Here is a 912,804-nt window from a genome sequence, read left to right as displayed (position 1 = left end):
TTTCCTTGCTTTGTGAAATTGGAGTGAATTTCATGTAAGTCATTGATGTTGTTGATTTTTGTTCAAATGAAATCTATCTGGTTTGAAAGGTTCCAGAATGCATCCTGGATGAATTGCAAATGTTGAATGCAATTCTCAAGCGCCGGATGCATTTTGCAACAGACGCCGCATGCCAGCTTGTAGACAATGCCTGCGGCGCCGGGCCTTGAAATGCCTGTTTCAAGCCCATTGCGGCAGATTCCTCCTGTATTGCGGCGTATCGACAGCCCAGGCCAATCATAGAAACCCGCTATCACCATGGCTCACCATTCAATGCGCTCCGATTTTTACTGTGGCGGGGCGCTGCCATGGCGGGCACTGGCCTTGAGCCTTGCGGCGGTGCTGGGTGCCGGGGCGGCGCTCGCTGCCGGGCCGCAGCGGCAGGTGCTGGAAAGCCTGCCGTCCGGCACGGCCAAGGGGGCGCCTGCCTATGAGTTGTCGCTGCCTGCCTGCACGGCGGCGCCTTGTCCCTTTGAGCTGAGGCTGGTGCGTGCCGGCGTGCAGCAGGGCCAGCCAGCGGCGCTGTCCTGGCCGGCGTCCAGGGGGCCGGCGCAATTGGCACAGCCCGATCCGCTGTACGGCGTGGGTGATCCGCTGTCTGCGGCAGCAGGGCTCCAGCACCTTGAGCGCGTGTGGACGACTGGCGAGGAAGAAGACACCGTCACCGCTGCCGTGCGCAGCTTGCGCCTGCCCGGCGTGCAGGGCGGCTCGCGTGCGCTGCTGGTCACGCAGATGGGGGGCTTTGAGCATCCCAAGCGCCGCCATGCGCTGTATGTCGCCACCGCCCAGGGCCCGCACCTGGCCTGGCAGTACGACGAGCCCCAGGGCAACTACCAAAGCTGGGTGCTGGCGCCCACGGGCCGGATCCCGGTGCTGCTGGTGCGCTATGCATCACCGCAGGACGATGCGCCCGACCAGATCGAGACCCGCAGCCTGCGCTGGAACAAGGGCCGGCAGGCGTTTGCCGAGCAGGCCTCGGCACCACCGGCCGCCGTGCAGGCCGTGGTGGCGGCGCGCTATGCCAGCGTGGCGGCCGCACGTGCCGCGCGCGCGCAGCAGACTGAATGCCTGGGCGCCTATTCCGTCGTGCGCACACGCCCCGCAGGCGCCGCGCCCCATCACGCCCTGGTGCAGGTGGCGGCGGACATGGCGCAGGCACATGCCGAATCGCTGCGGCTGCGTGCCTGCTCGGCCAGCCTGCAGCCGCGCACCGTGCCATTGGTGCACCTGCTGCCGGATGCCGGCCTGAAGCCCGGCAACAAACCCGACCGCAAAACCGACCGCAAACCCGAGCCCGCCCGCTGAGCCGTTGCTGCGGGCCATATCGACAACCACAACGAGGGGAGAAGCATGCCTGACATCAAGGACAGCGTAGGCGAGGGCGGCAGCAACCAGGTGCATGACGTGGCCCTGCTGCAGGCCATGCTGCGCGTGGTCAAGGACGCCAAGAACGCGCCATATCTGGGCGTGGACTACGACGGAAGCTACGGCGCGCAGACGCGCGCCGCGCTGGAGCGTTTCCAGAACGACCACAAGCTGGCCGCCGCCAAGGCCGCGCCGGGCCAGCCGCAGGCCGGAGGTGCCAAGGAGGCGCTGGGCCTGGCGGCAGCCGGAGGGGCCACGGTGGCCAAGCTCAGCGGCATGCTGCCGGCCTCGCACCAGGGCATGCGCGCCGCGCAGAACTCCAAGACGGTGTACCTGGAGGCCAAGGCCCAGGACGTGGCCACCAGCAAGGCCGCCATTGCCAACGATGCGGAGTACGAGCCCACCTTCCGCGCCAAGCTGGCCAGCCTGGTGCAGCAGATGTATGACACGCACAAGATCGCGCTGTGGATCACGCCCACGGGGCGCCGGCGCACCTTTGCCCAGCAGGCCGCCGAGACCCAGACCAAGGCCGGCCCGGGCGAGAGCAACCACAACTTCGGCCGCGCGGCCGACATCGGCTTCAAGCGCTTCCAGTGGGTCAAGGGCGACGGCAGCATCGTCACCGACGCCGACTGGCTCAACCAGCTGGAGGCCGTCAAGTCCGCCGATGCATCGCGCTGGTGGAATGAGCGCGACAGCCTGGCGGCCAAGCAGGGCCTGCTGCCGCTGAAGTTCGAGCGCGTTCACCTGCAGGCATTCGCACAGCAGGGGGTGAGCAACCAGCGCTCGCTGGCCAAGCTGCTCAACGCCGTGTCGCAGAACAACATGGGCTGGAAATCCGCCTACCAGGCCGACCTGCAGTCCCAGGGCAAGCACTGGGTGAACGTGGGGTCCGCCAAGTCCATCTGGGCTGGAACAGCCTCCGTGACCAAGGCCGATCTTGCCAAGGCCCGCACGGCGGCCACCGGCAAGCAGGTCAAGGAAGCGCAGATCACCCAGGACGAGGTGGACGCCATGCGCCGCATGCTCAAGGCCGATTTCGAGCAGGCCGACCTGAACTGGTCCAAGTGGGCGCCCGTGCCCTGAGCCTGGCCGGACGCCTGCCGTGCAGGCAGGCGTCACTCCCATCGCATCTTCCGGAGAGAGCATCTTGAGAATCGACCCTTCGACGGGCGAGGCCGCCCTGCGCGCGCCACTGTCCCTTTCGCTGCCCCTGCCTGTGTCCCTGTCCGCGTCCCTTTCGGCGATGGACGCTGACGCAGCGCCGGGCGGGCCGCCTGCCATCCGCGCCCCGCAGGACGTTCTTTCGGGCGTGCGCGTTGCCTCGCAGCTGCTGCAGGACTTTCGCCCCATCACCGAAAGCATCGAGTGGGAGCTGGGCCACCTGCACTGGGCGCGGGCCGGCCTGCTGACCTTTGCCGAGAACGAAGTGCCCTACGTGGTCAACAACAGCGGCCGCCTCTCGGAAGATGCGGCGGCCCTGCTGTTCCACCACTGCGCGGACACCGCGCCGCAAGGCGCCATTGCCGTGCTGGAATTGGGCGCCGGCTGCGGCCTGTTTGCGCGCATGTTCCTGCAGGCCTTCCGGCACCTGTGCCAGCAGGAAGGGCGTGATTTCGACCAGCGGCTGGTCTACTACGTCACCGATGGATCTCCCCGCACGGTCGTGCAATGGCAGGAGCGCGCCCTGTTTGCCGAGTTCGGCGGCCAGGTCGTGGCCGGCTGCTGCGACGCCATGCGGCCCGAGGCCGTGCAGCTGCCGGACGGCAGCACGGTGCACCTGCCGCCGCTGCACGCCGTGTTCTGCAACTACGTGCTGGACGTGCTGCCTGCCACCGTCGTGCGGCGGCAGGGCGACGGGCCGGTGCAGGAATTGCGCATACGCACCCGCCTCACCGATGACGCCCAGCTCGTGCGCCAGTACACCGCGCTGTCGCCGGGCGAGATCCGTGCCCTGGTGGACCATGCGGATGCGGCCCAGCGTGCGCGCCTGCTGCCCCTGGTGGGCCTGTTCGAGCAGGAGGTGGGCTTCTTCGACTGCGACCAGGCAGCGCTGTCGCCCTGGGTGGATGCCGCCTTGTCCGTCAGCGAGGCGGCACCGCGCCTGCTGGTCAACCACGGCGCCTTTGGCGCGCTGCAGACGCTGCAGCAGCGGCTGGCGCCCAAGGGGCTGGTGCTCATCAACGACTACGGCGCCTGCACGCCCGAGGCGGCGGCCCAAGCGGGCGCCTCCCAGCGCTTTGGCCGCACCAGCGCCATCGGCCTGAACTTTCCGCTGCTGGCGCAATTGTTCGGGCGCGAAGGCTGGCAGGTGCTGGCGCCTTCGGGCGATGCGCAAAGGGCCATCCATGCGCGGCTGCTGATCGGCGAGGGATGCGAGCGCACGGCGGCCGCCTTTCTCAACCGCTTCAGCGCCGACGCGCAGCAGTTCTTCGAGGCCCCGGCCCATGAGGCCCGCACGCACCTGGAGTCGGGCCGCCAGGACGCCGCCCTGGAAAGCTACCGCCAGGCCATCACCCGCAGCCCGCGCGACTGGCGGCTGCTGGGCGAGGTGGCCGAATTCGTGGGCCTGCAGCTGCGGGACTTTGCCGCCGGCATCGAGCTGGCGCGCAGCGCGCTGGACCTCAATCCCTGGCTCAGTACCTGGCTGTGGAATGTGCTGGGCGACTGCCTGTTCTGCCAGGAGCAGTTCGCTGCCGCGCATGACGCCTACCTGCAGGCCGAAGGCATAGACCCGCGCGATGCGCGCACCCAGCTCAACCTGGCCTACACCTGGCAACAGCGCGGCGACCCGGCGCGCGCGCTGGCCTGCATCGCCCAGGGCCTGGCGGGGGATGCGCATGGCGTGCACACGCAGCGCCTGATGGAAAAGCAGCAGCAGATCCTGGCGCAGATCGCTGCCCTGCGCGCCTCGGAGCAGCAGCGGCTGGCCCAGCGCGCGGCACGGCTGCAGGGCGGGGCATAAGCCTGCCGGCAGCCCGCGGAAGTTCAGCGGTTGCGGCCCGCCAGCCGCACGGCCAAGGCCGCCGCCGAAGCCGCACAGGCCAGGGCCACCACGCCGCTCCAGCCCCACTGCGCCAGGACCAGGGCGCCCAGTGCCGAGCCCGAGGCCATGCCGATGAACACGCCCGTGAACAGCAGCGCATTGAGCCGGCTGCGTGCAGCGGGGTCCAGGCCATACACCAGGGTCTGGTGCGCCACCAGCGTCGCCTGGATGCCGAAGTCGAAACCGATGGCGCTGGCCACCAGCAGCGGCAGCTGTGCGCCGGCTGGCAGCCAGGGCGACAGTGCCAGCACGGCAAACGACGCCAGGGCCAGGCCCGCACCCAGGCAGGTCACGCGCTGCGGGCCGCTGCGGTCGGCCAGCCGGCCTGCCAGCGGCGCGGCCAGCGCACCGGCGGCGCCCGCCAGGCCCAGGGCGCCGGCTGCGGCGCTGCCCATGTGGAACTGCTGGTGCAGCATCACGGCCAGCGTGGACCAGAAGGCACTGAAGGCCACCGACAGCAGGCCCTGGGCCAGGGCAGCACGGCGCAGCGCGGGCTGGCCGCGCCACAGTTGCACCATGGAGCCCAGCAGCGCGCCATAGCCCAGTTGCGTGGTCGGCCTGAAACTGGGCAGGCCGCGCCACAGGGCCACCCCCAGCAGTGCCATGGCAGCGGCGGCCAGCAGGTAGACGCTGCGCCAGCCGCCATGCTCGGCCAGCAGCCCGCTGACCACGCGCGACAGCAAAATGCCCAGCAGCAGCCCCGTCATCACCGTGCCCACCACCTTGCCGCGCTGTTGCTCGGGCGCCAGCGTGGCGGCGGCCGGCACCACATCCTGCGCCAGGGTGGCGGCCAGGCCCACGGCCAGGCTGGCGGCCAGCAGCGGCGCCAGGCCCGGGGCCAGGCCGCTGGCCAGCAGGGCCAGCATCAGCGCGGCGGTCTTGGCCAGGATGATGCGCCGGCGGTCCATGCGGTCGCCCAGCGGGGCCAGCAGCAAAATGCCCAGCGCATAGCCCAGCTGGGTCAGCGTGGGCACAAAGCCCACGGCGCGCTCGCCCGCGCCCAGGTCGGGGCCGAGCACGCCCAGCATGGGCTGGCTGTAGTAGAGCGAGGCCACGCCCACGCCCGCCGTGGTCGCCATCAGCAGCACCAGCGACCGGGGCACGCCGGACACCTTTTCGCTGGTGGCCGCTTGGTTATGCGTAGATTGAATGCAAGACATGTTGATCCGCCGATACGGCGTGTTTGAGAAACGATGGCCGTAGTGTGGTGCGATGCAGCAACCCACGGTAGTGGCTGCATCCGCAGAATCGATATACGCTTGGCGTATGACCATCGCCGACCTCTCCCTGCCTTCGGGCGCAGACCGCATCGAACTGCTGCAGACCTTTGTGCGCATCGTCGAAAGCGGCAGCCTCTCGGCCGCCGCGCAGCAGATGTCCACCACCCAGCCCACGGTCAGCCGGCGCCTGCAGACGCTGGAGCGCGCGCTGGGCCTGCGCCTGCTGCGGCGCTCCACCCACGCCATGGCGCTGACCGACGACGGAGAGCGCTGCCTGGCCCATGCGCGCGAACTGCTCGATACATGGCGGGCGCTGGAGTCCGACCTGCGCGGCGCCCAGGACACGCCGCGCGGCCTGCTGCGCGTGGTCGCGCCCCACGCCTTCGGCCAGGACCAGCTCATGGCGCCGCTGCTGCAGTTCCTGGGCCGCCATCCGGCCGTCAAGGTCGAGTGGCTGCTGCATGACCGCCAGCCGGACTTCATTGCCGAGGGCATCGACTGCGCCGTGCAGGTGGGCGCCGTGGTCGATCCATCGGTGGTCGCGCTGCGCGTGGCCGAGGTGCCGCGCATTGCCGTGGCCGCGCCTGCCTTGCTGGGGCAGGGCAGCGTGCCCCAGCACCCGCGCGAGCTGCAGGGGCTGCCCTGGATTGCGCTGCGCACTTTCTACCAGCGCGAGCTGGAACTGCACCGCGTGGGCGATGAGCGGGTGTGCAAATCCTGGCGCCTGCAGTTCGAGCCCCGGCTCAGCACCGACAGCCTTTATGCGCTGCGCAACGCCGCCCTGGGCGGGCTGGGTGCGGCCCTGGCCTCGGCCTGGATCGTGCGCGACGATCTGGAGGCGGGCCGCCTGGTGCACCTGGCCCCGGACTGGCAGGCCGCGCCGCTGCCCGTGCACCTGGTGTATCCGCCGGCGCGCCACCAGCCGGCGCGGCTGCGTGCCTTCATCGCGGCCATGCGGGAGGTCATGCCGGGACTCACGGGAATGCGCGCGCCGCTGCCCTGAGCCGTTCGCCCGCCGCTGTTGCGGCGGCGCGTCACCGCCCGGTTTGCCAACGGTAAGCATGGCAACTGCATAGGATAATAAGAATCATTTGCGATCTTCTTCGCGATTGGCTTTTCCTCCATGCCGTCCCCCTCCACGCTACAACCGCCCGCCGAGCCGCTGCTGGCCCAGCTGGTGCAGCACTATGACGAACTGGTCGGTTTCCTGCGCCACCGCTTCGGCGACGAATGCCAGCCCCGCGAAATCGTCAACGAGCTGTGCCTGCGGTTGATGGAGCGGCCCGTTCCCCAGGGCATTGCCAACCCGCTGGCCTTTCTGCGGCATCTGGCGCGCGACCTGGCCATAGACCGCCATCGGGCCCAGGCGCGCCGGCCCGAAACGCCCTTCGATGGCGCCGAGCTGGAAGAGCGCCTTGCCCCCGCCGCCGCCATGCCGCTGTCCCCGCCCGAGCTGGCCGTGGCCGCCGCCCAGCGCCAGCGCGCGCTGCTGGTGGCGATAGAGCAGCTGCCCCAGGCCAGCCGCGAGGCCTTCATCCTCACCAAGCTCTACGGCATGCCGCAGGAAGAGGCCGCACAGCGCATGGGCATCTCGCGCGGCATGGTGGCCCGCCATCTGGCGCGTGCGCTGCGCGATGTGCAGCCCGTGCTCACGGCCGACCATGCCGCCTGAGATCACGCGCAGCACAGGCGGCACGCGCAGCGCGCGCCAGGGTGCTTCTGCGCAGTCTTCGGGGCGCAGCGCCCATCTGCCTGTCGATGACGCCCTGGCCCCCTTTGCCGACATGCTGCGCCGGCACCTGCCCACGCCCGAGGAAATCGAGCAGGCCGCCGCCCAGCGCCAGAAACTGCGCCAGCGCAGGGCGCTGCGCGCAGGCACGGCTGTGGCCCTGGCGGCGCTGGCGCTGCTGCTCTGGGCCGACCCCGCGCTGCAGCGCCAGACCCTGGCGACGGCCGTGGGCCAGCGCCAGAGCTGGCAACTGGCCGATGGCAGCGAGGTGCGGCTGAACACCGGCTCGCGCGTGCAAGTGGCGCAGCACCTGCGCTCGCGCCGCCTGGTGCTGGACCAGGGGGAGGCGTCCTTCGAGGTATCCCATGCCTTCTGGCACGGCTGGGTGCCCTGGCTGCAGCGGCCCTTCACCGTGCAGGCCGGCGGCGTGGTGGTGCAGGACATCGGCACCGTGTTCGGCGTGCACCGCCATGAGGATGGTGCCGACATCACCGTGCTGCAGGGCAGGGTGCGCGTGCATTCCATGGACGGTGGCGGCGCACCCGTGGAGCTGTCCACCGGCCAGCACCTGCGCACGCGCGCCGGCCGGCCGCTGCCGCAGCTCGTGCCGGCAGAGGCGGGCGACGGCGCCGCTGCCCTGGCCGCCCTGGCCTGGCGGGAGGGCCGCCTGGTGCTGGACGGCACGCAGCTGTCCGAGGCCGTGGCGCAGATGCAGCGCTACCGCAGCGCACCCATCGTGCTGGCCGACCGGCATGCGGCGCAGCTGCGCATCTCGGGGCAGTTCGACCTGGACCGCATCGACCAGCTGCTGGACCTGCTGCCTCGCCTTGCGCCCGTGCAGGTGCGGCATGAGGACGACGGCCGCGTGCTGATCTCCACGCGCCACAGGTAGGCGCAGGTAGGCCGCCCGGCAGTTGTCCCTGCAGCCGCTGGCCTGATCCAGAAATTTTCCGTGGCCATGTGTACAAACCTGCGCGCTGCAGCGGCTTACAGGCAGACCGGCATCGCGCCCGGGCCCGAGCTGGCCCTGGAGGGGCCTGCCGCCACCGCCGTACCCCGTATTCCGTATCCAACGCCTCAGGAGAGATGTCGCCATGAACCCTTCCCCTACCGTCACCGGCCTGCCGCGCCTTCGCATCGCGGCCCTGGCCGCCGCACTGTGCATTGCCGGCCTGGCCCATGCCCAGCCCCTGGCCGTGGACCTGCCTGCCCAGCCGCTGGCCCAGTCGCTGAACGCGCTGGCGCGCCAAAGCGGCGCCCAGATCATCTTCCTTACCGATGTGGCCCAGGGCCTGCAGGCGCCCGCGCTGCGCGGCACGCTGGAAGTGCGCGAGGCCCTGCAGCGCCTGCTGGCCGGCAGCGGCCTGCAGGTGCGTGCGCAGGATGAGCGCACCTTCACCGTGGAGCGCAGCGGCGGCCCGGCTGCCAGCTCCGGCGCTGGGGGCGCCGTCATGGCAGAAGTGCGCGTGCTGGCCTCGCGCGCGGAGGACACGGCCTACTACGCCCCCTCGGCCGCCAGCGGCACCAAGACCGAGGCGCCGCTGCGCGACGTGCCCCAGACCATCAATGTGATCCCCCAGCAGGTCATGCGCGACCAGGCGGCCACCTCGCTGCAGGACACGCTGCGCAACGTGGCCGGCATCGGCCTGTCGCACGGCGACGGCCAGCGCGACCAGGTCAGCATCCGCGGCTTCACCAGCATTGGCGACCAGTTCGTGGATGGATTCCGGGACGATGCGCTGTATTTCCGCGACCTCTCCAACATCGAGCGCGTGGAAGTCGTCAAGGGCCCGGCCGCCGTGCTCTATGGCCGGGGGTCCTCGGGCGGCCTGGTCAACCGCGTGACCAAGAAGCCGGGCGTCAATGTCTCCGACGTGGCCGTCAGCGTGGGAAGCTGGGCCGACAAGCGTGCCGAATTCGACGTGGGCCGCGCGCCCGAGGGCAGCGACTGGTCCTGGCGCGTCACCGGCGCCGCCGAAGACGCCAACAGCTACCGCAGCCAGCAGTTCCTCAAGCGCGAGACCATCGCCCCATCCGTCATGTGGAAGCCGGACGGCAACACCTCGCTGACGCTGCAGGCCGAGCTGCTGCGCGACAAGCGCGTCACCGACTTCGGCATTCCCGCCTATCGCGGCCGCCCCGTGGATGTGGCGCCCGGCACCTACTACGGCTCGGCCAATGCGCGCGATGCGGACACCTCCGAATCTACCGTGGGCTCCTTCACCGCCACCTTCAACCACCGCTTCTCGGACACGCTGCGCGTGCGCAACGCGCTGCGCTACTACCACTACGAGCTGGACCGCCAGAACACCTTGCCGGCCGGCACCACCAACGAGGCGGCCGGCACCGTGGCGCTGACCCGCTCGGGCGTGGACCGCAACGAGCACGGCATCTTCAACCAGACCGAGCTGATCCAGAATTTCAGCACCGGCAGCGTGCAGCATGAAGTGCTCTACGGCCTGGAGCTGGGCCAGCAGAACAAGGATGCGCTGTCCTACAGCGGTGGCACCCTGGCCAACGTGAACCTCTGGAACCCCGTGCTGCCCGTGGCCCCGCTCAACGGCGGCGGCACCCTGAGCGGCAGCACGCTCAACCGCTACCTCACGCGGGCCCTGTACCTGCAGGACCAGGTCACGCTGTCGCCGCAGTGGAAGCTGCTGGTGGGCCTGCGCTATGACCGCTTCGGCCAGGAAACCGACAACCGCCTGGCCGGCCAGAGCGACTTCAGCCGCACGGACTCCACCTGGAGCCCGCGCGCCGGCCTGGTGTGGCAGCCCGATGCCGTGCAGTCCTATTACCTGTCGGTCAGCCGCTCCTACCAGCCTTCGGCCGAGATGTTTGCGCTGTCGGCCACCAATGCCGCCATCAAGCCGGAAAGCACCACCAACTATGAAGTGGGCGGCAAATGGGACCTGATGGACGGCAAGGCCATGGCGACGGCATCGCTGTTCCAGCTGGAACGCACCGACATCAAGACCACCAACCCGGCCCAGCCCACCCAACTGATCCCCATCGGCACGCAGCGCACGCGCGGCCTGGAGCTGTCGCTGTCCGGCGAGCTGCGCCCCGGCACCCAGGCCACCTTCAGCTACGCTTACCTGGATGCCGTGGTCACCGAATCCACCACCGTGGACGCCGGTCAGCCAGTGCAGGGCAAGCGCGCCACCATCACGCCCAGGAACTCCCTGTCTGTCTGGCTGACCCAGCGCCTGGGCGATGCCTGGACCGTGGGCGGCGGCCTCAACTACGTGGGCGACCGCTTTGCCAACCCCGGCAACACCGTCACGCTGCCCGCCTACACAGTGGTGGATGCCATGGCCCAGTACCGCATCGGCCGTGCCACCACGGTGCAGCTGAACCTGCGCAACCTGTTCGACCGCCGCTATATCGTCTCGGCCCACGGCACCAGCCCCAACCTGAACCTGCCCGGTGCGCCGCGCAATGTGATGGTGACGCTGCGGCATAGCTTCTGAGGCCGCGCCGGCAGCGCCGGCCTCTCCAAAAGACAAAGGCCCACGCAAGTGGGCCTTTGTCCATCCGGGCCGTGCCGTTTACTCGGTCGCCTTCTTCAGCGATTCCTTGGCGTTGTCTGCCGACTGCTTGGAGCGCTTCTTGTGGTAGTCCGACTTGACGTTGTTCACGGCCTTGCCGACCGGCCCGCTGTCCTTGGCCTTGGCGTCGGCCTGCTTTTCCTTCACCTTGTGGTCTGCGGCGTCGGCGGCCTCGGAGGCGGCCTTGCCCACCTGGGCGTGGGCGGGCGACAGGCCTGCGGCGAAGGCAAGGGATATGGCGGTGGCAAGCAGCAGTTTTTTCATGAAATAGGTGTCCTGTGATGAGGTGGCTGCATGGTGCGCCAGTGCGCTGGTGCCGCCTTGTAGGAGCAGGGCTGTGCTGTGCGCGGGCACTGCGGCCCAAGCGCAGAAGGGCTTCCGACGGTAGCTTGCTTCGGTGTCCGACATGGGGCAGCCGGCCGAGCTTCTAGCCTTGGACCAACCCCCGCCAACACCCAAGAAGGACACACCATGATCACAGCCGAACCCACCATGACCAACCTCTTCGATCAGCTGGGACTGGACTCCAGCCCGGAGGGCATCCGTCAGTTCATTCTTTCGCACCGCCTGGAGAAAAACACGCTGCTGGTGGACGCGCCGTTCTGGACCGATGCGCAACGCGCCCTGTTCTCGCAGCAGTGGCATGCCGATGCGACCTGGGCGCTGGTGGTGGACCAGCTCAGCGAGGCCTTGCATTCCGAGCCCGACCTGGACGCCGTGCCTGCCCCGGCGGCTTCCGAGCACGAGCAGGAAGCGCGTCCCTGATCCTGTGATGCAACCGCTTGCGATGAATCCGTGCTGCTTACAATTTTCGCGGCGCATTCAACCCATTTGCCTACGGAGTCGCTCACATGCTGACCTCGAATGGTCTGGCGTCGGCCTCTCCAGGCTCCGACGCTCTCTTGCCCCTTGACCCGGGCCACGCCGTTCTGGATGCGTTTCCCGACGCCGTCTTTGTCGTCGGGCTCGACGGTCGCCTGGCCCACTGCAACCGCCAGGCCCGCAGCCTGCTGGACCACTCCGGAGATGCGCTGGAGGGCAGCGTTTTCGAAGAGCGTTTCGTCGCCCAGGCTGCGCGTTCAGGCTGGGCAAGCCGCCAATGGGAGCCTCCTGCCCAGGCCGCACAGCCCCGGCAGTCCAGCTGCTGGCCGCTGCTGACCTGTTCAGGGCGCGAGCGGCCCGTGGCTTCGAGCACATCGCGCATACGGCTGCCGGACGGCAGCCCGGCGTTGCTGCTGTGCGTGCGCGAGGCCGATGCGCACCCGCCGGCCGCGCCGCCGCCCCTGTCCAGCCCGCTTTCCAGCGCCGAGCGCAGCTTTGCCTTGCTGGTGCAAAGCGTGACCGACTATGCGATCTACATGCTCGACCCCGAAGGCCGCATCGTGAGCTGGAACCTGGGCGCCAAACGCATCAAGGGCTATGAGGAGGAGGAGGTCCTCAACACCCATTTCTCGCGCTTTTACACGCCCGAAGACCAGCAGGCCGGGCTGCCGCAGGCGGGGCTGCGCACGGCGGTCAGCACGGGCCGCATGGAGGCCGAAGGCCTGCGCGTGCGCAAGGATGGCTCGCGCTTTTGGGCCTCGGTGGTCATCGATGCCATCTACGATGACGGCCGGCTGATCGGCTTTGCCAAGGTCACCCGCGATGTGACCGAGCGCAAGGCCGCCGAATCCCAGCTGCGCCAGGCCTTGAAGATGGAGGCCATCGGCCGCTTCACGGGCGGCGTGGCCCATGACTTCAACAACCTGCTGATGGCCGTGCTCAGCAGCCTGGAGCTGCTGCGCAAGCGCATGCCGCCCGACGAGCGGCTGCGCGCGCTGGTGGAGACCGCCACGCGCGGCGCCCAGCGTGGCGCCTCGCTGACCCAGCGCATGATGGCCTTTGCGCGGCAGCAGGAATTGAAGACGGAGGCCGTGGACGTGGCGGTGCTGCTGTCGGGCCTGCAAGGCCTGCTGCAGCAGGCGGCCGGCCCGCATATCTTTCTCAAGATGGCCCTGGCCGCCAACCTGCCGCGCATCCTCACCGATCCCAGCCAGTTCGAGAGCAGCATGCTCAACCTCGTCGCCAACTCGCGCGACGCCATGCCGGGCGGCGGCGTCATCAAGATCGCGGCGGCCGTGGAAACGATGCTGCCGCGCCAGCTTGCAGGCCTTGCCGCAGGCTCGTATGTCTGCGTGCGCGTGGAGGACACCGGCGAGGGCATGGACGAGCAGACGCTGTCCCGCGTGGTCGAGCCCTTCTTCACCACCAAGGGCGTGGGCAAGGGCACCGGCCTGGGCCTGGCCATGGTGGACGGGCTGGTGGCCCAATCCGGCGGCAAGCTCGTGCTGCACAGCACACCGGGCAACGGCACCACGGTGGAGATGTGGATGCCCATCTCCAAGGACGAGAGCACGGCCTGCCACCTGGGCGCCCAGCGCACGCAGGACGTGGGACCCATGGACGTGCTGTTGGTGGACGACGACCCGCTGGTGCTGGCCAACGCCTCGGCCTTGCTGGAGGACCTGGGCCACCGTGTCACGGCCCTCGGCGCCGGGCAGGAGGCCATCGACCTGCTGGCGCGCCAGGCACGCTTTGACGTGGTCATCTCCGACTACGCCATGCCCGGCATGAACGGCGTCGAGCTGGCCGAACACATTGCGCAGCGGTATCCAGGCTTGAATTTCATCCTGGCCAGCGGCTTTGCAGACATCCCGGCGCTGCCGCCTGGAATGACGCGGCTGGCCAAGCCGTATTCGCAGGAGGATCTGAGCCAGTTGCTGCATCAGTTGGTGAGGGCGTGAGCACCCATGGAGATGGCCTGCGAAGCGTTTTCGCAAGCCATCACATCAAGATGGCAGGGTGGAGACAATGGCGCGATTGGCCTGCAGGTGGGCTTCAATCGACGCCAATTGCGCGTCGTAGTCACTGATGACTTACTGTGCGGAGGTACTCCGCGGCATCCTTGTTTTTAGAAAAACAAGAACGGGTATGACGATCAAGGAAAGCATCCACGCCAACGTGAGCGCAGTGTTGAGGGCAGTCATCTTGATCTGGTTCTCTGGGGCAATCCAAAGCCAAAGCTGCCCATAGATGCCAAGTCACCCGGCCGTATTCATTGCATGGCCCATGGGTAGCGAGCCGGGCAGTGTAGCGCTGAATGCGGCGGGTTTGACCAGGCTGCATGCGCAGCCGGACCTGCTCCAGTTGTTTGCAGCCGTGGGGGAGGGCTCAGACACCTGCCTTCTCGAACAGCCGGCGCAATACCTGCATGGGCAGGAACCTGACCTTTCGCCGTTTCAGTTCACGCCGGAACAGGCGCTCGCGTTCAATGAAGTTGATCTTGGGTTTCATCTTTTTTTGGGGCTGCAATGGACGAAACGCGCCAATCTACTGGTGAACGCCGCAGCTCCTGTAACACCGTGTCAGCGACGCTTCGGGATTGCCGGTTGCCGGTTGCCGGTTGCCGCTTGGCCCTATGGCCCGCGCCATTGGGCATGCCGCACGCCCAGCTGCAGCTGCTGGATGCGGCGGTGGATGGTGGAGCGGCTGACGCCGAGCTGGCGCGCCGCCTCGGAGACGTTGCCCTGGCATTGGGCAAGCAGTTGCTCCAGCGCCTGTGCGGCGGGCTCGCTGGTGTTGTTTGCCAGGGCGGCGGTGCAGGGCGGGGTGCCGTGCAGCGCGTCGGGCAGGTGGTCGGGCTCGACGCTGCCGTCGCCATCGTTCCCGCACAGGGCTGCGGCGTAGCGCAGCGCGTTGTGCAGTTCGCGCAGGTTGCCGGGCCAGGCGTGCGCGGCCAGCAGCGCGCGGGCCGCGTCGCCCAGGTGCAGATGGCTGCCCAGCGTGGCCAGCATCTGGTCGGCAATGGCCTGCAGGTCGCTGCGCTGGCGCAGGGCGGGCAGTTGCAGCTCGGCGGCATTGAGGCGGTAAAGCAGGTCTTCGCGGAAGCTGCCGCGCCGCACCAATTCGGCCAGCGGCCGGTGCGAGGCCGAGATGACGCGAACGGACACGGCCCGTGGCGCGCGGGCGCCCAGCGGGGTGATTTCGGATTCGGACAGGACACGCAGCAGCTTGGCTTGCAGGGCCAGTGGCATATCGCCGATCTCGTCGAGGAACAGCGTGCCTTCGTGCGCCGCGGCGATCAGGCCCTCGCGGCCCTTGCTGGCGCCGCCGGTCCAGGTGCCGGGCAGGTAGCCGAACAGCTCGCTTTCCAGCAGTGCCTCGGGAATGGCCGCGCAGTTGATGGCGACGAAGGCGCCGCTGCGGCCGCTGCTGGCATGCAGCGCGCGGGCCAGGTATTCCTTGCCTGCGCCGGTCTCCCCCTGCACCAGGATGGGCAGCGTTTGCGGCGCGAGTCGGGCGGCCTTGCGCAGCAGCGTCTGCAGCTTGGCATCGCCCGTGTCCAGCGCCTGCAGCGCTGCCGGCAGCGGAGGCTGCGCCGGCATTGCCTGCGCGCGCAGGCGGCGTGTCGGGCGCTGCGGCTCCATGGCATGGGCGAAGAGGATGCTGCCGTCGCGGGCGCGGATGATGCGCTCCTGCGCCGGGCGATGGCGGCGCAGCTCGGGCAGGTGGCGCAGGTCCACATCGAAGAAACGCTCCAGCGGCTGGCCGATGAGCTTTTGGCGCTGGCGCCAGTCCAGCTGCGCGGCGGCCACCAGCAGGCGGGCGCCCGCGTGGGTCATGGCGCGAATGCGGCCCCGTGCGTCCACGCTGATGGAGGCGTCGGGGTCGACGTCGAGGAAATCGGGCGACTGCGCCAGGCGCACCACCCAGTCCTGGCCGGACTGCGCCATCAGGTTGGCCTGCTCCACGCGCCGCGCGGCGGCCACGACGAGGTTCAGCGCCAGGTTCTGGCTGGCCCGCTCGGCGGGCGAGCGCAGCAGCGACAGGTCCAGCACCGCTGCGAGTTCGCCGTGCATGTCGTAGATGGGCGCGGCCGTGCAGGACAGGCCGGTGTGGGTGAAGTCGAAATGGTCGCTCTGGTGCACGGTCAGCGCCTCGCCCGTTTCCAGGCAGGCGCCCACGGCCGAGGTGCCCGAGTGGTCCTCGCGCCACTGCGCGCCCAGGTACAGGCCCGCGCGGCGCAGGTCGCCAGCGTCGGCCTCGTGCCCTAGAAAGTCCACGGCCACGCCGTGCCGGTCCGCCAGCAGCAGCACGTAGTCCAGGCCCTTGAGCTGCTGGTACAGCCGCTCCAGCGCATGGCGGGCGATGTGGATCAGCGGCTCGGACTCCTCGCGGTGCGCGCGCAGCTGGCCGTCGGTCACGATGTGGGCTTCGCTGGTATGCGCCGGGTCAAGCCGGTGGGAGTCGATGCAGCGGCGCCAGCTGCGCAGCACGGCGCGGTCGCGCTCTTGGCTGCGGTTGGAGTAGCCCAGGCCGAAGGCTTCGATTTCCTGGATGTGCGAGGCGTAGGACTGCAGGGGCATGGCGTGGAGTCGATGCGGGCTTTGAACGTGCCGCAGACGATTCTGTGCCCTGCACGGTGCAGCGCCAATCAAGACTTACCCACTGCCCCTGCTGCGCTGCAGCACGCCTGGTGCGACAGGTGTCGCAGGGCTGCCCCACCTGTCGCGGGCGGCAACGCCGGGCAGCGGGGTGCAAGGCGCAGGGTTTGTACCGGAGGCGCGCAGGCAACCCCTTGATTTGCCTGGCGCATCCTGCCGCCGGGCCTGCCTGGCATGGTGATTGCGTAAGAGCGCCTGCCCGAAGAAAAACCAGCGGGCATGACCGCATCAAGGAGACAACCATGACCGATACGACGCCCAACGCCCGCGCCAAGGCGCTGCTTGACCAACTCAACCATGCCCTGGGAGACCGCGACTTCGCGGCCGCCAGCCGCCTGTTCGCCGACGAATGCTACTGGCGCGACCTGGTGCTGCTGACCTGGAACATCAAGACCATGGAAGGGCGCAGCCAGATCGCCGACATGCTGGCTGCGCAGCTGGACGCCGCGGCGCCCGTGCGCTTTTCGCTGGACGAGCGTGAGACGGTGGAGGAGGCCGATGGCGTGGTGTCCGCCTGGATCGTGATCGACACGCGCCATGCGCGCGGCGGCGGCCATGTCCGCATCAGGGACGGGCGCATCTGGACGCTGCTGACGGCCGCCCAGGAGCTCAAGGGCCATGAGGAACCCATGGGCACGCGCCGCCCGATGGGGGCCGAGCACGGCATCCGGCGTGGCCGCCAGACCTGGCTGGAGCGCCGCCAGCAGGAGGCCCAGGAGCTGGGCCGTGACAAGCAGCCTTTCGTGCTCGTCATCGGCGGCGGCCAGGGCGGCATTGCGCTGGGCGCGCGGCTGCGCCAGCTGGGGGTATCGCACATCGTCATCGACCGCCAGGCGCGCCCCGGCGACCAGTGGCGCAACCGCTATAAATCGCTGTGCCTGCACGACCCGGTCTGGTACGACCACCTGCCGTACATGCCTTTCCCGGACAACTGGCCCGTGTTCGCGCCCAAGGACAAGATCGGCGACTGGCTGGAGATGTACACCAAGGTGATGGAGGTCAACTACTGGCCCTCCACCGATTGCCTGAACGCCCGCTTCGATGAGGACAGACAGGAATGGGAAGTCACCGTGGAGCGCAATGGCGAGACGCAGGTGCTGCGTCCCAGGCATGTGGTGTTCGCCACCGGCATGTCGGGCAAGGCGAATGTGCCCAAGATCAAGGGCCAGGACGTCTTCAAGGGCGAGCAGCAGCACTCGTCCCAGCACCATGGACCGGACGCCTACGCCGGCAAGAAGGTGGTGGTGATCGGTGCCAACAATTCAGCGCATGACATCTGCGCGGCCCTGTGGGAGCACGGCGCCGATGTGACCATGGTGCAGCGCTCGTCCACGCACATCGTGCGCTCCGATTCGCTGATGGACATCGGCCTGGGCGACCTGTACTCGGAGCGCGCCGTGGCCAGCGGCGTGACGACCAGGAAGGCGGACCTGATCTTCGCCTCGCTGCCCTACCGCATCATGGCCGACTTCCAGGTGCCGGTGTACAACCGCATCCGCGAGCGCGACGCGGACTTCTACCGCAAGCTGGAGGCGACCGGCTTCATGCTGGACTTCGGTGATGACGACTCCGGCCTTTTCATGAAGTACCTGCGCCGCGCCTCGGGCTACTACATCGACGTGGGGGCCTGCGATCTGGTGATCGACGGCAGCATCAAGCTGCAGGCGGGCAAGCAGATCAGCCACCTGTCGGAAAACGCGGTGGTGCTGGCCGATGGCACCGAGCTGCCGGCCGACCTGGTGGTCTACGCGACCGGCTATGGCTCCATGAACGGCTGGGTGGCCGACCTGATCAGCCAGGAGGTGGCAGACAAGGTGGGCAAGGTCTGGGGCCTGGGCTCGGACACCACCAAGGACCCGGGGCCGTGGGAGGGTGAGCAGCGCAACATGTGGAAGCCCACGCAGCAAGAGGCGCTGTGGTTCCACGGCGGCAACCTGCACCAGTCGCGCCACTATTCGCTGTACCTGGCGCTGCAGCTCAAGGCGCGGCAGGAAGGCCTGCCAGTGCGTGTCTATGACCTGCAGCAAGTTCATCACCTGCGGTAAGGCCGAATAATCGCCATGGGGCGGCTGTGCCGCCCGCCAACCCAGCCTTGCAAAACAGAAAGTTCAATCATGAAAGCAGCACGTTTCTACGACCGGGGCGACATCCGCATCGAAGACATACCCGAACCCGTGGTGGAGCCCGGCACCGTGGGCATCGAGGTGGCCTGGTGCGGCATCTGCGGCACGGATTTGCATGAGTTCATGGAAGGGCCGATCTTCATTCCGCCCTGCGGCCATCCGCACCCCATCTCGGGCGAGTCCGCACCCATCACCATGGGGCACGAGTTCTCCGGCGTGGTGTACGCCGTGGGCGCGGGCGTCGACGATATCAAGGTCGGTCAGCACGTCGTGGTGGAGCCCTACATCGTGGCCGACGACGTGCCCACGGGGCCGGGCGACCACTACCACCTGTCCAAGGACATGAATTTCATCGGCCTGGGCGGGCGCGGCGGCGGGCTGTCCGAGCGGATTGCGGTCAAGCGCCGCTGGGTGCACCCGATCTCCAATGCCATTCCACTGGATCAGGCCGCGCTGATCGAGCCGCTGTCCGTGGGCCACCATGCCTATACCCGCAGCGGAGCGAAGGCGGGTGATGTGGCGCTGGTCGGCGGCGCAGGCCCCATCGGCCTGCTGCTGTCCGCCATCCTGAAGGCCAAGGGCCTGACGGTGGTCATCACCGAACTGAGCGCCAAGCGCAAGCAGAAGGCGCGTGAATCGGGCGTGGCCGATCACATCCTGGACCCCTCCGAAGTGGACGTGGTGGCCGAGGTGATGAAGCTCACCGGTGGCAAGGGCGTGGATGTGTCGTTCGAGTGCTCCAGCGTGAACAAGGTGCTGGACACGCTGGTGGCCGTGACGAAGGCCACGGGCGTGGTGGTGATCGTGTCCATCTGGAGCCATCCGGCCACCATCAACGTGCACAGCGTGGTCATGAAGGAGCTGGACGTGCGCGGCACCATTGCCTACTGCAACGACCACCAGGAAACCATCAAGCTGGTCGAGGAGGGCAAGATCAACCTCGAGCCCTTCATCACCCAGCGCATCCAGCTCGATGACCTGGTGGCGCAGGGCTTTGACACGCTGATTCACAACAACGAATCGGCGGTGAAGATCATCGTGCAGCCACGGCTCAGGTAGGCCGGGCGGCAGGCCTGAATCGAACCCGCTGCGATCAGGAGCGGGTTCGCCCGATTCCTGTCGTGCGGTCACACGCTGCACAAAGAAAAAAGCCCTTGATTGAATCAATCAAGGGCTTAGATCATTTTGGCGGAGAGGGCGGGATTCGAACCCGCGGTGGGGATTAGCCCACACACGCTTTCCAGGCGTGCGACTTAAACCGCTCATCCACCTCTCCGAAGACCGCGATTCTAGCATCGATTTTTGGGGGCTGCGGCGAAGTTGCCTGCCTGCGTGATCGGCACGCCTTGGACGGCTGGCACTTGCGGCATGGCCCGCACCTGCGCCTGCAGCCACGTGCACAGGGTGTCGAGCCGGGCAGGCGCGGCGGTGCTGCGGCGCAGTGCCAGGTAGCGGTAGCCGGAGGCCGTGAAGCCGAAGGGTGCCAGCAGGCGGCCGGCCTGCACGTCGTCCATCACCAGGTGCCAGGGAGCAACGGCTGCACCCAGGCCGCGCAGCGCCGCTTCCAGCGTGAAGTAGTAGTGCTCGTAGACGGGGCCTGCCGCTGCGGGCGGGGCCATGTCCATGGAGGTGGCCCACAGGTCCCAGGCATCGCGCCGGCCGCGCGTGTGCAGCAAGGGGAGGCTGGCCAGGTCCTGGGGCCGCGCGACAAGCCCGGCCATTGCGGGGGACATCACGGGGCCCAGGTATTCGTCGAAAAGCGGCAGGGCCATCTCGTCGCCTGCAATGGCTTGGCCGCTGTTGCCGCTGCTGTCGGTGGGGATGGCCGTGATGAGCAGGTCGCAGCCTTCGCGTGCAGCGTCGGTGCCGGTGTCCGTGGTGCGCAGGCGCACCTCGATGCCGGGGTGGTGCGCGTGGAAGTCGAACAGCCGGGGGATCAGCCATTTGACGGTGAAGGTGCTGAAGCAGGCCACGTCCAGCGGGCCTTCGTGGGCGTCGCCCAGGCTGCGCACCGCCTCCTGGATCTGCTCGAAGGCCTGGGTGAGCGCGGGCTGCAGGGTGCGCGCCGCTGCGGTGAGCGTGGGGCGGGCCTTGGTGCCCGCGAACAGCGCCAGGCCCAGGTGCTGCTCCAGCTGCCGTACCTGGCGGCTGACGGCGCCGGGCGAGACGCACAGCTCGTCTGCCGCCGCCGTCATGCGGCCCAGGCGTGCGGCAGCTTCAAAGGCGCGCAGGGCGGCCAGCGGGGGCAGGCGGCGGGTCATGGGTGGGGTCATGAGTCGGGTCACGGGCGGGTGGAGGCTATGTGAGTTCCAGGTACATAGAACCGGCCAAATCATCGCTTTTCAGGCAATGGGCCGGTGGATAGATTTGCCGCTTCGGCCGGCAATTCCTGCGTGGATTCTGGCCGGACTCTCCCTCTCCATTCGATCCCAAAGCACATAGCACCATGCCCTTCGTCCACACCTATCTGCCCCAGTCCACCTCCACTTCCCAGCGCGATGCCGTCGTGCAGGGCATCCACCAGGCGCTGGTGCAAGGCATCGGCATGCCCGAGGACGAGCTGTTCAACATGGTGCACCCCTACGCTCCCGGGCAGTTCGCGTTCAGCCGCAGTTTCAACGGGGTGGCGCGTTCGGATGCGGTGGTGGTGGTCGAGATCACCATGCGGCGCGGACGCAGCGACGCGATGAAGAAGGCCTTGTATGCGGCCATTGCGCGCAACCTGCACGAGGGGGCCGGGGTTGCGCCGGCCGATGTGTTCATCTTCATGCATGAGAACGACTACTCGGACTGGTCCGTGGGCCATGGGCGCTTCGCCATGGCACTGGTGCAGCAGACGGTCGCGCAATGAAAAACGGGCCGCGATGGCCCGTTCTTCGTGGGGTTCCGGCGGGTCTCAGCTGGTGCGCTGCCCGGTCTGGATCATCTTCATGGCCGAGGTGATCAGGCTCGATACCTCGGTCATGTTGCTGGGAACGATCAAGGTGGTGGTGGCGTCCGATGCCACCTGGCTGTAGGCCTCGACGGCCTTTTCGGCCACCTTGAGCTGCACGGCCTGTTCGCCGCCGGGCTGGCGGATGGCGGTGGCCACGCGTTCGATGGCCTGGGCGGTGGCGTCAGCCACGGCCTTGATGGATTCGGCCTCGCCCTGGGCCTTGTTGATGACGGCCTGCTTCTCGCCTTCGGAGCGTGCGATGAAGGCTTCGCGCTCGCCGGTGGCGATGTTGATCTGTTCCTGGCGGCGGCCTTCGGAGGCAGCGATCAGGGCGCGCTTTTCGCGTTCGGCCGTGATCTGGGCCTGCATGGAGCGCAGGATTTCGGCGGGCGGCGTCAGGTCCTTGATTTCATAGCGCAGCACCTTCACGCCCCAGTTGAGCGCGGCCTCGTCGATGGCCGAGACGATCTGGGCGTTGATCATGTCGCGCTCCTCGAAGGTCTTGTCCAGTTCGAGCTTGCCGATCACGCTGCGCAGCGAGGTCTGGGCCAGCTGGGTGACGGCCATGATGTAGTTGGACGAGCCGTAGCTGGCGCGCATGGGATCGGTGACCTGGAAGTAGAGGATGCCGTCCACCTGCAGCTGGGTGTTGTCGCGCGTGATGCAGACCTGGCTGGGCACATCCAGCGGGATTTCCTTGAGGCTGTGCTTGTAGGCCACGCGATCCACGAAGGGCACGAGGAAGTTCAGGCCCGGCGTGAGCGTGCCGGCGTACTTGCCAAGGCGTTCCTTGACCCAGGCGTGCTGCTGGGGCACGACCTTGACGGATCGTGCGATGAAGATGGCCGCGATGACGGCGATGACGATGGCGATTTCCATGGTGTCTCCAAGCCCGGAGGGCATTCAGTGAAACAAGAGGGTGAGGCGAAGGGGCGCGAGGACTGCATCCCCAGGTGTGCGCAAGAGGTGCAGCGGTGGCTCAGAGCTTGTCCACGAGCAGCCGGTTGCCGACGACCTCGGCCACGCGGTGCATGCCGGCCGAGGGCAGGTTGCCCGGGCGGCCGATCACGGTCCATTGGGCGCCACGGTAGCGGACCTGGGCCGTGCCGTCGGAATTCCATTGCTCGACCATGACGGACTCGCCTATGTCGAGGTTGACATCGCGGTTGCTCGATGCCGGCTGGCGGCTGGGCTGGCGGCGGCGCACCAGATAGCAGGCCAGCACGAAGGCGCTGCCCAGCGCGGCGGCGATGATGATCTGTGCAATGGGCGCCAGGCCCGCATGCGCGCACAGCGCGCCGACGATGGCGCCCAGCGCCAGCATCAGCAGATAGAAGCTGCCGGTCAGCAGCTCGGCGATGACCAAGGCGCCGGCGACTAGCCACCAGATGGTGGAATATTCCATGCGTGAGACTCCCTTTGTGACAGTTGCTTGTGTTTAGTGCAGCACATTCTGGGTGAAAATCCGCACGCTTCAAAGGCGCAATAAGGATATTCCTTACACTTCGCGCCTGTTTCGTTTTTTGGCCCGCTCAGGTTACGGAGGCTGCCCCCATGAAGTTTCGCTTTCCCATCGTCATCATCGACGAGGACTACCGCTCCGAGAACACCTCGGGCCTGGGCATCCGCGCCCTGGCCCAGGCCATCGAGGAAGAAGGTTTCGAGGTGCTGGGCGTGACCAGCTACGGCGACCTGTCGCAATTCGCGCAGCAGCAAAGCCGGGCCAGTGCCTTCATTCTGTCCATCGATGACGAGGAGTTCTCGCTGGGCGATGGCGGAACCGATCCCGTGATCCACAGTCTGCGCAGCTTCATCGGCGAAGTGCGCCGCAAGAACGCCGATGTGCCGATCTACATCTACGGCGAGACCAAGACCAGCCGCCACCTGCCCAACGACATCCTGCGCGAGCTGCACGGCTTCATCCACATGTTCGAGGACACGCCGGAGTTCGTGGCCAAGCACATCATCCGCGAAGCCAAGAGCTACCTGGAAGGCGTGCAGCCGCCGTTCTTCAAGGCGCTGCTGGACTATGCGGAAGACGGCTCCTACAGCTGGCACTGCCCCGGACACTCGGGCGGCGTGGCCTTCCTGAAAAGCCCCGTGGGCCAGATGTACCACCAGTTCTACGGCGAGAACATGCTGCGCGCCGACGTGTGCAACGCGGTGGAGGAGCTGGGCCAGCTGCTGGACCACAACGGCGCCATCGGCGAGAGCGAGCGCAATGCCGCCCGCATCTTCAATGCCGACCATTGCTACTTCGTGACCAACGGCACGTCCACGTCGAACAAGATCGTGTGGCACCACGCCGTGGCGCCCGGCGACGTGGTGGTGGTGGACCGCAACTGCCACAAGTCCATCCTGCACTCCATCATCATGACGGGTGCGATTCCGGTGTTCCTCAAGCCCACGCGCAACCACTTCGGCATCATCGGCCCGATCCCGCAAAGCGAGTTCTCGGTGGAGTCCATCCAGGCCAAGATCGCGGCCAATCCGCTGCTCAAGGGCGTGGATGCCAAGACGGTCAAGCCGCGCGTGCTGACGCTGACGCAGTCCACCTACGACGGCGTGCTCTACAACACCGAGACCATCAAGAGCATGCTGGACGGCTATGTGGCCAACCTGCACTTCGACGAGGCCTGGCTGCCGCACGCGGCCTTCCACCCGTTCTATGGCAGCTACCACGCCATGGGCAAGAAGCGCGCGCGCCCCAAGCACTCGGTGGTGTATGCCACGCAGTCCATCCACAAGCTGCTGGCCGGCATCAGCCAGGCCTCGCATGTGCTGGTGCAGGACAGCCAGACCGAAAAGCTGGACCACCACCTGTTCAACGAGGCGTACCTGATGCACACCTCGACCAGCCCGCAGTACAGCATCATCGCCAGCTGCGACGTGGCCGCCGCGATGATGGAGCCGCCCGGCGGCACGGCCCTGGTGGAGGAGTCCATTCTGGAGGCGCTGGACTTCCGCCGCGCCATGCGCAAGGTGGAGGACGAGTTCGGCGACGACGACTGGTGGTTCGAGGTCTGGGGCCCCGAGAAGCTGGCCGATGAAGGCGTGGGCTCGGCCCAGGACTGGATCATCCGCGGCCATGACGCGGCGCCCAAGCGCTCCAAGGCCAAGAACGGCAAGGAGTTCGACAACTGGCACGGCTTCGGCGAGCTGGCCGACGGCTTCAATATGCTGGACCCGATCAAGTCCACCATCGTGACGCCGGGCCTGGACCTGGACGGCGATTTCTCGGACACGGGCATCCCCGCCTCCATCGTGACCAAGTACCTGGCCGAGCACGGCGTGGTGGTGGAGAAGACGGGCCTGTACTCGTTCTTCATCATGTTCACCATCGGCATCACCAAGGGCCGCTGGAACACCATGCTGACGGCGCTGCAGCAGTTCAAGGACGACTACGACCGCAACCAGCCGCTGGCGCGCATCCTGCCCGAGTTCTGCCAGCAGCACCGCCGCTACGAGCGCATGGGCCTGCGCGACCTGTGCCAGCACGTGCACCAGCTGTACGCCAAGTACGACATCGCCCGCCTGACGACCGAGATGTACCTGTCGGACCTGCAGCCCGCCATGAAGCCCACCGATGCCTACGCCCACATCGCGCAGCGCAAGACCGAGCGCGTGGAGATCGACCACCTGGAAGGCCGCATCACCGTGGGCCTGGTCACGCCGTACCCGCCCGGCATTCCGCTGCTGATTCCCGGCGAAGTGTTCAACCGCAAGATCGTGGACTACCTGCTGTTTGCGCGCGAGTTCGCCAAGGAGTGCCCAGGCTTCGAGACCGACATCCACGGCCTGGTGGAACTGCAAGGCGAAGATGGCGAAGTGCGCTACTACGCCGACTGCGTGGCCGGGACCGCGCCGGCCCGCAAGACGCCGGCAGGTGGCAAGCCTGCTGCGAAGAAGGCCGTGAAGATTGCAGCCAAGCCTGCGGCCAAGGCAGCCGCCAAGACAGCTGGCAAGGCAGCCGCCAAGACAGTTGCCAAGGCAGCCGCGAAACCGGCAGCCAAGCCGGCCGCCAAGCTTGCCAAGGCCCCCGTGGTCAAGGCGCCTGCCAAGCGCCCCGCAGCGCGCAAGGCGCAGCCCGCCGCGCCTGAAGTCGGCACGGCAGCCAAGCCTGCACGCGGCCGCAAGATGGTGCAGGTGGGGGACGATGGCCCCTTCGGCCGCACGATCTGATTGCCGGGCCGGCTGACGGCCCATAAAAAAAAGGCGCGGGTCCCGAAAGGGGCTCCGCGCCTTTTTCATTGCGCCGCTGCGGCGTTGTTATTCCGTGGTCACTCCAGGCGTATCTTTGCGTCGCGGATCAGCGCGGCCCAGTCCGTCTGTTCCTTGAGCAGGTATTGGGCCGCATCCTGGATGCTGCCGCCCAGGGCCGTGCTGCCCTCGGCCTGCAGTTGCTGCTGCACGGCGGGCTGCTGCAGGGCCGCGTTCACGGCGGTGTTCATCTTCTGCACGATGGCAGCCGGCGTGCCCTTGGGCGCGACGATGAGCTTCCAGTCCACGGCCTCGAAGCCTGCATAGCCCGACTCGGCCACGGTGGGCACCTCGGGCAGGATGGGCAGGCGCTTGGCCGAGGTCACGGCCAGGGCGCGCAGCTTGCCGCCCTTGAGCAGCGGATAGACGGCCTGGGGCGTGCCGAACATGTAGTGCGTCTGCTTGCCCAGCAGGTCGGTCACGGCCGGCGCTGCGCCCTTGTAGGGCACGTTGAGCACCTGGATGCCGGCCTTGAAGGCCAGCATCTCGCCGGCCAGGTGGCCTACCGTGCCCGTCGATGCCAGGCCCTGGCGGATGCCGCCCGGGTCGGCCTTGGCGGCCTTGACCAGGTCCTGCACCGACTTCCATGGCGAGTCCTGCGGCACGACCAGCACCGTGGGCTGGGCAGCGACCAGGGCCACGGGGATCAGGTCGGTGCGCGGGTTGAAGGGCATGCTGGGCAGCAGGGCGGGGTTGATGGCGAGGTTGGCGGTCTGGCCCATGCCGAAGGTATAGCCATCCGGCGCGGACTTGGCCACTGCGTCCAGGCCGATGTTGCCGCCCGCGCCGGGCTTGTTGTCCACGACCACGGTCCATTTGTTCAGCGTGCCCACGCGCTCGCTGATCTGGCGCGCGACCGCGTCCGTGCCGCCGCCCGGCGTGTAGGGCACGACCATGCGCACGGCGCGTGAGGGCCAGTGGTCAGGCTGGGCCTGGGCCGCCAGCGGGAGCAGGACGGCAGCCAATGCAGGCAGGGCGCACAGCAGCAACTGGCGGCGCGGGGCGGAACAAGGGCGGGCCTGGGTCTGTGTCTGTGTCCGGTTTCGGGCGGTCGGGTTTCGGTGGATGGCAGGCATGGTGTTGTCTCCGGGAATTTTTGGGAAAAGGCCTCCCCGCCGGGCGCGCGGCAAGCGTCGTCCGGTGTGGGGTGGATGGGGTGCAAGGTTGCAGGGGCGCCGCGCGCCGGGTGGACGGCGGCGCCTTCAGTGGCTCAGCCTGGCTTCAGTGGGAAGCCTTGGCGTTGCTGTCGGTGGTGTCGCCCCGGGCCAGGGCCAGGGCCTGCTCGCTGCTGTAGCCCAGGGCGGTGAGGATCTCCAGGCTGTGCTCTCCCAGACGCGGGGGCGACAGGCGCACGTCCAGGCGCTTGCCGTCCAGCGTGAAGGGCAGCAGCACGGTCTTGGTCTCGCGGCCATCGGGCAGGGTGATGGGAGCCAGCGCGCCCGTGGCGTTCAGGTGCGGGTCTTCCAGCAGGTCCTGCGGGCGTGCGATGGGCGCGAAGGGCAGGCCGTTCTTCTCGAAGATCTCCGCAATGTGGGCGGCGCTGTGCGGGGCCATCTTCTCGCGCAGCAGCGGCATCAGCCAGCTGCGCGCCAGCACGCGGTCGTTGTTGCTGCCAAGGCGCGGATCGTCGCGCAGCTCGCCCAGGCCGAAGGCGTCGCAGAACAGGCGCCAGGCGCCATCGCTGACCACGGCCAGGAAGATCTGCTCGCCGTCCCGGACTTCGAACACGTCGTAGATGGCCCAGGCCGAGATGCGTGCCGGCATGGGCGCGGCCGGCTTGCCGGTGACGGCGAACTGCATCATGTGCTGGGCGACCAGGAAGATGTTGTTCTCGAACAGCGCGCTTTGCACTTCCTGGCCGCGCCCGGTCTTCTCGCGCTGGGCCAGGGCAGCCATCGCGCCCATGGCGCCGAACATGCCGCCCATGATGTCGTTGACGCTGGCACCGGCGCGCAGCGGGTCGCCGGGGCGGCCCGTCATGTAGGCCAGGCCGCCCATCATCTGCACCACTTCGTCCAGCGCCGTGCGGTGCTCGTAGGGGCCGGGCAGAAAGCCCTTGTGGCTCACGTAGATGAGGCGCTCGAAGCGGTCCTTGAGGCTGTCGTAGTCCAGGCCCAGCTTGCGCATGGTGCCGGGCTTGAAGTTCTCGCAGACCACGTCGGCCGTGGCGATCAGGCGCAGCGCGGCCTGCTTGCCTTCCTCGGTCTGCAGGTCCAGCGTCAGGCTTTTCTTGTTGCGGTTGAACAGCGGGAAAAAGCCCGAGCCCGAGCCCAGCAGCTTGCGCGTGGCATCGCCGTCGCGGCCGTGGCCCACGGGCTCGATCTTGATGACTTCGGCGCCCAGATCGGCCAGCATCATGCCGCAGGACGGGCCCATGACCATGTGGGTGAACTCGACCACGCGGATGCCTGCGTAGGGCAGTGGCGCGGTCTGGCCTGCGGCCGTGTCGGGGGTAGTGGGTTGGCTCATGGAAAAACGGTGAATGAATATGTGGGTTGTCGCTGCGGCTCAGGCCGGTGCGTAGATGCGGGGCACAAAGCCCTTGGGCAGGCCGGCCAGCGGCGTCATGCCGTGCAGTTCCTCGCCGGGCAGGCCTGCGGCCAGGGGCTGGCGGGCGGCGATCAGGCGATCGATGTCCACGCCGGTGCTAATGCCCATGGCCTCGAACATGAAGACCAGGTCTTCGGTGACCACGTTGCCCGAGGCGCCGGGCGCATACGGGCAGCCGCCCAGGCCGGCCAGCGAGGCATCGAAGGTGCGCACGCCGGCCTCGTAGGCGGCCAGGCAGTTGGCCAGGCCCAGGCCGCGCGTATTGTGCATGTGGGCCGCGCCTGCATGTTCGCCCAGCTCGGCGCGCAGCCGTGTGAACAGGCGCCGCACCTGGGCCGGGTTGGCCATGCCCGTGGTGTCGGACAGGCCCGATTCATCGGCGCCCGCCGCCGCGCAGGCCAGGGCCAGTGCAATCACTTCGTCCTCCGGCACCAGGCCCTGCAGGGTGCAGCCGAATGCCGTGGAGATGCCCGCCTCGATCAGGGCCTGCGGCGCGATCTCGTCGCGCAGCGCGGCAATCGCCCGCACCTCGTCCACCATCTGCATGGGCGTCTTGCGCACATTGGCCATGGAGTGCGCGGGGCTGGCCGAGACGGGCAGCGTGACCTTGTGGGCGCCGGCGCGCAGCGCGGCCTCGGCGCCCCGCAGATTGGGGGCCAGGGCCATCACGGTGACGCCCGGCAGGGTGATGGCCTGGGCGACCACCTCGGCCGCGTCGGCCATCTGCGGCAGCAGCTTGGGCGAGACGAAGGAGCCGACTTCGATCTCCTGCAGGCCTGCATGGGCCAGCGCGGCGATCCAGGCATGCTTGTGCGCCGTGGACATGGTGGAGGCCACGGACTGCAGGCCATCGCGCGGGCCGACTTCGCTGATGAGTACGTCAAAACGGTGGGAGGACATGGGCAGTTGCATCCGGTGGTGGGTGTCGATGGTGGCGGATTCACCTGTTGACATCGGGGTTCTGTGTGGTTCTAATAGATAGAACTGTATTCTCTCTATTGAAATATTCCCTGCTGCACGCGCCATCGTCAAGCCTGCGTGCCTGGGGTTTTCCCTTGGGTGCCTTTTTATGCCTCGCAAATCAGTGACGGAATCGGTGGCCGACGAGAACGCCGCGCCGGGCGGCGTGGCGGCCGTGGACAGGGCCTTGAGCCTGCTGGCAGCGTTTCGCGACGGCGACGACGGGCTGACGCTGGCCCAGTTGTCGGAGCGCACGCGCCTGTACAAGAGCACCGTGCTGCGGCTGCTGGCCTCGCTGGAGCATGGCGGCTGGGTGCTGCGCATGGATGACGGCCGCTACGCCGTGGGCCCGGCCGTGGCGCGGCTGAACACCGTCTATGCCCGGCATTTCTCGCTGGACAGCGTGGTCATGCCCGTGCTGCGCACCCTGGTGCAGGCCACGGGCGAAAGTGCGGCCTACCACGTGCGCCAGGGCCAGGACCGGCTGTGCATGTACCGAGTGGATTCGCCCCATCCCGTGCGTGACCATGCGCGCACTGGTGATCTGCTGCCGCTGGGCCAGGGCGCAGGCGGGCGTGTGCTGTCAGCGTTTGACACCGAGCTGTACGCCGCATCGCGCGGCGGCAGCCGCACACAACTGGCCCGTGTGCGTGCCGATGGCTACTGCGCCATGGTGGGAGACAGGCACCGCGAGATCGCCGGGATTTCTGCCCCTGTGTTCAAGCGCGATGGGGAATTGGCAGCGGCGCTGACACTGACCATGCCAGCTCACCGCTATGAAGAGCGCCACGCCCGCCATGTGCTGGCGGCGGCGCGGGAACTGGGGCTTTTGCTGCCCTGAGCCAGGCGTGCGCGGTGCGCTGGCTCAGCCCAGGGCGGTGTCCAGCACCATCATCAGCACAAAGCCCAGCATGAGGCCGCCCGTGGCAAAGGCTTCATGGCCCTTGCGGTGCGACTCGGGAATGATCTCGTGGCTGATCACGAACAGCATGGCGCCCGCTGCAAAGCCCAGTCCCCAGGGCAGCATGGCTGCCGAGCCGCTCACGATGGCTGCCCCCAGCACGGCGCCCACGGGCTCCACCAGGCCGGAGGCCATGCCCAGCAACACGGCAAAGCTGCGCTTGTAGCCTGCGGCCAGCAGGGCCACGGCCACCACCAGGCCTTCGGGCACATCCTGTATGGCAATGCCCGTGGCCAGCGCATTGGCGCGCAATCCGTCGTTGCCCGCATAGCCCACGCCGATGGCCAGGCCTTCGGGCAGGTTGTGCAAGGTGATGGCGAAGACGAACAGCCAGGTGCGCTGCAGCTTGCGCGCGCCTTGCGGGTCCAGGCCTTCGCGGCCCTTGATGAAGTGCTCATGGGGCAGGAGCCTGTCCATGAGCATGAGGGCGGCACCGCCCATCAGGATGGCCGAACCTATGACCCCGCCAGCCGCCCAGCTGCCGCCACCGAACAGTTCCTGGGTGCGCACGGCCTCCAGTCCAGGCAGGATCAGCGAGAAGGCGCATGCGGCCAGCATGACCCCGGCGCCAAAGCCGAACAGGGTGTCCTGCGTGCGCTCGGACAGGCGCTGGGACAGCATCACGGGCACGGTGCCCAGTGCGGTCGCCAGCGCGGCGGCCGAGCCTCCGGCCAGGGCCTGGAAGACCACCGGATGGTTCTGGGCGTAGGCCCAGAACTGGCTGGTGAGCGCCCAGGCGCCGGCCATCATGATGGCCAAGCCTATCCACAGGCGGATGTTGGACCGTACGCTGGTCTTGGAGCGGAAGCGTTGTGGCAGATCCATGCTGGTCGAGGTCAGAGGTTGGCGTTGCGGACCGTTCAGCCGCGTGCGGCGGCGTAGCGGCGGGCCACTTCGGCCCAGTTGACTACGTTGTAGAACGCCGCGATGTATTCAGGGCGGCGGTTCTGGTACTTGAGGTAGTAGGCGTGTTCCCACACGTCCAGGCCCAGGATGGGGGTGGCGCCGGAGCCGATGCCTGCCATCAGCGGGCTGTCCTGGTTGCCGCTGCTTTCCACGGCCAGCTTGCCGTCCTTGCCCACCACCAGCCAGGCCCAGCCGCTGCCAAAGCGCGTGAGCGCGGCCTGGGTGAAGGCGGCCTTGAAGGCATCGAAGCCGCCCAGTTCACGGTCAATGGCCTGTGCCAGTTCGCCCGAGGGAGCACCGCCGCCGCCCTGGTCCACCGGGGCCATCACGGTCCAGAACAGGCTGTGGTTGGCGTGCCCGCCGCCGTTGTTGCGCACGGCACCGCGAACGCCTTCGGGCAGCAGGGACAGGTCGGCGATCAACTGCTCCACGGGCTGGCTGCCGTGCGGCGTGTCCTTGAGCGCGGCATTCAGGTTGTTCACATAGGCCTGATGGTGCTTGGTGTAGTGGATCTCCATGGTCTGCGCATCGATATGGGGCTCCAGCGCGTCGTAGGCGTAGTTCAGGGGAGGCAGGGTGTAGTTGCTCATGTGGTTTCTTTCAGGGACTACGGGGAAAAAATCGGTGCGTTGCGATGTCTGTGCGGCTGCAATCAATGCGCCAGCCGGGGTGGCAGGGCGGTGGCTGTGCAGTCGAAGACGCGGGCCGAGGCCTGAAGCGCCGCATCGATGCGGGGCTGGCCGCCGTGCTGGCGCTGCCACTGCAGCAGGGCTGAATGGGTTTCGCGCATATGGCGCCAGGCGGCGCTGCACACGGCGGCCGCATGGTGGCGCGCATCACCGAGGGCCAGCAGGCCCTGGTGCGCCTCGCACAGGTATTCGATGGCCAGTGCGGGCTGCTGGCGCAATGCCAGCAACTCGGCCAGGTTGTGGTGGGAGACCACCCAGGCGGCCATGCAGTGATCGGCGTGTTCCGCCAGCAGCGGGCCGGCGATGAGGCGCTGCGCCACATGCAGGGCCTTCATCTGCATGGCGAGCGCGCTTTCGATCTGGCCTGCATGGAAATGCCCATGGGCGCGGCGCGCCAGCTGTTCCCATTGATTCAAGGATGCTTCGGAGGGTGCCGGGACGGGAGAGGGCAGACTGAGGTCAGAGGTTGCTTGCATATCTGCTGGCTCCGAGGTTTTCAGAGGTTCTTTGATATTGATCTGAGAATTGTATTATTCATGAGAATCATTCTCATTCAAAGCAAAAATGACCGTATGCAATCCGATGTGTATTTCCTTTCGTGCATCGGCAGGATGCGGATGCCTGGATTCCAGGCGAAAAAAAGCCCCGCAGGCGGCAATGCCTGCGGGGCGGGTCGCAGTCTGGCGGTGACTTAGACCTGGTCGGCCGACAGGCCTGCGGTCTGGCTGAAGCCACCGTCCACGTAGGTGATCTCGGCCGTCACGCCCGAGGCGAGGTCCGACAGCAGGAAGGCGGCCACATTGCCCACGTCCTCGATGGTCACGTTGCGGCGCAGCGGCGATGCATCGGCCACGCGGCCCAGCAGCTTGCCGAAGTCCTTGATGCCCGAGGCGGCCAGGGTCTTGATGGGGCCGGCCGAGATGCCGTTGGCGCGGATGGCGCGGCCGTCTGCCGTGCGGCCCACGGCCTCGGCCAGGTAGCGCACCGAGGCTTCCAGCGATGCCTTGGCCAGGCCCATGGTGTTGTAGTTGGGGATGGAGCGCAGGGCGCCCAGGTACGACAGGGTCAGCAGCGAGGACTTGTCGTTGAGGTAGGGCAGGGCCGCCTTGGCCATCGCGGGGAAGCTGTAGGCGCTGATGTCGTGCGCGATCTTGAAGCCTTCGCGCGACAGGCCGTCCAGGAAGTTGCCGGCGATGGCCTCGCGCGGCGCAAAGCCGATGCTGTGCACGAAGCCGTCGAACTTGCCCCAGGTCGCGCCCAGGTCGGCGAACAGCTTGTCGATCTGGGCATCGTCTGCCACGTCGCAGTCAAAGATCAGCTTGGAGTCGAATTCGGCGGCGAACTCGGTGATGCGGTCCTTGAAGCGCTCGCCCACATAGCTGAAGGCCAGCTCCGCGCCCTGTGCATGGCAGGCCTTGGCGATGCCGTAGGCGATGGAGCGGTTGGACAGAACGCCCGTGATCAGCAGTTTTTTACCGGCGAGAAAGCCCATTGTTGTTCTCCAGAGAAAGTGAGTGGAAGTGCGCACCAGCTGGCGGCGACGGCCGGGGCCCGCGTCAGCGTTTGCCAGCGGAAGGGCTGGCTGCGTGGTGCAGAATTGTCGCATGCGCCATTGGATGATTTCTTCGCTGCTGCTGGCCTCGGCGTGTGTGCCGGCCTGGGGCTCGCATGCCTATGCCCTGTGGGGCGAGCCCCGCTATGCCGAGGGCTTCAGCCATTTCGACTATGTCAACGCCAAGGCTCCCAAGGGCGGCGAGCTGCGCCTGGTGAGCAATCTGCGCATCTCCACCTTTGACAAATACAACCCGTTCACCATCAAGGGGTCGTCGCCCGCCTATCTGGCGGAGCTGATGTTCGACACCTTGCTGTGGCCCTCGCTGGACGAGACCGCCACCGGCTACGGATTGCTGGCCGAGGATGTGCAGGCCGCGGCCGACGGCCTGTCCGCCACATTCCGGTTGCGGCCCCAGGCACGCTTTCACAACGGAAAGCCCGTGCTGGCCGCCGATGTCAAGTTCAGCTATGACACGCTGGTGGGCCCGCATGCACTGCCCGGCTACAGAACGCTGTTCTTCGATGTGGCGGGCGTCGATGTGCTGGACGAGCGCACCGTGCGCTTTCGCTTCAAGCAGCCGAACCGGGAATTGCCGCTGACCGTGGGAGCCATTCCAGTGTTCAGCCGCGACTGGGGTGTGGAAAACGGCAAGGCCAAGCCCTTCGACCAGGTGGTGACGGACACGCCCATCGGCAGCGGGCCCTACAAGATAGGTCCCGTGCGATTCGGCAAGGACATCACCTATGTGCGTGACCCGGACTACTGGGGCCGCGACCTGCCTGTGCGCGTGGGCACGGCCAATTTCGATCGCATCTCCGTCAAGATCTACCGCGACAACACGGCGAGGCTGGAGGCGCTGAAGGCCGGGGAGTTCGACCTCATGCGCTTTTACAGCGCTGGTGACTGGGCGCGTCGCCTGTACGGCAAGCGTTTCGACCGGGGCGAGCTGGTCAAGGGCGAGTTCAGCAACAAGCTGCCATCGGGATTCCAGAGCTATGTGCTCAACGTGCGCCGGCCTGTGCTGCAGGACGTCCGGGTGCGCCGCGCCCTGGGCCTGGCCATGGACTACGAGTGGATGAACCGGCAGATGTTCTACGGTTCCTACCAGCGCGTGCGCGGGCTGTTCGGCAACACGGCCTGCGAGACCCATGGCGAGCCCTCGCCCGAGGAGCTGGCGCTGATGGAGCCCTTGCGCAAGAGCATTCCGCCGGAGGCCTTCGGCCCCATGGCCGAGCCGCCGCGCACCGATGGCGACAGCTCGTTGCGCGGAAATCTGCGCCAGGCGCGGCAATTGCTGGCCGATGCCGGCTGGACCATTCAGGATGGCGTGCTGCGCAACGCGCGGGGCCAGGCCATGGAGCTGGAGTACCTGGACAGCAGCGAGTCGGGCATACGCCAGGTCTCGCCCTGGATACGCAATCTGGAAAAGCTGGGCATCCGGCTGCGCTTTCGCTCGGCGGACTTTGCGCTGTACCAGCAGCGCGTGGAGAAGTTCGACTACGACATCATCTCCATCGCCTACCAGGGCACGAACAATCCAGGCCAGGAATTCGCCGACCTGTTCGGCAGCCAGGCGGCGGCAACCGAGGGTTCCGGCAATTTCCCCGGCGTGAAGAACCCGGCGGTCGACGCCATGATCCGCCGCATGACCGAGGCCAAGACAGAGGCCCAACTGTTGCCTGCCTGCCACGCACTCGAACGCATCATCACGCACGGCCACTACCTGATTCCGCAGTGGAGCGCGGGCACGCACCGCATGGTCTACGACTCCTGGCGCCTGGTGCGACCGGCCGTGGTTCCGGCCTATGCGAAGGGCGAGAGCTGGGCCATGGACACCTGGTGGGCCCGCATGCCGGTGCTGACCGCGCCGCCTCCATGAGCCGGCGTTGCGGCTGTGTCGTTGCGATCCGTTGCATGATGAGGGCGTCCCCCGGCCGGGGCCCCTCCCTGCAATGGACATAATGCAAGACTTCTTATGTGGGCCTACATATTCAAACGCTTGCTGCTGATGGTGCCGACCCTGCTGGGCGTACTGCTGCTGACCTTCGTGGTCGTGCAGTTCGTGCCCGGTGGCCCGGTCGAGCAGTATCTGGCCGAGGCCAAGGCCAGCGTGGGCCGTGGCGGTGAGGGCGGTGGCCTGGCCTACCGTGGCAACCAGGGGGTGGACCCCCAGCGCATAGAGCAGATCAAGGCCCTCTACGGCTTTGACAAGCCGGCCCATGAGCGCTTCTTCCAGATGCTCGGGCAGTTCGCGCGGTTCGACCTGGGGCGCAGTTTCTTTCAGAACAAGGATGTCTGGCAGCTGATCAAGGAGAAGCTGCCGGTCTCGGCCAGCCTGGGACTGTGGACCTTTTTCATCAGCTACCTCGTTGCCGTGCCGCTGGGCATTGCCAAGGCCGTGCGGGCCGGCTCGCGGTTCGACTTCGCCACCACGCTGCTGATCCTGGTCGGCTATGCGATTCCGGGTTTCGTGCTGGGCGTGGCGCTGTTGGTGATCTTTGGCGGCCAGTTGCAGTGGTTTCCGCTGCGCGGGCTGACTTCCTCCAACTGGGACGAGCTGTCCTGGGGCGCGCGCATCGTGGACTATCTCTGGCATATCGCGCTGCCGGTGACGGCCATGGTGGCGGGCAGCTTCGCCATCACGGCCATGCTGACCAAGAATGCCTTCCTGGAGGAGATTCGCAAGCAGTACGTGCTGACTGCGCGTGCCAAGGGCCTGTCCGAGCGGCAGGTGCTCTACCGCCACGTGCTGCGCAATGCGCTGATCCCCATCGTCACCGGATTTCCGGCCGCCTTCATCGGGGCCTTCTTCACGGGCTCGCTGCTGATAGAGACGCTGTTCTCGCTGGACGGCCTGGGCCTGCTCAGCTATGACAGCGTGATTCGGCGCGACTATCCCGTGGTGCTGGGCACGCTGTATCTGTTCACGCTGATCGGCCTGGTGACCAAGCTGGTCAGTGACCTTTGTTATGTGTGGGTGGATCCGCGTGTACGGTTTGATTGAGCACCCCCTGAACGGCTGCGCCGTCTCCCCCTCCTGCTTTGCGGGGGGAACGTTCGGGCCATTGGCGGCTGGCGCAGGCCCTTGCCTGGTGTCCCTGACTTTGGGCGGTCGCGCCACTGTGATGCAGCAACATGGAAACTGAGATGCACTCCCTTGCCGCTCCAGGCGCAGGGCTGCCCGGGGCAGCGCCTGTACCGCTGGCTGTGGTGGCAGTGTCGCCGGCGCGGCGGGCCTGGATGCGGTTCAGGCGCAATCGGCTGGGGTATTGGAGCCTGATCGCTTTTTGCGTGATGGTGGTGCTGAGCCTGGGCGCCGAGCTCATCAGCAACGACCGGCCCCTGGTGGTGCGCTACGAAGGCCAGACCTACTGGCCGCTGTGGAACGATTATTCCGAGAAGACTTTCGGCGGCGACTTCGAGACGGCCACCGACTACCTGGACCCCTTCATCCGCGACCGCCTGAGCCAGGGCGACAACTGGGCGCTGTATACACTCAATCCCTATGGGCCACAGGCGCTGAACTACTTCGCGACCTCGCCCAATCCGGCGCCGCCCTCGCGCGACAACCTGCTGGGTACCGATGACCGGGGGCGCGATCTGCTGGCCCAGCTGATCTACGGGTTTCGCGTCAGCGTGCTGTTTGCGCTGGCGCTGACGGCGTCAGGCGTGGTGCTGGGCGTGGTGACGGGGGCCGTCCAGGGTTTTTTCGGCGGCAGGACGGATCTGGCATTCCAGCGCTTCATCGAGATCTGGGGCTCCATGCCCGAGCTGTATCTGCTGATCATCTTCAGCGCGGTGCTGGCGCCCAGCGTCTCGCTGCTGCTGGTGCTGCTGTCGCTGTTCGGCTGGATGGGCCTGTCGGACTACGTGCGTGCCGAGTTCCTGCGCAACCGCCAGCTGGACTATGTGAAGTCGGCTCGGGCGCTGGGCGTGGGCAATGGCGCGCTGATCTGGCGCCATCTGCTGCCCAACAGCATGACGCCCGTGGTGACCTTTTTGCCGTTTCGCATGAGTGCGGCCATCCTGGCCCTGACCTCGCTGGACTTCCTGGGGCTGGGCGTGCCGCCTGACACCCCCAGCCTGGGTGAGCTGCTGAACCAGGGCAAGAACAGCATCGATGCCTGGTGGATCTCGCTGTCCACCTTTGCCGTGCTGGTGGTGACGCTGCTGCTGCTGACCTTCATGGGCGATGCGCTGCGCGATGCGCTGGACCCGCGCAAGGCCGCTGCCAGCGATGCCGCCCCCGGTGTCGATGCAAAGGATGCCGCATGAACGCAGAGCAGCCGGCAGTGGAGCTGCCTTCGCCCCCGGGCCGTGGCCGGACATTGCTGTCCGTGCGCAACCTGCGCGTGCGCTTCGGCAGCAAGGATGTGGTGCACGGCGTGAGCTTCGACCTGGCGGCAGGCGAGAAGCTGGCGCTGGTGGGCGAGTCCGGCTCGGGCAAGACCATCACCGCGCTGTCGCTGCTGCGGCTGGCTGGAGACGCTCAGCTGGGCGGCCAGGCCCTGTTCGACGGCCGCGACCTGCTGCGCCTGCCCGAGCGCGAGATGCGCGCCGTGCGCGGCGGCGACGTGGCCATGATTTTCCAGGAGCCCATGACGGCGCTCAACCCGCTGATGACCGTGGGCGAGCAGGTGGGCGAGGTGCTTCGCCTCAAGCAGGGGCTGACGCGAGCGCAATCCCTGGTCCAGGCCACCGAATTGCTGGCGACCACCGGCATTGCCGAGCCTGTGCGCCGCGCCCGGGCCTTTCCCCACCAGCTCAGTGGCGGGCAGCGCCAGCGCGCCATGATCGCCATGGCGCTGGCCAGCAGCCCGCGCCTGCTCCTGGCCGACGAGCCGACGACGGCACTCGATGTCACGCTGCGCGGCCAGATCCTGCAGTTGCTCGATGACCTGCAGCGCCAGACCGGCATGGCCGTGCTGATGATCACGCACGACCTGCACCTGGTGCGGCGCTTTGCCGACCGCGTGGCGGTGATGGAGCGCGGGCAACTGGTGGAGCAGGGTGGGGTGTCGGCGGTCATGGCGGCTCCGCGCCATGCCTATACGCGCAAGCTGCTGGCCAGCGTGCCGCGCCGCGACCTGATCGAGGTGGAGGCAGGCGCCCAGGCCACGGCTGGCGAGCCGCTGGTGCAGGCACAGGGCCTCAAGGTCAGCTATCCGGTGCCGCTGGCAGGCATGCGCGGATGGTTCGGCCAGGGGCGCTTCGTCGCCGTGCAGTCCGCAGACCTGGCGCTGTTGCCCGGGCGCACCGTGGGTGTGGTCGGTGAATCGGGATCGGGCAAGTCCACGCTGGCCCAGGCCGTGCTGGGGCTGCTGCCCCATGAAGGCCGGCTGCGCATTGCCGGCCATGCCTGGCAGCAGCCAGCCACGCGCAACTCGCCCGCCAACCGTGCGCTGCGGCGCAAGGTGCAGGTGGTGTTCCAGGACCCGTATTCATCGCTGTCGCCCCGGCTGACGCTGGAGCAGATCGTTGGCGAAGGCCTGCGCGTGCATGCGCCGTCGCTGACGGCGCCGCAGCAACGCGACCGCATCGTGGAGATGCTGTCGGCCGTGGGCCTGACGCAGGAACAGTTTCCCGGCCTGCTTGACCGCTATCCCCACGAATTCTCGGGAGGCCAGCGCCAGCGCATCGCCATTGCACGCGCCCTGGTGCTGGAGCCCGAGGTGCTGGTGCTCGACGAGCCCACCAGCGCGCTGGATGTGACCATTCAGCAGCAGGTGCTGGGCCTGCTGCAGCGGCTGCAGCGCGAGCGGGGCCTGGCCTATCTGCTGATCACGCATGACGTGGACGTGATCCGCGCCATGGCCCATGACGTGGTGGTCATGAAGGATGGCGCCATCGTCGAATCCGGCCCCGTCGCCCAGGTGCTGGGCGCGCCGCGCCAGGCGTACACGCAGCGGCTGGTGGAGGCCGCCGGCTTCTCGGGCGACGGCATGCCCGAGGGATTCTGAGGCAGTTGCCTGACCGCGCTACCAGCTGCCCGTGGGATTGACCCCGTCCTGCAGGATCCACTGGACCTTGTCCACGGGCACGCCCAGCAGCCGGGCCTGTGCCAGCAGGCGTGCCGCCACGCCGTCGGCCAGTTCGGGCGTGCGCGAAAGAATCCAGAAATAGCGCAGGTCCGATCCCACCACCATGGCCCAGCGGTACTCGGCATCAAGAGCCACCACGTTGTAGCCGCCGTAGAACGGGCCGAAGAACGAGACCTTGAGCGCCGCAACGTCCGGGCCGTGCACCGTGCGGGCCTTGCCCTCGGAGGATTTCCAGCGCCGGTGGCGGGCGTCGTAGCCCCGGTTCAGCACGTGCACCGTGCCGTCGGGAAGCGGTGTGTACTCGGCCTGGGTGCGCTCCAGGCCTTTTTCGAAACTGTGGTCGATGCGGGCCACTTCATACCAGCGGCCCATGTAGCGCTGGATGTCCCAGCCGCGCACCGGCTCCACGGTAGGGGGGATGGGTGGGTTGCGCAGGCCCTTCCACAGCAACGCTGCTGCGGCGGCGCCTACGGCAAGCCCTGCCAGGCCGGCCGTGGGCAGCACCCAGGCGGGGCGGGAAGTGGATGGGGTGGTTGACTCTGTATTGGGGTGGCGGGGTGACATGGTGCGGAACTCCGTGTTCAGGCAGACGTGCATGCCAGGGTCTTGCGCGCTTGGCAGCGTGCTCCTACTTTAGGACAGAAAACCGGGCCGCAGTGTAGGCCGGCGCTGCCTGCGCCGGTGCTGTGCGGGCCGCGCAACGCTGGAACTTTCCCTATGCCAGAGCAGGCCATGTGTTTTTTTGTGCGCGGTCATGCAGGTCTATGGCCTAATTGCGCGTTCTCATTTTTTTGAAGAAGGAAATGCCATGGGCAACAAGATCGTTACCGAAGCCGACCGCAAGTTCACTCCCCAGCCTCCCCTGCCCAACGGCGTCACCCTGCCGACGCCCGGCCGTGGCCAGCGCGTGAGCCGCGCCCGTGGCGCCCACACCCACACCAAGAAGAACCCCGGCAAGCGTCACCGCTGAGCACGGCGGGCCGCATGCGCGCCTGCTGCGGCCGCGTTCTGAAAGCAAAAGCCCTCTTGCGAGGGCTTTTGCTTTTGAGGCGGCGTTCTCAATGCTGCAGTGCCTGTAGCTTGCGGCGCAGCATCTGCACTTCCTCGATCAGGTCCGCCGTCAGCGCGGCCAGCTGAGGGTCGGCATCGAAGCTGTGCTCCAGATGGGCTATGCGGCGCGCGCGCACCAGGGTCTGGCTGCTGAAGCGCCACTGCGCCTGTGGCGCGGCCGCTTCGCCGGACGGCTCGTTTTCGCAGTACAGCACGCCGGTCTGCACACGCTCCACCACCCAGGCGGTGTTGCGCTGGCAGTGGCGGGCCAGATCCTGCAGGTCCAGAGCGCCTTCGCCCAGCAGTTCTGCGGGTTCGTAGAAGGGGTACAGCGGCGTGCTCATCGCGTGGCTCCTTGGCCCGCTGCGTGCTGGCGGGCATCGAACGAGGGAAAGGCCTGGGCCAGTGCCGCATAGGCCTGGCGCTGGGCGTCGGTCTGGGGCTCGGGCAGGGCGATGCCCAGCACCAGGTACAGGTCGCCCGGCGTGGCGGCGGGCAAGCCCTTGCCCTTGATGCGCAGCTTGCGGCCAGCGCGGCTGCCTGCGGGCACGCTGACCTCGAATTCACCGGCAATGGTGGCCACGCGGACCGGGCCGCCCAGTGCGGCTTCCCAGGGGGCCAGGGACACGGGCTGGTAGACATCCTTGCCCTCGGCCCACCAGCGCGGGTCGTGGCGCAGGTGCACTTCCAGCAGCAGATCGCCTGCCGGGCCGTTGCCCAGGCCCGGGCCGCCCTGGCCGGCCAGGCGGATCATCTGGCCCTCGCGCACGCCCTTGGGAATGCTGACCTGCAATTCCTTGTCGCGCGCCACGGGGTGTCCGTCCTCATCCAGCACCGTGGTGCGCAGGTGCAGGCTGCGCTGCGCGCCCTGGTAGCTGTCCAGCAGGTCCAGCTCGATGCTGGCGTGCTGGTCCTGCCCGCGCAGGTCAGGCGGGGAGCGATGCTGGCCGCCTCCGCCCGCATGGCGGGCACGCGCGCCCTGGCCGAACATCTGTGAGAAGAACTCGCTGAAGTCCGCGTCGCCCTCCGGCATGGCGCCGTCGCTGCTGCGAAAGTGAAAGTCCTGCCCTTCCCAGCCGGGCGGTGGCTGGAAGCCGCCGGCGCCGGGCCCGCTGCGGCGCGGCGCATCGGCCAGGGCGTCATAGGCTGCGCGCTTTTCGGGGTCCGACAGCACGGCATTGGCTTCGTTGACTTCGGCCATGCGCTCGGAGGCGTCCGCCTCCTTGCTGACATCGGGGTGGTACTTGCGCGCCAGCTTGCGGTAGGCCTTCTTGATGTCATCGGCACTGGCCTGCCTGTCCACGGCCAGGATGCGGTAGTAGTCCTTGTAATCCATGAATTTCCGTCCTCCGGCCCTTGCGGGCGATGTTCTGGACAAACCCGAAGGCAGCATAGCCCGGTCATGGCAGGGTCTCAACCGATGGGCCTTTTCCTGCTTGACTGGCATCTTGTGACGGGTTCATTACATTCGCGCGTCGGCAGGACGGAACAGGAGGCGTCGGACATGGCACATGGCAGTCGGTGGCGGGCTGGGCGGGGGCGTCCAGGCTCCAGGGGATGGAGGGCCCTGCTGGGCGCATGGCTGGTGGCCGGCGCGTGTGGAACCTGCGGGGTGATGGCGCAGACCGCGCAGACCATGCAGCCAGCACCGGGCGTGCCCATGGCAGACCTGCCGCCGTCCGTGGTCAGCGCCCCGCTGCCCGATGTGGGCTCCATGGCCTCCAGGGTGCTGGCCTGCACGGCCTGCCATGGACCCGAGGGCCGGGCCACGCCCAGCGGCTACTTTCCGCGCATTGCGGGCAAGCCCGCAGGCTATCTGTACCGCCAACTCAAGAACTTCCAGCAAGGGCGCCGCAGCTATCCGGCCATGAACCGGCTGATCGAATTCATGTCGGACGACTATCTGCGCCAGATCGCCACGCACTTCGCAGGCCTGGAGCTTCCCTATGCCCCGCCTGTGCCGGTACAACTGCCGCCCGCTGAACTCGCCCGTGGCGAGCAACTGGTCTTGCGGGGCGACGCGCAGCGCGGCCTGCCCGCCTGCGCTGCATGCCATGGTGAGCGGCTCATGGGTGCGGGTGACGATATTCCGGGCCTGCTGGGCCTGTCGCGCGACTATCTGAACAGCCAGATCGGTGCCTGGCGCTCCGGCCAGCGCAAGGCGGCAGCGCCCGACTGCATGGACCAGGTGGCCAAGGCGCTGACGGCGCAGGAGGTCGTAGCCGTCACGGCCTGGCTGTCATCACGCCCCGCACTGGCAGCGCCGGGCGCACATGAAGCCCTGGCCCTGCCCATGCCGCTGCGCTGCGGCGCTGTAGCCGCCATTGCTGTCCAGGAGGGCAAGCCATGAACACCCTGGCAGAAAACGCGGCAAGCGGGAACACACACGGGCGGCGGCGGCTGGCCAGGGTGGCAGGGCTGGCGTTGCTGATCATCGCCCTGCTGGGCGCGCTCCTGGTCTGGCTCAACCTGCGGGGCGAGCAGGGCGTGCACGCCTACGGCCATGGCGGCTGGTCAGGCGCGCGCGAAACGCCGGCCGCCTTGGTAGAGCGCGGTGCCTACCTGGCCCGCGTGGGCAACTGCGCAGGCTGCCATACGGCGGCTGGCGGCGCCGAGTATGCGGGCGGGCGGGGCCTGCCCACCTCGTTCGGCACGCTGTACACCAGCAATCTCACGCCTGACAAGGAAAGTGGCCTGGGGCTGTGGGCGGCCCAGGACTTCTGGCGTGCAATGCATAACGGGCGGTCACGGGAAGGGCGCCTGCTGTATCCGGCCTTTCCATATGACAGCTACACCCATGTGACGCGCGCCGACTCGGACGCGCTGTTTGCCTATCTGCAAAGCCTGCCTGCCGTGCGCGCGCAGGTGCCCCGGCATGCGCTGGACTTTCCCTATGGCTGGCAGGGCTCGCTGGCTGTCTGGCGCGCGCTGTTCTTCACCCCGCAGGATTGGCAGGACCGGCCGCAGAAGGCGGCTGCCTGGAATCGCGGTGCCTATCTTGCCCAGGGCCTGGGGCACTGCGCGGCGTGCCACGCGCCGCGCAACGGCATGGGTGCCTCGTCCCAGGCCATGTCCGGTGGCTTTGTGGCAGGGCAGGCCTGGTATGCGCCGTCGCTGCTGGACCCAGGCGAAGCCGGCGTGCGCGCAGGCCAGGAGTCCGCCTGGGTGCAGTTGCTGCGGACGGGTTCGGGTCCTTCGGGATCGGCGCTGGGCCCCATGGCCGAAGTCGTGGCGCGCAGCACACAGCACTGGCAGCCGCAGGATCTGCAGGCCCTCGCTTCCTACCTGCAGGAGCAGGGCGCGGCAGCAGGCCCGCCCAGGAGCAGGCCTGCTGCCGCGCCCGTGCCATCCGGGCAAATGGCCTTGGGGCGGGCCATCTATGAGCGGCAATGCGCGGTTTGCCACGGTGCCGAGGGCCAGGGAACGCCGGGCGCGTTTCCCGCGCTTGCGGGCAATGCCTCCGTGACCCTGGCCGAGCCGCGCAACCTCTTGCTGGTGTTGCTGGAGGGGGGCTACCCACCCTCCACCCGGCAGCAGCCGCAGCCGCACGGCATGCCGCCTTTCGGTCATGTGCTGTCCGACGCACAGGTGGCCGCCGTGGCCAGCTATGTGCGCAACGCCTGGGGCAACAAGGCAGCGGAAATCGGTAACATGGAGGTTTATCGCGCCCGGGAAGGGCGTGGTTTCTGAGAGGCTTTCATGGATTCAATGGCCGGCAAGCTGCCGGACGACAGCGACGCCACCCGCCCCTGGTGGGTGGTTTGCCTGTGCGCGCAATGGTGCGGCGTTTGCAACCAATACCGAAGCACGTTTGCGGAACTGGCAAGCCAGTTCCCGCAGATGCGCTTTGTCTGGCTTGATGTCGAGGATCGCGAGGACGTGGCCGGAGACCTGGACATCGAAACCTTCCCCTCGCTGCTGGTGGCCGATGGCGAGCGCGCACGTTTTCTGGGGCCGGTGCTGCCCCAGGCGGGGGTTGTGGCGCGCATGCTGCAGTCACTGGCCCAGGACCCGGGCGCGGCCCCTGCCGATCCCGCCGAGGCGCAGGCCCTCTTGCGGCGGCTCCAGTCGGCGCAGGCGCTGGAGCGCGTTGGCGTCTGACGCCGGGCCAAGGGTGCGCGGGCGGGCCTGAGCACCCCGTCCTGTCCCCGCTTTTGTGCGGGGCGGGCTTGGCTTGAAGGTCGTTTGCGGATACAATGGCATATTCACGACCAAACGGGCGGGTACCAACCGCCCTTTTTTTTGGGCGATCTTCGGGCGACCTTCGGGATTGCCATGGGGCTCGGCGCTGTTGGGACATGGCTGCTGCCAATGTTTCAGGGGCGTTCCGGGTCTTTTGTGTTTGCAGGACTGAATTTAAATACACGTGGCACTACAGCAAATCGTTGAACAAACCGTGACAGGTCTGGGCTATGACCTGGTGGAAATAGAACGCTCGGCGGGCGGGCTGTTGCGCGTCACAATTGATTTGCCTTGGCAGCCCCCGGTGGAGGGTGAGCCGGTGGTGCCGGAGCAGTTCGTGACAGTCGAGGACTGCGAGAAGATCACGCGCCAGCTGCAGTTCGCGCTTGAGGTTGATGGCGCAGATTACACGCGCCTTGAGGTCTCCTCCCCTGGTATCGACCGCCCCCTGCGGCACGAGCAGGACTTCACCCGCTTTGTCGGTGAAGTCATCGACCTGACCCTCAAGGAGCCCATCGGCGCCGCCGCTGAAGGGCAGGTCAGCGCCAATCGCAAGAAATTCCGCGGCACGCTGGAGCGTGCCGAAGATGGTGGCTGGCAGATCGTCTGGAGCGACGAGCCACCCGTCAAGCCTGGCCAGAAGGTCAGCAAAAAGCGTGTTCCCGCGCCCCTGCAGGCGCTGGGCTTCACTCTGGAGGAGCTGCGCGAGGCGCGTCTGGCTCCCATCGTGGATTTCAAGGGGCGTTCTGCCAAGCCGGTCTGATCGGAGCAGGCAGGGTACGTCGAATCATTGGGGCAGGAAGGGCACTGCCATCCCCTTCCTGTGTGATTGAAATAGGAGAGTCGTCGCATGAATCGCGAATTGTTGATGTTGGTAGAAGCCATTTCGCGCGAAAAGAACGTGGAGCGCGATCTGGTGTTCGGTGCAGTGGAATCGGCCCTGGCCCAGGCCACCAAGAAGCTGTACCAAGGTGAGGTGGACATCCGCGTGGCCATCGATCGCGATAGCGGTAACTACGACACCTTCCGCCGCTGGCTGGTGGTGCCCGATGATGCGGGCCTGCAAAACCCCGATGCCGAAGAAATGCTGATGGACGCACAGGACCGCGTCCCCGGTATCTCCGAAGGCGAGTACATCGAGGAAGAGATCGAGTCGGTGCCCATCGGCCGCATCGGCGCCATGGCGGCCAAGCAGGTCATCCTGCAGAAGATCCGTGACGCCGAGCGCGAAATGCTGCTCAACGAGTTCCTGTCGCGCGGCGACCGGATCTTCACGGGCACCGTCAAGCGCATGGACAAGGGCGACATCATCGTCGAGGCCGGCCGTGTCGAAGGACGCCTGCGCCGCAACGAGATGATCCCCAAGGAAAACCTGCGCAACGGCGACCGCGTGCGGGCCATGATCATGGAAGTGGACGCCACGCTGCGCGGCGCGCCCATCATCCTGTCGCGCTCGGCGCCCGAGTTCATGGTCGAGTTGTTCCGCAACGAAGTGCCCGAGATCGAGCAGGGCCTGCTGGAGATCAAGAGCTGCGCTCGCGATTCCGGCAGCCGCGCCAAGATCGCCGTGCTCAGCCATGACAAGCGTGTCGATCCCATCGGCACCTGCGTCGGCGTGCGAGGCACCCGTGTCAACGCCGTCACCAATGAACTGGCTGGCGAGCGCGTGGACATCGTGCTGTGGTCCGAAGACCCTGCACAGTTCGTGATCGGCGCGCTGGCTCCGGCCAATGTGTCGTCCATCGTTGTGGACGAGGAAAAGCATGCCATGGACGTGGTGGTTGACGAGGAAAACCTCGCCATCGCCATCGGCCGTGGCGGTCAGAATGTTCGCCTGGCTTCCGAGCTCACCGGCTGGAAGATCAACATCATGGACGCGGCTGAGTCTGCGCAAAAGCAGGCGGACGAGTCCGCTGTTGCGCGCCAGCTGTTCATGGAAAAGCTCGATGTGGACGAGGAAATCGCCAACATCCTCATCGAGGAAGGTTTCGAGACCCTGGAAGAAGTGGCCTATGTGCCGCTGCAGGAAATGCTCGAAATCGAGGCGTTCGACGAAGAGACGGTGAACGAGTTGCGCACCCGGGCGAAAGATGCACTGCTGACGCAGGAAATCGCGCACGAGGAAAACGTGGGCAAAGTGTCGCAGGATCTGCTGACGCTCGAGGGAATGACTCCGGAGATCGTGGACAAGCTGGCCGAGGCCGATGTGCACACCCGAGACGATCTGGCCGATCTGGCCATCGACGAGTTGACCGAGCTGACCGGGCAGACCGAGGAAGAAGCGAAGGCTTTGATCATGAAGGCGCGTGAACACTGGTTCACCGAAGGGCAAGAGTAAGGTCAGGGAGGTTCAGAGCATATATGTCCAGTAATACGGTTGCCGAGTTTGCAAGAGAGCTCAACAAGACCCCTGACACGTTGCTGCAGCAGCTCAAGGCTGCAGGCGTCGCCAAGGACAACGCATCGGATGCGTTGACCGACGGCGACAAGCAGCAACTGCTCAGCCATCTGCAGGCCAGCCACGGAAGTGGCGCCAAGAAGATCACGCTGACCAAACGGTCCACAAGCGAGATCAAGCAGGCCGATTCGTCGGGCCGCGCCCGCACCATCCAGGTGGAAGTGCGCAAGAAGCGCACCTTCGTCAAGCGTGACGAGGTCGCCGAGGGCGCCTCCGATCCCGCTGTCGTTGCCGCTGCCCAGGAGCAGCGCGCGGCATCGGAGCGCGAGTCCCAGGATCTGGTGCGCCGCGAAGGGGAAGCACGTCGCCAGGCCGAAATGATCGGCCGCGAGGAGGAAGAATTGGCACAGCAACGCCGTGAGCGCGAAGAGCGCGAACTAGTTCAACAACGCGAGCGAGAAGCCGAAGAGCGCGCAAGCGCCTATGCGGCTGCAGAAGCCGCAAAGATCCTCGAGGCCAACCGCGCGAAGCAGGAAGCTTCGCGTGAGCAGGCTGCAGGCCAGGCCGCGCGCGCCGAAGCCCAGGTTGCGGCTCGCGTCAAGGCCGAGGAAGAGTCCAAGGCCCGCGCGGCCGAGGAAGCCGAACGCGCCAAGGATCTGGAAGACCGCCGCCGCAAGGCGCTGGCCGAGGCTGAAGCCATTCGCGCCATGATGGCTGCGCCCAAGAAGGTGCTCGTGGCCAAGAAGCCTGAAGAGCCCAAGCCCGTGGCCAAGCCTGCAGCGCCCGCTGCCGGCGATGCCAAGAAGACCACGCTGCACAAGCCCGCTGGCACGACCGCCGGTGGAGCCGGTGCGCGTGCGGGTGCGCCTGCCGGTGCCGGCAAGGAAGTCAAGTCCGCCAAGCTCTCCTCGAGCTGGGCTGGCGATGGCAAGAAGAAGGAAATCAAGACCCGTGGCGACAGCTCCGGTGGCGTGGGTGGCCGTTCCAACTGGCGCGGCGGCCCGCGTGGCGGCCGTCGTGGGAATGACCGTCATGACGGTCAGCACCAGAGCGCGGCAGCGGAATTCCGCGCCATCGAAGTGCACGTGCCCGAGACCATCACCGTGGCCGAGCTGGCCCACAAGATGTCGGTCAAGGCGTCCGAGCTGATCAAGGTGCTGATGAAGATGGGCCAGATGGTCACCATCAACCAGCCTCTGGACCAGGACACGGCCATGATCGTGGTCGAGGAAATGGGCCATACGGCCAAGGTCGCCGCGCTGGACGATCCCGAAGCCTTCACGGCCGAGGAAGTTTCCCAGCAGGAAGCTGCCCAGGAGTCGCGTGCTCCCGTGGTCACCGTCATGGGCCACGTGGACCACGGCAAGACCTCGCTGCTGGACTACATCCGCCGCACCAAGGTTGCGTCGGGCGAAGCCGGTGGCATTACCCAGCACATCGGTGCCTACCATGTGACGACGCCCCGCGGCATCGTCACCTTCCTGGATACCCCGGGCCACGAGGCCTTCACGGCCATGCGTGCCCGTGGTGCCCAGGCCACCGACATCGTCATCCTGGTGTGCGCGGCCGACGACGGCGTGATGCCCCAGACCAAGGAAGCCATCAAGCACGCGAAGGCGGCTGGTGTGCCCATCGTGGTTGCCATCACCAAGGCCGACAAGCCCGATGCCAACCTCGACCGCGTCAAGCAAGGCCTGGTGGCCGAGCAGGTGGTGCCTGAAGAGTACGGCGGCGAGTCCCCGTTCATCGCCGTGTCCTCCAAGACCGGCCAGGGCATCGACGAACTGTTGGAGCAGGTTCTGCTGCAGGCCGAAGTGCTGGAGCTGACCGCTCCCGTGGAAGCCGCTGCCAAGGGCCTGGTCATCGAAGCCCAGCTGGACAAGGGCCGCGGCCCTGTGGCCACGGTGCTGGTGCAGTCCGGTACGCTGAAGGTGGGCGACGTGGTGCTGGCAGGCCAGACCTACGGCCGCGTGCGCGCCATGCTGGACGAAGACGGCAAGCAGACCAAGTCTGCAGGCCCCTCCATCCCGGTGGAAATCCAGGGTCTGTCCGACGTGCCCCAGGCCGGCGACGACTTCATGGTGCTGCAGGACGAGCGTCGTGCCCGCGAAATCGCGACCTACCGCGCCGGCAAGTTCCGCCACACCAAGCTGGCCCGCCAGCAGGCTGCCAAGCTCGAGAACATGTTTGCCGAAATGGGTGCAGGCGAGGTCCAGACCCTGCCCATCATCATCAAGGCCGACATGCAGGGCTCGCAGGAAGCGCTGGGCACATCGCTGCTCAAGCTCTCGACCGACGAGATCCGCGTTCAGCTGGTCTACTCGGGCGTGGGCGGCATCAGCGAGTCCGACGTGAACCTGGCGCTGGCCTCCAAGGCCATCATCATCGGCTTCAACGTCCGGGCCGATGCCCAGGCTCGCAAGACGGCCGAGAGCAACGATGTGGACCTGCGCTACTACAACATCATCTACGACGCAGTCGAAGAGGTGAAGGCGGCCATGTCCGGCATGCTGGCTCCCGAGCGCAAGGAAGAGATCATCGGCATGGCCGAGATCCGCACCGTGTTCGTGGCTTCGAAGATCGGCACCGTGGCCGGCTCGTACATCACGCAAGGCCAGGTCACGCGCAATGCGCATTTCCGCCTGCTGCGCGAGAACGTGGTCATCTACACAGGCGAGATCGAATCGCTCAAGCGCCTGAAGGACGACGTCAAGGAAGTCAAGGAAGGCTTCGAGTGCGGTATCAAGCTCAAGAACTACAACGACATTCGCGAAGGCGACGTGCTCGAAGTGTTCGAGATCAAGGAAATCGCGCGCTCGCTGTAATTCGCCATGGCAACACGCAAGTCCGCTGCGCCGAATCGCAGCTTCAAAGTCTCTGACCAGATCCAGCGTGATCTGGCAGAGCTGATCGCGCGCGAGTTGAAGGACCCGCGCGTGGGCATGGTCACGCTGCAAAGCGTGGAGGTGACTCCGGACTATGCCCACGCCAAGGTCTACTTCAGCCTGCTCGTGGGCGATCCACAGGCGACGCAGGAAGCGTTGAACCAGGCTGCAGGCTTCCTGCGCAATGGCCTGTTCAAGCGCCTGCACATCCACACAGTGCCCACGCTGCACTTCATCTACGACCGCACCTCCGAGCGTGCGGCCGACATGAACGCCTTGATCGCCAAGGCCGTTTCTTCGCGCGGAAAGGAAGAGTAGCCCCATGAACGCGCCACGCACAAGGGTGCAGCGGCGCCCTGTGCATGGGGTGTTGCTACTCGACAAACCGCTGGAGCTGTCCAGCAACGACGCCTTGCAAAAGGTCAAGTGGTTGCTGCGCGCCGAAAAGGCCGGACACACCGGCACGCTGGACCCGTTGGCCACCGGCGTGCTGCCGCTGTGCTTCGGTGCGGCGACCAAGTTCAGCCAGTTGCAGCTTGAAGCTGCCAAGACCTACGAGGCGATTGCGCGCCTGGGCCAGACCACGACCACGGCCGATGCCGAGGGCGAGGTGCTGCGCGAGCGCGCCGTTGACCTCGCCGCCCTCACGGCCGAGCGATTGGCCGCCGTGCAGGCGCAGTTCACGGGTGCGATCCGCCAGGTGCCACCCATGTACAGCGCCCTCAAGAAGGACGGCAAGGCTCTCTATGAATATGCGCGTGCCGGCATCGAAGTCGAGCGCCCGGCACGCGAAGTGACAATCCACGCACTGGAGCTTTCGCTGACGCAAGACAGCGAAGGCCTGCCTGCGATCCGGATGCTGGTGACCTGCAGCAAGGGCACCTACATCCGCACGCTGGCCGAGGACGTGGGCGAGGCCCTGGGCTGCGGCGCGCACCTGCGCGCGCTGCGCCGTATCGACACCGGGGGGCTGGGTGTCGAGCGCTGTATCTCGCTGGAGGCGCTGGCCGCCATGGGCGAGGGCGAGCGTCTGCAGCAGTTGCAGCCTGTCGACGCCCTGCTGGCCAGCCACACGGCTGTCACGCTGGGCGAGCAAGATGCGGCCCGTTTTCTCACGGGCCTGCCCCGCAAGGGCGCTTGGGCCGATGCCGAGGCGGTGGCTGTGTATGGCGAGAACCCACAGGCTCTGCTGGGAGTGGGGCGCGTGGTGCGTGGGGAACTCATCCCCGGGCGCCTGCTCAGTTCACTGGAAATTCAACAGATTTTGGAAGACACGCCGCGCCCATGACGCAGCGGCAATGGGAAAACACTATGAGCAAACAAATCCGCAATATCGCGATCATCGCCCACGTGGACCACGGCAAAACCACCATGGTGGACCAGCTGCTGCGCCAATCCGGAACCTTCGCCGAACACGAGAAAGTCGTGGACACGGTGATGGACAACAACGCCATCGAACGCGAGCGTGGCATCACCATCCTGGCCAAGAACTGCGCCGTGAGCTGGAACGAGACGCACATCAACATCCTCGACACACCCGGCCACGCGGACTTCGGCGGTGAAGTGGAGCGTGCCCTGTCCATGGTGGACGGCGTGGTGCTGCTGATCGACGCGCAGGAAGGCCCCATGCCCCAGACGCGCTTCGTGACCAAGAAGGCACTGGCCCTGGGCCTGAAGCCCATCCTCGTGGTCAACAAGGTGGACAAGCCCGGTGCGCGTCCCGACTACGTGGTCAACGCCGCCTTCGACCTGTTCGACAAGCTGGGTGCCACCGACGAGCAGCTGGACTTCCCCGTGGTGTACGCCTCGGGCATCAACGGCTGGACCTCGCTGGAAGAAGGCGCTCCCGGCGAACAGTGGGGCCCCGACATGTCGGCCCTGTTCGACACCATCCTGAAGCACGTTCCCGCCGTCAAGGGCGATCCTGCCGCTCCGCTGCAGATGCAGATCTCGGCGCTGGACTACTCCACCTTCGTGGGCCGTATCGGCGTGGGCCGCATCACCTCCGGCACGCTCAAGCCTTCGACCGACGTGCTGGTCATGGAAGGTCCTGACGGCAAGAGCTACAAGGGCCGCATCAACCAGGTTCTGAAGTTCCAGGGCATTGACCGCGTGCAGGTGACCGAAGCCGGTCCCAGCGACATCGTGCTGGTCAACGGCATTGCCGACCTGGGCATGGGCGTCACGCTGACCGACCCGCTGAACCCCCAGCCGCTGCCGATGCTCAAGATCGACGAGCCCACGCTGACCATGAACTTCTGCGTCAACACCTCGCCGCTGGCAGGTCGTGAAGGCAAGTTCGTGACCAGCCGCCAGATCTGGGACCGCCTGCAAAAGGAACTGCGTTCCAACGTGGCCCTGCGCGTCAAGGAAACCGACGAAGACGGCATCTTCGAAGTGTCGGGCCGCGGCGAACTGCACCTGACCATCCTGCTGGAAGAAATGCGCCGTGAAGGCTACGAGCTGGCCGTGTCCAAGCCCCGCGTGGTCTACCGCGACGTGGACGGCGTGCGCCACGAGCCTATCGAGCTGGTGACGGCCGACATCGAAGAAGGCCACCAGGGTGGCGTGATGCAGGCCCTGGGCGAGCGCAAGGGCGAGCTGGTCAACATGGAACCCGATGGCCGCGGCCGCGTGCGCCTGGAGTACCGCATTCCTGCGCGTGGCCTGATCGGCTTCACCAACGAATTCCTGAACCTGACCCGTGGTTCCGGCCTGATCTCCAACATCTTCGACAGCTACGAGCCGCACAAGGGCGAAATCGGCGGCCGCAAGAACGGTGTGCTGATCTCCATGGACGAAGGCGAAATCTTCACCTACGCCCTGGGCAAGCTGGACGACCGTGGCCGCATGTTCGTCAAGGCCAACGATCCCGTGTACGAAGGCATGATCATCGGCATCCACAGCCGTGACAACGACCTGGTGGTCAACGCCACGCGTACCAAGCAGCTGACCAACTTCCGCGTGTCCGGCAAGGAAGATGCCATCAAGATCACGCCCCCGATCGACCTGTCGCTGGAATACGCGGTGGAATTCATCGAGGACGACGAGCTGGTGGAAATCACCCCCAAGAGCATCCGCGTTCGCAAGCGCCACCTGTCCGAGAACGAGCGCAAGCGCGCTTCGCGCGGCGCATAAGCGCTGTTGCGACCAGGGCGCACGCAAGCCGCATGGCTTCACCGCCCTGACTGTCAAAGGCCGCATCTGCGGCCTTTGTCTTTTGTGGCGCGCCGTTCAGGCGTGCGGGCGCCACGGCAAAGGAACTGCTGCTGCAACTGCTTGCAACTGCTTGCTATTGCAGCTGCAGCAGCAACTCGCGCAGGCGCTGCCCGGCCGCTGCGCTTTGCTGCGGATTGAGCGCCAGGGCCAGGCCGATGGAGGGCAGGTTCTCGGTATCTGCCAGCGCGCGGAACACCACCCCCGGCGTGCTGCCCTTGGCCACCACCGCTGGCACCAGCGCCACGCCCAGGCCCGCACCCACCAGGCTGACCAGGGTCTGCGCCTGCACGGCATGCTGCTTGACCTGGGGCATGAAGCCCGCGTTCTGGCAGGCCAGCACCACCAGCGCATGCAGGCCTGGCACCTCGCTGGGGCGGTAGTTGATGAAGGGCTGGTCCGCCAGATCCCGCAGCCGCAAGGCGGGCTGCTGCAGCAGCGGGTTGCCTTCGGGCAGCACGGCCACCAGCTCGTCCTTTTCCACGGGCGTGATGGACAGGTCGGTGGCCTGCGTCACCGGGTAGCGCAGCAGGCCGGCATCGAAATCGCCGCTGGCCACCTGCGCGCAGATCTCGCGCGTGGTCGATTCGGTCAGCACCAGGTCGATCAGCGGATATTCGCTGCGAAAGGCCTGCACCAGCCGCGGTATCAGCGAGAACGTGGCCGAGCCTATGAAGCCTATGTGCAGGCGCCCGCGCTCGCCGCCGGCCGTGGCGCGCGAGACCTCCTGCATCTGGCGCGCATGGTGCAGGGCCAGCTCGGCACTTTCCAGGGCCGCCAGGCCTGCCTCGGTCAGCGCCGTGCCCCGGCGGTCGCGCTGGAACAGCTGCACGCCCAGGCTGTCTTCGAGCCGGCGTATGGATTGGGACAGCGGCGGCTGCGACATGTGCAGCTGCTCGGCCGCCTGCCGGTAGTTGAGCGTGCGGGCCAGGGTGACGAAGTGACGCAGTTGGCGCAGGTCCATTGATATCTACCGTGTATCAGAGATGCTGAATTAAGTCTTAGACGCAGCTTTGAAGATATCAAATACTGGCTCCCTGAAGCAACATGGAGACCACAGTGCAGGCTGCGTTGACAGGGATTCGGGTGCTGGATCTGTCCAGCGTGGTGTTCGGGCCGCTGGCCAGCCAGGTGCTGGCCGACTATGGCGCCGAAGTCATCAAGATCGAGCCGCCGGCCGGCGACTCCACGCGCCATACCGGCCCGGCCATGGAGCCCGGCATGGCAGCCATGTTCATGGGCACTAACCGCAGCAAGAAGAGCGTGGTGCTGGACCTCAAGCGGGAAGAGTCGCGCCAGGCCCTGCATGCGCTGCTGGCCACGGCCGATGTGTTCATGCACAGCATGCGCCCGCAAAAGCTGGCCCCGCTGGGCCTGGACCCCGCAACGCTGCGCGAGCGCTATCCGCGCCTGGTCTATGCAGGCCTGCATGGCTTTGGCGAGGACGGCCCCTATGCGGGCATGCCCGCCTATGACGACGTCATCCAGGGCATGAGCGGCCTGGCCGACCTGATGGAGCGCCAGACGGGCGAGGCGCGCTACCTGCCCACCATTGCGGCCGACAAGACCTGCGCCCTGGTGGCCGCGCATGCCGTGCTGGCGGCGCTGTTCCAGCGCGAGCGCAGCGGCCATGGCTGCTTTGTGGAAGTGCCCATGTACGAGACCATGGTGGGCTTCAATCTGGTCGAGCATTTCTACGGCATGCACTTCAGCCCCGCGCTCAGCGGCGCAGGCTACCCGCGCGTGATGGCGCCCTGGCGCAAGCCCTACCGAACGCTGGACGGCCACGTCTGCATGATGCCGTACACCGATGCGCACTGGCAGCGCTTCTTCGCCGCCGTGGGCCAGCCGCAGCTGGCCCTGGACGCGCGCTTTGCCAGCCAGGCCAGCCGCACTGCCCACATTGCCGAGCTGCTGGAGACCGCAGGCGAGCATGTGGCGCTGCACGGCACCCAGTACTGGCTGGACACCTGCCAGCGCCTGGAGATTCCTGCCGCCCCGGTGGCGCGCATGGACGATCTGCCCGCCGATCCGCATCTGCAGGCCACGGAGTTCTTCGTGCCGCTGCACGACGCCGCCATGGGCACCGTGCACCTGCCGCGTTCATCCGTGCGCATGGATGGCCGGCAGGCCCCCATGGGCATGCCGCCGCGCCTGGGCGAGCACACGGCGGCGCTGCTGGCCCAGGCGGGCTGGAGCGCCCAGCGCATCGCCGGCCTGCAGATCACGCAACAGGAGACATGAGATGACAGTGAACACCCCGCAGCCCCACCCTGGCGCCGCCTGGAACGCCGTGCCCCGCATGGGCCAGGGCTTTTTCTGGCAGGACCTGCAGATCGGCCAGCAGCTGCGCACCTTCCGCCGCACCGTGACCGAGTCCGACCTGGTCGCCTTCATCAATGCCACGGGCATGCTGGAGGCCATCTTCATTGAGGAGGGCTACGACGGCGGCGCCATTGCCGGCCGCCCTGTGCCGGGCGCCATGACCTATGCGCTGATCGAAGGCTTCATCCTGCAAAGCATGATCCAGGGCACGGGCCTGGCCATGCTGGAGCTGCACCAGAAGATCCTCGGCCCCGTGCTGGTGGGCGACACCATCGAGGCGCTGGTCGAAGTCACCGCCATCAAGCCCACCTCCAAGGGCAACCGCGCCGTCGTCACCTCGCGCATCGAGGTCTTCAACCAGGGCCACCAGAAGGTCATGGAATACACGGCCGTGCGCCTGCTGGCCGGGCGCAGCTAGGCGGCCACAAGCATTCCCATAACGACATCAGGAGACAAAAGCATGGACAAGCAGATCGACAAGGCGGCCCGCAATAGAGGGCGCCGCATGGCGCTGGTCACCCTGGCGGCCCCTATTGCGGCGGCTGCGGCGGCTGCGGCGGTGGCAGTGGGTGCGGCACTGCCCGGCGCCGCGCTGGCGCAGCAGCCCTGGCCCAGCAAGCCCATCACGATGGTCGTGCCCTTCCCGCCGGGCGGGCCCACCGACCTGGTGGCCCGCGTGCTGGCCCAGCAGGTCGGCCAGCAACTGGGCCAGACCGTGATCGTGGACAACCGGCCCGGAGCCAATGGCAACATCGGCAATGCCCTGGTGGCCAAGGCCGCGCCCGATGGCTATACCGTGCTCTACAACACCTCGTCCATTGCGCTGAGCCCGTCGCTTTACAAGAAGATGAGCTACGACGTGGGCAAGGACCTGATGCCCGTGGCGCTGACGGCCGTGGTGCCGCTGGGCCTGGTGGTCAACCCCAAGCTGCCGGTGAAGAACGTGCAGGAGTTCGTGCGCCATGCCAGGGACAAGACCGGCCAGCTGTCCTATGGCTCGGCCGGCAACGGCAACGTCACCCACCTGGCGGCCTTCCAGGTCGTGCAGCACTACCAGATCGAGGCCAGCCACGTGCCCTACAAGGGCAGCGCGCCGGCCGACGTGGATCTGGTGGCCGGGCAGATCGACTTCATGACCGACACCATCAACTCCGTCGCACCCTTCATCAAGGAGGGGCGACTCAAGCTGCTGGCCGTCAGTTCCTCCAAGCGCCTGCCCAACTTCCCCGATGCACCCACGCTGGCCGAAAGCGGCATGTCCGGCTTCGAGGCCGGCGCCTGGCAGGGTGTGATGGTGCCCGCGAAGACGCCGGCCGCCATCATCCAGCGGCTCAACCAGGAGCTGATGCGCGCGCTCAAGGACCCGGGCGTGGTCGAGAAGCTGCAGCTGCAGGGCGCCGAAGGCCTGGGCTCCACGCCCGAGGAATACGGCGCCTACATCCGCAGCGAGATCAAGCGCTGGGCCGGCGTGGTCAAGAGCACGGGCGTCTCTCTGGACTGAGTGCGGGGCGTTGCGGCACCTGTCGCGCAGTTGCGCATATTGGCACCTGTTTGTCAGGGGCGGGCGCGGTTTTTCAGCTATGGTTGCGGCTCATTGCCCCGGGCTGCCGGGGCAGGGCATGCATAGCAACAAGGAGCAAGATATGACGGGAGCTGCCGGCGAAGTCCTCAGCGAAGTGCGGGGCCGCATGGGCATGATCACCTTGAACCGGGCCAAGGCGCTGAATGCGCTGTCGCTGGGCATGGTGCGCGATCTGCTGGCCACCCTGCTGGCCTGGCAAAAGGATGAGCAGGTGCTGGCCGTGGCCATCCGAGGCATGGGCAAGGAAGGGGTCTTCGGCGCCTTCTGCGCGGGCGGGGACATCCGCTTCCTGCATGGCGCGGGCAGCACGGGCAATCCGCAGCTGGAGGACTTCTTCACCGAGGAGTACGCGCTCAACCACCTGATCCACACCTTTGGCAAGCCCTACATCGCCTTCATGGACGGCATCGTCATGGGCGGCGGCATGGGCATCAGCCAGGGCGGCACGCTGCGCATCGTCACCGAACGCACCAAGATGGCCATGCCCGAGACGGCCATCGGCCTGTTCCCCGATGTGGGTGGCGGCTACTTTCTCTCGCGCTGCCCGGGTCACGCGGGTGAGTGGCTGGCGCTGACGGGCGATGTGATCGGCGCGGCCGATGCGCTGGACTTCGGCCTGGCCGACGGCTACCTGCCCTCGGACCAGCAGCCTGCCCTGTGGGACGCGCTGGCCGCCGGCAGCTTTGCCGATGCAGCGGCCATCGAGGCCCTGGTGAAGTCGAAGTTCACGGCCCCGGCCAAGCCGGCGGCCCAGCCCCGCGCCGAGATCGACCGCGTGTTTGCCCTGCCCACGGTGGCTGCCATGGTGCAGGCGCTGGAAGCGGCGGATGGCGAGTGGGCCCGGCACACGGCAGCCACGCTGCGCAAGCGCTCGCCGCTGATGCTGCACGTGGTGCTGGAACAGATCCGCCGCGCCCGCGGCATGACGCTGGCCCAGGACCTGCGCATGGAGCGCGACATGGTGCGCCACTGCTTCTACCTGCGCCCCGGCCAGAGCGAGACCATCGAAGGCATACGCGCGCTGGCCGTGGACAAGGACCACCACCCGCGCTGGAACCCCGCGCGCATCGAAGACGTGCAGGACGCGCAATGGCGTGCCTTCTTCGACAGCCCCTGGCCCGCGCACTCTCATCCGCTGGCGGCGCTGGACTGATCGCGCGGCGGTTGCTCAAACCTCCAAGGGTTCAAAAGGCCATCCGGCGCCATGCCGGGTGGCCTTTTTTCATTCAACGATCCGCGGGCTCCATGCGGCAGGAATGGCCTGCCAGCAGCCGTACCGCGTCGTCAATGCGCGGGCCCGGATCCCATTCGGGCACGGGCGGCGTCAGGCCCAGGGCCATCTGCCGCAGAGGCTCGGCAATGACCATGGACATCAGCAGGTCGCAGACGACTTCGGGCTGTTCGGCCCGCAGCAATCCCTTGCTGCACTGGCGCCGCAGCCAGTCCACCAGCATGCCGCGGCCGCGCTCAATGCCGTTGCGCTGGTAGACCTCCAGCAACTCGGGCTTGGCGGGGAAATCGGTGGTGAGCAGGCGGAACATTCCCACCGCCTCGGCCGACAGCACGCGCGCGGCAATCACGCGCAGGATCTCGGCCAGCGCTGGCGCCACCTCGGAGGCCGACTGCGCATCGGCCGACAGGGCGGGACGAAAACCGTCGGTCCAGCCGCGCACCACCAGGGCCACCAGATCCTCGCGGTTGGCCGCAAAGCGGTAGAGCGTCTTCTTGGCCAGCCCCGCGCGCCTGGCCACGGCTTCCATGGTGGTGGCGGCATAGCCTTCGTTGAGCAAGAGCCAGGTGGCGGCGGCCAGGGCGGCATCGTTGGCCTCGTGCTCGGGCCGGGCCGGCCGCCCGCGCGGCCTGGGGGCCGCAGGAGTGATTTCGGATTCCATTGGATTTCTTGTCGTTCCGTTCGGTGTTGTGCAGGGTCGTGCCTGGTTGTGCAGCATTTTGTTACCCGGCGGGGATTATCCAATTGTTTGGAAACGTTGTTCGTTTCTTTAATATAAGATGGCTTTTCCTCATCAACCCAGGAACGGAAAACACCCATGAACTCCCATGCCTTCGAGCCCGACATTTCCCGCATCGACGAGCTGCTGCACATCACGCCGCTGCGGCTGGAGACGGGAATCCAGCGCCTGCCCAGCGGCTGCCTGGTGGTGGCCTGCCGCACCGACCTGCATGGCTGCAGCGGCCGCATGCTGGACTGGTGGTTCAAGTTCTTCGAGACCACGCAGCACATCAAGTGGTGGCATCCGCACGACCACATCGCGCATCGCGGCTGGGATGCGCAATGGAAGAAGGGCGAGAGCTACATCGGCGCGTCCATCGAAGCGGTGGAGTCCCTGGCCGATATTCCGCCCGTGGCGGCCAGGCTCAAGTTCCATGATCCGCGCGAGCTTTTCGACCCTGCGCAGCTGGAGCTGGCCTTTGCCGAAAAACGCGCCTCGGCCGCCGTGTATGCGCGCATCGGCTTCGGCGAGCATGTGCAGCTGGACGCCAGCGGGGACCCCATGGACGGGCAGATGGTGCACCTGGCGCGTGACACGCCTTTTGGCTGCGTGCTGCGCAGCCGCTTTTTGCTGGGCCAGTCCTGCGCCGACCCGGCGGCCGAGCTGCCCGACGCGCTGGGCCTGGGCCTGCTGCGCCATTGCTACACGGAGTTCACCTACCTGTCGCGCTTCCTGCCCTCGCTGTACTACGGCGAGCATGGCAACGGCGAGGCGGCGCCGCTGCCCTGGTAGCCGTGCCCCAAGGTTTCAAAGCTGCTGGTGCACGGCCGTGGCCAGCTGCAGCAGCCGGTTGCGCGGCAGGGCGCCGCTGAGCGCATAGCCAAAGCCCTGGTCCACCCAGTAGAAGCTGGGCACGGGGCCGTCGCTGCTGAAGTGAAAGGCGGTCTCGCCGCGCGTGGCCGGGTCCTCCAGCGCACCCAGGTACAGGGTGATGCGCTCGCCGGCCGCGTCCTGGTACATGAACTGGGCGCGTGCGCCGCTGTCGCCTGGCAGCAATCGGCCGCCTACCAGCTCATAGCCCAGGTCCGTGAGGGCCGGCAGCTTCAGCGGCCGGCCCAGGCGCTTGGACAGCCACTGCAGCAGATGGGCCTGCTGCGCGGCCTCCACCTCGACCGGGTGGCGTTGCTCGGGCTGGTAGACCGCGTGGGCAACGGCCGCCTGGTGGGCGAAGCGGGCCGGGGTGGCGGCAGCCAGCGTGGCCGCCGTTGATGGCGCGGCGGCGGGCACCGCCTGCTGCCCATGCACCAGCCAGCCCAGGCCGAAGGCCAGCATCCAGCCCGCGGCCATGCCACCCCAGCGCCACCACTGCTGCTGGCGCCGGTGCAGGCCCTGCAACTGTTCGGCGGCGGCGCGCATTTCGTCGGGCATGCCGGGTTCATCCCGGGCGGCATGCAGGGCGCGCAGCAACTGGCGCTGGCGTTGCCATTGCTCCACGCGCGCGGCGCTGTCTTCGTCCAGCTGGTCGCGCAGCGCCTGCGCCTGCTGCGCGGGCAGGCGGCCATCGACCAGGGCGTGCAGCTGCTCGTCGGAAATGGGCGGGGGCAAGGGCGAGGAAGATGAAAGAGGGGTGGGGGCGGATGCGGTCATGGCGGCCTCGTCATTTGAGCCGGCGCAGCGCGGGGGCTGCGGCTTGGGGTGTTGCGGCCTTGGCAGTCGGTGCTGACTGTGCAGGCGCTGCAGAGGAGGCCGAGGTGGCCGATGGGGCCTCCATCAATTCGCGCAGCCGGGACCGTGCGCGCGACAGCCGCGACATCACGGTGCCCAGGGGCAGATGCAGCACGCGCGCCGTGTCGGCGTAGCTCATGTCCTCCACGCTGACCAGCAGCAGCACGGCCCGCTGCTCGGCGGGCAGGCGCTGCAGGCAGCGCTCCAGGTCCAGGGCCGCATCGCTGCTGTCCTCGGGTGCGGCCAGGGTCTCGGACAGGCTGTCTATGTCCAGCCACTGCCCGCGCGCGGCAGAGCGCCGCTGGTTCAGGTAGAGGTTGTGCATCAGCGTGAACAGCCAGGCACGCAGATCGCCGTCGGGGCGCCACAGCAGCCATTTGCGGCAGGCACGCTCCAGCGTGTCCTGCACCAGGTCGTCGGCGGCCCAGGCATCGCCTGCCAGCAGCCGCGCATAGCGGCGCAGGCCGGGCAGGTGCTCCAGGATCTGGCTGCGGTCCATGGGCAGGTCCGAAGGCGGATGCGGCTGGAATCAGGGGCGTGCGGTATGCCAGACGCCCATGACGCCGTCGCCCGTGGTGTCACCGGCCTTGCCGTCCTTCACCCAGTAGTACAGCGGCTTGCCCTTGTAGGCGATCTGGCTGCTGCCATCGTCCCGCTGGACCACGCTGTAGTTGCCGCCAGAGGGCGCCTGCTTGCCCATCAGCGGCGGCCAGTTGGTCGCGCAGGGGCCGTTGCAGACGGACTTGCCGCTGCCGGCCGTGTCCTTGTCGAAGGTGTAGAGCGTCATGCCGTTGGCGCCGACCAGCATGCCGTTTTGCACGCTGACCGCGCTGGGCGGGGTCTGGCCAGAGGCGTTGGCCGCAGGCGCGGAATAGCAGCCTGCCAGGGTCAATGTCAGGGCTGCCGTGAAGGCACAGGTACCAAGTTTCATGCCGAGCTTCTTCATCGCTGTCTCCGGTGCTTGCCGGCGCGCGAAATTGCGGCCGGACACTGCAATGAACACTGGGCCGTGCCGGTTTATTCCGCAGCAGTGCAAAAAAAGCTGCGGATGCCCGTCAGCGGTTGAAGCTCTTCATGGCGCGCTCGACCTCGCGCTTGCCTTCGCGGTCCTTGATCACGTCGCGCTTGTCGTGCTCGGCCTTGCCCTTGGCAAGGGCAATGTCGCACTTGACGAAGCCGTTCTTCCAGTGAAGGTTGATGGGCACCAGCGTGAAGCCCTTTTGCTCGACTTTGCCGATCAGGCGCAGGATGTCATCCTTCTTGAGCAGCAGCTTCTTGATGCGCGCCGCGTCGGGGTTGACGTGGGTGGAGGCGGTCTTGAGCGGGTTGATCTGGCAGCCGAGTAGGAACAGCTCGCCGTCCTTGACGATGACGTAGCCGTCGGTCAGCTGCACCTTGCCGCTGCGCAGCGCCTTCACTTCCCAGCCGTGCAGCACGATGCCGGCCTCGAAGCGTTCCTCGAAGAAGTAGTTGAACGCGGCTTTTTTGTTGTCGGCGATGCGCGACTGTGTTTCAGGTTTCTTGGCCATGGAGTAATAGATGCGGCGAAAACCTGGAGATGAAAGCTCTCCATACAATACTGGATTGCCGTCTCGCCTCCGTGCGGGATTTTAGTTTCGCCTTGCCGTCATTGTGACAGCCGTATGCGCCATGACCGCGCAGCCGGTGTTTTGCATGCCGTGCAGCCCGCCCCATTCATGAAAAAAGTCAACAAGTCCGTCCTGATCTGGTACAGCCCCCAAGAAATGTTTGCCCTGGTGACGGACGTGGCCCACTATGCCGACTTCCTCCCCTGGTGCGACCAGGCCAGGGTGCTGGAGCAGGACGAGCAGGGCATGACGGCCGAGGTGGGCATTGCATTCGGCGGCATGCGCAAGTCCTTCGTCACGCGCAACACGCACAGCGTGCTCGACGATGGCGGGCGCCAGGTCAGCATCCGCCTGATCAAGGGGCCGTTCTCGCGGCTGGAGGGCAACTGGATGTTCCGCCCCGTGGGCGACGGCTCGCAGCGTGCCTGCCGCGTGGAGCTGCAGCTGGACTATGGCTTTGACAACATGGCGCTGGCCGCCGTGGTCGGCCCGGTGTTCGACCGCATCGCGGGCTCCATGGTGGATGCCTTCGTCAAGCGCGCCGAGCAGGTCTATGGCTGAACCCCGGCCGTTTCTGTGCATCACGCTGGCATGCAGCCCGCGTGCCGGTGAAGTCGTTGAGCTGACCCTGCAATTGCCGGCCGGTGCCTCGATTGCCGACGCAGTCGAGGCCGCTGGTGGCTGGCAGGCGCTGGGCTTTGCACAGGAGGGGCCCGCTGGCCTTTGGGGCCGCAGCGCACCATTGACGCAAGGCTTGCGCGACGGCGATCGCGTGGAGCTGTACCGGCCCTTGACCGTGGACCCCAAGGTGGCGCGCCGCGAGCGCTTTGCGCGCCAGGGAGCCCGCGCCACGGGCCTGTTCCAGCGCCAAAGGCCCGGGGCCAAGGCCGGTTACTGAAGGAGGGAGACGCTCAGCGCACCGGGCCGCAGTCCGAGGCGATGATGGCGTCGGCGCGCTTGAGTTCCGCATCGCGCGTGGCGTCGTCCATGAAGCCGCGCTCGCCCTGCTCATTCGTGTAGCCCAGCAGGCGGCCCGAAGACAGCGCTGTCTTGGACTGCTTGGCGCGTGCGCAGTTGTCCTGGCGCTGCTTGGCAAGCCGTTCCTTTTCTGCCTTGGCCTTGGCGGCCTCCTGGGCCTCGGCCTTGCGCTTTTGCTCTTCCAGGGCCTTGTCGGTGCCTGCGGGCTTGGCGTCCTTGGCGGCGGCAGGCGCTGCCTGTGCCGTTGCATCTGCAGCGGGCTGCGTGGCCGCATCTGTAGCCGCCGGTGCCGTGGATGGCGCCGCCGCTGCTGGAGCGGGCGCGCTGCCGCCAGGCTGGCGCAGGATGTTCTTGGCCGGAATGTCAGGGGGGGGCGCGCGGTCGCTGAAGACCTTGCGGCCTGTGGCGTCGACCCATTGCCACTGGGCGGCTGCGGACAGCGAACAGGCGGCAAGCGCGGCTAGCAAAACAAGCTTGGTGGCATGCATGGTGATTGGGGTGATCGGGCCGGTTGCAGGTAGCAATAGCAGGAAATGATGGCGGGCAGCGATAGCGGGGAACAATGGCCTACAGCATACATTGTGATCCGGCGCACGGGTACAATCCTTCTTTTGGAGCTCTCACATGCGCCTTCTCGGTAAAGCCCTGACCTTCGACGACGTCCTCCTGGTCCCCGCTTTCTCCCAGGTCCTGCCCAAGGACACCTCGCTCAAGACGCGCTTTTCGCGCAACATCTCCCTGAACATCCCCCTTGTGTCCGCCGCCATGGACACCGTGACCGAAGCGCGTCTGGCCATTGCCATTGCGCAAGAGGGCGGTATCGGCGTCATCCACAAGAACATGACGGCAGAGCAACAGGCTGCCGAAGTGTCCAAGGTCAAGCGCCACGAATCCGGCGTGGTGCACGACCCCGTGGTCATCACCCCCGAGCACACCGTGCTGCAGGTGCTGCAGCTGTCCGAGAACCTCGGCATCTCCGGCTTTCCCGTGTGCGACGGCGGCAAGGTGGTCGGCATCGTCACCAGCCGCGACCTGCGCTTCGAGACACGTTACGACGTCAAGGTCAGCCAGATCATGACGCCGCGCGAGCGCCTGATCACCGTCAACGAGAAGGACGGCACCACGCCCGTGGAAGCCAAGGCCCTGCTCAACAAGCACAAGCTCGAGCGCATCCTGGTCGTGAACGACGCCTTTGAACTCAAGGGCCTGATCACCGTCAAGGACATCACCAAGCAGACCACCTTCCCCAACGCAGCGCGTGACAGCGCAGGCCGCCTGCGCGTGGCCGCCGCCGTGGGCGTGGGCGAGGGCACCGAGCAGCGCGTGGAGCTGCTGGTCAAGGCCGGCGTCGATGCACTGGTGGTGGACACGGCCCACGGCCACAGCAAGGGCGTGATCGACCGCGTGCGCTGGGTCAAGCAGAACTACCCGCAGGTCGATGTCATCGGCGGCAACATCGCCACCGGCGCCGCTGCGCTGGCACTGGCCGAGGCAGGCGCCGACGCCGTCAAGGTCGGCATCGGCCCTGGCTCCATCTGCACCACGCGCATCGTCGCCGGTGTGGGCGTGCCCCAGATCATGGCCATCGACAGCGTGGCCCAGGCCCTGCAGGGCACGGGCGTGCCGCTGATCGCCGACGGCGGCATCCGCTTCTCGGGCGACATCGCCAAGGCCCTGGCCGCTGGCGCCTCGACCATCATGATGGGCGGCATGTTCGCCGGCACCGAAGAGGCTCCGGGCGAAGTCATCCTGTACCAGGGCCGTTCGTACAAGAGCTATCGCGGCATGGGCTCCATCGGCGCCATGCAGCAGGGCTCGGCCGACCGCTACTTCCAGGAATCGAGCACCGGCAATCCCAACGCCGACAAGCTCGTGCCCGAAGGCATCGAAGGCCGCGTGCCCTACAAGGGCTCCATGGTCTCCATCGTCTACCAGATGGCCGGCGGCGTGCGCGCTGCCATGGGCTACTGCGGCTGCGCCACCATCGAAGAGATGAACAACACGGCCGAGTTCGTGGAGATCACCGCCGCAGGCATCCGCGAATCGCACGTGCATGACGTGCAGATCACCAAGGAAGCGCCGAACTACCGCGCCGACTGATCCCGATCCAGCGCCTTGGCGCGAGATGGAAAAGAGGTCCGGGCAGCCACTGCCCGGACCTCTTTTTTTCGTGCGCTCACGAAGCTCAGATGGCGAAGTTGTCCAGCACCGCGCCCGAGCTGGCGCTCGATGCGTTGAACGCGAACTTGGCCTGCACGCCCCGCGTGTAGCGGGGCGCGGGGGCCTTCCATGCCACGCGGCGCTGGGCGAGCACGTCTTCGGGCACGTTCAGCTGCAGTTGCAATGCGTGCGCGTCGATGGTGATCGAGTCGCCCTCGTGCACCAGCGCGATGGTGCCGCCCACGGCTGCTTCCGGCGCCACGTGGCCGACCACCATGCCCCAGGTGCCGCCGGAGAAGCGGCCATCGGTGATCAGGCCCACGCTCTCGCCCAGGCCGGCACCGATCAGGGCGCCCGTGGGGGCCAGCATTTCCGGCATGCCGGGGCCGCCCTTGGGGCCCAGGTAGCGCAGCACCATCACGTCGCCGGCCTGTATCCTGCCGTCGAGGATGGCCGCAAGCGCCGATTGCTCATCGTCGAACACGCGTGCCGGGCCGGTGATGACCGGGTTCTTCAGGCCCGTGATCTTGGCCACCGCACCTTCCGGGCTCAGGTTGCCCTTGAGAATGGCCAGGTGGCCCTGCGGATAGAGCGCGTCCGAGAGGGGGCGGATGACCTGGGGGTTGGGCGGTTCGTCAGGCACGCCGGCCAGGGTCTGCGCGATGGTCTGGCCCGAGATGGTGATGCAGTCGCCGTGCAGCAGGCCCGCATTCAGCAGGATCTTCATGACCTGCGGGATGCCGCCCGCCTGGTGCAGGTCCACCGCCAGGTATCTGCCGCTGGGCTTGAGATCGCACAGCACCGGCACCCGCTGCCGGATGCGCTCGAAGTCGTCGATGGACCAGGGCACGCCGGCCGCATGGGCGATCGCAAGAAAGTGCAGCACGGCATTGGTGGAGCCCCCGGTCGCCATGATCACCGAGACCGCGTTCTCGATGGACTTGCGCGTCACGATGTCGCGCGGCTTGAGGTCCATCTTGATGGCCTCGATCAGCACCCTGGCGGATTCCTTGGCCGAGTTTTCCTTTTCATCATGGGGATTGGCCATGGTGGAGGAGTAGGGCAGGCTCATGCCCAGCGCCTCGAACGCGCTGGACATGGTGTTGGCGGTGTACATGCCGCCGCACGAGCCCGTGCCGGGAATGGCGTGCTGCTCGATGTCCTTGAGCTCCTGGTCGCTGATCTTTCCCGCGGCGTTCTCGCCAACGGCCTCGAACACGCTGACGATGTTCAGGTCCCGGCCTTTCCACCTGCCGGGCAGGATGGTGCCGCCGTAGACATAGATGGCCGGCACATTGGCGCGCAGCATGCCCATCATGCCGCCCGGCATGTTCTTGTCGCAGCCGCCGACCACCAGCACGCCGTCCATCCACTGGCCGCCCACGCAGGTCTCTATGCAGTCGGCGATCACCTCGCGGCTGACCAGCGAGTACTTCATGCCTTCCGTGCCCATGGACATGCCGTCCGAGATGGTCGGCGTGCCGAACACCTGCGCGTTGCCACCAGCCTCCTCGATGCCTGCGATGGCCGCGTCCGCCAGCCTTTGCAGGCCGGAGTTGCACGGCGTGATCGTGCTGTGGCCGTTGGCCACGCCGACCATGGGCTTCTTGAAATCCTCTTCCTTGTAGCCCATGCCGTAGAACATGGAGCGGTTGGCTGCGCGCGCCTTGCCTTCGGTGATGTGGGAGCTTCGGCGGTTGATCTGGTTCGGCGGGGTCATGGCATGTCTCTCGTTGTGGGGGTTGGATGAGTATGGGCCGACTGATTCATCTGATCCAATCCTATTCATCGGCATGATTGATATGCTGCGCATATGAATGAGCCCCCCATTGATCTGCGCGTCTGGCGGCAATTCCTGGCCGTGGCGGACGAGCTGCACTTCGGCCGCGCCGCGTCGCGCCTGCACATGACGCAGCCGCCGCTCACACAGGCCATCGCCCAGCTGGAGCGCAGCCTGGACGTGGCGCTGTTCGAGCGCTCGAGCCGCCACGTCGCGCTGACGCCGGCCGGCGAGGCGCTTGTGCCGCAGGTGCGTGAACTGCTGGGACGGGCGGCAGCGCTGCCCGGGATTGCGCGGGCTGCGGCAGCGGGAGAAGTGGGGCGCGTGCGGCTGGCCTTTGTCTCCACCATCGGCTTCACCCGGCTGCCGCTGTGGGTGCGGGACTTCGTTGCAGGCACGCCCGGTGTGGCGCTGGAGCTGGTCGAGGCCACCAGCGATGTGCAGATGGAGGCATTCGAGCGCGGGCAGATCGATGCCGGGCTGATGCTGCATGCCCCCGGGCATGCGCCGGCCGGCCTGGAGCGCCTGGCCGTGGGACGGGAAGCCATGGTGCTGGCCCTGCCTCAGCAGCATGCGCTTGCCGGTGCGGACCGGCTGATGCTCGACGAAGTGCTGGAGCAGCCGCTGGTGATCTTTCCGCGCCGCATCATGCCCTCGCTCCATGACGCGGTGACGGATCTGTACCGACGGCACGGACATGTGCCGCGCATCGCGCAGCAGGCGATACAGATGCAGACCATCGTGAACCTGGTCTGGGGCGGTATCGGCCTGGCCTGGGTGCCCGCCAGCGTGATGCAGTTCTGCAGGCCCGGCGTGGTCTACCGCGAGGCGGTTTTCGCCAGCACCCGTGCAGGCAGCAAGGCCGTTGCTCTGCCGGTCTGCGAGACCAGCCTGGCCTGGCCTGCCGGAGCCATGTCGCCCGCGCTGGCGCGGTTTGTCGGCTTCGTGCGCGAACAGCATTGAGTGGGGCGCGCCAGCAGGCAGCCGAGGCCAATGCCTGGAATATCCGCAAGGTTCTGGTCTGAATTTTTGAAAATTCTGGCCAGAATGCTAGAATTCGGGCCAGGCCGGACACCAGGCCTGTTTTTGTTTTCAGCCCCGCCATGCAATCTGTCGGTATCTACGAAGCCAAGACCCGTTTCTCCGCCCTGATCGAACTTGTCGAGCAGGGCGAGGAAGTGCGCATCACCCGCCACGGCAAGGAAGTGGTGCGCATGCTGCCGGTGCGCCGCCGCCCCGTGATCACCGACGAGCAGATCGCTCGCGAGCTGGAGCAGATGCAGGCGCTGCAGGCCACGGTGCGGCCGGCCCAGTCGGCCCAGTCGACACATGCGCCGGACTCCACCACCCGACTGCGCCACGCAGGCCGGAGCCAGGCATGACCTCTTTCGTGCTCGATGCCTCCGTCACCGCCGCCTGGCTGCTGCCCGATGCCGCCAGCGTGCACACCCAGCGCCTGTATACCCGCATCCGCCGCCACGAAGTGGACCCGCAGGCGCCCAATCTCTGGCAGTGGGAGTGTGGCAACCTGATCGCCTCGGGCGTGCACGGCGGCCGCATTCCGCACAGCTCGGTCGAAGGCCTGTGGGGCGTGCTCGAGGCCATCCGCCACCGCGTGGAGCTGCACGAGCTGGCGCCCGCCCAGCACAAGGCCGTGCTCGACGTGGCGCTGGACACCCGCCTGCCGGTCTATGACGCGGCCTACCTGTGGCTGGCGCAGTCGCTGCGCCTGCCGCTGGCCACCTTTGACGCGGCCCAGGCCGCCGCCGCCCGCAAGCGCGGCCTGGCGCTGCTGGCCCCTGAAGATTTCTGACCCCCTCCCATCACCTTTGCCTGAGATGACCATGCAACACGACAAGATCCTCATTCTTGACTTCGGCTCCCAAGTCACCCAGCTGATCGCCCGCCGCGTGCGCGAAGCCCATGTCTACTGCGAAGTCCACCCCTGCGACGTGAGCAGTGACTGGGTGCGCGAATTCGCCGCCGACGGCCGCCTCAAGGGCGTGATCCTGTCGGGCAGCCACGCCAGCGTCTACGAAGTGGACGACCGCGCCCCCGACGCCGTGTTCGAGCTGGGCATTCCCGTGCTGGGCATCTGCTACGGCATGCAGACCATGGCCACCCAGCTGGGCGGCAAGGTCGAAGGCTCGCACACCCGCGAATTCGGCTACGCCGAAGTGCGCGCCCATGGCCACACCGAACTGCTCAAGGGCATCGAGGACTTCGCCACGGCCGATGGCCACGGCATGCTCAAGGTCTGGATGAGCCACGGCGACAAGGTCACCGAGCTGCCCCCGGGCTTCAAGGTCATGGCCTCCACGCCGTCCTGCCCCATCGCCGGCATGGCCGACGAGGCGCGCCGCTTCTACGCCGTCCAGTTCCACCCCGAAGTCACGCACACCGTGCAGGGCGCGGCCCTGCTCAACCGCTTCGTGCGCGAGATCTGCGCGGCGAATGCCGACTGGATCATGGGCGACTACATTGAGGAAGCCGTCGCCAAGATCCGCGAGCAGGTGGGTGACGAGGAAGTCATCCTCGGCCTGTCGGGCGGCGTGGATTCGTCCGTGGCCGCGGCCCTGATCCACCGCGCCATCGGCGACCAGCTGACCTGCGTCTTCGTGGACCACGGCCTGCTGCGCCTGAACGAAGGCGACATGGTCATGGAAATGTTCGAAGGCAAGCTGCACGCCAAGGTCATCCGCGTGGACGCCAGCGACCTGTTCCTGGGCAAGCTGGCCGGCGTCAGCGAACCCGAGGCCAAGCGCAAGATCATCGGCGGCCTGTTCGTGGACGTGTTCAAGGCCGAGGCCGCCAAGCTCAAGGCAGGCGACGGTGGCCACAAGGGCGCCACCTTCCTGGCCCAGGGCACCATCTACCCCGACGTCATCGAGTCGGGCGGTGCCAAGAGCAAGAAGGCCGTCACCATCAAGAGCCACCACAACGTCGGCGGCCTGCCCGAACAACTGGGCCTGAAGCTGCTCGAGCCCCTGCGGGACCTGTTCAAGGACGAAGTGCGCGAACTCGGCGTGGCCCTGGGCCTGCCGCGTGAAATGGTCTACCGCCACCCCTTCCCGGGCCCGGGCCTGGGCGTTCGCATCCTGGGTGAAGTCAAGAAGGAATACGCCGACCTGCTGCGCCGCGCCGACGCCATCTTCATCGAGGAACTGCGCAACTGGACCGACGAAGCCACCGGCAAGAACTGGTACGACCTCACCAGCCAGGCCTTCACCGTCTTCCTGCCCGTCAAGAGCGTGGGCGTCATGGGCGACGGCCGCACCTACGACTACGTCGTGGCCCTGCGCGCCGTGCAGACCAGCGACTTCATGACCGCCGACTGGGCCGAGCTGCCGTACGGCCTGCTCAAGAAGGTGTCTGGCCGGATCATCAACGAAGTGCGCGGCATCAACCGCGTGACCTACGACGTGTCGACGAAGCCGCCGGCGACGATTGAGTGGGAATGATTGCGCAATAGGAAACGGCCGGGGTCGTCCGGCCGTATTTCCGCATCAAGCCCGCGTCAATGCGGGCTTTTTTGTTTCTGACTTTGGCATGGCTGGAATTATCTGGGCCCAAATGCATGAAATTTTTGAGCTTGTGATGAGCTCTGGGTAATTTGTGCTATCGGCTCTTAATGGCCGCGGAATTCCAGCAATTCATCCAGGTCACGAATCCATTCGGGAAGGAAGCTCTGATCCAATCCGAACGAGCCTTTGAGCTCGGGGCCGTCCGGGGAGTCCTTCATGGTGTATTGCGCGAACAGGTGGCCCCATGCGTTCGCCACCCCGATGGCAAGCAGAAATTGAGGCTCGATCCCCGAGAGTTGGATAGGGTCAATATCAAAATTGCCCGCTACCAATGATTCATAGGCCTGTGAAAGGTCTTGCTGGAATTTTTTGATTTCGGCTGGCATTGTCAACCACTGAACACTGCCCGAAAAATTACCGTCCGTGATTTTTACATTGAGGGTCAACCAGTCCCTATAAGGGACGCCATCTTCCTCGATGGAACGAGAAGTCGGCACGATATCGAATTTGAAGTCATCGAAATCAATGGTCAGCATGTTTGTTTGTATGGAAATGAGAAATGCTCCCATCGTGCCTCGCGACAGAGATCCAGCTGGTTTGAGGGGTAACGCGCAGGGTCCCAGACCTTGTCCGCCATGCTGTCTGCTGGTGGCGCATGGGCTGCGGCCGAGCTCCCCGCAGCTTTGATCACAGGCACATGAAAGAGGGCTGAAGAGGGCTGCCCTGCGCATCCTCTGGAGCGCGACGACAATAGCCCATGATTCAAGAAAAGCCCCTGGCGGCAACCGAACTGGAGCGGCCTGCCATGGCCCTGCGCACTCTTGCGAATGGAGTGCGGCTGCTGGCGCTGCCCATGCCGCACCTGCAGAGCGTCAGCGTGGGTGTGTTCCTGCGCGTGGGCTCCCGCGACGAGACCTCCACCAGCAACGGCATCAGCCATGTGCTGGAACACATGGCGTTCAAGGGCACGCACACGCGTTCCGTGCAGGAGATCAACCTGGATGCGGAGCGGCTGGGCGCGGAGGTCAACGCCTTCACCGGCAAGGACATCACCGGCTATTTCATGACCGGCCTGGGCTGGCATGCGCAGGCCTTGCTGGGAATGATTGCGGACATCGTGCTGAACAGCGTGTTTCCCGAGCATGAGCTGCAAAGGGAGCTGCAGGTGATCCGGCAGGAGGCCATCGAGTACGAAGAGGACCCGGAGGACAGCGCTGGCGATCTGCTGGACCGCGCCATCTGGGGCGACGACCCCATGGGCATGCCGGTGATCGGCACGGTGGCCAATATCGAAGGCTTCACCCGGCAGGATCTGGTGCGCCATGTGCAGTCCCATTACGTGGGAGAAAAGACCGTCGTCGTCGCGGCCGGAAACTTCGATGTGCCGGCCTGGCTGGAGCAGGCGGCGCAGCTGTTCGCCGGCATGCCTGCTTCCGCCAATCCGGCTGTGGCGCTGCCCCCTCAGCCCGCAAAGTATGTGGGGCAGGCCCTGGCGCAACGTTTCACGCAGGTGTCCCAGGTGTTCGTGAACCTGGCCTATCCCCTGGTGTTCGAGCAGTTGCAGGGCGAGCATCCGCAGCGTGCGCGTCTTGTGGCCTCGCTGGCGGCCCATCTGCTGGGCGAGGGGATGTCGTCGCCCCTGGTCGATACCGTGCGTGAACGGCTCGGACTGGCCTATACGGCCTATGCGGCGATGGAGGGCGGTGACGTGTGGGCCAATTTCATCGTGCATGCCGTCACGACGCCGGACAAGCTCGAAGCGCTGGTGGCCGCGACAGGCGGCCTGCTGCGCGCCCAGGCTGCCGGCATCGACCCCGTGCATCTGGAGCGGGCCAAGAACCAGCTGGCGGTCTCGCGGGTGCGCGCGGGCGAGCGGACCTACGCCACCATGGAGCGGGCTGTCGAGGACCTCTTTGCCCATGGCAGCGTGACGTCCGTGGCCGAAACGCTGGCGATGATCGATGGCATCGGGGGCGAGGAAGTGCGCAAGGTCTTCGAGCGCATGCTGGCCCATCCTCCGGCGGTGGCCATCACCGGCAAGGGCGCCAGTGCCCGGACCGTGCGGCAACTGGCTGCAGGCCTGGCGGCCTGAGCCGGCAGCGCGCGATCAGCGGCCAGCGGCCAGCGGCCAGCCGCCAGTCGCAACACATGGCGCTTTTCCCGTTGTCATGGAGTTGAGGGAGCGGGCGGCGGTGCGTTCCATTGCCGCTTGAGGTAGTGCGACTTCGGGTGCTCCTGCAGGAACACGCAGCACTGCACCCACGCCGCTGACTCCGGGTGCGCGTCGACGGCGCGCGAGAGATGCTCGAACACGGCCTCGGCCATGGCCGAGCACATCTGCGGCGGGCGCGGGTTGGTCAGCGTCAGGGTGGCGATGAGTTGCTGCGCGTGGGGGTCGTCGCCGCACAGTCCGACGGCGATGGGGGCCACGCGCGACTTCAGGTCCGCGAGCCGTGCCCATCCGCGCTCGGCCAGCGCAAGGTGCATGGCGTGCAGGACCGGCTCCCACTGGATGGACGGGAGCAACGATGGCGATACCTCGATGGCGATGTGCGGCATGGGGCTGCACCTTCAGTCGAGCTTGATGCCGACTTCGCGGATCAGCGTCTGCCAGCGTGCCCGCTCGCTGTCCAGCAGGCGTGCGAATGCCTGGGGCGAGTTGTCGATGGGCACCGAGCCGAGTTCGGCCAGCCTGTCCTGCGTGGCCTTGGTCGCCAGCGCCGCGCCCATGTGCTTGATCAGCCAGGCCTTGCGGTCGGCCGGGGTCGCGGCGGGCGCGAGGAAGCCGTACCAGCCGCTGATCTCGGCGTCCACGCCCGATTCCTTGAGCGTGGGCACGCCGGGCAGCGCGGGAATGCGCCTGGCGGACGTCACGGCCAGCGCCTTCAGGCGCCCGCTTTGCACATGCTGCAGGATGGCCGGCGTGGCTTCGAACACCATCTGCACCGTGCCGCCCAGCACGTCGTTGAGTGCAGGTGCGGAGCCGCGGTAGGGAATGTGCAGGATCGAGGTGCCGGTCTGGCGCTTGACGAGTTCTCCCGCCAGGTGCTGCGGCGTGCCGTTGCCGGCGGATGCGTAGGAGAACTTGCCCGGGTTCTTGCGCAGCCATTCAAGCGCCTCCTTGGCCGTGGCCGCCGGGAAGGAGGGATGCACGGCCCAGATCAACGGCACCGAGGCGGCCCATGCCAGCGGTGTGAAGTCCTTGGCCGGATCGAAGTTGAGCCTGGAGTACAGCGCCGGGTTCGCGGCCATGGGGCCGAGTGCGCCCAGCAGCAGCGTGTAGCCGTCGGCCTCGGCGCGTGCTGCCGCCTCCGTGCCGATGTTGCCGCCCGCACCGCTGCGGTTGTCGACGATCACCGTGCTGCCGCTGTCCGACTGCAAGGCGTTCGCCATCAGGCGGGAGACGGCATCGGTGGTCGCACCTGCCGGATAGGGGCAGATGATGCGGATGGGCTTGGAAGGGAATGCCTGCGCGCGCGCCGAGGGGCTTGCGCCCAAGGCTGAAATGGCCGTCGCCGTGCTGGCGTACTGAAGGAAGTTGCGTCGTTTCATCGGTGCTTTCGTGACCAGAGTTGTCTCGTGGCCGTAGTGTCGGCAGGCCCTTGTTTCTTCGCAATTCGCATTTTCTGGCCGCGCCTATCGGATAATCCGATGGCCATGTCCGCACGCAGCCGCGACCCCCTCGATCTCGTCTCATTGCGCCAGTTGCGCTACTTCGTATCGGCGATGCGGGCGCACAGCTTCAGTGCGGCATCGCGCGATGCCTCGATCTCGCAGGCGGCGCTGTCGGAGCAGATCGCCTTGCTGGAATCGACCCTGGACGTGCAGCTGTTCGACCGTGCGAGCGGGCGCGCCGTTGCCACGGCCTCCGGACATGAGCTCGACCGCCGGGTGTCGGCCTGCCTCAGTGAGCTGCAGGCGGCGCTGCGCGATGTGCAGGCGCGTGCGAGCACCGTGGCGGGCCTGGTGCGCATCGGCCTGGTGCAGTCCTACGCTGGATGCTGGGTACTGCCCGTCGTGCGCAGTGCCCAGGCGCAGTGGCCGCAGCTGGCGATCGCACTGCGCAGGCGCACCGCACAGGCCTTGGTGGAGGGCGTGTTGCGCGGCGATTTCGATCTCGCCGTCAGCTTCGACCCGGAGCCGCATGCCGATCTGGAGATCCTGGCCTGCTTCGACGAGCCGGTGGTGGCCGTCGGATTGAAGCCCCGCCGGCGGCGACGCCTGCTGGAGCTCAGCGAGGTCGCGAACCACCCCCTGGCCTTGCTGCCAAGCGAATACGCCATGCGGCGCCAGCTTGACAACGCCTTTGCGGCGCAGGGGCTGAAGCCGGGCGTGCATCTGGAGTCCGATACGCTGGAGGACCTGGTGCATGCCGCCCGTGAAAACGGCATGGTTGCGCTGCTCAACGGTGCTGCGGCAATGAGCCTGGACGTGCAGGACGCAGTCCCGTTGGCCGAAAGAAATCTGGGCCGGCAAGCCTGCCTGGTGCGCTCACGCAGCCGTCACCACGGCTTTGCCGCCCAGTACGTATGGGACCAGCTGTCGGCGGCAACCCCCACGCTGCCGCCAGCGTGGGGGCGGCGCGTTGCAGCCGCGCGCTAGTCGTCGGCCGGGTCCGTACCGCCCGGATGTGTACCGCCCGGATCTCTACCGCCCGTCAGGGCACTTCCTTCAGGCCCACCAGCTGCAAGGGGCTTGCCAGCAGTTCGTCGAAGCGTTTCTCGAACGCCTTGAAGTACGGCATGCTGAAGTGCGCATCCAGCGCTGCCTGGTCCCTGAATGACTCCCGCATGTAGAAGGTGCCGGGGGTGTCCGCCAGCTCGAACAGCGTGTAGTCCAGGCATCCGGCCTCCTGCCGGGTGAATGGCACCAGAGCGCGCAGGGCGTCGCGCAGCTGGTCGTGCTGGCCGGCCTTCGCTTCAAGGATGGCCAGGTTGAAAATGGTCTCTGTCTTCATGGCTCAGCCCCAGTTCTCCAGCACCACCTTGCCGCGCGCCTTGCCCGACTCGATCAGGGCATGGGCGCGCTTGAGGTTGTCTGCGTTGATGCTGCCGAAGCGCTCGGCCAGCGTGGTGCGGATCAGGCCGGCATCGACCAGTGCGGCAACCTCGTTGAGCAGGCGGTGCTGGCCGATCATGTCGTCGGTGCCGAACAGGGCGCGGGTGAACATCAATTCCCAGTGCACCGACACCGACTTGCGCTTGAGCTTGGTGATGTCCAGCGACGCGGGATCGTCGATCAGGCCGAATTTTCCCTGGGGCGCGATCGCCTCGACGATCTGTGCGAAGTGCAGGTCGGTCTGCGTGAGGCTCACGATGTGGTCCACCGTGGGAAAGCCGATGCGCTTGAGTTCGTCGGCAATCGGCTGGCTGTGATCGATCACGTGGTGGGCGCCGAGCTCCTTGACCCAGGCCTGCGTCTCGGGCCGCGATGCGGTGCCGATGACGGTAAGGCTGGTCAGCCGCGTGGCCAGCTGCGTGAGGATGGAGCCCACGCCGCCGGAGGCGCCGATGATGAGCAGTGTCTTGTGGCTGGGGTGCTTGCCCGGCGCGATGCCCAGGCGGTCGAACAGCATCTCCCACGCGGTGATGGCGGTCAGGGGCAGGGCCGCAGCCTGTGCGAAGTCCAGCGACCTGGGCGCGTGGCCCACGATGCGCTCGTCCACCAGGTGCAGTTCGCTGTTCGTGCCGGGGCGCGCAATGGAGCCGGCGTACCAGACGCGGTCGCCCGGCTTGAACAGCGTGACTTCGGGGCCCACGGCCTTGACGATGCCGCTGGCATCCCAGCCCAGCACCTTGTGCGTTTGCCCCTCGGCGGGCGCGCCGCTGGCGCGCACCTTGGTGTCCACCGGATTGACGGACACGGCCCTGACTTCGACCAGCAGGTCGCGGCCCGTGGCCACGGGATCGGGCAGGGTGATGTCGATCAGCGATTCGGGTTGGCTGATGGCCTGGGGTTTCTGGTATCCAACGGCTTTCATGGTCGTGCTTTCAAAGGTTGAGGAAGAGGGGATAGCAAGGAGGGCGAGCAAGGAGGGTTTCAGGCAGTGGCGAGGGCTGCGTAGTCCGAGTAGCCGCGCGCGTCACCGCCAAACAGGGCCTTCGGATCGAATGCGGCCAGCGGCGCCCGGGCGGCGTAGCGTGCCGGCAGGTCCGGGTTGGCAATGAAGGGGCGGCCGAAGGCGACGAGGTCTGCGAGGCCCTCGTGCAGGATGGCTTGGGCGCGCTCCGCGTCGTACTTGCCCGCAACGATCACCTTGCCCTGGTAGGCGCGGCGCAGCGCGTGGCGGAAGTCCTGCGGAATCTCGGGCGCATCGTCCCAGTCGGCTTCCGACAGGTGGATGTAGGCCAGGCCGATCTCGTCGAGCCTGCTGGCCAGATGCAGGATGGTCTCGATGATCTGCGGGCAGTTCATGTTGCGCTGCGTGATGAAGGGCGCCAGGCGAATGCCGGTGCGCTCGGCCCCGACCTCGCCCGCCACGGCGGCCGCGACCTCTTCGGCGAAGCGCGTGCGCTGGGCGATGCCGCCGCCGTAGGCGTCGGTGCGGTGGTTGGAGGTGGTGCGCAGGAACTGATCGATCAGGTAGCCGTTGCCGCCGTGGATTTCCACGCCATCGAAACCGGCACGCATCGCATTGGCCGCGCCCCTGCGGAAGTCACCGATCACGTCCTGGATGTCCTGTGCGCTCAGTGCGCGCGGTACGGGGCAGTCGACCATGCGGCCGACACCGTCGTCGCCGACCACCCAGACCTGGGCTTGGGGCGACAGCGCCGAAGGCGCGACCGGCAGGCCATCGGCGTGAAAGCTGGCATGCGACATGCGGCCAACGTGCCACAGCTGCAGCACCATGCGCCCGCCGGCGGCATGCACCGCGTCCGTGACGCGGCGCCAACCGTCCACCTGCGCCTCTGAATAGATGCCGGGGGTGAAGCTGTAGCCTTGGCCCTGGCGGGAGATCTGGGTGGCTTCCGAGACGATCAGGCCGGCGCTGGCGCGTTGTGCGTAGTAGGTGGCCATCAATGCATTGGGCACGTCGCCTGGCTGGCTGGTGCGGCTGCGCGTCATGGGGGCCATCACCATGCGGTTGGGCAGGCTGAGCGGGCCGAGCTGCAGGGGGCTAAACAGGGGCGTGGAGGCGGTGGTCATGCGGTTCTTTGGCGGAGCTGTGCAGGTGTTGGGGCGGTGGCGGAAATCCGGTTCGCAAGTCGTCTGGGCATGGAGCGATGTTGACCTGGGCGTTTCAATTGAAAAAGACCCGCAGGACTGAAGGCGGTTTCAAAAGAAATTTGACGATGAGGTCAGGGCGCAGCCCGCACAACCCCCGGGCGGATGGCCTTGCCGCGCCTGCCTGGCTACCATCTCCCCCATGAAGACCCAATACTTCGCCGCCACCTCACTCGACGGATTCCTTGCCACCGAGGACGACTCCCTGGACTGGCTGTTCCCGCTGGGCGACATGCAGGCCACGGGCTACCCGGAGTTCATTGCCGGCGTGGGCGCGCTGGCCATGGGGTCCGCCACCTACGAATGGATGCTGCGCCACGCGGAGACGGTGGCGCAGGAGACCGGGGCGGCATGGCCCTATACGCAGCCAGCCTGGGTGTTTTCCAGCCGCACGCTGCCTGGTATCCCGGGTGCCGATATCCGGTTTGTCAGCGGTGATGTGCGTGCCGTGCATGCGCAGATGCAGGCGGCGGCCGGTGGGCGCAATCTCTGGATCATGGGGGGCGGGGACTAAGGGCCTGTTCACACTAATGTGGGGTCGCGAAGCTGCCTGCCAGCCCGCCAATCAAGGCGCGCGACGCCGTGCGTGTGCTCACACGCACAAGGAGCGCAACGCCGAGTGGCGGGCTGGCAGGCAGCTTCCCTTCGGGTTGCCCGGCTGTGGGGCCGTCTGCGGCGTTGCACGCGCTTGCAAGGCAGGGGCCTTGCTGCGCACGTGCGCCTTGCATACGGCCCCACAGCCGGGCAACGCGATCCCCACATTAGTGTGAACAGGCCCTAGTGGGCCAGTTCTACGACGCGGGCCTGCTGGACGAGATGATCCTGAGCGTGGGCTCGGCCACGCTGGGCCGGGGCAAGCCGCTGTTTCCGCGCCGGGTGCTGCATCCGGTGCTGCGCCTGCTGTCGGTTCGGCAGATTGGCGAGGGCATGGCGGTGCTGCATTACGAGGTGCGCAAGAGCACGGCCTGACAGGCTCCCTGATTCGGTCTGCGCGCCGCTCAGTTCGCCTCCCCGCGCCCAGGCGCCGTCATCCCCGGAATGTATTCATTGGAGATGAAGCTGCGGCAGCGGTGCATGAAGGCTTCCACCACGTGGCGGGGCTTTTGTTCGCGGGCCCAGGCCAGGCCCAGTTTCATGGGGCGGTGGTTGCCGTTCAGGTGCAGGTTGACGATCTTCTTGCCGTCCAGCGCGTGGGAGTTGCGCGGGCGCACGTTGACCAGGGAGTAGCCCACGTCGTTGGCGACCAGGGAGCGCACCACGTCGGGGCTGGCGCTGCGGGCCGCGATCAGGGGTGAGACGCCGGCTTCGCGGAACAGCGACATGAAGTATTCACGGCTCAGGGGCAGGTCCAGCAGGACCATGGGGAGCTGGGCCAGCGCCTCCAGCGTGGTGGAGCGGTGGTTGGCCAGCGGATTGAGTTCGCTGACGATGACCATGGGCGGCAGCTGGGCCAGGGGCTCGAAGCAGATGTCCGATTCGGCCACCAGCAGGTCGTAGGTGATGGCGACATCGATCTGCGCGGTGCGCAGCTTGTGGATCAGGCCTTCCTGGTGGTCCTCGATCTGGGTGACCGTGGCCTTGGGGTGGGCGCGCGCGAATCCCTGGCACAGCTCGGGGGCGACCATGGCCGCCAGCGTGGTGAAGCAGCCCACGCGCACGGGGCCGCGCACCTGGCTTTGCGCGCTGCTGGCCACGTCGTACAAGGCCATGGCCTGGTCGAGCAGGCCGCGGATCTCCCGCAGGACCTCGGCGCCTGCGGGCGTGACGGACAGGCCTTGCGCATGGTGGCGCACGAACAGCGGCACCTGCAGCTCGGCCTCCACCTGGGTGATGGCCGATGAGATGGACGAGGGCGAGACGTGGATGCGGTTGGCGGCCTCGGCAATGCTGCCGAACTCGCCCGCTGCCACGCAGTATTCCAATTGTCTGAAGGTCAGTCGTGTCAGCACGGTGTGCAAGAGGTGGAGAGGGGGAGGGCGGCCAGGGTGACCTGCCGCGTAGTTGACCAAGCGGCGGGCCGCGCTGCAAGAGGCCCTTCCCGCAAGGCGCCTGCATTGTGCGGCGGTCGGGCCCCGGCAGCCTTCAGTCGCTGGCGTTGTGATTGCGAAACCATTGCGCCACCGCCCCGTCGCCCTGGGCCGGCGCCTGCGTGGCCTTCACGCGGTCCGACAGGCCGGCGGACTTGCCCACGAAGTCCAGCGGCGCATCCCAGTTGAAGTGTCGGTACACGGCCGCCGTCTGGGCGTAGGGCGGGCATTGTGCAAACAGCTGGAAGCTGAGCCGGTGGCCGGCGTGGTCCGAGTCGAGCAGGTCGCGCGCATAGGCCAGCAGCCTGCGGCGGTCGTCGGCCTGCCATTGCGGGCCGAGGGTGTAGAACTTGCGCAGCCAGGGGCCGGTGTCCTCGTTCTCGAAGCTGGCGTGGTCCGGCGTCAGGCAGACCTGGCCGCCGCACAGCTCGCGCACGGTGTTCATCATGTGGTGCAGCTGGCCGGTGGCCAGCGACCTTCCGGTGAACAGCAGCGACTGGTTGGGCATCATCAGCCCGGCCGGGCTGCGCTCGGCCAGCGCGATGGCGGCCGTGAGGTGGGCGTTGATGCCTTCGCGGTAGCAGGCCAGGCCGGCCAGCCTGTCCTGCACGGCCTGCAGCTTCTCCACGCCGGTCTGGCGCGCGTTGTGCAGGGCCGTGCCTATCAGCATGTCGGCCAGCTTGAGGCTGCGCTGCAGGAAGGTGAAGGCCGAGTAGCGGTGCAGCGTCTCGCGCAGGAAATGGGCGGCCCGGGTGTGACGGTAGAACAGCACGTTCTCCCAGGGAACCAGCACGTCGTCGAAGACCACGATGGCGTCCACTTCGTCGAAGCGATGGCTCAACGGATGGTCCTGGGCCGATGCGCGGGCGGCCAGGCCCGGGCGGCATATGAAGCGCAGGCCGGGCGCGCCCAGGTCGCAGATGAAGCCTATGGCGTATTCGGACTGCGCCGCGTCGCCCCAGTGCGCCAGCCCCGGCTTGGTGAAGGCCTGGTTGGCATAGGCGGCAGCGGTCTCGTACTTGGCGCCGCGCACGATGACGCCTGCATCGGTCTCTTTCACCACATGCAGCAGCACGTCGGGGTCCTGGTCCTGCGGCAGGCGCGAGCGGTCGCCCTTGGGGTCGGTGTTGGCCGATACGTGGAACAGGTCGCCACGCACCACGCGGCGGATGTGGGTGCGGATGTTGGCGGAAAAGCGCGGGTCCAGCTCGTTGAGCACGTCCTGGCCATCGAACAGCGACCACATCTCGCCCACGCTCTCGTCGCCCACGCGCATGACCACGCCGCCCATGTCCTCCAGCAGCAGGTCGGTGGCGCGGCGCTTGTCCCACCAGTCCTGGCGCGTCAGCGGCAGCTTGTGGGCGATGGGGTGGCGCTCGCCGTCGCCTTCGTCGTAGGTGAGCGCGTCGCGCAGCGCGGCCTCGTGCTGCAGGTCGTACATGCGCGCGCGGATGTCCACCAGCGGCTTGAACATGGGGTGGGTGGTCACGTCCTTGACGCGCTCGCCGTTCATCCAGACCCGCCGGCCATCGCGGATGGAGTCGCGGTACTGGCTGCCTGTCCTGATCATCAGCGGCTGGCCCACTTGCCGTCTTTGACCTCGTGCAGCTGCAGCTCCACGGGCACCTGCGTCTGGCCGTTGGCGTCGAAGGTCACGGTACCGGTCACGCCGTCGTAGCGTATGGCGCGGATGGCCTTGGCCACGGCCTGCCGGTCCTTGGTGCCGGCCGTCTTGAGCGATTGCAAAAGGATGCCGGTGGCGTCGTAGGCGTACTTGGTGTACGGGCTCTCGGAGTCGGCATAGCCCTTGGCGGCATAGGCGCGGCTCATGGCGTCCAGCCGGGGGTTGGTCTGCGATTTGGGCGTGCCGACGATGGTGCCGTCCGCAGCCGGGCCGGCGATCTGGATGAGCTGCGGATCGAAGATGCCGCTGATGCCCAGCATGGGCTGCTTCATGCCCAGCTCGGCCATCTGCTTGCGCACGATGCCGGCCTCGGTGATCACGCCGCCGAAGTAGACCGCGTCGGGGTTCAGGCTCTTGATCTTGGTGAGGATGGAGCGGAAATCCGTCGTGCCCACGGGGTAGCTTTCCTCGGCCACCACGCTGCCTTTTTCTGCCTTGTAGAAGCTGCCGAACGAGGCCAGGTTGGCGCGGCCGTAGTCGCTGGTGTCGGCAATGATGGCGATCTTTCTTGCGCCCAGGCCCGTGGCGGCCCAGGTGGCCAGGGGCTTGTTCTCGTTGACCAGGGTGGGCGTCACGCGCGTGGTGTTGGCGAAGTTCTGGTCGGTGATCTTGGGGCCGATGGCGCCCCAGACGATGAAGGGCATCTGCACGCGGTTGAACACCGGCAGCGTGGCCAGGGCCACGGGGCTGTTCCAGTGGCCTATGGCGCCCACCACGTCGCGGTCGTTGACCAGCTTGAGCGCGGCGGACACGCCGGTCTGCGGGTCGGAGGCATCGTCCAGCACCACGCCCTCCACCTTGAACGGCACGCCGGCCGTGGCATTCCACTGGTCGATGGCCAGCAGGAAGCCGTTCTTCGCCCCCAGGCCCTGCTGTGCGTTGCCGCCGCTGACGGGGCCGATGAAGCCCAGCTTCACGGTGGACTGGGACCAGGCCGCGCCGCAGGCCAGCGTGGCGGTGGCCAGCGCCAGGGCGGATGCGGCAAGGCGCCGGCGCGATGGCAGGAGGGCGGTGGTTGTCGTAGGGGCTTGCATGGTCGATCGGTCCTGTTCAGGTGAAGACGAGGGGCAGCCATGGCGGCCCGGGGAGGCCGGGGCGGCGGGGCGCCACGGTGCATGGCGGGCTGGCCGGCGCTGTCTGGCAACGCCGCCGGATCAATGTATCGCCGCACCTGCCCGGGACTGGATCGCGTTTTCCGAAGCAGCGCCTCGGCAAAAGCGACGCAGGTTTTGCGCGGTTTCTTGCTTCAATGGTTGCGTGACATGGAGACAAGCGAAGCCCCGCCAAACCGGCCGAACCCGACACAAGAGGAATCCTATCGATGCATGACGCGCTGTTCCAGCAACTCATCAACTGGCTGACCCTGGGCTGCATCTACAGCCTGCTTGCCCTGGGTTTCAGCCTGTTGTTTGGCGTGCTGCAGGTGATTCACTTTTCCCATGGCGACGTGGCCATGGTCGCCCCCTTCATCGCCCTGGCGGCCGTGCAGGCCCTGGCCGCCGCGCTGGGCGGCTCGGCCCCCTGGCTGGTGCTGGGCCTGGCCTGCCTGGTGGCCATTGCGGCCGTGGGAGGGCTGGGCGTCGCCCTGGACCGGCTGGTGATCAGCCGCTTTCGCAATGCGCCGGCCATGATGCCGCTGGTGGCCACGGTGGCGCTGGGCATCGTGATCCGCGAGCTGATCCGCCACCTGTACCCGCAGGGCAGCAATCCGCACGCGTTCCCGGCGATTGCGCAGGGGGCCGTTCCCACCCCGTTCGGGCCGCTGCCCCTGATCAGCGTGGTCTCGGTGCTGGTGGCGGTGGCGCTGGTGGGCGTGCTGCTCTATGTGCTGCACCACACGCCCATGGGCATGCGCATACGCGCCGTGTCGCAGGACCGCGAAACCGCGCGGCTGTTCTCCATTGCGCCGGGGCCGGTGTTTCGCAACACCTTCTTCATTGCCTCGGCCACCGGTGCGGTGGGCGGCATCTTCCTGGCCAGCTATGCGGGCGTGGTGCGCTTTGACTTCGGCGTGCAGGCGGGGCTGATCGGCTTTTCCGCCGCGGTGGTCGGCGGCCTGGGGCGGCTGGGGGGCGCCATTGTCGGCAGCCTGCTGATTGCGGCCATCGAGACCATCGTGCAGGGCTATGTGCCCAATGGCACCTCGTACCGGCTGGTGTTCGTGTTCGCCCTGGTGATCCTGGTGCTGATCTTTCGCCCCGCCGGCCTGTTCGGCGTTCAGAAAATGGAGAAGGTGTGATGCAGACAACGACGATACAGGCGCCGCCGCGGGCGGCTCCACGGAGTGCGGGCTCTGCCGCCATCGTGCTGGGCGTGGCCCTGGCGGGCGCCGTGCTGCTGCGCCAGTTCCTGCTGGCCGAAAGCTGGATCACGGTGCTGGCGTTGCTGGCCTGCTTTGCCGTGGCCCTGGTCGCGGTGCAGAAACGCCCGGCGGTGGAAGACCGCATCGTGGCTGCCTTCGGCCAGTGCAGGCCGCTAGCCGTGGGCACGGGCGTGGTGCTGGCCCTGGTCTTTCCGTGGGTGCTGGGCGGTGACAGCTACGCCATGCACCTGATGATCATCGCCTGCCTGTACGCGGTGCTGGCGCTGGCGCTGAACTTCCAGCTGGGCAGCGCCAACATACCGAACTTCGCCACCGGCGCGTCCTACGGCATCGGCGCCTATGCGTCGGCCCTGCTGGCCATCCACTTCGGCGTGAGCTTCTGGATCTGCCTGCTGGTGGCCGCCGCCGTGGCCACGGTCTTCGGCTTTTTGCTGGGCCTGCCGTCCATGCGCACCCGCGACAGCTACCAGGCGCTGGTGACGATCGCCTTCGGCATCGTCGTGCACCAGCTGCTGATGAACCTGGAGTGGACGGGCGGCGCCAACGGCCTGGTGGGCATTCCTTCGCCCACATTGTTCGGGCATTCGTTCAACGACCCCATCACGCTGTGGGGCCACAGCCTGCCGGGACAGGCCAACTTCTACTACGTGGCCGTCGCCCTGCTGGGGCTGGCCATCGTCTCGGCGCAGCGCCTGCACAGCTCGCGCGTGGGCTTGGCCTGGAATGCCCTGCGCGACGACGAGATCGCCGCGCGCGCCTGCGGCATCAACGTCACCTGGTTCAAGGTCAAGGCCTTTGCGGTGGATGCCTTCCTGGCGGGCTTTGCGGGCACGGTGTATGCGTTCTATGTGAGCTTCATCTCGCCGGACAACTTCACCTTCCTGGTGTCCGTGACCATCATGACGCTGGTGATCGCAGGCGGCATGGACAACACGCTGGGCGTGATCGTCGGCGCCTTCCTGCTGACCATGCTGCCGGAGAAGCTGCGGGCGTTTTCCGACTACCGCATCCTGTTCTACGGCCTGGTGGTGATCGCCTTCCTCATCATCCGCCCGCGCGGCATCTTCCCCCAACGGGTGCGCAACCATGAGCATTGATTCCCATCCCAACCACCATGCCGCGCCCGCAGGTCCGCTGGTCCTGGAGGGGCGTGGCCTGACCATGCGCTTCGGCGGCCTGACGGCGGTGCAGGGCGTGGACATCCACCTGGCGGCGGGCGAGGTGCTGGGCATCATCGGGCCCAACGGCGCGGGCAAGTCCACCTTGCTGAACCTGCTGACCGGCATCTACCAGCCCACCGAGGGCGAGGTGCTGCTGCAAGGCCGCTCGCTCAAGGGCATGGCCGCGCACGACATCGCGGGCGCCGGCATTGCGCGCACCTTCCAGACCAGCCGGCTGTTCGGCTCGCTGAGCGTGCTGGACAACGTGATCATCGGCATGCACTCGCGCACCCGCTGCGGCGTGCTCACCGCGCTGCTGCGCCCGGCCGTCTCGCGCGCCGAGATGAAGCGCTGCGCCGAGCGCGCCTGCGCGCTGCTGCAAAGCGTGTCCAGCGACCTGCACCAGCGCCGCAACGTGCTGGCCAGCAGCCTGCCGCAGGCCGACCGCCGCCGCCTGGAGATTGCGCGCGCCCTGGCCGCCGAGCCCCGCATCGTGCTGCTGGACGAGCCCTCCAGCGGCATGGACGACCGCGACACGGATGCGCTGATCGCCGACATCCAGCGCCTGCGCGAAGGCAATCCGGCGCTGGGCTTCATCATCATCGAGCACGACATGCGGCTCATCGCCACCTTGCCGCACCGCGTGATGGTGCTGGACTACGGACGCAAGATCGGCGACGACAGCTTCGAGGCGGTGCGCCGGCTGCCGCGCGTGCAGGAAGCCTATCTGGGCAGAAAGGCCAGCCATGCTTGAACTGGACTCCATCAGCACACGCTATGGCGTGGTGAACATGCTCAACCAGGTCTCGCTGCAGGTGCCCGAGCACAGCATCGTCTGCCTGCTGGGCCCCAACGGCGCGGGCAAGACCACCACCTTCAAGGCGATTGCGGGCCTGCTGCCCGTGCACCACGGCGCCATCCGCGTCATGGGCCAGCCGCTGGCGCGCATGCGCACCGAAGACCTGGCCGGCCTGGGCGTGGGCTTCGTGCCCGAAGGCCGGCGCCTGTTTGCCGAGCTGACCGTGCAGGAGAACCTGAAGATCGGCCACGACGCGCTGCGCCCGCAGCAGGGCTTTGCCCAGGCGCTGGAGCGCGTGGTGGCCCTGTTCCCCCGGGTGGGCGAGCGCTTGACGCAGGCGGCCGGAACCCTGTCCGGCGGCGAGCAGGCCATGGTGGCGCTGGGCCGCGTGCTCATGGGCGAGCCGCGCCTGGTGGTGATGGACGAGCCCACGCTGGGCCTGTCGCCCAAGCTCATCGAGGAGTACTTCGAGACGGTGCAGCGCATCCACAGCCAAGGCATCACCGTGCTGCTCATCGAGCAGAACGCCGAGGCGGCGCTGTCCATCGCCCACACCGGCTATCTGCTGCTCAAGGGCCAGCTGGTGGCCTCGGGCACGGCCAGCGAGCTGCTGGCCAACGACGTGGTGAAGCACCTGTACCTGTAGCGCCGCACGGGCGGCCTTCACCTCCTTCCCTTTTTTGTTGCGGACCACACCAAGGCAGTCGGCACCGCGCCGATGCGGGACGGCCTGCGCCTTTTTTTCCTGAGAGACCCACACCATGACAGCTGACATTCAAACCATCAACACGCTCGTGGTCGGCGCCGGGCAGGCCGGCATTGCGGCCAGCGAACACCTGAGCCAGCTTGGCGTAGAGCACCTGGTGCTGGAGCGCCAGCGCATCGCCCAGGCCTGGCGCACGGGGCGCTGGGACTCGCTGGTGGCCAACGGGCCGGCCTGGCATGACCGCTTTCCGGGCCTGGAGTTCAAGGGCGACCGCGACGGCTTTCCCGGCAAGGACGAGGTGGCCGACTACTTCGAGGACTATGTCCGCCAGATCAAGGCGCCCGTGCGCACCGGCGTGGAGGTCAGGCGGGTCACGCGCAACCAGGGCCGGCCGGGCTTCACGGTGGAAACGTCCGAGGGCGTGATCGAGGCCCGCAACGTGATCGCGGCCACGGGGCCGTTCCAGGTGCCGGTGATCCCGCCGATAGCGCCGGCTGCGCCCGCCGATGGCGGCCTGCTGCAGATCCATTCCGCGCACTACCACCGCCCCGCGCAGCTGCCCGAAGGCGCCGTGCTGGTGGTGGGCGCAGGCTCCTCGGGCGTGCAGATTGCCGATGAACTGCAGCGCGCGGGCCGCAAGGTGTTTCTCTCGGTAGGCGCCCATGACCGGCCGCCGCGTGCCTATCGCGGCCGTGATTTCTGCTGGTGGCTGGGCGTGCTGGGCGAATGGGATGCGGCCATTGCCAAGCCCGGCCGCGAGCATGTGACCATTGCCGTCAGCGGCGCGCGCGGGGGCCACACCGTGGACTTTCGCGCGCTGGGACACCAGGGCATCACCCTGGTGGGGCTGACCGAGTCCTTCGCCGATGGCCGGGTGCGCTTCCGGGACGACCTGGCCGAGAACATCGCCAACGGCGACGCCAACTACCTGGCCATGCTGGATGCGGCCGACGACTACATCCGCCGCAACGGCCTGGACCTGCCCGAGGAGCCCGAGGCGCGCAGGCGCCTGCCCGATCCGGAGTGCGTGACCCAGCCCCTGCGCGAACTCGACCTGGCCGCCGCAGGCATCACCTCCATCATCTGGGCCACGGGCTACAGGGTGGATTTCAGCTGGCTGCAGGTGGACAGCTTCGAGCCCGGCGGCAAGCCGCGCCACCACCGCGGCGTGGGCCACGAGCCCGGCATCTACTTCCTGGGCCTGCCCTGGCTGTCGCGCCGTGGCTCGTCCTTCATCTGGGGCGTGTGGCATGACGCCAAGTTCGTGGCCGACCACATCGCCAAGCAGCGCCGCTACAGCGACTACGACGCCGCTGCCCGCAGCAGGTAGCAGGTAGCGCGCTCTGAGACACCTTCCCATCCACCCCCTGCAGGAGCCAGACCATGCCCACCCATACCCGCATCCGCATGTTCAACACCAAGGACACCTATCCCAACCAGTCGCTGGACAACGACCTGTGCCAGGCCGTGCGCGCCGGCAACACCGTCTATGTGCGCGGCCAGATCGGCACCGATTTCGAGGGCAATCTGGTCGGCCTGGGCGATCCGCAAAAGCAGGCCGAGCAGGCGATGAAGAACGTCAAGCAGCTGCTGGAGGAAGCGGGCAGCGACCTGTCGCACATCGTCAAGACCACCACCTACATCATCGACCCGCGCTACCGCGAGCCCGTCTACCGGGAAGTGGGCAAGTGGCTCAAGGGCGTGTTTCCCATCTCCACGGGGCTGTGCATCTCGGCCCTGGGGCAGCCGCAGTGGCTGATGGAGATCGACGTGATCGCGGTCATCCCCGATGACTGGCAGCCGCCGGCCAGCGCCTGAACGTCGACCACAGCAATCACCTGGTACAGCCGCATAGGCAGGAGGCAGAAACCATGACTTTTTCGATTGTGGGGCGCTGCGAGCGCACCGGGCAGCTGGGCGTGGCCATCAGCTCGTCCAGCATTGCGGTGGGCGCGCGCTGCCCCTGGGTGCGCGCGGGCGTAGGCGTGGTGTCCACGCAGAACATCACGCTGCCCGCCCTGGGCCCGCGCGTGCTGGACCTGCTGGAGCAGGGCGCCGACCCCCAGGCCGCGCTGCGCCAGGCGCTGGACGACGGCAGCTGGCCCCAGTACCGCCAGGTCACCGTGGTGGACGCGCAGGGCCGCACCGGCGTCTTCAGCGGCAGTCAGGCCCTGGGCATCTTCACCAGCGCCGTGGGGCGGCAATGCGTGGCGGCCGGCAACCTGCTGGCCAGCGAACGCACCATCGAGGCCATGGTGCCGGCCTTCGAGCGCAGCGCCGACCTGCCGCTGGCCGAGCGCCTGCTGGCCGCCATGCGGGCCGCCATGGCCGCGGGCGGCGAGGCCGGGCCCGTGCATTCGGCCGCGCTCAAGGTGGCGGGCGAGCACAGCTGGCCCATGGCGGACCTGCGCGTGGACTGGTCGGAGCACGATCCCATCGGCGCGCTGCAAGGCCTCTGGGCCGCCTACGCGCCGCAGATGCAGGACTACCAGACGCGCGCCATCGATCCCACGGCCGCGCCCAGCTACGGGGTGCCCGGCGATGAATGAGGCGGCCGGGTAGCTGACACATCGCCTTGCCCGGGCGCACGGGCGTGTCGCGGCACTGGCGTCGCGCTCACTTGGCGTCCGAAATCACGGGGGTATCGGGCGTCCAGCACGTGGTGCGGTTGCGGCCATTGCGCTTGGAGAAGTACATGGCGGCGTCGGCCCGCTCCAGGCAGCGCTCGACCGATGCCTCGCCCTCGTCCATGAGGCATACGCCCAGGCTCACGGTGAAGCGGATCGGGCCGTCCTGGCCCTGGACGGACACGGCCAGCGCCGCCACGGCCTCACGCAGGTTCTCCGCGCGCCGCAGTGCGGTCGGGGCGTCCACGTCCGTCAGCAAGACGGCGAATTCCTCGCCGCCCAGGCGGCCCAGCATGTCGCCCTGGCGCAGCTGCTTGGACACCGCGATCACCAGATGCCTGAGCACCTCGTCGCCCACGCCATGGCCGAAGCTGTCGTTGACGCGCTTGAAATGGTCGATATCCAGCATGATCAGTGCCGACGGATGGCTCAGTCCCAGGCGCAGGTGCTCCAGCTCCGACTCCATGCGCGTGATGAAGGCCCGCCGGTTGCTGGCACCCGTGAGCGCATCGGTCAATGCCAGGGCTTCGAGCTGCGTCTCGCGCCTCTTGTAGTCCGTCACGTCGTGGAATACCCAGCAGTAGCCAAGCAGCCGCTCCTGCCTGCGAAGCGGCAGCAGCTCCGTTTCTATATGGCGGCCGTTGGACAGGGCAAAGATCGTTCGTTGCGACAGGGCACCTGCCCCCGGTTGCGGCGCAGGCTGCAAGGCCCTTGCCATGGCCGGGGGCAAATAGGACAGCAATGTCTGCAGGCTTTTCCCCACAAGGTCCGTGGCGGACAGCGGCAGCTCGAACAGGTCCACCAGCATTGCGTTGCTTGCCCTGATGCATTGCCCTGCGTCGTCGGTCACCAGGATGCCCGCCGGAAATTTCTCGATGATGGCCTCCAGCCGTTGCTGTACCTCGTGCAATGCGCTTTCCGCCTGATGGCGGGCATCTACGTCGAACAGTGTCCAGATCACATTGCCCTGTGGGTCTTCGGGGTCCAGCAGTGCGCCCTGCATGTCGAACCAGCGCATGTGTCCGCCCTTGACCTTCAGTGCCCACTCGGTACGCACCGTGCCCTTCAGGCTCAGGCGCTCGTACAGCGATGCGAAGCTGTGGAAGCTGTCGCTGGACGTATGCAGCTGCTGGAATGAGCACTGCGGCTCGAGCGCGCCCGCCGCAAGGCCAAAGCACTCGGCTGCCTGGGCATTGGCGTAGACGATGCTGCGGCGATGGCTGGCGACAAGCACCAGGGCGCTTCCGCGCTCCAGCAGGGCGCCCACCATGTGGGTCTGCTCCACCCGTTCCTGGATATCGGTGTGCATTCCCAGCATGCGCAATGCCTTGTTGTCGGCATCGCGCAGGGTGACTTCCCCGCGCGATTCGATCCATCGCCAGGAGCCATCGGCCTGCCTTATGCGCATCTCGACACGGAATGGGTCGCCGTGTTCAAGGTGGCGCCTGAGCCGTTCCTGGACGCGAGGCTGGTCCAGTGGGTGCAGCAGATGCATGAAGCCGGCCACGGTGAACGAACCGAGTGCCTGGTCCGGCATGCCCAGCATCTGGTAGCAGCGGGCATCCCACAGCACCTGGTCCTGTTCGCGGTCCCACTGCCAAAGTCCGTCACGCACGGCGCCGATGGTCAGCCGCAGACGCTCCTCGCTTTCGTGAAGCGCCTTGCGCAGGCCTTCGTCCTGGGTGACATCGAGGATGTAGCCATGCCAGAGCACGGTTGCGTCTTCGGTGCGTTGCGGGCGTGCATGGCCCTGCAGCCAGCGCACGGAGCCATCGGCGGACTGTACGCGGTACTTGCAGGCCCAGTCCCCATGGCTGCGCATCGCTTCGTCGATGGACTGCCTGAGCGCGGAGATATCTTCCGGATGAACCCGCTGTGCCAGGTCCTGCAAGGCAGTGCCTGCCGTATCCGCATCGATGCAGTGCATTGCATAAAAGCCGGGGTTGGCAAACGACAGGGCGTAGTGGCCGGCAGGGTCCCAGCTGTACTGGAACAGGCCGCCCGGCACTTCCTCGGACAGGAGATGAAAGCGCTCTTCGGACTGGACCCGCTGGTCCTCCTCCCGCCAGCGCTGGAACGCCAGCCAGGCCGTCAGCATCCCGCCCAGAAAAATCAGCAGCGTGCCTATCCCGTTGCGCCACAGGCTCTGCCGTATGGTTTCGTTGAGCGGGCCGAACACGGCCTCGTGGTCCAGCCCCGTGCTCACCAGGATCGGAAAGCCGCTCACGCGGCTCCAGGCATACATGCGCTGTATGCCGTCGGTGCTCGCCAGCGCCTCGTAGGTGCCATGCGTGACGTCGGGGGCAAACAGCGCCACCCGCGCCGCGGGCAGCTGGCGCCCGAGCACCCGATCCTGGTTCTGCGAGCGTGCAAGATAGGTGCCGTCCTCGCGCAGCAGCAAGATCACGTCGCGCGGGCTGTCGAAGATGGCCTGCAGCTGCCGCGACAGGTACTGCGGCGACAGCGACACCACCAGCACGCCCGCAAACGCGCCTCGGTGGTGCAGGGCGCGGCTCAGCTGGATACCCCATTGCCCGGAAACCCGTCCCTGCACCGGACGGCCGATGAAGGTTCCCTGCGTCAGGCCCTTCAGATGCGCCTGGAAATGTTCGCGGTCGAGAATGGACACGCTCTGCGCAGGCGGCTCCGAGGCTGCCAGGCTCGAATACACCACCTGGCCGTTCGCATCGGCCACGGCCACCTGGACGATGGTGCCGGGCGGATAGGCCTCCTGGACGCTGGCGACGGCCCGCCCGAACGCCTGCGAGTCACCCGACTCGTAGTCCCGGGCCAGGTCCCGCAGGGAATAGTTCAGGCCCGACAGCATGGTCCCGGCCTGCGCGGAAACCGCCTGGGACATCTGCGAGACGCGCAGCCATGCCTGATCCCGTGTGTAGCGCTGCATGTACTGGTGGCTGGTCAGCAACGCGGCCCAGTACAGCCCCGCTGCCAGCACCATGAAGCAGACGCCCACGATGACGGCCAATGATGTTCTTGCGTGCGAGCGCGAGGAAAGGGCGGGACGATGGATAGCGGTGGAACGAGAAGACATGCAACGCAGCGAGACAAGAAAAGAGATCTGCAACGCCAGCCGTCAACCGCAATGACCCACCGATACAGCGCCCATGCACGCCACAGCGCTCGAGACGCAGGTCCTGCCTGCCGGTGGGCCAGAGCAACCGATATGACTCTGTGGATACGCTGCTCTGTAAGCATGCTAACCCAGATAGGGGCCCGCGCGATAGCCAGGAAGGCAAGGCGGGGGGCCTGCAGGCAGCAGCAGCCGGCGCGCAGCCTATCTGCGCGTCCCGGATGTCTGGGGTGTCTTGGGTGTCTTGGGCGCCGCGGTCCTGGCAGCGTCCGGGGCCTGCCCGGGTTGCTCCTGCGGAAGCACCCGCGCGCACAGGAAGTCCACCAGTGCCCGCAGCTTGGGCGAGGGGTGCTTGCTGGCTGGCCACAGCACATGGAAGACATTGGTGTGCTCCATGCAATCCGCCAGCACGGGCTGCAGCCGGCCGTCGGCCAGCGGCTCGCGGATGGAGAACTCCGGCAGGTAGGCGATGCCCAGGCCCTGCAGCGCAAAGCACAGCCGGGTTTCGATGTTGTTGCAGATCATGGAGGTGGGCAGTTGCAGCTCGGGCGCGCCCGCTGCGCGCCGCAGCACCCAGGGCTCCAGCTTGCCGCTGTGGGGATAGCGGTAGTGCAGGCAGCTGTGCTGCAGCAGATCCTCGGGCACCCGGGGCGTGCCGCGCTGCGCCAGGTAGCCGGGCGAGGCCACCAGCAGGTAGCGGAAGTCGCCCAGCCGTCGCGCGGACAGGCGTGAGTCGGCGGGCGCGCCCGTGCGCACCACGGCGTCGAAGCCGTCCTCGATCACATCGACCAGCTGGTCGGTGAAGTCCAGGTCCAGCTCGATCTCGGGATAGGCGCGCATGAACTCTCCCAGCACCGGCAGCACCAGCGAACTGACCAGGGGCAGGCTGACCCGCAGCCGGCCGCGCGGCGCGGTGCTGGCCTGCGACAGCTCCAGCTGCGCGGCCTCGATCTCGGCCAGGATGCGCCGGCTGCGCTCCAGGAACAGCGCGCCCTCGGCCGTCAGCGTAATGCTGCGTGTGCTGCGGTGGAACAGGCGCACGCCTAGCCGGTCCTCCAGCCTTGCCACGCTCTTGCCGACGGCCGATGCCGAGATGCCCAGCAGCCGGCCGGCCGCCACGAAACTGCGGGTCTCGGCGACCTGCACGAACACCACGAAACCGTTCAGGCTGTCCAAACGCCGCTCCTTCATTGCGGACATCCAGTTCCGCGCAAACCGGAAATCTACCCCACTTTTTCTTTAATCGCGGTCTTTCTATCGTCGGAACCCTGTTCATTTGATCCCGGGAATTCCCATGACGATTGCCCTTTCTGCAGCGCCTTCAGCACCTGGGGCGCCTTTTGTGCTGTCTGCGACCCTGTTGTCCTCGCCCCTGTCCGACCGCATCCAGGCCGTGGTCCGGCAGGCGCTTGAGGCGCAGCGCCTGGTCGGCGCCGTGGTGCTGGTGGCGCGTGGCGGCGCGCTGGTCCACCGCCAGGCCGCAGGCTGGGCCGACCGCGAGCGCGGGCTGCCCATGGCCGTGGACACGTTGTTCCGCCTGGCCTCGGCGAGCAAGCCCATCGTCTCGGCTGCCGCGCTGGTGCTGGTGGCGCGGGGACTGCTGGCGCTGGACGAGGGGGTGGAGCGCTGGCTGCCCCGGTTCCGCCCCCGGCTGGCCGATGGCGGGCCCGCCCGCATCACCGTGCGGCAGCTTCTCAGCCACACGGCGGGGCTGGGCTACCGCTTCTTCGAGGCCGATGCACAAGGCCCCTATGCGCGCGCTGGCGTATCGGACGGCATGGACCGTCAGGCCATCGGCCTGGCAGAGAACCTGGAGCGCATAGCCGGCGTGCCGCTGCTGTACGCGCCGGGCACGGCCTGGGGCTACTCGCTGGCCACCGATGTGCTGGGCGCCCTCATTGAACAGGTGCACGGCAGGCCGCTGGACCAGGCCGTGCGCGAGCTGGTGACCGGGCCGCTGGGCATGACCGATACCGGCTTTGCCGTCACCGATGCGCTGGCCGCGCAGCGCGTGGCCACGGCCTATGTCAGCGATGTGCCGCAGCCCCATCCGCTGGCCGAGGGCGAGACCGTGTCGCCCTTCGAGGGGAGCATCGGCATTGCCTTCAGCCCTTCGCGCATCTTTGACGCCCAGGCCTTTGCCTCCGGCGGCGCCGGCATGGCCGGGACGGCAGGCGATTTCCTGCGGCTGCTGGAAGCCCTGCGCCAGGGCGGCAACACCCTGCTGCCCGACGCCCTGGTCGCCGAGATGGCGCGGGACCAGACCGGCGGGCTGGCCCTGCCCAATGCGCCTGGCTTCGGCTTTGGCCTGGGCTTTTCCGTGCTGCGCGATGCGGCGCAGGCGGCATCGCCGGAGTCGGTGGGCACCTGGCGCTGGGGCGGGGCCTATGGGCATTCCTGGTTCGTGGACCGGGCGCAGGAGCTCAGTGTCGTGGCCTTCACCAACACCTTGTACGAGGGCATGTCGGGGCGCTTCGTCAACGATTTGCGCGACGCGGTCTACGGGGTTTGTGAGGTCCAAGGGGTTTCGGGAGAGCCGCAATGACCGGAACACGCCAGGACCGCTTGCCCGTTGCCTCCCTGCTGGCGCTGGCCATGGCGGCCTTCATCACCATATTGACGGAGGCGCTGCCGGCCGGCCTGCTGCCGCAGATGGCCCAGGGCCTGGCCGTGACCGAGGCTTGGGTAGGCCAGACCGTCACCCTCTACGCCATAGGCTCCCTGGTGGCCGCCATACCGCTGACGGCCGCCACGCAGGGCATGCGCCGCCGCCCCCTGCTGCTGGCGGCGATCGCGGGTTTTGTCGTCGCCAACACGGTCACGGCTCTGTCCACGCACTTTGCGCTGACCCTGGTGGCGCGCTTTCTGGCGGGGGTCTCGGCCGGGCTGCTTTGGGCGCTGCTGGCCGGCTACGCGGCACGCATGGTGCCCGGCCATCTCAAGGGCCGCGCCATCGCCATTGCCATGGTGGGCACGCCGCTGGCGCTGTCGCTGGGCGTGCCGGCCGGCACCGTGCTGGGCCAGTGGGTGGGCTGGCGGCTGTGCTTCGGCCTCATGAGCGTGCTGGCGCTGGCGCTCATGGTCTGGGTGCGCGCCCGCCTGCCCGACTTTGCGGGGCAGGCGGCAGGCCGCCACCTGCCGCTGCGGCGCGTGTTCACCCTGGCGGGCGTGCGCCCCGTGCTGTTCGTGGTGCTGGCCTTCGTGCTGGCGCACAACATTCTCTACACCTATATCGCGCCCTTCCTGGCGGTGGCGGGCATGGCCGCGCGCACGGACCTGGTGCTGCTGGTGTTCGGCGCCACCTCCGTGTTGGGCATCTGGATCACCGGCGTGCTGATCGACCGCCACCTGCGTGCGCTCACGCTGGCCAGCATTGCGCTGTTCGCCTTGTCCACGCTGATGCTGGGCGTGGCCGCAGATGCGCCGGCCCTGGTGTATGCGGCGGTGGCCGTCTGGGGCCTGGCCTTTGGCGGCGCCGCCACGCTGCTGCAGACCGCCATTGCCCACACGGCGGGCGAGGCCGCCGACGTGGCGCAGTCCATGCTGGTCACGGCCTGGAACATGGCGATTGCCGGCGGCGGCATCGTGGGCGGCCTGCTGCTGGCGCGCATGGGCGTGGGCGCCTTCACGCCCGTGCTGCTGGCGCTGCTGGGCGCATCGCTGGCCGTGGTGTGGGCGGCCAGGCGGCATGGGTTTCCTGCGGTGTGCAGGTAGGGCAGACCGGTCATCCGAGTTTCAGTGCCGAGGGCCGCGTGAGGATCTCGGGCCGCAGGATGGTGTCCAGCTGCGTTTTGCTCAGCAGGCCCCGGGCCAGCACGATGTCGTAGACGCTGCCGCCGCTGGCATGGGCTTGCTGGGCCACGGAAGTGGCATTGGCGTAGCCGATGTAGGGGTTGAGCGCGGTCACGATGCCGATGGAGTTCTCCACCGCCGCGCGCAGGTGTTCGCGGTTGGCGGTGATGCCCTGCACGCAGCGCTCGGCCAGCGTCAGGCAGCCGTTGCGCAGGTGGCTCACGCTTTTGAAGATGCTGTGGGCGATGATGGGCTCGAAGGCATTGAGCTGCAGCTGCCCGGCCTCGGCCGCGAAGCTGACGGTGATGTCGTTGCCGATGACCTCGAAGGCGATCTGGTTCACCACCTCGGGGATCACGGGGTTGACCTTGCCCGGCATGATGCTCGATCCCGCCTGCATGGCCGGCAGGTTGATCTCGCCCAGGCCTGCCCGCGGGCCGCTGGACAGCAGCCGCAGGTCGTTGCAGGTCTTGGACAGCTTGACGGCCACGCGCTTGAGCACGCCCGACAGCTGCACGAAAGAGCCGCAGTCCTGGGTGGCCTCGATCAGGTTGGGCGCGGTCTGCAGCGCAATGCCGGTGATCTCCTGCAGGTGCTTGAGCACCAGGGGCGCGTAGTCGGGATGGGCGGTGATGCCGGTGCCTATGGCGGTGGCGCCCATGTTGATCTCGCAGATCAGCAGCACGGCCTCGCGCAGCCGCGCCTGGTCCTCCTCGATCATCACGGCATAGGTGCTGAATTCCTGGCCCAGCGTCATGGGCACGGCATCCTGCAGCTGGGTGCGGCCCATTTTCAGCACGTCCTGGAACTCCTCGGCTTTTTGCGCGAAGGCCAGGCGCAGCGTGTCCATGGCGTCGATCAGCCCGTGGATGCCGAACCAGGTGGCGATCTTGAGCGCGGAGGGGTAGACGTCGTTGGTGCTCTGGCCGATGTTCACCTGCTCGTTGGGATGCAGGTACTGGTACTCGCCCTTGTGGTGGCCCAGCAGCTCCAGCGCGCGGTTGGCGATGACCTCGTTGGCGTTCATGTTGGTCGAGGTGCCTGCACCGCCCTGGATCACATCCACCACGAACTGCTCGTGCAGCCGCCCGCCCTGCACCTCCTGGCAGGCGAGCACGATGGCATCGCAGCGCCGCTGGTCCAGCAGGCCCAGTTCATGGTTGGTCAGGGCCGCCGCCTGCTTGATGCTGGCCAGGGCGCGGATCAGTTCGGGGTAGATGGAGATGGGCGTGCCGGTGATGCCGAAGTTCTCCCGGGCGCGCAGGGTGTGCACGCCGTAGTAGGCGTCGGCGGGAACCTCGCGGTCCCCCAGCAGGTCGTGTTCGATGCGGACGGATGGATCGGTGCTCATGCTTGTGTCTCCATTTATTCGGACTTGACGATCAGCGGACCCAGGCCTTCCTGAACGGCCTGCTCCTGTTCCACGCGGCCGGGTTTCGGGCGGCCCCAGTGGAGCTTTTGCGCCAGCATGCCCAGGGCGACCAATGCACCGCCCAGCACGCTGGTGTAGAGCACTTCCTTGCGGTAGGTGCCCTCGGCCACCATGACCACCATGGAGGCGACGATGAAGAAGATGGTGGCGTAGGTCAGCGCCGGGAAGCACCACATCTTCAGGCGGATGGGCGTGCCGCTGGCTTCGAGCTTGCGGCGCATGTGCAACTGCGACACGGCGATGCACAGGTACACCAGCAGCGCGATGGAGCCGGTCGCGGCCATGAGCACATCGAACACGTCCATCTGGCCGGTGGCAGTGAGGGCGACCGTCAGCAGGGCCAGGGCGCTGGAGGCGATGACGGCCATGTAGGGCGCGCTGGTGCTGCGGCCCAGGGTCGTGAACATTCGGGGGGCGTCGCCGCGGCGCGCCAGCGAGAACAGCATGCGGCTGGAGGTGTAGAGCGCCGAGTTGAAGCAACTGCACACGGAAGTCAGCACCACGAAGTTGACGATCTGGCCGGCGAAGGGAATGCCCAGGTGCTTGAGCGCGACGGCGTAGGTGCCTTCGGTGGAGAGGATCAGGCCCGGGGTGTCGTACGGAATCAGGCAGACCACGATGAAGATGGAGCCCACGTAGAACAGCGAAATGCGCCAGACCACGGACCGGGTGGTCCGCACGATTTCCTTGCCCGGGTCCTGGGATTCGGCCGCCGCCACGGTGACGATCTCGGCCCCGATGAAGGCGAACATCGCGCCCAGCAGCGCCACCACCACGGCGCCGGGGCCGTTGGGCATGAAGCCCTTGCTGGTCAGGTGCGCCATGCCTGCGACATCGCCCGCAGGCCAGAGCCCGGCGATGGCCAGCGCTCCGATGGCGATGAACAGCACAATGGCCACGACCTTGATCAGAGCGAACCAGAACTCGAACTCGCCATAGTTGTGCACCGGCAGGAAGTTGACGGCCATCAGGCCGAAGACCACCACCAGCATGTAGCCCCAGATGGGAACGGCCGGCATCCAGGCGTTGAGGATGGCCCCGGCCACATAGGCCTCCCAGCCCATCAGCAGTGTCCAGAAGCACCAGTACAGCCAGCCGATCGTGAAGCCGGCCCAGCGCCCGATGGCGCGGTCTGCGTAGGTGGAGAACGAGCCGCTGTCAGGCTGCGCCACGGCCATCTCGCCCAGCATGCGCATGACCAGCACCACCAGGATGCCCCCGCCCATGTACGCCAGGATGGCTGCGGGGCCGGCACTGGCAATCACCTTGCCGGAGCCGACGAACAGCGCACCGCCGATCACCCCCGCAATGGATAGCATGGTGAGGTGCCGCGGCTTCAGCCCACCTTCGAGTTGCTGACTCATTTCCTGTCTCCTTGTATTTGCTGTTGCAAAGTGGGCGCGACCCGCGTGCTGCATGCCTTGCGCAGAGCAAGGCCGGGCGAGGCGCCATCCGGCGCGCAATGGGTGCAGGTGCAGGAAGCAACCGCCTCAACGGGGTTGGGCGGCCAGGGTCTCGATGAGGGTCTGCAGCTGGGCGCTCATCGGCAGGTCCAGGCTGGTGCCCGAGGGCAGGCGGCGCAGGAACCAGCGCCTGTACTGGCGCTCGATCTCGCCGTCCTCGGCCAGCGCCTGGAAGCTGCTCCTCACCACCTGGGCCAGCTGGGGGTCGTCCTTGCGGAACATGATGGCGTAGGGGTCGTAGGAGAGGTAATCGCCCACCACCTGGAACCTGGCGCCCGGGCTCGCGTCCGTGCTCGCGCCCGTGCCGCCGTTGCCATCCGCCTTGCCGGCGTTCTCCGCGATCAGGCCGTACAGCAGCACGTCGTCGGTGGCGAAGGCGTCGGACTGGCCGCCGGCCACCTGGGCAAAGCCCTGGGAATGGTCGGGCACCACCTGCAACTGCATGCCCAGGTGAAATTTCCGGTCCAGGTCGCGCATGGCTTTTTCATTGGTGGTGCCGGCCGTCACCGCCACCTTCTTGCTGGCCAGGTCGCGCAAGGAGCGGATCTGCGCGTCCTGCCGGACCATGACCTTGGTGCCGGCCACGAACATGATGGGCGAGAAGGCCACGCGCTTTTGGCGCTCCAGGTTGCTGGTGGTGGAGCCGCATTCCAGGTCCACCTGGCCGCTGGCCACGGCATCCACGCGGTTGTCGGCCGTGACGGGCACCCAGCGGATGGCCAGGCTCCTGTTGACCGCATCCTCGATGCTGGTCACCAGCGCCTTGCACAGCTCGATGGAGTAGCCGATGGGCTCGTTGCGCGCGTTCAGGTAGGAAAACGGCACCGAGGCCTGGCGGTAGCCCAGCGCAATGGAGCCGCTGGCGCGCACCTTGGCCAGCGTGCCGCTGAGCGTGGCGGGCGCGCGGCTGGCGGCGGTGCGGTCGGGCGTGTCGGCTTCCTGGGCGCCGGCCGTGGCGGCCAGCAGCGCAAGGGCCGCCACGCCCGCTGCCGCTGCCGCCCGCGCCGGCCCCCGCAGCGCCCATGGCTGCCCGGGCCGTGATCTGGGTTCGGGTTTCATGGCGTTTCCTTGTGCGGGTTGTCAGGAATGGGCCGGGGAGGCGGGATGGGCCAGCGTGGCCCTGGCCTCCGAATCCAGCCGTGCGGCATTGGCAGCGGCTTCGGTCTCGGGCAGCAGGTCGCCCTCCCACTTGGCGACGACGGCGGTGGCGATGGAGTTGCCCACGGCGTTGGTGGCCGATCGGCCCATGTCCAGGAAGGTGTCCACGCCCAGGATGAGCAGCAGGCCGGCCTCGGGGATGTTGAACTGGTTGAGCGTGGCGGCGATCACCACCAGCGAGGCGCGCGGCACGCCGGCCATGCCCTTGGAGGTCAGCATCAGGATCAGCAGCATGGTGATCTGCGTGCCCAGCGACAGGTGGATGTCGTAGGCCTGGGCGATGAACAGCACGGCGAAGGTGCAGTACATCATGGAGCCGTCGAGGTTGAACGAGTAGCCCATGGGCATCACGAAGCTGGAGATCTTGCGCTTGACGCCGAAGCGGTCCAGCGCGTCCAGGATCTTGGGGTAGGCGGCCTCGGAACTGGCGGTGGCGAACGAGAGCATGAAGGCCTCCTTGATCAGCACCAGCAGCCTGAAGATGCGCGGGCCCAGGAACAGGAAACCGGCGATCACCAGCACTCCCCACAGCAGAAACAGGCCCAGGTAGAAGTCCCCCATGAAAACGGCGAACTTCAGCAGGATCTCCAGGCCGTTGACCGACACGGTGGCGGCCATGGCCGCCAGCACGGCCAGCGGCGCGAGCTTCATCACATAGCCGGTGATCTTGAGCATGACGTGGGACAGCTCGTCGATGGCGGCCACCAGCGTCCTGCCCTTTTCACCGAGTGCGGCCAGGGCCACGCCGAAGAACATGGAGAACACCACGATCTGCAGGATCTCGTTGTTGGCCATGGCCTCGGCAAAGGACTTGGGCACCAAGTGGCTGACGAAGTCCTTGAGCGTGAACTTGGCCGTGGCGAGGTTGGCCGAAGCGCCGATGTCCGGCAGCGGCAGCCCCAGGTTGTGGCCCGGCTGCAGCAGGTTGGCCAGGACCAGGCCCATGACCAGCGACACCAGCGAGGCGGTGACGAACCAGCCCATGGCCTTGAGGAACACCCGGCCCACCGAGGCCGCGTCGCCCATGTGCGCGATGCCCACCACCAGCGTGGAGAACACCAGCGGGCCGATCAGCATCTTGATCAGCCGCAGGAACACGTCCGACATGATGGAGATGTAGCCCGCGATCTGCGCGGCCGCCTTCTTGTCGGGGAAGTTGATGAACACCATGTAGCCGATCACGATGCCCAGCACCATGGCAACCAGAATCCAGATGGCGGGCGGAAGTCTTCTTGTCATTTCCATGTCTCCTTCGGAACCTGTGGGGAAGGCCGGGGCTGCCGTGTGTGGCACGTGGTCCCCGGGCGTCGGATGCAAGCGCTGAATGCAGGCGCGGGATGCAGTGCAGGGCGCTCAGGGGCCCTGGCTCAGGTAGGCGATCTCCCGGTGGCCCTCTTCGAAGGCCGCCAGGGTCTGCGGCCAGGCCTGGCCGGGCCAGGACAGTTCGAGCCGGCCCGACCGAGGGGCGTAGGCCGCCGTGTACAGCGTTCCGTAGCCGCGCCGCCAGGCGGGCTGGTACAGGGGCTCGCGCAGCAGCGCGGCCTGGGCGTCACGGGCCGGCATGCCGGCATCGATCTGCTGCTGCAGGGCGGCCAGCCGCTCGCAGGCGCTGGTGGCGCGTGCATGCTCGGGCCATTCCACCGTGTGCTGGAAGTTGGTCACGGCCCGGCGCCGGGTCACTTCCACGGGGCGGTCGGGGTTCAGGAACACCGTGGCCCATTCGCCCCGGGCGTCCAGCAGCGTGACGCTGTAGCACATGTGCACGGGCACGCGCTGCAGGATGGCCACGGCCGATGCGGTGTCCTGCGCGATCTCCAGCACATAGCGCAGCACCAGCGGAATGCCGAAGCCGTCGCCATGGGCCGTGCGGCCGCCGAAGGACAGCGAGGCGGCCAGGCCCGACTCGTTCATGCCGTCCAGCGCGCCCCACAGGCAGTCGCCCATTGCGGCCACGCGCTGCCCGCTCCAGCGCGTGGCCAGCCAGTGGCCCTCCAGCAGCGCGGGCGCGAAGTCGTAGTTGCGCAGCAGCATGGGTTCCTGCTGGCCGGCCGCATCGAGCCAGACGGCCTGGGAGCAGCCGGTGATGTAGGGCGGCGGGCACCACAGCGACAGGAAGCGCGCCTCGATGTCGCCGCCACCGGCCAGCTCCACCAGCCGCTCCCAGGTGGGCACCAGCTCCGGCATGTGCTGGCGCAGGGCGCGGCGGCACTCCAGGAAGCCGGCGCGCGCCACGGCGCCCTGGCGCAGGAACCAGGCGCGGTAGTAGGGCCAGGCCTGCTCGCACAGGGCCTGCCATTTCCGGCCGGGCAGGTCTTCGGCGATGGCCTGGAAGCGGATGCGGGTAGGCAGGGGCATGGGAGGCCTTCAGAGGATCTTGAACGAGCCCGGCGCCGGCGCTGCGCCGGGCTGGGTGGCCAGGATGGGCTTGCCCGCGTAGTAGTTCTTGATGCCGCGTATCCAGTCGCGCGCCCGGATGTTGAGCTTGAAGTTGTCGTCCATCGAGCGGCCGCGCGTGATCAGGATGCCCAGGTCGGCGCCTTCGTAGCGGTAGTCGCCGGGGCCGGTGATGCGCAGGAAGAAGGCCTCGCGCTCGGTGTCTATGGCCTTGCGGTTGTAGTCGAAGCGCTGGTAGGCCACGCTGCCGTCCTCGCCCATGCGGTAGATGCCGGTGGCCGGAGCATGCGTGACCTGGTCGATGCGGTCCTCGTTGAACTTGAGCACCACCTGAGACCAGGAATCGATGAAATGCGGCTGGGCCCAGCGCTCGTTGATCTCCTTGACGTTCAGGTCGAACGGCACGCCCGAGAATTCGAGCAGGTGGAACAGGAACAGCGGCGCATCGGCGTAGGCGAAGGCGGCATGGTTGGTCATGGGGCTGGCGCCGCAGATGCGCGGGTTCAGCTCGCCCAGGTAGACCTCGCCGGTGTCGGTGTCGATCAGGAAGTCCAGGTCGAAGTAGCCGCGGTAGCCCTCGGCCAGCAACTGGTTGCCGAAGCGCTCGGCCATGTCGCGCGCCCTGGCGCGCACCTCCTCGGAGAAGGCGCCCGGGAACACCTCGTTGCCGCACCAGCCGCCCTTGTAGGGCGTGAGTTCGCGCGCGCCCACCACCTCGGTCAGCAGCGGCCCGACCAGGGTGCCCGACTGGGTGGCGCAGGCCTCCAGCGTGGCGCCGCGGCAGTTGATGCGCTTCATGATCTTGACCTCGGGGTCGTTGACGATCTCGTCCTTGTGCTTGTCGAAGTCCTCGCGCGAGGCGATGAAGAAGGTGGTGTGGCCCGAGTCGCCGAAGGCCGACTGCACCACCAGGTCCTTGCCCAGGCCGTGGCGTTCGGCGATCTGCATCAGGTGCTCGTAGCTGTCCACCTTCTCCAGCGCGTTGGGCACCGAGTAGACGCCGGCCTTGTTGCCTATGCGCACGGTCTCCATCTTGTTGTCGCAGCGCTGGCGCAGCGCGGCTGGCGGAAACCAGACCTCCATGCCCAGCTCGCGGGCCAGGGCCTCGGTCTTCTCGTCGAACATCAGGAAGGTGGCGACCGGCTTGCCGCCGCGCCGCTCGATCAGATCCACCACATCCTTGTGCTGCAGCAGGTAGTTGTTGATGTCCTCGATGGACTCGAAGGGCTCGTGCGGCAGCTCCTGCGGCACGAAGGCGTTGGGGTGGCGGCCGTCGAAGCAGTCGATGTAGTTGATGTAGCGGAAGCGGTTGACCCAGCGGTCCATGCCCAGCAGGTTGAAGTTGGTGGCGCTGATGAAGTAGATGGGCCGCTCGTTGCGGTGGAACATCAGCAGCAGGTCGGCAACGCTTTTGACTTTGTTGTTCACTTCTTGCTCCTCGTCGTGGTCTTCTTCGGGGTGGGGGAAAGCGTGATCAGTTCAGGTTCGGGCTCGGGTCGGACCAGGCCCAGGCCTTCGTCGCCCGCCTGCGGCTGCGCCGCACGGCCCGACAGCGCCAGCGCAGCGCGCGCGGCCGTGGCCTGGGCGGCGCGGTCCAGCGCGGCCCGGCTGAAGATGCGAAAGCCCAGCTCGGGCCGGAAGCCGTGGATCTCGCGCACATCGAGCGCGGCCATGAACTGCAGGATCTCGGCGCTGATCACCTGCCCGGGCACGAGGATGGGAAAGCCCGGCGGGTAAGGAATCACGAAGAGCGCGGACACCAGCTCGCGCCCCTCGGCAATGGCGCGCGCGGCCTCGGCCATGTCGATGTATTCGCAGTTGGTGTCGTCGTACGAGAGGAAGAAGGCGCTGCGGATGTCGCCGTCGCGCGTGCCTGCGCGGCCTTCGACGCTGCGGCCCCGGAAGGCGAAGTGGAAGCTGGAGAAATTGGGCAGCGGCGGCTGCTCCAGCGTGAGCGAGCGCACGCGCCTTTCATGGATGCGCCGCTCGATGGCGCTCAGGTCGGCCACGCGGGCGTCCACGTCGCGGGCAATCTTGATCAGCACCTCGATCAGGTAGGCGATGGCCGAGCGCGTGCTGCCGATGTTGGTCATGAACAGCACGGTGTTGCGCGAGGTCTTGTTGATCTGGATGCCGTACCTGTCCATCAACTCCTTGTTCTTGAAGGTGTCGCCGTCCATGCCCGTGGTGCCGATGACCAGGGTGGCGCGGCTGGGGTCGAGCACGAACTCGTCGCTGCGCCATGCCACCTCCAGGTTGTCCCAGCCCGTCTCGTCGTTGTAGTAGTTGTCCACGCCCGACTCGCGGTAGGCCAGCGGCACCAGGTCGCCGATGCGCAGGAAGCGGAAGTAGCGCCTGAGCAGGGGGTGGTGCAGCACCTGCTCGCGCAGGCTCATGGCCAGCTCCAGCTGGCGCTGGATCAGCTCGTAGCCCTCCAGTTCCACCTGGCGGCGGCCCACGTCCAGCGAGGCGAGGATCTGGTAGTTGGGCGAGGTCGAGGTGTGCGTCATGTACGCCTCGTGGAAGGACTCCTCGGCCTTGTCCTTGAAGTCCTGGTCCCAGATATGGATCATCGAGCCCTGGCGCAGCGCCGTCAGCGTCTTGTGCGTGGAATGCGTGGCGTAGACCCGGATGCGGGCCTTGGCGGGGTCGGGGATCAGGCGAGTCTCCAGCAACTGCTGGTCGTCCTCCCAGTCGATGCTGGCGGCGAACTCGGCGTGGCGCCTGGCGTAGGCCGGGTCCTTGAAGGTCTCGCACAGCTTGGCGGCGCTGGCCATGGCCGTGCGCGGGCGGTAGATGGGATGGCAGCGCGCGAAGGCGAACCAGGCCTCGTCCCAGAGGAAGACCAGGTCGGGCTTGATGGCCAGGCATTCCGTCATCACGCGCTCCACGTCGTAGACGATGCCGTCGAAGGTGCAGTTGGTCAGCAGCACCATGCGCACGCGCTCCAGCGTGCCCGCGCGCCGAAAGCCCAGCAGGGTCTCCTTGATGTGGCGCAGCGGCACGGCGCCATACATGGAGTACTGGTCCAGCGGATAGGAGTCCAGGTAGGCCACCTGGGCGCCGGCCAGCACCAGGCCGTAGTGGTGGGACTTGTGGCAGTTGCGGTCCACCAGCACGATGTCGTCGGGCCGCACCAGGGCCTGCACCACGATCTTGTTGCAGGTGGAGGTGCCGTTGGTGGCGAAGTAGGTGCGCCTGGCGCCGAAGGCGCGGGCCGCGTACTCCTGGGCCAGCTTGAGCGGGCCCACGGGGTCCAGCAGCGAGTCCAGCCCGCCCGAGGTGGCCGAGGTCTCGGCCATGAACAGGTTCATGCCGTAGAACTGGGCCAGGTCCCCGATCCAGTTGCTGTTCATGATGGACTTGCCGCGCGCCAGCGGCAGCGCATGGAACACGCCCGTGGGCTGCTTGGCGTAGTCGCGCAGCGCGTGGAAGAAGGGCGTTCTGTGGCGCTCGCCCACGCCTTTCATGATGGCGCTGTACAGCTCGATGTGGTCTTCCTCGCCGAAGAAGATGCGCTTGAAGACCTCGCCCACGCGCGCGGCGATCTCCTCGACGCTGACATCGGTGACCAGGTACAGGTCCAGCTCGGGGCGCAGCTGCGCGATCTGGCGGCCCAGCAGCGGGCCGCGCTCGAACTCGGGCATGGCCTCGCTGTTGTCGTCCATGCCTTCCAGGAAGCGGCGCAGCATGCCGTTCCTGTTGACCGAGCGGAATGGAAAGCCATGGCGTATCACCACGGCCTGCAGGTTGAAGTTGACCAGGGTGGCGATCAGCGCGTCCTCGAAGCTGGGCACCACCACGATGTCGAACACGAAATCATCGTCGGCGCTGCGCTTGCGCTGCACGCGGCGGCGCAGCGCGTCTTCCTCGCTGGCCGACATCTCATCGACGATCAGCACCTCGAAGTAAGGCCGCGTCAACTGCGCCTGGCGCTCGCTGTCGGTCTCTATCTGCGAGGGCAGCTCGTTGTCGTTGTCTAGCGTGTTGGCGTCATGGCGGTAGGTGCGCGCAGCCAGCACGCGGTGGATGCGCCGCGCCGCCTGGTGGGCGCGTGCCAGTTCCTCGCGCTCTATCCACTGGCACAGCTCACCGAAGACCCGGCCCCCGGGAAAGGCCCAGTAGCTTTCGACCGGAGCCAGCGCGTCGATGATGGTCTGCACATGGGTCAGGCGGCTGGCACGCTCGGGGTGCTCGGGCGCCAGGATGGCCAGCCGGCTGAGATCGTCCACCAGGCTGATCCAGCCATCGGCACGCATTTCCCAGACGCTGCGGTGGCGGCTGAGGGAGGCACGGGCGCGCGTTTCGGTCGGGGGGCGGGATGTCATCGTTGTCTCCTGGTTTTTTGCCGCATCGCCCGGTGGCTTGCGGCTTTGTGGTGCTCTTGATGTCGATCGCTGGGAAAAGGGGCGTGTCAGGTCATTGGGGCTTGTCCAGTGCTCCCAGGCTGTGCAGATAGGGGAAGTCGGTGCCGTCCTTGCGGTAGACGGTGAAATCGCAATCGCGGTCGCGGAAGCTCTTGAGCGGCTGGCCCAGGTTGCTGCGCAGGCCGTGTTCGCGCTCGTGCCGCAGCCGGGCGAAGTCGACCTCGATGGGCATGATCTGGGCGCCGCTGTCGGCCTGGTGGAGCACGTAGCCCGAGGGGTCCACGATGATGGAGCGGCCCACGCCGCCGTCGCCCACGCCGTTCACATCGAAGAAATAGACCTGGTTGGTGACGGCCGAGGCGCGTGCGATGCACAGCTCCACATCGCGGTCGATGGTGTCCGTCATGGTGGGGTGCAGGATCACCTCGGCGCCCATGGCCACCAGCGTGCGCGTGGTCTCCGGAAACCACATGTCGTAGCAAATGGACACGCCGAAACGGCCCGCGCCAGGCACGTCGAACACGCAAAAACCGGTGCCGCCGGCCACATCGCGCTCATAGGGCCTGAAGGGAAAGAGCTTGCGAAAACGCGTGACGACCTCGCCCTGCGGGTTGATGACGGGCGTGGTGTTGTAGACCACCGTGCCATCGGGGCCGGCCACGCTCTCGAACAGCGAGCCGGGAATCAGCCACAGGCCGGTTTCCCGGGCCAGCCCGCACAGCCGGTCCTCGGTGGGGCCGGGCAGCGGCTCGGCCTTGTCGTGCTTGGGGCCCAGCGCCGCCAGCTCGGAGAACAGCACCATGCGGACCCAGGGAAAACGCGAGCGGATGTGGCGCAGGTAGCCGGCCATGCGCTCCAGGTTGCTGTCGAAGGCGCAAACCTCCATCTGGACGCCGGCGATGCCGAAGGTGGTGGCCGTGCTCATGGCTGCACCTCCTGGCAGGCGGCTTGCCGGGCCGGCAGGGTGCCGCAACGAAAAGCATTCAACTTCAAGGACATAGGCTGACTGAGGGGCGGAGAGAACCGGGCGGTAGGCACAGGTCTTTGAAGTGTCTGGAGGCGGGTCATTGAAAAAATATTCGGCTTTCACGCCTTCGATAGCTATACATGGGGGCGAGTCTATGTTCACATTGATCCCAACAAAAGAACCAAATACCGTGAACAAGAGAGAACCAATTTCCCGCGTTGGAAGTGCCACGCTGCCGGACTTTGTCAATCGGCATTTCCAACGTAGCGATGCCGAGTACAACCACCGCCAGCTCTACCGCATCGTCAAGGAAGGCATCCTGCGCAAGGCCCTGCCGGCGGGCTCGCGGCTGCCCACCAGCCGCGAGCTGGCGCAGACGCTGGGCATTGCGCGCAACACCATCGTCCAGGTCTATGAGCAACTGGCGCTGGAGGGCCTGGTGCAGGCCGGCGTGGGGCGGGGCACCTATGTGGCCGAGGTGGCGCCGGCCTTCGTGAGCCAGCCGCCGTTGCCGCGCCGCCGTGGCACGCCGCTGTCGCGGCGCGGCAGCGCCATCGTGGGCGGGGCGCGGGCCAGCCACCTGCAGTGGGGCGCCTTCGCGCCGGGAGTGCCCGAGCTGCGCCAGTTTCCGGCCGCGCTATGGAGCCGCCTGCACGCCCAGGCCTGGCGCGATCACAACCCGCTGCAACTGAGCTATGCCACGGGTGCGGGCCACCCCGCGCTGCGCGAAGCCATTGCCGAGCACTTGCAGGGCACGCGCGGCGTGGCCTGCAGCGCGGACCAGATCCTGGTGACCAGCGGCGCCCAGCAGGCGCTGCACCTGATTTCCCAGCTGTTGGCCGATCCCGGCGACACCGTCTGGCTGGAGGACCCCGGCTACTGGGGCGCACGCAGCGTGTTCCGCATGGCCGGCCTGCAACTGCAGCCCATCGCGCTGGACGGCGAGGGCCTGGCGCCCACGCCGCAGCAACTGAAGACACCGCCGCGGCTGATGTTCATCTCGCCCTCGCACCAGTACCCCAGCGGCGTGCTCATGGGCCATGGCCGAAGGCGCCAGCTGCTGGACTACGCGGTGGCCCAGCGGGTCTGGATCGTCGAGGACGACTACGACAGCGAGTTCCGCTTCACCTCGCGCCCGCTGCCGGCGCTGCAGGGCCTGGACGAGCACGGCCGCGTGATCTACCTGGGCACCTTCTCCAAGACCATGTTTCCATCGCTGCGTCTGGCCTACCTCGTACTGCCCAGCGACCTGGCCGACAGCTTTGCGCGCGCGCTGAGCGAGCTGTTCCGGGAGGGGCAGATCATGCAGCAGATCGTGCTGGCGCAGTTCATGCGGCAGGGCCACTACGTCAACCACATCCGCCGCATGCGCCAGGTCTACGGCGAGCGCCGGCGCGTGCTCATCGACGAGATAGGCCAGCGCCTGGGCACGGCGGTGACCGTGCAGGGCGGAGACGCGGGGCTGCATCTGGTGCTGGGCCTGCCGCCCGGCTCGGACGATGACGCCATTGCGCGGCAGGCACGCAAGCTGGGCGTGCTCACGCGGCCGCTGTCCCTGTACTCGCTCAGGCCCGATCCGGCCCGGGGCCTGGTGCTGGGCTACGGTGCCGTGACGGAGCAGGAGATCCGCCACAGCTTCGGCCTGCTGGCCGAGGTGATCGCGCCCCATCTGCCGTGAACGGGCGACAGGGCGCCTTCACTCCGGCGCGCCATTCACTCCGGTGCGCCAGTGCGCCGGTGCAGCCAGCCCAGCAACTGCGCCTTGTCCATCGGCCGGGCAACGTGATAGCCCTGTCCCTCCTGGCAGCCCATGGCACGCAGGGCCTGCCAGGCGCTGGCGTCCTCTATGCCTTCGGCCAGGACCTGCAGGCCGAGCTTGCGGCCCAGCTGGGCGATCATTTCGGCGATGCGGGCTTCCTGTGATTCGCCAAGCTGGCGCACGAAGCTGCGGTCGATCTTGATGCGGTCCAGCGGCAGGCGCTCCAGGTAGCTCAGCGAGGAGTAGCCGGTGCCGAAGTCGTCGATGGCAATGGTCACGCCCAGGGAGCGCAGGGCGCTGAGCGTGGCCTGCAGCAGCTGGGTGGGCAGGACCGCGACGGATTCGGTGATCTCCAGCTCCAGCTGCGCGCCCTGCAGGCCGTGCTCTGCCAGGGCGTTGCTCACGGTCTGCAGAAAGCCCGGGTCCTGCAGCTGCACGGTGGAGACATTGACGGCCATGCGCCTGGGGGCGCGGCCGGCGTCCAGCAGTTCGCGCATGGTGCGGCAGGCCGTGGCCAGCACCCATTGGCCCAGCGGCACGATGAGGCCCGAATGCTCGGCCACCGGAATGAAGCGGTCGGGCGGCACGAAGCTGCCGTCCTGCCGGCGCCAGCGCAGCAGGGCCTCCAGGCCGACCAGGGCATGGGTTTCCAGGTCCACCTGGGGCTGGTAGACCAGGAAAAGCTGGGCGCCGTCGATGGCGGCGCGCAGGTCGGACAGCAGCAGGGCGCGGTCGCGCGCCTCCATGCCCATCTGCTCGGAGTACTCCAGCAGCTGGCCGCGGTGATCGCGCTTGGCGCGTTTGAGGGCGATGGTGGCGTCCTTGACCAGGTCGGTGCCGGCCTGGCGCTCATGGGGCAGGTACACGTAGCCGCAGGTCAGCGAGACCTTGTGCGGCACGCCATCCACGGCCAGGGGCTGGCGGGCGCAGTCCAGCAACTGGGCCAGGGCCACCTCGTCGGTGGGGCCCAGGATGCCGAAGGTGTCCGATCCCACGCGCGCCAGCAGCACGCCTGCGGGCAGCGCGCTGGCCAGGCGGCGGGCCATGGCTTCGAGCAGGCGGTCGCCGAAGCGGTGGCCCATCACGTCGTTGGTGGCGCTGAAGTCGTCGATGTCCACCAGGGCCAGCACATGGTCACGCGTGCCGCGCCACACGCATTCGTCCACTTTTTCCACGAAGTGGGCGCGGTTGGGCAGGCAGACCAGGGGGTCGAAGTAGGCGGACTGGTGCAGGCGCTCCAGCAGGCCGCGGTTGTGCAGCAGCGTGCGCAGGTTGGCGCAGAAGACTTCAAGCAGCTGGCGGTCCAGTGCGCTGTGCGAGGCTGGCGCGTCGATGAAGACGGCCATGTCCTGCTCGTCGCCCCGGCCGATGTACAGCGCCACGCCGCGCTGCACGCCGTAGATGTTGCGCCGCGCCTGCAGCGCCTGGCGCAGCAGGCGCAGCCCGCGCGAGGCCAGCACGGTGGCGATGGGCTGGTCGATGAGCCGGGCGAATGGCCCCGTGGCCGCGAGCACGCGGTAGGGCTCGGCCGGGTGCGTGCCCTCCGAGCAGACCAGGCCTTCGCTGGCCACGCCCAGCAAGGTGGCCAGCTGGGTGATCACGCCCCGCGCGAAGGCGTGCAGGTTGGTTTCCTCCAGCAGCGAGGCGCTGGAGCGCACCATCAGCTCCAGGCTGCGGCGGTTGGCCTCGATGGCGCACAGCTGCTCGTAGGAGCGCACGGCGGTCACCACGATGGCCAGCAGCCGGTCGGGCGTGAGTTCGGTCTTGGTGCGGCAGTCGTTGATGTCGTAGCGCAGCAGGGTTTCCAGATCGGGCGCCTGGCCCGGGCGGCCGGTGCGCAGCACGATGCGGCTGTTGCGCAGGCCGGCCGTGTAGCGGATGAAGTCCACCAGGTCCAGCCCGGCGCCCGTGCCATCGGTCACGGCGTCGAGCACCACCACGGCCAGGTCCTGCTCGCTGCGCAGCAGGTTGCGCGCCTGTGTGCCGGAGCGGGCGTAGAGGAACACCAGCGGCCGGCCGAACAGGCTGTGGCCTTCCAGCGCCAGGCGGAAGGCGGCGTGTACGTCGGGGTCGCTGTCCACGATCAGCACCCGCCATTCAGGCCCGGGCACGGGCGATGGCGGGGGCGGCTGCAGAGCCGGCTGCAGGAGGGCGGAAGCAGGGGCGGGCGCCCTGGGCGCCCGTGCGCGCATCACGAAACTCATGCCTCAGCCCTGTCTGTGTCCGCGCCGCTCAGGCCGTGGCATGGTCTGCCGCGCGCACGACCTGGTTGCGCCCGCTGCGCTTGGCGGCGTACAGCGCCTCGTCGGCCAGGCTGTAGGCGTCGTCGAAGCGGCCGCCGCTCGGGCGCCAGCTCACGCCGAAGCTGGCCGTGATGCAGCTGGCATCGGGCAGGCCGAAGGGATGGGCCTCGATGGCGGCGCGCACCTGCTCGGCCACGCACACGGCGCCGTCGCTGTCGTGCTGGGGCAGCAGCACGGTGAATTCCTCGCCGCCCACGCGGCCGATGTGGGCCGTGGCCGGCACGGCCGCCTTGAGGCAGCGCACCACGCCCAGGATCACACTGTCGCCCACGGGGTGGCCGAAGCTGTCGTTCACGCGCTTGAAGTGGTCTATGTCCAGCACGATCAGGGCCAGCCCCTGCTGGGTGAAGTGGCGGTTCACGCGCTCGATGATGGCCGCGCGGTTGAGCACGCCGGTCAGCGGGTCGTGCGTGGCGCGGTATTCCAGCTCGCCGGCCAGCTCCTGCAGGCGCTGGTTGAGCTGGGTCATCTCCAGCTCGGCCCGGTCGCTGCGGCGCACCAGCCGGCGCGTTTCGCGCAGCAGGCGCTCATAGGCGGTCAGCAGCACGCCCAGGGCCTGGTGGCAGGCCTGGGCGCCGGCTTCTTCGCCCCGGTCGTGGGCGGCGCGGGCCGCCAAAAGGGCCTGGTGCTCGGCATCGAAGAGGTCCGCGGGAGCGGCCACGGTGTCCATCACGCCGCCTTCACGGGGTGGCCGGTGAAGGCGATGGCGGGAAAGTCGTCGCGCAGCTCCTCGCCAAACTCGCAGATGGTGTCGTCTTCCTCGTCGTGGTACCAGTGCAGGGCCACGGGGCGGCCGGCCTCGGCGGCGCCGCTCAGTGCCTCGATCAGGTTGAACAGCATCTTGGTGCTGGAGCTGTTGAAGTAGGCCAGCGCGATGTGCACCTCGATGCGCGCCTGCTGCTGCGCCGGCTGCGGCTGGGCCAGGTAGTCCTTGAGGCGGGCCAGGATGCCGCCGTAGAAGGCGGCGGCGTTCTCGGGATAGGACTCGCCACGCAGGTGCAGCGTGTGCGTGTCGAACTGGAAGTCCACTTCCGGGGAACTGGGAGTCGGTGCGATGTAGAGGTTGTCCATGCGTGATCTCGGTGCGTTGTCCGTGCCTGCGGGCCGGGCCTGTCCAGGCCTGGTGCCGGAGCGACGGCTCAGAGCGTGGCTTTCAGGTAGAAGACGGGCCGGCCGTCCACGGTCTGGGCGGGATCGAAGTCGAACTGCAGCGGCTCGCGCGCATCGCGGGCCAGGGTCAGGAAACCCATGCCCGCGCCCTTGCTGCCTTCGGGCGCGTCATCGCGCAGCGACTGGCGGCAGGCCTTCTTGATCTCGTCCAGCGTCATGCTGCGCAGGGCGTCGAGCTTGGCGCGCAGCGCCTCGCCCATGCCCGGCTCGATGGGGTTGGCGCACAGCAGCACGAAGCTGCCGTCGTCCTCGCGGCGGATGCAGACCGCGCCGTGGCGCAGCTCGCCATCGTCCTGGTGGGGCGGGGTCAGGGCATCGGCCGAGTAATGGATGATGTTCTGCGCCATCTCGACAAAGGACGAGAACAGCTTGCGCCGCGTGGGGCCGGGCACGCCGGCCACTTCCAGCTGCAGCCGCACGGCCTCGGCCATGGCCGCGACGATGTTCTGCGAGAAGTAGCCCACGTAGTAGAAGATCACCTGGTGCTGGCGCGCCAGGTGGAAGAAGCTGCCGTACTTGTCGGCGATCTGTGCAGAGGGCATGGGAGGCATTCAGGTTCTGAAGCAGAAAAAGGTCAGGTCGTCGCGGCGGTGGTGCTCGCCCTGCCAGGTCTGCAGGGCGGCCAGCAGGGCGCGGTTGATCTCGGCGGGCGTGCGGCCTGCCTGCTCCAGCAGCAGCTCGCGCACGCGCTTCTTGCCGAAGGTGATGCCGCGCGGGCCGCCGACCTGGTCGATCAGGCCGTCGGTGGTGACGAAGACCAGGGTGGCGGCGGGCAGCTCCAGGTCGATGTTGTTCCAGGCGAAGTCGAACTCGCTGTCCACATAGCCCACGCCCTTGCGCTGGCCATCGATCACCTCCACCGCCTCGGCGCCGGGGCGCAGCACGAACAGCGCAAGGCGCGCGCCTGCAAAGCGCAGGCGCCGGTGCGCGGGCTCGAACCAGAAGCAGGCCGCGTCCAGCCCGTCGTCGGAGCCGGGCGTACCGTCCTTGCCGTCGAGCTGGCCCAGCATCTGCTTGACGCTGCGGTTCACATGGCCCAGCAGCGCGGCCGGGTCGCGCGGGCCGTGCTCCTTGATGGCCTGGCTCAGGCTGCTGGTGGCGATCAGCGTCATGAAGGCGCCGGGCACGCCGTGGCCCGTGCAATCGGCCACGGTGGCAAACCAGCCATCACCGTCCTGGCTGAACTGGTAGAAGTCGCCGCCGACCACATCGCGCGGCTCCCAGACCAGGTCGGCCCCGGGGCAGGCGCGGGCCAGGGCCTCGCGCGAGCTGCGCAGCAGCGACTGCTGGATCACGCTGGCGTATTCGATGCTGTGCATGATCTGGCGGTTGCGCGCCACCTGCATGTCCGCCACCGCGCGCATCAGCTGCAGACCGTTGCCCACGCCCGCGAACAGGCCGTCGCGCGCGATGATGAAGCCATCGGTCAGCGCCTTTTCGCCGTACTCCACGGTCTTCACGGTCAGGGTGTCGATGTCGGTGGAGGCATCGACCACCAGCGGCTCCTTGTCCATGAAGGCGATGCAGCTCTTCTTGCCGTACAGCTCCATGCGAAACGGCTTGCTGAACTGGGACAGGAAGATGCTGCGGTTGATCAGGCCGATGGGGCGGTTGCCCTCCACCACGGGCAGGCTGATCAGGTCCCGGTGGCGCGTGAAGACCTCGAGCACCTTCTCGTTGGTCTCGTCGGCGGTCATGCAGGGAACGGGGGTACACAGGTCCGCTGCGCTGGGTGGGCGGAAACGTGGCCTGGAATCGCTCAGGTAGGCGCGGGACTCATCCATGGAAGGCACATCGCAAAATTGTTAAGGAATGTTACGTCTTCCTTGTTGCAGTTTTGTGACGCGCACGGCCCTGGTTGGCATGCACTTGTCTTGCGCATAACCATGCGCCAAAAGCTTCGTTGTGGCGTGGCAGGGCGGTTCCTAGCATGGGGGCTTCCACCCATGCAAGCACTGAGGAGAGACGCCGTGAACGCTGTCACCGAAGCCAGCCACCTGAGCACCGTGGCCCAAGACCTGGAGCAGGACCGGCAACAGCCGCTGCAGATCCAGCCCCTGTCCGGCCGCATAGGCGCCGTGGTCCACGGCGCCAGGCTGTCGGGCGAGCTGGCGGCCGAACAGTTCACGCAGATCCATGCGGCCCTGCTGCGCCACCGCGTGCTGTTCTTCCGGGGCCAGCACCATCTGACGGATGCATCGCACCAGGCCTTCGGGCGGCTGTTCGGCGAGATCGAATCGCACCCCACCGTGCCTGCCCCGGACGGCACGGCCTTTCTGGAGCTCAATTCCCAGCATGGCGGCCGCGCCGATTCCTGGCATACCGACGTCACCTTCAAGGCGGCCTTTCCCAAGGTCTGCGTGCTGCGCGCCGTCACGCTGCCCGGCCATGGCGGCGACACCGTCTGGGCCAATACCGTGGCCGCCTATGAGGGCCTGCCCGAGCCGCTCAGGCAACTGGCCGAGCAGCTGTGGGCCGTGCATGGCAACGACTACGACTATGCCGAGAACTTCCGCCAGAACGCGGCCAGCCAGACCGAGACCGCAGGCCGCGCCAGCTACCGCAAGGTGTTCACGCGCAAGACCATCGAGTCGGAGCAGCCGCTGGTGCATGTGCACCCCGAGACCGGAGAGAAGGCGCTGCTGCTGGGCCACTTCGCCAAGCGCATCAAGGGCCTGCGCGCCAATGAATCGACGGCGCTGCTGCAGCTGTTCAACGAACGCATCATCCGGCTGGAGAACACCGTGCGCTGGCAGTGGGCGCAGGGCGACGTGGCCATCTGGGACAACCGCGCCACGCAGCACTACGCCATCAACGACTACGGCGATGCCCACCGCGTGGTGCGCCGCGTCACCGTGACCGGCACCGTGGCCACCAGCGTGGACGGCCGCCACAGCGTGGACATCACGGTGCCCGAGCCGCTGGCGGCCTGACTGCCCGTGCTATCGGGCAGCGCGTTGCCTGACCGCGTCTTCGTGCAGCGACTCGCTGAGCTGGTCCACGACGATGGACCACGACGCATCGGCCTTGAGCTGCTCGGCCAGGAACTGGCGCTGCGCATCGCTCCAGTAGGGCGCATCCACCACATCCACATCGGCGGCCAACTGGTGCGCGCGGATGAAATCGGCAATGGCCTGGTCACTGGCATCCAGGCCCAGTTGCAGGAAGAGATTGGACATGCGTACGACGGAGTTGTTCATGAAGGCGTGTGGATGTGTGTGGGATGAGAGGGCGCTATCTTCCCCGATTTGACCGGCCCTGCGGCCCGGTTGTGTCGCGGTTGTCCCGCGGTTGCAGCCCGGTTGCGGTCATTCGTTGCGCGGGTAGGTGCAGGCTGACAGCCTGCCGCGCTCCGGGCCAGCGTGCGCGCGGCGACCGCCCCACTAGCATGGGGCCATGAGCATTCCCGCCCCTGATCCCGCATGGCCGCCGACCTGATCGTGGCCCGCCCCGAAGGCCTGTACTGCGCGGCCGGCGACTTCTACATCGACCCCTGGCGGCCCGTGGACCGGGCCGTGATCACGCATGGCCACTCCGACCACGCGCGCGCCGGCCATGCCCATTACCTGGCCCATGAAGACAGCGCCGGCGTGCTGCGCGCACGGCTGGGCGCGGACATCACGCTGCAGACCCTGCCGTATGGCGAAGCCATCGATCACCACGGCGTGCGCATCTCCCTGCACCCGGCCGGCCATGTGCTCGGATCGGCCCAGGTGCGGCTGGAGCATGGCGGCCAGGTCTGGGTGGCCTCGGGCGACTACAAGACCGAGGCCGACGGCACCTGCACCCCCTTCGAGCCCGTGCGCTGCGACACTTTCATCACCGAATCCACCTTCGGCCTGCCCATCTACCGCTGGCCCCGCCAGCCCGAGCTCATGGCCGACATCAACGCCTGGTGGCAGGCCAACGCCGCCCAGGGCAGGCCCTCGGTGCTGCTGTGCTATGCCTTCGGCAAGGCCCAGCGCATCCTGCACGGGGTGGACCGCCGCATCGGCCCCATCGTCGTGCACGGCGCGGTGGAGCCGCTCAATGCCGTGTACCGCGCAGCGGGCGTGGACCTGCCGCCCACGCTGCGCGTGACCGACCCCGGCGTGGATGCACAACTGCTCAAGACCGCCCTGGTGCTGGCGCCGCCTTCGGCGCAGGGCACGCCGTGGATGCGCCGCTTTCCCGGCCATGCCGATGCCTTTGCCAGCGGCTGGATGCAGCTGCGCGGCACGCGCCGGCGCCGTGGCGTGGACCGGGGCTTTGTCATGTCCGACCATGCCGACTGGCCCGGCCTGCAATACGCCATAGGCGCCACGGGCGCCGAGCGCGTCTTCGTCACGCACGGCAGCGTGGCGGTGCTGGTGCGCTGGCTGCGCGAGCAGGGCCTGGATGCGCAAGCCTTCCAGACCGAATACGGCGATGAGGACGAGGCTGCCGCCGCCCAGGCTGCACCGGATGAGGCGCCCGCGCCATGAAGGATTTCGCCGCCCTCTACCGCGCGCTGGACGCCAGCACCGCCAGCCGCGACAAGCAGGCCGCGCTGCAGGCCTATCTGCGCGCCGCCGCGCCTGCCGATGCGGCCTGGGCCGTCTACTTCCTGGCCGGCGGCAAGCCGCGCCAGCTGGTGCCCACCAAGGTCTTGAAGGAGCTGGCGCGCGAGGCTGCCGGCCTGCCCGAGTGGCTGTTCGACGAAAGCTACGAGGCCGTGGGCGACCTGGCCGAAACCATTGCGCTGCTGCTGCCGCCATCCGGTGACGCGCACGACCTGGGCCTGGCCGCCTGGGTCACGGACCACCTGCTGCCGCTGCGCGGCATGGCGCCCGAGGCGCTGGCGGACACGCTGCGCATGCAATGGGCGCGGCTGGCGGCCGATGAGCGGCTGGTCTACTTCAAGCTGATCACCGGCGCCTTCCGGGTCGGCGTGTCGCGGCTGCAGGTCACGCAGGCGCTGGCGGCCGTCAGCGGCGTGGATGCCAAGCGCATCGCCCAGCGGCTCATGGGCTACACCCACATCGGCGCGCGGCCCGGGGCGGCCGACTACCTGCGGCTGGTGGCGGGAGAGGAGGAGGGCGATGACGCGCATTCGGGCGAAGCCCGTGGCCACCCCTATCCCTTCTTCCTGGCCCATCCGCTGCAGTTGCCGCTGGAGCAGTTCGACGCCGTGCTCGGCCCGCCGTCCCAATGGGTGGTGGAGTGGAAATGGGACGGCATACGCGCCCAGATCGTGCGGCGCGACAGCGGTGACGCGCTGGGCACCTGGATCTGGTCGCGCGGCGAGGAACTGGTGAGCGAGCGCTTCCCCGAGCTGCAGGCCATGGGCGATGCCTTGCCTGCGGGCACCGTGATCGACGGCGAGATCGTCGTCTGGGCCGCGCAGCAGGGCGAGGCGCCCGCCCATGTGCGCCCCTTTGCCGACCTGCAAAAGCGCATAGGCCGCAAGACCCTGGGCCCCAAGCTGCTGCGCGAGCTGCCCGTGGTGCTGCTGGCCTATGACTTGCTGGAGGAGGGCGGCCAGGACCTGCGCGCGCTGCCCCAGCATGAACGGCGCGCGCGGCTGGAGCGGCTGGTGGCCCTGGTGGCGCACCCGGCGCTGCTGCCCAGCCCCGTGCTGGCAGGTGACAACTGGCAGGCCCTGGCCGAACTTCGCGAGCAGGCCCGTTCCCTGGGTGTGGAGGGCATGATGCTCAAGGCCCGCGATGCCGCCTACGGCGTGGGCCGCACCAAGGACAGCGGCGTGTGGTGGAAGTGGAAGATCGATCCGCTGAGCGTGGACGCCGTACTCATCTACGCACAGCGCGGCCACGGCCGTCGCGCCAGCCTCTACAGCGACTACACCTTTGCCGTCTGGAACGCGCCGCCCGGCACCGAGGGCCGCGCCCTCGTGCCCTTCGCCAAGGCCTATTCGGGCCTGACCGATGCAGAAATGGCGCGCGTGGACGCCGTCATCCGCAAGACCACGGTGGAGAGCTTCGGCCCCGTGCGCAGCGTGCGGCCCACCCTGGTGTTCGAGCTGGGCTTCGAGGGCATTGCGCGCAGCGCACGCCACAAGAGCGGCATTGCCGTGCGCTTTCCGCGCATGCTGCGCTGGCGCGAGGACAAGCCCGTGCAGGAGGCCGACTCCATCGACACGCTGGCCGCCCTGCTGCCGCACTCAGACCCTTGATCAACCCTTGACCGACCCGCGACCCACCCGCGACCCACCCTTGACGCACCGCGCCATGGCCCCCCGTTCCCCCCACCCCCTCGCCACCGCCTGGCTTGCCGCACAGGGCTGGAAGCCCTTTGCCTTCCAGCGCGCCGTGTGGAAGGCGCTGGCCCAGGGCCACAGCGGCCTGCTGCATGCCACCACGGGCGCAGGCAAGACCTATGCGGTCTGGCTGGGCGCGCTGCAGGCCTTTGCGCAGGCCCCCAAGGCGCCTGCACAGGCCCCTGCCCAAGCCCCATCCGGCAGGAGAAAACCCGCCGCCGCACCCCTGACCGTGCTGTGGATCACGCCCATGCGCGCCCTGGCGGCCGACACGCTCAAGGCGCTGCAGACGCCCTTGCAGGCGCTGGCCCAGGACCATCCCGCGCTGGCGCGCTGGACCGTGGGCGCACGCACGGGCGATACGGGAAGCGCCGAGCGCAGCGCGCAGTCGCGCCAGCTGCCCACCGTGCTGGTCACCACGCCCGAGAGCCTGTCCCTGCTGCTGGCGCGGGCCGATGCGCGCGAGCTGCTGGGCTCCGTGCGCCTGGTGGTGGCCGATGAATGGCACGAGCTGCTGGGCAACAAGCGCGGCGTGCAACTGCAACTGGCCCTGGCGCGGCTGCGCGGCTGGAGCCCGCAACTGAGCGTCTGGGGCATGTCGGCCACGCTGGGCAATCTGGACGAAGCCATGCAGACCCTGCTGGGCCTGGACGACCATGGCCAGCCGCGGCCCGGCGTGCTGGTCCAGGGCCAGGTGGACAAGCGCCTGGTGGTGGACACCTTGCTGCCCGACCGGCCCGAGCGCTTTTCCTGGGCCGGCCACCTGGGGCTGGCCATGCTGCCGGCCGTGGTGCGCGAGCTGGAGGCCACGGCAGGCTCCACCCTGGTCTTTGTGAATGTGCGCTCGCAGGCGGAGCTCTGGTACAAGGCGCTGCTGGAGGCCCGGCCCGACTGGGCCGGCCTGCTGGCCATCCACCATGGATCGCTGGACCGGGGTGTGCGCGAATGGGTGGAGGCCGGGCTCAAGGCCGGCACGCTCAAGGCCGTGGTCTGCACCAGCAGCCTGGACTTGGGCGTGGACTTCCTGCCCGTGGAGCGCGTGCTGCAGATCGGCTCGGCCAAGGGCATTGCACGGCTGCTGCAGCGCGCGGGCCGCTCAGGCCATGCGCCGGGCCGGCCCTCGCGCATCACCCTGGTGCCCACGCACAGCCTGGAGCTGGTGGAGGCCGCCGCCGCCCGCGCCGCCGTGCGCGCGCAGCAGGTGGAAATGCGCGCCAGCCCCCGCCAGCCCGTGGACGTGCTGGTGCAGCACCTGGCCACCGTGGCCCTGGGCGGCGGCTTCGTGCCCGATGAGCTGTATGCCGAAGTGCGCCGCACCGTCGCCTACGCCGGGCTGGCGCCTGCGGTCTGGCAGTGGTGCCTGGACTTCGTGCACCGGGGCGGACCCTCGCTGGCCGCCTATCCCGACTACCAGCGCGTGCGGCCCGACGCGGAGGGCATCTGGCGCATGCCCGACGCGCGGCTGGCGCGCAGGCACCGCGCCAACATCGGCACCATCGTCAGCGACGCCAGCATGAGCGTGCAGATCCTGCACGGCGCGCGGCTGGGCAGCATGGAAGAGAGCTTTCTGTCGCGGCTGTCGCCCGGCGATGCCTTTGTCTTCGCGGGCCAGGTGCTGGAGCTGGTGCGCATCGAGGACATGACCGCCTACGTGCGCCGCGCCGCCAGAACGCGGCCCACCGTGCCGCGCTGGGCGGGCGCGCGCATGCCGCTGTCCACCGTGCTGGCCGACTTCGTGGTGCAGCAGTTGGCGCTGGCGGCAGCGGGCGACTACCACTCGCCCGAGCTGCGCTGCGTGCGCCCCTTGCTGGAGGTGCAGCAGCGCTGGTCGGCCCTGCCCACGCCCGGCACGCTGCTGGCCGAAACCCTGCGCACGCGCGAAGGCTGGCATTTGTTCCTCTACCCGTTTGCGGGCCGCCATGCCCATACGGGGCTGGCCAGCCTGCTGGCCTGGCGCGCCGCGCAGGGCGAGACGGGCACCTTCTCCATCGCCGTCAACGACTACGGGCTGGAGCTGCTGAGCGCCACCGAGCGTGACTGGGCCGCCATGCTGCCGGAACTGCTGCGCGCCGAGCCTGCCCAGGCCGTGGCAGTGCCCGGGCGCGTGTCCGCCAGCCAGGCGGTCGCCACGCGCAACACCGCCAATGCGGACCGTCACTGGGACCAGGCCGCCGACGATGCCCACCTGGCGGGCGAGGACGCGCGCCACGCCCTGCTGCACGAAGTGCTGGCCAGCCTCAACGCCACCGAGATGGCAAGGCGGCGCTTCCGCGAGATAGCGCGGGTGTCCGGCCTGATCTTCCAGAGTCACCCGGGCGAGCGCCGCAGCGCGCGCCAGCTGCAGGCCTCGGCCCAGCTGTTCTTCGAGGTCTTTCGCAAGTACGACGACATGAACCTGCTGCTGCGCCAGGCCGATGAGGAAGTCCTGAGCCAGGAGTTGGATGTGGCCCAGCTGCTGGCCGCGCTGCGCCGCATGCAGGCGCAGACGCTGGTGGTGAGCGCGCTGCGCCGGCCCAGCCCGTTTGCCTTTCCGCTGATGGTGGAGCGCTTTCGCGAAAAGCTCACCAACGAGCACCTGGCCGACCGCATCGCGCGCATGCTGGCCCAACTGCACGAGGCGGCAGACGCCGGCGGTGCAGCCAGCGAGCCGCGCACGCAGGACTTGGTCCCGCCCGATCCGCCGCTGCGTCCACGGAAAAAACCCAAGGCAGACCAGCCCCCCGCCGTGGACGAGGACACGGCCGCCGTGCGCCGCACGCTGGATTTCTCGCTGCAGGCCACCGATGGCCCCGAGGCCGATGCCGCCAGCCGCCGCCCGCGCCGCGTGCGCAAGCCCTCGCGGCCCTTGCCGCTGCTGTAGAACCATTGCACCGCTGATGAAAGGCCACGCACCGTTGCCAAGTCCTTTTTCCCCCGACGCCCTGGCCGGCAGCCTGGGCATCCTCCTGGCGGGCGAGCCCGTCCACCTGCTGGCCCAGCACGCCCTGTGGTGGCCCGCCCAGGGCACGCTGTTCATTGCCGACCTGCACCTTGGCAAGGCCGCCACCTTCCGCGCGCGCGGCATTCCCGTGCCGGCCGGCACCACCCAGGGCAACCTGGACAGGCTGTCGGCGCTGCTGCAGGGCCTGCCGGTGCGCCGGCTGGTCGTTCTGGGCGACTTCCTGCATGCCGCGCAGGCCCGCACGCCGTCCGTGCTGGCCGCCCTGGCCAACTGGCGACTCCGCCACGCGGCGCTGGAGGTGGTCCTGGTGCGTGGCAACCACGACAGCCATGCGGGCGACCCGCCGTCCGCGCTGGGCATCGGCGTGGTGGACGAGCCCTGGCGCCTGGGGCCATTCGCGGGCTGCCATTACCCGCAGGAGGCTCCTGCCTGCCATGTGCTGGCCGGCCATGTCCACCCCGCCGTCGTGCTGCGCGGCCCAGGGCGAGATGCGCTGCGCCTGCCGTGCTTTGCCGTCCATGCCGGCTTCACCCTGCTGCCGGCCTTCGGTCTGTTCACCGGCATGGCCAGCCTGCCGGCCGGTCCTGGCCTCCAGTGCTTTGCCGTGGGCGGCGGGCGGGTCTGGGCCGTTCCCGGTGGAGGGAGCGGGATGTAATCAGGCGTAATTTTCTGACGGATCGTTGTTCCCTACAGTGCGCTTGCGCCCGCACGGCGGGGCAGCAGAAAGCGCCGCAGCGCTTTTTTGATCCATCAGGAGAGATGCATGGGCGTTCAACTCAACTTCGTCAATCAATCGAACGACGCAAACAACTCGCAGATCGTCATCTTCCAGAAAAACGTTGCCAGCGATTTCGAGGAACTGGCCGTGGCATGGCGGGTCATCAAGTACTGCGGCCAGGGCGACAACCACCCGTTCACCTTCCCGCTGGGCCTGCAGGTCGGTGCCAGCGACAGCTATGGCAACCACACGCCCCAGCTGGAGGCGCAGTTCGGCCAGCAGTTCCAGCTGTCCCTGAGCAGCAGCGGCGATCGCCTGGCGCCCGCAGGCTATGGCGCAAGCTCCAACGAAGTGCAGGTGCTCAACTCGCTGCCCCGGGGCGCCATCAATGCCAGTTGCTACAAGGACGGCCGGCTGCTGGCCGTCAAGACCGCGATTGCCCCCCAGCAAAAGGCCGTGTTCGAATTCAAGCCCACCATCTGGATCGGCGTGGTCTCGCAGATCGAGCAGGGCCAGGTCATGAACTCGGCCATCCTGAGCGACATCAACACCGAGATCTCCCTGCTGGGCATCTCGCGCGCCGACATCGTGATGCGAGGCGGCGGTGCGGGCGCCGGGTCCACGCCGTTCTCGTTCACGCTGGAGAACGTCGTGATGTGCTGAGGCCTGCCCCGCACCCCCGACTGGGGGGCAGGCACATCGGATGACGACTCCGTGACAGTTGTCACACCTCTGTCATGTGGGCGGCCAAGAATCCCGCACTTGTCCGGCCCGCGCAGGCCACTCCCCGCAGGTGCCCCACCCATCCATGACTGACGCAGCCTCCCCCCTGGCCCAGGCCAATGAAGACGCAGGCCTGATCTGCGGCTGGCGGTTTTTCTGCGACACGCAGCGGCGTGTGGAGGCCATGACGGCGCAGTCGGCCGCGCAGTGGCTGGGCGCAGAGCGTCCGCTCACCGAGCCCGGCCGGCGCGACTTCCTGTGGCTGCACTTCAACCTGGCCAATACCCAGTCCCTGCGCTGGCTGCAGCGCCACGCCGCGCTGCCCGAAGTCTTCTACACCACGCTGCGCGAGGGCCTGGCCTCAACGCGCATCGAGCGCTCCGATGACTCCCTGGTCGCCGTGCTCAACGATGTGAATTTCGAGTTCAACTTCGAGTCGGCCGACATCGCCACGCTGTGGATCTGCCTGGACGAGCGCCTGGTCGTCACCGCGCGCACCCAGCCCCTGCGCTCGGTCGATGCGCTGCGTGCCGGCGTGCGCCAGGGCGACAGCCCCGCCAGCACGGCCGAGCTGCTGGAACACCTGATGCGCACCCAGGCCGACGTGCTGGTCAAGGTGGTGCGCGAGACCACGGCGCGCGTGGACGACATCGAGGACGCCATCATCGCGCAGCGCTACCACCATCCGCGCGCCCACCTGGGCCGGCTGCGCCGGCTGCTGGTGCGCCTGCAGCGCCTGCTGGCGCCCGAGCCCGCCGCGCTGTTCCGCCTGCTGCAGCAGCCCCCCGCCTGGATGGGCGAGGACGACCGCCGCGGCCTGGCCGCCGCCAGCGAGGAGTTCTCGCTCATGCTGCGCGACATGCAGACCCTGCAGGACCGCATCAAGCTGCTGCAGGAAGAAGTGGCCGCCGCCGTGAACGAGGACAACAGCAACAGCCTCTTCGTTCTGACCGTGGTTACCGTGCTGGCCCTGCCCATCAACATCCTGGCCGGCCTGTTCGGCATGAACGTGGGCGGCATACCCCTGGCAGAGCACGAGCACGGCTTCTGGATCGTGGTGTCCATCGTGATCGCCTTCACCGTCATCGCCGCCTGGCTGGCGTTTCGCAAGAAGCGGTACAGGGATTAGGGGACGTGTCAGGGAATCTTGCAGAAGAACTCGCAAAATATCTCGCACCAAACGGATTTCATCTATATAAATCAGCTACTTATATAGGTGATCAATGTCGCAAGAATTCCTGCTCTACGACCATCCTGCCCAGATGGAGCCGCTGCTGCCGGGGGAACACAAGCTGGGCCCTTTGCTGGAGCTCTCCCATGACCTGATCAGGTTGGGTGAGCGGCTGGCCGGCCGCTACCGACCAGACACATTGCCAGGCCTGCGCCGGCTGCTTCGGGCCATGAACTCGTATTACTCGAACAGGATCGAGGGGCAGCACACCTTTCCGCTGGATATCGAGCGCGCCCTGCACAACGACTATGCGCAGGACGAAGACCAGGCCCGCCGTCAGCGGTTGGCGCTGGCGCACATGGCCACTGAAGAGCAACTGGAGTACAGGTCCACGCAATGGACGAATGCGCAGGTCTGGACCCCCCAGATGCTGGCCGATATCCACCAGGATCTCTTCGCCCGTCTGCCCCAGGCCGATCTGGAGGCCGGCGCCCTTGGCGACGATGCCATCGAGCCGGGTCGATGGCGCACGCGGGAGGTTAGCGTGGGCAGGCATGCGGCGCCTGCAGCGGGGCAGTTGCCATTTTTTCTGGACCGCTGGTCGAGCTTCTACTCCGGCGTGCGCCGTGGCGAGTTGCAGTTGGTGGCCATGGCCGCTGCGCACCAGCGCCTGGCCTGGATCCATCCGTTCCGGGACGGCAACGGGCGCGTGGCCCGGCTGCATTCACATCTCGTACTAACCCACATGGGCCTGAGCAATGGTCTGTGGTCCCCCCTGAGGGGGTTCGCACGGTCGCAGGAGCGCTATTACGCCTTGCTTGCCGCCGCAGACGAGCCGCGCCGTGGTGACCTTGATGGCCGTGGCAATCTGACCGAACTGGGGTTGATCGACTGGATCGCATACGTGCTGGAACTGTGCATGGACCAAGTGAGCTTCATGGAGGGACTTCTGTCGCTGGACGGCATGAAGGAACGCATGGCGGCATGCCTTGCCTATGAGGAACGGGTGGTGCGCCAAGGCGTGCGCAGCGAGGCATTGCGCGCATTGCACTATCTTTTTGCGGCCCAGGCGGAGATGGATCGGGCCGACTTCAAGGCCATGCTGGGGTTGGGTGACCGGCTGGCCACCGCCCAGGTATCGGCACTGCTCAAGCGCGGCCTGCTGGAGACGGATTCACCGTATGGAAGAGTGCGCCTGGGCGTGCCGCTGCACGCCCTGCGTTTTTACTTCCCCCGCCTCTGGCCGGAAGCGGAGGCCGATTCGCTGTAGACGGCTCCTCTCAGGCCGCCACAGCCCTCGCCCCGAACGCCATCGCCCGCAACTTGCCCAGCAGCGGCCACACCAGCATCAGCAGGGCCAGCGTGGTGATGGTGCCGGACAGGCCGTTGTGCCAGAAGATGCCCAGCTCGCCCTGGCTGGAGAGCATGCTCTGGCGGAAGGCGTCTTCCATGCGGTCCCCCAGCACGATGGCCAGCACCATGGGCGCCAGCGGATAGTCCAGCTTCTTGAAGACATAGCCGACCACGCCGAAGACCAGCATGAGCCAGATGTCCGTGGCATTGCCGTGCACGGTGAAGGCGCCGATGGCGCAGACCATGAGGATCATGGGCGCGACGATGGAAAACGGCACGCGCAGGATGGCGGCGAACAGCGGTACGGTGGCCATGACGATGACCAGCCCGGCGATGTTGCCCAGGTACATGCTGGCGATCAGTCCCCAGACGAAGTCCTTTTGCTCGGTGAACAGCAGCGGGCCGGGCTGCAGCCCCCAGATCATCAGCCCGCCCAGCAGCACGGCCGCCGTGGCCGAGCCCGGAATGCCCAGGGCCAGCATGGGCAGCAGGGCCGAGGTGCCGGCCGCGTGGGCGGCAGTCTCGGGGGCGAGCACGCCTTCGGGGTTGCCCTTACCGAAGCTGTCGGGGTCGCGCGAGAACTTCTTGGCCAGCCCGTAGCCCATGAAGCTGGCCGCCACGGCGCCGCCGGGCGTCACGCCCATCCAGCAGCCCACCAGGGCCGAGCGCAGCATGGTCAGCCAGTAGCGCGGCAGCTGGGCCCAGGTCCTGAACACCACCTTGAGGTCAATGGAGGCCTTCTTGCCCTTGAAGGCCAGACCTTCCTCGATGGTCATCAGGATCTCGCTGATGCCGAACAGGCCGATCACCACCACCAGGAAATCAAAGCCGCGCAGCAGCTCGGTGGAGCCGAAGGTCATGCGCAGGTCGCCCGAGATGGTGTCCATGCCCACGGCCGCCAGCAGCAGGCCCACGGCCATGGCGGCCACGATCTTGGCCTTGGGTTCCTTGCCCATGCCGATGAAGGAGCAAAACGTCAGGAAGAAGACCGCAAAGAACTCCGGCGGCCCGAACTGCAGCGCGAACGAGGCCACGACCGGCGCCAGGAAGGTGATCAGCATCACGCCCGAGATGGCGCCGATGAACGAGCCCGTGAAGGCCGTGGTCAGCGCCGCCCCGGCGTGGCCCTGCTGGGCCATGGGATAGCCGTCGAAGGTGGTGGCCACCGACCAGGCCTCGCCCGGGATGTTGAACAGCACCGAGGTGATGGCGCCGCCGAACAGCGCCCCCCAGTAGATGCACGACAGCAGGATGATGGCCGAGGTGGGCGACATGCCGAAGGTCAGCGGCAGCAGGATGGCCACGCCATTGGGGCCGCCCAGGCCCGGCAGCACGCCGACCACGATGCCCAGCAGGATGCCCGTGAGCATCAGCCCCGTGTTCTGCCAGGTGGTGACGGCCGCGAAGCCGTGCGCGAGGTATTGGAGTTCGTCCATGGTGTTGCTCCGTGGCGGCGACAGGGGTCAATAGCCGAGCCAGGCTTCAAGCGGACCCTTGGGCAGGGGCACCTTGAACTGGATCTCGAAGACGTAGAACAGCAGCACGCTGGTGAAGCCCGACAGCGCCACGGCCTTCCACCAGGGATAGCGGCCCGCAAACACCATGAAGCCCGTGATGAACAGCACCGAGGCCGCGTAGATGCCCAGCGGCGCGATCACGGCGATGTAGGCCGTCAGCGGCAGCAGCACCTGTGCCACGCGCTTGAGCTGCAGCCAGCTGGCGAACTGCTCCTGGCTGCGGTTGCGCAGCGCCTGCACGAAGACGGCGATGGCGCAGATGCCCAGCACGGCGCCCACGCGCAGCGGGAAGTAGCCGGCCTGCGGGCCGGTGTCGCTCCAGCCCGCGCCAATGCGCTGGTTGTCCCAGACCACGAGCACGGCCAGCGCCAGCAGCACGGCGGCCACGCCGTACTCCACATGGCGGCGGGACAGGCCGGGGGCCTGGGCTTCGGTGGCGGGGATGGATTCGGTGGCCGCGCTGGCGGGCTGGGCCGGGGCTGCTGGTGCCGCTGCCGCTGCATTGGAGGAGGGCGGGGCAAGGTGGATGGCGGTGTCCATGGCGCGGCTCCTCACTTGGCGGCGGCGGCGGCCACGCTGGCCGACAGGAAACCGGCCTTCTTCATGATGTCGAGGTGGCGCGTCTCGTCCTTGGCCAGGAAGTCCACGAAGGCCTGCCCCGTCATGTACTCGGGCTTGAGCGCGTTTTTCTCCAGGTACTCCTTCCACTCGGGCGTGGCCACCACCTTGTGCATCACGCCTGCATAGAACTGCGCCTGCTCGGGCGTGGTGCCGGGCGGCAGGAAGAAGCCGCGCAGCATGGTGTATTGCACATCCAGGCCCTGCTCCCTGCAGGTGGGGATGTCCGACAGCGCCTGGCTGCCCGTGACCTTGGCCGTGTACTCGATGCGCTGCGTGTCGAACACGCACAGCGCCCGCACCTGGCCCGCGCGCCACTGCGCCATGGACTCGCTGGGGTTGTTGACGTTGGAGTCGATGTGCTTGCCCACCAGCTGCGTGCTGGCCTCGCCGCCGCCCTTGTAGGGGATGTAGGTGAACTTCACGCCGGCGGCCTGTTCCATGTTGGCCGTGATGATCTGGTCCTCGCGCTTGGAACTGGTGCCGCCCATCTTGAACTTGCCGCCGGCCTGCCGCGCGGCGGCCAGGTAGTCGGCGGGCGTCTGGTAGCCGGTCTCGGCATTGACCCAGAGCACGAACTGGTCCTGGGCAATCATGGCCACGGGATTCAGGTCGCGCCACTGGAAGGGCAGGGCCGTGGCCATGGGCAGGGTGAAGATGGCCGTGGAGGCCACCAGCAGCTTGTGCGGGTCGCGCGCCGAGGCCTTGACATCCAGGATGCCCTCGGCGCCGGAGGCGCCGGCCTTGTTGAGGATGACCACGGGCTGCTCGATCAGCTTGTGTTTGGTGACGATGGCCTGGATCACGCGCGCCATCTGGTCGGACGCGCCGCCGGCCGAGAACGGCACGACGAGTTCGACGGACTTGGCGGGCTTCCATTGCGCCCAGGCGGCAGGGGCTGAGAGGGCGGTGGCGGCGGTGACGGCGGTGGCGGCGAGGGTAGCGACGGCAGCTGCCGCCAGGCGGTTGCGGGGCGATGTCATGTCTCTTGTCTCCTGTTATTTCCTGGTATTGGTGCAATCCACGATCAAGGGGGCGAGCCATGTGCTCCGGCTCTGCCAAGGGTTTTCGGCGCGGCGCCGATGGGTTCAGGCGGCCTTGCGCAGCGCCCCGGCTGCGGCGTGTGCAGCGAAGTAGTCCATGGACGCGTGCACGCCGCTGCCGGCCAGACGGATGCCGGACAGCTTCAGGCCCATCTCCACGCCCGCCACCATGGCCAGCAGCGTGAGGTCGTTGCTGTCGCCCAGGTGGCCCATGCGGAACATGCGGCCCTTGAGCTTGCCCAGGCCCGCGCCCAGCGACAGGTCGAAGCGCGTGTGGATCAGGCGGCGCAGGGCGTCGGCATCCACGCCTTCGGGCGTGATCACGCCGGTGAGCACGGGCGAGTAGACCTGCGGATCGGCGCACTGGATGGGCAGGCCCCAGGCCTGGACGGCGGCGCGCACGCCGGCCGCCCAGCGCTGGTGGCGCGCAAACACCGTATCCAGCCCTTCGGCCAGCAGCATGTCCAGCGATTCGGACAGGGCGTACAGCAGGTTGGTGTTGGGCGTGTAGGGCCAGTAGCCGGTCTGGTTCATCTCCACGATCTCGTCCCAGGCCCAGAACGATTTGGGCAGCTTCGCGCTTTTGGCGGCCTCCAGTGCGCGTGGCGACAGCGCGTTGAAGCTGATGCCGGGCGGCAGCATCAGGCCCTTTTGCGAGCCGCTGATGGTCACGTCCACGCCCCATTCATCGTGGCGGTAGTCGGCACTGGCCAGGCCCGAGATGGTGTCCACCAGCAGCAGAGCCGGGTGGCCCGCCGCGTCGATGGCGCGGCGCACGGCGGCGATGTCCGAGGTCACGCCCGTGGAGGTCTCGTTGTGCACCACGCACACGGCGCGGATCCGGCGCTCCGTGTCCTTGCGCAGCCGTGCCTCGATCAGCCCGGCCTGCACGCCATGGCGCCAGCCCGGCGCCTGGGGCAGGTGCTCATCGGAGCCGCCATAGGACAGGAACTCGGTGGACAGGCCAAGGCGCGTGGCCATCTTCTGCCACAGCGAGGCGAAGTGGCCGGTCTCGAACATCAGCACATGGTCGCCAGGGCTGAGCGTGTTGATCAGGGCCGCCTCCCAGGCGCCCGTGCCGGAGGCCGGGTAGATCACCACCGGATGCCGGGTCTTGAAGACCTGCTGGATGCCAGCCAGCACCTTCAAACCGAGCTGGCCGAACTCCGGCCCCCGGTGGTCGATGGTGGGCAGGCTCATGGCCCGCAGGATGCGGTCGGGAACCGGGCTGGGGCCCGGGATCTGGAGGAAGTGGCGGCCCGTGGGATGGTTGTCGAGCGTGAGCATGGTGCGTCCCTTTCAAGGAAATGCCAGGTCGGTCTGCGGGGGAGGGTGTTTGCGAATTTTTGCATTCAAAATTCATAAATGCCTTGGTGATAACCATGAATGCCTTGAGAAATGCTTGCGTAAAAATGAATGCAAAATTCATTCGACCAGGAGAATCCATGGCGGAGATCATCGAGATTTCGCGGCTTGCCCTGCATGACCAGGTGGCGGCGCGGCTGCGCACCTGGCTGGTGGAGGGGCGCATACCGCCCGGTGCCAAGCTCAACGAGCGCGCGCTGTGCGAGCAGCTGCGCGTCTCGCGCACGCCGCTGCGCGAGGCCATCAAGCTGCTGGCCTCCGAAGGGCTGGTGGACCTGGTGCCCAACCGCGGCGCCGTGGCCGTGCGCCTGGGCGAGGCCGATGTGCTGCAGACCTTCGAGGTGCTGGCGGGGCTGGAGGGCATGTCGGGCGAGCTGGCCGCGCAGCGCATCAGCGAGCAGCAGCTGGCCGAGGTGCGGGCCCTGCACTTCGAGATGCTGGCCAGCCATGCGCGCCAGGACCTGTCCGGCTACTACCGGCTCAATGCGCTGATCCACTCGGCCATCAACCGCGCCGCCGCCAACCCCGTGCTGGCCGAGACCTATGGCCGCATCAACGCCCGCGTGCAGTCGCTGCGCTTTCGCACCAACCAGGACGCGGCCAAGTGGAAGCGCGCCGTCCAGGAGCACGAACGCATGCTGGAGGCGCTGCAGGCGCGCGACGCCGCCGCGCTGCGCCAGGTGCTGGTCGCCCACCTGGAGCACAAGCGCGACACCGTCATCGCCCTGCTCAAGGCAGGCCAGATCTACCCACGAACCATGAACGAATGAGAGCCGCCATGCTGATGGAATCCACGCACCGCCTTGCCGCTTCCCCCGACGACACCGTGCCCGCCCCCGGCACCGTGCTGCCGCCCAACGATGTCAGCCAGATGCTGGCGCGCCGCCTGCGCTCGGACACGCGCGGCCAGGTCCTGTTCGACGCCGCCTCGCGCGGGCGCTATGCCACCGATGCCTCCATCTACCAGATCATGCCCGTGGGCGTCTTCGTGCCCACCTGCGAAGAAGACATCGCCACGGCCCTGCAGATCGCCCGCGAGCTGAAGGTGCCCGTGCTGCCGCGCGGCGGCGGCACCAGCCAGTGCGGGCAGACCACGGGCGCGGCCCTGGTGATCGACAACAGCAAGCATTTGCGCAACATCCTCTCGGTGGACCCTGATGCAGGCATTGCCGAGGTCGAGCCCGGCCTGGTGCTGGACCACCTCAACGCCCGGCTCAAGAAGCTCGGCCTGTGGTATCCGGTGGACGTATCGACCAGCGCCCAGGCCACGCTGGGCGGCATGGCGGGCAACAACTCCTGCGGATCGCGCTCCATTGCCTACGGCAACATGGTGCACAACGTGCGCGGCGCCCGCGCCTGGATGGCCGATGGCGAGCTGCTGGACTTCGGCCCCGTGGCCCAGGCCACGGGCCGCGCGGCGCGCATTGCGCAATTCGTGCACGGGCTGGCGCAACAGCACCGCGAGGACATTTACGCCCACTGGCCCAAGGTCATGCGCCGCGTGGCGGGCTACAACCTCGACATCTTCGACAACCAGAGCGAGCGGCCCTACACGGCCGACGGCAGCGTCAACCTGGCCCATCTGCTGATAGGCGCCGAGGGCACGCTGGCCTACACGCGCTCGCTCACCCTGCAGCTCAGCGCGCTGCCGCGCGCCAAGGTGCTGGGCGTGGTCAACTTCCCCACCTTCCACGCGGCCATGGACTCGGCCCAGCACATCGTGAAGCTGGGACCCACGGCCGTGGAGCTGGTGGACCGCACCATGATCGAGCTGGGCCTGGCCAACCCGGCCTTCAAGCCCACCATAGAGACCGCGCTCATCGGCCGCCCGGCTGCCATCTTGCTGGTGGAATTCGCCGGCGACGACCGCGCCGCGCTGCTGGCGCGGCTGCGCCAGCTGGTGGAGCTGATGGGCGAGCTGGGCCTGCCCGGCAGCGTGGTGGAAATGCCAGAAGAAGCGGCCCAGAAAAACCTCTGGGAAGTGCGCAAGGCGGGGCTGAACATCATGATGAGCCTCAAGGGCGATGGCAAGCCCGTGAGCTTCATCGAGGACTGCGCCGTGCCGCTGCAGCACCTGGCCGAGTACACCGACGCGCTCACCGAAGTGTTCGCGCGCCACGGCAGCCGGGGCACCTGGTACGCCCATGCCTCCGTGGGCACGCTGCATGTGCGGCCCATCCTGGACATGCGCACCGACGGCGCGGCGCGCATGCGCGCCATTGCCGAGGAAGCGGCCGAACTGGTGCGCAAATACAAGGGCGCCTTCAGCGGCGAGCACGGCGACGGGCTGTGCCGCGGCGAGTGGATTGCCTGGCAGTTCGGGCCCGCCATCACCGAGGCCCTGCGCGCTATCAAGCAGCACTTCGATCCGGACAGCCTCTTCAATCCCGGCAAGATCATCGATACGCCCAGGATGGACGATGGCCGGCTGTTCCGCTTCGCGCCGGCCGACACCCCCCAGCCCTACCGGCGCATTCCCATCACGCCCGTGCTCGACTGGTCGGCCTGGAACGTGCAGGCCGACCCGGTCACCGAGGTCACCACGGCGCCCGGCACGGGCGGCGACGTCACCGGCGGCTTTGCCAAGGCCGTGGAGATGTGCAACAACAACGGCCACTGCCGCAAGTTCGACGCCGGCACCATGTGCCCCAGCTACCGTGTCACGCGCGACGAGCAGCACCTGACGCGCGGCCGCGCCAACACCCTGCGCCTGGCCGTCTCGGGCCAGCTGGGGCCGGACGCCTTCACCAGCGAGGCCATGCACGACACCATGGACCTGTGCGTGGGCTGCAAGGGCTGCAGGCGCGACTGCCCCACGGGCGTGGACATGGCCCGGATGAAGGTGGAATTCCTGGCCCACTACAAGGCCCGCCATGGCCACACGCTCAAGGACCGGCTGGTCGCCCATCTGCCGCGCTACGCCGCCACGGCCAGCCGCATGCCCTGGCTGCTGAACCTGCGCAACCGCCTGCCCGTGCTGCGCCAACTGGGCGAAAAACTGCTGGGCCTGTCCGCCAGGCGCTCGCTGCCGTCCTGGCGCAGCGACACCTTCTGGCGCGCGCCCGAAGCACATGCCTTTCTTGACCGCGACCAGGCCCTGGCCCGCGCGGCGGCCGGCGAGCGCGTGGCCGTGCTCTTCGTGGACACCTTCAACGGCACCTTCGAAAGCGAAAACGCCCTGGCCGCCGCCCGCGTGCTGCAGGCGGCCGGCTATGCGCTGCACACCGCCAGCAAGTCCGCCAAAGAAGGCGGCGGCCACCACTGCTGCGGCCGCACCTACCTGGCCACCGGCATGGTCGAGCAGGCCAAGGCCAGCGCCGGTGCGCTGATCAACGCCCTGGCGCCCTTGGCCCGGGCCGGCATCCCCATCGTCGGCCTGGAGCCCTCCTGCCTGCTGACCCTGCGCGACGAAGCCCTGGTCATGGGCCTGGGCGAGCCTGCGCAGGCCGTTGCCGCCCAGGCCCTGCTGTTCGAGGAATTCATTGCCCGTGAAGTGAAGACCGGCCGCTTCGCGCTGCCGCTGCGCGCCGCCGGGGCGCCCATCCTCGTGCACGGCCATTGCCACCAGAAGGCCTTCGGCGCCGTCAGCCCCATCCTCGACGTGCTGCGGCTGATTCCCGGCGCCCAGCCCGAGCTCATCGAAAGCTCCTGCTGCGGCATGGCCGGCAGCTTCGGCTACGAGGCCAGCCACCACCAAGTCTCCATGGACATGGCCGAGGCGGCCCTGCTGCCGGCCATCCGCCAGCGCCCCGAAGCCATCGTCGTGGCCGACGGCACCAGCTGCCGCCACCAGATCGCCGACGGCGCGGCGCGCGAAGCCGTGCATGTGGCGCGGCTGCTGGAAAGCCTGCTGGACGCCCGCTGACTGCCATCCTCCCTCCCGCACAAGACAAGGCACTCCCATGAAGCACAAGCCCTGCCTGGACCTCCAGGACATCAAGGCCATCGCCCAGGCCGCCGAGGCGCATGCCACGGCGCGCGGCTGGGCCGTCAGCATCGCCATCGCCGATGACGGCGGCCACCTGCTATGGCTGCAGCGCCTGGACGGCGCGGCGCCGGCCTCGGCCCACATCGCGCCGGCCAAGGCCCACGCCGCAGCACTGGGCCGCAAGGAAAGCCGGCTCTATGAGGAAATGATCAATGGTGGCCGCACCGCCTACCTGAGCGTGCCCGCGCTGCAGGGCCTGCTGGAAGGCGGCGTGCCCATCACCAGTGAGGGCCACTGCCTGGGCGCCGTGGGAGTCAGCGGGGTGAAGCCGGCCGAGGATGCGGAGGTGGCGCGGGCCGGCGTTGCGGCGCTGGGGGCCGCGCCGCAGCAGTAGCGGCCCTGGGCTTCAGCGCGCCTTGCGCGGCTGCAGGGCCTCGGCGCGCAGCATGGCCAGCACGGCATCGCGCTTGTGGTGCAGGTGGGTGACCAGCAGCTCGCGCAGGGCCGTGGCGTCGCGTGCGCCCAGGGCCTCGATCATGGCCTCGTGCTCCTTAACGGCCTGCTTCCACTTGGCCGTGTCCAGGTTGGTGCGAAAGCGCAGCGACTGCACGCGGTTGTTGATGCGCTGGAAGGTCTCCGTCAGCACGGGGTTCTTGGCGGCGCTGTTGAGCGCCGCGTGGATGGTGGCGTTGAGCCGGTAGTAGGCAGACACGTCGGCGCGCGCCACGCTGGCCATCATCTCGTAGTGCAGGGCGCGGATCTCGGCGAATTCCTGGTCGGTGATGCGCTGCGCGGCCAGTTCGCCCGACAGGCCCTCGATGCCGGCCAGCACCTCGAAGGCGTGCATGACATCGGCCTCGCTCAGCTTGACGGCAATGGCGCCGCGGTTGGGCAGCAGGTCAGCCAGGCCTTCGGCGGCCAGCAGCTTGATGGCCTCGCGCAGCGGCGTGCGCGAGACGCCCAGCTGCTCGCACAGCTCGCGCTCGTTGAGCTTGGCGCCCGGGGCGATGCGCCCCTCGATGAGCATGGACCGTAAACGGTCCGCCACCTGCTCGTGCAGCGCCGCCCGCGATATTTCGATGATCTCCGCCATCTAGCGGTCTCCTTGGCTGTTCCTGGCTGGTGGATGCCCCCGCCACAGGCATTGCGCCATGCGGGGCGGCGCCGATGTTAGCCGAGTTTGCACCCCAGGCGGGCCTCCTGCCCGGCGCACGCGCTGTCCCTGCCAAGCACTACAGGCTTTTCAGCAGGGGCCTACGGCCTGCGGGCGTGGCTGCCCGCACCATGGTGGCGATCAGACACACCAACCAGGGACAAACAATGGCCAACGCAGCGATCCGGCTGCAGATCCAGGTGGATCTTGCTTATGACATCCGCGATCCGGCCGGGGCCGATTTCGTGTTCAACATCCATGCGGCCCACACCTCGCACCAGACGGTGGAGAACGAGCGTCTGGTGCTCAGCCAGCCCGTGGAGCCCGACATTGCCACCGAGCCCGCCACCTCCACCCGCTTCATGCGCCTGCATGCCAACCCAGGCCCCCTGCACCTGACCTACACGGCCACCGTCTGCATCGCGCACCACCGCGAGGATCCGGCGGCGCTGGGCGAGGTTCCGGTGCGCTGCATCCCGCTGGAGGTCCTGCCGTACATCTACCCCAGCCGCTACTGCCAGTCCGACCGGCTGATGCAGCTGGCCTTCCGCAATTTCGGCCAACTGGCGCCCGGCTATTCGCGCGTGCTGGCCATACAGCAGTGGGTGCAGGAGCTGGTGACCTTCGCTTCGGCCACCAGCAACTCGTCCACCTCGGCCGTCGATACCCTGGTGGAGCAGGTGGGCGTGTGCCGCGATTTCACGCACCTGATGATCGCGCTGTGCCGTGCGCTGAACATTCCTGCCCGCATCGCCACCGGCACGGACTACGGTGCCGACCCTGCGCTGGGCCCGCCCGATTTCCATGCCTACGTGGAAGCCTACCTGGGCGACAGGTGGTATCTGTTCGATGCATCGGGCACGGCCATTCCCATGGGCTTCATGCGCTTTGGCACGGGCCGTGACGCGGCCGACGTGGCCTTTGCCACCATCTTCGGCAACGTGGTGGCCATGGCCCCCATGATCCAGACACAGGCCCTGGAAGATGAGCACAGCCAGCTGCCCCGGCTGTGCAGCGAGGCGCTGTCGACCACCGCGCCTTCGCCCGCCGTGCTGTCGGGCTGCGCATCGTTTGGCAGCACGGCGGACCGAAGGAGCTTCAGGCAGCTGCCTGCCTGAGCTGCCTGCGCTGTGAAAGGCGCGCGGCGGCGGTCCTCAGAAGCGGTGCGTTCCCGTCACCGCAAAGGTGCGCCGCTGGCCGTAGAAGCAGTCGCCGCGTGCCAGGCATTGCGTGATCTGCACCTTGTCGGTCAGGTTGACCACGTTGAAGGCCAGGCGCCAGGGGCCGGCGTCATAGGACACCATGGCGTCCAGCAGGGTGGCCGAAGGCGTGTCCACCAGGCTGGTGCCCGTCCACTGTGAACCCGTATAGCGCACGCCCGCGCCCAGGCTCCAGCCGCCGCGTCCTTCGCTGGCAAAGCGGTGGGTCAGCCAGGCCGATGCCGTGTGGCGCGGCACGCTGGTCACGCGCTGGCCCTGGTCGCCGCCATTGCTGCGCGAAATGACGGCATCGGTGTACGCATAGGCGAGGGTGGCGTCCCAGTGGCGGGCCAGGCTGGCGGTGAGCTCGGCCTCGAAGCCGTTGACCTTGACCTCGCCGATCTGCAGGCTGTTGAGCGGGTTGGCCGGGTCGGTGGTCTTGCGGTTCTTCTCGCGCAGCGTATAGACGGCGGCAAAGGCCGACAGGCCCTGGCCCGGTGGCTGCCACTTCACGCCGGCTTCCCATTGCTCGCCGCGCTGGGCCTTGTAGGGCGTGCCGTAGACATCCACGCCGCCCAGCGGCTGGAAGGACTCGGAGTAGCCCAGGTAGGGCGCCCAGCCTCCGTCCATCTGGTAGGTGGCGCCTGCGCGCTTGGTCCAGGCCTTCTCGTCCACGGCGGAGGCGGGCCGGCCTTCGGTATCGGTCTGCGCGCTGTCGTGGCGCAGGCCCAGGGTGGCGGTCCAGCGGCCCCACTTGATCTGGTCCTGGGCGTAGAAGCCCAATTGCTTTTGCGACACGCCCGGCTGGCGCACCAGCTGCGAAGCCGTGGGCGGCGTGAAATTGCCGTAGACGGGGTTGTAGACGTCAAACGGCGCGGTCAGGCCGCGCCAGGTGGACTGGCTGGTGCTGTTGCGCTGCGCATCCATGCCGGCCAGCACGGTGTGCTCTGCGGTGCCCCAGCGCAGCCGGCCTTCGAGCTGCGTGTCGATCACCAGCATGCGCCCGCCGTTGACCTGCCAGGAGGCATCGCGGTAGACGCTGCGGTTGTCGGGGTTGAAGACCGGGCGCGCAGGGCGGCCCTGGCCGGGGATGGCGGTGAAGCTGGTGTAGATGGAGCGGTAGTCCACGTCGCTGATGGTGCGCCGCAGGTTCTGGCGCACGGTCCAGTCCGCGTTCAGGCGGTGGCTGAACAGGTAGCCCCAGGATTTGTTCTCTGTGTCGAACGAGTCCCAGCCGGGCTCGCCGATGAAGGTGCTGGTGGGAATCTGGCCGTAGGGGCTGGGCAGGCGCGTGCCCTGCCAGGGGAAGAAGCCGATCAGCGAGCCGCTCTTGTCCTTCTGGTAGAGCGCCTGCAGCGTGAGCGAGGTATCGGCGCTGGGCCGCCACGTCAGGCTGGGCGCGATGACCAGGCGGTCGTCGTTCACATGGTCCACCTGGGTGCCGCTTTCCCGGCCCACGGCCACCAAGCGGTACAGCCACTGGCCGTCTTCGGTGACGGCGCCGGTCAGGTCGGTGGCGATCTGCTTGCGCCCGTAGCTGCCCATCTGCACCTGCACCTCGCGCAGCGCCTCGGCCTGCGGGCGCTTGCTGGTCAGATTGAGCACGCCGCCCACGCTGCCCTGGCCGTAGAGCACGGAAGAGGGGCCGCGCAGGAACTCCACGCGTTCCAGCGTGTAGGGGTCGGGGCGGCTGGTGTTGTAGGTGCCGTAGGTGCGCAGCAGCCCGTCCTGGTACTGGCTCACGCTGCCGCCGCGTGCCGAGAAGCTGTCCACCCGGCTGTCAAAGTAGTTGGACACCACGCCCGCGCTGTAGGCCGTGGTCTGGCGCAGCGTCTGCACGCCCTGCGCCTCGAACTGGTCGCGCGTGACCACGCTGATGGCCTGGGGCGTCTCGATCAGCGGCGTGTCGGTCTTGGTGGCGGAGATGGCGCGCTTTGCGGTGAAGCCCACCACGGCTCCGGTGGGATTTTCCTTCTCGGTGCCTGCGTTCACGGTGACCGGGGCGAGCGTGGCCTCGGGAACATTTTCAGGCTGGGCCTGGGCGTGGGCTGCGCCGCACAGGGCAAGCAGGGCGGCATGCGCAACTGCCGTGCGCGAGAGTCTTTGGATAAGCATGGTCAATGGTCGAGAGCTGGGAAACCTGTGCCGTGGGGCGTGCTCTGGGTGCGTCGGCGCTGCTGCCGGCCTGGGGCCAGCGGCGCAGCCTGTCATGGCGGGTGCGGATTCTAGAATGACAATGAGAATGATTGCTTTTTCTTTTTATTTGTATGTAGCATGCAACGCATTAGTATCATTTTGATAGCAACAAAGCATGTCTTGAAGAGATCTGCGAGTCGATGTGCAGGGCGGTGCGATACGCGTGAGGTCTTGCTTGCGGGAAGTCCGCGCAGCGTGTTAGCCCCTTTCACGCCGGGGCGCCAACGGCCCCGGTCGCCTCAGGCCAGGGCGGCTTGCGAGGGGTTGCTTCGGTGCGAAACGGCCTCGGGCCACAGCCGCCCGGCCGCCGACTGCAATGCTTCCACCAGCTGCCGCGTATCCGCCTTGCCCGTGGCGTGCAGCGCTTCGGTCACGATCAGCGCGTTGACTGTGGATTCGCGCACTGCCGAGTGGCCGCTTTGGCGGTTGCACCAGCGCCGGGCGTGGGCGCGGCCAGCCGTGTCGGCGAAGATGATTTCGCCGGGCTCGGGATATTCGATCTCGCCCGAGAAGGTCTCGTAGACCTCGCTGCCGGTTGCGGGGCGCACCTGCAGGCAGCCGCTGATGCGGTCCAGATCGAAGACGGCCACGGGAGTGGCAAAGGCCACCGAGGCCGCATTGCACAGGTCCACCAGCGGATGCAGGCCCGGCAGATATCCTTCCTTGCGCAAGCGGCGCAGCAGGGCCTCGGCGGCGCAGCGGTATTGCGTGGGCTTGAGGCCCATCCTGGCAAAGCCGCGCCGCCAGGCCTGAATGGATGGCATCTCGCTTTCCGGGGTGCAGGCCAGGTTCTGCCTGGCCTGTGCCATGAAGGGGGCGATCACGGCGTGTGCGGGCACGTCGGGCGACAGGCCGCGCAGCAGCAAGGTCTGCGAGGCCAGTTCAGGAAAGTCGCGGGGGATGGAGGATGAGTAGGAGAACTGCAAGATCAGGCCTTGTGAGTGGAGAGGGGATGTGATCTCCATCCTCGCCAGGCCGGTTTGCGTGGTCTTGAAGGAAATTGCAGCGCGTCACGCAGCGCAGGCCTTGGCTGCCCTGGCGTAGAAGCCGGGCGCCATGCCGAAGCTGCGCACGAACAGGCGCGTCATATGGCTCTGGTCGGCAAAGCCGCTGTGCGCGGCGGCCTCGGCCAGCGGCATGCCGCCGGCGATGAGCCTGCGCGCCTGGTGCAGGCGCCGCTGCAGCAGATAGGCATGGGGCGTCATTCCCGTGGCGCGCGCAAAGGCACGCAGGAACTGGTAGCGGCTCAGGCCCGCCTCGTGCGCCAGGGCGCCCAGGGTCAGCGGTGCACCGGAATCGTCGTCCATCCGGGCGCGGGCCAGTGTGATGGGGGCCGGTGCGCGGGGCGCCGGGGCAGGGGGCTGCAGCATGCCGCCCAGCAGCTGCAGCAGGGCTTCGTCCAGGTCCAGGGCGTCCGTTGCCTCGCCGCTGCCGGTCATCCTGCGGTACAGAGCCTGAAAACACGCGGCCAGGCGCGGGTCGCGCACGGCGGGCTGGCGGAACTCGAAGCCGGCCGCCGGCCCCGCGCCATCCATGTCCGCCATGAGCCCGGCCACGACCGAGGGCTCCAGGTAAAGCATGCGCCAGGCGCGACCGCCATCGCCCAGGGGCATGCCGTCATGCAACTCGCCGGGGTTGACCATGATGAGGTCGCCAGCCCCGGCCTCGTAGAGACCTCGCCCGCTGGCGGACTTCTGCGCGCCACGCTCGATCAGGCCGATCCCGTACTGCTCGTGGGCGTGCCGCCCAAAGTGCCTCGCCGTGTCTGCGGCCACGGCCTCCACGCCTGCGGTGCGGCAGCGCAGCCAGCTGAAATGCCCATCCGTGGTCGATACCATGCCGCAGCCTTTCCTATCCAACCTGGCGCGCCAGCGTGATCGCCAGGCCCGCCAGCCCCGCGCCCACCACCACGGGGATCACGCCCACCTTCCAGCGCAGCAGCGCGGCCGCCGCAGCCAGGCCCAGCAGTGCGGACGGCCAGTCGAAGGGACCCGCCCAGCCCTGTGGCCACAGCACGTGCCAGGCAAAGAACACGGCCAGGTTGGCGATGACGCCCACCACGGCGGCCGTGATGCCCGTCAGCGGCGCGGTGAAGCCCAGCCTGCCATGGGTGGACTCGATGAAGGGGCCGCCCAGCAGGATGAAGGCAAAGGACGGCAAAAAGGTGAAGAAGGTCACGACCAGGGCGGCGGCGGCGCCGGCCGGCAGCAGCGCATCGGGGCCGAACACCTGCATGCTCCAGCCGCCCAGGAACCCCACGAAGGACACCACCATGATCAGCGGCCCCGGCGTGGTCTCGCCCAGGGCCAGCCCGTCCATCATCTGCGTGGCCGTGAGCCAGTGGTAGTGGTCCACCGCGCCCTGGTAGAGGTAGGGCAGCACGGCGTAGGCGCCGCCAAAGGTCAGCAGCGCCGCCTTGGTGAAGAACCAGCCCATCTGGGTGAGCGCGCCCTGCCAGCCGAAGGCGGCGGCCAGCAGGCCCAGCGACAGCGCCCACAGCCCCAGGCTGGCCGCCAGCACCTGGCTGAAAAAGCGCCAGCGGAACCGTGCATGGGCCGGTGTGGGCGTGTCATCGTCGATGACGGCCGGGCCGTGGCTGCCGCCGCGCGGGCCATGTCCGCCCGCAGGGGCGAAGTGGCGCGGCGCCAGCCTGCCCCCCAGGTAGCCCAGTGCGCCGGCGGCCAGCACGATCAGCGGAAACGGCAGCTTCAGCGCGAAGATGGCCACGAAGGCCGCCGCGGCAATGCCCCACAGCCAGCCGTTGCGCAGGGTGCGCGAGCCCACGCGCCAGGCCGCCTGCACCACCAGCGCCGTCACGGCCGGCTTGATGCCATAGAAGATGCCGGCAATGGCCGGCACATGGCCGAAGGCCACATAGATCCAGGACAGGGCGATGAGCAGCAGCAGCGAAGGCAGCACGAACAGCCCGCCGGCCACGATGCCGCCCCAGGTGCGGTGCAGCAGCCAGCCGATGTAGGTGGCCAGCTGCTGCGCCTCGGGGCCGGGCAGCAGCATGCAGTAGTTGAGCGCATGCAGGAAGCGCCCCTCCGAGATCCAGCGCCGCCGCTCCACCAGGTCCTCATGCATGATGGCGATCTGCCCGGCCGGCCCGCCAAAGCTGATGCAGCCCAGCTTCAGCCAGTAGCGCAGGGCTTCGGCGCGGGTGGGCGGGAGGGGTGCAGCGGGTGCATCAAGCGAACTGGGAGGCATGCCGCAAATGTCTCATACGGCAGCCGCCGCCGCCGCCGACGCCTGCAGGCACCGCACCCGCGCTGCGCAGACGCTACATCTGCCGAGCGGCCTGCTTGACCAGCACCGGCTCAGCGCGGTAGCTGCCCGGGAACAGCTGCTTGAGCTGCTCCACCTTGGGCAGGTCGTTGATGACGATGTAGGGATGGCGCGGGTTCTCCGTCATGAAGTCCTGGTGGTAGTTCTCGGCCGGGAAGAAGCTGGGCTTGTCCTCCAGCCGGGTCACGATGGGCTTGCCGAAGACCTTGGCCGCGTCCAGCTGGGCCACGTAGGCCTGGGCGGTCTTGAGCTGCGCGGCGTCGGTGGCGAAGATGGCCGAGCGGTACTGCGTGCCCGTGTCCGGCCCCTGGCGGTTGAGCTGGGTCGGGTCATGGGCCACGGAAAAGTAGATCTGCAGCAGCTGCCCGTAGCTGACCTGGGCCGGGTCATAGGTGACCTCGACCGACTCCGCATGCCCGGTGCGTCCGCTGCTCACCGCCGAATACGAGGCCTGGGCCGCCGTGCCGCCGCTGTAGCCCGAGACGGCGCGCTGCACGCCCTTGACATGCTGGAACACGCCTTGCACGCCCCAGAAGCAGCCGCCCGCAAAGATGGCTTTCTGCGGCCCCTGGCCCGTGGCGGGCGCATCCTGCGCGGGTGGCGGAATGCGCACGGCCTGCTCGGCCGCCTGCAGGTTGCTGCCCTGCCACAGCAGGGCGCCGCCCAGCAGCACGGCGCTGCCGGTCAGCAGTTGGAGAAGGCCGCGGCGGCGGGGTGCGGTGGCGAGGGTGGAATCGTTGGTCATGGTGTCTCTCCGGTGAAAGTGAAGTGGCCAGGGATCAGCCAAAGGTGAAGGCATAGGCGGAGATGCCGGGATCCAGGAATTCGATGCTGAAGGTGCGTTCGGCTGCGCCGCCGTCCTGGCGCACCAGCTGGTACAGGCGCTGCTCGGTCACGCTGCCGCTGCCGTCGGCGGCCACGTCCATGCCGCGCGAGGCGCCGGGCGCCTTGCCGTCGATCAGCACCTTGAAGCGCACGGGCTTGCCATCGCTGCCGGGGCCCAGCACCAGGTGCAGGTCGCGTGCCTGGAAGCGGTAGGTGATGCGGCCGGTGGCACCTTCCAGCGTGGCGCTTTCCGGGCCCACCGTCCATTGGCCGCTCAGGCCCCAGGCGTTGAGCGGCAGGCGCTCGGGCGTGGCATAGGCGGTGGCCTGGTTGTGCACGGCGGCAGGCGTGGCGGCAAATTGCTCGGCGCGCTCATAGCCCAGGTAGGTCTCGTGCGAGCGCACGGCTGCCATGTCGGCTGCCTGCTGCACGCCCTGGGCCTGCACGTCGATCAGGCCCTGGTCCACCTGCTTCGATCCGGCTTCCTGCAGCAGTTGCTGGATCACGCGCTCGGACTCGGCATAGTCGCCTTCGCCAAAGTGGTGGTGCCGGATGCGGCCCTGGGCATCGATGAAGTAATGCGCCGGCCAGTACTGGTTGTTGAAGGCGCGCCAGATCTTGTAGCCGTTGTCCACGGCCACGGGGTAGCTGATGCCCAGGTCCTTGATGGCCTTTTCCACGTTGGACAGCTTGCGCTCGAAGGCGAACTCCGGCGCATGCACGCCCACCACCACCAGGCCCTGGTCGCGGTACTTCTCGGCCCAGGCCTTCACATAGGGCAGAGTGCGCAGGCAGTTGATGCAGGAATAGGTCCAGAAATCCACCAGCACCACCTTGCCGCGCAGTTGTTCGGCCGTCAGCGGGGTGGAGTTGAGCCAGTCGGTGGCACCATCCAGCGCAGGGGCCAGCCCTTCGTCCGGCAGGGCGGCGCGGGACGGGCCGCCGGCCATGCGCATGGCGCCGCCTGCGGCCATCATGGCCGGGCCAGCACCCTCACCCCTGTCCACGGCGGCCATCATTGCGGGACCGGCCTGCATGGCCATGGCGCCACCCTCGGGCCTGCCGCTCAGGCGGTCCACCAGCCTTTGCTCCAGGCCGCCGGTGGAGGCCGTGGACACTTGCGCCAGCACGCCCGTGTCCAGCCCCAGCGCAATCGCGCCCACACCGGCCAGCATGGCCGCGCCCAGCCCGCGCCGCACCCATTCGCCCGCGCCCAGCATGCGCTTGAGCGCCGCAAACACCTTGCCGCCCAGCAGCAGGGCCGCCGCCATGGAGGTGGCCGCACCGGCCGCATAGGCCAGCAGCAGCAGGCTGGAGGTGGTGTTGGCGCCCTGCAGTGCGGCGCCCGTGAGGATCAGGCCCAGGATGGGGCCCGCGCAGGGCGCCCACAGCAGGCCGGTGGCCACGCCCAGCAGCAGCGAGGCGCCGGGGCGGGCGCCACCGTCCGTGCCCTGGGCACGCTCGGAAAGGCGCGAGCCCGCCGCCACCAGCGGCCGCGTCAGCCGCTCGGACAGGCCGGGCCACAGCAGGGTCAGCGCAAACACGGCGACCAGGCCCAGGGCCAGCCAGCGGCCGTATTCATTGGCGGCCACCACCCAGCCGCCGCCCACGGCGGCCAGCGAGGCCACCAGGGCGAAGGTCAGCGCCATGCCCGCCAGCAGCGGCAGGCCGCTTTTGGCGAAGGGCTGGTCGGCGCGTGCAAAGACGAAGGGCAGCACCGGCAGGATGCAGGGGCTGACGATGGTCAGCACCCCGCCCAGATAGGCCAGGACGATCAGCAGCATGGCGTGGCTCCCGGGTTCAGGCAGGCTGGGGCGTGAACGTCAGCGACAGGCCGTTCATGCAGTAGCGCAGGCCCGTGGGCTTGGGGCCGTCGTCGAAGACATGGCCCAGGTGGCCGCCGCAGCGGCGGCAATGCACCTCGGTGCGCAGCATGCCGTAGGTGCGGTCCTGGCGCGTGGCCACGGCCTTGTCCAGCGGCTGCCAGAAGCTGGGCCAGCCGGTGCCGCTGTCGAACTTGGTCTTGGACGAGAACAGCGGCAGCGCGCAGCCTGCGCAGGCAAAGGTGCCGGCGCGGTGCTCTTTGTTCAGGGGGCTGGTGCCGGCGCGCTCCGTGCCTTCCTTGCGCAGGATCTGGTACTGCTCGGGCGTGAGCCGGGCACGCCACTCGGCGTCGCTGTAGCTCACCTCGAAGATTTCGCTGGAGGCGGCGGCCGGTGCGCGGCGCGGGAACAGGCTGGCCGCCAGCACGGCGGTGGTGCCGGCGCCTGCAGTCCACAGAAGATGGCGTCTGGTGGTCATGGTGTGCTCCTGAAGGTTGCGTGCGTCTGAAAACGATGCGATGCCAGTCAGGTTAGGGCGCCGGCCTCCCGAAGTCTTCACGCAGAGTTCAAAGATTCGTGATAACTCCCGGCCCCGGTATTGCGCACAATGGCAGCCACTCCCGCCACTTCCAGGAAACCGCATCCGATGACCGCCACGCGCCGCGTACTTCTCGTCGAGGACGACGCCCATATCGCCGACCTGCTCACGCTGCACCTGCGCGACGAAGGCCTGGAAGTCATGCACTGCGCGCGTGGCGACGACGGCCTGCGCCAACTGGAGCGCGGCGGCTGGGACGCGCTGGTGCTGGACATCATGCTGCCCGGCGTGGACGGCCTGGAGATCTGCCGCCGCGCCCGCGCCATGGCGCGCTACACGCCCATCATCATCATCAGCGCGCGCTCCAGCGAGGTGCAGCGCATCCTGGGCCTGGAGATCGGCGCCGACGACTACCTTGCCAAGCCGTTTTCCGTGCTGGAGCTGGTGGCGCGCGTCAAGGCATTGCTGCGCCGCGTGGAGGCGCTGGCCCAGAATGCGCGGCTGGAGTCCGGCAGCCTGACCATCGCCGGCCTGGCCATGGACCCCGTGGCGCGCGATGCCCGGCTTCATGGTGCCCGGCTGGACCTGACCCCGCGCGAGTTCGACCTGCTGTACTTCTTTGCGCGCCAGCCCGGCAAGGTGTTCTCGCGCATGGACCTGCTCAACGCCGTCTGGGGCTACCAGCACGAAGGCTACGAGCACACCGTCAACACCCACATCAACCGCCTGCGCGCCAAGATCGAGGCCGACCCGGCCCAGCCCGCGCGCATCCTCACCGTCTGGGGGCGCGGCTACAAGTTCGCCGAGGCGGGGGAGGGCGCATGACCATGAAGCTGCGCCTGACACTGACCCAGCGCCTGTCCCTGGTCTTTGCCGTGCTGCTGCTGGTGTGCAGCGGCACCTCGGCCTGGATGCAGCTGCGCGCCAGCCGCATGCACGAGCTGGAAGTGGTGCAGGGCCTGTCGCGCGACGTGGCCGAAAGCATTGCGCGCGACGCCCAGCTGACCGACGCCAACGGCCTCATGCCCGGCGCCGTGCGCAGCTTCTTCAACCAGCTCATGCTGGTCAACCCCAGCGTGGAGGTCTACCTGCTGGACGCCGACGGCCGCATTGCCGGCCATGCCGCCCCCGACGGCCGCGTGCGCCGCGAGCGCGTGGACCTGGCGCCCGTGCACCGGCTGCTGGAAGGCGGCACGCTGCCCATCCTGGGCGACGACCCGCGCAGCGTCGAAGGCCGCAAGGTCTTCAGCGCGGCGCCGCTGCGCGTCAACGGCAAGGACGTGGGCTTCATCTACGTGGTGCTGCAGGGCGAGGCGCATGACCAGCTGGTGGCGCAGGGCTCGGCCAACTCGGTGCTCAGCACGGCGCTGTGGTCCATCGGCATGGTGGCGCTGCTGTGCCTGGTGGCGGGCCTGGTGGCCTTTGCGCTGATCACGCGGCCGCTGCGCCGGCTCACCGAAGAGGTGGCCGGCTTCGACATCCATGGCGCGCCCCCGGACCTGCCGGCCCCCCAGCCCGGCGCCGCACAGGACAGCCGTGACGAGATCGCCGTGCTGGACTCGGCCTACCGCCGCATGGTGACGCGCATCGGCGAGCAGTGGCGGGCGCTCACGCGCCAGGACCAGGAGCGGCGCGAACTCATCGCCAACGTCTCGCACGACCTGCGCACGCCGCTGTCGTCCCTGCACGGCTACCTGGAAACGCTGCTGCTCAAGGACGCCGTGCTCGACGCCACCGAGCGCCGCCGCTACCTGGGCATTGCCCTGGCCCAGAGCCAGAAGGTGGGCGAGCTGGCGCAAAGCCTGTTCGAGCTGGCGCGCCTGGAATACGGCTTTGTCCAGCCCGAGCCGGAGCCGTTTTCCATGCCCGACCTGGTGCAGGACGTGTTCCAGAAATTCGAGCTGCGTGCCGAGGCGCGCCAGGTGGCGCTGCGGGCCGACTTCCCGCCCCGCCTGCCCGTCGTCCAGGCCGACCTGGGCATGATCGAGCGCGTGCTGGGCAACCTGCTGGACAACGCGCTGCGCCACACGCCCGGCGGCGGCAGCATCCAGGTGGCGCTGGCGGCAGCGGGCAACGCGGTCGAAGTCACCGTGGCCGACACCGGCCCCGGCATCTCGGCCGATCTGCGCGAAGGCCTGTTCGAGCGCCCCTTCACCGTGGGCGGCGCCCGCCGCGGCGGCGGCCTGGGCCTGCGCATCGTCCACCGCATGCTGGAGCTGCACGGCTGCCGCATCGAACTGGTGGACCAGCCGGGGCAGGGGGCGAGCTTCCGGTTCGTGCTGCCGGCGGCCGCGCAGGCAACGGGCGCCGGCGCCCGGCCGCGCCAGGGCTGACGCGGATCGTGGGTTACCCTTGTGCACAGCGCGCCCTCGACGGCGCGGCATGCACAAGATCGTCAACACGCCCCCAAGGACCCACGCCATGTCAACGTCTGCCTCCCCGGTTCATCGCCTGCCCGCATGGGTGCCGCTGCGCTACACCACGTTCTGCCTGAGCCTGGTCGGCAGCGCGGGGCTGCTGGTGGCGGCGCTGGTGTGGGGAGGGCTGTGGTGGTGGCTGGGCTTTGGCGTGTGCGCCGCGCTGGCGCTGCTGGGCGTGCGCGACATGACCCAGGTGCGCCATTCGGTGCTGCGCAACTACCCCATCATCGGCCACCTGCGGTTTCTGCTGGAGTTCATCCGGCCCGAGATGCGGCAGTACTTCATCGAGTCCGACCATGAGGCGCTGCCGTTCTCGCGCGCCCAGCGGTCCCTGGTCTACCAGCGCGCCAAGGGCGATCCGGACAGCCGCCCCTTGGGCACGCAGCTCAATGTCACGGCCCAGGGCTATGAATGGGTGAACCATTCCATGCAGCCCACCAGGCTGGCCTCGCATGACTTCCGCATCACCATCGGCTGCGCCGATGAAGGCACCTCGCCCTGCACCCAGCCCTACAGCGCCAGCATCTTCAACATCTCGGCCATGAGCTTCGGCGCGCTGTCGGCCAATGCCATCCTGGCGCTGAACAAGGGCGCGAAGATGGGCGGCTTTGCGCACGACACGGGCGAGGGCTCCATCAGCCAGCACCACCGCGTGCACGGCGGCGACCTGATCTGGGAGGTGGCCTCGGGCTACTTCGGCTGCCGCAACGACGATGGCAGCTTCAACGAAGAAAAATTCATCGCCAACGCCACCGACCCGCAGGTCAAGCTCATCGAGATCAAGCTCAGCCAGGGCGCCAAGCCCGGCCACGGCGGCATGCTGCTGGGCGCCAAGGTCACCCCTGAGATCGCCGCCGCGCGCGGCGTGCCCGTGGGCGTGGACTGCATCAGCCCGTCCAGCCACAGCGCCTTCAAGACACCGGTGGAGATGATGCATTTCATCGCCCGCCTGCGCGAGAAGTCGGGCGGCAAGCCCACGGGCTTCAAGTTCTGCGTGGGCCATCCCTGGGAGTGGTTCGCCATCGTCAAGGCCATGCAGGAGACGGACATCACGCCGGACTTCATCGTGGTCGATGGGGCCGAGGGCGGCACGGGCGCGGCGCCGGTGGAGTTCACCGACCACGTGGGCGTGCCGCTGCAGGAAGGGCTGCTGCTGGTGCACAACACGCTGATCGGCGTGGGCCTGCGCCACCGCATCAAGATCGGCGCGGCCGGCAAGGTGATCACGGCCTTCGACATCGCGCGCATGATGGCGCTGGGCGCCGACTGGTGCAACGCCGGGCGCGGCTTCATGATGGCCCTGGGCTGCATCCAGGCGCAGAACTGCCACACCGGCCACTGCCCCACGGGCGTGGCCACGCAGGACGCGGCGCGCCAGAAGGCCCTGGTCGTGCCCGACAAGGCCACGCGCGTGGCCAACTTCCACGACAAGACCCTGCATGCGCTGCAGGAACTGGTGCAGGCTGCGGGCCTGGAGCACCCTTGCGACATCACGGCCCACCACATCGTGCGGCGCATCTCCGACACCGAGGTGCGGCAGCTGGCCAACCTGGTCCTGCGCGTGGAGCCCGGCGCGCTGCTGGGGCCGCTGGACAAGCAGCACAGCGTGTTCAAGCTCTACTGGCCGGGCGCCAGCGCCCACACCTTCCAGTTCGCGCCGCCCACGCTCAAGCCTTCTGCGCCGCAGGCCAAGGCGCAGGCGGCGGGCCAGGCGGCATAGAGACGCCACGCAGAGAAGACAGGCGCCACAGACCACAGCCGATTACAGGTTTTAACAACCCTCGGGGATAATGCGCCCCGAGAACTTGGTGCACAACTGTATTTTTCTGTGTAAATGAAAACTATTTTGGTTCGCATTGCAGCTGCCATCTTCGGCGGCTATGCCTTCACCTGGGGCTTCATCGCCCTGGGCGTGGTGCTGATGTTTGCCGCCGGAATGGAGTTCCACGATGCCGAGCATCTGGGCTACATCCTCGGCTTCCTGGTGTTTCTGACGGTGTTCCTCTGGGCCTTTGCGGCGCAGAGCCTCCCGCGCGTCTGGGCCGTGCTGGCCGGTGGCGGCATTGTCATGACCGGCTGCGCATCACTGCTCCAGCAGATGCTGCTGCCCTGATCCGGAGATCGCTTCCCATGTTCCAGAATTTCCGCCTTTCCATGGCCTGGCTGCACACCTGGTTCGGGCTGGTGCTCGGCTTCGTGCTCATGGCCGCGTTCTTCTTTGGCGCGCTGTCGGTGTTCGACCGCGAGATCGACCGCTGGGCCATTCCGGCCTCGCGCTTCGAGCCCACGCCCATGCCCTCGTACGACCAGATCCTCAAGCCGGTCTTCGAGTCCATGCAGCCCAACGCCCAGGCGCGCGAGGCCATGCGCGGCGAGGTCAACGGCCCGCTGCCCGAGCGCTTCGACACGCCCCAGCGCTGGGGCGCCTACACCACGCACCGCGACCCGGTGCTGGGCCTGTTTGCCGGCTACGAGGTGGCCAACGCCAAGAAGCCCGAGACCCTGATCTGGGCCATGCGCACCATCGACCCGCGCAATGGCGAGTCCCTGCCGGACGATCACCTCAAGATCGGCAGCCAGTTCTTCTACCCGCTGCACTACAGCCTGACGCTCAACTGGATGGGCCTGGGCTACTGGATCGTGGGCTTTGCCGCACTCATCATGCTGGTGGCGCTGGTCAGCGGCGTGGTCATGCACCGCAAGATCTTCCGCGAGCTGTTCACCTTCCGTCCGAAGAAGGCCACCCAGCGCAGCGTGCTGGACCTGCACAACATGACGGGCGTGGTGGCGCTGCCCTTCCACTTCTTCTTCGCCTTCACGGGGCTGGTGATCTTTGCGGGCATCTACTTCCCCATCACCCACACCCAGCTGGAGCCGCTGCACGAGCTGCACGAAAAAATGGAGGCCGAGGAAACCGGCCTGCCGCATGACCGCGCCGGCGTGGCTGCGCCCGTGGCCTCGGTGGACGCCATGGTGGCCGAGGCGCAGCGCCGCTGGGCCGCCAAGGGCATGGCCGGCGACGTGGGCTTCCTGTCCGTCACCCATGTGGGCGATGCCAATGGCTACGTCAGCGTCTACCGCGCCGGCACCGACCGCATCGCGCTCACGGGCGAGGGCATCCACTTCAAGGCCAGCACGGGCGCGCTGTTGCGCGAAGACCCGCCGCGCACGGCCGTGGACAGCCTCAACACCTTCCTCACCGGCCTGCACCTGCAGCACTTCCGCCACTGGCTGCTGCGCTGGCTGTACGTGCTCGGTGGCCTGGCCGGCTGCGCCTGCATTGCCACCGGCTTCGTCTTCTTCGTGGAAAAGCGCAAGAAGCAGCACGCCAAGCAGGGCGTGCAGGGCGCGCGCGTGGTCGATGCCCTGGCCGTCACCACCGTCACCGGCATGCTGGTGGCCGCCCTGGGCATGCTGATTTCCAACCGCCTGCTGCCCGAGGCCATGCCCCAGGGCTGGCCGGGCCGGGGCGACATGGAGCGCTATTTCTTCTGGGCCGCCTGGCTGCTGGCCATGGCGCATGCCTTTGTGCGCAGCGCCCCCGTGGCCCGGGGCCTGCCCAACCCAGCATGGCGCGAGCAGTGCTGGGCCGTGGCCGCCATGGCCGTCACGGCCGTGCTGCTGAACTGGCTGACCACGGGCGACCACCTGTTCAAGACCCTGGGCGCGGGCTACTGGCCCGTGGCCGGCGTGGACCTGTTCATGCTGGCCAGCGCCGTGCTGGCCGTGGTGGTGGCACGCAAGCTCAAGAGCCGCGTGGCCACCGCCACGCCTGCACGCACGGCGGAGGTGGCCCATGTCTGAGGGACTGATGGACGCACTGCTGCTGGCCGCCGCCTTTGCCGCCTCGCTGGCCGGCATGGGCTGGTTTGCGCTGGCCAAGGACGTGCACTGGGAGCAGGTGCACGGCGACATGCCCCAGCCCGATGGCAAGGTCAGGCTGCTGCGCTGGCTGGGCGTCTCAGGCTTGGCCGCCTCGCTGGGCCTGTGCCTGGCGGTGGACCATGCCTCCATGGCCTCCCTGGTCTGGATCATGACGCTGGCCGCTGCCGCCCTGGCCATTGCCTTCACGCTGACCTGGCGGCCGAGCTGGCTGCGCTGGCTGCCGGCCTGACGTTTGCGCGGGGGCCTCTGCGCCCGCTGCAGGCTCAGGCCTGCCTTTTCCTCATCCTGCGGCTGGCCAGATAGGCCATGCCGCACAGCAGCGCCAGCATGCCGCCCTTGCCCAGGCCGGGAACGGCCTGGACATTTCCGGGGCCGGCACCGGGCCCTGGGTCCGTGCCCGGACCGGGATCGGGATCGGTGCCCGGGCCCGGGTCGGGAGGATCGGCAGCGATCACCTCGATGGACACGGATGCCGGTGCGGCAGCGCTCTGGTGCCCGTCGGATACCGTGAAGGCGAAGGTATCGGGCCCGGAGTAGCCGGCCGCCGGCGTATAGACCAGCGTGCCCGTCTGGGGATCGAAGCCGCTGATGCCGCCATGGGCGGGGCCGGTGGTGATCTCGAAGCGCAGCGGGTCCGACTCGAAGTCCGTGCCAGCGAGGGTGATGGACAGAGCCGTATCCTGCGGCGTCGTGACGGCTTGCGGCAGCGCCACGGGGGCGGCGTTGGCCGCCATCGCGTTGGAAAAGCGCGAGGTGTCGCCGGTGGAAATCCGGGTGGCGGTCGCCGTGACAGCGGCCTGGTCGCCCGGGGGCATGGCGCCCTTGAACGCCAAGGGCGCATGGCCGGAGGCATCGGTGGTCACGGTCTGCGAGCCCAGCAAAACCTTGCCGGCGGCGCGCTCCACCAGCCCGTCGGGCAGTCTGGGCGTCGAGAAATACTCGATGCGCATGCTCTCGTTGGCGACGCTGTCCAGCGTGCCGGACAGGCCGTCGGGCGTCACCGTGAGCAGCACCGGATCGGCAGGATCTCCGTTGGCCAGGCTGGTTCGTGCGATGCCTCCCTCGGTATTGCCGTAGATGGCATTGCCGAGCATGGAGACGCCCTTGACTTCGTCCCCCCGCAATCCCACGCCGAACAGCCTGTTGTGCGCAATCACGTTGGCATGTGCCGCGTCGTCACCGCCGACCAGGGTGTCATGGGCCTTCTGGAAAAAGGAAACGCCTTCCCCATTGGGCAGGGCGGTTCCCTGGGGACTGACGCCCACGTAGTTGCCCTGCACGAGGTTGTTCTTGCCGGCGCCCTGGAACTGTATGCCGGACGCCTTGCTGCCACCGACGATGTTTCCGCGCACGGTGACCTCGTCCGAATCCTTGATGACGATGCCCCATTGATTGGGCAGCATGGTGCTGGCATCCAGGCTGGTTCCCACGATATTCCCGGCAATCAGGGTATTCGAGTTGCGTGCGGCGTAGTTTCCATTCAATTCAATGGCCGTTTCCTTGTTTCCGGCAACCAGGTTGCCGTCTTCAGGGCCTGTGCCAATGCGATGTCCGCCTTCCGGCGAAAAGAATACGGCAATGCCTGGCCCATTGTTGGCAATCATGGCCGTGCCGGCTGCATTGGTTCCGACGCGGTTGCGGGTCACCAGCGTGTGCGAGCCGGAAATGGAAATCCCGGATGAACCACCGGTTTCCCTGACGTTGCCGGAGACGAGGTTGCTGTCGATCAGCGTGCCGGTAAATCCGGATGCCACGCTGATGCCGTTTCCCTGGTTTCCCAGCGCCACATTGCCGGTGATATCGGTGCCTATGTAATTTCCCTGAATGATGTTTTCTGTACCGACGCCCGGCCAGGAAAGCCATACTCCGGAATTTTCCGCCGCGGAAATGACATTTCGCCCGCCAATATCCAGATTACCGATGCGGTTGCGGTTGCCGGAGTTGACAATAATGTTGCTGCGATTGCCCATGGCGACCGTTCCCGATGCGTCAACGCCTATATGGCAGCCCAGCACGGTGTTGCCGTCGCCGGTCACCGCCAGGGCGGTGTTGAAGCCGCCTATCGCCAGACCGCGCACCGTGATGGCGCCTGCCAGCTCGAGCCCTGTACCGAACTCGGAGCTGCCTGCCTGCAGCGTGATCAGGGGGCGGCGTGGCGAGTGGTCCTCATAGCCGGGTTGCGTGCTGGCGTCCACCGTCAGCGATGTGGCCGGTGCAATGGGCTGCATGAGGCTGCCATTCCAGTTGCTTTGGGTGACGATGGTCTGCTCTCCCCCCGCACCGATGCTGAACTCGATGCGGTTGTCGCCCCCTTTGTTGCGGTTGGCGTTGGCGTAGATGATGGCGTCGCGCAGGGAGCAGGGTCCCAGGCCGGTGCTGGCGCACGGGCCGCTTGCGTCGGCGGCGCTGTCCACCACGACGGTCCATGCATGGGCCGTGGCGACACAGCCTTGCAAGAGCAACGCCAGGGCGAGCAGGCGCAGCGGCCTGCTTGCCGGCCTGGTCGTGAATCGTTGCCTGTATATCCTCATTGCCATTTTTTACTTTCCCTGAAATGGGCTGCCGAAACGCATTCTGGATATTGCGCAATACATGATGTGAAATAGCGATGGCATTCTGCATGCGCGACGTCTGTGTTCAATATCACAGGGGGTGGTCAGAAACGGAGCAGCCTTTGTCGATGAATCAATCCGGCAATGATCTCCAGGGCATCGGAGTATTGGTTTAAGAATTTTCTTAAAGTGACAGGAATAATGGCATCTTCAAAGAGAGTTGACGATTTTTCGATGGCGTATCGATGCTTGAAATCGCTCTTTGGCGAGGCGGCGTGCAAGAGGTTTCAGTATTAAGAAAATTCTTAGTCCAAATTCGCCTTCTGATTCCTAAGATTCGGCAATGCGCCAGTTTCAAGCTCTCTTGTTTTCTTCCAGATCGACACATCACAGGCTGTGCCTGTCCCTGGCACGGCGTGACTTGATGGCATTTGCACTGGCGATCATGGCCATGCTGGCCTGTGCCGGTCACGGCGGCAGGGACGCCGCCGCCCCGGCGACGCCATCGCACAGCCTCGGTCATGTGCCCGTGCGAGACATTCAGTTGTTTTTCATGGACCGATGCTTCCTGCTGCTGGACGCTGCGGTGGGGGCCACGCACGCAGCCATCCGCACGCAAGCCGGTTATGCCTGGCCGTGGCGCGCCAGCGCACCGCAGGGCCAGCCCGGGCCGCTCCATTCACTGATGCAGGCAGGCCGGGCGCTTCCCGAATCCCTGTTGCTGCGCAAATCCGCGAACAACGCCGGATGGCTTGCAGGCCGCTGGGAGTCCGCGCGGCAGCTGGTCAGGGCCCATGTCTGGCTGCTGCTGGGGTCCGTGTCGCTGGGACTTGCCTTCATGGCTGTACTTGCATGGTGCGTGCGCCGGCTGCGCCGCGGCGTGCCGGCTTCGGCCTGGAGCCGGGCAGGCGCCTGCGCCGCCGGTGATGCGCTCTGCCGAAAGCTGCTGGACACGGCCCCCGTGGGCCTGGCACTGGTGCGGTGCAGCGATCGCAGCCTGCTGCTGTCCAACGGACTGGCGCGGCAGTGGGTGTGCAGTGATTCTTCGTGGTTCGAGCATGCCGTGGCCGGGGGCGCGCAGCAGGACCCGCGTGAGCTGGCGCTGGGGGACGGGCGATGGGTGGAGGTCCGCACCACGCCCACGACCCACGCTGGCGAGCCGGTGGTTTTTTGCCTGGTCAGCGATGTGACGGCGCTCAGGCAGGCGCAGGCAGCGCTGGTCGATGCCAAGCTGCGCGCCGAATCGGCAAGCCAGGCCAAGACGCAGTTTCTGGCCACCATGAGCCATGAAATACGGACGCCGCTCTTTGGCATCCTGGGAACGCTGGAGCTGCTGGCGCTGTCCAGAGCTCCTTCCGAACAGACCCGCTACCTGGGGGCCATGCAGCAGGCGTCGGCCTCCTTGCTGCGCATCGTCAACGACAGCCTGGACCTGTCGGCCATCGAGGCGGGCCGGCTGCAACTGGAGGCCCATGCGTTTTCGGCCACCGAACTGCTCGACAGCGTGGCCGCGGGCCTGCTGTCGCGTGCCGAGCAAAAAGGGCTGCAGCTGTATGCCGTCTCCGATGTGAAAACGCCGCCGCTGCTGGTGGGCGATGCCTTGCGGCTGCGGCAGATCCTGGACAACCTGGTGGGCAATGCCATCAAGTTCACGTTCTCCGGCCATGTGGCCATCCGCCTGCAGGTCATGGGCGAAAGCGAGGAAGGTACCGACCTGCGGTTCCAGGTGCAGGACACCGGCATCGGCATCGAGCCGGAGCAGCAGCCCTTCCTGTTCGACCCGTACTTCCGTGCCCATGCGGCCACGCAGCAGCAGGTCCAGGGCGCGGGCCTGGGTCTGTCCATCTGCCTGCGCCTCAGCCAGGAGATGGGCGGGCGGCTGACGGCCGCCAGCCAGCCGGGACTGGGGACCTGCGTGTCATTCGAGCTGCGCCTGCCGCGCGAGAGCGCGGCAGGCTATGAGGCAGTGCCCAGCCTGTTGCCGCACACCGTCTACGTGGATGGCGCCATTCCGGAAGTCGTGCACAACCTGTGCGCCTGGCTGCGGCATTGGGGCGCCATGGCCCAGCCATACCGGGAGCAGGTGCAGGGCTCCAATGAACAGGCGGTGCTGGTGCAAGCCTGGCCACGGTCGGTGCGCCGTCCGCAATGGACGGGCAAATGCGTTGTGGCGCTGGCGCCGGGCGAGGTCCCCCGCGAAACCCTGCAGGCCCGTGTGTGGGAAACCAGCATGCCTGGCGTGCTGGCCGTGGGCCAGGCGCTGGGCATGGCCCAGCAGGGCATTGCGCCGGGCGCGCGCCCTGACCTGTACGCCGCCGTTCCCCAGGTCCACGAGCCGATGGGGCTGAGTGTGCTCATCGTCGAGGACAACCCCATCAACAGAATCATCCTGCGAGAGCAACTGCAGGTGCTGGGCTGCGAGGTCCAGCAGGCCAGCAATGGACAGGACGCGCTGTCCATGCCCGGCCTGCTCGAATTCGACGCCGTTCTCACCGACCTGCACATGCCGCTGCTGGACGGCCTGGCCCTGGCGCGTGCGCTCAGAAAGCGTGGCTACGGCCGCCCGATCGTCGGGCTGACGGCCAATGCGCAGCCGCAGCCGCAGACGCAAACGCAGGCGCAAGGGCAGGCGCAAGGGCAGGGCGACGGACTGCCGGCCGGCTTCGACAGCCTGCTGTGCAAGCCATTCACTTTGGCGGTGCTGCGCACCACCCTGAACCACATCAAGCAATGCAGGACCTGATCCCATGCTGTCGACATTCAAAGTACTCATTCTTGACGACCACGCCCTGTGCTGCGAGCACACGCGCAGCCTGCTCATGGAGGCGGGAATCGTGGACACGCACATTGCCTGCAACGCACGCGATGCCCTGCAAATGCTGCGCGATGGCGGATTCCACCTCGTCATCACCGACCTGAAAATGCCCGACATGGACGGCCTGCAGTTCATCAATGAACTGAGCCAGCGCGGCCTGCATCCCATGCTCGTCATATCCAGCTCCTGCTCGCGCCGGTTGATGAACAGTGTCAGTCTCATGGCCAAGGAGTCCGGCTTTTCCGTCGTCGGGATGTTTCAAAAGCCGTTCGGTGCGGACCATGTCCAGGTCCTGGCCAGCCAACTCAGGTCCTTGCGTGCCTACGAGAGGAAAAGCGCTCCGGGCATCAAGGAACGGCCGATTTTCGCCAAGGCACACCTGATCCAGGCGCTGGAGGAGAAAACCATACAGGCCTGGTTCCAGCCCAAGAAATCCCTGCTCACGGGCCACACCGTCGGTGTGGAAGCGCTGGCGCGCTGGAACGATCGGCAGTTCGGCTTCATGATGCCGGGCTCGTTCATGTCCGCCATCCGGTTCCATGGCCTGGACCATGCCTTGCTGGTGCGGATGATGGAAGACGCCATGTCGGCGCACCTGGCCTGGCGCAGTGCCGGACATGTCGTGCCTGTGTCCGTCAACCTGCCGATACCGCTGCTGGACGATATTGGCCTGCCGGATGAATTGCACGACATGGCGGCCCGGTGCGGCATCGCTGCGGAGAACATCACGTTCGAGCTGCTGGAGGACCAGGCCGTCGGCATACCTGCCAACTACTACATGTGCGCGAGCCGCCTGCGGCTCAAAGGCTTCGGCCTGGCCCAGGATGACTACGGGCGGGGTTACAGCTCGATGTACAGCCTCATCTCCACGCCCTTCACCGAATTGAAGATCGACCGGGCCTTCGTGGCCGGTGCCGCGGGTGACGAGGTGCGCACTGCGGCCTTGACGTCGTCGGTGCAGTTGGGGCGGCAACTGGGCCTGACGGTGACGGCGGAAGGGGTGGAGACCACCCAGGACCTGGAGTTGCTGCGCAGCGTCGGCTGCGATTGCGTGCAGGGATATCTGCTGTCCGCCGCGGTGCCCGCCAGCGAATTTGCCCTTATGCTGGCATCCGAACCCCGACACCAAGGCAACCCCACCTGACCCAAGCACGCAAGGCGTCCATGCCCGACTCCCCGTTCAGCAAGATCACACGCACCACACGCTGGCAGAACCGGGTACTGTTTGGAGTGCTTCCCCTTGCGATCTTCCTCATCGCCGTGCTGCTGTGGGGCTCTGAGAGGATCTTCGAGCAGGAGCAGGGCCGCCTGGCCTTGAACTTCTCCGCCATCGTCGGCTCGCTGGACGAGCAGGAGATCTTTCTTCGGCGGCTCAAGGGCCGTAACGAGTCCTGGAAAGCGCTGCCGGACCAGAGGATAGCCACCATCGTTGACGTGCCCGCTCCTGCGCAGGCGGACTACCGCATGTTCCGCGGCCGCGAGGCCATCGGCGGCATTCCCTTTTCACTGCAATGCTCTGCGCGCGCGGCCTGCGACACGCTCCCGGACCGGCTTTTCTCGCTGGGCAGCTCCCTGGCCGCGGGCTATTCCTCCTTTTGGGCAGGCTCCTACTTCCCGGCAGCCGCTGCCTTCTTCACCAAGGAGGATGGGGCGATCAGCATCGGCGTGCCGGCCATCGACGTGCCCATAGGCAACGAGAGCGTCACGCAGGAAATGTTCGACAGCACGATTGCCGCCGTCAAGGCGCATCTGCGGGCCAGGGCCGCCGATGCCCGGCCGGGCGCCGGCTCCACGGCGCCGGCGCAGGAGATCGTCTGGTTCCGGTCGCCCCAGTTCCCGGAAAAGATGATCGGCATGGTCGCAGCCGGCTTTTCAAGCCATATCGATGCCGGCGACGAAGCCGCCACAAGCCCGATCTACGCTGCCATCCTTTTCAGCCGCCAGCGCATCAGCGCCATAGAAAGATCCATCCATACGCTGCCCAGGCATCTTTTCTGGCTGGAGCACCGGGATTTCGGCGTGCTCATGGGCACCGGCCCGGTGCCCCAGGTGGACGAGGCGGGGATGCGGTACACGCGCAATGGCCTGATCCTCAAGACCGAGGATGCCTCCGGCCGGTGGACCGGCTACTACCAGGTGGACTACGCCACCTTTTTCCAGGGCCGGCTGTTCGCGCCCTCTGCCGGCCTGGTGCTGGCCCTGCTGCTGAGCCTGCTGGCCGGTATCGCCTATACCCGCTGGTTCAACCGCAAGGTGATTGCGCCTGCCCAGGAAGCGCAGCGGGTCATCGTCGAGAGCAATCAATTCAACAGGACGCTGATCGAGACCGCCCCCGTGGCTGTCTGCCTTGTGGCCTACGGCAGTGGAAAGATCATCTTCAGCAACTCGCTGGTGCAGGAGTGGCTGCACTCGGCCGATGGCTACCTGCGCCCCGGCTCGCCGGAAAACAGGGCAGCGCTGGATGAAATTGTCCACGCCAGGGCCGCAGGAACCATGGAGCAGCTGGTCACCGCGCAGGGCCGAACGCTTTACGTGGCCTACGCGCCCACCCGCTACCTGGGCCAGGATGTGACGCTGTGCGTGTTTGCCGACGTCAGTGCGCGCGCAGAAATCGAGAGCAATCTGGAGCGGGCAAGAATCGCGGCGGACGAGGCCAATGAGGCAAAGTCCACCTTTCTGGCGACCATGAGCCACGAGATCCGCACGCCGCTGTATGGCGCGCTGGGCACGCTGGAGCTGCTGGGCCTGACCGAGCTCACGCAGCTGCAGCGCAAGTATGTGGACCGTATCGAAGCCTCTTCGTCCATCTTGCTGCAGATCATCAGCGACATCCTGGACACCAGCAAGATCGAGGCGGGCCAGTTGCAACTGGAAAAGGCCCCGTTCAACCCCCGGGAGCTGGTGCAAAACTGCACCAGCTCCTATGCCGCCATGGCGCAGCAAAACGGCCTGCTGCTGTTTTCCTGCGTGGACGCGCAGGTGCCCGAGTCGGTGCTGGGCGATGCGGTGCGCATCCGCCAGATCCTGGGCAATCTCATCAGCAATGCCATCAAGTTCACGGAGGCCGGCCATGTGATCGTCCGCCTGCGCAGCGTGCCGGGCACGGCCTCCCAGGTCCGGCTGGTGTTCGAGGTCTGCGACACGGGCGTGGGCATAGAAAAATCCCTGCATGGCGAGCTCTTCACACCCTTTTATCTGGTCAAGAACAGCAGCCGCACTGCCCGTGGAGCGGGCCTGGGCCTGTCCATCTGCTGGAGCCTGGCCCGGATGATGTCCAGCTCCATCGAGGTCTGGAGCGAGCCCGGCCTGGGCAGCCGGTTCTGGTTCGAGCTGGGGCTGGAGACCGTCGCGCAGGAGGAGGAGGCGCCCGAGCTCAAGGGTGCCCGCATCGCGGTGCGCACTCCCCACCCGGAACTGACGGACAACATCTGTGCCTGGCTGCAGCGCTGGGGCGGCCAGGCCCGCGCGGCGGGCGCCGCCCCGGTGGCCGCGGACAAGGATGAACTGCTGCTGGACGTCCTGTTGCCGGCGGACAGCCCCGCGCCCGGATGGACCGGGCCGCACCTGAACCTTTCCTCGCCGGACAACCGGGGCATTGACGGGCACAACGTTCTGAGCATCGGCTTGGGCATTGCGCAGGTGCTCGGCGGCGCACAGCGCTCGGCCGGCTCCGGCTCCGATCTGCCCCTGTTCGACCTGCGCGTGCTGGTCGCCGAGGACAATCCCGTCAACCAGGTGACGCTGCGCGGCCAGCTAGAGAGCCTGGGCTGCGAGGTCACGGTCGCCGACGACGGGGAGGAGGCGCTGGCGCTGTGGGACATCAGCCCGCACGATCTGGTGCTGACGGACGTGAACATGCCCTACCTCAACGGCTACGAACTGGCGGAGCGGCTGCGTGCGGAGGGCGTTGCCTGCCCCATCGTCGGCGTGACCGCCAATGCCATGCTGGACGAGGAAAACCGCTGCCTGAATGCCGGCATGAATGCCTGGCTGGTCAAGCCCATCCAGTTGCGCACGCTGGTCCGCACCCTGGAGAAATTCGCGCCGAAAAAGCGGCTCCGTCCGGCGCCTGCCCAGGCCGATACCCCGGCGGGGGATACACCGCAGCCTGCGGCCCTGTCGGAGCCCAACGTGCTGCAGACGCACCGGCAGGTCTTCGTGCAGTGCATGAACGACGACATCGCAATGCTGGCCCGTGGCCTGGATGAGCGCCGGCCCGACCTGGCCGCGCAGGCGCTGCATCGCATGCGCGGCGCCTTGTTGCTGGCCAGGATGCAGGAGCTTGCCGCCCGCACCCAGTCGCTGGAGGACCAGCTCCCGAACGGCACCCGGGAGCCCGGCCTGCAGGCCGCGCTGTCAGTCCTGCTGGATGACCTCTTGGCCGACCTTCGAGCCATGATGGCGCAATTGCCCCAGCCCTAACCCTTTGCTTGCGATCCCATGAAACTGAAACTGCGCATTGCTGTCGTGGACGACCACGCCGTGGTCCTGCTTGGCGTCAAGGACTTCCTGGAGCAGGACCCCAATCTCCAGGTCGTGGCCACATTCAGCACGCCATCGTCCTTGATGCAATACGCCAGATCGAACCCGCTGGACGTGGTTCTGACCGACTACTCCATGCCGGGCGACGATGTCTATGGCGATGGCCTGCGCTACGTGGACTATCTGATACGCCACTTCCCGGACATCAAGGTGCTGGTGCTGACGACCGTCTCCAACCCCATGATCATCTCGGCCCTGTATGACGCCGGCGTCGCCGGTGTGCTGCTCAAGGAAGAGCCGCTCACCCAGATCATGGCGGCGCTGCAGTGTGTCCGCCTCAATGCCCGCTACTATTCGCCCTCATTCCAGGCCGACACGCCCAGGCAGGAGCGGTCCGTTTTCCTGGCCGAGCGCGCCAACAGCCTCTCGCCGCGCGAGTTCGAAGTCCTCAGGCATTTCGCCAATGGGGAGTCCATCACCGAAATCGCCGCACGCCTGCGGCGCAGCGTCAAGACCGTCAGCCTTCAGAAGAACTCCGCCATGCGCAAGCTGAACGTGGACAGCAACCAGGACCTGGCGGCCTTCTGCGCCGAGCACCATCTCTTCGACTGACCGGCCTGCGGGCTGCACAAGCCGGTCACCCTTCCAGCGCCTGGCCTTGCGCCGGGCCGCCGTCCTCGATGTCCCCCTCACCCAGGGGATAGTACGGTTCGGACGGCATCAGGCGAAACCCCAGAAGTGCCCCGCGCCGGCTTGTCTTCATCGCCAGGGGCGCCTGGCAATGCACGCAGCAATAGTTCACGAAATTGGCGTCCTGCTCCAGTGAATAAAAGCGGAACCTCAGTCCGGGGTGGGGCGTTGACAGGCTCGTATTGCTCAGCAATTCGTAGCACGGGTCGCACAGTTTCTGGGACGTTCTCTTTGGCTGCATTTCTGGAAAAAACGGATCGATATACCGCTCTCCAGTCTTGCCCGGCCATGCGCAGCCAAGGTTAAGACGATTCTTATTGCCGCACGGCGCGCATCAACGCGGCTGCTGCTGCGTCGTGCAGTGGATGCCGCCGCCCCCGGCGGCAATCGCGTCGATGTCCAGCTGCACCACCTCGCGGCGGGGAAACAGCTCGCGCAGCAGGGAGCGGGCGTTGGCGTCCGCGCGGGCATCGCCAAACTGCGGGGCGATCACGGCGCCGTTGCACACATAGAAGTTGATGTAGCCGGCCGCGAACTCCCTGGACTCCAGCTTGCTGCGCACCGACGAGGGGCCCTTGAGCACCTGCACGTCGAGCTTGCGGCCGCGCGCGTCTGTGGCCTGGCGCAGTATGTCCAGATGGCGCCGCGTGACGGCGTAGTCGTAGGAGTCCGGGTCGTCGTCCAGGCCAGCCACCACCACGCCGGGCGAGGCAAAGCGCGCATAGAAGTCGGTGTGCCCGTCCGTGATGTCGCGGCCCGCAATGCCGGGCAGCCAGATGATCTTGCGCAGGCCCAGCAGGCGCTTGAGTTCGACCTCGCAGGCGCTTTTGGACAGGCCCGGATTGCGGTTGGGGTTGAGCACGCAGCTTTCGGTGATGAGGGCCGTGCCCTGGCCGTCCACCTCGATGCCGCCGCCCTCCAGCACCAGCTCGGTCTCCAGGTGGCGCACGTTGGCGGCTTCGGTGACAAAGCCTGCCACCTCGGCATCGTTGTCATGCGCCTGCTTGTCGCCCCAGCCGTTGAAGTTGAAATCCACGCCCGCCAGTTCGCCCTTGCTGCTGCCAGTGCCGCTGCCCAGCTTGCGCACAAAGACCGGCCCGGTGTCGCGCATCCAGAGGTCATCCACGGGCTGCACATGCAGCTTGACGCGGTTGCCGCACAGGCGCGCGGCCAGGTCGTAGTCGCGCTCGCGCACCAGCATGTTCACGGGCTCGAAGGCGGCAATGGCGCGCGCAATGCCGGCCAGGTGCTCGCGTGCGGGCTCCAGCAGGCGGCGGCCCCAGACCCTTTCGCTGGGGCCGAACGACATCCACGTGGACTGGTGCGGGTCGCCCTCGTCGGGCATGTGCCAGGTCTCCAGGCTGTCCGGGTCCTGGCGGCTGCCTTCGGCACGGGCTGCCGTGGAGCGGGCGGCGGCGGTGCCGGCCAGGGCCGCCATGGGCGACAGGCCCAGGCAGTTCAGCAGGCAGCGGCGGGAAAGGGCGTAAGGCATGGTGTCTTCAGCAAGTGCTTGGGGGAATGCTGCGATTGTCCGAGCCCGTATTCATTCTGAAAATTGATATCTTTTGCCTTGATCAATCAGCTGGGCTCATGATTCAGGGCGAGGCACTGCCTGCTCCACAAGGTAGTCGAACACCTCGCGCACCAGCGCCATGCGCGGCTCGCCCTCGATGCGCGACATCCACAGGCGGCCCAGTGCAAAGGGTGGAATGCCTTCCACCAACTGCAACCGGCCCGTGCCCAGTGCCTCGTCCGCCAGCAGACGCGATACCACGGCGCAGCCGCGCCCGCGCAGCGCCGCGTCCAGCAGCAGGCGTGCGTCGTCGTAGATGGCGGTCTTGCGCTGCCGGCCCAGGTGCTGGCGGATGAAGGGGCCGGTGCGGTCGCTGGTCAGGTCTTCCTCCAGGCACAGCAGGCCGGCACCTGTGTGCGGCCCGGGTGCGCGCACGGCCACCAGCTCGTCGGCCAGCAGCGGCACCTGCAGCACATCGGTCTGCCGCAGCGGCTCGCGGGTAATGGCGATGTCCACATCCAGCTCGTCGATGTAGCGCGCTGTCTCGTCGGTGGAGACGATGGGGCACAGCTGGGGGTGGCGCTGCAGCAGGCCGTCCAGGCGCGGCTGCAGCCAGCCGCTGGCCACGGGGGCGGGGCAGACGATGGTGACCAGGCTGTCGTCCATGTAGGTCTCTATGCGGCTGAGCCCGTGGCGTATCTGGTCCAGCGACTTGCCCACGCTGTCCAGCAGCAGCCGGCCCGCTACCGTCAGCTCCACGCCGCGCCCCTTGCGGCGGAACAGCGGCTGGCCCAACTGCTGCTCCAGCTGCGCAATCTGGTGGCTCACGGCGGATTGGGAAATGCACAGCTCCTCTGCCGCGCGCGAGTAATTGCCCAGGCGGGCTGCGGCCTCGAAGCCGATCAGGAACCGGAAGGAGGGGAGGCGGGCATTGGACATGGGACACGGCAGACAAAGCGGTGGAACCGGAATTGTCGACGCGCCCAGCCGAAGCCGGGGCGCGATGGGCCGGACGCTGTCGTTGCAACACTTGGTTACTTCCTTGACCCATCTCAAATCCCGCATGCGGCAGCGTCGATACGCTTCGGCCCATGAATCACCAGGGCTTGACTTTGGTCAGCATGGCTTGGCACGCAGGCATTCCCCGCCTGTGCGCGCACAACAGCGGCGCACAACGCCGCACAGGAGATGCATCAATGCACATCGGTCAACGTTTCTGGCGCCGCCAAGGATTGGGCGCAAAGCTGTCACTCACCAATTTTGTCTGGGTCGCCGCCATCCTGGCGCTGCTGGTGCTGGGCATTGCCTGGGATGTGAGCAAGTCCCTGCAGAAAAAAATGCACAACGAGATGCAGCAGGGCGTCCAGATGCTGCACAACTTCGTCGAGTCCACCGACAAGGAGCTGCGCCAGCGCACCCAGTTCCTGGCCGACAGCCTGGCGCGCAGCCTGCAGGGAACGCTCAGCCTGGACACCAGCGGCGGCGAACCCGTGCTGAGCCTGGACGGCCAGCCGCTCAACGGCAACGATGCGCACCTGCAGGCCTTCACGCGCAGCACCGGCGCCGTGGCCACCGTGTTTGCGGCCCAGGAGCAGGGCGACTTCGTGCGCATTGCCACCACGCTCAAAAACGAGAAAGGCGACCAGAGCGCGGCCGTGCTGGGCAGCCGGCTGGACCGCGCCCATCCCGCCTACGCCGCCATCCAGGCCGGCCAAAGCTACATGGGCCTGGCCCACCTGTTCGGCCGCCAGTACATGACGCAGTACCGCCCGCTCAAGGACGCTTCCGGCGCCACCGTGGGCATCGCCTTCGTGGGCCAGGACTTCTCGCAACTGCTGGAGCACTTCAAGGACTCCATCCGCGCGCTCAAGGTGGGCCAGACCGGCTACTACTACGTGCTCAATGCCGAAGACGGCCCCCAGCGCGGCCAACTGGTCGTGCATCCCGCCCTGGAAGGCCAGAACATGAGCGATTCCAAGGACGGCGATGGCCGCTTCTTCATCCGCGACATGCTGGACCGCAAGCAGGGCAGCATGGCCTATCCCTGGACCAATCCGGGCGAAACCCAGGCCCGCGACAAGCTGGTCGTCTTCAGCCAATACGCACCCTGGAACTGGGTCATTGCCACCAGCGCCTACGTGGACGAAGCCGTGTCCGAGACCCGCAGCCTGGTCCTGCAGTTCGCCCTCATGGGCCTGGGCGCCGTGCTGCTGCTGTCGGCGGCATGGTTCTGGCTCATCCGCCGCATGATCGTGCGCCCCTTGAAGCAGGCCAGCCACATGGCCTACGCCATTGCCGATGGCGACCTGACCGTGCGCATCGCCAGCGACCGCCAGGATGAAATCGGCCACCTGCTGGAAGCCATGAACACCACCAGCACGGGCCTGACGCGCGTGGTCGGCAGCGTGAACGAACAGGCCCACAGCGTGGCCCTGGCCAGCGCGGAAATCGCCCAGGGCAACCAGGACCTGGCCGCCCGCACCGAAAGCGAAGCCAGCGCGCTGGAGCAGACCGCCGCCGCCATGGAAGAGCTGGGCTCCACCGTGGCCCACAACGCAGACCACGCGCAATCGGCCGACCGCATCACGCGCGAAGCCCAGCGCGTCGTCACCGAAGGCGGGCAGGCCGTGCGCAAGGTCGTGCAGACCATGCAGGGCATAGACGCCAGCAGCAAGAAGATCGCCGACATCATCGGCGTCATTGACTCCATCGCCTTCCAGACCAACATCCTCGCCCTGAACGCCGCGGTGGAAGCAGCCCGTGCGGGCGAGCATGGCCGGGGCTTTGCCGTGGTCGCCGAGGAAGTGCGCGCCCTGGCAGGCCGCAGCGCCGAGGCCGCCAAGGAAATCAAGCAGCTCATCAGCCACAGCGTGGCCGAAATCCACACCGGCAACCAGGAGGCCGCGTTTGCCGGGGAAACCATGGAACAGGCCATGGAGGAAATCCGCAAGGTCACCCAGCTCATCTCGGACATCAGCCACGCCAGCGCCGAGCAGAACAGCGGCGTCGCCCAGGTGGCCGAGGCCATCACCCACATCGACCAGACCACGCAGAAGAACGCCGCCCTGGTCGAGGAAATGGCCGGCGCAGCCGCAGGCCTGCGCCACCAGTCCGATCAACTGGTGCGCGTGGTCTCGGTCTTCAGGCTGCCGGGCGGCAGCGGTGCGCCGCTGCAGACTTCGGCCCGCGCAGCGAGCGCCGCGCAAACCACCAGCGACGCAATCCGCCGTGCCCCGGCGCTGGCGCCCAGCGCTGCCGCGGCCAAGCCCGCAGCCCCGGCGGCTCCAGCAAAAACGGCCGCCGCCAAGCCCGTCGCCATGGCCTCCACGGCCGATGACGACTGGGACAGTTTCTGAGAGCCACCGGGTGAGGCCAGGGGAGCCTGGTGCCCCTGGAGCCCCTGGCTCCAGCGGCCCGCCCTCTCGGGCCCGCGGTGCTCTGGCATGCTCTGCAGCCACTCCATGAACCGGTTGAATCCCATTGACGCCCCTTGAATACATCGATCGCGCCCTGGCGCTGGTGGCCCAACGTGCCCTGGCCCTGCCAGGGCACGATGTCTTCCAACACCTGGCGCAACAGCTGCAATACGTGCGTGCGGTGCTGCTGGACCGGGGCCTGGACCGCTCCAGGCTGCACCAGATCACCATCGGCAGCATGGCAGTCAAGGAGTTCGACGAGACCGATCCAGAGCTGGCCCGGGCCCTGAAGGATGCGCACTACGTAGCCGTGCAGACCGGGCGCGGGCTGAAGATCGATTTGCCCTGAGCGCGCTCCAGCAAAGGAAATGGCGAGGGCAGTTGGGCGCTACGCCAGCGGAGTCTCGAAGACCACCCGGCCCAGGCGGCTCTTGGCGATGTAGCTGTTGCCGCTGATCTCGGCGGTCTTGAAAGAGTCGCGGCGGTCAATGAAGCCGGGCACATCGCTCATCCACAGCCTTTGCGGGGTGCTCTGGCCTGCCCTGGTGACTTCGCAATACCAGGCTTCACCCACTGCGGAATCAAGGCGCCGGAACACTTCCCGGCCAGCCGCTGGCCACTCCTGGGGCAAAGGAGTGGCATTTGACGCCCGCGTCAGTCGTGCCGCGCCATCAGGTCACGGCGGCGGCGCTCGTAGTAATGCCGCTGGCACTCGGCCGCCTCCTGCCAGGCCTGTCTGTCGATGGCCTCCTGCACATGCTCCGGCAGCGGCCGGGGCGCAGCCGCAGTCGCCAGCATGGCCTCCATGCCCTCCAGCGGCGCAAAGCCCAGGCAGGGCAGCTCGAACGGCAGCGCGGGCTCCTGCGCATTGGCCAGAATGGCCCCCAGCGCCCAACGTGCCATGCGGTCAAAGAAGCCGTCAGGGTGCCCATGGTTCCAGTACCGCGCCATCTCCGGCCCCGCAAACCGCATGGCGTCATAGGCATGCCTGGGGTTGTGGCGGGCCAGCTCCACCACCTCGCTGAACCAGATCTCTCCAATCCCGTAGTGCTCATGCCCGCTGTTCACGCGCGGCGGCACAAACCACTGAATGCGCTCCCCTTTCGCATTGCGCTGTGTGAAAGACAGGTCATCGCAGGTGCGGATGCGGCGCAAGACCTTGGGCGCAGGCCCCGGGATCAGGCTCTGGGGCGGGTGCTTGGCCTTGTACTTGGGTTTGCGGTCTTTGGCCGATGCATCCATGCTGGCCAGGACCTTGTGCTTCACCCAGCGCCTGAAGCGCTTGGCCACAGGTGAGGGGCTGGCCTGGATCAGTGCATGCAGGCCTTCTGCACTGATGGCCGCCACGGCTTCGCGCCTGGGCTTGCAGCCGGGTTCGCTGGCAAGGCGGACGGTGCAGCGCTGGTCCTCAGCGAGCTTGCCGGTGGTCAGCTTGTGGCGGGAGATTCCCAGGGCGGTGCACACATCCTTGGCCAGGAACCAGATCACGCCGTTCTTGGAGAACGTGCGGATCGGGATGTCGCCGAAGTGGAGGGTTTGGGGGGTGATGTCGTCTGCAGGGATTCCACGGACGGACGGGGTCTGCGTAGCCATGACTGGCCTCCTATGATTCGTTGGACTACCAACTTCGCCTCCTGTTGAGAGAGGCGGCCGGGTGCTTCAACACGGTCATAGGGCCGCCCGCAGATTTCCCCCGAAGGGTCTTGTATAGCTGCGCGCCACCCGGCCATAAGAAAGCCTTGCCCCGGACCTCGGGGCAAGACGAAACGTATGGACGAAAAAAAGCCACTGGACTTACGGGAGTGACTTCCGCCTATGAGGTGTGTTGAGCACCGGGGTGGATCGTAGCAGGTGTGGGGGTGCGGGAGCTGTCCAACTCGTCTACGCAGGTGTAGCGGATGGATGATGCAGGGGCGTGTTGATGGGAGGGCTCTGCAGTGATTTGCGAGAGCTACATCAGGTGGTTTGGTTGCTTTGCAGATCAGCTGCTCAGGACCTGTGGGTCAGCAGACGGCCAGGAGCGGTCCTCACAGACATCCCGGTAGATGACGGCTTCAGGTTGGAAGCGGATCTCAGTTGCTCAACAGTAGTTCGACGCGGCCTGCTTCAACTGCTAGTCCGTGCTCCTTCAAGATTGACGAGAGCACACCCAGGTAGACGCTCTCCTCTACGAGGACTTCCCAGCCCGGTGGCAGCGCAATTGCGAAGCCATAGACAAGCAAGGTCCTCGGTGGGATGTTGATCCGTTCAACCTGAATTTCGTACTCATCCAGGTCTTCTGGATAGATGACGCCGAATCCCCCGTTGCTGTTTCCGTAGCCATGCCGTAGCTCTGCGAACTCAGCCAGCTGAGATAGCTGCCTCCAGTACAGGATTACTTCCCTGCATGCGGCGAGCGGTTCAGGCGCATCCAACATCCTGTACCTCCATTGCGTTAACGATGTCTATTCTGCCCACGGACGATGCTCGCTTCTGCTGCAAAGCAAACAACTACTGCCGAGAAGTTAGCGCCAGCAATGGGTCGATTGCTGGCTGACGCGCACGACCGCTGGCGGGGAGTTCAACACTATCCCGCTGATCCGCAGAGCCTGCCGCCAGGCGACAGACCGCTCACGCTGCAGAAGACCTCCAGCGTGGCGGGTTCAGGCTGATCTGAGTCATTAGCGCATCAGTACGCCGGGAGCGGTAATCGCTAAGGCCAGCCATTCCCCCTCGCCAATGCTGAGCAGCGGTATCACCCTCGAAACCGGTCACTTGACCGCCGGACAGGCCACGTATCGATCTTAACGATGGCCTCAGTTAGAGGAGGCAGATTCATGTTGAGCCGCAGCCATCAGCTCGCTGACTCCTCGACTGCTCCCGTTCGTAACCAAATGCGGAACGCCCAAGCAATCCAAGTTAGCCTTTGAGGCTAAAGCGATTTGCACAACTATGCGGCTTTGTAGCAATATCGGCCGGAGGCCGATCCACCTCAAACCCCAGACGCAGTTATACCTCGGCCGCTGTTAGGCGCATCCCCAGTTAGGTAAATCGATTGAGGATGGATGCCAGAATGTTGAGCCCCGCTACTTGCCGCTCAAACGTCTTGGACATCACCTTCTCACCCAATCGATTGAAGCAATTCATCTTCGTCTGCACCAATGATTTGCGGTGGTAGCCGCTCCAGTGTTTCCAGATGGCACGCCCCAATCGCGTGCATGCCTTGACTGCCTCATTGAAATGGGTGAATGCCAGTGCTTTGCGCAGCCTTGCTCCTTTGCGCGGCGGGATGAGGGGGGTGACTCCACGCCGGTGACAAGCCTCATGTACGTCCTCTGTGTCATACGTTACATCACCCACTAGTCTGGCCACAGTTTCATGGCTGGGGATTTGATTTAATAACTCGGCACCCACTGGCGAGTCACCGACTTCATTGGTGGTCACAATGATGGCCCGGATCTGCAAAGTGTCGGCATCAATACCCAGATGCACTTTGCTCCATTGACGACGACGTTCTGCGCCATGCTTCTTTGTTTTCCACTCGCCTTCGCCCAGGAACTTGATGCCCGTGGAGTCAGCGAGCACGTGCAGGCCCTGGCTGTTTGAACGGTAGTGCACTTGAACATCCAGACTCTTTTGCCAACGGCAAACCGTACTTTAGTCGGCGCAGCCCAAGGCAGGCCCATCAATTTGCGTAACGAATGCACCAAGCCCAGGGTTTGCCGCAGAGGCAAGCCGAACAGAAATTTGATGGCCAGGCAAAACTGGATGGCAGCATCTGAGAAGGTGCAATTGCGGCCATGCTTGCCGCTTGGAGGGGCCAACCACTGCATGTCCTTGACCAGCCAGATCGTCAAGTCGCCTCGGGCCTTCAACGCTGCGTTGTACGCCCTCCAGTTTGTGGTGCGGTAACGCTTGCGCCCCCAGCTCGATTCACTCATCTGGCGAGCCTACCGCACTGCAGAGCTGGAGTTGTGCAACAATGCCCTTTCAGTTTGCTAGAATAGGAGAAAGTCGCGAGTGGATCTGCGTCAAACTTGGAATTTTCTGGAATTTGAAATTTTTTAAAAATCAGAGTTGACGAATCAACTCGAAAGAATCCCAGGAGTAACATATTTTTATGCTTTGTGATCTCTATTATTTTAGTTCCTATCAGGCGAAATCCTGCTTCCAAAAAACCATTTGGGCTATTGGTGTCTATTGAAAATTTAGCTCAGGAGTTCGCGCTGAACATCCCATGGATTGGTAGGCACGAGCGGAGGATAGAGGCTCTAGTTAATCTACTGGAAGAAGCGGATTCTGCTCGATCTCAACATGGCCCTGCATTAGTTGGCCGTCTGTTGGAGCGTTTTACCTTCTTATCGACAGATGCGTATGAGCAGCATCTGCTCGATATGGCTAAATATATTGATGAGACATTTGATTTAAATAGAACCATTCTTTGTGCGACTACTGCAGATCGACAGAAAGATAGTGCGCAGCGTGTTCTGTACGATCTCGTCAGCACCCTTGCTGGGATCGGTCGTTACAAGGTTCGAAACCTGAATCGATACGACGCAGCTGCGCGAGAGCAGGACTTTGACGCATTATTATTGGTGGACGAGTTCATTGGGTCTGGTCAATCTTTCGTTGGTCGAGTCAAAAATTTACGCAGAATTTTCGACCAGCAGCGTCGATCTATTCCACTTATTCACGGTATTGCGCTTGTTGGCATGATGCGAGGGCTTCGCTCAATTTCTTCGGAGTTTGAATCTCTGAATGTTTGTATCGCGTTGAAGAAGGGCATTGAGGACTATGCCACCCCAGACATGCAAGAAATGGAATATTCGGTGATGAGCGATCTTGAAGCGGTGCTTGCCTCTCATTTTGAAGGCGAGGCAATGCCCTCGTTAGGCTATGCAGCATCTGAAGCTCTCTACTCTCGACATAGCGGTAGCTGTCCAAACAATGTTTTCCCGATTTTTTGGTGGCCTCAGCATTTGAGATTACGTGATCGTCGTCCGCTTCTTCCTCGGGCATTATAGTTTTTTGGAGGCAAATGCCAGTCGAACTCTCTACGAACGAGCGAAAGCTTCTGCAGATCCTTCAATCGCTAAAATCCAATACCATGGTGCAACTGCGGAAAGAACTGTCCTGGGATGTAGCTCGTTTCGCCACCACAATTATTGCGCTTCAGGAACGTGGACTTCTGAACCGAGATGGCGTGTACCTCGTAGTAACCGCAGAAGGAGCGAAGCAACTTCAACTGGCTACTCGTGGGCACAGATCACAGCCTCACACCTCCTTCGCCGAGCAGTACGTTGCTCCGCAGCTTCCTGTCACATCGCTCTATTTACCCGACCATGGGCGCTTCTTGCGTGCTTTGCAGCGTACCCTGTATACTAACTAGGTCAGCCGCAGTAATCCAGAATGACGGCGTGTTGCCGTTCTTAGCTGAGGCTATTTTTGGCCTTAAGGGTCAGAGCTTCTACGAAGCTCTGACCCTGCGACGCGTTGCAAGCAACGCGTCGCACCGTCATCCAAGAGGAAAAGGCGCGAACGCCTTTTCCTCATGGATAGACGGCAAGCGACAACGACCCTTGGTCGTTGTCCAGAATGAAACCTAAAGGTTTTTTGTGGACCACTCGGCTGACACCCTACCAAAGCTACCTACTTACAATGAGTGGAGTTCTCACTTTCGCTCACGTGGAATTCGGGAGGACCTTTCCGCTCAATACCTCGCTTACATTAGACCTTTGGTAAAGCGAGGAGTGCCTGTAATCTTCGACTTTCGGCATTTGTGCGATTTATTAGGGCGAACGCCAGAGTTTATTGCACGTGCGTCCTGTGCGCCAGAAAGCTTCTACAGAACATTTAGCATCCCAAAGAAATCTGGTGGTTTAAGGAGTATCTCCTCACCATATCCGTCTTTAAAAGAGTGCCAACGGTGGATTGCCACTCAAATAATAGGACGACTGCCGATGCACCCTTCTGCTACGGCTTACCGACCTAAATCATCCATCATTTCCAATGTCGCACCTCATTTAACTGCTGACGCGTGCTTACTTATTGTTGATCTTAAAGATTTTTTCCCATCCATCTCGAAGAAGCGGCTCATTGGCTGGTTTTCAGCAATTGGATATAACTACGAGGTTTAAATCGCACTCGCCTCGCTTTGTTGTCTTGATGGTCACCTTCCGCAAGGGAGTCCAGCTAGCCCGCATTTGAGTAATGCTATCTGTGTCACTTTAGATCGGAGATTGGCAGGAATCGCTAGTAAATTCGACCTCGCGTATACGCGCTATGCGGACGACATTTGTTTCTCCGGTCAACACGTTCCACCAGTCGTGCTTATTCTTGTAGATGCTGCGGTTAAAGAGTCTGGATTCGCGCTGAATCCCGGTAAGACGAGATCGCATGGGCCATCCGCATCTTCAAAGGTCTTAACCGGCATAAATATTGCATCGGGAACTGCGCGGCTGCCACGGGATAGACGCCGCCGCCTTTCTCATGAAATGCATTTTATTGAAACTTTTGGGTATATTAGTCATCGTTCCAAGCTAAAGATAACGGACTCCAAGTACCTGCTCAGGTTACGCGGGCAACTAGAGTACTGGCGGATGATCGAACCCGCAAATGAGCGTGTACTCCATTACATTGCTCAGGTCGCACAGCTGCAACATCTACACGGGGGAGGGAGAGACTAACCTTTAGGCTGAGCGTCGCTCCATCGACAAATCCCCAGCTCAAATGTCGAACGGTAGTTTTCACGCCTGGCAAATTTCTCCTCTAAGTGATTGCGTGAATGCGCCCTCACTAGGCGTGAGCCTCTACGGGGATCACTTCGACTCTGCATCGATAAACTGCATAGAACCGCGGGTTCTGCAAGCAGAGCGGTCGCTGAGACTGCATTTTGGTTCACGCAACGAGTGCCCGCATCAGACGGTGGATTCAACCGGTCAACGCAACACACTCATCAAACATTTCAGCAGGTGTTCTGAACCCCAGCGTCTTCCTGGGACGTTGGTTCAATTGCCTTGCCATCGTATCCGTGCCAGCTTGTGAGTAGCCCGACAGGTCAAGCCCTTTGGGAAGGTACTGCCTGAGTAACCCGTTCGTTTTCTCGTTGGTGCCCCGTTGCCATGGATGGTGCGGGTCGCAGAAGTAGACCTGAATGTCGGTAGCCAAGGTGAAGCGTTTATGCCCCGCCATCTCTTAGGAGCGATAGAGCTCTTGCGGCAGTCTCCTTGCATGCCTGGCCAGCGCTGCAGCCACCGTGTACGAGTGTTTGTCCGCCAGCTTGACCAGCATCACGTAACGCGTGTACGGCTCGCCCCAGGCGTGCAGCCACGCAGTGGATGGATTCGCCCGCTGCCAGAGCTCGCGAGATCTCCTCGCGCTCAGCGAGGGTCAGGGCCAATGGGACCGATGGCGCGCCGGCGGGCGGATTCCGCCGGTTGCAGCCAGGATGCTCTGAATGGAGGTATGTGGTCGATCGAACAGCTTGCCGATCTGGTGCAGAGTATCGCCCTTGCTCCAGCGATCCCACATCATCGCCTTCTGTGCTTCGGTGTAGTAGATCCGAGGTCGTTGCTTCATGGCCAGCACTCCTTGCGCCAGGTGCAGTCATTGTGTTGCATCGACCGGTTGAATTCGCAGCCAAGAGAGGATTTTTACTCGGAAAGCTGAATGCGTATTCGCTCAAGTGCCGCATTAACTTCATCACCCCATCCCTCTGATAAATTCAGCGCTAGAATCAGCTCAAAGCGCCCTTTCACAGGATTTTTTCCAAGCGTTTCTGCAAAAAATGCAGGTAGCTTTGCAGCCTCATCAATAATTCTCCCCGCAGTTCCTATTAGTAGGTTTTGAAGTTCCTCAAATATTCTGTCCAAAAATGCGAATCTTATAGATTCCTCCCATTTCAGAGCACTTTGGCACATTTCGCTGTATAGTCGGGCTGTTGCGACTATTGCGGTATCTTTCCCAGGAACTCCCGGCGCCCCCCAGGCGATAGCAAATTCATTATTACTGATTTCGACGAAAGAGTGCGAAATATTTCTTATCTCTTTTAGCTTCAACCCAATCCAGGGAAAGAAGTCCTCTTTGGTGACTCTGGTGCCGGGAAGTGTGTAAAGATTTCTTTTTAAAGCATTCCAGCGATGTTGCACTGGCTCCATCTCAAATCTTAGAACTTCAGCTGTTAGGCGATACTCCCAAAGGTCACCCTTCTCAAGAATCAAACGTTCGGACAGGTAGCTAAGACGACCAAATTCTTCGAGATGACGATCTTCAAACTTCTTTCTGATCAGCGCAGATGTTTTCCCGACCTTCTCCGCAATAAATTGCTCATGCGCACGTTGCCATTCAAACAAAAGACCCGAAGGATATTTCGCAGGATCATCATCAATCAATTTGTGGCAGTTACCACAAAGCCAAATTGCATTGGTGATTGAGCTCCGGTCAACTGAAGTCATCGTCGGCTCGTAGCGAGCAGAGCCTGGGTTAGCTCCGTAGATATGAGCGGCTTCGCCTAAATTGACTGAGTCATGGGGGTTTTCAGATGGACCACTGGTAAGAGCGCCGCAGTCCGGATTGGCGCACTGATTGGCTGATCTCCTAGCAAGGGTTGCGATGACAGCTTGTTTGAACCTATCTTCAGTTGCCATTTTGATGAGAGTTTTGATGTGTAATGAGGTTGCAACTTTTTTGCAATATTGTGATTTTATAAAAAATTACGAAGGCTATAATAGCTAAGCTGAAACGTTCAACGGCTGGTTTTGACTATTGCCACTAGCTTTGTGACCGTGTAGCTGCGCAGTTCTAAGGCCACTGTACCGGTACCGGCCTCGGCCTTGCTGCGCGCGGCACCGAGACGGCTGTGACGCCGGCGTCGATGTCGTAACGCTGTCCATTGGCCTGGGCATACGGCTCAATTGCTCAGTTATTAGCAGTGACCGCCTTCAAGGCGCCGACATACTGGTTTGCCTTTGCCATGATGAACGCATCATCTGACAAGTGAAGCATTTCGTTCAGGTTAATCGGTTGCACTTCCAGCCCAAGGGGTTCCCCTTGGGCTTCGAGCAGTCCAATGCATAGTTGAGAGAGCGCAAGCATGCGAAGCCAAAGGATCGGGCGCGAATTGGGCGTGAAGCCGACCATCAACGCGGGAACAGGATGTAATTCCTTCCACAAGTCATCGTCCTCGAAGCGCCTCTGAAATTCGTCGAAGCGAACCACGCGCTCTATTCCTGTACCGGCATCTTTGACAATCATGGCCGCAGCCAAATTCGAGAGAACATCGCTGAACACATGCTGTTTCTGACTGGTCCAGTCCTCGTCGGGATGAGCCATGGAAACATCTGCACTGGAAAGACACTGGCCAGCTTGACGCTTGAACTTGAGCAGCGTGCGCATGTCAGGGTCCACCATGAAGTCAGCAAATGCCGACTGGCGCTCGATCAGCTCGGCAATCGCCAGGAGACGTAGCAATCGGTACGCAGTGCTTCGCAGGAAGTGCCCCTGCAACGACATATCGTACGAACCGGATGACTTGAGGCCAATGCGGGCAACGCGGTTGGTCCATTCGGCTGCTGCCACGAGCAGTTGGAACCGCAGTGGGCCGAGTGCTTGGTACAGGCGCTTACGCGCTTCGGACCGATAGGCCCGATCTGCAGCGGCATCCCCCAAGACCAGCTCAACTCTTTCCTTGTACTGCGCCTCAACCTCGGCCCTCGCTGCATTGACTGCCGTTGTCAGCTTCGCGTCGAACTGCTTGAGGTCCTTGGCAAGCCGGTTATTGATGAGCTTCTCTGTCAGCAGCCATGCCACACCAAGGGTGGTGACAGCAGTAATCCCCATCGCAGAAAGTAGGTCCCAGAATCCCATTCACCAAGCCTCCTAAAGCCGCGTTCAAACCTGGCCGCCAATCGGCGTTGCCGATTAGAGCATTTTGTTCGCATTTTCCAGGCGAATCAGCTACGCGGCAGGGCGGTGGGAGCGTTGCGCTTCGGTTGCGACCGACCGCATCCCGCTGGAGAGCTGCCATTGCCGCTGGCGTGACGACCGGCCGCCACGGGGCGACGGTGCCTATTCATGGCACGGCAATAGCGGACTTCTAGAAGTTCTCGGGTCACCGTCGGCTACTTGCCTAAAACCCGTCGCTGGTCCGGCTTGAGCCTTGGAGCTCTGACGACCGCTATGCGGCTGTGGCCGAAAGCTCACCATGAGACGATGAGCAGCAGCAATCGCTGCAAAGCCGACACTTGACGGCTAAGGTCCAACGCCTGCAGCGGGTAGTGGATTCAACCGGCCAACCCAACACATTCGTCAAACCTCAACCGGCTTGAGTCGCTTCACAGCGCCCGCACCGGAATGCAGATGTCGCAGCAGAACTCCCCGGTCTCGGCATCCATGGCGGTGACCGCAGAAAACATCTCAAAGCAAGGCCGGTCGTCGCATTGCATGCCGCTGGATGGCATCCATTCGCGCGTCAGCCACATCCAGGCGTTGGCCAAGCCCTCGGGTTTTCCTTTGAACCTTGCCACGGCGTAGCGGCCGCCCGGCAGGGATTGGGTGTCCACCTGGCCGCTGGCGACGAAATGCGCGGGGACTTCCACGCAGGCGTCATAGCGGCATTTGCTGGCGGGTGTGAGAGAGGGGTCGTCATAGCCTATGCCGTAGCACGTTTGATCGCTGAGGCCATTGGAGTGCATCCACGGCGCAATGGTGCCTCGCCAGAATTGGCCTATGGCTGGCCCATAGGGGCCGATCAAGCGTTGATAGGCGACATGTGCTTTGGGTAGATCAATGATGCTTACGTCCATGGCGATTTCTTCCTTCAGGTGACAAGAGCCCTGAGGTTCGCCGAACGGGCACAGGTCTTCCTGATGGAGATTGCCGAAGACCTGATCAGGATTGCTCTCCTGGCTGCCTGGCGGCTGCCCGATGGCGGCCGCCTGGGTTTTCAGCCGCTCAAGCGTGGTGGAGCGCCAGGCCGATGGCGTGCAGCCAAACTTGAGTTTGAAGGCGCGCGCAAATGCTTCGCCCGATTGGAAACCGGTGGCCAAGGCGGTTTCAAGCACGGTTTCCTTGCTGCCGCAGGACAGCCGGAACGCCGCCTTCTCGAGCCGTCGGCGCTGCGCATAGCTGCCCAGCGTTTCTCCCATCCATGCGGCGAAAATTCGGTGAAAGTGGAAGCGCGAGAAATTGGCGATGTCGGCCAGATGTGCGCCATCCAGGGGCTGATCCAGGTGGGCATCGATGTAGTTGAGCACGCGATTGATCCGTCGCGTGTACTCGGCGCGGGATGCCTGCTCGGAAGGCTTGTTCGTCATGGTCGTTGTTCTGGAAATCACCGTGCATGCGGCGATGGGGCCTGCCTGTCAGCAGGGGGGCGGATGGAGACAACCAGCCGGCGCAGTTCTCGTCAGGCCGGCGCCTTGCCTTTCACCCACAACCCAAACTCCTTCATCACCCCCACCACGGGCTTCAGCCGCTCCCCATCCTGGGTCAATTCGTACTCCACCTTGATCGGTGCCGTGGGGTAGACCGTGCGCTTGACCAGGCCCGCTTCCTCCAGCGCGCGAAGGTCCAGTGTGAGGGAGCGTTGGGAGATGCCGGGCATGTCGCGGCGCAGGTCGTTGAAGCGGCGGGGGCCGTCGATGAGGTAGGAGGCGATGAGCAGCCTCCAGCGGCCGCCCAGCAGGCGCATGGCTTCTTCCACGGAGCAGCCGGAGATGTTGGATTTCATAGCACATTCATCATAGGCAGGCGGCAGGTATATTTTTTTAACCTATGGGCAGTTTTATTGCCTTCTTCCAGATTTATCCCTGGTGCATGACATTGGCCAGGGGCTGTGCCTGAACGCGCAGGCCCCTTGTTCCATCACCAGAGAAATTCCATGAAGCTGTATTACCTGCCGGGCGCCTGTTCGCTGGCGCCGCACATTGTCCTGAACGAGCTGGGGCTTGATTTCCAACTGGTCCGGGTGGACCACAAGACCCACCAGACGGAAGACGGCAGGGATTTCCGTGCGCTCAGTCCGTTCGGCTATGTCCCCCTGCTGGAGTTGGACGACGGCAGCCTGCTGCGGGAAGGGCCCTCCGTCCTGCAGTACCTGGCGGACCTGCGGCCTGCGTCGCTTCTGGCGCCGGCCCAGGGTAGCCTGGAGCGCTATCGGCTGCTGGAGTGGCTGGCCTTCCTGAATTCGGAAATCCACAAGGGCTTCATCCCGCTGCTGTATGCCGTGCTGGCGGGAAAGTACGGCGTGGAGACGGCCAAGCCCAAGCTGGAGCAGCGGTATGCCTGGGTGAACGCGCAACTGGCCGGCAAGCGCTACCTGATGGGCGATGGCTGCACCGTGGCCGATGCCTATCTGTACGCGCTCACGCAGTGGGGGCAGGCGCCGTGGCTGGAGTCGGTCTACAAGACGAGCATTCGCTTCGATGGCCTGGAGCATCTTGCAGTCTGGTACGCGCGGATGCGGGAGCGGCCTGCCGTGCGCCAGTCGCTGCAGGCGGAAGGTCTGCGATAGGGTGGGGCAGGGCACATGGCGGTGCGCTGGAGTGGCTTGGCCGTATCCGCCGCACCGTTGCCCGCCGGTCCATGCCTGCCACCGCGCCCGTTGTGGCCACGCCGCAGACTGATACGCATGCGTTCTGTCTCGATAGAATGCGTTTCATTCTCAATTCCGCCGCTGCAGCTGCCGCCTTGCCCCGGGCGCAGCGCAGAAGAAACCGTGTCTTCCACCGAATCCGCGCTGCAGCAACGCATGGCTGCCCTTTATGCCGACCACCATGGCTGGTTGCGCGGCTGGCTGCGGCGCAGGGTGGGCAATGCGTTTGATGCGGCCGATGTGGCGCATGACACGTTTGTGCGCATCCTGGCGTCGCGCGATGCGTTGCTGGGCATGGCGGAACCGCGCGCCTATCTGACGACCACGGCCAGGCGGCTGCTGGTGGACCGGGCGCGGCGCCAGGCCATGGCGCAGGCCTATCTGGATGAGCTGGCGCTGGTGGCGCAAAGCCTGCCCGGCTATCCGGCGCCCGAAGAAATCCTGATGGCGGTGCAGGCGCTGGAGCAGATTGGCGCTGCGCTGGAGGGGCTGGCCGAGCGCCCGCGCGAGGCGTTTCTGCGCCACTACCTGGACGAGCAGCCGCAGGCCGAGATTGCACAAGGCCTGGGTGTTTCCACGCGCATGGTGCAGAAGTACCTGGTGCAGGCGCTGCTGCACTGCCGCGCCCATTGCCCTGCCGTGGCCGAGCATGTCCGGTAGAGCGGAGCGCATGCCCGGCGCAGGGCCGAATGACGATGCCCTGGCCGAGCAGGCGGCGCAGTGGCTTGTGGCGCTGACGGGCGATGACGAGGCCGAATGCGCCACGGCCCGCGCGGGCTTTGAAGCATGGAAGCGTGCCGACCCGCGCCATGCGGCCGCCGCCCTGGACATGGAGCAGTTTCTGGACCGCCTGCAGGCTGCGCGCAGCGGCCCGGCCGGCAGCCGGCCAGCCCGTGCGGCGCTGGATGCGTCGGGCAGCGCTGGAAGAAAGCAGGATGGGCAGACACGCCGGGCTCGGCGCACGCGGCGTGCCGGTGCGGCCCTGATGCTGGCTGCCGTGCTGGCCTTGCCGGCCTGGGTGGCATTGCAGGCCTGGCCACCGGGCTATCTGATGGCGGACCTGCGCACGGCCACAGGCCAGTGGCAGACCCGGGCGCTGGCGGATGGCACGCGCATCACCCTGGCCAGTGGCAGCGCGGTGAACCTGCGTTATGACGAGCAGCGCCGCACGGTGGAGCTGGTGCAGGGCGAGATTCTGGTCGATGTGGCCCGCGATGCATCGCGCCCCTTTGTGGTGGAGACGGCGCAGGGCAGCCTGCGTGCGCTGGGCACGCGCTTTGTGGTGGACCGGCAGGCCGATGCCACGGTGTTGAGCGTGCTGGAGTCGCGCGTGGCGGCGCAGGCCGCTGCGGGCGGCCAGGACTCCGCCACGGTGGATGCCGGCCAGCGTGTGCGCATCACGGACCACGGCCTGGGGCCCGTGCAGGTCATGGACGCCCGTGGCCTGGCGGATGCCTGGCGCCAGCACCAGCTGGTGGTGAGCGACCAGCCCCTGGCCGAGGTGCTGGATGCGCTGGCCCGCCACCGGCCCGGCCATATCCGCTACGACAGCGCACAGATCCACCACCTGCGCGTGAGCGCCGTGCTGCCGCTTGACGATACGGACCGCGCGCTGCAGCTGCTGATGAGCAGTTTTCCCGAGCTGCGCATTCGCACGTTGACACCGTGGCTGGTGTTGGTGGATGCGCCATGACGCTGCGGCAACGCCCGAACAGTTACCCGGCGCTGGATGCCGTGTAACCTTTCGGGCGGTGCTTGGTCAAGATTGACGAGAAAAGATTTCCTGGGCGCGGGCTTCAGCCGCCAGTTGCACGGAGGCACTTGCATCCGGCGGTACGACGCCGTCCTCACCGGCAGCAAACATGGGCCCACCTACGTCGTCATCGTACGAAGACCCGTCTTCATTGATGGCGCGGTAGTCGTCCCTTGTCAAATCTTTTCCATGGAGCTTGGCGAGGTGGTACCAGGTCCAGCACATGAGTGGATTGTTCGAATGCTGGTCTTCGATGAGTTCCCGCATGGCATCCATGTGCCCACTCTCTGCTGCCTTCGTCAACCAGAAGGTCGCTTCCTCCCGATAACCCATGTTTTCTGCCACTCTTGCGACCAAGATTGGGTGAGCGTGCACCTGCGGCGCCTGAAGCTCGAAGAAGCGGGGATCTTGAGTCTGGCGTGCCATGAGCAGCAAGGCGTCGGGTTGCCGAAGTTCTGCAGCGGTTTCGAGATGAAACTTGGCAAGACTCTGGCGTTCAATGCGTTGCCGATAGATGTCGGACCACTCTTTCTCCACTCCTGTCAATACATGTCCCGATTGCTCTCTTTCGTGCCAGTAGCGACCATCGGCGGAGCTCGATTGCTCAAATCCATCTCCATCTTCGCCACCCATGCACAAAAGTGCCAGAGCCAGGTGTGCACGCCCATCCGAGCGCTCGGCAGCCAAAGCGAGCGCAGAAACAACCTCATCGTCCATCAGATTCACAAAGGCAGTTTCTTGATCCCGTTGGCCGGCATGCCATGCCTCGTCGTCCAGGTACTCGAGTTCAAGTTCTTCATCAAACGAGGTTTCGTTATCTGAACGAGGCTCCTCCGGCACAAGATGCCAGTCATGCAGCTCAGTCTGTCCCTCAAGCAACAGGCTCAGTACCAGATCCAGGGATAGCAGGCAAAGCCCGGCCTGCTCGATTGCCGCTACAACGAGAGGCCCAGCCTGTGCGGCAGCATTCACTGGATACCCAAGTGCAACTGCACGACGAGAGGCGGCCAGCCCATCCAGCTCTTGGCAATTCGCCAGCGGCTGCGGCATTGAACAGGGTATTCCTGTGGCCAGCATCGCGGCCTGGCTGCCATGGCCGAAGGCGGCAGCGATCAGTTCATGGATATGGGAGCGTTTGACATCCAGGCTTGCAGCCGTGCGCAGGCTGGCTTGAATGCTGTGTGCGAGATTCTTCGCGTTCATGTTCAACCTTTCCAGGAGCACATTGCCGGGAAAGCGCACACGTTTAAGGCCCGACAGTGCCCCAGGGGATTAGTCGAAGATGACGTCTATTCGCAAGAAGAGAAAGCCTTTTTTTGCTCGTGTGCAAGCACGGTGGGCACCGCCGCGCATTGTAGTGTTTTTGGATTGTTGGTGTGTGGAAAAGCTGCATCGGCTCTGGATATCCGGATCAGGGCTTTGGATATGCGTGATGGATGCCGGTCACTTTTTTCGTCTTGCGGTTCGCCTTTGCGAAGTTCGTGCGTCAAGCCTTGGAAGACACCAACGAACCAAGGAAGGAATCCTCCGCCATGCCATTGCCTACCCACAGGGGCCGCGCCCGCCGTCTGCCGTTACCGATGCCGATGCCGATGCCGCTGCCGGGGCTGTTCTCCAGGCTTGCCATAGCCGCTGCCGTCGCCACGCTGGCGGCTGCGGGAACGGGCGCTGCATGGGCGCAGGCCCCGGCACAGGCCGTGGTCTATGACGTACCGGCCGGCCCGCTGGCCGATGCGCTGAATCGCTTTGCGCTGCAGGCGGGCGTGGCGATTGCGATCGATGCCAACCAGCTGCGCGGCCTGCGCTCTGCGGGGCTGCAGGGCCGCCACGGGGTGGAGGAGGGCTTCGGGCTTTTGCTGCGCGGCAGCGGCTATGTGCTGGCGAGGACGCCCGGCGGCTATGTGCTGCGGGCCGCACCGCAGCCCGCGCCTGAGGCAGTGTCTCCGGCAGCCAGGGAGATGCCGCGCCTGCCCACGGTGACCGTGAGCGGGGCGGTGGATGCCGAGACGGCCACGGGGCCGGTGCCCGGCTATGTGGCCCGGCGCAGCGCCACGGCCACCAAGACCGATACGCCGCTGGAGGAGACGCCGCAGTCGATCTCGGTGGTGACTTCGGATTTCATCAACGCCAGCGGGGCGCTGCGGCTCAAGGATGCGCTGGCCTATACGCCGGGCATCAATGTGTCGCCCTGGGGTGCGGATTCGCGCTTTGACTGGACCATCATCCGCGGCTTTGATGCGCAGACGCCCGGCTACTACCTGGACGGCCTGCCGCTGCGCAACAACAACGGCTGGGCCGTGTGGCAGACGGAGAACTACGGCACGGAGCGCATCGAGGTGCTGCGCGGCCCATCCTCGGTGCTGTATGGGCAGACGGGGCCGGGCGGCATGGTCAACGTGGTCAGCAAGCGGCCCACGGGCGAGCCGCTGCGTGAGCTGCAGGTGCAGGTGGGTAACCATGGGCGGCGCCAGGTGGGCGGGGATTTTGCGGGGGCGCTGGATGCGCAGGGCACGCTGCAGTACCGCGTGACCGGCATGGTGCGCGATGCCGAGCTGCAGGCCAGCGGCCTGCCCAATGACCGGGTGTACCTGGCGCCTTCGCTGACGTGGAAGCCCTCCACCGATACCTCGCTGACCGTGCTGGCGCACTATCTGCGCATACGCGATGGCAGCTCCTACGGCAGCTTTCCCGAGGTGGGCACGCTGCTGCCCAATCCCAACGGCAAGTTCTCGCCGGGCACCTATGTGGGCGAGCCGGGATTCGACCATTTCAATCAGGACCAGTGGATGCTGGGCTATCTGTTCGAGCACCGCCTGAACGACACCTGGACGCTGCGCCAGAACGCGCGCTACGGCGCCATCAAGGTGGACTACCAGCAGGTCTACAACCAGAGCGATTTCGCCACCGTCAACCCTGCCGATCCGCTGGACCCGGCCAATTTCCGGCGGCTCAACCGCTTTCCGTTCGGCAGCAAGGAGCGGGCGCGGCTGCTGACCATAGACAACCAGGCCCAGGCCAAGCTGCGGCTGGGCGATTGGCAGCACACGTTTCTGGCGGGGCTGGACTACCAGGGCTCGCGCAATGACCAGCGCACCTACAACGCGGGCACGGTGTCGGGCATCGACGGCTATGCGCCGGTGTATACGAACGATGTGGTGCCCGGTGATCCCTGGTTCGACGCCCGCACGCGGCTGACACAGACGGGCATCTACCTGCAGGACCAGATCAAGTGGAACGACTGGGTGGCCACGGTGGGGGGCCGGTACGACAGCGCCTCGGCCACGGTGAGCAGCCATATCGACGGCAGCCGCACGCGCATCAACGACCACAAGTTCACCAGCCGCGCGGGACTGGTCTATCTGCACCCCAGCGGCTGGGCGCCCTATGTGAGCTATTCCGAGTCGTTCTCGCCCACGGTGACCATGGACCCGGAGACCAATACGCCGCTCAAGCCCGAAACCGGGCGCCAGTACGAGGCCGGCGTGCGCTATGTGCCGACAGATGGAAAAGGCCGCTACAGCGCCGCCATCTTCGATCTGCGCCGCAGGAACTACATCACCTACACGCCGGAGTTCCTGCCCCGGCAGACCGGCGAGATTGCGGTGCGCGGGCTGGAGCTGGAGGCCGCGTTCCAACCGCTGAAGAACCTGAACGTGATCGCGGCCTATACCTATACGCCCAAGGCCATCGTCACGGCCAGCAGCACGCCTTCGGAGGTTGGCAAGCAGATGCAGGCGGTGTCGCGCAATCAGCTGTCGGTATGGGCCGACTACCGCTTTGCAATCGGCCTGCGGGTGGGGATTGGAGCGCGCTACATGGGCTCCAACCGCGGCTACCAGGAATCGGCAGCGGCCCCGCTGCCTTCGTACACGGTGGTGGATGCCCTGGTCGCCTACGACCTGCAGCGCTGGAGCCTGGCGCTGAACCTGCGCAACCTGGGCAACAAGGCCTATCTGAGCAACTGCAGCGCAGGCAGCTGCCGCTACGGCGAGCTGCGGCAGGCAGTGGCCACGGCCACCTACCGCTGGTAGGCGGGGGCTGGGGTGACGGTGGACGTGACGGTGGATATGGCGGTGGACGTGACGAATCACGCCAAGGTTTCAAGGCTCACGGCCACGATGACGGGTGCAGGGTCCGTGTTCACGAGGCGCAAGGCCTGGTTTGGCTGCCCGTCTCCGCTTGCGCGCTGAACCGTCACACCCATGGCCTGCACGGTGTCCGCCTCATCCAGCGTCTGGCGCAGCGAGGCGGGTATCGGCGCTGCGGCAGTGAAGTCGAAGCTGGGTTTCAACGCGACGTAGAAAGTTGACACACGGCACGCCATCAGGCCGCCAGGCCCGAAGAATACGCCTGCATCCGGCACCAGGCCGCGACCCAGCGCCACCATCGAGGCGTCGTACCAGCTGCCGGGGTAGATCGGCACTTGGTCCCAGCATTCAGAGGTGATCGTGACCGTCTCCAGCGAAGCTGCGGGTAGCGCAAGGACGCGGCCGGAAGCGTCCAGGGCCTGCAAAGACGCCGGAGCCTGCGGCCCTGCGCCGGATGTGTCGTTGAGATTCAAGCGCAAGGTGCCGGGGTTTGCGATCGTGCCGACAGCCACTGCTGCGCTCCACTCCGACGAACTCTTGGGCAGTGTCCAGATCGGTTTCCACTGGAGGTAGCCGGTCTCGTACACCTTGGTCCATCCCACCGGAGTGGGCGAGTATGCAGGTTCGCCCGCAGGCGTTGCCATCTTCTGCATGGCGCCTGCAAGCATCGACTGATAGGGAAATTTGCAGGCTTCGAGTACCTGTAGAAAGGTCTTGTATCCCTGCGAAAAGCTGCGCCCCGACGCTTGGTACAGCGCGCCATTGGCAGCGGACTGGGGCACCGTATCTGCAAAGAGAAACTGCGCGTCGGCCATGGTGCCGGTCACTGGATCCGGCCAGTTCCACGCGGTCACCGGCATCAGCATCTGCCCCCGCACCAGCGGCGCCGAAATGGATGCCGAGCGCTTGAACACCATGCCGGTTTTCGGCCCGCTCGATACGCTTGGGGCCCTTGGGGGCGGAGGCACCAGATCAGCCAGGCCGCCGAGGAACTGATGGATCACGTTCATGAACGCTGTCTCCGGTTGACGGGGGTGGGCGGGGTGGGCGGGACCCGCCAGTCCCGCCCACCCGCTGGTCTTCAGGTCAGTGGATGCCCGGGAAGTCGACGATCACGCCGATGATTTGCGGGTTCACCGAGGTGCTGCTGCCCTTGAAGGTATTGGCCTGTGCGGTGCTCTTGGTGTACTCGGACTGGTGGCCGCCCGTGCCACCGAAGGTGAAGGGTCCGATGCGCACACCCGCGCTGGCCTCGAAGGCCTGCTTGTTCTGCTGGTAGGTGTTGGCGCTCATCGTGATCTCGAACGAAGGCTTGTAGACGACCAGCAGCTCGGACACCCGTGCCGCGACGATGCCGTTCGGGCCGAACAGGGAGCTCGATCCCGGGCCGCCGTTTGCCACCCAAGGGGCGACGATGGTGTAGCCCTGGCCGTTCGGCCCCTGCTGTGCCTTGGCCAGTTCGCTCATGAAGCCGCCCGGGTACCAGTCGCCCGGATTCACCTTCACGCGGGTGGAGGACTCGCAGCTGATCTTCACTGCCGAGCTCGAGTCCTGGTTGAACAGGTCGGACTTGCTCCAGCCGCCCGATGCGTTGACGCTCCAGAAGAAGTTGCCAGCGCTGGTCGAGCCCTTGGCAAACGAGGACTTGAAGTCGCTGCTCGATTGCGAAGATTTCATCGCGATCGAGAACGCGCCTGCGCTGCCGTTGCTGAGCGATGCGCGCCAGTCCGCGCCGTTCGTGTCGATGTGGAAGTCCGGCTGCCAGCGCAGGATGCCCGAGCCATCCGGCACCTTGGTCCAGCCTGCCGGTGCGTTGTTCGTGGCGGGGTCGCCCGACGGCGTCTGCATCATGTCGATGGCGCGCTGCAGATCGCTGGGCATGCTGGCCCGCTCCAGCTCCATCTTCATCTTGACCGCCTGGTTGTAGGCGTTGGTGGCCGCCTGGATGGTGGCAACGTAGGCAGCAGCCTCCGGCGCGTTGCTGATCCACGTGTTGATGTCAGGGTAGCGGGCCGCGAATATCAAGCCGCCGTTCTGCTTTGCACTCAGGTAGACCTGGTTCATGTCGCTGTTGGCCTTGACGATCGCATTGCTTTTCTGGACGCACAGGTTGGCCAGCGCTGTCTGATCGGCCTGCTGCTCGGGGCTGACCTTGAATGTCACGTGACCGAAGATCTGGCGAACGGCGTCGAAGAGCGTCGCATCGAGGCTGCCGTACTGACCGATCGCAGACCACTGCGGCATGCCGCTGACGACCTGATAGGCCGCCGCGTCCCATTGCCCGGTCGGAGCCGTGCCCCAGCTGAAGTCCTTGGGGGTGCCAAGCAACTGGAAATTCGGGGTGCCGAGATTATCGACAAGGGCGTTGTACAACTGGCTGAACATGGCTTGATCTGACATGGCGTGCAATTCCTGAAATTGAATGAATAGGGAGCGACATGAGGTTTGAAGTCATGAACGCTTTTCTTTGCCAATGAGAATGATTGCCCGGTATTGGGCCTAAGGCATGGGGTGCCCGGGAGAAATCTCAGGTGGTGACCGCGAAGAGTGGTTCATGGCGGGATACTCCTTTGAGTTGCGTGCAGGAATCCGACACGTGGGCGCCGGGAAGATGCCTCGACGGACGCTGACCGTAGAGGCGAAGAGGTGAATGGATATGAGCCTTTGCAGCCTTTCAAGGCTCGCGCGGATATTCCATATCAACCGCGCAAACCTGGAATGCACTCGCGCCTGCTCAAGCCGTCATAAGTATTCGTTGGACTCATCATGCCCAATTGCATCAGGAGGATGGAATACTTCCAATGTCGTATTCGGTGAGCACGGACAGGCGATGCATGCTGGCCTGGATATCAGATGCTGCCGCCATTGCGAGTTGCCGTTGGCGCGAATGTCTGCAATTGGGCGGTGCTTGTCAGGCCCAGTTTGCGCAGAATGTTTTCGCGATGCTTGCGCACGGTCAAGTCGCTGAGGTAAAGCGAACGTGCGATCTCCTTGCTGGTCTGGCCCGCCAGCACGTGCACCATCACCTCCTGCTCGCGGGGAGATAGAGGGAGCGGTGAGCGGGCAGCGCTCAACCAGCCTTGCCGCCTGGCATGCGTGACGAGTTCTACGGCATTGCGCAGGCCCAACCGCGTACACATATTGCTGCGGTGCTTGCGTACCGTGTGTTCGCTGATGCCCAGCGTGTGCGCAATGTCCTTGCAGCCGAGGCCTTTGGCCATCGCTTCGAGTACATCGATTTCGCGCGCGGTGAGCGCAGACGCGATGACTTCATCTGCTATTGGATGCGCAGCATCGAGATGGCATTCGCTATTTACTAAAACTATTTCCGATCTATCCATGGTATGTCTCCCATTTTTTATGTGCCGATGCCATAGGGCTATTCCACGCCGAAGCCTCGGCGAGACTGCTTTGCACAGTGCCGTTTGAAAGATTGAATAACTCGCTAAACCGCCTGTTTACCGCCTGAGTAAACTGACGTCATGCCATTCGTGTGAAAATTGTGCGGTAAAGGATCAGCCGGAAAAAGCCCGAACATTGAACGATTGAAAATCGCGCGAATTCAGCCTGTGGCAGCCTTTTGTATCCAAGGCGGGAGATTAGTAAACCATTATCAAGATGGTGTGGTGCGTTGAGGGAGTATCAAAGTCGTTTGAGAATCTGTTATCGCCATTTCACCGTTGGAATGGACATCTTAGTGGAAATCTTTGGTGAAATCATTACATCTGGCTACAAAAATTCGACACCAAGGTTTTTGCAGCAGATTGTGGGAAAGCCAATGGTCTTCTGTGGATCGCGCTTGCGTGATCAGGATTTTCTGGCATTGCCCAGCCGAGTCCAGGATGCGGGCTGTTGCGCAGGTCTTGAGACATGCGGGTAAGCAATTCCTGCCATGGCGTATCGAGAAGCGGCTGGGTGCCTGCGATGTGCTTCAAGGGAAGCACCTCTTTTGCCAAAAGCGTTCCCGGGTCATGACGAAGGGCGTGAGCACCACGACCGTCGCCAGTCCCAACGACCTGGACATACGCCAGTTCAGGGGGCAGGGCGGGTGCCCTCGTCAGGCCCGCCCTCCAGCACGCGCAGCAGCAGGGACAGCCGCTGGTCCAGCGCGGCCAGTTCGGCAACGGGCATGGGCGCCAGCATGGCGCGCTCGTTGTCCAGGTGCGCTTCCACGGCGCGGTCTATCAGCTCCAGCCCCTGGTCGGTGAGCTGCACCAGCATGCTGCGCGCGTCCTGCGGGTTGGGCAGGCGCTGCACCAGGCCGCGCGTCTCCAGGCTTTTCATGCGGTGGGTCATGGTGCCCGAGGTGACCATGAGCGTGGAAAACAGGGCCGTGGGCGTGAGGCAGAAGGGCGCGCCTGAGCGGCGCAGCGTGGCCAGCACGTCGAATTCCCACATGGTCATGCCGAAGCGGGCAAAGCACTCTTCCAGCCGCTGCTCCAGCAGGGCGGCGCAGCGCTTGATGCGGCCTATGGGGCCCATGGGGCTGGCGTCCAGGTCGGGGCGTTCGCGCGCCCATTGTTCGAGGATGGTGTCTACCCGGTCGGGCAGGCGGGGGAGGGTGGGTTTCGGCATTTGTCTTGATTTTAAGATAAGTCGTGCATAATGGATTTGTCTTGAATTGAAGATAAATGCCATGTCCTCCTCGCCATCCTCTTCTTCCGCACCCTCGGCCAGCCTCGCCATGTCCTGGCGCGACATCCTGCTGACCGCGCTGGCGCCCGCCATCTGGGGCTCCACCTACATCGTCACTTCCGAGCTGCTGCCGCCAGACCGTCCGTTCACGGCTGCGCTGATCCGCGTGCTGCCGGCCGGGTTGCTGCTGGTGCTGTTCACGCGGCGGCTGCCAGCGGGTTCGGGCTGGTGGCGGCTGGCGGTGCTGGGTGCGCTGAACATCGGCGTGTTCCAGGCGCTGTTGTTCGTGGCGGCCTACCGGCTGCCGGGCGGGCTGGCGGCCGTGCTCGGCGCCGTGCAGCCGCTGCTGGTGATGGCGCTGGCATGGGGCGTGGACGGGCGGGTCCCCGCGCGGCTGACGCTGTGGGCCGCCGTGGCGGGCATTGCGGGCATGGCAGTGCTGCTGCTGTCGCCGCAGACGGTGTTCGAGCCTGTGGGCATGGCGGCGGCATTGGCGGGCGCGGTGTGCATGGCGGCCGGCACCTGGCTCACGCGGCGCTGGCGCGTGGACTTGCCGGTGCTGGCGCTGACGGGCTGGCAACTGCTGTTTGGCGGGCTGATGCTGCTGCCGCTGGCCTGGTGGGTGGATGCGCCGCTGCCCGTGCTGTCGCCCACCCAGCTGGGCGCCTATGCCTACCTGTGCCTTGCCGGCGCGCTGCTGGCCTATGTGCTGTGGTTTCGCGGCATCGGGCGCCTGCCTTCGGTGGCCGTGTCTTCGCTGGGCTTGTTGAGCCCCCTCACCGCCGTGGTCCTGGGCTGGGCGCTGCTGTCGCAGTCCATGACGGGCATGTCCTTCCTGGGCCTGCTGGTGGTGCTGGCCAGCGTGCTGGCGGTGCAGTGGTCTGCTTCGCGCGGCGCCTGAGCGTGGGAATGGTTGGCAGGAGGCTGCGGATTATTTATCATACGGTGTATGTTTAATTGGATGGAGAGATCGCCATGGCACCCGCAAAAGCCCTCAGCAATGCATTCGGCAAGGTCTTCATCGCCACTTCGGTCGATGGCTTCATTGCCCGGCCCGATGGTTCGCTGGACTGGCTGCCGGCCGGGGGCGATGGCGGCGAGGACTACGGCTACGCGGCCTTCATGAAGACGGTGGACGGCATCGTCATGGGCCGCTCCACCTATGAAAGCGTGCTCGGCTTCGAGTCCTGGCCGTTCGACAAGCCCGTGGTGGTGATGAGCCGCACGCTGGGCGCGGGCGATGTGCCTGCCCACCTGCGCGGCAAGTTGCGCATCACGTCCGCCCAGCCTGCCCAACTGGTGGCCGAGCTGCGGGCCGAGGGCTGGAGCAGCGCCTATATCGACGGCGGAGCCGTGATCCGCGCCTTCCTGGCGGCGGGTGAGGTGGGCGAGATGACGATCACCCGCGTGCCCGTGCTGATTGGCGCGGGGCGGCCGCTGTTTGGTGATATCGGCTGCGATCTGCGGTTGACGTGCCTGGCCTCCCAGTCCTATCCCAGCGGCATGGTGAGCACGCGCTACCGGGTGGAGGCGGGCGGCCGGGTCATGGTGCGCAACGGTGGCGGCGATGAGTGAGCAGGCTGTACCGGCTGTATCGGCTGCACAGGCTGCACGGCGCGGGCGCCCCTCGGCCGGGCGCTCGCTCAGCCGCGATCAGGTGCTGGACGCCGGGCTGGCCTTGCTGGAGGCCGTGGGCGCGCAGGGCTTTGGCCTGCGGCCGCTGGCGCGGCAGCTGGGCATTACGCCCATGTCGGTAATCCACCATGTGGGTGACCAGCAGGAATTGATGCGCAGCTTGGTGGAGCGCGTGCATGGCCTGCCGCTGGCCGAACCTTCGTCTGGGCTTGCGCCGGCGCAGCGCGTACAGGCGCTGCTGGCGGGCTACATGGAGCGCGTGCGCCGCCATCCGGCGCTGACGGTGTGCATTCTGGGCGACCCGGCCCTGTTCACCGATTCGCTGGCCGCCTTCACGCAGCGGCTGCGCGGCGAGGTGCAGCAGTGCGAGCCCGGCGAAAACGAGGGCGATGCCGCCGTGCTGCTGGACCTGCTGATCGACTACACGCATGGCCATGCGCTGGCGCTGGCCCTGTCGGGCGAGGGCGCGCAGGCCTTGCATGGCCGGTTCGAGCAGGGGCTGGCGCGGCTGCTGCGCTAGGCGCCGGCCTCCACGCGCAGTCCAGCCTGCTGCCAGCCGGTGAAGCCTGCCTCGAAGCGCCGCGCCTCCCGGCCGCTGGCGCGCAGCGCCGTGACGGCATTGGCCGAGAGCACGCAGTACTGGCCACCGCAATAGGCCACGATGTCCTTGTCGGGCGGCAGCGCGCCCAGCTCGCCTTCCAGCGCTTCCAGGGGAATGTTGACGGCCCCGGGCAGGTGGCCCTGGGCGAATTCCGCTGGAGGACGCACGTCCAGCACGATGGTGTCGTCCATCTGCATGCGCTGCAGCAGCTCGTCCAGCGCAACGGCTTCCAGACGGTCACGCTGGCGCAGGCTGTCGGAGACCACGGCGCGGATCTCGGCGTGGCGGAATTGCAGATAGTCGTGCAGCGCATCGATGATGCCGGTGATGGGCCCGTCGCCCAGCCGGTACAGCACATGCTTGCCCTCGCGCCGTGTGAGCACCATGCCCGCGCGCTTGAGGTGCTGCAGGTGCTGGGAGGTGTTGGCCACGGACAGCCCGCACAGCTCGGCCAGGCGCTCCACGGGCTGCTCGCCTTCGGCCGCATGGCTCAGCAAGGTGAGGCGGTGGGCATGGCCCAGAGTGCGTGCCAGGTCGGCCAGGTCGGGGAAGGCCTCGATCGGTACAGGGCTGCTTGACGGATTCATGGGGGATAGCCTAGCATCGCGCAAACATTCAATCAATTAATTGAATGTATTGTTCATTGTGCATGCGGTGGCATCCAAGGAGGCCGCTGCAAACCTGCAAGAGAGTGAAGAGACATGCTGGATGTGCCGGAATTCCTGCTGCGCGCCGTGCTGACGGGCGCAGGCGCGACCTTGGTGATGGATGTGTGGGCGCTGCTGCTGCAGCGTCTGTGGGGCGTGCCTTCGCTGGACTACGCCATGGTGGGCCGCTGGCTGGGCCATCTGCCGCGCGGCCGGCTGGTGCATGCCGGCATCGGCCGGTCCGCGCCGGTGGCGGGTGAGAAGGCCCTGGGCTGGGTGGCGCACTATGCGATCGGCATCGCCTTTGCGGCGGCCCTGCTGGCCCTGGCGGGTGAGGGCTGGGCCCGGGCGCCCACGCTGTGGCCGGCCCTGGCCTGGGGCGTGTTCACCGTGGCCGCACCCTTTCTGGCGCTGCAGCCGTGCATGGGGGCGGGGCTGTTTGCCTGCAAGACACCCAAGCCCGCCGTGGCGCGGCTGCGCAGCCTGATGGCGCACACGGTGTTCGGCCTGGGCCTGTTCATCGCGGCCTGGGCCGTCTCGCAACTGAGGGGCTGAGCGGATGCGCTGACCCGGTTCAGGCAAACAGCCTGTGCGCCATGAATTCGAGAAAGGCCCTGACCTTGGGCGAGAGGTCGCGGCCCGGGGGCCAGACCATCCAGACCGTGCCCTGGGCGTTGGCGGTGAACGGGTCGAGCACGGTCTGCAGCAGGCCCTGCTCCAGCTGGCGGGCCACGGTGAAGTCCGGCAGGCAGGCAATGCCCTGGCCGCGCAGCGCCAGGAAGATGCGCATCTCCACGCTGTTGCAGACCACGCTGGAGGGCAGCGCGGGCGGGGCAGTGTCGTCGTCATTTCCCAAGGGCCAGCGCTCCAGCCGGCCGGTGGCCGGATAGCGGTAGTGCAGGCATTGGTGGCGGACCAGGTCGGCAGGTTGCACCGGCCTGCCATGGCGCTGGAAATAAGCGGGCGAGCCCACCAGCACGCGCCGGAAGCCGCCCAGCCGCCGGTGCTTGAGGCCCGAGTCCTGCAACGGCGCGGCGCGTATGGCCACGTCAAAGCCGTCGCCGATCACATCGACCAGATGGTCCGAGAAATTCAGGTCCAGCTCGACCTCGGGGTACTCCAGCAGAAAGTCCGAGAGCGCCTGCTCGAACAAACCGCAGTGGCGGGGCAGGCTGACCTTGAGCCGGCCCTGGGGTCGCTCGCCCGCATGGCGCAGTTCCTGCTGCGCGGCCTCGACCTCGCAGAGGATGCGTCGGCACCGCTCCAGAAAGCGTTCGCCCTCGGCCGTCAGTGCCAGCGTGCGCGTGCTGCGGTTGAACAGGCGCACGCCCAGGCGCTCCTCCAGCCGCGCCACGGCCTTGCCCACGGCCGAGGGCGACAGCCCCAGCTCGCGCGCCACGGCAGAGAAGCCCAGCCGCTCGGCCACGCGCACAAAGAGGCCGATGCTGCCCAGGCTGTCTATTTCCATGTGCTGTGTGAAGAGGTGTGTGAAGAAGATGATTTGAGACTCTAGTGTCTCAAGTGTTCAGAAATGAAGATGGATTATCTCAGATGAAGACAGGCCTACGCTGGCGGTCGTTTCTTGAAATGGCGCACAAACCATGTCTTCCCTCTCTCGCGGCAACCCCCTCAAATGGCTGCAACTGCTGGCCGTCTGCCTGACGGGGCTGCTGATTCCCCTGAGCTTCACGGGCCCGGCCGTGGCCCTGCCTTCCATCCATGCCGACCTGGGCGGCACGCCCTCCCAGCTGGGCTGGATCATGAATGCCTACATCCTGAGCTACGGCAGCGCCATGATGGTGGCCGGCAGCCTGACCGACATCCATGGCCGGCGCCGCCTGTGGCTGCTGGGGCTGGCCTGGTTCGGCCTGCTGAGCTTTGGCGTGGGCCTGGCAACCGATCTGCGCTGGGCCGATGGGCTGCGCCTGCTGCAGGGGCTGGGCGGTGCGGTGGCCTTTGCGGCGGCCATGTCCTCGCTGGCGCCGCTGTTCGAGGGCGCAGCGCGCATGCGGGCCTTCAGCCTGCTGGGCACGACCTTTGGCCTGGGCCTGGCCTTCGGCCCCTGGGTGTCGGGCCTGATGGTGGACAGCCTGGGCTGGCGCTGGGTGTTCCATGGGACGGGGCTGGTGGCGCTGCTGGGCCTGCCCATGGTGATGGCCAGCGCGCGGCGCGATGAAGCCGTGTCTGCCGACCGGCCCGACTGGCTGGGCGCAGTCCTGTTCACCCTGGCCCTGGGCGGCTTCACCTACGGCGTGCTGATGGTGCCCGAGCGCGGCTGGCTCCATGCCGAGGTGCTGGGGCCGCTGGCGCTGTCCGCCGTGCTGTTCGTGGTCTTCGTGGCGGTGCAGCGGCGCGTGGCCCGTCCGTTGCTGGATCTGTCGCTGTTTTCGCAGCCGCGCTTTCTGGGCGTGCAGCTGCTGGCGGCGTCACCGGCGTTTCTGTTCATCTCTCTGGTGGTCATGCTGCCCGGGCGCTTCATCGGCGTGGAGGGCCTCAGCCCGCTGGCGGCGGGCCGCATGATGGGCTGGCTGGCGGCGCCCTTGCTGGTGGTGCCGCTGCTGGCGGCCCTGCTGGTGGGCCTGTTGGCGCGCTGGATCAGCCCGGGCCGGCTGTCGGCGGCCGGTCTGCTGCTGGCCGCGGCGGGCCTGTGGTGGCTGGCGGCTGCCTTCGGGCAGGGCGCCGGTCCGGCGTTGGCGCTGCCCTTGCTGCTGATAGGCACCGGCATTGGCCTGCCCTGGGGCCTGATGGACGGGCTGGCCGTGAGCACCGTGGCGCCAGACCGCGTGGGCATGGCCACGGGTATCTTCAACACCGTGCGCATCTCGGCGGACGGCGTGGCCCTGGCCGTGGCGGGCGCCGTGCTGTCGGTGCTGGTCGAGGGGCAGCTTGGCGGGCTGTCGCCCGATGCGGGCCTGCGGCGCGAGATGGCCGGGCAACTGGCCCAGGCCGATCTGGCGCGCGCCGCCCAGGCGCTGCCGGGGCAGGGCGGCTTGCTTGCGCAGGTGTACGGCGCGGCCTTCCACGATCTGTTGCTGCTGCTGGCGGGGCTGGCGGTGGTCACGGCGCTGGCCGTTCTGTGGCTGCTGGAGCGCAAGGGCCGGGCCGTGTCTTCCCCGGAGCAACTGGCCCCGCAGGCCGGGCGCAGGCTCAGCTAGCAGGCTGCAACTGCACGCCCAGGCGCGAGAACAGGATCTGCCGGCCATCGCCCTGCAGGCGCTGTATCACCATGCCGCCATCGCGGTGCAGGTAGATGCGCAGGGCGCTGCCGTTGCCGGGATCGTGGTCCAGGTAGCAGGGGTCTTTGTCCAGGTCCTTCCAGCCGTGAAAGTCTTCCAGCCGGCGTGTACTGATGCGGCGCAGCTCGGTCTCGGGGGCCGCGAAATAGGTGTGGGTCTGAAGCCACAGCGTGCGCAGCTGCTCGAAGGACTGTTCGCGCGAGGAACAGGCGGGCGCAGCCTCCAGCAGGGACAGCAGCATGTCCAGAAGCTGATCGAATGAATACTGCATGCCGCGCCCCTTTCAGCGATCGACGGTGCGCACTGCGCAACCTCGATCAGGGTAACCGGATATTGCGCGAATGTGAACAAAGCATGACCGTGGTGGTTTGTCGCTATTGCCAGCCTGCGCCGACAGTGATTGGCGCGGGTGTTGCATGCAGGGCACCGGCCTGGATGGCCGGACAATGGCCGGCACATCCTGCGTGATGCCGACCTTTTTTGTTCCCGCCACCTGTTTCCCCACTTCTGCTGCCCATGGAACGCTTCACCATCTCCATCGACGACGACCTGGCCCGTGATTTCGACGCATGGATCGCCGCGCGCGGCTACGACAACCGCTCCGAGGCCATCCGCGACGTGCTGCGCGCCCACCTGGCCCAGGTGCGCGAGCGCGAGGACGCCGACGGCCTGTGCGTGGCCAACCTGTCCTATGTCTACAACCACCACGAGCGCGACCTGTCCGAGCGCCTGGCCAGCCTGCAGCATGACCACCACGAACTGCACATGGCCACCACCCACGTGCACCTGGACCATGAGCAGTGCATAGAGACGGTGATGCTGCGCGGCCCGGCCAGCGCCGTGCGGCGATTTGCCGACACCATCACGGCCGAGCGCGGCGTGCACCATGGCCAGCTCAACGTGGTGATGGCGCGCCGGGGGGAGCCTGGCGGGCATGGGCACGCGCAACCCGATCCCCATTCCCATCCGCATCCACATCCCCATTCACACGCCCACGGCGACTGATTGAAGCCAGGGCGGGCGCCTTGCCCAGCCTCCGTCACGCAGGTCGGTATGAAGTTTGCTTTTTTCTTCATACAACTCCTGGACCCGCATGACACATCCTCTGAAATTTCCTTCTCGGCCCTGCGCCTTGCACCAGATTGCGGCGGCCGGCCTGCTGGGCCTGGCCGCCATTCCCCAGGCTGGTGCACAGCAGGCGACGGATGCCTCGCCCAGCCTGCAGCCCGTCGAGGTCAAGGGCCAGACCGCGCGCGGCGCCTCGGCCGCCTACACCACCAGCGTGATCGAGGCCGAGGACATCGCCAACGCCCATGCCAGCCATCCGCAGGAGCTGCTGCGCCAGGTGCCGGGCATGAATGTGCAGAACTACCAGCTGTCCGGCGTGGGCGATGCCATCGTCATGCGCGGCTTCGGCGGTGGGGGCCATGGCGGCGATGTGGGCGTAGTGCTGGACGGCATTCCCCTGAACGAGGCCATGTCGCATGCCGACGGCTATGTGGACCTGGGCGTGATCGTGCCGCTGGAGATGGAGCGCATCAGCATCTACAAGGGTCCCGTGTCCGCGCTGTACGGCAACTTCAACCGCGCGGGGCTGATGGCGATAGAGACGCGCAAGCAGGGCGACTACACCCCCTACCGCGAGGCCGACGTGAGCCTGGCCTCGCATGGCACGCTGGACGCTCAGGCGGCGCTGGGGCTGAAGCCGGGGGAGGGCGAATTCCTGAACCTGGCGGCCCAGCACTACCGCACGGACGGTTTCCGCGCGCAGTCGCAAATGCAGCGCAGCACGGCATCCCTGCGTTGGAGCAAGCGGCTCACGTCGCAGCTGGAGGTGGCGCTTTCGGCACGGCTGCACCACGGCGAGGGCGATTCGCCGTCGTATTTGACAGCGGGGCAGTTCGCGCGCGATCCGCATGGCATCGATCCGCGCGCCATGAACGATGGCACGCGCAAGAACTTCGCCACGCTGCGCGCCGATGTGCAGTACGCGCTCTCGCCACGGCTGACCTGGCTGGGCCATGCCTACACCACGCAGCAGAGCTTCACGCGCTGGTTCAGCCGGCCCATCGACGCACTGCAGTGGCGCCAGCGCGAGGAAAGCTATGACCGCGCCGTCTACGGCGCCGGCACCAGCCTCAATGGCCGCCATGTCACGGCGCTGACCCCGCTCAACTGGGTGGCCGGGCTGGAGGCCGTGCGCGAGTCCACCGACTACCAGTTCTACGACGGCCTGCAATGGCGCGAGCGCACGGGCGCGGCCATTGACGACCGCAATTCCAGGCTCAACACCCTCTCGGCCTTTGCCGAGGTGGATGCGCCCATCCACCGCCTGCTGCAGCTGTCCGCCGGCCTGCGCTGGGACCGCTTCACGGGCGGCTGCCGTCCCAATGGCCCCGAGACGGGCAGCGACCCCTGTGGCCCGCTGGCGCGCACGGCGCATGCAAGCCCCAAGCTGGGCCTGCGCTCGCAGGTGGCGCCGGGCGTGCTGCTGCGCGCCAGCTGGTCCGAAGGGTTTGCGCTGGCCAGCGATTTCGCCAAGTACGCGCTGGGCGCCGCGCGGCTCGATCCCAACATCTTCCGGCAGACCGAAGTGGGCGCGCAGATCAAGCCCGTGCCGGGCCTGGCGCTGGATGTGGCCGCCTATCGCCTGCAGTCCTCGGGCGAGATCCGCAACGTGGCGCCTGGCGTGTACGAGAACTTCGGCGCCACGCGCCGCACGGGCGTGGAGGCCAGCGCGCTGTGGGCGGTGCGCAAGAACCTGGACCTGCAACTGGCCTGGGGCAGCGCCCATTCGCGCGTGACCGAAAACGGCAACCCGGCCCTGGTCGGCAACCAGGTGGCCGGCGTGCCCCGGCAGACCGCCACCGTGGGCCTGGCCTGGCGCCCGCTGGCGCAGTGGGAGGGCACGCTCACCTGGCGCCGCGTGGGCCGCTATGCCGTCACGGCCGACAACAGCCTGTTCTACGGCGGCTACGCCACCTGGGACCTGGGCCTGAGCTGGCGCCTGCCTTCGGCGCGCAGCCGCATTTATGCCGTGATCTCCAACCTGGGGGACAAGGCCTATGCCACCTCGGCCTCGGTCATCCGCGGCGTGCCGCTGTTCGCGCCCGGCGCGCCGCGCACGCTCAAGGTCGGCGTGCAGACACAGTTTTGAGGAGGAAAAAATGAAATCCAACCCCTGTTTCGCGTCCGTTGCAACCGCCGCATTCGTGGTCCTGCTGGCCTGCGCGCCGCTGGCCCAGGCCCACAACGTCTGGCTGGAGCCCGATGCCGACGGCGCCTACACCGTGCAATTCGGCGGCCATGAGGGCCAGCTGGAGAACTTTGCGGCCGGCAAGCTCAAGAGCGTTGAGGCCTATGACGCGCGCGGCCGCCGCATCGACGTGGCCGTGCAGCCCGTGCCCGGCGGCGCCCGCGCCACGCCGGCCCGCAAGGCTGCGCTGCTGGCCGCGCATTTCGACAACGGATTTTTCAGCCGCGTGGGCGAGGGGCCGATGGTCGAAAAGCCCATGACCGAGAACCCCGGCGCCACCAGCGGCGTGCATGCGCTCAAGTTCCACAAGACCATCCTCGAATGGGGCCCGGTCACCCGCGAGAAGCTGGGCCAGACCCTGGAGATCATCGCCAAGACCCGCCGCTCGCCCCACGCGGGCGAGCCCCAGCAATTCCAGGTGCTGCTGAACGGCCAGCCCCGGGTCGGCGTGCGCGTGTCGCTGGGAGAAAGCGGCCCGCCACTGGCAACCGATGCCGACGGCCTGGTGACCGTCACACCGCGTGCCGGCATGAACCAGCTGCTGGCCATCGTGCGCCTGCCCGTGGCAGGCGATGCGCGCACCACCAGCCTCAGCTACGAATACCTGCTGGGGTTCTCGGCGCATTGAAAGGGGCTGGCGGCCCGGCCCGGCCCGGCCTGGCGCGGCCCGGCGCTGTGGGGTCAGTCCAGCGCCAGGCGCCGGTCTGCGGCCAGCTTCTTCCACTTGGCGTTGTCCTGGGACATGAAGCGCTGGATCTCGGGCAGCGACATGGGCGTGGCCACGGCCCCGGCGGCCTGCAGCGTGGGGCGCAGCTCGGGCGACTGCATGGCCTGGTTGATCCATTGGTTGAGCTGGGCCAGCCGCTCGGGGGGCGTGCCGGAGGGCACGGCCACGGCATACCACTGGGTGGCCTCGTAGCCGGGCACGCCGGCCTCGCGCATGGTCGGTACATCAGGCAGGCTGTCTATGCGCGTGGCGCTGGTCACGGCATAGGCCTTCAGCCGGCCCGACTGGATGTGCGGCAGCACGGGCGTCACGCCCAGCATGGCCAGGGGGATCTGCCCGCCCACCACATCGGTCACGGCCTGCCCGCCGCCCTTGTACGGCACATGCACCATGCTGGTGGCCGCCAGGGCGTTGAGCAGTTCGCCGGCCAGATGCTGGGAGGTGCCCGTGCCCGAACTGGCGTAGCTCCATTGGCCCGGTTTGGCTTTCATGGCGGCTACCAGTTCGCCCAGGCTGCCGGCCGCACCCGGGGCCGGGCCCACCAGCACCATGGCGCCCCGGGCCATCACGGCCACGGCGGTCAACTCGCGGCCCACCTCGGGCTGGCGTGGACCGGACAGCTGCGGTCCGGGAACGGAGACCAGGGTCAGGCCATCGGCAGGCGCCTTCGCTGCCGCCTGCAGGCTGATCGCGCCCGAGGCGCCCGGCCGGTTCTCCACCACCACGCTGACACCGGCCCTGGCCTCCAGTTGCCGGGCCACATGGCGGGTCAGCACGTCCAGGCTGCCGCCGGGCGCAAAGCCCACGATCCAGGTGATGGGCTTGCCCTGCGGCGCGTGCGCCGGGGGATCGGCCGCGCGGGCCGTGGGCAGTGCAAGGGCCAGCAGGGCTGCGGCGGCCAGGGGGCGCAGTGCATGGCGGCGGGTGGTCGGCAGGCGGCCGCTGGCCTGCGGGGCGGGTAGGGGTGCGCAGGTCATTGGTCGGGGGCGCCGGGCGCGGTGTTGGGGTGTGCCTTGCAGCTTTCGTTGAAGCGCTGGACCATGGTCAGCATGGGGTTGAGCACCCAGGTGTTGAAGATCAGCACGTCATGCTCCTCCTTGGGATCGCGCACGATGTTGAACAGGTAGGGGGACTCCAGCTTGCCCTTGCTCTCGTTGACCTCGGGCTCCCAGTAGAAATGCAGCTTCCAGTCGCGCCACTTCGCGGCCCGCAGCTGGTCCTTGATGTAGAAGAGAAAGCCCTCGCGCGCGGACCGGGGCTCGCCCAGCAGGAAGGCCGTCTGGTCCAGGCCGTCGATGGGCCGGTCCTGCGGCACGGCAGCGCCCGCCACCGCCGCCAGGGTGGAGAAGATGTCGGTCACGTGCATGATTTCATTGCTGGTGCGCCCGGCCTGGATGCGGCCCGGCCAGCGTGCGATGAAGGGCACGCGCAGGCTGCCCTCCATGGCCGTGTGGTAGGTGCCGCGCCAGGGGCCGGCCGTGCCGCGGTAGGGCTGGCGGAACTCGGGGCCGTTGTCGCTGCAGAAGATGAACAGGGTGTCCTCGCGCAGGCCGAGCCGGTCGATCTCGTCCGAGATCTGGCCCACGCGGTGGTCCATCTCCACCATGGAGTCGGCAAAGTCGCCCTGGCCGGTGCGGCCCGCGAAATCCGCATGCGGCAGCGTGGGAAAGTGCAGGTGCACCAGGGGCAGGTACAGGAAGAAGCGGCGGTCCCGGGCGTGGTTGCGGCGCATGAAGTCCAGCGAGCGCTCCACCAGCTCGGCATCGATGTTGCGCCGCGATTCCAGGTCGTAGACCTTGACATCGTCCGAGGGCGCGCCTGCGCGGCCTTCCATGATGTGGGGCAGGGGTGCCACCAGAGGGTCGTAGCCCGTGGTCGCGGTGAACTGGCTTTCGTCCGTGGTGCGGGGAATGCCGTACCACTCGTCGAAACCCCGGTCCGAGGGATAACGGCCGGGAATGTCCCCCAGATGCCATTTGCCGAAATGCGCCGTGGCATATCCCTGGGCGGACAGCAGCTGGGCCAGCGTGGTCTCGCCGCGCGTCAGGCCCTGGGGCAGCCCGGCCGGCACCGATTGCAGGGCACCCGTGCGGATGGGGTGGCGCCCCGTCATCAGGGCCGAGCGCGTGGGCACGCAGTCGCTTTCCACGTTGAAGTTCTGCAGCAGCAGTCCCTCGCAGGCCAGCTGGTCGATGCGCGGAGTGGGTGCGCCGCGCAGCGCACCGCCGCCGTAGCAGCCCAGCTCGCCCCAGCCCAGGTTGTCCGCGACGATGAGCACGATGTTTGGTGGGTTCATGATGTGGCTCAAAAAGTTTCCATGCCAAAACTCTAGCCACAAGCCCTGTCTTGGTGATAACCAAACCAGCGAAAATCGATGCACATCCGGAATGGCTTTGCTCGGCAAGGTAGCAAGCTTTCTCGTTTTTCTTCGTTGACAAGGAATGGCATGACGGGATTTGCCTATAACGAGCTGGCCTGCTTTCTGGCCGTGGCCGAGCATGGCCATTTCGGGCGTGCGGCCGCTGCCCTGCAACTGACCCAGCCGGCCGTCTCCAAGATCGTGCGCCGCGTGGAGCAGGGCGTGGGAGCGGCCCTGTTCACGCGCGGAACGCATGGCGTGGCGCTGACCAGCAGCGGCCAGCTGTTCATGGAGCCCGCACGCCAACTGGTGCGGCGGCATGAGGAGACGATGCGCGCCGCCAGCGACATCCAGGCCCAGCATGTGGGCCTGATCCGCCTGGGCTTCACGCAGGCCACCTCGGAAAGCCGCGCCACCCGGGCCGTGGCCGAGCTGCTGCGCCGCCGCCCCGGCCTGCGCGTGCGGCTGACCGTGGGCAAGTCCGACGACCTGGAGCGCGCGCTGCTCGGCGGCAGCCTGGACCTGGCCGTGGTGCCGTCCTACCCGGGCCATGCCACGCGCTGCGCCCAGGTGGTCATCGGCGAGGACGAGCTATGGGCCGCCGCACGGCCGCGCCACCCGCTGTTCCAGCTGGCGCTGGAGCAGGGCCTGAGGTTCGGGCATTTGCAGGGCTACACCTGGGCCTTGCCGGCACCGGGCGCCGCCGTGCGCAAGGTGGTGGACGAGGCCTTCGCGGCTCAGGGCCTGGGCGCGCCCACCGTGGCCCTGGAGATCCAGCACAACACCGAGGCCACCATCGACATCGTGGGCCAGACCGACCTGCTGTGCTACGTGCCCAGCCATGTGCTGCGCAGCAATCCCGAGCGCCTGCAGTCCCTGCCCATCCCCGAGCTGCGCACGCGCCGCAGCTGGCTTCTCATCAGCCACCCCAAGGCCCATTGGTCGCCGCTGATGTCCGCGCTGCGGGACCTGACGCTGGGGTAGCGGCACGTTCAGCAGGGCCGGTGCAGGCCGGCCTCAAGTGTTCAAGGTGTCTTGCGCTCAGGCGGACACGGGCGTGGAGCTGCCCCCCAGGTGCCGGGCCGGCCGGTGCGTGTAGCGGTCCAGGGCCAGGCCGTCGGTGCTGATTTCCGGGCTGCGGCCGGTGATCAGGTCGGCGATCAGCCGGCCCGAGCCGCAGGCCATGGTCCAGCCCAGCGTGCCGTGGCCGGTGTTCAGGAACAGGTTGGAGTAGCGCGTGGCGCCGATGATGGGCGTGCCGTCCGGCGTCATGGGCCGCAGCCCGGTCCAGAAGCTGGCGCGCGCCACATCGCCGCCCGGGAACAGGTCGTTGACCACCAGCTCCAGCGTGGCGCGGCGGCGCGGGTCCAGGCGCAGGTCGAACCCGCCCAGCTCGGCCATGCCGCCCACGCGGATGCGGTCGTCAAAGCGGGTGACGGCAATCTTGTAGGTCTCGTCCAGCACGGTGGACTGCGGCGCCAGCGCCGGGTTGCCCAGCGGCACGGTGAGCGAATAGCCCTTGACGGGGTACACGGGCAGGTCCAGCCCTAGCGGCTCCAGCGCCTGGCGCGAGTAGCTGCCGAAGGCCATCACATAGCGGTCGGCGGTCAGCAGTTCGCCATTGACGCGCACGCCGGCAATGCGGCCGCCTTCGACCACCAGGCCATCCACGTTCTGGTTGAAGCGAAACTCCACGCCCAGGCCGGTGGCGATGCGGGCCAGCTCGTTGGTGAAGCGGTGGCAGTCGCCGGTCTCGTCCTTGGGCAGGCGCAGGCCGCCGGTCAGCCGGTCGCGCGCCTGGGCCAGCGCGGGCTCCACCTGGGCCAGCTGGTCGCGGTCCAGCAGCTCGAAGGGCACGGCGCATTCGCGCAGCACGGCCACGTCGCGCCCCACGGCGTCCAGCTGGGCCTGGGTGCGGAACAGTTGCAGCGTTCCGCCGGTGCGCTGCTCGTAGGCGATGCCGGTGTCGGCGCGCAACTGCTGCAGGCAGCTGCGGCTGTACTCGGCCACGCGCATCATGCGTTCCTTGTTGACGGCGTAGCGCTGGGCCGAGCAGTTGCGCAGCATCTGCGCCATCCAGCGCAGCTGGAACAGGCTGCCGTCCAGGCGCACGGCCAGCGGCGCGTGTTCCTGCAGCATCCACTTCAGGGCCTTGAGCGGAATGCCGGGCGCCGCCCAGGGCGTGGAGTAGCCGGGCGAGACCTGGCCTGCGTTGGCAAAGCTGGTTTCGGACGCGGGCGCATCCTGCCGGTCCAGCACCGTGACCTCGGCACCGGCCCGCGCCAGGTAGTACGCACTGGTCACGCCGATGACACCGCCGCCAAGAACAAGGACTTTCATACGATTCACCGCCAGGTCAACAAGATGAAATCAAAGTCTATTGACGATGAGGCAGTGGAAACCACTGAAATATTGCTACTCTCCAGTGATTGATAAGCCCCGGGAATCGCCGCCATGGCCGCCAAAAGTGAAAACCGCGTGCTTGACCGCACCGATCGCAAGATCCTCGACATCCTGCAGCGGGACGGCCGCATCTCCATGACCGAACTGGCCGAGCAGGTCAGCCTCTCGGCCACGCCCTGCTCGGAGCGCGTGCGCCGCCTGGAGCGCGATGGCGTGATCACCGGCTACCACGCCCATCTGTCGCCCGAGGCGCTGGGCAAGACGCTGCTGGTGTTCGTGGAGATCAAGCTCTCGTCCAAGTCGGGCGAGGTCTTCGACAAGGTGCGCCAGGAACTGCTGCACGTGCCCGACGTGCTGGAGTGCTTCCTGGTATCGGGCAGCTTCGACTACCTGGTCAAGGCCCGCCTGGGCGGCATGCGCGAGTACCGCCGCCTGCTGGGCGACATCCTCAAGAAACTGCCCGTGCCGGCCGAGTCGCACAGCTATGTGGTGATGGAAGAGGTCAAGGAGACGCTGGCGCTGCCTGTGGATCGGTGAGGGAGCCGTCCTCTGCGTTCCAGGTTCGCATCTACCGCCATTCATCACTGTCATTTACTGTTTGAAACGTTTGTCACAATAGATTCGATTCAAATTGGGTATTGTGCATTCCAATCAAAAAAGATATTGGGGGTAGATGGGGTGTTATGCAGTTCGGCATTCATCCGCGTTCTCCGTTGAAAAGTAGGCAGGACGACAACCTGGAGTTCAATTCCAATGGCGGGATTGCAAATATTTGTCATTGGATGGTGGCTGTAGGGGATTGGTGATTTTTAAAGTTCAATACCAGTGATACCTTGATAGCGCAAATCTATCTATCACTGGGAGTTCTATGAAAAATCACGCCCTCATGGCTGCCTTGATGGCCGGCGCAGCACTCTCGGCCTGCCCCCCCGCCAGCGCGCAAGTGACCCGTTACTACGGGGAGATGAGAACCTCCTACTCGGATTTCCAGGATCGCACGGCTTGTCCCCTGGGGTCTCACGGCTCATGCCAGGATTTTCCGAGGACCGCCCGCCTGGCCGGCTGGTTTGAAACGGCCGCACCCTTGCAGCCCAATCTGGACGAGAGCGAAATAAGGGCGCTGGTGACTTCCTATAGTTTCTCGGACGGATTGAACGCCTACAGCAGTTCCGATCCGGATGTGCGCGCATTCATTTTCAGGGTTTCCACGGACAGTGGGTCCAATATCGTGAGAAACAGAATCCACCTTCAACGCTGGCTGACGGGAAACAATCCGCACCGCTCCATCAATCAAATTGGCCCGGGTGGATCTCCCAATGATGTGGATATGCTCAGCCGGTTTGAAATGGCCACAGAACAGGTGGGTGCCATGAATAACGCGATGTGCGCTTCCTTGTTCTCGGAAACATCCCAGCAGGTCAGCTATTCGGGGGAAAGCGACACCTGTTTGGGGACCTACGAGATACCCGGCAACGGCGTGTCCGTTGCGTGGACCGGGGCGCCCGTGCAAAACCAGAACGTCATGTCCTGGCACAGGGAGGCCGTGCATCCTGCCCTGTCGTTGACCCACAGCATCTCGCCCGCAGGCCAGGTGCAGGCGGGGCAGGAGGTGCGCTACACCATCACCGTCAGGAATACGGGGACCGTGGCCGCCACCCAGGCGCAGATTGCCGACAGCCTGCCTGCCGGCCTGGAGCGCGCCACCTGGATCTGTACGCCCGGCGCCAGCACGCCATGTCCCGTGGCGTCAGGCTCCGGATCGCTGGCGGTCACGGTGCCCGTGTTCGCGGCAGGAGACTCGCTGGTTTTCACCGTGATGGCCAGCGTGTCCAACCCGGCGCCCGCAACCATTACCAATGTGGCCACCGTGAATGCCGGGGACCCGTCGGTGCAGTGCATGCAAGCAGGGCAGGTCGTGGGAACGGTGCCGTGCATGGCTTCCGCGTCCATCAATACGGTGGCGGCTCCCCCCGGCGGTGGCCAGGTGACCCCCGTGCCGACGCTGCAGCACACAGCCCTTGTGGTCCTGAGCCTGCTGGCTGCAGCCATCGGATGGATGGGGCTGGGGCGGCGGCAGCGGGTCGGCGCGGGCCGCTGACGCGGCCAGGGCGCGCCGGCTCGGGCTCAGTCGATCAACCGCCCGTCCGCATCCCAGAACGGATGCGGCCCGTCGAATTGCCCGCTGGCCACGGCATGGCTGACCAGTCGGCCGCCGTGCGGCAGGGCGTGCAGCATGAAGCCCGGCGGCTCCAGCGTCCAGGCCGATGCCGCATCGGGTGCCAGGTCCAGGCAGACCTGGTGGGCGGGCGCGGGCGAGGTCATGGCCACCGTGCCGCCGAAGGCGACCTGGATGCTGCGGTGCAGGTGGCCGCATATCACGCGCTGCACGTTGGGGTGGCGGCGCACCAGGTCTTCCAGCGCCTGCGCACCCTGCAGCAGGCCGATCTTGTCCATGTGGCCTATCAGGGTCTCGAAGGGCGGGTGGTGCATGGCGATCACCACGGGCCGGCCTTCGCTGGCGGTGAGTTGCAGGTCCAGCCATTGCAGGCGCTCCTCGCACAGCGCGCCCTCGCTGTGGCCGGGCACCACGGTGTCCAGCGCGATCAGCCGCAGATCGCCGATGTCCACGGCGTACTGGATGAAGCCTTCGCTGCGCAGCCAGGTGTGCTCGGGAAAGGCGGTGCGCAGCGCGTCGCGGTCATCGTGGTTGCCGGGCAGCAGGTAGATGGGAAGCTCGCCCAGCGGCGCCAGCAGGCTGCGCAGGTGGGCGTATTCGGCGGGCCTGCCGAAGTCGGTCAGGTCGCCGGTGATCACGACGGCGTGCGGCTGCTGCGGCAGGGCCAGCACGCTTTGCACCGTGCGCTCCAGGTATTGGGCGGTATCGATGCGGCGGTAGGTCAGGCGGCCGGGTTCGCGGATATGCAGGTCGGTGAGCTGGGCCAGGAAGGTGGTCATGGAGGGGCGCAGGGTTTCAGGCGTGGGCATGGTTGGGCATCCATTGGTGGGGGGCGATGCGCAAGGCCACGCGGTCGCCCGATTGCGCGGCGTGGTCGCGGGCCACGTCGGCCATCAGCGGCGTGTGGCCCGCCAGTTCCAGCGTGAGCTGCAGGCGGTCGCCCAGGAAGACGCGGCGCGCCACCGATGCGGGCACGGCGCCCGGCGTGCCGGCGGCGCAGACCTCGATGTCTTCAGGGCGCAGCAGCAGCCGGGCCGCGCCCGTGCATTCGGCCGGGCAGGCCAGCTCCATGCCGGCCAGCGCCAGCCGGTTGCTGCGCGCATCGTCTTCGCTGCGTTCGACCTGGTTCACGCGCCCCAGGAAGGTGGCGACAAAGGGATGGGCCGGGCGGCGGTACAGGCTCTCACCGTCGCCCACCTGCAGGATGCGGCCTGCCTGCATCACGGCCATGCGGTCGGCAATGGCCATGGCCTCCTGCTGGTCGTGCGTGACATGGACGGCGGTGATGCGCAGCTGGCGCAGCAGCTGGGCCAGCTCGTCGCGCAGGGTTTCCTTGAGCTTGGCGTCCAGCGCGGTCAGCGGCTCGTCCAGCAGCAGCACGCGCGGGCGCGATGCCACGGCGCGGGCCAGGGCCACGCGCTGGCGCTGGCCGCCGGACAGTTCGGCCGGGCGCTTGTGCTCCAGGCCGTTCAGGCGCACCAGATCCACCAGTTCGCCCACCACGCGGCGCTGCTCCTGCTCGGACACGCCGCGTATGCGCAGGCCGTAGGCTATGTTGGCCTGCACGCTCATCTGCGGGAACAGCGCGTAGTGCTGGAACACCATGCCCACCTGGCGCTTTTCTATGGGCACGCGGGTGACGTCGGTGTCGCCGAAGGCGATGCGGCTGCCCGCATCCGGCGTCTCCAGCCCCGCGATGATGCGCAGCAGCGTGGTCTTGCCGCAGCCCGAGGGGCCGAGCAGGGCCAGCACCTCGCCGGGCTCCACGCGCAGGTCGGTGGCCTGCAGGCCGCGCGTTCCGTCGGCATAGGTCTTGGCGCATTGCCGGATGTCGATGGCGACGCTGTTACTTTCCATAATGCTTCTCGATGAAATGCCCCAGCGCCTGCAGCAGCCACATCACGGGCAGGATGACGATGAGGAAGATGAGGGTGTAGGCCGAGCCCACCTCGATGCGCATGGACGCATAGCTGTCGGCCAGGCCCACGGGCAGGGTGCGCGTCAGCGGCGTGTGCAGCATCCAGGTCAGGTTGAACTCGCCCATGGACAGGGTGAACACCATCAGGCAGGCGGCCACGATGGCGGGCAGCACGGCAGGCACCAGCACGCCCAGGAAGCGCTGCGTGAACGAGGCGCCCAGGCTGCGCGCAGCCTCCTCCAGCGCCACCAGCTCCTGGCGGCGCAGCGCCGAGCCCACCATGCGCACCATGAAGGGCAGGGTGAACACCACATGGCCCACCAGGATGAAGGCAAAGCTCTGGCGGAAGGCGGCCACGCTGCCATAGGCCAGCAGCAGGGCCAGGGCGCTGGCCAGGCCCGGAATGGCCACGGGCAGCGTCAGCAGCTCCTCGAAATGCCGGGCCCAGGGTGAGCGGCTGCGCGCCAGCGCATAGGCGCAGGGCACGCCCAGCACCAAGGTCATGGCCACGCAGGCGCAGGCCAGCAGCAGCGACATCAGCACGGTATTGCCGTAGCCGGCCCAGACCTCGGCCAGCCAGCGCGTGGTCAAGCCGCTGGCCAGGCCCTGGCCGTAGTTCTGCACCAGCCCGGCCAGCACCGACAGCAGCATGGGCGCCAGCATGAACACGGTGACGGTGGCCGTCACCAGCCACATCAGCGGCGGCATTTTTGGCCGCCGGGCCGCCCCAAGGCAAAAAGCGGCCCCTTCGGGGGGCAGCGGACCTTGCGCTGCAAGGGCAGCGTGGGGGCTATTTTTTTGTGTGGTCAGCATGTTCAGACTCCCGAGGCGGCCGGGCCCGCCCAGCGCCGCGACAGCCACAGCACCAGCCAGGTGATCAGCCCCAGGCTGATCGACAGGCTGGCGGCCAGGGCGAAGTTGGCGTAGTTGGTGAACTCGTTGTAGATGGTGATGGGCAGCACCTCGAACTTGCTCGACAGCGTGAAGGCCGTGCCGAAGGCGCCGACCGAGGTGGCGAACACGATGGCACCGCAGGCCAGCGTGGTGGGCAGCAGCTGCGGCCACCACACATCGCGCGCCACGCGCCAGCCATTGCCGCCCAGCGAGCGCGCGGCCTCTTCCAGGTGCGGGTCCAGCGCCTCGGCCGCTGCCGTGTAGGAGGCAATGGCGCGCGGCAGCGAGAAGTACAGGTAGCCAAGGAACAGGCCCAGCAGCCCGTAGGCGAAGGTGATCCGCTCGCCGCCCAGGGCCACCGACAGGTCGGCCAGCGCGCCCTGGCGCCCGCCCAGCAGGATGATGAAAAAGCCGATGATCACGCCCGGAAACGACAGCGGCAGCGTCAGCAGCGACAGCAGCAGGCCGCGCCCCGTGAAGCGGTGGCGCGCCAGCGCAATGCCCATCACCGCGCCGATCAGCAGCGTGGCCAGGGTCACGGCCAGCGACAGGGCCAGCGTCTGCAGCAGGCTTTGCAGGTACAGCGCGTCGGTCAGCGTGGCGAAGTAGGTGCGCCAGCCTTCACGCGCCGGCAACGCCAGCAGCAGGCCGGCCGGCAGCAGCCAGAACGCCGCGAAGAAGGCCACGGCCGGCGCGCTGCAGGCCAGCAGCAGCGCGCGGGCGCGCCAGTCGCCTGGCGCTTGGGAGGGAATGCCCACGATGCAGTCCGCCTGGCTCAACGCACTTCACGCAGGTAGCGCGTGGAGAAGCCCTTTTGCACATCGGCCATCTTCTGGTAGTCCACCGAGGTGGCGCGTGCGTACTCGCTGGCGGGCAGGAAATGGCCGGCCACCTCCTTGGGCAGGGCCACGTCGCGCACGGGGCGCAGGTAGGCGTTGGCCCAGATGGACTGGCCCTTGTCGGACAGCACATAGTCCAGCACCTTCTTGCCGTTGTCCGTGTGCGGCGCCTTGTTCACCAGGCTCATCACATAGGGCATGACCACGGTGCCTTCCTTGGGGATCACGAAGTCCACGTCGGCCTTGTCCTTGTAGCGGGCGCGGTAGGCGTTGAAGTCGTAGTCCAGCAGGATGCCGATCTCGCCCGACAGCAGGCGCGCATACGAGGTCTGCTTGGGCACGATGGGCTCGTTCTTCTGCAGCTTCTTGAAGTAGTCGATGGCGGGCTGGAAGTTGTCCAGCGTGCCGCCCATGGCCTGGTTCACGGCCACGGCGCCCACATAGCCCACGAAGGCCGAGGCCGGGTCCAGGTAGCCCACCAGGCCCTTGTATTCGGGCTTGAGCAGGTCTGCCCAGGACTGCGGCACGGGCTTGCCGCCCAGCGCCGCCTTGTTGACCATGAAGCCCAGCGTGCCCGAGTGGATGGTCACCCACTCGCCCTTGGGGTCCTTGAGGCCGGCGGGAATCTGGTCCCAGTTGGCGGGCTTGTAGGCGGCAACCACGCCGTCTTTCTGCGCCTGGATGGCGAAGGTCACGCCCAGGTAGGTCACATCGGCCACGGGGCTGGCCTTCTCGGCCACCAGCTGGGCCAGCGACTGGCCGGAGTTCTTGTTGTCGGGCGGCACGGTGATGCCGGTATCGGCCTTGATGGCCTTGATCTGCGTGCCCCAGTCGGCCCATTCGGGCGGGCAGTTGTAGCAGATGGCGCTCTGGGCCAGCGCCGTGCCGCAGACGGCGGTGGTGGCGGCCAGCAGGGCCAGGCGCTTGAAGGAGGGCTTGAAGGAGAGCTTGAAGGGGAGGGCAGTCAGTTTCATGGTGCGTACTCGAAGAGGTGGGGGAGCGTGGGGAAGGGAAGGGCGCGGCCTTGGCTTGAGCGGGCCGCTGTTGTTGGTTTCAGAGCCGGCAGGACTCGCCGCTGCGCCAGCCATGCGGCAGGCACAGGCTGTCTTGCGCGGCCAGGTTTTTCTTGTCCGCCAGCGCATCGCACAGCAGGCGCACGCAGGCCGAGCCGATCTCGTGGTTGGGCTGGGAAATCGAGGCCAGCGAAGGCGTGAGATCGCCGGCCATGGCAATCCCGTCAAAGCCGACCACGCTCAGGTCCGCAGGCACGCGGAACCCGGCCAGCGATGCCGCGCGGATGGTGCGTATCGCCAGCAGATCGTTGCTGCAGACAATGGCCGTGGGCGGGGCCTGCTCGCTCAGGTGCTGCTGCAGCATCTGCACGGCGGTGGCGGCAAAGGGCACCTCCCAGACCGGCAGCGGCGACAGGCCTGCGGCCTGCATGCCCAGCGCATAGCCGCGGCAGCGCTGCTGGGCGCGGTCGGACGCCTGCAACTGGCCCGTGACCATGCCGATGCGGCTGTGGCCTGCCGCAGCCAGGCGCAGCACCAGCTCCCTGACGGCGCCCGTGTTGTCCACGCCCACGCAGGCATGCTCATGGGTGTGGTGATAGGCCAGCACATAGGGCTTGCCGGCCTGGCGCACACGCGCCAGCGCCGCCGAATCGCCAGGATTGGAGACCACCAGCACCAACGCATCCACCCCGCTGGCCAGCAGCCGCGTGGTGGCCGCGTCTTCACCGGCGTGGTCGTATTCGGTGGTGCAGGGCGAAATCGCATAGCCGCGCAGCGCCGCCTGCGAGGCAATGCCCTGCAGGCACTCGGCAAACACCGGATTGGTGAGCGTGGGCAGCACCACGCCCAGCACCTTGCTGCTGCGCGTGCGCAGCGTGCGGGCGCTGGCATTGGCCACATAGCCCACTTCCTGCGCCACGCGCAGCACCGTGCTGCGCGTTTGCGCATTGACCACCTCCGGCGAATTGAAAACCCGCGAAACAGTGGCGACGGACAGTCCCGCGCGGCGTGCAACCTCGGTGATGCTCATGGATGTAAACGATTTCTTGAAAACGTTTACATTGCACCCGCTGCGCGTGACGGTGCGGTGACGGAGATTTGAAGCTTTTGTGGCAGCCAGGCGTTTGGCGGCTTGGGGCCCTGGCGTTGCCCGGTACCTAGACTGCCGTAGATGCAGCCCGCTGGCGCCGAATCCAGCTGATGAAGGCCGAAAGCTCTGCGTTGAAACGAGCTCTGGGTGCCTCGGGCGTCCTTGCCTGCGCCAGAAAGAAAACCATGGACTGCGCCATTTCCGGATGGAGCTGCGCAAAGCAATCGGCGAACTCCTCCAGCGTGCGCGGCCAGAAGCCCCCTGAGCAGGGGCGCAGCACATTGGTGGCCCGGATCAGCTTGCGTGCGGCTTCGCGTTGCAGGCGCAAGGCCTCCGTGTCGTCCCGGGTTGCAGCAATGCGCTGCAGGTAGTCGTTCAGCACCTGCACGTAGTCGCCATTGACGGCCTGTGCAATCGCCCTGGACGGCTCGAACGCCTCAAACTGCTGCGCCAGGTCCGCGCCGTGGATACAGCGGCACTCATGCTTGAGCCAGTAGCCCCAGCTGTAGAGATGGGCCGGGTCCAGCACCTCTTGCCGAGTGCCCAGGTCGAAATCGATCTTCACGACTTCTTTGTGGCGTAGTTGCAGGTCCTGGCGCAGCTGCTCCAGCCGGGCGCTCTCCTGTCCACTAAGGGAGCGCACCAGCACCACCGTCAGGTCCAGGTCCGAGAAGCCCGCCCTCGCGCAGCCGCGCGCCACGCTGCCATACAGGTAGAGGCTGTCCAGCGCCTCGCCGAGGGCGCTGGCGATGGCTGCGCGCGCATCGTCCACCAGGCGCTGGAACTCGGGCTGGACAGGATCGTTGGGGATGAGGTCCAGAGTGCGGGTCGCGTGAGGATCGCTGCAGGAGTGCATGGGGATGCCTGGGCTCGTCGCCCGCTCATTCGTCTGCTGCAAGCCGCGCGTAGAGCGCATAGTCCCTGGGCATTCCGCGAACCAGCCTGAACGAACGCAGCAGCCCCTCATGCCGGTACCCGCAGGCCTGCACGACCTTGGCCGAGGCCTGGTTCGACTCCAGCACCGCAGCCTGGATGCGGATGAAGCCGTATTCCTGAAAGGCCCATCGGGTCACTGTCGCGCACAGGGCCTTGGCTATGCCGCGTCCCCAGTATTCCGGGGCGAGGTCGTAGGCGATTTCGGCGGTGCGGTTCACGCCGGAGATGGTGTGAAAGCCGATGCTGCCCACCATCCGGCCACTGCGGGCATCGACGACGGCCAGGCGGCGCTGGGAGTCGGCGGACGGGGACTCGAACGCATCGAACAGCGGCAGCAGTTCGTCGCCTGAGGCGAGGTTCCAACTGGTGTGCTCGGTGACGGCGGGCAGCCTCAGGTAGGCGTACCAGGCACCGATGTCCGAGCGTTCGACCTGGCGAAGGGAGATTCCGGGCAGCTCCGGTACGGGGGGATGGTGTATGCGCATGGGTTCCGGGATGGCAGCACCGGGCTTGCCCGGCAGGCACGATTGTGGACCGGCGCCAGCGCGAACTCTGTGAACAAGCCTGAAACCTACAACCCGCCGACAGGCCCAGGCATACGATTTGTAGCGATTGGAAACTGCCTACCGCTTGCGGCATGCCGCAAGCGCGCAGGCGGGCTCCAACGCCAAGAATCACAACTCCAAGCTTCCTATGTCTTCATTCGATACCCAACTGCTGCTCATCGCGCTGGCCAGCGTGCTGGTCCTGGTCGCGCTGATCGTCTCGCGCATCCGTCTTCATCCCTTGCTGGCGCTGCTGGTGGTTTCCATCGGCGTGGGCTTTGCCACCGGCATGGCGCCGGGCGAGATCGTCAAGAACCTCACCAACGGGGCCGGCAAGACGCTGGGCGCGGTGGGCGTGGTGATTGCCCTGGGCGCCATGCTGGGCAAGATCCTGGCGGACTCCGGCACCACGGAGCGGCTGGCCAGTGCCATCCTGCAGCGCACGTCCGAGCGCATGATTCCCTGGGCCATGACCCTGGTGGCCTTCGTGATCGGCATTCCCATGTTCTTCGAGGTGGGGCTGGTGGTCATGCTGCCGCTGATCTTCAGCGTGGCGCGCAAGCTGGAAAGCAATGAGCGCTTCAAGGGATCGGCCTATGTCTATGTGGGCGTGCCCGTGATCGCCGCGCTGGCCGCCATGCACGGCATGGTGCCGCCGCACCCCGGCCCGCTCACCGCCATTGCCACGCTGCACACCACGGTCGGCCCGACCATGCTGTACGGCTTTCTGGCCGTGATTCCCGCCATGGTGCTGGGTGGCCCGCTGTACGGCGCCTTCATCACGCCGCGCATGAGCACGCGCCCCGATGCAGCCCTGCTGGAGCAGTTCACATCAGGCAAGAAGGAAGGCGGGGAGGGCAGTGCGCCCAGCATCGGCATGGGCGTGCTGTGCGCCTTGCTGCCCGCGCTGCTGATGCTGGTGCATGCGCTGGCCGAGGTGCTTCTGCCCAAGGATTCGGGCCTGCTGCATGCGGCGGCCTTCCTGGGCAATCCGCTGGTGGCCATGCTGCTGGGCGTGGTGTTTGCCTCCATCACCCTGGGCTATCTGCGCGGCGCCGATGCCGAGAAGCTGCGTGACGCGCTGGGCCAGAGCCTCAAGCCCATCGCCGGCATCATGCTCATCATTGCGGGCGGCGGAGCCTTCCAGCAGATCCTGACCAGCGCCAAGGTGGGCGATGCCATCGTCCACATGACCCAGCAGTTCGCCCTGCCTCCGCTGGTGCTGGGCTGGATGATCGCCATGCTGCTGTCGGTGTCCACCGGCTCGGCCACCGTGGGCATCGTCGGCGCGGCGGGCCTGCTGGCGCCGCTGGCGGCCTCCGATCCTTCGCTGAACGTGCCGCTGCTGGCGCTGGCCATCGGCTGCGGCTCGCTGTTCTTCAACTACGCCAACCACGCGGGCTTCTGGATGGTGAAGGAGTCCTTCGGCATGAGCATGGGCGAGGCCACCAAGACGATTACCGTGGTCCAGTCCATCGTGTCCTTTGTGGGCCTGCTGATGGTGCTGCTGTTCAATCTGCTGCCCAAGCTGGGATAGGTGAAAGGCATGAGTGAAAGGCATGAGGCGGGCCGCCTGCGGCCGCTTCGATGCCGCGGCAACCACCAAGAGAGGGCGCTACTTCCGGTTCGACTGCGAATTGCCCCAGTCGCGACAGGGAAAATGCCGCCCCGTACAGGTGCGGTACCCGGCGCCGCTTCAACGCGCGGCCGGCAATTCACCTATACTGATGGAGGTGCTGTCCTTGTTGTTCGCCTCCTCAGTGCCCGTCTGACACCTTCGCGGTCTCCGGGCTGCCGTTAGCCGCCCACTGTCACAAAGCCTGTGGCGAGGTCCGCAACTGTCACTCTCAACGGCGAGCACCACGCGAATCCAACCCACCTCCCGGGTCCGCACTCTCCCTGCCACCTGCAGGGTCCTCTTTTTCCCTTTTTCGATGCTCCGCTGCCTGCGTGCAGCGGTCATCCTGCGCTGGCCCAAGGCCGCAGCATGGTGCTGCACCAGCAACTTGCGGCGACGCAACCCTTTCAACATGTACTCACAGGAGTCCCATTGGCTAAAGAAGAACTGATCGAAATGCAAGGCCGGGTAGACGAAGTGCTGCCTGATTCCCGCTTCCGCGTAACGCTGGAAAACGGCCACCAGCTCATCGCCTATACCGGCGGAAAAATGCGCAAGCACCGCATCCGCGTGCTGGCCGGCGACAAGGTGACGCTTGAAATGTCGCCCTATGACCTGAACAAGGGTCGCCTCACGTTCCGCCACATCGAGCAACGCTCCGGCGCACCGGGCCCGCGTCCTCCGCAGCGCCGCTGAAGCCCGCCGGCCCGCTTCTGTTGCAGAGCGGGCATTCGGGGCGCAGGCAGGACCGGGCTCTGTGCCTGGTTGCCTGATCGGCAGCCCCAGTCAGCTTTCCAAGCAGCCCCGACGGCCCGACCGCCTGGAGGGCACCAGACGGATCAGGCGAGTCCGTCTGCTTATTTGGACATGGCGTCCTTGCCCATGGAATCCTTCTTCATTCCATCCTTGGACATGCCGTCCTTGTGCATGCCATCTTTGTGCATGCCGTCCTTGGACATCGAGTCCTTCTTCATCCCGTCCTTGGACATGGAGTCTTTCTTCATGCCGTCCTTGGCCATGGAGTCCTTCTTCATTCCATCCTTGGACATCGAATCCTTGGACATGGCTCCGTTGGACATGCCGTCCTTCGCCATCTCATCCGCAGCGAATGCCGTGGTGGCACCGGCCAGGGCGAGGCAGGTGGCGAGCAGGGTGGTGGTGAGCTTGGTCATTTGAGTCTTCCTTTGGATTAGCGGTTTGCGGGATTGCAAATCGGCCGGCTTTGGATGGGCCCGGCCTCGCACCTTCGTTGGCGGCCCAGCGGCTTGGAAGGCCGCTCAGCTGCCTCCGAACCAGTTGTAGCCCTGGTCTTCCCAGTAGCCGCCGGAGTAGGTGTTGGTGACGAACATGGCCTGGATGTGCTTCGGGTTCTTGTAGCCCAGCTTGGTGGGCATGCGCAGCTTCATCGGAAAGCCATATTTGGGCGGCAGGGGCTGCCCGTCGTAAGTCAATGCCATCAGCGTCTGCGGATGCAGGGCCGTGGCCATGTCGATGCTGGTGAAGTAGTCGTCAACGCACTTGAAGCCGACGTACTTGGCACTGGTGTCGGCGCCTATGTGGCGCAGGAAATCGGCAAAGCGCACGCCGCCCCAGCGGCCTATGGCGCTCCAGCCTTCCACGCAGATATGGCGCGTGATCTGTTCGTCCTGCGGCATGGCGCGCAGCTCGGCCAGGGTCCAGGCATGGCGGTCGGCGACCATGCCGGTCACCTCCAGGCGCCAGCTGGCCCCGTCCACCTCGCGCACCTCGTCCTCTCCGTAATAGGCATTGAAGGGGAAGGGACGCGTGATCTCGGCTGCGGAATAGGTGGGCGCCAGCCGCGTGGGGCTGAAGAGCAGGCCCTGCATGCGGTCGTTGAAGCGCGATACCTGGCTGAGCGCGGCCTCGACGTGGCTGTCATCGCTGATGCTGCAGCCCGTGAGCAGGGACAGGCCGCCCAGCGTCAGCGAGCGTTGCAAGAAGGCGCGGCGTGCGGGCTGGTCCAGCTTGCGGGCGATCAGCGAGCGTGCCTCGCGCACCACGGCCTCGCCATCGACGCCGGGCAGGGAAGGGGCTTTGAAGATTTTCATGGGGACTTGGGCGCACGGCCGTGGATCATGGTCAGGAAGGTCCGGGGCACCAGGGCGACCATTGCCAGGTGCACCACCACAAAGGCGACCAGTGCAGCCATGCCGAAGAAGTGCACGCGCCGTGCGGATTCATAGCCGCCCAGCAACTCGCGCAGCAGCGGGAACTGCACCGACTTCCACAGCACCAGGCCCGACAGCACGATCACCACCAGGTCCAGCACCACGAATAGGTAGGCCAGCTTTTGCACATGGTTGTAGCGGGCCGGGTCGGCGTGCGAGAGCCGGCCCTTGAGGGCGGCCACCAGGTCCTGGCGCACGCCCTGCACGCTGACGGGAAAGAACTTGCGCAGCCACCGGCCGCTGGCGATGTTGAGCAACAGGTACAGCAATCCGTTGAACACCAACAGCCACATGGCCGCGAAATGCCATTGCAGCGCCCCGCCCAGCCAGCCGCCCAGCGTGATCGAGCCCGGAAAGCTGAAATCAAAGAACGGCGCCGCGTTGTAGATGCGCCAGCCGCTGGTCACCAGGATGACCACGGCCAGCGCATTGAGCCAATGCGTGAGGCGCAGCCACAGCGGGTGGATGCGCTGGCCATCCTGGGGCTGTGCCGGTTGGGGGGTGATGAGGGCGGTGTTCATGGGTCCCATTGTTGGAGGGACCCCGTAGCGGATGTATCACGCAAACTTCAATTAATCGTGATAACTCCCAAGGCCTGTTCAGCCCGCCTGGGCGCACCCGGCCAGATAGTCCACCAGCGTGCGCGCCGCAGGCGATAGCCGGCTGCCGTCCCTGAAGCAGATGGCGAACTGCCGCCGCGCCCAGGCATCGGTGAGCGGCACCATGTTCACGCCTTGCACGCCCTGACCGGAGCCCGCCATGCCCAGGATCTCCCTGGGCATGATGGCCACGCCCAGGCCGGCGCGCACGCAGCGGATCGTGGCGTCGAAGGAGCTGACCACGGCGCGGTAATTGAGGGGCCGGCCGATGATGGCCGCCGCCCGCGCCAGCATGGTGTAGACGGCCGTGGAGGCGGGCAGGCCCACATGCTCGCAATCCAGCGTTTCGCTGAAGCTGCAGCTGTCGCGCAAGGCCAGCGGGTGGCCGGCCGGCACGGCCACGGCCAGGGTGTCGCAGCGGTAGGGCAGGGTCTGCAGGCCCTCCAGATCGGCCGCGTTCCAGCACACGCCCACCAGGGCCAGGCCTTCGCGGATGGATCGGATGATTTCGCTGCTGGTCAGCTCCTCGATGTCCACGCGGATCTGCGCGTGCTCGGGCTTTTGCAGAAAGGCCGCAATGTCATCGGGCAGGGACTCGGCAATCGACGACACCGAGGCCAGTATCCGCACCTGGCCCTTCACGCCATGCTGGTAGGCCGCCATGTCGCGGGCCGCGCGGTCGGCGCTGGCCAGCATGGCGCGTGCGTGCTCCAGCAGCATCAGCCCGGCTGCCGTGGGCACTACGCCGCGGCGGTGGCGCTCCAGCAGCGGGGCCTGCACCTGCTCTTCCAGCAGCGCCATGCGCTTGCTGATGGCCGATGAGCCGATGTGCTGCTGCTCGCCCGCGCGGGCGATGTTGCCCAGGTCGCAGGCCGCGACAAAGAGCCGCAGGGTGGTCAGGTCCAGGTCTTTCATGGCGGTTATGGATTTCCATTTGGGAAACTCTAAGGCGAAAAATTATCGCTTCTGCACGCTGGTGGGAATGTCTAAAGTGCCATTCAAGACAAACCACCCCACGCGAACCTTCCCATGCCAGAACCCATCCGTGCCCTGCAGTCCGCCGTCATCCGCGAGGTCGGCCTGCGCGATGGCCTGCAAAGCATCCAGACCGTGCTGTCCACCGAGCGCAAGAAGGAATGGATACGCGATGCCTACGCTGCCGGCCAGCGCGAGATCGAAGTCGGCTCCTTCGTCCCTGCGCGCCTGCTGCCCCAACTGGCCGACACGGCCGAGCTGGTGGCCTATGCCCGAACGCTGCCGGGCCTGTTCGTCTCCGTGCTGGTGCCCAACATGCGTGGTGCCGAAAGCGCCCTTGCCAGCGGGGCCGACCTGATGCTGGTGCCGCTGTCGGCCAGCCATGCCCACAGCCTGGCCAACCTGCGCAAGACGCCCGATGAGGTCGTGGCCGAGGTAGCCCGCATGCGTGCCGCACGCGATGCTGCAGGTTCGAAGATGCTGATCGAAGGCGGCATTGGCACGGCCTTCGGCTGCACGCTGCAGGGCCGGGTGGAACCGGCCGAGGTGCTGCGCTGCATGCAGGCCCTGCTGGACGCGGGGGCTGACCGCGTCAGCATGGCAGACACCGTGGGCCATGGCGGGCCGGGCCAGGTGCAATCGCTGTTCGAGCAGGCGAGGCGCATTGCGGGCGAACACTTTTGGTGCGGCCACTTCCACGACACGCGTGGCCTGGCGCTGGCCAATGTGCATGCCGCACTGCAAACCGGCGTCACGCGCTTTGACGCCACGCTGGCCGGCATTGGTGGCTGCCCCCATGCGCCCGGCGCCAGCGGCAATGCCTCCACCGAAGACCTGGCCTTCATGCTGGACACCATGGACATCGACACGGGCCTGGACATCGAGGCCCTGCTGCGCCTGCGCGCCAAGGTGGCCGCCTGGCTGGACGGCGAAAGCCTGCACGGCGCGCTGTGGCGCGCGGGCTTGCCGCGCAGCGTCACCGCCGACGCAGCCCCCGCCGCTGCATGAACCCCTTACCTTCCCACGAGCACACCTGTATGGCCACCGAACCCCTGCTGCCGCTGTCCGGCATCCGCGTCATCGAATTCACCCACATGGTCATGGGCCCCACCTGCGGCATGATCCTGGCCGACCTGGGCGCCGAAGTCATCAAGGTCGAGCCACCGGGCGGCGACAAAACGCGCACGCTGCCCGGCCTGGGCATCGGCTTTTTCCGCAGCTTCAACCGCAACAAGAAAAGCGTGGTGCTGGACATCACCACCGAAGCGGGCCGCGCCACCGCTGCCGAGCTGGCCGCTGGCAGCGACGTGGTGCTGGAGAACTTCCGCCCCGGCCTCATGCAATCCCTGGGCCTGGACTACGCCACGCTGTCGCAGCGCTCGCCCGGTCTCATCTACGTCAGCCACAAGGGCTTTCTGCCCGGCCCCTACGAAAAGCGCCTGGCGCTGGACGAGGTGGTGCAGATGATGGGCGGCCTGTCGTACATGACCGGCCCCGTGGGCCGGCCGCTGCGCGCGGGCACCAGCGTCAACGACATCATGGGCGGCATGTTCGGCGCCATCGGCGTGCTCGCCGCCCTGCGCGAGCGTGAGCGCACCGGGCGCGGCCAGGAGGTGCAAAGCGCGCTGTTCGAGAACTGCGTCTTCCTATCCTCCCAGCACATGCAGCAGTACCTGATGACGGGCGAGGCACCGCCGCCCATGCCCTCGCGCGTGTCGGCCTGGAGCGTCTACGACGTGTTCACCCTGGCCGGTGGCGAGCAGTTGTTCATCGGCGCCGTCAGCGACAAGCAGTTCGCCACCCTGTGCCGCGTGCTGGACCGCGCCGACCTGCTGCAGCGCCCCGAATACGCCGACAACGCCGCCCGTGTGGCCGTGCGCCCCCAACTGCTGGCCGAGCTGGGCTCCATCCTGGCCAGCCATGAATCGGCCCGGCTCGCGCCGCAGCTGGAGGCCGCCGGCATTCCCTACGCGCCCATCACGCGGCCCGAGCAACTGGTGGACGACCCGCACCTGCGCCAAAGCGGCGGCCTGGCTTCCATGCAGACCGAAGACGGCGGCCAGACCGACGTGGTGCTGCTGCCCCTGCTCATGAACGGCCACCGTCCCGGCGTGCGCATGCCGCTGGCCGGGATTGGCGAGCACACCGAAGAAATCCTCGGAGCCCTTGCATCACGGACCTGACAGCCAAACCCGGGCGCCGAAGGCCGCAGAAAAACCACCCCGGCGCGCATGAGACAACACAAAAAGGAGACAACCCCATGCACTCGTCCCATCCCTTCCGCCGCCGCACCCTGCTGGCCCTGGCCGGCGCATCGCTGGGGGCCGCTGCCCTGGGCGTGCGCGCCCAAAATGGCACGCCGCTGCGCGTCATCCTGCCCGTGGGGGCAGGCTCGGGCGCCGACACCATCGTGCGCTCGGCCCAGACTGCGCTGGTGCGCTCGCTGGGCGGCCAGCCTGTGGTCATAGAGAACCTGCCGGGCGCGGGCGGCATCACGGGAACGCAGATGCTGGTCAAGGCGCCGGCCGATGGCAACACCATCGCCTTCATCTCCAACAACCATGCTGTCAACCCCAGCGTGTTCAAGAAGCTGCCCTACGACAGCCTGGCCGACATCACGCCGCTGTCCATCGTCGGCGGCTCTCCCTTCGTGCTGGTCGTCCACCCCAAGGTGGCGGCGCGCAATGCGCGCGAACTGCAGGCGCTCATGAAGGCGCGGCCCGGCGACCTCAACTACGCCTCGTCCGGCAACGGCACCATCTTCCACCTCGCGGCCGAAGTCTTTCTGGACGCGGCCGGCACCACGGCACGCCACATTCCCTACAAGGGCGTGGGCCAGATGGTGGTGGACCTGCTCAGCGGGCAGGTGGACTTCGGCGTGATCGCCGTGGGCACGGCGCAGGCGCACCTCAAATCCGGCGCGCTGCGTGCCATCGGCATCATGGGCCGCGAGCGCGTGGCATCGCTGCCCGATGTGCCCACCGTGGCAGAGCAGGGCTTTCCCGGCGTGGACATCGCCGGCTGGGTGGCCGCCATAGGCCCCAAGGGCATGCCGCCCGCCCAGGTGCGGCGCCTGCACGACGGCATCGCCTCTGCCTTTGCCGACCCCGAGGTCAAGGCCGGCTTTGCACGGCGCGACGAATACACCGTGCTCAACAGCCCCGAGGCGGCAGCCCAGTTCCTGCGCTCCGAGCAGGAACGCTTTGCGCGCCTGGTCAAGAAGGCCAATGTCACGCTGGAGTAAGCGCATGGCCCTCTATCGTTATCGGAACAAGGCACCGCGGCTGCCCGCATCCGCCTATGTGGCGGCCGAGGCCACGCTCATCGGCGACGTCACACTGGGCGAGGGCGCCAGCCTCTGGCCGGGCGCCGTGGCGCGCGGCGACAACGAACCCGTGCGCATAGGCGAGGGCAGCAACGTGCAGGAAGGCGCCGTGCTGCATGCCGATCCCGGCTTCGCGCTCACCCTGGCTGCCCATGTCACCGTGGGCCACCAGGCCATGCTGCATGGCTGCAGCGTGGGGGAGGGCTCGCTCATCGGCATACAGGCCGTGGTGCTCAACGGTGCCGTCATCGGCGCGCACAGCCTGGTGGGTGCCGGCGCCATCGTCACCGAAGGCAAGCAGTTCCCTCCGCGCTCGCTGATTCTTGGCGCCCCCGCCAAGCTGGTGCGTACGCTCAGTGACGAAGAAGTCGCGGGCCTGCTGCAAAGCGCCGCCAGCTACGTGGAGCGTGCAATGTCCTTTCGCCAGGAGCTGCAGCGCATTGACTGATTCCCTGAACCCGCTGACCGACGCCGTGCGCATGCCCGCCGCAGCGCTGCAAGCCTGGGCTGCTGGCGTGCTCCATGCCTTTGATGTGAGCGCATGCCACGCGCAGGCCACCGCCCAGGCACTGGTGCGCACCAGCCTGCGCGGCGTGGACACGCATGGCTTGGCAAGGCTGCCGCCCTATGTGCAGCGCATCCGCGAAGGCACCATCCATACACGGGCCAAGCCCAGCCTGCAGGAGCGCAACGGCCTGCTGCGCTGCCATGGAGACCATGCCCTGGGCCAGCCCGTGCTGGAGCTGGCGCTGCAAGCCTGCCTGGACAGGGCCGCAAGCCAGGCCGTGGTGGCCTGCCACATCGAGGCCTGCGGCCACCTCGGCGCCCTGGGCGTGCTGCTGCTGCCCGCCGTGGAACAGGGCTGCATGGCCCTGCTGTGCCAGCGCACGCCGTCCATCATGGCCATGCCCGGTGCCACGCGGCCTGCGCTGGGCAACAACCCCATCGCCTTCGCCGCGCCCGTGGCCGGACGGCCGCCACTGGTCTTCGACATGGCCCTGAGTGCGGTCGCACGCGGCGCCGTCATGGCTGCCGTCCGCGACGGCCATGCGCAAATCCCGCCGCATTGGGCGCTGGACGAACACGGCCATCCCACCACCGATCCCCACGCCGCACTGCAGGGCGCCATGCAGCCCATGGCCGGCCACAAGGGCCTGGGCCTGGCCATGGTGGTCGAATGCCTGGCGGGCGCGCTGGGCGGCGGCCTGTTCCTGCCCGCTGTACCCGGATCGGCGGAAGGTTCCACCGCCAACGCCTGCGCCTTTCTGCTGGTCATCAACCCAGCCCTGGCCGCACCGTCACCCCGGGGATTTGACAACTACATGGCCAGCTGGATCACCGGCCTGCTCGCGGCCCAGGGCACCCAAGGCCGCTATCCCGGACTGCGCCAGCATGAATGCGAGCTCCAGCGCCGCGCCGAAGGCATCCCTCTGTCGTCTGCGCTGATCAATGAGTTGCAGGCGCTGGCACGGCTCAGCGGGGTGGCGCTGGCGTTGTGAGCGGCTGATTTTTTGGAGAGCGCGTTTTTCAACTGGGCCAGGCTGAGCTGCTGGCCTTCCAGGCTGTAGGTGCGATCTTTGCCGCCTGCCGCATGCATTTCGATCACGGTCACTTCTCCCAATTTCCCCCCAGATTGGTCGCAAGAATTCCTTGGCAACTCCAGGAAAAGACCATGATTGATTTCTCGCAAACCAACGCTTCACGCATTCGCCCGGCCCTGGTGCTGGCTGTGGCGGCCTTCGCGGCGGCCTGCAGCCATGCGCAGGGCCACGGGGGGCACGGCAATCCGCCGTCGCCGCCGCCCGAGGCCTATACGGCCTGCCAGGGCAAGGCCGAGGGCGACAGCGTGACGCTGACCATGCCCGATGGCAAGACGCTGGCCGGCACCTGCCGCAGCCTGAACGGGCAGCTGGTGGCCATGCCGGCCCGCGGGCCCGGCGCAGGCGGGCCGCCGCCCCATCCGCAGCAGTGATCGCGTGGCCCGGCGGGCCACGCCGCCGGGCTGTCTGCAACCCACGGGCCTGCGCACAGGCCCTCATGAAAAAGCCATCCCCATGAACCACTCTCACGATGCCCATGATCTTGCCCACGACCTGGGCCTTCAGCACGATCTGCAAGTCATGGCGCGCCGCCTGTCCGAGCGCCGCCGCCTGTTGGGCCTGATGGCTGCCGGTGGCGCTGCCGCGCTCTTGTCCGCCTGCGGTGGCGGCGGAGGTGATTCCGGTGATTCGACAGGGACCGGCACGGGAACCGGAACAGGCACCGGTACCGACACAGGTACGGGCACCGGCACGGGCACGACCACCACCACCTGCATGGTCGATCCCACGGAAACCGAAGGCCCTTACCCCGCCGACGGCTCCAACGGCTCGCGCGGCAGCTTGGTCAATGTGCTGTCGCAAAGCGGCGTGGTGCGCAGCGACCTGCGCAGCAGCTTTGGCGGCATGAGCGGCACGGCTGCGGGCCTGCCGCTGACGCTCAAGATCACCCTGGTCAACGTCAGCACCAACTGCAGCCCGCTGGAAGGCTATGCCATCTACCTGTGGCATTGCACCCGCGAGGGCGAGTATTCGCTGTACTCCACCGACCTGCTCAACCAGAACTTCCTGCGCGGCGTGCAGGCGACGGACAGCAATGGCGAATGCACCTTTGTGACCATCTTCCCGGGCTGCTATGACGGGCGTTGGCCGCACATGCACTTCGAGGTGTTCCGCAGCCTCAACACGGCCGGCAGCTACACCAACAAGCTGCTGACCTCGCAGATGGCCATGCCCAAGGACGTGGCCAGCACCGTCTATGCCGGTGTCAGCGGCTACAGCGCCAGCGTCTCCAACCTGTCGCGGGTCAGCGTGACATCGGACAATGTCTTCGGCGACAACACCAGCGAGCAGATCGCCTGGCAGACGCCCACCTTCACCGGAGACACCACCAATGGCCACACCGCCACGATATCCATCGGCATTGCCGTCTGACGCAGCAACTGAATGAGCCTCCGCCTCCCACGCCTGAAGCTGCAGCACAAGGCCTTCTTCGCCCTGGCCGTGCTGCTGGTGGCCCTGCTGCTGGTGTTTCTCGTGTTCTCGCGCCTGGGGCTGCAGCGGGGCCTGGGCCCGTACATGGCCGAGGTGGAGCTGACCGGCATGGACGGGCTGGCCGAACGGCTGGTGCAGCACCATGAGCAAAACGGCGGTTGGGATGCGGCGCGCGCCAACCCCGGTTTCTGGCGCGACATGGTGCGCCCTGGTGCAGGCATGGGCCGGGGCTTTCCTGCGGGCGAGCCCGGGCCACGGCCCCCCATGCCCATGTCCATGCCCATGCCGGAGCCGAGGCCTGGTTTTGAGGGAAGCCACGGTCCGGGGCCGGGCCCGGAGTTTCCGCCGCCACCTGGGCCGGAAGGCGGAGAGCCTGCCGATCGCTCAGATCACTCAGATCACTCAGATCACTCCGACCGTACAGACCGCCCAGACCGCCCAGACCGCCCAGGCCCGCCGCCGGACCGCCCCTTCGGCGGCCCGTGGGCGCGCGTGGGCCTGCTGGATGCCCAGGGCCAGCTCATCTCCGGCATGGCGCCGCAGCCAGGTGCGGCGCACCGTGTTCTGCGCGCCGCCAACGGGCAGGCCATTGGCGAGATCGTGCTGTCCCCCGTGCAGACAGGGCAGGGCATGCAGCGCGACCTGGACCGCGCTTTCCTCGCGCAACAGATGGGTTTTGTGGCCTGGACCGGGCTGGCCGGCCTGCTGCTGGCGCTGCTGCTGTCGGCCTGGCTCACGCGGCGCTGGCTGGAGCCACTGACCGCCTTTGTCGATGGCCTGCGCGGCATTGCGGCCGGGCGGCTGGACACGCGCGTGGCCATCAAGGGCGATGCGGAACTGGCCCGCCTTGCGGAAACCTTCAACGACATGGCCGTGCAGCTGGCCACCATGGAGGCCTCGCGCCAGCGCTGGCTGGCCGACGTGGCGCATGAGCTGCGCACGCCCCTGTCCACCATGCGCGCCGAGGTCGAGGCCGTGCAGGACGGCGTGCTGCCCATGGACGACCGCATGGCGCTGCGCCTGCACCGGCAGATCATGCGGCTGATACGGCTGGTCAGCGACCTGCGCGTGAGCCTGGACGACCCGCAGGCCCTGCACGGCTCGGGCCATGTGCCCGTGCATGTGCTGACCCTGCTGGGCGAGGCGCTGGACGGCGCGCGGCCCGGCTTCGAGCAGGTCGGCATCGGCCTGGACCGCTCCACCGTGGACCAGCTGGCTGCGCGCGTTCCGCCGCCGCTGGTGCAGGGCGACCCGCACCGGCTGCACCAGGTGTTTGCCAACCTGCTGGAAAACAGCCTGCGCTACACGGCTGCGGGCGGGCGGTTGCAGGTGTCTGCCGAAATTGTCCAGATGCAGGACCGCAGCATGCTGCAGCTGTGCTGGGACGACACGGCTCCCGGTGTGGCCAGCCAGCACCTGCCGCGCCTGTTCGACCGCCTCTATCGCGTGGATGCCTCCCGCGTGCGCGACGGCGACGGCCTGGGCGGCTCCGGCCTGGGGCTGACCATCTGCCGCACCATCGTCCAGGCCCATGGCGGCAGCATCGAGGCCGCTGCCTCGCCGCTCGGCGGCCTGCGCATCACGCTGTGGCTGCCCTTGCTGGAAAATCCCGCGCCATGAAGCCTGCCCGCATCCTCCTGGTCGAAGACGAGACCGACATGGCCGCCATCGTCATCGACTACCTGCGCCATGCAGGCTACGAAGTCGAGCACATCCGCCACGGGCGCGAGGCACTGGACCGCATGCTGCGCTCCCCGCCCGACCTCACCGTGCTGGACATCATGCTGCCGGGGCTGGACGGCCTGGACATCCTGCGCCAGTTCCGCCCCCACAGCGCCAGCCCCGTCATCCTGCTCACCGCGCGTGTCGAGGAAATGGACCGCCTGCTGGGCCTGGAGCTGGGTGCGGACGACTACATCTGCAAGCCCTTCGCCCCGCGCGAAGTCGTGGCCCGCGTCAAGGCCGTGCTGCGCCGCAGTGCCGGCCCCGGCCCCGCGCAGCAACGCCTGACGCTGCTGCCCGAGCAGGGCCGCGCCATGCTCAACGGCAGCGTGCTGCCGCTGACCAAGCGGGAGCTGACCTTGCTGCAGGCCCTGATGCGTCAGCCCGGCCGCCTGTACTCCCGCGCGCAGCTGCTGGAGCTGGCCTGCGCCGACACGCTGGACGTGAACGAGCGCGCCATCGACAGCCACATCAAGAACCTGCGCAAGAAACTCAAGGCGGCGGACGACCGCCATGAGTGGATTCGCTCCGTCTATGGCGTGGGCTTTGCGTTCGAGCCCGATGGCGGTTCCGACACGCGGGCGCAGTGAAGGCCCGGCGAGGGCAGGGCGCAGCCCCTACCTCGACTCGTCGAGGTGCTCCATGAACGTGGTGCTCGTGTAGCGGGAGCGGAACAGGCCGGCCTCCACCAGGCGCGGCACCAGCTGCTCCAGCACGCAATGCAGGGACTCGACGGAGCCGCCGGGCGCGGCCAGAAAGCCGTCGATGGCGCCAGCGGCGCTCCACTCGGTGATCTGCGCCACGGCATCGTCCACCGTGCCGACCACCTGCCAGTGCGCGGCGGAGAGGATTTCCGGCCGCTGCAGCAGCTGGTCGATGCGCAGTGATTCGCGCTCCATCAGGCGCCTGAGCAGGCCCGCATGCGTGCGGCTGGACGGGGTTGCCACGGGGGCCGGAAGGTCGGCTGCGGTGATCGGCCGGTCTGCGGGCCAGTCCGTCAGGTCCAGGCCGACCATGGCCTTGATCGATGCCAGCTTGCGGCCCCTGTCCACCCGGCCGTGCGTCTGCTGGAACATCTCCCGGGCCTGCTCGCGGGTGTCGGCCAGGTACAGGCTCAGGCCGGGCAGCAGGCGCACATCCTGCGCCCGGCGGCCATGGCGCTGTGCGCGCTGAGACAGGTCCCGGCGCAGCTCCAGCGCCGCGTCCAGGTCCGGCGTGGGCGCGAAAACTATGTCTGCCACCGATGCGGCAAAGTCGCGCCCTGTGCTGGACGCGCCCGCCTGTACCAGCGGAATGCGCGGGCCGCCGAACTCCGGCAGGTTCAGCGGGCCGCGCACCTTCAGGTGCGGTCCCTCGTGGTCTATGGGGTGGACCAGCGAGGCATCGGCGTAGCGGCCGCTGTCCCGGTCGATCTTCAAGGCCTCGTTGGGGAAGCTGGCCCACAGCCGGCGCACCACGTCGGTGAACTCTGCGGCCCGCGCATAGCGTTCATCGGCATCGGGCATGGCCTGCAGCCCGAAGTTCTCGTGGCCCTGCAGGGCCGTGACGATGTTCCACCCGGCGCGGCCGTTGCTGATCCAGTGCAGCGACTGCAGCTGGCGCGCCACCGCATAGGGCGGGAAAAACGTGGTCGATACCGTGGACACCAGGCCGATGCGCGAGGTCTCGCGCGCCAGCGCGGCCATCAGCACCGTGGGGTCCAGGCTGGCGAAGCCCGCGCCCGTCTCCAGCGCCTCCATGGGCAGAAAGCTCACGTCCGGGCGGAAGACGAAGTCCAGGTGCGCGGCCTCGGCGCGCCGGGCCAGGTCCAGGGCGAAGTCGCTGGAGTACAGCCCTTCGATATTGCTGCCGGGCCGCCGCCAGGCGTCGCCGCTCAGCCAGGTGGGGGCCAGCGAAAGGCCGATGTGCAGGGGTTTGCGGGTTGTCATGTCTGGTGTCATTCCCATCTCAGAACGTTCCTCGCACGCCCACGCCGATCATGCGCGGCGCGGTCATGCTGGCCTCGATGCCGCCGATGCCGCGGTTTTGCTGCAGGTACGTCGGTGCGCGCCTGTCGAACACGTTCTTGATGTAGCCGTACAGCTGCACGCGCGCGCTGTAGGCATAGGTCATGCGCAGGTCGGCGATGGTGTTGGAGCCGACCGCATAGGCGCGCGTGTTGGCGGTATCGGAGTAGTAGCCGTCCAGGTGGCGCACCTGGCCGGAGACATTGAAACGGGGGCTGGCGTCCCAGCTCACGCCCAGGCTCAGGTTGTAGCCGGGCGAGCGGGCGAAGCGGTTGTGCTCGTAGCCGGGGTTGCTGCCCATTTCCTCGATGCGGGTGCGCAGCACGCCCACGCCGGCCTTGATCCGCAGGTTGTCCAGCGCGCGGTAGTCGGCGCCTAGCTCGAAGCCGTAGGCATGGGCCTTCTCCGCGTTGATGGTGTAGGACTGGGCCACGCCCGGGGAGATGACCACGGGGATGTTGTACTGCGCATCCCGCATGTCCATGTAGAACAGGTTGGTGTTGAGCATCAGCCGGTCATCGAGCAGGCTGGCGCGGCTGAACAGTTCGTAGTTCCAGATCGACTCTTTCTTGAAATAGGCCCATTGCCGGCTGGTGAGGTTCAGCGACACACCGCCCGGGTTGTAGCCCCGGCTGACCAGCGCGCCCACGGTCCAGCGCGGTGTGGCGGCATAGGCCAGGGACAGCTTGGGCAGCAGTGCCGAGAAGGTTTTCGTGTAGTCGAGGGCGGTGGGTGCCAGCACCGAAGTGCCGGTGCGCACCACCTCGTCCTGCTGGTAGCGCAGGCCGCTGGTCAGGGTCCAGCGGTCGGCCAGGCGCCAGTTCAGCTCGCCGAAGACGCCCAGGTTCTTCTTCGTGTCGTCGAAGGTGGACAGGCCGCGCAGCAGCAGGCTTTCGTCCGTGCCGGTGCGCGCGTAGTAGACGCCGCCGAAGCCGCTCAGGCGGTCCTTGTCGCTGCCCACCAGGGCGCGGAACTCATTGGAGACATTGTTCTGGCGGATATCGGCATCGCCCTCGCCAGGAATGCCCGTATAGCGCTGCACGGACGAGCGCGAATACTGGGACTGGTTGACCAGCCGCACGCCGTTGCCCAGCTCGTAGCTGAGGTCGAGGATGCCGGTGTCGGTCTTCTGCTTCCAGCTGGGCATGGTCGTCGTCCAGTGCTCCAGCGCGCTGAACGGAGCGGACGCTGCCTCCTGGCTGGGGCGGTTGCTGTCGTTGTGGGAATAGGTGAACTTGGCCTCCAGGCCCGGAATGCGGCTGGGCAGCCACAGGAACTTCATGCGTGCGTTCAGCGCGCGGAAATCCTGATCGGCCTGGCCCCGCTGGAACTGCGGATTGGTGTAGTCGATGAAGGTATCGCGCCCCGAGTAGTCCACGGCCAGCCGCGCGGCCAGCTCCTCGCCCACGGGGCCGGAGACGGCGATGGACGCACGCCGCGATTGGTAGTCGCCCGCCTCCAGCTGGTAGGCCCCTTCGCGCTTGAAGCTGGGGTCCTTGGTGTTCACGACGATGGCGCCCGCAATGGCATTGGCACCCTGCGAGGTGGTCTGCGGGCCGCGGAACACCTCGATGCTCTCCACATCCCAGACCGAGGTCGCGCCGAAGAACATCTCGTTGTAGTTGAGGTAGTGCCCATCCAGGTTGATGGTGGCGCGCGGCACCGTGCCGCCCCAGAAGACGTTCTGGCCGTTGTTGGGGCCCTGCGTGTCCTGCCCGCGGATGATGGGCGCGCCCACCGTGTCGGTGTAGACCACGTTGGGCACATCGTGCAGCACCTCGTGGACCGAGGCATTGCCGGACTCCTGCCGGGCCAGGTCCTTGCCTGCCTTGACCGACACGGAGGAGGCCGTGTCCTTGAGTTCGCGCCTGACCTTTTCTCCGCTGACCACGACAGCTTCAAGCGCGTTGGACTCCCCCCCGGAACCCGAGGCGCCCTGTGCGAAGGCGCCGGCCGGCGCCATCAGGGTAGAGAGTGCGATGGCGCCCGCCCGGGACGGGAGCCTGCGATGGAAACACAGCTTCACAGCATCTTCCTTTGATGAGAATGATTCGTATTTTTCAAAGGTCGCCATCATGCATTGAAATTCCACAGTAGGGAATGCATTCCCACATGCGGAAGAGAAAAACAGCGGCGAAATGGTGTGCGCGCACCCGTGCAGAGCCTTCGGCAGAGCCGGTATCATCGACACCGGCGGCGCCTGCGCCCCCACCTGCGATGCGCCTGGTACAGGCAAGAAAGCCCAGCCCTTGAAAACAACAACACCTCAGACGACAGCCGGCGAGAAGCGCTCCGGCACCATCCAGTCCGTCTCCATCGCCACCCGGTTTCTCATGGTCCTGGCCAATGCCGAAAGCGAGCTGGCGCTGGGCGAGGTGGCCCGGCGAACGGGAACGGGGGGCTCCACGGCCCACCGCTACCTGCAAAGCCTCGTCAAGGAAGGCCTGGCCAAGCAGGACCCGGCCAGCGGCCTGTATGACCTGGGCAGCGCGGCGCTGAGCATCGGCATTGGCGCGCTCAAGCGTGTGGATGCGGTGGAGATTGCGGCGCAGCGCATGAAGGCGCTGACGCACAGCCATGCGCTCAGCGGCGGCGTGGCCATCTGGACCGACCGGGGGCCCACCCTGGTGCGCTGGTACCGCAGCGCCTACTTCTCGATCAACCCGCTGGCGCTGGGCGATATCCTGCCCATAGACAACACCGCCTGCGGCCTGGTGTTCCAGGCCTTCCTGCCCAAGGCCACCATCGACGCCGCACGGCGCCAGCAGCCCGCCCATTTCCGTGGCAAGCCGCCGGCCAAGGCCGTACTCGACGAAGTGCGCGAGCGCTGCTGGTCCGAGATGACCAGCCACCTGCTGTCCAACGTCACGGGCCAGGCCGCCCCGGTGTTCGATGCGCAGCATGAAATCGTCTGCGCGGTCACCACCGTCTCGGACCTGGGCCAGCTCAAGTCGCCGCAAGACCGGGTCGCGCTGTTCCGCGAGGCCAGCCTGATCAACCAGTCCACGGGCGGGCGGGCCTTCAGCGCAGATTCGCCTTGAAAGCCGCGCCGGGAGAAATGCTCGGGCGCCTCAGTTCCCTGCGGCACGCTCCATGGCTTTCACGGCCCTGCGCCCCCTGGGCACCACCAGGGGCGTCCCCGACACGGGGTCCGCAATGATCACGGCCGGCAGGCCGAACACCTCCTGCACCAACTGCTCCGTGAAGATCGCCCCGGGCGCGCCCTGCGCGGCAATGCGCCCGTCGCGCATGGCGATCAGGTGCGAGGCATAGCGGCAGGCCTGGTTGAGGTCGTGCAGCACCGCAACCACCGTGCGGCCGGCATCGTTGAGATCCGCCAGCAGCTCCATCAGCTCGATCTGGTGGGCGATGTCCAGGAACGTCGTGGGCTCGTCCAGCAGCAGGATCGGCGTCTGCTGCGCCAGCACCATCGCAATCCACACCCGCTGGCGCTGGCCGCCTGACAGCTCGTCCAGCAGGCGGTCGGACAGCGCTGCCACATCGGTGGCCTGCATGGCCTCGGCCACAGCCTGCTCATCCGCGTCCGTCCACTGCCTCAGGAAGGATTGATGGGGGTAGCGCCCCCGCGCCACCAGGTCCGCCACCGTGATGCCCTCGGGCGCCACCGCGCTTTGCGGCAGCAGGCCCAGGCGCCGTGCCACCTCCTTGGCGGGAAATTGCGAGATGTGCCGGCCATCCAGGATGACCTGCCCGGCCACCGGCACCAGCAGCCGCGACAGCGCACGCAGCAGGGTGGACTTGCCGCAGGCGTTCGGCCCCACGATGACGGTGAAGGAGCCATCGGGAATGGCAAGGGACAGGCCCTGCGAAATCGTGCGCTCGCCGTAGCGCAGCGTCACCGCATCAGCACTCAGGCGCTGCGTCATGGCCGGTCATTTCCCACAATCGATAGGTCCTTCGGTGTTTGCAATGTGGAATGAATTCTACAATACGGAATACGCTGAAGACGCCGCCCTGGCGCCCGGCCCCGTCGCTTCGGATCGAGATGAACAGACTCAAACTTGCCGCCCTGGGCGCGGCCGCCGCACTGGCCGTGCTGGCCTGTTTCGCATGGTTTCCACGCGCCGCCGTTCCCGTGGCGGGCGCCGCACCGCATACATCGCATGCGTCGGATACATCGGATACGCCGGCTGCAGCACACGCAGACCATGCACCGCTGCCCCGGCGCATCGTCTCCACCTCGCCCAGCGTGACCGGCATCCTGCTGGCCATCGATGCGCCGGTCGTTGCGACCGCCGCGACCACGCCCAGCCGCATGACCGACGACAAGGGCTTTTTCTCGCAATGGGCTGCCGTTGCCGACAAGCGCGGCGTGCAGGTGCTCTACCGCAACCTGCAATTCGACATCGAGGCCGCCATCGGCGCCAGCCCCGACCTGCTGGTGGCCTCCGCCACCGGGGCCGACAGCGTGGCCCAGCACCGCACCGAACTGCAGGCGCAGGGCGTGCCCATGGTCGTGGTCGACTACTCCAGCCAGTCCTGGCAGGACATCGCCACCGAGCTGGGCCGCATCACGGGCCATGCGAAGCAGGCCGCCGCAGCCATTGCCCGCTTCGATGCCCATGTGGCGCAGACCGCCGCCTCCATCACGCCCCCGGCCCAGCCCGTCAGCATCGTCGCCTACAACCTGGCCGGCAGCTACTCCATAGGCCGCGCCGCCAGCCCCCATGCGCGGCTGCTGGCCGCACTGGGCTTCAAGGTGGAGGGCCTGCCGCCCGCGCTGGCCGCCCAGGTCACACGCGCCTCGGACTTCGAATTCATCTCCCGCGAGAATCTCCCGGCCGCCATCACCGGCGACTCCGTCTTCCTGCTCGGCGCCTCGCAGGGCGATGTGCAGGCCTTCCTGGACGATCCGCTGCTGGCCAACCTGCCCGCCGTTGCCGGCCGGCGCGTCTATCCGCTGGGCCCGACCTCGTTTCGCATCGACTACTACTCGGGGCAGCAGATGGTCGACGCCGTGGCAAGCCATTTCCGCTGAGCCATGCGTGCACGGCTCCAAGGCGCGGCGGCGCGGCCTGCCCAGCGCTCCTGTTTGCGCTCCTGTTCGCGCTCCTCCCTGCACTGCAGGCGTTGGCTGGGCCTTGCAGGCGGGCTGCTGGCGCTGGCCATCATTGCCGTGCTCGGCATCACCGTCGGCTCGCGCGACATTGCGTTGGCCGACATCCTCGGCGCGCTGCGGGCTCCGGACCTGCGTGATGACCAGCACCTGATCGTCAGCCTGCTGCGCATGCCCCGCACCGTGGTGGCCATCCTGGCCGGCATGGCGCTGGGCGTGGCCGGCGCGCTCATGCAGGCCGTCACCCGCAATCCCCTGGCGGAGCCGGGCCTGCTGGGCGTCAACGCGGGCGCGGCGCTGGCCGTGCTCATCGGCATGACGGCCTTCGGCCTGACGTCCGTGCTCCAGTACGTCTGGTGCGCCTTTGCCGGCGCGGGGCTGGCGGGCGCCGCCGTCTTCGCGTTCGGCCAGTCCCGGGGCGCGGGCGCGCACCCGGTGCGCCTGGTCCTGGCCGGGGCGGGCCTTTCGGTCATGCTCACCTCCAGCGCCGGCATCATCCTGCTCAACGCGCCCCCGGAAGTCTTCGACGGCTTTCGCCACTGGGCGGCCGGCTCGCTGGAGGGCAGCGGCTATGCCAGCGCCGCCGTGCTGGCGGCCGCCGTGGCGGCGGGGCTGGCGGCGGCCTGGGCCATCGTCGGCCAGCTCAACGCCATGGCGCTGGGGCATGACGTGGGCCTGGCGCTGGGCGTCAATGTGCGCGCCACCGCGCAACTGGCCTGCCTGGCGGTCATGCTGCTGGCCGGGGCGGCCACGGCGGCCGTGGGGCCCATCGCCTTCGTCGGCCTGGTGGCGCCGCATCTTGCACGCCTCTCGTGCGGGCCGGACTACCGCTGGATACTGCCGCTGTCCGCGCTCTACGCGGCGGTGCTGCTGCTGGGTGCCGATGTGCTGGGCCGCGTCGTCGCGGCGCCTGCCGAAGTGGCTGCGGGCATCGTCGCCTGCCTGATCGGCGGGCCGTTCTTTGTCTGGGTGGCGTGCAGATACCGGTTGAGCAGGCTATGAAGACCTCCGTGAACACATCGGTTGTGCGCTGGGGAGCCTGTTCGTTTCTCTGGCGGCCCAGGCCGCTGGCCGTGGGCATGGCGCTGGTCGTGCTGGCCCTGGTGCTGGGGGTGCTGCTGCTGGGCACGGGAACCCTGTCCCTCAGCCCCGCCGAAGTGCTGGACAGCCTGCTGGGCACGGGCTCCAACCCCGCAGCAGAGCGCATCGTGCAGCGGGTGCGGCTGCCGCGTGTCCTCACGGCCGTCTTCGTGGGCGCGTCGCTTGGCATGGCGGGTGCCATCTTCCAGTCCATCTCCCGCAACGCGCTGGGCTCGCCGGACGTGATCGGTTTCACCACCGGCGCGGCCAGCGGGGCGATTGCGCTCATCGTGCTGGGTGACGCCGGGCCGCTGTGGACATCGCTGGCCGCCGTGCTGTCGGGCATGGCCACGGCGGCGGTCGTGCTTGCGCTGTCCGGGGGCCGGCGTGCTGGCGGCGGCTACCGGCTGGTGCTGGTGGGCATAGGCGTGGGGGCCACGCTCTCGGGCCTGAACACCATCTTGCTGGTCATGGGGGACCTGGACCGGGCCGTTGCCGCGCAGCGCTGGCTGGCCGGCTCGCTCAGCGCGCGGACATGGGCCCATGTCGTGCCCGCCGCGCTGGGCTTCATCGCCATCGTGCCCGTCGTGCTGTGGTGCGCCCGCCGCATCAACCTGCTGGAGCTGGGCGACGATGCCGCCACCCAGCTCGGCGTCAACGTGCCGAGCACGCGGCTCACCATGGTGATGGCTGCCGTGGCCCTGACCGCCATCGCCACGGCAGCGGCGGGGCCCATCGCCTTCATCGCGCTGGCCGCGCCCCAGGTGGCCAGGCGCCTGGGGCTGTCGCCCGACGTGCCCCTGTTCACGGCGGCAGCCATGGGCGCCGTTCTGCTGCTGGCGGCCGACATGCTCAGCCAGTGGGCACCCGTGCGCCTGCATCTGCCCATCGGGTTGGTAACGGGGCTGCTGGGCGGGGTGTATCTGCTGTGGCTGCTGTTTCGCACACGCAAGGGATAGACGGCCGTGCAAGGTGCAACGGGGCGCAGCCCCAGTGCCTGCGGGACTACCTGACGCCCCGCGCCACCCCAGGCCCCGCCACGGTGTACACATGCCCGGCCTCTTCGGCAGCCACCTTGGCCGCCTCGCTGCGGCGCACCTCCGCCTGGTCCTCGTACTCGCAGTTCATCACCCGGGCTTCACTGCCCGCGAACTCCGCCAGCGATTCAGCGCTGTTGCGAATGGTCACCAGCGCCTGCGCCACCACGTCCAGCCGCTGATGGCCCTCGGGGATCTCCAGCCAGGCCAGCGCCAGCTGGGCCAGGGCGGAAACCTCGGCACAGCCTTGCTGCACGAAACGGTCCATTTCATGCAGCGCTGTTGCGAGCTTCTGTGCGTGGGTGTTTTCGGGGGGAGGGGATGGGGGGATGTGCTTCATGGGTTCGACTCTCCACGAAGCATTCCATTGGCGTCTGACATTGCATCTCCTTCAGAAAGGGATGATGCTTGCCGGTTTTTCTTGACGCAGATACTACGAGTTGCGTAGCTGATTGGCAGGGCGTTCAAGAAGATGGGGGCTGTCGAGTGGGTCTGAGGGGGGCGACCAGCTTGTCGCAAGCGCACAGATCAATCGCTATGCGTGGCAAGCCCAAGCCGTACCTGCTGTACCGCGCGCAAGCTGGCCGAAATCCTCAAGGTTCCGACGGCGTTTTCTGCTCGGATACGGATGATGGAGTTCGCAGTCGCTGCTCAGCTATGGGCAGGCGAGTGAGGATGTGCGGGAGAACGTACGAGGATATTGGGGAATTAGAGCTGCTCTGCCCTGCCATCCCTAGGGCCGGCGAAGACAGTCAGCTCCTGCTTGGTTCTTGTGCGCTGACACAGCAATTCCTCGATAAACAGGACGCCGACATCGATACCGTATGGCTGGCTCAATCCGGTTACGACCTGCCCCTCAGCGACGAATACCTCGTCAAGGTCGAAGATGCCAACAGGCTCCACGTTCGTTCGATCACCGGGCCCATCGTGATTTGCGTCGCTCAAGCCGGGGAGCATGCCTATGGCGCGATCGTAGGCTGCCTCGGCATCGCTGGCAGTGAACAGATGCGACGCGATGAAATGGCGTTTCTCTCTGCGGTTGACGTCGTAAGGTGGCTGCGTGCTGAGCGAAGCGTTCTCCTCCTTCATGAGGAAATGGGCAATGTATAAGGACATCAATAAGGTACTTTCAACTGCAGTGCCATGGTGAATCCCCCATCTGGCCGTCAGAAGCCGGATGCGGACGGCTCAGTCGACGGACATCCTCTGGATGAAGTGGTCAGACATTGTGATCGATCACTTCTATTTCCTCGCATATTACGAAGTGATTTCCAATTTCCAGGACAACCGCGCTTGTTTCGACGATATGCGTGTCGATCAGTTGTGTTTTTAAATCGGATCCAATGCGATCTCGAACGCTGGTGAGGACAGAGATAGGACCGCGCAAGAGCAAGCCATAGCCTCCAGTCAGCAGTGTATGAAAGGATGCCGGTGAACCCGGCATCATTCTGGATGCGGCCAGCCAGCCTTTGTAGTGGTGATGAAGAATTTCCCAAATATAGGCATAAATTTGGTAAGGATCCTGGGGGCACGAGGAGAAGTAAAGGCTGCCTTGTCTTCCGGAGCGGTTCAGGAGCAAGGGGTGCTCCCGGTATACGGATATTGCATTTGCACTGCAAATGCGCACGTCGGTGTCCAGCCATTGCTTGCACACGATTTTGAATTCTCTGCGTATCCGTGAATTTTTCCAGTCATCGCATTCGATCGAAATCAAGAGTTCATTGTTCTCTGAACGACTTATGGATGTAATCAGGCCGTTGCTGTCATCATGGAAAATTTCTGCCAGTGCCTCAATATTCATGTCTTCTGGAATGTCATGGGTGGATGTTCGGCGCCCCAGGACATGAGAGCCACCGTATGTCTGACGTTTTATTAATTAGTGATTTTTACTGAGTTTTCGCAGATGCGTCTGATCGGCCGAAAGCAGTTCTCGACATCTTATTGCTCAAGTGTCAACATTTGCTTTAGCCATTGATCCGCCGTCATGTCCTCAACTCCGATCACATGATGTATATACATCATCGCCTTTTGCAGGCCGTATCGTCCGTCCAGCCTGTATAGAAGATAGTTGGCTGTGATCACTGCGCCGGTGGGCCAGAGCCGCCGAAAACTCTCCAGATCCTTGTCAACGATTTCGCCATAATTGGCCAGATCACCGCACTCCGTTTCGATGGATCGACCAAGAATATTCTCGATCGTGGTTCTTGTATCTGCATTTATCTTGAATGCCATTGTTATCTCCATGCGGCCGTATTGATTGTGCTTGATCTCAGGAGCTTGTGCCACGGACTGGCATTGTCAGTCGTCGCACGCCGGTTGTCATCTGCATCAAGCCCGCCTAGACCAATCTATTGAATAACGCAGCTATACCGATTCGTTCGCACTCTGCTTCGGCCTGTTGGACTTCAAAATCCAGAAAATATCCTAGGTCCCAACGGAGTTTCCCGGCTCGGTGCTGCTCATCAAGTCTGGCAGGCACAAAATGCTCTGCAAATGAAAGAGCTTTCTTTAACTGGATCAATGCCTTAAGGCCCGTTATACCTGTGGAAACCGATGCCGTTCCAACGAACAGGTCATGGCCTTTCACGTCCGAAAGATCGGGGATGTAATTGCAACGCACTGCACATCCATTCCCGCAGTTTTTGCAGTGCCATATTTCCATTGCAGATTTCTCCGCGGGGCGATGAAAATCAGTGCTTGTGCAGATGGGGCATTCCATGTTGGAGGCGGGTGGCTGGTGCTTCCAGTAGATTCAAACCTGGCTTCAGGGGCGCTGTCGGCTGATTGTGCCGCATGATGAGGAGCTTGGCATCTTGATTCAGGCGTGCTGCCATGCATCCTCAGCGTTTGCGGTGGCGGTGAGTAGGCATGGTGGCAGGTCGCCTCGCGATGGCGTGCATGTCTTCGGGCGGAGTGCCCGTATGGGTCACGCGACAGGGATGGTGACCCTACGGAGGGTGAAGGAGGTTGACGGGACCTGTGCGCGGTAAGGACAATCGATCGCCATGGACACTGAAAATGAAATCTTGGCACCACATGAACGTTATTGAAGCTGTAATGCACATGTCGCTTTACGCGAAGGCTCCCCATCCTGTCCTGGTGGTTGACGGGGTGCCGCTTGAGTTATGGTTGAAAGAGGCAGATTGCTCGGCTGTCTTTGGAGAAGATACTGTGGGTGGCCTTGTCCCGGCCCAAGGGTGGCTTATTGATGAGTGCGATTTGCAAAATGCCTGGTATCTTTTGAATCCAAAAAATGAAAATTCGTCGACGATAGTGCCAATCATGATCTGTCCAGATGATATGGATATGAATTGCACTGTTGCGGTGGTAGAGCAGCTGGTTGATGAAGAAGCGGTGAGTTGGGCGAGAATCGGACGTGCTATCGATGTGAGAAATGGTATTGTTGTTTCGGTTGAATGGGTAGCGGGAAATAAAAGAGCAGTATTTGACAAGACGGCTTTTTCTGCGGCGGTTGATGAGTTGAGGCGTCTGACAGAGGAGGTCTGGAGCTAGCTTCTGGCCACAGTCGCAAAGCTGGAATTGAGCGCCTTGCGGAAAACCAGTGATTCCTGGTCGGTCGAGGTTGCCAATCCTTACCCAAACAACCCCCCCTCATCCAACAACTCAAACGCCACCTCCGGCGTCCTCTCCATCCCCCGCCGAATCGCCGCAGGAATCGCCTGCCGTGTCTTGCTGCATAACCCGCGCATGGGCAAGACCTCGATCTGGATGCCGCGCACTGTACGCACTTCGCTGGCGCCGGGCTCGATGCGCACGCGGATGCCAAGCTGCTCATACATGCGCTGCTCCACATGGCGCAGGTCCTGCAGGCTGGTGATCTGCTCCAGCCGGTGTAGCAGGTGCTTTTCCTCTTCCCTGGTGAGTCGCAGGATACGCTGGTCGGCCATGGAGTCGGCTAGCAGGGCGTCGTGCTCGCAGATGCAGGCGCCCGGAGGGCAGGGGACTCGGATCGGAATCTGAACGGGAAAGCTCATCGATGCCCAAGGAAGATCCGCCCCGGCCGGGACGGTGCAGGCCATGCTAGTTCAAGGCTGCAGCGGGGCCAAGGGGAAAGTCCTGGGCAGCTTCCATCTCTGCAATGTGGCCTGCCTGATGCCGCAGGGTGCGGAGGGCGGGGCAGCGATTCGGTGTGTCTGCGAGGCCGAATGCAGGCTTTGAGAAGCAGCTGTTTGGCAAGTGATGAAGGGATGCAATCCGAAGTGGGAATCCGCATCGTCCATTGCGCGAATGATTCAAATGCAACTGATAAGATGCCCGCGCCCAAGTCGGGCATGAGTGAATCAATTGAATAAGGGGGCGGAACACATGAAGAAGCTGATCATTGCAATGGCCGTTGCTCAGATGGCATTGAGCGTTGCCGCCGCACCTGTGGCCAATCGCGACAGTGCGATAAAGGCGTGCCTCAAGACATTCCCCGAAGCGGCTTCTCCCGTGGACGACAAGACGCGAACGTTTGCACAGGACGATCGCATCAATCTTGAGTTCAACTACATGGGCGCAAAGCTGGTGTGCTCCGTGGGCAAGACCAGTGCGGAGGTGGAAGAGGCCAGCGTGATGGGGCGCAAGTTCTCAAAGGCTGATTTGAAATCCTCGCAGGAAAAGCGCCAATCCAATGAACAGGCAGTTGGCCAGATCGCCGCTGGCAATTGGAAGAGCTTCGTGGCAAACGCGAAGATCAGTACATCCAAGAAGCTCCAGAATCCCCAGTCTGCACGCTTCAAGGACTTGTTTATCAGCAACGTGGATGAACAGCCCACGCTGTGCGGAAAAATTGATGGCAAGAATGAAGCCGGTGCCTATTCCGGCTATCGCGCTTTCTATTCGAATGCTGCCAGTACGCTGGTGGCCGCAGAGACTGGCCAAAGCCCGATGTTCAAGGCGATGGTGGATGAGTTCTGCAGCTCTAAATTCGCAGACGCTGAGTAACGTGAAGGTCGAACGCTACGGGTCAGACTGACTGCTCACGACTTCTGACTCCTCCCATAAAGATTCTCCAACCCCGCCCACACCCTGCGCGTGAGCGGCTTGCTCTGCGCCGCAGGCCGGCGGTAGAGCCGCACGTTGATGGGCACGTCCTTGTCGGGCCCGGCCGCGCGGGCCAGGCGGCCCTCGGTCAGGTCGGTCTTGACCAGGGTGAGCGGCAGCCAGGCCAGGCCCAGGCCCTGGTGGACCATGGCGTGCAGGGAGTCGGCGAGGTCGGCCTCGTAGACGGTGCGCAGGCGCGTGGTGTCGCACAGTTCGTGCAGGTGGCTGCGCAGGATCTTGCCCAGGGACATGCTTTGCGCGTAGTCCAGGTAGGGCACCAGCGGGCCGCCGCCGTGGGCGGGCAGGGCGTACTTGGGCAGTTGCGGGACCAGGGGGATGCTGACGGGGATCAGCGTGTCCTGGCCCACGGGCAGCCAGGCCAGGTGGTGGCCCTGCAGGCTGCCTTCGATGGCAGGCTGGGCGTGGCACATGAGCAGGTCCACCTTGCCCTGCAGCAGCATTTCCACGCCGTAGTCCAGGCTGGTAGTGACCACTTTCCAGCACAGCTGGGGCATGGCCTGGTTGAGGGCGGTGATGATGCCCGGCAGGACGGTGTGCGACAGCGTGCGGCCCGCCGCGATGGTGATGGTTTCGTCGCGCGTGCGGTGGGGGCGCTGCAGCAGGCCATGGGTCTGCTCCAGGATGCCCAGCACTTCATGGGCCGAGGCCAGCAGCGTCTTGCCGGCGGCCGTGAGCGTGGTCGACTGGTGGCCGCGCTCGACCAGGGGCGTGCCCGCCCATTCCTCCAGCGCGCGGATGCGGCGGCCAAAGGCAGGGTGGGTGATGTGGCGGCGTTCGGCGGCCTTGTAGAGGCTGCCAGTGTCGGCCAGGGCCTGCAGGTCCTGCAGCAGTTTGAGGTTGAGTTCGTGCATGGGTAGGGTGGGGGCAGGCTGTGCTGATTCGGCACAGCGCCGCCGCAATCGGCACAGCACCAAGGCGGGGCATGCCTAGCATGGCGGCATGCGAGAGAAGCCCTGTTATGCCTGAAGTTTGCCTCAGGAAGATGCAAAGCCATTTCATTGGCGGTGCGCAGCGCACGGTGCGGGATCTGCCGATCCAGCACAGGGAAGTGGTGCGCAATGGCGGCGAGCGGCCGCTGGACATGAATGGCAGCTATGCCGTGGGCCAGATGTATGCCATGGAGTACCGGCTGGCGCGTCCGCGCAGCCCCCTGCCCGTGCTGCTGTGGCACGGCGGCGGCATGACGGGTGCGCAGTGGGAGTCCACGCCCGATGGGCGCCAGGGCTGGCTGTGGCGCCTGCTGGAGGCGGGCCACGACGTGGTGGTCTGCGATGCCGTGGAGCGCGGCCGCGCGGGCTGGGCGATGTTCCCCGAGATCTATGCCGAGGCGCCCGTGTTCCGCAGTGCCGAGGAGGCGTGGCAGCTGTTTCGCATAGGCCATGGCGCGCCTTCGGGAGACGGTGTGGGCGAGCCCTTCGTTGGCCAGCGGTTTCCGCATGAGAATTTTGGTGCCCTGGTGCGGCAGATGGTGCCGCGCTGGCTGGGGCACGAGGCCATGGCCATGGCGGCCTATGACGCGCTGCTGGAGCAATTCGGCCCCTGTGTGGTGATGGGCCACAGCCAGGGCGGTGGCTTTGCCGCGCATGCGGCCATCCGCAAGCCGCACCTGGTGCGCGCCGTGGTGGGGGTGGAGCCTACGGGCATGCCGGTGCTGCAAGAAGGGCAGCAAGGTCAGCAGGGGGCGGATGCCTTCGCGCCTGCCTCGGCCATCCCGCACCTGGCGGTGTGGGGCGATCATTTCGCGCACAGTCCGCAGTGGCAGAAGTACCGCGCGCAGACCGATGTGTATTGGCAACTGCTGCGCCGCCTGGGCGGCCGCGCCGAGGTGCTGGACCTGCCGGCCGCAGGCATTACCGGCAATTCGCATTTCTGCATGCTGGACACCAATGGCGACGAGGTGCTGGGCCGGGTGCTGGCCTGGCTGGAGCGCCTGGGCCGGTGACTGGCGGGTTACTGGCCAGTGACTGGCCGGTCCTGGTCCCGAAGAATTTCAACGAGGAGAAAAATCTCATGCAACGCCGCAATTTCATGATCCGCAGCCTGTCTGCAACCACGGCGGCCCTGGCCCTGGGCGCCCTGGCGCCCGCGCAGTCGGCCCTGGCGGCCGATGCCGGCTGGCCCACGGCCGAGCCCATCCGCCTGATCGTGCCGTTCCCGCCCGGCGGCACGGCCGATGTGGTGAACCGCCTGTTCGCGCAGCAGCTGGGCAAGGTGCTGGGCGCCTCGGTGATCGTGGAGAACAAGGCCGGTGCCGGTGGCTCGCTGGGCACGCGCTTCGTGGCCGATGCCAAGCCGGACGGCTATACGCTGCTGGGCGCCACGTCCAGCACGCACGGCACGAATCCGGCCGTCTACACCAAGCTGCCGTATGACGCGGTGAAGGACTTCACGCCCATCACCCAGGTGATCACGGTGCCGGGCGTGCTCAGCGTGCATCCCTCGGTCAAGGCGGCCAATCTGAAGGAGCTGATCGCGCTGGCCAAGGCGCAGCCGGGCCATCTGTCGTATGCGTCCTCGGGCGCGGGCGGTCTGGGCCATCTGGCCATGGAGCTGTTCAAGGCCAAGGCGGGCGTGCAGATCATGCATGTGCCCTACCGTGGCGCGGGCCCGGCGTTCACCGATCTGATCGGCGGCCAGGTGTCCATGCTGTGGGAGCCGCTGCCGGCTTCGCTGCCGCACATCAAGTCCGGCAAGATCCGCCCGCTGGCCGTGGCCACGGCCCAGCGCAGCAGCGAGCTGCCCGATGTGCCGACCTTTGCCGAGTCCGGCGTGCCCGGCTATGCCGTGCAGGCCTGGAACGGCCTGCTGGCGCCCAAGGGCCTGCCCAAGGACATCCGCGACAAGCTGCACAAGGCCAGCGTGCAGGCCCTGGCCGATCCGCAACTGCGCCAGCGCCTGGCCGAGCTGGGCGGCACGGTGGTGGCCAATACGCCGGAGCAGTTCGGCGCGGTGATCCTCAAGGATGTGACGACCTGGAAGCAGGTGGCCTCTTCGTCGCAGATCAGCCTGGACTGATGCGGCGGGCACCGGGGAAAGCCCTGTGTCCCGGCGCCCACGGGTGGCGGGGCCAGGCGTCGTGACGGTGCCATAGTCCGGGGGTGGCGGTCCGGGCGCGTTGCCTGTGGCCGCGCGCAAGGCCGCGAACAAGGCGGACCGCCTGACCTGCCGCTCTCAAGCCATGGACATCAACCTCATCCGCAATTTCGTAGAGATCGTGGACGCGCGCAGCCTCAGCGCTGCGGCGCGCAAGCGCGACATCACGCGCTCCAAGGTGAGCAAGGAGCTCAAGGCGCTGGAGACGGCGCTGGGCGTGACCCTGCTGCACCGCACGACGCGCAGCTTTTTGCTGACGGCGGCGGGCGAGGTGCTGTACGAGCACGGGCGCAGCATCATCCAGGAGGTGGAGGCGGCGCAGGGCGCCATTGACGCGCTGCAGCATGTGGTGACGGGCTCGGTGCGGCTGAGCATTCCCACGGGCCTGGGCGAGATGTACCTGGCCGACATGCTGCTGGCGTTCCAGAAGCGGCACCCGCAGGTGCGCATCCGCGTGCTGTTCTCCAACCGGGTGAGCGATCCCATGAGCGCCCAGGTGGATGTGGCCGTGCGCGTGGCGCGCGACGTGCAGGAGCACCTGGTGGCTCGCGACCTGGGGCCGGTGGGCTTTGGCCTGTATGCCAGCAGCGCCTATGCCAAGGCGCGGCCGTTCCACGACCCCTCCGAGATTCCCCACGGCGTGCTGCTGACGCCACCCGGCGACGGCAAGACCTATGCCGTCTCGGTGAAAAAGGGGCAGCAGGAGATTGCGCTCAAGTGCGAGCCCTGCATCACCAGCGAGCATTTCCCCTTCCTCAAGCAGTCCATGCTCCGTGGCAGCGGCGTGGCCACCTTGCCCAACTACATGGTGATGGACGAGCTGCGATCGGGCGCGGTGCAGCGCGTGTGCCCGGACTGGACGGTGTCCGGCCTGGGCGACAGGCTGTACATCATCACGGCCGAGGACCGTCGGCCCTCACATGCCGTCAAGGTGATGACCGAGTTCCTCAGGGCCAGCCTGCTGCGCTTCGTGGAGCAGGCCGGGGAGCCCGGGCCTTAGCGCCTCGGTTGTTCAGTTCTTCAGTTCTTCAGCTCTTCAGTTCTCCAGCGCAATCGCGTTGTCCGCGATCACCTTGCGCCACATCTGGCCGTCTGCGGCCAGGAAGTCGTCGAGCTGGGCCTGGGTCTGGGGCTTTCTGGCGGCCAGGGTCTGGTTGCCCAGGGCACTGGCGAACTCGGGGTTGAGCATGACCTTGTTGACGGCGGCCTGCAGGGTGTTGCGCGCGTCGGCCGGCGTGCCTGCGGGCACGGCAATGCCGAACCAGGTGGACGCCCTGAAGCCGGGCACGCCCGATTCGGCAATGGTGGGCGTCTGCGGCAGGAACTGCGAGCGCTCGGGCCCGGTGGTGGCAATGGCCACCAGCTTGCCGGCCTTGATGTGGGGCAGGGAGGTGCCGGCCACGTCCACCATGAGCTGGGTGTCGTTGGCCATGAGGGCGGTGAGGGCCGGCGCGCTGCCGTTGAAGGGAATGTGGGTGGCGGCCACGTCCAGGCGGGACTTGATCAGCTCGGTGGTCAGCTGCAGCGGGTTGCCCAGGCCGACCGAGCTGTAGTTGAGCTTGCCCGCGTGGGCCTTGGAGTAGGCCTTGAGGTCGGCCACGTTTTTGATGCCGGTCTGGCTGTTGGTGACCAGCACCAGCGGGGCCTCGGCCAGGATGTTGGTGAGCTTCAGCTCCCGGTCGGGGTTGTAGCTGAGCTTCTTGTAGAGCAGGGGGTTGAGGACCATGCTGGCATTGCTGGCCAGCAGCAGGGTGTAGCCGTCGGCCGGCGAGCGCGCCACGGCCGAGGCGGCAATCATGGTGTTGGCGCCCGGCCGGTTCTCCACGACCACGGACTGCTTGAGCTCCGTGGACAGGTGCGTGGCCAGGGTGCGGGCCAGCACATCGACCGAGCCGCCCGGCGCATACGGGGCGATGAGCTTGATGGGCTTGCTGGGGTAGTCGGACTGGGCGAACCCGGGGGCTGCGGCTGCGGTGGCCGCAGCGGCAAGCAGCAATGCGATGGCCTTGTTCATGCGTTGTCTCCTTCTCTTTCGGTGTTGGCGGGTTCAGATCTTGCGCTGCGTCGCGCCCCAGTGGGCGTCGCGCAGCTTTCTTTTGGCGATCTTTCCGTTGTCGTCGCGGGGCAGGCGCTGGAAGACGAAGCTGCGCGGCAGCTTGTAGGCCGCCAGCCGGCCGCGCAGCCATTCTTTCAGTTCCGCCTCGGGCAGTGTGCCTGACTGGCCGGGCTCGACCAGGGCCAGCAGCCGTTCGCCGTACTCGGCATCGGGCACGCCGATGACGGCGCAGTCTGCTATGCCGGGGTGCCTGAGCAGCTCGTTCTCAATCTCGGCCGGGTAGATGTTCACGCCGCCGGAGATCACCATGTCCGAGTCGCGGTCGCAGACGTAGAGAAAGCCTTCTTCGTCCAGGTAGCCCATGTCGCCCAGGGTGATCAGGCCGCCCTGGTCCATCTTGCGGCGGGCCTCTTCGTTGCCCTTGTAGGTGAAGTCGGCATAGGCGGGCTGGCGCACGTAGATCAGGCCCACCTCGCCCGTGGGCAGGCCCTGGCCCTGCCTGTCCAGGATGCGGACTTCGGCGTCCTGCAGCGGCAGGCCCGCGCTGCCGGGGTGGGTGAGGGCGTCGGCCGAGCCGATGAAGGTGACCAGGCCCGACTCGCTGGAGGCATAGGTCTCGTTGATGATGGGCCCCATCCACTCGATCATGGCCTTCTTGACCTCGGGCGCGCAGGGCGAGCCGGTGGAGGCGATGAAGCGCAGCGAGGAGATGTCGTAGCGCTCGCGCACCTCGCGCGGCAGCCGGAGCAGGCGAACGTACATGATGGGCACCATGTAGGCGGTGTCGATGCGGTGCTCCTGCACCAGCTGCAGGAAGCGCTCGGGGTCGAAGCGCTGCTCCAGCACCACCAGCTCGCTGAGCATGAGCGCGTTCTGGAAGTACAGGCTGGGCGCGCTGTGGTAGATGGGCGCGGTCAGCAGGGTGCGCGCGCCGGGCTGCAGGCCGTAGGCGGTGGCGATCAGCGCCTGGTTCACGGCCAGGCGCCGGGGCAGCTCTTCCACGGGAAACGCCTTGCGCAGCACGCCCTTGGGGCGGCCCGTGGTGCCCGATGTATAGGCCATGTGGCCGCGCGGCGCGACCAGCGGGCCGTCGTAGGGGGCCTGGGCGGCCAGCCAGGTTTCGTAGTCCAGCTCCGGCTCGCGTGCGTGGGCGACGCGCCGGGGCAGGTCCGCATAGAGTTCGCCCTTGAGGCCGTCGAGCAGGTCCTGGCTGGTGATGAGGGCGCGGGCGCCGCTGTCGGCCAGGATGTAGTCGATCTCCGTGGCCGTGAAATGCCAGTTGATGGGGCAGTAGTAGATGCCCGCAATGCGGCAGGCATGGACCACATCGGCGTATTCGATTCCGTTGCGCAGGAAGACGGCCAGCACGTCGCCTTCGGCCAGGCCCAGGCTGCGCAGGCCCTGGGCCAGCTGGCGGCCGCGCTGCTGTTGGGCGGCGCCGGTCAGCGTGCGCTGTTCGAAGACCAGGGTGGAATGGGGCGTGGCGGCGTTGCTCATGTGGGCGTGGCCTCCTGCTCCCCATCGTTGACGTTGGGCTGGTTGGCGGCCTTGGCCATCTGCCGGGCGCGCGCCCAGTCGGCATCGTCCCAGGCCTGGTATTCGGTGAAGTAGGCGCCGTTGGCCAGGGCGTCGCCGCCGTCCAGCGTGATGGTCTGGCCGTTGAGCCAGGTGTTGCCCGGGGCCAGGATGAAGGCGGCCATGTTGCCGATGTCCTCGCCCGTGCCCAGGCGGCGCGTGGGGTTGTCCAGGCGGCGGCGGTCGGCCGAGTCCTCGTTGCCGTCGATCCTGGGGCGCAGGCGCTGGCTGGCGCCCTGGGTGGGAATCACGCCCGGCGCAATCGCGTTGAACCGTATGCGCTTGGGACCCCATTCCACGGCCAGCGATTTGGTCATGGCGTCCAGCCCGGCCTTGGACATGGCCGAGGGCACGACGAAGGGCGAACCCGTGTCCACCCAGGTGACGACGATGGACAGCACCGAGCCCGGCAGCCCTTCGGCGATCCAGCGGCGGCCCACGGCCTGGGTGACGTAGAAGGTGCCCCGGAAGACGATGTCCGATATGGCATGGAAGCCGTTGATGCTCAGGTCCTCGGTGCGGCTGACGAAATTGCCGGCCGCGTTGTTGACCAGGCCGGTCAGCGGGCCGTGTTCGGCCCAGATGCGGTCGATGACGGTGTGCACGGCCTCTGGCTGGCGAATGTCGAGTTCATGTGCAAAGGCCTGCGCGCCCGTGTCGTTGTTCAGCATCTCGCAGGCCTGCTGCACCACGGAGCGCCGCCGGCCGCACAGGTGCAGCTCGGCACCCAACTCCGCCAGCTTGGCCGCCATGGCCAGGCCCAGCCCCGTGCCGCCCCCGGTGATCAGGACGCGCTGGCCCTGGAATAGATTGGCTTCGAACATGCTTGTCTCCTTTTGCTTTCACTCTAGGGAGACAGGGGCGGCTGGCAAAGGAGGGTGGTGGAACGCGGTTGGTTCCGTGGTGGAAACAATGGGCTTGTGATTTGGGGCGGTGACCGCGGCTCGTCAGCGAGTGCAGGGGGCTCATCTCCCCCTGCCGGGTGGTTGTTTTTCGAGGCCGGGTCTCGGCCCGGCAGCCGACTGCCCTTTCTTGATTCGCCAAGAAAGGTCAGGTCAAAGAAGGCGACCCGAATGCCCGCGACCCTTCGCTTCGCTGCGGGCAACCTGCGTCGTGGCGGTTGCGGGGTTCGCCATGAAACTCACTTCGCGCTGTGCGCTACGTTCAGACATCACGGCGAGTCAGATGACGAAGCAAGCCTGTCCTTCGGCAGGCTTGCAACCCCGCAACCGCCACGCCGCAGGCGCGGGCATACGGGTTGGGCTCCGTAGAACAGCCGGTGTTTCACGGCGCAGCCTTGTGCCCTGACTTTCCGGCTGCGCTGCGCAGGTCGGCCACCTGGGCTGCGGTCACATCGGCAGGCTGGCCGCCCAGGGCCGTGCGGGTGTAGTTGGCCAGGGCGGCGACTTCGCCATCGGTCAACTCCTGCATGAAGCCGGGCATGCCGGGCAGGGGCGTTGGGCCCTGCTGGGTGGCCGGGTGCTTGGGCAGGCCGACGAGGATGGCCAGCACCAGGTTGCGGGCGTCGGCCTGGCGCACGGTGCTGTTGCCCTTGAGCGGGGGCATGGTGAGGCTGCGGCCCAGGCCCTCGCTGCCGTGGCAGCTGGCGCACAGCGCCATGTAGTGGCCCCGGCCCGCGTCCAGCGTGCCCGCGCCGTTGACCGCGCCATTGCCGGCGCCATTGCCGGCGCTGTCGCCGGTGCCGGAATCCGGGGGCGCGGCGGCCGGCAGGGGCTGGGGCGCGGGCGGGTTGTCGCCCAGCAGGAAGGTGGACAGCGCCGTCATGTCCTCGGCCGTGAGGTACCGGGTGCTGTTGGCGATGACCTCGTGCATTTCATCGAAGGCGCTGCCGTGGGCCGAGAAGCCCGTCTGCAGGAACTGGGCCATGCCCTCGCGCGTCCAGCCGCGTGCGGCCAGGGCTTCGGCGGTGATGCCGGGGGCCGTGAACAGCGAGAGCGTGCCGCCCTGCAGCCAGCGGTCTTTCTGCATCTGGCCGAACATGCCGCGCGGCGTGTGGCATTCGGCGCAGTGGCCCATGACATTGCCCAGGTACTGCCCGCGCAGCCAGGCCGGGCTCTGGCCCTGCGAGCCCACGGGCAGGGGCGCGCTGGACAGGAACAGCGTCTTCCAGCCGAACATGAGCACGCGCAGGTTGAAGGGGAAGGGCAGGGCGGGCTTGGTGTTGGGCTGGGCCACGGGCCGGATGTTCATCAGGTAGCCGTAGATCAGGTCCGAGTCTTCGCGGCTCATCAGGTGGTAGGAGGCATAGGGCATGGCCGGGTAGAGCTGGCGCCCGCCCGGCGCCGTGCCGCGCGTGACGGCGGCGTGGAATTCCTCGGCCGTCCAGCGGCCTATGCCGTGGTCCGGGTCGGGGGTGATGTTGGTGCCGTAGAGGGTGCCGAAGGGCGTGGGCAGGGGCTTGCCGCCCGCAAAGGGCTGGCCTTCCCGGGCGCCACCTATGCCACCCACCCCGTCATGGCAGGCCATGCAGTCGGCGGCGCGCGCCAGGTACAGGCCCTGGGCCAGCTGCTGGGGGCTGCGGTGCACGGCCTGCGGCTCGCGCTGCGGCACATGGGGCCGGTTGCCCCAGACAGCGGCAATGGCAAACAGCACGGCCAGCAGCAGGAGGATGAGCAGCAGCCCGCGCCAGCGGCGCCTGGGCCTGCGCGGTGGCGGTGGGCGGGCACCGCTGTAGTCGGCAGGTGGCGCGGCGGTGGCGCCGGTGGCAGCGGTGGGGGTGGCTGCGCTGGGGTCGGCGGCGGACATGGCGCTCATCCTTTCAAGGTCAGCCCGGGCGTGTTCAGGACCAGGTCCTTCACGGCCGCGTAGTAGCGCACATAGCCGGTGCAGCGGCACAGGTGGGGCTGCAGCGCCTCGCCCACGACCTGTTCCACATCGGCCGCGCGGATGGGCGCCTTGGCCAGGCGCTCGACCAGCACCGTGGCCGCGATGACGAAGCCCGGCGTGCAGTAGCCGCACTGGAAGCTGAAATGCTCCAGGTACTTTTGCTGCACGGGGCTGATGGCGATGACCTTGCGCGGCTGGCCCGAGGCGCCGGGCGGGGGCGGGGGCGCGGTGTCCGCGCCGGCCGGGTCGGCAATGCCTTCGATGGTGCGGACCTTGCGGCCCTGGAAGTAGTGGGCGCCGGTGATGCAGGTGCGCATCTCGCGGCTGCCCTCGGGCCCGTCCACGATGACGGTGCAGGCCCGGCATTCGCCGATGCCGCAGCCCAGGCGCGAGCCGGTGAGGTTCAGGTATTCGTGCAGGAAGTCGATCATGGGCATGCCTTCGGGCACGTCCATGGGGCCGACGGTCTGGCCGTTGACGGTCAGCGACAAGGGGCGCGGGACAAGGCTCATGGTGCGAGTGCCTCCCTGATCTTTTGCGGGGTCACGGGCAGGTCGTGGAAGCGCTTGCCAATGGCGTGGTGCAGTCCGTTGACGATGGCGGCGACGATGGGAATCATCACCACCTCGGCAATGCCCTTGGGCGGATCGGTGTCCGACAGAGGTGCCAGCAGCTCGGCCGTCTGCTTCCAGACCGCCACCTCGCTGCCGCGCGGCAGGTGGTAGCGGTGGAAGTTCCAGTTGCCGTCGCCGGGGCCGCCCTCGTACAGCGGCATGGTTTCGTACAGGGCATGGCCTATGCCCATGGCAATGCCGCCTTCGAGCTGGCCATGTACCAGCTCGGGCACGATGGGCCGCCCGCACTCCATGATGGAGTGGTGGGCCAGCAGCTCGACCGCGCCCGTGCCCGTGTCCACCGCCAGCTCGACCAGGGCCGCATTGGCGCTGTAGTAGGTGACGCCCGCGTTGTTGCGCTGCATGGGCGGATAGAACAGGTTGCGCCGCGCAATCATGCGGTAGCCGGCGGCGCTGCGCCGCGCGGTGACAGAGGCCTCGACGGGCGTGGCCGCCTGCGGCGTGTCGGTGGTTTCAGGGGCCGGCGTGACGGCGGCAGCATCGGGCGCGCTGCCCAGGCGCACGGCCAGCGCGTCCAGCGGCCGGCGCGCGCTGGTGCCCAGGATGTCGAAGTCGGCCTCGGCCCATTGCCAGCGGTTGAAGGTATGGCCCACGGCGCCCGTGACCAGCTGCATGGCATGGGCCTTCTGGGCCAGGGCCTGCAGGGACAGCGGCTGCATGCCGTTGGCCGTGAGCATGCCGTTGACCCAGCGCGCGTCCTCGCGGCGCACCACGTAGGGCGCCTTCTGGCCGCCGCCCGTGCCCTGGCTCCAGATGGCGACGGCGGCCGGCCACAGGCCGTGCTCGAAGACCACGCGCGCCGTCTCGCTGGTGGCGTGGCTGTAGTAGTAGGCCGAGTTGCTGGCGCTGGCCGGCGAGGCGTAGACCGGTGTCCACAGCGGCCGGGCGGCGAAGCGGTCCTGGTCGGCCTGGGGCATGGTGTAGTTGTCGCCCTCGGCCTTGAGCGGCAGCTCCGGCCAGTCCAGGCAGGCGGTCTGCAGCTCGTCGGCGGGCTTGCCGAACCACTGCACGCACAGCTGGGCCTGCGAGGTGCCCATGCCCGTGCCGATCTCGGTGCCCGAGTGGTGCAGCAGCACGCGGCCCTGGGGCGATATCTCGATGCGGGCGAAGGCCGCCTCGCCGCCCGTGCCGAAGTCCTTTTGCACGCAGGCAAAGCCCACGCCGTAGCGCTGGCCCGGGTGGCTGGCCTCGTAGGCGGTCTTGCGCTTGGCGCGCTCGGTCCACAGCGGATGGCGGCGGGCGCGCTCCAGCACCTCGTCGGCGCGCAGGGCGCCAGCGGCAATGGCGCCCTGGGTGTTCTTGGCGCCCGAGGTCAGCACGTTGCGCAGGCGCAGCTCGATGGGGTCGATCTGCAGCAGTTCGGCGATTTCGTCCACCATCATCTCGGTGGCCGCCATGCTCTGCAGCGTGCCGTAGCCGCGTGCCGAGCCCGCATCCAGCGCGCGGCTGGCCAGTGCCACGGCGGTGATGTCGTTCTTGGGAAAGTAGTAGATGGACTGTGCTGCCGTGCCGCCGACCATGGCGACCGAGGGCGAGAAGTTGGCCCGGCCGCCGCCATTGGCCGTCATGTTGGCCACCAGGCTCTGGAAGAGGCCGGTCTTCCTGTCGATGGCCATGGTGTAGTCGATCTCGAAGGCATGGCGCTTGAGCGAGGACTGGAACTGCTCGAACCGGTCATTGGCCAGGCGCACGGGCTTGCCGTCCGCATACAGCGCGCAGACCAGGCCGTAGTAGGGCATGGGCGCGTGGTCCTTGGAGCCGTAGCCCACCGTGTAGCACGGGTGGACGAAGAGGTTCTTGAGCGGGAACCTGCTGGCCTGCACCATCTGCGCAGCCCATTCGGCCACCTCGTGCGGCGACTGCGTGGCCAGCACCATGTGCAGGCTTTGCGTGGCCGCGTCATACCAGCAGTTGGCGTTGTCGGGCTCCAGCGCGGCCGTGTCCACCGATTGCGTGGCGTAGTGGCGCTGCAGCACCAGCCAGTCGGCGGGCGGCGTGGCCAGCTCCTGGGCGATTTGCTCGGCCGCGCGCAGGCCGCGTGCCGTGACCGCGTCGGCCTTGGAGATCTGCGGCCAGACCAGCGGCTTGCGTTCGGCGGGGAACAGCGGGGCATCGCGCAGGCTGGAGAACACGTCGTCGTCAAAGGCCGTGGCGCCGCCCTGGCGCACGTAGCGGAACACGCCCCAGGGCGGACGGTCCAGCGCGCCCGTGATGCGGCCGTAGCGGATGACGCCGGCCGTGGCCTGCAGCCTTTCCTTGGCAAAGCGAAAGCGCGCGAAGTCGTGGTAGATCAGGATGGCCACGGCCTGGCCCAGGTATGCGGGGGTCTTGCCTGCGGGCAGCAGCATGTCCTCGCCATAGAACTCGGGAAAGGCCAGGCCGTCGCGCGCCAGGTCCTCGGCGGTGACCACGCGGTCGGGCGCCAGTTCGCCGTCCAGGGAAGACAGGTCCATGCCGTCGAACAGCCGGTCGGCCAGCGTGGTGCGCACGATGAAGGCATGGGATTGCTGCTGGGGCCAGTGCGGCATGTCGCGTGCGCGGATGTCGCGGGCGAAGACCTTGGCGCCCATGACCTTGGAGCGGCCATCGAGCCGCATGCGCGGCAGCTGGGTGGCCGGCTCGCGGGCCACACTGCCCAGGACGCGGTCTTCAAAGAGGGCTGCATAGGCCTGGCTGGCCAGCGGCGCCACCCAGACGCTGACGCCTGCGATGCTGGCGGCCTGCAGAAAGCCGCGCCGCGACAAGGGAGCCGTGCCGGCCTGGCTGCCGGCGCCGGAGTGTTGTTCTGGGCGCATGGCGCTCTTCTCCTGTGGGGTTGAGCCCACTGTAGGAGGGCGCATGCCGCGCGGCCTGTCAGCAAAGGCTGCTTCTGGCGTCAGCGCGGCGGCAGCGGCGGGTGCTTGCCATCGTCAAAAGCAGGAGCGGGCCAGGGCCGCCAGGCCGCGACGGCAGCGTGCCGGCCGCACTGTCAATCAGACGCCGGCGCAAGAAGGGCCTTGCCGCAGTGCTCCGTGGCGCCGCGCATAGCCCGGCAGGGCAAGGGCGTGTCCACATTCAGGCATAGTTGAGGGTTGTGCAGAAAGTAGTGAAGTCCTGGGCATAACCGGAGCTTCTTATTACTTTATTTTTTTATAGTTTGCGTTTTTATACGCGCAACCTATATTTGCTCCCACTTCCCAACAATGCGCAGCGGCGTCCCCAGGCCGTCCTGCGCCGCGGCGTTTTTTCATGATCGAGATTCGGGATCTTTCCCTGACCTACAAGGGCCCCACCGGGCCCGTCCATGCCTTGCGGGGCATCAACCTGCAGATCGAGTCGGGCGAGGTGTTCGGCATCATCGGCCGCAGCGGCGCGGGCAAAAGCTCGCTGGTGCGCTGCCTGAACCTGCTCAACCGCCCGACCTCGGGCCAGGTGCTGGTGGGCGGCCGTGACCTGATGCAGCTCAGCGATGCCGAGCTGCGCACGGCGCGCCGCGACATCGGCATGGTGTTCCAGCATTTCAACCTGCTGTCCTCGCGCACGGTGTTCGACAACGCCGCGCTGCCGCTGGAGATGGCGGGCATGTCGGCCGACGACATCAAGAAGCGCGTGGACCCGCTGCTGGACCTGGTGGGCCTGAGCGCGCTGCGCGACCGCTATCCGGCGCAGATCTCGGGCGGGCAAAAGCAGCGCGTGGGCATTGCGCGCGCGCTGGCCAGCCACCCCAAGGTGCTGCTGTCGGACGAGGCCACCTCGGCCCTGGACCCCGAGACCACGCGCTCCATCCTGGACCTGCTGCGCAAGGTCAACCGCGAGCTGGGCCTGACCGTGGTGCTGATCACGCACCAGATGCAGGTGATCAAGCAGATCGCCGACCGCGTGGCCGTGATCGACGGCGGCGAGATTGCCGAGCTGGGCCCCGTGATCGACGTGTTCACGCGCCCGCAGCAGGCCATCACGCGCAGCCTCATCGACGAGATCGTTCCCCAGCAACTGCCCGAGTCGGTGGCCGTGCGCGTGAACGCGCTGGCCGCCCAGCTGGCGCCGGGCCAGCAAGGCCGGCTGCTGCGCCTGTCGTATGCGGGCGAGAGCGCCTACCAGCCCATCCTGTCGCACCTGATCCGCGAGCTGGGGCTGGACCTGTCCATCCTGCATGGCCAGATCGACGAGATCCAGGAGCAGACCTTCGGCTCGCTGGCTGTCTTCGCCAGCGGCGACGCGGCAAAGATCGATGCCGCCGTGGACCATCTGCGCGCCACCGGCGTGCAGGTGCAGATCGTTTCCACCAGGGATTGAGCGATGTTTGAGAATTTTTCGGAAATGATGCTGGAGCTGTTCGTCAGCTCGCTGTGGGAGACCATCATCATGGTCGGCGTCTCGGGCCTGGTGGGTGGTCTGATCGGCATTCCCCTGGGTGTGTTCCTGCGCCTGACCGACCACGGCGGCGTGCTGCAGAACGGCCCGGCCAACAAGATCGTGGGCTGGATCGTCAATGCCCTGCGCTCCACCCCCTTCATCATCCTGCTGGTGGCCATCATCCCGCTGACGCGTCTGATCACGGGCTCGTCCATCGGCACCTGGGCAGCCGTGGTGCCGCTGACCATTGCGGCAGCGCCTTTCGTGGCGCGCCTGGTGGAGACCGCGCTGCGCGAGGTGGACAACGGCCTGGTGGAAGCGGCCCAGTCCATGGGCGCCACCACGGGCCAGATCGTCTGGAAGATCCTGCTGCCCGAGGCGCTGCCCGGCATCGTGGCGGGCCTGACCATCAGCTTCGTGAGCCTGACCGGCTACTCGGCCATGGCCGGCGCCATTGGCGGCGGCGGCCTGGGCGACCTGGGCATCCGCTACGGCTACCAGCGCTTTTTGCCCGACGTGATGCTGGCCGTGGTCATCATCCTGATCTTCTTCGTGCAGGCCATCCAGAGCCTGGGCGACTGGGCGGTGCGCAGGCTCAGCCACCGCTGATCCACACCCCGGCGGCCGGTGCGGCTGGCGCGGCCGGGGCGGCAAGCTGCCGCGAGATTGTCTGAAAGAGGGATTCCATGAAAAAGCGCGCATTGCTTCAATCGCTGGCCCTGGCCGCCGTCCTGCCGCTGGCGGGAATGGCCGCGCTGCCGTCCCATGCGGCCGACGGCTCGGTCACCATCGGCGTGACCTCGGGCCCGCATGCCCAGATCGCCGAGGTGGCCAGGAAGGTGGCCGAGAAGAACGGCCTGAAGGTGAAGCTGGTCGAGTTCGGCGACTTCATCCAGCCCAACGCTGCCCTGTCGCAGGGCGAGCTGGATGCCAACATCTACCAGCACCAGCCCTTCATGGACGCCCAGAACAAGGACCGTGGCTACAAGCTCGTGCCCGTGGCCCGTGCGGTCAACCAGCAGATGGGCGTGTACTCCAAGAAGATCAAAAGCCTGGCCGACCTCAAGAGCGGTGCGCGCGTGGGCATCCCCAACGACCCCACCAATGGCTCGCGCGCACTGATGGTGCTGGCTGCGCAGAAGCTGATCGAACTGAAGACCGGCGCGGGCGCGCGTGCCTCGGTGCTGGACATCACGGCCAATCCGAAGAAGCTGAGGTTCGTCGAGTTGGAGGCCGCCCAGCTGGCGCGCTCGCTGGATGACCTGGACGCCGCCGCCGTCAACAGCAGCTATGCCGTGGCCGCAGGCCTGTCGCCGCAAAAGGATTCGCTGGCGCTGGAAGCCACGGACACGCCCTATGTGACCGTGCTGATCGCCACGCGCGCCGGCCATGAAAAGGACGCGGGCCTGCAGGCCTTCGTCAAGGCCTACCAATCGCCCGAGGTGCGCCAGTTCATCGACACGCAGTTCAAGGGCGCCTACACGGCGGCCTGGTAAGAGCATGGGCAGCCTCGCATCCCACCGGGTTTCCGACGCGGACTTCGTGGCCGGCATCGGCGTGCAATGGCAGCACCGTCCGCTGGTGCCCGAGCCCGGCCTGGCCGCGCTGCTGGCACAGGCCCAGCTGGACGACGGCGGCAAGGCCACCGTGGTCCAGGCCGTGGGCATGCTGGTGGTCGACGAATGCGTGGCCCATGGCTACCACAGCATGGATCTGGTCGTGCTGCACCCAGGCACGCCGGGCCTGGACGAGGCGCTGGAGCGCTTCGACAAGCCCCACACCCATGCCGATGACGAGGTGCGCTACATCCTCGAAGGCGAAGGCCTGTTCGGCTTCTTCGATGCCGGCGGCCAAGAGCGCGTGCTGCGCGTGCAGCCCGGCGACTACCTGCGCATACCGGCCGGCGTGGAGCACCGCTTCACGCTGACCGCCACGCGGCGCATCAAGGCGCTGCGCCTGTTCGCCGATACGGCGGGCTGGGTGGCGCAATATACCCAGCGGCCCGCCGCTGCCATGGAGGTGCCTGCATGAGCCTGCCTGTCCCGACACTGTTCCAGACACTTGACGAGGCGCTGTTCACGCGCGCCCAGGACCTGCTGGACGAGGAATGGCTGGCCAAGGATGCCGACCTCGCCCCCGTGCTGCCCGTGGTGCTGGCGCGCGGCGTGGGCCAGGACTGGCACAAGGCCGGCACCTTCCGCCACCACCTGGCGGGCGTGGCGCGTTCGCTGGCGCTGTGGCGCCAGCCGCGCGACGTGCGCCTGCTGGGCCTGCTGCACAGCGTCTACGGCAACGCCTTCGTGGACCTGGTCAAGTTCGATGCGGGCAGCGAGCGCGGCCGCCTGCGCGAGCTGGTGGGCGAGGGCGCCGAGCACCTGGTCTACCTGTTCTGCACCATGAGCCGCACGCAGTTCATGCAGAAGATCCTGGCCGGCGACCTGGCCGAAGACGGCTCCATGGCGCTGGAATCCGCCGGCCGCAGCCAGCGCCTGAGTGCCTATGAAGTGGCGGCCTTCACCATCGTGAGCATGGCCGATGCCATGGAGCAGTGGTTCAGCTGGCAGGAAGACATCTATTCGCAGTTTCCGCAGGTGCAGAACCAGCGGCAGCAGGGCGTGCACTGGGCGGCCTCGCTGTGGCCCGGTCCCATGCGGCCTGCCAGCCGCATGCTCAGCCAGATCAGCGACCTGGGCCGTGCGCTGCAGCACCCGGCGCTGCGCGCCCAGCTGCCGCTGCCGCCGGTGTTCGACCATTGCAGCCGGCAGCTTTCGCCCGGCGACGAGGCCGCTGCCGTGTCGCTGTACTGGTCGGTGATCCAGTTGGACCAGCCGCTGGTGGACCTGGACGCCGCCACGGCCGTGCTGGAAAGCGCCGTGCGCCTGAACCCCTGGGTGGGCGAGCCGCAGATGGTGCTGGCCCAGCTCTACCTGTCTGCCGGCCGCGCCGACGACGCCGCGCGCGCAGCCGCCAGCGCGCTGCAGTGCTTCAGCGGCTGGGGCAATGCCTGGGACAAGCGCGTGCAGTGGGACGCCTGGATCGCCTGGACGCGCATCCTGCTGCAGTCGGCGCAGCAGGGAAGCTGGCCCGAGCGCCTGGACAAGCTCAACAACCTGGCCCTGAAGGGCTGAGATGCAAAAAAGCCTGGCGCGAGAGCCAGGCTTTTTTGTGATGGGAACGCGCCCGCGCCTTATTTGGCTGGCGCCGTTTCGGCCTTGGCGGCCGGCGCAGCGCTGGCGGGCGCAGCGCTGGCGGGCGCGGCGCCGTCCTCGATCGCCTCGGGGTGCATGGGCCGGCGTGCATAGCGCTGGGCCAGCACGGCGCAGACCATGAGCTGCAGCTGGTGGAAGACCATCAGCGGCAGCACGATGGCGCCCACGGCACTGGACTCGAACAGCACCTTGGCCATGGGCACGCCGCTGACCAGGCTCTTCTTGGAGCCGCAGAACACCAGTGTGATCTCGTCCTCCTTGGAAAAGCCCAGGCGGCGCGCCGTCCACGACGTGATGACCAGCACCAGGGCCAGCAGGATGGACGACAGCAGCAGCAGGCCCAGCAGCGCAGGCAGGGGCGTCTGCTGCCACAGGCCGCTGATGACGGCGGCGCTGAAGGCCGTGTACACCACCAGCAGGATGGAGCCCTGGTCCACGAACTTCACGCGCTTGGCATGGCGCGAGATGAAGCCGCCGATCACGGGCCGCAGCAGGTGGCCCAGCACAAAGGGCAGCAGCAGCTGCAGCGCGATCTTGCCGATGGCCTGCAGCGCGTCGCCCCCTTCGGCGCTCTTGTGCAGCAGCATGCTGACCAGGATGGGCGTGATCACGATGCCCATCAGCGTGGAGGCCGATGCGCTGCACACGGCAGCGGGCATGTTGCCGCGCGCCATGGCCGTGAAGGCGATGGCCGACTGCACCGTGGCCGGCAGCGTGCACAGAAAGAGCACGCCCATGTACATCTCGGGCGTGACCAGGGGCTCCAGCACGGGGCGCAGCGCCCAGCCCAGCAGGGGAAAGAGCACGAAGGTGGCTGCGAAGATGGTCAGGTGCAGGCGCCAGTGGCCTATGCCGGCAAAGATGGCCTCGCGCGAGAGCTTGGCGCCGTGCAGGAAGAACAGCAGGCTGACCATGAGCGTGGTCGCCACCTCCAGCCATTGCGAGACGGCGCCCGAGGCGGGCAGGAAGCTGGCCAGTGCCACGGTGGACAGCAGCATCAGCGTGAAATTGTCAGGGGCGAAGCGGGGGCGTGCCATGGGAAAACTCTCTCCAACTAACTATCGGTTCGTGCAGCCAGGCTGCAAGGCCCCGATTGGACGCCACGTCCATTGAAAAGAGAAATGGATTTATCTGATGGTTTTATAATTTTTTCGTATGAATATCAGCCTGCGCCAGCTGCGCGCCTTCCTGGCCGTGGCGGAAAGCCGCAACTTCAGCCGCGCGGGCGAGCTGATGGCGCTGACCCAGCCCGCCGTCAGCCGCAATGTCACCGAGCTGGAGCAGGCCCTGGGCGTGCAGCTTTTGCACCGCACCACGCGCGAGGTGGAGCTGACCGACGCCGGCCGCCTGCTGCAAGGCCATGCCACGCGCGTGCTGGATGCGCTGGATGAATGCCTGCTCGAAGTCAGCGGCCTGGCCACCCAGCGCCTGGGCAAGGTGCGCGTGGCCAGCAGCCCCACGCTGTCGGCGCATCTGATGCCGCGCTGCATTGCGCGCTGCCGCGAGCAGGCGCCGGGCATCGAGCTGCTGCTGCTGGACCGCATCCAGAGCGACGTGCTGCAAAGCGTGCGCAGCGGCGAGGTGGACTTCGGCGTGGTCATCGACCCGCAGGGCCGCGATGACCTGCACTGCGAAACCATACTCAGCGAGCCCTTTTGCCTGGTCTGCCCGGCCACGCACCGGCTGGCCCGCAAGCGTCAGGTGGCCTGGAGCGACCTGGCCGGCCAGCCGCTGGTACTGCTGGACCACGCCTCGGGCAGCCGCCGCCTGATCGACGCCGCGCTGCAGGCCCACGACGCCGAGGCCGCCGTGGTCCAGGAAGTCGGCCACACCACCACCATCTTCTGCATGCTCCAGGCGGGCCTGGGCCTGAGCGTGGTGCCGGAACTGGCCGTGCCGCAGGAATGGCGAACTCCCGCGAGTGGCGCCACCACCCCCGACGCCCTCGCAAGCCGTCCCCTGCTGCCGCGCGTGCAGCGCGACATCATGCTGGTGCGCCGCCGCCAGCGCGAACTGTCGCCCGTGGCGCAAAGCGTGTGGGATTTGATCAGGGGGGAGGCGGGGCAGCTGTGAGGCTGTGGCCACAAGCCGCCGCATACGGCCTGATCGCCTCGCGCACGCGGTCCAGCACCAGCGCGTGGGGCGAGGGGGCCAGCCGCCCGGCGCGCACGGCCTGGTATTGGGCGGGGAGGAACTGGCTGAGCATGTTCTCGGGCAGGGTGCAGGCGGACAGGTTGTCCAGCAGCCGCGCCACGGCGGCGTTCACCGTGGGGTCGGCCCAGTAGTAGCGGATGCGGTCGCTGTAGCTGTAGATGCGCAGCAGCCTTTGGGCGCCGGGATCGGGCTGCTCGCCGCGGTAGTAGCGCTCCCAGCTGGCGGGGCGGCCCAGCATGGCGGACTCCAGCACGGCGGGCAGGTGGGAGCGCTGGTGCGCGTCGATGAGCTGCTCTTCGATGGAGGCCAGCGCGAACAGCACCTCGCGCAGCGCAAAGGTGGCGCCGGGGCCGACCTTGAGGATGGCAAAGCCGTCCTGCACCAGCTGGCGCAGGGCCTCGGGCCGCTGGTAGTCGGTGGAGTGGGCTTCGAAGACCAGTTGCGGGTGCTGGCGCAGCAACTGCTTGAGGTCGGCCGCTTCGCCGGGCGCGTAGTCCACCACGCGCGTGTGATCGAACTCCACCCCGGGCTGGACCACCATGGCAATGATGCGCGGCCAGACGGGGTCCAGCCCCTGTTGCGCGAAGACTTCACGGTGCACCTGCAGCGTGCGCTGGGCGTCGGCGCGGGCAGTGACTTGCACATGCTCCAGCGCATGCGCGGCGCCGCCGGGCACGGGCACTTCGGTGCCGATCACGTAGACGGGGCCGGGCGCCGGGCAGGTGCTGCCGCGCTCGGCCGCCTGGCAGAGCAGGGCAGCGCGGCGGGCCACGGTTGCGTCGTCCAGCGCCTGGGGGTCGTCTGCGCAGGCCATGCTGGCGTCCAGGTGCAGCTTCACGAAGCCGGCCGCCGCATAGGCGTGTACCAGGTCCTGCGCCAGGTCCATGGCCTCGGCGGCAGGCAGGTGCGTCCACGCCGTGGGGCCCAGGTGGTCGCCGCCCAGCAGCACGCGGTCTGGCGGCAGGCCGACGCGGTGGGCGATGGCCAGCACGAAGCGGCGGAAGTCGGCGGGCTGCATGCCGGTGTAGCCGCCGAACTGGTTGACCTGGTTGGCGGTGGCTTCCACCAGCAGGGGCGTGCCGTCGTCCAGCGCCTGGTGCATGGCGGCCTCGATGACCAGGGGATGGGCCGAGCAGATGGAGTAGATGCCGAGTGAGTTGCCTGTTGCGCGCGCATCGCCTGCGGCTGCTGGCGTTTGCGTGGAGCGTGACTGCGCCAGGCGGGTGAAGTGGGTGAGATGGGCCGGCATGGCTTCAGCCCTCCATCACCGCATGCCGCAGGTGCTGCGGCTGTTGTGCCAGCAGCGCGTCTAGCCCGGCAAAGCCGGATGTGCCCTCCATCGGCCCCTTGCTGGCGACGGCCAGCGCGCCGGCCGCATTGGCGTAGCGCAGCGATTGCAGCGCGGTCTTGCCCATGCGCCGGCAGGCGATGAAGGTGGCGCCGAAGCAGTCGCCCGCACCCGTGGGGTCGGCCACGTCCACGGCAAGGGCGTCGAGGTCGATGCGCTCGTCGTCGGCACTGAAGTAGCTGCAGCCGTCGGCGCCGCGCTTGACCACGATTTCGCGCACACCGCGCGCAAAGATCTCGGCGATGGCGCCGGCCTCGTCGGCCGAGCGGGCCAGCTGGGTGACCTCGTGGCCGCTGGGCAGGAAGATGTCGGTGAACTCCAGGATGTAGGCCAGGGCTTCGCGCATTTCGGGGATGCGCAGCATCTCCTTGCGCACGTTCGGGTCGAAGGACACGGTGCCGCCCTGGGCCTTGACGATCTCGATGGCCTTCTTCATGGCATCGATGATGCGAAACGAGAACAGCGACGAGCCCATGACATGGAAGTGCGCGCAGTCCTTGAGCACGGCCTGGTTGACCTGCTCGGGCTGCAGCTGTGCCGAGGCGCTGTTGGTGATGTTGAAGATGAAGTCGCGCTCGCCGCTGTCGCGGTAGGTGACGAAGGCGCTGCCCGTGACGGCGCCCTTGCACACGGCGATGGCGCTGGTGTCCACGCCGTCGCGGCGCAGGCGGTCGATGTTGAGCCAGCCAAAGTCATCATCGCCCACGCAGCCGATGATGGCGGCCGGATGCCCCAGCCGGGCCACCTGGTCGATGAAGATGGCGGGCGCCCCGCTGGCATAGGGCCCGGCCAGCGGCCCCGGCGCGCGAAAGCTCTGGCCTTTTCGCTCGGCCATGATTTCGACGAGGATCTCGCCCATGGTCATGATGGATTGCATGCTCTCCCTCCCTTTGGAATCAAATCCCGTGCGCCGTTCGCTGCACCGCCGGCCCATGCGTCAGCGCCTGCGCCTGCTGTGCACATCGATGCACACGGCCACCAGAATCACGCTGCCCTTGACGATGAGCTGATAGAAGTAGGGCACGCTCATCAGGTTCATGCCGTTGTTGATGACGCCGATCATCAGCGCCCCTATCAAGGTGCCCGCAACGCTGCCGTGGCCTCCGGCCAGGCGCGTGCCGCCCAGCACGGCGGCGGCAATGGCGTCCAGCTCCCAGCCCATGGCCGCGTTGGGCTGGGCCGAGTACAGGCGCGAGGTGAGCAGCAGGCCCCCCACGGCCGCCATCAGCCCCGACAGCATGAAGATGGCGATCTTGAGCCGCCCCACCCGTATGCCCGCATAGGTGGCCGCCTCTGCATTGCCGCCTGCCAGATAGGTCTTGCGGCCAAAGACGGTACGGGCCAGCACGAAGTGGTTGGCGGCCAGCAGTGCGGCCAGGATCCAGATGGGCACGGGCATGCCCAGCCATTCGCCGTTGCCGATCCACAGAAAGGCCTCGTTGTCCACCGGCGCCGGCATGCCGCCCGAGACGATATAGGCCAGACCCCGGAAGATGCCCATGGTCGCCACCGTCACGATGAAGGACGGCAGATGCAGCAGCGCCGACAGCGAGCCGTTGAGTGCCCCCAGCAGCAGGCCGCACAGCAGCACGGCAGGCAGCACCAGGGCGGGCGCCAGGCCCTGGCCCAGCATCAGGCCGGCCACGCTGCCGGCCAGGGCGACCACCGATCCCACAGAGAGGTCGATCTCGCCCAGCAGCAGCACATAGGTCATGCCGAAGGCCACGATGGCGATGATGGACACCTGCAGCAGCACGTTGCGCAGGTTGCCGCCCGTCAGAAAGGCCGGCGACAGCAGGGAGAACAGCAGCACCAGGGCGGCCAGGCCCATGAGGGTGCCGGCGTGGCGCCGCAGCGATCGCCAGCCAGCTCGCAAGCCGTCTCGCGATGTTTCCTGGCTGTCCGGGATGCTTTCGGCGGCGTCGGCGGCGTCGGAGGCATTGGAGGAGCCAGACGCGGTAATGCTCAGTTCGGAAGGGGTCATGGCAGTCCTGCTCCGGTGGCGTGCGCCATCACGGTCTCCTGGCGCAGATGGAGGGTGTCCAGGCTCTGGACGAGGCGCTTGTTGCGCATGACCAGCAGCCGGTCGCTCAGGGCCAGTGCCTCGGGCAGTTCCGACGACACCAGGATGACGGCCGTGCCGGCCGCTGCCAGCTCGCGGATCAGGGCATAGATCTCGAACTTCGCGCCCACGTCAATGCCGCGCGTGGGCTCGTCCAGCACCAGCAGCCGGGGGCGCATGGCCAGCCATTTGGCGAACACGATCTTTTGCTGGTTGCCGCCCGACAACTGGCGCACGGGCTGGTGCAGGCCGGCAACGCGTATCTTCAGCCGCTGCACGCAGGCGCGGGCCAGCGATTGCTCGGCCGCCTCGTCGGTGAGCAGTGCGCCGCCGCGCCCGCTGTGCACCTGCACCATGCAGATGTTGTGCTGCACGGACTGGTCCAGCACCAGGCCTTGCTCCTTGCGGTTCTCGGTCACGAAGGCCATGCCCTGGCCAATGGCGTCGGCCGGCGAGCGCAGGCGCAGCGGCCGGCCGTGCATGAGGATGCTGCCCGTGCAGCGGTGCATGCCGAACAGCGCATCCATGACATCGGACCGGCCCGAGCCCACCAGCCCGAAGAAGCCCACGATCTCGCCCGCGTGGACCTCGAAGTCAATGCCTTCGAAGCGCCCGGCCAGGCCCAGGCCGCGCACCTGGAGCAGGGCGCGCGTGCTGCGGTCAGGGGCGGGGCCGCGCGGCGGATAGATGTCCTGCATCTGGCGCCCCACCATGAGCGCGATCAGCGCCCCGATGTCGGTTTCGTCCCGCGCCAGGGTGCAGATGGAGCTGCCATCGCGCATGACGGTGATCTCGTCGGAGATGCGCATGATCTCGTCCATGCGGTGCGAGACGTAGATGATGGCGCGCCCCTCGGCCTTGAGGCGGGCGATGAGGGTGAAGAGAATCTGCGCCTCGCTGTCGCTGAGCGAGGACGTGGGCTCATCCATGATGACGATGCGCGAGGGCTGGCACAGCGCCTTGGCGATCTCCACCAGCTGGCGCTGGGCCAGCGACAGTTCGGCCACCTGCGCGTTGGGGTCCAGGTCCATGCCCAGGCGGGCCAGCAGCGCGGCGGCGTCGCGGCGCAGTGCGCGGCGGTCCACGCAGCCGGCCCGCTGCGGGAGGCGCGCGGCAAACAGGTTGTCCGCCACGCTGAGGTTGGGCGCCAGGCTCAGCTCCTGGTGAACGATGGCGATGCCGTGGCGCTGCGCATCGGCGGGGCTGGCCAGCTCGGTGCTGGTGCCCTCGATCAGCAACTGGCCGCCATCGGGCCGGTGCACGCCGGCCAGGATCTTGAGCAGGGTGGATTTGCCGGCCCCGTTCTCGCCCAGCAGCGTGTGCACCGTGCCTGCGCGCAGGCGGAAGGAAACGCCTTTGAGCGCCTGCACGGCGCCGAAGGATTTGGCCAGCGCCCGGGCCTCGAGCATGGGGGGCGGCGCAACGGCGTCGAGCATGGCACGGCCTGGGTGGCTGTGTGCAGTGGGGCCTGGCATGGCGGGCTCCGCAGGTCCATTTACCTGGCGGCAGCCGTGTACACGCCGGGCAGCACAGGGTGGAATTTTTCCACCGGCTTGCCCTGCAGCAGCTGCGCGGCAATGGCCACGGCTTGCAGTCCCAGCTGGTCGGGGTACTGGCGGATCACGCCCACGAAGGCTGGCTCCCGGTCCACGGCCGCGCGCGCCTCGGCCATGCCGTCAAAGCCGACGATCTTGACCTGCTCCAGCTTTCTTGCGCCCTTGACGCTGGCCAGTGCAGCCAGGGCCGCATCGTCGCCAAACCCGAAGATGCCTGCCAGGTCGGGGTGGGCCTGCAGCATGTTCTGCGAAGCGGCCAGGGCCTCGGCCCGCGTGATGCCCGGCTGCACGGAGACGATCTTCATGCCGGGAAAGGTGGCGATGGCGGCCTTGAAACCCTCCACGCGATCGACCACGGACTGTATGGACGGGTAGTGCAGCACGCCGATCTGGCCCTTGCCGCCCGTGGCGCGGCCCATGAGCTGGCCGGCCAGCACGCCGCCGGCGCGGTTGTCGGTGGCCACGTGCGATGCGACCTCGACCCCGCTGGCGGCAATGTCCACGGTGATCACGGGAATGCGGGCGGCGGCAGCCTTGAGCACGGCGGCCTTCACGCCGCGTGAATCCACGGGCGACAGGATGATGGCATCCACCTTCTTGCTGACGAAGTCCTCCACATCGGAGATCTGCTTGCCCAGGTCCTGGTTGGCAATGCTCAGGTCCAGCTTCAGCCCCTGCCGCGCGGCTTCCTGCTGCATGGCCTGGGCCAGTTCCAGGTAGAACGGGTGCTGCTGCGTGAGCAGGGACACGCCGATGGTGCGGGCAGGGCTGGGGCCGGGGCCCGGCTGTGCAAGCGCCGGGCTGGCCGGCAGGCCGAATGTGAATGCGCCGGCCAGCATGCGCCGGAGAAACGTGTTGCGGTCCATGGCTGTCTCCCTCCCTCTGTCGTTGTGGAAAAGCTCAGGTTCTGGCGAATTCGATGCGGCCCTCGGCCTTGCGGGTGGCCTGCAGCCGGTGGTGCGCCAGCAGATCGAAGGCGCCCGGCTCCATGTCCTGGTGGGCGCACAGGCCGTCGATCTGGGCGATGTCGCAGACCGGGTGCCCGCCCGTGGTGCTGTCCAGATCCAGGGCCAGCGCCACGGCCTTGGTGCTGTGCTCCACGGCTGCCGAATACAGGCGAGCCGCGCCCGGGTCGCGGCACAGCAGGCGGTTGCGGTCGTCGATGCCGCAGATCTCGAACAGGCAGATGTCCAGCGGCCGGGCCCGCAGACCCGCTTCTGCCCCGGGGCCGATGAGGCCGGGCTCGTCGCCGGCCAGCGTGCCGCCCGTGACGTGGATGGCGCAATCGAGAAACTGCCGCGCCGTCGCCACCATGGCCAGGTCGTGCAGCGTCAGCGCAATGCCCTGGCGGCTGGCCAGCAACGGCAGCACGCGGTGGGTGATGCGGCCGCTGCCCAGGAAGACCGAGGCGTCGTCCTCGATCCAGCCCAGCGCGCCCTGGGCCACCTGGGCCTGCGCCGGGCCTTGCGCGGCGGCAGGGGCGCCGGGCAGCTCGGCGGCCGTCTTGAGCAGGGCCGGGTTGTAGCGCGCCTTGCCGAAGGCGCGCACCACATAGCCTTGCTGCTCAAGGTAGTGCAGGTCGTTGCGGATGGTGACGGTGGAGACGCCGAAGAGCACGCTCAGCGCCTCCACCCGCACCTCGTCGGTCTTGCGCGCCAGCTCCACGATCTGCAGCCTGCGCTTGAGTGAACTGTTGCCTTGGTCCTGCATAGATTCTTTCGATTCGAAAGTTTTTTATTTCGTATCGAAAGTTTCCCTGCGTGCAAACGCCACGTCAAGCGCTCCCCGGGTATTCACCGGGGCGTCCGCTTCGGGGAGGGCTATCGGCTGGCCACGCCCAGGTTCACGACCACCGGGCGCTGCAACTGTGCCGTCCAGGCCCGGTAGGTCCGGTGGGCCAGGGCGTTCAGCACGGGAATGCGCAGGTCCAGGTGGCGCAGGATCTCGCTCTCGGTCTGCGCCGCAGGGCCGCGTGCGCGCAGCAACTCGTCATGGCCTTCGGTGCACCAGGCAGCCACGCTGGCGGCGGTCACTTCCATGTGGCCCTGGAAGGCCCAGTGCCGGCCGTGGCGAAAGCCCTTGTTCAGGCAGTGGCTGCCGTACATGGTGCGCACGGCGCCGCGCGGGATCTCGAAGGTGTCGTAGTGCCAATGGAAGATCGTCGCCTCGCGCGGCAGGTCCATGACCTGCTGGGCGGCGGCCGTCACCCAGATGCGGCTCCAGCCAATGTTGGGGCAGGGGTTGCGCCAGACCCTGGCGCCCATGGCACGCGCCAGCATCTGTGCGCCAAAGCAGTGGCCGAGCACGGGGATGTCGCTGCGCAGCGCATCGGCCAGCAGGGCCTGTTCATCCTCCATCCACGGCAGGCCCTCGTTCACGCTGTGGTTGCTGCCCAGCACCACGATGCCGCTGTAATCGGCGGCGTGCACAGGGGCTGTGCCATCGAGGGCGGGCTGCAACAGTCGGTAGGGAATGCACTGCTGCTCCAGGTGTTCACGCAGAACGCCAGGGCCCTGGGCGGATTCGTGCTGGAGGATGGCGACAGGTCTCATGGCGGCGCGGCTTCATCGGGAAGCCATTTGTTGTGAGGCCTTGACTCTAGGGACGGCTGCCTCAAGGGCGGATTGTGTTTGCGCACAACGCCATCAAGGCCGCATCAAGGCCGCCTCATGCCTTGCGCAGGCCCAACGCAAAAAGGCGCCACGGCCGTGGCGCCTTTGATGGTGGCAACTCCGTCAATCGTGGTGCCGCCCGGAGCGCTGCGGGCCCGGCTGCCTGCCACGGCGGCGCAGTCCCAGCGCCGCCGCGCCCAGCAGGAGCAGAGAGGCCCAGGCCCCGCCCACGGGGATGGCTGCGACGGAGTCGCTGCCTGGGACATCGCCCGCGCCAGGCGTGGTCTTGGTGGTGGTCGCCGTGCTTGAGTCGACATCGCCCGTCGCCTGGGTCTGGGTGACCGTGATGGTCACCGATCCCTTGGGCAGGCCGCTCACGTCTGTGGCAGGAGTGGTCCAGTGGCCATTGCCATCGCAGGGCACGGTCACCACCACGGCCTTGGGTGCCGTGCCGATGGTCACCGTCACGCTGCCGCCGCCGGCCGTGCAGGTGCCAGAGAGGATGTAGCCGCCCTGGTTGCCCGCGTCAATCGGGGGAGGATTCACCACCGTGACCGAGGGCGTGGTGGGCGGCGTGGTATCGACCTTGGTGACCGTGGCATCGGCCGTGCCCGAATTGCCGGCGGCATTGGTCTGAGCCACATGGATGCCCACCGTGCCCGCAGGCAGTGCGCTCACGTCGGTGGCGGGGATGGTCCAATCGCCATTGCTGTCGCAGGGCGCAGTGGCCACCACCGCGTTGGGCGCCGTGCCTATGGTCACCGTGACGTTGCCTGCGCCGACTGTGCAGGTGCCAGAGAGGATGTAGGCGCCTTGGTTGCCGGCATTGATCTGGGGCGGGGTGCCCACTGTGACCACAGGCAGCGTGGTGTCTGCCTTGGTGACGGAGACATTGGCGGTCCCTGTATTGCCAGCCGCATCGGTCTGGCTTGCCTGGATGGGCACCGTGCCCGCAGGCAGCCCGCCCAGGTCGGTGGCGGCAGTGGTCCATTGGCCGTTGCTGCCGCACGCTGCGATGGCTTCCACGGAGTTGGGCGCCGTGCCGATGCGCACCCTGACATCGCCATCGCCGGCCGTGCAGGTGCCCGAGACGGTGTAGCCGTGCTCATTGCCGGCATTGATCGCGGCTGCGTTGTCCACCGCGACCAGGGGTGCCGTCGTGTCCGTGGCTGCGGCCGTGGTCTTGGTGGTGATGACACTTCGCGTGCCGGTGTTGCCGGCCGCATCGGTCTGGGTGGCCGTGATGTCCACCGGACCCAGGGGCAGGCTGGCCACATTGGCAGCCGGTGCCGTCCAGGCTCCGGCTGCATTGCAGGCCGTCGTCATGGTCACGAACTTCGGGGCCGTGCCGATGGTCACCTTCACATTGCCATCGCCCGCGGTGCAACTGCCTGCGACGATGTAGGCCTCCTGGTTGTCTGCATTGATCACCGGGGACGTGGTGATGTCTACCGCAGGTGGCGTGGTATCCCCTTGCGCTGCGGCGCAGTCGGCAAGCGAGGCTTGCGAATGGCCCAAGACGAGGTTGACGTCGGCGAGGGTGGGTATTTTCGCGCCAATGCGCAGGGCATTGACTTCCATTCCCCCATCCACGGGAGTTTGCTCATTGAATACGATTTCCAGGATTCCGGTATTCAGTCCAGTATTGGGGGATGGATTCAGTGGAATTGGGACAGGGATACCGAGCACGGAGATGCTCAGGTTCTCGATGGTCGCGGCCCCGGTGGGCTGGACGGCGCCATTGACGCAGGTTGCCTGCACTTGGGACTGCAGCACATCAGCCTTGATGGCCACGACGCCAGCGATGGACAGGTTGATGTCACTGATGCCTGCGGTTGTTTCGACGCGGTTTTGCGCCAGCGAGCTCCCGGTGCTTGCCGAGAGCACACCCGCCTTCAATGAAATCAAGCTATCTTTGGCGCTCCCGATGTCTGCAGCAAGCATTTTCCCGGAGACATTGAACGCCGGCGGCGCACTTTGCAGTCCGGTATCTACCAGCGGGATATCCAGCCCGAGGCCTACCAATGAAACGCCGGCCTTCACTTCCAGCGCATAGCCGCGACCTTCCCCTGCCGAGGCGGCCCATGCGGTGCCACCCGTCCCCAAAACGATTGTGCAGCTGACTGCCATTGCCGCCGTAAAGCCGGCCAATTTCCGTCGATTTCCCGCGCCACGCTTTTGCATGCCATCGCCCTTTCATGAGTTCCTGAATTGAATGACCATCAAGCCGATGAATGGCTTGCCTGTTTTCAAAAGCGGAATCTAAAGGGTTGATTGCGTTTTGTAATGATCTTTTTGATGAAAATCGGATTTTCAGAGTCGTCCTAGGATTATTGGGGAAATGGGATTTATCCTAGGAATAGCTTATTTGATCTCGGATGTTTCTGATTGATTATGAAAATACCGTTTTTCAAGAGCTTCTGAGAAGTGTCCTGGCCGGGCTTTCAAGGCGCCTGGCATGCCCCCGCGATTTGTCCTGCGCAGCAATTCGCCTGTGGCCTTGCCGCAGGGTTGGACAGGTGCGGCCCAGCACGCCGGGGGCCGCATCCGGGGGGAGTTACGGCTTGGGTGTTTGCCTGCCCAGGCGCAGCTCGCTGACCAGCACCCCGCCCACGATCAGCGCGGCCCCCAGAATTGCCAGCCCCGGCAGCCGGTCGCCGGCCATGCGCCCCACGATGCCGGCCCAGACCGGCTCGCTGGCATAGATCACGGTCGCACGCGTGGGCGACAGGGACTTCTGGGCCCAGTTCATGGTCAGCTGGATCAGGATGCTGGCGCAGGCCATGGCCGCCGCGGCGGACAGCCAGACCCAGGAGAAATCGGGCACGGATTCGCCCGCCACCGGCATGGCCAGCAGCGCCATGACGCCGGCCGCCAGCAACTGCACCGTGGTCACGCGCCGCGCATCGACCTTGCCCGCGAAATGCCCGATCATCAGCACCTCGGCCGCAATGGCCAGCGTGCTCAGCATGGTTGCCATCTCGCCCACGTTCAACTCCATGCCGCCGGACTCAGGTCCCGCCACCAGCATCAGGCCCGTGAAGGCCAGGCCAATGCCTATCCAGCTCATCAGGCGCGGCGGCTTGCCCATCACCAGCCATTGCACAAGAGGCACCAGCGGCACATACAGCGCCGTCAGAAACGCCGACTTGCTGCTGCTGATGGTCTGCAGCCCGAAGGTCTGCAGGCCATAGCCCAGGAAGATGCTGGCACCGATGGCGATGCCCGCCACCAGCTCGGTGCGCGTGAGCCCGGCCATGGCCTTGCGGAACACCAGCAGCCCGATCAGACCCGCCGTGACAAAGCGCAGGCCCACAAAGAACAGCGGCCCGCTGTGCTGCATGGCCAGGTGGACCACGAGAAAGGTGCCGCCCCAGACCATGGTGACGGCGATCAGGGCAAGCTCCTGCCGGCTGAGCAGCGGCGTGCGCGAACTGTGAGAAGATGACGTGTGCAACATATTGCGCAGATCATATGAGAAATATATTGCACAGCGCTGGCGAGCGCTCCGATGTCCTGGCTTTCGTCAGCGAAAACCTGCGCCGCCTGCGCCAGCGTGCAGGACTGAGCCAGGCGGCCCTGGCCGAGGCCGCAGGCCTGAGCCGGCGCATGGTCGTGCAGCTGGAAGGCGGCGACACCAACATCAGCCTGTCCAGCCTGGACCGGCTGGCCGACGCGCTGGGCGCCAGCTTCATAGAAATCGTCAGCGACCCGGCCGCGCAGCGCCTGCGCATGGACGCCATGGCCTGGCGCGGCACCCGGCCCGAAAGCCAGGCCATGCTGCTGGGCAGCGTGCCCGCCACGCGCGAGGCCCAACTGTGGTCCTGGTCCCTGGGCCCCGGCGAACGCTACCAGGCCGAACCCGACCCGGAAGGCTGGCACGAGATGATCGTCGTGGTCGAAGGCCGCCTGCTGGTGGACCTGAGCGAGGGCCCCATGACCATCGAGGCCGGCGACTACGCCATCTACGGCAGCGCCCAGGACTACGCCTACGTGAACCTGCACGAAGGTGTGACGCGGTTCATCCGGAATGTGATTTCCTGAGGGGCGCTGCAGCGGTCTGTGCCGTGCTTTGGGCAAGGCACTGTCGCCAGTGAAGTGCGGCAGCCTGCGGTGTCGCTTCAGACTGAAGCCGTGCATACACAGCGCGGACCACCAAAGGATCTGTGCTGCGCAAATCAAAGGAACGGGCAAAGCCGCAGATCGGCTCGCCGTTGCGGGCAGCGGCAAGCGTCTGCAGTCTGGTTTTCTCGCGGTTGTTCGACCATGCTCCGCAACTGACCAAAGCAGTGATGGTGGGTGCCGTGGCAGCCGGATGTGCCACGGAAATGGTGCCTGTGTACGTGTCAAGGACATGGGTAACAACTCAGCTCACAGACATGGGTAACACTTCAAGCTCACATAGTCCTTCTGGGGTCCTCGCACATCCTCTTCGTTGAAGCAGCCCAGTCGCACCGGCCCAGATACACATCCCACTGGCCAGCGGCCACTTCCTGCATCCCGATCCACTGCCCCGCCAGCAGGTAGCCGATGTAGACCCGCAGCGCTCGCCAGTAAATCAGGCCGTTGTGGCTGACTCGAACTCGTTCCCAATGCTTCGGGTACTGCAGCTCGGGTAGCTTTGAGGGGTATGGCCTGGCCGAGTCGCTGTAATGCTGGGCCGGCATGCTTTGCTGCAAGGCCTCATGCGGGCGCTGCTGGTTGTAGTGCTCCACAAAGGCATCGAGCTGCATCTGCAATGCCGCTTTGTCCGCCGCAGGCTCTTTGCCCAGGGCATGCTTGAGCGTGCGGTGCATCCGCTCGTGGCGGCCGTTTTGCTGTGGCTTGCCCCTCTCGATGCGCTCCGGCCTGATGCCCAGCCTTATCCACCATATCGCCAGGCGTGACAGGCCCGCCACGCCAGTAGTCGCGAACGGCGGACCGTTGTCACTGCGTATGCGCTCGGGCAGTCCGTATTGCCGAAACACCTGTTCAAAGCTGCGTTTGGCATCCTCGTAGTTGGGGCTGTCGTAGACATGCACGGCCAGCAAATAGCGGCTGGCGTGGTCCATGATGGTCAATGGATAGCACCAGTGACCATCGGCTGTCTTGAACTGGCCTTTGTAGTCTGCACTCCACACCCCATTGGGCTGCTTGCTCGTTCGCAAGGGCTGGGCCGTAGGCACCGAGCGTCTGCGTACACGCCTGCTGCAAACAAGCCCCTCAGCCTTCAGCACGTTGTAGATGGTGGTTTTGCTGGGTGTCTCCTGTGGGCCCCAACGCTGCAGGAGCAAAGCGTGCAGCTTCTTGGGCCCCATCTGTGACCTTTGCTGCGTGCGCAGCTCAATGATGGCCCGGCGCTGTGCATAGCTGATCGCCTGATTGTTCCCGTGGGGCCTGCGACTGCGCTCTTGCAATCCATCCATGCCCAGTTGGCGGTAACGCTCAACCCACTTGTAGGCCGTCTTGCGGCTGATGCCGTAGCGCCTGCACAGCTCGCTCAGCGACACGCCACTGCGCAGATGGTCGGCTATGAAGAGCAGTTTCTCGTCCATGGGTGCGCACTCCTTCCAGGGCATGGTGATCGCTCCTTGGCTGCTGTTGGCTACAGCTGCCAAGCTTGGATCTGTTACCCATGTCCTTGTACTGATGTGTCACCTATGAGTGTGAGTCGTACCCCTGTGGCGCACGCCAAGATTGCAATGAGGCTCCAGAAAGCCAAGCGCTGCAAAACGCCGGGCACGGTGCCCGGTACCGTGCGGGCGGGCGAGGGAAGCTGTCGGCGAGAGGATCTGCGCATGGAGAGAGTGCAGCCCGTGAACGGATGCAGGAAGAAAACGATTCTTCGTGGCGATCATAGATGCGCAGCGGCTGGGCGCAACGAGGCATGGATTGCCACAGGCGACGGTTTGGTGACCCGCCTCGCCCCAGCCTATGCACCCTTGCGGCCGTCCCTCTGAACAACTGCGCCTTGTCTCCCATACACCGGCGATGGAATGCTGCCGACCTTGCAGGTGCGCCGTTGCGGAAGGCCCTTTAACAAACGGCGTGTTGCGCAGCTAAGTCGTTGATTTTTCAAGTCTTCGTAAGCCATGCGTCATCGATCTTTAGAGAGATGCGCCACTGTACTTTCGTCTGTACGGAAAACGCGCCACTGTACTTTAGATTTTTTGGACAGGAAGGCTGAGGAGCGAGCTATCGGCCGAGGCGCAGGCGCTCAGGGCTGATGCGCGGCGGGCTCTTGTGTGGCAGCAACCGACCCAAAGCGGAATCTTTCCTCTTCTATTGGCTGCCGCAACGCGGAAGAAAGGTCTACGCGAGCACCCCAATCGAGCGCATTCTTCAACTCGACGCTTGTCCCTCTTAGATTGCGAGTCGAAAGTGACCGCGACCCCAGCTCTCGGTCGCTCATACCTACATGACCCGCTCGCCCATCTGGAAAAGCGCAGCCTCAATCTCGCGCAGCGTTGCGAACTGGCTCGCCTGGCCGGCATGGAGCAGTGCGTCAGACAGCAACCAATTGGCCCGCACGTTCCAGGTGTAGTGAACCTCCGCTCGGGTGATCCCGGGAAAGATTCCGGGAGCCGCATTGCGGTGACCGTGGGCACCGCCATTCGCCGGCAAAGTTCCAAACCGGAGATGAGTCGGTAAGTTAACCTGCAGCAAGTTTCTGACGTTCGTCCACCAGTGATTCGCAAGCCACGTTAAAGACGCCGCCACTCGGCTGTCGTAGATGATGAAGTCATCGATCAGCAATGCATACACCTTGGTCATTCCGGCATTGAACCGAAGGCCCTCCACTGTGCTCACGTCGTCGCCGTTAGCATGGTCAAGGACCACGGCGGTCAAGAGCGCGTGCAGGTTCGCGTGGTGGCGCGCCAACCATGGCTTGTTTCCGCCATTTGGCGTGGTCGTGTAGACCCCTCCCCAGTGAAGGATTCCCGCAACCGCTCCTGCGAGCGCAAGGGTGTGCTCGTCACGGAATGCCCTGCGCAAGGCATGTTGCAGCGCGTCCAGCACCGCCGCGTTGTTCGCCAGGGTTGCGCCGGTGGCAAGTGGCGGCACGATGGGATGGACGTACGGGTAGCCATTGTGCGGGTTTGGCAGACCGGCTTTGGCTCTCAATGGCCATGCGTAGGCGTTCATCGCTGCCGGCAGACTCGCATAGTGACGGTGCCCGACCGTGAAGGGCACCGGTTGCCCTTGTAGGCTTAGCGCGAGCCAGTCCCGAAAACTCGCTACCTCGCCGACCAAGTACTGGTTTCGATTCATCGCTTTTCCATTGTTGGGCGTCGCCCGATTCTGAGGCACTCCGAGCCGGTCGCTCGCGAACGCCGCCTCGTGGCCGACAGTTGCACTTGTGCGAAGGCAAGCCTTTCTACGGGGCGCTAAGCGCCCCTCGTGTCTCGCATAAGCCTCTCTGTAGCGGGCGGCATGGTGGCCGCGAAGTCCCCGGGAGCGCGTCACTCAGGCTCGATTTGAGCCATCCAAACGATTCTCACCCCTTATCGCGCCAGTGAGGCAGGGCGGCCGAGCGCTCAACCCCGCCCGCATAGTTCCTCGCTAGAGGCTTCACTCCTCATCCGCGCCCGACCTGGTCAGGCTCCCACGTCATGGCCACGAAGGCGGAGCTTCCCTACCTCTGACTCCACAGAGGTCACCAGCCGAGGCTTCGGTCCTCGTTCGCGGCTGAACTAGGGCAGTCACTCTGCACGGCTGGCTGATCTTGGGTGCGCTCAGCCCCTCGGCCAGGGGCGCCCTCGATGTGAGGTTAGGGCCCCCGCAAGGCTGCATGGCAATTCAACGCCAGCCTCTCGGCGGAAGTTCTGTGGGCTCCTGAAGGCCGCGCGTCGCCGCTGGCCAGCGCGGGCTCGACCCGAAAAAACTAAAGATCAGTGGCGGAAAAACTAATGTGTAGTGGCTGCGGAACGCCACTGAACGCGCAGCGCGTCACGCAGATAACTCGTTGATTTCTCGCGTCCTCGCAAGCCATGCGCCATTGATCTTTAGAGAGATGCGCCACTGTACTTTCGTCTGTACGGAAAACGCGCCACTGTACTTTAGTTTTTTTGCCAGCAAGGCTGAGGAGCGAGCTTTCGACCGAGGCGCAAGCGCTCAGGGCGGATGTGGTGCGGCGTCGCGGGTTGCCATGGGCTCTTGTATGGCTGCTACTGACTTTGATCGGACTTGCGCATGTCAAAACGTCGACGGCCCTTCTCAAAGTGCAACGGCCATGAGTCAAGTGATCATCCCAGGGGAGCCGTCGGTCATTGCGGTGGATACGACCATTTTCCTATCGGTGGTGCTCCAAAGCGAAACGCTGTTCATGGAGAGATTAATGGTCTGCGCTACTATCAAGCCTTTTAAGCGCGCTTCTTGAAGCAGCATCTCGTCTCAAGTCGCCGTTATTAAAGGATGTCAAGATGCGCTAGAATATAAGCGACAATACCAGATTGGAACATAAACTATGCTTCGTTGGTCACTCGATTTGCGCAAAGTAAGGAAACTACTTTTGCAGCGCCATGAGGAAACCTTACCTCGCTTTTCGGTCATTCGACAGCCGACAGATATGGTTTGCTGGGCGACTTGCTACAAGATGGTGGACAACTGGCGAAAAGCTGCACCTTCCAGCGGCTGGTGTCATTATGTTCGCTGTTCTGCGGCGCAGTCTCCCTCATGTCAGATTCCACAAGAATGTTGCAACCGACCGCGTCGCACAGCGGCTGTTCGAGATGACTGGATTGCCCTCGGGTATAAAAAGGTTGCATATAAGGGGGCTCCCTACACGCTAGACGAAGTTCGACAAGCCATCGGAAACGGTCACCCGGTCATGGCATTCCTCAGCAGGCCCGGTCATTCGGTCGGGCACTTTGTATTGATTGTAGGAACGGGGCGAGCAACCAAGACTCAGGACAATACATATATCCTCGCAGACCCGATGACGGAGAACCTTGCGCAGGTTGGCGTCACTGACATGCCATATAAGGCTTTTTGGAAGGAATCGTGGAGGGTTGAATGGTGATATTAAAACACGCTATGCCGCCCTGGCCGGCTAACTACGACCCGCAAGCACTCTTTGAGGACGCTGCAGTCTTTGCTTTACAAAGCCTCAATCCAGAACGGGCGCTGCAAATGCTAGCGGATACTCCGGAATCGGGCGGCTCGGCCAAACTTCGTTATGCAAGTAGCATTTGGGATTGTGAGCCTTTCGATGATCGACTTCATATTGACGCCGCTCCCGACAGGTTTCAATTCTTTCGAGGCAAATTGGGGGCGCGTTGGCTAATCAGACCTTCAAATCGGTATATGCTGTTCGTCGACATTGCTATTGTAGGCCATAGCTTCACGGTTGGGCTTGGAATTTCAGTTCGCGACCAAGGTCAAAGGCCGGTCCAAACAACGTCAATGTATCTTTTGCGATCACTCGATAAGGTTGACAGGTTTGTAAATGACTACCGCCAGGTCAGATTACTCCGGGTTGTTGAAATAAAAGGCACTGGACGTTGCGGGTTTCTACTTCCGAAGAGTTTAGGGTGGCGAGTTCTACCACTCCCTGAAATCAGCGTCGGCGCGTCTCCTTCGATGCCTGCCTCATCCGATGCAGACCGGCTTGTCTCGTTGGACGACTTCATATCGTACAACCCAAGTGGTTCCTGGTTTGGCTAGATTTCCAGCCTAGATCAAATCATCCTAACTTTGGAGCTTTCTGTGCCTAACCACATCGGTCGTTCGTGGCTACACGAGGGTCTCCGAGACAGCCGCTACGAGCCTTGGAGATGCCGTTCGACTGGCTGCGTAGCCATTTAGGCGAGAGTCGTTTCTTGGCTGACAGTGGACCTTGCGCGAAGACAAGCCTCTCCAATTTGCTCAGCCCCCATGGTGCCTCGCATAAGCCTCTCTGTAGCGGGTGGCATGGGCGCCGCGAAGCCCCCTGGAGCGCGTCACTCGCGCTCGATTGGAGCCATCCAAACGATGCTCACACCTCATCGCCCCAGTGACGCAGGGCGGCAGAGCACTCGAAACCACCCCGCATAGGTCACCGCCAGAGGTTTCGCTCCTCATCCGCGCCCGACTTGGTCAGGCTCCCCCGTCATCGCGCCACGAAGGCGGAGCTTCCCTCCCTCTGACTCCACAGAGGTCACCGGCCGAGGCTTCGATCCTCGTTGGCGCCTGATCTAGGGCAGTCCCTCTGCGCGGCTGGCTGATCTTGGGTGCGCTCAGCCCCACGGCCAGGGGCGCCCTCGATGCGACGGCAGGACACAGCCCGCAAGGCTGCATGGCGGTCCAGCGCCAGCCTTTCGCCGGCAGTTCTGTGTGCTCCTGCAGGCCTCGCTTCGCCGCTGTGGAACGCCACTGATGACGCAGCGCGTCACGCAGATAACTCGTTGATTTCTCACGTCCTCGCAAGCCATGCGCCATCCATCTTTAGAGAGATGCGCCACTGTACTTTCGTCTGTACGGAAAACGCGCCACTGTACTTTAGATTTTTGGGCCAGCAAGGCGGAGGAGCGAGCTATCGGCCGAGGCGCAAGCGCTCAGGGCCGATGTGCAGCAGCGTCGCGGGTTGCCAAGGGCTCTCGTGTAGCAGCTAGCGACCCGTTGCAGACACTCAATGAATGCTAAAGATCCTCTACAAAATGCAGTTCCCCGATATTTTTCATACCCAAATTGATAGCAGAGCTATCACTATTCGTAATGATTCCAGTGGCCGCCGTCACGTTTTGATGTCTCCCGAGGCAAAAAGACGAATAATGGGAATTGGCTCTTGATGCCCTTAACTCTCCAGAAGTCAGTGACGCTCTCGTCGAAATTGAAAACAGTCTTGACCGGACTTTCTGTTTGGATTCGGTGATAAAGAAGGCCGATCACAGGACGATTAATGCTAAATGCAGCAATACTCTCTTCAATTTTTTTGGTTCTACGTATTTCAACGTCATTGCCGGAAAGTGTTTCGCTCATTATATGAATAATACCAAGCTTATCCATTGGCAGCTGTTCGATAGCGCGGGAGAAAAGTGCTTTTACATCACGGGCCTGCATCTCAATCGACCGCTCCGCAACACATTTCCATGTCGCTCCACAACCAAAGCTAATGGTATCCCAAAAGCTTCTGGCAATCCAATCAGGCATCGAGGCAATAGGTTTCATCCTTGTACCAATACATGTGGATTCCATCGACGCACGAGGGGGCGCCCATGCTTCACCCAATAGACTTCGTTCTTGGGTACCTCGAACCTTCACAAAGGCTTCAGAAAGATGAGCTGCAACTCGATCTAACGGTACTGGCTTTGCCTCGACCTTCATTAGTTCGTTGTCGAGGAGCACCATCTCTCCATCAACATTTGCTAGCTTGTGCTCAATTTGCTCAACAAGGTAGCAACTTTCTATCGAGGAAAGCTCGACACGAAACTCTATCTTCAACCAAACCGAGTTTCCAATTTCGACAAGCCGTTTTTCCAGCGGCTCCCATAACCGCTTCCAATTTTTCTTCTGGATAAGCCCGTACTCGCCTGGAGCCACTTGGCGCTTGCACTCGATGAAAAACTCTAAGTCCCCACGTGTCACATGCAGGTCTGGCGTCTTGCGAATACCAGGCTCCTCCGGAATGAAGGTGACGTCGAATCCCTTTTCAGCGTAGGCTAGGGCGACTGCAATTTCGAAGAAACCGCTGTCCGGTTCCGCGCACCTGGGTCCCGCGAGCTCCCTCAGCTTGATATCCATCCCTTTTATACGTGAAGCGAACCCCCAACGTTCAGCTAGCCCGGTAAGGACTGGCAATACACGTGCAGCCTCACTGGGATCTAGGGCGTACTTATCCTCCAGCGCCAGTTCTCCAACAAAAATGTACCAACCGAATATGTCACTCGGCTTCATCGCTGCGGGATATGGGTCACTCTCACTGGATGATGCGCCTTGCTGCCAAAGCTCAAATTTTTTTCGTCTATCAAGCCATTCTTCAGGCTTCATCGCTGACTTCAATGCCAAAACGCCGATTCGGTAAAGCTCTTTTTCATTGGGCATGGTTTTCTAGAGTGATTGTAGGTGATAGGCATTGTGCAGAATTACTAACTATTTCAAGTTTATATGTTCCGCAACCATGCATCATATTACCATTAATTGCATAGTTGGCAATGTTCTTCAGGCTCAATTTCCCAGGAAGCAACACCAAGAATTATTTGCTACACCAATGGATTGTCGCGACCCGTCGTTCGGCCATGCTTTAAACGAGGTGGCGCATGCCTAAATCGCGCTGCGCTGCAGTTAAAATCTGCCGCCCACCCGTTAGACGGATACAGATTGCGCTCGGCTGCAGCACACGAATGCCGAAGGAACAGTGAATGGCTGTTTTGGGGTGCATAAAAGACAAAAGACGTGGAGCGAACGGCCACTGCTGGCCGACAGCTGTCCTTGTGCGATGGCTAGCCTTTATACCGAGCGCTAAGCGCCCCTGGTGTCTCGCATAAGCCTCCCTGTAGCGGGCGGCATGGTGGCCTCGACATCCCCGTGAGCAGTCCACTCAGGCTCGATTTAAGCCATCCAAACAATGCTCACCCCTCATCGCGCCAGTGAGGCAGGGCGGTCGAGCACTCGAAACCACCCCGCATAGGTCATCGCCAGAGGCTTCGCTCCTCAGCCGCGCCCGACCTGGCCAGGCTCCCCCATCATCGCGCAACGAAGGCGGAGCTTTCCTCCCTCTGACTCCACAGAGGTCACCTGCCGAGGCTTCGGTCCTCGTTGGCGCCTGACCTAGAGCAGTCACCCTGCACGGCTGGCTGGCCTTGGGCGCGCTCAGCCCCACGACCAGGGCCCGCCCTCGATGCGACGTCAGGACACAGCCCGCAAGGCTGCATGGTGGTCCAGCGCCAGCCTTTCGCCGGCAGTTCTGTGTGCTCCTGCAGGCCGCGCTTCGCCGGTGGCCAGCGTGGGCACGCCCCGAAAAAACTAAAGATCAGTGGCGGAAAAACTAATGTGTAGTGGCGTTCCGCAGCCGTCCTTGCAATTTCGCTCTTTGCTCTGTATTCCTGGGGTTGATACCTAATGTCTAAGCATGTATAGACAACTAAAGTCATCCCATACCAAGGAGATGCAAATGAGGCGAGGCAGGCTTTTCCGGGGCTGGTACATCGTGGGCGCCGTGCATGTGCTGCTGGCGCTGATCTTTGGCGCGGCCTATTCGTTCGGGGCGTTTTTCGCCAGCATCCAGGCCCAGTTCGGTGCCAGCAGCTTTTCCACGGCCTCCATCTTTTCCCTGACGGCCCTGATCTACTACGGCGTGGGCGTGTTCTCGGGGGCCTGGAGCGACAGGACCTCGATACGCACCGTCACCTCGGCCGGCATCGTGCTGCTGGCGCTGGGCTTTGTGGCCAGCAGCCTGCTGTCCTCATCGCTGGTGCTGTTCCTGGGAGCCTTCTGCATTCTGGTCGGCCTGGGCGTGGGCCTGGTGTATGTGCCCGCCGTCTCCACCATTGCGCGCTGGTTCGTGCTGCGGCGCAGTTCAGCCTCCGGCATCGCGCTGGCGGGCACCGGGCTGGGCACGCTGCTCGGCCCCGTGGTGGCGGGTGCACTCATGGAGCATCTGTCCTGGCAGCTGACCATGCAGGTCTATGCCGCAGCCGTCGCACTGGCCGGCCTGGCTGCGGCGGCCGTCCTGCGCGGCCGGCCTGAGGAGCTGGGGCTGCATCCCGATGGCGTGCCGCCTTCGGCTGTCCCTGCCGCCGGGCAGTCCGCTCCGGGCATGGACCTGGCCCAGGCGGCGCGGCAGGCCCGTTTCTGGTGGTATTTCGCGGCCATCTTTCTGGGCTCCATCGGCCTGTTCCTGGCCCTCATCCACATCAACCCGCTGGCACGCCAGCAGGGGTTGTCTGCCGCGCAGGCCAATGGGCTGATCGGGCTGATCGGCGTGGGCAATGTGCTGGGGCGCCTCGCGCTGGGCCGGCTGGGCGACAGGATGGGGGCGCTGCGCTTTCTGATGGTGCTCACCGTGTCCCTGGCCGTGCTGTGCGGGCTGTGGGCCATGGCGCGAGGCTTCGTGGCCCTGGCCGGTTTCGCGCTGGTGTTCGGCGCGGCCAACGGCGGGTGCATCGCGCTGTATCCCGCCGTGGCCGCCACCTGGTTCGGTACGCGGAACCTGGGCGCCATTTTGGGGGCGCTGTATGTGGCGGTCGGTATCTCGGCCATGGCCGGGGGCAGCCTGGCGGGCTGGCTGTTCGATATCTGGGGTGGCTATACGCCATCCATCCTGCTGGCGGGAGCCAGCGCTGCGCTGTCGGCCCTGGCGGTGTGGCGGGCCGAATGCGCTGGGCGCGGTTAAGAAAAGCCTTGTGCAGCAGGCGTGGCTCACAGGGTTGGCGTCTTGCCGCAGTCCCAGGCGATACGGGCTCTGCGAACGGCCGTCGCCGCACCTGCACCGAAGGCGGTCTGGGCTCTTCATGCAAAAGGCCCTGGCTCTTGCGAACCAGGGCCTGCCAAGCTGCCAAACAGCCAGGGCAGCTTGCGCGTCAGCGCCGTGCCGTGAACACCTTCCTGCTGCGCAGGGCCAGGCCTCCCAGCAGCCCGGACAGCATTGCGAGCGCCCATCCACCCAGCGAGGGAATGGCCTGCGCGCCTCCGGGTGCCACGGCAGCCACCACGGGAACGAACGGATCGCTGACGGTGCCCGTGGCCGGGTTGGTATCGCCCAGACCGTTGTCGGTGATGGTGTAGCTGACCGTGGTGCGGGCAGCGTTCAGGACCACGTTCAGCGAGGTGGCTGCATTTGTGGGGTCGAACCAGCCTCCTGCTCCGTCGGGCTTGCGGAACTGCACGCCCACGGGCAGCGGGCTGGGGTAGACCAGGGTCATCGTCACGGCGCCCGTGCATTGCTCGGCCGTGAAGGAGAATTGGCCGTTGGGCGCCTGCAGGCCTGGCGGTGTGGACGCTGCAGGGCCGAAGCCGCCGGTGGCCTGCAGCGTGCAGGTGGCACCGCCGCCGGACAGCGTCGCTGTCGGCGTGCCGGCCATGCCGGGCACGCTGCCCGGCGCGCCCACCAGCTCCAGCTTGCGCGGCGTGGCTTGTACCGCTGCGGAGTCCGCGCTGGTCTGTGCGCCGTTCGTGGCCTTGACGGTGAAGTTGTAGACAAATCCATTTGTCAGACCCGTCACGACGATGGGCGATGCCGTGCCCGTCTGCGTTGTCACGGAGGGGGCACCGGGTACCGCCACTGGTGTGGCGGTCACGGTGTAGCCGGAAATGGGCGCACCGCCGCTGCCCACGGAGGCCGTGAAGTTCACCGTGGCCTGGGCGTCTGCGGCAGTGACGGTGCCGATGACGGGGATATCAGGCGCGATGGCGTTCACGGCAAAGCTTTGCGTGACCTGAGGTGCGGCGCTGATGGCGGCATCGCCGGCCTGGTCGGCTGCAATGGTGCAGTTGCCTGCGGTCACGAAGGTCAGCGAGCCCGTTGGCGTGATGGTGCACACGCCCGTGGTGGACGATGTGAAGCTCACCGGATAGCTGGCGCCTGCGCTGGAGGTGGCCGTCAGCGTGGGTGTGGTGCCGAAGTTGTAGCTGGCAGCGGGCGTGAAGCTGATGGTCTGCGAGGCCCTGGGCGTCACGGCGTTGGATGCAGCCGAGGGAGAGCCTGGCCCGGCAGAGTTGGCGGCCGTCACCGAGAAGGTGTAGGCCGTGCCATTGATCAGGCCGGGCACGGTGATCGGGCTGCTGCCCGTCGCCGTGAAGCTGCCCGGGCTGGATGTGGCGGTGTAGGTGACGGCGGCTCCCCCGGTGGAGGCGGGGGCGGTGAAGCTCACCGTGGCCTGGGCATTGCCGGCTGTTGCCGTGCCGATGGTGGGCGCTCCCGGTGCGACGGCGTTGACGTTGAAAGTCTGCGAGACCTGGGGTGCGGCGCTGGTGGCCGCATCGCCGGCCTGGTTGGCGTTGATGGAGCAGCTGCCAGCCGTCACGAAGGTCAGCGAGCCCGTTGGTGTGATGGTGCACACGCCCGTGGTGGACGATGTGAAGCTCACCGGATAGCTGGCACCTGCGCTGGAGGTGGCCGTCAGCGTGGGTGTGGTGCCGAAGTTGTAGCTGGCAGCGGGCGTGAAGCTGATGGTCTGCGAGGCCCTGGGCGTCACGGCGTTGGATGCAGCCGAGGGAGAGCCTGGCCCGGCAGAGTTGGCGGCCGTCACCGAGAAGGTGTAGGCCGTGCCATTGATCAGGCCGGGCACGGTGATCGGGCTGCTGCCCGTCGCCGTGAAGCTGCCCGGGCTGGATGTGGCGGTGTAGGTGACGGCGGCTCCCCCGGTGGAGGCGGGTGCGGTGAAGCTCACCGTGGCCTGGGCATTGCCGGCTGTTGCCGTGCCGATGGTGGGCGCTCCCGGTGCGACGGCGTTGACGTTGAAAGTCTGCGAGACCTGGGGTGCGGCGCTGGTGGCCGCATCGCCGGCCTGGTTGGCGTTGATGGAGCAGCTGCCAGCCGTCACGAAGGTCAGCGAGCCCGTTGGCGTGATGGTGCACACGCCCGTGGTGGACGATGTGAAGCTCACCGGATAGCTGGCGCCTGCGCTGGAGGTGGCTGTCAGCGTGGGTGTGGTGCCGAAGTTGTAGCTGGCCGCAGGGGCAAAGCTGATGGTCTGCGTGCCCTGGGGAGTAACATTGTTGGACGTGGCCGCAGGGCCGGTCAGTCCTGCCGAGTTGGTGGCCGAGACGTTGAAGCTGTAGCTGATGCCATTGGTCAGGCCGGGCACGGTGATGGTGCAGGCCGCCGGCCCTGGGCAGGATCCGGTCTGGCCTCCGCCCCCGCTGGCCACGGCGGTATAGGTGGAAATGGCCGAACCGCCGTTGCTGGCCGGGGCAGCGAATGTGATGGAGGCCTGGGCATTGCCGGCCGTGGCCGTGGCACCCGTGGGAGCACCAGGGGCCACCGGAACGGCGACCGTGTGAGTCCCGCCGCTGTTGAAGGACGCAGGCGGCCCGTTGCCCACGCTGTCGGCGATGTTGGTGCTGCCGTTCAGGTTGATCTTGATGGTGCCGGTGCCCGTGATGCCCGAAACGTTGACGTTGACGGAGCTGCCCGTGCTGGCCGAGACACTGGATATGGTGCCTGAAGCCGTGCCCGTACCGATCAGGGTGAAGTCGTCGGTGGAGATGTTGGTGACTGGCTTATTGAAGGTTGCCGTGAACGCCACGCTGGCATCGCCCGGGGCTGGCGAGCCGCTGACGGCGATGCTGCTGACGGCGGGGACCAGGGTGTCCACGGTGGCGTTGGCGGTGCTTGCCGTGGTGGTGATGTTGCCGGCGTTGTCCACGGCGCTGATGCTCGCATTGAGGTTGTTTCCTGCAACCCCAGCCGGCAGCGGGTGGGTGGCTGTCCAGATCCCGGCGGCGTTGGTGGCCGGTATGGCCACCGGGCCGTTGAAGGCGGACAGGTTGATGGACACCGCACTGATGGTGTCAGTGTTGTTGTCGCCCGCAGCAGTGTTGTTCCACTGGGCGATCACGGTGTCACCGGCCTTGAAGACGCCGCCCACGCCGGACGCTCCGGACAGGGCGATGTTGCCAGGGGTCACGACAGGGGCGATGTTGTCTACCGTGGCATTGGTGGTGTCGGCCGTGGTCGTGCTGCCGCCGGCATTGGTGGCCGTGACGCTGACGTTGCGGTTGGTGGCGTCGATTGAGCCGGCGACGATGGTATAGGCAGCTGTCCAGACGCCGCCGGAATTGGTGGCCGTGACCGCCGAAGGCCCGCCGAACTGGCTGAAGTCCACCGTGACGCCGGTGATACCGCTATTGTTGTCGCCGCCGGCGCTGTTGTTCCAGCTGGCGGTGACGGTGTCATTGATCTTGTAGGCGCCACCGGTGCCGGATGCGCCCGAGATCGAGATGCGTGCATCGGTCACCGTGGGCGCCAGGGGGGTGTCGATGGCGTTGGCGATTGTGAAGTTTCTGAACTCCAGATAGGCCGTCTCATTGGCAGCGCAGGAACCTTCGCAGTCAAAGTACAGCTTGAAGCCCTGCAGCTTCACCCCGGCGAAGGCCGCCAGTTGCGCAGGGCCGAACGCGAACGCCTCCCCGCTGCCGCCGACCGAGTTGACGGTGCCCGACTGGATCGTTCCTCCGCCGCGGACCATGCCGACGACGCGCAGATTGGTGAACTCGCCCAGGGTGTACTCACCGGCGTTCAGTCCCGTCAACTCAAACCCGGTGGTATTGGTTCCATCGGCTTTGACATACAGGTAGTGGCCGCTGTTGTCGTTTGCCGCATTGGTCAGCATGTAGGAGATCCCTCCTGCATAGATTCCGACGTTGGGAGTGGATCCGTTGCCGTTCCTGGCGGTCAGGCGGAAGTCGGTGGTACTCAGTTGTGGCGACAGTGCTCCCGACCATCCTGCGAAATTCCGGGTTCCATCGGCTGCGACCAGCACCTCGGAGAAGTCCGCCCTGGCCTTGTCCGAGAAAGCCACCGGGGTGTCGATGTGGCCGCGCTGGATCTCCAGGGTCCAGTCCGCTCCCAGGGCCGGGCTGCCGGTCGGATTGCTGGAGGCAGCGACATCGAGCCCCGTCTGCCGATGGACGATGTCCAGCAGGGCAGCCCCCTTGTCGCCGGCCGCCAGATCGCAGCCGTAGAACAGCAGGTCGCCGCCTGCGCGCACTGCCTGGCGCAACGCGGCCAGCGCCGACGGCTGCTGCAGGACGCTGTCGGAGGTGACACGGCTGCTGCCCAGCTGCAGTTCGCCATCCCAGGCGTGCGAGACCACATGGACCGCGGCCAGGTCGCGGTAGTTGCTCAGGGCGGCGGCCAGCTGAGGGAGGCCGGGCCGCGATGGATCGATCTCCACGGCCGCCACGCCGGGCCTGAGCCCGCGGTACAGGGTGGCCTTGTCGGCCACCGCCCCGTCGATCACCACCAGTTCGGAAATGGCCGCAGGCTGAACGATGTCCAGGCCTGCCGCATCCGTGGCCGCTGGGGGGCGATGGGGCTTTGCATGGTGGGGCCTGTCGAAGGCGCGGCTGGAGGCATCGAGCTGCAGGCGCGCATGGCGCCCCGGCTGGTAGCCACCACGCATCAGGTATCCGCCGGCCGGTGTGGCCGCCGCATGGGCGGCGAAGGGAAACAGCAGCGAGGAAAGGCCGCTGAGCAGGGCACGGTTCATGGGGTCTCCTCCGGTATGGGTCGTTTCTGGGTGTCTGCCCTGCGCGGGGCGATGATGCCTGCCTCGGTTCCCGCCTGGTCCTGCCAGAAATCCATGTCCTGGTACTTGGCGAACAGGTCGGGAGGAAGAATGCTGTGGCGTGCCTTGAAGGCCACTTTCCTTTGGACGTCGTGCAGGCCCTTGACGCCAAGGTTCAGGTCGAACTCGTTCTCGGAGTACTCGACATTGTCGAAATCGTGTGCGAAGGCGGGTTCGCCGAGGAAGCGGTAAATGAGTTCCAGCGTGCGCCCGGGATGCTGCGTGAGCAGGTCATAGTCCACCAGCAGCAGGCGCTCGGACAAGGGGCCGTAGTAGGCTTCCTTGAGCGCCGTCCAGGCGCCACCCACCGCGCCGGCCGCGGACATCATGGTCTCGCAGCGCGAATACACCGTCTGCCGGCTGGCGGCGTTGAACATGCGGCTGTAGTTGAAGGGGTTCTTGCGATGGATGAGTTCGAAGCTGTCCATGACCCAGGCGGGATTGCGCACGCAGCAGACCACCTTGAAACCCTCCACCAGTTCGGCCAGCTGGTGCAGGCGTGCCGTCCACTGGCGGTTGGTGTCGAAGATCACCGGCTGCGGGATGTCGGCGTAGTAGGCGTCGATCAAGGCCCGGCACATGGTCTTGCGCCGGGCCTCGTTGAAGAAGGGGTAGGACTCGCTGCCGGCGCCCATCTGCTCCAGGACACTGTTGAGCAGCCCCGCCACGGGACTGCTCATCGCGGCATGCATGCGGGGGTTCTGACGCAGGATGCCCGCGAGCAGAGTGGAGCCCGAGCGCGGCAGGCCGGAGATGAAGTGCAGTGTGCGGGGCATGGCGCCGGCTGTACTCAATTGCGTGGCGGGAAAATCCCGTCCGAGATCGCGATGCAGTAGCTCAGCGCGAGAAACGGTTGCCGGTTTTCGTGGGCCGTGGAGCCGCCGCTGGGACCCAGTGCGGTGGGCGCCAGGGTGGTTGAAGGGGCCGCCACATTGGTCTGCATGTAGCGGACCAAGCCGGAGCCGCCGCGCGCGTCGAAGCCCAGATAGCAGCCGGTTTCCGGGGATGCCTTGGTTCCCGCATTGTTCAGGCCGATCACCGCATGGTTGTGCGTGGGCATTTCGCCCTGTATCAGCGTCACGGAGTCCGATCCCGCTTCGGTACCTATGGGCCAGTTGGCGTTGGGATCCATCCCCAAGGGCACGCCGCCCTGCAGGTTGGGCAGGCCAAAGGTAGTCTTGCCATCGCCGCCATAGTAGGTGCCCAGCAGGGCGAACAGCGCCGAATACCGCTGGATGGGCATCAGTTGGCCGTTGCACAGTGCCCAGCCACGCGGGGCAAAGTAAAAGGCGAATTGGCGGATTTCTCCGAGGTAGTAGTCCATGTGCCTGGCCTTCAGTTGCTGCTTGGGAAAACGCCGTAGAGCGCGATGATGTAGTTGACTGCCGTGCTGCGCATGATGTTGCTGTGCGGCAGGGTGGAGCCGGACGGGGTCACGCTGTTCGGCTTCATGCTCTGGGGGAGGGCGCCGCTGCCGGGCTTGGGCAGATAGAAATTGTCGGTGCCGTTTTGCGCAGGAACCAGGTCTGGCGCCGGCTGCGAGGCCGTGGCGGCCGAGGTGCTGGCACGCAGGTCGTGGGTATGGGCGGGCATATTGTTCTGGAGCAGCGTCACCTCCGCGACGCCGAATTGCTCGCCCATCACCCGGTTGGTCAGGCCCGGGCCCTGCCCCTGGCCCACGGGTATGCGGGCACGCAGGTCGGGCAGGGCGAAGGTGTTCTGGCCGTCGCCCCCGTAAGTGGTGCCAATCAGCGCGAACAAGGTGTCGTATTGACTGATGCTCAGGATGGCGCCATTGCACAGCGCCCAGCCTGCGGGTGCGAAATTGCCCCCGAAAAGACGTATTTCACCGACAAAGTTGTCCATGGTCTTGCTCTCTTGTATGGCCTTCAGTTGCGCGAGGGGTAGACGCCCTGTACCGCGATGCAGGGGTTAAGCACCAGGGAGGGCTGGCAGTTCTCGTGGGGCAGGTTGCCGCCGGTGGGCGAGACCGAGCCCGGATCCAGGGCCACCAGATTGCCGGGCGGTGCGTAGAAATTCGTGGCCGCCGGTGGCGTTGAAGTGACCATGGCCGTGGCCATGTAGTTGTCTGTGAAGGTGGCCGAGTCGCCGCCGCCCGTGCTGGCTGCCAGCATGTGGGTGTGCCCGGGCAGGTTGGAGACCGTCAGGGTGACGTGTTCGCTGCCTGCGCTTGTGCCCAGCGCAACGGGGGGACTGTCGGTGCTGGACCAGTGCATGGAGACCCGGCCACGCAGGTCTGGCAACTTGAAGGTGGTGACGCCATCGCCGCCGTACGTGACGCCCAGCAGGCTGAAGAGGGCCTGGTTCTGGGTGATGCCCAGGGTCTGCCCTGAGCAAGCCATCCAGCCCTTGGGAATCCTGTTCCAGGCGAACAGGCGGATTTCTCCGAGATACGGTGTCGTCATGGGGTGTGTTGCCTTTCTGGGGAGGTCATGGAGGGTGGGGTGCGCGCATGGCCGGCCTGCTGCGGTGCCTGCCACTGCATGTCGAACTGGATGGCATCCGCACTCAAGGTGGAGAAGCCCAGGCGCAGGTAGAGCCGCTGCGCAGCCAGGTTGGTGGCATCGACACTGAGCGTCACCCGGCGGCCCAGCACGGCGGCACTGCCTTGTACCCAGCGCAGCAGCGCCGTGCCATGTCCCTGGCCGCGCGCGGCCAGTGCCAGCACGATGTCCACGATGTGCAGGTCTGCCGCGCTGTCATGCAGTGTCAAGGCGCCAATGGGTGTGTCGCCGGCCTGGACGACGAGGTGGCTGGCGTGGGGAAAACGGCGCTGGTGGCCTGCCTGCTGGAAGCCGTATTGCTGGTCTATCAGTGCCGCCAGCGCGGCCTGAGGCAGCGGCAGCGATTGGAGATGCGGGCGTGCGCAAAGGAACAGATCCCGCAGCAGGCCCTGGTCCTCGGGTTGCGCGGGCCGTGCGCTCAGGCCCCGCGGGCGTAATGCTTCAAGTAGCATGCAGGACCTCCAGGCTATCGAAGGAGCCGGCCCGTCGCAGCAGGTGCGCATAGGGCTCGGCCAGCCGGCTTTCGATGAGATGACGGTCACGGGCGTCGAACACGGCCGCCTTGCTACAGCCGTCGGGTACGAACCGCTGGTCCAGCGCCTTCGCATGCTGGCGCAGGCGCGCCGCCATGCGGGCAAGGGCGGCGTTGCTGCTGGCGAGCCCGAAGCCGTGGGCGATCCGTTCCAGGGTCTCGGGTCCGAGACGGCCGTAGTCCAGCACGGGCAGGCCATGCCCGTCGTGCAGCTCGCACATGCGCTGCATCAATGCCTGCAGCACCCGGATGCGGTGGTCCAGCACGGAGACGAACGGCTGTCGGTCCGACTGGAGATCGAAGACCGGGGCCAGCCGCGCCAGCGACGGATCGCCCGACATGTGCCGGCCGCATTGCCGGTGGTGGGAGGCCAGGATCTCGACGGGATCGCGCACCAGCAGCAGGCAGGGGACCTGCGGGTACAGGTCGCGCAGCAGCTCCCATTGAAGGAGGTCCCATGCATTCCACTTGATGACCAGGTCCTGGCGACCGGGTACGGTGGTGCCGATCACGGCCAGCAGGCCGCTGATGGCCTGGCGCTTTTCCTCGGCGCGGAGCGTGGGGTCCAGCAGAAGCTCGGTGAGCACCGGTGGCTCCGACAGCACCATCGTGCTGTCCAGTTCCGACAGGCAGCCCGAGACCAGGGTAGAGCCACAGCGCGAGAGATGGAAGATGAAACCAGCGGGCCGGCGCACCGGGCGTTTCGGTCCCAGGTCTGTGCCCAACCGTGCCAGGGTGGCCAGCGGCGTGCGCGGTCGCAGAAACTGGTTCAGCGGCTGGCGCTGGAGGCAGCGGCCGATGTATTCGTCATGGAAGGGTTCGGTGGCGGGCCCGTCCGGCAGGCACCACTGGATGCTGCGCGTGCGTGCCTCGTACCTGTGGGGCAGCCAGCCGCCGGCCACCAATGCGGCGGCCGGCACGGCGGCCGCCTGGTTCACCTGCTCCAGCGCCTGCATGAGCTGGGTATCGTTCCAGGCGGGAAGACACCACAGCCGGCGCAACTGGGTCAACAGCGACTCCACGCTCCTGGCCTGCTGGAGCAAGGCCTGTTGCTGGGGGCTTGCAATCAGTTCTGCAAAGGCTGCCTGCAGCTCATGCATGGGCCTGCCCCTTGCCGATGCGGTCGGCCAGCCAGGCGTTGGCAATGCAGTCGATGACCAGATGGGTGCGGTCCTGCGTGCTCTGGTTCAGCACTTCATGCGTGGCGTCGGCATTGAAGTACCAGAGCTCTCCTGGGGCCATGGGGATCTCCATGCCTTCCACGATGAACCGCACATCGGGGTGTGTGTAGACGGGCACGTGCAGTCGCGCCTGGCCGTGCTCCAGGCTCAAGCCATGGTCGCGATGCGGCTTGATGGATGAGCCGGCCTTCAGCTGCATCAGGCGCACGGAGCGCAGCGGGCATTGCAACTGGTCCAGCACCTCGCGCATCGCCATGCTGTGCTGCAGCGAGGGCAGGTCGTCCCATTCTTCGTCAGGCGCCTCGATGGAGAAGCTCTGAAGAAGAGGGTGGGCCGTCACATGCTGGCGCTGGCAGCGCAGCGGCACCACGCGCCATGCACCTTCGTAGCCGCGGTGGTTCACATGGTCACACCAGTGTGAGGACAGCAGCGCATCGACCTCGTCCCGCAGTCCCTGCAGCCGTACCTCGGCCTCCAGCCGGGCAAACAGGGGTGCGTCGGCGCATGCGTCGGCAGGTGTGCAAGACGGGATGGCCCTGGCATTCATTGCAGTGCCTTGGCCAGCGGCAGGGGTGAGTCCACCAGCGGCACCACGCCACATGCTGCCGGGCCTGGCTCGGCCGCCTGCTCCATCTGCAGCAGTGCCTGTATGCGCGAGACGCAGGCAGCGATGCTGAGCTGGTGCGTGGCCAAGGCCAGGTCCGGAGCAGAGGGCGTCTCGTAAGGAGAGTCGATGCCGGTGAACTGGCGCAGCTCGCCGCGGCGCGCTTTCCTGTACAGGCCCTTGGGGTCGCGCTGCTCGGCGACGGACAGGGGGACATCCACGAAGATCTCGAAGAAGTCGCCCTTGTCGAACAAGGCCCGTGCAGCATCGCGCTCGGCCCGGAAAGGGGAGATGAAGGCGGCGATCACGATGGTTCCCGCATCCACGAACAGCCGTGCGACCTCTGAAACCCTGCGGATGTTCTCTGCACGGTCTTCGTTGGAGAAACCCAGGTCGCGGTTCAGGCCCTGGCGGATGTTGTCGCCATCAAGCACATAGGTGCGTCTGCCGGCGGCATGCAGGCGGGCCTGCAGCGCATTCGCGATTGTCGATTTACCAGATCCGGAAAGACCGGTGAGCCATATGGCGCATGCCCTGTGTCCGTGCAGATTTTCCCTATCTTGCCTTGTAATGCAGAACGGTTGTGCATGTACGTCGGGCGGTGGGGTATGGCCGGAAAATGGCATGGCTTGGGTGGGAAAGCGGGAAAACGAAAGACGGGTCAATCGGACAGGGCGAATATCTACGAATTGTTAAGAAATTTCAAGAAAAATTACTGACGGCACCATTCGCTACTTCGCAATGCGAACGCATCCGTCTCCCCTGGGGAATACGTGTCGTGGCGTCCTGTCAGGGGAGTGGGGAGTGTCAATAGCCATTGGCGATGGTTGTTGGCTATTTATTTGTCTCAAGAAGGTGTTTTCAATAGCTTTTCCTGAAAACGCTTATCGACTATTCTCGCAAGTGAGATTCTGGTTGAAATGGTTTTTCATTTTCATTAATACCACTTGCTCCAATGAATATCGCTGAAATGAGAGGAAGCCGCGATCATAGGAGACGCACGGAAAGTGGTATATCACTGGAAATAGGTATTTGTATGGGACGCTCCGTTGCCGGCATCAAGTTCATATCGGCTGCCGAGCGTTCCTGAGCGTGCACGGGCCCGCAGCCCTTTTTCCGTCCGGCGCCGGCAGGTCACGTGTAATGGAAATTGGAAGCAGGACCGCTGCGTGTATGTCGCCCGAACGGGCTGCAGGCGGCGCAGGCAGCGAATGGCGGGTCCCGGCTGCGATCCGAGGCCCTGGCAGGGGCCGGCCATGCCTGCGAGCCGTTGCGCGACAGAGGGCTGGCAGCGCTCCTACCGGTAGGAGGCAGGGGGGTATGCCCGCGGCAGCATGAAAAAAGCCCCTGGCTCTTGCGAACCAGGGGCTTCTTGTTTGGTGCCGGAGAAAGGAATCGAACCCTCGACCTTCTCATTACGAATGAGCTGCTCTACCAACTGAGCTACACCGGCGACAGACAAAAATTATAACGGCAAATTCATGCCTCGGAATGGTACTGCGTCACTTTTTCGACTTCGTTCTTGGAGCCGAGGATGACGCTCACACGTTCGTGCAGTTGGGTGGGCTGGATGTCGAGGATGCGCTGCTTGCCGTTGGTGGCGGCGCCGCCGGCCTGTTCGACCAGCCAGGCCATGGGGTTGGCTTCGTACATCAGGCGCAGCTTGCCGGGCTTGTTGGGCTCGCGGCGGTCCCAGGGGTACATGAAGATGCCGCCGCGGGTCATGATGCGGTGCACGTCGGCCACCATGGAGGCGATCCAGCGCATGTTGAAGTCCTTGCCGCGCGGGCCTTCCACGCCGGCCAGGCATTCGTCCACGTAGCGCTTGACGGGCGTATCCCAGTGGCGCATGTTGGACATGTTGATGGCGAATTCCTTGGTGTCTTCGGGGATGCGGATGTTTTCCTGCACCAGCACGAAGGAGCCTTGCTCGCGGTCCAGCGTGAACATGGATACGCCGTCGCCCACGGTCAGCACGAGGGTGGTCTGCGGGCCGTAGATGCAGTAGCCGGCCGCGACCTGCTGGGTGCCGGGCTGCATGAAGTCCTGCTCGGTCACGCCGGGGTGGCCTTCGGGCTTCTTGAGCACGCTGAAGATGGTGCCGATGGAGACGTTGACGTCGATGTTGGACGAGCCGTCCAGCGGATCGAACATCAGCAGGTATTCGCCGTGAGGGTAGCGGTTGGGCACCAGGTAGATGCCTTCCATTTCCTCGGAGGCCATGGCTGCCAGGTGGCCGCCCCATTCGTTGGCCTCGATCAGCACCTCGTTGGCGATGATGTCCAGCTTCTTCTGGACTTCGCCCTGCACGTTCTCGCTGCCGGCCGTGCCCAGCACGTCGCCGATGGCACCCTTGTTGACGGATTGGCTGATGCGCTTGCAGGCGCGGGCCACGACTTCCAGCAGCAGGCGCAGCTGGCCGGGGATGAGGCCGTCCACGCGTTGCTGCTCGACCAGGTAGCGGGTCAGGCTGACGTTTTTCTTCATGGGTTCAACTCCTAAAAATCCGGGAGGCGCGGCCTGGGCCGCGCCTTGGGTCAATCCGCGAGGGCGCGGGTGACGACTTCACGCACGTCGTTGCTGAGTTCAGCGCGGGCCGCCACGCGGGCGACGGCCTCGCGTGCGGCCGTGCGGTAGGGCTCGGCCAGCTTGCTCCAGCGGTCCAGGGCGCGCGCCAGGCGGGCAGCGACCTGGGGGTTGATGGCGTCCAGCTCGATGACGCGCTCGCTCCAGAACACATAGCCCGCCGCGTCGGCGCGGTGGAAGGCGCCGGGATTGGCGCTGCAGTAGCTGAAGATCAGGCTGCGCGCGCGGTTGGGGTTCTTGATCTGGAAGTCGGGGTGCTTCATCAGCTGCTTGACGGCCGGCAGCACGTTGCCGCCACGGTCGCAGGCGCCGCCCTGCAGCGCGAACCACTTGTCCAGCACCAATGCATCGTGCTGGAACAGCTTGTGGAAACGCGCCAGGGCCTGGGCGGCCAGCGGATGGCCGCTTTGCACCAGTGCCGTCAGGGCGCTCATGCGGTCGGTCATGTTGCCGGCGTCCTTGAAGCGCTGCAGCGCCTTGCCGGGCCAGACGCTGTCGCCCGAGGCGCGTGCGGCCAGGCACAGCATGGACAGGGCCAGGCCTGCCAGCGCACGGCGGCCGGAGCTGACGGGGTCGGGGCGGTAGGCGCCGGTGTCGCTGTGCTCTTGCCAGGCCTGCTGCCAGTCGGCCTGCAGCTCGGTCGCCAGTTGCTGGCGCATGGCTTCACGCACGGCGTGCACGCGCTGCGGATCGACCACGGCCAGTTGCTCGGCGATGTAGCTTTCGCCGGGCAGGGCCAGCATCAGCTCCTTGAAGGCCGCATCCAGCTGGGGATGGCGCAGCACGCCGCGCATGGCCTCGATGAAGGAGGCCGGCAGCAGGGCGGCCGTGATCTGGCCGCTGGCGTCTGCCGTGATGGAGGTGTCGCCGATGGCCTGCAGCGCGATGCGCAGGCCCAGGCGCTGGCCGGCTTCCCAGCGGTTGAAGGCGTCGCTGTCATGGGCCAGCAGGGTCAGCAAGGCGGCATCGCTGTCGCTGTGCTGCAGCACCACGGGGGCGCTGAAGCCGCGCAGCAGCGAGGGCACGGGCTCCTGGTCCACGTCGGTGAAGACGAAGCTGTGGCTGGGTTCGGACAGCACGAGCAGGCGGCTGTCGCCCGCTGCCGCCTGGTCCTCGCCCTGCAGGCGCAGTGTCAGCGCGCGGCCGTCCTGGCCCAGCAGGCCCATCTGCACGGGGATGACGAAGGGCAGCTTCTCTGCCTGGCCCGGCGTGGGCGCGCAGCTTTGGCTCAGGGTCAGCGTGTAGGTGCGTGCGGCGGCGTCGTAGCTGCCTTCGGCGTGCAGCTGGGGCGTGCCGGCCTGGCTGTACCAGCGCTTGAACTGGTCCAGGCGCTGGGCCAGCTCGCTGCCGGGGTTGGCGTCGGCCATGGCCTGGGCGAAATCGTCGCAGGTGACGGCGTGGCCGTCATGGCGCTCAAAATACAGCTTCATGCCCTTGGCAAAGCCTTCTCGGCCCACCAGGTTGTGCTGCATGCGCACGACCTCGGCACCCTTTTCGTAGATGGTGACGGTGTAGAAGTTGTTGATCTCGATGTAGCTGTCGGGCCGCACCGGGTGGGCCATGGGGCCCGCATCTTCGGGGAACTGGGCGGTGCGCAGCACGCGCACGTCCTCGATGCGTTTGACGGCGCGTGCCGAGGGGCTGCCCGCCATGTCTATGCTGAATTCCTGGTCGCGGAAGACGGTCAGGCCTTCCTTGAGCGACAGCTGGAACCAGTCGCGGCAGGTGACGCGGTTGCCGGTCCAGTTGTGGAAGTACTCGTGGCCGACGACGGACTCGATGTTGGCGTAGTCGGTGTCGGTGGCCGTGGACTGGCTGGCCAGAACGTACTTGGTATTGAAGACGTTCAGGCCCTTGTTCTCCATGGCGCCCATGTTGAAGTCGCTGGTGGCGACGATCATGAAGCGGTCCAGGTCCAGGGACAGGCCGAAGCGGGCCTCGTCCCAGGCCACGCTGGCCATGAGGGAGTTCATGGCGTGCTCGGTCTTCTCCAGATCGCCCGGGCGCACGAAGACCTGCAGCAGGTGGTCGCGGCCTGCGCGGCTCTTGATCTTTTGCTCGCGCGCAACCAGATTGCCGGCCACCAGGGCGAACAGGTAGCTGGGCTTTCTGTGCGGATCGGCCCACTTGGCGAAGTGGCGGCCGTCTTCCAGCGCGCCTTGCTCGACCAGGTTGCCGTTGGACAGCAGCACCGGGTACGCGGTCTTGTCGGCGCGCAGCGTCACGGTATACATGGCCATCACGTCGGGACGGTCCAGGAAATAGGTGATGCGGCGGAAACCCTCGGCCTCGCACTGGGTGAAGAACGTGCCCTGGCTCACATACAGGCCCATGAGCTTGGTGTTCTTGGCGGGCGCGCAGGTGGTGAAGATTTCCAGATCGACGGGGTCGCCGCCCTCGGGCAGGTTCTCCAGCACGAGCTGGTCGCCGTCCATCTTGAACGAGGTGCCGCCGCCGTTGACCAGCACGCGCGCAAGGTTCAGTTCATCGCCGTCCAGGCGCAGCGGCTGCGCCGGCACCTCGGTGTTGCGACGCACGCGCATCTTGTTGAGCACGCGGGTCTTGGCCGGATCGAGATCGAAGGTCAGGTCCACGGTGTCGATCCACCAGGCAGGAGCCTGGTAGTCGGCGCGGTGGATGGCGGTGGCAGGGGCCTGCCCGTCACGCAGTTGCAGCATACAGATTCCTTCCTATGCCAATATCAGGGGACAGAGTTCAAGCCCCTGTGCGGCCGGTGCCGCCCAGGGGCTTGAAATCAGAGGCCTTGCTTGAGCGAGGCTTCGATGAAAGCGTCGAGGTCGCCGTCCAGCACCTTCTGGGTGGCCGAGATTTCGACGTTGGTGCGCAAATCCTTGATGCGGCTGTTGTCCAGCACGTACGAGCGGATCTGGTGGCCCCAGCCCACATCGGTCTTGGTGTCCTCCAGCTTTTGCTGCTCCACCATGCGCTTTTGCATCTCGTGCTCATAGAGCTTGGAGCGCAGGCGCTGCCATGCCACGTCGCGGTTGCTGTGCTGGCTGCGGCCGTCCTGGCATTGCACGACGATGCCGGTGGGCATGTGCGTCAGGCGCACGGCCGAGTCGGTCTTGTTGATGTGCTGGCCGCCCGCGCCCGATGCGCGGTAGGTGTCGGTGCGCACGTCCGAGGGGTTGATCTCGATCTGGATCGAGTCGTCGATCTCGGGGTAGACGAACAGCGAGGCAAAGCTGGTGTGGCGGCCGCCCGAGCTGTCGAAGGGCGACTTGCGCACCAGGCGGTGCACGCCGGTTTCGGTGCGCAGCAGGCCGTAGGCGTACTCGCCCTCGATGTGGATGGTCGCGCTCTTGATGCCGGCGATGTCGCCCGGCGTCTCTTCCTCGACCGTGGCCTTGAAGCCCTTGCGCTCGGCGTACTTCAGGTACTGGCGCAGCAGCATGCCGGCCCAGTCGCAGGCTTCGGTGCCGCCGGCGCCGGCCTGGATGTCCACGAAGCAGTTCAGCGGATCGGCTTCCTTGCCGAACATGCGGCGGAACTCCAGCTCCTCGATCAGCGGCTGCAGCTTGGCGGTCTCGCCCTCGATGGTGAGCAGGCCGGTCTCATCGCCTTCTTCCTTGCTCATCTCGAACAGCTCGGCGTTGTCGGCCAGCTCGGTGGTCAGCTTTTGCAGCGTCAGCACGACGCCGTCGAGCAGCTTCTTTTCCTTGCCCAGCTCCTGGGCCTTCTTGGGATCGTTCCAGACGCTGGGATCTTCCAGCGAGGCATTTACCGTGCGCAGTCGTTCGTACTTTGCATCGTAGTCAAAGATACCTCCGTAGATCTGCCGCACGCTGCGACAGATCTTCGAGGGTGTTGCCGATGAGGTTGATGCGTTCTGCTTCCATGATGTGTTCCGTTCTTCTGATGAATGTGTTCTTGGCCGAATCGCCGATTTTCTCATGCTGGGGCATCGTGCCGGGGCAAGCGCCCGCCGCGCGGGCCTGGAGGCGCGCTGCCGTGTGACGATGGCTTTCAAAACAAGGGCTTGCAGCGGCCGATCATGGCAGATTTGAAGGGCTTGGCCATGGCAATGCGCAGGTTGCAGCGTGGACCCTGGCGTGATCTGGCTGCAGACCTCCCGGAAAAAAGGCCCGGCCAGCTGGAGCTGGTCGGGCCTTGGCAGGCATGTCCGCCCCTGGCGGGGCGGGCGAAAACCTGGTTCAGAAGGTTTCCCAATCGTCGTCGGAAGCCGTGCTGGCCGCCTTGGCCTTGGCTTTGGCCGATGCCGTCACGGCGGGCCGGGCCGGCTGTGCTGGCTGGGCCGGGCGCGCGGCGCCAGCCGGAGCAGGGGTTGCACCGGCCGCACCGGTCGCACCGGTTGCAGAAGGCAGGGCGGCCGAGGCACGTGCGGGCACCGCGCGTTTGGGAGCGGAAGGCGCCAGATGCGGACGGGGCGCCGTCGGTGCTTGGCGGGGCGCTGCCACGGCAGCGGCGTGGTTGACGCCACGGCTGTTGCCCAGCATGCCGGTGGACGGCGAGAGCTTGAACACGCTGACCACTTCGGCCAGCGCCTTGGCCTGGGCCTGCAGTGCGCCGGTGGCCGCCGCCGATTCCTCGACCAGTGCGGCGTTCTGCTGGGTCATCTGGTCCATCTGCGTGACGGCCTGGTTGACCTGCTCGATACCGGCCGTCTGCTCATGGCTGGCGGCCGAGATCTCGCCCATGATGTCGGTCACGCGGCGCACGCTGGCCACGATCTCCTCCATGGTCTTGCCGGCCGAGTCGACCTGGGCGCTGCCTTCCTCGACCTTGCCCACCGAGTCGTCGATGAGCTGCTTGATCTCCTTGGCGGCGGCGGCCGATCGCTGGGCCAGGGTGCGCACTTCCGAGGCGACGACGGCAAAGCCGCGTCCCTGGTCACCGGCGCGGGCCGCTTCCACGGCCGCATTCAGCGCCAGGATGTTGGTCTGGAAGGCGATGGAGTCGATGACGCCGATGATGTCCACGATCTTGCGCGAGGCATCGTTGATGGCGGACATGGTCTGCACCACCTGGGCCACGGCCGAGCCGCCGCGCACGGCGACCTGGGAGGCGGCGGCGGCCAGCTGGTTGGCCTGCTGGGCGTTGGCGCCGTTTTGCTTGACGGTGGAGGTCAGCTCCTCCATGGAGGCGGCAGTCTGCTCCAGCGAGCTGGCCTGTTCCTCGGTGCGGGCCGACAGGTCCTGGTTGCCCGAGGCGATCTGGCCGCTGGCCGTGGCGATGGAGTCCGTGCCCTGGCGCACCTGGCCGACGATGCGCTGCAGGCTTTCGTTCATGTGCTGCAGGGCCTGCAGCAGCTGGCCGGTTTCATCCTTGCCATGCACCTCGATGCGGCTGCCCAGGTCGCCGGCGGCCACGGCCTGTGCCAGGCTCACGGCCTGCTGCAGGGGGCGTGCCACGCTGCGGGCGATCAGCAGCGCCATGCCCAGGCCGAAGAGGACGGCCCCCGCCAGCAGGGCGATCACCCACCAGCGCGCGGCGGTGAAGATGTCGTCGCCTGCCTGGTTGGCGTCCTCGATGCCCTGGGCGTTGATCTTGAGCAGTTCGTCCAGCTTGGTGTTGATGGCACGGCTGGTCTTGACCGAATCGCCGCGCAGCACCTCGGAGGCTTCCTCGGTGCGCAGGGCGTGGGACAGGTCCACGATCTTTGCCGTGTGCTGCGCGTACTGTCCCAGGTCGTCCTTGATGCCGGCCATCAGCTCGCGCTCACGCGCGGTGTTGGCATAGCGCTCGAAGGCCTGCTGGTTCTTGAGCAGCTCGGACCACAGCGCCGGCATGCTCTTGTCGTAGATGGCCATTTCATCCATCGAGGTGGCCAGCACATGCTGCATGGTCTGCGAGCGGTAGCGCTGCAGCTGGTAGCGCATCTCCATGATCACGCGCTCGGCGGGCATCCAGTGGTGCGCCAGGTCGGTGGCCGTGCGGTTGACACGGTCCAGCTGGACCACGGAGAACAGGCCCAGGCCGGCGGTCAGCAGCAGCAGGGCGATGAAAGAGGCCAGCAGCTTGTGGGCCAGCTTCAGATTGCGGAAAAACATCATGGTGGGGAGTGCCGTACGGCGAGAAGCGAAAGCGGGTGAGCGGCGGTGGCTGCGAATTCGAGGGGATGCGGTGGCGATCGGTGGCGATCAGCGGGACCGACACTCGGCCCCGCCATGCCGCAGTTATCGGTCACTTGCCGGCGAGGCTTAGGGAAAAATAGGTCCAGTCCGAATATTTATTGCGGATTGTTACTTTTTCCGGCCAAGGTCTTCGCGCGCATGGCCTGGTCCTCACATGCCCGCTCACATGCCGTTCACACGTCCGTCGCCACGCCGGCTTGCAGGCTCGATGCCTGCAGCCACCGCTCCAGATCCGCTGCCGGCAGCGGGCGCGAGAACAGATAGCCCTGCGCGACCGGATAGCCCTGTTCGCGCAGGATGGTGTTCTGCGCCGCCGTCTCCACTCCCTCGGCCACCACGGTCAGGTGCAGGCTGCGGCCTATGCCCAGGATGGCGTTGCTCAGGGCCTGGGCGGCTTCGTCGTTTTCCAGGTCGGCCACGAAGCTGCGGTCCAGCTTGAGCTCGCTGACGGGCAGGCGGCGCAGGTAGCTGAGGCTGGAGTAGCCCGTGCCGAAGTCGTCCATGGACAGGCGCACGCCCTGGGAATGCACGGCCTGCAGCGTGCGCATGGTGCCCGGGTTGGTGTCCAGCAGCAGGCTTTCGGTGATCTCCAGCGTGAGGTCCTGCGGCTTGAGCGCGTTGTGCTCCAGCGTGTCGGCAATCATGCGCGGCAGGTCCAGGTTGTGAAAGCTCGTGGGCGAGAGGTTGACCGACATGGCCGGCACGTCAATGCCCCGGCTGCGCCACTCGCCCAGCTGGCGGCAGGCCTCGCGCAGTGCCCAGGTGCCCAGCTCGCCGATCAGGCCGCATTCCTCGGCCAGCGGAATGAAGCGTGCGGGCGAGATCTCGCCGAATTCCGCATGGCTCCAGCGCGCCAGGGCCTCCACGCCGTAGAGGCGCCCGTCCTTCAGGTCGAGCTGGGGCTGGTAGTGCAGTCGCAGGCCGCCGCTGCGCAGGGCGTCGCGCAGCGCCGTCTCCAGCACCAGGCGTTCCTGCGCCAGGCGGTTCATCTCGGGGCTGAAGAAGCTGTAGAGCCCGCGCCCGCCCGATTTGGCCTGGTACATGGCCATGTCGGCGCGGTGCAGCAGCGTCTCCATGTCGCGCCCGTCGGCGGGAAACACGGCAATGCCGCAACTGGCCGTGCTGGCCAGGGACACGTCGTCGATCATGCAGGGCTCGCCAAGTGCCGACTGCAGCCGCTCTATCACCTCGGCCGCCTGCGCACCGCCGCAGTGTGGCAGCACGATAACGAATTCATCGCCCGACAGGCGCCCGGCAATGTCGCCCGTGCGCAGCTCCGCCTGGATGCGCTCGGCCACGCTGCACAGCAGCCGGTCGCCGGCCGGGTGGCCCAGCGAGTCGTTGACCTGCTTGAAACGGTCCAGGTCGATGAAGACCACGGCCAGCTCGTGGCCCTCGTGCGAAGCCACGGACAGCGCCTGCTCGGCCTGGGCCAGCAGCAGGCTGCGGTTGGGCAGGGTGGTCAGCCCGTCGTAGAAGGCCAGCTGCCGGATGCGGCGGCGTGCCTGCTCGCGCTCCAGCGCCAGCGCGCACAGGTCGGTGCAGGCCTCCACCAGCCGCTGGTGGAAGGGATCGGGGCCGGGCCGCTCGAAATGGCGGTAGTAGAAGGCAAAGGTGCCGGCCACGCCGCCCTGCAGCCCGCAGATGGGCGTGGACCAGCAGGCCGTATACCCCAGCGGCAGGATGAGGTGCTTGAAGTCGGCCCACAACGGATCGGTGGCGATGTCGCCCACCAGCACGGGCCGGTTGTGGAAGGCCGCCGCCCCGCAGGAGCCGACATTGGGGCCGATGGGCACGCCGTCCAGCGCCGCCGAATAGGAGGCCGGCAGGCTGGGCGCGGCCAGCGGATGCAGGCGGTTCTGGTCATCGACTTCCAGCACCGAGACCGCAATGTCGGGCGCAATGCGCTCGACCTCGCGGCAGACCAGGTCCAGCACCTCGGTCAGCGGCTGGTCGCGGGCCATGGCCTCCAGGGCGCGCCGCTGCAGCACCTCGTGCATCTTGGCCTCGGTGATGTCGGTGATCACGGTCACCGTGGTGTGGAGGCGGCCGTCGGGGCCCATGACGGGATTGGCCTGGGCGCTGACCCAATACCGCTCGCCGTCCTTGCCGACGAGGATCTCCTCGCGGTACACCGGCTTGCCTGCGTCCAGTTCGGCGCGGTAGGCGGCCGTGAATTCGGGCGAGGCATGGGGCACCAGCAGGGCGATGGGCGCACGGCCCACGACCTCTTCGCTGCTCCAGCCGAACATGCGGGTGAAGCCTGCGTTGACATAGGAGATGGTCCAGTTGCCGTCGGCGATCACCACGGCCGCGTCGGTGGCATCAGCCACCAGGGACAGGCGCCGCAAATGCTCCTGCCGTCTGCGGTCGGCCTGCACCCGGGCCGTGATGTCGGTGGCAATGCACAGCACATGGCTGAGCGCGCCCTGGGTATCCAGCACGGGGGCATAGGTGGCCTCCAGCCAGCAGGTGCTGCCGTCGCGGCGCCGGTGTTCGCCCACGCGCGAAATCGTCTCGCCCGCGCCCCAGCGCTGGCGCCACCGGCCGTAGGCGTCGGGATCGGCATGTGCCTGGGTGCACAGGTCACTGTGCAGCAGGCCCTCGGCGCCCGAGGTGGGGTAGCCAAGAATGGCTTCGTAATTGGCGTTGGCGCGCATCAGCCGGCCTTCGGGCGTGAATTCCGCCAGCGCCATGGCCTTGTCCAGCGTGCTCCACAGCGCCTGCTGCCCTGCCGTGCCTGCTACCCGCGTTTCGAACATGGTTCGCTCTCCTGATGGATGCTGAGCTGATGATTGATTGTTTCTAAATGATACCGATCCGGCGCAGCAGCTGGATGTCAGCCACGCCTGGTCGCACTTGCTTCCACTGTTCGCCCTTGGATGGTCCGCCTGATGGCACTCTTAGGCAAGTGCTGCCGCTGGTTACAATAAGTTGAGAATGATTCTTGTTTGATGGTGCAACCCGCCCTCCAGCCACAGCGACCCGCCATGCCATCCGCTCCCGCCTCCAGCGCCGCATCCAGCCCCTTGCACCGCGAAATCTCCGCCCTCTATGCCGGCCACCATGGTTGGCTGCAGGGCTGGCTGCGCCGCCGACTTGGCAATGCCTGCGACGCGGCCGACCTGGCGCAGGACACCTTCATCCGCCTGCTCACCGCGCCTGCGGGCGACTTGCCCGCCCTGCGCGAGCCACGCGCCTACCTGGCCACGGTGGCGCGGCGCCTGCTGATCAACCACCTGCGCCGCCAGTCGCTGGAGCAGGCCTGGCTGCAGGCCCTGGCCGCGCTGCCAGCGCCGCAGGCGCCGTCGCCCGAGCAGCAATTGCTCATCCTGCAGGCGCTGCAGGAGGTCGATGCCATGCTCGACGGCCTGCCGCCCAAGGTGCGCGCGGTCTTCATCCTGTCCCAGGTCGAGGGGCTGACCTATGCGGCCATTGCCGAGCAACTGGGCATGGGCCTGCGCTCGGTCAAGCGCTACATGGCCCAGGCCATGGCCGAGTGCATCCTGCTGTCGGCATGAACGCCGTGGACTCCCAGGCCGCAGCGCCGCTGTCGCGCGAAATCGCCTTGCAGGCCGCCGAATGGTTTGTGCTGCTGCACTCGGGCGAGGCCAGCGAGGCCGACCACCGCGCCTTCGAGGCCTGGCGCACCCGTGCCGATGTCCATGCGCAGGCCTGGCTGCGCGCCCTGGCCGTGAGCCAGCGCGCGGGCAGCCTGCCGCCCGCACTGGGGGCACCGGCCCTGGGCCGCAAGCAGCGCCGCCTGGGCGCCATGGGCCGCCGCGATACCGTGCGCGCGCTGGCCCTGCTGATCACGGCCGCCCCCGTGGGCTGGCTGGCCTGGCGCGCCACGCCCTGGATGCAGTGGACCTCTACCCACGCCACGGCCACGGGCGAGCGCCGCGAATGGACGCTGGCCGATGGCAGCCGTCTTGTGCTCGATACGGCCAGTGCCATGGATGTGCGGTTTGACGATCAGCTGCGCCGCGTCCATCTGAACGAGGGCGCCGTCTTCATCGAAACCGCGCCCGACCCGCAGACCCCACCCCGGCCCTTCGTGGTCACCACCGGGCAGGGCAGGGTGCGCGCCCTAGGCACGCGCTTTGTCGTGCGCAGTGTCCGGGAGCGCGGCGAGGTGGCCGTGCTGCAGGGCGCCGTGCAGATCACCACCCGTGGCGGCGCCGCGCAGCAGCTGCAGGCAGGCCAGCAACTGTGGTTTGACGCCATGGGCATAGGCCGTGCCGAGCCTGCGGACGCCAGCGCCGCCCAATGGGCGCGCGGCCTGCTGGCCGCAGACAACATGCGTTTGGCCGACTTTGTGGCCGAGCTGTCGCGTTACCGCTCCGGCTGGCTGCACTGCGATCCGTCTGTGGCGGATTTGCGCGTCACCGGCGCCTTTCAGCTGGGCGATGCCGATACCGGCACGGACGCCGTGCTCGCCAACCTCGTGCATCTGCTGCCCGTGCAGGTCCACTACCGCACGCGCTACTGGGTGACGGTGGCGGCGCGCGGCACACCACCGGCTTGAAATTTCTTTCGGAATCTGGCCCCTTTCTGCGGCAGGCCGTGTCCTGTTCGATGGCAACCGATTTCATCGAACGACTTCCGAAGGAAAAACAGACCATGGCTCTCCGGCCCGGCATGCGCAGCGTGGCGCGCACTCCCTCCCCCTTGCTCTTTCCACTGTCCCGGACAGGCCTCGCCGTGCTCATGGCAGCGGGCCTGGCGGCAGGCGCCGCCTTGCCGCGCGCCGCGCTGGCCCAGGCCGGTGCGGCGGCCACCAGCGCGGTGCAGCGTCCGTTCCAGGTGCCGGCAGGCCCGCTGGCCGCCGCGCTCACGGCGTTTGCCGCTGACGCAGGCGTGAGCATCAGCGCGCCGCCCGCCCTGGTGCAGGGCCGGCGAACCCAGGGCGTGCAGGGCCGCCTCACGGTGCGCGAGGCGCTGGACCGGCTGCTGGCCGGCACCGACCTGCAGGCGCAGGCGGCGGGGGAGGGCGGTTTTGTGCTGCGTGCGGTGCCCGAGGCCACCCAGGCATCGACCGTGCTGGGTGAGGTCAGGGTGACCGCCGCGGCCCCGGCAGAAAGCCCCTGGGGCAGCACCAGCGGGTATGTGGCGCGCCGGGCCAGCACGGCCACCAAGACCGATGCGTCGATTCTGGAGGTGGCGCAATCGGTGTCCGTCATCACGCGCGACCGCATGGACGACCAGGGCGTGCGCACGCTCAACGACGCCGTGCAGTACACGGCCGGCGTGCGCACCAACACGGGCGGGGCAAATCCTGCGGACGACAGTCTGTCGGTGCGCGGCTTCAGCCAGTTTTCGGGCAATTTCTACCTGGACGGGCTGCGCCTCATGCCGCTGGGCACGCTGGGCTTTTTCGGCATGGAGCCTTACGGGGCCGAGCGCATGGAGGTCCTCAAGGGGCCGGCCTCGGTGCTGTATGGCCAGAACTCGCCGGGCGGCATCGTGAACTTCGTGTCCAAGCGGCCTTCGGCCGATGCGGTGCGCGGCATGGAGTTGTCCGTGGGCAGCCATGCTCGCCGGCAGGCGGCCTTCGACCTCGGAGGGCCGGTGGGTGACGATGGCACGGTGAGCTACCGCCTGGTGGGGCTGGCCAGGGCGGCCGACCAGCAGATCGACTTCATGCGTGATGACCGCGTCTACCTGGCGCCCAGCCTGACCTGGGCGCCGGACGCGCGCACCAGCGTCACGCTGCGCGGCTTCTACCAGAAGAACCACGCCATGATGTCCACCAACGTGCAGTGGGATGCGCTCAACGGGCGCAACCCCAATGGCCGGCTGCCTCTGAACCGCTTCCTGGGGGAACCGGGCTTCGACCGTGAAGAGACCGAGGTCGCATCGCTGGGCTACGACGCACGCCATCAATTCGACAGCGGCTGGACGCTGCGGCAGAACTTCCGCTACCTGCACGCACGCAACCACGAGCAGTACATGTTCCGCTACGGGCCGCTGATCGACGGCTCCATCACCAACCGGGAGATCGATTCGCGCGACGGCAAGGGCGGCGTCTACACCGTGGACACCAGCCTGTCGGGCCAATTCGCGGCGGCCGGCCTGCAGCATGAACTCATCGTGGGGCTGGACTACAACCGCAGCCGCTCCAGTTTCGACTCCTATATTGCCGACGGTCCGCAGCTGGACATCTACCGGCCCGTCTATGGCAGCTTCATCGACACCTCGCTGCTGCAGCCCGATGCGCTGCGCGATGAGCGCGCCCAGCAGGTAGGCCTCTACGTGCAGGACCGCATCCGCAAGGACCGCTGGGTGCTGGCCCTGGGCGGGCGCCACGACTGGAGCCGTCTGGAGCAGTCCAGCCGTCTGGCCGACCCCGTGTCCACCAGCGTGCGCAAGCCCAAATCCTTCACCGGCCGTGTCGGCCTGACCTATCTTGCAGACAACGGCGTGGCGCCCTACGTCAGCTACAGCGAGTCGTTTGTCCCTCTGATGGGCGCTGACCGCAACGACCGGCCCTTTGATCCGGAAACCGGCAAACAGGTCGAGGTCGGCGTCAAGTACTCGCCCGACGAGCGCAGCAGCTTCACGCTGGCCGCCTTCGAGCTGCGCCGGCAGAACGTGCTCACCACCGACCCCGAGAACGTCCGCTATTCCATACAGCAGGGCGAAGTGCGTTCTCGCGGCATCGAGTTCGAGGCGGCAGTCCAGCCCACGCGCGGGCTCAAGCTCCTGGCAGCGCTGACCTACAACCCCGTCAAGGTGACCCGGGCCCAGCCAGACCAGTGGGGCGGCAACGTGCAGGGCAAGTCGCCTTACGAAGTGCCCCGCAAGATGGCGTCGGCCTGGGTGGACTATGCCTTTGGGGGCGACCTGCTGGGGCTGGGGGCGGGCGTGGGGGCGCGCTACATCGGCTGGAGCTGGGGCGATGCGGACAACAGCTTCCGCGTACCGTCGTTCACCCTGGTGGATGCCTCGCTGCGCTATGACCTGGGAAAGATGCGCAGTGACTGGCGCGGGGCCAGCGTGAGCCTGACGGTCAAGAACCTGTTCGACAAGTACCACACGGCGTCGTGCTTTTCCGCCAATGCCTGCAACTACGGCGAAGCGCGCAACATGGTGGTTCGGTTCGGGTACATCTGGTAGGCCTTGCGCCATCAGGCCGGTCGAAAGCGCTCTCGCACGCTCCCTGGCATGGATACAATCGAATAAGAATGATTCTTGTTTGATTGCGGGCCCCGCCCCCAAGGGAATCCGGACCTGCCATGCCATCCGCCTCCACCCCCCAGCACCGAGAAGCCGCCTCCCTGTACACCGCCCACCATGGCTGGCTGCAGGGCTGGCTGCGCCGCAGGCTGGGCAACGGGGCGGATGCGGCGGACCTGGCGCAGGACACCTTTGTGCGCATCCTGGGCGTGCGCGACCTGGCCGGTGTGCAGGAGCCGCGTGCCTACCTGACCACGGTGGCCAAGGGCGTGCTCGTCAACTGGTACAAGCGCCAGGCGCTGGAGCGGGCCTACCTCGAAGCCCTGGCCGCACTGCCCGAGCCCGTGGCGCCGTCGCCCGAGCAGCGCGCCCTGGTGCTGGAGACCCTGCACGAGATAGACGCCATGCTGGACGCGCTGCCGCCCATCGTGCGGCGCACGTTTTTGCTGTCCCAGCTGGACGGCATGAAGTACGAAGACATCGCGCAGCAGCTGGAGGTCTCGCTCACCAGCGTCAAGCGCTACATGGCCCAGGCGTTTCGCCAATGCCTGGTGGCAATGGCGTGATGGAGACGCCCCTGCAAGCGCGCGTGCTCGACGAAGCCGCCGAATGGCTGATGCGCCTGCACGACAGCGGCGCCACCGACGCCGACCGCGCTGCCTGCGAGCGCTGGCGCCAGGCCGACCCACAGCATGCCCTGGCCTGGGAGCGCGCCGAGCGGCTGCTGGGCAAGTTGGGCGGCCTGCCTGCAGCGCTGGCCATGCCGGCGCTGGACCGGCCCCGAAGCCACCGCGCCCAGCGCCGCGCCGCCGTGGCCCGGCTGGCCGCGCTGCTGGCCGTGGCGCCTGCAAGCTGGCTGGCCTGGCAAGCCTGGTATGCGGCGGACCAGCGCGGCTGGGGCGCCGACCTGCGCACCGCCACCGGCGAGCGCCGCACCGAGCATCTGGCCGATGGCAGCCGCCTCATGCTGGACACGGCCAGTGCGGTGGACATCCGGTTTGATGGCGCACTGCGCCTGCTCACCTTGCGCCAAGGCGCGATTTCCATAGAAACGGCGGCCGATACCGCCACGCCGCACCGCCCCTTTGTCGTGGACACCGCCCATGGCCGGCTGCGCGCCCTGGGCACCCGCTTCACCGTGCGGCAAGAGGGGGGCAGGGCGGACGGCGGCCCCGTGCGCCTGGCCGTGACCGAGGGCGCCGTGGAAGTCACGCTGCGCGGCGCCGCCCACCCGGCGCTGGTCGTTCAAGCCGGTCAGCAAACGGTATTGCGAGCGGGGGAGGTGACCGCGCCCCAGCCCCTGCAGCCCGAGGCCACGGCCTGGACCCACGGCATGCTGATGGCCGACGCCATGCCGCTGGCCGCGTTCTGCGCCGAACTGTCGCGCTACCGGCCCGGCCTGCTGCAGTGCGCGCCCGAGGTGCGCGCGCTGCGCGTGTCCGGCTCCTTTCCGCTGGGCGATACGGACCGGACGCTGACCATGCTGGCCTCCACCTATCCCGTCGACGTGCAGACGCGCATGCGCGGCTACTGGATCACCGTGGTCGCCAGGAACTAAAAAATCGAGGCAGGGTGACACTTTTTCGGATCTCGGCTGGCAACGGGGAAAGAGCTTCTTTCTTCACCGCCTCCAAGGACCGATTTCCATGCCTGCCATACCCATGCCGCATCCTGTCTTCCATCCCCTGGCGCATGCCGCCCGCCTGGCCCTGCTGGGCATGGCATTGGCCGCAGGCGCCGTGCAGGCGGCCGAACCGGCCCCCGCAGCCCAGACCTACCAGATCGCGCCCGGGCCGCTGGGCCGCACGCTGGCCGGCGTGGCCACGGCGGCGGGCATTTCGCTGTCCTTCGATCCTGCGCTGACCGAAGGGCTCACCAGCCCGGCCCTGTCCGGCCACTATGCGCCGCAGCAGGCGCTGCAGCGCCTGCTGGCCGGCAGCGGGCTGGACATGGTGGCGCGCAGCGATGGCAGCTACACGCTGCGCAGGCAGGCCGCACCGGCCGGCGCTGGTGCCGGTTCCACCACGGTCCTGAACGAAGTGCAGGTGACGGCCCGCGCCGAGCGCAGCGCCACCAGCGAAGGCACGGGCAGCTACGTGGCCCGCGCGGTCACGGTGGGCAAGGGCGAGCAGGCGATCAAGGACATCCCCCAGTCCATCAGCGTGATCACGCGCCAGCGCATGGACGACCAGAACCTCAACACCGTGGACGACGTGCTGGCCAGCACCACGGGCATCACCATGTACGACAGCCCCATGGGCGGGCGCTATGTCTACTCGCGCGGCTTCCGCGTGGACACCTACCAGTTCGATGGCGTGAACCGCGCCTTCTACTACCCGCAGGCCGACAACTTCACCAGCAACGCCGCCACGCTGGACCGCGTGGAAGTGGTGCGCGGTGCCACGGGGCTGCTGCAGGGGGCGGGCTCCCCCAGCGCGGCCATCAACATGGTGCGCAAGCGCCCCCTGGCAGAGCGCCAGCTGGAGGTATCGGCCAGTGTGGGCTCCTGGAACAACCTGCGTAGCGAGATCGATGCCACGGGCCCGCTCAACGAGGCCGGCACGCTGCGCGGGCGCGTGGTCGCCAGCCTCAACAGCCGCGACTATTTCTACGACGTGGCCAGCAGCCGCACCGGCGTGCTCTACGGCGTGCTGGAGTACGACCTCAGCTCCCAGACCCGGCTGACGGTGGGCGCCACCCACGAGCGGCTGCGCTCCACGCCTTTCTTCCAGGGCCTGCCGCGCTATGCCGACGGTGCGGACCTGCGGCTGCCGCGCTCCACCTTTCTGGGCGCGGACTGGAACCGCTGGGACAGCGAGCAGACATCGCTGTTTGCCGAGCTGCAGCACCGCTTCAACGCGGACTGGACCGTCAAGGCCACGGCGGGCTACACCCGGGAAAAGCACGACATGAAGTACGCCTTTGCCCTGGGGGCGATCAATCCCGCCACGCTGGCGGGCAACGAGATGTATGCCGGCCTGTTCGATGTCACCACCGACAACAAGACCCTGGACGTGGCGGTGGACGGCAAATTCGACGCCTTCGGCCGCCGGCATTCGCTGAGCTTTGGCGCCAACACGGGCCGCATGGTCAACGACAGCGACTATTCGCTGATCCGCATGGGCCTGCCCAACAACGTGTTCGACCCGAGCGCCGCCATCCGCGAGCCGTCCCGCGCGGAATTCCTGGCCAACCGCTATCGCGGCGATGAAAGCCGCACCCGCATGACCCAGTCCGGCGCCTACGGCGTGGCGCGGCTGAGCCTCACCGATGCGCTGACCGTGATCGGCGGCGCCCGCGTCACCCGCTTCACGGGCAGCAGCAACTACCGCAACACGGGCGAGGCCTACAACGACCCGTACAAGGAAAGCGGCGTCATCACGCCCTATGGCGGCCTGGTCTATGCGCTCAATGACCAGTGGTCGGCCTATGCCAGCTACTCCGACATCTTCCAGGCCCAGAACGCCGTGACGGCGGCCGGCGACCTGCTGGCACCCATCGAGGGGCGCAATCTGGAAGTGGGCATGAAGGGCGAATTGCTGGACGGCAGGGTGAACGCGGCCGTGGCCCTGTTCCGCATCGACCAGAAGAACCGCGCCGAAGAGGACCTGGTCAACCCCTGCTCGGCCAGCACCTACTGCTATGTCTCCGTGGGCAAGGTCCGAAGCCAGGGGCTGGATGCCGAGATCAGCGGCGAGGTGGCGCGTGGCTGGCAACTGTTTGCCGGCTACACCTTCAGCCATTTCAAGTACCTGGACAACACCTCCAATGCCGGCGTGGAGTTCGCCAGCACCTACACGCCCAAGCACATGCTGCGTGTCTGGAGCGACTACCGCCTGCCGGGCGAATGGAGCGCCTGGAACGTGGGCGGCGGCGTCAACTTCCAGACCGCCAGCTCGCGCGCGGTGGGCGCCATCACCGATGTGCAGCCAGCCTATGCCGTGTGGTCTGCCCGCCTGGGCTACCGCATCGACCGCAACTGGTCCGTGGCACTGAGCGTGGCCAACCTGTTCGACAAGACCTACTACCAGACCATAGGCGCGCCAGCCTGGGGCAATGTCTACGGCGCGCCGCGCAGCGCGACGCTCACCCTGCGCGGCAAGTTCTGAAACACGGCCAGGAGGAACGGACTGCAGCAGCATGCGGCAGAGCTGGGCCGCAAGAGGGTCGCAGTTGCCTATAATTGAGAATTATTCTCAATCTCGGGTCGCCGCGTGTCCAGCCCATCGCCTTCCTTGTCCGCCCATGTCGAATCCCTGTACCTGGCCCACCACGGCTGGCTGCAGGGCTGGCTGCGCAAGAAGGTGGGCAATGCCTTCGACGCGGCCGATCTGGCGCAGAGCACCTTCCTCAAGGTCCTGGGCGCCAAGGGCCTGGACCAGCTCCAGGAGCCGCGCGCCTACCTGACCACCATTGCGCGCAACCTGCTGATCAACCAGGTGCGGCGCCGCGCCATCGAGCAGGCCTATCTCGATGCGCTGGCCGCCATGCCCGAGCCCGTGGCACCGCCGCCCGAGGTCCGGCTCATGGTGCTGGAGACCCTGGTCGAGATAGACCGCCGCCTGGGCCGCCTGCCCGCGCTGGCCAAGCAGGCCTTCCTGCTGGCCCAGCTCGAAGGGCTCGGCCATGGCGAGATCGCGGCCGAGCTGGGGATTTCCGTCTCCACCGTCAAGCGGCATCTGGCCAAGGCGGCCATGCGCTGCTTCTTCCCGGAGTAGGCGGCATGCAGGCGTTCCCTTCCGCTTCTTCCCCCATTTCTGCCGAAGTGGCCCGCCAGGCCGTGCAATGGTGGCTGCAACTGAACTCCGGCAAGGCCCAGGCCCGGCAGCACGATGGCCTGCGGCGCTGGCGTGCGGCCAGCCCCGAGCATGAGGCCGCCTGGCAGCGCATCGAATCCATGGGCAGCCAGATGGCCGGCATCCCCATGCCGCTGGCGCGGGCCGCATTGGCCGCGCCCGGCTCGGCCGGCAGGCGCCGTGCTGTGCAGGCGCTGGCCGTGCTGCTGGTCTCAGGCGCAGGCTCCGCGGCCGTCGTGCGCTCGCAGGCCTGGCGCGGCTGGACGGCCGACCAGGTGGCTGCCGTGGGCGAGCAGCGCCGGCTGCCGCTGCCCGACGGCGGCAGCGTGGTGCTCAACACCGGCAGCGCCCTCAACCTGCGCTACGGCGCGGCCGAGCGCGTGCTGGAGCTGGTGCGTGGCGAAATCCTCGTGCAGACCGCGCCGGACAGCCTGCACCGTCCCTTCATCGTGCAGACCGCCATGGGCGCCGTCCAGGCCCTGGGCACGCGCTTCACGGTGCGCGAGCGCGAGTCCGCCGTTGAAGTGGGCGTGCTGCAAGGCGCCGTGCAGCTGCGGCCCGCGCATGCCCCGCATGCCGCGCAGCGCATAGCTGCGGGAGAGCAGGGCACGTTCACGGCCCAGCAGGCCGTGCACTCCGGCGCGCTGGACACGGCAGCCAGCGCCTGGGCCGAAGGCATGCTGGTGGCCTCGCGCATGCGGCTGGAGGATTTCCTGGCCGAGCTGGGCCGCTACCGGCGCGGGCGCCTGGGCTGCGACCCGGCCGTGGCCGGCCTGCACGTCTCCGGCGCCTATCCGCTGGCCGACACCGACCGCGTGCTGGCCGCGCTGACTTCCTCGCTGCCCGTGGAAATCCACTCCTTCTCGCGCTACTGGGTGATGGTGCGGCCTGCCGGGGCGGGCAAGGCATGAGCGGCACGGCCGGCATGAAGGCCTTCGCACTTTCCTGAAAAAAATGTGAGCTGATTTGCCGGCGATGGCTGTCAACAGAGACAGGAGCGCACCGCAGCGTGCGCCAACGCTTCTCTACAACCATTGCAACAAGGCCTTTCCATGCGCCCTCAGACCATGCGCCAGAACTCCATGCGGCAGACTGCCGCCTCCACCGTCCGCCCATCCCAGGCGGCCCCGGCGTTACGTCCGGTGGCGCTGGCGCTGCAGGTGCTGTGCGCGGGCACGCTGGCGGGGCTGGCTGCCGCAGGCGCCCTGGCTCCGGCACAGGCCTGGGCGCAGCCGGCTGCCGGTGCTTCGCAGCAACGCCAGTACGACATTGCCGCCGGCCCGCTCGAAAGCGTGCTCAACCAGCTCGGGCGCGAGGCCGGCGTGCTGGTCACCTTCGGCTCGGCCGTCACCGAAGGGCTGCGCAGCGGCGGCGTGAGCGGGCGCTTCACCGTGGAGCAGGCACTGGACCGCGCCTTGCTGGGCACGCCGCTGGCGGCCGTGCGCTCGGCCGGTGGCGGCTACACCCTGCGCGAGATGCCCGTGGTGCCTGCCACCTCCGGCGCGGCGGGTGCTGCGGGTGCGGCAGGCGCGCCGTCCTCCCAGACACTCAGGACCGTGCTGGTCACGGCCTCGGCCCAGGCCAGCCCCACCACCGAAGGCTCGGGCTCCTACACCACGCCGGCCACGGCGGCGGCCACGGGCCTGAGCCTGTCGCTGCGCGACACGCCGCAGTCCGTCAGCGTGCTCACGCGCCAGCAGATCGAGGACCAGGGCCTGCTCTCGCTCAACGACGCCATGCGCAGCGTCACCGGCATCCATGTCGTCAGCTCGGACAGCGACCGCTCGGACTTCTACTCGCGCGGCTTCTACGTGGACAACCTGCAGTACGACGGCGTGCCAACCTCCATCGGCCTGTCGTTCTACGGTGACTCGGGCACCGATACCACCATCTATGACCGCGTCGAAGTGGTGCGCGGCGCCACGGGTCTGCTCACGGGCGCGGGCAATCCGTCGGCCTCCATCAACATGGTGCGCAAGCACGCCAACAGCAAGGTGTTCACGGGCTCGGCCTCGGCCAGCGTGGGCTCGTGGAACCACCATCGCGGCACGGTGGACCTGTCCATGCCGCTGACGCAGGACGGCCGCATCCGCGCGCGCGTCGCAGGCATGGCCGAAGAGCGTGACTCCCATGTGGATCTCTACCACGCGCGCAAGCAGGTCTTCTACGGCGTGATCGATGCCGACCTCACGCCCGACACCACGCTCAGCGTGGGCGCCGACTACCAGGCCAACCGGCCCACCGGCTCGACCTGGGGCGGCCTGCCGCTGGTCTTCACGAACGGCATGCCGGCCGACTGGAGCACCTCCAAGACCACGGCCGCGAACTGGACGCGCTGGAACAGCACCAACAAAAACATCTTCGCCAACCTGCAGCACCGCTTTGGCAACGACTGGAAGCTCAAGGCCAACTTCGTGCACCGCGACAGCGCCTACGACGCCAAGCTGCTGTACCTCATGCGCCAGCCCGACATCACCACCGGCCTGGGCATGGCAGCCCTGCCCAACTACTCCGAATACAGCTTCCAGCAAAACAGCGCCGACCTGCAGGTGACGGGCGGCTGGGAACTGGGCGGGCGCCGCCATGAGGCCGTTGTCGGCCTGAGCAGCAGCCGTGCCCGCGAGCACAAGGCCGGCCATGCGCGCACCAGCCCGCTGCAGGACGTGGGCAACTACTACCAGTGGGACGGCTCCTATGCCGAGCCCACCTGGGGGCCGCTGACCACCAGCAGCCTGGACCACACGCGCCAGGATGCGCTGTACGGCGCGCTGCGCCTGTCGCTGGCCGATCCGGTCAAGCTCATCGTGGGCGGGCGCCAGAGCAGCTGGAAGGTGCGCAGCCTCAGCGAGGTGCGCGACCACAACGTCTTCATCCCCTACGCAGGCCTGGTGCTGGACCTGAGCGAAGGCTTCTCCGCCTATGCCAGCTACACCGACATCTTCCAGCCCCAGAACTACCGCGACCGTGGCGGCAGCTACCTGGACCCCGTGGCGGGCAAGAGCTTCGAGATCGGCATCAAGGGCGAGCACCTGGACGGCAGGCTCAACAGCTCGCTGTCCGTCTTCCGCATCCAGCAGGACAACGTGGCCCAGCTGGACGAAGGCCAGGTCGTGCCCGGCACCACCGACTTCGCCTACTACGGCGCCAAGGGCGTGACCAGCAAGGGGTTCGAAGCCCAGGTCTCGGGCGAACTGGCCACGGGCTGGAACCTGTCGGCCGGCATTGCCCACACCGTCGCGCGTGACGCCCAGGGCCTGTCCATCAACGCCTGGGCGCCCAAGACCCAGGCCCAGCTGTTCACTTCCTACCGCCTGCCCGGTGGATGGAATCAGCTCACCGTGGGCGGCGGCCTGCAATGGCAAAGCCGCACCCGCGCCAGCGTCTTCGTGGCGGGCAATGACCTGGTCTTCGAGCAGAAATCCTTCGCCACCGCCAGCCTCATGGCGCGCTATGCCTTCAGCCCCAAGCTTTCGCTGCAGCTGAACCTGAACAACCTCTTCAACAAGAAGTACTACGTCAACATCGACGGCCAGGGCCAGTTCGGCACGCCGCGCCAGGCCATGGCGGTGCTGAACTACAAGTGGTGAAGCTTTCTCTGTGAGGGTGGGGTGGCGTTTGCGCGGCAGCAGCCGATGACGGCGGTGCAGGCCGCTGGCGCACATTGCGGAGCCAGCAGCCCTTGCAGAGTCATCGCGGGGTAGGCGGCGGATGGGGGCTACACCACGCGCCGGGCCTCCACCTTCACATGGCCGGCCAGCAGGTCGGCGCTGTCGCGGATGGCGCGCAATGCATGGGCCAGGGCCTGCTGGCTGTGGTTCTCCTGCGGTGCATGCACTGCCGCCAGGGCCAGTTGCGCCAGGGCCGAGATCTCGGTGCAGTTTTCCTGCACGCTGCTGTGGATCTCGGTGATGGCGCTGGTCAACTGGTGCAGGCTGGGGGGCTGTGTCTTGGGGGTGTCCTTGTCCATGGCCATGCCTCAGCCCTGCGGGCGCACCGGCTCATGGGTGCGGCAGTCGAGCAGTTGCGCCATGGCTTTGGCGGCTGCCTCGGCCGCTTCGGCGCGGCGCATCTCGGCCGCGTCTTCGAACCCGCAGCCCATGGCCTGGGCCTCGGTGCCGGCGTAGTCGGCCAGTGTCTCGGCGCTGTCGCGGATGCTTTGCAGGGCGCGAGCCACCACGTCCATGTGGCGATGGCCCTTGGGCGTCTCCAGCCATGCCAGGGCCAGCTGGGCGATGGAGGAGATCTCTGCACAGCCTTGCTGCACGAGATGGTCCACCTGGGTGAGGGCATTGGACAGCTGCCGGGTGCTGTGGCTGTCCGTGGCGGGGGTGGGCTGGTTTGGCTGGGTGGAGGTCATGCCATGTCCCTCCGTGTCTGGCGCTGCGTGGATGGAGGGAGCGCGCAAAGACAGGGCGCGCGGGTCTGCCCGAGAAAAACGGTACTCATGTTTCGATGCTCCATTACGTATCGAATCCACGGGCCATTGCAATCTGCATTGGCTGGTGGATTCGGTGTGCAAGCCTCGCTTTCGGAGAGGCGGTGCCGCTTGCTAATGGGTGTTTTGAAGCACCGGCCCCGGAACAGGGGGGCCGGTGCGGATGATAGCGCGTGCGGCGTGCGCAAAGTCGCTTCGCGGCCCGTCGCACCTTGCGATCGCGCCCTTTCAGGAACGGTCCAGGAACCGCTGAAAGAGCCCGGCATGCATTGCGTTTATTGAGAATGATTCTTCTTTGCGCGGTTATGATCCAGCCCCATGGATTTGTCCGCCTCCTTCACCCGCGCTCTGCTTTCCGGCTTTGACCGGGCCTATGCCGACCTGGTGCGTGCCGCCACGCGCAGCACGGGCAGCCGCGAGGAGGCGGGCGACCTGGTGCACGACACCTGGCTGCGGCTGGCGGAACACGCGCGCAGCGCCCCGGCCGAGGCCGCAGACCTGGCCGGGGCCGCGAATCCGGCCCAGATGCCGCGCGACGCCACGGCCTATCTGGCCGTGATGGCCCAGCACATGGCGCTGGATGCGCACCGCCGCCGCCAGCGCCATGCCCGCTACCTGGGCGAGGCGGCAGTCCATGAACAACTGGCGCCCAGCCATGCGCCCGATGTGGCCGACTCCGTCATGTACCGCCAGGCGCTGGCCGTGCTGGAGTCCGCCTTGCACAGCCTGCCCGAGCGCTGCCGCGCCGCCTTCATCGCCCACCGTGTGCAGGGCGAGCGCCAGCCCGAGATTGCCGAGCGCCTGGGCGTCAGCCTCAACACCGTGGAGCGCGACCTGATCCAGGCCAGTGCCTGCATAGAGGATGCGCTGCACCGCTGGCGCGGTACGCGGCCCGGCGGCGCCGTTGCGCGACATGCGGGTCGGCGGCGCAGCCTGGCCGCGCTGCTGGGCGTGGCCGGTTTCGGCCTGGGCGGCAGCCTGGGCTGGCAGCAATGGCGGCATTACCGCGACACGCATGTGCAGTGGCAGGCCGGCTGGTCCAGCCTGCGCGGCCAGCAGGTGCGCCATGGCCTGCCCGATGGCTCCAGCCTGCTGCTGGACGCGCTCAGCAGCGCGCAGGTGGAGTATTTCGCCACGCGGCGCGTGGTGCAGCTGACGCAGGGCGCGGCCTTCTTCGAGGTGGAGCGGGACGAGGACCGGCCCTTCACCGTGCAGGCCGGCGGCGTGCGCGTCACCGTGCTGGGCACGCGCTTCGGCGTGGAACTGGCCACGGGCGCCCAGGGGCAGGAGCGGGTCACGGTGCAGGTGGAGTCGGGGCGTGTGCGCGTGCAATCCGATGCGGATGGCGGGCGCTTCTATGAATTGTCTGCAGGGCAGGGCCTGCGCATGGAAGGCACGGTGGCCACGCAGACCCGGGGCGATGCGGGGCAGGCGGCCTCCTGGCGGCATGGCGAGCTGGTGTTTGCCGATGCCACGCTGGGCGAGGCCCTGGCGCGGCTGTCACGCTATGCGCCGTTCGACCTGCAGGCCACACCTGAGGCCGCGCGCCTGCCGCTGAGCGGGCGCGTGCGCATCGCCAAGGCCCATGCCTGGGTGCGGGCGCTGCCCCATGCGCTGCCGGTGCAGGTGCGCAGGCAGGCCGATGGCGGCCTGCTGGTGGCCACGGCGGGCTGAGGCGTGACGGTGGCAAGAGCAACTGCATGCGCACGGCAGCGGGGCGCACATTATTTTTCAGGAGTTTTCCTGGCCAGTCGTCATGGCAGTGATCCCTGTGGGTCCCTTCCATCACTGCCAAGGACGATTTCCATGCATCCGCTTTTCCCGTCTTCGGGCGCCTGCCGCGCCGCCCTCCATCCGCTGGCCCATGCCGTGCTCTGCCTGGGCCTGGCCATGCCGCTGCAGGCGGCGCTGGCCCAGCCGGCCGCACAGACGCTGCGCTTCGACATAGCGGCGCAGCCGCTGGCCAGCGCGCTGGACCAGTTCGCGCGGCAGGCCGGACTGCAGCTGGTGTTCACGCCCTCGCTGGCCGCCCAGCGGCAGGCGCCGGCCGTACGGGGCGAGCTGCCGCTGCGCCAGGCGCTGGATGATTTGCTGGCCGGCAGCGGCCTGCAGGGCCATGTGCAAGAGGGCACGCTGACCGTGCAGCCCGTCGCCGCCATCGAAAAGACGCTGGCCGAAGTGCGGGTGAGCGCGCGCCGGGCCATCGACGGCACGACCGAGGGCACGGGCTCGTACACCAGCCGGGTGACCAGCATCGCCTCCAAGACGGACCAGTCGTTCCGCGAGATCCCGCAATCGGTGTCGGTGATCACGCGCCAGCAGCTCGACGACCGCCGCATGACCGACATCCGCGACGCGCTGGCCGCCACGCCCGGCATCACCACCAGCCAGATCAATTTCGACTCCACCTATTTCTATTCGCGCGGCTTCCAGATCGACAGCATGCAGATCGACGGCGGCGCGCCGCTGAACATCGCCCAGTACACCTACAGCGTCAACCAGAGCATGGACTTCTACGACCGCGTGGAGGTGATGCGCGGTGCCTCGGGCCTGCTGGGCGGCGTGGGCGACCCGGGCGGCATCATCAACATCGTGCGCAAGAAGCCGCTGGCCGAGCCGCGCTTGGTGGTGCAGCAGTCCATCGGCAGCTGGAACAACTACCAGACCATGGTGGATGCCACGGGGCCGCTGGCCCTTGATGGCAGGGTGCGCGGCCGGGCCGTGCTGTCCTACCAGGACACGGACCAGTTCGTGGACATCAAGCACACGCGCGCTCCCCAGTTCTACGGCGTGGTCGAGGCGGACCTGACGCCCGACACCCTGCTGACCGTGGGCATGAGCCGCAGCAAGATCCGCACGCGCGGCGATGGCGGCGGCGACGTGCCGCGCTACAGCGACGGCAGCGATATCGGCCTGCCGCGCCACACCAGCTTCACCCAGCCCTGGGCCACGGGCCGCAAGGACAACAGCGAGCTGTTCGGCGCGCTGGAACACCGTTTTTCCGCGCGCTGGAAGGGCAAGCTCAACCTGACCCGCAGCAAGTCCAGCTATGACGGCTCCACGGTGTTCGGCTACGGCGCGCTGGACCCCGCAACCGGCCTGGGCGTGAACTGGAACGGCGGCGGCCACTACCTGTACGAGAACCGGCAGACCGTGCTGGACGCCAGCCTGGCCGGCAGCTTCGACCTGGGCGGGCGCACGCACGAGATCCTGCTGGGCATGGACCGGCAGAAGGTGGAGAGCTTCTGGAACGTGGGCTATTCCACCGATGCCACGGGCGTGGAGCCCATCGATGTCTACAACCCCGGCGCCTGGCGCCCGGCGCCGGCCGGCGAGATCTCGCGCCGCTACAACCCCTGGGGCCAGGACCAGTCGGGCGGCTATGGCGTGCTGCGCCTGCATCCGACGGACCGCCTGCATGTGATCGTGGGCGCGCGCTATGCCAAGTACCGCTTCAACCAGGTCTATGAGTCGCTGAATGCGGCGGGCCAGTGGGAATTGGCATCGGGCAGCCGCTTTTCCGAGCCGGCCAAGTTCACGCCGTATGGCGGGGTGATCTATGACCTGAACAACCAATGGTCGGCGTATCTGAGCTATTCCTCGATTCTCAAGCCGCAGGCGCTGTCCAAGTCGGGGCCTCCTCCGGGCAATTCGCTGGACCCGGTCAAGGGCAAGAGCTATGAGGCCGGTTTCAAGGGCGAATTGGCCGATGGCCGGCTCAATGCCACATTCAGCCTTTTCAACGTGGTGCGCACGGGCACGGCGGTGACGGATACGCGCTATCCGAGCAATCACGAGGAATGGTCGGGCAATTGCTGCTTTCTGCCGCAGGGCAAGGTGACCAGCCGCGGCTTTGACGCCGAGATCGGCGGCGAGCTGCGCCCCGGCTGGCAGATCGCGGCCGGCTACACCTACACCACCACGCGCGACAAGACCGAGGATGCGCCCTACAGCAGCATCACGCCGCGCCATCTGCTCAAGCTGTCCACGGCCTATGTGCTGCCGGGCGAGCTGTCGCGCTGGAAGATTGGCGGCAGCGCCCATATCCAGAGCAAGCACCATGTGCGCGATACGCTGTATGACGCCGACTGGAATGAAGTCGGCCGCTACAACTTCACCCAGGGCGGCTATTCCGTCATCAATGCGATGGTGCAGTACCGGATCGATCCGCGCTGGACGGTTTCCCTGAATCTCAACAATATCTTTGACAAGACGTACTACCAGACCGTGGGCTATGCGAGCGGCGGCAATTTCTATGGAAAGCCGCGCAATGCGGTGCTGACGCTGCGCGGCACCTTCTGAGGGCCGGGGCGGGGTCCAGGAGGGCCCGCCCCAGTCCGACCCAGGCCACTGGCCGCAATGGCGAAAACCATTGCGGCTGGCCTTTTTTTCGATCTCGTTTGTCATGTATTAGGAGGGCCTTGAAGGCCGCCGCATCACGGCATCCGTTTTGGCCCCTTGTTTGCACGCATTCGTGCGTTCCTGTGCTTATCCGAATACCCATTACATGCCCCAATCCCAACCCGCTGATCCTGCAGATATCACCCAGGCCGACAGGCCCGTCCATCCGGGCCTGCTTGTCCTGTCCCGCCTGCTGGCCGCCGTCTTCGGCGGCTATGCGCTGGCCAGCGCGCTGGCGGCCTTCCTGGCCGCTGCGCTGCCCGGCGCGCGTGTCGATGCCGTGATCGCCGGCATGCAGTGGAGCTTTGCGCTGCACGCGCTGGCGGTGATCTGGGCGTTCTCGCCGGTTTCGGCGGGCCGGGTCTGGCTGGGGTTGCTGGTGCCTGCGGCCCTGATGGGCGGCGCCGCGCTGCTGCTGGCGCGCAATGGCGGGGGCGTTTGAGATGGCCAAGGCGCAGATCAGCAAGGTCCCCGGCAGCGGCGCTGCCACGGGCGGTTTCCGCCAGGCCCAGGCCTGGCTGCATACCTGGTGCGGGCTGTGGTTTTCGTGGCTGCTGTTCGCGGTGTTCCTCACGGGTTCGCTGGCCGTGTTCCAGGAAGCCATCACGCACTGGATGACGCCCGAGCACCATGCCGAGGAGGCGGCCGAGGCGGCAGCGCGCGCCGCCGCGCCGGCCGGGCAGGGTGCGGACCTGGGCCAGCGCCTGGCCTGGGGCGCGGCCTACATGCAAAAGCACCACCAGGGCGCGCAGATGTGGGAGATCTGGCCGTCCGACGACAAGGGCGGCGGCGACCTGCGTGTCTACTGGTTCGACGCCAACCGCCAGTACGCCGATGCCGAGCTGGACACCGCCACGGGCGAGGAAATGGGGGCCGGCCACGGCCACGGCGCCGCGCGCGCCACCATGGGCGGCAATCATTTCGTGGACTTCCACTATGAACTGCATGCAGGGCAGGTGGGGCTGTGGGTGATCGGCATTGCCGCCATGGCCATGCTGGTGGCCCTGGTCAGCGGCGTGATCACGCACAAGCGCATCTTCAAGGACTTCTTCACCTTTCGCGCACGCAAGGGCCAGCGCAGCTGGCTGGACGCGCACAACGCCGTGGCGGTGCTGACGCTGCCCTTCCAGTTCATGATCGCCTATACCGGCATCGCCATCTCCAGCCTGAGCTTCATGCCCGTTGGCGTCTGGACGGTCTATGGCACGGACCAGGCCGCCCGCACGGCCTTCATCGCCGACATGAACGAGGCCGGACCGCCCGCGCTGTCCGGCAAGCCCCTGGCGGTGCCCGATCTGGAGCCCTTTGTGCGGCGCGGCCAGGAGCTGATGGGCCAGGCGGTGCGCGCGGTGGTCGTCAACCATCCCGGCGATGCGTCGGCACGCATCGGCGTCTACGGCTGGAACAGCGATGACCGTGCGCATCAGCGCCTGAGCCCCAATTCGGGCATGGCCATGTTCTCGGCCGCCACGGGCGAGGTGCTGCAGGTACGCCTGCCCGGCGGCGCCGACGGCGGCACCCCCTCGCTGGCCCAGGCGGTCATGGGCGGGCTGCACATGGTCAAGTTCGGCGGGCTGGCCATGAAGTGGCTGTACTTCCTGTGCGGCCTGGCGGGCGCGGCCATGATGGCCACGGGCGCCATTCTCTTCATGGTCAAGCGCCGCAGCCGCCACCAGGGCGAGTTCGGCAGCGCCACGGCGCGCGTGTACCGGCTGATCGAGGGCCTGAACGTGGCGGCCATCGCCGGGCTGGGCCTGGGCTGCATCGGCTACCTGTGGGCCAACCGCCTGGTGCCCGTGGGCCTGGCGCACCGCGATGACTGGGAACTGGCCGTGTTCTTCGGACTGTGGGGCCTGGCGCTGGTCCATGCGCTGGCCTGCGCGCCGGCCACGGCCTGGCGCCAGCAGATGGGCCTGCTGGCCATGCTGTGCCTGCTGCTGCCGCTGCTCAACTGGATCACCGTGGGCGAGCCGCTGTGGGCCCACATGTTGGAGGGCGACTGGGAAAGCGCCGGGGTGGAGCTGTTCTGCCTGGCCACGGGGCTGGCGGCCGCCTGGGCCTGGCGCTGGCTGGCGCGGCGCGGCGCGGGTGCCGCCGCCAAGGCAAAGACGGCCAAGGGGCAGGCCGCCGTGGCCGGCCCCTCGGAGGTGCAGGCATGAGCACGTTGCACGCATCCCTGGCCGCACTGGCCCTGGCCTTTGCAGGCATGGCGGCCCTGGCCTTTGCCATGGACCGCCACTACGAACAATTGACCGGCGCGCGCGAGCTGCCGGCCCGCCGCGGCCCGCAGTTGCGCGGCCTGGGCACGGCGCTGCTGGCGCTGGCCCTTGTGCCCGTTGTCTCGGGCTGGGGCGGCACGGTGGGCTCGGTGGCCTGGCTGGGCTTTGTGTCCGCCGGCGCGCTGATGGCCGTGGCCCTGATCAGCGCCCATGCGCGCTGGGCGGCGCGGCTGGCCTGGTTGGCTGGCGTGCTTGCCGTGGCGGATTTGGCGTGGATTGTTTTCAGTTTCGGTACTACGGGGTTTTTCAGATGAGTTTCCTGCTTTCGTTCCAGTTCGGGGTGTGTGTGGTCGGGAGGCAAGCATGACGCGCACGCAGCAACGCTGGAAAGCCGTCGCCGTGGCGGTGGTCCTGTTGGCGGCGGCCGGGGGCGCGGCCGCCTGGTGGTCCAGCCGGCCTGCCGTGGCCTACCAGACCGAGACCGTGGCGCGCACCGATATCGAGTCCACCGTCACGGCCATCGGCACGCTGCAGCCGCGCCGCTATGTGGACGTGGGCGCCCAGGTGTCGGGCCAGGTCACCCGGCTGCGCGTGGAGCCCGGCGCCCAGGTGGAGAAGGGCGCACTGCTGGTGGAGATCGACCCCAGCGTGCAGCGCGCCACGGTGGATGCGGGGCGTGCCTCGCTGGCGGGCCTGCGCGCCCAGCTGGCCGAGCAGCAGGCGCTGCGCAAGCTGGCCGAGCAGCAGCTCACACGCCAGCGCCAGCTGGCCCGCGACGGGGCCACGCGCGAGGAAGATTTGCAGACCGCAGAAGCCAACCTGGCCGCAGCCGGCGCCCGCATGGAGCATCTGAAGGCCCAGATCGACCAGACCCAGGCCACGCTCAAGGCCGACGAGGCGCGCCTGGGCTATACGCGCATCTACGCGCCCATGGCGGGCACCGTGGTGTCGGTGGAGGCGCGCGAGGGCCAGACGCTGAACGCCACCTACCAGACGCCCAACATCCTGCGCATTGCCGACCTGTCGGCCATGACGGTGTGGACCGAAGTGTCCGAGGCCGACGTGCGCCGCGTGCGCGACGACATGCCGGTGTACTTCACCACGCTGGGCGGCGCCGACCAGGCCAGGCCCCGGCGCTGGTCCAGCAAGGTGCGCCAGGTGCTGCCTTCGCCCTCTACCAGCCAAGCGCCGGCCGGCGGCAATGCGGGCCAGGCGCCTGCGCCCGCCACCAAGGCCGTGGCCTATACCGTGCTGTTCGATGTGGACAACGAGGACGCCGAGCTGATGCCCCAGATGACGGCCCAGGTGGTCTTCGTCACCGGGCAGGCCGCGCAGGCGCTGACCGTGCCGCTGATGGCCGTGGCCGACAAGGCGGGAACGACTGACAAGGCGGAAAAGGCAGAGAACGCCGAGAAGGCCGAGAAGGCCGGCAGCACGCAGACCGTGCGCGTGCTGGACGCCAAGGGCCAGCCCGAGCAGCGCACCGTGCGCCTGGGCGTGCGCAGCCGCCACCAGGCCGAGGTGCTGGAGGGCCTGCAGGAAGGCGAGCGCGTCATCGTCGGCGAGACGCCTCTGGACCGTGGCCCGCGGTGGCTGCAATGGTGATGGCGCAGGGCATGCGGGCCGGCGCACCGCTGATAGAGCTGCGCGGCATCACCAAGCACTACGGCGGCGGCGACAGCGGCCAGCCCGCCGTCACCGTGCTGCACGGCATCGACCTGGAGATACGCGCGGGCGAGTTCGTGGCCGTGGTGGGCAGCTCAGGCTCGGGCAAGTCCACGCTGATGAACATCCTGGGCTGCCTGGACCGGCCCAGCGAGGGCAGCTACCACTTCCAGGGCCAGGACGTGGCCACGCTGGACTCGGACGCGCTGGCCTGGCTGCGGCGCGAGGCCTTCGGCTTCGTCTTCCAGGGCTACCACCTGATCGCCAGCGAAAGCGCCAGCGAGAACGTGGAAATGCCCGCCATCTACGCGGGCCTGCCCAAGGAAGAGCGCGTGCGGCGCGCCCGTGCGCTGCTGGAGCGCCTGGGCCTGGGCTCGCGCCTGGGCAACCGGCCCAACCAGCTGTCGGGCGGGCAGCAGCAGCGCGTGTCGATTGCGCGCGCGCTGATGAACGGCGGCCAGATCATCCTGGCCGACGAGCCCACGGGCGCGCTGGACTCGCACAGCGGCGCCGAGGTCATGGCCCTGCTGCGCGAGCTGGCCGATGCGGGCCACACCATCATCCTCATCACCCACGACCGCACTGTGGCCGCCCAGGCGCGCCGCGTGATCGAGATCAGCGACGGCCGCATCACCAGCGACAGCCAGCGCGACGATGCCGCAAACGGGGTGAATGTGGGCGCCGCTGCCCTGCCGCTCACGCCGCAGCGCGGCAGCGCCGGCGCGCCCTGGCTGGCCGAGCTGTTCGAGGCCGCGCGCAGCGCCTGGCGCGGCATGCGCATGAACCGCGTGCGCACCAGCCTGACCTTGCTGGGCATCGTCATCGGCGTGGCCTCGGTCATCGTGATGCTGGCCATTGGCGAGGGCGCGCGGCGCAAGGTGGTCGAGCAGATGGGGACCATGGGCACGGCCATCCTCTACATGGGCAGCAAGCCGCCGGCCACGGGCGGGCCGGCCGGGCAGATGACCGAGGAAGACCTGGCCGCCGTGCGCGAACTGCCCGAGATACGGCGCGTCATGCCCGTGATCGGCGACCCTATCACCGTGCGCTACGGCAAGGCCGACAAGCAGATCTACGTGTTCGCGGCCAGCGAGGAGATGCCCCTGGTGCACCACTGGAAGGTGGCCCAGGGCCGCTACTACACCGAGGCCGAGGACCGCGATCTGGCGCCCCTGGTGGTCCTGGGCCACAAGGCGCACCAGCACTTCTTCCCCGATACGCCCAACCCGCTGGGCCGCCAGCTGATCATCGGCACGTCGGCCTTCGAGGTCATCGGCGTGATGAGCGAGCGGGGCGCGGACTCGGGCGCGCAGAACTATGACGACATGGTCTTCATTCCCTACCGCTCGGGCCGGGCGCGCGTCTACCAGTCGCAGACCCAGCCCGACTATGTGGTGATCGAGGCCATGTCCTCCGACGTGGTGCACGAGGCGGAGGAGGCCATGCGCAAGCTGCTGCTGGCGCGCCACGGCGGGCGCGAGGACTTCGGCATCGGCAACGCGGCCGCGCGCATCCAGGCCGAGGCCGCCACGCGCCAGAGCATGGCGGTGATGCTGGGCCTGATTGCCGCCGTCTCCCTGGTGGTGGGCGGCATCGGCGTGATGAACGTGATGCTGATGACGGTGCGCGAGCGCACGCGCGAGATCGGCATCCGCATGGCCACGGGCGCACGCCAGCGCGACATCCTGCGCCAGTTCCTGACCGAGGCCAGCCTGGTCACCTTTGTGGGCGGCACGGTGGGCCTGCTGGCCGGGCTGGCCGTGGGCGTGGTGCTCATCGTGGCGGGCGTGCCCGTGGTGTTTTCGGTGCGCGCCATGCTGGGCGCCTTTGCCTGCGCCGTGGTGACGGGCCTGGTGTTCGGCTACATGCCTGCCAAGACGGCGGCGCGGCTGGACCCGGTGCGCGCGCTGGCGGGAGAGTGAGATGAAAGACATGAACGACAAGACGCTGGGAAATGCGCGCCTGGGCTGCATCGCCCTGGCCCTGGCTGCGCTGGGCGGTTGCGCCGCGCAGCAGACGATGCCGGACCGGGAGGCGCCTGCGCTGGCCGCTTCCTGGAAGCAGCAGGGCGAAGCCGTCCCTGCCTCTGTTTCACCGCAGTGGTGGCAGGCCTTTGGCAGCGCGGAGCTGGGCGGCATGGTGCAGGCCGCCCAGGACCAGAGCCTGGACATGGCTGCCGCCATGGCCCGCGTGCGCCAGGCCGAGGCGGCCACGCGCCAGGTAGGCGCGGCGCTGCTGCCGTCGCTCAGCGGCGAGCTGCGTGCCCAGCGCATGAACCATGCACAGGTATCGGGCGGGCAGGCCAGCGTCTACGGCGCCGCGCTAACGGCCTCGTATGAGGTGGACTTCTGGGGCCGCAACCGCGCCACGCGCGATGCGGCGGCGGCGGCCTGGCAGGCCAGCCGGTTCGACCAGGACACGGTGCGCCTCACGGTCACCGCCCAGGTGGCCCATGGCTGGCTGCAGGCCGTGGCGCTGCGCGAACGCCAGGCCATTGCGGCGCGCAACGTGGCCAATGCCGAGCGGCTGCTGGGCCTGGTGGAGTCCCGCGCGCGCGCAGGTGCCGCCACCCAGCTGGAGCTGGCCCAGCAACGCGGCCTGGTGGCCAGCCAGCGCCAGGCCCTGGCCACGCTGCGCCGCCAGGGCGAGGATGCCGATGCCACGCTGGCCGTGCTGCTGGGCCAGGCCCGCCGCCCCGCGCTGGCCACGGATTCGCTGCAGGCCCTGCAACTGCCCGAGATCGGCGCAGGCCTGCCCACGCAGCTGCTGCAGCGCCGCCCTGACATTGCCAATGCGGAAGCGCAATTGGCCGCCGCCAGCGCCAACCTGCAGGCGGCCCGTGCGGCGCTGTGGCCCCGGCTGACCCTCACGGGCAGCGCGGGCACCAGCGCGGGCCGCGCCAGCGACTGGCTGCGCGAGCCGGTCTATTCGCTGCTGGCCGGCCTCGCCGGCCCCATCTTCGACGGCGGTCGGCTGGCGGCCGAGCGCGATGGCGCCCAGGCCCGGCGCGAGGAGCTGCTGGCCGGCTACCACAAGGCCATCGTCGCGGCCTATGGCGATGTGGACCTGGCGCTCAATGCCGTCCACGGCCTGAAGGCCCAGGCCGAGGCCCAGGCCGAGGTGCTGGCCCAGGCCCGCCAGGCCGTGTCGCTGGCCGAGCTGCGGTACAAGGCCGGGGCGGAAAGCCTGCTGTCCCTGCTGCAGGCCCAGACCACGCTGTACGCGGCCCAGGACGAGGCCGTGCTGCAGCGCCTGCTGCAGCTGCAGGCGCGCGTGGCGCTGTACCGGGCGCTGGGCGGGGGATGGGAGGCGCCTGCCATGGGCACTGAAATGTCGGAAAGGCAGGCGCAAAAAAGCCAGGAGGCATTGCCACCTGGCTGAGAGGGGCGGGGCAGGGCCGCGCACCCGATCCTGTCGGGTGCGCGGCCTCAGGCCTCAGGCTTGAAGCCTGCTCAGCTGCCGCGCGTGATGGGCACGCCGGCATCCTTGCCGTAGGCGCCGTACTTGCCCAGCTCCCACTTGGCGATGGCGTTGCGGTGCACTTCGTCCGGGCCGTCGGCAAAGCGCAGCGTGCGCGCGTGGGCGTAGGCGCTGGCCAGCGGGAAGTCGTCGCTCATGCCGCCGCCGCCGTGCACCTGCATGGCCCAGTCGATGACCTGGCAGGCCATGCTGGGGGCCACGACCTTGATCATGGCGATCTCGCTGCGCGCCACCTTGTTGCCGGCAATGTCCATCAGCCAGGCGGCCTTGAGCGTGAGCAGGCGCGCCATGTCGATGCGGCAGCGCGCCTCGGCGATGCGTTCCTGCGTCACGGTCTGCTGGGCCACGCTCTTGCCGAAGGCGATGCGCGAGCTGGCGCGCTTGCACATCAGCTCCAGCGCGCGCTCGGCCAGGCCGATCAGGCGCATGCAGTGGTGGATGCGGCCGGGGCCAAGGCGGCCCTGGGCGATCTCGAAGCCACGGCCCTCGCCCAGCAGGATGTTGCCCACGGGCACGCGCACGTTCTCGAAGTACATCTCCATGTGGCCGTGGGGCGCATCGTCATAGCCCATGACGTTGAGCGGTCGCACGATGCGGATGCCGGGCGCGTCGCCGGGCACGATGATCATGCTCTGCTGCGAGTGCTTGGGCGCGTCGGGGTCGGTCTTGCCCATGGTGATGAAGACCTGGCAGCGCGGATCGCCGGCACCCGAGATCCACCACTTGTGGCCGTTGATCACGTACTCGTCGCCCTGGCGCTCGATGCGGGTGCAGATGTTGGTGGCGTCGGAGGAGGCCACCTCGGGCTCGGTCATGGCGAAGGCCGAGCGGATCTTGCCGTCCAGCAGCGGCTTGAGCCAGCGCTCCTTGAGTTCGGTGCTGCCGTAGCGCGCAATGGTCTCCATGTTGCCGGTGTCGGGCGCAGAGCAGTTGAACACCTCGCTGGACCATGGCACGCGGCCCATGATCTCGGCCAGCGGCGCGTATTCCTGGTTGGTCAGGCCGCCGCCCTTGTAGCCTGCGGCCTCGGCGCTGTCCACGGGCAGGAACAGGTTCCACAGGCCTTGCTCCCGGGCCTTGACCTTGAGCTTCTCGATGGTCTGCAGCGGCGTCCAGCGCTTGCCTGCGGCGGTGTTGGCTTCCATCTCGGCGGCATAGTCCTTTTCGCCGGGATAGATGTGCTCGTCCATGAACTTCAGCAGGCGTTCCTGCAGGTCCTTGGTCTTGGGCGAATATTCAAAGTCCATGGATGCGCTCCTTCTCTTGGCTTGTCGCTTGTGGTGGAAACGGGGTGATCGGTGAGTGTTGGCGGCTGGTCTGGATGGCTCAGCTGCGCTGGGCGAAGGACCAGGCCAGCTCGGCCATGGGCCGGGCGGTGTCGCCGGAGGCCTTGGCCTGGGCGCTGGAGGCCGTGCCGGCTTCCACGCGCTTGGCAATGCCCTGCAGGATGGCCGCGATGCGGAACATGTTGTAGGCCATGTAGAAGTTCCAGTCGGCGCGCAGCGTGTCCACGTCCTTGAGGCCCGTGCGCTCGCAGTAGCGGCGGATGTATTCCTCTTCGTCCGGAATGCCCAGGGCCGCCAGGTCCTTGCCTGCGATGCCCCGGCCCAGCGTGGCCGGGATGTGCCAGCTCATGCAGTGGTAGCTGAAGTCGGCCAGCGGGTGGCCCAGGGTGGACAGCTCCCAGTCCAGCACGGCGATGACGCGCGGCTCGGTGGGGTGGAACATCAGGTTGTCCAGGCGGAAGTCGCCGTGCACGATGGACACGCGCGAGGCATCCAGCGCGCTGGCCGGCATGTGGGCGGGCAGCCACTGCATGAGCTGGTCCATCTCGGGGATGGGCTGGGTGACCGAGGCCACGTACTGCTTGCTCCAGCGGCCGATCTGGCGCTCGAAGTAGTTGCCGCTCTTGCCGTAGTCGGCCAGGCCCTGGGCCGCGAAGTCCACGGTGTGCAGTGCCGAGATCACGCGGTTCATCTCGTCGTAGATGGCGGCGCGCTGGGCCGGCTCCATGCCGGGCAGGGACTGGTCCCAGAGCACGCGGCCTTCCATGCACTCCATGATGTAGAAGGCGCGGCCGATGATGGACTCGTCCTCGCACAGCGCATACATGTGGGGCACGGGCACGTCGGTGCCGGCCAGGCCCTTCATCACGCGGAACTCGCGCTCGATGGCATGGGCCGAGGGCAGCAGCTTGGCCACGGGGCCGGGCTTGGAGCGCATCACGTAGCTGCGGCCGGGCGTGATCAGCTTGTAGGTGGGGTTGGACTGGCCGCCCTTGAACATCTCCACCTGCAGCGGGCCGGCAAAGCCCTGCACATGGCCCTGCATCCAGGCGGTGAGCGCGGGCACGTCGAATGCGTGCTGGTCTGAGACGGGGCGCGTGCCTACGAAATGGTCGAAAGTGCTCATGGGGCAGTCAGTCCTGTGATCGGTTCGGAAACCGGTTCTAGAAAGGGGTGCGGCCGCGCGGCACGGGCGCGGCAAGGCACCGGCCGGCGCGAGCGTCCGGTCGGTGAAGGAAAGGGTTGTGTGTACGCGGCGCGGCGCGGGCCGCGCAGGTTCAGGCGTCGGGCGCGGCGATGCGCAGCAGCGTGTCGCGGTCGCAGACCACCAGGCCGCCCGGCTCGATGCGGATGGCGTTCTCGCGCTCCATGGCCTTGAGTTCCTGGTTCACGCGCTGGCGCGAGGCGCCCAGCAACTGGGCCAGTTCCTCCTGCGCCAGGTGCAGGCCGATGCGGATCTCGCTGCCATCCGACAGGCTGGTCACGCCGTAGCTGCGCACCAGGTGCAGCAGCTGCTTGGCCAGGCGCGCGCGCAGCGGCAGGGTGTTGAGGTCCTCGACCAGGCCGTAGAGCTGGCGGATGCGCCGCGCATGCAGGCGCAGCATGGCTTCCGAGAACTCCACATGCATGGACAGGATTTTCTTGAAGTCGGTCTTGGACACGCACAGCAGCGTGGTCTCGCCGTGCGCATAGGCATCGTGCGTGCGCTTGTCCCCGTCCAGGATGGCCACGTCGCCGAACCAGATGCCCGGCTCCACGTAGTCCAGCGTGATCTGCTTGCCCGTGATCGAGGTCGAGCTCACGCGCACCGCACCCCGGGCGCAGGCGATCCATTCCTCGGGCGGTTCTCCGCGTGCGCAGATGAGCGTGCCATCTTTGAACCGTTTGACGTAAGCGCATCGAAGAATGTCGTGCCGAAGCGATGGAGAAAGTGATGAAAACCAGCGACCGGAGTTGATCGCTTCACGTTCTTCGATGGTAAGAATCGGGTCGTCCATGGCCTGTCTTTTGCGTGACTGATGACGGTCACATTGTCGCGTGTGGGACCGCCGCGGCGCAGCATGCCGCCGGCGGGCCTGTCACTTCGGTGTCTGGGCCTGCCAAAAACCGGGCAGGGCGGCGAAAAAAAGGCGACCCGTCGTGCGTCGGGTCGCCGGCTTTGCAGGGCTTATGGCTCCTCGTGCGTGAGGCTCAGCCCCAGCGCGCCACGGCGGCGCAGCCAGGGGCTGGGGCGGTAGCGTGGATCGCCATACACGGTCTGCAGGTTGAACAGGACCTCCAGCATGTTGGTGGGGCCCCAGCGGTCGCCCATGGCCAGCGGGCCCACGGGATAGCCCAGGCCCAGGGTCACGGCCTTTTCCAGGTCGGCCGGGCTGCCGATGCCCTGCTGGCAGATGTCGCTGGCGATGTTGACGATGGAGCCCACCACGCGCTGCGTGACGAAGCCGCCGCTGTCGCGGATCACGCTCACGGCCTTGCCGTCGCTGGCAAAAAGCGCATGGGCCGCATCGCGCATGTCGGTGCGCGTGGCCGGCGTGGTGGCCAGCACGCGGCGGCGCGTGTCGGCGTCGGCGATCAGCATGTCGATGCCCATGGTGCGCGTGCAGTCCAGCCGCTCCACGGCAGCCACCGTAGTCACGTCCAGGCCCAGCGGCGCCACCAGGATCAAGGCCTGCTCGGTCGGTGCCTGCGCGGTTTCAATGCGCGCGCCCAGGCTCTTGAGCAACTGGTAGATCTCGTTGCGCCGGGCCGCGCGTGCGGACACCCAGACCGGTGGCAGCGTCTGCACCTGCGGCACGGCAGGCTCGGCAGGCTGCTCGGCGCGGCCTTTTGCATAGCGGTAAAAGCCCTGGCCGGTCTTGCGGCCCAGCAGGCCGGCCGCCACGCGCTGCGCGGCAATGGGGCTGGGGCGGTAGCGCGGCTCCTGGTAGTACTGGTGGTAGATGTGCTCCATCACGGCATGGGTGACATCCAGGCCGGTGAGATCCATCAGCTCGAACGGGCCGAGCTTGAATCCCACCTGCTCGCGCAGGATGCGGTCGATGGTGGCGAAGTCGGCAATGCCTTCCTGCACGATGCGCAGCGCCTCGGTCACATAGCCGCGGCCCAGGTGGTTGACCAGAAAGCCCGGCGTGTCCTGCGCACGCACGGGCGTGTGGCCGAAGCTGCGCGCGAACTGTGCCAGCGTGGCGCAGGTGGCCTCGTCCGTGGCCAGGCCGCGCACGATCTCCACCACCTTCATCAGCGGGGCCGGGTTGAAGAAGTGAAAGCCGGCAAAGCGCTGCGGGTGCTTGAGCGCCGTGGCCAGCGTGGTGATGGACAGGGCCGAGGTATTGCTGGCGATGAGGGTCCCGGGCGCAACGATGGCCTCCAGCTCGCGCAGCAGGGCCTGCTTGGCATCCATGCGCTCGACGATGGCCTCTATTACCAGGTCGCAGTTCTTGAAGGCATCGAGACCGTCCACCACCGTCAGCCGGGCCTTGCAATCTGCGGCCTGCTCACTTGTTATTTTTTGTTTCTTTTGCAGCGTGTCCCACAGCCCAAGCAGCTGTTGTTGCGCTTGTGCGGCAGCACCGGGACGGGCATCCTGCAACAGCACCCTGGCGCCTGCCTGGGCGGCCACATGGGCAATGCCTTGCCCCATGATGCCTGCGCCTATCAGTCCGACGTTTCTGATAGGAGAAATGTTGTTTTGGATCATATACATAGAGGAGGTGTCCTACAGGTGTCTATGCAAAAATGCAAGCGTTCAAAGAAAGGCTGATGTGAGAATTTGTAGCACCATTCTCGGCGTCGCCCTGTCCTCCATGGCCTGGAACGCGTCCGCATTGTCGTTGGGCAGTCCTCGGGGCAACGTGGTGCTGGGCGCTCCGTTCGACCTGGTGGTGGGCTTGCAGCCCGATAGCGGAAACGACGCCGGCAGCTCCTGTGTGCGCGCCGAGCTGCTGGCCGGTGACAGGCCCATCGAATCCTCGCGCGTCAGTGTCAGCCCGACCTCGTCGGGCAAGGCCGTGCGGGTGCAGGCCCGCTATACGGTGGACGAGCCCATCGTGACGCTCAAGCTGTGGGCGGGCTGCGAAGGTGGCGGCATCAGCCGCAGCTATACGCTGCTGGCGCAGCTGCCCGAGTCGGTGGATGCCACGGGCAATCAACCCATCAATGTGCGGGAGCTGGCGGCAGCCCAGCCGGCGCTGGCGGCCGCTGGTGCCGCTTCCGATCCATCTTCGACTTCCTCCCGCCCGGCCGCTGGCCGCAGCGCCCGGGCCGAGTCCAGGCCCGCAGCGGTGCCCGTTGCCAAGGAACCGAAACCCCAGCCCAAGCCAAAGCCCCAGGCCAAGCCCAAGGCGGCGGCCGAGAAATCCAGGCCGCCCGTGGGCGTGACCGCCCAGGCCCAGGCCGGGCAGTTGCAGGCGGGCCTGCGCATCGAACCGCGCCTGCGCATGGAGCCGGTGGAGGAATGGCTGGGCACGGGCGGCACGCCGGGCGCCGCTGGAGCAGCCGGAACACCCGGAACACCCGAAGGCGGCGCCGCATCTGCGGCTCCCATGTTCGATGCCGGCAGCGAGCAGCTGGCCGAGGCCAACAAGCGCGTGCAGGCGCTGGAGGCCGAGATGGCGGCCTTCAAGAAGCGCGACGGCGTGGACCGTGGGCAACTGGCCCAGTTGCGCGCCGAGCTGGACGCAATGCGCCAGGAGTCCGGCGGCTCGTCCTGGCTGTTCAATGCGCTGCTGCTGGCCCTGATTGCCGCCGTGGCCGTGATCGGCTGGATGGCCTGGCGCATGCGCTCGGGTGCTTCGCTTTTCTCGCGCGAGCAGAACGCCTGGCGGGAATCGGTGGAGCGTTCGTCGCAGGACCCCGTGCCGTCGACCCCGCCGCATGCGCGCGATGACGAGATCCACACCCTGCCGCATTCCCTGGATCCCCATAGGCCCACGCGGCCCATGGCCCCCAGCCTGCGTGAGCACCGGCCTGCGGCACCGCAGCAGGACGACCGCCGGGGACCGGATACCCTGGCTTCGCCCTATGTGCAGCGCGGCGCCCAGATGCGCCCCGGCGTGACCTATGAGCTGCATGAGGATGTGGACCCTGGCGACTTCGGCCCGGCCACCATTCCCGTGCCTGTGTCCGTGCATGCCGAGCTGGAAACCGAGCCTGCGCCGCAGGCCCCGGCACCTGTGCGCACATCCGGGCCCGAGGCCATCAAGGCCAGGCGCATGGTGCAGCCCGGCGAACTGTTCGACGTGCAGCAGCAGGCGGAATTCTTCATCTCGGTGGGCGAACACCAGCAGGCCATCGAGCTGCTGCGCTCGCATATCGACACGCATGAGGATTCCTCGCCGCTGGCCTATCTGGAGCTGCTGCACCTGTACTACACGCTGAGCCGCCGCGACGATTTCGACCAGCTGCGCGCGCGTTTTGCCCGGCATTTCAACGCCCGTGTGCCGGCCATGCCGGGCTTTACCGACAAGGGCAGCAGCCTGCTGCAGGGCTATCCCGAGCAACTGGCACGCATCGAGGCCCTGTGGCCCGTGGACGAAGTCGAAACTTGCCTGGCGCACTACCTGTTCAAGCAGGACGGTGCACCCGACCCCGATGCGCCGGCCCCCTTCGATCTGGCGGCCTTCGACGACCTGCTGCTGCTGCTGTCCATTGCGCGCACCTCACCTGCCGGAACACGCGGCGAACCCGGCCCGCGCGAGCGCACCACGCCGCGCATGGTCACGGGCACGGCCGCAGCCGGCGCAACCGCAACCACGGCCGGTGCGGCTGCCTTCACAGCGGCTGCAGAAACCACGCCGGCGCAGGCTCCTGCATCCGCGGCCACGGGCGTGGACTGGATGGCAGAGCTGCAGCCGCCGATAGAACCTGCACAGCCGCAGCCGGGCTCAGTGACGCCGCTGGAGCCGGGCCTGGAGTTCACCCCCATGGACACGCCGCCCCTGTCCACGGGTGCAGTCGGCGGCGGCGACAAGCCTGCGAGCAGCGCACCGGACTCGTTGTCCGCACCGCTGCACTTCGAGCTGCAGCCCCTGAACTTCGATCTGGATCAGGCCGGCCAGCTGCCCGCAGGCCAGGTGCGCGCCGTGCCCCTGGGCGAGGCGCCTTCCTTCATCCACGATGAGTCGGCACCGATGCTGGACATAGACCTCACGGACCTGGGCGAGAACGAGCTGCCGCATGTCGATGTGCCCTCGCGTTTTCCGCCCGTGACGCTGTCGGTGCCCGGCTCGGGTGCCGTGGGTTTCAGCAGCCACAATCTCAAGGCGCCGCTGGACATGGACCTGGCGCTGGACAAGTGGGAGCTGGAGCCGCCCGACACCGTGCGTGAGCACCGTGGCCTGGACGAGCCGCTGAGCCGCTCGGTGGACATGCTGCTGTCGCGCGAGACCGACCCGGCCTTTCGTCGCTCACCACAGGCTCCGTCGCCGCAGGCAGACGACAAGGATCCGCCCAAGGATTGAGGCAGTGCAAAAAAAGGGAGCATCTGCTCCCTTTTTTGTTGGAGTGCCCAGCAAGAACTCAGTCCGCAGCGTGCATGCTGGCGAGCAACTGCTGCGCCGCCGCTTCTGGATCCTCGGCATTGACCAGTGCCCGCACCACGGCCACCGAGCCTACGCCCGTGGCGCGCACGGCCGGGAACTGGTCGGCCGAGATGCCGCCTATGGCCACCAGCGGATAGCGCTGCATCAGCCGCACATAGGCGCCCAGGCGCGCCAGGCCCTGCGGAGCCGTGGCCATTTTCTTGAGTGTGGTGGGGAAGACGGCGCCCAGCGCGATGTAGCTGGGCTGCACCGCATGGGCGCGCACCATTTCGGCATAGCCATGCGTGCTCACGCCCAGGCGCAGGCCCGAGGCGTGGATGGCCTGCAGGTCGGCGCCGGCCAGCGCGTCCAGGTCTTCCTGGCCCACATGCACGCCATAGGCGCCGGCATCGATGGCCTCGCGCCAGTGGTCGTTGATGAAGAGCAGGGCGCCCGTGCCTTCCACGGCGGCCACGGCGGCGCGCACTTCGCGGGCGATGGCGTCGCGGTCCTCGGACTTGAAGCGCAATTGCACGGTGGGCACACCGGCGCGGGCCATGCGTCCCACCCATTGCGCATCGGGCAGCACGCCGTACAGGCCCAGGGACCTTGGACAGTCCGGGAAGGCCAGTGCGGGATCGGCGCCCTCCAGACCGAAGTCGCGCGGATCGTCGGGCCATAGCGTGGCCTCGAAGCGGCCCCTGCGCAGCGTCTGCGCCTGCCAAGCGCAGGCCAGCGTCTCGGCGTCGATGGCGATGAAGCCCAGCGCGCTGCAGGCCTGCAGCGCCGCAAGATAGGCCGGTTCCTGGCGCTGTGCCTGCGGCACGGGCTGCGAGGGCAGGGCGGAGCCTTCAGGGGCGAAGGTGGCGCCGTGCAGGCGCACGATGGCATCTGCCCAGGACTGGATCGAGTCGTTGCTCATGGACGGTCTCCTCAGCCGTGGTGCCAGAACGGCGTGCCCAGCACGGGTGTGCTGGGCTGGGCGGCAGATTGCTCGGCCATGGCGCCGGCGCGATGGGCGGCGTGGCCGGCATTCACGGCATCGGCAAAGGCGCCGGCCATGGCGACGGGATCTTCGGACAGGGCCACGGCCGTGTTCAGCAGCACGGCGTCATAGCCCCACTCCATGACCTGGCAGGCATGGGACGGGCGGCCCAGGCCCGCATCCACGATCAGCGGCACCTTCAGGCGTTCGCGCAGCGTCTGCATGGCATAGGGGTTGACGGGGCCGCGGCCCGTGCCGATGGGCGCCGCCCAGGGCATGACGGCCTGGCAGCCCACATCCACCAGGCGCTGGCACAGCACCAGGTCCTCGGTGGTGTAGGGCAGGACCTGGAAGCCGTCCTTGATGAGGATGGAGGCGGCCTCGACCAGGTTCAGCGTGTCGGGCTGCAGGGTGTAGTCGTCGCCGATCAGCTCCAGCTTGATCCAGGGCGTCTCGAAGACTTCGCGCGCCATCTGGGCCGTGGTCACGGCTTCCTGCACGGTCATGCAGCCGGCGGTGTTGGGCAGCACGGGCACGTTGAGCTTTCTGAGCAGTTCCCAGAAGCTGGCGCCGGTCTCGGCGGCATTGCTGCCCTGGCGGCGCAGCGAGGCCGTGACCATGGCAGGGCGCGCGCGCTGCACGGCAGCTTCGAGCACGGCGGGCGAGGGGTAGCGGGAGGTGCCCAGCAGCAGGCGGCTGTCAAAGCGCTGGCCGTACAGGACCAGGCTGTCGTCGGAGGAAGAGGCGGAAGTCGTCATGGCGTGAGGCAATGGGAGAGTCGGATGGGGCATCAGCCGCCGGTCACCGGCGAGATCACTTCGAGGCGGTCGCCGTCGTTCAGCGCCTGCTCGGCATAGCGGGCCTTGGGTACGAAGACGGTATTGATGGCCACGGCAAAGGGCGGGCGCGGCGCAAGCTGGGCCAGCGCGTCGGCCACGGTGGCTCCGTCGCTCAGTTCGGTCGCTTGCTGGTTGATGGTGATGTTCATGGCGGCTGGGGGGAAACGAAAGGCGGGTACGGGGGCTTGTTCGATCTTAGGCAGGGCCGGGCCTGGCGACCCTGCATGCATGTCCGGTCTGTTGTGCGTGAAAGTGCCGTGCGTGCCGTTCAGGCGGCTGCCTTGTGCTGCGATGGCGCATGCTCGACGGCAACATCGAAGCGGCGGGCCAGTTCGGAATCGCCGCTGTCGAGCAGCTCCAGCACCACGTCCAGCATGGCCGGCGCGATCATGAAGCCATGGCGGTACAGGCCGTTGACCTCCATCACGCGCGGCGCGCTCCAGCGCACGGCCGGCAGATTGTCGGGCAGGGTGGGGCGGCACTGGGTGGCGATCTCGACGATGCGGCCCTCGGCAAAACCCGGATGCACGGTGTAGGCGGCGCTCAGCAGCTCCAGCGTGGAGCGCACGCTGGCCGGCGACATGTCGTCGGACTCGATCTCGGTGGCGCCGATGACGAAGAGGTGGTCCTCCTTGGGCGCAATGTAGATCGGGTAGCGCGGATGGATCAGGCGCGTGGGCCGCTGCAGCGTGACCTCGGGCGCGTGGATGCGCACCACCTCGCCGCGCACGCCGCGCAGCGCGGGCCACTGGCCGCGGGCGCCCAGGCCCCGGCAGTCCAGCACCCAGTCGGGCTGGCCCGGCGTGCCGGGTTGGAAGTCGGCCAGCTCGCGCGGCTGGTTCCAGTGCTGCTCCACGCCCAGGCGGGTCAGCGTGGCGTGGAGCGCGGCCAGCAGCTGGCGGTTGTCCAATTGGCCTTCGTCCTGCAGGTGCATGGCCTGGGCAAAACGCCGCTCAAGCGCGGGCTCGCAGTCGTGCAGGGCCTGGTCGGCCAGCGGCTGCAGCGCGGGAAGGCTGGGGTTGATGCGGCGGTTTTTCTCCAGCAGGCCGAAGAAGCGCTGGGCATCGCCCGCGTCCTGGCGGTGCCAGAGGATGAGGGTGCCGTTTTGCTGGAAGAACACGGGCGCATCGAGCTGGGCCAGCAGTTCGGGCCAGCGCGTCAGGCCGTGCTGGCCCATGCGCACCACGCCGGGCTCGGTGATGGCCGATTCGGCTAGGGGCGCGAGCATGGCGGCTGCCACGCGGGCGGCAGCGCCATCGCCTTCGGGGCCGTGGGCGTCGTATACGGCAATGCCGTGGCCGCGACGGGCCAGCGCCAATGCCAGCAGCCGGCCCATGAGGCCGCCGCCCAGAATGGCGATGCGGGAAGAAGCTTGTAGAACGGACATGTGCATCTGGTGGTCAAGTGCGCCCATGCCCGTGGGACTGCCGGCCGGCTGTCCGCGCACAGGGCATGTGCTGGACAAAACGCGGCGTACCACCCCGATTGATTGAAACTCCCCACGCCAGCATGACCTGGATCGGGTGCAGGGGCGCTGCGCGGCAAGGTGCCTGTGGTGCAGGCTTGTGCGGCAGGGGGCTGGTCGCCCCGGGGCCCCAGGGTGTTTCTCAGTCACGCATCGGTGAGGCGGGCCAGGCCCTGTTTCACCGACGGGACACCCCTGTTTCGTCCGTCAGCAGGCATTACAGCACATCCCGCAGCTGCCGGTATTGACCATGCGCATGGGTGATAATTTTCGCCCATGACTGCCGACCACTCCCCTTCGACCGCCGCATCCCCCGAACCGGCTCCCGCCGCGCGCAAGCGCTATGCCCGCGTGCTCATCATCGCGGGCTCCGACAGCGGTGGCGGCGCCGGCATACAGGCCGACCTCAAGACCTGCAGCGCCCTGGGCTGCTACGGCATGACGGCCATCACGGCCATCACCGTGCAGAACACGCTGGGCGTCAGCGGCATCCACGGCATTCCCGTGGACATACTGCGCGGCCAGATCGATGCGGTGGTCGAGGACATCGGCGCCGACGCCGTCAAGATCGGCATGCTGGCCACGCCCGAGGTGGTGCAGGTGGTGGCCGATGCCATCCGCCGCCACCAGTTGCGCAACGTGGTGCTGGACCCCGTGATGGTGGCCACCAGCGGCGACCGGCTGATTGCGCCGGAAACCGCCTCCGTGCTGGTGCGCGAACTGTTCCCCCTGGCCACCGTGGTCACGCCCAATCTGGACGAGGCGGCGCTGCTGCTGGGCCACTCCATTGAGGGCATAGACGCACTGGACGGCGCCGTGCAGGAACTGCTGGCGCTGGGCGCGCCGGCCGCCTTGCTCAAGGGAGGGCACTTGTCGGGCGATCTGGTGGTGGACCTGCTGGGCCATGGCAACGGCCAGCGGCTGCGCCTGCAGTCGCAGCGCATTGCCACGCACAACGGGCACGGCACGGGCTGCACGCTGTCTTCGGCGATTGCCTCGCACCTGGCGCTGGGCCTGCCGCTGGAGGCGGCCGTGGCCCAGGCGCGCGATTACATCCTGGGCGCGATTGCGGCCGGCGCCGATGTGTTCACGGGCGCCGGCCATGGCCCGCTGAACCACGGCTATGCGCCGCGCGCGCAGGTCGTGGTCAAGGGCTGAACGTTCGGCGCAGCGCCTGGTTCACCAGCCCCAGGTCAGGCTGCGCGCCACCCAGCCCTTTTGGCCGTTGTCGCGCTGGACCTGGGCCCAGGAGCCCTGTTTCCTGAGCGTGCGCACCACTTCCATCTCAGCCAGCTTGCCCACCACGCGATGGTTCTGACCCGGGCCTGCGCGCAGGTTGGCGGTGCGCCCGGTCACCACCATGTGCGGGGTCTTGCCGGTCAGCGGCGCATGCACCCAGCCCAGCGTGCTCTCGTTGTCCCTGACGCGCAGCCACTGGCCCTTGCGCTGCACCACCTGCAGCGGATAGCCCTTGCCCAGCTCCCACAGCGTGGCCGAGCGCGTGGTGGGCTGCTGCCGCACATTGACGCTGGCGCCCTTGACGCTGACGAACTCGCGCGCATGGGCGACGGCCGGGGCCAGGGTGGTGGTGAGGACGGTGAGGGCGGTGGCGGCTGCGGCCAGCCAGCGGGCGGCACGGCGTTGATTGCAAGGCACGGGAACGGGTCTCCTTTCGTTCGAGGTCGGCTGGCGCGCGGAGACTTTCCAGCGCGGGCCGAGCCCAGGGAAAGCGCGTGGGATCAGGCGATGCCGCTATAGTTCCTGAATGAAACTGACGGGCGGTACCCCGGGTTCGCCTGCAATCGCCCGGGCTTGCCGTACGCTTGCCGCACCACAGTGTTTTCCAGGAGGGCTTGTATGCACCATGCTGTTTCCCGATCCGGCGCGCAGGGCCGGCACGCGGCGATTCTGACGGCCTGCCTTGCGGCAGGACTGGCGGATGTCCAGGCGCAGGAGGCCCAGGCCGTTGCCGCAGCCGCCGAGGGCCGCGACGCGGCCAAGGCGCAGGAGGGTGTGGTGAACCGCCCCGAATTCGGCCCCGCGCTGCTGGCGGCCGCCCAGGCGGGCGAAGCGCTGCAGGTGCGCGACTGGCTCAAGCGCGGCGCGCCGGTGGATGTGCGTGATCCGCAGGGCAACACGCCGCTGCTGCTGGCCGTGCGCGGCAACCATGTCGAGGTCGCGCGCTCCTTGCTGGTCCACGGGGCCAATCCCAATCTCAAGAACGACCTGCAGGACAGTGCCTATCTGCTGGCCGGTGCCCTGGGTCGGCTGGAAATCCTGCGCATGACACTGTCCTATGGTGCCGACCTGCAAAGCGTCAACCGCTACGGCGGCACAGCGCTGATCCCCGCCTGCGAGCGCGGCCACGTCGATACCGTGCAGGCCTTGCTGGCGGCCGGTGTGCGGGCCGACCATGTGAACCGGCTGGGCTGGACCTGCCTGCTCGAAGCCGTTTTGCTGGGCGATGGTGGCCCGCGCTACCAGGACATCGTGCGCCAGCTGATCACGGCGAAGGCGGACCTCAGCCTGCCCGACAAGGACGGCGTCACGGCCCTGGCCCACGCTCGCCAGCGCAGCCAGCATGAGGTGGAGCGGCTGCTGCAGGAGGCGGGAGCGCGCTGATCGGCGCAAGCGAAAACGCCTGAGATCGAGGTCTGAACACCAGAATCAGACGGATCTGATTGCTTGGGAAAGGTCTTGTTGCAAATGATTTCCATTTTCAACAAAGGCCCTTGCCATGCGCACTTCAGATTGCCGTTCCCGACCTTTCGTCTCCGGCCCCCAGTCATGCCTTTATTCGGTCTTCGCTGCGGCGCTGGTCACACCTGCATACGCGCAGGATGTGCCCCCTGAGGATCGCCAGGTCCAGCTGGCGCCGGTCACCGTTTCGGGACCGCGCACCACCGGCTCGCGCACCGAGGCATCCGACTCGGTCAAGTACGCCAAGCCGCTGCTGGACGTGCCCCAGACCATTACGGTGGTACCGGGGCAGGTGCTCCAGGAACAGAACGCCCTGAGCCTGCAGCAGGCGCTGTCCAATGTGTCGGGCATCACCTTCAATGCGGGCGAGGGCGGTGCGGGCTCGGGCGACAGCATCAACATCCGCGGCTTCAGCGCCAACGCCAACCTGCAGATCGACGGGCTGCGCGACAGTGGGCAGAACAACCGCAGCGACCTCTTCAACACGGAGTCTGTCGAAGTCATCAAGGGCCCGAACTCGGTCTTTGGCGGGGCAGGCACCTCGGGCGGCAGCATCAACATGATCAGCAAGCAGCCCAAGGCCCATGACTTCACCGAGGCCGACGCAGGCCTGGGCACGGCCAGCTACCGGCGCCTCACGCTCGACACCAACCGGGTGCTGGCTGGCGGCAAGGCCGCCATGCGCCTGAACCTCATGGGCCATGACAGCGACGTGGCCGGGCGCGACACCATCTTCAAGCGGCGCTGGGGTGTGGCGCCCTCGCTGGCTCTGGGATTGAATTCGCCCACGCGCGTGACTCTCAGCTTCTTCCACCAGAACGATGACAATCTTCCCGACTTTGGCGTGCCGGCCTTTCGCGGCAAGATGCTCGATGGCGTCTCGCGCAATGCCTACTTCGGCTGGCGCAACCTTGACCGGGAAAAGATCAGCCAGGATGCCCTGACCGCGAAGATCGAGCATGACTTCGCCTCGGGCGCCAAGCTGCAGAACCTCTCGCGCTACTCGCGGCTGAGCCGCGATACCGTGATCTCTGCCTCGCATGTCGATCTCCGGGGCATGCAGCCTGGCTACTACCGGCCCGCAGGGCCCCAGGCCTATGGCCGCGATGCGGCCACCACCCTGTGGATCAACCAGACCAACCTGACCCAGCGCTTCGACACAGGCGTGCTGGGGCATACGCTGATCACGGGCTTCGAGATCGCGCGCGAGACCTATGACCGCACCACATCTTCCTACAACATCAACCGGCAGTTCCCTGCCGGCGGCTATCCGCTGGCCCGTCCGCCCGGATACTGGACGGGCACCACGGACTTGCAAAACAGCGGAAGGAACGAAACCAGCCTGGACACCCGCGCGCTGTATGCCACCGACTCCATTGCGCTGGGTCCGCGCTGGGATCTGAACCTGGGCCTGCGCTATGACTGGATCGACGGGCGCTCCAACGCCACAACGGCCGCTGGCGTGCGCACCTCGGTGGACAGCTCCGACGGCCGGCTCAGCGGCCGCACGGCCCTGAGCTTCAAGCCCGCCGACAATGGCCGCATCTACCTGGCCTACGGCACGGCCTTCAACCCTTCCGCCGAATTCCTGGTCTCCACGGGCTCGGGCCTGGATGCGGCCACGGCCTCGCTGGCACCCGAGAAGAACACCAGCCTGGAACTGGGAACCAAGTGGGATGTGCTGGACCGCCAGCTGGCGCTGACCGGCGCCCTGTTCCAGGTGGACAAGACCAATGCCCGAGAGCAGATGGCCGATGGCAGCTATCTGCTGGCCGGAGAGCAGCGCGTGCGCGGGCTGGAGCTCGGTGCCGCAGGCAAGGTGACGCCGCAATGGGATGTCTTCGCCAACTACACCTTCATGGCCAGCAAGACCCTCAAGTCATTGAACGAGCCTGCGCGTGTGGGCCAGGCGCTGGGCAATACGCCGCGCCATTCGCTGAACCTGTGGACCACCTATGCATTGCCCCAAGGCTGGACGGTGGGCTATGGGGTGCGCTTCGTGGGCACGCGCAATGTCACCTCGGCAGGCGATGGGAAACTCTCTGCCTATTGGGTGCACAGCGCCATGGTCGGCTATGAACTCAACCGGCAATGGAAGCTCAGGCTCAATCTCGAAAACATCGGCAACAAGGCCTATGTGGCCGGCGTGCGCCAGCGCCTGGGCGAGCAGTCGCGTTCCTCGGCCGTTGAATACGGCGAAGGCCGCACGGCCAGGGTAACGGCAACCTATCAGTTCTGAAGTGCCGGATTGCCCGGGGCCCGACGCTCGGAGTCGGCCGCAGGTAACAATGCGTGCAAGCTGCCCCCCCAGAGGGCAGCTTTTGTTTTTGACAGGGTCATCGGACAAAAAAAGAGCCCGCACAAGGCGGGCTGGTGATGGTCAGGCCGGCGGCAAAAACCGCCGACTCGTACGCATCTTACTGGATCTTGGCCTTTTCGCGCAGCGATTCCTGGAATTGCGCCAGCTTTTGCTGTTGCAGCTGCTGCACGATCTGGGGCTTGACTTCCTCGAACTTGGGCAGTTCGGCCTGACGTGCGTCGTCCAGGCGGATGATGTGGTAGCCGAACTGGGTCTTGACCGGCTCCTGGGTCATCCCACCCTTTTCGAGCTTGATCAGGGCTTCGGAGAACTCGGGCACGTAGTTGCCGGGGTTGGCCCAGTCGAGGTCACCGCCACGGGCGCCGGATCCGGGGTCCTTGGACTCCTTCTTGGCGATGTCTTCAAACTTCTTGCCGGCCTTGATCTCGGCAATGATGGCCTTGGCGCGGTCTTCCGACTCGACCAGGATGTGGCTGGCCTTGTATTCCTTGCCGCTGTTGGCAGCGACGGCCTTGTCGTACTCGGCCTTGGCTTCGGCGTCGGTCACGGGGTTCTTCTTCTGGAAGTCCTCGAACAGCGCGCGGATCAGGATGGTCTGGCGGGCCAGTTCCATCTGCTGCTTGTAGGCTTCGCTGTTGGCCAGGCTGCGCTTGTTGGCTTCCTGCATGAAGATCTCGCGGGCGATGACTTCTTCCTTGATCTGCCCTTCCAGCTCGGGCGTCACGGGGCGGCCGCTTTGCTCGATCTGTTGCTTGAGCGCTTCGGCGCGTGCCTTGGGCACAGCCTTGCCGTTGACGACGGCGATGTTCTGGGCCGAGGCGGACAGGGCCGCGGTGCTCAGCACGGCGGCAGTCACCAGGCTGGTCAGAAGCTGTTTTTTCATGCGAATTCCAGATATGAAGGAAAAATTGATTCTATAGCGCGGATACGCAACAGGCTCCGAATCGTCGGAGCCTGTAAAAGTTCAAAGAACCTCGATGGCGATGGCGTGTGCGCCCTGGTCAATGAATTCTTGCAGCGCATCATACACAAGGCGATGGCGTGCCACGCGTGGCTTGCCTTGAAACAAAGGTGACGCAATGCGCACGCGGAAATGCGTGCCGAAGCCGGTGCCGTTGGCGCCCACATGGCCGGCGTGCTGGTGGCTCTCGTCGATCACTTCCAGGTGATCGGGGGCGAGGCGCTCGCGCAGCACGGCCTGCATGGCTTCGGCGGTGATGGGCAGCGGATGGGCGGGCGCGCTCATGGCTGCTTGTCCTGCTGCACGCCAGGCGGGGGCAGGGCGTCGGGCGTGGCGGCTGCTGCCTCGCCCTTGTCTTCCTGCATGAAGCGGCTCATGTAGATGGCCTGGCCGATCACGAAGACCAGCATCAGCCCCATGCCGCCGAACAGCTTGAAGTTGACCCAGGTGTCGGTGTCGAAGCGGTAGGCGATGACCAGGTTGAGCGCGCCCATGACCGCGAAGAACGCCGCCCAGCTCCAGTTCAGGGTGCGCCATGCGTTGTCGGGCAGTTGCAGCTGCGCGCCCATGACCGAGCGCAGCAGGTTCTTGCGGAACACCAGCTGGCCTATCAACAGGGCGCTGCCCATGAGCCAGTACAGCACGGTGGGCTTCCACTTTATGAAGGTGTCGTTGTGGGCCAGCAAGGTGGCGCCGCCGAAAAGCACGATCACGCCCAGGCTGACCCATTGCATGGGCTCGACCTTGCCGTGGCGCACGCGCAGATAGGCGATCTGGGCAATGGTGGCGACGATGGCCACGGCCGTTGCCGTGTAGATGCCCCAGACCTTGAAGGCGACGAAGAACAGGATGATGGGGAAAAAGTCGATCAGTAACTTCATTGGAAGGTTTCGATGGGCTTGGAGTCAGGCATGGGGCCTGAGCTTGGCAGGCGCATTGTGGCGCAGCCGGCGCGACCCGGCATCGGTGCAGGGCCGCGTGGCCTGGGGTTTTTGCGGGCCTGGAGCCTAGGCCTTGGGCGGCTCGAATTCCAGCGATGCGGAATTCATGCAGTAGCGCAGTCCTGTGTCGGAGGGGCCGTCGGGGAATACATGCCCCAGGTGGGCGCCGCACTGGCTGCAGACGGTTTCGGTGCGCACCATGCCGTGGCTGCGGTCCACGATTTCGGTGATGGCGCCGGGGATGGCGCGGTCGAAGCTGGGCCAGCCGCAGCCGGCATCGAACTTGGTGTCGGAGTCGAACAGCTTGCTGCCGCAGCAGATGCAGTGGTAGCTGCCATCGGCCCAGAACTGTTCATAGCGGCCGGTGAACGGGCGCTCGGTGGCTGCATGGCGTGTCACCTGGAAGGCGGCAGGTTCGGCGCCCTTGGCCTGCAGCTCGGCCTGCCATTCCTGTTCGGTCTTGTGGATGGGAAAGCTCATGATGAACAGCTGATCTCGATGGAGGAAGCCCAGTCGGGCGGGAAGCCTGCCCATTCGGCATGCTCGGCGTGGGGGTCGAACGGAGTCTGCAGCACAGCCAGCAAGTGGCGCACGGGAGCGAAGTCACCGGCCTTTGCGGCGCGGATGGCCATCTCGCCCAGGTGGTTGCGCAGCACGAAGCGCGGATTCGATTCTTGCATCAAAGCGGCGGCCGCCGCGGCATCCGTGCCTGCCAGGTGCCGTGCGTACAGGGCTGCCCAGCGGTCGAAGGCCTCGCGGTCCAGCACCAGGTCGCGCACGGGCTCGAGGTCAAGGTCGAGGTCCGTGCCGGCACTGGCACCGGCAGCCACCGCATCGGTCAGGCGGCTGAAGAAGATGGTGTAGTCCACCGCGTTGTCGGCCATGAGCTGCAGCAGCGGGTTCACCAGGGCGGCAAAGCGCCCCTCGGCGGGCGGCGTGCCTGGCGCATCTTCGGGCAGACCCAGCTTGCGCAGCATGAGGGCGCCATAGGCCTGCGGAAACACCTGCTTGTACGACTCCAGCGCTGCAATGGTCAGTTCCTCTTCGCCGATCAGCGGCAGCAGGGCCTGGCCCAGGCAGTACAGGTTCCAATAGGCCACCTGGGGCTGGCGGTTGAAGGCGTAGCGGCCCTGGGTGTCGCTGTGGTTGCAGATGTGGCCGGGGTTGAAGGCATCGAGAAACTGGAAGGGACCGTAGTCGATGGTCAGGCCCAGGATGCTCATGTTGTCGGTGTTCATCACGCCATGGCAAAAGCCCACGGCCTGCCAGTGCGCCAGCAGCCGCGCCGTGCGCTCGCTCACGGCCTGCAGGAAGTTGGCGTAGGCGTTGCCGACCAGTGCCTCGGCCGTGCGGCATTCGGGGTAGTAGCGGTCGATCACGTAGTCGGCCAGCTGGCGCAGAGGCGCTATCTGGTCGCGCGCCGCAAAGTGCTCGAAATGGCCGAAGCGTATGAAGCTGGGCGCCACGCGCGCCACCACGGCGGCGGTCTCGATCTCTTCGCGGCGAATGGGGGCGGGCGATCCGGTGAGGCTCAGCGCGCGCGTGGTGGGAATGCCCAGGGCGTGCATGGCCTCGCTGCACAGGAACTCGCGGATGGACGAGCGCAGCACGGCGCGCCCGTCGCCCATGCGCGAGTAGGGCGTGCGGCCCGCGCCCTTGAGCTGGATTTCCTGGCCCGAGGCGGTCTCACCCAGCAAGATGGCACGGCCGTCGCCAAGCTGGCCGGCCCAGACGCCGAACTGGTGGCCGCTGTAGACGCTGGCCAGCGGATGGCTGCCGGGCAGCACGGCATTGCCGGTGAGCGCCTGCAGAGCCTCATCGGAGGCCAGCCACTGCGGGTCCAGGCCCAGCAGCTCGGCGGCGCCGGTGCTGGTGGCAATCCAGTGCGGCTCGGGCAACGGCGTGGGGCGCAGATGGGTGAAGAAGTCCGGGCCCAGGGCGGCAAAGCCGTCTTGCCAGGAGATGGGAGGGCGTGGGGAGGTCGCCGGAGCCTGGCCTTCGGCGGCAGCATGCAGGTTCATGCGGGAATTGTCCCCCAGCGCCTATGCCCCGTGGGGCGCAAGGTTCATGCGCGCATTCACCGAATGCATTCACGCACGCAGTTGCTGTCGGTACTGGCCCGGTGGCATGCCGAACCAGCGGCGGCAGGCGCGAAAGAGATTGCTCTGGTCCACAAAGCCCAGCAGGTCGGCCACCTCGGCCAGGCTGCGGCGCGGCTCGCCCAGGTACTGCAGGGCCAGCTCGCGCCGGGTTTCGTCCAGCAGTTGCTGGTAGCTGGTGTCTTCGGCCTGCAGGCGGCGCTGCAAGGTGCGGTCGGTCAGGCCCAGCAGGCTGGCCACGTCTTCGCGGCGCGGCTCGCCCTGGGGCAGCAGGCGCGCGATCTCGTGGCGCACGCGCGCGCCCACGCCGGCCTGGCCCAGGTGGTCGAGTTCGGTTTCGACCAGCTTTTCGTGCAGTGCCAGCAGTTCGGGGTTGTGCGTGGGAATGGGGGCGAGCAGGTCGGCCTCGGACAGCAGGAAGCGGTTCGCGTCCTCGCCGAAGCGCGGCAGCAGGCCGAAGGCCGCGCGGTAGGCGGCCTCGTGCGAGGGGGCGGGCGCCTCGGCCATGAATTCCACGGCCAGCGGCCGGACATCGCGCCGCGTCAGCCAGTTGCACAGCACCAGCAGCGTGAGCACGGCGAACTCCACGCGCTGGCGCGGCACGGGCCTTGTGGCGCCGATGTGATGTATGGACAACCAGTAGCCGCGCGCATCGCGCTCCAGCGTGAAGGACGTTGCGTCCGAGATCACGGCCATGTGGCGTTCCAGGTCGCGGAAGCCGGCCAGCAGGTGCGGGCCCGAAGCCAGCGAGTAGCCGACCAGATCGATGTTGCCGTGGCGCGCGGCCAGTTGCCGGTCCAGCCCCAGCGTGGGATTGGCGGACTGGGCCACGGCCAGCTCCCAGAGCCGGCTCACGCGGTCCACATCGGTACGGGCCTGCGAATGCTGCAGTGCGGCAAGGTCGATATCGGCTGCGGCGCACAGGCTTTGCGGGGCCAGCCCTTCGGTGGCCATCATGTCCAGGATGCCGCGCACCCAGGCGGCGGAGCTGCTGCGCTGCGTTGTCATGACCGGGTTTTCCTGGGCCATTCGGGGCGCTGTTTGCGTTCTGAAGTCACTGTTTTGGCGTGGTTGCGATAGCGGCGTTTTGCCGCGCTGTTCCTAGAATTTTTGCAGCGCGGCGAACGACTGCGCAGTGTGACCCATGGGCCCGGCGCGGCCCATACGGGAAACCCCAAAAACCATTCAGGAGACAAGCATGCGCACAGGACAGCGGTGGATGGCTGGCGGCATACGCCTGGCCGTGGCTTCAATGGCTTTGTGGCTCGCGGCCTGCGGCGGCTCGGGCGGCGGAGGCCCCGAACTGCGCGAGACGGCCTACGGCCCCTTGCGCGGCGTGGACGATGGCGCCGCCACGGGCACCTATTTCTGGAAGGGCGTGCCTTTTGCCCAGGCGCCCGTGGGCGCGCTGCGCTGGCAGCCGCCGGCCGAGCCCAAGGCCTGGGAGGGCGTGCGCGAGGCGCGCCAGTTCGGCAATGCCTGCCTGCAGATCGGGCGCATGTACGGCCCGGGAGCCAACAACCGCTTCGACGACACCATCGCCTCCACCCTGGGCCAGCCCGTGGGCAGCGAGGACTGCCTGACGCTCAACATCTGGCGCCCGGCCAGCGGTGCCGAGAAGCTGCCGGTGCTGGTGTTCATCCACGGCGGCAGCGCCATCTCGGGCTATACCGCCGATCCGCTGTATGACGGCGCGGCCCTGGCGCGCGCCGCCAATGCCGTGGTGGTGACGGCCAACTACCGGCTGGACATCCTGGGCTACATGCACATGCCGCAGATGCAGGCCGGCGCGCCGGCCACGGGCAACTTCGCGCTGCTGGACAACCTGCAGGCGCTGCGCTTTGTGCAGCGCAATATCGCGGGCTTTGGCGGCGATCCGGGCAATGTCACGCTCATGGGCCAGTCGGCGGGGGCCACCAATGTGCTGGCGCTGCTGGCGGCCGAATCGGCGCGCGGCCTGTTCCACAGGCTGGTGCCCATCAGCGGCGGGCTGTCGCTTCCATCCAACCTGCCGGCCGGCGTGCTGGCCACGCTCAAGCCGGCTTCGGCCTACGCCACCCAGTCCGCGCTGCTGCTGGCCCATCTGATGGTGGCCGATGGGCTGGCTGCCGATGTGGCGGCTGCCGCCACGGTGGCTGCCGGCTGGACACCGGCGCAGATTGCGGCCTACCTGCGCGGCAAGGATGCGCGCGTGCTGCTGCAGACCCTGGTGGCCAAGGGCCTGACGGGCGCGGGACCGATTCCCGACGGCCTGCTGCTGCCCACCGATCCCATGGCCGCGCTGGCTGCGGGCCAATACAACCGCATGCCCGTGATGGCCGGCTACACGGCCGAGGAGGGCAAGCTGTTCGCGCCCCTGCTGGCTGCGCTGGGCGGCAAGCCGGGCTTCAGGATCGATGATGCGGCGCGCTTTCGCATGATGCAGTCCTTCGATGCGCAGTCGCCCAACGCGCCGGGCCTGGCCGACATCATCGATGCCGCCTACCTGCCCGTCGATACGCCGGTCATCGGCTACAACGCCCGCATGGCGCAACTGACCCATCTGTTCGCCGATCCCAGCCGCGACCAGTTGCTCAACACGCTGCGCACCCGGCAGGCCGAGGTCTGGAGCTACCGCTTCGACTGGGCGCGCCAGCCCGCCCCCTGGAACACGGTCTACGGCGCGGCCCATGCGTTCGATCTGCCCTTTCTCTTCGGCAACTTCGGGCCGTCCGTGTTCTCCCGCGTGACCAACAGCACGGCGAATGCCCCGGGCCGGCTGGCGCTGTCGAACGCCATGATGGCCAGCCTCAAGGCCTTCATGCAGACGGGCAATCCGCAGAACGCGGCCCTGGGCCAGACATGGAAGCCCTGGCCGTCCAGCCTGATCTTTGATGCCGAGCCGGGCGCGACAAGTATCCGGCTGCAGTGAGAGAGCCGATAAGCGGGCAGGTGAGCGAGTAGATGAGCGAGCAGGGGCTTGCCGCGGCAAGCCCCAAGAGATAGCCAACAACAACGAAGGAGACAAGTACCCATGACAGTCAAGACCGTTTTCACACATGCCTGGCGCTGGCCGCTGGCGGGGGCCATTGCCGCCGCCGCCGTGGGCCTGGCCGCCTGCGGAGGGGGATCGTCGGGCATGCCCGCGCCCATGGGGCCGGGCCAGCAATCGGGCTACATCACCCTGCCGGACGGCAGCAGGATGCGCTACTCGCTGCTCCTGCCCGAGGGGCAGGGCCCGTTCCCGCTGCTGGTCGAGTACGACGGCTATATCTCGGGCTCGTACCCCAACATCAGCAGTCCCTGGACCAAGGAAGGCTATGCGGTCATGGGGCTGAACGTGCCGGGCACGGGCTGCTCCACGGGGGATGACAAGGTGTTTGACGCCAGCGTAGGTGCGGCCGGGGCCTTTGCCATCGAGTGGGCCGGGCGGCAGGCCTGGTCCAATGGCCGCATCGGCATGATCGGCTACTCGTACTCGGGCTACAACCAGCTGTGGGTGGCGGCGCACCGGCCCAAGGGGCTGCTGGCGATCACGCCCAGCAAGAATGTGGGCGATCCCTACCGGGACGTGGGCTATCCGGGCGGCATTGCCAACATCGGCTTTCCGGCGCAGTGGTGGAACGGCTTCCCGCGCATCTGGCGCACGGCCGCCGACCTGGCGGTGAAGAACGGTGGCGACACGGAATGCGCCAAGACGGTGGCCGACAACATCGAGAAGATCAAGCGGCCCGAGCTGGACCTGATCAAGTGGCTGGACAACCCCTATGCCGATGGCCTGTATCTGGAGCGCAGCGCCATGCTGCAAAGCGGCAAGATCAATATCCCCACGCTGGGCACGCAGTCCTGGCAGGACGAGCAGATCGGCCCGCGCTCGGGCTACTACGAAGACACCATTGCGCCCGACAGGATGTGGCTGGTCAGCTCCAACGGCGACCACCACACGAACATCACCTCGGACCATATCGACCAGACGCTGAAGCGCTTCCTGGCGCGCTTCGTCAAGGGCGAGGACAACGGCTTCGACAAGGAGCCGCGCGTGCGCCTGCTGCAGGAGATGCAGACCACGGACGCCAAGGCCCTCAATGGCGGCGCCAAGCTCATGCCCACGGGCGAGGCACGGTTTGACCGGCTGCCTGTCCAGGTCAAGCCCCTGCGCCTGTGGATGCAGCCCGGCCAGGCGCTGGGCGACAGCGCACCCGCCTCAGGCACGGCTTCTTCCAGCTACCGCTATCCGGCCCTGAGTCCGCAGGTGAACAACCCGGCGGCCGAAGGCTGGCCCGCCGTGCCCGCTTCGGAAAAGGATGGCCAGCTGGTCTTCACCACGGCGGCCCTGCCGCAGGACCTGAGCTTCTATGGCGAAGGCTCGGCCGACCTGTGGCTCAGCGCCACGGCCGCCAATACCGACATCCAGGTCACCGTGTCCGAGGTGCGGCCGGACGGGCAGGAGATGTTCGTGCAGCGCGGCTGGCTGCGTGCCTCCAAGCGTGCGCTCGATGAGAGCCGATCCACGGCGCTGCGTCCCTGGGGGGCCTACACACGGGACAAGGATGTGCCACTGGTTGCCGGCCAGCCCCAGTTGATGCGGGTGGAGATCCAGAAATTCGCGCATGTGTTCCGCGCCGGTTCAAGCATTCGCGTGACAGTGGATTCGCCATCGCAGACCGGATACTGGATCTTCGGCAACGACAAGACGCCGTCCACGAACACGCTGTGGCATGACGCGGCGCATGCCTCCAGCATCGTCCTAGGGTATATCCCATACGAGCATGCGAAGACGCTGCCGAGTTGCGACAAGACAATGCGTCAACCATGCCGGAAAAACGATGCGCCTGTCCCTGCCGGGATCGGACCCAGGGCGCCGGCCTGAGCCCACCCTCCATGCGGGCAGCGGCATCGCGCACCAGGGCCTTGGCCTTGCGCGAATCCGCGGTCCGCAGTTCACGACGTTCACGAAGTTCAATCACCTTAGGAGCCTATAGATGCTGGGTCTGATGCAAAGCCAACCACTGTTGATCTCGTCGCTGATCGACTTCGCCGACCGCCACCATGGCGATGCGGAGATCGTCTCGCGCAGGGTGGAGGGCGATATCCATCGCTATACGTACCGCGACCTGGCACGGCGCTCGCGCCAGCTGGCGAACACGCTGGACGGCCTGGGCCTGCAGCCTGGCGACCGCGTGGCCTCGCTGGCCTGGAACGGCTATCGCCACATGGAGATGTACTTCGGCGTCAGCGGCTCGGGCCGCGTGCTGCACACGGTCAACCCGCGCCTGCACCCCGACCAGGTGGCGTGGATCATCAACCACGCGGAAGACCGCGTCATGTGCTTTGACCTGACCTTCCTGCCCATCATCCAGGCCGTGCATGCCAAGTGCCCCACGGTGCGCCAGTGGGTGGCGCTGTGCGATGCGGACCGCCTGCCCGCCGACAGCGGCATTCCGGGCCTGGTCAGCTACGAGGACTGGATTGGCGGCCAGCCCGACCAGTACCAGTGGCCCGAATTCGACGAGAACACGGCCTCCAGCATGTGCTACACCAGCGGCACTACGGGCAACCCGAAGGCCGTGCTCTACAGCCACCGCTCCACCACGCTGCACGCCTACGCGGCCGCGCTGCCCGATGTGATGTGCATATCGGCGCGCGACTCGGTGCTGCCCGTCGTGCCCATGTTCCACGTCAACGCCTGGGGTATTCCCTACTCGGCCGCGCTCACGGGCTGCAAGCTGGTGTTCCCGGGCCCCGCGCTGGACGGCAAGTCGCTGTACGAGCTGATCGAGGCCGAAGGCGTCACCTACGCGGCCGGCGTGCCCACGGTCTGGCAGATGCTGCTGGGCCACATCAGGCCGGGCGGCCTGCGGTTTTCCACGCTCAAGCGCACGGTGATCGGCGGCTCCGCCTGCCCACCGGCCATGATCACGGCCTTCCAGGACGAGTTCGGCGTGGAGGTGCTGCATGCCTGGGGCATGACCGAGATGAGCCCGCTGGGCACGCTGTGCACGCTCAAGAACAAGCAGCTGCAGCTGCCCAAGGACGAGCAGATGAAGATCCTGCAAAAGCAGGGCCGCGCCATCTACGGCGTGGACATGCGCATCGTCGACAGCGACGGCACCGACCAGCCCTGGGACGGCAAGAGCTATGGCGACCTGCTGGTGCGCGGACCCTGGATCGTGGACAGCTACTTCAAGGGCGAGAGCCCGCTGGTCAAGGACGCGCAGGGCCGCGGCTGGTTCCCCACGGGCGACGTGGCCACCATCGACCCGGACGGCTTCATGCAGATCACCGACCGCAGCAAGGACGTGATCAAGTCCGGCGGCGAGTGGATCAGCTCCATCGACATCGAGAACATCGCCATGGCCCATCCGGCCGTGGCCATGGCCGCCTGCATAGGCATGCCGCATCCCAAGTGGGACGAGCGCCCCATCGTCGCCGTGGCGAAGAAGCCCGGCGCCGAGGTCACGCGCGAGGAACTGCTCAAGTTCTACGAGGGCAAGACCGCCAAGTGGCAGATCCCCGACGACGTGGTCTTCGTCGATGCCATCCCGCTGGGCGCCACCGGAAAAATGCTCAAGACCCGGCTGCGCGAGCAGCTGGCCGGCTACCGGCTGCCGGGGCTTTGAGCCGTTGCGGGCGGCCACCGGGCCAGGGCATGCGGGGGCATGTCCTGGCCGGGGCGGCCGGTCCGAGTCTCGTCGGCGATAGCCGCTAGGGGCAATCACCGATCAGGGCAGGGCACAGGGGCCATTACCCTGGGCCTCGCCCAGAAACCACCACAAGAGGAGACGCTTCATGAAGTTTGCGATCAAGGCATTGACGGCATCCCTGGCCCTGGCTTGCGCCACGGGCGCCATGGCCCAGAAGGGCGAGACGGTGAAGGTTGCGTGGATCGACCCGCTGTCCGGCCTCATGGCCGCGCTGGGGTCCAACCAGCTCAAGAGCCTGCAGTACATCGCCGAGGAGCTCAACAAGGGCACGGCCTCGGGCGTGAAGTTCGAGATCATCGGCATCGACAACAAGCTCAGCCCGCAGGAAACCACGGCAGCCCTGCGCTCGGCCATGGACCAGGGCGTGCGCTACGTCTTCCAGGGCAACGGCTCGGGCCCGGCCCTGGCCATCATGGATGCGCTGGAAAAGCACAACGCGCGCAACAAGGGCAAGGAAGTCGTCTACCTCAACTACGCGGCCGTGGACCCGGACCTGACCAACAGCAAGTGCAGCTACTGGCACTTCCGCCTGGATGCGGACACCTCCATGAAGATGGAGGCCCTGACCACGTACATGAAGGACGTGCCCGAGGTCAAGAAGGTCTACCTGATCAACCAGAACTACTCGCACGGCCAGCAGGTCTCCAAATACGCCAAGGAGATGCTCAAGCGCAAGCGCCCCGATGTGGAGATCGTGGGCGACGATTTCTCGCCGCTGGCCCAGGTGCGCGACTTCGCCCCCTACATCGCCAAGATCAAGCAGTCGGGTGCCGACTCGGTGATCACGGGCAACTGGGGCTCGGACCTGGCGCTGCTGATCAAGGCCGCCAGCGATGCAGGCCTGAACAACGTCAAGTTCTACACCTACTACGCCATCGCCACCGGCGCGCCCACGGCCATGGGCGCGGCTGCGGCCGACAAGGTCTACATGGTGGGCTACGGCCACATGAACCTGCCCGGCCCGCTGGACCGCATCACCAAGGGCTACAAGGCCAAGTTCAACGACGACATGTACACGGGCTCGCTGTACTCGGGCCTGACCATGCTGGACCAGGCCTTCCTGCGCGCCAAGACCACGGACCCGGCCAAGGTGGCGGCCACCATGGAGGGCATGAAGTTCAACAGCCTCAACGGCGAAGTGGAGATGCGCAAGAGCGACCACCAGCTGCAGCAGGGCCTGTTCATCGCGCGCTGGGAAAAGGCCGGCGGCAAGTATCCGATGGATTCGGAGAACACCGGCTACACCTTCGTTCCCGTGAAGTACTACGAGCCCTATGTGGCCAGCACGCCGACATCCTGTGAGATGAAGCGACCCTCATGACGGCATAACTGGCCATTGAACTTCGCAAAGGGGCGCGAGGCGCCCCTTTTTTCGCCCGAAATCAGGCAAAACGCGGTTTTCTGGCCTGATCGATGGCGATCTGTCGCCAATGTGTCCAGGGCCGCAGCCAAGTCGCATGCGCGATAGTTTCTAAGGCATTCCCCAGAGGGAAATTGTCATTCAGGCGTTAGTCTGGCGCCAATACAGATATCCGAATCAACCGGAAAAAGGAGACATAAAAATGAAGTGGATCGTGCATTCGGTGGCCGCCTCGGCCATGCTGGCCTGTGCATCGGGCGCCTGGGCGCAAAAGGGCGAGACGGTGAAGATCGGCTGGATCGATCCTCTGTCGGGTCTGATGGCCGCCGTGGGCACGAATCAGCTCAAGACCTTCCAGCTGATGGCCGAGGAGTTCAACAGGAAAAATGCCTCGGGCGTGAAGTTCGAGATCATCCCGCTGGACAACAAGCTCAGCCCGCAGGAGACCACGGCCGTGCTGCGTTCGGCCATGGACCAGGGCGCACGCTACGTGGTGCAGGGCAACGGCTCGGGCCCGGCCCTGGCCATCATGGATGCGCTGGAAAAGCACAACGCACGCAACAAGGGCAAGGAAGTCGTCTACCTCAACTACGCGGCCGTGGACCCGGACCTGACCAACAGCAAGTGCAGCTACTGGCATTTCCGCCTGGATGCCGACACCTCCATGAAGATGGAGGCCTTGACCACGTACATGAAGGACGTGCCGGAGGTCAAGAAGGTCTACCTGATCAACCAGAACTACTCGCACGGTCAGCAGGTCTCCAAGTACGCCAAGGAAATGCTCAAGGCCAAGCGGCCTGATGTGCAGGTGGTGGGCGACGACTTCGCGCCCCTGGCCCAGGTGCGCGACTTCGCTCCCTACATCGCCAAGATCAAGCAATCGGGCGCCGACACGGTGATCACGGGCAACTGGGGATCGGACCTGTCGCTGCTGCTCAAGGCCGCCAACGACGCGGGCCTGAACAACGTCAAGTTCTACACCTACTACGCCTTCGGCTCGGGCTCGCCCACGGCCATGGGCGCAGCGTCCGACGTCAAGGTCTACACCGTGGGCTATGGCCACTACAACATGGGCGGCCCCATCCAGCCGCTGATGGCCGAGTTCAAGAAGAAGATGAACGACGACCTCACGCAAAGCTCGATCTACCACGTGTTCGCGCTGCTGGATGCGGCCTTCGTCAAGACCGGCGGCACGGACCCCGTGAAGGTGGCGGCCGCGCTGGAGGGCATGAAGCTCAAGAGCTTCAACGGCGAAGTGGAGATGCGCAAGAGCGACCACCAGCTGCAGCAGGGCCTGTACATCACGCGCTGGGAAAAGGCCGGCGGCAAGAACCCGTATGACGCAGAGAACACGGGCTACACCTTCGCCCCGGTGAAGTACTACGAGCCCTACGTGGCCAGCACACCCACCTCCTGCCAGATGAAGCGCCCGTCCTGAGAGCGGCCCGCACCGCTTCCTGTCCCCAACGCACCGAGACCAAGGCCTTTCGATGACGCTTGAGTTCTTCACCATATCGCTGCTCAACGGCGTGAGCTATGGACTGCTGCTGTTCATGCTCAGCTCGGGGCTGACGCTGATCTTCAGCATGATGGGCGTGCTCAACTTCGCCCACACCAGCTTCTACATGCTGGGCGCGTACTTCGGCTACACGCTCAGCGGCATCATCGGCTTCTGGGGCGCGCTGTTCGTCGCGCCCCTGCTGGTGGGCGCGCTGGGCGCCATGTTCGAGCGCTACAGCCTGCGCCGCGTGCACAAGTACGGCCATGTGCCCGAACTGCTCGTGACCTTCGGTCTGTCCTACCTCATCCTCGAGGTGGTGCAGCTGGTCTGGGGCCGCGGCACCGTGCCCTACGGACTGCCGCCCGCGCTGCAGGGCCCGCTGTTCACGCTGTACGGCACGCAGTTCCCGCGCTCGCGCTCCTTCGTGATGCTGCTGGCGCTGCTGATGCTGGTGGCCGTCTGGCTGCTGCTGACGCGCACGCGCATCGGCCTGGTCATCCAGGCTGCGCTCAAGAACCCCGAGATGGTGGAGGCCCTGGGCCACAACGTACCGCGCGTGTTCATGATGGTGTTCGGCGGCGGCTGCGCGCTGGCGGGGCTGGCCGGCGTCATCGGCGGCAACACCTATGTGACCGAGCCGGCCATGGCCATGTCGGTCGGCTCCATCATCTTCGTGGTGGTGGTGGTCGGCGGCATGGGCTCGCTGGCGGGGGCCTTCGTGGCCTCGCTGCTGATCGGCGTCGTGCAGACCTTTGCCGTGGCCATCGACTGGTCGCTGGCCAGCCTGCTGACCTCGCTGGGCAGCCCGGTCGGCGAGCAGACCTTTGGCTGGCCGCTGCTCAAGCTCACCATCTCCCAGGTCGCGCCCATCCTGCCCTACCTGTTCCTGGTGCTGATCCTCATCTTCCGGCCCAAGGGCCTCCTGGGCACGCGGGGAGATTGACACCATGTCCTCGATCACCAAAACGACCATGACATCCACTGCCGCAAAAGGCGTTCCGGGCGCTTCGGGGGCTGCGGGCGCAGGGCGCCACTACAGCTTCCAGCCGCTCAACATCGGCCGCATCCTGATCTGGGGCGCCTTCGCCCTGGCGCTGATCGTCGCGCCGCTGGTGTTCACCAGCAGCCTGGCGCTGACCATGCTCAGCCAGATCGGCTATCTCATCATCATCTGCCTGTCCTACAACATCCTGCTGGGGCAGGGCGGCATGCTGAGCTTCGGCCATGCGGTCTACACGGGGCTGGGCTCGTTCATCGCCATCCATGCGATGAACCGGGCCAGCTCCGGCGACTGGGGCATTCCGCTGGTGCTGATTCCCATCATCGGCGGCCTGGGCGGCATGTTCTTCGCGGCCCTGCTGGGCTATGTGACCACCAAGAAGTCGGGTACCACCTTCGCCATGATCACCATGGGCATCGGCGAGCTGGTGGCGTCCATGGCGCTGATGTTCCCCGAGTTCTTCGGGGGCGAGGGCGGCATCACCACCGACCGCGTCTATGGCAAGCCCTTCTTCGGGCTGACCTTCGGCTCGGGCATGGAGGTGTACTACCTGATCGCCGCCTACTGCTTCATCTGCACGGCCGCCATGTTCGCCTTCACGGGCACGCCGCTGGGGCGCATGCTCAACGCCGTGCGCGACAACCCCGAGCGCGTGGAGTTCGTGGGCTACAACACGCAGCGCGTGCGCTACTTCTCCTTCATCATCGCGGGCTTCTTCGCAGGCGTGGGCGGGGGGCTTGCAGCCATCAACTTCGAGATCATCACGGCCATGGACAGCGTGAGCGTGATGCGCTCGGGCTCGTACCTGCTGTTCACCTTCCTGGGCGGCGCCACCTTCTTCTTCGGGCCCATCATCGGCGCCGTGCTGCTGGTGCTGGCTTCGGTGCTGCTGTCGGAGCTGACCAAGGCCTGGCTGCTGTACCTGGGCCTGGTGTTCCTGCTGATGGTGATGTACGCACCGGGCGGCGTTGCCAGCCTGATCATGATGAACCTGCGCGTGGCGCGCTTCGGCAAGTGGCGCCGGCTGGCCCAGCCCTACCTGGCCATCGCGGCCAGCGCCCTGGTCATGATCGTGGGCGGCGCGGCCATCGTCGAGATGATCTACCACCTGCAGCTCAATGCGGCCCTGGGTCCCCAGGTCTCGTTCATGGGCGTGCAGCTCGATACCAGCTCGGCATCGACCTGGACCGTGGCCGTTGCCATCTTCGTGGTGGGCCTGGGCCTGCTGGAAGTGGCCCGGCGCTGGTGCCTGCGCCGCTGGGAGCGCATCCAGGAAGAAATCGAAGAAGCCATCAAGCGCGGGGAGGGTTGAACCATGTCCAGCATTGCAATCGAACGTCCGGGCACCGCGGCCGCCGCCGTGGCTGGCGAGGCCACCTATGCGCTGGAGCTGCGCGACCTGTACAAGCGCTTCGGCAAGGCCGAGATCATCCGTGGCGCCCAGCTGGCCGTGAAGCCGGGCGAGCGCGTGGCCATCATCGGCCCCAACGGCGCGGGCAAGAGCACGCTGTTCAACCTGATCAGTGGCCGCTTCGAGCCCACCAGCGGGCAGGTGCTGCTCAACGGCCAGCGCATCGACGGCAAGAAGCCCTATGAAATCAACCGCATGGGGCTGTCGCGCAGTTTTCAGATCACCAACATCTTTCCCAAGCTCAGCGTGTTCGAGAACCTGCGCTGCAGCGTGCTGTGGAGCCTGGGCTACCGCTACAGCTGCTGGCGCTTCCTGTCGAAGCTGCGCGACGCCAATGCCCGCGCCGATGAGCTGATGGAGATGATCGGCCTGCACAGAAAGCGCGACACGCTGGCCGTGAACCTGACCTATGCCGAGCAGCGTGCGCTGGAGATCGGCATCACCATCGGCGGCGGCGCCGGCGTCATCCTGCTGGACGAACCCACGGCCGGCATGAGCAACAGCGAAACGGCCCATTTCATCCAGCTGATCAAGAAGGTCACCGAAGGCAAGACCCTGCTGACCGTGGAGCACGACATGGGCGTGGTCTTCGGCCTGGCCGACAAGATCGCCGTCGTGGTCTACGGCGAAGTCATCGCCTACGACACGCCAGAGGCCGTGCGTGCCAATCCGCGCGTGCAGGAGGCCTATCTGGGCTCGTCCGTGGCGGATCAACAAGCTGGTGCACATTGAGGAAGCGCGGATGCTGAACATCAACAACCTGCATGCCTATTACGGCAAAAGCCATGTGTTGCATGGCGTGGACTTCTCGGTGCAGCCCGGCGAGATCGTCGCGCTGCTGGGGCGCAACGGCTCGGGCCGCTCCACCACGGCCAAGGCCATCATGGGCCTGGTGCACTGGGAGGGCTCGCTGGACTGGAAGGGCCAGAGCCTGACCGGCCGCAAGGCCTACGAGATCGCCCACCTGGGCGTGGGCTACGTGCCCGAGAGCCGCGACGTGTTCCCCAACCTCACCGTGCACCAGAACCTGCTGCTGGGACAGAAGGGCAAGGGCCGGGACAGCCGCTGGGGCTTCGACGACATGTACGCCATGTTCCCGCGCCTGAAGGAGCGCCAGCACACCGAGGCCGGCGTGATGTCGGGCGGCGAGCAGCAGATGCTGACCCTGTGCCGCACGCTGATGGGCGACCCCGACCTGATCATCATCGACGAGCCCACCGAGGGCTTGGCTCCCAAGATCGTCGAGCTGGTGGGCGAGTACCTGCAAAAGATCAAGCAGCGCGGCGTGTCCGTGCTGCTGATCGAGCAAAAGCTCACCATTGCCATGAGCATCTCCGACCGCGCCCTGGTCATGGGCCATGGGCGCATCGTCTTCGACGGCACGCCCGACGGGCTGCGCGCCGATCAGAAAGTACGCAAGGAGTGGCTGGAGGTTTAAGAAAATCGCCTTGCGCCGGGTCTTCAATTGATGGCTTATGATGGATTTTCTGAAATGACATCCCCATGTCTATCAGTTCAACTTTAAAAAATCGACATCATGCTTTCAATTGAAGACTTGAAAAAGCTGCACGATGAAGCCAAGGCGGTTGCAGTGGACAGATCAACGGCGGAACCGGCTGAATGCATATTCATACACCGGACAGCGGTCATCATGGCCGATGGAGAGGTCGTGACTTGTGCGAACATGTACGCTGAAAATGTGGGCCATCTGAAGAAGGATGTCAATTTTTCTTCGCTATGGAACAACGAGCGAATGCAGTCGGTGCGCGGCACGCTCAACACGGAAAAAGAATGGGAGCAATGCAAGAAATGCTGGTTCCGTGAAATCAGATATGCCGAACAGAGAAATATCTGGGCGAACTTTGGAGGGGAAAGAACACAAGCTTCGCTGGCCAAGAAGGTTGAATATCAACCGATTGCCTGGGATTTCATAAAGGAGCAGGGGGAGAGAAATAAAAATGAATAAAATCCAACCCCAGCTGAAGAATCTAGGATTGTTCCGTGTCAAAAAAGAGGATTTATACATAGAATTGGCGTTGCGCATAAAAAAGGCTCCCGTCAATCGATATGATTTCAGCAAGCTGTATTTTTCAACTGGCATTTTGGGACGTTACAGCGAAGAGCGTGCCATTTGCTTTCGATTGCAAAACGTCCACCAGGTGGAGCGAATACGCGTATTGATTCCCGATGAAGCGCGTGAGGCGGGCTGGGTAAAGTTGCGGCTGGAAGCCTTTGTTCAGGGCCACGGAGAATTCGATGTGGTTTCCGCTGCACTTGTTCCTGAGGATGGAGACGAACTGTCAAGGCAGGCCTATCTGCTGGGGTTGAAGGAATGGGTTCGCGCCCAGGTGGTGCACAGTGAGTCTCGCCAGCTGGCACAGGTGCCGCATCTGCCAGAGTCCCTGAGTCTCGAACTGACTGCCGCATGCAATCTTCACTGCTCGCATTGCAGCAGCCATGGAGATGAGAATGAGCACCGCATGAACAATCGGCGCCCGGCTTTTTCGCAAGATGTGCTGGAGTCTCTGGCACATGAAGTTTTCCCCTATCTGACGTTGATCAACCTGGTGGGCCGCGGCGAGCCGAGCATGGTGTCCATGCCCCTGTGGAATCGTTTGTTCGAGTTGTGCGAGGCATACAACGTGCTGGTCACCTGCGTAACCAATGGGACATTTGTGAAGCAGCGGTTTGACGAACGAAAGATTCGCTTGGTGGATACGCTCACCTTTTCCATAGACGGGATCACGGACGAGGTTTTTGCCGCCAATCGCACAGGCGCCGATTTGCCTACATTCAAGAAAAATCTGGACTATTACCAAACGCTGCGCTGCGGATCTGATCTGCTTCGCCGGCCACGGCTTGGATTGTCCTGGACACTGAAGCGCAACAATATCCACGAGTTTCCGGATTTCATCCGTTTCGCTATCGAGTCCGAGGCCGACTTGCTGTATGTGCGCCATCTGTTGCTGTTTCGGCCAGAAGACGCGGAGCAGTCTTTGGTTGGCGAACCGGAGTTGTGCAACCACTATCTGTCAATAGGGTATGCCATGTTGGAGGGGCAGCAAATCAAGCTTGACGTACCTCCGCTGGCCGTGGCGGCCTAGGCCTGCACACGGAATTTCTGAAGTGAGTCAGACCGTGGTGAACAGGTGCCTATTCGGCGTCTCGACACAATTTGTCCCGCCCGAGACAAGGGTGGATGGCAAAGGCGGAAGAACTCCCTACAATCAAAAACGCACGATCGTTCTTTTTCTATCGCATAGGGGACAACAGCATGACTGCTGAATACAAAGTGGACGGTGCCATCGCCGTCATCACCTTGAACAATCCGCCGGTCAACGGCCTGGGGCTATCCACGCGGCGGGGCATCGTCGAGGGGCTGGACAAGGCCTATTCCGACCCGGCCGTCAAGGCCATCGTCATCACGGGCGCCGGCAAGGCCTTCTCGGGCGGCGCTGACATCAACGAGTTCGGCAAGGAAGAGGCGTATCGCGAGCCTCACCTGGTCTCGCTGATCAACTCGCTGGACCAGGGCAGCAAGCCCGTGGTGGCCGCCATCCATACCGTCTGCATGGGCGGCGGGCTGGAGCTGGCGCTGGGCTGCAACTACCGCGTGGCCGCTCCCGGCACCCTGGTGGCCCTGCCGGAAGTCAAGCTGGGCCTGCTGCCCGGTGCAGGCGGCACGCAGCGCCTGCCGCGCGTGCTGGGCGTGGAGACCGCGCTGAACATGATCGTCAGCGGCGAACCCGTCAAGAGCGAGCTGCTGGCCTCCATCCCCGGCCAGAAGCTGTTCGACAAGATGGCCGCTTCGCCCGAGTCCCTGCTGGACGAGGCCAAGGCCTTTGCGCTGGAAGTGGCTGACAAGCGTCCGCTGCCGCGCGTGCGCGACCTGCCCTGCAAGCACCCCCAGGGCGACGCCTACTTCCAGTTCGCGCGCAACATGGTCAAGGGCATGGCCAAGAACTACCCGGCCCCGGCCCGCTGCGTGGACACGGTGGAGAACGCAGCGCGCAAGAAGTTCGACGAGGGCATGGCCCTGGAGCGCGATGCCTTCATGCAACTGATGTGGTCGCCCGAGTCGCGCGCGCTGCGCCACCTGTTCATGGCCGAGCGCGCGGCCTCCAAGATCGCCGACGTTCCCTCGGACACGGCTGTGCGCGACATCAAGACCGTGGGCGTCATCGGTGCCGGCACCATGGGCGGCGGCATCTCCATGAACTTCCTGAACGCGGGCATTCCCGTGACCATTCTGGAGACCAAGCAGGAAGCGCTGGACCGTGGCGTGGCCACCATCCGCAAGAACTACGAAGCCCAGGTCAAGAAGGGCAAGCTCACCCAGGAAAAGTACGACCAGCGCATGGCGCTGCTGAGCACCACGCTGTCGTATGACGCGCTCAAGAACGCCGACCTCATCATCGAGGCGGTGTTCGAGGAGCTGGGCGTCAAGGAAACCGTGTTCAAGCAGCTGGACGAGGTGGCCAAGCCCGGCGCCATCCTGGCCTCCAACACCTCCACGCTGGACGTGGACAAGATCGCCGCCTTCACCAAGCGCCCGCAGGACGTGGTGGGCATGCACTTCTTCAGCCCCGCCAACGTGATGAAGCTGCTGGAAGTGGTGCGCGGCAAGCACACCGCCAAAGACGTGCTGGCCACCGTGATGAAGCTGGCCAAGAAGATCAAGAAGACCGCCGTGGTCTCGGGCGTGTGCGATGGCTTCATCGGCAACCGCATGATCGAGCAGTACTCGCGCCAGGCCGGCTTCCTGCTGGACGAAGGCGCCACGCCCGCCCAGGTGGACAAGGCCATCGAGAAGTTCGGCTTCGCCATGGGCCCGTTCCGCATGGGCGATCTGGCCGGCAACGACATCGGCTGGGCCATCCGCAAGCGCCGCGCCGTCGAGCGCGCCGACATGAAGTACAGCCGCACGGCCGACAAGCTGTGCGAGCTGGGCCGCTTCGGCCAGAAGACCGGTGCGGGCTGGTACGACTACCAGGCGGGCAAGCGCGACGCCATCCCGTCCGAGCTGGTCAACCAGATGATCGAGTCCCACCGCAAGGAGCTGGGCATCACCCCGCGCAAGATCTCCGATGAGGAAATCGTCCAGCGCCTGGTCTTCGCCCTGGTCAACGAAGGCGCCCACATCCTGGAAGACGGCATCGCCGGCAAGTCGGGCGATATCGACATGGTCTACCTGACCGGCTATGGCTTCCCCATCTGGCGCGGCGGCCCCATGCACTACGCGGGTGAGGTCGGGCTGTTCAACCTGGTCCAGGCCATGAACCGCTTTGCCAAAAACCCCAACGACGACGCCGATTTCTGGCAGCCGGCCCCTTTGCTGGCGAAGCTGGCGGCCGAAGGCAAGCAATTCAGCTGAGACGTGCGGCGCACGAACTTTTTGCGAACCACCGCAAACCCGCCATACAAGGAATATCCATGACATCCGCCGTGATCGTTTCCACCGCCCGCACGCCCCTGGCCAAAAGCTGGAAGGGCTCCTTCAACATGACCCATGGCGCCACGCTGGGCGGCCATGCCGTGCAGCACGCCGTGCAGCGCGCAGGCGTCGACCCTGCCGCCGTCGATGACGTGATCATGGGCTGCGCCAACCCCGAAGGCGCCACCGGCATGAACATTGCGCGCCAGATCGCGCTCAAGGCCGGCCTGCCCATCACCGCATCGGGCATGACCATCAACCGCTTCTGCTCCTCGGGCCTGCAGACCATTGCCACCGCATCGCAGCGCATCATCGCGGGCGAGGGCGATGTCTACGTGGCCGGCGGCGTGGAGTCCATCTCCTGCGTGCAGCAGGAAATGAACCTGCACATGATCCAGGACCTGGCCCTGGCCAAGCAAAAGCCCGAGATCTACTGGAGCATGCTGCAGACCGCCGAACAGGTCGCCAAGCGCTACGGCATCGGCCGTGACGCCATGGACGAATACGGCGCCGCCAGCCAGCAAAAGGCCTGCGCGGCCCAGGCCGCCGGCCTGCTGGACGCCGAGATCGCGCCCATCACCGTGACCATGGGCGTGGCCGACAAGGTGCGCGGCCTGATCACCAAGGAAGTGACCTGCAGCAAGGACGAGGGCGTGCGCGAAGGCACGACCAAGGAAGGCATCTCGGGCATCCGCCCCGCGTTGCCCGGCGGCGTGATCTCGGCCGGCAATGCCAGCCAGTTCTCCGATGGCGCAGGTGCCTGCGTGGTGGTGAGCGAGGACTATGCATCGCGCAACAACCTCAAGCCTCTTGGCCGCTTCCTGGGCTTTGCCGTGGCCGGCTGCGAGCCCGACGAAATGGGCATCGGCCCTGTCTTCGCCGTGCCCAAGGTGCTCAAGAAGCTGGGCCTGACGGTGCAGGACATCGACCTGTGGGAGCTCAATGAGGCCTTTGCCGTGCAGGTGCTGTACTGCCGCGACAAGCTGGGCATCCCCAACGACCGCCTCAACGTCAACGGCGGCGCCATTGCCCTGGGCCATCCCTATGGCGTGTCGGGCCAGCGCCTGACGGGCCACGCCCTGATCGAAGGCAAGCGCCGCGGTGCCAAGCGTGTCTGCGTGACCATGTGCATCGGCGGCGGCATGGGTGCCGCCGGCGTGTTCGAAGTGCTGTAAGTGCAGGTGGCGGCTGCGGCCGCCACCGCCTGTTCCCGTTACTCCTGTTGGCCGCACGCGCTCCCTCTGGCGGCGCCTGCGGCTTCTTTTTTTGATTCCGGACATCACCATGCGCCTGCGTTCCACCATCGATTTCCTGCTCTATGAATGGCTGCGCGCCGATGCGCTGGGCGAGCGCGAGCGTTTTGCCGACCATTCGCGCGACACCTTCGATGCCGTGCTCGACACCTGCGAGCGCATCGCCCGCGAGAAATACGCCCCCTTCAACCGCACCGTGGACACGCAGGAGCCGCAGTTCGACGGCGAGAAAGTCATCCTGCCCCAGTGCACCCACGATGCGCGCCAGGCCTATACCGACTCGGGCATGCTCAGCGCCGCCCAGGACTACGACATCGGCGGCATGCAGCTGCCCTACACCGTGGAGGCAGCAGCCAACAGCTTCTTCGCGGCGGCCTCCATCAGCATCGGCTCCAACATGCTGACCTCGGGCAATGCCAACGCCATCATGGCCCACGGCACGGACATGCAAAAGCAGGTCTTTGCCACCAATGAATTCAATGGCCGCTGGGCCGGCACCATGTGCCTGTCCGAGCCCCAGGCCGGCTCCTCGCTGAGCGATATCGCCACGCGCGCCGAGCCCGATGGCGCCGACTTCGAGAGCGATGCGCTGGGGCCGCGCTACCGCCTCAAGGGCAACAAGATGTGGATCAGCGCGGGCGACCATGAGTTGACCGAGAACATCGTCCACCTCGTGCTGGCCAAGATCCCCGGTCCCGATGGCAAGCCCGTGCCCGGCGTGCGGGGCATCTCGCTGTTCATCGTGCCCAAGAAGCTCGTGGACACCGAAGGCCAACTCACCGGCGAGCGCAACGACGTGGCCCTGGCCGGCCTCAACCACAAGCTGGGCTGGCGCGGGACCACCAACACGCTGCTGAACTTCGGGGAAGGGCGCTTTCCCGTGCGCGGCGGTGCCGGGGCCGTGGGCTACCTGGTCGGCAAGCCCGGCGAAGGCCTCAAATGCATGTTCCACATGATGAACGAGGCCCGCATCTCCATCGGCATGGCCGCCACCATGCTGGGCCTGGCCGGCTACCACGCCAGCCTGGACTATGCGCAGAGCCGCCCGCAGGGCCGGCCGATCAAGGGGGCGCCGGGTGCAGCCGGCAAGGATGCCACGCGCCCCCAGTCGCGCATCATCGAGCACGCCGACGTCAAGCGCATGCTGCTGGCGCAGAAGTCCTATTGCGAAGGCGCGCTGGCGCTGAACCTGTTCTGCGCACGCCTGGTCGATGAGCAGTACACCGGCACGCCCGAATCCGTGGCCGAGGCCCGGCTGCTGCTGGAAGTGCTGACCCCCATCTCCAAGAGCTGGCCCAGCGAGTTCTGCCTGGAGGCCAACTCCCTGGCCATCCAGATCCACGGCGGCTACGGCTACACGCGCGACTTCCCCGTGGAGCAATACTGGCGCGACAACCGCCTGAACATGATCCACGAAGGCACGCACGGCATCCAGGCCATGGACCTGCTGGGCCGCAAGGTGCTCATGGAGGGCGGCAAGGGCCTGCAGCTGCTGGCCACGCGCATCAACGACACCATCCAGCGCGCCATGGCCCGGCCCGAACTGGCCGGCCATGCCAATGAACTGGCCAAGGCTCTGCAGGAAGTCGGCGCCGCCACCAAGGCCGCATGGGCCACCGACGACCCGCAACAGGCCCTGGCCAATGCCGTGCCCTACATGCAGGCCTTCGGCCACACGGTACTGGCCTGGACCTGGCTGGACGTGTCCCTGGCTGTACTCGCCAAGGACGCCGCCCTGGCCGAACCTGCCAACGCTGGCCGCATGGCCGCCATGCGCTACTTCTTTGGCTACGAGCTGCCGAAGATCGGCGCATGGCTCAAGGTCGTGCGTGAGCGCGACATGACCTGCGCGGAGATGAGTGAAGAGGCGTTCTGAGGGAGTTGGCAGCACGGCTGCCGGAGGATGCAAAAAAGCGCGGACCATGTGGTCTGCGCTTTTTTTATTTCAGGGATTTTCAAGGTTGCCGGAGAGCCTGGCCTGCTCTTTGACCCATTCCCTGGTTTTCCCGCGAACGCACCACTCGGGGTTTTTTACCCAGTCTGTGAAATAAATGGTTGGGTGATCCCTTAGGATGCTGCAATTGGTATATCCAAGCTTTGGCATTGCATAGTACTGCAATGGAACTAATATAATAAATGAAATGGCTATGCTTGCAAAATTAATGGAAAGCATAATTATCAAAATGCGCTCCATAATTTTTAGCACTCTTTCTTTGCAAGGAATTGCATTCGCGATCATCGTTAATAAGAGTATCGCTGGTGTTGGAAGTGAAGAGATTAATAGTGGTGTGATTGGGACTATTTTTACAATTGCTTCATTGTTGTGAAGGTCACTAATATTCGGAAACGTATCATTAATGCAAATGAGAACATTGGCAATGAATATGAGTATTAATAATGGAGTTCCCCATATGGAGTTTTTTCTATTTATGATTATGCGATTCTTCATTTTCTTTAATTGGTTTTATTTTACTCTAGATATGCTGCACAGGAGATTTTTGGTATCCATTGCTGGGTCGCAGTAAAAATCTTCTTTCTCGTGTTTATTTTCATTTTTCTGAATTTTTTCCCAAGCGATGGATTGTGTATTGATTTGATAGAGACCTGTTGCCGTTCTTTCGGGTAAGGCCTTCATAGCGTTTACGACATTTTCTTTGACTCGCCAATATGTATCGGCTTGGTTGAGCGCAAAGCTGGTGATGAGTACGGCTACAGCCATGGCAAAGAGCGGCATCACTGCCACCGTCGTCATTCCAGTGGTTATGGTGGCCGCCGCTATCCCAGCAAGTGTTCCCAGTCCTGCTTTCACGGCCTCCACTCCAATCCCACCCACGAGATCATGCATTGTCTTCTCGTCATTGAAGATGAAGTCCAGTGTCTCTATCCCGGTGCCCACCACCAGGCTCAGAAGAAACCCGCCCTTGGCCACATTCTGCAGACCGCGAATACCCAGGCCCATCTGGACCATGCGTGGATTGGCGGCAAGGAATCGCGTGCCTTGCAGCAACTGGCGGCGAAGTCCTGCGTAGCCCGTGATGATGATATAGGTGCCTGTGGCGGTTGTCTTGATATAGGAGCGGGCACCGGCCAGGCCCAATGCAATCAGCGTTTTGGTGATCAGGTACGCGTCGCTGACCATCAGGGAGGCGGGAGCGACCCAGGGTTTGCCTGCATTCGGGCTGGCGGTGTGTGTCCAGTATCGCCCAAGCGCACTGTGGGCCAGCATGGCATGCAGCGTGGCCGCCAGGCGAGGATTGTTACGCGCCTTGTCGCTCAGTATGTCTGCGTATTCCTGTGGCGTGAGCACAATGGCATCGATCTGTTTTTGCTCCATTTGGCGAGCAAGCATGTCGGCATAGCCGATCTGATAGAAGGTGGCGGCAATGGAGGCTGGCATGGTGTATGGAGACGCTGGATCAGAAGTGGAATCGAGTTTTCCAGCCAATGCGCCTTGATCAATAAAGGCAATTTGACGGAAATGAGTGGTTGCAAGCAGGCGAATAATCCGCCGTCAGTGTCCAAGCGGGTTTCTGATGTTTGCTGTGCGAAGAGTCCTCATTTGATTTCATGGCCTGCACGAGGTCAATCAAATAAGTCGCCCACAGATCATTTTCAGAATTATCCTTAGGACAATTCCTAAAATCAGGTTTGAAATTCCAGGTGAATAGAGATGCTGCCAATAAGCGTTGGGTCCCAGGCAGCGCCATTCGCCATGGGTGGTATTCACGGGGCACAAGCGCAGGCTGCCCGGCTCGGCCACGGGCATTTGCGGATGAAGGATGCGGGGAGAGGTGGTCCGTACCGCCGCTGCGCTTGCGGGCAGGCTGCTGGACCGGGGTATGGGCTACGGTCTCACCGTGCTGAATGCTTGCAGACGAGGACTCAGGGAACGGGTGTCAGCGCATCGGAAGCCGTGCAGGCGCTGAAGGCCGCCTGCCGGAGGGTGCATGCCTCAAAGATCCAGTCCGAGATAACGCGTGCCCGGCACGGGATTGAAGCTCACCGGTTCCGCATCCACAAAACCCAGGTTTTCATACAGCCGCTGCGCAGCCTGGAACTCGGGCAGCACGTCCAGGCAGATGCGGGTGTAGCCCGCATGCCGTGCGGCGTCCAGGATGCCTTCCACCAGGCGGCGCCCCAGGTTTTCGCCGCGTACCGTGGGGCGCACGTAGACGCGCTTCATTTCGCCTGTCTGCGCATCCACCTGGCGCAGGGCGGCGCAGCCCACGGGCTGGCCGTCTTTCCAGGCCAGCAGCACGCAGCCCTCGGGTGCGGCGTACTTGCCGGGCAGGGCGGCGAACTCGGTCTCGAAGTCCTGGAAGTCCAGGCTCACGGTGGGGCTGGCCACGTACTCCCGGAAGATGCGGACCACGGCGTCGAGGTCTTCGGGGAAGCGGGCGGGGCGGATATCGGTCATGGGTGGCAAGGGGTCAAGCCCTGTTCAAGGGCGCTGCTCAGTTGGAATGAAAGCGCACAAGGATAGGGCAAGACGCCCGGGCCGCCGCCGATCCGCTACAGCATGGGCACCACGCCCAAGCACAGGGCATCGTCGTGCGCCAGGCGGGCAACGGGACAGCCCGCAATTCACTCCTTCGGGGGCGCCTGTTCAGTGCTTTCGCACCTGCCGGTTTGCCTGGAGATCTGTGCTCCAGCTTTCAGGCATTTGTCTTTCTCCACATGGTTCAGGATCAGCGGCGCCAGCCACGCTGCCAGCAAGGCAAGCGCCAAGGGCAGCACGCCAAGCACCCACAGCATCCACTTCGCCTCACGCCGGAAATGCCCGGAGATTCCTGCGTTGGGCGATGCGGGATCTTTCATGGCGATGGCACCGCCTCAACTGCACAAGCGCAGATTGGTGCGCGCAGCCTTGAGCATGGGCAGCACCACATCGGCATCGGTGGGTGGATAGGCCTCGCGCAGTTCCTGATCCGTCTTGCCGGCTTCCTCGGCCAGCGGGGCCAGGGTCTGGCGGCAGGCGGCTGCGTCGCCCGAGCGAAGCTGTGCCAGCGCCAGGTCGTTGCGCAGCCAGCCTTTGGCGACGCCGGTCAGCACCTCATCGCAGTCCTGCAGCACCGGCGCCAGCGTGGTCAGCGCCAGGCGGTAGTCCTTGGCGTCGTACGCGCGCTTGAAGTTTCTGCGCGATGCGGCAATGGCCTTGTCCGTGCAGCCGGGTGTGGGCCGAAGGTAATCGCCACCGAACCAGGCCCGCATGCCGCAGAAGTCCCGGCATGCCTCGACGGTGGCCGTGTCGACCCCGACGCGCTGACCGGCAGGCGTGAAGTCCACGGCGCAGGCCGAATTCGCCATCCTGGCCCGGCCGTTGGTGATGGTGCCTTCCAGCTCACAGGTATGGCCGTTGGCACCGACGGTCTGGATATGGAACTTGCCATTGGCCCGCACCACCAGATCGCCACCCCCGCCCTTGCGCACATAGGTGCCTGCTGAGGGCGTGGTGATCTGTGCGCAGGCCAGGCCGATGTGGCAGGTGAGGACCAAGGGCGACAGGCGGAGCAGGCAGTTGGTGAGTTGCATGGGCAGGGCTTTGGATTTGCGGCGTGTACGAGGGCGCAGGAATTGCAGCGAGTGTATCGATCAAGGCCGTTTTGCATGGCGGGTTCGTTTGTCTGCGGACGGTACGGCGCCGTGCCCAGCTACAGTGATCCAGAATCTTGCAGCTCACCATGGACACTACAAAGCACATCAATCCAGACCACTATCTGGAAACCGAACAAGGTCGCCTGTTCACCCCGGAACGCAGTGCTGCCGCATGGGAGTTGGCGTACCGGGACTTGGACAAAGCACTGTCTGTCAGCTCGCCCGCGACCAAGCTCTATGTGGTGGTGGGGGTTCAAGCTGCAGGCAAGAGCAGCTGGATTCAACAGAACGCCGCAGCGTTGGGTGGTGATGCGGTGTTCTTTGATGCCGCCCTTCCGAAGACGGTGCATCGTGAGCGTGCCATTCAGATCGCCAGATCACATGGCGTGCCCGTAGTCTGTATTTGGCTCAAAGCCGATTTGCAGACCGCCTTGCGGAGGAACACGCAGCGGCGAGCCGATCACCAGGTGCCGGAGCAGGCCATTCGCAGCGTGTTTGCCATGTTCGAGCCGCCGAGTGAGCAGGAAGGGTTCGCGGTAGTCCATATCGACGACACCGAGCCGGCCCCCGGGAGCTCCATCCAGCCCATGGGGCCGCGCCAGTTCCCGTCCCTTCAGGATCTCGACCAGCAGGTGATTGTGGGCTGGCGAGCTTGCGAGATGGCGTTGGCCGAAGGCGGCCGCTGGGATATGGATGAATCAGGTCGGCAGCACTGGGTACCTGGCGAAGCAGTCTGGAGCCATCCGCAGGTGCCCTATCTCCAGTTCATCGAGATTTGGATCCAACTGGTGGACGGACGTGTCTGGTCAATGCTTTCCCGTATCGACGATGGCAGCGGGTTTCACGGCCTGTACCTTGTGACTCCAGAGGCGTCTGAGTCGGGTCCCGGCGTGCCTGCATCCATTGGTTACCGTGACCGACTGCTGGCTGAGTTGCCCTTGGGTCTTGTGCGGATAAAAGACATGCGCCGGGACGCAGATGGCTTTGTCGTGGAGATGTGCATGCACATCGGCCAGAAAGTGGTTCGGTTCCTGTCAGGGGAGGTCTATGAGCGGGGTCAGGGCCTGTTTGAAGTCATAGAGCTTGATGAATCGATACTCGTCCAGATAGAAAGCTAGATGCAGCCAAGCATTGGGCAGCAATCGCTGATGTGCCTTTTGCCGTCGGTATGTCCTGATGTGGAAAGCGCGCAGAGACAGGCTCCTCACAACGCCAGATGCAAAGCCTCCCCCGTCCCCTGCGCAGGCACGGCGCAGCAGATCAGGGCCTCGCCCGCTGGCACGGCGAAGGAGGGTGGCGAGGCATAGGTCACCCCGCCCTGCAGCACGCGCACGCGGCAGTCGCCGCAGTTGCCCCCTCGGCAACCGAAGGCGGGCTCCAGCCCCCGGGCCTCGGCCACTTCGAGCAGGCTGCCGTCGCCGGGCTTCCAGCGCGCTTCCTTGGCCGAGTCGGCAAAGATGATGCGGACAGGCTGTGTGGCGGGTGCCCGCAGTTCGGCGGCGGGGGCTGCACTGGCCATGGAGCGCTTCAGGGCCGAGGGACCGAAGGCTTCTGCGTGGATGCGCTCGTCGGGCACGTTGCGTTCGCGCAGGCCGTCATAGGTGGCCTGCATGAAGGCGTCCGGGCCGCAGAGGTAGAAGTCGTAGTCGTCCCAGGGCAGGGTGGCTTTCAACAGGGCCATGTCGATGTGGCCCTCATGGTCGTAGTCGCGGCCGGCCTTTGCCGTGCCGGGCTGGCTGAGCGTTCGCACCCAGTGCACCTCGGCATTGCCGGCCTTCACCAGTTCGGCAATCTCCGTGTCAAAGGCCCGTTCGCTGCGCGTGCGAGCCGCCTGGAACAGCCAGGTGGGCCGCAGGCTGCGGGTGCGCCGGCCTTCGTGGACGATGTGGCGCAGCATGGCCAGCAAGGGCGTGATGCCTATGCCCGCGGCCAGCAGCACGGCGGGGCGGCGCAGGGCCGTATCGGCGGTGAAGCTGCCAGCGGGCGGGCGGGCCTCGACCAGATCGCCGGGCTTCAGGCCATGCAGATGGCTGGATGCTCGGCCTTGCCTCTTGACGCTGATGCGCAAGCGCCCATCCGACGGCGCCAGCGACAGCGTGTAGGTGCGCAGCAGCTGGCTGCCGTCCGCCAGCGTGAGGCGCAGCGGCAGGTGCTGGCCGGCCAGGGGAGCCACCGTGGCCATGCCATCGGCCGGCTCCAGGTAGAGCGAGCGGATGTTGGAACTCTCATCCACGGCCTGCGCCACCCGGAACGGCCGCCACTGCCGCCCCAGCCGGGCGGCGGCCAGGCGCTGGCTGACATCGGCCCAGCTTCCGGTCATCTGCAGGTGGGGCGACCAGCCGTCGGCGGCCATGCTCCAGCGCAGCGGCAAGGCGTCGGGCCGGCGCACGATGCGGCGGGGCTTGAAGGTCCACAGGCGCTCGGCGCCCTCGAAGGCCGCGATTTCCGGGGAGTCGAGGATGACGCTGGCCTCGCCCGTCATCTGCAGCATTTCCCCGGTTTCGGAGTCGATGAACAGCAGGCCTGCCTTGGGATTGACCAGGAAGTTGCCCAACGTCATGAAGAACAGGTTGCCCGAGAAGTCGGGGATGGTCAGCGTTCCATCGGCGTCGATCCGCACAAAGCCCGGCTTGCCGCCACGGTGGGAGACATCGACCTGGCGCAGGCCATCCTCCCCATCAACGTAGGACGCCACGTAGAACGTATCCGCCTGCGCAATCAGCTCCCGCGCGCGCGGGTCCAGCGATGCCAGTTCGACCGCCGGCACCTGCGTAGGCTCCCCGGCAGGCCGGACAAACCGGACGCTGCGGTTCTGGATATAGCGCGGGCAGTTGCCGAAGCTTTGGACCACGCCGATGTCGAAGCCACCGGCCCCATCGGCGCCGGCCCTGCGCCGCACCGTACCGTTGAGCCGGTTGCGCCGCCGCGTCATGGGGTCCATGCCCAGCAGGCCCACGGCGCGGCCATCGGCCAGGCCCGGCTCGGCCGGGTCGGCCGCATCGCGGCCCGCCCCGACATGCAAGGTCAGCGGGTCGGGAGAGCGCAGGAAGCCCGGCTCGCCTGCCCGTACCGTGGCCCAGGCATCGCCTTGCGCATCCACGCTGCCCAGCACCACGAAATGCAGCAGAGGATAGAACTCGCGGTGCTGGTCCAGCAGGAAGGGGCGCAGGAACTTGCGGCCCGGCATGTCCATGCGGCCCACGACGCCAACGCTTTGCTGGATCGCCAGTTCGCCCGCATGCCAGGGCGAGGCGGGGTTTTGCAGGGGTTGCGGGTGCATGGTGCGCTCCTTTGCCGGGGATTCAGGGGAGGTGTGGCTCAGGCACTCAGGCCCGCAGGCCGGCCGGCGTCTGGGCGAATGCCACGAAGCCCGGCAGCGCCTCGATGCGGCCCAGCCAGGCGCGCACTTCGCGGTAGGGTTGCAGGTCCACATTGCCCTCGGGCGCGCTGGCGATGTAGCTGTACAGGGCCACGTCGGCAATCGTGGGCGTGGCGCCGGTGAGGAAGGAGCGGCCGGTCAGTTGCGCCTCGATCTTGCCGAGGATGGCGTGGGCGCGGGCTATCACTTCCTCGGCCTGGAAGGGGGCCTTGAACACCGTGACCAGCCGAGCTGCTGCCGGGCCGAAGGCAATGGGGCCGGCGGCGATGCTCAGCCATTTCTGGATCTCGGCCTCGGCCTGTGCGCCCAGGGGCATCCAGTCCTGGCGGTCCAGCTTGCGCGCCAGGTAGACCAGGATGGCGTTGGAGTCGGCAATCACCGTGCCGTTGTCGTCCAGCACCGGCACCTGGCCCAGCGGGTTCAGCGCCAGGAATTCGGGCTTCTTCTGCGCGCCGTTGGCCAGGTCCACGTGGACCAGCTCATGCTCCACGCCCAGCAGGCCGAGGAAGAGGCGGGCGCGATGGGCGTGGCCGGACAGGGGAAAGTGGTAGAGCTTCATTGCGGTTCCTTGGGGTTGGTGAAGGCGCCGGTTGTCGGCGCCACGGGACGTATCCTCCTTCTCCGCCCGCATCTTTAGAATCCCTGGCGGCGGCAAGTCACTCTTGCCAGAACGCGAACAAAGCGCCGGCGCAAACCTGGGCAGGCCTGCGCGGGCCGCTCGCAGCCGGGCAGACATACGACACAGACAAGGCAGGCACAGATGGATCGTTTCCAGTCCATGACGGCATTTCTCGCGGTGGTGGACACGGGCGGCTTCGCCTCGGCCGCACGTCGGCTCAAGGTCTCGCCCTCCGTGGTGACGCGGGCCGTCTCCGACCTGGAGGAGCGCCTGGGCGTGCGCCTGCTCACGCGCACCACGCGCTTCGTGCGCGTGACCGAGGCCGGCACCGCCTACGCCGACAGCTGCCGCCGCATCCTGGCCGAGCTGGAAGAGGCCGACGAGCATGCCGCCAGCGCCCACGCCGCACCGCGCGGCCGGCTCACGCTCACGGCGCCGGTCAACTTCGGGCGCATGCACGTGCTGCCCGTGGTGCACGACTACCTGGGCCGGTTTCCCGAGGTGGACGTCAACTGCTGGTTTGTGGACCGCGTGGTCAGCCTGGTGGACGAGGGCGTGGACGTGGCCGTGCGCATCGGCGATCTGCCCGACTCCTCGCTGCAGGCCATCCGCGTGGGCAGCGTGCGGCAGGTGCTATGCGCCTCGCCCGCATACCTGGCCGGCCACGGCGTGCCCCAGCGGCCCGAGGAGCTTGCGCAGCACACCACCATCACCGCATCCGGCCTCACCTCCACGCCCGAATGGCGGTTTCTTGAAGGCGACAAGGCCCTGGCCGTGCGCCTGCAGCCGCGCCTCATGTCCATGACCAACGAGGCTGCGGCAGACTGCGCCCTGGCCGGGCAGGGCATCACGCGCCTGCCGCTCTACCAGATCGCCAAGCCCGTGCAGGACGGCGCACTGCGCCTGGTGCTGGAGCCCTTTGAGCGGCCGCCGCTACCGATTCATGTGGTGCACAGGGAAGGGCGCCATGCTGCGCATCGCGTGCGGGCGTTCATCGACATGGCGGTGGATGCGCTGCGGGTGGCGGCGTTGAAGTGGTAGCGGCCATCGCCGGGAAGCCATTTCCCGCGCATTGCAAACCATGCCTGGAAACGCCAAGTGGCTGGCGAACTATTCGCTCACCCAACTGAGAAGAATCGCCTAGCCGCGACGTCCTTACTTGGTTTTTGAAGTGGGTTCGCCTTTCAATTCCCAGCGGCTGCCATCGGCAAAGCGCAGTTGCAGATGGGGCGGTGCGTTGGCGATTGCCGTTGTCAATTGGTAGTGAAATTTCCTTGACAGCAAGTCACTTGCCCATTTTTGCAACTCCATCAATGGCTCGGGACACCCAGCCATCGTGTAGATGCCGGGCTTGATCTGGAGGCTTCCATCAGCATCCATCTCATATTTCCAGGTCATGAAATTGCATATCCGTGTGCCGAAATCTCCGTCTTTGGAGAACCAGAGCTTTATTGAGGGGCTGTCTGGTGTTTTCCAATTCTTTTTCTCTTTGCCTACGGCATCGAAAGCCTGCTGCAGGTTCCACTCGTAGGCAGACAAATACTCCGCGTCCTTGTTTTGATGCGGTAGCGCACTTTGGCTGGCAACGTGTCCCATGCCGTGGCTTGCAGTGGACAAAAGTATGGCTGCCAGGAATTGAAGAAAAGCTTTCAATTGAAGCCCTCAAGGTGGTGACCAGAGAACCCGCTATCGCAGGGAAGATGCCTCTACCCAGATCGTATGCCCTGGGTGGTGTTCCTCAATGGTGGACACGGCATCGTCGATCAAAACGCGGTCCTCCAGCGAGTAGGCAAAGCGGCTGAGGTTGGGCCATTGTCGGGCGGCGTAGTCGGCCTAGGAAATCGCGTCGCTGCCGCACCAGGTGGCGTCGCTTTCGGTGGCGGCGAGAAGTGCCTGTGCCAAGCCGGTAGATGTGATCGCCAGGAAGATCATGGGCATGTGGTCCGGATGTTGATGGATGGACAGTTTGCCTTCGATGGCCCGGCGGGCAGGCCTGCCTGGATCAAACAAAACTAGAATGATAGTCATTCTCGTTGTCGATTTCTCACCTCCCCCCGGCCATGCCCACCCCTTCCGCCTCCTGGACCGCTGCGCGCTGGCACCAGCTTTTCTGTGCCTGCCAGCAGCAACTGGTGTCCTATCTGGCCGGCAAGACCGGCAGCCGTGACGAGGCGCAGGAACTGGCCCAGGAAACCTGGCTGCGCCTGGCCGATGCGCCGCCGCAGCTGCCCGATGGCAGCTCGCCCACGCTCGAAGCCGCGCGGGCCTACCTGTTTGCCACGGCCAAGCATCTGGCGATAGACAGGCTGCGCCAGCGCGGTGCGCAGCAGCGCTGCATGGACGACTGGGCGCAATTGCAGCCTGAGGCCGAAGGCGATGTGGCCGACCGCGCCATGTACCGGCAGGCACTGGCCGTGGTGGAGCGCACGATTGCAGACCTGCCCGAGCGCATGCAGGCCGCCTTGCTGGCCCACCGCCTGCATGGCGAACGGCAGGCCGACATCGCCCAGCGCCTGCAGGTCTCCCTGAACACCGTGGAGCGTGACCTGATGCAGGCCGATGCCTGCCTGGAAGCCGCCTTGCTGCGCTGGCGCGGCGGGGTGGAGGCGGGCTTGCAGGCCTCTTCCAGAAAGCGGCGGCGGCGTGCCCTGGGCGCGCTGCTGGGCGTGGCCGGCATGGCCAGCGCGGCCTGGCCCGCCTGGCAGATGTGGAGCCGCCGCGTGCTGTGGCAAGGTGAACTGGCCAGCGCCACGGGCGTGCAGCGCAGCCTGGAACTGCCCGATGGCAGCGTGCTGCGCGTGGACGCCGCCAGCCGCGTGGCGCTGACCTACCGTGCCGACCTGCGACAGGCACGGCTGCTGGAAGGCGCCGCCTTCTTTGCCGTGGCCCGCGATGCGGCACGGCCCTTTGTGGTGGAGGCCGGCTCCCTGCGCGTGACCGTGCTGGGCACGCGCTTTGGCGTGGAACTGGAGCCCGATGCGGTGCGCGTGCAGGTGGAGTCGGGCCAGGTGCGGGTGGAGCATGCGGCCACCGGACGCAGCCAATTGCTGCAGGACAGCCAGTCGCTGCGCATTCCCCTGGACGGCGGGGCAGGAGATACCGACGGCGCTGCCTGGCAGCCGCAGCTCCAGCAACGGCCCGCGGCCTGGCGCGAGGGCGAGCTGGTCTTCGAACAGGAACCGCTGGGCCGCGTCGTGCACCGGCTGGGCCGCTACACGCGGCGCCGCCTGGTGGTGGAGGAGGGCGCGGCGCAACTGGCCATCAGCGGCCATGTGCGCATTGCCCAGACCGAGCGCTGGTTGCGCGGGCTGCCGCAGTTCGCCCCGGTGCAGGTCAGCGTGCTGGACGACGGCGGGCTGCGGATTGCGCGGCGCGGCGGGCGCGCGGAGCCGTGAAGTTTTTTTCAGGGTTTTTGGGAGTGACTCGTATTTGCATATGAAAGGCCGGGCGCCCTGCCTGTGCCGGCGATTCGCAATGAGCCTGTCTTCCAGAAAGTCCTTATGTCCGCTCCCAAGTCCTCCCGATTCCGATTCCGCCACCGTCTCCGCCGCACAGCGGTTTTTCATGCATGTGCAGGCCTGGTGCTGGGCCTGCAACTGCAGTTGGCCGCCGCGCAATCGGTGTCCTTCGACGTGCCGGCCCAGCCGCTGGCCCAGGCGCTGAGCCAGTTTGCGCGCCAGGCGGGGCTGCAGCTCACCTACTCCTCCGAACTGGTGCAGGGCCGGCAGGCCCCGGCGCTCAACGGCAGCCACGATGTGCGCCAGGGCCTGGCGGCATTGCTGCAGGGCAGCGGCCTGCAGGGGCGCATCGAGGGCGGCACGCTGACCCTGCTGCCTGCTGCGGCCCATGCGCCCGACAACCTGCCGGAAAACGCCCACCGCCTGTCCGAGATCACCGTGACGGCTGGCGACCAGTATGTGAGCCTGCTGCCCGCGCCCTACGCTGGCGGGCAGGTGGCCAAGGGCGTGCGCCTGGGCGTGCTGGGCAATACCGGCAACATGCAGGCGCCGTTCAGCACCACCAGCTACACGTCCGAGGCCGTGCGCAACCAGCAGGCCGGCACCATTGCCGAGGCGGTGAACCGCGACCCTTCCGTGCGCTACACCGTGCTGCCGGGCGGCAACGTGGACAACCTCTATATCCGGGGCTTTCCGATCTGGGAGGGCAACTCGGGCGAGATCGCCTTTGACGGCATCTACGGCATTGCCCCCAACTACCGCGTGCGCACCGAGTACGTGGACCGCATCGAGGTGGTCAAGGGGCCCGGCGCGCTGCTGTTCGGCATGTCGCCCAACGGCTCGGTGGGCGGCGTGATCAACATCGCTCCCAAGCGCGCCAATGAAGATGTGGCGCGGCTGACCACGGGCTGGACTTCGGACAGCCTCTGGCGCGCCCACGCCGACGTGGGCCGGCGCTTTGGCGACGAGGCCCAGTACGGCATCCGTGTGAACGCCAGCAAGTACGGCGGCGATACGTCCATGGACCATCAAAGCACCGACGGCCATGTACTGGCCGTGGCGCTGGACTACGAGGTGGAGCGCTTCCGTGCCACGCTGGACCTGCTCTCGCAGGACGAGCGCATCGACGGCGTGGGCCGGCCCATCATGCCCACGGGGCTCACCTCCATGCCTGCTGCGCCGGATGGCCGGCGCAACGTGACCCAGCCCTGGGAATGGTCCAAGAACCGCGAGCGCGCCGTGCTGCTGCGCACCGAACTGGACCTCACGCAGCAGCTCACGCTGTTCGCCAACCTCGGCCAGTCGCGCGCCGATGTGGACCGCATCTACGACTCGGCCCCGCGCCTGACCAGTGCGGCGGGCGCCACCAGCATTACGCCCACCTACGCGGTGTTCGACGTGGACCGCAGCACCATCGACGCGGGCCTGCGCTCGCGCTTTGCGCTGGCCGGTGTCAAGCATTCGGTCACGCTGCAGCTGGCCAGCTACCGCGAGGATTTTCACCGCGCGCTGCAGGCGGGCTCCACCGTGGCGTCCAACATCTATGCGCCCATTGCCCACGCGCCGCAGAGCATTGCGCGGCCTTCGGCCATTCCGCGCATTCATGACAACCGCAACACCAGCCTGGCCCTGGTGGACACGCTCTCGCTGCTGCAGGACCGGCTGCAACTGTCGCTGGGCCTGCGCCACCAGGCCATCAAATCCACCAACTACAACGTGCTCACGGGTGGCGCCGCCAATGTCTACGACGAGAGCGTGACCACGCCCGCCGTGGGCGTGGTCTGGCGCCAGGCGCCGAACTGGAGCCTCTACGCCAACTACATCGAAGGTCTGAGCAAGGGCGACATTGCGCCGCCCGCGGCCAGCAACTACGGCGAGGTGCTGCGCCCCTACAAGAGCCGCCAGTACGAAGTGGGCAGCAAGTACGACTTCGGCAGCTTCATGGCCACCGCCGCCCTGTTCAGCATTGAAAAACCCAGCGGCGGCCTGGACCAGGGCGTCTACAAGACCAACGGCGAGCAGCGCAACCTGGGCATGGAGCTGTATGCCTATGGCGAGGCCGCGCGCGGCCTGCGCCTGCTCGGTGGCGTGACCTGGCTCAAGCCCGAGATCACGCGCTCGGCCACGCCTGCGCTGGTGGGCAACCGGCCCATCGGCACCTCGCGCCTGCTGGCCAACCTGGGCGTGGAATGGGATGTGCCCGCCCTTGAGGGCCTGACCCTGGTCGGCGACCTGGCCTACACCGGCGCCCAGTTCGTGGACCAGGCCAACCGCCTGCGCATCCCGGGCTGGACACGCACCGACCTGGGCCTGCGCTACGCCACCCGCATCGCAGGCCGCAAGACCACGCTGCGCGCCACGGTGCAGAACGTGGCCGACCGCAAGGCCTGGGCCGGCGTCACGTCCTGGGGCGCCGTCTCGCCGATGATTCCGCGCACCTTCGTGGTGTCGGCTTCGGTGGATTTCTGAGGCATTTCTGAGGCACCTGGCGGCCTAGGCGCCTTCCGTAGCCGAACGAATGGCGGCGCTCTGCGCCGCAGGGGCTCCCTGGCCGTCACGGGCTGCGGCTTTGCGTGCCGGCAGCCATCGGCAGGCAGCCAACGCCGCCAGAACCGCCAGCGCCGCGCAGCCGAAGATGGCCTGCAGCCCGTGGCCCAGCGCGGCGGTCACGGCATCGGCGTGTGCTGCCAGGGGGCTGGCCGCAGCCAGCTCCTGTTTCATCAAATGGCTGAGCAGGGCTGCCAGCGAGGCCACGCCGGCGGCGCCGCCCAGGCTGCGCAGCATGACGGGTGCCGCCGTGGCAATGCCCAGGTACCGGGCAGGCGACACACGCTGCGCCACCACGGTGATGATGGGAAACATCAGCCCCAGTCCCAGGCCCAGCGGCAGCAGTCCTGCGGACAGGGCCAGCGGCGCCTGTGGCAGCCAGTGCAAGGCCGTGGTGATCAGTCCAAACGACAGCAGCATCAGCACGCAGGCCACCCGGGCGAGCGACGCGGCTGGCGTCTGGGCGCGCAGGCGCCGGCCGCTGCCAATGGCCCCTGTGGTGATGCCGGCCATCAGTGGCGCCAGGTGCCAGGCGGAGCCGGTAGGCGACAGGTGCAGGCCAATCTGCAGATACTGCGGAAGGAAGACAACGGCCGCATACAGCGCAACGCCCGTGGACAGGGCCAGGAAACTGACCGCCGCGTAGGCCGGGTGGGTAAACAGCGACAGGGGCAACAGCGGATGGGTGGCGCGGCGCTGGCGCACGAAGAATGCCAGGGCGAACTTGGCGCCCAGGGCCAGCAGCACCCACAGCGACAGCTGCTCTGGCAGATTCAGGTGGCTGTGCTGGGTGGCCAGCAGCAGGCTGACCAGGGCTGCGGCCAGCAACACGGCACCCAGCCAGTCGATGCGCTGGCGGGGCCGGGGCTCGGCGGCAGCCTGCGGCGCAGCCGCCCTGGCAGGCAGCGCCCATGCCAGCACCCCCCAGGCCAGCCCTGCGAGCGGCACATTCAGCCAGAACGCCCAGTGCCAGGACAGATGCTCCACCAGCGCCCCACCCAGCAGCGGGCCGATCATGGTCGATACGCCATAGGCGGCGCCCAACAGGCCCTGGTAGCGGGCCCGTTGTTCAGGCGCAAACAGGTCGGCAAGGGTCAGCATCGTCAGCGTCATGAGTCCGCCGCCGCCCGCGCCCTGCAGGGCACGCGCCAACACCAGCTGCTGCAGGTCATGGCTTGCGCCACAGGCCAGGGAGCCGGCCAGGAACAGGCCGATGGCCAGCAGCAGCATGGGCTTTCTGCCCAGCACATCGGCCAGCCGCCCGTACAGCGCAATCACCACGGTGGCCGCCAGCAGATAGGCCGAGAACACCCAGGCCAGCGGCCAATGGCCCGGCAGTTCTCGGGCCATCACGGGCAGGGCGGTCGAAAGAATGGTCTGGTCCAGGGCCGCGAGGACGAGCGTCAGCACGAGCATTGCGAAGCAAAGCCGGGGCAGGTTCCGCCGACCGGGCGGGGAAGTCAGCGAGGTTGTGGGCATGGGCGTCATGGGCGTGCAGCGGCGAGGGCTTGGGTTGAGGCAACGGCCGCCAGTGTCGGGAGCGGTTTGGGTTTTGTACAGTGCAATGTATTGAACGTATGATTTCGCATGGCGAACACATACGACCTCAACCTGCTGATTGCACTGGATGCCTTGCTCAGCACGGGCAGCGTGACGCAGGCGGCCGGGCGCATGCACCTGAGCACTCCCGCCATGAGCCATACGCTGGCACGCATCAGGGAGGCGTTTGGCGATCCCATCCTGGTGCGTGCGGGCCGCAGCCTGGTGCCCACGCCGCGCGCCCTGGCCCTGGCGGAGCCGGTGCGCGCGCTGCTGGCCCAGGCGCGGGCGCTGCAGGACCCTGTCGATGCGGGAGGACTGGCGGGCCTGCGCCGCCGCTTCGTGGTGCGGGCGCCCGAAGGCATTGCCGTCGTCTTCGGTGCCAGCCTGTCGCGTGCGCTGGAGGCGGAAATGCCGCTGGCCAGCCTGCAGTTCCTGCCCGAAACCCATGCCGACCCGGGGGCCCTGCGCGAAGGCCGCATCGACCTGGATGTGGGCAGCTTTCGCAGCATGGACCCGGAAACCGAGAGCCTGGTGATATCGGAGCAGACCTTGGTGGGCGTCGTTCGCGCCGGCCATCCCCTGTTGAAGTCCACCAGAAAGTCGCCACGGCCGAGCGCCGCGCAGTTCGCCGCCGCGCGCCACGTCGGCATCACCCAGCGCCCGGGTGAAAGCTCGCCTGTGGACGCTGCCCTGGAGGCGCTGGGCCTGCAGCGGCAACTGGCGCTGCTGGTGCCCAGTTCGTTCTCGGCCCTGATTGCGGCTTCCCGCACCGACCTGGTGGCCTGCGTGCCGACACGCACGGCGCATGGCATGGCCGCATCGCTGGGGCTGGTGGTGTTTGCCTTGCCCATCGACGTGCAGGTGCAGCCCATGCGCATGGCCTGGCATCCGCGCCATCAGGCGGATCCCGCGCATCAATGGTTGCGCGACTGCATTCAAAAGCAACTCGATGATCCGCAATGGATCAGGCCTTCCGTGGCGTCGCTGACGGATGGGGCCGGCAGAGGGGTTACCTGAGCCGTACCGTGGCGGGAGGGGTCCGGCTCTCCCTCTATCGGTCTATGCTCGCGGCATGAACGCAAGCAAGACCCTGCTGATCGTCTACCACTCCATGACCGGCGGCACCCGCCAGATGGCCGAGGCCGCGCGCGACGGCGCAGCGGCCGAAGGCCAGGGCGTGCAGGTGCGCCTGCTGCATGCCTCCGAGGCCGGCCCCGACGATGTGCTGTCCGCCGACGGCTACCTCTTCGCCACCCCGGAAAACCTGGCCGCCATCAGCGGGCAGCTCAAGGACTTCTTCGACCGCAGCTACTACGCGGCGCTGGATCACCTCAATGGCCGGCCCTATGCCAGCCTCATCTGCGCGGGCAGCGACGGCCAGAACGCCGCCCGCCAGATCGCCCGCATCGCCACCGGCTGGCGCCTCAAGCCCGTGGCCGAGCCCCTGATCATCTGCACCCACGCCCAGACCACCGAAGCCATCCTGGCACCCAAGCGGATTGCCGCAGCTGAGCTGGAGCAGTGCCGGGCGTTGGGGGAGGCGATGGGGGCGGGGCTGGCGCTGGGAGTCTTTTGAGGGTTGCCAGCATCTTGGGTGCCCTACGTTTCTTGGTGGCCCGGTCGCCCGGTGTTGTTCAGCCGAACAGGCGCGACCAGAATCCGCCTTTTCCACCCACCTGCTGCCGGGCTCCCTGCATGTGGGCGCGTATGCCGAGCAATTGGGCATCGCCCGGATCGTGGCGCAGCGCGATCTCGACCAGTTCAGGCTGAAGGTGCGAGGCCTTGAGCTGGCCCAGGGCCCTGAGGGCGGTGACCTTGTGCGCATGAACGAAGCTCATGCTGCGAACTTCCCATTGCGCTTGCTGTTGCTGCGGCGAAAGCTGCGCATAGCGGCGCTCGGCTTCGGCCACGATGTCGAGGACGTCCTGGTGGTGGCTGGTCTCGTTGAGATAGGCGCATGCGGTCTGCGCGCAGTCCAGATACAAGCCGGTATCAAGCGCGTAGTCCTCCATCAGCAGCAGGGATAGGTCGGTGGCTTGCTTGCGGTTCCCCAGTTGCCGATAGGCATGGCGCAGGTTTTCCAGCAGGGCCTGAAAACAGGTCTGCTGCAGCCCGGCTTCGAGGACGGCTGCCGCCTGCTCGTACTGTTCCTGCGCGTTGTACAGCACGCCCAGGTTGTTGCAGCACATGGCATAGGTGTGGATGTCCAGCGCGGCGGGCGCGGCCTCCTGGCCGTTTGCCGGCGTGCCGGTGCTGGCGAAGCGCTCCAGACAGCGTTCGTAGAGTGTGGTCTGCAGGCGCTCGATTTCCTGCAGGGCCGCTGCATCCGTGTCGGGGCGCTTCCACTTGCCCACGGTCACGCCGGCCGTGTAGTAGTCGGGTGCCGCCGGGCTATCAGCCAACTCGGGATAGGAAAAGATGCTGCGCCAGGGCACGGCATGCTCCATCTCGAAAATGCGGGCTTGCAAGTCCACCTGGGGCTGCAAGGCATGCGACTTGCGGTAGGCGGCCAGCGCGGGCTCGGGTTCGTCCAGCCAATAGTGGGCACTGCCCAAATAGCGGTGTCCATAGGCATTGCCTGGTGACATCGCCAGTGCGCGCTGTGCCCATTCGCCGACCTGGCGCAATGCCGCACTGCGGTCCTTGGTGAATTGGTCACTGGAATCGAGATACACCAGGCACAGCATCAGCCATGACCATTCGCTACCCTGGCCTGATTCGGCAGTGGCCTGAATGCTGGCCAAGAGGCTGGCAATCGCTTCGTTGTCCAGATGGCTGAAAACCGTGGTGCCGGCCCATAGCGCATGCATGCGCGCGTGGTCGCCCTGGCTGAAGGAATGCATTCCTTGGGAAATCAGTCGGTCCATGGTCTGTTGGGAATATTGTGGGAGGCGCCATCGTATCCGCTGTGTTTGACAGGAGGATGGGGCATCACTCAATCGGAGTGATTAGACGCCTTTGTAGAAAATGTCTGAACAACAGGTCAAAGCCCCGTCAACTGCGGCAATGCCTTCTCGCAGGCCTTGCGGCACAGGTAGCGCAGGTCCTGTTCACCATCTTCACTGCGCAGGTAGCCGGCGCCGGCGGCGTTGATATTCCATTCATAGACCTTGCCCGAGCGCAGCAGCCGTCCGCTGAAGCTGCAGGGCAGGATGATGGATTCCTCATGGAAGCTGCCAGCCGAGACTTGCTTTGCCGTCGCGAAATAGCGGGCCACGTCGGCGGCGTCCAGGCTGACTTTCTCGCAGCCCATGGTCTCGCCCGTGCCTACGGACCGGGTGACCGGGCCGATGACGGAAATGGGCGCCGCCTTGGCCGCGTGTTTGGGCGTGGGCGTGGATGTGGATGTGGAAGTAGATGAGGCCTGCAGCGGCGCATGCAGGCACAGCATCACGGCAGCCCAGGCGGCAATGCGCAGGCTGCGAGAGGGATTGTTGAAAAGCTGGCTGGATGGCATGGCTCAGGCTCCCGTGAAGATGTAGCGCAGCAATTGGGCGCCTTCGGTCGCCTCCTTGCGGGCAATGGCGCCGTGGGAGTAGACATCGGACAGAAGCTTGAGCTTGTAGTGGTCCACCAATTGCTGGGTCAGCCACTTGGTCTGGAACAGCTGCGATTGGGTGGGCGCCTCGTAATCCTTGGTCGACGGCAGGAAACGGCCTACCACCTCGATGCCCACGGAGTCGCTGTTGGCCGGATAACGCAACGGATAGGCCTTTGTGTTCTCGTGCGATGACACATTCTTGGCCCGCTTGCTGAAGCTCAGGCCCTTTTGGTGCAGCAGGGCATTGATGTTCTTGAGTTCCGTGGGATCGCAGGTGCTCTCGTTGACGCAGCGCGGCTGAAGAATTCCCACATGCCAGCAGATCTTTTCCAGACTGGCCGTCTGGTAGATCTTCCCGTCCTTCTCGATCAGAAAGTGCGCCCCCGTCTTCTGGCCGCTCTTGTAGGCATTGAGCACGCTGGCGGCCGTGGACGAGTCAGTGCGGTGTAGCACGATGGAGGTGACGGACAGCAAGGCGCCGTGCTCTATAGACGGATAGGTCTTGACTTCGACGCTTTTGTCTACCATCAATCCTTTTTCGATAGTGGCCAATTATTTCTCCCTCTGTATTCCGGCTGAATGAATGCGAATGGCGGAAAGCCGGGAGAGCATACGGGCGGAAAGGGGAAAAATAATTCGAAATGTACTGTGCACCTCTTTATTGGAAATATCTTGAAACAATTGGGTGGAGTTCATGAAGGATGTATGAATTCCAGAAATCTCCGGAATTCACAGGGACTCAATGGCGGCGCAATGCAATGCCTGCGCGATGGCCCACGACTGCAACGAGGATGAAGCCCATTCCCGCCCACTGTGCGGCTGACGGCACGGCGCCAAACCAGACCAGATCCACCAGCAAGGCCATGGCGGGGTAGACGAAGGACAGTGCCGCAATGGCCGGCGCAGGCAGCCGCTGGAATGCGGCATACATCACCGTGTACATGAAGGCCGTATGGACCAGTCCCAGGGTCAGCACCATGCAGGCGGCCCGCGCTGACAGCAATTGAGGGCTGGTTGCGGCGATATGGGTGAGCAGGGGCAGGGCCCACAGGCTCAGCACCAGTCCGCCCGCCAGCATCTGCAGCATGGCGATCTGGGCCGAGGGCATGTGGCCCAGGCGGCGCGTGGCGACCGTGGTGCCTGCGTAGAGTGCGGCGGCCAGCAGGGCCAGGGCCACACCTATCCAGGCGCCTGTTCCAGCATGCGATGCATCCATGCCATCCAGCCCGACCAGGCCGCTGCTCAGTGCCACCCCCAGCAGGGCCAGCAGCAGCCATGGCAGCTTGCGGCGTTCGACGGGCTCGCCCTGCAGGGCCGACAGAGCCAGCAGCATGAAGGGCTGCACGTGGTAGACCACGGTGGCCACGGCGATGGAGCTGTAGTGGTAGGCGCTGAAGAGGGCGACCCAGTTCAATACCAGGGCGATGCCGCCCCCGGCCAGCCACAGCCATTCACGGCCTTGAGGGGCGACCCATTCGCGCCGCCAGGCCAGCCACAGGCCCAGGCCCAGTGCGCCTAGCACGCAGCGGGCGAATACGACCAGCAGCGGCGGCAACGCGCTTTCCACGACGAGCAGGCCAATGGTGCCCGACAGCGCCATGGCCAGCAGCATGCGCCAGGTGCCGCCCTGGCTGGTTCGGGGCCGTGTGGGTGAGGTTGCAGAGGTGAGGCTGGGGCTGTGGGACATGGTGTCGATTCCTGGGCGCGCTTCGGTATGGAGCGCATGGCCGTATCTTGCGGACCCTGCAATCAATCAACAATCCGCCAGTCATTCAAATTAATATTGCCTGCCATGCAACAAAGACCGGAGTAGCGCCTTGCCCGATACCGCCATGCCCCTGGATGAAATGCTGGTCTTCGCCCGCGTGGTGGAGCACCAGAGCTTTGCGGGCGCGGCCCGGCAATTGGGGCTGACGACTTCGGCCGTGAGCCGCAGCGTGGGGCGGCTGGAGGCGCATTTCGGGCTGCGGCTGCTGCAGCGCACCACGCGCTCGCTGTCGCTGACCGAGGCGGGAGCCGAGATCCACCAGGCCTGCCTGCGGCTGGTGGCGGATGCCCAGGCCGTGCAGGCGCTGGCCGGTCAGCTGCGCCAGCAGCCGCGCGGGCTGCTGAAGATCAGCGCGCCGGCCGTGCTGGGTGATATCTGGCTGTCGCCGCTGCTGCCGGGCTTTTGCGCGCGCTGGCCCGAGGTGCAGGTGCAGGTGGACATGACGGACCGCATGGTGGACCTGGTGGCCGAAGGGCTGGACCTGGGCCTGCGCATCAGCGTGCCGGGCCAGATCGCGCCGGGGCTGGTGGCGCGGCCGCTCAAGACCATCCGCTATGTGCTGGTGGCCACGCCCGGCTATCTGGCGCGGCATGCGCAGATCACGGAGCCCGGGCAACTGCTGGCGCATCCCTTCATCAGCCTGGGCTACGGGCAGTTCCAGAACGAGGTGGAATTGCGCCCGCTCCACCCTGCGGCCGCGCCCGCCATGCGTCTGCTGGTGAATACGCCCATCACCATTGCCAGCAGCCTGGGCATCATCCACGCGCTGCAGCAGGGGCCGGGCATAGGCGTGGTGGCCGACTTTGCGGCGCAGGCGGCGCTGCAGGCCGGGCAGCTGGCGCACGTGCTGCCGGGCTGGGCGCTGTGCGGCAAGTACGCGCCGCGCGTGGTGCATGCGGTCTATGCACCCACGCGCCATGTGCCGCTGAAGCTGCGGGCGTTGATCGACTACCTGGTCGAGGTGGAGGGCGAGGGCGCCGCGGCCTCCACCACCTAACCCATGCGCCTGCGCAGCGCCGCGCTGGCCCAGTCCACGGCCACGGACAGCGCCAGCATGGCGATGATGACGGTGCTGGCCTGGGCGTAGTGGAACAGCGACAGCTCGAAGTACAGCAGCTGCCCCAGCCCGCCCGCGCCCACGAAGCCCAGGATGGCGGCCATGCGGATGTTCATCTCCCAGCGGTACAGCGTGTAGGCCAGCAACTGCGGCGCGGCGCCGGGCAGGGTGGCGTAGAGGAAGGCCATGGCGCGGCCGCTGCCGGACAGGCGCAGCGCTTGGGTGGGGGCGGCGGGCTGGTTCTGCAGGGCCTCGGCATAGAGGCGCCCCAGCACGCCGGCCGTGTGCAGCGCCAACGCCAGCGCGCCTGCGAACGGGCCCAGGCCCACGGCCAGGGCGGTGATGGTGGCCCAGACCAACTCGGGCACGGAGCGCAGCACGTTGAGCACCAGGCTCCAGGGAGCGCGCCAGCGCGGCAACGCCAGCAGCAGGCCCAGCACGGCCGCCAGCAAGGTGCCGACCACGGAGATGGCCAGCGTCTCCCACACGCCCACGGCCACCTTGCGCAGCCATTCGGCGCTGGTGTCGGGCGGGAAGAAGCTGATGACGAATTCCAGCATGGACCGGCCCGCCGCGCCGGTGAACAGCGAGGGCAGGTCCATCTCCAGCATGGCAAAGCTGGCGACCACGCCCAGCGCCAGGGCGGCGCAGGTGAGGGCGCTGCGCCAGCCCCAGGCGCTGGCGCGTGCGGCGGGTGGCGTGTCCAGCGCGCGGCGCAGGCCGCGCGAGAGCAGGTCGGCGCCCCAGACCAGCAGCATGAAGGTCAGCAAGATGGTGGAGGCCTCGCCGCCGTTGAGCATCTTCATGGCCTGGTCCATGAGCTGGCCCAGGCCGCCCGCGCCCACAAAGCCCATGACCACCGAGGCGCGTATGGCGCACTCCCAGCGGTAGACGGTGTACGAGGTCAGCTCGCGCGCGGCCTGGGGCAGCAGGCCGTAGAGCATGGCCAGCGGCCGGCGCGCGCCGGCCTGCGCCAGGGCACGTGCGGGCGCGGGGTCGGCCGATTCCAGGATTTCCGCATAGACCTTGGCCAGCATGCCGCCATAGGTCAGGCCCAGGGCCAGCACGCCAGCGGCCGGCCCCAGGCCGAAGACGCGCACGAAGACCAGGGCCCAGACCAGCTCGGGCACGCCGCGCAGGATGGTGAGCAGGCCGCGCGTGACGGGATTGAGCGCCCGCCGCTCGCGCGCGGCGCCCGTGACCAGGTAGGCCAGCGGCACGGCCAGCACAAAGGCCAGGGCCATGCCGGCCGTGGCAATGGCCAGGGTCTCCAGCGTGGCGCGGCCCAGGTAGCCGAGGAAGTCGCGCCCGGTCTCGGGCGGAAGAAACGTGGCCAGAAAGCGGCCGATGACCTGCAGGTTGCCGGGATCGAACAGCGCACCCAGGCTGAAGCCTGCGCCCTGGAGCAGCGGCCACAGCACGACGGCGGCCAGCACCAGTGCGCCGAGGCGGCGGGGCGCGGCGGGGTCACGCAGCGCGTGCAGAGCGGAACTCAACGGCATGCGGATGCGGACAGCGGTGCGGCAAAGGCGGCGGGCGCGGGTGTCCACGCAGGGCGGGAGGGATCATCGCCAGGATGCTCGGACCCATACAGCGCACGCAGGTGTTCCTGAGTGACTTCAGCCGCCGGCAGGTCGAAGGCGATGGCGCCATCGCGGATGCCCACGATGCGCGCAAAGCAGGCCAGCGCCAGGTCCACGGCATGCAGGCTGGCGACCAGGGTGGCGCCGCGCGCGGCCGCTTCGTGCACCAGCAGTTGCACGGTGGACAGGGCCAGGGCCGGGTCCAGCGCGGCCACGGGCTCGTCGGCCAGGATGAGCTCGGCCTGCTGGTAGAGCACGCGGGCAATGCCCACGCGCTGCAGCTGCCCGCCAGAGAGCTGGTCGCAGCGCGCGAACAGCTTGTCTGCCAGCTGTACGCGGGCCAGGGCCTCGCGCGCGCCAGCGGTGTCCTGTGGGTACAGCAGCGATGCCAGCGCCTTCCAGGCCGGCCACCGGCCCAGCCGCCCGGCCAGCACGGCCGTGACCACGCGCTGGCGCGGCGGTATGGGCGGCGCCTGGTGCACCGTGCCGATGCGCGCGCGCAGCAGCCGGGGAGCCCCCGCGCTGGACGCAGGCACCTCGTTGCCCAGCACGCTGCGCCGGCCCTCGCTGGGCGCCAGCGCCGTGCCGATGACGGACAGCAGCGTGGTCTTGCCCGCGCCCGAGGGGCCGATCAGCGCAATGGCCTCGCCCTGGCGTGCGGCCAGCGTCACGCCGCGCAGCGCAATGCCGCCGCCGGCGTGGGTCAGGCCCACGCCTTGCAGTTCAAAGCTCATGGATTGCGCCTGCCGCGGCTTACTTGAGCAGGCCGGCCGACTTGGCGGCAGCCTCGATGCCTTCGTAGTTCGAGGCCTGGGTGGGCACGAAGCGCGCGGCGCGCTGCAGCTCCAGGATGGCCTTGTGCTCGGGCTTGGCCGGGTCCAGCGCCAGGAAGGCGTCGGTCAGCTTCTTGACCAGGGCCGGGTCCAGGTCGCCGCGCACGGTCCAGTTGTAGTCGAAGTAGGGCGGCGTGGTGGCGAACACGCGCACCTTGCTGGTATCGACCTTCTTGGTCTCCACCAGCTTGTCCCAGACCGATGCGTTGAGCACGCCGGCCTCGGCCTTGCCTGCTGCCACGAAGGCCACGGTGGCGTCATGCGCGCCGGAGAAGGCCACGGTCTTGAAGTCCTTCTCGGGGTTGATGCCGTCCTGCTGCAGGAAAAAGCGCGGCATCAGGCTGCCCGAGGTGGACGAGGGCGCGCCAAAGGCAAAGCTCTTGCCCTTGAGGTCGGCCAAGGTCTTGATGGCGGGGTTGGCCGTGATGAACTTGGAGGTGAACTTGGCGTCTTCCTCGCGCTGCACGATGGGGATGGCCGTGCCGTTGGTGCGGATCTTGGCCTGCACGAAGGTGAAGCCGCCCAGCCAGGCCAGGTCCAGCTTGCGCGTGGCCAGCGACTCGACCACGGCGGCGTAGTCGGTCACGGGCGTGAACACCACCTTCATGCCGGTCTGGGCCGAGAGGTACTTGCCCAGCGGCTCGAACTTGCGCTGCAGCTCGGTGGGAGCTTCATCCGGGATGGCCGAGACGCGCAGCACGGCGGGTTCGGCGGCCAGCGCAGGCAGGCTGGACAGGGAGGAGGCGGCCAGCACGCAGGCAGCCGCCTGGCGCAGCGCCGATCGGCGCGCAGGAATGTGGTTCATGGATGGGCTCCGTTCAATCAGCCACCGCCGTCCGGATACACGGCGGTTTAATAAGGCGCCCGGGGTTGACCCGGGCGCCGAAGGTACAAGGGCGGTACACCGACCGCTGAGGCTGCATTGTAGGGAGCGGGCTTTTCCGTTGGGGAGCGTCAGATATGGGACAGCAGCAAGCTTCAGCGGCTCCGCAGTTCCGTCTACTGTAGGCGCAGAGTGAACTGGACTTCTCCTGGATACCCCATGCAGGACGTTTGCGACCGGCTGGTGACAGGGTGGCCTGGAATGCCAACGGCGTCCCTGTCGAAATGCTCCGGCACATAGAGTTTTTTATCGAGATTGAGCCGCTTGATCGAAGCAAGACGCTCCAGCGAAAACAGGTTGGCGCTCGTGGCAAGTCTGATATCGGTCCAGAGCCGCTGCAGGGCAGGCTCTGCCAAGGTGTTGTTGCCGGTGGCGCGCGCCGTCAGAAATCCCTCGGGAAACGCTCGTTCGTAGTGTCCAACCCGGCTGTTTGATCGAGCGGGAAGACGGGCAAGAAAGGGTTCTGCCAGTGCTAGAGGGTCAATCCAGGTCGCCTGGGACCCCGCAGCGAAGGCTGTCATTCCTATGTTGCATTTTGCGTAGACGGCGGGGGGCTGTTTGCGCAGCTTGTCACCTTCGACAAACCATGGATGAAGCTTCCAAGAGTGATGCTCCAAGACGCGGCGCATACCAAGCTCCTGGTAGTAGAACCCTCGCTCATTGGCAATTCCAGAGGGCATGACGAACCGTTGCTGATAGCTGATCGGCGAGAGGACGGTGGCATGCAGGGCGCCCGTGGACGCCACCAGCAACAGGGCCCATGTGACGGTGTAGAGAGAAGACAGCTCCACCGTGCCGAGCACAAGAATCGAGAAAACCAATGGTCCTGCCAAGAAGCGTCCGGCCATGTAGTCGCCGCCCACATAAACGAGATAGCCAAACCAGAGCGCAATGCCTGCTGCGATGGGGCGCAGGGCGGCACGCGTGAGGCCAAAACCCAGCCCAGCCAGAATGGTGACCAAGGTAGGGAGGTCGTATTCATACGCATGGACTACAAGATTCCAGGCCTGCTGTGCTGACTGGGCTGCCGTCAGACCATTCAACACCTTGGCGATGGCGGTGTTGGGTACTGGTGAACCGAAATAGAAGAGGGAGAACAACGTCCACAAAACGGCCGGTAACAGGCCAGGCAAAAACTGCCTTACCAGAACAGCAGGCTTGTCGCGGCTGGCGGCCAGGCTGGCGACAAGCGCAGGCGCCACAAGAACGACGGCATCGGGACGGTTCAGAAAAAGCAGTGCCGACAGCGCGCTCAGGCGCAGCACGCGGTGCGGATGTTCGGTTTTCCAGGCGATGAAGAAAAGAACCAGCAGAACATGTGTCAGCGGATTTTCCAGCCCTGAGGACGAGTAGTCGACAAATGCCTGGCACCACAGCAAGGTCGAAAGCGCGAGCAGGCTGCGCAGATGGGGACCGCCCATGGCCTTGAGGCACAAGAGACAGAAGACCAGCATGAGCGCGGCACTCAGCCCGATCGAAGACCAATATGGATCACTGCTGAGCCATACCAGGGGGCTCAGGAGAAACATCCACAAGGGATGGGTGAAGACCTGAACTCTTTCATCGATGTTCCACCTCAGGCCATGGCCGGCAATCCAGTTGTCGATGACGCGAAACGTGATGAAGGCGTCCTCGGCAACCCATGCCGTCCGATAGAACGCCAGGAAGAAGGCGAGGAGCAACAGCGTGGCAGCCATCCAGCGCGTTCGGAGACTCAGTGCGGGTGTCATGCCAGTACGTTAGCAGAGGGTGCTGGTTACAGGCTGGCCCCGTGGAGCGGCCCAGGGGAGAAAGCAACAGCCTTCTCCCGCTTTTTTCAACAGCTGATCAAACCGCCAGCGCGCGCATCTCGGCGATCAGGTCGGCCTTGCCCTCGAAGCCTATGCCCGGCAGCGGCGGCAGGGTGACGTGGCCGTTGTCCACCTGTACGCCGTCGGGGAAGCCGCCATAGGGCTGGAACAGGTCGGGGTAGCTTTCGTTGCCGCCCAGGCCCAGGCCGGCGGCAATGGCCAGCGACATCTGGTGGCCGCCGTGCGGAATGCAGCGGCTGGACGACCAGCCATGGGCCTTGAGCATGTCCAGCGTGCGCAGGTACTCGACCAGGCCGTAGCTGAGCGCGCAGTCGAACTGCAGCCAGTCGCGGTCCGGGCGCATGCCGCCGTGGCGGATCAGGTTGCGCGCGTCCTGCATGGAAAACAGGTTCTCGCCCGTGGCCATGGGACCCTGGTAGACCCCGCCCAGGCGGGCCTGCAGTTCGTAGTCCAGCGGGTCGCCGGCTTCCTCGTACCAGAACAGCGGGTACTGGCCAAGGGCGCGGCCATAGTCGAGCGCGGTGGCCAGGTCGAAGCGGCCGTTGGCATCCACGGCCAGCTGCTGGCCCGGGCCCAGAATTTTGAGCACGGACTCGATGCGCTCGCAGTCCTCGGCCAGCGTGGCGCCGCCGATCTTCATCTTCACCACCGAGTAGCCGCGCTCCAGGTAGCTTTCCATCTCGCGGCGCAGGCCATCCAGGCCCTTGCCGGGGTAGTAGTAGCCGCCAGCGGCGTAGACGAAGACGCGCGGGTTGGGCGTGCCGCTGCCGTAGCGCTCGGCCAGCAGCTGGTACAGGGGCTTGCCCGCTATTTTTGCCGTGGCGTCCCAGACGGCCATGTCGATGGTGCCCACGGCCACCGATCGCTCGCCGTGGCCGCCGGGTTTTTCATTGATCATCATGCGCGCCCAGATCCTGTGCGGGTCCAGGTTGTCGCCGCTGTCGTCCAGCAGGCTGGCGGGCTCGGCCTCCAGCACGCGCGGGATGAAGCGCTCGCGCATCAGCGCGCCCTGGCCGTAGCGGCCGTTGGAGTTGAAGCCGTAGCCGATGACGGGGCGGCCGTCGCGGATCACGTCCGTGACCACGGCCACCAGGCTGAGCGTCATCTTCGAGAAATCGATGTAGGCGTTGCGGATGTCCGATTTGATGGGACGGGTGGATTCGAGGATGTTGACGATTTTCATGGTGCTTGCGGATGAAGGATGGGTGTCGGGGTGGGCTCAGCGCGGCAGCGACGAGCCGCCGCAGATGGCGATGTCCTGCCCCGTGATGGCGGCGGCTTGCGGCGACAGCAGGTAGCCGACCAGGGCGGCGATCTCGGCCGGCTCTATCAGCCGGCCCAGCGGCGGCAGGCGCGGCGCGCTGCCGGCACGGGCGGGGTCGCCCAGCATGGCGGTGGCCGTGGCAGCCGGGGAGACCACGTTCACCGTCACGCCCTGGCCAGCGACTTCGGCGGCCCAGCTGCGTGCCAGCGCAACCAGCGCGGCCTTGGTGGCCGCGTACTGCCCGCGCCCGGGCATGCCCTGGGCCACGCGGCTGCCGATGAAGACCACGCGTCCGCCGCCGCGCGCGGCCATGCCGGGCACGATGGCGTCGGCCAGCCGTGTGGCGGCATCCACATGCAGGCGCCACATGAGCTCGCCGCCCGCGTGGTCCAGCAGGCCCAGCGGCCCCACGCGCAGCACGCCTGCGGCATGGACCAGGGCATCGGGGGCGGGCCGGTCCCGGTTGGCCTGGGCCGCCTGCGCAATGGCAAGGCCGTCGCACAGGTCCACGCGCAGCGGGTGGAAGGCTTCATGCGCCAGGCTGGCCGGCGCCAGGTCCAGGCCGGTCACGCGCCAGCCTGCATCCAGCAGCGACTGGGCAATGGTGCGGCCTATGCCGCTGCTGCTGCCGGTGACCACGGCGTGGCGCAGTTCATTCGACACGGATGTTCCCCTCGGTCACGATCTTCTGGGCGCGCTCCATGTCGTTGGCCTGGAACCTGGCGAAGTCCTCCACGCTGCCCGGCGACAGCAGCAGACCCTGCTCGCGCAGCTTGTCCTTGAGATCGCCCGCCAGCGCCTTGTTGACCTCGGTGTTGAGCCTTTTGATGATGTCGGCCGGCACCTTGGCCGGCGCCCACAGGCCGTACCAGCTGTAGAACTCGTAGCCGGCAATGGTCTCGCCCACCGTGGGCACATCGGGCAGGCTGGGCGCGCGTTGGGCCGAGGTGACCGCCACCACGCGCAGCATGCCGCCCTTGTGGTACTGCAGGGAGCCCAGGATGGGGTCGATGAAGCCGTCGATCTGGCCGCCGATCAGGTCCTGGAAGGCGGGGGCCGTGCCCTTGTAGGGGACGATGAGGTAGTCCAGCTGGCCCGCGCGCTTGAGCAGTTCGGTGGACAGGTGGCCTGCCGAGCCGATGGAGCCCACGGCAAAGGTCATCTTGCCCGGATGGGACTTGGCATAGGCCACCAGCGACTTGATGTCGGTGATGGGCAGGTTCTTGTTGATGGCCACCGACAGCGGCGCCTTGGCCACCAGGGCCACGGGTGCGAAGTCCCGGTTGACCTGGTAGGGCACGGTCTTCATGGTCATGGGCGCCGTGGTGAAGGTGGAGGCGTTGAACAGCAGCGTGTAGCCGTCCGCCGGGGCCTTGGCCACGATGTCGCCGCCGATCACGCCGTTGCCGCCGGGCCGGTTGTCGATGATGAATTGCTGGCCCGTCTGCTCGCCCAGCTTCTGCGCCAGTTGCCGGCCCACGGCGTCCAGCGTGCCGCCGGGCGGGAAGGGAATGACCACGCGCACGGGCTTGGCGGGCCAGGCCTGGGCACCGGCCGGGCCGGCCAGCGCCAGCAGGGCGGCGCCTGCGGCAGCGCCCAGGGCCGCGCGGAGGAAATGATGGCGTTGCATGGTGTCTTGTCTCCTGTCGTGCTTTTGTTGTTGTCCGAAGGGGCCGCGCAGCTCGGGCCGGGCCGGGCCAGGCTGGTTGCGCGGCAAGAGCCTGTGTCTGTGTATGGCCTGCGGCCTGCGTTCAGCGCTTGAGCAGCCCGGCCTGCGCCACGGCAGCGCGCAGGGCCTGCAGTTCCTGGGCGTTGGGCGCCTCGGTGGGCGGGCGCACGGTGGCGTCGTCGATCACGCCGGCCAGGTACATGCCGCCCTTCATGCGGGCGTGGGCCTCGCCCGTGGGCTCGCCGCCGCCGTAGACGGCGTCCTTGAGCGGCGTGATCACGGCCTGCACCGCTATGGCCTTCTTCAGGTCGCCGGCCTTGACGGCATTCCACAGGTCGATGATGAGCTGGGGGATGAAGGTGGCGAAGCCGACCAGGGCGCCGTCCACGCCCTGGACCATGGAGGCCAGCAGGTACTCGTCATGGCAGGTCAGGATGGCCTTGGCGGGATTGGCCTCGCGGATGGCTTGGATGTCGCGGGCGTACTTGTTCATGTCGCGCTGGCCCACCTTGAAGGCTTGCACGTAGGGCAGGCGCGCCAGCTCCGCCAGCAGCTGCGAGGAGTAGGAGGCACGCGTCCAGGCCGGGTAGACGTGGCAGACCAGGTCCAGGTCCGGCGCGGCGCGGTGGATGGCCTCGAAGTACTGCAGCGCATGGCCGGGCGTGAAGCCGAAGCGCAGCCAGTGGTGGGGCGGCATCACATCCAGCGCCACCGCGCCTGCGGCCTGGGCGGCACGCGCATGCTCGGCCGCATCGGCCAGGCCTTCGCAGACGATGGAGGAGATCACGGGCAGCCGTCCCCGCAGCTCGTCGGCCACGATGCGCGTGACCTCGGCGCGCTCGGCCGGCGTCAGCGCGAACACCTCGCCCGTATGGCCGTTGGTCATCACGGCGACCACGCCCTCATGGCCTGCCAGCCACGATGCCAGCTTGCGCAGCGCGGGCTCGTCGATGCGGTGGTCGGGCGTGAAGGGGCAGGAAATGGCGGGAATGATGCCGCGATAATTCGAGATGGAAGGCATGAGGCTTGTCTCCGTTTTGGGATGGGTGTGAACGACGGATGGATCATTTCCCGCCGCGCCCGCACGGTCCAATACTCGAATCGCATACATCTATCCATCCGAGAACCACAACGACTGGAGACCATGGGACCTGGCAATCGCCCCCTTGACATGGAGTGGCTGGAAGACTTTCTGGCCCTGGCCGAAAGCGGCAACTTCTCGCGCGCGGCAGAGGCCCGCTCCATCGCCCAGCCCGCCTTCAGCCGGCACATCCGCGCGCTGGAGGAATGGGTGGGCGCCGAGCTGTTCGACCGCAGCGCGCATCCGGCCGCGCTCACCGCCGCAGGCCAGCGCTTCCAGCCCTTGCTGGAGGACGTGCTGGCCAAGCTGGAGGCGGCGCGCATCAAGGCCCGCGCCGCGCACGACCAGGCCGCCGCCAGCCTGCGCTTTGCGGCCACCCATGTGCTGTCGCTGACCTTTTTCCCGCGCTGGCTGGGCACGCTGGAGTCACAGTTGCGGCTGGGGCCGATACAGACCATCTCGGACAGCTTTCATGCCTGCGAGGACCAGGCGCTGCAGCGGCGCGTGCAGTTCGTGCTGTGCCACGGCCATGCCGAGGTGCCGGGCCGGCTGGACGAGGCCGGCTACCCCATGCTGCAGCTGTCCGAAGACATGCTGCTGCCCGTGTCCGCGCCCTGGCCGGACGCGCCGGGCCGCGCGCTGCATGCCATAGACGCCGGGTCCGCAACGGGCGGCGGCCAGCCCCTGCCGCTGGCCGTGCTGGCCTACAGCGAGGCCTCGGGGCTGGGGCGCATCATGCGTTCGCGCCTGCGCGGGCTGTTTGGCGCAGGCGGCGCCGGCACGGCGGGCGAGGGCGATGGCCGGCCCGAGCTGCCCCAGGGCGCGCAGACCGTGTTCACCGCCCACCATGCGGCCCTGCTCAAGGCCATGGCGCTGGAGGGGCGCGGCGTGGCCTGGCTGCCGCGCAGCCTCATAGTGGACGAGCTGCGCAGCGGCGCGCTGGTGCTGGCGGGCGGCCATGCCTGGTCCGTGCCCGTGGAGATCCGCCTGTACCGCCAGCGCGCCGACATGGCCGATGCGGCCGAGGCGCTGTGGACCGTGGCCTGCGGTCAGCCGCGCATGAGCGCCGAGCCCGCGCGGCGCTGATCGTCCGCGCCCGCGCCCGCGCTCGCGCTCGCCTCACCGCTCCTTTTCTTCAGATTTCCATCCGCTTCGCGCACCGCCAGGGCCTGCCCTGGCGGTGCGCCTTGCTGCGTGCTGCACCAAAACAAATCCGTAAATTGGTCCGACCAATAAACATCGTGGTGCATTATCTGCACTCTTTTAGGTGTTTACCCTGTTCATCTGCCCACTTGAAAGCTCTGAGAATCGCACCACTTCGCGCAATGGTCTGAATTTTGGCTTGATTGGTTGGACCAATTTGCCAATGGCCCACAAGGCGCCAGCGCGGAGAACACTCCCGGTCACCGTTGCGGCCAGCCAGCAGACATCCTGTGCGGATCGCACCGCATGCCAACGCTGCAACGAGAGGGAGTGGCCGACAAGGGGCGCTTACCGCGCCCTCCCCATCATCTAGAGACACGGTCATGCAAACCATCTGGCAGCAGAACTACGATCCCGCCGGGAACATCTGGATCTCGGCGCTGATCGCGCTGATTCCCATCATCTTTTTCTTCCTGGCGCTGACCAGGTTCCGTCTCAAGGGCTACCAGGCCGGCACCGTCACCGTGGCGCTGGCGCTGGGCGTGGCGCTGCTGTTCTACAAGATGCCCGTGAGCGCGGCACTGGCCTCGGCCGTGTATGGCTTCTTCTACGGCCTGTGGCCCATCGCCTGGATCATCGTGGCGGCCGTGTTCCTCTACAAGATTTCGGTCAAGACGGGGCAGTTCGACGTGATCCGCTCGTCCATCCTGTCGGTCACGCCCGACCAGCGGCTGCAGCTCATCCTGGTGGGCTTTTGCTTCGGCGCCTTCCTGGAGGGCGCGGCCGGCTTCGGCGCGCCCGTGGCCATCACGGCCGCGCTGCTGGTGGGCCTGGGCTTCAAGCCGCTTTATGCGGCCGGCCTGTGCCTGATCGCCAACACGGCGCCCGTGGCCTTCGGCGCCATGGGCATTCCCATCATCGTGGCCGGGCAGGTCTCGGGCGTGGATGCATTCGCCATCGGCCAGATGGCCGGCCGCCAGCTGCCCTTCATGACCGTGCTCGTGCTGTTCTGGCTGATGGCCATCATGGACGGCTGGCGCGGCGTCAAGGAAACCTGGCCTGCGGTGCTGGTGGGCGGCGGCTCCTTCGCCGTGGTGCAGTTCCTCACGGCCAACTTCATCGGCCCCGAGCTGCCGGACATCACCTCGGCCATCGTCTCGCTGGTGGCGCTGACGCTGTTCCTCAAGGTCTGGCAGCCCAAGCGCATCTTCCGTTTCGACACGGAAGGCGAGGGCGGCAAGGCTGCGGCAGTTGCAGCACCGGCCATCACCTCCGGTGCACCGCTGACGGCCGGCGCCGTCATCAAGGCCTGGTCGCCCTTCATCATCCTCACGGCCATGGTGACGATCTGGAGCATCAAGCCCTTCAAGGCGCTGTTCGCCGCAGGCGGCCCGCTGGCCTCCACCGTCATCAACATCCCCGTGCCCTTCCTGCACAACCTGGTGGAGAAGACGCCGCCCGTCGTGGCCGCCGCTGCGCCCTACGGCGCGGTCTACACCTTCAACTGGCTGCTGGCCACCGGCACGGCCATCCTGATCGCGGCGCTGATCACCATCACCTTCACCCGTCTGTCGCCGGCCAAGGCCGTGGCCACGCTGGGCGAGACCTTCAGGGAACTGGCCGTGCCGATCTACTCCATCGGCATGGTGCTGGCCTTCGCCTTCGTGGCCAACTACTCGGGCCTGTCGGCCACGCTGGCCCTGGCGCTGGCGCATACGGGCCAGGCGTTCACGTTCTTCTCGCCCTTCCTGGGCTGGATCGGCGTGTTCCTCACGGGCTCGGACACTTCGGCCAACGCGCTGTTCGCCGCGCTGCAGGCCACCACGGCGCAGCAGCTGGGCCTGCCCCAGGTGCTCACGGTGGCGGCCAACACCACGGGTGGCGTGACGGGCAAGATGATCTCGCCCCAGTCCATCGCCATTGCCTGCGCGGCCGTGGGCCTGGCAGGGCGCGAGTCGGACCTGTTCCGCTTCACGGTCAAGCACAGCCTGATGTTCGCCGTGATCATCGGGGTGATCACGACGCTGCAAGCCTATGTGTTTACGTGGATGATTCCTGGGTATTGACATGAAACACCCCCTGAGTCGCTGCGCGCCTTCCCCCTCTCTACCCGCTTCGCGGGGGAGGGGGACGACACCCTCGCGGCGGGGCGGCCCTTGCTCGGTGTCCCTGGCTTGGGCAGTGCGGGTTTCATGCGATGAGGCTGGCGCATAGCGCCGTGAATCACTGAAAACCAATTCTGAGAATCCCCATGCGCGTTGCCGATCAAGTTGTCGAGAAATTGCTTGCCCTGGTGCAGGCCAGCGGAGTGCAGCCCGGACAGCGGCTGCCCGCGGAGCGGCAACTGGCGGCCGAGCTGGGTGTCTCGCGCACCTCGGTGCGCGAGGCCATACAGAAACTCACCAGCCAGGGCGTGCTGGCGGCGCGGCGTGGCGATGGCACTTACCTGCAGGAGCCGGCGCCGGCTGCCGAGCCTGCGGACTGGCTCAAGGACGCCATGCGGCCGCTGGCCGGCCTGATGGAGTCCGACTCCCACTACCGCTACGACGTGCTGGAAACCCGCCATGCGCTGGAGACCAGCACGGCCTGGCTGGCCGCCCAGCGCGCCACGGAGCGCGACAAGGACCATATCCAGCGCTGCTTCGAGGTGATGATCCAGCACCAGCAAAGCGGCCACGCCGAGCTGGCGGCGCGCGCCGATGCGCAGTTCCACCTGGCCATTGCCGAGGCCTCGCACAACCTGGTGCTGGTGCAGGTCATGCACAGCCTGTTCACCGTGGTGCTGTCCACGGTGGAGCGCAACCGCCATGACATGTTCCGCCTCAGCGCGCCCCAGACCCTGCAGGAGCTGACCGTGCAGCACCAGAGCCTGATGCAGGCCATCCTGGACGGCGACCCGCAGCGCGCCCGCGAATGCATCGGCGAGCACCTGGAGCATGTGCGCACCACCATCCAGCGCCTGGACGAGGACCGCGCGCGGCGCGAGCGCTCCATGCGGCTGCCTCTGGACGCTGCGCCCGCGCTGCTGCCCACTTCAGACCTGATACGAAAGACATGAGACACCCATCATGATCATCTCCTCCACCTCCGACTACCGCGCAGCGGCGCAAAAGCGCCTGCCGCCTTTCCTGTTCCACTACATCGACGGCGGCGCCTATGCCGAGCAGACGCTGCGCCGCAATGTGGAAGACCTGGCTGCTGTGGCGCTGCGCCAGCGCGTGCTCAAGGACATGAGCCGGCTGGACACCAGCATCGAGCTGTTCGGCGAGAAGCTGTCCATCCCCGTGGCGCTGTCGCCCGTGGGCCTGACGGGCATGTACCGCCGCCGCGGCGAGGTTCAGGCCGCGCGCGCGGCCGACGCCCATGGCATTCCTTTCACCATGTCCACGGTCTCGGTCTGCCCCATCGAAGAGGTGGCGCCCAAGATCAAGCGCCCCATGTGGTTCCAGCTCTATGTGCTCAAGGACCGGGGCTTCATGCAGAACGCGCTGGAGCGCGCCCAGGCGGCCGGCTGCTCCACCCTGGTCTTCACCGTGGACATGCCCGTGCCCGGCGCGCGCTACCGCGATGCGCATTCGGGCATGAGCGGCCCGAATGCCGCCATGCGCCGCTACTGGCAGTCGGTCACGCATCCGGCCTGGTCCATGGACGTGGGCCTGCTCGGCCGCCCGCATGACCTGGGCAACATCTCGGCCTACCGGGGCAGCCCCACGGGCCTGGCCGACTACATCGGCTGGCTGGGCGCCAACTTCGATCCCTCCATCTCCTGGAAGGATCTCGAATGGATACGCGCCTTCTGGAAGGGGCCCATGGTCATCAAGGGCATCCTGGACCCTGAGGACGCCAAGGACGCGGTGCGCTTTGGCGCCGACGGCATCATCGTCTCCAACCATGGCGGCCGCCAGCTCGACGGCGTGCTGTCCTCGGCCCGCGCGCTGCCGGCCATTGCCGATGCGGTCAAGGGCCAGATCAAGATCCTGGCCGACTCCGGCATCCGCAACGGCCTGGACGTGGTGCGCGCCATCGCCCTGGGCGCCGACTGCGCCATGATCGGCCGCGCCTTCATCTACGCCCTGGCCACCTCCGGCGAGGCGGGCGTCAAGCACCTGCTGGAACTATTGGAAAAGGAAATGCGCGTGGCCATGACGCTGACCAGCGTGAGCAAGGTATCCGACATCACCGGCGACCTGCTGGTGCGCCAGCCATGAGCGCGCTGCAGACTCCGGTCGTCTCCCGCGAGGCCCTGCTGCTGCAGTTGCGCGAAGCCGTGGGCGCCGCCCATGTGCTCACCGACGACCAGGCCACGCGCCGCTTCCGCAAGGGCCACCGCACGGGCGAGGGCCCGGTGCTGGCCGTGGTGCGGCCCGCGACGCTGCTGGAGCAGTGGAAGGTGGTGCAGGCCGCCGTGGCGGCCGGGCGCATCGTCATCATGCAGGCCGCCAACACGGGCCTGACGGGCGGCTCCACGCCCGACGGCGCGGACTACGACCGCGAGATCGTGCTCATCAACACCTTGCGCATCACCGGCGTGCAGGTCATTGGCGGCGGCGCCCAGGTGGTCTGCCTGCCCGGCGCCACGCTGGACCGGCTGGAGCAGGCGCTGGCACCGCTGGGGCGCGAGCCGCATTCGGTGATCGGCTCGTCGTGCATCGGCGCCTCGGTGCTGGGCGGCATCTGCAACAACTCGGGCGGCGCCCTGGTACGGCGCGGCCCGGCTTACACCGAGCTGGCGCTGTACGCGCGTGTCTGCGACGACGGCTCGCTGGAGCTCGTCAACCACCTGGGCATCGCCCTGGGCCGCACGCCCGAGGAAATCCTCACGCGGCTGCAAAACGGCGACTACACCGAGTCCGACATCGCCCACGATGCGCAGCGCGCCGCCTCCGACCCGCGCTATGCCGAGGCCGTGCGCGCCGTGGACGAGGACACGCCCGCGCGCTTCAATGCCGACCCTTCGCGCCTGTTCGAGGCCTCGGGCTCGGCCGGCAAGCTGTGCCTGTTCGCCGTGCGGCTGGACACCTTTCCCAAGGAGCCCAGCACCGTCTTCTATATAGGCAGCAATGCGCCCGACGACCTCACGGCCGTGCGCCGCGAGCTGCTGACCGCGCTGCCGCGCCTGCCGATCGCGGGCGAGTACATCCACCGCACGGCCTACGACATCGGCGAGAAATACGGCAAGGACACCTTCCTGCTGATCGACCGCTTCGGCACGGCCAGGGTGCCGGCCGCCTTCGCTCTCAAGAGCCGCGTGGACGGCTTCTTCGAGCGCTTCGGGCTGCGCGGCGTCACCGACCGCGTGATCCAGGCGCTGACCAACCTGCTGCCCAGCCACCTGCCCGTGCGCATGCGCCAGTGGCGTGACCGCTACGAGCACCACCTGCTGGTGCGCGTGTCCAACGACACGGCCGAGGCCACGCGCAACTTCCTCACGCGGCACTTCAGCGGCAGCACCACGGGCGGCTGGTTCGAGTGCGATGCCGACGAGGGGCGCAAGGCCTTCCTGCACCGCTTCGCCATCGCGGGCGCGGCCATCCGCTACCGCGAGGTGCACCGCGCCCAGGTGGAGGACATCGTGGCCCTGGACGTGGCCCTGCGCCGCAACGACCGCGAATGGGTGGAGCAACTGCCCGCCGAGGTCGAGCGCGACATGGTCCACAAGCTCTACTACGGCCACTTCTTCTGCCATGTCTTCCACCAGGACTACATCGTCAAGAAGGGCGTGGACCCGCTGGCCATGGAGCACCGCATGTGGGAACTGCTGGACGCGCGCCGCGCCGAGTACCCGGCCGAGCACAACGTGGGCCACCTCTACGTGGCCAAGCCTGCCCTGGCAGGCTTTTACCGCGAACTGGACCCGACCAACACCTTCAACCCCGGCATAGGCCACACCTCGCGCAAGCTGGGCTGGGAGGAATGCTGCGACCGGCCGGGGGGATGGCCCAAGGGGTATTCGGAAACGCCGTAGAGCAGGAGCAGGCGGGCCCGGGGGCAGCCCGCCGCACCCCCTCACAGATTGATGAACACCGACTTGGTCTCCAGATAGGCATCCAGCGCCGTGCGGCCCATGTCGCGGCCCATGCCGGACTGCTTGTAGCCGCCGAAGGGCATGCCCGGGTCCAGGGTGCTGTGGCAGTTGACCCAGACCGTGCCGGACTGGATCTTGGGGATCAGCCGGTGGACCTTGGACAGGTTGTTGGACCAGATGCTGGCGCCCAGGCCGTAGGGCGTGTCGTTGGCCCAGGCGGCGACTTCGTCGAGGTCGTCATAGGGCATGGCCACGAGCACGGGGCCGAAGATTTCCTCGCGGGCCACGCGGTGGTCGTGTTGCACGCCGGTCATCACCGTGGGCTGCACGAAGTAGCCGCGCTGGCCTGCGCGGGCGCCGCCCGTCACCACCTCGGCGCCCTGGCTGCGGCCTATGTCGATGTAGCTGCAGACGCGCTCCATCTGCTCCTGCGAGACCAGCGGGCCCATCTGCGCGCTGGGGTCCAGGCCATGGCCCAGGGTGAGCTGGGCGGCCTGGTCGGCCACGTCGGCCACCACGCGGTCGAACATGCTCTTGTGCACGTACAGGCGCGAGCCCGCGCAGCAGACCTGGCCGTGGTTGAAGAAGATGGCATTGGCCGCACCCGCCGCAGCCGTGGCGGGATCGCAGTCATCCAGCACGATGACGGGGGACTTGCCGCCCAGCTCCAGCGTGATGCGCGTCATGTTGTCCATGCAGGCATGGCCGATGAGCTTGCCCACTTCGGTCGATCCCGTGAAGCTGACCTTGTTGACCAGCGGGTGCGAGACCAGGGGCGCGCCGGTGCCAGGGCCGTCGCCCGTGACCACGTTGAACACGCCGGACGGAAAGCCCGCTTCCTGGATCAGCTCGGCCAGCATCAGCGCGGTCAGCGGCGTCTGCTCGGCGGGCTTGAGCACCAGGGTGCAGCCGGCGGCCAGCGCGGGCGCCAGCTTCCAGGTGGCCATGAGCAGGGGGAAGTTCCAGGGCACGACGGCGGCGACCACGCCCACGGGCTCGCGCCGGGTGTAGGTGAACATCTGGGCCTCGGGCGCAAAGGGCACGGAGTGCTCGTGCGTCATGCCCTCGATCTTGGTGGCCCAGCCGGCCATGTAGCGGATGGAGTCGATGGCCATGGCGATGTCCACGGCGCGCGCAATGGCGGCGGACTTGCCGTTGTCCAGCGATTCGACCTCGGCCAGGGCCTGGGCATGGGTCTCCATGAGATCGGCCAGGCGCAGCATCAGGCGCTCGCGCTCCACGGGGCGCATGCGGCCCCAGGGGCCCAGGTGCAGCGCGCGGTGGGCGGCGCGCACGGCCAGGTCCACGTCGGCCGGGCCGGCACTGGCGACTTCGGCGATCACGGCCTCGGTGGCCGGGTTGACGGTGGACAGGCGCTGGCCGGTCTGGGCCGCCACCCATTGGCCGTCGATGAAGAGGTCATGCGTGCCCCGGTTGAGGAAGGCGCTGGCGCGCTCGGTGATCTGGTGCTGGATGTCGCTGAGGTTCATGGTGTGCTCCTTGGTGGTAGACAGGGGGTGTGGATTCAGAAAACCTGCAGCAGGCGCAGGTTGATGCGGGCGTTCTCCTTGAAGCCCTGGCGCACATGCAGATCGCGGCCCACGGTGGCCAGCAACTGCGTCTTGGGCGCGACAAAGACCGCGCCGCCGAAAGAGACCTTGGTGGTGGACTGGCGGTCGCTTTGCGACACGCCGTTGACCTGGGTCTCGCCGCCCGTCAGGTGCGACAGGCCCAGGCGCAGGTCCGAGGTATCCGACAGGTGGTAGCGCAGCAGGCCCTGGAACTGGAACTGCGCCTTTTGCTTGAGCGTGGCGCTGTGGGTGCCGAAGTCGTCGTTCTTGCCGAAGACGGTGACATCGGCCGCCAGGTCCATGGTCACGCTCTTGCCCAGCGGCTTGATCCAGCCGGCCTGCAGGGCGGCCTTCCAGCGGTTCTCGCCCAGGCTCAGCGGGTCGTTGCGGTTGTACTGGCCCGTGGGCAGCCAGACAAAGGGGGTGATGCCGAAGTGCTCCTTGTCGCCGGGCTTTGTCAGCCACAGGGTGGCGGCCAGCATCAGGTCGCCCACGCCGGTATTGCTGCCCATGGCCGCGATATCGCGCGAGGCCGACAGGCGCCCGAAGGGCAGCAGGAACTGCGGGTCGATCACATAGTCGCCCAGCTTCATGAAGTGCACGCCGCGCGCAATGCCGATGTCCGAGGTCAGCTTTGGCCGTATGGGCGCCTGGTCGCCATTGGCATAGAGGCTGTCGCGCGTGGCGTGCTGGTAATAGACCATGCCCAGCGTGGTGCCCGGAGGCAGGGCGGTGTAGTCGCCCGCGTCGATATCGACGGCGTGGGCATTGAAGGTGGCGCATGCGGCCATGGCTGCCAGGGCCAAGGTTGCGCGGGTGAAGGGCTTGGATGGCATGGCGAAGAGTCCGGTCCGGTGTTTTCAGGCAAAGCCCTGCCCAGGCCTGCTGCAGGACAGCAGGACCGGGGAGGGGGATGGGAGGTTGGGGGAGGGGGAGGAGGGCGGCTCGCGCTGGCTACTTGGGCCGCACCGCGTCGGCCGTGCCCTGGATGAAGGCCTTGATCTTTTCCACGTCTTCCATGCTCAGCTTGCCCGTGAAGTCCGGCATGCCGCGCGACATGGCCGGGCCCTTGAAGATGAACTTGTCCAGGTGCTCGATATAGGCCGGGTCCAGGTAGCCCAGGTTGGGCAGGTTGCCGCCCCGGTCCACGCCGGGCACGCCGTGGCAGAAGGCGCAGTTGCTGACATACAGGGCCGTGCCTTCGGCCACCAGGCTCTTGTCGTAGGGCACGCCCTGCAGCAGCTTGCCCTGCTGGTAGGCGACGAAGGCAGGCGCCTCGGCCTTGCCGTCCAGCGCGAAGGTGTAGACCGTGCCCGGGCCCTTGCGCTCGGTGTGGCGCGCGGCCAGGCCGTAGACGCCGCCCCAGCCCACGGCGATGGAGACGTACTGCCGGCCATCGACCTCATAGGTGATGGGTGCGGCCACCACGCCCGTGCCCGTGGGCTTTTCCCAGAGCTTCTTGCCGTTGCGCGCGTCATAGGCCACGAAGCGGCCGTCGGCCGTGCCCTGGAACACCAGGTTGCCCGCCGTAGCCAGCGTGCCGCCGTTCCAGGGCGAGGCATGCTCCACGCGCCAGCGCTCCTTTTGCGCTACCGGGTCCCAGGCGATCAGGCGGCCGAAGGGCGTGCTCTTGGGCGGCTCCATGTTGATCAGCGTGGCCGTGTTCCAGCCGATGTTGCTGTGCGGCTCGGGCAGGGAGCCGCCGTTGAACTTCCAGTTCTTGTTGTCCTGCAGGGTCAGCGGCACATGCTGGGCCGGCAGGTAGGCCAGGCCCGTATCGGGGCTGTAAGACATGGAATGCCAGTTGTGCGCACCGAAGGGGCTGGGGATCACATCGCGCGCGCGGTCGCCGCTGCGCGCAATCGGCGTCTCGATGGGCCGGCCCTTGGCGTCGTAGCCGCTGGCCCAGTTCACATCGACGAAGTTCTTGGCCGAGATGAACTGGCCGTTGGTGCGGTCGATGACGAAGAAGAAGCCGTTCTTGGGCGCATGCAGGATGACCTTGCGCGGCTTGCCGCCGATCTTGATGTCGGCCAGCACCATGGGCTGGGTGGAGGTGAAGTCCCAGCTGTCGCCCGGCGTTTCCTGGTAGTGCCAGACGTACTCGCCCGTATCGGGGTTCAGCGCCACGATGCTGGCCAGGTACAGGTTGTCGCCACCGGCCGGGCTGCGCTTGGCTTGCGCCCAGGGCGAGCCGTTGCCCGTGCCGATGTACATGAGGTTGAGCTCGGGGTCATAGGCCATGGTGTCCCAGGCCGTGCCGCCGCCACCGGCCTCCCACCACTTGCCGGCCGGGTCCCAGGTCTTGGCGGCGCGGGCCATGGCCTCGTTCTCGAACGGCTTGGACGGGTCGCCGGGCACGGTGAACCAGCGCCATTGCTGCGCGCCGGTCTCGGCGTCATAGGCCGTGACATAGCCGCGCACGCCGTACTCGGCGCCGCCGTTGCCGATCAGCACCTTGCCCTTGATGACGCGTGGCGCGCCCGTGATGGTGTACGAGTAGGCGCGGTCGATGATGGTGTCCTGCTCCCAGACCTTCTGGCCCGTGGCCGCGTCCAGCGCCACCAGGCGGCCATCGAAGGCGCCCACATACACCTTGCCCTTGTAGACCGCCACGCCCCGGTTGACCACGTCGCAGCAGCCCTTGAAGCCGTTGGCGCGGTCCACGCCGGGGTCGTAGCTCCACAGGCGCTTGCCGGTGCGTACGTCCACCGCATGCACCACGCTCCAGCTGGCGGTGACGTACATGATTCCATCGATCACCACGGGCGTGGACTCCACGCCGCGCGTGGATTCCAGGTCATACGACCAGACCAGGCCCAGCCGCTTCACATTGGCCGTGTCCAGCTGCCTGAGTTTGGAAAAGCGCGTCTCGCTGTAGTCCATGCCGTAGCTGGGCCAATCCTTGGAGCTGCGCGCGTTGTCGCGGATGCTCTGCGAGTCGATGCGCGAGGTGACGGCGCGTATGTGCTCGGGCGAGCCTTTGCTTGGCAGGCCGGCCTGCGCCAGCGCGGCGCCCGGCAGGGCCAGCACTAGGCCGGCGGCCAGCAGCGTGGAGGAAAGCACGTGGGTCTTCATGTTGTCTCGTCTCCTGTGTGGTTTGTTTTTGCGTGCATGGCGCAGGGGGCAAGGGCACCATGTGGGAGACGATAAAAAAAGCGACCTCGGGTCACAACATTCGGATTTACCCGGGGGCGGATCTGTACCGCCGTGGAACAGCTCAGAACGTCCGGCTGACCGTCACCCCGGCCGACAGCCCGCGTCCCGCACCCGGCTCAAAGAACCGCTGGTTGCCCTCGTTGACGATGACCGACCCTGCAAAGCGCCGGTCGAACAGGTTGTCCAGCCGCACAAAGGTCTGGGCGCTCCACTGCTGCCATTGCCGCGACCAGCGCAGGCTGGAGCCCCAGACGGTGTAGCCGGCCGCGCGGTCGGTGTTGCGGTCGTTCACGGCCACGGGGCCGCTGTGCAGCATGTCCACGGTCCAGGTCCATTGCGGCGACAGCTGCCAGGCCAGCTCGCTCCACAGGCGGCGCGGCGCGGTGCCGGCCAGGCGCGCGCCGGCATCCACCGGGGCGGTGGGCGTGGTGCAGGGCGTGGCCTCGCAGGTCAGGAAGCTGTCGCGGTAGCGGGCCTGCAGCAGGGTCAGGGCGGTGCTGGCCGTGAGCGGCCCCCACTGGGCGTTGCCCGAGAATTCCAGCCCCCGGCGCAGCGTGCGGCCTGCGTTCTGGTAGGTGGCGCGCCCGCCCGTGTTGGACAGCACGGTGAGTTCGCGCTGGGTATGGGTCTCGAACAGCGTGAGGTTCCAGCCCGCGTTGCCGTGGCGCCCGCGCAGGCCGACCTCGACGGTGTTGTGGGCGCTGGCGGCCAGGCCGCTGTTCATGCCATTTTGGCCACCGGGCCGGTAGGCCACTTCGTTGAGCGTGGGCGTCTCCATGCCCCGGCCCACCGATGCGTGCGCCACCAGGTCCGGCAGCAGGTTCACGCGCAGGCCCAGCGAGGGCAGCCAGCCGCGCCAGGCCATGCTGCCGCTGTCGTCGCCATTGCCGGCGACTATGTAGTGGTCCTCGGAGCGGTAGCGCACGCGCGCCTGGCGCAGGCCGGCGCTCAGGCCCAGGCTCTGCGTGCTCCACTCGGCCTGCAGGTAGGGGTCGGCGGAGCGCGCCTGGTTGCGTTCGTCGCGGCGCAGCCGGCCCTGCACGCCGAGCTGGCTGCCGATGAAGTTCTCGTAGCCGCGCCGGGTCTCGCCCTGCCAGTCGTAGGCCAGGCCCGCCGACCAGTCCAGCCGGCCGCCGGCCACATCCTCATGGGTGCTGCGCCAGCGCAGGTTCATGCCTGCGTAGTCGCGGTCCAGGTCGATCACGCCGCCTGAATGCGAGGGCGGTGCTTGTGTGGCCACGGGAATGGACTGGTACTGCAGCACGGAGCGCGTACCCGCATAGGCCATGAGTTCCAGGCGCTGGCCCGCGCCGAACTGGTGCTGCCAGGCGGCGCCCAGCTGGCGCTGGCGCACGCTTTTGCGCGTATTGAAGCGCAGCGCGCTGGCCGTGGTCTGGCCGGGGTCGGCCTCGAACTCGGCGCGTGTCAGGCCCAGCGGGTCCTGGGCGCTGGCGCGCTGCTCCTGGTACTGCAGCAGCCACTGGTCGTCGCCCTGCTTGCGTGACAGCTTCATGTGGGCCGTGCTGCGGTCGGCGGCCGACTGGGGGCGCATGCCGTCGGTGGCGAAGCGCTCGATGTGGATGGCATAGCGCCATGGGGCGGAGCCGCCATCCGCCTGGTCCGGCTTTCCGCCACCGATCGTGCCGCGCAGCTGGGTGGACAGGCGCCACAGCCCGTCCGGCCCCACTGCCATGCCGCTGCGCCACAGGCCCGGTTCCTCGCCGTCTTCGGTGTACAGCAGCAGTGCGCCGCCTGCGCTGTTGCCGTAGAGCACGGCGGCCGGGCCGCGCACCACGTCCAGGCGCGCGGCGTTGCCCAGCGTGAAGTTGGCGGCCTGGCCCTGGCCGTCGGGCGCGCCTGCCGGAATGCCGTCCACGTACAGGCGCAGCCCGCGCACGCCAAAGGTGGAGCGCGCACCGAAACCGCGCACCGAGATCTGCAGGTCCTGAGCGAAGTTCTGGCGGTTCAGCACCACCAGGCCCGGCACGCGCGCCAGGCTCTCGGACAGGTTGATCTGCATCTGCCCGTCTCGCAGCACGGCGCCTTCCACGCTGTCGATGGCGGCGGTGGCGCGCCACAGGTCGGGGCCGGCGCCGGGCTGGCTGGCCGTGATGACCACGGGGGCGAGCAGGGCCTCGCTGGAGTCCTGCGCTGCGTCCGCCGCGTGGGCGGGCAGGGCGTGCAGCGTACAGGCCAGTGCGGCGCCCAGGGTGGGCAGAGTGTGTCTCGTGCTGTGGGGGGAGCGTGTCATTGCGGGCGGGCCTGTGGCGATGCCCGAGGTTACCGAGCCCGGCAATCCGTTCCAACACGGGTGATTTCCCTAGTGCTGTCCTGTGCCGTGGCGGAACAACAATCGCGGCAGTTTTGATGTCCGTCATGCAACAGCCGCCTCCCGCCCCACTGCCATCCAACCCCTTCTATGCCACGCGCCAGGACCGGGTGGCGCTGGCGCGCGAGCGCTATTTCGAGCGTGGCGAGCGCCCCTCGGGCCTGGTGTCCGAGCCCGTGCTGCAGTCCTGGACGCGCTGCCTGGGCGCCAGCCGCAGCCCCGACGAAAAGATCAGCTTCGACCCGGTCAGCAAGATCCGCACGGCCACCTTGCTGACCCACAACCGCGCGCTGATCGAGGCGGCGCGCGACCCCATCGCCGAACTCGAGACCGTGATCGCGGGCAGCCAGGCGCGCGCCATGCTGACCTGCAGCGAGGGCGTGGTGCTGATCGCCTCGCGCCCCACGCCGGGCGACGGCCCGCTGCTGCTGACGGCTGCGCGCGTGGGTGTGAACATCGCCGAGGATGCCGTGGGCACGGGCGCACCCGGCGTGGCCGTGCGCACGGGCGAGGTCTGCCATGTGCATGGCGGCGAGCATTTCTTTCGCTGCCTGGCCTCGCTGCACTGCGCGGCCGCGCCCGTGCGCGACGCCAGCGGGCGCACCGTGGCCATGCTGGACCTGAGCAGCGAGGCGGGCCCCTTTCGCTTTGATGCGGGCGCCATGGCCCACATGTACGCCACCTGCATCGAGAACCGGCTGCTGGTGGGCGCCGCCCGCATGCACCTGCTGCTGCGCTTCCAGTCCAGCCGCAGCATGTTCGGCACGCCGCTGGAAGGGCTGGCCGCCGTGGATGGCGAAGGCATGGTGCGCTGGTTCAACGGCGTGGGTGCCCAGTTGTTCGACAGCCCGCGCCGGCCCGCCGAGGGGCTGGCGGCAGAGGAAGTCTTCGGCCTGGGCCTGAACCAGTTGCTGGAGCTGGCCCACCACGGCCAGGCGCGCCCGCAGATGCTGCCCACGGGGCTGACGCTGTGGATGGAGGCGAGGCTGGATGAGGCATCTTCCCAGGTCGAGGAGGTGCTGCCGGCCATCGAGGCCCTGCCACCGCCCGCCGAGGCGCCGTCCGAGGCACCGTCTTCCCTGGGCGAGGCCAGCCGCGAGCTGATCGAGCAGGCCCTGGCCCGCTGCCAGGGCAATATCTCGCAGGCCGCCCGCATGCTGGGCGTCTCGCGCGGGCTGCTGTACAGGCGCCTGCGCGAATGGGGTAGGGCTTAGGCCGTCTGGCCTATGCCGGCACGACGGCCAGCGCGCTGCGCATCCATTCGATGAAGACTCCCGCCTGGGCCGGCAGCGTGCGCCCTGCGGCGGGCACGGCGCGCAGGCCGCCCTCGAAGGGCACGAAGCCATGGGGCGCCACCAGCAGCCCCTCCTTGAGCTCGCGTGCGATCAGCCGCTGCTCCACCAGGGCAACGCCCAGGCCCGACAGTGCCGCCTCTATGCACAGGTGGGTGTGCGGGAACGCCAGCGTCTCGCCCAGGGCCACGGGCTGGCCCGTGAGGGCTTCCCACTGGTTCCAGGCGCTGGCCGTGTACTCATGTGCAATGCGCGCGCGATTGGCGGGCCGGCGCCGGGCATAGGCCGGCGTGCACACGGCGCCGAAGTGCACGGGCGCCAGTTCGATGGCGCGGCGGCGGTCGGCCTCGGCGTAGGTGGACAGGTCCCAGGCAATGATCAGGTCGGCGCCCTCGTGGCGCATCTCGCGCGCCGAGGTCATGGACAGGCGGATGCGGATATGCGGGTGGCTGCGGTAGAACACCGCCAGCTGCGGCACCAGCCAGCGCATGGCAAAGGTGGCGCTGCAGGCCACATGCAGCCCCGGTGCCTGGGCGTCGCGGGCCAGCTGGGCATAGGCGGCCTCCAGCTGGTCGAAGGCCGTGCGCACCGAGGCATGGAAGGCGGCACCGGCCTCGGTCAGGCGCAGGCCCGTGCCTTCTTTCTCGAACAGCGCCGCGCCCGCATGCTCCTGCAGCAGGCGCAGGTGGCGGCTGATGGCACCGTGGCTGCGGCACAGTTCCTCGGCCGCGCGTGTCACCGAGCCGGTGCGGGCAATGGCCTCGAAGGCGCGCAGGGCGGCCAGCGGTGGCAGTTGTCTCATGGCAATCAATTCGTCAGAAAAGCTGACGTATGGGCAGAAAAACTGCATTGTCCCGCATCGCCGTGATTTCTAGTATGGATGCCTGCTCATTGGAGTTGTGCAGGCTTGCCAGCTCCTTTGCACAGTTCAATTTATTGACGAAAAGGAGTTTCCATGCAGATCACCGATATCGCGGCCCATGAGGCGCTGGACAGCCGGGGCCACCCCACCGTGGAGGTCGAGGTCGAACTGGAGGACGGCGCGCGCGGCCTGGCCCTGGTGCCCTCGGGCGCCTCCACGGGGCGGTACGAGGCGCTGGAGCGGCGCGACGGCGATGCTTCGCGCCATCTGGGCAAGGGCGTGCTGGGGGCGGTGCAGGCCGTCAACACCGAGCTGCGCGATCTGCTGCGCGGCATGCAGGCCGACGCCCAGGGCCGCATCGACACGGCCATGATGGCGCTGGACGGCACGCCAGGCAAAAGCCGGCTGGGCGCCAACGCGCTGCTGGGCGTGTCGCTGGCCGTGGCCCGCGCGGCGGCGGCCAGCCAGCGCATGCCGCTGTGGCGGCACATGGGCGGCGCCCAGGCGCGCGTGCTGCCCGTGCCCATGATCAATGTCATCAATGGCGGCGCCCATGCCGACAATCCGCTGGACTTCCAGGAGTTCATGCTGCTGCCGGTGGGGGCGGACAGCTTCGGAGAGGCGCTGCGCATGGGCGCCGAGGTCTTCCACACGCTGCGCCATGCGCTCAAGGCCGCAGGCCACAGCGTCAACGTGGGCGACGAGGGCGGATTTGCGCCCGCCCTGCGCAGCGCGCCCGAGGCGCTGGACCACCTGATGGCCGCCATCGAGCGCGCCGGCCTGCGCCCTGGCAGGGACATCGCCCTGGCCCTGGACCCTGCCGCCAGCGAATTCCATGGCGAGGACGGCTACCGCTACGCGGGCGAGGGCCTGGTGCGCAGCCGCCAGCAGCAGGTGGACTACCTGGCGCAACTGGTGGAGTACTACCCCATCGTCTCCATCGAGGACGGCTTGGCCGAGGACGATATCGAGGGCTGGCAGGCCCTGGGCCGGCGCCTGGGCGGACGCTGCCAGCTGGTGGGCGACGACGTGTTCTGCACGAACCCCGGCCTGTTCGAGGGCGGCATTGCCCGGGGCGTGGGCAACGCCATCCTGGTCAAGATCAACCAGATCGGCACGCTGACCGAGACCTGGGACGTGCTGCGCCTGGCGCATGGCGCCGGCTACGGCGTGGTGATGTCGCACCGCTCGGGCGAGACCGAGGACACCAGCATTGCCGACCTGGCTGTGGCGGCCCAGTGCGCCATGATCAAGACCGGCTCGCTGTCGCGCGCCGACCGCACGGCCAAGTACAACCGGCTGCTGCGCATCGAGCGCGAACTGGGCCCGGCCGCCGTCTATGCGGGGCGCCGTGCGCTCAAGGGCCGGTCGGGTCAGGAACCCGTGTCGGCCGTGTCTGGTGCCTTGTAAACCAGCACCTTGAGACTGCGCTCGGCGTCGATGTCGGCGAAGGTGGCCGGGTTGGCCAGGCGCTCGACGAACTCCAGCTCGGGCGCCACTTCCTGCATCTGCGATGTCAGGAACTGCGTACCCATCTCCGGCGCGTTCAGGCACAGCAGCACATGGCCGCCGGGGCGCAGCAGGTCGGGCAGGCGGCGCATCAGGCGGGCATAGTCCTTGGTGGCGACGAAGCTGCCCTTCTGGTAGCTGGGCGGGTCCACCACGATCAGGTGGTACGGCCCGCCGCGCGTGATCTTGCCCCAGCTGCTGAAGATGTCGTGGGCCAGGAAGCTGGCGCCCGACAGATCGTTGAGCCGGTGGTTCTGCTGGCCCGTGGCCAGCGCGCCTTGGGCCATGTCCATGTTCATCACATGGCGCGCCCCGGCCTGCAGGGCCACTACCGAAAAGGCGCAGGTATAGGCGAACAGGTTGAGCACCTTGATGCCGTGGCGGTGCTCGGGATGGTTGGCGACATGCGCGTGCACCCAGCGCCGGCCTTCGGCCATGTCCAGGAACAGGCCGTGGTTCTGGCCGCGCAGCACCTGCACGCGGTAGCGCGTGCCGGCCTCGGTGACGATGTGGGGGTCCGGCACCTCGCCGGCCATGAGCCGCGTTTCGGCGGGCGCGGCGGGCTGGCGCAGCTGGTAGACCCAGTTCAGGGGCTGGTCCGGTGCCAGTTCGCTCCAGCGCAGTGACAGCGCTGTGCCGATGGCGGCCAGGGCGTCATCGTCCAGCGGCTGGAAGCTGGTGAGCACCAGTACGGGCGGGAAGGCATCGAGCACCAGATGCTCGCAGCCCGGGTACAGGCCGCCACGGCCGTGGAAGATGCGTTGGGCGTCGGAGGGCAGGGCCATCCGGGCGATGGCGTCGAGCAGGGCTTGCATGGGAGGGGCTGGATCTGGCAGGGGCGCCGGGTGTGCCGGGTGGAACCGTACGGGACCGTATGGTTCCAGGCAGGGGGCGACGAAAAGGTCTGCCAGTGTATGCAGTTTGGGGCCTTGCCCAGGCAAACCCGGGCAAACCTGGTTTCAGGCCCCATTCAGCGGTGCTGTGGGCAGGCTCAATGCCGCCAGCCGCGCCGCACCTCGAAGAAACTGCATTCGCCGTCGCCCAGGCCCTGCATGCCGGCCTCGGTGGCGGCGCGCGCAGCCTTCATCCAGCGGGCGAAGGCGAGCTTGGCGTCGTCGCTGATTTCTTCAGGGGGCGTGTCTTCCAGGCCCTCTACCAGGTACAGGGTTTCACTGACCTGCTCGGCGCTGCCGAGCTGGCGTTCGAGCACGCGGGCATAGCGTGCCTCGGCCTTGTTGCGTTCCTGCTCGGGCAGGTTGGGGTAGTCACACAAGGTGACGGTGAAGGCGGCTTCTTGCATGTCCATGGTTCACGAGGTGAGGATGATGACTGGCGAAATATACAGTATTAACTGGCTGCGCATCCAGTATTTTTCCGGTGTTTTTTTACAGTGTTATCCCGGTGGGGTCGCTGCCGGGCAGCGGCTGCAGCCATGCGGCCACAATCGCCTGCAAGGAGAAAACCATCGCCATGACGAACGAATCGACCACGGGCAGCCCGGCCTGGGACCCCGAAGCCACGGGCCATGCGCTGTTTGCCACGCGCGTGGGGCCCTGCGGCGTGGCCTGGGGCGCCTGCGGCCTGGTGGCCTTTCAGTTGCCCGAGGTGGACGGCCCGGCCGCCACGCGCACGCGCATGCTGCGCGGCGTGCAATTGCGCAGACCGGGCAGCTACGCCGCAGCGGCGCGGGCCGAGGACCTGCCGGCCAGCGTGGCACAGGCCATCGCCGGCGTGCAGGTGCTCATGGCGGGCCATGGCGAATGGACCTTGGAGCCTTCCGCGCCCAGCGCACAGCAGTTGCGTGACGGCCCGGTGCTGCCCGATCTGCGATCACGGCGCATGCTGCCCGCAGGCGAGGCACTGCCGGATCTGGCCGGGCTGGCGCTGGACTGGCACGGCGTGTCGGACTTTCACCGCCGTGTCTATGACCTGACGCGCGCCATTGCGCCCGGCCATACGCGCACCTATGGCGAGATTGCGCGCGAGTTGGGCGAGGTGGGCCTTTCGCGCGCCGTGGGACAGGCGCTGGGCCTCAACCCTTTTGCGCCCGTGATTCCCTGCCACCGCGTGCTGGCTGCCGGCGCCCAGCCGGGCGGTTTCTCGGGCGGCGGCGGCGCGCTGACCAAGCTGCGTATGCTGGAGATCGAGGGTGCGGCCTGGGGCGGCACGCGCTCGCTGTTCGGGGATTGACGGGCCGGACACGCATGTGACATGCGGCACGGCAGGGCGGCTTGCACAATCGCCGCTGCAGGCTGTTCCGCTTGGGGATGGCCGCCCTCCATTCCAACCATGACCGGAACACAAGACCCGGCGCAGGAGACAGACGAATGACTCGCAATGTGCAGCAACTTTTCGACCTCACCGGCAAGACCGCTCTGGTGACCGGCGGCTCGCGCGGCCTGGGCCTGCAGATGGCCCATGCGCTGGGCGAGGCGGGCGCCAGGATCATGCTGAGTTCGCGCAAGGCCGCCGACCTGGAGGAAGCCGCTGCCGAGCTGCAGGCCGCAGGCATCGACGCCCGCTGGATCGCCGCCGACTGCGCCAACGAGGCCGACATCGAGCGCCTGGCCGCCGAGACCCTGGAGCGCCTGGGCCAGGTGGACATCCTCATCAACAACGCAGGCGCCAGCTGGGGCGCGCCGGCCGAGGAGCACCCGGTGGCCGCCTGGGACAAGGTGATGAACCTCAACGTGCGCGGCTACTTCCTGCTGAGCCAGCAGATCGCGCGGCGCAGCATGATCCCGCGCAAGACCGGGCGCATCATCAACCTGGCCTCCATCGCAGGGCTGGGCGGCAACCCGCTGGGCATGAAGACCATTGCCTACAACACCTCCAAGGGCGCGGTCATCAACTTCACGCGCGCGCTGGCCGGCGAGTGGGGCGTGCACGGCATCAACGTCAACGCCATCTGCCCGGGCTTCTTCAAGACCAAGATGGCCAGCGTGCTGATCGAGACCCTGGGCGAGGATGAAATGAAATCCCACGCCCCGCTGCGCCGCCTGGGCGACGATGAAGACCTCAAGGGCCTGACCCTGCTGTACGCCAGCGACGCGGGCAAGCACATCACGGGCCAGTGGGTGGCCGTGGACGGCGGCGTCAGCGCCCTGGTGGGCGGTTGAGCCCCAGCGGCGCTGCTGCCGAGGTGACAGTTTTTCCCGCAGATCGGGCCGCCGCGCGCCATGGTGCCTTCGGGCGCCCTTATGCTCGGCTCCATTGCGATCTGAACTGGAGAATTTCGTGCTGGATTTTGGCCACCCCATCCCCTTCGTCGACCACCTGGGTTTCACCCTGCACCGCATGGAGGACGGGGAGTCCGAACTGCGCTTCGAGGCGCGTCCCGAGCACCTGAACACCTTTGACGTGACCCACGGCGGCGCCACCATGACCCTGCTGGACGTGACCATGGCCGTGGCCGCACGCAGCCTGCAGCGCGACATGGGCTGCGTGACCATCGAGATGAAGACCAGCTTCATGCAGCCGGCGCGCGGCCCCCTGGTGGCCAAGGGCGTGGTGCTGCACCGCACGCGTTCCATGGCCTATACCGAGGCGCGCGTGTTCGATGCCTCGGGCCGGCTGTGCAGCCATGCCACCGGAACGTTCAAGTACATGCCGCGCGTGGCCAAGCCGGCCGCCGCCGAGACAACCCTCGCCACGGACTGATCCGCACGGCGAATTTGCCAGATACCCAATGCCACACGCCAGCCCCGGCAGCACCGGGAACTGGTTCCATTGTTTGTGATGCCACCGGAGGTTTTCCCATGCCCGTGAACCAGCAGATCCTGCTCGACAACCGCCCCGAGGGCGAAGCCGTGGAAAGCAATTTCCGCCTTGCCAAGACCGAGACCCCCGCGCTGGCCGAAGGCCAGGTGCTGGTGCGCCACCACTACCTGAGCCTGGACCCCTACATGCGCGGCCGCATGAATGACAGCAAGAGCTACGCCCAGCCGCAGCCGCTGGGCGAGGTGATGATCGGCGGCACCGTGGGCGAGGTGGTGGAAAGCCGTCATCCCAAATTTGCGGTTGGCGACAAGGTCGTGGGCATGGGTGGCTGGCAGGAGTACAGCGTGGTCGATGGCGATGCGCCCGGCATGCTGCGCAAGGTGGACACCACCCACGTGCCGCTGTCGCACTACCTGGGCGCCGTGGGCATGCCCGGCGTTACGGCCTGGTACGGCCTGGTGAAGATCATCGCCCCCAAGGCCGGTGAGACCGTGGTGGTCAGCGCCGCCACGGGCGCCGTGGGCAGCGCCTTCGCGGCCCTGGCCAAGGCACGCGGCTGCCGCGTGGTGGGCATTGCGGGCGGCCCCGAGAAGTGCCGCTACGCCACCGAGGAGCTGGGCTTCGATGCCTGCATCGACTACCGCGAGCACCCCGACACCAAGACCATGGCCAAGGCGCTCAAGGACGCCTGCCCGCAGGGCATCGACGGCTACTTCGAGAACGTGGGCGGCTACATCCTCGACGCCGTGCTGCTGCGCACCAACGCCTTTGCTCGCATCGCGCTGTGCGGAATGATCGCCGGCTACGACGGCACGCCGCTGCCCATGACCAATCCCGCGCTCATCCTGATCAACCGCATCCGCATCGAAGGCTTCATCGTCAGCGAGCACATGGAAGTCTGGCCCGAGGCACTGCAGGAACTGGGCCGCCTGGTGGGCACCGGCAAGCTGCGCCCGCGCGAGAGCATTGCCGAAGGCATTGCCTCCGCACCCTCGGCCTTCCTGGGCTTGCTCAAGGGCAAGAACTTCGGAAAGCAACTCGTCAAATTGATCTGAACCACCACAAAAACCAGGAGACAAGGGAATGATCAAGAACTTCAAGGGCAAGACGGCGGTGCTGACGGGCGCGGGCTCGGGTTTCGGGCTGGAGTGCGCGCGCATTGGCGCGAAGCTGGGCATGAACCTGGTGCTGGTCGATGTGCAGCAGGAGGCGCTGGACAGGGCCGCCGCCGAGTTCGAAGGGCAGGGCGTGCGCGTGCTGGCGCGCCGCGTGGATGTGTCCGACGCAGCCCAGATGCAGGCCCTGGCCGATGAGGTGCGCCAGCAGTTCGGCGCGCCGCACTTCGTGTTCAACAACGCAGGCGTGGGCGCGGGCGGGCTGGTCTGGGAGAACACGCTGGAAGATTGGCAGTGGGTGCTGGGCGTCAACCTCTGGGGCGTGATCCACGGCGTGCGGCTGTTCACGCCCATGATGCTGGAGGCGGCCAAGGCCGATCCGTCCTTCGAGGGCCACATCGTCAACACGGCCAGCATGGCCGGCCTGCTGGCGCCGCCCAATATGGGCATCTACAACGTCAGCAAGCATGCCGTGGTGAGCCTGACCGAGACGCTCTACCAGGACCTGGCCCTGGTCTCCGACCAGATCAGCGCCAGCGTGCTGTGCCCCTTCTTCGTGCCCACGGGCATCAGCCACAGCGAGCGCAACCGGCCCAGCCATCTGGCCGCCCAGCCGCTGACGGCCAGCCAGAAGATCGGCCAGGCCATGAGCGAGAAGGCCGTGGGCTCGGGCAAGGTCACGGCCACCGATGTGGCGCAGAAGGTCTTCGACGCCATTGCGGCCAACCAGTTCTATATCTACAGCCATCCGCAGGCGCTGGGCTCGGTCCAGACCCGCATGGAAGATGTGGTGCAGGGGCGCAATCCCACCGACCCGTTCGCGCACAAGCCCGAACTGGGCGCCAGCTTGAAGGCCTCGCTGCGCGCGGCCTGAGCGTCAGTCCTCCTCGTCCGGGTCCGGCCTGTGGGGGGCTGGCCTGGCGGGAGCCTCGGCCTTTTCATCGGGCGGCGCGGAGGGCAGGGGCCGCACCAGCCGCACCATGAGCTGGTTGCCGCGCCCCATGTCGGGCCGCGTCTCCAGGCTGTCGAGGTCAATCGCCCAGGCCTGCTGGGCCGACAGCTGCGTAACGGCGCTGCCCGAGATGTTGCTGTAGTTGTAGGGATTGACGGGCCGCGCGTTCACCGCTGCCGTGCCCGTCCAATGCCAGCCACGCGGTGCGCCCGGGAACAGCTCGGGCGACAGGCCTTGCGGCCGTATATCGCGCGAGATCAGCCGGCGCATCTCGTTGACGCGCGGCAGGCGCCAGCGCACGCCGTCCTGCTTGGCCCGCTCGGCGGCCAGGGCCTGTGCCTGCTTGTGCGTGAACAGCTCCGGCAGGCCCGTGCAGGTCTTGCCATTCCAGTGCATGCCTTCCACGCAGCGCGGCCACAGCAGGCGGGCGCGCCGGTCAATCACGTCGCGGCCGTCTTCGGATACTTCCAGCACAGGAGCGGCGCCGGGCCTGGGGCCGCGCTGTGCCTCCTGCTGTGTCTCTCGCTGCGCTGCCTGGGCAGAACCCAGCGTGCAAACACCCAGCAGCAGGGCGGCGAGCAGGGGCCCTGGCAATGCATTCAGGGCCGGTGGAAGGGAAGGCAGGGATGGGCGCATGGTGTGTTGCAGTGGCGATGGCGATGGCAGTTGCAGCGATGAAAAGGTGGGTTGGCCTCTCGGGTGGCAATCTCGTTTCAGAGCGTAACAGGATTGCGGGCTTCTGAATTTGTGCCACGGCAAGCCGCCACCGCCAGGTGCGCGGGGCTGCATGCCCAGGAAATGTGAGCAGCCTCCTGCAGCCCCGCGCGCTTGCCGCCACAATGGCGCGTCTATGTCTGCGTCTATGCCTTCCTCTTCTCCCGCTTCCCCTGATTCCCACACACTGCGCCTGGTGCTGATCCTGGGCCTGCTCTCGGCCATCGGTCCGTTTGCCATCGACATGTACCTGCCCGCGCTGCCCCAGATCGGCAGCAGCCTGGGCGCCCAGGTGGGCGCGGTGCAGGCCAGCCTGACGGCCTTCTTCCTCTCGCTGGGCGTGGGCCAACTGCTGTACGGGCCGGTCTCGGACATGGTGGGGCGCAAGCCGCCGCTGTACTTCGGCCTGACCGTGTTCGCGCTGGCCAGCGTGGGCTGCGCCATGGCCACCAGCATCGAGACGCTGGTGGTGCTGCGCTTCATCCAGGGCCTGGGCGCGGCCGCCGGCATGGCCGTGCCGCGCGCCGTGGTGCGCGACCTGCACACCGGCCACGCGGCGGCCCGCATGATGTCGCTGCTGATGCTGGTGTTCAGCGTCTCTCCCATCCTGGCGCCGCTGGCCGGCAGCGGCGTGATTGCCGTGAGCAGCTGGCGCGGCGTGTTCTGGGCCGTGGCCGTGGCGGCCGTGATCGGCCTGGTGGCCGTGTTCATGGGCCTGAAGGAAACGCGCGGGGCCGCCGCGCGGCTGGACAGCAGCGTGGCCGGCGCACTGCGCGCCTACGGCGTGCTGCTGCGCGACTGGCATTACCTGGGCCTGGTCTTCATCGGCGGCTGCGCCATGGCGGGCTTTTTCGTCTACCTGGCTGGCTCCCCCTTTGTGCTGATCAATTACTACGGACTGAGCTCCACCCAGTACAGCCTGGCCTTCGGGCTGAACGCCATCGCCTTCATCGGCGCGGCGCAGTTCACGGGCTGGCTGGGCCAGCGCTTCGGGCTGGTGCGTGTGGTCAAGGTGGCGGCCACCGGCTCGGGCCTGGTGATGCTGTCGCTGCTGTCGTACTACCTGCTGGGCGGTGAGCGGCTGGCCGTGCTGATCGGCCTGTACTTCGTGGCCAGCGCGCTGATGGGGCTGGTGATTCCGACGACCTCGGTGCTGGCGCTGGAGGAGCACGGCGCCATTGCCGGCACGGCCTCGGCGCTGCTGGGTACGCTGCAGATGCTGTCGGGCGCTGCGGCCATGCAGATCGTGGGCCTGTTCTCCACGGGCAAGCCCCTGCCCATGGTGGTGGGCATGGCCACGGGCGCGCTGATCGGTGTGGCCCTGGCCTGGATCACGCTGGGTGGTGCGCGTGCCCATCGCGTGGGCGCAAAGGACCATTCATGAGCCTGGCACCCGCGGCAGAGGCTGCGCCTGTCCACGATGGACTTCCGTCAGGCCCTCGCGGCCAGGCGATGCTGGTCATCATCCTGGGGCTGACGCTGTCGGTGCTGGACAGCACCCTGGTCAATCTGGCACTGCCGGCCATGGCGCGCGAGCTGCAGGCCAGCTCGGCCCATACGCTGTGGGTGGTCAATTCCTACCAGCTTGCCAGCCTGGTGCTGCTGCTGCCGCTGGCGGCCCTGGGCGAACGCCTGGGCTACCGCCGCGTGTATCTGGTGGGCATGCTGGTGTTCTCCCTGGCCTCGCTGGCGGCCATGCTGGCCACGTCGCTGCCCACGCTGGTGGCGGCGCGGGCGCTGCAGGGCCTGGGCGCTGCGGGTGTGATGAGCGTCAACGCCGCCCTGGTGCGGCTGATCTATCCGCGTGCCCTGCTGGGGCGGGGCATGGCCGTGAATTCGCTGGTGGTGGCGACGGCATCCATGGCCGGGCCCTCGGTGGCGGCGGCGATTCTGTCGGTGGCCAGCTGGCCCTGGCTGTTTGCGGCCAATCTGCCGCTGGGCCTGTTCACGCTGTGGCTGGGGCGTCGCGCGCTGCCTGCCAATGCCGTGGCCGGCCATGCAGGGGCGCGGCTGTCGCCGCTGGATGTGCTGCTCAACATCCTCATGTTCAGCCTGATCTTCCTGGGCGGCGAGCAGCTGGGCGTGCGCGCCGGCGGTGCCGATTCTTCCCTGCCTTCGGGTTGGTGGCTGCTGGGCGCGGGCCTGCTGGTGGGCGCCTGGTATGTGCGCCGCCAGTGGCGCCTGCCCGCGCCGCTGCTGCCGGTGGACCTGTTGCGCATTCCGGTGTTTGCGCTGTCCATGTGCGGATCGGTCAGTGCCTTTTGCGCGCAGATGCTGGCCTACCTGGCGCTGCCGTTCCTGCTGCTGGAGTCGCACGGCATGTCGCCCATCGAGGCCGGGCTGCTGATCACGGCCTGGCCGCTGGCCACGGTGCTGACGGCGCCCATCGCGGGCCGGCTCATCGGCCGCTATGCGGACGGGCTGCTGGGCGGCATCGGCATGGCCATGTTCGCCTGCGGGCTGTGGGCGCTGGCGGCCATGCCCGATGCGCCTTCGACCGTGGACATGGTCTGGCGCATGCTGCTGGCGGGCAGCGGCTTTGCGCTGTACCAGTCGCCCAACAACCACACCATCGTGACCACGGCGCCCCTGGCGCGCAGCGGCGCGGCCGGCGGCATGCTGAGTTCGGCGCGGCTCACGGGACAGACCCTGGGCGCCGTGGTGCTGGCCACCATCTTCACCTTCGCGGGCGGGCATGGCGGCCATGCCGAAATCGTGGCCCTGGCCGTGGCGGGCTGCTTTGCGGCCATGGCGGGCGTGTTCAGCCTGCTGCGCGTGCGCACGGCACCCGTGCCTAAGCACTGAACAGGCCCGTAAATGGCATTGAACTTGCATGTGTCGGCGCGCTCCGACACATGCATCATCCTGGATGGACTTGCCAGGAGATTTCGGTGGCATGCCATCCGCTTTACAAACAAGAAATATGGGCACTGCACAATCGTGCGATGCCCCCAACGACTTCGCTGCTCCCATGATTTCTGACGTGCCCTTTTCGCCGAGCCCGCGCCTTGCGGCGCCTTCCGATTCCCAGCCCGGCGCAGGGCACGTACAAGCTTCCGCCTCGCCGGCCGGCGGCCGGCGCATCGGCACCGCCGTGCTGTGCGCACTGGCGCTGGCCGCAAGCCTTGCGGCCTGCTCCAAGAAGGATGCCGCACCTGCCGCCACGGCCAAGGCCGCGACCGAGGTGGGCGTGGTCACGCTGCAAAAGCAGAGCCAGCAGCTGGACGCCACGCTGCCGGGCCGCACGCGCGCCTCGCTGACCGCCGAAGTGCGGCCCCAGGTATCGGGCATCGTGCAAAAGCGTTTGTTCACCGAGGGCGCGCTGGTGCGCCAGGGCCAGCAGCTCTACCAGATCGACGCGGCCTCGCTGCGCGCCACCGAGGCCAGCGCCCAGGCGGCCGTGGCCAAGTCCGAGGCCAGCGCCCGCACGCTGGAGGCCACGGCGCGGCGCAATGCCGAGCTGGTCAAGATCGATGCCATCAGCCAGCAGGCCTTCGAGGAAAGCCAGGCCGCCGCAGCCCAGTCGCGCTCTGACGTGGCCGTGGCCAAGGCCAATCTGGAGACCGCGCGCATCAACCTCAAGTACAGCCGCATCGAGGCGCCCATCAGTGGGCGCATCAGCCTGTCCACCGTGACGCCGGGCGCGCTGGTGACGGCCAACCAGACCGAGGCGCTGACCTCCATCGTGCAGTTGGACCCCATGTATGTGGACTTCACCCAGTCCACCAGCGAGCTGCTGCAGCTCAAGCGCGACTGGGATGCCGGGCGCTTCCAGAAGGTGGAGGGCGACAAGGTGGCCGTACGCATCCGCCTGGACGATGGCACGGACTACAGCCACCAGGGCAAGCTGCAGTTTGCCGGCGTGATCGTCAATGCCACCACGGGCAGCGTGACGCTGCGCGCCGTGGTGCCCAACCCGCAGGGCGTTCTCATGCCGGGCATGTATGTGCAGGCGCTGCTGCCCACGGGCCTGGCGCCCGAGGCGCTGCTGGTGCCCCAGCAGTCGGTGACGCGCGACCTGACCGGCAAGGCCAGCGTGCTGGTGGCCAAGGCCGACGACGTGATCGAGCGCAGGCCCGTGAACATCGACCGCGCCGTGGGCAACATGTGGCTGCTGCAGGACGGCCTGTCGGCCGGCGAACGCGTGGTGGTCGATGGCTTCCAGCGCATCAAGCCCGGCGACAAGGTGCGCGCCGTGGAGGTGGACCTGCGCGCCAAAGCCCAGGCCCGCAAGGGCAAGCCGGCCGACGGGCCGGCAGCACCTGGCGCTGCGGACAAGGCGCCTGCTACAGCTCCAGCTCCTGCACCGGCAGCGGCTCCTGCTCCCGCCGCCGGCTAAGCCGCAGGAACCCGTCACATGGCTCAGTTCTTCATCAACCGGCCCATCTTCGCGTGGGTCATCGCCATCGTCATCATGCTGGGCGGCGCGCTGTCCATCTTCACGCTGCCGCTGGAGCAATACCCCGACATCGCGCCGCCGCGCGTGACCATCGGCGCGCAGTACACGGGCGCCTCGGCCGAGACGGTCGAGAACTCGGTGACCCAGATCATCGAGCAGCAGCTCAAGGGCATCGACAACATGCTCTACATGAGCTCCACGTCCGACGCCTCGGGCCGTGCGCGCACCACGCTGACCTTTGCGCCGGGCACCAACATCGACGTGGCCCAGGTGCAGGTGCAAAACAAGCTGCAGTCCGCCGTGAACCGCCTGCCTGATGCGGTCAAGAGCCGGGGTGTGTTCGTGAACAAGGGCGGCCAGGACTTCCTGGTCACCTACAGCTTCTTCTCCAAGGACCCGGCCATGACCGCGGTCGACATCGGCGACTACCTGACCAGCAACCTGGTCGATGTGATCGGCCGCCTCGACGGCGTGGGCGATGTCAACGTCTTCGGCACCAACTATGCGATGCGCATCTGGATGGACCCGGCCAAGATGGAGAAGTACGCGCTGATGCCGTCGGATCTGGTCAATGCGCTGAACTCGCAGAACGCCCAGGTCTCGGCCGGCCAGCTGGGCGCGCTGCCCGCCGTCTCCGACCAGCAGCTCAACGCCACCATCACGGCGCGCACCAAGCTCAAGACGGTGGAGCAGTTCGAAGATATCGTGCTCAAGTCCTCGCTGGACGGCTCGGTGGTTCTCATGAAGGACGTGGCCCGCGTGGAGCTGGGAGCCGACAACCTGACCATCAAGGCCAAGCTCAACGGCCTGCCCGGCGCGGGCATGGGCATCGTGCTGGCCGATGGAGCCAATGCCATGCAGGTGGCCGACACCATCGCCGCCAAGCTGGCCGAGCTCAAGCCGTTCTTCCCCAACGAGATCGACTACTTCGTCAGCTCGGACTCCACGCCCTTCGTGCGCGCCTCCATCAAGGAAGTGGTCAGCGCGCTGGGCGAGGCCATGATCCTCGTGGTCATCGTGATGTTCATCTTCCTGCAGAACTTCCGCGCCACGATGATCCCCGCCATCGCCGTGCCCGTGGTGCTGCTGGGCACCTTCGGCGTGCTGTCGCTGGCCGGGTACTCGATCAATACGCTGACCATGTTCGCCATGGTGCTGGCCATCGGCCTTCTGGTGGACGATGCCATCGTCGTGGTGGAGAACGTCGAGCGCGTGATGCACGAGACGGGCATGTCGCCCAAGCAGGCCACGCGCCAGTCCATGCGCGAGATCACGCCGGCCCTGGTGGGCATCGGCGTGACGCTGTCGGCCGTGTTCGTGCCCATGGCCTTCTTCGGCGGCTCCACGGGCGTGATCTACCGGCAGTTCTCCATCACCATCGTCGCGGCCATGGCGCTGTCGGTGTTCGTGGCGCTGACGCTGACGCCTGCGCTGTGCGCCACGCTGCTCAAGCCGCCCGCAGCGGGCGGGGCAGGGCATGACCGCCCCATCCGCAGCGGCATCCTGGGGGTGAACGACCGGTTCTTCCGCTGGTTCAACCACCATTTCGACGCCACGGCCGCGCGCTACCAGGGCACGGTGGCCTACTCGCTGCGCCGCGCCAAGCGCATGATGCTGATCTTTTTGGCCGTCTGCGGCGTGGTCTGGCTGCTGATGGCGCGCCTGCCCACTTCCTTCCTGCCGGACGAGGACCAGGGCTTCGTCTTCGTCAACATCAACCTGCCTTCGGGCGCGGCCGATACGCGGCTGCAGGGTGTGCTCGACGAGGTGCGCGACTACTTTGCCAAGCAGCCCGACGTGGTGAGCTTCTACCAGGTCTCGGGCCTGAACGGCGACCAGGCCTCGGCACGCGCCTTCGTGCGGCTGAAGACCTGGGAGGAGCGTCCGCTGCCCGGCCAGTCGGCCTCCGAGATCGCGCACCGCGCGACCAAAGACCTGTCCGCCATCCGCGATGCGCGCGTGCTGGTCGTGCTGCCGCCGGCCGTGCGCGGCCTGGGCTCCAGCTCGGGCTTCAACTTCATGATCAAGGACATGAACGGCCTGGGCCACCAGGCGCTGCTGGAGGCCAAGGAGAAATTCCTGACCGAGGCCCGCAAGCGCCCCGAGCTCACCAATCTGCGCATGACCAACCTGGAAGACGCCAGCGAGCTGCGCCTGGACATCGACGACCGCAAGGCCGCCGCGCTCGGCCTGTCGTACACCGACATCAACAGCGTGCTGTCCAGCGCCATGGGCGGCACCTATGTCAACGACTTCCTGAACAACGAGCGCGTCAAGCGCGTCTACATCCAGGGCGATGCGCCGCACCGCATGCTGCCCCAGGACATCGCCAAATGGACGGTGCGCAACGCCAAGGGCGAGATGGTGCCGTTCAGTTCGTTCTCCAGCAGCTACTGGGCCTACGGCTCGCCCCAGCTCATGCGCTACAACGGCAACCCGGCCTACGAAATGGAAGGCCGCGCCGCCTCCGGCGTCAGCTCGGGCACGGCCATGCAGATCGTGGAGGACATCCTGCGCACCCTGCCGGCCGGCATAGGCTACGAGTGGACCGGCGCCTCGCTGCAGGAGCGCCAGTCCGGCGCCCAGGCGCCGCTGCTGTACGCCATCTCCATCCTCTTCGTGTTCCTGTGCCTGGCGGCGCTGTACGAGAGCTGGACCGTGCCGCTGTCGGTGATGCTGGCCGTGCCGCTGGGCGTGGTGGGCGCGCTGGCCGCCACCTATACGCGCGGACTGACCAACGACGTGTACTTCCAGGTGGGCCTGCTGACCACGGTGGGCCTGGCGTCCAAGAACGCCATCCTGATCGTGGAATTTGCGGTGCAGCTGCAGGAGCAGGGCAAGAGCATCTTCGACGCGGTGGTCTCGGCCGTGCGCCTGCGCCTGCGTCCCATCTTGATGACCTCCCTGGCCTTCGGCTTCGGCGTCATTCCGCTGGCCATCGGCACGGGTGCCGGCGCGGGCGGGCGCAATGCCATCGGCACGGCCGTGCTCGGCGGCATGCTGGCCTCCACGGTGCTGGGCATCTTCCTGGTGCCCGTGTTCTTCCTGCTGATCCGCAGCTGGTTCAAGAGCCATTCGCGCACCGAGGACGACGCGCCCCAGCCCACTGCCGGATCACCTGATTCACCGCATACCGCAAAGGAGAGCGCAGCATGAGGCGCCCAACGAATGTCTCCGCACTGGCCGCAGCGGCGGCGCTGGCGGCGCTGCTGACTGGCTGCAACCTCGCGCCGCAGCACCGCACGCCCGACATGCCCGTGCCCGATACCGTGGGCAGCACGGCCGCAACGCCGGCCCAGGCCGACGAGGCCAGCCTGCAGGCTGCCGCCGCGCTGGGCTGGGTGCAGTCCCAGCAGCTGCGCGAGGTCATTGCGCTGGCCCTGGCCAACAACCGCGACCTGCGCGTGGCCGTGGAAAGCATCGAACGCGCGCGCGCCCAGTACGGCATCACGCGCGCCGACCTGCTGCCCAGCGTCACCGCCCAGGCACAGGCCAGCCGTGCGCGCACGGCCGCCGGCATGACCAGCGCCACCCAGGCGGCCTCGGTCAGCACCCAGTACACGGCCCAGCTGGGCTTTGCCAGCTATGAGATCGACCTGTGGGGCCGCGTGCGCAACCTCAGCGAGGCGGCGCTGCAGCAGTTCCTGCAAAGCGAGCAGAACCGGCGCAATGTTCAGATCGGCCTGGTGGCCGATGTGGCCAACGGCTGGCTCACGCTGGCGGCCGACCAGGCCCGCCTGCAGCTGGCGCGCGAGACCCTGGCCAGCCGCGAGAAGGCCTACGAGCTGACGCGGCGCATGCACGAAATTGGCTCCACATCGGGCCTGGTGCTGGCACAGAACCAGACCACGGTGGACACGGCGCGCGGCGATGTGGCCAGCTTCACCTCCCAGGTGGAGCGTGACCGCAACGCCCTGCAATTGCTGGTGGGCGGCCCGCTGCCCGATGCCCTGCTGCCCGGCGCCGCCACGCTGCGCGCCGATGCCCGGCCCGCGGCCGCGCTGCAGCCCGTGCCTGCACCGCTGCCCTCCAGCGTGCTGCTGGTGCGCCCCGACATCCAGGCCGCCGAGAACAACCTGCGCGCCATGGAGGCCAACATCGGCGCCGCACGCGCTGCCATGTTCCCCACCATCAGCCTCACGGCCAGCGTGGGCTCGGGCAGCCGCGAGCTCGACGGCCTCTTTGGCGGCAGCAGCAGCACCTGGAGCTTCATCCCCCTGGTGCGCCTGCCCATCTTCGACGGTGGCCGCAACCGTGCGGGCGTGCAGGTGGCCGAGGCCAACCAGCGCATCGCCATCGCCCAGTACGAGAAGGCCGTGCAGACGGCCTTCCGCGAAACCGCCGACGTGCTGGCCGACCGCGCGCAGTGGGACGAGCGCCTGGCCGCCCAGACCAGCATGGTCGCCGCCACGCAAAAGGCCTTCGACCTGTCGGAGGCCCGCTTCAAGGCCGGCGTGGACAACTACCTGACCGTGCTGGATGCGCAGCGCAGCCTCTACACGGCCCAGCAGACCCTGATCGGCCTGCGCCTGTCCGAGCAGCTCAACCGCGTCACGCTGTGGAAGGTGCTGGGCGGCGAGCAGGTGCAGGCGTCGTCCGCCTCGGCACCGGCGAATTCCTGAGCGCGGGCGGTGTATTGCGCGGTCCCGCAGAACATGCCGCCCCGACCACGATGAGCCCCTTTGCCAACACCCCCGAGCCGCCTTACTACGCCGTCATCTTCTCGTCGCGCAGGACGCCGGACGACGATGATGGCTACGGCCTCATGGCCCAGCGCATGGTGGACCTGGCCGCGCAGCAGCAAGGCTTCCTGGGCGCGGAAAGCACGCGCGGCGAAGACGGTTTCGGCATCACCGTGTCGTACTGGTCCACGGCCGAATCCATTGCGCGCTGGAAGCAGGATGCCGAGCACCTGGTCGCCCAGCAACTGGGCAAGGACGCCTGGTACGAGCACTATGAGTTGCGCGTGGCCCGCGTGGAGCGCGCCTACGGCAAGCGCTGAATCCGGGCCGCCTGCGCTTGCACCACGGCCTCGGCCAGCAGCGCGATGGAGCGCGGCGCGCAGCCTTCGGCATCGTTGCTCACCGTCACAAAGGCGGGCAGCCCGCGGCTGGTGATGCCATCGATGGTCTTGGCGAGGATGGCGCGCGTGTGCACATCGGGCGTGCGGATCTCGTCAAAGGGATCGTGCTTGGTTTGCGCATCGGGGTAGCCGTAGGCCCCGAACTCGCGGTTCAGGTTCCAGCGGCAGACCAGGGGGCTGGGCCACAGCCGCCGCAGAAAAACCAATTGCTCTTCGATGGGGGGCATCTTGCCGTGCAGCCCCAGGCAGAAGGTGGCGCCCGCAGCGCGCAGCGTGTCCGCCAGCTCGGGCGTCAAAAGCTCCGGGTCGCGCACTTCCACCGCGACGATGATCTGCGCGCCCAGCGGATGGGCGGCCAGCGCCGCTCGCACCGCGTCCAGCATGGCCTGCAGCCGCGCCAGCAGTTCGGTGGGGCGGCTCAACAGGCCCCAGGTCATGGGACTGAGCTGGAACACCAGCACGCCGAGCTGCTCGCCCAGCCCTTCGAGCGTGGGCTCGACGAAGCTGGTCACGGCCAGATCGGGTTGAAGGAACACGGGGTTCAGCGACATGCCCTTGCCGTCCTCGTCGCGGACCTGCGCATCGGTGACCACCGAAGGGCACTTGACCACGAAGCGGAAATCGGCCGGCACCTGGCCCGCGAAGGCCAGGTACTGGCTGGCCGTCAACGGCCTCCAGAAGCTGCGGTCCACGCACACCGTTCGCATCAACGGATGCCGGCCATAGGCCTCCAGTCCCTTCTTGGCCAGCACGCTTTTGTCATAGGCGCCATCCCAGATCAAACCTTCCCAGCCCGGGTAGGACCAGGTGGAGACCCCCATGCGCAAGCCCTGCGGAAGCTGGTCCGCCAGCGCCTGCCATTGCAGGGCCTGGGGCGCCAGCTGCACGGCGCCGACGGCCTTGCGGGATGCCGGCTTGCGGCCGCCAGGCGCCGCGCTGGCGGCAGGCGGGACCGGGGCTGAAGAGGGTGGGGAGGGCGGCGGTGAGGGCGGCGCGCCAAACAGATCGTCTTGCATGGGCTGGAGCATGGATTGTCCATGATGCCGCTGCGCCAGCGCAGCCCGCGTAGGCACTCAGGCCACGCAGGCCCCGGCCGCACTGGCGATGTGCCTGGAGGCCAATGCCGCGTCGCAGGCCTGGGGCGGTATCGATTGACGGAGCCTAAGGCGCTCTTGAGGAATCACAGTTTTCAGTGATTGCCACCCACCCGCTTCCTTTGAACAATCCGCACTGACACCTCACGGGCAGCTGTACCGCCGTGTCGGGGTGCCCCAAGACACGCGAAACACGCAAAACACGCAAAGGAGAGGGTGATGCTGACCATAGAAGAGGTAGTGGCGGGCCCGCAGCGGTCCGTGCTCATCACATCGGAGGGCGTATTCGCCTGGGGCAATCTGGAGGTGTTGCGCACCCTGCCCGAAGGCGTGGACGCTGCCGAGGTCTGTGCGCCCGATGCCACGCGCATCGGCCACCGCAGCTTTTCCCAGCCCGTGCCCCAGCGCCTGAGCCCCCGTGGCACGCGTTGGGAGGGGCTGGTGGATGCGGGCCATTCGCTGCTGGCCTGGGCGGATGGCCAGGCCTATGCCGTTGCGCCCCAGGTCCGCGATGCCGCGGGCGCCGTGCCCAGGCCTTTGGCCTTGGGCCGGCAGGATGCCGGGGTGCGGCGCATCTGGGCGGGTGAGCAGCAGGCCTATGTGCAGGACCGCGAAGGCGCACTCTGGGGATGGTCGGATGCCATGCCCGGTGCGCAGCGCGTGCAGGGCCTGCCCTCCGTGCGCAGCGTGTCCGTGGGCATGGGCCATGCGCTGGCGCTGGATGCCAGGGGGCAGGTATGGTCCTGGGGCGCCAATGCTGCGGGCCAACTGGGGCAGGGCGATCTGGTGCAGCGCAGCCGTGCGCAGCGCGTGGTGCTGCCGCAGGGCGCTGCGGCCGTGGTGGCGGTGGCGGCGGGCGCCACGCACAGCCTGGCGCTGGATGAGAAGGGGCGGCTGTGGGGCTGGGGCTCCAACCACCAGGGCCAGCTGGACCAGGGGCTGCAGGCGGCCTACAGCCCCGGCCCCGTGCGCATTGCCGTGCCTGAGCGCCTCAGCAGTCTGGCGGCGGGCCTGCATTTTTCGGCGGCGACCACGCAGGGCGGGCAGGTGCTGGCCTGGGGCTGGAATGGCCTGGGCCAGCTGGGCCAGGGCGATGCGGCACCCCGCGCGGGCTTTCACGCCGTCCCCGGCCTGGCGGCGGTGCAGCAGATCAGCGTGGGTGGCACGCATGTGCTGGCGCTGGAGCGCGGAGGGCGCTGCTGGGCCTGGGGCGACAACCGCCATGGCGCCTGCCAGGGCGAGGACGGGGCCCAGGCCCAGTCCCGCCCCCATGCGCTGGCCTTGCACGCCCTCAATGACCTGACCGAAACCAACGCAATCGCCGGCACGGCAAAGGAGGCCCTGTGAAGCATCTGCAACAGGGACATTCAATGCCCGCCCCGGGCCTGAACCGCAGGGCACTGCTGCAATGGGGCGCCCTGCTGACGGCGGGCGCCGTGCTGCCCGGCTGCGGCGGTGGAGGCGGTCCGCGCGACGATCTGCCCGAGCCGCAGGCGCTGCGCTCCGTCAACGGCGTGCTGGAGCTGCACCTGAACGTGGGCTATGCGTCCATGGACATGGACCTGCCGGACAGCGACATCGCGCGCTGGGCCCGCTATCCGGCCGATCGGCAGCCCGGGCGGCGTCTGGAGCTGCGCAGCTTCAATGGGCGATACACGGCGCCCACGCTGTGGCTGCGCCCCGGCGACACGCTGAAGATGTGGGTGCACAACCAGCTGCCGGCCTCGCCCCAGGGCTCGGACTGGGCGCTGCTCAACCACCAGAACAGCACCAACATGCATTTCCACGGCCTGCACGTGGACCCGCGCGAGATACGGCCCGGCGTGTTTGGCGACTACGTGGTGGACGGGCCGGATGCCGGCATCGCGCCCGGCGCCACGCGCTACCACGAGATCCATCTGCCCGACGACCACAGTTGCGGCATCTACTGGTACCACCCGCATCTGCACGGCGCCACCAATGCCCAGGTCTCCAGCGGCATGTTCGGCGCCATCATCGTGGCCGATGCGCAGGACCCGTTCCGTGCCAGCGTGAACATGCGCGAGCGCGTGCTGTTCGCCCACAAGCTCACCGTCAACGCCAAGGGCCGCACCGATACGCTGGAAGACTCGATGCAGAATCCGGCCGGCGCCTTTTTGCTCAACGGCGCCTACCAGCCCACCATCGTGATGCGGCCCGGCGAGGTGCAGCATTGGCACATCGTCAATCCTTCGTCGTTCTACCCGCTGCATCCCGTGCTCGACGGGCATGTGATGAATGTCTATGGCCGCGACGGCAACCATTACGGCGGTATCTACCGGCCGCTGAGCCGGCAGACGGCCGGGCAGCCGCTGGACATGCGCGACTGGCCCGGCAACTACATCTACCCGGGCGGGCGCCTGTCCATGGTGGTGCAAGCATCGATGGCGCCGGGCGAGTATTTCCTGCGCGCGGCCGCGTGCCCGTCCTTTCACCGGCCAAGCGGCAACGAGCCCTTCGAGGAGGTGCTGGCCCGGGTGGTGGTCCAGGGCGAGCCCGTGCAGGCCCGCGTGCCCGACCCTGCACTGCTGCGCCGGCCCGGCGACTACACGCCCATCACCGATGCCGAACTGGCCAGCCATGGTGGCGTGCAGCGCGTCCTGCGCCTGGCCGTGCTGGCCGACGACGAGGACAAGGGCGTGCGCGACCCGGCCCTGGCGCCCATGCCGGCCGGCGAGAGCTGGGTGCTGAAGGTGGGCGGCAACCGATCGGTGTTTGCGGTGGGCACCGAGGCCATGCCGCTGGGCATGTCGCCCATCCATTCCAGCCTCACGCCTGTGCAGACCGTGCCCTTCAATGCGGTGGAGGAGTGGACGGTCTACAACTACAACGGCTACCCGCATCCCTTTCACATCCACGTCAACGATTGCTATGTGGTCAGGGTCAACGGCGCGCCGGTGACGCCGTTCTGGGCCGACACCCTGCCCGTGCCACCGGGCACGGGCAGCAGCGGGGCGGCGGGGGTCACCAAGGGCAGCATCACCTTTCGCATGCGGTTCGCGGATTTCCACGGCAAGTTCGTCTGGCATTGCCATGCGCTGGACCATGAGGACCTGGGAATGATGCAGATCGTGGATGTGCGGCCCTGAAAGCCGGGCTTGTCCGATCGGCCATTCCCGCGCCCTTCCGGCTTCATGCTGCAAGCCCTTGAATTCATTGGACTGCAAGAAATGCTTGCATTTGCGGGCGGGCCGTGAGCGGCCCGGCCCGAATCGCGTGTGGCACACTTGACCGCTTTCCGGATTCCACGCCACGGGGCGCCTCTCGAATGCAAAAAATCATTGGCCAAATCGCCGCAGAACTGAATGTCAAGCCGCAGCAAGTGGGTGCTGCGGTCGAATTGCTTGATGGCGGAGCCACGGTTCCGTTCGTCGCCCGCTACCGCAAGGAAGTGACCGGCGGCCTGGACGACGCGCAATTGCGCCAGCTCGACGAACGCCTGGGCTATCTGCGCGAGCTGGAAGACCGCCGGGGCACGGTGCTCAAGGCCATCGACGAGCAGGGCAAGCTGACCGATGCGCTGCGCCTGGCCATTGCCAATGCGCCCACCAAGCAGGAGCTGGAGGACATCTACCTGCCCTTCAAGCAAAAGCGCCGCACCAAGGGCCAGATTGCCAAGGAATTCGGCATCGAGCCGCTGGCCGACAAGCTGTTTGCCGACCCCACGCTGGACCCGCACAAGGAGGCCGAGGCCTTCTGCAAGCCCGCCACCACCCTGGACGACGGCAAGCCGGGCCCCGATTTCTCCACCACCTTCGCCGTGCTCGATGGCGTGCGCGACATCCTGTCCGAGCGCTGGGCCGAAGACCCGGCGCTGGTGCAGAAGCTGCGCGAATGGCTGTGGGAAGACGGCCTGCTGCGCTCCAAGAAGATCGAGGCCAAGAACGAGAACGACCCCGAGGTCGCCAAGTTCCGCGACTATTTCGAGTACGACGAACCGATTGGCCGCGTGCCCTCGCACCGCGCCCTGGCCGTGTTCCGCGGCCGCGCGCTGGAAATCCTCGAGGCCAAGCTGGTTCTTCCCGTGGAGCCCGAGCCCGGCCAGCCCAGCCTGGCCGAAGGCAAGATCGCCCTGCACCTGGGCTGGAGCCACGCCAAGCGCGCCAGCGACGACCTGATCCGCAAGTGCGTGGCCTGGACCTGGCGCGTCAAGCTGAGCCTGTCCACCGAGCGGGACCTGTTCTCGCGCCTGCGCGAAGACGCCGAGAAGGTGGCCATCAAGGTCTTTGGCGACAACCTGCGCGACCTGCTGCTGGCCGCGCCTGCGGGCCAGCGCGCCGTCATCGGCCTGGACCCGGGCATCCGCACGGGTGTCAAGGTGGCCGTGGTGGACAGCACGGGCAAGCTGGTGGACACCACCACCATCTACCCGCATGAGCCGCGCCGCGACTGGGACGGCTCCCTGGCCGTGCTGGCCCGCCTGGTCGAAAAGCACCAGATCAACCTGATTGCCATCGGCAACGGCACGGCCAGCCGCGAGACCGACAAGCTGGCGGCCGACCTGATCAAGATCGCCAGCAAGGCCGACCGCCAGATCGAGAAGGTCGTGGTCAGCGAGGCCGGCGCTTCCGTGTATTCCGCCAGCGAGTTCGCCTCGCAGGAAATGCCCGATGTGGACGTGAGCCTGCGCGGCGCCGCCAGCATTGCGCGCCGCCTGCAGGATCCGCTGGCCGAGCTGGTCAAGATCGACCCCAAGAGCATCGGCGTGGGCCAGTACCAGCACGACGTGAACCAGAGCGAGCTGGCGCGCCAGCTCGATGCCGTGGTCGAGGACTGCGTGAACTCCGTGGGCGTGGACCTGAACACGGCCTCGGCGCCGCTGCTGTCGCGCGTCTCGGGCCTGTCGGGCAGCGTGGCCAAGTCGGTGGTGCGCTGGCGCGATGCCAACGGCTCCTTCAAGAGCCGCAAGCAGCTGATGGACGTGGCTGGCCTGGGCGCCAAGACCTTCGAGCAGTCCGCAGGCTTTCTGCGCATCCGCGGCGGCGACAACCCGCTGGACATGACGGGCGTGCACCCGGAAACCTATCCCGTGGTCGAACGCATCATTGCCACCACGGGCAAGAGCGTGGACCAGCTCATGGGCCGCTCCGAGGTGCTCAAGGGCCTGAAGGCCGAGCAGTTCGTGAACGAGCAGTTCGGCGCCATCACCATCAAGGACATCCTGTGCGAGCTGGAAAAACCCGGCCGCGATCCGCGCCCGGACTTCGTCGTCGCCCGCTTCAATGACGGCGTGGAAGACATCAAGGACCTCAAGGAAGGCATGACGCTGGAGGGCACGGTCAGCAACGTGGCCCAGTTCGGCGCCTTCGTGGACCTGGGCGTGCACCAGGACGGCCTGGTCCACGTCAGCCAGATGAGCCACAAGTTCATCGAGGACGCGCGCGAGGTCGTCAAGACCGGCCAGATCGTCAAGGTCAAGGTGCTGGAGGTCGATGTGGCGCGCAAGCGCATCAGCCTGACCATGAAGCTGGATGCGGCGCCCGCGCGCCGCGACGGCCCCCGTGACAACCGCTTCGAGAGCGCAGGCCGGGGCAGCCAGGGCCATCAGGGCGGCCAGCGCCGCGCGCCCGAGCCGGCGCAGCAGTCGGCCATGGCCTCGGCCTTCGCCAAGCTGCAGACCCGCAAGTAAGGCCGGGCAGGGCAAGGCAGGAAACGCGATGGCTGCGCACGCACTGGATCTGCAGACGCTGTTGACCCAGACGCTGGCCCTGCCGGCGCAGCCGCGCATTGTGGCCCTGCTGCTGCGCGAGCTGGTGCCCGAGCAGCCCAGCCTGCGCCGGCTGAGCCAGCTGTTCGCGGCCGATCCCGCGCTGGCTGCCGGGCTGCTGGCGCAGGCCAACGGCCCGGTCTTCGGCATGGCGGGCCGTGTCACCGGCATTCCGGAGGCGCTGGCCCTGCTGGCGCCCGCGCAGTTGCGCCAGATCGTGCGGGGCATGCCGCTGGGCGTGGGCACGCATGCCGTGCCGGGCGTGGCCATGCCGGCCTTCTGGCGCTACAGCGTGGATGCCGCACGCGTGGCCCGCGCGCTGGCCGGCACGGTGCAGGCCAGCCCCACGGCGGCCTATGCGGCAGGCCTGCTGCACGGGCTGGGCGAGCTGGCCATGCACATGATCGATCCCGGCCGCGCGGCCACCATCTCCGAGCTGGTCGGTCCGCTGGACCCGCGCCGTGCCGAACTGGAGATGCGGCTGTGCGGCTACGCATACAGCCATGTCAGCGCAGGCCTGGCACGGCGCTGGAATCTTCCGCCGCTGCTGGCCGACGCGCTGCAGCACCTGCACGCGCCGCTGGCCCAGCCCGGCTTCGATCCCCTGGCCTGCGTGCTGCACATCGCCGCCTGGCGCGCCCGATCGCGCGAGGCGCAATGGGGCGAGCGCGCGCTGGCCGTGAGCTTTCCCGGCGAAGTGGGGGTGGCCCTAGGCCTGGACATCGACATGGTGCTGCGCCAGGACCCGGTGGACTGGATGGCCGACACGGGCCTGGATGTGCTGCTTTAGGGCAGGACCCAGGGCCAGCGTCAGTTCCGGTGCCAGGGCGCCGGCACCATGTCGAAAAGCGGCGTGGGGTCGCGCCGGTAGGGCGCGGGGCTGATGGGCGCCATGGGCTGCATGGTCATGGGGTCGATGCGTGCCAGCTGCTGCATCCAGCCAATGTCCACACCGCCGCCCTGTGCGGGGCGCGAATAGATCAACTCCAGCATGCGCCGCGATGCCACATGGCCGTGGGACGCCGCCTGCTGGTACAGGCGCAGGGCCTCGGTGTAGTTGGCCGGCACGCCTTCGCCACGGTGATAGCGCTGGGCCTGCTCCCACTGCTGCTGGGCCGTGACGGGCTGGCGCACCTGGATGTCCTGCTCGCTGGGCGAGCCCCGCAACTCCGGCGTGCGCTGCAGTCGTTGCGGCCCCTGCGCCGCAGGCGGGGCAGACGTGCCCTGGGCCGACACCAGCTGGCCTGCGGGCCGCATGCGGTCGCCCAGCATCTGCGCATTGGTCGCCGCGCTGGATGAGCGCGGCGCCGCCGCGCGGAACTGGCGCAGGGCGGCCTCGGGCTCGTCCTGCGCGAGCAGGGCCAGGCCCCATTCGAGCTGGGCGCCGGGGCTGCCCGAACGCGCCGCGCGCTGCAGCAGCTCCTGGTCGGGCGTGCCTGCCACGGTCAAGGCCTCGCCCACGGGCTCGGCCGTGGACAGCGGCGCCAGGCGCCGGGCCAGCAGCCATTCCAGGTATTGCGCACGGGCCGGGTCGGTCTTGGCCAGCTGGGCGATCCAGGGCCTTGCGGCCGGTGGATCGGGGGGCTGGCCGCAGCCGTCCATGGCGCACCAGGCCAGTCCCGCGCTGGCCAGCGGATGGCCGGCGCGCTGGGCACGCTCGAACCAGGTCCTGGCCTGTGGCCCGTCCTGGGCCATGGCAATGCCATGCAGTGCCAGCAGGCCCATGACCCATTGCGCCTCGCGCTGCGTGGCCGGGCTCACGCCCTTGCCTTCGGCGCGGCTGCGCAGTTGGGACAGGGCCCGTTGCTGGGCGGTATCCGAGGTCGAAGTGATGTTGCTGGTGCCCGGCTGGGAGCCGTACACGCTGGCCGTCGCCACCCGGATGGGCATGACCGGCGTGAAGCGGGCTGCCGCCTGCACATGCGGCAGCACGGCGGGCGCCAGACCGGGCAGCACCACCAGCAGCCCGGGCAGCACAAGCCTGGCGGTCAGGCGCAGCCCGCGGCGCCGCCGCGGCGAGGTTTCATGAGCGCTGGAGGGCATGGCAGGTGCCTCTGGTTGGCTTGTGGTCCGCACCGTGCATCAGCGCTTGGCCTGGGCCGGCACCACCTGCCAGAAGCGGGCCGAGCCGGTGTACCCGTCTGCGCCCAGCGAGCTGGCCATGTACTGGTTGACATCCTCCAGGGAGCGCATGCCCGGGATGGCGATGAAGGCCTTGCCCTGCAGCAGCGTGGGCAGCTTGTCGGTCATGTTCTGCTCGGTGGCGAAGCAGGCCACGCCTTCCTTGCCGGGAGGGCCGGCGTTGATCACATAGCCGGGGTTGGGGCTCATCCAGTCGGGCAGGCGCACGGACTGGGCGGCGGTGATCCAGCCCGAGCGGTTCACGTCGTTGGGCACCAGCCGGGTGACCTCGCCATCGGCGCCCGCCATGAAGCACGACAGGTAGGAGGCACGCGACACGGTGGTGGACAGGAAGAGCTGCTCACCCGTCTCGAAGGAGGTGCGGGTGGGCGTGATGTTCTCCACCCACAGGTCCAGCTTGCGGTCGGGCGCGGGGGCGCCGTAGCGGTAGTCGCCCGTGCCCACGGCCACGTTCTCGGAGGCGGTGGTGACCGGCGCTGCGCTCTTGGTGTTCCAGCCAATGCGCGTGATGTGCCCATCGGCGCCCACGGCCACGAAGTCGCGCAGTGCGCGCTCGTAGGTGTTGAAGTCCACCACACCGTTGACCACCATGCCGCTGTCGGCCTGGAAGCGCCCTATGGCCTCGCGCCACTGCGGGTTGCCTGCGGTGAAGGCCGGGGCGTCCGGCGGCAGATAGCCCTTGCTGATCAGCGACTGGCGCACCAGTTCCTGGTGGATGCCGGCTTCGCCTTCCTCGTACCAGTCGCGCAGCTGGCGCTGGAAGTCGGGGTGGGTCTGGTCCAGCGTCAGGCATTGCCAGTAGGGCAGGCGCGACCATTTGCCCAGCAGCTCGATCATGCCCAGCTCGACCAGGGTGCGCACGGCCGGGCCCGAGCCCTGGGCATAGTCGCGGCCCACGCTGAACTGCACGCCGTAGGTGCCGATGCGGCCGGACAGGTCCAGCCCCTGGCTGCCGTTGCCGATGACGACCTCGTTGGCCGAATCCAGGCCCGGGATGATGGTGCGCGTGCGGAAGTCGCCCAGGTGCAGCTCCATGCCCAGCACGGCGCCGCTGCGGTTGGCGCTGTAGCCGGTTTCCAGGCGCGAGGCGCTGGTGCCTATGTCCACGTTGTTGCGCAGCACGTTCTGGTCCATGAAGGACACGGCGCCCGACACATACAGGGCAGGGCGCTGCAGCTGGATCTGGTTGTTGTTGAGCAAGATGGTGGTGAGGTTCTGCACCGTATCCTGGCGGGCGATGTCCACCTCATAGTCCACGTAGCGGAAGGCACTGCTGACGCGCGACATCTGGGACAGGGCGGTGACCACCATCTCCTTGGCGGCCACGGCCACGCGGCCCGAGTAGTCGGGCAGCTGCTTGCTGGTGATCAGCACCGTGGGCATGTGGCTGTTGCGGAACATCCTGTCCATGCACATCAGCGAGTCGGAAAAGCTCGATATCGAGCGCACCGGCCGCACCACGGGGCGGTCGGCCGCATAGACCTTGTCCAGGTACTTGGCGTCCTTGCGCGCATCCAGCGGCGCGCAGCCCGACAGCAGCACGATGGACGCCGAGACGGCGCAGGCAATGGCCCGCATGCAACCCTGTCTGCCGGACCATCGCTGGCGGAAAGTCCCACGGTCGTCCGCATGGCCGCCGAGTGCCGGCTGCAGCGCGGCATCGGGGCGGGGAAGTCCTGGCGATGGAAGGCGGTTGCGCATGATGGACCTCTGCTGGAAAACGGCGAGCCAGGGCACAGGCGCGCACGGGCGTCGGCGCCGGAAATGGGGGATCGAGAAATGGTGGGCGGCCCGAAGGCTGGCCGCCCTGTGTCGCGCTAGCGGCAGACGTTGACCAGGTCGCCCTTGAGGACCACGATCTGGTCCTTGGTCTGGGGCCCATAGCGGTTGAATGCGCTGGCGTTGGTGTTGCTGGCCAGGTCCTGGGTGCAGGTGCGCTGCATGCCCGTGCTGCTCGTCGTGGTCGTGGTCACCACGTTCGCCTCGGTGGAGATACCGGGCGCATTGGTCATGGACATGGCTTCGTAGCGCGCGATCTTGGCCTTGACATTGATGGGGATGTCGGTGACGGTGTCCAGCCCCGACGATGTCGGCTGCTTGGCCGTGGGCAGCCTGAGGTAGTCGACGGGCTTGTTCAGCACCACCGGGTCTTCGCCGGGGGCCGCTGCATGAAGGGGGTTCGCTCCGAGGGCGAGCCAGGCCAATAGGGCAGCCGAACAGAGATGGGCGGCGGTGTGCATGGTGGGCTCTCCTGGTGCGGTGAGCTGGGTCTTCGCCGGGAAGGTGCCGCCGGGTGGCCTGGGGCCGCCCGGCAGTTTCCTTCGTCCGGCAGCCAGGCTCAGTGGTTGTTGTAGCAGGTCACGCAGCCGTTGTTGCTGGAGATGTTCTGCACTGCCATGGAACCGTTGCCGGCGTAGTTGATGATGCCGGAGTTCTTGGCAGCCACCACTTGGATCGAAGTGCTCTTCACGTCCACTTCGCCATAGTTGGAGGCCAGGTTGTTGACGGCCACTGCGCTATAGCCATCGGCCTTGTTCAGGATGCCGCTGCCGGTGGCTGCGACGACCTGCAGCGAGCTGCCACTGCGATCGATGGTCACGTTGCCTGCATTGCTGGCCAGGTTCTGGGAGGCCTTGCCACCACCCGTTGCCACGTTCAGCACGCCGCTCCTGTTCAGCAGGGTGACCTGAACGCTGGGGCCATTGATTTCGATCTGGGAGCTGCTGCTGCCGCCGCCGCTGCCGCCACCGCCGCCACCACCCATGGGGCCTGCCATGGCAGCTGTTGCGATCAAGCTCAGGGAAAGAATTGCAAGCGATTTCATGATGGCTCCTTGATGAAGAATCGGACTATCAGGAAGAGGTGTGTAAGCACCCGTTTTGCAGACACTTTGCGGAGGTTTCCGGCTTTGTCTCCCTGGACCCCTGCTCGTTGTCTGGACTCCAATGTGCTCGGGGAGATCCGTCCGTTCCATCTCTTGTCCGGGGTAGCCATGAGCGCTGATCCACTTGCCGGGTACTTACCCACCCAAGCCGTTTGCAGGCAGGCTGCATCGCGTTAAAACGGCAGCCGTGCGCGATGAATGGATCTGGGTAGTTTCAAGGTGTAACGACAGAAAATTCACGGTTGCAGCTTTGCTTGGGGTCGCCGTTTCGGCGGGTGCGGGGGCTTTTGGGCAACCTGGTGTATCGAAGTGCACGCACCTGAGGCCGGCGGCCGCAACAAAGGCGGGATCGGCCTTTGTCACAGGGCGGGATTGAAGGCGCGGTGTCTGGATCCGCAAGATCTGCCGGACCGGCGTTCAGGAAACTCCGTAGTCGATTCCTCACACAAAGGTGTTAATTTGTAATCTACGCAATCTTTCACAAACTTCGTCAAAGATTGTGGATATCGGTTGCGATTTCTCTTAATGTGGAAAGGCAAGTCTGTGATCGGTTGCGTCATACACATGGCGTGACATTTGAGGAGAGCAGCATGAATCCATCCGACGTTCCCGCCGATGCCCGACCCCTGATCGCCGAGTCCCCTCGCGCCCAGGGCATGCTGGGCACAGGTCTGAGCTCTGCCATGTGGCCCGACTACCTGGCGGGCCAGCCCGACAAGCCCGTGCGGGTGCTGCTGGTGGACGACGATGCCCATATCCGCATGGTCATTGCGCAGGAAATCATGAACGACCCGCGCACTCTGGTCGTGGCCCAGGCCGGCAGCGTGCGCGACGGGCGCAAGGCCATCCGCCAGCATGAATTCGACGTGATGCTGGTGGATCTGAACCTGGGTGACGGCGAGGGCTTCGAGCTGCTGGACATGATGAAGACCGTGAGGCCCACGGCCGAGGCCGTCATCATCTCCGTGATGGAAAACGACGAACAGGTGCTGCGCGCCTTCGAGCTGGGCGCAACGGGCTACCTCGTCAAGAACTCCTGGTTCGGCAACTATCCGCAGGCAGTGCTGCAGGTGGCCAATGGCGGCGCATCCGTCACCCCCAGCCTGGCGCGCAGGTTGCTGCAGCGCTTCGACAAGACCCAGGGCGCCGAGCCCAAGCGCCGCACGCCCGACGAGGCAGACCGCCTGTCCACCCGCGAGCGCGAGGTGCTGCGCATGGTGGCCAGCGGCTACACCAGCGCCGAGATCGGCTCGCGCCTGATGATCAGCGCCATGACGGTCAATACGCACATCAAGAACATCTACCGCAAGCTGCAGGTGCGCACACGCGCCCAGGCGGTACGCTTTGCATCGCTGCGCGGCCTGTTCTGATCCTGGGGCGGCGTCCTGCCCGCAGCGGCCTGCCGCCGCCCGGGCCATGGCGGCCGCGCCTGGCACGGCTTGGCCATGAAAGATCCCCTTCGCACGCTGGCCATCTGCCTGGCCCTGGGCCTGCTGCAGATGCTGGGCCTGTGCGCCTGGCTATGGCAGGCGGGCGCCCAGGCCCCGCCGTGGCTGAGCCTGGCCAGCCTGGCCCTGCTGGTATCCACGGCGCTGCTGTGCGCCATGGGCGCCCGGCGACTGCACAGGCTGCTGCTGTGGCGACGCCGGCGCAGTCCCCGGCCCTCGCGCGAAGTGCAGGCCGAGCGCCGGCGCATTGCCGCCGACCTGCACGACGGCGTGGGCGGGCTGCTGGTGCATGCCATGGCCTTGCTGGACCCGCGCGAGACCCGCCAGCGCCAGGCGCAGGAACTGCTGGAGCAGGCCTTGCTGGACCTGCGGCTCATGGTGGATGCCATGGACGCCATGGAAGACGCCTTGCCCGTGCGGCTGGCGCGCCTGCGCCACCGGCTGCAGCCCGTGCTGGACCGGCGCGGCATGCGCATCTGCTGGAGCGTGGCCGATCCGCATGCCGCCGCCGGGCTGCGCGGGGTGCCAGACCTGCCCGACCTGCCAGACTTGCCGCGTGGCCAGCCGTCCCAGCAGTTGCTGGCCATCGCCCAGGAGGCCGTGAGCAATGCGCTGCAGCATGCGCGCGCCACCACGCTGTGGCTGGTGCTGGAGCCGGTGGATCGTGCAGATGCTGCAAGCCCTGGCCGCGATGCCCGGCGTGCATTGCACTGGGAACTGCGCGTGGAAGATGACGGCTGCGGCCTGCCTTCCGACCCTGGCCCTGCGCAGGGTGCCATCCCGCCTGGCCTGCAGGGCATGGGCCTGGCAGGCATGCATCGCCGCGCCCATGCCATCGGGGCTGTGCTGGACATCCTGCCGCGGGCCGGTGGGGGTACCGTGGTGCGTGTGCGCTGGTGATCGGGCCGATGCGCCGGCGGCAACGGCGTTCCGGCAATTGCGGTGCCCGCTGACAGGGCAGGCCTGCGGCGCGCTGTGCAATCCCCCGATATGCGGATGTGAGGCAGTATCCATACCTGCATCCCAGCCCTGACATCCCGTTTCCATGAACCCACATTCCGACCCTGCGCCGTCGCCTTCACGGCAGGCCCTTCCTGCAGCCACCGAAGGCGCCAATGCTGCCAATGCAGCCGCGAATTCCGCCACCCATGCCGCCACCCATGCCGATTTCGCGCGCAGCGTGCGTTCGGCCCTGCCGGGCCTGGCACAGCTGGCCGACATGGTGCCCGCGCTGCGCCTGCTCACCGGGCTGCTGGTGGCCAGCATCGTCATTGCCGGCCTGTATTTCGGCCAGGGCCTGCTGATTCCGCTGGCGCTGGCGCTGCTGTTCGGTTTTTTGCTGGATCCGGCCGTCTCCCGGCTCAAGCGCTGGGGCATGCCGCGCATGGCGGCCACGCTGCTGGTGGTGGTCATGGCGCTGGCGACGCTGGCGGGAATGGGTACCTATCTGGGCAGCCAGGTGCAGCAGCTCAGCGCCGATCTGCCCACCTACCAGAACACCATCCGCGACAAGCTGCGCAGCCTGCGCAGGAACGCCAACATGCCCAGTGCCTGGGACGGCGCGCTGCGCACCTATGACACCGTGGAGCGCGAGATATCGCGCGGCGCCACCACGCCCCGCGTGCAGAAGGTGGAGATCCAGTCGCCCGAGCAAAAGCCCACGGCGCGCATGCTGCAGTGGCTGGGCCGCGTGGCCGAGCCCGTGACCATGGCCGGCATCGTGCTGCTGTTCGTGATCCTCATCCTGCTGGACCGCGATGACCTGCGCGACAGGCTGCTGCGCCTGATGGGCGGCAACCTGCACGTGGCCACCGACGCGCTGGACGAGGCCTCGCAGCGCATAGGCAAGTACCTGCGCATGCAGTTCGTCGTCAACATCACCTACGGACTGCCCATGGCGGCGGGGCTGTGGTTCATTGGCGTGCCGGGCGCCATTCTCTGGGGCGTGCTGGCGGCCATCATGCGTTTCGTGCCCTATGTGGGGGCCATGATCTCGGCCGCCTTCCCGCTGGCGCTGGCCTTTGCCGTGGACCCGGGCTGGCAGATGCTGCTGATGACACTGGGCCTGATCATGGCGCTGGAGCTGATCAGCAACAACCTGATCGAGCCCTGGCTGTACGGCAGCAGCACGGGCCTGTCCACGCTGTCCATCATCGTGTCGGCCACCTTCTGGACGGCGCTGTGGGGGCCGATAGGGCTGATCCTGTCCACCCCGCTGACGGTCTGCCTGCTGGTGCTGGGGCGCTACATCCCGGCGCTGCAATTCATGGAAGTGCTGCTGGGCAGCTCGCCCGTGCTGGGGCCGGCCCAGCGCCTGTACCAGCGCCTGCTGGCCGACGACGTGGAAGACGCGGTCACGCTGGCGCATGAACTGGTGGACGCAAGGCTGCCGGCGCGCGCCTCGCCGGACGAACGCTCGGCCGCAGTGGCCGGTTTCTATGACGAGGTGGCCATCCCCGCACTGCGCCTGGCCACGCAGCAGCACCTGGAATCGGCCACGGCCGAACACCGGCTGCGCCTGTCCAGCGGGATGGATGCCCTGATCGAGGAACTGCGCGAAAGCCATCCGGCGCCCGCTGCGGCCCTGGCCACGCGCGCCCTGCGCATCCATTGCGTGGGCGCGCGCTGGGAGGTCGATGCCCTGGCCGCCGCCATGGTGGCGCACAGCGAGGCGCTGCGCGGCCACGTGGTCAGCTGCTCGGACTGGGCCCTGGCCGCCGACCCGCAATGGCGCCAAATGGGACCGGGGCAGGGCGGCCTGCCGCAAGGCCACGCAGGAGCCCAGGCCCTGGCCGAGGCGCAGTTGCTGGTGCTGTCCGTCTTCAGCACCCAGCCCCAGACCGTGGTGCGCCAACTGATGCGCCGCGTGCGCCGCCATTGGCCGCACCTGCGCGTGGTGCTGGCGCTGTGGAATGCGCCGGCCGTGGTGTCCGACCCCGAGTTCGCGCGCCGCTGCGGCGCCGCCGCCTGCGTGTCCGGCCTGCGCGAGCTGCAGTTGTGGGTGGACGCCTTGCGCCTGCCTGACGCGGCAGGCCAGGGCCTGGCCGCGCCCATTCCCGATGACGACGCGCAGCGCGTGCGCCAGCTGCACGACAGCGGCGTGCTCGGGCCCGGCCTGCCGTCGCTGTACCACGAGGCAGCCCAGCAGGCCGCCAATGCCTTCGATGTGAAATGGGCCCAGGTCTCATGGGTCGATGCCGACCGCGTGCACACGCCCGGCAGCCTGCTGGTGGCGGACCAGGGCGACCCGGCTTCCGCCGGTATGCCGCGTGCGCAGTCCATCTGCTCCTACGTGGTCCATGGCGGTGACGCCCTGGTGGTGCATGACGCCGCGCGCGACCCCCGATTTGCCGGCAACCCCGCGTTGCAGGCGATGCGGCTGCGCTTTTACGCGGGCGTGCCGCTCAAGAACCGCCACGGCACGGTGCTGGGCAGCTTTTGCATCATGGACGACGCGCCGCGCGAGGTCTCGGCGGCCGATCTGGAGCTGTTGGGCGTCATGGCCGAGCAGTTGATGCAGAACGTGGAGGTGCGCCGGATGATGGAAGCTGGCGCTGCACCGGCTCCGGTGCAGGAGCCTGCACAAACTTCGGCGCAATTGACATCCCAAACTACACCCCAGCCACCATCGTCGTCACCATCGACAACACCCCAACCGAGTGCTGGCGGCTGAGTCCCGCTTACAGCGAGGTGGCCAGCATCTGCTCGTAGTCGTCGGCGCTGGCCAGGCGCGGGTTCGTGCCGTGGCAATGGTCCTTGAGCGCGCCGCCGATCACGGCTGCAAACTGGGCGCGCTCAACGCCCATGGCCGCCAGGCCCGTGGGCAGGCCCAGGCGGGCGTTCATGTCGCGTATGGCTTCGGGAATGTCGCTGCCCGAGTCCAGGCCCATGGCGTGGGCCATGCGCTGCAGGCGCTGTTCGGCGCGCACGCTCTCTGCCTCGGCATTGAAGCGCACCACGGCGGGCAGGAACATGGCGTTCAGCGTGCCATGGTGCAGGCGCGGGTTCACGCCGCCCAGGCTGTGGCTGAGGCTGTGCACGCAGCCCAGGCCCTTCTGGAAGGCCATGGCGCCCTGCATGCTGGCGCTCATCAGCTGGCGGCGCGCCTCGGCATCCTGGCCGTTGCGCGTGGCGCGCTCGATGTGGGCCCAGCCGCGCGTGAGGCCATCGAGCGCAATGCCGTCGGCAGGCGGGTTGAAGGCCGCCGCCATGAAGGTCTCCATGCAATGGGCAATGGCGTCCATGCCCGTGGCGGCCGTCAGCATGGCGGGCAGGCCGTAGGTCAGTTCCGGGTCGCAGATGGCGGCACGGGGCACCAGGTGCCAGCTGTGAAAGCCCAGCTTGCGGTGGTCGTCCACGATGATGATGGCGCCGCGCGCCACCTCGCTGCCCGTGCCGCTGGTGGTGGGCACGGCGATCAGCGGGGCCACGCGCTCGCTGATGCGCGGCGAGCCGCCCTCGATGGTGGCGTAGTGCGATAGCGGCCCTTCGTGCGTGGCTGCAATCGCCACGCCCTTGGCGCAGTCGATGGCGCTGCCGCCGCCCACGGCGATCAGGCCGTCGCAGCGCTGCTCCTGGTAGATGGCAGCGGCCGCGCGCACGGCGGCCTCGGTGGGGTTGGAGGGCGTCTGGTCGAACACCGCATGCGGCATGCCGCCCAGCGCATCCAGCGCCTTTTGCAGCACGCCAGCGGCCTTGACGCCCTGGTCGGTGACGATCAGCGGCCGCGTGATGCCCACGCGCTCGCACTCCTGGCGCAACAGGCGCACGGCGCCGAAGTCAAACTGGATCTGGGTGACGTAGTTGATGAAGGCCATGGTCGGTGACTCGTTGCGGGCCGTTGCGGCCCATGGTGGGGATCAGGGGGAGTGCGCCGAATCTAGACCGCGCGTGCTGCACTGCAAACAAAGCAAACCCTGAGAGGGCGCTGCGGCGGTCGCGGGGGCGACAGCGCGGGCATGCGCTGCCATCGCATGGCTGCCAGGGCCTTGTGCTCGCGGCACAATGCCTGCTGCGCCGTGCCTGCCGTGCCTGGTCGGCTGCACCTGGCCGGCCGCACCTCGCCGGTCGCACCGAATTGCCTTGCCAGATAGTCGCTACCGAACCTGTCCCTGAACGTGCTCCTGAACGTGCCCCAGACTGAATCCTCCTCCCATGCCACGCCGCTGCCGGCGTCCCTGACCCACCAGATGCGCGATGTGCTGCGCCGCATGGAGCGTGCCGCGCGCACGCCCCTGCACCAGCTGGGCGCCGAGGGCGCACGTGCCGCCTACGAGGCGGGGGCCGGCGTGCTCGAAATTCCCAAGCCGGTTCTGCCGCGTGTCGAGGATCTGCAGATTCCCGCGCGCGATGGCGCCTTGCTGCCTGCGCGGCTCTATGCGCCCGTGGAGCGCAGCCAGACGCCGGCCACGGGCCTGCCCGTGCTGCTGTACCTGCACGGCGGCGGCTTCACCGTGGGCAGCGTGGCCACGCACGACGTGCTGTGCCGCCAACTGGCCCATCTGTCGGGCGCCATGGTGGTCTCGCTGGACTACCGGCGCGCGCCAGAGCACAAATTCCCCACGGCCCACAACGACGCCTGGGACGCGCTGCAGTGGCTGGCCGCGCAGGCGGCCTCGCTGGGCGCCGACCCTGCGCGCCTGGCCGTGGGCGGCGACAGCGCGGGCGGCACGCTGGCCGCGGCCTGCGCCATCCATGCGCGCGACACCGGCCTCAAGCTGGCCTTGCAACTGCTGATCTACCCGGGCACTACGGCGAACCAGGACACCGACTCGCACCGCCGCTTCGCCCACGGGCTGGTGATCGACGAGCCTGCCATCACCTGGTTCTTCGCCCAGTACCTCAACAGCCCCGCCGACGGCGAGGACTGGCGCTTTGCCCCGCTGCTGGCCCCCGATGTGGACGGCGTGGCCCCGGCCTGGATAGGCCTGGCCGAATGCGACCCGCTGGTGGATGAGGGCGTGGAATACGCCGACAAGCTGCGCATGTCCGGCGTGCCCGTGGACCTGGAGATCTATCGGGGCGTGACCCATGAATTCGTCAAGATGGGCCGCGCCATTGCCGAAGCGCGCCGTGCACATGCCGACATGGCGCGCGCCTTGAGCGACGCCTTCGCAGCCTGAAGGCCAAGACGCACCAAAACACACCAAGACACCCCAAGACAACAGGAGAGAAACACCCCCATGCAACGCCAAGATTTCCGCACGCTGCAACGCATCGAAGTGCGCTGGTCCGAAGTGGACGCCCAGAAGATCGTCTTCAACGCCCACTACCTGATGTACGCCGACGTGGCCGTCACCGACTACTGGCGCCAGCTGGGCCTGCCCTATGAATCGTCCTTCGCGGCCCTGGGCGGCGAGCTGTTCGTCAAGAAGGCCACCACCACCTACCACGCATCGGCCACGCTGGGCGACGTGCTGCATGTGGGCATACGCTGTGCCAGGCAGGGCAATACCTCGCTGCTGTTCGAGGCTGGCATCTTCCGGGGCATGGAACTGCTCAATACCGTGGAACTGGTCTATGTGTTCGCCGATGCCACCACGCGCCAGCCGCTGCCCGTGCCGCAGCAGCTGCGCGACGTGCTCACGGCCTATGAGGCCGGCCAGAGCGTGGTGCGCGTGGCATCGGGCAGCTGGAACGACCTGGGCCGCGACGCCGAGCGCCTGCGCCTGGCCGTGTTCGTGCACGAGCAGGGCGTGCCGCGCGAGATCGAGATCGACGAGTTCGACCCCGTGGCCCGCCACGCCGTGGTCTACAACGGCCTGGGCCAGCCGATCGCCACCGGCCGCCTGGTCAGCGACAGCCCCGGCGCGGGCAGGATCGGCCGCATGGCCGTGGACCGCAGCGTGCGCGGCGGCCGCTGGGGCCGCATCGTGCTGGACAGCCTGGTCGAAGCCTCCCGCCAGCGCGGCGACCGCGAAGTCGTGCTGCATGCGCAGCGCCATGCCGAGTCGTTCTACCTGCGCGCGGGCTTCACGCCGGAAGGCGAGCCCTATGAAGAGGCCGGCATCCCCCACATCACCATGAGGAAAGTGCTCACCGCCTGAGCTGCAGGCAGCTCAGGCGGTGCAAGGCTCAAATCTCAGATGTCCTCGCGCAACGCGTAGGGCAGGGGCTTGAGCTGCAGCGCCACGGCCTGTGCGGCATCGGCGCGCTGGCCTTCGCCCAGTGCGGCGTGGGCCAGCAGGGGCTGGTCGGCCGAGCTGGTCTGCATGGAGACGATGGCGTCCCAGCCGCCGCCAGGCGCCGGGGCGGCCTGGACCACGGTGCCGGTGGCCTGCTCCAGGTCCTCGGGCGTGAAGACCTCCATGCCGGTGGCCAGCGGCTGCTGTGCATGGGCAAGGTAGGCGCGGCGCTTGAGCGTGCCCCGGAACTGGCTGCGGGCCACCACCTCCTGGCCTGGGTAGCAGCCCTTCTTGAAATTCACGCCCTCCACCGATTCGTAGTTGAGCATCTGCGGCACAAAGGCATCCACCACAGGCGCCGACAGCGTGGCAATGCCGCTGGCGACTTCGCTCCAGAGCCAGTCGGCCTCGCTGAGTGCAGGGCCTTCGGGCAGGGGCGCGCCCACGGGCGCCACGCGCAGGGCGCGCGGCTGGCCGGCGGCCGGGTACAGGGCGATCAGGCTGGCGTCGCCGTCATCGGTCTTGGTCCAGGGCACGGCTGCCGGGCCCAGGGCCTGCACGGCGGCATCGCCAGCCAGCCCGTGCAGCGTGAATTCGGCCGTGGCGTCGCTGAGCTTGCACTTGGCGCGCAGCACGAACATGGACAGGCGCTTGAGCGTGGGTGCCAGCAGGCTGCGGTCGCACAGCAGCAGGATCTCGTCCTTGCTGCGCTTGAAGCCGATGAAGCTGGCCAGCATGCGGCCCTTGGCCGTGCAGAACGCCGACAGACGCGCATGCTGCAGATCCAGCAGCGCGAAGTCGTTGGTCAGCTGTCCGTGCAGGAACTGGGCGGCGTCTTCGCCGAGGGCGCGTATCACGCCGAGATGGGAAACGGAAGCAATGCCGTTCAGTAAAGGCTGGGTCATGGCTGAATTATGATCAGCCGCTCTATTGCTTGCTTGGACCGAGGTTGTGCGCTTTATCTTTCGCGCTTTGATGATGTTGCTGGTGCTGGCCGCCGTGCTGGCCGGTGCCGGCTGGTGGTGGCTGAACCAGCCGCTGCCGCTGGCCCAGCCCACGCTGGAGCTGGAGGTCGAGCCCGGCACCACGCCGCGTGGCGTGGCCCGCGAAGTGGTCAAGGCCGGCGTGCAGACCGATGCGCGGCTGCTGTACGCCTGGTTCCGCGTCTCGGGGCAGGACCGGCAGATCAAGGCCGGCAACTATGAGTTGACCACGGGCCTGACTCCCTATGTGCTGCTGCAAAAACTCGCGCGCGGCGAGGAATCGCTCAAGGCGCTGACCCTGGTGGAAGGCTGGAACTGGCGCCAGGTGCGCGCCGCCCTGGCCCGCGAGGAATTCCTGCGCCAGGAAAGCGCAGGCATGGACGACGCTGCCCTCATGCAGGCCCTGGGCCGCGCGGGCGTGGCGCCCGAGGGCCGCTTCTTCCCCGATACCTATACCTATGCCAAGGGCAGCTCCGACCTGGCCGTGCTGCGCCGCGCCCTGCACGCCATGGACCGGCGCCTGGCCGATGTCTGGGCGCTGCGCTCGGCCGACACGCCGCTCAAGACGCCCGACGAAGCGCTGGTCCTGGCCAGCATCGTCGAGAAGGAAACCGGCCGCGCGGCCGATCGCGCACAGATTGCCGGTGTCTTCAGCAACCGCCTGCGCATCGGCATGCTGCTGCAGACCGATCCCACCGTGATCTACGGCCTGGGCGAGAAATTCGACGGCAACCTGCGCCGCCGCGACCTGCAGACCGATACTCCCTGGAACACCTACACCCGCGCGGGCCTGCCGCCCACGCCCATCGCCATGCCCGGCAAGGCCGCCCTCATGGCCGCCGTGCAGCCCGGACAGACCAAGGCGCTGTACTTTGTGGCGCGTGGCGACGGCACCAGCCATTTCAGTGCCTCGCTGGACGAGCACAACCGCGCCGTGAACCGCTACCAGCGCGGCCAGCAAAAGCCCTGAGCAAAAGCCCTGAGATATTCCCCAGGGCTGCTGCGCTCTGCGCAGCGCTTGCGTATCCTCTCTTTCCATATGACCACTGCAACTCCCTCCGGCCTGTTCATCAGCTTCGAAGGCATCGATGGCGCCGGCAAGTCCTCGCACATCGCGTCGCTGGCCCAGGCTTTCCGTGACCAGGGGCGCACGGTGACGCTCACCCGCGAGCCCGGCGGCACGCCGCTGGCCGAAAAGCTGCGCGCGCTGATGCTGCACGACGCCATGGACCCGCTGACCGAGGCTCTGATCGCCTTTGCCGCGCGACGCGACCACCTGGTGCAGGTGATCGAGCCCGCGCTGGCACGCGGCGAAGTTGTGCTCTGCGACCGCTTCACCGATGCCACCTTTGCCTACCAGGGTGCGGGCCGGGGCTTCGACCTGCAGCCGCTGGCCACGCTGGAGCGCATGGTGCAGACGGGCACCGCCCCCCAGCCCGATCTGCTGCGCGAGCCCCACCTGACGCTCTGGTTCGACCTGCCCGCCGAGGTGGCCGCCGAGCGCCTGGCCTCGGCCCGTGTCCCGGACCGCTTCGAGTCCGAGCCCGGCAGCTTTTTCGCACGCGTGGCCCAGGGCTATGCGGCGCGCGCTGCCGCCGCGCCCCAGCGCTTTGCGCGCATCGACTCCAACGCCAGCCGGCATGCGGTCTGGCAGCAGATCACCCAGGTCATGGTGCGCCGGGGCTGGCTGGCCATCATGGTCGGCGGACAGGCAGGTGCGGCATGAGCGAGGCCCTGCCACAACCGGCCGAGACCGACACCGCCTGGATCGCCGGGCAACGCACGCGCCTGCTGGCCCAGCGCGGCCACGCCTGGCTGCTGCAGGGGCCTTCCGGCCTGGGCCAGTACGCGCTGTCGCTGTCGCTGGTGCGCGCCTGGCTGTGCGAGTCGCCGTCGCCCCAGGGGGCCTGCGGCCACTGCGGCAGCTGCCACGCCATCGACGTGCGCGCCCATGCCGACCTGTGCGTGCTCATGCCCGAGGTGCAGATGATGGCGCTGGGCTGGCCGCTGCCCGAGAAGGCCCAGGCCGATATCGACGACAAGAAACGCAAGCCCAGCAAGGAAATCCGTGTGGAGGCCATGCGCGACGCCGTGGAGTTCTGCCAGCGCACCAGCGCGCGCGGGCGCGGCAAGGCCGTGCTGGTCTACCCGGCCGAGCAGATGAACGCCATCACGGCCAATGCGCTGCTCAAGACGCTGGAGGAGCCGCCGGGCGATGCCCGCTTCGTGCTGGCCAGCGAGGCGGCCCACCAGCTGCTGCCCACCATCCGCAGCCGTTGCCTGACCCACACCATGGCCTGGCCCGATCAGGAAGAGGCCCTGGCTTGGCTGCAGGGGCAGGGCGTGGCCCCGGAAGCTGCCGACGTGGCGCTGCGCGCCGCAGGCGGGCGGCCCGGCGACGCGCTGGCATTGGCGCTCAGCGGTGGCGGCAAGGACATGGCCGCATGGTCCCAGTTGCCGCGCGCGCTGGCCAAGGGCGATGTGGCGGCCCTGGCCGCCTATGCTCCGCCCCATGCCGTGGAGGCCTTGCAGAAGATTTGCCACGACCTGATGGCCCTGGCCGCAGGCGCCGCGCCGCGCTACTTCACGCCGGCCGACCTGCCGTCGCGGCCGCTGGACATGGGCCTGCTGGCCGAATGGTCACGTGCCCTGGCCCAGGCTGCGCGCACGGCGGACCACCCCTTCAACGCCGGACTCATGACCGAGGCCCTGGCCGCCGAGGCCCGGCGCGTGCTCATGTCCGGCCAGCCTGCCCGCCAGCGCCGGGGATGAGGCGCGGGGAGCAGGGCGTGGCGGCAGTGCAGCAGCGCAGCTGGGTGCTTTTCGCCACATGAAAGCCCGTCCTGTTAACCTACGGCCCTGGGCCCGGTGCCGATCGCGCCGGCCGCTCACCGAACCAATGTCTGCAAACCATCCATGAGCACCGCACCCACCACACCCCGTCCCAGCGTGATGCAACTGGCGATCAAGGAAAAGGCCGCGCTGTACGCCGCCTACATTCCCATGTTCGCCGAAGGGGGCGTTTTCGTGCCCACGCAGCGTGAGTACCGTCTTGGCGATGATGTCTACGTGCTGCTGACCCTGCCCGACGAGCCGCAGCGCTACCCCGTGGCCGGCCGCGTGGCGTGGATCACGCCCGCGCGCGCCTCGGGCAACCGCACGCAGGGCATAGGCATACAGTTCCCCAAGGACGAGAAGTCCGCCGAGCTCAAGGCCAAGATCGAGAACATCCTGGGCTCGGCCCTGGCATCGGACAAGGCCACGCAGACGGTCTGAGTCCTGCGCCTGCCTCTGCCCGCATGCCGACACGGAGGAAATGCTCTCCGGTCGGCATGCCTGTTTCTGAACCACGAGATTCCATGTTTACCGATTCCCACTGCCATCTGAATTTCCCCGAGCTGCAAAGCCGCCTGCCCGAGATCCGCGAGGCCATGGCGGCCGCGCGCGTCACGCGTGCGCTGTGCATCTGCACCACGATGGAGGAATTCGGCGATGTGCACCAGCTGGCGCTGGACCACGACAATTTCTGGGCCACGGTGGGCGTGCACCCCGATACGGAACACATGACCGAGCCCAGCGTGGCCGACCTGGTCGAGCGCGCCGCCCTGGCGCGCGTGGTGGCCATCGGCGAAACGGGACTGGACTACTACGGCATGGAAGACCGCAAGGGCGGGCGCACCATTGCCGACCTGGAATGGCAGCGCGAGCGCTTTCGCGTGCACATCCGTGCGGCGCGCCAGACGCAAAAGCCCCTGGTCATCCACACGCGCAGTGCCTCTGATGACACGCTGGCCATCCTGCGCGAAGAAGGCGAGGACGGCTCGGCAGGCCAGGCCGGCGGTGTGTTCCACTGCTTCACCGAAACCATGGAGGTCGCGCGTGCGGCGCTGGACCTGGGCTACTACATCTCCATGTCAGGCATCGTCACCTTCAAGAACGCCCAGCACCTGCGCGATGTGGCCGCCTTCGTGCCGGCCGACCGCCTGCTGATCGAGACCGACAGCCCCTACCTGGCGCCCGTTCCCTATCGCGGCAAGACCAACAATCCGTCCTACGTGCCTTACGTGGCACAGCAGATTGCGCAGGTGCGCGGCATGTCCGTGGAGGACGTGGCGGCCCTGACCAGTGCCAACTTCGACCAGCTGTTCAAGGGGGTTGTCGCATGCGACTGAATGCTGCGGCCAGTGGCCGCGTGGGCATGGGCGTGGACGTGCACCGGCGCCACTGGCTGGCCCAGGCCGGCCAGGCCGTGGTGGCCCTGGCCGCAGCCAGCAGCGGGCTGGCGCATGCCAGCCAGTACGACGATTACGTGCGCGCCATCATCAGCGACAACGAGCGCGCCATGGTCAACCTGATCTTTCGCGGCTTCGACCCCAACACCCGCGACACGCGCGGCCGCCCGGGCCTGGTAGCGGCCCTGCACCAGGGCTCACTGGGCGTGTTCGACGTGCTGCTCAAATCCCCGGGCATCAAGGTCAACGAGGCCTCCCAGCAGGGCGAAACGCCGCTGATGATGGCCTGCATCAAAGGCCACCTGGACCTGGTCAAGGAACTCATACGCCGGGGCGCCGATGTCAACCGCCCCGGCTGGACGCCGCTGCACTACGCCACCTCGGCCGACCTGCCCAAGACGCTGGACATCGTCAAGCTGCTGCTGGACAACAGCGCCTACATCGACGCCGACTCGCCCAACGGCACCACGCCGCTGATGCTGGCCGCCCAATACAGCAGCGAAGCCGTGGTGGACCTGCTGATCAAGGAGGGCGCCGACGTCGTCCTTCGCAACCAGCGCGGCTTCACCGCCGCCGACTTTGCCCGGCAGGTGGACCGCCAGTACATGGTCGACAAACTCACCAAGGCCATCAAGGCCGAGCGCAAGACCCAGCCTTCGCGCGGAAGCTGGTAGCAGCAAGCCAGGCGGGTGGCACTGCCGGTGCCGCTGCTGTCCACATCAGGTTGTGTGATTCCTGCTCAATCGGGCGTACAGGCCGTCCCGCGCCAGCAGCTCGGCATGCGTTCCCTGCTCGGCAATGCGGCCGCGCTCCATCACCACCACGCGGTCGGCATGCTCGATGGTCGAGAGCCGGTGGGCGATGACCAGGGTCGTGCGGCCCTGCATCAGCCGCGTCAGCGCCTCCTGCACCAGGCGCTCGGATTCGTTGTCCAGGGCCGAGGTGGCCTCGTCCAGGATCAGGATGGGCGCATCCTTGTACAGCGCCCGTGCAATCGCCAGCCGCTGGCGCTGGCCCCCCGACAGCTGGCTGGCGTTGTGGCCCACCACCGTCTGCAGGCCGTTGGACAGGCCGCGCACATGGGAGCCCAGATTGGCGGCATCTAGCGCGGCCCACAGCTGGGCCTCGTCTTCCACCCCGCCCAGCGCCACGTTGGCGGCTATGGTGTCGTTGAACATCACCACGTCCTGGCTGACCATGGCGAACTGCTGGCGCAACGCGGCCAGATCCCATTCGGGCAGGGGCGTTCCGTCCAGCAGCAACTGGCCGCCCGTGGGCTGCAAAAAGCGTGGCAGCAGGTTCACCAGCGTGGTCTTGCCCGCGCCGGAGGGGCCGACCAGGGCCACCACCTCGCCCGGGCGCACGCGCAGGTCCACATGGCTCAGGGCCGGTGCCTTGTCCTCGCCAAACTGCACGGACACGTCGCGCAACTCGATTTCGCCGCGCGCCTTGCCGGGCACCTGCGTGCCGCCGGTCTCGTCGCCCGAGCCCTCCAGCAGATGCAGGCCCCGCTCCAGCGCCGCCACGCCACGCGTGATGGGGTTGGCCACATCGGCCAGGCGGCGGATAGGGGCAATCAGCATCAGCATGGCCGTGATGAAGGCCGCAAAGCTGCCCACCGTCACATCCTGCACATTGGCCGCAGCAGCGCCCGTGCCCCGGCTTTGCCACAGCGCAATGCAGATCACGGCCGACAGGGCGGCGGCGGCCAGCAACTGGGTCAGCGGCGTCATGGCCGCCGAGGCGATGGTGGCCTTGATGGCCAGCTTGCGCAGCTGCCCGCTCAGGCTGCCAAAGCGCTTTTGCTGGCCCTGTTGCGCGCCATGCAGACGTACCATGCGGTGGGCCAGAACGTTCTCTTCCACCACATAGGCCAGGGAATCGGTGGCCTCCTGGCTGATCTTGGTGATGCGGTACAGGCGGCGCGACAGCGTCTTCATGATCCAGGCCACGCCCGGCACCACGGCCGCCACCACCAGCGTCAGCTGCCAGTTCAGATACAGCAGGTAGCCCAGCAGCGCCACCAGCGTGAAACCGTCGCGCGAGATGCCCAGCATGGCCTGCACCAGCAGCGTGGAGCCGGTCTGCACCTCATAGACCACGGTGTTGGACAGCGATGAGGCCGACTGGCGCGAGAACAGCGCCATATCGGCCGCCAGCAGCCGCTCGAACAGGCGCTTGCGCAGCGCCAGCATGCCCTCGTTGGCAATGCGCGCCAGCGCGTACTGGCCCACGAACTGCGACAGGCCCCGCACCAGGAACACGCCGATGATGGCCAGCGGCACCGACCACAGCGGCAGCGTGCCGTCGGTGAAGCCGCTGTCCAGCAGCGGCTGCAGCAGGGCGGGGATCAATGGCTCGGTAACCGCGCCCACCAGCGTGGCAGCCACGGCCAGCGTCCAGGCCAGGCGCTGGCCACCAAAGTAGGGTGACAGGCGCTTGAGGCGCTGCGACAGGGTCAGGGTGCTGGCGAGATCAAGGGCCGCCGGTGCGGCGGACGGCGCAGGGGCCGGCGGCGGTGAGGATGGTGCTTGCATGAAGCGCGGATTTTACGGCGGGCTTGCCTGGGGCTGCCTCATGGGGAACTGATGCGGCTGCCGGGGATCGAGAAAGCCTGGGCCGACAGACCCTACAGTGCACGTTCTTACATCGTGACGCATCCAGTGTGTGTAACATTCGCACCTGTGCAAGTACCGGGGTCTTCCCGTAGATATTGATGAATGCCAATGACTATTGACCGACTCCTTTCTCCCTCCTCCCTGGCGGCCGTGCCGCGCACTTCGCGCCGAACCCTGCTGGCTGCTCTCGCCTCAACCCCCGCAATTCCCGCGCTGGCCCAGTTCCGCGTCGAAGTGACGGGCGTGGGCCTGACCCAGTTGCCCATCGCCATTGCAGCATTCAAGGGAGAAGGGCAGGCGCCCCAGAAGATCTCGGCCATCATCCAGGCTGACCTGGAGCGCAGTGGTCAATTCCGCGCCGTGGACACGGCCGGCGTCCAACTGGACGAAACCTCGCGCCCCGACGTTGCCATGTGGCGCCAAAAGAGCGCTGACTCGCTGGCCGTGGGCAGCATCACGCGCCTGGCCGATGGCCGCTACGACGTGCGCTTTCGCCTCTGGGACGTGGTCAAGGGCCAGGACCTGGGCGGCCAGGGCTTTGCCGTCACCACCGGCGACTTGCGCCTGGTGGCTCACCGCATCTCCGACTACATCTACGAAAAACTCACGGGCGAGAAGGGCGTGTTCTCCACACGCATCGCCTACGTGACCAAGGCGGGCAGCAACTACCGCCTGTGGGTGGCCGATGCCGATGGCGAGAACGCCCAGTCGGCCCTGTCCAGCCCGGAACCCATCATCTCGCCCGCCTGGTCGCCCACCGGCACGCAGCTGGCCTACGTGTCCTTCGAGTCGCGCAAGCCCGTGGTCTATGTGCACGATGTGGCCAGTGGCCGCCGCCGCCTGGTTGCCAACTTCCGGGGCTCCAACAGCGCACCGGCCTGGTCGCCTGACGGCAACTCCCTGGCCGTCACGCTCAGCCGCGATGGCGGCTCGCAGTTGTACCTGATCAGCGCCCAGGGCGGCGAGCCGCGTCGACTGATGCAAAGCAGCGGCATCGACACCGAGCCGAACTTCTCCAGCGATGGCCGCTCCATCTACTTCGTCAGCGACCGTGGCGGTGCTCCGCAGATCTACAAGGTGCCGGCCTCGGGCGGCAGTGCGGAGCGCGTCACCTTCACCGGCAACTACAACATCTCGCCCAGCGTCAGCCCTGATGGAAAGTGGCTTGCCTACGTCTCGCGCGTGGGCGGCGGCTTCAAGCTCCACGTCATGGACCTGGGCACCGGCACCGTGAATGCCATCACCGACACCACGGCCGACGAAAGCCCCAGCTTCGCCCCGAACAGCCGCCTGATCGTCTACGCCACCCTGCAGCAGGGCCGCGAGTCCCTGATGACCACCACGCTCGACGGCAAGATCAAGGCGCGGCTGGCAGGGCAGGGCGGTGACATCCGCGAGCCCGACTGGGGTCCGTTCCAGCGCCAGTGATATCCGGCTTCCCCGATTTCTTTTCAGTCAACCAGTCAACTCAGCACGAAGTCCACCCGGACATACGGAGATTTTTCATGATCACCATCAAACGACTTTCCCTGGCACTTGCAGTCACCGCACTCATGGCCGGTTGCAGCTCGGGCGTCAAGCTTGACGAGACCCCGGTCACCGACGCGGGCGCCACCAGCACGGGCCAGGGCAGCGGCGCCGGCACCGGCAGCACCTCGCAAAGCGGCATCTCGGGCGTGGACCTGACCGGCTCGGCTGCCGACAAGGCAGGTCCCCAGGGCGTCAGCCGCGTCGTCTACTTCGACTTCGACAGCTACGTCGTCAAGGCCGACGCCCAGCCTCAGATCGAAGCCCACGCACGCTTCCTGAAGGCATCTTCTGCTCGCAAGGTCCAGATCGAAGGCCACACCGACGAGCGCGGCGGCCGCGAATACAACCTGGCCCTGGGCCAAAAGCGCGCCGAAGCCGTGCGCCGCTCGCTGGGCCTGCTGGGCGTCAGCGATGCGCAAATGGAAGCCGTGAGCTACGGCAAGGAAAAGCCTGCCTCCGAAGGCCATTCCGAAGACGCCTACGCGCAAAACCGCCGCGCTGAACTGTCCTACCGTTGATGAACATGCAGCGCTCCCCGATCCTGCATCGCACCGCGCTGCGCACGCTGCTGGCAGCTGGCCTGATGGCCGGCTACGCCGCCAGCGGCCATGCCGCACTGTTCGGCGATGACGAGGCGCGCCGCGCCATCCTGGAAATGCGCCAGCGCGTCGACAGCATGCAGCAGTCGCAGCAGCGCATGACCGAGGAAAGCTCGCAAACGCGCCGTGGCCTGCTCGAACTGCAGTCGCAGATTGAGCAGCTCAAGTCCGAGCAAGCCAAGCTGCGCGGCCAGAACGAGCAGCTGCTGCGCGATGTGGCCGAGCTGCAGCGCGGCCAGCGCGACATTGCCAAGGGCGTGGACGAGCGCCTGCGCCAGTTCGAGCCCGTCACGGTGACGGTGGACGGCCAGGAATTCGCAGCCGACCCGGCCGAGAAGCGCGACTTCGAAGCCGCCCTGGCGCAGTTCCGCGCAGGCAGCTTTGCCGAAGCCGGCACGGCGTTCTCGTCCTTCCTGAACCAGTGGCCCAAGAGCGGCTATGTGCCCTCGGCACGCTTTTGGCTGGGCAATGCGCAGTACGCCAATCGCAACTACAAGGACGCGATCACCAACTTCCGCGCGCTGCTGGCGGCAGCCCCCATGCACGGCCGGGCGCCGGAGGCGGCACTGTCCATCGCCAACTGCCAGATCGAGATGAAGGACACCAAGGGCGCGCGCAAGACGCTGGAAGACCTGATCAAGGCCTATCCCAATGCCGAAGCCACGGCTGCGGCCAAGAACCGTCTCGCCAGCCTCAAGTGATGAACGACACGGTTTCTTCATCCCTTCCGGAAGAAGACAAGACAGCGCCTGAAGCAGGCGCTGTTTTTTCTGATGCCGACCTGCAGCGCCGCTTCGGCGGCCTGGAGCGCCTGTATGGCGTGCCGGGTGCCGCGCGCATCCGCGCCGCGCACGTCGTCGTGGTGGGCATCGGCGGCGTGGGCTCCTGGACTGCCGAGGCGCTGGCGCGCAGCGGCGTGGGTGAACTCACCCTCATCGACATGGACCATGTTGCCGAGTCCAACATCAACCGGCAGATTCACGCGCTTTCCACCACCGTGGGCCAGGCCAAGATCGAAGCCATGCGCGAGCGCATCGCCCAGATCAACCCCGCCTGCCGCGTGCACTGCATCGACGACTTCGTTGACCCGGACAACTGGCTGCGCCTGCTGCCCCCGGGCGCCGACGCCGTCATCGATGCCTGCGACCAGGTCAAGGCCAAGACCGCCATGGCAGCCCATGCGCGTGCCACGCGGCAATGCTTCATCTCCGTGGGTGCAGCGGGCGGCAAGCGCCTGGCTCACAAGGTCGATATCGACGACCTCAGCGCCACCACGCACGACCCGCTGCTGGCACAACTGCGCTACCGCCTGCGCCGCGAGCACGGCGCACCCAAGGAAGGCAAGCGCATCGGCATCGCCTGCGTCTTCAGCCGCGAGGCCGTCGCCCCGCCCGATGCCTCTTGCGCCATCGAAGGCGACGGCACGCTCAACTGCCACGGCTACGGCTCGGTAGTGGCCGTCACCGCCACCTTCGGCCAGTGCGCCGCAGGCTGGGTCATCGATCAACTGAGCCGCATCAAGAATTGAAGCGTAAATTTTGGTGCTAGAATCTATGTCTTCGCTAAGCAGCATCTGATGCATGCAAAGCGTGGTTCGGGTCTTTAGCTCAGTCGGTAGAGCAGCGGACTTTTAATCCGTTGGTCGCGAGTTCGAATCTCGCAGGACCCACCAAAGAACACAAGGCCCCGTAGCAATACGGGGCCTTTTTTCTTTGCTATCGAAGATGTAGCAAACGGAGCAGAAATTTGCGGCCCGTGTTCCGCAATTCTGGGCGTGTTCCGCAGTTCACCGAACAGGCTTCACCTTCTTGCCCACCTTGTGGCTGATGTACTGGGCTGTCATGCCCTCCGTTGTATGCCCCAGCAGCGCCTGGGCATGGCGTATCCCGCCGTCGTCATCCAAAGTGGTAGCTGCCGTGGCGCGCAGGTCCCGAAACTGGAACTGCGCCTTTGGAATTCCGGCTGCATCCCGTGCAGTGTCGAACCGGTCGCGCCGCATGTGCTTGGTCAGCGGCTGGCCCGCCTCGTTCACCAGCAGCAAAGCGGTATCCGCTTTCAATTGGTCCTTGTAAGCCTGGATCTCGGCCAGCAGCTCTTTTAGCGACCCTGTCACTTCGATGCGCAGCTTGGCGGCTGTCTTGCCCTGGCGCATGCAGCATGCCGCCCGCAATGTGGTCCGTGCTCATGCGCAGCACGTCCCCAGCACGCCACCTGACATTCAGCGTGGCTTGTAGGGAACGCCAAGATCCCATCGAGACTGCCAGTGCGCCACGTACTGCAGGGAGACCTGAGGCATGCCGCGAATGACCACTACATTCTCGGAATTGGCAGTCTCGGCTGACGGCGCGTAGTTGAAGGAGCCGGTTTCTACTGCATCGCCATCCACAATCATTGCTTTGTCATGGTGGATGTGAAAATGATCATTGGTGCGCAGCTGTACGCCGCCGCGCACGACCAGGTCCATCGCGGCCTTGCTCGTCTTGCCTTCATTGCGTTTCTTGTCCACGACGATGCGCACGTCCACGCCGCGCTGTTGAGCAGCCACAAGTGCCTGTGCGATGTCAGGAGCCTGGAAGGCGTAGGCCAGCACCTGAATGCTTGTCTTGGCGCTGGCGATTGTGTCCAGCACCAACTTGCGGGCGGAACCTTCGGGTGAGAACCCTACCTGCACGCTCGACTGGGCAAAGGAGACGATCGGCAGAGCGAGCAGAGCCGCCAGTGCAATGCGAGGAAGGTTTTTCATACGCAGATAGTGCTGCGCCCGCGCTGTCTGCGGGCGCGGCGCCACTTCAATTCACGACTGAAATTTTGAGCGTGTACGCGGACGACTTGCCCTTCCGGGCGGCCGCACGATTGAGGAAGACTCGCACACGGTAGTCACCGCTGGCGGGCAAGGCGCCGGTCCAGGTGGGCCCGTCTGCCATTTCGCCGCGGAACAGCGCTTCATCGCTGCCAGGTGGGAGCACGTTGAAGTAGGTCGAGGTGGATTTTGTCTCCATCTGCACGGTCATCGTCTGCCCGGCGCCCGCGCGGACCACGTAGTCGCGCGTCTCCACCTTGTTGCCTTGGAGCTTGCCCTGGACGGTGGCGCTCGACGTGCCTTTCTTGAAGTTCACCGCAGTAGAGGGAACATCCGCCTGAGCCATCGCTTGCACTTGCACGACCGTGAGGCAGGCGACAAATGCAGCTGTGCAAATTCTGGAAAGCATGCAGGTCCTTTCTAGGAGGCGCATATCGCCCCGTTCACATACAGGCTACCAGACGATCGGGCGCATTGTGCGACAGCCTCCGACGAGCCGCCTCGCAGAGATGACGGTGCCGTCCCAAGCCTGCCACGTTCGGCAGGATGAGCAAGGAACAGAAGCAAGCGCCCCAGTGGGAGCGCATTGAGCTGGACTACAGGGCCCCCCACAACGCGCCCGTAGGACTCTCGCCACCGGAATCTTGCTCAGGGACCGACAGCCTGCATCCCGCTGACGGGGCACCATGCAAGCTCTGAAGAAACAGGAGCAATGAATGGCGATTTCAGAAAAGATCCAGGACCTGCGCAAGTGGGATGACTCTCGCAAGGGATTCACGGGAGAGCACTGGCTGGTGCTCGGTGCTGGCCTATTGGCTCTGCGCCACGCCCGACGGGCGGAAAGTGGCATGGGCCGTGTTGTGAGTGGTGCGCTGGGCACGGCACTGATAGCGCGGGCGGTAACGGGCCGCGATGGCGTGCTGGGAACGGCAGAGCGCTTGACTGCAAAGCCCACCCTGGCCGAGCGCCTGCAGATCGCCGCACGCCGCCTGTAGACACGCAGGCTAAGAAAAGGCCCGCAGTTGCGGGCCTTGTTTTTTGGGGCAGGGCTGCATCAACGCTGGCGGCGCATGCGACGCAGGCCGAACATCGCCAGCAGGGCAGACATCAGAATGACACCCCATTCGCTAAGCGTAGGAATGGCTGCAGCGCCGCTGGCTGGAGCTGCTGCCAGCACGGGCACGAGTGGGTCTGCGATCACGCCCAAGGCAGGGTTGATATCACCCGGGCCGTTGTCGGTGATGGTGTAGGTCACCGTGGTGCGCGCACCGTTCACGATCACGTTCAGCGCGGTCGCAGGGTCGAACCATCCGCCGGCTCCATCGGACTTGCGGAACTGCACGCCTTCGGGGAGAGCACTGGGATAGGTGAGAGTCATCGTCACAGATCCGGTGCAGTTTTCAGCGCTGAAAGCGAATTGACCGCTGGGCGCTTGGAGGTTCGGAGGGGTGGAGGTCACAGGTCCGAAGCCGCCGCCAGGTTGCAGCGTGCAGGTGGTGCCGCCGCCGGACATCGTGGCAGACGGTATGCCTGTCATGCCAGGCACACTGCCGGGCGTGCTCAACAGTTGCAGCTTGCGCGGCGTGGCTTGTGTGCTTGCAGAGGCTGCACCGGTTGTCCCATTGGATGCCACGACCATGAAGTTGTAGGTGAAGCCATTGCTCAGGCCAGCCACGACGATGGGGGATGTCGTTCCTTGCTGAGTGATCACACCAGGCGCACCGGGCACGGGCACGGGTGTCGCGGTCACGGTATAGCCAGTGATGGAGGTGCCGCCGTCAGATGCAGGTGCAGTGAAGGTCACCGTAGCCTGCCCGTCGGCTGCAGTGACGTTGCCGATGGTGGGGGTTCCGGGTGCCGCTGCATTCACCATGAAGGTTTGAGACACCTGTGATGCAGGCAGATAGCTTGCGTTACCACTTTGGTTCGCATCGACGGTGCAAGAGCCTGTGTTGACAAAAGTCAGCGTGCCGCCCGAGGTGACCGTGCACACGGCAGTTGTGGTTGCACTGAAGGCCACGGGCAGGCTGGAACTGGCCGTCGCGGTCAGTGTTGGCGTTGTGCCGAAAACTTGGTCACCGGGGTTTGTGAACGTGATGTTCTGGGTTTGCTGTCCATTCACCAGTACGCCGGTCGTGGCGCCTACGTTTGCCAAATTCAGTACAACGTTGGTGCCTCCGCTCGTCATCGTGCTCCCATTGAGATTGATGGCTGTCCCTAACGTCACTCCATTTGCATCAAAGTCACCTGGCTGCACGGTGTATATGAAAGTCAGGGTGGAGGTGTTGCTGCCACCGACGAAGTTCGCTTGCCGGACAGTTGAACCAATCGTCAAAGGAATTGACGGTGGGCCGCCAGCTGTGACGGCGACGGGAGCGCTGTAGATCACATTGAACTGCAGGTTCTGCCCAGGGATATAGGTTCCATTGGCAGGGACGCCGACTGACTGCACCGAGGGGGCAGAAGCCGTCAGCGTGTAGTACAGCATCGTGTGACAGGCGTTGGCGTCTGTGATGGTCAACCGATATTGGCCGGGGGCTAGTCCTGTCGCGGTTGCCGTTGTCCTCCCGGTGGGGGACCAGCTGTATGTGTAGCCAGGGGTGCCTCCGGTAGGCACGACGGTTGCGCTACCGCTACTGTTACCTCCAACGGGATTGATCTGAGACTGTGTACCTGACAGCATTGCAGGCTGTCCAACGGTCGTGGACGCTGTTCCCTGTAGGTCGTTCGCGTCTGTAATCGTAACTGTATAGATGCCTGCCGTGAGCCCTGTCGCGGTAGCGTTGGTGCCTCCAGAGGGTGCCCATGAGTAGGAGAAGGGCGCAACACCGTTCTGAATGCTGTGGGCCGTGGCCGTGCCGTTGTTTCCCCCGTTACACGAGGCATTGGTGTGGGACGCAGACACGGTCAGCTGTGCGCTCGCAGAGCCGGCGTAGGCGACAAGAGCAAAGGTGCCGCCGAGCACCCATGTGCGGAAAACTCCAGAAGACATGTTGTTCCCTTATTTTGGAGATCGGTGCACTCTCTGCAGCGCTGTTTACCGGATTCCTGCTTGATGACTAAATGCGTCGCAAATTGTAGAAATTTGTGTATTTTTTGTATATCACTGAAACTTGGTAGTTATTTGGAGTGGGTGGCCGGGTGCTGTGGCGATCCCCCAAAGCCTGCCAGCTTTGGACGGATGAGCAAGCATCAGAAACAGGCGCCGCAGTGGGAGTGCATCGAGCTGGACGCGCGCTGTCTCTGACGGCCTGCGCGAGCAATCTGCAGATGCCGCCCGCAGACTTGCCAGCGCTCCCCCGCAGCCGTCCTTGAGTACGCCACTGCCGTCAATGCCGTTACGAAGACTGCCGCGCAGCGTATGGGGAAATGGCTGCAAAGGCTGCAGGACACGCAGCCGATGTCCCATCATTCGGTGCTGCATGGCCGGTAACATCCAAGGATTTAAATCGCTTTCAATTTCTTGGTTAGATGCTTGATTATAGGAAATCAACTAATAAATTTTTAGGTCAGAGTGTGATTTATGGTTTTATCCCAAGCTCGTCAATTTCTGAAAGTGTCGCAGGATTAAATGATTAATTTTGCCAGATGGAATTAGACTGCTTGCGGCTAGGGAAGTGATTTTTTTGCAAATCCTCTAAGAGTGGCTAACACGCCGCTGGTGTCTGGGAGCAGTTGCACCAGGCCATGCTGGCTCGCTTGCGTGAACATGACCAGATTGATTGGAACCGGGCCAGCATTGATAGCTCCTCGGTACCAAGCCCCCGGCGGGCCAGGAAACGGGGCTTAACCTGACTAGCCATGAAACGCTGCTGAAATTGGCGGCAGCGATCATCTGCGCACGCTTCGTGGATAGGTGGTGTTAGCCACTATTAGCCCATGGCGAGAAGGTCCATGCCAGCGTTGACCTTCTCGCTGGCGGTGCTGTGCCGCAGGTCGTGGAGGAGCAGATCAATGAGGCCAGCGCATCCGCTCGTTCAAGCGTGTTTTGTACAGATTTTTCTTAGCAAGCAAATAAATTAGCTAAATTAAATTCATTGAAGCGTTTGATGTGAATTATCTTGATGAACCGGTTGCAGGCTATAGTCAGGCGGCTTCGCTTAATTTTCATGTCAATGGAGACGTTATGAATCGATGGATCCGCAGTGTTGTGATTTCTGCCTTTGCCTCTTGCCTGTCTGCTTACACAATGGCGGCCTTGCCTGATTCCGGTATGTGGGCGATGGATGGTGAACTGAATGGCAAGCCTGGGCGTGGGATTCAGATAGACAGGCAAGGCGGGCTGAACGTGATCGTTACCTACTTCGGATACAGAACGGATGGCTCTGCACTTTTCCTGCAGGCTGCGGGTCAGCTGAAGGATGAAAAAATCTTCGAAGGTGAACTGACGGAATACCGTGGCGGCCGCGTTCTGGGAGGGCCCGCACAGGATGGAGAGCCCGTGCGAGTCGTAGGACCTGTCCGCATTGTTTTTGATACAGAGACTTCCGCTACGGTCACTTTGCCCGGGGAGGCGCCACAGCCCATGAAGCGGTTCGGCTTTGAGGACAATTTGGCCCGCATGCATGGCAAGAGCTTCAGCTACTCATCGGGTGAGGAACTGGTGATGAGTGGTTCGAGGGGTGGGCAGCTTCATATCTACGCCAAGGGAGATGTGTTCCGCATGGAGGAGGAATTTGCAGCCGGAGGGACTTGCTTTTACGAGGGACCTCTGAGGTATTCGGGAGGTGGCATCTACTCTGAGGGGCTTTTGAGCTGCAAAGGCGCTCCGTCTCGATCCGGCTTGAACATGTACAGGATTGAGAGGCTGCACGTGGACGAATACGGCGTTCTGACGGGACGGATCCATTGGAGCGGGGTGGATGCAGCCGGCCAACTCGTCCAACCGGCCAGAACGGTGCTGGGCTTTTGCCATAGCAGTGCAGCCGTGATGCTGAGGCCCATGCCGTGCTTGGGCGGCGGGAAAAACTACTACCAGGCTGAAAGGCATTGAAGCAATCACAGCGCGCACGCGCTGTGATCATTCCTTTCGGGGCGGGTCCTCAAAAATCCGTCTCGCTCCTGTGCTCAGTGCTGGCGCCGCGTCCTCGCTACGCCGACCAAGGCCAGCAGTCCCGACAGCAGCAGCAAGCTCCATTCGCCAAGCGTGGGGATGGCCTGGGCTGACGCGATTGGGGGAGCGAAGGTGATCAGAACGGATCCGTCCGCACCATTCGAATTTCCTGCGCCGCCCATGCCGGCTCCGCTGGTGGCTGCTGCGAATGTGATTCCGGCGCCGTAGCTGCTGCCTCCACCGCCAGCGCCGCCTATGTCGCCAGCGTTGCCTGCGTTCCCGCCGCCGCCGCCGCCACCCCCGTAGCCGCCGCCGCCGCCACCGGCGTTGTAGCCGCCGGCTCCTCCGCCGCCTGCGCCGCCACCGCCCAAACCGGGGCCCATGCTGCCGGCGCTGGCGCCACTGGCTCCTGGTCCTGCAGGACCCACACCGCTGCCGCTGCCGCCTCCGTCATTGCCTGTGGCCGTACTGCCGTCCCTGCTGCTGGTGCTGCCGCCAGCGCCTCCCGTGCCGTCGGTGCCGACGCCACCGGCCCCGCCCGTGCCGGCCACCGTGCCGCCTGCGCCACCGGGGTGTGCCGCGTTGCCCATCGTTCCGTTGCTGCCGTTGCCACCACCGACGCCCACTCCCGCATTGCCACCGGAAACTCCAGCGGTGTCGTTGCGGCCGGCGCCGCCTCCGCCGCCCGCCACGGCCAGAACGGTGAGGGCGGATGTGTCGATGATGCTGCTGCTTCCACCGCCCCCTGCGCCGACAGGCCCTCCCGTGGCGCCTCCGCCACCGACGCTGATCAGCAGGTTGTTGGCAGGAGTCACCGCCAAGCTGCCTGTGCCAACGGCGGCGTTTCCTCCTGTCACCATGGATGAGCTGAGAACGCCCCCGCCGCCACCGCCGATGAGGGTGACGGTCATGGTCGTGATGCCTGCAGGTACGGTGCAAACCTGGGGTCCGCCAGCGGCGGTGTACACCGTTCCGCTGACGCAGGGCGCCGCCCAGGCCGCAGGGGACAGGCACGCAGCGCAAGCTGCCAGAAGACGCGCATTCAATATGCCCTTGCGCAGTTCAGGCCCAGGCGTGATCCATCTTTGTTGATTCGATGTTGTTGCTCGCATTTTTCCTCATCCCTTGGTGAATATATTTTGCGAGCGCGATGCTATGTGATGGTCTGAATATTGTCTATTGAGGAATTACTTGATTTCGGCTTGTGGAGTCAGGTTGATATTTTTTGTATATTGATATAAATAAATCAATAGAAAATTAAAATGTATTGAGTTTGAGATTGTTGGGTTTTATTTGTTTAGGTTTATTTCCCAGTTGAATGCCAGTCAACCATCATAGTATTAATTGGCGGCAGATTAGCTATGCTATTTTTGATTTTCAATAGAAAAATGCCTCGAATTAATGCGAGGCCTTTTCCTATGCAAAGCACAACGCGAAGTCAACATTGAGGCAGCAGTGCGCGAGCCCATGGCCTGTGCCTGAAGTTGATTCTCACAATCCAAGAAACTCAAACGGCACCGACTCCTGAAAATTCCGCGTGGCATCGCCCGAGAATGTGTGGTCCTGATCCGGTCCCAGGTCGAGCTTGAGCACCTTGCCGGTTTGCTTGCTGAAGTCCAGTGCCTTGAGGTCCACCCAGAAGGTATTCGGTGTCAGGGCTGATTCGAAGAAGTAGAGCTTGCGCTGGTGGTCGAACACGGTTCTCCAGCGGGTGGACGAAATGTTGGGCTCTTCGGGAGTGTTCAGGCCATATGGCACCGAGGCATTGCGGATCACGCTGAAGACGCTGGCAAGCGCCTTGTTGGGGTCCGGGCTTTTGGGGATAGCGTTGACGTAGAACGATGCGCGGGCAAAGCGGTCGGCGGCCCGGTTGGTGCCGGGCAGCATGGTGGTGCCGCCCACTTGCTTCCAATAGGCGTTCAGGGCCAGCTGCTGATCGAAGGTCGGCGAGTTGGTCATGACCTGGTATTCACGGCCGTGGTGTATCACCTGCCGGCCGTTGATGTATTCGACGATCGCGCTGTCGCCACTGGCGTCGGACATCGAGAGGTGCAGCGTTGTCAGGCGGTTCTCTCCGGGCACGTTGTCCGAGACGATGGTGAAGGGCTCTTTCTCCAGGGCCGCGACGGCTTCCTTCACGGTGGCGAAGTTGTCCAGCACATATTGCGCCCAAGCCGCAATGGTCAGGCCAGGTTTGCTGCCTGCGCCGAAAGCGGGGTATTGGGATTCCACGAGCCATAGCAGGTTGGCATTCAGGCCGGCCTCATTGACTCCATCGGTGGTGGACACGTCATAGCCCGAGGTGACAACGCTGCCGTACCTGGAAGTCCAGCGCAGGGAATTGGGGCCGGCCTTGCCGCTGCGCTCCATGCCGCGCGGCAGTACCCATAGATTGCTGAGGATGTCGCTTTTCCAATCCATGGAGCGCGCCGTCACGACCTGGCCATTCGCACCCAAATAGACAAGGCGGGTACAGGCCCAGGCGCTGGAAAGGGCTGCAAGCCCGGCAAATCCCACCAGCAATGCGCCCACGACGGGACGAATCTGCAATGTGCTTTTCTTCACGGGCAATTCCTTTGTAAGCAAATGGACTGGCGCAGTGTAGGCGGCAGGCATTTGCATCCAGAGTCGGATAAAGCCGCATTGGAGACGGACAAGGCGATGGCCGATGGTTTTATGGGCGTGGTGCAGGCAACGGCACGCGCGCTGGCAGCACGGTCAGATGGCGTGGCTGAGCATGGGGCTGGCCAGCATTGCCACGGCAAAGGAAATGGCGCAGATGGCGGACCACAGAAAAACGAGGAAGAGGTGTCGCATCAGAAGGTTCTCGGCAGTTCGGTGGCGAATGCGGCCCGCAAGGCGCGCAAGCTCCTCGCGTACAGGCGCCCCAGGGGCGAGCGCGACTCCATGCGCAGCAGCAAAGGCTGGCTGCCGCGCACGGGAAAGGCTTCCAGCAGGCTGCGGTGGTAGCGGGCATCCGGGTCCGGGTTGAAGCTTTCTGTCGGAACGACTCGACTCATCTTGTATCTCCGTCACATGATTTGGAGAGGTTTCTGGGTACGTGCTCTCCTATGGGCTCTATTTCAATTGGTTGCGCGGTGTTTCTGTGCGGGCCAAGGCTGAGGTCGCATGTAGGCCGCGCCTGTACGCCGTGTATGTGTTTTGCGGACGCGCTGTGCGCTGCGTCCTCAGGCTTTGCGAAGGGGCCGGGACTGGCCTGCAAACCTCTTGGCGGAGGCTTGCCGTGCCTAGAATTCCTGGTCCCCATTTCATTTATCTGCCAGGAGTTCCATGTCGTCCCTTGTTCCTCCGCTCCAGATCCGGCCTGTCACACAGGCGGACCACCACCAATGGCTTCCTCTCTGGCAGGGCTACAACGCCTTTTATGGGCGCGCCGGCGAGACGGCGCTGCCCGAAGGAATCACACAGGCCACCTGGGAGCGCTTCCTCAATCCGCTGGAGCCGGTGTTTGCGCTCGTGGCGGAGAGCGAGGGTGAGCTGGTCGGCCTGGCGCACTACCTGTTTCATCGCAGCACCACGCGGCTGGAGCCGGTGTGCTATCTGCAGGATCTGTTTGCCGATGCGCGGCGGCGCAAGCAGGGCATTGGCAAGTCGCTCATCCGTGCGGTCTATGCGCAGGCTGCGCAGGCGGGAGCGCGCCGCGTGTACTGGCAGACGCAGTCCTCCAACGAGGCGGGCCGCGCGCTGTATGACCAGGTGGCCGAGCACCGGGGCTTCATCGTCTACGGGCACGAAGTGCAGGGCTGAGGCTGACGCTTTGTTGTCGGGTAGGCGGCCTGGATACGAAACCTGTTGAAACAGCGGGCGTGTGCTGCCGCTGCAAGGCCTGCGGGCAGCCCGGCAACCCTAGAATCACGCGTTGTCCTATCGCTGCTAGCGCTGCACCCCATGTCCAATCTCATCGTCCACGGCGGCACGCCTTTGCGCGGCCGCGTCGTTCCCTCCGCCAACAAGAATGCCGTGCTGCCGATTCTGTGCGCCACGCTGCTGACCGATCAGCCGCTGCGGCTGCATGGCGTGCCGGACATCACGGATGTGCGCAAGATCCTCGACATCTTCCGCACGCTGGGCAGCGAGGTGCAACTGGACGAGGCCACGCGCACGCTGCAGCTGCACCACCGCGACACGCGCTTTGACGCGTCCTCGCACCGCCTGCCCGAGGAAATGCGCTCTTCCATCATGCTGGTGCCGCCGCTGCTGGCGCGCTTTGGCGTGGCGCGGCTGGAGGACAACGTCAAGGGCTGCACGCTGGGCGTGCGCGAGATCGATCCGCACGTGGATATCTTTCGCTCCTTTGGCGGAGAGGTGGAGCGCGCCAGCGGCTCCCTGCTGATCCACAGTGCCGCGCCGCTCAAGGCCGTGCGCCACTGGCTGGACTACGCCTCGGTCACGGCCACGGAGAACTTCGTGCTGTGCGCCGTGGCTGCGCAGGGCGAGTCCATGCTGACCAATGCGGCCTGCGAGCCGCATGTGCAGGAGTTCTGCCGCTTCATGGTGATGATGGGTGCCGATATTGACGGCATCGGCACCTCGCGGCTGACGGTGCGCGGCGGTGCGCCGCTGGGCGGCGGCGATTTCACCTTCGAGGAAGACTTCCACGAGATCACCACCTTTCTCGCGCTGGGCGCGATCACGGGCGGCGATGTGGAGGTGCGCAACAGCACGCCGGACAACTTTCCGCTGATCGACCGCACCTTCGCCAAGTTTGGCGTGCAGGTGGAGCACAAGAACGGCTGGTCGCGCGCGCTGCGCTCGGGGCCGCTGAAGGTGCAGACGCCTTTCACCAGCAATGTGCTCACCAAGGTGGAAGCCGCTCCCTGGCCGTACTTTCCGGTGGATCTGCTGCCCATCTTCATTGCTCTGGGTGTGCATGCGCAGGGCAATGCGCTGTTCTGGAACAAGATCTATGACGGCGCGCTGGGCTGGACGGGCGAGCTGTCCAAGTTCGGTGCCCATGTGTTTTCTTCGGACCCGCACCGCGTGGTCACCTTTGGCGGCAATCCGCTGACGCCGGCCGTGGTAGAGAGCCCCTACATCATCCGCGTGGCGATTGCGCTGTTCATGGTCGCCAGCAGCATCGAGGGTCGATCGGAGATCCGCAACGCCACGCCGATTCGCCGTGCGCATCCGCACTTTGTCGAGAACCTGCGCAGCCTGGGCGCGCGGGTGGAGTGGACCAACGAGGAGTGAGGTCAGGCGGCGATGCGCAGGCCGCTATGCCTGCGGCGCCGCATCCGAGAATCTCTTGGCCGCCCTGAGCAGGTAGCTCACGGCATAGAGGATGGGGTCGTCCATCTCGTCGTCGTTCACGCGGTCAATGATTTCCAGCAGGCCTTGAAGGTCGGCCGACATCTGCGGCAGCACGTTGCTGGCCAGCGCCTCGACCGGCTGCTCTGCAGCGGCACGGTCTGCCTTGAGGTGGTAGCTGCGCAGCAGGTCGTGGACACCGACCACCATGGCGCGGTTGGATCTTTCCACATGCATTTCCAGCACGCTCAGCGCCGCGCTGATGTGGCATAGCGCATCGGTCGCCAGGCTCTCCGGATCGGGCGCTCTGGCGAGGGCCTGCGCAAGGCGCGCGGAGGCGGGCATGTCTGTGTCCGGCATGGTTCTGTTCTTGCGCAATAGGTCTGGGGTTCAGTGCTCGTACGCACGAGCATCGGCACGGGCATAGGCATGGGTGCTGGCTTGCCCAGGCCTGGGTCGGGCCGATTCAAATGTTATGCCAACTTGGAATCATGTCAACTAGGCATGAATCTGAATTTGCATCTGGCAGGTACCATCGCCCAATGCAACGAAAACCCTTTCCCAGCGAAACCCAGGAGCGCTTCATCGTCCGTTTCCCGGATGGAATGCGCGATCGCATCTCGGAAGTGGCAAAGGCAGGCCACCGTTCCATGAATGCCGAAATCGTTGCCCGCATACGGCGCAGCTTCGAATTGGATGAAGCCGGCGACACGGCCCAGGCCGGCCCGGACCTGGATGTGGCGGAGTTGAAAAAGGAAATCGCGCGCCTGTGCCGCTTGCTGCAAGAACACAAGGACGCCGCTGCAGGCCTGTTCGAGGCGCACAAGGAGGCCGTGGTGACCGAAGCCCTCAAGCGCCTGCGCGCCGAAGCGGGTGAGGCTGCGTCTTTGCCCAAGGCCACGGGGGACAGCGTCCAGGCCCGTCGCACCAGCAAGAAGACCTGAGGCTGTAGGCCTCAGACCACGCGTATCGTTGCAGCGCGCTGTCGCGCGCCCCGGTTTGCCACGCGTATCGTTGCGTTGGGTGTTAAACAACCTATCCCTTTTTGAAGGCTCTTGCAGCAAAGGACGCAACTATGAACACGGATCAGATCAAGGGCACGCTCAAGGATGCCGCAGGCAAGGTGCAGCAAAAGGCTGGCGAGTTGATCGACAGCCCCGAGCAACAGGCCAAGGGCATTGCCAAGCAGGTCGAAGGCACGGCCCAGAAGAAGCTGGGTGATGTGAAGGAAGTCTTGAAGGACGCGAAAAAATAAGGCATTCACCCTGCCTTTGCGAACAAGCCCGCCACACCCTGGCGGGCTTTTTCTTTTCCACGGATTTCGACGAATGGGCGTGCGAAGAAGGTGCTGCGCGCTTCCTGTTTCAGACGGCCTGCGGCACCCTGCGGGCAGCGTCCGTGGCCACATGCACGCGGTCGCGGCCCGCCTGCTTGGCGGCATACAGCAGGCCGTCGGCGCGTGTCAGCGCATCGGTCAAGGCGGTGTTGGCGGCCACGGGTGCGATGCCGAAGCTGATGGTCACCCGCTGGCCGGCCGCCAGCACATAGCCGTCCGCGCTGAGCTGGGCGCGTATGCGCTGGGCCACGCGCTCGGCCTCCTGGGGCGTGGTGCGCATCAGCAGCAGCACGAATTCCTCGCCGCCAAAGCGTGACACCAGATCGTCGTTGCGCACGTGTTGCTGCAGGGTCTGGGCCACGACCTGCAATACACGGTCTCCGCAGTCATGCCCCCAGCTGTCATTGATGCGCTTGAAGTGGTCTATGTCGCCTATCAGCACGGAGATCGGGGCCATGTGCGGATCGGCCAGGCGCAGTTCGGCTGCCTCCTGGAAGGCGCGGCGGTTGAGCAGGTTGGTCAGCGAGTCGTGGTTGCGCTCCTCGCGCAGCGCGGTGAAGACATCGCGCACCGTGCATGCCAGCAGCATGAGGGTGAACAGCAGCGCAAACGACAGCGTGCTGACCAGGGTGACCAGCCAGTAGGTGGAGCGTGCAATCTCATTGAGATCGGTGCTGCCCAGGGCCAGCACCAGCAGCGGCCGGGCAGCGGTGTAGCCGGCAAACACCACGTAGGACCAGTAGAGCATTCTCTCCAGCCAGTCCTGAGGCGGCCGGCGCCGCAGCATGGCGGGCGCCGGCAGCATCTGCAGCAGGCCCAGGCCGGTGTTGAGCCAGTGCACGCGCACCCACAGATCGACCTGGACCCGGCTGTAGTAGTACAGCGCAGCCAGGACGACGGCGCCTATGAGCAGCCCCAGCAAGGGATGGGCCGAGACGCCATAGCGCCCCGCCATGCAGCGCGCGAAGCACCAGGTGCCGAACAGATACATGGCGCCCGTGAACACGGCCCAGTGGTGCAGTTCTTCCCGGGGTGCAAGGCTTTGCCAGGCCAGCGCCAGAGAAACCAGGGCGTATCCGCCCGCAATCCACAGCAGGTAGCGCTGGCGCCGCTGCACCAGCCAGCACACGGCCAGCGTGCAACTGAGCAGCAGAATGCTCAGCGGCGCAATCAATACATAGAGGCGATCGGTATCGAGTGACACATCCACAGCGTGTTATGCACTTGCAGGTGCGGGTGGCGACAGCTTCGCGATTGCGGCATTGAATGGTGCTGCATTCCGAAGCGCCGGTCCATTTTGCATCCGTTGCCACGGCGCTTGCGGCCGCATGGCGCATGTTCCGCGTTGTGCACGGCTGGCGATATCGGGCCTACCCGTGCGGCGGCCTCAAGTCCCGGGCATTTGTGACGAAAGAGCAGGTCATCTTTTCCGGATTGGTGGCCTATGCCGATATGGCAAGGCGTTGCGCCGGAAAACGGTCGCCGCTGATGTGCGCGGCCTGTTGTTTTACCTTTCCTGTATTCGGTTTTTCCGACGAGAGTGCTACGAATGAAATTTGATCAATGGAGCGTGTCCGCCAAGCTTTGGGGCACGCTGGGCGGCTTGCTGGCGATGATGCTTGCGGTATCGCTTTGGGCACAGTTTGCGGCGGCCCGCGCCATGGACCACGGCATGCAGACGCTGTCCGAGTACGAGAGTCGCATCAGCCTGGCCATTCAATGGAAGGGCGCAACGGAGACCACGGGCGAGCGGGTTCTGGCCAGCAATGCCTCCACCGATGAGGAACTGACCCGCCTGCTCGACGGCCGGGTCAAGGAAGGCTCGGCACTGATCACCAAGCTGCAGGCCGAGATCGTCAAGGGCGCCAGCGATGCCGACAAGGCGGCGCTGGAGCGCATTGCAGCCATCCGCACCGAGGTGCTGGCACTGAACAAGCGGGCGCGCGAGATCAAGTTGACCGGCGATGCAGCGGCATTCCGCGAGTTCGTCCAGCAGCAGTACCTGGGCGCCATTGGCCGCTACGTGGACTCGCTGGAAGTCTTCGTGCAGCTGCAGCGCAGCCAGCGCGATGCAGCCCGCGAGCAGGCCCAGGCCGCCCGGCAGCAGGCCAGCGTGCTGGCCTGGATCGTCCAGGGCGTGGTCCTTCTGGCGGGCCTGGCGCTGGCCTTGGCACTGACGCGGGCCATCACCCGCCCCCTGGAACGCGCCGTGCAGCTGACGGACGCCATCGCCCAGGGCGACCTCACGGTGTCGGCCGATGACAGCCGCAAGGACGAGTTCGGCCACCTGCTGCGCTCGGTCTCGGGCATGGCGGCGCGGCTGCGCGGGCTGGTGACGGAGGTGCGTGACAGCGTGCATTCCATCTCCACCGCATCCACCGAGATTGCCGCGGGCAACCACAACCTGTCTTCGCGCACCGAGCAGACGGCGTCCAATCTGGAGGAAACGGCTGCCAGCATGGAGCAACTGACCGCCACCGTGGGCCAGGCTGCCGACACCGCGCGCCAGGCCAATCATCTGGCCGGCAGCGCCGCCCAGGCTGCCGAGCGCGGCGGCGCCGTGGTGGGCCATGTGGTGGCCAGCATGGATCGCATCGGCGACAGCGCACGCCGCATCTCCGACATCATCGGTGTCATCGACTCCATTGCCTTCCAGACCAACATCCTGGCGCTGAACGCTGCCGTGGAAGCGGCCCGCGCAGGCGAGCAGGGCCGCGGCTTTGCCGTGGTGGCCGGTGAAGTGCGGGCCCTGGCCCATCGCAGCGCCGAGGCCGCCAAGGAGATCAAGGTGCTGATCAGCACCTCGGTCGATGCCGCGCAGGAAGGCTCGGCCCAGGTGGCCCAGGCCGGACAGGTGATGGATGACATCGTGGGCAGCGTGCGCAAGGTCTCGGACATGATCGGCGAGATCACGGCATCTTCCACGGAGCAGCGCGACGGCATTGGCCAGGTCAACCAGGCAGTCAGCCAGCTGGACCAGATGACGCAGCAAAACGCGGCTCTCGTGGAGGAATCCGCAGCGGCGGCCGCCGCCCTCAGCGACCAGGCGCAGCGCCTGTCGGGCATGGTGGCCGTGTTCAAGGTGGGCCATGCCGTGCCAGCCTTGCGTTGACCAGCACCAAGGCGCAATAACACACGCAGAAAAAAGGACCGCCCGAGGGCGGTCCTTGAAGAGAAAAGCCGGTGCCCTTGCGGGCCTGCCAGGGTAAGTCAGTGAGAGGGGAGGGAGGAGATAGTCTCCCTGGCCCGGCTGGAAAATGGTTCGTGGTGGCTGCGGATCGCTCCAGTGGCCGCCTGGACTTTGCCGCTGCGTGGTTGCATCCACATGGCTTGCGCTTGCTGCAAAGGCGTGGCCAACATGATTTTGGAGAGCAGGGCTGTAGGACAGTTCCCTGTGTGATACCTGCTGTTTCCCTTGTTGTGATTGCTTGGGTACCGAAACATGCCGGCACCCATCGGTTCACGCATCTGCACTACATTGAAGAATTTGTAACTTCTGAGCAATAGGGTTAACCCGTTGCTTCTGGCAGCAAAAAGCCCGCACTTGGCGGGCTCTGTCGCAGCTTGGCGGCTGCCAGGGGGCGGGCTGCGCCGGACCTCATATGGCGAAGGGAGTGCGGTCCTTGCCTTCGATCCAGCGGGGCTGCTTGCCGCGGCCGGTCCAGGTCGCGCCCGTGGCCGGGTCGCGGTACTTGGGGACGCCGACCACGCGGAAACCGCCACCAGCCTTGGCTTTGGACGAAGGGAAGACGTCGGCCTCGGTCAATCCGTATTGGTCGATGATGGTGCGCACCTGGGCAATGGCTCCGGACTTCTCGGTCTTGAGCACTTCGGCGATCTGGGCTTCGAGATGGGCTTTCTGCTGCAGCAGTGTCTTGTAGTCGGTAGTCATGTATATCAATGAATGTTGATCTGCCAATATAAAGGAATCTTAGGAGACTTTTGGCAAAGTGAGCCTACACTGCCGCGCAACACCCGGACGGCGACAGGCGTATTGCCTGGAACCTGTCTGAGAACGGATTCCCATCTTGCCCGAGTCTAGGCGAGTCGGACGCTGATTTTTGTAGCGTATGGAAACCGGGCCATCGCGTCTGCCACAGCGGCGCAGGTGCTGGGGAACAGGGCTGTGTAGCAGGCGCCGGCCACTTTGATGATGCATCGCTTCATGTTTCTCTTCCCTTGAATGACAGATCTGCCTTCTTATCGGCATTTTTGTATCAAGGTGAAACACTTTCTTGCCCGGCTCCCTGCCGCCCCCGATGGGAAGCCACTCTCGATCAATGGCAGTCCATGCAAGGGAAGAAAAGGCCGCGTGGTGCACCCCAAAAATATGAGGGAGGGAAAAACACAGGGTGCGCGGCGCAAACGGCAGGGTCCTGGAGTCAAGGCGCTGGCGTTTGCGACAGAAAAATCCCGCAGCCAGGGCGGCAAGTGTCTGTGTTACAAATTGACACTATAGCACGCATCCTTCAAGCTTGTGACTGGTTCTTGCAAAAGGCTGACGACTGCAGTTTGGGCGGCGCTGCCAGCAATGCAGTGCCTGCACGAAGGGGCTAGCCAGCGGGCTTCTTCGCACGCAGGAAGCAGGCAATTACAAGGGCAAGTACGCACTCTTCGAGCTCTGGCGGCCGATGCGTCTCGGATAGGCTCGGTGGGCATTCACAGCCCTCGTTTTGCCTTCACTACGCATCATGTTTCAAACACTTCGTGCCCGCCTGATCCTCATCTGCGTAGCAATCACCGTGGCCGCGCTGTTCGCGCTGTCCATGGCCACCTTCTGGACGGCGCGCAGCAGCACGCTGTCCGATATCGACGAAAACATCGGTCAGCTCACGCGGGCCCATGCATCCACACTGACCGACTGGGTTCAGGACAAGCAGCGCATCACCGGCTCATTGAAGAAGGCGGTGGACCAGCCGGACCCCATCCCCTTCCTGCTGGCCGGCCAGCAGGCTGGCGGCTTCGATGACGCCTATTTCGTCCATGCCGACAAGCGCGCCGTGTTCACCCATCCCATGCCGGAGAACTACGACGGAACCCAGCGCGACTGGTTCAAGCAGGCCGTGCGCGAAGGCCGGCCGGGCGTGACGCCAGCCTATGTCGATGCCAGCACCGGCGAGCTGACCATCAGCTTTGTCGATCCGGTCGGCAGCTCGGGCGCCATCACGGCCGTTGTCGGCACTGATGTGCGGTTGGCCGCCATGTCCAGGAAAGTGGCCGCCATCCGTCCCCAGGAAAAAAGCTTTGCCTTTCTGATTGATGGCGAAGGCCGCCTGCTGGCCTACGCCAAGCCCGAGCTGGCGCTCAAGCCGGCTTCCGCGATTGCCCCTGAGCTCGATGCCGCGCTGATCAAGCGCCTGGCCGAGCAGGGCGGCCGCGCCGATCTGGTGCTCGATGGCGAGCCGCAGATGCTCTACGCCGCCAAGGTCGAGGGCACGCCCTGGACGCTGGCCGTGGTGATCGACCGCGCACAGGCCACGGATTCGGTGCGGGCGCTGCTGCAGGTGGCCGCCCTCATCACCGTGCTGTCCGTGCTGGGCGCGGCGGTGCTGCTGACCGTGGCGCTGCGCCGCATGCTCAACCGCCTGGCCGTGGCACGCGATGCGCTGCAGGACATCGCCTCGGGCGAAGGCGATCTGACCCGCCGCCTCACCTCCGCCGGCCGCGATGAGCTGGCGCAGATCGGCCAGTCCTTCAACCAGTTCGTGGACAAGATCGCCACGGTGCTGCTGCGCATTCGCGAGTCGTCGGAATCGGTGCGCATGGCTTCGGCAGAGATTGCGGGTGGCAACCAGGACCTGTCGTCACGCACCGAGCAGCAGGCCAGCTCGCTGGAGCAGACGGCAGCCGCCATGGAGCAGATCACGGCAACCGTGCAGCAGAACGCGGCCAATGCGCGCCAGGCCAGCGAGCTGGCCACCAGCGCCTCGCAGATCGCCACCCAGGGCGGAGAGGCCGTCGGCCAGGTGGTGCAGACCATGGGCGGCATCGAGGCCTCGGCACGCAAGATCGAAAGCATCATCGGCGTGATCGACTCCATTGCCTTCCAGACCAACATCCTCGCGCTGAACGCAGCGGTGGAAGCGGCGCGCGCCGGCGAGCAGGGTCGGGGCTTTGCCGTGGTCGCCAGCGAGGTGCGCACGCTGGCGCAACGCAGCGCCACGGCGGCCAGGGAGATCAAGGCGCTGATCGATGATTCCGTGGGCCAGATCGACACGGGCAGCCGCCTGGTGCGCAATGCGGGCACCACCATCGACCAGGCCGTGGACGGCGTGCGCAAGCTCAGCACGCTGGTGGCCGAGATCAGCAACGCCAGCCAGGAGCAAAGCCGTGGCATTGCCGAGGTGGGCAGCGCCATCGGCCAGATGGACCAGGTCACGCAGCAGAACGCTGCCCTGGTGGAAGAGGTCACGGCCGCAGCGCAGTCGCTGCAGCAACAGGCGGTGCAGCTGGCGCAGGCCGTGGCGGGCTTCAAGCTCGACGAAGGAAACGGCGCCCGCCGCCTGCGCTGAGCGCTGGCAAAACGCCGAGGCGGTGCCTGGTGTCAGGCCGCTTTGGCGCCCCCGGAATGCTCGCAGGCAAAGGCCGGTGTGTCGGCCTCGCCCGGCCGCTCGCCGGCCACGAAGTAGCGGTCGCGGCCGCTGGCCTTGGCCTGGTACAGCGCGGTATCGGCCATGCGCAGCAAGGCACTCAAACCCAGCGGTGGGTAGGCCATGTTTGTGCAGCCTATGCCAATGCTCAGCGTGGGGCAGATGGCTGCGCCATCGTTCATGTCGATGCGAATTTCGCGCGTGGCCTCGCACAGCCGCTGGGCCACGGCGATTGCCGTGACGCAGTCGGCACCGGGCAGCAGCACCGCAAACTCCTCGCCGCCCAGGCGGCCTATGAGTTCATGCGGGCGCAGCGCCTGCGACAGGCGGGCCGAGACTTCCTGTAGTACCCGGTCGCCGGCGGCATGGCCATGGCGGTCGTTGATGTGCTTGAAGTGGTCCAGGTCGAGCATCAGCATGGCGCCTGACTGGCGCTCGCGCTGCAGGCGCTCCAGCGTGCGCTGTGCGCGCTCCAGAAAGCTGGTGCGTGCCAGCAGTCCGGTCAGCGCATCGTGGTTCACTGCATGGCGCAGCTTGCTGAGCATGTCCTTGAAAGCCATGAGCGTGCAGGCTACGGCCAGCGGGCCGATCGACAGCATGGCCAGACCCAGGCGGAAGGAGAACGTGGTCTCCAGCTCGGTGCCTTGCGAGCTGAACAACACATGGGAAAACGTGGCCAGCTTGATGGCACAGCTGACCAGGTTGAGCAGGGCGACCACGAACAGCCGATAGCGCATGGCGCACAGCAGCATGGCCGGCATGGTGAGCGACAGCGCGCCTGGTCCGCCCAGGTAGATGGCAATGGATTCGGAAATCGCCAGGGCAAGCAGCGGCAGCAAGGCCTGCGCCGTTTGTTTGAATGGCTGGCTGCGCCAGGACAGCGGCTCCAGCTTTGCCGGAAGGCTCAGCAGCACAGGCAGCAACAGGGTCATGTGCATCAACTCGCTGCTGAACCACATGGCCATCATGGGCTGCCAGGGCCAATGCATGAGATGGTGCATGCCCGCCGAGCCCAGAACGGCTCCGACCACGCTCACCAGCAGGCTGCACATCACCAGATGCAGCACCGAGGAAGGAGAGCGCATCTGCTGCACCCGCTGCGGCAGGCGCCGCATCATCACCCAGCCGCAGGCCACGGCGGCCAGGTCGGCAAAGGTCAGCCACAGGGTCTGGTCCAGCGGACTGCCGGAAAGCCATTCGGCCAGCGCCATGGCAATGGCGGCAGCCGTCCAGCCGTGTCTATGGCTGTAGGCAGGGCTGCGAAGCATCCAGCCCAGGAGCAGGGCGTTGGACAGCCACAGGGACGACAGATGCTCCGGAGAGCGCAGGCCCAGCGCCACGGCCGAGCACAGGAACAGCACCCCGCCCAGCACAAAGCTGTCCCGCCAGGGCGTTGCAGCTTGTGGAAGGCTCCACGGATCTCCGGATGCGGCGCGATGTGACATATGTCTCCCCTGTGGAGACCGAATGGAGGCACCGGACTCTGCGCGCGTTCGTCGGGCATGGCGGCCATGCCCTTGTCATGGTGGTGAACGAGCGGCCCGGCGGGCAGCGGGAACAGGAAATCCTCCTCGGGGCAGATAAAACAAGACGCGCGGGGTAACTTGAGTACACAAAATTTACGCCTGCGGGGCCAATCTAGCGGAAATGCATGTATTTGCAAGTACTGATCCATCTTGCATACAGCACGCTTTGAAAGCGTTTCGCAGGCGCCGGTAAGCCCGATCAGCACTGCCGCAAGTGGCAGCGGTGCGCCTGGAGCAGCTTTTGTGAAGGAAAGATGGGATGCATGCTAAGGATTCATGCGGTTCCGTAGTCAGGTCCCTGCGTGGTCCCTGCTTCCTGTCGCACCAAGAATTTGTAATTAGTTACTTTTGTTTCTGATGAATATCCCAAGAGCTGGTGGTGCCAGTTGTGGCGGCTGCCGTCCGGCGAAGGCTGGAGAGGCGTTCCAGCCGCCGCGGTACCAGGAAAAGTGCAACTCCTGTCGATAGAACGACGATGCGCAACGCATAAAATCGCCGGATTGGGGGAGATCTCTGCCGAAATGTGGAACCACATCCGGGCAGCTTCCATAGGTGCTTGCCGTTGAAATCCAGGGAACCGCATGGAATACCGTCTTGATGAAACCGACCGCCAGCTGCTGCGTCTGCTGCAGACCAATGCACGGGCTTCCACCGCTCATCTGGCTCGGCAGATGAATCTGGCGCGCACCACGGTGGTGGCGCGCATTGCCAGGCTGGAGCAAGAGGGCGTGATCGCCGGCTACGGCGTGCGCCTGGGCGCACGCGTGGAGCAGTCTGCTGTGCGGGCGTATTGCGGCATCCGCGTGCAGCCCAAGACGGCCACGTTGGTCATGCAGGCGCTCAACCGCTTCACCGAGGTCGAGGAGGTCTCGGCCGTCAGCGGCCAGTACGACTACATGGTGTTCGTGCGCTGCGAGAGCAATGAAAAGCTCGATGCGCTGCTGGACCGCATCGGCCTGATCGACGGCATTCAGCAGACCTACACCTCGGTGGTGCTCAGCCGCAAGATCGACCGGCGCACCACGGCGGCCCTGAGCCAGCCGGGCGAATCCGCTGCCTGACGGGCGCGCTGCAGCCCTTGCAACTACTGTCGGGTCTCTGACATCTGCTAGTGAAACTGCCGGGTAGGCAGTCCCTTGCGGCCCTCCTATGCTGTTGTGGGCCCCCGTACAAAAAGGGGGTCTTTCTTTGTGTACGCATAACACCAGGAGACAAAGCATGTACCCAGCGGTTCGCAGTGGATGGAAGCCCCTGTCATTGATTTGCCTGGCCGCCTTGGCGGCCTGCGGCGGTTCGGGCGACGGCTCCAGCAGCAAGTACAGCGCGGAGATCCGCCGCACGGAAATGGGCATTCCGCACATCAAGGCCAAGGACTGGACGGGCCTGGGCTATGGCGCCGGCTATGCCCAGGCGCAGGACAACCTGTGCACCATGGCCGACTCCTTCCTGACGTACCGCGGGGAGCGCTCGCGTTACCTGGGCGGCGATGCCCAGGCCGTCTACGACAGCACCATCGACCGGCCGCGCAATCTCGACTCGGACTTCTTCTTCCGCCATGTCGTCTCCGATGACGCCGTGGCCGCCATGATCCAGGCCCAGCCGGACAAGCTCAAGCAACTGGTCGATGGCTTCGTGGCCGGCTACAACCGCGTGGTGCGCGAGACCCCGGCCGGGGCCAAGACCAATGCGGCCTGCGCGGGCCAGCCTTGGGTGCAGGCCATTACCGCGCAGGACATCTGGCGGCGCATGTACACGGCCAATCTGGCCGGCGGCTACAGCAACTTCGTGGCCCAGATCGCCAATGCCGTGCCGCCTGCAGCGGCTGCGGCAGCAACGGCCTCGGCCAGGCCGGCGAAGGCCCGGCCGGCCGCGACACAGCTGGCCGCGCTCAAGCCGGGGCAGGTGGTGGCGCCATCATTGCAGGTGGGCGGCACCACGGGCATCGGCAGCAACATGTACGGCTTTGGCCAGCAGGCCACGGGCGGCGGCAGCAGCGTGCTGTTCGGCAATCCGCACTGGTACTGGAAGGGGCCGGACCGCTTCTATCAATCGCAGCTCACGATTCCCGGCGAGATCGATGTCAGTGGCGCCAGCTTTCTGGGCATCCCGATGGTGCTGATCGGCTTCAACAACGACGTGGCCTGGAGCCATACCGTGTCCACGGCGCGGCGCTTCGGCCTGTTCATGTACCAACTGGCGCCCAATGACCCGACCCGCTATGTGCGCGACGGCAAGACCGAGGCCATGCAGGCCAGCAAGATCACCGTGAGCGTGCGCAATGCCTCCGGCGGGCAGGACCAGGTCACGCGCACGCTGTACAAGACCGTGCACGGCCCGGTGGTCAACCTCGGCGCCATGGACCCGGCGTTGGGCTGGACCACGCAGAGCGTGTTCGCCATCCGCGACATCAACGCCTACAACTACCGCACCTTCCGCAACTGGCTGCGCTGGAACCAGGCCAAGTCGCTGGACGAGTTCATCCGCATCCAGAAGGAGGAGTCGGCCATTCCCTGGGTCAACACTGTGGCCGCAGGGCGCGGCAATGCCCAGGTCTGGTATGCCGACATAGGCGCCGTGCCCAACGTGCCGCCCGCGCAATTGCAGGCCTGTGCCACGCCCGCCTCGGCCGCCATCAACGCGGCGCTGCCCCAGGTGCCGGTGCTGGCCGGTGGCAGCAGCCAGTGCGACTGGAGTTCGGATGCGGATTCGGTGCAGGCGGGCGCCATCGGCCCCGCACGTATGCCCAATTTGCTGCGCAGCGACTACGTGGGCAACATGAACGACAGCTACTGGCTGTCCAATGCCTCGGCGCCGCTGACCGGCTATCCGGCCATCTTCGGCTCCACTTCGTCGGCCCAGAGCCTGCGCACGCGCCTGGGCCACACCATGGCGCTGCAGCGGCTGGCGGGCACGGACGGCTACCCGGGCAAGCTGGCCACCAGCGACATCGTGCGCCAGATGGTGCTGGACAGCCGTGTCTACAGCGCGCGCTTCAAGGACGAGGCATTGGCCCAGGTCTGTCCAGGCCCCGTGTCCTCGCCGGGTGAAACGGTGGACGTATCGGCTGCCTGCACGGCGCTGCAGGCCTGGGACGGCACGGGCACGGCGGCATCCAGGGGTTCCCATGTCTGGGATGAGTTCTGGAAGCGCGTGGCCAGCCAGATCAAATCGGCCGACCTGTATGCCGTGCCCTTCGATGCGGCCGACCCCGTCAACACGCCGCGTGGCATCAAGCCCACTGCCAAGGCGGCGCTGCAAAAGGCGTTCGCCGAAGCAGTGAAGGCCGTGCAGGCCAGCGGCTTTGCCATGGATGCGGCGCGCGGCACCGTGCTGTTCTCGCAGCGCGGCGGCGAGAAGATCGCGCTGTATGGCGGCTGCGGCGAGGTGGGCTACTTCACCATCACCTGCTCGGAAAACAAGATAGAGCAGGGCGGCTACAGCATGGACGGGCAGCCGCACGGCAACAGCTACATGCAGGTGGTGAGCTTCCCGTCGGCCGGTGTGGAGGCCCATACCTTCCTGACCTTCTCGCTGTCGGACGACCCGGCCTCGGCCCACTACGTGGACTACACCAAGGCCTACGGCGCGCGCCAATGGCTCAAGCTGCCGTTCACCGACAGCGCCATCCAGGCCAGCCCGGCCTACAAGACGCAGACCGTGAGCGAGTGAAGCAACCTGTGACCCGGTGACGGGCCGCCGGTTCGCTGGCGGCTCGCCGGGAGTGCAAAAAGCAACGGGGGCCGAGGCCCCCGTTGCTTTTGGAATGCGCTGGCCGTCAGTCCACGATGACACGCGGCTCGCCCGCCTCCATGCGGCCGACGATGGCTGCACTGCCAAAGCCCTGCTCGGCAAACAGTGCAAGCACCTGATCGGCAACATCCGGCGCGCAGGACACGAGCAGGCCGCCCGAGGTCTGCGGATCGGTCAGCAGCGCGCGCTGCGCATCGGTGATGCCGGCGCCCAGCGCAACCTGCGCGCCATACGAGGCCCAGTTGCGGCCCGAGGCGCCCGTGATGACGCCCTGCTCGGCAAAGCCCTGCACCGTGGGCAGCACGGGCAGGCTGCGGCTGTCGATGCGTGCCGTCAGGCCCGCGCCGCGTGCCAGTTCCAGGCCGTGGCCCAGCAGGCCGAAGCCCGTCACATCGGTCAGCGCGTGCACGCCGTCCATCTTGCCCAGCGCCGTGCCGGGGCGGTTGAGCAGGGTGGTTGCTTCCACCATGGCGCGGTAGCCGGCCTCGTCCAGCAGGTTCTTCTTGAGTGCGGCCGACAGAATGCCCACGCCCAGCGGCTTGCCCAGGATCAGCACGTCGCCGGCCCGGGCGTCGGCATTGCGCTTCATCTGGCGGGGGTTGACGATGCCTATGCCGACCAGGCCGTAGATGGGCTCGACCGAGTCGATGGAGTGGCCCCCGGCCAGCGGAATGCCGGCATCGCGGCAGACCGATTCGCCGCCTTCCAGGATCTTGGCAATGGTGTCGTGCGGCAGCACATTGATGGGCATGCCCACGATGGCCAGGGCCATCAGGGGCTGGCCGCCCATGGCGTAGATGTCGGACAGCGCATTCGTCGCGGCGATGCGGCCGAAGTCATACGGGTCGTCCACGATGGGCATGAAGAAGTCCGTGGTCGCCACGATGGCCTGCTCGTCGTTGATGCGGTAGACGGCGGCGTCGTCGGCGGTCTCCGTGCCCACCAGCAGGTCCGGGAAGAACTGCTTGGGCAGCGCGCTCTTGCCGATCAGCTCCGCCAGCAGGCCCGGCGCGATCTTGCAGCCGCAGCCGCCGCCATGGGACAGCGAGGTGAGTCGGGGGGCTTGGGAGGTGTCTGTGGTCATGGAGCAATCCGGCGATCGGCGGCGATCGCAGTAGTGGGAAAGAGTGCCTGCCGCCAGCGCGGCGGCGCGCCATATTATGGGCGGGCACGGCGGGCGGCCATGGTACAAGCGGGCATGTCCAAGTCTTTCACTCATGACCGCGCATCCGTGGAATGCGATCCCGAGACGGTGGTGGGCGTGGAGCAGCGCGGCTTCAACGCCTGGCCGGCCCAGCGCACCGTGCTCTGCGGCGACTGGCTGCTGCGCGCTGCGCAGGGCCATACCAAGCGCGCCAACTCGGCCAATGCCCAGCAGCCCGGCGCCCGCCTTGGCGCCTTGCTGCCGCAGATCGAGGCCTTCTACGAGCGCCAGGGCCTGCCTGCCATCTTTCGTCTCTCGCCCCTGGCAAGTCCCGAGGCGGATGCGCAGCTGGCGCAGGCAGGTTATCTGATGGCCGACCCTTCCCTGGTGATGCGTGCCGCATTGACGGACATGGCGCCGCCAGCGAACGACCACGGCTGGACCCTTGCCATTCAAGCCCAGCCTGGCACGGCCTGGCTGCAGGGCTTTGCCGAGGCCGGCGCCGTGCCGGAGCAGCACAGGCAGGCGCACCACCATATGCTGCAGTCCATTGCCTGGCCCGCCGCATTTGCTTCGCTGCAAGTGGGTGGTGGAGTGGGCGGCGAGGTGGCCGGGTTTGGCCTGGCCGTCGTGGAGCGCGGCTGCGTGGGCCTGTATGACATCGTCATCACGCCTGCGCTGCGCGGCCAGGGACTGGGCCGGGCGTTGGTGCATGGCCTGATGCACTGGGGGCAGACGCAGGGAGCGCAATGGGCCGAACTGCAGGTGCGTGCGCCCAACATGGTGGCGCGCGGGCTGTATGAAAGCCTGGGCTTTCAGGCGCTCTACGGCTATCACTACCGGCTTCCTGCCTCTGCGCTTTGATGTGTTGCCGCATTGGCCCATCACGGGCGACCCGGCGTGACAGTCCCGTCGGCCCGATGGGGTCGATATGTGAAAAAATGCTTCAGTGCGCCAGCGTGGCGCAATGCATGGATATTCCGTTCAAGGAGCCTTGGTTGGCAGCTCGCACACATCGCATACATCAAACACACCGCAGGTGGGGCATGGATTGCAGGATCAAAGGCCTGTCTGCCCGGGCCTGGCTGGTCGTGGGCTTGCTGGCCTTGCAGGCCGGGCTGGTGGGGCAGGCACATGCGGAGCCGGCGGCCGATGAGCATGAGCTGGGGGTGACCCGCACCGTCGTAGGCATCCTGGGCTACACGCGCTGGCCCACGGAAAGCCCCGTGCTGCGGCTGTGCGTGGTGGGCTCCACCGAATATGCCGACGACCTGCTCAATGGCGCACCGCAGACCGTGGGCAGCCAGCGGCTGGAGGTGCGGCGTGTGGTGCCCGTCGATGCGCGCGCCCTGGTCGAATGCGAGGGCATTTATGCCGGCCAGCTCGATGAGGCGGCCTGGCGCAAGCTCATGGAGCAGCTGGCCGGGCGGCCGCTGCTGACCATCAGCGAGCGGGGCGAGCTGTGCCGCATCGGCGCCATGTTCTGCCTGCGCCGCCGTGGCGAGGGTGCGGGCTTCGAGGTCAGCCTCGACTCCGTGGCCCGCAGCGGCCTGCGTGTCAATCCCAAGGTGCTGCAACTGGCGCGCCACAGGACCTTGCCATGAAGTTGTCCCTGTCCGGCAATGCCTCCCTGCGCAACGTGATCCGCCGCGCGCACCTGCGCATGGCGGCGGTGGCCATCGCGCTGGCGGGGGCGCTGCTGCTCATCGTCGGCGTGGCCACCCTGCGCCTGTACCTGTCCAACAACCTGCATCTGGTGGCCCGTTCGCTGGCCTATACGGTCGAGGCATCGCTGGTCTTCGGTGACCGTGACGAGGCCGCCCGCGTGCTGGACCAGCTGCTGCGCGGCGAAGGCGTGGCCCATGCCGAGGTCTTCGATGCCGAGGGCCGCCCGTTCGTGCGGTGGTCGGGCCATGGTGGCTCGGCGCTGTCCAGCATCGGGGAGCTGCTGGCCGTGGGCATTGGCCTGCCGCGCGCCGAGGCCGATGTGCGCCAGGACGGCAGGCTGGTAGGCAGTGTGCAGCTGGCCAGCGATGGCGTGGGCCTGGTCCGCTTCCTGGGCGCAGGTTTCATCGTGCTGGTGCTGTGCGTGGGTGTCAGCGGCTATGTGGGCCTGCGCCAGTCGCGCCGCATGCTGCGCGACATTGCCGAGCCGCTGCAGCAGCTGGCGCGCGTGGCCCGGGCCGTGCGCCATGACCGATCCATGGACCAGCGCGTGCCGCTGGCGCGCATTGCCGAGCTGCGCGAGTTGGGCGACAACTTCAACGCCCTGCTGGCCGAGCTGCAGACGCGCCATGAGCGGCTGCAGCAGCAAAATTCGGCGCTGGAGCGACAGGCTTCGCGCGACAGCCTCACTGGGCTGGCCAACCGGCTGCATTTCGAGCAGCGACTGCAGCAGGCGCTGGACAGTGCGGCGGAGAGCGGGCAGAAGCTGGCCGTGCTGTTTCTGGACAACGACCGCTTCAAGCAGGTCAACGATGCCTACGGCCATGCCGTGGGCGATGTGCTGCTCAAGGCGGTGGGTGCCCGGCTGCGCTCGCAGGTGCGCGAGACCGACCTGGTCGCCCGCCTGGGTGGCGACGAATTCGCCATCCTGCTCTATCCCATCGGCGGCGGTGGCGATGCGCAGATGGTGCAGGACAAGATAGAGGCCGCCATGCGCGAGCCCCTGGTCGTTGGCGACGGCGTGGTGCTGCAGCCTTCGGTCAGCGCGGGCGTCGCCCTTTTTCCCAAGCATGGCCAGAGCATGGAGACGCTGATGCGCCATGCAGACCAGGCCATGTACCAGGCCAAGGCCATGCGCCAGGCCGAACGAATCACAGGAGGATGACATGTTGAAACGACGGAGCTGGATCCGGATGTGCGGCGCAGGTGCGGCCGCAGTGCTGGCCCTTGCACTGGTCGGTTGCCAGACGGTGCCGCAGGCGCCGGCCAAGGCGCCGGGGCTGACCGAAGAACAGCAGCAGTTGCTGCGCAGCCAGGGTTTTGCGCAGGCAGACCAGGGCTGGGAGCTGCAGATGTCGGGCAAGCTGCTGTTCGGCTTTGATTCGGCCGAAGTCGGCGCCCAGGCGCGCACCAAGGTGCTGGAGCTGGGCCGTGCCCTCAAGGGCGTGGGCATCGAGCGGCTGCGCGTGGAAGGCCATACGGACGATCGCGGCAGCGATGCCTACAACATGCGCCTGTCGCTGCGCCGCGCAGAGGCCGTGGCCGATGTGCTGGCCGAAGCTGGCCTGGCGCGCCAGGATATCGAGGTCAAGGGCCTGGGCCGCGCCATGCCCGTGGTGCCCAGCGATGCGGCGGAGAACCGCCGCGTGGCCATCGTCGTGCCCTTGCAATAGCCGTAACCTGGCTGGAATCAGAGTCGGGGGATTGGCGGAAAGCAGCAGGAGTCGAACCTACCCAGGAGCGGCTGACGCCCCTGACCGGGTTTGAAGCCCGGGCGCACCACCGGGTGCGTATGCTTTCCTTCTGGATGTTGGGCACCCCCTGAGGCGCTTACGCGCCTTCCCCCTCTCTACCCGCTTCGCGGGGGAGGGGGACGACGCCATCGCCGCGAGGCGGCTCTTGCTCGGCGTCCCTGGGTTGGGCCGCGCCATTGCAGGTGCTATGCCCAAAGCCGGCTATTGTAGCGGTCCCATGGGAGCGTCATGGCTCAGCTTTTGGCTGGGGTGAGCGAATTTCCGCCAGTGGTCCACTGCACATCGGGGCGCAGCAGGTGGGCGTCGCGCAGGCGGCGGGTGTAGCCGATGCGGTCGAAGAATTCGAGGATCTGGATGGCGCGTTTGCGGCCCAGGCCGGTGGCGTCGCGGAAGGCGTGGGCCTGGATTTCGGCGTTGGGGGTGGAGGAGGCCAGTTCGCGGACCAGGGCCGCGAGTTCGTCCATGCGGGCTGCCGTGTAGAACAGGTCCTTGGTGACTTGGAACAATTGGCCCTGGCGTGCGAGCTTGCGCAGCAGCTGGCGCACGGTTTCCTCGCCGGTGGCGCTGTCGCGGGCCAGGTCGCGCACCCAGGGCGGGTCGTAGCGGCCGGCCTCGATGGCGGGCAGCAGTTTCTGGGCGATCTGCTTTTCACTGTCCGACAACTGCACGCTGTGGCCGGGCAGGTGCAGCCAGGCGCCGCTGGCGGCCAGGCTGCCGTCCTGCAGCAGGGCTTGCAGCAGGCCCTTCCACAGCGCGTCATGCCCTGCATGCACCAGGCCCGACAGTGCCATGCGGCGCAGGCGTGCGGCGTTCACGCCGGGCTCGTCGGGGCTTTTGTCGTGGAACCGCGCCATGCTGTCCAGCACCTGGTTGCGCAGCTGCTGCAAGCGTGCCTCGCCCAGCAGCAGCGTATCGCCCTCGGCCAGGGGGAGGCGGTGCACGCGGGCATCCGTGGCCACCGATGCGCGGCCCGTCAGGCGCATGAGCTGCGACGTGGCAATGCCGTGCGCCGCGCCTTGCACCAGCGCGCTGGCGTCCCCGGTGGCAATCAGCGATTCCAGCGCCTGCAGATAGGCCGTGCGCTCGGGGCTGCGGCGCTTGCGTGCGGGTGCAAAGGGGTCGATGACGCTGCCGCCGGCAATGGTGCGGCTGGCCTGGGCATTGCGCACGATGAGCCGGTCGCCGGGTTGGGCATGTACGGGCATGTCCAGCACCAGTTGGACGATGGCCTGTTCGCCCGGGCCCAGCGGCTGGTCCTGCAGCAGGGCCACGTGGGCCGTGCAGCGCGCCGTACCGATGTGCACATGCACAGGCGTCCATTGGGCCAGTGATGGCGCATCGGCCAGCAGTTGCAGGCGCACGTCGATCCGGTCGCTGGCCTGCAGCAGCCGTGCGTCGGCGATCCAGTCGCCGCGCGTGATGGCTTCCTTGGCAATGCCCGACAGGTTGAGCGCGCAGCGCTGTCCGGCCAGGCCCTGTTCGCTGGCCTGGTTCTGGGCATGCAGGCTGCGCACACGCACCTCGGTGCCCGAGGCAGAGTGCACCAGCGTGTCGCCCACCTTCACCTGCCCGCCGAACACGGTGCCCGTGACCACGGTGCCCTGGCCCGGCAGCGTGAAGCTGCGGTCCACGGCCAGGCGGAACAGCCCGTCGCTGGCCCGCGCGGGAATGGACTGGGCGCGCGCCATGAGGTGCTCGCGCAGCTGCGCCACGCCTGCGTCGTCAGGCAGGGCTGCCGCGGTAGGGAAGACCGGCGCGCCGGCCAGCGGCGTGGGGGCCAGCAGGGCCCCGATCTCGGCGCGCACCTGCTGCAGCCGCTCGGGCGTGGCGCGGTCGGCCTTGGTCAGGGCCACGGTGGCTTCGCGCACGCCCAGCAGCTGCAGGATGTCCAGGTGCTCGCGCGTCTGCGGCATGACGCCGTCGTCGGCCGCCACCACCAGCAGGGCGTGGTCTATGCCCACAGCGCCTGCGGCCATGGTGTGCACGAATTTTTCGTGGCCGGGCACGTCGATGATGCCCAGCACCTCGCCATTGGGCAGCGGCGTGTAGGCATAGCCCAGCTCGATGGAGATGCCGCGCGCCTTCTCTTCCTTGAGGCGGTCGGTGTCCACGCCCGTGAGCGCGCGCACCAGGGTGGTCTTGCCGTGGTCGATGTGGCCGGCGGTGCCGATGATCATGCGTTCGTCCTCAGGCGATGTGCAGCAGCGGCAGCTGTTCGGTGAAGGCAGGCTCGTCGGCCGCTTCCAGGCAGCGCAGGTCCAGCCACAGAGCGTCATCATGCAGCCGGCCGATGACGGGGCGGGGCAGGCCGCGCAGGCCTGCTTCAAGCCGGGTGAGCTGGCGGCCGGCCTGGCGACCGTCGGCCGGATGCAGGCGCAGGCCCCAGCTGGGCAGGTTTTCCACGGGCAGGGCGCCGCTGCCGATCTGGCTGTTCATCTCGGCGGTTTCCACCACGTAGCGGCTGCCCAGCGCCTGCTGCACCAGCGGCTGCAGCGCCTGCGCGCGGGCCTGCATGTCGGCCTGGGGCCGCGTGAACAGGCGCAGCGTGGTCAGGCGCTCGGCCAGCTTTTCGGGGTGCAGGTACAGGCGCAGCGTGGGCTCCAGCGCGGCCAGGGTGAGCTTGCTCACGCGCAGTGCGCGCTTGAGCGGGTGTTTCTTGATGCGGGCGATCAGGTCCTTGCGGCCCACGATCAGGCCGGCCTGCGGGCCGCCCAGCAGCTTGTCGCCGCTGAAGGTGACGATGTCGGCGCCCGACTCGATGGTCTCGCGCACCGTGACCTCGTAGGGCAGGCCCCATTCGCGAAGGTCGACCAGGGTGCCGCTGCCCAGGTCCACCACCATCTGCAGGCCGTGCGCATGGGCAATGGATGCCACCTCCGCGTCGCTCACGGCCTTGGTGAAGCCGGTGATGGCGTAGTTGCTGCAGTGCACCTTCATGAGCAGGCCGGTATGTTCGCCGACAGCGCCTTCGTAGTCGCGCGCATGGGTGCGGTTGGTGGTGCCCACCTCGACCAGGGTGGCGCCTGCGCGCGTCATCACGTCGGGAATGCGGAAGGCGCCGCCGATCTCCACCAGCTCGCCGCGCGAGACGATGACCTCGCGCCCGGCCGCCAGCGTGGCCAGGGTCAGCAGCACGGCGGCGGCGTTGTTGTTGACGACGGTGCAGGCCTCGGCACCCGTGAGTTCGCAGACCAGGGATTCGATCAGGTCGTCGCGGTCGCCACGGCCGCCGTCTTCCAGGTCGTACTCCAGGTTGGCCGGCGCCGTCATGGCGGCCACCACGGCGTCCACCGCCTCCTGCGGCAGCAGGGCGCGGCCCAGGTTGGTGTGCAGCACCGTGCCCGTGAGGTTGAAGACCGTGCGCAGCCGGGGCGCAAAGCGCCGCGCCAGGCGCAGGCCCGCCGCCTGGACCACCTCGGTGATGCCGGGCGCGCCTGCATCGGGCTCGCCGGACCGCAGCCGCTCCTGCGCATCGGCCCGCATCTGCGCCAGGGATTCGCGCACGGCCTGGGTGCAGGCATCGAGGCCGTGGCGCTCGCGCAGCGCGAGCATGTCGGCGCTCAACAGCACCTTGTCCACGGCAGGCAGGCGCAGCGCGGACGGGGCAGGGGAGGCGGCAGAGGATGCGGCAGAGGGGGCGGCTGTATCGGTCATGGCGTGCGAAAGGGTCAGGCAGCAGGCGTGGCGGGGTCGATCAGCGCGTCGCCGGCCTCATCCTGCTCCTCGGCAAAGGCCACGTAGAGCAGGGGATTGGCGCTGGCGCGCTGAAAGCGAGTCTCCTCGCCCATCAGCAGGTCCAGCATCAGCGAGGCCAGGTCGTCGGCCAGGGGCTCGGCCATCGGGTCCTTTTCCTGGTTGACCACCTTGCGGTAGCTGCCGCATTCCTCGCAGGTCTCGGCCAGCACGGTATCGCCTGCGCCATCGATGCCCTGGTACTCGACGCCCTTGGTCGACTCGCAGTGGGAGCACTTGACGCGCACCATGTGCCACTCCGTGCAGCAGGTGCCGCAGTGCAGGTAGCGGTGGCCTGCGGCCTTGCCGCCAATGCGCAGCACGCTGGCCACGGGCTCGCTGGCGCATACGGGGCAGATCGAGGCGGGATCGGTATAGGGCACATCGCGTGCGCTCAGGCCGCTGGCGCGCGTGGCAAACACCACCTGCAGCGCAGCCATCACAAAAGGCGCCATGCCCACGTGGCGGGCCGCCACTTCCTTTTGCAGCAGCCGCTGCGCGATCTCGTCACGCCCGGCCGTGTCCAGCGCGCGCAGCTCCTGCAGCAGCGGCTGCAGCGGCGCAGGCAGGCCATCGGCGCCCGACAGGGCATCGAGCATGCGGTCCAGCACGCCGTGCCAGGCGGCATCGATATGGTCGGCGGCAGGCAGCAGCGGCATCGAATGCTCCTGCGCCCGCGCAATCAGCGCCGCATCGGGCGCGGCCAGCGTCAACTGCCCGGCCGCCTTGCCCTGCGCGTCCACGATCTGCGCCACAAACCGCAGGTAATCGGCAATCGGATTGCCCTCGGCCAGCTGCCGCAGCCGCGCCGCCCGCTCGACGAACAGCCCCGGCAACTGCGGCAGCAGCACGCGCGGAAAACTGGTGTGGTCCAGCGACTCGATATCGCCGGGTTGAAGAATGCGTTGCATTGGAATGAATCCCAAAAAAACAGCCGCCCGGATCGCTGGGCGGCTGGGTGCTCAGGCTGATGCCTAGTATGACGCCATGTTCATGAAAACTGGCGCGGCCCAAGGCGAGGGGCACCGAGGAAGGGCCGTCCCGCGCCGAGGGTGCCGTCCCCCTCCCTCGCGCAGCGAGTAGAGAGGGGGAAGCGGCGTAAGCCGCTCAGGGGGTGTCAGTCATTATCCCCGGTCATCTTGCGATACCACCCCCGGTGATGCTGCTTGGCCCAGGCCCGCGTCACCGTGCCGTACAGCATGGCGCGGATGGTGCCCCGGGTCCAGATGGCCGCGTACACGTGCATGATGATCAGGCCGATCATCCACACGCCCGCAATGGCATGCACCACCGAGGCGGCGCGCACCACGTTGACGGGCAGCGTCCACCAGGCGCGCCACATGAGCGCGCCGGTCACGGTGATCGCCAGCATGCCGATGACCAGGCCCCAGAACAGCAGCTTCTGGCCGCCGTTGTACTTGCCCTGCTCGGGCATGTCGTGGTCGTCGCCGTCGATCATCTTGTTGACGTTCTTGAGCCACTCGATGTCGCGCGGCTCGACCACGTTCAGGCGCCAGAAGCGCAGCGCCATGATGATGAAGAACAGCGCCATCACCACCCCGATGTAGGGGTGCAGGATGCGCGTCCACGGCCCGCCGCCGAACAGCTGCGTGAGCGGGAAGAAGGCCGGGTGGAAGAACGCCAGGCCCGACAGCGCCAGCAGGATGAAGCAGATGCCGACCACCCAGTGGTTGGCACGCTCCGATGCGTTGTAGCGCACCAGGTCACGTGGATTGCGTTTCATCGGCGGGCCTCCTTTTCAGTGGCTTCCTGGTCCTTGCGGTCCATTTCGTCTTCCAGTTCCTTGGACACGTCGTTCGGGCCCTTGGTGATGTAGTGGAACAGGCTGCCGACGGCAGCTGCGCCCAGCGCGGCCATGGCCAGCGGCTTGGCAACGCCCTTCCACAGGGACACCATGGGGCTGATCTTCGGGTCGTCGGGCAGGCCCTTGTACAGCGAAGGCTTGTCCGCGTGATGCAGCACGTACATCACATGGGTGCCGCCCACGCCCTGCGGGTCATAGAGGCCCGCCTCGGCATAGCCGCGCCGCTTGAGGTCGCCGATGCGGTGCTCGGCCTGGTCCTTCATTGCCTCCTTGGTGCCAAACATGATGGCGCCCGTGGGGCAGGTCTTGACACAGGCCGGCTCGCGGCCGACGGCCACGCGGTCCGAGCACAGCGTGCACTTGTAGGCCTTGTGGTCCTTCTTGGAGATGCGCGGGATGTTGAACGGGCAGCCCGTGACGCAGTAGCCGCAGCCCACGCACTGGTCCTGCTGGAAGTCCACGATGCCGTTGCTGTACTGCACGATGGCGCCTGGCGAGGGGCAGGCCTTCAGGCAGCCCGGGTCCTCGCAGTGCATGCAGCCGTCCTTGCGGATCAGCCACTCCAGGTTGCCGGTCGCTTCGTTCTCGTACTCGGTAAAGCGCATGACGGTCCACGACTGATCGGTCAGATCGGTCGGGTTGTCATAGACGCCGGCCGCGCAGGTGCCGATTTCGTCGCGCAGGTCGTTCCACTCCATGCAGGCGGTCTGGCAGGCCTTGCACCCGATGCACTTGGAGACATCGATGAGCTTGGCCACCTCGCCGCTGTGCGTTTCGCGCGCACTGGGAGCAGGCGTCGTCGTGGCCGAGCGACGCTTGATATCGAGAGACATGGTTGATGACATCAGCTGCTCCTTAAACCTTTTCCACCTTCACGAGGAAGGTCTTGGATTCCGGGGTAAGGCTGTTGCCATCGCCCACCGATGCCGTCAGGTTGTTGGCCATGTAGCCCTTGCGGCCCGTCGACGAGAAGCCCCAGTGAATGGGCACGCCCACGTGGTGGATGGTCTTGCCATCGATCTTCATGGGCTTGATGCGCTTGGTCACCACGGCGGCTGCCTTGACGAAGCCGCGCTTGGAGCTGACCTTCACATGCTGGCCGGTCTCGATGCCCAGTTCCTTGGCCAGCGCCTCGCCGATTTCCACGAACTGCTCGGGCTGAACGATGTTGTTCAGCTGAACGTGCTTGGTCCAGTAGTGGAAGTGCTCGGTCAGGCGGTACGTCGTGCCCACGTGCGGGAACTCGCTGGGCGAGCCCGCCGAATCCTTGACGGAGTCGAAGATGCGCGTGGCCGGGTTGATGACCGCCAGCTTGTTGTCGGGATACATGGGGTTGTATCCCAGCGGGTTGTCAAAGGCCTCGTAGTGGGTGGGGAACGGTCCCTCGTTCATGCCCTTGCGGGCGAAGAAGCGCGCCACGCCCTCGGGGTTCATGATGAACGGATCGGTGGTCTCCGGCGGCATGGTCGGGCCCATGTCGGGCACGTCGGCACCGCCCCAGTTCTTGCCGTTCCAGCGGATCAGCGTGCGCTTGGGATCGAACGGCTGACCGTTGCGGTCGCAGGAGGCGCGGTTGTAGAGCACGCGGCGGTTGGCCGGCCAGGCCCAGGCCCAGTTCAGCGTGTTGCCTATGCCCGTGGGGTCGCTGTTGTCGCGCCGGGCCATCTGGTTGCCGGACGAGGTCCAGCAACCTGCCCAGATCCAGCAGCCGCCCATCGTCGTGCCGTCGTCGCGCATCTCGCCGAAGCCGGCCAGCTGCTCGCCGGCCTTGCGGATGAGCTTGGTCGGGTCCTTGGGGTCGAACAGGTCCACCAGGGCGCGGCCGTTGTACTCCTTGGCGATCTCTTCCGAGGTCGGATGATCGGCATGGGCGTAGGGCCACCACAGCTTGGTGATCGGCTCGGGGAACTTGCCGCCGTCCTTCTCATAGGCCTGCTTCAGGCGCAGGTGCAGGGCCGACATGATGGCGATGTCGGTCTTGGCCTCGCCCGGGGGCTCGGCCGCCTTCCAGTGCCACTGCAGCACGCGCGAGGAGCTGACGACGGCGCCGTCTTCCTCGGCAAAGCAGGTCGTGGGCAGGCGGAACACCTCGGTCTGGATCGATGCCGGATCCACGTCGTTGAACTCGCCGTGGTTCTGCCAGAACTCCGATGTCTCGGTGACCAGCGGGTCCATGATCACCAGGAACTTCAGCTTCTTGAGGCCTTCGCGCACATTGTTGCTGTTCGCAAGGGCCGCCAGCGGGTTGAAGCCCTGGGCGATGTAGCCGTTGATCTTGCCCTGTGCCATCAGGTCGAACACCTGCAGCATGTCGTACTGCCTGTCCAGCTTGGGCAGGTAGTTGAAGGCCCAGTTGTTCTCGGCCGTGGCCGCCGGTCCCCACCAAGCCTTCATCAGGCTCACGTGGAACTTGGGCGTGTTCGACCAGTAGTTCATCTGGCCCGGGCGCATGGCCTTGGGCGTGCGCGCGTCGATGTACTTCTGGTAGTCCTGCTCGCCTTCGTTGGGCAGCGTCAGGTAACCGGGCAGCGAGGCCGACAGGATGCCCAGGTCCGTCAGGCCCTGGATGTTGGAGTGCCCGCGCAGCGCGTTCATGCCGCCGCCGGCCACCCCGATATTGCCCAGCAGCAGCTGGACCATGGCGCCCGTGCGCAGGATCTGCGCGCCCGTGGTGTGCTGTGTCCAGCCCAGTGCGTACAGGATGGTCGCGACGCGGCCCGGCACGGCGGTCGATGCCAGCTTCTCGCACACGTGCAGGAATTTTTCCTTGGGCGTGCCGCAGGCGCTCTCCACCTTCTCGGGTGTGTAGCTGGCGTAGTGGCGCTTGAGCCATTGGTACACGCAGCGCGGATGCTGCAGGCTGGCGTCCACCTTCACGTAGCCGTCGGCGTCGAGTTCGTAGTCCCAGCTGGACTTGTCGTATTTGCGTGTCTGCGGGTCGTAGCCCGAGAAGATGCCTTCGTCGAACGCAAACTCCTCCTTCACGATGTACGAGAAGTCGGTGTAGTTCCTCACGTATTCGTGATGGATCTTGTCGTTCGTCAGCAGATAGTTGATCACGCCACCCAGGAACACGATGTCCGAGCCCGACCGGATGGGGGCGTAGAAATCGGCCACGGAGGCGGAGCGGTTGAAGCGCGGATCGACCACCATGAAGTGCGCACCGTTGTGCTCCTTCGCTTCGGTCACCCACTTGAAACCGCAGGGATGTGCTTCAGCGGCATTGCCGCCCATGATCAGGATAACGTCCGCGTTCTTGATGTCGACCCAATGGTTCGTCATCGCTCCACGGCCAAACGTCGGGGCAAGACCTGCCACCGTCGGGCCGTGTCAGACACGTGCTTGGTTATCGAGTGCGAGCAGGCCCCAGGAACGGGCAACCTTGTGTGTGACGTAACCGGCTTCGTTGCTGGAGGCCGAGGCGGCCAGCATGCCGGTGGTCAGCCAGCGGTTCACCGTCTGGCCCTTGTCGTTTTGCTCGACGAAGTTCGCGTCGCGATCGTCCTTGAGCAGCTTGGTGATGCGCGTCAGCGCCTCGTCCCAGGACATGCGCTTCCACTCGTTGGAGCCGGGGGCGCGGTACTCGGGGTACTTCAGGCGGTGCGGGCTGTGGACGAAGTCCAGCAGCGAGGCGCCCTTGGGGCACAGCGTGCCGCGGTTGACGGGGTGGTCCGGATCGCCCTCGACGTGGATCACCGACAGCTTGGCGTTCTTGGCGCCGTCGCTCAGCGAATACATCAGGATGCCGCAGCCTACCGAACAGTAGGTACAGGTCTGGCGGGTGACCGTGGTGGCGGCCAGCTTGAACTGGCGCACTTCAGCCAGGGCGGCAGTGGGCGAGAAGCCCATCAACGCCAGGCTGGATCCGGCCAGAGTCGAACCAGTCACTTTCATGAACTGGCGTCTGGAGAATTGGACCATGTGGGGTACCTTCTAATAGAAATTGACGCTTGTAAGCAAATTCTACGAGTGCACCCCGGAATCAATCCGGGAAATAACCCTTAATCCTGAGTCGTCCTGTGCGGCATTCGCGCGCAAGCTCCACGCCAGGCCTTGCTGCGCGGGGCTTGCCAGGGCGCCGCCCGGCGGGATCATCAGTTGAAATGATTATCTGGATTCAGGGCTTCGGACATTTTGTTTTATATCAATCCGCCATTCATTGAGTGGATGAATGAGGTCGATGGATCCAGGCTATTGCGCGAATGCGATCCATTTGCACCCATTGAATGCCTGAAAATGGATTTCCGGCCCCGTCCAGAGGGAGGGGCCGGAGCAGGCTCAGCGTGCCGGCGGGCGCGGATCCTGGGGTGCTTGCTTGAGGTCCATATCATCCGATGTCTGATATTCAGCATGCGCCAAACCTGCCTGGGCAAGTTGGCGGCGCTTTTCCTCATCTTGCACTTGCATGCGCGAGAACATGTCCCAGATCGCCATGAACAGGGCCGCGATCACGGGGCCTATCACAAAACCCGTCAGTCCGAAGAGAGCCATGCCGCCCAGCGTCGAGATCAGCACGATGTAGTCGGGCATCTTCGTGTCCTTGCCCACCAGCAAGGGGCGCAGCACGTTGTCCACCAGGCCGATCACCAGCACGCCGTAGGCGATCAGGATCAGGCCCTTGCCCATGGCGCCGGTGGCCAGGAAGTAGATGGCGACAGGGGCCCAGATCAGGCCAGCACCCACGGCGGGCAGCAGCGACAGGAAGGCCATCACCACGCCCCACAGCACGGGCCCCTGGATGCCCAGGATCCAGAAGATCAGCCCGCCCAGCGCGCCCTGGGCGGCCGCCACGGCCAGGTTCCCCTTGACGGTGGCACGGATCACGGTGGTGAACTTGCTCGACAGCTCGGCCTTGTGGTCGGCCTGCAGCGGAATGGCCATGCGGATGCGCTGTGTCAGGTCACGGCCGTCGCGCAGCAGGAAGAACAGCAGGTACAGCATCACGCAAAAGCCCACCAGGAAGCCGAACGTGTTCTGGCCTATGCCCAGCGCCTTGGTGGCGGCCAGCTTGGAGGCCTGCATGGCGATGCTGGACAGCTTGTCCTGCAGCTCGGCCAGCGAACCCAGGTGCAACCGCTCCAGCCAGGGTGTGACCCAGGAGGGCAGGGCGTCCATGATCTGTTGCAAATAGGTGCCTGCATCCAGGTTGCCGCTGTTGACGCGCTCATAGATCAACGAGGCCTCGCGCACCAGGGAGGCGCCGATCAGCGCCAGCGGCAGGATGGCCACGACCAGGCACAGCAGCAGGGTGGACAGGGCGGCGAGATTGGTGCGCCGGGGCATGCGCGCCAGCAGGCGCCGGTGCAGCGGCGAGAACAGGATGGCCAGGGCGACGCCCCAGAAGATGGCCCCCATGAATTCCCAGAGCACGGCACCGAAGCCGATGGTCGCCGCGATCAGCAGCAGCATGAAAGTGCGTTTGTGTAAGGGCAGCAGGTTCATCTGTCGGTCCGTTCGGAAGATGCGCCAATGTACGCGACTGCGGGAACTCCCGGAGGGTCCAGGTAATCGCTTGGTAACTGCCCTGCTGCGATGTTTGAACGGTGGCACAATGGCGGTCGCAACCAGGCCCTTCCCCAGCCACAGTCGCATCCGCCAATCGGTACAGCCGTGTCGCGGAAGGTTCTACAAACCAGCTAATGCCTCCTTCAGGGAGGCGGAGGTCAGCGCAATATGAGCGATCAGACGTCGGTCTACCAAGCCTATCAAGGCAATACTTACCTCTTCGGCGGCAATGCCCCCTACGTCGAAGAAATGTACGAGAACTACCTGGCCAACCCCGGTAGCGTGCCGGATTCCTGGCGCGAGTACTTTGATGCACTGCAACATGTGCCCGCAGTCGACGGCACGGACTCCAAGGACGTCCCGCACCAGCCCGTCATCAACGCTTTCGCCGAGCGCGCCAAGCAAGGCGGCACCAAGGTGGTCGTGGCCTCCGGCGCCGACTCCGAGCTGGGCCGCAAGCGCACCGCCGTCCAGCAGTTGATCGCCGCCTACCGCAATGTCGGCGCACGCTGGGCCGATCTCGATCCCCTCAAGCGCACCGAGCGCCCCGAAATTCCCGAGCTGGAGCCGTCGTTCTACGGCTTCACCGATGCCGATCAGGAAACGGTGTTCAACACGAGCAACACCTTCTTCGGCAAGGAAAGCATGTCGCTGCGCGAGCTGATGAACGCGCTGCGCGAGACCTACTGCGGCACCCTGGGCACCGAGTACATGTATGCCACCGACCAGACGCAAAAGCGCTGGTGGCAGCAAAAGCTGGAAACCAGCCGTACCAAGCCCAGCTTTGACGCCAGCCAGAAAAAGCGCATCCTCGACCGCCTGACGGCTGCCGAAGGCCTGGAACGCTACCTGCACACCAAGTACGTCGGCCAAAAGCGCTTCTCGCTGGAAGGTGGCGAAAGCTTCATCGTCGCCATGGACGAGCTGATCAACGCTGCCGGCCAGAAGGGCGTGCAGGAAGTCGTGATCGGCATGGCCCACCGCGGCCGCCTGAACGTGCTGGTCAACACCCTGGGCAAGATGCCCAAGGACCTGTTTGCCGAGTTCGATCACACCGCTCCCGAAGATCTGCCCTCGGGCGACGTGAAGTACCACCAGGGCTTCAGCTCCGATGTGTCCACCGCTGGCGGCCCTGTCCACCTGTCGCTGGCCTTCAATCCCTCGCACCTGGAAATCGTCAACCCCGTGGTCGAAGGCTCGGTGCGCTCGCGCATGGACCGCCGCGACGACCCGCACGGCAAGCAGGTGCTGCCCGTGCTGGTGCACGGCGATGCCGCCTTTGCCGGTCAGGGCGTGAACCAGGAAACTCTGGCGCTGGCCCAGACCCGTGGCTACACCACGGGCGGTACGGTGCACATCATCATCAACAACCAGATCGGCTTCACCACCTCCGATCCGCGCGATACCCGCTCCACGCTGTACTGCACCGATATCGTCAAGATGATCGAGTCGCCCGTGCTGCACGTGAACGGCGATGATCCGGAAGCCGTGGCACTGGCCGTGCAGCTGGCGCTGGAATTCCGCATGGAATTCTCCAAGGACGTGGTCGTGGACATCGTCTGCTTCCGCAAGCTGGGCCACAACGAGCAGGACACGCCTGCCCTGACCCAGCCGCTGATGTACAAGAAGATCGGCGCCCACCCCGGCACCCGCAAGCTGTACGCCGACAAGCTGGCCACGCAAGGTCTGGGCGAATCGCTGGGCGACGACATGGCCAAGGCCTACCGCGCCGCCATGGACGAAGGCCGCCACACCGTGGACCCGGTGCTGACGAACTTCAAGAGCAAGTACGCCGTGGACTGGAGCCCGTTCCTGGGCAAGACCTGGACCGACGCTGGCGACACCGCCATCCCGCTGACCGAATGGAAGCGCCTGGCCGAACGCATCACCACCATCCCCGAGACCGTGACCCCGCACGCGCTGGTCAAGAAGGTCTATGACGACCGCGCAGCCATGGGCCGCGGCGATGTCAACGTGGACTGGGGCATGGGCGAGCACATGGCCTTCGCATCGCTGGTCGCATCGGGCTACCCCGTGCGCCTGTCGGGCGAGGACTGCGGCCGCGGCACCTTCACCCACCGCCACTCGGTCATCCATGACCAAAAGCGTGAAAAGTGGAGCGAAGGCACCTACATCCCGCTGCAGAACGTTGCCGACAGCCAGGCTCCGTTCACCGTCATCGACTCCATCCTGTCCGAAGAGGCCGTGCTGGGCTTCGAGTACGGCTACGCGTCGAACGATCCCAACACCCTGGTGATCTGGGAAGCCCAGTTCGGCGACTTCGCCAACGGCGCCCAGGTGGTGATCGACCAGTTCATCGCCTCCGGTGAAGTCAAGTGGGGCCGCATCAACGGCCTGACGCTGATGCTGCCGCACGGCTATGAAGGCCAGGGCCCCGAGCACAGCTCGGCACGCCTGGAGCGCTTCATGCAGCTGGCCGCCGACGCCAACATGCAGATCGTGCAGCCCACCACGGCCAGCCAGATCTTCCACGTGCTGCGTCGCCAGATGGTGCGCCCGCTGCGCAAGCCGCTGGTCATCATGACGCCCAAGTCGCTGCTGCGTAACAAGGATGCGACCTCGCCGCTGTCCGAATTCACCAGCGGTGGTTTCCAGACCGTGATCCCCGAGCAGGACGAAGCCGTGGTGAAGAACGGGGCCAAGGTCAAGCGCGTGATCGCATGCTCGGGCAAGGTCTACTACGACCTGGTCAAGAAGCGCGCCGAGAAGGAAAGCAAGGACGTCGCCATCATCCGCGTCGAACAGCTGTACCCCTTCCCGCACAAGGCCTTCGCCGCTGAACTCAAGAAGTTCGGCAACGCCACCGAGATCGTCTGGTGCCAGGACGAGCCGCAGAACCAGGGCGCCTGGTTCTTCGTGCAGCACTACATCCACGAGAACATGCTCGATGGCCAGAAGCTGGGCTACTCCGGCCGCGCTGCCTCGGCATCGCCCGCCGTGGGTTACGCACACCTGCACCAGGAGCAGCAAAAGGCTCTGGTGGAAGGCGCGTTCTCCAAGCTCAAGGGTTTTGTCCTGAACAAGTAAGGCAGCCCCCACCCGCTACGTATCAGTACAGAACACTTTTGGAAAGAATCACAAATGGCTATCGTTGAAGTCAAAGTTCCCCAGCTGTCCGAGTCCATCGCTGAGGCCACCATGCTGACCTGGAAGAAGAAGGCCGGCGAAGCGGTTGCAATCGATGAGATCCTCATCGAAATCGAAACCGACAAGGTCGTGCTCGAAGTGCCCGCCCCCGCCGCTGGCGTGCTGGCCGAGATCGTGCAAGGTGACGGCGCCACCGTGGTGGCCGAGCAGCTGATCGCCAAGATCGACACCGAAGGCGTGGCCGGCGTGGCTGCTGCCGCTCCTGCCGCAGCCGCCGCTCCCGCTGCAGCAGCGCCTGCTGCTGCTCCCGCCGCTGCTGCTGCCACTGGCGGCAGCAAGGGCGATGTCGCCATGCCCGCCGCTGCCAAGCTGCTGGCCGAGAACAACCTGTCGGCCGCCAACGTCGCTGGCTCCGGCAAGGATGGCCGCGTGACCAAGGGCGACGCCCTGGCCGCCGTCAAGGGCGGCGTGCAGTCCACGGCTGCCGTCATCCCCACCGGCGTGCCCACCAAGGCGCTGCCCCAGGTGTCGGCTCCCGCTGCCAAGGAAGACCTCAGCGGCCGTCCCGAGCAGCGCGTGCCCATGAGCCGCCTGCGTGCCCGCGTGGCCGAGCGCCTGCTGCAGTCGCAGTCCACCAACGCCATCCTGACCACGTTCAACGAAGTGAACATGGCCCCGGTGATGGATCTGCGCAAGAAGTTCCAGGACGCCTTCACCAAGGAACACGGCACCAAGCTGGGCTTCATGTCCTTCTTCGTCAAGGCGGCAGTGCACGCCCTGAAGAAGTACCCCGTGCTCAATGCTTCCGTGGACGGCAACGACATCGTCTACCACGGCTACTTCGACATCGGTATCGCCGTGGGTTCGCCCCGTGGCCTGGTGGTGCCCATCCTGCGCAATGCAGACCAGATGAGCTTCGCCGACATCGAAAAGAAGATTGCCGAATTCGGCAAGAAGGCGGCCGACGGCAAGCTGGGCATTGAAGACATGACCGGCGGCACCTTCTCCATCTCCAACGGCGGCACCTTCGGCTCGATGATGTCCACCCCCATCATCAACCCGCCCCAGTCGGCCATCCTGGGCGTGCACGCCACCAAGGACCGCGCCATGGTCGAGAACGGCCAGGTCGTGGTCCGCCCGATGAACTATCTGGCCATGTCCTATGACCACCGCATCATCGACGGCCGTGAAGCCGTGCTGGGCCTGGTGGCCATGAAGGACGCGCTGGAAGATCCTTCGCGCCTGCTGTTCGACCTGTAATTCCACAGGGTTCGACACGACGAAAACCCACCCTTGGCCGCGTGCCCTGCGGTGGGTTTTTTCATGCATCACAGACAAGAGATTCCTGAAATGAGCAAGCAATTCGACGTCATCGTCATCGGCGCGGGCCCTGGTGGCTACATCGCCGCCATCCGAGCCGCACAACTGGGCTTCAACGTGGCCTGTATCGACGAGTGGAAGAACGCCGCTGGCGGCGCCGCTCCGGGCGGCACCTGCACCAACGTGGGCTGCATTCCCTCCAAGGCCCTGCTGCAGTCGTCCGAGCACTTCGAGCACGCCAATCTGCACTTTGCCGACCATGGCATCTCCACCGGCAAGGTCGAGATGGACGTGGCCAAGATGATCGCCCGCAAGGATGCGGTCGTGAAGCAGAACAACGACGGCATCCTGTACCTGTTCAAGAAGAACAAGGTCACCTTCTTCCACGGCCGTGGCTCGTTCGTCAAGGCGGTCGAGGGCGGCTACGAGATCAAGGTTGCCGGCAAGGAAGAGGAAGTGCTGACGGGCAAGCAGATCGTGGTCGCCACGGGCTCCAGCGCCCGCGCGCTGCCCGGCGTGCCTTTCGATGAAGAGAACATCCTGTCCAACGACGGCGCCCTGCGCCTGGGCAAGGCCCCGAAGAAGCTGGCCCTGATCGGCGCTGGCGTGATCGGCCTGGAAATGGGCTCGGTCTGGCGCCGCCTGGGCACGGAAGTGGTCGTGCTCGAAGGCATGGACAAGTTCCTGTCCGCCGTGGACGAGCAGATCGCCAAGGAAGCCAAGAAGGCGTTCGACAAGCAGGGCTTGAAGATCGAGCTGGGCGTGAAGATCGGCGAAATCAAGAGCGGCAAGAAGGGCGTGTCCATCGCCTACACCAACGCCAAGGGTGAAGCCCAGGCGCTGGAGGCCGACAAGCTGATCATCTCCATCGGCCGCACCGCCAACACGGCCGGCCTCAATGCCGAGGCCGTGGGCCTGGCTCTGGACGAGCGCGGCTGCGTCGTGGTCGATGACGACTGCAAGACCAGCCTGCCCGGCGTCTGGGCCGTGGGCGACGTGGTGCGCGGCCCGATGCTGGCGCACAAGGCCGAGGAAGAGGCCGTGGCCGTGGCCGAGCGCATTGCCGGCCAGCATGGCCATGTGAACTTCGGCACCATTCCCTGGGTGATCTACACCAGCCCCGAAATCGCATGGGTGGGCCGCACCGAGCAGCAACTGAAGGAGCAGGGCGTCAAGTACAAGGCTGGCACCTTCCCCTTCCTGGCCAACGGCCGCGCGCGCGCCCTGGGCGACACCACGGGCATGGTCAAGTTCCTGGCCGATGCAGAGACCGACGAAATCCTGGGCGTGCACATGGTCGGCCCCATGGTTTCGGAGCTGATCTCCGAAGCCGTGGTCGCCATGGAGTTCAAGGCATCGAGCGAAGACATTGCCCGCATCTGCCATGCCCACCCCTCGCTGTCCGAGGCCACCAAGGAAGCGGCACTGGCCGTCGACAAGCGCACTCTGAATTTCTGAGTGCCAGGCTAGCCATCTAGCCCAAGCCAAAGACCTGAAAGCGCTTGCCCTGCAAGCGTTTTCAGCTTCTGAATACATAGCGAATGGTTGATGCTGCATGAGCGTTTCAGTGCGAGAGGCCTACGAGGCCGAACTGGTAGCCAAGGGCTTTCACAGTGATCCTGCGCAGTTGCGCGCCGTCGAGGCGCTGCAGCGCTGTGCCGACGACTGGGCGGTCTACCGCCAGCGCCGCTCCAACGCCTTCAAGAAGCTCATCAACCATCCCGAGATTCCCCGCGGCGTCTACATGTACGGCGGGGTGGGGCGCGGCAAGAGCTTTCTCATGGACTGCTTCTTCAACGCCGTGCCGCTCAGGCGCAAGGTGCGTCTGCATTTCCACGAATTCATGCGCGAGGTCCACCGCGAGCTCGCCGTGCTGCAGGGAACGCAGAACCCGCTGGACGTGCTGGGTGCCCGCATCTCCAAGAAGTACAAGCTGATCTGCTTTGACGAATTCCACGTGGCCGACATCACGGACGCGATGATCCTGCACCGGCTGCTGGTCTCGCTGTTCGCCAACGGCGTGGGCTTTGTCACCACCTCCAACTTCAAGCCCGACGAGCTGTACCCGGGCGGCCTGCACCGCGACCGCATCCTGCCGGCCATCGACCTGCTCAACGAGCGCATGGAAGTCGTCAACGTGGACAACGGCACGGACTACCGCCGCCGCACGCTGGAAAACGCCCGGCTCTATCACACGCCCCTGGGTGCAGAGGCCGATGCGGCCATGACCGAAACCTTCGACAAGCTGGCCGAAGTCAAGGACGAAGACTCCGTGCTGCACATCGAGGCGCGCGAGATCCGTGCGCGCCGCCGCGCCGGTGGCGTGGTCTGGTTCGACTTCCGCGAGCTGTGCGGCGGCCCGCGCTCGCAGAACGACTACCTGGAGATCGCGAGCCAGTTCCACACCGTGCTGCTGTCCGACGTGCCCTATATGCCGGTCAACATGGCATCGCCCGCGCGGCGCTTCACCTGGCTGGTGGACGTGTTGTACGACCGCAGGGTCAAGCTGGTCATCTCGGCCGCCGTGCCGCCCGAGCAGCTTTACACTGAGGGCCCGCTGGCCCATGAGTTCCCCCGTACCGTATCGCGCCTGAACGAGATGCAGTCCAAGGAATTCCTGGCGCTGGAGCGCCGTGTGGTGGATACCAGCCTGACCTGAGGCCGGTCCCGGCCGCTGGCGTCGTTTGCCGGACCTGTACATGTTGAAACTGCCTACCTCTGCTTTCGCCCTTGTGAAGAAACTGCCCGCTCCTATGGGCGCTGCGCTGGCCTGCCTTGTGCTGGCCGGCCCGGCCATGGCTGCGGATGCTGGCGCCGATGCCGATGCGCGGCAGGAACGCGCCCAGGCTGCAAAGCAGGTCCAGGCCGAGCGCAAGGCCGCACGCGCCGAGATCGCGGCCCAGCGTGCCGTCATCGACAGGCGGCGCACGGCCCTGGAGTCCGAGTGCTACCAGCGCTTTGCCGTGGAAGACTGCCTCAGGCAGGCGCGCGAGGAGGCTCGTGAGCAGGACAAGCCGCTGCGCGAACGCGAGCTGCAGATCAACGACGAGGAGCGCAAGGAGCGCGCCGCCCAGCGCCTTGAGGATATCGAGGCCAAGAAGGCGCAGAAGGCCGCCTCGTCCATGCAAGCCAAGGAGCGGCCACCGGCCGCCCAGCGCGACACCCAGGCCATCAGGACCCAGCGTGCCCAGGACGCACAGCAGCGCGCAGCCCAGCAGGCCAGCCACCAGCGTGATCGCCAGGCGCAGATCGAGCAGCGCCAGTCTGCGCAGGAGCAGGAGCGGCGAGCTGCCGCCCGCGCCCAGTTCGAGGCCAAGCAAAAAGAGGCTGCCGAGCGCAAGGCCCGCGCCGCCGATGCCGCCCGTGAACGCGGCCCGCAGGCAGCGCCACTGCCTGCGCCTCCCGCGCCCTGAGTCCGGTGGTCAGGCCGTCACCGGCTCCAGTGCCTCGAGCTTGAGCACCACCAGCGACAGGTTGTCACCCCCGCCCTGGGCGCGCACGCGTGCCTTGTCGATCAGGAATTCCGTGGCCTCGCGCGGCGTGAGCGCGTTGAGCACGGTGCCCAGTTCCTCCGCCGTGTAGTAGTGCCAGACGCCGTCGCTGCAGGCCATGAGCGTGGTGCCCGGATGCACGTGCTCGATCACGTGGTGGCTCATGGGCGGCTCGGCCTCGGTGCCCAGGCAGCCCAGCAGGATGTTGGACTTGGGGTGCACATGGGCCTCGAATTCGGTGAGTTCTCCCCTGTCCACCAGGGACTGGACGTAGGAGTGGTCCTTGGTGCGGTGGACCATGGTCGCGCCCTGGTAGTGGTAGATGCGCGAATCGCCCGAATGCACCCAGTGGCAGCGGCCCTGGGGCAGCAGCACGAAGGCGGCAATGGTGCTGTGCGGCTCCTGCTCGGCCGAGATGGCCGTCAGCCGGATCACCATGTGCGACTCGTGGACGATGCTCTCCAGCAGCGCCGTGCAGTCCTCCTTGCCCGGCTCGAAGCGCTCGAACAGCTGGCGCGCCGTGAGCATGACCTGGTCGGAGGCCTTGCGTCCGCCACTGCGCCCGCCCATGCCGTCGGCCAGCACGCCCAGCAGGCAGCCGTGTACATAGGGGTGGGCCATGAGCATCACCTGGTCTTGCTGGTATTGCCTGTCACCGCGATGGATGCCTGTGGCGGCTTGGAGTCGGTACGCTGGCTGCATGGTCTCTGGTTTGGTGGGCTCTTGGGGCGGTGGATGGGCACACCAATGTCATGGCGCATATTATCGGAGCACCGTCCCCGGCGCTGGCCCGCCGCACCCCGGCGGCGCTCTCTTTTTCAACAAACGGACCCGCCCTTTGCATTCCCTGACCGCCGCCGTGCAGGCGGCCTTCGCGCCGCAAGGCCTGCTGTCGCGCGCCGAGGCGCTGTACCTGCCGCGTGAGGGGCAGACCCGCATGGCCCTGGCCGTGGCCCAGGCCATCGAGCAGCGCCAGACCCTGGTGGTCGAGGCCGGCACGGGCGTGGGCAAGACCTATGCCTACCTGGTGCCGGCGCTGCTCAGCGGCCAGCGCGTGCTGGTGTCCACGGCCACGCGCGCGCTGCAGGATCAGCTGTATGCCCGAGATCTGCCGCGCCTCGTTGCCGCGTTGGGCATGCCGCTGCGCATGGCGCGCCTCAAGGGCCGCAGCGCCTACCTGTGCATGGAGCGGCTGGAGCGTGTGCGCCAGGGCCGCACGGCGCCGCAGGACCCGCAGGTGCTGCGCAGCGTGGCCCTGGTCGAGCGATGGGCACGCACCACGCGCACGGGCGACCTGGGCGAGTTGCCCGCGCTGGACGAGCGCTCGCCCGCGCTGCCCCTGGTCACTTCCACACGCGACAACTGCCTGGGTTCCGACTGCCCGCATTGGCAGGACTGCCATGTCAACGTGGCCCGCCGCGCTGCGCTGGAGGCCGATGTGGTGGTCATCAACCACCACCTCATGTTTGCCGACCTGGATGTGCGCGAGTCGGGCGTGGCCCAGTTGCTGCCCAGCGTGGGCGTGGTCGTGGTGGACGAGGCCCACCAGCTCAACGACACCGGCGTGCAGTTCGCGGGCCAGAGCCTGTCGGGCCAGCAACTGACGGGCTATGCCCGCGATGTGCTGCGCGCCGGCCAGGAACTGGCGCGCGGCATGGCCGACTGGATGCAGCTTTCGGCACGTGTGGAGCAGGCCTTGCGCGAGCTGCGCCTGGCGGCAGGCAAGCCCCCGGTGGGCGGGCGCCTGCCCTGGCAGGGCGTGACGCCGCAGGGACTGGACGCGCAGCGCTGGCGCACCGCCCTGGTCACACTGGGGCGCAGCCTGCGGGCACTGCTGGAACCGCTGGTGCAACTGCAGGTCAGCGACCCCGAACTGCGCAGGCTGTTCGAGCGCGGCAACGAGCTGCTGCGGCGCCTGGCCACCTTTGCCGCCGCCGCCGTGCAGGACACGGTGCGCTGGCTGGAGCTGGGCAGCCAGCAGATGCGCATGCTGGAGTCTCCGCTGACCATTGCGCACATCATGCGCACGCGGCTGCTGGGGTTGACGCAGGGGCAGGAGGGATCGGAGGACCAGGAGCGAGAGGATGCACAGCCCGAGCCCGAGCCACAAGAACAGGAAGAAGGCGCGCCCGCGCCCGTTCACGAAGGTGCAGGCCTGCCTCGGCAGCCATCTGGCACCGCGTGGATCTTCACCTCGGCCACGCTGGGTGACGACGAGCGCCTGAGCTGGTTCACCGAGCCCTGCGGCCTGCGCGAGGCCCAGGTGCTGCGCGTGGACAGTCCCTTTGACTATGCGCGGCAGGCCGCGCTTTACGTGCCCCGGCCCTTCGCCCAGGCCGGCAGTGCCACGCACAGCACCGAGGTGGCGCGCCTGGCGCTGGATGCCGCCCAGCGCCTGGGCGGGCGCACGCTGGTGCTGACGACCACGCTGCGGGCGCTGCACGCCATAGGCGATGCACTGCAGCAGTCGCTGGGGCTGTTTGGTGAACTCGATGTGCTGGTCCAGGGGCAGGCGCCCAAGCTGGCCTTGATCGAGCGCTTTATTGCGGCCGGAGAAGGCAGGGAAGGCACGGGGGCGAGCCCGGGGCGGGGCTGCATTCTCGTGGCGTCGGCCACTTTCTGGGAGGGGGTGGATCTGCCGGGCGATGCGCTGCAGCTGGTGGTCATCGACAAGCTGCCGTTTCCGCCGCCCGACGATCCGCTGGTCGAGGCGCGTTCGCGCAGTCTGGAATCCGTGGGGCGTCAGGCCTTTGCCGACTACATGCTGCCTGAGGCCGCCATGGCGCTCAAGCAGGGCGCCGGCCGCCTGATCCGGCGCGAGACGGATCGCGGCGTGCTCGTGGTCTGTGATTCCCGGTTGGCCACCATGGGTTACGGGCGGCGGCTGCGTGCCGCGCTGCCGCCCATGCGGACCCTGGTGGACGAGGCGGCCTTTGTTCAGGCCCTGCAGGCGCTGGCGCAGCCTGCGCCGCAGATCACCACAGCTTCCACCACGACTTCTGCTTTGCCGTGAGGTCCTGGTCGGACTCCTGGCCGTAGGAGGCGGTCAGCACGCGTTGCGCGTCGTCGCGCAACTGCGTCATGCCCAGGGCGTCGTATGAATTCACCAGGATCTGCATGGCCTCGCGCACGGCGGGCACGCCCTGGTAGTCCTTGACGGCCGTCTGCGCGCGCGCGATGGCGGCCACGTAGGCGCCGCGTCCGTAGTAGTAGCGGGCGACATGCACTTCGTACTGCGCCAGCGAATTGACGATGTACTGCATGCGCAGCCGCGAATCCTCGGCGTAGCGCGACTCGGGAAAGCGCGTCACCAGTTCGCGGAAGGACTCGAACGAGTCCTTGGCGGCCTTCTGGTCACGCTCGGACAGATCCTGGCGCGACAGCCAGGAGAACATGCCCAGGTTGTCATTGAAGTTGACCAGGCCCTTCAGGTAGAGGGCGTAGTCGGTGGCGGGGCTGGCCGGGTGCAGCTTCAGGAAGCGGTCCAGCGTGGCGGTGGCCTGGATCTTGTCGCCGCTCTTGTACTGGGCATAGGCCTTGTCGAGCTGGGCCTGCTGGGCCAGGGGCGTGCCAGCGGCACGGCCTTCGAGCTTCTCGAACAGCGGAACGGCCTTGTCGAACGCGCCGGAGGCGGCTTCGTCGCGGGCCTCGGTATAGATGCGGTCCGGGGTCCACTTGGCAGTAGGGTCTTGCTGCGTACTGGAGCAGGCTGTCAGAACGCCTGCGACCAGCATGGCGGGAACGATGGACAGGGGAATACGCTGCATGGTGGACGTTTCTCGGGCAATCGAAGGGCGGTGAGAGGGTTGGCGGGCAGGGACGCGGGCCGCGCTGAGGGGCCGCACAAAGCCTGATTTTCCCGCAACCGGGCCGAAGCATTGTAACGGCCTGCGATGCCCGCCCCGCAGGCGGGGGCGGCGGCAAAGGCATGGCCGTGAACGGGTCCCGGCCTTGCGGAGCTTTCTACAATGGCGCCCATATGTTTGTCCATTTGCGCCTGCACACCGAATTCTCCGTCGTGGACGGAACCAACCGCATCAATGCCATCGTCAAGGCCGCCGCCGAGGATGGGCAGGTCGCACTGGCCGTCACAGACTTCAACAACCTGTTTGGCGGCGTCAAGTTCTACCGCGAAGGGCGGGCCAAGGGCGTCAAGCCCGTGCTGGGCGCGGAAATCCAGATCGAAGGCGAGAACGGCGCCGCCGTCTCGCGCATCATCGTGCTGGTGCAAAGCCCGCTGGGCTACCACAACCTGTCCGAACTGCTGGCCCGTGGCTGGACCCGCAACGTGGTCAAGGGCCAGGCCGTGCACACCTGGGCCTGGCTGCAGGAGCTGGGCGAGGGGCTGATCGTGCTGGCCGGTGCCCAGGCCGGCCCCGTGGGCCAGGCGCTGATGCGCGGCGACGAGGCCGGCGCAGCCGCCGTGGCCCAGCGGCTGGCAGGCATGTTCCCGCACCGCTTCTTCATCGAACTGCAGCGCGCCGGCCGCCAGGACGATGAGGCGCACGTGCTGGCTGCCGTGCAACTGGCCGAGCGGCTGAACCTGCCCGTGGTGGCCACGCACCCCATCCAGTTCTTCGGCCCCGACGACTACGAGTCCCACGAAGCGCGCGTGTGCATCGCCGAGGGTGAGATCCTGGCCAACCCCAAGCGCGTGCGCCGCTTCACGCGCGACCAGCATTTCAAGACCGCCGCGCAGATGCAGGCGCTGTTCGCCGACATTCCCAGCGCGATTGCCAACACCGTGGAAATCGCGCGCCGCTGCAGCCTGACCCTGGTGCTGGGCAAGCCGCAGCTGCCCAATTTCCCCGTGCCTGACGGCATGACCATGGACGAGTTCTTCCGCAGCGAATCCTTCAACGGCCTGGAAGACCGCCTGACCCACCTGTATCCCGATCCCGCCAAGCGCGAGGCGCAGCGCCCGCGCTACGTGGAACGGCTGGAATTCGAGATCGGCACCATCCTCAAGATGGGCTTTCCGGGCTACTTCCTCATCGTGGGCGACTTCATCAAGTGGGCCAAGCTCAACGGCTGCCCCGTGGGCCCGGGCCGCGGATCGGGCGCGGGCTCGCTGGTGGCCTACGTGCTCAAGATCACGGACCTGGACCCGCTGGAATACAACCTGCTGTTCGAGCGCTTCCTGAACCCCGAGCGCGTGTCCATGCCCGACTTCGACGTGGACTTCTGCCAGGCCAACCGCGATCGCGTCATCGACTATGTGAAGCAGCTCTACGGCCGCGACGCCGTCAGCCAGATCGCCACCTTCGGCACCATGGCCGCGCGCGCGGCCATCCGCGACGTGGGCCGCGTGCTGGACATGAGCTACACCTTCTGCGACGGCATCTCCAAGCTCATTCCCAACAAGCCGGGCCTGCACGTCACGCTCAAATACCCGCCCAACCCGAAGAAGGAGGGCGACAAGTACACCTACGCCATCGAGGCCGAGCCCATGCTGGCCGAGCGCATCGAAAAAGAAGAAGACGTCAAGACCCTGATCGAAATGGCCCAGAAGCTCGAAGGCATGACTCGCAACATCGGCATGCACGCGGGCGGCGTGGTGATCGCTCCGGGCAAGCTCGCCGACTTCTGCCCGCTGTACCAGCAGCCGGGCAGCGACTCGGCCGTGGCCATGTACGACAAGGACGATGTGGAGGCCGTGGGCCTGGTGAAGTTCGACTTTCTGGGCCTGGCCACGCTGACCATCCTGGAGATCGCGCGCGAGTTCATCATCAAGCGCCACAAGGGCCAGGAGAACTTCGCCTTCGAGAACATCCCGCTGGACGATGCGCGCACTTACCACCTGTTCTCCGAGGGCAAGACCGAAGCCGTGTTCCAGTTTGAATCGCGCGGCATGCAGGGCATGCTGCGCGACGCCAAGCCCAGCCGCCTGGAAGACCTGATCGCACTGAACGCGCTGTACCGCCCGGGCCCCATGGACCTGATCCCCAGCTTCGTCGCGCGCAAGCACGGCAAGGAAGTGGTGGAATACCCGCACCCGCTGGTCGAGCAGGTGCTGGCCGAGACCTACGGCATCATGGTCTACCAGGAGCAGGTGATGCAGACCGCCCAGGTGCTGGGCGGCTATTCGCTGGGCGGCGCCGACCTCTTGCGCCGAGCCATGGGCAAGAAGAAGGTCGAGGAAATGGTCATGCACCGCGGGATATTCCGCGAGGGCGCGGCCAAGCAGGGCATCAGCGAGGACAAGGCCGACGAGGTCTTCGACCTGATGGAGAAGTTCGCAGGCTACGGCTTCAACAAGTCGCACGCCGCCGCCTACTCGCTGCTGGCCTACCACACGGCCTGGCTCAAGGTGCACTACACGGCCGAGTTCTACTGCGGGAACATGACCGTGGAAATGGACAACACCGACAAGCTCAAGGTGTTGTACGAGGACGCGCTCAAGATGGGCATTAGCTTCGAGCCGCCGGATGTCAACCGCGGCATGTACCGTTTCGAGCCCGTCACCGACAAGGTCATCCGCTACGGCCTGGGCGCCATCAAGGGCACGGGCCAGCAGGCCATCGAGGCCATCGTTGCGGCGCGTGAAGGCCGCGGCGTGGGGCCGCGCGGCGCTGACAAGGGACCTTTCAAGAGCCTGGCCGACTTCTGCGTGCGCGTGGACCGCACGCGCCTGAACAAGCGCACGCTGGAAGCCCTGATCAAGGGCGGCGCCTTCGACGCCATCGAGCTCAACCGGGCGTCGCTGGTGGCCTCCATCGACCATGCCTTCGAGTTCGGCAACAAGACGCTGGCCAACGCCAACCAGGGCGGCCTGTTCGACATGATGGGCGATGACGCCGTGGGCTCCAGCACCCAGGAGCCGCCGCTGGTCGAGGCACTGCCCTGGGGCGTGAAGGAGCGGCTGACCCAGGAAAAGACGGCGGTGGGCTTCTACCTCTCGGGCCACCTGTTCGACGAGGTCGAGAAAGAGGTGCGCCGCTTCGTGCGCACGCCCCTGGCCGAGCTGCGCGACAGCCGCGAGCCCCAGACGCTGGCCGGCATCATCAGCGACTTCCGCGCCATCAACGGCCAGCGAGGGCGGCTGGGCCTGTTCAAGATTGACGATGGCTCGGGCGTGATCGAGGCCTCGGTGGACGAGAACACGCTCAACACCTACCGCGAACTGCTCAAGGACGATGAATTCGTCGTCATCACCGGGCGCCTGCAGCTCGACCATTTCAGCGGCGGCCTGCGCATGAAGGCCCAGCAGCTGTGGAATCTGGCAGACGCGCGCTGCCGCTTTGCGCGCTACCTGCAGGTCAGCGTGGGCGAGAAGATGCCTGACGTGCTTGGCCTGCTGCGCCAGTTCCCCGCCGTGGTGGAGCAGGGCGAGCACGGCGAGCTGCAGCGCGGCATGAAAGTGCGCCTGGGGCTGGTCTGCGAGGACGAGCGCGGCTCGGCCAGCTGTGAGCTGGCGTTGGGCGATGCAAGCCGCTTCTATCCCAGCGATGCGGCCCTGGCGGCCTGGTACGCCCAGGCCGGCAGTGCCCAGGTCAAGGTGGTCTACGAATAACCCGCAAGGTGGCGCAGCGCCCGATGGCGGCGAGCAGGCACTGCTTTGGTGCGTGCTTGCCGGCCCGGGCGGGCACCGCGCTTGAATTCTTCAGGCATGCCTCGCATATCCCTTCCGGAAAACAGTGGCTCCGATGGCTAGAATGATTTTCATGGCAACCCAACCCCCTTCGATCCCTCCTGCCATCCCTACAGTGCGGCCCGTGTCCGACGATGACGGCGCCGTGGTGCTGGAGCGGCGACGCCAGCGCGTCCAGCCGCCGCAGATGTACCAGGTCGTGATGCTCAACGATGACTTCACGCCCATGGAATTCGTCATCATCGTCCTGCAGGAACTCTTCGGTAAGGACCGCGAAACGGCCACCCAGATCATGCTCAAGATCCATCTGGATGGCCGCGGCGTCTGCGGCGTGTACTCGCGCGACGTGGCGGCCACCAAGGTCGAACAGGTGCTGCAGGCGGCCCAGAAGGCAGGCCATCCGTTGCAGGCGATGTTCGAGCCTGTTGAATAAACCCGGGCCGCCCTGATTTATGGTTGCAGTCAATAATCCCCAGCAAGCGAAAAGGAGTCATCAATGATCGCCCAGGAACTGGAAGTCAGCTTGCACATGGCCTTTGTCGAAGCGCGCCAGCAGCGCCACGAGTTCATCACCGTGGAACACCTGCTGCTGGCTCTGCTGGACAACCCCAGTGCAGCGGAAGTGCTGCGCGCCTGCTCAGCCAACATCGATGACCTGCGCTCGGCCCTGTCCAACTTCATCAAGGACAACACGCCCCAGGTGGCAGGCTCCGATGAGGTGGACACACAGCCCACGCTGGGTTTCCAGCGTGTGATTCAGCGCGCCATCATGCATGTGCAATCCACCGGCAACGGCAAGAAGGAAGTCACGGGCGCCAACGTGCTCGTGGCCATCTTCGGCGAGAAGGATTCGCACGCCGTCTACTACCTGCACCAGCAGGGCGTGACGCGCCTGGACGTGGTCAATTTCATTGCCCACGGCATCAAGAAGGGCGAACCGCCCGAGCCCGCCAAGGCCGAAAACCCTGCCGAGTCCGAAGAGGGCGCCGGTGGCGAGCGTAACGAAAAGGCTTCGCCCCTGGAGCAGTTCACGCTGAACCTCAACCAGGCGGCCAAGGACGGCAAGATCGATCCGCTGATCGGGCGCGACTACGAGGTCGAGCGCACCATCCAGATCCTGTGCCGCCGCCGCAAGAACAACCCTCTGCTGGTCGGCGAGGCCGGCGTGGGCAAGACGGCGATCGCCGAAGGCCTGGCCTGGCGCATCACTGAGGGCAAGGTGCCCGAGGTGCTGACCGAAGCCGTGGTCTATTCGCTGGACATGGGCGCGCTGCTGGCGGGCACCAAGTACCGTGGTGATTTCGAGCAGCGCCTCAAGGGCGTGCTCAAGTCGCTCAAGGACCGGCCCAACGCCATCCTGTTCATCGACGAAATCCACACGCTTATCGGCGCGGGCGCCGCTTCGGGCGGCACGCTGGACGCGTCCAATCTGCTCAAGCCGGCGCTGTCCAGCGGCCAGCTCAAGTGCATCGGCGCGACCACCTTCACCGAGTACCGTGGCATCTTCGAAAAGGATGCGGCGCTGTCGCGGCGTTTCCAGAAGGTCGATGTGGTCGAGCCCACCGTGGCCGAGACCGTGGACATCCTCAAGGGCCTGAAGTCGCGCTTCGAGGAACACCACAGCGTGCAGTACGCCGCCGCCGCCCTGCAGGCTGCGGCCGAGCTGTCGGCCAAGTACATCAATGACCGCCACCTGCCCGACAAGGCCATCGACGTGATCGATGAGGCCGGTGCCGCGCAGCGCATCATCCCGGTGGAGCAGCGCAAGCAGACCATCGACAAGGCCGAGATCGAGGCCATCGTGGCCAAGATCGCGCGCATTCCGCCTGCCAACGTGTCCAACGACGACCGCAGCAAGCTGCAGACGCTGGAGCGCGATCTCAAGAGCGTGGTCTTCGGCCAGGACAAGGCGCTGGAAGCGCTGGCCTCCTCGGTCAAGATGGCGCGCTCGGGCCTGGGCAAGCCGGACAAGCCGATCGGCTCCTTCCTGTTCTCGGGCCCCACGGGTGTGGGCAAGACGGAAGCGGCCAAGCAGCTGGCCTACATCCTGGGCGTGGACCTGATCCGTTTCGACATGTCGGAGTACATGGAGCGCCATGCCGTCAGCCGCCTGATCGGCGCGCCTCCGGGCTATGTGGGCTTTGACCAGGGCGGTCTGCTGACCGAGGCCGTGACCAAGAAGCCGCATTCGGTGCTGCTGCTCGACGAAATCGAGAAGGCGCATCCGGACATCTTCAACGTGCTGCTGCAGGTCATGGACCACGGCACGCTGACGGACAACAACGGGCGCAAGGCCGACTTCCGCAACGTGATCCTCATCATGACCACGAACGCGGGCGCCGAGACCATCAACAAGGCCTCGATCGGCTTCACCAACCCGCGCCAGGCCGGCGACGAAATGGGCGACATCAAGCGCCTGTTCACGCCGGAGTTCCGCAACCGTCTGGACGCCATCGTCAGCTTCAAGCCGCTGGACGAGCAGGTCATCCTGCGCGTGGTCGACAAGTTCCTGCTGCAACTGGAGCAGCAACTGGCCGAAAAGCGCGTGGAGGTCACCTTCACCGATGCGCTGCGCAAGCACCTGGCCAAGAAGGGCTTCGATCCGCTCATGGGCGCCCGCCCCATGCAGCGCCTGATCCAGGACACCATCCGGCGTTCTCTGGCCGACGAACTGCTGTTCGGGCAGCTGGTCGACGGTGGCCGCCTGGAAGTGGACTGGGTGGCCGACGCCGACGATGCCGACAAGGGCGAAGTCAAGCTCGACATCACGCCCCAGCCCAAGCAGGACCCGGCGTCCGAGCCGGCCGAGCCCAAAGAGGCCACTGCCGACTGATGTGCATCGCCTGATGCCCATCGCGCAAGCCGACAGCCCCCCGGGCTGCCGGCTTTTTCTTTGATCCGCCCGAAGGAGTCTTTGTGGAGTGGCTTCGTCAGTACCTGACCCATGAGAATGCGCTGCTGCTGCTGTCGGTGACTTGGTCGGTCTATGTGGTGATCGTCGCGGTGTGGATCCTTCTGCAGCGCAGCGCGCCCGTGGCCACGCTGAGCTGGCTTCTGTCCATGGCGGCGATTCCCGTGGGCGGGTTGGCCATTTACTACTTCTTCGGCCCGCAGCGGCTCAAGCGCCAGCGCATCAAGCGGCTGCGTGCGCGAAAGACATCGCGTGTGCGAACAGGCGTGCAGCGCCTGCGCGAGCGCATGCCGGGCAGCTCGGAGCGCCTGCACCAGGTCGCGCGGCTGGTGGCGGCCACCAGCGACTTTCCGGTCAGCACGGCCGCCGACCTGCGGCTGCTGGTGGGCGGCGCTGCCACCTTCGACGCCATCATCGAGGCGGTGAATGCGGCGCGCCACCACATCCACCTGGAGTACTACATCTTCGAGCCGGACCAGACCGGCACGGCCCTGCGCGACCTGCTGATACAGCGGGCCCGCGCAGGCATACAGGTGCGCCTGCTGGTGGATGCCCTGGGTTCCAAGAAGCTGGGAAGGCGCTTTCTGCAGCCGCTGGAGGATGCGGGCGCCGAGGTCGCGCTGTTCCATGGCACCAAGATCGGCCGGCGGCTGCGCCCGGTCATCAACTTCCGTACCCACCGCAAGATCCTGGTGTGCGACGGCAAGGTGGGCTTCACGGGCGGCGTCAACGTGACCGATGAAGAGAACGCGCGTGTCATGCCCGATGCCTACCACGACGTGCACCTGCGCCTGGAGGGCGCCATCGTCAACTGGCTGCAGACGGTGTTCCTCGAAGACTGGGCCTATGCGCTGGAAAAGGACCCCAAGAACGAGCCCGCCGACATCGACCTGCTGCTGCCGGATGCGCCCGAGGGCCCGCTGCCCGTGCAGATCATCACCTCGGGCCCCGACAACGGCCTGCAGGCCATCTACCGCGCCCATCTGGCGGCCATCAACGCGGCCGAGGAGCGTGTCTGGCTGACCACGCCGTATTTCGTGCCCACGGAGGCCGCGCTGGCAGCGCTCACCAATGCCTCGCTGCGTGGTGTCGATGTGCAGCTTCTGGTGCCGCGCCGTTCGGACTCGGCCCTGGTCACGGCGGCTGCGCGCTCCTACTACGACGAGCTGATCCGCTGCGGCGTGCGCGTCTACGAGTACAAGGCACGAATGCTGCACTCCAAGACCCTGGTGGTGGACGACAACATCGCCATCATCGGCACGGCCAACTTCGACTACCGCAGCTTCTTCCTGAACTACGAGGTCTGCGCCATCGCCTACGGGCCTGCGCTCAACGGCGATCTGGCCAAGCAGTTCGAGGCCGATCTGGAGCAGGCCCAGCGCGTGCATTTCAAGCGTGACCTGGGCTTTGCGCTGCGCCTGTTCGACTCGGGCGCGCGGCTGTGTTCGCCCCTGCTGTGAGGGCTGGTGGCCCGTTTTTCGCAGGCATACTCGCCCGATGGCCCATACCTTCTTCTGGCACGACTACGAGACCTTCGGCGCCCAGCCGCGCTATGACCGGCCCGCGCAATTCGCGGGCATCCGCACCGATGCGGAACTCAATGAAATCGGCGAACCCGTCATGTGGTACTGCCAGCCGGCAGGCGACTACCTGCCCGATCCGCAGTCCTGCCTGATCACCGGCATCACCCCCCAGCAATGCCTGGAGCAGGGCATGCCCGAGGCCCAGTTCGCCGCCCGCATCGAGGCAGAACTGGCCCAGGCAGGCACCGTGGGCGTGGGCTACAACACCATCCGTTTTGACGACGAGATCACGCGCTTCATGTTCTGGCGCAACCTCATCGACCCCTATGCGCGCGAATGGCAAAACGGCTGCGGGCGCTGGGACCTGCTCGACGTGGTGCGCATGGTCTATGCGCTGCGCCCCGAAGGCATTGTCTGGCCGAAAAAGGAGGATGGATCTCCGAGCTTCAAGCTCGAGGATCTGGCCCGTGCCAACGGCCTCCTGCACGAAAAGGCGCACGATGCCCTGTCCGACGTGCGCGCCACCATCGGGCTGGCCCGGCTGATCCGCAAGGTCCAGCCCAGATTGTTCGACTTCGCCTTCTCGCTGCACAAGAAGGACCGCGTGCTGCAGGAAATGGGCCTGCCGGCCGAGCCGGCGCATGCACGGCCCTTCCTGCACGTCAGCGGCATGATCCGGCCCGAGCGCGGCTGCATCGCCGTCATGTGGCCGCTGGCCACGCACCCCACCAACAAGAACGAGATCATCTGCTGGGATCTGGCGCAGGACCCGTCCGAGCTGGCCTCCATCGACGTGGAAACGCTGCGCCTGCGCCTGTTCTCGCGCGCGGCCGACCTGCCCGAGGGCGTGCAGCGCCTGCCCATCAAGAGCATCCACGTCAACAAGTCGCCCATGGTGGTCGGCAGCCTCAAGACGCTGAGCCCTGCCATGGCCGCGCAATGGGGCATCGATGTGGAGCAGTGCATGGGCCATGCGGCCATTGCACGTGACCTGCCCGACATGAGCGCGCTGTGGCGTGCCGTTCACCAGCGCCCTGCGCAGGAAGGGCTGGATGCCGACCAGGACCTGTACGGCGGCTTTGTGGGCAACGAGGACCGGCGCCGCCTGAACCACCTGCGCAGCCTGTCTGCGCAGGAGCTGGCGCTGGACCGCACGGGCTTTGACGATGCGCGCTTGACCGAACTGCTGTTCCGATACCGCGCCCGCAACTTCCCCGCCAGCCTGAACCCGGCCGAGCGCCAGCGCTGGCTGCAGCACTGCGCTGCCTGCCTGATCGACGGCAAGGGCGGCGCACGCACGGCCGAGCAGATGTTTGCCATGGTCGATCAGTTATCGGAAACTGCCGACGAGCGCGGAGAGGAAATCCTGGGGGCGCTGTATGACTATGCCGAGGCGATCATGCCGGAACTTTAGTCCCCCCTGAGCCGCTGCGCGGCTTCTCCCGAGAGGTGCGACACCCTCGCGGCGGGGCGAGGCGGGGCGGGTGGCGTAGGCCCTTGCTCGGTGTTCCTCGCCTTGGGCCGCGTCGGCTTTAGGCGCAGCGCCCATTTGTGCCTTCAGCCAAAGAACTTGTAGCAGACCACGATGGCCGCCACCACGCCGGCCAGTTCGGCGATGAGGGCGCAGGGCACGGCGTGGCGGGCGCGCTGTATGCCCACGGCGCCGAAGTAGACGGCCAGGACGTAGAAAGTGGTTTCGGTGCTGCCCTGGATGGTGGCGGCCACCAGGGCGGCGAAGCTGTCCACGCCCTGGGTCTGCATGGTCTCGATCAGCATGGCGCGCGCCGCGCTGCCCGAGAAGGGTTTGACCAGGGCCGTGGGCAGGGCGTCCACGAAGCGGGCGTCCATGCCCAGGGCATCGACCACCCAGCGTATGCCCGACAACGCATACTCCAGCGCGCCCGATGCGCGGAACACGCCCACGGCGCAGAGCATGGCCACCAGGTAGGGCAGCAGGCCCTTGGCCACGTCAAAGCCTTCCTTGGCGCCTTCGATGAAGCTATCGTAGACCGCGACCTTGCGCCAGGCGCCCAGGGTGACGAACAGCACGATCAGGGCAAACAGCGTCAGATTGCCCAGCAGCGATGACAGCTGCGCCAGCGCGGCCGCCGACAGCGTGGCCAGAAAGGCCATGAAGCCCGCCAGCGCCAGGCCCAGCGGCAGCAGATAGCCCAGCACCACGGGGCTCCACAGCGGCAGCCTCTGCACGGCGGCCACGGCCAGCAGGCCGACCAGGGTCGAGGCCGAGGTGGCCAGCAAGATCGGCAGAAAGACCAGGGTGGGATCGGGCGCACCCTGCTGCATGCGGTACATGAAGATGGTCACGGGCAGCAAGGTCAGCGACGACGCATTGAGCACCAGGAACAGGATCTGCGCATTGGTGGCGGTGTCGGGCCGCGGATTGAGCTCCTGCAGCGAGCGCATGGCCTTCAGGCCCATGGGCGTGGCCGCGTTGTCCAGTCCCAGCCCGTTGGCCGCGAAGTTCAGCGTGATCAGGCCCAGGGCCGGATGGCCGCGCGGCACCTCGGGCATGAGCCTGGCGAACAACGGGCCCAGCACGCGCGCCAGCCACTCCACCACGCCGGCCTTCTCTGCGATGCGCAGAAAGCCCAGCCACAGCGTCAGCGTGCCGAACAGCAGCACCATGACCTCGACCGACAGCCTGGCCATGGCAAACAGCGCCTGCACCATGGCCGAGAAAATCCCGGCCTGGCCGCCGACCAGCCATTGCGCCAGCGCAGCCACGGCCGCCACCAGAAAAAAGCCCAGCCACAAGGCATTCAGCATGGATTCCCGTCCCTCACGAGGCAATTGCAAGCCGCCATTGTGGGGCCAGCCGCAGGGCTTACGGGCCAGGGCGGCAGGGCATTGACAGGGCTCCGTTATCCTCGCTGCCCCGCGGTCCGAGGACCGCACCATTGCTGCAAAGGATTCCATGCCCCAGGTGATAGGACAGGTGAGCGTCGCCGTGCGCGACTATGACGAGGCGCTGTGCTTTTATGTGGGCGCGCTGGGCTTCGTGCTGATCGAGGACACCGCCCTGTCCGAGGGCAAGCGCTGGGTCACCGTGGCCCCCGGTGGCGGCGGTGTGCGCCTGCTGCTGGCCCGCGCCACGAATGAGGAGCAGGCCGCGCGCGTGGGCAACCAGACGGGCGGGCGCGTGTTCCTGTTCCTGCAGACCGACGACTGCCTGCGTGACTTCGAGGCCTACCGCTCGCGCGGCGTGCGCTTTGTGCAGGACCCCCAGCGCAAGCCCCACGGCACCGTGGCCGTGTTCGAAGACCTCTACGGCAATCTGTGGGATCTCATCGAGCCGCATCCTGCGCGTTGAGGGCCGAAGGCGCACCGCTTCAGCGGCTGGCCACGATGAACAGCCTGGGGAAAGGCAGCAGCACCGTGCCATCGTCCAGCGCGGGGTAGGCCTGGGAGATGGCCTGCAGATACGCTGCGTAGAAGCCGGCCTTTTGCTCCTCGTCCAGCGGCGCAACGAACGGACGCAGCGCCGAACCCTTGAACCACTCAACCACCGCGGCATGGCCGCCCGCCAGCGGGTGGAAGTAGGTGGTGCGCCAGACATCGACGTTGCTGCAGTGCGGGCGAAGCAGGGCGTAGTAGAAGTCCGCGCTGTGACGTGCGGGGTGGCGCACATCGCCAATCCTGGCCGCCCAGGGGCCGCTGGCGGCCACTTCGCGCGCCAGCCGGTGGGCCGGTTCTTCCAGGTTGTCCGGCGTCTGCACGGCCAGGCTGCCACCGGGTGCCAGGTGGCTGACTAGGCGCGGGTAAAGCTGCTGGTGGTCGGGCAGCCACTGCAGCGAGGCATTGGCCAGGATCACGTCCTGCGGCTGGTCGGGCTGCCAGGTGGCGATGTCGGCCAGTGAGAAGGCCGTGCCCGGCAGCCGCTTGCGTGCGGCATCCAGCATGTCCTCGGAATTGTCCAGTCCCGTCACGGTGGCCCCGGGGAAGCGCTGGGCCAGGACCTCGGTGGAGTTGCCGGGGCCGCAGCCCAGGTCCACGGCCAGCCGCACGGCGTGGCCAGGCAGATCGGGAATGGCGGCCACCAGGTCGCGCACGGGGCGCGTGCGTTCCTGCTCGAACGTTGTGTACTGCTTTGCGGACCAGGTCATCGTGTTGCCTTTCAGGTAGGTGTGTTTGTGGGGCGCGAGCGTAAATCCGTCCATCCATGATTGCAAATGCCACAATCGAAGCCTTCCCATACCTTGAAAGTATTGACGTGCCCGAGCTTCGCCAACTGCGCGCCTTTGTCGCCATCGCCGAGGAAGGCCACATCACCCGCGCGGCCGAGCGCCTGGGCATGCAGCAGCCGCCGCTGACGCGGTTGCTGCAGGGCCTGGAACACGAATTGGGCGTGGAGCTGGTGCAGCGCCTGCCGCGCGGCGTGCGGCCCACGGCGGCGGGGCTGGCGCTGCTGGAAGAGTCCAAGGCGCTGCTGGAGCGCTGTGACGTGCTGGCCGAGGTGGTGCGCCGTGCCGCCCGGGGCGAGACGGGCCGGCTGGCCGTGGGCTTCACCAGCTCTGCCGCGCTGCATCCCTTCGTGCCCGGCGTGCTGCGCATGTTCCGCCAGCAGGTGCCCGGCGTGGCCGTGGCACTGGAGGAGGCGGGCACGGGTGAACTCATGGACGCATTGCTGCACGAGCGGCTGGACGCGGCCTTTGTGCGCTCGCCCCTGCATGGCAGCCAGGGGCTGCAGGCCGTGCCGATTCTGGAGGAGCCCATGCTGCTGGCCCTGCCGGCAGGGCATGCGCTGGCACGCCCATTGCGCCGGCCCGTGCCTTTGCCGCAGCTCGCCTCGGAGGATTTCGTGCTGTACCGGCGCAGGGTAGGGCAAGGCCTGTACGACGCCATTCTCAAGGCCTGCCTGGAGGCGGGTTTCAGCCCGCGCGTGGTGCAGGAGGCGCCGCGCATGACGGCCACGCTGAGCCTGGTCTCGGCAGGGCTGGGGCTGTCCATCGTGCCGGCCTCCATGCAGCGCCTGCGCAGCGACGGCATTGCCTACCGCACGCTGTCGCAATGCCCGGGGCTGGCCGCTCCCCTGCATCTGGCCACGCGCGTGGGCGATGCGTCGGCCGTGCTGCGCAGGCTCCAGGACCTGGTTGCCACGGCGGCCGTGGCGGAGTCCTGAAGGTGCGGACTATGGTGACCTGGTTGCTGCGCGTGCGGCAGCGCGCGGGCCGCCGCGCTGCTTGACCACGGTGCGTGCGCAGTCCACCAGCCTGTGGATCAGCGGCAGCCGTGCCGACGAGCGCAGCCACATCACGCCAAAGCGCCGCGACTGCGATTCCTCGGGCAGGGCCAGGCGCACCACGCCCTGGCCATCGGGCAGGTTCAGTGCCGTGTCGGGCACCAGCGAAACGCCCAGGCCGCGCTCCACCATCATGGCAATGGCCACCAGCGAGCTCAGTTCAAAGCGCTCCTGCGGCGCAATCTGCGCGGCGCGCAGGTAGCGCTCCACCATCTGGCCGCCGCCCAGGCTGCGGTCATAGCGGATCAGCGGCTGGGTGCGCAGCAGCGTGTGCGGGTCCAGGTGCGCCAGCTGGTGCGGCACCAGCAGCACCAGCGGCTCCTCGCGCAGCAGTGTCCAGTCGAAGGTCTTGGCCAGGGCGAACGAGGGGTGCAGGCAGACGGCGGCGTCCAGCTCGCCCTGCTGCACGGCCTGGTACAGCTCGCGCGTGGTGGCCGAGCGCAGGAAGACCTTGGTCTGCGGGCACTTCTTCACAAAGCCCGCCAGGATGTCGGGCAGCAGGCTGTGCAGGGCCGTGTTGATGGTGCCTATCACCAGCTCGCCGTCGGCGCCCTCATGGTTGACATGGGTCTTGGCGTTGGCCAGCTCGCGCAGCAGCAGGGGGGCCGATTGCGACAGCCGGTGGCCGGCTGGCGTGGGCAGCACGGTGCGGCCTGCGCGGGCCAGCAGGGGGGCGTCGAACTCGCGCTCCAGGATGCGGATCTGCTGGGCCACGGCGGCGGCCGTGATGTTCAGGCGTCGCGCGGCCTCGGCCATGGAGCCCGTCTCGACCACGAGCAGGAAGCTGTGCAGGTAGCTGGTTTCCATAAACAAAGAATTTGTGTGGTTTGAACAAATATTACCTGTGTTTCTCTTGGCTTTCTGCCGCCCACAATGCGGTGCATGAGAAGCAAACTGTTTGTTCCCGCATCGCGTCCCGAGCTGTTCGCCAAGGCCCTGGCCGGCGACGCCGACGCACTGTCCTTCGACCTGGAGGACGCGGTGGCCGAGGCCCGCAAGGACGAGGCGCGCGGCCTGCTGCGCAGCTTCCTGCTCAGCCCTGAAAGCCGGGGCCATGGCAAGACGCTGATCGTGCGCGTCAACGCCATGGACACGCCGCATTTCGGCGCCGACATCGCCGAGATGGTGCGCGACGGCGTGCACCTCATCAACCTGCCCAAGCCCGAGACCGTGCAGCAGGTGCGCGAGGCCGCACAGCGCATTGCCGAGGCGGCAGATGCCAACGGCGTGGTCCAGGCGCCTGGCCTGCTGCTCAACATAGAAACACCCCGCGCCCTGCGCTGCGCTGCCGAGCTGGCCAGCGCCCATGCCAGCGTGGCAGGCCTGCAGATGGGGCTGGGCGATCTGTTCGAGCCCTTTGGCGTGAACCGGCGCGAGCCCGCCGCCATTGCCCAGGCGCTGTTTGCCGTGCGCATGGCCGCCGCCGAGGCCGGCGTCTACGCCTACGACGGCGCCTTTGCCGACATCCGCGACAGCGAGGGCTTCAGCGCCGAGGCCCGCCTGTCGCGCGGCCTGGGCTTTCTGGGCAAGACCTGCATACACCCCAGCCAGATCGCTCTGGCCAATGCGGTCTACCAGCCGACCGAGCAGGAAATCGGGCACGCCCTGAAGGTGGTGGAGGCGGCCCGCCAGGCAGATGCCAACGCCCTGGGCGCCTATGTGGTGGACGGAAAGATGGTGGACAAGCCCTTTGTGCTGCGTGCCCAGGCCATCGTGGCTGCGGCGCATGCACAGGGGCTGCTGGCGGCCTGAACGGGCGCCGGCAATCCGGTGCCCCGGCATCCCGCATGCCGGGCATCCCCATGACAAGAAACAGTACAGGAGACAAAGACATGAGCATTTCCCATTGCCGCGCGCGGCGCAGGCTGGTGGCGCTGGCCGCCACCACAACGGTGGCCACGCTGGCCGGGCTGGCTTCGCCGGGATTGATGGCGCAGGGCGCCTTCCCGTCCAAGGCCATCACCATGGTGGTTCCCTATCCGCCCGGTGGCTCCAACGACGTGTTCGCACGCCAGGTCGCCAAGGAAATGGGCGATCTGCTCAAGCAGACCGTGATCGTGGACAACCGGCCCGGCGCCAGCGGCAACACCGGCACGGCCTCGGTGGCCAAGGCGACGGCAGACGGCTACACGCTGGTGGCGGTCTCGTCCAGCATGACCACGAATGCTGCGGTGCAGGCCAAGATGCCCTTCGACCCCGTCAAGGACCTGGCGCCCGTGGCCATGTTTGCCAAGGGCCCGCTGGTGGTGGCCGTGAACAACGAATTCCCCGCCAGGACGCCGCAGGATCTGGTGCGCGCCATCAAGGCCAGCCCGGGCCAGTTCAACTACGCCACCTCGGGCACCGGCAGCATCAACCACTTCGCGACCGAGATGATGCGCTCCATGGTGCCGGGCATGGACATCATGCATGTGCCCTACAAGGGCCAGGGTCCAGCCGTGACCGACGTGATCGGCAACCAGGTGCAGATGCTGGTCTCCAGCGGCCCCTCCATCCTGCCCATGGTGCGCAACGGCAAGCTGCGCGCCATCGGCATCACCAGCCTCAAGCCCAGCCCCATTGCGCCGGACCTGACGCCCATGGCAACGGCCATCCCGGGCTATGAGTTCGATCTGTGGTGGGGGCTGCTGGCGCCTGCGGGCACGCCCGCCGACATCGTGGACCGCCTCAACCAGGCCGTGAACCAGGTGCTGGCCAAGCCGACCATCCAGGCCAGCTTCCTGCGCGAAGGCGCCATTGCCAACCCCGTGACGCCGCAGCAGTTCGCACAGGTGATCCGCAGCGACGTGGCGCGCTGGAAGCAGCTCGCCAAGGACCGCAATATCCAGGCCGATTGAACCCGGCCGCTGGCGGGAAGTGCCCCAGGCCTTCCCGCTTCCCTATCAGGAGAAACGAATGAGTTTTGTGCCCGGTGAACGCCAGGGACCGAAAGGCCCGCTCAGCGGTGTGCGCGTGCTGGATCTGAGCGCCTATATCGCGGGGCCTTATGGCTGCTCGCTGCTGGCGGACCAGGGCGCCGAGGTCATCAAGGTCGAGCCGCCCGTGGGCGACAACCTGCGCAAGTACCCCTCCACGCTGGAAGCGGAAAGCCGCGCCTTCCTGGGCGTGAACCGCAGCAAGTGGGGCATGGTGCTGGACCTGAAGGACGAGGCCGACCACGCCGTGCTGCTGCGCCTGGTGCGCGAGGCCGATGTGCTGGTCCACAACTTCCGCCCCGGCGTGCCCGAGCGGCTGGGCATCGGTTTTGCGCAACTGGCCGCCATCAACCCACGCCTCATCTATTGCAGCGTCACCGGCTATGGCAGCCGCGGGCCGCTCAAGGCCAAGGCGGGCTACGACCAGGTGCTGCAGACCATGACCGGCATGTGCGCCATGCAGGGCAAGGCAGGCGGGCCGCCCGAGATTCTCTATGGCTCCGTGGTGGACTACTACGCCTCGGCCCTGGTGGCGGGCGGCGTGTCGTCGGCACTGTACGAGCGCGAGAAAAGCGGGCTGGGCCAGCATGTGGGCGTGTCCCTGCTGCGCGCGGCGCTGACCATGCAGTCCGCACGCATGGTCTGGGCCGAGGGCGAGCCGCGCGAGGTAGGGCGCGACATGCGCTCGGGCGGCATCACGGGCATCCACCCGACGCGCGAAGGATATCTCTACATTTCGGCCAACACCGCGCATTTCTGGGCGGCGCTGTGCCGCAAGCTGGATCTGCCCGAGGTGGCCAGCGACGAGCGCTACGACTCCGTGCGCAAGCGCGCCCAGCACCGCGACGTGCTGGTGCCCCTGCTGCGCCAGGCGCTGGCGGGGCGCAGCGCGCTGGAATGGGAGGCCTTGTTTGGCGAGGAAGTGCCCTGCGCGGCGGCCCGCACGGTGGAAGACATGTTCGACGACCCGCAGGTGCAGGCCGAGGGCATGGTCACCCGTTTCGAGCACCCGACCCTGGGCAGCTACCGGGGCTTTGCCGGCGCCGTCGAATTCGACCGCACGCCCGGCCCGCCGGCTTTTGCCGCGCCCACGCTGGGCCAGCATACCGAGGCGCTGAAGGCCGCTGCGCAAGAGAGCCGCTGATGCACGCACTGCCTGCAGGCGCCTGCGACGCCCATCTGCACGTCTTCGATCCGCGCTTTGGTACGCGTTCTGATACGCGCTTTGATACGCGTTTTGGTGCCCATGCCACGGCTGCCGACTATGCGCAGCTGCGCGGCGCCATGGGGCTGGAGCGCGCCGTCATCGTCCAGCCGCGTGCGCATGGCACGGACAACCGGGCCACGCTGCACGCCATCCAGTCGCTGGGCGCAGCAAGCACGCGCGGCATTGCCGTGGTGCACCCCGAGATCACCGACGCACAGCTGCAGGCGCTGCATGACGGCGGCATTCGCGGCATCCGCTTTTCGCTGCACACCGAGCACGATGCAGCCGTGCGGCTGGACATGCTGGAGCCGTTGGCCGAGCGCATTGCCGCGCTGGGCTGGCATGTGCAGCTGCACTGGCTGGCCAGCCAGATCGAGGCCCATGCGGCGCTGCTGCAGCGGCTGCCATGCACCCTGGTGTTCGACCACATGGCGCGGCTCGCTGACAGTGCTGACGGCTCTGGCGTGCACCAGCCCGCCTTCGGCGTGGTCCGTGGGCTGGTGCAGCAGGGCAGGGCCTGGGTCAAGCTCTCGGGCCCGTATCTGAACAGCCGGGCGGGCCTGGCCGCAGGCTATGCCGACTGCGACGCGCTGGCGCAGGCCTGGGTGGCCGAGGCCCCGCAGCGCCTGGTCTGGGGCAGCGACTGGCCCCATGTCACCGAAGTTGCCCATCCGCCGCAGACCCCCCTGCTGCTGGCGCTGCTGTCGCGCTGGATTCCCGATGCGGCGCTGCGCGCCCGCGTGCTGGTGGACAACGCCGCCGAGCTGTACGGATTCGATTGAGGGCGCGGGGCACGCAAGCCTCGCAGCCCAGGTTTTCACCATTGAGCAACAGGAGACAGAAACGTGAAGAAGATCAAGACACTGCGGCCCGCCATGACGGTGCTGGCCTTGGGGCTGGGCCTGGGACTGGGACTTTTCCAGGGCACGCTGCATGCGGCCGACTATCCGGCCGCGCAGGCCATCACGGTCGTCGTGCCGTTCTCGGCCGGCGGCGGTGCGGACAATGCGGCGCGCATCATCGCCAAGGCGCTGGGCGAGGTCTCGGGCCAGACCGTGGTGGTGGACAACAAGGCCGGCGCCAGCGGCGCCATTGGTGCCGCCCTCGTGGCGCGCGCCAAGGCCGATGGCTATACGGTGCTGTATGACGCATCGTCCTTCGCCATCAACCCCGCATTGCGCAAGCTGCCCTACGACCCGGCCAAGGATTTCATTGCCGTGTCCCAGGCCATCAGCGTGCCCAACATTCTCGTGGCCGCGCCGTCCTCGCCCTACAACAGCCTGGCCGACTTCATGAATGCCGCGCGGCAAAAGCCCGGCAGGCTCACCTATGCCTCCTACGGTCCGGGCAGCCTGGCCCAGATGGCGACGGAACTGCTCAAGGCAGACGCCAAGTTCGATGCCGTCCACGTTCCCTACAAGGGCGGGGCGCCCGCCATCGTCGATGTCATGGGCGGCCAGGTCGATGTGTACTTTGCCAACGCGGCCTCCAGCATCAATTACGTCAAGGGCGGCAAGCTCAAGGCGCTGGCCGTGTCCTCGGCCAAGCGCATGCCGGACCTGCCCGACGTGCCCACGGTGGCGGAAAGCGGCATCAAGGGCTTCGAGGTCACGGAGTGGAACGGCTTCTTCCTGCCCGCAGGCACTGCGCCCGACACCGTGCAGAAGCTGCAGGACCTGGTGCAAAAGGCCCTGGCCTTGCCGGCCACGCGCGCCAGCCTTGAAAAGCTGGGCCTGACGCCCGTGGGCAGTTCCTCCGCCGCCTTCACGGGCTTCGTGGCGGCCGAGCGCAAGCGCTGGGATGCCGTGGTCAAGGCCAACGGCATCACCGTGCAGTGAGCCGCCGCGTGTGACGGGGCTCAGGGCGTGGCGGTGACGCGCAGCAACTGCCCGTCCTGGGCATCCGTCAGCAGGTAAAGCCAGCCGTCCTGTCCCTGGCGGACATCACGGACGCGCTGGCCCAGGAGCGTCAGCACCTGCTCGCTGGCGGTCACCTTGCCTGTCCACAGGGGGCAGGCCAGCCGGTGCCGGCGCGAGGCGCCCGTCACCGTGCACGATGCGCATGCGGCCCGGCCGACTGCGCTGTATCGCAGTCGGCCGACTTTGATCTGGCAAACATCATGCACGACGCGGCCAGAGCCAGCGGCGCCCTGTCAACCACTGCGCAAAAAGCCCGCGCAGCCACTTGCGCGGGTGTATAAACAGCGCTCTTTCGGCGCCGGGCCGGGTCCCTGCGTGGGGCGGTCGGCGGCGCCTCCTACCCACCAGAGAATCCGCAAGGGAAAAGCAGCCATGGGCGCGCAATGGAAAGCAAAGGGCAAGGCGCTGGTCGCCGATGCCAAGGGAAAGCTGTTTGGCAAGCTGGCCAAGGAAATCATCGTCGCGGCGCGCGCCGGCGCCGATCCGGCAGGCAACTCGCGCCTGCGCATGGCCGTGGAAGCCGCCCGCAAGGCCTCCATGCCCAAGGACACGCTCGAGCGTGCGATCAAGAAGGGCTCGGGCGTGGGTGCCGATGCCGTCAACTACGAGCGCGTGGTGTATGAAGGCTACGGCCCCAACCGCGTGCCCGTGATGATCGAGTGCCTGACCGACAACGTGAACCGCACGGCGCCCAACATGCGCGTGTGCTTCCGCAAGGGCCAGATGACGGCCGTGGCCTGGGACTTCGACCATGTGGGCATGATCGAGGGCGAGCCCGAAGGCGGTGCCGATGCCGAGCTGGCCGCCATCGAGGCCGGCGCACAGGACTTCGAGCCCGGGGAGGAAGAGGGCACGACGCTGTTCATCACCGACCCGACGGACCTGGATACCGTGAGCAAGGCGCTGCCGGCCCAGGGCTTCAAGGTGCTGTCGGCCAAGCTGGGCTACAAGGCCAAGACGCCGGTCAGCATGGCCAGCCTGTCGGCCGAGCAGCAGGAGGAAGTGCAGGACTTCCTGGCCGGCATCGAGAACGATGACGACGTGCAGCACGTCTATGCGGGGCTGGTGGATTGATCCCGCTGCCCCCCGCTCCCCAGCAAAAAAGCCGCACGATGTGCGGCTTTTTTGTGGGTGCGTGCACCAGGCCTACTTGGTGCCGAAGATGCGGTCGCCCGCGTCGCCCAGGCCCGGCAGGATGTAGCCGTGGGCGTCCAACTGGCGGTCCACGGCGGCCGTGTAGATGTCCACGTCGGGGTGGGCCTTTTGCATGGTGGCCACGCCTTCGGGCGCGGCCAGCAGGCACATGAACTTGATGGACTTCGGGTTCAGCTGCTTCAGGCGCGCCACTGCGGCTGCGGCCGAGTTGCCCGTGGCCAGCATGGGATCGACGACCAGCACGTCGCGCTCTTCCATCTCGGAAGGCATCTTGAAGTAGTACTCGACGGGCTGCAGCGTCTCGGGGTCGCGGTACAGGCCGATGTGGCCGATGCGCGCACCGGGCACGACGTTGAGCATGCCGTCGAGGAAACCGTTGCCGGCGCGCAGGATGGACACCAGCACCAGCTTCTTGCCGTCGATGACCTTGCCGGTCATGGTCTCCAGCGGGGTTTCGATCTCGATGTCCTGCAGCGGCATGTCGCGCGTGATCTCGTAGGCCATCAGCGTGGACAGCTCGCCCAGCATGCGGCGAAAGCTGTTGGTGCTGGCTTCCTTGCGGCGCATCAGCGTGAGCTTGTGTTGGACCAGCGGGTGGTCGATCAGGTGCAGAGTACTCATGGTTTTCTTCTGGAAAAAAGGGGCGCCGGCATGTGCGGCCGGCGCCAGGGGGCGGTTCAGTCGTGCAGAAAGCGTGCGTAGCGCGCCAGGTCCACATTGCCGCCGCTGATCAGAATGCCCACGCGCGCGCCCGACAGCGCAACCCCGCCATGCAGGGCGCCCGCCAGCGAGAGCGCTCCCGTGGGTTCGACCACGATTTTCTTGCGTTCCGCGTAAAAGCGCATGGCCTGCACCAGATGCTCGTCCGCCACGGCCAGGATATCTTCCACATGCTCGCGGATGATGGCGAATGTGATATCGCCGATGGACTGGGTCTGGGCACCGTCGGCAATGGTGTGGGGCGTGGGGATCTGCACGATCTGGCCTGCGCGCAGCGACTGGCGGGCATCGTCGCCGGCCTGGGGCTCGACGCCGTAGACCTTGCAGCGCGGCGCCAGTTGCCTGGCCGCCAGCAGGCTGCCGGACAGCAGTCCGCCGCCGCCCAGGCAGACGAACAGGTAGTCCAGGTCGGGCACCTCTTCGAACAGTTCCTTGGCTGCCGTGCCCTGGCCGGCGATCACGTCGCGGTGGTTGAACGGCGGGATCAGCGTCATGCCGCGCTCGTCGGCCAGGCGGCGGGAGATGGCCTCGCGGTCCTCGGTGAAGCGGTCATAGGTCACCACCTGGGCGCCGTAGGAGCGCGTGGCCGCCATCTTGGAGGCGGGGGCATCCTCGGGCATGACGATGAGCGCGGGCATGTCCAGCATCTGCGCTGCCAGGGCGACGGCCTGGGCATGGTTGCCCGAGGAGAAGGCCAGGGCGCCGCGCTTGCGCTGCTCGGGTGTGAACTGCGACAGCGCGTTGTAGGCGCCGCGTATCTTGAAGGCGCCCGTGCGCTGCAGGTTCTCGCACTTGAAGAACAGCTGGGCGCCCAGCAGCTCGTCGGCGGTGCGGCTGCGCAGTATGGGTGTGCGGTGGGCCACGCCTTCCAGCCGGCGAGCGGCGGCGGCGACATCGTCATAGGTGGGCAGCGAGGGAGGGCTGTTCGTCGTCATGGCGTGCGGTTCCGCAAAGTGGATGGAGGCGCTTTCGATCATAGCCGCATGCGCGGGCTTTCAGAGCCCTGAAATGCGCCAGCCGTTGCATGGCAACGGCTGGGTGCTATGGTGTTTGATGCGGCGCAGGGCCGGTGCGCCAGCGCTTCAGCGCTTCTTGTTGCCCAGGATGCCGCCGAGCACGCCGCGCAGGATTTCCTTGCCCAGCGAATTGCCCATGGTGCGCATGGTGGACTTGGCCATGGTCTGCACCAGGCCGTCGTGCTTGCCGCCGCGTGGGCCCGTGGTGCCGAACAGCAGGTCCTTGAGCCCGTCCATCATGGCGCCACCTTCGCTTGCCGCGGGCGCAGCACCGGCCGGGCCCGTGCCGGTTGGCGCTGCGCCGTCGCTGGCCGCTGCCGTGCGGCCGCGCAGCACCTCGTAGGCCGACTCGCGGTCCACCGCCTTTTCATAGACGCCGGCCACCAGCGACTGTGCCAGCAGGGTCTTGCGCTGCTCCTCGTTGATGGGGCCGATCTGGCTGCCGGGCGGGATCACGTAGGCACGCTCGGTGATGCCGGGGCGTCCCTTGTCGTCGAGGAAGCTCACCAGGGCCTCGCCCACGGCCAGCTCGGTGATGGCGGCCTCGATATCCAGGCCGGGCTTGGGCCGCATGGTGGTGGCCGTGGCCTTGACGGCTTTCTGGTCGCGCGGCGTGAAGGCGCGCAGCGCGTGCTGCACGCGGTTGCCCAGCTGGGCCAGCACGGTGTCGGGCACGTCCATGGGGTTTTGCGTGACGAAATACACGCCCACGCCCTTGGAGCGCACCAGGCGCACCACCAGCTCGATGCGTTCGAGCAGCACCTTGGGCGCGTCGTTGAACAGCAGGTGGGCCTCGTCGAAGAAGAAGACCAGCTTGGGCTTGTCGGGGTCGCCGATCTCGGGCAGGCGCTCGAACAGCTCCGACAGCATCCAAAGCAGGAAGGTGGAGTACAGGCGCGGCGAATTCATCAGCTTCTCGGCGGCCAGGATGTTGACCACGCCCTTGCCGCCGGCATCGGTCTGCATCAGGTCGTTGATGTCGAGCATGGGCTCGCCAAAGAACTTGTCACCGCCCTGCGACTCGATGGCCACCAGCCCGCGCTGTATGGCACCCACGCTGGCCGCGCTGATGTTGCCGTACTCGGTGGTGAACTGCTTGGCGTTGTCGCCCACATGCTGGAGCATGGCGCGCAGGTCCTTGAGGTCCAGCAGCAGCAGGCCGTTGTCGTCGGCAATCTTGAAGACCAGGTTGAGCACGCCCATCTGCGTGTCGTTCAGGGCCAGCATGCGGCCGATCAGCAGCGGACCCATGTCCGAGACCGTGGCGCGTACCGGGTGGCCCAGCTCGCCGAACACGTCCCACAGCGTGGTGGGGCAGGCCAGGGGCTGGGGAATCTCGATGCCGCGCTCCTGCAGGGAGGCGGCCATCTTGGCGCCCGTGCTGCCAGCCTGGCTGATGCCGGACAGGTCTCCCTTGATGTCGGCCATGAATACCGGCACGCCGATCTCGGAGAATCCCTCGGCCATTTTCTGCAGCGTCACGGTCTTGCCGGTGCCGGTGGCGCCTGTGATCAGGCCATGTCGATTGGCCAGTGCGGGCAGCAGCAGGCATTCTGTGGCAGAGTGGCGGGCGATCAGAAGTGGAGCGGCCATTTCGGGTTTCCTCGGGGGAGCATGCGGTCAAAAGTAAAATCCCAGCCGCAAGGTTAAATCAATATCAAAGGACAGCCTGTGGCAGGACACAGTAAATGGGCCAATATCCAGCACCGCAAAGGCCGCCAGGACGAAAAGCGTGGCAAGGTCTGGACCCGCATCATCCGTGAAATCATGGTGGCGGCACGCACGGGAGGGGGCGATCTCAGCGCCAACCCGCGCCTGCGCCTGGCGGTGGAGAAGGCCAAGGCGGCCAACATGCCGGCCGACAACATCAAGCGCAACATCGACAAAGCCACGGGCAACCTCGAAGGCGTGACCTACGAGGAAATCCGCTACGAAGGCTACGGCATTGGCGGCGCGGCCATCATCGTGGACACCATGACCGACAATCGCGTGCGCACTGTGGCGGATGTGCGTCACGCCTTCAGCAAGTACGGTGGCAACATGGGCACGGAAGGTTCCGTGTCCTTCCAGTTCAAGCATGTCGGACAACTGATCTTCGCTCCCGGAAGCGACGAGGACCAGATCATGGAAGTGGCTCTGGAGGCCGGCGCCGAGGACGTGATCACCGATGACGAGGGAGCCATCGAGGTGCTGACCGCACCCGCAGAGTTCGAAACCGTGCGCGACGCGCTGCAGGCCAAGGGCCTGACGCCGGAGGTGGCTGAAGTCACCATGCGCCCGGAAAACACCATCGCCCTGCAAGGCGATGACGCAGCCCGCATGCAAAAGCTGCTGGACATGATCGAAGACCTGGATGACGTACAGGACGTCTACCACAACGCTGAACTATGAAAATTCTTGTGATTGGTGGCGGAGGCCGCGAGCACGCCCTGGCGTGGAAACTGGCTGAATCGCCGAAATCGACCAAGGTCTATGTGGCCCCCGGCAACGGTGGCACGGGCCTGGCCGGCGGCAAGGTGGAAAACCTCAACATCACCGACCCGCAGGCGCTGCGCGAGTGGGCGCAGGCCGAGAAGGTCGCGCTGACCGTGGTCGGCCCCGAGGCTCCGCTGGCTGCCGGCGTGGTCGATGAGTTCCGCGCCCACGGCCTGCGCATCTTCGGCCCCTCCAAGGCGGCCGCCCAGCTGGAAAGCTCCAAGGCCTTCTCCAAGGACTTCATGGCGCGCCACGGCATCCCCACGGCGCTCTATGAAACCTTCACCGACCCGGTGGCGGCCCATGCCTACGTGGACCGCCTGGGTGCGCCCATCGTGGTCAAGGCCGACGGCCTGGCCGCAGGCAAGGGCGTGGTCGTTGCGACAACGCTGCAGGAAGCCCACGACGCCGTGGACTTCATGCTCGTGGACAACAAGTACGGCGTGGCCCACAACGACGGCGGCGCCCGCGTGGTGATCGAGGAATTCCTCGCCGGCGAGGAAGCCAGCTTCATCGTGCTGTGCGACGGCAAGAACGTCCTGGCCCTGGCAACCAGCCAGGACCACAAGCGCCTGAAGGACGGCGACCAGGGCCCGAACACGGGCGGCATGGGCGCCTACTCGCCCGCGCCCGTGGTCACGGCCGACGTGCATGCCCGCGCCATGCGCGAGATCATCCTGCCGACCATCCGCGGCATGGAAAAGGACGGCATTCCCTACACCGGCTTCCTCTATGCGGGCCTGATGATCGACGCGTCCGGCCATCCCAAGACGCTGGAGTTCAACTGCCGCATGGGCGACCCCGAGACCCAGCCCATCATGATGCGCCTCAAGAGCGATCTGGTGGACGTCATGCTGGCGGCCACCGATGCCAAGCTCGACCAGGTCGAGCTGCAATGGGACCGCCGCACGGCGCTGGGCGTGGTCATGGCTGCGGCCGGCTACCCCGAGGACCCGCGCAAGGGCGATGCCATCAGCGGGCTGCCGCAGGACGCCGCCGATGCCATGGTCTTCCATGCCGGCACCCAACTCAAGGACGGCGTGCCCGTCACCAGCGGTGGCCGCGTGCTGTGCGTCACCGTGCTGGCCGACAGCGTCAAGCAGGCCCAGCAAAAGGTCTATGACGTGGCGCGCGGCATCCATTTCGATGGTGCCCAGTACCGCCGCGACATCGGCTTCCGTGCTGTGAAGAACTGAGTCCATGGCAGAGCAATCGACCGGGCAGGCGCTGCCCGTGGCGCAGGTGCGCGAGTACCTGACGGGCCTGCAGGCCCGCATCACGCAGGCGCTGGAGCAGGTGGAAGGCGAGAGCGGTGCGCGCTTTCTGTCCGACACCTGGAGCAAGGGCCCCGGCGAGCGCCTGCAGGGCGATGGCAACACCCGCATCATGGAGGGCGGCCGCGTGTTCGAGCGCGCGGGCTGCGGCTTCTCGCATGTGCGCGGGCCGCAGCTGCCGCCCTCGGCCACGCAGCACCGGCCTGAACTGGCGGGTGCGCCGTTCGAAGCCATGGGCGTGTCCCTGGTCTTCCATCCGCGCAATCCTTTTGTGCCTACGGTACACATGAATGTGCGAATGATTGCGGCCGGCTCAGGTGCGGCCGGCTCAGGTGCGGCAGGGCATCCGGGCAACGAGCCCACCTGCTGGTTCGGCGGCGGCATGGACCTGACACCGGTCTACGGCTTCGAGGAAGATGCACGGCACTTTCACCGCGTCTGCCGCGATGCGCTGGCGCCTTTTGGCGACACGCTCTACCCGCGCTTCAAGACCTGGTGCGACGAGTACTTCTGCCTGAAGCACCGCAACGAGCAGCGCGGCATCGGCGGCATCTTCTTCGACGACTTCTCTGAGCTGGGCCAGGCGCGCAGCTTCGACATGCTGCGTTCGGTGGGAGATTCCTTTCTGGAGTCCTACCTGCCCATCGTCGAGCGCCGCCAGGCCATGGACTACGGGCAGCAGCAGGTCGATTTCCAGCGCTACCGCCGCGGCCGCTACGTGGAGTTCAACCTGGTCTGGGACCGGGGCACGCACTTCGGCCTGCAGTCCGGCGGGCGCACGGAATCCATCTTGCTGTCCATGCCCCCGCATGCGAGCTGGAGCTACCAGCGCGAGGACGCGCCCGGCACGCCCGAGCGCGCGCTGCTGGAGCAATTCCTGGTGCGCCGCGACTGGCTTTGAGTTCCATTGCCGCCATCTCCGGCCGCGTGGCGAAATCCGCGCGTGCAAGGGAATAGGCGGCAAAACTATAATTTCAATAGCTTGAGGCGCAGCGTTGGCTGCGTTCTCCACTTTCTTCGGCGCGAAATCTTCCGGCGATCTGTGGGCGAACTCCATGCATTTTGGAGCGCCGCTACAGCCAAGCCCTCTACGGGCCGCACGGCGCTCGCGCTATATTGATCCCATTTCTATTCCACTGATCACCGCCTGATGACCACTTCCACCAAATCGGATTCCGCAGCCAAGCGCGACGTGACCAAGCTGCAACGCGCCATTGTTGACGGCCTCGAAAACGTCAAGGCCCAAGACATCCAGGTCTTCAATACCGAAAAGCTCTCGCCGCTGTTCGAGCGCGTGATCGTGGCTGCGGGCACCTCCAACCGCCAGACCAAGGCGCTGGCATCCAGCGTGCGCGACGCCGTCAAGCAGGCCGGTTTTCCCGTGCCACGCCAGGAAGGCGAAGAAAACGGCGAGTGGATCATCGTGGACTGCGGCCAGGCCGTGGTCCATGTCATGCAGCCAGCCATCCGCCAGTACTACCGCCTGGAAGAGATCTGGGGCGAGACGCCTGTGCGCCTGAAGCTGGGTGCTCCCAAGCCCACACGCTCGGCCGCCACCGACAAGGCCGAGGAAAAGGCCAAGAAGGCCGCTTCCAAGAAGGCTGCTGCAACGGCCGCCAAGCCTGCCGCCAAGAATGCCGCTTCTGCCGCCGCACCTGCTGCAGGCAAGAAGCCCGCTGCCAAGAAGGCAGCTCCTGCCAAGGCCGCTGCACCCCGTTCCGCAGCTGCCAAGCCGGCAGCATCCCGTACGGCGGCCGCCAAGCCGGCTGCTGCAAAGTCGGCCGCTCCCAAGTCCGCCGCCGTGAAGTCGGCCGCCGCCAAGGCGCCGGCCCGCAAGACGGCAGCGCCCAAGGCCATTAAGACCGTGGTGGTCAACCGCGCTCCCGCCAAGCCCAAGGCAGGTGCTGCTGCAAAGCCGGCCGCCAAGCGCGCTCCCCGCGCCAAGGCCTGAACGGTTCGGGACTGACGCTGCATGAAGCTGTTGATCGTGGCTGTGGGCCAGCATGTGCCCGACTGGGCACAGACGGCCTACGACGACTATGCCAAGCGCTTTCCCCCGGAGCTCAAGGTGGAGCTCAAGGCCGTCAAGACCGAGCCGCGCGGCTCCAAGACGGTCGAGACCCTGTACGCGGCCGAGCGCAAGCGCATCGAGGCCGCCATTCCGCGCGGCACGCGCATCGTCGTGCTCGATGAGCGCGGCACCAATCTGACGACCAAGGCCCTGGCCCAGCGCCTGCAGGGCTGGCAGCTGGAGGGCGACGACGTGGCCCTGATCATCGGCGGCCCGGACGGACTGGACCCCGCCTTCAGGCAGGCTGCGCACGAGCGCATCCGCCTGTCGGACCTGACCCTGCCGCATGCCATGGTGCGGGTGCTGCTCATTGAGCAGCTGTACCGTGCCTGGTCGGTCAACGCCGGCCATCCCTATCACCGGGAATAGGGCCTGTCCCGGCTCCCAGGCTCTGCCAGCGGCCCTGTCACGCGGATCCGAGGATCTCGTGATACTATGATTTTGATAGCCTTCAGCGCTTTGCAACAAAGGGCTGAAGGCATTTCTCATTCTTATCATGCCGCCATTCATCTACCTTGCCTCCCAGAGCCCCCGCCGCCGCCAGCTGCTGGAGCAGCTGGGTGTGGCCCATGAGCTTTTGCTGCCCAACGCCGAGGGCGACATTGCCGAAGATGCCGAGGCCATAGAGGCCGAGCTGGCCGATGAGGCAGCGCGCGACTATGTGCAGCGCGTCACCGCGCTCAAGCTCGATGCCGCCATGGCCCGCCATGCGCGCCGCGCTCTGGCTGTGGCGCCCGTGCTGTGCTCGGACACCACGGTGGCGCTGGATGGCCGCATTCTTGGCAAGCCTGCCGATGCCGACGATGCCCGCCGCATGCTGACCGCGCTTGCGGGCCGCGAGCACGAGGTGCTGACCGCCGTCGCCATACAGCACGGCACGCGGCGCCTGGCTGCGCTGTCGGTGTCCCAGGTCTGCTTCTCGGCCATGAGCGCGCAGCAGATCGACGCGTATGTGGCCTCGGGCGAGCCCATGGGCAAGGCCGGCGCCTATGGCATACAGGGCCGCGCGGCGGCCCATGTGCAGTGGCTGCACGGCAGCTACTCGGGCATCATGGGCCTGCCGCTGTTCGAGACGGCGGCGCTGCTGCGCGAGCTGGGCTGGGCACTGTAGGCCGGCTCCCCGACCTGGGCCCGCAGGGGCGTGCAGGCATGCGCAGACCGCCGATGGCAGCGGATGGCGCGGCAAGATAGTGGCAAGCGGCCACCGGCGCAATGATTGCCGGGCCGCCATGGCCGAGAAATACAAACGACAAAGCACACCACAGGCACAGCATGCAGCAAGACATTCTGATCAATTGGTCGCCACAGGAAACGCGCGTGGCCATCATCGAGAACGGCGCCGTCCAGGAGCTGCACATGGAGCGCCCGCTGGAGCGCGGCCTGGTTGGCAACGTCTACCTGGGCAAGGTCTCGCGCGTGCTGCCGGGCATGCAGTCGGCCTTCATCGACATCGGCCTGGAGCGCGCGGCCTTCCTGCATGTGGCCGATGTCTGGCAGCGGCAGGAAGGGGGCGAGGCCCCCATGTTCGCGCGCAAGGACATGCCTGTCGTGCCCATCGAAAAGCAGGTTTTCGAAGGCCAGACCATCATGGTGCAGGTCATCAAGGACCCGATCGGCACCAAGGGTGCGCGCCTGTCCACGCAGATCAGCATCGCGGGGCGATTGCTGGTGCTGCTGCCCCAGGATGACCATATCGGCATCTCGCAGAAAATCCCGCAGGGCGAGCGCGACGCGCTGCGCGCCCGCCTGCAGGGCCTGGTGGGCACCAAGGAAAACGGCGGGGGCGGCGGCTTCATCCTGCGCACCAATGGCGAGGACTCCAGCGACGCCGAGCTGGCCGACGACATCCGCTACCTGCGCAAGACCTGGAGCCGCATCAAGGACGCCTCGGTGCGCCTGCCGCCCATGTCGCTGCTGCACCAGGACCTGAACCTGCTGCAGCGCGTGCTGCGCGATCTGGTGGGCGAGGGCACGCAGAGCATCCGCATCGACTCCAAGGAGCAGTTCGCCCTGCTCATGACCTTCGGGCAGGAATACATGCCGGCGGCCGTTCCCAAGCTGCAGCACTACCGCGGCGAGCGGCCCATCTTCGACCTGTTCGCCATCGACGAGGAAATCGCCCGTGCGCTGGGCCGCCGCGTGGACCTCAAGTCCGGCGGCTACCTGATCGTGGACCAGACCGAGGCGCTGACCACGGTGGACGTCAACACCGGCGGCTACGTGGGGGCGCGCAACTTCGACGACACCATCTTCAAGACCAACCTGGAAGCAGCCCAGCAGATCGCGCGCCAGCTGCGCCTGCGCAACCTGGGCGGCATCATCATCGTGGACTTCATCGACATGGTGCGCGACGACCACCAGGCCGAGGTGCTGTCCGAATTCAAGCGCCAGCTCGGGCGCGACCGCGTCAAGACCATGGCGGGCGGTTTCTCGCAGTTGGGCCTGGTGGAGATGACGCGCAAGCGCACGCGCGAATCGCTGGCCCACATGCTGTGCGAATCCTGCCCGGTCTGCCAGGGCAAGGGCCATGTGAAGACCGTGCGCAGCGTCTGCTACGAGGTGCTGCGCGAAATCCTGCGCGAGGCGCGCCAGTTCAACCCGCGCGAGTTCCGCATCGTGGCCTCGCCCAAGGTGGTGGAGATGTTCCTGGACGAGGAAAGCCAGCACCTGGCCGGCCTGTCCGACTTCATCAAGAAGCCCATCTCCCTGCAGGCCGAGACAGCCATGGCACAGGAGCAATACGACATCGTGCTGCTGTGAATCGGTTTTATCCTGCTAATTCATTATCAATAGCAGTCCATCTATTGGCGAATGAATGGGTTCGATTGAACTCATTCCTGCGTTGCTATGGATTGTTGATTCCCGATAATTAACTTTGTCTCGGCTTTTTTGATACTGTTTGTTGCAATCAGTGCCTCAGCAACTGAAAGGGCGACGAATGGGCATCGACTCCACCATTGTGCGTGCAGCCATACACCCGGGGATTGGTGTGGCGCGTATTGGCAATAGTCCGGATGAGTACTATGTCGGCCCCGAGCTGATGCATGTGCCGCCCATGGCGCCGGGCAGCCTGCGCGATGCGCAGGGCGCGCTCAAGCGGCAGGCTGCGCGCTTTCGCATCTACGGCTACAACGCCGCGGGCGAGGTGGTGCGTGAACTCACGGCCGACCAGGACCAGATCGAATGGGAAGTCGAACTGGCCAATACCAAGGCCGCCTGGTATCAATTCCAATTGGCGCTGGACGTGCCTGAAGCCGCAGCAGCCGATCCCACGATTTTGCGCAATGCCACGGTGAAGGACCGGAAAAGCCTGGCCATTCGACCGGGAGCCCGCCGCATTGCCAAAGGCTCGGCCCCGGTGGCATTCGACAGCGGCAGTTTCTGCGGCAAGCCGGTTTATCTGGGCGAATTGCGCATTGAAAAGACCGGCCGGCTTCTCGTGCTGGGAGGCCGTGGCGTCTCTGCCTCCGTGGATGGCTCCAAGGCCACCACGTTTGCGAACAACGAGGGCTGGCATGACGATGTGGCCGACGGCCCCGTGCGCGCCAAGGTCGTCGTGGCCGGCGTTTCCGTGCCGGTGGATGCGGCATGGGTCACGGTTGCGCCGCCCAACTACGGCCCGCAGATGAAGTCGGTGCGCACCATGAAGGACCTGATGGAGGATGTGTACATCCACTCGGGCATGGCCGCCTTCCCGCTGCACGTCTCCTTCAGCCGGCACATCCTGCCCATACTCCAGCGCCAGAGCAGCCTGCAGTGGGCGAACAAAGGCTTTGCATCCCAGTTCGGCTGGGGCGGGGTGGCCAGTGCAGATGACGAGGCGTGGATCGCCAGGCTCAGCAGCCCGGGCACGACCTGGGCCGAGCTGCGCCAGCAGGTGGCCAATGCCTTCCGCCGTTTTGACCGTGATGGCGCATCTCCCCAGCCCTGGCCCTGGCTGTATGGCGACGCCATGGCCGTGCCGCCCGCCGACACACCGCGCCAGCATGCGGCGCTGACGGCCACGCAGCTGAGGATGCTGGACCTGTGGGCCGGTGGCCATTTCCTGTCCGACTGGAAACCCGGCCAGCAGTACCCTGCCCAGCTCGCCGACGTGCCGCTGCAGGAGCAGCCGGCCATGCTCGACCATGCCGCCATGGACGACTGCCTGGCCGACGCCTTCCACCCGGGCTGCGAGATCACCTGGCCCATGCGGCACGCCAGCATGTACCGGGCGCCGTTCCGCATCCGCGAGGCGGCAGTGAACCCGCCCGAGCTGCAGCTCTACGGCTCCCGGCTCACGCCTGCGGTGGCCCTGTCCGAGAGCGGGCCGCTGTATGCGCAGGTGGCCGGCGACCTCACGCGCTGGATGGCGGTCCCCTGGCAGACCGACACCGCCAGCTGCCGCAGCGGCTATTACGCCGGCTATGGCCCACGCTACGACCCCTACCTGCCCACGTTCTGGCCGGCCCGGGTGCCCAACCAGGTGCTGACGCAGGAGGCCTATGAAAGGGTCATCGACACGGAGCTGCCGCGCGAGCAGCGCGTTGCCGCCTTCAACCGCCGCGAGTCGTGGTTCCGCACACTGGGCGAGGAAGGCTATGAGAGCGAGATCAACCGCATGATCAGCCACTTCGGTGACATGGGCGTCATCGAGAGTCGGCCAGGCCTGCGGGGCGACAAGGACTTCCCGCCGGTGATGCAGGTGGAAAACCGCATCGCCCCGGCGCCGTCGCACATGCTCAAGACTGCGGTGCAACCGGACGGGCAGGAGGCGCCTCCCCGCATCGAGCCCTTCGATGCAGACAACGAGCAGCAGTTGCGCGCCATGACGCAGCGCGGCCCGGTGCTGCCGCGCTGAGTGCCGGCCATGCCGTCGCACGCCATGGCCGCCGCGCCGCTGCCGGAGGAACTGGATGTGCTCGTCGTGGGCGCAGGGCCGGCGGGCGCGGCTGTTGCCGCGCAACTGGCAGGGCACTGCCGCGTGGCGCTGGTAGGACGCGCCGTGCAGGCTGGGCGGGCCATTGGCGAAACCCTGCCCGCTGCGGCCCGGGTGATTCTGTCCGACCTGGGCGTGTGGGATGCGTTCGCGGCACAGGGCCACCGTCCTGCCTGGTCGCGGCGGTCATTGTGGGGAAGCTCCGAGGTCATCTTTCAGGACGCGCTGTTCGACCCGCATGGCGCGGGCTGGCACCTGGACCGAAAGCGCTTCGACGCCATGCTGCTGGAGGCTGCGCGCAGCCGTGGCGTGCCCTGCCTGGTGCCCGCCACGCTGCGCAGCTTGCAGCGCCAGCCACCGGGCGCACCCATGCGCTGGCGCTGCCTGATCGATAGGGCGCAGGGCGACCCGGCGCACGGCCCGTTGGAGCTGTCCTGCCGCATCGTGGTCGATGCCACGGGCCGCGCGGCCCGCGTGGCCCGGCAGGCGGGCGCCCAGGTCCACCGTGGTGGCCGCCTGGTCTGCTTTCACGCCTGGGTGGAGCCGCCATCGCATGAGCATGCAGGCACCACCATGATCGAGTCGGATGCCGAAGGCTGGTGGTACAGCGCCGACCTGCCCGATGGCAGTTGCGTGATTGCCTGGCAGACCGATATCGACCTGCCTGAAGCCCGGCGCCTGCGCAGCACGGCCGATCTGTTGGAAATGGCGCATCACACGGCCCTGGTGGGCGCGCGCAGCAGGGGCAGCCGGCTGCTGGAGCCACTGCGCGTGGCCGCCGCCCACGAACAATGGCTTGATGCAGCCAGCGGGCCGGACTGGCTGGCCGTGGGCGATGCAGGCCTGTCCTTCGATCCCCTGGCATCGCAGGGCCTGCTCAACAGCCTGGTCACGGGCAGCGAGGCCGCCACGGCCGTGCGCCGCAGCCTGGCGGGCGATGCCGCTGCGCTGCCTGCCTGGGATGCGTGGATCCGGTCGATACGCGCCGCGTACCGCACCCATCACCAGCACTACTACGCGCTGGAGCCGCGCTGGGCGAACGAGACGTTCTGGGCCCGCCGCCAGCGGGCGCCGGAGGCGGGGACCGGAGCCGACGTTATTGCCGCTCCAGCTTCGCCGTCTGCACGATCGCATTCCAGCGCTGGTACTCGGCCCGCGTGAATTCGCGGAAGGCCTTGGAGTCCAGCAGGCGCACTTCGCCGCCCAGCGCCGTCACCTTGGACTTGAAGTCGGCATGGCCCGCCACCTTGAGCGTGGCCTCTTCCAGGCGCTTGACGATGGCGGCCGGCGTGCCCTTGGGTGCCAGCACGCCGTTCCAGGTGCCGGTCACGAAGGTGGGGTAACCGCTTTCCTTCATGGTCGGCACATCGGGCAGGGCGGGCAGGCGCTGCTCGGAGGTCACGGCCAGGGCCTTGAGCTTGCCGGACTGCACGAAGGGCAGGGCGGGCGTCACGTTCTCGAAGATGAAATCGATCTGGCCGCCCAGCAGGTCGGTCAGGGCCGGCGCGCTGCCCTTGTAGGGCACATGCACCATGTCCAGCTGGGTGGCGCTCTTGAACAGCTCGCCCGACAGGTGGATCGTGGAGCCGCTGCCCGGCGAGCCATAGCTCATGCCGGTCTTTTGCGCGGCGGCGCGTGCCACCAGGTCCTTCACCGTCCTGGCGGGCGTGCGCGTCTCGTTGACGACCAGCACATTGGGAATGGTGGTCACCAGGGCCACGTACTCGAAATCGCCCAGGTTCTTCTCGCTCAGGTTCTTGTACAGGCTCTGGTTGATGGCCTGGGTGCCGGCCGTGCCGAACAGCAGCGTGTAGCCATCATTGGCCGCCGAAGCCACGCGGCTGGCGCCGATGGAGCCGTTGGCGCCGGAGATGTTTTCCACGATCACGGGCTGGCCCAGCGACTCGGACAGGCCCTGCGCCACCATGCGCGCCAGCACATCGGTATTGCCGCCAGGGGCGAAGGGCACGACCAGCTTGACGGGCCGGGTGGGATAGGCATCCGCCCAGGCCTGGGGCAGGGGCAGCAGCGCGGCGCCGAGCAGCGCGGCAGCGCGCAGGAATTGCTTGCGTGAAAGGGTGCGGGGCATGGGCGATGTCTCCTTGTCGGTGTTTTTGGTGGCGCAGCGGCTGGGGCCGGCGGCGGATTTTTCAGGCGGGCCAATGCTGGGCGGTGGCTGTCTTGACGTCAATCAATGTTTTGGCAGGACGTCATGCGGCGGGCGAATGACCTGTTCGGCCTTGCTTAGCAAATGAGAATGGATTGCATTAACATGCGCCCCTCATGATCCCTGCCACCACGGCGCAAGCTGCCCGGACCCGCCCATGAAAAAGGACCGCACCCTTCCTGCTTCTTCCCCCGGCGGCGCCGTTCAAATGCCCACGCCCATGCTCAGCCTGTCGGCAGGCCGGCTGCGCTTTGACCGCACGCAGTGGTTCAGCGAGAGCGAGCAGGCCGGGGTCAAGCTCGTGCTGGTGCTGTCCGGCAGCATCAGCTACCAGCTGGAACGCTCGGCGCCCGTGCGGCTGTGCGGTCCCTCCGTACACCTGCGCCTGCGCGATGCACCCCATGACGTGCTGCATGGCATGGAGCAGGGCTCGGATCTGGAGTACGTGTCGGCCAGCCTGCCCATGTCGGGCCTGGCGTCCAGCCTGGGCCTGACGCCGCAGGGGCTGGCCGATGCGATGGAGGCAGGCGCTCCTGGAGATTCCGGTGCATCCGGCGCCTGCGGCTCGCTCATCCGCGATGCCCAGGCCAGTGCCGCCCAGCGCGCGGTGGCGCAGCAGATCCTGCACTGTCCGCTGCAGGGCGCGGCGCGCCAGCTCTATCTGGCGGGCAAGGGGCTGGAGCTGCTGGCCCTGTGCATGCCCCGGCCCGGGGAAGAAGACCTGTCCGGGCGCGGACGCCAGCAACTGGAGCGCGCGGCGCAGCTGCTGCGCGAGCGCCTGGATGATCCACCGAGCCTGCGCGCTCTGGCGCGTGAGGTGGGGCTTAACGTGAACAAGCTCACCCAGGGCTTTCGCCAGTGCTTTGGCTGCACGGTGGCCGAATGGCTGCAGGCCCAGCGCATGGCGCGCGCCTACGAGCTGCTGGCCTCTGCGCGGATGGATGTGGCCCAGGCGGCCGCCCTCAGCGGCTACAGCCCCTCGCATTTCAGCAAGGTCTTCCAGCGCCACCATGGCGTGCTGCCCAGCGCCTTGCGGCGCGGATAGTCTCCATCCCAGGTCAGGCTCCGCAGCCGCTTTGCAGCGCTGCAGTCGTGCCGTGATTTTGCCGTGATCGTGCCGGGATCGCGGCAGGCCGTGACGCAATCGCGCATGGACGCTGCCCACGTCTTTCAGAATTTGGATGAGATTGGTTCTCATTTGAAATTCGGGAGGAGTGATGGATTCATCGTCAATGAAAGCGGCGCGGCCCCTGGTGTTGCGCCCCTTGCCACTGGCCCTGTGCCTGGCCTTTGCCACGGGCGGATCGGCCCGGCTGCATGCCGAGACGCAGGCGGTTGATGCAGGCAGCGCGCCTGAAACAGCCGCACTGCCAGGGATCACGGTCCGCGCCAGCGCAGTCACCGGCACGGGCGTGGACAAGCTGGGCCAGAGCCTGCAGGAAATCGCCCAGTCGGTCACCGTGATCGGGCAGGAGCGCATGCGCGAACAAAACCTCTACAGCCTGGACGACGTGATGCAGAACGCCCCCGGTGTCACCGTGCAGCCCTTCCAGCTGCTGACCACGGGCTACTACCAGCGCGGCTTCAAGATCGATTCGTTCCAGCAGGACGGCGTGCCCATTCTCATGGGCAACACGGCCAGCCCGCGCATGGACATGGCCATGTACGAGCGCGTGGAGATCGTGCGCGGCGCCGCAGGCCTGCTGCATGGCACGGGCAACCCTGCCGCCACGGTCAACCTCGTGCCCAAGCGGCCCACGCGGGAGTTTGCCGGCAGCGCGGGGCTGACCCTGGGCAGCTGGGGCCGGCGTCGCGCCGAGGCCGATGTCGGCGGCCCGCTCAATGCCTCGGGCAGCCTGCGTGCCCGCGTGGTGGCCACGCAGGAGGAGCGTGACTTCTTCTACGACGTGGCTGGCGAGCGCACCGGCAATCTCTACGCCATTGCCGAGCTGGACCTGGCGCCCGGCACCACGGTGCACGCCGGGGTGCACCATCAGCGCATACGCTCCACCACCAACATGGCGGGCGTGCCTTTCTATGCAGACGGCCGCGATGTGGGCCTGCCGCGCAGCACCTATCTGGACGCGGCCTGGGACCGCTTCGACTGGAACACCACGCGCAGCTTTGCCGGCGTCGAGCATGTCTGGAGTAACGGGTGGCAGGCCAGGCTCAACCTCAATCACCTCTCCGGTGATTCCGAGCTGCTCTATGCCGGGGCCAACGGCGCTGTCAATCCCGCCACGGGCCTGGGCGGGCGCCTCACGGGTGCGGCCTACCGCTTCGACGACAGCCAGACCAGTGTGGATGCCTTTGCCAGCGGCCCGGTGCAGCTGTGGGGCCGCACGCACGAGCTGCTGGCCGGCTTCAACCACCAGCGCACGCGCAGCACGCAATGGGCCGCCTCCATCCTCAATCTGCCGCAAAGCCCGGTCGATGTCTTGAACTGGAATCCGCACGGCGTGCCGCTGCCCCTGGTCGGCAGCTACGCCACGCGCGGCCCCACCGAGACGCGGCAAAGCGGCCTGTACGGCATGGCGCGGCTGCAGCTGGCCGACCCCTTGAAGCTGGTGCTGGGCGGGCGCTTCACGCGCTGGGAGCAAGAGACGGGCGGCGCAGGCGGAGCCGCCAGCCGCGTGCGCACGCGCATGGGCACGCAGTTCACCCCCTATGCAGGCCTGGTGTACGCGCTCGGCCCACAGTGGAACGCCTATGCCAGCCATGCGCGCATCCTCCAGCCGCAGAGCAGCTACACCTATGCCGGTGAACTGCTGGACCCGGTACAGGGCAACAACCTGGAGGCCGGCATCAAGGGCGCACTGCTGGACGGCCGCCTGAACCTGGGCCTGGCGCTGTTCGAGATCCGGCAGAAGAACCGTGCCCAGGCCGATCCGGCCCATCCCTGCGTGGGCAATGCCTGCTGGTACATCGCCACCGGCGAGGTGCGCAGCCGAGGGCTGGAGGCCGAGATCGAAGGCCAGCCCCACCGCGACTTGCGCCTGAGCGCCTCCTACACCTGGAACCGCACGCAGTACCTGCAGGACGCGCAGAACCAGGGCCTGCCCTTCGCCAGCTTCACGCCGCGCCACATCCTGCGCCTGTGGGCCAGCTACCAGATGCCGGTGGCAGAGCGCCGCTTCAGCATCGGCCTGGGCCTGCGCGCGCAAAGCGACTTCTACAACCAGGCGCAGGGCGTGACGCTGCGGCAGGGCGGCTACGCGCTGGCCAGCCTGCGCCTGGGCTGGCGCATCAACCGCCAGCTCACGGCGGCCCTGCAGGTGGACAACCTGACGGACCGCCGCTACTACCAGAGCCTGTCCGGCACGGGCTGGAACAACCGCTATGGCGAGCCGCGCAGCGCCACGCTCAGCCTGCGCGCCGAGTTCTGAGAACCCGCTTCACCATCGATGGAACACACCATGGACAAGAACGCCCATTCCCTCATCGCCCGGCCGCTGGCGCAGGCCAGCCACCTCATCGGCCTGTGCGCCCCTTCGCAGGTGCGCGTGCTGGGCCCGCACGAAAAGCTGGACCCGGCCAGCGACTGGATCATTGGCATCAAGCCTTTCAGCGACGGTGCCTCGCTGCATGACGGGCACTGGGAGCGCCATCCCGTCGGCGACGAAGTGCTGTGCCTGCTGGACGGCGAAGTGCGTGTGCTGCTGCGCCCGCAGCGGCGCGGCGAGGAGGCTCCGGTTCTGGAACTCTCGGCAGGCCAGATGCTGGTGGTGCCGCGCGGCTGCTGGCACCGGCTGGAAGCGGTGCAGCCGGGCCGCCTGATGTTCATCACGCCCGCGCGTGGCAGCGAGCACGAGAAGGTGCAGCCATGAGCCCGCCCCTGCACGATGCGGACAGCTCCCCTGCGATGTCGCAGCCGGACCTGCACACCTGGCTGATGGTCGCCGGCCTGTACCTGACCCAGGGCATGCCCCTGGGCCTGGCCATGGACGCCGTGCCCACACTGCTGCGCAGCGAGGGCGCCCAGCTGGGGGCGTTGGCCTTCCTGCCCCTGGTGGGCCTGCCCTGGGTGCTGAAATTCCTGTGGGCCACACGCGTGGACAACCGGTGGTCGGCCCGCCTGGGGCGCCGTCGCAGCTGGATCCTGCCCATGCAGGCCCTGGTGCTGCTGTGCCTGGCGGCATCGGCTGCGCTGGGCATCACGCTGCAGACGGCGCCGGCCATCGTGGCGCTGGCGGCCCTGGGTTCCCTGGCCAGTGCCACGCAGGACATTGCCACGGACGGGCTGGTGGCCGAGCATTTCAGGGGCCGTGGTCTGGCTGGCGCCAATGCGCTGCAGGTGGGCGGCACCATGGTGGGCTTCTTTGTGGGCGGGGCCGGCAGCATGGTGCTGGCGGGCTTGCTGGGACAGCGTCTGGCGCTGGCGGCCCTGTGCCTGCCCGTGGCCTTCAGCCTGCTGCTGGTGGCGCTGTGGCGTGAGCCGGCTGCGCTGCAGGGCCTGCGCAGCCGGCCGGGCGTTCGCCGGTCGCCAGCCCGTCTCAAGGCCTTTGTGCAGCGCTCCGGCGCCTGGCCGCTGGTGGCTGCAGCCGTGCTGTCGTCCATCACGGCCGTCAGCGGCTTTGGCCTGGCCAAGCTGTTTCTCGTGGATGCAGGCTGGCCGGTCGAGGCCGTGGGGCGCGTGGGCATGGCGGGCGGTGCGGTGACCGTGCTGCTGGGCTGTGGCGGGGGCGTCTGGCTGGTGGCACGGCTGGGCGCCAGGCCGGCGCTGGCCTGCGGGCTGGCGGCCTGCGCCGCCTCGGCGCTGGGCTGGATGGCCCTGGCCGCAGGCCTGCTGCCGCTGGACATGGGCACTGCCTTTGCGGCCCAGGCGCTGGGGGCGTTTGGAACGGGTGCATCTTCGGTGGCCGTGATGACGCTGGCCATGCGCTTTGCCGGTGCCGGCCCGCAGGCCGGCACCGACATGACAGCCGTGCAAAGCGCCCGCGACACGGGGGAGATTCTGGCCTCCACCCTGGTGACATCGCTGGCGGCGGCCGTGGGCTACGGCGGTGGCTTTGCTGCTGGATTGCTGGCTGCGGCGGTGACGCTGGCCGTCTGCTGGCGCATGCTGGGGCGCCAGGGTGGAGCGCAAAGCATCGTTGCCGATGCCAGCGCCGATCCGGTGGCGAAGTCCTCCTAGAAATCCGCCTTCAGGCTCACCGTCAGATTGCGCGGCTCGCCCCACCAGCCCTGGTTGTAGAAGCCGATCTGGCTGTAGTACTGGCGGTCCAGCAGGTTGTTGAGCTGCACGCTGGCCGACCAGGTGGGGTCGATGCGGTAGTGGGCCGAGAGGTTGACCACCAAGTAGCTGCCCTGGCCGACCTGCACGCTCTGGCGCAGCGGGTTGGTCACGTTCTGCCAGATGCGGCTTTGCCAGCGCAGGTTGCCGCCCAGGCTCAGGCCTTGCAGCGCACCCTCGAAGCTGCGCATGGCCGTGAGCTTGACCAGGCTGCGCGGGTGCGTTGTGTTAAAGGCGGCGCCGCTGGCGCTGCGTGCCGTGTAGTGGGTGTAGCTGGCGCCCAGGCGCCAGCCCCGGGCCGGCTCGCCGCTGAGTTCCAGATCGATGCCGCGCACCTGCGCGCCCTTGACTCCCCGGTAGGCCTTCTGGTCTGCGGTTCCGTCGATGAACTCGCCCGTGTCCTGCGCCAGGTTGTCCTGGCGGGTCTGGAACAGCGCGGCAGAACCCTGCAGCCGGTCCTGCAGCCAGGAGCCCTTGAGGCCCAGCTCGAAGGCCTGGCCGGTGACGGGGTCCAGGATGCTGCCTTGCTTGTCGCGGTAGTTCTGGGGCGTGAAGATTTCCGTGTAGCTCAGGTAGGCCGTGTGCCGGGCATCGATGTCCCACAGCAGGCCGGCGTAGGGCGTGATTTCGTTGCTGTAGCGGTAGTCGCGCAGGCTGCCGAAGTAGTTCTGGCGCGTGGACCAGCGGCTCAGGCGGGCGCCGGCCACGGCCGTCCAGCCATCGGCCAGCGAGAAACGCCCCACGGCATAGCCGCCGCTTTGGCGCATGCGGCTGTCGTCGCCGCCGTTGGAGACGTCGGACCAGCCCGGCTCGGCCAGGCTGCCGTTGCGCCAGTCGAGGAAGTTGTCCGTGGCAGGCGGCGTGCCCAGCGGTGCATAGCGGCGGATGTCGATGTCGTCGCGCACATGGTTCCAGCCCACGGCAATCTCGTGCTGGCGCCCGAACAGCGCGACCGGGCCGCTGGCCGTGAGGTGGAGACTGTCGCGCGAGCGGTCGCCCCGGTACTTGATGAAGGAGTTGGCCATGCCCAGGCCGGTGCTGGCGTCCGGCGCGCCGCCCCGGTAGACGTAGCGCATGTCGTAGTTGCCGTCGTTGTGGCTGTAGGCGGCGCGCAGCAGCCAGCGGTTGTCCAGCCGGTGCGTCAGGTCCAGCGTGGCCGTGGTGTTCTCCGTGCCGAAATGCGACCAGCGCGTGTTGTTGGACACCGAGCGGTCGAAGTCCGTGCGGCTGCCGTCCGCATAGAACAGCGGAAAGCCGGCGCCCATGCCGGGGCTGGAGTTCTTCTGGTATTCGAGGCTGGTGACGAGCCGGGTGGCGGGCGTCAGGGCCGCGCTGACCACTGCGTACAGGCCCTGCCTGCGCTGGCCGAAGTGGCTGACGTAGCTGTCGCTGTCCGATTGCACGGCCACGACACGGCCATGCACGCGGCCTTCGCGGTCCAGCGGCAGGGACAGATCGGCCTCGGCGCGGCGCAGGTTCCAGCGGCCCAGCGTCAGCGAGGCATGGCCGCCCGCCGTCTCGAGCGGCTGCTTGCGCACGAAGTTCACCGTGGCCGACGGATCGCCCGAGCCATTGAGCAGGCCCGTGGCGCCGCGCACGATTTCCACGCGGTCGTAGAAGGCGGTGTCCATGTCGGTGGCGCCGAAGTTCCACAGGCTGTTGATGGGCGAGGCCAGGCCGTCGAACTGGAAGTTGCTGACGCCGAAGCCGCGCGAGGAAAACTGGTAGCGGTTGCTGTCGCTGCGGCTGACCGAAAGGCCGGGCGCGGAGGCCTCCAGCGTCTGCGAGACGGTGAGCTGGCCTGCATCGTCCATGAGCTGGCGCGTGATCACGCTGACCGACTGCGGAGTTTCGCGCGCCGACAGTTGCAGGCCCGTGGCCGTTCCCGTGGAGCCGCTGGTGTAGCGGGCCGTGCCCTCCGTGGTGCCCGCATCGGCGGCGGCGCGCACGGTGACGGTGCCCAGTTCGGTGTCGCCTTTCCTGGCAGGGGGCCTGTCCTCGTCGGCGGCCCAGACTGCTGGCGCAGGGGCTGCGCAAAGGGCACAGATCAGCAGGGACAGCGGGGTCCGCGCGCCTTGGAGGTGCCGCGGGGTGGGGTTTTGAATGCGAATGCTCATCATTTCCATGGTCCTGGGCGTGAGCCCGGATTGTGGGAAATGTGCGCCGCCGCCGCCTGTTCCCGGCGACGCCAGTCCTATGGTTTGCGACGCAGGCTGCCTCGGCTGGGCGCGTGGCCGAAGCGCTGGCGAAAGGCCGTGGCGAAATTGCTGGCGTGCTGAAAGCCCACGCAGTCGGCCGCTTCCTGCACGCTCCAGCCCTGTGCCAGCCGTTCGCGCGCCAATTGCATGCGGCGCTCGCGCAGCCAGCCGAACACGGTCTGGCCATAGGCGGCCTGGAATTTCTCGCGCAGCGTGGTCGGGCTCATGCAGGCCAGGCGCGCCAGGTCGTCCAGGCTGTGCGCCTGACCTGGCGCTGCATCCATGCACTCGCGCACGCGCTCCAGGCCGCGCCTGTCCCGGGGATGGATGCGCGGCGAGGGCGCAGGCCGCGGCTGCGCATGTGCCTGCAGCGCGCAGGCCAGCACCTGCAGCGCAATGCCTTCGCGGTGCAGCCGGGCCAGGCTGCCGCTCCAGACGCCATCGAGCAGCTGGCGCAGTGAGACGGCCAGATGCTCGGGCAGCGACCAGGCATGCAGCGGCGGGCCGGACTGCCGCAGGGCGTGGTGCAGCAGCTCGGCCAGTTCGGCATCGGCGCAGGCCTCGGGCGCCTCGATGGACAGGTTGAAGCCGCGCACCGTCTGGCCTGCCGCATGGGTGGCCTTGAGCACCTCGGTGTCGCCGCAGGAGAATGCCGCTGCGGCATGGCGCGTCACGCTCAGGGCCTTGCGGGCGCCGGGCAGCTGCAGCTCGGCCTGGCCGTCCAGCAGGACCACGGCGGTGAAGCGCCGCGGATGCTCGGACGTGGATTCATAGCCATGGTTGATGCGGATGTCGGAGCTGACCAGCTGCAGGCCCGAAGGCAGTTGGTGCTCCTGTACCTGGCCTTCGAAGATGCAATCGTTTTCGGAGACGGTGGAGAGAAAGCGCACGCTGAAACCGTGGCGCTGGCGCATGGCGTCGAGCTGCGCCGTGGTGTAGCGCTGGGAAGGGGCGGGCATGGGCGGAGGCGGAAAGGCGGTGGCGGGAAGCGCTCGCTGCAGTGAACGCTTCTCATTATCGCTGCAGGCTTGCTACGGCCCTGCGGCGGCCACGGCCCGTGGCGTCCAGCCCGCAGATGCGCAGGCTCAGGGCAGGGCGCAGACAAAGCTGGCCGCATCCTCCACATTGCCCGTGCCGGCGGCTGCGCCCTCGAACCTGTACCTGGCAATCTTCGGATACGGGCACAGCGGGCGCGTGCGCTGCGGAAAGTCCGCGCTGGACGGCAGGGCCCTGGCGGCGATGGTGTCCGGGGCGATGCCTTTCTCCACCCAGTCGACCATGGCCTGTATGGAGTCGAAGCTGTCCGTGGCCGGGCCGCCCGAGCAATGGTTCATGCCCGGCACGAGGAAGGTGCGCGCAAAGTCCTGCGTGGCCTGCATGCCGCCGTTGTTGGCGGCCAGGCGCTCGTAGTAGTCCAGCGTGTCCAGCGCCGAGAAGATGGGGTCGGACATGCCGTGGATGAAGAGCATCTTGCCGCCGTGCTGCCGGAAGGCCGTGAGCCGGTCATCCCGGTAGGTGTCATAGATGGCCGAGTAGGCCTGCATGCGCGCCGGGTCGGTGTCGAAGTTGAAGGCCAGCGGGTTGAAGCCCAGGTCTGGCGGGGTGAGGAATTCGTTGACCAGCGCATCCACGATCAGCGTGATGTAGCGCGAATCCGGCGTGGCGGTGGTGGAACTGCCCAGTGTCCAGGTGCGCCAGCCCGGCGCTGCCAGGCCCGGATCCCACGGCTGGCCCGCATACAGGGCCTGGCCTGCCGAGTTGCGCGGCCCGGCAAACACGTTTCTGAGCGCGTTCACCTGTCCGCTGCTCAGGCAGCTGCCGGCCTTGGCGCCGCCGCACTGCAGCACGCCGGGGTCGAAATGGCAGGCCTTGACGTGGTTCACCATGCCATCGGCCACGCCGTCGGCCGCATCGCAGGAGGCGGTCACGGCCTTGGCCACCAGGTTCAGGTCCTCGTTGCTGAAGGCTCGGGAGAGGATGCGCCGGCCGCTGCTGTCGGCCGGCGCGATGGCGTCGAACTCGATGGTGTTCCACATCGCGGCCACCGTGGCGCCGCTCGATACCCGCATGGCAGGGGCACCGGCCGTGATGGCGTCGAAGTAGTCGGGAAAGCGCTGCGAGAACACCATGCCCTGGCGTCCTCCGCCCGAGCAGCCTGAAAAATAGGAGTGCTCAGGCTTGCGCCCGTAGCGCGTGGAGATCAGCGATTTGGCCGCCACGGCGGTCTTGTCGTAGGCGTTGTAGGCGTGGTCCAGCCGGGCCTGAGGGTCGGCACCGAAGCTGGCCGTGGTGCCGGTGTGGCCCGCGTCGGTGGAGACCACTGCAAAGCCCTGGCCCAACGGCGAAGGCGTTGCGCCTGAGATGCTGGAGCTCAGCGAGGTGTCGCGCAGGATGCCGTCGTTGCCACCGCCGCCGATGAAGAGAAACCGGCCGTTCCATTGGTCCGGCAGGCTGAGCTGGAACCCGATGGCGTAGTTCTTTCCGTCCACGCCCACGCGCGGGTTGATGGCGCCGGTGACTACGCAGTGCCCGGGCAGCAGCGCGCCGGTGCTGGCGCCGCCCGGCCTGCGGGTGTCGGGCGGCACATAGCTGGTGGACAGCCGGGTGGCCGCAAGGCCTGCCCTGCCAGGCAGGTCGGCGCAGGCGGCCGCCGGCGTTGCGGCATCGGCCAAAGTGGGGCTGCTGCCACCGCCGCAGCCCGCCATGAGAAGGGATGCGGCAAAGGCGGCCGTGGATGGAAAAACGCGCCGCAAGGCGCGTGGGGCGTGGTCGGTTCGCATGACTTGTGTCTCCTGTCGCCCGAGCGTAAGACCAGGGACGGAGGGGCCATGTCATCTCAGAGGATGACGGGACAACCCGGCGTGGGCGCGCGCTGCCCCGCGCCCGGCTTCAGAGTTTGCGCAGCCGCTCCAACGCCGCGCGCAGCGTGCTGTCTTGCTTGGCAAAGCAAAACCGCACCACGCGCTGGTCGAATCCGTCGCCATAGAAGGCTGACAGCGGGATGGCCGCCACGCCATGCTCCCGGACCAGCCACTGGCAGAACGCGGCTTCGTCCAGGTCCGAGACGGCCGAGATGTCGGCGCAGACGAAGTAGGTCCCCGCCGTGGGCAGCAGGCGCAGGCGCGAGCCTTCCAGGCCCTGGCAGAACAGGTCGCGCTTGGCCTGGTAGAAGGCGGGCAGCTGCAGGTAGGGCGCAGGGTCGGCCATGTAGCTGGCCAGGCCCGCCTGCATGGGCGTGTTGACGGTGAAGACGTTGAACTGGTGGACCTTGCGGAACTCGGCCGTGAGCGCGGCCGGCGCGGCGACGGTGCCCACCTTCCAGCCCGTGACATGGTAGGTCTTGCCGAAGCTGGAGACGATGAAGGCGCGTGCCGCCAGGCCGGCAAAGCGCGCGGCGCTCTGGTGCTGGCGGCCGTCGTAGACCATGTGCTCGTAGACCTCGTCGCTGATCAGCAGCACGTCGGTGGGCGCCAGCAGCTCCTGCAATTGCAGCATCTCCGCATCGCTCCAGATGGTGGCGCTGGGGTTGTGCGGGCTGTTGATGATCAGCAGCCGTGTGCGCGGCGTGATGGCGGCGGCAATTTTGGCGAAGTCTGGCTTGAAGCTGCCCGGCGTCAGCGGCACGCGCACGGGCACGCCGCCGGCCAGCTCGATATTGGGCACGTAGCTGTCGTAGCAGGGGTCGAGCACGATGACCTCATCGCCCGCATGCACGGTGGCCAGGATGGCGGTGAGGATGGCCTGCGTGGCGCCGGCCGTGACCGTGATCTCGGTGCCCGCGTCGTAGCGGCGGCCGTACAGCGCCTGCATCTTGTCGGCCATGGCCTGGCGCAGCTGCGGCAGGCCGGGCATGGGCGGGTACTGGTTGTGGCCGGCCTGCATGGCGGCCGTGACGGCATCGACCAGCCTGGGGTCGCAGCCGAAATCGGGGAAGCCCTGGCCCAGGTTCACCGCCTGGTGCTCGGCGGCCAGCGCCGACATGGTGGTGAAGATGGTCGTGCCCACATGGGGCAGGCGGCTGGGGAAGGCGGGCGTGCGGGGCGTGGCAGAGGTCATGGCGGAGGCAGCGGAAAACGGGAACGGGCCCGCACTGCGGGCCCGGTGGGGCGGAGGATCAGAGTTCGTAGTCGTGCACGTGGCCGCTCATGGCGCGCATGATCAGGTCGCGCGTCAGGCGGTCGCTGAGCAGTTCTGCGAAGCGGTAGACGAAGTTGCGCAGATAGGCGCCGCGCTTGATGGCCACGCGCGCCACGCTCTGGCCGAACAGATGGCCCATGGGGCGCACCACGAGGTCGTTGACCGGATCGTCGCGCATGGCCATCTCGGCCACGATGCCGATGCCCAGGCCCAGGCGCACGTAGGTCTTGATCACGTCGGAGTCAATGGCCTCCAGCACGATGCGCGGACGCAGCCGGCGCGTGGCGAAGGCCTGGTCGATCTTGCCGCGCCCGGTGAACGAGGGGTGGTAGGTGATCAGCGACTCATGGGCGATGTCGTCCAGCGTGATGCGCTCTTTCTGCGCCAGCGGATGGCCCGTGGGCATGACCAGCACGTGCTGCCATTCGTAGCAGGGCAGGGTGACGAGATCGGGGTAGTCGGCCAGGGACTCGGTGGCCATGCCGATGTCGGCGATTTCGTCGATGACCATGCGCGCCACCTCGGCCGGTGTGGCCTGGTGCAGGCTGATGGTGACCTTGGGATACAGGTCGCGCAGCCGTGCCACGGCGGGCGGCAGCACGTAGCGGGCCTGGGTGTGGGTGGTGGCAATCGACAGCGTGCCGCTGTCCTGGGCGCTGTACTGCTCGCCGATGCGCTTGAGGTTGCCGATCTCGCGCATGATGAGTTCAATGCTCTTGAGCACCTCCAGGCCGGGTTCGGTGATGCGCTTGAGGCGCTTGCCGTGGCGCGCGAAGATGTCGATGCCCAGCTCCTCCTCCAGCTCGATGATGGCCTTGGAGACGCCGGGCTGCGAGGTGTGCAGGGCCTTGGCCGCCTCGGTGAGGTTGAGGTTGCGGCGCGCCGCTTCTTGGACGAATCGGAATTGGTGCAGGTTCATGGCGGTGACAGCTGGGTGCAGCGCGCCATTATGCTGCATTTATATAAAGAAGCGATTCGTTATTTCAGCTTCCTGAGCTGCCGGAAGGCTCCATGGCAGCCAACGCCAGCTCTGCCAGCAGGGCCGTGACACGTGGATGCTCGCCCACGGCAGGCTCCAGCTCCACGGCCACCTGTGGGTGGGTGTGGCGGATCTCCTGCACCAGCTTCGGGATGTCCTCACGCGCATGCTTGCCCGTGCCTAGGAACAGGGGCAGCACGGTGATGCGCGTGGCGCCCGCCTCGACCAGCCCGCGCGCGGCGGTGGGCAGGTCGGGCGCACAGGCTTCCAGGTAGGCGCATGCAGCCAGGCCGTGGGGCCGCGTTTGCCGGACGGCGCCGAGCACGGCCTCGATGGGCTGGCGCCACAGGGCGTCGCGGGAGCCGTGGGCCAGCAGGATCAGGCCGGCAATGCCGGCCGCTGTTGTGTCGTTTTGCATGGCAACGGATCTAGCGGCGCAGCACCAGCCAGGTGAAGGCGGTCAATGAAAGAAGGCTGTAGAGCAGGCCCGGCGCCGCAGCGGTCAGCCAGGGCGACCAGGTCTGCAGCGTGCCGATGTAGCCGAACACGTTGTTCAGCAGGAAGAAGCTGATGCCGGCCATGACGCCGCCGAACACATAGGCTGCGATGCCGCCCGAGCGGAAATGCAGATAGGCAAAGGGCAGGGCCAGCACCACCATCACCAGGCAGCTCATGGGGTAGAAGACCTTGCGCCAGAACTCGATCTCGTACTTCTGCGCGGCCTGGCCGTTGGCCTCCAGGTGGCGCACGTACTGGAACAGCGAGATGGTGGACATGCGGTCGGGCTTGAGCAGCGCGGCCGAGACCATTTCGGCGCTGATGCCGGTCTTCCAGACCAGGCTGTCCTCTTTCTCGCGCAGCAGCACCATGCCTCCGTCGGCCTTGGCCTTCAGGCGGCTGGCCTCAACGCCCTGGAGCGTCCAGGATTCGCCATCCTCGCTGACCTGCGCCGCCTGCGCATGGATCTGGGCCGAGATGCGGCCCTGGCCGTCAAAGTCGAAGATGCGCACATTGGAGAAATCGCCGGGCCCGCGGATGGCGCGCACGTTGATGGCGATGGAGTGATCGCCCTGGCGTTCCTTGAGCCAGGCACCCGTGGCGCCGCGCGACAGCTGGGCCAGGTGGATGGCGCGGATGTTCTGGCCCGCGTTCTCGGCCGCCGGCGCCAGGTAGTCGCCCGTGCCGAAGGTGGCCAGCACAAAACCCAGGCCCAGCACCATCAGCGTGCGCAGCGCCAGCCAGGGGCCCATGCCGCTGGTGCGCATGATGGTGAATTCCGAGCTTTGGGCAAAGCGCGCCATCACGTAGATGGTGCCGATCAGCACGGTGATGGGCATCAGCTCGTACAGGTGGCTGGGGATGCGCAGCACCACGAAGAGCAGGGCGTGCGTGATCTGGTAGCCGTTGTCGCCGCCGCGCCCGACCCAGCGCAGCTCATCGACCAGATCGAAGAAGAAGAACAGCGCCAGGAAGGCCAGCGTCACATAGCTGACGGCCGCGATGATGTCGCGGTACAGCAGGTTTCTCAGAACTCTCATCAGGGCACCGCCTTTGCGTCGTCCAGGGCAGCCGGCTTGCAGGGCCTGCGCCACAGGTCGCGGGGCGACCAGCGCTTGTGCCGTGCCAGCAGCACCAGCAGTGCCAGCAGCAATGTTCCACCGTGCAGCAGGGCCGTCATGGCGGGCATGCTCAGCTTGCCCGAGGCCACCCAGTTCTCGCCCAGCGTCATCAGGTTGTAGTACACGATGAAGGCGAACAGCGCGAGCATGAGGCTGCCGCTGCCGCCAGCACGCGGGTTCACGCTGGCCACGGCCAGGCCCAGGATCACGAAGTTCAGCGCCGCCAGCGGCAGGCCTATGCGCCAGCCCAGCTCGGCGCGGTAGATGGGTTCGGTGCGCGGCAGCAGCTCATGCGTGTACGTGCTGCGCGCGGCCATTTCCTCGGCGGCGGCCAGATTGCTGCCGCTGCCGAGCTGCGTGCCGTATTCCTTGAACTCGCTGATCTTCACCGAGCCGTCGCTGGTCTGCGTTTCCATGCGCTGGCCATCGGTGAGCACGGCCATGCGTTCGCCCTTGACCGCTTCCAGCCGCGCCCCGCGCGCCGAGGTCACGGACTCGCGCCCGCGCTCATTGGCCACGATGAACACATTGTTGGCAGCGGTGGCGCTGGGCACGTCCTTGTCGATGAAGAACACGCGCGAGCCGCCGGCAGACTCCTGGAACTCACCGGGAGCGATGCGGTCGATGTCGCTGCGCTGCTCGAACTGGGTCTTGATCTGCTCGATCTGCTGATTGGCCCAGGGCAGGATGCCCAGGCCCAGCACGGCGATCACGGCCAGCACCGGCCAGGCAAAGCGCAGCAGCGGGCGCAGCAGGCTGGCCAGCCCCTGGCCTGCGGCGAACCAGATCACCATCTCGCTGTCGCGGTACATGCGCGACAGCGAGCCGACCACGGCCACGAAAAGCCCCAGGCCCAAAATCGTGGGCAACTGGCCAAGCACCGTATAGCCCATGACCAGCAGAACGTCGGAAGGGCTGACATTGCCCTTGTAAGCCTGGCCCAGCGTGCGGATCAGCATCATGGTCATGACGACCGTGATCAGCACCACGACCGTGGCACCGAAGCTGCGGGCCAGCTCTTTGCGTATGGATGAATCGAATAACATTGGCTGAAAGGAAAACGCCGATTATGAACTTTGAACTGAAGCCGTTGACGACTGCCGCAGCAGTACGTGAAAAGTGTGACCTGTTGTTGGTGCTGGTGACCGAAGCCACGGTCACGGGCAGCGACGCGCTGTCCACCCTGGTCGCACACGCGGTCAAGGCCGGAGATTTCGAAACGGCAGCCGGCAAGCAGCTGGCACTGTACGGCCTGCCAGCCGTCGCTGCACGCCGCGTCGTGCTGCTGGGCGCGGGCAACGGCTCGGCACGGGAAGTGCGCCAGGCCGTGGCCGGCGCAGGTGCCGCGCTCAAGGCGACCGGTGTTGGCAAGGCCTTGCTGTGCTTTGGCTTCGATGCGGCAGGTCCTGCCGTTGCTGCCGCCGTTCTGGCGGCGGCCGACGCCTGCTACAGCTATACCCACACCAAGCCGCAGGCCAAGCCCGTGGCGCTTAAGAAGCTGGTGATTGCCGCAGCCGTCAAGGGGGGCGACAAGAATGGCGTTGCCGACGCTTTCAAGACCGCCGTGGCCCAGGCCGAAGGCATGACCCTGGCACGCGAATGGGCCAATCGTCCTGCCAACCACGCCACGCCCACCTTGCTGGCTGACGCGGCCCGCGCCCTGGCCAAGCTGCCCGGCATCAGCTGCAAGATCCACGGCCCCGCCGAAGTCGCCAAACTCGGCATGGGCGCTTTCATGGCCGTGGCCCAGGGATCGGAGCAGCCGCTGCGCTTCATCGAACTGCACTACAACGGCGGCGCCAAGGGCGCCGCGCCCGTGGTGCTGGTCGGCAAGGGCATCACTTTCGATACCGGCGGTATCTCCCTCAAGCCTGCCGCTGAAATGGACGAGATGAAGTTCGACATGGGCGGCGCCGCCAGCGTGCTGGGCGTGTTCCATGCGCTGGCCCGGCTGCAGCCGGCCGTCAATGTCGTCGGCCTCATTCCGGCGTCCGAGAACATGCCCGGCGGCGCTGCCGTCAAGCCGGGCGACGTGGTCACCAGCATGAGCGGCCAAACCATAGAAATCCTCAACACCGATGCCGAAGGCCGTCTCGTGCTCTGCGATGCGCTGACCTACGCTGCCCGCTTCAAGCCCCGCGCCATGGTGGACATCGCCACGCTGACCGGCGCCTGCGTCATCGCCCTGGGCGGGCTGCGCAGCGGCATGTTCTCGCCCAGCGACGAACTGGCCCGCGCGCTGGAGCAGGCTGGCGATGCGGCGCTTGACCCCTGCTGGCGCATGCCGCTGGACGAGGAGTACGGCGAAGGCCTCAAGAGCAATTTCGCCGACATGGGCAATGTGGCTGGCCGCGCGGGTGGCGCAGTCACGGCAGCCAAGTTCCTGCAGCGCTTTGTGGGCGACATTCCCTGGGCCCATCTGGACATCGCCGGCACGGCCTGGAAGAGCGGCGCCGCCAAGGGCGGTACAGGCCGCCCCGTGGGCCTGCTGCTGCACTATCTGCTGGCCGGCATCGATGCTGGCAAGGCGCAGGCCAAGACTGCTGCATCCCAAAAAGCTGCTGCACCCAAGAAACCTGTGCCACCCAAGGCAGGATCTGCCAGCCGCCGCAAGGCTGCCGTTGCCGCTCAGCCGGAGCAGGCATGAGCGCATCGTCCCCGTCGGCCCGGGCCTGTTTGAAGGGAGCATCGCTTGACTGAAGTGGCCTTCCATTTCAACGCGCCTGACAAGCTGGCCTATGTCTGCCGCCTGGCGCGCAAGGCGCTCAGGCACCGCACGCAACTGGTGGTGCTGGGGTCGCCGCCGCTGCTCAAGGCCTTGTCGCCCAGGCTGTGGAGTGTCTCGCCCACCGACTTCCTGGCACATGCCGGCGAAGGCGATGGGGCAGACATCATGGCCTTCTCGCCCATCGTTCTGCTGGAGCGGCTGGACGGCGCGCCGCACCACGACATGCTGGTCAACCTGGGCGGCGAAGTGCCCGAAGGGTTCGAGCGCTTTGCGCGTGTCGTCGAAGTGGTTTCCGCCACCGACGAGGAAGACCGCCACCTGGCCCGGCAGCGCTGGAAGCACTATGCGGCCCAGGGTATTTCCATCAAGCGCCATGATCTGGTCCTCAAGGAGTAAGCCATGAGCGCTCCTCCCTCCAAAACCCCACCGCGCTTTGTTCCCACGCTCACCGATGTCGTTGCGGTGGATGCGGTGCAGGTGCCGGTTCAGGCGGTCGAGCCCCCGGCACCCCTGGCACATCTCGTGTCCGAACTGCCGCTGACGGACGAAGCGACGCCCTGGGCCAGCGAAGGCATGCTGGCGCCTCGGCGTGGCGTGGTCACCCTGCCTGCGTCCCTGCCGCCGCTGCCGCAGGACCTGGAGCCCCAGCGGCCCATGGTCACCGAGCAGGCTGCACCCGAGGAAATCCCGACACCTGCAATGCAGCCCGTGCTCTCGGACTATCAGCCGCCCAGCGCCCCGTCCGTGGAAATGCAATTGGCCCAGGAAGGCCGTCTGGCCGAAATGGCTGATGCGGCTGATGCGGCTGAGGCGGCAGGTGCGGCAGGTGCGGCAGATGTGGCTTCAGCGGGCGACGTGGCACCGGCCGGGGAAGTGGTCCCTGCCGACTTGGTGGTCCCGGTGGTGCAGGCTGTCGTGGCAGAGGCGGCTGCCGGACCGACGCCGGCTTCCCCTGCCATGCCGGCAGCCCCCACCATGGAGTCCATCTGGGACAGCCACGCGCAGCAGGTCACCGAGGAATATCTAGTCCATCGCCTCATGCAGCGTGTGGACCTGGTGCTGGACCAGCGCCTGCGCGACGCCATTGCCACCGTGGTTCAGCAGCAGACACGGTCCATCGTCGTGCGTCTGCGCGAGGAGGTGGAATCCGTCGTGCGCCAGGCCGTCTATGAGGCGGTGGCCGATGAACTGGCCTTTCGCGCCACGGCCGCACGTGGCGACTCCGGCCAGGGCGGCCGTTGAGTGCTGGGCAAGGGCGGGTGGCGCAAGCCCCCGCCTGATCCGGTCGTCAGCCTGCGCGGGCCGGGCCTGAGAACACCTCGGGATTGAGGATGTTGCTGGGCTGCCCCGCAACGAAGTTCACCACATTGTCGAAGGCAGCGCGAAAGTACAGCTCGTAGCTGTCCTGCTCCACGTAGCCGATGTGCGGCGTGCAGATGCAGTTCTCCAGCCGCAGCAGCGCATGGCCCTGGAGGATGGGCTCGCTCTCGAACACGTCCACGGCCGCCAGGCCCGGCCGGCCTCGGTTGAGCGCACCCAGCAGGGCATCGGCCTCCACCAGCTCCGCGCGCGATGTGTTCACGAACAGGGCGGTCGGCTTCATGCGTGCCAGATCCTGCGCCGTGACGATGCCGCGTGTGGCCTCATGCAGGCGCAGATGCATGGACAGCACGTCGGATTCGGTAAAGAAAGCCTCGCGCGAGTCCGCCGCCGCAAAGCCATCGGCCTGCGCCTTCTGGCGCGAGCTTTCGCTGCCCCAGACCAGAACCTGCATGCCGAAGGCATGGCCGTAGTGCGCGACCAGCCGTCCAATGCGGCCGTAGCCCCAGATGCCCAGCGTGCGCCCGTGCAACACGCTGCCCAGTCCGAAATTCGCAGGCATGGACGCAGCCTTGAAGCCCGATTGCTGCCATGCGCCGTGCTTGAGGTTGGCGATGTACTGCGGCAGCCGCCGCGTGGCCGCCATGATCAGCGACCAGGTCAGCTCTGCCGGCGCAATGGGCGAGCCCACGCCCTCGGCAATCGCAACGCCCTGGTCGGTACAGGCCTGCACATCAATATGGGCGCCGGCCTTGCCGGTCTGCGCGATCAGCTTCAGGCGCGGAAGCTTTTCCAGCAGCTGCCGGCTGATCTGCGTGCGCTCGCGGGTCAGCACGATGATGTCCGCATCGCGCAACCGCACCGACAGCTGGCCAACGCCCTTGACGGTATTGGTGAAGACCTTGGCGTTGAAGGGCTCCAGCAGACGAGCACAGTCCAGCTTGCGCACGGCGTCCTGGTAGTCGTCAAGAATGATGATGTTCATTGCCTGTGAATCCGTCATAAGCCTTTGATTTATCTCTGGTTTGCCGCGTAAGATGTTGTCGGCAAACACTTTAATCTGTCGTTGCGCTCTGTCTTCGGCATCGTCGGCACTTGCCTGAGCTGGGCTGCTTGAAGGTTCTATGAGACTCGCGCAGCCAAGGCCCTGAAGCCCGGCGAACACATTGTCGTTCAAGCTTGCGCCTACCTGGGGCTGGAGGCTTCGGTCAGTACCAAATCTTGGACCTGTCGTTACAGAAGTCTCGCAGATGCAAAGGCTCAAGCCGGCGAAGTGCGGCCGTTGGCCCACCATGCCAGCCGCACAGGCTGCTTCCGAATGGCAAGCTGCATCTTGCTCCGCTCGCCCCGTGGCTTATTCAACGAACGCAGGCAGGCAGGCAGGACAAGGTCGGCTCCGCGCAACCGTATCAGTGGCTTACACACTGGAACGTCTTGGCGACGACGATGTCGAGAAGGCTTGGTGGATGGCCGCCTGTTGGCGAAGTAGGTGAAGACCGGGTTGGCGGCGGTCTGAAGAGGCTGCGTGGCATTGGGAGAATGCCTGAACATGTTCCCCCGCTGGTGAGTGGCGCGAGAGGAGTCATGATTGCGCTCGATATCTGGCAGTTCCGTGCCTGGTTCTCATTGAGAAACTGGTTGCTGAATGGAGTGGGGTACTCGCGGTGTCCCAATCACTTTCGGCGGCTCCTGCATCAGGGGCGTATTTGAGCCGCATGCAGCATTGACACCCGTGATCGCGGCATTGGTCCGCATCCGTTTTTCGTCTTGGGAAATGGTGCGAATGCTGGAGACGAATTCCAGCTCCTTGCGCGCCTGCTTGCACTGAAGGGACGAGCCGAGCTGCTCGGGCGCAGGAACAGTTGTCTGGCGGGCTTGCTGCTCGATGACACGCTGCTGGCTCTCGATCTGGCGCTGCTGCATTTCGTTCATCTGGCGCTGATACTTTTGTTCATTCGCCTGTGCTGCATCAGCCCGTTCACGGGAGATCTCATCGTCCGATTTTTTGCGCTGTATCAGAGCTCCAGTGTCATTGCTGCTGCAAGGACTGTCTGAGAAAGTTGACTTTCCAGAAGAATCCTTGCATTGAAAGACCTGGGCTGCGGCAGGCAATGCGAAAAGTGCGGTAAAGATTGCTGTGGTCAAGAGTCGCATATGCATATCGATGAATTGATGGGCCTGATCGGAATCGAATTACAGACGAAGCATAGTCCTTTGACCCGCATGCCCGGCAACTTTCGTCTTGGTTTGAATGGCCCGCTTCACTCGGCGTCCCGCAGGGCAGCGCGGCGGGCTGCTTCAGCGGTCTCCTGAGCCTGCCAGGTCCAGAGTAAACTCGCCCCCGCAGCCAGCACTCGCTGCACGATGGGAATGGAGCTTCCCGAAACCGCCCTGCGACGGGCTGATGGCTCCTGCCTTGGTGGGATGGGCCCTGCCGGTGGCGGGGCCATGTCTTGATCCTGCCCGGCACGCCCGTCCCGGTTATTCGATGAAAGGACGGTCATGGGGTTCTACGGTTTCATTCTGGTGTTCGTTGGAGGAGGACTGGGGTCTGCGCTCCGGCATGGCACGAACTTGCTCGCGCTGCGGCTGGTGGGCAGTGCGTATCCACTGGGTACGTTGGCGATCAATGTGCTGGGTGCCTTCGTGATGGGGGTGGTGGTGGAGTGGTTTGCGCTCAAGACATCGCTGCCGCAGAGTGCGCGGCTGTTCATCACCACGGGCATTCTGGGTGGCTTCACCACGTTTTCGACGTACGCGCTGGAGGTCGGCATGCTGTACGAGCGTGGCGACTGGCTGGCCTCCGTGCTGTATGCGCTGGGCTCGCTGGTGTTGGGCGTGGCTGCGCTGTTTGCGGGGTTGGGGCTGGTGCGCATGGTGGCCCATTGAGACGCCGTGATTGCGCTATGCTGTGCGCCATGGCCCGCCTGAACGCAACGCAGATTATTCGCACCATCCATTGGATGGTGGGTTAGCCAGCGGCCTCCAGCGCCATGCAACCCGCCCAGAGGAGGCGGGTTTTTTCATTCCGTCTCCGGGGTTTTCTCAAGCCTTTCAGGAGATGGATATGCAGGTTTCCGAACAGTCCCAGCCCCGTTGCGCAGAATATGCCGATGCCCCTGCCGCCAACGCGCGGCTTGCCACGCTGCACATGGTCTGCGGCAAGATCGGCTCGGGCAAGTCAACGCTGGCGCGGCAATTGGCGGCCGGGCCCGGAACGGTGTTGGTCAGCGAGGATTCCTGGCTGGCCGGCCTGTACCCCGGTGAGATGCAGTCGGTGGCCGATTACGTGCGTTGCAGCACGCGGCTCAAGGGGTTGATGGGGGCGCATGTACAGGCGCTGCTGGACGCTGGCGTGTCGGTGGTGCTGGATTTTCCGGCCAATACCCTGGAGGGGCGGGGCTGGGCGCGCAGCGTGTTCGAGAAAGTGGGCGCCTCGCACCGCCTGCATTTTCTGGATGTGCCTGACGAGGTCTGCAAGCAGCGCTTGCGTGTGCGCAATGCGGCAGGCGAGCATCCATTTCAGGCCAGCGATGAGCAATTCGATCTGATCACGAGCTACTTTGTCGCGCCCTCCGACGAGGAGGGCTTCGACGTGGTGCATCACCCGTATGCGCCGGTCTGAAGTGCCGGCCTGGACGAGAGACTTCGCCACTGCCTCATCCCATCATCTCAGCTTGATCGCGCTTGCACCTCCACCCAATAGCGGGTGCGGGTTCGCAGTTGCAGAGGAAAGCGGCTGACGAGCGCGGCCAGGGCGCGATCCGTGTCATCCACGGGAAAGGCGCCCGAGACAAGCATCCCGGCGACCTCGGCCGAGCAGCCCAGGTAGCCGGGCCGGTAGCGGGCAAGGGCGTCAATCAGCTGGCCCAACGGCATGTCCAGCGCGACCAGGCCGCCTTCATGCCAGCTGGCTGCAAAGGGGTCTGCGGACGTGGGCGGCTGGGTGGCGCTGGACGAGAAGGCTGCCTGCTGTCCGGCCTGCAATTGCGCGGAGGGCGCCTCGCTGTCCAGAGGCTGCAGGCGCACGGCCTTTTCCTGCACGGTGACATGGCACAGGCCATCGTCCGCAAGATGGACCGTGAAGCGCGTGCCCAGGGCCAGTACGTGGCCTTGTGGGGTCTGCACGCTGAAGGGGCGGCCCAGCGCGTCGGGCTCGGTGGCGACGAGGATGCGGCCCCGGTGCAGGCGCAGCAGGCGCTGGCGGTCGTCAAAAACGGTGTCCAAGGCGGTTGCCGTATCCAGGGCCACCAGGGAGCCGTCGGGCAGCGTCAGATCCCGGCGCTCGCCCGTGGCTGTGCGCTGCCCGGCCTGCCAGCTTTCCAGTGGTGCGCCTTTCCAGGCCATCCAGGCCGTGGCGCCGCTGCCCAGGCCTAAAGCCATACCGCGCACCACGGAGCGGCGGGTGGGCGAGGCGCGGCGCCCCAGCGCCTGGCGCGCCAGGGGGGCGGGCAGATGCGACAGCTGCGCGGTGACGGATTGCACGCGCAGCCAGGCGCGCTGGTGGGCGGGATCGGCCTCATGCCATTTTTGCCAGTCCTGTTGCAGGCCCGCTGTGGCGGAGGCGCCGCGCAGTTTCACGTGCCAGGCGGCGGCCTCATGCAAGGCGCGGCGGTCGTTGCCTTCCAGATGTCTCTCGCCCATGTGGCTATGCCAGGACCAGGCAGCAATGCTCCATCGCCCGGGTCAGGTAGTTGCTGACGGTGCGCAGCGATACACCCAGGCGCTGGGCGATCTCTGGGTAGCTCAGTTCCTCGAACTGGGCCAGCACGAAGGCTTCGCGAACCTTGGGGGGAAGACCCTGGAGCATGCGGTCCACATCCAGCAGGGTTTGCTGGACGATGGCCTGCTCTTCGGGCGAAGGCGCCAGCGATTGCGGCAACTGGGCCAGATAGTCCAGATAGGACTGCTCCAGCGTGCGGCGGCGAAACAGGTCGGCGACCAGGCCCCGGGCGATGGTGGCCAGGTAGCGCCTGGGTTCGCGGATGTCCTGCTGCGGCAGGGGCGAGCGCAGCAGGCGCACAAAGGTGTCCTGGGCCAGGTCGGCGGCATCGTCACGGTTGCCCAGGCGTTTGCGCAGCAGGCTTTCCAGCCAGGGATGGTGGTTCTGGTAGAGGCTGTGCACGGAGAAGGCTGGGGCGGAGGAGGCGGGCGCAGTGGCAATCGCTGCTGCAAAAGATAATAAGAATGCTTATCAATTATCTTTCAGGCCGGCGCCCCTTCCGCAAAGAGGGCGTCCACTTGTTGCATGTGCGCTACAGGGGAGGCGCAAGCTTGTGTCTGCTTTGCGCAGGCCGATTACCCGTGCGGCACGCGGTCCGCGCCACCCAGGTTTGTGTCGTGCAAGGTGTGTCGCACACCTTGCATCGGGCCTCAGTTGGACGCTGATCCGCCGTGTGCCTCCATGCGCTCCAGCGCAGCGCAGACATCGGCCATTCGCCCGGAGATGAACAGGCATTCCGGCTGCTCCTGCGGCGACCGCTGGATGATGCGCAGACCTGAAGGCTGCTCCGGCGCGGATTGCAGGGCAGGCTGCGCCGGCAGCAAGGGCAGGATCAGCTGAGCATCTCCATGGTCTGCAGCGCGTGCGGCCTTGCCGCGGCGCTGCTGGCTGCGCCGGCGTGCCTTGCTGAAAGAGATCACGTTGGCGGGCTCGGGTGCTGCAGCAGGTAATGGCTGGCACGCAGGGGCTTGTGCAAGAGGCATGGCCGACTCCATGGCGGTCGCAGTCAGGCGGATGCCATGTGCCAGGCGCAGGAAGGAAAAAGAAGACAGTGTTGGCAGAGCGAATCCCATGTGACGACTCCTGTTGGCGTGTTTCAAAGAGGCATGGACACAGGCAGGATTGCGGTTTGCGGGCAAAGCTCCGCCCAGGGCGAAGCTCCAAGGCTTCGCGCCTACCACCTGGGCGGTGCGTGAATGGGGTGAGGCGGCCGGAGAAGGGCCGCCAGTCCGGCTTACATGGACATGCTGTTGCGGATCAGCCCCACGGCCAGGCCTTCAATGGCAAAGGCCTCTTCGGGGGCGACGCGGATCACCGGGTAATCGGGGTTCTCCGGCAGAAGTTCCACGCCCTGCGTGGTGCGGCGCAGGCGCTTGACGGTGACTTCGTCACCCAGGCGCGCCACGACGATCTGGCCGTTGCGGGCTTCGTGTGCGGACTGCACGGCCAGCAGATCGCCGTCCATGATGCCCGCGTCGCGCATGGACATGCCACGCACGCGCAGCAGATAGTCGGGGCGCGTCTGGAACAGGCTGGGCTCGACGGAATAGGTTTGGTCGATGTGTTCCTGCGCGAGAATGGGCGAGCCCGCCGCAACGCGGCCCACCAGGGGCAGCATCAGCGGTGCCAGGGCCGACAGCGGCAGTCCGAAGCTGGTGCCGCGCGCAGCATTGATGTTGCGCACGGTGTCGGTACGCAGGCGAATGCCGCGCGAGGTGCCGCTGACCAGTTCGATCACGCCTTTGCGGGCCAGGGCCTGCAGGTGTTCTTCCGCAGCGTTGGCGGACTTGAAGCCCAGCGTGTTGGCGATTTCCGCGCGGGTGGGAGGTGCGCCCGTGCGGGAGATGGCGGCCTGGATCAGGTCCAGGATCTGTTGCTGGCGGGCGGTGAGCTTGGGATGGTCGAGCATGGCGTGCGTCCGGTCCTTGAGGGCAGATGGCAGGCTGGGAGGCCATCTGATGATTTATACAGTATCTGTATTTTTAACCAGTTTTCCAAGAGGTGCAAGTGGGGCAGTCAAAGTTGGTGATTCTGGGCACGGGCGGGACCATCGCCGGCCGGGCGGATTCGCAGTCGCAGGGCGTGGGGTACAAGGCCGGGCAGATCACGGTGCAGTCGCTGCTGGAGGCCGTGCCGGACCTGGAGCAGCAGGCGCTGGGACCCGTGCAGACGCAGCAGATCGCGCAGGTGGACAGCAAGGATATGGACTGGCCCGTGTGGCGCGCGTTGCTGCGCGCCTGCACGCAGGCACTGGAGGATGCGGACACACGCGCCGTGGTGATCACGCATGGAACGGACACGCTGGAAGAGACGGCCTGGCTGCTGCACAGCCTGCTGCCGGCCACCAAGCCCATTGTGCTGACCTGCGCCATGCGCCCGGCCACGGCCCTGTTGGCAGACGGACCGCAGAATCTGCGCGATGCCGCGACCGTGGCTGCCAGCGGCGGGCGCAGCGGCGTATGGGTGGTGACAGGTGGCGAGGTGCATACGGCAGCCCAGGTGCAGAAGGTCCATCCCTATCGGCTGCAGGCAATGCGCTCCGTGGAAGGCGGGCCGCAGGCGTTGGTGGAGGAAGGGCGTGTGCGCTGGCTGGTGCCCGATGCGCCGTCCTCCCCCTCCGCACCGTCCATACGGGCAATGGTGCCTGTGACCATGTCATCTGATCTGCTGGCGCTGGATGAGCTGCCCTGGGTCGAGGTGGTGTTCAGCGGCGCCTTGGCACGTGCCAGCGGCGTGGATGCGCTGGTGGCGGCAGGCGTGCGTGGCATCGTCGTGGCTGGCACGGGCAATGCGACGGTTCACGAAGGTATGGAAGCGGCCTTGCAGCGTGCCCGCGACAGGGGTGTCTGGATCTGGCGGGGCACGCGCTGCGCTGAAGGCCTGCCCGTGGCCTCGGGCCTTGGGACCAACCCGGCAGAGGCTGATCTGGCGCAGCTGCCTGTGGCAAAGGCCCGGATTGCGATGATGCTGGCGCTGGCAGCACAGCCGCGCGATTGAGCCGGGCGGCGACGCCGGCATTTCTTCAGTTGCTGGCGGTCAACAAAAAAGCACCCGGCGGGTGCTTTTTTCGTTGCGGCACATGGCCTGCATCACTCAGCCAGTGCAGCCAGTGCGCGTTGGGTGATGTCCTCGACCGAGCCCAGGCCGCTGATGGCGCGGTACTTGGGCGCCGCTGCGGCTTCCTTTTCGGCCCATGCGCGGTAGTAGTCCACCAGGGGGCGGGTCTGGCTGCTGTAGACGTCCAGGCGCTTCTTGACGGTTTCTTCCTTGTCGTCTTCGCGCTGCACCAGCGGCTCGCCGGTCACGTCGTCCTGGCCTTCGACCTTGGGTGGATTGAACTTGACGTGGTAGGTGCGGCCCGAGGCGGGGTGGGAGCGGCGGCCGCTCATGCGCTCGATGATGGCATCGAAGGGCACGTCGATCTCCAGCACGTAGTCCAGCTTCACGCCGGCGGCCTTCATGGCGTCTGCCTGGGGAATGGTGCGGGGAAATCCATCAAACAGGAAGCCGTTGGCGCAATCGGCCTGGGCGATGCGTTCCTTGACCAGATTGATGATCAGGTCGTCGCTGACCAGTTGGCCGGCGTCCATCACGGCCTTGGCCTGTTGGCCCAGGGGCGTTCCGGCCTTGACGGCGGCACGCAGCATGTCACCGGTGGAAATCTGGGGGATGCCGTACTTCTGGCAGATGAAAGCGGCTTGCGTGCCTTTGCCGGCGCCGGGTGCGCCCAACAAAATCAGTTTCATGGAAGTCCTTGAGGAGAGTAGAAATTCTTGTCTGCCGGATCGGCCCACCGGGGCGGACAGTCCATGCGTCATATTTTTGTCGCGGGCAAGGATAGCACGCACAGGGCTAACACTGGCTTACACGCAGAGGGCAAAACTGTCGCCTGTGCAATCTCCAAAAACTGCGTTTTGCTGTCCGACAAAACCGCATGTGCAGTTGTGATGTGAATGGCGATGCCGGGCATCGCCATTGGCGCATCTGTATTGGCGTATGCGGGATCGGATTCAGGCGGACAACTGGGCGCGCACCCGTTCCAGGTCTTCGGGGGTGTCAACGCCGGGGCCTGGTGCATGGGGCGTGAGGTGGACGGCGATGCGGTGGCCATGCCACAGCGCACGCAACTGTTCCAGCGCCTCCAGCACCTCGGTGGGGGCGGGAGAAAGCTGTGGGAAGCTGCGCAGGAAACCGGCACGGTAGCTGTAGATGCCGATGTGGCGCAGGGGCGCGAAGCCGGGGTGACCCGGCGCTGCCGCTGCAGATGCCGTCTCCCACCATGCCTGGCCTGCATGCTCACGCGCAAAGGGGATGGGTGCGCGGCTGAAATAGTGGGCCATGCCCTGGGCATCGCAGACGACCTTGACCACGTTCGGGTTGGTGAAGTCGGCCAGGCTGTCGATGGCATGTGCCGCCGTGCCCATGCTGGCCGAGGGCCGCTGCGGCAGCAGGGCGGCCACGGCATCGATGAGGTCGGGAGCGATCAACGGTTCGTCGCCCTGGACGTTGACGACGATGTCGTCGCCATCCAGGCCCAGCAGTTCGCAGGCCTCGGCCAGGCGGTCGCTGCCGCTGGCGTGGTCGTTGCGCGTGAGCACGGCCGCAACGCCGTGCGCGGCGCAGGCGGCGACGATGCTCTCGTCATCGGCCGCGACCACGCAGCGCGTGGCGCCGCTGAGGCCGGCACGCTGTGCCACGCGCACGACCATGGGAAGGCCTGCAATGTCTGCAAGGGGCTTGCCTGGCAGGCGGCTGGAGGCAAGGCGGGCAGGAATCAGAACCGTGAAGGGCGCGGTGGGCATGGTGCGTTGCGGAGAAGGTCGAAAGTGCGGGCGCGGGCGTTGTCGGAAATCGGGCCTTGCGGCGCGATCAGTCCTCGAGCTCGTCGTCGTCCAACGTGCGGGCTTCGGCCTCCAGCAGCACCGGGATGCCGTCGCGCACGGGGTAGGCCAGGCGCGCGCTGCGCGAGACCAGTTCCTGGTGCTCGCGGTCAAAGCGCAGCGGGCCCTTGGTGACGGGGCAGACCAGCAGTTCGAGAAGTTTGGCGTCCATGGCGGATCCTGTGTTTTGGAGGGGGAGGGCGGGCCGTGGCGGCCAGCCAAGACGGTGATGATAGTCAGGCGCGTGGCCTGCGCAGCGCCTGCAGCCGCTGATCCAGCAGCGCCCAGAAATCTGGCGGCAGCTGCAATTGCAGCGCAACGGACCAGGCCTGGGGATGGGTGCGCCACAGCTTGACCGCATCCTTTTCGGTGCAGACCAGTGGGTCTTCATTGCGTCCCAGGCGCTGGAAGCTCTCAAAATTATAGTGATCCGGCAGCGCCTGGGCGTGCTCCAGCGCCAGGCCCTGTTCAGTGGCCAGCATGGAGAAAAAGGCCTCGGGCCGGGCCACGGCGGCCACGGCCTCCACGGGCCGTCCGCGCAGGGCCGCCAGGGCAATGCGCTCACCGTGCGCATTGACGCCTTCAGCGGCCAGTTGGCGCTGCATCGCAAAGGCGGGCGCATCCGTTGGCGGGCAGGTGCCCGCGTGCAGCACGGCGGTGACGGGGCGCGGCCAGGGTTCGCGCAGGGGGCCTGCCGGCAGCAGCCAGCCATTGCCGATGCCGTCGTCGTTGAAGACGCACAGCTCGATGTCGCGGGCCAGGGCCAGGTGCTGCAGGCCGTCGTCGCTGATGACCACATCCACCTGGGGATGGCGGGCGCGCAGGGCCTGGACGGCCTCGATGCGCTTGCGGGCCACGAAGACCGGCACGCCGCTGGCGCGCGCCAGCAGTGCCGGCTCGTCGCCCACATCGGCGGGGGCGCTTTCGGGCGTGGCTTCGCGGCAGTCATCCGTGCTGCGGCCATAGCCGCGCGAGACGATGCCGGGGCTCCAGCCGCTGTCCCGCAGATGGCGGGACAGGGCGAGCGTGACGGGGGTCTTTCCGGCGCCGCCCGCAATCACGTTGCCGACGACGATGACCGGAATGCCGGCCTGGCCTGCACGCCTGAAACCCAGTGCATAGGGCAGCCGATGCAGGCCCAGCAGGGCGCGGTACAGCAGGGACAGGGGAAGGAGCGCGCAGGCCAGCGGGCCGCGGTGGCGCCAGGCCGCGCGAAGCCCCCGGGCTGCGGGGGCGGGGCCATTCCCGGGCATGGAGGCCTTGCCCTCAGCGCCCGGCGCTGGCCGAGGTCTGCGTGGCAAAGGTGATCTGGGACAGTCCGGCGCGGCGCGAGGCCTCCATCACCGACACCACGGACTGGTGCGGCGCGGTAGCGTCGGCGCTGATGATGACCACGCTGTCCTTGCCGGCAACGGCCGCTGCGGCCAGTGCCTGGGTCAGGCCGGTGACGCTGCGGTCTTCCACGGCGGTCTTGTTGATGGCGTAGCGGCCGTCGGCGGCGATGGCGACGATGATTTCGCGGGGCCGGTCGCGCTGCTGCTCTACATCGGCCACGGGAAGGGTCAGCTGCAGCTCGGTGAACTTGCTGTAGGTGGTGGACAGCATCAGAAAGATCAGCACCACCAGCAGCACATCGATGAACGGGATCAGGTTGATCTCGGGCTCGTCACGGCGGCGGGGACGGAAGTTCATGGCAGGTCTCTCGCGTGCGGGTTCTGCGGGTTCACTTGCCGCCGACGCGCACCAGGTGGCGCACGAACTGCTCGGAGGCCAGCTCCATGCCCAGCAGGTAGCCATCGACGCGGGCGCGGAAGTAGCGCCAGAAGATCAGCGCCGGAATGGCGACGATCAGGCCGAAGGCCGTGTTGTACAGGGCGATGGAGATGCCGGCCGCCAGCTGCGCAGGGTTGCCGCCGCCGGTGGCCGATGCGCCGCCTTGCGAGCCGAAGATCTCGATCATGCCGATCACCGTGCCCAGCAGGCCCAGCAAAGGCGCGGCAGAGGCGATGGTGGCCAGCGCGCTCAGGTGCTTTTCCAGCGTGTGGGCAGCAGCGCGGCCGGCGCCTTCCATGGAGGCGCGAAGCTCTTCTTCGCTGCTGTCCGGATGGGCCTGCAGGGCGCGCAGTCCGCTTGCCAGGACTTCGCCCAGCGTGGAGTTCTGGGACAGCTGCTGCACGACTTCCTGGCTGGGCAGGCCGCGCGAGGACACGGAAATCGCCTCGCCCAGCAGGGCGGGCGGCGCCACGCGGGCCGTTTTCAGCGCCACGAAACGTTCAAAGACCAGGGCCAGAGCCAGGATGGAGCAGGCAATCAGTGGCCAGATCGGCCAGCCTGCGGCTTGTATGATCGACAGCAAGTTGTTTTCCCCCCGCGTTTAACTGCAGCCGACGATTATGGCCCAGCCATATGGCCGGTCCAGGCGTCTCGTGTCCGCGATCGCCTGAAAACTGTGACCCGGCGCAGCATCCAGGCAACGGGCGGCTCCCCATATTCGGGATTTTGGATGGTCGCTATAGCACAGATTTCTGTGGATAACTTTGTTATCAAGCGGGTTGCGCAAACGCCGCTGCGGCGGCGAATGGACACTGTGACAAATGTGAATTCTTTGTTGCAGCAAAAAAATCTTTATGAATCAATTGCTTGCGAGGTGTTTTTGAGAGTGCTTCTGCAAATTGCCGCCAAAGTGCCTGCTCGGGTCTGCATCCGCCTGCCTGTGGAGAATGTTGCACTGCATGCAGACCGGGAGGCCGCATGAGTGGTGCATTCGGCGCAATGAACCCAGCAGCGGCGCCGCTGGTCTGGGAAGTCGGCGCGCTGTGCCGCGCCGTGAGCGACGCCTTGCAGGCGCGCTTCAATCCGGTGGCGGTGCGCGGCGAGATCAGCGGCTTTTCCCGCGCGGCCAGCGGGCATTGCTACTTCAGCATCAAGGACGCGGGCGGGCAGATCCGCTGCGCCATGTTCCGGCGCGCGGCCCAGCTCATGGATTTTTCGCCGCGCGATGGCGAACTGGTCGAGTTGCGGGGCCGGCTGGGCGTCTATGAGCAGCGTGGCGACCTGCAACTGGTCGTCGAGAGCATGCAGCGTGCGGGCCAGGGCGCCCTGTTCGAGCAGTTCCTTCGGCTGAAGGCGCAGCTGGAGGCCGAAGGCCTTTTCGACGCGGCCCGAAAGCGCAGCCTGCCGCCGCTGCCGCGCGGCATTGGCGTGGTGACTTCGCCGGGGGCTGCTGCGCTGCACGACGTGATCACGGCGCTGCGCCGCCGCGTGCCCCACATCCCCGTGGTGCTGGTGCCTGCCCTGGTGCAGGGCGCGCAGGCGCCGGCCTCCCTGATCGATGCGCTGCAAAGGCTTTATGGCCTGGCGCGGGAAGGCGCGGGCTCGGTTGATGGCTCGGTGGCCGGCGCGCCGCCCATCGACACCATCTTGCTGGTGCGCGGGGGCGGCTCCATTGAAGACCTCTGGGCCTTCAATGACGAGCGCCTGGCCCGCACCATCGTGCAAAGCCCGGTGCCCCTGATCTGCGGCGTGGGGCACGAGACCGATTTCACCATTGCCGACTTCTGCGCCGACCTGCGCGCGCCCACGCCCACGGCGGCGGCCGAACTGGTGAGTCAGCCGCGCGAGGTCTGGCTGGGTGCGCTGCAGCTCATGCAGGGCCGCCTGGAGGACGGTGTGCAGCGGCTGCTGGACCGCCAGCAGCAGCGCCTGGACCTGGCAGCGCAGCGCCTGGGCCGGCCCAGCGAGCAACTGGCCCGCAGCCGGCTGCAGCTCAGCCGCCAGGCCCAGCGATTGCGCCATGCCATGCAGTTGCGGTTGCAGCGCATGGACCATGCGGGGCAGGGCCTGCAGGCGCAGTTGCCTGCCGGCATGCGTCGCGGCCTGGACCGGCGCGCGGATCACCTGGCGCGCATGGAGCTTCGCCTGCAGCTGCTGGACCCGCGCCTGGTGCTGCAGCGCGGCTATGCGCTGCTGACCGATGCCGAGGGCCATCCCGTGACCGAGGCGCGCAGCGCGCCACCGGGCACGGCCTTGCAGGCGCAGCTGGCCGACGGCAGCCTGGACCTGGTGGTGACGCAGCCGCGCCTGCTCTGAACTGCGGCCCGCTGTGTGCAGCGTTCGGCGTGCGGGGAGTGGCGGGTGGCAGGCAGTATCCGTGTAGGCCGATTGGCCGGATCAAGGTCAATTCACATCCACCCCCGCAGCAGCGGGCCAAGATGGGCCATTTGGCGCGCGCTTTCGCCGCAGGGTCACGAAGTTGTTCCTACAATGCCCGTTCGGGTGCGTGAGGGCCAGGGCTCGCAGCAATGCGCGCAGTGCAGGCCCCGCGCGACGGTCACGGCAGGCGCTGCAGGCGCTCTGCGCAACAGGTGCTGGCCCGTCCTAAAAGATTTCAACCACGAAGGAAACACCATGGAACATACCTTGCCCCCTCTGCCCTATGCGATTGACGCGCTGGCACCCCACTACAGCCAGGAAACGCTGGAGTACCACCATGGCAAGCACCACAACGCCTATGTGGTGAACCTGAACAACCTGCAAAAGGGCACCGAATTCGAAAACATGACCCTGGAAGAGATCGTCAAGAAGTCTTCCGGCGGCATCTACAACAACGCAGCCCAGATCTGGAACCACACCTTCTTCTGGAACTGCATGGCCCCCAACGGTGGCGGCGAGCCCACCGGCGCACTGGCTGACGCCATCAACAAGAAGTGGGGCAGCTACGCCGCCTTCAAGGAAGCCTTCGTGAAGTCGGCCGTGGGCAACTTCGGCTCTGGCTGGACCTGGCTGGTCAAGAAGGCCGATGGTTCGGTGGACATCGTCAACACCGGCGCCGCCGGCACGCCCCTGACTACGGAAGACAAGGCCCTGCTGACCGTGGACGTCTGGGAACACGCCTACTACATCGACTACCGCAACCTGCGTCCCAAGTTCGTCGAGACCTTCCTCGGCCAACTGGTGAACTGGAAGTTTGCCGAGCAGAACTTCGCCTGATCGAAGCGCAGGTACGACGTGTGCACGCCATGTGCACGCAACGCAAAAAGCCCCGGACGGGGCTTTTTGCTTTTTGAGAGGAAGGCGACGGCTCAGCGGCGCTGACCGCGCAGCCGCCAGCCCGTCCACAGTGCCGTGCAGACCAGCAGCAGCGTGGCGCTGGCGATCACGGCGCTGAAGCCCTGGCCGAAGGCCGTGCGTGCCAGTTCGGTCAACTGGTGCGCGGCCTGGGGCATCAGCTGATCGGCAGCGAGCAGGGCTTCGTCCAGGCTGTCGCGCACGGAGTCGGGCAGGGCCAGGTCCAGGCCCTCCGGCAGGTGCAGTGAGCCTGCATAGACGGCCGACAGCAGGCTGCCCATCAGCGTCACGCCCAGTGCGCCGCCCAGCTCGTATGACACCTCCTCGACCGAGGCCGCCATGCCTGCACGGTCCGCGGGAGCGCTTTGCATGATGGTGCTCGACGCCGTGGTCATGGCCGCGCCTATGCCCAGGCCCAGCAGGGCCAGCGCCGCCGCCTGCGGCCACCAGCCCATGTCGTGGACCAGCAGATAGCCGCCCATGCCCAGGGCCGACAGCAGCAGCGCTGCCGGCAGCATGCGCGCGCCGCCCAGGCGTGGCAGCCAGTGGCCTGCCACGGGGCCGGCCACAAAGGCGGCCAGCGGCAGCGGCAGCACGGCCAGGCCGGCCTGCAGTGGCGACAGTCCCTGCACCAGTTGCAGGCGCTGGCTGAACACGAGCTCCATGCCGATCAGCGCGGCCGCTGCCACCAGGGCCGAGGCCACGGCCGTGGCAAACGCCGGGTTGCGGAACAGCGCAAAGTCCAGCAGCGGGTCGCTGCTGCGGCGCTGGCGCCGCACGAACAGCGCGAGAAAGCCCAGGCCCAGCACCAGGGTCGCGGCGGCCAGGGCCCAGTCGGGCGATTGTTTGCCGGCTTCCTTGATGGCGTAGGTGCTGCCCACCAAGCCTGCCATGACCTGCAATGAGCCGATGAAGTCCCAGGGCCGCTGCGAGGTGGCCGTGCCTGCGGGAATCAGCCAGCCGGCCAGGGGCAGGGCGAGCAGCACGATGGGCACATTGATCAGGAACACCGAGCCCCACCAGAAGTATTCGAGCAGCAGCCCGCCCACCACCGGCCCGAATGCCGCACCGCCCGAGGCCACCGAGGCCCAGATGCCGATGGCCAGAGCTCGCTCGCGCTCATCGGCAAAGCTCAGGCGGATCAGGGACAGCGTGGCCGGCATCATCATGGCCGCGCCCACTCCCAGCAGCGCGCGCGCCGCAATCAGCAGGGCGGGCGAGGGCGCAAAGGCCGCGCACAGCGATGCCACGCCGAACACGCACAGCCCGGCCATGAACAGCCGCTTGTGACCGAGCCTGTCGCCCAGCGTGCCCATGCCCAGCAGCAGGCCGGAGACCACCAGCGCGTAGATGTTGACGATCCATAGCTTGGCCGAGGCCGTGGCCGCCAGGTCATGCGTGAGGCGCGGAAGCGCCGTGTAGAGCACTGTCATGTCGATGACGATGAGCAGCAGCGCCACCGAGACGATGGCCAGCACCAGCCAGCGGCGCGGATCGGCCGCCTGGGATTTTGGAAGATGCCCCGAAACGGGGTTCTGGGTTTGCGTTGTGAACGCCATAAAGCACCTGTTTGCCCCGGGCCTTGTGGGCCAGGGCTTCCTTCTTGATGAAAACCACAGTTTCCATCAATGAAATGATTTATAAAAGTTTGATTCCATCCATAAAATTGATGGATGGAATGGACGCTCGACAGGCTGAAGCATTTTGTGGCGGTGGCCGAAGCCGGCACCATGACCGAGGCTGCCCGTCGCCTGGGTCGTGCGCAGTCGGCCGTGAGCACGGCCATCGGCCTGCTGGAAGCCGACCTGGGGCTGGAGCTGTTCGACCGCGTGGGGCGCCGCGTGCAGCTGACGGCGGCAGGGGAGGTGATGCTGCTGGAGGCCCGGTCCCTGCTGCACCAAGCCCAGGCCATGGACCACCGCGCCCGCGCATTGGCCGCAGGCGGGCAGGCACGCCTGGCCGTTGCGCTGGACGAGGCATTGCCCTATGTGCCGCTGGCCCAGCTGTTCAAGGAGCTGGCGGCGCGCTTTCCGGCCATGGAGCTGACCGTGCTGAACGGCACGGCCTCCGAAGTGGCCGAGCATGTGGCGGCGCAGCGTGCCCAGGTCGCCTTCCAGTTCGACCGAGCGCCTGCGCCGGCCACCTGCGCCCAGCGCCATATCGGCAGCGTGCCGCAGACCATTTGCGTGGCCAAGGGCCATGTGCTCGATGGCACGGCGGCCCTCACGCGCAGGCAGCTGGCCGCGCACCGCCAGTTGCTGATGCACATCGAGGGCGTGGAGGACACCGTGCTCAGTCCCGCCGTCTGGCGCTCCAACAGCTTCTATGTGATTGCCGACATGGTGGCCGACGGCCTGGGCTGGGCCATCCTGCCGGTCAATATTGCCGAGTTCGGCGATCTGCGCCCGCATCTGCGGCAACGCGCCTGCGAGGGGCTCGCGCTGCCGCCGCTGACCGTGCGCATGCTCTGGCTGGAAGGGCTGGCGCCCGGGGCCGAAGCGCTGTGGATGCGCCAGCGCCTGGCCGAGCTGCTGGCCTTGATGGCCACGGCCTGAGCAGTCTGGGCTGGCGCGGGCGTTGGGGCCGTGTTCAGGTGCAGGCAGCGGCTGCGTCTTCGGCAGGCGGGCTCTCTTTCGCTCGTGCCTGGCGTGCGGCCAGCACGCCCAGGGACCACATGGCGACACCGGCCAGCAGCGCCACCACGAAGGAAATGCGTGCGCCCCACAGGTCGGTGGCCCAGCCTGCGGCGGCCGCGCCCAGGGCCACGCCCATGGCAATTCCGGTCAGCAGCCAGGTCATGCCTTCGGTCAGGCGCTGGTGCGGCACCTGCTGCTCCACCAGGCCCATGGCCACGGTGATGGTCGGCCCGAAGGTAATGCCGGCCAGCAACACGGCCAGGGTCAGCGTGAACACATTGGTGGCCAGCAGCAGGGGCACGGCCGTGATGCAGACCGAGGCGCCCACCCAGGCAATTTGGCGGTGCAGCGGCGCCTTCAGGCGCAGCGTGCCGAACACCAGTCCCATCACGCAGGACCCCAGCGCATAGAACGACAGCACGATGCTGGCCGCCGCTGGCTGGCCCTGCTGCGTGGCAAATGCCACGCTGGCCACGTCGATGGTGCCCACGATGATGCCCTGGGCCAGCATGAACAGCGCCAGCGTGCGCACCACGGGATGGCGGGCCAGCGACTGCTGGCGCGTGCGCTGCTGCGATGTGTCCACGGGCGGCTCTGTGCGGCGCTGGGCCACGAACAGCGCCACGCCCACCAGCAGCAGCAAGGAGGCGGCCAGCGGCCCGGCCTCAGGGAACAGCACCATGCTCAGGCCTACCGACAGCGGCGGGCCGACGATGAAGCAGACATCGTCCAGCACGGCCTCCAGCGCATAGGCCGTCTGCAGCTGGGGCGTGCCACGCAGCAGCACGGTCCAGCGCGCGCGCACCATGGCCGGCATGCTGGGCAGGGCGCCCACCAGCGCTGCCAGCACCAGCAGCAGCCAATCCGGCCCCTGCCAATGCGCGCAGGCCAGCAGCGCGAACATGGCGGCAGCACTCACGGCCGCTGCCCAGGGCAGGACCTTGCGCTGGCCATGGCGGTCCACCAGGGCCGAGATGCGGGGCGCCAGCACCGCGATGGACAGCGCAAAGCAGGCCGCGACCGCGCCGGCCAGCGTGTAGGCGCCGCGCTGCTGGGACAGCATGGTGATCAGGCCGATGCCCGTCATGGAAAGGGGCAGGCGGGCCAGGAGACCGGCCAGCACAAAGGCGGCCGTGCCGGGCCGGGTGAACAGCTGGCGGTAGGCGTGGAACATGGAAACCTCGGAAAACGGACAGGCCGCTGCAATCACATACGCGGCGTATGTCAGCGATTCTACGGGTTGCCCATGACGCGCCGTATCATTGGCATACGTTTTGTATGTGAATGGAGTGCGCCATGCGCAAAAGCCGGGCCAGCATGATCGAGGAGACACGCGCCAAGCTCATCGAGGCTGCGCGCGAGGCCTTTGGCAGCCAGGGCTATTCCCAGGCCTCCATGGACGAATTGACGGCCAATGCCGGGCTGACGCGCGGCGCGCTGTACCACCATTTCGGTGGCAAGCCGGGCCTGCTGGCCGCCGTGGTGGCGCAGATGGATGCCGAGATGGATGCACGCCTGGAGCAGGTGCTGGCCGACCATGTCGACCCCTGGGAGGGGTTCCTGGCCTACTGCCGCGCCTACCTTGCCATGGCGCAGGAGGGCGAGATACGCCGCATCGTGCTGCAGGATGCGCGCGCCGTGCTCACCGGCACGGAACAGGGTGAGCAGCACCGCGCCTGCATCGCCTTCGTGGCCGGCTACCTGGAGCAGCTCATGGAGCGCGGCGTGATCGTGCGTGCCAATCCTCTGGCCATGTCGCGCCTGCTCAATGGCTGCCTGGTGGAATCCGCGTTCTGGATTGCCGAGGAAGGGGCGCCCCCCGAACGCCTGCGGCAGGCGCTGCAGGCGCTGGAGTTGACGCTCAAGGGGTGGAAGGCGCCTGCGAGGGGCTGAGCGGCTGAGCGGCGCTGCGCCAGCCCGCCCTCGCTCGAACTTCACTCGCGCTTCACTCGTACTTCTTTTCCAGCGCGTCCCAGAACGGCTTGTTGACCAGGCGCTGGCGCTCGGCAAAGGGGGCGACCACAGCGGGGTTCTCGTCCACCCTGCGCTCGTTGCGCAGCTGGCCCAGCGCCTTTTGCATGCCGGCCACGGCGCCTTGCAGCGCGGCATTGGCATACAGCACCAGGCCATAGCCCAGGTCTGCCAGCTCGCCCGCGTCGGTGATGGGCGTCTTGCCTCCGATCACCATGTTCATCAGCTGCGGCGTGGACAGGCGCTGGGGCAGGGCGCGGATCTCGTCGGCCTGGGTCACGGCTTCCACGAACAGAATGTCGGCTCCCGCCTCGGCAAAGCGCTGGGCGCGCTCCACGGCGGCCTCGAAGCCCTGCGTGGCGCAGGCATCGGTGCGCGCCATGATCAGCGTGCCCTGGTCGCGGCGCGCGTCCACGGCGGCCTTGATCTTGCCCAGCATCTCGTCGGTGGAAATCACCTCCTTGCCATTGAAATGGCCGCAGCGCTTGGGGCTGATCTGGTCCTCGATCTGGATGCAGTCGGCGCCCGCGCGCTCCAGCGTGCGCACGGCGTGATAGGTGTTGAGCGCGTTGCCGAAGCCGGTGTCGGCATCGACGATCAGCGGCAGATCCACGGCGTCGCGGATGCGGGCCGTGTGGTCGGCGATGTCGGTCAGGCCCATGAAGGCCTGGTCGGGCAGGCCGAACCACATGTTGGTCACGCCGGCACCGGTCACATAGATGGCCTCGAAGCCGAGATCGGCCACGACGCGTGCGGACAGCGCGTTGAATGCGCCGGGCACGAGCACGCCGCGGCGCGCTTCGGCCAGGGCCTTGAGTTGTTGCTTGGTGTTCATGGATGGTGGTGTCGGATGGAAAAAAGCGATGCGCGGGCTGGCGCTCAGTCCAGCGTGATGTTGGCGTTCTTGATCACCGGGCCCCACTTGGCGCGCTCGGCCTCGATGAACTTGCCGTAGGCCTGGGGCGTGCCGCCCATGACCATGCCGCCCGTGTTCTCGATCATGGCGCGCACCTCGGCGTCCTTGAGTGCCTCGTTCACGGCCTTGTTCAGGCGCTCGATCACGGCCGGCGGCGTGCTGGCCGGTGCAATCATGCCCAGCCAGTTGTACGACTCGAAGCCCTTGATGCCCGCCTCATCCAGCGTGGGCACGCTGGGCAGCACCTTCAGTCGCTGCTTGCTGGACACGGCCAGCGCCTTGACCTTGTCGCCCTGGATGGCGGGCAGGGCCGCATAGCCCATCTCGAACATGAAGGCCAGGTGGCCGCCCATCAGGTCGGTGGCTGCCAGCGCGCCGCCCTTGTAGGGCACATGGACCATGTCCGTGCGCGTCTGGAAGGCCAGCAGCTCGCCCGACAGGTGGTGGGCGCCGCCCACGCCCGACGATCCATAGGTCAGCGTGCCCGGCTTGGCCTTGGCTGCAGCCACCAGCTCGGCCACGGTCTTGAATGGCTGGTTGGGCGCCGTGGTCAGGATCAGCGGCGCCTCTTCGATCAGGATGATGGGCTGCAGGTCGCGTGCGGCGTTGTAGGGCAGCTTTTTCATCAGCATGGGATTGGTCACCAGCGGACCTGGCGAGCCGAAGCCGAAAGTGTGGCCGTCCGTGGCCTTGGCAATGGCATCCGTGCCCGTCACGCCGCCTGCGCCGCCGCGGTTGTCGATCACGATGGGCTGGCCCAGGCTCTGGCCTATCTTGTCGGCGATCTTGCGGGCCCGCGTATCGGCAAAGCCGCCGGCCGCATAGGGCACGATGAGCTTGATGGGGCGCGAGGGCCAGGCATCTGCGCCCTGGGCCACGGCGGTGGCGGGGGCGGCGAGCAGGGCCGCAGCGGCGGCGGTGGCGCTCAGGGCCAGCCCCAAGCTCAGGCGGAGGGTATTGCGGCGGGTATTCATGGTGTCTTGTCTCGGTTGGAATCCGTGGTTGTGGCGGGAGCGGCTCACTTTTCCTGCATCTTCGCGGCCTTGACGATCTCGCCCAGGCGCTTGCGCTCGGCATCGGTGAATTTCACGAACTCGGCGCGCGTGCCGCCGATGGGCTCGATGCCCAGGCCCTTGAGCTTCTCCACGGTGGCCGGCTCCTTCATGGCCTGGTCCACGGCGGCGGCCAGCTTGTCCAGGATGGCGGCCGGCGTTCCCTTGGGCGCGTGGATGCCGGCCCAGTGCGCTATCTGCAGCTCGGCAAAGCCCTGCTCCACGGCGGTGGACAGTTGCGGATAGGCGGAGATGCGCTGCGTCCAGGTCGTGGCCAGGGCCTTGAACTTGCCCTCATTGAGGATGTGGGGCAGGGCGATGATGCTGGCCTCCGACGTGCCCTCCACCTGGCCGCCCAGCACGGCCGTCGTGCTTTCCGATCCGCTCTTGTAGGGCACGGGCTGCAGCTGTGCGCCGTACTTCACGTTCAGCATCTCGGCCACGAAATGCGGCGTGCTGCCCGTGCCGGCCGTGGCGAAATTGAAGCCCTGGCCCTTCTTCGATGCCTCGACGAAATCGCGCAGGTTCTGGTAGGGCGCGTTCTTGGGAACCACGATCACCGAAGGCGCCAGTCCGATCATGGCCACGGGCACCAGCGCATCGTCCTTGAACGGCATGGTCTTTTTGATCATGCTGTTGGAGAGCACGCCGGCCGCGCTCACCAGCAGGGTGTAGCCATCTGGCTGGGCCTTGGCCACGATGTCGGCGCCCACGGTGCCGCCTGCGCCGGGCCGGTTGTCGATGACCACGGGTTGGCCCAGGATTTTCGACGCACCTTCGGCGGCCGAGCGGGCCATCAGGTCGTTGGCGCCGCCTGCAGAGAACGGCACCACCAGGCGGATGGGGCGGGTGGGCCAGGCATCGGCGGCAGGCGCGGCAAACGACACGCCGGCCAGCGGCAGCACGGTGGCAAGCAGGGCGGCCAGGGCGGTGCGGCGGGGCAGGCGGGATGGCTGGTGCATGGGGAGTCTCCTGGAAATACTTGAAATGATTGAAACGCCGGCCTTGTTTGCAAGCTGCATGCCATGGCAATAAAGGGTAAACCCTTGTTATTGCAAGCCATTGATCTGAATGCATTTTTTAGTTCACAAGAGGATGAGGCGGAACCTGCTGCTGGATTCATGCGGCGCGATGTTGCATGAATGAAATAATCGGTTGCATGAATGAATCATTCGTGGCCCCTGTCCCTGGAACCCCGTCCGCCCCCCGCGTGGCATGGCCCCGTGTCGTCACCATAGGCCGCCATCGCATCGGCCGCGTGCTGGAGCGCATGTCCCTGGCGGTGGGCGACCAGGTGCGTGTGGAGCATGTCAGCGCGGCCTTTGACGACGCTGTGCAGGCCGTGCGCGCGCTGCAGGCGGTCGAGCCCATAGACGCCCTGGTGGCCGCCGGCGCCAGTGGTGCCTGGGTGCGCGAGCATGTCGACATTCCCGTGGTCATGATCGAGGTGCGCGGCTTCGATCTGCTGCAGGCGCTGGCCAGCGCGCGGGAGTTGGCGCAGGCGGGCGGCACGCCGCGCATCGGGCTGGTGTCGTTTGACCATCCCTCGCCGCACCTGGCCCAGTTCGACGCGCTGTTCGGCGCCGGCATTGCCCAGTTCAGCTACCACGGGCCCGAGGATGCCCAGGCCTGCGTGCGTGCGCTGCAGGCCGCAGGCGTGGGTGCCGTGGTCGCGCCAGGGCTGGTTGCCGATCTGGCCGAGCAGGCCGGCATTCCCAGCGTGCTGCTGTACTCCGACGGCGCCGTGCTGCAGGCCCTGCGCGACGCGGTGCTGCTGGCCCGCCACCGCCATGCCGAGCGCGCCCGCCACCAGCGGCTGGAAACCGTGCTTGGCCAGTTGCAGGACGGCGTGGTCGCCGTGGATACGCAAGGCTGCATCCAGGCACTGAACCCCACCATGGCGGCCCTGCTGGGAGCGCCCGCCAGGGCGCTGCATGGCCGGCTGCTGGACGAGGTGGCGCCCGCGCTGGCGCTGGCACAGGCGCTGCAGTCGCAATCCCTGGAGCCCGAAGGCAGTGAAGACGTGGTCCAGTTGGCCATGCGCACCCTGGTGGTACGGCGCGCGCCCATCGTGGAAAACGGCCAGCTCACGGGCGCCTTGCTGGTCTGCCGCGACCCCGCCACCATCCAGCGCGCCGACCGCCACCTGCGCGCCAACCGCAGCCTGCGCGGCGCGGGCGTGCGCTGGCGCATCGAAGACTACGCGGGCGACAGCGAGCCCGCCCAGCGCGTGCGCCGCCTGGCGCGCCAGTTCGCGGCCAGCGATGCCACCGTGCTCATCCAGGGAGACAGTGGCACGGGCAAGGAGTTGCTGGCACAGGGCATGCACCGCGCCAGCCGGCGCGCCGCCCAGCCCTTTCTGGCCGTCAACTGCGCGGCCCTGGGGGAAAGCCTGCTGGAGAGCGAACTCTTCGGCTACGACGAAGGCGCTTTCACCGGCGCGCGGCGCGGCGGCAAGACCGGGCTGATCGAGGCGGCCCATACGGGCACCTTGTTCCTGGACGAGATCGGGGACATGCCGCTGGCCCTGCAGTCCCGCCTGCTGCGCGTGCTGCAGGAGCGCGAAGTGCTGCGCGTGGGCTCCACCACGTCCGTGCCTGTGGACCTGCGCGTCATCGCCGCCACGCATGCCGATCTTGCGACCCTGGTCGAGCGCGGTGAATTCAGGCGCGACCTGTTCTACCGCCTGGCCGTGCTGCGCCTGGCCATGCCCGGACTGCACGAACGCGGACAGGGCGATGTCCAGGCCCTGGCCCGCACCATGCTTGCGCGACGTTTGCGCACGCAGTCGCTGCAGGCCGAGGCCTCTTCACTGGAGCCCTTGCTGGAAGCCTTGCTGGATTTGGCCGCCGCGCACCGCTGGCCCGGCAATGCACGAGAGCTGGACAACTGGGTGGAACGCCTGCTGGCCTGCCGCCACGACCTGCGTGACAGCGCGGGCCGCGTGGACATGGGCCGGCTGCGGGAGCTGTTTCCTGAATGCGACGGGGCTGGGCAGGGTACCGTTCAGACCCTGCCCGCACAGCAGCGGCAACTGCAGTTGCGCGAGGCCCGGCGCGATGCCGAGCGCCAGCGCATGCGCGAAGTACTGGAGCAGGTGCAGGGCGACCAGCGCCGCGCCTGCGAGATCCTGGGCATCAGCCGGGCCACGCTGTGGCGCAGGCTGCGCGACAGCCGTTGATCGCGCGCTTGCGTCCTGCGGCTATTCCCGCTGCAGGGCAGGGTCCACCTGCATGGCCTCGGGGTTACAACGGGGCGTGCCCAGCATCGTGGGTTGATCATTTTGGCAAATGCCGCTGATGAACTGTCTGTGGCTATAGGTTCCGGGCTTGTCGACAGGGCCCATATAGATGCGGGCACTGAGTGTGCCGAATTCATCCACTTTCAGGTGCTTGGCCTCATAAATGAAGTGACTGATGTTTGTACCCCAGTCGCATTCGGCCGTTCCCTTTGAGTGGAAGCCATCGCCCGCATACTTCAAATCGCCCACGTATTCACAGCTACCTGAGCCGCCCGTTTTTTGGGACATGGTGAGCGTATTGCCATCGGCCTTGATGGTGATCGTGCCCGGTGTGATATTGGAGAACTCATAGGCGACGGTGTGGACGAATGTGAAGTTGAGTCGGCGCTTCAGATCCTCGAACTGGAAGCGCTGAAGGCGCTGCGGAGCCTCGCCGGGCAGGGTGATCGTCGCCGTGGTGGAGGAATCGAAGACGATCCTGACCGGGCCAGCCTCCTGTGCAAGCTCTCCATCGCGGGCCTGGCCACCCAGTGCGCGGCCATTGCGGTATTCCGTGAGCACGCCGTCAAACTGCTTGCCGTCCTTCAGCGTGCCTGCGGCCTGCAGGAACAGTGACGATCCGTCCGCGCGATAACCGAAATAGGTCAGGATCAGCGTGGAGCCGCCTTGCCTGTCGATCTGAATGCCGCGCCCGGGCTTGCCATTGAGTTCCGCGCCAATGCTCCACATGCCCGAATCCGGAAGAATGGCCAGCGCGGGTGTGGAAATGAAGGCGGCAAGGGCCGCGGCCATGAGGCCATTCAGTCGCTTTGACATGCTTGCTCCGTTGGTTTTGGGGATATTGAATCGAATGGATGCCGGACTTTAACCGCGATCCACTGCGGAATGCTGAATCGCCCGGGATGACGGAGTCATTTGGTTTTCTGCTCGAATGAAATGGTCGTCGTGATTGCCATTGGCTATTGAAAATCACATGGAAGAATCATGAAACCTGCAGCCCATCAACCCCACCCAGCCGCTCGGCCAGGAAATCCATCAGCACGCGCAGCTTGAGCGGCAGGTGGCGCGTGGGCGGGTGAAGAATCCACAGCTGGCCGCTGTAGTTGGGCAGAAAGCTCCAGTCCGGCAGCACCTGCACGATGCGCCCGTCCGCCAGGGCCTCGCGTGCCGTGAAGCGGGGCAGGCTGGCGATGCCGATGTGCTGCAGCACGGCGTCCAGCCGCACACCGGTGTGGTTGGCGGCATAGCGCCCGCGCACGGCCACGGTGACGGTTTTGCCATGGCCGCGCAGCTTCCAGTGCGCGTCGCCGGGCTCCTCGCCCAGGTAGATGCAGCTGTGGGCCTTGAGCTCCAGCGGATGCACGGGCGTGCCGTGCCGGGCCAGGTACTGGGGCGAGGCGCACAGCAGATGGTCGATGTCCATCAGGTGGCGGCCCATGAGGCCTGGCGGCGGGTGGTTGGTGATGCGTATGGCCAGGTCCACCGGGTCGTCGATCAGGTCCATGTAGCGGTCTTCCAGCCGCATCTGCACATCGACCTCCGGATACAGGGCCAGGAAGTCGGGCATGTGGGGATGGACCACGGTACGGCCCACGGCCTTGGGCACGCTGATGCGCACCAGGCCGCGCGGCTGCGCGTCCTGCAGCAGGGACGCGGCCATGACGGCCTGGGCGGCGCCCACCATGTCCAGGCAGCGCGCATGCACCTCGCGGCCGGCCTCGCTCAGGCGCAACTTGCGCGTGGTGCGTTCCAGCAGGCGCAGGCCCAGAGCCCTTTCCAGCCGCGCCACGCCCCGGCTGGTGGCCGATGGCGTGCTGCCCAGCTGGCGCGCGGCCTCGGAGAAGCTGCCCGTGTCCACCACCTTGACGAAGATGGCCATTTCCCCGAACAGCGGCAGGGCTTGATTTGTGCTCATGGCGCAAAGAATATTTGAAAAGCCAAGGGATTATCGCGGCTGAACGCCGGTTCTACACTGCCTCCCCATGCCTTTGCACACCTTCACTCCCCTTATCCCGTCCCATGCCCTGAGCCACGTCGGTGATCCTGAAATCTGGCTCAAGCTGGATGCGCTGCAACCCTGCGGATCATTCAAGCTGCGCGGCATAGGCCATGCCTGCGAGACCCTGGCGCGCCAGGGCAAGAAGCGCTTTGTGGCTTCGTCGGGCGGCAATGCCGGCATTGCCGTGGCCTATGCCGGGCAGCAGCTGTCCATACCCGTCACCGTGGTCGTACCGCAAACCACGACCGAGCATGCGCGGGCACTGATCCGTGCCCAGGGCGCCGAGCTGATCGTGCATGGCGCCGTCTGGGACGAGGCCAACGCCCTGGCCCAGTCCCTGTTGGGCGCCGAAGATGCCTTTGTCCATCCGTTTGACGACCCGCTGCTGTGGGCAGGGCATTCCACCCTGGTCGATGAGCTGGCCGCTGCCGACTTCAAGCCCGACGCCGTGGTGCTGGCCGTGGGCGGCGGCGGCCTGCTGGCCGGCGTGGTGCAGGGCCTGGAGCGCCATGGCTGGACCGATGTGCCCGTGATTGCCGCAGAGACGGCCGGCGCGGACTCCCTGGCGCAGTCGCTGGCCCAGGGCCGCCGCGTGCTGCTGGACCGCATCACCAGCGTTGCCACCTCGCTGGGCGCGCGCCAGGTCTGCCAGCGGGCCTTCGATCTGGCGCAGGTGCACCCCGTGCGCAGCGCCGTGGTGACGGATGCGCAGGCGCTGAACGCCTGCCTGCGCTTCATTGATGACCATCGCCTGCATGTGGAGCCCGCCTGCGGTGCCGCGCTGGCCCTGGCCTACGCAGGCGCACCTGCGCTGCAGGGCTTCAAGCGCGTGCTGGTGGTGGCCTGCGGCGGCACGACGAACACGCTGGAGCAACTGCAGACGTGGCACGCAGCGGCGCTGACCGGCCAGGCGTGAGCACGGCCCAGGTCTGAAGCCGGGCCCTGCGCATTCACGCGGCGTTCAACACCTCGCCAGGCACCCTGATCCAGCCTTCCATCAGGATGCGCGCGCTGCGGCTCATCAAGGCCTTGGTCACCTGCCACTGGCCATTCACCAACCGGGCCTCGGCGCCCACGCGCAGCGTGCCGGAGGGATGGCCGAAGCGAACGGCGCCGCGTTCGCCGCCGCCCGCCGCCAGATTCACCAGCGTGCCCGGCACCGCTGCCGCCGTGCCGATGGCCACCGCCGCAGTGCCCATCATGGCGTGGTGCAGCTTGCCCATGGACAGGGCGCGCACCAGCAGGTCCACATCGCCCGCCTCGATGCGTTTGCCGCTGGAGGCCGTGTAGGGCGCTGGCGGTGCCACAAAGGCGATTTTGGGCGTGTGCTGGCGCCTGGCGGCTTCGGACAGTTCCTGGATCAGGCCCATCTGCAGGGCGCCGTGGGCGCGTATGGCCTCGAAGCGCGCCAGCGCCTCGGCATCGCCGTTGATGGCGTCCTGCAGCTCGCAGCCCGTGTAGCCCAGGTCCTTTGCGTTCAGGAAGATGGTCGGAATGCCCGCATTGATCAGCGTGGCTGCAAAGCTGCCCACGCCAGGCACATCCAGGCGATCCACGAGATGGCCCGTGGGGAACATGGCGCCTCCGTCCTCTCCCTCATCGGCAGGGTCCAGGAACTCCAACGCCACCTCGGCCGCAGGAAAGGTCACGCCATCGAGCTCGAAGTCGCCCGTCTCCTGCACCTGGCCGTCCGTGATGGGCACATGGGCCACGATGGTCTTGCCGATATTGGCCTGCCAGATGCGGAGGGTGGCCGTGCCGTTGCGTGGAATGCGCGCAGGGGCTATCAATCCTATGTGGATGGCGCAGGGCCCCACGGCGGCCGAGAGATTGCCGCAGTTGCCGCTCCAGTCCACGAAGGGCCGCTCGATGGAGACCTGGCCGAACAGGTAGTCCACGTCATGGCCTTCGCGCGTGCTGGCCGAGAGGATCACGGCCTTGCTGGTGCTCGACGATGCATTGCCCATGCCGTCGATCTGCTTGCCGTAAGGGTCGGGGCTGCCCAGGGTGCGCAGCAGGATGGCGTCGCGCACGGGGCCCGGCTGTTGCGCAGCCTCCGGAAGGTCTTGCAGGCGAAAGAACACGCCCTTGCTGGTGCCTCCGCGCAGGTAGGTGGCGGGAATGCGGATCTGGGGTGTGGTGTTCATCAAGCGTCCTGTGTCTGTGCAAGAAAGTCCTGGGCAAACCGCTGTAGCACGCCGCCCGCTTCGTAGACCGATACCTCCTCGGCCGTGTCCAGCCGGCAGGTCACCGGCACGCGCAGCGTCTGGCCGTTGCGGCGTTCGATCACCAGCGTGAGTTGGGTGCCCGGGGTGCGCTCGCCTTCCACGCCATAGATCTCCGTGCCGTCCAAGCCCAGGGTTTTGCGGCTGGTGCCCGGCACGAACTGCAGCGGCAGCACGCCCATGCCGATGAGGTTGGTCCGGTGGATGCGCTCGAAGCCTTCGGCCACCACGGCCTCCACGCCCGCCAGCCGCACTCCCTTGGCCGCCCAGTCGCGTGAGCTGCCCTGGCCGTAGTCGGCGCCCGCGATGATGATCAGCGGCTGGCGGCGGTTCAGGTAGGTTTCCATGGCCTCCCACATGCGCACCACGCGGCCTTCGGGCTCGATGCGCGCCAGCGATCCCTTGTGCTGCACGCCGTCGATGACGGCCATTTCGTTGACCAGCTGCGGGTTGGCGAAGGTGGCCCGCATGGCGGTGAGGTGGTCGCCGCGGTGAGTGGCGTAGGAGTTGAAGTCCTCCTCGGGCAGGCCCATGCGCGCCAGGTATTCGCCCGCCGCGCTGTCGGCCAGGATGGCGTTGGAGGGCGACAGGTGGTCGGTGGTGATGTTGTCGGGCAGCAGCGCCAGCGGCCGCATGTTGCGCAGCGTGCGCGGGAAGGCCGCCAGCGCGCCCACGCCTTCGGTGTCCCAGTACGGCGGGCGGCGGATGTAGGTGGACTGGGGGCGCCAGTCGTACTGGGGCGAGGCCTTGTTTCCGTCGTCCTTGCGGATGGCGAACATGGGTTCGTAGACGGCGCGGAATTGCGCAGGTTTGACCGCTTGCTCGACGATGGCGTCGATCTCTTCGTCGGCGGGCCACAGGTCCTTGAGGCGGATTTCGCGGCCGTCCACCACAGCCAGCACATCCTGCTCGATGTCAAAGCGCACCGTGCCCGCCAGCGCATAGGCCACGACCAGCGGTGGCGAGGCCAGGAAGGCTTGTTTGGCCTGGGGATGGATGCGCCCGTCGAAGTTGCGGTTGCCCGAGAGCACAGCCGTGGCGTAGAGATCGCGCTCGATGATTTCCTGCTGGATGGCGGGGTCGAGTGCGCCGCTCATGCCGTTGCAGGTGGTGCAGGCAAAGGCGACGATGCCAAAGCCCAGCTGCTCCAGCTCGGTGAGCAGCCCGACCTCCTTCAGGTACAGCTCCACGGCCTTGGAGCCCGGCGCCAGCGAGGTCTTGACCCAGGGCTTGCGCGTGAGACCCAGGCGATTGGCGTTGCGCGCCAGCAAGGCCGCGGCGATGACATTGCGCGGGTTGCTGGTGTTGGTGCAGCTGGTGATGGCCGCGATGATGACGGCCCCATCGGGCATCAGGCCTTGCGCCTCCTGGGCGCGGGCAGCCTGCAGTTTTGCCGCATCGGCAATGCCGCGCTCGGCCAGGGCCGAGGTGGGCAGGCGCCGGTGCGGATTCGAGGGGCCGGCCATGTTGCGCACCACGGTGGACAGGTCGAACTGCAGCACGCGCTCGTACTGGGCATCGGCCAGGCTGTCGCTCCAGAAACCTGCGGTGCGCGCATAGGCTTCGACTAGGCGCACCTGGGCCTCGTCGCGGCCGGTCAGGCGCAGGTAGGCCAGGGTCTGGTCATCAATGGAGAACATGGCCGCCGTGGCGCCGTATTCGGGGCACATGTTGGAGATGGTGGCGCGGTCGCCGATGCTCAGGCTGTCGGCCCCCTCGCCAAAGAATTCCACATAGGCTCCGACGACTTTTTGCTGGCGCAGGAATTCGGTCAGGGCCAGCACGATGTCGGTGGCGGTGATGCCCGCCTGGCGCCGGCCCGTGAGGCGCACGCCCACGATCTCGGGCAGGCGCATCCAGCAGGCGCGGCCCAGCATGACGTTCTCGGCCTCCAGCCCGCCCACGCCCACGGCGATCACGCCCAGGGCGTCCACATGGGGCGTGTGACTGTCCGTGCCCACGCAGGTATCGGGGAAGGCCAGGCCATCCTGCACAGTCACCACGGGGGACATCTTCTCCAGATTGATCTGGTGCATGATCCCGTTCCCTGCGGGGATCACATCCACGTTGGCAAAGGCTTTTTTTGTCCACTCGATGAAGTGGAAACGGTCCTCGTTGCGGCGGTCCTCGATGGCGCGGTTCTTCGCAAAGGCATCGGGATCGAAGCCGCCGCACTCCACGGCCAGCGAGTGGTCCACGATGAGCTGCACGGGCACGACGGGGTTGACCTGGGCGGGGTCGCCGCCTTCGGCCGCAATGGCGTCGCGCAGGCCGGCCAGGTCCACCAGGGCGGTCTGGCCCAGGATGTCGTGGCAGACCACGCGCACGGGGTACCAGGGAAAGTCGATGTCGCGGCGGCGCTCGATGAACTGCAGCAGGTAGCTGTCCAGTTGCGCGGGATCGGCGCGGCGCACGAGGTTCTCGGCGTGGACGCGGGCGGTGTAGGGCAGGCGTGCCCAGGCGCCGGGCGAGAGGGCATCGACGGCGGCGCGGGCGTCAATGTAGTGCAGCGTGGTGCCGGGCAGGGGTTTCTTGTAGTGGGAGGTCATGGGGGCGGATGGATTCTCGGGCCTGCGTGAGCCGATTGCTGTGCGCCGATTACTGTGCGCGGATTTCGTTGTCTTTCACCACCTTGGCGTAGCGGGGAATCTCGGACTGGATCAGGGCGCCGAACTGGGCCGGTGTGCCGCCTGCCGGGGACACGCCCGTGGGCTCCAGCTGGGCCAGCAGTGCCGGCGCCTTGAGGCCGGTGTCCAACGCCGCATTGATGCGCGACAGCACGGCGGGCGGCAGCCCCTTGGGCGCGAGCAGGCCGTGCCAGGCCACCACGTCATAGTCCGGCAGGCCGCTTTCGGCCACCGACGGAATCTCGGGATAGGCGGGCAGGCGCTGGGCCGTGGTCACGGCCAGGGCGTGCAGCTTGCCGCTCTTGACGTGCTGCATCAGCGCCTCGGTGCCTGCCACCAGCATGTCCACGTTGCCCGACAGCAGATCGGTCACGGCCGGGCCCGTGCCGCGATAGGGCACATGCGTGGCCTTGACCTTGGCCATGCCGAACAGGTACTCGGTGACGATGTGAAGATGGCTGCCATTGCCGGCCGAGGCAAAGGTCAGCTTGCCCGGGTTCTCACGCGCATAGGTCAGCAGTTCCTGCAGGTTTCTGGCGGGCACGCGGGGGCTCACGCAGACCACGTAGGCGCCTTTGGACAGCTGGATCACGGGCGTCATGTCGGCCACGGGGTCGAAGCGCAGCTTGTACAGCGAAGGGTTGACCGTATAGCTGCCCGCCACCAGCAGCAGCGTGTAGCCATCGGCCGCCGAGCGCAGCGCGTACTCGGTGCCCAGCGTGCCACCGGCACCCGGCCGGTTCTCCACCACCACGGGCTGGCCCAGCCTGTCGTTGAGCACGTTGGAGGCCACGCGCGCAATGAAGTCCGAACCGCCGCCGGGTGCGAAGGGGCAGACGATCTTCAGCGACTTGCTGGGAAAGGCCTCCTGGGCCAGGCCCTGGTGCGGCAGCGCAAGGCCGGCCAGCGGGGCGGGCAGGGCGGCGCAAAAGCGGCGGCGGTTGATGCTCATGGGTTGGTGTCTCCTGCAGAGTTATGGTTGGCAGTGCACCAGGCTTGTTGCAAGCGGCATGCCATCCGACTCAAGGGGAAACCCGTGCAAGCCCCGCAGCCTGCTGCCAGAGGCTGAAGGGCTGCAGCGCCACCTGCTGCCGCGCCATCCGTTTCATTGATGTTTCAAAACTGCCGCCTCTGATTTCATGGATGAGGGCTTGTGCAATGCCTCGCCCTCCACCCCTTGTGCCCGGCAAGGCCCGGCAGGCCCGGCGGGCTCGGGCACAGGGGGCCGGGTGCAAGCACCTTGCTGCCTGCAGTCTAGGGTTTGCCCGTGGAGGTCTTCAGCAAGAGCGCATTCCGACGATAGAGCAAAGGCGTTTGTAGGATTTGTCTTACATATGATTTGCCTGCCGGGTGCCGAAATCCATTTATCCTCGCTCTCTGCTCCACATGGCCTGCCCGGCCTTCGGGTGGCTGGCCATGGGGCTGGCAACGAGTGGTTCCGTGCTCCTGGACCGATTCCCCCGTGACTGCCTATTCAGCCTTAGCCGCTCCATGTCAGCTTTTGCCCAGCGCACGCTTGTAGCCATCCGGACCGCCTGGCCAGCCGCCACCGTCATGGCGGTGGGCATGTGCCTGAGCGCCGCGCTCGCCTTGCAGCAGCAGCGGGCGCTGGAGCGCATCGACCTGCAGCGCCATACGCAACAGGCTCAGTCTGCCCGCCAGGCGCTGGAGATGCGCCTGGATGCCTATGCCGTCATGGTCCAGCATGTGGCCAACCAGCTGGCCGCCTCTCCCGAGATGGGGCAGCAGGCCTTCGCGCGCATTGCGCAGGCGCTGCGCATACAGATACAGCCCGGCATGCAGGCGCTGACCTTTACGCGGGCCGCAACGGAGCGCGGTCCGGCCAGCCAGGATTCGCCGGCCTCGTTCAGGCCCGATCCCCACTATTTCTTCATCGACTATCTCTGGCCGGTGGAAGGCAATGAATCCATCGCCGGCCTGGACATGCACGACCGCCCCAGTCTCATGGCCAGCATGCTGCGCAGCCGGGACAGCGCGGCCGCCGTGGTCTCGGCGCCGTTTGCAATGAAGCAGCCCGGCGAGCATGCCACCGCCGTGCTGGTGCGCGCGCCCGTCTTTGCGCTGGCGGACCACCAGTCCCCGGATGGCACGGCCGCGCATCCGCTGTTCCTGGGAACGGCCGACGTCAGCATTCGTGTGCACGACCTGGTGCAGGACCTGCATGAGCGCGGTTTCCTGGGCCGGCTAGCGCTGGCCATGCATGACGCAGGCCCGGTCTCGCCCCTGCCGCCGGCCGGCGTATCGCCGCTGCCGCTGTATCTGGGTGCTGCCTGGCCCGAGCGCGGGCAGGAAGCGGTAGGCCTGGGCGATACCGGCCAGGTGGTGCTGGAGCAGACGCTGCAGGCCCAGGACCGGCTGTGGCGGCTGAACTTCATTCCCGTGAGCACGGCCCTGTCCTGGACCGAGCGTGCCCAGCCCCTGGTGTTGTTTGCGCTGGGCATGCTGGTGTCAGTCCTGCTGGCCTCGCTGGCGGCAGCCTGGTGGCGGCGCCATCCGTCCAGCTGGGCGCAGCTGCGTGCCTCTTCCCGCAGCATGCGCGAGAGCGATGCCCGCTTCCAGGCACTGTTCGAGCAGGCCGCCGTGGGCGTGGTGCAGATCGACGCGGCCAACGGCAATGTCCTGCATGTGAACCGCAGGTATTGCGACATCACCGGCCACGAGGCACAGCAGCTGTGCCAGCGCCCCCTGCTGGCCCTGGTGGCCGCCGAAACGGTGGAGGGCGACAGGCTGCTGCTGCAGGAACTGGCTGCGGGCCAGCGCCGCGCCCTGCAGATCGAGCGGCAGCTGCGGCGCAGCGACGGCAGCCTGGTCTGGGTGGAACTGCACATCTCCGCGCTGGGCCACGGCCCATCGCTGCGGCTGATGGCCCTGGTGCAGGACATCAGCGCGCGCCGCCACTTGCAGCAAATGCAGCGCGACGGGTCGCGCCACCTGCGCATGGTCATCCAGCGCCTGCCCCTGGGCCTGGCCATGCTGCAGGAAGATGGCCGCTTCGCCTACTGGAACGAGGAATTCATGCGCCTGGCAGGCCATGGCGCCACGGCCGGCATGGATGGCGACGGCTGGTGGCGCAACATGTGCCCGGATGAAGCCCGCCGCCAGCGCATGCAGCGCCGCTTCGAGGCTGCGCAGGCGCGGGCGCGCGTTGCCCAAAGCTCCCATGGCAGCGAGTCCGACAGCTGCGGCACCCTCAACTCCGAGGAGTACCAGCTCATAGGCAGCGACGGCTGCGCGCGCTCCGTATCCATCGGCGGCATGCTGCTGGACGAAGGCTGCCTGCTGATCCTGCAGGACCAGAGCCAGCGCAAGACCGCCGAAGAAGAAATTCGCCGCCTGGCCTTCTACGATGCGCTCACCGGCCTGCCCAACCGCCGCCTGCTGGTGGACCGGCTGCAGCAGGCGCTGGCCTCCAGCCGCCGTCGCGGACGCTGTGGCGCCGTCATGCTGCTGGACGTGGACAACTTCAAGGCCTTCAACGACAGCCTGGGGCTGGAACTGGGCGACGTGCTGCTGCGCATGATTGCCGAGCGACTGGCCCAGTCCCTGGGCCGCGAGGCCACGCTGGCCCGCCACAGCGGCGATGACTTCGTCGTGCTGCTGGAGGACCTGGGCAAGGATTCCATGCACGCCGCCTCCAAGCTCGAAGGCGAGGTCCAGCGCATGCGTTCGCTGCTGCTGCAACCGCTGCAACTGAGTGGCCAGTCCTGCCACATCACGCTGAGCATAGGCGCCAGCCTGTTCGGCGAGCAGGAACTCAGTGCCGACGAGGTCCTGCGCCGTGCCGAGATGGCCATGTACCAGGCCAAGGGCATGGGGCGCAACACGCTGCAGTTCTTCGATCCGCAACTGCAGGCCGTGCTCAGATCGCGCACGGCCATGGAGCAGGAAATGCGCGAGGGCCTGGTGCGCTCGCAATTCGTCCTGTACTACCAGCCGCAGGTGGCGAACGGGCGCATCGTCGGCGCCGAGGGCCTGCTGCGCTGGAACCACCCGCGCGAAGGGCTGGTGCCGCCGTCGCTCTTCGTCTCGCTGGCCGAGGAAACGGGCCTGATCCAGCAACTGGGCGAATGGGTGCTGGGCGAGGCCTGCCGGCAACTGGCGCAATGGGCGGCGGAGCCGGACATGGCCTGCCTGATGCTGGCCGTCAACGTCAGCCCGCGCCAGTTCCACCAGGCGCGCTTCGTGGAGCAGGTGCTGCAGGCGCTCAAGGAGCACGGTGCCAATCCGCGCCTGCTCAAGCTGGAGCTGACCGAAAGCCTGCTGCTGGCCGACGTGGACGACACGGCGGCCAAGATGGCCACGCTCAAGGCACACGGCGTGGGGTTCTCGCTGGACGACTTCGGCACCGGCTACTCCTCGCTGGCCTATCTCAAGCGCCTGCCGCTGGACCAGCTCAAGATCGACCGCAGCTTCGTGCGCGACGTGCTCAGCGACCCCAACGACGCGGCCATTGCGCGCACCATCGTCGCCCTGGGCACCAGCCTGGGCCTGCAGGTCATCGCCGAGGGTGTGGAGACCGAGGCGCAGCGCCAATTCCTCGAAGACCAGCACTGCCATGCCTGGCAGGGCTACCTGCTCAGCCCGCCCGTGCCCGTGCGCAGCTTCGAGGCACTGGTGCGCCAGGCCATCGTGTCGCGCCCTCCGGCCCTGAGCCCGGCGAACCTGCCGCAGCAGGCGCAGGACCGGCCCCAGGTGGTGGAGTGCACGGATGGCAGCGGGGTGCCGGACGCCCCCTCAAACCATTCTTGACATTCGACACGGCCCCGCGCGGGCCGCTTTCCATTCTTGAGCAGGGGTGGCGCGCGGTATCATTCCGAGCTTCCCTGTTGTTCCCCCACGTCCTCATTCGTCCGTTCGCCGCGGACCGCCATCTGCCTGCATCGTGCGCCTGAATTCCATCAAGCTGTCCGGCTTCAAGTCCTTCGCCGAGCCCACCAACTTCATGCTGCCGGGGCAACTGGTGGGCGTGGTGGGCCCCAACGGCTGCGGCAAGTCCAACATCATGGATGCGGTGCGCTGGGTGCTGGGCGAGAGCAAGGCCAGCGAGCTGCGCGGCGAGTCCATGCAGGACGTGATCTTCAACGGCACCACGCACCGCAAGCCGGCCAGCCGCTCCAGCGTGGAGCTGGTGTTCGACAACAGTGACCACCGCGCGGGCGGCCAGTGGGGCCAGTTCGGCGAGATCGCCGTCAAGCGCGTGCTCACGCGCGAGGGCAACAGCAGCTACTTCATCAACAACCAGGCCGTGCGCCGCCGCGATGTGCAGGACGTGTTCCTGGGCACGGGCCTGGGCCCGCGCGCCTACGCCATCATCGGCCAGGGCACGATCAGCCGCATCATCGAGTCGCGCCCCGAGGAACTGCGCCTGTTCCTGGAAGAGGCCGCAGGCGTGTCCAAGTACAAGGAGCGCCGGCGCGAGACCGAGAACCGGCTCTCGGCCACCACCGAGAACCTCACGCGCGTGGAAGACATCCTGCGCGAGCTCAACAACAACCTCGACCGGCTGGAAAAGCAGGCCGAGGTGGCGGCCCAGTACAACGCGCTGCAGTCCCAGGTCACGCTCAAGCAGCAGCAGCTGTGGTTCCTCAAGCGCGCCGAGGCCGAGGCCGAGCAGGACCGCGTGCGCGTGGAGGGCCTGCAGGCCGTCAACGAGCTCGAAGAGCGCATGGCCGACATCCGCAACAACGAAAGCGGACTCGAGACCCTGCGCCAGGCGCACTACGACGCCAGCGACCAGGTCAACCAGGCCCAGGCCAAGCTCTACGAATCCACGGCCGAAGTCGGCAAGCTGGAGGCCGAGATCCGCTACGTGCTCGAAGGCCGCCAGCGCGTGCAGCAGCGGCTGCAGCAGCTGTCCGAGCAGGTGCTGCTGTGGAACAGCCGCCGCGAGGAAGCCGAAGCCGAGATCGAGAACCTCGAAGGCGCCGGCATGGACGCCGAGGAACAGGCCGAGATGCTGGCCGCCCAGGTCGAGGAGCAAAGCATGCGCCTGCCCGACCTGGAGGACGCCCTGCGCAATGCCCAGAAGGCCGACACCGACCAGCGCGCCAGCGTGGTCCAGGTGCAGCAGCAGATCCAGGTGCTGGCCGCCGAGCAGCGCAGCCTGGATGAGCAGCGCCGCCAGTTCGAGACCCGCTTCGAGCGCCTGCGCGCCGACCGCAACGCGCTGGAGACGCCCGACGAGGCCCGCCTGAACAATCTGCAGTCCCAGCTGGAAGAGGCGCGCGAACTGGCCGAAATGGCCGATGCCGTGCTCAACGAGCTGCAGGACTCCGTGCCCCAGCTCGACGAGGACCGCCGCACGCGCCAGCAGGCCGTCAATGCCGAGGCCGCGCGCCACGCGGACCTGTCGGCGCGGCTGGAAGCGCTCAAGGCCCTGCAGGAAAAGGTCAAGACAGACGGCAAGCTCCAGCCCTGGCTGGCCAAGCACGGCCTGGACGGCATGCAGGGCCTGTGGAGCCGCATTGCCATCGAGCCCGGCTGGGAAAACGCGCTGGAGGCCGCGCTGCGCGAGCGCCTGGGCGCGCTGGAAGTGGGCCGGCTCGACATGGTGCGTGGCTTTCTGGGCTCAGGCGCGCACGACGCGCCGCCCGCGCGCCTGGCCTTCTTCAGCCCCCCGCAAGGCGCACCCGCGCCGGCCGCCGGCCGCTGGCAGCACCTGTCGGACCTGCTGCGCGTGAACGATGCCGGCCTGCGCGCCGTGCTCGGCGACTGGCTGCAGGACTGCTACACGGCGCCCACGCTGGAAGAGGCGCTGTCGCGCCGCAGCGAACTGCGGCCCGGTGAAACCGTCTACGTGCCCACGGGCCATGCCGTCAGCAGCCACAGCGTGAGCTTTTATGCGCAGGACTCGGAGCAATCCGGCCTGCTGGCACGCGCCCAGGAAATCGAGCACCTCGAAAAGGAAGTGCGCGCCCAGGCGCTGATCTCCGACGAATCGCGCACGGCCCTGGTGCGTGCCGAAAGCGCCTATGCCGAGGCCTCGCAGCGCCTGGTCAGCGCCCGGCGCGAGGCCAGCGAATCGCAAAGCCGTGCCCACGAGCTGCAGGTCGAAACCCTGCGCCTGTCGCAACTGGCCGAGCAGGCCCGTGCACGCAATGCCCAGATCAGCGCCGACCTGGCCGAGGTCGAGGCGCAGTTGTCCGACATCGAGGAGCGCCGCGTGGCGGCCGAGGCCCGCTTCGAGGAACTGGACATGCAACTGGCCGACAGCCAGGAGCGCCATGCCCAGCTCGGCGACAAGGTGCTGGAGTCCGAGCGGCGCCTGAACGAATCGCGCGAGCAGCTGCGCACGCTGGAACGCCAGGCCCAGGAGGCCACCTTCTCGCGCCGCAGCCTGGAAGCGCGCCGTGGCGAACTCAGCCGCACCATAGAGACGGCCAGCCAGCAGGCCCGCTCCCTGGCCGACGAGCAGCAGCGCGCGCAGGACGAGCTCACGCGCCTGACCGATGCCGCGGCCCAGGGCGGCCTGCAGGATGCGCTGGATTTGAAGATGCAGCGCGAGCAGGCCGTGGCCGCGCGCCGCAGCGAATATGACGACCTGACCAACAAGCTGCGCGCCAGCGACGAACGCCGCCAGCAACTGGAAAAGGCGTTGGATCCGCTGCGCCAGCGCATCACCGAATTCCAGCTCAAGGAGCAGGCGGCGCGCCTGGGCCTGGAGCAGTACTCCACTTTGCTGGAAGAGGCGGGTGCTGACCTGGCCGCCGTCTCCCAGTCCATTGCCGAGGCCAATGTGCGCATGCACGGCCTGCAGGGCGAGATCGACCGCCTGCACCGCGAGATCGCGGCCCTGGGCGCGGTCAACCTGGCGGCGCTGGACGAGTTGAAGCTGGCGCGCGAGCGCAAGACCTTCCTCGACGCGCAGACCGAGGACCTGACCCAGGCCATGAACACGCTGGAAGATGCCATCCGCAAGATCGATGCCGAGACGCGCGAGCTGCTGTCGGGCACCTTCGAGACCGTGAACGGGCATTTCGGGCGTATGTTCCCCGAGCTGTTCGGCGGCGGGCAGGCCAAGCTGGTCATCACGGGCGATGAAATCCTGGACTCGGGCGTGCAGGTGATCGCGCAGCCGCCCGGCAAGAAGAACCAGACGATTCACCTGCTGTCCGGTGGCGAGAAGGCGCTGACGGCGATTGCCCTGGTCTTCGCCATCTTCCAGCTCAACCCGGCCCCGTTCTGTCTGCTGGACGAGGTGGATGCGCCGCTGGACGACGCCAACACCGAGCGCTATGCCAAGCTGGTGGCCAGCATGAGCAAGAGCACGCAGTTTCTGTTCATCAGCCACAACAAGATCGCCATGGAAATGGCCCAGCAGCTCATCGGCGTGACCATGCAGGAGCAGGGCGTGTCCCGCATCGTGGCCGTGGACATGGAGTCCGCGCTGTCCATGGCTGAGCTATCCTGAGCATGTCCGCAACCTTTCAAACCCCTTTGCTGGAACGACGTTTCATTCCTTCATTCCATGAGTAACCTGCAAATCAGTCTGGCCGTCCTGGGCTTTGTGGTGCTGGCCCTGATCCTTGCCTACAACAGCTGGTCCGCGCGCCGCAATGCACCCAAGCGCGCCGACCCCGTCGATGAAGCGCAGCGCGATCCCTCGCGCCATGAGCCCGGCATGGACACCGTGGGCCACGGCCCGGACCTGACGCACAGCCTGCGCGAGCCCGTGCTGGGCGACTTCGGCACCGCCGCGCCGGGCCAGAGCCCGGCCTCCGCGGACCGCTTCGCCGAAACCGACGCCGAGCTGGCCCATCTGGTCCAGCTCGAAGAGCAACAGCGCCAGGCTGCGCTGGCTGCCAAGGCCGCCCAGGCAGTGCAGTCCGCGCAGGCCGCCCATGCCCTGCAGGCGGGCGAATACGCCAGCGCTTCGGCACCCGCATCTGAATCTGTGTCCGCGCCTGCGGCGTCCCCGTCGGCACCGCAGTCCATCGAGCCTTCCCTCAACGACGCGGCCCTGACCAGCGCGGCCGCCAGCCGTCCGGGTCTGGATGCGCTGATCGACGCCATTGCCCCCGTGCAGGTCGGCCAGGCCGTGCCTGGCGAACTGGCGCTGCAGGCCCAGCCCGCCACGCGGCGCGCGGGCAACAAGCCCTTTGCGATCGAGGGCATGAACCAGTCCACCCACCAGTGGGAGCCACTGCAGCCCGGCCAGCGCTACCTGGGTTTTCAGGCCGGCGTGCAGCTGGCCAACCGCACGGGTGCGCTCAACGAGATCGAGTTCTCCGAGTTCGTTGCCAAGGTGCAGCGCTTTGCCGACGCGCTGGGCGCCACGCCCGACGTGCCCGACATGCTGCAGGAAGTGGCGCGTGCGCGCGAGCTCGACCAGTTCGCCAGCGAGCACGACGCCCAGCTCACCTTCATGCTGCGCGCACGCCAGGCCTCCTGGAGCGCGGGCTACGTGCAGCAGAACGCATCGCGCCAGGGCTTTCTGCCGGGCTCCATGCCCGGGCGCATGGCCCTGCCTTCGCCCACGCCCGGCATGCCGCCGGTGCTGGTGCTCAACTACGACCCGCAGGCGGCGATGGCCGACGACCTGGACACCTCGGTGGTGCGCGAGTTCCTGCTGAGCCTGGACGTGCCCCAGGTGCCGCGCGGCGAGCAGGCCTTCGTGCAATTGCGCCAGGTGGCCGAGCGCCTGTGCCAGACCATGGACGGCGTGCTCTGCGACCAGAACGGCTACCTGCTGCCGGCCATGGCGCTGGACCCCATCCAGCACGACCTGGAACATCTCTATGACAAGCTCGACAGCCGCGAGCTGTCGGCGGGCTCCATGCTGGCGCGGCGACTGTTCAGCTGACGCGGCGCGGTGCCCCTGGTGCACAACAGGCTCCTGGCCTCAACCCCATGAATGACAATCTGGATCTTTTCTCCGGCGCAGCCCCCGCGGCGCCGGAGTCCGGGGCCGCCCCCGACAAGGTGCTGGCCAAGGTGCAGGCGCTGCGCGCCCAGCTCAACCAATGGGCGCATGAATACTACGTGTTGGACACGCCCACCGTGCCCGACGGCGAGTACGACCGCGTCTTCCAGCAACTGCAGGCGCTGGAAGGTGCCTACCCCGAACTGGTCACGCCGGACTCGCCCACGCAGCGCGTGATCGGCGCCGTGCTCGACGGCCTGATGCCCGTGCGCCATGCCGTGCCCATGCTCAGCATCCGCACCGAGACCGACAACGAGGCCACGGGAGCCGAGGCCTTCGACGCACGCATCCGCAAGGAGCTGGAACTGGCCGAAGGCGCGCCGCCCGTGGAGTACGTGGCCGAGCCCAAGTTCGACGGCCTGGCCATGAACCTGCGCTACGAGAACGGCCGCCTGGTGCAGGCCACCACGCGCGGCGATGGCGAGGTGGGCGAGGACGTCACCCACAACATCCGCACCATCCGCAAGATTCCGCTGTCCCTGCCCGAAGGCAAGGGCGTGCCGCCCGTGGTCGAGGTGCGCGGCGAGGTCTACATGGGCCGCGCCGACTTCGTCAAGCTCAATGAGCGCCAGCAGGCCGCCGGCGGCAAGAGCTTTGCCAATCCGCGCAATGCTGCGGCAGGCTCGGTGCGCCAGCTGGACTCGGGCATTGCGGCGCAGCGCCCGCTGTCCTTCTTCGCCTATGGCCTGGGCGAGATCACGCCGGCTGCCCAGGGCGGCCCCGACTTCGTCACCCACTACGCCATGCTGCAGACGCTGCGCGACTGGGGCTTTCCGGTGGCGCCCCAGGTCTGCATCGCCAAGGGCGCGGCCGAGCTGGTGGCGTTCCACCAGCGCATGGGCGCCGAGCGCGCCACGCTGCCCTACGAGATCGACGGCGTGGTCTACAAGGTCAACAGCCTGGCCCAGCAGCGCCAGCTGGGCTTTGTCTCGCGCGAGCCGCGCTGGGCCGTGGCCCACAAGTACCCGGCCGAGGAAATGCCCACGCGCATGGAAGGCATCGACATACAGGTCGGTCGCACGGGCAAGCTCACGCCCGTGGCGCGCCTGGCCCCCGTGGCGGTGGGCGGCGTCATCGTCACCAATGCCACGCTGCACAACCTGTTCGAGATCCGCAAGAAGCGCGTGCGCACGGGCGACACCGTGGTCGTGCGCCGCGCCGGTGACGTGATCCCCGAGGTCGTGGGCCGCGTGCCCGGCGACCGGCCGGCCTATGTGCCCAACTTCCGCATGCCCGCTGCATGCCCCATCTGCGGCAGCGCCGTGGCGCGGCCCAAGGGCGAGGCCAACCACCGCTGCACGGGCGGCCTGTTCTGCCCGGCGCAGCGCAAGGAGGCCATCCTGCACTTTGCCGCGCGGCGCGCCATGGACATCGAGGGCCTGGGCGACAAGCTGGTGGACCAACTGGTGGACGGCCACGTGGTGCGCACGCTGCCCGACCTCTACCGCCTGGGCCTGGTGGCCCTTGCATCGCTGGACCGCATGGCCGAGAAGTCGGCCCAGAACGTGCTGGACGCGCTGGAGAAATCCAAGAAGACCACGTTGGCGCGGTTCCTCTTCGGCCTGGGCATCCGCCAGGTGGGCGAGTCCACGGCCAAGGACCTGGCCCGCCACTTCGGCCAGCTGGACGCCATCATGGACGCCAGCGTCGAGCAACTGCTGCAGGTGCGCGACGTGGGGCCCATCGTGGCCGAGAGCATCCACACCTTCTTCGCCCAGCCCCACAACCGCGAAGTGGTCGAACAGTTGCGTGCCTGCGGCGTGCACTGGGAAGAGGGCGCGGCGCGCGAGCAGACCGCCCAGCCGCTGGCCGGCATGACCGTGGTGCTCACCGGCACGCTGCCCACGCTGGGCCGCGACCAGGCCAAGGAGATGCTGGAGGCCGCTGGCGCCAAGGTCTCCGGCTCGGTCAGCAAGAAGACCAGCTATGTGGTGGCCGGCGCCGAGGCCGGCAGCAAGCTGGCCAAGGCCGAGGAACTGGGCGTGACCGTGCTGGACGAGGCCGGCATGCTGGCGCTGCTGGCAGGCGGGGACCGCTGATGGCGCTGAGTCCGCGCAAACCCGTGGTCGGCCTGGCGCTGGGCAGCGGGTCGGCGCGTGGCTGGGCGCATTTCGGCGTGCTGCGCGCGCTGGAGGATGCGGGCCTGAGGCCCGACATCATCTGCGGCTCGTCCATCGGCGCCCTGGTCGGTGCCTCCTATGCGGCTGGCGAGATGCAGCGCTTCGAGGAATGGGTGCTGGGACTGGGCATGCGCAAGGTGTTCGGTTTCATGGACTTCAACATCACGGGCGGCATGCTCAAGGGCGAGAAGCTGATCGCGTTCTGGCGCGAGCACTTCGTGGACTCGGCCATCGAGGACCTGAAGATTCCCTTCGGCGCCGTGGCCACCGACCTGCATTCGGGCGCCGAGGTCTGGCTGCGCAAGGGCTCCATCGCCGATGCCGTGCGTGCCTCCATCGCGCTGCCCGGCCTGTTCACGCCCGTGCAGCGCGAGGGGAGGCTGCTGGTCGATGGCGGCATCGTCAACCCCGTGCCCGCCTCGCTGGCGCGCGCCATGGGCGCGGACATCGTGATCGCGGTCGATCTCAATGCCGACATCATGCGGCGCCACATGCGGCCGCTGGCTCCCTCCGCCGCCATGGCTGCCGCGCCGCCACTGGAGGAAGCCCCGCCCGCCGTGGAGCAGGGCGTGGCGCCCGAGGACCTGGCCGGCCAGGCCAGCGCCGTGGCCGGCACGGCCTGGGTGCGCAGGCTGCAGCGCGGCGTGATGGGGTGGATGCCCGGCCACCATCGCGACGAGGCAGGCCGCGAGACCGAGCCGCCGCCGCGGCCCCCCTCGTTGCTGGACGTGGTGATGACCAGCGTCAACATCATGCAGATGCGCATCACGCGCAGCCGCATGGCGGGTGACCCGCCCGAGCTGGTGATCGCGCCGCGCCTGTCCCACCTGGGCCTGCTGGACTTCCACCGCGCCCGCGAGGCCATCGACGAAGGCTACGAGGCAGCGCAGGCCGCGTTGCCGGGCCTGCGCCACTGGGGCCTTTGAAGCGCTAAAGGCGCGGCACACCCGACAGGCCCAGCGCGCCCGACATGCCCATAGGCCCGACAGGCCCGGGCTACGCCGCCTCTCTTTCCACGCTGACCGCATTGCGGTCGGCATTGGCCGCGGCAACGCGCGAAGGCTGCAGCCTGCGCATCAGCGCGGCGGGGTCCAGGCACTGGATCAGCGGAAGGCCCGAATCGGCATGCACCAGCTTGCGCACCAGGGCCGTCGCGGTGTCGGCCGCGTTCAGCATGGGCGAATCCACCAGCGCGCTGGCTGGCAGCCGGTGCACGCCCTGCAGCGCGCTGACCAGCAGGCCCACGCGCAGGCCGCCATGCTGGACCACGATGACCTGTGACTGCTCGGTGACCACGCCGGGCTGGCCCTGCAGCAGCGCGGCCAGGTCGAATACCCAGACATAGCCGCTGACGCTGCCCTGGCTGCGCCGTGCCAGCGCACCCACGCAAAACGGCAGCCGTCCTGCCGCCACGGGCGAGATGGCGCTGGCGGGCAGGGCCTCGCAGACATCGCCCGCGCGCAGGGCCAGCAGGCTGGCGCCCACGTAGAAGCTGGCCAGTTCCACAGGCGCGTCGCCGCTGCCATGCGCGGCGCGCCCGTGCCCGTGCCCGTGCCCGTGCCCGTGCCCGTGCGTAGCGGGCCGGGCGCCATCCAGCCGGGTGGCCGACGCCAGGCGCAGCGCGCGGTTGCGTGCATCGGCATGCACGGGGCCCAGCCGCTGCAGGCTCAGGCTGACGAGGCCGGCCAGTGTGTCGTCCGTTGCGCTTTCTTTTGCATCGCGTGCCGCGCCCTGGTCCAGCCGAAACTCGCGGTAGCCGCGCCCGGCGGCCATGCCGACGATGCAGTAGTGGCCTTCGATCTCCTCGATGCTGCTGCGCACCTCGCCATCGGCCAGCGATGCCAGGCCGGCCACGCCTGCGATGCAGCTGCCCAGCGGGCGCCCGCCATGGCTGGCAGCGACGATGCGCCCGTCACGCGCCACGTAGAACGCTTCCATCGGCAGGCGCGGCAGGCCGCTGTCTTCTGGATCGGTGGCTGCAGCGTGCTCTGCCGTTGCTGCCTGCTCTGGCGCTGCGGCCTGCAGCATGGCCTGCAGCTCCCGCCGCGTGTGGAACAGCAGGGCGATGCCGCCGATGACGGGGCCCTGATCGCCGCCGTGTGCATGTCCGTGCGCCTGTTCACTCCCAGGCGATGGCGCGCGCAGCGCGGCATGGTAGACATGGACGGGCAGGCCTCCATCGTCCATCTCCTGCACGTGGTAGGCCTGGGCATCGCGCAGCAGCACAGTGGCCTGCAGGGCCGATGCCTGCACGCGCGTGCCGGGAGCCAGGGGCAGGCCGGCCTCGTCCTCATGGCTGCAGGCCAGCACCAGGCCCTGGGCGTCGTACAGCGCAATGCGCGCATAGACGGTGTACAGCGCATTGAGCTGCTCCAGCAGCCGCTGCGCGCTGTCGTGGGCCTGTACCGACAGGGCCAGGCAGCCGCTGTTGTCCTCCAGCACCTTTTGCAGGCCGGGCGTCAGGGCCCACCAGCGGCAGTCGTTGGCACGTTCATAGAGATTGCGCTCCAGCAGGTCCATCAGCAGCCGGTTCAGCGTGCTGTGCTCCTGCAGCCGGGTGGACAGCGCGGTCTCGTGCAGGCCGTGAATGGCGCGTGTGAACACGGCATGGGTCAGGTCGCCGGTCTCGCCCATCTGCTCCAGCACGGCCTGCAGCGGGTCCGGGTGGGCCGTGCCCTGCACGGGGGACTCCGGCGCCTGGCTGGCAGCCAGCACCTGGCCGTTCCAGACCACGCGGCGTATGTCGTCGGCCGCGCGGGCCATGGCGTGCAGCGGCGGACAAAAGCCGCGCGCCTGGGCCATCAGCCCCTCGGCAATGGCCGGCTCCAGCGCCTGCAGCACCTGCGGTCTTTGCTGCGCGGCGAAGGCCAGGTCCAGCGGTGCCATCACCTGGGTCTGCCAGCCCTGCGGCCCCGCGTAGCCCTGGTAGGGCAGGGCGCGCGCCGTGCGCACCAGGTAGGTGCGGCCTGCATGGATCAGCGGCTGCACGGCATCACCATGGTGCATGGGCACGCGGCTGCCGGGGGCTATCCAGTGGGCATCGCTGCTGGCGATGACCAGTCCGCCCTCGTCCAGCAGCAGCCCCACCTGGGCACGCGGCCCGCCAGAGGCAAAGATGGCCTGCATCTCGGCGGCGAAGTCGAAGCTCAGGCACAGCACGCCGAGCACCGCCATGGTGCGTGGGTGCAGCAGGCGCTGCGCGTAGATCAGGCGGTCAGCGCCCGGCAGCACGCAACTGGCGCCGAAATGGCTGACATGGCCGGCCTGCTGCAGGGACTGCGGGAACCAGGCCTCGGCACAGGGCGGTGGCGGCTTGCGGCCTGCCTGCGCCTGGGCACGTGCGCAGACCTGGCCTTGCGTGTCCAGCAGCAGGATGTCGTCATACACCGTGTACTTGGCTCGGTAGCTCTGCAGGTGCGCCTGCAAGTGCGCCTGCAGCGGTGCCTGCCATGCGCGCAGACCGCCGGCCGCCATGTCGGGCAGGCCGCAGTCATCGCCATCGCCATCGCCATCGTCAAGCCGGGCCATGGCCTCGCACAGCACGGTATCGGCGGCGAGAAAGCCGACATCGGCCGTGCGCTCGTACAGGCTTCGCACCAGCAGGTCGATGGCATGGGCGGACTGCATGCCCAGCTGGGCCATGGCCTCCTGCGCGGACTGCGCCAGCTGCGACTGCAGCAGGCCTTGCTCCAGCTGCTCCAGTCCCTGGCGCGTGTCGGTGAGCATGGACACCAGGGCCTGCCCCTGCTGCGATGCCTGCATGCGGGCCGAGGCTTCGATGAGCCGCCACATGAGCCGTATTTCGCGCAGGTCGGCGGCGTTGCGGTTGAGTTCCCGCAGGTGGGGAAGAATCAGGTCGGTTGGCAGGGATGTGGCCATGGAGCGCTCCGCAGTCAGGTTCAGGCTGGGTGAAACCCGCTTTCCCCGATCAGGGAAAAGCCTGATGCAACGAGCAAGAAGGAGGCCAGCTTGTGACTAAATGTGTCTGCAAGGTGACACAGGGATGACAGCCCCCCCCTCCACACCCCATCCACAGCCCCACCCGCAGCCCCATCGGCGCCACGCCGGGGCATGGCCTGGCGTCACCGGAGTGCGTCCGGCATTGCCGTGCAGCACGGTGGTGCCGGGCGGCGGTGCATGCGCCTACAGGCTCAGGTCGATGGAGTGCACGCGGTGCGCGTCAAGCAGGCCGGCCGCACGGTCCTCGAAGTAGCGCTCCAGCGTCACGCGCACCGTGCGAAAGGCCAGTTCCTCCCAGGGAATCTCGGCCTCGGCAAAGAGGCGGGCCTCCATGGTCTCCGGGCCTGGATAGAACTGCTCGCTGCGCAGGCGGGCGCGGTAGAACAGGTGGACCTGGCTGACCTTGGGCACGTCAACGATGGAAAACAGCGGCCCCATCTCGATGTCGGCACCGGCTTCCTCATCGGTCTCCCGCTGGGCGCCGCGCGCCGTGGTCTCGGCCAGTTCCATGAAGCCGGCAGGCAGGGTCCACAGGCCCCGGCGCGGCTCGATGTTGCGCTTGCACAGCAGCACGCGGCCGTCGTCGGTGACGGGGATGGTGCCGACCACGTTCAGCGGATTCTCGTAATGGATGGTGTGGCAGTGCGGGCACACGGCGCGTTCGCGCGTGTCGCCATCGTCGGGAATGCGGTAGACCACGGCCGTGCCGCAGGCTCGGCAGAACTTGATGGGGCTGCGAAAAATCATGCCGACACCATGGAAGTGAAAGCGCCGCCAGACGGAAGGCAGGAAGGCATTCCGTGCGGCGGACTGTGGGTTCAGAAAAACGAAGGCCGGCAGGCCGGGGAGCGCGCTCCCCGCTGCCTTGCCGGCCTGTCGCCAGGCACAGGGATCTCAGGCGATCTTGACGCTCAAGGGGCTCAGGCCATCGATGCGGCCTTCCAGCAGGTCACCGCGCACCACGGCGGCCACGCCTTCGGGCGTACCCGTCATGATCAGGTCGCCGGGCTGCAGTTCCCAGGCGGCCGACAGGTGCTCGATGGTCTCGGCAATGTTCCAGATCAGCTTGCCGATGTCGCTGCGCTGGCGATCGGCGCCATTGACCTGCAGCGAGATCGCGGCCTTGGCGATGTCGCCGGCCTCGGCTGCCGGGGTGATGGGGCCGATGGGCGCGGCATGCTCGAAGGCCTTGCCGATGCACCAGGGGCGGCCCTGCTTCTTCATGTCGTTCTGCAGGTCGCGGCGCGTCATGTCCAGGCCCACGGCGTAGCCCCAGATGTAGTCCAGCGCGTCGGCGGCCAGGATGTTCTTGCCCGCCTTGCCGATGGCCACGACGAGCTCGATCTCGTGGTGCAGGTTGGAGGTCAGCGTGGGGTAGGGCATGGTGCCCGTGGTGCCGGCCTCGACGGGCACGATGGCGTCGGCAGGCTTGAGGAAGAAGAAGGGCGGCTCGCGGCCGGTGAAGCCCATCTCCTTGGCGTGCTCTTCGTAGTTGCGGCCCACGCAGTAGATGCGGTGCACGGGGAAACGCTCGGGGCGGCCCAGGACGGGTACGCTGGCCACGGCGGGCGGGTTGAAAACGTAGCTCATGTCGGTGTTCCTCTGGCGCCTTGTCTCGTGGGCGCCGCCGCAAGTGTGCCATGCCTGTGGCCCCGCAGCGGGGCAACGCGATGGCCGGATGAGCCGGAACAGACCCCGGGTCGCACGGTATGCTTTGCGGTCTATGAAGCTCCACACCTACTTCCGCTCGTCGGCCTCCTACCGCGTGCGCATTGCGCTGCAGATCAAGGGCCTGGACTATGAATCCGTACCCGTGCACCTGCTGCGCGGCGACCACAGGGCGCCGGCCTATGCCCAGCATGTCGGCGATGCGCTGGTGCCGGCGCTGGAAACCGAGGACGGCCACTGGCTGACCCAGTCCATGGCCATCATCGAATATCTCGATGAGACCCATGCCGAAATACCGCTGCTGCCGCGCGACGCCCTGGGCCGTGCCCATGTGCGCGCGCTGGCCCAGATGGTGGCCTGCGAGATCCATCCGCTCAACAACCTGCGCGTGCTCAAGTACTTGGTGCGCAACCTGGGTGTCTCCGACGAGGCCAAGAGTGGCTGGTACGTGCATTGGGTGCGCTCCGGCCTGGAAGCCTTCGAACGCCAGCTGGACCTGCTGGCCGCCGAGCGCGAGGCCGCAGGCCTGGCGCCTTCGCTGTTTTGCTGGGGCGACACGCCTACGCTGGCCGACTGCTGCCTGGTGCCGCAGATCTTCAACGGCCGCCGCTTCAACGTGAGCCTGGACGGCCTGCCACGCCTGGCGGCCATCGTCGATCGCTGCGAGGCGCTGCCAGCTTTCCAGAAGGCCCATCCCTCGGCCTGCCCCGACGCGGAATGAGCGCGGCCCGGCATGACTCCCTCCCCGGCACCATCCCCGCATCCTGGCTGGTGCCCGAGTGGCCCGCGCCGCCCGGCGTGCACGCGCTGTGCACCTCGCGCGAAGGCGGCGTCAGCACGGCGCCCTGGGGCAGCCTGAACCTGGGCGACCATGTGGGCGATGACCCGCAGGCCGTCCGCACCAACCGCCAGCGGCTGCAGGAGATCGTGCGTGCCCATACGCCCGGCGCCTGCGCAGTGTTCCTGCAGCAGGTGCATGGCGTGGATGTCGTGGCCCTGGATGCAGGCAGCGCGCAGGGCCAGGCCTTCGATGCCTGCGTGACCAGCGCCTCGGGCGTGGTCTGCACCATCATGGTGGCCGACTGCCTGCCCGTGCTGCTGGCCCACCGCAGCGGCGCCGTGGTGGGCGCGGCCCATGCGGGCTGGCGCGGGCTGGCGGGCGGGGTGCTGGAGACGCTGTTCGAGCGCTTTGCTGGCCAGATCCAGACACCGCCCGGGCAAGCGGCGCAGCAGACCCTGGCCTGGCTCGGTCCCTGCATCGGCCCGCGTTCCTTCGAAGTGGGCGCCGAGGTGCGCGCGGCCTTCATCGCGCATGACGCGGCGGCCGGGGCGCATTTCACCGCCGTGCCGCAAGAGGGCGGGGGCGCACCCAAGTACCTGGCCAATCTGGCCGGGCTTGCGCGCCAGCGCCTGGCGGCGCTGGGCATCACCGCCATCTACGGCAATGACGGCGGGGACGCATGGTGCACGGTGCTCAACGGCTCACGGTTCTTTTCGCACCGGCGCGACGCTGCCCGCCTGGGCAGCAGCGGGCGGTTCGCCGCCTGCATCTGGAAGGACTGAGCGCGCCTGCGTGCCGGGGCCGCTCTGCGAGGCCTGCTGCTGCGCCAGCCAGGCCTCGCGCTCGGCCAATTCGCGTGCATGGCGTTTTCGCTTGCGCGCGGGCGTGCCCATGATGTAGATCACGATGGACAGCGGCAGCAGTCCATAGAGTGCGAACGTGATCACGGCGCCGAGTATGCTGCCCGTGGGGCTGGCGGCCTCGGCCACTGCCATCATCAGAGTGACATACAGCCAGGCGATAACAACGAGATACATGGTCGAACCAAAAAAACGAGCGAGGCACGGGTTTTCGTGGAGGTCTGTGCCGGGCAAGGCGGGGCTCGCCTGGGTCACAATCAAAACGGATGCCCCGCAAGCCCCAGGCTATTGCATGGCATCCACGAACAAGGATGCAGCATGAATTTTGACCCACTCGCTGGCCTGTCAGGCCAATCCGTCCAGCAATTCTGGAACGAGCAATGGAGCCGCACGCTGCAGACACTGCAGCAGCTGGGGCAACCAGGCCTTCCGGGAACCCAGGGCATGCCAGGCATGCCGGACATGGCCCAGGCCTGGAAAGCGGCGGTCCCCGAACCCGGCGCCCTGCCCGAGAACGCGCTGTCGCTGGACCCCGAAAAGCTGCTGGAGCTGCAGCGCCAGTACCTGGATGGTGCCAAGGCCATGGCCGAGCAGGGCGGCGCCCAGGCGCTGCTGGCCAAGGACAAGCGTTTCAATACCGAATCGTGGGCCGGCAATCCGCTGACGGCGGCCACGGCCGCCACCTATCTGCTCAACAGCCGCATGCTCATGGGCCTGGCCGATGCCGTGCAGGCCGATGACAAGACGCGCAACCGCGTGCGCTTCGCCATCGAGCAATGGCTGGCGGCCATGGCGCCCAGCAACTTCCTGGCACTCAATGCCGAGGCCCAGAAGAAAGCCATCGAAACCCAGGGCGAGAGCCTGGCCCAGGGCGTGGCCAACCTGCTGGCCGACATGCGCCAGGGCCATGTGTCCATGACCGACGAGAGCCTGTTCACCGTGGGCAAGAACGTCGCCACCACCGAAGGCGCCGTGGTTTTCGAGAACGAGCTGTTTCAGCTCATCGAATACAAGCCGCTGACGGACAAGGTGCACGAGCGGCCCTTCCTCATGGTGCCGCCCTGCATCAACAAGTTCTACATCCTGGACCTGCAGCCCGACAACTCGCTGATCCGCTACGCCGTCAGCCAGGGACATCGCACCTTCGTGATGAGCTGGCGCAACCCCGACGAAAGCCTGGCGCGCAAGACCTGGGACAACTACATCGAGGACGGCGTGCTCACCGGCATCCGCGTGGCGCGCGAGATCGCGGGAGCCGAGCAGATCAATGTGCTGGGCTTTTGCGTGGGCGGCACCATGCTGTCCACCGCGCTGGCCGTGCTGCAGGCGCGCCATGACCGCGAGCATGGCGCAACTGCCGCTCCGGCGGCCAAGGCGCCTGCGACCAAACGCGCGGCTGGCAGCCGCAGCGCCGCCCGCACATCCACAGCCCGCGCCACGGCGCCGGCCGGCGTGCCGTTTCCCGTGGCCAGCGTCACGCTGCTGACCACCTTCATCGACTTCAGCGACACCGGCATCCTCGATGTCTTCATCGACGAATCCGTGGTGCGCTTCCGTGAGATGCAGATGGGCGAGGGCGGCCTCATGAAGGGCCAGGACCTGGCGTCCACCTTCAGCTTTCTGCGGCCCAACGACCTGGTCTGGAACTACGTGGTGGGCAACTACCTCAAGGGCGAGACTCCCCCGCCGTTCGACCTGCTGTACTGGAACAGCGACTCCACCAACCTGCCCGGCCCGTACTACGCCTGGTATCTGCGCAACCTCTACCTGGAAAACAAGCTGGCCCAGCCCGGCGCGCTGACCGTCTGCGGCGAGCGCATCGACATGCACCAGCTGCGCCTGCCGGCCTATATCTACGGCTCGCGCGAGGACCACATCGTGCCCGTGGGCGGCTCCTATGCGTCCACCCAGGTGCTGGGCGGCGACAAGCGTTTTGTGATGGGCGCATCGGGCCACATCGCGGGCGTGATCAATCCGCCGGCCAAGAAAAAGCGCAGCTACTGGCTGCGCGAGGACGGCCAGTTGCCGCCCACGCTCAAGGAATGGCAGGCCGGCGCCGACGAGTACCCGGGCAGTTGGTGGGCCGACTGGAGCCCCTGGCTGGCCGAGCACGGCGGCAAGCTGGTCGCAGCGCCCAAGCAGTACGGCAAAGGCAGGGAATACACGGCCATCGAGCCGGCCCCGGGCCGCTACGTACTGGTCAAGGCCTGAGGCACAATCGTTTCGATGCTGCAGTGCAATAACGCTGCGGCTTGAATGCAGGGTGCCGCTGCCGCGACTGCGGCAATGTGCGCCCGGGCATCCCTTCAAGAGTCCAAAGAAAGGTCCGTCATCATGGAAGACATCGTCATCGTTTCCGCTGTCCGTACTGCCGTTGGCAAGTTTGGCGGCACCCTTGCCAAGATCCCTGCCACCGAACTGGGCTCCATCGTGATCCGCGAGGCACTGAACCGCGCCAAGGTCGGCACCGACCAGGTCGGTGAAGTCATCATGGGCCAGGTGCTGGCCGCTGGCGCAGGCCAGAACCCTGCACGCCAGGCCATGATGAAGGCCGGTGTTGCCAAGGAAACCCCGGCCCTCACCATCAACGCCGTCTGCGGCTCGGGCCTGAAGGCCGTGATGCTGGCAGCCCAGGCCGTGGCCACGGGCGACAGCGAGATCGTCGTGGCCGGCGGCCAGGAGAACATGAGCCTGTCGCCCCACGTGCTGCCGGGCTCGCGCGACGGCCAGCGCATGGGCGACTGGAAGATGGCCGACACCATGATCGTGGACGGCCTGTGGGACGTCTACAACCAGTACCACATGGGCATCACGGCCGAGAACGTGGCCAAGGAAAAGAGCGTCAGCCGCGAGCAGCAGGATGCCCTGGCCCTGGCCAGCCAGCAAAAGGCCACGGCCGCACAGGACGCAGGCAAGTTCGTGGACGAAATCGTTCCCGTCAGCATTCCCCAGCGCAAGGGCGATCCCGTGGTGTTCGCGGCCGATGAGTACATCAACCGCAAGACCAATGCCGACGCTCTGGCAGGCCTGCGCCCGGCCTTCGACAAGGCCGGCTCGGTGACGGCCGGCAACGCCTCGGGCCTGAACGATGGCGCGGCCGCCGTGGTGGTGATGAGCGCCTCCAAGGCCAAGGCCCTGGGCCTGACGCCGCTGGCGCGCATCGTCTCCTACGCCACCAGCGGCCTGGACCCCGCCACCATGGGCCTGGGCCCGGTGTTCGCCTCGCGCAAGGCGCTGGAGCGTGCGGGCTGGACCGCGCAGGACGTGGACCTGTTCGAGCTGAACGAAGCCTTTGCGGCCCAGGCCTGTGCGGTGAACCAGGAGCTGGGCATCGACCCGGCCAAGGTCAACGTCAACGGCGGCGCCATTGCCATCGGCCACCCCATCGGCGCATCGGGCGCCCGCATCCTGGTGACCCTGCTGCACGAGATGCAGCGCAGCGGCGCCAAGAAGGGCCTGGCCGGCCTGTGCATCGGCGGCGGCATGGGCGTGGCCATGGCGGTGGAGCGCGTCTGAAGGGCTCCGGGAAAACGTTAGCAAGCTTTCAGGGTAGATCCTAGGCCTGCCTAGGGCCTGCCCGAAGAGAGGCGCAGCGCACGCGCTGCATACTAGCCATACGGGGGTGCCGGACCCAGAGGTTCAGGCACCCTTGGTGATAACCGGAGTCAATGCCCCGGTTGTCGTGGATAGATTGATCTGAAGCAACCATTGATTGACAGGAGAGAAGAATGGCTCAAAAAGTAGCGTATGTCACAGGGGGAATGGGAGGCATCGGAACGGCTATCTGCCAGCGTCTGCACAAGGAAGGCTTCAAGGTCATCGCAGGTTGCGGTCCGTCGCGCGACTTCCAGAAGTGGCTGGACGAGCAAAAGGCGCTGGGATACAACTTCCATGCATCGGTCGGCAATGTGGGCGACTGGGCTTCCACCGTCGAGGCCTTCAGCAAGACCAAGGCCGAGCACGGCAGCATCGATGTGCTGGTCAACAATGCCGGCATCACGCGTGACCGCATGTTCATCAAGATGACGCCGGAAGACTGGCAGGCCGTCATCGAGACCAACCTCAACTCCATGTTCAACGTGACCAAGCAGGTCGTGGGCGACATGGTGGAAAAGGGCTGGGGCCGCATCATCAACATCAGCTCGGTCAATGGCGCCAAGGGCCAGGCCGGGCAGACCAATTACTCGGCCGCCAAGGCAGGCATGCACGGCTTCACCATGGCGCTGGCGCAGGAGATGGCCACCAAGGGCGTGACCGTGAACACCGTGAGCCCCGGCTACATCGGCACCGACATGGTCAAGGCCATCCGTCCCGACGTGCTGGAGAAGATCGTGGGCACCATCCCCGTCAAGCGCCTGGGCGAGCCCAGCGAGATCGCATCGATCATCGCCTGGCTGGCTTCGGAGGAAGGCGGCTACTCCACTGGCGCCGATTTTTCGGTCAACGGTGGCCTGCACATGCATTGAACCTGCAAGGGTTCGCGCTGCAAAGGAGCCTTCGGGCTCCTTTTTTGTTGGGCAGCCCCGCTGCAAATGTCCCAGAAATGACAAAACCCGCTGAAGCGGGTTCTGTGGAAGAGGGGGTCTGCACGGAAGGCCGTCAGACCGGTGGTGTCAGAGACTGGGGCACCGCGTGCGCCAGCCAGCGCCTCAGCGCTTGCGATCGCGTTCGTCTTCGGGCCAGATGGACATGATGGCAGTCGTTTGCATGGAAACTTTCTCCTGTATTGCTCTCTTAACGCGGGCCAGATTCAGCTGGTTGACAGGTTTTCAAAAAATTTTCGAAGGAAGTCGAAACTTTTTTGTGACCCGGTTTTCAGGCGTTGCGGGGGCCGCGCTTGCGGTCACGGTCATCCCATGGCCAGACAGCTTGGGCCAGCGCAGCGGCTGCAAAGCGGGTCTGCAGGGCGGTGTGGGAAAAGATGTCGGTCATGTGCAATCACTCCTTTGTTGCGTGTTCAACGCGGGCAAGTGGCTGCAGGTTGACTCAGGGATTGCCCCAGGACGCAAGCAATTGCAAGCCTGGAGGTGGGGATCTGTCAGTTTGAAGACAGATTTCTGGCGCGGTGAGAAAAAATCCGTTTCCTGACAGAGGCTTACGGGCACGGCGAGCCAATGCCGATGCTGTTACGCCTCGTTGCCCGCAATGCGTGGGCACAGGTCAACCCGGGGCGAAAACGTCCCTCAGGCAAAAATCAGGGTCACGGCAGGCGCGTCGTCCACGATGTAGCCGCGGTACATGCCGGCGCTGTTGAAGGGGCAGTGCACGCGTCCCTGGCTGTCCACGGCCACCACGCCGCCCTGGCCACCGATGTGTGTCAGCGTGCCCCGCACTGCGGCGTCGGCTGCGAGTTCCAGGCTTTGCCCCAGGTAGCGCATGCGCGCATGGATGTCGTGCGCGATGGCTGCGCGCAGGAAATGCTCGCCGGTTCCGGTGGCCGCCACGGCGCAGGTGGTGCTGTCGGCGTAGAAACCTGCACCCACCACGGGCGTGTCGCCCACGCGCCCGGGGCGCTTGTTGGTCAGCCCGCCGGTGGATGCCGCGGCGGCCAGGTTGCCATGCACATCGCGCGCCACGGCGCCGACCGTGCCCATCTTGCCGTTCTCGTTCAGCGGAGCCGGGTGCGCCACCAGTCCGCTGGCGTCGTGGTCCAGCAGCGCGGTCTGGCCGGATTGCGCCTGCACCCGGCGCAGCTGTGCCAGGCGCTCGGCAGAGTCGAAGTAGCCGGCATCCATCCGCGCCAGCCCGCGTTCATCGGCAAACCGTTGCGCCCCTTCGCCGACCAGGAGCACGCACTGGCCGCCGTCAAGAACATGCCGTGCCAGCGCAATCGGATTGCGCACCTGGCTGACGGAAGCGACTGCGCCGGCCCGCAGGTTGCTGCCGTCCATCAGGCCGGCATCCATCTCGTGGCGCGCGTCGCGCGTGTAGACGGAGCCGCGCCCGGCATTGAACAGCGGGCAGTCTTCCAGGGACTGGCACGCGGCCTGGACTGCGTCCAGCGCGCTGGCGCCGCGCCGCAGCAGGGCGGCGCCCGCCTCCAGCGCCTGGGCCAGCGCGGCGTGGTAGGGGGCCTCGTCGGCCTGGCCCTGGATGACGGTGCCTGCGCCGCCGTGCACGGCAATGGAAAATTTGCGGGAGTTCTGGGACATGTTCATTGGAGTGCGTAGCGCGATTCCAGGAAGCGGCCATAGCGGGCGATGCCCAGGCCGATGAGCAGGTAGACGGCACAGACCACCATGTACATCTCCACGAAGTACGCAATCCAGTGGGGGTCGCTCATGGCCATCTTCAGGGAGCCTGTGATGTCGTAGATATTCACGATCGCCACCAGGGAGGTGTCCTTCACCGCGCCGATGAAGTTGCTCACCGTGGGCGCGATGGTCACGCGCAGTGCCTGCGGCAGGACCACGTGGCGCAGCACCTGCACCCTGGTGAAGCCCATGGCCTGGGCCGCCATGACCTGGCCCTGGGGCACGGCCTGCAGCCCGCCGCGAAACACCTCGGCAAGATAGGCGGCGCTGAAGGCCGCCAGGCAGACGGCGATGCGGACCATGGGGTCCACCCGCCATTGCGCGGGCACCAGCATGGGCAGCACGAAGGCCCCGAAGAACAGCAGCGTGATCAGGGGCACGCCGCGCACGGCCTCGATGAAGCCCGTGCACAGGATGCGGATCAAGGGCAGGCTGGAGCGCCGGCCCAGCGCCAGCAGAATGCCCAGCGGAACGCCGGCCAGGCAGGCGATCACGGCAAGGAACAGGGTCAGCGGCAGGCCCCCCCACAGATCGCTGGGCACGGGTGCCAGGCCGGCCACACCGCCCGCCATCAGCACGCCAAAGCCGGTCAACCCGGCCAGCAGCATTGCCATGCCGGCGCGGCCGAAGAAGCGCGGCAGTGCCGCCACCCCCACGCTGCCCAGCAGCAGCAGGCTGGCGGCGACGGGGCGCCACTGTTCGGCCATGGGGTAGCGCCCCAGGAACACCAGACGGTACTTGTCGCGCACCACGCCCCAGCAGGCGCCGGCCGCAGCGCGGCATGTGTCGGGGTTGGCTGCGGTTTCGGCGTCGAGCAGGCCCCAGGCCAGCAGCTTCCAGCCCGCCCACAGCGCGGCCAGCAGCAGCGTTGCGGTGATGAGCCCGGAGAGCGCATCCGGAAACAGGCTGGCTCGCAGGCGCTGCGCCAGCGGAACCCGGGGCGGGGCCACCGGCAGGGCCGGTGCGCGGAGTACGGCACTCATGGGCAGGTCTTTCCCGGCTAGCGTGTGATGAAGGCACTGCGCTGGTTGAAGGCATTCAATGCCAGCGAGGTCAGCAGGTTGATGGCCAGGTAGACCACCGCGATGATGGTCACGCACTCGATGGCCTGGCCGGTCTGGCTCATGGCGGTGTTGGCGACCATCACCACGTCGGGGTAGCCGATGGCCACGGCCAGCGAGGAGTTCTTGATGGTGCTGAGCGCCAGGTTGGTATAGGGGGGAATGATCACCCGCAGGGCCTGCGGCAGCACGACCAGGCGCAACTGCTGGCCGCGGCGCATGCCCAGGGCCGAGGCAGCATTCCATTGCCCGCGCGGCACGGCCTGCAGACCGGCGCGCACGATTTCCGCGCAATAAGCGGCGGCATACAGGCCCAGGGCTCCCACCAGGGCCAGGAATTCCGGCGTCAGCGCCAGTCCTCCGTCGATGCCGAACATGCCCGGTTTCGGCGAGCTCCAGTGCCAGCCCGCCGCGCTGTCGTACACCGGGCCGGGCAGGGCCAGCCCCGCCTTGCTCAGAAAGCCCAGGGGGCCGATGGCCAGAGGGCGGTCCACATCGGGCAGCAGCGAGGTGAGCGCGAAATACCACAGCAGCACCTGCACCAGCAACGGGATGTTGCGCGCCACATCGACATAGAGGCGCACGGCGCCGCGCAGCAGCGGATGCCTTGCCACGGCGGCCACGCCCAGCAGCAGGCCCAGCACGGTGGCCAGCACGAGCGCGGGCACGGCGGCGCGAACCGTGTTGGCCACGCCGGCCGCGACCGCACGCAGGTAGCTGTCGCCGGGCTCGTAGGGCAGCAGCCCTTCGGAGATGGAAAAGCCGGCCGTCTGCTCCAGAAAGCCGAAGCCCCCGGCAATGCCGCGCGCGGCCATGTTGCGGCTGGCGTTGTGCGCCAGCCAGCCCAGCAGCAATATCAGCAGCCAGCCGATGGCGAGCTGCAAGGCCAGCCGGCCCCAGCGTGGCCGGGTGGGGGCCGGCGGCTGCCGTGCCCCGGCGTCGATGGCATTCACGGCTTTCGCAGCATCCACAGCGTTCGCGGCATTCATGGCAGGGTGCCCTCGGCGCGTCAGTTCATCGGCGGCGACATCATCAGGCCGCCCTTGGTGAACAGGGAGTTCTTGCCGCGCGGCACGTTCAATCCGGACTTGGCGCCCAGGTTGCGCTCATAGCTCTCGCCATAGTTGCCCACGGCCTTGACGATGCGCAGCGCCCATTCCCTGTCCAGCCCCAGCTGCTTGCCCAAGTCGTCGCTCTGGCCCAGGAAACGCTTGACCTGGATGCTGTCGGAGCGGGTCTTGAGCTCGTCGGCATTGGCCTGGGTGATGCCCAGTTCCTCGGCCTCGATCATGGCGTTGAGTGTCCAGCGCACGACGGCGAACCATTCGTCGTCACCGCGGCGCACGGCCGGGCCGGCCGGCTCCTTGGAGATGACTTCGGGCAGGATCACGTAGTCGTCGGGGTTGGCCAGCTCCTTGCCGCGCAGCACGGCCAGGGCGCCGAGGTCGCCTGTATAGGCCTGGCAGCGTCCGCTGCTGAAGGCCTGCAGGGCGGCTTCGGGGTTGTCGAACACCACCGCCTTGTAGTTGAGCTTGTGGGCGCGAAAGTACTCCGACAGGGTCTTTTCCGTGGTGGATCCGCTGATCACGCAGATGGTGGCGCCAGAGAGCTGCTTGACGCTGTTCAGGCCGGGCTTCTTCCTGGCCATGAAGCCCTGGCCATCGTGGAAATTGACGCCCGCCCACATCAGGCCCAGGCCGTTGTCGCGCGTGAAGGTCCAGGTGGTGTTGCGTGCCAGCAGATCGATCTCGCCGGACTGCAGCGCCGTGATGCGTGTCTGGCCGCTGGTGGGAATGAACTTGACCTTGCTGGCGTCGCCCAGGGTGGCGGCGGCCACGGCACGGCACAGATCCACGTCCAGCCCGGACCAGTTGCCGCTGCCGTCGGCGAGCGCAAAGCCTGCGCGCCCCGTGTGCACGCCGCAGGCCACGGCGCCGCGCTGCTTGATGCCGTCCAGCGTCTTGCCAGCGTGGGCGGGCGCGGCAGCGAGTGTGAAGAGGGCGGCCATCGATGCAAGCGCAAGGCGCAGACGGGCAGGGGCGTTCATGGTGAATCCTTTCCAGCGGGATGAGGGGCCTGGGGTTGCGGCTTGCCTGCCGCCGGCGAAGCGGTATCGGCGTCCGGAGTCAGGTAGGGAAGCACTGACTCGGACAGCTCGACCAGGCTGCGCACGGCCTGGGGCGTGGCGCGGATGACCTGGGTGGCCAGTGCCTCGACCATGGCCATGGCCGCCATTGGCGATGAAGGCAGCAGGGGATGCGAGGCGGGCGCCAGCAGCGTGTAGTCGGCCTCGCGGGCCAGCGGACTCGTGGCCTCGTCGGTGATGGCGATGGTCAGGGCGCCCCGCTGGCGTGCGTGCGCCGTCAGCGCGACGGCTTCGCGCGAGTAGCGCGGCAGGGAAATGGCGATCAGCACGTCCTGCTCCGTCAGCCCTGTCATGCGGCGTACCGCCTGTTCCGATCCGCCTGCGGAGGTCACTTCCACCACCTGCGGCAGATAGGGTTGCAGCACGTCGGCGCCAAAGGCCGCCACATGGTGGGAGCTGCCGAACCCCATGAAGAGCACACGGCGGGCGCGGCAGATGCGCTGGGCCAGTTGGTCGAGCAGGCCGGGGTCGCAGGCCTGCGCAGCCGCCTGCAGGTTGCGCTGCGTGTGCCCGAAAGCCTGCTCGCCCATGGTGCCCACGGCGCCTGCCGTGGCGGCTTCGGGCCCATGCGCCGCGCGCAGCTTGTTCACGGGCTCCAGGGCCTGCTGCAGCTGGCGGCCCAGGTGCAGGCGCAAATCGGCAAAGCCTTCGTAGCCGGCGTGCTTGGCGAAGCGGTTGACGGCAGCCAGGGAGCCACCGCAGGCATTGGCTACTTCTTCGGCGCTCAGCGTGACGGCCAGCACCGGATGCGCGGCTATCCAGCGGCCGACCCGGGCGACGGCGGGCGAGCCATCGACGCTGGCGCGCAGCAGTTCCTGTACGGCGGGATGGGGGTGGAGTTCCATGAATGAATGAAAGTGAATGGTCTCTTTCAATCATTATTTTTTAAGAATGAAATCTTTCATTCAGGAGAAACCCTGAACCGAACGATCCATGCGTTCCGCTGGCTGCGGGGGCGTGAGGGGAGTGGGGGAGGGCGAGGCCTCAGGGGCGCACTTGGGCGGAGCCGAAGTGGCGCGCCGTCTTCACGCGGGACGACGCTTGGGGCAGGCGGTCCCATGGGACCGCCTGGTTTTCGAGAACGACTGGAATCAGTCGGAAATCGCGGCCGACAGCTGTTCGATCTGCTCGCTCAGTTCCAGCCAGCGCTCTTCCAGGCTGTCGATCTCGTCGTTGCAGGCCTTGAGGCTGCGGCCCGTCTCGGCCATGTCGGCGGGCGAGATGGGCTGGCTCAGCAGGCCTTCGAGCCGCGTGCGCTCGGCCTGCAGCTGGGGCAGGCGCTTGTCCAGCTGTTCCAGTTCCTTCTTGAACGGCCGGGTCTTCTCGGCCATCTGCTGGCGGGCCAGGGCGGCCAGGCGCCGTTGCTCGCGCTGGTCGCCGGCGCTGGCGGCCGGTGGCGTGGACGGGGCAGCGGGAGCCGGCGCCAGCGCAGCAGCCACGGGGGCCTGCACTGCAGGTGCTGCATGTGCTGCGGGCTCCACCTGCGCTGCCGCCTTGCTGGTGGCCGCAGCCGCCTGTTCGGCCTTGCGGGCCTCTTCGCGCAGACGGCGGGATTCTTCCAGCAGGTAGCGCTGGTAGTCGTCCAGGTCGCCGTCGAAGGGGCCGACCACGCCACGGCCGACCAGCCAGAAGTCCTCGCAGACCGAGCGCAGCAGCGCGCGGTCGTGGCTGACCAGCATGACGGTGCCGTCGAAGTCGTTGATGGCCATGGCCAGGGCCTCGCGCGTGGCCAGGTCCAGGTGGTTGGTGGGCTCGTCCAGCAGCAGCAGGTTGGGGCGCTGCCAGACGATCATGGCCAGCACCAGGCGGGCCTTTTCGCCGCCGCTCATGCTACCCACGGCCTGCTTGACCATGTCGCCGCTGAAATTGAACGTGCCCAGGTAGCTGCGCAGGTCCTGCTCGCGGGCCTGCGGGCCGGTGGCGCCGGTGTCCCGTGCCAGGCGGATCATGTGCTCCATGGGGTTCTCGCCAGGGCGCAGCACGTCCAGTTCCTGCTGGGCGAAGTAGCCGATGTTCAGGCCCTTGCCTTCGGTCACGGTGCCGGCCAGGGCCTTCATCTCGCGCGCAATGGTCTTGACCAGGGTGGACTTGCCCTGGCCGTTGGCGCCCAGGATGCCGATGCGCTGGCCCGCCAGCACCGAGCGGTTGACGCCGCGCAGGATGGTGGTCGCCTGGCCTTCGTCGTCCAGGTAGCCGAATGCGGCGTCCGTGATCGCCAGCATGGGGTTGGGCAGGTTGGCCGGCGGCTTGAACTCGAAGGTGAAATCGGCGCTGGCCAGCATGGGGGCGACCTTTTCCATGCGCTCGATCTGCTTGACGCGGCTTTGCGCCTGCTTGGCCTTGGAGGCCTTGGCCTTGAAGCGGTCGATGAATTTCTGCAGGTGGGCGATCTTGTCCTGCTGGCGCTCGAACGAGGCCTGCTGCAGCAGGATCTGCTGGGCGCGCAGTTCCTCGAACTTGCTGTAGTTGCCGCCATAGCGCGTGACCTGCGCGTTTTCTATGTGCAGCGTGGTGTTGGTGATGGCGTCCAGGAATTCGCGGTCATGGCTGATCACGACCAGGGTGCCGGGGTAGCGCTTGAGCCAGGCTTCCAGCCAGACCAAGGCGTCCAGGTCCAAGTGGTTGGTGGGCTCGTCCAGCAGCAGCAGGTCGGAGGGGCACATCAGTGCGCGCGCCAGCTGCAGGCGCATGCGCCAGCCGCCGGAGAAGCTGTTGACGGGGTGCTCCAGCTCGGAGACCTTGAAGCCCAGGCCCAGGATCAGGGCCTGTGCGCGCGGCACGGCATCGTGCGCGCCGGCGTCGGCCAGGTCCACGTGGGCGTGGGCGATGGCCATGCCGTCCTCGCTGGCCTCGGCGGCCGCGAGCTGGGCGTTGAGCTCGCTCAGGCGGGTGTCGCCGTCCAGCACGAACTGGGTGGCCGTCTCCGAGGTCTCGGGCATGTTCTGCGCGACCTGGCCCAGGCGCCATTGCGAAGGGATGGAGAACTCTCCACCGTCCTCGGCCAGGCTGCCGTTGAGCAGGGCGAACAGGCTGGACTTGCCGGCGCCATTGCGTCCGACAAGGCCGACTTTTTCACCGGGGTTGATGGAGACGGAGGTGCTGTCCAGCAGCACGCGGGTGCCGCGGCGCAGGGTAATGTTGCGAAGGCTGATCATGAATGGGCAGGATTATCCCAGCGATTGCGCCAGTGCAGGATTGCCGCCCGCCATGCCCGTGCCCGGCCACGGTGCAAAGCCCTGGTACCAGGCCCTAGATCGGCTGTATGCCCACGCGCTGCATCATGGACTGGGTGAACTGGATCTCGCGCTCGAAGCCCTTGGCATAGGCGTCGGCGCTGGTGATGGCGACCTTGCCGCCTTCCTGCTCCAGCAAGGCGATGACCCTGGGCTGCCTGAGCACCTCCTCCAGCGCCGTGCGCAGCCGCTGGACGATGGGCTCGGGCGTGGCGGCCGGCACGGACACGCCGCCCCAGGACGTGAGGTTGACATTGGGCACGCCCAGTTCGGCCAGCGTCTGCACCTGGGGCAGCTTGGCATTGCGCTGCGGCCCGGCAATGGCCAGCGGCACCAGCTTGCCGGCCAGCACCTGGGGATAGGCCACGGAAAACAGCGGGGCGCCGAACGCTACCTGCTGACCCAGCACGGCATTGACCAGCTCGGACGCGCCCTTGTAGGGCACATGGTTGACCTGCAGGCCCATGCTGGAGGCCAGCATCTCCACGCCCAGGTGCGATGGCGTGCCCACGCCGCCCGAGGCATAGTCCAGCGCCCCCGGCCTGGCCTTGGCGCGAGCGGCCAGGTCGTCCAGCGTGCGCATGCCAGAGTCGGCATGCACGACGACCAGGATGTCGGAGCGCGACATGCCCAGCACATGGCGGAAGTCCTTGAACACGTCGTAGCCCGGGCTTTTGTACATGCGCATGGCGGCGGCCATGGGCGAGCCCGAGTACAGCAGGGTGTAGCCGTCCGCCGGCGCCTTGGCCACCTGGCGTGCGCCGATGTTGCCGCCTGCGCCGGCGCGGTTGTCTATCACCACGGGCTGGCCCAGCTGGGCGGACAGCGCCTCGGCCACGATGCGCGCGGCCGTGTCGGGGCTGGTGCCGGCCAGGTAGGGCACCACCCATTTGATGGGGCGCGTGGGCCAGGCGCTGTCGTGTGTGGTGGCTGTGGCGGCTGTGGTGGCCCAGGGCAGGCCTGCGGCAAGCGATGCGGCGCCCGCAGTGCGCAGGAATCGGCGTCGGTCCGGCCTTTGGGATGGATTGTCTTGCATGGCGTTGTCTCCTTGTCTTTTCGCTTCTATGCCGACCGGCCTCAGGCGCCGGCCCGCTCCAGCAGTTCCTTGGCGATGGTGTTGCGCTGTATCTCGCTGGTGCCCGTGAGCACGCGGTACATGCGCAGCATGCGGAACAGGAATTCCACGCGCCGGCCCTGGACGATGCCTTCGCCGCCATGGATCTGCACGGCGCGGTCGGCAATGCGGAACGCCGTCTCCGAGCAGAACAGCTTGCTCATCGAGGCCTGGGCGCGCGCATCGATGCCGACGTCGATGGCGCGGGCCGTCTGCACCATCAGTGCGCGCGCCGCCATCCATTCGGTGGCCATGTCGGCCAGCATGTGCTGTATGGACTGGAACTGGGCAATGCTGCGGCCGAATTGCTGGCGCCCCAGCGCATAGTCGCGCGCATCGCGCAGCGCCACCTGGGCCAGGCCCAGCATGGCCGGGCAGTGCAGCAGGCGGTTGACGGTGATGCGGCCCAGCGCCAGGGCCAGGCCCCGGCCCGGCTCGCCGATCAACTGGGCAGCGGGCACGCGGCAGCCGTCGAGCACGATGTCCCCCGTGCTGGACTGCCCAGCCATGGTCTTGTAGCCGCTGACCACCTGCACGCCCGGGGCATGCAGGTCCACGAAGAAGGCGCTGATCTCGCGCTGCGGGCTGCCCTCTGGCGCGGTCGAGGCCATGAGCACGGCCAAGTCGGCGAACGGCGAGCCCGAGATGAAGCGCTTGCGGCCGTGGAGCACGTAGTGGTCGCCCTCCAGCACGGCGCGCGTCTCCAGCGCGCCCGCGTCCGAGCCGGCCGCCGCCTCGGTCAGCGCAAAGCAGATGGATTTCTCGGCGCGCGCCACGGGCAGGATGAACTGCTCCATCTGCAAGGGCGTGGCCTTGCGGATCAGCGCGCCTATGCGCGGCGGGCCGCTGAGTTCGCCCAGCACATGGGGCGCGAAGGGCGAGCCCGTGGCGTAGATGGCCTCCTTGACCAGCACCTGGTCCAACACGGACAGGCCGGCGCCGCCCATGGCCTCGGGCAGGGTCATGCCGTAGAAGCCGCGCGCATGCGACAGTTTCCAGACCTGGCGCAGCAGCTCGGTGGAAGCGCTGTTTTCATGGTCCACGCCATGCGCGCGGGCGAGGTCGGCCAGTTCGCCGTGGATGAAGGCGTTGAGCGCGTCGATCAGGCCGGCTGCGCGCTCGGAGCCTTCAAAGGGCATTTCCAGCAGGGCAGCGTTGGCGGCGGGGAGTGTGTCCTTGGCGTTCATCTCAGTTCACCTTGCGGGCGTGGTTGGCCCAGTAGGGCGCCTGCACGGCGCGGCGCATGACCTTGCCGTTGGGGTTCTTGGGCAGCTGCTGCACAAATTCGATGTGGCGCGGGCGCTTGAAGCCGCCCAGGCGCTCGGCGCAAAAGCGGTCCAGCGCGGCGCTGTCGCCGGCCAGGCCGGGCTTGAGCACGATGTGGGCGGCCACGGCCTCGCCCCATTTGTCGTCGGGAATGGCGAACACGCAGGCATCGGCCACCGAGGCATGTTCGTAGAGCACGGACTCCACCTCGGACGGATAGACGTTGAAGCCGCCGCTGATGACCATGTCCTTCTTGCGGTCCACGATGTAGACAAAGCCCTGCTCGTCCATGCGGGCCAGGTCGCCCGTGTGGTAGCGGCCGTTCCTGAGCACCTCGGCCGTCAGCTCGGGCGCGCGCCAGTAGCCTGCAAAGACATCGGCGCCGCTGACCACGATCTCGCCGATCTCGCCCTCGGGCACCGGGCGGCCCTCGTCGTCCAGCACTTCGACCAGGGATTCCAGGAAGGGCCGTCCGCAGGAAGCCAGCCGCTCGGGGCGCGATGCGCGCGCCTGCAGGTGGTCCTGCACCGTCAGGCCGCAGACGCCGGAGGTGGTCTCGCCTGCGCCGTAGCCCTGGGACAGGATGGGGCCGAACACGTCCATGGCCTGCAGGATGCGCGCGGGCGCCATGGGCGCTGCGCCGTAGCCCAGGCGCAGCAGGTCGGGCAGGGGGCGGTAGCGGCCGCCGATCTCGGCCAGCAGCATGTTGATCATGGTGGGCACCATGAAGGTATGGGTCACGCGCCGCGCCTGCATCTCGGCCATGAAGGCGCCAGGCTCGAAGCCCGAGAACAGGTGGATGGTGGCGCCCGTGCACAGCGCCGGCACCATCTGCATGCCCGAGGCGTGCGTGACCGGCCCCACCAGGCCCAGCACGTGGCCGGCCTGCATGCCTTCGCCGCGCATCAGGAATTTTCGCAGCTGGGCCAGGCGGTTGCCGAAGGTCTGCATGGCGGCCTTGAGCACGCCCGAGGAGCCCGAGGTGTAGTGGAGCACGGCCACCTCGTGCTCGTGCACGGCCACGGGCTGGAAGCGGTCGCTGGCGCGGGCGAGCAGGGCCTCGTAGCTTTCGCCGGCGGGGCCGTCCAGCAGCAGCAGGCGAACGTCGGCGGACTGCAGGTGCGGCTTGAAGGCCTCTGCGCGCGCTGCGGTGGTCACGATGACGGCGGCATCGCTGTTGGCCGCGATATCGCCCACTTCGCGCGGCGAAAGGCGTGCGTTGAAGGGCGCCTTGATGAGCCCGGCCTTGTAGCAGGCGATCTCGATCTCCACGATTTCCACGCAGTTGGGCAGGTAGATGCCCACGCGGTCGCCACGGGACAGGCCCAGCGCCGCCAACGCATTGGCCAGCCGGTTGGAGCGCTGTTCCAGCTCGGCATAGCTGATGCTGCGCGCGGCGCTGGTCACGGCCGGCTGCGCGCCGTGGGCCTTGCAACTGCGCGCGACCAGTTCGCCGACATTGGGGATGGGAAGGGAGTGGGAATGGGTGTGGCCTGCGGTGGGCCGGGATGTCTCGTGCATGGCATTCCTTGGCTGAAGCCGCGCGTTTTGCGCGGCGTGCCATGCACTGTTCCAGAAGAGGCCTGGAGCGGGGAAATACCGTTTAGTGATTCAGGCGCATCAGAAAAATTGATGTCCAGATCAACCCTTGCGGTATTTGCTGATGACCCCGTGCCCAGACCCCTGCGGTCATGCCGTCATGCCTGCTGCCAGCGCGCCTGCCAGATGCCGGCCGTGATGAGTTGCCGGGCCTGTGCCATCAGCGCCTGCTGGACCACCTGCAGTGCCGGGTCGCTGCTGCGGTTGGCCTGCACGGCCAGGAAGTAGCGGCGCAGCAGTTCGGGCGCCGTGACCTGGGCCACGATCCAGCCGTGCTGGATGGCCGTGGGCGCAGCCTTGGCTTCCTCGCGCAGCCAGGCGGGCGCATCGCTCAGCGAGCAGGCGGGCGTGAAGGTGAAGCCCGCGCCGCAGTGGTAGAGCGAGCGGATGACGCGCGCGGAATCGTGTTCGTGGACGATGTTCAGCCGCAGGTCCCGTGCGTCGGCCGCGGCCTCCACGGTCTGGCGGATGGAAAAGCGCCGCGACTGCAGCACCAGCGGCAGCTGGCAGGCGTGGGCAAAGTCCATGTGCGGCAGGCCGCCGTCCGGCGCGGGGCGCAGCAGCGGGGCCACGCTGCCATCGACGTCCTGGCCGCAGACGTAGATGGATTCCTCGGCCATGGGCTGCACCTGCATGTCGTGCAGGCTGGCCGTGTCCACGAGGATGGCCAAGTCTGCGCGCCGGTCCAGCATGGCCTTTTGCACCATGAGGCTGAGGTCGTCGAGCACAAAGATGCGTATGCGCGGGTGGCTGTTGCGCAGGCTGGCGATCACGGGGCCGGCCAGCAGGCTGGTCAGCAAAAAGGGCAGGGCGATGGTGACCGAGCCTTCGGGGCCCTGCGGCAGGCGCTGTATGCGCTCGCGCATGGCATCGGCGTCGGACAGCAGGCGGCGTGCGTCCTCGTACAGCTGGGCGCCGGCCGGCGTGGGGGTCACGCCGGCGTGGCTGCGCTCCAGCAACTGGGCGCCCAGCTCGCCTTCCAGCTTCTTGATCTGCGCCGTGAGCGCGGGCTGGGCCACGTACAGCGAGTGCGCGGCGCGCGAGAGGCTGCCCGCCTCCAGCACCGCGATGAAGTAGCGCAGCGCCCGCAGGTCCATCTCAGCCCAGGGGGCGGTAGGTGGGGCGCAGGGCCTCGATGTCGCCTTCGGTCCAGGCGCGCAGTGCCTCCTGGGTGATCAGCAGCACCTGCTCGTCGCCCGAGCTGGTGTCCAGCCAGAACACGGGCAGGTCGGGGAAGGCGGCTTCGAAGAAGTCCTTTTCATTGCCGATTTCCAGCACGACCACGCCTTCCTTGGCCAGACGCGACGGCAGGTCCAGCAGCAGGCGGCGGATGAAGTCCATGCCGTCGGCGCCGCCGGCCAGCGCCAGTTCGGGCTCGGCCTGGTATTCGGCGGGCAGGCGCGACATGCTGTCGGCGTTCACATAGGGCGGGTTGCACAGCACCAGGTCCCAGGGGCCGGGCAGGGCGGCCAGTCCGTCGCTTTCCAGCAATTGCACGCGCTCGGCGAGTTCATGGCGGTCCACGTTGATGCGCGCCACGGCCAGCGCGTCGGCCGAGATGTCGGCGCCCGTGACCTCCACCTCGGGCCAGGCCATGGCCGCCAGGCAGGCCAGGCTGCCGTTGCCGGTGCACAGGTCCAGCACGCGGCGCGTGCGGTCGGACAGCCAGCCGTCGATGCTGCCGTCGGCCAGCAGCTCGGCAATGAAGCTGCGCGGCACGATGGCGCGCTCGTCCACGTAGAAGGGCACGCCCTGCAGCCAGGCCTCGCGCGTGAGGTAGGCGGCGGGCTTGCGCGTTCGGATGCGCTCTGCGAACAGCTCGGCCACTTCGGCCTGCTGCTGGGCGCTGACGGCTTGGTCGGCCAGGGATTCGGGCGCGCCAGGTGCCAGTTCGCTGTCCAGCGGCAGGCCCAGTTTCCACAGCGTGAGCCAGGCCGCTTCGTCTTCGGCCGTGGCCGTGCCGTGGCCAAAGGCCACGCCGGCCGCCGTGAGCGCTGCGGCCCCGGAGGCCACGAGGTCGGCGATGGTACTGCCCGAGATGGCGGGAATATTGGCAGGGGTGGGGGCGGATGTCATCGTCGGCTCCTTGGTCGCGTTCAGACGGCCTGCTGTCGCTGCAGCTCCTGGAGCGTGCGGCGGTAAATGTTCTTGATGGGCTCGATGTCGGCCACCACGATGTGCTCGTCGATCTTGTGGATGCTGGCGTTGGGCGGGCCCACTTCCACGACCTGGCTGCAGATCTGGGCGATGAAGCGGCCGTCGCTGGTGCCGCCCGTGGTGGACAGCTCGGTCTCCAGGCCGGTCTCGGCGCGGATGGCCGCCTGCACGGCGTTCACCAGCGTGCCCGGCGTGGTCAGGAAGGGCTGGCCGCCAATGGTCCAGGCCAGCTCGTACTCCAGCCCGTGGCGGTCCAGCACAGCCTGCACGCGCTGCTGGAGCGATTCGGCCGTGGACTCGGTGCAGAAGCGGAAGTTGAAGTCGATGGTCACATGGCCGGGAATGACGTTGGATGCGCCCGTGCCGCCATGCATGTTGCTGATCTGCCAGCTGGTGGGTGGGAAGAAGGCATTGCCCTCGTCCCAGCGCGTGGCGGCCAGCTCAGCCAGGGCCGGCAGGGCCTGGTGGATGGGGTTGCGCGCCAGCTGCGGGTAGGCGATGTGGCCCTGGATGCCCTTGACCGTGAGGCGCCCGCTCATGGTGCCCCGGCGGCCGTTCTTGATCATGTCGCCCGTGCGGTCCACCGAGGTGGGCTCGCCGACGATGCACCAGTCCAGGCGCTCGCCGCGCTCGCGCAGCAGCTCGACCACGACCTTGGTGCCGTCCACCGAGGGGCCTTCCTCGTCGCTGGTCAGCAGCAGGGCAATGTCGAAGGAGGGTGACGGTGTCTCGGTCAGGAATTCCTCCAGTGCCACGACGAAGGCGGCGATGGAGGTCTTCATGTCGCTGGCGCCGCGGCCGTACAGCTTGCCGTCGCGGTGCGTGGGCACGAAGGGCGGGCTGCTCCACTGCTCCAGCGGGCCGGTGGGCACCACGTCGGTATGGCCGGCAAAGACCAGCACGGGCCGGTCGGCGCCTGTCCCGGAGCGCCGGGCCCAGAGGTTGCGCACGCGAAAGCTGTCGGGGCCGCTGTCGATGCGCTCGCAGGCAAAGCCCATGGGCTGCAGGGCATCGGCCAGGAGTTCAAGGCAGCCGGCGTCTTCGGGAGTGACGGAGGGCAGGCTGATCAGCTGCTCGGTCAGTTGCAGGGTGCGGGACATGGTGGGTGGAATCAAAAAACAAAAAAGTCGGAGGGCCGGCTGCCGCCAGCGTGCTCCGACATTGTGAACGCTGCGGGGCTGGCCGATCAGTTCGGCTTGACTTCCAGCATGATTTCCGTGAACGAGGGCATGTCATCCTCGCCGGGCGTGGCCAGTTCGGCGAACTGGCTGGACGGCGCGGCATGGCTGGCCTTGACCACGTCGTTTTCCAGGCGCCACATCAGGTTGGTGGGCGAATCGGCGAAGGCCAGGGCTTCGGCGCGGTCGATGCGGCCGGAGCGGACCAGCTGCGCCAGCGCCTCTTCAAAGGTCTGCGAGCCTTCGGCCATGGATTTTTCCATGGCCTCCTTGACGCCCGAGAAGTTGCCGCGCTCGATGAGGTCAGCGATCAGCTTGGTGTTGAGCATGACCTCGACGGCCGGCATGCGGCCGCCGTCCACGGTGCGCACCAGGCGCTGGGAGATCACGCCCTTGAGTGCAGCCGACAGCTCGCCCAGCATGGTGGGGCGGATTTCCTCGGGGAAGAAGGACAGGATGCGGTTGAGCGCGTGGTAGCTGTTGTTGGCGTGCAGCGTGGCCAGGCACAGGTGGCCCGACTGCGCAAAGCCCATGGCCGAGGACATGGTCTCGCGGTCGCGGATTTCGCCGATCAGGATCACGTCGGGGGCCTGGCGCAGCGCGTTCTTGAGTGCGATCTGCAGCGATGCCGTGTCCGAGCCCACTTCGCGCTGGTTGACGATGGAGCGCTTGTTGCGAAACTGGTATTCGATGGGGTCCTCGATGGTGAGGATGTGGCCCGTGAGCTTTTCGTTGCGCGCATCGATCATCGAGGCCAGCGTCGTGCTCTTGCCAGAGCCCGTGGAACCCACGACCAGCAGCAGGCCGCGCTTTTGCATGATCAGCTCGCCCAGCACGGGCGGCAGGTTCAGCGTGTCCATGGCCGGGATGTGCTGGGCGATGAAGCGAATCACCACGGCGCAGCTGCCGCGCTGGTGCATGGCGCTGACGCGAAAACGCCCCACGCCGCGCAGCGGCACGCCCATGTTGAGCTCGCCCGTTTCGTCCAGCTCCTGCAGGCGCTCGGCCGGCACGATCTCGGCCAGCAGGCTGCGCGGCGCGTCGGGCGGCAGCAGCTGGTTGTTGATGGGCACGCATTCGCCGTTGATCTTGATCAGCGCCGGCGCGTTGACCGCCAGGTAGACGTCGGACGCCTGCTTCTCGCCCATCAGGCGCAAAATCCTCTCCATCGTGCCCATGTTTTCCCCCAAATTCGTGTACTGCCGCTGTTCTTGGATCGTCTGCACGCTCTTGTGACGTGAAACGGGCGTCCGCTGCCTGGTGGCCGGGGACGCCCTCGAGAGTATGCCTTGCTCCATCCCCTGAACAGGGGATGTTTTGGCGCCGCAACCACGCCTTTGGCGCGGTGCGGATGCGGATCAATCGCGCAGCAGGTCGTTCAGGCTCGTGGTGGAGCGGGTCTTGGCATCGACCTTCTTGACGATGATGGCGGCGTACATGCTGTAGCGGCCGTTGTCCTTGGGCAGGTTGCCCGACACCACCACCGAGCCGGCAGGCACGCGGCCATAGCTGGTCTCGCCGGTCGCACGGTCATAGATGGGGGTGGACTGGCCGATGTACACGCCCATGGAGATCACGGAGTTCTCTTCCACGATCACGCCTTCGACGATCTCGGAACGCGCGCCGATGAAGCAGTTGTCCTCGATGATGGTCGGGTTGGCCTGCAGCGGCTCCAGCACGCCGCCCAGGCCCACGCCGCCGGACAGGTGCACGTTCTTGCCGACCTGGGCGCAGGAGCCCACGGTGGCCCAGGTGTCAACCATGGTGCCTTCGTCCACATAGGCGCCGATGTTCACGTAGGAAGGCATCAGGATCGCGCCCTTGGCCACGAAGCTGCCACGGCGGGCCACGGCCGGAGGCACCACGCGCACGCCGGTGGCGGCGATCTCGGCCTCGGTCATGCCGGCGAACTTGGTGGGCACCTTGTCGAAGAAGTTCAGGTCGCCGGACTGCATCAGCACGTTGTCCTTGAGGCGGAAGGACAGCAGCACGGCCTTCTTGATCCACTGGTGCACGGTCCACTGGCCCACGCCTTCGCGCGTGGCCACGCGCAGCTGGCCGTTGTTCAGGGCTTCGATCACGTGGTCCACGGCCTCGGTCACTTCCTTGGGGGCGGCAGCGGGGGAGAGGCTGGCACGGTTGTCCCAGGCGGTGTCGATGATGGATTGCAGCTGTTGCGTCATATGGCTTTGGTGATCAAAGGGTTTGTGAGGAAAGGGGAGCGCAGGGCTGTCTCAGCGCTGGCGCGATTCTATGAACTGTGCAATGCGCTGGGCGGCTTCCAGGCATTCTGCGGTCTCGGCCACCAGGGCCATGCGCACGCGCCCGGCGCCGGGGTTGCGGCCATTGGCCTCGCGCGCCAGGTAGCTGCCGGGCAGCACGGTCACGCCGGTGGCGGCATACAGCTCGCGTGCAAAGTCGGCGTCGTCCAGGCCCAGCGATTCGGGAATGCCGGCCCACAGGTAGAAGCTTGCGTCGGGCAGGCGCACATCCATCACGCGCGCCAGCACGGGCGTGACCTGGTTGAACTTCTCGCGGTACAGGCGGCGGTTTTCCTCGACATGGGCCTCGTCGGCCCAGGCCGCCATGCTGGCCGTCTGCACCACGGGGCTCATGGCACCGCCGTGGTAGGTGCGGTACAGCAAAAAGGCCTTGATCAGGGCCGCATCGCCCGCCACGAAACCGCTGCGCAGGCCCGGCACATTGCTGCGCTTGGACAGGCTGGTGAACATCAGCAGGTTTTTGTAGTCCGTGCGGCCCAGGCGCTGTGCGGCTTCCAGGCCGCCCAGGGGGGCGGTGCCGTCGAAATAGATCTCGCTGTAGCACTCGTCGCTGGCAATCACGAAGCCGTAGCGGTCGGACAGGGCAAACAGCTTTTCCCACTCGGCCAGCGGCATCACCGCGCCCGTTGGGTTGCCGGGCGAGCACACGAAGATCAGCTGGGTCTTTTCCCACACGTCGGCGGGCACGCTGTCCCAGTCCACCGCGAAGTTGCGCGCGGCGTCGCTGGGCGCGTAGTACGGCTGGGCGCCGGCCAGCAGGGTGGCGCCTTCGTAGATTTGATAGAACGGGTTGGGGCAGATCACGCGCGCGCCGTCCTGGCTGGCATCCACCACCACCTGGGTGAAGGCAAACAGTGCCTCGCGCGAGCCGTTGACGGGCAGCACCTGGGTGGCGGCGTCCAGGGCAATGCCATAGCGCTGGCGTGCCCATTGGGCGCAGGCCTCGCGCAGCGCGGGCTCGCCGGCTGTGGCGGGGTACTTGGCCAGGCCGCCGAGGTCGGCGCTCAGCGCCTGTTCGATGAACGCCGGCGTGGCATGGCGGGGCTCTCCGATGCCAAGGCTGATGGGGCGCACGCCCGCCGGTGGCTGGACCCCGGCGAACAGTTTGCGAAGACGCTCAAACGGGTAGGGCTGGAGTCGGGAGAGCAGGGGATTCATGGGCTCGCATTATGGATTGATGCGCTTTCGGCATGTCGTTGTCACAGGGGACTGCGGGTCTGCACGCTGGCTTTTTTGCATTCTGTTACCTATTCTGGCATGGTCTCGACTGGGGCCATGCCATCTCGTGTGGCGGGGCCTCGTGAACGGTGAATTCCAGATACCAATGACTAGAGAGGCAATCAGCTATGCAGGCAGGCGCTGGCATGGAAAAAGTGGGAAACAGGCATCGTAAGCATACATCCGGCCCCGGGGCCGGCTTCCTTGTATGCGCCGTGTGGGCATTGGCGGGGCCGCCGCTGGCGTTGGTGGCCGGTTCGGCGGGCTTGGGGCCCTGGGTTTGGGGTGCCTTGCTGCTGTGGGCCGGACTGCTGCTGGGCGGCATGCACAGGCTCTGGTCGCGGGTGATCGGCGAGCGCGAATTGCTGCAGCAGGCCATGCAGGGCATCGCCCAGGGCGACCTGAGCCAGCGCGTGACCGTGGAGGCGGCCGCCTCGCAGGAGGGCGCTGGCGCCGTCCAGACGCCCAAGGCGCTGCTGGGAGGCATGGTCACCTCGCTGTCGGGCATGGTGGCCGATGTGCGCAGCAACGCGGCCCTGGTGGCGCAGGCCGGGCAGCAATTGGTGAACGAGCACCAGGCGCTGTCCGATCGCACCGAGCTGCAGGCCACCAACCTGGCCCAGACCGTGGTCAGCGTGGAGCAGTTGAGCAGCGCCGTGCAGCACAACGCCGATGTGGTGGGCGTGGTCCACCACCAGGCCAGCGCCGTGCGCGGCGCCGCCGATGAAGGCGTGGTGGCCATGGGTCGGGCCGTGGAGTCGGTGGAGACCATTGAAAACAGCGCCGGGCGCATGCGGGAGATCATCGGCGTGATCGACGGCATTGCTTTCCAGACCAATATCCTCGCGCTCAATGCCGCCGTGGAGGCTGCACGGGCTGGCGAGCAGGGCCGGGGCTTTGCCGTGGTGGCCAGCGAGGTGCGCTCCCTGGCCGGCCGCTCGGCGGAGGCGGCGCGCGAGATTCGCCACCTGATTGGCGATGCGCTGACCCAGGTGGAGCACAGCACCGAGTTGATCCGCACGGCCGGACGTGGCATGGAGCGCGTGACCGAAGGCATCCGCCAGGTGGCCGAGCACATGGGCGAGCTCTCGCAATCGACCGGCAGCCAGAGCACGGGCCTGGCCGAGATCAGCCGCGCCGTGCACCAGATCGACGAGATCACCCAGCACAACGCGCAGATGGTGGGCCACGCGCTGGACCAGGCACGCGCGCTGCAGCAGCGCGCGCAGACGCTGTCAGGGGCGGTGTCGCGCTTTCGGCTGCAGCAGGGCACGGCGGAGGAGGCCGTGGCCCTGGTCGAGTCGGCCCTGGGCCTGGCGCGGCGCGGCGTGGCCACCGAGGCACTGCTGGCCGCCGTGAACGACCCCGGCCAGCGCTTCCATGACCGCGATATGTACGTGTTCGCCCTGGCCGCCGACGGCAGCTACCGCGCCTTCGGCGGCAACCCTGCGCGTGTGGGCGTGCGCGTGCAGGAGCTGCCAGGCGTGCGGGGTGAGCAGCTGCTGGCCGACATCATTGCCCAGGCCGAGCGCGGCCCAGGCTGGGTGGAGTACGACTTCAGGAACCCTGCCACGCAACAGGTACAGACCAAGATGTCCTTCGTCTGCAAGCATGGTGGGCTGTACTGGGGTTGCGGTGTCTACAAGAGCCTGGCGCTGGCTGCGTAGGCCTGCCACGGCCCGCGTGGGTGCCTGTGGCGGTCTATGGGCATCCATGGGCCTGTACTGGCGGGTGTAGGCGGGTCTCGCTGCCCGCCCACATCCACTCAATGCCCGTTGGGCGTTGAGGCGCCACCCGCACGCTGGGCGCGTGCGCGGGCCAGGATGGCTGCGATGGTGGCTTGCTTGCTTTCGGTCGCCAGCGGGGGCGCCGGGCAGGGCGTGGAGGGGCTGGCGTCGTCGGCCATTTGCTGCTCACCCAATGCAAGAGGCATCTGTGCCCGGGCGGCACCCAGGCGTTCGCGCTCCTGTTCACGCTCTCGGCGCAGCACATAGCGCTGTCGCGCATGCTCGGCCTGCTGGGGGCTCCAGGCAGACCAGCCTGTGGCGGGGCCGCTGGCATTGTGCAGTTCGATGCAATCGACCGGACACACGGGAATGCAGAGTTCGCAGCCCGTGCAGTGGGCTGCGATCACCGTATGCATGAACTTGTTGGCGCCCAGGATGGCATCCGTGGGACAGGCCTTGATGCACAGGGTGCAACCGATGCACCAGGCCTCGTCGATCACGGCCACGGTGCGCGGGGCTTCCGTGCCGTGCTCGGCGCTCAGTGGGACAGCGGGCCGGCCCGTCAGTGCAGCCAGCCTCTCCACTCCCGCAGCGCCCCCGGGGGGGCACTGGTTGATGCCGGCCTCGCCCGAGGCCACGGCCTGGGCATAGCTGGCGCAGTCGGGGTAGCCGCAACGCGTGCACTGCGTCTGCGGCAGCGCCGCGTCTATGCGTGCTGCCAGATCGTCGCGGGCAAGGATTGCGAAGGCGGACATGGCGTGCCGGGCTTGCTCGGTGCTCAGCCTGCCTGCACCTTGGCACCGCGCTTGCGCGGCTGCTCGGTGGCCGAGGGCGCGTCATCGCTCAGGCTGCTGGTGTGACCTGCCGCGCTGGCGGCCGTGGCGCTTTCGGGCTGGTGGGCACTGATGAACTCGCGCACCTGCGGGTAGACGATCTCTCTCCAGCGCCTGCCGCTGAAAATCCCGTAGTGTCCGGCGCCCGGCACTTCAAGGTGCTTGCGCTGCTCTGCCGCGATGCCCGTGCACAGATCGTGCGCTGCGCGCGTCTGGCCCGAGCCGGAGATGTCGTCCAGCTCGCCTTCGACGGTCAGCAGGGCGCTGCCCTTGATGTCCTGCGGGCGCACCAGCTCGGCCTGGCCTTCGGGCGAACGCACTTCCCAGGTGCCATGGACCAGCTTGTAGTCCTGGAACACCGTGGCGATGGTCTCGAGGTAGTAGTCGGCATCCATGTCGAGCACGGCGTTGTACTCGTCATAGAACTTGCGGTGATGCTCGGCGCTGGCGTCGTCACCCTTGATCAGGTCCTTGAAGTAGTCATAGTGGCTATTGGCGTGGCGGTCCGGATTCATGGCCACGAAGCCCGAGTACTGCAGGAAGCCCGGGTAGACGCGGCGACCCACGCCCGGATAGCCTTCGGGCACGCGGTAGATCACGTTGTTCTCGAACCACTCGAAGCTGCGGTTCTGCGCCAGGTTGTTCACCGAGGTCGGCGAGCGGCGCGCGTCGATGGGGCCGCCCATCATGGTCATGGACAGCGGGGGCGTCTCGCCACGGCTGGCCATCAGCGACACGGCAGCCAGCACCGGCACCGTGGGCTGGCACACACTGACCACGTGGCACTGGCCGTACTTGCCCTGCAGGTAGCGGATGAACTCCTGCACATAGTTCACGTAGTCGTCGAGGTGGAACTCGCCATCGGCCAGGGGCACCAGGCGGGCGTTCTTCCAGTCGGTGATGTAGACCTTGTGGCCGCCCAGCATGCTTTGCACCGTATCGCGCAGCAGCGTGGCGTAGTGGCCCGAAAGCGGCGCCACGATCAGCACCACGGGCTGGCTCAGCATGGTCTGCAGCGTATCGGTGTCGTCGGAGAAGCGCTTGAAGCGGCGCAGCTCGCAAAACGGCTTGTCCACTTCGACGCGCTCGCGGATGGTCACGTCAACGCCGCCCACATCCACACTGTGCAGGTTGAATTCGGGCTTCTCGTAATCCTTGCCAAGGCGGTAGAACAGATCAAACCCGGCGGCCATGCGCTGGGACATCGGACCTTGGCTCAGCAACGAGTGTGGGTTGCTGTAGAGCTTGGCTGCAGCTTGCGCGAAATCGGCAAAGGGCTCGACCATGGCGCGCTGGATTTCGTAGAGCTGATAGAGCATGGATACAAGGGGTTGTTTGGATATGTTGCAGTGCAATATATCAGCAGCAAGCTAAGAAAATTGGTAGTAAAACCCCTTTGATGCTGTCGCGTAAGTGATAGTTTTTACCGATAGGCCTGGGCGAGCGGCCGCCTCAGCCCTGGTCATCCTGCAATGCAGTGCCTCGCGCTAAGCGGCAAGCGCCGCCTCGGCCGGTTTGGTGCGCGCAAGCCGCATCACCTCTGAAGGCGGCAATTGCTTGAACTGGTGATTGCTCCACACCTGGCGCCAGCGGCGCGCCCCCGCCAGCCCGTTGCGCAACCCCAACATATGCCGCGCGATGGAGTACCAGTGCGTGCCATGGGTGCGCGCCTCGCGTTCCATATACGCCACCATCTCCTCCTCGATGGACTCGCGCGTGTGCTCCACGCTCGCATCGCCGTAGTAAAGCGCATCCCACGAGGCCAGCCACCAGGGGTTGTGATAGGCCTCGCGGCCCACCATCACGCCATCGACCTGCTGCAGCAGTTCCTGCACCGTGGCATCGGCCTTGATGCCGCCGTTGATGGCAATGGTCAGTTCCGGAAAATCCTGCTTGAGCCGGGCCACGATCTCGTAGCGCAGCGGCGGGATCTCGCGGTTTTCCTTGGGCGACAGGCCCTTGAGCCAGGCATTGCGGGCATGCACGATGAACACGCGGCAGCCCGCATCCGCCACCGTGCCCACGAAATCGCGCACGAACTCGTAGCTCTCATCCTTGTCGATGCCAATGCGGTGCTTCACCGTGACTGGCACATCCACCACATCCACCATCGCCTTCACGCAATCGGCCACCAACGGCGCCTCGTTCATCAGGCAGGCGCCAAATGCGCCGCGCTGCACGCGCTCGCTGGGGCAGCCGCAATTGAGGTTGATCTCGTCATACCCCCACTGCGCCCCCAGCCGCGCAGCCTGCGCCAGATCGGAAGGCTCGCTGCCGCCGAGCTGCAGCGCCACCGGGTGTTCCTCGGCCTCGAAACGCAGATGCCGCGGCACATCACCGTGCAGCAGGGCGCCCGTGGTCACCATCTCGGTATACAGCAGGGTATGGCGGCTCAGCAGGCGGTGCAGGTAGCGGCAGTGTTTGTCGGTCCAGTCCATCATGGGCGCAACGGACATGCGCCACATGCTGGCAGGTGCTTGATTTTCTACGTTTGTCATTGATCTGATTGGGTTTTTTGCTCTGGCGTCGTTGCCGGACTCTTCGCCATTCAACCCCGTTTTTGCTGATTTTCTCGCTGGCTTTGCTACATCCTTCACCTGTAGCAAAACAGATGGGAGCATCACTTCCTGCTTACTTGCTTGCACCGCACAGATCCGGCTGATGAAGAACGGCACGTTCGTCCACCGCGAAAGCCAGACCTACCGTCGGAAAGTGCTGGCCAACGAGTGGCTGCGCAGGCGCGAGTACGAAATGGACCAGGAGCGCGCTTCCTGCCAGGCTGTGCACAAGAAAATTTCAGTGGGGGAGCCACTGCGGGATTATGTCAGTGCGGCCGAAAACGTGACTGAGTGGGGCCGTAGCAAAAAGGCCGACATCGCGCGCCTGCAGGCCTCTGGTCGGGCCGACCTACAGGCCACCAAGCTCACGGTGCAGAATCTGATGGGCTACACCAAGAAGCGGCGCAAGGAAGGCGAGGCCGGCCCCGCCACCGCGCTCAATGACATGGTGTGGCTGCGCCAGGTCTTCCTGCATGCTTCGGCCGCGCGCGGCGTCGATGCGCCGCTGCAGGTGCTGGACCGCGCCAAGTCCGAACTGCTGCGCACACGTGTGATCGCCAAGCCAGCCCAGCGCTCGCGCCGGCTGCTGCCCGAGGAGGAGGCCAGGCTGCTGGAGCACTTCGCCAGCCGCGACGGCCGGGCATCATCCACGGGAAGGGGGAGCGCAGGAAGGCCGACGACCACTACAGCGCCTGGGGCTGCGCCGCCTGCCATTCCTGGCTGGACCAAGGGCCTGCGCCCGCCGCACGCAAGGAAGCCACGTTCATGGCCGCGCATCTGCGCCAGGTCCTGGCATGGCGCGCGCTGGCCTACGCCCCGAACATCGATGCCCGCGACCGAGCCGCTGTGCTGTGGGCGCTGGGCCTGTTCAACGCCACGCCGATTCTGGATTTTTGAAAGAGGACCATCTTGGAAACCAAGGCCGCGCACACGAACCGCGACGACACGCAAAAGAAGAAGGTGGCACCGCTTGAGCTGCATGGACTGGCTGGCTGGCCAGCTGGAGGGCTGGCACGAGGAGGGGGCGCGACACAACAACCCGCGCCCCGCGGGCGTCATCCGCCCGGGCAGTGGCACCGACGTGCTGCTGCGGTTTCTACGCCAGGCACCCGGGCGCTGGTTTTTCCATTCCGAGCTGGTCCTGGCCCTGGGCCGCAGCAAGGGGGAGATCGATTGGGCGCTGCAGTACCTGGTGCGCGAGTGCCAGGTGGAAAGCCGGCTCACGGAGCTGCCGGCGCGCAAGCCAGTGCATCGCTACAGACAGAGAGAAGGATCGACAACATGACCACGACAACGGAACGCCAGCCCCAGGCGGGCGACATCTACGCATGCTGGGAGGCCGCCAGTTAGGTAGTACGCTAAAAGTTGATAGCTTTCAACAAATGAAACAAAACTATCATTTGTTAATTTTTGTTAACTTATCCCTATTTTGTATCTGATGATCATGCCGCTTGGGTGTGCACAGGGGGTTGCATGCTCGCTTGAAAACTTAGGGGCATGACGCCCCGTCGCGGAGATCATCAAATGGTAGGACTTGGTAAGCGTAGCGTTGCTTCGCTGGTTCTGAGCGTAGCGGTGTGTGGATCGGCATGGGGCAGATGGTCATGCCGCCGGGGAGCAGCATTGATCTTGCTGGAGGCTCTTTCCAGCTTCCTTGCACGGCGGTCATCATGCAGGGCGAGTTGACTTTGGGTACGGGGAGTTTTGACACCGGCTCGTTCGCTTTCGACTCAGGGGCCACGGTTACTGGGACGGGGGGGCAATTGAACGTCAGTGGAGACCTTACGAGCACCGTCCCCTTGAATCTTGGGGCCAGCAGCGTAGTCCTGTCGGACAGCTGTGCGCCCGGTTCTGTCCTTCAGCTGAGTGGCAACATCGTCGTGAAAGATCTCACGCTGATCAGCACCACAGCCACCCCGCCCACCGTCGTCCTGCCGGCGGGCACCAACCTGACGGTTCTTGGAACGCTGACCCTGGGAACTCCTGGTCGGCCGGTCGTGCTGACTTCGTCTGGCCCTGGCACTGCCGTCGTCACGATGGGGCCTGGCGCCACGCTGTCGAATCCCAGCGGTAGCGCCGTACCTGGAAATGTGCAGATCGGGGCACCGGTGGTGACTTCTCCGGCAAGCATTCCCACGCTCAGTACCTATGGGCTGATGTTGATGAGCTTGATGCTTGGTGGCTTGGCTCTTCTTCGCCAACGCCGCGGCCGCACATCCTCCTGAATTGTTCATCCCTTCCCGGCATCCTGGGCCACAGGTTTGGTACAGGGTGCTCAAGTGCTTTTATCCCAACCGCAGTTGAACCATGTTCCGTAAAGAAACCACCATACCTTCTCGCCTGATTTTTGCTTTGTGTCTGAGCGCTGGCTTCCTCGCGCCTGTAGCGCACGCTGCTGATGTCAGCATCACCATGCCTCCAGGCGGCAATTTCATTATCAAAAATTCGGCGGGGGCCGAGCGCCTGCGTGTACAGAACACAGGTGAAGTGGTGGTTCCGGCTTTGCCGGCCGATACGGCCACTGGCAGTCAGCTGCTGTGTGTCGATGGCGTGACGGGACAACTGGTGCATTGCGCTCCAGGCATTGGCGCAGGAGCCACGGGTGCGACGGGGGCAACAGGACCCACGGGCGCCACAGGGGCTGTCGGTCCCGTAGGTCCGACAGGCGCCGGGGTGACGGGAGCCACGGGCTCGACAGGTGTTACTGGATCGACAGGCGTAACAGGTCCTACAGGCGCCACGGGTGTGACGGGAGCCACGGGTCAGACGGGTACCACAGGCGTGACAGGTGCGACAGGTCCGACAGGGGTGACTGGCGCTACTGGTGCCACCGGCCCTACGGGCAGCACTGGTGCGACGGGCCCGCAGGGTCCTCAGGGCATTCAGGGTGTGCAAGGTGTTACCGGCATGACGGGAGCATCAGGAGGTTTGGGAGCGACAGGGCCACAAGGTATCCAGGGCGTTCAAGGCGATACGGGGGCCACGGGCGCGACCGGGCCTGCTGGTCCTGCCGGCGGCGGCGTGACCTTGGTTGACGCCAACAATGTGACCCTGGGTAAGGTGGTGAGCGCGGCGCGGAATAACATCACCCTTGTGACCAGCACGGGCCACCTGATGGTGATGTCTTGGGATGGGACGCTTCCCAACTCTCAGATCTATTACAAAGGCACGGGCCCTGGCAACTGCTCAGGTGAAGGTTACTTGAATTCAGGCAGTCCCACGACGGCAAGCTCCATCTACGCCAAGACGGTTGTATGGTCGCTTTCGCTGGGCTCATTCATGGTGACCTCGGCGACACCTCAGTCCAACGGAACGGTCCTGGCCGTTATGCCGACAGGTATCACAGGGTTTGACAATTCGAGTTGCGGAACCTCTACCGGGGGCCAGTACGGCTGGCTGCTGCAGCCCGTTACGGCAGCTCAGATTGGCCTTCCCTCGCCGATCGTTGCGCCCTTGAGGCTGCAGTAGGCGCAAAAGCTAGTCTGTGATGGAAGCAGGGCCCGCAAATGCGGGCTTTGTTTTTTGCGCATCGCCAGGACTTCATGTGTGGATCGGCACAGGGCCGGCGTTCAGGGCGATTGTTTTGCTAGTACGCCTGCATGCCCTGCGACAGAGCATCTTCCTCAGGGTTGCGTTGCGTTATGCCGTCCCAAGCCTGTCAGCTTCGGGAGGATGAGCAAGGAACAGAAGCACACTCCCCAGTGGGAGCGCATCGAGCTGGACTACCGGGCCGGCATCAAGAGCCTTCGGCAGATCGCAGCAGAGCAGGGCATCAGCGAGGGAGCGATCCGCAAGCGCGCGAAGCGTGACGACTGGAGCCGGGACCTGTCGGAGCGCATCCAGGAGAAGGCCGAGCAGCTGGTACGCAAGGAGGCGGTACGCAGCGAGGTACGCGCGGAGCGTACTGCGTCCGAACGTGAGGTGGTGGACGCGAATGCGCAGGCTGTGGCCACGATTCGGCTAGCGCACAGGCGGGACATCCAGCGGGCGCGCAAGATCACCAATGCGCTGCTGGATGAGCTTGAGCAGATGGCGGACGCGGACACGGTGGGCTACCTGCAGGAGCTGGGCGAGATGTTGCGTTCGCCCGACGACAACGGCATGGACAAGCTGAACGACCTCTACCAGAAGGTCATCAGCCTGCCGGAGCGCTCCAAGACCATGAAGGTGCTGGCCGAGAGCTTGCGCATCGTGGTGGACATGGAGCGCCAGGCCTTCGGCATGAACGACAAGGACGCGGGCAAGGGGCCGAACGGCGGCGGCAACGTGGGCCACTTCGAGCTGCACTTCGTGGATGCGCCGGCACGGGAGAACGATCCGCGAGACGGGAGGGGGCATGAGTCTGCTGTCCGCAAGCCTGCAGGCCGCGCACTTGGCCGATGAGGAGCCGGACTTCGCAGAGGACTACGAGGTAGACCGCTCGCGCGTTCGGGTCGAGTTCCCCTCGAAGCTGCGCGGCCTGTTCCAGCCCAAGCGCTTCAAGGTCATGTACGGCGGGCGCGGCGGCGCCAAGTCCTGGTCCGTGGCCATGGCCCTGCTGGTGATGGGCAGCAACCGCCCCCTGCGTATCCTGTGCGCGCGCGAGATCCAGAAGTCCATGCGGGACTCGGTGCACCGCCTGCTGTCCGACCAGATCGCGGCGTTGGACCTCCGCAAGTTCTGCCGCAGCGTGCAGGCTAGCGACGCACCGAACAAGCGCGATCAGGTCAAGGCGATCAGTCAGGAGATTGAGGTTTCCATGCATCTGTTGAATCAGGAGGTGCACCTAACGCTGGAAAAAGCGAAAACCCAGCGCCCATGACAACAAAAACGCGAACGAGTTCTTGATCGAAGATTTCAATGCGTTGCATATTGTTTCAGTTGACAATACTTGACACTTTTGGCGCATTACTGTGACTGTGCCGTGCGGTCTTGATGCCCAGCGGAGCTTGTTTGATGACTTTTTCACTTTCGCGATGGCTGGCCGGGGTTGGCTTGGCTTTTCTGCTGTCCTCCAACGCCGCTGCCCAGTGGTCCTATCCACCGGGCAGCTCTCTGGTTGTCCCGCCCGGGGGCGCCGTAGACCTGTCCTGCTCTGCGCTGGACATGCAGGGAACCTTGGATCTGGGCGGCGCGCTGACCGTCGATTCTTCGGCTACGTTCGCAAGTACCGCCGCCATAACCAACAGTGGTGGAACGCTGTCGGTGGGTGGTGACCTGCAGATCAACGGATCGCTGAATGCCGGCAACAACACGATCGAGCTGCGCGACGGCTGCGATCCGGGCAACACCAGCCAGCTAAGCGGCACCTTGGTCGTGCAGAACCTGACCATCAAGAGCAGTACGGGCCGCACCTTTGTGCTGCCTGTCGGGGCAAATATCACCGTGCTCGGTACGCTGACCGTCGAGGGTGTGCCTGGTCAGCCCGTGGTGCTCCAGGCTGCCAGTGGCACAGCGGTCATCAACCTGGGTCCTGGCGCAACGGTGGTGCGTACCAATGCGACGGTTCCGTCCACCGTGCAGATCGGTGCTGGTCCCAGCGTGTCTGCTGCAGCGATTCCCACGCTGAGCGAGTACGGGTTGATGCTCCTTTCTCTGCTCATGGCACTGGCGCTCTGGCGTCAGCGCCGCGCTGCACAACGTTAATCACTCCACATACAGACCATGAAAACCATGAAATTCACGCTGCGCTCTGTCTCTTTCGCTGCGGCCATCGTCTTGAGCGGCGCTGCAATGGCGGCTCCTGGTGGCGCCGACATCACCATCACACCGCCGGCCAATGGTGGATTCGTCATCAAGAACAATGCGGGCAATGCAGAGCGTTTCCGGGTCATGGAAACCGGCGATGTGTACCTGCCCAACCTGCCCAATACAACGGAAGCTGGCAGCGTGGCCTGCTATGACGACGCGACGGGGCGACTTGGCAAATGCGCAGCAGGTGCGATTGTGGGAAGTCCTGGTCCGACAGGAGCAACAGGAGCCACAGGACCAGCCGGCGTCACAGGAGCGACCGGCGCTACTGGACAAGCCGGTCCGACGGGGCCGACCGGTCCGATCGGCCTTGCAGGGCCGACAGGTCAGACAGGCGCCCAAGGCCCCATTGGTGCCACGGGCCTGCAAGGCCCGACAGGAGCCACGGGTGATATTGGCTTGCCTGGTCCCACAGGTCCCACCGGACCAGCAGGGGCTGGAGGAACTACTGCCACCTCAATGGCTGCTCACAATACCTCCGCTCCCGTAATTGCTGTCATTCTCGGCGGAACTAATATCCCCTTGCCAAATGAACAAAGCATTTCGAGTTTTAATTCTGATGGCACTAACACGGTATTTACAATTTTGTCCAGTGGCAGATATAGAATAAAATATTCTATTAAAATAACAAATAGTTTGCCTCTCTCTGCGAGAGTAATAGTTAACGGGGCGCAGGTTTCCTCTCTCACTGAAATTAATAATGCTGGTGTTTCCAAATTTGATGGAGAATCAATATTGAACATGGCTGCTGGAGATACCATGAGCCTCCAGTTCTTTGGAATGCTCGGAGCCGTTACTCTGCAATCTGGTGCCGGAGCTACTTTAATTGCCGAGAAGTTGAGCGATTAGAGTATTGAAATTTCTCATGAAAGCGAGCTTTCGGGTTCGCTTTTTTGCGTCCAGGCGCCTTCTATGCCCAAAATCTGTCCAGAGTAGGCTGAAGTATGGTGAAAAGAAATGATTTCGAAAACACCAGACGCGTGGCTATCGTTGCAAGTGTTTGATTGGAAAGGATTTTTCTTTTGTGCCTATTTCGGTGGGTCGGACTTTTAATCCGTTGGTTGCGGCTCCATGAGCAGGTTGTATTTCCAGGCGGGTCTATGCTCCTTTCTTTTCAAAGGCTTCCGGGCTTGGTTGGTCCCCCCTTATCGGTCGGTACATGCAGACACCCGGATCTACGCACCATTAGAAGGGCAACTGAGCCAGCGATGCTGCAAAGTTGCTACGGAGGGTCACGAGCATACATCTAAGTTACTGTCAGATAATGATTTTCTTCAAGAATCAATCCAGTCCATCATGGGCGCCACGGACATGCGCCACATGCTGGCCGGTGCTTGATTTTCTACATTTGTCATTGATCTGATTGGGTTTTTTGCTCTGGCGTCGTTGCCTGATTCTTCGCCATCCAACCCCGTTTTCCTTTTTGTTCAACTCTGAGCACTCAATGGGAATGGTCACCGCACACAAGCGGGCAGGCGGCTCGCTGGCTGACCGCCAGGCCTCCAAGCCCACGGTCCAGTTCGGAAGGTCAATCTCCAAAGAAAAAGCCCCTGGCGCGCACGCACCCCGGGGGCTTGAGGCGCCGCCTAGACTTGGCGCGCACCTCCTTGCTTGGTGTATCGGCTGCACGCCGCCTAACTTTTGGCCTTTTCGATCAGGAATTGCCTGCGGTTCTTGCCGTTGATCCAGTTCGGCGGCTTGCTGCGGCCGATCAGGGTAGCACCCGTCTCGGGGGGCGCGGAATCTGGGCGTGGCCACGAAGCTCTCGCTGGCAGGGAACACGTTCTGCTCGGTCAACTGGCATTCATGAACCTGGGCGCGAACCTCTTCCACCGAACCGGCTTTTTTCTGTTTTCATCGTTTCCGCGATGCGTGCATCCGGCTCGGCCTTCCAAGCGAGTGGCATCACTGACGCAAAAATCATCCATTGCGCGAGGCTGGTTGTTGTAACTGCGTGTAAGTGAATGAGAAGATTCAAATGAATTTGATCTTCAATTGCGTGATGCTAGTAAAGAATTACTATCTTCACCAATGCCTTTCGATGTCATATTCTTGAGACTCATCGATCGACGCATCGAATAATGCAATTGGAGGCATGCCAAATGAATGCTGAAGAGAAACAAGAATCATTTGCACGGCAATCGCGGTTGCAGGCATTGTTGATTGACCCGGAGGTGGAGGACTTTGCAGGGTTAAACCTGTTGCTTGGTCAGGCTGGATATGATCTGCGGATGGCAGCAAGCCCGCCAGAAGCATTGGCGGAGTTTTCTGGTGGACGAATTGACTTGTTGATATGCAATACGCATGTACTTGACAAGGATGGCGGACAGTGGTTGGAGAGCATTGTTGGACAGTTCCCTGACCTGTTTGTGATTTTTCTTTCGGAATACGGCAGAACTGTGATTCCGAAAGGCGTTGGTCGTTTGATGGGTTTGTACCGTCACATAGTAAAACCTTGGAGTAGTGAGCAATTTTTGGATGCTATTGATCAATTAAACGATCAGAAAATTACACGCCATGAGAATATTCGTCTGGATCAAAAAAATAGAGCGCTGACAAAGGAGCTGGCAGAATTAAATGCAACTGTTGAGCTTGCTGCCCATGTGCACGACGACGAATTGTTGGAGGCGCATAGGAAGCTTAAAAAGAATTTCGTCGCAGCTATCCGGATGTTTTCCAATCTTCTTGAGTGGCGGGGTGGGCTGCTTGCAGGGCACTCTAGACGCGTTGCGGATCTGACCCGCCGAACCGCAAATATCATGCAGCTAAGCGAAGAAGATCAGCAGAATTCTTTTGTTGCTGCGCTCATTCATGATATTGCCCATATTACTCTTGCCGATGGGATGTTGAACAAGCCCGTCCCGAGCTTGAGTCATGAAGAGCTGGAAAAATATAGGAATCACAGCAGCTTGGGAGAACAGTTGCTTCTGCCGATAGACGATGCGCACCCGGTCGCTACTCTCGTCAGGTCCCACCATGAGCGATTCGACGGGGCAGGTTTCCCTGATGGCCTGAAAGGGAAGGATATTTCAATAGGAGCTCGAATAATAGCGGTTGCTGATTTTTACGATGACCTGATGATAGGACATTTAAGCAGCAAGCCACTAAATTGTGCAGAGGCAAGAACCCTCGTTTCGCATGGTAGAGGAACACAATTTGATCCAGAGGTTGTCGATGCTTTCTTGCAGATTTTGATACAGGCAACCCCCGTTGCCGACCCAGCCCCACTTTATGTTCCCTGTTCGGAGCTCAGGCCAGGAATGATATTGGCTCAAGACTTCGTATCGAGGGAAGGTTTGGTATTGCTTACGGCAGGTCGAGTTTTGACGACGGACTTGATACGCAGAATGCAATTGCGTGTTGATCTTGGCCGGAAATTACCGATTCGTTCCATGGCCTCGGCTGTTTGATGATTTTCGAGATTTTGTAATTGTTTTGGTATGGGTTTGATCAAGTTGTTAATGGTTTTCGCTCTCTGGTCGTCTTAAAGAACTTCAGCAGAATTTCACCGTTGGATGTAATCGCTTGTTTTTCTGATATGTCAGCTATATGTGAAGGTGGTACTTCTGTGGAATATAGCTTGCTATTGCTTATTCTGTATAAAATTCTCGTGTCTCCGACTATGAATTCATCTCCTTCAATCAGTCCTATATACCGGCCGTTTTTGGTATAGGCTTTCCACCATCCGCCTTCTATCATTTTATGCCTCGCGATATTATGGTTTATTGTTGACGCCCAACACGTCAATGCTCAAGGATGAAATACTAATCTGAGAGTCGTTCGATTTTGCAATCGATGCAAAATTTGACAAAGTAATTGATTTTGATAATCCATTATCAGATTCTCATCGAACGAGAGTGACATTCACATATGTGGGCGGTTTGGTGGGTAACTATTGATCAAAGTATTCACAAGCCCTGCGTGCTCCGCATCGGGAGCCATTTTTTCTTCACACGCTGCATGCGTTCAAAAAAGAGAACCCTGGTTCCCCGGGGTCAAACCATGGCTGCTGGCGGCAGGAGTCCTGCGTGATTTACCCGCCCACGCCCTTGCCCAGCGACAGTATTTCGCTCGCATGCACGATGGCCTGGGCAATCTCCTCCACCGAGCTGCGCCGGCTCATGGCCTGGGCGCGGATCATGTCGTAGGCCTGGTCTTCGTTGATCTGGTGGGTTTGCATGAGGATGGCCTTGGCTTCGGCCACGCGGCGCTGGCCCAGCAGCTTGGCCTGGAGCTTGGCGATGCGCTGCTGCTGCTGGCGTGATTCCTTGTGGTTTCTGCGCGCCAGCACCAATGTGGACAGCAGGCCGAAGGAGCGGATGGGCGAGGGCAGGATGGCTTGCACCTGCAGCTCCAGCACGGCGGAGACGATGGTGGGGTTCTCGTAGTTGACCACGGCGATGGCGGTGGGCGGGCTCTCTCCCTCGCCCTGGGTCCAGGCGTAGTTCAACTGCAGTTGATCGGGGCGCACGGCCAGGAAGACCACGTCCGTGCCCTCGGGCAGGCTGGGCTGGGGCGGCCAGATGGCCTGGACCTGGCAGCCTATGCGCTGCAGTTGCTGGGCCAGCAGGCGGCCGTCCGCGTCGTCGGGGTGGACGACGGCAATGCGCAGCTGGCGCAGTTCCTTCAGTTGGGGCGAGGTGGCACGCAGCAGCGGCTTTCTTTCCAGCAGCGGCCGGCCTGTGGCAGCGCTGGCGGCGTCCTTGTTCGGGGCGGCATCCACGCTCAGTTGTCCAGGGCACCGAGGCTGGCGGTCCAGTCGCCCAGGGAGTGGGTGACCAGGTAGGGGTCGGGCGAGACGGCCCGGGTGGCCTGGCGCACGATGGTGAAGCCGCCCTGGGCATTGGCGCGGCCCACGCGCGGGTGCAGCCAGGTGTGGTGGTTGTCGGGATCCAGCCGGATGCGGCCCTGGGGCGCGTCGAATTCGCTGCCCAGCAGATGGGGCAGCAGCTCGCCTATGCGGTCACTGCCGGCCTGGCGGAAGGCGTTGGCGAACAGGTGCATCTGAAAGTAGGCGGCCTCCCAGCACAGGTTGGGCCGGCAGTCGTCGCCCAGGCGCTGGCGCAGCCGGGCCAGGCAGCGCGCGTTGGCGGGCGAATCGATGGACTGGAAGTAGGGCGCGGCCGTGAAGTGGCCGGCCGCCACGTCGGCGCCCATCTGGGCGATCTCGGCCTCGGAGGTGGTGAGGCTGGCAATCGGCATGGTCTGCGGGTTGAAGCCCGCATCGGCATAGGCGCGGTAGAGGCTGGCCGTGGAATCGCCGACCACGGTGGAGAAGATGAAGTCCGGCTGCCTGGCGCGGATGTCCTGCATGATGGCCGCGTAGTCGCGCTCGGTGGCGTCCAGCGGCAGGTAGTGTTCACCGAGCTTGTCGCTGCCGGGGTGCTGCATGACCAGCTCGCCCATGATGCGGTTGGACTCATAGGGGTAGATGTAGTCCGATCCGATGAGGTAGACCCGCGCGCCGAAGCTGCTGGTCATGTAGTCGGCCAGTTGCACGCTGTTCTGGTTGGGCGCGGCGCCCGTGTAGATGACATTGCCCGAGAACTCGAAGCCTTCGTAGAGCGTGGGATAGAACAGCAGCTTGTTCCATTTCTCGACGATGGGGATGACGGCCTTGCGGCTGCTGGACATGTAGCAGCCGAAGATGACGTTGATGCCGTCGCGCACGATGAGTTGCTCGGCCAGGGCCGCATAGCGGGCCGGCGTGGAGGCCGGGTCGTAGCGCACTGCCACCAGTTCACGCCCCAGCAGGCCGCCCGCCTCGTTGATTTCGTCGATGGCCAGCTGCGCGCCCTGCAGCTGGGACTGGCCGATGGTCGATGTGGTGCCGGTGGCCGAGTAAAGAATGCCGACTCTGACGGGGTCGTTCATGGGTTCCTTCTGTGCCAGGTGCTGGCGTGCGTTCTTTGCAGGCTTCAGGTTAATCGAGATTTCCGTGGCGCTTGCCGTGGTCAGCGGCCGGCTGCGAGCCTTGCGCCCATCTGGGACAGCCGCCTTGGCAGATGACGCGCGTCGTCGGCAATGCCGTAGTTGCGCCCGCCAAAGATATGGCGCACATAGCCGTCTGCCTGGCTGTCCACGGCCAGGCAACTGATGCGTATGCCTGCGGCGCGGGCCTGCTGCACGGCATGGCGCGCGTCTTCGATCAGGTAGCGATCGTCATGCACGTCGATGTCGGCGGGTGCGCCGTCGGTGATCACCAGCAGATGGCGCTGGCCAGCAGGCTCGGCCGCCAGCAGGCTGCTGGCGTGGCGCAGGGCGGCGCCCAGGCGGGTGGAATGGCGGCCCTGCAGTGCCTGCAACCGGGTGGCCGCTGCTGCGGCAAAGGGTTGGCCGAAGTCCAGCAGGCGCAGGTAGCGGACTTCGGCGCGCGTGTTGGACGAGAAGGCGTGGATGGCCAGGCGGTCCACGCCGGTCCTGTGGCCTGCGCGCGATTCGGCCAGCATGAGGGCCGCCTGTTTCTCCAGCTCCAGCAGGCTGGCGCCTTGGGGGCCGGGCGTGTTGACCGATTCGGAAGCGTCCATCAGCACCAGCAGGCTGGTGGGGCGCGGGCCTTTGCCGGCACGCATGAAAAGGCGAGGTTCCGGGCGCAGGCTCAGGCGGCGGTCCACCTGGACCTCGATGGCGGCATTGAAGTCCAGGTCGTCGCCTTCCCACTGGCGGCGCAGGCGCTGGCGCCGGTCCAGCTGGCGTGCGGGCGGCAGCGGCAGGGGCGGCATTGTCTGTCTGCCGGCCTGGGAGCCTTTGCCGGCCAAAGCCTCGGCCTGCCATGCGGGCAGGGTGTCGATGACGGTGCACCAGTCCGTCTTCAGGCGCTCCGACCTGCGGTCCCATTCCGGATAGCTGTGGCGCGACAGTTCCAGGCCTGGGTTCAGCTCCAGCGACTGGCCTTCCTGGGCATCGGACTGCTGTCCGGCGCCGGCCGATGGAGGAGGGGCCGCACGCGCAGCGGACTGCTGCAGCGCGAGTGTGTCTTCCTCGCCCTGGGGCGACTCCGGATGCTGCCAGAGATAGCTGTTGTCATCACGGTAGATGCTGGGCACGGCATGGTGCTGGGGGTCCATGCGCACGCGCATCTGGCCCAGGTCGTTGGCCAGGATGGACGCAATGGCCCGGAATGCGGCGTAGTCCTCCAGCCCGTGGCGCGTGGCGGTGTTCTCGAACAGGTCACGGGCCTTGTGGATCCAGTGGTTGCCGTCCATGCGCTCTGGCCACAGCAGCATGCGGTCCAGCCGGGCCATGAAGGCGGCAAAGCCCAGGTCGGATGGGTCGGGCTCGGGCGCGATGCAGGCCTCGAACCAGCGCCGCACGCCGGGGTGCTGCAGGCACAGCAGCCGCTCCACGCGCGCATCTTCCAGTGCGCCCACCACGGCCTGGCCCATGGGCTTGAGGGTGCTGCTGTCCTGGCGGGCGGGCGAAAAGCGCAGATGGGCTGCGGCATGGGCCATCGTTGCTGCGTGCAGGTGTGCCTGAGTAGACAAGTTGGCGGGAACCAGCAGCCGGGCAGGCTGGCCGATCAGCACGGCGCGCGGGGGCAGGGCGTGGGCCTGGCCCGGCGCCGGGGCACTGGCCGGGGCACTGGCCGGCGGCCTGGCCAGCGCCTGCACGGCGACAGGCTGGCGTGCGAGGCCGCTGGCCAGCAGGCCCAGCGTGTGCAGCAGGCGGGACTCTTCGGGCAAGGCAACGGAGACGATGGCCATGGCGCGCGGCCCTCAGGCGCCGAACTCGGCCTCGACCAGCTGGCGCAGCGCGGCGGCAGTGTCGGGGTCGTCGGTCAGGGCGCTGGTGATGGTCATGTCGCAGCTGTCGTGCACCGAGACACCGTCGCGCATCAGCAGGCCCGCGTAGATCAGCATGCGGGTGGAGGCGCCTTCGTCCAGGCCCCGGTGGCGCAGTTCTCGCGTGCTGCGCGCCAGGCTGACCAGGCTGCGAGCGGTGGCCGGGGCAATGCCGGTCTCGTGGGCCACGATGTCCGCCTCGATCTCGGGCGCAGGGTAGTCGAAGTCCAGCGCCGCGAAGCGCTGGCGCGTCGATGGCTTCATGTCCTTGGCGCTGCTCTGGTAGCCGGGGTTGTAGGAAACCACCAGTTGGAAGTCAGGGTGCGCGTGGACCACCTCGCCCTTCTTGTCCAGCGGCAGGGCGCGGCGCGCGTCGGTCAGCGGGTGGATGACGACCGTGGTGTCCTGGCGGGCCTCCACCACTTCGTCCAGGTAGCAGATGCCGCCGTGGCGCACGGCCAGGGTCAGCGGGCCGTCGTGCCAGGCCGTGCCGTCGGCATCCAGCAGGTAGCGGCCCACCAGGTCGGAGGCCGTCATGTCCTCGTTGCAGGCCAGCGTGACCAGGGGGCGCTTGAGCGCCCACGCCATGTACTCCACAAAGCGCGTCTTGCCGCAGCCCGTGGGGCCCTTGAGGATGAGCGGCATGCGGTGCTGGTAGGCCTGGCGGTACAGCTGTACTTCGCGGCCCGAGGGGCGGTAGAAGGGCTCTTCCTCGAGGCGGTAGGCCGCCAGCGGGTCGGCGGCCTGGTTGGCAGGAGCGTGCAGCGGGCCTGTGGTTGTTGTCGTGCTCATCTTCACTCTTCACCTTTCCGTGTTCATGGGCGGGCCTGCCCCCAGGCCTGCAGGCTCGGAGGCAGGGCGCTGTCAGCGGTGCTTGGGCGCCTCGTGCGGAATGCCTTCGATGGGGCATTCGGGCGTGCCTACGGTGGTGCGCGTGAAGGACTCCACCATCTCGCGCGTGCCCTCGGGATCGTTGACCCACTGGCTGTAGAAGTTGTAGGGGCAGGCGGCCACGCCCTTGTCCCCGTCGCCGGAGTTGATGGTGCCGGTGTAGCCCCGGTGCACCAGCTTGAACAGATGGTTCTGCGACTGGCCGTTCTTGCGCGCATCGCGGATCAGGTGCTTGGACAGTTCGGCGTACTGGATGCCCATTTCCTCCTCGCCGGTCTCGCCCAGGGTGCGGCCATCGAAGCCGATGATGGCCGAGTGCCCGAAGTACGAGTACACGCCGTCGAAGCCCGCCGCATTGGCCACGGCCACGTAGCAGTTGTTCATGAAGGCCATGGCCTTGGAGACCATTATCTGCTGCTCCTTGGCCGGGTACATGTAGCCCTGGCAGCGCACGACGAGCTCGGCGCCGCGCATGGCGCAGTCGCGCCAGATCTCGGGGTAGTTGCCGTCGTCGCAGATGATGAGGCTGATCTTCAGGCCCTTGGGGCCTTCGCTCACATAGGTGCAGTCGCCCGGGTACCAGCCCTCGATGGGCACCCAGGGCATGATCTTGCGGTACTTCTGCACGATCTCGCCCTGGTTGTTCATGAGGATGAGGGTGTTGTACGGCGCCTTGTTGGGGTGCTCCTCATGGCGCTCGCCCGTCAGCGAGAACACGCCCCAGACGTTGGCCCTGCGGCAGGCGTCGGCGAAGATTTCGGTCTCTTCGCCCGGGATGGCGCTGGCCGTGTCGTACATCTCCTTGGCGTCGTACATGATGCCGTGCGTGGAGTACTCGGGAAAGATCACCAGGTCCATGCCCGGCAGGCCGCGCTTCATGCCCACCAGCATGTCCGCGATCTTGCGGCAGTTGTCCAGCACCTCGGCCTTGGTGTGCAGGCGGGGCATCTTGTAGTTGACCACTGCCACGCCGACGCAATCGTTGCTGCTGGAAATATCTCCGTGTCTCATGCTGCTGCTCCTGAAGGGGTTGAGGGGGCGGCGTGCGGCATCGCAGCCCCCTCGATTCCCGGCCAACAAAAAAAGGCCCGAACCGCTCCGGGTCAGGGAGCGGTTCGGGCCTTGTTGCCCGACATCTGCGCTGGCAGCTTTGGCAGCGGATGTCGTCTTGTCGGTAATGCGGGAATGAATCGGGGCGATGCCTTATCGCCGTGCATGCATTGTTGCCATGCACCCGCCCCGCGCATATACGTCATATGCCGGTTGTGGCGGGCGCGATGCCGTGGTATTTCCCGCGCGCGCTCTGCGCCCTGGTCCCTCAGAAGGACCCGAACATGGTGCCGAGCGTGATCACCAGCACCAGGGCCAGCAGTGGCGCGCCAATGGTCATGATGGCGATGTTGCCGTACGACTGGCGGTGCGTGAGGCCGCAGATGGACAGCAGCGTGATGATGGCGCCGCTGTGCGGCAGGGTGTCGAAGCAGCCGGCCGCCATCACGGCCACGCGGTGCAGCAGCTCCGGGCTGATGCCCAACTGGGCAGCCATGGCCAGGTAGTCCTTGCCCAGCGTGGACAGCGCAATCGACAGGCCGCCGGACGACGACCCCGTGATGCCCGCCAGCACGTTCATGGCCACGGCCTCGGAGATCAGCGGGTTGTGAGGCGCCACGTTGAGCACGGCCTCGCGGATGATGGCAAAGCCCGCCAGCCCCGCGATGACCGCGCCGTAGCCCACTTCCGAGGCGGTGTTGAAGATGGGCAGCATGGAGCCCAGCACGCCCTTGTTCACCGACTCCTTGAGATTGCGCCAGCGGCCCAGGCCCAGCAGCACCAGTGCGGCGCAGGCCACGGCCAGGGCCATGATCAGCGCCCACAGGCCCGTCTGCTTGGCCGGGTCCACGGCAGGAAAACGTTCCTTCAGAAAGCCGAAATCCATCTGCGGGAACACGCCGTAGGTCAGCAGCGCGTTGACCGCGATCACCAGCACCAGCGGCAGCAGGGCCAGCGGCAGCGGCAGGTCCCGGCGGCTGTGCAGGGCGGGGTCGCTTTCTTCATGCAGGCCCTGCTCGACGGCATCGTCATGGTCGCCGTAGCCTTCGCCGGCCACGCGCGCCTTGGCCGCGCGCGACTGCAGCCACCACAGGCCCAGGGCCAGCATGGTCATGCCGCCGATGATGCCCAGGCCCGGCGCCGCGAACACATTGGTGCCGTAGTACGGAATGGGAATGGCGTTCTGGATGGATGGCGTGCCCGGCAGCGCCGTCATGGTGAAGGTGAACGAGCCCAGCGCGATGGTGGGCGGTATCAGCCGCTTGGGCACATGGGCCGCGCGGAACAGCGACTTGGCAATCGGATAGATGGCAAAGGCCACCACGAACAGCGACACGCCGCCATAGGTGAGCACGGCGCAGGCCAACACCACCGTGAGGATGGCGTGCTTCTCGCCCAGCACGCGCATGATCCAGTGCGATATCGCGGTGGCCGCGCCCGAGTCCGCCATCAACTGGCCGAACAGCGCGCCCAGCAGGAACACCGGGAAGAACTGCAGCATGTAGTTGCCCAGGGCGCCCATGAAGGTGCTGGTGTACAGCGGCAGCATGTGGCCCAGGTCGCCGGACAGCAGCACGGCCACGGCGGCCATCAGGGGGGCCAGCAGCAGCACGGAGATGCCTCGGTAGGCCAGGAACATCAGTCCCGCCAATGAAATCACGATTGCCAGGGTACTCAAATCGTCTCCAGTCCAGTGGTTCTAGTCAAAAAGACAGAATAAATGCGGATGGGTGACAATTTGGCGTAATTGGCGTGCTTTGTAGATGATTTGGCGCAATATATCGCCACGTTTACCCGGCCTGTGCGCCGCTGCGCGACTGCAGCCGCAGTCTCAAGGGCGTGGATGGCCGCAGCGTGACCTGCAGCACAGGGCGGGGGGCGCTGGCACCTTCGGGCACGCTCAGCCGCAGACGCTGCAGCACCATGGCCGCCACCACCGTCATCTCCGTGCTGGCCAGGTGCTGGCCCAGGCATACGCGCGGGCCGGTGCCAAAGGGCATCCAGCTGCCGCGCGGCGCGGCAGGGGCTCCGTCCTTGTCGGCATCGGCGAAACGCTGCGGCTGAAAGGCATCGGGTTGCGGGAACCAGCGCGCATCGCGTTGCATGAGGCCGGGCGCAATCATGAACAGGGTTCGTGCGGGCAGGCGCCACGGACCCAGCTGCACAGGCCGTGTGCAACGCCGGCTGATGAGCACAGGCGCGGCCGGGTACAGGCGCATGGCTTCCTGCAGGCTCCAGCCCAACTGGCGCAGCGCCGGCAGGTCCTGCGCCATGGGCGTGCGGCCCTGCAGCTGTTCCTGGATCTCGTCAGCCACCTGCTGCTGCGCCTCGGGATGGGTGGCCATGCACCAGGACCACCAGGTCAGGCTGCTGGCCACGGTTTCGTGACCTGCCAGAAAGGCCGTCATGCACTCATCGCGCACGGCCTGCAGTGTCCAGGCCTGGGCGTCGCCCCGGTGCAGGCGCAGCAGGCGGCTGAGCAGATCCTCGGGCCAGTCTGCATCGGCCTGCGCCAGCCGGAGCCGGACCTGCCGGTCGATGAAGCCGCGCAGCCAGGCAAGCGCCCGGCGCTTGCGGCGCTTCCAGGGCATGGCATCGGGCCAGCGCAGCGGCCAGTAGAACTCGCTGTTGGCGGCATGGCTGACTTCGCGGATGGCCTGCTCCGCGGAGCGCGCATCCTCGCCGATGGCGCCGGAGAACATCAGCCGCATGATCACATCCATGGCCAAGGCGGTCAGCGCCTGTTCCATGGGAAAGTCCTCGGACTGCTGCGGCCAGGCCTGGAGCGCGGCCTGCGCGGCTGCGGCCAGGGCCGGTATCTGGGCCTGCACGGCCTTGGGGGAGAAGGCCGGCAACAGGGCCTGCCGCTTGCTGCGCCAGGGCTGGCCTTCGCTAACCAGCACGCTGTGGCCGTGCAGTTGGGCAAAGACCGAGATGCCGTGCTCCCAGCGCACCAGCGCATCGTGCTGGCCGACCAGCAGCTCGCGCACCAGTTCGGGATCCGTGACGACGACCTGGTGCTCTGGCCAGATGCGCAGATGGATGGCATCTCCGTGCTCGCCGCGCCACTGCGCCAGCGTACCCAGCAGGTCGCGCGACATGCGGCGCAGCAGGCCCCAGCCCGTGAGCCCCGGTGCCGGGCCCGGTGGCCAGGCCGTGGAGGCCGTCTGCTCGGGTTGCTCGGGTTGTGCGGATTGCGGCGCTTGCGTGGCTAAGGGGCAGGAGGCCGCATTCGACGGCGCCGGTGTGCAGGTATCTTGCGTGGGATTCGGTCGGTTCATGTTCCGATGCTCGCTGGTCGCGCCGCCCGTGGTCTTGAACGAAAGCGTCACCGGATCGGCGGGCGGCAAGGCCTACACTGCGCCTCCATGGATGCCGTCGTGATGCCCGAGGCCGAAGCCGCAATCGAAGCCTGTACGCCCAGTGCCTTTGCTGCCTGTCCGCCCCTGCATGCCAGGGCCGCGCGCTGGGCAGGCCAGGGGCGGCAGCCGCACTCCATGCTGTATCCCGCGCCGGCAGGGCTGCATGGTGCGGTGGTGGCCGTCGTCTGCCGCGATACGCGGGGCGTGGTCCTGGACGATGCGCAGCGGCTGTCGCATTTTCCCGCCACCCCCATGGTCTGCCTGTCCTGGTACCAGGACATGGCCGCAGGCCTGGTGGGCGTGCAGGGCTGCGAGCCCTTTGAGGCATCCGTCATGCTCTCGGGCAGCCAGACAGCGCCCACGGCCAGCTGGGCCAGCGGGCCGGGCCGTGGCGGCATGGTCTGCCTGCACCTGGATGCCGCGCTGCAGCTGTTCGGCCCCGGCGTGCTGCAGGCGCAGGATGGCTTTGTCGCGGCATCCGGGGTGCTGGGGCCGTCCTGGTCCGCGCTGTGCCAGGCCCTGCTGCATGCGCAGGACGATGCCGGCACCCTGGACGCGTTGCAGCGCCACCTGGCGCCGCGCTGGCGAGAGGTCCGGGGGAGCGCCCTGCAGGTGCTGCCCTCATTGCGTGAGCATGGGCGCCACTGGGTGGCCTGGCTGGGGATGCAGGCGCTGCAATGGCAAAGAACGCTGGGCGCGCGCCAGGTGGAGCGGCGCATCAAGCAGTTCAGCGGCCGCTCCCTGCGGCAATGGCAGGGCATGGTGCGCACGGAAAGCCTGTTCCATGCGGCGCGGCGCCACCATGAACAGGGACAGGCGCTGGACTGGGCCGCGCTGGCGCTGGACGAGGGCTTCTCCGACCAGGCCCATATGTGCCGCGCCGTGCGCCAGATCACGGGGTTTTCGCCGGGGGAGTTTGCGCGGCGCTTCGAGCACGATGAATCGTTCTGGATGTATCGGCTCTGGGTTTGACCCGGGGGTCTGCTCCGCTTGCGTGTCCGTCACGCTACAGCATTTTTTGCATGGTAGAAAACGCGGGGGCTGCAAGCCGTTTCCCTGTGAAAACAGGTCCCGAATGCCGCTGTAAAACCCTAAGTCTTCTACAAGACTTAAAAAATATGGCGGGTTCCGCTTAGAATTTTGTATTGTGGGATCGCATTGCAGAAAACGCCGGGGCAGCATGCTGGCGCGACGGGGCATTGCGTGACGGTCCTACTGCCTCAGGCTGCACCGGCCCCGTTTCCCCTAGCGGATGCCCGGTTCGACGGCCTGCGGCGCGACCCCTACCTTTTCACTACCTGAGACAAGAGATGAGCACGCAGCAACCCACCATCATCTACACCCTGACCGATGAGGCTCCGCGCCTTGCCACCAGTGCCTTCCTGCCTGTGGTGCGCGCCTTTGCCGCACCCGTCGGCGTGAATGTCGAGACCGCCGACATCTCCGTGGCCCACCGCATCCTGGGTGAGTTCTCCGAATTCCTGGCCGAAGACCAGCGCGTGGCCCACACCTTGTCCGAGCTCGGCAAGAAGACGCTGGAGCCCGATGTCAACATCATCAAGCTGCCCAACATCAGCGCCTCGGTGGCCCAGCTGACGGCTGCCATCAAGGAGCTGCAGGGCAAGGGCTACGCACTGCCCGACTACCCCGAGAATCCGACCAACGACCAGGAAAAGGACATCAAGGCACGCTACGGCAAGTGCCTGGGCTCGGCCGTGAACCCCGTGCTGCGCGAGGGCAACTCCGACCGCCGCGCTCCTGCCGCCGTCAAGAACTACGCCAAGAAGCACCCCCACTCCATGGGCGAGTGGAAGCAGTGGTCGCAAACCCATGTCTCGCACATGGAGCACGGCGACTTCTACCACGGCGAAAAGTCGATCACGCTGGACGCCGCACGCGACGTCAAGATGGAGCTGACCACCAAGAGCGGCAAGACCGTGGTGCTCAAGTCCAAGGTGGCACTGAAGGCTGGCGAGATCATCGACTCCATGTTCATGAGCAAGAAGGCGCTGTGCGACTTCTATGAAAAGGAGCTGGACGACTGCCGCGACGCCGGCATCCTGTTTTCGCTGCACGTCAAGGCCACGATGATGAAGGTCTCGCACCCCATCGTGTTCGGCCACTGCGTGAGGATCTACTACAAGGAAGCCTTCGAGAAGCACGGCAAGCTGTTCGACGAGCTGGGCGTGAACGTCAACAACGGCATGTCCACGCTGTACGAGAAGATCGAGACGCTGCCCGCCTCGCTGCGCGAAGAGATCATCCGTGACCTGCACGCCTGCCAGGAACACCGTCCCGCGCTGGCCATGGTGGACTCGGCCAAGGGCATCACCAACTTCCACTCGCCCAACGACGTGATCGTTGACGCCTCCATGCCCGCCATGATCCGCCAGGGCGGCAAGATGTGGGGCGCCGACGGCAAGCCCTACGACTGCAAGGCCGTGATGCCTGAGTCCACCTTTGCCCGCATCTACCAGGAGATGATCAACTTCTGCAAGTGGCACGGCAACTTCGACCCCAAGACCATGGGCACCGTGCCCAACGTGGGCCTGATGGCGCAAAAGGCCGAAGAGTACGGCTCGCACGACAAGACCTTCGAGATCGAGGAAGACGGCGTTGCCAACATCGTCGATCTGGCCACCGGCGAAGTGCTGATGAGCCAGAACGTGGAGCAGGGCGACATCTGGCGCATGTGCCAGGTCAAGGACGCTCCCATCCGCGACTGGGTCAAGCTGGCCGTCACGCGTGCCCGCAACTCCGGCATGCCTGCCGTGTTCTGGCTGGACCCCTATCGTCCGCACGAGGCCGAGCTGATCAAGAAGGTCAACACCTACCTGAAGGACTACGACACCACGGGCCTGGAAATCCACATCCTGTCCCAGGTCCGCGCCATGCGCTACACGCTGGAGCGCGTGGCCCGCGGCCTGGACACCATCTCGGTGACCGGCAACATCCTGCGCGACTACCTGACCGACCTGTTCCCCATCATGGAACTGGGCACCTCGGCCAAGATGCTGTCCATCGTGCCCCTGATGGCCGGCGGCGGCATGTACGAAACGGGTGCTGGCGGCTCGGCTCCCAAGCACGTGCAGCAGCTGGTGGAGGAAAACCACCTGCGCTGGGATTCGCTGGGCGAGTTCCTGGCACTGGCCGTGTCGCTGGAAGACCTGGGCATCAAGAACGACAACGCCCGCGCCAAGCTGCTGGCCAAGACCCTGGATGAAGCCACGGGCAAGCTGCTGGACGAAGACAAGTCGCCTTCGCGCCGCACCGGCGAGCTGGACAACCGTGGCAGCCAGTTCTACATCGCCCTGTACTGGGCACAGGCCCTGGCGGCGCAGACGGAAGATGCCGAACTGGCCTCCAAGTTCGCTTCGCTGGCCAAGCAACTGGCCGACAACGAGTCCAAGATCATCGAAGAGCTGCGCGCCGTGCAGGGCAAGGCCGTGGACATCGGTGGCTACTACATGCCCGACGTGGCCAAGATGGATGCCGTGATGCGCCCCAGCGCCACGTTCAACGCAGCCATCGACGCGCTGCTGTAAGCCGCTGTGCCGGGGCCTGGCCCCGGCAGGCTTCAGCCATGACCGGCCGACCCGCAAGGGCGGCCGGTTTTTTCATGCCTGCAACGGCAGGAAAGAAAACCGCAGGCGAAAAAAAACCGGCCCAGAGAGCCGGTTTTTGGAAGCTGCGCCGTGATCAGTAGCGACCGCCGCCGTGGCCGCCATTGCCGTAGCCGACGTCCGAACGCTTGCCGGCGTAACCCTGCGGGCTGTAGCCACTGGAGCTGCGGCCTTCTTCACGGGGACGGGCCAGGTTCACGACGATCGAGCGTCCGTCCACGGACATGCCGTGCAGGCCGGTGATGGCGGCCTGGGCGACTTCGGCAGAAGCCATTTCCACAAAGCCGAAGCCCTTGGAGCGGCCGGTTTCGCGGTCCATCATGACCTTGGCGGAGGCCACGTTGCCGAACTCGGCAAAGTTGCTTTCCAGGCTGGAGTCGGTCACGGAGTAGGGCAGATTGCCCACGTAGATTTTGGTGGTCATAGGAAAACCTCTTCGATTGGATGTGCGCAAAAGGGCGCACCGTTGGCATGCATGCGGCGGACTGTGCAATCCGCGGCGGTGAATGGGTGGGAGGGCGGCAGGCGGGCCGTCAGCACGCAGGCGGATGCTGCATGCAGGTCTGGAGCCAGCCCTGGGTGACGGCAAACAGCCGTGCTGCTTCGCGGGAGGCGAACGCCTTGTCGAAACGGAATACGCGGCAGTAGCTGCCGTTGCCTTGGGAGCGATGGACCGCGAAGGAGGCGCGGAAGCGGCCGCAGTCGGTCGGGTGTGTCGAGGGCGAGACGACGTACTTGCCCATGGGAATGCCGGTGTTTGAAATGTGGTTCAGTCAGGTTCGCAGGCTTGAACAGGCCTGCGTGAGCATCTGGGAACTCGGTTGGCTGCAGCTCTACAGACCAACTGTGCGACAAAGGTCGCAAGAGACATCCTGCGGGGAGCGGCGGACAGCCGTTGTGCAGGGAAGGGAAGTGGGCGGCTTAAGCGCTTGGCCTCAACAACGGAGCTGACTATAACTTGTTGTGTATTTAAGCGCAACTTAATATTCTTTTTAATTGTAAAACAGTGCGTGGGCGCCAATTTTGTTATGTTATAACGTAACTGTTTTGATGCAGGGCAAGGTCGCTGCCCGCCCTTTTTGACCAGGAAACCACCATGTCCCACTCCCTGACCACCAAGCAACAACGCGTGCTCGACACGCTGCGCCAGGCCGGCGTGCCGCTGACGGCCTATGCGCTGCTCGACCAGTTGCGGGACCACGGTTTGACGGCCCCTACCCAGGTCTACCGCGCGCTGGACAAGCTGGCCGAGCAGGGCGTGGTCCATCGCCTGGAGTCGCTGAATGCCTATGTCTGCTGCTCGCATCCGGACGAGGGCAGCCATGATTTCTCGGCCTTTGCGATCTGCGACAGCTGCGGCCAGGTCGATGAGTTCGTGGACGACGCGCTCAACCGCTGCCTGGGCAGCTGGGCGCATGGCCATGCGTTTGCGCTGGCCCATTCGAACATCGAGCTGCATGGCAAGTGCTCCGCCTGCACCGCGCTCCCCGCCTGAGACCCCTCCCTGCGCATGCGGCCGCAGTGCCCGCCGCGCGATCCCTGTCCCTGTTCGAGAGATTCCATGATGCATACCGTAGCGCCGGTTCAGCCGCCGCATGCCCGATTGCCTGTGACCGTGCTGTCGGGTTTTCTGGGCGCGGGCAAGACCACCTTGCTCAACCACATCCTGCACAACCGCGAAGGGCGGCGCGTGGCCGTCATCGTCAATGACATGTCCGAGGTCAACATCGACGCGGCCCTGGTGCGCGATGGCGGGGCCGACCTGTCGCGCACCGACGAAAAGCTGGTGGAGATGAGCAATGGCTGCATCTGCTGCACGCTGCGCGAGGACCTGCTGCTGGAGGTGGCGCGGCTGGCGGGCGAGGGCCGCTTCGACCAGCTGGTCATCGAGTCCACGGGCATCTCCGAGCCGCTGCCGGTGGCCGAGACCTTCACCTTCGCGGGCGAGGACGGACGCAGCCTGGGCGATGTGGCGCGGCTGGACACCATGGTGACCGTGGTCGATGCCTTCAACTTCCTGCACGACTATGGCTCGCGCGACAGCCTGCGCTCGCGCGGTGAATCGCTGGGCGAGGAGGACCGCCGCACCGTGGTCGATCTGCTGATCGAGCAGGTGGAGTTCTGCGATGTGATCGTGCTCAACAAGATCGACCTGGTCACCGAGGAGGACTGCACGCGGCTGATGGCCATCCTGCGCGGGCTCAACCCGCGTGCCAGGCTGGAGATCGCCTCCTTCGGCCAGCTGCCGCTGGATCGCGTGCTCGATACCGGGCTGTTCGATTTCGAGGAGGCCTCCAGGGCGCCGGGCTGGCTGCAGCAGTTGCGTGGCACGCACCAGCCCGAGACGGAGGCCTATGGCGTTGCCAGCTTTGTCTACCGAGCCCGCCGCCCCTTTCATCCCCGGCGCTTCTTCGGCCTGGTGCAAAGCGAATGGCCCGGAGTGGTGCGCTCCAAGGGATTTTTCTGGCTGGCCAGCCATCCGGCGCTGGCCGGCTCCTGGTCGCAGGCCGGCGCCGTGGCGCGCCATGGCCCGGCCGGCCACTGGTGGGCCGCCGTGGAGGCCGAGCGCTGGCCGCGCGACCCCGAGAGCGTGGAGCGCATCCTGGACAAATGGGTCGATGGCGTGGGCGACGCGCGCCAGGAACTGGTGCTGATCGGCATGGGCATGGACGAGCAGGCGCTGCGCGCACGCCTGGACGAGTGCCTGCTGACCGATGCAGAAATGGCCCTGGGCCCGCAGGCCTGGGTGCAATGGGACAACCCGTTTCCCGACTGGAATTGAACGAATACCGCGCCGGCCTGGGTCGGCGCGGCCACTGGAGCCCCTAATGCCTGCACCTCTTCCCGATGTTTCCCTGACCGATCCCGCGCCCAGCCTCAGCCCGCTGCAATGGGTGGGCATGCAGGGCATAGACCTGCCCGTGACCGTGGCCGAGCCCGGCTACTGGCGCGAGCTGCATGCGCGTGCCGATGTGCAGGTCGATCTTCCTGCGGCCCATGTCAAAGGCATACACATGTCCCGGCTGTACCGGCAACTGGACAGCCTGGCCGAGGAGTCCGCGCTGTCTGCCCTGGCGCTGCGCCATGCGCTGCAGGCCATGATCGACAGCCACCTCGACTGCCAAAGCCGCAGCGCCCGGATGCGCCTGTCGCTGGACCTGCTGGCCCAGCGGCCCGCCCTGGTCACCCACGATCTGTCGGGCTGGAAGTCCTATCCCGTGCGCCTGGACGCCACGCTGGCGCAGGGCGTGTTCCAGCTGCGGCTGCAGGTGAGCGTGGGCTATTCCTCGACCTGCCCCTGCTCGGCGGCACTGTCGCGCCAGTTGCTGGAGCATGGCTTTTTGCAGGCCTTTGCGGGCGAGCCACTGGTGGAGCCGGACCAGGTGGCTTCCTGGCTGCGCCGGCATGGCACGCTGGCCACGGCACACAGCCAGCGCAGCGAGGCCCAGGTCAGCGTGGACCTGGCCTGTGATGCGCCCGACCTCGGCATCCTGCCCCTGATCGCCCGCGTGGAGCAGGCGCTGGGCACGCCCGTGCAGACCGCGGTCAAGCGCGCCGACGAGCAGGCCTTTGCCGCGCTCAACGGCCGCAACCTGATGTTTGTCGAGGATGCGGCGCGCCGCATACAGGCCGCGCTGGAAGGCATCTACGCCCGGCCGCGCGTGCATGTGCGCCACATGGAGAGCCTGCATCCGCACGACGCCGTGGCCTGGGCATGACCGGCGAGCCGGCACCCGTTTCTCTACAACCCAAGGAGTTTTCCATGCAAGTTCTCTCGTCCCTCAAGGAAGCCAAGCTGCGCCATCGAGACTGCCAGGTGGTGCGCCGCCGCGGCCGCATCTACGTCATCTGCAAGAGCAACCCGCGCTTCAAGGCCCGCCAGGGCGGCGCAAAGAACAGGCGCAAGGGATGATCCGCAAGAACCCGCGCGGCGACCTGCCGCGCATCCATGCCAGCGCCTTCGTGGACCCCACGGCCATCCTGTGCGGACTGGTGGTCGTTGAAGAGAACGTCTTCATCGGCCCCTATGCGGTGATCCGTGCCGACGAGATGGATGCGGACGGCCACATCGACCCCATCGTGATCGGTGCCCACTCCAACATCCAGGACGGGGTGGTGATCCACTCCAAGTCCGGCGCGCGCGTCAGCGTGGGGCAGCACACCTCGATCGCCCATCGCGCCATCGTCCACGGGCCCTGCACCGTGGGCAATGGCGTGTTCATCGGCTTCAACAGCGTGCTGTTCAACTGCGTGGTCGATGACGGCTGCGTGGTGCGCTACAACGCCGTGGTCGATGGATGCCACCTGCCGCCGGGCTTCTACGTGCCATCCACTGCGCGCATAGGCCCGGAGACCGACCTGTCCACGCTGGCCCAGGTGCCCGCCGACGCCAGCGATTTCTCCGAGGACGTGGTCCGCACCAACAACGAACTGGTGCGCGGCTACAAGGCCATCCACAATGAGTTCTGACCGGCCGGGAGGGCTGCATGTCCGATTCCGCTGACCTCAAGAACCTGGGGCTGAAGGCCACGCTGGCGCGACTGTGGGTACTGGACATCTTTCGCCACGGGGACCAGCGGCATCTGGCGGCGGAGGAGGTCTATCGCCAGCTGCATGACCAGGGCCGGGGCACCAGCCTGGCCACGGTCTACCGCGTGCTGGCGCAGCTGGAGCAGGCCGGCATGCTGCGCCAGCAGCGCTTTGCGGCGGGCAAGGCGGTCTATGAACTCGACGACGGCGAGCACCATGACCACCTGATCTGCACGCGCTGCGGCCTGGTGCAGGAGTTCCACGATGCCGTGATCGAGCAGCGCCAGAAGCTGCTGGCGCGCTCGCATGGCTTTGCCATCGTGGAGCACTCCCACATCCTCTACGGGCGCTGCATCAAGCCCGACTGCGAACGGCTGGCGGGCCGGCAGGAGGCTAGCTCTCCTTGAGGCTGCGCTGCGCACGCTCGCAGATGCGGAGCGTGGCGGGCACGGGCGATTCCTGGAGCCATTGCGCGCACAGGGCGCGCACCCAGTCGGGCCGGCTCTTGGCCGCGTCGTTGAGCCAGTTGGCCACCGAGTCCTGCACATAGGGCGAGGCATCGGCGCGCAGCCGCTGCAAAAGGGGCAGGGCGATCTCCGGCTGCTGCTTGAGCGCCGCGATATGGCTGCACCAGACGCCGCGCGGCCGCAGGGCCTCGCTGGCGAAGCGGCGCAGGCGGTCGGAGGGCCGCCTTGTCCACCGGGACAACTCGGCCACGGCCTGCGGCAGGTCGCTGGCCAGATGCGGGCGCACGCCCATCCACGACCATTCGCGCACGCCGAAATGCGAGTCATCGGCCAGCGGCTGCAGCAGCTCCAGGCGCTGGCTCAGGGTCAGGCCCGGCTGCGCACCGGCCATGAAGCAGGCCCAGCCGCGCACCGTGTCAGAGCGGTGCGTGAGGCAGCGCTGCCAGCCCGCCTGGCCCAGCGCCTGCCACAGCAGGCCGCCAATGCACTCCATGCGTTTGAGAATGCCAAGCTGGCCCAGCGCCTGCGCCGTGTCCTCCAGCTGCGGCCACGCGTCGGGAAAGACGGCCTGCAGCAGCCGGGCCTGGTCCACGGCCAGGCTTTCGGTCAGCGTGGCGGTCTCTATCTCGCCCAGGGACAGGGCCTGCAGCAGTTCGGGAGTGATATCGGCCGTGCGGTTGGCGCCCTTGCGCCGGGGGGCGGGCGCCGTCATGCGCTGGCCTCCACGCCTGCGGCGGCCTTGGCCAGCAGCTTTCCCAACTGGCCGCGTTCGGCGGGCGACAGGTTGGAAAACAGGCCGGCGATCCATTGGCTGTGCCGGGCAAACAGCTTGCGCGCCAGCTGGCGGCCCTTGGCGGTGAGCTGCACGCGCAGCGCTCGGCGGTCGGCCGGGTCGGGCAGGCGCTCGGCCAGGGCCTCGCGTTCCAGGCCGTCCAGCAGGCCGGTCACGGTGGCGCGGGTGATGCCGGCCTGCTCGGCCAGGTGGTTGGGTGCCAGGCCATCGCTGGCGGATTCCAGCAGGAACAGCAGCACGAAGCGCCCTTCGGACAGGCCATGGGGCGCCAGCAGCGCGGCGCAGTCACGGTCGATGCGCGCAGCCAGCGACAGGGTCTGGAAGCACAGCCGCATGCTGTCCACGTCGTCCAGCTTGCGGCGCTCGGCCTCGGCCAGCAGGGCCTGGTATTTCTGTTCGAGTTGCATGCGGCAAGCATACAGTATGGTGGCTAACCATGTGGCTGCGCCTCCAAGCAAGCAGATGCCTGTGCGCGATGACTGCGCCTGCGGCGCAGCCTGCGCACGCCTATGAGCACGCCCGTGGCGCTCATCAGCAGGCCGCCCAGGCTGAAGGCCAGCAGCAGCCCATCCCACAGCGGCCGGCGCTGCAGCAGCGGCAGCCAGTCCCAGCTGTGCAGCATGGCGAACAGCCAGCGCTTGAGGCGCTGGGTGCCATCCAGCCGGCCCAGCACCTGGCCCGTGTGCGGGTCGATGTGCACCCAGCTGGCCGCAGCATCGCCAAAGACCACGCGCAGCACGGGCAGAGGCTTGTCATGGCCGCCCATCATGGTGTGCTCGGCGCGCTCGTACCAGTACAGGTCGTGCGCGGTCAGCCATTCGCTGCGCAGCACGGGGGCGTCGACCAGCACGGCCGCGCGGTCCAGCAGGGCCTCGTGCGAATGGGATGCGGGCGCGGCGCTTGCGCTGTCCAGCACCAGGGGCGTACCGGCTGCGGGCTGGGCCAGCACCTCGGTGCGGCCTGCGGTGCGCAGCCAACGCAGTTCGCGCACGGGGCCGCCCGCTGCGGCAATCAGCGACTGCGGCGTGGCGTCGTCCCCGGTCAGGCGCAGTGGGCCCTGCTGCCACCGGGCCATGTGCAGTGGCGGCGTGCCCGTGTCGAACAGGCGCCAGGGGTTCATGGACATCAGGCCGCTGAAGATCCAGGCCAGCGTGGTCAGCGCAAACAGCAGGCCCGCCACATGGTGCCAGCGCATGGCGAGGCCCGGGTAGGGCGTGCGCCGGCCGCTGCGGTAGGGCTGCCTGAACCGCCAGCGCATCACCCCGACCACGGTGCCGGTGATGGCCACGGCAATGCCGACCAGCGACAGCACGTTGACGATGTCGGCCCAGGCGCCATCAAAGGCATTGCCCCGGAACATGTACAGCCAGTGCAGCCAGGCGCCCAGGTAGTTCCAGCCGCGCTCGGTGCGCGTGGCATCGCGCACCACCTCGGCCGTGCGGCCGGAGATGTAGAGCAGCGTGCCCTGGGCATCGTCCAGTTGCACGCGGTGCAGGGGGCGGTGGATGTCCAGCGCGCGCGAGTGGCTGAAGGCATCCTCATCCACCGTGCCCAGGTAGTGCAGGCCCGTGCCGTCCCCCGCGAAGGCGCGGGCGCTGGCCAGGGCCTTCGCCTCGCTGGTGGCGGGCAGCACCTGGCCGCTGGCCGCATCAATGGCCACGGGCTGGCGCCGCCCCTCGGGCGTGGCCAGGTAGCTGGCACGGCCGGCGCTGCCGGCATGCAGGCGCAGATCCTTGAGCGGGCCCTCGATGCCGGCCGCGCGCAGCGCCTCGGCGGGCGCGAGCAGGGCGGCGTTGCCATCGAGCGGGGGCAGGTGGCGCAGCCGTTCGGCCTCGGTGAGCTTGGGGTAGCCCACGTACATCATCACCATGCCCGAGACAAACCACAGCGCAAAGAACAGGCACACGGCAATGCCCAGCCAGCGGTGCAGCAGGAACAGCCAGCGTTTGAGGTGAAGGCGCATGGCGCGGCCCTCGCTCAGAACGCCACGCGCAGCGTGATATCGGCCGTGCGCGGCGCCCCCAGGTAGGCCATGGTGCTGGTCAGGCTGGCGGCGTAGACGCGGTCCGTGGCATTGCGCAGCCGTGCAACCACGGTCATGCGCGGGTCGATGCGGTAGCTCAGGCCCAGGTCCAGCAGCGTGTAGGCAGGCCAGGACAGGGTGTTGGCCGCATCGGCATAGATGCCTCCCACGCGGCGCAGCCCGGCGTTGACCTCCAGCGCCGGCGTGATGCGGTAGCTGGTCCAGAGGTTGAGCACGCTGGCGGGCGTATTCGTGGGCCGCTTGCCCGCCAGGGACACGCCGCCTTGCTGGTAGTTGTCATAGCGCGCGTCCACATGGCTCCAGTTGCCCTGGACCGACCAGCGCGGCGTGGGCGCCAGGCCCATGGACAGCTCCACCCCGCGCGAGGACTGCTGGCCCACCAGCACCGTGCGCGTGCTGTCCTGCGGGTCCTGGGTGGAGATGTTGCGGCGCGTGATGTGATAGACCGCCAGCGCCGCCGTGCCCTTGCCCTGCCAGAACGACAGCTTGCTGCCCGCCTCCACCTGGCGGCCCGTGGTCAGTCCGGTGTTGTTGATGGCGTCGGCAAACGAGGCGCCCATCAGCATGCCCGACGGCGGATCGGCCGCCGTGGAGAACTGGGCGTAGAGATTGGCCTCGGGCGTGGCATCCCAGACCAGGCCCACGCGCCCGGTCGTCGGGCTGTAGCTGCGGCTGTAGCTGGCGGGCAGCGCGGGCGTTACATCGCGGCGGTTGGTCAGGTCCACATCGATGCGTTCATGGCGCAGGGCGGTCAGCAGGTGCAGGGCCGGGGTGAGGGCCGTGCGGTTTTCCAGGTACAGCGCGGTGGTTGTGACCTTGTTGTCCCGGTCGGGCCTGAATCCGGGCGCCATACCGGGAATGTCGTAGAAGTTCTCTGTCGTGAAATCGTAGGGATTGACCGTGCTCACCGTGCCAGACAGGCTGTTCGGAAAGCGTGTCTGCCGGTTCACGCTCACATCCAGCCCAAAGGCCCATTCGCTGCGCCGGCCGGCCAGCTCGCCCAGGTAGCTGCCTTCGATGCGGTCGCCCACCATGCGCTGGTCATGGCGCTGCAGCAGCGCGGCCGAGCGCACCACCGCGCTGTTGTCGGGCGTGAAGCGGTAGGTCTCCACGTTGCGGTAGTCGCGCAGCGCGTCATAGGCGTAGAAGGTGTTGCTCAGCTTGAGCCGGTCGCTGGCCCGCCATTCGGTGATGGAGCGCAGCCACTGCACGCGCTGGGCGTACAGGCCGTCGGCGCTGTTGTAGTTCTTGCCGAGGGTGGCCTCGTCAATGCGCGCCTGGCCGCGCAGCGGGTTGAGCAGCGGCGTGCCCCAGTAGGGGCGGTCCACGCGCTCATGCTGGGCTTCGTAGGCCAGGGTGTGCGTCAGGCCGCCACCCAGGTCGGACAGCAGCGAGGCCGCCAGCTGCGTGGAGCGCGACTGCGTGCCGCCCACCCAGCTGCCGGCATCGCGGTGGTTGAGGTCCAGGCGCAGGTAATGGGTCGTGCCCTGGCTGTCGGTGGCATCGCCCAGGCGGCGGTTCAGCCCGACGGAGGCTTCCTTGAGCCCGTAGCTGCCCAGGCGCAACTGGCCTTCGGTGAAGCTGTCGCGCTGGGCCAGCTTGGTGATGTAGTTCAGCGTGCCGCCCACGCCGCCTGCGCCGTAGAGAAAGCCGGAGGCGCCGCCAATGGCCTCCACCCGGTCGTAGATCCAGCTGTCCACGGGCCGTGCCGCAATGGAGTACTGCAGGTTGATGCCGTTGAACAGCTGGCTGACCGACCCCGTGCCGAAGCCCCGGTAGCTGATGCCGATGTTGCCGGGCGGGCTGTAGGCCGTGACGCCCGGAATGGAGCGCAGGATCTCCTGCGTGTCCTGGGCGCCGCGCGCCTCAATGGCGGTGCGGTCCACGATGTGCACCGAGGCCGGTGTCTCGCGCGCTGTCAGGCCCAGGCGGCTGGCCGTGCCCACGGTCTTGTTCAGCGGCAGCAATCCGTTGGCGTCGGCCGTGGCCTGGTCGGAGACTTCGACGGCGGGCAGTGCCGCCTCGGCCAGGGCCTGCGCGTGCGCGGCAGGTGCCCATGCGGCGCCCAGCGCGCAGCACAGCGCCGTGGCCAGGGGATGGAGACGAAAGGCGTGCGTGGACGCGCGCACCGGCGCCGCCATCGCGGGGAAAGGGGAAGAATTCACGAACTGACTCCGGGTCTTGCACCGCGCATGCGGCGCAGTCCTGGGCCACAGGTGCGGCACAGGCGGGCCGGGCGCGCATCAGCAGGCCCGGCGGCGATTCAAGAGAACACGGCAGTCAGCGGGGGAGGGCCGCGCGCCGGCAGCGGCGCGCGTGTGACGGAGGCAATGTGCGCCGCCACCAGCGGCAGCAGCGCGTGGGCCAGCGGCTGCTGTTGGGGCACCGCCATCTGCGGCAGGGCCGGCGGCGGTGCACCAGCGGGCAGGCACATGGGGCAGTCAAGCTGGTGGTGGCCCATGCCCGGGGCTGCGCTGTCGCCCAGCGCCACCAGCTTGACGTCGCCGCTGGCCGTGCAGACCAGCTCGAATCCCTGGGGATGGACCAGGGGCGATGCCACGGCAACGCCCAGCGTCACGGCAAACCAGGCCAATATCAGCCGGGTGAGCCAGAACGAGGAGCGAAGCGCTTGCATGGGCCGTGATTATGGCTTGGCGGCAGGCGCGGGCGTGAACAGGCTGCCACCCAGCTTGACGCCGGCCTTCAGGCCGCGCTTGGCGAACCAGCCCTGGTTCATCTCCAGCACATAGCGCACGGGCTTGGCCGAGCAGTGCGAGTCCTCGGTCATGGGCTTCATGTCGGCCAGGTTCACGATGGTGCCGTCATCGGCCACGAAGGCGGCGGTCAGCGGCAGCAGGGTGTTGCGCATCCAGAAGCACTGCACGGCGGGCACCTCGAAGACGAAGATCATGCCCTCCTGCGCGGGCATGTCCTGGCGGAACATCAGGCCGATGGCGCGCTCGCGGTCCGAGGCGGCCACCTGGGCATCGATGCGGTGGATTCCGGCCGTCAACTCCACGCGGCGCAGATTCATCTGGGGGTTGCCCTGGGGCTGTGCGCCTGCCGATACGGCGGCGCCAGCCAGGCAGGCGGCCATGAGCAACCGCTGCAGCGCGCGGCGGGAAAGGGATGTGTGGAGGGGTGTCGAAGGCTTCGTCATCTTGCACATTCTGTCGCAGGGGGCGCGTGGCCGGACGCAAAAATCGGCCTGGCCGGGCCATCATGGCCGGGCGGGCGGCAAAAAGCCCGCAGTGCATTGCTGACTTGCGGGCTTTTTCGAGGGGATGCCGGCTGGCATCCCGCGGCATGGATCAGGCCACGGCCTTGTGTGCCTTCTTCGTGGAGCGCTTGGCGTGCTTCTTGCCGGAGTGCTTGCCGCTCTTGGCGACCTTGGCCTTCTTGGCTGTGTGGGCGGGAGCAGCTGCGGAAGCGGCCGTGGGAGCCGACATCGGCGCTTCGGGTGCTGCGGCGGCCTGTGCGAAGGCGCCTGCGGCAAACGAACCGGCGATCAGGACAGCGAGGAGTTTTTTCATATATGCCATTTCCTAGAAAAGCGGTAGAAGCCAAGTTGAATCAGACAACGGTGCGAAATTCTTGATGCACCGCACATGCTCAACGCGCTTACTGTATCGCCGTTGACAGGAGGGCGGCCCGATTGTCGTTAGAATTTTCTGCACCAAATTCGTGCCCGATCCGGGCATTCACTCTTGCCTCGTGCACCAGCCAACGGAGACCCGTCCCCATGAACCGCTTCCAGCACATCCAGGTGCCGGCCGAGGGCCAGAAGATCACTGTCAACGCCGACATGTCGTTGAACGTGCCAGACCAGCCCATCATTCCTTTCATCGAAGGCGACGGCACCGGCGTGGACATCACGCCCGTGATGATCAAGGTGGTGGATGCCGCCGTGGCCAGGGCCTATGGCGGCAAGCGCAAGATCCAGTGGATGGAGGTCTTCGCGGGCGAGAAATCCACGCGCATCTACGGCCCCGATGTCTGGCTGCCCGAGGAAACCATGCAGGCCCTGCGCGAGTACGTGGTCTCCATCAAGGGCCCGCTGACCACGCCCGTGGGCGGCGGCATCCGCTCGCTGAACGTGGCGCTGCGCCAGGAGCTGGACCTCTACGTCTGCCTGCGCCCCGTGCAGTACTTCAAGGGCGTGCCCTCGCCGCTGAAGGAGCCCGAGAAGACCAACATGGTCATCTTCCGCGAGAACTCCGAGGACATCTACGCGGGCATCGAGTACGAGGCGCGCAGCGACAACGCCAAGAAGCTCATCGACTTCCTGGTCAAGGAAATGGGCGTCAAGAAGATCCGCTTCCCCGAGACCTCGGGCATCGGCGTCAAGCCCGTGTCCATCGAGGGCACGGAGCGCCTGGTGCGCAAGGCCATCCAGTACGCCATCGACAATGACAAGCCCAGCGTGACCCTGGTCCACAAGGGCAACATCATGAAGTTCACCGAAGGGGGCTTCCGCGACTGGGGCTACGCGCTGGCCGCGCGCGAGTTCGGCGCCCAGCCCATCGACGGCGGACCCTGGCTCAAGTTCAAGAACCCGCGCACGGGCCGCGACATCGTCATCAAGGACTCCATTGCCGACGCCTTCCTGCAGCAGATCCTGCTGCGCCCGGCCGAGTACTCGGTGGTGGCCACGCTCAACCTCAACGGCGACTACATCTCGGACGCGCTGGCGGCCCAGGTCGGCGGCATCGGCATTGCGCCCGGCGCCAACATGTCCGACTCCGTGGCCTGCTTCGAGGCCACGCACGGCACGGCCCCCAAGTACGCGGGCAAGGACTATGTGAACCCGGGCTCCGAAATCCTCTCGGCCGAGATGATGCTGCGCCACATGGGCTGGCGCGAGGCGGCCGACCTGGTCATCAGCGCACTGGAAAAGGCCATCCAGAGCAAGCAGGTGACCTACGACTTCGCCCGCCTGATGGACGGCGCCACCCAGGTGTCGTGCTCCGGCTTTGGCGAGGTGATGATCTCCAAGATGGATTGACGGGCGCCCGTGCTCCATGAAAAAACCGCGCCAGGCGCGGTTTTTTCTTTGCTGGTCGTTGAGGGATCAGCTCTTGGGCAGCGCACAGCCATCGGGCCCGCAATCCTCGCCTTGGGGCGCGGTCTGCTCGCCGGCGGTGATGGCCGCCACCTGCTGCACCCACTCGCCCAGTTGCTGCGCCCAACCATCGGCATCTCCCAGCCAGGGGCCGATGTCGATGCGCTGGATGGCGCGCTGGCCCGGCTGCTCGGCCTCGGGGTGGTCGAACTCCAGCGCGAAGGTCGGGAAACCCTGGCCCTGTGCCAGTTCCAGCCATTCGCGCGACTGGGCGATATGGGCCTGGGTGGCGGCGCCCGAAAGGCGCTGGAAGGCGTCGGTGAAGGCCGCCACGTCCAGGCCCAGGTCCCGGGCCAGTTCCAGCAGCACGGCCGGATCGCTGATGCGCCGGCCTTCCACGTAGTGGGCCTGCTGCTGGCGCGCCAGCATGTCCAGGCCCCGGCCCGCCAGTTCCTCGGCGGCCAGCAGCGCCGTGGTGGGCGGTTCGGAGTCCAGCACGGCGCCCAGGTCGTTGAGCAGGCCGTCGAAGTAGGCCGTGCCGAAGGGCTGGCCCGTCATCTCGGCAATGCGCTGGTCGTGCGGCATCACGTGGCCGCGCCAGTCGGCCGTGATGGTGCGGGTGTGGGCGCCCGTGAGCATGCCGCCGCCATGCCATTGCAGCGTGACGCCGGGCACGCTGCGCGCGGCCTTGACCAGGGGCGCGGCGGCATAGCACCAGCCGCACAGCGGGTCGAAGATGTAGTGAAGGACAAAGGGCGGCTGCGCGGTCGTGGTCATGGCAGGAGCGGGCTGTGATGAAGGCGCCCACTGTAGCGGCTATTGGCTTGCCCGTGACGGGGCAGGGCCGCAGGCAGAATGGGCGACTGCCGCCGTGCAGCCACCGTGCTGCCATCGTCGATCCCGTCTGCATTGCCATGCGCCTCAAATCCACGCCGCCTCCGTCCGATCCGTCCGATCCGTCCGCTGCCTCCACCCCGGCCGCCGAGCCCAGCGTCCAGTCCGTCGCCCGGCGCGGCATGCTGGGTTTTCTGCTGTTCTGGCTGCTGGTCATGGGCGTGCTGTACTGGGCCATGCAGATGTACCTGAAGCCGGCCGACGTCAAGGTCCAGGCCGATGGCACGGTGGCCATTGCGCGTGACCGCGACGGGCATTTCCGCGTGGAAGGGGCCGTCAACGGGCAGCCCGTCATGTTCCTGGTGGACACGGGAGCCAGCATGGTCGGCGTGACCGAGCCGCTGGCCGAGCGCGCAGGCCTGGACGGCGGCGAGCCGGTTCGCTTTCGCACCGCCAATGGCGAGCGCGACGGCCGCATGGTGGTGGCCGAGCAGGTGCGCGTGGCCTCCCTGGTGGTCAGCGGCCTGCGCGTGGGCACGGGCTATACCGGCAGCACGGACAGGGATGCGCTGCTGGGCCAGAACTTCCTGCGCCAGTTCGATGTGGAAATACGCGGCGACCGCATGCTGATCCATCCGCGCGGCAGCGGGTCTTCGCCCAAGCGGTAAGTACGTAAGGCAACTAATTAAGTTAAGGGAGAGGGACATGACAAGCAACGGCTTTCGCACCGACAGGCGCAGATGGCTGCAGACGGGCGCAGCCCTGGCGGCGCTGGGCTGCACGGCCTGTGCCAGCGTGGGGCAGGGCGGTGCCTTTTCCACCGGCACCGGCCTGGCCGAGGACCTGGGCGAACGCCTGGACCAGGGCGTGCAGAGCGGAGAACTGGCGAACCTGCACGCCGTCGTCGTGATGCGCCACGGCCGGCTGGCGCTGGAGCGCTATTTCGAGGGCGAGGACGAGCGCTGGGGCGAGCCGCTGGGCAAGGTGGCCTTCAACGCCGACTCCCTGCACGATGTGCGCTCGGTCAGCAAGAGCATTGTCGGCCTGCTGTACGGCATGGCCCTGGCCGAAGGCAAGGTGCCCGCGCTGGACACGCCCCTGGTCCAGGCCTTTCCCGCCTACGGCGATCTGGCGGCCGATGAGGGCCGGCGCGCCATCCTCATCTCCCATGCCCTGGGCATGACCATGGGCCTGCAATGGGACGAGGACCTTCCGTATTCCGACCCGCGCAACAGCGAAATCGCCATGGAGCGCAGCAGCGACCGCTACCGCTACGTGCTGGAGCAGCCCATCGTCGCCCCGCCCGGCGAGCGCTGGTGCTACAGCGGCGGGGCGACGGCCCTGCTGGGCCATCTGATCGCGCAGGGCAGTGGCATGCCGCTGCTGGACTATGCGCGGCACAAGCTGTTTGCTCCGCTGGGCATCGACAAGGCCGAGTGGACGCCTGGCACCAACGGCGAGGCGGCCGCCGCCTCTGGCCTGCGCCTGCGGGCGCGGGACCTGGCCCGCATTGGTCAGCTGGTGCTGCAGCAGGGCGAATGGCAAGGCCGGGCGCTGGTACCTCGGCATTGGATTGTGCAATCCATTCAGCCGCGCGTGGACGCCTGGCCCGGCCTGCGCTACGGCCACCACTGGTACGTGGGGCAGACCCGCGCCGGCCTGGCGTACTACATGGCCATCGGCCTGGGCGGCCAGCGGCTGGTGGTCGTGCCCCAGCATTCGCTGGTGTATGCCGTCTTCATGGGCAACTACGACAGCCCCCAGCAGGTGCAGCGCGTGGCCGCCGTGCAGGGCCTGATCGCCGCTGCCTTGCGTTGACAGCCTTGCCCTGACAGCCGTGCGCGGGCACGTCGGGCGTGCGAGAATCCCGGCTTCCAAGGTCGGCCGCGTGCCCGGCTCGCGCAAGCAGGGCGCGAAGCGGGGCGGGCCGGTGCGTGTCGAGGCTCGATCCACTTTCCTGGTTCCGGTGCCGGCCCATGAGCCCCTGAGGCCATGGCGCCGGTTGTTTCTGCCTCCCGCATGATCGCCAGATCACCGTTTGCCCGTGTCCCACCGCCAGCCCATCCGCATCGCCGACCGCCACCAGTTCGACACCCTGATCGACGCCCGTTCGCCTGCCGAATTCGCGCAGGACCACATTCCCGGCGCCATCAACTGCCCCGTGCTCGACAACGAGGAGCGCGCTCGGATCGGCACCATCTACAAGCAGGTCAGCCCCTTCGAGGCCAAGCGCCTGGGCGCGGCCATGGTCTCGGCCAATCTGGCGCGCCATCTGCAGGAAACCTTCGCCGACAAGCCCGCCAACTGGAAGCCGCTGGTCTACTGCTGGCGCGGCGGCCTGCGCAGCGGCTCCATGGTCACCTGGCTGCGCCTGGTCGGCTGGGATGCCCAGCAACTGGCCAACGGCTACAAGTCCTATCGCGGCCATGTGATCGAGCTGATCGACCGCCTGGTGCCCCAACTGCGCCTGCAGGTGCTGTGCGGCGCCACCGGCAGCGCCAAGACCCGCGTGCTGCATGCCCTGGCCGAGGCCGGCGAGCAGGTGCTGGACCTGGAGGGCTATGCCAGTCACAAGGGCTCCTTGCTGGGCAACCTGCCCGGGGTGGAGCAGCCCAGCCAGAAATACTTCGAGACGCTGCTGGCCCAGCAGCTGGAGAGCTTCGATCCGTCGCGCACCGTGTACGTGGAAGGCGAGAGCGCCAAGATCGGCCGCGTGTCCCTGCCGCTGGTGCTGGTCGAGCACATGCGCCAGTCGCCCGTGATTGCGCTCGATGCCACGCCCGAGGCGCGCCTGGCCTACCTGCTGCGCGACTACGCCTACCTGGGCGACGATCCGCAGACGCTGGCCGACAAGCTGGGCTGGCTCAAGGAGCTGCAGGGCAAGGAGACCATCTCGCGCTGGCAGGCCTGGGCGCATGAGCGCAGCCTCTCGCCGCTTTTCTCCGAGCTCATGGCCCAGCACTACGACCCGCACTACGAGCGCTCGCAGGAGCGGCATTTCACGCAGTGGCGCACGCGCCGCAGGGTGCAGGCCGACGACCTCAGCGAGGCCGGCATCTCCGCGCTGGCGCACCAGATACTGGCGCTGGATAGGGCATCGGCCGCATGAAGCGGCCGCGTGGATCAGGCGTTTGAATCAGGCGTGTGAATCTGCCAGCACCGGGTACAGCGACAGCAGCAGCAGGGCGGCCATGCCCCAGTTGAAGCGGCGCAGTGCCTGCGGCGAGCGCAGCGCGCGCCCCACGGCGCTGCCGAACAGCGTCCAGACGCTGACGCTGGGATAGTTCACGATGCCCAGCACCAGGGCGGCCAGCACCAGGTTGATGAAGAAATCCTCGCGCGGCGTGTAGGTGGCAATCACGCCGATGGCCATGATCCAGGCCTTGGGGTTGACCCACTGGAACGCCGCCGCCTGCCAGAACCCGAAGGGGCGGGCGCCCGCATTGCCGCCGTCGATGCCGCCGCTGCCCGCAATCTTCCAGGCCAGCCAGACCAGGTAGGCCGCGCCCAGGTATTTGAGCGCGGTGTAGATCACCGGCAGGCGCTCGAACACCGCGCCCAGGCCCGCGCCCACCAGCAGCACCATGACCACCACGCCCAGGGTGATGCCCAGCATATGGGGCACCGTGCGGCGGTAGCCGAAGGTGGCGCCCGAGGCCGTCAACATGACATTATTGGGGCCGGGCGTGACGGAGCTGACGAAGGAGAACATGGCCAGCGGCAGCAGGAACGAGGTGTGGGCGGTATCGAAGGGCATGGTGGCAACAGGCATGACAGGGAATCCGGCGCCCTGTCTGCGCATGCCGCAGGCCGCGGCGCCGTCAGGCCATGCTAATGTCAGTGTTCGGTACAGTAGCAGTACACTTTGCCAGAACAATTTGCCAACTGGCCTGCCCACATGACCCTGACACTTGATCCGGCCGCCACCCCGAATACACCGCAGGCACCGCGCGCATCCTCCGATACGGCTTTCCAGGCCGCTGCGCCCTGGCGCCCGCTGCGGTCTTCCGACCTCTCGCTGGTGGACCAGCTGGTGGACCACTACGGCGGCCTGATCCGCCACCACGGCCTGCGCGCGGGCTCGCGCCTGCCTTCCGTGCGTGCGCTGGCGCAAGAGGCGGCCGTGAGCCGCGACACCGTGGTGCAGGCCTATGACCGGCTGGCCGCCCAGGGCCTGGTGCATTCGCGGCGCGGCTCGGGCGTCTTCGTCAGCGCCCGGCGTGCGGCCCAGGCGGCGCCCCGCGCCAGCGATGCCCTGCCTACGCTGGAGCAGGGCGCAGCCTTCGATACCGCCTTTTTGCTGCGCAGCATGTTCCGCGAGGGCATGGAGCATTCGGGTGGCGCGGGCATGCTGCCGCCGGAATGGCTGGACCAGGAGATGCTGGCTTCGGCCCTGCGCGCCGTGGGCCGCAGCACGGGGCCGAGCCTGCTGACCTACGGCGTGCCCCAGGGCTACCTGCCGCTGCGCCAGCAGATCGCCTCGGTGCTGCAGGCCCAGGACGTGCCCGCCCACCCCGAGGCCCACCTGATGACCGTGGCCGGCGTCACCCAGGGCCTGGACCTGATCGTGCGCAGCCTGGTGCGGCCCGGCGATACCGTGCTGGTGGAAGACCCGGGCTGGTTCCTCATCTTCGGCCGGCTCAACGCCCTGGGCGTGAACGTGGTCGGCGTGCCCCGCCTGCCCGGCGGCCCCGACGTGGAGGCGCTGGAGCGGCTGGCCCGCCAGCACCAGCCCCGGCTTTTCATCCTGAACACGGCCGTGCACAACCCCACGGGCCAGACCCTGTCGGCCGGCGTGGCCCACGAGGTGCTGCGCATTGCCGAGCGCCACGACTTCTACCTGGCCGAGGACGACACCTACTCCGACTTCCTGCCCGGCGTGCCCGTGCGCCTGGCCGCCATGGACCGGCTGCAGCGCGTGCTCCTGGTGGGCGGCTACTCCAAGACCCTGGCCGGCAGCCTGCGCGTGGGCTATGTGGCGGCGCACACCGACCTGATACGGCGGCTGACCGACCTCAAGCTGCTGGGCGGGCTGACCACGGCGCTGCCGGGCGAGCAGGTGGTGCACCGCGTGCTGGCCGATGGCCAGTACCGCAAGCATGTGGACCGCCTGCGCGAGCGCGTGGACCGCGCGCGCAACCGCTGCCTGCGCATGCTCGAAGCCCTGGACTGCCGCGCCCCGCACGAACCGCAGGCCGGCATGTTCGCCTGGGTGGACTGCGGCGTGGACTCGGAGGTGCTGGCCCGCCATGCCGCGCCGCAGGGCCTGCTGCTGGCACCGGGCCTGCTGTTTTCACCAAGGCAGGCCGCGGGCAGCATGCTGCGCATTCCCGTGCCCATGGTGGAGCAGCCCCAGACCTGGAAGATCCTTGGCCACCTGCTGGCGCAGCACCGGGGCGGTGGATGACTGGATGGTGCAGCAACACTGCCTGACGGGAGGTTGACGCTGCCGGCGCCAGGGTATGTAAGACAGGGCATCGGGCCTCGGCGCCCCGGTAGTGCGCTGCTATCGTTCCGGGATGACTATTGAGCTTGTCTTGCCAGGGGAGGCCGGCCGCAGAGCCGGGGTGAACGACAGCCGGCCCCGACCGGGAGGCGGTGCGGCGCGCCGCCTGGCGCCGGTGCTGGCGCTGCTGCTGACAGCGGGCTGTGCCGACACGCCCGCGCCGCGCGGCAAGGTGGAGGGCGCCTCGTTCGAGCCCAGCGAAATCGTGCAGTCCGACAGCAACCGCATGGCCACCCTGGCCATGAAGGAGAACCTGGACAGCCTGATGCGCATCATGGACAAGCTGTACCTGCGCAACCCCGCCGAGTGGAAGAAAACCGCCGAAAGCCGCGAGGCTGCATCCGCCTACGTGCGCATCGCCATCACCGAGCGCCAGCCCTGGGCCGACCTGCGCGGCGCCCAGGACGTGGCCGCGCTCTCGCTGGCGCTGCAGCCCGACTTCAAGGGCGACCGCGTGGCCGCCTTCGTCCATGCGCTGGCCGACACCATCATCACCGCCCACGGCGGGCGCACCAGCTTCACCCTGGTCCATGGGCTGGACCCGCAGCTGATCTACAACGCCGCACGCAACGTGGAAGTGGCCAACTGGATTCTCAACTCACGGCGCAACGCAGCGGGCGGGCCGCTGCTGCTGTCCAACCACCTGGGCGACGACGCGCGCAACCTGAGCTTCGAGCGCGAGATGGGCAAGATCATCGGCCGGCTGGACCTGATCGCCAACTACACCACCGAGCGCTACAGGCGCTCCTTCATCGGCTACGGGCAGGGACTGGTGGCGGGGCCGTTCATGCAGTTCCTGCCGGTGCGCTGAAGCGCTCAGTGGGCTGAATGCGCTGAAGTGGCAAGCGTCAGGACGCGTCGCACAGAACGATGGTGACCAGAGCGGAGGTGTCTTCGATGGCGCGTACCGCATGCGCCATGTTCGCCGGCAGGTGCATCAGCTGGCCGGCCTGCAGGGACTGGCGACTTTCGCCGAGCATCACCTCCAGCTCGCCTTCCAGGCAGTGCAGGCTGACGCTGCCAGGCACCTTGTGCGGCGGCAGCGACTGGCTGGCGCGCAGCACCACGCGGATGACTTCCATGTCCTGGGACTTGAACAGGGCGCAGGTCCGGGCGCCCGCCAGCCGCGCACCAAACGGCAGGACATCGATGGCTTGAGCGGTCAGTGCAAAGGGGGTGGCCATGGCGGACCTCCGGGCGTTGGCGGGCAATACTGCCATTGTCCTCCGAAGCACGGCAATCCAACAACCGCAGCTGTGTGACAGCAGGGGCTTGTGCAGGGTCTCAGCCCGGCACGCTGGCCTCCACCAGCAGCGTCAGCAACTGCAGCGATTCCTGCCAGCCCAGGTGACAGGCCTCGGCGGGAATGACGGCGGGCACGCCTTCCTGGGTCACATCCATTTCAGTGCCGCAGAACACCTCGCGCAGCGTGATGGTGGTGATCATCTCGCCGGGCAGTTGCGGGTCGTCGAAGCGGTCGGTATGGCGTACCAGCCGACCGGGCTCCAGGTCCAGGAATTCCCCGCCGAAGCCGCTGCGCCCGCCCGTGGACAGATTGACGAAGGCCATGCGGTAGCGCCCGCCGACCCGGGCGTCGAACTCGGGCACCTCGCAGATGTAGCCGTGGGGCGGCAGCCATTTGGCCAGGGCAGCGGCCGTGGTGAAGGCCTGGTACACGCGCTGCGGCGGCGCCTTGAGGACGCGGTGCAGCCGGATGGTGTGGACGGTGTGTGACATGCGGAACTCCTTGGCGTGGTGTCGTGCAAGGCTGCCAGCCTCGCACCGATGCAGTCCTTGCGCAAGAGGCGGGACATGGAGCCTGACGCAGGATTCAATGATTCATAAATCGAATCCTTGCTTGGTTTTAAAGAATTGGACTTGAATCATTGACGCCCGCACCATGGCGGCGAGCGCTGGATACACAGCGCCGCTTTCCATAGGAAACAGGATAGAAAACAGGAGACAAGCAAATGAAGCATTCCCCGTTGCGCAGGGCCCTGGCCCTTGGCGCTATCAGCACCATTGCGGCCGTGGCCGCGCCCTCCGTGTCGGCGCAGGGTGGTTACCCCTCCAATCCCATCACCCTGGTCGTGCCGTTCGCGGCCGGCAGCGGCACGGACGCCGTGGCGCGCCTGGTGGCCACCCGGCTGGGCGAGCGGCTCAGGCAGCCCGTGATCGTGGACAACAAGGCCGGCGCCAATGCCCAGATTGCCGCCAACCATGTGGCCAAGGCCAAGCCGGACGGCTACACGCTGTTCATGACCACCAACACCTCGCACTCGGCCAACCCCTGGCTGGTCAAGGGCCTGAAGTACGACCCCGTCAAGGATTTCACGCCCGTGGCGCGCGTGGGCGAGCTGCCGTTCGCGCTGCTGGTCCACCCCTCCGTTCCCGCCAAGACCGTGCAGGAACTCATCGACTACGCCAAGGCCAATCCCGACCGCCTGTCCTACGGCACGCCCAACAGCACCTCGCTGGTGGCCTCGGAAACCTTCAAGTACGTCACGCACGCCCAGATCACCTCGGTGCCCTACAAGTCCAGCCCGCAGGCGCTGACCGACCTCATGGGCAACCAGATCCAGGTCTATGTGGCCGACCTGGGCTCGGCCTGGGGCACGATCAAGACCGACCGCGTGCGAACCCTGGCCGTGACGGCGGCCAAGGGTTCGACCCTGCTGCCCAATGTGCCGGCCATCGGCAAGACGCTGCCGGGCTTCGACATCACTTCCTGGAACGGCATCTTCGGCCCGGCCGGGATGCCCGCCGAGATCACCGAGCGGCTGAACACCGAGCTGCAGGCCATCCTCAAGGACAAGGCCGTGCAGGAGCAGCTGGCCCAGGTCGGCTTCGAGGTCTGGCCCACGGCCACGCCCGCCGAGTTCGCCACCTATGTGAAGGACCAGATGGCCCGCTGGGGGCAACTGGTCAAGCAGGCGGGCATCGAGGCGCAGTGAAGGACAGCGGCATGGAACAAGCGCAGCAAGGGCAGCAGGGACAGCAAGGCCCTCTTGCCGGAGTGAAGGTGCTGGACATGACCTCGGTGGTCATGGGCCCCTTTGCCACCCAGATCCTTGCGGGCCTGGGGGCCGAGGTGATCAAGGTCGAATCGCCCGAGGGCGACAACATGCGCCACGTCGGCCCCATGCGCAACCCCGCCATGGGCCACATCTTCCTGCAGGCCAACCAGGGCAAGCGCTCCGTGGTGCTGGACCTCAAGCAGGGCGCCGCGCGCGAGGCCCTGCTGCGCCTGGCCGAAGGCTGCGACGTGCTGGTCAGCAACGTGCGGCCCCAGGCCATGGCGCGACTGGGCCTGGCCTACGAGGACGTGGCGGCGCGCAACCCGCGCATCATCCACGTGAGCTGCTGCGGCTTCGACCAGCGCGGCCCCTACGCGGCCCGGCCCGCCTATGACGACCTCATCCAGGGCGCCACCGGCGTGCCCTGGCTGGCGCAGCAATACGGCGGTGGCGAGCCGGCCTATGCCCCCATGACCCTGGGCGACCGCGTCACCGGCCTGCACGCGGTCTACGCCGTCACGGCCGCCCTCTATGCGCGCGAGAAAACCGGCAAGGGCCAGGCCGTAGTCGTGCCCATGTTCGAGGCCATGACCCAGTTCATCCTGGGCGACCACATGGCGGGCCTGTCGTTCGAGCCGCAACTGGGCGGTCCCGGCTATGCGCGCCTGCTCACGGCCCACCGCAGGCCCTATCGCACCAGCGACGGCCACCTGTGCGTTCTCATCTACAACGACAAGCACTGGCACAGCTTCTTCAACGCCATAGGCCAGCCCGAGCGCATGGCCGAGCCCATCTTCGCCACCCACAGCCAGCGCGCGCTGCACATCGATGCCGTCTATGCCGAAGTCTCGCGGCTGATGGCAGGGCGCACCACCGCCGAATGGCGCACGCTGCTGGACGCGGCCGATGTGCCCAACATGCCCATGGCCTCGCCCGAGGACCTGATCGCCGACCCCCAGCACCAGGCCACCGGCTTCGTGCACGAGATAGACCACCCCAGCGAAGGCCGGCTGCGCACCACGGCCAGCCCCACGCGCTGGAGCGCCACGCCACCCGCAGAACGCGCCGCCCCCGCGCCACGCCTGGGCGAACACACCCTGCAGGTGCTGCGCGACGCGGGCCTGACCGAGGCCGAGCTGGCCGCCCTGCAGGCCAGCCGCGCCTGCAGCCAGGCTGCCGCGCTGCAAGACGCCCCACCACAAACACAAGCACAAGCACAGACAGAAGGAAACCGCCCATGCCCCGCTACCTGATCCGCGAACAAGACGTGCCCGGCTACAGCCCCGCCAACCACCACGGCACCGTCAACCGACGCCTGGTCAGCGCCGCCAACGTGGGCGCGCGCCACATGGAGCTGGTACTGGGCACGCTGGAGCAGGGCGGCGGCGCGCTGCCCCATGCCCACCCCGGCATGGAGCAGGCCTGCTACCTGCTGGCCGGAACGGCCGAGGTGGAAATCGACGCCCCGGACGGCAAGGAACGCTTTGCCATGCAGCCCGGCGACACCTGCTTCTTCCCCGAGGACTGCATGCACATCTTCCGCGTGACCAGCGCCGAGCCCGTGCGCCTGCTGGTCTTCTACAGCCCGCCCTACGGCGAGAACCCCGAGCGCGTGCGCCGGCCGGCAGCCTGAGCCCCGTCACCCCACAGACACGACAAGCGAACAGCAACAAGCAACGGAGAACACACCATGGACTTTCTGTGGAACGAAGAACAGGAACAGATACGCGACGCCGTCGAGCGCGCCTGCGCCCCCTTTGACGCCGACTACTGGCTGCACAAGGACCACGAAGGCGGCTTCCCGCACGACTTCCACAAGGCCCTGGCCGACGCGGGCTGGCTGGGCATTGCCATGCCCGAAGAATTCGGCGGCGCGGGCCTGGGCATCAGCGAGGCGGCGCTGATGATGCACACCATCTCGGCCACGGGCGCAGGCCTGTCGGGCGCCTCGGCCGTGCACATGAACATCTTCGGCCTGCACCCCGTCGTCGTCTTCGGCACGGACGAGCAAAAACGCCGCTGGCTGCCCCCGCTGATCGCGGGCACGGACAAGGCCTGCTTCGGCGTGACCGAGCCCAATGCGGGCCTCAACACCCTCAAGCTGCAGACCCGCGCCGTGCGTGATGGCGACGTCTACGTGGTCCATGGCCAGAAAGTCTTCATCTCCACCGCCCAGGTCGCCAACAAGATCCTGCTGCTGGTGCGCACCAAGCCCGTGGAAGAGTGCAATGGCACGGAAGGCCTGAGCCTGTTCTACACCGACCTGGACCGCGAACGCATCGAGGTGCGCGAGATCGACAAGCTGGGCCGCAAATGCGTGGACACCAACCAGCTGTTCATCGACGGCCTGCGCATCCCCGCCGAGGACCGCATCGGCGAAGAGGGCAAGGGCTTCTCGTACATCCTGCACGGCCTCAACCCCGAGCGCATCCTCATCGCCGCCGAGGCCGTGGGCCTGGGCCGCGCCGCCCTGGCGCGCGCCACCCAGTACGCCAAGGAGCGCGTGGTCTTCGACCGCCCCATCGGCCAGAACCAGGGCATACAGCACCCGCTGGCCCAGGCCTGGATGGGGCTTGAGGCGGCCCACCTCATGGTGCAAAAGGCCGCCTTCCTCTACGACAGGGGGCTGCCTTGCGGCGCCGAGGCCAACGCCGCCAAGTACCTGGCGGCCGAAGCCTGCGCCAAGGCCTGCGAAACCGCCATCTTCACGCACGGCGGCATGGGCTACGCCAAGGAATACCACGTGGAGCGCTACATGCGCGAATCCTGGATCCCACGCCTGGCTCCCGTCAGCCCGCAGCTCATCATGTGCTTCATCGCCGAAAAGGTATTGGGCTTGCCTAAATCGTATTGACCCCCTGAGTCGCTTCGCGCCTTCCCCCTTCTCGCTGCGCGGAGGGGGACGACACCCTCGGTGCGGGGCGGCCCTTCCTCGGTGTCTCAAAGTTGATGTGCGCGGGTTTTGTGGCTGCGAACCATCTGAAGTCCCATGATTTATCAATCTGTATTTCAGAGGTAGCCATGGTGCAAGATGCCATCTCGCTTGCTCCCCATCCGCCGCCTCTCATGAAGACCCACCTGCTGCGCTATTTCGTCGCCCTGGCCGAGGAACGTCACTTCGGCCGCGCGGCCCAGCGCCTGTGCATCACCCAGCCGCCGCTGAGCATGGCGCTCAAGACCCTGGAGCAGGACCTGGGCGCCAGCCTCATGGACCGCGACGCCAAGAACGTGCGCCTCACCCCTGCGGGCGAGGCCTTCCTGGTCGAGGCACGCAAGGTGCTCGCCCAACTGCAGCATGCGGCCGACGTGGTGCGTGGCGTGGCCGAGGGCATGCAGGGCCGGCTGGACGTGGGCATCACCGGCTCCATGGTCTACCGCCAGGTGCCGGACTTCTGCCGCGCCTTCCGCGCCGAGCGCCCCCTGGTCGAAGTCTGCCTGCATGAAATGTCCACGCGCGAGCAACTGCAGGCCATTGCCAGCGGCCAGATCGACTGCGGCTTTCTCAACATAGCGACCCCGCCAGACGGCCTGCAGACCCTGTCGATCGGCGAGGAACCCTTTGTCTGCTGCCTGCCCGCCACGCACGCGCTGGCCCGGCAGCCCTACATCGACCTGCGCGAACTGGCCCGCGACACCTTCGTCATGTTCGCCCGCGAAGTGGCCCCGGCCAACTACGACAACGTCATCGCCTGCCTGCAGCAGGCCGGCATCCACCCCCACACCCGCCACGCCGCGCGCCAGTGGCTCACCGTCATGGCCCTGGTGTCGGCAGAACAGGGCGTGGCCCTGGTGCCCAGCTGCATGCAGCGCGTGGGCATGAACGGCGTGGTGTTCGTGCCGCTGCGCGGTCCGCAGCAGGCCATGACGCCCGCCGTCATGGCCTGGCGGGCGGACCAGCCTGCGGCGGTGCTGCAGGCTTTCATTGAGAGGGTGAGGGCGATGGCCTTCACCGCCGTCAAGGGTGGTAGGGGTTGAGGGCTGTCACCTCTACAGACCCTTCGCAGTAGTGCATGGCGAAAACCACCAGCTCCTTACCATTCGATTGGGTGATGGCCTCCACGTGCCAAAAAGGCACTTTTTCTCCCGGAGAAAACGTCACCTTGGTGATATCGAATGCGTACTGAGGAAACTTCTCTTTCAGTTTTTTCAGTACATTCGTCCGAACCAGATTAAGGTCATGGTTTTCGCAAGCGGTTGCGTTTTTTGCGTCCCCGCATGCGGTGATCAGCAAGACTGCGCCAGCCAACACACTGCGCAAAAAACTGGATCTTGACATGGTTTTTTCATATCAGCGGCCTGTGAAGTAATTGGCCAAAGCCGTTGATGGCCGGATACTGGCTGGAGTTATGCGCGGATGTGCGGCGTTGTGCGGGCACCATCATCAAAGACGGGTTGCCATGGTACTTTCTTCTGTTTTAGGCTGAAGAAGGCACCATGGCTTCCTGGTGTCATACACTTGGTTTATTGTTGCTTCAATAGATTTCCATTATCCCGTTCTCACTGGCCGAGTATTTGCTTTCCGAAACTGCTCGAGCAGAAACGGCCTTTCCCCCTGTGCCGGCCAAATGGGGGTACATGTAGCACAGAACTGCGACTTGCAAATTTGCTACTGGAATGCTACCAGCCATGGTGAAACCATTGTTATAGCAATTTGGAATTCCTCGAACTCCAACGGCGAGTGAAAGATCGCCACCTCTCGCGACAGAAAAGTCAACTCCTGCACTTGCAGATACTCTTGTATATGAACCAGCACGTGGGTAAGGGTCGTAGCTTAGAGATAGAACAGGTCTGTAGTCCCATTGGCCACCAGGCATGTAATAGTAGTTGGAATGTTGCTTAAATGACATTTCCTTTTGAAGGGAAGCCGGTTCACAATGAAGGGGAATATTCCTTTCATCGCTACCAATTACCATTTTTCCAGGATATTCTGGATTCTTGTCTCCGTACATTTCACACAACCTCTTGTTGAATTCAATTGCTTCATCATTTTGATTGGTGGTTTCGTAGAGATACGATCCATTTGATAGCTTGACTAGATTTATGGTCACAGTACCATTCATTCCAGCCATGCTGCCAGAAATACTTCTGGCGACCATTGGCATGCCGTTCTTTTCAATCTCCTCATTCCCTATCAAAAAATCTTGGGCCATTGCAGATATTGAACCGAGAACAAGTATGGATCCGGTGAGAATTTTACTTAGCATAGTTCCCTCTGTGCTGAAATTTTAATAAGCCTTTGCTGCCACATCTCAGTGAGTGGCGCTATTAGTCTAAGTTCTTTAGCATTTTCAGATCAAGTGCAGACTGCTGTCGTTTTCTGTTTGTTCTTAAAAATAAGATACTTCCTAGGAATTGACGTGAATTGACGATCAACGGTCTAAACACACGCATTCGGATGGCCTGATGAGCAAGGCTTGCGCTGATTCGCAGGCTTGATGAATCCGTAAGTTCCTGGTGCCGTGCATCCGAGTGCTCTTGCCGCTTTGGCAGTGCCCCTTTGTCGTCGGCGATCGAGTCTGCCCACATAGCCACTACGAGGGCCGAGGGAGATGCGATATGGCAGGGTTTGAGCTGCGAGACAGGCGCCCGGAATCTGCGGGTCACCACGGCGCCAGCCGCGCAACTCAGTCCAATGGCACAGCGTCTGTACTGCCCAGAATCTCCGCCACCTTGAGCGCCAGCGCATCCAATGTGAACGGCTTGGTCAGAAGCTGCGTCCCGGGGTGCAGGTTTTCCTGGCTGAGCGGAGATGCCTCGGTGAACCCGGTGATGAAGAGCACCGGCAGGTCGGACCGGCCCAGGCGAGCCTCGTCGGCCAGCTGCTTGCCGTTCATTCCGCCGCGAAGCCTCATGTCCGTGATCAGCATGTCCACCCGGGTTCCGGCGCGCAGTACCTGCAGTGCGGCAGCTGCATCGGCCACGGCAAGCACCGTGTAGCCCAGATCGACAAGCGCCTCGTCGATGAGATGGCGGATCGGGGCTTCGTCATCCACGACCAGCAAGGTCCTTTGGGCAGGCACCACCACCTGCCTTGCCGTATCGACCGCGCGTTCTGCAACGGGCGCGGCGTCGCACCTGGGCAGATACAGGCAGACCGTGGTGCCCTGGCCCGGCTGGGAGAAGATCCTGACCGCTCCTCCCGATTGCCGCGCGAAGCCGTAGATCATCGACAGCCCCAGCCCTGTTCCATGGCCCACCGGCTTGGTGGTGTAGAACGGCTCGAAGGCGCGCGCAATGGTCTGCTCCGACATGCCGGTGCCCGTATCGGTGACGCACAGCGACACATAGCCGCCCGGCGGAAGATCCCATTCCCGGGCTGCCGCCTCTTCAAGCTCGATATTGGCTGTCCTGATCGTCAGCCGGCCGCCTTCGGGCATGGCATCGCGGGCGTTAATGCACAGGTTCAGGATGGCGTTCTCCAGCTGCGTTCCATCGATTTGCGCATGCCACAGATGGGCTGCCGGCACGATGTCGATGTCCACGCTGGCGCCCACCGTCCTGCGCAGCAGGTCCTCCCAATCGGCCAGGAGCGCGGCCATATCGGTGGGCTTGGAGTCCAGGATCTGCCGGCGCGAGAACGCAAGCAGCCGCTGCGTGAGCGTGGCGGCGCGCCGCACCGCCCCCTGCGCTCCATGGATGAAGCGCGTGAGGTTGTCCACCTGGCCGCGCGCCAGCATCCGCTGCAGCAGCTCCAGATTGCCCATGACGGCCGCCAGCAGGTTGTTGAAGTCGTGCGCAAGGCCGCCCGTCAACTGGCCCACGGCCTCCATCTTCTGCGACTGGCGCAGTTGCTCCTGCACCTTGGCCAGCGCTTCGGCCTTGGCCATTTCGGAGGTGATGTCGCGGCCCACCGCATTGATGCGGCCTGCCGCCGAACGGGTGGACCAGGAGATCCAGCGGTAGCTCCCGTCCCGATGGCGATACCGGTTGTCAAACCGGGCATGCGCCATGCCTGTGGCCAGCTCCTGCGTGTCGTGGATGGTGCGCGCCAGATCCTCCGGATGGATGAGATGAAAAAGCGTCGTGCCCAGCAGCTCGTCTTCACGCCAGCCCAACACCTCGGTCCAGGCCGGGTTGACCGCAGTGATGATGCCCTCGAACGTGCAGCGCATCATGATGTCGGAAGACAGCTGCCACAGTGCGTTGCGGTCGGCCGTGCGCTCTGCCACCTGTTCCTCCAGCGTGGCATTCAAGCGCTCCAGCGCGGCCTGGGCCTGCTTGCGCTCGGTGATGTCGGAGGCCGCTCCCAGCCAGCCGGTGATGGCGCCTGCGGCATCGAACAGCGGCACGGCGCGCGAGAACGCCCAGCCCACGCTGCCATCGACCTGGTTCACCCGGTGTTCGATCACGTAGTCCGTCTTCGTGCGGATGGCCCGCGCGATCTCCGCGCGCACCAGGTCGCGGTCCTCCGGGGGGATGTAGTCTTCCAGCCAGTTCGTGTTGGAAGCCTGCGTGTCAGGGATGAACCCGCCGCCTGCCAGCTGGTGCAGCTCGCTCCAGTCCGCACTGATGGAGTAGCGCACTTCCGACGAGGAGCGCACCAGCGCATCCAGCCGTTCCTCGCTCTGGCGCAACATGTCCAGCGCCCGCCGTTCCGCATCGATGTCCAAAATGGCGATGGCCGTGGCCACGACTTCCTTGTCCGCATTGCGCAGCGGCACCCCGAACACGCGCGTCCACACCTCAAGCCCCTGGGGCGTGTCATAGACACAGTCAACGCCCGGCACCACCAGCTCCCCGCGGAACGCGCGGGCGGCCACAAACTGGTCACGGGGGACGGGCTTGCCATCCTTGTCCCAACTGCGCCAGCGCCCCCGGTCTTCCTCGGCCGACAGCAGCGAAGGGATGGGGGTCTCCGGCAGGAAATGGCGGTAGGCCGGGTTGGACATCAGCACCTTGCCGCCCTTGCTCACCAGGCACAGGCCTATCGGCAGATGCTCGATGAAATCCGAGAACAGCGTCTTCTGGTCCGCCACCTGCGCATCGAAGGGGTCCTTATCGCTGGCGCCCGCGCCCTGCACAGCGCTGGCATGGCCCGCCGTCGCAATCGCCAGCTGCGCCCGCAGCCGGGCGTTTTCAGCCCGAAGCAGGGCAATCTCGTCAGACGCTTGGATCATGGGGGGATGGGGCGGGGCGTTGGGTGGAGGAGAGGGGGCAGCTCGCCGCTGGCGGGGACGGCGATGCTGCCTGGGGATCATAGCTGTGACTGCTGGTGCGACCGATGTTGAGGCTGCAGTCCTCGGTGCGGCAATTCTTGTGAGCTTTCGGCCTTCCAGGGACTATTGGGTTGAATTGGCCGTGCAATGGGCTGAATTTGGGTCCCCAATGACAGATGAATCGGTCGACGAACGCTCGAAATGTGTCATTGAAAATATGGAAGTCGAGAAACTTATTGAGAAGAAGGCAAAAGGATGCATATTTCCGCCAATTTCTCGAATATGAATCAAACAAATCGGCAATGAATGATCTGCTCCGTCGTGCAGGCCATGGTTGAAGGGTGGCGGCGAGAGGGCTTCCCTGCAGGAAACGTGCCGCAGGCACCGCCGCTGCTGTGACTTTCATGTCACACAGCACAGCTGTCACGAAGAATACTTATGTGTTGCTTAGAGTTCCCGCAGCGGTGGCAGGAGGCTACCGTCATTCTCATTAATAAGTTCAGTTCGTATCTTGCCAATGAAAAATCAAAAAACGTGCTCGCGCATTCTGGGACTCGCGATGGGCACATTCTTCGCCTCTTCTTCCAGCTTGGCCTTGGCACAATCTTCCGTCACCATTTTTGGTGTGGTGGACGTCGGTGTCACCATTGCCAAGTCCGGCAGCAACAGGCTCAATGCACTGAACTCCAGCCAAGGCAAGACCAGCTTGCTTGGCTTGCGCGGCACGGAGGACCTCGGCGGCGGCAACCGAGCTCAGCTCTGGCTTGAAGGCGGCCTCAACCCCGATGTCGGCACTGGCGGCAGCAGCGGCTCCCTTGGCTTCGAGCGCCGCTCCACGATCGGGCTGAGCAACAATTCCTGGGGTGAAATCCGGCTGGGTCGCGACTACACCCCCAGCTACAACATCTTCACCGCTTTCGCGGGCCCCGACACCACCACCGGTGTGCAGGCCAATCTGTTCCAGACGATCCGCCAGACTGCCTACAACGCCGCCAGCCAAAGCGGCGTGGTCGACCGCACGCGCATCAGCAACGCCGTGGGCTACTTCCTGCCGAGCGACCTGGGCGGTGTCTATGGCCAGTTCTCGGTTTCCTTTGGCGACGAGAACGCCTCCGGCTCTGGCGCAAGCAAGGCCCGCAGGTACATAGGCGGCAACCTGGGCTATCGCTCGGGCCCACTGAACGTGGGTATCGGCTACGGCAGGATCGACGGCACCGCAGCCGTGGCTTCGCCCAGCGCCATCGCTGCAACCAGCGATCTGGAAGACCTGGTGCTGGGCGCCTCGTACAACTTCGGCAGTTTCCTGCTCAATGGCGGATACAACAGCCTGAAGTGGGAGCCCGTCAACGGCGCAACCTCCGGGAAGGTGGACGGTTTCTACCTGGGCGCGACCATCCCCATGGGGCCAGGCAGCTTGCGCGTCAAGTACGCCAGCGCCAAGTTCAGCGGCAACGCCTCTGCCCTCACGCGCAGCGGCGGCAAGGCCGACAAGTATTCGATCGGATATGTCTACGACTTCTCCAAGCGCACCTCTCTGTACGCAGGGCTGGCGCGTGTGAACAACAAGAACGGCGCCAGCGTCGGCCTGATCGGCGGCCCTGCGGGTGTGGCCAACGCCGGCTCGACCGGTATGGATCTGGGCATCAGCCACTCGTTCTGAGCGGCACAGCGCCTTTTCCAGAAACGAAGCCTTCAAGGCTGGGCAGGCCCTTGCCACGCAGGGCCTGCCGATCTGCGGATCTGCCGATCTGTCTATCAGGCTTGCCTCTTCTTCTCAAGACCTACTCGCCATGTGCCCCCCCACTTCTTCTTCCTGCCTGATGGCAGTGATCGCCGCCGCGGCTGCCTTGCTGAGCGCCTGCGCCGACACCCGCCCGCTCCGGGCCGCCGGCTCCGAGACGGTGACGCAGACCACCGGCGTCGGCAGCATCCGCGCCACCGTCACGCGTCAGGACGTCCAGTTCGACGACAGGTTCTATTTCCCCTACGAAGGCCAACACCCCGCAACCAAGGCCGATTTCCCCAAGGGCTTTCTGCCAGCCTACGGTTCAGGCCTGGCCTTGAAGGGCAGGCGTGCCGACGGCACGCTGGAGTTCTACGCCATCACCGATCGCGGCCCGAACGCGACCACCGGCCCGGTCACGCAGATCACCGACGGCTCCAATCCCGCGGGCTTTGCCAGTTCCACGGTGTTTCCCTCGCCCAACTTCACTCCGTCCATCGGCGTGATCGCCCTCGGAAAGGACGGAGCCAGGCTCGTCTCCACCCTGCCGCTCAGATTCAGCGCCACACAGAACGCCAACGGCCGCGTGCAGCCACGGGGCATCACAGGCAACACGGGCGAGCAAGTCCTGGACGACTCCTTCACCTATCCCGGCAAGGCCAAGGGCTACAGCGAATTCGGCCTGGACACAGAATCCGTGGTGGTGGATGCCGCACGCAATGTGCTGTGGGTGTCCGACGAATACGGACCCTTCATCGTGAAGATCGACCCGGCGACCGGCATCATCCAGAAGAAATACGGGCCCGGCACTGGCGCGGCCGATCTGCCGGCCATTCTCGCCAAGCGCCGCGCCAACCGTGGAATGGAGGGGCTGAGCATCGATGCGGCCAGCGGCAAGCTGCACGGTTTCCTGCAAAGCCCTCTGGACGACGGCAAGGCCGACTACACCACCGCTGCCGTTGCCGACGCCACAGGCAAGTCGGAGAACGTGCGCGACTACGCTCGCTTTGTGCGCTGGGTGGAGTTTGACCCGACCACCGAGAAAACCCGCCTGTTTGCCTTGCCCGTGGACAGCCGCTGGTACAACCAAGGCAAGACCGGCAATGCCAAGCTGGGTGATGTGGTCTCACTGGGCAAGGGGAAATTCATCGCCATCGAGCAAGGCACGGGCAAGGACAAGAAAGTCTTCAACGACCTGGTTCTGATCGAGTTTCCGGCCAACGCCACCGACATCACCGCGCTGGGCTCCGACCTGGAAAAGAGCAGCCTGACTGGCAAGCCGGTCAATGGCTCGGACTATTCCAAGATCGTGACGCTCAAGAAGACCCGGCTCTTCAACCTGAACGCCACCGGCTGGGTGGCCGAGAAGGCCGAAGGCCTGGCACTGGTCGATGACTACACGCTGGCGCTGACCAACGACACCGACTTCGGTGTTTCGCTGGCCGTGCTGGACGCCAGCGGCAAGGAAATCGAAGGCTCGGACGTCACCAAATGCATGGTGGACGCCGAAGGCAAGATCGTGAACGACGGCCAATGCGCCAAGGGCGCGGCGAGCCTGCGCTTTACCACCAATGACGTCAACGATCGCACGCAGCGACTGTGGACCTTTGGGTTCAGCAAGAAACTGAGCGAATACGGCGCTCCCTGAACGACTGCGACTGCGACTGCATGGCATAGGCAAGACAACGGGGCCACGGCGATCCAGGGCGGTTCGTCCAGCTCGGTAGTCGCCACGCCGAACCAGCTCGCCACGTGCAGCCCTGGCGCCCACAAACTGGTCCTTGGGGATAGGCTTGCCTTCCTGGTCCCAACTGCGCCAGCACCCCGGTCTTCCTCGGCCAAGGTCAGGCGATCTTCTTGCTGCAAGTGTGTGTATGGTGGACTCATTCGTGCACGTTGCCTGAGGTTCAGGTGTTGCGCTTCATATTTGACACTACCGTAAATCAACTATGTAAAGACAATGATGAAAATCTTCTTTATGTTGGTGGGGATCATGATTTATGGCACCACGTCTGCTGGTGAGAAAAATTCACCACCAATACAAGATTTACAAGAAATCAAGAGATCTGCAGATGAATTCTTGATTGAGGAAAACAGGCAGAAGAGAACGCAATTCACTGCTGTTCGAATCAATCCAAAAATAATAGTCGAACAGTGTGCTGTTCCACTTGAATCGGACTGGGCATCTTCAGACAGTGGGGTTTGGGGAAAAAGAGTTCAAGTTGTTTGCAAATCGACATTGCACGACAAAAAGGGTTGGCGTGTTCTGGTGTCAATTGCAGTGGCAATCACACCAAAAAATTAGAGTGAAATTCTACACATCAGTAATGCCTGACTGATGCGAGAACAGAGTGACGTTGAAGGTGGTTTATTCGTTCACTACGAGCTTGCTCGCACTCTGGCCCCGAACTGGATCTCCAAATGGTCGGGTTGACACTTATGCCGGTTCTGTACACCATGCAAACCAATACCGTCTGCTCGTTCACAAAGCACAGGCTCGTAGGCAGTCGCTCGGTGAGGACTGCGAACAATGTCTTCTGATCGTCGATCTGTGCATCGAATGGATACTAATTTGCATGCAAGCACTGCTTTAAATTTCCATGGTAAGCGCATAAATTTCATATCATCCCACTTTGTTCGAGAAAATCTCAAATTCAGGAATTTGACTCTATTGGCGCTTGTGTAATGATGTTGCCACTCGCTCAGTTATATAGCACGCCGATCACGGACACGGCGTGAACCACCGTTCGAAAGCCGTTATGTGGATTTTCGACAGCAAGGACATCCGCAACCCCCATCCCTCCAATGGTCTCAAATTGGCGCAAGTGCTGAAGTGGAGCGGGAAGCCGATTTCCAACTCGTTTGAAGATGCTTGATCCGTCGTCAAGATGCAACGCTACATATTCATCAATATGAGAATCGAAGCTTTCTAAGGGGATGGCGTTACCTCCGAGCGCAACTTGCCCAGGAAGAGCCAGAGGCACCGCACTCTCTTCCTTAATGCGATATGCTGATTGAATTTTCTGAATATGTGGCACGTAGGTAATCTGTACGGTCTCTTTCTTCGAGGGTGGCGTGGGCATTGGTACACTGAATAGTATGCCTACTATGGGATGCAGTGCGACCTGCTGTTCAGGCAGCAGCTCTGTGGGAGGGCTCTTTCGAGGATCTGGTGTTTCAGCAGCTAAAGCTATATGATCAGACGTCTTCGGGCGAAGAAGTCGGCGCGCAAATACCTCATTTCCGGTTCGTGCAATAACCAATTGTCGATCAGTCGCAGAAACGGCCTCTACATCGACAATGGCGACACTGCCTTGAGGGCCAGCAAATCCCAGGGTATTGGATCGCAGATAAAAAAAGGCTTTGGCTTGAAACCACTTGGAATCCAGTTCCTCCAGTTCCGTCTCTTGAGAATCTCCATACGAGGCGTCCCTCACAAATGCGCGAAGATTTGCCTGAATCGGAATCCGAAAATTTGGGACTTCTGCAGGTTTTAGTGCACTTGGGGGAGAGGGGGCAAGAGCCAACGGTTCACGTCGCCTAAAAGTACGAAACTCTTCATGCGCTCGTTCGATAGCCTTACGCAGTCGCTCCAAATCTTCTCGCACTGCAACCACATCGGCTGGAAGAATTAACGACTTGTCGCTGTGATGCGCCTTGTTAAGAAGCGCGAGGGTTGGTGAGCCAGGATTCAGTGCAACATCTCTAGCAAGTCTAATGATAGGTAAGCTTCGGAATAGTTCTGATGGTGGGTCATTGACTAGACCTTTAAGCCTCCCAAGATGGTCGGATAGCGTTGGCGCTAAGTTGAAAGCAGTGGCGGCGGGATACGCAGTATCGTCAAAAAAGTCCCCCATTCGACCCTCTAGAAAGATTCGGCATTCAGATAGATAGCTTTGTGCAAGCTGTGCATTATCTGGGTTCGCATCGAATTTATCCCTCGCCTCCTGTACATCAAGGACGCTCGGAGTCAGAAAGATTGTGCCGCGCCTTACAGTAGCAGGGTGAACGTACTGGTGACTGAGCTGTAAGGACTTTGCTTGTACTCTTCTTGCGACTGCTGCTGCGAATCGCTTGTCATGCGTGGTGAGTATAAGTTGTGCCTTCGCATTCACTATGTCGTGAACAGCATCAGCAAGCCTTTCACGATTATCGCCATCGAGTAACTCTTGAGGGTCATCAAGCAGGAGAAGGCAAAGTCCTCCACGCTCTCTAAGCATGTATTCCCAGTATGCAAGAAAGAATGCGAGCAGGCTCGCGCGGAGAGCTGATGCGTTAGATACGTGTTGAGCAGGAGCGGCTAGCCGATTGACGCCAACCATCAACTGCAAGTCACCATCTCCACTCATCTTAGATGAGACAAGCTCCATACTTGTCGATGGAAAGGCACTTCGATAGATACGAGTTCGCCATAGCGCTGCACTGGAATGCAATCGATTTTGCAGTTGCTCGATCTGGCGCCCTGAGAGTTCGCCAATCTCAATGCATTTATCCAAGGCCTTCGCGGCCACATCATACGCGGCCAGACGTTTTTCGAAATTACGTCGTTTCGCGATATCTGTCATCAAAAGCTTCTGTTTGTTCAGAGCGTTATTGACTGGCTCGATGGCTTCTACCATTGCCTGTAGTTTTTTAAGCCTTCCTAGTAATGAGCCTTGCTCAGTTTTTCCGCCATCGACAGGGGGTCGTCCCACAACTTCCGTCATGAAAGCGCTTATTTCCGATATCACGGTTTGGCGCCATGCTGAAAACTGAAGTGCCTGCTCTACCCGTTGTACAACACGGTTAAGTTCATCGAGTTCTTTTTGTTCTTTCCCAATTCGGGTGCTATCTTTTATTTGGAATTCTGGGAAATTGTCTATTGCTCTTTTGCATTCATTGTGAATATATTCCTGCAATGGCTTCAAGCTGCTGGAAAACGCTTTGTCGGTGAAAAGTTCAACGGCTATTGCTTTCTGAAGAAGCTCTGCCGGGTGGGGTGTACCATTTCCTTTGACCTCTGCTGTGATAGAGGGAGTCAAAAGAACCATTAGCTGTCCTATGGCATGCTTCGACCATTCGTGGATAGTTCTGCCCGCATAATCCCCTTCGCTTGCCGCACCACTTAAATGCTCTTTTACTTTCAAACCAGTTGCCGGGTCTACTACGTCGATCAGGTTTCCGCCACAAACAGCGCAACTGTCGTCGTCATTTTTGAGTGTTGGATGCTCCTTTATCCATGCCGCAACTCTTGCATAGAGCCGGACTCTTGCGGCTTTCCCAGGCTCTGCCGCTATCTCAGTTAAATGTTGGGCTTCTTCGCGTATTTTTGATAGATATTCGACTATGGCAGTTGCTTCTGCTACAGGCATTTTCGTCAGGCCTGCCAGCCTCTGCATAGATGGAAGCCCGGCAACCTTCCCGATTAAGGCAACCGCAGGAGCTATGCTTTCCATCAAGTCTGTACGCTGAGCCTCATCTTGAGCATCGAAGTGCTCGCCCAGTATCGATTTTGCGTGGCTAAGCCCATCACTCTTGAGTTGCGTTAGCCGTTTTGCAATATCTTCAAGATCTTTCTCAATATCGATTGACGATGACGGCGGCGGTATTTTAAGGTCGCCGATATCCAGTCTATGCTGAATTATTAATTGTTCAAGGTCCGTCTTGGCGCGTTGATAACTCTCATCCACCGAAGTAATCTCGGAATTCTTTTGTTTAGTAAATTCTGTTGTTATTTTCTTCTTTGAGCGATTGGCATGCGATGCCAGTTGAACGAGTGGTGCCATGCCAGTCAGCTCAGAAATCGCCTTTCCGAGTGCAGACGTCGATCCAATTTGTATATAAGGCAGCAGTCCCGGCATAGTTGTCCCAACACGGCTGGCTATAGGATCTAGTCCTAGCTCCCTTAGTCCAACGACTTCTTCCTTAAGAACCGCTCTCGGGCCTCTCGTGAGAACTCGACGAACTTGAAATATCTTCCCGTCTTGGTCCTCAAAGGTGAGTTCCACCCAAGTGTCTACTGGGATTGCGTTTGCAGTCAGAGGGCCGAGCGCGGGATCTGGCAAAGGGACGACTGGTGGGGCTGTGTGCTTGGCTGATGCGTCTACCTCAAAGGTAAAGTCCTTGTTTGCGGGCTCCGGTGCACGTTGAGGTCGCAGCACTTCGCCAGTTAGTGCCCAAATTACGGAGTTAAGCAGAGACGTCTTGCCGCTACCGTTAAATCCTTCAAAAAGTGAGACGCCAGGGGTAAACGCTAATGAAAGGTCATCTGGTTTATTTTTTTCAGTGCCTGCGTGGTGAAGTCCAGCGAATTGATGTGCCCGCAGATGCGTCAGCGTGAAACGGCGGAGTGCCTCCGGGGCTGCTGTTGGGTTGACCGACTGCGCAGTAGTTGGAGGCTGGCCAGCGGCATCGACAATAGCCTCAATATCAGGCGTATAGACGTTTCCGCCCCACTTTGTGCGATTTTGCAAATACCATGCCAGGATGCCACGTGCAGCCGGCTCCTCAAAGCTGAAAACCTCACCATCCTGGCCTAATTCTATTGCGAGGCCAGCCACTAGGTCTGTACACAGCGTATCGAGCGTATGCAGATGCAGCGGACGAGTAGAAATCTGAACCATATTTCTCTCCTCTCCTAGACTGTCGAGTTGCACTGTAGTTGGATTTGCTAATTATTTTATTTACTTATAACCGATTTGTGCTGAAGGGTGGTCACAAGGGCGACAAGAACGGTAGCATAACTCATTGATGACCTAAAAAATGTCGTGTAGCTAACGTTAGGTTTCACTATCTTGCAGCTAATTAGTCAACAGCTTTTCATTGATTGGAGCTGGCGGTCTCTGCGATTCGCCTATTCACCTCACTCACCACATCTCCCGGCGCAACCCCCAACACCTTGCACAGCTTGAAAACAGACCGCAAGCTCGGACATTTGCTACCAAGCTCCAACTGGCTGATGTAGTTGCGCGCCAGCCCGGCCTCGGCGGCAAGGGTCTCCTGGGACAGTGCACGCTCATTGCGTAGCTCACGCAACAGGCTTCCAAAGGCTTTATCAAGTTCTGTCATATTTGCTCACTAAAGTGAGCAAAGCTTCCCGGTTTGCGTGCAGACAGTCTTCCACCTATAGTTGGAGTTTTGTAAAGCGACGACGACACTCCCAGCAGGTGGGCGTCGCATTTGCCCAGTGATCTTGGGCGCTGAGCAACTCTCGACAGGAGCGCAGATGGAGCAGCAAGCCTTAGCCACCACACCCCCACCCAAACTCGAAGACCTCGCCATAGACGCCGTCCTGCACATGGGCGCTGCGCTGGATGTGCTGGACCTGCTCGCTCGCCACAAGGTCACGGCCATCAATTGCGTGTGCCGGGATCTGCTGCGCATCTATTACGTGAAGGCCGATGAGGCGCAGTCGCTGGAGCCTGAGGACAAGGAATTGGTGGGCCTGCTGCACGACACGGCGGTGAACCTGGGCTATGCCATTGAGGTGGTGGAGCATCTCAATGGCGATGAGGCCGACGACCCCATTCTTTATGCCGTGAGCTATCTGCTCAGGGCTGCGAAGCGGTTTGCGGATGAGGGGGTGTCGGTGGCGTTGGCCTGAGGAGTGCTGCAGGCGCGGATGGCCTGCGGACATGGCAGGAGCGAGGCAAAAAATGGGCAAAAAAAACGCGCCCCATGCTGAAGCGCGCTGTCGGGTTGGGGTCGAGACTCAGTCCTTCTTGGCCCGGATGACTTCGCCGCCCACGGCGTCGATCTTGACTTCCATGAGCGTGCCGTTGGCCTGCAGCACTTCGACCTGGTAACTGGTCTGGCCCCAGTGGGAGTCCAGTTCCGCGCTGACAGGCGTGCCCGGGGTGTGGCGGGTGGCGGCCTGGATGGCCTGCTCAATGGTGGACTTGGCCTTTTCCAGGCGCTGGCGGTCCTTGCGCTTGGCGGCGCCGTCGTTCTTGTGCTGGGCGGCCTGGCCGGTGATGGCGTTGACCCAGACTTCCACGCTGTCGCCGGCCGGGGTGATGACTTCGATTTCGTAGCGCGGGCCCATGCCGTCGCCGTCGTCCAGCTGGGCTTCGATGGCCTTGCCGGGCACGGCCTGGGTTGCGCGGGTGATGGCCTGCTCCAGCGGGATCTTGGCCTGGCTGGTGATGGTCTGCCATTCGGCCACCGACTTGGCTGCGGCGGGCAGGGCGGCGGTGGCGCAGGTCAGGGCCAGGGCGATGGAGAGGGCGGCAGTGCGTGCGAACGGGGCAGGTTTCATGGGTGTGGCTCCTTCCGGGAATGGGGTTGGACAAGACAACGGTCGGGGCCATTGTCTCCACCGTCCCGGAGAGCGGTTGTCGGAGAGTGCGCCCTTTGCCCCCTCCGGGGTGCTGCGGTTTGATCCAGCACAACCTCTGCGTTCAGAGGCCCAGCACCTTGGCCACGTAGTCGGCGTCCTTGTCGCCACGGCCCGAGAGGTTGATGAGGATGTGCTGGTCCTTGGGCAGGCCGGGCGCCACGCGCATGGCCCAGGCCACGGCGTGGGCGCTTTCCAGCGCGGGGATGATGCCTTCCACGCGCGACAGCTGCATGAAGGCGTCCAGGCATTCCTTGTCGGTGACGGATTCGTACTGCACGCGGCCCAGGTCCTTGAGGTAGCTGTGCTGCGGGCCCACGCCCGGATAGTCCAGGCCCGAGGCAATGCTGTGCACGGCAGCCGGCGTGCCGTCTGCGTTTTCCAGCACGTAGCACTTCATGCCGTGGATTTCACCGGGCTTGCCCATGCTGAGGGTGGCTGCGTGGCGGCCGGGCTTGTCCGTGCCTTCGCCCGAGGGCTCCACGCCGACGAGCTTGACCGAGGCATCGCCCAGGAAGGCCGTGAAGATGCCCATGGCGTTGGAGCCGCCGCCCACGCAGGCGGCCACGTGGTCGGGCAGCTTGCCGTGCCTGGCCTGGAATTGCTCGCGCGCCTCGCGGCCGATGATGCTCTGGAAGTCGCGCACCATCATCGGGAACGGGTGGGGGCCGACCACGGAGCCGATGGCGTAGATGTAGTCCGTGGGGTTGGTGAGGTACTCCTCGAATGCGCTGTCCACGGCCTCCTTGAGCGTGGCCGCGCCGCGCGTGACGGGCACGAGCTTGCAGCCCAGGATGCGCATCTTGGTGACGTTGGGGTGTTCCTTCTCGATGTCCACCTGGCCCATGTGGATCTCGCAGGGAATGCCCACCAGCGCGCAGGCCGTGGCCAGGGCCACGCCGTGCTGGCCGGCGCCGGTTTCTGCGATGACCTTTTTCTTGCCCATGAACTTGGCCAGCAGGGCCTCGCCCAGGCAGTGGTTGATCTTGTGGGCGCCGGTGTGGTTGAGGTCTTCGCGCTTGAGGTGGATCTGTGCGCCGCCGAGCTGCTCCGACAGGCGCCGCGCGTGGAAGATGGGGCTGGGGCGGCCCACGTAGTCGGCGAAGAGCTGGGCCAGTTCCTGCTGGAAGTCTTGGCGTTTGGTGATTTCGGAGTAGGCGGTGTTGATGTCGTCCATGGCCTGCTTGAGGTGGGGCGGGACCAACTGGCCGCCGTAGGGGCCGAAGTAGCCTTCCTCGGTGGGCATGGGGGCGAAGGTGGGGGGTGTAGTGGTCATGTTTGCTTGTGTTCGTTGTGATGGATGACGCTCTGACGATTCAGGGTAGCCGTGGCAGCTTACGCAGGGCTGTTGGGGTAGCCGAGAGAGAAAACCCCGGTTGGATTGACCGGGGTTTCTGGTTTTTGACCCTGCCGGGCGGTTGTTTTTCGAGGCCGGGTTTCGGCCCGGCGGCCGACCGACTTTCTTGCCGCGCGGCAAGAAAGTAGGCAAAGAAACGCGCCCGAATGCCCGCGACCCCTTCGCTGCGCTGCGGGGCAACCTGCGTCGGGCCGCCTGCGGGGTTCGCCGCAGAACTCACTGCGCGCTGCGCGCTCCGTTCAGACAACTGCGGCGAGTCAGTTGACGAAGCAGTCCTGTCCTGCGGCAGGACTGCAACCCCGCAGGCGGCCCGACGCAGGCGCGGGCATACGGGATTCAGGGGTTCGGGCGCGGGGGCATTGCCCGCTGGCCTGAGCCTGGCGGTCAGCCGTTCTTTTGCAGGGAGCGGATGACGCTGGAGAAGTCCAGGGCGTCGTTGCCGGCGATGGAGTGCATGGCGTACATGGCGCGGGCCATGCCGCCCAGCGGCGTGGAGGCCTTGACGGCCATGGCGTTTTCCTGGGCCAGGCCCAGGTCCTTGAGCATGAGGTCGGTGCCGAAGCCGCCTGCGTAGTTCTTGGAGGCGGGGGCATTTTCGTGGACGCCGGGGAAGGGGTTGTATTTTTCGAGGGCCCAGTTGCCGCCCGAGCTGCGGCGCATGATTTCGCTGAGGACCTTGGGGTCCAGGCCGTTGGCCACGCCCAGGGCGATGGCTTCGCTGGTGCCGATCATGAGGATGCCCAGCAGCATGTTGTTGCAGATCTTGGCGGTCTGGCCCGCGCCCACGGCGCCGGCGTGGAAGATGTTGGCGCCCATTTTTTCGAGCAGGGGGCGGGCGCGTTCGAGGTCGGCGTCGCTGCCGCCGACCATGAAGGTGAGGGTGCCTGCAATGGCGCCGCCCGTGCCGCCGGAGACGGGGGCGTCGATGAAGGCAATGCCTGCGGCCTGTGCGGCCTTGGCGACCTTTTGGCTGGTGGCGGCGGCGATGGTGGAGCTGTCGATGATGAGCGCGCCCTTGGCAATGCGCTGCAGCAGGCCGGCCGCGCCGTCACGGCCGAGGAAGAGGCCTTCCACGTGCTGGCTGGCGGGGAGCATGGAGACCACGGCTTCGGCGCCCTGCACGGCGTCTTCGGCGGTGGCGGCAATGGCCAGGCCTTCGGCCGCGACCTTGGCGCAGGCGTCCTTGGAGAGGTCGAAGGCCTTGACCGTGTGGCCTGCCTTGTGCAGGTTGATGGCCATGGGGCCGCCCATGTTGCCGAGTCCGATGAATGCGATCTGCATGTGCTTGTCTCCTGTGTTGTGAAGCTTGTGGTGTGTCTCAGTGGCCGGTGTCGCTAGTGTTCGTGTCGCCATTGGCAATGTCGGCGCCGCGTTCCTTGAGCAGGGAGCGCAGGATGCCGCGGTGGCAGCGCGCCTCCTGCTCGCAGTAGCAGCCGATGGCGAAGGCGCTGTGCTGCGAGAGGGCGGCCAGCAGGTCCAGGGTGCGGCTGGCGGCGGGTTCGGCCATTTCCTTGCGGAATTTGCGCACGAATTGCTGCCAGAGCTTGTCGGCCTCGGTCTGCTGGCCGTGGTCCTGCAGCCGGTGCGATTCGAGCGCGGTGTGCATGGTGTCGGGCTGGGGCGAGAGTTCGGGGTACCAGACGTCGTAGTAGTCGCGGCTGGCGAATTCGGCCTTGGGCACGCCGCGCGGCGGGCGGCGCACGGTGCCTATGCGCAGGCCTTCATCGGCGTGGCGGGGGCTGCCTAGCTGGACGATGCGGATGGGCATGGGGCTCTCCTGCAAAGGGGGCTTATTCGTCGCCGAAGATGGGGTGCTTGCGTGTGCGGCGCCCGGCCGGGGCGGGCGGCGCTGGCGGGGTCTTTGCGTCGGCGGGCGCGGGTTCGCTGGCCTGGGGCTTGCGCTTTTTCGGGGGCGTGGCCTTGGCGTGGGGGTTGAAGGCCAGGGCCTGGGCAATCCAGTGCTGCCACTGCTGGCGCGTGGCGTAGGCGGCGGGGCCGATGAAGAAGTAGCCGTCCATCTGGCCCTTGGACGAGAGCGGGCGCAGGCCCGGCGTCTCGGCCACGGCGGCGTGCTGCGAGGGCGGCAGGCGCACCAGCAGTTCGTCGTCTTCCACGCCCAGGCACAGCTTGCCGTTGACCATGAAGACATGGCAGCCGAACATGCGCTTTTCCTGCACGTCGTCGCAGCCGGCCAGGGCTTCGCGCACGGCGTCTATGAGATGCAGCGTGGTGTCGGAGAGCGGGCGGGCGGGCATGGCGTGGGCTGGATGTGGATGAGTCAGCGGATCATGTCCGGTGCATCGCCTTCCAGCATGCGCCGCGCGATGATGACGCGCATGATTTCGTTCGTGCCTTCGAGGATCTGGTGCACGCGGGCATCGCGCATGAGGCGCTCCAGCGGGTATTCGCGGATGTAGCCGTAGCCGCCGTGCAGTTGCAGGGCCTCGTTGCAGACCATGAAGCCGGCATCGGTGGCAAAGCGCTTGGCCATGGCGCAGTAGGTGGAGGCGTCGCGCGCACCGGCATCGAGCTTGGAGGCGGCCAGGCGCACCATCTGGCGCGCGGCCACGAGTTCGGTGGCCATGTCGGCCAGCTTGAACTGCAGCGCCTGGAAGCTGGCAATGGGCTTGCCGAACTGCTTGCGCTCGTGCATGTACTGCTGGGCCTGGGTGAGCGCGCCCTGGGCGGCGCCCACGGAGCAGGTGGCGATGTTGATGCGCCCGCCGTCCAGGCCCTTCATGGCGATCTTGAAGCCTTCGCCCTCGCGGCCCAGCAGGTTCTGAGCGGGAATGCGCACGTTGTCGAAGCTGATGACGCGCGTGGGCTGGCTGTTCCAGCCCATCTTCTCTTCCTTCTTGCCGTAGCTGATGCCGGGCAGGTCGGCAGGCACGGCAAAGGCGGAGATGCCGCTGGCGCCCGAGCCGGCGTCGCCCGTTCTGGCCATCAGCACCAGCATGTCGGTGCTGCCCGCGCCGCTGATGAAGGCCTTGGCGCCGTTGATGATGTATTCATGCCCCGCCAGCTCGGCCCGGGTCTTGAGCGAGCCGGCGTCCGAGCCCGCGCCGGGCTCGGTCAGGCAGTAGCTGGCCAGCTTGCGGCCGCTGGTCAGGGCCTCGCCCCATTCGGCGCGCACGGCGTCGGTGGCCCAGGTGCCCAGCATCCAGGTGGCCATGTTGTGGATGGTGATGAAGGCGGTGGTGGAGGGGTCGACGGCGGCCAGTTCCTCGAAGACCATGGTGGCGTCCAGGCGCGGCAGCTGCAGGCCGCCCGCGTTCTCGGGCGCGTACAGGCCGCAAAAGCCCAGTTCGCCCGCCTTGGCGATGGCCTCGCGCGGGAAGATGGATTCACGGTCCCAGTGCGCGGCATGGGGCGCGAGTTCGGCCTGGGCAAAGGCGCGGGCCGATTCGGCAAAGGCGCGCTGGTCGTCGTTGAGTTCGAAGTCCATGGCTGGCTTGTCTCCTGCGTTGGGCTCTGGGGCCCTTGTTGTTCTGGGGGTGGCTTTCGGGGCCTGTGGGCGCCTGTCGATGCCTGTCGGTGCGTGCGGCGGTCAGTGCTGCAGCCAGCGCTCCAGCGCCTGCATGCGCTCCTGTGTCGCGGCCGTGAGGCATTCGTGGTACAGGCGCGGGCCTTCGGGCTGGGTTTCGCTGTCGCGCGTGGCGGCCTTGCAGCGTGCCGTGCGGCCCTTGATCCAGCCGTTCTGGTCGTGGCGCAGGCCCGTGCGCTTGCCCTGGGGCAGTTGCTGCATGACGTCCAGGTAGCGGATGTTGAGCGCGGTGTCGGCCTCCTGGAAGGCCTGGACCGCGCAGGCATTGCGGCTGGCGGCGGCGGTGGAGGCCGGGTCGCAGGCTGCACCGGCCTGCGCGTGAAGGGTCAGGGGCAGGGCGGCCAGGGCGGTGAGCAAGGCGGCACCCAGGCCCCGGGAGAGGGAGGCGGTCATTGGAAAACGCATGCCGCCATCATCCCAGAGCCGGGGCCTGCCCCGGATCAATCCAGGCCCGCCCACCCGTGCATCAGCGCAGGCTGATGGTGGTGTTCACGCCCTGGCTGGTGGTGCTGTCGTCGAACCAGCGCGCCGTGACGGTCTTGGTCTGCGTGTAGAACAGCACGACCTGCTTGCCGTAGGGGCCCAGGTCACCCAGCTTGGAGGCGCGGCTGCCCGTGAAGGAGAACAGCGGAACCGGCACGGGAATCGGCACGTTGATGCCGACCTGGCCCACGTCGATGTCTTCCTGGAACTTGCGCGCCGCGGCGCCCGACTGCGTGAAGATGGCCGTGCCGTTGCCGTTGGGGTTGGCGTTGATGAACTCGATGGCCTCGTCCAGGCTGTCGGCAGCCGCCAGGCAGAGCACGGGGCCGAAGATTTCCTGGTCATACACGCTCATGCCGGGCTTGACGCCGCTGAACACGGTGGGGCCGACGAAGTTGCCCTTGTCGTAGCCGGCCACCTGGGGCTTGCGGCCGTCCAGTTCCAGCTTGGCGCCGTCGGCCAGGCCGCGTTCGATCAGGCTTTCCACACGCGACAGCGCCGCGCAGGACACCAGCGGGCCCACGTCGGTGCCGGGCTCGGTGCCGCCGCTGACCTTCAGGGTCTTGGACTTTTCCACCAGCTCGGGAATCCACTTCTGTGCATCGCCCACCAGCACGGCCACCGACAGCGCCATGCAGCGCTGGCCTGCCGCGCCGAAGGCTGCGCCCAGCAGGGCATTGAGCGTTTGCTCCTTGTTGGCGTCGGGCATGACGATGGCGTGGTTCTTGGCGCCCATCATGCATTGCACGCGCTTGCCGGCCAGGCTGGCGCGGTTGTAGACATGGGTACCGACCTTGGTGGAGCCCACGAAGCTGATGGCCTTGATGTCGGGGTGGTCGCAGATGGCGTTGACCACATCCTCGCCGCCGTGCACCACGTTCAGCACGCCGGGCGGAATGCCGGCTTCCAGCGCCAGTTCGCACAGGCGCATGGTGACCATGGGGTCTTGCTCGGAGGGCTTGAGCACGAAGGTGTTGCCCGTGGCAATGGCCATGGGGAACATCCACAGCGGAATCATGGCCGGGAAGTTGAAGGGGGTGATGCCTGCGCACACGCCCAGGGGCTGCAGCACGGAATAGGTGTCCACGCCGTTGGCCACGTTGTTGGCCAGCTCGCCCAGCTGCAGCGAGCCGATGTTGGCCGCATGCTCCACCACTTCCAGGCCGCGGAAGACATCGCCTTCCGCGTCAGGCAGGGTCTTGCCCTGTTCGGCGGTCAGCAGGGCGGCCAGCTCCTTCATGTTCTCGCGGATCAGCTGCTGCAGCTTCAGGAAGATGCGGGCGCGCTGGCCGATGGGGGTCTTGCGCCAGGTCTTGAAGGCTTCCTTGGCGTTGGCGACGGCGGCGTTGACCTCGTCGGGCGTGGCAAAGGGCACGCGGGCCAGCACTTCCTGCGTGGCCGGGTTGACCACATCGCGCCATTGGGTGCTTTGGGATTCGACCAGCTTGCCGTTGATCAGCAGCTTGACCGTGGGCGCCAAAACCTTGGCGGACGTGGATGCATTCATGGCTTGTCTCCTGTTGCGGTGGTGTCAGCCCGCCATGCGTGCGCCGGGCGTTCATCGCATGGTAGCTGTGCGGTTTTTCGCAAGCAATGGAGATATGTGCAGTATTCATGTGCGTTTTTGCACAGGCTGGCGCAAAAAAGAGCATGGCCTGCGGCAGGCGCAGGCCATGCTGGTTCAGGCGGTCAGCGGCTCAGTCCGTGCCGGTGGCCGGCAGGCGGGCGTCGTCGGCAGGAGCCGGGGTCTGAACGGCGCGGGCGCCGGGCTTGCGCAGCGGCTCCAGCTTCACGCGGGCATTGGCGCCCAGGCCGGATTCCAGCTTGGCCAGCAGGCGCAGCAGCTCCTGCAGCTCGCCGTCTTCCAGCGGGGACACCAGGCGGTGGTAGGCCTGGTCCACCAGCGGCACGCTGGCGGCCAGGAGGGCGCGGCCCTTGTCGGTCAGCGTCAGTTCGTGCTGGCGGCGGTCACGCGTGCTCAGGGCGCGGTGCACGTATTCGCGCTCTTCCAGCCCGCGCACCAGGCGCAGCGTGGTCACCTTGTCAAAGCCCATGGCGCGGGCCAGGGAGCTTTGGTCGGAGCCGGGGGATGCGTCGATCAGCACCAGGGCGCCGTACTGTGGCGGCGTCAGTCCCAGGGGTCGGCATTGCTCTTCAAAAATGCCGACCGAAATCTGGTGGGCGCGCCGCAGCAAAAAGCCAGGGCGCTGATATAGCGGCAGTGGTGCAGGCGTCATCGTGTCCATATGCGTCTAGTATTCTTGCAGAAGTGTCCAGTATTCATTCGATTTCCACCAATTGTGCCCATTTTGGTGCATGATTACCATGCGTTTGCATGCTAACTACAAAAGAGGTCTACATGCGAAATTTTGTTGGCAGACGGCAATTTTTGAAGACAAGCGGATTGGGAGTATTGGGTTTACCCGTAGCAGGTGCCATCGCCAGTACCGAGAGTGTGCCTCTGAAATTGATTGTGCCTTTCACTCCGGGGACTGGAATCGACACGATAGCGCGAACCATCGGACCTTTGCTGGCCAAGCGCCAGGGCCGGCCCGTGGTGGTGGAGAACAAGCCGGGCGCCTCTGGAAATATCGGCACCGAGGCCGTTGTGCGCTCGCCCGCCAATGGCCAGACGCTTTTGGTGACAGTGAATACCCTGGTGATGAATGCATCGCTGTATCCCAAATTGCCATTCAATCCGCTGACAGACCTCGAACCCGTGACGCTGACCAGTTGGGGGCAGTTGATTTTGGTGACGCCCACGGCCTCGGCCTATCAGACGGCGGCCGATCTGGTGAAGGCCGCCAAGGCCTCGCCGGGCCGCATCAATTACGCCTCGCCGGGAGTGGGCACTCCGCACCATATGGCGATGGAGCTTTTCAAGAGCACGGCCGGGGTGTCTATCACGCACATCCCGTATCGCGGAACAGGGCCGGCGCTGACCGACCTGCTGGGCGGTCAGGTGGAATGCATGTTCCTGCCCATTCACGTGGCCCTGGTGCACGTGAAGGCCGGCAAGCTGCGCGCGCTGGGCATTGGCAGCCACCAGCGCCACCCGCTGCTGCCCGATGTGCCCACGCTCAAGGAGGCCAAGGCGGGCGATGTGAACGTGGATATGTGGTACGGCGTGTTTGCGCCGGCCGGCATGCCGGCGGACCAGGTCGATGCCCTCAATCGCGAGATCCGCGCGATTTTGGCGTCGGATGAAGTCCGGCATGCCTTCGCGCCCCAGGGCATGGATCCGGCCGGCAGCACGCCGGCCGAGTTCAAGGCCCTGGTGCAAAAGGACGCCCGGCGCTGGGCCGATCTGGTCAAGGCGCGGGGGATTACCGCCGAGTAGGCGGGGCGGGCGCCAACAGCGCCCCTGGAGAAAGCATGGAGAGTCAGCGGATGAAAGTAGCGATCGTGGGGGGCGGCATCGGAGGCCTGTGCCTGGCATTGGCCCTGCATCAAAGAGGCATTGCCTGTGAAGTCTTCGAGGCCGTGCCCGAGGTCCGCGAGATCGGCGCGGGCATTACCCTGCTGCCGCATGCCATGCGCGAACTCAGCGACCTGGGCCTGCAGCCGCAGCTGGAGGCCCTGGCGATCGAGAACCTGGAGAGCGTGTTCTTCAACCGCTACGGCCAGTTCGTCTACCGCGAGCCGCGCGGCCGCCATGCGGGCTACGAGCTGCCGGAACTGGGCATACACCGGGGCCGCCTGCACCGCGTTCTCTTCGAGGCCGCCGTGCAGCGCCTGGGCCCCGGTGCCGTGCACACGGGCCACCGCTGCGTTCGTGTGGACCAGTCGGCCCATGGCGCCACCGTGCATTTCGCGCCGGATGCCCAGGGCCATGTGCCGCCGTCCGCCACGGCCGACATCGTCGTGGCCTGCGATGGCGTCAACTCCGCCGTGCGGCGCCAGTTCTATCCGCAGGAGGAGCTGGCCTTCGGCGGCATCAACACCTGGCGCGGCGTCTCGCGCTTCAAGCCCATCCTCACGGGCAAGAGCTATCTGCGCATCGGCTCGGTCGATACCGGCAAGATGGTGATCTATCCCATCGAGGACAACGTCGACGGCCAGGGCATGCAGCGCATCAACTGGGTGGCCGAGATCCGCGACCCGCAGATGCGCATGAATGACTGGAATCGCGCCGGGCGCATGGAGGATGTGCTGGAGATTTTTGGCGGCTGGACCTTCGACTGGCTGGATGTGCCGGCCCTGATCCGCTCGGCCGAGACCATCTTCGAGTACCCCATGGTGGACAAGGACCCCGTGGACCAGTGGAGCTTCGGCCGCGTGACCCTGCTGGGCGATGCCGCCCACCCCATGTATCCGCGCGGCTCCAACGGCTCGGCCCAGGCCATGCGCGATGCGCGCGTGCTGGCCGACCTGCTGGCTGCCGACCCGCAAGGCGACCCGCTGGCGCTGCTGGCCGCCTATGAGGCCAGCCGCCTGCCCGCCACCAGCCAGGTGGTGCTGACCAACCGCTCCACGCCGCCCGACTTCATCATCATGAAGGCCGACGAGCTCAGCGGCGGCCAGCCCTTCGGCCATATCGACGAGCTGATCAGCCAGGACGAGCTGCGCGCCATTGCCCGACATTACGAGCAGGTGGCGGGGTTTGCGAATCCGCAGTCACAGGGTTGAAGTGGTTGGGCAATGAGCTGGCTTGGCAGGTACTCAGTATTGCATCCCGACTCTTTTTGGGTCCCTGCCGGGCGGTTGTTTTTCGAGGCCGGGTTTCGGCCCGGCGGCCGACCTCCTTTCTTGTCGCGCGACAAGAAAGGAGGCAAAGAAACGCGCCCAAATGCCCGCGTCCCCTTCGCTTCGCTACGGGGCAGGCACGGGCATATGGGGAGGAGGGGCCGGGGTGCGGGGGCGACAGGGCGCTACGCCCCGTTGCTTTGTCTATTCGGTGCTCTCAATCCAGGCTGATGTTCGCCTTCTGGATCAGCAGCTTGTACTGATCGGCCTTGGTCCTGGCGAATTTCTCCATTTCCGGCACCTCCCAGGTGATGGGCTGGAAGGCGAAGGTGGCGAATTTCTCGCGCACCTGCGGGTCCTGCAGCACGGCGACCACGTCGGCATGGATCTTGTCTCGCAGGGCGGCGTCCACGCCCTTGGGCGCCAGCAGGGAGACGAAGGAGTTCACGATGAGGTCGGCGGGGCCGCCCGATTCGGCCACGGTGGGCACGTCGGGCATCTGGGCGATGCGCTGGGGCGCGGCCACGGCCAGGTAGCGGATCTTGCCGGATTTGTAGATGCCCTGGCTGGAGGGAATGCTGGCAAAGCTCCAGGCCGGGTCGCCATTGGCCACCGAGGTGTAGAGCTGGCTGACCTCGCGGTAGGGAACGTGGGTCATCTTGCTGCCGGTCAGGAAGTCCAGCCATTCGCCGCCCAGGTGGCCGGGGCTGCCCACGCCCCAGGAGCCGTAGCTGACCTTGCCGGGCTCGGATTTGGCCGCCTTGATCAGGTCGCCCATGCTTTTCCAGGGCGAGTTCGTGGGCACGGCCACGAAGAAGGGCGTGAGGAACAGCGGCGCCACCGGGTCGAAATGCTGCAGCGGATGGAAGTTGCGCTGCTTGTAGAGGTAGGGCAGGGCGGAGATGTGTTCGCTGTCGAGCTGCAGCAGGGTGTAGCCGTCGGGCTTGGCGCGGCGTGCGGCTTCGATGGCGACAAAGCCGCCGCCGCCTGGGCGGTTGTCCACGGTCACGCCCTGCTTCCAGCGCGCGGAAAGCTTTTCTCCCACGATGCGCAGTACGGCGTCAGGGCCGCTGCCAACGGCAAAGGCCGTGATCACGGTGACGGGGCGCGTGGGAAAGCTGGCGGTGCTGCTGGAGCCTGCCTGCGCCCAGGCGCAATGCAGCGGGGCGATGGAGGCCAGCAGCAGGGCTGCGCCTGCAAGGGCCTTGCGGCGGGAGGGGGCGGCGTCGAGGCGGTTGGATGGGGATGCTTTCACAGTCTGTCTCCTGTTGGATCTGCTTTTTTCACTGCTTGCAATGCCCCGGTCCTTCTGGCGAGGACTCGGGGCGGGGCTGCCGGCAAAGGCGCGGCGGGGTTCAGGCGAAGTTCAGCCGGCGTCAGGCTGGGCCAGGGGCGCGGCCTGCGCAAAGGCGGGCAGGGCCGCGCAGGCCCTGTCCACAGCGCTGATCAGCGGCCAGCGGTCCAGGTCCACGCCAAAGCGGCGTGCGCTTTCGATCTGGGGCACCAGGTAGACATCGGCCAGCGTGGGTGCGTGGCCAAAGCAGAAGTCGCCGCGCCGCGTGTCCTGCGCCAGCAGGGCTTCGATGGCGTCGAAGCCGTCGGCAATCCAGGTGGCACACCAGGCGTTGATGGCGGCCTCGTCCGCACCGAACTGGCGGCGCAGGGTCTGCAGGATGCGGCGGTTGTTGATGGGATGCACGTCGCAGCCCACGATGGCGGCCAGCGCGCGCACCTGGGCGCGGTCCTCGGGGTCGGCGGGCAGCAGCGGCGGCTCGGGGTGGCGCTCCTCCAGCCATTCGATGATGGCCGGCGACTGGATCAGCGTGCGGCCATCGTCCAGCGTCAGCGCCGGCACCAGGCCCTGCGGGTTGACCTGCTTGAACGGCGCCTGGGCCTGCTCGTCCACGCGCAGGTCCACGGGAAAGTAGTCAGGGCGCAGGCCCTTGAGGTGGAGCGCGATGCGCAGGCGGTGCGAGGTGCCGCTGCGGAAAAAGCTGTAGAGCTTCATGGTGGTGGTCTCCCCGGTCTTATTCGGGCTGGCCCACGGTGAGCGCGATCTCGCCCACGCCCTGCACATGGCCCGTGATGCGGTCGCCCGGCAGCACGGCGCCCACGCCTTCGGGCGTGCCCGTGTAGATGAGGTCGCCGGGCTGCAGGTGATAGAACAGCGAGAGGTCGGCAATGATTTCGCGGATGTTCCAGATCAGCTTGTCCACGTCGGACTGCTGCTTTGTCTCGCCATTGACGGCCAGTGCAATGGCGCCGGATTCGATCACCTGGCCCGGCATGGGCACGATCTCGCTGGCCACCGAGGACTGCTCCACATCCTTGCCCAGGTCCCAGGGCCGGCCCTTGTCGCGCGCCACCAGCTGAAGGTCGCGGCGCGTCATGTCCAGGCCGCAGGCGTAGCCGTAGATGTGTTCATGCGCCTGGTCCGCCGCAATGCGAAAGCCCGCCTTGCCGATGGCCACCACCAGTTCCATCTCGAAGTGGTAGTTGTTCGTCTCGGGCGGGTAGGCCACGGTGGCACCCGATTCGGTCAGGGTGGAGGGGGCCTTGGTGAAATAGAAGGGGCGCTCCACGCTCTTGTCCACCGGGCGGCCCATCTCGACGGCATGGGCGTGGTAATTGCGGCCCACGAAGAACAGGCGGTTCACGGGCAGGCGCTGCGTGCTGCCGCGCACGGGCAGGGATTGGATGGGGGGCGGGGTCCAGAGGTATTGGGGGGCGGTCATGGTATTGGCGATGGGGGAGTAAAGAGACATCGGAGGATTCAAGGCCGGACTTCGTAGAGGCCCAGCTTTCGGTGCAAAGGAGCCTCGTCGGCCAGGAAGAGGAAGGCGGGCTCGCTGGCGCTGGCATTGGTCAGCGTGGCGGGCGCCCAGCCGGGCACGCAGCAGGTGTCGGCCGGGGCCAGGTCGAAATGGCGGTCCACGGCGGCCACGCTGGCGCCGCCCTCGATGACATGGAACACGCAGGCCGGCGAGCGCGCGGGCAACTGCAGCGTCTGGCCCGGGCGCAGCATCAGCGCGTAAAAGCCCAGGATGTTTTCGCAGTCGGCCCCGGTTTCGGGGTTGGTGTAGGCCAGCTGCACGCAGTCCAGGTCCAGCCGGTCGGCGGCCAGCTCCAGCAGGGCGGCACGCGCATCCTTCCACGGGTAGCGCAGCATGGGGTAGGCCTTGGCGCTGCGGGCGAACACCTGCGTGGGTGCCAGGCCGCCGCGCGCATACGCCCGGTCGCCACGGCCGGGCAGGGCGGGCTGGCGCGGGCCGTCCACGTGGTAGGTGACTTCCAGGTAGTAGGCCAGGGGCAGGTCCAGCACATCGAGCCAGACCACGGCCTCGTCGCCGTCGTGGCCATGCTCATGCCACAGACCCGTGGGCGTGAGGATGAGGTCGCCGCGCTCCATGGGGCATTTCTCGCCATCGACCAGGCTCCATGCGCCCTGGCCCTCCACCACCATGCGCACGGCATTGGGCGTGTGGCGGTGCGAGGGCGCCCACTCGCCGGGCAGCAGCAGCTGCATGCCCAGGTAGATGGAGGAGCTGGCCTGCATCTTCTCCAGCCCATGGCCGGGGTTGGCCAGCACCAGCACGCGGCGCTCGGCCTTTTCGATGGGCGTCAGTTCGCCGGCCTGCATCAGCAGCGGTCGGATGGACTGGTAGGGCCAGGCAATCGGCTGTGTGCGCGGGCGCGGCGTGTGCGGCGGCATCACGTTGCGCAGGCTGGGCCACAGCGGCACCAGGTTGTTGCGCGTGAGTTCGTCGCGATAGTCCTGGGGCAGGTCTTCCAGGCGGCCAAGTTCTTGCATGGCGGTCTCCTTGTGTTCAGTCTTCGGCGAGGCAGGTTTCGGCCTTCCAGCCGTACAGCCACTCCATGGCGTCGTAGAAACGCTGGGGCGTGCGGCCCTTCCAGAGGTCGTTGCGCACCAGGCGCTCCACGCCGCTGGCGTGGAAGATGCGGCCCATCTCGCGCGCGGACAGCACCACGCGCGCCGTGCGGGCGATGCGCGAGCGCTCGTACAGCCGCAGCGCCTGCGGCCAGTCGTTGCCGCAGCGCTTGAGCGCCTGGCCCAGCGTCACCGCGTCTTCCAGCGCCATGCAGGCGCCCTGGGCGATGTACTGCAGGGTAGGGTGGGCCGCATCGCCCAGCAGCGTGGCGCGGCCGAAGCTCCACTGGCCAATGGGGTCGCGGTCGGCCGTGGCCCAGCGCTTCCAGCTTTTGGGCAGGTCTATGAGCTGGCGGGCGCGCGGGCAGCAGTCGCTGTAGTAGCTTTGCACCTCTTGGCGGCTGCCTTCGCGCACGCCCCATTCCTCCTGCTCGCGGCTGTGGAAGGTGACGACCACGTTGTACTGCTCGCCGCCGCGCAGCGGGTAGTGCACCAGGTGGTAGTTGGGGCCGACCCAGATGCTGGCCGCATTCCAGCGCAGGTCCTCGGGGAAGTCGTTCTTCTCCACCACGGCGCGGTACACCACGTGGCCGGAGACACGCGCCGCATCGCCCACGTACTGCTGGCGCACCACGGACTTCACGCCATCGGCGCCGATCAGCGCCTGGCCCACATGGACCTGGCCGTGCTGGTCGCGCACGGTGACGGTGTCGCCCTCCTGCTGCACGGCTTCGATGCGCGTGCCCGTCAGCGTCTCGATTTGGCCGTGGGTGCGCGCGCCTTCGAGCAGCGAGGTGTGGATGTCGGCGCGGTGGATCACCGCATACGGGTTGCCAAAGCGGGCGCGAAACGCCTCGCCCGTGGGAATGCGGCCGACCAGTCTTTCATCGAGCGCGTCGTGCATCACCATCTCGTCGGTATAGACCGCACGGCCCCGGGCCAGCTCGCCAATGCCCAGCGCGTCGAAGGCCGCGAATGCGTTGGGCCCCAGCTGTATGCCGGCGCCGATCTCGCCCAGCTGCGGTGCCTGCTCCAGCACCTTGACGGCGAATCCCTGGCGCGCCAGGGCCAGCGCGGCCGCCACGCCGCCAATGCCGCCGCCCGCCACAAGAACGGGCAGCGCCCGGGAAGAAATGCTGGTGCTCATGGATGTCCTGTGCTTCGTGGTGCGTGTCGCCAGCCTGCGGGTCAGCTGCGTCGCGAATAATTAAACAGTATGCTGACGATGAGTGTAGTGTTGATTTGCATCAGGCCAGCCTGGGGTTTCCCTGGATGCAGATAAAACGGTGGCGTACAGCGTGTCCGGGCGAATCACCTGTCCGCCAGCCAAGGCCAACGGAGGGCGCGGTTCATGCGAACATCTGCGCTTGCCCGCAGGGACCCGGAAAAGAGCGCAATGGCCATGGACTACCAACCCGCAGAACTAGAAAACTACCCCGGCTACCACATCCGCCGCCTGCAGCAGATCGCGGTGGCCGTCTTCATGGAGGAGACCCAGGAATTCGGCGTGACCCCCGTGCAGTACGCGGCGCTGTCTGCCGTGCTGCGCCAGCCCGGCGTGGACCAGCGCACGCTGGCGCGGATGATCGGCTTCGATACCTCGACCATCGGCAGCGTCATCGACCGGCTGGAGGCGCGCGGCCTCATGGTGCGCAACACCAGCCCGGCCGATCGGCGCGTGCGCCTGCTGTCGGTCACCGCAGAAGGCGCTGCGCTGCTGGCCGCTGCCGAGCCCTCGGTGCTGCGGGCCCAGCAGCGCATGCTGGAGCCGCTGCCGCAGGAGCAGCGGGGCCTGTTCATGGACATGATGGCCGTCCTGGTGCGGCAAAACGACGAGCTGGCGCGTGCGCCCAGCACGCTGGCCGCGCGCCGCGCCGCAGCCGACTGAGGCGGCCTTGACCCATGGACTGGGACCACCTGAGATTCTTTGGCGAGCTGGCGCGCAGCGGCAGCATGGCCGCCGCTGCGCGGCAACTGGGCGTGGAGCACACCACGGTGTCGCGCCGCATCCAGGCCCTGGAAAAGCAGCTGGGGGCCGTGCTCTTCGAGCGCGAGGCGGGCCAATGGCGGCCCACGGAGGCCGGCCGACAGCTGCTGGGCGTGGCAGACGCCATGCAGCGCGCCGCCGCCGGGCTGGAGCGCATGCCGCTGGCGGCCGAATCCGCCAGCCAGGGCCCGTCCGGCCTGGTGCGCGTGGGCGCCACCGAGGGCTTCGGCACCCAGCTGCTGGCTCCGCAGCTGGCCGCGCTGACGCAGCGCCATCCGCTGCTGAGCATCGACCTGCTGGCCCTGCCGCGCCTGCTGCACCTGTCGCGGCGCGAGGCCGACATCGTCATCTCGCTGGAGCGCCCCACGCGCGGCTCGGCCGTGGTCACCAAGCTCACCGACTACCGGCTCTTCCTCTACGGCCAGCGCGAATACCTTGCGCGCCGCCCGCTGGTGGCGCGCACCGAGGACCTGCGCCACCACAGCTTCATCCACTACGTGGACGACCTGCTGTTCACGCGCGAGCTGCAACTGCTGTCCACCCTGTTCCAGCCCGAGCGCTTTGCCTTTCGCAGCACCAGCATCACCGCCCAGTACGAGGCCGTGCGCGCCGGCGCCGGCCTGGCCGTGCTGCCCGCCTTCATTGCCGACCGCGACCCCGTGCTCAGCCGCGTGCTGCCCGCCGAGGCCTGCTTCACCCGCACCTTCTGGATGAGCATGCCCTCGGATGCCCGGCAGGTTCAGCGCATCGAGGCGGTCTGGGGGTTTTTGCGGGAGGCTGTGCAGGGGATGCGGGAACTGCTCAGTCCCCGGAGTTGATGCAAGAGGGCCTAACTGCAGGCGGGGTAAGCATCAGCTAATAACGGGAGTCGTTATTATTGATCCATGATCCTCGATTTCAGATGTGCAGACACCCAGGCATTGATGCTTGGCAAGCGCGTTGCGCGGTTCGCCAACCTGGAGGCCGCTGCCATGCGCAAGCTGGTGCAGCTGAACGCAGCGACCTCCCTGGAGTTCCTGCGCATTCCGCCAGGCAACAGACTGGAGGCCCTTCAAGGAAGCCGCAGGGGCCAGTACAGCATTCGGATCAATGAGCAATGGCGCCTTTGCTTCGTCTGGGCAGATGGCCATGCCAGCCAAGTCGAGATCGTGGATTACCACTGAAAGGACTACAACATGACCCGCGAAGTCAAATGGCCTCACCCAGGAGAAATCCTGATGCACGAGTGGCTCGAACCCATGGGCCTGAGCCAGTACGCGTTGGCAAAGGCCATCGATGTTCCGCCCCGGCGCATCAACGAGATCGTGAAGGGCATGCGCGGCATCACGGCGGATACGGCGCTGCGCCTTGCGGTCTTCTTTGGCACGGACGCGCAAAGCTGGCTCAACCTGCAGTCCGACTACGACCTTGCCGAAGCCCGCGATGCCATGGCGGACGTGCTGGCGCGAATCCAGCGGTTTGAGCCCTCGCATCCCTGAGTGACCTCAGGGCGCACTTTGCCGTCCGCAGCATGATGCGTCTCCGGCGGTGGTTTGCCCCTGCCGCTATACTGCCCGCCCCGAATCTCGTCATCCGACAGCAGGATCTTCCGGCATGCGCCTCCAAGCCCTTTTGCGTCCACTGGTGTATCTGAGCCTGGCGGGGCTGGCCGCTTGCGGCAGCAACCCGCCCAGCCCCTCGGCGGCCACGCCCGAGTCCGCGCCCACCGCGCCGGGCACACCCGTGGCGCCCATCAGGATCGGCCTGGCCCTGGGCGGCGGGGCCGTGAAGGGCTTTGCCCATATCGGCGTCATCAAGATGCTGGAAGCCAATGGCCTTGCGCCTGCGGTGGTGTCCGGCACCAGCGCGGGCAGCGTGGTGGGGGCGCTATATGCGAGCGGCATGAACGCCTTCGAGCTGCAGGAAAAGGCCGTGGCGCTGGATGAAACCAAGATCCGCGACCTGCAGCTGTCCTCGGGTGGCCTGCTGGTGGGCCAGAAGCTGGAAGACTATGTGAACGAACAGGTGGGCCGCAAGCCGCTGGAGCAGCTGGCCAAGCCCTTCGTGGCCGTGTCCACGCGGCTGGAAGACGGCGAGCGCACCGTGTTCGCGCGCGGCAATACGGGGCAGGCGGTGCGTGCCTCCAGCAGCATTCCGGGTGTGTTCCAGCCCGTGGCCATCGGCAAGTTCCACTTCGTCGATGGCGGCATCACCAGCCCCGTGCCCGTGGACGCCGCGCGCCAGCTGGGCGCCGACCTGGTGATTGCCGTGGACATCTCCAACAAGGCCCGTGGCAAGGCGCCCGAGAACATGCTGGGCGCACTGGGCCAGTCCATTGCGATCATGGGCCAGAAGCTGGGCCAGGCCGAGCTGGCCCGCGCCGACATCACCATCCGCCCCAAGGTGCTGGACATCGGCCCGGCCGACTTCACCCAGCGCGCCAGCGCCATTCTTGAAGGCGAAAAGGCCGCCGTGGCCGCCATGCCCCAGATCCGCGAGCGCATCGCCCAGCTGCAGGCCGAGCGCGCCAAGGCCGCGAAGCTGGCCCAGCAAAAGGCGGCCGAAGCCCAACACCAGGCCTGCCTGGACCAGCGCTCGCGCATGCAGAAGCTGGCGGAGATGGCGGGGATGGATGGCGCCTGCGCCAACCCCAACCTCAACGCCAACCCCTGATCCACCACGGCTGCGCGCGGGCTATCCGTACACCGGATAACGGCTGCACAGCTCCGTCACCTGCTCCCTGACCTGCGCCGCCACCTTGGCAAAGCGGGCGCCTTCCTGCGCATCCAGCGCATCGAGCACATCGCACAGCCAGCCGGCCAGCTGCTCGCACTGCGCCTGGCCGAAGCCGCGCGTGGTGACGGCGGGCGTGCCTATGCGCAGGCCCGAGGTCACGAAGGGCGAGCGCGGGTCGTTGGGCACGGTGTTCTTGTTGGTGGTGATGTGCGCCTCGCTGAGCGCGGCGTCGGCATCCTTGCCGGTGTAGCTGCGGTCGGACAGGTCGATCAGCATCAGGTGGTTGTCCGTGCCGCCCGAGACGATGCGGTAGCCGCGCTGCTGGATCACGGCGGCCATGGCGCGGGCGTTGGCCAGCACCTGGCGCTGGTAGGCCTTGAACCCGGGCTGCAGCGCCTCCTTGAAGGCGACGGCCTTGGCGGCGATCACATGCATCAGCGGCCCGCCCTGCACGCCGGGGAACACGGCCGAGCTCAGGCGGCGGTTGAAGGTTTCGTCCTGTCCCTTGGACAGGATCAGGCCACCGCGCGGGCCGCGCAGCGTCTTGTGCGTGGTGCTGGTGACCACATGCGCGTGGGGCAGGGGGCTGGGGTATTCGCCCGCGGCCACCAGGCCTGCGACATGGGCCATGTCCACCCAGAACACGGCGCCCACCTTGTCGGCAATGGCGCGCATGCGGGCCCAGTCCTTGTGGCGCGAGTAGGCAGAGAAGCCGCCGATGAGCATGCGGGGCCGGTGCTCCAGGGCGATGCGCTCCATCTCGTCGTAGTCGATCAGGCCCGTGGCGGGGTCCAGGCCGTAGGGGACGATGCGGTAATGGCGGCCCGAGAAGTTGGACGGGTTGCCATGCGTCAGGTGGCCGCCCTGGGCCAGGTTCATGCCCATGACGGTGTCGCCGGGCTGGGCCAGCGCCAGGAACACGGCGGCATTGGCCTGGGCGCCGGCATGGGGCTGCACGTTGGCGTAGTCGCAGTCGAACAGCGCCATGGCGCGTTCCACGGCCAGGCGCTCTGCCATGTCCACGTTCTCGCAGCCGCTGTAGTAGCGCTTGCCGGGGTAGCCCTCGGCGTACTTGTTGGTGAAGACCGAGTTCTGCACCGCCATCACCAGCGGGCTGGCGTAGTTTTCGGAGGCGATGAGTTCCACATGGTCTTCCTGGCGGCGTTTCTCGCTCTGGATGGCCTTGGCCAGCTGCAGGTCGAAGTCGGCCAGGGTCAGGGATGCGTCGTACATGGGTGAGTGGTTCCTGTGTCGGGGCAAGGGCTGGGGAAATCGATGGTCATGCAGCCGCCAGCTGGTCTGCGGCGGGCGCGCCTGCCTGCGCGGCGCTGGCCGACTCCAGCAGGCAGGCCACGCGGGCGACGATGTCGTCGATCTGGCGCTCGTCGCATATCAGCGGCGGCAGCAGGCGGATGGTGGATTCGCGCGTCACCGTAATCAGCAGGCGCTGCTGGGCCAGCGCGCGACCCACCAGGTCCTGGCAGTTGCGGTTCAGCTCGATGCCCACCATCAGGCCCTGGCCGCGCACGGCCAGCACGGCGGGGTGGCCGTGCAGCGCCTGCTGCAGGCCGTTGAGCAGGCGCCGGCCCAGTTGCCTGGCGCGGCCGGGGATGTCCTCGCTCTCCATGATGTCCAGCACCGTGCAGCCCACGCGGCAGGCCAGGGGGTTGCCGCCAAAGGTGGAGCCATGCTGGCCGGGCGAGATCAGGTCGGCCGCAGGCCCGCGCGCCAGGCAGGCGCCGATCGGAATGCCGTTGCCCAGGGCCTTGGCCAGGGTCATCACATCGGGGGTGATACCCGCGTGCTGGTGGCCGAACCAGGCGCCGGTGCGTCCCAGGCCGGTCTGGATCTCGTCCAGCATCAGCAGCCAGCCGTGCCGGTCGCACAGGCTGCGCAGCTGGCGCAGGTAGTCGGGGCTTGCCAGGCGGATGCCGCCTTCACCCTGCACGGGCTCGATCAGCACGGCCACGATGTCGCCATGCTGGGCGGCGGCGTGGTGCACGGCCGCGATGTCGTCATAGGGCACGCGTACGAAGCCCGGCATCAGCGGCTCGAAGCCGCGCTGCTTGGCCGGGTTGCCGGTTGCCGACAGCGTGGCCAGCGTGCGGCCGTGAAAGCCGTTGTCCATCACCAGGATCTGAGGCCGCGCCACCTGCCTGCGGTGGCCGTGCAGGCGCGCCAGCTTGAGCGCGGCCTCGTTGGCCTCGGCGCCGGAGTTGCAGAAAAAGGCCGTCTCCATGCCGGCCAGGGCGCACAGGCGCTGGCCCAGGCGTTCCTGCCAGTCGATGCGGAACACGTTGGAGGTGTGCAGCAGCAGGCCGGCCTGCTCGGCAATCACGGCGGCGATTTCCGGGTGCGCGTGGCCCAGGGCGGTCACGGCCACGCCGGCAATGGCGTCCAGGTATTCGGTGCCGTGCTCGTCCCACAGCAGGGCTCCACGGCCACGAACGAAGGACACGGGCTGGCGGGCATAGGCCTTCATCAGGCGGGAATCAAGGGGTTGCATGGCTTTTTGCATGTCAAGGTCCTCAAGCGGGGTCAGGGTTGAATCGAAAAGGGTGGCGAGGGGGCGCGCTCAGGGCAGTGCCAGGGCGGCGGGATCAGGGCCGCCTGCGGGCCAGTAGAAGCTGTCCGGCTGGGCGCGGGCGCCGAAGATGGCCTGGCCCACGCGCACCACGGTGGCGCCTTCCTCGATGGCGATCTCGAAGTCGCCGGACATGCCCATGGACAGCTCATCCAGCGAGATGCCCGCCGGCGCGCTCTGGCGCAGCTGGTCGCGCAGGCTGCGCAGCAGCACGAAGCACTGGCGCACGCGCTCGGCCTCGCTGGAGAACAGGGCCAGCGTCATCAGGCCGCGCACGCGCAGCGCACTGAAGGCGGGCAGGGCCTGGACAAATCCCTGCACCTCGTCGGGCGGCAGGCCGTACTTGCTGGCCTCGCCCGAGGTGTTGACCTGCACGAACACATCCAGCGCCCGGCCTTCGGCCTGCAGGCGGCGGTCCAGCGCCTCGGCCACGCGCAGGTTGTCCAGCGCCTGGAACTCGCTGGCAAAGCGTGCCACCAGCCTGGCCTTGTTGGTCTGCAGGTGGCCGATGACGGACCACTGCAGATCGGCCAGGTCCTGCATGGCCTCCCACTTGCCGAAGGCTTCCTGCACCTTGTTCTCGCCCAGCATGCGGCAGCCCGCCGCGTGGGCCAGGCGCAGGCTGGACTCGGGCTTGGTCTTGCTCACGGGCAGCAGGCGCACGCTGGCCGGGTCGCGCCCTGCGCGGCGGCAGGCAGCGGCCATGCGCGCCTGCACGGTGGCCAGGTTGTGCCGGAAATCGTCCACCGTCTCGGCCTGGGGGTAGCGGCCGTGCTGGTCGTGGCGGGTCAGGGTGTCGGCGGCTTGGGCGGTGCCGCCGGTGGTGTCTTGTGTCGCAAGCATGGTTTCAGCTCCTTTTGATGGCGGCATCGGCGGCGGGCACGTTGCCGGTGCCCGCCTCGCTGCGGGCGGCCCGGCGCGGCCACTGGCCGTTGAGCACGGCATGGGCGACCAGGCCGATGACCAGGCCCCAGAAGGCGCCGCCTATGCCCAGCATGGAAATGTTGGCGGCGGCGGCCAGGAAGGTGATCAGCGAGGCCTCGCGGGTTTTGGCATCGGCCAGCGCATTGGCCAGGCTGCCGCCGATGGTGCCCAGCAGCGCCAGACCCGCCAGCGTGGTGATGAAGGTGGCCGGGAACGCCATGAACACGGCCGCCAGCGTGACGCCGAACACGCCCACCAGGATGTAGAACACGCCCGCAGCGATGCCCGCGATCCAGCGCCTGGACGGCTCTTCATGCGCCTCCTTGCCCGTGCAGATGGCGGCCGTGATGGCGGCGATGTTGAAGGCGTGCGAGCCGAACGGCGCCATCAGCAGCGAGCCCAGGCCCGTCAGCGTGACGATGGGGTTGGCGCTGGTCCTGAAGCCGTCGTTGCGCAGCACCAGCATGCCGGGCATGTACTGGCCGGTCAGCGTGATCAGGAACAGCGGCAGGGCCACACTCAGCAGGGCGTTGAACGTGAATTCCGGCCGCGTGAACACGGGCGCGGCAAAGCGCAGCTGCAGCCCGGACAGGTCCACCCGGTCCTGCGCGAGCAGGAACGCCAGGCCCAGCGCCAGGATGCCGACCACCGCATAGCGCGCCGTCAGCCGCTTGAGCAGAACGTAGGCCACGATCAGCAGGCCGGCCAACAGCGGGTCCACGCTCATGCCGCCAAAGGCCTTGATGCCGAACTGCAGCAGGATGCCCGCCAGCAGGCCCGAGGCCACGCCGGGCGGAATCAGCCGGATCACGCGCTCGAACCAGCCCGACAGTCCCAGCACCACGAAGGCCGCGGCCGACACCACATAGGCGCCCACGGCCTCGGCATACGGCGTGGTGGCCAGGGCCGTCACCAGGAAGGCGGCGGCCGGCGTGGACCAGGCCGTGATGATGGGCTCGCGCGAGAGCCAGCTCAGAACCAGCCCGGTGACGCCCACGCCAATCGAAATCGACCACACCCACGAAGCCGTGAGTTCCGGGCTCAGGCCGGCCACCTTGGCTGCCTGGAACACCAGGATGAAGGTGCCGCCGTAGTTGACGATGACCGAGATCAGCCCGGCCACCACGGGGTGGATGAGGTCGTTGAAGCGAAGGGGTGAGTGTGTGTCTGATGAAGGCATGGTCTTCTCGTTTTCCTTGGGGGTTGGATTCCTGGCTGTCTGGGGAAAGGGGTATTTGAGCGCTGAAGTGGACTGAATGATCCATACACTTCGCTCTCTTGTTTCAGACCACTTTGCAATGGGCGCGCAGCATTTGCGTCAGTACAATGGCCTGCCCAAGAGGTGCAATGAGATGAAAGGCGGCAGACCGCATGAGCAAGACCTTCGAGCTTGAGACCCTGAAGATCCGCATGGGAGATGCCGACCTGCGCCAGCTGGACCTGCACCAGCGGGTGCAGCGCGCCATGCGTGCGCTGATCCTGGATGGGGCGCTGCTGCCGGGCCTGAAGCTGCCGGCCACGCGCTCCCTGGCCGACTCGCTGGGCATTGCCCGCGACACGGTGGAGAACGCCTACACCCAGCTGCACCGCGACGGCTTCATCGTGCGGCGCCAGGGATCGGGCAGCTATGTCTCCGAGACCATAGGCACCGAGCTGCGGGGCCGGGCGGCGCGGCGCGGCCGCTCGCCTGAGCAGGAACGCAGCGCCCAGGTGGCCGCAGCGGGCAGGGCCGGTGCCGGCCTGAGCCGGCGCGGCCAGGCCATTGTTGACGGCGGCGGCATCGCCGACCAGCAGACCATTCGGGCCTTTGCCACCGGGCTGCCCGAGACGCGCACCTTTCCCACCGATGTCTGGGAGCGGCTGCAGCGCCAGGCGCTCAAGGACTACCGTGCCAGCGTCCTGCTGCACGGCGACCCGCAGGGCGCCGAGCCGCTGCGCAAGGCCATTGCCACCTACCTCAACCTGGAGCGCGGCGCCAAGGTGGACGCCGGGCAGATCGTGGTGCTCAGCAGCACGCGGCAGGCGCTGTTCCTGTGCGCGCAGCTGCTGGTGGATGCGGGCCGGCCCATCCTGCTGGAGAACCCGGGCTACTTCGGCGCCCGCAAGGCCTTTGAATCGGCCGAGGCCAAGGTCCTGCCCATCGACGTGGACGCGCAAGGCATACGCACGGACCTGCTGCATGCCGACCGCAGCGGCGCCACCTGCGTCTACGTCACGCCATCGCACCAGTACCCCACGGGCGTCACCATGCAGCTGGAGCGGCGGCTGGACCTGATCCGCTGGGCGTTTGAGAGCGGGCGCTGGATCATCGAGGACGACTACGACAGCGAATTCCACTACGACGGCATGCCCACCGCCTGCGTGCAAGGCCTGGACAAGCACGCGCGCACCATCTACATCGGCACCTTCGGCAAGACCCTGTACCCGGGCCTGCGCATGGGCTACATGGCCTTGCCGCAGGAGCTGGTGCGCGCCTTTGTCCAGGCGCGCAGCATCATGGACGGGCACACGCCCCAGATCCAGCAGCTGACGCTGGCGCGCTTCATGGAAGACGGCCACTACAACTCCCACGTGCGGGCCATGCGCAAGCTGTACGCGGGGCGGCGCGAGGTCATCCTCGAATCCATAGGCAGGCACCTGGCCGGCATCGTCACCGCGCCACGGCCCCAGGGCGGCATGCAGGTGCCCTGCCTGCTGGAGCCCGGCTGGTCCGAGGAAGACACCATCCGCCGCGCCGCCGCGGCCGGCGTGCTGCTGCAGGGGCTCAGCCGCCTGTACGCGGGCGAGCAGCGGCAACCGGGCTGGCTGCTGGGCTATGCCTCCCTCACGGCCTACGAGATCGAGGCCGCCGTGCTGCGCCTGGCCAACGCGCTGCGAAAACCCTGACAGGTTGGGAGAAGCCGGACGCTGCATGCCTCAATAGGGCAGGGGAAAGCGCCCGGTCAGGTCGGACACGCCTTCGTGGATGGACTTGAGCGTGCGCGCGTTCATGGTGCCGCTGCGTATGCCGCCCAGCGTGGCAAGAATCATGTCGCCGATCTCGCGGAACTCGTCGGCGCCCATGCCGCGCGTGGTGCAGGCCGCGCTGCCCACGCGGATGCCCGAGGTCACCAGCGGCCGCGCGCCGTCGCCGGGCACGGCGTTCTTGTTGACCGTGATGCCGATCTGCTCCAGCGCCGTTTCGGCGGCCTTGCCCGTCAGCTCCCAGGGGCGCAGGTCGATCACGCCCAGATGGCAGTCCGTGCCTGCGGACACCACGGACAGTCCGCCCTGCGACAGCCGGTCGCACAGCACGCGGGCGTTGTCCACCACGGCCCGCGCATAGGTGCGAAAGGCGGGCTTGAGCGCCTCGCCCAGCGCCACCGCCTTGGCCGCCACCACATGCATCAGCGGCCCGGACTGCAGGCCCGGGAACACGGCGGCGTCTATGCGCCTGGCGATCTCGGCGTCGGCCGAGAGGATCATGCCGCCGCGCGGCCCGCGCAGCGTCTTGTGCGTGGTGGTCGTGGTCACGTGGGCGTGCTCCACGGGCGAGGGGAACACGCCCGCTGCCACCAGCCCCGCCACGTGCGCGATGTCGGCCATGAAGATGGCGCCCACCCGGTCGGCAATGCGCCGGAACTCGGCCCAGTCCATCTGCCGTGAATAGGCCGAGCCACCGGCAATGATGAGCCTGGGCCGCTCCTTCAGCGCAATGCGCCGCACCTGGTCCATGTCGATGCGCTGGGAGCGGGCGTCCACCTCGTAGCTGATGGACTGGAACCACTTGCCCGACACGCTCACGCGGGAGCCATGCGTCAGGTGACCGCCCGAGCGCAGGTCCAGCCCCATGATCTTGTCGCCGGGCTCCAGGAACGCCAGGTACACGCCCTGGTTGGCCTGGCTGCCCGAATGCGGCTGCACATTGGCGTGCGCGCAGCCGAACAGCGCCTTGGCACGCGCAATGGCCAGGTTCTCCACGGCATCGGCATTGGCGCAGCCGCCGTAGTAGCGCACGCCCGGATAGCCCTCGGCGTATTTGTTGGTCAGCACCGAGCCCTGCGCCTCCATCACCGCGCGGCTCACGAAGTTTTCAGAGGCAATCAATTCAATCGAGCGCGACTGGCGAATCCGCTCGGCCGCGATGGCATCCCAGGCCTCGCTGTCTGCCTGTTGAAGATCCAGTGAATTGATTTTGGGGAGCGATAAATCGTCCATGTCGCATTGGCTGTCTTGGAGGCGCTGAAGCACGGGAATCGGCAGCGTCCGGTTTATGGAAGGATTTGGAAACCAGGGCGCATCGGTAATGGGCAGTCTACAAAGTGCAGCTGCCTTGATTCCGACCATGTTTCAGCGGGTGAGCAGACCAATTAAGGTGGCATGCCAATGTAAACGGTTGAAAAAAGCGGTCTGGTTCATTGACGAAAATAGGTCTGTTCGAATCCATGCTCTCTCCATAGAATTCGCCGCCAGACGTTGAAAGTCATGAGATCCAATACCGCCACGAATCATCCGCAATCTGCAGTCGGGCAGATTGATTCAAGGCGGAATATGACAGAGTGAAGAAATCCATGGCAACGTATCTGCCATCTGCAGCGTCATTTGAATCGCCATTGGTGATTGCGGCGGATGGAGAAAGCGGGGGAGGGAATAGGCGATTTGACTCAGATCAATCAAGTTCAATCACACGGAGTTGAAAAATGAATCTCGATATCTCTCGGACAGATGACGCCGTGCGCGATGCGCTCAAAAAGCTGTCCCTGCTCTGGAAGTCAAGAGCGGCCGTGAATCAGGACCTGCCTGATTACTGCGGCTTGGCGTTCGACCCCGCCCGGCAGGACTTCACCGCCTCGCTGCTGCCGTTTCGTGACCACCAGGCATGGGTGGAGGCGCCACAGCACCTGCGCGACCAATGCCTGTCCTACGCCTGGGGCATCTACAACCTCAAGACCATCTACATCGAGTGCAACGTGGTCACGCCGGCCTGCGAGGACATCATCAAGACCCCGCCGCCCAGCGCCAACCGGGCGCTGCTGCAGGACGTCATGTCCCAGGCCCTGCTGGACGAGGCCCTGCACACCCGCATGTCCATCATGGCCTGCAACTACATCTACGAGATGCGCGGCCTGGCGCCGCTGGACTACGCGGACTTCAACCTCGTCGGCTGGCGCAACGGCGTGCTGGCGCAGTGCGGCGCGGAATGGGAGCGCCGCCTGGCCCGCTTCGCCATTGCCTGCGCCAGCGAGACCCTGATCACCGACTACCTCAAGACCATGGCCGAGGACCGCAGCATCCAGCCCATCTGCCACGAGGTCACCCGCACCCACGCCGTGGACGAATGGAGCCACTCCAGCGTCTTCAGCTCGGTGGCCACCGACATCGTCCAGGGCCTGAGCAACCGCGAGCGCAGCTACCTGCGCTCCATCATCCTCAAGACCGTGCAGATGTTCGCCAACAACGAGCTGGGCGCCTGGTCCACCGTCTTCACCATGGTCGGCATGCCGCATGCGCGCGACATCCTGCACGACGTGGGTGACAGCAACGAGATCGGCGTCTACACCGACTCGGTGCAAAGCCTGATCGACCGCATCGGCCTGGCGGGCCGCAACCTGGGCGGCAGCGTGGCGCTGGTGTCCTCGGTCCTCGAGGAGATGCAGGCATGAGCGCCGCCCTCCAGGCAGGCAGCACGCTGGCGCGCTGCGCCGCGGCACGGGCAGAGGCGGGCGGCGTCATGGTCTACACCCTGCGTGTGCAGGGCGCCTCGGCGCAGTTCCTCGGTGGCCTGCGGCCCGGCCGGCATGTGGCCATCGAGCATGCCGACGCCAGTGGCGCCGTGCAGCAGCGGCTGTACTCCATCACCCGCTACGAGCCCTGCAGCGAGCACGACGGCGCCGGCCAGTTCGACATTGCCGTCAAAAGCTCGGGCCGGGGCAGCGTCTCCGATCACATGCATGCGGTGCTGCGTGCAGGCTCCACGCTGCCGCTCGGCCACGTGGCCGGTGACATCACGGCCGACCTGGTGCTGGGCCTGGACTCCCTGGTCATGCTGGCCGGCGGCATTGGCCTGACCCTGCCGCTGGCGCTGCTGCGCGAACTGGACCGGCTGCAGCAGCAGGGCCAGCGCGTGCCGCGCACCACGCTGCTGCTGTGCTTTGCGCGCATGGCCGACATTCCGTTCCTGCAGGAGCTGCAGCAGCTGTGCGAAACGGCCTCCTGGTTCGACCTGCGTATCCATATCACGCGTGAAGACATTGCCGCCCACGGCCCCTTCGTGCCGGGCCGCCCCTCGCCGCAGTCCCTGCTGGCGCTGGGCCAGCCCCAGGCGGTGGTCATCTGCGGCGGCCACGCCTTTGCGCAGACCTTTCGCGAGCATGCGCGGGCCTGCTTTCCCGGTGCCATACAGCATATCGAGGCCTTCACGCCGCCTGCCGCATCCACCGTCCAGCCAGGCGAGACCGCGCAGGCATGCCAACTGCAGATCGCGCACAGCGGGCAGATTGTCGAAGCCGCATCCGGCAAAAGCCTGCTGGAAATCCTGGAAGGCGTGGGCATTGCCATCCGCAGCCAGTGCCGGGCCGGCATCTGCGGCAGCTGCCGCATCCGCATCACGGGAGGCAGTTCACGGCTGGAGGCGGACTTTTGCCTCAGCGACAGGGAAAAGGAAGCCGGCTATGCCTTGGCCTGCTGCACCTTCCCCTCGGCAGGCCATATCCACGTCGATCTCAAGCCCGGCGCCTGACGGGCTCCGCACGTTCCGAGCCACCCTCCTGTATCCACCTGAGTTCCTCCCATGAAAAAAGCCATCGCGCTGCGCCACATCCACTTCGAAGACCTGGGCACCCTGCATGCCGAGTTCGCCAGCCGCGGCTACGAAGTGCAGTACGTCGATCCCACCATCGGCGAGCTTGACACCCTGGACCTGGGCCGTGCTGACCTGCTAGTCGTGCTGGGCGGACCCATAGGTGCCTATGACGAGGCGCTTTATCCCTTCGTCGCCCAGGAGCTGGCGGCCGTGCGCCGCTGGCTGGACAGCGGCAAGCCGCTGCTGGGCATCTGCCTGGGCGCCCAGCTCATTGCGCGCGCGCTGGGCGCCAGGGTCTACCCGCTGGGCGTCAAGGAAATCGGCTTTTCGCCGCTCACGCTTACCGATGCGGGCCTGGCCTCGCCCCTGGCCAAACTGGACGGCGTGCCCGTGCTCCATTGGCATGGCGACCAGTTCGACATTCCCGAAGGCGCCGTGCACCTGGCTGGCACCGCCATCGGCGCCAACCAGGCCTTCGCCGTGGGCCCGCAGGTGCTGGGCCTGCAATTCCATCTGGAGGCCGACGCGGCCCGGCTGGAGCGCTGGCTGGTCGGCCATGCCTGTGAGCTCGGCATGGCCAAGGTGGACCCGCGCACCCTGCGCGCCGATGCCCAGAAATACGGCGGCCTGCTGACCCTGGCCGCGCGCGATGTGCTGGCCACCTGGCTGGCCAACCTGGAGCGCAGCCGCTGAACCTGCGGCGCCGCCCATTCACCCGTTTCCCCCACGCCGGAGCCGCCGCTGAGCGGCCTCGGAATCTCTGTTCCCGAAAAAAAGGAGAGTTGAAGATGGTTGTCGTACTGTTCGAACTGCAGGCCTTGCCCGGCCAGAACCAGACCTATGTGGACCTGGTCAACAAGCTCACCCCCATGCTCAAGCCCATGGAGGGGTTCATCTCCGTGGAATGCTTCCAGAGCACGCTCAACCCCGAGAAAGTCATGTCCGTCACCACCTGGCGCGATGAGGAAGCCGTCGTCCAGTGGCGCAACGTGGAAGCCCACCTCAGCGCCCAGCGCGCCGGCCGTGACAAGATCTTCAAGGACTATCGCGTGCGCGTCACCCAGGTGCTGCGCGACTATGGTCTGAACGACCGCGCGCAGGCGCCTGCGGACAGCATCATGGGCAAGGCAGGCAGCTGCCCGGTCAGCCACGCCTGAGCGCTGGCGGTGCCGCAAACGCCCGGCTGGTCCCCCTGCCGGAGCGCGATGCACGCCCTCGAAAGATGCCGGCAGTGACTACGCTGCCGGCGCCAGGCCGGAAAAAAAGCCCACTGAATGCTCAGAGGGCTTTTTTTCGGAAGGCACAGATTCCTTCGCATCGGAACTCCACCGCACCGCAAGGCATCCTGCGTGCCGCCGTGTGCAGCGTTTTCAGTTGCGAGCTGCCGCTGCCGCCATTTCGGCAAGAAACGGACCTTGGGCCGCTTCGGGTTTGCTTTCGATGAGGAAGTCTTCGCGATCCTGGTCCTTGATCCAGTTCGGAGGCTTGCCCCGGCCTGTCCACGTCGCTCCCGTGGCCGGATCGCGATACTTCGCCGGCGCACTGGTTTTTTCAGGGATGTAGGGGAACACTTGCTGTTGGGTGAACCCGAAATCGGTCACCAGCTTCTGGACCTTGGACAGGGCAGCGTCGGCCGCCGAGGTGCGGGCCTTGGCAATTTCCATGTCCAGCGCGGCCTTGGCCGCAAGGAGTTCTTTGAGGGACTGTGTCATTGGTGTCGTGAAATTTTGAAGCCAGATTATGGGGCTGATCGGGCAGCCGCGTGGTGTCCGGATCATGCAGGCCGATGAAAGGAAGGCCGCCCGCCTGAACCTGCTGCCGAGCCGGGTGACCACAGGCCCGGGCAGGAAAGCCGGTCTTGCCCTCATCTGTGGTCGCGCGTACTACCCCGCACGGCCGCAGCGATCACGCCAGATGGAATATCCCGCGTTACACCGGCCTGGCAAGGCAGCCCTAAGCTTCCAAGCTGCGAACGAATTCGCTCCCCACCTCGACTCCTAGAAGAGAGTCCACGGCCGCCACCCGCTTCAGCGCTTCGTCGGCGCTGAAGCGATTTCCCTCCAGCACGGCCAATGCATCGTTGTGCAGGGCATAGGCCAAGTGCGCTGCGATCCGTACGCTTGGATCTGCGTCCACGTTGCTTCCCAGATATCCGCTCAGGAGAAGACGGATCTCGCACACGGCTTTCGCCAGGATTTTCTCCTCAGTCAGCTGTTTCATCACGCCCCTTTGCCTTATCGCCCCCACAACTGCCTCCATCGCCTCAATCTGCGCATTGATAAAGGCAAGCAGCTCATTGGAATCGACAACCTCCATGGGATTGCTGGGGTAAGCGCCAATCAGCAAGCTTGAGATGAGTCCCCATTGTTCTCGCACGCGGTTCAGTTGGTTGAACTCATCTTCCGACATCTGAAAGTACAACATGGCGACTCCTTAGCGAAATGGCTTGGAGCCGGGCGCGGAGAAAGGGTAAGAAGCGATGTACAGATCAGAGAGCTGTGGCGCAGTGGAAATTGAGATGGGGAAGGGCCTTGAAACGCCCGCAAAGAAAATAGCCATAAGGCCTCCAAGCATTTTTCCAACACTGCTTTCGGGAGCGGCTTACCGGCTAGCAAGAAGTGTGTTCAGCACTTTGCGCGAGATGATACTCCAGGCCTATGGCAGACTGCCCTGGTTCAGTTCTTCCTTGAACCGATCGCCGGCCGGCTTGGCGCTCAAGGCTTATCTCCGTCACTCACCGAGGATTTCTCATGATCATCACCACCACCCCCCAGATCGAAGGCCGCCGAATCACCCGCTACTGCGGCGTGGTCGCGGGCGAGGCGATTTTGGGCGCCAATGTGTTCAAGGATTTGTTTGCCGGGCTGCGCGACATCGTGGGCGGGCGGTCAACCACCTATGAGCGCGAGTTGCAGAGGGCGCGCGAGATTGCGCTCAAGGAGCTGGAGGAACGCGCCCAGGAATTGGGCGCGAATGCCGTGGTGGGGGTGGACCTGGATTACGAAGTGCTGGGCCAGGGCAACGGCATGTTGATGGTGTCTGCCAGCGGCACGGCCGTGGTGCTGGAGTAGGCAGGGCCATCAGCCAAGCAGACCAAGCAGGTCAATCAGGCAAGGGAAGTCAACGCGGCGCTGCGCCCCGCATCTCAAGGCATCGGGCCAGCGCCCGCGCTGCCTCGCCCAGGCGCGGGCCGGGTCGGGAGACCACGTCCGTCTCGACCAGGTCCAGCGCGCAGATGCGGCCCGAGCGCACGGCGGGCATGCGGCTCCAGCCGGGGCGGGTGGCAAAGCTGGCCGATGGCGTCTGTGGCGTGTGGATGATGAGTTCGGGCTGCTGGCGCAGCACGTATTCGGGCGTGATGCGGGGGAAGGGCCCCAGGTTCTGCGGCAGCACATTGCGCGCGCCCAGGCGCTGCAGAAGCTGGCCTATGAAGGAGGCCGGCCCCGCCGCATAAGGCGTGGCGTCCACCTCGAAATACACCTTCCGCCCGGCGGGCGTGAGCGCCGCCAGCGCCTTGGCCTGCTGGTCCACCTCGGCCTGCATGCGCGCCAGCAGGGCGTTGGCGCGCTGCACCTGCAGTAACTCGTCGAGCTTGTGCAGCACCTGCTCCAGCTGCGCCATGTCGTTGGCGTCCAGCGCCAGCACAGGAATGCCGAAGCGCTCCAGCTGTGCGATGACGGGTGCGGAATACGCCATCAGCACCACGTCGGGCCTGAGCCGCACGGTGGCCTCGACCAGCGGGGCAAAGGTGTGGCCCAGCTTGGGCAGGGCGGCCACGCGGGCCGGGTGGTTGGAGAACTCGTCCACGCCCACGATGCGCTCGCAGGCGTCCAGCGCGCACAGCGATTCGGTCAGCGAGGGCAGCAGCGAGACGATGCGCTGCGGCACCCGCTCCAGGCGCACCTGCCGCCCGCGCATGTCGGTGACGGTGTAGGCGGTGGTTGCCCCGCCCGTTCCCCCATCCGCCGCCTTTTGCGCAAAGGCGTTGCCCGTGCCGCCTGCGCAGGCCAGGGCGGCGGTCAGCAGCAGGATGCGGGGCGCGCGCGAAAGCAGGCGCAGAAGCAGGTGCAGAAGCAGATGCATGGGGTCAGGGCAGAGGTGTCCAGCGCACGCTGACGAACACGGTGCGGCCTGCGTTGGCATAGCCGCGCGTGGGGGCGTAGTCGCGGTCGGCGATGTTGTTGACACGGGCCAGCAGCGTCCATTGCCTGGTCAGCTGGCGCTGGGCGTAGAGGTTGACCACGCCGTATCCCCCCAGCTTGAAGGTGTTCGCCTCGTCTGCGTAGCGGCCGCTGTACAGCTGCGCTTCGCCGCCCAGCGTCCAGCCGGCCGCCTGGGTGTCGGCGTTGAGCTTGAGCATGCGCTTGGAGCGGTAGGGCAGCAGCTTGCCGGTCTCCAGGTTCTCGGGGTTCATGAAGTCCAGCGAGGCGCCCAGGTTGGCGCTGCCCATGCGCGTGCTGCCCGCCAGCGTCAGGCCGGTGATTTCCACGCTCTGCCAGTTGCGGTAGCAGTTGCAGGGAAGGGCGCTGTTCCAGTCGTAGGTGATGAGGTTCTTGAACTTGTTGCGGTAGACCACGGCCGAGAGGCGGTTGGCACCGGCCGCATAGTGCAGGCCCGTTTCCACGTTGGTGCTGCTTTCGGGCTTGAGGTCGGCCGCCGCCTGGCCCGTGAAGCGCTCGTACAGCGTGGGGGTTCTAAAGGCCGTGCCGGCCGATGCCACCCAGCGCCAGCGCTCGTCGATCTGCAGGCCGTAGCCCAGGCCGCCCGTGGTCTTGTTCTGCTGGTCGCGCACCTGGTCGTGGCGCAGGTTGGCGTCGAACTGGTGGCGCCCCTCCGTCAGGCGCCAGCCGGCCGACAGGGAGTTCTGCACGCGCCGGCTGTCGGTGTTCTGCGTCCAGGCGTATTGCGTGTCCAGCTTGTCCTCGCGGCGCTCCAGGTCGATGTTGAAACGGTGCTGGCCCAGCGTGAACAGGTTCTGCAGCAGGTAGTTGGTGGAGCGGCCCTTGGCGCTTTCGGGCGACTGGGTGTGGCGGTCGCTTTGGCTGTCGGTATGGGAGATCTGGACCACGCTCTTGTAGATGGCGTTCCAGCCGGCCTGCCAGCGCAGGCTGCCGGTGGTGTTCTTGACCACGTCGTAGTCGTCGAAAGGCGGCGGGCTCTGGTCGTAGTGGGTGCGCAGGCGGCTGTGCAGCAGGCTGGCATCGATCTGGTGGATGCCCGTTTTGTAGCCCGCGTTCAGGCCCAGCGAGGTGTTGCTGTAGCCATCCTTGTCCGGGTTGGGCGAGAAGGTGTTGCCGGGGTAGACGTCGAAGCCGTCACTGCGCTCGTCCGCCAGGTTCAGCCCATAGGTGAAGCCGTTGGCACCGCCCTGAAATCCCGTGGCCAGCTTGCTGGTGCCCTGGTTGCCTATGCCGGCCTCGGCATAGGCGCGGGTCTGGCCGTCCGCCCGCTTGGTGAAAATCTGGATCACGCCGCCCAATGCGTCTGAGCCATAGATGGCGGCGGCCGGGCCGCGCAGCACTTCGATGCGCTCGATCTGCGCCAGCGGCAGGGTGGACCAGACCGCGCCGCCCTGCAGCTCCTGCGAGCTGTAGCGCACGCCGTCGATGAACACGGCAGTGTGCTGGTTGCTGGTGCCGCGCAGGTAGACCGAGGTGACCTGGCCCGGCCCGCCATTGCGGTTGATCTGCACGCCCGGCACCTGCACCAGCAGGTCGGCCACGCCCGTGGCGCCGCTGCGGGCAATGGTCTCGGCGTCGATCACGGTCATGTCGGCCGTGACGGTGCGCAGGGACTGCTCGCTGCGCGAGGCGGTGACGACCACCGTATCGAGCTGGGAGGTCTGTGCGCGCTGCGCCTGTTGTGCCTGTTGTGCCTGTTGTACCTGCGCTTGGGCCTGGCAGGCCAGCAGCGAGGCCGCAGCCAGGGCGGACAACGTGCGCAGTACGGGGAACGCCGAGGGCGAACGAAGAGCGGCGCCAGGGGCGCGCGCGAGGGCGAGGGTGTGCATGGATGCGAGCCAGTTGCGCGCCAGCGACCCCGCCGGCACGGAAACCACAAAGACCGGCTGCGCTGCATGCGCGGCCGGCCGCCTGTTGGCCGGTATCCAGACTGGTGACGCACTCGCCAAGGCCTTCCCGGGCTGTACGCCCAGTGGCACGGGTTTGGCGGGGGCCGGTGCCATGCACGCGGCGTTTCACTCACTGTTGCGGGGGCAGTACATGCGGGCGGCTTTATCTGGCCGCCCCATGTTTCCCGTTTAACCGCAGCCCCTGGGGCTGCTGGCACCAACGGCGGCGATTGTACGGCGGGGCGTTCAGTACCGATGTAAAGCTTGCTTGACATGCCCGCGGGTGGCATTGCACAATGTCAAGCATCCTTTACACATTGCGAGAGATTTCCATGAATCAAACAACCGTCACCAACCGCCGCTACCAGAAGGAGCTGGGATTTGCGCTGCTGCTCTACATGGCGCTGCTTGTGGGGGCGCTTTTGCTCAGCGCCGACATGCAGGCCGGGGCCCTGCGCACAGCGCTGCTGCTGAGCCCCATGCTGGCGTTTGCGCTGGCCGTGCGGGCCATCGTGCGCCTGGTGCGCGATACCGACGAGTTCCTGCGCAAGTCCATGCTGGAGCAGCTGGCGATTGCGGCGGCGGGCACGGCCGGCATCACCTTCACCTACGGATTCCTGGAAATGGCAGGTTTTCCCAAGCTCAGCATGTTCATGGTGTGGCCCTTGATGGGTGCGCTCTGGGTGGCTGCCTCGGTGGCCCACTGGCTGCGCAGCCGATGAGCCGCTTCGCCAAGGTGGCCCACCGATGAAAAATGACCCCCACGCTACCCTTGCTTTTCATCTTGGGGCGGCCCTGCGATGAAAAACACCATCCGTGAACTGCGCGCCGAGCGCGGCTGGAGCCAGGCTGCGCTGGCGGACCTGCTGGGCGTGTCGCGCCAGACCGTCAATGCCATAGAGACGGGCCGCTACGACCCCAGCCTGCCGCTGGCATTCGCCATTGCCCGGGTGTTCGAGACCCGGATCGAGGCGATCTTCCAGGAGGGTTGAGCGCAGCGCTCAGGCCACGATCATGACCAGCAGCACCAGGCCCAGCAGGGCCAGGTAGGCCTTGGCATGCAGGGCATCGGGAATGCGGCCGATCAGCGGTGCCGCCAGCCTGATGCCCGTCCACGATCCAGCCGTCAGCAGCGCAAAGGCCTGCAGGTCCACATAGCCCACATGCCAGGGGCCCAGCCCCGCGCCCTGCGATGCCAGCATGTAGGCGGCGGTGCCCGCCACGGCCATGGGCAGGGACAGCGGGCTGGCCATGGCCGTGGCGGCCGCCATGCTGGCGCCGCGCCGGCGCATCAGCGGCACGGTCATCACGCTGCCGCCCACACCCAGGAAGGCCGCGATCGCACCAATGGCCAGGCCCGCCGTGGCGGCGGCCTGCCGGCCCATGGGCTCCATGCCGGCGGCGGTGCCGTGCACGAAGCCTGGGCGCAGCAGCGCGTCGGCGATGGTCAGGGCCAGGTAGGCGATGAAGGCCCAGCGCACCCATTCCCCGCTGATCCAGGTGGCGGCCGCCGCGCCCGCCACGGCACCGGCCGCGATGAAGCCAGCCAGTGGCCACACCTGATCCCACGGCAGGGCGCCCGCGCGGTGCTGGCGCAGCGTGGCCATGGAGGCGCCAAAAATCATCACGCAGGTGGAGGTGGCCACGGCAATGTGCATGGCAGCCTGGCCAATGGCGGAGTCCGCGCCGTGGATGGAGGTCAGCAGCGCATAAAGCAGCGGAACGGCCACGAAGCCGCCGCCAAAGCCGAAGAGCACGGTGGTCACGCCGGCAAGCACACCGAAAGCCAGCAGCAGGAGAGGGAACACAGACAGTCCTTTGGAAAAAACGAGCAAGGACTGAACCTTAGGATGCCGCGGTTTGGCCTGCTTTCGCGGATAGGTCAATAATCCTCGAATTCCTGCCAAAGCCTGTTGGCTGTTTTCCGGACATTCCCATGCTCAACATCCCGCTGCATTCCGTGGACGCCGTGGCGCGCGATGTGCTGGCTATTGGCACCGACTACACGCCTGGCACGCTGCTGCCCACGCACAGCCACCGGCGTGCCCAGTTTCTCTACGGAATGAGCGGGCTGATGGAAGTGGAAACCGACGACGGCGCCTGGACCATCCCGCCCTACAGCGGCGTGTGGATTCCGGCCAGCAAGCCGCACAGCGTGCGCATGCAGGGCGTGAGCACGCGCAGCCTGTACATCGAACCGGCTGCTGCGCCTCGCCCGGGTGTGCACTGCGAGGCCCTGGTCGTCACCCCGCTGCTGCACCAGCTGCTGCTGTCCTGCGCCGACCTGCCGGCGCTGTACGATGAAGCGGGCCGCGACGGCGCCCTGGTCACGCTGGTGCTGCACGAGCTGGCCTCGGCCTGCAGCCTGCCGCTGTTCGCGCCCATTCCCCGCGACGAAAAGCTGGCCGCCCTGTGCAAGCAGTTCCTGGCCCAGCCCAGCATCCGCGCCACGCCGCAGGACTGGGCACAGGCGCTGAACAAGAGCCTGCGCACCTTCAGCCGGTTTTTCCAGCAGCACACAGGCATGGCCTTTGGCGCCTGGCGCCAGCAGGCCTGCCTGCTGGCGGCGGTGTCGCGGCTGTCTGCGGGCGCATCGGTCACGCAGGTGGCGCTGGACCTGGGCTATGACAGCCCCAGCGCGTTTTCCACCATGTTCCGCAAGGCATTGGGGCGGGTGCCTTCGGAGTTGGTGAGCCGGGTCTAGGCGGGAACGCTGGCCTGGGCAGCCGCTTCCCGTGTCATGGCCCAGAACACCAGGGCCGCCAGGCTGAACGCCGCCCCCGCCACGCAGACGCCGTGCCAGCCAAACCGCGCGTAGGCGTTGGTGGCAATCAGCGCCCCCAGCCCGCTGCCCACGGCATAGAACAGCATGTACAGGCCCACCAGCCGGCTGTGCGCCTGCGGGTTGCTGCGAAAGATCAGGCTCTGGTTGGTCACATGCAGGGCCTGGCCGCCCAGGTCCAGCAGCACGATGCCGGCAACCAGCGCCCACAGCGACTGCTCCAGCAGCGCAATCGGTACCCAGGCCAGCAGCAGGATCACCAGCGCGCCCAGGCTGGTGCGCTGCGCGAAACCCTGGTCGGCCCAGTGGCCGGCACGGGCTGCTGCCAGTGCGCCCACCACGCCCGCCAGGCCAAAGGCGCCGATGGCCGTGAGCGACAGGCTGTAGGGCGGTGCGCTCAGCGGCAGAACCAGGGCGCTCCAGAAGATATTGAAGGTGGCAAACATCAGCAGGGCCAGCATGCCGCGTGTGCGCAGCATGCGGTCCTGGCGCAGCAGCTGGAGCATGGAGGCGAGCAGCTGCGTGTAGCTGGGTGCATGCAAGGGCACCGCCAGCCGGGGCAGCTGCCGCCACAGGAGCCAGGCCAGGGCCAGCATCAACAGGGCCGAGCAGGCATAGACGCCACGCCAGCCAGCCAGGTCACCCACGGCGCCGGCAAACACGCGCGCCAAAAGCAGGCCGATGAAAACCCCGCCCTGGGCCGCGCCCACCACGCGCCCGCGCTCATGCGCCTGGCTGGCGCTGGCCGCATAGGCGATCAGCCCCTGCGTCATGGCCGTGCCCAGCAGGCCCACGGCCAGCATGCCTGCCAGCAGCAGAACGGCCGAACGCGCGGTGCTGACGGCCGCCAGGGCCAGCACCAGGCCCAGCAACTGCAAAAGCATGAGCCGCCGCCGCTCCAGCCGGTCGCCCAGCGGCACCAGCAGTACCAGCGCCAGCGCGCAGCCGGCCTGCGTGGCGGTGACCACGCCGCCCACGGCCGCATGGCTGATGCCGAAGTCGGCCGCCAGCGCCTCCAGCAGCGGCTGGGCGTAGTAGACATTGGCCACGCTCAGGCCGCTGGCAGCGGCGAACAGCAGCACCAGGCTGCGCGGCATGCGGACCGTGTCCGAGGCTGGGAAGGCGTTCATGGGTTGAATCCAGTTGCAAAACAAAACTAGTTGGATGCTAGTTGAACCAGTTTTGAAATGCAACCAAAATGACGCCATGAAAGAAGACATCCGCCCTGACACACCGCAGCCCTGTCCGGTGGCCCGCTCCCTGGATGTGATCGGCGACCGCTGGTCGCTGCTCATCGTGCGCGATGCCTTTGACGGCATCAGCCGCTTTGGCGATTTCCAGCGAAGCCTGGGCGCGGCCCGCAATATCCTGGCCGACCGGCTGCGCCGGCTGGTGGAGGCCGGCATCCTCGAAACCCGACCGGCCGCCGAAGGCTCGGCCTACCTGGAATACGTGCTCACGGCCCAGGGACTGGAGCTGTTCCCGGTGATCGTGGCGTTGCGGCAATGGGGCGAAGGCCATCTGTTCGCGCCGGGCGAGGCGCATTCGCTGCTGCTGGACCGCCAGACCGGCCAGCCTGTCGCGCCCATGCTGCCGCGTGACGGTGATGGCCGGGCCTTGCTGCCGGGCCAGACCGTGGTTCAGAAAATCGATTGATGGATATCCATGCTCTCTGCCTTCGTATCACTCATCTACGTACAGATTTCTCCCGAGCGCCTGACGCTGAAGGATCCGAAGACCGGGCAGACCCTGTCGGAGGTTCCCGAGCTGGCCCTGAGTCCGCCGCCCCGACGCCGGATTCTCGCGGCCGGCCCGCAGGCCAGGCTCGCGGCTGCATCGGAGCCTGCCGAAGTCGTCAATCCCTTCGCCCACCCGCGTTCGCTGATATCGGACTTCATCCTGGCCGAGCAGCTTCTGAAGTACCAGCTCAGGCGCATGCATCGGCGTGCCTGGCTGGCGGCCTCCCCGCACATCGTCATCCATCCGCTGGGCGACCCCGAGGGCGGATTCACCCAGGTGGAACTGAGGGCCTTGCGCGAGCTGGCCAACGCGGCCGGCGCCTCGAAGGTGAATGTCTGGACAGGCCGGCCCTTGACAGACGAGGAATTGCTGACGCGCAAGCCCCCTGCGCAGGGCGGTGTCTGGGAGTGAGGCTTTGCTCCTCGCCATGAAAAAAGCGCCCGTCACAACGGGCGCTTTGTCTGGGTCAGCGCAAGGGCCGGCAACGGGCCATCAGAACCGCGCCATCAGAACCGCGCCGTCATCCCCACGAAGTAGGTACGGCCGCCGTTGTCGTAGTTGGCGCCGATGGTGCGGGTTTCCTTGTCGGCCAGGTTGATGATGCCGGCGCGCAGGGTCAGGGTGTCGGTCACGTTGTAGTTCATGGACACGTCAAAGGTCGTATAGGCCTTGGCGAAGGTGGTGGCCGTGCCCGTGGTCACGACTTCCTTGCCCACGTGGCGGGCGCTGAACATGGCGGACCAGCCCTGGCGGATCTGCCATTGCAGCGACGAGTAGATGGACAGCTCGGGCACGGCCAGCAGCGAGGCGCCCGTGCTCAAGTTCTTGGACTCGAACATCTTGGTGATGTTGGTGTTCCAGGTCAGGCCCTTGGCCAGGGGAACGTTCACGAAGCCTTCCAGGCCGCGCGTGCGCGCACGCTGGGCGTTGGCCATGCGGGTCCACCAGAAGCCGTTGTAGAAGCCCAGCGGCTGATAGTCGATCTTGTTCTTGAAGTTGGTGTGGAAGTAGGTGGCACCCAGCGCCCAGCCATTGCGGTCCCAGCTCGTGCCCAGCTCGAAGTTGGTGCTGGTCTCGGGCTGCAGGTCGGGGTTGCCGGCCATGTAGCAGCCGCGCGTGCCGTCGGCGTTGACGCTGGTGTTGGTCCAGCCCATGCCGGCCAGGCTGCGGCAGCCGTTGCCCCCGGATTGCGTGGCGGCGCTGGCCGAGTTTTCCTTCAGGTTGGGCGCACGGAAGCCGCGCGAGACGCCGCCTCGAACCGTCCACTCCGAGGCCGGGTGGTAGACCAGGTAGGCGCGCGGGCTCCAGTTGTTGCCGTATTTCTGGTGATGGTCCATGCGCAGGCCCAGCGTCAGCGCCAGGTTGTCGCGCAGGAATATCTGGTCCTCGCCGAACAGCGCCCAGGTGGTGGCGCTCAGGCCCGAGCCCGAGACCGGGTGCCCCGCGTAGTCGATGGGCGCCAGGCCGATGGTGTCGCGGTTGTCCAGCGACTCGCGGCGCCACTGCATGCCCAGCGTCATGGCCTGGTCCAGGCCCCACAGCTTCAACGGCTTGTCGATGCGGCCGTCCAGCGTGGTTTCCTTGGAGTTGTTGCCGATGGTGTCGCCCTTGTCCTCGTACTTGTTGTGCACGAGGTTGAGCTTGGAGGTCAGGTCGCCCCAGCGGCCGTCATGGCTGAGGCCGAACTTGGTCTGCTCCAGCTTGCTCAGGCCCCAGGGATAGACCACCTGGTCGCCCGACGCCGTGCGCGCGTCGGAGCCCGTGGCGCGCTGGATGCCTTGCGCGGCCTCGATGCCGATCACCTGGTCGGGCGTGAGCTGCCAGTTCAGCAGGGCGTTGAGGTTTTGCTTGCGCGAGCCGGCCGTCGATTGGTAGGTACCCGGGAAGCCGCCCGTGCTCTCGTCGGCTGCGCGGTCCGTGTAGTTGCCGCCCAGGCGCAGGCCGAACTTGTCGGACAGCGGGCCGCTGATGTTGAAGCCCAGCTGGCGCGTGTCGCCGCGGTCGCTGTCGGAGGGCTTGCTGTAGTTCAGCGTGGTCGAGCCGCTCCAGTGCTTGCCGATCTTGCGCGTGATGATGTTGATCACGCCGCCCATGGCGTCCGAGCCGTACAGCGAGGACATGGGGCCGCGCACCACCTCGATGCGCTCGATCATCTCGGGCGAGATCCAGTCCAGATCCTGCGAGCCCAGGTCGTCGCGGTAGTTGATGCCGGCCGAGTTGCCCTGGCGCTTGCCGTCCACCAGGATCAGCGTGTACTTCTCAGGCAGGCCGCGCAGCTTGATCTTGGACTGGGCGCCCGTGCCGGACAGGCCGCCGGTCACGCCGGGAATGGTGGACAGCAGCTCGCCGATGCTGGTGACGGGCTTGCGCTCGATGTCCTCGCGGGTGATCACGCTGATGCTGGCCGGCGCTTCTTTGATGTCCACGGCTGTGCCCGAGGCGGTCACCACCACGGTGGACAGGGACGTGTCGGCCTTGTTTTCGGCTGACTGGGCATGGGCCATGGCTGTGCATGCCAGGGCGGCGCAAAGAGGAAGCGGGCGGAGCACCGAGGTTCTGACCATCTTTGTAAAGTTCCGGTTTGGTTAAAAATCAAGGTGCGAATGATAACGATTTGTATCCACATCTTTTTGTTGGCGTAAAGACAGTTGTATTTTTGTTCACTCGTTATCTAACTGCTGGACAGGCCAAAGATGCTGTGCACAAGTTTGGTGCGCAGCAAGAGGGGCAGCGGAGGCGCTGAGGGAGGCGCTGAAGGGGGTGCGCAGAGGGAGCGCGGGCGCCAAAGGCCTCCTGCAATGGCCGCCCCCATGCGCAGGGGGGCGGCCGGGAGAGGGTCAGCGCGGTTCGGCTGCCGTGCCTGCAAGGGTGGTGGAGCGCTCCGCCGACTGGCGCGATGCCTGGCGGCGCACGAACTGGTAGGCGATGGCCAACAGGGCAAACCAGGCCGGCGTCACCACCAGCGCCTGGCGCGTGTCGGCCTGCAGGGTGAGCAGGCCCAGGATGGCGGCAAAGAACACCAGGCAGACCCAGCACATGGCCACGCCGCCGGGCATCTTGTAGCGCGAAGCCTCATGCAGGGCCGCGCGCTGGCGCCGGTAGGCCATGTACGACAGCAGGATCAGCGACCACACGAACATGAACAGGATGGCAGAGACCGTGGTCACCAGCGTGAAGGCTTCCACCAGATCGGGCACCACCCACATCAGAAACGCGCCGGCCAGCAGGCAGGTGCAGGAAAACAGCAGCCCCCGCGAGGGCACGCTGCTGCGCGACAGCCGGTGGAAGGCCCGGGGCGCATCGCCCTTGAGCGCCAGGCCGTAAAGCATGCGGCTGGTGGAGAACACGCCGCTGTTGGCCGACGAGGCGGCCGAGGTCAGCACCACGAAATTGATCACGCCTGCGGCGGCCGGCAGGCCCGCCAGCACGAACAGCTCCACGAACGGGCTCTTGCCGGGCACCACGTCGCGCCAGGGGGTGACGGCCATGATGGCGATCAGGGCAAGCACGTAGAACACGATGATGCGCACGGGAATCGAATTGATGGCGCGCGGCAGCGTGCGCTCGGGGTCCTTGGCCTCGGCCGCGGTGGTGCCCACCAGCTCGATGCCCACGAAGGCGAACACCGCGATCTGGAAGCCCGCGAAGAAACCCATCATCCCGTTGGGGAACATGCCGCCGTCATTCCAGAGGTTGGACAGGCTGGCCGTGCGGCCCGCAGGCGAGACGAAGGCGGCACCCACCATGTACAGCCCCGTACCCACCAGGGCCACGATGGCCACGATCTTGATCATGGCGAACCAGAACTCGATCTCGCCGAACAGCTTCACCGTCAGCAGGTTCAGGCCCAGCAGCAGGCCCACGCAGGCGATGGCCGGTGCCCACTGCGGCAGCTCCGGGAACCAGAACTGGGAGTAGGCCGATATGGCAATCACATCGGCAATGCCCGTGACGATCCAGCAGAACCAATAGGTCCAGCCCGTGAAGAAGCCGGCCCAGGGGCCGAGCAGGTCGGACGAGAAGTCGATGAAGGAGCGGTACTGCAGGTTGGACAGCAGCAGCTCGCCCATGGCCCGCATCACGAAGAACAGCATCACGCCGATGATGGTGTAGACAAAGATGATGGACGGGCCGGCCAGGCTGATGGTCTTGCCCGAGCCCATGAACAGGCCCGTGCCTATGGCCCCGCCGATGGCGATGAGCTGGATATGGCGGTTGGTGAGATTGCGCTGCAGGTCGTCTTGACCGTGCAGGCCCTGGCCGGCTGGCGGGGCCTTGTGTGTCATCAGAGAACTCCGGGGAAGACTGGCAAAGCGATGGCAGAAAGGGGCAATCCGCCTGCCGCGGCTGTGTTTTCAGTCTCTGCATGGAGTCCATGCCTGGAAATGCGGCAGCGCAGCAAAACGGAACGAAGGCCGCGAGGATACCCGAACCTCGCCCTCGCATCGGCACTGCCGCGCGGCCGCGCTCCGGTGAATGGAGCGGGCTTGATATGGGTGGATCAGCCGCGCGCCAGGCGCTTGGCATTGGCCACCGCCGTGCGGTGCACGGGGGCCAGGCCCTTGCCCACCACGCCCCACATGGCGTTTTGCCATTGCGAGGCCTGCGATGCCAGGGCTCCGCCGTTCCAGGTGGAGGTGCTCCAGGGTGTCCAACACATGCGCATCCAGGCCTGCATCAAGGCCTGGCTGGCAACCATGGACTGCATGCCCATCGCCGTCCAGGATTGCTGGAAGGCTGTCTGTTTCTCGGACACCATGCGTGTGAATTCACGCCGGTCCCGCGCGGAGGGATTGGCGCCTGCCATGGCCATGCGGGTGAGGCGATGGGCCACGACCTGGGGCGCTGCGACGGCCAGGTCGGTGGCCTGGCGGGCGACCAGGGCGGCCCGGGGATTTTTGCGATTTGCCATGTGCACTCCTGAAGCTGGGTTCACTTTATCCAGATGGATGCCGGCCCGCGTAGGCCGATGACGCAATGCAGCAAAAACGGATTTATCGCGGCTGGGCCTGTGGCGCTGATGCGGCTGCGTCCTGCACGGCAGGGGATACCAGGGCACGCCACCAGCGCTCGCCTGCATGGGGGGCATCCAGGTCCACGCGCTCGCCCATCATGGGGGTGGCCACGGCAATGCCGTGCTCGGCACCCAGGGCCAGCACGCGCTCGAAGGGGTCCCACCAGGCATGCATGGCCAGGCTGAAGGTGCCGTTGTGAATGGGCAGCAGCCAGCGTCCGCCCAGGTCGCGGTGCGCCTGCACGGTCTGGGCCGGGTGCATGTGCACATAGGGCCAGTGCGGGTCGTAGGCGCCGGTTTCCATCAGCGTGAGGTCGAAGGGGCCGAAGCGCCGGCCGATTTCCGCAAAGCCGTCGAAATAGCCGCCGTCGCCGCTGAAGAAGACACGCAGCGTGTCGGCGCTTGCCAGGTCCTCGATGACCCAGGACGCCCACAGCGTGCGGTTGCCGTCGCGCAGGCCCCGGCCCGAGAAATGCTGGGCCGGCGTGGCCGTGAAGCGCAGGCCGTCCACCTGCACGTCCTGCCACCAGTCGAACTGGCGCACCTTCTCGGGGGCCACGCCCCAGTCCATGAGCCGGTCGCCCACGCCCAGCGTGCACAGGAAGAAGTCGACCCGGGGCGCCAGGGCGCGGATGGTGGCACGGTCCAGATGGTCGTAGTGGTCGTGCGAGAGCACCACGCCGCGCAGCGCAGGCAGTTCATGCAGGGCGATGGGCGGCGCATGAAAGCGCTTGGGGCCGATGAAGGAAAAGGGCGAGGCGCGCTCGGCAAACACCGGGTCGGTGATCCACCAGCCGCCGCGCAGTTTCATCAGCAGCGTGGAGTGGCCCAGGCGGTACAGGCTGCGCTCGGGCGCGGCGGCCAGGTCGGCCGGGGTGAGCCGCTGCACGGGCAGGGGCGCGGCAGGCTCGGTGTCCTTGGGCTTGTTGAAGAAGAAGTCCCACATCACCTTGGCGTCGGGCTGGGGCGCGTTGGCGGGGCGGGGATGGACGTTGCGAAAGCGCCCGCCCACCGACTGGGGTGATTGGGTGTAGTCGGCAATCGGGGCGCGAAAGATGCGGGGTGTTTTCACGGTGCTCCGTCGGTGTTCAGGCCGCCGCCATCATGGAACCGGTGGCGCAGCCCTGTCGAGATGGTGGTCTTGGCGGCCCGATTCAAGGCGCCTTGCGTGTCGTCATGTAAACAAAAAAGGAGCTGCCCCTGCAGGCAGCTCCTTGTCGTGATGGCCGCAAGCTGGGCCTCAATGGGCGCCGGCCGCCTCGGCACCACCGGCATGGCCCGCAGGGCGCCTGGTCATCCAGATCAGCACGATCAGCACCAGGAACAGCACGGATGACGCCAGGAAGATGTCGTCCGCCGCCCGCGTATAGGCCTGCTGGTCGATGAGCCGGTTGATCTGGGCCAGCGCCTGCGCCTGGCTCAGGCCTGCGGCCTGCAGCCCCTGCAGGGTGACGCCGAACACGCCCTGGCCCTGGATGAGCCCTTCGGTCAGATGGGCGTGGTGCAGCGCGGCGCGGTTTTCCCAGAGCGTGGTGGCGATGGAGGTGCCCATGGCACCCGCCGTGATGCGCACGAAGTTGCTCAGGCCGGCGGCGGCCGGGATACGGTCCGGCGAGATGCCCGACAGCGTGATCGTCGTCAGCGGGATGAAGAAGAACGCCATGGCCCCGCCCTGGATCAGCGTGGGCACCAGGATGTGCATGAAGTCCGTCTCCACCGTGAAGCGCGAGCGCATCCACAGCACCAGGGCGAACACCACGAAGGCGCCCGTGGCCATCTTGCGCGGGTCCCACTGCGTGACCTTGCGGCCCACCAGCGGCGTCAGGATGATGGCGAAGATGCCCACCGGCGCCAGCGCCATGCCGGCCGTGGTGGAGGTATAGCCCATCCACTGCTGCAGCCACAGCGGCAGCAGCACCACGTTGCCGAAGAACAGGCCGTAGGCAATCGACAGTGCCACCGAGCCCGCCGCGAAATTGCGGCGCATGAACAGGCGCAGGTCCACCACCGGGTGCGCATCCGTCAGCTCCCAGACCAGGAAGACCACGAAGCTCACGATGGCCAGCACGCACAGCGTGACGATCTCGCCCGAGGCGAACCAGTCCAGCTCCTTGCCCTTGTCCAGCATCAGCTGCAGCGCGCCCACCCACAGCACCAGCAGGGCCAGGCCCACGGAGTCGATGGGCAGCTTGCGCGTGGGGGTCTCGCGGCTGCGGTAGATGCTCCAGGTCATCAGGGCCGACAGCAGGCCCACGGGCACGTTGATGTAGAAGATCCAGGGCCAGGAGATGTTGTCCGTGATCCAGCCCCCCAGCAGCGGCCCGACCACGGGCGCCACCAGGGTGGTCATCCCCCACAGCGCCAGCGCCACCCCGGCCTTGGCCGGCGGGTAGCTGGACAGCAGCAGTGTCTGCGACAGCGGGATCATGGGCCCGGCGACCAGCCCCTGGAGCACGCGGAACAGCACCAGCATCTCCAGCGACGAGGCAAAGCCGCACAGCCAGGAGGTCAGCACGAACAGCAGCACGCTCATGGTGAACAAGCGCACGGCGCCGAAGCGCTGCGTGAGCCAGCCCGTGAGCGGCACCGAGATGGCATTGGCCACGCCAAAGCTGGTGATCACCCAGGTGCCCTGGCTGGGGCTGACGCCCACGTCGCCCGAGATCGCCGGAATGGCGACGTTGGCAATGGACGAGTCCAGCACGTTCATGAAGGTGGCCAGCGACAGGGCCAGCGTGCCCAGGGCCAGCTGGGCGCCCTTGAGCGGTGCTGGCCGTGCGGGCATGGCAGGCGGTGCCGAGGGTGGCGCGGCAGGCGGCACGGTCGGCCCGCCCGGCTGCGCCGGCTCCGGCACGGCGGTGGTAGAGGAAGTCATAGGCAGTCCGCGTAGGTTCTGGGAAGGCGGGGAAGCGATGCCTGCTTACTTGGACTGCGTGGCCTGCGCGTCAACCGGCGCGGAGGCCACTGCGGCTGGCGCCTTGCCCTGTGACCTGTCTTGCGCATCGGCCATGGCGACGGGCGGCAGCTCGGGCAATTGCTTGAGCGGCGCCACGTTCTGGCCTGCCACGATGTGGGCGATGCGTTCCTCGGCCTGGGGCAATGCCATGTCGTAGATGGAGGTCTGGGCCACGGGGGCATTGCGCGTGGCGGTTGCCAGCACTTCACCCTGCTGGTCGCGCACGTCCACCTTGGCCTCCATCGACAGGCCCACGCGCAGCGGGTGCTGGGCCAGGTCTTCCGGCGACAGCGCAATGCGCACGGGCACGCGCTGCACCACCTTGATCCAGTTGCCGGTGGCGTTTTGCGCGGGCAGCAGCGAGAAGGCCGCGCCGGTTCCTGCGCCCATGCCCACCACGGTGCCGTGGTAGCTGATCTTGTCGCCGTACACATCGGCCGTCAGCTCGGTCTTCTGGCCTATGCGCAGCTGGGCCAGCTGGCTTTCCTTGAAGTTGGCATCCACCCAGAGGTTGTGCAGGCCCACCACGGTCATCAGCGGCGCGCCCGAGGCCACGCGTTGGCCCAGTTGCACGCCGCGCTTGGCCACATAGCCTTCCACGGGAGAGACCAGGCGCGTGCGCTGCAGCGCCAGATAGGCCTCGCGCACCTTGGCGGAAGCGGCGATCACGCTGGGGTGCTCTTCGGCGCTGCTGCCCTTGGTCTGGGCTTCGGCAGCGGTCAGCTGCGCCTTGGCGGCGCGCACGGCGGCTTCTGCTGCAGAGGCGGCATTGCCTGCCGTGCGGGCCAGGGACTGGGCATGGTCGAACTCTTCCTTGCCCACGGCGCCCGTGGCCAGCAGCGGGCGGCGGCGGTCCACGTCCTCGCGGGCGCGGGCGGCATCGGCCTGCAGGCGGGCCAGGTCGGCCTCGCGCTGGGCCACCTGGGCCACCAGGGGCGCGTTGTTGGCATACAAGGTGCGCACCTGGCGCACGGTCTGGGCCAGTTGCGACTCGGCTTGGGACAGGGCAACCAGGGCATCGGCCGAGTCCAGCTGCACCAGCAGCTGGCCGGGCTTGACGTAGTCGGTGTCGTCGGCGCCGATGCTGATCACCGTGCCGCCGATCTGCGGCGTGATCTGCACCACGTTGCCCGCCACATAGGCGTTGTCTGTGGTCTGGTAGTTGCGCGCCACCATCCAGTGCCAGCCGCCCCAGGCGACGGCGGCCACCGCGACGGCGGCGGCGATGAGGGTCAGGCCCTTGCGGCGGCCCTGCGGATTGGCCACGGGCGAGGCTGCGGCCGGTGCGGCGGCAGGGCTGGGTGCTTGCTTGTTGGTGTCGGTCATGGTGTACGGCGCTTTGTTATCTGTGAATGTGGTTGTGCGGCCGGGGCAGGGAGCTGGCGGTCTGTCACGCTGGCTGGCGGTCTGCCCGGTGGAGGGTCAAGAGTGCGGTGGATTCCTGTGCGGGTTGCGATCTCAGTGCTGGCTGACCTGCACGGCAGCCGTGCCATCGGTCCAGCCGCCGCCCAGCGCCTTCATCAGCGACACGCGCGTGTCCAGCGCGCGGGCGCGCAGGTCCACGTCCAGGCGGCGCTGGGTGATCACCTGGGTTTCGGTGTTCAGCACCGTCACCTGGCTGGCCAGGCCCGCCTTGTAGCGCTGCACGGCAAAGTCGTAGGCGCGTTCGGCCTTCTCCAGCGACTCGGCCTGCAGCTGCTGTTGGCGCACCAGCGATTGCACGGAAGTGATGGCGTCGCCCGCTTCCTTGACCGCATCGAGCACCACGCCGTTGTACTGGGCAATGGCGGTGTCCAGGTCGGCCTGCGTGCCGCGCAACTGGGCGCGCAGGCGCTTGCCGTCGAACAGGGGCAGGCGCAGCGCGGGCGTGATGCCCATCTGGCGCGAGCTGCCCTTGAACAGGTTGTCCAGGCCGATGGCATTGAGGCCGATGAAGGCCGTGAGATTGATATCGGGGTAGAAATCCGCCCGCGCGCTCTCTATGCCCTGCGTTGCGGACTCCACGCGCCAGCGCGCGGCCACCACATCGGGGCGGCGGCCCAGCAGGTCGGCACCCAACTGGCCGGGCACAGCGTGGATCTGCAGCGCGGCCAGACGGGGCGACAGCTGCAGCTGCGCCTCGGGCGCCTGCCCGCAGAGCACGGCGATGGTGCGGCGCGCCAGCGTGATCTGCTCGTCCAGCATTTCGATCTGGGTGCCGGCATCGGGCAGGCCGGCCTGGGCCTGGGTCAGCTCCACCTGGCTGTCCAGCCCGGCGCGCGTGCGCTGCTGGCTCAGGTCCAGCAGCGACTGGCGCTGGGTCAGCGTACGGCCAGCCACATCCTTTTGGGCAATCAGGCGAGCCAGCGCCACATAGCTGCGCGCCACCTGGGCCGCCAGCTGGTTGGCGGCGGCGGCGCTGTCGGCCTGGGCGGCGCGGGCCTGGCCCAGGGCGGCCTGCAGGTCGGCGGCATGGCGGCCAAAGAAATCCGGTGTCCAGCTCAGGCCGGCCTGCAGGTTGCCGGTGTTGTAGGTATGGCCGGCAATGGGTGCGGGCACCAGGCCGTTGGCGCTGTAGTGCTGGCGCGTGGCGTCGGCGCCGAGCGTGCCGCGTACATCGGTGGCCGTGCTGGTCGCCGTGGCCAGGGCGGCCGCCTTGTCGAAGCGGGCGCGGCTCATGGCCAGGCTGGGGCTGCCCTGCAGTGCCTGGGCGATCAGGCCGTCCAACTGGGCATCGCCCAGGGACTTCCACCAATCGGCGGCGGGCAGGCTGGTATTGGCGCCTGTCTCGGACTGGGCCGTCAGACCCAGGTCGGAGGCGCCCAGCCGGGCCAGCGGCTCATGGGCCGGGCCCTGGGAAGCACAACCGGCCAGGGCCAGCGCGGCGCACAGGGTGGCCGCTGCGGCGGCCACGCGGCGGGGCGCGGCGGACACGGAAACAAAGGATTTGGGCATGGTGGTCTGCCTGTTGGGGGTCAAGAATCAGGAAATCGGAAACCGGGGCGGAAAAGGGGGCTGGCGCTGTCAGGCCGCGGGCGTGGCAGGCGCAGGGGCCGGCGGCGCAGCCTCCGGCGCGCGCATCGCATCGCCGTTGGCCAGCAGGCGGCGCAGCATGTCCAGCAGCTGGCGGGACTCGTCATGGCTGAAGCCGGCCATATGGGCATTCATCACGCTGGACAGCACCTGCGGCACCTTGGCCGCCATGGCGCGGCCTTCATCGGTCAGCACCAGCTTGACCACGCGCCGGTCCACCGTGGAGCGCTCGCGCCGCAGCATGCCCTTGGATTCGAGCCGGTCCAGCGCCCGCGTGATGGAGGCCGGATCCAGCCCCAGGTCACGCGCCATGCCGGCATTGGTGGCGTCGCTGCACAGCAGCAGCTTGTACAGCGGCAGCCACTGCACATAGGTCAGCTCATGCTCGGCCAACTGCGCATCGGCCTGCTGGAGGATGGAGCTGAGCACCTTGCGCATGAGGAACCCCACGCTCTCGAAGGGCGTGTAGCTGCCTGGGCTGTAGAAGTCCGAGGGCTGCAGGCCGTTGGGCAGGGGAGGCTGGGTCATGGTGTCTGCGGATGAAATAATTGACTGCGCAATGATTGTTGCGGCAATTATTGCAGAAACACCGGTTGACCGTGTGACGCGAGGGTGCCGGGGACGGTATCAGGGTTATCGGGGGCATGCAGTCGTTATAGCGGTGGAGACCTTGTTGCGGAGCACGGGGGACAGGCTCTCTCATTGCGGAGCGTGGCTATCGAAGCGATGCACTCCTTCCTCGGGAAGACGGCAGTAGTTCTCTTTAAAGTGAAGTTTCGGGAACTCTGTCGCTGTTGGTGTGGTGATGGAGTGCAGGTGCTCTGTAAGATGAGCGCGAACCAGAGCATTCGCTCAACTTCCGGCTGACGCGGCATAAGAAAATCACAGTGCTTGATTGGATCGCGTTGATCCTGATTTATTGACTTTGTTTATTATTTTTGGGGGAATAGTGAAAATTTCGTCATTCGTCAAGATTTCCGTGTTTTTTCTGTGTTTTCTGACATTTATTGACTCGGTGTCTGCAGCAGTTCCTCGTAGCTTCTTTTATAGAGGATGGTTGAATAATTTGGGCGCTGCAAAAGATTATGCGACCCTGAGGGTTACTGCGCCGACTATGCGGCAATGCGAGCCGGAGATCCACTGGATGACTACAACTTCATAAATCATAAAGTGATCGAGGTTGGTGATGCGGCTGAGTGCTGGGGTTGGGTTCGTTCAAAAAGGGGGAGTGATATATATAATCAATATAATTATGTGGAAATGAGTATTATTAGATTTTGTCCTGAAAATTCCAAAAGTAATAGTTATGGAACCTGCGATTGTAACTACGGAAGCATTGAGCTGAATAACCGTTGTGAAGCTGCTTCGGTTGATATGGAAAGCATGTGTCGCATCAGTGGATACAAAACCCCGTATCCTGTTATTTTGCCGATTGCTCAAAAGTACATGAACGAGGTTGATTACTTTGATGCAGGGGTGAATCCACTATCCATCGAGAGGACCTACCTGCATCGCCGGCGGCAGAATGAATCGCAGATGGGGGCGGGATGGTCTCATTCCTACGCGGTAAGACTTGAGCATGTAAAGAATTCGCAAGGCATTTCGAAAAAGGCCCAAATTAACTTTGGTGATGGCAGCTATCTTTGGTTTGATTGGGTCAATGGGGCGTGGGTGGCAAGAAATGGATCAAGTAGTCTGACACAGATGGGTCATGGCTGGATTTTGAATGATTTGCAGAATGGAGATATAAGAAATTTTGATGAATCAGGAAAGCTTCTAAGGCATGAGCGGCGAAATGGCTGGTTTTTTGAGTATGAGTATGATGCAGGCGATAGAATCGCCGAAGTACGCAATGGCTTTGGTAAAAGGCTCAACTTTGTTTATGGCTCACAGGGCAAGCTCCAGGATATCGACGTCGATGGCGTGCGCGAAGTTGGATTTGAGTATGATGCCATGGGTAATTTGCAGAAGGTAATTTACAAAGATGGATCAACAATAGGCTATAAATATGAGGATCTTAGATATCCTCATTTTTTGACCGGTGTTACTGACGAAAATAATAATAGATTGTCCACATTTAAATACAATGCAGATGGGCAAGTGATACACACTGAGCGTGCGAATGGGGTGGCTAAATATCAAATTGGATATCCTTCGCAAGATTATGGGGAAACTCAGGTGATAGATCCGTTGGGGCGTCAACGTTTCTATAGGTATAAAAATGCTTTTGGTGTTCTGGAAGTCACTTCCAGTAGTGCGCCGGGTGTGAGTGGGGAAATAGATGCTGCCAGTCGTATTCAAGGCTCTTCTGGATTGCGTGGATCGGAGACCGACTTCAAGGGTGCTAAGAAAACATTTGGCTGGGATCATGGGCGACGCCTACTGACGAGTGTTACAGAGGCGGTAGGAACGCCTCAGGAACGTACTGCCAACATGGAATGGCATCCTCAATGGAGCTTGCCTTCGAGGATAGTTGAGTCGGGGCGCCAGGCCAGCTACACCTACGACGCGAAGGGACGTCTATTGAGTTTGGCCGTCGGAGATGTGGGCGCAGCCGACAACTCTGCTTCACGCTGGCAGTGGTCTTATGCTGCGTCTGGCCTGGTGGCCTCGGAAACCGCCCCTAACGGTGCTACCTCCAGCTTTGCCTACGATGGTTTCGGGAATCTTTCGAGCACGAAAAATGCTTTAGGGCATTTGGATCATTTTATTCATGGGGCTGGAGGTCGACTGCAATCGCATACTGCCACTACGGGGCTGGCTAGCAGCTTTGAGTATGATTTGCGCGGGCGCCTCATTCGTCTGCAACGTGATGGTGAAGTATCGCTGTATAGGTATCTTCCGTCCGGACAGATGCAAGGTTTGACCGCTTCCAATGGGCATCAGGTCAGCTATATATATGACAATGCCCAACGCTTGATTGGCTGGAATGATAATCGCGGTAACTCTGCTTCATACATCCTGGATAATATGGGAAATCGCTTGGATGAAATTGTTCGAGATGCCGGAAATCAACCAGCGTGGGTGGTGAAACGCACCATCAATAGTCTCAACCGTATTCAACGCCTCACTATCGGCGAAGTGGTGACAGAATTTGGCTATGACGCCAATGGCGACCTGATCAGCAGTGTACGGCCGGCCAACGGGTCAAGCCGTGGCACCAGCATAGGTCTTGACCCCTTGCGGCGAGTCGGCGCTATCACCAACGAAGACAACGCCAGCGCATCGCTGTCATACAACGCCCTGGATGCAGTCACCTCCGCCCAGGACTTCAAAGGCGTCACCACCACCTACACCCGCGACGCCCTGGGCAATGCCAAGGCCGAAACCACCCCCGACGCTGGCAACAGCACCACCACCTACGACGCCCTGGGCCTGATCGCCACCGCCAAGGATGCCGCAGGCCGCACCCTCGCCGTGCAGCGCGACGCCCTGGGCCGTCCCACCCAACTCCAGTACGGCAGCACCGCAACCTCCACGCTGCGCTACGACCTGCCCGGCACCACCTACAACGGCCCTGGCGCCCCCAAGGCCAGCACGGGCCACCTCAGCGAAATCCAGGACCCCGGCGTCACCACCCAGTACCAGCGCGACATCCTGGGCCGGGTGCTGCGCAAGAGCCAGATCCTTGCCAATGGCGACACCAAGTCGCTGATCCACTCCTATGTACCTGCCGGGCAGGGCGGAGGCGGAGAACTGCAAAGCATCACCTACCCCAGCGGCAAGCAGGCCACCTACCTGTATGACAGCACAGGCCAGATCACGGGCCTGCAGTGGAACGGCCAGCCCCTGGTCACCGGCCTGGCCTGGAGCCCGCTGGGGCAGCCCACGGCCTGGCGATGGACGGGCTTTGCGCAGCAGCCCGGCGCCACGGCCACCCTGGCCGAGCAGCGCAGCTACAACACGGCAGGCCAACTGGCCAGCAGCCAACTGCTGAACCTGACCTGGGATGCTGCGGGCCGCATCAGCCTGATCCAGCAGCAGCACATGCTGCCGGGTACGGCCGCAGCCCAGCAGGCCAAGCTGTCCAGCGCCTTCAGCTACGACGCCGTGGGACGCCTGACGGCCAGCGCGCACAGCGCCCCTGCGGGCCTCACACTACCCACGGGCTGGAGCCTGGCCGACACCATCGAGCTGAGCGCCTCCGGCTATGCCTGGGACGCCAATGGCAACCGCACCCAGGTGCACTACAGCAATGCCCTGGCATCGGGCACGTCCACGCTGCAGCGCAACTACCAGACGGCTGCGGGCACCAACCGCCTGCAAAGCTATGCCCAGACGCTGCAGCGCCCGGGAAGCGCGGCGCAGAACAGCAACGTGACCTTCAGCTACGACGCTGCGGGCGCCCTGGTCAAGAAAGGAGACAACCACCTGCACTACGGCGCGGACGGCCGCATCGCCAAGGCCGGCGAATACGCGGACGCTGCCGACGCACGAGCGGTCAGCTACGTCTACAACGCCCTGGGCCAGCGCGTGTTCAAGAGCGATGCCCGGGGCGCAGGTCAACCGGCCACGCTGCAGACCCTGTATGCCGAAGACGGCATAGGCAGCACCGTGCTGGGCCAGTACGCCAACCAGCGCAGCGCCAATAGCGCAGCGCCCGCAGGCCAGAGCGACAGCACGGAAATCATCTACCTGCCCACGGCCAGCGGCCCCATGCCCATTGCGGCAGAAATCAACGGCCGCCTGTACGCCATCCACACGGACCACCTGAACACTCCAAGGCGCCTGACCAACCAGCAGGGGCAGGTGGCCTGGCAGTGGCTGATCTCGGGGTTTGGGGAAGTGCGTCCCACCACGGGCGACCGTGGCTACGGCCAGACGGTCAGCGGCCCCAGCTATGCGCAGGCAGTGAAGTTCGACCTGCGGTATCCGGGTCAGGTGTTTGATGAAGAGACGGGGCTGTCGTACAACCTGCATCGGTACTACGATGCGGCGACGGGGAGATACATCCAGGCTGACCCGATCGGGTTGGAGGGTGGGTGGAATCGGTTTGGGTATGTTGATGGAAACCCATTGAGCTATGGTGATCCACAAGGATTGTTCAAGGTAATGTGGCAGGGAGAGAGCTTTGCAACTCCTCCACCTCCGTGGGTGAAGCAGTTGCGTGAATACGGAAGAAAATTGGAAGATAAGATAGATTCACTTTGTTCTTCTGATAGTTCTTACTTGAAATCATATTTTGATAAATGGACGGTTGGTACTGATGGCAGGCGTGGAAGTCCTACAACGGATGTAGATAATTTTCACACAAATTTCACATCTGACTATTTTGGGCTAACAAGTAACTTTATAAATCCTTTTGAGAAGAGTAGAGAAGATCCTTATGCGTTGTTTTTGCATGAATTCCGCCATTTGATGAAGGGGAATCGCATACTTAGTCCAAGCGGTTCAGAGTATTTGAAGCATAGATTAAATGGGACCACTGGAGGTTTGGCTGTTGAAATTGATGCTGATTCATACGCTTTGGAGCTTTTTAAGGGGAAATGCACATGCGGAAGTATGCGGCGTTAATTATTTTTATATCATTCGCTATCTGTTTTCCGGTTTTTGCAAACTCTGACGATTGGACATACTCTCCTCCTGGGAGCTATGAGCAAGCGATATCCATTTCGAAAGAAACTGGGGAAATAAAATCTCATCTTTATTTGGGGAAAATAAAATTCTGTGAGGTTGATGATGAGTTTTTCTGTTTCTCTTCTGATTTTTTGAAGTTCTCCGTCCCAAAATTTATTAAGGGTGAGGAAATGGTTTGGGAGAAGGGTGATGAAAAATATAAATTAATAAAAATGCCTGTTCCGCTGAGACTTCTTGGAAAGAAAATAGATTCTTATAAAGTGACTCATGAAAAAACAGGAATGGAATATTTCTACTCGAAGAAATTTGGAATTGTCATGATGAAGATGAAAGATATAGTGGCTCCAATATTTATTCTCGAGGAAGATTGTGGTATTGCAGCATCTGCCTCTTGCAAGTAGCGTTCGAAATGTATAACTTGGCGTAATCGAAATTCAAGTAGGTAATCAAGTCAGGTTTGCTGCCAAGCACAGGAGGGCTATGAAGTGGGAGGCTTTGCGGTCTTAACGCGTCCGACAGCACCGAGATCATCTGCTTGCCTACGGCCAGCTGGCCCCATGCCCATTGCGGCAGAAATCAACGGCCGCCTGTACGCCATCCACACGGACCACCTGAACACTCCCAGGCGCCTGACCAACCAGCAGGGACAGGTGGCCTGGCAATGGCTGATCTCGGGGTTTGGGGAAGTGCGTCCCACCACGGGCGACCGTGGCTACGGCCAGACGGTCAGCGGCCCCAGCTATGCGCAGGCGGTGAAGTTCGACCTGTGGTATCCGGGGCAGGTGTTTGATGAAGAGACGGGGCTGTCGTACAACCTGCACAGGTACTACGATGCGGCGACGGGTCGGTATATGCAGGCGGACCCGATCGGGTTGGAGGGTGGGTGGAATCGGTTTGGGTATGTGAGTGGAAATCCATTGAATTTCATTGATCCCGAAGGATTGGTATTTCTTGACCTAACGACGTTTGAAGGTGCAAAGCACAAAACCACTCTCGATCAAGCTGTGCAGGCAGGTGCGTGGACTAGGCTTGTCACCATGCCGGCAATAGCAGCTGCACTTTCACCTTCGACAGTAGGTTTGGCTGGTTCTGCCTTAACTCCCTCGTGTTCCTCTGCTGCGAACTGGTACATGCTAGGAGCTGAGGCTGATGTTGCGTGGCTTAATCTCAGTCTTCGGGAGAAATTGCTTTATGAAATAGGTCAAAAAACCACGGCATCCTACGCGAAATACTCATCACTAGACCCAGTTGCTCGTGGTGCATCATTAGTTGCAGATATTGGATGGCGGCGGGCATTAACCCCTGAAATTGGAGGAATTGGTTTGGGGCTTGGATCAACATTTGGTACGGGACCTACGCCTTTATTTAGATGGTTATTTCCAAGAATTATTGGTGGTGCAGGCTTGTCTTCGACGTTGACAAGTGATGGAGAGCAGTGCAGCTGCCGGAGGTGATTAGATGACGGGATTTACTATTTTCTATGGCTGTTTATATTTGTTTTTTGGAATTTGGATTTATAGAATATTTTCGCCTGCTTGGCCTTGGTGGGGTGCGAGTCTGATGGGGCTGATTTGTGTTGTTGCCTTGCATTTCTCTTTGGCTCTATTTGGGCATCTTTCGATGCTGCATCATCAATCAAAAAAGCGGAAAAAATTGGAGAAAGAAGAAAAATCATCAATTAACCCTGATTGAATCTTTCAAAAAAATCTGTAGCCTACGTCAGCTGCGATAGCCGTGGAGTACTCGAGTTGAATCTCCAACTTGGATACCGCCGCCCTTCGGGAACACGGCCGCTCCTCACCAACCAAGCCCTGTATGCCGAAGACGGCATAGGCAGCACCGTGCTGGGCCAGTACGCCAACCAGCGCAGCGCCAATAGCGCAGCGCCCGCAGGCCAGAGCGACAGCACGGAAATCATCTACCTGCCCACGGCCAGCGGCCCCATGCCCATTGCGGCAGAAATCAACGGCCGCCTGTACGCCATCCACACGGACCACCTGAACACCCCCAGGCGGCTGACCAACCAGCAGGGACAGGTGGCCTGGCAATGGCTGATCTCGGGGTTCGGGGAAGTGCGTCCCACCACGGGCGACCGTGGCTACGGCCAGACGGTCAGCGGCCCCAGCTATGCGCAGGCGGTGAAGTTCGACCTGCGGTATCCGGGGCAGGTGTTTGATGAAGAGACGGGGCTGTCGTACAACCTGCACAGGTACTACGATGCGGCGACGGGTCGGTATATGCAGGCGGACCCGATCGGGTTGGAGGGTGGGTGGAATCGGTTTGGGTATGTAGGGGGAGACCCGTTGGGGGCTAGTGATCCAGTGGGTTTAATGCCCCAGTGCCGTTGGCTCGGACTGGTTATGCACTGTTCGAATGTTATTCATCCAATTCCTGGCTATGAAAATCCTTCGAATCCACCATGGTCCTGGGGTAACGGTGGAATTACGGAGAATATGGGGGTGCCAAGGCCTTCGGACATGACGAGGCTGGAAGAACGGCAGTGGGATCGTCATTGCAATGGTAATCCAGACCCATGCGGATCCTTAAAGAATGCAGTGAGAATCGCAATTGGAATGGCTATGACCAAGAAGAAAAATATGGAATTGGATCCCAGTGGCTTGTTCGGAACTATTGGCTGGGGAACCCATGCAACTGACTTGGCTGGGGAATTGGAAATATAAATGCTATGATTGGTCTTGGTGAAAAATTGTCATGCGATATGAGTCAAGAGAAAATCTTGGCTCAGACTATATATATACCTAACAGGCCATTTAAATGATTTTCAATATTGACTTTGGTATATTTTTGGCTTCCGGTGAATCATTTGGACAAATTTCGGGAAAAATAGAATCCCATGCCAGCCCAGTTCCCGGTATGTCGTTTACATTTATTTTTCCACTTAGGAAAACTGAGATATCACCATTTTCTCATTGGGATGGATATTTGTGTATTGGGCAAGTTGCAATAATTCCGTTGCCATCGGATGCCGGGGATTTAAGTATTTCTCTTTCGGATCTTGTGATGCCATCCCGAAGTGATGCAGAGCAGGTGGTCTCCTATTTTCAGGAAGGTTTCGGATTATATTTTGATCCAACTGATTGATCTTGCAGTCAAGGATATGATTTCATTCATGAAGATCTGCACAACACACTCATAGGCCAGAGCGATAGCACGGAAATCATCTACCTGCCCACGGCCAGCGGCCCCATGCCCATTGCGGCAGAGATCAACGGCCGCCTGTACGCCATCCACACGGACCACCTGAACACCCCCAGGCGCCTGACCAACCAGCAGGGGCAGGTGGCCTGGCAATGGCTGATCTCGGGGTTTGGAGAAGTGCGTCTCACCACGGGCGACCGTGGCTACGGCCAGACGGTCAGCGGACCCAGCTATGCGCAGGCGGTGAAGGTCGACCTGCGATATCCGGGCTTTGACTGTTACAACAACTATCGTGCCTTGCCAAAAACGACCAGCACAACCGCTGCCCTCGTTTCGACTTGGGCAATGGTGTTCTTCATGATGCGGATGGCAGTATCTTCATTGAAGCCTCCAGATCCGCAACCGATGAGGGGAAATGCTACGGATTTGAAGCCGTGATCGTTGACGAGTTGAAGGGCCGAGTGGATGGACCTCTCAATGGAGAGTTCTGACGCCCTCCAAAGAAGATTGATGCCCGCCACATGGATGATGCCTTTGAAAGGCAGTCTGCCGGCAGATGTCAGGACGGCATCGCCCAGAGGAATGGGGCCGGCCCGCGCAACCTCCAGGAATGGCTGCAGTCCACCCTTGCGCTTGATTGCGCCGGACACGCCTTGGGGGATCAACAGCCACCAGGGAATGATGTTTCTATTCCATGAGTTGACGATGACTTCAACGTCCTGGTCCAGAAGGTCGCCGTTGACTATGCGGATATTCATGTAGTGAGGGGCGATGCTCGCAGGTGCGGAAACTGCACAGTATCTCGCGCCTCGTGTCACCCCAACGCTCACTTGTCTTGAGCCACCGCATGCCCTTTCTCCAGTCTGGTCACGGCCTCCCGGTAGGCGGGGCTGGCGCGCAGCTGCTGGTAACGCTCCAGGCCGCGCTGGTATTCGGTGGAGCGGATATCGATCTCGCGGTCCGAGACATAGGTGAGTCCGGCGCGATGCCACATTTCCAGGTCGGCCAGCACCTGGGCGCGGCTGAGGTCGGTGGGGGCAGCAGTGGAGGAGGGCGCGGCGTCCTGGGCGAGGGCTGTGCCGGCCAGGCCCAGGCTGAGGGCGGTCAGGGTGATGAAGCGGGTGAAGTCGGAAGTGCGCATGGGGAACCTTTCAGGTGAAGCGAAGTGATGAGGGCTTCATGGTCCCGCCGCCGCCCTGGCCGGCACAGCCGTTTGCGACGCACTGCAGCATGGTGGGAGCCAATGGCTGTTGGGTTTCGTGAAATGTCAGGAGGGCAGGCGCGGCCGTCCGAGGAGCGCCGCCAGCCATGGAGATGGGTTGAGCGGCGCTTGTGCAGCGCTTGTGCGGAAGATTATTTCAAGTTACTCGAATAAATCGGCATAAACGTCCGTGAAATGGCTGGTGGAAGCATGAATCAGCAGCAAATTCCAGCGGCGCAGGCCGACAATCGCCGCTCTCCATGTCTTCATCCATTCCACTTTCCCCCGCTGCCGTTTCGGCAGATTCCGTCTCCCGCAGTTCCGAGGCCTTTCGCGGCTTCAGGGATGCGATTCCCGTGATGCTGGGCTTCGTGCCCTTTGCCCTGGTGCTGGGCGCCCAGGCCGTGCAAAAGGGGCTGGCACCGCTGGAAGTTCCTCTCATGACCGGGATGAACTTCGGCGGCGGCTCGGAGTTCACGGCCATACGGCTGTGGACGTCGCCGCCGCATGTTCTGCTGATCGTCGCCATGTCTTTCCTGGTCAATTGCCGGCACATCCTTATGGGTGCGGCGCTGGCGCCCTATCTGCGCCATCTGCCCAGGCGCCGTGCGCTGCCGGCCCTGTTCTTCATGTGCGATGAAAGCTGGGCGCTGGCCCTGGCAGACGCGCAGCGCAGTGCCGCCCGGCGCGTGAGTCTGCCTTACTACATGGGCGTGTCGGCGGGCCTGTACATGGCCTGGGTGTCGTGCACGGCGGCCGGTGCGTTTCTGGGACCGCGCATTGGCGACCTGGAGCAGTACGGCTTCGACATGGCGTTCACCGCCGTGTTTCTGGTGCTGCTGCGCGGCATGTGGAAGGGCGTCAGGCCTTGCCGGCCCTGGCTGGTGAGCCTGGTGACGGCGGCCCTGGTCTACAAGCTGGTGCCTGGCGCCTGGTATGTGGCGGCCGGCGCCGTCTCGGGCCTGGTCTGCGCGGCCTTGCTGGCGCCCAGGAGCTGAGCGATGGAAGCCACAACCTTGCTGACGCTGGTGCTCATGGCGTGCAGCACGTATTTCACGCGGGTGATCGGCTACCTGCTGCTGCGCGGGCGCACGCTGAGCCCGCGAATGCAGTACGTGATGGAAAGCCTGCCGGGCTGCGTGCTGATCTCGGTGATTGCCCCGGCGTTTGTGTCCGAGCGGCCGGCCGATCTGCTGGCCCTGGTGGTGACGATGGTGGCCGCGAGCCGGCTGCCCATTCTGCCGACGGTGCTGGTCGGCATTGCATCGGCGGCAGCGCTGCGGCATATGCTGGGGTGACTACTGGCGGGGCGGGCGTGTTTTTGGCCTTCAGTTCGTGCGCCGGTGGTCGATGTACGGGGCATGCAAGTCTCATCCTCCACATCGGCTTCCGCCTCGGGAGCCGCTTCATCCTCCGGCGGCAATGACATCGTTGCGTTGCAGCGCAAGCTCAAGGAGCTACAGCAGGCGCTCAAGGAAGTGTCTTCCGAGAACATCGACGCCAAGGCCAAGCAGACGAAGGCCAAGCTGCTGCAGTCGCAGATCATGATGGTGCAAAGCCAGATCGAGGCGCTCATGCGCGCCAGGCAGCAAGCCCAGATCGACAAGCAGCGCGAGCAGCAGCAGGCGGCCGAAGCCAAGTCGCCGTCCCAGCCGAAGAGCAACAAGGCGCCCGGACTGGGTGGCGTGGTCGACGTCTACGTCTGAATGGACATGGCTCGTGCTTTCACGGGCCATATTTTTGATGATATCAATGTAACTTACATGAATGTATTGGCCGTGCCTTGGATGGGTTGGCCTGGCAACGGGGTTGAGGGCAGGGGCGAGGCATCCGCACTGTGGCGGGTGTCTTTACACATCTCGCGGAACTTATTGAGTTTTGTCTCTCAAGAAATCGGCCACCGCTACCGATAAGGCAGCTAATGTGACTGCCTGGATGCGATAGCGATGGCCTATACCGACGGCAGCACTGGGCCAGAGGTTCTGCGATGAAAAAACTCAGCGATGTGCGTATAGGTACCCGGCTTACAGCCGTCTTTCTTGTCCTGCTGGTCTGCCTGATGGCCGTAGGGGGCGTCGGCGCAAGGGCGCTGGGCCATGTGTTTTCGGGCACGGAGACCCTGTACCAGGACCGTGTGGTTCCACTCAAGCAGCTCAAGCAGATTGCGGATGCCTATGCCGTCGACGTCATAGACACGGTCAATAAAGCCAATGCGGGCCTGATCACGGCGCAGGAGGCATCGGCCAGCATCTCGGGCACGCTGCCCGCGATCGAGGCCGCCTGGCGCAGCTACTCGTCCACCCAGCTCACAGCGCAGGAGGCCGTGCTGGCCAAGCAGGCCCAGGCACTGTTCGCGCCGGCCAACCAGAGCATCGACAAACTGCTGCAGCGCCTCAAGCAGCTGGACGGCAAGAAGGCCGGCAGCCTGGATGAGTTCGACGGCGCGCTGTATGCCAGCATCGACCCCATCAGCGCCAAGATCGGCGAGCTGGTCGAGCTGCAGCTCAAGACGTCGGAGGATGTCTATGGGGACTCCAGGGAGGTTTTTGCACGGTCGCAGATGCTGATCTACGGCTTTGTGGCGGCTGCCGTCATCCTGGCCGTGGCCCTGGGCTACATGGTCACGCGCTCCATCACGGTGCCCTTGAAGTCGGCCGTGGAAGTGGCCCGGCACATCGAGCAGGGCGACCTGGCTTCGGAAATCCAGGCCACTGGGCGTGACGAGGTCGGCGACCTGCTGCGCTCCATGAGCGCCATGCGCGAGTCGCTGGCAAACATCGTTGGCGATGTGCGGCGCGGCGTGGAGTCGGTGACCACGGCCTCCAGCCAGATCGCTGCCGGCAACCAGGATTTGAGCAGCCGCACCGAGCACCAGGCCTCCAGCCTGCAGGAAACGGCGGCGTCCATGGAGCAGCTGGCCGGCAACGTGGGCCAGAGTTCCGAGAACGCGCGGCAGGCCAGCGCCCTGGCCGTGCGTGCCAAGGAGGTGGCCGGCGTGGGCGGCGGCGCGGTCGCCAGGGTCATCGGCACCATGGACGAAATCTCGGCCAGCAGCGGAAAGATTGCCGAGATCACGGGCGTGATCGACTCCATTGCCTTCCAGACCAATATCCTGGCGCTCAATGCAGCGGTGGAGGCCGCGCGGGCTGGCGAGCAGGGCAGGGGCTTTGCCGTGGTGGCCGGGGAAGTGCGCTCCCTGGCCCAGCGCAGCGCCGCAGCGGCGCGGGAGATCAAGGCACTGATCACGGCATCCACCGACAAGGTGCGAACAGGCGGCAACCAGGTCCGGGAAGCAGGCAAGGCCATGGATGCCATTGAAGCCCAGGTGAGCGAGGTGGCGTCGCTGATCGAGGCCATCTCTGCCTCCAGCGTGGAGCAAAGCGGTGGCCTGGGGCAGATCACCCAGGCCGTCTCCCAGATGGACCAGGTCACGCAACAGAATGCCGCCTTGGTGGAAGAGTCGGCAGCCGCTGCAGCCAGCCTGGAACGGCAGGCGCGGGTGCTGGCACAGGCGGTGGCCACGTTCCAGATCAGCTCGGTGAAGGAGATCGGCATGGCGAGCCCCGGCCTGACACTGGCAGCTGCTTGACGCAGACCCAGGAAGAGCGTGCGCAGTGCGCTCTTCCTCTTTTTGATATGGATTTAATGTAACTTACATGAATTGAATCAATATCAAAAATAGAAAAAGCCGCCGTTTTGAGCGGCGGCTGCTTGCCAGGAACAGGGAGTCAACCCGCGCTGTTGCGGCCTTGCCAGCGCTCGGCAGGCTTGCTGTACATGGCGGCGATCTGCGACTCGAACCGGGTCATGAGGTTGTTGCGCTTGAGCTTGAGGGTGGGCGTCATCAGCCCGTTTTCTATGGTCCAGGGCTCCAGCTCCAGATGCACGGCGCGTGGCACGGCATAGCGGGCAAAGCTGGCCACCTGCTTTTCGATGCGTTCCAGTGCCTCGCGTTCGGCGGCGGAGTGGTTCAGGCTCTTGGGGTCTTCGGGATCCAGGCCCAGGCGCTGGGCCATGGCCTGCCATTCGCCGCGTTCGATGACGGCCACGGCAGCGATGAAAGGGCGGTCTTCGCCCACGACAAAGACCTGGGTGAAGAACGGGTCGCCGGTAATGGCCAGCTCCAGGTCGGCCGGTGGAATCTTTTCGCCGGTGGAGGTGACGATGATTTCCTTGATGCGTCCCTGTATGCGCACGCGCCCGTCCTCGATCACCGCCTGGTCGCCCGTGCGCAGCCAGCCGTCGTCGGTGAAGGTCTTGGCGGTGTCTTCGGGGCGCTCCCAATAGCCGCGCATCACGCAGGGGCCACGCACCTGCAGCTCCCGGTTCTCGCCAATCCGCACCTCCACGCCGGGCAAGGCGCGGCCCACGGTGGCGGGGTGGTCGTCCTCCAGCGTGTTGGCGCAGACCACGGGCGAGGTTTCCGTCATTCCATAGCCCTGGATCAGCGGCAGGCCCAGGCCCAGAAAACAGCGCGCAATCGTCGGCGACAGCGGCGCGCCGCCACTGACGGCCACGCGCACGCGGCCACCGAACTGGGCCAGCAGCGGCTTGGCCACCAGGTGGTTGAGCACCGGCCAGGGCAGCCATTGCATCCAGCCCGGCACGTCGGGCTGGGGCGCTTGCGCATCGGCAATGCCTTGTGTTTCACAAAATCGCTGCCAGCCCCTGGCCTGGGCCAGCTCGAACAGCTGGGCCTTGAGCGGTGCACGGGCCAGGGTCTCCATGACCTTGGCGTGCACGCGCTCGTAGATGCGTGGCACGGACACCAGCACCGTGGGGCGCTGGGTCTTGAGATCCTCGGCCAGCTGGGCCACCGAGCGCGCATAGGCCACGCAGGCGCCCACGGCCAGCGCCAGGTAGTAGCCAGCCGTGCGCTCGAAGGTGTGCGACAGCGGCAGGAAGGAGAGGAAAACATCATCGCTGCGCGGCTGCAGCCGCTGCATCACCGCCTGTACGTTGGAGACCACGTTGCGGTGCGTAAGCATCACGCCCTTGGGCTTGCCCGTGGTGCCCGAGGTGTAGACCACGGCGGCCAGGTCCTCGGCAGAGGGAGGCGGGGGCAAGGGGACTGCGCCGCCTTCAGCCAGCCATTGGGCCAGCGGCTGCACGGGGATCTGGCGCAGGGCCTCCAGTGCGGCGGCATCGCCTTCGGTTTCAGGCTCTGCGGCCCGGGAAGCCGGCTTGGCCGACGCCACGACCACCTTGCGCAGCGCAGGCAGGGCCTGGCCCGTGGCGCAGATCTTGTCCCAAGTGGATTGCTGTGCCACGAACAGCATGGACACCTGGGCGTTGGCCAGGATGTAGGCAATGCTACCCGCGTTGTCTATGGCGTGCAGCGGCACGGGCACATGGCCGCAGCGCAGGCTGGCCAGGTCGATGGACATGGCGTCCAGACCGTTGGGCAGCAGGATGGCGATGCGCGATCCTGCCGGCAGCTCCTGCGCGGCCAGCGCCTGCGCCCAGAGGGCCACGCGCTCGCCGGCCTGTGCCCAGTTCAGCGTCTTCCAGCTGCGCGCATCCTCGTCATAGGCCCGGTAGGCCTCGCCTGCGGGCGTCTGCTGCACGCGCAGGGCCAGCATTTCCACCAGGGTGGAGGCCGTGTCCATGCTGGCGTCGGCTGGCAGGCTCATGGCCAGGGAAGGGGCGCGGGCTGGGTCTTGGATGCTCATGCGAGGAGGGTGCGGGCCGAAGTGTATGTAGCCGCTGATGATAGCCGGGGCTTTCCGCAGGCCCTGGCGTCAGCTTCGGACATGAGAGGGCGCGGCGCACGCGTTTATGCTGCACTGCAGCGTTTTCGTGTGTCCACTCTGAAACCAACCAGGAGCCGCATGTCTGCCTACATCGCCACCGTTGCACACCGGGCCCGATTCCAGACGGGGCGGCCGCCTGCGTGTCATGGCCGCGCCAGAGGGTGCCGGCTGTGCAAGAGCGCCGAGCGGCAGGCTTCAGGACGCCGCAGCCAGGCCGTTCTGGAAATGCTGACGCATGGCCTGGGCCGCTGCAGCGCCATCGCGGCGCAGCAGGGCCTGCATGACGGTCTCGTGCTCGGCCAGCGAATCCTCGATGCGGCCCTGCTTGAACAGCGACTTGTGGCGGTTGAGCTTCATCACCTTGCGCAGATCGGCCACCAGCTGGTTGCGCCAGCGGTTGTCGGCAATCTGCAGCAGCTGCATGTGAAAGCTCTCGTTGAGTTCGAAGAAGCGGTCTGCATCGCGCGTCTGCGCCTTGAGTTCCTCGTGGGTCTGCTGCAGGGCGGCAAGCTCTTCGTCGCTGCCCGATTCGGCCACCACCTGAACGGCATCGGATTCCAGCAGGCTCAGCAGGTGATAGACATCGGCAATGTCCTTGGACGACACCTCGGTCACATAGGCGCCACGGCGCACCTTCATGGTGACCAGGCCCTCGGCGGCCAGCACCTTCAGGGCCTCGCGCAGCGGGGTGCGGCTGATGCCGTATTCCTCGGCAATCTTCAGTTCGTCAATCCAGTCACCGGGCGCCAGCTCGTGCTCGAAGATGCGCAGGCGCAGCTTCTCTGCAACCTGTTCGTAGAGAGCGCGGGGAGTGAGGGTGTTTGTCGACATGTGGCCCGGATTGTATCGGCAAAGATATTTTGAATGAATAATTATGAATGATGTAAACTGCGGCAGCTCTGGGGCATGCCCTCAAGGGCACCTGTCATTCACGAGCCTGAGAACATGAGACAAGACCATCCGACAGCGCAGAACGGCCAGGAATTCGCAACTGCCGACCTGCAGAAATGGGCCCAGGCGGCCGCCAAGGCCGCTCCCGGGGGCGACATCCAGGCACTGCACTGGACCACGCCCGACGGCATCGACGTCAAGCCGCTGTACACGGCGGCAGACACGGCCAACCTGCCCCATACGGATAGCCTGCCAGGCTTCGAGCCCTACATCCGCGGCCCGCAGGCCACCATGTACGCGGGCCGGCCCTGGACCATTCGCCAGTACGCGGGCTTTTCCACGGCCGAGGAGTCCAACGCCTTCTACCGCAAGGCGCTGGCCGCCGGCGGGCAGGGCGTGTCGGTGGCGTTCGACCTGGCCACGCACCGCGGCTACGACAGCGACCATCCGCGTGTGACGGGCGACGTGGGCAAGGCCGGCGTGGCCATCGATTCGGTCGAGGACATGAAGGTGCTGTTCGACCAGATCCCGCTGGACAAGATCAGCGTGTCCATGACCATGAACGGCGCCGTGCTGCCCGTGCTGGCGGGCTACGTGGTGGCGGCCGAGGAGCAGGGCGTGGCCCAGGACCAGCTGTCGGGGACCATACAGAACGACATCCTCAAGGAGTTCATGGTCCGCAACACCTATATCTACCCGCCCCAGCCTTCGATGCGCATCATCGGCGACATCATCGAGTACACGAGCAGGAACATGCCCAAGTTCAACTCGATCTCGATCTCGGGCTACCACATGCAGGAGGCGGGCGCCAACCAGGCGCTGGAACTGGCCTTCACGCTGGCCGACGGCAAGGAGTACGTCAAGACCGCCACGGCCAAGGGCATGGATGTGGACGATTTCGCGGGCCGGCTGTCCTTCTTCTGGGCCATCGGCATGAATTTCTACCTGGAAATCGCCAAGATGCGCGCGGCCCGCCTGCTGTGGTGCCGCATCATGAAGGGCTTCGGCGCCAAGAAGGCCAAGAGCCTGATGCTGCGCACGCACTGCCAGACCTCCGGCTGGTCGCTGACCGAGCAGGACCCCTACAACAACGTGGTGCGCACCACCATCGAGGCCATGGCCGCCGTCTTCGGCGGCACGCAGAGCCTGCACACCAACAGCTTTGACGAAGCCATCGCGCTGCCCACCGAGTTCTCGGCCCGCATTGCGCGCAACACGCAGCTGATCATTCAGGAAGAGACCCACATCACCAATGTGATCGACCCCTGGGCCGGCAGCTACATGATGGAGAAGCTGACCCAGGACATGGCCGACGCCGCCTGGAAGATCATCGAGGAGGTCGAGGCCATGGGCGGCATGACCGCCGCCGTGGATTCGGGCTGGGCCAAGCTCAAGATCGAGGCCGCCGCCGCCGAGAAACAGGCGCGCATCGACTCGGGCAAGGATGTCATCGTTGGCGTCAACAAGTACAAGCTGGCCAAGGAAGATCCCATCGACATCCTCGAGGTGGACAACGTCAAGGTGCGCGACAGCCAGATCGCACGCCTGAACCAGATCAAGGCCAGCCGCGATGCGGCCAAGGTCGAGGCCGCCCTGCAGGCGTTGACCCAGGCCGCCGAAAGCGGCGAGGGCAACCTGCTGGACCTGGCCATCCAGGCCGTGCGCCTGCGCGCCACGGTGGGCGAGGTCTCGGATGCTCTGGAGAAGGTTTTCGGGCGCCACCGCGCCGATACGCAGAAGGTGACCGGCGTGTATGCAGCAGCCTACGACTCGGCCGAGGGCTGGGAAAAGCTCAAGGGCGAGATCGACGCATCGTCCGAGCAGCTGGGCCGACGCCCGCGCGTGATGATCGCCAAGCTCGGCCAGGATGGCCATGACCGCGGCGCCAAGGTGGTGGCCACGGCCTTTGCCGACCTGGGCTTCGACGTGGACATGGGCCCGCTGTTCCAGACGCCCGAGGAATGCGCGCGCCAGGCCATCGAGAACGACGTGCACGCCGTGGGCGTGTCCACGCTGGCGGCCGGCCACAAGACCCTGGTGCCGGCCATCATCGAGGAACTGCGCCGCCAGGGCGCGGACGACATCATCGTCTTCGTGGGCGGCGTGATTCCCGCGCAGGACTACGACTTCCTCTACAACGCCGGCGTCAAGGGCGTCTACGGCCCGGGCACACCCATACCGGCCAGCGCCAAGGATGTGCTCGAACAGATCCGCCAGGCCAACAGCCTCTGAGCCCGCCGCAGTGACTCCCGAGCAAATGCAAGACGGCATCCTGAACGGCAACCCCGCCGTTCAGCGCCGGGCCATGGCCAAGGCCATCACCCTGCTGGAATCCACGCGCGCCGACCACCGTGCGGCGGCCGATGTGCTGCTCACGGCCCTGCTGCCGCATACGGGCGGGTCTTTCCGCCTGGGCATCAGCGGCGTGCCGGGCGTGGGCAAAAGCACCTTCATCGAAACGCTGGGCCTGTTCCTCATCGCACGCGGCCTGCGGGTGGCGGTGCTGGCCATCGACCCCTCATCCACCGTGTCGGGCGGCTCCATCCTCGGCGACAAGACGCGCATGGAGCAGTTGTCCGTCAACCTGGATGCCTACATCCGCCCCAGCCCCAGCAGCGGCACCCTGGGCGGCGTGGCCGAGAAAACCCGCGAGGCCATGCTGGTCTGCGAGGCGGCTGGCTACGATGTGGTCATCGTCGAGACCGTGGGCGTGGGCCAGAGCGAGATCGCCGTGCAGGGCATGTGCGACATGTTCTGCCTGCTGCAACTGCCCAATGCGGGCGATGACCTGCAGGCCATCAAGAAGGGCGTGATGGAGCTGGCCGACCTGGTCGTCATCAACAAGGCCGACATCGATCCCCATGCCGCCACGCGCGCGCAGGCCCAGATCACCTCCAGCCTGCGCCTGCTGGGCATGCACGGCAACCCCGAGCACGCCCACCACGACGAGCGCCTGTGGCAGCCCCAGGTCATCACCATCAGCGCGCTCAAGCAAGAGGGCGTTGACGGCTTCTGGAGCGCGGTGGAGGAATTTCGCCGCCTGCAGCAGGCCAACGGGCGCCTGGCGCTGCGCCGCGAACGCCAGGCCCTGTCCTGGATGTGGGAGCGCATCGACTCCGGCCTCAAGCAGGCCTTCCGGCAGCATTCGCAGGTGCGAGCGCTGCTGCCCCAACTGCAGGCCGACGTGGCAGCAGGGCGGATCGCGGCCAGCACCGCCGCAAGAAATCTGCTGCAGGCGCAGGCCGGGCCGGCAACGGCGCCGGCTCCAGCGCCAGCGGCAGCACCCGCCGCAGCGCCGCAGTGACCGCAGACAAGACAACACCAGCAACCCGTATCGTTAGACGTTAGAGGAATCGCAGCATGCAAGACATCCTGGATCAACTGGAGACAAAGCGCGAACAGGCCCGCCTGGGTGGCGGCCAAAAGCGCATAGACGCACAGCACAAGAAGGGCAAGCTCACGGCGCGAGAGCGCATCGAGCTGCTGCTGGACGACGGCACCTTCGAGGAATGGGACATGTTCGTCGAGCACCGCTGCACCGACTTCGGCATGGAAAACAGCAAGATCCCCGGCGACGGCGTGGTCACCGGCTACGGCATGATCAACGGCCGCCTGGTCTTCGTCTTCAGCCAGGACTTCACCGTCTTCGGCGGCGCGCTGTCCGAGACCCATGCCGAGAAGATCTGCAAGATCATGGACCAGGCCATGAAGGTCGGCGCCCCCGTGATCGGCCTCAACGACTCGGGCGGCGCCCGTATCCAGGAAGGCGTGGCCTCCCTGGGCGGCTATGCCGACGTGTTCCAGAAGAACGTGCTGGCCAGCGGCGTGGTGCCGCAGATCTCCATGATCATGGGCCCCTGCGCGGGCGGCGCCGTGTATTCGCCGGCCATGACGGACTTCATCTTCATGGTCAAGGACAGCAGCTACATGTTCGTCACCGGCCCCGAAGTCGTGAAGACCGTGACGCACGAGGAGGTCACGGCCGAGGAGCTGGGCGGCGCCATCACCCACACCACGCGCAGCGGCGTGGCCGACATGGCCTTCGACAACGACGTGGAGGCGCTGATGATGCTGCGCCGCCTCTACAACTACCTGCCGCTGAACAACCGCGAGAAGGCGCCCGTGCGCTACACCTCGGACCCCGTGGACCGCGCCGACAAGTCGCTGGACACCCTGGTGCCCGACAACGCCAACAAGCCCTACGACATGAAGGAGCTGATCCTCAAGACCGTGGACGACGGCGACTTCTTCGAGCTGCAGCCCGACTACGCCAGGAACATCATCACCGGCTTTGCGCGCATGGACGGCCAGACCGTGGGCATCGTCGCCAACCAGCCCCTGGTGCTGGCCGGCTGCCTGGACATCAAGAGCTCCATCAAGGCCGCGCGCTTCGTGCGTTTCTGCGATGCCTTCAACATCCCCGTGGTCACCTTCGTGGACGTGCCCGGCTTCATGCCCGGCACCAGCCAGGAGTACGGCGGCATCATCAAGCACGGCGCCAAGCTGCTGTACGCCTATGCCGAGGCCACGGTGCCGAAAATCACCGTCATCACGCGCAAGGCCTACGGCGGCGCCTATGACGTGATGGCCTCCAAGCACCTGCGCGGTGACGTCAACCTGGCCTGGCCCCATGCCGAGATCGCCGTGATGGGCGCCAAGGGCGCCGTGGAGATCATCTTCCGCGAGGACAAGAACGACCCTGCCAAGCTGGCCGCGCGCGAGGCCGAGTACAAGGCCCGTTTCGCCAACCCCTTCGTGGCAGGAGCGCGCGGCTTCATCGACGACGTGATCCAGCCGCACGAGACGCGCAAGCGCATCTGCCGCTCGCTGCAGATGCTCAAGAACAAGCAGCTGGAAAATCCGTGGCGCAAGCATGGAAACATCCCCTTGTGAAGCACCCCCTGAGCGGCTACGCCGCTTCCCCCTCTCTAACTCGCTTCGCGAGGGAGGGAGACGACACCCTCGGTGCGGGGCGGCCCTTCCTCGGTGTCCCTCGCTTTGGTCGCGCCGGTTACTGACAGTGCTGGCGAAGCGCAAAACAGGGACAGCGAAGCTGACGACAGCTCCGGTTCCCATGATTTAGTTCCAAGAATGGGCTAAGAAGATGTTCAAGAAGATCCTGATTGCCAACCGCGGCGAGATTGCCTGCCGCGTCATCGCCACCGCCCGCAAGATGGGCATACAGACCGTGGCCGTGTACTCCGATGCGGACCGCGAGGCACGCCACGTCAAGCTGGCCGACGAGGCCGTGCACATCGGCGCCGCGCCCAGCCGCGAGTCCTACCTGCAGGCCGACCGCATCATTGCCGCGTGCAAGCAGACCGGTGCCCAGGCCGTGCACCCGGGCTACGGCTTCCTGTCCGAGAACGAGGCCTTCGCCCGGCGCGTGGAGGAAGAGGGCATCACCTTCATCGGCCCCAAGCACGCGGCCATTGCGGCCATGGGCGACAAGATCGCCTCCAAGAAGCTGGCCGACAAGGCCGGCGTGAGCACCATCCCCGGCTACAACGACCCCATTGCCGGCCCCGAGGCCGCCGTGGAAATCGCCAAGGGCATCGGCTACCCCGTGATGATCAAGGCCAGCGCCGGCGGCGGCGGCAAGGGCCTGCGCGTGGCCTACAACGACAAGGAAGCCTTCGAGGGCTTTGCCAGCTGCCAGAACGAGGCACGCAACAGCTTTGGCGACGACCGCATCTTCATCGAGAAGTTCGTGCAGGAGCCGCGCCACATCGAGATCCAGGTGCTGGGCGACGGCCACGGCAACGTGATCTACCTGAACGAGCGCGAATGCTCCATCCAGCGCCGGCACCAGAAGGTGATCGAAGAGGCGCCGTCCCCCTTCATCAGCGACGCCACGCGCCGCGCCATGGGCGAGCAGGCCGTGGCCCTGGCCAAGGCCGTGGGCTACCAGAGCGCGGGCACGGTGGAATTCGTGGTCGGCAAGGACCAGGATTTCTACTTCCTGGAAATGAACACCCGCCTGCAGGTGGAGCATCCGGTGACCGAGTGCATCACCGGCCTGGACCTGGTCGAGCAGATGATCCGCGTGGCCGCTGGCGAGAAGCTGGCCATCGCGCAGGAAGACGTCAAGCGCAATGGCTGGGCCATCGAGTGCCGCATCAACGCCGAGGACCCGTTCCGCAACTTCCTGCCCTCCACGGGCCGCCTGGTGCGCTTTGCGCCGCCCGAGCAGACCATGTGGCAGGCCGACACCGGCCACCTGCACGGCGTGCGCGTGGATACGGGCGTCTATGAGGGCGGCGAAATTCCGATGTTCTACGACTCGATGATCGCCAAGCTCATCGTGCACGGCAGCGACCGCAACGACGCCATCGCCAAGATGCGCGAGGCGCTCAATGCCTTCGTGATCCGGGGCATCAGCTCCAACATCCCGTTCCAGGCCGCGCTGCTGGCCCATCCCAAGTTCAAGAGCGGCGACTTCAACACCGGCTTCATCGCCGAGCACTACTCCCACGGCTTCCACGCCGAGGACGTGCCCCACGGCGACCCGGACTTCCTGGTCGCCCTGGCCGGCCACATGAACCGCCGCTACCGCGCGCGCGCCGCCACCATCAGCGGCCAGATGCGGGGGCACGAGCTCAAGGTCTCGGCCGACTACTGCGTGGTCGTGCTGGGCGCCGAAGGCCAGCACCAGTACCGCGCCGTGCAGGTCTCGGACTTCGACGCCGAAAGCCGCGCCAGCACGGTCACGGTGGATGGCAAGCCCTACACCTTCCGCAGCGAAACCCCCATGCGTGCCATGTGCGTGCAGGGCAGCTGCAACGGCAAGCCCTTCACGGCCCAGGTCGAGCGCGGCACGGCCCGAAACCCGCTGGCCCTGCGCGTCATCCACAACGGCACGCAGATCGACGCCCTGGTGCTCTCGCCGCGCGGCGGCGAACTGCACCGCCTCATGCCCTACAAGGCGCCGCCGGACCTGTCCAGGTTCCTGCTGTCGCCCATGCCGGGCCTGCTGGTGGATGTGGCCGTGCAGCCGGGCCAGAAGGTGCAGGCCGGCGAGAAGCTGGCGGTGATCGAGGCCATGAAGATGGAGAACATCCTGTTCGCCTCGCAGGACGGCGTGGTCGGCAAGATCAGCGCCAGCAAGGGCGATTCGCTGGCCGTGGACGATGTGATCCTGGAATTCGAGTGATTCCTGCGCGTGACCTCTTTCCCGGCGCCGGGATCAATGCCCCTGGCGCAGCCAGTTTTCGATCCTGAGCCCGGGAATGCGTTCGAAATGCCGCACATTGTCTGTGACCAGGATCGCGTCCAGGGCCAGCGCATGTGCGGCGATCATTTCGTCGAAGTCTCCAATCGGCGAGCCCTGGGCACGCAGATAAGCACGCAGCTGACCATGCTGGTTGGCCGCCCTGGCGTCCCAGGGCAGGATGGCGGTGATGTGCAGGAACGCTTCCACGATCCGTGCCAGCCGTACCGCCTCGGGCCGCCGGGCAATTCCATAGCGCAGCTCGGAACAGGTCACTGCACTTACGCACCACTGCCCTGGTGCGAGGGTTTGCAAGCGCGCATCAAACAAGGGATTGCCCCGGATGGCTTCGCTGGCGGCATTGGTGTCCAGCATGTACAGCATCATTCCTCCCAACCTTGGAAGGGATCGCGTTGCTCGCTGCCCTGTTGGCGCACGGGGATGGCCGACTCGGCCGCATGCCCCAGCTGGTGGCGCAGCCGCATGAATTCACTCCAGTCCGCGCGAGGAATGGTCGAAAGAATGACGTCTCCGGTGTTTTCATCGCGGCGGATATACACCTCGGCTCGATCTTCGAAGCGAAACTCGGCAGGCAGCTTTACGGCTTGAACGCCATCAGTGGCGAAAAGTTGGGCGGTAACGGATGGCATGGCGCGCTCCTCATGGTGCTGGCGGAAAGATCCATCTTCCTATATTGACCGGATATGGACCTGTCTGTTCAGATCCGGCCTTGAACCCGACGGCGCTGTCGCACGGCCTGACCATACCTTGACCCAGCGCTGCTGCGTTGTTGGCGCCACAGGCAAGCTGCGTTGCGCAATAAATTTTTGCTAAATCCGAGGCGCTCGCTTTAGAATTTGTAAAAAGATGTGTCACTCTCCAGGACCGGCATGAACCTCAATTCCAAGGCAGCTCAAAGAGAGATCGACGAGCGCACCAACCTCACCAGCAACAACAAGTTCGAGCTGCTGTTGTTCCGGCTGGGCAGCGACTCCGGCCTGGGCCAGTCCGAGCTGTTCGGGATCAATGTGTTCAAGGTCCGCGAAATCGTGGCCATGCCGCACATCACGCCCATCGCGGGGGGCACGGCCCATTCGCTGGGTGTGGCAAACCTGCGCGGGCAGGTGATCCCGGTGCTGAATCTTCCCGCCATCATGGGCTGCAAGCCCCAGACCGGCCTGAACATCATGCTGGTCACCGAATATGCGCGCACCACCCAGGCATTCGCGGTGGAGTCCGTCGAGGACATCGTGCGCCTGGATTGGAAGCAGGTGCTGTCGGCCGAGGCCAGCGGCACCGGCGGCAAGCTGGTCACCAGCATCGCCCGCCTGGATGGCGACACCGACAACTCGCGCCTCGCCCAGGTGCTGGATGTGGAGGCCATCCTGCAATTGGTGTCTCCCACCGACGCCCAGGAAATCACGCCGGAAAAAGTGGGCGCCAGGCTCAAGCTCAAGCCCGGCGCCATCGTGCTGGCCGCCGACGATTCCTTCGTGGCGCGCTCGCTGATCGAGAAGGAGCTCAAGGTCCTGCAGGCACCGTATGAAATGCTCAAGTCCGGCAAGGAGGCCTGGGACCGCCTCAACGCCATCGCCGACAGCGCCCAGGCAGAGGGCCTGACGGTGGCCGACAAGGTCGCCCTGGTGCTGACCGACCTGGAGATGCCCGAGATGGACGGCTTCACGCTCACCCGCCACATCAAGCAGGACGCGCGCTTCCATTCCATTCCAGTGCTCATCCATTCCTCGCTGTCCGGATCGGCCAACGAAGACCATGTGCGCAGCGTTGGCGCGGACGGCTACGTGGCCAAGTTCGCGGCAGAGGATCTGGCCGAGACCCTGCGCCGCCTGCTGCCGGGCTGATGGCTACGGAGGAGGGCGCCCAAAGCCCTCTTCGCTTCAACTGCTCTGCCGCACCACCAGTTCGTAGCCCAGATCCACGCTGGGCGGCTCCACGGCCTCGCCACGCATCAGCTGCAGCAGCATGCGTGCACCTTCGGTGCCGATATGGCCGCGCGGCGTGCGGATGGTGGTCAGCGGCGGCACCATCTGGTCGCTGCCGGGCAGGTCGTTGAAGCCTGCGATGGCGATCTGCTCGGGCACGCGTATCCCCCGGCGCAGAGCCTCCAGCAGCGCACCCTGGGCGATGTCGTCGTTGCAGAAGAACAGGGCATCGACGGCAGGGTCCAGGCGCAGGGCCGCGTCCAGCAGCTCGGCGCCCAGCGCCATCGACGTGGGGCGGGGCCAGAGCAGTTCCAGGGCGGGGTCATGCAGGCCTGCCGCCTGCAGGGCATGGCGGTAGCCCGCGGCGCGCTGCATCACGCGGGCATCGAGCTGGCCTGCGCAAAAGGCAATGCGCCTGTGTCCGCGCTCCATCAAGTGCCGCGTGATGGCAGCTCCGGCCTCGGCCTGCGAAAAGCCCACGCTGGGCGCACCAGGCTCGCCGCCCAGTTCCATCAGGTGCACGCAGGGGACCTTGCTGGCCTGTACCAGTTCACGCGCAGCGGGGCTGCGGTCAAAACCCGTGAGCAGCAGGCCGGCCGGGCGCATGGGCAGATAGGTGCGCAGCAGCTGCTCTTCTTCGGCCCGGTCGTAGTGGGTCACGCCGATCAGCGCGTGGTAGCCCGCGCAGAACAGCACCTTGTGAACCGCCTCGATCAGGTCCACGAACAGGGTGTTGGACAGCATGGGCACCAGCACCAGCACCTGGGCGCTTTTCTGCGAGGCCAGGGCGCGAGCGGCGGGGTCGGGCACGTAGCCCATCTGTGCGGCGGCCGTGCGGATTTTCTCGACCAGGGCCGGGTCCACGCGGCGCTCGCCGCGCAGGGCGCGCGAGACCGTCATGGGGCTGACGCCAGCGGCCTGTGCCACATCGCTGAGCGTGATGCGCCCGCTGGCCCGCGAGGAGCGGACGCGGCCCGTGGCGGGCAGGGCCGGGCCGGAAACATCGGCGGAGGGCGATTCTGGGGAGGCAGGCGGAATCTGACGGGCCAAGGGAATGTCCTAGGTCGGGGGCGGGAGGGTTGAAGATTATGATAGCGCTATCCCAATCATTCGAAGGCCCTTGCTCCTGCGTGTAAACCCGGACGAAGGCCTCTGAAGCACAACGAAATCCAAGGCAGACCCTGGTCTGCCAATTTTTGCAAGAACATGGATAGCGCTATCCCAACAACCACCGAGGCCGCCCCCGCAGACACCCGCCCACGGGCGCTGGTCGTCATGGGCGTTTCCGGCTGCGGCAAGTCCAGCGTGGGGCAGGCCCTGGCCGATGCCTTGGGCTGGGCCCTGCACGAGGGCGATGCCCACCATGCCGAGGAAAGCATCCGCAAGATGCAGGCCGGCATCCCCCTGACCGATGACGACCGCAGCGGCTGGCTGGACCGGCTGGCCCAGCTGCTGGCCCAGGCCATGCCGGGGCAGGGCGTGGTGCTGACCTGCTCGGCCCTCAAGCGCAAGTACCGCGACCGGCTGCGTGCCGCCGGCCCGGCCGGTGCCGTGGGCTTCGTGTTCCTGGACCTGAACTACGACACGGCGCTGCAGCGCGTGCAGGAGCGCGCCGGCCACTTCTTCTCGCCCGAGCTGGTGGCCAACCAGTTCGCCACGCTGGAACGCCCTGATGGCGAATGCGCCGTGCTGTCCGTGGACGCCACGCTGCCGCTGACCGACATCGTGCACCGCGCCCAAAGCTGGCAGGTGCTGCCCGCGGCGCAGGCCGACACCTTCTCCCAAAACCCATAACGCCAGGAGACAAGCCCCATGCAATCCGATTCCCCCGCAGTCCGGCCCAAGCCGCGCCTGCAGCACTTTGCCGAGGTGCTGATGGTGCTGGCCCTGGCCGGCATGGTCATTGCCGTGTTCGTCAACGTGGTGCTGCGCTATGTGTTCCACACCAGCATCGTTTCCTATGAGGAAATCTCGCGCCTGCTCTTCGTCTGGCTGGTGGCCATTGGCGCCATCGTGGCCGCTTTCGAGGGCAGCCACCTGGGCTTCGACCTCGTGACATCCCGCGTGGGGCCTGGCGCGCGCAAGGCGCTGTTCTGGGTGTCGCAGGCACTCGTCCTGGTCTGCATGGGCCTGCTGCTGTGGGGCTCCTGGGCCCAGGTGGAGGCCGGGCTGAACAGCTACAGCACAGTACTGGGCTACCCGCTGGCCCTGGGCGCCGCGGCCACCCTGGTGCTGGCCGTGGGCCTGCTGGTGGTGACGTTGCGCGACCTGCGCCGTGGCGCGCCGGCAGAAAACCATGCCGAAACGACGGTCGAGTAAGGAGTACGCACCATGGTTGTGACCCTGATCTTTCTGGCCGTGCTGATTGGCGGCATGGTGATCGGCATGCCCATCGCCCAGGCGCTGGTGTTGACCGGCGTGGCGCTGATGTGGCACCTGGACTTCTTCGACTCGCAGCTGCTTGCGCAGAACCTGCAGGCCGGCTTCGACAACTTCCCACTGCTGGCCGTGCCCTTCTTCATCCTGGCCGGCGAGCTGATGAATGCAGGCGGCCTGTCGCGCCGCATCATCGACCTGGCACGTGCCTATGTGGGCCATATCCGTGGCGGCCTGGGCTATGTGGCCATTGGCGCGGCGGTGCTGCTGGCGTCCATGAGCGGCTCGGCCATTGCCGATACCGCCGCCCTGGCCACCATCCTGCTGCCCATGATGCGCGACCAGAAGTATCCCGACAGCTACAGCGCGGGCCTGCTGGCCTCGGGCGGCATCATTGCGCCCATCATTCCGCCGTCCATGCCCTTCGTGATCTACGGCGTGACGACCAACACCTCGATCAGCAAGCTGTTCCTGTCGGGCGTGGTGCCGGGCCTGATCATGGGCGTGTTCCTGATCTTTGCCTGGTGGTCCATCGCCCGCAAATACGACCTGTCGCGCGGCGAGCGCATGGCCTGGGGCCCGCGTCTGAAGGCACTGGCCAAGAGCTTCTGGGCCATGATGATGCCGGTCATCATCCTGGGCGGCCTCAAGGGCGGCGTGTTCACGCCCACCGAGGCGGCCGTGGTCGCAGCCGTCTACGCGCTGTTCGTGTCCATGGTGATCTACCGCGAGATGACCTGGGCCCGGCTCTACGCCGTGTTCCTGGCCGCCGCCAAGACCACGGCCGTGGTCATGTTCCTGTGCGGCGCCGCCACTGTGACGGCCTACATGATCACCCTGGCGGACCTGCCCAACATGCTGGCCGACAGCTTCTCGGGCCTGCTGGGCAGTCCCGTGCTGTTCATGGCCACGATGATGCTGTTCCTGCTCGTGGTGGGCACGGCCATGGACCTGACGCCAACCATCCTGATCTTCGGCCCCGTGTGCGCGCCGCTGGCCGTCAAGGCCGGCATCGATCCCATCTACTTCGGCTTCATGTTCATCTATGTGGGCTGCATCGGCCTGATCACGCCGCCCGTGGGAACGGTGCAGAACGTGGTCGCCGGCGTGGGCCGGCTGCGCATGGAGACCGTGATCAAGGGCACGAACCCGTTCCTGATGGTCTATGTGCTGCTTGCCGTGCTTTTCGTGATTTTTCCGCAAATCATCCTGGCCCCTCTGCGCTGGATGCATTGATCCCTCACTACAACCCAAGGAGATGAACATGCGTATTCCCTTTGCACTCGCCGGCCTGATGGCCGCCGTCACCACGCTGGCCGCCACGGGCCAGGCCATGGCCCAGGACTTCAAGCCGCGCATCGTGCGCTTCGGCTATGGCCTGGTCGATGAGTCCAACCAGGGCCGCGCGGCGCGCTTCTTTGCCAAGGAGGTCGAGAAGGCCACGGGCGGCAAGATGAAGGTGCGTGCCATCGGCAATGCCTCGCTGGGCTCGGACACGCAGATGCAGCAGGCGCTGATCGGCGGCGCCCAGGAGATGATGGTCGGCTCCACCGCCACCCTGGTGGGCCTGTCGCCCGAGATGGCCGTCTGGGACACGCCCTTCCTGTTCAGCAATGTCAAGGAAGCCGACGCCGTGCTGGACGGCCCCGTGGGCGAGAAGGTCAAGGCCACGCTGGAGCCCAAGGGCATGGTGGGCCTGGTCTATTGGGAAAACGGTTTCCGCAACCTCACCAACAACAAGCGCCCCATCGCCAAGATGGAAGACCTGGCCGACGTGAAGCTGCGCGTGATGCAGAACAACGTCTTCCTGGACAGTTTCAAGGCCCTGGGCGCCAATGCCGTGCCGCTGCCGTTCTCCGAGCTGTTCACGGCGCTGGAGACCCGTGCCGTCGATGGTCAGGAAAACCCCTTCAACACCGTGCTGTCCAGCAAGTTCTATGAAGTGCAGAAGTACCTCACGGTGTCCAACCACGTCTACAGCCCCTGGATCGTCACCGTCAGCAAGAAGTGGTGGGACACGCTGAGCCCGGCCGAGAAGAAGGTGCTGCAGGATGCCGCCGTCAAGAGCCGCGAGTTCGAACGCAAGGACACGCGCGAGGAAGCCGCCAAGGCCCTGGCCGACATCAAGGCCAAGGGCATGCAGGTCAACGAACTGCCTGCCGCAGAAGCCAGCCGCATGCGCGACAAGCTCGCGGCGGTGAATGCCGGCATTGCCAAGACCGTGGGCCAGGGCACATGGGACGAGGTGCAGGCCGCCGTCAAGCAGGCGCGCGCAGTGAAGTAAGCTTCGGAACAGGGCCGGACGCACCTGGGAGGGATGCCCCGGCCGACATTTCCCATAAAGACAACGCGACAGAGAGAAAACGCGCACCAGCGCATCCGCAGGAACCCCGCATGAGCACCATCCACCCCATCGTCGAGCAGGTCACGCGCCGCATCCGCGAGCGCAGTGCCCAATCACGCGCCGCCTACCTGGAGCAGGTGGACGCCATGGCCGCGCGCCCGCCCGGCGCCCAGTCCATGGGCTGCGCCAATGTGGCCCATGCCTTTGCGGGCATTCCAGGCGGCGACCGCATACGCATCGTGGAAGAGAAGGCGCCCAACGTCGCCATCGTCACCGCATACAACGACGTGCTCTCGGCCCATGCGCCGCTGGCACGCTATCCCGACATCCTCAAGGACGAGGCGCGCAAGCTCGGCGCCACGGCGCAGGTCGCCGGCGGCGTGCCGGCCATGTGCGACGGCGTGACCCAGGGCGCGCCCGGCATGGAACTGAGCCTGTTCAGCCGGGATGCCATTGCCATGGGCACGGCCATCGCGCTGTCGCACGACGTGTTCGACGCCGCGCTGATGCTGGGCATTTGCGACAAGATTGTGCCGGGCCTGCTGATCGGGGCCCTGCATTTCGGCCATCTGCCCACGGTGTTCGTGCCGGCAGGCCCCATGACCTCGGGCCTGTCCAATGGCGACAAGGCCAAGGTGCGCGAGCAGGCCGCGCAGGGCCTGGTGGGCCGCAAGGAGCTGCTGGCCGCCGAAACGGCTGCCTACCACGGCGAAGGCACCTGCACCTTCTACGGCACGGCCAACAGCAACCAGATGCTGCTGGAGGCCATGGGCCTGCACGTGCCGGGCACGGCCTTCATCAACCCGGCCGACGGCGAACGCGAACTGCTCACGCGCGAGGCCATGCGCAGCGTGCTGGCCATCACCAAGAACCGCCGCTTCGCACCCATTGGCCATGTGGTGGACGAGCGCTGCATCGTCAACGCCATGGTCGCCCTGCTGGCCACGGGCGGATCGACCAACCACCTGATCCATTGGGTGGCCGTGGCGCGTGCGGCAGGCATCGTCATCGACTGGAATGATTTTTCGGAACTCTCGGGCGTGGTGCCGCTGCTGGCCCGCGTCTATCCCAACGGCAGCGCCGATGTGAACCAGTTCCAGGCCGCAGGCGGGCCGGGCTACGTGATCGGCCAGCTGCTGAAGGCCGGCCTCATGCATGGCGATGTGCTCACCGTGCGGCCCGAGGGCCTGCAGGAATTTGCGCGCATTCCCGCCGTGGAAGACGGCCATCTCGTCTGGCACGAGGCCGAAGTCTCCGGCGACCTGTCCGTGCTGCGCCCGGCCGATGCGCCTTTCAGCGCCACGGGCGGGCTCAAGCTGCTGTCCGGCAACCTGGGGCGCAGCGTGATCAAGGTCAGCGCCGTGCCCGAGGACCGCCATGTGGTCGAGGCGCCTGCGCGCGTCTTCGACTCGCAGGATGCACTGCAGCAGGCCTTCAAGGCCGGCGAGCTGGACCGCGATGTCATCTGCGTGGTGCGCTGGCAGGGTCCGCGCGCCAACGGTATGCCCGAGCTGCACAAGCTCACCCCACCGCTGGCCGTGCTGCAGGGCAAGGGCTACAAGGTGGCCCTGGTCACGGACGGCCGCATGAGCGGCGCCTCGGGCAAGGTGCCCGCCGCCATCCATGTCTCGCCCGAGGCCTGCGTGGGCGGACCGCTGGCGCGCCTGCAAGACGGCGACCTGGTACGCCTGGACGCCGTGGCTGGCACCCTGGCCGTGCTGGTCGACGACACCGAATGGCAGCAGCGGCCCCTGGCCACCATGCCGCAGGCACTGCGCCAGGCCAACGGCCGGGGTTTTGGCCGCGAACTGTTTGCCGGATTCCGGCGCCACGCGCTCAGCGCAGAAGAGGGAGCTTGCACATGGATCAACGACTGACGGCACTGGCCATCATGCAGGACGCGCCGGTCATCCCGGTCATCGTCCTGAACAACGTCGCACATGCCGTGCCCATGGCCCAGGCCCTGGTCGCGGGCGGCATCCGCGTACTGGAAGTCACGCTGCGCACGCCCGAGGGCCTGGCCAGCATCGAAGCCATTGCGCGTGCCGTGCCCGAGGCCATCGTGGGCGCCGGCACCGTGCGCAGCGCCGCCGATGCCCGTGCCGCCGCCAGCGCCGGTGCGCGCTTTGCCGTGAGCCCCGGCTACACCAGCGCACTGGGCCAGGCCTGCCAGGCCCTGCAGCTGCCGCTGCTGCCCGGCGTGGCTACCAGCGGCGAAATCATGGCGGCCCAGGACGACGGCTTCAACGAGCTGAAATTCTTCCCCGCCGTACAGGCGGGCGGCTCGGCCATGCTCAAGGCCTGGCAAGGCCCGTTCGGCGACGCGCGGTTCTGCCCCACGGGCGGCGTGTCTGCGGACAATGCGGCGCAATTCCTGGCGCTGTCCAACGTGGTCTGCGTGGGTGGCTCCTGGCTGGTGCCTGCCGATGCGCTGGAGCAGGGTGACTGGCAGCGGATCACCGCACTGGCCGGCGCAGCCAAAAACCTGCGCAGCGCCTGAGTCGCCATTGCCCCGGAACCAGCGGCCCCCAAGGGGCCGCTTTTGTTTGTCTGGGCCATCAATGGATGGGAACTTGAATCCATTGAAAATTATGCGTATTGCGACAATGTTTGCGCAAAATGCAAAGTCAAGATGCGAGGAAATGAGGGATTGATTTCATAACACAACGTTACAATCATTGCTTATCCTTCAAACAGCCTTTTGACAAGACGATATCAATAGACTGTCTTGAAACATTCGCATATGCACAAGAATAATTGCCGCCTGAAGCTTCCGCCGCAATCATTCTTTACCGACCAAGAAAAATGCAATTGCCGTTGCAGGGCCTGAAAATAAAAATTGGCACTGGCGCCTCGCGGCGCCAGTGCCAATTTTTATTGGTCGAGCATCGAGCATCGAGCATCGAGCATCGAGCATCGAGCATCGAGCATCGAGCATCGAGCATCGAGCATCGAGCATCGAGCATCGAGCATCGAGCATCGAGCATCGAGCATCGAGCATCGAGCATCGAGCATCGAGCATCGAGCATCGAGCATCGAGCATCGAGCATCGAGCATCGAGCATCGAGCATCGAGCATCGAGCATCGAGCATCGAGCATCGAGCATCGAGCATCGAGCATCGAGCATCGAGCATCGAGCATCGAGCATCGAGCATCGAGCATCGAGCATCGAGCATCGAGCATCGAGCATCGAGCAATTATAACATCAATATATCATTTTCGAGAATAATCCACGTCTTTTTTAGAAGATGTGGATTATTCTTTTTCAAGTTCCCGATTTTCTACGGCCGAATAATCCTGGTGTCAGGGTAAATATTTCATCGTTGAAAATTATTCATTCGGCAATCAAGATGTTGAGCTTCAAAAAATCAAAAGTGATCACCAAACTGACCATGGGCTTTCTTGTGGTCTCATGCATTGGTGCATTCATCGGTATCAATGGAATACTGAAGGCAGGGGAAATCAATGATCTCGCAACGCAGATGTACGAGAAGGAACTGCTGGGCCTGTCACAAATATCCGAGGCCAATGTCCAGCTGATCGCGGCGGGCCGGGCCATCAGAAATGCCGTGCTTGCAAACGATGATGAAAGCAGAAACCGGCACACAGACGCCGTGCTGCAAAGGCTGCAACTGCTGAAAGAGGCACTGAACAACAGCAAGAGGCTTTTTGCCGAGGGCGATGGCAAGGAAAAGCTCAAGTCCATTGATGAAACCCTCGTCATCTATGAAAAGGGTCTGCTGCAGACGATTGAAAGAATCAAGTCAGAGCATCTTTCGGAATCCAGGGAATCGATTGATCTGATCAACAGATTCCGGGTGGAGTCCGACAAGATCGACAGCCTGATGACGGAAGTTGTCAATATCAAGAAGAAGAATGCCAGCTGGCTCAACGACGAGACCGACAGGATCTACGAAAAGATCCGGCTCATGCTCACCCTCCTGACCATCTCCGGCGTGATTGTGGGGGTGGCCATTGGCGTGATCATCACAATCTCCATCACACGCCAGCTGGGCGGAGAGCCGGCAGATGTGGCGCACATTGCCGAAAACATCTCAAGAGGGGACCTGACCTCCCGGATCGACCTGTCCAGGGCACGCCCTGGCAGTGTGATCACGGCCATGCAGGAAATGCAGGTATCGCTGCAACGCGTCGTGGGCACCGTGCGCAGCAGCAGCGACAGCATTGCCACAGGCGCCACGCAGATTGATGCAGGCAATGCCAACCTGTCGAGCCGAACGGAAGAGCAGGCCAGCAATCTTGAAGAGACTGCCGCCTCCATGGAGGAACTGGCCAGCACGGTGAAAAGCAATTCCGATGCGGCCATCACCGCCACCATGCTCGCCCAGTCAGCGCGCGATGCCGCAGCGCACGGCGGGGGCATGGCCCGGCAGATGGTGGACGTGATGAATGAAATAAACACGTCCTCCAAGAAAATCGAGGACATCATCAACGTCATTGATTCAATCGCTTTTCAAACCAATATTCTTGCGTTGAATGCTGCTGTCGAAGCAGCCCGCGCCGGAGAGCAGGGCCGTGGTTTTGCGGTGGTTGCCGCCGAAGTTCGCAGCCTTGCAGTGAAAAGTGCAGAGGCCGCAAAAGAGATCAAGTCTCTCATCGAGGACAGTGTTTCCAAGGTAGGCAATGGCCACCAGCTTGCCCAGGCTGCGGGCAGCAGCATTGAAGATATCGTCACCCAGGTACAGAAGGTATCCAGCATGATCGAAGAGATCAGTGGCGCCACCAGGGAGCAAAGCCAGGGTATCGATCAGATCAATGATGCGATCATCCAGCTGGACCAGGTCACCCAGCAAAATGCCGCTCTGGTGGAAGAGTCGGCAGCGGCGGCCGGAAGTCTCAGCCAGCAGGCGCAGGCCCTGGTTTCGGCAGTTTCCATTTTCAAGCTGGACCCCGCGGAAAAGGAGGCCCCAGTCTTGAGGAAAATCCCCTCATCCATGAGACCGCTGAGTCTTTCCGCGTCCTGACGGAAATTCAGACCAGCGCGTCACAGCCAACGGGAAGCATTTCTCCTGGCAGGCTTGCCTGCCAGGAGAACGGTGCCTGTTCGCTGGCATTTTGACCAGATGAGCGTTGAATGATGCATGCAGAGAGAAGACCTCCTAGCTGGCAACCCAGGCGCTGGTATGCCTGTATTTTCATCGTATGTTTGGTGATCATTGGCGTTGCGGGCGTTTCTCTGATCTCCAGCTACGAGACATCGCTGCATGAAGAGAAGTCGAATCTCCTGCATGCGCTGTCTGCCTCTGCCGCTGAAACCAACAAAATCATTCTTGCCACCTCTTTGGCGGTAGAGAGAACAGAACAACTTTTGCTGGCACCGGGCCGCCAAGGCGAAATCACGGCAGACCCTGATGCCAGCACCGATATCCGCAATGCCTTGATCCAGGAGGTGGCGGCGCTGCCCGGGGTCATCAGCATGAGCGTGCTTGATCGACATGGGAAATGGTCCATTTCCTCACGTTTCAGCAAGCTGCCGCTGTCTCCCGACAACCCCGAGCGCCCCATCTGGAATGCAGCGCTGCAGACAAAGCCTGGCGGCTTCTTCTTGCTGGATTCAAGCAAATCGCCGGTCTTCGATATACCGTCCCTGGTGCTGGGGCGTCCGGTACGTGACTCCAGTGGGGCGCTGACTGGCATTGTGGTGGCCTTCATTGCCGAGGATTCCATTCGCCAGGCATTCGGTTCACTGCTGCTGGATGGCCATCAGGTCATGGTCAGCCTGCCAAACGGCAAAGATCTGGTCAGAATTCCTCCGGAGCATCCGCACATTCTGGACGGGATGGATTCGGAGCTTGCAAAAATGATGGCTGCAGGCGAGGGCACATTGGACGCTGACGATGGCTTTGGACACGGCTGGATCGTCGCCATGCACCAATCCAGCCAAGGCGGCATGGATCTCGCCTATGCCACGCTGGCCGCCAAGGCAAAGCTCGCGGCTCCATGGTGGAGGTTTGGCAAAACCATCATGGCATGGGCGGCCATCAGCCTGGCTTCATTTTTATTGCTGGCGCAATTGTGGATGCGTGAGCGCAGAAGATCCTATTTCGAGGCGATGGATCTGGTACAGGTGCATTCACGGCTGAGGCACCATCTTTTCCATGACCCTGCTTCCGAATTGCTCAATTCAACCGGATTTGAGCAACTTCTGAACAGAACGCAGGCACAGCGGCGTCCTGTTGCTATCCATGTCATCGGTATCGAGCATTTGCAAGTGCTGGCAGATACGCTGGTTCCTGGAATGGACAACCCGCTGATCTCGCAACTGGCAAAACAATTGCGCTCCTGTATTGGAAAGAATGACGTCGCCGCCCGCCTTGCCATCGAGGAGTTCTGTGTCGCCCAATATGAAGGGGACCCCGATTCCATGGCGGAAACACTCTCCATCCGACTGGGTGAAAAGCGCTACATGCTGGGTGAGCGCAGCATTTTGCTGTCTGTCTGCGTAGGGACGGCGGTCCGCAAGAACACCGAGGACTGGAATCAGCTGCTGCGCGACGGGCGCGCGGCAATGGAGCGGGCGCGATCCCAGGGACGGGGGCGATTCGTGAAATTCGAGCCTTCCGCCGATGGCCCCATGCAGGAGCAACTGCTGCTGGAGCAGGATTTCCGGTCCGCCATCGGAACAAGCCAGTTGTTCATGGCGTACCAGCCGATCTGCCATGTGGCCACGGGAAAAATATCGGGGTTCGAGTCGCTGATGCGCTGGAACAGCCCGGCCAGAGGGTCTGTCCCGCCAGGCGTCTTCATTCCCATGGCAGAGCGGCGCGGCCTGCTGCTTCCCATCGACCAAATGGTGGAGCGCTCCCCGCTGCTGGTTGCCAACGGATGGCCGTCCGATATCTCGGTGTCCATCAACTGCCCAGCCTTTGAATTTCTCGATCCAGGCATGGCGGTGCAATTGAAGGAACATCTGGACCGCGCCGGCCTGAACCCCGAGCGCTGCTACATCGAGGTGACGGAATCGGCCCTGCTTCAAGATGATGAGCAGGTGCTGTCCGTCATGCGGCAAGTGAAGGCACTGGGCGTGAATCTCGCCATCGATGACTTCGGCTCCGGCCATGCCAGTCTTTCCTACCTGCACCGCTTTCCCTTCAACCTGATCAAGATCGATCGCAGCTTCATACAGGCCATGGACAAGGACGCCGGGGCTGCCGCGATTGTCGAGGCAACGCTGGCACTGAGCCGCAGATTGTGCCTTGAAGTCGTCGCGGAAGGCGTGGAAACCACGGAGCAGTTTCTGCACCTGCAGCAGCTCGGGTGCACGTACGTCCAGGGATTCCTGATCGCCCGCCCGATGAACGAGGAGCATGTCCTGCCGTTCCTGGAGAGCTTCAGGCTCAGCGACGTGCTGGAGTGTCCCGCGCACGCCTGAGCACGGTTGCTGCACTGGGGCACAATCGCGCCCTCAGCAGACGCCGCCTGCGCAAGAGGGCCTTGCCGCCATGATGAAGATCGACTCCACCACCGTGCAGCTTGTGCTTGCGATTGCCGAGGAGGGCAGCATTTCGCGCGCGGCCGACAGGCTGCAACTGGCGGTGGCGGCGGCCTCGCGGCGGCTCAGTGACCTGGAGCAGCAACTGGGCGCCAGGCTGTTCAAGCGGCAGCCCCATGGAGTGCGCGCCACCGAGCCTGGCCTCAAGCTGCTGGCCCATATCCGCCAGATAGGCAACCTGGTGGAGCGGCTGGAGGCCGACGCCCAGGCCCTGGGCCGCGGGCGCGACGGCCGCATCATCATCGGCGCCCCCAAATCCGCCATCCTGCAGTTCCTGGCCGCCGACATCGCCGTCACCCAGCGCCGCTATCCCCACATCACGCTGCAGGTGATGGAGGAGAACAGCCGCATCGTCCAGCAACTGCTGCGCGACAAGGTCATCGACATCGGCATCTTCGAGAAGACCAGCGGCTTCGTGGATCTGCCACGCTCCGACTACCGCAAGGACAGCCTGGTACTGGTCTACAGCCGCAGGCATTTCAGCTTTGCCGTCGAGCCGGTGGTACTGGACCAGTTGCTGGACTGCCCCATCGTCAGCCTGGGCCGGGGCTCGGCCATCCTGGCCGCTTTGCGACGCGCCCACCGCAGCCGGGGCAGGGTGTTTCGCAACGATTTCGCCGTCAGCGGCTTCGACACCATGCTGGCCCTGGTGCGCGAAGGATTGGGCGTGGGGCTGATGCCACCCGGTGTGCTGCGCAGCTTCCACCCTGAGCCCGACCTGGGTTGGGCCACCCTGGAAGGCGACTGGCATGAGCGCAGCTACGTGCTGTCCTTCATCGAAGGCCAGGCCCAGGAACAGGCGCTGCGCAACGTCGTCGCCGCCCTGCTGCAGGGCGAACGCGCGATCTGACCCTTCTGGTTTCGCAGATTGCGAAACCAGGCATGCGGCACATAGGCTTGCCGCGATATCGGCGCCCGGCGACAGTGACTGCACAACAACGATGTGCAGGAGACAGACATGAAACGCCGCGACTTCATCGCGGCCGGCGCCACCGCGCTGGCCGCACCCTGGGCAGGGGCCGCGCCCCCGGCCTCCGACCTGCCCAAGGGGCCAGTCAAGATCCTGGTGGGCTGGGCGCCGGGCGGCGGCACCGACGTGTTCGCGCGCATCGTGGGCCAGAAGCTGTCCGAGATCTGGGGCCGGCCCGTGATCGTGGAGAACAAGCCCGGCGCCACGGGCTCGCTGGCGGCCGAGTACTTTGCCAAGACCCGCTTCACAGAAGGCATCAACCTGCTGATGGCCCATGTGAACACGCACGCCATCTCGCCGCAGATCTTCAAATCCATCACCTATGACCCGCTCAAGGACTACGCGCCCATCGCCCTGATCGGCGCAACGCCCCACATCCTGGTGACCAGCAGCAGGAACGGCCATGCCTCGGTGCAGGAAGTGGTGGAACTGTGCCGCAAAAGCCCCGGCAAGGTCAGCTTCGGCTCTTCGGGCACAGGTTCGGTGCAGCACCTTGCGGCCGAGATGTTCAACATGGCGGCAGGTGTCAAGAGCATCCACGTTCCCTACAAAGGGTCCGGCCCCATGCAGACCGACCTGATCGGAGGACAGATCGACTTCAGCTTCGACACCATGACGGCCGCCACTGCCCAGGTCCGCGCAGGAAAAATGCTGGGCATCGCCCAGACCCGCGTGAACCGTGCCAAGGGATTCCCGGCCATGCCCACCATGGACGAGCAGGGCTTCAAGGGCTTTGACGCATCGAGCTGGTACGGCGTCGTCGGCCCGCGCGACATGTCCAGGGAACTGGCCCAGCGCATCAATGCCGACATCAACCGCGTGCTGGCCATGCCCGACGTGGTCAGCCGCTTCGACGGATACGGCGTGGAGGACGGTGGCGGCTCCGTTGACAAGTTCGCGGCCTTCATGGTTGCCGAATACAAGAAGTGGGGCGACGTGGTGCGCGCTGCAAAAATCACCGAAGAAAGCTGAGGACCCGGCATGAGCAATCCCCAATCCAACCCGCTGCAACTGCCCCTGCAAGGCATCCGCGTGCTCGACGTCAGCCAGGTCATGGCCGGCCCATTTGCCTGCATGCTGCTGGCCGACCTGGGCGCCGATGTCATCAAGGTCGAGCCTCCGGGCACCGGCGACCAGACGCGGGGCGCCATGGGCTTCAAGATGAAGGGCCCGGACAGCATGGGCTTTCTGAACATGAACCGCAACAAGCGGTCGCTGACGCTGGACCTCAAGAGCGAGGAGGGGCGTGAGGCCTTCTACCAGCTGGCCACGACAGCCGATGTCATCGTCGAGAACTACCGGCCAGGCGTGGTCCAGCGCCTGAAGATCGACTATGAAAGCATTCGCCGCATCAATCCGCGCATCGTCTATGTCAGCATCTCGGGCTTCGGCCAGAGCGGCCCCTGGGCCCAGCGGCCGGGGTTCGACCTCATGGCCCAGGCCATGTCGGGCGTGATGAGCGTCACCGGCTACAAGGGAGAGAAACCCGTCAAGGCCGGCGTGCCCGTGGCCGACATCGGTTGCGCACTGTTCGCCACCTACGGACTGCTGGCCGCCTACATCGGCGCGCAGAAGACAGGGCAGGGCCAGCACATAGACGCCTCGCTGTTCGACTCGGCCATGGCTTTCTCGATCTGGGACATGTCCGAATACTGGGGCACCGGCGTGCCGCCCGCGCCGCTGGGCACCAGCAACAAGATGAGCGCCCCCTACCAGGCCGTGAAGGCGCGCGACGGCTATTTCGTCATGGGCGCCACCAACCAGAAGCTCTGGGCCAGGCTGTGCGCGCTGATCAAACGCGCGGACCTGGTCGAACATCCGGACTACGCCACCGTGGCGCTGCGCCTCAAGCACCGGGAGGCATTGATAGAGGCACTGGAAGCGGAATTTGCCCACCACGACAGCGCCGACTGGGTGGACCGCATGCTGGAGGCAGGCATTCCCGCAGGCCCGCTGCTCACCTATCCGCAGGCCTTCGAGGGTGAACACGGCCAGCACCGCGGCATGTGCATGGAGATCGACCATCCCATCGAAGGCAAGGTCAAGAACATCGGCTTTCCCGTCAAGATGCTCGGCACGCCCCAGCAGGTGCGCCGCCATCCGCCGCTGCTGGGCGAGCACAACGCAGAAATCATGGCCGAGCTCCAGGCACTGAAGGCCGCCGCATGAGCACGGCCCTGCATGAATCCGTGGCGCTGACCGTTCACGCCGGGGGCGCGGCCGAGATCCTCATCGACCGCCCCGAACGCCACAACGCCATGAGCATGCCCATGTATGAGGCATTGCTCACGGCCCTGGAGCGCTGCCAGGCCGACCCAGCCGTCCGCTGCGTGATGCTGCGCGGCGCGGGCGGCAAATCCTTCATCTCGGGCACGGACATCGCCTACTTCAAGGACTTCCATGACGGCCAGCAAGGCATTGCGTACGAAGCATTCGTGGAGCGCGTGATCGACGCCGTGGAGCGCATCGCCGTGCCCACCATCGCCGTCATCGACGGCTGGGCCGTCGGCGGCGGCCTGGCCCTGGCCACGGCCTGCGACTTTCGCATCTGCAGCTCCGGCTCGCGCTTCGGTGCGCCGATTGCCAAGACGCTGTCCAACACGCTGTCATCACGCAACATCGCACGCCTGGTGGCCAGCCTGGGCGTGCCACGCGTCAAGCGCATGCTGCTGCTGGCGGACTACCTGTCAGCCGGGCAGGCCGAGGCCTGCGGGTTCGTGCATTCGGTGGTGCCGGCAGATCAATTGCAAGCCCAGGCTCAGGCGCTGGCCGAGCAGCTCATGGCCTTGTCGGCAACCACCCAGTCAGCGGTCAAGGAAAGCCTGAGGCGCATCATCGTGGAGCAGCGGCTGAATGATGAGGATCTGGTGTCGGTGGTTTATGGGAGTGGGGAGTTTCGGGCGGGGGTGGCGCGGTTTACAGGAGCTTGATCGAAGCAGGCACGCATTCCCTCCGCAGGCCCGTAACACGTTCTAGTTGCCGAGCTCAAATTTGATAGGAATCTTGATGACGCTGGGGACCGACGCGCCTGAGCTGTCTTTCGCCGGAATGAAGGAAGCCTTCAACACGGCGGCCATCGCTGCTTCGTCCAGGATGGCGTGGCTTGAGCTTTGGTCTATTTCTGCACGACGAATCTTGCCGTCAGGTTCAATTCGCGCCTTGATCACGACCCTGCCCTCTTGTCGCAGGCGCTTGGCCTGCTCCGGATAAGCCAGGCGCGGAGCCTGCAGATGCCGAGGAAGCTCGGCCGCAGGCGGCAGTTTGAGGGAGTCATCGTCCAGGGGAAGGGGGACAGGCGCCGCGCTGGAAGCAGGCAAGTCCTTGACGATTCTGGTAAAGCTGGAGGCAGTGCCGTCAGTTGCAGCCGCAGGCGGTGCGAACGACTGAGTGGTCAAGGGAGGGCTGTGCCTCGGCACGGATGGCCCAGATGAGTTCACGAGCGCGGAGATCTTCCCAAGTGTTGACAGGACAAGCACGAGAAGAAAAATCCAGCCAAACCAGAAATTTCCACCTTTTCTCTCGCTCGTACTGGACGAGGCGCTGGGAGCCAATCGTTGACGCCATCGCGGTATCTGATCTGCCCACTCAAGCCAGCGCTTCGCATTGCGTGTGTCGGTGATGATGTGCAGCCAGTGAGGGTAGTGTTGGACGACATCCCGCAACGTGGCCCTGTGCTTCAAGAGCGTCGATGTCGGCGGCTTGCTGCTTTCGCGCAGACCCTGGATCAATTCCTTTTGCGCTATCCGTACGTGCTTTGGTCTGGTGTCGAAGAACTCCAGTTCGCCAATGGCGGATGCCACGACGGCCCCGGCATGGCCAAATGCTGCAAGGCGGCCACGGTCTTGCTTCCAGCCAAAGCAATCTATCGCAGGGCCGAACAGGAACTCCTTGCGGGGTTGCCAGCCCTCAGCCAGGAGGGCTGCCATGCCCCATTCAAAGAAGTGGCGCGCATCCATGTCGATCAGGCGCTGGTCCTTCAGAACCTCGTTCAGCCAGATGCTGGCAGCAGTACGGTCTTGGGGCCACCCGGCTGCCAGCTTTTTGCGCAGGTCTGCCAGTAGTGCGTGCGCTATCTGCCGGGCATGGTCGATGGTGCGGGCGGAATATGCAGGGTCTGCCTTGCAGGAAGGCGTATTCCCCGTATCGATATGCGCGTCGGACGAGTTCCGCGAGTGCGGTGCGTCTTCCTTGCTGTCTGAACTTGAGGGTGGCATTGCCGTTTCAGGACGGTGCTGGGCGTGCCAGGCAAGCGCGGCCTGATAGGACTCCCGCAATGCCTGAAAACCTTCAAGGTCTGTTTCCTGGTCAATTTCCTTGAGTGCGCGGGCATAGGCACGACGAATCGCGCGCTCGTCAGCGTCGAGATCCAGACCCAGCCGAGCAAGAAAGGGAAGAGGCATGTGCGTCGCTGTCGGCGGATCAGGTTGCATCATCAGCCAGCACCGCTGCACTGCGCTCCAGATGGGAGAGCTGTTCATCCAAGAGGACACGTGCCTTGGTTGCCACACGGGAGTCCTGGGTTGCCAGGCTGGCTTCGAACTGAAGAATCTGCTCACTCAGCCACTGCCTGGCATTGCCGCGCATCTGTGCATAGACGCGCTCGGCCCGCGCCAGCGTGGTGCGGTTTTCGATGGTGTCGCGAGGATGGATCTTCAACGCATCCATCGCAGCCAGGCGTTCAACGATGTCCTCTTCCGACAGCACGCCGGGATTTCCTTCGATGAGCAGGCTGAATGTCCTGTTCGTCTTGAGTACTTTGGCTTCAACCTGCAGCAATCCATTGACGTCGTAGGTGAAGCGCACATCCACGCAAGAATCTTCGAGAGCCAATCCAGGCAATTCAATGCGCAAATCGCCAAGATGAATGTTGTCGCGGACCATGCGGGACTCCCCTTGGTAAACCTCGAGGTCGATGAACGACTGGTACGGGGAAGTCGGCACATAGTTGTTGACCCTGCTGACAGGCACGGTAGTGTTGCGCTCGATGACAGGGTCGAAGTGCCCCTGGATCGAGGAGCCATCCGGCATGCGTTTGCTGACTGCCACCCCCAACGAGTAGGGACAGACATCCGTCATCACAACTTCCCTGAGCGCAGCATCCTTGGCTTTGAGCCCTGCCTGCACCGCGGCACCCAGTGCCACGACTTCATCAGGATTGAAATCGATCGCAGGAAACCGGCCAAACATCGTTGTTGCAAGGCGCCTCACCACCGGCATGCGGGTGGCCCCTCCGGCGAGCACGATGTTGTCGAGCATGGCGCTTCGAAGGTTGGCATCGCGCAGCGTTCTCTCGACCGGCATGCGCAGCCGCTGAAGCAAGCTTCTGCAGGTTTGCTCCAAAAGTGCTTCATCCAGCGGCATCTCCAGGATTCGGCCCTCGTGCTCCAGACGGATGGAGGTGCTCGGCTGGTCGCTCAGCGCCCTCTTGGCACGCTCGGCCTCAGCCTGGAGCCGCTGCATGAAGCGTCGATCCTTCAGTAGGTCCCCGGACAGCGCCTGACGCTCAATGAAGAGATCGACCAGAGCTTGCAGGAAGTCCTCTCCTCCCAGAAAGTTGTCTCCGGCTGATGCGCGCACCTCCATTACGCCATCGAACATCTCCAGGATGGAGACATCGAATGTCCCGCCGCCAAGGTCGAAGACCAGGAAGCGGGTTTCAGCGTCCTGTTGGTGCAGGCCATAAGCCATGGCGGCGGCAGTGGGTTCATTGAGCAACCGCTCGACGCGCAGGCCTGCAAGCTGTCCAGCCGCTCGCGTGGCCTTGCGCTGCGCATCCGAAAAATAGGCCGGTACGGTGATTACGGCCTCCTCGATGGTCTGTCCCAGGAATGCCTCGGCGTCGGCCTTGAGTGCCCGCAGCACCAGTGACGACAGCTCCTCCGGGCGAAACTGTCGATTCCCCAAATGCACCCCCTTGTTGCTGCCCATGAAACGCTTGAAATTTGCGGCAGTGCGTTCCGGATGGGTCTGCAGACGTTCCCGCGCCGCACGGCCTACCAGCACGCTTCCATCATCATCCAGACTGACGCAGGAGGGCGTCATGAAATCGCCCAGGGCATTGGGAATCAGAACTGCTTTCCCATCCTGCCATGCTGCAGCCAAGCTATTGGTACTGCCCAGGTCAATCCCGATGATCATGAATTGGCTCCTTGTATGTCGAACTCGTCATCATATGTATGGTTTTGTTACCCGCAGCGAATCCGAGACAGGATGCTTGCACAAGCCATGTGCGGCCTGCCCTCCGTCTCCTTTTTTTGCCTCCGGATCATTGAACGCCTGCCATGAGTGGCCCGTGCGGTGTGGTTTCGCCCTGTTCCTACAAAATGCTTGGCTAAACTCCATGGCTTGTCGAGGGAAGCCGGGTTCATGCTGGGCTCGCAGTCGAGTGCCGTGCGCAATGCGGCCGCCCCTCAGATCAACGCAGCCCGAGAAATCCCATGCAAATCAAGAAATGCATTTCCGTCCTGCTGGCCAGCAGCTTCATCCTGCCGGTTCTGCCTGCGCATGCAGGCGAAGAGACGGTGCAGCTCATGTCCAATGGCCGCTACCAGACCTACAGCCTGCCCGACGACGCGCAGCAGGTGCAACTGGTCGAGACCTTGGCTGGCAACTGCAGCTACAACCAAAACTGGGGCTACGACCTGGGCCGCCGGGAGATGTGGGTCAAGGACGGCTGCGGCGGGCGTTTCCGCATCCTGACCGGCCTGCCCCAGGGCGCGCAGGGCCAGGAAGGCGGGAGCGACAACACGGGCGCATGGATCGCCGGTGCCGCCGTGGCAGCCATTGCCGGCGCCGCCATTTTGGCGAACAAGCGCGACAAGGACCGCGAGCGTGACCGCGACGACCAGTGGAACGATGACCGCTATCCGGGCCAGCAGCCCGGCTATCCCTCGTGGGGCGGGCGAGAGGTGCGGGGCCAGAACGGCCTGTGCCTGGATATATCCGGAGGTCTTCGCCCAGGCAATGGGCTCATCGTCTACCACTGCAGCGGCGGTGAGAACCAGCGTTTCACGTTGACGCGTGATGGCGAGATGCGCGTGGGCGACCTGTGCCTGGACGTGGCCGATGGCAACACCCGCAATGGTGCACGGGTGATTGCCTGGCAATGCCGCAACCAGCCCAACCAGAAATGGGACTGGAGCCGTGGCCAGATCCGTAGCCGCTTTGCCAACAAGTGCCTGGACATCGAAGGCGGCAATGCCCGGCCCGGCCAGCCCGTGATCGTGTGGTCCTGCGCCGGTGGCCCCAACCAGCGCTGGAACTGAGGGCGCTTGTTGCACAAGCTCTCTCCCGCGCCCGGGCCAGTGCCCGGACGCAACGCCGTCGCGGGCTTCCGGCGGCTGGGGCCCTTGCAGTGGCTGGGCCTGATAACTGGCGCCGTACTGCTGGGCGATGCCGTGGTGCTGATGGCGCGAGGCATGTTCAATCTGGGCGTGACGCTGCCAGCGGTGCTGGGCCTGCTGTTCATGGCCTGCAGCTTCTGGCGCTCGGCCATTGCGCGCAGGCTGCGCGCCAGTGCATGGCTGCGGCGCGCCTGGTGGCTGGGCTGGGCGGCGTTGGCGATTTGGCTGGTCAGCCTGCTGGTGTTCTGGGCGCACCTGCTGTCCGCCTCGTCCGGGTTGCCACCGGACCAGCCGGTGCAGGCCATCGTGGTGCTGGGCAGTGCCACGCGTGACGGTCAGCCGTCGCTCACGCTGGCCCAGCGGCTGGATCGCGCTGCCGAGCTGGCCGCCCGCCAGCCCAAGGCGCTGGTGCTCACCAGCGGCGGGGTGGACTTTGGGGAAAGCGAGAGCGAAGGCGCCATCATGGCGCGCTATCTGCAGCAGCGCCACGGCCTGCCGCCCGAGCGCCTGCTGATGGAGGAACGCAGCACCAGCACGGCGCTGAACCTGGTCTGGAGCCTGCCCCTGCTGCAGGCGCGCGGGGTGGAGCCGCAGGCGGCAATCGCCATCGTCACCAGCGACTTCCACACCCTGCGCGCCGGCTGGATAGCCGAGCGCAGCGGCTACGGCCAGGCCTTCACCGTGGGTGCGCCCACGCCCGTGACCATCCGCGCCAACGCCTGGCTGCGCGAGTACTTTGCGGTGATCAGCGGATGGGTGCTGGGGGAGTTCTAAGCTGCCTGTGCGATGGGCTGCGGCCTTGCGGATTGGCTCCACAATGTGATTCTTCATAAATCAACAGGAGTGAGACAGTGGCAAGCGAACAGCGTCCTTTTCGGGTTCTGGGCATACAGCAGGTGGCCATCGGCGGCACCGACAAGCAGCGCATGAAGCGCCTGTGGGTTGACATGCTGGGCCTGACCCAGACCGGCACATTCCAGAGCGAGCGCGAGAACGTGGACGAAGACATCCTGGCCATGGGCCAGGGCGCGCACAAGGTCGAGGTGGACATCATGCAGCCGCTGGACATCGACAGGAAGCCCGCCGTCCACACCACGCCGCTGAACCATATCGGCCTGTGGATCGACGACCTGCCGCTGGCCGTGCAGTGGCTGACGGAGCAGGGCGTGCGCTTTGCGCCCGGCGGCATCCGCAAGGGCGCGGCCGGGTACGACATCTGCTTTCTGCACCCCAAGAGCAATGACGAGTTTCCGATCGCTGGCGAGGGCGTGCTGATCGAGCTGGTGCAGGCGCCGGCCGAGGTGATCGCCGCCCTGGGCTGAGACGCCTTCAGGCGAAAGGCTGGACGCGCCGCTCGGCATGCTCCAGCAGCCACAGCCTTTTTCGGGCGCGCGTCATGGCCACGTACAGGCGGTTGCGCTCCAGAAAGGCCAGCGCGTGCGGGGCCGAGGCCGGAAAGCGGCCAGGCTCCATGAAGGGCAGGGCGACATGCTCGTATTCCTTGCCCTTGGCTTCCTCGATGGTGCTCAGATGAAAGTCGAAGCCGCGCTCGGCCCGCACGGTTCGTTCGAAGCGCGTAGCCATGGCGGCCACCTGGGCCAGCATGTCGGGCACGGCCATGCCCGCCACCGAATCCATGAAGGCCTTCACGCGCTGACGCATGGCCGCCGCCTGGGCCTGCGACAGGGCCACGCCCGCAAAAAGGCCCCAGACATCGGCCTGCTCCAGCAGGCTGCGTGCGTCTGACTGAAGCGCCAGGGGCAGTTGCAAGAAGCTGCCAAAGGCCTGGAAGTTGCGTTGCCCACCCTGCAGGCTGGACTGGTTGCCCAGAAATCGCCAGATGATCTGCGGGTTGTGCAGCATCTCGCCCGCCATGCGCTGGGCCAGCGTATGGCGGCTTGACGGATCGGCCATGTCGGCACCATCCACGCTGCCCTTGCCGTAGAAAAGCGCACCTTCCACAAAGGCCGCCAGGATCTCGCTGCCCAGCACGCTGACCTCGGCCTTCCATGACAGCGCCTGCATGCCATGTGCGTAGCAAAGGCCCAGCAGCAGGGCAATCTCGCGCTGCAGGTAAAAGCGCTTGAAGCCGTAGAAGCTGGCGGACTTGCCGGCGCGGTGGATGGCCCATTCCAGCGCGCAGGCATCTTGCTCATGGCGCAGGATCACGGTCAGCGAGGGATTGCGCGCGCCGGGCGACGGGGGCTCACCCGGCGCCGCCGTTGGCGTGCCGCGCGCCAGACCGGCCTGGATCTGCAGCAACTGGTCAATGCACTGGCTGTCATCGGTGTGCTGCAGTTGCTGCACGGTGCTGAAGCGCGTGGGCGCCGCAGTCAGGCCAACGTTGAACAGCGCATTGACCGCCTTGGCGATCTGCGGGCCAAAGCGCCGCGACTGGGTCAGCGCCAGCGTGGCCGTGGCCTGGGGCAGAAAGTCATCGAGCTGGTGGAGCTTGTCGCGGAACACGGACCAGGCCTGCGCCTCGATGTGCTGGTTGAAGTCGCCTGCGCCCAGAAAGGCGCAGCCGCTGGTTCCGACCAGGGCGCGCAGCAGTTGCAGCGAGGCCGGGTCCAGGTCATGCATCTCGTCGAACACCACCAGGTCGTAGCGCGGCAGGTCCAGCGCCTGGCCCTGCAGGACGTCGCTGGCCAGTGCATGGCTGCAGTCGCCTTCGGCGTAGTACAGCGGGTCGCCGCAGTGGTCGATGCGGCGGCGCTCGTACTCGAAGAACAGGCCGGCCATGCGGTAGTCGAGCAAATACTCCTCGCAGAAACTGGCCAGTCCCATGCCTTCCTCGGCCAGGCGCTGGGGCAGCAACGACTTCTTGGCGCTGAGGTTGAAGTCCCAGAAGGCGTCCAGATCCAGATCGCCGGGCTGCTCGAACAAAGGGTCGGGCTGCCAGGCCAGCCGATCGCACAGCGCGGCATGTGCCTCGCGCACACGGGCCTGCAGTGCCACGCGGTCGGCCAGAAAGCGGGCAGCAGGGTCGCGGCGGCGGATCTGCTGGGCCGCCCAGCGCTCCACCGTGGTGATCTGTACCTGGGGCGGCACTTCGCGCACCAGTTGCTTGAGCCGGTGATGAAAGGCCGCCACGCCGGAGCGCGAATAGGCCAGCACCAGGATGCGCTGGGCCTGGCCGCTGCGGCAGGCCTGAACCACCTTGCAGGCCAGCGTGGTCGTCTTGCCTACGCCCGCCAGCGCCGCCACGATGGCCGAACGTCCCTCATGCGCCAGGATGGCCTGCTGCTCGCGCGACAGCAGCAGCGGTTGGCCGTGATCAGTGGGAAATTCCAGGGAGCGCAGGGACATCGGAGCGAATCGGGGGAAAGTGGTGGAAAGCGGGTGGAAGCACGGGCCGTGGCAATGAAAACCGCCGTGGCGACGACGGCGGGCACCCATTGTGGTCGTTTTGGAGAGGCATCTGGCAGGTATTGGGAATCAAGGCCTGCGCCCGCTTGCACATCTTTTTCGGCCTGCCTCGGACAATTGAGCGATGTTGGCCGCCAATGGCTGCGCGCTTGCAGCATGAAGCATGCAGGCAGAAAAACTTCTGCCAAAACGCAGCAAACGGCGCTCAAAAATAAGCGAAGTTCGCTCTTTTTGCAGCCCCTGAAAATGCGGCAACTATTTTTGGCAGGGAGCCGGCTTTTTCATTCCCAGACGGTTTTTTGCTCATCAGAATGAAAAAAGCAGACCCACAGAGGAGTTTTTGATGACCGCCTGCAGCACCACCCCGACGACTTCCGACAGCCCCGCACAGCCTGCGGCCGGCAGCCCATTGCAATGGCACGCACGCCCCTCCAAAAGCGACACGCTGCCGTTTGACGGCGCCTGGAGCGTGCAGGCCATTCAGGAACTGCTGGACAAGCCCTTCATGGACCTGATGTTCCAGGCCCAGAGCGTGCACCGCGAGCACTGGCCCGCTGGCGATATCGAACTGGCCACGCTGCTGTCGGTCAAGACGGGCGGTTGCCCGGAGAACTGCGGCTACTGCCCGCAGGCGGCCGAGTTCGATACCGGCGTCAAGGCGGAAAAGCTCATGAGCGTGGACGAAGTCACGCGGGCCGCCCAGGCCGCCAAGGACGCGGGCGCCACGCGCTTTTGCATGGGCGCGGCCTGGCGCGCGCCCAAGGACCGCGACATCGAGAAGATGAACGAGCTGATCGGCGCCGTGAAGGGTCTGGGCATGCAGACCTGCGCCACGCTGGGCATGCTCCAGCCGCACCAGGCGCAGTCGCTGCGCGAAGCGGGCCTGGACTACTACAACCACAACCTGGACACCGCGCCCGAGTACTACCAGGACGTGGTCAGCACGCGCCAGTACCAGGATCGCCTGGACACGCTCAAGGCCGTGCGCGGCGCGGGCATCAGCGTGTGCTGCGGCGGCATCATTGGCATGGGCGAGGCGCCTGTGCACCGCGCGGGCCTGATCGCCCAGCTGGCAAATCTCAATCCCCATCCCGAATCCGTGCCCATCAACAGCCTGGTGCGCGTGCCCGGCACGCCGCTGGCAGACAGCGAGCCTGTCGATCCGCTGGACTTCGTGCGCGTGATCGCGGTGGCGCGCATCACCATGCCCACGGCGCGCGTGCGCCTGTCGGCGGGCCGGCAGCAGCTGGGCGACGCCGTGCAGGCCCTGTGCTTCATGGCCGGCGCCAATTCCATCTTCTACGGGGACAAGCTGCTGGTCACCGGCAACCCCGATGTGGAAGCCGACACCACGCTGCTGCGCAAGCTGGGCCTGAGCGGCACGCGGACCTCGGTACAGGAGTGAGCTTTTTGAGCTTTTGAGCTCTTTTGAGCCAGCGGCTCAGGACTGCGGCCGGCCGCTGCCTTGCGCGGCGGCGGCCGCATCGTCGTCACCGGCATCGAGCAGCCGGGCCGCACGGTTGCTCAACGCGGAATCCGCACGGAAATAGCCCAGCACCGTATTGACGCTGCTGTGCCCCGTCAGCGCCATGGTGTCGGGCAGGGGCACGTTCTGGCGCCCGGCTTCGGTCACAAAGCCCGAGCGCAGGGAATGCGCCGAGAAATCCCCCTCCACGCCCGCCAGCGCACAGCGCTGCTTCACGATGTCGCGCACGGCCGCTGGCGACAGGGGCTCGCCCACATGGCCGCCTTTGCGGATGCGCCGGAAGATCGGCCCTTCCTGTATGGCAGCGGCACGCAGCCAATCGGCCAGCGCCTGGGCCGCGCGCCCGGTCACGGGCTTGTGGTTCTCGGGCGCATCCCGCCCGGACTGGTTGGTCTTGGAGTGCGCCAGCGTGTAGATGAATTCCTGCGGCCCCACGGCGCGCAGGTGGCGCATGTCGGCCCCGGCCACCTCCGAGCGGCGGCGCCCGCCGCTGGACCAGGCGAACAGCAGCAGGGCGCGGTCACGGCGGCCGCGCAGGCTGTCATCGCAGGTCTGCAGCAATTGCTCCAGCAAGTCGCGCGTCAGCGCATCCTTTTTGGCGGGCTGCTCGCCGCGCCGCGCATAGGCCTTGCGCGTGCGCGACATCAGCTCGCGCACCGCGCCGTCCTGGCAGGGGTTGGCCAAACCGTGCACCTGATGGGCCTTGGACAGCACCGCCATGCGGTGCACCAGCGTGTTGTGCGACAGGGGGGCCTTCGCGGGCCTTGTATCCGGCCTCGACCAGGGCGCGGTCCATGTGCGCCGGCATTTCACTGGCCAGGCCCGCGCCGGTCTGCCGCTGGGCGTGGTCGATGATGAACTGCAGCACACAGGCCACATTCAGCGGCAGCTGCATCTGCCGCTCAAAACGCAGCGCATGCCAGGCGGCCCAGTAGCGCATCGCACTCTGGTAGCTGTTTCTGGTGTTGGTGGATTCGCCCTCGCGCAGCAACTCGCGCACGGCCTGCTGGGCGGCAGGCTCCAGCCCCGCAGAGGGCAGGGTGCTGCCTTGTTTTGTGTCTTCCAGAGGCGGGGGCTTGGGGAATCAGCGAAAAGGGGCCGTTGCGCATCCGTGGATTGTCGCCCGGCGCAGCAGGGCCGCCCGCCGCGGCGCCTGCGGCAATGCAGGCCACGCAAAGTTCAGTTTCCAAGCTTTCCAGAGGCTGCAGCGGCCTTTTGCCTGGGCAAAGCCGTGTAATGTACGTATCCATACTGTATGAAAATTTCATATGTAATATTTAATACATCTAACATATGATGTATTACGTAGAATTAAAATAACCCACGATAACAATCACTTATCGTTGGTAATCTGGAAAATAGTTCACGATATGCAGAAAACATCCACCCGCGGCGTGCAGGAAGCCGATGTCTGGGCCGCGGCAGACGCCTTGATCGCCCAGGGCCTGCGGCCGACCATCGAGCGCGTGCGCCAGCAAATCGGCCGAGGCTCGCCAAATACCGTCAGCCCGATGCTGGAAACCTGGTTTGCCACCCTGGGCCAGCGCCTGGGCGTGGCGGCAGGGCAGGGCGAGCTGCTGCCCTCGTCAGTACCCGATCCCGTTCAGCGCCTGGCGCAGCAGCTTTGGGACGCTGCCCAGGAAGCCGCCATGGAGGCCGCCCGCGCCGCGCTGCAATCGCGCGAGGAAGCAGCGCAGGCCACGCAGGCCGAGCTGCAGGAGCAGCAAGAGCAAATGGCGCGGCGCGAGGCGTCCATGCAGGCGCAGAAAGAGGCCATGGACCAGGCCCTGCAAGTGGCCCAGGCGCAGTCGCAGGACTTGTCGCGCCGGCTGGATGAAATGCAGCAGCAGCTGCAGGACCGCGACGAGCGTCTGGAGGAAATGCGCGATGCGCTGGCCGAAGCGGCCCGCCAGCGCGAGGCGCTGCAGCAAAAGCATGGCGAGGAAATGCAGTCCGCCGCGCTGGAGCGCCAGCGCATGGCCGAGCAATACGCGGGCAATGAGCGCCACATGCTCAACGAAGTGGACCGCGCACGCCAGGAACTGGCGGCTGCGCGCAAGACAGCCACCGAGCAGGAGCGCAAGGCAGCGACCCGCCTTGCAGAGCTGCAAGGCCGCTATGAAAAGAGCGAGGAGGAGCAGCTGAGCCTGCACTCCCAGCTGCAGACCGCCCAGAATGCGGCCGCCCTGGCGCAGGAGCGTGCGGCGGACCTGCGCAGCCTGCTGGAGGCGCAGCAGCGATTGGCCGCTGGCGGTGCCTTGCCGGATGCCGGCGCGGGGCTTTCGCTGGGCCGGCGCGGCAGCCTGTCCGCGGCGCGCCGCTCCATGACGCGCCTCAAGGACAGGAGAGGCTAGGGCGTATCGCCCACGCCAAGGTCAGGCCTTGGCGCGCGATTTGCCTTGGGGCGGCCGATGTCTGCGCATGGCCTGCGTGATGCTGTCTACCGTTCCACGCACATGCGCGCGCACTTCGCGCTCCATGCGATCCGGGTCACCGGCCTGCAGGCTGGCCACCAGTTGCTGGTGGTGCTCCTGCAACTTCGGCGAGGGCTCGTTGTTTTCCAGCCAGATCCGCATCAGCGGCTCGACCACCGAATGCAGGGCCGAGATCTGCTCGCACAGGCGCGGGGCTGCGCTGATGCGGCAAAAGCGCTCGTGAAAGCGCCGGTGCACCGTGATCCATTCCGACTGGTCACTCTCGCAGCGCTTCATTTTCAAAAGCAGGTCCTGCAGGTCGTCCACATCCGCCTGGGTGCAGCGTCTGGCGGCCATGGCTGCGGCCAGGCCTTCGAGCACGGCACGCATCTCGAAAACCTCGATGACCTCGCTCTCGGAAAGCTCCCGCACGATCGCGCCCCGGTTCGGCGGCATGACCAACAGGCCTTCCGCAGTCAGCCGGCGCAAGGCCTCGCGGACCGGCATGCGGCTCATGCCGATGGAGTTGGCAATGTCATCGGCCACCAGCCTGTCGCCCGGCTTCAGCAGCCCCATGCGGATGCCATGAGAGAGGTGTTGGTAGGCCTCTTCGTGGGCGCTGGTCTGAGCCGCATCGGGCGAGGGGGTGGCAAGTGGCGGCATGGTGATGGTTCTGGGGTGGGCGGAGCCCGGTCGTCATTCTAGGTTTGGCTGTCAGGGTCCAGGGCGCACTCTGATGGTGCATTTTGTACGGCCAATCCAGGCATGGTGATTGCTTGGGTATCTTTGGAAAAATTGGATACAAAGATATCAGGATACGGTAATCTCGAGGCTGCCTCGCGCCCTGCGTCGATGGCGGTCCGCTGCAAGCAGCGTTGGCAGCCTCCCGGCCCCCCATTCATTGCCCGAAATCCAAGTCCCAGCAACACAAGGAAGAAGAACCGTTATGCGTAATTTCCAGAATCCTGGCCGTTCCGTCGTCATGTCCACGCACGGCATGGCGGCAACCTCGCACCCGGCCGCCACCCAGGCCGCTGTTCGCATCCTGGAGGCCGGCGGCACCGCCATGGATGCCGCCGTCGCGGCCTGTGCGGTCCAGTGCGTGGTGGAGCCTGGCTCCACCGGCATTGGAGGAGACTGCTTTGCGCTGTACAGCGAGAAGGGCTCCGACCGGATCACGGCCTACAACGGCGCCGGCTGGGCGCCCCAGGCCACCTCCCTGAAGGCCGTTCTTGCCTCGGGCGAGGAAAAGCAATTGCGCCGCCAGTCGCCCTACGTGGTCACGGTGCCTGGCGCCGTGGACGCCTGGGTCGCCTTGACGGAGCGGTTCGGCCGGCTGCCCATGGGCCGCCTTCTGGAAGATGCCATCCGCTTCGCCGAGCAGGGCTATGCCGTGGCGCCGCGCGCCGGCACCGACTGGGCCATGCACACGCAACTGCTGGCCGCCACCACTGCGCGCGACATCATGCTGGTCGATGGCCGGGCACCGGCCATCGGATCGGTTCACCGCCAGCCGCAGTTGGGCGCCACCTTGCGAAAAATCGCCGAGCAGGGCCGCGCCGGCTTCTACGAGGGAGAGGTCGCGCAGGACATCGTCTCCTATCTGCGCAGCCTCGGTGGCGTGCACACGCTTGAGGATTTCGCCACCTATCGTGGCGAGTTCGTGCAGCCGGTCAAGAGCAGGTTCCGAGACCATGTGGTGCACGAGTGCCCGCCTCCGGGCCAAGGCATCATTGCCCTGCTGCTGCTGAACATTCTGCAGGGCCTGGAGCCGGGCACGGACCCGCTCTCGCCCGAGCGGCTGAAGGCCGAGATCGATGCCACGCGCATGGCCTACCGGGTGCGGGATGCGCTGCTGGCCGATCCGCGCTTTGCCGATGTGGACATCGACTATCTGGTGTCGCAGGAGCTGGCCGCCCAGCTGCGCAACGGCGAGTTCCCGGAGCATTTCAAGACCCCGGCGACCAATGCGGCAGCGGAGCACAAGGACACGGTCTACATCTCGGTGGTGGACAAGGATCGCAACTGCGCCAGCTTCATCAACTCGATCTTCCACCCCTTCGGCTCCGGCCTGATGGCGCCCAAATCAGGCGTGCTGCTGCACAACCGGGGCCAGAGCTTTGAACTGGCTGAGGGCCACCCCAATTGCATCGGGCCAGGCAAGCGGCCCCTGCACACCATCATCCCCGGCATGACCACGAAGGATGGCCGCGTGGAGCTGGTGTTCGGCGTGATGGGCGGCCACTACCAGGCCATGGGCCATGCGCACTTTCTGTCCAAGGTGATCGACTACGGCTGCGACATCCAGGCCGCCAGCGATCTGCCCCGGCTGTTCCCCATTCCCGGCACCGACAAGGTGGAGGTCGAAAGCACCTTGCCGCAGCATGTCGCGCAGGCGCTGGAGCAGCAGGGCTACCGGTTGGTGGCGCCCGGCTATCCTGCCATCGGCGGCGCCCAGGCCATTCGGGTGGATTGGGACAACGGTGTGCTGCACGGCGCATCCGACCACCGCAAGGACGGCTGCGCCATGGGCGCCAACCGCTCCTGACGGACGGCAGCCTGCGCGCTGGCTCCAGGCTGTCTTGACAGCGAAGGGGCCGGCGCGGCTTTCAGTGCGGATTTCAGTCGGCCTGGTTCGCCTGGAGGATGCCTGGAAGCGTGCGCAGGATGTGGGCGCGCATCAGGGCTTCCACCTTTGCGCCATCCCTGGCCTTCAATGCGCCTATGAGTTCTTCGTGCCTGTCATGCACGTAGTCCGTCGATGGCTTGCCCTCCAGCCACACCCGCATCAGGGGCTCGGAGACCGAGTGCAGGGACGCGATCTGCCGCATCAGCTGGGGAGCGTCTGCAATGGTGCACAGGCGCTCGTGGAACTGGCGATGCGCCGTGATCCATTCCGATGCATTCAGACCGCTGCGGTGCATGCGCTGCAGCAATTGCTCCAGATCGTGGATGTCATTGGTGGTCACGTTCTCGGCCGCCAGGGTGGCCGCCAGGCCCTCCAGCACCGAACGCATGGCGAACACCTCGCGCACCTCTTTTTCGGTCAGCACCCGGACCACCGAGCCACGGTTGGGGCGGTTGACGATCAGCCCCTCCGTGGCAAGGCGGTTCAGCGCCTCGCGCACGGGCATGCGGCTGGTGCCAATTTCGGCCGCGATGTCATCCGGTGCCAGCCGCATGCCCGGGCGCAGTTCGCCCGTGCGTATGCCGCGCTTGATGTGTTGGTAGGCCTCTTCCTGTGCCGTGGCATGGACAGTGTCAAACGAGGCGCGTCGGTCGGTCAGCATGGTTTATCCGGTGTCTTTCGCCCAGGGCAGGGGCCCGCCGATTCTACGGGGACCTGCCTGCGCCTCCCGGGACCCCGTTTGTGCCGGTTTCCACGCAGCCATGCCTGTGCAGATGATGGCAAGAGGCGGTTTTCCCTAGAGCTGGTTCGATTATTGCTTGCTAATCTTCTGCATGATTGGATACAAATATCTAAATATCTATGCATTTTCCCCATGGCAGCTGGAACCTGTTCCTTCGCCATGCCTGCTCTCCAACCTGAAGAAGACCATGCCTCTCCAAACGCTCCGCACTCCCCTGGCCACGGCCATGCTGTCTGCCCTGGCCCTTGTCGCATCCGCTCAAGCCTCTGCCCAGGGGGCCGGCGCCTGGCCCAGCAAGCCCATACGCATCGTCGTCCCCTTTCAGGCCGGGTCCGCCACGGATCTTTTGAGCCGGCAAGTGGGGGCCGGGCTGAGCACTTCGTTGGGCCAGCCCGTGCTGGTGGAAAACAAGCCGGGTGCGGCCGCCATGATCGGCAGCGACACCGCGGCCCGGGCCCCGGGCGACGGCTACACCCTGCTGATGAGCGGGCCGGCCTCCATGGTCACCAACCGTTTTCTGTACAAGAAGCTGAGCTACAACCCGGACGCCTTCGAGAAGGTGGCCATCGTGGCGGTCACGCCCAATGTGCTGCTGGCGAACCCGTCCCTGCCGTTCAGTACGCTGGCTGAGATGGTGGCCTATGCCAAGGCAAACCCCGGCAAGCTGACCTATGCCTCCTTCGGGGCCGGCACGACCTCGCACATGGCTGGCGAGTTCCTGCGCCAGGCCGCTGGCATCGACATAGTGCATGTGCCCTACAAGGGTGCGGCCGAGGCCATTCCAGCCTTGATATCGGGCCAGGTCTCCCTGTACTTCGACACCATCATGACCGCCTTGCCCCAGGTGAAGGCCGGCAAGCTGCGGGCCCTGGGCGTATCGACTGCGAGCCGCGCCGCCATGGCCCCGGACATCCCGACGATTGCCGAACAAGGCTATCCGGGCTTTGACATCGCCCCGTGGTACGGCATCGTGGCCAGCCACGGCACGCCGCCGGCCGTGGTCTCCCGGCTCAACACCGAGATCAACAAGCTGCTGAACACCCCTGAGTTCCGCGAGCGCCTGGTGGCCACCGGCGCCGAAGCCCGTGGCGGCAGCGTTGCCGACTTCGAGGCCTTCGTCAAAACCGAGGTCCCCCGCACGGAGAAGCTGGTGCGGCAGGCCGCAATCGCGCTGCAGTAACCGGACCGGCGCCGCCGGGACAGGGCGGTGGGGCAGGGCGGTGGGTTGCCTGCCGTGCGGCGCCGATTTCATCTATGCAGGGCGATGCTCCTGGACCGGGATGATTCGCTGTCCAGCCGAAAGCCTGCCACCACGTCCGCCAGTTGCGCGGCCTGCTGCTGCAGCGACTGCGCCGCGGCCGTGGCCTCTTCGACCAGGGCCGCGTTCTGCTGGGTGGACTGGTCCATCTGGCTGACGGCCGTGCCGATCTCGGCAATGCCCGTGCTCTGTTCCTGGCTGGCATTGCTGATCTCGGTGACGATGGCGGTCACGCGCTGCACGCTTTCCACCACCTTGCCCATGGTGGCGCCCGCGTCCTGCACCAGCCGGCTGCCGGCATCGACCTGGCCCACGGAATCGTCGATCAGCGCCTTGATCTCCTTGGCGGCCGTGGCGCTGCGCTGGGCCAGGGTGCGCACCTCGGAGGCCACCACGGCAAAGCCCCGGCCCTGTTCGCCGGCGCGGGCCGCTTCCACGGCGGCGTTCAGCGCCAGGATGTTGGTCTGGAAGGCAATGGAGTCGATCACGCCAATGATGTCGGCAATGCGGTGCGAGGACTGCTCGATGCCGCCCATGGTGCGCACCACCTGGTCCACCACGGTGCCGCCATGCGTGGCGATGTCCGAGGCGCTGCTGGCCAGTTGGCGCGCCTGGCGCGCATTCTCGGCGTTGTGCTGCACGGTGGCCGTGAGCTGCTCCATGGCGGCAGCGGTTTCCTCCAGCGAGCTGGCCTGCTGCTCGGTGCGCGCCGACAGGTCCTGGTTGCCGCTGGCGATTTCGGTGGAGGCATGGCGCACGGTCTCGGACGATTCCCGGATGCGCACCAGCACCGAGGCGATCTTGTCGGTGAAGTGGTTGAACGCGCGTGCGATCTGCGTCAGTTCGTCATTGCCTTGCACCGACAGGCGGCGCGTGAGATCGCCGTCACCCGAGGCGATGTCTTCCAGCGCATCGCGCACCACGGCCAGCCGGCGCGTGACGCGGGCGATGACGGCGCCCAGCAGCGCAATCGCCAGGATCAGGGAAATGGCAACGATGGCGCCCGACACCTTGAGCAGCGAACCCAGCGCGGACAGCGCCTCGTCGCGCTGCACGGCCACCACCAGTTGCCAGTTCGTGCCGGGCACGCCCTGGCCGTAGAGCAGGAAGTCCTTGCCGCCGACGGCCGTGTGCATGCCGGAGTCCGCCTTGGGCAGGGCCTGGATGGCGTCGGCACGCAACTGGGGCGAGAGCGCGGAGACGGGCTTGAGCGTGAGTGCCGGATCGGGATGGGTGACGATGGCGCCCGCCTCATCCACCAAGAAGGCAAAGCTGCCCGGCGTGGGCCTGATGGCGCCCACGGTGCGCACCACCGTGGTCAGCAGCACATCGGTGCCGACCACGGCGACGGGATTGCCGGCCGGGCCCACGGGCTCGGCAAAGGTCACGCCCACTTCGGGTGGCGAGACAAACAGATAGGGCGCCGTCACGATGGGCCTGCCTTCCTTCAGCGCCTGCCTGAACCAGGGGCGGGCCGTCACGTCGTAGTCCGCAGCCATCTCGTTGAGGAAGAACATGCGCTTGTCGGTATAGCCGAAGTAGGCATCCGAGAAGCCGCCGCCGTCGCGCAGCGCCTGGACCACTGCACGCGGCTCCGGCGTATCGACCGCCTGCGCCAGGGTATGGGTCAGCAGGCGCTTGGTCGCCACCCATTCGCCCAGAACCTGGGCCTGGGCGTTCACGAGCTGGCGGCTCTGGTCGTCGAGGGTGGACAGCACATGGCGCTGCACCGTGAGGAAGTTGGCAATGGCCAGGGCCAGCATGGCCACGGTGACGATGGCCACGCTGAGCGCGATGAGTCGCGCACGCAGGGACTGGAACATAGAAGAATTACTTATTGCAAGAAGATGCTACATACGTTAGCAAATTTTCTTGACAATACGCGTCCTTGCAGGCGGTGCCCCCTGGCCGCCGAAGCCTATGCGGGAAATTCGCGCCCCTTCAGCGCTTCAGCACTGTCAGCGTTCCCCCGCCAGCAGCCTGCCCAGCGCCTCGTAGGCGGGCAGCGAGGTCGGGTCATTGGCCGCATTGCCAGCCACCGGGTGGGAAGCGAAGCGCGCAATCACCATCTGTGCCTTGGGATCGATGTAGACGGTCTGGCCATGCACGCCGCGTGCGGCGAAGGCGCCATGGGCGTTGTGCGTGACCCACCACATGTTGCGGTAGGTCCAGCCCGGCAGCAGCTTGTAGCCGGCCTTGGCAAAGGCCGCCGCATCGCCGCCCCGGCGGATATCGTCCACGGCGGCTGCGGGAACGATCTGCTGGCCGTTGAACTGGCCCCGGTTGCGCAGCATCTCGCCAAAGCGCGCCAGGTCCCGCAGGCCCAGGTTCAGGCCGCCGCCTGCAAAGGGCGTGCCAGTGGAGTCCACCGACATGTAGGCATCCTGCTCGGCGCCCAGGCGGCTCCAGATGCGCTCGGACAGCAGTTCGGCCACGGACTGGCCGCTCACGCGCGCCAGCACCCAGCCCAGCGCATCGGTGTTGGCCGTGCGGTAGCCGAAGGCCTTGCCGTGCACGCCTTCGGGCTTCACGGTCTGCAGGAATTCGTAGTAGCTGCGCGGCCCGGTGTAGTCCTTGGCCTTGGGCAACGGGTTGCCGGCCGCTGCATGCGCCCAGACCTCGGCCTGGGGGTCCGCATAGTCTTCGCTGAAGCGTATGCCCGTGGTCATGTCCATGAGTTGGCGCACCGTGGCGTTGCCGAAGGCCGAGGCCGCCAGCTCGGGCACGTACTCCGACACGCGGCGCGAGGGATCGAGCTGCCCCTCGGCAGCCAGCATGGCCGCCAGCGTGCCGACGAAGGACTTGGTCACCGACATGGCGCCGTGCTGGCCTTCGGGTTTGAGCACGCCGAAGTAGCGTTCATAGATCACGCGGCCCTTGTGCAGCACCACGATGCCGTCTGTGTAGTTGGCCTTGAGCGAATCGCGCCAGGTCATGGGCTGGCTGGCACCCAATGGCGTGAAGCGCAACTCGTCGATGTCGTCACGCAACGCCTGGGCCAGCGGCGCTGCAGGCGCCAGGCCGCGCGACACATTCACCGTGGGCATGAGCTGGCGAAAGTGCGAGACGCTCCAGCGCATGGCGGGAAACTGGAAATAGGAGCCATCGTCGAAGCGCAGCATGCGGTCCGGCGGCGGCGGCGAGCCCACCATCCAGCCCAGCTTTGCGGGGTCGCTGGCATCGGCATCGGGATAGGAGGGGGTCTTGGCTGCGGTGACCCCTGCCGTGGCTGTGGCGAACACAAGGCTGCCAGCCAGGACACCGGCGAAATGTTTGAGCTGCATGCCGGCAACCATACTACGGTTGCCGCGGCGCCAAGATCCGCTGCCAAAGGATGGAAGCCGGCTTCCATCCCAGGCCGTGCGCCCAGTTGGCGCAAGCACGACAAATGGCTTTCTCGTTGGACTAAGCTTCAAATAGTTTTTGAAAATCAAAGCCTGGCGAATGCCCATGAAAAGCCTGCAAGACCTGGATATCTTCGTGCGCACCGCAGACAGCGGCAGCCTCTCGGCCACGGCGCGTGCCCTGGACCTGACCCCGGCTGCGGCCAGCGCAGCGCTCAAGCGGCTGGAGGCAGAGCTGGGCGTGACCCTGTTCGTGCGCTCCACGCGCAGCCTGCGGCTCACGCAGGAGGGCGAGCTGTTTCTGGAGCACTGCCGCCCCGCGCTGGCCGGCCTGCGCCAGGTGCGCGACCAGTTGGCTGGCGGCCAGGCCGCTTTGCGCGGCACGCTGCAACTGGCCGCCCCCTCCGACCTGGGCCGCAACGTGCTCATGCCCTGGCTGGACGAGTTCCAGAGCCAGCATGCAGGCGTGGATCTGCGCCTGCACCTGTCCGACCGCGCTGCCAATGTCTACAGCGAGCCTGTGGACGCGGCTTTTCGCTATGGCAGACCGCAGGATTCCAGCCTGGTGGCCTTGCCGCTGTCGGACACGCACCGCCGCGTGCTCTGCGCCGCGCCTTCCTATCTGCAGCAGCGCGGCGCTCCCGCCACCCCCCACGACCTGACTGACCATGACTGCCTGTGCTTCATGCTGGGCGAGGAAGTGCACGACCGCTGGAGCTTCTGGCCGGCAGGGCAGGGGGCAGCCGTACCTGAGCCGGTCCATGTCCGGGTGCGCGGCCGCAATGTGGCCAATGACGGAGATGCCGTGCGGCGCTGGGCCGTGGCCGGGCGAGGGATTGCCTACAAGTCGTATTTCGACGTGGCCGAGGACCTGGCCCGGGGCCGCCTTCTTGCGCTGTGCACCGACTGGACGACCGAGTGCGTGCCCCTGTTCCTGGTCGCCCCCAGCCGCAGGCAGTTCACGCCGCTGGTGCGTGCGTTGCGGGATTTTGTGGCGGTGAGGCTGGCCAAGCTGGAGGCGGCACAGCCCTGAGACATCACGAAGCCTGCGTTCCCAGCTCCACAGGCCCGTGCACATGGTGCTCCGCGCAGACCTGCTGCGAGAGCACATGGGCCTCCACCACCTGGGCCACATTCCCGGCCGTGAGCCGCCCGTACCAGACGCCGTCCGGATAGACGATGGCCAGCGGGCCATGGTTGCAGGGGTACTGGCAACTGGTCTGCAGCAGGCGCAGCCTGGCACGCAGTTCGCTGCTGGCCTGCACGGCCTCGCCCAGGCTTTGCCAGACGGCCACGGCGCCCAGGGCCGTGCAGCGCGGTCCCGTGCAGACCAGGGCATGGTGCTGGTGGTCCGGCACCTGGGACCAAGCCTGGGGATCGTGCTGCCATTGGTCGCCTGCGGATTCGGCAATGTCGGGGGCCTGAAGGGCCTGGGCCATCTGCGACAGCAGCAGCGCGGGCATGGCGGCAGCGCCTAGCAGATGGTCGGCAAACCGCACCTGCACGCCCTGGTCCGGCAACTGCGAGCGCCAGCGCATGGCCAGCTTGTGCAGCCAGCGCAGCAGGGCAGGCTCGTCGGGCGAGAAAAGGGGCAGCACGACGATGGAGCGCGCCGGCAGGCATTGCTGCAGCGCCTCGGGCAGCGAGGGTGCGGCCTTGTCCACGAAGGATGTGACGACCTTGCAGGCCGGCTCCAGCGTCTGGCGCAAGGCATCGGCCAGTTCGATGAGGCTTTGGCGCGAGGCGGCGCCCGTGCCGCCACGGCCCAGCACGATCACGGCGTCGGGCCCGGGCGGGATGGATTTTTCAGAGGAGTTCATCGGGAATGAAGCTGATGCGCAGCCGGCCGGTGGCGGCATGGATGTCCACCTCGGCAGCCACGCCGTAGACCTGGCCGATGGTGGCCGGAGTCAGTACCTGGGCCGGTGTGCCATGGGCAACGATGCGGCCTTGTTCCATGAGATAGAGACGGTCGCAGTAGTGGGCGGCGATGTTGAGGTCGTGCAGGGCGACGATGCTGCTGATCTGCAGGCGCCGGACCAGTGACATCAACTCCAGCTGATGGCGTATGTCCAGGTGGTTGGTGGGCTCGTCCAGCAGCATCAGCCGTGGCTGCTGGGCCAGCGCGCGGGCCACGAGCACGCGTTGCTTCTCGCCGCCGGACAGGCTGGAGAAACGCCGCTCCTCCAGCGCCAGGGCATTCACCTGGGCCAGCGCCTGGCGCATGCAGGCGAGGTCCTCGGCGCTGTCGCCCGCCCAGGGGGACTGGTGGGGGATGCGGCCCATCATCACCGCCTCGCGCACGGTGAAGTCAAAGCTCTGCGGCGCCTCCTGCGCCAGGACCGAGACCTGGGCCGCGAACTCGCGCGCCGTCATATCCCGGATGTCGCGCTGGTTCAGCAGCACGCAGCCCGCGTCGGGGCGCAGCACGCGGTAGAGCATGCGCAGCAGGGTGGATTTGCCGCTGCCGTTGGGGCCGATGAGCCCCACGCATTCGCCGCTGTGCAGGGCAAGGCTGGCCTGGTCCACGATGCGCCGGGCGTCGGCACGCCGGGCATCGGCACTCCAGCACAGCTCCTGGGCTTGCAGCTTCATGGGCCGCGCCCTCCCTGCACCGGCTGGCGCACCAGCATCCAGACGAAGAAGGGTCCGCCGATCAGCGAGGTGATCACGCCCACGGGCAGTTCCATGGGCGCAAAGGCCGTGCGCGCAACAAGATCCACCAGCACCAGCAGCAGGGCGCCGGCCAGGGCGGCCACGGGCAGCACGCGCCGGTGGTCCGTGCCCACCAGCATGCGCGCGGCGTGCGGCACGATCAGTCCCACAAAGCCGATGGCGCCGCTGACCGCCACCATGGTGCCCGTGAGCAGCGACACCGCCAGGAACAGTGCGCGCCGCAGCCGTGCCGTGTCCACGCCCAGCGTAGCGGCGGCCTCGTCACCGGCCAGCAGGGCGTTGAGCGGGCGCGTCTGCAGCCCCAGCCAGAGCATTCCTGCAGCCAGCACGGCGGCGGGAATGCCCAGTTCCTCCCACTGCGTGCCGGCCAGGCTGCCCAGCGTCCAGGTCAGCAGGGCATTGGCCAGGTCGCGCTGGCCCGATGACAGGGTGATCAGGCTGGTCACGCCCGCCAGCACATAGCCGATGGCCACACCACCCAGGATCAGCCGCGTGGCATGGATGCGGCCCTGGGAGCGCGCCAGCAGGTAGACGGCGACGGTGGCCGCCAGCGCCCCGGCAAAGGCCCCGGCCGTGAGGGCGTACATGCCGGCCGAGGCCAGCGCACCGAAGGCCAGCACGGCCACGGCGCCCACCGACGCACCCGAGGACACGCCCAGCAGATAGGGATCGGCCAGCGGATTGCGCACCATGGCCTGCATGATGGTGCCCACCACGGCAAGCCCCGCGCCCACCAGGGCCGCCAGCAGCACGCGCGGCATGCGGATCAGCCAGACGATCTGCTGGTGCTGCGGCGTGATGCCCTCCAGCGGCGGCGGCTGCATGCCCAGCGCCTGCAGCAGCCGGCTCCAGGCAATGCGCCAGACCGTGCCGGCAGGCATGTCCACGGGCCCCCAGGTGATGGCCAGCGTCATCACCATCAACAGGGCCGCGAACAGCAGCAGGCACCAGAGGCGGGCGGCGCCCGAGCGCCTGGGCCAGCGGGAATCAGTTGGCCGCATGGCTGGGCGCCGGCATGCGGTCGGGGTGCAGGGCCTGCGCCAGGGCGCGGGTCCGCGCAATATTGCGCGGGCCGGGCGTGGCCTCGGCATAGGTCATCACGAAGAACCGCTTTTCGCGGATGGCATCGACGCCGGCCAGCTCGGGCTTGGCCAGCAGGAAGTCGATCTTGCCCTGGGCATGGGGCTGGCCGTAGTCGATGATGACGATCCACTGCGGGTTGCGCTGCACCACGTCCTCCCAGTTGCCTGCAGGCCAGTTGCTGGGAATGTCGTCGAAGATGTTGCGCCCACCCGCTTCCTCGATCATGGCCTGCGGCATGCCGTAGCGGCCCACGGTCACGGGGATGTCCTGGCCGCTGTCGTAGACGAAGACCGCAGGCCGCTGCCGCACGCCCTGCATGCGCTCGCGCAGGTCCTTGAGTTCGCGCTCCAGCCCCTGCGCCAGTTGCTCGGCATGGGCGTCGATGCGGAAGATGCGGCCCAGGTTGCGCAGGTCGGTCAGGCCGTCTTCCAGCGCTACCTGGCTGCGCGGCCCCACGCGGATGCACGATTCGGACAGCACATACGAGGCAATGCCGTGGCGCTGCAGCACCTCGGGCGTGACCTGGCCCTGGCGAAAACCGTAGCTCCAGCCTCCGAAGACGAAATCTGCCGAGGCGCCCAGGATGGCCTCCAGGTTCATCTCGCGCTCGGCCAGCCGCGGCACGCGGGCCAGCTGGGCCTGGAAGGCCGGGTCGATCTGCTTGGCCTGCGTGATACCGCTGTAGCCCACCAGCCGATCGCCCAGGCCCAGAAAGAGGAACATCTCGGTGATATTCACGTCATGGGTCACGGCGCGCAGCGGTGCGCTGGCGTAGGTCACGGGGCTGCCGCAGACATTGACGGTCACGGCCGCCTGCGGTGCGGCAGCCGGTGCCGGCAGTTCACTGGTGGTGCCGGAATCGCTGCGCGAGCAGCCGGCCAGCACCAGGGTGGCCGCCAGGGCGCCAGCGCACAGGCCGTGGAGGCTTTTGGAGCGCGCCATGGCCATCAGAACCGGATATGGGCCGCGATCTCGAAGCGGCGGCCTTGCCCGACCAGGAACTGGCTGCCGTAGCTCGATCCCACATAGACCCTGTCGGCCAGGTTGCGGCCGATCAGGCTCAGGGTGGTGCGCGGGTCCACCTGCCAGCTCAGCGCGGCGTCGGCCACGGTGTAGGCGGGCAGGTTCACGGTATTGGCGTTGTTGCCAAAGCGGTCACCCACGTAGCGCAGGCCCAGCGAGGCTTGCCAGGCGCCCACGCGGTAGTGGCCCCAGAGGTTGGCCGTGGTCTTGGCCACGTTCTGCGGACGGTTGCCTGCGCGGTTGCCGCCAGCCTCGATGAGCTTGTCGAACTGGGCGTCCACATAGGACAGGTTGCCCTCCAAGCGCAGGGCGGGCGTGGCCTGGAAGGTGGCGGTGGCTTCCGCCCCGCGTGAGGACTGGCTGCCGCCCTGGATGGAGACGGCTGGGCGGTCCGGGTCGCGCGTGATGATGTCGTCCTTCTTGATGTCAAACACGGCCAGCGTCCATTCGCCGCGCCCGCCAGCCACCTGCTGCTTGATGCCGATCTCGGCCTGGCGGCCCTTGCTCAGCTTGTAAGCCGTGTTGGCCAGGTTCAGCGAGACCAGGCTGTTGACGGGATCGTGTCCCGAGCTGATCTGCCCATAGACATGGGTGTTGCGGGCCAGCTCATAGGTCAAACCCAGGCGCCAGGAGGTAGCGGCCAGCGTCTTGTCGAAGTCCGTGCCGCCCACCAGCGAGTGGCTGGCAAAGTCGTAGACATCGCGGCGCAGGCCGGCCATGGCCAGCCAGCGGTTGCTGATGCGCCAGGCATCTTCCAGGTACAGGGCATGCTGGGTCACGCCGGTTTCTGTCTTGGCGGCGGTGAGATCCGGGCTGGCCCAGCTGCCATGCACGGGGTCCCAGGCCGAGACCGTGGACGAGCCGCCATAGGGCGAATTGTTGGACAGCCGCAGGTTGATGCGCGCGGCCTCCCAGCCCATGGCGATCTTGTGCGAGCCCCGGTCCACGTTCAGGCCCAGGCGGTTGCCGGTCTGCTCCAGGTCGTGCAGGATTTCCAGGTAGTCGGAGCGGCCCACGGTCCAGGTGGCGGGGTTGAGCGCGTAGGCCTCGATGTTGCGCCAGTGGCGGTCGGACTTCACGTGGTACAGCTCGTTGCGCACCGTCAGCCAGTCATTGGCCTTCCATTGCACCTTGGCGCGCAGGCGCTCGTCGGCATAGCGCAGCACGCTGTCTTCGGCGTTGTAGTTGCGGTCGCGCAGCGACTCCACCACCTTGCCGTCCAGGCCCGGCGTGCCCCAGTAGCGGCTGGGCTTTTGCACGCTGCGGTCGGCAATCAGGTCGATCTGCAGGTCGCTCGTGGGCTCCAAGCGCAGCGTGCTCATGAACTTGCCGTTGCGCGACTGGTCCAGATCGCGCTCGCCTGCGCTGCGCGCGGTGTAGCTGTCGATGCGGTAGCTGGCATAGGCGCCCAGGGCGCCGGTCACGCCCAGGCCCAGGCGCAGCGTGTCGTCCGTGCCCGCGCCCAGCAGCACCTCGGCCGAGCTGGTGCGGCTGGGCTGCTTGCGGATGGCGTTGACCGTGGCGCCCATGGTGCCGCTGCCATACATCAGCGAGGCCGGTCCACGCAGCACGTCGATGCGCTCGTAGCCCCAGCTGTCACCCGGATAGGCCGTGGTGCCGGCGGCCACGCCCAGCACCATGCCGTCTTCGGCCACGCCCACGGAATTGACACCCGCAAAGCCACGGCTGCTGAAGGCCAGGCCGCCGTTGCCCGGCGTGCTGCTGGCCGTCAGGCCCACGGTGCGCGTGACGGCGTCCACCAGGGCGTAGTCGCCACGCTCCTGCATCTGCTCGGCAGAGACGCCGTCCACGCTGGCCGGCACTTCCTGGTTGGAGACGCCGGTATGGCTGGCAGAGCGCGCAGGCTGGGCCAGTTGCTGGCCGATGCGTTCGGCCTGGCCGGTGACCTGGACCTCGGGCAGGGCGGTTGATGGGGGCGTTGGCGTTGGCGTGGGCGTTTGGGTTTGAGCCTGCGCCGGCAGGCAGATGAAGGCGCAGGCCAGGGCCAGCGGGCTCAGCCGCACGGAAAGGGACTGGGCAGCGCGAGCGCTGGAAACCCTGGAAAAGGAAGAATGCATTTCGAACATCGGTCTTCGACCGTCTGATGCGAAAGCAAGGCACTGCCACCTCTCCAGCCAGCGTGGGAGGAAGGGGCGCAGGACGTTGCCATCCGCACCCCGCAGACAGTCAAGAAAACGCCTGCACAGCAGGCGCGAAACGCAGCAGGCCGGTCTCCGGGCTCACAAGCGGCGCAAGGAAAGGCCTTCCGCCCAGCGCCCCGTCTTCCCAATCCACCCGCGAAAAGCTGCATGTTGCAGACCACGCCATGAACCAGTGACAGCCTGTCATCGCCCCTCCGCAGGGTTGCGGAGACTGGCGGGACAGGCATGGAGCGCCTTGACTTGTTTACCGTTGCGGGGGCAGCCAAGGCCTGTGCCGGCAGCGCAAAAAGCATTTGCTGGCAGTCACCTTGTTCCCGTTTCATCCCCATGGCTGGCATGTGGACACCTGTTGCACGGATGCCTTTGCAGGCGCGGCATTATAGCCAGCGGTCCGTTTGCAGAGCCTTGGGCGCCTGGGGCACGTCGGGCAAAAGCAGCTCCAGACCCAGCCACTCGCCACGGTGAACGCGGCTGATGGCATGCCGCAGGTGCACGCGGTAAAAGCCCGCCGCACCGCGCACCGGGCGCGGCCCCGTGGCGATGATGGCCGCATCCCCCAGGCCCAGCGGCAGCACCATGGGGCGCGATTGCATGCGCGGGCGCTGCTCGGTCATCACGAATTCGCCGCCCTCGAAATCCTGGCCCGGCCGGGACAGCAGCAGCACCAGCTGCAGCGGAAACACCGCCGCACCTTCGCTGTATGACCGCAGCGGGGCATGGCCTGCTTGCGGCACGCGCAGCAGATGTGGCTGTGGCTGTGGCTGCGGCTGCGTTTGGCCTGCTTTCCCGCCCGGACGCATTAAATCCTCGAAGCAGCCTGGCAACTCAGGCTGCATGCCCATGTGTTCGCGCCAGCGGTTGGCCAGGGCCAGCAGATGCCCGTACAGCACCGGGCGCCATGCCTGAACGCAGGGCGGCAGGCCAGACGCGGCTGCCGCCTCGCGGGCCAAGGCGCGGCTTTCATCCGCAGTCAGCAGCTGCGGCAGCAGGGCATGGCCTTCGGCATCGAGCTCAGCGGCAATCCGCACCCAATCCAGGCGGGCGAAGCGATCCTGGCTGTTGAGCCTACCCATTTCAGACTGTCCGACCATTCAGCCCGCCTTGCGAAAAGTGAGATTGATGCGCCGCCCGCCCAGCAGCGGGTGAGGCTGGTCCTTGAGCGGCAACACGCCGTGGTGGCGCAGCCGATCCACGCCGCCCCAGACCACCACGTCGCCATGCTGCAGCGGCACCCTGGCCGTCCTGTCCGCCCGCGCCAGTCCTCCAAACAGAAAAGTGGCCGGCATGCCCAGGGACACCGAGACAATGGGCGCGCCCAGGTCGCGCTCATCGCGGTCCTGGTGCAGGGAAAGCCGAGTGCCGGGCAGGTACTGGTTGATGAGGCAGGCATCGGGCACAAAGCCATCGAACCCCGCCACAGCGGCCGCCTCGCCCGCCAGCCGGACAAACACGGCCGGCATGGCCGGCCAGGGCTGGCCGCTGAGTGGGTCGATGGCGCTGTAGCGGTAGCCGCGCCTGTCGCTGGTCCAGCCCAGCGCGCCGCAGTTGGTCATGGCCACCGACATGGTGAAGCCACCCGGCGTGACCAGATGGCGCAGCGGCGCCCGCGCCGCAATGCCTTCGACCGCCTCCAGCAACTGCGCGGCATGGGGCAGGGCATGGCCGCGCAGCACCACGGATTGGGGGCCTATGGATTCGGCCCCGGTGGGATGTTCATCGGCGAAAAGATCCAGCGTGCTCATGCCGGCCATCCATCAAAGTGCGTCATGAAAGATCAGCCCCACGGTATGGCGATGGCCGCTGTGGATGCGGCTGACCCCATGGCGCATGGCCACGCGGCGGTAGCCGGTGCGCCGCCCGGGCACGGGCCGGTGGCGCACGGCAAGGACCAGCGCATCGCCCTGATCCAGTGCCATCACATCGGCCCGCTGCCGGTCGCCATCTGCCTGGGTGGTGACGAACTCGCCACCCGTGAAGTCCCGCCCGGGCCGCGACAGCAGCAGCACTACCTGCAGCGGAAACACATGCTCTCCATAGACGTCCTGGTGCAGGCAGTTGTAGTCGCCCGCACCGTATTGAAGGATGAGCGGCGTGGGCCGCAACTGGCCCTGCGCGTGGCAGCGCGCCAGGAAGTCCTGCAGCCGGTCCGGATAGCGCACTTCCAGCCCCATGCGCTGGTTCCAGAGATTGGCCACCGGCGCCAGGCGCAGATACAGCTGCTCGCGCAGGCGCTGCAGCAGCGGTGGCAAGGGGTAGTCGAAATATTGGTACTCGCCGCGCCCGAAACCGTGGCGTGCCATGACGATGCGGGAGCGAAAGCCGTCCTCCCTTGCGTAAAGAGCGGCCAGGTCGCGGCACTGCTGCGCATCCAGCAGGCCGGGCAGGCGCGCGCAGCCTTGCTCATCGAGCTGGTGCTCCATCTGCGTCCAGTGGCAGGGCGGGGCGGATTCGCAAGCTTCGTTGTCGAAAAGACCGAGGTTGTGCATGGCGGGCGGAGTTGGCGGTATAGGCGCGGTTGGCAATATGGGCGCTGTGGGCAATTGCCGCAGTCTAGGGCGCCGCCGCAGCGCCTGCATCCCGCTTCTTGCAGTGGACAGAATGTCAACCGGTGGAAGCGCCTGCCAGCCGCCTGCTGGACAGGCCTGGGAGGGCCGGCTGGCGGCTGCAATTGAACAATCGAGGCATTCCTGCAAACGCCTCAGGCCCGCCATGTCCAGCAACGTCCATCACCTCTATCTTTTCTTCGATACGCCCCTGCAGCTGCGCCGCGTGCAACTGATCTGCCAGTACCTGGCCCGGCAGTCCTGGGAGCAGGCCGAGCGCTGGATCCATGAGCTGGACCCCGCTCTGGACCGGTCCGCGCTGTGGGATGACGACTGGGCCAATGCCAGCGCCCTGGGCCATCCCCAGCACCTGGAACTGGGCTTTGACACCCGCACCACGGCCGGCATGCCCTGGCGATTGCTGGAGACGCTGTTCCAGCACGGGCTGCAGGCGGCGGTGCTGCATGTCTTCTACGACCAGGTGGGCGAGAGCGAGCGCTACCACTTCGATGCCGGCCGATGGGTCAGCCACCACGCCTGGCTGTCCCGTTACCCGGAGCGCCAGGTGCTGGTCGATACGAATGGCGAGGTCTATCCGCAGCCCGGCCAGGAAGAGGGCGCCGACGGCACCGCCCTCACCAATCCGGCCCAGCCCATGACCATCACCCGGCTGCGCGAGCGGGACCAGGAGCGTGACCGCCAGGCCCAGGAATCCGTGCAGGCCCTGCTGGACACCCTGGCCAGCCTGCGCAAGAGCGGCGTATCGCCCGTGCAGGGCATCGTGGGGCTGTTCATGCTGCGGGCCGGCTTTCGCGGGCTGTGCGAGGCCGTGGCCTTCACCGTCATTGCGGCCCTGGCCTTCAGAGGCAAGGGACTGTGGCTCTGGCTGGCTTTGGGATTGGTGCTGGCGGTGGTGCTGCCTCTGTACCGCATGGCCGGCGCGCGGCGGGAGTTTGCGGGGCAGGGTGGCGGCGATGCCGCATCCTGAGACAATCCGCGCTCGGCAAAATGAAACAAATTGCACAACACCAGCTGAATCCCAGGAGAGGGTGAACAGGATGAGGATACGGACCATGGCCCCGGCAGGACGGATCTGCGCCAGCAGGCGCTGTTTTCCTGAGCGGAGCCGTCGCTGATGCAGCCCACCGCCATTGAACAGGGTGCTGCCGTGGCACCAGGCGTTCACGAGGATTTCGGCCATTTGCTGGGGCTGTACATGCGCCGCATCCGCGCCAGCGCCTCGGGCGTGGCCACCGAGATCGGGCTGAGCCGGGAAGCCGTCAACAACTGGAGGAATGGGGTTTCCCTGCCCAATCCGCGCTCGCGCGACCGGCTGGCCGCCTGTGCCCAGTACCTGCGCCTGACGGAGGCGGAGACCAATCGCCTGTTCTCCGCCGCTGGCTTTGCCACGGAGTTTCCGCTGCAGGCCGCCGCCGCCGGCGCCCAGCCTTTTGCAGGCTTCATGGACCGGCTTTTCGCCCAGCTGGCCCAGGCCAGGCCCTATGCCATCACCATGCTGCTGTCGCCCGCGCACTGGGGGCAGCCCCCGTTTCGCCAGGAACTGCTGCTGCGCGCCCGCGCCCAGTATGGCGCCGAGGCGGTGTTGCACATCCAGCCGCCCTACAGCGTGAGCACGGCTGCGGCCGACTACTTTGCGGCCCTGGGCCGGCAATGCGGGCTGGGCGAAGTGGGCTCGGACTACGAATTCGAGGCCCTGCTGGAAAAGCGCCTGCTGGCCGGCGGCCGGCTGTTTTGCCTGGTCAGCCGCTTCGAGCAGGGCACGGCGCAGCTGCGCGAGACACTGGCCGGCATTCTGCGCAGCCTCAGCGAAATGCACAGCGGCCGCCTGCACTTGCTGCTGTGCGGCAGCGAGGCCCTGGCCGACCTCAAGTACCGCAGCGGTGACCTGTCGCTGCTCAACATCGGCCAGGTGGCCCACTGGCCCGATCCCACGCTGGAAGACCTGGCCCTGATGGCGCGCCAGCGCTGGCCCGGCACGGCCTGGCCGGCCGAGGTCATCGAGGCATTGCAGGCGCTGACGGGCGGGCATCCCGCGCTTTTCGAGGAAGCGCTGCAATGGCTGGTGGAGCAGGGCGTGGGCGTCGCTTCCGTGCACTCGCCCCTGCTGCGCGCCCATCTGGTGGCCAGCGCGCGCCTGTGGCAGACCTTGCTGCCCCTGGCGCAGGAACCTGCCACGCGCGAGCAACTGCGCGGGCTGGTGGATGCGGCATCGCTGGGCCGTGCACGCCCCTATCTGCAGGATGCCGTGCTGCGGCGCCTGTTCTGGGGCAATCTGCTGCAGGTGCGCGGAGCAGGTGAGGGCGCCCATCTGCACTGGCGCTGCGACATTGCCCGCGAAGCCGCCGTGGCGGTGCTGCAGGCATGAGCGGCCTGGGCCGGCTTGTGCAACTGCCCAGATCCTGGTGGCGTGCCGCGCTGCTCGCCTTGGTCACGCTGTTCATCGGCACGGCCATCCTGCTGCCCCGCTACAACCCCGTCACCCGCAGCAGCCTGCAGGGCGCGGAAAGCTCGGGCCGGGTCTGGAACGAAATCATCCTGTGGCGCCTGGCCCTGATGGACTATGTGCGCCAGCATGAAAGCTGGCCGCAGGACCTGGCCAGCGTGGCGCCGGACATTGCCGAACCACGCGTGCGCATGAGCTCGCCCAGTCCATTCGTGCTGCAGGCGGACGTGGCGCGCGACAGCCAGATGGGCGTGCTCGCCGGAACCCAGGTCCTGCTGCAACTGGACAGGCAACGCTGGGACTGGAGCTGCCAGGGCGGCCTGCCTCCGACTCCGCCGCGCTACCTGCCGCTGAACTGCAGCCCCTCGCCGGGCCAGCCCGAGCATGAACCCTTTGGATGGCTGCGCAGCGTCATCTGGACCAGCGCACTGGTCTTTGGCTGCCTGGCCCTGCTGTGGATGGTGCGCCATCCGCTGATAGGCCCGGCACAGCTCAAGCCCGAGCGCCTGCGCCGCAAGCCCTACCAGCATCTGCCCCAGCTGGACCGGTTGCTGCGGCTCACCGGCCGCCGTTCCGCCGTCCTGCGCGCTGCAGGCATACGCCCGCCGGACTGGCAGCGGGCCCTGCGCCTTGCCGGCGCAAGCCCAGGCGCCCGCGTGCGGGCCCTGGCCGAACGCCTGTCCGCCGTCTGCAAACCGGCGCAAGGCGAGTGGCCCGTGCCCGGCGACATGTTCGAGTGGACGCTGCCGCCCGAGCTGCCCATCGCCCTGGGCCGCTGCCTGGTCTATGCGCCCCCAGCGGAGCTGGAAGAGGGCGAACTCGTGCGCCAGCTGCGCCTGCTGCAAACCGGCGGCGATGTGGTGCTCATCGTGAGCCCGCACCATCCACAGTCGCCCATGCCGCTGCTGCAGCGCCATGCCCAGGACCGCGCCAACCTGCACGTGCTGCTGGACAGCCCGGGACAGACCGAATGGCTGCTGGGCGGCGCTCCAGACCAGGTGCTGCTGCGGCTGCTGGCCACGCAGTTGCAGGTCACGCGCATATCGCCCTACCAGACGCGCGGCGGCGTGACGCGCGAGGACGTTTTCTTTGGCCGCGAGCGCCTGCTGGCCCGCGTGCTCAACCGCGAACCGGCCAACTACCTGGTCGTGGGAGGACGCCAGCTCGGCAAAAGCAGCCTGCTCAAGGCCGTGCAGCGGCGGCTGCAGGAGCATCCGGCCATCGCCTGCCACTACATCTCGCTGCGCGACCACCGCCTCACGCCGCGTCTGGCCACGCAGTTCGGCCTTCCGGTGGAAACACCGCTGGAGGCCATCATCGAACACCTGCAAAAGCAGTCGCAGGGCAGGCGGCTGTACCTGCTGATCGACGAGGCCGACCTGTTCTTCCGCGACGAAGCCCGCAATGGCTACCCCCAGCTCAGCGCCTTGCGCGCGCTGAGCGAGGAGGGCCGTTGCTGGTTCATGCTGGCGGGATTCTGGGATCTGTACGCGGCAGCGCTGCTCGACTACCAGTCGCCGCTGCGCAACTTCGGCGAAATCCTGGCCATTGGTGGATTGGAGCCAGCGGCATGCCACGCCCTGGCCACCGAACCGCTGCGCAGGCTGCGCCTGGGCTTTGCCAACGACACTCTGGCCGAGCGGCTGATAGAGGCCAGCGGCAGGCGCGCCAACCTGGTCGCCATCCTCTGCCAGGAATGCCTGGAAGCCCTGGGACCCGACGAACGCGTCATCGAAGAACGCCACCTGCGCCAGGCCATGGCATCCCAGCCCGTGCAGGACGCGCTGGTGGGATGGGGCCGCTTGAGCACCGACGAACAGGCCTGCCGCCTGGACCGCATCGCCGTCTATCACACGGCCCAGCAAGGACAGACCAGCCTGACCGCACTCGACGCCCTGGTCCAGTCCCACGGCGCAACCGGCCAGGCCCAGGCCTTGCGCCGGTCCCTGGCGCGCCTGCAACTGGCCTACGTCCTGCGCCGCGATGAAACCCACGGCGTACACGATGCAAGCTACGTCTTCACCATCCCGCTGCTGCAGCGCCAGTTCGAGCCACAGGAAACCGCGCTTTTGCTGAAGCAGGAGCTTGAAGGCCTGGAAACCGTCTTGAACAGCTGAAAACGAAGCAGGCAAGGCACTGGAGGAGTGCCTTGCCTTGGTTTTCAGGCCGTTATCTACGTTTGTGATTTAACATAATATACATCGTATCTATCAGTTGATCGCTAAAAAAAGTGAGCTTTGATGGGGCTCACAGTCGTAGCGATCACTAACTAATCGGACATTTATGTTCAGAAGATTCCTCGTTGACGCACGGTTCGGACTCTATGGGCTGCGCTCCAAACTGTCAACCGTTTGAACTTTTTCCCTCCCGCCGAGTGGCTTCTCAGGCCGTTCCAGCGCTACGCTTTTAGCACTCGCGTCCGTGCTACTTGCGGCACACATCTCTGTGTACTCACGCACAGCCGCAGGACACACAAAAATCATCCCGCGCTTCGCCGGACGCAACGGCAACATGATCACCTCGTGAGGATGGCGCAAGGCATCCCAGACATGTCTGGCCGTGACCAGCCCGCCCGCATAGGCCAAGAAGACGTTCCAGCGATACAGCGCCCGGTGCTGCCAAGGCCTCGATCTCCACAGCCCGAGGCGCTGGTCAGCATCCAGATCCACCTTCGGTTCTTGGTTTTTAGAAAGTGCGTTGAATTTCATAAGTTTTTGATTGATATTGTCTTTTCGAAAATTCCCTAAACCATCTTGAGCGCTGGATTGCTCGGCGGAACGGGCTGAACCCATCGCCCAGGCTCGACCAGCACCACACATGACAGCCGGCCTTTGACATCGCCGCGCGAGTAAATCTCGAACGCGACGATGTTGGTCCGATTGGCTGCCGGCAGGTGCCAGCCGCACTTGATGACCTCCCGCTGCACCTTCGTGGCCAGCTCAGTTGGGCTTTCTGCCAGGTCGGCATGTTCCTGAGCAAATTTCTTGAAGATCAGCGGAGAGACCAACGCCATGCCTTGCTCGACAAAATGCACGGCTGCCCCCGTCTCGTTGAACTTGATCTCACGATCAACTAAGCCCTGCTGAACCCACCGCATGAAGTCCAACGCCAACTCGCTGGGCTCGTGCGCAGGCCTTTCCTGGCCATCGATCTTGGGTAGCTGCTGCAAGAGCAGTACCGGCTGGGGCTCGTCTGCACGGTGGGCCTGTGGCTCGCTCCTGGCCCGCACCACGACCGTGGGCAAGTCATCGAGCTCGTCGCTCAGGCTCCGGAACTCCGAAGCGACGCTCGCGGCGCGCCGAGTAGGAAGGACAGGCAGTGGTGGCGTCGCCTCGGGCGCAGGCACTGCTGCAGGTTCTGATGAAAGGATCTGGGCGGTAGGCTGTGCTGGAGGCTCTGGCGTAGCCCGGGCCTCGTCCAGGCCTGCGGCAGCTTCTGATGATTGCTCGCGCACCGCCCCGCCCTCCTCACTGGCCCGCGCCGGCTTCGGCGGCCGTGGGCCTTTCTTGGGTCGCATCGCTGCTGCAGTTTCGGCCTCATCGAGGAAGTCACTCTGGTCGAGTAGGTAGGCTGCATCGCCTGGGTCAAAATCGATTGAAGATCCCGCCGCCGGCGGCGGCGCTGCCAGTGCAGCATTGTCAGGTTGCCGAACTGGTCCAGGCACTGGTTCTGCCTTGATTGCTGGGCCAGCTTCTGCTGGAGCCGTTGCAAGGGCACGTACGGGTGCAGGCGTTTCCCGATGGCTCACTGGCGTTGCATCAATCTTTCGTGCCTGATGTGCTGTGCCAGTTTCGGATTTGATTGCAGGCGACTTTGCCGCAGCAGATGGTGCCCTGAACGCCGGTTCACGCATGACTGCCGCAAGCTTCAATTCCTGCTTGCTTGGCGCCTTGGACGCAGCTGCAGGCGCGCGAGGGTTGGCTGGTAGTGCTGCAGCTTCGGGTGCATGGCCTGCCGCATCTTCCTTACCACCAGAACCTGCCGCAGGAATCTGCAGCTGCACGGCCTGCGTTGAGGCCCCGCCCTCCCCGGCCTCATCCTTGCGTTTTTGCCGCAGGATCAATCTGCCTTGCATGGGCGCCGGATACTTGCTCTCGTGCGAAAAGACCTTGGCTAAGGGAAATCGCAGCATGGCCAGGTCGTGCTCATAGCCTCCTCGATCTGCCGCAGGTTCTGATGCCTCTCCCTGCACGGTCACATGCCAGATAGCCTGCCCGGTGGACGGGTTCAGGTCGATGACGCCATAGTCCTGCCAGGTGTCGAATAGCCGATCGTTCTTCGAGTCCCCTGGTACAGCCTCATCGGGCTCATTGCGCTTGATCCATTCGCGCACCGAATCCGCCAACCGCTTGGCCACGAACCAGATGGCTCCCTCAAACACCCAGGCCGCGCCACCTGAGCGGTTCAGCGGCAGATCGGTGCCGGCCTGCAGCATGCTGGTGATGGCCTGCATCAACAAGTCGATCAACGGCTTGGACTTGGAGGTCGGGAAGCGGCCTTTGTGACCCGACAGCAGAGCGCGCTGTGTCGAGGCCTGGTCGGCTCGGCGCACCAGCTGGGCCACCAAGCTGTCGCGGTCCTGGCCGCTGAGATACTGCTCCAGGGCGTCCATGGCTGCAGGCGTCTGGGCCAGGAACACGAGCGCAGACTCTGGCGCAATGCGAGACAGCAGCAGCTGCGCCAGTTTGCCGTGGGCGCTGTAGTCGCGCTGGCTCTTGGGCGTGAAATCGACCAGGTACTCGGCGGCAGCACGCCGGGCCGTGATCTGGACCAGGCTGCCGCCTGCAGGTGTCCAGCGAATCGAATCGGCCATGCCGTCACAACGCCACTGGATCCGCAGATCGGTCATGGGCTTGGCGATGTCGTGCAGCAGCGCGGCGAAGAACACCACGTAGCTCCACTGGTCACGTTGTGCATCGATCTCCTCGATCTGGGAGCCGCCAGGCAACAGCATGGCATTGCGCCAGGTCAGGGCTGCCAGGACCATCTCGATCGTGTGGGTGAGCAGCCCACCTGCATGGGCATGGTGGTGCGCCTCTGACGCAGGCATCAATTGCACGAACGCTGCGTACCGATGGATGGCCGGCAAAAGATCTCGCTCCCAGACTTCACGACTCTGGTGCGACTGGCGCCACATGGCGTCCACAGCCTTTTCTGCACGCACGACAGCGAGCAGCTGATCGGAGCTCAGTACCCGAAGCCATCCTGGTTCCGTACCAGCTACGGCGGGCATCTGGGTCGGCGCTGATTCGGCCACTGAGCCAGGCCCCTGCTTGCCTTCTGCAGGCTGCCGCTGCCTGCGATGTTTTGACCAGGGCGACATAGCCAGCAGCCGTGCGGCAAGACTCTTCATCTCGCCCTCAGACATGGAAGGCAGTTGCAACGCTGCAGGATCTGGTGGATTGGCGAGGGCAGAGAGCCCTGCCCTCGGGTTGTTGCCCCTTGCTGTCTGAAAGATGTCTTGAGATAGGAACTATAAGGTCGGAGACGGTCGATTGCCATGGCCGAGCACCATACGGACGATGCTGGTCCCAGTCATCCTGAAAACGTTCGATAAGGACCGTAGGTTTGATGCTTGACTTTTATGATTTTTTATAGGTCATACTTCTGCTGTTCGCCGGGTGAAATGATAATGATGAACCGAGGTGCAGCAGCCACATCAGTCGCTTTGAAGTGGCAGCAGACGACCTGTTGCCGACATTCACTGGAGTCTTGTCGATGACTCTGGGCAGCGGTTGCTGTCGGTCGCTGTGGACTCCTGATCTAACGGTGTCACCAGGAAGCCGTCGTTCGTCCTTAAACGACGGTGCCGCGCCATCGGCCGGTGCCAATGTGATACAGACATCACCGGACCATCAAGGAATCCACGATCAAGGCCTACGAGTACGAAGAGCTGGAGCAGCTACGGGAGCATGTCCAAGCCTTCGTTCAAAGCTACAACTTCGGCAAGCACTTGAAGGCGGTCAGGTGGAAGACACCATTCCGGGCGATTTGCGAGGCATGCGAAAAAGATCCAAGCCGCTTTAGACTTCATCCGTACCATCTCACTGTGGGACTGAACATCTAAGAGGGTGGCAACGAGTCTGGCCGCAGCCCATTGGTAACACACGCTAGCAACGTCGAAGCCAAAAAGCCGTCAGTACGTAGCGCGTCTCAAGCTGTCAGGCTATTGAACGCTTCACAAGCGAAAATGTCCTCCCGACTAACGAGAAGGACAGGATATGTTCACTGACGAAAAGCGTTCGGATTCCGAAATTCAGGATGCAGTAAAGATACTTTTCCTTGGAATTGCACCGGAAAAATCCGATGAACTGAAGCGACTGTGGGAGCAGTATCAGCTCCAGTTTTGCCTCTGCACCGATGCCAAAGAGGTAAAGATGGAGGGCGGCGCCTATAGATACGTGCACTTCAATCACCGGGCTCTGCGAGTCATCTGGGTCAGTGCCTTTGCTGCTTGGGAGGCATATGCCTATGCCCAGTCAATGATTGTCAATGATGCCCCCCCCAGCATTGATCGTCTGCGGGACCTACTTTCTCTGGCGCTTAAGATTCGGGACGCAGATGATCCAGAATCTGTTTCACTGGGCAACCTGCCTGAGCCAGGCACAATTCCATCAGACATTGAGTTCCGAGTCCCCGCAGAGCTGGCGATGTTTGCTGCAGGCTGGGCAATGTTGCATGAAGTGCGACACCTGAAGCATCAGCAAGACTTCACAGCAATTGCAGATGGTGACCCACCGGCGCGCGCACATGCTGAAGAACTATCTTGCGACAAATTTGCAGCCAACTATCTACTTGAAACTGCCTCACAGTATGCATTGGCTTACGATGTGGATGAATCCACAGTGAGACTAAAGAGATCGCTTGGCGTTTATTTTGGCGCGTTTGCCCTTATTGTCCTTGCATATCCCAACTGGGAAGAAACGGAGTCTCATCCATCAATATCTGACCGTCTTCTGGCATTGCGTCTAGTTTTGAGCCCTAATGGACTAGATCAAGCACTTTGCATAGCTCAACTGGCACTAGTTGGCCTTAAACAAGTCTGGATAGAAGCGCCTAACTTCGCCAACTAACAGGTAGAGTTCGTAAGAATGCATAACATATTCTAGCTAAATTCAACAATAATTCTCCATCAACAAATATATGGATTTATTCAAAACAAAAATACAAGAAGACAAGCTTCATGATTCTTTTAAATTCATAAGAAATAATGCACTACTCTCAAAGGAGAGAGAAGTAATCCAATCTTGGGGCCAAGGATTATTGACGCGAAAAGGGGAAAGCAAGAAATTTATCAATGAATTTCAGACAACATTTAACTCTGCTTTCTGGGAGCTTTACTTAAATAAAGCATTCATTGAGATTGGATTGAATGTTGACTACTCAAAAAATAGTCCAGATTTCTGCATCTCCACAACGGAAGGATACTTATTCAATGTTGAGGCAGTAATAACCGATCAACCAAAATTAGGTGAAAGAATACTGCGCAAGGAAAATTACAAAGATTTCAGCACAATAAAGCTTGCTGGAAAGATAAAAGACAAAAAAGATCTATTTATCGGAGAAAACCAAAAAAAACATCCGTACTCATCATTAAAACATGTAACAGGAAGACCATTCGTCATCGCAATAGCGCCTTTCGATAGCGATAATTCATCAATGCAAAACAATGAAATAATCAATAGAGTACTTTTTGGAATCGACGCACCCAATAGGGAGTCTTTATTTACAGGAAGACAACCAGCAATATCAGCAGTAACTAAAGAAAATGGCGCCAATGTCAAATTAGGAATATTTACCAACAATTCATACAAAGAAATTAGTGCTGTAATTTTCTCTACAACTGGAACATTTGGCAAAGTGCAGATAGAGAGCAAAATTGATAAAATAATAAGATCCACCAGATATAGAAAATTTGATAATTACTCAACATATTCAAATGACAAGAGAAATCAAATAACCGTTAACACGATGCGCCCTGATTATTATAATTACAAAGCTGAGATTAGATTAAAAATACAAGAAATCTTATACGGATCTGATATTAGTGTTTGCCACAGCCGCTTTCACAATGAGTCCCATTTGGACGGATTGCACATTTACTACAATCCATATGCCGAATTTCCGTTAGATAAAAATATATTTTCACCTCCTGAAATAACTCACAATTTCTTCGACCTAGCAGAAAGAATTCCAATACAGGATCACCCAGACGGATCCTTAGTTTCTAGAGAAATTTACGATCTTAATGAAACAATTTACAACAGACTTCTTCATGAAAATTCAAATGAAAAATTGCTTAACTCATTTAGAAAATATTTTCAAAAATAAGTGCAATTAGATTTTTAACGCAATTTATAGTTTGTTTAAACGTGCCACAGCAGCTCCAGGGCACACTCTATCTAGTGAGCCTCAGCATAAATCTACTTCCGCTGTGGAAGCCACCTCAGTTCTGACAAGAATGGCTAACACCACCGATCCACGAAGCGTGCACAGATGTGTGCTGCTGCCAGTTTCAGCAGCGCTTCGTGGATATCCAGCCGTCGTTCAAAGCGGATTCGCAGCTTGCCAAAGCCTGCAAACCATCCATGGGTCCGCTCCACCACCCAGCGATTCTTGCCCAGGCCCTCGCTACTCTCAACGCCTCGCCTGGCAATGCGACTGGCGATGACCCGTTGTCTCAAGTGCGCACGGCAACGCTTGTCGATTTGTTTATGTACACACAAGCGAGTCAGCATGGCCTGGTGCAACTGCACCCAGACACAAGCGGCATTCCAGTCGCGCAGGCGCCACCAGCAAGTCATGCCGCTGCCGTACCCAAGAGATTGGGGAAGGTCTTCCCATGGAATGCCTGTTTGCAGCACGAACAAGATGCCGGTGAGGGCAGCTTCATCGCTGACTGCGAGCTTGGGCGCACCGCCTTTGGCAGAAGGCACGAAGTGCTGGCAAATCGAATTTTCAGAAAATCCTCAATGAACAGTTGCTAAGTTTTATTTTGCATTTAATTTTATTTCTTTCCAAGAAATCCTGCAAACCTTGCTCTGCTAACGTTTTATTCAAGCTTGGACCTATAGTAATTTCTTCAATTGAATCCACATTAACAGGATACTCAAAATATGGGACAATAACACCAGATCTCACTCTAAATTTTCCGATGTTATTCTTGCTTATCTCCGATTGTATTATTAGTCTAGTCTCTTTTTCATCATGAAATTCCTTATTCTTCATAGCACAGCTACCAAAAAGCAAGTCATTACACAGATGCATCAAATATAACTCAATTTCTTTACCACCAGTTTTCTTTATTTTTTCTTCGATAGTCTTAATTGATATTATTTCCTCAAGAAAATTGCTTGAGTATTCAACATCTTGCACTCTAGCCACAACTCCTATGCTTCGCGCAGAATCAGGATCAATCAGTAATTTTTCTTTATTAAATTTAATGCAATAGCCAGCATTGGGTGGGCAGTAGGCCATCCATTGGCGCAAATTATCTTCGGATTTCGAAAAAGATACCGTATATAAACTTCTTTTTTTCAAATTGTCGCTAACGAAATTCGGAATCAAGCTGTAAACTTGGCGGGAGGCGATTTCAACTAGTTTTTCGGATTTCTCAAAATTCTTAAGGTAATTTTCGCATAGTTTTTTTACCCCTCAATGCCCGCCTCAACTTCCATGGAGTCATTTAAGAATCTCATATCAGTTGCCCAGAATTTTTTTTCCCTAATTATCCCGATCAGTCCATTTGCATCAGTGTAATGGAACATTATTAAATATCCTTAAATGAAAATTTGAGAGATTTTGAATATCTGTAAATTATCCACTAGAAACATAGAATTTTTGAGTTAAGCGAGCGGATTTCTTGAAACCATACTCTCTTCTGACCGTTTCCAGCTCTTTACAGTCTGACCCAAAACTGGCGCATATGTCGTTTTTTGACGTCATTTTGATCGACACGGTGAAGGGTTTGATGCCCCGCTTGATTCATGAAGATTGTCGTGGAAGCGCCTACCGGTTTTTACCTAACTTTCTGCTGGAGAGCTTTTTTGCTCTTCTTCGCCCTGCATGGCATGCCTGCTGCAGGAGTCCAGACCGATAGCTCTTCTTCGTCACGACCCAGCGCCAGAAACTGCAGGAATGAATGCTCTACGGGGTCCCAACGAATCCGCGGCCTCAATCCGTCAATGCTCCAATCGCAGCACACTTGCACGAATGGCTGGGCCACGATGGTTTGGACGATGCTGTGCCAGGTCACATCTGCAAGGCCTTTCTGTTCCCCGGCGCCTCTCGGCTGATCAGCTACATGACGCAGGAGAATCTGGCGCACACACAGCACCGGATCGCAGTCCTCTTCCAAATGGCGCTCCAGCCCTTCAAACCTGCCCAGCCAGCTCAGCAGCCGTGCCGTCCAGCTTTCCAAACCAAGCTGCTGCAGGGACTCTATGACGGTGAAGATCGCACAGCCATGGTCCAGCGGATCACGCCCTAAGAACGGGTGCTCCTGGGAGGGGCGAACTGGCATGTGCTGGCTGCGAAACGACGGTGTATCCATGGCCGCGCACGGTACAGGGATGCGTCGATGCAGTCAGCCGTAAATCGAGCACTTCGCACCGCACGATTTACGCTTGAAATCCCGATGCGTTTATGTTAAGGCGTGTAACGCCGACTCAGTTGTGACATGGATTTTCTGCGTCATGGCGCCTGCCCTGGGCCATTTTTGGATTGCTGCCCCGCCCCGGGGCAGCAATCCGGCCCGTAGCCTGTCATAGCCCTTTACCTGTACCAGTAAATCCTTTGCGGCTGCTCCTCAATTTTGAGGAGCAGCCGCGCCCTTTGAGTAGGGCCTGTAAGCCGGTAAGAGCCGTTTTTCCCGTAGCAAGCAGCCCTCTGCTTGCAGGCTGCTAAGCCATTTCAACACCTGCCTTTTTTTTACTTGTATGTCAAGCGTAAAACGTTCGGTATGCACCGCACGTTTTACGCTTGAGAGCAAATGCTCCAAATCCGAATATGCCGACCGGCGGACGCGAATGTGTCCTTTCCCCGGGCTGCATGTCTTCTCCTCCTCTTCGTCATGCGGCCCGGGATTTTTCTTCTGGAGTTTCTCCCGCATGTCCCGGCACTCGCACCGATATCTCCTCGCTGGCATGGCATGGCTGGCGGCCGGCGTTTGCCACGCCAACACGCCCCTGGTGGATGGCAATAAGCGCTTGCAACTCGGTCGCTACACGACCGCCGAAGCGCAGCCTCAACTGGGTCTCAGCGAGCCTTTGGCGCTCGTAGCGCAAATCACCTTTCCCCGCGAACAAGTCACGACGATTGGCGAGGCCATCGACTACACCCTGCTGCGTACCGGCTACGCCTTGGCCGATCTGACGGCGCTGTCTCCCGAAGCACGGCGCTTTCTCGGGCTTCCATTGCCTGAAGCACATCGCACCCTCGGTCCCTACTCAGTCCAGGACATGCTGGCTGTGCTGGTGGGCAAGGCCTGGACGTGGCAAACAGACCATGTGACGCGCCGCGTGTGGTTCGTCCTGGGCAATGCCGGCAGCGCACAGCCGCCGCGCCGGCTCCAGCCCATCGTGTCTCCTTCCAAATCGGGCAAAGACCAATGAGCGGGCCGTCATTTCATACGCCCGGCCATCCCGTTGTGCCTGGTATGGACTTCACCCCCCACCTCGGCGGGCTGGACTGGATGCAAGACGTGGAACAGCGGCAGGGCCCAGTCCCCGTAGAGCATGATCAATCCGGCATTGCCCAAGGCCCCGATCTTTCGGCTGCTGCCACCTTCAACCATGCGGCGTCGCCTGCGTTCGGTGAATCTTCAGCGCACGAGGCGACCGCACAGGTTCCAGCCAAGACGGGCAAAACAGCCCTTCTAAATTCCTCGACGGGAAGGCGCAGTTTGATGGCTGTGTCCCTGGCAGGGATCGCGCTGCTGGGCTATATCCAGTACGGGCCATCCATCCGCCAGGTTCCCGACCTTCTTGGGACCAATCTGCCGACCGTGGGCACGATTGAGCCCAGCGGCCCGGACGAGCTCCGGGCACCGATTGATCCACGGCTCGGGGGCTTGGATCAGCTGGGCATATCGGAGTTGGACACGTCCATCCAGCCCGCACAGCCTTCTTTGGCGCAGCCCCAAGGCTTCCAGGCCGAGCCTGAAGCCAGTGCTCTCGTGGCCGCCCCTGTGCAAGCTCCAGTCGCGTCCGCGCCCGCCTCTGCCGCTGATCCGGAGCTTGCAGCTCGCATGCAGCGCATGGAAGCGATGATGATTGAGCTCAGCCAGCAGCTTGCGCACATGCGAGAGCAGGACGCCAAAGCGCGAGCCGCCACGCCCACCGTTGTCCAGGCTGTGCCCGCGCCCGCTCCCGCGACTGCAGCTGCAGTCGCTCCGGCGCAATCCTCAGCGCCCGCGCCGACTGCCACTGAGCCCCACACCGCCCGGCCCGCTACATCAGCCCCGCGCGTGCTGGTCAAGGCCCACCCAGCCAGGGCCGCGACTTCGCGGCCTGCAGTTCAGCAAAAGTCCACCTCCTCCAAGGCAGCGCCCGCCGAAAAAGCATCGGCGCCCGCGCTCTCCGGCCAGCTGATCGCTGTTGATATGTGGAACGGCGAGCCCTCGGTCGTGGTGGCCTCGGGCATCCCTGGTGACCGCCGCATGCGCGTGCTGCGCCCGGGTGATGTGGTCAATGGCATGGCACTCAAGTCCGCCGACCCCGTTTCGCGCACAGCGACCTTTGTGGCCCCGGGCAGCCCCGGCCTGACGCTCTCCGTGAGCCAGGGAGGCTGAGCATGCGAGCCGCTATTTGCCTCAGTGCAGGCTTTCTGCTGGCACAGCTGAATTGCATGCCAGTTGTGGCCCAGGTCCGCACCACTCAGACCACCGAAGGAAGCTCCACAGCCGCCAACACGGCCCATGCGCGCAGCCAGGCCGACGATACCGACCGTCAGGTCCAGCAGATGTGGGGGCTCAATGCCGAAGAAATGCGCCGAGCCAAAGTGCTGGCCCTGGGGCCGCGCGCGAACTTCTCGGTCGAGAAGCTCTCGCCGCTGGAGATCCTGGGCATCCACGCGCGCTCTGAAGCGGAGCGCCGGCAGTACGCCGAGCGCATGGCGCGGATCTTCCGCGCGGACGTGGAGCGCTCCATTGCATGGGAGCGCGAGATGCAGGCGGCGATGGCGCGGCTGTTCCCGAACGATCCCATGATCAGCTTCGACGGCATGCCCAAGGTGCACAGCTCGGTCGGCGCCGCCGACATGCTGGGCGTGCCACGCACGCAGATCATCGAGCCGCAACCTGCTGCCAGCACGCCGGCCCCCGCGCGAGGAGCGCTTCGCCGATGAATCTCCGCCTCCTCTGTGCCCTGGCCCTGTGCTCAGTTGCAGCCGCTCCTGCAGTCGCCGGGCAGCCACTGCCCGAGACCCAGAAGCTGCAGGTGCTGCACGACAGCGGCCGCAGTGTGCCGTTCGCTCCCTATGTCGCCCAGCTGGTGGGCGATGCGGACGATCCTGGAGTGCTCGACGGGCTGCGCTTCCCCTTTGGCGCGCGCCTCTTGCGCACCGGCGTGTTGGCACAGGAGGGGCTCAAGGTCTTTGACGGTGCCTGGATGACACAGCCGATGTTTGTCCTGGCTGCCGATGAGCTTTCCATGCGCTGGCTCTCGTTCAACAAGGACAAGCTGGTGCAGCTGCAGGCTGTTGGCATCGTGGTGCAGGCCGGCAGTCCTCTGGCCTTCAAGTCTCTGCAGCGCCTGGCCATGCCGCTTCGCTTGGCACCGGAAACGGGTAGCTGGCTCTCCGAGCAGCTGGTTGCCACAGGCGCCAATGCCTACCCGGTGCTGGTGCATTCCAACGGACGTGCGTACCAGATCCTGGGCCAGGAAATGTTCCAGCAAACCGCGGAGTCTCCGCAATGACGACACGCGCTTGGAACATTTCTGGTGCGCGTTGGGCCGCAGCCTGTTCCAGCTTGGCCACGGGAGGCTGGGCATGAGCGAGGGCGTGATGGAAGGCCTGCTGCGGCCGCCCGTGGAAGCATGGAGCGCTGCCACAGCTTTCGGTATTGCTGGCGTGGCTGCAGCTGCGCCGTGGGCGCTGATGATGCCGCACTCTCTGGGTGCCGTGTCTGCAGCCATTGCTGCAGGCTTTGGCTGCAAACGCGCCCGCGAGGCCTATTCCGTGTATGCCTACCAGCGTGGGCTGAAGTTCACGAAGATGACCCGCGTGGCGCCCCACCAGTTGCCTGGAACCAAGGACCACCTGTATCTCGGCGAAGGCTTCGCCTGGACCCAGCTGCATACACAGCGCAAGCTGGACACCCAGGCTGTCAAGGTCCGTGAGTATGTCAAGCCCTCTCCTGCAGAGATGCGCCTGGCCAATGCCGGCGAGCAGGTTCGCAAATGGGCCGAGACCAAGACGGATAGCCTGCTTCGCCAGCTCGTTCGGCGTGCAGTGGATATCGGTGGCCCAGCGAATCCATTTGCTTCGGGTGTGGATTTGGGCGGCTCTCCCATACTGCACGGCGTTGGCGTTCAGGACGAAAAGCCTGTGCTGCTACGCCAAGGCTCCCGAAACGGACACATGCTTGTCTTGGGCACGACGCGTGTGGGCAAAACGCGCCTGCTGGAACTGCTGTGCACACAGGACATCCACGCCGGCCACGTCACGATCGTGATTGATCCCAAGGGCGACGCTGAGCTGATGCTTCGCATGCATGCAGAAGCGCGCCGCGCTGGCCGCGAGAAGAGCTTCTACCTGTTCCACCTGGGCTACCCCGACATCAGCGCTCGCTACAACGGCATCGGCAATTTTGCGCGCATCACCGAAGTCGCCGGCCGCGCCACCAACGCCCTGCCCTCTTCTGGTAACAGCGCAGCGTTCAAGGAGTTCTCCTGGCGCTTCACGAACATCGTGGCCCAGGCCCAAGTCGCGTTGGGCCGGATTCCGACCTATGAATCCCTCCTGAAGGATGTGACGGGCATTGATCCGCTGTTCATGGACTATGCCGCGATGTTCTACCGCGCCCAGGCCGCGCAGGGCCGGTACAAGAACTACCAGGAACGACTCGCAGAGATCCAAAAGCTGCTCCCTGTCAAAGGAGCGATCCCGGTGGCTCGCAGCATGCAAGACCGCCCGCCCGAGATCCAGGCCATGTTTGTGTGGATCAAGGAGTCCCAGCCCGATGACAAGGTGCTACTGGGCCTGGCCGCTGCCGTCAGCTACGAGCGCTCCTTCTACGAAAAGATCATCGCTTCGCTCGGCCCGTTCCTAGAGAAGCTGACCTCGGGTGCCGTGGGCAAGCTCATCTCCCCAGACTACTTCGACCCGAACGACCAGCGGCCCATCTTCGACTGGATGACGGTCTTCCGCCAGGGCGGCATCGTCTACGCCGGCCTGGACGCATTGTCCGACTCGGTGGTCTCCTCTGCCGTGGGCAACTCCATGCTGTCCGACCTGGTGAGCGTGGGCGGGCGCCTGTACAAGACCGGCCTCGATCCGCATGCCACCGACGGAAAACTCAAGCTGCCGAAAGTCTGCTGCCACTTCGATGAGGTCAATGAGATCGCCGGTCCCGAGTTCGTGCCCATGGTCAACAAGCTCGGTGGCTCAGGTTTCCAGATCACGGCATACACGCAGTCCGTGTTCGACATCGAGGCCCGCGTGGGAGACAAAGCCAAGGCCGGCCAGATCCTGGACAACTTCAACCACCTGTGCATGCTGCGCGTGCGCTCGGCCGCGACGGCCAGTCTGCTGACCGACCAGGTGCCGCAGGTCAACGTGACGCACCTAACGCCGGTGTCCGGTGTCTCGGACACCGCTGCCACTGGCAACGGGGTGGACTTCACCAGCCGCAACGATGACATTGCCACCACAACGAAGGCGCCGCTGATCGAGCCCTCGGACATCCTTGAACTGCCCCAGGGCCAGGCCTTTGCGCTGCTGGAAGGCAACCGTCCTTTCAAGATCCGCATCCCGCTGGCCGACACAACGAACGATCCATTCGTGCCCAAGTCCCTCAGGGCCGTTGCCGAGGACATGAAGCGGCGCTACCGCACCAGCGAGACCTGGGCAGCCGACACCGACTGGATGGGCCACAACCATCTGGGCTCCGGTGGCCACGAGCTCATCGGAATCGACTTGGCGCACAGCGCAGCCAAGAGCGACTCCGAGTACACGGCCGTGTCTGGCGCCCATGGCAGTGCCCTGCGCAGTACTGGTGTGATTGACTCCATTGTGGGAGGGCACCACTGATGGCTTCAGTACAGCGCGCACCCTCCAAGGCCCCCACAGTCGGCCCTGTGGACTTGGTGGCCAAGATCGCCTTCGGCCTGGTCAGCATCACACTGACCAGCTGGCTCGTCGGCATGGTCATCGAGATCGGCGGCAGCATGTTCTTCTGGAAGGGCCAGGGCATCCCGCACGCCCAGTCGGTCCTCCAGCAAGACCTGCAATACATTGCGGCGGCGCCGCGCAGCGTGCTGGTGCCTGACACCGTGGGCTTTTCTCTGCAGCTGCTCGGTTATGTGCGCTGGCCCTACGAGAGGCTCGGCATTCTGCGCTGGTATCAGCGATCGCTCACCGACGAGCCCATGCAGGCCATGGCCAAGCTGTCTGCCCCACTGCAGGCCGTGGGCGCAACAACGCGCGTTGTCTCCAAGATCGCTGCTGAATGGGCCGTGATCAGCATGCTCGTGGCCCAGGACGTGGTGCTGCGCCTGAGCATCGCGGCCTATGCCATGCCCGCGTTCGTGCTTGCGTGCCTGATGGGCGTGATTGACGGCCTGGTGCGCCGTGACCGTCGCCGCTGGATCGGCGGGCGCGAATCCTCGTTTGTCTACCACCACTCCAAGAGATACACGCACTGGGCCCTCACGGGCGGATTCAGCCTGTATCTCGCATGGCCCTTCCCCGGTTTCAACCCCGCCTACATGGTGCTGATCTTCACTGTCCTGGTGGCCGCATCGCTGTCCACCACCGTGGGCGCATTCAAGAAATACGCATGACTTTTCCGAAGGAGAAATTGATGAAATCCCCCCGCCCGCTTTTCGCCATCCTCGTGATCGGCATCCTGGCCACCACGGCATCGGCCTGGGCCACGGTGTCCGACGACGATCTGGAGCGTGAGCGCCTGGCGCGCATCGCGGCCGAGATTGAGCAGGTCCAGGTCATGGTTGGCCAGGCCGAGCAAAGCTCTCCCACGGGCCAGCGCGTGAAGTTCCGGTACGACTGGCTGCAGCGTGATCTGGAAATGCTGCGCCAGGGCATCACCACCCACATCGATGCTCCCCGCCAACCTCGCCCCGTGACACCGCTGCGCGGCGACTACCGCCAGTAACCCAGGAGCGTAACCATGTTCGGCGATATGAAAGCGGGATTCATGGACGCATCGGGCGTTGATCCAGCGCGAATGAAGGTCGTTGTCGTCACGCTGGTTTTTGGCGTGATTCTGGTTATTGCCGCGTGGTTCGGAAAAATGATTATGGAGGCTTATTCAGACGGTGAGATTGAACAGTCTGATGCGATTGATTCGATCATTACTGTGATTGTCATTGTCAGCTTGATATTTGCATCCGTTGCTTGGCTTTAGGTATTCTGATTTACCGCTTTAAGGATTAGTTTTATGAAAAATTCGGCATTTTCCAAGTTCTCTCAGGTCGCCCTTCTGCTGTCCGTGATGGTGCATGAAAGCGTGTTCGCTGCCCTTCCCAACATCCCGACGCCTCAAGGCGGCGGCATCGGTGGTGCCCAGGTCCAGGATGGTGACTGGATGGGCCAGATGGGAGCCTATTTCAAGGCAGGCATCAGCATTCTTGCCCTGGTTCTTGCTGGCCTGTCATTCATCAAAGTGATGGGTGGTGGCTTGCGAAAATGGAATGAATACTCGCGCGGCCAGGCCGAATTCGCGGATCTCAAGGAATTCTTCATTGTGGGCGTCATTTTGATTGTGTTTATCGTGATGATGGCCAATTACGCGCTCTCGGTGCTCGCCTGAAAAAAGCATGGCGGACGAACAGCACCCCCAGGATCGGCGAGGCGCACCGTTGACCGATCGCGTCAATGCGGAGCCTGCGATCATCAATGGTATGTCGGCAACGGAGGCAACGTACATCGGCGCAGCGTCCTTCGCGGTCAGCGTCGTGCTCGGGCTCGTCCTGTTTTCTTTGACAGGTTACTGGCATTTCATCTTCGTGCTGGGCATCGCTCTGCCGATGGTGACCATCTGGTATTCGTCCTTTTACCTGCAGAGCATCAAACGCTCAAAGCCTGAACGCTGGTATGTCCAGGCATTTCGCATCTACCTTGCCCGCAAAGGCATCGTCAAAAGCCGGTACATCACTCACGATGGCTATATGGAACTGGGCCGGAGAATAAATTCCGATCCATTCAGCCAAAAAAGCAAAGATCAAGTATGAGCAGTGAAAAATATATGAACGCTCTGGAAATGGAGCGGAGGCACAGCCGTAGGCAAATGGCCAGCCAGTTTGCGCTGCTCGTATTGGCCATATTCGCCGTCTGGTTTGCCTGGCGGCAGCCCAAAAGCGTTGACGTGCATCTCGCACCTGATGTGCGTGCCGGCGACACGGTGCATGTCACGGGGGGGCATTCCCCTGTGCCCAAGCCCAATGTGTACGGATTTGCCTACTACATCTGGCAGCAGATTAATCGCTGGCAAACCGATGGTGTCAAGGATTACGGCCAGCAAATATTCAATATGCAGTATTACCTGACGCCTCGCTGCCAGGCTCAATTGCAAGCCGATATGGAAACACGCCAGGGCAAGGGCGAGTTGCGCAAGCGCACGCGCCAGATCACTGAAATCCCAGGCTTCCCCTATTCCGAGAACCGTGTGCTGAGCGAAGGCCCCGACGCCTGGACCGTGTTGCTGGACATGCAGGTCACAGAAACCTTTGGCGGCCAGGGCGTGAAGGATGTGTTCATCCGCTACCCGCTGCGCGTCGTGCGCTTCGACGTGGACCGGGAACGCAACCCCTGGCGCCTGGCACTGGACTGCTTTGGCGCCAACCGGCCCGCGCGCCTGAACCCCGCTGAGCTCAAGGCCGGCAACCCGGTGCAGGCCACCCTTGCGGCGCCGCGCCTGCCGAGCGTGATCTCCCCGTCCAGCCTGCCCCGCGACACCTCTGTCGATTGACCATGCAACAGCGCAAAATCCTCGCATGCGGCCTGGCTGGCCTGCTGCTGTTCCAGCCCCTGCAGGGCGCTTTCGCCCAACAGGTCGAACCCCTGAGTGTTTCAGGTCCACCTCCTGAATTCGCCAACGACAAGCCGAATGTCCAGGCTGGCCAGCCTGCCGAGAACATCGATCTGGGCCAGGCTGCCTCCTCTGGAGCAGGCAGCACCGTCGCCGGCATGAGCGTGCCGGCGCCCTTGGCAGCTGCAGCGCGCGGCTCGATCGCGCGTAGCGCAGCGGCCCAGGCCACGCTGCGCCGCGTAGGCCCTGCCCCGCTCAGCGGCACTGCGTCTGGCCCAGCCGAGCGAACAGTGTTCGCCCGGGAGCCTGTGCGCGTGAACCTGAGCGTGGGGCAGGAGCGCCTGGTCACGCTGCCCTCAGACGCCCTGCTGCATGTGCCCAGTGACATCTCGGCCGTGGCCCGCATCGAGTCGATCGGCGGCACGATCTATGTGACCGCGCTGGTGCCCTTCGTGCCCATCCGCATCGTGGCCGAGCTCGTGGACAGCGGCCAGCAGATCCCTATGGATCTGGTGGCAGTGGCAGACAAGCCTGCCCGCGCCACATCCAAAGGCGAGCTGCAGGTGTCCGTGATCGAGCCCGGCAGCGTGCCCAACCCCTCGCCGCGCTCTGCAGAAGAGGTCACGTCTGCAGCTGCAGGCGCAGGTATCGACATGGTGCAGCTGACCCGCCACGCAGCACGCCAGCTCTATGCCCCGCGCCGGCTGGCCAACGCTGCACCTGGTGTCATGCAAGTGGCGGTGAGCACAGATCCTGTGCCCGCCCTGCTGCGCGGCGCCAATGTCAATGCAGCGCCTGTGGGCCAGTGGAAGGGCGGCGCGCTGTACGTCACGGCCGTTCGCATCACCAACAAATCGCGCTTCGCGCTGGAGGTGCCGCTGGAGAGCGTGCGCGGCCGCTGGATTGCGGCGACGGCCCAGCACGGCCGGCTCGGCCCCGCCGGCAGCGACACCGACACCACGGCTATCTACCTGGTCTGCGAGCGCTCCTTCGAGTCCTGCCTGTAGGGGAGACACATGGCTGTTCCAAGAAACAAACTCATCCCCATACTCGGGGCTCTCACACTGGCGGGCGTGGTCAGCATCGTCTTCATGGGCCGCAGCGCGCCACCGGCTGCCGCACCGATGGCTGCTGTGCCCTTGCCGGCCACGGCCGGCGCGGACGAAGACACGGCAGCCGAGACCCTGGCCACGGTGGCAGCAAGCAATCGAGAGCTCCGCACCGATATCCAGAAGGTGATCCAGGCCAACGAGCAGCTTGCCCGCGAAAACCGTGAAATGCAGCAGCGCATGACGATGAATGGAGCACCTGCAGCAGCGAGTTCTTCGCCTTCTGCGCCTGCCACAACCACGGGTTCCGGGCAGCCTGGTGCTGGCCCCGTCGATGTGATCGCCAATGCCTGGGGCAACGCTTCCGATGCCTTTGGCAACATCGGTGCCTCTCGCCCTGCAGGTGCTTCGCAGCCGCCTCTTCAAGGCTCGTATGGCACAGGCGCCGGGTCGGCGTTCGACATGGGCGGCTCCGGGTCGGGCTACGAGGTGCTTGCGCCCATGGGCTACACCAAGCAGACCAGCACGGCCAATGGCAAGTCCACCACGCGCTACGTGCGTGCGCCGGGAGCAGCTGAGGTGGCCCCCGGCCCGGCAGGCCAGGGCGGCTCCGCAACGCGCGCAGCGCAGGCTGCAGCAGCCGTCAAGCCTGAACCCGAGCCCTACTACACCCTTCCCGAGAACTCGACGCTGGCCGGCGTGACGGCCATGACCAGCCTCATCGGCCGCGTGCCCGTGAACGGCCGCGTGACTGATCCCATGCAGTTCAAAGCCATGGTGGGGCGCGACAACCTGGCTGCCAACGGTTGGGAGCTGCCCGAGGACCTGGCCGGAATGATCATCACCGGAGTGGCAATTGGCGATATGGCCCTGTCATGCACCGAGGGCAAGGTGCGCAGCATGACGTTTGTCTTCAACGACGGCGCCATCCGCACGGTGTCTGCGCGCCGCAGCGGCTCATCGACCAGCGGCGGCCTGTCCTCGGGATCGAATGCCGATCTGGGCTTCATCAGTGACCTGCACGGCAACCCCTGCATCCAGGGCAAGTTCGTGACCAATGCGCCCACCTATCTCACGGACATCATCGGCGCCAAGGGCCTGGGCGTCGCGGCCGAGGCGCTGGCACAGGCACAGACCACCACGCTCAACCGCGGCGACTCGACCTCAGCCTCGGTCACGGGCAACGCCGGCAGCTTCGCCCTGGGCCGCATGGGGTCAGCGGCCACCGAAGAGCTCACGCGCTGGCTCACCGAGCGCCTCAAGAGCAGTTTTGACGCCGTGGTGACGCCATCCGGCGCCCAGCTGGTCGTCCATCTGGACCGCGAGATCCAGATCGACAAGCCCGTCAATCCCCGCAAGGTCGTGCACCGCACTCAAGCCACCAATGCCCTGTCAGGATCCCGCTATGGCCTCGAATAAGCTTTTCCCCATCACCCGACTCCTGGCCTGTGTCCTGGCTGCCTCCACCCTCGTCGGTTGTTCTGTCACAGGCCCACGCGAATCACCGCTCAAGGAAGTCACCAAGGACAGCCCGACGCTGCTGGACATCTACCGTGGCAAGAACCTGCCCGGCCAGGCAGTCGCCCAGGGGGCTGAGCAGGGGGCCAGGCAGGCCTCGGCCAAGGAGACCGCACGCGACAGGCTGGAACGCGATTCGCAGGCCCGCCCCATCGCCCACGGCGACGGCGGCACTGCCCGCTACTGGTCGGCGCTGGAGCCCATGCAGCAGCGCTTCGCGCGTGTCGCCAATCCTGACCTGGTCATGGTCGTCTACCCACACCTGGCCAAGGGCAAATACCCGGTGCCGGGCTATGTGACGGTCTTCCCCATGTACGAGTCCACCGAGTACGCCATGCCCGGCGAGTCAACCGAGGATCTGCAGCGCGGCCGCGCAGCATTCAGTGGCCGCGCCGGCGGCGGGGAGGCCCGTTGATGAACATCCTCGATCTGATTCTGGGTGGCAAGGCCAAGACTTTGTCCACCCCGTCGAATCCGTCCACCTCGGCGCCCCCGGCTGGCCAAGCTGCAAGTGATGTGCCCGCCCCTGCAGCTGAGCGACCGATGACCGTGGGGGACCGCCAGCGCATGGCGCAGCGCCCGCCCTCCTTCACCGAGATGCTCCCCTACGTCACCTACTCGCCAGGCGAGCAGGTGTTCGTGATGCGCGACGGCGCCACCTGGGGCGCCATGTTCGAGCTCGATCCGGTGGCCACCGAGGCCCAGCCGCTGAGCTATCTGCAAGAGCGCTGCGACAAGGTGCGCGAGGCGATCACGGCCCTGCCCGAATCCGACACCACGCCCTGGATCGTGCAGTGGTTTGTCAATGACGACCGCAACATCGAGCAGCTGCAACAGCACCTCCATGACTACGTGCTGAGCCAGCACAAGGACAACCCGGCGCGGGGTCAGGAGGTGATCAATTCCGCGTACACCCAGTCGGTGCTCCAGGAGTTCCGCAAGCACCTGGAGCAGGCCTCGCGGCCCCAGGGCCTGTTCACCGACACGCAAGTCACGGGCCAGGTCTGGCGCGGCCAGCAGCGGCGTGTGCGCTGCTGCATCTACCGCAAGTTCACAGGTGCCACGTCCGAACCAGGATCGCCCCAGCAGCAGATGGAAGCCGTGGCTACGACCCTCATGGCCACCTTCAACGAGGCGGGCATCGCCGCCCGGCGCTGCGACGGCAAGGACTTCTACGAATGGCTGCTGCCCTTCTTCAACCGCGATGTGCCGTGGGCGCCGACACCGGGAGAACTTCTCAAGACCTACCCCTACCCCGGTCCTAAGCCGGCCACCATGTTCGACTGGGATCTGGCCGAATCGCTATCCCTGTCCCAGCCGCGCGCCGACCATGCTGGCGGCTATTTCGAGTTCGATGGAGTTCCTGTGAAGGCGCTGACGCTCCAGAACATGCGCAGCGAGCCGAGCATCGGGCATTTCTCGGCAGAAACGCAGACGGGCAAGGAGTCCTTCGCCAGGTTCGACCGACTGCCCGCCGGCTCCATGCTTTCGATGACCGTGGTGATCTCGCGCCAGGATCAGGTCGAGCAGCAGATCACGCGCATCCGCGACAAGTCGCGTGCCCACACGCCCCAGGCCATGGAGACACACGCAGAGTGCGAGCGTGTGCTGCACCACATGATCGGCAATCGGGACAAGCTTTTCCCGATGATGATGACCCTGTACCTCACCGGCCGCGACAAAGCTGAACTGGACAAAGCCGTCACTGAGGCCAATGCGCTGCTGGGGCCATCCGGCCTGCGCTTCATCGATCCACGTCAGGACCTGGTGCCGCTGGACACGTTCATGCGGGCTCTGCCGTTCAACTTCGATGTGGACTTTGACAAGAAGTACCTGAGCCGTTCTCGCCTGACATTCGCCAGCCACATCGCCGCGCTGATGCCTGTCTACGGCCGCTCGCGGGGCACGCCCCACCCGGGTTTCTGGTTCTGGAACCGGGGCGGCGAGCCACTTTGGATCGATCCCCTGAACAAGCGCGACCGCAAGAAGAACGCCCACATGCTCACGCTCGGGCCGACCGGCGCGGGCAAGTCCGCGACGCTGAACTACCTGGCCATGATGACCATGGCCATCCACCGGCCGCGTATGGTGATTGTCGATGCCGGCGAATCCTTCGATCTGCTGGTGGCCGACATGGCGGCCAAGGGCCTCAGCGTGCACCGCGTGACTCTCTCGCCTGACTGCCAGGAGTCTCTGCCGCCATTCGTGCATGGCTTCAAGCTGCTGGAAGACCAGGACATCATGGGTTCCTACCATGCCGCCGAGGAGCGCGCCCGTGCCTCGGCCGGCGTCGAGGTCGATGAGGCTGCAGATGGGACGCCCTTGATGGCCTCCGTCGAGAACGCGCTGAGCACCCCTGCCCTGGCGCCGGCCCATCCGGCAGCTGCGGCGACCGCAGAGACGGAGGAGGATGAGGAAGACGAGAAGCGCGACTTCATGGGCGAGATGCTGATTTCGGCCATCCTCATGATCACCGGCGGCGAAAAGGCAGAAGTCGATCGCATGTCGCGTGCTGACCGCTACCTGGTATCGCGCGCCATCATCCGGGCTGCCGTCCGGGCCAAGGAGGAGCAACGCAAGCACCCCTTGACTCAGGACGTGGCCCTGGAGCTCATGGCCATGCAACGCGCCCCCTCGTTGTCCTCGCAACGGCAGAGCCGCGCCGAGGACATGGGCCAGGCCATGATGTCCTTCACCATGGGCCTGCGCGGCACGCTGTTCAATTCCTATGGCGGCGACTGGCCTGATGCCGATGTGACGCTCGTGGAAATGGGAACCCTCACAAAGGATGGCTACGGCGATGCCCTGGCCCTGGCCTACTCCAGCCTGATTGACTCTGTGCAGTCGCGCGGCGAGAAGTACCAGGCCGAGGGCCGGCCCCTGGTCAAGCTGACCGACGAGGGCCACTTGATCACCACGAATGAGTTGCTCGGCCCCAAGCTGGCCAAGGCCACGAAGATGTGGCGCAAGCTCTCCATCTGGTTCTGGCTCGCCACCCAGAACCTGCGCGACTTCCCTGACTCCATGGAGCGCGTGCTCTCCATGTGCGAATTCTGGATGCTGTTGACGATGGACAAGTCGGAGATCCAGGAAGTAGCGCGTTTCCGAAACCTCACGCCAGAACAGCGGGCCATGATGGAATCCGCAAAGAAGGAGCCGCCCAAGTACACCGAGGGCGTGCTGATCAGCGCGCTGGGTCAATGGCTGTTCCGCAATGTGCCTCCGGCGCTGCCTATCGCCCTGGCCATGACAGAAGGCCATGAGAAAGCCCAGCGGCGCCGGATCATGGAAGAGCATGGCTGCAGCATGGTCGAGGCCGCATACAAGGTGGCCGACCAACTGGCGGAGGCGCGGGCATGAAGCAAATCCTTGCCACTTCCCTGCTCAGCATGGCCGCCGCCGGCGCCGCTGCACAAGGTGCTCCCACGGTCACGTCCGTCGAGGTGTTCGCAAACTCGGCCACCCATGTCCGGGCCCAGCAGCACACACCCTACGCGCTGCGCGTTTTCCGGCTCGATGCCATGGCACAGGTGAGCCAGCAGATGAGCATCCGCCTGCCCATGGATGAGGCCCAGGCCAAGGCCTACATGCTGCAGCAGGAGGCCAACATCCGTGCCCGCTACAAGGACCAGATCGTCAATGCTGCCAACGGCATGTCCCTGGCTATCCACTATCGCCTGGACCGCCTGCCTGCGATCGTCATCAACCGCAACTCGGTGATCTATGGCGTGGCAGACGTGGACCACGCCGTGGGCCTGTACCTGCAGTCGAAAGGCCGTCGATGAGCACCACACGTCCCACAAACCGGCGTGGTCGTCGCACCCTCCTCACGTCGATCGCTGCAGCCGTGACATCGATGACCCTGGCGCTGGCCCCTGCTCCCGCCAAAGCCATAACGACGCCCGGCGTCGTCGGCTACACCGCTGCGGCCGCGCCCTCGTGCGTGTCGTACATGGTGGAAGGCGTTTGCTTCTTCCTGCGCTGCAAGCTCACCTTCTGCTGGATCGAGACCAGTATCAAGATCAGCCACTACGTGCCAGACGTGGTTGTCAGCACCTACAACGACCCGTTGATGCACCCCTGGGCCGATCTTGGGACGCTGGTGGCCACCACGCTGACGGCCGCAGGCTCTTCCATCATCGGCCGGACCCTGGATTCGTCCGCTGGAGGCCTGGACACGCCTTCCGCCATGACCAATTACAAGAGCGCCGATGCCATCGGCAACCCAGCCGGCGCGCTGGCTGCCATGGTCGCCGGCGGCAGCGTTTCCATGCCCACCACGCTCACCATTCCGTCCGTCACCGAGCTGGCCAAATTCCCCACGCAGGAGCTACCCAACATCGGCCGCCAGTGGGCATCGGTGCCCAAGGACATTGCGAACACGGTCGCCTCGGACGCCAAGAAGATGCTGGAGGCACCCGCCCAGATGCTGGAGAGCCTGCAGACCATCATGAAGTCCATCCAGGGCATTGGCCAGGTCATCAAGATCGCCGAAACCGTGCAGCAGATCCAGGGCGGGCTGGAAGGCTTCCAGCAGCTGGGCAGCATGGTGTCCGGCGCAACGGGCGGGTCCATGCTTTTTTGCCCTGGCGGCGCCACGCTTTTCGGACTGCACATCCAGACGGAGATCGATGCGCCCTTCTGGCGCGGCGTGCTACCGCTGGAAATGCTGTATCCGCAGTCGTGGGTGCCTGGCCTGGGTGAAGTCGGAAACGGCTACACGCAGACCTGGGGGCCGACCTACCCGCGTACCGGCGAGATCATCCAGTCGCATCCGGTGAAGGCCTCGGCGGTACTGGCTGAGCGGATCGCTTCGATCATCTACAAGTCGGCCCAGCCCCACATCTACACAAAGGTGGAGCCGCCCAGCGGTAGCCATGTCTACTTCGGCGGCCGTGGCCACCAGTGGCAGATGCTGCATCCCAGGCCGGCCTCCTCTTGCCTGACGTTTGGCGGTAACGACTCCCTGTCACTCACGACCTTCGGCGACGGCCAGACAGATCCAGCAGATGGCTACGCCTGGAATCTTTGGCAGCACTACATCTGCTGCCAGCGCCGCGGCATTTTTCTCTTCTCCGTTCCCTGAAGGATCACCGATGACTGCTTCATCTCGCCGGCAGCCCAAGGCGCTGCAGGCCATCTCGTGTGTCGCCTTGGCCTGCGCGCTGACCGCCCTCAGCGTGCCCGCGCAAGCACAGCCCGTTTCGTCCTCCAGCCTGTACTACCGCATGGGCGGCGGCTCGCCCAGCGGCATGGCGCCCAACCGGGGCACCCTGTCCACCCAGCTCAGCGCTGGCGTGCGGGCCAACTATTCCTGCGGCAAGTTCGACATCGGCATGTCCTGGTCCACGCTGATGAACAGCATCCAGAACCTCGGTGCCACGGTCGCCGGGGCTGTGCAGGCCGGCATCGCCGCCCTGCCTCTGTACTTCCTGCAGCGCGCCCAACCGGGGCTGTATCAGCTCTTCCAGAACTTCAGCCAGAAGGCGGATCTGCTGGTCGCCTCCTCACTCAAAAGCTGCGAAGAGATGGAGTCGATGATCAAGTCCGGCAAGGACCCCTACGAGGACTACATCGCCCTGGCGAAGGGCGACGCGTGGAAGATCAAAGCCTCGCTGTCCGGCGACGTGGTGCAGGCCAAGGTGGACATCAACAAGAACGAGGAAGCGCAGAAAAAGGGCCTGGACTGGGTGTTTGGCGCCCGCGCCGGTGGCATCGGCACCGCCCCCATCCAGCCCATTCGTGACCTGGCCGTGGCCGGCTACAACGTGACGATCAATAAGTCGGCCAGCACCATCGCCACGGCCAACTACGGCAGTTCTTCTCTGTCCTCTACGCGCCTGGTCCAGGCCTTCAAGGCTCCCGAGGATCTGGCCAAGTGGAGCACCGAGGTGCTGGGCGACCAGAAGATCTATCTCTGCACCCAGGACGCCAGCTGCCCGAACCCCACAGCCACTGTCACCGCCACAGGCCTGGCGCCGAAGTACGAGCAGGAGCTCGAAGGCGTGCTGCCCACTATGCGGACGCTCTCCATGGCAGAGACTGCCAGCCAGGCTGACCTGGCCAAGGTCAGCGCGCCGGGCATGGCGGTGAGCCCCCAACTCATGGATGCCGTGCGCAAGCTGCCCACGGACATGCGCTCGGTTGCCGTGAATCGCCTGTCCCAGGAGATCGCCATGCACAAGGTCATCGACAAGGCGCTGATCGCGCGCAACGCGCTGATCTCGGGCATGAGTCTGCCCCAGGCCACGGCCGCAAAGCAGGTGAACAACGAAGTGCAGCAGCGCATCGACCGGCTGACGCAGTACATCGACGACATGATGTTTGAGTTCAGGATTCGCAAGGAAATGACCGGCGACACAGCGCTGGCGATCATGCAGAACCAGCTGGCGGCTGGCGCGGCTGCAGCAGGCGCCGCCAGCGGTGGTCGCGCTGACCGTGCTCCTCTGGTCGATGGCCACGTGGGAGCTCCGCGATGATTCAAGACACTCACGACATCGATGTCCAGAGTGCTGAGCAGGCCAAAACACAGCGCGCCCCTTGGTGGCTTCGGGGCTGGATGCCCTGGCTCCTTTGTGCGATCGGCCTGCTGGCCATCGCCACGCTCGTGGCCAGCGTGTTGATTCGCCTGGCCCCTGACCAGGTGCTGGAGCTCATGGCCTGGTTTCGCAACGCTTCCCGCCTGGGCGCCATAGGCCAGACCCTCGTGTGCATCTGGATCGTTGCGCGCTGGCGGCGTGTGGTGGCATGGGGACGGCGCCGTGGCTTTGTCAGCAAGGCAGAGCACCGCGAGATCCTCCTGATGCGCTGGCGCGCGGCCGGCTTCCTGGCCCTCTATCTCATCGCCCTGCCCATCGGGCCTGGCAACCTTGGCCGGGCAGTGCTCGGCTGGTTCAACTGATCCCGGAGCGAGTCATGCAGCTCGATAGCTATCTGGAGCTTTTTACGACCATGTACGGTTGGGCGTTCGCCAACCTGATCGGCGAGATCATCGTGGGCACCGGCCTGGTGGCCCTGCCCTTCGCGCTTATCGTCTTCCGCACCTGGCATGAGGCCAAGGACCGCGGCCAAGGCTTTGAGGGTGTGAGGTCCCTGCTGGAGTCCGTCCAGACCCGGATCATCACGGCCTTGTTCGTGATGTCCATGTGCTTCGCCACCACGCCCATCACGTCGCTGCACAACGTCAACATGACCTATGTGCCTGCTCGCAGCTTCGACGGTTCGGAACCCCAGGCGGTGTCGCTCAAGGGCGGGACCAGGTCGGGCTATGACACAGCCATGGCAGATGCCGTCAATGGTTCATTCAGCAAGGCTGGCAACCTGTCGTATGTGCCGCTGTGGTGGTACTCGACCATGGCCATCAGTTCCGGCGTCAATGGTGCGTTCCGCGCCGGCCTGAGCAATGCCGGGCGCGACCTCCGCATGATCGAGGACATGGCCAGGATGGCGACGATCGAAGATCCAGGCCTGCTCTATGACCTGCAGCGCTTCTACTCGGAGTGCTTCATCCCTGCGCGCAGCCAGTACCTGGCAATGGACAAGAGCAAGATTTCTCCGACCGGCAAAGCCCTGCTGGCCGAGGGCAGCGGCTACGGGCCGACCGATGTGGACTGGGTCGGCAGCCAGTTCTTCCGTACCGAGGCAGGCTTCTATCCGAACATGCGCTCCTACAACCCGGTGCCAGGCTGGGCAATCGATTTCTCGCGTGACGTGGAGTACATCCAGACGCCGGCACCTGAAGGCACGCCAGAGCATGGCTACGTCAACCCAGATTGGGGGCGACCAACATGCACGCAATGGTGGGAGTCCGCGTCGACCGGCCTGCGCGATCGCCTGATCAACAACACCAGCACCTGGAAAAACCTGACCCAAAAGGTTCAGAACACGCTGACCTTCGCCAATGCGGACGAAGCAAAGGACAGCGTTGCGCGGCTGGGGTTTGAGAAGGCCAATCCCACATTCGTATCACCAGATCGGATCATGGGTGACGACTACGGTACTGCAACCAATATCGGCAGGTCCATCGTCGGGGCGGCGAGCACATTCGGTGTGGCAAATAAAGCTCTGGAAGCCTCTCTAGCCATGATTCCTCTGCTCAACGCGTTGCCCATGGTGCAGGCCTTGGTATTAATGGCGCTCTACACGTTTCTACCGCTGATCGTTTTTCTCAGCGGCTACGACCTAAAAATGATGCTCATCGGAGCGATGGCAATTTTTACGGTGAAGTTCTGGGCTGTGATGTGGTTTATTGCGAGATGGATTGATGCGAGGCTTATAGAGGCCATGTATCCGGGATTTTCAGGTTCTGCCATCATGCAAGAAATCACCCAAGTATTTAGTTCCGGGCAACCACAACTATATAAGCGGATGATATTAAATATACTCTTGTTATTTCTCTTTATAGGTCTTCCAGTGATTTGGACGAGTATGATGACCTGGATTGGTTATAATATGACCGCAGGCATAGACGATATAAAAGGTGGTGGCCACATGGCCAACAGCGCAGCACAAAGCTCAAAAGCCGGTGGAGGAAAAATTGCCAGAAAGATTGGTCGATGATCTTTCAGCGTTTATCTTCAAAATTCCAGTATTGAGCTACTTCGGCTGCGCCACACTCACCGGAACCAAAAGCTTGAATTGCGCTGTTTCTATCAACGATAGTTGGCTTTTGATGTTCCGGCTCTGTCTCGTTACCAAAATCGTCGTGGGAATCCGAGATAAAAGCAGTCAACGCCTTACCTATGGAAAACAAAACCAAACCACCAATAATGATGAAAATTTTCCAAGAAAATTTAAGTGTGGCTGCAAAAAATCGGTAGGTGTACGTAAGCATCGGTTCCTCAAGCTAGAGCGTAGTGTGATCACATGGAAGCAACCGTGCGGCACAAAGCCCAGAACGTATACTTCGTGAAGCTATAGCTCCACTGCTAAGGAGAACCTTAGCCTCCAAGTCCGTCGGTGACGCCAACGGTTGACACATCGTAACGTTAGAGCTTGGTCTTGTAAAGTCTCGAGCTCGGTCCACTCTAGTCACAACGCCCAAAAATTTCATGTCCATCAACAAGTTTCTTAGACTCGCAACTCTTATAGCCGTCTCTGCCATGTGCTCCACACCTATAGCGCGCGCTGCAGCTGGCAGTGCGGAGTGGGCGCCTATGCGATTGGCAGTTTTCAACAGTGTTGAGTTTCAGTCCACGGCAACTCAGGAAGATCGTGAAATACTTTCGAAAGTTTGGAGCAAAGAACTTGCCGCCGTGAGAAGAGATGCAAGTGGAGTCTTTCCTGCTTTTGCACTAGTTGGTGATGTCAGAAATGGAAGTAAAAGAATTATCTTCTCCATGTTCGACACAGCCGGTAGTGATCAATGCTCAGATGCTGAAAACGGCGCTAGTGCACATGATATCTATGTTCGATGCAAGATGAAGATTTTACCTTGGCCAACTACTACTTCCGGGACTGCTGCAGTTCTTAACGGATATTGTAAAATTTCTAGTGCAGATCAAGCGAAAAATAGAATAGAATATCTTTACGATGCCTTGCATCAAGCCATTCATTTGCGCACCATTCAGTATGGAAAAATTGTGCAAGAATGCAATAAAACCTTGAAGCTTGGTTGATTAATCAAGCACGTACCAACGGGATTTCAGAAATTTCAGTTGTATATCTTGGAGTGCGGCGTTCTTGACGCATATCCCAAGATTTATTCGACTGCTGTTGTCCCGTACTTGCGACGTGCACCGTACCCTTACCAAAGCGATTATTGATTGCATCGACTGCACTCATCAATTTACTTTGATCTCGGCAAGGTGCTACCTCAATCGGCAGTTCGCGTTGCACTGCGTCGGGTCCAGTGATATCAAGCAGAATTACGCCAGCTTTGACCAAGTCATAGCCTGGCTCATATATAGCGCGTGCACCACAAACGGCCGCCGAGACGAGTTTTCGAGTGTCGGCTGTGGGTCGCAGCGGGACTACCATGGAACGATTGAAGCGCGGCCCAGGCCGGTGCGGTGAAGTGTGCGCGAAAACCTGAAGCTGGCCGGCCAAACCATCCTGCATCCGTAACTTCTCAGCAGCGCGAGTCGCGTACTCGCTCACCGCTTCGAGCAGCTGCTGCAACTCGCTCACCGGCCGGCCGAAAGATCGTGTGCATGCGATTGTCTGTTTTGGTGCCGGCGCCGCATCCATCTCGATGCAGGCGTGCCCACGCAGTTCGCGTATCGTGCGCTCCAGGGTGACGCTCCAGCGCCTGCGGACCATGGCCAAGTCCATCTGCGCAAGCTCCCAGGCCGAGAGCACGCCGACATCGGCCAGGTCAGCAGCAATGCGTCTGCCCACCCCCCAGACGTCTGCTGCAGCCGTGGCACGTAGCAGCTGCTGCAGGCGCTCTGGAGACTGTTCTGCAAGGTTGCAGATCCTGGCCAAGTCGCCGGGATAGCTGCCCGGCGTGCGCTCCGCTGTCTTGGCGATATGGTTTGCCAATTTCGATAGGGTTTTGGTGGGAGCGATGCCCACGCAGCACGGGATGCCCACCCACTGCAAGATGCGCTCTCGCACCGCTGCGGCGCGGCCGCTCAAGTCTCGTATCCCCTCCAGCCCCCCGATGAAGGACTCGTCAATCGAGTAGATCTCCTGCGTGGGACCTAAGCCTGCAGCGATGCTCATCATCCGGTCGCTCATATCGCCATAAAGCGCGAAGTTCGCTGAGAGCGCAACGAGCCCATGGGTGTGCTGGAGATGTCGGAATTCAAACCACGGCTGCCCCATCTTGACGCCAATGGCTTTTGCCTCGTTCGACCTGGCGATAGCGCATCCATCATTGTTCGAGAGCACCACCACCGGCAGGCTCACCAGCGAGGGGCGGAACACCCTCTCGCACGAGACATAAAAATTGTTGCCGTCGATGAGCGCGAACATTGGACAACCTGCAGGTTATGCCCGAAAGCGCTTGATGCATGCGGTGACCACGCCCCAAATCACCAAGGTCTGACCGTCCCTGGGCACGATGTCTGGGTAGGTCGCATTCGCCGCCTGCAGGCGGATGTTGCCCCCGGCACAGTGAAGGCGTTTGACCGTGAAATCGTTGTCTACAACGCCAACAACGATGTGGCGATGCTGAGGTTTGATCGCTCGATCTACAAGGATCAGATCTCCGTCATCTATCCCGTCTTCGCACATTGAGCTACCGGCAACACGCAGCAGAAAGGTCGCCTGGGGATGGGTGATGAGCGTGCTTGTGAGGTCAATTCGCTTGCCACCGAAGTCGGCCGCAGGCGACGGAAACCCCGCTCGGATGCAAGTATCGCCGGCGATAACGTAGCAGGCAGCCTCACTGAGCTGGACGGGTGGCCCTGGGGGGAGCAAGTGAGCGTTGGTCATGGGTTCCACCGATACTGTAATTATGTACAGTATACGGCGCTCTGCCGAGATTTAGAGGGTCTCCCTGGCCGCAGCCGCTGGATATCTGGTCAGTTCATATTTGTATTGCACATACAAAAATGCTTGCCGCCAATCCTGCCTCACCCATCGTTCTGCCAGCAGCTGCACTGCCCCTGCGCGCCACGCCCCCTTGTGCGGCCTACTCCGAGCTGCAGCAGGCGTACGAGCACTTCAACCAGCGCCTGTTCGACGATGCCCTGCCCCATTGCCTGATCACGCTGCAGCGGGAAAAACGCACCTGCGGGTACTTCTCGGCCGCGCGCTTTGCGTCGCTGGACGGCAGCACCACGGACGAGATCGCCCTGAATCCCGCCTATTTCGCGGCCGTGCCGCTCATCGAGACGCTGCAGACCCTGGTGCACGAGATGTCCCATCTATGGCAGCACCACTTCGGCAAGCCGGGCCGGGGGCGCTACCACAACGAGGAGTGGGCCGCAAAGATGGAAGCGATCGACTTGATGCCGTCATCTACCAGCCGGCCCGGAGGCAAGCGTACGGGCGACATGATGGGCGACTACGCCATCGCAGGCGGCCCCTTCCTCCGGGCATGCGAGCAGTTGCTGACGGACAGCTTCCAGATCAGTTGGTACGACCGTTTTCCTGCAATCGAACACGTGCTCAGCGGCCAGTGGAGCATGGCCACGCAGCTGGAGGGAATGGCCGGCACGACGCCCCCAATGGCGACCGTGCCCGCCTTGGCGGAGGCAGTGCGGCCGGTGGGCCAAACGGTGGCCACAGCCGCCGGCGGACCAGACGCGGTACAGCCGATGAACAAATCCAACCGCATCAAATACAGCTGCACTGGCTGTACTGACCAGATCAGCGTTTGGGGCAAGCCAGGGCTCAAGCTCATCTGCGGCGAATGCCAGGCCGCATTCGTAGACCGCTAGGCCTTTCGGTGTGTGTTGCCCCAGCGATGAAATGGTGTGTATGTCTCACCGCGGGGATGATGCTGACGGACCAGTTCATGGTCATCCAAGCCGAGCCTGGACACATAGATGGTGGTCGTCTCCAGTCGCTGGTGCCCCAGAAGAAGCCGAATAGCGTCGAGGGGCGCCCGGCCTTGGTAGAGGTGTGTAGCAAAGGTATGGCGCAAACTGTGGGGAGTGAGGTCTAGACCGCATGCGGCCGCGTGCTTTCGCACCATCCGCCACAACTGAATGTACTGATAGTCAGGATAGCGCCCGCTGGACACGAACAGGCGTTTTGAGGCCTGCGGGACGTGCCCACCACGACGCAGAATCATTGGGCGCGCACTTTTGTAGTGTGCAATCCACTCCAATGCGGGCTCCCCTAAAATCACCAGACGCTCCTTCATCCCTTTTCCCATAAGCCTCATGCAACGGCCTTGTAGAGGAAGATCACGCGGCAAGCCCAAAAGCTCGGCAGCGCGCAGCCCTGCCCCGTACAGGAGTTCGAGGATCGCACGGTCACGAATGCCCTCTATCGTCTTGATGTCAGGGAGTTCAAGAAATCTCCGCATCTGGGCTGCGCTGGGCACACTAGAAGGAAGTCGAGACGGCGCACGTGCGGGTAGCCAAATCCGTGCAATGTCTATGTCCACGTTCTTGCCAACCATGAGCTCGGCTTTGGCCCACTTGTAGAGCCGCCGCAGGCACCATCGCTTCTTGCGAAATGTGGATGCAAAAAGCGTGTCTTTTGCATACTGCAGGTACGCCTGGAGATCGCCCGGGAGAATTGCATCCCAGGCACGACCAGTTGTCTCAAGAGACCATTTGTTGAAGGCACAAACTTCAACTTGAAGCGTTGTTATTGTCGTTTCCGACAATCCCTCGACCAGAAAGACGTCGGTCAAAAAATCTTCGAACCGGGAATCCCAGCCCTCATGTCGGAGCTTGCCCTGGTGCATCCAGGGATCTTTTCTATCCATGCTGTCCTCAAGTGGCGGGCCAGCACGGATGGCGTAGAGAGCCGTCCCTGCTGGCGAGACGCACACCTCGACGCGCCAAATTCTAGAGCAAAAAAAAATCCAAAAGTCAAGCGTAAAACGTTCGGTATGTATCGAACGTTTTACGCTGGAGTGTCCGAGGAGGGCTGCATACAGTGCGCCCATGCCTACCCACCCCCCTCATTTTTCGTGCGCAAGTCTGGTACGCACGGCCCTGCCCGCTGCTGTTGCTGCAGCTTTCCTCACTGTCTGCACAACGTCTTTGGCTGAGGGTGTCTCAGAAAAAGTAGCAGGACAGTTGAGGGCAGCGATTTCTGCCAATACCGGCAACTCGGTCCGAGTTGACGAGATCAGAACCACGCCAATCAAAGGCATCTACGAGGTGCTTTCGGAGGGGGAAATATTTTACGCCGATGAAACAGGTCGTTACAGTTTCATAGGTGGATCACTGATGGACTTGAAGCAGCGCGTGGACCTCACCGCACGAGTCCAGGACAAGCGAATGGCCATCCCGTTCGATCAGCTGCCGCTCAAACACGCGATCAAGGAAGTACACGGCAATGGCAGCCGGTTGATGGCAGTTTTTGAAGATCCGAACTGCCCCATCTGCAGGGTGTTCACGAAGTTCGTTGACCAGATCGATGACGTGACGGTCTACCAGTTCATGCTCCCGGTCATAAGCCCGCAGAGCCAGAGTCTCGCGCGCATGGCGTGGTGCTCTCCTGACCGTGCCGGGGTCTGGAAGGCGATGATGGACGGCGCCAGGCCAAAACTGTCCGAGGCATGCAATGTCGATGGCCTGGTAGAGATCTTGCGGACCGGCGAGCGCTACCAGATCAACAACACACCCACCGTGGTCCTTGCCAGCGGCAAGCGGCTTGTTGGCGCCACCCCTCCCGAGCAATTCCTGGAAGAGCTCGAAAAAGGCGGGCGCGTTGGGGGTCGCAAATGAGGCTGTTGAGATTTGTTACGGACTGGCGCAAACGCTCTCCGCTCACGCTCGTCCTCGTTCCCGTGGTCGCACTTGCAGCCATCGTCAGTGCGGCTGACATCGTCACAGCGATTCAGAACTCACCGAATGCGAGCCCATGGCTCAAGCAGAACGCCCAGGCGGTTGCCAATCTTGCGATCAACGTCGAAAGCCGCGGAGATACCAACGCATACAACGGCAGCTGCTGCTATGGCGTCCTGCAGATGAATCAGGAAAACATTGCCAAATATGCGCGTGTGCCGCCTGAAAAATACCGACAGCAAAGCCTTCAACAACAGATTGATGCGTGGTCGGCTCTGACAACAGATGCCATGAAGTCCAGTGTCGTTAGAGATCTACTGGCTCTGGGTACGTTCGATGGCCGCCCCGTGGATGGAAACCTGGTGCTGGCCTGCGTTCAGCTGGGCATTGGCAACTGCCGAAGGATGATCAATTCAGGCCGTTGCTCTGGCTTCGCCGACAGCAACGGGACCACGATCTGTGGCATGGCGGATCGAATGGCCGGCGGCACAGGAACTTCGCCCGGTGGGAATGGTGGGACCGGTGGGGGGACCAATCCTGGCACGGGTGGAGGCAGCGGTGGTTGGAAGCCCATTCCCGAAGTGCCCGTTGCTCAAAGCCTCGAAGAAGGGTTCCGGCAGGCCTCGGGTCAGAGCATGGGCAACGTGCGCAAGACCATCCTTACCATCGGCATCGGCGCCACTGCGGTGATTGTGGGCTCAGCCTTGCTGGCCGTATGGCGCCGCTATGCGAAGGGTGGATTGGCCGTCGACCAGTTTTCACGCCATGCTTTGCAGGCTGGGCTCCTCCTTGCATTCATCGCGCTTGCGATGACGGTCGCATGAGCTGGCTCCCAATGATCAAGCTGGCAGCAGCCATTGGGCTCACCGCCCTGGTCGGCTTCGGGGCGCATGCAAGCACGCTCGACTGCCTGCGAGGCCACAAGACCAACGCCCACTGCCGGCAGATGCTCCAGAACTACTGGCAGCACGAACGAGCTATCACCGCCGTAGCGCTGCACTACGGTCTGGAGCCCGCTCTGCTCAAGGCACTGGTTGCCGTCGAGAGCCAATACAACGCCCAGGCACGCTCCCCGGCCAACGCTCGGGGCCTGGCACAGGTTCTCCCAGACACCGCACGAGGTGTCGGCCTCCAAGACGCAGAGAGCAACCTCTACAGCCCCGTGCTGGGCCTTGCCGCCGGCGCCGCATATCTGAGAAAGATGTGGTTCGAGTTCAGGGACTGGCCCCTGGCCCTGGCCGCATACAACGCCGGCCCGGGCGCTGTGCGCAAGCACAAGGGCATCCCGCCCTACCGCGAAACCCAGCTGTACGTGCCCAAGGTGCTCGCGCTGTACCGCGAGTTCGCCCTTGCAGAAGCGGCAATTCGCTGAGCGCTGGAGAAGCCATGTTCCGAGGCAACACACGTCCACTCACCAAGAGCGAAGTCCAGCGTATGGGGTTCGCCAACAACGCGCGTCAGCGCAAGCGACAGCACCGCCGAGCCGCTAAGAGGCTGCTCAAAAGCGGTGGCTTTTTCAACGGCAACAGCATGCGCGGCACCACCTTCCACGCCGTGGCCATGTGGCACTTGGCCCAGGCCCGCGTGCTTGCGCAGCGCTGAGCCAAACAGGAATGAAGATGAAAAAACACATGCTCGGTGCATGCGCCACAGCCGTGGCCATGTCCGTCTCCTTGCCTGCGCTGGCCAACGGTCCCGCAGGTGGCAACGACTCCCGTGATGCATTGCTGCAGGCCCAGGTGGCCATTTCATGGCGTGCCCAGGTGTCTGAGTTCGGCCAGCTGATCGCCCAGCGCATCGGCGTGCCCTATCTCGAAATCTGCCCCACGAATCCGCAGCAACTGGTGCAGGTGGAACAGGGCGACACGGCAAGCATCGGCGATGCCCTGCGCACGGTGAACCAGCAGCTGCAGCCTGGCCAGGTCCTGGAGCTGGCCAGCACCGCTGCAGGCCTGCGGCTTGAGCTCGCAAGGACGAGCCCGCTCAACACAACCTCGGCGCCCTGGAGCGCTGCCGGCGCAGCTGCATCGTCGAGCACTGGCGGGTGTGACCAGGCCAGCGCACAGGAACTTGCTGCGCGCCAAAGCCGTGCTGTCGCCTCGGTCCAGGTCAGCTCTACAGCGACTGGAGCGCATGCGGCTGCGCAACGCTATGTGCTGCACGAGGGCCAGCCAGTGCACGAGCAGCTGCAGAGCTGGGCGCAGGCTGCGGGCTGGAAGCTCATCTGGTATCCGCGCGTGTCGTGGCAAGTCATTTCGAGTTCGGCCTTCAGCGACGACCTCGATGTCGCTTCAGCCGTAGAGGCCGTGGTCACGATCCTCCGGGCCGAGGGCAAGCAGGTCCTGCTGACCGTTGCGGCCGCAAACCAGGTCATGGAAGTCACGTCCACCGACATCACCGCAGAAAGCAAAGACGGCAATGAAGAATAAGCACCTCCCCCAGCGCCTGACCTGTCTCGCCACGGCGATCAGCGTGCTGCTCCTGCAGGGCTGCACGACGATCCAGGAAGCCGAGAAGAACACGAAAGCGGCCAACGACCAGGCCCGTCGACTGTTGGCCGAACGCACACAGATCGCCGCTCCTGCAGGCGTCACGCGCCTGGCAGTTCCGCGCATCGCCGGCAAGGAAATCCGCCTGCACAAAAGCCAGTCGCTGCCGGCAGTTTTCGACAGCGAAATCGCCTACGCCACACATGGCTCGCAAAAGCTCAGCGAGGTCCTGGAAGAGCTCGGCACGCGCATCGGCATCCCGATTGCAGCAACTGAAATCGTCGGCGCGCCGGGTGCAGACCAGGGTCAGCAAGGACAGGCTCAGTCCGCCGGCACCAGGGGCATCAATGGCTTCACACAGGTCGAGCACAACGGATCGGTGAAGGCCTTGCTCAACGATCTGGCCCAACGTAACCAAGCGTCGTGGCGCTATGCCGGCTCACGCAACGTGATCGAGTTCTTCCGCTTCGAGACGCGCACTTTCGACATGAACATCCCGGGCGGCGCCAAGGCGCTGGCAGCATCGATCAGCCTGTCTGCCACCGGCTCGGGCTCCAGCAGTGGAGGCAGCGGGGCCAGTGGTGGCTCGGGCGGCGCTGGAGGCAGTAGCGGCAGCGGCACGGTGTCGGTCACACAGAACCAGCTCATCGATCCATGGACATCGATCATGAGCTCGGTTCAAGCCATCCTGGGAATTCAGGCTGGTACTGCATCGGGCCAAGCACGCAGCACGAATAGCGGATCAGGAATGGCTTCCGCCGGCGGGTCAGCTGGTGGAAATGGCGGTTCAGCGGGGTCCGGGGCTGGAGCATCGAACACCAGGCTAGCCGTGGCTGGCCTGGACGGGTTCGCCTCGGCAACACCGGAGCTCGGGATCGTGACGGTCACCGCCAGGCCGCACAGCCTGCAGCGCATCAGCACCTTGCTCAACTCGATCAACGCACGCTACGCACGCAACGTGATGATCGACCTGACCGTCTACAACGTCACGCTGGCCAAGGAGCAAGCCGCAGGCCTGTCGATGGACCTGGTCTACAAGCAGCTCAACGGCAATGGCGTGAGCCTCGGCGGGACGAGCCCGATCCAGCCATCGAGCGGACAGCCTGGTCGATTCACGGTCAGCTTCGCCGACGCCAATTCCCGGCTCAACGGCACCAAGATCATCGCCGAGGCGCTCAACACGGTCGGCAGCGTGGCGCTGTTCAAGAAAGGCCAGTTCCTGGCCATCAACGGCCAGCCGTCGCCCTTCCAAGTTGTTCAGGACCGCGTCTACACGGCCACGCGCACGACCACGCAGACCGCCAACGTGGGTGCTCAAACGACCGAGCAGAAAACCACCCTCACCACAGGCCTGACGGCCAACGTGGTGCCGCTGATCCTGGGCGACAACCGCATCCTGCTGCAGTACCAGTTTGAACTGAGCTCGGTGACTTCAATGAACCCGGAGGTGGTCAACGGTGTGACCTCGTACTCACCAGAAGTGGCACGGCAGAGCATGCAACAGCAGGCCTTCGTGAAGGATGGAGACGCACTGGTGCTGTTTGGATTCGATTCCGGCAGCGAGGAAGTCAACGACCAGCTGTCCATCGCGGGTGCGAGCAAGCGCGGCCGCGGCGATCGAACGATGTCGGTGATCGTGATGCAGGTCTACGGAGGTCAAAAAAATGGCTAAGCAACGCAATGCCCCCAAGGGCAAGCTCATCGTCGCAGGCCTGGTGGCCGCTGCACTGGTCGTCCTCGCAGGCGCCGGCCTGGCCCAGGAGAAAACGCCGGCCGACCTGGCGGCCGAGAACGAAGTGCAGTTGCAGCTGCTGCAGCAACAGCGGCAGATCCGCGACATGCTGGGCACCGACCCGATCGTGGGCAGCCTCCCAACCGTCGTGTCGGTGATCATTCTCGATGGTAAGAAGACGGCCCGCCTGGCCCTGGCCAACGGCGCCGTGCTGACCTTCTCCGAGGGCGATGAGATCGCTGAGCGCATGACGCTGGCCAGCATCGCGCCGCGCAAGGTCCAGGTCCGGATCGAGCCCCTGCCGAATGCCAAGAGCAAGAAGCCAGTGCCCATGACTCTGGCGTTCAAAGCCGCCAGTTCGCCGGGCGGTGCGGCTGCGCCAGGAATGTCTTGGCCAGGCCAAGGGACAGCGGCCGGCATGCCGGCGGCGCCGCTGGCCATGCCTGCGGGACTGGTCGAAGCGCAGCCCGCGCTGCCCTCGCCCGGCTCGGCCATCTGGAATGGCCCAAATCCCAATCAAATGCCTACGCAAGTCGGCCAGCCGCCTGTGCAAAGCAATCAGTGAGGCGTCACAGATGCTAAAGCGCGCGTTCAAGAAGGCCAGGACTGAGCCAACACTCTCCGCAAGTGAAATCGCACCGGATTCAGTTTTGTCCTCCGGCTTTGATCAGAGCTCAACTCGTATATGGAAAATCGATGGCTATAAATTGGCTCTCGGTTTGACATGGACAGAGGCAGATAATCTTAAGACGGCAAAGCGATTTGTCGGGAAAAATAATGCCTATCTGACTTTGAGCGTCAGTGGTCAGCTGAACGTGGCCAAGGGCGCTTCGCAGATGGCTGGTTGCTTTGCGGGTGCAGCGCTTGTTGCCAGGATCATAGATAATGCACTTATCTTTCAGAAAATAGCAGAAGAAACATTCTGGATATGTCTGATCAAGGATGGTGTTCCTCAGCCGACATTCGATCGAATTGTCTACAACACCGAAGAAGCTAAACAGGCATTCTCGACCGCAGCAGAATATATTCCACAAGATGGCGTGATTGTCGGGGACACGATCAATGCCAGATATACCATTCAAAAGATTATAGAGGCCGCTAAAGAGCTCAAATCCGATGAGTTGCAACAATGTCGTCTACGTAAAAATGGTCTTGATATAAGAAAGATTTTTGCTGCGACCGTCCTTCTGACGGCCGCTGCCGCAGGCTCCTATTTCATAGCGACCCAGCGAGAGAACCTACGCAATGAAGAGCGTCGTTTAGCCGCGCTGAAATCATTGCTACAAACACAGCAAGAAAAGCGAGCCCAGGAGCAACGAATAGCCAATCTGATTCAGCAATACAAAGAAAAAATTGCATCAGAGCAACGAAACTTCGGAATGCAGGGAGTCGCACTCTCGCAGTGGCATGAGTGTGAGCAGATACGCAAGTCGCTGCCATATACATCAATGGGCTATAAGCCAGCGATTTTGAAATGCGATTTCCAAGGAAAAAAAGCAACCGTTGAATGGTCACCCGCAAATTCCCATACACGCATTGCGGACCGCACAAAGCTGCCAGGCATCCTCGATCCACTGAACGCTGAAGGCCCTATCGTCTCCGGTTTTCCACTTGAAACACGATCGATACACGGGGTGCCGGCTGAGAAGGTAGATCCACGAGTCGTCAAGATGACGATTTTGGATTGGTCAGCCCGTAATCTCAAGGCTCTCAAATTCTCGCAGGAAGAGGAAGTCACGCTACGACCTCCCGCAGAAATCAAAGGCTTGGCAGGGGTTAGCGAATACAGATTGGGGAAAAAAATCCAATTGCAACTGAACACCGCCAGCAGCAGTGAGCTCTTGAGCATGACCTGGGCAGTAGAAATATTGAATAAATATCCCATTAACGTCGAGCGCGTTATTTGGAATAATCCGGCAGCGGTGGGCGCACAAGTTAGCGCCTTAACAACGCTCTATATCCTGGAATAGGTCTGAAAATGGAACTCGGTATCACATTGAGAATGCCCGGGCGAGGGGGCGAGAAACATCAAGATCAGCATGCTAAAGCAAAGGAAGCGATTCAGCAAAAGCAGCGGGATCTCAATGAAAAGCGAGCGGTGCTTGAGAGATACGCTGTTTCTGACGTACCAGCAGTTCCGGTAGGTGCGTACATCTATCTTCAAAAGCTCACACACCCGCTGGGTGAACAGCATCTGGAGCACTTCGCGGCCATACAGAGCGATATGCTGTTCGAGCAGAAGATTGCCGGCTTCGCACTCAATCAGCCACTCGCAGATTCCAAGAGCTCTAAAAGCCATCGTACCTATTTGCTGATGACTCCTGACATGTATCTGCAAAGCAGAGGAATGTTGGACGTTGCTCAGCGTCTGAAGGCAGACAACTATCTAAATATCTATCCATTGATTTCCACTTGGGAAATCATTCGGGCGGTACACCACAACAACGCACGGGAAATCAGCAGCTCGGATACAGAACAAACGTCAACACAGACGCGCGTGCGGCAATTGCTATTGGACGCTGCAAAATCAGGTGCATCAGATATCCATATTGAAGCACGCGAGAACAAGGCCGAAGTCTTGCTCCGTATTGATGGTCGTCGCTACAAGATGGGAGACATCTCTTTGGCAACTGCTGAAGACTATGGCTCGGTGCTTTTTAATTTTGAATCGACAGACATTGCCAGGAAAGGCTCCTGGACAAAACGAGAAATCAAGGACACCAATTTTGACGTGTGGGATGACCCTACAAAGAAGAACAAGCGCTTATTGACAGTGCGGTTCCACTCAACTGCCATCCATCCAGATAAATTCCAGTTAGTTTTGCGTCTGCTCAGACCTGCAAACGTGGAAGGCGGCTTCAAGAGGCTCAGCGACGTCGGCTACTCCGACGCTCAACGCGAGCAGGTGGAAAGAATGCTGATCGGTGGCTCGGGCCTGGTCGTCTTTGTCGGACCGACGAACTCTGGTAAATCTTCATCACTGCAGAGCTGCATTCAGCAGCTCTACGAGAACCGGGGACCAAATATCAAGGTATGCACGATTGAATCTCCGGTGGAGTACGAGATCCCTAACGCATGCCAGATGCCCGCCACGAAGGATACGTTCAACGAACTTTTGGAAGCCACATTACGGCAGGACCCCGATGTAGTCATGGTAGGAGAAATCCGCGAAAGCCAAGCAGCAAAGACCGTCAAGGATCTCGTTCTTGCGGGCCACAAGATTCTGTCTTCAATCCATGGCTACTCGGCGATGGCTGCATTCTCTCGTCTTGAGCAGTTGGGTGTAGATATTGACCTGATGACCATGCCTGGATTCATTTCGGGTTTTGTATATCAAAGGCTATTGCCCATTGTGTGCCCTGAATGTTCATTGCCACTTCATCTTGCTCGTGCAACGGGAATGATCAATGAGGGCCTTTTTAACCGTTTGACCTCTGTAAGTGAGGATAAGCACAATATCCGCTTCATCAACGAAGGCCGATACTTTATTAACTCAGAGAACAAGTTGGATACAGGGTGCAAATGCGAAACATGCAATGGCACAGGTATCCTCGGAAGAACACCCATTGCAGAAATCATCATTCCTGATGAGAAGTTATTAGGATTTATTAAGAAAAAGGATGAAGCAGGCGCGCGAGATTACTGGCTTTCTACACAAGGTGAAAAAGTAGAGTACGGCCTCGGCGTTTCTGCATTGTCTCACGCAATTCAAAAAATGCGCCAAGGCATTGTAGATCCGCGCGATGTTGAACACAGTATTGGAATGCTCAGAAGGGACGGATTCTGATGAAAAGGATCAAAACAGCTCTGTTCCAAATTCGGCTTACTACGGATATCAGGTCGAAACTATATGGCGCGCTTGCTTCCATGACTGGTCCTGCTGGTGGCATCGCCTTGGGCACTGCTCTAACAGAGATGGAAGCCGAGTACCGAAAACAAAAGCATTTTCTCCATCCCTTCTCCAGGAAGTTATGAGAAGGATGAAGGGCGGTGGTAGCAAGCGATTTTCCCTTGAAGGCAGCGAAGCCCAGACTCTCAAGCTCGGAGATGTGCTGTTGGGACTGGTTCCAAATAACGAGGCCATGATTATTCGCAGTGGCGAAGAACAAGGAAATATCTCCTTGGGTTTGATTCAGGCTGCAAAGTATGCGCGCAGTCAGTCAGAAATCATAAAAATCATAAGGTCGGGAGTTTCTCGTGTGCTGTGGTATGCACTCATGATGTCCGTCATTTATTACTATTTCTCTCTTGAGATTATCCCGCAGATGGAGCAGGCTGCTCCAAGGCACCGATGGACACAAGCAGCGCAAAGTTTTGGCTTTGTGGCCGATCACATCATCTTCTTCATTATTGGTTTCTTCCTAGGTATTGCGTTCATTTACTATGCATTCAACTATCTCAAGAAGAATTTGACCGGCCCAGTACGCAATTTTCTGGACAGAAACATCTGGCCATTTACCACAGTTCGACTACTGAATTCGTCTGCCACTTTGGGAAGCTTGAGCGGATTTCTCAGGACCGGTGTTCCCTTTAGAACTGCCGTGAATTCTATTTCCGAGGGGGCTGACAGATACATGGTCAGCAAGCTAGATCATATCAAGCGACTTACGCAACAAGGCAAACCCCCACACGTTTCACTCACATCATGCAATTTATTTCCGGAGGAGAACGCATGGATTATTAGTCTTTATGGAAGAACTAGCGATTTCGGGCAATCCCTGGATCACATCGCCAACGAGTTCTCTGAACTCTCGATCGAAAAAGCGAAAACAACCGCCATGGTGGCGGACATCTTGGGAACACTTGCTATTGCAGGCTCAATCTTGTGGATCGCCGTAACCATGTACGGCATCGTCGGCACACTTAAATAACTTTCACAGGCAACAAAAATGACCATTCACAGCACCACTTTCAAGTTGCAGGCATTTCAAGCAAAACGCCAGCGCGGCATGTCCATGATTGAAATGGCCGCATGGACACTTTTGGCGGGTATCGTGGCTGCCATCGTGCTCAGTTCGCTGGGCGTGCTCAAGGGAGGGATCAATGCGGGCAACTTGGGCGAGAAGGCGCTCTATCTGGCGATGGATATTCAAAAGCACTGGAATCGTGCGAACGACTACTCCAGTGTTACGGCCGCAGAAGTGGACAAGATCGGCATTGTCAAAAACCCCATCAAGTTCGACGCTGGTCAGCTGTATGACGGGTATGGGAACCAGATGGCCCTCAACGGTTCCCGCATCACTTTCGCTATGACGATGGGCGGTACCGCTGCCCCAATGGACAAAGACGACTGTGCCAACCTGGTGGCCCGCCTGGAGCCGGTCGCCATGGCCATCCGCGTGGGTGCATCTGCAGCTGCAAACGCCGGCGTCATCTCGGGCGGCAACCTCTACAAAAACGGCGCCACCTTGGATCAAACGGGTCTGACAACGGGTTGTGCCGAAGCAGGCACCAAGATCGCCATACAGGTCCGCTGAGCATCTACGACAGAGAAGCACGATGCAAATGAGGACAACACCCCCCCGAGCCCTGCTCGACCTGGTCGCCCAGGCCTGCGCCATCGCCACGCTGAGCCTCAGTACCAGCTATGTCTTGGCCGATGCTGTTTTTGTGACACCGGGCTCTCTGTCGGGCTACACATACTATCCACCGGTCAAAGCAGGCGGTGGTAGCGGCTCCGGCAATGCCAGCGGCCGCGTGGAGACTCTGCAGAAGTGCTACGTGGCCATCAAATCTCCAGACGTGAGCTACACGCTGCAGGCCGGAGAGTTTTACGGACTGGAGAACATCCGGCTCTACTACAAAGCGGCCGGAGGAAATGGCGGCACGGGCACGAACGGAGGTGGTGGTGGATCCACTGCCATTCTCCTGAACGGCAGCGCGACGGTGATAGCGCCAGGCGGCAACGGTGGCCAAGAAGCGCCGGTGACGAAGGGAGACATCCAGGTGGCTCCCGGCGACAGCGTGCGCATCGTCACTGGGGGCGGTGGTGGCTCGGGCTGGCCGGGAGTGTCAGGTGGTGGCGGTGGTGCTGGCTGGCGTGGCGGTGGAGCTGGCTCCAGCTATGCCCCTGGTCAAGGCGGCAGCGCCACGCCAGGTGCAGGCGGCGGCGGGGCAAATCCTGGCACTTCCGGCAGCGGCCACAACGGCGGGGTCAGCACCTATCCGGATGGAAGCAGCGCACCTATTGGTGACACCACGCGCAGCCCGGCATTTTGGCAACGGCCAATTCATCAGTGGGCAGAAGGTACACCGGAGTCTATGCGCCCTGCAAAGTGGTGGATGTATCTGGATGCACGGATTCCCGCGACCCCCACGCGATCGGGCTCTAATGGTCTGTCATTTCCGTTGGATATGAATGCTGAGGCTAATGACAGCATGGTTCCCGGATTTGGTGGCGCTTGGGGACGTGCGGGATCTCCTGCCCCACGCACTACTTGGGGCGGCAGCTGGGGCTATGAAGAAAGACTCAATGGCACGCCCGTTCAAGCTTCAAACGACCAGCTGACAGTACCAAAATGTGGCGGCTACAACTGCTCTTTCACAACGAACTACTACCAACTCTCGCATGTGGGAAATTATGCTGACCCAACAGAATTTCAACTGACTAGAAAGCCGACTCTCAGATCGTATGAGTACGGGAGTGACTACGAAGAAAAATCCAATTTGCCCGGACAAGTCGTTTTTATGTATAGCGCCGTAGAGTGCAGTCTCCTGAAATAAAATGAACATCGACGCCGTCACCGCAACAGACCTGAGCAGCCTCATTGGAGGCATTTCAGACTTGGGCGTATGCCTCACTGCACCTGAGAAAAGCATTCAGTTTCCAGGTCCTTTGCAGCTCAATCCCTTGCTTCGAGACTATGCAACCAGTCTCGCAAAAAGCTTCAAAGAGTTAAATCTCGAAGACGGAACCGTTTCGTTCCAAGGGAATAATTGGCGTGGTCACGTAGACTCCAGCGTTGTTGACGGAACTTGGATTCGATTCCGCAAAATGCAATCGAGTGCACCCACACTTGAAAGTTTGCCTACAAGGCTATCTGAGGCATCGCAGCGATTCCTTCTAGATCAGCGGCATTCAACAGGTGGACTCATTCTCATAAGCGGGCCAACCGGCAGCGGAAAAAGCACGACGGCCGCCGCCACTGTCGTGTCTAGACTGATTGAATTCAGTGGATATGCTCACACGGTTGAAGAGCCAGTAGAACACCCACTGAATGGCTGGCATGGGCAAGGATATTGCACCCAAACCCAAGTGAGAGAGAACGGGAGCGGCTGCTGGGAAAAGGCGCTGCAAGGAGTCCTGCGCTCGCAAGCCGTTGGCACTCCTTCCATGCTATTCATAGGTGAGATTCGTGAAGACGGAGCGGCAAGAGAGGCACTGCGCGCAGCTGGAAACGGCTTTCTCGTAATTACCACCAGCTTTGCCTCAGATGTCGCTACAGCGGTCCAAAGCTTCAGCGACAGAATTGAGAAGGGACAGATAGAGATGTTTTCTCAATTGCTACGCGGACTATTGTTTCAGCGCCTTGAAAACAAGCTCCTCCAAGTTCAGCTCTTAGAGAAAACATTGGTTGTACAGCAACGCATTTCTCAGGGCAACTACTCAGGAATTAATGAAGAGGCACAACGTCAGGCAAATGCACGACTGTATGCCTCTACGCCTACGACGATTGCAGCAGCTTCAGGCGGCAGACCAGTCACTGGTTCCATCGGCGGCTTTCGGTTGCCTTGACAGCGAGTTATGAATGTGGATCTTCGTATACATCACATTTTTTTTGGCGGCAATAGTTAGCTATGCGTCCTCGCAAGGTGATTCCGGTGCATCTGAAATCAAAATAAGCTCGAGTGAAGAAATAAAGCAGTACAAGGCATTTATGACTACAGCGGATCACTATTTTTCCGATCGTGACAGAATCACTATGAAGAAGCTTTATTGGTACGACTCACACTCATAGGTGACACATCAGTACAAGGACATGGGTAACAGATCCAAGCTTGGCAGCTGTAGCCAACAGCAGCCAAGGAGCGATCACCATGCCCTGGAAGGAGTGCGCACCCATGGACGAGAAACTGCTCTTCATAGCCGACCATCTGCGCAGTGGCGTGTCGCTGAGCGAGCTGTGCAGGCGCTACGGCATCAGCCGCAAGACGGCCTACAAGTGGGTTGAGCGTTACCGCCAACTGGGCATGGATGGATTGCAAGAGCGCAGTCGCAGGCCCCACGGGAACAATCAGGCGATCAGCTATGCACAGCGCCGGGCCATCATTGAGCTGCGCACGCAGCAAAGGTCACAGATGGGGCCCAAGAAGCTGCACGCTTTGCTCCTGCAGCGTTGGGGCCCACAGGAGACACCCAGCAAAACCACCATCTACAACGTGCTGAAGGCTGAGGGCTTGTTTGCAGCAGGCGTGTACGCAGACGCTCGGTGCCTACGGCCCAGCCCTTGCGAACGAGCAAGCAGCCCAATGGGGTGTGGAGTGCAGACTACAAAGGCCAGTTCAAGACAGCCGATGGTCACTGGTGCTATCCATTGACCATCATGGACCACGCCAGCCGCTATTTGCTGGCCGTGCATGTCTACGACAGCCCCAACTACGAGGATGCCAAACGCAGCTTTGAACAGGTGTTTCGGCAATACGGACTGCCCGAGCGCATACGCAGTGACAACGGTCCGCCGTTCGCGACTACTGGCGTGGCGGGCCTGTCACGCCTGGCGATATGGTGGATAAGGCTGGGCATCAGGCCGGAGCGCATCGAGAGGGGCAAGCCACAGCAAAACGGCCGCCACGAGCGGATGCACCGCACGCTCAAGCATGCCCTGGGCAAAGAGCCTGCGGCGGACAAAGCGGCATTGCAGATGCAGCTCGATGCCTTTGTGGAGCACTACAACCAGCAGCGCCCGCATGAGGCCTTGCAGCAAAGCATGCCGGCCCAGCATTACAGCGACTCGGCCAGGCCATACCCTCAAAGCTACCCGAGCTGCAGTACCCGAAGCATTGGGAACGAGTTCGAGTCAGCCACAACGGCCTGATTTACTGGCGAGCGCTGCGGGTCTACATCGGCTACCTGCTGGCGGGGCAGTGGATCGGGATGCAGGAAGTGGCCGCTGGCCAGTGGGATGTGTATCTGGGGCCGGTGCGACTGGGCTGCTTCAACGAAGAGGATGTGCGAGGACCCCAGAAGGACTATGTGAGCTTGAAGTGTTACCCATGTCTGTGAGCTGAGTTGTTACCCATGTCCTTGACACGTACATATTGGCGAGACATCAAGGTGAGTGCCCCTTCTGGCATGAACATGGCAGATATGCGATCCTCTTGGTATGTGATTAAGGGCGAAGACGGTGCGTGGTCCGCTTGCACTGATATCAGCGAGGAAGCTATGGCAAGCATTGCACAGCTGTTTCCAGATGCCGAATCAGGACCGAAGATCCAGAAAAGTGAGAATTTCTATGCAGTCGGAGACGCGGAAATTGCGGAGTCTGCCACATTGTTGTGCCGGCTGTAGGTAAGATAATATGAGAAATAAAAACAGAGGTGTTGCGCTCATCGAAATTGCTGTGGGATTGACACTGCTTTCTGTCATTCTTCTGGCGAGTTTTAGCCTCTTGTCAAAGGGGCACGAAGTCACCAAGGCCAAGTCCATATCCAGCGACTGGACGCAATTCGCAATAGCGGCTGATGCGCATTTCAACTCCAACAGATCGGCTTACATAGCAGCCATGACAGACGGAACAGATGCTGACAAGCTATGCAAGGTCAATGTGAACAGTGTGACCGGAGAAGGAGGAACCATCACATATGACTCGACTTTGCATAGGTGCGCAGTGGATAGCAGCATGCTTAAATACCATGCAGCCCTGCCAGCGACCACAAGTGATCTCAATCCGTACAGAGAGCGGTGGGTTGCTATATTCAAACTCGTATACGACCGTGAAGAACCTCCCAAACCGACGGGTGGTGTAGAGAGTTTTATCGTCTCTGCGACAGTCGATGGATCTGCCCCCCTCGTCCTGGCTGATCCCAAGCTGTATGACAACGCCTTGACAGCATCAGGATACACGCAAGGAAATGGCGGAGTCGTACCAGATGCAGATCGGTCCACCTGTATAGCATCGCGTGCGCAGAATCGTTATGAATCTTGTGGCGCGGGTTGGAAAATCAATTTACCTGACTTCCTCACTTCAGCTGAGGTCCAGGCGTTTGCAAATCGGTTGAGCAAATAGGCGGAAATATGCAACAAAATACTTTTGTCGAACTTGATAGCTTCACTGATCTGATCAACAAGATTTTTAATAACAATGATTCGGCCCTATACACAGATTTGTATATTCAGCCTGGACAGCCTATCAGATTGAGAGTCACGAGCAATCAGTGGGCAGATTTTGAAGTAAGTAGTGAAGGTTCAGCGCCACACAAGCTCATCTACACCGCTGGCGATCTCAATAAATTGATCACCAATCTCTTTTCAAAAAGGGAGCAGACTCCCCAATCAGGCGGAAAATGGAATGAGCTACTCGCAAAAAGCAACGGATGTCTTCATCCGATGATTACCCTGGATGCTCCAGGCAAAGCCGAAGGTGAGGTGATACCGTTTCGAGTAAGGTGCACGCTGCAACAGCAAGATATGGGGGGGATTGGTTTGATGCTACGGTGTCTGCGTCCCGTTGCGGAAACGTTAAGCGAACTTGGACTACCGGAAACGCTCTCTAGTATATGCAATGCCCGCAGTGGACTGGTTCTCGTGACAGGTCGTACTGGTGCTGGCAAGAGCACAAGCATTGCTGCCATGCTCAACCAAATAAATAAGCAAAGATCATCCAACATTGTCATTATTGAAGAGCCCATTGAGTTTATATACAAAGCGCGGATGTCACGTTTTACCTACCGCGAGGTGGGTAACGATGTCGACAGTTACGCAAATGCAGTGGAGCAGGCACTCAGATATGTACCAGACGTTCTGAGTATTGGCGAGATCCGCGATGCAGATACTATGAAGGCGGCAGTGCGTGCGGGTGAATCGGGCCACCTGGTCTTCGGCACCATCCACGCCGCCAATGCGATGGGCGCAATTAGAAAAGCCTTGGCTTTCTCGAGACGCAGGGGAGAAACTGGCCTTTGCCACCAATGTAGTTGGTGTTTTGGCTCAAGCTTTACTGCCGACCACGAACTCTCACGCCAAATCGTTGGCTTTTGAAATAATGGATTTCACAGCGAAGCAAAATGGTGTGACCTTGTTGGCAGAAACTGTAGAGAAAATGCTGTCGCCTCAAAGTGATGGTACAGAGCTGCAAAACTTTGAAAAAGATTTTTTAAGTCAGCAAAGGCGAATAGGCGTGGGAAGCTCACCGTATGTGCAGAGCTTGAAGTACCTTTTAAAGCACAAGAAGATTGATCTCTCAAGTGCGCTTTCATTGATTTACGATTCGTCCAGCATTAAAGAGCTGAGGGACATAGCCAACATATAAAACAAATAAAGATAAAGATCGATTTAGTAAAAATTAATACAAATTGCAAATAATATGCAAAATTGAATGCTGGGAGTTATTTGCCACAACTCTAACTTCCGATTCAGATAAAACCATAAGAATAAAGCTAAAGCTACTGTGCAATTGAGTTCTTGATATTATTTTAGTCAATGATGCAATTTCTTCATCTCGTCCTGCAAATATAAAAACCACTTCGTCATACTGCACTATATTATCAATTGCATTGCTTAAGTATGACCCCAATATAGTTGCAGATGGCAGCACGCTTGCATCTATAATTACCAAAGCGATTCTGGAACCATCTACATATAGAATATAATCCACATTTTTATCATTCGAGGAAGCTAAATCATAGTTTAAATTACCCATTTGACTAATCAATTTGCGATAAACAGGGAAGCGCAGTGGGTCTGAAAAATTTATTGTCAATCCGTCACCTGAGGGAATCAAAAACTCATCAGCAACCGCTTCATCAATTCCCATGTTTTTCAATAAAGATGAAAGATTAAAGATGTCAAAGCTGCAGCCGCCAGAGACCCCGCTGTATTCCTCGATTAGCTCATACCTAGGAAATAATCGATGCTCTCCGAATCTGTGAAACCAATCTCCTTTGGTTTCTTCTGTGACAAATATCAAGTCCTTTTTTTACTTTTCCCCAAATCGAGAATTGTAGCCCAAATAATTAAATCCCCTATTCCTCCATCCTCTTTATTAGCATCTTTATTTCCCGGTGGTATTCCAGCATCAAAGCGAAATTTTTTTGCATTCTGTATATTATTTCTTTCCTCCGCTTGCTCAATAACTACAGACGAATCAAACAAAGGCCTATAAGCCTGAAGCACTGGGTCGTCATTTTGCCAAGAAGCAATTTTATCGGCTAAATCTTGTACTTTATTTTTAAAATTCTTCAGAAGCTTCTTAATTTCTTCTAAATTATTTGACGCCTCCTTATATTCATCTGTTGTTTCAAGAATAGGGAGATATTCAAATTTTCCATTTATTGAAATTGCACGTGCATCTTCGATTGATTTGTGAAGTTGAGTCAGAACAGATGGTCTATTCCTAGCAAACTCTCTTGCGGCTTGTGCAGGAACGAATAACCGCTTTTGATCTCTTAGTTTTGCGTATGTTTTAATAATCGCTTCGAATCCCTCTGTACTTGAGCGGTATGGTGCAAGCAATACATTTGTATCAAGAACAATAAGTGCATCTTTTACGTTGACTGCATCTTTGACTACTTGAAAAACGGCTTCAGCGTTAGTGGCGTGTGGTTTGAAATCTTTCATGTTCTCTATGCTAAAAAGCAGACAACTGCAACAAGACGCAACAATAACAAAAAAGCCCCGGCAGGAAGGTCCTGTCGGGGCTTTTTTGTGTGTACTCAGTGCACTTCCCTGGCCAGAGCCACTTTGATGTTCTAGCCTTCATTGTCATCGAGCATGTCCAGGCCGCACTCGGGCATCTCGCCCTAGGCATCGTAATCTTCTTGCCCATGGGCCGCAGGCAATCCGTCTGGCTCATGCCGGCGTAACACCACCGATCCACGAAGCGTGCGCAGATGATCGCCGCTGCCAGTTTCAGCAGCGCTTCGTGGATATCCAGTCGTCTTTCAAAGCGGATTCGCAACTTGCCAAAGCCTGCAAACCATCCATGGGTCCGCTCCACCACCCAGCGATGCTTGCCCAGTCGCTCGCTACTCTCAACGCCCCGCCTGGCAATGCGGCTGGCGATGCCCCGTTGTCTCAAGTGCGCACGGCAACGCTTGTAGTCATAGCCCTTGTCGGCGTGCAACTTCGATGGTCTTTTGCGGGGACGTCCTGGCAGGCCAGCAATCGCAGGAATCGCGTCCACGCACCTCTCGAACATCTTGGAGTCGTGCTGGTTCGCGCCGCTGACCAAGATCACCAGCGGGATGCCTCTGGCATCTACGACGATGTGCCGCTTGGAGCCGAGCTTGCCTCTGTCCGTGGGGTGTGGGCCCGTTTCCTGGCCCCCCCGAGGGCTTGGTACCGAGGAGCCGTCAATGCTGGCCCGGCTCCAATCGATTTGGTCATGTTCACGCAAGCGAGTCAGCATGGCTTGGTGCAGCTGCTCCCAGACACCAGCGGCGTTCCAGTCGCGCAGGCGTCGCCAGCAAGTCATGCCGCTGTCGTACCCAAGGGATTGGGGAAGGTCTTTCCACGGAATGCCTGTTTGCAGCACGAACGATGCCGTTGAGGGCGGCTTCATCGCTGACTGCGAGCTTGCGCGCACCGCCTTTGGCCGAAGGCACGAAGGCTGGGATGAGGGGATGTAGCTGTCGCCACAGTTCTTTGCTTACGGGTCGTCGTGCCATGAGGGCCGCAAGCATAACTGCTCTGCGAGGGGTTATGACGAAGTGGTGTTAGCCGCTCTAAGAGATGGCACGACTTCTGTATTCAATTTCAACAATGAATTTAGTCGCGGCGCATATCAATACTGCATCAAACGCAATAATATTAGATTCGCTAGTACTCCCATGCCCAGCCATGGGAGTTCTGTTTCTCAGATTATAAATCTGACCGACAACTTGCTTAATTTCGTCTGGCAAATGAGATTGTTTTTCATATTTTAGCAGAAAGGAGCCTAGGGTTTTATTTTGCAGCGCGGGATCGTTCAAAACATCCTTGCCCAATGTTTCTAACACGTTAGCAGACGCGTGAACAACCCCTGGGTAATCTTGATTATCTAGACAAAGTTCCATTTTTGCAATTTGTGATTTTATATTACTGTGTATCAATTCATCGAACCTCCCGCCAGTTTTTAAATTAAATTCCTTGACCTGATTAAATACGGAACAGTCTAAATAGTGACACGCAACAACGAACTGCCAAAGAAATCGCCAATCGTCTTTTAAATCATCTGCCACAGCCCTTCTTTCTCCAGAAGCTGCATCTATATCATCAACATACTTTGACATATAGCTTGCATAATACCCATAGTATTTATGAGTTACTTCCGGACAGAAATTAGACATACTGCTTATTTTTCCAACATTCCCAGTGACAGAAGTTCTTTCTTCTTCTATTAACGGAATAAGTGATTTTCCCTCCCAATACTTATCCAATTTATCAATTGCATCATTGTCCAATCCTGCTATAACCCCCTTTTTTGTGAGAAGGTATATGCTCTCGTAAAATCTATGACATTTATTTAAAGCAGCATAGCTACAATAATTTTGTACTTTTTTCTCTTTACTCTTCTCGGCATGCCATGATGAATTGGGAATTATTAAGTTCATATATACAATGATAGAAGTAGAATAAATCATAGACTCACTTGACAAATACTCAGACTTATTCGAAGTGAATGCATATACTTAAAAGCCAAAATAAAAATCTCTTGGAAATCATCCATGCGAATTTTGGTTAATGTAACTTGAACAGCTAGTCCGCTAGCAACTTTGTCCCAGAATCTCGTAGATGCACGTGGCTTGAAGCAAGCTCATTCTAAAGCCAAGTGCTTCTCGCCGAATGTGAAGAGTACAACAAGATCTTTTTGGTCGCACGCCTGTGGTGAATCAAGTGTCTTCACTAACATAGCGGAGGATGGTCACACGCGCATAAATTAAGGTGTCCCCTTCGCGCTAGACTAAGCATTGATTTTTGTAGTAGGCTCTATGCCTTCGCAACAAAAAGAGCAGCTGCAGTGAGTGAAAAAACTGAGGAGACGATAGTGAAGTCACGCGACTTAAATATCAGTCAAAAATTTAAAATTGCCTGGAAAAAGGTCAAGAAATACTCTAGCTATATCATTTTTGCAGCCTTGCTGATTACCATGGTTGCTCTTTGGTGGGCATGGGACAATATGGAGTACAATTTTTCCGAGATACGCTTTGTGCAGGCGCTAAGTGCGAGAACATTTCTACACTAGGGCAAGTCGGCGATATTTTTGGTGGCATCAATGCTCTGATTGCAGCCTTTGCCCTAGTATGTCTGGCATTCACGACAGATGCAACACGGCGAGCAAACAATGAGGAACGCACAAGACTAAATTACGAGAACTTAGTGGAGCAGGTATGTAAATCCTACTCTTGGGCGTATGAAGCACTCACCGAGTATGGCAAGTACGTGCCTCCTAGGCCAGACCCACACGCCTGGGCAAGCTGCGCTCGGCATCTATTGAGAGCAGCGATGCTCTCCAAACGGATTACGGATGCCCAATACAGAATAGTGGTGGATGGTCATGCAAGCCATTGGCAGCATTGGTTCCACAAGGCAATAAATGAGAAAACATCAACAAATGACACGCGGCTTACCCCTAATGACGCTACTTACTACAGATTAGCAGCTGCAGAATCTAGTTTGCCACGGGAACGCTCTTATTGGCCTGTACTTGTAGTACTAGATTTTTGTAATTCTCGCACAGGAATCGAGGACCCTATTACCTACATAAACCCGGAAGAATTTTCCAGAGCTTTTGAAGGGGATGTTGGAGCAGCCTTTGATAAATACCATAAACGGCGTGAAAGGAACCCTGATTATTAAAACTCTGCATAGCGCTGTGATTTAAAAAAAGCCCCGACCGGATGACCCGGTCGGGGCTTTTATTCATAGCAGAGTTCACAGCTAGGCCGCAAGTAACTCCCTGGCCAGGGCCACTTCGATGCTCTCGCCCTCATTGTCATTAAGCACGTCCAGTCCGCACTCGGGCATATCGCCCGAGGTGGACTGAGACACCGTGATTTTTGGCCATGAGCCGCAGGCAATCCATCTGGCTGGTGCCGGCGTAACCTAAGAAGATCACGCGCACGTCGAGCTTTTGGCCAATGCGCCATGAGCGCCTGGCCGCCTGCATCATCGTGCAGACATTGAAGCCAGACTGCATGAAGACGATGGTCGGGAACTCGAGGAGATCCAGGCCTGTCTTTACGAGCTCGGGGTTGGTGATGACCACGTCGACGCCGCGATCGACTTGGTCAGCGACCCAAACCTCGCGCTTCGATGCGTCCGCGCTCACATCTCGCTTATGGCATCCCGAGAAGAGCCTGATCTGTCCAGCGCCTTCTCATCAAGGCGGCTGGTGCCGCCCCTGAATCAACACTCGTAGAGTTGATGCCAGCGACTGCTCTGCAGCAGTTGCTACCGGCCGCCTCCGCAGGGCGAACTCACGCTGCATGGCGCTAAGCAGTTCTTGGCCCCTGCGACAAGCGCTGGCCCAAATGGTGGATGTACTAAAGGGTTGGGACATTCACCGGGCGCTCGCCCCGTGCCAGTGATCGTTTCGCCTCCACTCAAACTTGCAGCCCCGTAACCCGGATGGACGGACAGGTTCGCCATGACACCCTGACGGCTTTACCCTCGCAAACATCGCCATCAACGGCGGACAGCACATCCACTGATGCTGACGACGTTCACACGGGGTGCAGCGCCCCGCCCCCAAAGAGCGGGGTAACCACCTGGCCCCAAAGAACGGAAAAGCGTATGCTACGAAAATCCGTACACAACCAGGCTATGGTGACCCACCCCAGCAATCAAACTAAAGCCGTGATCGATCGGCGATCAGACGTTCAGGACGAACGCCTCAAGCGGGTCGCGCGTCTGCTGATCTGGGAGGGCCGCCTGTCGCGTGCCCGGCTGATCGAGCTGTTCGGGTTGAGTGGAACTCGTGCTTCGGAGTGGCTGAAGGAGTTCCGCGAGATGCGACCGGAGTGGGTGGAGTGGGACAGTAGGCTGCGCAGCCTTGTGACGACCCGCGCCGCCTATCGGGCCATCGAGAAGAGTGAAGCGGCTGCTGTTGAACTGATGGATGGAGCCGAGCCTGATATCGGCGTCCAAGACGGCGACTCCGCTCTGATCCTGCCGTGGGACTTCTCGAGGGTATCGCCCTACGTCTTTTCACGACTGCGCCTGGCGGTCAAGGACGGCGTGCGCATCGGCTTCAACTACTCGTCAATGAGCCGTCCCTCCGTCCACGCCCGTGTCATCGAGCCTCACTCGATCATCCGGGCCGGTCGCCGCTGGCACGTCCGTGGCTACTGCGTCGAGCGCCGGGATTTCCGCGACTTCGCGCTGGGGCGAATAAGCGACGTGCTACTGACCGAGGAGGCCAGTTGCCATCGCAGTACGGAGGACGCGAAGTGGAATCGCTCAGTGAAAGTGCGCCTCGTCGCGCATCCGGCCTTGTCAGCGGAACAGATGCAGTTGGTACGGCGGGAGTACTTCGCCGGGACGGCCGCGCGTAGCACGACGTGCCGAGGCCCCCTCGTCCCCTACTTCATCCAGGAGCTTCGAGCCGCTACAGACGTAGAGCGGCAGTTGCCTCCTGACTATCAACTCGCACTCGACAACAGGGAGGAGTGCAAGGAATGGTTGTTCCCGACTTAGCCGAGAAAATCAGACAGGAAGTCGTCGCCGAGCGATATGCACCGCTGTTCCGGGTGCTGCCCGAGCGGCTGTTCGCGCCGTTGGCGTCGACGAACCGCATGCGGTACTGGACTCTGTTATGCGCACTGCACGCGCGCAGGTTCGGTCCCGAAGCGCCGCTGCCGCCCAGCAACGGCTTCACGATGACGGACATCGTTCGCGAGATTGTCCAGGAGCTTCAGGACATGGGCGCCTGGGACGACGCTGACGACGGCTTTGGCGCACTTGCCTCAGGAACGCCACTGAACATCCAGGCGCTGGCGATCTTTCACCGCCTGAAGGACTGCGGATGGATACGGGTGGACAAGGTCGGCGTGCGCGACATGGTCACCATGGCACCCGCCGTCGCCCAGTTCGCGACGCGGCTGATCGAATTTGCGCACACTGGTCCTGTCTTCGTCGCCGGCAAAGTGCGAAGCATCGAGGCCAACATCAAGCTGGTGCTGGAGGAAGGCGCGGACGGTTCCACTCTGCAGGAGGCAGCACAGCAGACCCGGGCGCTGATGGAGCATGTCCGGGTCGCCGGCACCAGCGTCCGAGACCTGATGACGGAATTGAGCGGCCAGCAGTCCACCGGTGAGTTCGTGCGGCGCTTCTTCGAGGACTTCGTCGTCAAGATGTTCATCGGCGACTATAAGGAGCTGCGAACCCGCGATCACCCGTTGTCGCGTCGGCAAGAGATCATGGCGATGGTCGAGACCATCCAGTCCAACGAGTTCGTCCGCAACCGGGTACTTGCCTGGTACGCCAGCAAGCGTGCGCCCGGGGACGAGCTTCGAGCCAAGGCGCTGCTGCAACGTGACATCCTCAAGATCGAGGAGTTGTCGCGCATTGACGAGTACCTGGACCGCCTCGATGAAGAAGTGCGCCGCGCAACCCGCATGGCGATGGCCTTCCTGGACTACCGCCTGCGTGCCGCCCGCCCACTCGAGGAGCTCGTCGACCACGCCATCAAGGCAGTCACTGAGTGCGATACGGAGTATGTTCCCGCTACTCCCTTCCCTGCCGAAGAGGCCCTGTGCGGCGAGCGCTTGATGCTGCCGAAGGTGCCGGTCGAGCGCGCGCCGCCCAGGGCCCTGCGAAAGCAGGTGATGTCGCCGACCCAGGAGGCGCGGGCGCGGCTGCAGCTGAAGGCTCGCAATCGTCGCCTCATGTCGCCCCCCATCCTGGCTGACCTGATCCGCCGGCAGCTGAACGGCCGCGAGCACATGGCTAGCACAGAGTTCGACGTCTGCTCGATCGAGAACGTCAGGGCCTTCCAGTCGCTGTGCACGGTGTCTGCCGCAGTCGGATCGAACAGCGCGCAGCTCAAGGCCAACGCCCGACTGACAGTCAACAAGTTCAAGATCCTGCGCACTGGCGTCGATGCCATGCCGGGAGAGATCAGCCACGTGGCCTTCGATATCGCGACACCCAAGGAGGGAAAGTGAGTTTCTGGTCCAATGCAGAAGAGGCGACCAAGGGCGTCGTTCGCGAAGAGGATTTCGAGGCAATTGCCTACCGGCTCATTTCGGAGCAGGTGCTCTACCAGGCCGACCGCAGGAGCCGGACGGCATACGGCCTCGTCCGCGAGTTCAACACCGATTTCAAGCGGGCCCTGGCACCGCTGGGCATCGTGCTGCGCTTCAACAACAACCTGCGCTACGTCTGCGCGATCCCCTCGCGCATAAAGCAGCCTGCCACGGTCGAGCAGACCCTTCTGGCTTTGGTCCTGCGCAAGATCCATGACGAGGAGTCACGCATCGCGAACCACAACGAAGACGGCGAAGTGGAATGCGACCTAGTCACCCTGGGGATCAAGTATCGACAGTCCACGGGTGGCCGCGAACTTCCATCAGGCACGCGACTGCTGTCTCTGATCACGAGCATGCGCCGATGGGGCATTGCCCGCTCCGAAACAGATGACCGGGCCGTCGTCGCGGCCAGCGTGGAACAGCCCTACGTGATCCTCATTCGTCCCGGCATCGTCGAGGTACTTGGCGAAGCAGCGCTTGAGCGCCTGGCTGCGTGGGCCTCTGCGAAAAGCACCGATCCGGTGGCAGAGGCGCATGGCGCGGCAGGCAGAGCGGACACCGAAGAGGATGGGGAGGAATTCGATGTTTAAGCTGATCGAGGTAAAGGTCGTCAACTTCTACCTCTACGAGGCGCGCCAAGTCGAGGTCGGCACGATAACAGGCATCTTCGGGGCCAACGGCAGCGGCAAGTCCTCCCTGCTCGACGCCGTGCAGACCGTCATGTTCGGCGGCAACTTCAACCGAGGCAGCGGCGCCGTCTACAACGCACAGGCCGACGAAGGCAACAGCAACACGCGCACCTTGCGCAGCTATTGCCTCGGCGAACTGGACAAGTCAGGCCATGGCCGCGCCCGCGACGAGGCCACGACCTACATCACCCTCACCTTCCTCGACGACGAAACACGGGACATGGTTTCCGCGGGCATGTGCATCGCTGCGAGCGCGACCCGGCCGGACCATGAGATCCTGGGACGCTACCTCGTCCCGTTCGACCTCACGCTCAACGACCACCTGGAGATGGTCGACGGCGAACCCTACCCGCGCGACTGGCCGACGTTCCGCCAGCAACTGGTGCGGCGCCCCCTGGTCTCGGCTGCACCGGACGAGGAGATCCTCTTCGCAGATGCTGGCAAGTTCCTCAATGCCATCCTGTTCCGGCTGAGGGGCAAGCGCAGCCTGCCGCGCGCGGATGCGTTCCGGCAGGCCTTCCGGTTCGCGTTGCGCATGAAGTTCGACCATTCAGTCGACGACATCATTCGGCGCCAGGTGCTGGAGTCCCGGCCGACGAAGACCAAGGCCTTCTTAGACATGCTGCGCGGCTTCAAGGAACTTGCGGCCAAGGTAGCTGCCATCGAGCACAAGTTGGCCGAAGCCCGGAAGCTGGAAGAGCATTTTGAGCGCGCCGCGTCAGAAGAGCGCAAGTCCATCACCTGGAGGGCCATCGCACTGCAGGCTGGTCACGAGCTCGCCAACATCGCGGTGACCCGTGCCGAGGAGGATGAAGGAAATGCAGCGGTGGCGCTCGAAAGCGCCGAGATCGACAAATCAGGAGCGATCCGGCGGCGCGACGAGCTCCAACTTCTGGCAGCATCCGCGGCGACCTACCGTGACCAGCACCAAGCGCATGGGCAGAGCGTCCACCTCAACGAGTCGATCGCATCGGCCAGGTCGCGGGCGGATCTGCAGCGGGGCCAGATCCGTGCGACTCTCGAAGGCCTGAAGCGCGCGCTTGGCACGCCCGTCGTGGGCAAGGTCATCCCCGACTGTGACGAGAAGCTCAACATCGCGCGCCAAGCGATCCAGGGACTCCTCGACCGTGGCAGTCTCGAGGATGGCGAAGCCCTGACTGTGGTGGTTAAGCAGGCCTGCCTGGCTGCCAAGTTGCTGAGCAACGAGATGCTCAAGGAGCTGCTGGATGTCGCGGCGCAGATCCGGTCGCTGGAGGGTGAGCAAAAAGAGACGCAGGAAAACCAGCGCCGTATCGCGGCCGGCAAGCCGCCGCTGGACTCGTCCGTGTCGTCCTTGCAGCGCCGCCTGTCCGAAGTGGGAATCCAGTCCACGCCGATCTGCGATCTCCTCAAGGTGACCGACGCAGACTGGCAACCCGTCATCGAAGCCCAGTTGGGACGTGTCAATGTCCAGGCACTGCTCGTCGAGCGGCGCGACGAGCGCGAAGCGTTCAACCTCTACCGTTCCATTCAGATCTACGGGGTCAAGATCGTTCGTTCCAGCACTATCCGAGAGTTGGGGCCGTTGACGCCCGGCTGGGTGGCTGAGCTGGTGACCGGCTCGGATCCGCGCGCGATCTGGTTTGCCCACAAACACCTTCGCTTCATGCGCGCGGACACTGCGGATGACTGCATGCGTCACAGCTTTGCGCTGACCACCGACGGGATGCGCATCGCCGATGGCGACCTTGATCGCGTCCAGCCGGTCTCGCCGATCATGCTGAAGATCGGGCCGGACATGAGCAAGATGCGTGAGGCCGTGACCAAGCGCCTGGACGAACTGACCCGCAGCCTTGCCACGCGCAAGCAGGAGGAGACCCAGCTCAAAGCGGACATGGGGCTGTTGAGTATCTACGTCGGCGACGAGAACGAGAACGCCGCTGCGCTACAGCGCGCGGCGTCAAGCTTGGCAGAGGAGCAGACCAGCCTTGCCGACTTCGAGCAGCGCCTCGCCGCGCTCAACACCACCGAGTACCAGCGCCTCAGCGACACCGCAGATTCGGCGCTTGAGGCCGTGAACCTCGCCAACGAAGAAGTTGCCACTGCGAGCACCCGCGTCGGCGGCGCCAAGACCTTCCACGACCAGAAGCAGGAGGCGACCCAACGCCGTCGCGAAGAGCAGGAGCAGGCGAGCCATCGCGCAGATGCGGCCCGAACACTGCCTCGCTACGACATCGATTTCGCATCCGTACAGTGGGATCGCCTGTTGGAGAGGTTCGGCGAGGACTTTGGGGCCATCCAGAACGCTGCCGCAAGCAGTGAGCAGAATGCCCATAGAAACTTCAACGAAGCCCGCAACAAGGGCCTGCTTGGCTTCGGTGCATTCACGCTCGAATTCAACGAACAGCATGTCCAGGAGCAGTCCCAGGATTGGCGCGCCGCCGCCGAATACATCAGCCGACACGTAATCGTGCTCAACGAAACGGGACTGGCAGACCGGAAGCAGGAAATGTCCCAGGCGATGGAGGCGGCCAAGAGCACCTTCCGCAGCAACGTCGCGCTTGACCTCCACGAGCACATCACCTGGCTGGAGTCAACCATGACCCGCATGAACACGGCGCTGGCGGCCGCGCCTGCCTTCACCAATGGCGAGCGCTACCGATTCAAGAAGGAGACGCGGCCGGCCTTCGAGAACCTGCTGAAGTTCATCAAGGACGTCGCGGTCTATGGGCCTGTCGACGACATGCTGGGCGGCGCTGGAGAGATGCCACCGGCATTCGACGAGCTCCTGAAGGACAAGGCGGAAGCCTCGCGCGCAGTGAAGTCGCCGCTGGACGACTACCGCGAGTTCTTCGACTTCGATGTCGAAGTGCTTCGTGAGTCGCCCGGCAATCCGACGGCGATTCGTGTGGGACTGCTGAGCCAGAGAGTGCATACCGGCTCGGGCGGGGAACATCGTGCGCCGCTGTATGTCATCGCCGGCGCCGCCGTCGCTTCGGCCTACCAGCTGCAGGCCGGAGACGATAGCGGCCTGCGCCTCATCTTGCTGGATGAGGCGTTCATGAAGATGGACACGCGCAACATCACGGCCACTATGCGCTACTTCGAAGAGCTGCGGCTACAGGTTCTGATGGCCAGCACCGGGGAAGCCCTGGGCACCCTCACGGCCTTCCTCACCGACTACTACGACATCATGCGCGACTCGGATTCGAACATCGTCGTGCTCGAAGGCCACCAGATCAGCCAGGAAATCCGTGACCTCTTCCGTTCGGATTTGCCCGAGTTCAACCCGAACCTGATCGATGATGAGCTTGCGACCATGTACACGCGCACGCCCCAAGCGGACACCCACGGCCCAGCACCTGCCGCAGCGTCATGAAGGAACTTGCCAGGAACGCCCTCAAGCAGCTCCTCCGCCAGGCGGACCGAAAGGTGGCCGGTGTTGCGAAGAAAATGCCGAGCCTGACGACCCGCCATCTGAAGGACTACCAGGCGTTGCGGTCCCTGCCTGAGAAGGAAGAGTTCGACGCATCCCTGAAGCATGCACAGGCCATAGGGGCGATCCGCCTTTACTGGCCGCCAGGCAACCGAGACGGCTTCATCGAGCGTGTCGAGCTGGTCGACATCGCCAAGCTCGCCGGCCTGCTGGAAACCGAGACCGCGTCAGCCGTGGTCAGCGGCGCCGCCGAGCGACTTCAGGTCTGGCATGCCGAGTTCCCCGTGCTGGCTGAGGTCGTTGAGCGATGGGCCTCGCTGAAAACCGTACGGGGCAGCGGGCCGCAGGACTGCGCGGACTGGACGGACGCCTGCAAAGCCATTGGGTGGTGCCGTGCGGTCGTCAGTGGGGGAAGCCTCGAGACCGCGTTGCGAGATGCCAGCGCGCGCATCTTCAGGAACAGCAAACGCCTGGAAAAACTCGTGCCGGAAATGGACGTGCTGCTGACCGGCAGCATCGACGGAGAGCCGCGCGAGCCCACAGAGGTCATGCAGGAGCTGGGTCTCTACAAAGAGCCGCAGCCGGTACGACTCGCGGGCAAGGTCGTGGTCCAGCGCTCGCGCGTGACGGCGATCCTCGACACGCCCTACAGCGCACTCCCGGCCGAGACCATCCTGAGTCTGGTTTCCGTACCGGCCAAGGTGATCACGATCGAGAACCTTACGACATTCTCAGTACTGGCCCGGGCATCGAGCCACTTAGCGGACCTGCTGATCTACACCGGTGGCATGCCTTCCCCTAGCTGGAGTGCGATGTACGACCGCCTGCTGGCTTCACTTCCTGCCGACGTGCAAATCTTTCACTGGGGCGATGTCGATGAAGGGGGCTTCCGGATCGCAGCTTTCATTGCCCAGGTGGCGCGTGCTCGGCACAGGCCTCTCAGGCCCTGGAGGATGAAGCCTTCGGAGGTTCCCGTGTCCCAGCGTCGCGATGCGTCGAGGAGAGTCATTGAGCGCATGGGGCGTTACGCCCAAGCCGCAGGTTGGCATGACGTCGCGGCCGAGATTCTCAAGCATCGCTTTGTGGCAGAGCAGGAAGGATAGCCCGCACGTCGTCTTCTCAAGAATGGCCATGGACTCTGTGTCCACTTCACCCACTTCGGCGCTCCACGCTTTAGAGATGACCGCCAGGCTCTGGACTACCACTGATTCGGTAGACAAGCCCAACCTAGCCTGCCAGCACTACTGCATGTGGGTAGACGTCTGTGGCAGCCCACTTGTGCCCCCTCTGGCTGTACCTAGAGCCATCGTCGAGCCCATCTGGCCCGACGGCGGCAGCATGCGAGATACTTCAAGAGGAATTTAATCCCGCCACCCCCTCCTTCACAATTCGATGCACCCAAAAGCTCCTAGCCCGGCTTGGCTCCGCGCCAGTGACCATCATCACAACGCCGGACACTGTTCTGGGTGACTGGTGCGCCAATCTGAATCGCGTCGGACGTATGCAAGTGGTTCTCGCCGTGAGCGAGAGAACGCTGTTCCCTCTGGTAGTTCCGGCCAAGGAATTTCGAACGCGCGGGACTCACTCAGGAGAAAGTAGTAAACGGCGTTCTCGGCGGCCCAGCGGAAGCAGAGCAGATCAGCGATTTTTGCGTACGCGCCGACCAGTTTGCAGCATGTGCGTTCTCGGCGGACTGACTAAGTCCTCCTGAGACCGCTGTCTACAAACCCGACGACCCGCAAGTCAAGCAAATCAACGACTTCTTAGCGTTTGCAGGCGCGAGACGCATAACCATTGTCGACATCGGTGCTGGACAGGGTCGACTCCTCAACGGTTTGGCGACGACCCTCGCAGGCAAGCTCACCAGCTGGGTGTCGTACTACGCTATCGAGCCGAATCCGACGACGCGGGCGCAGTGCAGTGCCTGCGTTCCGTATCGGAGACGCTTTGCGAACTGGGTCTTCCGGAAACTCTTTCCAGCATATGCAATGCCCACAGTGGGCTAGTCCTCGTGACTGGTCGCACTGGTGTATGAATGAGCACGAGCATTGCAGCAATGCTCAACCAGATTAATAAACTAAGATCATCCAACATCGTCATCATCGAAGAACCAATTGAGTTCATACACAAGGCGAGGATGTCGCGGTTTACCTACCGCGAGGTGGGCAGCGATGTCGATAGTTACACCAATGCGGTAGAACAGGCGCTCAAATATGTTCCAGACGTTCTGAGTATCGGCGAGATCCGCGATGCAATGACTATGAAGGCAGCCGTGCGCGTTGGTGAATCGGGGCACCTGGTCTTCGGCACTATCCACGCAGAAAATGCGATGGGCGTAATCAGAAAAGCACTTGGCTTTATTGATACTCAGGGGGAGAAACTGGCATTTGCCACCAATGTAGTTGGGGTTCGGGCTCAGGCTCAAGAACTCTCACACAAAATCTCTAGCTTTTGAAATAATGGATTTCACAGCGAAGCAAAATGGTGTGACTTTTTGGCGGAAACGGTTGAGAAAATGCTGACGCCTAAAAGTGATGGTACAGAACTCCAAAGCTTTGAAAAGGACTTTCCAAGTCAATAAAGACGGATTGGTGTTGACAGTTCTTCTTATGCACAGAGTCTCAAATATCTTATGAAGCACAAGAAAATTGATCTCGCGAGCGCAATCTCTTTAATACATGACGCTTCAAGCATTAAAGAGCTGCGCGATCTAACGAACCTGGCAAATGTCAAGTCTTAATATATGTGCATCGTGCGAATGCGAATACCATCTAGGGAGTAGAGATTCTTACGAATTCGATTATCAATAATTTTATATACCCAAGTCGTCTTCCAAGCGCCTAACCGAACTTGCGGCTTCGCTAGTCTCATTCGGAATTGATATTCCTAGTGAAATATCAAAGCTGCCGATTTCGAGATCTTTCAATTTGAAATAATCAAAAGTATATCTTCCTTTTCCGGGTGTACGAACCACATATTTAACAATTCGCAAACCCGGTGATTCTACTGCAAACCGTTGAAGATGCGTATTGAAGTCGTCAAAGCTTGGATGTATAAAATAATAATGATCACGGCATTTTTGGTCCGTACATTGGTCGTTAATAAAATCCACTCTAGCCTTCTTTATCATCATATTGCAACGTTTGCAAGCGACGCTAAGATTCCATATCGTATAAGATAGTGATTTAAATTTGGATGATGGAAGAATATGCTCAGGATCTATGTCTAATTTAAATTCCCCTAGCATATTTTTCTGACAATAACAGCACTTTTGCTCTGTCAGATCATAGTGAAATGAGTGAATCTTCTTCCGTATAGATTCAGCATCTGCGTATTTCCAGGGCTTAGCAGTCTTTAACGCCTCAGAAATTAAAATGTTTTCTTCATCAGAAAATATGAATTCTTTGATCTTTTGCTTCATATTTATTGACTCAGAAGGGTTCTGTACTAATTTTTTTAGCCAATTCTTCTAGCCCATCAAGGAACGCTCTCTGTTTATCCTCTGTTATTTTAGAAGACCATTCTTTTATAGTGGCAAGAGTAGCACTGAGATCAATCCTATTACTCGACAAATCTTCAAGAAGTTCTTGAGCCTGTACACTTAAATGGTGATTTTTTGGGGTGATCGTGTCAAACACTTCCATTAATATCGATTCAACACTTTCAACGCCATCAATAGAGACAGATCTATGGCTGCCTGGATGATATGCCATGTCAGATACTCCTGCACTCGAAGCACCCGACACAATCATTGGTGAGTGAGTGGCTATTACAATTTTTGGTTGAAAATAATGGAAGTTATCTAATAATATAGAGCAGTAATTTCTCTGCCACCTTGGATGCAAACTATTCTCAGGTTCATCAATCAATATCCATGTGTCTTCGGCAATTTTAGAAGAAATGAAATTAATAATTGAAAAATGAGATTTTTCACCTGAACTTATTCCATCCATAAAAAAAATATCATGTTTATTATTTTTCTGAGCATATATATTCACCTTTAAAAAATTTGAAAACTTATACTCAGACGCACATAGTGCTCTTAGAACTTCAAAATTTCTTTGTCGGTAAAAGTCTCGCAGATCAACCCATTCAATTTTACGACTAGATTCCGAAATACGGTCCAGATACCCTAGCGCCACAGCTACATCGTCGTCAAATTCAAAGTGGAGAACATTTTTAGCTTTCTCAACTCTATCCTGCAAAAACCGTTCCATAAATTTTGGCCTGGTCGCATAATCGTCAACCTGCTCTGAATTGAAATGATAGGAATCGGCAATAAAATTCTTTACATCAATAGAGAAGCCAATAATTGGCGAAATACCCAAATAATCCAAAGTCTTAAGCAATTGCTCTATTCTTCGTTGATTATTCCATCTGGGTTTTTCACCTTGACCTATAGATGCGATAACATTCTTTATTAACTTCGACGGCGATATATCTCTTACTCCAGAAAGATGGCGATTGTATCTTTGACTTCTATAATATGAAGTAGGATGAAATCTGGTATAGGGGGAGTTCGATATTGCAATAATATTTTCTTTTTTTCTGCCATACAATTCTTCGGCTAAAGAAGACAATATTCTGCTTTTACCTGCACCGTTTTCTCCTATTAAGAAAACAACTTTGCCTGGGGCAGTTTCACTGCTCAAGCTTTCAATTATGGTTGCGTCTATTTGTTGCATAATGTAAGTATATCTTAGTTGGACAGTCTTCTCAACTTACCAAGGATTTGCAGAGAGATACTAAAATTGGCTAGCTTACTGATCCTGCGTCAGCTGTTGACGTGGTGGGGTGGGATGATAGGCTGCAACGCGGCCGGTGGGATCCGTTAACGTTCCTGAGTGGTCGAACCTCGTTGTAATCTCGATTCCAGATAGCGATGGCCTCTCGCGCTTGGACGACGGACTCGAAGCAGCTCTCGTTGGGGCATTCGTCCTGGAATTTGCCGTTGTAACTTTCCATGTAGGCGTTCTGGATTGGCTTGCCCGGTTAAATCAGGATGTACTTAATGCCTCGTGCCTGCATCCACGCCATGAAGGCCCTACACAAGTGAACTCGGACCCGGCGTCTATACTAATGGTCTCTGGGTAACCCCTGGAGCGGGCAGCACGCTCAGGGATTCTGGTTACGTATGTGCTGATCATCAACAAATCTATTGCCATGTCCACGCATTCATGGCTAAAGTCATCAGCATTGGTCAAGTACCTGAGACACCTACCGTTGATTAACGAGTCACCGACAATTCCCGGCTTCCATGTTGGGCATGGCCAAATCCCGCAATGCGTCATGACTCGGCTATAGCAGGATGAACCTATCGGCCACGCAAATTCCGTGAGCGAACGTCCACAAGTACTACGGGAAAGCGCTCACGTCTTGCACGCAGGAAGGCGCCATGATCTTTCACAAGGCGCTCGTCGACATACCTAAATACCTGATGAGCCGAAACTTCATGCATCACGCCGACGCCCATGGGGGCGTCGTTCAAGGTGATCGGATTGACTGGTGCGACCCCAATTCGGGAGGCTTTGCTCTTGCCCTGCAGTTGCAAGGCACACAAGCGCTCCAGAGTGTCGAACCCGCAGCTGACAGTTATGTCACTATGCGTATGCTGGGCGGCAGCTTTCTCAAGTGTGGCCATCCATTCTGAGGAGAAGTCAGCTTCAGACTTGTCAATAAGTAGGTTTCCTTTAGCGGTACCGGTCCGCGCCATACGCAGACAGCGCTCGATCACTGCACCAACAACCTGGGCACGTAATTGTTCCTGGTCATCCTCGGCTTCGTTGCATTCCGCCAGTAGAGAAAGCGCTGCGACGGCGGCCGCGCCAACATTGCCCTGTTTGACTAGATTCGTCATGATCGTGTTGAGGCGCGCAGGCTCAAGCGCCCCCGGTGTGCGTTTCCGAGTAGCGTGGTGCAGGATGATTGCGCTCCACGCATCCACGGTAGCGACATCTCCAGACAACGTGTGAGTAGTGATCTGGTGGCAGATTTCCTCGAACGAAGCAAAAAAATCAAGGTAGCCCAAGGCGATGGGGCCTGCAGCACCTTGCAACGTCGTGTACCAGTTCAGAATGAACTCATGATCCGGTGCCAAGCGTAGAAAGGCGGCCACATCATCGGTCAGGCTGTTGGAATAGTCGGCATGTGCCGCTGGCGAAGGCTTTACCAAACGCATGCGCTCTGCGACCAGGAATTCTTGGAAGGACCGGTGCGCGAAGAAAAGCACGCCGGACTCTTTCTCCTCCGTCAAGGTCGAGACGATGTACTCATTGCGTTTTCCCTCCTGATCAGAGCTGTTGCCGTTGGGCAGATCATGGAAAAGCAAGTCCGGAAGTTCGCGACGGTAGAAGCTGCCCTGCGTGCCGTCAGGCTTGCGCCAAGCCCACCAGGCGAGCTCGCGCTGGAACTGCAGTCGGGCCTCCAAGGCGATGGGCCTGCGAGCGGCTTTCTCCACAGTGTCGCGTTGAACCATATTGCTAATAAAGTGCTCGTACAAGCGATGCGCATTGAAACCTCGCAGATCGAAGTTCGGATCAGCGGCTGCATCCGCGACAAGTTGCACATGGACAGGACGGCTTAGCAGATCCCTGGGTACCTGCGCAAAAATCTCGTCGCGCCTCCTCTCTATAAAGTTCGATTGGTAGGAATAGCGCTTACTATTTTCGTGCTTGATTTGGTTGACCCTCAGGCTGGAGGTCAGGAGTTGGGAGGTTTCTTCTGCGTTGAAGAAGGCTAATTTCCACTCATGCCAAGGGGGATAGTCTGCGCTTGCGACGAGTTGACCGCCAACCTTAGTCATGCCGCGAAAGACCATATCTCGCTCATCGGAAGGCAGCGCATTAGGCCGTCCCAGCAGCAACACCTTGGCCTTGCCCACCAGCAGCTTGTTGAATTCGCGGAAGTTGTTGAGAAAGTCCGCCGCTGTCATGGCGTGTTTCATCTCGTCGAACCCATCCAGGATGATGAACAGACGGCCTTGCTTGTTCAGGTACTCCAAGGTCGCATACTGGTATCCCACACAGGGAAAACGTGAGGTGAACTCCTTGCCGAAAAGTCCCTCAAGCTGGGTTTCATGCACCACCTCCCCTAGTCGCAGAAGGATGGGCATGCGGGCGGTGGGATCAGCCAAGTGTAGATTGGCACAGTGGGCGGCAATACGCTTGGCAAAGCTGGATTTGCCCTGGCCATATCCACCCAGAATCGCCCGACTTGGCCCTTCATCGCTTTGTAGCCAGTTCTCGACGATCTGGATGGCGGGCTCTGTGAGGCCCTCTAATCGCGCTTCGACGTATTCCGTCAGATCAGTGGGCCGCAGCGCAGCCAGATGCGTGATGTATGGCTTGATACCGAAAACTGACTCGGCCAGCTGGTCGTAGGTCAGGTGCGAAGCGCTACGCCAGTCATCGATGAGTTCCTGTGCGTCAGTGGAGACCCCGCTGCGACTGACGATCAGGATTCGGTTGATCCGTCCCTTGTCAAGCATGACCTGGTACTGCGGATAGATGTGGGAGGACACATAGCCCTTGTCTAGTCGACTGCTGTAGTCCTTGCATTCCACAGCCCAGATCTCGGTCTTTCCGAAGTCTTCGCGTGTGAAGCGGATGTCCACCTTGGTGCCGGACTCGCGAACTTCCACTCGCAAGTTGGGATACTTGGTCCTTAGCAGATCGCACACTAGGTCCCTGAATCGATCGCCACGTTCGGTTGTGCTGGGCAGCTTTCTTTGATTAACTTCAGGTGGAGGCATGCTGGCAAATGAGGAGCAGGGATGGGCGTCACTTCCGCGACGTAGGCACCACGGCAGTGCCTGCAGCTTTTTAATACAAAAATTATCTACCCGAAAGCATTCGGCAGCAATGCTGGAGGCCCGCGTCGGATTTCCTCTATCTCCCGCATCCTCTACGCATTTGAGCCACCCCTCTGATTGTCTGGAGGTGGCATATCGCTACCGTACGGTTTAGTCGGAATTGATTCGTCAAAGGCTGTCACTCGTGCCGATGCCAGGCATGGGTTGCATCTGGCTAAAATTCTCTTGGCGTAAAGTAAAAAAAGCCCCGGCAGGAAGATCCTATCGGGGCTTTTAAGCTAGTGCTCAGTGCACTGCTAGGCTGCAAGCAACTCCCTGGCCAGGGCCACTTCGATGCTCTCGCCTTCACTGTCATTGAGCACGTCCAGCCCGCACTCGGGCATGTCGCCCGAGGTAGATTGGGACACCGTGATCTTCTTGGCCATAAGCCGCAGGCAATCCATCTGGCTGGTGCCGGCGTAGCCCAAGAAGATCACGCGCACGTCGAGCTTTTGGCCGATACGCCATGAGCGCCTGGCCGCCTGCATCATCGTGTAGACATTGAACCCGGACTGCAAGAAGACGATGGTCGGGAACTCAAGGAGATCCAGGCCGGTCTTTACGAGCTCGGGATTTGTGATGACCACGTCGACGCCGCGATCGACCTGGTCAGCCACCCAGTCCTCTCGCTTCGATGCGTCCACGCTGGCGCGCAGCACAGCGACCTTGAAGCCCCGGGCTTCCAGGTGCATGCGCAGCCTGGCGGTGGTGTCGCGTGTGCCCGTGTAGATGGAATAGACCAGGACCTTGCGGCCCTGTGCTTTCTCTTCCGCACACAGCTGCATCAGCTTGCCCTCCTTCGGCGTGCACTCGGTTTCCGAGAAGACCGGCGCCTGCAGGTGAAGCAGCGCCTTCGTCCTGGGATGCCTGACGGTCTCGGTCCTGAAGCAGCATTCTGGCCAGGCCAGCAGCACGTTCATGACCACGCCCAGCAGCGTGCTGTCTTTCATGGCCAGGGCCTGTTTGAGCATCTGCACGAGCTTGAGCGCCATGACCTGGTAGGCCTCGGCCTGGTCCTCCTCCATCTGTACGTCGATGA

781 protein-coding genes, 4 tRNA genes, 13 pseudogenes and 3 riboswitches (1 of these 801 only partly in view) are annotated in these 912,804 nt (G+C 65.7%); of the genes and pseudogenes, 418 read left to right on the top strand and 380 right to left on the bottom strand.

Annotation, left to right across the window (positions count from 1 at the left end; all coding sequences use genetic code 11):
• The first annotated feature begins 363 nt into the window (after positions 1–363).
• The 3 genes from A4F85_RS10490 (at position 364) to A4F85_RS10480 (ending at position 4,369) form a co-directional block, all read left to right on the top strand.
• Positions 364–1,344, top strand: a complete 981-nt coding sequence (locus A4F85_RS10490) for a hypothetical protein (protein ID WP_231890522.1) — start codon at positions 364–366, stop codon at positions 1,342–1,344.
• A gap of 45 nt (positions 1,345–1,389) precedes the next feature.
• Positions 1,390–2,490: a peptidoglycan-binding protein gene (locus A4F85_RS10485; RefSeq protein ID WP_063326544.1), complete on the top strand. Its 1,101-nt coding sequence runs from the start codon at positions 1,390–1,392 to the stop codon at positions 2,488–2,490.
• A 64-nt stretch (positions 2,491–2,554) separates the two neighbouring features.
• On the top strand, positions 2,555–4,369 hold the full coding sequence (locus A4F85_RS10480) for a tetratricopeptide repeat protein (RefSeq protein WP_063326543.1): 1,815 nt from the start codon (positions 2,555–2,557) through the stop codon (positions 4,367–4,369).
• Between the two features lie 23 nt (positions 4,370–4,392).
• Here A4F85_RS10480 and A4F85_RS10475 read toward each other — a convergent pair whose 3' ends face one another.
• The gene (locus A4F85_RS10475; protein WP_063326542.1) at positions 4,393–5,610 is read right to left on the bottom strand and encodes an MFS transporter; all 1,218 of its coding nucleotides are present in this window, start codon (positions 5,608–5,610) and stop codon (positions 4,393–4,395) included.
• Positions 5,611–5,716: 106 nt separating this feature from the next.
• Between A4F85_RS10475 and A4F85_RS10470 the strand changes: the two genes are divergently transcribed.
• From A4F85_RS10470 to A4F85_RS10455, 4 genes are all read left to right on the top strand, one after another.
• Positions 5,717–6,673, top strand: coding sequence for a LysR family transcriptional regulator (locus A4F85_RS10470; RefSeq protein ID WP_013803067.1), 957 nt, complete (start codon positions 5,717–5,719; stop codon positions 6,671–6,673).
• Positions 6,674–6,793: 120 nt separating this feature from the next.
• Positions 6,794–7,342, top strand: coding sequence for an RNA polymerase sigma factor (locus tag A4F85_RS10465; protein ID WP_013803066.1), 549 nt, complete (start codon positions 6,794–6,796; stop codon positions 7,340–7,342).
• Positions 7,332–8,291, top strand: coding sequence for a FecR family protein (locus A4F85_RS10460; RefSeq protein ID WP_063326541.1), 960 nt, complete (start codon positions 7,332–7,334; stop codon positions 8,289–8,291). The genes A4F85_RS10465 and A4F85_RS10460 overlap by 11 nt, the downstream gene beginning before the upstream one ends.
• 202 nt (positions 8,292–8,493) lie before the next feature.
• Entirely contained in the window at positions 8,494–10,872 is a 2,379-nt protein-coding gene (locus A4F85_RS10455) for a TonB-dependent siderophore receptor (protein WP_063326540.1), read from the top strand.
• 78 nt (positions 10,873–10,950) lie between these two features.
• On the opposite strand, the gene A4F85_RS10450 is transcribed toward A4F85_RS10455, so the two are convergent.
• Complete coding sequence (locus A4F85_RS10450) at positions 10,951–11,214, bottom strand: hypothetical protein (protein WP_063327954.1); 264 nt, start codon at positions 11,212–11,214, stop codon at positions 10,951–10,953.
• 207 nt (positions 11,215–11,421) lie between these two features.
• On the opposite strand from A4F85_RS10450, the gene A4F85_RS10445 reads away from it, so the two are divergent.
• Complete coding sequence (locus A4F85_RS10445) at positions 11,422–11,715, top strand: DUF2789 domain-containing protein (RefSeq protein ID WP_012204803.1); 294 nt, start codon at positions 11,422–11,424, stop codon at positions 11,713–11,715.
• 86 nt (positions 11,716–11,801) lie between these two features.
• The gene (locus A4F85_RS10440; RefSeq protein ID WP_063326539.1) at positions 11,802–13,733 is read left to right on the top strand and encodes a hybrid sensor histidine kinase/response regulator; all 1,932 of its coding nucleotides are present in this window, start codon (positions 11,802–11,804) and stop codon (positions 13,731–13,733) included.
• 427 nt (positions 13,734–14,160) lie between these two features.
• Here A4F85_RS10440 and A4F85_RS31240 read toward each other — a convergent pair whose 3' ends face one another.
• Together A4F85_RS31240 and A4F85_RS10435 are read right to left on the bottom strand one after the other, a co-directional pair.
• Positions 14,161–14,283, bottom strand: coding sequence for a hypothetical protein (locus A4F85_RS31240; RefSeq protein WP_013803059.1), 123 nt, complete (start codon positions 14,281–14,283; stop codon positions 14,161–14,163).
• Between the two features lie 122 nt (positions 14,284–14,405).
• Complete coding sequence (locus A4F85_RS10435) at positions 14,406–16,355, bottom strand: sigma-54-dependent Fis family transcriptional regulator (RefSeq protein WP_063326538.1); 1,950 nt, start codon at positions 16,353–16,355, stop codon at positions 14,406–14,408.
• Between the two features lie 320 nt (positions 16,356–16,675).
• Here A4F85_RS10435 and A4F85_RS10430 point away from each other — a divergent pair, with 320 nt between their 5' ends.
• Together A4F85_RS10430 and A4F85_RS10425 are read left to right on the top strand one after the other, a co-directional pair.
• Positions 16,676–18,478 (top strand): NAD(P)/FAD-dependent oxidoreductase, encoded by a 1,803-nt coding sequence (locus A4F85_RS10430; protein ID WP_063326537.1) that lies wholly within the window; start codon positions 16,676–16,678, stop codon positions 18,476–18,478.
• Between the two features lie 69 nt (positions 18,479–18,547).
• Positions 18,548–19,615, top strand: a complete 1,068-nt coding sequence (locus tag A4F85_RS10425; RefSeq protein ID WP_013803056.1) for a 2,3-butanediol dehydrogenase — start codon at positions 18,548–18,550, stop codon at positions 19,613–19,615.
• A gap of 127 nt (positions 19,616–19,742) precedes the next feature.
• Here the strand turns inward: A4F85_RS10425 and A4F85_RS10420 are convergent.
• Positions 19,743–19,832, bottom strand: a tRNA-Ser gene (locus tag A4F85_RS10420).
• A 13-nt stretch (positions 19,833–19,845) separates the two neighbouring features.
• Positions 19,846–20,817 (bottom strand): LysR substrate-binding domain-containing protein, encoded by a 972-nt coding sequence (locus A4F85_RS10415; RefSeq protein WP_063326536.1) that lies wholly within the window; start codon positions 20,815–20,817, stop codon positions 19,846–19,848.
• Between the two features lie 185 nt (positions 20,818–21,002).
• Here A4F85_RS10415 and A4F85_RS10410 point away from each other — a divergent pair, with 185 nt between their 5' ends.
• Positions 21,003–21,407 (top strand): tautomerase family protein, encoded by a 405-nt coding sequence (locus A4F85_RS10410; RefSeq protein WP_063326535.1) that lies wholly within the window; start codon positions 21,003–21,005, stop codon positions 21,405–21,407.
• A 45-nt stretch (positions 21,408–21,452) separates the two neighbouring features.
• Here A4F85_RS10410 and A4F85_RS10405 read toward each other — a convergent pair whose 3' ends face one another.
• Positions 21,453–22,370, bottom strand: coding sequence for an SPFH domain-containing protein (locus A4F85_RS10405; RefSeq protein WP_013803054.1), 918 nt, complete (start codon positions 22,368–22,370; stop codon positions 21,453–21,455).
• Positions 22,371–22,470: 100 nt separating this feature from the next.
• Positions 22,471–22,896, bottom strand: a complete 426-nt coding sequence (locus A4F85_RS10400) for an NfeD family protein (protein ID WP_012204811.1) — start codon at positions 22,894–22,896, stop codon at positions 22,471–22,473.
• Between the two features lie 149 nt (positions 22,897–23,045).
• Between A4F85_RS10400 and A4F85_RS10395 the strand changes: the two genes are divergently transcribed.
• Positions 23,046–25,673 carry an arginine/lysine/ornithine decarboxylase gene (locus tag A4F85_RS10395; protein WP_063326534.1) on the top strand — a complete coding sequence of 876 codons (2,628 nt, stop codon included), beginning with the start codon at positions 23,046–23,048 and terminating at the stop codon, positions 25,671–25,673.
• A gap of 98 nt (positions 25,674–25,771) precedes the next feature.
• Here A4F85_RS10395 and A4F85_RS10390 read toward each other — a convergent pair whose 3' ends face one another.
• From A4F85_RS10390 to A4F85_RS10380, 3 genes are all read right to left on the bottom strand, one after another.
• Positions 25,772–26,827, bottom strand: a complete 1,056-nt coding sequence (locus A4F85_RS10390; RefSeq protein ID WP_063326533.1) for a Bug family tripartite tricarboxylate transporter substrate binding protein — start codon at positions 26,825–26,827, stop codon at positions 25,772–25,774.
• A 145-nt stretch (positions 26,828–26,972) separates the two neighbouring features.
• Positions 26,973–28,220, bottom strand: a complete 1,248-nt coding sequence (locus tag A4F85_RS10385) for a CaiB/BaiF CoA transferase family protein (RefSeq protein WP_063326532.1) — start codon at positions 28,218–28,220, stop codon at positions 26,973–26,975.
• A 39-nt stretch (positions 28,221–28,259) separates the two neighbouring features.
• A complete protein-coding gene (locus tag A4F85_RS10380; protein ID WP_063326531.1) occupies positions 28,260–29,213 on the bottom strand; it encodes a hydroxymethylglutaryl-CoA lyase in 954 nt (317 codons plus the stop codon).
• Positions 29,214–29,370: 157 nt separating this feature from the next.
• On the opposite strand from A4F85_RS10380, the gene A4F85_RS10375 reads away from it, so the two are divergent.
• Complete coding sequence (locus A4F85_RS10375; RefSeq protein ID WP_063326530.1) at positions 29,371–30,102, top strand: IclR family transcriptional regulator; 732 nt, start codon at positions 29,371–29,373, stop codon at positions 30,100–30,102.
• Between the two features lie 24 nt (positions 30,103–30,126).
• Here A4F85_RS10375 and A4F85_RS10370 read toward each other — a convergent pair whose 3' ends face one another.
• The 4 genes from A4F85_RS10370 to fabI all read right to left on the bottom strand — a co-directional run bounded on the left by A4F85_RS10370 (position 30,127) and on the right by fabI (position 33,309).
• Positions 30,127–31,047 carry a ZIP family metal transporter gene (locus A4F85_RS10370; protein WP_012204817.1) on the bottom strand — a complete coding sequence of 307 codons (921 nt, stop codon included), beginning with the start codon at positions 31,045–31,047 and terminating at the stop codon, positions 30,127–30,129.
• 35 nt (positions 31,048–31,082) lie between these two features.
• Positions 31,083–31,718, bottom strand: a complete 636-nt coding sequence (locus A4F85_RS10365) for a superoxide dismutase (protein ID WP_012204818.1) — start codon at positions 31,716–31,718, stop codon at positions 31,083–31,085.
• Positions 31,719–31,780: 62 nt separating this feature from the next.
• The gene (locus A4F85_RS10360; RefSeq protein ID WP_231890521.1) at positions 31,781–32,233 is read right to left on the bottom strand and encodes a hypothetical protein; all 453 of its coding nucleotides are present in this window, start codon (positions 32,231–32,233) and stop codon (positions 31,781–31,783) included.
• A 275-nt stretch (positions 32,234–32,508) separates the two neighbouring features.
• Positions 32,509–33,309, bottom strand: a complete 801-nt coding sequence (gene fabI, locus A4F85_RS10355; protein WP_012204820.1) for an enoyl-ACP reductase FabI — start codon at positions 33,307–33,309, stop codon at positions 32,509–32,511.
• A gap of 112 nt (positions 33,310–33,421) precedes the next feature.
• On the opposite strand from fabI, the gene A4F85_RS10350 reads away from it, so the two are divergent.
• The 4 genes from A4F85_RS10350 (at position 33,422) to A4F85_RS10335 (ending at position 39,332) form a co-directional block, all read left to right on the top strand.
• Positions 33,422–35,251: an extracellular solute-binding protein gene (locus A4F85_RS10350; RefSeq protein ID WP_043796336.1), complete on the top strand. Its 1,830-nt coding sequence runs from the start codon at positions 33,422–33,424 to the stop codon at positions 35,249–35,251.
• 96 nt (positions 35,252–35,347) lie between these two features.
• Entirely contained in the window at positions 35,348–36,376 is a 1,029-nt protein-coding gene (locus A4F85_RS10345; protein ID WP_013803046.1) for a microcin C ABC transporter permease YejB, read from the top strand.
• Positions 36,377–36,519: 143 nt separating this feature from the next.
• Complete coding sequence (locus A4F85_RS10340; RefSeq protein WP_231890520.1) at positions 36,520–37,647, top strand: ABC transporter permease; 1,128 nt, start codon at positions 36,520–36,522, stop codon at positions 37,645–37,647.
• A complete protein-coding gene (locus A4F85_RS10335) occupies positions 37,644–39,332 on the top strand; it encodes an ABC transporter ATP-binding protein (RefSeq protein ID WP_063326528.1) in 1,689 nt (562 codons plus the stop codon). The genes A4F85_RS10340 and A4F85_RS10335 overlap by 4 nt, the downstream gene beginning before the upstream one ends.
• 18 nt (positions 39,333–39,350) lie before the next feature.
• On the opposite strand, the gene A4F85_RS10330 is transcribed toward A4F85_RS10335, so the two are convergent.
• A complete protein-coding gene (locus tag A4F85_RS10330; protein WP_043823579.1) occupies positions 39,351–39,977 on the bottom strand; it encodes a lipocalin family protein in 627 nt (208 codons plus the stop codon).
• Between the two features lie 244 nt (positions 39,978–40,221).
• Here A4F85_RS10330 and A4F85_RS30870 point away from each other — a divergent pair, with 244 nt between their 5' ends.
• On the top strand, positions 40,222–40,383 hold the full coding sequence (locus tag A4F85_RS30870) for a hypothetical protein (RefSeq protein WP_012204826.1): 162 nt from the start codon (positions 40,222–40,224) through the stop codon (positions 40,381–40,383).
• 88 nt (positions 40,384–40,471) lie between these two features.
• Here the strand turns inward: A4F85_RS30870 and A4F85_RS10325 are convergent, their stop codons facing one another.
• Together A4F85_RS10325 and A4F85_RS10320 are read right to left on the bottom strand one after the other, a co-directional pair.
• The gene (locus A4F85_RS10325) at positions 40,472–40,807 is read right to left on the bottom strand and encodes a chaperone modulator CbpM (protein ID WP_043823548.1); all 336 of its coding nucleotides are present in this window, start codon (positions 40,805–40,807) and stop codon (positions 40,472–40,474) included.
• Positions 40,804–41,799, bottom strand: coding sequence for a DnaJ C-terminal domain-containing protein (locus A4F85_RS10320; RefSeq protein ID WP_063326527.1), 996 nt, complete (start codon positions 41,797–41,799; stop codon positions 40,804–40,806). Before A4F85_RS10320 ends, A4F85_RS10325 begins: the two co-directional genes overlap by 4 nt.
• 168 nt (positions 41,800–41,967) lie before the next feature.
• On the opposite strand from A4F85_RS10320, the gene A4F85_RS10315 reads away from it, so the two are divergent.
• The 9 genes from A4F85_RS10315 to typA all read left to right on the top strand — a co-directional run bounded on the left by A4F85_RS10315 (position 41,968) and on the right by typA (position 53,066).
• Entirely contained in the window at positions 41,968–42,813 is an 846-nt protein-coding gene (locus A4F85_RS10315; RefSeq protein ID WP_063326526.1) for a c-type cytochrome, read from the top strand.
• A complete protein-coding gene (locus tag A4F85_RS10310; protein ID WP_063326525.1) occupies positions 42,810–44,153 on the top strand; it encodes a c-type cytochrome in 1,344 nt (447 codons plus the stop codon). Before A4F85_RS10315 ends, A4F85_RS10310 begins: the two co-directional genes overlap by 4 nt.
• Positions 44,154–44,162: 9 nt before the next feature.
• Positions 44,163–44,564: a thioredoxin family protein gene (locus A4F85_RS10305; RefSeq protein WP_013803038.1), complete on the top strand. Its 402-nt coding sequence runs from the start codon at positions 44,163–44,165 to the stop codon at positions 44,562–44,564.
• 265 nt (positions 44,565–44,829) lie between these two features.
• Positions 44,830–45,408, top strand: coding sequence for a ribosome maturation factor RimP (gene rimP / locus A4F85_RS10300; RefSeq protein ID WP_034392158.1), 579 nt, complete (start codon positions 44,830–44,832; stop codon positions 45,406–45,408).
• A gap of 87 nt (positions 45,409–45,495) precedes the next feature.
• Positions 45,496–46,983 (top strand): transcription termination factor NusA, encoded by a 1,488-nt coding sequence (gene nusA / locus A4F85_RS10295; RefSeq protein ID WP_012204833.1) that lies wholly within the window; start codon positions 45,496–45,498, stop codon positions 46,981–46,983.
• Between the two features lie 23 nt (positions 46,984–47,006).
• The gene (infB, locus tag A4F85_RS10290) at positions 47,007–49,868 is read left to right on the top strand and encodes a translation initiation factor IF-2 (protein ID WP_013803037.1); all 2,862 of its coding nucleotides are present in this window, start codon (positions 47,007–47,009) and stop codon (positions 49,866–49,868) included.
• A 6-nt stretch (positions 49,869–49,874) separates the two neighbouring features.
• Positions 49,875–50,246 (top strand): 30S ribosome-binding factor RbfA, encoded by a 372-nt coding sequence (rbfA, locus tag A4F85_RS10285; RefSeq protein WP_012204835.1) that lies wholly within the window; start codon positions 49,875–49,877, stop codon positions 50,244–50,246.
• A gap of 4 nt (positions 50,247–50,250) precedes the next feature.
• Entirely contained in the window at positions 50,251–51,216 is a 966-nt protein-coding gene (gene truB, locus A4F85_RS10280; RefSeq protein ID WP_012204836.1) for a tRNA pseudouridine(55) synthase TruB, read from the top strand.
• A gap of 23 nt (positions 51,217–51,239) precedes the next feature.
• Positions 51,240–53,066 carry a translational GTPase TypA gene (gene typA, locus A4F85_RS10275; protein WP_034398352.1) on the top strand — a complete coding sequence of 609 codons (1,827 nt, stop codon included), beginning with the start codon at positions 51,240–51,242 and terminating at the stop codon, positions 53,064–53,066.
• A gap of 154 nt (positions 53,067–53,220) precedes the next feature.
• On the opposite strand, the gene A4F85_RS10270 is transcribed toward typA, so the two are convergent.
• A complete protein-coding gene (locus A4F85_RS10270; RefSeq protein ID WP_063326524.1) occupies positions 53,221–54,108 on the bottom strand; it encodes a LysR family transcriptional regulator in 888 nt (295 codons plus the stop codon).
• Between the two features lie 83 nt (positions 54,109–54,191).
• On the opposite strand from A4F85_RS10270, the gene A4F85_RS10265 reads away from it, so the two are divergent.
• The 4 genes from A4F85_RS10265 to A4F85_RS10250 all read left to right on the top strand — a co-directional run bounded on the left by A4F85_RS10265 (position 54,192) and on the right by A4F85_RS10250 (position 58,204).
• The gene (locus A4F85_RS10265; protein ID WP_063326523.1) at positions 54,192–55,388 is read left to right on the top strand and encodes a CaiB/BaiF CoA transferase family protein; all 1,197 of its coding nucleotides are present in this window, start codon (positions 54,192–54,194) and stop codon (positions 55,386–55,388) included.
• Between the two features lies 1 nt (position 55,389).
• On the top strand, positions 55,390–55,887 hold the full coding sequence (locus A4F85_RS10260) for a MaoC family dehydratase (protein ID WP_034392170.1): 498 nt from the start codon (positions 55,390–55,392) through the stop codon (positions 55,885–55,887).
• 42 nt (positions 55,888–55,929) lie between these two features.
• Positions 55,930–56,970, top strand: coding sequence for a Bug family tripartite tricarboxylate transporter substrate binding protein (locus A4F85_RS10255; RefSeq protein ID WP_063326522.1), 1,041 nt, complete (start codon positions 55,930–55,932; stop codon positions 56,968–56,970).
• Between the two features lie 142 nt (positions 56,971–57,112).
• Complete coding sequence (locus A4F85_RS10250; RefSeq protein ID WP_063327953.1) at positions 57,113–58,204, top strand: enoyl-CoA hydratase/isomerase family protein; 1,092 nt, start codon at positions 57,113–57,115, stop codon at positions 58,202–58,204.
• Positions 58,205–58,277: 73 nt separating this feature from the next.
• Here A4F85_RS10250 and A4F85_RS10245 read toward each other — a convergent pair whose 3' ends face one another.
• On the bottom strand, positions 58,278–58,943 hold the full coding sequence (locus A4F85_RS10245) for a TetR/AcrR family transcriptional regulator (protein ID WP_063326521.1): 666 nt from the start codon (positions 58,941–58,943) through the stop codon (positions 58,278–58,280).
• A gap of 156 nt (positions 58,944–59,099) precedes the next feature.
• Here A4F85_RS10245 and A4F85_RS10240 point away from each other — a divergent pair, with 156 nt between their 5' ends.
• Positions 59,100–59,795, top strand: coding sequence for a DAPG hydrolase family protein (locus A4F85_RS10240; RefSeq protein WP_012204844.1), 696 nt, complete (start codon positions 59,100–59,102; stop codon positions 59,793–59,795).
• A gap of 15 nt (positions 59,796–59,810) precedes the next feature.
• Here A4F85_RS10240 and A4F85_RS10235 read toward each other — a convergent pair whose 3' ends face one another.
• The 4 genes from A4F85_RS10235 to smpB all read right to left on the bottom strand — a co-directional run bounded on the left by A4F85_RS10235 (position 59,811) and on the right by smpB (position 62,257).
• Positions 59,811–60,650: an anti-sigma factor family protein gene (locus A4F85_RS10235; protein WP_063326520.1), complete on the bottom strand. Its 840-nt coding sequence runs from the start codon at positions 60,648–60,650 to the stop codon at positions 59,811–59,813.
• Positions 60,651–60,660: 10 nt separating this feature from the next.
• Positions 60,661–61,227 carry an RNA polymerase sigma factor gene (locus tag A4F85_RS10230; RefSeq protein ID WP_013803028.1) on the bottom strand — a complete coding sequence of 189 codons (567 nt, stop codon included), beginning with the start codon at positions 61,225–61,227 and terminating at the stop codon, positions 60,661–60,663.
• A 30-nt stretch (positions 61,228–61,257) separates the two neighbouring features.
• The gene (locus A4F85_RS10225; RefSeq protein WP_063326519.1) at positions 61,258–61,674 is read right to left on the bottom strand and encodes a COG4315 family predicted lipoprotein; all 417 of its coding nucleotides are present in this window, start codon (positions 61,672–61,674) and stop codon (positions 61,258–61,260) included.
• Between the two features lie 109 nt (positions 61,675–61,783).
• Positions 61,784–62,257 carry an SsrA-binding protein SmpB gene (gene smpB, locus A4F85_RS10220; RefSeq protein ID WP_013803027.1) on the bottom strand — a complete coding sequence of 158 codons (474 nt, stop codon included), beginning with the start codon at positions 62,255–62,257 and terminating at the stop codon, positions 61,784–61,786.
• A gap of 168 nt (positions 62,258–62,425) precedes the next feature.
• Here smpB and A4F85_RS10215 point away from each other — a divergent pair, with 168 nt between their 5' ends.
• Both A4F85_RS10215 and A4F85_RS10210 read left to right on the top strand, forming a co-directional pair.
• Positions 62,426–62,878 carry a type II toxin-antitoxin system RatA family toxin gene (locus A4F85_RS10215; protein WP_034398355.1) on the top strand — a complete coding sequence of 151 codons (453 nt, stop codon included), beginning with the start codon at positions 62,426–62,428 and terminating at the stop codon, positions 62,876–62,878.
• On the top strand, positions 62,871–63,215 hold the full coding sequence (locus tag A4F85_RS10210; protein WP_012204850.1) for an RnfH family protein: 345 nt from the start codon (positions 62,871–62,873) through the stop codon (positions 63,213–63,215). The genes A4F85_RS10215 and A4F85_RS10210 overlap by 8 nt, the downstream gene beginning before the upstream one ends.
• Before the next feature lie 13 nt (positions 63,216–63,228).
• Here the strand turns inward: A4F85_RS10210 and A4F85_RS10205 are convergent, their stop codons facing one another.
• Positions 63,229–63,783, bottom strand: coding sequence for a DUF4124 domain-containing protein (locus A4F85_RS10205; RefSeq protein WP_063326518.1), 555 nt, complete (start codon positions 63,781–63,783; stop codon positions 63,229–63,231).
• Between the two features lie 136 nt (positions 63,784–63,919).
• Between A4F85_RS10205 and guaB the strand changes: the two genes are divergently transcribed.
• Complete coding sequence (gene guaB / locus A4F85_RS10200; protein WP_013803023.1) at positions 63,920–65,395, top strand: IMP dehydrogenase; 1,476 nt, start codon at positions 63,920–63,922, stop codon at positions 65,393–65,395.
• Between the two features lie 85 nt (positions 65,396–65,480).
• On the opposite strand, the gene ilvD is transcribed toward guaB, so the two are convergent.
• Positions 65,481–67,175 carry a dihydroxy-acid dehydratase gene (gene ilvD / locus A4F85_RS10195; protein ID WP_063326517.1) on the bottom strand — a complete coding sequence of 565 codons (1,695 nt, stop codon included), beginning with the start codon at positions 67,173–67,175 and terminating at the stop codon, positions 65,481–65,483.
• 93 nt (positions 67,176–67,268) lie between these two features.
• On the opposite strand from ilvD, the gene A4F85_RS10190 reads away from it, so the two are divergent.
• From A4F85_RS10190 to guaA, 4 genes are all read left to right on the top strand, one after another.
• Positions 67,269–68,198, top strand: coding sequence for a LysR family transcriptional regulator (locus tag A4F85_RS10190; RefSeq protein WP_063326516.1), 930 nt, complete (start codon positions 67,269–67,271; stop codon positions 68,196–68,198).
• Positions 68,199–68,338: 140 nt separating this feature from the next.
• Entirely contained in the window at positions 68,339–68,617 is a 279-nt protein-coding gene (locus A4F85_RS10185; RefSeq protein WP_063326515.1) for a type II toxin-antitoxin system Phd/YefM family antitoxin, read from the top strand.
• Positions 68,614–69,048, top strand: coding sequence for a type II toxin-antitoxin system VapC family toxin (locus A4F85_RS10180; RefSeq protein WP_012204856.1), 435 nt, complete (start codon positions 68,614–68,616; stop codon positions 69,046–69,048). Before A4F85_RS10185 ends, A4F85_RS10180 begins: the two co-directional genes overlap by 4 nt.
• Positions 69,049–69,079: 31 nt before the next feature.
• Positions 69,080–70,696, top strand: coding sequence for a glutamine-hydrolyzing GMP synthase (gene guaA, locus A4F85_RS10175; RefSeq protein ID WP_013803019.1), 1,617 nt, complete (start codon positions 69,080–69,082; stop codon positions 70,694–70,696).
• 167 nt (positions 70,697–70,863) lie between these two features.
• Here guaA and A4F85_RS10170 read toward each other — a convergent pair whose 3' ends face one another.
• The gene (locus tag A4F85_RS10170; protein WP_442856596.1) at positions 70,864–71,328 is read right to left on the bottom strand and encodes a WapI family immunity protein; all 465 of its coding nucleotides are present in this window, start codon (positions 71,326–71,328) and stop codon (positions 70,864–70,866) included.
• A gap of 236 nt (positions 71,329–71,564) precedes the next feature.
• On the opposite strand from A4F85_RS10170, the gene A4F85_RS10165 reads away from it, so the two are divergent.
• Positions 71,565–72,851, top strand: a complete 1,287-nt coding sequence (locus tag A4F85_RS10165; protein ID WP_063327952.1) for a M16 family metallopeptidase — start codon at positions 71,565–71,567, stop codon at positions 72,849–72,851.
• 74 nt (positions 72,852–72,925) lie between these two features.
• On the opposite strand, the gene A4F85_RS10160 is transcribed toward A4F85_RS10165, so the two are convergent.
• Together A4F85_RS10160 and A4F85_RS10155 are read right to left on the bottom strand one after the other, a co-directional pair.
• Entirely contained in the window at positions 72,926–73,318 is a 393-nt protein-coding gene (locus A4F85_RS10160; RefSeq protein ID WP_063326513.1) for a 5-carboxymethyl-2-hydroxymuconate Delta-isomerase, read from the bottom strand.
• A 12-nt stretch (positions 73,319–73,330) separates the two neighbouring features.
• Entirely contained in the window at positions 73,331–74,311 is a 981-nt protein-coding gene (locus A4F85_RS10155; RefSeq protein ID WP_063326512.1) for a Bug family tripartite tricarboxylate transporter substrate binding protein, read from the bottom strand.
• 105 nt (positions 74,312–74,416) lie between these two features.
• Between A4F85_RS10155 and A4F85_RS10150 the strand changes: the two genes are divergently transcribed.
• Positions 74,417–75,361, top strand: a complete 945-nt coding sequence (locus A4F85_RS10150; protein ID WP_231890519.1) for a LysR family transcriptional regulator — start codon at positions 74,417–74,419, stop codon at positions 75,359–75,361.
• Positions 75,362–75,416: 55 nt separating this feature from the next.
• Here the strand turns inward: A4F85_RS10150 and A4F85_RS10145 are convergent, their stop codons facing one another.
• Genes A4F85_RS10145 through A4F85_RS10135 form a run of 3 tightly spaced genes read right to left on the bottom strand, consistent with a single transcriptional unit; the run spans position 75,417 to position 77,905 of the window.
• Positions 75,417–75,716 carry a putative quinol monooxygenase gene (locus A4F85_RS10145; RefSeq protein ID WP_063326510.1) on the bottom strand — a complete coding sequence of 100 codons (300 nt, stop codon included), beginning with the start codon at positions 75,714–75,716 and terminating at the stop codon, positions 75,417–75,419.
• Between the two features lie 3 nt (positions 75,717–75,719).
• Entirely contained in the window at positions 75,720–76,739 is a 1,020-nt protein-coding gene (locus A4F85_RS10140) for a zinc-binding alcohol dehydrogenase family protein (RefSeq protein WP_047470751.1), read from the bottom strand.
• A gap of 59 nt (positions 76,740–76,798) precedes the next feature.
• Complete coding sequence (locus A4F85_RS10135; RefSeq protein ID WP_063326509.1) at positions 76,799–77,905, bottom strand: alkene reductase; 1,107 nt, start codon at positions 77,903–77,905, stop codon at positions 76,799–76,801.
• 220 nt (positions 77,906–78,125) lie between these two features.
• Between A4F85_RS10135 and A4F85_RS10130 the strand changes: the two are divergent.
• A pseudogene (locus A4F85_RS10130) lies at positions 78,126–78,494 on the top strand (dihydrofolate reductase family protein); the annotation flags it as partial.
• Between the two features lie 269 nt (positions 78,495–78,763).
• Complete coding sequence (locus tag A4F85_RS10125) at positions 78,764–78,952, top strand: dihydrofolate reductase family protein (RefSeq protein ID WP_063326508.1); 189 nt, start codon at positions 78,764–78,766, stop codon at positions 78,950–78,952.
• A gap of 29 nt (positions 78,953–78,981) precedes the next feature.
• Here the strand turns inward: A4F85_RS10125 and A4F85_RS10120 are convergent, their stop codons facing one another.
• From A4F85_RS10120 to A4F85_RS10110, 3 genes are all read right to left on the bottom strand, one after another.
• Complete coding sequence (locus A4F85_RS10120; protein WP_034398359.1) at positions 78,982–79,932, bottom strand: LysR family transcriptional regulator; 951 nt, start codon at positions 79,930–79,932, stop codon at positions 78,982–78,984.
• A gap of 133 nt (positions 79,933–80,065) precedes the next feature.
• Positions 80,066–81,580: a 4-hydroxyphenylacetate 3-hydroxylase family protein gene (locus tag A4F85_RS10115; protein ID WP_063327951.1), complete on the bottom strand. Its 1,515-nt coding sequence runs from the start codon at positions 81,578–81,580 to the stop codon at positions 80,066–80,068.
• Positions 81,580–82,728 (bottom strand): branched-chain amino acid ABC transporter substrate-binding protein, encoded by a 1,149-nt coding sequence (locus tag A4F85_RS10110; protein ID WP_063326507.1) that lies wholly within the window; start codon positions 82,726–82,728, stop codon positions 81,580–81,582. Before A4F85_RS10110 ends, A4F85_RS10115 begins: the two co-directional genes overlap by 1 nt.
• 287 nt (positions 82,729–83,015) lie before the next feature.
• Between A4F85_RS10110 and A4F85_RS10105 the strand changes: the two genes are divergently transcribed.
• From A4F85_RS10105 to A4F85_RS10075, 7 genes are all read left to right on the top strand, one after another.
• Positions 83,016–83,933 carry a branched-chain amino acid ABC transporter permease gene (locus A4F85_RS10105; RefSeq protein ID WP_063326506.1) on the top strand — a complete coding sequence of 306 codons (918 nt, stop codon included), beginning with the start codon at positions 83,016–83,018 and terminating at the stop codon, positions 83,931–83,933.
• Positions 83,933–85,114 (top strand): branched-chain amino acid ABC transporter permease, encoded by a 1,182-nt coding sequence (locus A4F85_RS10100; RefSeq protein WP_063326505.1) that lies wholly within the window; start codon positions 83,933–83,935, stop codon positions 85,112–85,114. The genes A4F85_RS10105 and A4F85_RS10100 overlap by 1 nt, the downstream gene beginning before the upstream one ends.
• A complete protein-coding gene (locus A4F85_RS10095) occupies positions 85,104–85,931 on the top strand; it encodes an ABC transporter ATP-binding protein (RefSeq protein ID WP_063326504.1) in 828 nt (275 codons plus the stop codon). The genes A4F85_RS10100 and A4F85_RS10095 overlap by 11 nt, the downstream gene beginning before the upstream one ends.
• Positions 85,924–86,622 carry an ABC transporter ATP-binding protein gene (locus A4F85_RS10090; RefSeq protein WP_013802990.1) on the top strand — a complete coding sequence of 233 codons (699 nt, stop codon included), beginning with the start codon at positions 85,924–85,926 and terminating at the stop codon, positions 86,620–86,622. Before A4F85_RS10095 ends, A4F85_RS10090 begins: the two co-directional genes overlap by 8 nt.
• Positions 86,623–86,737: 115 nt before the next feature.
• Entirely contained in the window at positions 86,738–88,012 is a 1,275-nt protein-coding gene (locus A4F85_RS10085) for a flavin-containing monooxygenase (RefSeq protein WP_063326503.1), read from the top strand.
• Between the two features lie 53 nt (positions 88,013–88,065).
• Positions 88,066–88,500: a RidA family protein gene (locus tag A4F85_RS10080; protein ID WP_012204875.1), complete on the top strand. Its 435-nt coding sequence runs from the start codon at positions 88,066–88,068 to the stop codon at positions 88,498–88,500.
• 53 nt (positions 88,501–88,553) lie between these two features.
• Positions 88,554–89,231 carry a DUF1028 domain-containing protein gene (locus tag A4F85_RS10075; RefSeq protein ID WP_063326502.1) on the top strand — a complete coding sequence of 226 codons (678 nt, stop codon included), beginning with the start codon at positions 88,554–88,556 and terminating at the stop codon, positions 89,229–89,231.
• Positions 89,232–89,298: 67 nt separating this feature from the next.
• On the opposite strand, the gene A4F85_RS10070 is transcribed toward A4F85_RS10075, so the two are convergent.
• Positions 89,299–92,361 (bottom strand): diguanylate cyclase, encoded by a 3,063-nt coding sequence (locus tag A4F85_RS10070; RefSeq protein WP_063326501.1) that lies wholly within the window; start codon positions 92,359–92,361, stop codon positions 89,299–89,301.
• Positions 92,362–92,604: 243 nt separating this feature from the next.
• Complete coding sequence (locus tag A4F85_RS10065) at positions 92,605–93,576, bottom strand: LysR family transcriptional regulator (protein WP_063327950.1); 972 nt, start codon at positions 93,574–93,576, stop codon at positions 92,605–92,607.
• Positions 93,577–93,694: 118 nt separating this feature from the next.
• Between A4F85_RS10065 and A4F85_RS10060 the strand changes: the two genes are divergently transcribed.
• Positions 93,695–94,945: a serine hydrolase domain-containing protein gene (locus tag A4F85_RS10060; RefSeq protein ID WP_063326500.1), complete on the top strand. Its 1,251-nt coding sequence runs from the start codon at positions 93,695–93,697 to the stop codon at positions 94,943–94,945.
• Positions 94,942–96,114: an MFS transporter gene (locus tag A4F85_RS10055; protein ID WP_063326499.1), complete on the top strand. Its 1,173-nt coding sequence runs from the start codon at positions 94,942–94,944 to the stop codon at positions 96,112–96,114. The genes A4F85_RS10060 and A4F85_RS10055 overlap by 4 nt, the downstream gene beginning before the upstream one ends.
• 10 nt (positions 96,115–96,124) lie before the next feature.
• Here the strand turns inward: A4F85_RS10055 and aspA are convergent, their stop codons facing one another.
• The 8 genes from aspA to A4F85_RS10015 all read right to left on the bottom strand — a co-directional run bounded on the left by aspA (position 96,125) and on the right by A4F85_RS10015 (position 107,931).
• Positions 96,125–97,543 carry an aspartate ammonia-lyase gene (aspA, locus tag A4F85_RS10050; protein ID WP_063326498.1) on the bottom strand — a complete coding sequence of 473 codons (1,419 nt, stop codon included), beginning with the start codon at positions 97,541–97,543 and terminating at the stop codon, positions 96,125–96,127.
• A 14-nt stretch (positions 97,544–97,557) separates the two neighbouring features.
• A complete protein-coding gene (locus tag A4F85_RS10045) occupies positions 97,558–98,988 on the bottom strand; it encodes an amino acid permease (protein WP_197485479.1) in 1,431 nt (476 codons plus the stop codon).
• 126 nt (positions 98,989–99,114) lie between these two features.
• Positions 99,115–100,146: an amino acid ABC transporter substrate-binding protein gene (locus A4F85_RS10040; protein ID WP_156517000.1), complete on the bottom strand. Its 1,032-nt coding sequence runs from the start codon at positions 100,144–100,146 to the stop codon at positions 99,115–99,117.
• 21 nt (positions 100,147–100,167) lie between these two features.
• Positions 100,168–101,484, bottom strand: a complete 1,317-nt coding sequence (locus A4F85_RS10035) for a dicarboxylate/amino acid:cation symporter (protein ID WP_013802979.1) — start codon at positions 101,482–101,484, stop codon at positions 100,168–100,170.
• A gap of 114 nt (positions 101,485–101,598) precedes the next feature.
• On the bottom strand, positions 101,599–102,600 hold the full coding sequence (locus tag A4F85_RS10030; protein WP_063326496.1) for a C45 family autoproteolytic acyltransferase/hydolase: 1,002 nt from the start codon (positions 102,598–102,600) through the stop codon (positions 101,599–101,601).
• A gap of 9 nt (positions 102,601–102,609) precedes the next feature.
• On the bottom strand, positions 102,610–104,067 hold the full coding sequence (locus tag A4F85_RS10025; protein WP_013802977.1) for a biotin carboxylase: 1,458 nt from the start codon (positions 104,065–104,067) through the stop codon (positions 102,610–102,612).
• Positions 104,064–106,967, bottom strand: coding sequence for an aminotransferase class I/II-fold pyridoxal phosphate-dependent enzyme (locus A4F85_RS10020; RefSeq protein ID WP_063326495.1), 2,904 nt, complete (start codon positions 106,965–106,967; stop codon positions 104,064–104,066). Before A4F85_RS10020 ends, A4F85_RS10025 begins: the two co-directional genes overlap by 4 nt.
• 91 nt (positions 106,968–107,058) lie before the next feature.
• Positions 107,059–107,931, bottom strand: a complete 873-nt coding sequence (locus A4F85_RS10015; protein WP_063326494.1) for a carbon-nitrogen hydrolase family protein — start codon at positions 107,929–107,931, stop codon at positions 107,059–107,061.
• A gap of 232 nt (positions 107,932–108,163) precedes the next feature.
• On the opposite strand from A4F85_RS10015, the gene pdxR (A4F85_RS10010) reads away from it, so the two are divergent.
• Positions 108,164–109,651, top strand: a complete 1,488-nt coding sequence (gene pdxR, locus A4F85_RS10010) for a MocR-like pyridoxine biosynthesis transcription factor PdxR (RefSeq protein WP_353175103.1) — start codon at positions 108,164–108,166, stop codon at positions 109,649–109,651.
• A 35-nt stretch (positions 109,652–109,686) separates the two neighbouring features.
• Here the strand turns inward: pdxR (A4F85_RS10010) and A4F85_RS10005 are convergent, their stop codons facing one another.
• From A4F85_RS10005 to A4F85_RS09985, 5 genes are all read right to left on the bottom strand, one after another.
• Positions 109,687–111,936, bottom strand: a complete 2,250-nt coding sequence (locus tag A4F85_RS10005) for a putative bifunctional diguanylate cyclase/phosphodiesterase (RefSeq protein ID WP_063326493.1) — start codon at positions 111,934–111,936, stop codon at positions 109,687–109,689.
• A gap of 28 nt (positions 111,937–111,964) precedes the next feature.
• Entirely contained in the window at positions 111,965–112,705 is a 741-nt protein-coding gene (locus A4F85_RS10000; RefSeq protein ID WP_012204881.1) for a GGDEF domain-containing protein, read from the bottom strand.
• The gene (locus A4F85_RS09995; protein WP_012204882.1) at positions 112,705–113,106 is read right to left on the bottom strand and encodes a DUF1987 domain-containing protein; all 402 of its coding nucleotides are present in this window, start codon (positions 113,104–113,106) and stop codon (positions 112,705–112,707) included. The genes A4F85_RS10000 and A4F85_RS09995 overlap by 1 nt, the downstream gene beginning before the upstream one ends.
• A gap of 68 nt (positions 113,107–113,174) precedes the next feature.
• Positions 113,175–113,747, bottom strand: a complete 573-nt coding sequence (locus A4F85_RS09990; protein WP_013802972.1) for a SiaB family protein kinase — start codon at positions 113,745–113,747, stop codon at positions 113,175–113,177.
• A 9-nt stretch (positions 113,748–113,756) separates the two neighbouring features.
• Complete coding sequence (locus tag A4F85_RS09985; RefSeq protein ID WP_063326492.1) at positions 113,757–114,989, bottom strand: SpoIIE family protein phosphatase; 1,233 nt, start codon at positions 114,987–114,989, stop codon at positions 113,757–113,759.
• Positions 114,990–115,175: 186 nt separating this feature from the next.
• Here A4F85_RS09985 and A4F85_RS09980 point away from each other — a divergent pair, with 186 nt between their 5' ends.
• On the top strand, positions 115,176–116,138 hold the full coding sequence (locus A4F85_RS09980; protein WP_063326491.1) for a TauD/TfdA dioxygenase family protein: 963 nt from the start codon (positions 115,176–115,178) through the stop codon (positions 116,136–116,138).
• A 9-nt stretch (positions 116,139–116,147) separates the two neighbouring features.
• Here the strand turns inward: A4F85_RS09980 and A4F85_RS09975 are convergent, their stop codons facing one another.
• Positions 116,148–116,405, bottom strand: a complete 258-nt coding sequence (locus A4F85_RS09975; RefSeq protein ID WP_012204886.1) for a DUF2789 domain-containing protein — start codon at positions 116,403–116,405, stop codon at positions 116,148–116,150.
• A gap of 222 nt (positions 116,406–116,627) precedes the next feature.
• Between A4F85_RS09975 and A4F85_RS09970 the strand changes: the two genes are divergently transcribed.
• The 7 genes from A4F85_RS09970 to A4F85_RS09940 all read left to right on the top strand — a co-directional run bounded on the left by A4F85_RS09970 (position 116,628) and on the right by A4F85_RS09940 (position 126,263).
• Positions 116,628–117,668 carry a ligase-associated DNA damage response exonuclease gene (locus tag A4F85_RS09970; protein ID WP_063326490.1) on the top strand — a complete coding sequence of 347 codons (1,041 nt, stop codon included), beginning with the start codon at positions 116,628–116,630 and terminating at the stop codon, positions 117,666–117,668.
• Positions 117,665–119,356, top strand: a complete 1,692-nt coding sequence (locus A4F85_RS09965) for an ATP-dependent DNA ligase (RefSeq protein ID WP_063326489.1) — start codon at positions 117,665–117,667, stop codon at positions 119,354–119,356. Before A4F85_RS09970 ends, A4F85_RS09965 begins: the two co-directional genes overlap by 4 nt.
• Positions 119,357–119,411: 55 nt before the next feature.
• Entirely contained in the window at positions 119,412–122,300 is a 2,889-nt protein-coding gene (locus tag A4F85_RS09960) for a ligase-associated DNA damage response DEXH box helicase (RefSeq protein WP_063327947.1), read from the top strand.
• A gap of 16 nt (positions 122,301–122,316) precedes the next feature.
• Positions 122,317–123,036, top strand: a complete 720-nt coding sequence (gene pdeM, locus A4F85_RS09955; RefSeq protein ID WP_063326488.1) for a ligase-associated DNA damage response endonuclease PdeM — start codon at positions 122,317–122,319, stop codon at positions 123,034–123,036.
• A gap of 108 nt (positions 123,037–123,144) precedes the next feature.
• A complete protein-coding gene (locus A4F85_RS09950; protein WP_063326487.1) occupies positions 123,145–123,762 on the top strand; it encodes a hypothetical protein in 618 nt (205 codons plus the stop codon).
• Between the two features lie 145 nt (positions 123,763–123,907).
• Positions 123,908–124,951: a transporter gene (locus tag A4F85_RS09945; RefSeq protein WP_012204892.1), complete on the top strand. Its 1,044-nt coding sequence runs from the start codon at positions 123,908–123,910 to the stop codon at positions 124,949–124,951.
• Between the two features lie 94 nt (positions 124,952–125,045).
• On the top strand, positions 125,046–126,263 hold the full coding sequence (locus A4F85_RS09940) for a Fic family protein (protein ID WP_013802964.1): 1,218 nt from the start codon (positions 125,046–125,048) through the stop codon (positions 126,261–126,263).
• 10 nt (positions 126,264–126,273) lie between these two features.
• Here the strand turns inward: A4F85_RS09940 and A4F85_RS09935 are convergent, their stop codons facing one another.
• The 4 genes from A4F85_RS09935 to A4F85_RS09920 all read right to left on the bottom strand — a co-directional run bounded on the left by A4F85_RS09935 (position 126,274) and on the right by A4F85_RS09920 (position 130,811).
• Positions 126,274–127,782, bottom strand: coding sequence for a tripartite tricarboxylate transporter permease (locus A4F85_RS09935; protein ID WP_013802963.1), 1,509 nt, complete (start codon positions 127,780–127,782; stop codon positions 126,274–126,276).
• Positions 127,783–127,809: 27 nt separating this feature from the next.
• Complete coding sequence (locus A4F85_RS09930; protein WP_082848177.1) at positions 127,810–128,403, bottom strand: tripartite tricarboxylate transporter TctB family protein; 594 nt, start codon at positions 128,401–128,403, stop codon at positions 127,810–127,812.
• Positions 128,404–128,414: 11 nt separating this feature from the next.
• On the bottom strand, positions 128,415–129,464 hold the full coding sequence (locus A4F85_RS09925; protein WP_063326486.1) for a Bug family tripartite tricarboxylate transporter substrate binding protein: 1,050 nt from the start codon (positions 129,462–129,464) through the stop codon (positions 128,415–128,417).
• Positions 129,465–129,569: 105 nt separating this feature from the next.
• Positions 129,570–130,811, bottom strand: coding sequence for a pyridoxal-phosphate-dependent aminotransferase family protein (locus A4F85_RS09920; protein WP_063326485.1), 1,242 nt, complete (start codon positions 130,809–130,811; stop codon positions 129,570–129,572).
• Between the two features lie 158 nt (positions 130,812–130,969).
• Between A4F85_RS09920 and A4F85_RS09915 the strand changes: the two genes are divergently transcribed.
• Genes A4F85_RS09915 through A4F85_RS09905 form a run of 3 tightly spaced genes read left to right on the top strand, consistent with a single transcriptional unit; the run spans position 130,970 to position 135,211 of the window.
• Positions 130,970–131,659, top strand: coding sequence for a GntR family transcriptional regulator (locus tag A4F85_RS09915; protein WP_012204897.1), 690 nt, complete (start codon positions 130,970–130,972; stop codon positions 131,657–131,659).
• A gap of 8 nt (positions 131,660–131,667) precedes the next feature.
• Positions 131,668–134,754, top strand: a complete 3,087-nt coding sequence (locus A4F85_RS09910; protein WP_063326484.1) for an FAD-binding and (Fe-S)-binding domain-containing protein — start codon at positions 131,668–131,670, stop codon at positions 134,752–134,754.
• Positions 134,755–134,791: 37 nt separating this feature from the next.
• On the top strand, positions 134,792–135,211 hold the full coding sequence (locus A4F85_RS09905; protein ID WP_063326483.1) for a heme-binding protein: 420 nt from the start codon (positions 134,792–134,794) through the stop codon (positions 135,209–135,211).
• 12 nt (positions 135,212–135,223) lie between these two features.
• Here A4F85_RS09905 and A4F85_RS09900 read toward each other — a convergent pair whose 3' ends face one another.
• Positions 135,224–135,910 carry a GntR family transcriptional regulator gene (locus tag A4F85_RS09900; protein WP_063326482.1) on the bottom strand — a complete coding sequence of 229 codons (687 nt, stop codon included), beginning with the start codon at positions 135,908–135,910 and terminating at the stop codon, positions 135,224–135,226.
• Between the two features lie 227 nt (positions 135,911–136,137).
• Between A4F85_RS09900 and A4F85_RS09895 the strand changes: the two genes are divergently transcribed.
• The gene (locus A4F85_RS09895; RefSeq protein ID WP_013802957.1) at positions 136,138–137,088 is read left to right on the top strand and encodes a transglutaminase-like domain-containing protein; all 951 of its coding nucleotides are present in this window, start codon (positions 136,138–136,140) and stop codon (positions 137,086–137,088) included.
• A 36-nt stretch (positions 137,089–137,124) separates the two neighbouring features.
• Here the strand turns inward: A4F85_RS09895 and A4F85_RS09890 are convergent, their stop codons facing one another.
• The 7 genes from A4F85_RS09890 to msrB (A4F85_RS09860) all read right to left on the bottom strand — a co-directional run bounded on the left by A4F85_RS09890 (position 137,125) and on the right by msrB (A4F85_RS09860) (position 145,779).
• Positions 137,125–139,284 (bottom strand): TonB-dependent siderophore receptor, encoded by a 2,160-nt coding sequence (locus tag A4F85_RS09890; RefSeq protein ID WP_063327945.1) that lies wholly within the window; start codon positions 139,282–139,284, stop codon positions 137,125–137,127.
• Positions 139,285–139,604: 320 nt separating this feature from the next.
• Entirely contained in the window at positions 139,605–140,291 is a 687-nt protein-coding gene (locus tag A4F85_RS09885; RefSeq protein WP_063327944.1) for a B3/B4 domain-containing protein, read from the bottom strand.
• Positions 140,292–140,375: 84 nt separating this feature from the next.
• The gene (locus A4F85_RS09880) at positions 140,376–141,203 is read right to left on the bottom strand and encodes an AraC family transcriptional regulator (protein WP_063326481.1); all 828 of its coding nucleotides are present in this window, start codon (positions 141,201–141,203) and stop codon (positions 140,376–140,378) included.
• Positions 141,204–141,216: 13 nt separating this feature from the next.
• Positions 141,217–142,575, bottom strand: a complete 1,359-nt coding sequence (gene chrA, locus A4F85_RS09875) for a chromate efflux transporter (protein WP_063326480.1) — start codon at positions 142,573–142,575, stop codon at positions 141,217–141,219.
• Positions 142,576–142,648: 73 nt separating this feature from the next.
• A complete protein-coding gene (gene msrA, locus A4F85_RS09870; RefSeq protein ID WP_034392299.1) occupies positions 142,649–143,398 on the bottom strand; it encodes a peptide-methionine (S)-S-oxide reductase MsrA in 750 nt (249 codons plus the stop codon).
• A 34-nt stretch (positions 143,399–143,432) separates the two neighbouring features.
• A complete protein-coding gene (locus A4F85_RS09865) occupies positions 143,433–145,262 on the bottom strand; it encodes a cytochrome c biogenesis protein DipZ (RefSeq protein WP_063326479.1) in 1,830 nt (609 codons plus the stop codon).
• A gap of 16 nt (positions 145,263–145,278) precedes the next feature.
• Positions 145,279–145,779: a peptide-methionine (R)-S-oxide reductase MsrB gene (msrB, locus tag A4F85_RS09860; RefSeq protein ID WP_013802950.1), complete on the bottom strand. Its 501-nt coding sequence runs from the start codon at positions 145,777–145,779 to the stop codon at positions 145,279–145,281.
• 168 nt (positions 145,780–145,947) lie between these two features.
• Between msrB (A4F85_RS09860) and A4F85_RS09855 the strand changes: the two genes are divergently transcribed.
• The 6 genes from A4F85_RS09855 to A4F85_RS09830 all read left to right on the top strand — a co-directional run bounded on the left by A4F85_RS09855 (position 145,948) and on the right by A4F85_RS09830 (position 152,373).
• A complete protein-coding gene (locus A4F85_RS09855; RefSeq protein WP_012204915.1) occupies positions 145,948–146,664 on the top strand; it encodes a response regulator transcription factor in 717 nt (238 codons plus the stop codon).
• A gap of 2 nt (positions 146,665–146,666) precedes the next feature.
• Complete coding sequence (locus A4F85_RS09850; protein ID WP_063326478.1) at positions 146,667–148,172, top strand: sensor histidine kinase; 1,506 nt, start codon at positions 146,667–146,669, stop codon at positions 148,170–148,172.
• 88 nt (positions 148,173–148,260) lie between these two features.
• Positions 148,261–149,979, top strand: a complete 1,719-nt coding sequence (locus A4F85_RS09845; protein ID WP_063327943.1) for an FMN-binding glutamate synthase family protein — start codon at positions 148,261–148,263, stop codon at positions 149,977–149,979.
• Positions 149,980–150,093: 114 nt separating this feature from the next.
• Positions 150,094–150,372, top strand: a complete 279-nt coding sequence (locus A4F85_RS09840) for a hypothetical protein (RefSeq protein WP_063326477.1) — start codon at positions 150,094–150,096, stop codon at positions 150,370–150,372.
• 17 nt (positions 150,373–150,389) lie between these two features.
• Positions 150,390–152,063, top strand: a complete 1,674-nt coding sequence (locus A4F85_RS09835) for a PepSY-associated TM helix domain-containing protein (RefSeq protein ID WP_063326476.1) — start codon at positions 150,390–150,392, stop codon at positions 152,061–152,063.
• Entirely contained in the window at positions 152,056–152,373 is a 318-nt protein-coding gene (locus A4F85_RS09830; protein ID WP_043824291.1) for a DUF3325 domain-containing protein, read from the top strand. The genes A4F85_RS09835 and A4F85_RS09830 overlap by 8 nt, the downstream gene beginning before the upstream one ends.
• 34 nt (positions 152,374–152,407) lie before the next feature.
• Here A4F85_RS09830 and A4F85_RS09825 read toward each other — a convergent pair whose 3' ends face one another.
• The gene (locus tag A4F85_RS09825; RefSeq protein WP_231890518.1) at positions 152,408–154,558 is read right to left on the bottom strand and encodes an Ig-like domain-containing protein; all 2,151 of its coding nucleotides are present in this window, start codon (positions 154,556–154,558) and stop codon (positions 152,408–152,410) included.
• A 691-nt stretch (positions 154,559–155,249) separates the two neighbouring features.
• On the opposite strand from A4F85_RS09825, the gene A4F85_RS09820 reads away from it, so the two are divergent.
• From A4F85_RS09820 to A4F85_RS09805, 4 genes are read left to right on the top strand one after another with little or no spacing between them, the layout of a single operon-like run.
• Positions 155,250–157,439 (top strand): ATP-binding protein, encoded by a 2,190-nt coding sequence (locus A4F85_RS09820; RefSeq protein WP_231890517.1) that lies wholly within the window; start codon positions 155,250–155,252, stop codon positions 157,437–157,439.
• 4 nt (positions 157,440–157,443) lie between these two features.
• Entirely contained in the window at positions 157,444–158,655 is a 1,212-nt protein-coding gene (locus A4F85_RS09815) for an EAL domain-containing response regulator (RefSeq protein WP_063326474.1), read from the top strand.
• Positions 158,656–158,675: 20 nt separating this feature from the next.
• Positions 158,676–161,933 (top strand): hybrid sensor histidine kinase/response regulator, encoded by a 3,258-nt coding sequence (locus A4F85_RS09810; RefSeq protein WP_063326473.1) that lies wholly within the window; start codon positions 158,676–158,678, stop codon positions 161,931–161,933.
• An 18-nt stretch (positions 161,934–161,951) separates the two neighbouring features.
• On the top strand, positions 161,952–162,605 hold the full coding sequence (locus tag A4F85_RS09805; RefSeq protein WP_034392317.1) for a response regulator transcription factor: 654 nt from the start codon (positions 161,952–161,954) through the stop codon (positions 162,603–162,605).
• 412 nt (positions 162,606–163,017) lie between these two features.
• On the opposite strand, the gene A4F85_RS09795 is transcribed toward A4F85_RS09805, so the two are convergent.
• Together A4F85_RS09795 and A4F85_RS09790 are read right to left on the bottom strand one after the other, a co-directional pair.
• Positions 163,018–164,175, bottom strand: a complete 1,158-nt coding sequence (locus tag A4F85_RS09795) for an agmatine deiminase family protein (protein ID WP_063326471.1) — start codon at positions 164,173–164,175, stop codon at positions 163,018–163,020.
• A gap of 96 nt (positions 164,176–164,271) precedes the next feature.
• On the bottom strand, positions 164,272–165,135 hold the full coding sequence (locus A4F85_RS09790) for a LysR family transcriptional regulator (protein WP_063326470.1): 864 nt from the start codon (positions 165,133–165,135) through the stop codon (positions 164,272–164,274).
• A 257-nt stretch (positions 165,136–165,392) separates the two neighbouring features.
• Between A4F85_RS09790 and A4F85_RS09785 the strand changes: the two genes are divergently transcribed.
• Both A4F85_RS09785 and A4F85_RS09780 read left to right on the top strand, forming a co-directional pair.
• Complete coding sequence (locus A4F85_RS09785) at positions 165,393–167,552, top strand: methyl-accepting chemotaxis protein (protein WP_063326469.1); 2,160 nt, start codon at positions 165,393–165,395, stop codon at positions 167,550–167,552.
• A gap of 124 nt (positions 167,553–167,676) precedes the next feature.
• Positions 167,677–167,961: an immunity protein Tsi6 family protein gene (locus A4F85_RS09780; protein WP_063326468.1), complete on the top strand. Its 285-nt coding sequence runs from the start codon at positions 167,677–167,679 to the stop codon at positions 167,959–167,961.
• Between the two features lie 39 nt (positions 167,962–168,000).
• Here the strand turns inward: A4F85_RS09780 and A4F85_RS29550 are convergent, their stop codons facing one another.
• The 4 genes and pseudogenes from A4F85_RS29550 to A4F85_RS29545 all read right to left on the bottom strand — a co-directional run bounded on the left by A4F85_RS29550 (position 168,001) and on the right by A4F85_RS29545 (position 171,532).
• Positions 168,001–168,186, bottom strand: coding sequence for a hypothetical protein (locus tag A4F85_RS29550; RefSeq protein WP_197485478.1), 186 nt, complete (start codon positions 168,184–168,186; stop codon positions 168,001–168,003).
• Positions 168,187–168,266: 80 nt separating this feature from the next.
• A complete protein-coding gene (locus A4F85_RS09775) occupies positions 168,267–169,205 on the bottom strand; it encodes a BRO-N domain-containing protein (RefSeq protein WP_063326467.1) in 939 nt (312 codons plus the stop codon).
• 479 nt (positions 169,206–169,684) lie between these two features.
• The gene (locus tag A4F85_RS09770; protein ID WP_063326466.1) at positions 169,685–170,029 is read right to left on the bottom strand and encodes a hypothetical protein; all 345 of its coding nucleotides are present in this window, start codon (positions 170,027–170,029) and stop codon (positions 169,685–169,687) included.
• A gap of 604 nt (positions 170,030–170,633) precedes the next feature.
• Positions 170,634–171,532, bottom strand: a pseudogene (locus A4F85_RS29545) (IS5 family transposase).
• 186 nt (positions 171,533–171,718) lie between these two features.
• Between A4F85_RS29545 and A4F85_RS30525 the strand changes: the two are divergent.
• Positions 171,719–172,615: a phosphoribosyltransferase-like protein gene (locus A4F85_RS30525; RefSeq protein WP_197485477.1), complete on the top strand. Its 897-nt coding sequence runs from the start codon at positions 171,719–171,721 to the stop codon at positions 172,613–172,615.
• Between the two features lie 1,113 nt (positions 172,616–173,728).
• Positions 173,729–174,277: a reverse transcriptase domain-containing protein gene (locus A4F85_RS31415; protein ID WP_082848176.1), complete on the top strand. Its 549-nt coding sequence runs from the start codon at positions 173,729–173,731 to the stop codon at positions 174,275–174,277.
• Positions 174,278–174,521: 244 nt separating this feature from the next.
• Here A4F85_RS31415 and A4F85_RS09760 read toward each other — a convergent pair.
• The 5 genes and pseudogenes from A4F85_RS09760 to A4F85_RS09740 all read right to left on the bottom strand — a co-directional run bounded on the left by A4F85_RS09760 (position 174,522) and on the right by A4F85_RS09740 (position 179,319).
• Positions 174,522–175,169 (bottom strand): annotated as a pseudogene (locus A4F85_RS09760) (IS30 family transposase).
• Between the two features lie 74 nt (positions 175,170–175,243).
• Positions 175,244–176,236 carry an HNH endonuclease gene (locus A4F85_RS09755; protein ID WP_063326465.1) on the bottom strand — a complete coding sequence of 331 codons (993 nt, stop codon included), beginning with the start codon at positions 176,234–176,236 and terminating at the stop codon, positions 175,244–175,246.
• Positions 176,237–176,507: 271 nt separating this feature from the next.
• Positions 176,508–177,455 carry a hypothetical protein gene (locus A4F85_RS09750; RefSeq protein ID WP_156516996.1) on the bottom strand — a complete coding sequence of 316 codons (948 nt, stop codon included), beginning with the start codon at positions 177,453–177,455 and terminating at the stop codon, positions 176,508–176,510.
• A gap of 467 nt (positions 177,456–177,922) precedes the next feature.
• Positions 177,923–178,903 (bottom strand): AraC family transcriptional regulator, encoded by a 981-nt coding sequence (locus A4F85_RS09745; protein ID WP_063326463.1) that lies wholly within the window; start codon positions 178,901–178,903, stop codon positions 177,923–177,925.
• Between the two features lie 92 nt (positions 178,904–178,995).
• Positions 178,996–179,319 carry a winged helix-turn-helix transcriptional regulator gene (locus A4F85_RS09740; protein WP_013802924.1) on the bottom strand — a complete coding sequence of 108 codons (324 nt, stop codon included), beginning with the start codon at positions 179,317–179,319 and terminating at the stop codon, positions 178,996–178,998.
• A 150-nt stretch (positions 179,320–179,469) separates the two neighbouring features.
• On the opposite strand from A4F85_RS09740, the gene gstA reads away from it, so the two are divergent.
• The 3 genes from gstA (at position 179,470) to A4F85_RS09725 (ending at position 181,876) form a co-directional block, all read left to right on the top strand.
• On the top strand, positions 179,470–180,102 hold the full coding sequence (gstA, locus tag A4F85_RS09735; protein ID WP_063326462.1) for a glutathione transferase GstA: 633 nt from the start codon (positions 179,470–179,472) through the stop codon (positions 180,100–180,102).
• Between the two features lie 204 nt (positions 180,103–180,306).
• Positions 180,307–180,843, top strand: a complete 537-nt coding sequence (locus A4F85_RS09730) for a sigma-70 family RNA polymerase sigma factor (protein WP_043824270.1) — start codon at positions 180,307–180,309, stop codon at positions 180,841–180,843.
• The gene (locus tag A4F85_RS09725) at positions 180,833–181,876 is read left to right on the top strand and encodes a FecR family protein (RefSeq protein ID WP_231890516.1); all 1,044 of its coding nucleotides are present in this window, start codon (positions 180,833–180,835) and stop codon (positions 181,874–181,876) included. The genes A4F85_RS09730 and A4F85_RS09725 overlap by 11 nt, the downstream gene beginning before the upstream one ends.
• A gap of 66 nt (positions 181,877–181,942) precedes the next feature.
• On the opposite strand, the gene A4F85_RS30515 is transcribed toward A4F85_RS09725, so the two are convergent.
• A complete protein-coding gene (locus A4F85_RS30515; protein ID WP_156516995.1) occupies positions 181,943–183,139 on the bottom strand; it encodes a hypothetical protein in 1,197 nt (398 codons plus the stop codon).
• Between the two features lie 377 nt (positions 183,140–183,516).
• On the opposite strand from A4F85_RS30515, the gene A4F85_RS09710 reads away from it, so the two are divergent.
• Complete coding sequence (locus A4F85_RS09710; RefSeq protein ID WP_063326458.1) at positions 183,517–185,967, top strand: TonB-dependent siderophore receptor; 2,451 nt, start codon at positions 183,517–183,519, stop codon at positions 185,965–185,967.
• Positions 185,968–186,023: 56 nt separating this feature from the next.
• Here A4F85_RS09710 and A4F85_RS09705 read toward each other — a convergent pair whose 3' ends face one another.
• The 5 genes from A4F85_RS09705 to A4F85_RS09690 form a co-directional block, all read right to left on the bottom strand.
• Positions 186,024–187,034, bottom strand: a complete 1,011-nt coding sequence (locus A4F85_RS09705; RefSeq protein WP_063326457.1) for a hypothetical protein — start codon at positions 187,032–187,034, stop codon at positions 186,024–186,026.
• A gap of 76 nt (positions 187,035–187,110) precedes the next feature.
• A complete protein-coding gene (locus A4F85_RS09700; protein WP_063326456.1) occupies positions 187,111–188,424 on the bottom strand; it encodes a hypothetical protein in 1,314 nt (437 codons plus the stop codon).
• Positions 188,425–188,873: 449 nt separating this feature from the next.
• Positions 188,874–189,365 (bottom strand): response regulator transcription factor, encoded by a 492-nt coding sequence (locus A4F85_RS09695; protein WP_063326455.1) that lies wholly within the window; start codon positions 189,363–189,365, stop codon positions 188,874–188,876.
• Positions 189,366–189,743: 378 nt separating this feature from the next.
• On the bottom strand, positions 189,744–189,959 hold the full coding sequence (locus tag A4F85_RS30510) for a hypothetical protein (RefSeq protein ID WP_156516994.1): 216 nt from the start codon (positions 189,957–189,959) through the stop codon (positions 189,744–189,746).
• Between the two features lie 97 nt (positions 189,960–190,056).
• On the bottom strand, positions 190,057–190,599 hold the full coding sequence (locus A4F85_RS09690) for a MarR family winged helix-turn-helix transcriptional regulator (protein ID WP_063326454.1): 543 nt from the start codon (positions 190,597–190,599) through the stop codon (positions 190,057–190,059).
• A 109-nt stretch (positions 190,600–190,708) separates the two neighbouring features.
• Here A4F85_RS09690 and A4F85_RS09685 point away from each other — a divergent pair, with 109 nt between their 5' ends.
• From A4F85_RS09685 to A4F85_RS09675, 3 genes are all read left to right on the top strand, one after another.
• Positions 190,709–191,560 carry an EamA family transporter gene (locus A4F85_RS09685; protein ID WP_063326453.1) on the top strand — a complete coding sequence of 284 codons (852 nt, stop codon included), beginning with the start codon at positions 190,709–190,711 and terminating at the stop codon, positions 191,558–191,560.
• A gap of 74 nt (positions 191,561–191,634) precedes the next feature.
• Positions 191,635–192,234, top strand: coding sequence for a dihydrofolate reductase family protein (locus tag A4F85_RS09680; RefSeq protein ID WP_063327940.1), 600 nt, complete (start codon positions 191,635–191,637; stop codon positions 192,232–192,234).
• A complete protein-coding gene (locus A4F85_RS09675; RefSeq protein ID WP_063326452.1) occupies positions 192,227–192,814 on the top strand; it encodes a TetR/AcrR family transcriptional regulator in 588 nt (195 codons plus the stop codon). The genes A4F85_RS09680 and A4F85_RS09675 overlap by 8 nt, the downstream gene beginning before the upstream one ends.
• Here A4F85_RS09675 and A4F85_RS09670 read toward each other — a convergent pair.
• Positions 192,811–193,482, bottom strand: a complete 672-nt coding sequence (locus A4F85_RS09670; protein WP_063326451.1) for an ArsR/SmtB family transcription factor — start codon at positions 193,480–193,482, stop codon at positions 192,811–192,813. The genes A4F85_RS09675 and A4F85_RS09670 overlap by 4 nt on opposite strands.
• 114 nt (positions 193,483–193,596) lie before the next feature.
• Between A4F85_RS09670 and A4F85_RS09665 the strand changes: the two genes are divergently transcribed.
• Entirely contained in the window at positions 193,597–194,097 is a 501-nt protein-coding gene (locus A4F85_RS09665; protein WP_063326450.1) for a DUF2938 domain-containing protein, read from the top strand.
• Positions 194,098–194,116: 19 nt separating this feature from the next.
• Here A4F85_RS09665 and A4F85_RS09660 read toward each other — a convergent pair whose 3' ends face one another.
• Positions 194,117–195,004, bottom strand: a complete 888-nt coding sequence (locus A4F85_RS09660) for a LysR family transcriptional regulator (RefSeq protein ID WP_063327939.1) — start codon at positions 195,002–195,004, stop codon at positions 194,117–194,119.
• Between the two features lie 139 nt (positions 195,005–195,143).
• Between A4F85_RS09660 and A4F85_RS09655 the strand changes: the two genes are divergently transcribed.
• Positions 195,144–196,697 carry an MFS transporter gene (locus tag A4F85_RS09655; RefSeq protein ID WP_063326449.1) on the top strand — a complete coding sequence of 518 codons (1,554 nt, stop codon included), beginning with the start codon at positions 195,144–195,146 and terminating at the stop codon, positions 196,695–196,697.
• Here A4F85_RS09655 and A4F85_RS09650 read toward each other — a convergent pair.
• Positions 196,690–197,049, bottom strand: a complete 360-nt coding sequence (locus A4F85_RS09650) for a hypothetical protein (protein WP_063326448.1) — start codon at positions 197,047–197,049, stop codon at positions 196,690–196,692. The genes A4F85_RS09655 and A4F85_RS09650 overlap by 8 nt on opposite strands.
• A 245-nt stretch (positions 197,050–197,294) precedes the next feature.
• On the opposite strand from A4F85_RS09650, the gene nikR reads away from it, so the two are divergent.
• The 3 genes from nikR to A4F85_RS09635 all read left to right on the top strand — a co-directional run bounded on the left by nikR (position 197,295) and on the right by A4F85_RS09635 (position 200,662).
• Positions 197,295–197,783, top strand: coding sequence for a nickel-responsive transcriptional regulator NikR (gene nikR, locus A4F85_RS09645; RefSeq protein ID WP_063326447.1), 489 nt, complete (start codon positions 197,295–197,297; stop codon positions 197,781–197,783).
• Between the two features lie 127 nt (positions 197,784–197,910).
• The gene (locus tag A4F85_RS09640) at positions 197,911–199,935 is read left to right on the top strand and encodes a TonB-dependent receptor (RefSeq protein WP_231890515.1); all 2,025 of its coding nucleotides are present in this window, start codon (positions 197,911–197,913) and stop codon (positions 199,933–199,935) included.
• A gap of 10 nt (positions 199,936–199,945) precedes the next feature.
• Complete coding sequence (locus A4F85_RS09635) at positions 199,946–200,662, top strand: DUF4198 domain-containing protein (RefSeq protein ID WP_063326445.1); 717 nt, start codon at positions 199,946–199,948, stop codon at positions 200,660–200,662.
• A gap of 53 nt (positions 200,663–200,715) precedes the next feature.
• Here the strand turns inward: A4F85_RS09635 and A4F85_RS09630 are convergent, their stop codons facing one another.
• Together A4F85_RS09630 and A4F85_RS09625 are read right to left on the bottom strand one after the other, a co-directional pair.
• Positions 200,716–201,738 carry a tripartite tricarboxylate transporter substrate binding protein gene (locus A4F85_RS09630; RefSeq protein ID WP_063326444.1) on the bottom strand — a complete coding sequence of 341 codons (1,023 nt, stop codon included), beginning with the start codon at positions 201,736–201,738 and terminating at the stop codon, positions 200,716–200,718.
• Positions 201,735–203,057 (bottom strand): arylsulfatase, encoded by a 1,323-nt coding sequence (locus A4F85_RS09625; RefSeq protein WP_063327938.1) that lies wholly within the window; start codon positions 203,055–203,057, stop codon positions 201,735–201,737. The genes A4F85_RS09630 and A4F85_RS09625 overlap by 4 nt, the downstream gene beginning before the upstream one ends.
• Positions 203,058–203,207: 150 nt before the next feature.
• Between A4F85_RS09625 and A4F85_RS09620 the strand changes: the two genes are divergently transcribed.
• Complete coding sequence (locus tag A4F85_RS09620; protein WP_063326443.1) at positions 203,208–204,104, top strand: LysR family transcriptional regulator; 897 nt, start codon at positions 203,208–203,210, stop codon at positions 204,102–204,104.
• Positions 204,105–204,161: 57 nt separating this feature from the next.
• On the opposite strand, the gene A4F85_RS09615 is transcribed toward A4F85_RS09620, so the two are convergent.
• Positions 204,162–205,460: a D-amino acid dehydrogenase gene (locus tag A4F85_RS09615; RefSeq protein WP_063326442.1), complete on the bottom strand. Its 1,299-nt coding sequence runs from the start codon at positions 205,458–205,460 to the stop codon at positions 204,162–204,164.
• Positions 205,461–205,574: 114 nt separating this feature from the next.
• On the opposite strand from A4F85_RS09615, the gene A4F85_RS09610 reads away from it, so the two are divergent.
• Together A4F85_RS09610 and A4F85_RS09605 are read left to right on the top strand one after the other, a co-directional pair.
• On the top strand, positions 205,575–206,060 hold the full coding sequence (locus tag A4F85_RS09610; RefSeq protein ID WP_012204957.1) for a winged helix-turn-helix transcriptional regulator: 486 nt from the start codon (positions 205,575–205,577) through the stop codon (positions 206,058–206,060).
• Positions 206,061–206,391: 331 nt separating this feature from the next.
• Positions 206,392–207,621, top strand: coding sequence for an IPTL-CTERM sorting domain-containing protein (locus A4F85_RS09605; protein WP_063326441.1), 1,230 nt, complete (start codon positions 206,392–206,394; stop codon positions 207,619–207,621).
• 26 nt (positions 207,622–207,647) lie between these two features.
• Here A4F85_RS09605 and A4F85_RS09600 read toward each other — a convergent pair whose 3' ends face one another.
• The 8 genes from A4F85_RS09600 to A4F85_RS09565 all read right to left on the bottom strand — a co-directional run bounded on the left by A4F85_RS09600 (position 207,648) and on the right by A4F85_RS09565 (position 214,874).
• Positions 207,648–208,508 (bottom strand): phosphodiesterase, encoded by an 861-nt coding sequence (locus tag A4F85_RS09600; RefSeq protein WP_063326440.1) that lies wholly within the window; start codon positions 208,506–208,508, stop codon positions 207,648–207,650.
• Positions 208,495–209,556 carry an ABC transporter ATP-binding protein gene (locus A4F85_RS09595; protein WP_016448130.1) on the bottom strand — a complete coding sequence of 354 codons (1,062 nt, stop codon included), beginning with the start codon at positions 209,554–209,556 and terminating at the stop codon, positions 208,495–208,497. The genes A4F85_RS09600 and A4F85_RS09595 overlap by 14 nt, the downstream gene beginning before the upstream one ends.
• Positions 209,546–210,313, bottom strand: coding sequence for an ABC transporter permease (locus tag A4F85_RS09590; RefSeq protein WP_043783412.1), 768 nt, complete (start codon positions 210,311–210,313; stop codon positions 209,546–209,548). The genes A4F85_RS09595 and A4F85_RS09590 overlap by 11 nt, the downstream gene beginning before the upstream one ends.
• A 119-nt stretch (positions 210,314–210,432) precedes the next feature.
• Complete coding sequence (locus tag A4F85_RS09585; RefSeq protein WP_063326439.1) at positions 210,433–211,290, bottom strand: ABC transporter permease; 858 nt, start codon at positions 211,288–211,290, stop codon at positions 210,433–210,435.
• Complete coding sequence (locus A4F85_RS09580) at positions 211,287–212,324, bottom strand: ABC transporter substrate-binding protein (RefSeq protein WP_012204963.1); 1,038 nt, start codon at positions 212,322–212,324, stop codon at positions 211,287–211,289. Before A4F85_RS09580 ends, A4F85_RS09585 begins: the two co-directional genes overlap by 4 nt.
• Before the next feature lie 79 nt (positions 212,325–212,403).
• The gene (locus tag A4F85_RS09575) at positions 212,404–213,393 is read right to left on the bottom strand and encodes a LacI family DNA-binding transcriptional regulator (RefSeq protein ID WP_063326438.1); all 990 of its coding nucleotides are present in this window, start codon (positions 213,391–213,393) and stop codon (positions 212,404–212,406) included.
• Positions 213,394–213,520: 127 nt separating this feature from the next.
• A complete protein-coding gene (locus tag A4F85_RS09570) occupies positions 213,521–214,309 on the bottom strand; it encodes a nucleotidyltransferase domain-containing protein (RefSeq protein WP_063326437.1) in 789 nt (262 codons plus the stop codon).
• Between the two features lie 25 nt (positions 214,310–214,334).
• Positions 214,335–214,874 carry a GNAT family N-acetyltransferase gene (locus A4F85_RS09565; protein WP_063326436.1) on the bottom strand — a complete coding sequence of 180 codons (540 nt, stop codon included), beginning with the start codon at positions 214,872–214,874 and terminating at the stop codon, positions 214,335–214,337.
• Positions 214,875–215,082: 208 nt separating this feature from the next.
• Between A4F85_RS09565 and A4F85_RS09560 the strand changes: the two genes are divergently transcribed.
• Together A4F85_RS09560 and infA are read left to right on the top strand one after the other, a co-directional pair.
• A complete protein-coding gene (locus A4F85_RS09560; RefSeq protein WP_016453662.1) occupies positions 215,083–216,471 on the top strand; it encodes a GntP family permease in 1,389 nt (462 codons plus the stop codon).
• Positions 216,472–216,984: 513 nt separating this feature from the next.
• A complete protein-coding gene (gene infA, locus A4F85_RS09555; RefSeq protein ID WP_012204971.1) occupies positions 216,985–217,248 on the top strand; it encodes a translation initiation factor IF-1 in 264 nt (87 codons plus the stop codon).
• Between the two features lie 161 nt (positions 217,249–217,409).
• Here infA and A4F85_RS09550 read toward each other — a convergent pair whose 3' ends face one another.
• From A4F85_RS09550 to A4F85_RS09535, 4 genes are all read right to left on the bottom strand, one after another.
• Positions 217,410–217,724, bottom strand: coding sequence for a pentapeptide MXKDX repeat protein (locus tag A4F85_RS09550; protein WP_012204972.1), 315 nt, complete (start codon positions 217,722–217,724; stop codon positions 217,410–217,412).
• Between the two features lie 105 nt (positions 217,725–217,829).
• Positions 217,830–218,621 carry a molybdopterin-dependent oxidoreductase gene (locus A4F85_RS09545; protein WP_063326435.1) on the bottom strand — a complete coding sequence of 264 codons (792 nt, stop codon included), beginning with the start codon at positions 218,619–218,621 and terminating at the stop codon, positions 217,830–217,832.
• Entirely contained in the window at positions 218,618–219,271 is a 654-nt protein-coding gene (locus tag A4F85_RS09540; RefSeq protein ID WP_063326434.1) for a cytochrome b/b6 domain-containing protein, read from the bottom strand. Before A4F85_RS09540 ends, A4F85_RS09545 begins: the two co-directional genes overlap by 4 nt.
• A 69-nt stretch (positions 219,272–219,340) precedes the next feature.
• Entirely contained in the window at positions 219,341–220,255 is a 915-nt protein-coding gene (locus tag A4F85_RS09535; protein ID WP_063326433.1) for a LysR family transcriptional regulator, read from the bottom strand.
• Between the two features lie 114 nt (positions 220,256–220,369).
• On the opposite strand from A4F85_RS09535, the gene A4F85_RS09530 reads away from it, so the two are divergent.
• From A4F85_RS09530 to A4F85_RS09490, 9 genes are all read left to right on the top strand, one after another.
• Positions 220,370–221,323 (top strand): hydroxymethylglutaryl-CoA lyase, encoded by a 954-nt coding sequence (locus tag A4F85_RS09530; protein WP_063326432.1) that lies wholly within the window; start codon positions 220,370–220,372, stop codon positions 221,321–221,323.
• Between the two features lie 29 nt (positions 221,324–221,352).
• Positions 221,353–222,498 (top strand): CaiB/BaiF CoA transferase family protein, encoded by a 1,146-nt coding sequence (locus A4F85_RS09525; RefSeq protein ID WP_331710723.1) that lies wholly within the window; start codon positions 221,353–221,355, stop codon positions 222,496–222,498.
• Positions 222,499–222,575: 77 nt separating this feature from the next.
• Positions 222,576–223,559 (top strand): tripartite tricarboxylate transporter substrate binding protein, encoded by a 984-nt coding sequence (locus tag A4F85_RS09520; protein WP_063326430.1) that lies wholly within the window; start codon positions 222,576–222,578, stop codon positions 223,557–223,559.
• Positions 223,560–223,563: 4 nt separating this feature from the next.
• A complete protein-coding gene (locus tag A4F85_RS09515) occupies positions 223,564–224,088 on the top strand; it encodes a gamma carbonic anhydrase family protein (RefSeq protein ID WP_013802883.1) in 525 nt (174 codons plus the stop codon).
• Positions 224,081–225,139 carry an Ldh family oxidoreductase gene (locus A4F85_RS09510; RefSeq protein ID WP_231890514.1) on the top strand — a complete coding sequence of 353 codons (1,059 nt, stop codon included), beginning with the start codon at positions 224,081–224,083 and terminating at the stop codon, positions 225,137–225,139. The genes A4F85_RS09515 and A4F85_RS09510 overlap by 8 nt, the downstream gene beginning before the upstream one ends.
• Positions 225,140–225,312: 173 nt before the next feature.
• Positions 225,313–225,612: a hypothetical protein gene (locus tag A4F85_RS09505; protein ID WP_063326429.1), complete on the top strand. Its 300-nt coding sequence runs from the start codon at positions 225,313–225,315 to the stop codon at positions 225,610–225,612.
• An 82-nt stretch (positions 225,613–225,694) separates the two neighbouring features.
• The gene (locus tag A4F85_RS09500; RefSeq protein WP_063326428.1) at positions 225,695–226,612 is read left to right on the top strand and encodes a dioxygenase family protein; all 918 of its coding nucleotides are present in this window, start codon (positions 225,695–225,697) and stop codon (positions 226,610–226,612) included.
• 12 nt (positions 226,613–226,624) lie between these two features.
• Positions 226,625–228,292 carry an ATP-binding protein gene (locus tag A4F85_RS09495; RefSeq protein ID WP_063326427.1) on the top strand — a complete coding sequence of 556 codons (1,668 nt, stop codon included), beginning with the start codon at positions 226,625–226,627 and terminating at the stop codon, positions 228,290–228,292.
• Positions 228,289–228,984: a response regulator gene (locus tag A4F85_RS09490; RefSeq protein WP_012204984.1), complete on the top strand. Its 696-nt coding sequence runs from the start codon at positions 228,289–228,291 to the stop codon at positions 228,982–228,984. Before A4F85_RS09495 ends, A4F85_RS09490 begins: the two co-directional genes overlap by 4 nt.
• A 27-nt stretch (positions 228,985–229,011) precedes the next feature.
• Here the strand turns inward: A4F85_RS09490 and A4F85_RS09485 are convergent, their stop codons facing one another.
• Together A4F85_RS09485 and A4F85_RS09480 are read right to left on the bottom strand one after the other, a co-directional pair.
• Positions 229,012–230,322, bottom strand: a complete 1,311-nt coding sequence (locus A4F85_RS09485) for an NtaA/DmoA family FMN-dependent monooxygenase (RefSeq protein WP_063326426.1) — start codon at positions 230,320–230,322, stop codon at positions 229,012–229,014.
• 19 nt (positions 230,323–230,341) lie between these two features.
• Positions 230,342–232,291: a TonB-dependent receptor gene (locus A4F85_RS09480; RefSeq protein WP_231890513.1), complete on the bottom strand. Its 1,950-nt coding sequence runs from the start codon at positions 232,289–232,291 to the stop codon at positions 230,342–230,344.
• A gap of 358 nt (positions 232,292–232,649) precedes the next feature.
• Between A4F85_RS09480 and A4F85_RS09475 the strand changes: the two genes are divergently transcribed.
• Complete coding sequence (locus A4F85_RS09475; protein ID WP_012204987.1) at positions 232,650–233,441, top strand: IclR family transcriptional regulator; 792 nt, start codon at positions 232,650–232,652, stop codon at positions 233,439–233,441.
• 30 nt (positions 233,442–233,471) lie between these two features.
• On the opposite strand, the gene A4F85_RS09470 is transcribed toward A4F85_RS09475, so the two are convergent.
• Positions 233,472–234,287 carry an ABC transporter ATP-binding protein gene (locus tag A4F85_RS09470; RefSeq protein ID WP_063326425.1) on the bottom strand — a complete coding sequence of 272 codons (816 nt, stop codon included), beginning with the start codon at positions 234,285–234,287 and terminating at the stop codon, positions 233,472–233,474.
• 119 nt (positions 234,288–234,406) lie between these two features.
• On the opposite strand from A4F85_RS09470, the gene fepB reads away from it, so the two are divergent.
• From fepB to A4F85_RS09455, 3 genes are read left to right on the top strand one after another with little or no spacing between them, the layout of a single operon-like run.
• Positions 234,407–235,399 (top strand): Fe2+-enterobactin ABC transporter substrate-binding protein, encoded by a 993-nt coding sequence (gene fepB, locus A4F85_RS09465; protein ID WP_063326424.1) that lies wholly within the window; start codon positions 234,407–234,409, stop codon positions 235,397–235,399.
• 3 nt (positions 235,400–235,402) lie between these two features.
• Entirely contained in the window at positions 235,403–236,479 is a 1,077-nt protein-coding gene (locus tag A4F85_RS09460) for a FecCD family ABC transporter permease (RefSeq protein ID WP_063326423.1), read from the top strand.
• Positions 236,476–237,516 carry a FecCD family ABC transporter permease gene (locus A4F85_RS09455; RefSeq protein WP_063326422.1) on the top strand — a complete coding sequence of 347 codons (1,041 nt, stop codon included), beginning with the start codon at positions 236,476–236,478 and terminating at the stop codon, positions 237,514–237,516. The genes A4F85_RS09460 and A4F85_RS09455 overlap by 4 nt, the downstream gene beginning before the upstream one ends.
• Before the next feature lie 46 nt (positions 237,517–237,562).
• Here A4F85_RS09455 and A4F85_RS09450 read toward each other — a convergent pair whose 3' ends face one another.
• The 4 genes from A4F85_RS09450 to A4F85_RS09440 all read right to left on the bottom strand — a co-directional run bounded on the left by A4F85_RS09450 (position 237,563) and on the right by A4F85_RS09440 (position 239,826).
• Positions 237,563–237,934, bottom strand: coding sequence for a hypothetical protein (locus tag A4F85_RS09450; RefSeq protein ID WP_063326421.1), 372 nt, complete (start codon positions 237,932–237,934; stop codon positions 237,563–237,565).
• A 368-nt stretch (positions 237,935–238,302) separates the two neighbouring features.
• Entirely contained in the window at positions 238,303–238,710 is a 408-nt protein-coding gene (locus A4F85_RS09445) for a hypothetical protein (RefSeq protein WP_063326420.1), read from the bottom strand.
• A 103-nt stretch (positions 238,711–238,813) separates the two neighbouring features.
• On the bottom strand, positions 238,814–239,395 hold the full coding sequence (locus A4F85_RS30505) for a hypothetical protein (protein ID WP_156516992.1): 582 nt from the start codon (positions 239,393–239,395) through the stop codon (positions 238,814–238,816).
• A 137-nt stretch (positions 239,396–239,532) separates the two neighbouring features.
• Positions 239,533–239,826 (bottom strand): hypothetical protein, encoded by a 294-nt coding sequence (locus A4F85_RS09440; RefSeq protein ID WP_063327935.1) that lies wholly within the window; start codon positions 239,824–239,826, stop codon positions 239,533–239,535.
• Between the two features lie 804 nt (positions 239,827–240,630).
• Here A4F85_RS09440 and A4F85_RS29535 point away from each other — a divergent pair.
• The gene (locus tag A4F85_RS29535) at positions 240,631–241,107 is read left to right on the top strand and encodes a hypothetical protein (RefSeq protein WP_082848173.1); all 477 of its coding nucleotides are present in this window, start codon (positions 240,631–240,633) and stop codon (positions 241,105–241,107) included.
• A gap of 80 nt (positions 241,108–241,187) precedes the next feature.
• Here A4F85_RS29535 and A4F85_RS09435 read toward each other — a convergent pair whose 3' ends face one another.
• The gene (locus A4F85_RS09435; protein WP_063327934.1) at positions 241,188–241,589 is read right to left on the bottom strand and encodes a hypothetical protein; all 402 of its coding nucleotides are present in this window, start codon (positions 241,587–241,589) and stop codon (positions 241,188–241,190) included.
• Positions 241,590–241,920: 331 nt separating this feature from the next.
• Between A4F85_RS09435 and A4F85_RS09430 the strand changes: the two genes are divergently transcribed.
• Positions 241,921–242,541, top strand: coding sequence for a hypothetical protein (locus A4F85_RS09430; protein WP_063326419.1), 621 nt, complete (start codon positions 241,921–241,923; stop codon positions 242,539–242,541).
• Between the two features lie 35 nt (positions 242,542–242,576).
• Here A4F85_RS09430 and A4F85_RS09425 read toward each other — a convergent pair whose 3' ends face one another.
• Positions 242,577–243,512 (bottom strand): LysR family transcriptional regulator, encoded by a 936-nt coding sequence (locus A4F85_RS09425; RefSeq protein WP_013802857.1) that lies wholly within the window; start codon positions 243,510–243,512, stop codon positions 242,577–242,579.
• Positions 243,513–243,643: 131 nt separating this feature from the next.
• Between A4F85_RS09425 and A4F85_RS09420 the strand changes: the two genes are divergently transcribed.
• The 3 genes from A4F85_RS09420 (at position 243,644) to A4F85_RS09410 (ending at position 246,754) form a co-directional block, all read left to right on the top strand.
• Positions 243,644–244,603 (top strand): alpha/beta fold hydrolase, encoded by a 960-nt coding sequence (locus tag A4F85_RS09420; protein WP_063326418.1) that lies wholly within the window; start codon positions 243,644–243,646, stop codon positions 244,601–244,603.
• A 68-nt stretch (positions 244,604–244,671) separates the two neighbouring features.
• Positions 244,672–245,676: a tripartite tricarboxylate transporter substrate binding protein BugE gene (locus A4F85_RS09415; RefSeq protein WP_012205002.1), complete on the top strand. Its 1,005-nt coding sequence runs from the start codon at positions 244,672–244,674 to the stop codon at positions 245,674–245,676.
• Positions 245,677–245,839: 163 nt separating this feature from the next.
• Positions 245,840–246,754: a LysR family transcriptional regulator gene (locus A4F85_RS09410; RefSeq protein ID WP_063327933.1), complete on the top strand. Its 915-nt coding sequence runs from the start codon at positions 245,840–245,842 to the stop codon at positions 246,752–246,754.
• 36 nt (positions 246,755–246,790) lie between these two features.
• Here the strand turns inward: A4F85_RS09410 and A4F85_RS09405 are convergent, their stop codons facing one another.
• The 6 genes from A4F85_RS09405 to A4F85_RS09380 all read right to left on the bottom strand — a co-directional run bounded on the left by A4F85_RS09405 (position 246,791) and on the right by A4F85_RS09380 (position 255,662).
• Positions 246,791–247,768: a Bug family tripartite tricarboxylate transporter substrate binding protein gene (locus A4F85_RS09405; RefSeq protein ID WP_012205004.1), complete on the bottom strand. Its 978-nt coding sequence runs from the start codon at positions 247,766–247,768 to the stop codon at positions 246,791–246,793.
• A 33-nt stretch (positions 247,769–247,801) separates the two neighbouring features.
• The gene (locus A4F85_RS09400) at positions 247,802–249,307 is read right to left on the bottom strand and encodes an acyl-CoA synthetase (protein ID WP_063326417.1); all 1,506 of its coding nucleotides are present in this window, start codon (positions 249,305–249,307) and stop codon (positions 247,802–247,804) included.
• A complete protein-coding gene (locus A4F85_RS09395) occupies positions 249,304–250,209 on the bottom strand; it encodes an SDR family oxidoreductase (protein WP_043822631.1) in 906 nt (301 codons plus the stop codon). The genes A4F85_RS09400 and A4F85_RS09395 overlap by 4 nt, the downstream gene beginning before the upstream one ends.
• Before the next feature lie 460 nt (positions 250,210–250,669).
• Entirely contained in the window at positions 250,670–252,151 is a 1,482-nt protein-coding gene (locus tag A4F85_RS09390; protein WP_063327932.1) for a c-type cytochrome, read from the bottom strand.
• Positions 252,152–252,156: 5 nt separating this feature from the next.
• Entirely contained in the window at positions 252,157–252,744 is a 588-nt protein-coding gene (locus tag A4F85_RS09385) for a (2Fe-2S)-binding protein (RefSeq protein ID WP_063326416.1), read from the bottom strand.
• Entirely contained in the window at positions 252,741–255,662 is a 2,922-nt protein-coding gene (locus A4F85_RS09380) for a xanthine dehydrogenase family protein molybdopterin-binding subunit (RefSeq protein WP_063326415.1), read from the bottom strand. The genes A4F85_RS09385 and A4F85_RS09380 overlap by 4 nt, the downstream gene beginning before the upstream one ends.
• 433 nt (positions 255,663–256,095) lie before the next feature.
• Between A4F85_RS09380 and A4F85_RS09375 the strand changes: the two genes are divergently transcribed.
• The 5 genes from A4F85_RS09375 to A4F85_RS09355 all read left to right on the top strand — a co-directional run bounded on the left by A4F85_RS09375 (position 256,096) and on the right by A4F85_RS09355 (position 260,330).
• Positions 256,096–257,142 (top strand): methionine ABC transporter ATP-binding protein, encoded by a 1,047-nt coding sequence (locus tag A4F85_RS09375; protein ID WP_012205010.1) that lies wholly within the window; start codon positions 256,096–256,098, stop codon positions 257,140–257,142.
• Positions 257,143–257,145: 3 nt separating this feature from the next.
• Complete coding sequence (locus tag A4F85_RS09370) at positions 257,146–257,811, top strand: methionine ABC transporter permease (RefSeq protein ID WP_012205011.1); 666 nt, start codon at positions 257,146–257,148, stop codon at positions 257,809–257,811.
• 77 nt (positions 257,812–257,888) lie between these two features.
• Positions 257,889–258,698, top strand: coding sequence for a MetQ/NlpA family ABC transporter substrate-binding protein (locus A4F85_RS09365; protein WP_063326414.1), 810 nt, complete (start codon positions 257,889–257,891; stop codon positions 258,696–258,698).
• Between the two features lie 4 nt (positions 258,699–258,702).
• Entirely contained in the window at positions 258,703–259,233 is a 531-nt protein-coding gene (locus tag A4F85_RS09360) for a cupin domain-containing protein (RefSeq protein ID WP_063326413.1), read from the top strand.
• Positions 259,230–260,330: a DUF6817 domain-containing protein gene (locus A4F85_RS09355; RefSeq protein WP_016448086.1), complete on the top strand. Its 1,101-nt coding sequence runs from the start codon at positions 259,230–259,232 to the stop codon at positions 260,328–260,330. The genes A4F85_RS09360 and A4F85_RS09355 overlap by 4 nt, the downstream gene beginning before the upstream one ends.
• A 59-nt stretch (positions 260,331–260,389) precedes the next feature.
• Here the strand turns inward: A4F85_RS09355 and A4F85_RS09350 are convergent, their stop codons facing one another.
• Positions 260,390–261,448, bottom strand: a complete 1,059-nt coding sequence (locus A4F85_RS09350; protein WP_063326412.1) for a bile acid:sodium symporter family protein — start codon at positions 261,446–261,448, stop codon at positions 260,390–260,392.
• Positions 261,449–261,566: 118 nt separating this feature from the next.
• On the opposite strand from A4F85_RS09350, the gene A4F85_RS09345 reads away from it, so the two are divergent.
• Complete coding sequence (locus tag A4F85_RS09345; RefSeq protein WP_063326411.1) at positions 261,567–262,484, top strand: LysR family transcriptional regulator; 918 nt, start codon at positions 261,567–261,569, stop codon at positions 262,482–262,484.
• On the opposite strand, the gene A4F85_RS09340 is transcribed toward A4F85_RS09345, so the two are convergent.
• The 8 genes from A4F85_RS09340 to A4F85_RS09305 form a co-directional block, all read right to left on the bottom strand.
• Positions 262,459–263,814, bottom strand: coding sequence for a D-tagatose-bisphosphate aldolase, class II, non-catalytic subunit (locus A4F85_RS09340; RefSeq protein WP_063326410.1), 1,356 nt, complete (start codon positions 263,812–263,814; stop codon positions 262,459–262,461). The genes A4F85_RS09345 and A4F85_RS09340 overlap by 26 nt on opposite strands.
• A gap of 4 nt (positions 263,815–263,818) precedes the next feature.
• Positions 263,819–264,790: a tagatose kinase gene (locus A4F85_RS09335; RefSeq protein WP_063326409.1), complete on the bottom strand. Its 972-nt coding sequence runs from the start codon at positions 264,788–264,790 to the stop codon at positions 263,819–263,821.
• A 60-nt stretch (positions 264,791–264,850) separates the two neighbouring features.
• Entirely contained in the window at positions 264,851–265,897 is a 1,047-nt protein-coding gene (locus A4F85_RS09330; protein ID WP_063326408.1) for an ABC transporter permease, read from the bottom strand.
• Complete coding sequence (locus tag A4F85_RS09325) at positions 265,894–267,450, bottom strand: sugar ABC transporter ATP-binding protein (protein WP_063326407.1); 1,557 nt, start codon at positions 267,448–267,450, stop codon at positions 265,894–265,896. The genes A4F85_RS09330 and A4F85_RS09325 overlap by 4 nt, the downstream gene beginning before the upstream one ends.
• 20 nt (positions 267,451–267,470) lie before the next feature.
• The gene (locus A4F85_RS09320) at positions 267,471–268,397 is read right to left on the bottom strand and encodes a substrate-binding domain-containing protein (protein WP_043823111.1); all 927 of its coding nucleotides are present in this window, start codon (positions 268,395–268,397) and stop codon (positions 267,471–267,473) included.
• Between the two features lie 34 nt (positions 268,398–268,431).
• On the bottom strand, positions 268,432–269,241 hold the full coding sequence (locus A4F85_RS09315) for a DeoR/GlpR family DNA-binding transcription regulator (RefSeq protein WP_063326406.1): 810 nt from the start codon (positions 269,239–269,241) through the stop codon (positions 268,432–268,434).
• A gap of 110 nt (positions 269,242–269,351) precedes the next feature.
• Entirely contained in the window at positions 269,352–270,083 is a 732-nt protein-coding gene (locus A4F85_RS09310; RefSeq protein WP_012205023.1) for a type 1 glutamine amidotransferase, read from the bottom strand.
• A 183-nt stretch (positions 270,084–270,266) separates the two neighbouring features.
• Positions 270,267–271,661 carry a hypothetical protein gene (locus A4F85_RS09305; protein ID WP_231890511.1) on the bottom strand — a complete coding sequence of 465 codons (1,395 nt, stop codon included), beginning with the start codon at positions 271,659–271,661 and terminating at the stop codon, positions 270,267–270,269.
• Between A4F85_RS09305 and A4F85_RS31095 the strand changes: the two genes are divergently transcribed.
• The gene (locus A4F85_RS31095) at positions 271,653–272,045 is read left to right on the top strand and encodes a hypothetical protein (RefSeq protein WP_231890510.1); all 393 of its coding nucleotides are present in this window, start codon (positions 271,653–271,655) and stop codon (positions 272,043–272,045) included. The genes A4F85_RS09305 and A4F85_RS31095 overlap by 9 nt on opposite strands.
• A gap of 655 nt (positions 272,046–272,700) precedes the next feature.
• Here A4F85_RS31095 and A4F85_RS09300 read toward each other — a convergent pair.
• The gene (locus A4F85_RS09300) at positions 272,701–273,603 is read right to left on the bottom strand and encodes a DMT family transporter (RefSeq protein ID WP_063326404.1); all 903 of its coding nucleotides are present in this window, start codon (positions 273,601–273,603) and stop codon (positions 272,701–272,703) included.
• Positions 273,604–273,617: 14 nt separating this feature from the next.
• Here A4F85_RS09300 and A4F85_RS09295 point away from each other — a divergent pair, with 14 nt between their 5' ends.
• Positions 273,618–274,187 (top strand): helix-turn-helix domain-containing protein, encoded by a 570-nt coding sequence (locus tag A4F85_RS09295; RefSeq protein ID WP_026062195.1) that lies wholly within the window; start codon positions 273,618–273,620, stop codon positions 274,185–274,187.
• A 327-nt stretch (positions 274,188–274,514) separates the two neighbouring features.
• Here the strand turns inward: A4F85_RS09295 and A4F85_RS09290 are convergent.
• Together A4F85_RS09290 and A4F85_RS09285 are read right to left on the bottom strand one after the other, a co-directional pair.
• A pseudogene (locus tag A4F85_RS09290) lies at positions 274,515–275,701 on the bottom strand (IS481 family transposase).
• 835 nt (positions 275,702–276,536) lie between these two features.
• Positions 276,537–277,394 (bottom strand): hypothetical protein, encoded by an 858-nt coding sequence (locus A4F85_RS09285; protein ID WP_063326403.1) that lies wholly within the window; start codon positions 277,392–277,394, stop codon positions 276,537–276,539.
• A 1,195-nt stretch (positions 277,395–278,589) separates the two neighbouring features.
• On the opposite strand from A4F85_RS09285, the gene A4F85_RS31410 reads away from it, so the two are divergent.
• Positions 278,590–279,144: a papain-like cysteine protease family protein gene (locus A4F85_RS31410; RefSeq protein ID WP_082848170.1), complete on the top strand. Its 555-nt coding sequence runs from the start codon at positions 278,590–278,592 to the stop codon at positions 279,142–279,144.
• A 1,664-nt stretch (positions 279,145–280,808) separates the two neighbouring features.
• Here A4F85_RS31410 and A4F85_RS30495 read toward each other — a convergent pair.
• Positions 280,809–282,143 carry a hypothetical protein gene (locus A4F85_RS30495; RefSeq protein WP_156516990.1) on the bottom strand — a complete coding sequence of 445 codons (1,335 nt, stop codon included), beginning with the start codon at positions 282,141–282,143 and terminating at the stop codon, positions 280,809–280,811.
• Positions 282,144–283,212: 1,069 nt separating this feature from the next.
• On the opposite strand from A4F85_RS30495, the gene A4F85_RS09280 reads away from it, so the two are divergent.
• Positions 283,213–284,433 (top strand): MFS transporter, encoded by a 1,221-nt coding sequence (locus tag A4F85_RS09280; RefSeq protein ID WP_063327931.1) that lies wholly within the window; start codon positions 283,213–283,215, stop codon positions 284,431–284,433.
• Between the two features lie 187 nt (positions 284,434–284,620).
• Here the strand turns inward: A4F85_RS09280 and A4F85_RS09275 are convergent, their stop codons facing one another.
• From A4F85_RS09275 to A4F85_RS09205, 15 genes are all read right to left on the bottom strand, one after another.
• Positions 284,621–289,252 carry a DUF4347 domain-containing protein gene (locus A4F85_RS09275; protein WP_063326402.1) on the bottom strand — a complete coding sequence of 1,544 codons (4,632 nt, stop codon included), beginning with the start codon at positions 289,250–289,252 and terminating at the stop codon, positions 284,621–284,623.
• On the bottom strand, positions 289,249–290,106 hold the full coding sequence (locus tag A4F85_RS09270; RefSeq protein ID WP_063326401.1) for a sulfotransferase family protein: 858 nt from the start codon (positions 290,104–290,106) through the stop codon (positions 289,249–289,251). The genes A4F85_RS09275 and A4F85_RS09270 overlap by 4 nt, the downstream gene beginning before the upstream one ends.
• 14 nt (positions 290,107–290,120) lie before the next feature.
• The gene (locus A4F85_RS09265; protein ID WP_063326400.1) at positions 290,121–290,654 is read right to left on the bottom strand and encodes a phage tail protein; all 534 of its coding nucleotides are present in this window, start codon (positions 290,652–290,654) and stop codon (positions 290,121–290,123) included.
• Positions 290,655–290,665: 11 nt separating this feature from the next.
• A complete protein-coding gene (locus tag A4F85_RS09260) occupies positions 290,666–291,196 on the bottom strand; it encodes a phage tail protein (RefSeq protein WP_063326399.1) in 531 nt (176 codons plus the stop codon).
• Positions 291,197–291,219: 23 nt separating this feature from the next.
• The gene (locus A4F85_RS09255; RefSeq protein ID WP_016450615.1) at positions 291,220–291,756 is read right to left on the bottom strand and encodes a phage tail protein; all 537 of its coding nucleotides are present in this window, start codon (positions 291,754–291,756) and stop codon (positions 291,220–291,222) included.
• Positions 291,753–292,307: a GNAT family N-acetyltransferase gene (locus A4F85_RS09250; protein WP_063326398.1), complete on the bottom strand. Its 555-nt coding sequence runs from the start codon at positions 292,305–292,307 to the stop codon at positions 291,753–291,755. The genes A4F85_RS09255 and A4F85_RS09250 overlap by 4 nt, the downstream gene beginning before the upstream one ends.
• Positions 292,297–293,487, bottom strand: a complete 1,191-nt coding sequence (locus A4F85_RS09245) for a sulfotransferase family protein (RefSeq protein WP_063326397.1) — start codon at positions 293,485–293,487, stop codon at positions 292,297–292,299. The genes A4F85_RS09250 and A4F85_RS09245 overlap by 11 nt, the downstream gene beginning before the upstream one ends.
• Positions 293,480–294,115, bottom strand: a complete 636-nt coding sequence (locus A4F85_RS09240) for an aspartyl/asparaginyl beta-hydroxylase domain-containing protein (RefSeq protein WP_063326396.1) — start codon at positions 294,113–294,115, stop codon at positions 293,480–293,482. The genes A4F85_RS09245 and A4F85_RS09240 overlap by 8 nt, the downstream gene beginning before the upstream one ends.
• Positions 294,112–294,798: an adenylyl-sulfate kinase gene (cysC, locus tag A4F85_RS09235; RefSeq protein ID WP_063326395.1), complete on the bottom strand. Its 687-nt coding sequence runs from the start codon at positions 294,796–294,798 to the stop codon at positions 294,112–294,114. Before cysC ends, A4F85_RS09240 begins: the two co-directional genes overlap by 4 nt.
• 751 nt (positions 294,799–295,549) lie before the next feature.
• Positions 295,550–295,625: transfer RNA gene (locus tag A4F85_RS09230), tRNA-Thr, on the bottom strand.
• Between the two features lie 26 nt (positions 295,626–295,651).
• Complete coding sequence (locus tag A4F85_RS09225; RefSeq protein ID WP_012205101.1) at positions 295,652–296,659, bottom strand: class 1 fructose-bisphosphatase; 1,008 nt, start codon at positions 296,657–296,659, stop codon at positions 295,652–295,654.
• 50 nt (positions 296,660–296,709) lie between these two features.
• The gene (gene pepN / locus A4F85_RS09220; protein WP_063326394.1) at positions 296,710–299,436 is read right to left on the bottom strand and encodes an aminopeptidase N; all 2,727 of its coding nucleotides are present in this window, start codon (positions 299,434–299,436) and stop codon (positions 296,710–296,712) included.
• Between the two features lie 77 nt (positions 299,437–299,513).
• A protein-coding gene (gene prfB, locus A4F85_RS09215; protein WP_013802816.1) for a peptide chain release factor 2 occupies positions 299,514–300,618 on the bottom strand; the annotation gives its coding sequence in 2 pieces (ribosomal slippage) (positions 299,514–300,536 and positions 300,538–300,618; 1,104 coding nt in all).
• Between the two features lie 315 nt (positions 300,619–300,933).
• Positions 300,934–302,793 carry a methyl-accepting chemotaxis protein gene (locus tag A4F85_RS09210; protein WP_063326393.1) on the bottom strand — a complete coding sequence of 620 codons (1,860 nt, stop codon included), beginning with the start codon at positions 302,791–302,793 and terminating at the stop codon, positions 300,934–300,936.
• A gap of 254 nt (positions 302,794–303,047) precedes the next feature.
• Positions 303,048–305,636, bottom strand: a complete 2,589-nt coding sequence (locus A4F85_RS09205) for a sensor domain-containing protein (protein WP_063326392.1) — start codon at positions 305,634–305,636, stop codon at positions 303,048–303,050.
• Positions 305,637–305,864: 228 nt separating this feature from the next.
• Between A4F85_RS09205 and A4F85_RS09200 the strand changes: the two genes are divergently transcribed.
• The 9 genes from A4F85_RS09200 to fhuE all read left to right on the top strand — a co-directional run bounded on the left by A4F85_RS09200 (position 305,865) and on the right by fhuE (position 318,436).
• Positions 305,865–306,395 (top strand): sigma-70 family RNA polymerase sigma factor, encoded by a 531-nt coding sequence (locus A4F85_RS09200; protein WP_013802813.1) that lies wholly within the window; start codon positions 305,865–305,867, stop codon positions 306,393–306,395.
• A complete protein-coding gene (locus A4F85_RS09195) occupies positions 306,374–307,402 on the top strand; it encodes a FecR domain-containing protein (protein ID WP_331710722.1) in 1,029 nt (342 codons plus the stop codon). Before A4F85_RS09200 ends, A4F85_RS09195 begins: the two co-directional genes overlap by 22 nt.
• Positions 307,403–307,497: 95 nt before the next feature.
• Positions 307,498–309,993 carry a TonB-dependent siderophore receptor gene (locus A4F85_RS09190; protein WP_063327930.1) on the top strand — a complete coding sequence of 832 codons (2,496 nt, stop codon included), beginning with the start codon at positions 307,498–307,500 and terminating at the stop codon, positions 309,991–309,993.
• Between the two features lie 119 nt (positions 309,994–310,112).
• A complete protein-coding gene (locus A4F85_RS09185) occupies positions 310,113–310,619 on the top strand; it encodes a sigma-70 family RNA polymerase sigma factor (RefSeq protein WP_012205109.1) in 507 nt (168 codons plus the stop codon).
• Entirely contained in the window at positions 310,598–311,611 is a 1,014-nt protein-coding gene (locus tag A4F85_RS09180; RefSeq protein ID WP_063326390.1) for a FecR domain-containing protein, read from the top strand. Before A4F85_RS09185 ends, A4F85_RS09180 begins: the two co-directional genes overlap by 22 nt.
• Before the next feature lie 88 nt (positions 311,612–311,699).
• Positions 311,700–314,162 (top strand): TonB-dependent siderophore receptor, encoded by a 2,463-nt coding sequence (locus A4F85_RS09175; RefSeq protein ID WP_063326389.1) that lies wholly within the window; start codon positions 311,700–311,702, stop codon positions 314,160–314,162.
• 126 nt (positions 314,163–314,288) lie between these two features.
• Positions 314,289–314,771, top strand: coding sequence for a sigma-70 family RNA polymerase sigma factor (locus A4F85_RS09170; RefSeq protein ID WP_043791465.1), 483 nt, complete (start codon positions 314,289–314,291; stop codon positions 314,769–314,771).
• A gap of 5 nt (positions 314,772–314,776) precedes the next feature.
• Complete coding sequence (locus A4F85_RS09165) at positions 314,777–315,760, top strand: FecR domain-containing protein (protein WP_063326388.1); 984 nt, start codon at positions 314,777–314,779, stop codon at positions 315,758–315,760.
• A 141-nt stretch (positions 315,761–315,901) separates the two neighbouring features.
• Entirely contained in the window at positions 315,902–318,436 is a 2,535-nt protein-coding gene (gene fhuE / locus A4F85_RS09160; protein WP_063326387.1) for a ferric-rhodotorulic acid/ferric-coprogen receptor FhuE, read from the top strand.
• Between the two features lie 128 nt (positions 318,437–318,564).
• On the opposite strand, the gene A4F85_RS09155 is transcribed toward fhuE, so the two are convergent.
• The gene (locus A4F85_RS09155; RefSeq protein WP_063326386.1) at positions 318,565–318,822 is read right to left on the bottom strand and encodes a hypothetical protein; all 258 of its coding nucleotides are present in this window, start codon (positions 318,820–318,822) and stop codon (positions 318,565–318,567) included.
• Between the two features lie 3 nt (positions 318,823–318,825).
• Positions 318,826–319,206, bottom strand: a complete 381-nt coding sequence (locus A4F85_RS09150; RefSeq protein WP_063326385.1) for a hypothetical protein — start codon at positions 319,204–319,206, stop codon at positions 318,826–318,828.
• 396 nt (positions 319,207–319,602) lie between these two features.
• On the opposite strand from A4F85_RS09150, the gene A4F85_RS09145 reads away from it, so the two are divergent.
• From A4F85_RS09145 to A4F85_RS09110, 8 genes are all read left to right on the top strand, one after another.
• Positions 319,603–320,958: a sigma-70 family RNA polymerase sigma factor gene (locus A4F85_RS09145; RefSeq protein WP_063326384.1), complete on the top strand. Its 1,356-nt coding sequence runs from the start codon at positions 319,603–319,605 to the stop codon at positions 320,956–320,958.
• 132 nt (positions 320,959–321,090) lie between these two features.
• Positions 321,091–323,586 carry a TonB-dependent siderophore receptor gene (locus tag A4F85_RS09140; RefSeq protein ID WP_063326383.1) on the top strand — a complete coding sequence of 832 codons (2,496 nt, stop codon included), beginning with the start codon at positions 321,091–321,093 and terminating at the stop codon, positions 323,584–323,586.
• Between the two features lie 205 nt (positions 323,587–323,791).
• Complete coding sequence (locus tag A4F85_RS09135) at positions 323,792–324,127, top strand: DUF3649 domain-containing protein (protein ID WP_197485475.1); 336 nt, start codon at positions 323,792–323,794, stop codon at positions 324,125–324,127.
• A 1-nt stretch (position 324,128) separates the two neighbouring features.
• On the top strand, positions 324,129–325,844 hold the full coding sequence (locus A4F85_RS09130) for a PepSY-associated TM helix domain-containing protein (RefSeq protein ID WP_063326382.1): 1,716 nt from the start codon (positions 324,129–324,131) through the stop codon (positions 325,842–325,844).
• Positions 325,841–326,218, top strand: coding sequence for a DUF3325 domain-containing protein (locus A4F85_RS09125; RefSeq protein WP_063326381.1), 378 nt, complete (start codon positions 325,841–325,843; stop codon positions 326,216–326,218). The genes A4F85_RS09130 and A4F85_RS09125 overlap by 4 nt, the downstream gene beginning before the upstream one ends.
• Before the next feature lie 49 nt (positions 326,219–326,267).
• The gene (locus A4F85_RS09120; protein ID WP_063326380.1) at positions 326,268–327,509 is read left to right on the top strand and encodes an efflux RND transporter periplasmic adaptor subunit; all 1,242 of its coding nucleotides are present in this window, start codon (positions 326,268–326,270) and stop codon (positions 327,507–327,509) included.
• A complete protein-coding gene (locus A4F85_RS09115; protein ID WP_063327928.1) occupies positions 327,509–329,491 on the top strand; it encodes an ABC transporter permease in 1,983 nt (660 codons plus the stop codon). Before A4F85_RS09120 ends, A4F85_RS09115 begins: the two co-directional genes overlap by 1 nt.
• Position 329,492: 1 nt before the next feature.
• Positions 329,493–330,950, top strand: a complete 1,458-nt coding sequence (locus tag A4F85_RS09110; RefSeq protein WP_063326379.1) for an efflux transporter outer membrane subunit — start codon at positions 329,493–329,495, stop codon at positions 330,948–330,950.
• Between the two features lie 71 nt (positions 330,951–331,021).
• On the opposite strand, the gene A4F85_RS09105 is transcribed toward A4F85_RS09110, so the two are convergent.
• The 4 genes from A4F85_RS09105 to A4F85_RS09090 all read right to left on the bottom strand — a co-directional run bounded on the left by A4F85_RS09105 (position 331,022) and on the right by A4F85_RS09090 (position 336,041).
• Positions 331,022–332,296: an acyl-CoA dehydrogenase family protein gene (locus A4F85_RS09105; RefSeq protein ID WP_016446718.1), complete on the bottom strand. Its 1,275-nt coding sequence runs from the start codon at positions 332,294–332,296 to the stop codon at positions 331,022–331,024.
• Positions 332,297–332,375: 79 nt separating this feature from the next.
• On the bottom strand, positions 332,376–333,461 hold the full coding sequence (locus A4F85_RS09100) for a phosphotransferase (protein ID WP_012205124.1): 1,086 nt from the start codon (positions 333,459–333,461) through the stop codon (positions 332,376–332,378).
• Between the two features lie 151 nt (positions 333,462–333,612).
• Positions 333,613–334,332, bottom strand: a complete 720-nt coding sequence (locus A4F85_RS09095; protein ID WP_012205125.1) for a Crp/Fnr family transcriptional regulator — start codon at positions 334,330–334,332, stop codon at positions 333,613–333,615.
• 170 nt (positions 334,333–334,502) lie between these two features.
• On the bottom strand, positions 334,503–336,041 hold the full coding sequence (locus A4F85_RS09090; RefSeq protein ID WP_063326378.1) for a 3-hydroxyacyl-CoA dehydrogenase: 1,539 nt from the start codon (positions 336,039–336,041) through the stop codon (positions 334,503–334,505).
• A gap of 58 nt (positions 336,042–336,099) precedes the next feature.
• On the opposite strand from A4F85_RS09090, the gene A4F85_RS09085 reads away from it, so the two are divergent.
• Entirely contained in the window at positions 336,100–338,796 is a 2,697-nt protein-coding gene (locus A4F85_RS09085) for a type IV pilus assembly protein FimV (RefSeq protein ID WP_231890507.1), read from the top strand.
• A gap of 58 nt (positions 338,797–338,854) precedes the next feature.
• Here A4F85_RS09085 and thiE read toward each other — a convergent pair whose 3' ends face one another.
• The 4 genes from thiE to A4F85_RS09065 form a co-directional block, all read right to left on the bottom strand.
• A complete protein-coding gene (gene thiE, locus A4F85_RS09080; RefSeq protein WP_047219566.1) occupies positions 338,855–339,778 on the bottom strand; it encodes a thiamine phosphate synthase in 924 nt (307 codons plus the stop codon).
• A gap of 11 nt (positions 339,779–339,789) precedes the next feature.
• Positions 339,790–340,599, bottom strand: coding sequence for a thiazole synthase (locus A4F85_RS09075; RefSeq protein WP_016446735.1), 810 nt, complete (start codon positions 340,597–340,599; stop codon positions 339,790–339,792).
• Positions 340,600–340,631: 32 nt separating this feature from the next.
• Positions 340,632–340,829: a sulfur carrier protein ThiS gene (gene thiS / locus A4F85_RS09070; protein ID WP_012205130.1), complete on the bottom strand. Its 198-nt coding sequence runs from the start codon at positions 340,827–340,829 to the stop codon at positions 340,632–340,634.
• 119 nt (positions 340,830–340,948) lie between these two features.
• Positions 340,949–342,067 carry an FAD-dependent oxidoreductase gene (locus tag A4F85_RS09065; RefSeq protein ID WP_082848265.1) on the bottom strand — a complete coding sequence of 373 codons (1,119 nt, stop codon included), beginning with the start codon at positions 342,065–342,067 and terminating at the stop codon, positions 340,949–340,951.
• A gap of 354 nt (positions 342,068–342,421) precedes the next feature.
• On the opposite strand from A4F85_RS09065, the gene thiD reads away from it, so the two are divergent.
• Positions 342,422–343,303, top strand: coding sequence for a bifunctional hydroxymethylpyrimidine kinase/phosphomethylpyrimidine kinase (gene thiD, locus A4F85_RS09060; RefSeq protein WP_063326376.1), 882 nt, complete (start codon positions 342,422–342,424; stop codon positions 343,301–343,303).
• A gap of 21 nt (positions 343,304–343,324) precedes the next feature.
• Here the strand turns inward: thiD and A4F85_RS09055 are convergent, their stop codons facing one another.
• Positions 343,325–343,801 carry an SH3 domain-containing protein gene (locus A4F85_RS09055; RefSeq protein WP_063326375.1) on the bottom strand — a complete coding sequence of 159 codons (477 nt, stop codon included), beginning with the start codon at positions 343,799–343,801 and terminating at the stop codon, positions 343,325–343,327.
• A gap of 201 nt (positions 343,802–344,002) precedes the next feature.
• Here A4F85_RS09055 and A4F85_RS09050 point away from each other — a divergent pair, with 201 nt between their 5' ends.
• Entirely contained in the window at positions 344,003–344,767 is a 765-nt protein-coding gene (locus A4F85_RS09050; RefSeq protein WP_012205134.1) for an ankyrin repeat domain-containing protein, read from the top strand.
• Positions 344,768–344,882: 115 nt separating this feature from the next.
• Entirely contained in the window at positions 344,883–347,084 is a 2,202-nt protein-coding gene (locus tag A4F85_RS09045; protein WP_063326374.1) for a TonB-dependent receptor, read from the top strand.
• Between the two features lie 178 nt (positions 347,085–347,262).
• Here the strand turns inward: A4F85_RS09045 and A4F85_RS09040 are convergent, their stop codons facing one another.
• The 6 genes from A4F85_RS09040 to A4F85_RS09015 form a co-directional block, all read right to left on the bottom strand.
• A complete protein-coding gene (locus A4F85_RS09040) occupies positions 347,263–348,048 on the bottom strand; it encodes a foldase protein PrsA (RefSeq protein WP_012205136.1) in 786 nt (261 codons plus the stop codon).
• Between the two features lie 81 nt (positions 348,049–348,129).
• Positions 348,130–348,411 (bottom strand): BolA family protein, encoded by a 282-nt coding sequence (locus A4F85_RS09035; RefSeq protein ID WP_013802780.1) that lies wholly within the window; start codon positions 348,409–348,411, stop codon positions 348,130–348,132.
• Positions 348,408–349,007, bottom strand: a complete 600-nt coding sequence (locus A4F85_RS09030) for a septation protein A (protein WP_013802779.1) — start codon at positions 349,005–349,007, stop codon at positions 348,408–348,410. The genes A4F85_RS09035 and A4F85_RS09030 overlap by 4 nt, the downstream gene beginning before the upstream one ends.
• 126 nt (positions 349,008–349,133) lie before the next feature.
• Positions 349,134–349,547 carry a peptide-methionine (R)-S-oxide reductase MsrB gene (gene msrB / locus A4F85_RS09025; protein ID WP_012205139.1) on the bottom strand — a complete coding sequence of 138 codons (414 nt, stop codon included), beginning with the start codon at positions 349,545–349,547 and terminating at the stop codon, positions 349,134–349,136.
• Positions 349,544–351,088 carry a protein adenylyltransferase SelO gene (locus A4F85_RS09020; RefSeq protein ID WP_063326373.1) on the bottom strand — a complete coding sequence of 515 codons (1,545 nt, stop codon included), beginning with the start codon at positions 351,086–351,088 and terminating at the stop codon, positions 349,544–349,546. Before A4F85_RS09020 ends, msrB (A4F85_RS09025) begins: the two co-directional genes overlap by 4 nt.
• Before the next feature lie 69 nt (positions 351,089–351,157).
• Entirely contained in the window at positions 351,158–352,174 is a 1,017-nt protein-coding gene (locus tag A4F85_RS09015; protein ID WP_012205141.1) for an AraC family transcriptional regulator, read from the bottom strand.
• Positions 352,175–352,364: 190 nt separating this feature from the next.
• Between A4F85_RS09015 and A4F85_RS09010 the strand changes: the two genes are divergently transcribed.
• From A4F85_RS09010 to A4F85_RS08950, 14 genes are all read left to right on the top strand, one after another.
• On the top strand, positions 352,365–354,077 hold the full coding sequence (locus A4F85_RS09010; protein WP_063326372.1) for a carboxylesterase/lipase family protein: 1,713 nt from the start codon (positions 352,365–352,367) through the stop codon (positions 354,075–354,077).
• Positions 354,078–354,179: 102 nt separating this feature from the next.
• Positions 354,180–356,015, top strand: coding sequence for a CocE/NonD family hydrolase (locus A4F85_RS09005; protein ID WP_034392679.1), 1,836 nt, complete (start codon positions 354,180–354,182; stop codon positions 356,013–356,015).
• Between the two features lie 112 nt (positions 356,016–356,127).
• Positions 356,128–357,765, top strand: coding sequence for a 3-(methylthio)propionyl-CoA ligase (locus A4F85_RS09000; RefSeq protein WP_043822739.1), 1,638 nt, complete (start codon positions 356,128–356,130; stop codon positions 357,763–357,765).
• A 169-nt stretch (positions 357,766–357,934) separates the two neighbouring features.
• On the top strand, positions 357,935–359,170 hold the full coding sequence (locus A4F85_RS08995) for a branched-chain amino acid ABC transporter substrate-binding protein (protein WP_013802774.1): 1,236 nt from the start codon (positions 357,935–357,937) through the stop codon (positions 359,168–359,170).
• 241 nt (positions 359,171–359,411) lie between these two features.
• Complete coding sequence (locus A4F85_RS08990; protein ID WP_063326371.1) at positions 359,412–360,647, top strand: branched-chain amino acid ABC transporter substrate-binding protein; 1,236 nt, start codon at positions 359,412–359,414, stop codon at positions 360,645–360,647.
• 52 nt (positions 360,648–360,699) lie between these two features.
• Positions 360,700–361,653, top strand: a complete 954-nt coding sequence (locus tag A4F85_RS08985) for a branched-chain amino acid ABC transporter permease (protein ID WP_013802772.1) — start codon at positions 360,700–360,702, stop codon at positions 361,651–361,653.
• Positions 361,654–361,657: 4 nt separating this feature from the next.
• Entirely contained in the window at positions 361,658–363,022 is a 1,365-nt protein-coding gene (locus A4F85_RS08980) for a branched-chain amino acid ABC transporter permease (RefSeq protein ID WP_013802771.1), read from the top strand.
• A 3-nt stretch (positions 363,023–363,025) separates the two neighbouring features.
• On the top strand, positions 363,026–363,853 hold the full coding sequence (locus A4F85_RS08975; protein ID WP_051940671.1) for an ABC transporter ATP-binding protein: 828 nt from the start codon (positions 363,026–363,028) through the stop codon (positions 363,851–363,853).
• 10 nt (positions 363,854–363,863) lie between these two features.
• Positions 363,864–364,559 (top strand): ABC transporter ATP-binding protein, encoded by a 696-nt coding sequence (locus tag A4F85_RS08970; RefSeq protein WP_012205150.1) that lies wholly within the window; start codon positions 363,864–363,866, stop codon positions 364,557–364,559.
• Between the two features lie 99 nt (positions 364,560–364,658).
• On the top strand, positions 364,659–365,087 hold the full coding sequence (locus A4F85_RS29520; RefSeq protein WP_082848169.1) for an SPASM domain-containing protein: 429 nt from the start codon (positions 364,659–364,661) through the stop codon (positions 365,085–365,087).
• Positions 365,080–366,225 (top strand): radical SAM protein, encoded by a 1,146-nt coding sequence (locus A4F85_RS08965; protein ID WP_156516989.1) that lies wholly within the window; start codon positions 365,080–365,082, stop codon positions 366,223–366,225. Before A4F85_RS29520 ends, A4F85_RS08965 begins: the two co-directional genes overlap by 8 nt.
• A 170-nt stretch (positions 366,226–366,395) precedes the next feature.
• Positions 366,396–368,495, top strand: a complete 2,100-nt coding sequence (locus A4F85_RS08960; RefSeq protein WP_063326369.1) for a 3-hydroxyacyl-CoA dehydrogenase NAD-binding domain-containing protein — start codon at positions 366,396–366,398, stop codon at positions 368,493–368,495.
• Positions 368,496–368,554: 59 nt separating this feature from the next.
• Complete coding sequence (locus A4F85_RS08955) at positions 368,555–369,730, top strand: acetyl-CoA C-acyltransferase (protein WP_013802768.1); 1,176 nt, start codon at positions 368,555–368,557, stop codon at positions 369,728–369,730.
• 109 nt (positions 369,731–369,839) lie between these two features.
• Positions 369,840–371,684, top strand: a complete 1,845-nt coding sequence (locus A4F85_RS08950) for an acyl-CoA dehydrogenase (RefSeq protein WP_063327926.1) — start codon at positions 369,840–369,842, stop codon at positions 371,682–371,684.
• A gap of 69 nt (positions 371,685–371,753) precedes the next feature.
• Here A4F85_RS08950 and A4F85_RS31090 read toward each other — a convergent pair whose 3' ends face one another.
• From A4F85_RS31090 to A4F85_RS08930, 5 genes are all read right to left on the bottom strand, one after another.
• Positions 371,754–372,257 carry a hypothetical protein gene (locus tag A4F85_RS31090; RefSeq protein WP_231890506.1) on the bottom strand — a complete coding sequence of 168 codons (504 nt, stop codon included), beginning with the start codon at positions 372,255–372,257 and terminating at the stop codon, positions 371,754–371,756.
• A 15-nt stretch (positions 372,258–372,272) separates the two neighbouring features.
• On the bottom strand, positions 372,273–373,205 hold the full coding sequence (locus tag A4F85_RS08945) for a hypothetical protein (protein WP_063326368.1): 933 nt from the start codon (positions 373,203–373,205) through the stop codon (positions 372,273–372,275).
• Between the two features lie 555 nt (positions 373,206–373,760).
• A complete protein-coding gene (locus tag A4F85_RS08940) occupies positions 373,761–374,225 on the bottom strand; it encodes a GNAT family N-acetyltransferase (protein ID WP_063326367.1) in 465 nt (154 codons plus the stop codon).
• Between the two features lie 167 nt (positions 374,226–374,392).
• A complete protein-coding gene (locus A4F85_RS08935; RefSeq protein WP_063326366.1) occupies positions 374,393–374,626 on the bottom strand; it encodes a hypothetical protein in 234 nt (77 codons plus the stop codon).
• A gap of 15 nt (positions 374,627–374,641) precedes the next feature.
• Positions 374,642–375,340 carry a hypothetical protein gene (locus A4F85_RS08930; RefSeq protein WP_063326365.1) on the bottom strand — a complete coding sequence of 233 codons (699 nt, stop codon included), beginning with the start codon at positions 375,338–375,340 and terminating at the stop codon, positions 374,642–374,644.
• Between the two features lie 149 nt (positions 375,341–375,489).
• Here A4F85_RS08930 and A4F85_RS08925 point away from each other — a divergent pair, with 149 nt between their 5' ends.
• Positions 375,490–376,521 carry an AAA family ATPase gene (locus tag A4F85_RS08925; protein ID WP_197485474.1) on the top strand — a complete coding sequence of 344 codons (1,032 nt, stop codon included), beginning with the start codon at positions 375,490–375,492 and terminating at the stop codon, positions 376,519–376,521.
• A gap of 86 nt (positions 376,522–376,607) precedes the next feature.
• Here A4F85_RS08925 and A4F85_RS08920 read toward each other — a convergent pair whose 3' ends face one another.
• Positions 376,608–378,683 carry an FAD-binding oxidoreductase gene (locus A4F85_RS08920; protein ID WP_063326363.1) on the bottom strand — a complete coding sequence of 692 codons (2,076 nt, stop codon included), beginning with the start codon at positions 378,681–378,683 and terminating at the stop codon, positions 376,608–376,610.
• A 46-nt stretch (positions 378,684–378,729) separates the two neighbouring features.
• A complete protein-coding gene (locus A4F85_RS08915) occupies positions 378,730–379,341 on the bottom strand; it encodes a glutathione S-transferase family protein (protein WP_063326362.1) in 612 nt (203 codons plus the stop codon).
• Positions 379,342–379,542: 201 nt separating this feature from the next.
• Here A4F85_RS08915 and A4F85_RS08910 point away from each other — a divergent pair, with 201 nt between their 5' ends.
• A complete protein-coding gene (locus tag A4F85_RS08910; RefSeq protein ID WP_043790365.1) occupies positions 379,543–380,442 on the top strand; it encodes a LysR family transcriptional regulator in 900 nt (299 codons plus the stop codon).
• Positions 380,443–380,556: 114 nt separating this feature from the next.
• Here A4F85_RS08910 and A4F85_RS08905 read toward each other — a convergent pair whose 3' ends face one another.
• On the bottom strand, positions 380,557–381,054 hold the full coding sequence (locus tag A4F85_RS08905) for an META domain-containing protein (protein WP_197485473.1): 498 nt from the start codon (positions 381,052–381,054) through the stop codon (positions 380,557–380,559).
• A 180-nt stretch (positions 381,055–381,234) separates the two neighbouring features.
• On the bottom strand, positions 381,235–381,429 hold the full coding sequence (locus tag A4F85_RS31085; RefSeq protein ID WP_231890505.1) for a hypothetical protein: 195 nt from the start codon (positions 381,427–381,429) through the stop codon (positions 381,235–381,237).
• A gap of 32 nt (positions 381,430–381,461) precedes the next feature.
• Between A4F85_RS31085 and A4F85_RS08895 the strand changes: the two genes are divergently transcribed.
• Positions 381,462–382,796, top strand: a complete 1,335-nt coding sequence (locus A4F85_RS08895) for a sigma-70 family RNA polymerase sigma factor (RefSeq protein ID WP_063326360.1) — start codon at positions 381,462–381,464, stop codon at positions 382,794–382,796.
• Between the two features lie 186 nt (positions 382,797–382,982).
• Positions 382,983–385,328 (top strand): TonB-dependent receptor, encoded by a 2,346-nt coding sequence (locus tag A4F85_RS08890; protein ID WP_231890504.1) that lies wholly within the window; start codon positions 382,983–382,985, stop codon positions 385,326–385,328.
• Positions 385,329–385,352: 24 nt separating this feature from the next.
• Here the strand turns inward: A4F85_RS08890 and A4F85_RS08885 are convergent, their stop codons facing one another.
• Positions 385,353–386,885, bottom strand: a complete 1,533-nt coding sequence (locus A4F85_RS08885; protein ID WP_269447114.1) for an MFS transporter — start codon at positions 386,883–386,885, stop codon at positions 385,353–385,355.
• Positions 386,886–386,993: 108 nt separating this feature from the next.
• Here A4F85_RS08885 and A4F85_RS08880 point away from each other — a divergent pair, with 108 nt between their 5' ends.
• Both A4F85_RS08880 and A4F85_RS08875 read left to right on the top strand, forming a co-directional pair.
• Positions 386,994–387,965, top strand: a complete 972-nt coding sequence (locus A4F85_RS08880) for a LysR family transcriptional regulator (protein WP_063326357.1) — start codon at positions 386,994–386,996, stop codon at positions 387,963–387,965.
• Positions 387,966–388,020: 55 nt separating this feature from the next.
• Positions 388,021–388,524 (top strand): flavodoxin family protein, encoded by a 504-nt coding sequence (locus A4F85_RS08875; protein WP_013802753.1) that lies wholly within the window; start codon positions 388,021–388,023, stop codon positions 388,522–388,524.
• Between the two features lie 58 nt (positions 388,525–388,582).
• Here the strand turns inward: A4F85_RS08875 and A4F85_RS08870 are convergent, their stop codons facing one another.
• The 4 genes from A4F85_RS08870 to A4F85_RS08855 all read right to left on the bottom strand — a co-directional run bounded on the left by A4F85_RS08870 (position 388,583) and on the right by A4F85_RS08855 (position 392,176).
• Positions 388,583–389,791, bottom strand: a complete 1,209-nt coding sequence (locus A4F85_RS08870; RefSeq protein ID WP_231890502.1) for a hypothetical protein — start codon at positions 389,789–389,791, stop codon at positions 388,583–388,585.
• Between the two features lie 140 nt (positions 389,792–389,931).
• The gene (locus A4F85_RS08865; protein ID WP_063326355.1) at positions 389,932–390,405 is read right to left on the bottom strand and encodes a hypothetical protein; all 474 of its coding nucleotides are present in this window, start codon (positions 390,403–390,405) and stop codon (positions 389,932–389,934) included.
• A 3-nt stretch (positions 390,406–390,408) separates the two neighbouring features.
• Positions 390,409–391,017 carry a peptidoglycan recognition protein family protein gene (locus tag A4F85_RS08860; RefSeq protein ID WP_013802750.1) on the bottom strand — a complete coding sequence of 203 codons (609 nt, stop codon included), beginning with the start codon at positions 391,015–391,017 and terminating at the stop codon, positions 390,409–390,411.
• Between the two features lie 211 nt (positions 391,018–391,228).
• Positions 391,229–392,176 carry a DMT family transporter gene (locus A4F85_RS08855; protein ID WP_063326354.1) on the bottom strand — a complete coding sequence of 316 codons (948 nt, stop codon included), beginning with the start codon at positions 392,174–392,176 and terminating at the stop codon, positions 391,229–391,231.
• A 145-nt stretch (positions 392,177–392,321) separates the two neighbouring features.
• Here A4F85_RS08855 and A4F85_RS08850 point away from each other — a divergent pair, with 145 nt between their 5' ends.
• On the top strand, positions 392,322–393,254 hold the full coding sequence (locus A4F85_RS08850; protein WP_063326353.1) for a LysR family transcriptional regulator: 933 nt from the start codon (positions 392,322–392,324) through the stop codon (positions 393,252–393,254).
• On the opposite strand, the gene A4F85_RS08845 is transcribed toward A4F85_RS08850, so the two are convergent.
• From A4F85_RS08845 to A4F85_RS08810, 8 genes are all read right to left on the bottom strand, one after another.
• A complete protein-coding gene (locus tag A4F85_RS08845; RefSeq protein WP_063326352.1) occupies positions 393,251–394,816 on the bottom strand; it encodes a PhnE/PtxC family ABC transporter permease in 1,566 nt (521 codons plus the stop codon). The two genes, A4F85_RS08850 and A4F85_RS08845, sit on opposite strands and share 4 nt — an antisense overlap.
• Positions 394,807–395,631 carry a phosphonate ABC transporter ATP-binding protein gene (locus tag A4F85_RS08840; RefSeq protein ID WP_063326351.1) on the bottom strand — a complete coding sequence of 275 codons (825 nt, stop codon included), beginning with the start codon at positions 395,629–395,631 and terminating at the stop codon, positions 394,807–394,809. Before A4F85_RS08840 ends, A4F85_RS08845 begins: the two co-directional genes overlap by 10 nt.
• A 19-nt stretch (positions 395,632–395,650) precedes the next feature.
• Positions 395,651–396,535 (bottom strand): putative selenate ABC transporter substrate-binding protein, encoded by an 885-nt coding sequence (locus A4F85_RS08835; RefSeq protein WP_063326350.1) that lies wholly within the window; start codon positions 396,533–396,535, stop codon positions 395,651–395,653.
• A gap of 194 nt (positions 396,536–396,729) precedes the next feature.
• Positions 396,730–398,310 (bottom strand): hypothetical protein, encoded by a 1,581-nt coding sequence (locus A4F85_RS08830; protein WP_043796247.1) that lies wholly within the window; start codon positions 398,308–398,310, stop codon positions 396,730–396,732.
• Between the two features lie 130 nt (positions 398,311–398,440).
• Positions 398,441–399,607, bottom strand: a complete 1,167-nt coding sequence (locus A4F85_RS08825; protein ID WP_063326349.1) for a mandelate racemase/muconate lactonizing enzyme family protein — start codon at positions 399,605–399,607, stop codon at positions 398,441–398,443.
• 36 nt (positions 399,608–399,643) lie between these two features.
• On the bottom strand, positions 399,644–400,351 hold the full coding sequence (locus A4F85_RS08820) for an SDR family NAD(P)-dependent oxidoreductase (protein ID WP_063326348.1): 708 nt from the start codon (positions 400,349–400,351) through the stop codon (positions 399,644–399,646).
• Positions 400,341–401,318, bottom strand: coding sequence for a Bug family tripartite tricarboxylate transporter substrate binding protein (locus A4F85_RS08815; RefSeq protein WP_063326347.1), 978 nt, complete (start codon positions 401,316–401,318; stop codon positions 400,341–400,343). Before A4F85_RS08815 ends, A4F85_RS08820 begins: the two co-directional genes overlap by 11 nt.
• Positions 401,319–401,439: 121 nt before the next feature.
• Positions 401,440–402,378 (bottom strand): dihydrodipicolinate synthase family protein, encoded by a 939-nt coding sequence (locus A4F85_RS08810; RefSeq protein ID WP_063326346.1) that lies wholly within the window; start codon positions 402,376–402,378, stop codon positions 401,440–401,442.
• 123 nt (positions 402,379–402,501) lie between these two features.
• Between A4F85_RS08810 and A4F85_RS08805 the strand changes: the two genes are divergently transcribed.
• From A4F85_RS08805 to dld, 5 genes are all read left to right on the top strand, one after another.
• Positions 402,502–403,524, top strand: a complete 1,023-nt coding sequence (locus A4F85_RS08805; protein WP_063326345.1) for a LysR family transcriptional regulator — start codon at positions 402,502–402,504, stop codon at positions 403,522–403,524.
• Between the two features lie 440 nt (positions 403,525–403,964).
• Positions 403,965–405,647, top strand: a complete 1,683-nt coding sequence (lldP, locus tag A4F85_RS08800; RefSeq protein ID WP_063326344.1) for an L-lactate permease — start codon at positions 403,965–403,967, stop codon at positions 405,645–405,647.
• Positions 405,648–405,832: 185 nt separating this feature from the next.
• Positions 405,833–406,639, top strand: a complete 807-nt coding sequence (gene lldR / locus A4F85_RS08795) for a transcriptional regulator LldR (protein ID WP_063326343.1) — start codon at positions 405,833–405,835, stop codon at positions 406,637–406,639.
• Positions 406,640–406,649: 10 nt separating this feature from the next.
• Entirely contained in the window at positions 406,650–407,789 is a 1,140-nt protein-coding gene (lldD, locus tag A4F85_RS08790) for an FMN-dependent L-lactate dehydrogenase LldD (protein ID WP_012205184.1), read from the top strand.
• Positions 407,786–409,546: a D-lactate dehydrogenase gene (gene dld, locus A4F85_RS08785; RefSeq protein ID WP_063326342.1), complete on the top strand. Its 1,761-nt coding sequence runs from the start codon at positions 407,786–407,788 to the stop codon at positions 409,544–409,546. Before lldD ends, dld begins: the two co-directional genes overlap by 4 nt.
• Positions 409,547–409,587: 41 nt before the next feature.
• Here the strand turns inward: dld and A4F85_RS08780 are convergent, their stop codons facing one another.
• The 4 genes from A4F85_RS08780 to A4F85_RS08765 form a co-directional block, all read right to left on the bottom strand.
• Positions 409,588–411,096: an aldehyde dehydrogenase family protein gene (locus A4F85_RS08780; protein ID WP_063326341.1), complete on the bottom strand. Its 1,509-nt coding sequence runs from the start codon at positions 411,094–411,096 to the stop codon at positions 409,588–409,590.
• Positions 411,097–411,131: 35 nt separating this feature from the next.
• The gene (locus A4F85_RS08775; RefSeq protein ID WP_063326340.1) at positions 411,132–412,013 is read right to left on the bottom strand and encodes a transporter; all 882 of its coding nucleotides are present in this window, start codon (positions 412,011–412,013) and stop codon (positions 411,132–411,134) included.
• 118 nt (positions 412,014–412,131) lie between these two features.
• Positions 412,132–414,255: a PQQ-dependent dehydrogenase, methanol/ethanol family gene (locus A4F85_RS08770; RefSeq protein ID WP_063326339.1), complete on the bottom strand. Its 2,124-nt coding sequence runs from the start codon at positions 414,253–414,255 to the stop codon at positions 412,132–412,134.
• A gap of 142 nt (positions 414,256–414,397) precedes the next feature.
• Positions 414,398–416,587, bottom strand: a complete 2,190-nt coding sequence (locus A4F85_RS08765; protein ID WP_063326338.1) for a TonB-dependent receptor domain-containing protein — start codon at positions 416,585–416,587, stop codon at positions 414,398–414,400.
• 125 nt (positions 416,588–416,712) lie between these two features.
• On the opposite strand from A4F85_RS08765, the gene A4F85_RS08760 reads away from it, so the two are divergent.
• On the top strand, positions 416,713–417,879 hold the full coding sequence (locus A4F85_RS08760; protein WP_231890501.1) for a helix-turn-helix domain-containing protein: 1,167 nt from the start codon (positions 416,713–416,715) through the stop codon (positions 417,877–417,879).
• A 10-nt stretch (positions 417,880–417,889) separates the two neighbouring features.
• Here the strand turns inward: A4F85_RS08760 and A4F85_RS08755 are convergent, their stop codons facing one another.
• Positions 417,890–418,807 (bottom strand): LysR substrate-binding domain-containing protein, encoded by a 918-nt coding sequence (locus tag A4F85_RS08755; RefSeq protein WP_063326336.1) that lies wholly within the window; start codon positions 418,805–418,807, stop codon positions 417,890–417,892.
• 105 nt (positions 418,808–418,912) lie between these two features.
• Between A4F85_RS08755 and eno the strand changes: the two genes are divergently transcribed.
• A complete protein-coding gene (eno, locus tag A4F85_RS08750; protein ID WP_063326335.1) occupies positions 418,913–420,229 on the top strand; it encodes a phosphopyruvate hydratase in 1,317 nt (438 codons plus the stop codon).
• Here the strand turns inward: eno and A4F85_RS08745 are convergent.
• Both A4F85_RS08745 and A4F85_RS08740 read right to left on the bottom strand, forming a co-directional pair.
• The gene (locus A4F85_RS08745) at positions 420,193–421,143 is read right to left on the bottom strand and encodes a class I SAM-dependent methyltransferase (RefSeq protein WP_063326334.1); all 951 of its coding nucleotides are present in this window, start codon (positions 421,141–421,143) and stop codon (positions 420,193–420,195) included. The genes eno and A4F85_RS08745 overlap by 37 nt on opposite strands.
• A gap of 176 nt (positions 421,144–421,319) precedes the next feature.
• Positions 421,320–421,634: a hypothetical protein gene (locus tag A4F85_RS08740; protein ID WP_013802728.1), complete on the bottom strand. Its 315-nt coding sequence runs from the start codon at positions 421,632–421,634 to the stop codon at positions 421,320–421,322.
• A 164-nt stretch (positions 421,635–421,798) separates the two neighbouring features.
• Here A4F85_RS08740 and A4F85_RS08735 point away from each other — a divergent pair, with 164 nt between their 5' ends.
• From A4F85_RS08735 to A4F85_RS08715, 5 genes are all read left to right on the top strand, one after another.
• Positions 421,799–422,518, top strand: a complete 720-nt coding sequence (locus tag A4F85_RS08735) for a methylated-DNA--[protein]-cysteine S-methyltransferase (protein WP_063327925.1) — start codon at positions 421,799–421,801, stop codon at positions 422,516–422,518.
• A gap of 137 nt (positions 422,519–422,655) precedes the next feature.
• Positions 422,656–423,447 carry an SDR family oxidoreductase gene (locus A4F85_RS08730; protein ID WP_012205198.1) on the top strand — a complete coding sequence of 264 codons (792 nt, stop codon included), beginning with the start codon at positions 422,656–422,658 and terminating at the stop codon, positions 423,445–423,447.
• Positions 423,448–423,565: 118 nt separating this feature from the next.
• Entirely contained in the window at positions 423,566–423,988 is a 423-nt protein-coding gene (locus A4F85_RS08725; RefSeq protein WP_016446794.1) for a PaaI family thioesterase, read from the top strand.
• Positions 423,989–424,086: 98 nt separating this feature from the next.
• Entirely contained in the window at positions 424,087–425,103 is a 1,017-nt protein-coding gene (locus A4F85_RS08720; protein ID WP_013802725.1) for an NADP-dependent oxidoreductase, read from the top strand.
• A 28-nt stretch (positions 425,104–425,131) separates the two neighbouring features.
• The gene (locus tag A4F85_RS08715; protein ID WP_012205201.1) at positions 425,132–426,037 is read left to right on the top strand and encodes an SDR family oxidoreductase; all 906 of its coding nucleotides are present in this window, start codon (positions 425,132–425,134) and stop codon (positions 426,035–426,037) included.
• Positions 426,038–426,040: 3 nt separating this feature from the next.
• Here A4F85_RS08715 and A4F85_RS08710 read toward each other — a convergent pair whose 3' ends face one another.
• A complete protein-coding gene (locus tag A4F85_RS08710) occupies positions 426,041–426,751 on the bottom strand; it encodes an Lcl C-terminal domain-containing protein (protein ID WP_063326333.1) in 711 nt (236 codons plus the stop codon).
• Between the two features lie 226 nt (positions 426,752–426,977).
• On the opposite strand from A4F85_RS08710, the gene A4F85_RS08705 reads away from it, so the two are divergent.
• The 6 genes from A4F85_RS08705 to A4F85_RS08680 all read left to right on the top strand — a co-directional run bounded on the left by A4F85_RS08705 (position 426,978) and on the right by A4F85_RS08680 (position 436,230).
• Positions 426,978–428,213 carry a multidrug effflux MFS transporter gene (locus A4F85_RS08705; protein ID WP_013802722.1) on the top strand — a complete coding sequence of 412 codons (1,236 nt, stop codon included), beginning with the start codon at positions 426,978–426,980 and terminating at the stop codon, positions 428,211–428,213.
• Positions 428,210–429,634, top strand: a complete 1,425-nt coding sequence (locus A4F85_RS08700; RefSeq protein WP_043820870.1) for an MFS transporter — start codon at positions 428,210–428,212, stop codon at positions 429,632–429,634. The genes A4F85_RS08705 and A4F85_RS08700 overlap by 4 nt, the downstream gene beginning before the upstream one ends.
• A gap of 166 nt (positions 429,635–429,800) precedes the next feature.
• Complete coding sequence (locus A4F85_RS08695; protein ID WP_063327924.1) at positions 429,801–431,168, top strand: efflux RND transporter periplasmic adaptor subunit; 1,368 nt, start codon at positions 429,801–429,803, stop codon at positions 431,166–431,168.
• Positions 431,169–431,186: 18 nt separating this feature from the next.
• Complete coding sequence (locus tag A4F85_RS08690; protein WP_063326332.1) at positions 431,187–434,384, top strand: efflux RND transporter permease subunit; 3,198 nt, start codon at positions 431,187–431,189, stop codon at positions 434,382–434,384.
• Positions 434,381–435,850 carry an efflux transporter outer membrane subunit gene (locus tag A4F85_RS08685; RefSeq protein ID WP_063326331.1) on the top strand — a complete coding sequence of 490 codons (1,470 nt, stop codon included), beginning with the start codon at positions 434,381–434,383 and terminating at the stop codon, positions 435,848–435,850. The genes A4F85_RS08690 and A4F85_RS08685 overlap by 4 nt, the downstream gene beginning before the upstream one ends.
• Positions 435,851–435,900: 50 nt before the next feature.
• Positions 435,901–436,230 carry an antibiotic biosynthesis monooxygenase family protein gene (locus tag A4F85_RS08680; RefSeq protein ID WP_016446802.1) on the top strand — a complete coding sequence of 110 codons (330 nt, stop codon included), beginning with the start codon at positions 435,901–435,903 and terminating at the stop codon, positions 436,228–436,230.
• Here the strand turns inward: A4F85_RS08680 and A4F85_RS08675 are convergent.
• The gene (locus A4F85_RS08675; RefSeq protein ID WP_063327923.1) at positions 436,215–437,327 is read right to left on the bottom strand and encodes a DUF72 domain-containing protein; all 1,113 of its coding nucleotides are present in this window, start codon (positions 437,325–437,327) and stop codon (positions 436,215–436,217) included. The two genes, A4F85_RS08680 and A4F85_RS08675, sit on opposite strands and share 16 nt — an antisense overlap.
• Before the next feature lie 297 nt (positions 437,328–437,624).
• Between A4F85_RS08675 and A4F85_RS08670 the strand changes: the two genes are divergently transcribed.
• The 4 genes from A4F85_RS08670 to A4F85_RS08655 all read left to right on the top strand — a co-directional run bounded on the left by A4F85_RS08670 (position 437,625) and on the right by A4F85_RS08655 (position 443,920).
• Positions 437,625–438,752, top strand: a complete 1,128-nt coding sequence (locus A4F85_RS08670; protein ID WP_063326330.1) for an RCC1 domain-containing protein — start codon at positions 437,625–437,627, stop codon at positions 438,750–438,752.
• Entirely contained in the window at positions 438,749–440,512 is a 1,764-nt protein-coding gene (locus tag A4F85_RS08665) for a multicopper oxidase family protein (protein ID WP_231890500.1), read from the top strand. The genes A4F85_RS08670 and A4F85_RS08665 overlap by 4 nt, the downstream gene beginning before the upstream one ends.
• Positions 440,513–440,691: 179 nt before the next feature.
• Positions 440,692–443,052 (top strand): Tex family protein, encoded by a 2,361-nt coding sequence (locus A4F85_RS08660; RefSeq protein ID WP_063326328.1) that lies wholly within the window; start codon positions 440,692–440,694, stop codon positions 443,050–443,052.
• Positions 443,053–443,080: 28 nt separating this feature from the next.
• The gene (locus A4F85_RS08655; RefSeq protein WP_043820881.1) at positions 443,081–443,920 is read left to right on the top strand and encodes an HDOD domain-containing protein; all 840 of its coding nucleotides are present in this window, start codon (positions 443,081–443,083) and stop codon (positions 443,918–443,920) included.
• 20 nt (positions 443,921–443,940) lie between these two features.
• Here A4F85_RS08655 and A4F85_RS08650 read toward each other — a convergent pair whose 3' ends face one another.
• From A4F85_RS08650 to A4F85_RS08635, 4 genes are all read right to left on the bottom strand, one after another.
• A complete protein-coding gene (locus A4F85_RS08650) occupies positions 443,941–445,173 on the bottom strand; it encodes an SEL1-like repeat protein (protein WP_063326327.1) in 1,233 nt (410 codons plus the stop codon).
• 39 nt (positions 445,174–445,212) lie between these two features.
• Positions 445,213–446,850 (bottom strand): DUF4384 domain-containing protein, encoded by a 1,638-nt coding sequence (locus tag A4F85_RS08645; RefSeq protein WP_043820886.1) that lies wholly within the window; start codon positions 446,848–446,850, stop codon positions 445,213–445,215.
• A 239-nt stretch (positions 446,851–447,089) separates the two neighbouring features.
• Positions 447,090–447,413 carry a hypothetical protein gene (locus A4F85_RS08640; RefSeq protein WP_224985943.1) on the bottom strand — a complete coding sequence of 108 codons (324 nt, stop codon included), beginning with the start codon at positions 447,411–447,413 and terminating at the stop codon, positions 447,090–447,092.
• A 197-nt stretch (positions 447,414–447,610) separates the two neighbouring features.
• Entirely contained in the window at positions 447,611–448,096 is a 486-nt protein-coding gene (locus A4F85_RS08635; protein ID WP_012205217.1) for a hypothetical protein, read from the bottom strand.
• 650 nt (positions 448,097–448,746) lie between these two features.
• Between A4F85_RS08635 and A4F85_RS08630 the strand changes: the two genes are divergently transcribed.
• The 3 genes from A4F85_RS08630 (at position 448,747) to A4F85_RS08620 (ending at position 453,277) form a co-directional block, all read left to right on the top strand.
• Positions 448,747–449,526: a LuxR C-terminal-related transcriptional regulator gene (locus A4F85_RS08630; protein WP_012205218.1), complete on the top strand. Its 780-nt coding sequence runs from the start codon at positions 448,747–448,749 to the stop codon at positions 449,524–449,526.
• 75 nt (positions 449,527–449,601) lie between these two features.
• A complete protein-coding gene (locus A4F85_RS08625; protein WP_231890499.1) occupies positions 449,602–450,504 on the top strand; it encodes a sensor histidine kinase in 903 nt (300 codons plus the stop codon).
• A 145-nt stretch (positions 450,505–450,649) separates the two neighbouring features.
• The gene (locus A4F85_RS08620) at positions 450,650–453,277 is read left to right on the top strand and encodes an AI-2E family transporter (protein ID WP_063326325.1); all 2,628 of its coding nucleotides are present in this window, start codon (positions 450,650–450,652) and stop codon (positions 453,275–453,277) included.
• A gap of 7 nt (positions 453,278–453,284) precedes the next feature.
• On the opposite strand, the gene A4F85_RS08615 is transcribed toward A4F85_RS08620, so the two are convergent.
• On the bottom strand, positions 453,285–454,421 hold the full coding sequence (locus A4F85_RS08615) for an iron-containing alcohol dehydrogenase (protein ID WP_012205221.1): 1,137 nt from the start codon (positions 454,419–454,421) through the stop codon (positions 453,285–453,287).
• A 300-nt stretch (positions 454,422–454,721) separates the two neighbouring features.
• Between A4F85_RS08615 and A4F85_RS08610 the strand changes: the two genes are divergently transcribed.
• Complete coding sequence (locus A4F85_RS08610) at positions 454,722–455,726, top strand: alpha/beta hydrolase (protein WP_063326324.1); 1,005 nt, start codon at positions 454,722–454,724, stop codon at positions 455,724–455,726.
• Between the two features lie 60 nt (positions 455,727–455,786).
• Positions 455,787–456,650: a YbgC/FadM family acyl-CoA thioesterase gene (locus tag A4F85_RS08605; RefSeq protein WP_063326323.1), complete on the top strand. Its 864-nt coding sequence runs from the start codon at positions 455,787–455,789 to the stop codon at positions 456,648–456,650.
• Between the two features lie 35 nt (positions 456,651–456,685).
• On the opposite strand, the gene ygfZ is transcribed toward A4F85_RS08605, so the two are convergent.
• Positions 456,686–457,633 (bottom strand): CAF17-like 4Fe-4S cluster assembly/insertion protein YgfZ, encoded by a 948-nt coding sequence (gene ygfZ, locus A4F85_RS08600; RefSeq protein ID WP_063326322.1) that lies wholly within the window; start codon positions 457,631–457,633, stop codon positions 456,686–456,688.
• 46 nt (positions 457,634–457,679) lie between these two features.
• Between ygfZ and mltG the strand changes: the two genes are divergently transcribed.
• From mltG to A4F85_RS08570, 6 genes are all read left to right on the top strand, one after another.
• Positions 457,680–458,681, top strand: a complete 1,002-nt coding sequence (gene mltG, locus A4F85_RS08595; RefSeq protein ID WP_082848168.1) for an endolytic transglycosylase MltG — start codon at positions 457,680–457,682, stop codon at positions 458,679–458,681.
• Between the two features lie 69 nt (positions 458,682–458,750).
• Positions 458,751–459,437: a dTMP kinase gene (tmk, locus tag A4F85_RS08590; RefSeq protein ID WP_063326320.1), complete on the top strand. Its 687-nt coding sequence runs from the start codon at positions 458,751–458,753 to the stop codon at positions 459,435–459,437.
• A complete protein-coding gene (locus tag A4F85_RS08585) occupies positions 459,434–460,483 on the top strand; it encodes a DNA polymerase III subunit delta' (protein WP_063326319.1) in 1,050 nt (349 codons plus the stop codon). The genes tmk and A4F85_RS08585 overlap by 4 nt, the downstream gene beginning before the upstream one ends.
• A gap of 144 nt (positions 460,484–460,627) precedes the next feature.
• Positions 460,628–460,987, top strand: a complete 360-nt coding sequence (locus A4F85_RS08580) for a PilZ domain-containing protein (protein WP_012205228.1) — start codon at positions 460,628–460,630, stop codon at positions 460,985–460,987.
• An 83-nt stretch (positions 460,988–461,070) separates the two neighbouring features.
• The gene (locus tag A4F85_RS08575; RefSeq protein ID WP_063326318.1) at positions 461,071–461,883 is read left to right on the top strand and encodes a TatD family hydrolase; all 813 of its coding nucleotides are present in this window, start codon (positions 461,071–461,073) and stop codon (positions 461,881–461,883) included.
• Positions 461,874–462,617, top strand: a complete 744-nt coding sequence (locus tag A4F85_RS08570) for an ankyrin repeat domain-containing protein (protein ID WP_063326317.1) — start codon at positions 461,874–461,876, stop codon at positions 462,615–462,617. The genes A4F85_RS08575 and A4F85_RS08570 overlap by 10 nt, the downstream gene beginning before the upstream one ends.
• A 45-nt stretch (positions 462,618–462,662) precedes the next feature.
• Here the strand turns inward: A4F85_RS08570 and msbA are convergent, their stop codons facing one another.
• Complete coding sequence (gene msbA, locus A4F85_RS08565) at positions 462,663–464,480, bottom strand: lipid A export permease/ATP-binding protein MsbA (RefSeq protein ID WP_063326316.1); 1,818 nt, start codon at positions 464,478–464,480, stop codon at positions 462,663–462,665.
• A 189-nt stretch (positions 464,481–464,669) separates the two neighbouring features.
• Here msbA and tolB point away from each other — a divergent pair, with 189 nt between their 5' ends.
• The 5 genes from tolB to A4F85_RS08540 all read left to right on the top strand — a co-directional run bounded on the left by tolB (position 464,670) and on the right by A4F85_RS08540 (position 468,362).
• A complete protein-coding gene (tolB, locus tag A4F85_RS08560) occupies positions 464,670–465,989 on the top strand; it encodes a Tol-Pal system beta propeller repeat protein TolB (protein ID WP_013802697.1) in 1,320 nt (439 codons plus the stop codon).
• A gap of 77 nt (positions 465,990–466,066) precedes the next feature.
• Positions 466,067–466,609, top strand: a complete 543-nt coding sequence (gene pal / locus A4F85_RS08555; protein ID WP_013802696.1) for a peptidoglycan-associated lipoprotein Pal — start codon at positions 466,067–466,069, stop codon at positions 466,607–466,609.
• A complete protein-coding gene (gene ybgF, locus A4F85_RS08550; RefSeq protein ID WP_012205234.1) occupies positions 466,609–467,391 on the top strand; it encodes a tol-pal system protein YbgF in 783 nt (260 codons plus the stop codon). Before pal ends, ybgF begins: the two co-directional genes overlap by 1 nt.
• On the top strand, positions 467,391–468,218 hold the full coding sequence (locus A4F85_RS08545; RefSeq protein ID WP_063326315.1) for a tRNA threonylcarbamoyladenosine dehydratase: 828 nt from the start codon (positions 467,391–467,393) through the stop codon (positions 468,216–468,218). Before ybgF ends, A4F85_RS08545 begins: the two co-directional genes overlap by 1 nt.
• Positions 468,219–468,286: 68 nt before the next feature.
• A tRNA-Lys gene (locus tag A4F85_RS08540) sits at positions 468,287–468,362 on the top strand.
• A gap of 114 nt (positions 468,363–468,476) precedes the next feature.
• On the opposite strand, the gene A4F85_RS29510 is transcribed toward A4F85_RS08540, so the two are convergent.
• From A4F85_RS29510 to A4F85_RS08525, 3 genes are all read right to left on the bottom strand, one after another.
• Positions 468,477–468,842 (bottom strand): tyrosine-type recombinase/integrase, encoded by a 366-nt coding sequence (locus A4F85_RS29510; RefSeq protein ID WP_082848167.1) that lies wholly within the window; start codon positions 468,840–468,842, stop codon positions 468,477–468,479.
• A 66-nt stretch (positions 468,843–468,908) separates the two neighbouring features.
• Positions 468,909–469,433: a phospholipase D family nuclease gene (locus tag A4F85_RS08530; RefSeq protein WP_063326314.1), complete on the bottom strand. Its 525-nt coding sequence runs from the start codon at positions 469,431–469,433 to the stop codon at positions 468,909–468,911.
• 46 nt (positions 469,434–469,479) lie between these two features.
• The gene (locus tag A4F85_RS08525; protein ID WP_063327921.1) at positions 469,480–469,899 is read right to left on the bottom strand and encodes a hypothetical protein; all 420 of its coding nucleotides are present in this window, start codon (positions 469,897–469,899) and stop codon (positions 469,480–469,482) included.
• Positions 469,900–470,206: 307 nt separating this feature from the next.
• On the opposite strand from A4F85_RS08525, the gene A4F85_RS08520 reads away from it, so the two are divergent.
• Positions 470,207–470,485: a hypothetical protein gene (locus tag A4F85_RS08520; RefSeq protein ID WP_063326313.1), complete on the top strand. Its 279-nt coding sequence runs from the start codon at positions 470,207–470,209 to the stop codon at positions 470,483–470,485.
• A 59-nt stretch (positions 470,486–470,544) separates the two neighbouring features.
• On the opposite strand, the gene A4F85_RS29505 is transcribed toward A4F85_RS08520, so the two are convergent.
• Together A4F85_RS29505 and A4F85_RS31405 are read right to left on the bottom strand one after the other, a co-directional pair.
• A complete protein-coding gene (locus A4F85_RS29505; protein WP_231890498.1) occupies positions 470,545–472,011 on the bottom strand; it encodes an IPTL-CTERM sorting domain-containing protein in 1,467 nt (488 codons plus the stop codon).
• A gap of 60 nt (positions 472,012–472,071) precedes the next feature.
• Positions 472,072–472,482: pseudogene (locus A4F85_RS31405) on the bottom strand (hypothetical protein); the annotation flags it as partial.
• Positions 472,483–473,144: 662 nt separating this feature from the next.
• On the opposite strand from A4F85_RS31405, the pseudogene A4F85_RS30865 reads away from it, so the two are divergent.
• Positions 473,145–473,302 (top strand): annotated as a pseudogene (locus A4F85_RS30865) (IS5/IS1182 family transposase); the annotation flags it as partial.
• A gap of 239 nt (positions 473,303–473,541) precedes the next feature.
• Positions 473,542–474,483, top strand: coding sequence for a hypothetical protein (locus A4F85_RS08510; RefSeq protein ID WP_231890497.1), 942 nt, complete (start codon positions 473,542–473,544; stop codon positions 474,481–474,483).
• 74 nt (positions 474,484–474,557) lie between these two features.
• On the opposite strand, the gene A4F85_RS31235 is transcribed toward A4F85_RS08510, so the two are convergent.
• From A4F85_RS31235 to A4F85_RS08495, 3 genes are all read right to left on the bottom strand, one after another.
• Complete coding sequence (locus A4F85_RS31235) at positions 474,558–475,454, bottom strand: IPTL-CTERM sorting domain-containing protein (RefSeq protein WP_269447113.1); 897 nt, start codon at positions 475,452–475,454, stop codon at positions 474,558–474,560.
• A 580-nt stretch (positions 475,455–476,034) separates the two neighbouring features.
• Complete coding sequence (locus tag A4F85_RS08500; RefSeq protein ID WP_063327920.1) at positions 476,035–477,108, bottom strand: linear amide C-N hydrolase; 1,074 nt, start codon at positions 477,106–477,108, stop codon at positions 476,035–476,037.
• 251 nt (positions 477,109–477,359) lie between these two features.
• Complete coding sequence (locus A4F85_RS08495; RefSeq protein WP_063326309.1) at positions 477,360–477,563, bottom strand: hypothetical protein; 204 nt, start codon at positions 477,561–477,563, stop codon at positions 477,360–477,362.
• Positions 477,564–477,834: 271 nt separating this feature from the next.
• Here A4F85_RS08495 and A4F85_RS08490 point away from each other — a divergent pair, with 271 nt between their 5' ends.
• On the top strand, positions 477,835–478,311 hold the full coding sequence (locus tag A4F85_RS08490) for a GNAT family N-acetyltransferase (protein WP_012205305.1): 477 nt from the start codon (positions 477,835–477,837) through the stop codon (positions 478,309–478,311).
• 141 nt (positions 478,312–478,452) lie between these two features.
• The gene (locus tag A4F85_RS08485; RefSeq protein ID WP_013802678.1) at positions 478,453–479,754 is read left to right on the top strand and encodes a UDP-N-acetylglucosamine 1-carboxyvinyltransferase; all 1,302 of its coding nucleotides are present in this window, start codon (positions 478,453–478,455) and stop codon (positions 479,752–479,754) included.
• A 24-nt stretch (positions 479,755–479,778) separates the two neighbouring features.
• Here the strand turns inward: A4F85_RS08485 and A4F85_RS08480 are convergent, their stop codons facing one another.
• Positions 479,779–480,171: a hypothetical protein gene (locus A4F85_RS08480; protein WP_082848165.1), complete on the bottom strand. Its 393-nt coding sequence runs from the start codon at positions 480,169–480,171 to the stop codon at positions 479,779–479,781.
• 182 nt (positions 480,172–480,353) lie between these two features.
• Between A4F85_RS08480 and A4F85_RS08475 the strand changes: the two genes are divergently transcribed.
• Both A4F85_RS08475 and A4F85_RS08470 read left to right on the top strand, forming a co-directional pair.
• Positions 480,354–480,755 carry an Arc family DNA-binding protein gene (locus A4F85_RS08475; RefSeq protein WP_063326307.1) on the top strand — a complete coding sequence of 134 codons (402 nt, stop codon included), beginning with the start codon at positions 480,354–480,356 and terminating at the stop codon, positions 480,753–480,755.
• A 131-nt stretch (positions 480,756–480,886) separates the two neighbouring features.
• Entirely contained in the window at positions 480,887–481,066 is a 180-nt protein-coding gene (locus tag A4F85_RS08470; RefSeq protein WP_012205309.1) for a CsbD family protein, read from the top strand.
• 109 nt (positions 481,067–481,175) lie between these two features.
• Here A4F85_RS08470 and A4F85_RS08465 read toward each other — a convergent pair whose 3' ends face one another.
• Positions 481,176–482,351, bottom strand: a complete 1,176-nt coding sequence (locus tag A4F85_RS08465; RefSeq protein WP_231890496.1) for a GGDEF domain-containing protein — start codon at positions 482,349–482,351, stop codon at positions 481,176–481,178.
• A 62-nt stretch (positions 482,352–482,413) separates the two neighbouring features.
• On the opposite strand from A4F85_RS08465, the gene A4F85_RS30490 reads away from it, so the two are divergent.
• On the top strand, positions 482,414–482,707 hold the full coding sequence (locus A4F85_RS30490) for a hypothetical protein (protein ID WP_139093386.1): 294 nt from the start codon (positions 482,414–482,416) through the stop codon (positions 482,705–482,707).
• On the top strand, positions 482,697–484,259 hold the full coding sequence (locus A4F85_RS08460) for a methyl-accepting chemotaxis protein (protein ID WP_063326305.1): 1,563 nt from the start codon (positions 482,697–482,699) through the stop codon (positions 484,257–484,259). Before A4F85_RS30490 ends, A4F85_RS08460 begins: the two co-directional genes overlap by 11 nt.
• Before the next feature lie 486 nt (positions 484,260–484,745).
• Here A4F85_RS08460 and A4F85_RS08455 read toward each other — a convergent pair whose 3' ends face one another.
• Complete coding sequence (locus A4F85_RS08455; protein ID WP_012205312.1) at positions 484,746–485,039, bottom strand: H-NS histone family protein; 294 nt, start codon at positions 485,037–485,039, stop codon at positions 484,746–484,748.
• Between the two features lie 799 nt (positions 485,040–485,838).
• Here A4F85_RS08455 and A4F85_RS08450 point away from each other — a divergent pair.
• On the top strand, positions 485,839–487,659 hold the full coding sequence (locus tag A4F85_RS08450; protein WP_013802673.1) for a methyl-accepting chemotaxis protein: 1,821 nt from the start codon (positions 485,839–485,841) through the stop codon (positions 487,657–487,659).
• Positions 487,660–487,691: 32 nt separating this feature from the next.
• Here A4F85_RS08450 and A4F85_RS08445 read toward each other — a convergent pair whose 3' ends face one another.
• Complete coding sequence (locus A4F85_RS08445; protein WP_063326304.1) at positions 487,692–489,182, bottom strand: GGDEF domain-containing protein; 1,491 nt, start codon at positions 489,180–489,182, stop codon at positions 487,692–487,694.
• Positions 489,183–489,844: 662 nt separating this feature from the next.
• Here A4F85_RS08445 and A4F85_RS08440 point away from each other — a divergent pair.
• Entirely contained in the window at positions 489,845–490,324 is a 480-nt protein-coding gene (locus A4F85_RS08440; protein WP_012205315.1) for an Lrp/AsnC family transcriptional regulator, read from the top strand.
• Positions 490,325–490,481: 157 nt separating this feature from the next.
• Positions 490,482–492,932, top strand: coding sequence for a penicillin acylase family protein (locus tag A4F85_RS08435; protein WP_063326303.1), 2,451 nt, complete (start codon positions 490,482–490,484; stop codon positions 492,930–492,932).
• A 106-nt stretch (positions 492,933–493,038) separates the two neighbouring features.
• Here A4F85_RS08435 and selD read toward each other — a convergent pair whose 3' ends face one another.
• Positions 493,039–494,097 (bottom strand): selenide, water dikinase SelD, encoded by a 1,059-nt coding sequence (gene selD, locus A4F85_RS08430; protein WP_043781849.1) that lies wholly within the window; start codon positions 494,095–494,097, stop codon positions 493,039–493,041.
• 99 nt (positions 494,098–494,196) lie between these two features.
• Here selD and A4F85_RS08425 point away from each other — a divergent pair, with 99 nt between their 5' ends.
• The 4 genes from A4F85_RS08425 to A4F85_RS08410 all read left to right on the top strand — a co-directional run bounded on the left by A4F85_RS08425 (position 494,197) and on the right by A4F85_RS08410 (position 497,495).
• Entirely contained in the window at positions 494,197–495,021 is an 825-nt protein-coding gene (locus A4F85_RS08425) for a GNAT family N-acetyltransferase (RefSeq protein ID WP_063326302.1), read from the top strand.
• Positions 495,022–495,203: 182 nt separating this feature from the next.
• Positions 495,204–495,761 (top strand): YfiR family protein, encoded by a 558-nt coding sequence (locus A4F85_RS08420; RefSeq protein ID WP_013802668.1) that lies wholly within the window; start codon positions 495,204–495,206, stop codon positions 495,759–495,761.
• On the top strand, positions 495,758–496,987 hold the full coding sequence (locus tag A4F85_RS08415) for a sensor domain-containing diguanylate cyclase (RefSeq protein WP_013802667.1): 1,230 nt from the start codon (positions 495,758–495,760) through the stop codon (positions 496,985–496,987). The genes A4F85_RS08420 and A4F85_RS08415 overlap by 4 nt, the downstream gene beginning before the upstream one ends.
• Before the next feature lies 1 nt (position 496,988).
• Positions 496,989–497,495 carry an OmpA family protein gene (locus tag A4F85_RS08410; protein WP_013802666.1) on the top strand — a complete coding sequence of 169 codons (507 nt, stop codon included), beginning with the start codon at positions 496,989–496,991 and terminating at the stop codon, positions 497,493–497,495.
• 32 nt (positions 497,496–497,527) lie between these two features.
• On the opposite strand, the gene A4F85_RS08405 is transcribed toward A4F85_RS08410, so the two are convergent.
• From A4F85_RS08405 to A4F85_RS08365, 8 genes are all read right to left on the bottom strand, one after another.
• A tRNA-Sec gene (locus A4F85_RS08405) sits at positions 497,528–497,623 on the bottom strand.
• 186 nt (positions 497,624–497,809) lie between these two features.
• Entirely contained in the window at positions 497,810–499,753 is a 1,944-nt protein-coding gene (selB, locus tag A4F85_RS08400; RefSeq protein ID WP_063326301.1) for a selenocysteine-specific translation elongation factor, read from the bottom strand.
• Positions 499,754–499,763: 10 nt separating this feature from the next.
• Positions 499,764–501,230: an L-seryl-tRNA(Sec) selenium transferase gene (gene selA, locus A4F85_RS08395; RefSeq protein ID WP_063326300.1), complete on the bottom strand. Its 1,467-nt coding sequence runs from the start codon at positions 501,228–501,230 to the stop codon at positions 499,764–499,766.
• 14 nt (positions 501,231–501,244) lie between these two features.
• Positions 501,245–502,219, bottom strand: coding sequence for a formate dehydrogenase accessory protein FdhE (fdhE, locus tag A4F85_RS08390; protein WP_063326299.1), 975 nt, complete (start codon positions 502,217–502,219; stop codon positions 501,245–501,247).
• 206 nt (positions 502,220–502,425) lie between these two features.
• Positions 502,426–503,052 carry a formate dehydrogenase subunit gamma gene (locus A4F85_RS08385; RefSeq protein WP_012205324.1) on the bottom strand — a complete coding sequence of 209 codons (627 nt, stop codon included), beginning with the start codon at positions 503,050–503,052 and terminating at the stop codon, positions 502,426–502,428.
• Positions 503,049–503,978 (bottom strand): formate dehydrogenase subunit beta, encoded by a 930-nt coding sequence (fdxH, locus tag A4F85_RS08380; protein WP_063326298.1) that lies wholly within the window; start codon positions 503,976–503,978, stop codon positions 503,049–503,051. Before fdxH ends, A4F85_RS08385 begins: the two co-directional genes overlap by 4 nt.
• 10 nt (positions 503,979–503,988) lie before the next feature.
• The gene (fdnG, locus tag A4F85_RS08375) at positions 503,989–507,054 is read right to left on the bottom strand and encodes a formate dehydrogenase-N subunit alpha (RefSeq protein WP_081816151.1); all 3,066 of its coding nucleotides are present in this window, start codon (positions 507,052–507,054) and stop codon (positions 503,989–503,991) included.
• 357 nt (positions 507,055–507,411) lie between these two features.
• On the bottom strand, positions 507,412–508,575 hold the full coding sequence (locus A4F85_RS08365) for an AI-2E family transporter (protein WP_034393000.1): 1,164 nt from the start codon (positions 508,573–508,575) through the stop codon (positions 507,412–507,414).
• Between the two features lie 231 nt (positions 508,576–508,806).
• Here A4F85_RS08365 and A4F85_RS08360 point away from each other — a divergent pair, with 231 nt between their 5' ends.
• From A4F85_RS08360 to A4F85_RS08340, 5 genes are all read left to right on the top strand, one after another.
• A complete protein-coding gene (locus A4F85_RS08360; protein ID WP_063326297.1) occupies positions 508,807–511,686 on the top strand; it encodes a 2-oxoglutarate dehydrogenase E1 component in 2,880 nt (959 codons plus the stop codon).
• 54 nt (positions 511,687–511,740) lie between these two features.
• Positions 511,741–513,006 (top strand): 2-oxoglutarate dehydrogenase complex dihydrolipoyllysine-residue succinyltransferase, encoded by a 1,266-nt coding sequence (odhB, locus tag A4F85_RS08355; protein ID WP_013802659.1) that lies wholly within the window; start codon positions 511,741–511,743, stop codon positions 513,004–513,006.
• Positions 513,007–513,096: 90 nt separating this feature from the next.
• Positions 513,097–514,524, top strand: a complete 1,428-nt coding sequence (lpdA, locus tag A4F85_RS08350) for a dihydrolipoyl dehydrogenase (RefSeq protein ID WP_013802658.1) — start codon at positions 513,097–513,099, stop codon at positions 514,522–514,524.
• 97 nt (positions 514,525–514,621) lie between these two features.
• Complete coding sequence (gene zapE / locus A4F85_RS08345; protein ID WP_063326296.1) at positions 514,622–515,725, top strand: cell division protein ZapE; 1,104 nt, start codon at positions 514,622–514,624, stop codon at positions 515,723–515,725.
• Between the two features lie 40 nt (positions 515,726–515,765).
• Positions 515,766–516,479, top strand: a complete 714-nt coding sequence (locus A4F85_RS08340; protein ID WP_063326295.1) for a hypothetical protein — start codon at positions 515,766–515,768, stop codon at positions 516,477–516,479.
• 9 nt (positions 516,480–516,488) lie between these two features.
• On the opposite strand, the gene A4F85_RS08335 is transcribed toward A4F85_RS08340, so the two are convergent.
• Positions 516,489–517,259: a PP2C family protein-serine/threonine phosphatase gene (locus tag A4F85_RS08335; protein ID WP_012205334.1), complete on the bottom strand. Its 771-nt coding sequence runs from the start codon at positions 517,257–517,259 to the stop codon at positions 516,489–516,491.
• A 136-nt stretch (positions 517,260–517,395) separates the two neighbouring features.
• Between A4F85_RS08335 and A4F85_RS08330 the strand changes: the two genes are divergently transcribed.
• Complete coding sequence (locus A4F85_RS08330) at positions 517,396–519,570, top strand: ATP-dependent DNA helicase (protein ID WP_063326294.1); 2,175 nt, start codon at positions 517,396–517,398, stop codon at positions 519,568–519,570.
• On the opposite strand, the gene A4F85_RS08325 is transcribed toward A4F85_RS08330, so the two are convergent.
• On the bottom strand, positions 519,533–520,324 hold the full coding sequence (locus A4F85_RS08325) for an outer membrane protein assembly factor BamD (protein WP_012205336.1): 792 nt from the start codon (positions 520,322–520,324) through the stop codon (positions 519,533–519,535). The genes A4F85_RS08330 and A4F85_RS08325 overlap by 38 nt on opposite strands.
• A gap of 212 nt (positions 520,325–520,536) precedes the next feature.
• Here A4F85_RS08325 and dnaE point away from each other — a divergent pair, with 212 nt between their 5' ends.
• From dnaE to sbcB, 5 genes are all read left to right on the top strand, one after another.
• Positions 520,537–524,070 carry a DNA polymerase III subunit alpha gene (gene dnaE / locus A4F85_RS08320; RefSeq protein ID WP_063326293.1) on the top strand — a complete coding sequence of 1,178 codons (3,534 nt, stop codon included), beginning with the start codon at positions 520,537–520,539 and terminating at the stop codon, positions 524,068–524,070.
• A gap of 133 nt (positions 524,071–524,203) precedes the next feature.
• Positions 524,204–524,581 carry an ATP-dependent Clp protease adapter ClpS gene (gene clpS / locus A4F85_RS08315; RefSeq protein WP_012205338.1) on the top strand — a complete coding sequence of 126 codons (378 nt, stop codon included), beginning with the start codon at positions 524,204–524,206 and terminating at the stop codon, positions 524,579–524,581.
• A gap of 63 nt (positions 524,582–524,644) precedes the next feature.
• Positions 524,645–526,981, top strand: coding sequence for an ATP-dependent Clp protease ATP-binding subunit ClpA (gene clpA / locus A4F85_RS08310; RefSeq protein ID WP_012205339.1), 2,337 nt, complete (start codon positions 524,645–524,647; stop codon positions 526,979–526,981).
• A gap of 83 nt (positions 526,982–527,064) precedes the next feature.
• Positions 527,065–528,519 (top strand): cardiolipin synthase, encoded by a 1,455-nt coding sequence (gene cls / locus A4F85_RS08305; protein WP_012205340.1) that lies wholly within the window; start codon positions 527,065–527,067, stop codon positions 528,517–528,519.
• Between the two features lie 37 nt (positions 528,520–528,556).
• Positions 528,557–529,996 carry an exodeoxyribonuclease I gene (sbcB, locus tag A4F85_RS08300; protein ID WP_063326292.1) on the top strand — a complete coding sequence of 480 codons (1,440 nt, stop codon included), beginning with the start codon at positions 528,557–528,559 and terminating at the stop codon, positions 529,994–529,996.
• A gap of 143 nt (positions 529,997–530,139) precedes the next feature.
• Here the strand turns inward: sbcB and A4F85_RS08295 are convergent, their stop codons facing one another.
• Positions 530,140–531,369, bottom strand: coding sequence for a nucleoside recognition domain-containing protein (locus A4F85_RS08295; protein ID WP_063326291.1), 1,230 nt, complete (start codon positions 531,367–531,369; stop codon positions 530,140–530,142).
• Positions 531,370–531,517: 148 nt separating this feature from the next.
• Between A4F85_RS08295 and A4F85_RS08290 the strand changes: the two genes are divergently transcribed.
• Entirely contained in the window at positions 531,518–531,913 is a 396-nt protein-coding gene (locus A4F85_RS08290) for a VOC family protein (protein WP_063326290.1), read from the top strand.
• Between the two features lie 19 nt (positions 531,914–531,932).
• On the opposite strand, the gene tam is transcribed toward A4F85_RS08290, so the two are convergent.
• On the bottom strand, positions 531,933–532,706 hold the full coding sequence (gene tam / locus A4F85_RS08285; RefSeq protein WP_197485471.1) for a trans-aconitate 2-methyltransferase: 774 nt from the start codon (positions 532,704–532,706) through the stop codon (positions 531,933–531,935).
• A gap of 107 nt (positions 532,707–532,813) precedes the next feature.
• Here tam and A4F85_RS08280 point away from each other — a divergent pair, with 107 nt between their 5' ends.
• Positions 532,814–533,722 carry a LysR family transcriptional regulator gene (locus tag A4F85_RS08280; RefSeq protein WP_197485470.1) on the top strand — a complete coding sequence of 303 codons (909 nt, stop codon included), beginning with the start codon at positions 532,814–532,816 and terminating at the stop codon, positions 533,720–533,722.
• Between the two features lie 9 nt (positions 533,723–533,731).
• Here A4F85_RS08280 and A4F85_RS08275 read toward each other — a convergent pair whose 3' ends face one another.
• On the bottom strand, positions 533,732–534,649 hold the full coding sequence (locus tag A4F85_RS08275; RefSeq protein WP_063326287.1) for a LysR family transcriptional regulator: 918 nt from the start codon (positions 534,647–534,649) through the stop codon (positions 533,732–533,734).
• 75 nt (positions 534,650–534,724) lie between these two features.
• Between A4F85_RS08275 and A4F85_RS08270 the strand changes: the two genes are divergently transcribed.
• The 5 genes from A4F85_RS08270 (at position 534,725) to A4F85_RS08250 (ending at position 539,802) form a co-directional block, all read left to right on the top strand.
• Positions 534,725–535,594 carry an HpcH/HpaI aldolase/citrate lyase family protein gene (locus A4F85_RS08270; RefSeq protein WP_063326286.1) on the top strand — a complete coding sequence of 290 codons (870 nt, stop codon included), beginning with the start codon at positions 534,725–534,727 and terminating at the stop codon, positions 535,592–535,594.
• Positions 535,595–535,674: 80 nt separating this feature from the next.
• Positions 535,675–536,679, top strand: a complete 1,005-nt coding sequence (locus tag A4F85_RS08265) for a tripartite tricarboxylate transporter substrate binding protein (protein ID WP_034393042.1) — start codon at positions 535,675–535,677, stop codon at positions 536,677–536,679.
• Positions 536,680–536,737: 58 nt separating this feature from the next.
• Positions 536,738–537,901, top strand: a complete 1,164-nt coding sequence (locus A4F85_RS08260; protein ID WP_012205349.1) for a CoA transferase — start codon at positions 536,738–536,740, stop codon at positions 537,899–537,901.
• Positions 537,901–538,746 (top strand): amidohydrolase family protein, encoded by an 846-nt coding sequence (locus A4F85_RS08255; RefSeq protein WP_063326285.1) that lies wholly within the window; start codon positions 537,901–537,903, stop codon positions 538,744–538,746. Before A4F85_RS08260 ends, A4F85_RS08255 begins: the two co-directional genes overlap by 1 nt.
• Before the next feature lie 63 nt (positions 538,747–538,809).
• Positions 538,810–539,802, top strand: coding sequence for a tripartite tricarboxylate transporter substrate binding protein (locus tag A4F85_RS08250; protein WP_013802641.1), 993 nt, complete (start codon positions 538,810–538,812; stop codon positions 539,800–539,802).
• Positions 539,803–539,822: 20 nt separating this feature from the next.
• Here the strand turns inward: A4F85_RS08250 and A4F85_RS30485 are convergent.
• Positions 539,823–539,966, bottom strand: a pseudogene (locus A4F85_RS30485) (PQQ-dependent sugar dehydrogenase); the annotation flags it as partial.
• Positions 539,967–540,255: 289 nt separating this feature from the next.
• On the opposite strand from A4F85_RS30485, the gene A4F85_RS08240 reads away from it, so the two are divergent.
• Positions 540,256–540,957 (top strand): YebC/PmpR family DNA-binding transcriptional regulator, encoded by a 702-nt coding sequence (locus A4F85_RS08240; protein ID WP_012205353.1) that lies wholly within the window; start codon positions 540,256–540,258, stop codon positions 540,955–540,957.
• 72 nt (positions 540,958–541,029) lie between these two features.
• On the opposite strand, the gene upp is transcribed toward A4F85_RS08240, so the two are convergent.
• The 3 genes from upp to A4F85_RS08225 form a co-directional block, all read right to left on the bottom strand.
• Positions 541,030–541,659, bottom strand: coding sequence for a uracil phosphoribosyltransferase (gene upp / locus A4F85_RS08235; protein ID WP_012205354.1), 630 nt, complete (start codon positions 541,657–541,659; stop codon positions 541,030–541,032).
• Between the two features lie 56 nt (positions 541,660–541,715).
• Complete coding sequence (locus tag A4F85_RS08230) at positions 541,716–542,693, bottom strand: threo-3-hydroxy-L-aspartate ammonia-lyase (protein WP_043796794.1); 978 nt, start codon at positions 542,691–542,693, stop codon at positions 541,716–541,718.
• Positions 542,694–542,840: 147 nt separating this feature from the next.
• Positions 542,841–544,367: a helicase HerA-like domain-containing protein gene (locus tag A4F85_RS08225; RefSeq protein WP_063326283.1), complete on the bottom strand. Its 1,527-nt coding sequence runs from the start codon at positions 544,365–544,367 to the stop codon at positions 542,841–542,843.
• A 78-nt stretch (positions 544,368–544,445) separates the two neighbouring features.
• Between A4F85_RS08225 and A4F85_RS08220 the strand changes: the two genes are divergently transcribed.
• The 9 genes from A4F85_RS08220 to A4F85_RS08180 all read left to right on the top strand — a co-directional run bounded on the left by A4F85_RS08220 (position 544,446) and on the right by A4F85_RS08180 (position 554,673).
• Positions 544,446–545,165, top strand: coding sequence for a YebC/PmpR family DNA-binding transcriptional regulator (locus A4F85_RS08220; protein ID WP_012205357.1), 720 nt, complete (start codon positions 544,446–544,448; stop codon positions 545,163–545,165).
• The gene (purD, locus tag A4F85_RS08215) at positions 545,162–546,445 is read left to right on the top strand and encodes a phosphoribosylamine--glycine ligase (RefSeq protein WP_012205358.1); all 1,284 of its coding nucleotides are present in this window, start codon (positions 545,162–545,164) and stop codon (positions 546,443–546,445) included. The genes A4F85_RS08220 and purD overlap by 4 nt, the downstream gene beginning before the upstream one ends.
• 4 nt (positions 546,446–546,449) lie before the next feature.
• Positions 546,450–547,424 (top strand): oxygen-dependent coproporphyrinogen oxidase, encoded by a 975-nt coding sequence (gene hemF / locus A4F85_RS08210; protein WP_063326282.1) that lies wholly within the window; start codon positions 546,450–546,452, stop codon positions 547,422–547,424.
• A gap of 249 nt (positions 547,425–547,673) precedes the next feature.
• On the top strand, positions 547,674–548,474 hold the full coding sequence (rsfS, locus tag A4F85_RS08205) for a ribosome silencing factor (protein ID WP_063326281.1): 801 nt from the start codon (positions 547,674–547,676) through the stop codon (positions 548,472–548,474).
• A 21-nt stretch (positions 548,475–548,495) separates the two neighbouring features.
• Positions 548,496–548,963, top strand: coding sequence for a 23S rRNA (pseudouridine(1915)-N(3))-methyltransferase RlmH (rlmH, locus tag A4F85_RS08200; RefSeq protein ID WP_012205361.1), 468 nt, complete (start codon positions 548,496–548,498; stop codon positions 548,961–548,963).
• Positions 548,964–549,090: 127 nt separating this feature from the next.
• Positions 549,091–549,705, top strand: coding sequence for a Maf family protein (locus tag A4F85_RS08195; RefSeq protein ID WP_043820971.1), 615 nt, complete (start codon positions 549,091–549,093; stop codon positions 549,703–549,705).
• A gap of 161 nt (positions 549,706–549,866) precedes the next feature.
• Positions 549,867–551,354, top strand: a complete 1,488-nt coding sequence (gene rng, locus A4F85_RS08190) for a ribonuclease G (RefSeq protein WP_063326280.1) — start codon at positions 549,867–549,869, stop codon at positions 551,352–551,354.
• Between the two features lie 178 nt (positions 551,355–551,532).
• The gene (locus tag A4F85_RS08185) at positions 551,533–553,434 is read left to right on the top strand and encodes a LodA/GoxA family CTQ-dependent oxidase (protein WP_063326279.1); all 1,902 of its coding nucleotides are present in this window, start codon (positions 551,533–551,535) and stop codon (positions 553,432–553,434) included.
• A 9-nt stretch (positions 553,435–553,443) separates the two neighbouring features.
• Positions 553,444–554,673 carry an NAD(P)/FAD-dependent oxidoreductase gene (locus A4F85_RS08180; RefSeq protein ID WP_063327919.1) on the top strand — a complete coding sequence of 410 codons (1,230 nt, stop codon included), beginning with the start codon at positions 553,444–553,446 and terminating at the stop codon, positions 554,671–554,673.
• Here the strand turns inward: A4F85_RS08180 and A4F85_RS08175 are convergent.
• A complete protein-coding gene (locus tag A4F85_RS08175) occupies positions 554,609–555,601 on the bottom strand; it encodes a Bug family tripartite tricarboxylate transporter substrate binding protein (protein ID WP_063326278.1) in 993 nt (330 codons plus the stop codon). The genes A4F85_RS08180 and A4F85_RS08175 overlap by 65 nt on opposite strands.
• A 235-nt stretch (positions 555,602–555,836) precedes the next feature.
• On the opposite strand from A4F85_RS08175, the gene A4F85_RS08170 reads away from it, so the two are divergent.
• From A4F85_RS08170 to A4F85_RS08155, 4 genes are all read left to right on the top strand, one after another.
• Complete coding sequence (locus A4F85_RS08170) at positions 555,837–556,724, top strand: helix-turn-helix domain-containing protein (protein WP_082848163.1); 888 nt, start codon at positions 555,837–555,839, stop codon at positions 556,722–556,724.
• Positions 556,725–556,896: 172 nt separating this feature from the next.
• Positions 556,897–559,065, top strand: coding sequence for a TonB-dependent siderophore receptor (locus A4F85_RS08165; RefSeq protein WP_063326276.1), 2,169 nt, complete (start codon positions 556,897–556,899; stop codon positions 559,063–559,065).
• Positions 559,066–559,095: 30 nt separating this feature from the next.
• On the top strand, positions 559,096–559,506 hold the full coding sequence (locus A4F85_RS08160; RefSeq protein WP_013802629.1) for a cupin domain-containing protein: 411 nt from the start codon (positions 559,096–559,098) through the stop codon (positions 559,504–559,506).
• A 35-nt stretch (positions 559,507–559,541) separates the two neighbouring features.
• Complete coding sequence (locus A4F85_RS08155) at positions 559,542–560,813, top strand: RhtX/FptX family siderophore transporter (protein ID WP_063326275.1); 1,272 nt, start codon at positions 559,542–559,544, stop codon at positions 560,811–560,813.
• Here A4F85_RS08155 and fauA read toward each other — a convergent pair.
• The 8 genes from fauA to lptF all read right to left on the bottom strand — a co-directional run bounded on the left by fauA (position 560,810) and on the right by lptF (position 570,891).
• On the bottom strand, positions 560,810–563,029 hold the full coding sequence (gene fauA / locus A4F85_RS08150) for a TonB-dependent alcaligin siderophore receptor FauA (protein WP_231890495.1): 2,220 nt from the start codon (positions 563,027–563,029) through the stop codon (positions 560,810–560,812). The genes A4F85_RS08155 and fauA overlap by 4 nt on opposite strands.
• A 77-nt stretch (positions 563,030–563,106) precedes the next feature.
• Positions 563,107–564,069 (bottom strand): helix-turn-helix transcriptional regulator, encoded by a 963-nt coding sequence (locus A4F85_RS08145; protein ID WP_063326274.1) that lies wholly within the window; start codon positions 564,067–564,069, stop codon positions 563,107–563,109.
• Between the two features lie 126 nt (positions 564,070–564,195).
• Positions 564,196–565,890: a tannase/feruloyl esterase family alpha/beta hydrolase gene (locus A4F85_RS08140; RefSeq protein ID WP_063326273.1), complete on the bottom strand. Its 1,695-nt coding sequence runs from the start codon at positions 565,888–565,890 to the stop codon at positions 564,196–564,198.
• 109 nt (positions 565,891–565,999) lie between these two features.
• Complete coding sequence (locus A4F85_RS08135; protein ID WP_063326272.1) at positions 566,000–567,166, bottom strand: pyridoxal phosphate-dependent aminotransferase; 1,167 nt, start codon at positions 567,164–567,166, stop codon at positions 566,000–566,002.
• Between the two features lie 58 nt (positions 567,167–567,224).
• The gene (locus tag A4F85_RS08130; RefSeq protein ID WP_034398475.1) at positions 567,225–568,166 is read right to left on the bottom strand and encodes a CysB family HTH-type transcriptional regulator; all 942 of its coding nucleotides are present in this window, start codon (positions 568,164–568,166) and stop codon (positions 567,225–567,227) included.
• Positions 568,167–568,230: 64 nt separating this feature from the next.
• Positions 568,231–568,644, bottom strand: coding sequence for a sirohydrochlorin chelatase (locus A4F85_RS08125; protein ID WP_063326271.1), 414 nt, complete (start codon positions 568,642–568,644; stop codon positions 568,231–568,233).
• Between the two features lie 10 nt (positions 568,645–568,654).
• Positions 568,655–569,764 (bottom strand): LPS export ABC transporter permease LptG, encoded by a 1,110-nt coding sequence (gene lptG / locus A4F85_RS08120; RefSeq protein WP_034393081.1) that lies wholly within the window; start codon positions 569,762–569,764, stop codon positions 568,655–568,657.
• Positions 569,764–570,891: an LPS export ABC transporter permease LptF gene (gene lptF, locus A4F85_RS08115; protein WP_063326270.1), complete on the bottom strand. Its 1,128-nt coding sequence runs from the start codon at positions 570,889–570,891 to the stop codon at positions 569,764–569,766. Before lptF ends, lptG begins: the two co-directional genes overlap by 1 nt.
• A 23-nt stretch (positions 570,892–570,914) precedes the next feature.
• Between lptF and A4F85_RS08110 the strand changes: the two genes are divergently transcribed.
• From A4F85_RS08110 to A4F85_RS08100, 3 genes are read left to right on the top strand one after another with little or no spacing between them, the layout of a single operon-like run.
• A complete protein-coding gene (locus A4F85_RS08110; RefSeq protein WP_063326269.1) occupies positions 570,915–572,492 on the top strand; it encodes a leucyl aminopeptidase in 1,578 nt (525 codons plus the stop codon).
• Between the two features lie 45 nt (positions 572,493–572,537).
• Positions 572,538–572,969, top strand: coding sequence for a DNA polymerase III subunit chi (locus A4F85_RS08105; protein WP_012205376.1), 432 nt, complete (start codon positions 572,538–572,540; stop codon positions 572,967–572,969).
• A gap of 3 nt (positions 572,970–572,972) precedes the next feature.
• Complete coding sequence (locus A4F85_RS08100) at positions 572,973–573,815, top strand: hypothetical protein (protein WP_063326268.1); 843 nt, start codon at positions 572,973–572,975, stop codon at positions 573,813–573,815.
• A 46-nt stretch (positions 573,816–573,861) separates the two neighbouring features.
• Here the strand turns inward: A4F85_RS08100 and A4F85_RS08095 are convergent, their stop codons facing one another.
• Both A4F85_RS08095 and A4F85_RS29485 read right to left on the bottom strand, forming a co-directional pair.
• Positions 573,862–574,878 (bottom strand): D-2-hydroxyacid dehydrogenase family protein, encoded by a 1,017-nt coding sequence (locus tag A4F85_RS08095; protein WP_063326267.1) that lies wholly within the window; start codon positions 574,876–574,878, stop codon positions 573,862–573,864.
• Between the two features lie 638 nt (positions 574,879–575,516).
• A complete protein-coding gene (locus tag A4F85_RS29485; protein WP_082848263.1) occupies positions 575,517–576,047 on the bottom strand; it encodes a DUF4124 domain-containing protein in 531 nt (176 codons plus the stop codon).
• 203 nt (positions 576,048–576,250) lie between these two features.
• Positions 576,251–576,314, top strand: a riboswitch (Fluoride riboswitch).
• An 81-nt stretch (positions 576,315–576,395) separates the two neighbouring features.
• Between A4F85_RS29485 and crcB the strand changes: the two genes are divergently transcribed.
• Both crcB and A4F85_RS08080 read left to right on the top strand, forming a co-directional pair.
• Positions 576,396–576,782, top strand: coding sequence for a fluoride efflux transporter CrcB (crcB, locus tag A4F85_RS08085; RefSeq protein ID WP_034393102.1), 387 nt, complete (start codon positions 576,396–576,398; stop codon positions 576,780–576,782).
• 178 nt (positions 576,783–576,960) lie between these two features.
• On the top strand, positions 576,961–577,518 hold the full coding sequence (locus tag A4F85_RS08080; protein WP_063327917.1) for an AAA family ATPase: 558 nt from the start codon (positions 576,961–576,963) through the stop codon (positions 577,516–577,518).
• A gap of 47 nt (positions 577,519–577,565) precedes the next feature.
• Here A4F85_RS08080 and A4F85_RS08075 read toward each other — a convergent pair whose 3' ends face one another.
• The 4 genes from A4F85_RS08075 to lexA form a co-directional block, all read right to left on the bottom strand.
• Positions 577,566–578,537 carry a FecR domain-containing protein gene (locus tag A4F85_RS08075; RefSeq protein ID WP_063326265.1) on the bottom strand — a complete coding sequence of 324 codons (972 nt, stop codon included), beginning with the start codon at positions 578,535–578,537 and terminating at the stop codon, positions 577,566–577,568.
• 4 nt (positions 578,538–578,541) lie between these two features.
• Positions 578,542–579,018, bottom strand: a complete 477-nt coding sequence (locus A4F85_RS08070) for a sigma-70 family RNA polymerase sigma factor (protein ID WP_043781909.1) — start codon at positions 579,016–579,018, stop codon at positions 578,542–578,544.
• 248 nt (positions 579,019–579,266) lie between these two features.
• Complete coding sequence (locus tag A4F85_RS08065) at positions 579,267–579,689, bottom strand: hypothetical protein (RefSeq protein ID WP_063326264.1); 423 nt, start codon at positions 579,687–579,689, stop codon at positions 579,267–579,269.
• Between the two features lie 161 nt (positions 579,690–579,850).
• Positions 579,851–580,525, bottom strand: coding sequence for a transcriptional repressor LexA (gene lexA / locus A4F85_RS08060; protein WP_012205399.1), 675 nt, complete (start codon positions 580,523–580,525; stop codon positions 579,851–579,853).
• Between the two features lie 98 nt (positions 580,526–580,623).
• Between lexA and A4F85_RS08055 the strand changes: the two genes are divergently transcribed.
• Positions 580,624–581,613: an asparaginase gene (locus tag A4F85_RS08055; protein ID WP_063327916.1), complete on the top strand. Its 990-nt coding sequence runs from the start codon at positions 580,624–580,626 to the stop codon at positions 581,611–581,613.
• Positions 581,614–581,705: 92 nt separating this feature from the next.
• Here the strand turns inward: A4F85_RS08055 and adk are convergent, their stop codons facing one another.
• The 6 genes from adk to A4F85_RS08025 all read right to left on the bottom strand — a co-directional run bounded on the left by adk (position 581,706) and on the right by A4F85_RS08025 (position 585,852).
• On the bottom strand, positions 581,706–582,362 hold the full coding sequence (adk, locus tag A4F85_RS08050) for an adenylate kinase (RefSeq protein ID WP_012205401.1): 657 nt from the start codon (positions 582,360–582,362) through the stop codon (positions 581,706–581,708).
• Between the two features lie 264 nt (positions 582,363–582,626).
• A complete protein-coding gene (gene kdsB / locus A4F85_RS08045; RefSeq protein ID WP_063326263.1) occupies positions 582,627–583,418 on the bottom strand; it encodes a 3-deoxy-manno-octulosonate cytidylyltransferase in 792 nt (263 codons plus the stop codon).
• A gap of 67 nt (positions 583,419–583,485) precedes the next feature.
• Positions 583,486–583,668 carry a Trm112 family protein gene (locus A4F85_RS08040; RefSeq protein ID WP_012205403.1) on the bottom strand — a complete coding sequence of 61 codons (183 nt, stop codon included), beginning with the start codon at positions 583,666–583,668 and terminating at the stop codon, positions 583,486–583,488.
• Between the two features lie 64 nt (positions 583,669–583,732).
• The gene (gene lpxK, locus A4F85_RS08035) at positions 583,733–584,749 is read right to left on the bottom strand and encodes a tetraacyldisaccharide 4'-kinase (protein WP_063326262.1); all 1,017 of its coding nucleotides are present in this window, start codon (positions 584,747–584,749) and stop codon (positions 583,733–583,735) included.
• Between the two features lie 13 nt (positions 584,750–584,762).
• A complete protein-coding gene (locus tag A4F85_RS08030; RefSeq protein ID WP_012205405.1) occupies positions 584,763–585,188 on the bottom strand; it encodes an ExbD/TolR family protein in 426 nt (141 codons plus the stop codon).
• 31 nt (positions 585,189–585,219) lie between these two features.
• Positions 585,220–585,852, bottom strand: a complete 633-nt coding sequence (locus A4F85_RS08025) for a MotA/TolQ/ExbB proton channel family protein (protein WP_012205406.1) — start codon at positions 585,850–585,852, stop codon at positions 585,220–585,222.
• 147 nt (positions 585,853–585,999) lie between these two features.
• Here A4F85_RS08025 and A4F85_RS30480 point away from each other — a divergent pair, with 147 nt between their 5' ends.
• The 3 genes from A4F85_RS30480 (at position 586,000) to A4F85_RS08015 (ending at position 588,485) form a co-directional block, all read left to right on the top strand.
• Positions 586,000–586,251 (top strand): hypothetical protein, encoded by a 252-nt coding sequence (locus A4F85_RS30480; protein ID WP_139093503.1) that lies wholly within the window; start codon positions 586,000–586,002, stop codon positions 586,249–586,251.
• Positions 586,248–587,585 (top strand): exodeoxyribonuclease VII large subunit, encoded by a 1,338-nt coding sequence (gene xseA / locus A4F85_RS08020; RefSeq protein WP_063326261.1) that lies wholly within the window; start codon positions 586,248–586,250, stop codon positions 587,583–587,585. Before A4F85_RS30480 ends, xseA begins: the two co-directional genes overlap by 4 nt.
• Before the next feature lie 318 nt (positions 587,586–587,903).
• Positions 587,904–588,485: a Fe-Mn family superoxide dismutase gene (locus A4F85_RS08015; protein WP_012205408.1), complete on the top strand. Its 582-nt coding sequence runs from the start codon at positions 587,904–587,906 to the stop codon at positions 588,483–588,485.
• Positions 588,486–588,577: 92 nt separating this feature from the next.
• On the opposite strand, the gene A4F85_RS08010 is transcribed toward A4F85_RS08015, so the two are convergent.
• Positions 588,578–590,122, bottom strand: a complete 1,545-nt coding sequence (locus A4F85_RS08010; RefSeq protein ID WP_063326260.1) for an MFS transporter — start codon at positions 590,120–590,122, stop codon at positions 588,578–588,580.
• A 114-nt stretch (positions 590,123–590,236) separates the two neighbouring features.
• Between A4F85_RS08010 and A4F85_RS08005 the strand changes: the two genes are divergently transcribed.
• The gene (locus tag A4F85_RS08005; protein WP_034393130.1) at positions 590,237–591,118 is read left to right on the top strand and encodes a LysR family transcriptional regulator; all 882 of its coding nucleotides are present in this window, start codon (positions 590,237–590,239) and stop codon (positions 591,116–591,118) included.
• Between the two features lie 34 nt (positions 591,119–591,152).
• Here the strand turns inward: A4F85_RS08005 and A4F85_RS08000 are convergent, their stop codons facing one another.
• Positions 591,153–592,373, bottom strand: a complete 1,221-nt coding sequence (locus tag A4F85_RS08000; protein WP_063326259.1) for an MFS transporter — start codon at positions 592,371–592,373, stop codon at positions 591,153–591,155.
• A 122-nt stretch (positions 592,374–592,495) separates the two neighbouring features.
• Between A4F85_RS08000 and A4F85_RS07995 the strand changes: the two genes are divergently transcribed.
• Complete coding sequence (locus A4F85_RS07995; protein WP_063327915.1) at positions 592,496–593,092, top strand: TetR/AcrR family transcriptional regulator; 597 nt, start codon at positions 592,496–592,498, stop codon at positions 593,090–593,092.
• 52 nt (positions 593,093–593,144) lie between these two features.
• Here A4F85_RS07995 and A4F85_RS07990 read toward each other — a convergent pair whose 3' ends face one another.
• From A4F85_RS07990 to A4F85_RS07980, 3 genes are read right to left on the bottom strand one after another with little or no spacing between them, the layout of a single operon-like run.
• Positions 593,145–594,005, bottom strand: coding sequence for an isocitrate lyase/PEP mutase family protein (locus tag A4F85_RS07990; RefSeq protein WP_063326258.1), 861 nt, complete (start codon positions 594,003–594,005; stop codon positions 593,145–593,147).
• Between the two features lie 44 nt (positions 594,006–594,049).
• Positions 594,050–595,060: a Bug family tripartite tricarboxylate transporter substrate binding protein gene (locus A4F85_RS07985; RefSeq protein WP_012205414.1), complete on the bottom strand. Its 1,011-nt coding sequence runs from the start codon at positions 595,058–595,060 to the stop codon at positions 594,050–594,052.
• Between the two features lie 44 nt (positions 595,061–595,104).
• Positions 595,105–596,100, bottom strand: coding sequence for a Bug family tripartite tricarboxylate transporter substrate binding protein (locus A4F85_RS07980; protein WP_063326257.1), 996 nt, complete (start codon positions 596,098–596,100; stop codon positions 595,105–595,107).
• Positions 596,101–596,276: 176 nt separating this feature from the next.
• Between A4F85_RS07980 and prpR the strand changes: the two genes are divergently transcribed.
• Complete coding sequence (prpR, locus tag A4F85_RS07975) at positions 596,277–598,319, top strand: propionate catabolism operon regulatory protein PrpR (RefSeq protein ID WP_063326256.1); 2,043 nt, start codon at positions 596,277–596,279, stop codon at positions 598,317–598,319.
• A 21-nt stretch (positions 598,320–598,340) separates the two neighbouring features.
• Here prpR and A4F85_RS07970 read toward each other — a convergent pair whose 3' ends face one another.
• Together A4F85_RS07970 and A4F85_RS07965 are read right to left on the bottom strand one after the other, a co-directional pair.
• On the bottom strand, positions 598,341–599,195 hold the full coding sequence (locus tag A4F85_RS07970) for a hypothetical protein (protein WP_063326255.1): 855 nt from the start codon (positions 599,193–599,195) through the stop codon (positions 598,341–598,343).
• A 166-nt stretch (positions 599,196–599,361) separates the two neighbouring features.
• On the bottom strand, positions 599,362–600,294 hold the full coding sequence (locus tag A4F85_RS07965; protein WP_063326254.1) for a LysR family transcriptional regulator: 933 nt from the start codon (positions 600,292–600,294) through the stop codon (positions 599,362–599,364).
• 67 nt (positions 600,295–600,361) lie between these two features.
• On the opposite strand from A4F85_RS07965, the gene A4F85_RS07960 reads away from it, so the two are divergent.
• Positions 600,362–601,294 (top strand): pyridoxal-phosphate dependent enzyme, encoded by a 933-nt coding sequence (locus tag A4F85_RS07960; protein WP_063326253.1) that lies wholly within the window; start codon positions 600,362–600,364, stop codon positions 601,292–601,294.
• Between the two features lie 34 nt (positions 601,295–601,328).
• On the opposite strand, the gene prpF is transcribed toward A4F85_RS07960, so the two are convergent.
• From prpF to A4F85_RS07945, 3 genes are read right to left on the bottom strand one after another with little or no spacing between them, the layout of a single operon-like run.
• Positions 601,329–602,525, bottom strand: a complete 1,197-nt coding sequence (prpF, locus tag A4F85_RS07955) for a 2-methylaconitate cis-trans isomerase PrpF (RefSeq protein ID WP_063326252.1) — start codon at positions 602,523–602,525, stop codon at positions 601,329–601,331.
• A complete protein-coding gene (acnD, locus tag A4F85_RS07950) occupies positions 602,525–605,152 on the bottom strand; it encodes a Fe/S-dependent 2-methylisocitrate dehydratase AcnD (protein WP_063326251.1) in 2,628 nt (875 codons plus the stop codon). Before acnD ends, prpF begins: the two co-directional genes overlap by 1 nt.
• Positions 605,153–605,201: 49 nt before the next feature.
• A complete protein-coding gene (locus tag A4F85_RS07945) occupies positions 605,202–606,182 on the bottom strand; it encodes a tripartite tricarboxylate transporter substrate binding protein (RefSeq protein WP_013802568.1) in 981 nt (326 codons plus the stop codon).
• A 539-nt stretch (positions 606,183–606,721) separates the two neighbouring features.
• On the opposite strand from A4F85_RS07945, the gene A4F85_RS07940 reads away from it, so the two are divergent.
• The 5 genes from A4F85_RS07940 to A4F85_RS07920 all read left to right on the top strand — a co-directional run bounded on the left by A4F85_RS07940 (position 606,722) and on the right by A4F85_RS07920 (position 618,219).
• The gene (locus A4F85_RS07940) at positions 606,722–610,000 is read left to right on the top strand and encodes a bifunctional diguanylate cyclase/phosphodiesterase (protein WP_063326250.1); all 3,279 of its coding nucleotides are present in this window, start codon (positions 606,722–606,724) and stop codon (positions 609,998–610,000) included.
• Positions 610,001–610,133: 133 nt separating this feature from the next.
• Positions 610,134–613,661, top strand: coding sequence for a chromosome segregation protein SMC (gene smc / locus A4F85_RS07935; RefSeq protein ID WP_063326249.1), 3,528 nt, complete (start codon positions 610,134–610,136; stop codon positions 613,659–613,661).
• Between the two features lie 57 nt (positions 613,662–613,718).
• Entirely contained in the window at positions 613,719–615,053 is a 1,335-nt protein-coding gene (locus A4F85_RS07930; RefSeq protein ID WP_063326248.1) for a cell division protein ZipA C-terminal FtsZ-binding domain-containing protein, read from the top strand.
• A 47-nt stretch (positions 615,054–615,100) separates the two neighbouring features.
• Positions 615,101–617,212: an NAD-dependent DNA ligase LigA gene (gene ligA / locus A4F85_RS07925; RefSeq protein ID WP_063326247.1), complete on the top strand. Its 2,112-nt coding sequence runs from the start codon at positions 615,101–615,103 to the stop codon at positions 617,210–617,212.
• Positions 617,212–618,219, top strand: a complete 1,008-nt coding sequence (locus A4F85_RS07920; RefSeq protein WP_013802563.1) for a patatin-like phospholipase family protein — start codon at positions 617,212–617,214, stop codon at positions 618,217–618,219. The genes ligA and A4F85_RS07920 overlap by 1 nt, the downstream gene beginning before the upstream one ends.
• Positions 618,220–618,289: 70 nt before the next feature.
• Here A4F85_RS07920 and A4F85_RS07915 read toward each other — a convergent pair whose 3' ends face one another.
• The 3 genes from A4F85_RS07915 to A4F85_RS07905 form a co-directional block, all read right to left on the bottom strand.
• The gene (locus A4F85_RS07915; RefSeq protein ID WP_063326246.1) at positions 618,290–621,172 is read right to left on the bottom strand and encodes a chemotaxis protein CheW; all 2,883 of its coding nucleotides are present in this window, start codon (positions 621,170–621,172) and stop codon (positions 618,290–618,292) included.
• A gap of 264 nt (positions 621,173–621,436) precedes the next feature.
• A complete protein-coding gene (locus A4F85_RS07910; protein ID WP_012205429.1) occupies positions 621,437–622,000 on the bottom strand; it encodes an NUDIX hydrolase in 564 nt (187 codons plus the stop codon).
• Between the two features lie 147 nt (positions 622,001–622,147).
• Positions 622,148–622,843: a fumarylacetoacetate hydrolase family protein gene (locus tag A4F85_RS07905; RefSeq protein ID WP_016445923.1), complete on the bottom strand. Its 696-nt coding sequence runs from the start codon at positions 622,841–622,843 to the stop codon at positions 622,148–622,150.
• Positions 622,844–622,976: 133 nt separating this feature from the next.
• Here A4F85_RS07905 and maiA (A4F85_RS07900) point away from each other — a divergent pair, with 133 nt between their 5' ends.
• Both maiA (A4F85_RS07900) and pgeF read left to right on the top strand, forming a co-directional pair.
• The gene (maiA, locus tag A4F85_RS07900; protein ID WP_013802559.1) at positions 622,977–623,642 is read left to right on the top strand and encodes a maleylacetoacetate isomerase; all 666 of its coding nucleotides are present in this window, start codon (positions 622,977–622,979) and stop codon (positions 623,640–623,642) included.
• Positions 623,639–624,484 carry a peptidoglycan editing factor PgeF gene (pgeF, locus tag A4F85_RS07895; protein ID WP_063326245.1) on the top strand — a complete coding sequence of 282 codons (846 nt, stop codon included), beginning with the start codon at positions 623,639–623,641 and terminating at the stop codon, positions 624,482–624,484. The genes maiA (A4F85_RS07900) and pgeF overlap by 4 nt, the downstream gene beginning before the upstream one ends.
• Here the strand turns inward: pgeF and A4F85_RS07890 are convergent.
• Positions 624,404–624,739, bottom strand: a complete 336-nt coding sequence (locus A4F85_RS07890) for a hypothetical protein (RefSeq protein WP_013802557.1) — start codon at positions 624,737–624,739, stop codon at positions 624,404–624,406. The two genes, pgeF and A4F85_RS07890, sit on opposite strands and share 81 nt — an antisense overlap.
• A gap of 141 nt (positions 624,740–624,880) precedes the next feature.
• On the opposite strand from A4F85_RS07890, the gene A4F85_RS07885 reads away from it, so the two are divergent.
• From A4F85_RS07885 to A4F85_RS30860, 4 genes are all read left to right on the top strand, one after another.
• Complete coding sequence (locus A4F85_RS07885) at positions 624,881–626,773, top strand: PHA/PHB synthase family protein (RefSeq protein WP_063326244.1); 1,893 nt, start codon at positions 624,881–624,883, stop codon at positions 626,771–626,773.
• 123 nt (positions 626,774–626,896) lie between these two features.
• A complete protein-coding gene (locus tag A4F85_RS07880; protein WP_013802555.1) occupies positions 626,897–628,078 on the top strand; it encodes an acetyl-CoA C-acetyltransferase in 1,182 nt (393 codons plus the stop codon).
• Between the two features lie 212 nt (positions 628,079–628,290).
• Entirely contained in the window at positions 628,291–629,028 is a 738-nt protein-coding gene (gene phbB, locus A4F85_RS07875) for an acetoacetyl-CoA reductase (protein WP_012205436.1), read from the top strand.
• 241 nt (positions 629,029–629,269) lie between these two features.
• A complete protein-coding gene (locus tag A4F85_RS30860) occupies positions 629,270–629,650 on the top strand; it encodes a hypothetical protein (protein ID WP_197485469.1) in 381 nt (126 codons plus the stop codon).
• Between the two features lie 95 nt (positions 629,651–629,745).
• Here A4F85_RS30860 and A4F85_RS07870 read toward each other — a convergent pair whose 3' ends face one another.
• From A4F85_RS07870 to dapC, 15 genes are all read right to left on the bottom strand, one after another.
• The gene (locus A4F85_RS07870; RefSeq protein WP_063326243.1) at positions 629,746–630,720 is read right to left on the bottom strand and encodes an isoaspartyl peptidase/L-asparaginase family protein; all 975 of its coding nucleotides are present in this window, start codon (positions 630,718–630,720) and stop codon (positions 629,746–629,748) included.
• Positions 630,717–631,799, bottom strand: a complete 1,083-nt coding sequence (locus A4F85_RS07865) for an amino acid ABC transporter permease (protein ID WP_063326242.1) — start codon at positions 631,797–631,799, stop codon at positions 630,717–630,719. Before A4F85_RS07865 ends, A4F85_RS07870 begins: the two co-directional genes overlap by 4 nt.
• A gap of 17 nt (positions 631,800–631,816) precedes the next feature.
• Positions 631,817–632,866, bottom strand: a complete 1,050-nt coding sequence (locus A4F85_RS07860) for an ABC transporter permease subunit (protein WP_063326241.1) — start codon at positions 632,864–632,866, stop codon at positions 631,817–631,819.
• A 20-nt stretch (positions 632,867–632,886) separates the two neighbouring features.
• Complete coding sequence (locus tag A4F85_RS07855; protein WP_063326240.1) at positions 632,887–633,924, bottom strand: amino acid ABC transporter substrate-binding protein; 1,038 nt, start codon at positions 633,922–633,924, stop codon at positions 632,887–632,889.
• The gene (locus tag A4F85_RS07850) at positions 633,921–634,868 is read right to left on the bottom strand and encodes a MurR/RpiR family transcriptional regulator (RefSeq protein ID WP_231890494.1); all 948 of its coding nucleotides are present in this window, start codon (positions 634,866–634,868) and stop codon (positions 633,921–633,923) included. Before A4F85_RS07850 ends, A4F85_RS07855 begins: the two co-directional genes overlap by 4 nt.
• A gap of 246 nt (positions 634,869–635,114) precedes the next feature.
• Positions 635,115–637,178: an ABC-F family ATP-binding cassette domain-containing protein gene (locus A4F85_RS07845; RefSeq protein ID WP_063326238.1), complete on the bottom strand. Its 2,064-nt coding sequence runs from the start codon at positions 637,176–637,178 to the stop codon at positions 635,115–635,117.
• A gap of 94 nt (positions 637,179–637,272) precedes the next feature.
• Positions 637,273–638,292 (bottom strand): tripartite tricarboxylate transporter substrate binding protein, encoded by a 1,020-nt coding sequence (locus tag A4F85_RS07840; RefSeq protein ID WP_063326237.1) that lies wholly within the window; start codon positions 638,290–638,292, stop codon positions 637,273–637,275.
• A 41-nt stretch (positions 638,293–638,333) separates the two neighbouring features.
• Entirely contained in the window at positions 638,334–639,557 is a 1,224-nt protein-coding gene (locus tag A4F85_RS07835; protein WP_063326236.1) for an acyl-CoA dehydrogenase family protein, read from the bottom strand.
• Position 639,558: 1 nt separating this feature from the next.
• On the bottom strand, positions 639,559–641,157 hold the full coding sequence (locus A4F85_RS07830) for an AMP-binding protein (protein ID WP_063326235.1): 1,599 nt from the start codon (positions 641,155–641,157) through the stop codon (positions 639,559–639,561).
• 176 nt (positions 641,158–641,333) lie between these two features.
• Positions 641,334–642,332 (bottom strand): LysR family transcriptional regulator, encoded by a 999-nt coding sequence (locus tag A4F85_RS07825; protein WP_012205446.1) that lies wholly within the window; start codon positions 642,330–642,332, stop codon positions 641,334–641,336.
• A gap of 1 nt (position 642,333) precedes the next feature.
• Positions 642,334–643,311, bottom strand: coding sequence for a 50S ribosomal protein L3 N(5)-glutamine methyltransferase (gene prmB / locus A4F85_RS07820; RefSeq protein ID WP_013802545.1), 978 nt, complete (start codon positions 643,309–643,311; stop codon positions 642,334–642,336).
• Positions 643,312–643,331: 20 nt separating this feature from the next.
• Positions 643,332–644,492 (bottom strand): succinyl-diaminopimelate desuccinylase, encoded by a 1,161-nt coding sequence (gene dapE / locus A4F85_RS07815; protein ID WP_063326234.1) that lies wholly within the window; start codon positions 644,490–644,492, stop codon positions 643,332–643,334.
• Between the two features lie 86 nt (positions 644,493–644,578).
• Complete coding sequence (locus A4F85_RS07810; protein WP_012205449.1) at positions 644,579–645,748, bottom strand: PilT/PilU family type 4a pilus ATPase; 1,170 nt, start codon at positions 645,746–645,748, stop codon at positions 644,579–644,581.
• 180 nt (positions 645,749–645,928) lie between these two features.
• Complete coding sequence (dapD, locus tag A4F85_RS07805; protein ID WP_012205450.1) at positions 645,929–646,753, bottom strand: 2,3,4,5-tetrahydropyridine-2,6-dicarboxylate N-succinyltransferase; 825 nt, start codon at positions 646,751–646,753, stop codon at positions 645,929–645,931.
• A 51-nt stretch (positions 646,754–646,804) separates the two neighbouring features.
• The gene (dapC, locus tag A4F85_RS07800) at positions 646,805–648,010 is read right to left on the bottom strand and encodes a succinyldiaminopimelate transaminase (protein WP_013802542.1); all 1,206 of its coding nucleotides are present in this window, start codon (positions 648,008–648,010) and stop codon (positions 646,805–646,807) included.
• 188 nt (positions 648,011–648,198) lie between these two features.
• Here dapC and A4F85_RS07795 point away from each other — a divergent pair, with 188 nt between their 5' ends.
• Complete coding sequence (locus A4F85_RS07795; protein ID WP_063326233.1) at positions 648,199–649,737, top strand: methyl-accepting chemotaxis protein; 1,539 nt, start codon at positions 648,199–648,201, stop codon at positions 649,735–649,737.
• A gap of 98 nt (positions 649,738–649,835) precedes the next feature.
• Here A4F85_RS07795 and rsxB read toward each other — a convergent pair whose 3' ends face one another.
• The 3 genes from rsxB to dusA all read right to left on the bottom strand — a co-directional run bounded on the left by rsxB (position 649,836) and on the right by dusA (position 653,128).
• Positions 649,836–650,552, bottom strand: a complete 717-nt coding sequence (rsxB, locus tag A4F85_RS07790; RefSeq protein WP_063326232.1) for an electron transport complex subunit RsxB — start codon at positions 650,550–650,552, stop codon at positions 649,836–649,838.
• Positions 650,553–650,575: 23 nt separating this feature from the next.
• Complete coding sequence (locus A4F85_RS07785; RefSeq protein ID WP_043821780.1) at positions 650,576–651,949, bottom strand: polyhydroxyalkanoate depolymerase; 1,374 nt, start codon at positions 651,947–651,949, stop codon at positions 650,576–650,578.
• Between the two features lie 168 nt (positions 651,950–652,117).
• Positions 652,118–653,128 carry a tRNA dihydrouridine(20/20a) synthase DusA gene (gene dusA / locus A4F85_RS07780; RefSeq protein WP_082848161.1) on the bottom strand — a complete coding sequence of 337 codons (1,011 nt, stop codon included), beginning with the start codon at positions 653,126–653,128 and terminating at the stop codon, positions 652,118–652,120.
• 163 nt (positions 653,129–653,291) lie between these two features.
• Here dusA and A4F85_RS31070 point away from each other — a divergent pair, with 163 nt between their 5' ends.
• The 7 genes from A4F85_RS31070 to A4F85_RS29465 all read left to right on the top strand — a co-directional run bounded on the left by A4F85_RS31070 (position 653,292) and on the right by A4F85_RS29465 (position 662,328).
• Positions 653,292–654,473 (top strand): hypothetical protein, encoded by a 1,182-nt coding sequence (locus tag A4F85_RS31070; protein ID WP_231890493.1) that lies wholly within the window; start codon positions 653,292–653,294, stop codon positions 654,471–654,473.
• 304 nt (positions 654,474–654,777) lie between these two features.
• The gene (locus A4F85_RS07765; RefSeq protein ID WP_231890492.1) at positions 654,778–655,413 is read left to right on the top strand and encodes an IPTL-CTERM sorting domain-containing protein; all 636 of its coding nucleotides are present in this window, start codon (positions 654,778–654,780) and stop codon (positions 655,411–655,413) included.
• A 1,447-nt stretch (positions 655,414–656,860) separates the two neighbouring features.
• Entirely contained in the window at positions 656,861–657,571 is a 711-nt protein-coding gene (locus tag A4F85_RS07760) for a hypothetical protein (RefSeq protein ID WP_063326229.1), read from the top strand.
• The gene (locus A4F85_RS07755; RefSeq protein ID WP_043821785.1) at positions 657,525–657,989 is read left to right on the top strand and encodes a phage terminase large subunit; all 465 of its coding nucleotides are present in this window, start codon (positions 657,525–657,527) and stop codon (positions 657,987–657,989) included. The genes A4F85_RS07760 and A4F85_RS07755 overlap by 47 nt, the downstream gene beginning before the upstream one ends.
• A 134-nt stretch (positions 657,990–658,123) precedes the next feature.
• A complete protein-coding gene (locus tag A4F85_RS07750) occupies positions 658,124–658,813 on the top strand; it encodes an IPTL-CTERM sorting domain-containing protein (RefSeq protein WP_043821787.1) in 690 nt (229 codons plus the stop codon).
• A 27-nt stretch (positions 658,814–658,840) separates the two neighbouring features.
• The gene (locus tag A4F85_RS31230; protein WP_269447112.1) at positions 658,841–659,767 is read left to right on the top strand and encodes a BclA C-terminal domain-containing protein; all 927 of its coding nucleotides are present in this window, start codon (positions 658,841–658,843) and stop codon (positions 659,765–659,767) included.
• A 1,253-nt stretch (positions 659,768–661,020) separates the two neighbouring features.
• Entirely contained in the window at positions 661,021–662,328 is a 1,308-nt protein-coding gene (locus A4F85_RS29465; RefSeq protein ID WP_082848160.1) for an HD domain-containing phosphohydrolase, read from the top strand.
• A gap of 623 nt (positions 662,329–662,951) precedes the next feature.
• On the opposite strand, the gene A4F85_RS07740 is transcribed toward A4F85_RS29465, so the two are convergent.
• From A4F85_RS07740 to A4F85_RS07710, 7 genes are all read right to left on the bottom strand, one after another.
• Positions 662,952–663,641, bottom strand: coding sequence for an ANTAR domain-containing response regulator (locus tag A4F85_RS07740; RefSeq protein WP_063326226.1), 690 nt, complete (start codon positions 663,639–663,641; stop codon positions 662,952–662,954).
• 2 nt (positions 663,642–663,643) lie between these two features.
• Positions 663,644–664,792 carry a transporter substrate-binding domain-containing protein gene (locus tag A4F85_RS07735; RefSeq protein WP_063326225.1) on the bottom strand — a complete coding sequence of 383 codons (1,149 nt, stop codon included), beginning with the start codon at positions 664,790–664,792 and terminating at the stop codon, positions 663,644–663,646.
• Between the two features lie 80 nt (positions 664,793–664,872).
• Positions 664,873–666,621, bottom strand: coding sequence for a nitric oxide reductase activation protein NorD (locus A4F85_RS07730; RefSeq protein ID WP_063326224.1), 1,749 nt, complete (start codon positions 666,619–666,621; stop codon positions 664,873–664,875).
• A gap of 12 nt (positions 666,622–666,633) precedes the next feature.
• Positions 666,634–667,491 (bottom strand): CbbQ/NirQ/NorQ/GpvN family protein, encoded by an 858-nt coding sequence (locus tag A4F85_RS07725; protein WP_063326223.1) that lies wholly within the window; start codon positions 667,489–667,491, stop codon positions 666,634–666,636.
• Between the two features lie 72 nt (positions 667,492–667,563).
• On the bottom strand, positions 667,564–668,601 hold the full coding sequence (locus A4F85_RS07720; RefSeq protein WP_012205469.1) for an aliphatic amidase: 1,038 nt from the start codon (positions 668,599–668,601) through the stop codon (positions 667,564–667,566).
• A gap of 307 nt (positions 668,602–668,908) precedes the next feature.
• Complete coding sequence (locus A4F85_RS07715; protein ID WP_063326222.1) at positions 668,909–670,318, bottom strand: GntP family permease; 1,410 nt, start codon at positions 670,316–670,318, stop codon at positions 668,909–668,911.
• Positions 670,319–670,430: 112 nt separating this feature from the next.
• Positions 670,431–671,921: a cytochrome P450 gene (locus A4F85_RS07710; RefSeq protein WP_063327913.1), complete on the bottom strand. Its 1,491-nt coding sequence runs from the start codon at positions 671,919–671,921 to the stop codon at positions 670,431–670,433.
• A 102-nt stretch (positions 671,922–672,023) separates the two neighbouring features.
• Here A4F85_RS07710 and A4F85_RS07705 point away from each other — a divergent pair, with 102 nt between their 5' ends.
• Together A4F85_RS07705 and A4F85_RS07700 are read left to right on the top strand one after the other, a co-directional pair.
• On the top strand, positions 672,024–672,974 hold the full coding sequence (locus A4F85_RS07705; RefSeq protein ID WP_063327914.1) for a helix-turn-helix domain-containing protein: 951 nt from the start codon (positions 672,024–672,026) through the stop codon (positions 672,972–672,974).
• 338 nt (positions 672,975–673,312) lie between these two features.
• On the top strand, positions 673,313–675,547 hold the full coding sequence (locus A4F85_RS07700) for an NADP-dependent isocitrate dehydrogenase (protein WP_013802520.1): 2,235 nt from the start codon (positions 673,313–673,315) through the stop codon (positions 675,545–675,547).
• A 154-nt stretch (positions 675,548–675,701) separates the two neighbouring features.
• Here A4F85_RS07700 and A4F85_RS07695 read toward each other — a convergent pair whose 3' ends face one another.
• Positions 675,702–676,049, bottom strand: coding sequence for an RNA recognition motif domain-containing protein (locus A4F85_RS07695; protein WP_063326221.1), 348 nt, complete (start codon positions 676,047–676,049; stop codon positions 675,702–675,704).
• Between the two features lie 109 nt (positions 676,050–676,158).
• Positions 676,159–676,368 (bottom strand): hypothetical protein, encoded by a 210-nt coding sequence (locus A4F85_RS07690; RefSeq protein WP_012205475.1) that lies wholly within the window; start codon positions 676,366–676,368, stop codon positions 676,159–676,161.
• A 353-nt stretch (positions 676,369–676,721) separates the two neighbouring features.
• Between A4F85_RS07690 and A4F85_RS07685 the strand changes: the two genes are divergently transcribed.
• The 6 genes from A4F85_RS07685 (at position 676,722) to fur (ending at position 680,562) form a co-directional block, all read left to right on the top strand.
• Positions 676,722–677,120 (top strand): Fur family transcriptional regulator, encoded by a 399-nt coding sequence (locus A4F85_RS07685; protein WP_063326220.1) that lies wholly within the window; start codon positions 676,722–676,724, stop codon positions 677,118–677,120.
• A gap of 66 nt (positions 677,121–677,186) precedes the next feature.
• Positions 677,187–678,407 carry a zinc metallochaperone GTPase ZigA gene (gene zigA / locus A4F85_RS07680; protein ID WP_063326219.1) on the top strand — a complete coding sequence of 407 codons (1,221 nt, stop codon included), beginning with the start codon at positions 677,187–677,189 and terminating at the stop codon, positions 678,405–678,407.
• 46 nt (positions 678,408–678,453) lie between these two features.
• Positions 678,454–679,344 carry a GTP cyclohydrolase FolE2 gene (gene folE2, locus A4F85_RS07675; RefSeq protein WP_063326218.1) on the top strand — a complete coding sequence of 297 codons (891 nt, stop codon included), beginning with the start codon at positions 678,454–678,456 and terminating at the stop codon, positions 679,342–679,344.
• A gap of 44 nt (positions 679,345–679,388) precedes the next feature.
• Positions 679,389–679,538 (top strand): type B 50S ribosomal protein L36, encoded by a 150-nt coding sequence (gene ykgO / locus A4F85_RS07670; RefSeq protein WP_013802515.1) that lies wholly within the window; start codon positions 679,389–679,391, stop codon positions 679,536–679,538.
• Positions 679,535–680,095, top strand: coding sequence for a gamma carbonic anhydrase family protein (locus tag A4F85_RS07665; protein ID WP_013802514.1), 561 nt, complete (start codon positions 679,535–679,537; stop codon positions 680,093–680,095). The genes ykgO and A4F85_RS07665 overlap by 4 nt, the downstream gene beginning before the upstream one ends.
• Before the next feature lie 17 nt (positions 680,096–680,112).
• Positions 680,113–680,562: a ferric iron uptake transcriptional regulator gene (fur, locus tag A4F85_RS07660; protein WP_013802513.1), complete on the top strand. Its 450-nt coding sequence runs from the start codon at positions 680,113–680,115 to the stop codon at positions 680,560–680,562.
• Here the strand turns inward: fur and A4F85_RS07655 are convergent.
• From A4F85_RS07655 to A4F85_RS07625, 7 genes are all read right to left on the bottom strand, one after another.
• Positions 680,549–681,334 carry a DNA alkylation repair protein gene (locus A4F85_RS07655; protein ID WP_063326217.1) on the bottom strand — a complete coding sequence of 262 codons (786 nt, stop codon included), beginning with the start codon at positions 681,332–681,334 and terminating at the stop codon, positions 680,549–680,551. The two genes, fur and A4F85_RS07655, sit on opposite strands and share 14 nt — an antisense overlap.
• Positions 681,331–681,822 (bottom strand): MarR family winged helix-turn-helix transcriptional regulator, encoded by a 492-nt coding sequence (locus A4F85_RS07650; protein ID WP_063326216.1) that lies wholly within the window; start codon positions 681,820–681,822, stop codon positions 681,331–681,333. The genes A4F85_RS07655 and A4F85_RS07650 overlap by 4 nt, the downstream gene beginning before the upstream one ends.
• A gap of 23 nt (positions 681,823–681,845) precedes the next feature.
• The gene (locus A4F85_RS07645; protein ID WP_063326215.1) at positions 681,846–683,378 is read right to left on the bottom strand and encodes a PepSY domain-containing protein; all 1,533 of its coding nucleotides are present in this window, start codon (positions 683,376–683,378) and stop codon (positions 681,846–681,848) included.
• A gap of 14 nt (positions 683,379–683,392) precedes the next feature.
• A complete protein-coding gene (locus A4F85_RS07640) occupies positions 683,393–685,600 on the bottom strand; it encodes a TonB-dependent receptor (protein ID WP_063326214.1) in 2,208 nt (735 codons plus the stop codon).
• Between the two features lie 122 nt (positions 685,601–685,722).
• Complete coding sequence (locus A4F85_RS07635) at positions 685,723–686,094, bottom strand: DUF2946 family protein (RefSeq protein WP_063326213.1); 372 nt, start codon at positions 686,092–686,094, stop codon at positions 685,723–685,725.
• A gap of 9 nt (positions 686,095–686,103) precedes the next feature.
• Positions 686,104–686,556 (bottom strand): DUF192 domain-containing protein, encoded by a 453-nt coding sequence (locus tag A4F85_RS07630; RefSeq protein ID WP_063326212.1) that lies wholly within the window; start codon positions 686,554–686,556, stop codon positions 686,104–686,106.
• A gap of 214 nt (positions 686,557–686,770) precedes the next feature.
• Positions 686,771–686,992 carry a hypothetical protein gene (locus tag A4F85_RS07625; RefSeq protein ID WP_012205488.1) on the bottom strand — a complete coding sequence of 74 codons (222 nt, stop codon included), beginning with the start codon at positions 686,990–686,992 and terminating at the stop codon, positions 686,771–686,773.
• 209 nt (positions 686,993–687,201) lie between these two features.
• Here A4F85_RS07625 and icd point away from each other — a divergent pair, with 209 nt between their 5' ends.
• A complete protein-coding gene (gene icd / locus A4F85_RS07620; RefSeq protein ID WP_012205489.1) occupies positions 687,202–688,464 on the top strand; it encodes an NADP-dependent isocitrate dehydrogenase in 1,263 nt (420 codons plus the stop codon).
• 66 nt (positions 688,465–688,530) lie between these two features.
• Here the strand turns inward: icd and A4F85_RS07615 are convergent, their stop codons facing one another.
• Complete coding sequence (locus A4F85_RS07615) at positions 688,531–689,298, bottom strand: DsbA family protein (RefSeq protein ID WP_043821814.1); 768 nt, start codon at positions 689,296–689,298, stop codon at positions 688,531–688,533.
• Between the two features lie 137 nt (positions 689,299–689,435).
• Between A4F85_RS07615 and A4F85_RS07610 the strand changes: the two genes are divergently transcribed.
• The 3 genes from A4F85_RS07610 to mnmH all read left to right on the top strand — a co-directional run bounded on the left by A4F85_RS07610 (position 689,436) and on the right by mnmH (position 692,464).
• Positions 689,436–690,023, top strand: a complete 588-nt coding sequence (locus A4F85_RS07610; protein ID WP_231890490.1) for a retropepsin-like aspartic protease family protein — start codon at positions 689,436–689,438, stop codon at positions 690,021–690,023.
• Positions 690,024–690,060: 37 nt separating this feature from the next.
• Positions 690,061–691,173: a serine hydrolase domain-containing protein gene (locus A4F85_RS07605; protein ID WP_063326210.1), complete on the top strand. Its 1,113-nt coding sequence runs from the start codon at positions 690,061–690,063 to the stop codon at positions 691,171–691,173.
• Positions 691,174–691,399: 226 nt separating this feature from the next.
• Positions 691,400–692,464 carry a tRNA 2-selenouridine(34) synthase MnmH gene (gene mnmH / locus A4F85_RS07600; protein WP_063327912.1) on the top strand — a complete coding sequence of 355 codons (1,065 nt, stop codon included), beginning with the start codon at positions 691,400–691,402 and terminating at the stop codon, positions 692,462–692,464.
• 27 nt (positions 692,465–692,491) lie between these two features.
• On the opposite strand, the gene A4F85_RS07595 is transcribed toward mnmH, so the two are convergent.
• Complete coding sequence (locus A4F85_RS07595) at positions 692,492–693,127, bottom strand: LysE family translocator (RefSeq protein WP_043821819.1); 636 nt, start codon at positions 693,125–693,127, stop codon at positions 692,492–692,494.
• Positions 693,128–693,253: 126 nt separating this feature from the next.
• Here A4F85_RS07595 and A4F85_RS07590 point away from each other — a divergent pair, with 126 nt between their 5' ends.
• Together A4F85_RS07590 and A4F85_RS07585 are read left to right on the top strand one after the other, a co-directional pair.
• Complete coding sequence (locus A4F85_RS07590) at positions 693,254–694,762, top strand: aminotransferase-like domain-containing protein (RefSeq protein ID WP_063326209.1); 1,509 nt, start codon at positions 693,254–693,256, stop codon at positions 694,760–694,762.
• A gap of 112 nt (positions 694,763–694,874) precedes the next feature.
• Positions 694,875–695,672, top strand: coding sequence for a hypothetical protein (locus A4F85_RS07585; protein ID WP_370690607.1), 798 nt, complete (start codon positions 694,875–694,877; stop codon positions 695,670–695,672).
• Between the two features lie 37 nt (positions 695,673–695,709).
• Here A4F85_RS07585 and A4F85_RS07580 read toward each other — a convergent pair whose 3' ends face one another.
• On the bottom strand, positions 695,710–696,045 hold the full coding sequence (locus A4F85_RS07580; RefSeq protein WP_063326208.1) for a cupin domain-containing protein: 336 nt from the start codon (positions 696,043–696,045) through the stop codon (positions 695,710–695,712).
• A 100-nt stretch (positions 696,046–696,145) separates the two neighbouring features.
• Entirely contained in the window at positions 696,146–696,598 is a 453-nt protein-coding gene (locus tag A4F85_RS07575; protein WP_012205499.1) for an SRPBCC family protein, read from the bottom strand.
• Positions 696,599–696,831: 233 nt separating this feature from the next.
• On the opposite strand from A4F85_RS07575, the gene A4F85_RS07570 reads away from it, so the two are divergent.
• From A4F85_RS07570 to A4F85_RS07550, 5 genes are all read left to right on the top strand, one after another.
• Positions 696,832–697,815: a Bug family tripartite tricarboxylate transporter substrate binding protein gene (locus A4F85_RS07570; RefSeq protein ID WP_043821828.1), complete on the top strand. Its 984-nt coding sequence runs from the start codon at positions 696,832–696,834 to the stop codon at positions 697,813–697,815.
• 77 nt (positions 697,816–697,892) lie between these two features.
• Positions 697,893–699,131 (top strand): CaiB/BaiF CoA transferase family protein, encoded by a 1,239-nt coding sequence (locus A4F85_RS07565; protein WP_063327911.1) that lies wholly within the window; start codon positions 697,893–697,895, stop codon positions 699,129–699,131.
• Positions 699,116–699,511 (top strand): cupin domain-containing protein, encoded by a 396-nt coding sequence (locus A4F85_RS07560; protein ID WP_063326207.1) that lies wholly within the window; start codon positions 699,116–699,118, stop codon positions 699,509–699,511. The genes A4F85_RS07565 and A4F85_RS07560 overlap by 16 nt, the downstream gene beginning before the upstream one ends.
• 57 nt (positions 699,512–699,568) lie before the next feature.
• Positions 699,569–700,732 (top strand): acyl-CoA dehydrogenase family protein, encoded by a 1,164-nt coding sequence (locus A4F85_RS07555; RefSeq protein ID WP_063326206.1) that lies wholly within the window; start codon positions 699,569–699,571, stop codon positions 700,730–700,732.
• A gap of 167 nt (positions 700,733–700,899) precedes the next feature.
• Positions 700,900–701,853, top strand: a complete 954-nt coding sequence (locus A4F85_RS07550; protein WP_063326205.1) for a LysR substrate-binding domain-containing protein — start codon at positions 700,900–700,902, stop codon at positions 701,851–701,853.
• Here A4F85_RS07550 and A4F85_RS29460 read toward each other — a convergent pair.
• From A4F85_RS29460 to A4F85_RS07545, 3 genes are all read right to left on the bottom strand, one after another.
• The gene (locus tag A4F85_RS29460) at positions 701,834–702,154 is read right to left on the bottom strand and encodes a hypothetical protein (protein WP_082848158.1); all 321 of its coding nucleotides are present in this window, start codon (positions 702,152–702,154) and stop codon (positions 701,834–701,836) included. The genes A4F85_RS07550 and A4F85_RS29460 overlap by 20 nt on opposite strands.
• A 196-nt stretch (positions 702,155–702,350) precedes the next feature.
• Complete coding sequence (locus A4F85_RS29455; RefSeq protein ID WP_082848157.1) at positions 702,351–703,082, bottom strand: hypothetical protein; 732 nt, start codon at positions 703,080–703,082, stop codon at positions 702,351–702,353.
• A gap of 420 nt (positions 703,083–703,502) precedes the next feature.
• On the bottom strand, positions 703,503–705,995 hold the full coding sequence (locus A4F85_RS07545; RefSeq protein WP_063326204.1) for a hybrid sensor histidine kinase/response regulator: 2,493 nt from the start codon (positions 705,993–705,995) through the stop codon (positions 703,503–703,505).
• A gap of 598 nt (positions 705,996–706,593) precedes the next feature.
• Between A4F85_RS07545 and A4F85_RS07540 the strand changes: the two genes are divergently transcribed.
• From A4F85_RS07540 to A4F85_RS30470, 3 genes are all read left to right on the top strand, one after another.
• Entirely contained in the window at positions 706,594–707,694 is a 1,101-nt protein-coding gene (locus A4F85_RS07540) for a porin (RefSeq protein WP_063326203.1), read from the top strand.
• A gap of 130 nt (positions 707,695–707,824) precedes the next feature.
• On the top strand, positions 707,825–709,405 hold the full coding sequence (locus A4F85_RS07535; RefSeq protein ID WP_063326202.1) for an esterase-like activity of phytase family protein: 1,581 nt from the start codon (positions 707,825–707,827) through the stop codon (positions 709,403–709,405).
• Between the two features lie 315 nt (positions 709,406–709,720).
• Entirely contained in the window at positions 709,721–710,062 is a 342-nt protein-coding gene (locus tag A4F85_RS30470; RefSeq protein WP_156516987.1) for a hypothetical protein, read from the top strand.
• Positions 710,063–710,459: 397 nt separating this feature from the next.
• Here the strand turns inward: A4F85_RS30470 and A4F85_RS29450 are convergent, their stop codons facing one another.
• Together A4F85_RS29450 and A4F85_RS07530 are read right to left on the bottom strand one after the other, a co-directional pair.
• A complete protein-coding gene (locus A4F85_RS29450; protein ID WP_082848261.1) occupies positions 710,460–714,359 on the bottom strand; it encodes an AAA family ATPase in 3,900 nt (1,299 codons plus the stop codon).
• Positions 714,360–714,555: 196 nt separating this feature from the next.
• On the bottom strand, positions 714,556–714,804 hold the full coding sequence (locus A4F85_RS07530) for a helix-turn-helix domain-containing protein (RefSeq protein WP_063326201.1): 249 nt from the start codon (positions 714,802–714,804) through the stop codon (positions 714,556–714,558).
• 157 nt (positions 714,805–714,961) lie between these two features.
• Here A4F85_RS07530 and A4F85_RS07525 point away from each other — a divergent pair, with 157 nt between their 5' ends.
• Positions 714,962–715,339, top strand: a complete 378-nt coding sequence (locus A4F85_RS07525; protein ID WP_063326200.1) for a hypothetical protein — start codon at positions 714,962–714,964, stop codon at positions 715,337–715,339.
• Between the two features lie 108 nt (positions 715,340–715,447).
• Here A4F85_RS07525 and A4F85_RS07520 read toward each other — a convergent pair whose 3' ends face one another.
• The 9 genes from A4F85_RS07520 to A4F85_RS07480 all read right to left on the bottom strand — a co-directional run bounded on the left by A4F85_RS07520 (position 715,448) and on the right by A4F85_RS07480 (position 723,692).
• Positions 715,448–715,993, bottom strand: coding sequence for a PepSY domain-containing protein (locus A4F85_RS07520; protein ID WP_016445999.1), 546 nt, complete (start codon positions 715,991–715,993; stop codon positions 715,448–715,450).
• 142 nt (positions 715,994–716,135) lie between these two features.
• On the bottom strand, positions 716,136–717,347 hold the full coding sequence (gene trpB / locus A4F85_RS07515) for a tryptophan synthase subunit beta (protein ID WP_063326199.1): 1,212 nt from the start codon (positions 717,345–717,347) through the stop codon (positions 716,136–716,138).
• Between the two features lie 465 nt (positions 717,348–717,812).
• Positions 717,813–718,709, bottom strand: coding sequence for a 3-hydroxyisobutyrate dehydrogenase (mmsB, locus tag A4F85_RS07510; RefSeq protein ID WP_063326198.1), 897 nt, complete (start codon positions 718,707–718,709; stop codon positions 717,813–717,815).
• 37 nt (positions 718,710–718,746) lie between these two features.
• Entirely contained in the window at positions 718,747–719,196 is a 450-nt protein-coding gene (locus tag A4F85_RS07505; RefSeq protein WP_063326197.1) for a DUF488 domain-containing protein, read from the bottom strand.
• Between the two features lie 22 nt (positions 719,197–719,218).
• Positions 719,219–719,683 carry a TfoX/Sxy family protein gene (locus A4F85_RS07500; RefSeq protein WP_012205520.1) on the bottom strand — a complete coding sequence of 155 codons (465 nt, stop codon included), beginning with the start codon at positions 719,681–719,683 and terminating at the stop codon, positions 719,219–719,221.
• 23 nt (positions 719,684–719,706) lie between these two features.
• Positions 719,707–720,873, bottom strand: a complete 1,167-nt coding sequence (locus A4F85_RS07495) for an acyl-CoA dehydrogenase family protein (RefSeq protein WP_016446004.1) — start codon at positions 720,871–720,873, stop codon at positions 719,707–719,709.
• 102 nt (positions 720,874–720,975) lie between these two features.
• The gene (locus A4F85_RS07490) at positions 720,976–721,377 is read right to left on the bottom strand and encodes a lysozyme inhibitor LprI family protein (protein WP_052151730.1); all 402 of its coding nucleotides are present in this window, start codon (positions 721,375–721,377) and stop codon (positions 720,976–720,978) included.
• A 61-nt stretch (positions 721,378–721,438) separates the two neighbouring features.
• Positions 721,439–722,962 (bottom strand): CoA-acylating methylmalonate-semialdehyde dehydrogenase, encoded by a 1,524-nt coding sequence (locus A4F85_RS07485; RefSeq protein ID WP_012205523.1) that lies wholly within the window; start codon positions 722,960–722,962, stop codon positions 721,439–721,441.
• A 190-nt stretch (positions 722,963–723,152) separates the two neighbouring features.
• Complete coding sequence (locus A4F85_RS07480) at positions 723,153–723,692, bottom strand: MarR family winged helix-turn-helix transcriptional regulator (RefSeq protein WP_231890488.1); 540 nt, start codon at positions 723,690–723,692, stop codon at positions 723,153–723,155.
• Between the two features lie 122 nt (positions 723,693–723,814).
• Between A4F85_RS07480 and A4F85_RS07475 the strand changes: the two genes are divergently transcribed.
• Complete coding sequence (locus tag A4F85_RS07475) at positions 723,815–724,795, top strand: tripartite tricarboxylate transporter substrate binding protein (protein WP_063326195.1); 981 nt, start codon at positions 723,815–723,817, stop codon at positions 724,793–724,795.
• A gap of 50 nt (positions 724,796–724,845) precedes the next feature.
• Positions 724,846–726,084, top strand: a complete 1,239-nt coding sequence (locus tag A4F85_RS07470) for a flavin-dependent oxidoreductase (RefSeq protein WP_043791955.1) — start codon at positions 724,846–724,848, stop codon at positions 726,082–726,084.
• Between the two features lie 274 nt (positions 726,085–726,358).
• Here the strand turns inward: A4F85_RS07470 and A4F85_RS07465 are convergent, their stop codons facing one another.
• From A4F85_RS07465 to A4F85_RS07445, 5 genes are all read right to left on the bottom strand, one after another.
• Complete coding sequence (locus A4F85_RS07465) at positions 726,359–727,396, bottom strand: Bug family tripartite tricarboxylate transporter substrate binding protein (RefSeq protein ID WP_063326194.1); 1,038 nt, start codon at positions 727,394–727,396, stop codon at positions 726,359–726,361.
• Positions 727,397–727,507: 111 nt separating this feature from the next.
• Positions 727,508–728,149 carry a maleylacetoacetate isomerase gene (gene maiA / locus A4F85_RS07460; RefSeq protein WP_063326193.1) on the bottom strand — a complete coding sequence of 214 codons (642 nt, stop codon included), beginning with the start codon at positions 728,147–728,149 and terminating at the stop codon, positions 727,508–727,510.
• A gap of 19 nt (positions 728,150–728,168) precedes the next feature.
• Complete coding sequence (locus A4F85_RS07455; RefSeq protein ID WP_063326192.1) at positions 728,169–728,876, bottom strand: fumarylacetoacetate hydrolase family protein; 708 nt, start codon at positions 728,874–728,876, stop codon at positions 728,169–728,171.
• A 38-nt stretch (positions 728,877–728,914) separates the two neighbouring features.
• The gene (locus A4F85_RS07450; RefSeq protein WP_063326191.1) at positions 728,915–729,952 is read right to left on the bottom strand and encodes a cupin domain-containing protein; all 1,038 of its coding nucleotides are present in this window, start codon (positions 729,950–729,952) and stop codon (positions 728,915–728,917) included.
• 16 nt (positions 729,953–729,968) lie between these two features.
• Complete coding sequence (locus tag A4F85_RS07445; RefSeq protein ID WP_063326190.1) at positions 729,969–731,177, bottom strand: 3-hydroxybenzoate 6-monooxygenase; 1,209 nt, start codon at positions 731,175–731,177, stop codon at positions 729,969–729,971.
• A gap of 204 nt (positions 731,178–731,381) precedes the next feature.
• On the opposite strand from A4F85_RS07445, the gene A4F85_RS07440 reads away from it, so the two are divergent.
• The 5 genes from A4F85_RS07440 (at position 731,382) to A4F85_RS07420 (ending at position 734,669) form a co-directional block, all read left to right on the top strand.
• On the top strand, positions 731,382–731,918 hold the full coding sequence (locus A4F85_RS07440) for a MarR family winged helix-turn-helix transcriptional regulator (protein ID WP_012205532.1): 537 nt from the start codon (positions 731,382–731,384) through the stop codon (positions 731,916–731,918).
• 14 nt (positions 731,919–731,932) lie between these two features.
• Complete coding sequence (locus tag A4F85_RS07435) at positions 731,933–732,835, top strand: LysR family transcriptional regulator (RefSeq protein ID WP_063326189.1); 903 nt, start codon at positions 731,933–731,935, stop codon at positions 732,833–732,835.
• A gap of 66 nt (positions 732,836–732,901) precedes the next feature.
• Entirely contained in the window at positions 732,902–733,180 is a 279-nt protein-coding gene (locus tag A4F85_RS07430) for a type II toxin-antitoxin system RelE/ParE family toxin (protein ID WP_013802475.1), read from the top strand.
• A 12-nt stretch (positions 733,181–733,192) separates the two neighbouring features.
• Entirely contained in the window at positions 733,193–733,495 is a 303-nt protein-coding gene (locus A4F85_RS07425) for a HigA family addiction module antitoxin (protein WP_063326188.1), read from the top strand.
• 115 nt (positions 733,496–733,610) lie between these two features.
• Positions 733,611–734,669 (top strand): patatin-like phospholipase family protein, encoded by a 1,059-nt coding sequence (locus A4F85_RS07420; protein ID WP_063326187.1) that lies wholly within the window; start codon positions 733,611–733,613, stop codon positions 734,667–734,669.
• A 21-nt stretch (positions 734,670–734,690) separates the two neighbouring features.
• Here the strand turns inward: A4F85_RS07420 and glyA are convergent, their stop codons facing one another.
• The 4 genes from glyA to A4F85_RS07400 are packed head-to-tail and all read right to left on the bottom strand — an operon-like array spanning position 734,691 to position 739,420.
• On the bottom strand, positions 734,691–735,965 hold the full coding sequence (gene glyA / locus A4F85_RS07415) for a serine hydroxymethyltransferase (protein WP_063326186.1): 1,275 nt from the start codon (positions 735,963–735,965) through the stop codon (positions 734,691–734,693).
• Between the two features lie 46 nt (positions 735,966–736,011).
• Complete coding sequence (locus A4F85_RS07410; protein ID WP_082848156.1) at positions 736,012–737,250, bottom strand: aspartate aminotransferase family protein; 1,239 nt, start codon at positions 737,248–737,250, stop codon at positions 736,012–736,014.
• Between the two features lie 57 nt (positions 737,251–737,307).
• The gene (locus A4F85_RS07405) at positions 737,308–738,159 is read right to left on the bottom strand and encodes a YggS family pyridoxal phosphate-dependent enzyme (RefSeq protein ID WP_063326185.1); all 852 of its coding nucleotides are present in this window, start codon (positions 738,157–738,159) and stop codon (positions 737,308–737,310) included.
• Positions 738,160–738,163: 4 nt separating this feature from the next.
• A complete protein-coding gene (locus A4F85_RS07400) occupies positions 738,164–739,420 on the bottom strand; it encodes a benzoate/H(+) symporter BenE family transporter (RefSeq protein WP_063326184.1) in 1,257 nt (418 codons plus the stop codon).
• A gap of 191 nt (positions 739,421–739,611) precedes the next feature.
• On the opposite strand from A4F85_RS07400, the gene pdxR (A4F85_RS07395) reads away from it, so the two are divergent.
• Positions 739,612–741,126 (top strand): MocR-like pyridoxine biosynthesis transcription factor PdxR, encoded by a 1,515-nt coding sequence (gene pdxR / locus A4F85_RS07395; RefSeq protein ID WP_063326183.1) that lies wholly within the window; start codon positions 739,612–739,614, stop codon positions 741,124–741,126.
• Between the two features lie 30 nt (positions 741,127–741,156).
• Here the strand turns inward: pdxR (A4F85_RS07395) and A4F85_RS07390 are convergent, their stop codons facing one another.
• Positions 741,157–742,437, bottom strand: coding sequence for a serine hydroxymethyltransferase (locus tag A4F85_RS07390; RefSeq protein ID WP_170962038.1), 1,281 nt, complete (start codon positions 742,435–742,437; stop codon positions 741,157–741,159).
• 482 nt (positions 742,438–742,919) lie between these two features.
• On the opposite strand from A4F85_RS07390, the gene A4F85_RS07385 reads away from it, so the two are divergent.
• The 4 genes from A4F85_RS07385 to A4F85_RS07370 all read left to right on the top strand — a co-directional run bounded on the left by A4F85_RS07385 (position 742,920) and on the right by A4F85_RS07370 (position 746,178).
• Positions 742,920–743,882, top strand: coding sequence for an AurF N-oxygenase family protein (locus A4F85_RS07385; RefSeq protein WP_012205541.1), 963 nt, complete (start codon positions 742,920–742,922; stop codon positions 743,880–743,882).
• Positions 743,879–744,958 (top strand): 2Fe-2S iron-sulfur cluster-binding protein, encoded by a 1,080-nt coding sequence (locus A4F85_RS07380; protein ID WP_063326182.1) that lies wholly within the window; start codon positions 743,879–743,881, stop codon positions 744,956–744,958. Before A4F85_RS07385 ends, A4F85_RS07380 begins: the two co-directional genes overlap by 4 nt.
• 51 nt (positions 744,959–745,009) lie before the next feature.
• Positions 745,010–745,714, top strand: coding sequence for a glutamine amidotransferase (locus tag A4F85_RS07375; RefSeq protein WP_063326181.1), 705 nt, complete (start codon positions 745,010–745,012; stop codon positions 745,712–745,714).
• Positions 745,715–745,809: 95 nt separating this feature from the next.
• Entirely contained in the window at positions 745,810–746,178 is a 369-nt protein-coding gene (locus A4F85_RS07370; protein ID WP_012205544.1) for an antibiotic biosynthesis monooxygenase family protein, read from the top strand.
• Between the two features lie 213 nt (positions 746,179–746,391).
• Here A4F85_RS07370 and A4F85_RS07365 read toward each other — a convergent pair whose 3' ends face one another.
• Positions 746,392–746,733 carry an H-NS histone family protein gene (locus tag A4F85_RS07365; protein ID WP_013802462.1) on the bottom strand — a complete coding sequence of 114 codons (342 nt, stop codon included), beginning with the start codon at positions 746,731–746,733 and terminating at the stop codon, positions 746,392–746,394.
• A gap of 241 nt (positions 746,734–746,974) precedes the next feature.
• The gene (locus A4F85_RS31050; protein ID WP_231890487.1) at positions 746,975–747,445 is read right to left on the bottom strand and encodes a hypothetical protein; all 471 of its coding nucleotides are present in this window, start codon (positions 747,443–747,445) and stop codon (positions 746,975–746,977) included.
• A 326-nt stretch (positions 747,446–747,771) separates the two neighbouring features.
• On the opposite strand from A4F85_RS31050, the gene A4F85_RS07350 reads away from it, so the two are divergent.
• Positions 747,772–748,092, top strand: a complete 321-nt coding sequence (locus A4F85_RS07350) for a heavy metal-binding domain-containing protein (protein WP_063326180.1) — start codon at positions 747,772–747,774, stop codon at positions 748,090–748,092.
• Positions 748,093–748,141: 49 nt separating this feature from the next.
• Here the strand turns inward: A4F85_RS07350 and A4F85_RS07345 are convergent, their stop codons facing one another.
• Positions 748,142–749,092 (bottom strand): ABC transporter substrate-binding protein, encoded by a 951-nt coding sequence (locus tag A4F85_RS07345; RefSeq protein WP_063327908.1) that lies wholly within the window; start codon positions 749,090–749,092, stop codon positions 748,142–748,144.
• A gap of 16 nt (positions 749,093–749,108) precedes the next feature.
• Positions 749,109–751,031: a TonB-dependent receptor domain-containing protein gene (locus A4F85_RS07340; RefSeq protein ID WP_063327907.1), complete on the bottom strand. Its 1,923-nt coding sequence runs from the start codon at positions 751,029–751,031 to the stop codon at positions 749,109–749,111.
• Positions 751,032–751,101: 70 nt separating this feature from the next.
• Positions 751,102–751,327, bottom strand: a riboswitch (cobalamin riboswitch).
• A gap of 96 nt (positions 751,328–751,423) precedes the next feature.
• Here A4F85_RS07340 and A4F85_RS07335 point away from each other — a divergent pair.
• Both A4F85_RS07335 and A4F85_RS07330 read left to right on the top strand, forming a co-directional pair.
• Entirely contained in the window at positions 751,424–751,813 is a 390-nt protein-coding gene (locus tag A4F85_RS07335) for a hypothetical protein (protein WP_012205557.1), read from the top strand.
• Positions 751,814–751,891: 78 nt separating this feature from the next.
• Complete coding sequence (locus tag A4F85_RS07330) at positions 751,892–752,083, top strand: helix-turn-helix transcriptional regulator (RefSeq protein ID WP_013802457.1); 192 nt, start codon at positions 751,892–751,894, stop codon at positions 752,081–752,083.
• 9 nt (positions 752,084–752,092) lie between these two features.
• Here A4F85_RS07330 and A4F85_RS07325 read toward each other — a convergent pair whose 3' ends face one another.
• Positions 752,093–752,899 carry a sulfite exporter TauE/SafE family protein gene (locus A4F85_RS07325; protein ID WP_063326179.1) on the bottom strand — a complete coding sequence of 269 codons (807 nt, stop codon included), beginning with the start codon at positions 752,897–752,899 and terminating at the stop codon, positions 752,093–752,095.
• A 128-nt stretch (positions 752,900–753,027) separates the two neighbouring features.
• Here A4F85_RS07325 and A4F85_RS07320 point away from each other — a divergent pair, with 128 nt between their 5' ends.
• On the top strand, positions 753,028–753,795 hold the full coding sequence (locus A4F85_RS07320) for an AraC family transcriptional regulator (protein WP_063326178.1): 768 nt from the start codon (positions 753,028–753,030) through the stop codon (positions 753,793–753,795).
• Here the strand turns inward: A4F85_RS07320 and A4F85_RS07315 are convergent.
• Positions 753,792–755,003 (bottom strand): MFS transporter, encoded by a 1,212-nt coding sequence (locus A4F85_RS07315; RefSeq protein WP_063326177.1) that lies wholly within the window; start codon positions 755,001–755,003, stop codon positions 753,792–753,794. The genes A4F85_RS07320 and A4F85_RS07315 overlap by 4 nt on opposite strands.
• A gap of 76 nt (positions 755,004–755,079) precedes the next feature.
• On the opposite strand from A4F85_RS07315, the gene A4F85_RS07310 reads away from it, so the two are divergent.
• Both A4F85_RS07310 and A4F85_RS07305 read left to right on the top strand, forming a co-directional pair.
• On the top strand, positions 755,080–755,529 hold the full coding sequence (locus A4F85_RS07310; RefSeq protein ID WP_063327906.1) for a winged helix-turn-helix transcriptional regulator: 450 nt from the start codon (positions 755,080–755,082) through the stop codon (positions 755,527–755,529).
• 9 nt (positions 755,530–755,538) lie between these two features.
• On the top strand, positions 755,539–756,024 hold the full coding sequence (locus A4F85_RS07305) for a rod shape-determining protein (protein WP_034398539.1): 486 nt from the start codon (positions 755,539–755,541) through the stop codon (positions 756,022–756,024).
• 95 nt (positions 756,025–756,119) lie between these two features.
• Here A4F85_RS07305 and A4F85_RS07300 read toward each other — a convergent pair whose 3' ends face one another.
• From A4F85_RS07300 to A4F85_RS07260, 8 genes are all read right to left on the bottom strand, one after another.
• Positions 756,120–758,117: a TonB-dependent receptor domain-containing protein gene (locus A4F85_RS07300; RefSeq protein WP_063326176.1), complete on the bottom strand. Its 1,998-nt coding sequence runs from the start codon at positions 758,115–758,117 to the stop codon at positions 756,120–756,122.
• 333 nt (positions 758,118–758,450) lie between these two features.
• Positions 758,451–759,899: a D-serine/D-alanine/glycine transporter gene (gene cycA, locus A4F85_RS07295; protein ID WP_063326175.1), complete on the bottom strand. Its 1,449-nt coding sequence runs from the start codon at positions 759,897–759,899 to the stop codon at positions 758,451–758,453.
• 215 nt (positions 759,900–760,114) lie between these two features.
• Complete coding sequence (locus A4F85_RS07290; RefSeq protein ID WP_034393482.1) at positions 760,115–760,525, bottom strand: polyhydroxyalkanoate granule-associated phasin; 411 nt, start codon at positions 760,523–760,525, stop codon at positions 760,115–760,117.
• 82 nt (positions 760,526–760,607) lie between these two features.
• A complete protein-coding gene (locus A4F85_RS07285) occupies positions 760,608–761,699 on the bottom strand; it encodes an MBL fold metallo-hydrolase (RefSeq protein ID WP_063326174.1) in 1,092 nt (363 codons plus the stop codon).
• Between the two features lie 168 nt (positions 761,700–761,867).
• A complete protein-coding gene (locus tag A4F85_RS07275; RefSeq protein WP_013802448.1) occupies positions 761,868–763,502 on the bottom strand; it encodes a DHA2 family efflux MFS transporter permease subunit in 1,635 nt (544 codons plus the stop codon).
• A gap of 45 nt (positions 763,503–763,547) precedes the next feature.
• Positions 763,548–764,909 (bottom strand): HlyD family secretion protein, encoded by a 1,362-nt coding sequence (locus tag A4F85_RS07270; RefSeq protein WP_063326173.1) that lies wholly within the window; start codon positions 764,907–764,909, stop codon positions 763,548–763,550.
• A 132-nt stretch (positions 764,910–765,041) separates the two neighbouring features.
• Positions 765,042–766,517 (bottom strand): efflux transporter outer membrane subunit, encoded by a 1,476-nt coding sequence (locus tag A4F85_RS07265; RefSeq protein ID WP_063327905.1) that lies wholly within the window; start codon positions 766,515–766,517, stop codon positions 765,042–765,044.
• Between the two features lie 69 nt (positions 766,518–766,586).
• Complete coding sequence (locus A4F85_RS07260; protein ID WP_013802445.1) at positions 766,587–767,123, bottom strand: MarR family winged helix-turn-helix transcriptional regulator; 537 nt, start codon at positions 767,121–767,123, stop codon at positions 766,587–766,589.
• 732 nt (positions 767,124–767,855) lie between these two features.
• On the opposite strand from A4F85_RS07260, the gene A4F85_RS30465 reads away from it, so the two are divergent.
• The 7 genes and pseudogenes from A4F85_RS30465 to A4F85_RS31400 form a co-directional block, all read left to right on the top strand.
• Complete coding sequence (locus tag A4F85_RS30465; RefSeq protein WP_231890606.1) at positions 767,856–772,109, top strand: RHS repeat-associated core domain-containing protein; 4,254 nt, start codon at positions 767,856–767,858, stop codon at positions 772,107–772,109.
• Positions 772,088–772,573, top strand: coding sequence for a hypothetical protein (locus A4F85_RS30460; RefSeq protein ID WP_156516985.1), 486 nt, complete (start codon positions 772,088–772,090; stop codon positions 772,571–772,573). The genes A4F85_RS30465 and A4F85_RS30460 overlap by 22 nt, the downstream gene beginning before the upstream one ends.
• A gap of 156 nt (positions 772,574–772,729) precedes the next feature.
• Positions 772,730–773,626, top strand: coding sequence for an RHS repeat-associated core domain-containing protein (locus tag A4F85_RS29445; protein ID WP_082848155.1), 897 nt, complete (start codon positions 772,730–772,732; stop codon positions 773,624–773,626).
• A 4-nt stretch (positions 773,627–773,630) separates the two neighbouring features.
• Entirely contained in the window at positions 773,631–773,864 is a 234-nt protein-coding gene (locus A4F85_RS30455) for a hypothetical protein (RefSeq protein WP_128422733.1), read from the top strand.
• 56 nt (positions 773,865–773,920) lie between these two features.
• On the top strand, positions 773,921–774,853 hold the full coding sequence (locus A4F85_RS29440) for an RHS repeat domain-containing protein (protein WP_156516984.1): 933 nt from the start codon (positions 773,921–773,923) through the stop codon (positions 774,851–774,853).
• Between the two features lie 94 nt (positions 774,854–774,947).
• Positions 774,948–775,274, top strand: a complete 327-nt coding sequence (locus A4F85_RS30450) for a hypothetical protein (RefSeq protein ID WP_156516983.1) — start codon at positions 774,948–774,950, stop codon at positions 775,272–775,274.
• A gap of 105 nt (positions 775,275–775,379) precedes the next feature.
• Positions 775,380–775,499 (top strand): annotated as a pseudogene (locus A4F85_RS31400) (RHS domain-containing protein); the annotation flags it as partial.
• A gap of 119 nt (positions 775,500–775,618) precedes the next feature.
• Here the strand turns inward: A4F85_RS31400 and A4F85_RS07250 are convergent.
• Both A4F85_RS07250 and A4F85_RS07245 read right to left on the bottom strand, forming a co-directional pair.
• Positions 775,619–776,089 (bottom strand): macro domain-containing protein, encoded by a 471-nt coding sequence (locus tag A4F85_RS07250; protein WP_046987974.1) that lies wholly within the window; start codon positions 776,087–776,089, stop codon positions 775,619–775,621.
• Positions 776,090–776,157: 68 nt separating this feature from the next.
• Positions 776,158–776,472, bottom strand: coding sequence for a DUF4148 domain-containing protein (locus tag A4F85_RS07245; RefSeq protein WP_063326171.1), 315 nt, complete (start codon positions 776,470–776,472; stop codon positions 776,158–776,160).
• A gap of 320 nt (positions 776,473–776,792) precedes the next feature.
• On the opposite strand from A4F85_RS07245, the gene A4F85_RS07240 reads away from it, so the two are divergent.
• The 4 genes from A4F85_RS07240 (at position 776,793) to A4F85_RS07225 (ending at position 780,121) form a co-directional block, all read left to right on the top strand.
• Positions 776,793–777,530 (top strand): AzlC family ABC transporter permease, encoded by a 738-nt coding sequence (locus tag A4F85_RS07240; protein WP_063326170.1) that lies wholly within the window; start codon positions 776,793–776,795, stop codon positions 777,528–777,530.
• Between the two features lie 3 nt (positions 777,531–777,533).
• Positions 777,534–777,830, top strand: coding sequence for an AzlD family protein (locus A4F85_RS07235; protein WP_063326169.1), 297 nt, complete (start codon positions 777,534–777,536; stop codon positions 777,828–777,830).
• Between the two features lie 63 nt (positions 777,831–777,893).
• Positions 777,894–778,238: a FlxA-like family protein gene (locus A4F85_RS07230; protein ID WP_012205575.1), complete on the top strand. Its 345-nt coding sequence runs from the start codon at positions 777,894–777,896 to the stop codon at positions 778,236–778,238.
• 281 nt (positions 778,239–778,519) lie between these two features.
• Entirely contained in the window at positions 778,520–780,121 is a 1,602-nt protein-coding gene (locus A4F85_RS07225) for a methyl-accepting chemotaxis protein (protein ID WP_063326168.1), read from the top strand.
• A gap of 139 nt (positions 780,122–780,260) precedes the next feature.
• On the opposite strand, the gene A4F85_RS07220 is transcribed toward A4F85_RS07225, so the two are convergent.
• Both A4F85_RS07220 and A4F85_RS07215 read right to left on the bottom strand, forming a co-directional pair.
• A complete protein-coding gene (locus tag A4F85_RS07220; protein ID WP_063326167.1) occupies positions 780,261–782,204 on the bottom strand; it encodes an AMP-dependent synthetase/ligase in 1,944 nt (647 codons plus the stop codon).
• Positions 782,205–782,480: 276 nt separating this feature from the next.
• Positions 782,481–783,116 (bottom strand): GntR family transcriptional regulator, encoded by a 636-nt coding sequence (locus tag A4F85_RS07215; protein WP_012205578.1) that lies wholly within the window; start codon positions 783,114–783,116, stop codon positions 782,481–782,483.
• Between the two features lie 114 nt (positions 783,117–783,230).
• Here A4F85_RS07215 and scpA point away from each other — a divergent pair, with 114 nt between their 5' ends.
• From scpA to accC, 4 genes are all read left to right on the top strand, one after another.
• Positions 783,231–785,408, top strand: a complete 2,178-nt coding sequence (gene scpA / locus A4F85_RS07210; protein ID WP_013802440.1) for a methylmalonyl-CoA mutase — start codon at positions 783,231–783,233, stop codon at positions 785,406–785,408.
• A 25-nt stretch (positions 785,409–785,433) separates the two neighbouring features.
• Entirely contained in the window at positions 785,434–786,480 is a 1,047-nt protein-coding gene (gene meaB / locus A4F85_RS07205; protein WP_063326166.1) for a methylmalonyl Co-A mutase-associated GTPase MeaB, read from the top strand.
• A gap of 56 nt (positions 786,481–786,536) precedes the next feature.
• Entirely contained in the window at positions 786,537–788,069 is a 1,533-nt protein-coding gene (locus A4F85_RS07200) for an acyl-CoA carboxylase subunit beta (protein WP_012205581.1), read from the top strand.
• A 211-nt stretch (positions 788,070–788,280) separates the two neighbouring features.
• A complete protein-coding gene (gene accC / locus A4F85_RS07195; RefSeq protein ID WP_063326165.1) occupies positions 788,281–790,329 on the top strand; it encodes an acetyl-CoA carboxylase biotin carboxylase subunit in 2,049 nt (682 codons plus the stop codon).
• 33 nt (positions 790,330–790,362) lie between these two features.
• Here accC and A4F85_RS07190 read toward each other — a convergent pair whose 3' ends face one another.
• Both A4F85_RS07190 and A4F85_RS29435 read right to left on the bottom strand, forming a co-directional pair.
• A complete protein-coding gene (locus tag A4F85_RS07190; protein ID WP_231890485.1) occupies positions 790,363–790,761 on the bottom strand; it encodes a type II toxin-antitoxin system VapC family toxin in 399 nt (132 codons plus the stop codon).
• An 8-nt stretch (positions 790,762–790,769) separates the two neighbouring features.
• The gene (locus A4F85_RS29435; RefSeq protein WP_082848153.1) at positions 790,770–791,036 is read right to left on the bottom strand and encodes an antitoxin; all 267 of its coding nucleotides are present in this window, start codon (positions 791,034–791,036) and stop codon (positions 790,770–790,772) included.
• Between the two features lie 240 nt (positions 791,037–791,276).
• Between A4F85_RS29435 and A4F85_RS07180 the strand changes: the two genes are divergently transcribed.
• Positions 791,277–792,248 (top strand): chemotaxis protein, encoded by a 972-nt coding sequence (locus A4F85_RS07180; RefSeq protein ID WP_012205585.1) that lies wholly within the window; start codon positions 791,277–791,279, stop codon positions 792,246–792,248.
• Between the two features lie 36 nt (positions 792,249–792,284).
• Here A4F85_RS07180 and A4F85_RS07175 read toward each other — a convergent pair whose 3' ends face one another.
• Positions 792,285–793,379, bottom strand: coding sequence for a LacI family DNA-binding transcriptional regulator (locus A4F85_RS07175; RefSeq protein ID WP_063326162.1), 1,095 nt, complete (start codon positions 793,377–793,379; stop codon positions 792,285–792,287).
• 156 nt (positions 793,380–793,535) lie between these two features.
• Between A4F85_RS07175 and A4F85_RS07170 the strand changes: the two genes are divergently transcribed.
• The 13 genes from A4F85_RS07170 (at position 793,536) to A4F85_RS07115 (ending at position 808,462) form a co-directional block, all read left to right on the top strand.
• Entirely contained in the window at positions 793,536–794,123 is a 588-nt protein-coding gene (locus A4F85_RS07170; protein WP_231890484.1) for a gluconokinase, read from the top strand.
• An 18-nt stretch (positions 794,124–794,141) separates the two neighbouring features.
• Positions 794,142–794,648 (top strand): TRAP transporter small permease, encoded by a 507-nt coding sequence (locus A4F85_RS07165; RefSeq protein ID WP_063326160.1) that lies wholly within the window; start codon positions 794,142–794,144, stop codon positions 794,646–794,648.
• Between the two features lie 12 nt (positions 794,649–794,660).
• On the top strand, positions 794,661–795,941 hold the full coding sequence (locus A4F85_RS07160) for a TRAP transporter large permease (RefSeq protein ID WP_063326159.1): 1,281 nt from the start codon (positions 794,661–794,663) through the stop codon (positions 795,939–795,941).
• Between the two features lie 28 nt (positions 795,942–795,969).
• Positions 795,970–796,989 carry a TRAP transporter substrate-binding protein gene (locus tag A4F85_RS07155; RefSeq protein ID WP_012205590.1) on the top strand — a complete coding sequence of 340 codons (1,020 nt, stop codon included), beginning with the start codon at positions 795,970–795,972 and terminating at the stop codon, positions 796,987–796,989.
• A gap of 110 nt (positions 796,990–797,099) precedes the next feature.
• Positions 797,100–798,926 carry a phosphogluconate dehydratase gene (edd, locus tag A4F85_RS07150; protein ID WP_063326158.1) on the top strand — a complete coding sequence of 609 codons (1,827 nt, stop codon included), beginning with the start codon at positions 797,100–797,102 and terminating at the stop codon, positions 798,924–798,926.
• Positions 798,911–799,549: a bifunctional 4-hydroxy-2-oxoglutarate aldolase/2-dehydro-3-deoxy-phosphogluconate aldolase gene (eda, locus tag A4F85_RS07145; protein ID WP_063326157.1), complete on the top strand. Its 639-nt coding sequence runs from the start codon at positions 798,911–798,913 to the stop codon at positions 799,547–799,549. The genes edd and eda overlap by 16 nt, the downstream gene beginning before the upstream one ends.
• 364 nt (positions 799,550–799,913) lie before the next feature.
• Positions 799,914–800,252 carry a hypothetical protein gene (locus A4F85_RS29430; RefSeq protein ID WP_231890483.1) on the top strand — a complete coding sequence of 113 codons (339 nt, stop codon included), beginning with the start codon at positions 799,914–799,916 and terminating at the stop codon, positions 800,250–800,252.
• Positions 800,253–800,399: 147 nt separating this feature from the next.
• On the top strand, positions 800,400–802,034 hold the full coding sequence (locus tag A4F85_RS07140) for a methyl-accepting chemotaxis protein (RefSeq protein ID WP_013802431.1): 1,635 nt from the start codon (positions 800,400–800,402) through the stop codon (positions 802,032–802,034).
• A gap of 110 nt (positions 802,035–802,144) precedes the next feature.
• On the top strand, positions 802,145–804,442 hold the full coding sequence (locus A4F85_RS07135; protein ID WP_063326156.1) for a bifunctional diguanylate cyclase/phosphodiesterase: 2,298 nt from the start codon (positions 802,145–802,147) through the stop codon (positions 804,440–804,442).
• Positions 804,443–804,512: 70 nt separating this feature from the next.
• Positions 804,513–805,412 carry a LysR family transcriptional regulator gene (locus A4F85_RS07130; RefSeq protein WP_034393537.1) on the top strand — a complete coding sequence of 300 codons (900 nt, stop codon included), beginning with the start codon at positions 804,513–804,515 and terminating at the stop codon, positions 805,410–805,412.
• Between the two features lie 108 nt (positions 805,413–805,520).
• Positions 805,521–806,504 (top strand): Bug family tripartite tricarboxylate transporter substrate binding protein, encoded by a 984-nt coding sequence (locus tag A4F85_RS07125; protein WP_063326155.1) that lies wholly within the window; start codon positions 805,521–805,523, stop codon positions 806,502–806,504.
• Positions 806,505–806,513: 9 nt separating this feature from the next.
• Positions 806,514–807,701, top strand: coding sequence for a CaiB/BaiF CoA transferase family protein (locus tag A4F85_RS07120; RefSeq protein WP_063326154.1), 1,188 nt, complete (start codon positions 806,514–806,516; stop codon positions 807,699–807,701).
• Positions 807,698–808,462, top strand: a complete 765-nt coding sequence (locus A4F85_RS07115) for an enoyl-CoA hydratase (protein WP_063326153.1) — start codon at positions 807,698–807,700, stop codon at positions 808,460–808,462. Before A4F85_RS07120 ends, A4F85_RS07115 begins: the two co-directional genes overlap by 4 nt.
• 42 nt (positions 808,463–808,504) lie before the next feature.
• On the opposite strand, the gene A4F85_RS07110 is transcribed toward A4F85_RS07115, so the two are convergent.
• Both A4F85_RS07110 and A4F85_RS07105 read right to left on the bottom strand, forming a co-directional pair.
• Complete coding sequence (locus A4F85_RS07110) at positions 808,505–809,965, bottom strand: energy transducer TonB (protein WP_197485465.1); 1,461 nt, start codon at positions 809,963–809,965, stop codon at positions 808,505–808,507.
• The gene (locus A4F85_RS07105) at positions 809,952–811,670 is read right to left on the bottom strand and encodes an Hsp70 family protein (protein ID WP_063326151.1); all 1,719 of its coding nucleotides are present in this window, start codon (positions 811,668–811,670) and stop codon (positions 809,952–809,954) included. Before A4F85_RS07105 ends, A4F85_RS07110 begins: the two co-directional genes overlap by 14 nt.
• A 299-nt stretch (positions 811,671–811,969) precedes the next feature.
• Here A4F85_RS07105 and A4F85_RS07100 point away from each other — a divergent pair, with 299 nt between their 5' ends.
• From A4F85_RS07100 to A4F85_RS07090, 3 genes are all read left to right on the top strand, one after another.
• Entirely contained in the window at positions 811,970–812,797 is an 828-nt protein-coding gene (locus A4F85_RS07100) for a lectin (RefSeq protein WP_063326150.1), read from the top strand.
• Positions 812,798–812,806: 9 nt separating this feature from the next.
• Entirely contained in the window at positions 812,807–813,649 is an 843-nt protein-coding gene (locus tag A4F85_RS07095; RefSeq protein WP_063326149.1) for a YdcF family protein, read from the top strand.
• A gap of 77 nt (positions 813,650–813,726) precedes the next feature.
• Positions 813,727–814,197, top strand: a complete 471-nt coding sequence (locus A4F85_RS07090; RefSeq protein ID WP_026062485.1) for a VOC family protein — start codon at positions 813,727–813,729, stop codon at positions 814,195–814,197.
• A 7-nt stretch (positions 814,198–814,204) separates the two neighbouring features.
• On the opposite strand, the gene A4F85_RS07085 is transcribed toward A4F85_RS07090, so the two are convergent.
• The gene (locus tag A4F85_RS07085) at positions 814,205–816,184 is read right to left on the bottom strand and encodes a UvrD-helicase domain-containing protein (RefSeq protein ID WP_063326148.1); all 1,980 of its coding nucleotides are present in this window, start codon (positions 816,182–816,184) and stop codon (positions 814,205–814,207) included.
• A 48-nt stretch (positions 816,185–816,232) separates the two neighbouring features.
• On the opposite strand from A4F85_RS07085, the gene A4F85_RS30440 reads away from it, so the two are divergent.
• Together A4F85_RS30440 and bioB are read left to right on the top strand one after the other, a co-directional pair.
• Positions 816,233–816,559, top strand: coding sequence for a hypothetical protein (locus A4F85_RS30440; RefSeq protein WP_156516981.1), 327 nt, complete (start codon positions 816,233–816,235; stop codon positions 816,557–816,559).
• A gap of 28 nt (positions 816,560–816,587) precedes the next feature.
• Positions 816,588–817,649, top strand: coding sequence for a biotin synthase BioB (gene bioB / locus A4F85_RS07080; protein ID WP_063326147.1), 1,062 nt, complete (start codon positions 816,588–816,590; stop codon positions 817,647–817,649).
• Between the two features lie 36 nt (positions 817,650–817,685).
• Here bioB and A4F85_RS07075 read toward each other — a convergent pair.
• A pseudogene (locus tag A4F85_RS07075) lies at positions 817,686–818,839 on the bottom strand (site-specific integrase).
• Between the two features lie 261 nt (positions 818,840–819,100).
• On the opposite strand from A4F85_RS07075, the gene A4F85_RS07070 reads away from it, so the two are divergent.
• Positions 819,101–820,084 (top strand): DNA-binding protein, encoded by a 984-nt coding sequence (locus A4F85_RS07070; RefSeq protein WP_013802420.1) that lies wholly within the window; start codon positions 819,101–819,103, stop codon positions 820,082–820,084.
• A gap of 21 nt (positions 820,085–820,105) precedes the next feature.
• On the opposite strand, the gene A4F85_RS07065 is transcribed toward A4F85_RS07070, so the two are convergent.
• Positions 820,106–820,807, bottom strand: a complete 702-nt coding sequence (locus A4F85_RS07065) for a GntR family transcriptional regulator (RefSeq protein WP_013802419.1) — start codon at positions 820,805–820,807, stop codon at positions 820,106–820,108.
• Positions 820,808–821,090: 283 nt separating this feature from the next.
• Between A4F85_RS07065 and A4F85_RS07060 the strand changes: the two genes are divergently transcribed.
• Complete coding sequence (locus A4F85_RS07060; protein WP_063326146.1) at positions 821,091–822,692, top strand: gamma-glutamyltransferase family protein; 1,602 nt, start codon at positions 821,091–821,093, stop codon at positions 822,690–822,692.
• 73 nt (positions 822,693–822,765) lie between these two features.
• Here A4F85_RS07060 and A4F85_RS07055 read toward each other — a convergent pair whose 3' ends face one another.
• A complete protein-coding gene (locus A4F85_RS07055) occupies positions 822,766–823,434 on the bottom strand; it encodes a GntR family transcriptional regulator (RefSeq protein ID WP_012205610.1) in 669 nt (222 codons plus the stop codon).
• 268 nt (positions 823,435–823,702) lie between these two features.
• Between A4F85_RS07055 and A4F85_RS07050 the strand changes: the two genes are divergently transcribed.
• A complete protein-coding gene (locus tag A4F85_RS07050; RefSeq protein ID WP_063326145.1) occupies positions 823,703–824,695 on the top strand; it encodes a Bug family tripartite tricarboxylate transporter substrate binding protein in 993 nt (330 codons plus the stop codon).
• 68 nt (positions 824,696–824,763) lie between these two features.
• Here the strand turns inward: A4F85_RS07050 and A4F85_RS07045 are convergent, their stop codons facing one another.
• Positions 824,764–826,596 carry a methyl-accepting chemotaxis protein gene (locus A4F85_RS07045; RefSeq protein ID WP_063326144.1) on the bottom strand — a complete coding sequence of 611 codons (1,833 nt, stop codon included), beginning with the start codon at positions 826,594–826,596 and terminating at the stop codon, positions 824,764–824,766.
• Positions 826,597–826,731: 135 nt separating this feature from the next.
• Positions 826,732–828,057 (bottom strand): serine hydrolase domain-containing protein, encoded by a 1,326-nt coding sequence (locus tag A4F85_RS07040; RefSeq protein WP_197485464.1) that lies wholly within the window; start codon positions 828,055–828,057, stop codon positions 826,732–826,734.
• A gap of 166 nt (positions 828,058–828,223) precedes the next feature.
• Between A4F85_RS07040 and A4F85_RS07035 the strand changes: the two genes are divergently transcribed.
• On the top strand, positions 828,224–829,150 hold the full coding sequence (locus A4F85_RS07035) for a LysR family transcriptional regulator (protein WP_197485463.1): 927 nt from the start codon (positions 828,224–828,226) through the stop codon (positions 829,148–829,150).
• 4 nt (positions 829,151–829,154) lie between these two features.
• On the opposite strand, the gene A4F85_RS07030 is transcribed toward A4F85_RS07035, so the two are convergent.
• The 8 genes from A4F85_RS07030 to A4F85_RS06995 form a co-directional block, all read right to left on the bottom strand.
• A complete protein-coding gene (locus A4F85_RS07030) occupies positions 829,155–829,937 on the bottom strand; it encodes a (2Fe-2S) ferredoxin domain-containing protein (RefSeq protein WP_231890482.1) in 783 nt (260 codons plus the stop codon).
• Positions 829,924–830,712, bottom strand: coding sequence for an ABC transporter ATP-binding protein (locus A4F85_RS07025; protein ID WP_063326140.1), 789 nt, complete (start codon positions 830,710–830,712; stop codon positions 829,924–829,926). Before A4F85_RS07025 ends, A4F85_RS07030 begins: the two co-directional genes overlap by 14 nt.
• Positions 830,709–831,794 (bottom strand): FecCD family ABC transporter permease, encoded by a 1,086-nt coding sequence (locus tag A4F85_RS07020; RefSeq protein ID WP_063326139.1) that lies wholly within the window; start codon positions 831,792–831,794, stop codon positions 830,709–830,711. The genes A4F85_RS07025 and A4F85_RS07020 overlap by 4 nt, the downstream gene beginning before the upstream one ends.
• Positions 831,781–832,824, bottom strand: a complete 1,044-nt coding sequence (locus A4F85_RS07015) for an ABC transporter substrate-binding protein (protein WP_063326138.1) — start codon at positions 832,822–832,824, stop codon at positions 831,781–831,783. Before A4F85_RS07015 ends, A4F85_RS07020 begins: the two co-directional genes overlap by 14 nt.
• Positions 832,824–834,986 (bottom strand): TonB-dependent receptor, encoded by a 2,163-nt coding sequence (locus A4F85_RS07010; RefSeq protein ID WP_063326137.1) that lies wholly within the window; start codon positions 834,984–834,986, stop codon positions 832,824–832,826. Before A4F85_RS07010 ends, A4F85_RS07015 begins: the two co-directional genes overlap by 1 nt.
• Before the next feature lie 121 nt (positions 834,987–835,107).
• Positions 835,108–835,426: riboswitch (cobalamin riboswitch) on the bottom strand.
• A 12-nt stretch (positions 835,427–835,438) separates the two neighbouring features.
• Positions 835,439–836,134, bottom strand: coding sequence for a 2OG-Fe(II) oxygenase (locus A4F85_RS07005; RefSeq protein WP_063326136.1), 696 nt, complete (start codon positions 836,132–836,134; stop codon positions 835,439–835,441).
• Positions 836,135–836,152: 18 nt separating this feature from the next.
• Positions 836,153–836,803: a DNA oxidative demethylase AlkB gene (alkB, locus tag A4F85_RS07000; protein WP_063327904.1), complete on the bottom strand. Its 651-nt coding sequence runs from the start codon at positions 836,801–836,803 to the stop codon at positions 836,153–836,155.
• Between the two features lie 12 nt (positions 836,804–836,815).
• Positions 836,816–837,547 (bottom strand): 2OG-Fe(II) oxygenase, encoded by a 732-nt coding sequence (locus tag A4F85_RS06995; protein WP_063326135.1) that lies wholly within the window; start codon positions 837,545–837,547, stop codon positions 836,816–836,818.
• Between the two features lie 223 nt (positions 837,548–837,770).
• Between A4F85_RS06995 and A4F85_RS06990 the strand changes: the two genes are divergently transcribed.
• The 3 genes from A4F85_RS06990 to A4F85_RS06980 all read left to right on the top strand — a co-directional run bounded on the left by A4F85_RS06990 (position 837,771) and on the right by A4F85_RS06980 (position 842,185).
• The gene (locus A4F85_RS06990) at positions 837,771–838,592 is read left to right on the top strand and encodes a hypothetical protein (protein ID WP_063326134.1); all 822 of its coding nucleotides are present in this window, start codon (positions 837,771–837,773) and stop codon (positions 838,590–838,592) included.
• A gap of 147 nt (positions 838,593–838,739) precedes the next feature.
• The gene (locus tag A4F85_RS06985; RefSeq protein ID WP_043822406.1) at positions 838,740–839,990 is read left to right on the top strand and encodes a hypothetical protein; all 1,251 of its coding nucleotides are present in this window, start codon (positions 838,740–838,742) and stop codon (positions 839,988–839,990) included.
• Positions 839,987–842,185, top strand: coding sequence for an AAA family ATPase (locus A4F85_RS06980; RefSeq protein WP_063326133.1), 2,199 nt, complete (start codon positions 839,987–839,989; stop codon positions 842,183–842,185). The genes A4F85_RS06985 and A4F85_RS06980 overlap by 4 nt, the downstream gene beginning before the upstream one ends.
• A gap of 204 nt (positions 842,186–842,389) precedes the next feature.
• On the opposite strand, the gene A4F85_RS06975 is transcribed toward A4F85_RS06980, so the two are convergent.
• Complete coding sequence (locus tag A4F85_RS06975; RefSeq protein WP_156516980.1) at positions 842,390–842,860, bottom strand: hypothetical protein; 471 nt, start codon at positions 842,858–842,860, stop codon at positions 842,390–842,392.
• Positions 842,812–845,421 carry a MobH family relaxase gene (gene mobH / locus A4F85_RS06970; protein ID WP_063327903.1) on the bottom strand — a complete coding sequence of 870 codons (2,610 nt, stop codon included), beginning with the start codon at positions 845,419–845,421 and terminating at the stop codon, positions 842,812–842,814. Before mobH ends, A4F85_RS06975 begins: the two co-directional genes overlap by 49 nt.
• A 486-nt stretch (positions 845,422–845,907) precedes the next feature.
• Between mobH and A4F85_RS31395 the strand changes: the two are divergent.
• The 3 genes and pseudogenes from A4F85_RS31395 to A4F85_RS06965 form a co-directional block, all read left to right on the top strand.
• A pseudogene (locus A4F85_RS31395) lies at positions 845,908–846,135 on the top strand (integrase core domain-containing protein); the annotation flags it as partial.
• Between the two features lie 154 nt (positions 846,136–846,289).
• Complete coding sequence (locus A4F85_RS29420; protein WP_082848151.1) at positions 846,290–847,141, top strand: phage exclusion protein Lit family protein; 852 nt, start codon at positions 846,290–846,292, stop codon at positions 847,139–847,141.
• A 70-nt stretch (positions 847,142–847,211) separates the two neighbouring features.
• Entirely contained in the window at positions 847,212–848,399 is a 1,188-nt protein-coding gene (locus A4F85_RS06965) for a hypothetical protein (protein WP_197485462.1), read from the top strand.
• A 134-nt stretch (positions 848,400–848,533) separates the two neighbouring features.
• On the opposite strand, the gene A4F85_RS06960 is transcribed toward A4F85_RS06965, so the two are convergent.
• The 3 genes from A4F85_RS06960 to A4F85_RS06955 all read right to left on the bottom strand — a co-directional run bounded on the left by A4F85_RS06960 (position 848,534) and on the right by A4F85_RS06955 (position 850,590).
• Positions 848,534–849,019 carry a transposase gene (locus tag A4F85_RS06960; RefSeq protein ID WP_231890605.1) on the bottom strand — a complete coding sequence of 162 codons (486 nt, stop codon included), beginning with the start codon at positions 849,017–849,019 and terminating at the stop codon, positions 848,534–848,536.
• A 7-nt stretch (positions 849,020–849,026) separates the two neighbouring features.
• On the bottom strand, positions 849,027–849,635 hold the full coding sequence (locus A4F85_RS29415) for a DUF2971 domain-containing protein (RefSeq protein ID WP_156516979.1): 609 nt from the start codon (positions 849,633–849,635) through the stop codon (positions 849,027–849,029).
• 451 nt (positions 849,636–850,086) lie between these two features.
• Positions 850,087–850,590, bottom strand: coding sequence for a hypothetical protein (locus A4F85_RS06955; RefSeq protein WP_231890479.1), 504 nt, complete (start codon positions 850,588–850,590; stop codon positions 850,087–850,089).
• A gap of 586 nt (positions 850,591–851,176) precedes the next feature.
• On the opposite strand from A4F85_RS06955, the gene pilL2 reads away from it, so the two are divergent.
• The 20 genes from pilL2 (at position 851,177) to A4F85_RS06855 (ending at position 870,404) form a co-directional block, all read left to right on the top strand.
• Positions 851,177–851,680 (top strand): PFGI-1 class ICE element type IV pilus protein PilL2, encoded by a 504-nt coding sequence (pilL2, locus tag A4F85_RS06950; protein WP_156516978.1) that lies wholly within the window; start codon positions 851,177–851,179, stop codon positions 851,678–851,680.
• 44 nt (positions 851,681–851,724) lie between these two features.
• A complete protein-coding gene (locus A4F85_RS31045) occupies positions 851,725–852,858 on the top strand; it encodes a hypothetical protein (protein ID WP_231890478.1) in 1,134 nt (377 codons plus the stop codon).
• Positions 852,859–852,914: 56 nt separating this feature from the next.
• Positions 852,915–853,412, top strand: coding sequence for a hypothetical protein (locus tag A4F85_RS06940; protein ID WP_063326129.1), 498 nt, complete (start codon positions 852,915–852,917; stop codon positions 853,410–853,412).
• 92 nt (positions 853,413–853,504) lie between these two features.
• On the top strand, positions 853,505–853,984 hold the full coding sequence (locus A4F85_RS06935) for a PFL_4695 family integrating conjugative element protein (protein WP_227468533.1): 480 nt from the start codon (positions 853,505–853,507) through the stop codon (positions 853,982–853,984).
• 88 nt (positions 853,985–854,072) lie between these two features.
• Positions 854,073–856,319: a type IV conjugative transfer system coupling protein TraD gene (gene traD / locus A4F85_RS06930; RefSeq protein ID WP_231890477.1), complete on the top strand. Its 2,247-nt coding sequence runs from the start codon at positions 854,073–854,075 to the stop codon at positions 856,317–856,319.
• On the top strand, positions 856,319–857,071 hold the full coding sequence (locus tag A4F85_RS06925) for a TIGR03747 family integrating conjugative element membrane protein (RefSeq protein ID WP_063326128.1): 753 nt from the start codon (positions 856,319–856,321) through the stop codon (positions 857,069–857,071). The genes traD and A4F85_RS06925 overlap by 1 nt, the downstream gene beginning before the upstream one ends.
• A gap of 20 nt (positions 857,072–857,091) precedes the next feature.
• Positions 857,092–857,403 (top strand): integrative conjugative element protein, RAQPRD family, encoded by a 312-nt coding sequence (locus tag A4F85_RS06920; RefSeq protein WP_063326127.1) that lies wholly within the window; start codon positions 857,092–857,094, stop codon positions 857,401–857,403.
• 15 nt (positions 857,404–857,418) lie between these two features.
• A complete protein-coding gene (locus A4F85_RS06915; protein WP_063326126.1) occupies positions 857,419–857,655 on the top strand; it encodes a DUF3262 family protein in 237 nt (78 codons plus the stop codon).
• Between the two features lie 33 nt (positions 857,656–857,688).
• Positions 857,689–858,060: a TIGR03745 family integrating conjugative element membrane protein gene (locus A4F85_RS06910; RefSeq protein ID WP_063326125.1), complete on the top strand. Its 372-nt coding sequence runs from the start codon at positions 857,689–857,691 to the stop codon at positions 858,058–858,060.
• Positions 858,061–858,067: 7 nt separating this feature from the next.
• Positions 858,068–858,481, top strand: a complete 414-nt coding sequence (locus tag A4F85_RS06905) for a TIGR03750 family conjugal transfer protein (protein WP_231890476.1) — start codon at positions 858,068–858,070, stop codon at positions 858,479–858,481.
• A complete protein-coding gene (locus A4F85_RS06900; RefSeq protein WP_016446100.1) occupies positions 858,478–859,218 on the top strand; it encodes a PFL_4703 family integrating conjugative element protein in 741 nt (246 codons plus the stop codon). The genes A4F85_RS06905 and A4F85_RS06900 overlap by 4 nt, the downstream gene beginning before the upstream one ends.
• A gap of 2 nt (positions 859,219–859,220) precedes the next feature.
• The gene (locus tag A4F85_RS06895; protein WP_063326124.1) at positions 859,221–860,285 is read left to right on the top strand and encodes a TIGR03749 family integrating conjugative element protein; all 1,065 of its coding nucleotides are present in this window, start codon (positions 859,221–859,223) and stop codon (positions 860,283–860,285) included.
• Positions 860,286–860,294: 9 nt separating this feature from the next.
• On the top strand, positions 860,295–861,746 hold the full coding sequence (locus A4F85_RS06890) for a TIGR03752 family integrating conjugative element protein (protein WP_063326123.1): 1,452 nt from the start codon (positions 860,295–860,297) through the stop codon (positions 861,744–861,746).
• Entirely contained in the window at positions 861,733–862,260 is a 528-nt protein-coding gene (locus A4F85_RS06885) for a TIGR03751 family conjugal transfer lipoprotein (protein WP_063326122.1), read from the top strand. Before A4F85_RS06890 ends, A4F85_RS06885 begins: the two co-directional genes overlap by 14 nt.
• Complete coding sequence (locus A4F85_RS06880; RefSeq protein ID WP_197485461.1) at positions 862,260–865,205, top strand: conjugative transfer ATPase; 2,946 nt, start codon at positions 862,260–862,262, stop codon at positions 865,203–865,205. Before A4F85_RS06885 ends, A4F85_RS06880 begins: the two co-directional genes overlap by 1 nt.
• Positions 865,202–865,630, top strand: coding sequence for a TIGR03757 family integrating conjugative element protein (locus tag A4F85_RS06875; RefSeq protein ID WP_063326121.1), 429 nt, complete (start codon positions 865,202–865,204; stop codon positions 865,628–865,630). The genes A4F85_RS06880 and A4F85_RS06875 overlap by 4 nt, the downstream gene beginning before the upstream one ends.
• 71 nt (positions 865,631–865,701) lie before the next feature.
• Positions 865,702–866,931: a TraU family protein gene (locus A4F85_RS06870; RefSeq protein ID WP_063326120.1), complete on the top strand. Its 1,230-nt coding sequence runs from the start codon at positions 865,702–865,704 to the stop codon at positions 866,929–866,931.
• 10 nt (positions 866,932–866,941) lie between these two features.
• A complete protein-coding gene (locus A4F85_RS06865) occupies positions 866,942–868,324 on the top strand; it encodes an integrating conjugative element protein (protein ID WP_063326119.1) in 1,383 nt (460 codons plus the stop codon).
• 80 nt (positions 868,325–868,404) lie between these two features.
• Positions 868,405–868,746 (top strand): hypothetical protein, encoded by a 342-nt coding sequence (locus A4F85_RS06860; protein WP_063326118.1) that lies wholly within the window; start codon positions 868,405–868,407, stop codon positions 868,744–868,746.
• Positions 868,747–868,760: 14 nt separating this feature from the next.
• Entirely contained in the window at positions 868,761–870,404 is a 1,644-nt protein-coding gene (locus tag A4F85_RS06855) for a conjugal transfer protein TraG N-terminal domain-containing protein (protein ID WP_063326117.1), read from the top strand.
• Positions 870,405–870,408: 4 nt separating this feature from the next.
• On the opposite strand, the gene A4F85_RS30435 is transcribed toward A4F85_RS06855, so the two are convergent.
• Entirely contained in the window at positions 870,409–870,678 is a 270-nt protein-coding gene (locus tag A4F85_RS30435; RefSeq protein WP_156516977.1) for a hypothetical protein, read from the bottom strand.
• Positions 870,679–870,895: 217 nt separating this feature from the next.
• Here A4F85_RS30435 and A4F85_RS30430 point away from each other — a divergent pair, with 217 nt between their 5' ends.
• A complete protein-coding gene (locus A4F85_RS30430; protein WP_156516976.1) occupies positions 870,896–871,462 on the top strand; it encodes a hypothetical protein in 567 nt (188 codons plus the stop codon).
• A 4-nt stretch (positions 871,463–871,466) separates the two neighbouring features.
• Here the strand turns inward: A4F85_RS30430 and A4F85_RS06850 are convergent, their stop codons facing one another.
• Together A4F85_RS06850 and A4F85_RS29410 are read right to left on the bottom strand one after the other, a co-directional pair.
• Positions 871,467–872,762: a Y-family DNA polymerase gene (locus A4F85_RS06850; RefSeq protein ID WP_063326116.1), complete on the bottom strand. Its 1,296-nt coding sequence runs from the start codon at positions 872,760–872,762 to the stop codon at positions 871,467–871,469.
• Positions 872,763–872,777: 15 nt separating this feature from the next.
• Complete coding sequence (locus A4F85_RS29410; protein ID WP_082848148.1) at positions 872,778–873,224, bottom strand: LexA family protein; 447 nt, start codon at positions 873,222–873,224, stop codon at positions 872,778–872,780.
• Positions 873,225–873,376: 152 nt separating this feature from the next.
• Here A4F85_RS29410 and A4F85_RS06845 point away from each other — a divergent pair, with 152 nt between their 5' ends.
• Complete coding sequence (locus tag A4F85_RS06845; protein WP_063327899.1) at positions 873,377–874,174, top strand: SprT-like domain-containing protein; 798 nt, start codon at positions 873,377–873,379, stop codon at positions 874,172–874,174.
• Here A4F85_RS06845 and A4F85_RS29405 read toward each other — a convergent pair.
• The gene (locus tag A4F85_RS29405) at positions 874,171–875,175 is read right to left on the bottom strand and encodes a tyrosine-type recombinase/integrase (RefSeq protein WP_231890475.1); all 1,005 of its coding nucleotides are present in this window, start codon (positions 875,173–875,175) and stop codon (positions 874,171–874,173) included. The genes A4F85_RS06845 and A4F85_RS29405 overlap by 4 nt on opposite strands.
• Positions 875,176–875,356: 181 nt before the next feature.
• Between A4F85_RS29405 and A4F85_RS06835 the strand changes: the two genes are divergently transcribed.
• The 18 genes and pseudogenes from A4F85_RS06835 to A4F85_RS31030 all read left to right on the top strand — a co-directional run bounded on the left by A4F85_RS06835 (position 875,357) and on the right by A4F85_RS31030 (position 891,894).
• Complete coding sequence (locus A4F85_RS06835; protein ID WP_063326114.1) at positions 875,357–876,145, top strand: DsbC family protein; 789 nt, start codon at positions 875,357–875,359, stop codon at positions 876,143–876,145.
• Entirely contained in the window at positions 876,142–877,029 is an 888-nt protein-coding gene (locus A4F85_RS29400) for a hypothetical protein (RefSeq protein ID WP_082848147.1), read from the top strand. Before A4F85_RS06835 ends, A4F85_RS29400 begins: the two co-directional genes overlap by 4 nt.
• Positions 877,030–877,040: 11 nt before the next feature.
• Positions 877,041–877,577: a lytic transglycosylase domain-containing protein gene (locus A4F85_RS06825; RefSeq protein ID WP_231890474.1), complete on the top strand. Its 537-nt coding sequence runs from the start codon at positions 877,041–877,043 to the stop codon at positions 877,575–877,577.
• Between the two features lie 14 nt (positions 877,578–877,591).
• The gene (locus A4F85_RS30425) at positions 877,592–877,807 is read left to right on the top strand and encodes a hypothetical protein (RefSeq protein WP_156516974.1); all 216 of its coding nucleotides are present in this window, start codon (positions 877,592–877,594) and stop codon (positions 877,805–877,807) included.
• Between the two features lie 17 nt (positions 877,808–877,824).
• On the top strand, positions 877,825–878,634 hold the full coding sequence (locus tag A4F85_RS06820; protein WP_231890473.1) for a TcpQ domain-containing protein: 810 nt from the start codon (positions 877,825–877,827) through the stop codon (positions 878,632–878,634).
• Positions 878,624–880,366, top strand: coding sequence for a secretin N-terminal domain-containing protein (locus tag A4F85_RS06815; protein WP_063326112.1), 1,743 nt, complete (start codon positions 878,624–878,626; stop codon positions 880,364–880,366). Before A4F85_RS06820 ends, A4F85_RS06815 begins: the two co-directional genes overlap by 11 nt.
• Entirely contained in the window at positions 880,359–880,991 is a 633-nt protein-coding gene (locus tag A4F85_RS06810) for a hypothetical protein (RefSeq protein WP_063326111.1), read from the top strand. Before A4F85_RS06815 ends, A4F85_RS06810 begins: the two co-directional genes overlap by 8 nt.
• On the top strand, positions 880,927–882,396 hold the full coding sequence (locus A4F85_RS30420) for a type 4b pilus protein PilO2 (protein ID WP_156516973.1): 1,470 nt from the start codon (positions 880,927–880,929) through the stop codon (positions 882,394–882,396). Before A4F85_RS06810 ends, A4F85_RS30420 begins: the two co-directional genes overlap by 65 nt.
• 8 nt (positions 882,397–882,404) lie before the next feature.
• Positions 882,405–884,213, top strand: a complete 1,809-nt coding sequence (locus A4F85_RS29395) for a GspE/PulE family protein (protein WP_082848145.1) — start codon at positions 882,405–882,407, stop codon at positions 884,211–884,213.
• On the top strand, positions 884,170–885,297 hold the full coding sequence (locus A4F85_RS29390) for a type II secretion system F family protein (RefSeq protein ID WP_082848144.1): 1,128 nt from the start codon (positions 884,170–884,172) through the stop codon (positions 885,295–885,297). Before A4F85_RS29395 ends, A4F85_RS29390 begins: the two co-directional genes overlap by 44 nt.
• An 18-nt stretch (positions 885,298–885,315) precedes the next feature.
• Entirely contained in the window at positions 885,316–885,903 is a 588-nt protein-coding gene (locus A4F85_RS06800) for a hypothetical protein (protein ID WP_063326109.1), read from the top strand.
• A 28-nt stretch (positions 885,904–885,931) separates the two neighbouring features.
• Complete coding sequence (locus tag A4F85_RS30415; protein WP_197485460.1) at positions 885,932–887,149, top strand: hypothetical protein; 1,218 nt, start codon at positions 885,932–885,934, stop codon at positions 887,147–887,149.
• A 1-nt stretch (position 887,150) separates the two neighbouring features.
• Positions 887,151–888,161, top strand: a complete 1,011-nt coding sequence (locus A4F85_RS29385; RefSeq protein WP_082848143.1) for an ATPase, T2SS/T4P/T4SS family — start codon at positions 887,151–887,153, stop codon at positions 888,159–888,161.
• A 302-nt stretch (positions 888,162–888,463) separates the two neighbouring features.
• Positions 888,464–889,649 (top strand): annotated as a pseudogene (locus tag A4F85_RS31390) (IS481 family transposase).
• A gap of 15 nt (positions 889,650–889,664) precedes the next feature.
• Positions 889,665–889,934: a hypothetical protein gene (locus A4F85_RS30410; RefSeq protein ID WP_156516971.1), complete on the top strand. Its 270-nt coding sequence runs from the start codon at positions 889,665–889,667 to the stop codon at positions 889,932–889,934.
• Positions 889,935–889,944: 10 nt separating this feature from the next.
• Complete coding sequence (locus tag A4F85_RS06790) at positions 889,945–890,652, top strand: prepilin-type N-terminal cleavage/methylation domain-containing protein (protein ID WP_063326108.1); 708 nt, start codon at positions 889,945–889,947, stop codon at positions 890,650–890,652.
• A gap of 8 nt (positions 890,653–890,660) precedes the next feature.
• Positions 890,661–891,623, top strand: a complete 963-nt coding sequence (locus A4F85_RS06785; RefSeq protein WP_231890470.1) for an ATPase, T2SS/T4P/T4SS family — start codon at positions 890,661–890,663, stop codon at positions 891,621–891,623.
• A gap of 4 nt (positions 891,624–891,627) precedes the next feature.
• Positions 891,628–891,894, top strand: a complete 267-nt coding sequence (locus tag A4F85_RS31030) for a hypothetical protein (RefSeq protein ID WP_231890469.1) — start codon at positions 891,628–891,630, stop codon at positions 891,892–891,894.
• Between the two features lie 33 nt (positions 891,895–891,927).
• On the opposite strand, the gene A4F85_RS30405 is transcribed toward A4F85_RS31030, so the two are convergent.
• From A4F85_RS30405 to A4F85_RS30395, 4 genes and pseudogenes are all read right to left on the bottom strand, one after another.
• Positions 891,928–892,551, bottom strand: coding sequence for a hypothetical protein (locus A4F85_RS30405; RefSeq protein ID WP_197485459.1), 624 nt, complete (start codon positions 892,549–892,551; stop codon positions 891,928–891,930).
• Positions 892,548–893,201: a PIN-like domain-containing protein gene (locus tag A4F85_RS30400; protein WP_156516969.1), complete on the bottom strand. Its 654-nt coding sequence runs from the start codon at positions 893,199–893,201 to the stop codon at positions 892,548–892,550. Before A4F85_RS30400 ends, A4F85_RS30405 begins: the two co-directional genes overlap by 4 nt.
• 244 nt (positions 893,202–893,445) lie before the next feature.
• Positions 893,446–894,250: pseudogene (locus A4F85_RS06780) on the bottom strand (IS5 family transposase); the annotation flags it as partial.
• Positions 894,251–894,307: 57 nt separating this feature from the next.
• Positions 894,308–895,174 carry a hypothetical protein gene (locus tag A4F85_RS30395; protein ID WP_156516968.1) on the bottom strand — a complete coding sequence of 289 codons (867 nt, stop codon included), beginning with the start codon at positions 895,172–895,174 and terminating at the stop codon, positions 894,308–894,310.
• Between the two features lie 892 nt (positions 895,175–896,066).
• Between A4F85_RS30395 and A4F85_RS30390 the strand changes: the two genes are divergently transcribed.
• Positions 896,067–896,420, top strand: coding sequence for a hypothetical protein (locus A4F85_RS30390; RefSeq protein WP_156516967.1), 354 nt, complete (start codon positions 896,067–896,069; stop codon positions 896,418–896,420).
• 81 nt (positions 896,421–896,501) lie between these two features.
• Here the strand turns inward: A4F85_RS30390 and A4F85_RS06770 are convergent.
• Positions 896,502–896,889 (bottom strand): annotated as a pseudogene (locus A4F85_RS06770) (helicase); the annotation flags it as partial.
• Between the two features lie 497 nt (positions 896,890–897,386).
• Between A4F85_RS06770 and A4F85_RS06765 the strand changes: the two are divergent.
• The 7 genes from A4F85_RS06765 to A4F85_RS06740 all read left to right on the top strand — a co-directional run bounded on the left by A4F85_RS06765 (position 897,387) and on the right by A4F85_RS06740 (position 906,371).
• The gene (locus A4F85_RS06765; protein ID WP_063326106.1) at positions 897,387–898,259 is read left to right on the top strand and encodes a WYL domain-containing protein; all 873 of its coding nucleotides are present in this window, start codon (positions 897,387–897,389) and stop codon (positions 898,257–898,259) included.
• Positions 898,241–899,728, top strand: a complete 1,488-nt coding sequence (locus A4F85_RS30845; protein ID WP_063326105.1) for a Wadjet anti-phage system protein JetA family protein — start codon at positions 898,241–898,243, stop codon at positions 899,726–899,728. The genes A4F85_RS06765 and A4F85_RS30845 overlap by 19 nt, the downstream gene beginning before the upstream one ends.
• Positions 899,725–900,402 carry a DUF4194 domain-containing protein gene (locus tag A4F85_RS06755; RefSeq protein WP_063326104.1) on the top strand — a complete coding sequence of 226 codons (678 nt, stop codon included), beginning with the start codon at positions 899,725–899,727 and terminating at the stop codon, positions 900,400–900,402. Before A4F85_RS30845 ends, A4F85_RS06755 begins: the two co-directional genes overlap by 4 nt.
• Positions 900,395–903,859: an SbcC/MukB-like Walker B domain-containing protein gene (locus A4F85_RS06750; protein ID WP_063326103.1), complete on the top strand. Its 3,465-nt coding sequence runs from the start codon at positions 900,395–900,397 to the stop codon at positions 903,857–903,859. Before A4F85_RS06755 ends, A4F85_RS06750 begins: the two co-directional genes overlap by 8 nt.
• Positions 903,856–905,019: a Wadjet anti-phage system protein JetD domain-containing protein gene (locus A4F85_RS06745; protein WP_063326102.1), complete on the top strand. Its 1,164-nt coding sequence runs from the start codon at positions 903,856–903,858 to the stop codon at positions 905,017–905,019. The genes A4F85_RS06750 and A4F85_RS06745 overlap by 4 nt, the downstream gene beginning before the upstream one ends.
• A 161-nt stretch (positions 905,020–905,180) precedes the next feature.
• Positions 905,181–905,627, top strand: coding sequence for a DUF6933 domain-containing protein (locus tag A4F85_RS31385; RefSeq protein WP_442856595.1), 447 nt, complete (start codon positions 905,181–905,183; stop codon positions 905,625–905,627).
• A 324-nt stretch (positions 905,628–905,951) separates the two neighbouring features.
• Positions 905,952–906,371, top strand: coding sequence for an ATPase, T2SS/T4P/T4SS family (locus A4F85_RS06740; protein ID WP_082848139.1), 420 nt, complete (start codon positions 905,952–905,954; stop codon positions 906,369–906,371).
• 357 nt (positions 906,372–906,728) lie between these two features.
• Here A4F85_RS06740 and A4F85_RS30385 read toward each other — a convergent pair whose 3' ends face one another.
• From A4F85_RS30385 to A4F85_RS06730, 5 genes are all read right to left on the bottom strand, one after another.
• The gene (locus A4F85_RS30385; RefSeq protein ID WP_156516966.1) at positions 906,729–907,337 is read right to left on the bottom strand and encodes an HNH endonuclease; all 609 of its coding nucleotides are present in this window, start codon (positions 907,335–907,337) and stop codon (positions 906,729–906,731) included.
• Positions 907,338–907,347: 10 nt separating this feature from the next.
• The gene (locus tag A4F85_RS29380; RefSeq protein ID WP_082848138.1) at positions 907,348–908,601 is read right to left on the bottom strand and encodes an ATP-binding protein; all 1,254 of its coding nucleotides are present in this window, start codon (positions 908,599–908,601) and stop codon (positions 907,348–907,350) included.
• A gap of 70 nt (positions 908,602–908,671) precedes the next feature.
• Entirely contained in the window at positions 908,672–908,896 is a 225-nt protein-coding gene (locus A4F85_RS31380) for an integrase core domain-containing protein (RefSeq protein WP_442856616.1), read from the bottom strand.
• 334 nt (positions 908,897–909,230) lie between these two features.
• Complete coding sequence (locus tag A4F85_RS06735) at positions 909,231–911,666, bottom strand: NACHT domain-containing protein (protein WP_082848136.1); 2,436 nt, start codon at positions 911,664–911,666, stop codon at positions 909,231–909,233.
• A 356-nt stretch (positions 911,667–912,022) separates the two neighbouring features.
• Positions 912,023–912,804 carry the 3' end of a DEAD/DEAH box helicase gene (locus A4F85_RS06730; protein WP_156516965.1) on the bottom strand. The gene runs 1,606 nt beyond the window's last position, so the window shows 782 of its 2,388 coding nt (coding positions 1,607–2,388); its start codon lies off the right edge, out of view; its stop codon occupies positions 912,023–912,025.

The organism is Delftia sp. GW456-R20 (genome assembly GCF_001622915.1).
GTDB lineage: Bacteria > Pseudomonadota > Gammaproteobacteria > Burkholderiales > Burkholderiaceae_C > Comamonas > Comamonas acidovorans.
This window is presented reverse-complemented; position numbering and strand designations above follow the sequence as displayed.

What these genes read in the sequence shown, in the direction of transcription:
- A4F85_RS30455 (WP_128422733.1), top strand. Translation starts at nt 773,631, where the DNA reads ATGACGGGATTTACTATTTTCTATGGCTGTTTATATTTGTTTTTTGGA.
- A4F85_RS08130 (WP_034398475.1), bottom strand. Translation starts at nt 568,166, where the DNA reads ATGAACCTGCACCAATTCCGATTCGTCCAAGAAGCGGCGCGCCGCAAC.
- tolB (WP_013802697.1), top strand. Translation starts at nt 464,670, where the DNA reads ATGACTATTGACCGACTCCTTTCTCCCTCCTCCCTGGCGGCCGTGCCG.
- A4F85_RS07015 (WP_063326138.1), bottom strand. Translation starts at nt 832,824, where the DNA reads ATGGCCATGGCGCGCTCCAAAAGCCTCCACGGCCTGTGCGCTGGCGCC.
- dnaE (WP_063326293.1), top strand. Translation starts at nt 520,537, where the DNA reads ATGTTTGTCCATTTGCGCCTGCACACCGAATTCTCCGTCGTGGACGGA.
- A4F85_RS06800 (WP_063326109.1), top strand. Translation starts at nt 885,316, where the DNA reads ATGACCATTCACAGCACCACTTTCAAGTTGCAGGCATTTCAAGCAAAA.
- A4F85_RS07475 (WP_063326195.1), top strand. Translation starts at nt 723,815, where the DNA reads ATGCGAAATTTTGTTGGCAGACGGCAATTTTTGAAGACAAGCGGATTG.
- A4F85_RS07695 (WP_063326221.1), bottom strand. Translation starts at nt 676,049, where the DNA reads ATGACCACCAAAATCTACGTGGGCAATCTGCCCTACTCCGTGACCGAC.
- A4F85_RS10015 (WP_063326494.1), bottom strand. Translation starts at nt 107,931, where the DNA reads ATGAGCACGGCCACCACCTTCGGCATCGCCGGCGTCCAGATGGAGGTT.
- A4F85_RS08930 (WP_063326365.1), bottom strand. Translation starts at nt 375,340, where the DNA reads ATGCAACTCACCAACTGCCTGCTCCGCCTGTCGCCCTTGGTCCTCACC.
- A4F85_RS07545 (WP_063326204.1), bottom strand. Translation starts at nt 705,995, where the DNA reads ATGATCCAAGCGTCTGACGAGATTGCCCTGCTTCGGGCTGAAAACGCC.
- A4F85_RS09390 (WP_063327932.1), bottom strand. Translation starts at nt 252,151, where the DNA reads ATGTCCGCCGCCGACCCCAGCGCAGCCACCCCCACCGCTGCCACCGGC.
- A4F85_RS08780 (WP_063326341.1), bottom strand. Translation starts at nt 411,096, where the DNA reads ATGAACCTCAGCGACATCCAGCACCAGATCACCGAGCGCGCCAGCGCC.
- A4F85_RS09120 (WP_063326380.1), top strand. Translation starts at nt 326,268, where the DNA reads ATGACGCGCACGCAGCAACGCTGGAAAGCCGTCGCCGTGGCGGTGGTC.
- A4F85_RS10045 (WP_197485479.1), bottom strand. Translation starts at nt 98,988, where the DNA reads ATGAGTCAGCAACTCGAAGGTGGGCTGAAGCCGCGGCACCTCACCATG.
- A4F85_RS08365 (WP_034393000.1), bottom strand. Translation starts at nt 508,575, where the DNA reads ATGAACCTGCTGCCCTTACACAAACGCACTTTCATGCTGCTGCTGATC.
- msrB (WP_013802950.1), bottom strand. Translation starts at nt 145,779, where the DNA reads ATGACCACCAGACGCCATCTTCTGTGGACTGCAGGCGCCGGCACCACC.
- traD (WP_231890477.1), top strand. Translation starts at nt 854,073, where the DNA reads ATGGAAGGCCTGCTGCGGCCGCCCGTGGAAGCATGGAGCGCTGCCACA.
- adk (WP_012205401.1), bottom strand. Translation starts at nt 582,362, where the DNA reads ATGAAACTGATTTTGTTGGGCGCACCCGGCGCCGGCAAAGGCACGCAA.
- A4F85_RS08755 (WP_063326336.1), bottom strand. Translation starts at nt 418,807, where the DNA reads ATGCAGTTTTTCTGCCCATACGTCAGCTTTTCTGACGAATTGATTGCC.
- A4F85_RS09240 (WP_063326396.1), bottom strand. Translation starts at nt 294,115, where the DNA reads ATGAATGCCAGGGCCATCCCGTCTTGCACACCTGCCGACGCATGCGCC.
- A4F85_RS07890 (WP_013802557.1), bottom strand. Translation starts at nt 624,739, where the DNA reads ATGTATCTCGTTGTTATCGCCTGGCTGTATGTCACTCTGATGATGGCA.
- A4F85_RS09935 (WP_013802963.1), bottom strand. Translation starts at nt 127,782, where the DNA reads ATGGACGAACTCCAATACCTCGCGCACGGCTTCGCGGCCGTCACCACC.
- A4F85_RS09820 (WP_231890517.1), top strand. Translation starts at nt 155,250, where the DNA reads ATGGACCGATGCTTCCTGCTGCTGGACGCTGCGGTGGGGGCCACGCAC.
- A4F85_RS29455 (WP_082848157.1), bottom strand. Translation starts at nt 703,082, where the DNA reads ATGCTAAGTAAAATTCTCACCGGATCCATACTTGTTCTCGGTTCAATA.
- A4F85_RS10095 (WP_063326504.1), top strand. Translation starts at nt 85,104, where the DNA reads ATGAGCATTGATTCCCATCCCAACCACCATGCCGCGCCCGCAGGTCCG.
- A4F85_RS10205 (WP_063326518.1), bottom strand. Translation starts at nt 63,783, where the DNA reads ATGCATGCCACCAAGCTTGTTTTGCTAGCCGCGCTTGCCGCCTGTTCG.
- A4F85_RS09470 (WP_063326425.1), bottom strand. Translation starts at nt 234,287, where the DNA reads ATGACGCAGCGCCTGAGTGCTGATGCGGTGACGCTGCGCTACGGCGAG.
- A4F85_RS09165 (WP_063326388.1), top strand. Translation starts at nt 314,777, where the DNA reads ATGCAGGCGTTCCCTTCCGCTTCTTCCCCCATTTCTGCCGAAGTGGCC.
- A4F85_RS07725 (WP_063326223.1), bottom strand. Translation starts at nt 667,491, where the DNA reads ATGAGCACGACAACAACCACAGGCCCGCTGCACGCTCCTGCCAACCAG.
- A4F85_RS09100 (WP_012205124.1), bottom strand. Translation starts at nt 333,461, where the DNA reads ATGAGCACTTTCGACCATTTCGTAGGCACGCGCCCCGTCTCAGACCAG.
- A4F85_RS29400 (WP_082848147.1), top strand. Translation starts at nt 876,142, where the DNA reads ATGAGGCTGTTGAGATTTGTTACGGACTGGCGCAAACGCTCTCCGCTC.
- A4F85_RS08110 (WP_063326269.1), top strand. Translation starts at nt 570,915, where the DNA reads ATGAACTTTGAACTGAAGCCGTTGACGACTGCCGCAGCAGTACGTGAA.
- A4F85_RS07590 (WP_063326209.1), top strand. Translation starts at nt 693,254, where the DNA reads ATGACCCTGACACTTGATCCGGCCGCCACCCCGAATACACCGCAGGCA.
- A4F85_RS09865 (WP_063326479.1), bottom strand. Translation starts at nt 145,262, where the DNA reads ATGCTGCTGATCGTCCTGGCCTATCTGGGCGGGGTGCTGACCATCGTC.
- A4F85_RS09900 (WP_063326482.1), bottom strand. Translation starts at nt 135,910, where the DNA reads ATGGCGGAGATCATCGAAATATCGCGGGCGGCGCTGCACGAGCAGGTG.
- A4F85_RS07120 (WP_063326154.1), top strand. Translation starts at nt 806,514, where the DNA reads ATGAGCAATCCCCAATCCAACCCGCTGCAACTGCCCCTGCAAGGCATC.
- A4F85_RS31045 (WP_231890478.1), top strand. Translation starts at nt 851,725, where the DNA reads ATGGACTTCACCCCCCACCTCGGCGGGCTGGACTGGATGCAAGACGTG.
- A4F85_RS09925 (WP_063326486.1), bottom strand. Translation starts at nt 129,464, where the DNA reads ATGACATCGCCCCGCAACCGCCTGGCGGCAGCTGCCGTCGCTACCCTC.
- A4F85_RS06860 (WP_063326118.1), top strand. Translation starts at nt 868,405, where the DNA reads ATGCCCTGGCTCCTTTGTGCGATCGGCCTGCTGGCCATCGCCACGCTC.
- A4F85_RS06820 (WP_231890473.1), top strand. Translation starts at nt 877,825, where the DNA reads ATGAAAAAACACATGCTCGGTGCATGCGCCACAGCCGTGGCCATGTCC.
- A4F85_RS08865 (WP_063326355.1), bottom strand. Translation starts at nt 390,405, where the DNA reads ATGCCATCCAGCCAGCTTTTCAACAATCCCTCTCGCAGCCTGCGCATT.
- A4F85_RS06810 (WP_063326111.1), top strand. Translation starts at nt 880,359, where the DNA reads ATGGCTAAGCAACGCAATGCCCCCAAGGGCAAGCTCATCGTCGCAGGC.
- A4F85_RS10080 (WP_012204875.1), top strand. Translation starts at nt 88,066, where the DNA reads ATGCCCACCCATACCCGCATCCGCATGTTCAACACCAAGGACACCTAT.
- A4F85_RS09440 (WP_063327935.1), bottom strand. Translation starts at nt 239,826, where the DNA reads ATGGCATTCAAGATAAATGCAGATACAAGAACCACGATCGAGAATATT.
- A4F85_RS10440 (WP_063326539.1), top strand. Translation starts at nt 11,802, where the DNA reads ATGCTGACCTCGAATGGTCTGGCGTCGGCCTCTCCAGGCTCCGACGCT.
- A4F85_RS06740 (WP_082848139.1), top strand. Translation starts at nt 905,952, where the DNA reads ATGAGCACGAGCATTGCAGCAATGCTCAACCAGATTAATAAACTAAGA.
- A4F85_RS30845 (WP_063326105.1), top strand. Translation starts at nt 898,241, where the DNA reads ATGGTTGTTCCCGACTTAGCCGAGAAAATCAGACAGGAAGTCGTCGCC.
- A4F85_RS07240 (WP_063326170.1), top strand. Translation starts at nt 776,793, where the DNA reads ATGTCTTCATCCATTCCACTTTCCCCCGCTGCCGTTTCGGCAGATTCC.
- A4F85_RS09095 (WP_012205125.1), bottom strand. Translation starts at nt 334,332, where the DNA reads ATGGACGACCCGATTCTTACCATCGAAGAACGTGAAGCGATCAACTCC.
- A4F85_RS06955 (WP_231890479.1), bottom strand. Translation starts at nt 850,590, where the DNA reads ATGCCAGTTCGCCCCTCCCAGGAGCACCCGTTCTTAGGGCGTGATCCG.
- A4F85_RS09010 (WP_063326372.1), top strand. Translation starts at nt 352,365, where the DNA reads ATGCGCACAGGACAGCGGTGGATGGCTGGCGGCATACGCCTGGCCGTG.
- A4F85_RS08160 (WP_013802629.1), top strand. Translation starts at nt 559,096, where the DNA reads ATGGACAAGAACGCCCATTCCCTCATCGCCCGGCCGCTGGCGCAGGCC.
- A4F85_RS09335 (WP_063326409.1), bottom strand. Translation starts at nt 264,790, where the DNA reads ATGCAATCCATCATGACCATGGGCGAGATCCTCGTCGAAATCATGGCC.
- A4F85_RS09685 (WP_063326453.1), top strand. Translation starts at nt 190,709, where the DNA reads ATGTCCTGGCGCGACATCCTGCTGACCGCGCTGGCGCCCGCCATCTGG.
- A4F85_RS09525 (WP_331710723.1), top strand. Translation starts at nt 221,353, where the DNA reads ATGGCCACCGAACCCCTGCTGCCGCTGTCCGGCATCCGCGTCATCGAA.
- A4F85_RS09985 (WP_063326492.1), bottom strand. Translation starts at nt 114,989, where the DNA reads ATGGATGAGTCCCGCGCCTACCTGAGCGATTCCAGGCCACGTTTCCGC.
- A4F85_RS10445 (WP_012204803.1), top strand. Translation starts at nt 11,422, where the DNA reads ATGATCACAGCCGAACCCACCATGACCAACCTCTTCGATCAGCTGGGA.
- msbA (WP_063326316.1), bottom strand. Translation starts at nt 464,480, where the DNA reads ATGCAAGCACCATCCTCACCGCCGCCGGCCCCTGCGCCGTCCGCCGCA.
- A4F85_RS10260 (WP_034392170.1), top strand. Translation starts at nt 55,390, where the DNA reads ATGACAGTGAACACCCCGCAGCCCCACCCTGGCGCCGCCTGGAACGCC.
- A4F85_RS09740 (WP_013802924.1), bottom strand. Translation starts at nt 179,319, where the DNA reads ATGAAATCCAACATCTCCGGCTGCTCCGTGGAAGAAGCCATGCGCCTG.
- A4F85_RS29510 (WP_082848167.1), bottom strand. Translation starts at nt 468,842, where the DNA reads ATGCGCCAGGGCAAGACAGCCGCCAAGCTGCGCATCGAAGTGACAGGG.
- A4F85_RS07560 (WP_063326207.1), top strand. Translation starts at nt 699,116, where the DNA reads ATGCCCCGCTACCTGATCCGCGAACAAGACGTGCCCGGCTACAGCCCC.
- A4F85_RS09790 (WP_063326470.1), bottom strand. Translation starts at nt 165,135, where the DNA reads ATGTCCAATGCCCGCCTCCCCTCCTTCCGGTTCCTGATCGGCTTCGAG.
- A4F85_RS09500 (WP_063326428.1), top strand. Translation starts at nt 225,695, where the DNA reads ATGAACCACTCTCACGATGCCCATGATCTTGCCCACGACCTGGGCCTT.
- A4F85_RS10075 (WP_063326502.1), top strand. Translation starts at nt 88,554, where the DNA reads ATGACTTTTTCGATTGTGGGGCGCTGCGAGCGCACCGGGCAGCTGGGC.
- A4F85_RS07625 (WP_012205488.1), bottom strand. Translation starts at nt 686,992, where the DNA reads ATGAAAAAACTCCTCGCTGTCCTGATCGCCGGTTCGTTTGCCGCAGGC.
- cycA (WP_063326175.1), bottom strand. Translation starts at nt 759,899, where the DNA reads ATGACACACAAGGCCCCGCCAGCCGGCCAGGGCCTGCACGGTCAAGAC.
- A4F85_RS07385 (WP_012205541.1), top strand. Translation starts at nt 742,920, where the DNA reads ATGAATCTCGATATCTCTCGGACAGATGACGCCGTGCGCGATGCGCTC.
- A4F85_RS07755 (WP_043821785.1), top strand. Translation starts at nt 657,525, where the DNA reads ATGAGTCTGCTGTCCGCAAGCCTGCAGGCCGCGCACTTGGCCGATGAG.
- A4F85_RS30515 (WP_156516995.1), bottom strand. Translation starts at nt 183,139, where the DNA reads ATGAACGCGAAGAATCTCGCACACAGCATTCAAGCCAGCCTGCGCACG.
- A4F85_RS08575 (WP_063326318.1), top strand. Translation starts at nt 461,071, where the DNA reads ATGTTTACCGATTCCCACTGCCATCTGAATTTCCCCGAGCTGCAAAGC.
- A4F85_RS08445 (WP_063326304.1), bottom strand. Translation starts at nt 489,182, where the DNA reads ATGTCACATCGCGCCGCATCCGGAGATCCGTGGAGCCTTCCACAAGCT.
- A4F85_RS07335 (WP_012205557.1), top strand. Translation starts at nt 751,424, where the DNA reads ATGAATCAAACAACCGTCACCAACCGCCGCTACCAGAAGGAGCTGGGA.
- zapE (WP_063326296.1), top strand. Translation starts at nt 514,622, where the DNA reads ATGAGCGTTTCAGTGCGAGAGGCCTACGAGGCCGAACTGGTAGCCAAG.
- A4F85_RS10380 (WP_063326531.1), bottom strand. Translation starts at nt 29,213, where the DNA reads ATGCAACTGCCCATGTCCTCCCACCGTTTTGACGTACTCATCAGCGAA.
- A4F85_RS10035 (WP_013802979.1), bottom strand. Translation starts at nt 101,484, where the DNA reads ATGACAAGAAGACTTCCGCCCGCCATCTGGATTCTGGTTGCCATGGTG.
- A4F85_RS30450 (WP_156516983.1), top strand. Translation starts at nt 774,948, where the DNA reads ATGATTTTCAATATTGACTTTGGTATATTTTTGGCTTCCGGTGAATCA.
- A4F85_RS08815 (WP_063326347.1), bottom strand. Translation starts at nt 401,318, where the DNA reads ATGCAACGCCATCATTTCCTCCGCGCGGCCCTGGGCGCTGCCGCAGGC.
- A4F85_RS09180 (WP_063326390.1), top strand. Translation starts at nt 310,598, where the DNA reads ATGCCTGGTGGCAATGGCGTGATGGAGACGCCCCTGCAAGCGCGCGTG.
- A4F85_RS09270 (WP_063326401.1), bottom strand. Translation starts at nt 290,106, where the DNA reads ATGCCCCGCACACTGCACTTCATCTCCGGCCTGCCGCGCTCGGGCTCC.
- A4F85_RS08170 (WP_082848163.1), top strand. Translation starts at nt 555,837, where the DNA reads ATGAAAAAGGACCGCACCCTTCCTGCTTCTTCCCCCGGCGGCGCCGTT.
- A4F85_RS29435 (WP_082848153.1), bottom strand. Translation starts at nt 791,036, where the DNA reads ATGCCATCCGTTACCGCCCAACTTTTCGCCACTGATGGCGTTCAAGCC.
- A4F85_RS30860 (WP_197485469.1), top strand. Translation starts at nt 629,270, where the DNA reads ATGGAAACTTTCTCCTGTATTGCTCTCTTAACGCGGGCCAGATTCAGC.
- A4F85_RS10385 (WP_063326532.1), bottom strand. Translation starts at nt 28,220, where the DNA reads ATGAGCCAACCCACTACCCCCGACACGGCCGCAGGCCAGACCGCGCCA.
- A4F85_RS09850 (WP_063326478.1), top strand. Translation starts at nt 146,667, where the DNA reads ATGAAGCTGCGCCTGACACTGACCCAGCGCCTGTCCCTGGTCTTTGCC.
- A4F85_RS07290 (WP_034393482.1), bottom strand. Translation starts at nt 760,525, where the DNA reads ATGGCAAATCGCAAAAATCCCCGGGCCGCCCTGGTCGCCCGCCAGGCC.
- A4F85_RS09090 (WP_063326378.1), bottom strand. Translation starts at nt 336,041, where the DNA reads ATGTATATGATCCAAAACAACATTTCTCCTATCAGAAACGTCGGACTG.
- A4F85_RS08915 (WP_063326362.1), bottom strand. Translation starts at nt 379,341, where the DNA reads ATGAAGCTCTACCACTTTCCCCTGTCCGGCCACGCCCATCGCGCCCGC.
- A4F85_RS29420 (WP_082848151.1), top strand. Translation starts at nt 846,290, where the DNA reads ATGTTCACTGACGAAAAGCGTTCGGATTCCGAAATTCAGGATGCAGTA.
- A4F85_RS30385 (WP_156516966.1), bottom strand. Translation starts at nt 907,337, where the DNA reads ATGAAGCAAAAGATCAAAGAATTCATATTTTCTGATGAAGAAAACATT.
- A4F85_RS08135 (WP_063326272.1), bottom strand. Translation starts at nt 567,166, where the DNA reads ATGACCTCTGCCACGCCCCGCACGCCCGCCTTCCCCAGCCGCCTGCCC.
- xseA (WP_063326261.1), top strand. Translation starts at nt 586,248, where the DNA reads ATGAGTGGTGCATTCGGCGCAATGAACCCAGCAGCGGCGCCGCTGGTC.
- A4F85_RS08955 (WP_013802768.1), top strand. Translation starts at nt 368,555, where the DNA reads ATGACATCCGCCGTGATCGTTTCCACCGCCCGCACGCCCCTGGCCAAA.
- A4F85_RS09680 (WP_063327940.1), top strand. Translation starts at nt 191,635, where the DNA reads ATGGCACCCGCAAAAGCCCTCAGCAATGCATTCGGCAAGGTCTTCATC.
- A4F85_RS08325 (WP_012205336.1), bottom strand. Translation starts at nt 520,324, where the DNA reads ATGCAGCGTATTCCCCTGTCCATCGTTCCCGCCATGCTGGTCGCAGGC.
- A4F85_RS08095 (WP_063326267.1), bottom strand. Translation starts at nt 574,878, where the DNA reads ATGAACATCATCATTCTTGACGACTACCAGGACGCCGTGCGCAAGCTG.
- A4F85_RS09410 (WP_063327933.1), top strand. Translation starts at nt 245,840, where the DNA reads ATGGACATCAACCTCATCCGCAATTTCGTAGAGATCGTGGACGCGCGC.
- A4F85_RS08030 (WP_012205405.1), bottom strand. Translation starts at nt 585,188, where the DNA reads ATGAACTTCCGTCCCCGCCGCCGTGACGAGCCCGAGATCAACCTGATC.
- A4F85_RS09000 (WP_043822739.1), top strand. Translation starts at nt 356,128, where the DNA reads ATGCTGGGTCTGATGCAAAGCCAACCACTGTTGATCTCGTCGCTGATC.
- A4F85_RS07025 (WP_063326140.1), bottom strand. Translation starts at nt 830,712, where the DNA reads ATGAAGCTGCAAGCCCAGGAGCTGTGCTGGAGTGCCGATGCCCGGCGT.
- A4F85_RS10265 (WP_063326523.1), top strand. Translation starts at nt 54,192, where the DNA reads ATGGAGACCACAGTGCAGGCTGCGTTGACAGGGATTCGGGTGCTGGAT.
- A4F85_RS07070 (WP_013802420.1), top strand. Translation starts at nt 819,101, where the DNA reads ATGCAGAAAACATCCACCCGCGGCGTGCAGGAAGCCGATGTCTGGGCC.
- A4F85_RS08010 (WP_063326260.1), bottom strand. Translation starts at nt 590,122, where the DNA reads ATGGCGTTCACAACGCAAACCCAGAACCCCGTTTCGGGGCATCTTCCA.
- A4F85_RS29385 (WP_082848143.1), top strand. Translation starts at nt 887,151, where the DNA reads ATGAACATCGACGCCGTCACCGCAACAGACCTGAGCAGCCTCATTGGA.
- A4F85_RS08270 (WP_063326286.1), top strand. Translation starts at nt 534,725, where the DNA reads ATGAGAAGCAAACTGTTTGTTCCCGCATCGCGTCCCGAGCTGTTCGCC.
- pepN (WP_063326394.1), bottom strand. Translation starts at nt 299,436, where the DNA reads ATGCTGCAACTGCGTGACGGGCAGGCCCCTGCCACCGCCATCCACCGC.
- A4F85_RS07970 (WP_063326255.1), bottom strand. Translation starts at nt 599,195, where the DNA reads ATGTCAAAGCGACTGAATGGCCTCATGGCCGCGGCCCTTGCCGCCTTC.
- A4F85_RS07445 (WP_063326190.1), bottom strand. Translation starts at nt 731,177, where the DNA reads ATGAGCACCAGCATTTCTTCCCGGGCGCTGCCCGTTCTTGTGGCGGGC.
- infB (WP_013803037.1), top strand. Translation starts at nt 47,007, where the DNA reads ATGTCCAGTAATACGGTTGCCGAGTTTGCAAGAGAGCTCAACAAGACC.
- A4F85_RS09300 (WP_063326404.1), bottom strand. Translation starts at nt 273,603, where the DNA reads ATGTTGCACACGTCATCTTCTCACAGTTCGCGCACGCCGCTGCTCAGC.
- A4F85_RS09600 (WP_063326440.1), bottom strand. Translation starts at nt 208,508, where the DNA reads ATGCCCACGCCTGAAACCCTGCGCCCCTCCATGACCACCTTCCTGGCC.
- A4F85_RS30460 (WP_156516985.1), top strand. Translation starts at nt 772,088, where the DNA reads ATGCGGAAGTATGCGGCGTTAATTATTTTTATATCATTCGCTATCTGT.
- A4F85_RS06870 (WP_063326120.1), top strand. Translation starts at nt 865,702, where the DNA reads ATGACCCTGGCGCTGGCCCCTGCTCCCGCCAAAGCCATAACGACGCCC.
- A4F85_RS08690 (WP_063326332.1), top strand. Translation starts at nt 431,187, where the DNA reads ATGGCTCAGTTCTTCATCAACCGGCCCATCTTCGCGTGGGTCATCGCC.
- thiS (WP_012205130.1), bottom strand. Translation starts at nt 340,829, where the DNA reads ATGAACATCACCATCAACCAGCAAGCGACCGAACTGAGCGACGGAGCC.
- A4F85_RS06895 (WP_063326124.1), top strand. Translation starts at nt 859,221, where the DNA reads ATGCAACAGCGCAAAATCCTCGCATGCGGCCTGGCTGGCCTGCTGCTG.
- A4F85_RS07085 (WP_063326148.1), bottom strand. Translation starts at nt 816,184, where the DNA reads ATGTCCCTGCGCTCCCTGGAATTTCCCACTGATCACGGCCAACCGCTG.
- A4F85_RS31050 (WP_231890487.1), bottom strand. Translation starts at nt 747,445, where the DNA reads ATGTTGTACTTTCAGATGTCGGAAGATGAGTTCAACCAACTGAACCGC.
- A4F85_RS09550 (WP_012204972.1), bottom strand. Translation starts at nt 217,724, where the DNA reads ATGACCAAGCTCACCACCACCCTGCTCGCCACCTGCCTCGCCCTGGCC.
- A4F85_RS08705 (WP_013802722.1), top strand. Translation starts at nt 426,978, where the DNA reads ATGCCTTCCTCTTCTCCCGCTTCCCCTGATTCCCACACACTGCGCCTG.
- A4F85_RS10190 (WP_063326516.1), top strand. Translation starts at nt 67,269, where the DNA reads ATGAATGAGCCCCCCATTGATCTGCGCGTCTGGCGGCAATTCCTGGCC.
- A4F85_RS09690 (WP_063326454.1), bottom strand. Translation starts at nt 190,599, where the DNA reads ATGCCGAAACCCACCCTCCCCCGCCTGCCCGACCGGGTAGACACCATC.
- A4F85_RS07250 (WP_046987974.1), bottom strand. Translation starts at nt 776,089, where the DNA reads ATGAATATCCGCATAGTCAACGGCGACCTTCTGGACCAGGACGTTGAA.
- nikR (WP_063326447.1), top strand. Translation starts at nt 197,295, where the DNA reads ATGGAACGCTTCACCATCTCCATCGACGACGACCTGGCCCGTGATTTC.
- A4F85_RS10400 (WP_012204811.1), bottom strand. Translation starts at nt 22,896, where the DNA reads ATGGAATATTCCACCATCTGGTGGCTAGTCGCCGGCGCCTTGGTCATC.
- A4F85_RS07130 (WP_034393537.1), top strand. Translation starts at nt 804,513, where the DNA reads ATGATGAAGATCGACTCCACCACCGTGCAGCTTGTGCTTGCGATTGCC.
- A4F85_RS10395 (WP_063326534.1), top strand. Translation starts at nt 23,046, where the DNA reads ATGAAGTTTCGCTTTCCCATCGTCATCATCGACGAGGACTACCGCTCC.
- rng (WP_063326280.1), top strand. Translation starts at nt 549,867, where the DNA reads ATGCAGCAAGACATTCTGATCAATTGGTCGCCACAGGAAACGCGCGTG.
- A4F85_RS08385 (WP_012205324.1), bottom strand. Translation starts at nt 503,052, where the DNA reads ATGAAACGCAATCCACGTGACCTGGTGCGCTACAACGCATCGGAGCGT.
- A4F85_RS06785 (WP_231890470.1), top strand. Translation starts at nt 890,661, where the DNA reads ATGCAACAAAATACTTTTGTCGAACTTGATAGCTTCACTGATCTGATC.
- A4F85_RS07575 (WP_012205499.1), bottom strand. Translation starts at nt 696,598, where the DNA reads ATGTCACACACCGTCCACACCATCCGGCTGCACCGCGTCCTCAAGGCG.
- A4F85_RS09615 (WP_063326442.1), bottom strand. Translation starts at nt 205,460, where the DNA reads ATGAAAGTCCTTGTTCTTGGCGGCGGTGTCATCGGCGTGACCAGTGCG.
- A4F85_RS10325 (WP_043823548.1), bottom strand. Translation starts at nt 40,807, where the DNA reads ATGAGCACGCCGCTGTACCCCTTCTACGAACCCGCAGAACTGCTGGGC.
- A4F85_RS07995 (WP_063327915.1), top strand. Translation starts at nt 592,496, where the DNA reads ATGCGCAAAAGCCGGGCCAGCATGATCGAGGAGACACGCGCCAAGCTC.
- A4F85_RS07870 (WP_063326243.1), bottom strand. Translation starts at nt 630,720, where the DNA reads ATGAACATGTCCCAGAACTCCCGCAAATTTTCCATTGCCGTGCACGGC.
- A4F85_RS10000 (WP_012204881.1), bottom strand. Translation starts at nt 112,705, where the DNA reads ATGGACACCGTGGCCGCTCCCGCGGACCTCTTCGATGCCGAGCACCAG.
- A4F85_RS30870 (WP_012204826.1), top strand. Translation starts at nt 40,222, where the DNA reads ATGGGCAACAAGATCGTTACCGAAGCCGACCGCAAGTTCACTCCCCAG.
- fdhE (WP_063326299.1), bottom strand. Translation starts at nt 502,219, where the DNA reads ATGCAACGCATTCTTCAACCCGGCGATATCGAGTCGCTGGACCACACC.
- A4F85_RS10390 (WP_063326533.1), bottom strand. Translation starts at nt 26,827, where the DNA reads ATGCCTGCCATCCACCGAAACCCGACCGCCCGAAACCGGACACAGACA.
- A4F85_RS09915 (WP_012204897.1), top strand. Translation starts at nt 130,970, where the DNA reads ATGGCGGAGATCATCGAGATTTCGCGGCTTGCCCTGCATGACCAGGTG.
- A4F85_RS08585 (WP_063326319.1), top strand. Translation starts at nt 459,434, where the DNA reads ATGAGCGAGGCCCTGCCACAACCGGCCGAGACCGACACCGCCTGGATC.
- A4F85_RS09035 (WP_013802780.1), bottom strand. Translation starts at nt 348,411, where the DNA reads ATGAGCGCGCCCGCCCATCCGCTGCCCATCACCGCCGAAGCCATGCAG.
- A4F85_RS09635 (WP_063326445.1), top strand. Translation starts at nt 199,946, where the DNA reads ATGAAATCCAACCCCTGTTTCGCGTCCGTTGCAACCGCCGCATTCGTG.
- A4F85_RS09595 (WP_016448130.1), bottom strand. Translation starts at nt 209,556, where the DNA reads ATGGAAAGTAACAGCGTCGCCATCGACATCCGGCAATGCGCCAAGACC.
- A4F85_RS06815 (WP_063326112.1), top strand. Translation starts at nt 878,624, where the DNA reads ATGAAGAATAAGCACCTCCCCCAGCGCCTGACCTGTCTCGCCACGGCG.
- A4F85_RS09450 (WP_063326421.1), bottom strand. Translation starts at nt 237,934, where the DNA reads ATGAAGCACATCCCCCCATCCCCTCCCCCCGAAAACACCCACGCACAG.
- A4F85_RS07100 (WP_063326150.1), top strand. Translation starts at nt 811,970, where the DNA reads ATGCAAATCAAGAAATGCATTTCCGTCCTGCTGGCCAGCAGCTTCATC.
- A4F85_RS09750 (WP_156516996.1), bottom strand. Translation starts at nt 177,455, where the DNA reads ATGGGATTCTGGGACCTACTTTCTGCGATGGGGATTACTGCTGTCACC.
- A4F85_RS09580 (WP_012204963.1), bottom strand. Translation starts at nt 212,324, where the DNA reads ATGAAACTGACTGCCCTCCCCTTCAAGCTCTCCTTCAAGCCCTCCTTC.
- lldR (WP_063326343.1), top strand. Translation starts at nt 405,833, where the DNA reads ATGCGCGTTGCCGATCAAGTTGTCGAGAAATTGCTTGCCCTGGTGCAG.
- A4F85_RS30395 (WP_156516968.1), bottom strand. Translation starts at nt 895,174, where the DNA reads ATGAACTTAATAATTCCCAATTCATCATGGCATGCCGAGAAGAGTAAA.
- A4F85_RS10460 (WP_063326541.1), top strand. Translation starts at nt 7,332, where the DNA reads ATGCCGCCTGAGATCACGCGCAGCACAGGCGGCACGCGCAGCGCGCGC.
- A4F85_RS31070 (WP_231890493.1), top strand. Translation starts at nt 653,292, where the DNA reads ATGAAGAACGGCACGTTCGTCCACCGCGAAAGCCAGACCTACCGTCGG.
- A4F85_RS09705 (WP_063326457.1), bottom strand. Translation starts at nt 187,034, where the DNA reads ATGAACGTGATCCATCAGTTCCTCGGCGGCCTGGCTGATCTGGTGCCT.
- A4F85_RS07180 (WP_012205585.1), top strand. Translation starts at nt 791,277, where the DNA reads ATGAACCTCAATTCCAAGGCAGCTCAAAGAGAGATCGACGAGCGCACC.
- A4F85_RS09495 (WP_063326427.1), top strand. Translation starts at nt 226,625, where the DNA reads ATGAGCCTCCGCCTCCCACGCCTGAAGCTGCAGCACAAGGCCTTCTTC.
- A4F85_RS06965 (WP_197485462.1), top strand. Translation starts at nt 847,212, where the DNA reads ATGGATTTATTCAAAACAAAAATACAAGAAGACAAGCTTCATGATTCT.
- A4F85_RS08075 (WP_063326265.1), bottom strand. Translation starts at nt 578,537, where the DNA reads ATGGGCGAGAGACATCTGGAAGGCAACGACCGCCGCGCCTTGCATGAG.
- A4F85_RS08710 (WP_063326333.1), bottom strand. Translation starts at nt 426,751, where the DNA reads ATGCGCCCATCCCTGCCTTCCCTTCCACCGGCCCTGAATGCATTGCCA.
- eno (WP_063326335.1), top strand. Translation starts at nt 418,913, where the DNA reads ATGCAGATCACCGATATCGCGGCCCATGAGGCGCTGGACAGCCGGGGC.
- A4F85_RS09665 (WP_063326450.1), top strand. Translation starts at nt 193,597, where the DNA reads ATGCTGGATGTGCCGGAATTCCTGCTGCGCGCCGTGCTGACGGGCGCA.
- A4F85_RS08570 (WP_063326317.1), top strand. Translation starts at nt 461,874, where the DNA reads ATGCGACTGAATGCTGCGGCCAGTGGCCGCGTGGGCATGGGCGTGGAC.
- A4F85_RS10470 (WP_013803067.1), top strand. Translation starts at nt 5,717, where the DNA reads ATGACCATCGCCGACCTCTCCCTGCCTTCGGGCGCAGACCGCATCGAA.
- A4F85_RS10435 (WP_063326538.1), bottom strand. Translation starts at nt 16,355, where the DNA reads ATGCCCCTGCAGTCCTACGCCTCGCACATCCAGGAAATCGAAGCCTTC.
- A4F85_RS08960 (WP_063326369.1), top strand. Translation starts at nt 366,396, where the DNA reads ATGACTGCTGAATACAAAGTGGACGGTGCCATCGCCGTCATCACCTTG.
- A4F85_RS08950 (WP_063327926.1), top strand. Translation starts at nt 369,840, where the DNA reads ATGCGCCTGCGTTCCACCATCGATTTCCTGCTCTATGAATGGCTGCGC.
- lldD (WP_012205184.1), top strand. Translation starts at nt 406,650, where the DNA reads ATGATCATCTCCTCCACCTCCGACTACCGCGCAGCGGCGCAAAAGCGC.
- cysC (WP_063326395.1), bottom strand. Translation starts at nt 294,798, where the DNA reads ATGCCATTTTCCGGCCATACCCCACCGCCCGACGTACATGCACAACCG.
- A4F85_RS07340 (WP_063327907.1), bottom strand. Translation starts at nt 751,031, where the DNA reads ATGCACACCCTCGCCCTCGCGCGCGCCCCTGGCGCCGCTCTTCGTTCG.
- A4F85_RS09745 (WP_063326463.1), bottom strand. Translation starts at nt 178,903, where the DNA reads ATGACGAACAAGCCTTCCGAGCAGGCATCCCGCGCCGAGTACACGCGA.
- A4F85_RS31235 (WP_269447113.1), bottom strand. Translation starts at nt 475,454, where the DNA reads ATGACCGTCACCCTCATCGGCGGTGGCGGCGGGGGCGTTCTCAGCTCA.
- A4F85_RS07595 (WP_043821819.1), bottom strand. Translation starts at nt 693,127, where the DNA reads ATGCCTGTTGCCACCATGCCCTTCGATACCGCCCACACCTCGTTCCTG.
- selD (WP_043781849.1), bottom strand. Translation starts at nt 494,097, where the DNA reads ATGACCACAGACACCTCCCAAGCCCCCCGACTCACCTCGCTGTCCCAT.
- A4F85_RS09565 (WP_063326436.1), bottom strand. Translation starts at nt 214,874, where the DNA reads ATGCGCATACACCATCCCCCCGTACCGGAGCTGCCCGGAATCTCCCTT.
- A4F85_RS10350 (WP_043796336.1), top strand. Translation starts at nt 33,422, where the DNA reads ATGCGCCATTGGATGATTTCTTCGCTGCTGCTGGCCTCGGCGTGTGTG.
- hemF (WP_063326282.1), top strand. Translation starts at nt 546,450, where the DNA reads ATGGCAGAGCAATCGACCGGGCAGGCGCTGCCCGTGGCGCAGGTGCGC.
- A4F85_RS07450 (WP_063326191.1), bottom strand. Translation starts at nt 729,952, where the DNA reads ATGCAAGAACTTGGCCGCCTGGAAGACCTGCCCCAGGACTATCGCGAC.
- A4F85_RS09460 (WP_063326423.1), top strand. Translation starts at nt 235,403, where the DNA reads ATGCGTGCACGGCTCCAAGGCGCGGCGGCGCGGCCTGCCCAGCGCTCC.
- A4F85_RS09045 (WP_063326374.1), top strand. Translation starts at nt 344,883, where the DNA reads ATGCGCACTTCAGATTGCCGTTCCCGACCTTTCGTCTCCGGCCCCCAG.
- A4F85_RS10100 (WP_063326505.1), top strand. Translation starts at nt 83,933, where the DNA reads ATGCAGACAACGACGATACAGGCGCCGCCGCGGGCGGCTCCACGGAGT.
- A4F85_RS09960 (WP_063327947.1), top strand. Translation starts at nt 119,412, where the DNA reads ATGGCCCCCCGTTCCCCCCACCCCCTCGCCACCGCCTGGCTTGCCGCA.
- A4F85_RS07985 (WP_012205414.1), bottom strand. Translation starts at nt 595,060, where the DNA reads ATGAATACCCGCCGCAATACCCTCCGCCTGAGCTTGGGGCTGGCCCTG.
- A4F85_RS30390 (WP_156516967.1), top strand. Translation starts at nt 896,067, where the DNA reads ATGCTCTCCAAACGGATTACGGATGCCCAATACAGAATAGTGGTGGAT.
- A4F85_RS09050 (WP_012205134.1), top strand. Translation starts at nt 344,003, where the DNA reads ATGCACCATGCTGTTTCCCGATCCGGCGCGCAGGGCCGGCACGCGGCG.
- A4F85_RS09280 (WP_063327931.1), top strand. Translation starts at nt 283,213, where the DNA reads ATGAGGCGAGGCAGGCTTTTCCGGGGCTGGTACATCGTGGGCGCCGTG.
- A4F85_RS10070 (WP_063326501.1), bottom strand. Translation starts at nt 92,361, where the DNA reads ATGTCTTCTCGTTCCACCGCTATCCATCGTCCCGCCCTTTCCTCGCGC.
- A4F85_RS07520 (WP_016445999.1), bottom strand. Translation starts at nt 715,993, where the DNA reads ATGAAACCTGCCCCGTTCGCACGCACTGCCGCCCTCTCCATCGCCCTG.
- A4F85_RS07810 (WP_012205449.1), bottom strand. Translation starts at nt 645,748, where the DNA reads ATGGGCACGATGGAGAGGATTTTGCGCCTGATGGGCGAGAAGCAGGCG.
- A4F85_RS10320 (WP_063326527.1), bottom strand. Translation starts at nt 41,799, where the DNA reads ATGGATTACAAGGACTACTACCGCATCCTGGCCGTGGACAGGCAGGCC.
- A4F85_RS09205 (WP_063326392.1), bottom strand. Translation starts at nt 305,636, where the DNA reads ATGTTCGAAACGCGGGTAGCAGGCACGGCAGGGCAGCAGGCGCTGTGG.
- ybgF (WP_012205234.1), top strand. Translation starts at nt 466,609, where the DNA reads ATGAACATGCAGCGCTCCCCGATCCTGCATCGCACCGCGCTGCGCACG.
- A4F85_RS08630 (WP_012205218.1), top strand. Translation starts at nt 448,747, where the DNA reads ATGAATCCATCCGACGTTCCCGCCGATGCCCGACCCCTGATCGCCGAG.
- A4F85_RS07310 (WP_063327906.1), top strand. Translation starts at nt 755,080, where the DNA reads ATGAAAGAAGACATCCGCCCTGACACACCGCAGCCCTGTCCGGTGGCC.
- A4F85_RS10370 (WP_012204817.1), bottom strand. Translation starts at nt 31,047, where the DNA reads ATGGATCTGCCACAACGCTTCCGCTCCAAGACCAGCGTACGGTCCAAC.
- A4F85_RS09330 (WP_063326408.1), bottom strand. Translation starts at nt 265,897, where the DNA reads ATGACCCCTTCCGAACTGAGCATTACCGCGTCTGGCTCCTCCAATGCC.
- A4F85_RS10240 (WP_012204844.1), top strand. Translation starts at nt 59,100, where the DNA reads ATGAACTCCCATGCCTTCGAGCCCGACATTTCCCGCATCGACGAGCTG.
- A4F85_RS08850 (WP_063326353.1), top strand. Translation starts at nt 392,322, where the DNA reads ATGCCCCTGGATGAAATGCTGGTCTTCGCCCGCGTGGTGGAGCACCAG.
- A4F85_RS09295 (WP_026062195.1), top strand. Translation starts at nt 273,618, where the DNA reads ATGAGAAATATATTGCACAGCGCTGGCGAGCGCTCCGATGTCCTGGCT.
- A4F85_RS07110 (WP_197485465.1), bottom strand. Translation starts at nt 809,965, where the DNA reads ATGATGCAACCTGATCCGCCGACAGCGACGCACATGCCTCTTCCCTTT.
- A4F85_RS09360 (WP_063326413.1), top strand. Translation starts at nt 258,703, where the DNA reads ATGGGCAGCCTCGCATCCCACCGGGTTTCCGACGCGGACTTCGTGGCC.
- A4F85_RS08675 (WP_063327923.1), bottom strand. Translation starts at nt 437,327, where the DNA reads ATGCAAGACGATCTGTTTGGCGCGCCGCCCTCACCGCCGCCCTCCCCA.
- A4F85_RS09015 (WP_012205141.1), bottom strand. Translation starts at nt 352,174, where the DNA reads ATGACAACGCAGCGCAGCAGCTCCGCCGCCTGGGTGCGCGGCATCCTG.
- A4F85_RS10005 (WP_063326493.1), bottom strand. Translation starts at nt 111,936, where the DNA reads ATGAGTTTCGTGATGCGCGCACGGGCGCCCAGGGCGCCCGCCCCTGCT.
- rsxB (WP_063326232.1), bottom strand. Translation starts at nt 650,552, where the DNA reads ATGTCCGCCTTCGCAATCCTTGCCCGCGACGATCTGGCAGCACGCATA.
- A4F85_RS09405 (WP_012205004.1), bottom strand. Translation starts at nt 247,768, where the DNA reads ATGAACAAGGCCATCGCATTGCTGCTTGCCGCTGCGGCCACCGCAGCC.
- aspA (WP_063326498.1), bottom strand. Translation starts at nt 97,543, where the DNA reads ATGAGCACCGATCCATCCGTCCGCATCGAACACGACCTGCTGGGGGAC.
- A4F85_RS07760 (WP_063326229.1), top strand. Translation starts at nt 656,861, where the DNA reads ATGAGCAAGGAACAGAAGCACACTCCCCAGTGGGAGCGCATCGAGCTG.
- A4F85_RS10165 (WP_063327952.1), top strand. Translation starts at nt 71,565, where the DNA reads ATGGCCCTGCGCACTCTTGCGAATGGAGTGCGGCTGCTGGCGCTGCCC.
- A4F85_RS08015 (WP_012205408.1), top strand. Translation starts at nt 587,904, where the DNA reads ATGGAACATACCTTGCCCCCTCTGCCCTATGCGATTGACGCGCTGGCA.
- A4F85_RS08195 (WP_043820971.1), top strand. Translation starts at nt 549,091, where the DNA reads ATGCCGCCATTCATCTACCTTGCCTCCCAGAGCCCCCGCCGCCGCCAG.
- A4F85_RS09835 (WP_063326476.1), top strand. Translation starts at nt 150,390, where the DNA reads ATGTTCCAGAATTTCCGCCTTTCCATGGCCTGGCTGCACACCTGGTTC.
- A4F85_RS07550 (WP_063326205.1), top strand. Translation starts at nt 700,900, where the DNA reads ATGGTGCAAGATGCCATCTCGCTTGCTCCCCATCCGCCGCCTCTCATG.
- A4F85_RS08805 (WP_063326345.1), top strand. Translation starts at nt 402,502, where the DNA reads ATGGGACCTGGCAATCGCCCCCTTGACATGGAGTGGCTGGAAGACTTT.
- A4F85_RS07565 (WP_063327911.1), top strand. Translation starts at nt 697,893, where the DNA reads ATGACCTCGGTGGTCATGGGCCCCTTTGCCACCCAGATCCTTGCGGGC.
- A4F85_RS07505 (WP_063326197.1), bottom strand. Translation starts at nt 719,196, where the DNA reads ATGCCCATCCGCATCGTCCAGCTAGGCAGCCCCCGCCACGCCGATGAA.
- crcB (WP_034393102.1), top strand. Translation starts at nt 576,396, where the DNA reads ATGGGGTTCTACGGTTTCATTCTGGTGTTCGTTGGAGGAGGACTGGGG.
- A4F85_RS10225 (WP_063326519.1), bottom strand. Translation starts at nt 61,674, where the DNA reads ATGAAGAAGCTCGGCATGAAACTTGGTACCTGTGCCTTCACGGCAGCC.
- A4F85_RS08740 (WP_013802728.1), bottom strand. Translation starts at nt 421,634, where the DNA reads ATGGACATGCAAGAAGCCGCCTTCACCGTCACCTTGTGTGACTACCCC.
- A4F85_RS07060 (WP_063326146.1), top strand. Translation starts at nt 821,091, where the DNA reads ATGCGTAATTTCCAGAATCCTGGCCGTTCCGTCGTCATGTCCACGCAC.
- A4F85_RS07410 (WP_082848156.1), bottom strand. Translation starts at nt 737,250, where the DNA reads ATGCAAAAAGCCATGCAACCCCTTGATTCCCGCCTGATGAAGGCCTAT.
- A4F85_RS08875 (WP_013802753.1), top strand. Translation starts at nt 388,021, where the DNA reads ATGAACGCAAGCAAGACCCTGCTGATCGTCTACCACTCCATGACCGGC.
- A4F85_RS08980 (WP_013802771.1), top strand. Translation starts at nt 361,658, where the DNA reads ATGTCCTCGATCACCAAAACGACCATGACATCCACTGCCGCAAAAGGC.
- A4F85_RS10215 (WP_034398355.1), top strand. Translation starts at nt 62,426, where the DNA reads ATGAAAAAAGTCAACAAGTCCGTCCTGATCTGGTACAGCCCCCAAGAA.
- A4F85_RS07200 (WP_012205581.1), top strand. Translation starts at nt 786,537, where the DNA reads ATGCAAGACATCCTGGATCAACTGGAGACAAAGCGCGAACAGGCCCGC.
- A4F85_RS07190 (WP_231890485.1), bottom strand. Translation starts at nt 790,761, where the DNA reads ATGCTGGACACCAATGCCGCCAGCGAAGCCATCCGGGGCAATCCCTTG.
- A4F85_RS09355 (WP_016448086.1), top strand. Translation starts at nt 259,230, where the DNA reads ATGAGCCTGCCTGTCCCGACACTGTTCCAGACACTTGACGAGGCGCTG.
- A4F85_RS09325 (WP_063326407.1), bottom strand. Translation starts at nt 267,450, where the DNA reads ATGCCAGGCCCCACTGCACACAGCCACCCAGGCCGTGCCATGCTCGAC.
- ilvD (WP_063326517.1), bottom strand. Translation starts at nt 67,175, where the DNA reads ATGACCCCGCCGAACCAGATCAACCGCCGAAGCTCCCACATCACCGAA.
- A4F85_RS08230 (WP_043796794.1), bottom strand. Translation starts at nt 542,693, where the DNA reads ATGACGACGAACAGCCCTCCCTCGCTGCCCACCTATGACGATGTCGCC.
- A4F85_RS31095 (WP_231890510.1), top strand. Translation starts at nt 271,653, where the DNA reads ATGGCCCAAGACGAGGTTGACGTCGGCGAGGGTGGGTATTTTCGCGCC.
- A4F85_RS08545 (WP_063326315.1), top strand. Translation starts at nt 467,391, where the DNA reads ATGAACGACACGGTTTCTTCATCCCTTCCGGAAGAAGACAAGACAGCG.
- ligA (WP_063326247.1), top strand. Translation starts at nt 615,101, where the DNA reads ATGAATGACAATCTGGATCTTTTCTCCGGCGCAGCCCCCGCGGCGCCG.
- A4F85_RS09710 (WP_063326458.1), top strand. Translation starts at nt 183,517, where the DNA reads ATGCCGATGCCGATGCCGCTGCCGGGGCTGTTCTCCAGGCTTGCCATA.
- A4F85_RS08770 (WP_063326339.1), bottom strand. Translation starts at nt 414,255, where the DNA reads ATGAAGACCCACGTGCTTTCCTCCACGCTGCTGGCCGCCGGCCTAGTG.
- A4F85_RS08495 (WP_063326309.1), bottom strand. Translation starts at nt 477,563, where the DNA reads ATGAGTCGAGTCGTTCCGACAGAAAGCTTCAACCCGGACCCGGATGCC.
- purD (WP_012205358.1), top strand. Translation starts at nt 545,162, where the DNA reads ATGAAAATTCTTGTGATTGGTGGCGGAGGCCGCGAGCACGCCCTGGCG.
- pilL2 (WP_156516978.1), top strand. Translation starts at nt 851,177, where the DNA reads ATGTCCCGGCACTCGCACCGATATCTCCTCGCTGGCATGGCATGGCTG.
- A4F85_RS07435 (WP_063326189.1), top strand. Translation starts at nt 731,933, where the DNA reads ATGGACTGGGACCACCTGAGATTCTTTGGCGAGCTGGCGCGCAGCGGC.
- fhuE (WP_063326387.1), top strand. Translation starts at nt 315,902, where the DNA reads ATGCGCCCTCAGACCATGCGCCAGAACTCCATGCGGCAGACTGCCGCC.
- A4F85_RS07480 (WP_231890488.1), bottom strand. Translation starts at nt 723,692, where the DNA reads ATGACGCCTGCACCACTGCCGCTATATCAGCGCCCTGGCTTTTTGCTG.
- A4F85_RS09805 (WP_034392317.1), top strand. Translation starts at nt 161,952, where the DNA reads ATGAAACTGAAACTGCGCATTGCTGTCGTGGACGACCACGCCGTGGTC.
- A4F85_RS06790 (WP_063326108.1), top strand. Translation starts at nt 889,945, where the DNA reads ATGAGAAATAAAAACAGAGGTGTTGCGCTCATCGAAATTGCTGTGGGA.
- A4F85_RS06885 (WP_063326122.1), top strand. Translation starts at nt 861,733, where the DNA reads ATGGCCTCGAATAAGCTTTTCCCCATCACCCGACTCCTGGCCTGTGTC.
- fauA (WP_231890495.1), bottom strand. Translation starts at nt 563,029, where the DNA reads ATGAGCATTCGCATTCAAAACCCCACCCCGCGGCACCTCCAAGGCGCG.
- A4F85_RS10105 (WP_063326506.1), top strand. Translation starts at nt 83,016, where the DNA reads ATGCATGACGCGCTGTTCCAGCAACTCATCAACTGGCTGACCCTGGGC.
- A4F85_RS08410 (WP_013802666.1), top strand. Translation starts at nt 496,989, where the DNA reads ATGTTGAAACGACGGAGCTGGATCCGGATGTGCGGCGCAGGTGCGGCC.
- A4F85_RS30435 (WP_156516977.1), bottom strand. Translation starts at nt 870,678, where the DNA reads ATGCTTACGTACACCTACCGATTTTTTGCAGCCACACTTAAATTTTCT.
- A4F85_RS06915 (WP_063326126.1), top strand. Translation starts at nt 857,419, where the DNA reads ATGTTCGGCGATATGAAAGCGGGATTCATGGACGCATCGGGCGTTGAT.
- A4F85_RS31410 (WP_082848170.1), top strand. Translation starts at nt 278,590, where the DNA reads ATGCTTCGTTGGTCACTCGATTTGCGCAAAGTAAGGAAACTACTTTTG.
- guaB (WP_013803023.1), top strand. Translation starts at nt 63,920, where the DNA reads ATGCGCCTTCTCGGTAAAGCCCTGACCTTCGACGACGTCCTCCTGGTC.
- A4F85_RS09990 (WP_013802972.1), bottom strand. Translation starts at nt 113,747, where the DNA reads ATGCCCTCTGCACAGATCGCCGACAAGTACGGCAGCTTCTTCCACCTG.
- A4F85_RS08165 (WP_063326276.1), top strand. Translation starts at nt 556,897, where the DNA reads ATGGATTCATCGTCAATGAAAGCGGCGCGGCCCCTGGTGTTGCGCCCC.
- A4F85_RS09260 (WP_063326399.1), bottom strand. Translation starts at nt 291,196, where the DNA reads ATGGACAACTTTGTCGGTGAAATACGTCTTTTCGGGGGCAATTTCGCA.
- A4F85_RS07915 (WP_063326246.1), bottom strand. Translation starts at nt 621,172, where the DNA reads ATGGCCACATCCCTGCCAACCGACCTGATTCTTCCCCACCTGCGGGAA.
- A4F85_RS07485 (WP_012205523.1), bottom strand. Translation starts at nt 722,962, where the DNA reads ATGAATGCATCCACGTCCGCCAAGGTTTTGGCGCCCACGGTCAAGCTG.
- A4F85_RS07710 (WP_063327913.1), bottom strand. Translation starts at nt 671,921, where the DNA reads ATGAACCGACCGAATCCCACGCAAGATACCTGCACACCGGCGCCGTCG.
- A4F85_RS07910 (WP_012205429.1), bottom strand. Translation starts at nt 622,000, where the DNA reads ATGATTTTTCGCAGCCCCATCAAGTTCTGCCGAGCCTGCGGCACGGCC.
- A4F85_RS08455 (WP_012205312.1), bottom strand. Translation starts at nt 485,039, where the DNA reads ATGACTACCGACTACAAGACACTGCTGCAGCAGAAAGCCCATCTCGAA.
- A4F85_RS09150 (WP_063326385.1), bottom strand. Translation starts at nt 319,206, where the DNA reads ATGACCTCCACCCAGCCAAACCAGCCCACCCCCGCCACGGACAGCCAC.
- zigA (WP_063326219.1), top strand. Translation starts at nt 677,187, where the DNA reads ATGATGCATACCGTAGCGCCGGTTCAGCCGCCGCATGCCCGATTGCCT.
- lpxK (WP_063326262.1), bottom strand. Translation starts at nt 584,749, where the DNA reads ATGCCCGGGAATGGCCCCGCCCCCGCAGCCCGGGGGCTTCGCGCGGCC.
- A4F85_RS07005 (WP_063326136.1), bottom strand. Translation starts at nt 836,134, where the DNA reads ATGGGTAGGCTCAACAGCCAGGATCGCTTCGCCCGCCTGGATTGGGTG.
- A4F85_RS10230 (WP_013803028.1), bottom strand. Translation starts at nt 61,227, where the DNA reads ATGGACCGCAGCCAGATCCTGGAGCACCTGCCCGGCCTGCGCCGCTAT.
- A4F85_RS10485 (WP_063326544.1), top strand. Translation starts at nt 1,390, where the DNA reads ATGCCTGACATCAAGGACAGCGTAGGCGAGGGCGGCAGCAACCAGGTG.
- A4F85_RS09830 (WP_043824291.1), top strand. Translation starts at nt 152,056, where the DNA reads ATGTCTGAGGGACTGATGGACGCACTGCTGCTGGCCGCCGCCTTTGCC.
- A4F85_RS10465 (WP_013803066.1), top strand. Translation starts at nt 6,794, where the DNA reads ATGCCGTCCCCCTCCACGCTACAACCGCCCGCCGAGCCGCTGCTGGCC.
- A4F85_RS10425 (WP_013803056.1), top strand. Translation starts at nt 18,548, where the DNA reads ATGAAAGCAGCACGTTTCTACGACCGGGGCGACATCCGCATCGAAGAC.
- A4F85_RS09855 (WP_012204915.1), top strand. Translation starts at nt 145,948, where the DNA reads ATGACCGCCACGCGCCGCGTACTTCTCGTCGAGGACGACGCCCATATC.
- A4F85_RS07400 (WP_063326184.1), bottom strand. Translation starts at nt 739,420, where the DNA reads ATGCCTTCATCAGACACACACTCACCCCTTCGCTTCAACGACCTCATC.
- clpA (WP_012205339.1), top strand. Translation starts at nt 524,645, where the DNA reads ATGATCGCCCAGGAACTGGAAGTCAGCTTGCACATGGCCTTTGTCGAA.
- A4F85_RS08695 (WP_063327924.1), top strand. Translation starts at nt 429,801, where the DNA reads ATGATTTCTGACGTGCCCTTTTCGCCGAGCCCGCGCCTTGCGGCGCCT.
- A4F85_RS30495 (WP_156516990.1), bottom strand. Translation starts at nt 282,143, where the DNA reads ATGCCCAATGAAAAAGAGCTTTACCGAATCGGCGTTTTGGCATTGAAG.
- A4F85_RS09930 (WP_082848177.1), bottom strand. Translation starts at nt 128,403, where the DNA reads ATGGACACCGCCATCCACCTTGCCCCGCCCTCCTCCAATGCAGCGGCA.
- selA (WP_063326300.1), bottom strand. Translation starts at nt 501,230, where the DNA reads ATGACCGATACAGCCGCCCCCTCTGCCGCATCCTCTGCCGCCTCCCCT.
- A4F85_RS08645 (WP_043820886.1), bottom strand. Translation starts at nt 446,850, where the DNA reads ATGCGGGCCATTGCCTGCGCCGTCTCGGCGTCCATCGTGCTGCTGTCG.
- A4F85_RS07165 (WP_063326160.1), top strand. Translation starts at nt 794,142, where the DNA reads ATGCAATCCGATTCCCCCGCAGTCCGGCCCAAGCCGCGCCTGCAGCAC.
- prpF (WP_063326252.1), bottom strand. Translation starts at nt 602,525, where the DNA reads ATGAACACCACACCCCAGATCCGCATTCCCGCCACCTACCTGCGCGGA.
- bioB (WP_063326147.1), top strand. Translation starts at nt 816,588, where the DNA reads ATGACCGCCTGCAGCACCACCCCGACGACTTCCGACAGCCCCGCACAG.
- A4F85_RS30400 (WP_156516969.1), bottom strand. Translation starts at nt 893,201, where the DNA reads ATGAAAGATTTCAAACCACACGCCACTAACGCTGAAGCCGTTTTTCAA.
- A4F85_RS09755 (WP_063326465.1), bottom strand. Translation starts at nt 176,236, where the DNA reads ATGGCAACTGAAGATAGGTTCAAACAAGCTGTCATCGCAACCCTTGCT.
- A4F85_RS09775 (WP_063326467.1), bottom strand. Translation starts at nt 169,205, where the DNA reads ATGGCTACGCAGACCCCGTCCGTCCGTGGAATCCCTGCAGACGACATC.
- rbfA (WP_012204835.1), top strand. Translation starts at nt 49,875, where the DNA reads ATGGCAACACGCAAGTCCGCTGCGCCGAATCGCAGCTTCAAAGTCTCT.
- msrA (WP_034392299.1), bottom strand. Translation starts at nt 143,398, where the DNA reads ATGACCAACGATTCCACCCTCGCCACCGCACCCCGCCGCCGCGGCCTT.
- A4F85_RS08985 (WP_013802772.1), top strand. Translation starts at nt 360,700, where the DNA reads ATGACGCTTGAGTTCTTCACCATATCGCTGCTCAACGGCGTGAGCTAT.
- A4F85_RS09670 (WP_063326451.1), bottom strand. Translation starts at nt 193,482, where the DNA reads ATGAATCCGTCAAGCAGCCCTGTACCGATCGAGGCCTTCCCCGACCTG.
- lexA (WP_012205399.1), bottom strand. Translation starts at nt 580,525, where the DNA reads ATGCTCGACCATCCCAAGCTCACCGCCCGCCAGCAACAGATCCTGGAC.
- A4F85_RS07825 (WP_012205446.1), bottom strand. Translation starts at nt 642,332, where the DNA reads ATGGACCTGCGGGCGCTGCGCTACTTCATCGCGGTGCTGGAGGCGGGC.
- A4F85_RS07525 (WP_063326200.1), top strand. Translation starts at nt 714,962, where the DNA reads ATGGAGCAGCAAGCCTTAGCCACCACACCCCCACCCAAACTCGAAGAC.
- A4F85_RS09040 (WP_012205136.1), bottom strand. Translation starts at nt 348,048, where the DNA reads ATGAAAAAACAGCTTCTGACCAGCCTGGTGACTGCCGCCGTGCTGAGC.
- A4F85_RS08140 (WP_063326273.1), bottom strand. Translation starts at nt 565,890, where the DNA reads ATGCGAACCGACCACGCCCCACGCGCCTTGCGGCGCGTTTTTCCATCC.
- A4F85_RS08940 (WP_063326367.1), bottom strand. Translation starts at nt 374,225, where the DNA reads ATGACCGATATCCGCCCCGCCCGCTTCCCCGAAGACCTCGACGCCGTG.
- A4F85_RS09895 (WP_013802957.1), top strand. Translation starts at nt 136,138, where the DNA reads ATGGCCAACGCAGCGATCCGGCTGCAGATCCAGGTGGATCTTGCTTAT.
- A4F85_RS07115 (WP_063326153.1), top strand. Translation starts at nt 807,698, where the DNA reads ATGAGCACGGCCCTGCATGAATCCGTGGCGCTGACCGTTCACGCCGGG.
- A4F85_RS07930 (WP_063326248.1), top strand. Translation starts at nt 613,719, where the DNA reads ATGAGTAACCTGCAAATCAGTCTGGCCGTCCTGGGCTTTGTGGTGCTG.
- A4F85_RS08255 (WP_063326285.1), top strand. Translation starts at nt 537,901, where the DNA reads ATGCACGCACTGCCTGCAGGCGCCTGCGACGCCCATCTGCACGTCTTC.
- A4F85_RS08295 (WP_063326291.1), bottom strand. Translation starts at nt 531,369, where the DNA reads ATGCTGAATGCCTTGTGGCTGGGCTTTTTTCTGGTGGCGGCCGTGGCT.
- A4F85_RS06940 (WP_063326129.1), top strand. Translation starts at nt 852,915, where the DNA reads ATGCCAGTTGTGGCCCAGGTCCGCACCACTCAGACCACCGAAGGAAGC.
- A4F85_RS08265 (WP_034393042.1), top strand. Translation starts at nt 535,675, where the DNA reads ATGAGCATTTCCCATTGCCGCGCGCGGCGCAGGCTGGTGGCGCTGGCC.
- A4F85_RS10030 (WP_063326496.1), bottom strand. Translation starts at nt 102,600, where the DNA reads ATGCCCCTGCCTACCCGCATCCGCTTCCAGGCCATCGCCGAAGACCTG.
- A4F85_RS09190 (WP_063327930.1), top strand. Translation starts at nt 307,498, where the DNA reads ATGGCTCTCCGGCCCGGCATGCGCAGCGTGGCGCGCACTCCCTCCCCC.
- A4F85_RS07275 (WP_013802448.1), bottom strand. Translation starts at nt 763,502, where the DNA reads ATGACTTCCTCTACCACCGCCGTGCCGGAGCCGGCGCAGCCGGGCGGG.
- A4F85_RS10270 (WP_063326524.1), bottom strand. Translation starts at nt 54,108, where the DNA reads ATGGACCTGCGCCAACTGCGTCACTTCGTCACCCTGGCCCGCACGCTC.
- A4F85_RS09575 (WP_063326438.1), bottom strand. Translation starts at nt 213,393, where the DNA reads ATGAGCATCACCGAGGTTGCACGCCGCGCGGGACTGTCCGTCGCCACT.
- A4F85_RS08145 (WP_063326274.1), bottom strand. Translation starts at nt 564,069, where the DNA reads ATGCCCGCCCCTTCCCAGCGCTACACCACGGCGCAGCTCGACGCCATG.
- A4F85_RS08680 (WP_016446802.1), top strand. Translation starts at nt 435,901, where the DNA reads ATGAGCCCCTTTGCCAACACCCCCGAGCCGCCTTACTACGCCGTCATC.
- A4F85_RS08760 (WP_231890501.1), top strand. Translation starts at nt 416,713, where the DNA reads ATGCAACAGCCGCCTCCCGCCCCACTGCCATCCAACCCCTTCTATGCC.
- A4F85_RS07225 (WP_063326168.1), top strand. Translation starts at nt 778,520, where the DNA reads ATGAAAAAACTCAGCGATGTGCGTATAGGTACCCGGCTTACAGCCGTC.
- A4F85_RS07030 (WP_231890482.1), bottom strand. Translation starts at nt 829,937, where the DNA reads ATGAACTCCTCTGAAAAATCCATCCCGCCCGGGCCCGACGCCGTGATC.
- A4F85_RS07215 (WP_012205578.1), bottom strand. Translation starts at nt 783,116, where the DNA reads ATGTCGACAAACACCCTCACTCCCCGCGCTCTCTACGAACAGGTTGCA.
- folE2 (WP_063326218.1), top strand. Translation starts at nt 678,454, where the DNA reads ATGCCTGCACCTCTTCCCGATGTTTCCCTGACCGATCCCGCGCCCAGC.
- A4F85_RS09945 (WP_012204892.1), top strand. Translation starts at nt 123,908, where the DNA reads ATGACTGACGCAGCCTCCCCCCTGGCCCAGGCCAATGAAGACGCAGGC.
- ygfZ (WP_063326322.1), bottom strand. Translation starts at nt 457,633, where the DNA reads ATGACCCAGCCTTTACTGAACGGCATTGCTTCCGTTTCCCATCTCGGC.
- A4F85_RS06735 (WP_082848136.1), bottom strand. Translation starts at nt 911,666, where the DNA reads ATGCCTCCACCTGAAGTTAATCAAAGAAAGCTGCCCAGCACAACCGAA.
- upp (WP_012205354.1), bottom strand. Translation starts at nt 541,659, where the DNA reads ATGAGTACTCTGCACCTGATCGACCACCCGCTGGTCCAACACAAGCTC.
- A4F85_RS08335 (WP_012205334.1), bottom strand. Translation starts at nt 517,259, where the DNA reads ATGCAGCCAGCGTACCGACTCCAAGCCGCCACAGGCATCCATCGCGGT.
- A4F85_RS07160 (WP_063326159.1), top strand. Translation starts at nt 794,661, where the DNA reads ATGGTTGTGACCCTGATCTTTCTGGCCGTGCTGATTGGCGGCATGGTG.
- A4F85_RS08530 (WP_063326314.1), bottom strand. Translation starts at nt 469,433, where the DNA reads ATGAAAAACCTTCCTCGCATTGCACTGGCGGCTCTGCTCGCTCTGCCG.
- dapD (WP_012205450.1), bottom strand. Translation starts at nt 646,753, where the DNA reads ATGACGCAACAGCTGCAATCCATCATCGACACCGCCTGGGACAACCGT.
- A4F85_RS07265 (WP_063327905.1), bottom strand. Translation starts at nt 766,517, where the DNA reads ATGCCCAAATCCTTTGTTTCCGTGTCCGCCGCGCCCCGCCGCGTGGCC.
- A4F85_RS09995 (WP_012204882.1), bottom strand. Translation starts at nt 113,106, where the DNA reads ATGGACAACCTCTACATCGCACCGACTCCCAGTTCCCCGGAAGTGGAC.
- A4F85_RS08670 (WP_063326330.1), top strand. Translation starts at nt 437,625, where the DNA reads ATGCTGACCATAGAAGAGGTAGTGGCGGGCCCGCAGCGGTCCGTGCTC.
- A4F85_RS07945 (WP_013802568.1), bottom strand. Translation starts at nt 606,182, where the DNA reads ATGAGCATCAACCGCCGCCGCTTTTGCGCCGCCCTGCCCGCCCCGCTG.
- A4F85_RS10450 (WP_063327954.1), bottom strand. Translation starts at nt 11,214, where the DNA reads ATGAAAAAACTGCTGCTTGCCACCGCCATATCCCTTGCCTTCGCCGCA.
- A4F85_RS09345 (WP_063326411.1), top strand. Translation starts at nt 261,567, where the DNA reads ATGAATATCAGCCTGCGCCAGCTGCGCGCCTTCCTGGCCGTGGCGGAA.
- A4F85_RS31230 (WP_269447112.1), top strand. Translation starts at nt 658,841, where the DNA reads ATGAAATTCACGCTGCGCTCTGTCTCTTTCGCTGCGGCCATCGTCTTG.
- A4F85_RS08080 (WP_063327917.1), top strand. Translation starts at nt 576,961, where the DNA reads ATGCAGGTTTCCGAACAGTCCCAGCCCCGTTGCGCAGAATATGCCGAT.
- lpdA (WP_013802658.1), top strand. Translation starts at nt 513,097, where the DNA reads ATGAGCAAGCAATTCGACGTCATCGTCATCGGCGCGGGCCCTGGTGGC.
- A4F85_RS09845 (WP_063327943.1), top strand. Translation starts at nt 148,261, where the DNA reads ATGTCAACGTCTGCCTCCCCGGTTCATCGCCTGCCCGCATGGGTGCCG.
- A4F85_RS08650 (WP_063326327.1), bottom strand. Translation starts at nt 445,173, where the DNA reads ATGCCCTCCAGCGCTCATGAAACCTCGCCGCGGCGGCGCCGCGGGCTG.
- A4F85_RS07235 (WP_063326169.1), top strand. Translation starts at nt 777,534, where the DNA reads ATGGAAGCCACAACCTTGCTGACGCTGGTGCTCATGGCGTGCAGCACG.
- A4F85_RS07830 (WP_063326235.1), bottom strand. Translation starts at nt 641,157, where the DNA reads ATGCACGAGACATCCCGGCCCACCGCAGGCCACACCCATTCCCACTCC.
- A4F85_RS09490 (WP_012204984.1), top strand. Translation starts at nt 228,289, where the DNA reads ATGAAGCCTGCCCGCATCCTCCTGGTCGAAGACGAGACCGACATGGCC.
- lptF (WP_063326270.1), bottom strand. Translation starts at nt 570,891, where the DNA reads ATGTTATTCGATTCATCCATACGCAAAGAGCTGGCCCGCAGCTTCGGT.
- A4F85_RS09245 (WP_063326397.1), bottom strand. Translation starts at nt 293,487, where the DNA reads ATGCATGAGCTGCAGGCAGCCTTTGCAGAACTGATTGCAAGCCCCCAG.
- A4F85_RS07920 (WP_013802563.1), top strand. Translation starts at nt 617,212, where the DNA reads ATGGCGCTGAGTCCGCGCAAACCCGTGGTCGGCCTGGCGCTGGGCAGC.
- A4F85_RS07585 (WP_370690607.1), top strand. Translation starts at nt 694,875, where the DNA reads ATGACTATTGAGCTTGTCTTGCCAGGGGAGGCCGGCCGCAGAGCCGGG.
- A4F85_RS09175 (WP_063326389.1), top strand. Translation starts at nt 311,700, where the DNA reads ATGCCTGCCATACCCATGCCGCATCCTGTCTTCCATCCCCTGGCGCAT.
- A4F85_RS08870 (WP_231890502.1), bottom strand. Translation starts at nt 389,791, where the DNA reads ATGCATTCCTTCAGCCAGGGCGACCACGCGCGCATGCATGCGCTATGG.
- A4F85_RS08910 (WP_043790365.1), top strand. Translation starts at nt 379,543, where the DNA reads ATGGATCGTTTCCAGTCCATGACGGCATTTCTCGCGGTGGTGGACACG.
- A4F85_RS08655 (WP_043820881.1), top strand. Translation starts at nt 443,081, where the DNA reads ATGGCTGCGCACGCACTGGATCTGCAGACGCTGTTGACCCAGACGCTG.
- A4F85_RS10365 (WP_012204818.1), bottom strand. Translation starts at nt 31,718, where the DNA reads ATGAGCAACTACACCCTGCCTCCCCTGAACTACGCCTACGACGCGCTG.
- A4F85_RS10375 (WP_063326530.1), top strand. Translation starts at nt 29,371, where the DNA reads ATGCCTCGCAAATCAGTGACGGAATCGGTGGCCGACGAGAACGCCGCG.
- A4F85_RS09570 (WP_063326437.1), bottom strand. Translation starts at nt 214,309, where the DNA reads ATGCACTCCTGCAGCGATCCTCACGCGACCCGCACTCTGGACCTCATC.
- A4F85_RS07315 (WP_063326177.1), bottom strand. Translation starts at nt 755,003, where the DNA reads ATGAACGCCTTCCCAGCCTCGGACACGGTCCGCATGCCGCGCAGCCTG.
- A4F85_RS09920 (WP_063326485.1), bottom strand. Translation starts at nt 130,811, where the DNA reads ATGCTCACGCTCGACAACCATCCCACGGGCCGCCACTTCCTCCAGATC.
- A4F85_RS07720 (WP_012205469.1), bottom strand. Translation starts at nt 668,601, where the DNA reads ATGAGACACGGAGATATTTCCAGCAGCAACGATTGCGTCGGCGTGGCA.
- A4F85_RS29460 (WP_082848158.1), bottom strand. Translation starts at nt 702,154, where the DNA reads ATGTCAAGATCCAGTTTTTTGCGCAGTGTGTTGGCTGGCGCAGTCTTG.
- A4F85_RS10210 (WP_012204850.1), top strand. Translation starts at nt 62,871, where the DNA reads ATGGCTGAACCCCGGCCGTTTCTGTGCATCACGCTGGCATGCAGCCCG.
- A4F85_RS06975 (WP_156516980.1), bottom strand. Translation starts at nt 842,860, where the DNA reads ATGGGTTCAGCCCGTTCCGCCGAGCAATCCAGCGCTCAAGATGGTTTA.
- A4F85_RS07765 (WP_231890492.1), top strand. Translation starts at nt 654,778, where the DNA reads ATGGGGCAGATGGTCATGCCGCCGGGGAGCAGCATTGATCTTGCTGGA.
- A4F85_RS08125 (WP_063326271.1), bottom strand. Translation starts at nt 568,644, where the DNA reads ATGCAAAACGACACAACAGCGGCCGGCATTGCCGGCCTGATCCTGCTG.
- A4F85_RS07425 (WP_063326188.1), top strand. Translation starts at nt 733,193, where the DNA reads ATGACCCGCGAAGTCAAATGGCCTCACCCAGGAGAAATCCTGATGCAC.
- A4F85_RS08005 (WP_034393130.1), top strand. Translation starts at nt 590,237, where the DNA reads ATGGAATGGACGCTCGACAGGCTGAAGCATTTTGTGGCGGTGGCCGAA.
- A4F85_RS08835 (WP_063326350.1), bottom strand. Translation starts at nt 396,535, where the DNA reads ATGAACCACATTCCTGCGCGCCGATCGGCGCTGCGCCAGGCGGCTGCC.
- A4F85_RS09880 (WP_063326481.1), bottom strand. Translation starts at nt 141,203, where the DNA reads ATGGTATCGACCACGGATGGGCATTTCAGCTGGCTGCGCTGCCGCACC.
- A4F85_RS08730 (WP_012205198.1), top strand. Translation starts at nt 422,656, where the DNA reads ATGACTCGCAATGTGCAGCAACTTTTCGACCTCACCGGCAAGACCGCT.
- A4F85_RS10180 (WP_012204856.1), top strand. Translation starts at nt 68,614, where the DNA reads ATGACCTCTTTCGTGCTCGATGCCTCCGTCACCGCCGCCTGGCTGCTG.
- A4F85_RS09400 (WP_063326417.1), bottom strand. Translation starts at nt 249,307, where the DNA reads ATGAGCAACGCCGCCACGCCCCATTCCACCCTGGTCTTCGAACAGCGC.
- A4F85_RS29395 (WP_082848145.1), top strand. Translation starts at nt 882,405, where the DNA reads ATGGAACTCGGTATCACATTGAGAATGCCCGGGCGAGGGGGCGAGAAA.
- A4F85_RS07300 (WP_063326176.1), bottom strand. Translation starts at nt 758,117, where the DNA reads ATGGCCCATGCCCAGTCAGCCGAAAACAAGGCCGACACGTCCCTGTCC.
- A4F85_RS09785 (WP_063326469.1), top strand. Translation starts at nt 165,393, where the DNA reads ATGCACATCGGTCAACGTTTCTGGCGCCGCCAAGGATTGGGCGCAAAG.
- A4F85_RS09620 (WP_063326443.1), top strand. Translation starts at nt 203,208, where the DNA reads ATGACGGGATTTGCCTATAACGAGCTGGCCTGCTTTCTGGCCGTGGCC.
- A4F85_RS30490 (WP_139093386.1), top strand. Translation starts at nt 482,414, where the DNA reads ATGGTGCTGCATTCCGAAGCGCCGGTCCATTTTGCATCCGTTGCCACG.
- A4F85_RS09625 (WP_063327938.1), bottom strand. Translation starts at nt 203,057, where the DNA reads ATGAACCCACCAAACATCGTGCTCATCGTCGCGGACAACCTGGGCTGG.
- A4F85_RS07885 (WP_063326244.1), top strand. Translation starts at nt 624,881, where the DNA reads ATGAATTTTGACCCACTCGCTGGCCTGTCAGGCCAATCCGTCCAGCAA.
- A4F85_RS08880 (WP_063326357.1), top strand. Translation starts at nt 386,994, where the DNA reads ATGGCGAACACATACGACCTCAACCTGCTGATTGCACTGGATGCCTTG.
- dapE (WP_063326234.1), bottom strand. Translation starts at nt 644,492, where the DNA reads ATGTCCCGCACCCTGCAACTGACCGAGCAGCTGATCAGCCTGCCCTCC.
- A4F85_RS08685 (WP_063326331.1), top strand. Translation starts at nt 434,381, where the DNA reads ATGAGGCGCCCAACGAATGTCTCCGCACTGGCCGCAGCGGCGGCGCTG.
- A4F85_RS08765 (WP_063326338.1), bottom strand. Translation starts at nt 416,587, where the DNA reads ATGACACGCTCCCCCCACAGCACGAGACACACTCTGCCCACCCTGGGC.
- A4F85_RS07260 (WP_013802445.1), bottom strand. Translation starts at nt 767,123, where the DNA reads ATGACCCAGCCTCCCCTGCCCAACGGCCTGCAGCCCTCGGACTTCTAC.
- A4F85_RS10405 (WP_013803054.1), bottom strand. Translation starts at nt 22,370, where the DNA reads ATGGAAATCGCCATCGTCATCGCCGTCATCGCGGCCATCTTCATCGCA.
- A4F85_RS09225 (WP_012205101.1), bottom strand. Translation starts at nt 296,659, where the DNA reads ATGAAGAAAAACGTCAGCCTGACCCGCTACCTGGTCGAGCAGCAACGC.
- A4F85_RS07850 (WP_231890494.1), bottom strand. Translation starts at nt 634,868, where the DNA reads ATGGAACTCCACCCCCATCCCGCCGTACAGGAACTGCTGCGCGCCAGC.
- A4F85_RS08485 (WP_013802678.1), top strand. Translation starts at nt 478,453, where the DNA reads ATGTCCAATCTCATCGTCCACGGCGGCACGCCTTTGCGCGGCCGCGTC.
- A4F85_RS29520 (WP_082848169.1), top strand. Translation starts at nt 364,659, where the DNA reads ATGCTTTCAATTGAAGACTTGAAAAAGCTGCACGATGAAGCCAAGGCG.
- A4F85_RS07305 (WP_034398539.1), top strand. Translation starts at nt 755,539, where the DNA reads ATGCTCTCTGCCTTCGTATCACTCATCTACGTACAGATTTCTCCCGAG.
- A4F85_RS07610 (WP_231890490.1), top strand. Translation starts at nt 689,436, where the DNA reads ATGCGCCTCAAATCCACGCCGCCTCCGTCCGATCCGTCCGATCCGTCC.
- A4F85_RS09375 (WP_012205010.1), top strand. Translation starts at nt 256,096, where the DNA reads ATGATCGAGATTCGGGATCTTTCCCTGACCTACAAGGGCCCCACCGGG.
- pal (WP_013802696.1), top strand. Translation starts at nt 466,067, where the DNA reads ATGATCACCATCAAACGACTTTCCCTGGCACTTGCAGTCACCGCACTC.
- A4F85_RS10185 (WP_063326515.1), top strand. Translation starts at nt 68,339, where the DNA reads ATGCAATCTGTCGGTATCTACGAAGCCAAGACCCGTTTCTCCGCCCTG.
- A4F85_RS09030 (WP_013802779.1), bottom strand. Translation starts at nt 349,007, where the DNA reads ATGAAGTTACTGATCGACTTTTTCCCCATCATCCTGTTCTTCGTCGCC.
- A4F85_RS09890 (WP_063327945.1), bottom strand. Translation starts at nt 139,284, where the DNA reads ATGCTTATCCAAAGACTCTCGCGCACGGCAGTTGCGCATGCCGCCCTG.
- A4F85_RS10330 (WP_043823579.1), bottom strand. Translation starts at nt 39,977, where the DNA reads ATGTCACCCCGCCACCCCAATACAGAGTCAACCACCCCATCCACTTCC.
- A4F85_RS08435 (WP_063326303.1), top strand. Translation starts at nt 490,482, where the DNA reads ATGTACCCAGCGGTTCGCAGTGGATGGAAGCCCCTGTCATTGATTTGC.
- A4F85_RS08855 (WP_063326354.1), bottom strand. Translation starts at nt 392,176, where the DNA reads ATGTCCCACAGCCCCAGCCTCACCTCTGCAACCTCACCCACACGGCCC.
- A4F85_RS07855 (WP_063326240.1), bottom strand. Translation starts at nt 633,924, where the DNA reads ATGAACGCCCCTGCCCGTCTGCGCCTTGCGCTTGCATCGATGGCCGCC.
- A4F85_RS07370 (WP_012205544.1), top strand. Translation starts at nt 745,810, where the DNA reads ATGGTTGTCGTACTGTTCGAACTGCAGGCCTTGCCCGGCCAGAACCAG.
- A4F85_RS08460 (WP_063326305.1), top strand. Translation starts at nt 482,697, where the DNA reads ATGAAATTTGATCAATGGAGCGTGTCCGCCAAGCTTTGGGGCACGCTG.
- A4F85_RS08420 (WP_013802668.1), top strand. Translation starts at nt 495,204, where the DNA reads ATGGATTGCAGGATCAAAGGCCTGTCTGCCCGGGCCTGGCTGGTCGTG.
- A4F85_RS07135 (WP_063326156.1), top strand. Translation starts at nt 802,145, where the DNA reads ATGATGCATGCAGAGAGAAGACCTCCTAGCTGGCAACCCAGGCGCTGG.
- A4F85_RS09590 (WP_043783412.1), bottom strand. Translation starts at nt 210,313, where the DNA reads ATGTGGCTGGTGACGGCCACCGTCACCGTGTTCATGCTGGCGCCCATG.
- A4F85_RS07535 (WP_063326202.1), top strand. Translation starts at nt 707,825, where the DNA reads ATGTGCCCCCCCACTTCTTCTTCCTGCCTGATGGCAGTGATCGCCGCC.
- maiA (WP_063326193.1), bottom strand. Translation starts at nt 728,149, where the DNA reads ATGAAGCTCTACAGCTTTTTCCGCAGCGGCACCTCGCACCGCCTGCGC.
- A4F85_RS07220 (WP_063326167.1), bottom strand. Translation starts at nt 782,204, where the DNA reads ATGAGCATCCAAGACCCAGCCCGCGCCCCTTCCCTGGCCATGAGCCTG.
- A4F85_RS07380 (WP_063326182.1), top strand. Translation starts at nt 743,879, where the DNA reads ATGAGCGCCGCCCTCCAGGCAGGCAGCACGCTGGCGCGCTGCGCCGCG.
- A4F85_RS30425 (WP_156516974.1), top strand. Translation starts at nt 877,592, where the DNA reads ATGTTCCGAGGCAACACACGTCCACTCACCAAGAGCGAAGTCCAGCGT.
- A4F85_RS08260 (WP_012205349.1), top strand. Translation starts at nt 536,738, where the DNA reads ATGAGTTTTGTGCCCGGTGAACGCCAGGGACCGAAAGGCCCGCTCAGC.
- A4F85_RS29535 (WP_082848173.1), top strand. Translation starts at nt 240,631, where the DNA reads ATGAACGTTATTGAAGCTGTAATGCACATGTCGCTTTACGCGAAGGCT.
- A4F85_RS07050 (WP_063326145.1), top strand. Translation starts at nt 823,703, where the DNA reads ATGCCTCTCCAAACGCTCCGCACTCCCCTGGCCACGGCCATGCTGTCT.
- A4F85_RS08490 (WP_012205305.1), top strand. Translation starts at nt 477,835, where the DNA reads ATGTCGTCCCTTGTTCCTCCGCTCCAGATCCGGCCTGTCACACAGGCG.
- A4F85_RS09145 (WP_063326384.1), top strand. Translation starts at nt 319,603, where the DNA reads ATGGATTTGTCCGCCTCCTTCACCCGCGCTCTGCTTTCCGGCTTTGAC.
- A4F85_RS09700 (WP_063326456.1), bottom strand. Translation starts at nt 188,424, where the DNA reads ATGTCAGATCAAGCCATGTTCAGCCAGTTGTACAACGCCCTTGTCGAT.
- dapC (WP_013802542.1), bottom strand. Translation starts at nt 648,010, where the DNA reads ATGAATCCCCTGCTCTCCCGACTCCAGCCCTACCCGTTTGAGCGTCTT.
- A4F85_RS08945 (WP_063326368.1), bottom strand. Translation starts at nt 373,205, where the DNA reads ATGCCAGCCTCCATTGCCGCCACCTTCTATCAGATCGGCTATGCCGAC.
- A4F85_RS09420 (WP_063326418.1), top strand. Translation starts at nt 243,644, where the DNA reads ATGCAAAGCCATTTCATTGGCGGTGCGCAGCGCACGGTGCGGGATCTG.
- kdsB (WP_063326263.1), bottom strand. Translation starts at nt 583,418, where the DNA reads ATGCCCACCGCGCCCTTCACGGTTCTGATTCCTGCCCGCCTTGCCTCC.
- A4F85_RS09340 (WP_063326410.1), bottom strand. Translation starts at nt 263,814, where the DNA reads ATGCCGGCCCATCTCACCCACTTCACCCGCCTGGCGCAGTCACGCTCC.
- guaA (WP_013803019.1), top strand. Translation starts at nt 69,080, where the DNA reads ATGCAACACGACAAGATCCTCATTCTTGACTTCGGCTCCCAAGTCACC.
- A4F85_RS07470 (WP_043791955.1), top strand. Translation starts at nt 724,846, where the DNA reads ATGAAAGTAGCGATCGTGGGGGGCGGCATCGGAGGCCTGTGCCTGGCA.
- A4F85_RS30430 (WP_156516976.1), top strand. Translation starts at nt 870,896, where the DNA reads ATGTCCATCAACAAGTTTCTTAGACTCGCAACTCTTATAGCCGTCTCT.
- thiE (WP_047219566.1), bottom strand. Translation starts at nt 339,778, where the DNA reads ATGAGCAACGACTCGATCCAGTCCTGGGCAGATGCCATCGTGCGCCTG.
- A4F85_RS10170 (WP_442856596.1), bottom strand. Translation starts at nt 71,328, where the DNA reads ATGGGAGCATTTCTCATTTCCATACAAACAAACATGCTGACCATTGAT.
- A4F85_RS07905 (WP_016445923.1), bottom strand. Translation starts at nt 622,843, where the DNA reads ATGAGCTACGTTTTCAACCCGCCCGCCGTGGCCAGCGTACCCGTCCTG.
- A4F85_RS31090 (WP_231890506.1), bottom strand. Translation starts at nt 372,257, where the DNA reads ATGAAGAATCGCATAATCATAAATAGAAAAAACTCCATATGGGGAACT.
- A4F85_RS08470 (WP_012205309.1), top strand. Translation starts at nt 480,887, where the DNA reads ATGAACACGGATCAGATCAAGGGCACGCTCAAGGATGCCGCAGGCAAG.
- A4F85_RS09655 (WP_063326449.1), top strand. Translation starts at nt 195,144, where the DNA reads ATGTCTTCCCTCTCTCGCGGCAACCCCCTCAAATGGCTGCAACTGCTG.
- A4F85_RS07705 (WP_063327914.1), top strand. Translation starts at nt 672,024, where the DNA reads ATGCCCGAGGCCGAAGCCGCAATCGAAGCCTGTACGCCCAGTGCCTTT.
- lldP (WP_063326344.1), top strand. Translation starts at nt 403,965, where the DNA reads ATGCAAACCATCTGGCAGCAGAACTACGATCCCGCCGGGAACATCTGG.
- A4F85_RS07230 (WP_012205575.1), top strand. Translation starts at nt 777,894, where the DNA reads ATGCAAGTCTCATCCTCCACATCGGCTTCCGCCTCGGGAGCCGCTTCA.
- A4F85_RS09115 (WP_063327928.1), top strand. Translation starts at nt 327,509, where the DNA reads ATGGCGCAGGGCATGCGGGCCGGCGCACCGCTGATAGAGCTGCGCGGC.
- A4F85_RS06910 (WP_063326125.1), top strand. Translation starts at nt 857,689, where the DNA reads ATGAAAAATTCGGCATTTTCCAAGTTCTCTCAGGTCGCCCTTCTGCTG.
- mobH (WP_063327903.1), bottom strand. Translation starts at nt 845,421, where the DNA reads ATGAAGAGTCTTGCCGCACGGCTGCTGGCTATGTCGCCCTGGTCAAAA.
- alkB (WP_063327904.1), bottom strand. Translation starts at nt 836,803, where the DNA reads ATGAGCACGCTGGATCTTTTCGCCGATGAACATCCCACCGGGGCCGAA.
- A4F85_RS10140 (WP_047470751.1), bottom strand. Translation starts at nt 76,739, where the DNA reads ATGAAAGCCGTTGGATACCAGAAACCCCAGGCCATCAGCCAACCCGAA.
- A4F85_RS07860 (WP_063326241.1), bottom strand. Translation starts at nt 632,866, where the DNA reads ATGAATGCCGCGAACGCTGTGGATGCTGCGAAAGCCGTGAATGCCATC.
- A4F85_RS08450 (WP_013802673.1), top strand. Translation starts at nt 485,839, where the DNA reads ATGTTTCAAACACTTCGTGCCCGCCTGATCCTCATCTGCGTAGCAATC.
- A4F85_RS09075 (WP_016446735.1), bottom strand. Translation starts at nt 340,599, where the DNA reads ATGACGACTTCCGCCTCTTCCTCCGACGACAGCCTGGTCCTGTACGGC.
- A4F85_RS09530 (WP_063326432.1), top strand. Translation starts at nt 220,370, where the DNA reads ATGCCAGAACCCATCCGTGCCCTGCAGTCCGCCGTCATCCGCGAGGTC.
- A4F85_RS29405 (WP_231890475.1), bottom strand. Translation starts at nt 875,175, where the DNA reads ATGGATAGAAAAGATCCCTGGATGCACCAGGGCAAGCTCCGACATGAG.
- tmk (WP_063326320.1), top strand. Translation starts at nt 458,751, where the DNA reads ATGACCACTGCAACTCCCTCCGGCCTGTTCATCAGCTTCGAAGGCATC.
- A4F85_RS08065 (WP_063326264.1), bottom strand. Translation starts at nt 579,689, where the DNA reads ATGGGATTCGCTCTGCCAACACTGTCTTCTTTTTCCTTCCTGCGCCTG.
- A4F85_RS09255 (WP_016450615.1), bottom strand. Translation starts at nt 291,756, where the DNA reads ATGACGACACCGTATCTCGGAGAAATCCGCCTGTTCGCCTGGAACAGG.
- A4F85_RS07365 (WP_013802462.1), bottom strand. Translation starts at nt 746,733, where the DNA reads ATGACACAGTCCCTCAAAGAACTCCTTGCGGCCAAGGCCGCGCTGGAC.
- A4F85_RS09840 (WP_063326477.1), top strand. Translation starts at nt 150,094, where the DNA reads ATGAAAACTATTTTGGTTCGCATTGCAGCTGCCATCTTCGGCGGCTAT.
- A4F85_RS10115 (WP_063327951.1), bottom strand. Translation starts at nt 81,580, where the DNA reads ATGATCAGGACAGGCAGCCAGTACCGCGACTCCATCCGCGATGGCCGG.
- A4F85_RS09455 (WP_063326422.1), top strand. Translation starts at nt 236,476, where the DNA reads ATGAAGACCTCCGTGAACACATCGGTTGTGCGCTGGGGAGCCTGTTCG.
- A4F85_RS08845 (WP_063326352.1), bottom strand. Translation starts at nt 394,816, where the DNA reads ATGCCGTTGAGTTCCGCTCTGCACGCGCTGCGTGACCCCGCCGCGCCC.
- A4F85_RS09795 (WP_063326471.1), bottom strand. Translation starts at nt 164,175, where the DNA reads ATGCCTTACGCCCTTTCCCGCCGCTGCCTGCTGAACTGCCTGGGCCTG.
- A4F85_RS08635 (WP_012205217.1), bottom strand. Translation starts at nt 448,096, where the DNA reads ATGAAATCGCTTGCAATTCTTTCCCTGAGCTTGATCGCAACAGCTGCC.
- A4F85_RS10310 (WP_063326525.1), top strand. Translation starts at nt 42,810, where the DNA reads ATGAACACCCTGGCAGAAAACGCGGCAAGCGGGAACACACACGGGCGG.
- acnD (WP_063326251.1), bottom strand. Translation starts at nt 605,152, where the DNA reads ATGACCTCCCACTACAAGAAACCCCTGCCCGGCACCACGCTGCACTAC.
- A4F85_RS07570 (WP_043821828.1), top strand. Translation starts at nt 696,832, where the DNA reads ATGAAGCATTCCCCGTTGCGCAGGGCCCTGGCCCTTGGCGCTATCAGC.
- edd (WP_063326158.1), top strand. Translation starts at nt 797,100, where the DNA reads ATGAGCACCATCCACCCCATCGTCGAGCAGGTCACGCGCCGCATCCGC.
- eda (WP_063326157.1), top strand. Translation starts at nt 798,911, where the DNA reads ATGGATCAACGACTGACGGCACTGGCCATCATGCAGGACGCGCCGGTC.
- A4F85_RS30470 (WP_156516987.1), top strand. Translation starts at nt 709,721, where the DNA reads ATGAAAATCTTCTTTATGTTGGTGGGGATCATGATTTATGGCACCACG.
- A4F85_RS09385 (WP_063326416.1), bottom strand. Translation starts at nt 252,744, where the DNA reads ATGAGCCTTGTCCCGCGCCCCTTGTCGCTGACCGTCAACGGCCAGACC.
- A4F85_RS10415 (WP_063326536.1), bottom strand. Translation starts at nt 20,817, where the DNA reads ATGACCCGCCGCCTGCCCCCGCTGGCCGCCCTGCGCGCCTTTGAAGCT.
- A4F85_RS09630 (WP_063326444.1), bottom strand. Translation starts at nt 201,738, where the DNA reads ATGACCTGCGCACCCCTACCCGCCCCGCAGGCCAGCGGCCGCCTGCCG.
- A4F85_RS30465 (WP_231890606.1), top strand. Translation starts at nt 767,856, where the DNA reads ATGAGTATTATTAGATTTTGTCCTGAAAATTCCAAAAGTAATAGTTAT.
- tam (WP_197485471.1), bottom strand. Translation starts at nt 532,706, where the DNA reads ATGACCTGGTCCGCAAAGCAGTACACAACGTTCGAGCAGGAACGCACG.
- A4F85_RS08425 (WP_063326302.1), top strand. Translation starts at nt 494,197, where the DNA reads ATGGTACAAGCGGGCATGTCCAAGTCTTTCACTCATGACCGCGCATCC.
- A4F85_RS09675 (WP_063326452.1), top strand. Translation starts at nt 192,227, where the DNA reads ATGAGTGAGCAGGCTGTACCGGCTGTATCGGCTGCACAGGCTGCACGG.
- A4F85_RS08340 (WP_063326295.1), top strand. Translation starts at nt 515,766, where the DNA reads ATGTTGAAACTGCCTACCTCTGCTTTCGCCCTTGTGAAGAAACTGCCC.
- A4F85_RS10335 (WP_063326528.1), top strand. Translation starts at nt 37,644, where the DNA reads ATGAACGCAGAGCAGCCGGCAGTGGAGCTGCCTTCGCCCCCGGGCCGT.
- A4F85_RS09815 (WP_063326474.1), top strand. Translation starts at nt 157,444, where the DNA reads ATGCTGTCGACATTCAAAGTACTCATTCTTGACGACCACGCCCTGTGC.
- A4F85_RS10235 (WP_063326520.1), bottom strand. Translation starts at nt 60,650, where the DNA reads ATGACCGCATCCGCCCCCACCCCTCTTTCATCTTCCTCGCCCTTGCCC.
- A4F85_RS06865 (WP_063326119.1), top strand. Translation starts at nt 866,942, where the DNA reads ATGACTGCTTCATCTCGCCGGCAGCCCAAGGCGCTGCAGGCCATCTCG.
- A4F85_RS07960 (WP_063326253.1), top strand. Translation starts at nt 600,362, where the DNA reads ATGCCTTTGCACACCTTCACTCCCCTTATCCCGTCCCATGCCCTGAGC.
- A4F85_RS08895 (WP_063326360.1), top strand. Translation starts at nt 381,462, where the DNA reads ATGCCCACCCCTTCCGCCTCCTGGACCGCTGCGCGCTGGCACCAGCTT.
- A4F85_RS08475 (WP_063326307.1), top strand. Translation starts at nt 480,354, where the DNA reads ATGCAACGAAAACCCTTTCCCAGCGAAACCCAGGAGCGCTTCATCGTC.
- A4F85_RS30410 (WP_156516971.1), top strand. Translation starts at nt 889,665, where the DNA reads ATGTCCTTGACACGTACATATTGGCGAGACATCAAGGTGAGTGCCCCT.
- A4F85_RS07495 (WP_016446004.1), bottom strand. Translation starts at nt 720,873, where the DNA reads ATGGACTTCGAACTCAACGACGACCAGCGCGCCTTTGCCGAATCGGCC.
- A4F85_RS07375 (WP_063326181.1), top strand. Translation starts at nt 745,010, where the DNA reads ATGAAAAAAGCCATCGCGCTGCGCCACATCCACTTCGAAGACCTGGGC.
- A4F85_RS10090 (WP_013802990.1), top strand. Translation starts at nt 85,924, where the DNA reads ATGCTTGAACTGGACTCCATCAGCACACGCTATGGCGTGGTGAACATG.
- A4F85_RS07530 (WP_063326201.1), bottom strand. Translation starts at nt 714,804, where the DNA reads ATGACAGAACTTGATAAAGCCTTTGGAAGCCTGTTGCGTGAGCTACGC.
- A4F85_RS08040 (WP_012205403.1), bottom strand. Translation starts at nt 583,668, where the DNA reads ATGGACGCCAAACTTCTCGAACTGCTGGTCTGCCCCGTCACCAAGGGC.
- pdeM (WP_063326488.1), top strand. Translation starts at nt 122,317, where the DNA reads ATGAAAGGCCACGCACCGTTGCCAAGTCCTTTTTCCCCCGACGCCCTG.
- A4F85_RS09725 (WP_231890516.1), top strand. Translation starts at nt 180,833, where the DNA reads ATGTCCGGTAGAGCGGAGCGCATGCCCGGCGCAGGGCCGAATGACGAT.
- prmB (WP_013802545.1), bottom strand. Translation starts at nt 643,311, where the DNA reads ATGACATCCGCCCCCACCCCTGCCAATATTCCCGCCATCTCGGGCAGT.
- A4F85_RS07420 (WP_063326187.1), top strand. Translation starts at nt 733,611, where the DNA reads ATGCGCCTCCAAGCCCTTTTGCGTCCACTGGTGTATCTGAGCCTGGCG.
- A4F85_RS29445 (WP_082848155.1), top strand. Translation starts at nt 772,730, where the DNA reads ATGCCCATTGCGGCAGAAATCAACGGCCGCCTGTACGCCATCCACACG.
- mmsB (WP_063326198.1), bottom strand. Translation starts at nt 718,709, where the DNA reads ATGCAGATCGCATTCATCGGACTCGGCAACATGGGCGGCCCCATGGCC.
- A4F85_RS08775 (WP_063326340.1), bottom strand. Translation starts at nt 412,013, where the DNA reads ATGCCATCCAAGCCCTTCACCCGCGCAACCTTGGCCCTGGCAGCCATG.
- A4F85_RS10150 (WP_231890519.1), top strand. Translation starts at nt 74,417, where the DNA reads ATGTCCGCACGCAGCCGCGACCCCCTCGATCTCGTCTCATTGCGCCAG.
- typA (WP_034398352.1), top strand. Translation starts at nt 51,240, where the DNA reads ATGAGCAAACAAATCCGCAATATCGCGATCATCGCCCACGTGGACCAC.
- A4F85_RS10345 (WP_013803046.1), top strand. Translation starts at nt 35,348, where the DNA reads ATGTGGGCCTACATATTCAAACGCTTGCTGCTGATGGTGCCGACCCTG.
- A4F85_RS07750 (WP_043821787.1), top strand. Translation starts at nt 658,124, where the DNA reads ATGACTTTTTCACTTTCGCGATGGCTGGCCGGGGTTGGCTTGGCTTTT.
- fepB (WP_063326424.1), top strand. Translation starts at nt 234,407, where the DNA reads ATGAACAGACTCAAACTTGCCGCCCTGGGCGCGGCCGCCGCACTGGCC.
- A4F85_RS07990 (WP_063326258.1), bottom strand. Translation starts at nt 594,005, where the DNA reads ATGAACACCAAGCAACAACTCAAGGCCCTGGCCGAAGCGCGCCGCGGC.
- A4F85_RS06905 (WP_231890476.1), top strand. Translation starts at nt 858,068, where the DNA reads ATGGCGGACGAACAGCACCCCCAGGATCGGCGAGGCGCACCGTTGACC.
- A4F85_RS07730 (WP_063326224.1), bottom strand. Translation starts at nt 666,621, where the DNA reads ATGGCCATCGTCTCCGTTGCCTTGCCCGAAGAGTCCCGCCTGCTGCAC.
- A4F85_RS07735 (WP_063326225.1), bottom strand. Translation starts at nt 664,792, where the DNA reads ATGAACGACCCCGTCAGAGTCGGCATTCTTTACTCGGCCACCGGCACC.
- A4F85_RS10245 (WP_063326521.1), bottom strand. Translation starts at nt 58,943, where the DNA reads ATGGAATCCGAAATCACTCCTGCGGCCCCCAGGCCGCGCGGGCGGCCG.
- A4F85_RS07055 (WP_012205610.1), bottom strand. Translation starts at nt 823,434, where the DNA reads ATGCTGACCGACCGACGCGCCTCGTTTGACACTGTCCATGCCACGGCA.
- A4F85_RS09605 (WP_063326441.1), top strand. Translation starts at nt 206,392, where the DNA reads ATGAAAAATCACGCCCTCATGGCTGCCTTGATGGCCGGCGCAGCACTC.
- A4F85_RS08965 (WP_156516989.1), top strand. Translation starts at nt 365,080, where the DNA reads ATGAATAAAATCCAACCCCAGCTGAAGAATCTAGGATTGTTCCGTGTC.
- A4F85_RS08825 (WP_063326349.1), bottom strand. Translation starts at nt 399,607, where the DNA reads ATGAAAATCGTCAACATCCTCGAATCCACCCGTCCCATCAAATCGGAC.
- A4F85_RS10040 (WP_156517000.1), bottom strand. Translation starts at nt 100,146, where the DNA reads ATGAAACCCGAACCCAGATCACGGCCCGGGCAGCCATGGGCGCTGCGG.
- A4F85_RS29485 (WP_082848263.1), bottom strand. Translation starts at nt 576,047, where the DNA reads ATGCGACTCTTGACCACAGCAATCTTTACCGCACTTTTCGCATTGCCT.
- A4F85_RS07785 (WP_043821780.1), bottom strand. Translation starts at nt 651,949, where the DNA reads ATGCTCTATCAGCTCTACGAAATCCAGCGCGCCATGGTCGAGCCCTTT.
- A4F85_RS07140 (WP_013802431.1), top strand. Translation starts at nt 800,400, where the DNA reads ATGTTGAGCTTCAAAAAATCAAAAGTGATCACCAAACTGACCATGGGC.
- A4F85_RS09350 (WP_063326412.1), bottom strand. Translation starts at nt 261,448, where the DNA reads ATGGCACGCCCCCGCTTCGCCCCTGACAATTTCACGCTGATGCTGCTG.
- A4F85_RS06880 (WP_197485461.1), top strand. Translation starts at nt 862,260, where the DNA reads ATGAACATCCTCGATCTGATTCTGGGTGGCAAGGCCAAGACTTTGTCC.
- nusA (WP_012204833.1), top strand. Translation starts at nt 45,496, where the DNA reads ATGAATCGCGAATTGTTGATGTTGGTAGAAGCCATTTCGCGCGAAAAG.
- A4F85_RS09105 (WP_016446718.1), bottom strand. Translation starts at nt 332,296, where the DNA reads ATGGACTTTGAATATTCGCCCAAGACCAAGGACCTGCAGGAACGCCTG.
- A4F85_RS08840 (WP_063326351.1), bottom strand. Translation starts at nt 395,631, where the DNA reads ATGAGCTTTGAACTGCAAGGCGTGGGCCTGACCCACGCCGGCGGCGGC.
- smpB (WP_013803027.1), bottom strand. Translation starts at nt 62,257, where the DNA reads ATGGCCAAGAAACCTGAAACACAGTCGCGCATCGCCGACAACAAAAAA.
- A4F85_RS09395 (WP_043822631.1), bottom strand. Translation starts at nt 250,209, where the DNA reads ATGTTCGAAGCCAATCTATTCCAGGGCCAGCGCGTCCTGATCACCGGG.
- A4F85_RS06750 (WP_063326103.1), top strand. Translation starts at nt 900,395, where the DNA reads ATGTTTAAGCTGATCGAGGTAAAGGTCGTCAACTTCTACCTCTACGAG.
- A4F85_RS30480 (WP_139093503.1), top strand. Translation starts at nt 586,000, where the DNA reads ATGGTCGCTATAGCACAGATTTCTGTGGATAACTTTGTTATCAAGCGG.
- A4F85_RS10135 (WP_063326509.1), bottom strand. Translation starts at nt 77,905, where the DNA reads ATGACCACCGCCTCCACGCCCCTGTTTAGCCCCCTGCAGCTCGGCCCG.
- ykgO (WP_013802515.1), top strand. Translation starts at nt 679,389, where the DNA reads ATGCAAGTTCTCTCGTCCCTCAAGGAAGCCAAGCTGCGCCATCGAGAC.
- A4F85_RS08155 (WP_063326275.1), top strand. Translation starts at nt 559,542, where the DNA reads ATGTCGCAGCCGGACCTGCACACCTGGCTGATGGTCGCCGGCCTGTAC.
- A4F85_RS08970 (WP_012205150.1), top strand. Translation starts at nt 363,864, where the DNA reads ATGCTGAACATCAACAACCTGCATGCCTATTACGGCAAAAGCCATGTG.
- A4F85_RS07645 (WP_063326215.1), bottom strand. Translation starts at nt 683,378, where the DNA reads ATGCGCCTTCACCTCAAACGCTGGCTGTTCCTGCTGCACCGCTGGCTG.
- A4F85_RS09535 (WP_063326433.1), bottom strand. Translation starts at nt 220,255, where the DNA reads ATGAAAGACCTGGACCTGACCACCCTGCGGCTCTTTGTCGCGGCCTGC.
- A4F85_RS07665 (WP_013802514.1), top strand. Translation starts at nt 679,535, where the DNA reads ATGATCCGCAAGAACCCGCGCGGCGACCTGCCGCGCATCCATGCCAGC.
- A4F85_RS08885 (WP_269447114.1), bottom strand. Translation starts at nt 386,885, where the DNA reads ATGCCCACAACCTCGCTGACTTCCCCGCCCGGTCGGCGGAACCTGCCC.
- A4F85_RS09265 (WP_063326400.1), bottom strand. Translation starts at nt 290,654, where the DNA reads ATGGACTACTACCTCGGAGAAATCCGCCAATTCGCCTTTTACTTTGCC.
- A4F85_RS07940 (WP_063326250.1), top strand. Translation starts at nt 606,722, where the DNA reads ATGTCAGCTTTTGCCCAGCGCACGCTTGTAGCCATCCGGACCGCCTGG.
- prpR (WP_063326256.1), top strand. Translation starts at nt 596,277, where the DNA reads ATGAATGAAATAATCGGTTGCATGAATGAATCATTCGTGGCCCCTGTC.
- A4F85_RS07690 (WP_012205475.1), bottom strand. Translation starts at nt 676,368, where the DNA reads ATGGGCAAGTACGTCGTCTCGCCCTCGACACACCCGACCGACTGCGGC.
- A4F85_RS10475 (WP_063326542.1), bottom strand. Translation starts at nt 5,610, where the DNA reads ATGTCTTGCATTCAATCTACGCATAACCAAGCGGCCACCAGCGAAAAG.
- truB (WP_012204836.1), top strand. Translation starts at nt 50,251, where the DNA reads ATGAACGCGCCACGCACAAGGGTGCAGCGGCGCCCTGTGCATGGGGTG.
- A4F85_RS07390 (WP_170962038.1), bottom strand. Translation starts at nt 742,437, where the DNA reads ATGGACGATTTATCGCTCCCCAAAATCAATTCACTGGATCTTCAACAG.
- A4F85_RS07040 (WP_197485464.1), bottom strand. Translation starts at nt 828,057, where the DNA reads ATGCAGCTCAAACATTTCGCCGGTGTCCTGGCTGGCAGCCTTGTGTTC.
- A4F85_RS10060 (WP_063326500.1), top strand. Translation starts at nt 93,695, where the DNA reads ATGACGATTGCCCTTTCTGCAGCGCCTTCAGCACCTGGGGCGCCTTTT.
- A4F85_RS08745 (WP_063326334.1), bottom strand. Translation starts at nt 421,143, where the DNA reads ATGCAAGCCCTGCTCGACGCCATCGCCCGGATGGCCCTGCCCTCCGAC.
- A4F85_RS07615 (WP_043821814.1), bottom strand. Translation starts at nt 689,298, where the DNA reads ATGACCACGACCGCGCAGCCGCCCTTTGTCCTTCACTACATCTTCGAC.
- A4F85_RS06835 (WP_063326114.1), top strand. Translation starts at nt 875,357, where the DNA reads ATGCCTACCCACCCCCCTCATTTTTCGTGCGCAAGTCTGGTACGCACG.
- A4F85_RS09315 (WP_063326406.1), bottom strand. Translation starts at nt 269,241, where the DNA reads ATGCAGGACCAAGGCAACAGTTCACTCAAGCGCAGGCTGCAGATCGTG.
- A4F85_RS07605 (WP_063326210.1), top strand. Translation starts at nt 690,061, where the DNA reads ATGACAAGCAACGGCTTTCGCACCGACAGGCGCAGATGGCTGCAGACG.
- A4F85_RS09250 (WP_063326398.1), bottom strand. Translation starts at nt 292,307, where the DNA reads ATGCTACTTGAAGCATTACGCCCGCGGGGCCTGAGCGCACGGCCCGCG.
- A4F85_RS07835 (WP_063326236.1), bottom strand. Translation starts at nt 639,557, where the DNA reads ATGAACGCCAAGGACACACTCCCCGCCGCCAACGCTGCCCTGCTGGAA.
- A4F85_RS08415 (WP_013802667.1), top strand. Translation starts at nt 495,758, where the DNA reads ATGAAGTTGTCCCTGTCCGGCAATGCCTCCCTGCGCAACGTGATCCGC.
- A4F85_RS10110 (WP_063326507.1), bottom strand. Translation starts at nt 82,728, where the DNA reads ATGCAAGCCCCTACGACAACCACCGCCCTCCTGCCATCGCGCCGGCGC.
- accC (WP_063326165.1), top strand. Translation starts at nt 788,281, where the DNA reads ATGTTCAAGAAGATCCTGATTGCCAACCGCGGCGAGATTGCCTGCCGC.
- A4F85_RS08995 (WP_013802774.1), top strand. Translation starts at nt 357,935, where the DNA reads ATGAAGTTTGCGATCAAGGCATTGACGGCATCCCTGGCCCTGGCTTGC.
- A4F85_RS10155 (WP_063326512.1), bottom strand. Translation starts at nt 74,311, where the DNA reads ATGAAACGACGCAACTTCCTTCAGTACGCCAGCACGGCGACGGCCATT.
- A4F85_RS10055 (WP_063326499.1), top strand. Translation starts at nt 94,942, where the DNA reads ATGACCGGAACACGCCAGGACCGCTTGCCCGTTGCCTCCCTGCTGGCG.
- trpB (WP_063326199.1), bottom strand. Translation starts at nt 717,347, where the DNA reads ATGACCACTACACCCCCCACCTTCGCCCCCATGCCCACCGAGGAAGGC.
- A4F85_RS29390 (WP_082848144.1), top strand. Translation starts at nt 884,170, where the DNA reads ATGTTGAACACAGTATTGGAATGCTCAGAAGGGACGGATTCTGATGAA.
- A4F85_RS10255 (WP_063326522.1), top strand. Translation starts at nt 55,930, where the DNA reads ATGGACAAGCAGATCGACAAGGCGGCCCGCAATAGAGGGCGCCGCATG.
- A4F85_RS08180 (WP_063327919.1), top strand. Translation starts at nt 553,444, where the DNA reads ATGCCGTCGCACGCCATGGCCGCCGCGCCGCTGCCGGAGGAACTGGAT.
- A4F85_RS10020 (WP_063326495.1), bottom strand. Translation starts at nt 106,967, where the DNA reads ATGACATCCCGCCCCCCGACCGAAACGCGCGCCCGTGCCTCCCTCAGC.
- A4F85_RS07980 (WP_063326257.1), bottom strand. Translation starts at nt 596,100, where the DNA reads ATGCACCAGCCATCCCGCCTGCCCCGCCGCACCGCCCTGGCCGCCCTG.
- A4F85_RS09970 (WP_063326490.1), top strand. Translation starts at nt 116,628, where the DNA reads ATGGCCGCCGACCTGATCGTGGCCCGCCCCGAAGGCCTGTACTGCGCG.
- A4F85_RS31030 (WP_231890469.1), top strand. Translation starts at nt 891,628, where the DNA reads ATGGATTTCACAGCGAAGCAAAATGGTGTGACCTTGTTGGCAGAAACT.
- A4F85_RS07440 (WP_012205532.1), top strand. Translation starts at nt 731,382, where the DNA reads ATGCGAACATCTGCGCTTGCCCGCAGGGACCCGGAAAAGAGCGCAATG.
- A4F85_RS29380 (WP_082848138.1), bottom strand. Translation starts at nt 908,601, where the DNA reads ATGCAACAAATAGACGCAACCATAATTGAAAGCTTGAGCAGTGAAACT.
- A4F85_RS06920 (WP_063326127.1), top strand. Translation starts at nt 857,092, where the DNA reads ATGAAATCCCCCCGCCCGCTTTTCGCCATCCTCGTGATCGGCATCCTG.
- A4F85_RS09425 (WP_013802857.1), bottom strand. Translation starts at nt 243,512, where the DNA reads ATGCACGAACTCAACCTCAAACTGCTGCAGGACCTGCAGGCCCTGGCC.
- A4F85_RS07405 (WP_063326185.1), bottom strand. Translation starts at nt 738,159, where the DNA reads ATGCTTGCGACACAAGACACCACCGGCGGCACCGCCCAAGCCGCCGAC.
- A4F85_RS08660 (WP_063326328.1), top strand. Translation starts at nt 440,692, where the DNA reads ATGCAAAAAATCATTGGCCAAATCGCCGCAGAACTGAATGTCAAGCCG.
- A4F85_RS08580 (WP_012205228.1), top strand. Translation starts at nt 460,628, where the DNA reads ATGAGCACCGCACCCACCACACCCCGTCCCAGCGTGATGCAACTGGCG.
- A4F85_RS08175 (WP_063326278.1), bottom strand. Translation starts at nt 555,601, where the DNA reads ATGCCCCGCACCCTTTCACGCAAGCAATTCCTGCGCGCTGCCGCGCTG.
- A4F85_RS09140 (WP_063326383.1), top strand. Translation starts at nt 321,091, where the DNA reads ATGCATCCGCTTTTCCCGTCTTCGGGCGCCTGCCGCGCCGCCCTCCAT.
- meaB (WP_063326166.1), top strand. Translation starts at nt 785,434, where the DNA reads ATGCAAGACGGCATCCTGAACGGCAACCCCGCCGTTCAGCGCCGGGCC.
- A4F85_RS06980 (WP_063326133.1), top strand. Translation starts at nt 839,987, where the DNA reads ATGAGCGGCCTGGGCCGGCTTGTGCAACTGCCCAGATCCTGGTGGCGT.
- A4F85_RS09310 (WP_012205023.1), bottom strand. Translation starts at nt 270,083, where the DNA reads ATGAGACCTGTCGCCATCCTCCAGCACGAATCCGCCCAGGGCCCTGGC.
- icd (WP_012205489.1), top strand. Translation starts at nt 687,202, where the DNA reads ATGAACCGCTTCCAGCACATCCAGGTGCCGGCCGAGGGCCAGAAGATC.
- A4F85_RS07010 (WP_063326137.1), bottom strand. Translation starts at nt 834,986, where the DNA reads ATGTTCGAAATGCATTCTTCCTTTTCCAGGGTTTCCAGCGCTCGCGCT.
- A4F85_RS09545 (WP_063326435.1), bottom strand. Translation starts at nt 218,621, where the DNA reads ATGAAAATCTTCAAAGCCCCTTCCCTGCCCGGCGTCGATGGCGAGGCC.
- A4F85_RS08860 (WP_013802750.1), bottom strand. Translation starts at nt 391,017, where the DNA reads ATGGTAGACAAAAGCGTCGAAGTCAAGACCTATCCGTCTATAGAGCAC.
- A4F85_RS07155 (WP_012205590.1), top strand. Translation starts at nt 795,970, where the DNA reads ATGCGTATTCCCTTTGCACTCGCCGGCCTGATGGCCGCCGTCACCACG.
- A4F85_RS08275 (WP_063326287.1), bottom strand. Translation starts at nt 534,649, where the DNA reads ATGGAAACCAGCTACCTGCACAGCTTCCTGCTCGTGGTCGAGACGGGC.
- A4F85_RS09135 (WP_197485475.1), top strand. Translation starts at nt 323,792, where the DNA reads ATGCCCCAATCCCAACCCGCTGATCCTGCAGATATCACCCAGGCCGAC.
- A4F85_RS07455 (WP_063326192.1), bottom strand. Translation starts at nt 728,876, where the DNA reads ATGACCGCCCCCCAATACCTCTGGACCCCGCCCCCCATCCAATCCCTG.
- fabI (WP_012204820.1), bottom strand. Translation starts at nt 33,309, where the DNA reads ATGGGCTTTCTCGCCGGTAAAAAACTGCTGATCACGGGCGTTCTGTCC.
- A4F85_RS07045 (WP_063326144.1), bottom strand. Translation starts at nt 826,596, where the DNA reads ATGTTCCAGTCCCTGCGTGCGCGACTCATCGCGCTCAGCGTGGCCATC.
- A4F85_RS31085 (WP_231890505.1), bottom strand. Translation starts at nt 381,429, where the DNA reads ATGACTATCATTCTAGTTTTGTTTGATCCAGGCAGGCCTGCCCGCCGG.
- A4F85_RS09540 (WP_063326434.1), bottom strand. Translation starts at nt 219,271, where the DNA reads ATGGGACCCATGAACACCGCCCTCATCACCCCCCAACCGGCACAGCCC.
- A4F85_RS09770 (WP_063326466.1), bottom strand. Translation starts at nt 170,029, where the DNA reads ATGTTGGATGCGCCTGAACCGCTCGCCGCATGCAGGGAAGTAATCCTG.
- A4F85_RS06990 (WP_063326134.1), top strand. Translation starts at nt 837,771, where the DNA reads ATGTCCAGCAACGTCCATCACCTCTATCTTTTCTTCGATACGCCCCTG.
- A4F85_RS09505 (WP_063326429.1), top strand. Translation starts at nt 225,313, where the DNA reads ATGATTGATTTCTCGCAAACCAACGCTTCACGCATTCGCCCGGCCCTG.
- A4F85_RS09320 (WP_043823111.1), bottom strand. Translation starts at nt 268,397, where the DNA reads ATGGACCGCAACACGTTTCTCCGGCGCATGCTGGCCGGCGCATTCACA.
- A4F85_RS07880 (WP_013802555.1), top strand. Translation starts at nt 626,897, where the DNA reads ATGGAAGACATCGTCATCGTTTCCGCTGTCCGTACTGCCGTTGGCAAG.
- A4F85_RS31240 (WP_013803059.1), bottom strand. Translation starts at nt 14,283, where the DNA reads ATGAAACCCAAGATCAACTTCATTGAACGCGAGCGCCTGTTCCGGCGT.
- A4F85_RS30505 (WP_156516992.1), bottom strand. Translation starts at nt 239,395, where the DNA reads ATGAATATTGAGGCACTGGCAGAAATTTTCCATGATGACAGCAACGGC.
- A4F85_RS09110 (WP_063326379.1), top strand. Translation starts at nt 329,493, where the DNA reads ATGAAAGACATGAACGACAAGACGCTGGGAAATGCGCGCCTGGGCTGC.
- A4F85_RS09005 (WP_034392679.1), top strand. Translation starts at nt 354,180, where the DNA reads ATGACAGTCAAGACCGTTTTCACACATGCCTGGCGCTGGCCGCTGGCG.
- A4F85_RS06765 (WP_063326106.1), top strand. Translation starts at nt 897,387, where the DNA reads ATGGTGACCCACCCCAGCAATCAAACTAAAGCCGTGATCGATCGGCGA.
- A4F85_RS09285 (WP_063326403.1), bottom strand. Translation starts at nt 277,394, where the DNA reads ATGAATCGAAACCAGTACTTGGTCGGCGAGGTAGCGAGTTTTCGGGAC.
- A4F85_RS10305 (WP_013803038.1), top strand. Translation starts at nt 44,163, where the DNA reads ATGGATTCAATGGCCGGCAAGCTGCCGGACGACAGCGACGCCACCCGC.
- A4F85_RS08360 (WP_063326297.1), top strand. Translation starts at nt 508,807, where the DNA reads ATGAGCGATCAGACGTCGGTCTACCAAGCCTATCAAGGCAATACTTAC.
- A4F85_RS07555 (WP_063326206.1), top strand. Translation starts at nt 699,569, where the DNA reads ATGGACTTTCTGTGGAACGAAGAACAGGAACAGATACGCGACGCCGTC.
- A4F85_RS09965 (WP_063326489.1), top strand. Translation starts at nt 117,665, where the DNA reads ATGAAGGATTTCGCCGCCCTCTACCGCGCGCTGGACGCCAGCACCGCC.
- A4F85_RS07640 (WP_063326214.1), bottom strand. Translation starts at nt 685,600, where the DNA reads ATGGCGGCGCCGGTGCGCGCGTCCACGCACGCCTTTCGTCTCCATCCC.
- A4F85_RS07540 (WP_063326203.1), top strand. Translation starts at nt 706,594, where the DNA reads ATGGGCACATTCTTCGCCTCTTCTTCCAGCTTGGCCTTGGCACAATCT.
- A4F85_RS06745 (WP_063326102.1), top strand. Translation starts at nt 903,856, where the DNA reads ATGAAGGAACTTGCCAGGAACGCCCTCAAGCAGCTCCTCCGCCAGGCG.
- A4F85_RS07065 (WP_013802419.1), bottom strand. Translation starts at nt 820,807, where the DNA reads ATGCCGCCACTTGCCACCCCCTCGCCCGATGCGGCTCAGACCAGCGCC.
- msrB (WP_012205139.1), bottom strand. Translation starts at nt 349,547, where the DNA reads ATGAGCTTTCCCATCCACAAGACCGAACAGGAATGGCAGGCCGAGCTG.
- A4F85_RS06985 (WP_043822406.1), top strand. Translation starts at nt 838,740, where the DNA reads ATGCAGCCCACCGCCATTGAACAGGGTGCTGCCGTGGCACCAGGCGTT.
- A4F85_RS06900 (WP_016446100.1), top strand. Translation starts at nt 858,478, where the DNA reads ATGAGCAGTGAAAAATATATGAACGCTCTGGAAATGGAGCGGAGGCAC.
- A4F85_RS07020 (WP_063326139.1), bottom strand. Translation starts at nt 831,794, where the DNA reads ATGCGGCCAACTGATTCCCGCTGGCCCAGGCGCTCGGGCGCCGCCCGC.
- A4F85_RS09185 (WP_012205109.1), top strand. Translation starts at nt 310,113, where the DNA reads ATGCCATCCGCCTCCACCCCCCAGCACCGAGAAGCCGCCTCCCTGTAC.
- A4F85_RS09125 (WP_063326381.1), top strand. Translation starts at nt 325,841, where the DNA reads ATGAGCACGTTGCACGCATCCCTGGCCGCACTGGCCCTGGCCTTTGCA.
- A4F85_RS09155 (WP_063326386.1), bottom strand. Translation starts at nt 318,822, where the DNA reads ATGGCCATGGACAAGGACACCCCCAAGACACAGCCCCCCAGCCTGCAC.
- A4F85_RS10145 (WP_063326510.1), bottom strand. Translation starts at nt 75,716, where the DNA reads ATGAAGACAGAGACCATTTTCAACCTGGCCATCCTTGAAGCGAAGGCC.
- A4F85_RS09650 (WP_063326448.1), bottom strand. Translation starts at nt 197,049, where the DNA reads ATGCAGTATTCATTCGATCAGCTTCTGGACATGCTGCTGTCCCTGCTG.
- A4F85_RS07965 (WP_063326254.1), bottom strand. Translation starts at nt 600,294, where the DNA reads ATGAGCACAAATCAAGCCCTGCCGCTGTTCGGGGAAATGGCCATCTTC.
- thiD (WP_063326376.1), top strand. Translation starts at nt 342,422, where the DNA reads ATGACTGCCGACCACTCCCCTTCGACCGCCGCATCCCCCGAACCGGCT.
- A4F85_RS09275 (WP_063326402.1), bottom strand. Translation starts at nt 289,252, where the DNA reads ATGAACCGTGCCCTGCTCAGCGGCCTTTCCTCGCTGCTGTTTCCCTTC.
- pgeF (WP_063326245.1), top strand. Translation starts at nt 623,639, where the DNA reads ATGAGCGCGGCCCGGCATGACTCCCTCCCCGGCACCATCCCCGCATCC.
- A4F85_RS09695 (WP_063326455.1), bottom strand. Translation starts at nt 189,365, where the DNA reads ATGGATAGATCGGAAATAGTTTTAGTAAATAGCGAATGCCATCTCGAT.
- A4F85_RS09020 (WP_063326373.1), bottom strand. Translation starts at nt 351,088, where the DNA reads ATGAACCTGCATGCTGCCGCCGAAGGCCAGGCTCCGGCGACCTCCCCA.
- A4F85_RS08100 (WP_063326268.1), top strand. Translation starts at nt 572,973, where the DNA reads ATGAGCGCTCCTCCCTCCAAAACCCCACCGCGCTTTGTTCCCACGCTC.
- A4F85_RS07685 (WP_063326220.1), top strand. Translation starts at nt 676,722, where the DNA reads ATGTCCCACTCCCTGACCACCAAGCAACAACGCGTGCTCGACACGCTG.
- A4F85_RS06855 (WP_063326117.1), top strand. Translation starts at nt 868,761, where the DNA reads ATGCAGCTCGATAGCTATCTGGAGCTTTTTACGACCATGTACGGTTGG.
- A4F85_RS07245 (WP_063326171.1), bottom strand. Translation starts at nt 776,472, where the DNA reads ATGCGCACTTCCGACTTCACCCGCTTCATCACCCTGACCGCCCTCAGC.
- A4F85_RS09560 (WP_016453662.1), top strand. Translation starts at nt 215,083, where the DNA reads ATGTCTTCATTCGATACCCAACTGCTGCTCATCGCGCTGGCCAGCGTG.
- A4F85_RS09610 (WP_012204957.1), top strand. Translation starts at nt 205,575, where the DNA reads ATGGCCGCCAAAAGTGAAAACCGCGTGCTTGACCGCACCGATCGCAAG.
- A4F85_RS09445 (WP_063326420.1), bottom strand. Translation starts at nt 238,710, where the DNA reads ATGTCCTTATACATTGCCCATTTCCTCATGAAGGAGGAGAACGCTTCG.
- A4F85_RS09435 (WP_063327934.1), bottom strand. Translation starts at nt 241,589, where the DNA reads ATGAGCTTTCCCGTTCAGATTCCGATCCGAGTCCCCTGCCCTCCGGGC.
- A4F85_RS09515 (WP_013802883.1), top strand. Translation starts at nt 223,564, where the DNA reads ATGGCCCTCTATCGTTATCGGAACAAGGCACCGCGGCTGCCCGCATCC.
- A4F85_RS09380 (WP_063326415.1), bottom strand. Translation starts at nt 255,662, where the DNA reads ATGCGCCCAGAACAACACTCCGGCGCCGGCAGCCAGGCCGGCACGGCT.
- A4F85_RS08185 (WP_063326279.1), top strand. Translation starts at nt 551,533, where the DNA reads ATGGGCATCGACTCCACCATTGTGCGTGCAGCCATACACCCGGGGATT.
- A4F85_RS07430 (WP_013802475.1), top strand. Translation starts at nt 732,902, where the DNA reads ATGATCCTCGATTTCAGATGTGCAGACACCCAGGCATTGATGCTTGGC.
- A4F85_RS07635 (WP_063326213.1), bottom strand. Translation starts at nt 686,094, where the DNA reads ATGCAAGCGCTTCGCTCCTCGTTCTGGCTCACCCGGCTGATATTGGCC.
- odhB (WP_013802659.1), top strand. Translation starts at nt 511,741, where the DNA reads ATGGCTATCGTTGAAGTCAAAGTTCCCCAGCTGTCCGAGTCCATCGCT.
- A4F85_RS29410 (WP_082848148.1), bottom strand. Translation starts at nt 873,224, where the DNA reads ATGACCAACGCTCACTTGCTCCCCCCAGGGCCACCCGTCCAGCTCAGT.
- A4F85_RS06825 (WP_231890474.1), top strand. Translation starts at nt 877,041, where the DNA reads ATGATCAAGCTGGCAGCAGCCATTGGGCTCACCGCCCTGGTCGGCTTC.
- A4F85_RS09415 (WP_012205002.1), top strand. Translation starts at nt 244,672, where the DNA reads ATGCAACGCCGCAATTTCATGATCCGCAGCCTGTCTGCAACCACGGCG.
- A4F85_RS07655 (WP_063326217.1), bottom strand. Translation starts at nt 681,334, where the DNA reads ATGACGGCGCCCGCCCCCCGGCGCAAGGGCGCCAACCGCACGGCCGAT.
- A4F85_RS06925 (WP_063326128.1), top strand. Translation starts at nt 856,319, where the DNA reads ATGGCTTCAGTACAGCGCGCACCCTCCAAGGCCCCCACAGTCGGCCCT.
- dld (WP_063326342.1), top strand. Translation starts at nt 407,786, where the DNA reads ATGAGCGCGCTGCAGACTCCGGTCGTCTCCCGCGAGGCCCTGCTGCTG.
- A4F85_RS09365 (WP_063326414.1), top strand. Translation starts at nt 257,889, where the DNA reads ATGAAAAAGCGCGCATTGCTTCAATCGCTGGCCCTGGCCGCCGTCCTG.
- A4F85_RS08000 (WP_063326259.1), bottom strand. Translation starts at nt 592,373, where the DNA reads ATGTTCCACGCCTACCGCCAGCTGTTCACCCGGCCCGGCACGGCCGCC.
- A4F85_RS09210 (WP_063326393.1), bottom strand. Translation starts at nt 302,793, where the DNA reads ATGATGTTTTTCCGCAATCTGAAGCTGGCCCACAAGCTGCTGGCCTCT.
- A4F85_RS09520 (WP_063326430.1), top strand. Translation starts at nt 222,576, where the DNA reads ATGCACTCGTCCCATCCCTTCCGCCGCCGCACCCTGCTGGCCCTGGCC.
- A4F85_RS08990 (WP_063326371.1), top strand. Translation starts at nt 359,412, where the DNA reads ATGAAGTGGATCGTGCATTCGGTGGCCGCCTCGGCCATGCTGGCCTGT.
- A4F85_RS08975 (WP_051940671.1), top strand. Translation starts at nt 363,026, where the DNA reads ATGTCCAGCATTGCAATCGAACGTCCGGGCACCGCGGCCGCCGCCGTG.
- clpS (WP_012205338.1), top strand. Translation starts at nt 524,204, where the DNA reads ATGGCTAGAATGATTTTCATGGCAACCCAACCCCCTTCGATCCCTCCT.
- A4F85_RS07350 (WP_063326180.1), top strand. Translation starts at nt 747,772, where the DNA reads ATGATCATCACCACCACCCCCCAGATCGAAGGCCGCCGAATCACCCGC.
- A4F85_RS06995 (WP_063326135.1), bottom strand. Translation starts at nt 837,547, where the DNA reads ATGCACAACCTCGGTCTTTTCGACAACGAAGCTTGCGAATCCGCCCCG.
- A4F85_RS08520 (WP_063326313.1), top strand. Translation starts at nt 470,207, where the DNA reads ATGGCGATTTCAGAAAAGATCCAGGACCTGCGCAAGTGGGATGACTCT.
- rlmH (WP_012205361.1), top strand. Translation starts at nt 548,496, where the DNA reads ATGAAGCTGTTGATCGTGGCTGTGGGCCAGCATGTGCCCGACTGGGCA.
- scpA (WP_013802440.1), top strand. Translation starts at nt 783,231, where the DNA reads ATGAGACAAGACCATCCGACAGCGCAGAACGGCCAGGAATTCGCAACT.
- A4F85_RS30420 (WP_156516973.1), top strand. Translation starts at nt 880,927, where the DNA reads ATGGCCCAAATCCCAATCAAATGCCTACGCAAGTCGGCCAGCCGCCTG.
- A4F85_RS08225 (WP_063326283.1), bottom strand. Translation starts at nt 544,367, where the DNA reads ATGGCCGCTCCACTTCTGATCGCCCGCCACTCTGCCACAGAATGCCTG.
- fdxH (WP_063326298.1), bottom strand. Translation starts at nt 503,978, where the DNA reads ATGTCATCAACCATGTCTCTCGATATCAAGCGTCGCTCGGCCACGACG.
- A4F85_RS06890 (WP_063326123.1), top strand. Translation starts at nt 860,295, where the DNA reads ATGGCTGTTCCAAGAAACAAACTCATCCCCATACTCGGGGCTCTCACA.
- A4F85_RS07795 (WP_063326233.1), top strand. Translation starts at nt 648,199, where the DNA reads ATGCAGGCAGGCGCTGGCATGGAAAAAGTGGGAAACAGGCATCGTAAG.
- A4F85_RS07845 (WP_063326238.1), bottom strand. Translation starts at nt 637,178, where the DNA reads ATGATCAGCCTTCGCAACATTACCCTGCGCCGCGGCACCCGCGTGCTG.
- A4F85_RS10160 (WP_063326513.1), bottom strand. Translation starts at nt 73,318, where the DNA reads ATGCCGCACATCGCCATCGAGGTATCGCCATCGTTGCTCCCGTCCATC.
- A4F85_RS07630 (WP_063326212.1), bottom strand. Translation starts at nt 686,556, where the DNA reads ATGGCCGCCTGCCTGGCTGGCGCCGCCGTATCGGCAGGCGCACAGCCC.
- A4F85_RS07580 (WP_063326208.1), bottom strand. Translation starts at nt 696,045, where the DNA reads ATGGCCACCCCCTTTGCACTGACCGCTCAAGCCATCGATGTCCTGCCG.
- A4F85_RS10315 (WP_063326526.1), top strand. Translation starts at nt 41,968, where the DNA reads ATGGCACATGGCAGTCGGTGGCGGGCTGGGCGGGGGCGTCCAGGCTCC.
- A4F85_RS09065 (WP_082848265.1), bottom strand. Translation starts at nt 342,067, where the DNA reads ATGTCCGTTCTACAAGCTTCTTCCCGCATCGCCATTCTGGGCGGCGGC.
- A4F85_RS09810 (WP_063326473.1), top strand. Translation starts at nt 158,676, where the DNA reads ATGCCCGACTCCCCGTTCAGCAAGATCACACGCACCACACGCTGGCAG.
- A4F85_RS29450 (WP_082848261.1), bottom strand. Translation starts at nt 714,359, where the DNA reads ATGGTTCAGATTTCTACTCGTCCGCTGCATCTGCATACGCTCGATACG.
- selB (WP_063326301.1), bottom strand. Translation starts at nt 499,753, where the DNA reads ATGATCATCGGCACCGCCGGCCACATCGACCACGGCAAGACCACCCTG.
- A4F85_RS08735 (WP_063327925.1), top strand. Translation starts at nt 421,799, where the DNA reads ATGACGAACGAATCGACCACGGGCAGCCCGGCCTGGGACCCCGAAGCC.
- A4F85_RS10340 (WP_231890520.1), top strand. Translation starts at nt 36,520, where the DNA reads ATGCACTCCCTTGCCGCTCCAGGCGCAGGGCTGCCCGGGGCAGCGCCT.
- A4F85_RS09130 (WP_063326382.1), top strand. Translation starts at nt 324,129, where the DNA reads ATGGCCAAGGCGCAGATCAGCAAGGTCCCCGGCAGCGGCGCTGCCACG.
- A4F85_RS07700 (WP_013802520.1), top strand. Translation starts at nt 673,313, where the DNA reads ATGAGCACGCAGCAACCCACCATCATCTACACCCTGACCGATGAGGCT.
- A4F85_RS06875 (WP_063326121.1), top strand. Translation starts at nt 865,202, where the DNA reads ATGAAGCAAATCCTTGCCACTTCCCTGCTCAGCATGGCCGCCGCCGGC.
- A4F85_RS08920 (WP_063326363.1), bottom strand. Translation starts at nt 378,683, where the DNA reads ATGCACCCGCAACCCCTGCAAAACCCCGCCTCGCCCTGGCATGCGGGC.
- A4F85_RS30415 (WP_197485460.1), top strand. Translation starts at nt 885,932, where the DNA reads ATGAGGACAACACCCCCCCGAGCCCTGCTCGACCTGGTCGCCCAGGCC.
- A4F85_RS09370 (WP_012205011.1), top strand. Translation starts at nt 257,146, where the DNA reads ATGTTTGAGAATTTTTCGGAAATGATGCTGGAGCTGTTCGTCAGCTCG.
- A4F85_RS07170 (WP_231890484.1), top strand. Translation starts at nt 793,536, where the DNA reads ATGGATAGCGCTATCCCAACAACCACCGAGGCCGCCCCCGCAGACACC.
- A4F85_RS09910 (WP_063326484.1), top strand. Translation starts at nt 131,668, where the DNA reads ATGCTGATGGAATCCACGCACCGCCTTGCCGCTTCCCCCGACGACACC.
- A4F85_RS10250 (WP_063327953.1), top strand. Translation starts at nt 57,113, where the DNA reads ATGACGGGAGCTGCCGGCGAAGTCCTCAGCGAAGTGCGGGGCCGCATG.
- A4F85_RS08830 (WP_043796247.1), bottom strand. Translation starts at nt 398,310, where the DNA reads ATGGCTGCCACGCTGTTGCTCCTCGCCTTCTTCCTGGCGTTCTATCGG.
- A4F85_RS09950 (WP_063326487.1), top strand. Translation starts at nt 123,145, where the DNA reads ATGGGCGTTCAACTCAACTTCGTCAATCAATCGAACGACGCAAACAAC.
- A4F85_RS08240 (WP_012205353.1), top strand. Translation starts at nt 540,256, where the DNA reads ATGGGCGCGCAATGGAAAGCAAAGGGCAAGGCGCTGGTCGCCGATGCC.
- A4F85_RS08525 (WP_063327921.1), bottom strand. Translation starts at nt 469,899, where the DNA reads ATGCTTTCCAGAATTTGCACAGCTGCATTTGTCGCCTGCCTCACGGTC.
- A4F85_RS08615 (WP_012205221.1), bottom strand. Translation starts at nt 454,421, where the DNA reads ATGGCCTTCATCAACTACGTCACCCAGATCCAGTTTGACTTCGGCGCC.
- A4F85_RS07865 (WP_063326242.1), bottom strand. Translation starts at nt 631,799, where the DNA reads ATGAGTGCCGTACTCCGCGCACCGGCCCTGCCGGTGGCCCCGCCCCGG.
- A4F85_RS07330 (WP_013802457.1), top strand. Translation starts at nt 751,892, where the DNA reads ATGAAAAACACCATCCGTGAACTGCGCGCCGAGCGCGGCTGGAGCCAG.
- A4F85_RS07320 (WP_063326178.1), top strand. Translation starts at nt 753,028, where the DNA reads ATGCTCAACATCCCGCTGCATTCCGTGGACGCCGTGGCGCGCGATGTG.
- A4F85_RS08605 (WP_063326323.1), top strand. Translation starts at nt 455,787, where the DNA reads ATGCAACGCCAAGATTTCCGCACGCTGCAACGCATCGAAGTGCGCTGG.
- A4F85_RS08620 (WP_063326325.1), top strand. Translation starts at nt 450,650, where the DNA reads ATGAACCCACATTCCGACCCTGCGCCGTCGCCTTCACGGCAGGCCCTT.
- A4F85_RS08625 (WP_231890499.1), top strand. Translation starts at nt 449,602, where the DNA reads ATGAAAGATCCCCTTCGCACGCTGGCCATCTGCCTGGCCCTGGGCCTG.
- A4F85_RS08715 (WP_012205201.1), top strand. Translation starts at nt 425,132, where the DNA reads ATGATCAAGAACTTCAAGGGCAAGACGGCGGTGCTGACGGGCGCGGGC.
- fur (WP_013802513.1), top strand. Translation starts at nt 680,113, where the DNA reads ATGTCCGATTCCGCTGACCTCAAGAACCTGGGGCTGAAGGCCACGCTG.
- A4F85_RS07500 (WP_012205520.1), bottom strand. Translation starts at nt 719,683, where the DNA reads ATGCCCGCCCGCCCGCTCTCCGACACCACGCTGCATCTCATAGACGCC.
- dusA (WP_082848161.1), bottom strand. Translation starts at nt 653,128, where the DNA reads ATGACAAACGTAGAAAATCAAGCACCTGCCAGCATGTGGCGCATGTCC.
- A4F85_RS07125 (WP_063326155.1), top strand. Translation starts at nt 805,521, where the DNA reads ATGAAACGCCGCGACTTCATCGCGGCCGGCGCCACCGCGCTGGCCGCA.
- A4F85_RS06850 (WP_063326116.1), bottom strand. Translation starts at nt 872,762, where the DNA reads ATGTTCGCGCTCATCGACGGCAACAATTTTTATGTCTCGTGCGAGAGG.
- phbB (WP_012205436.1), top strand. Translation starts at nt 628,291, where the DNA reads ATGGCTCAAAAAGTAGCGTATGTCACAGGGGGAATGGGAGGCATCGGA.
- A4F85_RS09905 (WP_063326483.1), top strand. Translation starts at nt 134,792, where the DNA reads ATGAAGCACAAGCCCTGCCTGGACCTCCAGGACATCAAGGCCATCGCC.
- A4F85_RS07490 (WP_052151730.1), bottom strand. Translation starts at nt 721,377, where the DNA reads ATGCGTTTTCCAATGACCGCCTCCCTCTCCCGGGGCCTGGGTGCCGCC.
- A4F85_RS29465 (WP_082848160.1), top strand. Translation starts at nt 661,021, where the DNA reads ATGAATGCTGAAGAGAAACAAGAATCATTTGCACGGCAATCGCGGTTG.
- A4F85_RS08480 (WP_082848165.1), bottom strand. Translation starts at nt 480,171, where the DNA reads ATGCCGGACACAGACATGCCCGCCTCCGCGCGCCTTGCGCAGGCCCTC.
- glyA (WP_063326186.1), bottom strand. Translation starts at nt 735,965, where the DNA reads ATGTACGACGCATCCCTGACCCTGGCCGACTTCGACCTGCAGCTGGCC.
- A4F85_RS09485 (WP_063326426.1), bottom strand. Translation starts at nt 230,322, where the DNA reads ATGACAACCCGCAAACCCCTGCACATCGGCCTTTCGCTGGCCCCCACC.
- sbcB (WP_063326292.1), top strand. Translation starts at nt 528,557, where the DNA reads ATGGCCCATACCTTCTTCTGGCACGACTACGAGACCTTCGGCGCCCAG.
- A4F85_RS10085 (WP_063326503.1), top strand. Translation starts at nt 86,738, where the DNA reads ATGACAGCTGACATTCAAACCATCAACACGCTCGTGGTCGGCGCCGGG.
- A4F85_RS08925 (WP_197485474.1), top strand. Translation starts at nt 375,490, where the DNA reads ATGGACACTACAAAGCACATCAATCCAGACCACTATCTGGAAACCGAA.
- A4F85_RS08720 (WP_013802725.1), top strand. Translation starts at nt 424,087, where the DNA reads ATGCCCGTGAACCAGCAGATCCTGCTCGACAACCGCCCCGAGGGCGAA.
- A4F85_RS09430 (WP_063326419.1), top strand. Translation starts at nt 241,921, where the DNA reads ATGAAGAAGCTGATCATTGCAATGGCCGTTGCTCAGATGGCATTGAGC.
- A4F85_RS08810 (WP_063326346.1), bottom strand. Translation starts at nt 402,378, where the DNA reads ATGCCTTCCATCTCGAATTATCGCGGCATCATTCCCGCCATTTCCTGC.
- A4F85_RS09940 (WP_013802964.1), top strand. Translation starts at nt 125,046, where the DNA reads ATGTCGCAAGAATTCCTGCTCTACGACCATCCTGCCCAGATGGAGCCG.
- gstA (WP_063326462.1), top strand. Translation starts at nt 179,470, where the DNA reads ATGAAGCTGTATTACCTGCCGGGCGCCTGTTCGCTGGCGCCGCACATT.
- A4F85_RS07105 (WP_063326151.1), bottom strand. Translation starts at nt 811,670, where the DNA reads ATGATCATCGGGATTGACCTGGGCAGTACCAATAGCTTGGCTGCAGCA.
- A4F85_RS07270 (WP_063326173.1), bottom strand. Translation starts at nt 764,909, where the DNA reads ATGACCGACACCAACAAGCAAGCACCCAGCCCTGCCGCCGCACCGGCC.
- A4F85_RS10455 (WP_063326540.1), top strand. Translation starts at nt 8,494, where the DNA reads ATGAACCCTTCCCCTACCGTCACCGGCCTGCCGCGCCTTCGCATCGCG.
- A4F85_RS08935 (WP_063326366.1), bottom strand. Translation starts at nt 374,626, where the DNA reads ATGAAAGATCCCGCATCGCCCAACGCAGGAATCTCCGGGCATTTCCGG.
- A4F85_RS07840 (WP_063326237.1), bottom strand. Translation starts at nt 638,292, where the DNA reads ATGCAAGACAATCCATCCCAAAGGCCGGACCGACGCCGATTCCTGCGC.
- rsfS (WP_063326281.1), top strand. Translation starts at nt 547,674, where the DNA reads ATGACCACTTCCACCAAATCGGATTCCGCAGCCAAGCGCGACGTGACC.
- A4F85_RS08700 (WP_043820870.1), top strand. Translation starts at nt 428,210, where the DNA reads ATGAGCCTGGCACCCGCGGCAGAGGCTGCGCCTGTCCACGATGGACTT.
- lptG (WP_034393081.1), bottom strand. Translation starts at nt 569,764, where the DNA reads ATGAGAGTTCTGAGAAACCTGCTGTACCGCGACATCATCGCGGCCGTC.
- A4F85_RS10430 (WP_063326537.1), top strand. Translation starts at nt 16,676, where the DNA reads ATGACCGATACGACGCCCAACGCCCGCGCCAAGGCGCTGCTTGACCAA.
- A4F85_RS10410 (WP_063326535.1), top strand. Translation starts at nt 21,003, where the DNA reads ATGCCCTTCGTCCACACCTATCTGCCCCAGTCCACCTCCACTTCCCAG.
- pdxR (WP_063326183.1), top strand. Translation starts at nt 739,612, where the DNA reads ATGAGCAAGACCTTCGAGCTTGAGACCCTGAAGATCCGCATGGGAGAT.
- maiA (WP_013802559.1), top strand. Translation starts at nt 622,977, where the DNA reads ATGAAGCTCCACACCTACTTCCGCTCGTCGGCCTCCTACCGCGTGCGC.
- A4F85_RS09200 (WP_013802813.1), top strand. Translation starts at nt 305,865, where the DNA reads ATGCCATCCGCTCCCGCCTCCAGCGCCGCATCCAGCCCCTTGCACCGC.
- A4F85_RS07650 (WP_063326216.1), bottom strand. Translation starts at nt 681,822, where the DNA reads ATGCAACTCGAACAGAAATACCAGGCCCTGCTGGCCGAGGCCGAGCGC.
- A4F85_RS09975 (WP_012204886.1), bottom strand. Translation starts at nt 116,405, where the DNA reads ATGAACAACTCCGTCGTACGCATGTCCAATCTCTTCCTGCAACTGGGC.
- chrA (WP_063326480.1), bottom strand. Translation starts at nt 142,575, where the DNA reads ATGCCTCCCAGTTCGCTTGATGCACCCGCTGCACCCCTCCCGCCCACC.
- A4F85_RS07035 (WP_197485463.1), top strand. Translation starts at nt 828,224, where the DNA reads ATGAAAAGCCTGCAAGACCTGGATATCTTCGTGCGCACCGCAGACAGC.
- A4F85_RS08290 (WP_063326290.1), top strand. Translation starts at nt 531,518, where the DNA reads ATGCCCCAGGTGATAGGACAGGTGAGCGTCGCCGTGCGCGACTATGAC.
- A4F85_RS08440 (WP_012205315.1), top strand. Translation starts at nt 489,845, where the DNA reads ATGGAATACCGTCTTGATGAAACCGACCGCCAGCTGCTGCGTCTGCTG.